The sequence below is a fragment of the Reyranella sp. genome (assembly GCF_965279465.1).
GTDB lineage: Bacteria > Pseudomonadota > Alphaproteobacteria > Reyranellales > Reyranellaceae > Reyranella.
In genome coordinates this window covers 57,672-955,676 of sequence record NZ_OZ257242.1, presented here as the reverse complement: position 1 = coordinate 955,676, position 898,005 = coordinate 57,672, and the positions used below count along the sequence as shown (strand labels likewise).

Genomic DNA, 898,005 nt, shown 5'->3' with positions numbered 1-898,005 from the left:
TCTACATCGCGCTCGTCGCCATCGCGGCCAACATCGGCATGAACGCCGCCTTCGTGCTCGGCACCTCGCTCGAGCAGGTCGGAATCGCGCTTTCATCGTCGCTGTCGGGCTGGCTCAATGCCGTGCTTCTGGCAGTCGTCCTGATGCATCGCGGGCACTGGCTGCCCGATCGGCGGCTGATCTCGCGCACGTTGCGCGTTGCCTTGGCCGCGATCGGCATGGGCGCCGCGCTGGTCGGCGGGCTTGCCGTGCTCAGGCCGGCCCTGGCGCATCCCGACCTGCTGGGCGTCGTGGCGCTGCTCGGCTTATGCGCCGGCGGCGGCCTGCTCTATGGCGCGCTCGGCGCGGTGCTGGGAGTCGTGAAGCTCTCCGAGTTGCGCGCGATGTTGCGGCGCCAGCCGGGCGTCAGACCAGCCGACCCAACCGAACAACCGTGACGCCGCCGCGCAGCGGCCGGTTCGACGAGGGCATCACAAGCACGCAATTGTCGTAGGGCGTCGTCACCGGCTCGCCGTCGTCGTGACCAAGAACGGTGCCCGCCTTGGCGATCGTCTCCTGGCCCTCGAACTGGCGGGCCGGCATGAAGTTGCCGCGCCTGGTGGCGATCGCGTGCGTCACCTCGACAACCCGCTGCGAGGACGGCGACGGCTGCCTCCAGCCCGCCGGCAAATCGCGCGGCTCGACGATGCCCGTCTCCACCAGGAAGCGTGCCGTCACATCCTTGGCGACCGCCACCGACGACGCGCGCCAATGCTGGCCGGTCTCGATCAGCAGAGCGTTCTTCGGGCTCCTGGGATCGCCGAACCCACCGTAGTCGCGCATCCGCATGCCTGCGGCGTGGCCCGCATCGGCAATGATGTCGACCGGTGAGCCGACCTTCTTCGCGAGCTCGACACCCTTGGCCAACGGCCCCGCGAGCATCAGCGGCACGCCGTCGTCGTGCATGGAATGAAGATCGAGCAGCAGGTCGGCACGCTCGACGAACGGCTTCACGACCTGCGCCCGGCGTGTCTCGACCGTGGTCGCCGGCTGGTCGAGCCGGCCCCACGTGCGATTGAAATCTTCGTCGATCATGCGCGACTTGAACGGCGTTCGCGGATCGAAGGAGTGATAGGCTTCGATATTGTTGAAGGCGAGAATCAGAGTGCCGCTGCGTGGCTTCAACCCTTGCTCCAGCAGCGCATCGACCACGACGGCACCCGACACCTCGTTGCCGTGCGTGAGCGCCGTCACCATCACCGTCGGTCCCGGCTTGCCGCTCCCGATGACGTGCACATAGGGCGCGTCACCCTTCTCCCATTTGCGCAACTCGGGAAACGCGAACTCGATTGGCGGGTTGTCGGACATGAAGCCTCCAACCCTCCGTATAAATCATCCGTCGGACCGCACAACCAGCACGAACAAGCCCGCTGCGCTGCGTGACGCAGCGGTCTCGCGACATCTGTTCAGCGAACGCGGTCGCCGCGGCAGTTGTACGTACGGCCGAATTCGTCCTTCATCGTCACTGAATGCGGGCCGCATACGGTACTTATCGGGGCCATATTCGGGACCACCGCCTGCTCCTGCATCGGCGAGGGGACTTCGTCGGGTGAGCTGGGGAGAGTCCGCGCTGGATTGACGGCAGGCTCCGAAGGCGCCGTCGAGGGGCTCGGCATCTGTGCAAGAGCCGTTCCCAGCGGCAGGACGAAAGCGACGGCGGCTGTAACCATAAGTCTCTGTATGCGTAGCATGCTCCGCTCCACTGCGTTCCATCTCTCTGGCAACGTCTTCTGTGCGAGGGGAGTTGCGTTCGTCAGCCGCCCTGCTCATTAGGGTCACACAAGGACCGGATGGCGCGCGGCAGGTCGCGCATATGCGAGATCACGACCGAGGCGCCGGCATCCAGAAGTTCCTGGCAGAGCCCCTCCGTGGCATGGCTTCCCCCGGCAAAACCGACCGTTTTCATCGCCGCCGCCCGCGCGCCGGCAATGCCATGCCTGGAATCCTCGATCACGATGCAGGCCTCGGGCAGATGGCCGGTAGCCCGCGCCGCGTGAAGATAGATATCCGGCGCGGGCTTGCCTCTCGCGACGAGAGCGGTGCTGAAGATGTGCGGTGCGAAATGGCCGGTGAGACCCGTCGATTCCAGCTTCATCCGCAGCTTTTCGGGCAGGCTCGACGAGGCGACGCATTTTGGCGCTCCGGTCAGCACCTCGAGTGCCAGCTCCACGCCCGGCACGCGCTCGAGGTCGCGCAGGCACCGCGCCCAGACCCGCCGTTCGCGCTCCTCCAGCAGGCCCTCGGGCATGTCGCGCTTCAGTTCCCCGAACACAATCTCATACATGTCGCGGCGGGCGATGCCGACAAAGCGCTGGAGCAATTGACCGGCCGTTGCCGTGCAGCCAAAGGGACCAAGCAGCTCGGCATCGACGGCGTGCTCCAGCAACTCGCTGTCGACCAGGACTCCATCGCAATCGAAGATGAGGAGAGCGGACATGTTGTCCGCCCTTGTAGCCCCCGTCGTCGGCCTTCGCGAGCAGACCCAGACGCTCACGCCTCCTTGTACCAGTTGGCGAGGTCGAAGGTGTTGTTGTCCCAGCCGCTCAGCTCGTTCACCAGCTTGTTGCTGACGGCGGCGGCGTCGGGCCGCATGACCAGCGGAATCACGACCTGGTTGTTCACGACCAGCTCGTTCAGCTTTATCAGCATGGCGGTGCGCTTGACCGGGTCGAGCTCGACCTGCGCCGCTTGATCGAGGTCTGGTAGACGAACTTCAGCTTGTTGCCGTCCTTGGCGCGGATGCCATCGGATCCTTTGGCCCAGCCCGCTTTGTCGAGCAGGGCATTGGCCTTGTCGACGTTGAATTCGTAGCTGGTCGTTTTCGAGCGGAAGCGCTCCGGGTTGTTGATATAGTTGGCCGTCGCCTGGCCGATGCGGCCGTAGATGTGCTTCTCGATCGAGTCGCGATCGATCAGCAGGGCCATCGCCTGGCGCACCGCCGGATCGGACAGGCTGGGATGCTTCGTCTTGAGGTTCGAGCGCTCGCCGTCGGCCTCGGTCCATGGATCGGTGCTGTTGAGCTGCATGTGCTCGATGCCGCCGCCCGGCGAGATGACGACATGGCCTTTGCCGCCCTTCTCAAGTCGCACGAGGATCTCGTCCTCGACCTGCATGTTCCAGGCGAAGTCGTACTCGCCGGTCTGCAGCACCGCGCGCGCGGCCGAGACGGCATCGCCGCCGCCCTTCATCTCGATGCTGTCGAAATGTGGCCGGTTCGGCACGTGATAGTTCGGGTTGATTACGCCCGTAACCAGGTCGCCCGGCTTGAAGTCCTTGAACAGGTAGGGCCCGGTGCCGACCGGCTCGAGGTTGGGCGGCGCCTCTCGCGACTTGGCGCCCGTGTAGTCGGCGAACAGATGCCTCGGAATGATGCAGCCCGCCCAACCAACGAAGGCGTCGGCCCAGAACGGCGTCGGCTGCGCGAATTTCACAAGCCCGGTGCACTGGTCGATCTTCTCGACCTTGACGTCCTTGTAGGAGCCGCTGGTGACCGTCGCCGTGGCGGGATCGTTGGCGTACTGCCAGGTGAAGAGGACATCGTCGGCGGTGAACGGCTTGCCGTCGTGCCAGGTCACGCCCTGCTTCAGCTTCCAGGTGACCGATTTTCCGTCGGCTGCCAGCGTGCCGTCTTCGCGCCCCGGAATGGTCGCCGCGAGAACCGGCCGAAGGTTGCCGTCGCGGTCCCAGGCGGCGAGCCGCGAAATGCGGATTGAGCAGGGTGGTCCCTGCCACCACAGCACCTTGAGCGGACCACCGCCGAGCGGGTCAATGCCGGTTCGAGAGGCCCTCGGCGCGCGCCGGACCGCTCAGGATTTCACCCTTGGGCAGTTTTCCTCGGACGACCGCCTTTGCGGCCGTTTTCGCGTGATGCAGCCGTCTTCGCCTTGCTCCGGGCTCGTCCGCCTGCCGCTCCCAATTGGCGCGCCATCCAGCTCTTCGAACCCAGCATGCCTTGGAGCAGAGATGGAACATACAAATCCGCATCCAACCGCGGCCAATGAAGACCAAGTCCGGCGGGACTGATCTCGATCTGGGCAAGATCGGCCGCTTCCGCGCCGGCCAGTCCCTCCGCCAAATCGGCCGGAAATGCGATCTGAACGCCCGTGTTCAGCGCCACGATGATACGTGAGGATCGCCGATCGTAGCGCGCAGAGACGGCATGGCTCGCCTGACGCTGCGTCTCCATGCGAACCTCTGCGCGGCGCAATTCTCGTTCAGTAATGGCCATGGATCGATCTCCATTTTGTGCAAAGGGTCTGCAGTACGGTCAGCAACGCATCCGCGATGCCGTTAACCTCACGTAACGAGAAGCCGTAGCTTTGCCGCAGTACCGGCGGACCCTCCGGACAATTCAGCACGAAGACGGCTTCGCCCCCTGTGCCTTTCACGTGGACATGCGCTGGGCGGTGATCGTTCGGATAAATAACAACGTGCGGCCCACGCACGCGATGCACCGTCGGCATCGTGCATCCCTACCATTTACCTAACCGGTTGGGAATATCTCTCCAAGCCGCCCTTGCCCTTGCTGGCGACTTGAGCGATATCCGCCCGCCCTCGCCTTCCACCGGCGGGGTGCGCGGCAGTCCAAACCCCGCGCCTTCCACCTCGAGCGGAGTCCACATCCCATGCCTGACGTCACCACCGGCGCCACCGCGCCCAACCCGCATCTTGCGCAATACCAGGCGCGCGGGCTGAAGGGCCGCATCCTGTCCGGCGTGCAGCCGAGCGGCAATCTCCATCTCGGCAACTACCTCGGCGCGATCCGCAACTTCGCGCGCCTGCAGAACGACTACGCATGCCTTTATTGCGTGGTCGACCTGCACGCCATCACCCTGCCGCAGGATCCGAAGCTGTTGCCCAACCAGACTCGCGAGATCGCCTCGGCCTACCTCGCTGCCGGCGTCGATCCGAAGCGGCACATCATCTTCAACCAGTCGATGGTGCCCGAGCACGCCCAGCTCGCCTGGATCTTCAACTGCGTCGCTCGGGTCGGCTGGATGAGCCGCATGACCCAGTTCAAGGAGAAGGCGGGCAAGGACCGCGAGAATGTCTCGCTCGGCCTCTACGCCTATCCCGCCCTGATGGCTGCCGACATCCTGATCTACAAGGCCACGCACGTGCCGGTCGGCGAGGACCAGAAGCAGCATCTCGAGCTGACGCGCGACATCGCGATCAAGTTCAACAACGACTTCAACGCGCCCGACTTCTTCCCGGTCACGGAGCCGCTGATCTTCGGCGCGGCGACCCGCGTCATGAGCCTGCGCGACGGCACCAAGAAGATGAGCAAGTCCGATCCGTCCGACTTCTCGCGCATCAATCTGACCGACGACGCTGACGCGATCGCGGGCAAGATCCGCCGCGCCAAGACCGATCCGCATCCGATGCCCGAGACGGCATCGGACGCCGAGAAGAGGCCGGACGCCGACAACCTGCTCGGCATCTATGCAGCGCTCGCCGACAGGGAGAAGGACGCGGTGATCTCGGAGTTCGCCGGCAAGCAGTTCTCCGAGTTCAAGTCGGCGCTGACCGAGCTCGCGGTCGCCAAGCTCGGCCCGGTCGGCGCCGAGATGCAGCGGCTGATGAAGGACCCAGGCCATGTCGACGCCGTGCTGCACGATGGCGCCCAGCGCGCCCGCGACATCGCCGCGCCGATCCTGGAAGAGGTCTATCGGACGGTCGGCTTCCTGAAGCCTTGATGGGCTTCTTCAAGCCTTCCTCCGTCTGCGGGGGAAGGCAAAAGTCTCGGTACGGCCTATCCTTCCATCCGCGTCAGCGCCCACTTCACAGCCGCGCCTTCCGACGGCACCTGGCCCACGAGCACGATCTGTTCGGTACGGCGGAGACGGCCGTCCTCGCCGAGATAGATGCTCTCGGCGAGACCGATGCCGGCGCCGCTCGCGCGCAGGCGCCAGCCGCGCCCGCTCGGCAGGCGCATCAGCACGGCCTGGCCGCTCTGCGCCAGGGTTGCCTTGACCGTCGGATGGAGATGGAAGCGCACGATGAAACGGCGGTCCGGCACCGTGACCGGCCGGCCGTCGGGACCGCCGAACATGTCCTCGCCGCGCAGGTCGCCGCCGTCGGCCGAGAGCCACAGGCGACGGCGATGGATGATGCCGTAGAGCGAGCGGTAACCGTCGTGGCTCATGTCGAGCCACTGCGAGCCCTGGTCGTCGGCACGATCGACCAGCACATTACCGGCACGATATTCCAATGATCCGTGATCGGTGATCTCGGTCGAGTTGGTGTCGTCGACCACGGCGGTGGAGTGTGCCGCGGTGAAGCGCATGAAGCGGCGCCATTCGGTCGGCGCGCCGGGATAGGTGCCGCAATTGACGATGAGGCGCTCATGCGCGGCGCTCATCTCGAAGGAGAGCGTACCGGCATGCGCGGTGCCGTCCATCCCGCGGCCGGGCGGGCTGCCGGCATCGACGATCACCAGCGAGGTGCCGGCGGTCATGCGCTGGAAGCCGCTGGCCAGCGCCATGGTCGGCGCCGCCTCGCTCGAGCCGGAGCGCGCCAGGACCAGGTCCATCAGGGTACGCTCGCCCTCCCAGCTGCCGTTGAACAGCGCCAGCCCGCCATCGCCGTGGCGGAAGAAGCGCAACATCGGCGCCATGCGGTCGACCGCCGCGATCAGCTCCGCCGGCGCGCGGCGCTCCGCCGAGCCCAGCGCCGCCCGGACATCGAGCAGATGGCGCAGCACCGCGACCTGCAGGTGCGGCGCGCGCTCGGCCACGACGCCGTCATGGCCGACATAGCGCTTCGCGAACCTGGCGAGCCGACCGAGATTGTGCTCGAGGCTCTTCTCGAAGCGCTTGCCGTCGCGCAGGAAGGCAAGGTCGGCGAAGATCATCGCCTTCAGGACGGCCACGGCCTCGTGGCCGATCATCCCGGTGCGGGCAGCGCGGCGCAGATGGGCGCGCTGACGGCCGATTGCGAGGACGAAGCGCGCCGGGAAGCCGGGATCGGCCGCGGCGGCGAGCCAGTCGTAGTGGCGGATCCAGTGGACGATCCGGTTGGCCAGCACGTCCCGCTTCCAACTGTGCGGCGACCAGCGCCATTCACGGTCGCTCCAGTCCTCGATCAGCTGGACGGCCAGAATGGCCGCCGAAGGGTCGCCGCAGTCGCGCAGGTCGCGCAGCCAGGCAAAACCGTTCAGCGCGTCCAGCCACAGCGCACCGGCGCCCGCCCGGCGCCACGGCGGGTCCTCGCTCCGGGGCATCACGGCGCCGACCTGGCCATGCACCATCAGCTCGCCCGCGACCAGGCGCATGCCAACCACGGCATCGCCGGGCCACGAGTCGGGCGCCACGGCAAAGAAACTGCGGGGGCTGCGCTGGCCCAGCGTCAGCGAATAGAGGCCCGAGCCCAGCAGCCAGCCGCTGAAGGGCAGGCGCTCGGCCGGAACCGACTGGGCCGTCGAGGAACGGATCGGGCGGGACCCGGCGACCATAGGCCCACCGGATCGTCTTGCGTCAGCGACCAGGGTCATTGTTCTTCTGGCTATTGGCCCCGCGTTGCGCGCGAAGCTTTTGAGAGGTTGCCAAGTTTAGCGCAGCCAACGGCCTCTGGCGATGCCTCGATACCCCTTGAACGGCGTACCGGCGACCCCAAATTGTTACCAAGGGGGCGCCTTGATGGGTCTCCGGGCACTCGCTCTTCGGAGGAGGGGTCTATGAGCCGCGTATCGATGTTCAGTTCGCCTTTACTGCTGGGTTTCGATCAGCTCGAGCGTACGCTCGAACGGCTGGCGAAGAACGCCGAAGGCTACCCTCCCTACAATATCGAACGGATCGGTGACGATGGCCTGCGCATTACGCTCGCTGTCGCCGGTTTCACGTCGGACGACCTTGTGATCGAGCTGGTCGAGAACCAGCTGTCGGTGCGGGGCAAGCAGGCTGACGATACGGATCGCGTCTATCTTCATCGTGGCATTGCTGCCCGCCAGTTCCAGCGCGTCTTCATGCTGGCCGACGGCATCGAGGTGACGGGAGCTCAGCTTGACAACGGGCTGCTCTCGATCGACCTCGTGCGGCCGCAAGCCGAACCGCGCATCCGGACCATCCGCATCGATTCCCGCACGCAGGGCGGTGCGGACAAGACGATCGACATTACTGCGCGCCGTACCGGCTCGCGCTGAACGCTGCCAAGGAGGTAGCCATGGAAAACAATCAGACGACCACCCCCGTCTTCACCCCCCTCGCCGACGATGCGTTCCTGAGCTTGGGCACGCAGCAGATCGCCTACATCAAGTCGGTCGCCCTGCCCGATGGCGCACATGCGGTAGGAATCTTCTCCGCCGACGGCCAGCCGATGGCGGCGGCGGCCTCGATCGAGATTGCGCAGGCGCTCATCCGCCAGCACGAACTCGAGCCGGCCCTCGTGCACTAGGCCGGGAGGTCGGACGACCTAAGCCGCGCTCTGCGCCGGCATCGTCTCGATGAGCAGGGCGTAGAGCGCGTCGGCGCTCTCGGTGGCGCGCAGCTTCTCGACCAGGGCGCGGTCGCGCAGCAGGCGCGAGACACGGGCCAAAGCCTTGAGATGATCGGCGCCCGCGCCTTCCGGCGCCAGCAGCAGGAAAACCGTGTCTACCGGCCGCTCGTCGATCGAATCGAAATCGACGGGGTGGCCCAGCCGCGCGAACAGCCCCACCGGTTTGGAGAGCGCTGCCATGCGGCCGTGCGGGATGGCGATGCCGCCGCCGATCCCGGTCGAGCCGAGCCTTTCGCGCTCGAGCAGGCGGTCGAAAAGGCGGCGCTCGTCGAGCTTGAAAAGATTTGCGGCCTTGCCGGCGAGTTCAGCCAGGAGGGCCTTCTTGCCGGACGCTTTCACGCAGGCCAGAACGGCATCTGGACCGGTTAGCAAATCGGCGATTTCCACTTTTTCACCAACGAGTTAGCAGATCCGGACCGGACGTGCCGGCCGCCGCGAAGGCGCCCCTATAGGCGCGTCGCCCGAACCGGTCAAGGCCGCCCATCGGTCGCCTCGCGGGCGTTAGTCGGCCGGCCCGGACAAGGCCTGCGCGGCGATCGCGGCGGAGATCGGCGCGGTCGGAAGGGAGCGGCTCATGCCCAGCCTTCCCAGCCGCCGGCGCTCGGCCGACGAGGGAATGCGCATCGCCTCGCGGTACTTGGCCACCGTGCGGCGCGCGATCTCGATGCCCTCGCCTTTGAGCAGGTCGACGATGCGGTCGTCGCTCAGCGGCTGCGCGCAATTCTCGCCGCCGACCAGCAGGCGGATGCGCGAACGTACCGATTCGGACGATACGACGACGCCCGGCGTGCGCGCCGGCAGCGCGGAGGTGAAGAAATACTTGAGCTCGAAGATGCCGCGCGGCGTGGCGATGTACTTGTTGGAGGTGACGCGGCTCACGGTGCTCTCGTGCAGCTCTGTGGCGAGGGCAATGTCGCGCAGCACCAGCGGGCGCAGCGCGCTCACGCCCTTGCGGAAAAAGCCGTCCTGCTGGCGCACGATCTCGCGCGCGACCTTGAGGATCGTGGTGGCGCGTTGCTCGAGGGTCTTGACCAGCCAGTTGGCCGACTGGAAGCGCTCGGCGACAAAATCGCGGTCGGGCTTGGCGCGCGCGCCCTTCATCAGGGTTGCGTGGTAGTTGCGATCGACCAGCACCTTGGGCAAGGCATCGGTGTTGAGCTCGATGTGCCAGCCGTCCTCGCCGGTCTCGGGATCCTTGGCCGGCGTCAGGAAGAGATCGGGCTGAACCGGCTGGATCGGCTCGAAGTCGAACTTCTGGCCGGGCCGCGGGTCGAGCGTCCGCAGCTCCGCCAGCATCTCGCGCAGATCCTCATCGTCAACGCCGCAGCGCCGGCGCAGCTGGCTGAGCTCGCCGGCCGCCACGAGATCGAGATTGTCGAGCAGTGCCTTCATCGCCGGATCGAGGCGGTCGCGCTCGGCGAGCTGGGCGCCGAGGCATTCCGCCAGGCTCCGGGCGAACAGGCCGGCCGGCTCGATCTGGCGCAGCCGCGCCCACACCCGTTCGACGGCTTCAAGGCCGACGCCGACCGCCTGCGCGATCGCCGGTGCCTCGAGGCGGCAGTAGCCGGCTTCGTCGAGGCCTTCAGCGAGCTTCAGCGCCAGGCGGCGATCGCCGAGGTCGCTGAAAATAATCTCGATCTGCTCGAGCACATGCGACGCCAGCGACTGCGCCCGCTCGGCGACGAAATCCAGTGCATCGGGCGCATCTTCGCGCTGGGCGCCCTTGGCGCCAGCGCCGTCACCGCCGCGATCGGCGAATTCGCGCGTCCAGCGATCGTCGGCTTCGGCCAAGGCAGGCGCTACCGCAGCCAGCGCCTCGGCCGTGTCGGTCGGCGCATCGGCGAGAGGGGGTTCGCGCTCGGAGATCGGCCCGTCCTCGGAGGAGGTCTCCTGCAGCAGCGGGTTCTTTTCGAGCTCCTGCTGGATGAAGGCGGCGAGCTCGAGATGCGAGAACTGCAGCAGCTTGATCGCCTGCTGAAGCTGCGGTGTCATCGCAAGGGTCTGGCGCGACGCCAGGATCAGACTCGGACCGATACGCATGTACCCCCACCTTGAAGGTCATTGATACCTTCGACAAGGGGGCGTCACGCAAAAGCCATGCCAAACCGAGAAATGCGCCTAGTGCGCGAAAATATCCGTGTCCGGCCAGCCGGCGATATCGAGTCTCGCCCGGGTCGGCAGGAAGGAAAAGGCCGCCTGGGCCAGTTCGGTCCGGCCCTCACGCACCAGCAGAGCGTCGAGCTTGGCCCGCAGTGCATGCAGATGCAGCACATCTGATGCAGCGTAGGTCATCTGCTCGTCGGTCAGAGTCTCGGCGCCCCAGTCCGACGTCTGCTGCTGCTTCGACAGGTCCACCCCCAGCAGGTCCCGGCAGAGGTCCTTGAGGCCGTACCGGTCGGTGAAGGTTCGCACCAGCTTGGCGGCGATCTTGGTGCAGTAGACCGGCTCGCAGCGCACCCCAAGGGCATGCTCGAGCACGGCGATGTCGAAGCGGCCGAAATGGAACAGCTTCAGGATCTTGGGATCGGCCAGCAGGGCCGACAGGCGCGGCGCCTGATAAGGACCGCGCGGCATCTGCACCAGATGGGCATTGCCGTCGCCGCTCGAGAGCTGCACCAGGCAAAGCCGGTCGCGATGGGGGTTCAGCCCCATCGTCTCGGTATCTATGGCCACCGACGAGCCAAATGAGACGTCGGCCGGGAGGTCGCCGCGATGAAGCTTGATCGCCATATGCTGGATGCCTCTCAGCCTCGCATGGTGCCCAGGAGAAGACTCGAACTTCCACGCCTTTCAGCGCTAGTACCTGAAACTAGTGCGTCTACCAATTCCGCCACCTGGGCACGGCATGCGGGCTAGAGGGGCGTGAACTAAAGCCCGCCTCGCTGGATGTCAACCGTGGTGCCTGCTTCGACGTACTTGCACGGTAATGGCGTTGGGCTATAGGCAGCAGCATGAGCATCACACAGGTCACGGTTTTCGGCGGCAGCGGCTTTGTCGGCCGCGCCATTGTGCGGGCGCTGGCCCAGCAGGGCTATCTGGTGCGGGTGGCGTCCCGCCGCGTCGGCCTCGCCGAATCGGTGAAGACGACGGGCGACGTCGGGCAGGTGATGCTGATGCAGGCCAACCTGCGCAATCCCGCCTCGGTCGCGCGCGCCGTCGCAGGCAGCCAGGCCGTGGTTAATGCCGCCGGCGTCTCCGTGCCGCGCGGCCGCCAAAGTTATCAGGCGGTCCATGCCGAGGGCGCCCGCACGATCGCCCAGGCGGCCCGTGCCGCCGGTGCGCAACGCCTGGTCCATATCTCCGGGATCGGCGCCGACAACCGCAGCTCGTCCAACGCCTTCCTGAAGTCCAAGGTCGCGGCCGAGGATGCCGTTATCACCGGCTTCGACAGCGCCACCATCCTGCGGCCCAGTGTCGTGTTCGGTCCCGGCGACGCCCTGTTCAATCGCATGGCCGCGATCGCGGCCAAGGCGCCGTTCGTGCCGGTGGTCGGCGACGGCTCGACGCGAGTCCAGCCGGTTTTCGTGGGCGATGTCGGCAAGGCCGCCGCTGCGGTGCTGGCGCGGCCCGGCACGGCCAAGAGCGTGTTCGAGCTGGGCGGCCCCCGGGTCTACAGCTACCGCGAGCTCGCCGCCCTGGTGTTGCTCGAGATCGACCGCCAGAAGCCAATCGTCGGCGTGCCAGCCGGCCTCATGAAGCTGGCCGGCTTCTTCGCGCAGCAGATCGCCCGGGTCGGCTTGGTTCCGCCGATTACGGCCGACCAGGTCGAGCTGATGTGCCACGACAACATCGTGCGGCCCGGCGCCCAGTCGCTGGCGACGCTCGGCATCCAGCCGACCGCGGCGGAAGCCATCCTGCCGACCTACCTCGACCGTTTCCGGATCGGCGGCCGCTACAACCAGCACGCTCCGGCCTAGCTTTCATCCAGGTTTCTTGAGGGCGTGATACGTCCGATGCCGAGGGCATCGGCGTTTCCTTGGCGTACGCCCGTGTCTCACAACGACGCCCCGTACTTGTCTCGAGATATTGTCCTATTTTAGAACCAATTATTAGCCAATTGCAGTTTTATTGGCGCCTCGCCGCGCCTTCGAAGAATTGTGGAGAAAAGTAGGTCAATATTATTGACTTTCGGCTTAGCCCATGGTGTAAAGCTGTCAACAACGCAGCAATAGCGCGACCGGCGCGCTTCTTGCGTAATAAAATTTCACATAGATTTGCGTAGGGGGCCATCATGGCCGAGAGGATGCTGAAGTTCGTCGGGACGCCGCAGGTCATGCCGGAGAAGCGGCCGGCCGCGGAGCGTCGTCGTGACTTCCAGGAGATCTACGCCCTTTACGCTCAAGAGAAGGCGGCTGAACAGGCGGCCCGCTGCTCGCAGTGCGGCGTGCCCTTCTGTCAGGTCCATTGCCCGCTGCACAACAACATCCCGGACTGGCTGAAGCTTACTGCCGAGGGGCGGCTGGACGAGGCCTACGAACTCTCCTCGGCGACCAACAACTTTCCTGAAATCTGTGGCCGGATCTGCCCGCAGGACCGGCTGTGCGAAGGCAATTGCGTGATCGAGAAGGGCTTCGACTCGGTCACCATCGGTTCGGTCGAGAAGTTCATCACCGACACCGCCTGGGAGCGGGGCTGGGTGAAGCCGATCCTGCCGCGCCGCGAGCGCGTGCAAAGCGTTGGCATCGTCGGCGCCGGTCCGGGCGGACTGGCCGCTGCCGAGCAGCTGCGGCGCAAGGGCTACCAGGTCGCGGTCTATGACCGCTACGACCGGGTCGGCGGCCTGATGATCTATGGGATTCCCAACTTCAAGCTCGAGAAGGACGTCGTGCAGCGGCGCGAGAAGCTACTGCGTGATTCCAAGGTGACGTTCCATCTCGGCTGCGAGGTCGGGCGCGACGTCAGCCTCGCGGAACTGCGCGAGCGCCACGACGCGGTGCTGATCGCGACCGGCGTCTACAAGGCGCGCGACATCGCCGCTCCGGGAGTTGGCCTGCCCGGCATCGCGCCCGCGCTCGACTATCTTACGGCGTCCAATCGCGCGGGGCTGGGCGACGAGGTTCCCGACTTCGCCTCGGGCGTGCTGAACGCCGAGGGCAAGAACGTCGTGGTGATCGGCGGCGGCGACACGGCGATGGACTGCGTGCGCACCGCCGTCCGCCAGGGCGCGAGGTCGGTGAAGTGCCTCTATCGCCGCGACCGGGCCAACATGCCGGGCTCGCAGCGCGAGGTGAAGCACGCCGAGGAAGAGGGCGTCGAGTTCGTGTGGCTCAGCGCGCCGCAAGCCTTCCTCGGCAAGGACACGGTGAGTCATGTCCGTTCGGTGCGCATCCACCTCGGCATGCCCGATGCCTCGGGCCGCCAGATGCCGCAGGAGATCCCGAACAGCCACGTCAACATCGAGGCCGACCTCGTGCTGAAGGCGCTGGGCTTCGACCCCGAGGACCTGCCCGCGCAGTTCGCCGCTCCCGATCTCGATGTCACCGGCTGGGGCACGCTCAAGATCGACTGGCGCAGCATGATGACCAGCCTCGACGGCGTATTCGCCGCCGGCGACATCGTGCGCGGGGCCTCGCTGGTGGTGTGGGCGGTGCGCGACGGCCGCGACGCCGCCGAGCGCATCCATTCCTACCTGACGACCAAGGTCCGGGCGCTGCCCGTGGCGGCGGAGTGAGAGATGCTGACGCTCTATGATTTCATGGGCTCGGGCAACGGCTACAAGGTGCGGCTGGTGCTGGCGCATCTCGGCCTGCCCTACACGCTGGTCGAACGCGACATCCTGAAAGGCGAGACGCGCACGCCCGAGTTCCTCGCGAGGAACCCGAACGGCCGCATCCCGACCCTGCAGCTCGACGACGGCACTTGCCTTGCCGAGTCGGACGCCATCATCTGGTATCTCGCCGAGGGTACCGCGCTCGCGCCGCAGAGCCGGCTCGCCCGCGCCCAGACGCTGCAATGGATGTTCTTCGAGCAGTACAGCCATGAGCCGTACATCGCCGTGGCGCGCTTCTGGAAGCACTTCTTCACCAAGCTCACGCCGCAGCAGGAGATGGAGCTGCCGGGGCGGATGGAAAAGGGCTATGCGGCGCTTGGCGTGATGGAGCAGCATCTCGCGCGCCATCCGTTCTTCGTCGATGGCCGCTTCGGCTTGGCCGACATCGCGCTCTACGGCTACACCCATGTCGCGGGCGAAGGCGGGTTCAACCTCGACAACTTCCCGCACGTCAACGCGTGGCTGGCGCGGGTCGCCGACCAGCCGGGCCATATCACCATCGACCACAAGAACTGAGCACGGGAGAAGACGATGCCGATGATCAACGTCCAGATGTTCGAGGGCCGTACGCTCGAGCAGCGCCGCAAGCTGGCGAAAGAGCTGACCGAGGGCACCTGCCGCGCGCTCGGCTGCACGCCCGACGCCGTCCAGATCATCCTGACCGACATCAAGAAAGAGAACTGGGCCGAGGCCGGGAAGCTGTTTTCCGATTCGTGAGTTGGAGCGCACAACGCTGATGACGGAAAAGCTGTCATCCCGAGCGGAGCGAGGGATCTTTCGGCGATCTCCGATCCAAAGATCCCTCGCTCCGCTCGGGATGACACGATTTTCGTCAGCAGCGCCGGTACGCCAATAGTTCCAAGGATCGTCGCCATGTCCGCTGAAGAGTTCGTCCGCCACTACCTCTCGGGCACCGAGAAGCTGACCGCCGCCTACGGCTACAACCCCGCCGAAGGATCCGACTCCTGCGGCGTCGGTCTGGTCGTCGCGCTCGACGGCAAGCGACGGCGCGACGTCGTCGTGGCGGGCATCGACGCGCTGAAGGCGGTGTGGCACCGCGGCGCGGTGGACGCCGACGGCAAGACCGGCGACGGCGCCGGCATCCATGTCGAGATCCCGCAGGACTTCTTCCGCGACCACGTCCGCGAATCCTCGGGCGAGGAGCCGGCGCTCGGCCGGATCGCTGTGGGCACCGTGTTCCTGCCGCGCACCGACCTCGGCGCGCAGGAACGCTGCCGCACCATCGTCGAGACCGAGATCCTGCGCTTCGGCCATCGCATCCTCGGCTGGCGGCAGGTGCCGGTCGACATCTCGGTGATCGGCGAGAAGGCCAACGCGACGCGGCCCGAGATCGAGCAGATCCTGATCGGCCGCGGCGATCCCAAGCTCGACAACCGCGAGTTCGAGAAGCAGCTCTACATCCTGCGGCGGCGCATGGAGAAGGCGGCGATCGCCGAGAACATCGGCGAGTTCTACGTCTGCTCGCTGTCGTGCCGCTCGCTGATCTACAAGGGCATGTTCCTCGCCGAGCATCTGTCGGCCTTCTATCCCGACCTGCTCGACGAGCGCTTCACCTCGCGCTTCGCGATCTTCCACCAGCGCTACTCGACCAACACCTTCCCGCAATGGAAGCTGGCCCAACCGTTCCGCGTGCTGGCCCACAACGGTGAGATCAACACCATCCTGGGCAACGTCAACTGGATGAAGAGCCACGAGGCGCGGCTCGCGCATGACGGCTTCGGCTACTTCATCGAGGACCTCAAGCCGATCATCCAGCCCGGCGCCTCGGACTCCTCGGCGCTCGACAACGTGTTCGAGCTGCTGGTGCGCGGCCATCGCAACCTGCCGATGGTCAAGGCGATGATGATCCCCGAGGCCTCGGGCTCGAACCCCAACGTGCCGGCAAACCATCGCGCCATGTACCAGTACGTGAACGGCGTTATGGAGCCGTGGGACGGCCCGGCCGCGATTGCCGCCGTCGCCGGAAAGTGGGCGCTGGTCGGCCTCGACCGCAACGGCCTGCGCCCGATGCGCTACGTCGTGACCTCGGACGAGCTCCTGATCGCCGGTTCCGAATCGGGCATGGTCCCGCAGGACGAGAACAAGATCATCGAGAAGGGGCGGCTCGGCCCCGGCGAGATGCTGGCGGTCGACATGGACCAGCCGCGGCTCTTCAAGGACCGCGAGCTGAAGGATGTGCTCGCCGACACGCACGATTACGCGTCGTGGACGACCCGCACGGTCGAACTCGATTCACTGATCAAGCAGGACATTCCACACGAGCAGCGTTTCGCCGCCGACGAGCTGCGCCGCCGCCAGTTCGCGGTCGGCTGGTCGATCGAGGATCTCGAGATGATCCTCCATCCGATGTGCGAGGACGGCAAGGAAGCCGTCGGCTCGATGGGCGACGACGCGCCGCTCGCGGTGCTGTCCGACACCTATCGCGGCATGCACCATTACTTCCGGCAGAACTTCAGCCAGGTCACCAACCCGCCGATCGATTCGTTGCGCGAGCGCAACGTCATGACGATACGCACCCGGTTGGGCAATCTCGGAAACATCCTCGACGAATCGCCCGAGCAGAGCGAGATGCTGTCACTGCAGTCGCCGATCGTGCTCAACGCCGAGTTCGAGGCGATGCGCAAGTACATGGGCGACACCGCCTGCCGCATCGACTGTTCCTTCGATCCCAAGGGCGGACTCGACGCCATGCGCCAGGCGTTCGACCGGATCTGCAAGGAGGCCGAGGACGGCGTGCGGTCGGGCTGCCTGCACGTCGTGCTGACCGACGCCAATGTCGATGCCGACAAGGCCGCACTGCCGATGATCCTGGCGGCGGGCTGCGTGCATTCGTACCTGGTGCGCCAGTCGCTGCGCACCTTCACCTCGCTCAACGTGCGCTCGGGCGAGTGCCTCGACGTGCATTACGCCGCCGTCATCATCGGCGTCGGCGCGACGACGGTGAATCCGTATCTCGCCGAGGAGACGATCGCGGCCCGTCACGCGCGCGGCCTGTTCGGCAAGCAGTCGCTCGGCCAATGCCTCGCCAACTACAAGAAGGCGCTCGACGACGGCCTGCTCAAGACAATGTCGAAGATGGGCATCTCGGTCCTGTCGTCGTACCGCGGCGGCTGCAACTTCGAGGCGGTTGGCCTGTCGCGCTCGCTGGTGCAGGAATTCTTCCCAGGCATGCCGTCGCGCCTCTCGGGCATCGGCCTGCGCGGCGTGCAGGAAAAGATCGCCGAGCAGCATGCCCGCGCCTTCGACGAGGAGGTGATCGCGCTGCCGATCGGCGGCTTCTACAAGTACCGCCGCGGCGGCGACCGCCACAACTTCGAGGGTGCGCTGATCCACATGCTGCAGGACGCGGTCAACACCGAGTCCTATGCGAAGTTCAAGAAGTACAGCGAGGCGGTGCGCCGCCTGCCGCCGATCAACCTGCGCGACCTCCTCGACTTCCGGGCCGATCGCAAGCCGGTGCCGCTCGACGAGGTCGAGTCGATCACCGAACTGCGCAAGAGGCTGGTGGCGCCCGGCATCTCGCTCGGCGCGCTTGGGCCGGAGGCGCACGAGACCCTGTCGATTGCCATGAACCGGATCGGTGCCAAGTCCGACTCGGGCGAAGGCGGCGAGGACCCGGCGCGCTACAGGCCGCGGCCCAACGGCGACAACGCGTCGTCGGCGATCAAGCAGGTCGCCTCGGGCCGCTTCGGCGTGACGGCGGAGTATCTCAACAACTGCCGCGAGCTCGAGATCAAGGTCGCCCAGGGCGCCAAGCCCGGCGAGGGCGGCCAGCTTCCCGGACTCAAGGTCAGCGAGATGATCGCCCGCCTTCGCCATTCGACGCCGGGCGTGACCCTGATCAGCCCGCCGCCGCATCACGACATCTACTCGATCGAGGATCTGGCACAGCTGATCTACGACCTGAAGCAGATCAATCCCGAAGCGCGCGTGACCGTGAAGCTGGTCGCGCGCTCGGGCATCGGCACGATCGCGGCCGGCGTGGCCAAGGCCAAGGCCGACGTGATCCTGGTGTCGGGCCATAGCGGCGGCACGGGCGCCAGCCCGCAGACCAGCATCAAGTATGCCGGCATCCCCTGGGAGATGGGCCTGTCGGAGACGCACCAGGTCCTGACCCTGAACCGCCTGCGCGAGAAGGTGCTGCTGCGCACCGACGGCGGTCTCAAGACCGGCCGCGACATCGTGATCGCGGCGATGCTCGGCGCCGAGGAGTACGGCATCGGCACGGCCTCGCTGATCGCGATGGGCTGCATCATGGTGCGGCAATGCCATTCCAACACCTGCCCGGTGGGCGTCTGCACCCAGGACCCCGCGCTGCGCGCCAAGTTCGAGGGCAGCCCGGAGAAGGTCGTCAACCTCTTCAGCTTCGTCGCCGAGGAGGTGCGCGAGATCCTGGCGCAGCTCGGCTACCGCTCGCTGCTCGAGATCGTCGGCCGCTCCGATCTGTTGAAGCAGGTCAGCCGTGGTGCGCGCTATCTCGACGACCTCGATCTGAGCCCGCTGCTGGTCCGCGCCGACGGCGGCTCGGGCGCAGTGCATTGCACCGTGAAGGGTCGCAACGAGGTGCCCGACACGCTCGACGCGCAGATGATCCGCGACGCCCAGCCGCTGTTCACGCACCGCGAGAAGATGCAGCTCCAGTACAGCGTGCGGAACACCCATCGCGCGGTCGGCACGCGGCTCGCCGCGATGATCACCCGCAAATACGGCATGGCGGGACTGCAGCCCGACACGGTGACGGTACGGCTGCGCGGCACCGCCGGCCAGTCACTCGGCGCCTTCGCCGTGCAAGGCATGAAGCTCGAGGTGTTCGGCGACGCCAACGACTATGTCGGCAAGGGCCTGTCGGGCGGCACGATCGTAGTGAAGCCCACCATCTCGAGCCCGCTGGTGCCCGAGCACAATGCGATCATCGGCAACACCGTCCTGTACGGCGCGACGGCGGGCAAGCTGTTCGCATCGGGCAAGGCGGGCGAACGCTTCGCCGTGCGCAACTCGGGCGCCGACACGGTGGTCGAGGGCGTCGGCTCGAACGGCTGCGAGTACATGACCGGCGGCACGGCGGTGGTGCTGGGCGATGTCGGTGTGAACTTCGGCGCCGGCATGACCGGCGGCATGGCCTTCGTCTACGATCCGGAGGGCGTGTTCGAGCGCAAGGTCAATCCCGAGACGGTGTCGTGGCAGCGCATCGACCATCCACACTGGGACGCCGCGCTCAAGGCGATGGTCGAGGAGCACGTCGCCGAGACCAAGTCGCCGCGCGGCGCGCGCCTGCTGAACGACTGGAACCGCGAGGTCGAGAAGTTTTGGCAGGTCGTGCCGAAAGAGATGCTGTCGCGCCTGCCGATGCCGCTTTCGGTCGAGAAGGAAAAGAGAGCGTAGGGGAATCATTGGACCGCGCGCATCCCTGCGCGCTCAAGATCATGAGCGCGCAGGGATGCGCGCGGTCCGCATGATCAGCACCATGACGGACCAACCCATCCCGCGCGCGGCATGGCTGCAACTCGCCGCGGCCATCGTGTTGTTCGGCCTGACCTGGCCCGCGATGAAGATCGGGCTGATGGCCGGCTCGCCGATCTGGCTCGCCGCCAGCCGCGCCGGCATGTCGGCACTGACCGCCTTCGCCCTGATGGCCGCCCTCGGCCGCCTCGCCTGGCCGCACCGCTCCGACTGGCCGGTGGTGCTGTCGGTCGGCGGCCTGCAGCTCTCCTGCTTCTTCGCGCTGGCGAACCTCGGCATCCAGAGCGTCCCGGCAGGCCGCTCCGGCGTGCTGGCCTATACGGCGATCCTGTGGATGGTGCCTTTGTCGCTGCTGGTCGGCGAGAGGGTCGGCTGGCGCGCGCTGGCCGGCGGCGCGCTCGGCATCGTCGGGATCGTCGTGCTGAGCGATCCCTGGCGCTTCGACTGGCGCAACCATCGGATCGTCATGGGCCATGCCTGGCTGCTGCTGGCGGGCTTCACGTGGGCGCTCGCCATGCTGCACACCCGCCGTCACCGCTGGCGCGGCACGCCGCTCGACGCCCTGCCGTGGCAGATGACCGTGGCGACCGCGCTGCTCCTGCCGCTCGCCGCGATTGCCGAGCCGCACGGTCATCTCGACCTCGACCGCTGGGAGTTCTGGGCCGCCGTGATCTACAACGGCGCCCTCGCCGGCCCCGCCGGCACCTGGGCCGCCGTCTCGGTCGCCCGCGCCCTGCCCCCGATCACCGGCGCGTTGGGTATGCTGGGCGTGCCGCTGGTCGGTATCGCCTCGTCGGTGGTCCTGGTGAATGAGCCGATCACTGTGCCGCTCGCCATCGGCACGGCGCTGGTGATCGCGGGGATCGCGATCGTAATTTTGGACAGGACTCGTCGCACTTGAATCTTTCGCGGGCGCGCGCCTCCAGTGAAAAGCGGTTCGTCACTTTGGCAGTCCGTCCGGGCCATAGAGATAGCTATGGTCGGTAAGCCGTGCCCGCTCTTCGGGGTCCACCGGAAGAGGATGTCGCTCGCGAATTTCGGCAAGGACCCGGTCAAGCTCAGCCCATCGCAGTCGCTTGCAGGCGATCACGATCGCCTCGGGCACGGGAACGCCCAGGTGCTTGGCCACCCATTCCACTTCCTTTTCCACTCGGGGATCGTCGATCAGGAGCATGTTCAGGACGATACAATAGTCTTAGGATGCCAGCCATGAACTGGGGCACCATGAGCCGCGACGAGCGTGACGCGGCGTACAACAACACCGATGCCGTCAAGAACAGCGCGGCGTTGAACGCGGCGCGGCAGGAGGCGTCGATCATATTCCGGGCGAAGCATCCCGAGAATCTCGACATCCCGTACGGACCGCGCGAGCGGAACAAATGGGATCTGTTTCCGGCGAAGGACCCCAACGCGCCGTGCCTGGTGTTCATCCATGGCGGCTACTGGCAGCGCAACAGCCGGGAGATGTTCGCCAACCTGATCGAAGGACCGTATGCCCATGGCTGGGCCGCCGCACTGCCGGGCTACACCTTGGCGCCCGACGCCACGCTCACCGAGATCGTGGCGGAGATCAACGCGGCGCTCGACTGGTTGGCAGCCAACGGTCGCGCCCACGGCATCAACGGCAAGGTCGTGCTGTCGGGCTGGTCGGCGGGCGGGCACCTGACGGCGCAGTGCCTCGGCCACCCGCGGGTCAGTGCCGGGCTCGCCATCTCCGGCGTGTTCGAGCTCGGGCCGATCCGCGACACCTACCTCAATGAGAAGCTGAAGCTCAGCGACGACGAGATCGAGCAACTCTCGCCGATGCGCCTGCCGATGGTGCCCAAGCCGCTCGCCATCACCTACGGCACGGCCGAGCTGCCGCCGCTGGTCGGCGACAGTCGGGCGCTGCACGCCATGCGCGCGGCGCAGCACCTGTCGGGGCCGCTGATCCCCGTGGCGGGCGCCAACCATTTCACCATCACCCATGAATTGCGCGACGCCGACGGCGAGCTGACCCGGCAGCTTCTGCTGCTGGCATGAGCCGCCCTGTCGCCCCCTTTTCGTTCGCGACTCTGCTCGTCACGTCCATTGGCGCGACGCCGAGGCCCATCGCAATCGCGTGGAATTACCTGGCGGCGACAGTAGAACGTCGCGCAGCGGCAGAGGGAACAAAGCCGCCTGCGCCTGAACGTGCGGCGCATTGACAGGCTCGAAACCTCTCCCGCATATGCGAAGACGGAACGAGGGGAACGATGGCGAACAAGGTCTACAAGGACGCTAAGGCAGCGCTCGACGGGCTGCTGCGCGACGATCTGATGCTGATGTGCGGCGGCTTCGGGCTGGTCGGCATTCCCGAACGGCTGATCGAAGCGGTGCGCGACTCGGGCGTGAAGGGCCTGACCTGCGTCAGCAACAACGCGGGCATCGACGGCGCGGGCCTCGGCCTGCTGCTCGAGACCGGCCAGATCAGGAAGATGATCTCGTCCTACGTCGGCGAGAACAAGACCTTCGCCAAGCTCTACCTCGACGGCAAGCTCGAGCTCGAATTCAATCCCCAGGGCACGCTCGCCGAGCGGGTGCGCGCCGGCGGCGCGGGCATCCCGGCCTTCTATACGAAGACCGGCGTCGGCACGCTGGTCGCCGAGGGCAAGGAGATCAAGAACTTCGACGGCGAGGACTATGTGATGGAGCGCGGCCTGGTCGGCGACATCGCTCTCGTGAAAGCCTGGAAGGGCGACAAGTCGGGCAACCTCGTCTACCGGAAGGCCGCGCGGAACTTCAATCCGATGATGGCGACCGCCGCCAAGACGTGCGTTGCCGAGGTCGAGGAGCTGGTCGAGGTCGGCCAGCTCGATCCCGATCACATCCACACGCCCGCCGTGTTCGTGCAGCGAATCTTCTGCGGCGCGCCGTACGACAAGAAGATCGAGCAACGCACCATTCGCAAAGCCTAGGAGACGATCATGGCCTGGACCCGCGATCAGATGGCGGCGCGCGCCGCCAAGGAACTGAAGGACGGCTTCTACGTGAACCTCGGCATCGGCATCCCGACGCTGGTGTCCAACTACGTGCCGGAAGACGTCGACATCACGCTGCAGAGCGAGAACGGCATGCTGGGTGTCGGCCCCTTCCCGCTCGACAACGAGGTCGATCCCGACATCATCAATGCCGGCAAGCAGACCGTGACCGAAGTGAAGGGCACGTCGTATTTCAGCTCGGCCGACAGCTTCGCAATGGTCCGCGGCGGCCATATCGACCTGTCGATCCTGGGCGCGATGGAGGTCGCCGAGAACGGCGATCTCGCCAACTGGATGATCCCCGGCAAGATGGTGAAGGGCATGGGCGGCGCCATGGACCTGGTCGCCGGCGTGAAGCGGGTGATCGTCACCATGGAGCACGTCTCCAAGGACGGTCAGTCGAAGCTCCTCAAGGAATGCACCCTGCCGCTCACCGGCAAGCGCGTGGTCGACATGGTGATCAGCGAGCTCGGCGTGTTCTCGGTCGACAAGCACGGCCCGAGCGGCATCACCCTGCTCGAGCTCGCCGACGGCGTGACCGTCGACGAGGTCAAGGCCAAGACCAAGGCGACGCTGGTCATCCGCTAGGGCGGATTTCGTTTGCAAAGCTTGGTGGCATCACGAGCGCAGCTTGGGATGACACCGTGCGTGGGCGACAATGCCCGTCCCTATGCGGCCTTGCGCGGCTCGATTACGTTGATCGACTTAAGGTCGGCCGAGGCGAGATCGAAAGCCGTTTGCAGGTTCATCCAGAACTCCGGACCGGTGCCGAAGTAGCGACCAAGCCGAAGCGCGGTGTCCGCCGTCACAGGCGTTTCCTCGCGCGCCAGGCGCTCGATGCGCGTGCGGGGCACGCGGCAGGCTGCGGCGAGGGCGTAACCGGAGAGCTCGAGCGGGACCATGAATTCCTCGCGCAGGATCTCACCGGGATGGACGGGCGGCTTCGGTCCGATCATGGGGCGTTTCCTTCAGTGGTAGTCGACGATCTCGACATCTTCTGCATTGCCGTCTTTCCAACGAAAGCAGATCCGGAACTGATCATTGATGCGGATGGTCCACTGTCCGCGCCGGTCGCCCTTCAGAGTTTCCAGCTTATTGCCGGGCGGACTGCGCAGCGCTTCCACGGTAACGGCCGCGTTCAGCATCGCGAGCTTGCGTTGGGCTGGCCGGACGAGATCGGACGGGAAGCGCTTGGGGGCTTCGCCCTTCCACACGAGCTCGGCCAGCCGGCCCTTGAAGCTCTTGATCACATTCAGTCTAGTATCATAACATGATACTAATGACAACCTTCGCGGCGGACGTACCGGCGACCGCTCCCGATGCGCAGAGCGAAGGGCCTTATTGAGACTGGAACCTAAAGCGATTTGTCATTGCTGAAAGGATCATCTCGCATTCGTAGGGACTTCCCCTTTTTGGCGTCTGCCTCTACAATCGTACTAACGTACGGCTAACGTACCAAATACCGTGGAGAAACGCCAATGCTGTCGATGGAGCATAACGACATCCTGACTCGCGTCGGGCCAGGCACGCCGACGGGCGAGCTGATGCGCGAATACTGGATCCCCGCCTGCCTGCCGGAGGAGCTGAAGCCCGACGCCCCGCCGACCCGGCTGAAGCTGCTCGGCGAGAAGCTGATTGCCTTCCGCGATAGCCAGGGCCGCATCGGCATCCTGGACCACCGCTGTCCGCACCGCTGCGCCTCGATGTTCTACGGCCGCAACGAGGAGAGCGGTCTTCGCTGCGCCTATCACGGCTGGAAGTTCGACGTCGAAGGCAACTGCCTCGACCAGCCCAACCTGCCCGAGGACCAGCGCTTCACCGACCGCGTCAAGGCCAAGGCCTACAAGGTCGCCGAAAAGGGCGGACTCATCTGGGTCTACATGGGCAAGCGTCAGGTGCCGCCGCCGCTGCCGGCGCTCGAAGTTCTCAGCCTGCCCGACGACGAGCGGATCGTGATGTGCCACATGCGCGACTGCAACTGGCTGCAATCGCTCGAGGGCGACATCGACACCTCTCATTTCGGCTTCCTGCACGCCGGCGCCGTCCAGCCCGACGACGTCGATCCCAACACAATGCATCGTTTCGGCCTGATCAACCGTACGCCGCGCTACCACGTCAAGGAGACCGACTGGGGCACGATGTACGATGCCTATCGCCCGGCCGATTCCGGCAACTACTTCCATCGCTTCGCGCACTTCATATTCCCGTGCTTCGCGCAGGTGCCGGACGGCACCTTCGGCAACATGATCCAGGCGACATTGTCGGTGCCGCTGGATGACAGCCATACGATGACCTACGTGCTGGCCTGGTCCAAGCGCGACATTGCATTGCGCACGCTCAAGGACGGCAGCCCCATCCCCGGCGCGGCGCTGACTCGCGACTTCCTGCCGACCACCACCGACTGGCTCGGTCGCTGGCGCCTCAAGGCCAACCGCGAGAACGATTACCTGATCGATCGCGAGGAGCAGGCGAGCGGCAAGTCGTACTCCGGCATCCAGGGCATCGGTCAGCAGGACCAGGCGATGGTCGAGAGCATGGAAGGGCCGGAGGAAGGCATCGTCGATCGCGGCTTCGAGAATCTCGCCGCCAGCGACCGCATGATCGCCATCACCCGCCGCCGCATCATCGCGGCCGCGCAGGCCCACCAGAAGGATGGCACCGTCCCGGCGACGGTCGACCGGCCGGAGCTGACTCGCGGCGCGCGCGGCGGCTCGTTCATCGCGCCGGATAGCGTCGACTGGCTCGACGCCTATGCCGAAGAGATGCGCAAGGCGCAGAGCCCGGCCGGTTTCCTGCTGCAAGCCGCGGAATAGCCACAGAAGAGCGACAAGACGCGCGAGACGCCGCGACCAAGCGTCTCCGCCGCAGGGCAAGCGCTCCCATCAGAGAGCGCGCCCACGGCAGGAACAGGAAACGAACGACACGGAGGACACGCCATGCAAGACAACCAGCCACGTCCGTCACGCCGCGCGCTCATCGCTGGCGCCCTCGCCCTGACCGGCGCTCCTTTCATCCGCCGCGCCTCGGCCCAGCCGGCCGCCGGCGTCTCGCCGCAGCTCGCGGAACTCTACGAGAAGGCCAAGCCGGAAGGGGAAGTCACGATCTGGGCGCCGGGCTCCCCGGGGGTGCAATGGATCCCGCCCGAATTCGCCAAGCGCTTTCCCGCCGTCAAGGTCAACTGGCTGGGCGACCAGCAGGCGAGCTCGCGCCTGATCGCGGAGAAGCGTGCCGGCCGTCACGCGGTCGACGTCTGGACCTTCTCCCTCGGCGGAACGCTCGAGGTCCAGAAGCGCGGCCTGCTGGAAAAGAACGACTGGACCAAGTTCGGCGCGCAGGACCGCGACATCTTCTGGGACGGCGAAGCTGTCGCGAACCACAACTACGTCTTCGTTCCGATCTTCGCGAAGAGCAAGCTCACGAAGGATCAGGTGCCGCGCCAGTGGGACGGCCTCCTCGATCCGCAGTGGACCGACAGGCTCGTGTCGGAAACCTTCCTGTTGCCGCGCCTCGGTGGCTATCTCGCGATCGACTGGGGGCTTCCGCGCACCGAGAAGTGGCTCAGGGCGCTGATCGACCAGCGCAAGCTCCTGATCGCCACTTCCCCGGTTTCAAACTTCCTGAAGTCGGGCGAGCGCGAGCTTGCCGTCGCCGAAAGCACCGGAGGCGCCTTCCTGATGAACAAGGACGGGCTGAACGTCGGCTACCAGGTGATGGAGATGGTCCCGGCAACGCAGTTCGTGCTCGGCGCGATAAAGCAGGCGCCGCATCCCAATGCTGCCCGCCTGCTGATCGCCTGGCTGATCTCGCCGGAAGCCAAGATGCTCTACGAGCAGGTGGCCGGACAGCCCGACATCCGAGCCAACTCGCAGTCCGCGCTCGCCCAGGAGATCAAGGCGGCCGGCTCGAAGGTCATCTACGAGGATGTCGATACGATGAACCAGCGCGCCGAATACTACCGGAAGCTGGTGTCGATCGTCCGCGGTCAGGGCTAGTGGACCGATGGCGGTTCAAGCCGGTGAAGCCGCGCCGGTTGTTCCGGTAGCGCGGCGAAAGCGGCGCGGCCAGCTCGGCCTCGTCGGCGTGATCGCGGTGGCCGGCGCTGCCGCTGCCGCGCTCTATCTCGTTCTCGCGCCGTTGCTGGCGCTGCTCGCGACGGCTTTTCGCGGCCCGAGCGACCTGCTGCCGTTCGAGCCCGGTGCGCACTGGACCTTCGACAATCTGATCGAAGTCTATGTGAACACACCTCTGCTCTCTACCGTTGTGCCCAGCACGGCGATCTTTGTCGCCGGCTCGGTGACCGTGACCTTCTTCACCGCCTTCACGCTGGCGTGGCTGGTCGAACGCACCGACCTGCCGTGGCGCACGGCGATCTTCACCACGACGCTCTTCCCGCTGCTGGTGCCCGGCGTGGTCATGGCCTTCGCCTGGACGCTGCTGTTCGCGCCCAATGCCGGCTGGATCAATGTCGCGCTGCGTGCCGCGCTTGGCCTCGACTCGCCCGGTCCGATCAACATCTTCAGCATGGGCGGCCTGATCCTCTGTCAGGGCATCGCCTCGGTGCCGTTCGTCTTCTTGCTGCTGGGTGCGGCGATGCGCACCATGAATCCGGCGCTGGAGGAGGCGAGCAGTGCCTCGGGCGCGCGGCCGCTGACCACCTTCTTTCGCGTGACCCTCCCGGTGCTGCGGCCCGGCGTGCTCGCCCCGCTCATCCTCGCGACCCTGGTGGCGCTGGAGCAGTTCGAGATGCCGCTGATCATCGGCTTCCCGGCTCGCATCAACGTGTTCGCCACGCGGCTCTATTTCGACCTCAACCCGGAAGACGAGCTGCCGGCCTACGGCAAGGCCGCCGCGGTTGCGCTGCTGTTCCTCGTCGCGGCCATTGCCCTGCTGATCGTCTACAATCATCTTATCCGGCGCGCCGAACGCTTCGTCACCGTGACCGGCAAGGGCTACCGGCCAACGCGCTATGCGCTCGGCAAGTGGCGAATTCCGGCCCTGCTGTTCGTCGGCACGTACCTCGCGGTCGGCGCGATCCTGCCCGCGATCGTCCTGGTCTGGACGAGCTTTTCCGGCGGCAGCAGCGAGGGCATGAGCCTCGATGCCTACAAGCTGCTGCTCGCCGACCGGCGCTTCTGGCCGGCGGTGGGCAACACCTTCCTGGTCGCCGGTCTCAGCGCCGGCATCATCACCCTGATCGGTGCATTGCTGGCGTGGCAGATCCTGCGGCTGCGCTTCCCCGGCCGCGCCTTGCTCGATGGCGTGAGCTTCATGTCGATCGGCATTCCGGCGGTGATCACGGGCTTCGCCGTGATGGTGCTGCACCTCACTTTCCCGATCGGCCTCTACGGCACGGTGTGGATCCTGGTGCTGGCCTATTCCTACCGACTCGCCGTCTCGACCAGACTGTCGCGCGCGTCCCTGATCCAGATCCACCCCGAGCTCGAGGAAGCCTCCGTTGCCTCGGGCGGACGGTGGCTCGACACGATCCGACGGGTGGTCTTGCCGCTGCTCGGACCCTCGCTGATGGCCAGCTTCCTGCTGCTGTTCATCGTCGGCTTCCGCGAATTCACCATCCCGATGATCCTCCAGTCGGAGGACAACTGGGTGCTGAGCGTCATCATGTGGAAGCTGCAGGCCGACAGGCAGACCGCGCAGGCGGCAGCGGTCGGAACCCTGATCCTCCTCTTCGTCACGCCGGTGATCTTCGTGCTGCGCCGGCAACTGCTGTCCCGCCAAGGGGAGTCCTGAGATGCTGACCGTGCGAGGCCTCACCAAGACCTACATCACCGCCGACGGCGGGTTCCAGGCGCTGAAGGGCATCGACTTCGATGTCCCGCAAGGCGGCTTCTACACGCTGCTGGGCGAGTCGGGCTGCGGCAAGTCGACGACCCTGCGCTGCGTCGCCGGCCTCGAGGAGCCGGACGGCGGCTCGATCTCGATCGGCGGCGAGGTCGTGGCCGATCCCGAGCGGGGCGTCCAGGTCCCCGCCTTCGAACGCGACATCGGATTGGTCTTCCAGTCCTACGCGATCTGGCCGCACATGGATGTATTCGCCAACGTGGCCTATCCGTTGCGGGTGCGCCGCCCGCGCGTCGCCGCGGCCGACATCAAGGCGCAGGTCATGGAGGCGCTCCGTCTCGTCGGCATGGAGGACTACGCCAACCGTCAGGCGACCAAGCTGTCCGGCGGCCAGCAGCAGAGAGTAGCCTTTGCCCGCGCTCTCGTGCGCCGGCCGAAGCTGCTGCTGCTCGACGAACCTCTGTCCAACCTGGACGCCAAGCTGCGCGAGCAGATGCGGTTCGAACTGCAGGAGCTCATCTCGCGCACCGGCGTGACGACGCTCTATGTCACACACGACCAGTCCGAGGCGCTTGCCATGTCCGACACGGTCGCGGTGATGGCCGCAGGCCGCATCGCGCAGAGCGGCGCACCACGTGACATCTATGGCCGACCCGACAACCGCACTGTCGCGAACTTCCTCGGCAGCGCGAATTTTTTGCGTGGCCAGGTCGTCGAGGCAAGGGACGGCCTCGCGACGGTGGCGCTCAATGGCGGCGGATCCACGATCCACGTACCGTCGCGCACCACCCTGTCAGCCGGTGCCGCCGTCGACGTGATCTTCCGCCCCGAGGACGTGACGACCCATCTCGATCCGCTCGACGGCACGATCGAGTGCGCGGTCGAACGTGTCGTCTTTCAGGGCGGCATGAGCGAGTACCAGCTCCGGCTCGGTCCGACCCTGCTGCGCACCGTCGTCCATCCCTCGGTCAGCGCTCAAGCCGGTGACCGTGCCTGGATCGCGATCCAGCCCGAACGCTGCATCCTGTTCGCGGCAAATTGAATCCCGCTCCGTCGTCCCGACCGGAGAGACGACGGACCTTCGGCTCGCTATATCGCCGTCACCCGCACTTCCTGCGCTGACACAGAGCCGGTGTCGACCAGAAGGGCGACAGCGCCGCCACTCAGCATATCGCTCCCGCTGTCCTGCACCTCGAACACCGGTTTGCCATCGATCGAGGCGCGAATCGTGTTGCCTTCGACGCGAAGGGCAAGCGCATAGGCTTGATCGAGCGACCATGAGAAAGCCCGTGCAGCCAGCACAGTCTCGCTATGGCGCCGACGAACCAGCCGGACCCGGCCGCCGTCCACCCGGTCGAACACCAAAGCGTAATAGCGCTCGCGACCCTGCACGCGCGCGGCCAGACCCCAGGCCTCGGCGAGCAGCGGCGTCATGGTCGTGGCGACCTCGTAATCTCGCCAATCGCGCGTGCCCTGGGCGATGAAGCCTTGGCCGGCGCTGCTGGTGACACGCAGGCCTTCCCAGCGCGTCTGGAACTGGCTCGCATCGTTGACCCAGGCGTGCTTCCACATCTCGCTGCTCGGGTCCGGACGCCGGAAGGTGACGGTCGGCGCGCCGTCCCAGTGCAGCCAGTCGAGATAGAGCGTGCCATCGGTGCCTCGGGGATCATGAGCTTCGATCTCCAGGCCGATGTCGAAGATCGGATAGCCTCCCGTATCGGGAATGCGCCATTTCAACGAGACATCGGCACGCGTGCCCACGACATGCGGCTCGCCATGGATCTTCGCCAGCGTGTCGCCGGCCGCGAAGACACTGGCATAGAGCCGCACGCTCACCGTGCCGCCGCCGAGCACGTCGGCGGCCAGGCCGCAGTCGACGGTCTGTCCCGGATAGAGCGTCGGACACGCCACCATCTGGTAGGTCGGCATGGTGAGCCCGTCCTTGCCGAAGAAGGTCGGCGAGGAGACCCGCGCGACGCGACCGGGCGCGAGGCGGCGGAAGCCGAGGGCGAGGCTGCGCTCGCCGCGGCGGCTATGGCCGGCCACGTTCTCCACGGACAACGGATGCAGCGTCGCCGGTGCGCCGCCCTCACAGGCGAAGCCCTGCAGGCTGCCGGGGAAGGAGAAGTGGAAGCGCGCTCCGCCCTTCGGCGCTTCGGGCACTGCCGTACCGGCCAACCTGTGGCCGGCGACGACCAGCGCCCGGGTCTCGATCACCGCATCGGTGACCGAGGCGCCGCCGTCGGCCGAGGAGATATACATCCGGTCCGCCACCGGTGTGCGCCAGTCCGGCCCGGCGTCGAGACCGGCCAGCCCGCTCCTGATGCCGAACAGGCATCCGATATTTCCGGCGTTGCAGTCGGTGTCCCAGCCCGCGGTGTTCACGATGTGCATCGTCTCCTGGAAGGAGTTCCGCCCGTAGAGCAGCGCCAGGATGATGAGCGCGTGGTTGGGAATAACGTGGCAGTTGCCGGCGAACTTGTCGTAGCCATAGCGCCCGGCGATCAGCGCCCGCGTACGCTGCCAGTCGTGCCCGTTGTCGCCGGCGTGCCAATCACGCACGTCCTCGACCACGCGGCGGATCAGCGAATCCTTCGGCACGAAATCGAGGCCGGTGCCCAGCAGCTTGTCGACATCGCCTTCGACGAAGGCCGCGGCTTCCATTGCCGCCAGCAGCTTCGCGGCGTGCACCGCCTCTCCGTCGTGGCTGACCTTCGCCGCTTGCTCGGCGAGCCAGGCGGCCTGCTCGGGGTTGCCGGGGCTCACCATCGCCCAACCGTCGATGAAGATCTGCGCGCCGATCTGCTCGGCTACCGTCCGGCCGTTGAGCTCGATCGAGCCGCTGCGAGGCGCCGGAATACCCGCCTTCAGCCGCAGGAACGCGGTGTGCTCGGTCGAGCTGCCGATGCCGCCCCACCAGAAGATCGACTTCTCCTCGACGACGTAGTTCAGCCAGGCTTGGCCGATCTGCTCGGCGCTCAGGTGCCGCGGATAGTCGTTGTCGGCCAGCGCGCGCGGAAAGGCGAAGGTGCCGGCAATGTCGTCGTCAGTGACCACGAGCTGGTGGTTGCGCAGCGCCACGTCATGGCGGTCGTGGACGTAGTAGTTGATCGGCCCGAGCTCCTTCAGGATCCGCTCGTAGGTCCAGCCCTCGAAGGGCCGGCCGAGATAGACGCCGATCAGCTTGCCGAGCACGCCGGCATAGACCCGTTCGGCATAGTCGTGCGGAATGGCGGCCACGCGTCCCTCTTCTTCAGGTCGACGAACGTTCGACGATCTCGAACTTTATCTCAAGGCTCCGGCTTGCCGACTTCATCCCACCGGGTTGGAGGCGGTCGATCAGGAGCTGCGCCGCCAGCGCGCCGAGCTCGAGTTCGGGCTGACGCACGGTGGTGAGGCCGAGCAGCTTCGCGGTCGGAATGTCATCGAAGCCGACGATCGCGATGTCGTTCGGGATTGCCAGGCCCGCGTCGCGCGCGGCCTGCATGGCGCCGATCGCCAGCATGTCGTTGGCGCCGAACACGGCACTCGGCCGGTCGCGCCCATCGGCCAGGAGAGTCCGCATGGCGCCCACCCCGGCCTCCGAGGAGGCGTCGTCGACAACCACCCGTGGCGCAAGCCCTGCCTCGCGCATCACCGCCTCGTAGCCTTCGGCGCGGAACCTGCTGGGACCGAACTCGGCGACGATCATGGCGATGTCGCGATGGCCGCGGCGGATCAGCAGCCTGGTCATCGCCGCCGCCGCCGCGACGTTGTCGACAAACACGCTGTCGATCGCCGAATCGCGCCGCGTCGCGTGGCGGCCGAGCAGCACCAAGGGCAGCGCGCGGCGCGCAACGTCATCGAGATCGGGGGCACGAAAGTGATAGAGCACGCCGACCGCCCCGTCGGCCCGGCCCTGCTGCAGCCAGGCGAGCGCACGCCGCTCGCCCTCCAGCGTGCCGTCGGTGTCGTAGATCAGGACGGCGTAGCCTGCTGGCGCCGCCGCCTTCTGCAGGCCGCGTACCAGCCCTGGATAGAACGGGTTGGTGATGTTCGGCACGATGCAGGCGAGCGTCATGGTGCGCGCGCTACGCAGGATGCGGGCCGGATGATTGGGCCGATAGCCGAGCTCACCGGCGAGCTTGAGAATGCGCTCGCGCGTCGCCGCCGGCACCGCCGATGTCTCCACCTTGTTGAGCACGATCGATACCGTCGCCTGCGAGACGCCGGCGGCCAACGCGATGTCCTTCTGCGTCGGACGGGCGGAACGATGCTGCATCGCTTGGCGATATCCCGCGATTGACCGGCTCTAAGTCACTACTTATACGTATTACTAACAACAATCAATGCGAAGGACGTCGGCCATGGGAGAAGCGGCCACGCTCAAGACGGACCATCTCGAGCTCGGAGCGTTCGCGAGCCTTGCCTTCGGCATTGTCGGCGACGCGATGGGTACGCCGACCGAAAATCTCGAGCCCGAGCAGATCCACGCGAAGTTCGGCTGGGTCGACACCTTCGAGGGTGACGGCACCGACGATTCGATCATGCGCAACCTGATCGCCGATGCGCTGCTCGCGACCGACGGCTATGCCGACGCCGATTCCTGGGCGGCGGAATGGATGCGCCAGCACAAGGAGATCTTCGGCCAGAAGGTCGGGCGCTTCTTCCCCTCGGTGCTGCACTCGGCGGCGAAGCTGCGCCACGGCGACACGCCGCGCACCATAGCGTCCGGCAACATGCCGAGCTCGAGCTCGGCCATGGCGATCGCCCCGGTCGGCATCGTCAACGCGGGCCATCCGCGCGCCGCTGCCGCGCAGGCGATGGAGCTCGCCAGCCTGATCCATGTCACCGACGTGGCCTTCTGCCAGGATGGCGCGGCGGCGATCGCGGCCGCCGTCGCCTCGGCGATGGGCGGCGCCAAATCGATTGACGCGGTGATCGCGAGCGCCCTGGCGGCGATCAAGCCGTGGAGCGGGCGCGACATGCGGCAACTGATCGAGCAGGCGCTCGAGCTCGCACGCAGCGCCAACGATTATTTCGGCTTCCGCACCGGCTACCACCAACGCTTCCGCCGCGCCATCGCCTGCGACAGCCGCGAGACCGTGCCGGCGACCCTGGCGATCTGCCTGCTGGCCGGCGGCGACCCATGGAAGGCCGTGACCTACGGCGCGAATTTCGGCCGCGACGCCGACACCATCGCCTGCATGGCGGGCTATGTCTGCGGTGCCTTCAGCCGCGACGAGAAGAGCGTGACGGACGCGCTGAAGGGTCTGCCGGCGCCGATCGCCGAGCGCGAGCGCAGCCTGGCGAAGAAGCTGGTTGCGCTCTCCCGGCAGAAGGCCCGCAACGAGATCAAGAACTGGCAGCCGCTGGCCGGCTGACCGGACAAGGAAGACGAACAGGAGGAAACATCATGCACGCGTCGAAGCCCACGCGCCGCTCGCTGCTTGCGGGCGCCGCGACGACAGCCCTTGCCTCGTCCATCCGGCCCGCGCTGGCGGCGCCCAGGAACATCGTGTGGTGGTACGAAGGCGCGACGGCAACGCAGCAGGCAGCGCTGAACAAGTATCTCGTCGAGCCGTTCAATGCCTCCCAGTCCGACTACAAGCTGCTCGTCGAATGGCGCGGCAGCGCGCTGCCAGACCAGCTGCTGGTCGCGCTGGCCGGCGGCCAGGGCCCCGACATCGTGCTGACCAACGGTCCCTCCTGGACGCAGCGCTTCGTCACCGGCAACAAGCTCCTCGACCTGAATGCCTTCGCGCAGAAGTTCGGCTGGAAGGAGAAGCTGGCGCCGATCGTGATCCAGCTCGGCAGCTACGACGGCAAGCTGATCGCACTGCCCAAGACGATCGAGACGCAGGCTCTCTTTTACAACCAGACACTTTTCAAGCAGAAGTCGTGGACGCCGCCCAAGAATCTCGCCGAAGCTGAAACCTTGGCCGACGCGATGCTGAAGGCTGGCATCCAGCCCTTCGCCGCCGGCAACGCGGGTCAACGCTTCGCCAACCGCCATCTGCTCGGCATCTTCTACAACAACTACTGCTCGCCCGATCTGGTCTACAAGGCACTGTCCGGCGAGATGCCGTGGAACGCGCCGGTCTTTGTCGAGGCCGTCGAGCTGCTGAAGAGCTGGTGGGACAAGGGCTATTTCGGCGGCCAAAAGTATTTCTCGATGAACATGAACCAGTCGTTCGCGATATTGGCGACCGGCCGCGCCGGCATGGCGATGCAAGGCACCTGGGCCTTCCAGTGGGTGCCCGACACCTTCGAGAAGACCAAGCAGGAGATGGGCGTGGCGCCGCTGCCTCAGCTCTCGCCCAAGGCACCGTATCCGATCTTCGTGCTCGGCATCGGCGCCGATCTTGCGATCAATGCGGCCTCGCAGGTCGCCGAAGGCTGCGCGATGGTGCTCGACCGGCTGATCGACTACAGCTTCGTCGAGAAGATGTCCCAGGTCTGGGAAGGCGAGTGGAACATTCCCTTCGCCAAGCCGGCGCCGATCGTCGCCACCGACGACAAGGTCCAGGCCGAGGCCGCCCGACTGCGCCAGGGGCTGGGCGAGGCGATGGTCACCGGCCGCTACGGCTACGCGCCATGGACCTTCTGGCCGGCGAAGACCGACGACTACATGCGCGGCGGCATCGAGGAAGTCTGGCTGAAGCAGGTCACGCCCAAGCAGTTCAGCGACAAGGTCAACGAGATCTTCCAGCAGGAGCTGAAGGACGGCATCGTCAAGAAGCCGCCGCCGCGCGGTTGACGCATGGTCCCGCTCGGCCGCGTCATGCTCTTCCGGACCGCGAGCGTCCCGCTCGCTCAAGCTCATGAGCGAGCGGGACGCTCGCGGTCCGGAAGAGCATGACCGTGACGTCTACCGTCCGGCGGAAAAAGCCGCTGAACCGCAAGTGGCTGTTCCTGCTTCCGGCGCTGATCGTGAGCCTGGGCGTCGTGCTGGTCCCGGTGATCGTCACGACCCTGCTCGCCTTCAGCGACTGGAACGGCTTCAGCATCCCCAAGTGGGTCGGGCTGTCGAATTTCACGACCGTCATGCAGGAGGCCAAGTTCTGGGCGGCGTTCCGCAACAACTGCATCTACACGCTGCTGTTCGCGACCCTGCCGATGATCTGCTCGTTGTTCGCGGCGATGATGCTGATGATGATCCGCAGGGGACGGACCTTCTTCCAGGTCGTCTATTTCCTGCCGGTTACCATCGCCACCGTGATCCTCGCCCTGATCTGGCGCAGCATGATCTACAGCCCGACCACCGGGGTGATCGGCTGGCTGCAGCAGCTCGGCATCCCGATCGACAATCCATTGGTCAATGTCGACACTTCGCTGCTGGGCGTGCTGTTCGTCGACATGTGGAGCTGGTGGGGCTACCTCACGGTCATTTACTTCGCCGCCCTGCGCCAGGTCGACCGCTCGCTGATCGAGGCCGCGCTGGTCGACGGCGCATCGCGCTGGCAGACCTTCTGGCACGTGCTGCGGCCCACCATCCTGCCGACCGTGCTGTTCATGCTGCTGATGAGCGTGATCTGGTCGTTCCGCGTGTTCGACTGGATCTTCGTGCTGACCGAGGGCGGACCCGGCTTCTCCAGCGAGGTGCTGGCGACGCTCGCCTACAAGACCGCCTTCCAGTCGTTCGAGGTCGGGCGGGCCTCCGCCTACTCGCTGTCGATGAGCCTGCTCGGCCTGGCCGCGATCGTCATCTACCTGCGCATCCAGGCACGGCGCGAGAAGGCCTGACATGGAACTGCATACCGGCAAGCTGACACGACTGCTCGTCTACGTGCTGCTCGGCGCGGCCGCGTTTTCCGTGGCAGCGCCGCTCGCGCTGATGATCCTGAACAGCCTGCGCAGCAACTTCGACATCCTGATCTCGCCGCTCGGCTGGCCGAGCGAGCCCGAATGGGGCGTCTTCGCGCGCGTCTGGAAGGAGGCCCAGCTCGGCCAGGCGATCCTGAACAGCCTGGTGATCGCCGCCGCCACAGTGGCGATCGTCTGCACCATCTCCTCGATGGCCGCCTGGGTGATCGCGCGCCGCGCGGTGCCGGGCTGGATGACGATCAGCCTCTACTTCCTCGCGACCACCACCGTGCCGATCCAGATGTTCATGTTCCCGCTCTACTTCGTGATGGCGAAGCTCGGGCTGCTCAACAGCCCGATCGCAGTGATCATCATCTATTCGGCGATCTTCACGCCGTTCTCGCTGTTCCTGCTGCGCACCTACGTGCTCGACGTGCCGCTGGAGCTCGAGGAGGCGGCGCGCATCGACGGCGCGTCGGACTTCATGGTCTTCACCAGGATCATCGTGCCGCTGATCTCGCCCGGCCTGCTGACGGTCGCCCTGATCGTCTGCCTCAACGTGTGGAACGAGTTCCTGATCGCGATCACCTTCCTGCAGAACGCCGACTCCGCGACCGCGACGGCACGCTTCTACCAGCTCACCGGGCGCTACGGGAACAACCTCGCGGACCTGATGGCGGTGGCGACGATCATCGCCCTGCCGACCCTTGTTTTCTTCGTGATCGTGCAGCGCCGCTTCATCGAGGGCGTCTCGGCCGGCGCGGTCAAGGGCTGATCGCGCTACACCAGCAGGCCGGCGAGCCTGGCGGCTTCGTCGTCCAGGATCCTGTGCGAGGTCTCGAGGATTGCCGGATTGGCCGCGTAGCGCTCGACCCGCGCGGCAACGCTGAGCGAGCCCACGGCCTTGCCATCGGCGCGGCGCAGCGGGACTGCGATCGCGCAGAAGTCGAGCATCGCCTCCTGCCGCGTGATGCAGAAGCCGTCCGCGCGGCCCTTGAGGATGGTCGCGCGCAGGGCCTCGCGATCGGTCAGCGTAAATCTGGTGCTGCCCTTCGGCGTCGCCTTGGCGAGGCGGGCGTCGAGCTCGTCGTCGGGGAGCATGCCGAACAGCACGCGGCCCGCGGCCGTCGATAGCGCCGGCAGCCGGAGCCCGATCGACGGCACCAGGCCCAGCGGAAACTGCCGGTTGGCGTTGGCGATCATCATCATGTCCTCGCCGACCAGCACGCCGACGAAGCACGATTCGCCGGTCATCGACATGATGCGCTCGCAGGCCGGCTGCAGCACGGTGGCGACCAGGTCGGTGCCGAGATAGGCGACGGCGAGGCTCATCACCTGCGGCGCGAGCCGGAACACCCGCCCGTCCGTCTCGGCGTAGCCGAGGTCGACCAGGGTGAGCAGCACGCGGCGCACGGTGGGCTTCGGCAGGTTGGTGAAGCGTGCCGCGTCGCTCAAGGTCATGCTCGACCGCTCGCGGCTGAAGGCGCGGATGACGCTCAGGCCTCGCGCGAGCGCCTCGACGAAATAGGCACCGTTGCCCACCGCCTCGCGGCGGGCGGTGTCGGTCTCGTTCAGGCGCGGCATGGACAACGACGCGGGATCGTACGAAATGCGTACATTCGTACGCCAATAGCCCCCGCCGCGAAGGCAAGTCAATTAAGGGAAACTACCAACGAGCGAAGAATTGCCGGATCGGCTCGGCGCCGGGATTGCTGAAGCGTCGGTCGAGCACGATCGCCCGTCCGGTGGCGCCGGCGCCGTAATAAAGCGCGTTCCAGTCGTTGTCGGCATCGATATAGGAGCCTTCGAGCGAGGCGCCGGCAAACAGGCCGTTGGAGTTGGCGAAGGCAAGAATGTCCGCGCCGGCCGCGCTCGTGGTCGCCCCCTCGAAGCCCGCACCGACCGCCACCATGGTGACACCGGCCTCGGCGCCGACCTTGAACTTGTGGTCGAGCATGGCCAGGAGGCCCTTCTCGGTCAGGATGATGAAGACGATCTCCGAGACCTTGCCGCCGATCTGCAGGCCGATGCTGCCCGAGGCGATGCCGTAGAAGGCCGGGTAGCTCCAGTTGTCCTTCCCGGTCCGCGACATCAGCACGCCGCGTCCGCCGGCGGCGCCGAGGATGAAGCCGCCCTGCACCAGCTCGGGGATGATCAGCACACCCCGGGCCTTGGACATCATCTTCAATGCGTCGGGAAAGTCCGGGCCGGTGATCACTTTTTGCGCGGTGCGCAGGCTCTGGTCGACCAGCGACTGCCGCTTGGCGTCGGCGCGGGCAACGGCCGGCAAGAGGGCGAGGGCCGCGGTCCCGGTCAGGACGGATCGGCGCGCGAGCGTCATTTTCTGCTCCTTTTTTGTTTGCAGCCGACGCCGGGGAAGCGTCTTTTTCGGCCACAACACCGCATTTATAGCACAATTTCCGACAGAAATGCGGCATTCAACCGCGCGGCGAGGGGCGATCTTTCAGTGTCAGCGGCAGCCCCGCGGTCATCAGGATGACCCGGTCGGCGCGCCCGGCCATGCGCATGTTGAGCCGGCCCTGCGCGTCGCGGAAGGCGCGGCCGAGCGGCGTCTCGGGCACGATGCCGAGCCCGACTTCGTTGCTCACGAACACGACCGCGACCGCCACCTCGTCGAGCGTCCGCAGCAGATCGTCCGTCGCCTCGTCGACGTCGCTCCCGCCCAGCATCAGGTTCGAGAGCCACAGGGTCAGGCAGTCGACCAGCACCGGCCGGCCCTGGCCGGCGGCCGACGCCAGCGCCTCGTCGAGCTTCAGCGGCTCCTCGAGCGTGGTCCAGTTGCCACCGCGCCGCGCGCGATGGGCCATGATGCGGGTCGCCATCTCGACGTCGCCCGCCTGCGCCGTGGCGATATAGACGGCGGGCTGCGGAGCCGCACCGTGCAGGCTGCCGGTGACGAGCTTCTCGGCATGGGTGCTCTTGCCCGAGCGGGCGCCGCCCAGGACAAGGCTCACCGGCGGCAGCGGAAACGCCCTGATGTGCTCCATCAGGGACGGGCGCGAACCAACCAGCAGGCGCCGGCAAGCCTCACCCCGTCCGCCGTCGCATAAGGTTTCAGCGCCTCGGCGATGGCTGCCTTGGCCTTGACGACCTGCTCGGGTGGGAGATCCTTGAAGGCGCGCGCCAGCGGCCCGAAGTCGCCGATGCGCTGCAGCACATCGGGAATGTCGCTGCCCTGGTTCATCATCAGGTCGACCGGCTCGATCGACAACCCGCTGAAGCCGGCCTGGGTCAGGATGCGCTCGACCCGGGCCCGATCGCCAAAGGAATACTGGCCGGGATCTTCCGGCCCCGGCCGCTGCATCGGCGGCAGGAAGCGCTGGGCCGCGCGCATCGGCACCGCGCCCCAAGGGTTTTCGGCCGCCGTGCGCCAGCACAGGAAGACCAGCCGTCCCGACGGCTTCAGCGCGTGGCGGACATTCCGGAAAGCAGCGACCGGATCGCCGAAGAACATCACGCCGAAGCGCGAGAAGACGAGGTCGAGCGACGCAGGCTCGAACGCATGGGTCGTTGCATCGGCTACCTCGAACGTCGCATTGCCGAGCCCGCGCGCCCGGGCGGCCTCGACCAGCGGTTCCGAAATATCGACCCCCAGGACATGCCCGTCCGCACCGACCGCTTTCGCGAGCTCGGCCGTCGTGCCGCCGGTGCCGCAGCCGACATCGAGCACCCGCTCGCCGGGCTGTGCGTTGGCGGCAGCGAGCGCAATCTCGCTGAAGCCCGCGATGCCGCGCTGGATGCGGTCGTAGGCCGCCAGCCACATCGTGCCGCCGGCCCCTTTCCAGTAGGCCGCCTGCTCGGCAGCCAGCTCCTCCCTGGACCTCATGCCCTGCTGCCGCCGTGCGCGATCACGATCTCGCGCGGCATGTAATTGGTGAAGGCGACCTTCCAGGCGTGGGCGCGATCGGCGTTCTCGAAATGCTCGATCAGGGTGATCGATACATTGTCGATCTCGAACCGCACCGCGGCCTCGGGGTGCATGTTGAAGGCATGCGCCAGGGCGGCGCGGATCGTGCCGCCATGCGCCGTCGCCACGATGTCGCGGCCGCGATACTTGTCGGTCAGCCGCTCGATCGAGCGCACCGTGCGCTCGCGCAGGTCGCTGAAGCTCTCGCCGCCCGGCGGGCGGAATTCCGGCGGCGCGAGCCAGAAGAGATGGCCGTTGCCCGGCTTGTCCGAGATCTCCGCGTAGGTGAGGCCCTGCCATTCGCCGAAAGACTGCTCGGCGAGATCGGGATCGATCACGACCTCGCCGAATTCGGCGCCGGCCTTGCCGAGGTGCTCGGCGGTCTTGCGGGCGCGCAGCAGGTTCGACGAGTACCAGACCGCGCCTTTCGGCAGCAGCTTCGCCTGGTGCCTGAACAGATCCTCGTTGCTGACGTCGCAATCCTTGTCGAACTGGCCGTAGCAGCGGCCTTCCGGATTGGGCACCGGCGCATGCCGCACCCACCACCAACGCGTCACTGCTCCCGTGTTCTTGGGCGCCAATGCCATTTCAATTCCTTCTAGTGATGGAGCATCAGGGCGGCGACGACCAGCACGGCGATCTCGGCCTTCTGCTGAACCGCGCCCAACGTGTCGCCGGTATAGCCGCCGAGCCGCCGCGCGATCCACTGCGACGCGAACCACGCCACCGCGATCGCGACGGCCGGCGAAATGATCGCCACGAAGAAACCCTTGCCGAGCAGCAGCAGGAACGCCAGCGCCGCGCCGATGGCGATCGTCAGCCAGACATCCTGGTCGCTCGGCTTGCCGGCCATCGCGCCGAGCCCGTCGGCATGGACCGGCGCATAGGCGAGCAGCGGATAGGCCAGCACGGCGCGCGACAGGCAGTGCGCCGCCATCAGCACCACCAACCCGGTGGCGCCGGAGAACTGGGCCAGGCAGGCGACCTTGACCAGGACGGAGATCACCAGCGCCAGCACGCCGAAGGTGCCGTTGCGGCTGTCGCGCATGATTTCCAGCCGCCGCGCCGGCTCCAGCGCATGCGGCCCCAGCCCGTCGGCGGTGTCGGCCAGCCCGTCTTCATGCAGGGCCCGTGTGATCACCACGGCCGCGCCGACCGCGAGCACGGCCGCCAGCCAGCCCGGCCCGGTCAGGCCGCGCACGATGGCGAACACCAGTCCGGCCGCGAGACCGACCGCAGCGCCGACGAACGGCAGCACCGGCAGCGCGTCGGCCAGCGCCCAGCGCGGCGCGCCCGTCCCTGTTGCCGGGCCGAACGACACGCCGGTGAAGAAGCTGGCCTGCTCCCTGAACGCCTGTAGCCACTCGTCGAACGACGAGGGGCGCCGGCCCAAGGGAGCACCCTGGAAGTCGTTGGGACTGGTCATGGTCGGGCAAATATAGGATGGTCCGCGCCCTCCATGAATGCCCAGACGCCAACTTTCGACGAGATGCGCCGCATCCTGCGCGACCTGCCGGGACCGGACCTCGAAGCCCAGACCCAGGTGGTGCGCCGCCAGACCGAGCTGACCAAGCCGCCGGGCTCGCTCGGCAGGCTGGAGGAGCTCGCCGAATGGCTCGCCTGCTGGCAGGGCCGCGCCCAGCCGCGCATCGAACGGCCGCGGGTCGCCGTCTTCGCCGGCACGCACGGCGTCGCGCGGCGCGGCGTGTCGGCCTACCCGCCGGAAGTCACCCAGCAGATGGTGAAGAACTTCCTGGACGGCGGCGCCGCCATCAACCAGCTCGCCGGCGCGATCGACGCCGACCTGCGCATCTACGAGCTCGCTCTCGACCATCCGACCGGGGACTTCACCCAGGGTTCGGCGATGAGCGAGGCGCGCGCCGCCAACGCCATGGCCTACGGCATGATGGCCGCCGAGCCCGGCATCGACATCCTGTGCCTGGGCGAGATGGGCATCGCCAACACCACGACGGCCGCGACGCTGTGCGCCGCGCTGTTCGGCGGCACGGGCGAGGATTGGGCCGGGCCGGGCACGGGCGTGCAGGGTGCGGCGCTCGCCAACAAGATCGCCGTGATCGACGAGGCGCTCGCCTTCCACAGCGATGCCATCGCCGCGCGCGATCCGCTGACCTTGCTCGCCTCGGTCGGGGGCGAGGAGTTCGCCGCCATTGCCGGCGCGATCGTCGCCGCCCGCATGGGCCGCATCCCGGTGCTGCTCGACGGCTATGCCTGCACGGCCGCCGCCGCCGTCCTGTTCGGCTACGACCGCCATGCGCTTGATCATTGCAAGGTGGCGCACCGCTCGGCCGAGCCCGGCCATCGCCGCCTGCTGGCGGCGATCGGCCAGCGGCCCTTGCTCGCCCTGGACATGCGGCTGGGCGAGGCTTCGGGTGCCGCGCTCGCCGTTCCGATCCTCAAGGCGGCCGCGGCCTGCCACAACGGCATGGCGACGTTTGCGGAGGCGGGGGTCAGCGGAAAGGCTTGACGCGGCGTTCGTGAAGCGAATAGAGGGCAATGCCCCTGTACAAGGGCGAACTCGCCGAAAAACGATGTCATTAGCCCTACCCGGCTTCGGAGTCGCCACATCGCCTACGGGCGACGCAATTTCACAACGCTGCAGACCTATGGCCTAATAGGCTCAATCCGCTGGAGTGCGTCCGCCACACCTGCCTGCTATGTATGTCTCCACAAGGTCAGCGGTGTTGACAGTAGGACGGTCGCGGATGGCTAGAGCAAATGGGCCAGTATCGGTCTGCGTTATCAACCTAAAAGGCGGGGTCGGGAAGTCGACGATATCGGCCCTTCTGGCGCGAAACGCCTATACGCGGCGGAATCTTGACGTCTTAGCAGTTGATCTAGATCCACAGGCCAACTTAAGCCAAGCGTTGATGCACAGTGATTACGATGACTTTCTATTGCAACAACGAGCTTCTATCGTCGAAATTTTCCATGGCTATCGTCCGCCGACTTCAAGGTCTTCCAGTGCGACCGCTCTCGTGGAATCCGATGGAGTCGAAACAATAGGATTGAACCCCAACAACAATAAATCTCTTCAGCTTATTCCATCGCGCTTTGACTTCTCAGACAACCTTCTCGGCGCTGTCCGACCTGATCCCCGTATCTTAGCTCGCTTTTTGACAGCTAATTATGCTCACAAAGATTTCATTATTATTGATTGCGCACCTACCGAATCGATACTTACAACAGCAGCCTACCACGCGAGCGGGTTAGTATTAGTTCCCGTCAAGCCAGAATACTTTGCCACCATCGGGTTTCCGTTGCTGCAGCAGTCTCTGGTAAATTTTAGAAATTCGAATCGAGGGCATCGCATAGATGTTTGTGGAATTGTCATAAATAATGCTTTCTACGATGGAGGAAACGACGGGGGTCCTGAAAAAGCTGATTCTCTAGATAATATTCAGACAGAAGCCGCAAACAATGGTTGGCCTGTTTTTGAAAATCAACTTCCTCACTCACGTGGGTTCCCTAAAATAATGCGAGGGAATAATAGTTGGGTCGGCAACGCCACAAAATTTCAATATTTTTCGAACGAGTTTTTTCAGGCTATCGGACTTTAAGGGCCTCTCGAACATCGAGTACGTGAAATGACAATGAAGCGAAATGCCTTTCTGGCGACGCTGCTTCAGGCGATTGTCGCAGAGTACGGCCATGAAGAAGTTCTAGATGCGCTTACCCGTCTCTCGCATACCGGTGACCACGGGAACGTGGCGAGTCAACCAAAGCAACAACTCTCGCCTATGCTATCGCGTCAAGGCAAGACTGTTAAGCCCAAGCGGCCGACCGCTGTCGATCAGGTGAATAAAGCATCCTCCGTAACCCGAGAGCGAGACGAGATACTCACCCTCGCCAATCGATTTGATCGCAAGGATTTTCTGCCGAGCGTTGGCGATATTCGAGAGTTTCTTGCAATGACCGGTAGTATTGTAGAGGGTCTAACTTCCCGCAACGAAGGTTTTCGCCATCTCCTGCCTGTGCTTGTCAAGCTTCCTCCCGAACGACTTAAGCGACTTGCAAACAGCAACAGTCATTCGGGTCCAGCGCAACTCGGCCCTCTTGCTGACGCCATCAGATCCGCCGGAGAAACTATAAGACGAGGCGATCGAAAGCTTACCACCGATGCCGCGGCGATACCTGACGATTATTTGGCAGAGCAACCCGGCCCGCTATCCGCCGAGATGCGTGACGCGACACAGGCGCCAAGCAAGCCCTACTCAATTGACGAAAAAAGCTCAAACGAAGTCGTCTCTAACTCCAGTGAACAAGCTACCGATCGGTTTATCACCGAACAGAACACAACCCCTGGCAAGAAGTCCGAAAACGGCTCTCGGTGATTGCGGCTCCCGACAGATGAGGAGTACGAAATTGTCGATTTCCACGCGAAGTCTGTAAAAGTGCTTTTGTATTTCTGCGCGTCGCGTTGCCGACTTGAAATTCACAGAGGTTTATTAGAACTCGTCTGGTGCTAGTATGCTAAGTGGCGCTCGCCGGCAAGATCACATTGGTTGGCGAGCCGCTCTCCCGCTAGGGCTGGCATAATTGTCGCCTCCGACCTCAAGTAGACAGAGGCAGATGAAACTCTTCAGCATGCAATGTAGTCGGCGATGATTTTGCCTAACTAACTCCACGCCCTATTAGCACTTAGCTGATTCGCGCTTACGCAAAATTAGATGTTCTCGAGGGACGGAAGCAATCGGCGGAAAGCGATCAGGTCGAAATCATTCTAGCAGCAAGACTGTTTCGACCCGTGCGTACTTGATCGTTTTCTGCTTGTCTCGCACGTAGCGAATCGTCATCGAAACGTTCTCATGCTTCATTGCCTCAATAACTTCACCTTTCAGTTCTCTTCGCTGATCAGTAGGAATAAAAAACGAAATTTGACCTAGTTCGTTTTCAACCCTAAATTTTCCCCAGCCAGATTCCTTATCGAATCTTACCACATCGACTACCACATCCACCGCCGTGGAGTCTTCCGCATTACCTTCTACTAGGTCAATCGTCTTCCTGGTTAAAAAGACGATCTTGTCATCATCGCTTTTTCCTCCGATCATTAATCTGGATGCAGATCCCTTCAAGGGCAACCCCATCTCCGTTACCTGAGAACGTGCTCTAATCAGCAACTTCTTTAAGTCCTTTTCCCGCACCTTCTGTAACTCGGGTTCATATGCCTTGAGTTGTTCGTCGCGGCGCTCATGGAGCTTTGCTTCCTGCCTGGCGTCACGCAGCTCGTCGAGCATCCGGTTTAGAACGTCGTCCTTACGCTTGGCTTCCTGTTCAATGATGCCAGCCAGCTTGTTTGTTGTCATCGCTTGGAGCTCAAGCCGCCTCGTCTCCTGACGGGATTGCTTAGTCCGTTCTTGCTCAATTTTTAGAATGGCTTCGATCTGATTCGCATTGCCGCCTGTCAGCTTTTTTATGACCCAAGCCGTCAGAACCTTAAGGGGGACCTCAAGCAAGGCACTTGCGGCTGGTGCTGCTCCAACGATAGGAGCGGCACCGGCTAGAACATCAAGCACCCAACTACCAGATTGTGGCGCACGAATGTTGAAGTTAGCGTCAATCCGGCGATTGATGCGTTGCAGAACGACGCCCGTCTGTCGAAAATGCTCGAGCGTGTACACGAAGCGCGAAGCGCCATAAATGAATCGCGAAGCCTCATAAAAATTTAGCTGACCTTCGTCCGCAAAGTCGCCAGTAAACTGAAAAGAAAGAGCCGTGTTTGACGGCCGCAGTGTTGGTTGTGCTGCCAACCGTTCCCCCCACTTTCAACTAGAGCAAGAATATCCCACAGCCTCTGTAGTTGAAAGTGCAATGCGAGGATCGCTTTTGGTGATGGTCCGATAGCCGTGGAAGGGCATACGTCCAGCCGATTGTGCTGTTCAGGCCCAGCCGAAGAGCGAAGAGGGGACGCGAAACCCTGAAGAAGCATCAGATCGAAACCGAGCTGATTGACAAGCCGAAGATCGCCGTGGGCGGTCTGGACCACGGAATATCTAGTGCCGTGGCTCGACAGAAAGCCAAGACACGTCGACATCCCGCAACGAGAGATTCGCAAGTGGGTTCAGATCCAGAAGCCATCTGTGTGCAGCCTAGTGCGCGCGAAATTTGTGCGCGCGGCCACGCTCTGAGCCCGGATCGCGGCGCCACGAAAGGCCGAATGCGCGAACACCTATCGACTGTGCTTTTTCGCCCCCGAAGCCCAGTCGATGAGTTGGTGCATGACGGCTTCCGCTTCACACCGGACATGCGCGCAGGCCATCGATATCCTGCCGCAGGTTAAGTTCTGGGTGCGCGGCGTGGCGTGCCGGCTCGTTGTGTCTGCCGACGGCCACCGACAGATTCGTTCTAGACTCCGTAGGCGAACCGATTGATGCGCGGCGCTTCGCCATCGAATATTAGCGCGCGCTTCATGCCACGAACGACGACTCGAACGAAAAGCGCTTAGTGGGAGCGCTAACCGAAAAAGCCGGTCAAGGCATATTCGTGGTAGCGGAAATGACTGTCGGCAGTAAGGATGTGCGGGCACAACTCATGGAGCGTTTCGCCAGCGAGGCGACTTCTTGAAATCCGAAGTCAAGCACCTTGCCGACGTCGTCCTGGCCGAGCCTCCATCGCGACCTATCCTGGGCGGAGAAATTGTCGAATGAGCACTCGAATGCTGGTTGGCCTGCTGGGCGCGAATATCGGCCAATCCCTGGCGCCCGCGCTGCACGAGGACGCCGCCGCGGCCGCCGGGATGATCGGCCACTACCACCTGATGGATGTCGACGGCCCGCGGCCGCGCACGCTGCCCGAGCTGCTGGCCGCGGTGCGCACGGCAGGCTTCGCCGGCGTCAACGTCACCTTCCCGTTCAAGGAGGCGGTGATCCCGCTGCTCGACGAGGTCTCGCCCGAAGCGGCCGAGATCGGCGCGGTGAACACGGTCGTGTTCGATCCGGCCGGGCGCAGCACCGGCCACAACACCGATCGCTCCGGCTTCCGCGAAGCCTTCCTGGCGGCATTCGGCGCCGACGCCGTGCGCGGCAAAACGGTGCTTCAGCTCGGCGCCGGCGGCGCGGGCCGCGCGGTCGCCTTTGCACTCCGGGATCTCGGCGTGTCGTCGCTGCGGCTCTACGATCGCGACACCCAGCGCGCCCGCAATCTCAGTGCCGACCTCGGCGGAAACTGCGAAGTCCTCGATGCCCCCGAGCCCGCCGCCGCATCGGTCGCGGGCATCGTCAATGCGACTCCGATCGGCATGACCGGCCATGCCGGCCTGCCGATGACGCCGGAAGTCGTTCAAGCCCATCAGGTCGTCGCCGACGTAATCTACACGCCGCTCGAGACCGAGTTCCTGAAGGCGGCAAAGGCCAAGGGCGCGCGCACCATGGGCGGCGCCGGCATGTGCGTGCACCAGGCGGTGCGCGCCTTCGAGCTGTTCACCGGCTGCGTCCCCGATATCGCACGCATGGAGCGCACCTTCCTGGCCGCGGCCGCCAGACGCAATGTCTAGCCCCCGTCGTCTCGAGCGTAGCCGAGGGACCTCCTCATGCCATCGCCGCCGGCATGAGGAGGTCCCTCCACTCCGCTTCGCTCCGGTCGGGACGACGGGGAGCATCAACTCCCATAAGGAGGCCCTGACATGAAGACCTCGATCGCGACGGTATCTCTCAGTGGGACGCTCGGCGAGAAGCTCGAAGCGATCCATGCGGCCCGGTTCGACGCCGTGGAGATCTTCGAGAACGATCTCGTGACCTTCAGCGGCACGCCGGCCGATGTGCGCGACGCCTGCCGCGAGCTTGGCCTCGACATCGTCACCCTGCAGCCGTTCCGCGACTTCGAGGGCATGCCGCCGGGCCAGCGCGAGCGCGTCTTCGCCCGTGCGGAGCGCAAGTTCGACGTCATGCAGGAACTCGGGTGCGACCTGCTGATGATCTGCAGCAACGTCTCGCCCGACTCCCTGGGCGGCATCGACCGCGCGGCCGCCGACCTGCGCGAGCTGGGCGAGCGCGCCGCCAGACGTGGCTTGCGGATTGCCTTCGAGGCGCTGGCCTGGGGCCGCCACATCAACGACTACCGCGACTCCTGGGAGGCGGTGCGCCGCGCCGATCATCCGGCGGTCGGGCTCGTGCTCGACAGCTTCCACATCCTGGCGCGCGGCACGGACCTCTCCACCATCCGGTCGATTCCGGGCGATCGCATCTTCCTCGTGCAGCTCGCCGACGCGCCACTGCTGCAGATGGACTATCTCTCCTGGAGCCGGCACTTCCGGAACTTTCCGGGACAGGGTGACCTGCCGGTCCTCGACTTCATGACGGCGCTGCAGGCGACGGGCTACGACGGCGCCCTGTCGCTCGAGATATTCAACGATCAATTCCGCGCCGGCTCGGCGCGCAGCCTCGCGGTCGACGGCCATCGCTCGCTGCGCTTCATGCTCGACCGGCTCGGCACCGGCCCGGTGGCCTTGCCGCCGCGACAGCAGGCACAGGGCGTCAGCTTCATCGAATTCTCCGCCGACGATCACGACGCGCCGCGGCTCGAAGGGCTGTTGACGGGGTTGGGCTTCCGTCGCGCCGGCCAGCATCGTTCCAAGGCGGTGACGCGATGGTGCCAGGGCGGCATCAATCTCGTGGTCAATCGCGAGAAGGAGGGCTTCGCCCATTCCTTCAACCTCGTCCACGGCTCGGCGGTCTGCGCGTTGGGGCTCAGTGTCGAGGATGCAGCCGCCACGTTCCAGCGCGCAACGCTGCTGCTGGACGCACCATTCCATCAACCCGTAGCGCCGGACGAGCTTGACATCCCCGCGGTGCGCGGCGTCGGCGGCAGCCTGCTCTACTTCCTCGACCAGACCAGTGCGCTCGGCCGGGTCTGGGACATCGAGTTCGAGCCGACCGCCGAGCCGGCCACGAACGAGGCCGGCCTCACCACCGTCGACCACGTCTCGCAATCGATGCAGTACGAGGAGATGCTGAGCTGGGTGCTGTTCTACACCTCGCTGCTCGACGTCGAGAAAGTACCGGTCCAGGAGGTCGCCGATCCGGGCGGCCTGGTCCGCAGCCAGGTGATCGAGGCGGCCGACGGCAGCGTGCGCTTCGTGCTCAACGCCTCGCAAAGCCCGCGCACCCAGTCGTCGCGCTTCCTGAGCGAGCTGTTCGGTTCGGGCGTGCAGCACATCGCCTTCGCCACCCTCGACCTGCTGGCGACGGTCGAGCGGCTGGAGCGCAACGGCGTGCGGCTGCTGGCCATCCCGGCCAACTATTACGAGGATCTCGAGGCCAAGACCGACCTGCCGGCCGCGCAGATCGAGGCGATGCGGGCGCACAACATCCTCTACGACCGGGAGGGCGGCGCGGAGTATTTTCAGGTGTATACTGAAACCTTCGACCAGCGTTTCTTCTTCGAGATCGTCCAGCGCCGCGGCTACCGGGGCTATGGTGCCGGCAACGCACCGGTCAGGCTGGCCGCGCAGGCGCGATTGTCCGCAGGAGCCCCTTGATGTTCCAGCCAGCCCATTGGGAGGAGCTTTTCCATCAGGGCTACACGACCGTCTCCGGCGCGATCGGCGACGACGTGCTGCGGGCCGCCCAGGCGACGGCGCGCGCCTTGAACGACAGCCACCCCGACGGCGGCTGGGAGCGCACGAGGAACGAGCTGTGGCGCGAGATCCGGCATTGCCCGCACCCCGATTTCCTGGCGATCACCACCGGCGTGCTGCATCCGCTGGCCGGTGAGATCCTCGAGACGGTACGGCCCGACGATCGCATCCAGTTCGCCTCGACGATGCCCGGCTTCAGCGCCAAGGGCATCGGCCGGAATTTCCACATCGATGGCGGCAAGGGGCCGTCGCTCGCAGTGTTCAACGTGCTGTTTGGCGTGGCGCTGACGCCGGTCGCCTCGGATACCGCGGGCGGGTTTCACGTCCTGCCCGGTTCGCACGATCAGTTCGCCGCGGCGTTCGGGCGGCAGCCCACGGACGCGCCGGTGCATTGGGGCGAGGTCAAGCTCGCGACCCAGCTCGAGCTCCTGCCTACCGCCCGGATGGTGGTGCCGCGCCTGCAGCCCGGCGACATCGTCGTGGCGCACAGCTTCCTGGCGCACGGCACATCGGCCAACACCACCGACGTGCGACGCGACATGATCTTCCAGCGCCGCGTCGCCGTCCCGTTGGTGGATCCGGAAACCCAAGCCGGCGCGCGGCTGGCCTTCATGCGCGATCCCTGGGCGTTCTTCCGCCGCCCTCAAGCTCTTCCGGACCGCGAGCGTCCCGCTCGCTCATGATCAAGCGCATTGATACGCGCGTATGAGCGAGCGGGACGCTCGCGGTCCGGAAGATATGATATTACTTCTTCGCGCCGGGCAGGAAGTCGTCGAGCGGGACGCCGAGGCTGTTGAGCGCCCACGACACCATGTTGTACTGGCCGACGGTGAAGACGGCGTCCATCAGCTGCTCGGTCGAATAATACTTCGACATCGTCTCCCACGTCTCGTCCGACACGACGGAATTGTCGAACAGGTCGTCGGCGACCTGCAGCAGCGCCGACTCCTTCTCGCTCCAGCCGGCCGCCTTGGGGCCATCCTTCAGCCACACGATGTCGGTATCGCTGATGCCGCCCTTCTTCGCGATCAGCTCGTGCTGGGCGAATTCGTACTCGGCCTGGTTCAGCCAGCCGATGCGCAGGATCAGGAGCTCGCGGTCGCGGAACGGCAAGGTCTGCTTGCCGAGGATGTGGCCGGCGAAAGGCGTCCAGCGCTTCACCAGCTTGGGATGATGGGCGAGCACCTTGAAGATGTTGAAGATGCGGCCGTTCATCGCGTTCTTCTCGACCGCCTCACGGTCCTCGGCAGTCATGGTCGAAAGGTCGCGCATCGGCACGCGCTGCTTACGCTGGATCATCGTTGTTCCTCCATGGCGCCAACGTAACATGCCCGCATCGCATGTCGTTCTTTTTGGATAGGCGCCGCCTCGTCGTTGCCGCCGGCGCGCTCGTCGCCGCGCCGCGCGTCCTTGCGCAGGGCCGTGGACAGGAAGCCTTCGAAATTGCGGTCAGCGAAACCGCGACCATCGACGGGCGGCACTGGAACACGCCGATCATGGGCGGCACGACGGTCGACGCCGTGCATCGCGCCGTGCTGCTGCGCTTTCCAAAGGCGGCCGACGAGATCGCCGACCTGCTGCGCTCGGGCCGGGTGCTGGTGCAGGCCGAGCTGGTGCTGCGCCATGACGGTTACGAGATCATTCCGGAAGGCTACACCTGCCGCGAGCAGCTTGGGCGCAAGGCGTGGACCGACAATCCACCGAGCTGGCACGTCCGGGCCTGGGCGCTGCGCCATGCCTGGAAGGCCGACCGCGAGACCGGTCCGACCTTCAATGCCAGCGTCAACGGCAAGCGCTACTGGGCGCGCTACGGCGCGAGCGACCCGCGCGATCGCAGCAACGAGCCGATCGAGCCGCAGGAGCTGTCGTCCTATGCACCCGAGGCGCGGCTGGACTTCACCCGGCTGCTGTCGATGGCGGTGCTCGAGCGCGAGGCCGGGGCGCGGCTGCGCTGGCTGGAGCAGAGCGGTTTCCTGCTGCGCAAGGTCGAAACCTACGACACGCGCTACCGCGTGCAGGGAGATGCCTACGAATGGGCGATGCCGACCGGCGGCCACGGTCTGCGCTTCGCCGCGCCGCGCGTGATCGTCACGATGCGGCGCACCGGCGGGTCGGTGGCCGTTACGCTGCCGCTGGCGCTGCAAGGGGAATGGCAGCTCAGTCAGGCCGACGCCTCGCGCCCCACGGCGGTCCTGCCGACCGCCGCCGAGGTCGCGCAACGCGCCCGGCGCGCGATGGCGGTGCGCGGCGAGGGGCGCCCTGACTGGGAGGGCAAGCGCATCGCCGAGCTGCTGCGGATCGGCGGCGACAGAGTGAGCCCCTGGGGCAGGATCGACAGCGAGAACGACTACCAGGCCTACCTCGGCAACCTGAAGCAGCTGCTCGCCATGCCGCCGCGCTACTGGCTGGGCTGGGACATCCAGGAAGACCTGCTGCTGTGGCACGTCTTCCGCGACCTGCTGCCGGCGCCGGCGCAGGACCATCTCAAATCATACTGGCAAGCCTGGCTGCAGCCAGAGCTGCCGACCGACGCGTTCGTGCATCCGCAGAGCCGCGACGCCATCGACTACTGGAAGCGCAACAAGGACTGGCGCGGCCGCGCCTCGTTCTTCCGCGACGGCTACAACTATTCGGTCAGCACGCAGAACTTCAATCACACCGCCGCGATGGGCGCGCTGCTGGGCGGAGCGCTGATCGGCTCGGACGTCGCGATGGCCGACGGCCGGCACGGGCTCGAGACGCTGCCGCTGCGCTTCTGGGGCTTCCTCGACGGCAGCACGCAGGAGATGCTCGACCACTACTATCTGTCGATCACGCTCAGCGGCCAGAAGATGTTCGCCGATTTCGCGCCCACGCCGATCGACCGGCTGATGGGCCGCATCCTCGTGGACCGCACGATGGAGCTGCTGATCACCACGTACCATTCGCGCCTGCGCCGCTTCGTCTCTTCGTCGGGGCGCGCGCGGATTTCGGGCGTGCTGGTCGAGCAGGACGGCATCTTCGGCGCGCTGCACACCGTCTCGAAGGACGGCGCGCTAATCCATCTCGACAGCGGTGCGGACGCGAAAGTGCAGGGCCTGCCGGTATGGGGCTACGACTTCCCGCCGGGCCGGGTCGCGATCCAGAGCCTGGAGCAGCCGTGGGCGCCGTCGTGGATGGCCGGGCTGATCGACGACAAGCCCGTGCCTTTCGAGGAAACCGCGGCGGAGACCACGCGCGGCAACTTCAAGCCGCCGCTGTGGCGGCGCAGCTATCTCGGCCGCTGGCACGGGCTCGCCTCGGCCGATATCCGCGGCGGCACGGTCGACGTCATGGCGCAATGGGTGCGCAAGCCGCAGAAGGCCACGCGCATGGAGGATCTTGGCACGCTGACCCTGCGCTATGCCGCCAACGAACCCAACCTCGCCAACACCCATGAAGGCGCCAGCGCGCAAGCCGGCCTGCCGCTCACCTTCCAGAGCCGCAACCGGGCCATCGTCTTCGCCAAGCCGCACGGCAATCGCGAGCGTTTCCTGGCCGCCTTTGACAAGGGCGCCAAGGATACGATCTCGCAGCTCGCCACGGTGGTCGGCCTGTGGAACTTCGCCGACACGATGGACTGGGAGATCTTCGTCGGCGCGCAGAAGGTCGCCATCTTTCCGCACCGCTCGACCGCCAGCGAGCGCATCCTGATCCGCGACGGCGTCAGCTATCTCGCGATCCTGCCGATCGCGCCGACCGACCTCGGCCGCGACGCCGAGATCGAGATCGGTCCGGGCGGCAGCGGAAAGGCGCCGCCCAGCAACGCGGTGATCGCGCCCGCGCTCACCATCTCGATGTTCAACCTGCGGCGGCCCACGCCGGTGCCGATCGGCTCGCTCGACTGGAAGACACTTTCCAACCGCACCTACGGCGCCTTCGTGCTGGAGCTGGGCGACGCCGAGCAGCACGGCAGCTTCGAGGCCTTCGTCCGCCACATCGAGGCGAACACGCTCGCGGCGACCTGGCAGGCAGATCGGAACCAGCTGGCGGTCTCCTACAGGAGCGGCAGCGACCTGATGGAAGCCACCTTCTCCACCGACTTCAGCCAGCCGTCGGAAACGCATTTCGCGATCGATCCCGGCCAGCAGGAGAAGGCGATCCCGCTGCGCCGGTTGAACGGCCAATGGCCCTACCTGCCGGCCGGCCTCGAGCGCGACACGACCTGGGCGCAGCAGGGCACGAGCGGGCGGCTGGAGAAGAACGGCGCGGTGCTCGTGACCGAGCCCGGCCGCAAGGCGTACCTCATTGCCGATCCCAGGAGCGGCGGCGTGGTCGCCTACAATCCGTTGCCCGACTTGCAGGTCTGGACCCTCACGACGAAGGACGGCGCGGTCTTCAAGACCGACGGCAAGGTCGGGCTGCTGCGCCTGGAGTACCGGCCGTGGTCGCGCGAGGTCGAGATCAGCCATGCGCCGAAGCCCGACCAGAGGGGCGACGATCTGGCCAGGCGGCTCACGATTTCGGGACTTGCCCCGGCGCCGCGGGTGACCGTGAATGGCCGTCGAGCCGACGTGAGCGGTGCTGCTCCCGATTTCCAGGTCGCGTTGACGCCATGACCCTTTCCCGTTCCGCTTTCCTCCAGCTGGCCGGCGCCGCCCTGGTCGCCGCTCCGGCTGCCGCGCAGACAGGACCCCGCATGCAGACGCGCAAGATCCCCTCGACCGGCGAGGCATTGCCGATCGTCGGCTGCGGCACGTGGCAAACGTTCGACGTCGGCCCCTCCGCGGCCGAGCGCGAGCCGCGTGCCGAGGTGCTGAAGGTGCTGTTCGAGGCCGGCGGCTCGGTGATCGACAGCTCGCCGATGTACGGCAAGTCGGAGGGCGTGGTCGGCGACCTGCTGGCTGCCGCCGGGACGCGCGACAAGGCTTTCCTCGCCACCAAGGTCTGGACCCAGGGACGCAATCCCGGCATCGCGCAGATGAAGGAGTCGATGCGGCTCCTGCGCACCGAGCGCATCGACCTGATGCAGATCCACAACCTGGTCGACTGGAAGGCGCACCTGCCGACGCTGAAGGCCTGGAAGGCCGAAGGCCGCATCCGGCTGATCGGCATCACGCACTACACAGAAGCGATGCACGCCGAGCTCGAGTCCGTGCTGCGCCAGGGCGGCTTCGACTTCGTGCAGGTGAACTACGCGCTGGACGACCGCGGCATCGAGCGCAGCCTGTTGCGCTTCTGCCAGGACAACGGCATCGCGGTGCTGATCAACCAGCCGTTCGGCGGCGGCGGGCTCCTGCGCAAGCTCTCCGCGCGCAAGCTGCCCGACTGGGCAGGCGAGATCGGCTGCACGAGCTGGGCGCAGATCCTGCTGAAGTTCGTGCTCGCCCAGCCCGCCGTGACCTGCGTGATCCCCGGCACCGGCAAGCCCGAGCACATGCGCGACAACGTGCAGGCCGGGCTCGGCGCCTATCCCGACGACCGGCTGCGACAACGGATGATCGACACGGTCGGTGTTTAGAATCACGACACTATGCGTATCAGACTGGCTCTCACTTCAGCCCGGAGTCGCCGAACTGCATTCAAATGCGTCAACTTTCTTGTGTTGAGCAAAGCTTTTTCCTGTCGTCCTGAGCGCAGCGAAGGACCTCACGCCAGCGACACGGCCCGTGTCTGATCATTCGGTGAGGTCCTTCGCTGCGCTCAGGACGACGAGAATGAGCGAAGAGGGACACGCCATACATCTCGGTCTTCCGAACCGGGGTCTCGCTAGATCAGCTCGCTATAGGGCAGGAAATCGACTGCGGCGCCGGGCTCCAGCCGCGTGATCTCTTCCGGCAGCTCGACCAGCCCATCGGTCTCGGTGAGAGAGGTGAGCATTCCCGCGCCTTCCTTATGATAGCGGCGGGCCTTGTTCCCCTCGAGCGAGGCGCGGACATATTCGCGGCGGCCGGTCTTCTTCTTGTAGGCGAAGTCGCTGACGACCCGGAAACGCTTGGCCACATGAGGGGTGGCAGCTCCCAGCGCCTCGATCATCGGCCGCGCCACCAGAGCGAAGGTGAGCAGCGCGGCCACCGGATTGCCGGGCAGGCCGGCGAGCGGCGTGGCACCGATCTGGCCCATCGCGACCGGCCGGCCGGGCTTGATCGCCAGCCGCCAGAAATAGAGCGAGCCGTGGTTGGCGATGGCGGTGCGGACATGGTCCTCCTCGCCGGTCGAGACGCCGCCCGAGGTTATGATCAGATCGCTCTCGGCGGCTGCCCGCTGCAGGGCGTCGTTCAGCTTCGCCGGATCGTCGCGCACGATGCCGCGATCGGAGACGTCGACCCCGAGCCGCTCGAGCAGCCCGGCCAGGATGTAGCGATTGGCGTCATGGATCTGCCCGCGCCGCAACGGCTCGCCAGGCTCGCGCACCTCGTCGCCGGTCGAGATCAGAGCGACCGTGAGCTTGCGCCGCACCGGGACCTCGACGAACCCGAGCGCCGCCAGCAATCCGAGATCGGCCGGGCCGAGCCGCCGCCCCGCGGTCAGCGCGATCGAGCCGTGCGCAACGTCCTCACCGGCGCGGCGGGTATTGGCGCCGCGCTTGATGCCGGGGCGGATCGTCACGTGCTCGCCGTCGCGCTCGCAATCCTCCTGCATGATCACGACGTCGGCGCCTTCGGGCAGGAGCGCGCCGGTGAAGATGCGCGCGGCGATTCCCGGCGCGAGCGCGCCGGACGGATCGTGTCCGGCGGCGATGCGATCGACGCAGCGCAAGTTCGTCGGCCGCGCCGGATCGAGATCGTCAAAGCGCGCGGCGTAACCGTCGACGGCCGAGTTGTCATAGCCAGGGACGTTGATCGGCGCGGCGATGTCCTCGGCCAACGTACGCCCAAGCGATTGCCGCAGCAGCACTCGCTCGACGCCCGCGACCGGCACCACGCGCTCGAAGATCATGGCGCGGGCAGCATCGATGCCCAGGAGGCTGCCGCCAAAGGCGAAGCAATCGTCGGAAAGCTGGGCCATCTTCTAAGTCCCGAAATCCGTCGTCCTGAGCGGAGCGAAGGGCCTAGCAGAGCGACCAACGAGTCCGTTGCCCGCGTGAGGTCCTTCGCTGCGCTCAGCACGACAGGGTGCGGCAACGAACTCCATCCTACTCCGCCGCCTCGGCCATCGCCTTGAGCGGCGCGACCTGGGCGGCGCAGAACTTGAATTCGGGGATCTTGCCGAACGGGTCGAGCGCCGGATTGGTCAGCAGGTTGGCCGCCGCTTCGGCGTAGCAGAACGGGATGAAGACCATGCCGACCGGAACATCCGAGTCGACGCGCACCTTGATCTCGATCGCGCCGCGCCGGGTCGAGACCCGGACCCTCTCGCCGCGTCCGATCCCCAGCCGCTCGACGTCGCGCGGCGAGAGGAAGGCCATCGCCTCGGGCTCGAGCTCGTCGAGCACCGTCGAGCGGCGCGTCATCGCACCGGTATGCCAGTGCTCGAGCACGCGGCCGGTCGACAGCACGAACGGGAAATCGGCGTCGGGAATCTCGTCCGGCGGCCGTACCGCAGCCGGCACGATCCGTCCGCGCCCGCTCTTCGTCGGATAACCGGCGCTGAACAGGATCTCGTTGCCCGGCACGTTCGGCCCGTCGGCGGGATAGGTCACCGCGCCCTCGTTCACCAGCCGCTCCCAGCTGATGTTCTTGAGCGACGGCATGGTGCCCGCCATCTCGGTATAGACCTCACCGACGTCCTTGTAGGTCCAGCCGCAGCCGAGGCGGTTGGCGAGGTCGATGATGATGTCGAGATCGGGCCGCGCCTGGCCGGGCAGCGGCAGCGCCTTGCGGCCGAGCTGCACGCGGCGATCGGTGTTGGTGAAGGTGCCGTCCTTCTCCGGGAAGACCGACGCCGGCAGCACCACATCGGCGTGCCACGCGGTCTCCGTGAGGAAGATGTCCTGCACGACGAGATGCTTCAGCTTGGCCAGCGCTTGCCGTGCGTGGTGCACGTCGGGATCCGACATCGCGGGGTTCTCGCCCATGATGTACATGCCCTCGATCTGGTCGGCGTGGATCGCGGTCATGATCTCGACCACGGTCAGCCCGCGCTTGGGATCGAGCTCCTTGCCCCAGATCTTCTCGAACTGATCGTGGGCCGGCGATTCGACCGGCCGGTAGTCGGGATAGAACATCGGGATCAGGCCGGCGTCGGATGCGCCCTGCACGTTGTTCTGGCCGCGCAGCGGATGCAGGCCGGTGCCGGGCCGCGCCACCTGTCCTGTGACCAGCGCGAGCGCGATCAGGCAGCGCGCATTGTCGGTGCCATGCACGTGCTGCGAGATGCCCATGCCCCAGAAGATGATCGACGCCTTCGAGCGCGCATACATCCGCGCCACGGTCCGGATCGTTTCCGCCGGCACGCCGCACACCGGCTCCATCGCCTCGGGCGAGAAGCCGCCGATCTTCTCGACCAGATCGGGGAAGCCCTCGGTGAAGCCCGCGATGTACTGCTTGTCGGTCAACCCTTCGGTGACGATCGTGTGCAGCATCGCATTGAGCAGCGCCACGTCGCTGCCCGGCTTGAAGCGCATGTCGATGGTGGCGTGGCGCGACAGGCCCTGGCCGCGCGGATCGGCGACAATCAGCTTGGCGCCGCGCTTGACCGCGTTCTTGATAAAGGTCGCCGCGACCGGGTGATTGCTGGTCGGGTTGGCGCCGATCACGATGATCGTCTCGGCGTCGAGCGCCGCGGAGAACGGCGCCGTCACCGCGCCCGAGCCGATGCCCTCGAACAGCGCCGCCACCGACGAGGCATGGCAGAGCCGCGTGCAGTGATCGACGTTGTTTGTGTCGAAGCCGGTGCGGATCAGCTTCTGGAAGAGGTAGGCCTCCTCGTTCGAGCCCTTGGCCGAGCCGAAGCCGGCCAGGCCCGCACCACCCTTGCGCTCGCGGATCTCGAGCAGGCTGGCGGCGGCGCGCGCCATCGCCTCTTCCCAGGTGGCCTCGCGGAAATGCGTCCAGGGATTGGCGGGGTCGACCTCGTCGTCGGCCGACTTCGGCACGCCGTCCTTGCGGATCAGCGGCACGGTGAGACGGTCGGGATGGTTGGCATAGTCGTAGCCGAAGCGTCCTTTGACGCAGAGGCGCGACTTGTTGGCCGGACCGTCCTTGCCTGTCACATGGAGGATCTTGTCATCCTTGATGTGATAGGTGAGCTGGCAGCCGACGCCGCAGAACGGGCACAGACTGTCGACCGTGCGATCGGCATACTCGGTGCGGGTCTGGGCGGCATTGAGCAGGACCGACGGCATCAGCGCGCCGGTCGGGCAGGCCTGCACGCACTCGCCGCAGGCGACGCAGGAGCTGTCGCCCATCGGGTCATTGAAGTCGAACACGATCTGCTCGTGATGGCCGCGGAAGGCCATGCCGATCACGTCGTTGACCTGCACTTCGCGGCAGGCGCGGACGCAGAGGTTGCAGTTGATGCAGGCGTCGAGATTCACCGCCATCGCCGGATGGCTGACGTCCATCGCCGGCCGCTCGTCCTGGGGGAAGCGGCTGGTGGTGACGCCGACCTTGTCGGCCCAATTCCAGAACTTCGAGTCAGGATCGTGCGAGGTCTCGCGCTCGGGTTGATCGGCGACCAGCAGCTCGAACACCATCCTGCGCGAGGCTTCGGCGCGCGGCGTGGCGACGCCGACCTTCATGCCCGGCGTCGGCTTGCGCAGGCACGACGCGGCCAGCACCCGCTCGCCCTCGATCTCGACCATGCAGGCGCGGCAGTTGCCGTCGGCGCGATAGGTCGGTGCGGTCGAGTAGCAAAGATGCGGGATGTCGACATCGTAGCGCTTGGCGATCTGCCAGATCGTCTCGTCGGCGCGGCCCTCGACCTCCGCGCCATCTATCGTGAACTTGATCGTGCTCATCGAACAATCCCCACGTCGGAGGGAAAGTGTTTCATGACCGACGTCAAGGAATTCGGCGCCGCCTGTCCCAAGCCGCAGATCGACGCATCGCGCATCGCGACGGACAGTTCGTTCAGGAGCTGCTCGTCCCAGCCGCGCGCCGCCATCAACTTGACCGCCTTTTCGGTGCCGACCCGGCAGGGCGTACACTGCCCGCAACTCTCGTCCATGAAGAAGCGCATCAGGTTCAACGCGGCGTCCTTGATGCTGTCCTTGTCGGACAGGATCACGACCGCGGCCGAACCGATGAAGCTTCCGTGCGGCTCGAGCGTGCCGAAATCGAGCGGGATATCGCCCATGGAGGCCGGCAGGATGCCGCTCGACGGCCCGCCCGGCACATAGGCCTTGAAAGCATGGCCGGGCAGCATGCCGCCGCAGAATTCGTCGATCAGCTCGCGCACCGTGACGCCGGCGGGCGCGATCTTCACGCCGGGATTGGCGACGCGCCCCGATACCGAATAAACGTGCTGGCCCTTGCGGCCGTTGCGGCCCTGGCTGCTCCACCACTTTGGCCCACGTTCGATGAGGTCGCGGATCCAGTACAGAGTCTCGACATTGTTGATCAGCGTCGGCCGGCCGAAGATGCCGACCTGGAAGGGCAGCGGCGGCTTGTGGCGCGGCAAGCCGCGCTTGCCCTCGATGCTCTCGATCATCGCGGATTCTTCTCCGCAGATGTAAGCGCCCGCACCGCGCCGCAGATGGACGCGAACGCCCGCCAGCAGCCCGGCCTCGTCCAGCTTGCCGATCTCCGTCAGCAGGATGTGCCGGCACTCGGGATATTCGTCGCGCAGGTAGAAATAGACGTCGGCCGCCTCGACGAGATGCGCGCCCATCAGCATGCCTTCGAGCACGCGATGCGGGTCGGTTTCGAGGAAATACCGGTCCTTGAAGGTGCCCGGCTCACCCTCGTCGGCATTGACGGCCATCAGGCGAGGGCCTGGCTCGCCCAGCACCGAGCGCCACTTGCGCGCGGTCGGAAAGCCCGCGCCGCCGCAGCCGCGCAGGCCGGCCTTGTCGACGATGTCGACCAGCTGCTCGCGGCTCAGCAGGCCGCTGCGCAGGCGCAGCAAGGTCTCGTAGCCGCCATCGGCCTGATAGGCGGCGAGGTCCTTGTATGTGGGGATCTCGGGATGATGGCGGTGCTCGGCGACCGCCTTGGTGACCGTCGCCATATCGGCATGATCGACGAAGTGATGCCCGACCTCGGCGACCGGTGCGGTATGGCAATGGCCGACGCACGGGGCGCGCACGACCCGCACGCCGGGCCCGGTGGTCGCCTGCAAATCGGCGATCAGCCTCTCGGCACCCGCGAGATTGCACGACAGGCTCTCGCAGACCCGGATGGTGAGCGGCGGCGGAGGGGTCTCGCCCTCCTTCACCACGTCGAAATGGGCATAGAACGTCGCGACTTCGTAGACCTCAGCCTGCGCCATGCGCAGCTCGTCGGCCAGCGCCATCAGGTGTGCGGCGGAGAGGTAGCCATAGCGGTCCTGGATCAGGTGCAGGAACTCGATCAGCAGATCGCGCCGGCGCGGGGCGTCGCCGAGCAGGGCGCGAACGTCGGCCTGCGCAGACGGCGTGATTTGCCGGCCCTTCGGGACCGTGCGGCCGCGGCGACGGCTGGAGCCGGGGTGGCGTGGCTGGTGGGCTGGCCGTGATCCTTCGGGCACTCGGCACGTCTCCTCGTTTCAGAACAACGACCCTACGCCCGTCAGGCCCCTTCCTTCAAACGCTGCACCGCCTCGCGGACCGGAGGATCGAGCCCTGCGCCACCGTGATCGAGGTGCGAAATGATGGCCGCGCGCATGCGCGGGTCCCAGAACTTGCGCAGATGGGTGGCGATCGCGCCGACCGGCTCGACCTGCTTCTGCGGCACGTAGAACTTGCCGATCTGGTTGGCCATCATCACCAGCTTGCCGTCGTCCGACACCGGCCTACTCCGCCGCGACCTTGAGGATGCGACGGGAGCGTTCGGCCTGCTCGCCGTACTCGCGCTGCCACTCGCTCGGGCCGTTGGACGGCGAGATCTGCACCGCCGTCACCTTGTACTCCGGGCAGTTGGTCGCCCAGTCCGAATAATCCGTGGTGATCACGTTCGCCTGGGTCTCGGGATGATGGAACGTCGTGTAGACGACGCCCGGCGCGACGCGATCGGTGATCTTCGCCTGGAGCGACGTGCTGCCGGCGCGGCTGTCGAGCTTCACCCAGTCACCGTCGCGCACGCCGCGCAGCTCGGCGTCGTGCGGATGGATCTCCAGCACGTCGGCCTCATGCCACACCACGTTGTCGGTGCGCCGGGTCTGGGCGCCGACGTTGTACTGGCTGAGGATGCGGCCGGTGGTGAGCAGCAGCGGGAAGCGCGGCCCCGTGCGCTCGTCGGTCGGAATATACTCGGTGATCAGGAAGTTGCCCTTACCGCGGGCGAAGCCACCGATATGCATGACCGGCGTGCCGAGCGGCGCCTTCTCGTTGCACGGCCACTGGACCGAGCCGACCCTGTCGAGCAGGTCGTAAGACACGCCGGTGAAGGTCGGCGTCATCTTCGCGATCTCGTCCATGATCTGCGACGGGTGGTCGTAATGCATCGGGAAGCCCATCGCCTTGGCGATGTCGAGCGTGATCTCCCAGTCGGCCTTGCCGTTCTTCGGCGCCATCACCTTGCGCACCCGGTTGATGCGGCGCTCGGCGTTGGTGAAGGTGCCGTCCTTCTCGAGGAAGGTCGAGCCCGGCAGGAAGACGTGCGCGTAGTTCGCCGTCTCGTTGAGGAACAGATCCTGCACCACGACGCATTCCATCGAGGACAGCGCGCGCACGACATGCGCGGTGTTGGGATCGGACTGAAGGATGTCCTCGCCCTGGACGTAGATGCCCTTGAAGGTGCCCTCGATCGCGGCGTCGAACATGTTGGGGATGCGCAGGCCGGGCTCCCCGTCGAGCTTGCGGCCCCATAGCGATTCGAACGTGCTGCGCATGGCGTCGTCGGAGATGTGGCGATAGCCGGTCAGCTCGTGCGGGAAGGAGCCCATGTCGCAGGCGCCCTGGACGTTGTTCTGGCCACGCAACGGATTCACGCCGACGCCCTGGCGACCGAGATTGCCGGTGACCATCGCGAGGTTGGCGATCGCCATCACCGCCGTCGTGCCCTGGCTGTGCTCGGTGACGCCGAGGCCGTAATAGATCGCGCCGTTGCCGCCGGTGGCATAGAGCCGGGCCGCGCCGCGGATCGCACCGGGATCGACACCGGCCATCAGGCCCACCACCTCCGGACTGTTCTCCGGGCGGGAGACGAACTCGGCCCAATACTCGAAGGCGTCACGATCGCAGAACTCGCGTACGAAGGCTTCGTTGGTCAGACCCTCGGTGACGATCGTGTGCGCCAGCGCGTTCATGATCGCGGCATTGGTGCCGGGCCGGAGCGGCAGGTGATAGTCGGCCTCGACATGGGCCGAGCGCACCAGGTCGGTGCGGCGCGGATCGATCACGATCAGCTTAGCGCCCTGGCGCAGGCGCTTCTTCATGCGCGAGGCGAAGACCGGATGGGCATCCGTCGGATTGGCGCCGATCACGACGATCACATCGGTCTGCTCGACCGAGTCGAAATCCTGCGTGCCGGCCGAGGTGCCGAAGGCCTGGCTTAAGCCGAAGCCGGTCGGCGAGTGGCAGACGCGGGCGCAGGTGTCGACGTTGTTGTTGCCGAAGCCGCCGCGGATCAATTTCTGGACGAGATAGGTCTCCTCGTTGGTGCAGCGCGACGAGGTGATGCCGCCGATCGCCAGCCGCCCATGCGTGGCCTGCAGGCGCTTGAACTCGGACGCGACCCGGTCGATCGCGACCTCCCAGCTCACCTCGCGCCACGGCTGGTCGATCGTCTCGCGGATCATCGGCTTCAGGATGCGCTCGCGATGGTTGGCGTAGCCCCAGGCGAAGCGTCCCTTGACGCAGGAGTGGCCGCGATTGGCCTTGCCGTCCTTGTAGGGGACCATGCGCACCAGCTCCTCGCCGCGCATCTCGGCCTTGAAGCTGCAGCCGACGCCGCAATAGGCGCAGGTCGTGACGACGGAATGCTCGGGCTGGCCGATCTCGATCAGGCTCTTCTCCGAGAGGGTCGCGGTCGGGCAGGCCTGCACGCAGGCGCCGCACGACACGCATTCGGAGCTGAGGAAATTGTCGGCCAACGCGCCGGGCGAGACCTTGGAGTCGAAGCCGCGGCCCTGGATGGTCAGCGCAAAGGTGCCCTGCACCTCCTCGCAGGCGCGGACGCAGCGCGAGCAGACGATGCATTTCGACGGATCGAAGGTGAAGTACGGATTGCTCTCGTCCTTCTCCTGCGTCGTGTGGCTCTCGCCGTCGTAGCCGTAGCGCACCTCGCGCAGGCCGACCGCGCCCGCCATGTCCTGCAGCTCGCAGTCGCCGTTGGCCGCGCAGGTCAGGCAGTCGAGCGGATGGTCGGAGATGTAGAGCTCCATCACGCCCTTGCGAATCTGCTTCAGCCGCTCGGTCTGGGTCGACACGACCATGCCCGGCGCGACCGGCGTGGTGCAGGAGGCGGGCGTGCCGGCGCGTCCGGCGATCTCGACCAGGCACAGGCGGCAGGAGCCGAAGGCTTCGACCGAATCGGTGGCGCAGAGCTTGGGCACCTGGATCCCGGTATCCATCGCCGCGCGCATGATCGAGGTGCCGGCCGCGACGGAAACCTGCTGGCCGTCGATCGTAAGGGTGACCCGCTCGGCCGATCTGCTGGCCGGCGTGCCGTAGTCGATTTCGTGAACGAGTGACATGGGAGCGTCCTCTAGTCGGCCGCCGCGTCGAGGCGCGGACGGATGAAGTCCTCGGGAAAATGCTTGATGGCGCTCATCACCGGATAGGGCGTGAAACCACCCAGGGCGCAGAGCGAGCCGAACTTCAGCGTCTGGCAAAGATCCGTGATGAGGGCGAGATTCGCCGCGGGACGGTCGCCGCGCATGATCTTGTCCATGGTTTCGACGCCACGCGTCGAGCCGATGCGGCAGGGCGTGCACTTGCCACAGGATTCGATGGCGCAGAACTCGAGCGCGAAGCGCGCCTGGTGGGCCATGTCGACGGAGTCGTCGAACACCACGACGCCGCCGTGGCCGATCAGCCCGTCCCGGGCGGCAAAGGCTTCGTAGTCGAATGGCGTGTCGAACAGGGCGCGCGGAAAATAGGCGCCGAGCGGTCCCCCGACCTGAACCGCGCGTGCTGGCCGGCCCGACTGCGTGCCGCCGCCGATGTCATCGACGATCTCGCCCAGGGTCAGGCCGAACGCCGCCTCGAACAGGCCGCCGTACCTGACGTTGCCGGCGAGCTGGATCGGCATGGTGCCGCGCGAGCGGCCCATGCCGAGCGCCGCATAGTGCTCGGCACCGTCGGCCAGGATCGACGGTACGGTGGCGAGCGAGATCAGGTTGTTGATGACGGTCGGCTTGCCGAACAGGCCTTTGTGCGCCGGCAACGGCGGCTTGGCGCGCACCTGACCGCGCTTGCCCTCGAGCGATTCAAGCAGCGAGGTCTCCTCGCCGCACACGTAGGCGCCGGCGCCGACCCGCACCTCGATCTCGAAGCCCTCCACCGGCGAGAGCTCGACCGCGCGCCGCATGGTGCGCACCGCGTCGGGATATTCCGAGCGAATATAGATGTAGCCCTTGCCCGCGCCGACGGCGAAGCCCGCGATCGCCATGCCTTCGATCAGCAGAAAGGGATCGCCTTCCAGGAGCATGCGATCGGCGTAGGTTCCCGAGTCGCCCTCGTCGGCGTTGCAGACGATGTATTTCTGGTCGGCCGCCGTGTCGGCGACCGTCTTCCATTTGACGCCGGTCGGGAAGCCCGCGCCGCCGCGGCCGCGCAGGCCTGACCTGGTGACTTCCTCCAGCGTCTTCGCCGCGCCGAGGCTCCTTGCACGCTCGAGCCCCCGCCATCCGCCATATGCGCGATAGTCGTCGAGCGACAGCGGATCGACGATGCCGCAGCGCGCGAAGGTGATGCGCGTTTGACGCTTCAGGAACGGAATCTCCTCCGGCCGGCCGAGGCACAGGGGATGGGTCTTGTCGAAGCGGCCGGTAACCAGGCTCCCGGCGTCGCGCGGTGCAACCGGACCGAATGCGATGCGGCCGTCCGGAGTCGCGACCTCGATCATCGGCTCGAGCCAGAACAGCCCGCGCGAGCCGGTGCGCACGATATCGATCGCGATGCCCTGCTTGCGCGCCTCATCGACGATTGCCGCCGCGACCTTGTCGGCACCGACGGCGCGGGCAGCTGCATCGCGCGGGACGAAGATCTTCATCGCCCGACCTCGCGCGAGATCTCGTCGACGCAGGCCGGCGTCAGCCGACCCATCGGCTCGCCGTCGAGCATCGCCGACGGTGCGCAGGCGCACAGGCCAAGACAGTACGTGGCTTCGACGGTCAGCCGACCGTCCGGCGTGGTGCCGCCCCAGTCGAGATCGAAATGGTCGAGCACACTCTGCGCCACCGCCTCTGCCTGCATCGACTGGCAGGCCTCCGCGCGGCACAGTTTCAGCACGTGGCGGCCGGCCGGCGCGTGGCGAAAGTCGTGATAGAACGAGACGACGCCATGAACCTCGGCTCGGCTGAGATTCAGCGCATGGGCGATGAACGGCACCGCTTCCGCCGGCACATGGCCGAACGTGGCTTGCACATCATGCAGGATTGGCAGCAACGAGCCGTCCCGGCCCTCGTGGCGCCGGAGAATGTCGCTGGCCTGCGTCTCGCTCCAGGCAGTCATCATCCCTCCCGATATTGCGGGAATAATCTGCCTTGGTCAGAGAGCACGCATTAAAGCAGACTCATGCTGCAATAGAACAAACCTATCAAAGTCTGGACTTAACTCCGTATTGCACCTGCAATATGGCCGCTTCCGCAACCAACGCGGCGACAACCTGCACCATGGGTTCGCGTGGCGGAACCACGAGCCCGATCTGGTGGACGACTTCGGGCTCGACGATCGGAATCGAGCGCAGCTTCTCCGTCAGGCCCAAGGTGTCGGCGAGCCGCTCAGGCATGACGCTGGCCCAGCGGCCGGTCCGGACATGGGAGAACAGGACGATCATCGAATTCGATTCGAGGGTCGGCTCGGGCCGGGTGCCGGCCGCAATGAGCAGGCCGTCGATGATGCGCCGGTTCTGCATGTCGGGTGTCAGCAGGCAGAGCGGGATCTTGCCGACCTCCGCCCAGGTCACCTTGTCGTGGTCGCCGAGAGGGCTGTCGGCCGAGGTGAGCAGCCGGTACTGCTCGAGATAGAGCGGCACGGCGCGCAGCCGGCCGAGCGGCTCATTGTCGATGTAGGTCAGGCCGGCATCGACCTCGAGATTCTCGACCATCGACAGGATCTCGATCGAGGTCCGCGACAGGATGGTGAACTTCACGTGGGGATGCTTGGCGCGATAGGGGGTGGTCAGCGCCGAAACCATGGGCAGCGCGGTCGGGATGGCAGCAATCTTGAGATGACCGCTCAGCCCCTTCTTCAGGGTCTGCAGTTCGGCCTTCATGGCGCGCGTATCGGCGACGATGGTACGCGCCCAGTCGAGCACCCGCTCGCCCTCGGCGGTGAAGCCCAGGAACCGCGAGGTGCGCTGCACCAGCATGACGCCCAGCGTATCCTCGAGCTGCTTGATGCCGGCCGAGAAGGTCGGCTGGGTCACGCCGCAGGTCTCGGCGGCGCGGCCGAAGTTGCGCTCGCGGGCGAGCGCCAGGAGATATTCGAGCTTGTCGATCATTGGTGCGCCATAGCATGGCGCAGGCGGTCCCGTGGGGCCAGGCGCCCTGCGTGGCGCCGGTCGCCGCGACGCGGCGAAGCCCAGGGTCCGCACCGCGCCGCTTGCGCACGTTCTTGAGAGCTCAAGTTCGTGCGCAAGACTCCACACAGCGGTGGCTGGCGTTCGGTGATTCGCACCGCCCGGCGCGACGGAGCGCGCCGACGCCCACGGCACCGCCACTACGCGGCGACGCGCTCATAGAGCGAGCGTCAATTGAGGCGCCGGTGCCGACGCGTCGCCGCGCAGTCCCATGTTCGACAGCGACACACCGAGTAACCGCACCCGCTTCTCCAGCGGGAAGATCTGCCGCACCAGCTCGACGCTGGTCTGTTCCAGCTCGGCGCGGCTGTTGACCGGATGATCGAGCGTGCGGCTGCGGGTGATGATCTGGAAGTCGGCGTATTTCACTTTCACCGTCACGGTGCGGCCGGCCATGCCGGTGCGCTCGCAATAGCTCCAGACGTCGTCGAGAACCGACAGCACGCCATCGACGATCTCCTGCGGCCGGCCGAGATCCTCCATGAAGGTCGTCTCCGAGCCGATCGACTTGCGCGGCCGGTCGGGTACCACCCGGCGCTCGTCATGGCCGCGCGCGATGGCATGATAGTAAGTGCCGGAGCGGCCGAAATACTGCTCGAGGAACTCGAGGCTCTGCGCCTTGAGGTCGGCGCCGGTATGGATGCCGAGCCGGTTCATCTTCTCGGCCGTCTTCGGCCCGACGCCATGGAATTTCGCCACCGCCAGGCTCTCGACGAAGGCCGGGCCCTTTTCCGGCGGGATCACTGTCTGACCGTTGGGCTTGCGATAGTCGGACGCGAGCTTGGCCAGGAACTTGTTGTAGGACACGCCCGCCGACGCCGTCAGGCCAGTGACCTCGAAGATGCGGGCGCGGATCTCGCGCGCGATGTCCGAAGCAAGCGGGATGTTCTTGAGGTTGGTCGTGACGTCGAGATAAGCCTCGTCAAGCGACAGCGGCTCCACGAGCGGCGTGTACTCCAGGAAGATCTCGCGAATCTGACGCGACGCTTCCTTGTAGGCGTCGAAGCGTGGCTTCACGAACACCAGCTCGGCGCACAGCCGCTTGGCCGTGGCCGAGGGCATGGCCGAGCGCACGCCGAACTTGCGTGCCTCGTAGCTCGCCGTCAGCACCACGCCGCGCTGGCGGCCGCCCACCGCCACGGGCTGGCCGCGCAACGAGGGATCGTCGCGCTGCTCGACCGACGCGTAGAAGGCGTCCATGTCGACATGGATGATCTTGCGGATCTCGGTCTCCGCCATGGCCACACCATAGCGCGATGCCAAAGAGCCGTCAGGCGCGGCGGCACAAGGCTCGGCCAGAGCCTTTTGTTCGCTCATGATCTTCCGGACCGCGAGCTTCCAGTTCGCTCATAGGTGCATATCGGTGCCCTGAAGCATGAACGAGCTGGAAGCTCGCGGTCCGGAAGATCATGGCGCGCCGAGTTCGCGATTGACGATCGCGGCACCGGCGGCCAGCGCCCGCATCTTGGCCGCAGCCGCTTCGCGGCTGCGCAGGACGAGCCCGCAATCGGTGCAGGCGAACAGCCGCTCCGGCGCGACATAGGCGAGCGCCCGGCGCAGCCCGTCGGCGATCTGGTCTGGCGTCTCGGCCGCCTCTTTGCCGACATCGACGAGGCCCAGCAGCACGTCCTTGCCGCGCAACAGCTCGATTACGCCGATGTCCACGCCGACGGCCGCCGTCTCGATCGAGACCTGGTCGATGTCGGTGCGGGCGACCATCGCCAGACTTTGCTCGTAATGGCTCCAGTCGCGGTTGGCCGCCTTCCAGTCGGCGACCTCGGAGCCGCCGTAACCGTAGCAGATATGAACGCCCGTCTTCGTGCCGACGCCGGCGCTCGCGCGCTCCAGGGCGGCAATGCCCCAATCGCGGGCGTCGTCGAGATAGATGTTGAAGCACGGTTCGTCGAACTGCACGACGGCAGCGCCGGCTGCGGCCAGCGCCTTTGCCTCTCTGTTCAGCATCGCGGCGAAGATCATCGCCAGATCGGCGGTCGAGTGGCGTCCGACCTCGTCGAGCAGGCTGTCGACGATGGTCATCGGCCCCGGCAGCGTCACCTTCACCGGACGGTCGGTCAGCGCGCGGAGCGCCAGCAGAGGCTCGACCAGGCGCGGCTCGGGACAGTCCGGCTCGCCGGTCAGGCGAGCGACCGGCGCCTCCTTGCGGAAGCGCTGACCGCGCGTGGGCTTGAGGGCCAGGTTCTCGGCGTCGATGGCCGCGATGCCGTCGAGAAAGCCCCAGACATAATGGCGCCGCCGCTGCTCGCCGTCGGTCACTACGTCGAGACCGGCCGCGACCTGGCTGTCGACGCAAAGCCGTGTCGCATCGGCCAGCGCCTCGGGAAGGTCGGTCGCCGGCACCTTCCACGGGGCCTGAAGGATGCCCGGCACCGCGAGCCAGCCGGGCTTGGGCAGGCTGCCGACGATCGTCGCCCGAATCGGTCCGGTCATTGGTTGGCCTGCTGCTGGGCGAAGGCGCAGCCGCCGTCACGGATCGGCCGGAATGCCTCGGCGCCCGGCACGCTGGCGAGCTGACGGTAATAGTCCCACGGCGCCTGGCTCTCGGCCGGCGTCTTCACCTGATAGACGCCGATGTCGTAGATCACGCGGCCATCGGCGCGCACCGAGGCGGCGGCGCCGAAGCGATCGACCGGCAGCTTGCGCATCGCCGTATTGATTGCGGCGGCGTCGATGCGGCCGGCAGCCTGCACGGCCTTGAGGTAGTGCAGCACCGAGACATAGACGCCGGCCTGCTCGCGGGTGGGCATGCGGCCGTGCTCGGCCATGAAGCGGCGCGACCAGGCGCGCGTGCCGTCGGTCGCGTCCCAATAGAACCCGCTGGTGATGATCAGGCCTTGCGCCGTCGGCAGCCCGAGGCTGTTGACGTCGGTGATGAAGGCGTGGAGCGCCGCCAACCGTTGGCCGCCGGCGTCGATCCTGTACTCCTTGGCCTGCTTGATGGCGTTCACCGTGTCCGCACCGGCGCTGGCCAGGCCGATGATCCGGGCCTTGGTCGCCTGGGCCTGCAGCAGGAAGGAGGAGAAGTCCTGCGTCGACAGCGGATGGCGGGCACTGCCCAGCACGCTGCCGCCCAGCGTCTTGATCGTGGCGGTGGCGTCGCGCTCCAGATCGTGGCCGAAGCTGTAATCGGCGGTCAGGAAGTACCAGCTTTCGCTTGGCCCCTTGGTCACGGCGCGCGCCGTGGCGTTGGCCAGCGCGTAGGTGTCGTCGGTCCAGTGGGTGGTGTAAGGAGAGCAGGACCGGCCCGTGATCTCGACGCTCGCCGCGCCCGACACCATCAACGTCTTCTGCTTCTGGCGCGCGATCTCCTGCAGGCCGAGCACGACACCGGTATGCGGCAGGTCGGCGATCGCCTCGACGCCCTCGGAGTCGAACCAGCGGCGCGCGATCGAGGCTGCGACGTCGGGCTTGTTCTGGTGGTCGGCGGTCACCAGCTCGACCTTGCGTCCCAGCACCTGCCCGCCGAAGTCGGCCACCGCCATGCGCGCCGCGAGGACCGACCCCTTGCCGCCGACATCAGAGACGACCCCGCTCTGGTCGCCCATTACTCCGATAATGAGCTTTTCGGTCTGTGCCTGTGCCTTTCCTTGGGCCTCGCCCAGCAGGCCGGCCAAGACGATGCAGCAGGTCAGGATCAGTCGCATGATGTCCTCCGTCAGAGCAGCGACCTGCCGTCCATGTCGTGGGCCGGCAGGCCCAGGAAATCGAGAAGCGTGGGAGCGATGTCGACCAGCGAGGTTGGCCGCTGGATCTCGCCGGGTGCGAGGCCCGGTGCATTGAGCAGCAGGAACGGGCGCGTCTCGTCGGGACCCCAGCCGCCATGCTGGCCCCAGCCGGCCGGCGCTGGCTTGCCGTCTTCCGTGACCACCCAACGGCGGCCGGCGACGCCGTATTCGTTCGCATCGGGTCGACGCGCCATGTTGACCGCGGCCACGACGCCACCGGTCGGCGCATAACCCAGGCGGCCGAGGCCTTCTTCACCGATCACCTCGTCGACCCAGGGTTCGGCCCGCAGCCGGTCGAGCACGCCGAGGAGGCCGGCGCGCGCAGCCGGCGTCGCGTAGAGCACCGCCGCTGTCCCCTGTCCTGCCACTGCAATGCTGCCGGCCGCGACCTCGGCGGCGAGACCCTGCCGCGCGAGCCAGGTATCGACGTCGATGCCGTCGCCGATCGTCTCCTGGCCATGGTCGGAGCCGACGGCGAGCAGCACTTCGGCGCCATCGCGTCTTAACCCCGCCACGGTGTCGACCACCGCCGCCACGCAGGCTTCAGCGCCGCGCAGCGCCGCGAGATGCTGCGGCGAGCCGAGCGGCGAGCCGTGCAGCGTATGGTCGGGATCGGTCAGCCACAGCACGGCGACCGCCGGCCGGTCCCGGCGCAGCACCTCGTCACAGAAGCGCGCCGTCATCGCCCGGTCACCCGCCGTATCATGCGTGACCGCAAGCGCGTCGATGCTCCTGCCGCCCGGCGCGAACGAGCCGGCGCGGTGATGGATGAAGCCGAAATGCTCCGGGTCGAGGAAATAGGCGGCTCCGGGCGAAACGTTCGAGAAGCCGATGAAGCCGCCCGCGCCAGCCGTCCGCTCGGCGAGAGTCGGCGCCTTGAGAGTGGCGCCGGTGGCCCGCCGCATGTGCTCCCGGAAGTCGGGCTTGCCGACGTCACGCACGACGAACCCGGCGGTCTCGGGAAGGGCCATGCGGTTGCCATGCAGGCCGTGCCGCGCCGGATGGCAGCCGGTCGCGATCGACGCCGCCGAGACCCGCGTCACCGAGGGGAAGACCGCGCGATGATCGGCGGAACGCAGGCTTTGCTGGCCCAGGGCATGCAGGACGGGCGTCCGCTCGGGCGTCACCCAGTTGGCGCCGAGACCATCGCAACAGACGAAGACCGCATGTTTACTCATTTGTTCCTCCAAAGGTACATATGTTCCATTGCGCAATTGTGACCAGACTTTCCTCCTTGTGCTACGGTCGAACGGTGAAGAAGCTCGACAGCGGCGGCGAAGAGGGGTCACGCGAGGATATCGCCGTCATGGCGCGGATCTGCTGGGCCTATTTCAAGGAAGGCCAGACCCAGGAGGCGATCGCCCAGCGGCTGGGATTGACTCGCAAGCGGGTCAACCGCGTCCTGACCGAGGCGCGCGCCAGCGGTTTCGTGAAGATCACGATCGATGCACCAATCGGCGCCTGCGCGGAACTCGAGGAGCGGCTGGCCGATAGCTTCGGGCTGCAAAGAGCAATCGTGGTGCCCGCACCGCCGCCCGAGGTCGACGTCCGCACCGTCGTGGGCGCGGCAGCAGGGCAGTATATCTCCACCCATCTGATACCCGGCGGCAGTCTCGGCATCACCTGGGGCGGCACGATCAACGCGGCGGCGCAGAACGTGATCGGCCGGCGAAATCAGGGCAACACCGTCGTGCTGCTGTGCGGCGGGCTGGCGCGCAGCACCGCGATCAATCCCTACGACAATGCCGCGATGTTCGCGCGTGCGCTCGACGCCACCTGCTACTACGTGACCGCACCGATGTTCGCCGAGACGGCGGACCTGCGGAAGCTGCTCGTTGCCAGCGATCCTGTGCGCGAGGTGCTGCAGATGACGCGCAAGCTCGACATGGCGCTGCTGAGCGCCATCGACCTGTCACGTGATTCCAGGGCGCTCGAATATGGCGTGATCTCGCGCGACACCTGGCGCTCTCTGCGGACGGCGGGTGCGGTGGGTGACATTTGCGGCCATTACCTCGATGCCAATGGCACAATCGTCGATCATCCGATCGCACGGCGCACGATCAACCCGTCGCTCGCCGACCTTCGCGCCGTCGGACAGAAGGTGCTGGCGGCGGGCGGCGCCCACAAGGCTCCGATCATCCTGGCTGCGATCCGCGCCGACCTCTGCCATGTCCTGATCACCGACGAAGCGGCCGCGATGGAGCTGCTCGCCTGAGCATCAGAACGGCCACCAAGCCTTCTTCTTGAGCTCCTTGCCGGTCTCGACGCCCACGATCGGTACCGGCGGCGGCAGCTCGACATCGCGCCAGCCGCCGCCCAGCGCCGTCACCAGGGTCGCGCTGGCGATCAGTCGGTTGAGGCGCACGTTGAGCAGCGTCTGCTCGGCGGAGAGCGCGGTGGTCTGCGTCTGGATCACCGTCGTGTAAGGCACGGTGCCGGCGCGGTACTGGTTCAGCGAAAGCTGCTCGGCCTGGCGCGCGACGGCAACGGCGGCGCGCTGCGCCTCTTCCTGCTGTTGCAGGATGCGCTGCTGGACGAGCGCGTCCTCGACCTGCTGGAAGGCGGTGATCACGGTCTGGCGATAGGTCGCCACCAGGCGATCGTAGTTGGCGCGCGCGCCCTCGATCTGTGCGGCGCGCGAGCCCCCGTCGATTGCCGTGCCGGCGAGCTGCGGCCCGAGCGACCAGACCGAGTTGGCGATCGACAGCAGGTTCTGCAGCATCGTGCTCACGAAGTTGATGCTCGCGTTCAGCGTGATGTCCGGATAGTAGGCCGCCACCGCGATGCCGATCTGCGCGTTGGCCGACGCCATCTGACGCTCGGCCGAGGCGATGTCGGGGCGGCGCTCCAGCAGCGCAGAGGGGATGCCGGCATCCACGGTCGGGACCGTCCGGGGCGCCGGTGCGGGCGCCAGGCTGAATTCAGCCGGCGTCTTGCCGATCAGGGCTGCGACGGCATGCTCGAACTGGGCGCGATTGATACCCTCGGCGATGAGTTGCGCGCGGGTCTGGTCGTAGAGCGTTTGCGCCTGGGTGAGATCGACCTTGGAGGCAATGCCGGCATCGACCTGGTTCTGCACGATCTGCAGGGAGCGGCCGTAGGCTGCCAGCGATTGCTCGAAGAGCTGCCGGCGTGCATCGGAGATGCGCAGCGAGTAGTAATTGGTGACGAGGCTGGATTGCGCCGACAGCCGCGCCGACATGAGATCGGCGGCACTGGCTTGCGCCGCGGCCGAATCGCTTTCGATGGTGCGGCGAATGCGACCCCAGACATCGATCTCCCAGGTCAGCGTGCCACCGACTCCGAACTGGCCGACCGAATTGCCGACGGTCGAGGTCGAGATGGTGCCGCCACTGCGGCTGCCGCCCGAGCTGCTCTGCGTCGCCGACCCTGTATAGCCGAACGTGGGATAGAGCCCCGACTGACTCTGGCGGATCAAGGCGATGGCCTGGCGGTAGGCAGCTTCCGAGATCCTGAGGTTCTGGTTGGAGACGTCGACCTGCGCGGCGAGCTGGTCGAGCGCCGGATCCCCGTACATGCTCCACCACTTGCCGCGATCGATCGCGTCGCGCGGGATGGCCGGGCGGAAGTAACTGTCGCTGGTTTCCTTGAACTCGGGCGTCGGCGCCGTCGCAGGCTGCGGCCGCTCGTAGTCGGGTCCGACGAGGCAACCCGACAACACTAACGGCAGGGTGACACACAGAGCCCGTCGAAGGACCATCATGCCGCCGCCTTCAGCCCGCCCATCGCCCGTGCCAGCCGGCTGTGGCTGTCGCGGTCGCGGCGGCGGAAGCGATCGAGATAGATGTAGACCACCGGCGTTGTATAGAGGGTAAGGACCTGGCTCACGAGGAGGCCGCCGATGATCGATATGCCGAGCGGCTGGCGCAGTTCCGCGCCGTCGCCGAAGCCCAGCGCCAGCGGCAGGGCGCCCAGCATCGCCGCCATGGTCGTCATCAGGATCGGCCGGAAACGCAGCAGGCAGGCCTCGTAGATCGCCTCACGCGGCCCGAGCCCCTCGTGCCGTTCGCGCTCGAGCGCCACGTCGATCATCATGATGGCGTTCTTCTTCACGATGCCGACCAGCAGCAGCACGCCGATCATGGCGATGATGCTGAACTCGATTCCCGAGAGCTGCAGCGCGAGCAAGGCGCCGATGCCTGCCGAGGGCAGGGTCGAGAGGATCGTGATCGGATGGATGTAGCTCTCGTACAGCATGCCGAGCACGATATAAATCGCCGCCAGCGCGGCCAGAACGACCAGGATCTGGCTGTTGAGCGACTGCTGGAAGGCGCGCGCCGTGCCCTGGAACGAGCCATGGATGGTGGCCGGCACGCCGATCTCGCGCATCGTGCTGTTCACGTAGGCCACGGCGTCGCTCAGTGTCTTGCCCACCGTCAGGTTGAAGGAGACGGTGCTGGCGACGAACAGGCCCTGGTGGTTGATGCCGAGCGGGGTGGTGCCGAATTCGTAGTTGGTGACGGCCGACAGCGGAATCATCGTCTCCGGCGAGGTGCTGACCGCGGCGCCCGTCGAGGCGGTGCCGCGGCCGCTGACGGCGATCGCGTTGGTGCGCTGGTTGCGCACGGCAGCGCTCGGATCCAGCTGCGTCGCGCCGGCCCCGGTCAATGAGGCAATCGTCGGGGTGGACGTGATGGTATTGGACACGGCGGCGGTGGCCTGCGCGCCGCTCACCGCACCGCCCGAGGTGCTGACGTAGATATCCTTCAGCGACTCCGGATTCTCCCAGTATTCCGGCGCGACTTCCATGACCACGTGGTACTGGTTCAGCGGGTTGTAGATGGTCGAGACTTGGCGCTGGCCGAACGCGTCGTAGAGCGTGGCCGAGATGGAGCGCGACGACACGCCGAGCCGCGCCGCAGCGTCGCGGTCGATCGTCAGGTTGACCTGCAGGCCGCGCTGCTGCTGGTCGGAGTCGACATCGGTGATCACCGACGTATCGCGCCGCAGCGCTTCGACCAGCTTCGGCCCCCAGACATAGAGATCAGGCAGAGAATCGGCCTGCAAGGTGAACTGGTACTGCGAATTGCCCTGCCGGCCGCCGACCCGGATGTCCTGCGTCGCCTGCAGGAAGACGTTGGCGCCCGGCACCTGGGCGAGCTTGGGACGCAGGCGTGCGATCACCTGGTCGGCTGTCTCCTTCCGCTCGCTCAGGGGTTTCAGCGTCGCGAACAGGAAGCCGGAATTGACCTGGAACCCGCCGGTGAAGCCGACCACGTTCTGGACAGCCGGATCCTCGCGGATGATGCCGACGAACTGGCGGAACTTCCGGCGCATCGACTGGAAGGAGATGCTCTGGTCGGCGCGGATGCCGCCGACGATGCGGCCGGTGTCCTGCTGCGGGAAGAAGCCTTTCGGGATCTGCACATACAGGAAGATGTTGAGAATGATGGTGCCGAGGAACACGACCATGGTGAGCCGCGGATGGCGCAGCACGACCCGCAGGGTGCGGCCGTAGCCGTTCTGCAGCGCCGCGAAGGCGCGCTCGCTGGTCCGCGCCAGCCAGCCGGGCGGCTTTTCCGTCTCCCGGCCCTCCCCGTCCTTCCGGCGCGGCGGCTTGAGCACGAAAGCACACATCATCGGCGTCGTCGTCAGCGAGATCACCATCGAGATCAGGATGGCGATCGACAGGGTCACGGCGAACTCGCGGAACAGGCGGCCGACGATGCCGCCCATCAGCAGGATCGGGATGAAGACCGCGATCAGCGACAGGCTCATCGAGATCACGGTGAAGCCGACCTCGCGCGAGCCGAGCAGCGCCGCCTGCACGCGCGGCATGCCCTCCTCGATGTGACGCTGGATGTTCTCCAGCACGATGATGGCGTCGTCGACCACGAAGCCCGCCGCGATGGTCATGGCCATCAGCGAGAGATTGTTCAGGCTGTAGCCCAGCAGGTACATGACGCCGAAAGTGCCGACGAGGGATACCGGCACGGCGACCGACGGCACAAGCCCGGCGCGGAACGACCGCAGGAAGGCGAAGGTCACCAGCACGACCAGGATCACGCTGATGGTGAGCGCGCTCTCCACTTCCTTGAGCGAGGCGCGGATGGTGGTCGTGCGGTCCGACGCGACCATCAGGTCGACATCGTTGGGCAGCGCGGCCTGCAGGTCGGGCAGCAGCGCCTTCACCTCGTCGACCGTCTCGATGATGTTGGCGTTGGGCTGCAGATAGAGGATCACCAGCACGGACCGCTTGCCGTTGGCCTGCCCCTCGTTGCGGATGTCCTCGGTGGCGTCGATCACCTCGGCGACGTCGCTCAGCCGCACCGGCGCGCCGTTGCGCCAGGCGATGATCAAGGGCCGGTATTCCGCGGCCGTGCGCGACTGGTCGTTGGTGTAGATCTGCCAGCGCCGGTCGCTGACCTCGATCGCACCCTTGGGCGTGTTGGCGTTGGCTGCCGCCAAGGCGGCGCGCACGCTCTCGAGGCCGATCTGGTACTTGGACAGCGCCGTCGGGTTGATCTCGACCCGCACCGCCGGCAGCGACGAGCCGCCCAGCGTCACCTGGCCAACGCCGGTGACCTGGCTCAGCTTCTGCTGCAGCACGTTCGAGGCCGCGTCATAGAGACGGCCCTGGCCCAATGTGTCCGAGGTGAGCGCCAGGATCAGCACCGGCGCGTCGGCAGGATTGATCTTGCGGTACTGAGGGTTGCTGCGCAGGTCGGTCGGCAGGTCGGCACGCGCAGCATTGATCGCGGCCTGCACGTCGCGCGCTGCTCCGTCGATCGAGCGCGACAGGTCGAACTGCAAGACGATGCGCGAATTGCCGACCGTGCTGGTCGAGGTGATCTCGGTGACGCCCGCGATCGCGCCCAGCCGGCGCTCGAGCGGCGTCGTCACGCTGGTCGCCACCGTGTCGGGCGAGGCCCCGGGCAGCGAGGCCGTCACCAGGATCGTCGGGAAGTCGATCTTGGGCAGCGGCGACACCGCGAGGTTCATGAAGCCCATGATGCCGGCCAGCAGCACGCCAAGGGTCAGCAAGGTCGTCGCCACCGGCCTGGCGATGAACGGGGCCGAGAGGCTCATCATGGCGCGAACCGCGCCTTTCCGCGGCGCCCCAAGTCATGCCTGCTGGGAGCGCGGCTCTCCAGAGCCGCTCTTCCTTCGCAACGGAACACCCCCTGAGCGGCTCTGGAGAGCCGCGCTCCCAGCGAACCAGTGCTCGGGACGACGATCGTCATGGCCTGTGGCCTTCCGGCAGCTCGGCCGGCGAGGGGACGTCGGATCGGGCAGCCAGCGGATAGGCCGGTGTGTCGAGCGGCTTGCCGCGCACACGGCGGGCGAGGCGGTCGAAGGCGAGGTAGATCACGGGCGTGGTGAACAGGGTCAGCATCTGGCTGACGATCAGGCCGCCGACGATGGTGAGGCCGAGCGGATGGCGCAGCTCCGAGCCGGTGCCGGTGCCCAGCATCAGCGGCAGCGCGCCGACCAGCGCGGCGATGGTCGTCATCAGGATCGGCCGGAAGCGCAGCAGGCAGGCCTGGTGGATCGCCTCGAGCGGCGCCTTGCCTTCGTTGCGCTCGGCGTCGAGGGCGAAGTCGATCATCATGATCGCGTTCTTCTTGACGATACCGATCAGCAGCACGATGCCGATGATGGCCACGACACTGAGGTCGTCGCCGGCGATCATCAGCGCAAGCAGCGCGCCGATGCCGGCCGAGGGCAGGGTCGAGAGGATCGTGATCGGATGGATGTAGCTCTCGTAGAGCACGCCCAGCACGATGTAGACGGTGACGATCGCTGCCAGGATGAGCATGAGCTGGCTGTCGAGCGCCTTCTGGAACGCGAGCGCCGCGCCCTGGAAATGCGTCTGGATCTGCCGCGGCATGCCGATTTCCTTTTGCGCCGCGACGATGGCGTCGACCGCCTGGCCGAGCGATGCGCCCTGCGCCAGGTTGAAGGAGATGGTGGTGGCCGGGAACTGGCTCAGCCGATCGAGCCTGAGCGGCGCGGTGCCCTCCTCGAAGGTGGCGACCGCCGAGAGCGGCACCTGCTTGCCGGACGCCGAGCCCGGCAGATAGAGGTTGTGGAGCGAGTCGAGGGTGCGGGCCATCTGCGGCTCGACCTCGTAGATCACGCGATACTGGTTCGACTGGGTGTAGACCGTCGAGACGATGCGCTGGCCGAAGGCATCGTAGAGCATGTTGTCGATCGTTGCCGCGGTGATGCCGAAGCGCGCCGCCGCGTCGCGATCGATCCTGATGAACAGCGCCAGGCCCTTGTTCTGCAGCTCGGTGGCGACGTCGGTGATCTCGGGGATCCGCGCCATCCGGTCCATCAGGCGCGGCACCCAGACGTTGAAATCGTCCGGATTGGGGCTTTCGAGCACGAACTGGTACTGGGTGCGGCTGACCGTCGAATCGATGCTGAGGTCCTGCGCCGGCTGCATGTAGAGCGTGATGCCCTGCAGCGACGCCGTCTCGCGCTGGATGCGGCGGATGATCTGGCTGGCGCTCAGGGTCCGCGTATCGCGCGGCTTGAGGTTGATCAGCATGCGGCCGGAATTGAGCGTCGGGTTGGTGCCGTCGACGCCGACGAACGAGGTCAGGCTCTCGACGTCGGGATCGTTCAGGATGACGTCGGCCAGCGCCCGCTGACGCTCGCTCATCGCGTCGAACGACACGCTCTGCGGCGCCTCGGTGACGGCCTGTATCAGGCCGTTGTCCTGGACCGGGAAGAAGCCCTTGGGGATCAGGATGTAGAGCACGACCGTCAGCGCGACGGTGCCGAGCGCCACGATCAGGGTCAGCACCTGGTGGCGGAACACGACGATCAGGCCCTTGTCGTACCACTCGATCAGCTTGTTGAACCAGCGCGAGCCCAGCGCCGCGGCCCCAGCGTGCATCTTCTCCTGGCCGTCCTTTGCAACCTCGCGCTTGCGCAGCAGGATGGCGCACATCATCGGCACCAGGGTCAGCGAGACCACGGCCGAGATCAGGATGGTGACGGAGAGCGTGACGGCAAACTCGCTGAACAGGCGACCGACCACGTCGCCCATGAAGAGCAGCGGGATCAGCACCGCGATCAGCGACACGGTGAGCGACACGACGGTGAAGGCGATCTGGCTCGAGCCCTTGAGCGACGCCTCGAACGGATCGTCGCCCTCCTCGATGTAGCGCGCGATGTTCTCGATCATGACGATCGCGTCGTCGACCACGAAGCCGGTGGCGATCGTGAGCGCCATGATCGAGAGATTGTTGAGGCTGAAATCCGCGAGATACATGACCGCGAGCGTGCCGACGAGCGACAGCGGCACCGACAGGCTCGGGATCAGCGTGGCGCGCCAGTCGCCCAGGAACAGGAAGATCACGATCACGACCAGCAGGACGGCGAACGACAGCTCGATCTGCACGTCGTGCACCGAGGCGCGGATGGTGACCGTGCGGTCGGTCAGCACCGCCACGTCGAACGACGGCGGCAGGGTGGCGCGCAAGGTCGGCAGGAGCTCCTTGATGCTGTCGACCACGGCGATGACGTTGGCGCCAGGCTGGCGCTGGACATTGACGATCACCGCCTGCGTCGCATTCACCCAGGCGGCCAGCCGGTTGTTCTCCTGCGTCGCCTCGATCGTCGCGACGTCGCGCATGCGCACCGGCGCGCCGTTGCGATAGGCGACGACGATATCGTTGAACATCTGCGGGTCGGTGATCTGGTCGTTGGCGTTGATCGTGTAGGAGCGTGTCGGCCCGTCGAAATTGCCCTTGGGCGTGTTGACGTTGGCGTTGGTGATGGTGGTCCGCAGGTCGTCGATGTTGAGGCCGTAGGCGGCGAGCGCGGTCGGGTTGGCGCGGATTCGATAGCCCGGCTTCTGGCCGCCCTCCAGGCTGACCAGCCCGACGCCGGGGATCTGCGAGATCTTCTGCGCCAGCCGCGTGTCGACCATGTCGTGGACCTTGGTCAGCGGATCGGTCTTGGAGGTGACGGCGAGGGTCAGGATCGGCGCATCCGCCGGGTTGACCTTGGCATAGATCGGCGGCGCCGGCAGATCGCCCGGCAGCAGGTTGCCGGCGGCATTGATCGCGGCCTGGACCTGCTGCTCGGCGATGTCGATCGCCAGCTTGAGGTCGAACTGCAAGGTGATCGCCGAGGCCCCCGCCGAGCTGACCGATGTCATCTGGTTGAGGCCGGGCATCTGGCCGAACTGGCGCTCGAGCGGCGCCGTGATCGACGAGGTCATCACCTCCGGTCCGGCGCCGGGATAGAGCGTCAGCACGCGGATCGTCGGGTAGTCGACTTCGGGCAGCGCCGAGAGCGGCAGGAATTTGTAGGCAATCATGCCGACCAGCATGATCGCGACCATGAACAGCGAGGTCCCGACCGGACGCTCGATGAAGATCCGCGACGGATTCATGTCGCGGCCGGAATTACTGGTTGGTCTGCGCGGGCCGACCGCCGCCGGCGGGGCCCCGGCGCTCGCCGTTGGTCCCTTGGCGCTCGCCATTGGCACGACGGGGCCGTTCCGGTGCGGCAGCGTCTGCAGCGGCGGGCGGGCTCGCATCCGGCGGTGCGGCCGCAACCGGCGGCCCGGACGTGCCCGGTGCGCTGCGGCCACCCGACGGCCGGCGGATCTTGGCGCCCTCGCGCAGGCGATCGACGCCGTCGATCACCACCTGTTCGCCGACCTCGAGGCCCTTGGTCACCGCGGTCCTCTCGCCGTCGGTGACGCCGGTCTCGATGACCCGGATCGCGACCGTGTCGTCGGCCTTCACCAGATAAACGAAGGTGCCCGGCTGGCCGCGCTGGATGGCGGCGACCGGCACGACGGTGGCGTCCTTCACCGTGTCCGCGAGCAGGCGGACATTGACGAACTGGTTGGGGAACAGCGCCTCGTCCGCGTTGTTGAACTGAGCGCGCAGCTTCACCGTGCCGGTCGTCATGTCGATCTGGTTGTCGATGGTGGAGAGCTTGCCCTGGCCGAGCTGGTTCTTCTGCGCCCGATCGAGAGCCGTCACCGGCAGGGTGGCGCCCTCGCGCAGGCGCTTGCGCACCAGCGGCAGCGCATCCTCCGGGATGGTGAACATCACGGAGATCGGCTGGACCTGGGTGATGACGCAGATGCCCGTCGTGTCGCCCATGGTGACGTAGTTGCCCTGGTCGACAAGGCGCAGGCCGATGCGGCCGGTCACCGGCGCGATGATCCGCGTGTAGGCAAGGTTGAGCTTGGCGTTGTCGACGATGGCGCGGTCGGTGATCAGCTGGGCTTCGTACTGGCGCACCAGGGCGGCCTGGGTGTCGAGCTGCTGGCGGGCGATCGAGTCCTGCTTGACCAGGGTCTGGTAGCGCTGCAGGTCGATCTGGGCGTTCTTGAGCAGGGCCTCGTCCTTGGCCAGCGTGCCGTTGGCGTTCTGCAGAGCCACCTCATAGGGCCGCGGATCGACCACCGCGAGCAGGTCGCCCTTTTTCACGGATTGGCCTTCGGTGAAATGGACCTCGACGAGTTGGCCGGTGATCTGGGTCTTGATCGTCACGGTGGCGAGCGGCGTCACCGTGCCCAGCGCCTTGATGACGATGGGAATGTCACCTTTGACCGCCGCTGCGATGCCGACGGGAGTGGCCTGCCCCTGCGCGAATCGGCCGGCGCCACGCGCCGCGGTCGGCTGGGTCGGGCTCATCTGGGTCGTGATGTACCAACCGGCGCCCGCGACAACAGCGAGTCCCAACCCAATCCCTAGCAGGGTTCTCAGCCGTGTCATCTATTAGTGCGCCCCAAGGTCAAGCTCGTCCCTATCATACGTAGCGGATGGCCAGAGTCTCCCCCGGCAATAAGGAACGCGCAAGGCAGGCTCCGGCCGTCTCGAACTCTCCCTCCCCGCTTGCGGGGGAGGTGGCGCGGTAATCCGCGACGGAGGGGGCGTGACGCACCATCTCGCGTCATGCCCCCTCCATCAGCCCAAGACGCTGACACCTCCCCCGCGAGCGGGCTATCGTATTCACACATCGTAGTTGCGCGGGAGGCAGAACGTCGATTCCCTGAAGCCGTTTTGGCGATGGGAGAAGTCGATGTCTGTTGTGGAGTACGGACTGGGGCGGTTTGGCGACCGCCGCCTGGAAAAAGGGGGGCCTGCCTGCACGCGGCTCTGGTTGGCGATCCTGGGTCTTGCATCCGTCGGCTTGGCGGCACGCGGGCCCGTGAGATTCAGTTCACCCGCTTTCTGCGCAACCGGTCGGTGACGGCCGGGGCGATGTCGCGGCACGCCGGTGCGCTGACGGCGCAGCGCGTCGCAGGGCGCGATGTTGTCGCGATCCAGGATACCAGCGAACTGGTGCTGGGCGGCCGTCGGGCCCGGCAGGCGGGCTATGGCGCGGTCGGCAAGGGCGGTGTGCTGAGCGGTTTGCTGCTTCATCCGGTGCTGGCAGTGGAAGCGGGGAGCGGCGGACTGCTCGGCCTGGTGTCGATGCAGGTGTGGAACCGCGGCCGGGCCGAGTTGGCGCCGCGGCGCCGACGGACGACGGCGGCCAAGGAGTCGCGTCGCTGGATCGAGGGAGCGCAGCAGGCCGGCGAGGTTCTGGCCGAGGCGCGCTGCATCACGGTGGTATCGGACCGCGAGAGCGACTTTTACGAGCTGTTCGCGCGCCGGCCGGCGAACGTGCATCTGATCGTGCGCGCCTGCCAGAACCGGCGGATCGAACGGCTGACCGAAGAGCCGGCGGACGGCTTGCTGTTCGGGATGATTGACGGCCAACCCGAGCAGGGCCGCTTCGCCACGACCATCCCGGCCGCCCCCGGACGAGCAAAGCGTCACGCTGAACTGGCCCTGCGCTTTGCGCCGGTGGCTCTGCGCCGGCCATTGCATGGCGCCGATCCGGCATTGCCTGCGACAGTCGGCCTGACGCTGGTCGATGTCCGCGAGATCTCGACACCGCCCGACGGCAAGCCGATACATTGGCGACTGCTGACGACCCATCCGGTCGCAGAGTGCGGCCAGGTACGGCGCGTCATTGACCTGTATCGCCAGCGCTGGACCATCGAGGAGTTCTTCCGCACCCTCAAGACCGCTGGCTTCGACATCGAAGACGCCGACATCGGCGAGCCGCAGGCCATGATCAACTTCGTCGCCGCCGCCACGATTGCCTCCGTAACAATCAAGCAACTCGTGCAGGCCCGCGACGGCAACACCGATCGACAGCTTGGCGATGCCTTCGATCCCGACGACCGGCCCATCCTCGAGGCCGTCTCGGCAAGGCTCGAAGGCAAGACTGCGCGCCAACGCAATCCCCATCCCACAGGCAGCTTGGCCTTCGCTGCTTGGGTCATCGCCCGCCTCGGCGGCTGGACCGGCTACTACGGTAAGCCCGGGCCAAAGCTCATGCGCATCGGTCTCGCAAAGTTCAACGACATCAAATACGGCACCACCCTCGGGCTTCGAAATGTGTGAATCCAACAGCGCGAGCGGGGGAGGGAAGCTTAAGTAAGAAAGCGAGCGTCCTTACCGACGCTCAGTCCGCAGCTTTGTCCGGCACGACATAGAGCTCGTTGCCGCCGGCTTTGAACTTGGCGCTCATCTCGTCCATGCCCTTCTTCGCATAGTCGCGGATGTCCTGGGTGATGCGCATGGAGCAGAACTTCGGCCCGCACATCGAGCAGAAGTGCGCCGTCTTGTGCGCGTCCTTGGGCATGGTCTCGTCGTGGAACTTCTCCGCTGTCGCCGGATCGAGAGAGAGGTTGAACTGGTCGATCCAGCGGAAGTCGAAGCGCGCCTTGGAGAGCGCATCGTCGCGCAGCCGCGCCGCGGGATGGCCCTTGGCGAGATCGGCGGCGTGGGCGGCGATCTTGTAGGTGATCACGCCGACCTTCACGTCATCCTTGTCGGGCAGGCCGAGATGCTCCTTGGGCGTGACGTAGCAGAGCATCGCCGTGCCGAACCAGCCGATCATGGCGGCGCCGATGCCCGAGGTGATGTGGTCGTAGCCCGGCGCGATGTCGGTCACGAGCGGTCCGAGCGTATAGAACGGCGCCTCGCCGCACTCCCTGAGCTGCTTGTCCATGTTGGCCTTGATCTTGTGCATCGGCACATGGCCGGGGCCTTCGATCATGACCTGGCAGCCCTTGTCCCAGGCGACCTTGGTCAGCTCGCCCAGCGTCGTCAGCTCGGCGAACTGCGCGGCATCGTTGGCGTCGGCATTGCTGCCCGGGCGCAGGCCGTCGCCCAGCGAGAACGACACGTCGTACTTGCGCATGATGTCGCAGATGTCGCCGAAATGCTCGTAGAGGAAGCTCTCGCGGTGCTCGGTCAGGCACCATTGCGCCATCATCGAGCCGCCGCGGCTCACGATGCCGGTGACCCGGCTCGCGGTCAGCGGCACATGCGCCAGCCGCACGCCGGCATGGATGGTGAAATAGTCGACGCCCTGCTCGGCCTGCTCGATCAGCGTGTCGCGGAAGACTTCCCATGAGAGCTTCGTCGGATCGCCGCCGACCTTCTCCAGCGCCTGGTAGATCGGCACGGTGCCGATCGGCACCGGCGAGTTACGCAGGATCCATTCGCGCGTGTCGTGGATGTTGCGGCCGGTCGACAGGTCCATGATCGTGTCGGCGCCCCAGCGGATCGCCCACACCATCTTTTCGACCTCCTCCTCCATCGAGGAGGTGACCGCCGAGTTGCCGATGTTGGCGTTGATCTTCACCAGGAAATTGCGGCCGATGATGATCGGCTCGAGCTCGGTATGGTTGATATTGGCTGGGATGATGGCGCGGCCGCGCGCGATCTCGTCGCGCACGAATTCCGGCGTGATGAACTCGGGCAGCGATGCGCCGAAGCTTTCGCCATCGGCCAGCCGCTCCTTCGCGAGCTCATGCGCCTGCTTGCGGCCAAGGTTCTCGCGCGTGGCGACGTAGATCATCTCCTTGGTGATCACGCCGGCCTTCGCCCATTCGTATTGCGTGATCTTGTGGCCGTCGAGGCCGCGTATCGGGCGCGCCAGGTTCGGGAACGGTTGCAGCGCCGAGGCCTTCACGTTGCCGTTGTCGATCGGCTGGATCGGCCGGCCGTCATATTCCTCGACGCCGCCGCGCCCGAGCACCCAGCCGCGCCGCACCGGCGCGAGACCCTTGCGGACATCGATCGAGACCGTGGGATCGGTGTAGGGGCCCGTGGTGTCGTAGACCCGAACCTTCGGCTCGGCCGGCGAGGAGAGCGTGATCTCGCGCAGGGGCACGCTGATGTCGGGTGCCGCGTCGGGCGTCACGTAGATTTTTTGCGAGGCCGGCAGCGGGCCGGTGGTGACCTTGGGGGTCGAGATGATGGTATCCATGACGAGGATCTCCCGTGGCTAGAGGCGGACGGAGACCCGGTGTTGTCGTGCAAAGGAGGCATCCTGTCCCTTCGCCGGCATGACCCGGATCAGGTTCAAAGGGTCACCGCGCTGCTCTGGCGAGCGGTCGGTATCTCAGCCCCCTGTCAGGGCACCCCTTGGACAGACGCCATCTTAGACCCATGCGTGCGGGAATGGAAACCCCCACGATTTCATCGCCACCGATGCGCTCCGCATGCAACACAACCTTTGGTTAATGGCGATTCATATTCTTCGCGATATGTTATTGGCTCGCCGACCCGCCAATGGTGATCAACCTTGAACTATCGTGTCGATGGAGCAGCTTGAATGTGGCGCGCTCTCGGCTTTGCCGTACTCGTCGTGGCCGGAACGGCATCTGCTCTGGTGGTTAAGCTCTTCTACATCCCTGCCATTTTCATCATTGTGCTGCGTCTCCTTCTGCCACCGATGCCGCACCCGTGTTATACAGAGACTCTCGATCGACAGAATGGGATAGGCGGCTACGACTTCGAGATCAGCGATACGAGCTGCAAGACTTTCGCGGCAGATGAAGCTGTAACCATCTTCGTGACCCGGCCGGGAGATCCCCGGAAAACGGCACTGTTCAAGTACACGCCTGGCGACGAACACCCCGTCATTACCCTTACTGACCCACATACGATAACAATATCGGCCCGGCACGTAAGCTCGATCCATTTCCGCAAGAGCGGCTGGGCCGACATGTCGGTCCGCTATGACCTGGCCGCCATTGAATTTCCCGAGAAATACCCGGACTGGGTCCATCGCCGTCAGGAATACTTCCTGTGCCGGCTATTGGAGAAGCAATACATATCCGACTGGGACGAATGCTCGCCTTATGCGACGGACGATCATCTCTTTCGTCCCAAGTAACTCGTCCTGTCTGTGGCTAGACGACCTTCGCCGCGCGCATCTCCGCGATCTCGGCCGCGGAATAGCCCGCCGCGCGCAGCACTTCGTCGGTGTGCTCGCCGAGCTTGGCGGGCGGGCGCTCGACGGAGCCGCCGTCATGTTCCATTCGGAAGCCCGAGCCCACCACGGTAATCGGTCCGTGCTCGGTCTCGACCGTCTGCATGATGGTGCGATGGCCGAAATGGTCGAGCTTGACCGTCTCGGGAATGGTGAGCACGCGGCCGGCGGGAATGTCGTTCTTGGCAAAGATATCGGCCCACTCCGCCGAGGTGCGCTGCTTCATCACCTCTTCAATGATCTCGTGCAGCGCCTTGTTGTTGGCGATGCGGGTCGGCCAGTCCTTGAACTGCGGATCGGCGGTGGCATCGGCGCGGCCGAGCTGCTTCATCAGGCGCTGGAACTGCGGGTCGGTCATCACCGCCAGCACCATCCAGCCGTCCTTGGTCTTGAACAGGTTGCCGGTCGGCTTGCGCGTCACCGAGAGGTTCTGCGCCTGCTCGTGCACCCGGCCGGTCATCATGTGCTCGGTGAACTGCTGGGCGAGGAAGCCCGTCACGGCGTCGATCATGGCGACGTCGACTAGCTGGCCCTTGCCGGTGTGCGTGCGCTGGTAGAGCGCGGAGGCCACGCCGAACGCGCCGGTGAATCCGGACATCACGTCGGCGCCGGCGAAGCCCACGCGGGTCGGCCCGTTGGACGGGAAGCCGGTGATCGACATCAGCCCGGACATCGCCTGGATCATGCCGTCGAACGCCGCCGTCGCCTTGTCGGGACCGACCTGGCCGAAGCCCGAGACCGCCGCGTAGATCAGGCGCGGATTGATCTCTTTCAGCGTGTCGTAGCCGATGCCGAGCTTGTCCATCACGCCGGGACGGAAGTTCTCCATCACGACGTCCATCTTCGGCACCATGCGCTTGATGACCTCGATCGCCCTGGGCTGCTTGAGGTCCATGGTGATCGAGCGCTTGCCGGCATTGACCGCCACCCAGGGCGCCGCGAGACCGCGCTTTTCCCAAGCGTCGGCGCGGTTGCCGAAGCGCATGTCGTCGCCTTCGCGCGATTCGACCTTGATCACGTCGGCGCCGAGCAGGGCGAGCTGATAGGAGGCGTATGGCCCTGCGAGAACACGCGTGAAATCGAGGATCTTCACGCCGGCAAACGGCTTACTCATGGTCCAATCCTAGGCGACGCCCGCCTTCTTGCGCTGCTCCAGCGCGGTCTGCTTGATCTTGTCGTTTTCGGCGCGGCGCCTGGCGACTTCCTCGGCCGGCATGCGGGCAACGTTGTTGTAGTCGTTCTTCCAATCGCCGTCCTCGGTCCAGCGCAGCGGCGACTGCACCGTGGTGCGCGGGCCCACCGCGCTCTCCAGCACCTTCAGTGCGAGGTCGAGCGTGAAGCGCTGGGTGTCGGGCTCGTGCGGCTTGCCCGCCGAATTGCCGAGCGGGAAGTCGCTGAACAGGAAGCGCGGCACGCCGGCCCATTCGACGATGTCCTTGGCGGCTCCCATGACGACGGTCGGGATGCCGTTCCGTTCGAGGTAGCGAGCGACCAGACTCACGGTCTGGTGACAGACGGGTCAAGTCGGGACGAGCAGCGCGGCGTCGACCTGGTCCTGCCGGCAGCGCGCCAGGATCTCCGGCGCGTCGGTCTCGAGCGTGACCCGCTGGCTGCGGTTGGTCGGTGCGCCGTGGAAGCGCTTGGCCAGGGTGAAACGCCCTTGGCCAGCAAACTCGCGCATCAGCGGCAGCGGGAACCAAGTTCCGGAGTCCTTGGCCGTGGTGTGCTTGCGGTCGTAGCCGATATGGCTGATTCGCGTGTCGTGATCGATCGATGTGTCGCCGGAATAGACCGTGTAGAACTTGGCCCCTGCATTGTAGAGCGCACCCGGCCCCTGATCGCCCTTGTCGGGCTGGTAGGGCGCCGCGGTGGTGATCAGCGCCAGCGTACTGTCCTTCAGCGGCTTCTTGAGCGGCGTGAACGGCGCATCGACATAGTGGGCCCAGCGGTAGGGATTGTCGTATCCCAGCGCCACGTAATAATCGCGCGTACGTCGCATGTAGTCGATCGGCGCGTCGAACTCGGGTGCGAAGTCGGTAGTGTCGGCCATGGCTGGAAAGTGCGACTGGCCGGGCGCGAAGTCAAATTCCCGTCAAACGACAGTTTCGCGGGCAGGCAACCAGAGTGCCTTGGCATTCGCCGCCAACGCCGGCTACTCTCGAGCCGACTGCAACCCTCTTTGCGCCGCCGATGACCTGCCCAAAGCGGATCTTTCTCGTGTTCGAAGGCGGCGGCGCAAAGGGGATTGTTCATGTTGGCGCCCTGAGGGCGCTCGATAGCGAGCCCAAGATCGAAATCGCCGGCGTTGCGGGGACGTCCGCCGGGGCGATCGTGGCCGCTTTGGTAGCTGCAGGTTACAGCGCGCGGGAACTGGTCGCCAACGACGGAACCAGCCCGATGCTGCGGCTTCTGGGAATGGATGCGGCGACCGACTTTTTCGGCCGCCATTGGGATCGGCTCGCCCTGGCACGATGGGCAGCCAGTGACCCCATTGTGGCCCTGTTGCTGACGGCTGTGCCCTCGGCAGCAGCGGCATGGGCGAGCGCCCGCTTCGCCGGCCTGACGGTGGCGGAAGCCGGTTTGCTCTTCATTGCCTGCTTTGGGGCGACGATAGCGTGGATTGGGACAAGGCTCGCCAGGGGCCTGAGCAGCCTGGACCTCCTTGTCGATAAGCTCGACCGGGCCCTCGCCATGAAGCTGGGAATCCAGGGACCGGTTCGATTCGCCGATTTCGAGGCGAGAGGCAGGCCTCTGCGCATCGTGGCCACCGACGTTGCTGCAAGACGCCTGAAGATATTCTCCGGCAGCGCGACGCCGTCGGTGCAGGTAGCCGAGGCTGTTGCGGCATCGGCGGCACTGCCGATCGCGTGCTCGTTCCGCCATATCGAAGGCTGCCGATACATCGACGGGGGCATCGTCAGCAACTTGCCCGCCTGGACGTTCGACGAGGAACGCGCGCTTGATCCCGATGCCATCACGCTCGCGGTAACGATAGAAGCAGGCACGAATGCCCCGGCCAATGCCGAACTCGGTCCGCTCGGGCTGATGGGGTCGATCCTGAGGTCGGCGATGTTCGGACGCCAGCATCTCGAGACGAGGGCGGCGCCGCGGCTGTTCATCCTGCCGCTGAAAACGGAGATCGACGTCGTCGACTTCGATATCGGCCGCGACAAGGTCGCGGCGAGCGTGGATAGCGCCGAAGCAACCGCAAGGCTGCTGATAACCGAGCGGCTGTTCGTCCTCCCCCGGCGCATCGAGGACGCCTGCTCGCGCATCGGCGCGCTCGTCGATGCGCTGCTGGACCCGGCGGCGCAGCTCGTCACCCACCGAACGCGCGTTCTGCTGGCCCTCCGCGATCCGGGCGCCATTGCCTCCTGGCGCATTCAATATGGCTGGAATGTCCTGCCGGCGGATTCCGACGATCAGCTTCTGCTCCCTGAAGCTTCCAGCGTTATCGGCTTGTCGGTCACGCAGAAGCGGCCGGTGCTTGCGCCGATACCCTTCGATCCGGCTGCGGGGCTGTCGGAGCGGAAGGATCGCTACCGAAAGGCTCTGGTCCGCGGCGACTTGAAGTGGTGTCTGGCCATTCCCATCTCCAGCGCACAAGGGAATTCGGACATTGTGGGGGTCCTCGCCATCGATAGCGACCTGGCCCTGGATTATTTCGAGTTCGATCTGGAAACCGTGACCGAACTGGCCGAAATTGCCTCGGACACGATGAGATCCCTGATTGAAGGCGCCCTGAAGATCCGGTGAAGCCAATGAGCAATCCGAAAACGAACCCTCCTCTCTTCGTCAATGTCCAGCCGGCACGCCTTCCCGTTGCCGATGCGGCGAAACGCCTGGACAGGCTGCGGGAAGCCGGCGCGGCGGCAAAGGCTGCCGTCGATTCTCTGGTGAAGAAGGACAACCAGCGGCGATCGGCGCTGGCAGAATCGGTCACCGATCGCGCGATGCGCACGACCATTCGCAGGTTCACGGAAGAGTAGCTCGAAAGCTGTCACCGATGTGAGGCTGCAGCCATAGTGCGGCCCAACTTCGCCGCGCTATATAGGCCGCAAGGCACAGGATTTGCGGGAGCGCGCAGATGGCGATCGGACGGCGCACGGTACTGGCGGGTGGTGCGGCCCTGTGGGTCGGGGCTCCCGCGATCCTGCGGGCGCAGAGCTCGTCCAAGGTCCACGTCAGCCATGGCTTCGCCATGCACGGCGAGCCCAAGTACGGCCCCGAGGCCGGACCTCCGGACTACCTCAACCCCGACGCCCCGAAAGGCGGCACGGTGCGCTTCGGAGCGCGCGGCACGTTCGATTCGCTGCACCCCTTCATCGTCAAGAGCGTTCCGGCCGCGGGGGTCTCGGCGATCTGGGACTCGCTCTGCTGGTCGTCGCGCGACGAGGCCTCGACCGAATACGGTCTGATCGCCGAGACGATCGAATGGCCCGAGGACCGCTCCTGGGTCGCCTTCACCCTGCGCCCGCAGGCGCGCTGGCATGACGGCAGCCCGATCACGGTCGAGGACGTGATCTTCACCTTCGACATCCTGAAATCGAAGGGTGCCCCCAACTACGCCTTCTATTACCACGACGTGCTCAAGGCGGAGAAGATCGGCGACCGCAAGGTCAAGTTCACCTTCCGCGACGACACCAACCGCGAGCTGCCGCTGATCGTCGGCCAGCTCCAGATCCTGCCCTCGAAGTGGTGGGCGACGCGCGATTTCGAAAAGGTCTCGCTCGAGATGCCGCTGGGCAGCGGCGCCTACAAGGTCGACAGCTTCGATGCCGGCCGGTCGATCGCCTACCGCCGCGTGCCCGACTGGTGGGCCAAGGACCTCTGGATGAACAGGGGGCGCAACAACTACGACGTCATCCGCTACGAGTACTATCGCGACGTCACCGTGCAGTTCGAGGCCTTCAAGGCCGGCGAGATCGACATCCGCCAGGAGAACATCGCGCGCAATTGGGCGACCGCCTACGACGTCCCGCCCGTCAAGGACGGCCGGATCGTGAAAGCCGAGATCGCCCACGAGCTGCCGACCGGCATGCAGTGCTTCAGCTTCAACACCCGGCGCGAGCTTTTCAAGGACCGGCGGGTGCGCGAGGCGATCGCCGGCATGTTCGATTTCGAGTGGAGCAACAAGAACCTGTTCTACGGGCTCTACCGGCGCAACACGTCGTTCTTCGGCAATTCCGAGCTTGCCTCCTCCGGCCTGCCCTCACCCGCCGAGCTGAAATACCTCGAGCCGCTCAAGGGCAAGATCCCCGACGAGGTCTTCACGAAGGAATTCAAGCTCCCCGTGACCGACGGGACGGGCAACGTGCGCGACCTGCAGCGCCGGTCGCTCGGCCTGCTCAAGGAAGCGGGCTGGGAGATCAAGGACGGCAAGATGACATCGACGGACGGCAAGAAGCTCGCCTTCGAGATGCTGCTGAACGATGCGAGCTTCGAGCGCATCGCGCTGCCCTACAAGCAGAACCTCGAGAGGGTCGGCATCGACATGAACGTGCGCACCGTCGATACCGCGCAATTCAAGCGCCGCGAGGACGAGTTCGATTTCGACCTGATGTCCGACGGCTTCGGCCAGTCGCTGTCGCCAGGCAACGAGCAGCGCGACTTCTGGGGCTCCAGGGCCGCCGGCACCCCGGGCAGCCGCAACACGATCGGCATCAAGGATCCGGCGATCGACGAGCTGATCGACAGGCTGATCGCCGCGCCCGATCGGGACAGCCTGGTCGCCGTCACCCGCGCACTCGACCGGGTGCTGCTGTGGCACCATTTCGTGGTGCCCGCCTGGCACAACAACAAGGCCTTCGTCGCCTACTGGAACAAGTTCGCCCGTCCTGCCAAGAGCGCGCGGTACGCGCCGGTGGCGACCGACACCTGGTGGGTCGACGCCGCCAAGGACAAGACCCTGCCGCAGCCCGACAAGAAGTAGGCCCTCGAGGCCGATGTTCGCCTACATCTTTCGCCGGCTGATGCTGATGGTGCCGACCCTGCTCGGCATCATGATCCTCAACTTCGTCATCATCCAGGCAGCACCCGGTGGGCCGGTCGAGCAGATGCTGTCGCAGATCCAGGGCACGGCGAGCAACGCGACCGATCGCATCTCCGGCAATGTCAGCGACACCAGCGCGCGCGTCCAGACCGACACGTCGGGCGCCGGCGCCGGCACCTATCGCGGCGCACGCGGACTGCCCAAGGAGCTGATCGAGCGGATCGAGAAGATGTACGGCTTCGACAAGCCGATGCACGAGCGCTTCTTCCTGATGATGAAGAACTACCTCGTGTTCGACTTCGGCGAGAGCTTCTTCCGCAATCGCCGGGTGGTCGACCTGGTGCTCGAGAAGATGCCGGTCTCGATCTCGCTCGGCCTGTGGACGACGCTGCTCGTCTATCTCATTTCCATCCCGCTCGGCATCCGCAAGGCGGTGCGCGACGGCTCGCGCTTCGACCTGTCGACCTCCAGCACGCTGGTCGTGCTGAACGCCATTCCGGGTTTCCTGTTCGCCCTGCTGCTGGTCGTGCTGCTGGCCGGCGGCAGCTATGTGAAGTGGTTTCCCCTTCGCGGCCTGGTGTCGGAGAACTGGGCGCAGCTCGGCCCGGTCGACAAGGTGCTCGATTATTTCTGGCACATGGCCTTGCCGATCACCGCCATGACGATCGGCGGCTTCACCACGCTGACCTTCCTGACCAAGAACTCCTTCCTCGAGGAGATCAACAAGCAGTACGTGCTGACGGCGCGGGCCAAGGGCCTGGTCGAGCGGCGCGTGCTCTACGGCCACGTCTTCCGCAACGCCATGCTGATCCCGATCTCGGGCATGCCGGCGGCCTTCATCGGCGTGCTGTTCACCGGCTCGATGCTGATCGAGGTGATCTTCTCGCTCGACGGCATCGGCCTGCTCGGCTTCGAGGCGGCGCTCAACCGCGATTATCCGGTGATGTTCGGCACGCTCTATTTCTTCGGCCTGCTGGGGCTGCTGATCGGGCTGCTGGGCGACGTGCTCTACACCATCATCGACCCGCGCATCGATTTCGAGGCGCGCTCCTGATGCGTCCGCTGACCCGCCGCCGCCTCGCGGCCTTCCGCGCCAACCGCCGCGGCATGATCTCGCTGGTCCTGTTCGCGGTGGTGTTCGTGCTGTCGCTCGGCGCCGAGCTGCTGGCCAACGACCGGCCGATCCTGATCCGTTACGATGGCGCCTTCTACGTGCCGATGCTGCACGACTATCCCGAGACGACGTTCGGCGGCGACTTCCCGACCAACGCCGTCTACACCGACACCGAGCTCCAGGAACTGATCGCCAGGAAAGGCTGGATCCTGTGGCCGCCGATTCCCTACAGCTACAACACGGTCGCCCGCGGCGAGGGCCCGCAATCGCTCCAGCCGCCGTCGCGCGAGCATCTTCTGGGCACCGACGATCAGGCGCGCGACGTGATGGCCCGGCTGATCTACGGCTTCCGCATCTCCGTGCTGTTCGGGCTGATCCTGACCGTTCTGAGCTCGATCGTCGGCATCGCCGCCGGCGCCCTGCAGGGCTATTTCGGCGGCTGGGTCGACCTGCTGTTCCAGCGCTTCCTCGAGATCTGGTCGAGCATGCCGACGCTCTACATCCTGATCATCCTGGCGAGCTTCATTCAGCCGGGCTTCTGGGTGCTGCTCGGCATCATGCTGCTGTTCAGCTGGATGGCGCTGGTCGGCATGGTGCGGGCGGAGTTCCTGCGCGGCCGCAACTTCGACTATGTCCGCGCCGCCCGCGCCCTCGGCATGGTGGACGTGCGCATCATGTTCCGGCACATCCTGCCCAACGCCATGACCTCGAGCCTGACCTTCCTGCCCTTCATCCTGGCCGGATCCGTGACCACGCTGACGGCGCTCGACTTCCTGGGCTTCGGCCTGCCGGTCGGCTCGCCCTCGCTCGGCGAGCTACTGCTGCAGGGCAAGAACAACCTCAATGCCCCGTGGCTTGCCTTCACCGGCTTCGTCGTGATCGCCGCCATGATGACCCTGCTGGTCTTCATCGGCGAGGCCGTGCGCGACGCCTTCAACCCGCGCAAGGTGCTGGCATGAGCGAGGCTCTGCTCGAGGTCCGCGACCTCTCGGTCACGTTCGGCGCCGGGGCCACGGCGGTTCAGGCGGTCAAGGGCGTGAGCTTCGCGATCGCGCGCGGCGAGACCCTCGCGCTGGTCGGCGAATCGGGATCGGGCAAGTCGGTGACGGCGCTGTCGGTGCTGCAGCTCCTGCCGTACCCGATGGCAAAGCATCCCACCGGCTCGATCCGCTTCCAGGGCCGCGAGCTGGTCGGCGCGCCGGCGCGCGAGCTTCTGTCGGTGCGTGGCAATCGCGTGTCGATGATCTTCCAGGAGCCGATGACCTCGCTCAACCCGCTGCACACGATCGAGCGGCAGGTCAACGAGGTGTTGATCCTGCACAAGGGGCTGACGCGCGACGCCGCGCGCAAGCGCACGCTCGAGCTGCTCGAGCAGGTCGGCATCCCCAATGCCGCCGAGCGTCTCGGCGCCTATCCGCACCAGCTCTCCGGCGGCCAGCGCCAGCGCGTGATGATCGCGATGGCGCTGGCCAACGAGCCCGACCTGCTGATCGCCGACGAGCCGACGACGGCGCTCGACGTCACCATCCAGGCGCAGATCCTGAAGCTGCTGAAGAGCCTCCAGGCCAAGTACGGCATGGCGCTGCTGTTCATCACCCACGACCTCGGCATCGTGCGAAAGATGGCCGACCGGGTCTGCGTCATGACCAAAGGCGAGATCGTCGAGCAGGGCCCGGTGGCCGAGGTGTTCGACCGGCCGCAGCATCCCTACACGCAGCATCTCCTCTCGGCCGAACCCAAGGGCCGGCCGGCCGCCGCCGATCCAGACGCGCCGGAGATCCTGCGGCTCGACGACCTGAAGGTGCATTTCCCGATCAAGCGCGGCGTGCTGCGCCGGACGGTCGGCCATGTGAAGGCGGTCGACGGCGTCAGCATCGTGCTGCGCGAAGGCCATACGATCGGGCTGGTCGGCGAGTCGGGGTCGGGCAAGACCACGATCGGTCTCGCCCTGCTGCGGCTCGAGCGCAGCACCGGCGGCATTCGCTTCGACGGCAAGGATCTGCAGGCGCTCAGCCAGAGCGATATCCGGCCTCTGCGCAAGCAGATGCAGATCGTCTTTCAGGATCCGTTCAGCTCGCTCAGCCCGCGCATGTCGATCGCGCAGATCATCGGCGAAGGGCTCGAGGTGCACGGCATCGGCACGCCGGACGAACGCGCGCGCCTGATCGACGACGCGCTGCGCGAGGTCGGGCTCGATCCCGCGGCGCGCGAGCGCTACCCGCACGAATTCTCCGGCGGCCAGCGGCAGCGCATCTCGATCGCCCGCGCGCTGGTGCTGAAGCCGCGCTTCATCGTGCTCGACGAGCCGACCTCGGCGCTCGACATGAGCGTCCAGGCCCAGATCGTCGACCTGCTGCGCGACCTGCAGCAGCGCCACAAGCTCGCCTATCTGTTCATCAGCCACGACCTCAAGGTGGTGCGCGCGCTGGCCGACGAGGTCGTGGTGCTGCGTAACGGGCAGGTCGTGGAGCGCGGCACGTCGCAACAGGTGTTCGGCGCGCCGCAGACGCCGTATACCCAGGCACTGATCGCGGCCGCGTTCAATCTCGAGACGGTCGCCTAGACCGGGCGTTCAGAGGGGGAGTTCATGGCGGGAGCCATTGCGTACATCAGCCGCGACACCGACGGCCTCGCGTGGAACAAGCTGTTGGAGGAGGCGCTCGGCCCGATCGACTTCCGCACGTTGCGGGCCGGTCTCGGCAACACCGACGACATCGAGATCGCGCTGGCCTGGAAGCCGACGCCGGGCCTGCTGGCCTCGTTCAAGAACCTCAGGATGATCGTTTCGCTTGGCATGGGCGTCGATCACCTCTTGGCTGACGACAAGCTGCCCGACGTGGCGATCACCCGCATCATGGATGACGGGCTGGTCGGCCAGATGAGCGAATACGCGCTGTACTGGGGCCTGTGGCACCATCGCGACATCGAGAAATATGCCGCGAGCCAGCGCGCCAGGAAGTGGAAGCCCGAGGAGTTTGTCGACACGATCCATCGCCGCATCGGCATCATGGGGCTTGGCACGATCGGCCAGGACACGGCGAGGAAGTTCGCAGCGCTGGGCTTCCCGACCGCCGGCTGGAGTCGCACGCATAAGACGCTACCCGGCGTCGAGACCTTTCATGGCCCGAGCGGGCTGCCGAAGTTCCTCGGCCAGACGAACATCCTGGTGAACGTTCTGCCGCTCACGCGTGAGACGCGCGGCATTATGGACAAGACGCTGTTCGCCGCGCTGCCCAAGGGCGCCTTCGTGATCAACATGGGCCGCGGCGGCCACGTGGTCGACGACGACCTGCTGGCGGCGCTCGATTCGGGCCATGTCAGTGGTGCTGCTCTCGACGTGTTCAACGTCGAGCCGCTGCCGCCGGAGCATCCCTACTGGGCGCACCCCAAGGTGCACATCACACCGCACATGGCGGGCTACACCAACCCGCGCACGGCCTCACCCGGCGTGATCGACAACATCAGGGCCTTGCGCGCGGGCCACCCGCTGAAGAACACGGTGGACGCGAAGACGGGATATTGATTGGGGCGTGATGCGCTGACCTGAATTGCACTCCCTTCCCCGCTTCGCGGGGGAGGTGTCAGCGTCTTACGCTGACGGAGGGGGAAGGCGGCGAAGATCGTGCGTCACGCCCCCTCCGTCGCCGTAAGACGGCGCCACCTCCCCCGCGAAGCGGGGGAGGGAATGTTTGGAGCCGTTACGGTATCGCCTTCTGCTTACGCCGTCACCTTCGACGCCGCCTTGATGTTCGAGCGCTTGATGCGGTCGAGGTTGCTGCCCTCGATGCGCACCAGCTTGGTGACGGTGTCGCGGTTGGGCGAATGGATGACGTGCACGTCGTAGAAGTGCGCATCGCCCGGACGCAGCGTGTAGACCTTCTCGGGCTCGACCAGGGTCGGGTTGGTCCCGTCGCCCTTGCGCACGACCTTCCAGTCGGTCATCTCGGTGTCGCCCTCCGCGAGGCCGTAGATCGCCCAGCTCGAGCCATGGTCGTGCGGCTCGCCGTGCGCCGGCTTCATGTAGACATGGCCGCAGACGCAGAAGCCGAGGTCCGGATCCTCATAGAGCACCCGGCGCGGCTTGCAATTCTCCGGCGTCAGGTGCTGGGCGATGAATTCCTTGTCGAGGCACACTTTGGAGACGAGCTTGCACACCGCCTCCTTGCCGCCCGGGCCGGGATCGGCCGTGAGCGCGGCCTTGATGTCGCTGCTGAGCTGTTCGAGCGTGTAGGTCATGACTTCACCCTCCGTTCAATGGTTGCGAAGATAGCGCGGGCGGCCTGGGCTTCGCCACCCTCGGGACGCCCGGGCCTGGAGGTGTTGTTCCAGGCCATCATGTCGAAATGCGCCCACGGCACGTCGTCGGGCACGAATTCCTGCAGATAGAGCGCCGCGGTGATGGCGCCGCCGAACGTGCCACCCGAAACATTGTTGATGTCGGCGACCTTGCTGTCGAGCAGCTTGCGATAGGGCTTGTAGAGCGGCATGCGCCACATTGGGTCGGTCACTGCCTCGCCCGAAGCGATCAGTCCGTTGGCCAATTCGTCGTTGTTGCAGAACAGTGCCGGCAGGTCGGTGCCGAGAGACACGCGTGCCGCGCCGGTGAGCGTTGCGCAATCGACCATCATGGTCGGCTTCTCGCTCGCCCCCTCGTGCAGCGCGTCGCACAGGATCAGCCGGCCCTCGGCATCGGTGTTGCCGATCTCGACGCTGATGCCCTTGCGCGTCGGCACTACGTCGAGCGGCCGGAAAGCGTTGCCCGATACGCTGTTTTCGACCGCCGGTACCAGCAGCCGCAGCCGCACCGGCAGCTTGCAGGCCATGACCATCGCGGCGACCGCCATCATCGTCGCGGCACCTCCCATGTCCTTCTTCATGTTGAGCATGCCGGCCGCGGGCTTGAGATCGAGGCCGCCGGTGTCGAAGCACACGCCCTTGCCGACCAGCGTCACTTTCGGATGGTTTGCCTTGCCCCAGGTGAGATCGATCAGCCGCGGCGCTCGTGCACTGGCGCGGCCGACGGCATGGATCATCGGAAAGTTCTGCTTCAGCAGATCGTCGCCGACGGTGACCTTGAGCTTCGCGCCGTGCTTCTTCGCCAAGGTCTTCGCGGCTGCGGCGAGCTCGGCCGGCCCCATGTCCGACGACGGCGTGGTGATCAGATCGCGCGCCAGGCAGATCGCCTCGATCATCGCCGTAGCGCGCGCCTTGTCTGCACCCTGCGGCCACAGGATCTTCGGACCGTCCTTGGACTTCTTCGCCTTGTAGCGCTCGAAGCGCCATGCCCCCAGGCCGATCGCGACGGCGGCATCGGTCGGCGAGAGCGGCGCGGTGTCGCCGGGCTTCCACACTCCGGACGGCAGCTTGGTGGCCAGCGCCCCGAAATCCCACAAGGTCGGTTCCGCCGGTATCACAAGCACTGCACCGGCGGCCTTGCCGTCGTTTCCTGGTATCACTGCGAAATCGCCTGCGGCCCCGGCAAGTCCCAGCGATTCGAGCCAGCCGCGGCTCGGCGCGCTCTGCTCTTTCAGCCACGAACGCCATTGCGGTGCGGCGACAAACTGCACCGGCAGCGAAGAAGTAGCCCGGTCGACGAACGGCAGTGCCATGGACATGCTCACCAAACTGTAGTGCAAAGAAGCGAGAGTGCCGGTCAAACGCGCCGGCTGGCAAGTAAGGAGGGGGCATGGCCGAATTCACGGTCGTGATCGGCAACAAGAACTACTCGTCGTGGTCGTTGCGCGGCTGGCTGATGGCCAGGATCGCCGGCATCGAGTTCGAGGAAATCCTCATCCCGCTCGATCTGCCCGAGACGCAGGCCGCGATCCGCAAGCACTCGCCCTCGGGGCGGGTGCCGGTGCTGGTGCATCGCGGGCTCGCGGTGTGGGAGTCGCTGGCGATCGCCGAGTATCTCAACGACCTCAAGCCCGAGGCCGGCCTGTGGCCGCCCTCGGCCGCGGCGCGCGCGCATGCCCGGTCGATCTCGACCGAGATGCATGCAGGCTTCATGGAGCTGCGCAACAACATGCCGATGAACATCCGCGCGTCCTATCCCGGCAAGGGCATGACGCCGGCGGTGCGCGCCGACATCGAGCGCATCACCTCGATCTGGCGCGACTGCCGCAAGCGCTTCTCCGGCGCCTTCCAGAAGGACGACGGCTTCCTGTTCGGCGCGTTCGGTGCGGCCGATGCGATGTTCGCCCCGGTGGTGACCCGCTTCCGCACCTACGGCGTGAAGCTCGATACCGACTCCGACGCCTACTGCAACGCCGTGCTCGCCCAGCCGGCGATGAAGGAGTGGATCGACGCTGCCAAGCACGAGCCGTGGCTGATCCAGGCCTACGAGCTGGATTGACCCTCCGTCGTTGTGAGAGCTCGTGAATCTTTCAGACCGCTGGGAGCGCGGCTCTCCAGAGCCGCTCATGGAATGTTGCAACCGACGTATATGAGCGGCTCCGGAGAGCCGCGCTCCCAGCGGCATGAAATCAATTCAGCAACAAATGCTCATGGGCGAAATTCTGCACGTCTTGTTGGTTTGAGACGGCGCCTGGCTGATACGCTATCTACCAACAACCGCGGCCGAGGCAACGGTCGCTCAAGGAGGAGACAACCATGGATCTGAATCTGCGCGGCAAGCTCGCCCTCGTCACGGGCGCATCCAAGGGAATCGGCCTGGCGTGCGCCAAGCAGCTCGCAGAGGAAGGCTGTCACTTGCATCTGGCGTCCCGTACGAAAGCGGATCTGGAGCGCGCGAAGGAGTCTATCCAGGCGCGGCACAATGTTTCGGTGACGATCCATCCGGTCGACCTCAGCAACGGCGATGCCGCGCGGTCGCTGGCGTCGGCCTGCAGCGACATCGACATCCTGGTGAACAATGCCGGCGCCATTCCCGCCGGGGACCTCCAGGCGATCGACGAGGCGCGCTGGCGCGACGCCTGGAACCTCAAGGTGTTCGGTTACATCAATCTCTGCCGCGCGGTCTATCCCGCGATGAAGGCGCGCGGCGGCGGCGTCATCGTCAACGTCCTCGGCGCGGCCGGCGAACGGCCGACCTGGGGCTACATCGCCGGCAGCGCCGGCAATGCGTCGCTGATGGCCTTCACCCGCGGGATGGGCGGCACCAGCCTCGTCGACCGCATCCGCATCGTCGCCTGCAATCCCGGCCTCATCCGGACCGAGCGCATGGAGACGATGCTGCGGGCGAGCGCCCAGTCCAAGTTCGGTGATCCGGCGCGCTGGCAGGAGCTGATCCCGACCAGCCCGCCGGTCGGCACGCCCGAGCAGTGCGCCGATCTCGTGACGTTTCTCGCGTCCGAGCGGGCGTCGCACATCGCCGGGACGGTCGTGACGATCGACGGCGGCGCGGCGCATTTCAGCGGAGTCCTGTAGAGCCGCGATGCGGCGTCCGCACGCGCTGGCGCTCTCGACAACGTGACGCCGCGTGACGAATAATATCTCACGCGACCTGAACGGGAGGAATAATCGTGTCCAACATCAAGGACTGGAAGTTCAGCCACGATGACGCGACCGCCGCCGAGTGGACGCCGGGCTTGCGGGAAATCTTCGAATACCGGGACCTCGGCATAAAGGATGGGACCAAGGGCGACTATGTCGCTCACCTCGTTCGCCACAACGGCAAGGAGATGAAGGACGACGTGCAGCATTGGCACGTCCACGACTGCACCTTCCAGATGGTCTACGTCATGAATGGATGGGCCACCTTCGAATACGCGGGCCAGGGCCAGAGGACGATTCGCAAGGGCGACTGCATCAATCAGATACCGGGGATCCCGCATCGCGAGATCGCGTGCTCCGACGACTTCGAGGTGCTCGAGATCGTCGCGCCGGCGAACTTCAAGACCAGGATCGTCGAGGCGCCGACGACTCATGCCGAGGCCGCCGAATAGCATTGGAAAGCACAAAATAGGCGAGCGGCAAACGGCATCGCCCGAGGGAGAGGAAGGCACATGTCTGGACTGTTCCGCCCGTCGCGACGGGCAATGCTCAAGGTCGGCCTCGCGGGAGCCGCGACCGTCGCCTCGCCTGCCGTCCTGCGCCTGACCGCCCAGGCGCAGACCGGCCCGATCAAGATCGGCCTGCCGCTGGCCTTGACCGGCGCCCTCGGCTCGGTGGGCCAGCAGCAGAAGCGTGGCGCCGAGTTCTACGCCAAGCTCCAGAACGCCAAGGGTGGCATCCTGGGACGGCCGATCGAGCTCCTGATCGAGGACACCGCCGGTAACCCCGCCAACTGCGTCCGCAAGGCGCAGGAAATGGTGGAGCGCCGCGACTGCCGCCTGCTGACCGGCATCACGCTGTCCTCGGAGGCCCTGGCGGTGGTGCCCAAGCTTGCCGAATGGGACTCGATCTTCATTTCGTCGGATAACGGTGACGGACGGCTGACCGCCGAGAGCCTGGTGCCGAACTTCTTCCGCGCCAACATCTCGGGCCCGATGGGCACGCGCGCCGTGTCGCTCTATCTGCGCAGCGCCAAGCTGCAGAAGCTCTATGCCCTGGGGCTCGACTATGCCTGGGGGCACAACAGCGTGCAGGTCTTCGAGCAGGAGGCGCTCAAGTCGAAGAAGGAATTCGTCGGCAAGGTCTTCGCGCCGACCGGCACGAAGGACTATTCGCCCTACATCACCAAGATTCGCCAATCCGGCGCCGACGCCGTCTTCCTGGTCCTGCAGGGCGACGACAACAACGCCTTCCTGTCCCAGGCGCAGCAATACCGCCTGCCCGAGAAGGTCAAGCTGCTGACCGAGATCGTCGATCTCGCCAGCATCCGCGCGGTGGGGGATGCGTCGCTCGGCCTGATCGGCTCCTCGCGCTACAGCTTCACCTACGACCACCCGTTGAACAACGAGTTCGTCGCGATGTGGAAGAAGGAATACGGCACCGTTCCCGACACCTTCGAGGGCGAGCAGTGGCAGTGCATGAAGGTGTTCGAGGCCGGCATCACCAAGGCGGGCGGCATCGAGGCCGCCAAGCTGCGCCCGGCGCTCGAGGACATCGAGATCGAGAGCGTCAAGGGCAAGGTCCATATCCGCAAGTGCGATCACCAGGGCGTGCAGCAGGGCTTCATGGTCGAGGTGAAGAAGAAGCCCGGGTTCGACACGCCGGTGCCGGAGGTGATCGCGACGTTCCCCGGCGAGAGCACGACGCCGACCTGCAACACCATGACCTTCAAGGATTAGGCGTGGGTCACTCCGGAGAGGACACAAGCCCGTCGTCCCGAGCGAAGCGAAGCGTAGTCGAGGGACCTGCTCATGCCGGCAGACGTGAATGAACAGGTCCCTCGACTACGCTTCGCTCCGGTCGGGACGACGAAAGTTCCGATGAACCGATGAGCACATTCGCGCTTCTCCTGACTCAGTTCGTCAACGCGCTGTCGCAGTCGGCCCTGCTGTTCTTCCTCGGCGTCGGCCTGACGCTGATCTTCGGCCTGATGCGGATCGTGAATTTTGCCCACGGCGCGCTCTACATGCTGGGCGCCTTCGTCGGCTACTCGCTCGGCAGCTGGTCAGGCAGCTACTGGCTCGCCCTGGCCGGCGCGCCGGTGCTGGTCGGTCTGTTCGGAGCGGCGTTCGAATTCTCCATCCTTCGCAGGCTTTACCGGCGCGATGCTCACGCCTTCCTGATGGTGACCTTCGGCCTCGCCCTGGTCGTCGGCGAGGCCGTCCGGCTGACCTGGGGTTCCGACGCGCTCCAGGTTCCCGCCCCACCGGCTCTTTCCGGCGTGATCTTCCTGCTCGACGAGCCGTTCCCCGTCTACCGCCTCTTCCTTGCCGGCACCGGCATCGTGGTGGCGATCGCGATCTGGCAATTCCTCGAGCGGTCCAAGCTCGGGCTGCTGATCCGCGCCACCTCGCAGAATGCCGAGATGGCGAGCGCGCTCGGGGTCGACATCAAGCTCATCCGCTCGTGCGTGTTCGGCATCGGCTGCGGGCTCGCGGCCCTCGGCGGCGTGCTGGCGGCGCCGCTGGTCACCGCTTCCAACGGCATGGCGGCGACCGTCATCATCGACGCCTTCGTGATCGTCATCATCGGCGGCATGGGCAGCTTCCTGGGCTCGCTCATCGGCGCGCTGCTGATCGGCTTCGTCCAGGTGTTCGGCAATTACTACGCTCCCGATTTCGCGCTGGCCTTCATGTACCTGGTGATGCTGGCCGTCCTCGTGGTTCGTCCGGGCGGCCTGCTCGGCAAGGAAGCCTGAGCAGATGCGCAGCGCGACCCGGCTGACCTGGATCGTCGTCGCACTGGCGGCGGTGCTCGCGCCGCTCGGCCTGCCGCCGTTCGCCATGACCCTGCTGACCGAGGCGGTCATCCTCGGGCTCTTCGCCATGAGCCTCGATCTCATGTTCGGCTATACGCGGCTGGTCTCGTTCGGCCACGCCGCCGCGTACGGCTTCGGCGCCTATGCCTCCGGCTGGCTGCTGCTGCACACCGGCATGCCGCTGCTGTTCGCGGTGTTCGCGGCCGGGCTGTTGTCCGGCGTCGTGGGCATCGGCGTCGGCTGGATGTGCACCTTGGCGACCGGCGTCTCCTTCTCGATGCTGACGCTCGCCTTCGCCCAGCTGCTCTATGCCATCTCGTTCAAATGGACCTCGGTGACGGGCGGATCCGACGGCCTGGCAGGGATTCCGCGCAACATCGGCCCGTTGGGCTTCGCGGCGCTGTCGAGCAAGGCCGGCTTCTACTATCTGGCGCTGGCCTGCCTGGTCGGCGGCTTCCTGCTGTGCTCGGCCCTGGTGCGCTCGCCGTTCGGCGCGGTGCTGCGCGGCATTCGCGAGAACGAGGCCAAGACCACGGCGCTGGGCTACAACACCCGTCTCTACAAGATCGCCGTGGTGGCCGTCTCCTACGGGCTCGGCGGGCTGGCCGGCGCCCTCTATGCGCCGTTCGCCGGCTTCGCCAATACCGAGCTCCTGTTCTGGCTGCTGTCGGGGCAGGTCCTCATCATGGTGATCGTCGGCGGCTCCGGCACGCTGGTCGGTCCGATCCTCGGCGCCGCCTTCTTCATGCTGATGGAGCACCAGCTCAGCGCGTGGACGGAGGCCTGGGCGCTCTACTTCGGCCTGATCTTCATCGCCTTCGTCCTGTTCGCGCCCGAAGGCATCTGGGGACTGGCGACGGCGCGCCTGCGGCGCCCCTTGCCGAGGCACTGACCGTGGCCCTGCTCGAGCTCGATGGCGTATCGCGCCGATACGGCGCCCTGGTCGCGCTCGACCAGGTCGCCATGAAGGTCGAGGAAGGCGAGGTCCGCGCCGTCATCGGTCCCAACGGCGCCGGCAAGACGACGCTGTTCAACGTGATCACCGGCACGGTCAAGCCGACCGCGGGAGCGATCCGGTTCGCCGGCCAGCCGATCGCCGGCTTGCCGAGCCACCAGGTTTGCCGGCTCGGCCTGTCGCGCACCTTCCAGATCACCTCCCTGTTTCCCGAGATGTCGGCGCGCCAGAATGCGCAGCTGGCGGCGCAGGCCCGCCATCCGCGGCGCTGGCAGCCGTTCGGTGGCACACGGATCTTCAAGGAGGCCCAGGCGCTCGCCGACGCAGCGCTCGAGCAACTCGGCCTGTCCGCCATCGCCGACCGGCCTGCGGGGCTGCTGTCGCACGGCGATCAGCGCCTGCTCGAAGTCGCCATGGCCATGGCGCAGCAGCCGCGCGTGCTGCTGCTCGACGAGCCGACGCAGGGGCTCTCGGTCGAGGAGACAGGCCAGGCCGTGGACACGCTCGCGCGCTTCCTGCAAGCCTCGCGGATGACAGTCCTTCTGGTCGAGCATGACATGGAGGTCGTGTTCCGCCTCGCCCACAGGATCACGGTGCTGCATCGCGGCGCGGTGATCGCCGACGGCGCGCCGGAGCAGGTGAAGGCCGATCCGCGGGTGCAGGACGCCTATCTCGGAGGCCTCGACTGATGCTCAGGATCGAGGGCATGAACACGCATTACGGCGCCAGCCATATCCTGCAGGGCGTCGACCTCGACATGCCGCAGGGCCGCATCAGCGCCGTGCTCGGCCGCAACGGCGTCGGCAAGACGACGATGGTGAAGAGCATCATGGGGCTCGTGACCCAGAGCGGCGGGCACGTCCATGTGGGAAGCACCGACATCACCGGCTGGCCGCCGCATCGCGTGGCGCGCGAGGGCGTGGCCTACGTTCCCGAGGGGCGGTTGATCTTTCCCGATCTCACCGTGATCGAGAACATAAAGGTCGGCGAACGCGAGCCCGGCGGCGCGTGGCCGCTCGCCCGGCTGCTCGAGCTGTTCCCCTCGCTGCGCGAGCGCGCCGCCAACAGGGGCTCGCAGCTCTCGGGCGGCGAACAGCAGATGCTGGCGATCGCCCGCGCGCTCGTGTCCGATCCCAAGGTGATGCTGCTCGACGAGCCGAGCCAGGGGCTCGCGCCGCTGGTCGTGCGCGAGCTCGCCCGCATCATCCGCCTGCTGCGCGACGAAGGCGTCACGATCCTGCTGGTCGAGCAGAACATGAAGCTCGCCGAGGCCGTCGCCGACGAGTTGCACATCATGGTCAAGGGGCGAATGGTCTATCGTGCAACGCCTGCCGTCTTCCGCGCCGAAGAGGAGTCAATCCGGGCTCGCTTCCTCACCGTGTGATGCAAACAGCCGTAAGTATTGACCGCTCAGCAGAAATAGATCCCTCGCTGCGCTCGGGATGACAACTCTTTGAGGCGCGGCACTGCTGACAAAAATGGTGTCATCCCGAGCGCAGCGAGGGAACCTTGCGCGACAGTCGGAGAGTCGATGCTTTCGGCCGTTGGTATGATGGGAATCGAGAAGGACCTGGGACCGCGGATGCGGGCAGCTCATTCCATGTCGATCTTCAGGGCCTTCGGCTTCTTGCCCCAGAAGAGCACTTAGTCAGGGCTGCAGCAGATCGTGCGGATTCTGGCCGGCAGCGTGGTCACCAGTGATCCCGAGATAGAGGGAGTTCAGCAGGTTCCTGAACCGCTCCCCCTCAGTGCTGTTGTCGGCGCCGCGTGATCAGTGCCGGCCGGCGGCTCGGCCGGCACAATTCCTACTTCTTCACGGGGGCCTTGATCTCGAAAATGATCACATGCGTTGGCGTCTCGCCCACGTTCGTACCGATGTGGGTTTGTTCCTCCGACCACATCACGTCGCCGGCTTTGAACTCACGAGTTAGGACCTTCCCGTCCGGTAAAGTGATGGTCCTTTTGAAGGGACTGAGCGTGTACATTACGAAAGCAGGATGTTGGTGCTGCTGGGTCTTTTGGCCGGGGAGATCACTGTACTCCAGCACGCGAACGCGGTCGTTCTCCAGGATGATCCTGTACTTGTCACCATCGGTTTCGATCGGGTTCTGTGCGTAGGCCGTCCCCGCCATCAGGCACAACATCAAGCAGCAAGCAGACTTCATCGCAACCTCCGCTTTCAACGTGTCAGTCTTCCCGCGATGCAGGTGGGCTCCTACGCGCCCAGCACCATAGTGCACTGGGCGATGTCGTACAGATCTTCGGACGGCATGCCTGCCGTCTTTCCCGCTACCCGGCCGGGCAACCGCCCAAAGGCGCCCGCAGGGTCGGGAACAAACCGAGGATGACACCTTCAGCGGGCGGGATGCCGGGCGCCGCGCGCCACCCTCGGCGAACAGCGCGCCAGACAGGTGTTGAACGCATCAACTTTCCCGTGTGTGAGCGGGGACCAACAGGCTCGAGTCCCCTCCACGGTCGTCCTGAGCGCAGCAAGGACCTCACGCCAGCGACGCGGTCCGTTTCTGATCGTTCGGTGATTCCTTCGCTGCGCTCAGGACGACAGGGATGAGCACAGGGGACATTCCACATGTCTTGTTGGGCCGGGGCGTAGCCTCGCCAGCACTTCGATCCACCCCGGTCGCGCAGCTTGCGGCAAAACGATAAGCTGGCCGGCATGCCGACGAACTTCATCTTCATCCTGGCCGATGACCTCGGCTACGCCGACCTCGGGTGCTATGGCGGCCGCGCGCCGGTCTCGCCCAACATCGACCGCATGGCGGCCGAGGGCCTGCGCTTCACGCGGGGCTATGCCAACTCCGCCGTCTGCTCGCCGACACGTTTCGCTCTCGCGACGGGGCGCTACCAGTACCGGATTCGCGGCGCGGCCGAGGAGCCGATCGGCAGCACCATGCGCGGCGACAAGGTGATCGGTTTGCCGCCCGAGCATCCGACGCTGGCCTCGCGTCTTGCCGAGGCGGGATATCGCACGGCGTTGATCGGCAAGTGGCATCTCGGCTTCCCGCCGGCCTTCGGCCCCTTGGCGAGCGGGTACCACGAGCATTTCGGACCGCTGTCCGGCGGCGTCGACTATTTCACGCACCAGGACAGCTTCGGCGCGCACGACCTGTTCGAGGACGGCAACGAGGTGCATCGCGACGGCTACCTCACCGACCTTCTGAGCAACCGCGCGGTCGACTTCGTGCAACGCTCTGCCCGGTCGCGGCAACCCTTCCTGCTCAGCCTGCACTACACCGCGCCGCATTGGCCGTGGGAGACCCGCGACGACGGCGAGCTGGCGAAGTCGTTCGGCAAGGGCCGGCCGATCTATCACCTCGACGGCGGCAGCATCCACGCCTACCGGCGCATGATCCACCATATGGACGAGGGCATCGGCCGCGTGCTCGGCGCGCTCGACGACGGCGGCATCGCGCGCGACACCATCGTCGTCTTCACCAGCGACAATGGCGGCGAGCGCTTCTCGGACAACTGGCCGCTCGTCGGCGGCAAGATGGACCTGATGGAGGGCGGCATTCGCGTGCCCTACGTCGTGCGCTGGCCGGCGCGTACGCCCGCCGGGACAGTGACCGAGCAGCCGGCCATCACCATGGACTGGGTGCCGACCTTCCTGGAGGCCGCCGGCACCTCGGCGCATCCCGACTATCCGAGCGATGGCCTGTCGCTGGTGAAGACGCTCGGCGATCCGGCCACCGTCACCGAGCGCCCGCTGTTCTGGCGCATGAAGCACAAGGAGCAGCGCGCGATGCTCGCCGGCCGCTGGAAATACCTGAAGATCAACGAGCACGAATATCTGTTCGACGTGGTGAGCGACGAGCGCGAGCGTGCCAATCTCGCCAAGCGCCATCCCGAACGCCTGTCCGAGATGCGTGCAGGCTGGGAGACGTGGGACGCAACGATGCCGCCGATCCCGGATGAGGCCGGTGTGCGCCTCGTCTACGGCAGAAAGGACATGCCGTGACCGGCTCGGACAGCACGGCGTCGATCCGCGACATCCTCGATTTCTGGTTCCTGCCGCTCGACGACCCCGACCATGGCAAGCCGCGCGAGATCTGGTGGGACAGCACGCCCGAGTTCGATGCCGAGAGCCGCGCGCGCTTCGGCGCGCTGGTCGACAAGGCCATCGCAGGCGGGCTCGACCCGTGGCGCAAGTCGCCGGACGGTGCGCTGGCGCTGGTGCTTTTGTGCGATCAGTTCCCACGCAACATCCATCGCCGCGGCGCGCGCGCCTTCAGCGGCGATATCAAGGCCCGGGAGACCGCGCGCTTCGCGATCGCGCACAACTATCCGGTCGCCTATGGGCGAGACATGCGGATGTTCTTCTTCATGCCGTTCCAGCACAGCGAGGAACTCGCCGACCAGGAATTCTGCTGCACGCTGTTCGCGAGCCTGCACGACGAGGACAACAACAAGCACGCGAACGACCATCGCGACATCGTCGCCCGTTTCGGCCGCTTCCCGCACCGTAACGAGGTGCTGGGCCGCGAGTGCACGCCGGAGGAGGTCGACTACCTCAAGACCGCGAAGCGCTTCGGGCAGTGAGGAGCATCCGGTAGAGGTCGGCGGTCAGCGTGTCGAAGCAGCAGAAGATGATGCGGTCGAGAGCATCGGCGCGCGCTTGCACTTCCCGGATGGCGATCTCGGCAGCCGCTTGCTTCGGATAGCCGTAGACCCCGGTCGAGATTGCGGGGAAGGCGAGACTCGCCAGCTTGTGCCGTTCGGTAAGCGCCAAGCTGCTTCGATAGCAGCCCGCCAACAGCTCCGGTTCGTTCGCATGGCCGCCGCGCCAGACGGGGCCGACCGTATGGATGACGTGCCGCGACTTCAGCCGGTACCCCCTGGTGATCCGGGCCTCGCCGGTCGGACAGCCCCCCAGGGTACGGCACTCCGCGAGCAGTTCGGGCCCGGCGGCACGATGGATCGCGCCGTCGACGCCACCGCCACCCAGAAGCGATTCGTTTGCGGCGTTGACGATCGCGTCGACGTCGAGCCGCGTGATATCGCCCTCGATGACCTCGAGGCGCGCCATGGCCTTACCAGTAGCGGACGGGACCGGTGTCGAGATGGACGAAGCCGGAGCGCGGATAGAAGCCGACGCCGCCCATCTGCAGCGACCGTGCGGCCTGGCGAATCTTGAACACCGGCATGCCCGGGAAGCGGACGTCCAGCGCGTTGCCGTTCATGTGCTGGCTGTCGCGCGCCACGCCGCGGCTGACGCTGGCCAGCCAGGCGTTGTGCTCGGGCGAGCGGAAGGCCGACAGCACCTCGACGGTGCCGCCGTAGCCGGTTTGCTGCATGGTGTGCCACAGCACGTCGAACACCAGCGGATCCATCTCGGTCCGGTCACCGGATTGGCTGTCGCGCAGGAACTGATTGAGCTTGTCCAACGCATCGCGATGATAGGCGCCATCCGACCAGTAGGTCAGAGTGAGCGTCTCGCTGGAATTGACGTTCAGCAGGCTGAGCGAGCGCGGGCTCGTGAGGTCGAGCGGGGGCGGCGGCTCGTCCGGGACGGCCGGCGCCGGCGCGAATCCGCCATAGCGCGAGCCACGCAAGCTTTGGGGCGTTACGGGCCGTTTGATGGCGGCTTGCTTGACAACGCCCTGCTTGACGGCAGTCTGCTGGGTACGGGCCGCGGCCGCCGTCTTGTGGACGGCGGACTTGGCGGCTGGTGTGACAGCCGCCTTCTTCTGTGTAACTCCGGAAGCGCTGTGCCGGAGGACTTCGGTCGTTTGAGCGACGCTCGCACCGGCAAAAGCCAGCGTGGCCGCCACACTCAACACCAGACTACGCATTCCTGCCCCGTCTTTGTTGCATTTTTGCCACACAGACTTCTATCAGAGTCGGGCAGGCAACGCCAAGCGAAAATCTCTGTCCTTGACGAGGGCTAGAGCGACAACTTCACCTAACACACAGAGTGTGGGCCCCTGCAGTTGTGCACGTGCTGCTTGCCGTTCGATGGTCGCAAGCGTGCCGACGACCCGCCGTTCGCGCTCGGTCGTGCCGTTTTCGATAAGGGCCACCGGCGTCGAGGCAGGCATGCCATGTTGGACCAGCTGGCGTGTGATCGCCGGCAGGCCCTCGATGCCCATGTAGATGACCACGGTCTGACGGGGCCGCGCCAGCATCGGCCAGTCGAGTGCCGTCTCCCCGTCCCTGGTGTGGCCGGTGACGAACACGCAGGCCTGCGCGTGGTCGCGGTGGGTGAGCGGGATGCCGGCGCTGGCCGCGCAGCCCAGCGCCGCGGTGATGCCGGGCACGACCTCGACGGCGACCCCGGCGTCGACCAGCGCCTCGACCTCCTCGCCGCCGCGGCCGAAGACGAACGGATCGCCGCCCTTCAACCTCACCACGCTCTTGCCGGCTCGGGCGAGCGCCACGAGCCGCGCGTTGATCTCCTCCTGCGGCACGGCATGGTGCCCGCGCCGCTTGCCGACAAAGATGCGCTCAGCGTCGCGGCGGGCAGCACCCAGGACTTCGGGCGAGACGAGGCGGTCGTAGACTACGACGTCGGCGCGCTGCAGCAGACGGTGCGCCTTCAGGGTCAGCAGGTCGGGATCGCCCGGGCCGGCACCGACGAGATGGACCATGCCCTGGGCAGGCGCGCGGTCGCTGCGGGCGGTGTCGAGCAGGCGGATCAGCTCTCGGCGCGCGGCGATCTCGTCGCCCGCCAGAGCGAGTTCGCCGACGCGGCCGTCGAACACGCGATCCCAGAACAGGCGGCGGGCGCGCGGCTCGCCGAGCGTGCGGCGGACCTGGCCGCGGAAGATCTCGGCGAAGCGCGCCAGCCGGCCGATCGCGGCGGGCAGCGCACGTTCGATCTCGGCGCGCAGCTTGCGGGCCAGCGCCGGCGCCAGGCCGCCCGTCGAGATGGCGATGGTGATCGGCCCGCGATCGACGATCGCCGGCATGATGAAGCTCGAGAGGGCGGGGCGATCGACGACGTTCACCGGCACGCACTGTGCTTGGGCGAGTTGCGAAACCCGCGCCTGCAGCGCCTCATCGGCGGTGGCGACGATCACCAGCGCCACGCCGACCAGATCGGCCTGGTCGAAGGTCCGGCCGGCCCAGCAGATGCGGGCGTCCGCGATGAGCTGGGCGATCTCGCCGGTGACGGTTTCGGCGATCAACGACACTTGCGCGCCTGCAGACAGCAGGAGCTCGACCTTGCGCGCCGCTTGATCCGTGCCGCCGACGACCAGCACACGACGGTCCAGCAACGACAGGAAAAGCGGGAAGCTCTGCATCACGCCACCTTCTTCAACCGCGCGGCGCGCAGCAGCAGGCGGATCTCGGGCCGGCAGGAGCCGCAATTGGTGCCGGCGCGGGTCACGGCGCCGACGTCGTCGAGCGAGGTCGCGCCCCTTGAGATGGCGGCTTCGACGGCGTTGCAGGACACGCCGAAGCAGGCGCACATCTCGCCGCCGCGATCGGCGGCGTCACCGCCCTGTAACAAAGCGGTGCGTTGATCGACGCCGAGGCGGTCGATCGCCATGAAGGGCGCAAGACGATCGCGCGCGGCATCATCGTACGACTCACCCGTCATCATCACCGCTTCCAGGCGACCGTCGGCGATCACGGCGCCGATGCCTGCATCGCCATCGAGCCATGGACCGGGATTCGCCGCGCGCAACGCCGCAGACAAGGCGCGACGTGCCGGGGCGAGCGGCTGCTCGCCGGCGACGACATAGGCGTGGTGGCCGGCGGCTGTGATGTGCGTCCAGTAGGCGATTTGCGGCAACATCATGGGTCGGCGAGCGAGAATCGTGCCATACCACTGGAGGGCGAGTGCGCGAATTTCGACGGGCGTGTGCTTGAGCTCGGGCTGGCCGGAAATCGGATCGATGGCCGGATTGACGACGGCATTGATACGGCCGGCACGAGAAACCTGCGCCGTCCAATGCATGGGCGCGAAGGCCTCGCCCGGCCGCACGCCATCGGATAGACGCGCGCGCAGCACCGCCCGCCCCCAGCGACTTGCGACCTCCACGATCGCGCCGTCGGCGATGCCACGCGCCGAGGCATCGCGCGGATGCAATTCGACCGTCGGCTCGGCTCGGTGGCCGGCGAGCCGAGCCGACTTTCCGGTGCGCGTCATGGTGTGCCACTGGTCTCGCACCCGGCCGGTGTTGAAGCGCAATGGCCGCTCGATATCCGGTTCGTGAACCGGAGGACGCGGTATGGTCGCGATGAATCGTGCACGGCGGTCGGCGTGGAAGAAGTCGCCGTCGGCAAAGAAGCGGCCGCCGCCCCAGGTGAACGGCGAAAGGGTCCGATAGGCCTCGTTGTCGATCATCGCATGGGCGCCGATGTCGAAATCGCGCGTGCCGTTGTTCTCGAAAGCCGACAGCGCAGCATGCTCGCGGAAGATGTCGGCCACGCCGGTCCAGGCGAAGGCGTCGCCGAAGCCGAGGCGCTGCGCAACCTGGCCCAAGATCCACCAATCCTGCCGCGCCTCGCCCGGCGCCGGCAGGAACGGCCGCTGGCGCGAGATGCCGCGCTCGGAATTGGTGACGGTGCCGTCCTTCTCCGCCCAGGCGAGCGCCGGCAGGCGGATGCGGCAGGCATCGACGGTGTCGGTGGCGCGGATCGCCTCCGACACGATTGCGTACTCGCAGTTCCTGAGGGCATCGCGCACGGCGTCGGCATTGGGCAGGCTGGCGACCGGGTTGGTCGCCATGATCCAGACCGCCTTGATCTCGCCACGGCCGACCGCCTCGAACAGGTCGACCGCTTTCAGGCCGGCCTTGGTCGCCATGCGCGGCGCGCGCCAGAAGCGACCGACCCGATCGACGTCGGCCGGCGCGAAGTCCATGTGCGCGGCCAGCGTGTTGGCGAGCGCGCCGACCTCGCGGCCGCCCATCGCGTTGGGCTGGCCGGTGATCGAGAACGGCCCCATGCCCGGCCGGCCGATGCGCCCTGTCAACAGGTGGCAGTTGATCAAGGCATTGACCTTGTCGACGCCGGCGCTCGACTGATTGACGCCCTGCGAATAGAGCGTGACCGTCCTCTCGGTGCGCGCGAACCAGTCGAAAAACGTCGCGACATCGCCAGCCCGCAGGTCGCAGTCGGCTGGATCGCTCGCCTGCGCGGCGGCCAGTGCAGCCTCCAGGCCGATCGTATGCCGATCGACGAAGTCGCTCGCGACCATGCTGCGGCGCTGGAGCGCCGCCAGCAGGGCGTTGAACAGCACCACGTCGCTGCCCGGTTTCAGCGCGAGATGGAGGTCGGCGATGTCGCAGGTATCGGTGCGGCGTGGATCGATCACCACGATCTTCATGGCCGGCCGCGCGCGCTTGGCCGCTTCGAGCCGCTGGAACAGCACGGGGTGGCACCAGGCGAGGTTGCTGCCGACCAGCACGACGAGATCGGCCAGCTCGAAATCCTCGTACAGGCCCGGCACCGTGTCGCTGCCGAAGGCGCGCTTGTGGCCCGCCACCGAGGACGCCATGCAGAGCCGCGAGTTGGTGTCGATGTTGGCGGTGCCGAGGAAGCCTTTGATCAGCTTGTTGGCGGCGTAATAGTCCTCGGTGAGAAGCTGGCCTGAAACATAGAAGGCGATGGCGTCGGGCCCATGCCTGGCGATGATGTCGCGGAAGCCGTCGGCCACCGTGTCGAGCGCGGTCTCCCAGGACACGCGCTGGCCGTCGATCTCGGGATGCAACAGCCGGTCTTCCAGCGACAGCGTTTCGCCCAGTGCCGCGCCCTTGGAGCAGAGGCGGCCGCGGTTGGCGGGATGATCGGGATCACCGGCGATCCCTGCGCCGCCCCTCCCGTCCGGCGTCGCGACGATGCCGCAGCCGACACCGCAATAGGGACAGGTCGTACGGACGCTCATGCCGCCAGCGCGCGGAGCGGCGCGCGCGCCGCAAGGTCGCGCAGGGCGTCGACCTCGTGGCGGCGGCAGAATTCGAAGAAGCTTTCGGTCGGATCGGCGCGATGGGCAAGCCAGGCCGACAGCAGCTTCTCGATCAGTAGCGGCAATTCGTCGAAAACGACGTCGCGGGCATATTCCCGCGCCATCGCCTGCTCGGCGGTCGAAGCGGCACCGCCGCCGACATAGACGTGATAGCCCTCGACGCTGTCCTCGCCGCGTTCGACCTTGCAGGCGAGCAGGCCGATGTCGCCGACATAGTGCTGGGCGCAGGAATGGTGGCAGCCGGTGAGATGGATGTTGATCGGCAGGTCGACCGCGACCCGGAGCTCGAGATGGTCGGCGAGCCGCAGCGCGTGGCCCTTGGTGTTCGAAGCGGCGAACTTGCAGCCGGCATTGCCGGTGCAGGCGACGAGGCCGCGGCGGATCGCACTCGCCTCGACGCCGATTCCAAGCGCCGCCAGTGCGGCGACACAGACGCCGACATCCTTGTCGGCGACATCGGAGATCAGCAGATTCTGCCACACCGTGAGCCGAAGCGTGCCGCTGCCGAAGCGCTCCGAGATGTCGGCCAAGCCACGCATCTGCTCCGAGGTGATTCGTCCGACCGGCAGCACGACGCCCAGATAATTGAGACCGGGCTGCTTCTGCGGATGCACGCCGATATGCCCGTGCTTGTCAGCGAGCGGCCGCGGATCGAGCAAGAGGCCCGACACACGACGCAACGGCGCACCATATTCCTTCTCGACTTCCTTCAGGAATTCGGCGCGGCCCATCCGGTCGAGCACGTACTTCAGCCGCGCCTTGGCGCGGTTGGTGCGGTCGCCGTGTGCGATGAAGGCACGCACCACGGCGCCGGCCACCTTCACGCACTCCCCGGGCTTCAGCAGCACGCCTGTCTCGTGCGCGAAATCCTGGTGGCCGGTGATGCCACCGAGCTGCAGGCGGAAATAGAGTTCGTCCACTGCGCGCGCCGCGACGAAGCCGATGTCGTTGGTGTCTTCCAGCACCGGCACCTTGCCGCCGCCGTCGAAGGCGATGTTGAACTTGCGCGGCAGGCCGTACATCTCGCGGTGATTGAGGATGTAGTGATGCATCGCACTGCACAGCGGCCGCGTGTCGATCAGCTCCTGTGGGTCGATGCCGGCGGTCGGGCTGCCGGTGACGTTGCGGATATTGTCGGCGCCCGAGCCGCGCGCGGTGAGGCCGAGTTCCTGCACCGCCAGCAGCAGATCGACCGCATGGTCCGCCGGAATTTCCCGGATCTGCAGATTGGCGCGCGTCGTGACATCGGCATAGCCGCCGCCGAAAGAGTCGGCGGCATCGGCCAGGCCGCGCATCTGCCAGGCATTCATGATGCCGTTGGGGATGCGCAGCCGGCACATGAAGGAGTTCTCGGCCGGCGCCACGTAGAAGAGTCCGTGGTACTTGGTCAGGAAGACGTCGATGCCTTTGGGAAACTCGGCCTTCTCCGAACGCTCGACGACCTCGTCCCAGCGGTCGAGCGGATGACGCTGCCGCTTGGCCTTCTCCTCCGCGACCAGCTTGCCGCCTGCGGCGACCGCGCGGTCCTGCGCAGCGTACTGCAATGCGTCAGGGCCAATCGGCTGCACCGTAGCAGCCGTGGGTGTCGCCGCCTTGCGTGCAGCAAGTCCGCTGGTGAATCCTTCCAGCCAGCGCTTCTGCTGGTCGGTGAACCCGGTCACGTTGCAGCCCCGGCATAGTCAGAGGGCTGGGAGCGCGGCTCCCCAGAGCCGCTCATGAGATGTTGCAACCACCGTATATGAGCGGCTCTGGAGAGCCGCGCTCCCAGCAGTCTGAAAGGGTGCCGCTCCACGATCCACATAGCCCCTAGGCGGCCCGGGCCGGAACGCGGTGGCGGGCGTAGAGGAACTCGAGCACGGCCGCGCGGCAGCGGGCGTATTCGGGATCGGTCGCAAGCTCGAGCCGGCGGCGCGGCCGCGGCAGGCCGATCCTGAGGATCTCGCCGATGGTCGCGGCCGGGCCATTGGTCATCATCACCACGCGATCCGATAGCAGCACCGCCTCGTCGACGTCGTGGGTGATCATCATCACCGTGTTGCCGAGCCTCGCATGGATCTCCATCACGCTGTCCTGCAGATGGGCCCGGGTCAGCGCGTCGAGGGCGCCGAACGGTTCGTCCATCAGCAGCACCTTGGGCTGCATCGCCAGCGCGCGGGCGATGCCGACCCGCTGCTTCATGCCGCCGGAGACCTCGTGCGGGCGCTTGTCCTTGGCCTGCGCCATCTGCACGAGCTCGAGATTGTGCATCACCCAGTCGTGCCGCTCGGCCTTGCTCTTCGTACGACCGAACACCTTGTCGACGGCGATCGCGATGTTGCCGTAGACGGTGAGCCACGGCAGCAGCGAGTGGTTCTGGAAGACGATGGCGCGATCGGGCCCAGGCTCGTCGACCAGCTTGTTCTCGAGGAACACTTCGCCGGTGGTCGACTTCAGCAAGCCGCCCAGGATGTTGAGCAGGGTCGACTTGCCGCAGCCGGAGTGGCCGATCAGCGACACGAACTCGCCCCGCGCGATCGTCAGGTCGACGTCGCGCAGCACCTCGCTCGTCATTTGGCCGCGGCTGAAGCTCATGCCGATCTGCTCGAACTTCAAGTAGGCTGAGGCATTCATTGGGCGGCCACTCCGTGTCCGATGATGTTGCCCAGCGTGGCGATCAGGCGGTCAAGCAGGAAGCCGACGATGCCGATATAGACCAGCGCCACGATGATGTCGGAGATACGCGAGCTGTTCCACGCGTCCCAGATGAAGAAGCCGATGCCGACGCCGCCGATCAGCATCTCCGCCGCGACGATGGCGAGCCAGGACAGGCCGACGCCGATGCGCAAGCCGGTGAAGATGTAGGGCACCGTCGCCGGCAGGGTGATCTTCCAGAACACCTCCCACCATGACAGCCGAATGACGGCCGCGACGTTGCGATAATCCTGCGGGATGTTCCGCACGCCCACCGAGGTGTTGATGATGATCGGCCAGATCGAGGTGATGAAGATCACGAAGATCGCCGAGGGATGGGCATCGCGGAAACCCGCGAGCGAGAGCGGCAGCCAGGCGAGCGGCGGGATGGTGCGCAGCACCTGGAAGATCGGATCGAGGCCGCGCATCGCCCACAGGCTCTGGCCGACCAGCACGCCGAGCGCGATGCCGACGACCGCCGCGAGCGAGAAGCCGATCGCGACGCGGCTCAGCGACTTGGAGAGATGCCAGAAGGCGCCCTTGTCGACGCCGCCATTGTCGTAGAACGGATCGACGATGAATTCCCAGGCGTCGGAGACCACCTTGCTCGGGGCCGGCAGCGGCGCGCCCGGTGCAGAGCACAGCAGCTGCCAGACGAGGAGGATGAGGCCGATCACGATCACCGGCGGGATCACCGCGGCGCCGAACTTGCTCGCGGCCTCGCGCAGTCGTTCGATCCCCGGCCGCACCGGCGGCCGGAAGGTCACGATCTCGGCGGTCGCGCCGGGAACCGGAACGGCGGCGGCGATCGACGCCGTGTTGGAGTTGCTTGCCTGCATCACGCCACCTTCTTGATCTGCAGGGAGGCGAGATAGGCCTTGGGATCGGCCGGATCGAACACCTTGCCGTCGAAGAAGGTTTCCTTGCCGCGCGAGCTGGTCTTGGGAACGTCGGCGTCGGCGGCCGAGATATTCTTCGCCGCCTCGCGCCACAGGTCTTCGCGATTGACCTTGCCGATGATCGCCTTGGTGTCGAGATCCATCGGCAGCTTGCCCCAGCGCTGATTCTCGGTGAGAAACCACAGCTCGTGGCTTTGGTAAGGATAGGAGACGCCGCCCTTCCAGAACTTCATCAGCTGGTCGGAGCCGGTGACCTTGCGGCCATCGCCGTAGTCGATGTTGCCCTTGATGCGGTTGTTGATGTCGCTCGCCGGCACGTTGAACCACTGGCGCTTGGCGATGATGGTCGCGAGCTCTTCCTTGTTCTCCATCTTCTCGCACCATTGCTGGGCTTCCATCACGGCCATCAGCACGGCCATCGCGGCCTTGGGATTCTTGTCGACCCAGTCGGCACGCATGCCGAGCGACTTCTCGGGGTGATTTTTCCAGATCTCACCGGTCATGCAGGCGGTGAAGCCGATGTCCTGGTGGACGAGCTGGTCGCCCCACGGCTCGCCCACACAGAAGGCATCCATGTTGCCGACCTTCATGTTGGCCACCATCTGCGGCGGCGGCACGACGATGGTCGAGACGTCCTTGTCGGGATCGATGCCGCCGGCGGCCATCCAGTAGCGGATCCACACATCGTGGGTGCCACCGGGGAAGGTCATGGCGCACTTCACTTCCTTACCCGCCGCCTTCTTCTTGGCGAAGGCCTCCTTGAGCGGCGCGGCGTTCACCGTGACGCCGCTGCCCTTGAACTCCTTGGCGACCGAGATCGCCTGGCAGTCGTAGTTGAGGCGGCAGAGGATATACATCGGCGTCGGCTTGTTCTCGGCCGTCGTGGTGCCCATCGTGATCTGGTACGGCTTGGGCGTCAGGATGTGCGCGCCGTCGATGCCGCCGCCTCCCGTTCCCAGCACCAGGTTGTCGCGCGTCGTGCCCCACGAGGCCTGCTTGGCGACGTTGGCGTCGGTGATGCCGTACTTGTCGAACAGCTTCTTTTCCTTGGCGATGATCAGCGGCGAAGCGTCGGTCAGCGCGATGAAGCCCAGGGTCACCTTGTCGGTCTCGACTCCCTTGCCTTGCGCGAAGGCACCCGACGGAAGAGCCGCCCGCGCGGCGCTCAACAATGCGGCGGTGGCGGTCGCGCCCTTGAGAACCTGGCGACGTCCAAACTTGCTCATGACTCAGTCTCCCAAACGTAAGCTGGCTGGAAATTCGTGATTCATTGGCTCGAAAGCGGGAACAAGCGGCTCGCCATGGCCACCCGGCGGCAGGCGATCGACCTCGGGGCACGCGACACCCATCTCGCGCGCGGCCGCGCGGAAAAGATCGGTGCGATAGACGCGGTCCGAGGTAGCTTCGATATCGATCGAGGGCGAAGCCTGGCCCCAGCGCACCATCTGCTTCAGGAACCAGTCGGCGTGGCTGCGCCACGGGAAGTTGGCGTGGTTGCGATGGAAGACATGAAAGTCCGGCAGGTCGAGCGTGCGCGAGATCACCTCGGCCGGCGTGTTGAGATAGCGCGGGCTCGCCAGCAGGCGTGCCGCCTCGGCGCGATTGCCCGGCTCGTCGAGCCACTGCGAGGCTTCGAGCAGCGCCTTGATCAGGGCCTTCAGCGTCTCGGGATTCTTGCCGGCCCATGCCTCGGTGGTGCCCAGCACCTTCTCGGGCATGCCCTTCCAGATGTCGGGCCCGGTAAGCGCCACCCGGCCGATGCCGAGCACGACCGAGCGCTGGTTCCACGGCTCGCCAACGCAGTATCCGTCGACCACGCCGCCCGACAGATGCGCGACGGTATGTGGCGGCGGCACGACGGTAAGGCGCACATCGCGATCGGGATCGAGCCCGCCCGAGGACAGCCACAGCCGCACCATGTAGTTCTGCGGCGAATACGGGAACACCGAGGCGAGCACGACCTGCGGCGCACCCGCGGCAGCGCGCTTGCGCACGACAGCGGCAAGCGCCCTGGCGACGAGCGGCGCATGCCCACTGGCGACGAGATCGGGCGCCGCTTCCTCCATCTCGCGCCACAAGGCTTGCGAGAGGGTGAGCGCATTGCCGTTCACCTCGAGGGTCATGACGTTGACCAGCGGGACGGTGACGCTGTCGACGCCGAGCGTGATGGCGAGCGGCAATGGCGCCAGGATGTGGGACGCGTCGAGCACGCCGAGCGCCAGCTTGTCGCGCACGTTGGCCCACGACACCTCGCGGCGGATCTCGACTTCGAGCCCCTGCCGCTCGAAGGCACCCAGTTCCTCCGCCAGCACGACCGGCGCGCAGTCGATGATCGGAATGAACCCGACTTTCAGTCTCGGTTGCTCGAGATCGGCCATGCCTTACGCCACTCCAAAACGAAAAGCGTCCCGCTCGGCCGGCAGGGTTGCCGGTCGCTCAGGACGCCATTGTCCAAACTGCGGACCGACATTGGTCCGCGTTTCAAATCAGGGGAGAACCCGCCATTGGGCGCTCGCGGGTAAGGCAGCACGAGTCGTGCCAAAACTTAAGATGTTGATCTGGCACATTTCTTCGTCGAAGACGTAAAATCAGGCAAGCCTATTTCTTGAGCACTCTGGCATAGGTGACGATCTCTTGGGCGACTTCGCCGATCCGCTTGTTCTGGTCCATGGCAAGCTTGCGCAGCAGCTTGTAGGCGGCTTCCTCACCCATCCCACGCTGTTCCATCAGCAGGCCTTTGGCGCGATCGACCGACTTGCGCTCGAGCAGCGTGAGGCGCGCGCGTTCGAGCTCCTCGCGCATTGCGTGGTAGCGGTTGAAATGACCGACCGCGACATCGACGACCGAGCGGACGCGATCCTGGGCGAGGCCCTTCACGACATAAGCCGAGACACCCGCCTCCATCGCGGCCGCGATCGTCGCGGGGTCGGACTGGTCGACGAACAGCGCGATCGGGCGCGGCTGCTGCTCGGTGCTGCGGCGCATGTCCTCGATCACGTCGCGGCTCGGGCTGTCGGTGCTGACGACAACGACGTCGGGCGCCAGGTCACGCACGCGCGCCGTGAGATCCTGCGTGCCTTCGAGACGCGCGAGCAGGCGGTAGCCGGCCTCGCGCAGGCCGGTCTCGACGATCTCGGCGCGCGCCGGATTGTCGTCGATCAACAGGACGGACAGAGCCTTGCTCACGTGCCGCGGGGCGCAACATCCATGCCACGGATGCTTACGGCGTTGATTCGACCAGCTTTCCGTCGTTCCAGCGGCTGGCGCGCGCCCGTTCGTCCGGACCGATGATCTGGCCGTAGCCGTGCCGCTTGCCGGCGCGGAACGTGCCCTCGTAGCGCTCGCCGTTGGCCAGGGTCTCGATACCCAAACCGTTCAGCATGTCACCCTGGAATTCGCCGGTCTGCGTCATGGTCGGCTCGGACAGCACGCGCCGCCTGCCGAGCCCTTCGAGCCGGCCGACGGCGAAATTGCCTTCGGCGCGTTCGCTGCCGGGCTTCTCCCGCACACCGAGGCCTGCCGGCAGGCCGGTGCTCCACTGGCCTTCGTAGCGCGGGCCATCGCTCAGTCGCTCGGTACCGAGACCGTTGAGGATATTGTCTTTCCATTCGCCGGCTTGGCGATCGCCGTCCTTGAACTCGAGCACGCCCAGTCCCTGGCGCTTGCCGTCGACGGCCTGGCCGACATAGGACGCGCCGTCGTCGCCGGTGATCCGTTCGGCATTCTCCAGTCCCGCTCGTGCCGCGCGCGCGGCTGCGATTCGGGCTTCGCCTGCCATGGTGCGCGCCGCATTCGAGGCCTCCTTGGCCTTCTCGAAGACCGCGCGTGCGCTCGTCCCGGCGCGCTGCGCCTGGTCCTCCAGTTGCTTCTGGGCCGGCGAGACGACCGGCGCCGGCGGTGTCGGCGCGGGCGTGGCGGAGGGAGGCTGGATCGGCGTCGGCGCCGGCATCGAAGGCGGAACGGAGGCCTCCGCCGGCGCGCCGCCGTTGCCCGCCTGTGTACCCTGCGGCAGCAGTGTGGCGACGCGGTCGAGCAGCGGCGCCTGGTAAAGCCACACGGCCGCACCGACCCCCACCGCCACGGCGAGCAGTATCCAGGGCGCCGCGCGCCGGCGGGGCGGCGCTGCCATCGGCGGCATCAGCGGTTCGTAAGTCTCGCGACTCACGCCACCGAGGCGCGGCGTCTGATCGGCAAGAGTGGCAGGCGGCGCCTCCATGCGCTGCGTCGGCGCATCGTGGGCGCGCGCCAGCGACAGGCCGAACAGCTTGCTCCACTCGTCGATCGATTGCGGCCTCTCCTCCGGCGCGAATACCAGGCCGCGATCGATCGCCGCCAGGAAAGTCTGGTCGAACGTGCCTGCCTGCGTCTCCGCGAGGGGCCGGTAAGGATCCCTGCCGACCCGGCTCACCGCTTCGGGCGGCGGCGCGCCGGCGATGGCGTGATGGAGCACCGCGGCGGCGGAATAAATATCGCTCCACGGCCCCTGGTTGCCGTCGAGGGCGAACTGCTCGATCGGTGCATATTGCGGCGTAAGCACCGAGGTCATGGTGCGCGTTCGATTGCCCATCGCCTGCCGCGCCGCGCCGAAGTCGATCAGGATCGGCACGCCGTCGCGGCGGATGATCACGTTCGACGGCTTGATGTCACGATGCAGGAAACCCTGCGCGTGCACCGCGCCCAGCCCGAGCAGCAGCCCCTCTGCCAAGCGGCGCACCTCGTCCGCCGGGAGCCGCCGGCCGGGCTCGCGCAGAAGTTCCGCCACGTTGCGGCCGTCCTCGAACTCCATGACGGTGTAGGCGGTGCCGTTGGCGACGAGAAAGCGCATCACCGGCACGATGTGCGGATGGCGGAAGCGGGCGAGCGCCCGCGCCTCGTCGAGAAACCGCTCGCGGCCCCACGCGAAATCGTCCGCAAAGCGGGCGCCGCGGGCAACGACGTTCAGGCCGTCGCGCACGGCGAACTCGACCGGCAGGTACTCCTTGATCGCCACGACCTTGGCGAGCTGGCCGTCGAAGGCGCGATAGGTGATGCCGAAGCCGCCGTGGCCGATCACGGCATCGAGCCGGTAATCGCCCAGCGTGGTGCCGGGCGGCAGGGCCTGGACATTATCTAGGGTCATCGGTCCGCACGCATCCCGGCTCTAGATGCGCGTTCGCGCGCGCGCGCACAAGCGAATGGATTGGCTGCCTTGATCTCAACGAAATTGTTCCTAGAAACAAAACGTTAGATATCGCCAGAAGGGATTTCATCGAAGATGTCGTTGTCGCGTCGCCTCGTGCTCTCTCTGCCGTTTGCTGCGGCCGCCGTGCCCGCCCGGGCCCAGGCGTGGCCGGCCAAGCCGTTGCGGCTGGTGGTGCCCTATCCAGCCGGCGGGTCGACCGATGTGCTGGCGCGCGCGTTGGCGGCCGAGATGGGGGAGGGGCTCGGCCAGCAGGTCGTGGTCGACAACAAGCCGGGCGGCGCCGGCAACGTCGGCAGCGAGATCGGCGCCAAGGCCGCGCCCGACGGCTACACGCTCACCATGGGCAACAATTCCACGCACGCCACCAACCAGACACTGATCCCCGCGACGCCGTTCGACGCCGCGAAGGACTTCGCCCCGATCGGCCTCGCCACGACGGTGACGCACGTGCTGGTGGTCCATCCCGACGTGCCGGCCAAGACCATCCAGGAATTCGTGACCTGGGCGAAGGCCGAGGGCGACAAGCTCTCCTACGCCTCGACCGGCAACGGCTCGGCCTCCAACCTCGCGATGGAGCTGTTCAAGGGTGCGACCGGCATCCAGGCCGTGCATGTGCCCTATCGCGGCTCGGCGCCCGCGGTGCAGGATCTGCTCGGCGGCCAGGTGAAGTGCTCGTTCCAGACCCTGCCGTCGGTGCTGGCGCAGATCCGTGCCGGCAAGCTGCGCGCGCTCGCCGTCAGCGCGCTGAAGCGCAATGCCAACCTGCCCGACGTACCGACGGTCGACGAGACGGTCGTTAAGGGCTTCCAGGCCGATGCCTGGTTCGGCCTGTTCGCCCCGGCCGGCACGCCGGCCGAAATCATCGCCCGCCTCAACGCCGAAATGATGAAGGCGCTGAAAGACCCCGCGACGGCCGAGGTGATCGTCAAGGCAGGCTTCGACATAACCCCGTCAAATCCTGCGGAATTGGGCGATTTCGTGAAGGTCGAGATCGTCAAATGGGCCAAGGTGGTGAAGGACTCGGGCGCCAAGGCGGAGTAAACTTCCGGCCATGAATGTTCCCCTGCTCGACAATACGCGCACCCTGGTGCTGACCGGCGCGAGCCGCGGCATCGGCCATGCGACCGTGAAGAAGTTCAGCGCCGGCGGCTGGCGGGTGATCACCGTGTCGCGCCAACCCTTCAGCGCGCTCTGCCCCTGGCCGGGCGGCGACAAGAACCATGTGCAGATCGACCTCGCCGAGCCCGACGATGTCCAGCGCGGCATCGGAGAGATCCGCGATCGCCTTGGCGGCGGCCGGCTCGATGCGCTGGTCAACAACGCGGCGATCTCGCCCAAGGACGAGACCGGCGGCCGGCTGGGCGCGATCGATACGCCGTTCGACCTCTGGCGGCGCGTGTTCAACGTCAACTTCTTCGCGCCGGTAGCGCTCGCCCGCGGCCTGATGGGCGAGCTGTCCGAAGCACGCGGCTGTGTCGTCAACGTGACCTCGATCGCCGGCAGCCGCGTCCATCCGTTCGCGGGCTCCGCCTACGCCACCTCGAAGGCGGCGCTGGCCGCTCTCACGCGCGAGATGGCGCACGATTTCGGCCCCCGCGGCATCCGCGTCAACGCCATCGCGCCCGGTGAGATCGACACCGCGATCCTGTCGCCCGGCACGGAGAAGATCGTCGAAGAGCAGATTCCGATGCGGCGCCTGGGCACGCCGGACGAAGTTGCCGACGTGATCCATTTCCTGTGCGAGAAGGGCGCGTCGTATGTTTCCGGCGCCGAGATCCAGATCAACGGCGGCCAGCACGTTTAGGAGCATGTCATGGACACGATGACCAACCTCAAGGGCGAGACCGGCCGCGATGCGCGCCGCCGCATCCGGGCGGGCGGCCATCGCCTGCCGACCTCGGGCATGGCGCCGGGCTACGTGCAGGGCAACCTCGCGATCCTGCCGAAGGAGCTGGCCGCCGACTTCACGCGCTTCTGCATGCTGAACCCCAAGCCCTGCCCGCTGCTTGGCCAGTCCGAGCCGGGCGACTGGCGCCTGCCTACCCTGGGCGAGGATCTCGACATCCGCACCGACATTCCGATGTACCGGGTCTGGAAGAAGGGCGAGATGGTCGCCGAGGTGACCGACCTCAAGGACGTCTGGCGCGACGATCTCGTGTCCTTCGTGCTCGGCTGCTCATTCTCCTTCGAGGAGGCGCTGGTCGATAACGGCCTCGAGATCCGCCATCAGAGCTGCAACGTCAACGTGCCGATGTACCGGACCAACATCGAGTGCACGCCGGCCGGCCCGTTCCACGGACCAATGGTCGTCTCGATGCGCCCGTTCCGGCCGGCCGACGCGATCCGTGCCGTGCAGGTGACGACGCGCTTCCCCTCGGTGCATGGCGCGCCGGTCCATCTCGGCAAGCCGGAGATGATCGGCATCAAGGACATTGCCAAGCCCGACTACGGCGACGGCGTGCCGGTGCGCGACGACGAGCTGCCGGTGTTCTGGGCCTGCGGCGTCACCCCGCAATCGGTCGTGGCGACGGTGAAGCCGGAGTTCTGCATCACCCACGCGCCGGGCTACATGCTGGTGACCGACCTGCTGAATTCGCGCCTCGCCGTTCTCTGATGGCGCATCTGTCGTTCGATGTCGGCACCGCCGACATCGAGGACCTGGTCATCGCCGGCTGGACCGGCCGCGACTTTGCGGCGCTGAACCATCACACGAGGAGCTGAAGGCGATCGGCGTGCAGCCGTCGTCGTCGGTGCCGCTCTACCATCGCGCTTCCGCGGCGTTGCTGACGCAGGCCGATACCATCCAGGTGCCGGGCGACGACAGCTCGGGCGAGGTCGAGCCGGTGCTGATCGGCACGCCCGAACGGCTCTGGGCCACGATCGGCGCCGACGCCTGATCCTGCGCAGCTACGTAACCGAGGCCGGCAAGAAGGTGCTCTACCAGGAAGGACCGCTGGCCAATATTCGCCCGCCGCGCGAATTGGTGGTCGGCTGGAACGACGGCAGCAGGCGCCTGCCAGGCAGCGTCGCGATGTTCTGCGGCACAATGCCCGCCATCGGCGGCATCCGCCCGTCGCTGCGCTTCGGCATGGAATTCGAGGACCCGGTTCTGGGCCGCAAGCTCACGCAGGGCTACCACGTGCAGAGCCTGCCGGTCGTGGTGTAGCGGGGTCATCGAGATCAATGTATCCGATAATCCATCCTTCATAGCCACACAATTGACGGACGGCTTCGGAGGTCGACGGCAGCGGAATGACTGGGCTCCTTGTGAGGGTCGCATCAATCCAACCCGTCGCGGCCTCCTTGGCTGCGGCCATTGCCTCGCAAAGCGTATCTCCCGCGGAAAAGCAGCCCGGCAGGTCGGGCACGACCACGCCGAACGCTGTAGCCTCGGTTCCTTCTTCGATGAGAACGGGGTAGCGCATTTGGCATCGGAATTTTTTTGGATGAGCGTGAGCGAGTAATTGATGGGCTCAATCCATCGCGGGGAAAACCAAAATCGTTGTCATCCCGAGCGTAGCGAGGGATTTACGGCCGGCGCTGCATAGATCCTTCGCTGCGCTCGCGATGACAACGATGCTCGCGGCAGGCGTTTGCGCTGCAACACGCATGGCTTCCACGCGCCACAGCCCTTGATCCACCGGCCCTGCTGAACGTACGTTCATCCCTCCGGGAGGAAAGCAGGGTCATGGTCAAGGGCGCGTTCGACGGCATTACGGTTCTCGATTTCACGCAGGGCATCGCGGGGCCACATGCCTCGATGCTGCTGGCGCTGCATGGCGCGGACGTGATCAAGGTCGAGCCGCCCGAGGGCGACTGGGGCCGCGCGCTGGGCGACATCAAGGGCGAGCACTGCGCCCATTCGATCGCCTTCAACCGCGGCAAGCGCTCGATCGCGGTCGACCTCAAGTCGCCCGACGGCATCGCCGTAGTGAGAAAGCTCGCGGCCAAGGCCGACGTGGTGATGGAAAGCTTCCGGCCCGGCGTCATCAAGCGCCTCGGATTCGGCTACGAGGACATCAAGGCGATCAATCCGAAGGTCGTCTACTGCTCGGTGTCGGGGTTCGGCCAGACCGGCCCCTACAGCAAGCGGCCGACGGTCGACGGTCTGATCCAGGCCTTCTCGGGCATGATGGTGATGAACAAGATGCCCGACGGCACGCCGTGGCGGCAGGGCATGATCGCCGTCGACGTGACGACCGGCCTCTACACCTTCCAGGCGCTGAGCACGGCGATCATGCGCCAGTTCCGTTTCGGCGAGGGCTGCTTCATCGATTCGAGCCTGATGAAGGCGGCGGCGGCGTTCCAGGGCGCCAAGCTGATGGAATGGATCTTCTCCAACGGCGCGCCGCCGGTGCTCTACATGCCGGCCGGCAGCTACAAGACGAAGAACGGCTACATCATGGTGTCGGCGATGCGGCCGCATCATTTCAAGCTGATGTTCGAGCTGATCGGGCGCGAGGACATCGCCAACGATCCCGAGCTGCAGGGCCACGAGGCGCGCATCAGGAATGCGCCCAAGATCATCAAGGCGCTGAACGAGACCCTGCCGTCGAAGACCACCGAGGAATGGATCGCGATCCTGCAGCCCAAGGACGTGTTCTGCGAGCGGGTCAACAACTACACCGACTATCTCGATCATCCGCACGTCAAGGAATCCGGCGCGATCGACTGGATCGAGCAGGAAGGCGTCGGCCGCCTGCCGGTCGCCAACATCGCCGGCCTGCCGCGCGCCTCCGAGCACCCGCCGCAGCAGCACGCGCCGCACATCGGCGAGGACGGACCGGACATCCTGGGCGAGCTGGGCTACGGCCAGGCCGACATCGACGCGATCTTCTCGCGCGGCGGCATCCGCCGGCCGGCGGCGGTTGCAAAGGCAGCGGAGTAGCTCGCCTCCCGCCTTCTCATGGTCTTCCGGACCGCGAGCTTCCAGCTCGCTCATGAATCTGAGCGAGCTGGAAGCTCGCGGTCCGGAAGATCATGACGCGTATTCCGCGCATTTAGACCTGAAACCCGTGCGCAAACGGATCGCGACTGTCGACGAAGATGGTGTTGATGCCGTGCTGGCGCGCCCAGCCGGCGATCGACGGGACAATGGCGTCGTAGTTGCCAACACGAGCGGCGCCCTCCACACGGCCGTCGAACAGCGAGCCGATGATGCTCTCGTGCACGAAGTCGTCGCCGACAGACAGCCGGCCCCGTCCCACCAGCTGCGCCATGCGCGCCGACGTGCCGGTGCCGCAGGGGGAGCGGTCGATCGCCTTGTCGCCGTAGAATACCGCGTTGCGCGCATGGGCGCGCGGATCGCGCGGCTTGCCGGTCCACATGACGTGGCTCACGCCGCGGATCGTCTCGTTCTCGGGATGGACCGGCTGGATCTTCTCGTTGACCAGCCGGCGCACGATCGGCGACAGGCGCAGCACGTCGCCGGCCGACATCGACTCGAGGCCGGCGAAGTTCTTCTGCGGCTCGAGGATTGCGTAGTAGTTGCCGCCATAGGCGATATCGAAGACGAGCTCGCCCATGCCCGGCACATCGACGGTCACATCGGTCGCCGCCAGATAGGAGGCGACGTTGGTGATCCGCACGCTGTCGACGAAGCGGTCCTTCTGCTCGTAGCGCGCGACCACGCGGCCGGCCGGGGCGTCGATGTTGAGCACGCCCGGCGTCGCGGGCGCGACCAGCCCGTTCTCGACGGCCATTGTGACAGTGCCGATCGTGCCGTGCCCGCACATCGGCAGACAGCCGCTGACCTCGATGAATAGCACGCCGATGTCGCAATCGGCGCGCGTCGGCGGGTAGAGGATCGAGCCCGACATCACGTCGTGGCCGCGCGGCTCGAACATCAGCGCTTTGCGGATCCAGTCGTGGTTGGCGAGGAAATCGAGCCGGCGCTCGCTCATGGTTTCGCCCTTGAGGAGCGGGCCGCCGCCCGACACCAGGCGCACCGGGTTGCCGCAGGTATGGCCGTCGAGGCAGGAGAAAGTGTGCACGGACATGCCGCCTGCTTACGCTCCCTGCAGGAAGCGCTCAACCTCGCGCGCGCTGGACAGCCGTACGACGGTCTTGTCCTTGCTCAGGAACTCGCAGTCGATGGCGAAGCGGGCGCGGTTCTTGCCATGGGTCTTCATCGCATACAGCAGGATCGACTGACGGCTGAACAGGGAACGCACCAGCGACTCGGTGTTGCCGGTGCCCCACAGGTCCTCCTTGGTGAGCGACCTCCGCATCGTTCGCCGGAACAGGCGCCAGATCACCAGCGGGAACGGCAGGTCGAGCCAGACCAGCGTGTCGGCCGCGCGCCAGGTGAGGTCGCGCACCTGGCCGTAGTTGCCGACGACGATCCAGTCGCCGTCACGGATCTCGCACTCGACCCGATAGCGAAAGAGCTCGAGCGGCGCGGGCTGCCAGTCCTTGCCCCAGAACAGAGCATCGAGCTCGATCAGGCGCAGGCCATGGCGCGCCGCCAGGCGCTCCGCCAGCCAGCTCTTGCCTGATCCCGTGGTGCCGAAGACAACAACGCGCCTCATCCTTGCGCGACTGTAGCGTCGAAGCGGCGGGCAGCGTAGGGTTGCGCCGCGTCGGAAGGGGAGCGTCGATGTCGCAGATTCTGTTCCGTAATTTCAGTCTGCTCGACCCACGCTGGGACGAGGCGCGCGGCGGATACGAAGTTCTGATCGAAGGTGGTACCATCAAGGAGGTATCGCGCCAGCCGATCAAGGCGCACGAGGCGCGCGTGATCGACGGCGGGAAGCGCACCCTGATGCCCGGGCTGATCGACTGCCACGTCCATGTGTTCCTGACGGAAGTGAATATCCGGCACCTCGAGGCGATCCCGCTCACCCTGCTGACGGCCAAGTCGGCCGAGCTGATGCGCGGCATGCTCAATCGCGGCTTCACCACGGTGCGCGACACCGGCGGCGCCGACTGGGGCATCAAGACCGCCGTCGAGTCGGGGCTGATCCCGGGCCCGCGGCTGTTCATCTCGGCCAAGGCGATCGGCCCGACCGGCGGCCATTCCGACTCCCGCCGCCGCACGGACTACCAGCCGGCCTCCTGCGGCTGCTGCAACGGCATGGTCTATGTGATGGCCGTCGCCGACGGCGCCGACGAGGTGCGCAAGTGCGTTCGCGAGCAGATGCGGCAGGGCGCCGACCAGGTGAAGATCATGTGCTCCGGCGGCGTCGCCTCGCCCTACGACCCGCTCGATTCGCTGCAGTTCTCCGAGGCCGAGATTGCAGCGGCGACCGACGAGGCGAGGAACTTCGGCCGCTACGTGCTGGCCCATGCCTACACGCCGGAAGCGATCACCCGGGCGATGAACAACGGCGTGCGCACGATCGAGCACGGCAACCTGATCGACGACACATCGGCAGCCCTGATCAGGTCCAAGGGCGGCTACATGATCGCCAACCTGGTGACCTACTTCTCGATGAAGGAGCGGGCGGCGCAGTTCGGCATGACGGCAGAGATGCTGGCCAAGAACGACATCGTCCTCGACGGCGCGCTGCGCTCGCTCGAGATCTGCAAGCGGGCCGGCGTGAAGGTCGGCTACGGCACCGATCTGCTGGGCGCGCTGCAGGTCGACCAGAGCCTGGAGTTCATCCATCGCGCCAAGGTTCTCTCGCCGCTCGAGATCATCCGGCAGGCGACGCTGGTCGGCGCCGAGATCGTGCAGCAGGAGGGCAAGCTCGGGGTCGTCGAGCCTGGCGCCCACGCCGACCTGATCGCGATCGACGGCGATCCGGTAAAGAACCTCGAGCTCTTCCTCGGCGAGGGCAAGCACATGCCGATGATCATGAAGGGCGGCAAGTTTCATAAGAACGCGTTGAAGTGACGCCAGGCCGTGCTGCACCAAAATTGTCATCCCGAGCGCAGGGAGGGACCTATGGCCGGCGCCGCCATAGGTCCCTCGCTGCGCTCGGGATGACACCCGTCGGAGTTCAGTAATGTCCTTCCTGTTCAGGAACCTCAGCCTCCTCGATCCGAACTGGGAGGAGGCGCGCGGCGGGTACGAGGTGCTGGTCGAGGGCGACACGATCAAGGAGGTGTCGGCCACGCCGATCAACTCGCCCTCGGCGCAGGTGGTCGATTGCGGCAAGCGCACCCTGTTGCCGGGCCTGATAGACTGCCACGTGCATACCCATCACAGCGAGGTCTACGTCAACCGCCTGGAGGCGGTGCCGCTGACCCTGATGATGGCGCGCTCGGCCGGCCGGCTGAAGCGCATGCTCGATCGCGGCTTCACCACCGTGCGCGATGCGGGCGGCGCCGACTGGGGCACCAAGACGGCGGTCGAATCGGGGCTGATCCCGGGCCCGCGGATGTTCATCTCGTGCCGCTCGATCGGCCCGACCGGCGGCCACAACGACCGCAACCGGCGCACCGACATCGGCCCGCCGTGCCTGTGCTGCAATGGCATGGTCTTCATCCGCTGCATCGCCGACGGTCCCGACGCCGTGCGCAAGGCCGCCCGCGAACAGATGCGCCAGGGCGCGGACCAGGTGAAGCTGATGGTCTCGGGCGGCGTGGCCTCGCCCTACGACCCGCTCGAATCGATCCAGTTCACCATCGAGGAGATCACCGCGGCGGTCGAGGAGGCCCACGCCTTCGGCCGCTATGTGCTGACCCACGCCTACACACCCGAGGCGATCACCCGCGCCGTCAAGTGCGGCGTCCGTACCATCGAGCACGGCAACCTGGTCGATGCGCCGACGGCGAAACTGATGGCGGAGAAGGGCGTCTACATGATCCCGAACCTCGTCACCTACGACGCGATGAAGCGGCGCGCGAAGGAGCTCGGCATGCCGGACAGCATGCTGGAGAAGAACGACGAGGTGCTGAAATACGGCTTCGCCGAGCTCGAGCATTGCCGTTCGGCCGGCGTGAAGATGGCCTACGGGTCGGATCTTCTGGGCGCGCTGGAAGACGAGCAGACCGGCGAATTCAGGATCCGCGGCGAGGTGATGCCGGCGATCGACGTCATCCGCTCGGCGACGCTGATCGGCGCCGAGGTGGTGCGGCAGGAGGGAAAGCTCGGCACCATCCAGCCCGGCGCCCATGCCGACATGATCCTGGTCGACGGCGATCCGCTGAGGGACCTCGGCCTGTTCCAGGACGGCGGCCCCAACCTGTCGGTCATCATGAAGGCCGGCACGTTCCACAAGAACACGCTGTGATCGGCGCCCTCATCCGACGCCGCGCCGGCCGCTGGGCGCTGAACGGCGCGGCGGCGATCGCGCTGCTCTATATCCTGACGCCGCTGATCTTCGTCACGTGGCTCGCCTTCTTCCGGCAGGAGATCCCGTCCTTTCCGCCGGAGGGCTACAGCCTGCGCTGGTTTGCGGCGATCCTCGAGCAGCCCAAGTTCGTCAACGGCTTCTCGCTTTCGTTCCGGGTTGGAGCACTGGCGACCGTGATCGGGCTCGCGCTGGGCATACCGGCGGCGCTCTGCATTTCGCGCTTCCAGTTCAAGCTGCACGCGCCGCTCTCCAGCCTGCTGCTGATGCCCCTGCTCGTGCCCGGCGTGGTGCTGGGCACGGCGATGTACGTCTTTCACGTGACCCTCGAGAACGGCCTCGACGTCGACGTGCTGGGCACCTTCTACGCGCTGGTCGCGGGCCACGTCGTGATCGTCATCCCCTGGATCGTGCGCCTCGTCACGGCGAGCCTCGCGGGTGTCGACCGAACGACCGAGGAAGCGGCGCAAAATCTCGGCGCCGATGCCTGGATTACCTTCCGGCGCATCACCCTTCCGGCGATCCGGCCCGGCATCGTGGCCGGCGCGCTGTTCGGCTTCGTGACGTCGTTCGGCAATCTCGAGATGAGCCTGTTCCTGGTCGGTCCCGGGCGCACGACCCTGCCGATCGTCATCCTGCAGTATCTCGAATGGAAGATCGATCCGACCATCGCCGCGGTCTCGGTGGTACAGATCCTGCTGATCGCGATCGTGATGCTGATCACCGATCGTTACGTGAAGCTGGCGCGGGTCGTCTGACATGGCGCAGCTCGACATCCATCGTCTCACCAAGCGCTATGGCGAGTTCCATGCCGTACGCGAGGTGTCGCTGTCGGTGGCGGACGGCGAGTTCCTGGTGCTGCTGGGACCGTCGGGCTGCGGCAAGACCACGACGCTCCGCATGGTCGCGGGCTTCATCGAGCCGACGTCGGGCCATGTGAAGCTGGGCGGCGGCGACGTCACCCTGCTGCCCCCCTGGAAGCGTAACGCCGGCATGGTGTTCCAGAGCTATGCGCTGTTTCCGCATCTGACGGTGGCGCAGAACGTCGCCTTCGGCCTGGAGATGCGCAAGCTGCCGCGCCCCGATATCGACAAGCGCGTCGATGAAGCGCTGGCGCTGGTGCGCCTCGGTGGACTGGGCGCCCGCCTGCCCCGCCAGCTCTCGGGCGGGCAACAGCAGCGGGTGGCGCTGGCGCGCGCGCTCGCCATCCGCCCCGACGTGCTGCTGCTCGACGAGCCGCTGTCCAACCTCGACGCCAAGCTGCGCCAGGAGGTGCGGGTCGAAATCCGCGAGCTGCAGCGCCAGCTTGGCCTAACCACGGTGATGGTGACCCACGACCAGGAAGAGGCCCTCACCATGGCGGATCGCCTGGTGGTGATGAACGAAGGCTCGGTCCATCAGGTCGGCACGCAGCGCGACCTCTATGAGCGTCCGGCCGATCGGTTCGTGGCCGGCTTCGTCGGCCGCACCACCTTCCTGGCCGGCACGGTCGAAGCGCCCGGCCGCTTCCGCACCGACGGCGGCCTCGGCCTCGCCATCGTCGGCGACACCACGGGCAAGGCGGCCTTGTCGCTGCGCCCCGAACGGCTTGAAATCGCGCCCGGGCCGCTGCCGGAACTCGACAACGACCTGTCCGGCACGGTGGAATTCGTCTCCTACCTCGGCGCGCAGATCGACATCCATGTGCGCCTGTCGCCTGCCGACCGGCTGGTGGTGCAGATCGCGAACCGCGGTGGCGGTTTCGCGCCCGAGGTCGGGCAAACGGTTCACGTCGGCTGGCAGGCCGGCGCCGGCCAAGTGTTCGCAGACTGAGGCTTCGGGAAACAGGATTCAGGGAAACAAGGGAGACTTCGCCATGGTTTTCATGATCAACCGCCGCACGGCATTGGCTGGCGCCGCCGCATTGGCCGCCGCCCCGGCGGCCGCACAGGACAAGAAGGTGATCATCGGCACCTGGGGCGGCGACTACTCGCGGCTGCTGACCAAGAACATCAGTCCACTGGTCAAGGGCTGGGAGTGCGTCCACGCCGAGGAGCAGGCCGACCCGCGCAAGGCCAAGATGATGGCGGAGAAGGTCCTGCGGCGCGGCACGACCGATGTGCAGGGACTTTCGGCCAACGACATGTACGACATGGACCAGCAGGGGCTGGTCGAGCAACTCGACTATTCGAAGATGCCCAATGCCGCGAACCTGCTGCCGTCCATGAAGTACGCCTACGGCATCGGCCACATCTATTCCGGCAAGGTGGTTCTCTACAATCCCGAGATGATGAAGGCGCCGACGGGCTTTGCCGACACGCTCGATCCCAAGCATGGCGACAAGCTCGGCATCATCGACATCCAGCGCCAATACAACATGGTCGCCGCGGCCCTGGCGTCGGGCGGTTCGGTCAGCAACTTCGAGCCGGGCAAGGAACGGCTGATCGCCTGCCGGAAGGCGGGCGCGCGAATCTATCCGACCAACGAGGCCTTCGCCCAGGCCCTCAAGACCGGCGAGATCGCCTGCGGCATCATGTGGAAGGCGCGCGCCGTGCAGTGGCAGAATGCCGGCATCAAGGTCGAGACCGTGGCGCCCAAGGAAGGCGTGCCGATGTACGTCTCGGGTTTCGTCATGCCCAAGAACGCGCCCAGCAAGGAAGGCGGCTATGCCTGGCTCAACGCCATGATGGCCCCGTCGGCACAGGAGAACTTCGCCGTCGACATGGGCTACAACCCCACGGTCACCAATGCCAAGGTGGCAGACGATCTGCAGAAGCGCATCGGCTTCACCGAGGACGAGAAGAAGCGCCTCGTCGACCTCGATTACGGCTACATGGGCAAGAACGACGTCGCCTTCCAGGATTGGTGGAACAAGTCGTTCAAGGCATGACCGACACGGCAGTCGCGCATCGCTCCGCGGGCAGCCGGCGGCGGAGCGAGGGATGGACGGCGGCGGCCCTGATCGGGCCGGCGACGATCTTCATCGCGCTCTGCCTGCTCGGGCCGCTTGCGATCCTGCTGCGCTACAGCCTGAACGAGTTCGAGCCGACCAGGAAGATGATGGTCGAGGCGCTGACCATCGCCAATTACGTCAAGTTCTTCACCGATCCCTACTACACGGCGATTCTCGGCACGACCGTGCGCATCGCGGTGACGGTGACGGTCGCTTGCCTGATCGTCGGCTTTCCGCTGGCCTATGTCGTGGCCCGCACCCAGAGCCGGTTCAAGCACCTGCTGATCATCGCGATCGTGCTGCCGCTGTTCGTCGGCAACGCGGTGCGCGCCGCCGGCTGGATGGTGGTGTTCGGCAACAAGGGCTTCTTCAATGCGACCCTGATGGGGGCCGGCCTGATAAACAAGCCATTCGAGATCATGTTCACCGAGAAGGCGGTGATCATCGGCATCGTCGCCGTCAACCTGCCGTTCATGGTGCTGTCGCTGCAGAGCGTGATCGAGAGCATCGACCGCGCCGTCGAGGAGGCTGCCTTCAGCCTGGGCGCGACGCCGCTCACCATGTTCCGCCGCGTGCTGTGGCCGCTGGCGATGCCCGGCATCCTGGCCGGCACCATCCTGACCTTCATCCTGGCGATGAACGCCTACGCCACGCCCTTCCTGCTGGGCGGTCCCTTGTTCAAGATGATGGCGCCGGTGATCTACAACGAGTTTACTCAGAAGACCAACTGGCCGTTCGGCGGCGCCATCGCCTTTATCCTGATGGCGGTGACGCTCACCCTGACGATCGCCGCCAACCTGCTCCTGCAGCGCCGCGCCGCCCGCTAGAACCAGAATCGAGGGGCCCCATGGCCGATGAAAACCGCACGCGCCGATTCGCCGTCCTGATCGACGCCGACAACACCTCGCCGCGTATCGTGGCGGGGCTGTTCGAGGAGATCGCCAAGTTCGGCGAGGCGAGTTCGCGGCGCATCTACGGCGACTTCTCGAGCCCGCGCTCCAAGGGCTGGGCCGACGTGCTGCAGAAATATGCGATCGATCCCTACCAGCAGTTTGCTTACACGACCGGCAAGAACGCCTCCGACATCGCTCTGGTGATCGATGCCATGGACCTGCTGCACAGCGGACGGTTCGACGGCTTCTGCCTGGTCTCGTCCGACAGCGACTTCACGCGGCTCGCCTCGCGCCTGCGCGAGGAAGGCGCCGACGTCTATGGCTTCGGCGCCCGCAAGACGCCTGAAAGCTTCCGCCAAGCCTGCCGGCGCTTCATCTATACCGAGAATCTGGTGCCCGAGGCCCCGGCGCCGAGCGCTGGCGAGCCCGCGCCCGCCCCCGCGCCGCGCGCCGTCCAGGCGGCAAGTGCCGCGGTTGCCATTCTGAACAAGGCGATCGCACAGATGGATACCGCGGACGGTTGGGTCGGTCTGGGCGTGGTCGGCCAAAGACTGTCCACCATCGCCTCCGACTTCGACCCGCGCAGCTACGGCTTCCGCAAGCTGAGCGATCTGATTCGCGGCACCGGGGCGTTCGAGATGGACCAGCAGGACGGCCGCGAGGTGCGGATCCGGGTCAAGCCGGCCAAGACACGCGCCAAGAGCGGTTCGAAGATCATCCACGCAGTGGTCGACTGAGCCATTTCGCCCGTTGCCAGCGCCGCGGCCGGCGTCTACAGCGCTGACTGGCTGGGGCGCCCAAGAAAACAGCAATTCAAGCAGGGAAGTCGAACCTATTGACCAATCTACAAACGGGCGGCTCCGCAGCCGCGGCCGAAGTGCGCGCCTGGCCCCAGATTCTCGCACGCTACCGCGAACCCAGCACGCGCCGCGGGCTGTTGGAAATCGCGGTCACGGTCCTGCCGCTCGTCGCGCTGTGGGCCCTCGTCTGGGCGTCCGTCCATCTTGGCTACTGGTGGCTTGGCCTGTTGCTCGCGCTGCCTGCTGCCGGCTTTCTGGTCCGGCTGTTCCTGATCCAGCACGATTGCAGCCACGGCGCCTTCTTCCGCCACAAGCTGGCCAACGACTGGATCGGACGGATCGCCGGCGTGGTGACGCTGACGCCCTATGGCCTGTGGCGCCGCGCCCATACGCTGCATCACGCCAGCACCGGCAATCTCGATCGCCGCGGCATCGGCGACATCGACACCCTGACCGTCGACGAATACAGGGCACGCGCGTTCTGGGGGCGTCTGCGCTATCGCGTCTATCGTCATCCGCTGGTCATGTTCGGCATCGGCCCGGCATATCTCTTCTTCCTGCAGCATCGCCTGCCCGTCGGGCAGATGCGCGGCGGCTGGCGTCCGTGGGCGAGCGCCATGGCGACGAACCTGGGCATCGGCCTGGCTGCCACCGGCCTGATCTGGCTGGTCGGCCTGAACACGTTCGTGCTGGTCCACCTGCCGATCATGCTGCTCGCTGCGTCGCTTGGTGTCTGGCTGTTCTATGTCCAGCACCAGTTCGAGCGGACGAGCTGGGACCGTCATGAGAACTGGACACTGCAAGCAGCCGCCCTGCACGGCAGCTCGCATTACGACCTGCCGGGCTTCCTGCGCTGGCTCACCGCCAACATCGGCCTGCACCATGTTCATCATCTGAACAGCCGCATTCCGTTCTATCGGCTGCCCCACGTGCTGCGCGATCATCCGGAGCTGCGCGATGTCGGCCGGCTGACCCTGGGGCAGAGCCTGCGCTGCGTTCCCCTCGTGCTGTGGGACGAGAGCCGTCGCCGCCTGGTATCGTTCAGGGACATCGGACACTAGAGACATGCATATCGGACTGATCGGCGGCATCGGGCCCGCCGCCACCGACTTCTATTATCGCGGCCTGATCGATCGGCACGTTGCGGCGGGCATTCCGCTCGACTGCACCATCGCCCATGCCGACGTGCGCGAGATGTCGCGAAACCTGAACGAAAAGACCCCGGCGAAGCAGGCCGCAATCTTTGCCGGGCTGATCGGGCGCATGAAAGCCGCCGGCGCCGAGGCGGCGGCGGTCACCTCGATGGGCGGCCATTTCTGCATCAACGAGCTCTTGCCAATCTCGCCGCTGCCGCTGGTCCACGGCATCCATGCCGTCGATGCGGGGATCAAGCGCTCGGGCCTCAAGCGGATCGGCGTGCTGGGCACGCGCACCGTGATGGAGACGAAGCTCTATGGCGGCGTTTCCTCGGCCGAGCTGATCGCGCCCGAGGGCGAGATGTTCGACCAGGTCGGCGACACCTATTCGGCGATGGCGAGCATCGGCAAGGTCACCGACTCCCAGCGCGAGGTGTTCTTCGCCGCCGGCCGCTGGCTGTGCCGCGAGCGCGGCGCCGAGGCGATCATGCTGGGCGGCACCGACCTGTTCCTGGCCTTCGTCGGCCAGGCACCACCATTCCCGCTGGTCGATTGCGCCGACATGCATGTCGACGCGATCTTCGCGAGGTCGTCGGCGCGTTAGCTGCCGCTGGCCGGCGTATTGCTCCAGAGCCTCTCGTTGTAGGCCCCCGCGACGCCGGCATCGATCTGGGCCGCGACTTCCTCGCTTGCGCCGATGCGCGGGGCAATGATCTTCCCGAAGGAGATGCGGCCCGGCACCGGCCACTTCTCCGGCTTCCAGAGATTGGCCCGGACGATCGAGCGGGCGCAGTGGAAGTAGCAGTGCTTGATATGGACGCGCGTGGCCAGCAGCGCGGGCTTGCCGAGCGACGACAGCGACTCGACCAGGTCGGCATCGTCGAAGACCTCCGCCGTGCCGGAGATGCGCAGCGTCTCGCCGGTCGCCGGGACAAGCGCGATCATGCCGATCTTGCCATTCGCGATGATGTTGCTTAGGCCGAAAGCCAGGTTGTTGCCGATCCGCTCCGGGATGAGCAGTGTCCGTGGATTCTCGACGCGGATGAAGCCCGGCTCATCGCCCTTGGGCGAGACCTCGATCGTGCCGTCTGCCGCCGTCGTGCTGACCAGCGCAAACGGACAGCGCGTCAGGAAGTCGATCGACTGGTCGTCGAGCGCATCGAGGATCTTGCTGCGGGCCGCCGGGCGCGGCTCGGCGATGACGCGGCGCAGGTCAGCAGTGGAAGTCAGGCGGGCCATGATCGTCTCCGTTCGCTGTGAAGCCCTCGTTCCGGCGGGTCCGTGCGGGCGGAAGCTCGTTTTCGCAGCAATGCGCCCGGGTTGGCAACCGGCTCGCCTACCGCGGCGGACCGCCGCGCACCGGCGCCGGCGTGGCCGTCGGATCGACTGCGACCGTGAGATCGGCGATCGATGCCGCGCCACCGCCGGTCATCTGCAGGGCAGCCATCGAGGCTGCGCCGTTCTGGCTGCGGAAAATCCCGTCTTCGGCCTGTGCCGTGCGCCGAAAGCGCTGACTGCCGTAGAGAGTGCGTTGCATCAGCGACAAGGTGGCGTCCTCCGGAAAGAAGACCTGCCCGGTGTGGGCAACGTTCTGCGCGACACGCACCTTGAAATGGATGTGGTTGGTGCGTCCCGGATAAACACCCGGGAAGATCGTGCCGAAGCGGACCATGCCGTCGGCATCGGTGAGCTGGATTCCCCGCAGGAACGTCAGCTCATCACTCGGCTTGCTGATCGGCGGCCGGCCTCCGCCGGGCGGACGACCTCCCGGAGGCGGTCCGCCGGACGGCGGGCCCATCGGCAACGCCTGCGTGTAGCCGGAATAGAGCCCCGTTGCGTCGCACTGCCAGATGTCGACAGCGGCCTTCGGCAATGGCTGGCAGCTTCGGCTGTCGAGGAGCCGCAAGCGCAGGGTGAGCGGAATGCCTGCGCGATCCTCGGCGATATCGGAGCGTATTGCCGTATCGGGAATGTAGAAGGGCCCGGTCTCCTGTTCGGCGGCCAGAGTACAGGGAGCTGCCTGGACGAGTGGTGCAAAAGGCAAGGTCGCGCTAAAGGCAAGCAGGCTGCGGCGGGGAATTTTCAAAGTCATCGGGGTTCCTAAGGCACCGTGGTCGACGGTAGGCGCGGCGTGTCGCCCATGCCCGGAGGCAACATCCGGGAAAAGGGCTCGTTCATCGTGCGCGGCCCCGATCGATCGCCGTTGCGCAGCGCGGAGCCGCCCTGAACCGGTCCCCGGAAATCGGGTCCCCTGCCCGAATTGCGGTCGGCAAAGCCGGATTTCTGCGCGGCGCGGTCGACCATGCCGTTAGGGGGCCGTCCTCCGGGACCCTCGAGCAGGCGCATCTGCTCGGAAAATGCGCCACGCGGCGCCAGGGCAGGCGCGCTGGGACTTTGGCCGGCAAGAGAGCTGACCCGCCATCCCGGGGTCGTGACGGTCTGCGTCTGGCCTCGGCTCGTCATCGTCATCTGGTAGCCGAAGAGGAAGGTCGCGGTGGTTTCCGTCGGCTCGACCTTGAGCAGCACGATCCCTCCCCGAATCCCGATCGTCCCTGACGGCGTGTTGACGGTGATCGGCACCGTCTTGCTGATCCTGCCGCCGACCAGCCGGAATACGCCCTGCGCCGCCGTCAGGCTGAGCGCGCCAAGCCTGCGGTCGTTGTCGTAGACGAAGCGGTCCAGCGTCAGCCGGGCCTGCGGCCCGACCGTCAGGGCCGTGCCATCCAGGAACAGGAGATGCGCACGGTCCTCGGCCCCGGTCGTCACCAGCTCGCCGGCCTGCAGGTCGAAGCCGACCCGCAGCACGCGCTCCTCTTTGGCGGGCGGCTTGCCGAGGGGTTCGCCCGTCGCCGCCGAGGTAATGCCGATCGATTGCGACAGTGCCGGCGCATTCGTCAGCACCGCCGCGAAGGCCAGGAGCACAGCCGCAAGCTTTTCGAAACGCATCGTCACGGGTGAAGCTACGACCGCGTCGCAGTCTCCATCCCCGGCACAGTGAAAAAAGCCGATAGTTGCAGCAGACCGAGTATGCCCAGCCTGACTCAGAAATGCGGCGCGACCTCGCGCATGAAGCGGTCCATCTGCTCCTTCACCAGCGCGTGCGGTTTCTGGCCATAGTTGAAATAGAGGATGACCTCGGCGACGCCGGCCGCCTCGACCGTCTTCAACGTATCGACGATGTGCTGCGGGCTGCCGCACAGGATCGACTTGTCGGTCAATTTCTCAGGCCGCATGTCGCGCAGGATGTTCACGATCTCGACGAAATATTTGTAGGTCGGCGGCACCTTCTCGCCCGACGACGAGGGGAAGGCCGCGATCAGCGCGTCCTGGAAATAGCGCACCAGCGCTTCCTTGCCGTATTGCTCCTCCTCCGGTTTGGAAGCGATGTGCACGAAGTACGAGCACATGGCGCGCCGCATGGGCCGCTTGAATTGCTGCTCGCAAGTCTCACGATAGACCCGCACCGCATCGGCCAGCGAGCCGTAGACCATCGCCGCCGCGAAGGGCGCATAGATCACGTTCCAGTCGTTCTTCGCCGCCAATTCCATCGACGGCCGCGAGAAGCACGCCACATAGGGGCGCAGCGGCTTCTGCGCCGGCCTGGGGCGGATCTCGACGTCCTTGAACTCGTAGAACTTGCCCTTGTGGCTCCACTTGCCGGGCTCGGTCCAGGCGCGCCACACGATCTCGAGGCCCTCGGCGAATAGCTCGGCCGAGTCGTCGAACGAAGCCTGGAACGGCTCGTACTCCTTGCGGTCGTAGCCGCGGCCGGCGGCAAAATCGACCCGGCCGCCCGACAGCAGGTCGAGCGTCGCCCATTCCTCCGCGACATGCAGCGGATGATGCACCGGCAGGAGCGTCACCGCCGGTGCGAGCCGGAGCTTCGTCGTGGCGCCCGCAAGCTGTGCCAGCATGGCCAGGGGCGAGGCGTTGACGCCCAGCAGGTTGAAATGGTGCTCGCCGATCCAGGCCGAGTTCAGCCCGACCTTCTCCGCGTACAGGGCCTCGGCGAAGATGTCCTTGATGAACTCTTCGGCCGAGCGCGTGTTGCCGGGATAGCGGTTGTCGCTCAGCGTGAAGTAGCCAAAGTCCATGGCCGTTCCTCCCTGCCTTTTGCGAAGCAGGATAGGTCTTCGGCCATTATTTGCAAACGCAAATAATACGGCGCTTAGCATTTGGCCTTCCTCCCCCGCCCGCGGGGGAGGTGTCAGCGTCTTACGCTGACGGAGGGGGAAGGCGGCGGGGATGGTGCGTCACGCCCCCTCCGTCGCCGTAAGACGGCGCCACCTCCCCCGCAAGCGGGGGAGGGGAGGTTTGCACAAGGAGAGGTTCACACGAAATGGCGCCCCGTCACCACGTCTTGCCGCCGGCCGCCGCCTTGCCCTTCGCCTGCTCGTAGCGCTCGATCTCGGTGGCAACGGCTTGCGCCGATTCCGCACCCGCCGTCTCGTGCTTGGCCGTCGCATTGTCGTAGCTCGCCACCCTGAGCGCGTTCGACTGGCGCTGGAAATGCGGATGGACGTAACGCGCCATCAGCTCGTAGCTGCGCTTGGTCGCTTCCCAGTCCGCCCAGTTGTTGGCGAGCAGCAGGACGGCCCCGAAGCCGCCGGCCGAACCCTGCCACAGCCGCTCGAAATGCCTGATGCAGTCATCCGGCGTGCCGATACAGGCGAGGCCGCTGCTGGTCAGGTATTCGACCGGGTCGGCGATGCCAGCCGGCACGATCGGGAAGGTGGCGACGTCGGTGAAGTACTTGCAGAAGTCCTTCAGCCCATGCGCCATGTCGGCCCGCGCCTTCTCGCGCGTCTCCGCGACATGGGCGAAGGTGACGATGCGCCACTTCGAGCGATCCGCCACCTTGCCGGCCCTGCGCGCCTCCTCCTCGTGGATCGACCAGTTCTTCGCATGACCGAGCAACGCCTCGTCCGAGGTGCCGCCGATCGAGAGCATGCCGATGCCGTGCTTGCCCGACGCCACCGCGCCGACCGGCGAGCGCGAGCAGGCGACGGCCATTTCCATGGTGGGCTGCGAGTAGGACATGAGCTGCAGCCGCGCCTCGTTCAGGACGAACCAGTCGGTCGTGCGCGATACGGTGCCGCCCTTCATCAGCTCGACGATGCAATCGAGGGATTCGTTCATGCGGCGGCGCTGATCAGCCGCCTTCAGCCCGATCTTGTCGGCGTCGTAGATCAGCGCGCCGGGACCGACGCCGAACATCGCGCGTCCACGGGCCATGTGGTCGAGCTGCATCATCCGCGAGGCCAGTGTGAACGGATGATGATAGGGCAGCGAGACCACGCCGGTGCCGAGGCGGATGTTGCGCGTGCGCTGGGCGGCGGCGGCGAGGAACATCTCCGGGCAGGCGATGATCTCGAAGCCGCCCGAGTGATGCTCGCCGATCCAGGCCTCGTGGTAGTTCAGCCGGTCGAGATGCTCGACCAGCTCCATGTCGCGCTCGATGGCGAGCGTCGGGTTCTCGCCCAGCGCGTGAAACGGGGCGAGGAAGATTCCGGTTCGCAGATAACGGTCTTGCATGTCGTGTTTCCTCCGATGGTAGTCGTATCAAACGGTCCTGAAGCCGCCGTCCGCCATGATGATGCAGCCGGTGACATAGGCCGACATGTCCGAGGCCAGGAACACCGCCGGCCCCGCGATGTCCTCGGGCTTGCCGGCACGGTTGAGGGGCGTGTGCCGCATGACGTTGGCCACCATATCGGGATTCTTCGCCCGCGCCTCGGCATTGATCCGGGTTTCGATCAGCCCGGGTCCGATGGCGTTGACCCGCACGCCGTCCTTGCCGAGCTCCGCCGCCAGCGCGCGCGTGAAACCGAGCACGCCGTGCTTGGAGGTGGTGTAGGCGGCCGAGTTCGGCCAGCTCACATGCACGAACGACTGGATCGAGCCGATGTTGACCACCCGCCCTCTGGTCGCGCGCAGCTGGTCGAGGAAGGCGTGCGTGACGTTGAACATGCCGTCGAGATTGATCGACAGGATGTCGTCCCAATCCTTCGCGACCGCCACCGGATCGCCGGTGATCGGGTTGCGGCGGTTGATACCCGCATTGTTGACCAGAATCGAGATGTTGCCGCTCTTGGCGATCCCGGCCGCCACAGACTTGCAGGCTTCCCGATCCGTCACATCGAGCTTTATTGCCGACGCCTTGCCGCCGGCCGCCGTGACCAGGCCGACCGTCTCGTTTGCGCCTTCCGGATTGGTGTCGAGCACGATGACCCTCGCGCCTTCTCGCGCGTAAGCCTGACAGATGCCCTGCCCGATGCCCGATCCACCGCCGGTCACGGCGGCGATGTGTCCTTCCAGAAGCCCTGCCATCGTTTCCTCCCTTTCAACCTGTCATCCCGAGCGCAGCGAGGGATCTATACCGATCAGCATAGATCCCTCGCTGCGCTCGGGATGACACTTTGCGTAGCTTGGGGCGCCAAGGGCTAGCGTTCCAGTTCTTCGATATTGTCGTAGAGCCGCCGCAACGCCCGCTTCAACACTTCCGCCTCGCCCACGGTGAAGCCCTCGAGCGCGACGGCCTCGTAGCGTTCGGCGATCGGCAGGATGCGTCGCGTCAGGCGACGACCGGCCGACGTGACATGGAGCGCGACCGCGCGCGCGTCCTGGGCATCGCGGCGCCGTTCGACCAGGCCGTTCTTCTCCATGTTGTCGACCAGGCGCGTGAGGGTGGAAACCTCGATGGAGGTGGTCTTCGACAGCTCGCCCATCCGCCGGCCGTCGCTCTCGCGTAGCGCCGCCAGCACGCGCCAGATCTGCAGGGAGGCGCCCAGCGGCTGCATCTCCTCGCCGAATGCGGCAGCGATGCGCGCACCGGCCCGGTTCAAGAGGTACGGCAGATAGGAATCGAGCGGGCCCATGATCTCTGGGACCCGTCTCACGATTCCAGCAGTCGATGCACCAGCGCTTCGCATTCCCGCGTGACCGGGCTCTTGAACCAGCGCTGCGCGTTGAGCTCCGGATCACCCGAATAGAGGCGTTCATAGAGGCCGGCGCGCGAGCCGAACTCGGTGCCCGTCATGTCCCAGGCGAGCTTCATCAGCTCGAGACGGCGCCGGGCGTCGATCCCCGGGCCGACCAGCCATTCGTCCATCAGGCGCCCGACATCGGGGTTGGCATAGTCCGCCTCGGTCATGGCCAGCACGCCCGATCCGGCCGCCATGCGCAGCACGTCCACCGCCTTGGTGTTGGCGTAGGGGAAGAAGAAGTTGGTCGCGGCATTGCCGGGGCTGCCGATCGCCCGCGCCTCGCTGATGCCGTCGCCTTCCGGCATCAGCTTGCCCTGCGCAAAGGCTTCGACCCTGCGCAGGATGTCGGCCATCGCTCCGGAGCGGATGCCCTCCGCGATGGTCACCAGCGCGGTCAGCTCGCCGATCGCGGCCTGGTAGCGGGGCGTCTTGTCCCGGCCGTTGGCGCGGGCGATCGCCAGCGCCATGCCGGTGAGAAAGCGCAGCTTCACCGTCGACCGCGTGGTGGCCTGCAGCGAGGTGTAGCCCGCCCGGTTGGCCATGATGCCATTGTAGGCCTCGATGTCGCCGGCGACGATCGTGCGCTCGTTCGGCACGAAGACCTCGTCGAACATCAGGATGGCGTCGCCTTCATCGAATCGGCTGCTCAAGGGACGATCGAATGAACCTTGTCCGCGATGAAAGCTCTCGCGCCCCAGGGTGGAGAGGCCCGGCGCGTTCATCGGCACGACGAAGGCAAGGGCGAACTTCTCCTCGCCCGGCAGGCGCGGATGATACGGGCCGACGTAGCATTCGTTCGCCACAGGCGCGAGCGTCGACAGCAGGCGACAACCGCTGACCACGATCCCGTCGGCGCGCCGCTCGACGAGGTGCACGGCCTGTGACGGCGCATCGGGCTTGGACCGGTCGGATTGCGGGTCGATCAGCGCATGGGTTACCTGCAGGTCGTTGTCGCGACAGTGGTCGACGATCCATTGTGCGCTTTCGGCTGCCGCAGTCCTGCCGATCATCCGCATGCTGACGACCGTGTCGACCAGGAAACCCGACATGAAATCCGTCAGGCGACCCATCAGTCCGTAGGTGCGGAGCGCGCGCAGGTGATAGCAGCCGGCAAGCGCACGCACCTCCTCAGGCGTGCGCGCCTCGAGGTAGGTCTTGCTCACCAGCTCGCCGGTCCTGGGCGAGGCGAAGGTCAGCACGTCTCGATAGGTCGGATCGTGCTGGTCGTCATAAAGCGAAGCGAGCGTGCCGATGACCCCCTTAAGCGGAGGGTAGCTCGTGACGTCGTTCACCAAAGCGCCGTCGATGTACAGCGTCCGGCCGTCGCGCAGGGAGTCGATGTATTCTTTCCCGGTCTTGATCGCCATTCGTCTCTCCCGTCAGCAGAACGCCGTCCAGACCCTATCCTCGACAGGCTCGCGCTTGGCTTCCATGGTCGAATCTGAAATGTTCGTAGCACGAACATCATGAGCGGATGCACCGTCCCGTCAGGGCCTTCTCGCGCGGCTTGGCGCTGATCCGCGAGCTCACCGTCAATGGGCCATCGAGCGCCCAGCAGCTCGCCCGATCGACAAAGCTCGACCGCACGACGTGTTACCGCCTGCTGCAGACCCTGGAGCAGGAACGGCTGGTCGCTTTCGACAGCGAATGAGGCGCATCCGACTCCCGGGTCCGAGCCACGATCCGCCGACCCGCGTAGGGTTCAGGCACAATTTCGGGAGTGAGCGCGCTAGGCCGCCTTTGCCGGCGCCGCCGTCGTCGTCACTTCGGCGAGCGTGATCAGCCAGTCGCGGAATGCCTTGATCTTGCGCCGCCGGATCGCCTCGGCCGGATAGACCGCGTAGTAGGCGAACTCGCTCGACATCTTGAAGTCGAACGGCACGACCAGCCGGCCCGCCTTGAGGTCGGGCGCGACCAGCGGGTTGCGGCCGAGCGCGACGCCCAGCCCGTCCATCGCCGCCTGGTAGGCGACCAGTGCATTGTCGAAGGTGACGCCGCGCGAGGCGTCGATGCCCTTGATGCCGGCCGCGGTCAGCCAGACCTGCCAGTCGTCGGGGAAGCTGCCGATATGCAGCAGGGTGAAGCGCTTGAGATCGGCCGGCTTCCTGAGCGGTGTCGGGCCCTTGAGCAGCGACGGTGCGCAGACCGGTGTCACATCCTCGCCGACCAGCCGATCGGCGATCAGGCCCGGCCATTGGCCGCGACCGTAGCGGATGCCGATATCGACATCCTCGCGCGAGAAATCGATCAGGCCGGTGCCCGTGCTGATCCGCACGTCGATCTCGGGATTGGCACGCTGGAAGCCGCCGAGCCGCGGCACCAGCCACTTGGTGGCGAACGACGCCGTGGTGGTCACGGTGAGATGGCCGCCGCGGTCCTTCTGCAGCAGCTTTTCCGTCGCCTCGTTGAGCTGGTCGAAGGCGGCACGCACCGACGGCAGATAGGCCTGGCCCGCTTCGGAGAGCAGCAGGGAACGGTTTCTCCGCACGAACAATTTTAATCCGAGTCTCTGTTCGAGGCCGCGCACCTGATGGCTGATCGCCGCCTGGGTCACGCTCAATTCCTCGGCGGCATCGGTAAAGCTCATATGGCGTGCGGCTGCTTCGAAGGCACGCAAGCCATTGAGGGGCGGTAGGCTTCTCTTCATGGCCAAATCCCTTCGGAAAGAGGTGTCTTTCGCATGAGGTAAAGTTATCAAAACAGGAGGAACGGTCATTTGTAAAGGGGCATGCCGAAGCTCAAATGCATCCCAACAATCTTTTCACTTTTGCTTCGGGGATAGTCCCATGGCCGATATCTCGCTTCACTTCAGCTCCAAGGCGCCGCTGGCCGGCACCTTCACCGCGTTCAGCCAGATCTTCCAGACCTGGCGTCGGCGCGCCCACGAACGGCAGGAGCTCGCCCAGCTCGACCATCGCACCCTGCGCGATCTCGGCCTGAACGAGGGCAGTGCCCGGTTCGAGGCCAACAAGCCTTTCTGGCGCGAATAGCTTTTCGAATCCGGAGCCGGGGCCTGATTTTACCCTGCCAGGCCCCACCCCTCTCCGGACACTGGCCGGCGGTCGACCCTCAGCCTCCCTGTCGACCGCCGGCTTTTTCTTTGCCCACGCGCTGCCCTCTGCTAGAGGCCGCGCGTGCCGATCACCGATCTTCAGCTTCAGGCCCTTGCCCGCGATGCCATGCAGCGAGCCCAGGCCGGCGACTATGCTGGCGCCGAGCCGTTGTTTGCCCAAGTCGTCGCTGCAAGGCCCAATTCCGGCCAGGCGCTACATCTGCTCGGCCAGGCCCGACTCAAGCTTGGCCGCTTCGCGGAAGCGCGCGAACCGCTGGAGCGCGCCGCGAAGTTCCTGCCCAAGGAAGTTGCCGCCCAACTCAACTACGCCGGCTGTCTCACCGTGCTGGGCGAGCATGAAGCCTCATTGTGGGCATTCGACCGCGCCGCCAAATTGAAACCCAGCGATCCTGTCATCGCCCACAGCAAGGGGCGCGCGCTCGAGGCACTGGGACGGCTCGAGGAAGCCGAGCGCTCCTATGACGACGCGTTGGCGGCGGATCATCGCCTGATGCCCGCGCTGATCGCGCGCGCCGGCCTGCTCGAGGCGCGCGGCGACTGGATGGGTGCGCTCGCCGACCTCGACATGGCGCTGGTCAGCCGGCCGGACGACGCGCGGCTGCGACTGCGGCGTGGCGAACTGCTGCTGTTGCAGGGCGACTGGATGCGCGGCCTGCCGGATTACGAGGCCCGGCTTGAGATTGCCGGCGGATGCTATGCGCCGGACCTGCCGCGCTGGCAGGGCGAGCCGGTCGATGGCCACCTGCTGATCTATCCCGAGCAACTGGATATCGAGAGCGATGCCGCCAGGCGCGACACGCTGATGCTGGCACGCGGCGTCGATGCCGTCGTTCAATGCGGCGAGGTGCTTGCTGCACTGCTCGACGGGCCGACGGTACGGCGCGGCGACCCGCTCGACGGTTTCTCGGCCGCCGCACCGTTGCGCAGCCTGCCTTACCTGCTGGGCTGGAGCCCCGACGCACCGCCTCCACCGCCGCGCCTGCGTGCGCTGGCCGGGCCACTGGATCGTCTCGTCGGCGACGACACATGGGAAACCCATCTCGCGGCGTGCCGAGGTGCTCCGACGACAATCCACCTGCCGATGAAAGCAGACTGGCTGTGGGGGCCGCGGCGAGACGGTCCTTCGCCCTGGTATCCCGCGCTCGACCTGAAGTTCGCTTGAAACCGCTTCACATCGCGGCATCCCTGCTGATCGCGGTGATCTGGGGCCTCAACTTCACGATCATCCGATTCGGGCTCGACGAGTTCACGCCCCTCGCCTTTGCCGGCTGGCGCTTCGTGCTCGGCGCCTTGCCGGTGTTCGTGCTGCCGCGCCCGGCGATCTCGTGGAAGGCGCTGGCCGGCACCGGCATCTTCCTGTTCGCCGGCCAATTCGTCTTCCTGTTCTTCGCCATGGAGGCCGGCCTGCCGCCCGGTCTTTCCTCCGTGCTGGTCCAGCTGCAGGGACCGCTGACGCTGGTGCTGGCGGCGTTGTTCCTGAGGGAGCGCGCCACGACGGAACAATGGGCCGGCCTCTGCGTGGCGACGATAGGTGTGATATTGATCGGCCGGTCGGTCGAGGGCAGCGCCAGCCTGTTCGCCGTCGCCATTGCCCTCTTGTCGGCCCTGAGCTGGGCCGCCGGCAATCTCTTCCTGCGCGAGACGCGCGCCGCATCCGTCCTCTCCGTCACGGCCTGGGCCAGCCTCATCCCGCCGCTGCCATTGCTGACAATCGGCGTCCTGCACGACGGATGGGCGCCGACCCTGGCGCCGATCCTCGAACCCACCTGGCGCGGCTGGCTCGTGCTTTTCTACACGGTCGTTCCGGTGATGTGGCTGGGTTACCTGCTGTGGGGCACGTTGCTGCGCACCTATCCTGCCGGCAAGGTCGGACCGGTCTCGCTGTTGGTGCCGTGCTGCGCCCTGGTCTTCTCCGCCCTGCTCACCGGCGAATCCGTCGGCGGCTTGCGGCTCCTGGGCGTGGCGGTCGTGCTGGGCGGAGTGGGGCTCGGCATCTTCGCGTCCAGCTGGCGTCGCTGAAAAAGAAACGGGGGCTCGCGCCCCCGTTTCCCCCCAATGAGGCAGTCCGTAGCGGCAAGGCCGGCACAACCGAACTGCAGTCCCGATGGCAATAAGTGTATCGTTGGTGTCGCCGAACGTCAATCCGCAATAGCGATGCGACTTTCTTTGCGAAACTTTCCGCTAAGCCTTTGAAAGTCCACACCATTCGGCGATAAAGAGTGCCGTTGCCTGCGTAATCTTCCGTACCGATTCGAGTTCCACACGCTCGTCGAAGCCGTGGATATCGTCGGAGCGCGGGCCGTAGACCATCGCCGGAATGCCTGCGTACAGACCGAAGAAGCGGTTGTCGGCCGTGCCCGTCGAGGTCTTGTCCTCCAAAGCCGTCCCGAACACCGTCTGATGGGCTTCAGCCAGCACGACCCTGACCTGCTCGTGGTTCTTGAGCACGAAGGGCTCGGCCTGGAAGCCTTCCCACGACACTGTCGGCGGATTGTTGCCGAGGAATGGATCGTTGGCAGCGGCGCGACGGACGACGTCTTCGATCTCCTGCCGGCACTCCTTGAGCGTTTGCGTCGGCAGCACGCCCACCCGCATGTCGAAGGTGCACCACGACGGCACCGAGCTTGCCCAATCGCCGCCGGCGATCTTGCCGACATTGAAGTTCACCGGGTGGTGATGGGTGTGGAAGTGAGGATCGTGCGCCTTCTTCTCGTTCCACTTCTTCTCGAGCTCGCGCAGCTGCTGGATCAGGCGGAAGGCCGATTCGATCGCATTCGATCCGGCATCGGCCTTGTAGACATGCACCGGATGGCCGGTGACCTTGACCTGGAACCACATCACGCCGACCTGCGCGATGGTCAGCACACCCGACGAGGGCTCCGGGATCAACGCGGCATCGGCGCGGTACCCCCGCTGCAGGCAGGCGAGCGCACCGTTGCCGGTGCACTCCTCCTCGACCACCGACTGCTGGTAGACATCGGCCGCCGGCTGATAGCCGAGCGCCCGCAACGCGCGCAGGGCATAGAGATTGAGGATGATGCCGGCCTTCATGTCACCGGAACCGCGGCCGTACATCCAGCCGTCCTTCACCACCGCATCGAAAGGATTGCGGGCCCACATCTCGTGCGGGCCTTCGGGCACGACGTCGATGTGACCGTTCAGGATCAGGGAGCGGCCCTTGGGCGAGCCCGGCCGCCAGCTGCCCACCACGTTCCAGGCATCGTCGTAATCCTGGCTGTGCGGCGAGTAGCCCGGCAGGTGCTTGAGGTCGTCGATCTTGATCTGCCAGCGATCGACGCTGAGCTTATCTTCCTTGAACAGGCGGGCCATCATGTCCTGCGCCGGCGCCTCGCGGAACCGCGTCGACGGGATCCTCACCAGATCGGCCAGCACCTTGGTCTGGTCGTCGAACTGGCGATCGACCTGGTTCATGATCTGCGTCTTCAACGCCTGTTCGAGCATCAATCACTCCTTGCGATTATCTTCCGCATCCAGCCATACCGTATCATGGCTGGGACCGCGCCACTCCGAGGGGCTCATGATCTGAGCGCCTCGGAGTGGCGCGGTCCCAGCAAAGACCATACCGCGTGCTTACCGACCGGTTCAGAGCGAGACCGGGCTGATCCTCTCCCAAGTCAGCTCGCGATGGATCCTGACCCCGCCTTCGTCCCGCTCCGGGGGCACGAGGATCATGCGTTCGCCTTCGAAGCGCACCTTGCGGACCTGCTGCGAGGCGAGCCGCGCCGGATCGGAGCTTGCGTCGACCGTGGTGATCAGCGTGGTGCCGTCGAAGGTGTAGTTGCCGCAATAGGACGAGTATTCGCGCTTGGCACCATCGGGCAGCTTGGCGCGGCCGTCGATCAGCACGGCCATCATGCGGCCGTCCGACGTCAGCGAGACGAGACCCATGCCGCGCGGCCCATAAGGCACCCCGACGGATTTTCCGCTTGGATCCGTCATCGAGCCGCCGACCAGCTTCCACACGCCGGCGACGTTGGGCGCCGCCGCGGCAGCTTCGCTGCCGAGGGCCGCGGCCGCGGCGAGCTGCAGGGTATCGCGACGGGTGGTGTCGTCGCTGTCCGATGTCATGGCGCTTCCTCCCATTGGTTCAGCGGACCATCTTCGCCAGGAGGCCGAAGCCGCGACCGCGACGCTGCGAGCGGGACAGCATGGCGGCAGGGATGAGGGCGACCAGCCCCACCGCGCCGATCACGATGAAAGTGTCCGAGAAAGCCAGCATCTCCGCCTTCGCGAAGACGACCGCGCCGAGATACTCGTAGGCACCGGCCTTCTGCTGCTGCAGCGGCAGGCCCTTGGCCTGCAGCATCATCTGCTCGACCAGCACCAGCAGGCGCGACGACGTGAAGTTGCCCCAGTCCTGCGTCGCGGTCAGCGCCTCGGCGTGGAAGTGCGTGCGCACCTCGAAGAAGGCGACCAGCAGGTTGGTGCCGAAGGCGCCGCCGAGCTGGCGCATGAAATTGGCGATGCCCGCGCCCTGCCGCACCTTGTCTGCCGGCAGCGCCTTGAGCGAGGAGGCGTTGAGGCTTGGATTGATGAAGCCGAGGCCGAGCCGCGAGACCATCACGAAACCGACGAGCGTCCAGAACGTCGTGTTGACGTCGGACGTGCACATCAGCATGAAACCGGTCGAGAACAGCAGCAACCCCCCGATGATCATGGTCGAGGCCGGGATCGTGTCGGACATGCGGCCCGCCAGCGGGAAGATGAAGGCCAGCATGATGCCGGCCGGCATCATCATCAGCCCCGCCAGCAACGGCGTGAAACCGATGATGGTTTGCACGAACACCGGGATGACGTAGGTCGATCCGTTCATGCCGAAGCCGAAGATGAAGGCAATCAGGGCAGCGGCCGAGAACTCGATGTTGGCGAAGATGCGAATGTCGATCATCGCCCGCGGTGTGTACAGCTCCCAGAAGATGAAGGAGATCGCCGCGGTGGCGCCTATGGTTAGGCGCAGCACGATGACGTCGGAGGTCCAGCCCTCGCGCTGGCCGTCGGCAATTCCGGTCATCAGCGCAATCAGTGCGGTGCACAGCAGCCCGAAACCCAGCCAATCGAACGGCGGGATCTGCTTGGGCAGCGGCCGGGTCGGCATGAAGAACAGCCCGAGCACGGCGGCCAGGGCGCAGAACGGCAACGAGATGTAGAAGACGTAGCGCCAGGAGAAGTACTCGATCATCATCCCGCCCAGCGTCGGGCCGATACCCGGCGCGAACACGACACCGAGGCCGAACACGCCCATCGCCATGCCGCGCCGCTCGGGCGGAAAAACGGAAAAGATGATCGCCATCACCAGGGGCTGCGCCACGCCGGCGCTGAAGCCCTGCAGGGTGCGCCACAGGATCAGGATGTCTTCGGTTGGCGCCGAGCCGCCGAATAGCGCGCCGGCCGAGAAGAAAACCAGGGCGCCGACGAAAGTCCGCCGCTCCCCCAGCACGCCCGTGATCCAGGCGTTCATCAGCATGCCGGCCGTCATCGCCGCGGCGTAGGCCGACGACATCCACTGCGCCTTGTCCTGGCCGATGCCGAAGGCGCCCATCACGTCGGGCACCGCCACGTTGACCGTGGTCATTGCCAGCACCATCGACACCACACCGACCATGCCGGTGACGGTCACGTACCAGCGGTAGTTCTCGCCGTACCGCTCGGCCAGTACCTGTGCGCTATCGTATGTCAATTTCGACTTCGACCATCATGCCCGGCGTCAGCGGCCTGGGCGGATTGACGATGTCGATTTTCACCGGCACGCGCTGGGTGATCTTGGTGAAGTTGCCGGAAGGGTTGGGCGTGGGCAACAGCGCAAAACGCGCCGTCGTGGCATTGCCGATGCGTGCCACCTTGCCAGTGAACTTCACCCCGGGGTAGGCGTCGACGGTAACGTGGACGGGTTGGCCAAGCTTGAGCTGGCCGACCTGCGTCTCCTTGATGTTTGCCTCGACCCAGACCGCGCTCGGGTCATGAAGCATCAGGATGCGCTGGCCTGCCGCCACGTATTCGCCGGGCAACATGAAGGTGCGGTCGATCACGGCCGGAATGGGGCTCTTGATGGTGCGATCGTCGACGTCGACCTGCTGCTGGTGCATTTGCGCGGCAAGATTCGCGACCTGATGGGTCAGCGCCTCGATCTGCGCGTCGATCACATGCAGCCGTTCCTGACCGGCCCGTGCCTCGTTGAGGCTGCCTTCGGCCTGCTCATGCTCGGCCTCCATCTGCAGGAGCTGGATCTGGAGCTTGGTGACGGCAGCCTGCGCCGTCTGGAGCTGGCGCTCGTTGACCACGCGCGTGGCGAACAGTGTCTTGGTCCGGTCGAGTTCGAGCCTGGCGAAATCCAGGTCGGACTTCAGCGCCTTCCGTGCCTGCTCGCGCACCGTTACTCCCGACGCCTGTGTCCTCATCGACGCTTCGACCTGCTCGCGGCTGAACGTGCGCTCGGCCTTCAGCCGTGTCCGCTCGGACCGGATGCCCTCGATCTGCGCCTTGAGAGCATCGACCTTGAGCTTGGCGATGCGGTCGTCGATCCGGGCCACGACCTGCCCTGCCTCGACCCGCATGCCCTCGCGCGCCGGCATTTCGACCAACCAGCCCTCCGCGCGGCTGGAAATGGTCACGATGTCCGCCGTGGCGCGGGCATCGTATTCGTAGACGTGGGTGAAGCGTAGATAGGTCTCGTAGGCACCGTAGGCGATGGCGACCAGCATGATTACGGCAATAGCCACAAACCGCGGCCGCAAGAAGAAGCGGCGGCGATGGCCATGCGCCCAACCGACCTGACTTTGCGCCGCGCCGAGGGCGGGAGGAGAAACCGTCTGATCCAAGGGGATAATCATAAAGATGAAACATTCCGCTGACCACGCACGCAGAAGCGCCTCACCCTTGCCAAATCGCCTTGTGCGAGAGAGTTTTGCTTTCACAGGCGGTGAAAGACCGCTCGCACAGCAAAATCATGCTGGAGATTGTCATGCCCGATGCGTCGCGTTCCGTTCCCCGCCAGCTCGATGTCGTGATCGTCGGCGCCGGCTTGGCAGGCCTCTACGCCATCCATCGCCTGCGCGGCCTGGGCCTCAAGGTGCGTGCCTACGAGGCCGGGTCGGGCGTCGGTGGCACCTGGTTCTGGAACCGCTACCCCGGAGCACGCTGCGACGTCGAAAGCCTCGAGTATTCCTATTCCTTCTCCGAGGAGCTGCAGCAGGAGTGGAAGTGGCCGGAGCGCTACGGCACCCAGCCGGAGATCCTGAAATACATCAACCACGTCGCCGACCGCTTCGACCTGCGCCGCGACGTGCAGCTCAATACGCGCATCAAGTCGGCGGTGTTCGATTCAGCAGCCAACGAATGGGTCGTGAAGACCGACACGGGCGAGGAGATCCATGCGCGCTATTGCGTGATGGCGGCGGGCAACCTGTCGACCCCTCGCGTGCCGGACTTCAAGGGCATCCACGACTTCAAGGGCAAGTGGTACCACTCCGGCCTGTGGCCGCATGAGGGGGTCGACTTCACCGGGTTGCGGGTCGGCGTGGTCGGCACCGGCTCGTCGGGCGTGCAGATGATTCCGATCATCGCCCAGCAGGCAAGACAGCTGACGGTCTTTCAGCGCACCGCGAACTTCAGCCTGCCGGCGCGCAACGGCCCGATGGAGGAAGAGCGCGAGCGCAGGCACAAGGCCGAGTATCCCGCGCGACGGGCCGCGGCGATGGAAACGCCGTTCGCGATCGGCGGGCATCCCAAGCCCACCAGATCGGCGCTCGAGATCTCCGAGGAGGAGCGCAATGCAGCCTACGAGTCGAAGTGGCAGGAAGGCGGCTCGATCAGCTATCTCTATTCCTACACCGACCTGCTGGTGAACAAGGCGTCGAACGACACCGCCTCGGAGTTCGTGCGCAACAAGATCCGCGGCATGGTGAAGGATCCGAAAACCGCCGAGCTGCTGGCGCCCAAGGACCATCCGATCGGAACCAAGCGGCTCTGCCTGGATACCCACTACTACGAGACCTACAACCGCCCGAACGTGCGGCTGGTCGATGTACGCAGCGATCCGATCCAGGAGATCACCGCGACGGGTCTGCGCCTCGCCTCGGGCGCCGAGCACGAGCTCGACGCCATCGTCTTCGCCACCGGCTTCGATGCGATGACCGGCGCGCTGAAGGAGATCGACGTGCGCACGACCGACGGCGCTGCGCTGCGCAAGCATTGGGAGGGCGGACCGCTCACCTATCTCGGCCTGATGGTGTCGGGCTTTCCCAACATGTTCGTCATCACCGGCCCGGGCAGCCCGGGGGTGAAGACGCAAATGATCGCCAGCATCGAGCAGCATGTCGACTGGATCGCCGATGCGATCGATCATCTCGGCCGGCACCAGCTCGACCGCATCGAACCCTCGCCCCAGGCCGAGAGCGACTGGGTGCAGCACGTCAACCAGGTCGCCGATTCGACGCTCTATCCGCTGGCCAACTCCTGGTACGTGGGCGCCAATATTCCCGGCAAGCCGCGGGTGTTCATGCCCTACGTCGGCGGCTTCGACCGCTACAAGAGACGCTGCGACGAGGTTGCAGCGAAGGGCTACGAGGGCTTCACGCTCAGCCGGCACGAGACCGTCGGCGCTTGAACGACCTCTACGTCCATCACCGCATCGACACGGCACCGCGCCAGTGGCACGCGGTCGCCGACCGGTTGACGCTGGCTGGCGCGCAGAGAGTCAGCGCCGCCGGCGGCAAGCTCTACGGCCTGTGGCGCAACCAGATCGGCCGCCCGCGCGACGAGATCCAGGCGATCACAGTCTGGCCGTCGCCAATGCGCGCGGCGGAAGCGGAGCGCCTGCTCCTGCTCGGCGAGGCCGACGTGTGGACGCGGCGCAGCGAGGCGCTGCTGCCGACGCTCAGGCCCAAGGATTCAACGCCGCCGCGCCGGCAGGGCAACTATGCCTTCCGCTGGTTCGCCACGCCGCAACAGCATTGCCCTGAGTTCCTCGATCTGTGTGCTTCGGCCTGGCCGGGCTTCGAGAGTTCCTACGATTCGCAAGTGATCGGGCTTTGGCAGGCGAGCGGCGACCGCACCGGCACCAACAACGACGAGGTGACGGGCGCAGGCATGCATTCCGGCGTTCGCAGCCTGCTGATGACGCGACGACCCAATCTCGCGATGTGGGAACGCTCGAAGCTGCCGGAGGGTGAGGCAGAATCGCAAGTGCGCGACATGCTGAGCCGCCGCTACGACCTCTGCGACTGGACGGTGGTTTACACGACGACGCTGCTGACCGCGGAGGATAAGCCCGACGACGCGCGCTGGACATAGTCTTGAGGATTTTCCTCCCCCGCAAGCGGCCGCTTGCGGGGGAGGAAACGAACGGGGGAATGACAAAATCAGCCCAAGGCAATCACGATGTTGCCCGCTGAATCGAGGCTGGCCGTCGCGTCCGGCGGCACCACGCAGGTGGCGTCGTACTCCTCGATGATCATCGGCCCGCTGCGCTCGCTCGCGAGGTCAGAGCGGCGCAGGATCGGCGTCTCGATCCAGCCGGCGTCGCCGAAATACGCACGCCTCGGGGGCGGCGGCAGGGGTTCGGCGCGGCTCGGCTTCAGGCGCTCGGGAATGCCCGAGCCTTGACGCAGGCCTTGCCCGACGATCTGGATCGAGACCAGCTCGACCGGCTCGTCCTTGCCGGCGCGATGGCCGTAGGTCTTCTCGTGCTCCTGGCCAAAGGCCTCCTCGAGCAGTCCGACCATGGGCTCGTCGATCGGCCCGTCCGGCACCGGCACGGTAAGCTCGTAGCTCTGGCCCTGATAGTGCAGCGCCGCCGACCGCCGCAGCCGCATATGCACCTCGGCAAAATCCTCGGCCGCGAGCTGAGCCCGCGCCTGATCGGCCAAGGTGCCCCAGGCCCGCCCGATCTCGGCAAGGTCGGCCTGGCGCAGCAGGCGTCGGAACGTCCGCGAATAGTGATGCTCGACATCGGCGTAAAGCAGGCCAAACGACGAGAAGAGACCCGCCGACGGCGGCACCACCACCCGGCTCATGCCGAGCGACTTCGCCATGCCGCAGGCGAAGAGTGGCCCGTTGCCACCGAAGGCGAATAGCGCGAACTCGCGCGGATCGCGGCCGCGCTCGGTCGAGACCGACTTGATGGCGCGGATCATGTTCGACGCTGCGATCAGATGGGCGCCGTAGGCCGCCTTCTCGAGGTCGAGCCCGAGCGGCGCCGCCACCTTGTCCTGGAACGCCTGGCGCGCCTTGCCGGCATTGAGCGCCAGCGCGCCGCCGACGAGATGGCCGGGATTGATGTAGCCCAGCACCACATTGGCGTCGGTCACGGTCGGCGTCTCGCCGCCCTTGTCGTAGCAGACCGGTCCGGGCAGGGCGCCGGCGCTCTCCGGCCCGATCTGCAGCGAGCCGCCGCCGTCGATCCAGACCAGCGAGCCGCCGCCCGCGCCGACCTCGGCGAGATCGATCGCCGGAACCTTCAAGGTGTAGCCCGCACCGGTGAGCAGCCGAGAGCCGGTCATGATTCCGGCGCCGACCGAATATTCCGCCGCGCGTGTGACCTCGCCATCCTCGACCATCGAGGCCTTGGCCGTCGTGCCGCCCATGTCGAAGGTGATGATCCTGGGCAGCGACTTGGCGCGCGCCAGCGACTGCGCGCCAACCACGCCGCCCGCGGGGCCGGACTCGATGATGTTCATCGGCCGCTCGGCCGCCGCCTGGTCGCTGGTCAGCCCGCCGTTCGATTGCATCAGCAGCAGGCGCGCCGGTATGCCCGCGCCGTCGAGCCCGACACGCAGCGCGCGCAAGTAGCTCGCCACGATCGGCATCACGTAGGCGTTGATCACCGTCGTCGAGGTGCGCTCGTACTCCTTGATCTCTGGCAGCACCTCGTAGCTCACGCTGAGCTTCAGCCCCGGTGCCTTGCGCTCGAGGATCTCCTTGATCATCAGCTCGTGGCGCGGATTGGCAAAGGAATTGAGCAGGCAGACGGCGATGGCCTCGACCTTCTCGGCGAGCAGTGCATCGACCGCGCGCTCGGCGTCACGGATGTCGAGCGCCCGCTCGATGCGGCCGCGCGCATCGACCCGCTCGTCGACGACCTGACGCAGATAGCGCTCGACCAGTGGCGCGGGCTTCTCCCACGCGAGGTCGTAGAGCTTCGGCATGCGCAGCGTGCGGATCTCCAGCACGTCGCGGAACCCCTTGGTCGTGATCAGCCCGACCCGCGCGCCCTTGTGCTCGAGGATCGCGTTGGAGGCGACGGTCGTGCCGTGGCGAATCTCCTCGATCACCCCGCCGGCCAAGCCGGTTTCGGTGAAGAGCTCGCTCAGGCCTTCGACGATGGCCTGCGCATAGTTGCCGACGCTGGAGGAGATCTTCTTGGTGTGAAGCGTGCCATCGGCACCCAGCAGCACGATGTCGGTGAAGGTGCCGCCGATGTCGACACCCACCCGGTAACGGTCGCTCATTCTGCGGCCCGCACCTTCGCCTGCTCGGGCTTGGGCGGATCGTGCCATTGCACCTTGGGCACGACCTCCCAGCCGCGGGCGCGCCGGATCTCCTCGCGCCGCGCCGCGGTCGCGGCCGCATCGACCGTCCAGCGCGTGGTGTCGACGATCACGCCGTAATCGTCGGCCGCCTTCCGTGCCGACAGCAGCTCGTTGCGTACGTCCTTCAACACCTTGGCCGGCTCGCGCTCGAGCGGATCCCCCCAGCCGCCGGCACCTGCCAGCACATGGCGGAAGATGTCGCCCTTGCGGATGGTCATGGTGAACTTGCCGGGCAGCACGCGATTCTCGGCTTGCGGGTTCAGGTAGTTCTCCGAGGGGGCGCCAGGGCTGCCGCCATAGAGGCCGAACGGCCGATGATCCCGCCGATCCGAACGGACCTGCAGGGTGCCCTCGTCCTCGAGGAACTTGTAGTCGCGCCGGAACGGCACGCCGCCGCGGTACTTGCCGGCGCCCGCCTTGTCGGCGACGAACTCGTAGGCCAGGAGCTGGATCGGTTCTTCGGCCTCTGTCACCTCGATCGAATGCGAGGCCATGTTGGCCATCATGTGGCTGTTGCCGTCGAGCCCGTCGGACCACGGCCTCGCGCCCCAGGCGCCGCAGGTGAAGTCGACATAGATGAACGGTTTGCGGGCCGCATCGTAGCCACCGATCGAGATGCCGGTGTTGCCGCCGTCGCCCGCCGCCTTGACCTTGTCGGGCAGCATCATCGCCAGCGCGCCGAACATGCAATCGACCATTCGGAAGCCGGTCAGGCCGCGCGCTGCGCAGGCCGCCGGCAGCACGCCGTTGCCGACGGTGCCCGGCGGGCAGATCACCTCGATGGCGCGGAACACGCCCTCGTTGTTGGGAATGCCAGGCGGCAGCACCGAGCGGATGCCGCAGTAGGAGGCGGCCTTGGTGAAGGAGAGCGTGTTGTTGATCGCGCCCTTGACCTGCGGGTTGGTGCCGGTCCAGTCGACCACCATGTGGTCGCCGGCCTTGCGGATGGTGACGAACAGGCGGATCGGCACGCCGTAGTCGACGCCGTCGTCGTCGATCCAGTCCTCGAAGCTCCATTCGCCGTCCGGCAGCTTCGCGAGCGACGCGCGGGTCAGGCGCTCGGCATAATCGACCGTCTCGTTCATGAAGGCCGTGGTCTGGTCCGGCCCGTACTTGCCGACCAGCTCGGCGAACTGCTGCTCGGCAATGTGGCACGCGGCGAGCTGAGCGCGCAGGTCGCCGAACACCTTCACCGGCAGCCGCACGTTCTTCTCGATGAAGGTCATGATCGTCTTGTTGAGCGTGCCCGCCTCGTAGAGCTTGAGCGGCGCGATGCGCAGGCCCTCGGCGTAGATCTCGGTCGAATCGGAGGCGTTCGATCCCGCGACACGCCCGCCGACGTCGGTGTGATGGCAGACGGTGCAGGCGAAGGCGAGCCGCCTGCCCTCGTGATAGAGCGGCTTGAAGACGAAGATGTCCGGCAGGTGCATGCCGCCGTCGAATGGATCGTTCATGATGAAGACGTCGCCTACATTCATGTCGTCGCCATAGTGACGCATGATCGATTCCATTGCCGTCGGCACCGAACCGAGATGGCCCGGCAGGGTCAGACCCTGGGCCACCAGCTTGCCGTTGGCGTCGGCGAAGCCGGTCGAGTAATCCATGTTGTCCTTGAGCACGCCCGAATAGGTCGTGCGGAAGACGGTCAGCGCCATCTCGTCGGCGATGGAGAAGATCGCGTTCTTGAACAGCTCGAAGGCGATCGGATCTTTGGGGTCGGTGGGATCGGACATGCGCCGCATGTTGCCGGGGTTGGTGACGGCCGGCAACGAATCAACTATCGAAAGGCTCTTTCGCTTGGCGCGTATCTTGCTCACACTACCCCCGTCATGACGGGGATGGGGAGACGACGGATGCTCAAGCATTGGCTGACGGGTTTGACATTGGCGGCCGCCATGATCACCGGCGCGGCGGCGCAGGACCTCCCGAAAACGCAGTTCAAGGTCATCGGCCTGAACAGCCCGACACCCGTCTCTATTTATGATGAGGTCCCGTTCTGGCGGAAGACCATTCCCGAGGCATCGAAGGGCGCCGTTACCGCCGACATCACGCCGCTCGACCAGATGGGCATCGACGACAAGACCATGCTGCGGCTGCTGAAGCTCGGCGTCATGGACTTCGCCGCCATGGACATCTCCAAGATGGCCGGCGACGACCCGCGCTTCGAGGCCTGTGACCTCGCCGGCCTGACCCTCGATCCCGACAAGGCCCGGGCTGCGTGCAACGCCTATCGCGGCGTGATCGATCGCCAGATGCAGAAGAACTGGAACGCCAAGCTTCTGGCGTTCGGTGGCAACACGCCACAGGTCTTCTGGTGCCGCGATGTGATCAGCGGCCTCGATGGCTTCAAGGGAAAGAAGATTCGCGTGTTCAACAACACGATGCGCGACTTCCTTGGCGGCGTCGGCGGCACCGCCGTCTCGATGGCTTTCGCCGAGGTCGTGCCCGCCCTCAACAACGGCGTGGTGGACTGCGCCGTGACGGGCAGCCTGTCGGGCAATACTGCCGGCTGGGGCGAGGTGACCAAGTCGATCTATCCCATGTCGCTCGGCTGGAGCATCAACGTGCTGGCGGTCAACCTCGACAGCTGGAAGCGGCTCGATCCCAAGGTCCAGGCTTTCCTGACCGAGCAGTTCAAGGCGTACGAAGAGAAGATGTGGGCGACCATCAAGAAGACCACTGCCGAGGCCGACAACTGCAACACCGGCCAGCAGCCCTGCACGATGGGCAAGCTCGCCAAGATGACAATCGTGCCGGTGAAGCCGGAGGAGGCCGCGACCCACAAGAAGCTGGTCGAGGGGGCGGTCCTGGCGGGCTGGGCCAAGCGCTGCGGCAGCGCCTGTGCCAAGGAGTGGAACGAGACCGTCGGAAAGGCGCTCGGGCTGACGGCGCCGACTCCCTAGGCGTCGGCAGGCCAGCGCAATGTCCGGCCTGCGGCGCTTCGCCCAATGGGGCCTGTGGTTCGGCGGCGCGCTGGTGCTGCTGGCAGCTGTCCTCATCGGCATCGATGTCCTGATGCGCAAGTTCCTCGACCGTTCGATCGGCGGTGCCGATGAGCTCGCGGGCTACGCGCTCGCGATCGGCACTGCCTGGGGGCTCGGAGCGGCACTGCTCGATCGTGCTCACATCCGCATCGACTCGCTTTATGTGCTGTTCCCGCAGAAGCTGCGCCTCACCCTCGATATCGTTGCACTCGTCCTTTTCGTCAGCTTCTTCGCGCTTACACTGTGGCACGGGCTCGGTGTCGTGTCGCAGTCGTGGATCTCGGAATCGCGCAGCCAGTCGGCGCTCGAGACTCCGACGATAATCCCGCAGGTGTTGTGGATCGCAGGCCTCGCTTCCTTTGTCTTGGTCGGACTCGTCCTGCTGATCCACGCCCTCAGGGTCGGCCTCTCCGGCGACCTTCGCGGAATGGCGCAATTGATCAGCACGCGCTCCGCCGAGGAGGAGGTCGAGGATGAAATCCGCGACCTGAAGAATCGCCAGGTCGGTGGAGGCAACTAGCGTGCTGGGCATCACCCTCCTGATCCTGCTCGGCCTGCTGGCGCTGGCGATCCCGGTCGCGGCAGGCCTCGGCGTTCTCGGCCTGTCGCTGTCGGCGATCTATTCCAAGCTGCCGCTGTCGCTGGCGATGGGCGAGATCGCCTGGGGCACTTCGAACAACTTCCTGCTGGTCGCCATCCCGTTCTTCGTGCTGCTGGGCGAAATCCTGCTGCGTTCGGGCATGGCCGAGCGCATGTACGGCGCGCTGGTGCTGTGGGTGCCGTGGCTGCCCGGCGGGCTGATGCATTCCAATATCGCGGCCTGCGCGATGTTCGCGGCAACCTCCGGCTCGAGTGTCGCCACGGCGGCGACCATCGGCACCGTCGCCCTCGGCGAGGTCGAGAAGCGCGGCTATTCGGAGCGGCTGTTCCTCGGCACGATCGCCGCCGGCGGCACGCTCGGCATTCTCATCCCGCCTTCGATCAACATGATCGTCTATGGCGTGCTCACCGAGACCTCGATTCCCAAGCTCTATCTCGCGGGGTTCATCCCCGGCCTCTTGCTGGCAACCCTGTTCAGCCTGACCGTGCTCGTCATCTGCCTGATCAAGCCGTCGATGGGCGGCACGCCGACCTCGACAAGCTGGGCGCAGCGCTTCGCGGCCCTGCCCGACCTGATCCCGCCCCTGGTGATCTTCCTGGCGGTCATCGGCTCGATCTATGCCGGCTGGGCGACGGCGACGGAGTCCGCCGCGCTCGGTGTGATCGCCGCCATCGGGATTGCCGCCGCAAACCGGCGGCTGACCGTGCGCACGCTGCTCAATGCCTTCGAAGGCACGATGCGCACCACCGGCATGATCATGGCGATCCTGCTGGCGGCCTATTTCCTGAACTTCGTCATCACCTCGATCGGCCTGACCGGGCAGGTCAATCGCTTCATCACCAGTCTCGGCCTCAGCAAGGTCGAGCTGCTGGTCGTCGTCGTGATCTTCTACTTCATCCTCGGCATGTTCATGGAGACGCTGTCGATGATGGTGGCGACGGTGCCGATCATCGCGCCGATCGTGATCAACGCCGGCTACGATCCGATCTGGTTCGGCATCATGGTCATCCTGCTGATGGAACTGGCGATGATCACCCCGCCGGTCGGCATCAACCTCTATGTCGTCCAGGGCCTGCGCAAACGCGGCAAGATCGACGACGTCATCATCGGCACCTCACCGTTCGTCATCACCATGCTGCTGATGCTGCTGATCCTGTCGATCTGGCCGACGATCGCCCTGTGGCTGCCGCAGATGGCGGCGACGACGCCTTGACCGAACCTGCTCAGTCGAGGAGCTGAGGGCCGTGCCGAACGTCCTGTTCGTCCATAACGGCGCCCCGGGGCGCTTCGCGTTTCTCGCCGCGGCGCTGCGTGAACGGGGCTGGACGGGTGCGCTGATCAACGGCCCGACCGGAACCGACCTGGAGGGCATGGCGAGCATTCGCTGGCGACCCAGCGGGCCGCAGCAGGGCTCGCCGCGCAGGCTGGTCCGGCAGGCGGAGTCGCAGCTGGTCGCGGGTGCCGGCGGGGCGGAGGCGGCGATGGAGCTTCGCCGCAACGGCTTCCTGCCTGACCTGATCGTCGGCCATCCCTCCTGGGGCGAGATGCTGTTCCTGCGCGAGGTTTTCCCGGACACCCCGCAAATCCAGGTGGGCGAGTTCTACTACCGAACGCAAGGTGCGAACTTCAACTTCGACCCCGAGTTCTCCGCGCCGTCGCTGGAGGCCGCCATGGTCCAGCAGGCGGGCAACGCCGCCTTCGCGCTGAGCTTCGCTCAGGCCACCCGCATCGTCGCGCCGACACCCTATCAGGCGAGCACCTATCCAGGCGTATTCCAGCCGCTCATCAGAGTGGTGCACGAGGGCGTCGATACCCAGGCGGCGCGTCCTTTCCCACAAACGCAGCTGACACTTCGAGATGGCACCATTCTGGACCGTTCAACGCCGGTAATCACCTTCATCAATCGCCGTTTCGAGCCGTTGCGTGGGTTCCACGTGTTCATGCGCGCGCTGCCCCGCTTCCTGTCCGAGGTTCCGGACGCGCACGTCCTGATGGTCGGCGCCGACGATCCCGACACCTATGGACGACCACCGCCAGAAGGCTCCTGGAAGCAACGGCTTCTCGGCGAGGTCGGCGACCGGCTCGATCCCGCGCGTGTCCACTGGGTGGGGCCGCTACCCTATGAGCAGCTCTTGTACGTCTTCGCCGCTTCGTGGGCGCACGTCTACCTGACCTATCCTTTCGCGCTGTCCTGGTCGCTGCTCGACGCCATGGCTTGCGGCTGCCTGATCATCGGGTCCGACACCGCTCCCGTACGCGACGTGGTGCGCCACGAGGAGAATGGGCTGCTCGTCCCTTTCTTCGACGTGGACGCCCTCGCGGCCCAGCTCGCTGAGGCTTGCCGCAAGCCCGAGCGGTTCCGGCGTCTGCGCGACAACGCTCGCGCCACGGCGGTGGCGGAGTACGATCGCGCCACCGTTTGCCTGCCCAAATGGCTCGACGTGGTCGACGAAGTGCTGGCTGAGCAGCCCCCCTTGAAAGGCCATAAGTAAGCGAGCCTGAAGCTGGCAGTGTGGAAGAGCGTGATCAGACATCCAGCGTGTTCGCCCGCTCCCAGGGCGAGAGGTGGCGGGAGTAGGCGTCCCATTCGGCGCGCTTCAGCTTCACGTAGGCCGGCGTGAGGTCGGGCAATAGCGGCGAGGACTCGAAGAGCCGTAAGGCGTCGAGCAGGTTCTGCGGCAGCTTCTTGGCCTCGACCGTGCTGCCGCACGTGTACATGTTGATGTCGAGCCGCTTGCCCGGATCGCGCGCCTGGGCGATGCCATCGAGACCCGCCGCGAGGATGCCGGCCTGCAGCAGGTACGGATTGGCCGCGCCGTCGGCCAGCCGCAGCTCGAATCGGCCGGGCTCGGGAATGCGGATCATGTGCGTGCGGTTGTTGCCGGTGTAGGTGATCGAGCTCGGCGACCAGGTCGCGCCCGAGGTGGTGGGCGGCGCGTTGATGCGCTTGTAGGAATTGACGGTCGGATTGAACACCGCCGCAAGCGCGGCGGCCGAGTGCAGCATGCCGGCCAGGAACTGGTAGCCCAGCGCCGAGACGCCCAGCTCGCCCGCCGGATCGTCGAACAGATTCCGGCCGTCGGCCCACAGCGAGACATGGGCATGACAACCGTTGCCGGTGAGATCGGCGAAGGGTTTCGGCATGAAGGTCGCACGCAGTCCGTGCCGCTCGGCGATCGAGCGGACCATGTACTTGAAGAAGGAATGCCGGTCGGCGGTGACCAGGGCGGTGTCGTACTGCCAGTTCATCTCGAACTGGCCGTTCGCGTCCTCATGGTCGTTCTGATAGGGCCGCCACCCCAGCGCCTGCATGGCGTCGCAAATCTCGGCGATCACGTCGTAGCGCCGCATCAGGGCGGCCTGGTCGTAGCAGGGCTTCTGCTGGCGGTCGGCCGAATCCGCGATCTCCTTACCGTCGGGCGAGATGAGAAAGAACTCGCACTCGACGCCGGTCTTCATCTCGTAACCCTTGGCGCTCGCCTCGACGATCAGCTGCTTCAGCACGTTGCGCGGCGCATGTTCGACCGGCTTGCCGTTCATCCAGGCATCGGCGGCGAGCCAGCCGACCTCCGGCTTCCACGGCAGCACGATCAGGCTCTCGGGATCCGGGATGGCGAACAGATCGGGATCGGCCGGCGTCATGTCGAGCCAGGTCGCGAAGCCTGCGAACGCCGCCCCGGCCTTGGCCATGCTGCCGATCGCCGAAGCCGGCACCAGCTTGGCCCGCTGAACACCCATCAGGTCGGTAAAGGAGATCAGAAAATATTTGAGGCCGCGCTCTTTCGCGACAGCCTCGAGATCGGTCGCCATATCGCTCTCCCCCGTCTCCGGAGGAGCAAGCAAGATTAACGCCGCTTGCTGACGGTCCTGGCAGCCTAGCCCGTCATCGCACGCGCCTTTCGCTGCGCCGGCGGCAACGCCTCGGTGCCGATCACGCCCTCGCGCCGGAGCCGCTCGATTTCGCTCTTCGACAGGCCGAGCACCCCGGTCAGCACTTCTTCATTGTACTGGCCGAGCGTCGCCGCCGGAGTCGTCACCGTGACGGGTGAGTCAGACTCGCGATAGGGCGGCGAGGGCTGCGGGTGGCGACCGACATAGGCACGCTCGATCCATTGCCAGAAGCCACGCGCCTTCAGATGTGGGTCGTCAATGAGCTCGACCGGGTGGCGCACTACGCCCGCAACCACGCCTGCTCGCTGTAGAATTTCCATCGCGTCATCCGCGGAACGCCGGCATGTCCAGGCGGCAACGGCGCGTTCGATCTCCTCTTCGGTGGTGCGCGGGCCCCTCCAGCCGATGACCTGCGCGAGTGCCTTCCACATCGCATCGTCGGTCGCGGCGACGAATATCCACTTGTCGATGCCCGACGACGGAAAGACGCCGTGCGGCCTGTAGAGCGGATGGCGGTTGCCAGCGCGCGGCGTGATGCGCCCGGTTGCGGACTGCTCGATCGCCCAGGCCGCCGCGAACGGCAGCATGCACTGGACCTGGGAGAGATCGATGAACTGGCTCTGTCCCGTCCGCTTGCGATGAAGCAACGCAATCAGCATCGCCGAGCAGGCATTGAGGCCACCGACGGCGTCGCCGAAGGCGAGATGGTTCATCATCGGCGGATCATCGGGGCGGCCGGCGACGCTCGGCAGGCCGGAGCCCTGTTCCAGAGTCGAGCCGTAGGCCCGCGTCTCCTTCCACGGGCCGGTGCTGCCGAAGGCAGCCATCGAGACCATGACCAGCGACGGGTTCACCTTGGCGAGCTCGGGGTAGTCGAGGCCGAACTTGCGCAGCACCTCGGCGGAATAATTCTCGATCACCGCATCGGCGCCTTTCACCAGCGCCTTGGCGAGCGCCACGCCTTCGGGAACGGTGAGGTCGAGCGTAATCGCGCGCTTGCCGCGGTTCATGATGTTGAAGCGGTGCGACTTCTCGTAGAGCCGCTGCGTCACCGTCTCGATGCGGTTGTCGACGCCTCGCCACCAGTCGGGATAGCCGCAGGCCTCGATCTTGATCACGTCGGCGCCGAGATCGGCGAGGTTGCGCGTGCAGATCGGCCCGGCCCAGCCCATCGACAGGTCGATGATGCGGAGTCCCGTGAGGGGCCGCCTGTCGTCCTGAGCGGCGCGAAGGACCTCACGCTCACTCCAAAGAACGCCTTTTGAAGGAGCGTCAGGTCCTTCGCTCCGCTCAGGACGACAGAGGGCGTTGTGCTCGCCGAGATCCGGAACGCGCCCTCCGAAGTTCGCTGGCGTCGCGGTGAGATGAAACGGCGAGCCCGGCGCCTCGATGGTCTGGTCCCCGATCGTGATCGGCACGATCGCCTTGCGGCCGCGGAACACCGGCCAGCTCAGCACCTGCGCCATGTCCGGCACGATCGCGAATGGCAGGCGCAGCTCGAGACCGAGTGCGAACCATTCCTCGGCCGTGCGATCGAGGAAACGCGGAATGAAGCGCGCCTCCAGTGCGTCGGCCCGCGCCAGCCGTTCGCCGCCCATGACGTGATCGGGATCGCGGCCGAGCTCGGGCATGCCCATCAGGTCGCAGAAGGACTTCCACTGCGCCGGCGTGACGATGGTGATGCCGATCCAGCCCTGCTTGCAGCGGTAGACGCCCATCGGATAGGTCGGCGTGAAGCGATTGAAGCCCCAACGCTTCTGTGGGCCCGTCGCCCAGCCTTCGATCGCCTGATACTCGGCGAGCGCGACCGTCGCCTCGTGGACGCTCACCTCCCAGGTGCGGCTGCGTCCGCCAATCAGCGCCGCCATCGCCGGAATGAAAGTCGCAAGCCCGCCCATGATCGCCGACTGATAATCCGGCAGAGTGAGCGGCGGCCCTTCGGCCGGCCCGATCAGCTGCACGAAGCCCGCGAGGGCGCGGCACATCGCATCGGTCGCCTTGAAGTCGCGATACGGGCCCGATTTGCCGAACCAGCTCAAATCCACCGCCACGAGGTGCGGATGGGCCGAATGGTCAAGGCCGGTCGAATCGATCAGCACCTGAGCGCCGCCCAGCAGCGCATCAAGATCGACCGCATCCGACGTGACGCTCTTCTTGCCGTAGTTGAGATAGGCGAACCAGCCGCTGGTCTTCGCGTCGATCATCGGCGGGAACGTGCGTGCCGGATCGCCCCCGGGCGGCTCGACCTTGATGACCTCGGCGCCGAAATCGGCGAACAGCCGAGCGGCATAGGCGCCAGCCGGCAGGGTCCCCAGCTCGACGACCCGGTACGCAGACAAAGGACGCGTCATTTCTTCAGGCCACGATTGCGCTTTCGGTGTCGGGATCGAAGAAATGCAGCCGGCCCGGCGGCGCCGACACGCGCACACGGTCGCCGGCCGCGACCGCCGTCTCGGCCGGCACGCGGGCGATGGTGATGCGGGTCGTGCCGAGTCGGGCTTCGAGCAGGATTTCGGAGCCGAGCTGCTCGACGACCTCGACGACGCAATCGAAGGAGCGGCCTTCGGCTCCGTCGCCCAGCACCAGATGCTCGGGCCGCATGCCGAGGATGACCTTGCGGCCGCGATACGCCTCCAGCGCGCGGCTAACGGGTTCGGTCACCACGAGGCGAAGGCCGTCGGCCGTCACCGCGAGATCGGCGCCCACCGTCACCTCGATGAAGTTCATGGCCGGCGCGCCGATGAACCCGGCCACAAAGCGATTCACCGGCTTGGAATAGACCGACAGCGGCGTGCCGACTTGCTGGACGCGGCCATCCCGCATCACAACGATCCGGTCGCCCAGCGTCATCGCCTCGACCTGGTCGTGGGTAACGAAGACCGAGGTCGTCGGCACCTGGGCATGCAGGCGCTTGATCTCGATGCGCATCTGGGCGCGCAGCTTGGCGTCGAGGTTGGACAACGGCTCGTCGAACAGGAAGACGAGCGGATTGCGCACGATGCAGCGGCCGAGCGCCACCCGCTGCTGCTGGCCGCCCGAAAGCTGGCGCGGCTTGCGCTTCATCAGCTCGTGCAGGCCCAGGATTTCGGCCGCCCGGTCGATCCCCGCCTTGATGTCGCTCTCGGGCACCTTCTTGTTGCGCAGGCCGAAGGCGAGATTGTCGTAGACGTTCATGTGCTGATAGAGCGCGTAGTTCTGGAACACCATTGCCACGTCGCGGTCGCGCGGCGGCAGATGGTTCACCACCTTGTCGCCGATCCGGATTTCGCCGCCCGAGATGTCCTCCAGCCCCGCGATCATGCGCAGCGTGGTGGACTTGCCGCAGCCCGACGGGCCGACGAGGGCCACGAACTCCTTGTCGGCGATCTCGAGGTCGACGTCCTTCACGGCATGGTGCAGCGACCCGTAGTGCTTGTTGAGCTTGGAGAGGGAAATCGACGCCATAGCAACTCGACTATCATGCTCCTCTTCCCCGCTAGGGGGAGAGGCGGGGAGAAGGGGTTACAGACGATCTTCGCAGCACCCTCTCCTAGCCTCTCCCCCTAGCGGGGGAGAGGAACATGAGAGAGATGCTGTCTTCCTTCGCTACTGCGCCGCCTTGCTGACCAGCGGCGCGCCGTCGACCAGGACCTTCGCGATGTCCTCGCGCTTGCCGGTGACGGCCTTCGTGACGGTGTCGTTGAACGCCTTGTGCACCGCCGGCCAATTCGGGAAGTAATAGGCGCCGCGCACCTTGTTTGGCGAATCGAGCACCGCCTCCTTCAGCAGCTTCATGAAGGGATCGGCCGCGGCGATGTCGGGCCAGAACTCGGTGTTCGGCGGGGGTGCGCCGGTCGCCTTGAACATCTTCATCTGTCCTTCCTTGTCGACCATCATGGCGGCAAGCATCTCCTTGGTCAGCGCCTTGCGCTCCGGCGAGATCGACTTCGGAATTGCCCAGCCCCAGATGTCGTCCCACGCGAACGGCTCCTTGCGGTTCGGTCCGAGCGGGAAGCGGGCGGCGCCGATCTTGCCCGCCATCTTCGACTTGGCCGGATCGTTGAACGTGCCCCACCACAGCGAGTCCGCGACGGTGAAGGCGGCGTCGCCGCCCATGAAGATGGCGTTGGCCTCGTTGCGGTCGTAGGCCGGCATGCCGCGCGGCGAGATCTTGTGGGTATTGATCGCGTCCCACCAGTATTCGACCGTCTCCTTCATGCAGGGTTCGGCGAGCATCGACTTCCAGCCGTTGGCCGCGAGCTTCGCGTTGTCGCGTTCGTAGGGCGGCGCGAGCACGTCGCAATTGTTGCCCCACATCGACCAGAACCAGCTGAACCAGCTGTGGTTCATGGCCATGCCGCCGACATAGCCGAACTTCACCTTGTTGGCCGCCTGCAGCTTCTTCGACGTCTCGACCAGCTCGGCCAGCGTCTTCGGCACTTCCTCGGGCTTCACCAGATCGCTGCGATAGAAGAAGACGCTGAAGGTCTGGCCCATCGGCACGACAGTGTTCTGGCCCTGGGCGTTGCCGAACACGACTTTGTCCATGCCCCACTTCTCGGCGTACTTCAGGGCGTCGATGTCGTCGGTCGGCTCGAGCAGGTGGGCCCAGAGCTGGCCCCAGTCGTCGTTGTGCCAGATCACGTCGTACTGGTCGGAGTTCGACGTCAGCGACGCCGTCATCTTCTCCACATAGACGCCGTAGGAGTTCGGCACCTTGACGATCTTGATGCCCTTCTTGGCGCCCCAGGTCTCGAACATCGCGATCGAAGCGTCCTGGATCGGGCTCGGCTGGTAGCCGATCCGCAATTCCTTGACCTGCGCATTCGCCGCGCCGGCCGCAATGACGCAGGCCGCTGCTGCAGCCAACGCCCGTCTTCCCAACCTGAACATGTCGTCTCCTCCTCTGTGCTTGTTGTCTTCTTAGATCCGCAAACCCCGGATCACGTACTTCTGCCCGAACAGCGCCAGCAGGAACGCCGGCACCAGCGCCAGGACCGCCGTGGCGGCCATCAGGTTCCAGCGCAGCCCCATCTCGGTGACGAACTGGGCCATGACCACGGTGATCATCGGCACCTTGTTGCCGGTCAGAATCAGGGCGAACAGGAACTCATTCCAGGTGAACAGCCAGCACAGCACGCCCAATGCGGAGATCGCCGGGATCGCCGACGGCAGGGCCACGCGCAGGAACGCGCCCCAGCGCGTGCAGCCGTCGATCAGGGCGGCATGCTCCATCGAGGGATCGATGCCGTCGAAGAAGCCCTTCATCAGCCAGGAGAAGAAGCAGATGTGGACGGCGATGTGCGGCAGCAGCAGCCCGAGATAGGTGTCGTAGAGCCCCCAGCTCTGCGCTACGAAATAGAGCGGGATCACCCATGATATATAAGGCACGCAGCGGAACACATAGATCGTGCCGAACCAGGTGCTCGAGGCCGGCCCCTTGAAGCGCGACAGCATGTAGCCGCTCGACACCGTCACCAGCAGCGAGAAAACGGTCGCCAGGGTGGAGATCAGCGCCGAATTGACGAAGGCCTGGACCAGCCGCTCTTCCTGCAGCACCTCGGCGAAGCTCGCGAGGGTGAACTCGGTTCCGCGATGGACGTAATAGACGCCCGACTCGGGCCGCAGCGACGTCAGGATCAGCCACAGAACGGGGAAGGCGAACAGGAAGCAGATCACGAACAGCGCCAGCGCGAACAGCGCACGCCGCCCCAGCAGGGGCATCCAACCGAACAGCAGGGGTTGGCGAACCATGGCCATCGTCAGCTCTTCGTCACGCGGTCGACCAGCCGGTACATCCCGATCCCGACCACCAGGATGATGAGGCCGCCTACGATCGCCGCCGCCGAGCCGCGGCCGAGATCGAGATTCAGGAAGGCCAGCACGTAGGCATAGAGGCTGAACAGCTCGGTCGAGCGGCCGGGGCCGCCGCCGGTCAGGGTCCAAACGATATCGAAGGTGCGGAAGGCGTCGATTGCCCGGATCACGACGCAGACCACGATCACCGGCTGAAGCATCGGCAGGGTGAGGTGGGTGAACACGCGCCAGGTCGACGTGCCGTCGATCTCGGCCGCCTCGAACGGCTCCTTGGGCAGGCTCTGCAGGCCGGCCAGCAGCAGCAAGGTGAACCACGGTGTCCACAGCCAGATATCGGTCAGCAGGATGACGCCGAAAGCGGTCCAGCGCTGGACCAGCCAGGGCTGGCCTTCGAGGCCCAGCCCCTCGAGCACGGCGTTCACGATCCCGAACTGATCGTTGAACATCCAGCGCATCATGATGGCCGCAATCACCGGCGCCACCATCAGGGGCACGAGCAGGATCGTCTGCACCAGCCGCTGGCCCCAGAACGGCCGATTGAGCAGCAACGCGAGCGAGAGGCCCACGACCAGGGCGCCGAACACGCTCACGACCATGAACAGGAAGGTGTTCGGCAGGACGACTTCGAGGAACGCCGGGTCGGTGAGCACGGCCTCGTAGTGGGCCAGGCCAACCCAGATCTTCTTCGGATTGTAGAGCGCCCAGTCGCGGAAGCTGGCATTGGCGCCGATCGCGATCGGCACTACCTGGAAAAGGAGCAGAAGAAGCGCGGCGGGCGCGATCAGGAACAGCATGAAGCGCTGCTGCTCGCCGAATATCGGGCGCCGTCCGACCGCCATCCTCACCCCCAAAAGTGTTCCGTCGTTCTTTTTCTGCCGGGATGATGCTGGTTTTCGGAACTGGTTGGAAGAACCGTTTCCGGCTAATCACGCCCCGATGCAAACCCTGCGGTCCCTCGAAGCGCTGGAGCGCGAAGGCCTCGTCGCACCCGATCCGCGGCTCGCCGCCGCAGCAGAATCAATGGCAATCGCCCTCACGCCCGAGATGGCGGCACTGATCGACCGCGCCGACCTCGCGCACGATCCGATCGCGCGGCAGTTCGTGCCGAGCGCACAGGAAGCCGAAATCGCGCCGGAAGAACTGGCCGATCCGATCGGCGACGAGGCGCGCTCGCCGGTGAAAGGCATCGTGCATCGCTATCCCGATCGCGTCCTGCTGAAGCCGCTGCATGTCTGCCCGGTCTATTGCCGCTTCTGCTTCCGCCGCGAGAAGGTCGGGCCGGGCGGCGAGGCGCTGTCGGCGGACGAGCTCGCCGCGGCCCTCGCCTATATCCAGGATCGGGCGGAAATCTGGGAGGTCATCCTGACCGGCGGCGATCCGCTGATGATGTCGCCGCGCCGGCTGGCCGAGCTGATCGAGGCGCTCGACGCCATCACCCATGTCGCGGTGATCCGCGTGCACAGCCGCGTGCCGATCGTCGACCCCGGCCGGATCACCGACGAACTGGTGGCTGCCCTAAGGCCAGAGCGCGCGTCCGTCTGGCTGGCCGTGCATTGCAATCACGCACGCGAGCTGGCGCCCGTTACACGAACGGCCCTCGCGAAGCTTGCCGATGCCGGCATACCCTTGATGGGCCAGACGGTGCTGCTGGCCGGCGTAAACGACGACGTAGCCACCCTGGAGCAGCTCATGCGCGCGCTGGTTAGCGCGCGCGTGAAACCTTATTACCTGCATCATCCGGATCTGGTGCGCGGTACCGGACATTTCCGCGTCCCGATCGCGCAGGGTCAAGGGCTGATGAGAGCGCTGCGCGGACGCCTGTCCGGGCTGGCCCAGCCGACCTACGTGCTCGACGTGCCGGGCGGCCACGGCAAGGTGCCGATCGGCCCGGCCTATCTCGGCGACGATCCCGATGCGCTCACGGTGCGGGACGCTTTCGGCGAGACCCACCGCTATCCGCTGTAGCCTTCCGTCAGGGTCTGGTTGCCGATCGGCCCCTCGCTTTCGACCACCAGCTCGACCTGCCGCGTGCCGGCCTTCTCGAACGTCAGGGTCACCGGCACCTTGTCGCCTTTGGCGAGCGGCGCCTTCAGATCCTCGAAGAGCAGGTGGTAGCCGCGCGGCTTCATCGTGATGACGGTATCCGGCGGCAAGCCCAGGCCTCTCTCGATCGGCAACATGGTCATGGTGGGACCGGTGATCTTGATGCCCCGGATCGCGATCTTCCCGGCAACCGGGCTGGCGGCCGCGATCAGACGGTCGGCCTCCTTGGCCTTGTTGGTCAGGGTGAGGAATCCACCGGCCTCGAGGGCCGTGGCCGACGGGGTGCGCGCCCAGGGACGGCTGATATCGATGCTCATGGCGCCATCAAGCATTAGTTTTTGTCAGGGTCAACGGCGCGTGGCCGATGCGATCGCTACCGGCCGTCCCGCGCGCACCGGCGGGGCGCTCAGCTCCTCGACCAGCCACTCCTCGAACGCGCGCGTCTTGGGTCGGCCGGCCGAAGACGGCGGGCAGACGAACCACCACGCCTTGCCCGAATCGACGATCTGCGGGAAGGGCTGGTACAGGCGTCCCTCAGCAAGCTCTTCGCGGAAGAGCTGCGGCGGACCGACCGCGACGCCCGCGCCCTCCATCGCCGCTTCCACCGCGATCATCGTCGAGTCGAAGGTCAGCACGCGCTTGGGCTTGAAATCACCCATGCCGACGGCGCGCAGCCAGATCGACCATTCCGGGTCGTAGGTCATGTCGATGAACGGCACGCGTTTCAGATCGTCGAGCGTCTTCAGCTTGTCCTTGTAGCGCTTGCCGCACAACGGCGTGAGCACGTCGCTGAACAGCCGCGTGGCATGCAAATCGGGATCTGGCTGCACGGCAAAGCGAATCGCGCAGTCGAAATCCTCGCGCGCGAAGTCGACAGTCCGCATCCCCGTCGTCATGCGCACCTCGATCTCGGGGTGCTTGGCCTGGAAGCGATGCAGGCGCGGTGCGAGCCAGCCCAGCGCGAAGGTCGTGACCAGGCTGACGTTGAGCGTACCGGCATTGGCCTTGCGGCCGACCCGCTCGAGCGCGTTCGTCATGCGGTCGAACGCATCGCGCAGGTCGGGCAGCAATGCCTGGCCCTCGCCGGTGATCTCCAGCCCTCGCGGCCGGCGCACGAACAGCGCCACGCCGAGGCGCTCCTCGAGCGCCTTGACCTGGTGGCTGACGGCCGCCTGCGTGACGTGCAGTTCCTCGGCGGCATGGGTGAAGCTTGCGTGACGGGCAGCGGCTTCGAAGGCACGGAGTGCGTTCAGCGGCAATTGCGAGCGGCTCATCTAGGCAACCGGTTCATAGTTTTTCTATGTCTCCCCCAGAGCTTTCATCCTTTGCGCTATTCCATATGATACAGCAAATAGGGCACAGAAACGAGGTCAACGAGGCAATTCTGTCTCGGTCGCCTCAAACGGAGCTAAGCCATGTCGACCCTGTCCAGCGTGCGGGAAATCGCCAACGCGGGAACCCCTTCCTTCTCCTTCGGCCGCGCCGTGGCGCTGCTCGCCGGAACGGTCGTGGTCGGTGTCGAGGCTATCATCACCCGCTCCGAGCTGCGCAAATCCCGCCGCCAACTGGCCGAGCTCGATGATCGCCTGTTGCGCGACATCGGGCTGGATCGCGGCACCGCCCGTTACGAAGCTACCAAGGGCTTCTGGTCCTAATTGAGGGCTTCCGGGTCGGGGGAATTGCCGGCGGGCGCCGGATAGAGCAGGTTGGATTGTCCGCTTACATAGCGTCCATGACCCAGCTCTCTCCCTCCCTCCCCCCCAAGGCGCTCGCCAGCCCCTCCCGTGCTGGCATGCACCCCGACCCGGATTCCTGCTGGGCTGCCGTCCAGCGGCGCGATCGAGCGTTCAACGGCCGATTCTGGTTCTCGGTCCAATCGACCGGGGTCTATTGTCTGCCATCCTGCGCGGCGCGTCCGCCGCTGCGCAAGAACGTGGCCTTCCATCCCTCGCCGGAAGCCGCCGAAGCGGCGGGCTTCCGTCCCTGCAAGCGCTGCAAGCCGCGCGACTGGGAAGCCGAGCTCGGTCTCAGCCGGCCGGTCGCACGCGCCTGCGTGCTGTTCGATGCCGCCGACACCGACCAGCCGCCATCGCTCGGCGAAGTGGCGCGCAAGGTCGGCGTGACCGCCAACACCCTCAGCAAGCGCTTCGTGGCCGAGCTCGGCCTGACGCCGCGCGACTGGCTGATCGCGAGGAAGCGCGAGCGCTTCCGCAAGGCGCTGCGCTCGGGCGAGAAGGTGAGCGAGGCGCTGTACGGCGCGGGCTACGGTTCGCCGAGCCGCGTCTATGAATCGAGCGACAAGACGCTCGGCATGACACCCGCCACCTATGCCAAGGGCGGCGCCGGCGCTCATATCGACTACACCACGGTCGACTCGGACTACGGGCGCGTGCTGGTCGCGGCGACCCGGAAGGGCATCGCCGCGGTGTTCCTGGGCGACAGCGACAGCATTCTGGAGCGCGACCTGAAGGACGACTTCCCGGCAGCCGATCTCGAGCGCAACGATGCGGTGCTGGCGCCGCGAGTCAAGGGCGTCCTGGCGCGGCTCTATGGCCGCAAGCCGTCGGCGCTCGATGCGCCAGACGTGCCGCTCGACATCATCGGGACCGCCTTTCAATGGAAAGTATGGAAGGCGCTGACCGAGATCCCGGCGGGGCAGACCCGGACCTACGGCGAGATCGCCAGGAGCATCGGCGAACCCACGGCGGCCCGCGCCGTTGGCCGCGCCTGCGCGACCAACCAGGCGGCCGGGGTCATTCCCTGCCATCGCGCCGTCGGTTCCAGCGGTGCGCTGACCGGCTATCGCTGGGGCGTGGCGCGCAAGGAGCGGCTGCTGGCCGAGGAACGCCGGCGCAGCAGCACGTAGAAGGCGCCACTGCCGCCGTGGCGCGGATGGGCAGGCCGCACGCCTGCCACCCGCGCCCGGTTCTCCGCGCGGTCGAGCCAACTCGGGAACTCCGCCCGGATACGGCCGCCGAACACGCGACCTCCTTCGAGGCGCAGTCCCTTTCCGGTCACGATCAGGACGACACGGCGATTCTGGGCCGACGAGTCGGCGATGAAATGCGTGACGGCGCGTTCTGCCGCGGTCAGGGTCATGCCGTGCAGATCGAGCTTGGCCTCGGGCGTGCGCCGCCCTTTCGACAGCGCGCGATCGACGTCGCGATCGAAGGTCTGGTCGGCGACGCCGGGAGCTGCCTCCGTGCGCACCGCCACTCCGCGCGGAGCCGCAGCCGGCGCAATGAATCCTTTCTGTGGCGGCGCAGATTTCCCGGCCGTCGGCCTCGGGACGGTACGTGTCCGGCTGCCCTTGAGGGGCGTTACTCCGGCCATCGCCGCCCGGAACAGATCGACGTCCTTGGCCATGGTTTGATGTAGCGTCAGCCCCGAGGCGGGTCTACACAGCGCGCCATGGCAACCGCGCCCCAAGTCCAGCCCGATCCCGATCTACAGACCGGCCTGCAATATCTGCGCGCCGGCTGGTTCGATCGTGCCGAGCCGCTGTTCCGGATGGCGCATGCCCGCCACGGCGACCGGCCCGAGATCCTGCATTACCTGGCAGTGTGCCTGTCGCAGCGCGGCGCGCTCGGCGACGCCGAGGCACTGTGGCGCAAGGCGATCGCCAAGGACCCCAACGAGCCCATGCTGTCCTACAATCTCGGCTTGGTGGCCCGCCGGCTGGGCAAGCTGGACGAGGCGGCCAAGCGTTTCCGCGACACCATCCGCCGCGCACCGACGCATATCGAGGCGCGGCTGGCGCTGGCCGGCATCCATATCGACCAGAATCGCTTCGCCGCCGCCGAACGCGAGCTGTCCGAGGTGATCGGCAACCTCGATCGTGCGCTCGAGCACGCCGAGGGGGCCCAGCTCCGCCCGATGCAGGCGCGCAGCCGCAACATGCTGGGCCACGTGCTCTATCGCCTCGGCCACTTCGAACCGGCGCTCGAGATCCTCGAACTCGCCTTGCGCGACGCCGGCGAGGACGTGGCGCGGCGCGCGCAGATCCAGGGCGACCGCGCGCTGGCGCTCGGCGGCATGGGCCGTCACGACGAGGCGATTGCCGAGGCCGAGCAGGCGCTGACTCTGGCGCCGCAGAGCGCCAGCCTGAACCACGTCCTGGGCTTCGTGCTGTATTTCGCCGGCCGCGTATCGGACGCCATCGCACCGATCCAGAAGGCGCTCGAGATCGATCCGTCCTTCGCCCCGGCACTGAAGACGCTGGCGCGGGCCCAGTCCGCCGCTGGCCGGCTCACCGACGCCATCAACGTGCTGCTGCGCGCCCTGCGCCAGAATCCGCTCGATCGTGATGCCATCCTGCAGCTTTCGTACGCGTATATAGAGACCGAGCGCTTCCAGCAGGCGCTCGACACCTTGGAACCCTACCTCAAGTCGCTGCCCGACGACGTGGGGGCCCTCAACAACCAGGGCCTTGCGTTGCGCGGCCTCAAGCGCTTCGACGAGGCGCGCAGGGCGTTGAAGCGCGCCTCCCGGCATGCGACCGACGACCCTCTGGTGCTGACCAATCTCGGCGCGGTACTGGTCGATCTCGGGAGGCCGGCCGAAGCGCGGGCGCTGCATGAGCATGCCTTGCGCGGCCTGCCGGGCGATTCGCGGATCCTGACGAACTACGGCATCTGCCTCGCCGCCCTCGGTGAGCGCGATCGGGCCCGCGAAACGCTCGACAACGCGCTGGCGAGCAATCCGAACAACAACGACGCACTGGTCGCGCGCGCAGGCCTCGACGCATGAGCGCCGGCGCCGATCACCTGACGGAGGTCAAGGGCCGCATCGCCGAGGCGGCAAAGACCGCCGGCCGAACAGCGGCCGATGTAACCCTGGTTGCCGTGTCCAAGACGCACGGCGCGGATCGCGTCCGCGAGCTGCTCGATGCCGGACAGCGGGTGTTCGGCGAGAATCGCGTGCAGGAGGCGGAGGAGAAATTTCCCACGCTGAAAGCGGAATATCCCGACCTCGAGTTGCACCTGATCGGGCCGCTGCAGACCAACAAGGCGCGGGATGCGGTGGCGCTGTTCGACGTCATCCAGTCGGTCGACCGCGAGCGCCTGGCCGCGACCCTCGCCAAGGAGATGGAGCGCGCCGGCAAGCGGCCGGCCTGCTTCATCCAGGTCAATACCGGCGAGGAACCGCAGAAGGCGGGCATCCTGCCGGCCGATCTCGACGCCTTCGTCGCCGCCTGCCGCGACGTGCACAAGCTGCCGATCGTCGGGCTGATGTGCATCCCGCCGGTCGACGAGGAGCCGGCGCTGCATTTCGCGCTGCTTGCCAGGATGGCCGCGCGCAACGTACTCTCCAAGGTCAGCATGGGCATGAGCGCGGACTACGAGACGGCGGTGCGCCTCGGCGCCACCCATGTCCGCGTCGGCAGCGCGCTCTTTGGAGCGCGGCACTAGGCTCGAGCCCATGCCGGAGCTGCCCGAAGTCGAAACCGTCCGCCGTGGCCTCCTCGCGCGCATGGTCGGCCATCGCGTCGTTCGTCTGACCCAGCGCCGCAAGGACCTGCGCGTGCCGCTGCCATCCCGCTTCGCGCAGAAGGTCGAGGGGCGCACGATCCTCGCGATCGACCGGCGGGCAAAGTACCTGCTGCTGCGGCTCGACGACGGCCAGACCCTGATCGTCCATCTCGGCATGTCGGGCCGCATGACCCTGCACGATGCACGAAGCGCCTCCGAGCACCCTTTCGAGCGTCATGACCATGTCGTCTTCGATATGGACGATGGTTGGCAGGTTCGATTCAACGATGCGCGCCGCTTCGGCCTCATGCTGCTCGTGCCGACAGACGCCGTCGCGCAGCACAAGGCGTTCAAGGGGCTGGGTCCGGAACCGCTCGACGAGCTGTTCGATGGCGCGGCACTTGCCGCGCGGCTCAAGGGAAGACGCACGCCGATCAAGGCGGCTCTTCTTGATCAGAAGACCCTTGTCGGAGTGGGGAACATCTATGCCTGCGAAGCACTTTTCCTGTCCGGCATATCGCCGCGCCGCTCGGCACACACTGTGCAGGGCGATCGCGCCGCGCGCCTGGTCGGAGCGATCAAGCAAGTGCTGCTGCGCTCGATCGACGACGGCGGCTCGACCTTGCGCGATCATGTCCAGCCGGGCGGTGAGCTCGGCTATTTCCAGACGCGCTTCAACGTCTACGACCGTACCGGCGCGCCGTGCCCGACGCAGGACTGCGGCCATCTCGTCAAGCGATTGGTGCAGTCGGGTCGCTCGACCTTCTATTGCGCGCGCTGCCAGCGCTAGCTAGCAAGGGAGCCACAGGAGGAACGCGTGGCCATCACCTACGAGAACATTCAGACCGAGACAAAGGGCCGGGTCGGCATCGTTCGATTGAACCGGCCGAAAGCGTTGAATGCGCTGTGCGCCGATCTCGTGCGCGAGCTTGGACACGCGCTCGATGCGTTCGAGGCGGATACCAACATCGGTTGCATTGTGCTCACGGGAAGCGAAAAAGCCTTCGCTGCCGGTGCAGACATCAAGGAGATGAAGGACAAGTCGTACCAGGACGTCTTCCTGCAGGACTTCATCACCGTCGGCTGGGAGAAGGTGAGCCAGGTACGAAAGCCGATCGTGGCTGCGGTCGCGGGCTATGCGCTGGGCGGCGGGTGCGAGATGGCGATGATGTGCGATTTCATCATCGCTGCGGAGAACGCGAAGTTCGGCCAGCCCGAAATCACGCTCGGCACGATTCCCGGTGCGGGCGGCACGCAACGACTGCCGCGCTTCGTCGGCAAGTCCAAGGCGATGGACCTCGTGCTGACCGGCCGCATGATGGACGCCGCCGAAGCCGAGCGCTGCGGCCTGGTGAGCCGGGTCGTGCCGCTGGCCCAGCTGATGGACGAGGCGATCGGGGCGGCGGAGAAGATTGCGGGCATGTCGTTGCCCGCGACCATGGTCGCCAAGGAGGCCGTCAACCGCGCCTTCGAGACCACCCTGGCCGAGGGCGTGCGCTTCGAACGCCGGACCTTCCACGCCACCTTCGCATTCGACGATCGGGCCGAAGGAATGAGCGCGTTCGCCGAAAAGCGCAAAGCGGCCTGGAAACACCGGTGATTTCAACGACATGGCGCGGGGTTGACCGGCTTCCGGACGCCCCGTATAAGCGCGCCCTTCCAAAGGACGAGGACTAAATGGCTAATCACAAGTCGGCCGAGAAGCGCGCGCGCCAGACCGAGCGTCGCACCGCCGAGAACAACGCACGGCGCAGCCGCCTGCGCGGCTCGACCAAGAAGGTCGAGGAAGCGATCAAGTCCGGCGACAAGAAGGCGGCGGCCGAAGCGCTGAGGGCGGCGCAGCCGGACATCCAGCGCGGTGCCACTGCGCGCGTGATCGCCAAGAACGCGGCGGCGCGTCGCGTGTCGCGACTCAACGCACGCATCAAGGCGATGGCCTGATAGAGACGTCGCTCCTCGGAGACGATGAACGCCGCTCCCTTCGAGCGGCGTTTTGCTTTTTGGGGGGCGCGCCAAAAATTTTTCCGAAATTTTTTTGACCGATCGGAGCGAAGATCACTTGGCTGCCGATCGGCGAAGTTCATGCAATTCGCTTTTATCGGACGACGTGACGAGGCGGGCGCTAGATGTTGAGGGGCGTCATCGATCGTCGGTGCGTCACGCATCGCGAGGGCTACGAAACGATCGCGTTGTCAATCGGCGCACTTGGAGGACAAGTTGAATCACGTGCGGATGTTTCGATGTAGTCCGTTTGCGCTCGCCAAAGAGTCTGTCTAAGACTCGATCCATCGCGACGGGGCGTGGGGCACTGAGCGCGAGCCAAGGTGGAGATGGGGGGCAATCCTTCTCCGCTGAAACGAGTAAGAAGGAGACGAACCACAGCGCACCAGCAACATGACGATAGGCAGGAAGAGTGGATGTGTCGACGACACCATTCCACGAGCGATCGTCATCCTTGCGCGCTGTGATCTCGACTTCGAACTCAAGGCTCGTAGCCTGTGCCCTGCATCGTAGAATGAAGAGCGGGGGCCATGTCGAACAACAAGATCGCCGGCACGTACGAGGTTTCCCCCGCCGCCGGCTACGCCGGCGATGTGGCGCCGTCGATCGCCTGGAAGATCCTCAACGAGAGCAAGGACGCGGTTCTGATCGACGTGCGCACGCGCGCCGAATGGAACTATGTGGGCCTGCCGGAGTTGGCATCAGCCGGCAAGAAGCCGGCGTTGCTTGAGTGGCAGGTCTTTCCGAGCATGCAGGTGAACCCTGAATTCGTGTCGACGCTTGGGGGCGCAATCGCCGACAAGGACACCCCGCTGCTGTTTCTGTGTCGAAGCGGGGTGAGGTCGGCAGCGGCGGCGAGAGCCATGACCGCTGCCGGATACAGTACGTGTCTAAATGTGAGTGATGGTTTCGAGGGGCCGATGGACGCGCAGGGCAAGCGCGGCTCGGAGGCGGGGTGGAAGGCGTCGGGACTTCCATGGAGACAATCTTGAACAAGCTTCTATCGTCGACGTCGGGCAACGACGCAGCATTCGACCACAAAATTATTGCGGGGGCAGGCATGGATGATGAGGGCCGAAAGGAACTTGAAGCACAGTGGGCTCGGGTTTGTGATCGGCTCCGCAAGGAAATCGGCGACAAGGCCTTCAAGACATGGTTCGGCGAAGTCGAGCCCGGTGAGGCCAGGGCCGGCAAGGTCCGCCTCTATGCGCCGACCCGCTTCGTCCGCGACTGGGTAAGCCGCCACTACGGCGACCGCGTGCTGGCCTATTGGCAGTCGGTGAACACCGAGGTGACGAGCGTCGAGGTCAATCTCGTGCCGCCGCCGGCGCCGCGCCGCGCGAACGACATCATCGCCATGCCGCCGGTTCCGGCCGCGCCGAACTTCCAGCAGCCGATGCCGCGCATGGGGCCTGCCATCGGGCGCGGCAGCGACGACAGCTTCCAGGGACCGGAGGCGCGCCACACCTTCGCCAACTTCGTCGTCGGCAAGCCCAACGAATTCGCCTATGCCGCTGCGCGCAACATCGCCGAGCAGGACCGGCCGCTGCCCGAGCGCAACCCGCTCTATATTTTCGGCGGCGTCGGGCTCGGCAAGACTCACCTGATGCACGCCATCTGGCACGTCATCCGCGAGCGCGATCCCAAAACCCGCGTGCTCTACCTCACGGCCGAGAGCTTCGTGAACCGCTTCATCACGGCGCTGCGCACTAAGAACACCGGCCAGTTCAAGGAGCTGTTCCGCAACGTCGACGTGCTGATGGTGGACGACGTGCAGTTCATCTGCGGCAAGGAGGCGAGCCAGGACGAGTTCTTCTTCACCTTCAATTCGCTGGTCGAGCAGAACAAGCAGATCGTGCTGTCCTCGGAGAAGCCGCCGAGCGAATTGCAGGACATCGAGGAGCGCATGCGCTCGCGACTCGGCTCGGGCCTCGTCGCCGACATCCACTCCTCGACCTACGAGCTGCGTCTGTCGATTCTGCAGACCAAGGCGGAGCATGCACGGGTGCCCGTGCCGATGGCCGTGCTCGAGTTCCTCGCGCACAAGATCAGCACCAACATTCGCGAGCTCGAGGGCGCGTTGAACCGGGTCGTGGCGCACGGCCAGCTGATCGGCCGCGAGATCACGGTCGAGATGGCGCAGGACGTGCTTCACGACCTGCTGCGCCAGGCCGACCGCAAGGTGACCGTCGACGAGATCCAGCAGCGGGTCGCCGCCCACTACAACATCAAGCTCGCCGAGATGAGCTCGCCGCGGCGCGCCCGTTCGGTCGCGCGCCCCCGCCAGGTAGCGATGTACCTCGCCAAGCAGCTCACCACCTTGAGCCTGCCGCAGATCGGCAAGCGCTTCGGCAATCGCGACCATACGACCGTCATGCATGCCGTGCGCAAGATCGAGGAACTGAAGGTTTCCGACCTCTCGATTGCGGAAGATGTCGAGCTGCTCAAGCGCCAGTTGCAGGGCTGAAGCGACTTGAGGACGAGATTTCGAACGGGGCCGATGAGGCCCCGTTTTTCGTTGTTTCATCGGGGCTTAAGCGCCTTCCCGGCGGCGAAATCGCTTCCCGGCTGCGGCCCCCGTGCTATACTTCCCGACCGTTCCGCAATGGCCCGTCCGGCGCTGCGAAACGGGGTGTCCCAACCGGTTATTCTGGCCCTCGTTATAGCGACCGAACCATGAAATTGACGATCGAACGGGCAGCCCTCCTGAAGGCGCTGGCCCATGTGCAAAGTGTCGTCGAGCGCCGGAACACGATCCCCATCCTGTCGAACGTGCTGATCACCGCCCAGAAGGGCCGCCTCAGCCTGGCCGCGACCGACATGGATCTCGCCATCACCGAAACGGTCGAGGCGAACGCTTCCAAGACCGGCTCCACCACCGCGCCCGCCCACACCCTTTACGAGATCGTGCGCAAGCTGCCCGACGGCGCGCAGGTCGAGCTCGAGGCCTCGAGCGACGGCAACAGCCTCACCATTCGCGCCGGCCGCTCGCGCTTCACGCTCCAGTGCCTGCCGCCAGCCGATTTTCCGGCGATGAACGAGGGCGACCTGCCGCATCGCTTCCAGATCCCGGCAACCGACCTCAAGGGCATCATCGACCGCACGCGCTTCGCCATCTCCAACGAGGAGACGCGGTATTACCTGAACGGCATCTATTTCCACGCCGCCAAGTCGGGCGGCACCGACGTGCTGCGCGGCGTGGCGACCGACGGCCATCGCCTGGCGCGGGTCGAGGTTCCGATGCCCAAGGGCGCCGACGAGATCCCGGGCGTGATCGTGCCGCGCAAGACCGTGGGCGAGGTCCGCAAGCTGCTCGACGAGAGCGACGGCTCGGTCGACGTCGAGCTTTCCGATACCCGCATCCGCTTCGCCAGCGGCAACGTCACCCTGATCAGCAAGCTGATCGACGGCACCTTCCCCGACTACGAGCGGGTGATTCCGACCGGCAATGACAAGATTCTGAATGTGCCGTGCAAGGAATTTGCCCACGCCGTCGACCGCGTCTCCACCATCTCGACCGAGAAATCGCGGGCCATCAAGCTCGCTGTCGCCAACGGCGTGGTGACGCTCTCGGCCACCAGCCCGGACGCCGGCAGCGCCACCGAGGAGATCGAAGTCGACTACAAGGCCACCGCTTTGGAGATCGGCTTCAACTCGCGCTACCTGCTCGACATCACCGAGCAGATCGTCGGATCGGAAGCCCGTTTCCTGATGGCCGACGCAGGATCGCCCACCCTGGTGCGTGACGGCGCCGACGAGAGCGCGCTCTACGTGCTCATGCCGATGCGGGTATGACGGCGGCGCCGAACAGCGCTCTTGCCTATAGTCCCGACGCCGCATCCGGCGCTGCGCCGGCCACCCTGGCCGTGCGCCAGCTCCGGCTCACCGATTTCCGCAACTACCGCCAGCTCCGCCTCGACTGCGAGCTGGCACCGGTCGTCCTGGTCGGCGCCAACGGCGCGGGCAAGACCAACCTCCTGGAGGCACTGTCTTTCCTGGTGCCCGGCCGCGGCCTGCGGCGCGCGCGCCTCGACGAGGTCTGCCGCCGCTCACGCAGAGATGAGGCGGGTGCCGCCGCCTGGGCGGTCGCCGCCACCCTCGATACGCCGGACGGGCGGGTCGCCATCGGCACCGGACTGGAGCCGGCTCGCAGCGAGGGTAGCCTGCTGCGCCGGGTGGTGCGGGTCGACGGAAGGCCGGCTGCGAGCCAGACCGTGCTCGGCCTGCATGTCGCCGCCGTCTGGCTGACGCCGCAGCTCGACCGGCTGTTCCTCGACGGTGCCAGCGACCGCCGCCGCTTCCTCGACCGGCTGGTGACGGCGCTGCATCCCGAGCACGCCGGCGACGCCGCGGCCTACGAGAACGCGCTCCGCCAGCGAAGCCGTCTGCTGGGCGAGGGCAACCGCGACCCGCACTGGTTCACCGCGCTGGAAGACACCATGGCCCGCCACGGCGTGGCGCTTGCCGCCAACCGGGCCGACACCGTGCAGCGCCTCGATGCGGCGGCGCGGCTGGGCGTCGGCCCTTTCCCGCGCGCCTCGCTCGCCATGGCGGGCGAGATCGATGGCTGGGTCGCCTCGATGGCGGCCCTCGATGCCGAGGACCGGCTGCGCGCGACACTCGCTGCCAACCGCTTGCGCGATGCCGAGTCCGGCACCACATCCGTGGGGCCGCATCGCAGCGATCTCGCCGTGCGCCACCTCGATCTCGATCTGCCGGCCGCCGAGGGTTCGACGGGCCAGCAAAAGGCCGTGCTGGTCTCGATCGCCCTGGCCCATGCGCGGCTGGTGGCGCTGTCGCGCGGCCGGCCGCCGCTCTTGCTGCTCGACGAGATTGCGGCCCACCTCGATTCGGAGCGCCGCGAGGCGCTGTTCGACGAGGTGGTGGCGCTGGGCGCGCAGAGCTGGATGACCGGCACCGATGCCGAGCTTTTCAAGCCGCTCGCCGGCCGTGCGCAGCTGTTGCGCGTGGCCGACGGATCGATCGCGGCGACCTGACCCTTCCGGGATGTGACGATGAGCGAGAACGAACTGAACCGCGCGACCGCCGGCAACGGCGAGGACTACGATGCCGATTCCATCAAGGTGCTGCGGGGCCTCGAAGCCGTGCGCAAGCGGCCGGGCATGTATATCGGCGACACCGACGACGGCACCGGCCTGCATCACATGGTCTACGAGATCGTCGACAATGCGATCGACGAGTCGCTGGCCGGCTATTGCGACCGGGTCGACGTTGTGCTGCACGGCGACGGCTCGGTCACGGTGCGCGACAACGGCCGCGGCGTGCCGGTCGACATCCATCGCGAGGAGGGCATCTCCGCCGCCAACGTGATCTTCACCCAGCTCCATGCCGGCGGGAAGTTCGACCAGAACTCCTACAAGGTGTCGGGCGGCCTGCACGGCGTCGGCGCCGCGGTGGTCAATGCGCTGTCGGAGCATCTCGACCTGCGCATCTGCCGCAACGGCAAGGAATACTTCATGCGCTTCCGCCACGGCGAGCCCGACAAGGACCTCGAGCTGGTGGGCGACGCGCCGGAAGGCAAGCGCGGCACGGAAGTCACCTTCCTGCCCTCCAAGGAGACCTTCACCAAGACCGAGTACGACTTCGCCACCCTGGAGCACCGGCTGCGCGAGCTCGCCTTCCTGAATTCGGGCGTGCGCATCGTGCTGGCCGACGAGCGCGGGGCAGAGCCGAAGGTCTCCGAATTGTACTTCGAGGGCGGCGTCGAGGCCTTTGCCAAGTACCTCGACCGCAACAAGACGGTGCTGCACAACCCGCCGGTCTCGATCCGCGGCGAGCGCGACGGCATGACGGTCGAAGTCGCCATGCAGTGGAACGACAGCTATCACGAGACGATGCTGTGCTTCACCAACAACATCCCGCAGAGGGACGGCGGCACGCATCTCGCGGGTTTCCGCGGCGCGCTCACCCGTACCCTGAACAAGTATGCCGACGAGGGCGGCATGTCGAAGAAGGAAAAGGTCTCGCTCACCGGCGAGGACATGCGCGAGGGCCTGACCTGCGTGCTGTCGGTCAAGGTGCCCGATCCGAAATTCTCCTCGCAGACCAAGGACAAGCTGGTCTCCTCCGAGGTCCGGCCCGTGGTCGAGTCGGTGGTTGGCGACAAGCTCGGCCAATGGTTCGAGGAGCACCCGACGGAGACAAAGAAGATCCTCACCAAGGTGGTCGAGGCCGCCGCCGCGCGCGAGGCCGCCCGCAAGGCGCGCGAACTCACCCGGCGCAAGGGCGCGCTCGATGTCAGCTCGCTGCCCGGCAAGCTCGCCGATTGCCAGGAGCGCGATCCGGCGCTCTCCGAGCTGTTCATCGTCGAGGGCGATTCGGCCGGCGGCTCGGCCAAGCAGGGCCGCAACCGCGCCAACCAGGCGATCCTGCCCCTGCGCGGCAAGATCCTGAACGTCGAGCGCGCGCGCTTCGACAAGATGCTGTCGTCAGCCGAGATCGGCACGCTGATCACCGCGCTCGGCACCGGCATCGGCCATGACGACTTCACGCTCGACAAGCTGCGCTACCACAAGATCATCATCATGACGGACGCCGACGTCGACGGCAGCCACATCCGCACGCTGCTGATGACGTTCTTCTATCGCCAGATGCGCGACCTGATCGAGCGCGGCCATCTCTATATCGCCCAGCCGCCGCTGTTCAAGGCGGCCAAGGGCAAGTCGGCGATCTACCTCAAGGACGAGCGCGCGCTCGACAACCACCTGATCGACAGCGGACTGGAAGGCGCCACCTTCAGGCTGGGCGACGGCACGGTACAGGCCGGGGACGACCTGCGCCGCACCGTCGACATCGCCCATTCGGTCGCCAACCTGGTGAAGCCGCTGTCGCTGTCGCGCAGGGTCACCAGCCAGGCGGTGATCGAACAGGCGGCGATCGCGGGTGCCCTCAATCCCGATATCCTCGCCGATGCCACCCTGGGCAAGCAAACGGCGGACTACATCGCCCGACGGCTCGACGCGGTGAGCCCCGTGCTCGAGCGCGGCTGGGCAGGCGACCCGACGCCCGACGGCGGCCTCGTCTTCACGCGCCGCCTGCGCGGCGTCAACGAACGTCACGTGATCGACGGCCCGCTGATCAAGAGCGCCGAGGCCCGCAAGCTCGACGCGCTCGCGTCCGAGCTGCAGGCCGTCTACATGCGGACCGGTGTCTTTGCAGTGAAGGACAAGGAGACCAGCATCTCCTCTCCCACCGAGCTCTACGCCGCGGTCCTCGATGCCGGGCGCAAGGGCGTTGCTATCCAGCGCTACAAGGGTCTGGGCGAGATGAATCCCGACCAGCTTTGGGAGACCACACTCGATCCCGAGGCGCGCACGCTGCTGCAGGTCAAGATCAACCATGCCGACGAGGCCGACGAGATCTTTGCCACGCTGATGGGCGACGTCGTCGAACCGCGGCGCGACTTCATCCAGGAAAACGCCCTCAAGGTCGCCAATCTCGATGTCTAGGATCATCTCCCTGCTGCTCGCCCTCGTCCTCCTGCCAGGGGCCGCGTTCGCACAGGCACCGACAGTCGAGCCGGGCACCAGGCTTTCCTTCCCACCGACGCTCGGCGGAGCGACGCTGACCCAGTCGGCAAGTCGAGGCGGCGGATCGAGCTACCAGTACGCCACGCCCAATGGCATGGAAGTGATCGTCGACGTCTACGGCGGTTCGCGGCGCGCTCCGAACGGCAGCAGCCATCCCACGATCCTGAACCAGTTCAACGACGAGCTCTCGAGCCTCGCCCAGCAGGCGGCCGCGTCGGGCCTGTCGAGCTTCGAGAAGCCGGCCGTGCCGTCGGCCTGCACCTACGGCGCGTACACGTTCCGCTGCACCACCTTTAGCGCATCGGGCGGCAACGCCGGCCGCATCTCCGGAAAGCTCCTCCTCATCGGCTATCGCGAGCACTTCCTGAAGATCGTCATCAACTGGGCGCAGAGAAGCGGCCAGACCGCCGCCGACGCCGACAAGGTGCTGAACACTTTCGTGCCGGCCCTGATGCCGGGGCGCTGAGTCTGGCCGTCTCATGGCTGGGAGCGCGGCTCTCCAGAGCCGCTCATGGGCACGGCAACCGAAGGAAGAGCGGCTCTGGAGAGCCGCGCTCCCAGCAAAGATCCTGACCCGCGCTACAGCACCATCTGAGTCTGGGTGACGACCGCCACGAGCTTGCCCTCGGCAGTGGTGATGCGCGTCGTCCAGACCTGGGTGCGCCGCCCGCGATGGATCGGAGTGGTCTCGCCGATCACGGTCGTGCCGACCGGCGCCGGCCCGACGAAGTTGGTCTTGCTCTCGATCGTCGTGGTACCTTTGCCTTCCGGCAAGTTCAGGACCGTGGCGGCGGCGCCCAGCGTATCGGCGAAGGCCATCACCGCGCCGCCGTGCAGTATGTCGGGCCGCGTGCAGAGCTCGGGCGTGACCACCATCTCGGCCTTCACGCCCGCCTCGCTCGCGGCGACGAACTTCAGCCCCAGCACCTTGGCGAAAGGCAGTTGGCGGTCGTTCAGGAACTGAAGCTTGTCCATGGTCGTCTCCGTTCAGAGGGCGGCGCCGAGCCGGCGCAGGCCGAGATACTCCAGGATGGCGATGTCGGCCACGATCACGGCCACGACGACGATGCCTGCGATACCCGCGGTGGTCCACGACGCAGGCAGCACCAGCACCAGGGCACTTGCCGCGACCCAGGCGATGTCGGCGGCGAAGATCGCGCGCGCCCAGCCTTGGGGCAATGTCTCGCGCGAGGCAACCCAGCCGCAGATCACGCCGAACAGCACCACGCCGATGCCCAGGAGCTCGAAGACGACGGCGAGGTCGAGGCCCGCCACCGAGAGCGGGGCATGGGTGGCCCAGGCGGCGAAGGGCGCGGCACAGGCCACCCCAATGGCGCCGGAGACGACGGAGAAGATGGCGTTGCCCCACAGGGTACGCCGCAGCAGACGGTCGGATGAAGCGTTCATGACGTTCTCCTCGAGTTGAGCGAACGCCCCGAGACTTCGGCCGGAACCGGCCGGCCGGCAATTACGGGAGAGGTAATCGGCGGGCCGTCGGGCCGATGCTAGTCTTCCGGGCATGATGAACACCGCCCTGCCTGCCTCGGCCGTCCAGGCCGACCTGTTTGGCCCCATGCTGCGCGCCTGGCGCCGCCGGCGAGGCGCCAGCCAGCTCGCCCTCGCGCTGCAGTCGGGCGTGTCGCAGCGCCATGTCAGCTTCCTCGAGTCCGGCCGCGCCCGGCCCAGCCGCGAGATGGTGGTGCAGCTCACCTCCGCGCTCGATGTCCCGCTGCGCCAAAGGAATGCCATGCTGCTCGCCGCAGGCTTCGCGCCGGTCTATCGCGAGAGCAATCTCGCCGCCCCCGAGCTCGCGCCGGTACGCCAGGCGATCGACCGCATCCTCAAGCAGCAGGAGCCCTACCCGGCGATCGTGGTCGACCGGCTGTGGAACCTGCTGCAGGGAAATGACGCGGCCAACGCCTTCACCCTGTTCCTGTTCGAGGGCCCACCGCCCGCCTCGCCGCCGGGCAAGGGCCCGAACATCCTGCGCTGGATGCTCGATCCCCGGGCGTTGCGCCCCAAGCTTTCCAACTGGGAGCAGGTCGCCCGCCATCTCGTCTCGACCACCTATGCCGAGATCCTGGCCGACGGTGGCGAGCCCAAGGCACTGGCTTTCATCGAGGAGGTCATGGCCTTCCCCGACGTGCCGGCCTCGTTCCGCAAGCTGCGCTTCGAGGAGCGGCCGCAGCCGGTGCTGACGCTCGACTATATCGTCAGCGGCCGCTCGCTCTCGGTCTTCACCACCATCGCCACTCTCGGCACGCCGCAGGACGTCACCCTGCAGGAAGTCCGCATCGAGTGCTTCTTCCCGGCCGACGACCGCAGCGACGCGCTCTTTAAGAGCCTGGCGGCGCGGCGGTAGAACGGATCATCTTCCGGACTGCGGGCCTAACCCAGATTGTCGACGTCGTTGCGCAGGCTCTGCCCGGCGCGGAAACGGGCAAGGTTGTCGAGAAAGATCTCGAAGATCGCCTCGTTCTGGCCGAGCGAATGGCTGGCGGTGTGGGGCGAGATCAGGACGTTGGGCATGTCCCAGAGCGGCGAGGCCGGATCGAGCGGCTCGCGCTCGAACACATCGAGATAGGCACCGGCGAGATGACCGCTTTGCAGCGCGGCGATCACGTCCTTCTCGACCGCGATCTCGCCGCGCGAGACGTTGATGAAGTGCGAGCCGGCCGGCATGGCGGCGAAGACCGTTGCGTTGGCGATGCCGCGCGTCTGTGGCGAGGCCGGGCAGCACAGGATCAGCCAATCCGCCTGCGGCAATACGCTCGCCAGATCGGCATAGGCGAGGACGCGCTCTAACTCCGGCGCCGGTTCGGCCGTGCGGCGGACGCCGATCGAGGTCATGCCCAGCACCTTCAGGAGTGCCGCAATGTTGCGGCCGATCGGGCCCATGCCGACGATGACGGCGCGTTGCCCCTTGAGATCACGCGGCGAGCGTTCTGCCAACCGCGGCTCCCAGGCGTGGCGGCGCTGGGCATCGGCCAGCAGCGGAAAGCGCCGGTTGATCGCGATCAGCGCGCCCAGCACGCTGTGCGACACCGTCACCGCCGTCGCGCCCGACGCGGTGGTCACTTTTACGCCACGTCCGCGCAGTTCACGATAGATCGGCCGTTCGGCGCCGGCGGGATGGATCTGCAGCCATTTCAGGCTGGGCGACTTGCGGACCACCGCATCGAAGCCCGCGAGCTCGGGCGTGGGATTGTTGGAGCTCGACTTGCCGGTGACCTCGCGGGTCATGAAGGCGATGTCGGCGTCGCAGGGGCCGGATGCGGCGAGCGCGTCCTCCGACGTCACGAAAGTCAGGTCGGTGGCTGCGGTCTGGATTCGGTCGCCCCAGGTACGCAGGGCATAGTCGGATAGGAGAAGCTTCGGCATCCGCCGATCTTATACGGTGCTTCGTGCCTCGCGCAGTGCCTCGTCGATCGTCTCGCGATAAAGGCCAAGAGGCGGCGTCACGCCGGCAGCGGTCAGCGAATGGCGCACGGCGGGGCTGGTGCCGGTGAGGAACAGCCGCACCTTGTCGCGCGCGGTGCTGCGCGCCAAGGAAAAGATGACATTCGCAGCCGTAGAATCCACGAAGGGAACCGAGGCGAAGTCGAGAACGAACGCCTTGTGCCGATCGCCGATCCGGTCGAGCACGGCGGTCACCATAGACGCCGTGCCGAAGAAGAACGCCCCGGTCAGGCGATAGACCACCACGTCGCTGTCGACGACATCCGCCGCATCGTAGGGCGTGCGCGGCTTGGAGGTGTCGGCCTGGTCGGCCGCCACCATGGGCGTGCCGGACTGGATGGCCGCCGTCTGGGACAGGCGATGGAGAACGACGACGGTGCCGATCGCGCAGCCCACCACGATCCCTTCGGTGAGGTCGCGCAGAACGGTGAGTCCGAAGGTTGCCAGCAGGACGGCCGCGTCGCCGCGCGAGCTGCGCAGCAGTGCGACGAATTCGTGCTTCTCCGCCATGTTCCAGGCAACCACAGCGAGGACGCCGCCGAGCGCCGCGAGCGGGATGTAGGAGGCAAGCGGTGCCGCCACCAGGATGAACAGCAGCAGGAACACCGCATGCGCCATTCCGGCGACGGGCCCTCGCGCCCCCGCCCGCACGTTGGTGGCGGTTCGAGCGATCGTGCCGGTGACGCAGATGCCGCCGAACACCGCCGAGCCGATGTTGGCCGCGCCCTGCGCCACCAGCTCGCAGTTCGACCGGTGGCGGCGGCCGGTCATGCCGTCGGCCACCACAGCCGACAGAAGCGATTCGATGGCGCCGAGCAGCGCGAAGGCGAGTGCATCGGGCAATACGGCCTGGATCTTCGCGAGCGACAGGACGGGAAGATGCGGCGCCGGCAGCGCTGAGGGAATGCCGCCGAAGCGCGTGCCGATGGTCTCGACCGGCAGGCTGAAGGCCGCGGTCGCCAGGGCCGTCAGCGCAACGGCGATCAGCATGCCCGGCCAGTGGGGACGCCACCGACGCAGGCCAACGATCAGGCCGATCGAGACCCCCGCAAGCGCCACCGCCACCGGATTGATCGTCCCGCTGGCCTGTGCGAGCGCGGCGAGCTTCGGCACGATCTCGCCCGGTTCCTTGCCAGCAAGCGTGAGGCCGAAGAGATCGCGGATCTGGCTCGCGAAGATGATGACCGCGATGCCGGCGGTGAATCCCACCGTCACCGGATAGGGAATGAACTTGATGTAGGTTCCCAGCCGCAGGAAGCCCGCCGTCATCAGCAGGAGGCCGGCGATCGCAGTCGCCAGCACCAGGCCGTCGATTCCGTGGCGATCGACCGCTGCAGCAACGAGGACGATGAAGGCGCCTGCCGGCCCGCCGATCTGGAAGCGGCTGCCACCCAGCGCCGACACCAGGAAGCCGCCGACGATCGCCGTGTAGAGGCCGCGCTCCGGTGTCGTGCCGGAGGCGATCGCGATCGCCATCGAGAGCGGCAACGCCACGATCGCTACCGTGAGGCCGGCCATGATGTCGGCCCGCAGCGCCTGAAGGCCGTAGCCCTCGCTCAGGATCGTGATCAGCTTTGGCGTGAAGAGCGCGAGGAAGCTTGGCCGCTCTGCGGCCGGGCTGAAGGAGGTGTCGGCGGTCATTTTAACCAGAACTTTCTGTATAATAGGATTATTGGAGCACGCCGCGGCCCCGCTTGTCTTGATTCAAATCAGAAGGCGCCGTAGCGCGACCGCTCGCCCTGCCGCCGGCGGATGCGGTGAAAGCGTCGACGATGCGGGGCGATGATGTCGGCCGCGCCCCAGCGCTTCGTGGATCAGCCCTCCCGTCCGACCGGCGAGCGCCAGCGAGGCCGCCGGCATTGGGCGCCACCGAGGAGCGCTGGCTGAGGCAGGTGAGACTATCGGCAGCGTGACGATCGGGAAGTCGACGCCGGTATGGCGAGGCGGTTCATTCCTTCCTGTCTCCCTCACGCGCCGGCAACGCCTTGACCCTCTCGACCGCGCCCGCGAAGTCGGGCGGCGCGTCGGCGCGGCAAGGCAGCGGCCAGCGCGGATCGGGTGCATCGATGAATTCGTCGCGCAGGCGCGCCGCGCACTCGTCCTGGCTCGAGACGCCGTGGCCCTGGGCGCGGAAGAGCACGTGGCGCGATTCGGGAAGGTTCTTCGCCGCATCGCGGCCCCAGTTCGCCGGCGTCAGCCAATCGTAGCCACCGCTCATCAGCAGGGTCGGAACTGAGGCCGTGACCGGCTGGCGTTCGGCAGCCGTGGCCACCGGCACGCGCCACACCGGACAGAAGGCCGCCAACTTGCTGAGCTGCGCGCTGAGGCTGTAGACGCCGCCCGCCTGGATCGCGCGTTCGCGCGCACCCTGGTCGACGCCCGCCCAGGTCTCGCGGCATTCGATGGTGTTGAACAAGCCGCCGAATTGCTGCGCGTTGGTCTCGAGCAGGCCGCCGTCGTCCTCCTCGAGGTCCTCGGCGAACTGCTTCACCAGCCGCCTGTCGCCGCGCTTCAGCGCTGTCACGGCCTCGGGCACGAGCGCCGCCTCGCCCTGCCGCATCATGTGCAGCAGCACCAGCAGCAGCTTGGCGCCGTCGAGCTTCACCACCTGCGGCCCGTCCTCGAGCGCCAGCGTCATCTGGAGCGGCGTGCGATCGGCTTGCGCGAGCACGGCCCTGACGTTGGCGGCGAGGTCGGGATTGCGCTCGCGGCAGAGCTTGTCCGACGCGCACTCGGCGTAGAGCTGCTCGAACACGGTGCGGACGATCTCCGGCTCGTTCTGCTCGCCGTTGATCTGCGGCGGGTACACGCCGTCGAGCACGGCGGAACGCACGATGCCGGGATGACGGCGCATGGTCTCGAGCGCCCAGCGCGTGCCGTAGGAGATTCCGTAGAGGTTCACCTTGGAGAGCTGCATCGCCTTGGCGAGGTCGGCGACGTCGTCGGCCAGTGCCGGCGTCGAGTACATCGCGAGATCGATCTTGCGCTTGTCGAAGTCGGCGCGGCAGCGCAGCAGGATCTCGCGCTCCTGCGGCTCGGTCACGGCGCGGCGCCTGGCACGCGCCGGCTCCGACGTCCGCGCCTCGAAGCAGTCGAGGTTGGGCGTCGAGCCGCCCGCGCCGCGCTGGCTGAGGATGATGACGTCGCGGCGGCGGCGGATAACGGTGGTGTCGTTCCACCAATCACCTTCCGCCAGCGGGTCCGCGCCGGCGGTCGACGCGACGAGCGGCGAATCGCCGGGGCCGCCGGCGAGATAGATTACCGGATCGGCAGCGAGCGGCCGCTTTGCCTTGAGCACCGCGACCTTCAGCCGGACTTCCTGGCCCTTGGGGCTGGCGCGGTTCTCGGCCACGACCAGGGTGTAGCACTCGAGCTTGTCGCCGCGCGGCGGACGGAAGACGCAGCGATCGCGCTCCAGCCGTGGCATCGCCAGCGCGCCGTCGGCAAGGAGCGCAAGAAGCAATGCCACCAGCAACACGCGGAGGCAGGAGATCATTGTTTCGTTCTGCCACATAACTGCTTGTGACGGCATGAAGTAATTCTATGGGAGACCCCTCGGCCGATCGCTTGCAAGCTGCGTCCCCTCGCCGCAAGTTCCCCGCCATGACATCACGCTCCTACTGGACCGCCGTCTGGTGCGGCTTCCTCGTCCTCGCGATCGGTCTCGGCGTCCGCCAGAGCTTCGGCATCTTCCTCAAGCCCGTCTCGGCTGAATTACACGTCGGCAGAGAGTTATTTTCCTTCGGCACCGCGCTCTCGATGCTGCTGATGGGCTTCTGCGCACCCTTCGTCGGCCGTCTCGCCGACCGCTTCGGCTCCGCGCCGACCATCGCCGGCGGTGGCGTGCTCTACGTGCTGGGCATGATCGTCACCGCCACGATGCACGATGGGTTCATGCTCATCCTGGGCAACATCCTGGTCGGCATCGGCCTGTCGGCCGCCTCCTTCGGCCCTGTGCTCGGCGTGATCCTGCGTACGGCGCCGCCGGAAAAGGTCGCTCTCGCGGTCGGGCTCTGCTCGGCCGGCGGCTCGTTCGGGCAGTTCTTCATCGTGCCGCTGGCATCGGTGCTGCAGGGCTATTTCGGCGACTGGCGCCCCACAATGTGGGCGCTGACGGCGCTTGCCGCGCTGGTCATGCTGCTGCCGCTCGGGCTCAACGACAGCCGCCAGATCGCCGCCAACAAAAAGAAGGCAGGCGGCAATCAGACCTCGGGCCAGGCGCTGTCGGAAGCGTTCCGTCTGCCCAGCTACTGGTTGCTGGTCGTCGGCTTCTTCGTCTGCGGCTTCCACGTTGCTTTCGTCGGCGGCCATCTGCCCGCCTACATCTCCGACAAGGGCATTGGCCTGTCGCTGTTCGGCATCAAGCTCACGCCAGCCGAGCTGGGCGGGTGGAGCATCGGCATGGTCGGCCTGTTCAACATCGTGGGCTCCATCTTGTGGAGTGCGATGGCCAGCCGGCACCAGCGCAAGAATCTGCTGTCGCTGCTCTACCTGCTGCGCTCGGTCGTCTTCCTCGGCTTCGTCCTGGCGCCGCTGTCGGCGGCCTCGGTGCTGGTCTTCGCCGCGGCGCTCGGCTTCCTGTGGCTCGGCACGGTGCCGCTCACCAACTCCCTGGTCGGCTACATGTTCGGGCCGGTGCACATGACGATGCTGAACGGCATCGTGTTCCTCGGCCATCAGGTCGGCAGCTTCCTGGGAGGCTGGGGCGCCGGCAAGCTGTTCGACCTCCAGGGCAACTACGACACGATGTGGTGGATCGCGATCGGGCTCGGCGTGGTCGCCGCCCTGCTGCACTGGCCGATCGTCGAGAAGCCCGTGGCGCGGCCGCAGTTTGCCGCACAGCCCGCATGACGAGCGGCTGGCGCTCCCTGCTCGCGTGGAGCGCCGCCGCCCTGCTCGTGGCCGTCATCGCCGTGACGTTCGTGCTCTGGGGCACGAACGGCCCGGCCTACCTCGTCGACCTGATCGCGGCATACTGCCTTTGATCTGCTCCTCCTGCCCGCCGTGTCCAACGTAAGACTTGGCGCGGCAACCGGCGATGCTCTCGACCCGACACGCTGGGAACTCAGAGCTGCGGAAAAACCCGTGGCCATACCTCCTGCGGCGGCGGGACCGGGTAGAAGCTGCGTGCGCCGGCACGATGCCGCGAGGCCAGCGCACGCTCGAGTGCACGGATCAGCTGTTCGCCCGTTATGGGCTTTGCCACGACAGGCACGAACGGATTGGACCGCGGGATCCCGCCAAGCGGGGTATCTGCCAACCACACGAAGGGGATGTTGTCGCCGGCCAACCGGTCGGCAACCACCGACGCCGCGTCGTCCTCGAGTTGCAGGTCTACTACCGCTCCATCGATCGGGCGGCGACCGGTCAACCGGTCAGCCTCGTCCGCCGAAGCGGCCGGACCGACGGCGCGATAGCCTGCGCACCGAAGGATGCGCTGCACGTCGAGCGCAAGCTGCGCCTCACGCGTAACGACGAGAATCCGTCCGCGCGGAGGATCATCCGCCAACGCGGTTCTTGGCAGGTGCCGCTGAGGGGACGTCGCGGTCGAGATGGCGGGCAACATCGGCCGACGGACATGGCTGCGAAGGGAAGGAAAAGTGGGAAACGGCGCTTCTTGCCCATGGCCGGGCAGGGAAGCAGCTGACGCGAGTGTCATGACGTACCTCCTGACTGGAAATGGATGGGACGCGGACGGCGGGCACCGCGTTCTGCAGCGCCCTCCGCCTGCCTGTTTCATTTTACTGCTGCGTGATCGTGCGCTGGGCCGCCTGCGCCTCGATGCGGATCGCGCGCGGCTTCTTCTCCTCCGGGATCTCGCGCTTCAGCTCGATCGTGAGCAGGCCGTTGGCCAGCTTGGCGCCCACGACCTTCACGTGATCGGCAAGCTGGAAACGGCGCTCGAAATTGCGCCCGGCGATGCCGCGATAGAGATACTCCTTGTCGGCCTCGCTGTTCGGCGCGGTCTGGCCGGTGACCAGGAGCTCGCTCTCCTTCTGCGTCACGTTCAGCTCGCTGTCGGCGAACCCTGCCACCGCCATCACGATCCGGTAAGCGTCGTCGCCTGCCTTCTCGATGTTGTAGGGCGGGTAGCCGGTCCCGTTGGTCTGGGTGGCCACCGAATCGAGCAGGTCGAAAACCCGATCGAAGCCCACGGTGGCGCGATAGAACGGTGCAAAGTCGAAGTCGTTACGCATGGTCATCCTCCTCTGAGCGATGGGTTGCTGTCGGCCCCCGATGGGCGGCCGCCTCTCCGACGGCAGCGCACGATGCCGCCATCGGTTGTCCGATCTAGTATTCCGTCCGCTCCCGTCAAGGGCGTGGATACTCTTCCGAAGGCTCGTGGCGAGTTCGGGTATCTGGCCCGTCAGTCCGGTCTGGCCGGCGCCGAACGCTGGCCATTCGAGTCCGCGCCAGGAGACAGGCGGCAATGCGACACCGCGACGACCTATTGACCTTCGAAGGCAGAAGCCGGAAATCGTCCGGCGACCGTTGGCTCGCTCCGGGGCAGACACGCATGCGCCTGCCCGCGCCAGCGATTGAACCGGGAGGGGAAATGCGCACGCCCTGCAAGCGCCCAGCCCGGACGCCGGGTGGAATTCAGCGTCGGCATGACGCCGGCCGCCATCGCATCGGTGTTTCGCCGTCGCTGCGCGGACCGTCGGGCCTGGCAGGCCGGGGATCATGACACGTCCCCGCATTGGACTGGCGCTCGGCAGCGGTGCTGCCCGCGGATGGGCGCACGTCGGCGTCATCGCTTCTCTGATCGAAGCCGGCATCGAACCCGACATCGTGTGCGGCACGTCGATGGGGGCACTGGTCGGCGCGGCCCATGTCGCCGGACGGCTGGTCGAGCTCCGGCAATGGGCCGAAACGATGACGTGGCGCAAGTTCGCCCGCTTGACGGATCTTCGTCTTTCGGGCGGCGGGTTGATCAGCGGCCGGCAGGTGGTCGCCTTCCTGCAGGACCTGGGTATCGGCGAGCCCATCGAGAGCTACGCCACCCAGTACGCCGCCGTCGCCACGGACATGGCGACCGGTCGCGAGATCTGGCTGCAGACCGGGCCGATCCATGAGGCGGTGCGCGCCTCGATCGCACTGCCCGGGATTTTCAGTCCGGCCAGGATGCGGGACAAGTGGCTGCTCGATGGCGGCCTCTCAAATCCGGTCCCCGTCTCGGTCTGCCGCGCCCTCGGCGCGGAAGTGATCATCGCGGTCAATCTCAATGGCGAGCTGCTGGGGCGGCGCTTTACCGAACCGGAGCCACCCGCCACGACTGTGCCGTCGCGCATCTCGATGGAGGTCGTCCGCCGCTTGATCGGCAAGTTCCCTGCGGCGCTGGGGCACAAGAAGGTCCCGGCCGAACGTGAACCGCCGCGCGGGACTTCGTCCGCTCCGGGTTATTTCGATGTGCTCGCGACCTCGATCAACATCATGCAGGACCACATCACGCGCACCCGTCTGGCGGGAGAGCCGCCCCACGTGATGCTGGTTCCAAGGCTGCGCAGCATCGGCCTGATGGAATTCGGCCGCGCCGAGGAGGCGATTGCCGAAGGCCGCGCGTGTGTCGAACAGGCGCTGCCGACACTGCGGCGGTATCTGTAGACGACCTTTCTTCGCGAGCGCCGCGCAGGAGAGAAGGACCTAGAGAACGAACTTGCTGAGATCGGCGTTCTTGGCCAGCTCGCCGACGCGCTCGCGGACATAGGCCGCGTCGATCTCGACTTTCGTGCCGGACTTGTCCGACGCGGTGAAGCTGATCTCCTCGAGCAGCTTCTCCATCACCGTGTGCAGCCGGCGGGCGCCGATGTTCTCGACCGTCTCGTTGATGTCGGCCGACAGCCGCGCGATCTCGTCGATGGCGTCGTCCTTGAAATCGAGCTCTACCTTCTCGGTCGCCAGCAGCGCCTTGTACTGCTTGACCAGGCTTGCTTCCGGCTCGGTCAGGATACGGCGGAAGTCATCCTTGTTGAGCGAGGCGAGGCTGACCCGGATCGGCAGGCGGCCCTGCAGCTCGGGCAGCATGTCCGACGGCTTGGAGAGATGAAAAGCACCCGAACAGATGAACAGCACATGGTCGGTCTTCACCGGCCCGTGCTTGGTGTTCACCGTGGTGCCTTCGATCAGCGGCAGCAGGTCACGCTGCACGCCCTCGCGGCTCACGTCGCTGCCGCTGCGCAGCTCGCCGCGCGCGGTGATCTTGTCGATCTCGTCGATGAAGACGATGCCGTTCTGCTCGACCGACTCGCGCGCCTCGCGCACGACCTTCTCCTGGTCGAGGAGCTTGTCGCTCTCCTCGCGGACCAGGGCCTCGTGTGCATCGGCCACCGTCATCTTGCGCTTCTTGGTGCGGCCGCCGAACGCCTTGCCCAGCATGTCGCCGATATTGATCATGCCGACCGACGCGCCGGGCTGGCCCGGGACCTCGAACTGCATCGGCCCACCCGTGTCGGCGACCTCGATCTCGATCTCGCGGTCGTTCAGCTCGTTGTTGCGCAGCTTGTGGCGGAAGCGCAGCTTGGTCTCCTCGCTCGCGCTCGAGCCACACAGCGCATCGATCACGCGATCCTCCGCGCCGAGCTCGGCCTTGGCCTTCACGTCCTTGCGCAACCGCTCGCGCGTCATGTCGAGCGAGGATTCCATCAGGTCGCGCGCGATCTGCTCGACGTCGCGGCCGACGTATCCAACCTCGGTGAACTTGGTCGCCTCGACCTTGAGGAACGGCGCGTCGGCGAGCTTCGCCAGACGGCGCGCGATCTCGGTCTTGCCGACGCCGGTCGGGCCGATCATCAGGATGTTCTTGGGCAGCACCTCCTCGCGCAGCGCCTCGGGGAGCTGCAGCCGGCGCCAGCGGTTGCGCAGAGCGATCGCGACGGCGCGTTTGGCGTCCTGCTGGCCGACGATGTGCTTGTCGAGCTCCGACACGATCTCGCGGGGGGAAAAGTCGTTGCTCATCAGGCGACCTTGAGTTTCTCGATGACGAGATTGTGGTTGGTATAGACGCAGATGTCGGCGGCGATGCCCATTGCCTTGCGTGCGATCGCCTCGGCATCCATGCTCTCGATGTCGAGCAGCGCCCGCGCCGCGGCCAGCGCGTAGTTGCCGCCCGAGCCGATGGCGATGATGCCGCCTTCCGGCTCCAGCACGTCACCGGTACCCGACAGCAGCAGCGACACGTCCTTGTCGGCGACGGCCATCAGCGCCTCGAGGCGGCGCAGGTAACGGTCCGTGCGCCAATCCTTGGCCAGCTCGATGGCGGCGCGCAGGAGCTGGCCGGGATGGCGCTCGAGCTTGGCCTCGAGCCGCTCGAACAGGGTGAAGGCGTCGGCCGTGGCGCCGGCGAAGCCGGCGATGATCTGGCCGTTGCCGAGGCGGCGGACCTTCTTGGCATTGCCCTTGACGATGGTCTGGCCCATCGAGACCTGGCCGTCGCCCGCCATCACCACCTCGCCGCCCTTGCGGACAGACAGGATGGTCGTGGCATGCCAGCCGGGAGACTGGGTCGAATCTGATTGTAGGGACATGGCGACCTAAATAGGCATTTACGACGGCAAATCAATCATCATGCTAACCTGCCGGCATGACCACCGAAGCCCCCATCATCGTCATCGGCGCCGGCATCGTCGGGACTGCCACAGCCCGGGCCCTGCAGCGCGCCGGGCACGCCGTCACCCTGCTCGATAGCGCCGAGCCCGGCCGGGCGACCTCCTACGGCAATGCCGGCTTCATCGCCATCGACCACGTGCTGCCGCTGGCCCGGCCGTCGACCCTCAAGCGCGTGCCGCAAATGCTGATGGACCGCAACGGGCCGCTCACCGTGCATCCGCCCAGCATCCCCTACCTGCTGCCCTGGATGGCCCGTTTCGCGCGCGCCGCCTACAGCATGACCGAGGTACGCAAGGGCGTGGATTCCTTCGGGCCGCTGATGGCCGAGGCCAACGTCGCCTGGAAGGCGGAGATCCAGGCCTCGGGACTGGGCGAGCTGTTCAAGAGCCGCGGCGCGCTCTACGTCTACGAAAGCGAGATCTCGTTCGCGGCCAGCGCAGAGGAGCGCGAGCTGCAGAGAGCCAAGGGCACCGAGTTCGAGATCGTCGACGGCAACCGCGCGCGCGAGCTGGCGCCGGGCCTCTCCAGCCACATCGTGCGCGGGGTGTACTACCCGCACGGCATGCACACCATCAATCCGTACCGCGTCGTGGAGAGCCTGGCGGAACGCTTCGCCTCGGACGGCGGCACGATCCAGCGGGGCCGTGTGCGCGGCTTCAAGCGCGCCGGCAACCAGGTCACCGACGTACAGCTCACTGACGGCGAGTTGCCCGCGAAAGCAGTGGTGATTGCGGCCGGCCGCGCCTCGGGCGAGCTCACGCGCGTGCTCGGCTTCAACGCACCGCTCGTGGCGGAGCGGGGCTATCACGTGATGCTGGCTCCCGACAATGTGCGCTTCGACATGCCGGTCAGCCCGGCCGAACGCGGCTTCTTCATAACGCCGATGGAGGAAGGCCTGCGCGTCGCCGGGACGGTCGAGCTCGCGGCGCCGCACCAGCCGCCGTCCTGGCATCGCGCCGACCTGCTGATCAAGCATCTCAAGGACATCTTCCCCGGCGTCGGCGGCGCCGAGCAGAGCCGCTGGATCGGCGAGCGTCCGAGCCTGCCCGACTTCCGTCCCGCCATCGGTCGCGCGCCGCGGCTGGCCAATGTCTATTGCGGCTACGGCCATCAGCATGTCGGCCTCACTCTCGCCACGGCGACGGGCCGACTGATCGCCCGCCAGATGGAGGGCGAGGAGCTGCCCGCCGCGCTGGCCGCCTGCGATCCCGGAAGGTTCGGCTAGAATCGTCGCGCCATGAGTTTTTATAGGGGCAGGGAGAGGCTGATGCCCCCTTCCGAACCGGACTGGCAGATTTCCCGCATCCGGCTCTCCAGTCGGTGGTCTTACCCACGAGGGGACTGACGGCCCGGCACACGACAAGGGACAAGTTCGTTGCCGTAGCTGGTGTAGAGAAACAGGGTCCAGCCTAGCTTGCCACGACCTTCACAATGAAGGTCATCAGCATCTGTCTCGCCCTGAACGACAGTTCAGCCCCGCTCCTTGCGAGAGCTTCGGCCCCTCTGGCGACGTGTAGCAACAGGAGCACTAGCCCCGGTCATTCTGTCCGCCGTTCAGCTCGAGCCATCTCCACCTTCCTGCGGGAGAACCGGCCGCTCCCCCGTTCGTGCCCTCGCAAGGACGGTGCTGCAACAGGCGAGGGCACGGCCCCTTGGTGAGCGCGGCGTCCCGGCCTGTTGCTTTTTGGGCCTGCGCGTGGCGCCGAACACTGCCGGAAGCATTGGTGCACCTAGACGGCGGGCCGGCTGCGGATGTCGTCGGCGACCTTGCGCTTCTGGAACTGTCCGTCCCGCAGGTCGCCGTGAAAGGCGCCTTCTTCGACGACGACCTTGCCGCGCAGGATGGTGACTGTCGGCCATGCCGTCACCACGTGCCCTTCCCAGGGTGTGTAGTCCGTCTCGTGCAGATCGGAGGCACGGATCGTCTTTTCGAGGCCGGTCTGCAGCAGGACGATATCGGCGTCGGATCCCACCGCCAGGGCGCCCTTGCGGGGATAGAGGCCGAGAATGCGCGCGGCATTGCTCGAGACCATGTCGACGAAGTGCGCCGGCGAGTAGCCACGCTTGGTGACCATCTGGGTGTACATCAGCCCGACCCTCGGCTCGACGCCGGCATTGCCGCCGGTCACGTCGTCGATCCGGCTGCCCTGCAGCTTGACGCGCAACGGGCAACAGAGCTCGTCGGTGGCGATCGCCTGGATGGCGCCGCGATTGGTTGCTTCCCACAAGCGCTTCTGGTCTTCAGGGTACTTCAGCGACGGATATGTGTGATACACTTGCGCACCTGGGCGCTTGTAGTCCTCGGCGTTGTACATCAGGTACTGGTGCAGGGTTTCGCCGTACATCGGGAAGCCGCGGGCGCGCGAGGCATCGAGTGCCGCGACACCGGTCGCCGCCGAGACATGCACCATATAGAGGGCGGCGCCCTCGACATTCTCGGCCAGCCGGATCACGCGATTGAAGGAAAGCTCCTCGCTCAAGGTGTTGTGGACCTCGGCCATGTGCTCGAAGTTGACGCGGTTCTCCCGCATCAGCTTGTCGTACATGAACATCACGATGTCGTTGTCCTCGGCATGGATGCAGGCGATGCCGCCCTGCCGCGCTACGACCTTCAACGTCTCCCAGATGTGGCCGTGCGGCATCATCAGCTGGCCGCCGCTGCCCGGAAAGATGTTGGTCGTGAAGATCTTCACGCTGGCATGGCCATCCTGGATCGCGTCCGCGAGCTGGTCGAAGTGGCTCGTCGGGATTTCGCCGTTGAGCATCAGGTGGAAGCCGTAGTCGCAGTAGCAGGCGTCCTTCCACGTCTTCTGCCAGAGCTCGATCGATTGCTGGATGGTCCGGTCGTGCGCGCATTGCACGAAGTCGATCAGGGTCGTGGTGCCGCCGTGCAGGGCCGCCCGGCTCACCGGCGCCGCCGGATCGGTGTAGATGGCGGGGAACCCCGTGACCTTCCATTCGAGCTGGCAATGGATGTGGGGATCGATGCCGCCCGGAATAACCAGGCGACCGGAGGCCGACACGGTCGTCGTCGCCTCGGGCAGGGTGCCAGGCCCGCCGACCAGGACGATCCGCCCGTCCTTCACGCCGATATCAGCCGCGTGGGTGCCGCTCGGCAACACGCAGGTCCCACCGGTAATGGCAAGGTCCAGCATAAACTTGCTCCTGCCGGGAAGATAAATTCTGCGCGAACCGCCGGCGGATCCCACCCGGCTCGAGACCCTCCCCATCTATCGTGGCTTGCGCTACGGAAGCGTCAACGACGATTGGACCGATCACGCGCAAATTCTGGATTGGCCCGCCAACCCGCCGCTCTCAGGCTTTGACACGCACCGGACGCGCAACTATATAAGCAGCACCTAGGGCCCTTGGCGCCGCCGCCCGGCGGTGATCGACGGGGTCCACACCGTACGACACAGCACTCATCCCAACGTCGGCCTCCCGGTCGCCCGAGCGCGTGCGTCCTTCCCAGCCACACTGAAAAAGACAATGAATCTCGAAGATCTCAAGAAGAAGAAGCCGCCCGAACTCCTCGCCTTCGCCGAGGAGCAGGGCGTGGAAGGCGCCGCGCAGATGCGTCGCCAGGAGTTGATGTTCGCCATCCTCCAGAAGATCGCCGCCGCCGACGAGGTGATCTCCGGCATCGGCACCATCGAGGTGATTCCCGACGGCTTCGGCTACCTGCGCTCGATGGAGGCCAATTACCTGCCCGGCGCCGACGACATCTATGTGAGCCCGACCCAGGTCCGCAAGTTCGGCCTGCGCACCGGCGACACGGTCGAAGGCGAGATCCGTGCGCCCAAGGACGGCGAGCGCTACTTCGCCATGGTGCAGATCAACAAGATCAACTTCGACGACCCCGAGTCGCTGCGCCACCGCATCGGCTTCGATTCGCTGACCCCGCTCTATCCCGACGAGAAGCTCAAGCTCGAGATGGACAGCGTCGGCGTCATTGCGCCGACGATTTCCGAGGAGCAGAGCGCGCCGCGCGCCACGGCTTCCGGCCGGGTCAGCACCGGCCGCCGCACCACCGGCACGCTCACCAAGAAGGCGTCGACCTCGACGCCGCAGCAGCAGCTCGACATCTCGACCCGCGTGATCGACCTGATCGCGCCGATCGGCAAGGGCCAGCGCGCCCTGATCGTCTCGCCGCCGCGCACCGGCAAGACGGTGCTGATGCAGAACATCGCGCACGCCATCACCGCCAACAATCCCGAGGTCTACCTCATGGTGCTGCTCGTCGACGAGCGGCCCGAGGAAGTCACCGACATGCAGCGCACGGTGAAGGGCGAGGTCGTGAGCTCGACCTTCGACGAGCCGGCGAGCCGCCACGTCGCCGTCGCCGAGATGGTGATCGAGAAGGCCAAGCGGCTGGTCGAGCACAAGCGCGACGTCGTGATCCTGCTCGATTCGATCACGCGCCTGGGACGCGCCTACAACACCGTGGTGCCGAGCTCCGGCAAGGTGCTGACCGGCGGCGTCGACGCCAATGCCCTGCAGCGGCCCAAGCGCTTCTTCGGCGCGGCGCGCAACATCGAGGAGGGCGGCTCGCTCACCATCATCGCCACGGCGCTGATCGATACCGGCAGCCGCATGGACGAGGTGATCTTCGAGGAGTTCAAGGGCACCGGTAACTCGGAAATCATCCTCGACCGCAAGGTCGCCGACAAGCGCACCTTCCCGGCGATCGACATCACCAAGTCTGGCACCCGCAAGGAAGAGCTGCTGGTCGACCGCGCGACGCTGTCGAAGATGTGGGTGCTGCGCCGCATCCTCATGCCGATGGGCGCCGTCGATGCGATCGAGTTCCTGCTCGACAAGCTGCGGACGGCGAAGACCAATTCGGACTTCTTCAGCTCGATGAATCAGTAACGCGCCTTCACAGGCGCGGGCGGGCGGCGCAGAAAAGACGAGAAAGCCTCCTCACCAGGTCCTTTGCGTGCTCGAGGTTCGGGAGCGCTATGAGCGATTGCCTGCTGGTGAGCGCCAAGTCTCTGCAGATGCGCCGGACGAGACGCCGCTGCGCCAGCGGCGTCTCGCATACAGGTCAGTGGCCGGGGGCCAGCTCGAACAGCGTGCCCGACGTGGGATGACCGTCGCTCTTCAAGGCGTAGTCGCTGGTGCTGAGCCCGTATTGGTTCGCAGTCTGGTTGTATAGCGCGAAGACTGCGGTTTGTAGGCCGTCGGTCAGTGTTACGGCCGTGTAGGTGTTGGCAGCACCCGTACCACTTACGCTCAGGATGCTGGTGTGGGCGAACGAGAAGTCCTGCAGATCGATGGCATCGTCGGTGCTCATTCCGGCGACGGTGCCACGGAATGTGTTGGCGTCGCCGAGTTCCAGCAGGCTGGCGACATTCGAGGCGAACGCCAGGGACTGCCCCGATGAAACCGCGCCGTCGACATGCAGTGTCGCCGCGCCGAGCGAGACGGTGCCGGTGCCGTCGAGATCACCGCCGACGGATAGCATGCCGCCGGTGACGGCGAGCAAATCGCCGTTGATCGCATTACCCTCGATCATCGCCGTTCCGCCTGCTTGCGAGAAGCGGCCGCCGTCGACGATCACGAGGCTGCCGGCGTCCAGCGTACCGCCTTTCAGGGTGAGGACGCTGTCGTCGGCGCTGGTTCCGTTGCTGGCTATGGTGATCGCCCCAGCGACCGCGACAGTCCCGCTTTCTTGCGTGAAAGTGCCCCTGCTGGTGGCGCCGACAGTCAGCGCGAGGGTGTCGAGGTTGGCGTTGGCGATGCTCATGCTTCCGTTGTCCACGATGCCGCCGGAGATTTCCGTGCTCCCGCCTTTCTGGATGAACTTCGCGCCCGATGCGACCGACAGATCGGAGGCCGAGAGAGTACCGCCCTGCTGCGTGTAGTTGCTGCCGGCTCCGGCCCCGGCGACCGTGAGGCTGCCCGCGATCGCCGCTTCGCCGCCAGTTTGCCAGAAGCCGCCCCTCGCCGTCGTGCCGATCCCCAGTGATGTGGCGTTGAACGTCCCGGCCGCCAATCTCATCGAATAGTTGTTGAGGACGGCGCCCTGGAAGGTTGCCGTGCCACTCGTTTGCGAGAACTTTCCGCCGCCTGTGACGGCCAGCCCGCTCGCCGTCAGGTCGCCGCTCTTCAGCCAGTAGTAGCTGTCGGCCGTGCCGCCGACCGCGAGCTTGCCCGAGATCGTCGCGGTGCCGCCGCTCTGCGTGAAGACGCCCTTCGCGGTGGTGCCGACGCTGATCGAGGCGGCGCCAAGGACACCGCCGGCAAGCCTCATCGCGCCGTTGTCGGTGATCGCGCCCGTGACGGTAGTCGTACCGCTACTTTGAAAGAACGTTCCACCGACAGCGACCTCGAGCTTCGTCGTCGTCAGGCGCCCGCTCGCGAACGAGATCGCGCCACGGGTGCTCATGCCGGTCGAGAACGTCGCCGTACCGCCCTTCTGGGTAAACTTCGCGCCCGTCGCGACCGCCAGGCTCGAGGAAGTCAGGTCGCCACTCTTCAGCCAGTAGTAGCTGTCGGCGGTGCCGCCGACCGCGAGCTTGCCCGAGATCGTCGCGGTACCGCCCCTCTGCGCGAAAGCGCCCTTCGCGGTGGTGCCGACGCTGAGCGTCGCCGCGTCGAAGGTCCCGCGAGCAATGGTGATCGTGCCGTTGTCGACGACCGTGGCGGCCGTTGTCGAGCCGCCTTGCTGGGAGAGCGTGGCGCCGCTGGCAATGCCGAGCCCGAAGGCCTTGAGCGCGCCGCCGTCCTGGATCGTCGTGGTGCCGCCCAGCACCGCGCCGCCGGCCGAAGCGCCCAGGAGCTGGAGCACGCCGTCCCGCATCACGGTGGTGTTGTTCGACGTGCCGTGGACCGATACGACCTCCATCGCCCCGGCGGAGATCGTGGTCTGGTTGACCGTGCCGCCGGAATAGACTTCGAGCGTGGTCGGCGCCGTCACGAACAGTCCGGTCGCGCTCTGGCCCGATCCGACGATCACGACACCGGCGTTGCCGTAGATGAGGTTGGACGTGCCGTCGTCCTGGATCGCCACACCGGTGTTGGGCAACACCAGCAGACCCTTGATGTTGAGTCCGATCCAGTTGTTGACGATGCTGTCGCGATTGGCGTCGGGGCCGAGCGTGATGCCGTTGCCGGTGTTGCCGCTGATGATGTTGTACTGGTCCGATGGCGATGGCGAGGGTGTCGAGGAGATTTGCGGCGTGCCGATCACGTTGCCGCCGCCGGAGCTTGACAGCAGGACGCCGCCCGCACCGTTGCCCAGGGCCGCGATCTGCTGGATGTCGGTTCCGATCGCCGTTGAGAAGACGGTGTTGTCGTAGGCCTCTCCGGTGATGGCGAGGCCATAGTTCACGTTGCCGGAGAAGGTGTTCTGGCGGATCACCGAGCCCTGCGAGGCGCCGACGCCGCCGATCGTGTTGCCGTGCGCGGTATCGGTGACCAGCACGCCATTGTTGCCGTTGGCCAGGACGGCGTCGCCGCGGGTGTCGAGGCCGACGATGTTGGGAACGATCGTCACGCCCGAGGCGTCGCCGGCGATCTCGATGCCGTTGTTCAGATTGCCCGAGAAGACATTCGTGCGGACCGTCTGGTTGCCTCCGGTCGAAGTGATCAGCAGGCCGTCGTTGCCGTTGGGCGCGGCACCGTAGAAGGCGAACAGGCCGCCGAATGTGTTGAAGGTGGTGAAGCCGCTCGCGGTGTCCGCGACCTCGATGCCGTTCTGGCCGTTGCCGGCCGAGACGTTGCCGAGCGGGATGACGCCACCGACGGTGGTATTTGTCGACGAGCCATCGACCAGGATGCCGTTCAGCGCGTTGCCGACGGTCACGGCGTTGTTGGCGCCGATGCCGAAGAAGTTGGCCTGCACGGTGGTGTTGTCGGAGTCGGTGACGTGCAGCCCGTTGCCGCCGTTGCCGCTCACCACGTTGTAGTAGACGAAAGGATTGTCCTGAAAGAGGCAGCCGATCAAGGAGTTCCGATTGGCGTCGTTGATCGCGATGCCGTCACCGGCATTGCCCAGCGCGGCATTGCCGGTGACGTCGGTGCCGACGAAGTTGCCCTCCAGGAGATTGCTCTCCGAATGCTGGTCGATCAGGATGCCGTTCTTGCCGTTGCCCGACACCAAGTTGCCGAGCGGCGGCGCGACGATGACCTGGGTGCCGTTCGGTCCGCCGTCGCCCTTGTCGTTGGTCGGATCGTTGGGTTGGCCATCGGCATTCACGCCGATCGCATCGCCGCCGATCGTGTTGCCGTTCGAATGATTGGTTACCCAGATGCCGTTTCCGGCGTTGGCCATCGCCGTCGTGCCGTCGACGCTGGTGCCGATCCGGTTCGAGACGATGGTATTGCCCAGGGAGCTATGCAGGCTGATGCCATTGCCGCCGTTGCCCGAAATGACGTTGGACACTGCCGCCGCAGCGTCCGGATTGTAGCCGATGCTGTTGCCCGCCGAGCCGGCAGAGACATAGACGCCGTCGCCGGTATTGCCGAGCGCGCTCCCGTTCAGCGCGACGCCCACATAATCGTTGTTCAGGGTGATGTGGGAGGCGTTGAGTGTTATGCCGTGGCCGTTGGCGTTGCCGACCGACAAGCCGACGAGCTGCGAGCCGTCCGAGCCGGCCGCAAACACCAGGCCGGCGTGCCCGTTGAAGTCGATGCCGATCGTCGGGGCGGTTCCGGTGGTCGTGCTGCCGGATACGATCGAGGTCTGCCGGCTGATCGCCGGCAGGTCGCTGATCAGGGTGATCGTTCCGGTCAGCCCCGGCGAGAAGCTGATGGTGTTGGCTACCCCGGCCGGACCGGCGTTGGAGCCCTGGATTGCCGCCCGCAGCGACCCGGCGCCGCTGTCGTTGAGATTCGTGACAGTGAAGTTCGCCATCGCCTATTTCCCCGAACGCCAAAATTGCAGTGCTTCGGAGAATAGTTTTTCCGACACGGAAGAGCGACGCTTATTTGTTCGGCGTTTCGCTGCGGGAGAGGAGGAGGACGGCCTAGGGTCGATCGCCCGTCCGGGCGAAGACCGCCGAGGTGTGCACGATGCGCTCGTCTTCGACCTTGAGAAAGCAGTTGGCGAAGGCCAGCCGGCCGCCGAGCTTGTGTACGTCGACATGCGCCTCGACCCAGTCGCCGATCTTCGCCGAGCCCGCGAAGTCGGTTGTCACGCTGGCGGTCGTCGGCATCGGCAACGGCGTCCGGCTGCGCGTCGTATGATAGCCCAGCGCGACGTCGCCCTTTCTCGCGATGGAAGAACGGCCCGTTGCGGGCGAGGAACGGGCGGGTGCGGAAGAGCGGCTCGAAGCCGTCGGGTGGGTCGCTGTTACTTACGTCGCAAGGACCACGGCTCGCTGCTCCGCCGTGACCTCGACCTTCTTGCCGAACCACGCCTCGAAGCCCATGCGGCCCTGGTGGAGCAGCATGCCGAGGCCGTCGATGCAGCTGTTGCCGCGGGCCCGCGCCGCGGCAAGCAGCGGCGTCTCGAGCGGCACGTAGACGATGTCGTCGACCACCGCCGTCGTCGGCAGGCGCGCGAGATCGAGGTCGAGCGGCGGCTGGTCCTTCATGCCGAGCGAGGTCGTGTTGACCAGCAGGGTCGCGCCGTCGAGCATCTCGGACCGCTCATCCCACCGCTCGATCATGATCTGCCGCCCGTCTCGGGGTGTGAAGGCGAGGCCGAGCGCCGTCGCCGCGGCCTGCGTGCGGTTGATCAGACGCAGTTCGGGCACGCCGGCATCGACCAGGCTGCAGACCACCGCGCGTGCGGCGCCGCCCGCGCCCAGCACCACGACCGGGCCTGCCGCCGCGCGCCACTGCGGGGCACCTTCCTGCAGCGCGGCGAGGAAGCCGAAGGCGTCGCTGTTGCGGCCCTCGAGGCTGCCGTCGGGTCGCTTTATGACCGTATTTACCGCGCCGATCCGCTCCGCATCCGGGTGGATGCGGTCCAAAAACGGCATGATGTCGATCTTATGCGGCAAAGTGAGGTTGCAGCCGCGGGCATTTGCGGTCGATTTCAGGAAGGCGACCAGCTTTTGCAGCGCCGCCGGATTGGGCTCGACCGGCAGGCGGCCGTAGCAGCCATCGACGCCGTGCTGCTTCAGCCAGTAACCGTGCAGCGCCGGCGAGCGCGAATGCTCGACCGGCCAGCCGACGATGCAGGCGAACGGCCGCCCGCGCGCCTCGGCCAGCAGCACGTCGTAAGGGCTCATGCTGCCTTCTCCAGGCCGATGCCGTGGCCGGCCAGGAACGACAGCAGCGGCAGCAGCGGCAGGCCGAGGATGGTGAAATAGTCGCCGTCGACCCGGCTGAAGAGATGCGCGCCCAGCCCTTCGAGTTGGTAGGCGCCGACCGACGAGAGCACCTCGTCGCCCGTCCGCGCCAGATAGCTGTCGATGAAGCCGTCGTTCAGCTGCCGCATGGTGAGCCGCGCCCGTTCGCTCCAGTGCCACAGCCGCGCGCCGCCGCGCGCCACCACGACCGAGGAGAACAGCTCGTGCGTCTGGCCGCGCAGGATCTGGAGCTGCCTGCGGGCGGCGGCCAGGTCGGGCGGCTTGTCGAACATCCGGCCGTTGCAGGCGAGGGTCGAATCGGCGCCGACCACCATCGCCTCGGGATGCCGCGCCGAGACCTTCACTGCCTTCATCTCGGCCAGGGTCGAGGCGAGCTCCTGCGGCGCCGCGCGGCTGCCGAGGCTGCGCTTCACCTCGTCCTCGTCGATTCCCGAAGGTTCTATCGTGAACACGAGACCGGCATTGGCGAGAAGCTGGCGGCGGGAGGGGCTGGCGGAAGCGAGGATAAGGGACCGAGCAGGCATGGCAGTGACATGAATACGCTTACGCAGGCTCGAGGCGGAAGAGGCCTCCCTTGTCGCTGTGGGTAACGAGGTAGAGCATCCCGTCGGGTCCCTGGCGAACATCGCGGATATAGGGAAGCCGGCCCTCGATCAACCGCTCCTCGCCGATGTAGCGCGCGCCATCCAGCTCAATGCGGAACAGCGCGTTGGCCGACAGTCCGCCGGTGAACAGGGAGCCCTTCCAGCCCGGGAATGCAGTCCCGGTGTAGAAGCAGAGCCCGCTGGGCGAGATCGACGGTACCCAGGTGCGGATCGGATCTTCCATGCCGGGCAGGGTCTTGTAGGGGCTGATGATCGAGCCGTTGTAGTCGATGCCTGCGGTAGCCTTGGGCCAGCCGTAGTTGGCGCCGGCCTTGAGGATATTGAGCTCGTCGCCGCCGCGCGGCCCGTGCTCGATCTCCCAGACCTTGCCGGTTTCCGGATGCACCGCGAGGCCCTGCGGATTGCGATGGCCCCAGGTGAAGATTTCCGGCCGCGCGCCGGCCCGGCCGACGAACGGATTGTCCGGAGGTACCGTGCCGTCGTCCCGCAGCCGCACGACCTTGCCGCCGAGGTCGCCGGGATCCTGGGCGCGCGGCTTGTTGTAGCGCTCGCCGGTCGTGACATACATCAGCCCGGTCCTGTCGAACGCGATTCGCGAGCCGAAATGCAACCCTCCCGAGGCGCGCGGCAGGGCCTCGAAGATCCTGGTGACCGAGCGCAGCCCGCCGTCGCCCCATTCGGCACGCGCCACCGTCGTGGCGCTCCCGCCCGCGCCCTCGCCGGAATAGGAGAGGTAGAGCACGCGGTTTTGCGCGAAGTCGGGATGCAGGCAGACATCGAGCAGGCCGCCTTGGCCGCTGGCGACGACCCTCGGCACGCCCGGAAGCGGCGTGGGGTCCAGCCTGCCGTTGGCGAAGACCCGGAGCCGCCCCGGCCGCTCGGTGATCAGCATCCGGCCGTCCGGCAGGAAAGCCATGCCCCAGGGCTGCTCTAGCCCCGAGGTCAACGTCACCAACCGCAGCGTGTGCTTGCTGGTCTTGAACATGTCCTGCGCGCGCGCGACAGCCGGTGCCGCGATCACGCTGGCCGCCACCAAGGTGAATTGACGCCGATTCATCGACCTTCCTTTCGTCGCTCACTATAGTGGTCGGTTAGGAACTCAAGACGGGAGAACAAATGTCGAAGTCGATCCTGATGCACGAGAATGGCGGACCCGAGACGATGAAGCTCGAGGACGTCGAGGTGGGCAAGCCGGGCCCGGGGCAGGTGAAGATCAAGCACACCGCCATTGGCCTCAACTTCATCGACATCTATACGCGCTCGGGCCTCTACAAGACCCCGCTGCCGAACGCGGTAGGCCGCGAGGGCGCCGGCGTGGTTCTCGAGGTCGGGCCGAAGGTGAAGGACTTCAAGAAGGGCGACCGGGTCGCCTACTGCGGCGAGCTCGGCGCCTATTGCGAGGAGCGGTTGATCGGCACGGCGCAGCTCGTGAAGGTGCCCAAGGGCGTGAGCGACGAGCAGGCCGCGGCGATCATGCTGAAGGGCATGACCACGGAATACCTCGTCGACCGCACCATCAAGCCGTGGGTCAAGAAAGGCGACATCATCCTGTTCCACGCCGCCGCCGGCGGCGTCGGGCTGCTGTTCGGCCAGTGGGCCAACGCGCGCGGCTACAAGGTGATCGGCACGGTCTCGTCGCCGGCCAAGGCCGCCCTGGCCAAGAAGAACGGCTACAAGTGGGTGATCGACTATACCAAGCAGAACATCGTCGAGGAGGTGATGAAGATCACCAAGGGCAAGAAAGTGCCCGCCGTGGTCGATGGCGTTGGCAAGGACACCTGGGAAGCCTCGCTCGACTGCCTGCAGCCGCGCGGCATCATGGCCTCGTTCGGCAACGCGTCCGGCCCGGTGCCGCCGCAGTCGATCGCGATCCTCAACGCCAAGGGCTCGCTCTATCTCACGCGCCCCAGCCTCGGCGCCTACACCGCGACCCGCGCCGATCTCGAGAAGTCGGCGAATTCGCTGTTCAAGATGGTCAAGAGCGGCAAGGTCAAGATCGCCATCGACCAGCGCTACCCGCTCGCCGAGGCGGCCCAGGCGCATATCGACCTCGAAAGCCGCAAGACCACGGGGCAGACGATTCTCGTGCCGTAAGGCAGCTGTCGCGACAGGTTAAAGTCTCTTGCCTCCCCCGCTTGCGGGGGAGGTGTCGGCGTCTTACGCCGACGGAGGGGGAATGACGCACGATCTGTGTTGCCCTCCCCCTCCGTCGCGGGTTACCGCGCCACCTCCCCCGCAAAGCGGGGGAGGGAGGTGTTTGCATTGAGGGAAAGACCGTTAAGGGAAGACATGGTCATCGTCGGACTCACCGGCTCGATCGGCATGGGCAAGTCGACCGCGGCGAAGATGCTGCGTCAGATGGGTGTGCCGGTGTACGACGCCGACGCCGCCGTTCACCGCCTGCAGGCGCCGGGCGGCCTCGCGCTACCGCCGATCGAGACGGCATTCCCGGGCGTCGTGAAGGCGGGCGTGCTCGACCGCCAGGCGCTGGGCGCGCGCGTGTTCGGCAACAAGGAGGCGCTGCGCCGGCTCGAGGCGATCGTGCATCCGCTGGTCGCCCAGCAGCAGCGCATGTTCCTCAAGCGCGCGGCATTGCGCGGCGATCCGCTGGTCGTGCTCGACATCCCGCTGCTGTTCGAGGGCATGGGCGAGCGCCGGGTCGACGGCGTGCTGGTAGTGAGCGCGCCGGCCTTCCTGCAGCGCCTGCGGGTGATGGCCCGGCCCGGCATGACGGCGGAGAAACTGGCCGGAATCCTGCGCCAACAGGTGCCGGATACGGTGAAGCGGCGGAAAGCGACGGTGGTTATCCCGACGGGTCTCGGCCTGGCGCCGACCCGACTTGCCCTGGCGAAGGCAGTACGCCGCCTGTTGAAGCAACGCGGCCGCGCCTGGCCGCCCAACCCATGGCGCGATCGATTCACAGCCCAGCTCGCGCGGGCAAGACGGAAGTGAGCTAGAAAGAGGCTTCCTATGTCTTTCCTTTCCCCGTCGCACGGGAGAAGGGTTCTCGAGTGGGTCCTATGCGTGAGATCGTCCTCGATACCGAAACCACCGGCCTCGATCCCCTCGCCGGTCATCGCGTGGTCGAGCTCGGCTGCGTCGAGCTGATCAATATGGTGGCGACCGGCAAGACCTTCCATGCCTACTTCAATCCCGAGATGATCATGCCGGCCGGTGCGCAGGACGTGCACGGTCTCAGCGACGCGTTCCTGGCCGACAAGCCGCGCTTCGGCGAACGGGCCGACGAATTCCTGGAATTCGTCGGCGACGCCCAGCTCGTGATCCACAATGCGCAGTTCGACCTCGGTTTCCTCAATGCCGAGCTGGCGCGGGTCGGCAAGGCGAAGCTCGCCAACGCCTACATCGACACCGTATCGATGGCGCGCAAGAAGTTCCCCGGCCAGCGCGCCAGCCTCGACTCCCTGTGCGAGCGCTTCGGGATCGACAATTCGAGCCGCACCAAGCACGGCGCGCTGCTCGATTCGGAGCTGCTGGCCGAGGTCTATCTCGAGCTGAGCGGCGGCCGGCAGCGCGACCTGGGCCTCGCCCCCGAGCTGGCGGTGCGCATCATGGCCGGCGCGGCCCTGGCGGGGGGCGTGACGATCCGTCCAGCCCGGCCGCACGCGGCGACGGCGGAGGAACTCGCAGCTCATGTTGCCTTCCTCGCCAGGCTCAGCGATCCGCTCTGGCTGAAAGGGTAATTCCTTCTGCGTCAACGCTGCAAGGTGATGGGCAAGGAGTCTCCGCTCCGCTAAGCTGACCCGCTCCAAGAGGCCGAGTACAATTTCCACGATCGAACCCGTTCCCGTCCCCACTGCCGGCGTTCGCCGCCGGCGTCGCATCCCGCTCATCTGGCTGGTCCCGATCATCACCGGCCTGATCGGGCTATGGCTCGCCTGGGATACCTACTCCAAGCGCGGCCCGACCATCACCGTGTCCTTCGACTCCGCTTCCGGCCTGGCGGCGGGCCAGTCGCAGCTCAAGTTCAAGGACGTGACCATGGGCACGGTGAAGGCCATCACCCTGTCGCCCGATCTGAGAAAGGTGCTGGTCACGATCGAGACGACGCACGAGGCCACGCGGCTCCTGAACGACAAGACCATCTTCTGGATCGTCAAGCCGCAGCTCTTCGCCGGCAACATCACTGGGCTCGATACGCTCCTGTCGGGCTCGTATGTCGGCATGCTGCCAACCACCGAAGCGGGAAAGCCGCAGCGCGAGTTTGTCGGCAAGCAGGATCCGCCGATCCTGACCACGGAGGTGCCCGGCACCACTTTCATCGTGGAGACGCGGCGGTTGCGCTCGATCAGCCTCGGCTCGCCGATCTTCTATCGCGATCTCGAGGTCGGCACCGTGCTGGGCTGGGATCTCGGGAACATGGCGCGCACCGTCTCGATCCATGCCTTCGTGCGGGCGCCGTTCGACAAGTACGTGCATGACGACTCGACTTTCTGGAACGCGTCAGGGATTTCGGTAAAGCTGGCCGGCACCGGCGTCGATGTGCAGGTCGAATCGCTCAAGGCTCTGATCATGGGTGGCATTGCGTTCGAGTCGAAGCCCGGCACGAGCGCCCCGGTGAGCGCGGCCAACCACCGTTTTCAGCTATACGCCGACCGTGCGGCGGCGCAAGCGGCCGGCTTCGCCTATCATCTGCAGGTGATGTCGAATTTCAGCGGCTCGGTGGCGGGCCTCGATGTGGGCGCCGACGTCACCCTGCATGGGCTGAAGATTGGCGAGGTCACCGACGTCGGGTTGATGTTCGATCCCAAGCTCCGCCGCATCGTGGCGCCGGTGCGCTATCGCATCGATGCCGAGCGGATCGCGGGAATCGCCGCCATAAAAGGGATGCCACCGGGCACGATCGCCGAGGAGATGGTGAAGCGCGGCTTCCGTGCCGTCCTGCAGGCACCGAGCCTGATCAGTCCCGGCAAGATCGTGGCGTTGGAGTTCGTGCCCGACGCGCCGCCCGACGAGCTGCGGCGCGACGGCGACGTCTTCATCGTGCCGTCGTCGGAGGGCGGCGGCTTCGACAGCATCGCGCGCTCGGCCAACGAGCTCCTGTCCAAGATCAACCGCATCGATTTCGACGCCATCGGTGCCAGCATAACCGGCCTTGCGAAGGGTCTCGACACCACGATCAACGGCCCCGAGATCAAGTCGATCCTGGCCGACACCCGGGACACGATGCGCAAGGTCGACGCCGGCGTCGGACCCGCCATGGCGAAGCTGCCCGACATCGCCAATCAGCTTCAGGCGGCGCTCACTCAGGTCAATCGGCTTGCCGCATCGATCAACTCCGGATACGGCGGCGAATCGCGCCTCAACCGCGACATCGAGAACCTGGTGCGCCAATTTACCGACACTGTGCGGTCGGTGCGCGCGCTGTCCGATCTCCTGACCCGCGATCCCCAGGCCCTGATCAAGGGTCGGGGCAAGGATTGAGCTTCATGATCTCGCAAACCCCGACCAACCGCCGGCACTTCCTGGCGCTCGCCGTCCCGCTCGTCGCCGCAGCCTGCGGCTCCTCGACCGATCCGTCGCTTTATATTCTCACGATCAAGCCGGGGCCGGTGCTGCAGGGCGGGCCGCCGGTCGTGCAGCTGCGCGAGATCGGCCTCGCTCGCTATCTCGATCGCCGGGAGATCGTCCGTTCGTCCGACGGCAACCGGCTCGATGTGGCCTACAACGACTGGTGGGGCGAGTCTCTCGGGGCCATGCTGGCGCGCGTGCTGGTGGTCGGCCTGTCGCAGCGCCTGCCCGGCTCCAGCATCTACAACGAGAGCGGTGCCATCGCGAGCGACCCCAACGCCATCCTGGCGGTCAACATCCAGCGCCTCGACGTCGACCAAAGCGGCACCTTGCAGCTGCTGGCACAAGCAAACGTGGAGTTCAACCGCCCGAGGAAGTCGGCGGCACGCACGTTCAGCATCGCCAAGCCGGTGCCGGCCGCGACCATCGCGGGTCACGTTGCCGCCGCCAGCGACGCCGTCGGCGAGCTCACCGATGGCATCGCAGTTCTCCTGCAGCGCTGACCGTCGTGGCATCGCCGACTGCGGCCCCCGCGACCGAGGCCGAGCCGCCCGTCACCCACCCTGAGCTGCGCGAGTGCTTCGGCTGCGGCATGTTCCAGATCGTGCCGGCGCTCGGGCCCGACCAGCGCGCGGATTGCGCACGCTGCGGCACCTCGTTGCGCCGCACGCGCACCGATTCGTTCGGCCGCGGGATCGCGCTCAACGCCGCCACGCTGGTGCTGTTCGTGGTGCTGTGGACCACCATGCTGATGACGGTCTCGACCGCCGGCATCGTGCACGATACGAAACTGGAATCGGGGCCGCTCGAGCTGGTGCGCCACGGCCTGTGGCCTCTGGCGCTGGTCGTGGCCTTTACCACCGCGATCGCCCCGCTCGGCAAGTACGCCGGAATGCTCTACGTGCTGGTCGGCGCGCGGGCGCGAACGCCGTTCCCCTATCTGGGCCGGGTTTTCCGCTTCGCCCGCACGATGGGCATCTGGGCGATGCTGGAAGTGCTGCTGCTCGGCGTGTTCGTGGCCTTCACCAAGCTCGGCGACCTGGTCCATATCGAGGTCGGGCCCGCCGTCTGGGCGCTCGGCCTGCTGACGATCACCGCGCTGTGGGCCGACACGGCGGTCGACCCCGACGCGGTATGGGAGGCGATCGAACGGAGCGGCCAGACCCGAGCGCCGCTGCCCGAGAATCGCTCGCTGGTCTTCCATCCCGGCATGGTGGCGTGCGAGTCCTGCGGCTTGGTGGCGGCGCATGACGGCGCCCACCGCGAGGGTGCCGGGCATGGCTCCTGCCTGCGCTGCGGCGCGGCACTGCATCCGCGCAAGCCGGATGCGCTCAACCGCACCTGGGCCTACATCATCGCGGCGTCGATCCTCTACATCCCGGCCAACGTCTATCCGGTGCTGACCGTGATCCAGGCCGGCTCCGGCGAGCCCAGCACCATCATTGACGGCATCGTCGAGCTGATCGCCTCGCGCATGTATCCGCTGGCGATCCTGGTGTTCGTCGCCAGCGTGATGGTGCCGGTGCTCAAGCTGGCCGGGCTCGCCGTCATGCTGATGGCGGTGATGCTGGTCACCACCGAGGTCGGCGCCAGCCGCCTGCTCAGGGAGCGCACGAAGCTCTACTACATCGTCGCATGGATCGGCCGTTGGTCGATGGTCGACATCTTCATGGAATCCCTCCTGGGGGCGCTGGTCCAGTTCGGCGCAGTGGTCAACATCGCCCCTGGCATCGGCGCCGTCGCCTTTTGCGGCGTGGTCATCATCACCATCCTGGGCGCCGAAGCCTTCGATCCGAGAATCATGTGGGACGCCGCCGGGCAGAACAAGCACCGCCCGTGGCAGTTCCTGCGGACGCGGCGGACACCGCCGCTCAACCACTGAGATCGACGCGGCGACGCGCCAGCATCGCGTTATCGATCGCAAGGCCGAGGCCCGGTCCGTCCGGTACGACCAGGCATCCGCCATCGGGCTTGGGTGCGTCGACGAACGTGTCCGAGACGCGCGACCAGCCGTCGGCGAGCTCGGCCGGCTTGGTCGCGTGCATGAAGGTCGACAGCACGTGCAGGTTCGCGGCGTTGCCGATCGACGGCTGCGTCTGGTGCGGAACGAACTCGACACCATGGGCGTGGCAGAGCGCGGCGCACTGCATCAGGCCGGTCACGCCACCCATCTTCACGATGTCGGGCTGGACCATCCTGACGCCGCTGTCGATCAGCGCCGCGACGGACTGCAGCGTGTAGGACTGCTCGCCGGCCGACACCGTGATGTCCAGCCGCTGCGCGACCTCCCCCATCGCCTTGGGGTGATAGTACTCGACGGGCTCCTCGAACCAGATGTAGCCGAGTTCCTCGAGCGCGCGCCCGACCCGGATCGCCGCGCCGATCGAGTAGCGGTTGTTGGCGTCGAATGCCAACGGGAAGCCGTCGCCCACCAGCTTGCGCACGGCCTTTGCCTTGGCGATGTCTCCGGCGATGTCGCGATCGATCTCAGATCGCGTGCCGTCCCACCGGATCTTGATCGCCGACGGCTGTTCCGCCTCGAGCCGGGCCGCGACCGTCTTCACCACGCCATCGACGTCCCGCGTCGCGTTGCCGCCGATCGAGGCGTAGAACGGGATGCGCGTGCGCCACGCGCCGCCGAGCAGCTTGTAGATCGGCTGCCGGAACGCCTTCCCCTTGAGGTCCCACAGGGCGATGTCGACGGCCGCCAGGGCGCCGGTCACGATCCCGTCCGGACCGAGCTTGATCAGCTTGTGCAGCAGCCGATCGCAGACGACGGCGTGGTCGAGCACGTCGGCAGCGATCAGCGCGGGGGCCATGTCGCGGGCGATCACGCCGAGCGACGCGACACCGCCCTGCATGGGCGAAGCCTCGCCGTAGCCGACCATTCCGTCGGCATGGATGGCGACGACGGCGGTCGCCGAACCGAAGGTGGCCTCGGTCGATAGCCGGGCGACATCGCCCCAGCGCACCAGAAACGTCTCGACCTTGGTGATCTTCATGACGACCTCGCAGGGTTGGCTTCACACCGTCAGGAACCGCTGGACGATGCTCTTGTCGGCCTGCAGGTCGGCCGGGGTGCCGGTAAAGCGGACCTCGCCCTTCTCCAGGATGTAGACGCGGTCGGCGAGCGCCATCACGAATTGCAGGTTCTGCTCGGCCAGCACGATCGACAGTCCGGTCGCCTTGAGCTCCGCCACGCGCTGCAGGAGCTGTGCGACGATCAGCGGCGCCAGCCCCTCCGACGGCTCGTCGAGCAGCAGCAGCTCCGGGTTGCCCATCAGGGTGCGTGCGATGGTCAGCATCTGTTGCTGGCCGCCCGACAGCACGCCGCCGCGCCGGTCGCGGATCTCCCGGAGGTCGGGGAACAGCGCGAACACCTGGTCCTCGCGCCACGTCGTCTTACCGTCCGGGCCGGGGCGCCGCGCGATGTCGAGGTTCTCCCAGACCGTGAGCTCCGGGAAGATGCGGCGGTCCTCGGGCACGAAGCCGATACCCATGCGGCAGATGCGGTGCGGCCCGAGCCGGGCGATGTCCCGCCCCTTCCATACCACCCGGCCGCTGGCCGGCGGCGTCAGGCCGATGATCGAGCGCATGGTCGTGGTCTTGCCGACACCGTTGCGGCCGATCAGGGCGATGCACTCGCCGGCATGGACCTCGAGCGACACGCCGAACAGGACCCGGCTCAGCCCGTAGGCGGTGTGGATGGCCTCGACAGCCAGGTCAGCCATGACCTCCCTCCCCGAGATAGACCCGCCGGACCTCGGGATCGTTGCGCACGGTCTCCGGCTCGCCGGAGGCGATGATCTCGCCGTGATGCAGCACCGAGATGCGCTCGGCGATGCCGAACACCACGGCCATGTCGTGCTCGGTGAACAGCAGGGTGAGCCCGCGCGCCTTCACGATGTCGCGTACGGAGGCGATGGTCTCGGCTGTCTCCTGCGGCGACATGCCGGCGGTCGGCTCGTCGAGCAGCAGCAGGCGCGGCTGGGAGGCGAGCGCGATCGCGAGCTCGAGCTGCTTCTGCTTGCCATAGCTCAGCTCGCCGGCGGTTTCCCTCGCTTCACCCGCGAGCCCCACCAAGGCCAGGAGTTCCTGCGTCCCCTCGCGATAGAGCGAGCGGCCGGGCCGGAACAGGTTCCACTGCTGGCGCTCGTGGGCGATCAACGCCACCTGGACGTTCTCGAACACGGTGAGCCTGGGATAGATGTTGATGCGCTGGAACGAGCGGGCGATGCCCAGCCGCACGATCTTCTGCGGCGGCAGGCCGACCAGATCGCGGCCCTCGAACGATACCGAGCCGCGGTCGGGCCTGAGATGGCCGGTGATGAGGTTGAAGAAGGTCGTCTTGCCGGCGCCGTTGGGCCCGATGACGGCATGGGTTTCGCCGGCCGCCAAGTCGAGCGACACGTCGCGCGTGGCGACGAAGCCGGCGAAGGCCTTCCAGAGTCCTCCTATCTGCAGCATTGGGCGCAGCATGGTGCTCATGTCCGCTGCCACGCCTTCCGGTACGCCCTGACGCGGGCCACCAGGCCGATCAGCCCGTCGGGCAGCACCAGCACGATCACCAGGAGGATGAGGCCGAGCACCGTCGGCCAGTACGGCGTGTACTGGTTGGTGAAGATCTGCAGCAGGTAGAGCACGGCGGCACCGATGATCGGCCCGACGAAGGAATAGATGCCGCCCAGCAGCACCATGATCAGCACCTGCGCCGATTCGGTCCAGTAGGCGTTCTCGATGTACATGCCGCGGTGGTACATGCCGAACAGAGCCCCCGCGAGCCCGCCGAAGGTGCCGGCGACGGTGAAGGCCGCCCAGCGCATGCGGCGCGTGTCGACGCCGATGAAGCCGGTGCGCACGCTGTTTTCGCGCACCGCGATCAGGGTGAGGCCGAAGGCCGAATGGCAGATCGTCCAGAGGGCGGCGATCCCCGCAGCCACCACGGCCAGGGTGAAGTAGAAGTAGCTCGTGTGGTCGGCGAGCACGGCGGGCAGCTTGATGCCGGTGAAGCCGTCGTCGCCGCCGGTGACCTCCTTCCACTTGAAGGCGACGCCCCACACCAGCATGGCGAAGGCGAGCGTCAGCATGGCGAAGTAGATCTGCGTCAGCCGCACGCAGAAATAGCCGACGAACGCGGCCACCATCCCGGCCAGCACCACCGCCGCCGGCAGGGCGAAGAGCAGCGGCCAGCCATAGGTGGTGAGCAGGATGGCACAGGCATAGCCGCCGATCGCGAAGTAGGCGGCGTGGCCGAACGAGATGTTGCCGGTGAAGCCGATCAGCACATTGAGGCTGAGCGCGAAGAGCACGTAGATCAACACCTCGGTCGCGACGTCGACGGCATAGCGGCTGCCCGACAACGGTAGCAGCGCCAGCAGGAAGACGACGACCGCCGAGGCGATCAGATGGCGGCGTTCGGGCATGCTCACTCCGCCAGGCTCATGTGGACTCCGGACGGCCGAGCAGGCCCCACGGCCGGATGATCAGCACCACCAGCATCAGCAGGTAGGGCAGGACGTCCTGCCAGTTGGGCGCCAGCACCGTGCCGAACTGCACGACGAGGCCGAAGGCCAGCGCCCCCAGGAAGCTGCCCCACAGGTTGCCCAGCCCGCCGATGATGACGATGATGAAGCACTCGTTGATGATGGTGGCGTCCATGCCCGGCACCAGCGCCACACGCGGCGCCGCCAGAGCGCCGCCGACCCCGGCCAGCGCCGAGCCGATGGTAAACACCGCAGCATAGACCATCGGCACGTTGACGCCGAGGGCGGCCAGCATCTCGCGGTCCTGCGTGGCGGCGCGCACGATGCGCCCCCAGCGCGTGCGATCGACCAGCAGCCACATGGCGATCGCGATCAGCGGCCCGACGACGCACAGGAACAGCTGGTACTGCGGCAGGACGACGAACCCCAGGTTCACCGCGCCGCCCAGCCCCGGCGGATAGCCGACCGAATACTGGTCGGTGCCCCAGATCATCTTCGCGGCATCGCTCATCAGCAGCACGATCGCGAAGGTGAACAGGAGCTGCATCAGGTGCTCCTTGCCATAGAGGTGCTTCAGCATCAGGCGTTCGATCACCAGAGCGATCACCGCCAGGCTCGCGGCCGCGGCGAGCACGCCGACGAAGAAGGGCGCGCCCCAGCTCTTGGTCACCGTGAAGGTGACGTACGCGCCGAACATGTAGAACATGCCGTGCGCGAAATTGATGACCCGCAGCACGCCGAAGATCAGGTTGAGGCCCGAGGCGATGATGAACATGTTCATCGCCAGCGCGAGGCCATAGAACGCGTTCAGCGTGAACATGGTGAGTGTCATCGGGCCAACCTCTCCCCCACTATCCCGAGCGGAGCGGCCCGCTCGGAATAACCACTACGCCGCGTTCTCTCGCGGTTCCGTTGTCACCTGGATTGGCGTCACTTGGGCTGGATGTATTCCGCCGGCTCCATCATGCGGTAGGCACGATCGGGCTTCTTGACCATCGGTCCCCAGAACTGGCCGATGTTGGCCTGGTGGCTCTTCGGGTCGATGGTGAGCTTCCCGACCGGCGTGCCGATCGTCAGCCCCTCGAGTGCGGCCGAAACCTTGTCGGCATCGGTCGATTTGGCTTTTTCCATCGCCGCCGCGGCATACATCACGCCGATATAGCCCAGCGCCGCCCATTGCGGCGTCTCCTGGGTGTTGAGCTTCTTGGCGAGCCGGGCCTGGAAATCCTTATGGGAGGGGTCGTTGCTGGTGTACCAGAGCTCGTAGGCATTCGAGATCACGTTGTCGGGGTAGTCGCCCTTGAGCTCGCCGGCGATCTCGTGGCTGCCGATCTCACCGCCGGAGATCCACTTGATCTTGTCGAAGAAGCCAAGCGGCTTGGCCTGCTTGACCCACGACACGAAGTGCGGCCCCCACAGGCCCGACAGCACGCCGTCGCAGCCGGAGGCCATGACCTGCGGGATGAACGGGTTGAAGTCGGTGGCGCCGAGCTTGGGCTTCAGCGTCAGCACCACCTTGGCGTCGGGAGCGTACTTCGGCAGCGCCTTCAGGATGCCCGCCTCGAGGTCGTTGCCGTAGGCATAGTCGAGCTCGAGATGGCAGATCTTGGCGAGCTTGTTCTTGCCCGCCAGCATCGCCATGGTGTCGCCTTCCTGGTCGGTGTTGGCGGAAGTGCGGAAGACGTACTTGTGCAGCTTGTCGGTCGTCATCTGGATGGTCTTGGGGATGGTCGATATGTAGACGACCTTCTCCTGCTTGCTGAGCTCCGACATGGCGAGGCCGACCGCCGAGGACAGCCCGCCGAGCACGATGTCGACCTTGTCCTTGGTGATCAGCTCTTTCATGGTCGACGAAGCGCTCGCCGGGTTCAGCTTGTCGTCGCGCTCGATCGATTCGATCTTGCGGCCCATGATGCCACCCTTGGCGTTCAGTTCCTCGATGGCGAGCTGATGGCCCACCATCGCCGGCACGCCGTAGACGGCGCCGCCGCCGGTCAGGGGATAGAGGACGCCAATCTTGATCGGCTGCTGCTGGGCAACCGCCGCTCCGGCCCCGAGGACTCCCAGGGCAGCAAGCATCGCGCTGTATTTCATGTTCTGTTTCCTCCCGGTTCGAGCACACGCACGGCTACGCGGGACGCAACGAACGCTGCGAGGCACCCTTCGGCGAGGATGGCGATATCGCGGGCACAATCTGCACGTCGAAACCGGTACATTGCAAGTCGTGTGAAGGCTTGCAGGCACGATAAGTCACCGGCAGGACGCCCGACCGAGTGACGGTTGCTCCGGTACGCCTCACCAAAGAAGCAGGTGCTCATGCGCTTACGTCCGCGAGCGAGACGCCGCGGTCCGTAAGACGATGACAATCCCGGCTTTTTCCTCGGCGGGTCGATGTCTTCGGCGGTGGTAAACTGAAACGCCCCGGGGCGCGTCGCCGCCTCAGATCAAGTAATCACAGTCTCTTGGGCAGCGACTCCCGCCGCAGTCCCGAGACTCCGCCCACTTCCTGCGGCTCAGGCGTGGCCGACCGGGCCGTTTCCGCTGAGGCCGGGGATCTGGCCCTTGCTCGCATCGAGCTGCTGGCGGTAGAGCGCCACGAAGTCCACCGGCGCGATGTTGAGCGGCGGGAAACCGGCCTCGCGGGTGCAGTTTGCGACGATGGCGCGGGCGAAGGGGAAGAGCAGTCGCGGCGTTTCTATCAGCAGCAGCGGACCGAAGGCGTCCTGAGGCACCTCGCCGACGGTGACCGTGCCGGCATAGACCAGCTCGAGCATGAACAGTGGCTCCTTCTCCGGCGTCACGGCCGAGGCTTCGATGGTCAGCGCGACCTCGAAGGTCTTGGGCTCGAACTGCCGGGTGGCGACGTTCACGTTGAGGGTGAGCTGCGGCTGCTTCTGCTCGATCAGGCTCTGCGGCGCGCGCGGGTTCTCGAAGCTCAGGTCCTTGATGTACTGGCCATGCAAGGTGAGCGGGCTGGCGGGAGCCGGCTGCGGCGGCGGGGTGGGGGTAGACGAAGGAGGGATCGACATGGGTCGGGGCGGTACCATGCACGGCAGGACTGCACAAGGCGCGGGCAGGCGCAGGCCGCCGACAATTGCCAATCTTACGGCGTAGCGCGATGATAAAATCATGACTCATGGAAGACTACGCCCGCTGATCGGCGTGTCGGCCTGCCTGAAGGACAATGGCCGCGGCTGGGTTCACTCGGTCGGCGACAAATATGTTCAGGCGGCGATTCGGGCGGTCGGCGGCCTGCCGGTCATCATTCCGGCTTTCGGCCGGGAGTTCGACGACCGGGGCATGACGGAGGCGCTCGACCGCCTGCTCGACACGATGGATGGGCTGCTGCTGACCGGCAGTCCGTCCAATGTCGAGCCGCACCACTACGAGGGCGAGCCGAGCCGCACAGGCACTGCACACGATGCGGCGCGCGATGCGACCATCCTGCCGCTGATCCGACATGCGATTGACCATGCCGTGCCGCTGATCGCGATCTGCCGCGGCGCGCAGGAAGTGAACGTGGCGCTGGGCGGCACCCTGCACCAGCTGGTGCACGAGGTGCCCGGCCGGCGCGACCATCGCTCGCCCAAGACGCAGGACACCGACGTCAACTATTCGCTGGCACACGACATCGAGATTCTCGAAGGCGGGCTGTTGCATCGCCTTGTGGGCGCGCGCAGGGCGCGGGTGAACTCGCTGCATGCCCAGGGCGTCGACCGCCTCGCGCCGCGGGCGCGGCTCGAGGCGGTGGCCGACGACGGCCAGGTCGAGGCCTTCAGCGTACCGGATGCGCCGGCCTTCGCGCTGGCACTGCAGTGGCACCCCGAGCATCGGGCGCTCGAGAACCCGCTGTCGATGAAGCTGTTCGATGCCTTCTCCGAGGCCTGCCACGCGCGCGCCGCGCAACGGCTCGGCCTCTCGATGCGCGCTGCCGCCGAATAGGCCGCGCCATGGACGCAAGCGCCACGCGCAACAACGCCCGCCGCGACTTCTACGAGCGGATCGGCGGCCTCTCGATGGCGCCGCTGTGGGAATCACTGCACCAGCTCGTGCCGCCTGCGCCCGCGCCGAAATATGTGCCGGCGGCGTGGGACTACGACAAGGTGCGGCCGTTTTTGATGGAATCGGGCACGCTGATCACCGCCAGGGAGGCGGTGCGGCGGGTGCTGATCCTCGAGAACCCATCGATGCCGGGCAGCGCCTGCATCACGCCGACCCTTTATGCCGGGCTGCAGCTCATCCTGCCGGGCGAGGTCGCGCCGGCGCATCGCCACACCCAGTCCGCGCTGCGCTTCATCGTCGAGGGCGAGGGCGCCTACACCGCCGTCGACGGCGAGCGCACGATCATGCACGAGGGCGACTTCGTGATCACGCCGACCTGGACCTGGCACGACCACGGCAACGATTCGTCCAAGCCGATGGTGTGGCTCGACGGGCTCGATATCCCGCTGGTCGCGATGTTCAACGCGGGCTTCGCCGAACCCGGCGCCGAGGACGAGCAGGCGGTAACCACGCCCGAGGGCACGTCGGACGCGAAGTTCGCCAGCGGCCTCCTGCCGGTCGATTGGAAGCCGGCAAGGCAGACCTCGCCGATCTTCAACTACCCCTATTCGCGCACCCGTGAAGCCTTGGCCGGACTCGCCAAGGCCGGGCCGCCCGACGCCTGCCACGGCTACAAGCTGCGCTACGTGAACCCGGCAAGCGGCGGTGCCCCGATCGCGACCATGGGCACCTACATGCAGCTCCTGCCGCAGGGGTTCGAGACCGCGCCCTACCGCAGCACCGACGGCACGGTGTTCTCCGTCGTCGAAGGCGAGGGTGAGAGCGTCGTCGGCGACAAGGTCCTGCGCTGGAAGAAGCGCGACCACTTCGTGGTGCCGAGCTGGGCGAAGGTCGTGCACAAGCCGTCGACCGAGGCGGTGCTGTTTTCCTTCTCCGACCGGCCGGTCCAGGAGAAACTCGACCTCTGGCGCGAGCAGCGCTAGCTCGTCTCCGTAGACGTGTTCGGGTCCCGCTCGCCCCGGGTGACGTCCAACAGATAGCATTCTGGCGCGCTCACTCGGCATGTTACTGTCGCTTGGCGCCCAGGAACAGCGAACCGGGGACTGCCCTATGGCGGAAGAGCAAGTAGCATCGGAGCCTTCAGGCCCCACGCAGGCTGCCAAGATGCAACCGCCAGCAAACCCCGTGCGCCGCCTGACGTTGATCGTCATGGCGATTGGGGCTGTGCTCTTCTTCTACGGCATCGCCGCCGACCGTGTTACGCCTTACACGGCGCAAGCTCTTGTGCAGGCGTATCTTGTGAAGATCGCCCCCGAGGTCGGCGGCCGAGTGATCGAAATCGGTGTAGGCACGGATCAGCGCGTGGAACCCGGTGCCGCCCTGTTCCGCATCGATCCCGACCAGTACATGCTGGCGGTTCGGCGCGCCGAGGCACAGCTCGAAACCGTCGGACAGTCAATCGGAGCGTCAACCGCCGCGGTCGCAACGGCGCAAGGGAAGCTCGTCGAGGCCATCGCCGGCCGCGAAAACGCACGTGACCAGACGAGGCGCACCTTCGAGCTGGTCAGGAAGGGGGTCCATCCCGAATCGCGCCGGACGCAGGCACAGGCGACGCTCGATGCCGCCGAGGCGATCGTCGCCCAGGCCGAAGCCGAACTCGAAAGGGCCCGGCAAACCCTCGGTCCCCAGGGCGCCGACAATCCGCAGATCCGCGAAGCCATGGCTGTTCTGGCTCAGGCCAACCTCGATCTCCAGCGCACCACTGTGTTCGCACCGTCGGAAGGCGGCGTGACCAACTTGTCGCTCGGCACCGGGCAGGTGCTGTCGAAGGGCGAAGCGGCAATGACCTACATCGACACCCGGGAAGTCTGGATCGAGGCGGCCTTCCGTGAGATCAGCCTGGAGAACATCCATGTTGGCGATCGCGTCGAGATCGTGCTCGATCTCCTGCCCGGCAGGATCCTCGGCGGGCGGGTTTCGGCGATGGGCTATGGCGTCGGAAACCGCGACGTTGACGCCCGCACCGGCTTGCCGAATCCGCGCAGCCAGAGCGGCTGGATCCGCCCGCCGCAGCCTATGCCGGTGCGGATCGAGTTCGACCCGCAGTCACGGCCCATGGGACCGAGGGTCGGCTCGCAGGCCAAGGTCATGGTGTACCCCGGCAACGACCTGGTCATGAACGCCATCGGCCGCGTCAGAATGCGCATCGCCGCCGTGCTGGCCTATGTCCAGTAACGCAGCCGCTACCGACGGCAGGGCCGGCCGCGCCGCCGAAGGTGCAAGGCGCGCCGCGTTGCGGCTCGCCTTCGGCGTGACGACCTGCTTCGCGGTGGTGGAGGCGCTCGACTGGGACGCGACCTTTCTCGCGCCCATGCTGGCCGCGAACATGCTGGTCAAGACGCCACGACCCCCCAGCCTTGCCGAGGGCGTCGTCGTCGTCGTTCTGATCGCGGTGTCGACGGCCGCGGTTCTGCTGCTCTCGACGTTGGTGATCAGCAATCCGGAAGTGATGATCCTGGCGCTGATGCTCGTCCTTTACCTGTCGTTCTATGCGCACCGGCGCGGTGCACCGGAGCTGGCAACACTCCTTCCCCAGATCTCGGCCGTGTCGCTTCCGATCGTCGCCGTCCTCTCGCCCGACGGTGCGGGCTCGTTTGCGGCGACGTTGGTGACGGCGGGCTTCGTCGCGCTGCTCACAACCTGGGCCGCGCATGCGGCGTTCCCGGCGCCTGCGCTCGAACCGATCACGGCAAAGCGCGCTACCGCCTTCCCGTTGGATCGGCCCGTCGCCGCGGCGCGGCACGCCCTGCTCGATACGATGATCCTGATGCCGCTTCTGACCTCGTATGTCCTCAACGCCACGGAGGCCGCCGTCGTGGTGTTGATCGTCGTCCTCACGCTGCTGCGGCTGTCCGATCGTCAGCAAGGGCGGGGAGCAGTCCTAGGCCTGATCCTCGGCAACCTGATTGCCGGCGTGGCGGCAGGGCTCACCTACAACCTTATCCTGCTCGGCGGCACGCTACCCTTCTTCGTCGTCGTGTGCCTTGCCGCCACCCTGATCTTCGCCGGCCGGATCGTGACCGCGGGCGATCGTGCATCGGTATATGTCGTGGCCCTCGGGACCTTTGTCCTTTTGCTGGGCCTCGGACTGTCACCCCTACCGGGCAGCAGCGGCGAGGCGTTCGTAAGCCGCCTGCTGAACGTCATTCTTGCCTCGGGCTACGCGATTGGCGGCTTGTCGCTCGTGGAGTGGTGGCAGCCCATCATGCGCATTGATCCTCACGGAAGCGAAAAATGACGAGCATGAACTCGAGAGCAGTGCGTGGGTCGTTCCTGGCCGCGCTTGCCCAAGGTTTGACAGTGACGTGGCCGATCCTGTCCGGATTGCTGGTCTTCAAAGCCGGCGTGGGCGCGCTGGTCGCGGTACTGGAAGGGTGGAGCATTTGGCAGGGCGTCTACTTTGCCTACGTCACTGGCCTGACGATCGGCTACGGAGACCTCACTCCACGACAGCCTTTGACGCAGCTGCTCGCCATCGTCATTGGATTTTCCGGTGTACTGCTGACAGGACTGGTCGCGGCTGTGGCGGTAAAGGCAATACAAGCTGTACCTCGACCGGATAACGCTTTGCGATGATCGTCACTCTGCGTTGCGGGAGGAAGAGCGAACCTCGACCGCCGGCTGCTGGCGGCGGTCCAGCTACCATATCTCGACGGGCCAGGCTTGTGTCCGCGCAGCGCTCGCGGTTCAGCGCAGGCTGCTTTGATGCAGTTGAAGGGCTGCGGCGGAGATGTGGAAGTCCGCGGGCAGCGTCCAGAAACTGATCGACAGGTCGATTTATCAGTCGATCGCCATAAGATCCTCGCGATCAAGTTCCCTCGCAGTCGAGACGATGCGGTGGCTTAAGGCGCGAGCTCAGGCCGAGCTGGGCAAGGGGGCGGCCGATGCCCATAAGCTCCACCCTCTCCCCAAGCCACAACCTGATCCCGACAACTGGCCGTACCGCGGTACACTCTCGTTCATCATGAACGATGGCTACTTTGCCCGGTCTGCGACAAGGGCGACAAGGTGTACGTCACTCGATCAAGTCGCACATTCACCGCGCGGGCGTATCCGGACCAAAGGCCTGCAGCATCCACACCAACGGCGTAGCACTGATTCGGATGGTCTCGCGCAGAAAGTCGAAAAACCGGCAACTGATCGACGGAAACAAGATCGGCCGATCTCAATTTCAGTTTTCCTTCATTGAGAAAAATCAAGGTCTTCTTCAACCTTTGATAGTGCGGCCGTCATCCCTGATGTGTACCATCCGTGTACCCGCCGGCTGACGCACTCCCCGGCCGGCGGCAAGGCCCTCGATTGAAGCCAAGACAACTTCGGTCGGGGGCCGCCTCGAAGGATGCAGGTTGATTTTCATCAATGCGGGCGTCCAGTTCTTCGGACTACAAGCACAAGCTGGCAATGCACCTACCTGCGTTAGCACTGTGGGTGACAGTCGGCGCGCTCAACGAGAAACAGGAGACGCTCATGACCCCGATTGCTCGTCGCACTTTTCTTATTGCCGTTGCCGTCGCGCCCATCTCCAGCGTCGCATTCGCCGTGGATGCGCTGCCCGACGCGCGGTTTGTCGGGTTCGCCGAGACCGTCAACGACTTCGAAATCCAGTCAGGCCAACTGGCACTCACCAAGTCTTCGAATGAACTCGTCCGTGGCTATGCCACGCGCGCGATTGCCGAACATACGGCAGCCGCGCAATCCTTGAGCAGAAATCGATCCGAAGCGGGTGTGTCGATGGCGCCCGACGAGGAGGTCAGGGCGATATCAGAAGATGCGATGACGCGCCTTAAATCGCTTCAGGGCGCGGAGTTCGACACCGCTTTCGCCGCTGCGCAGCTGCGTGTGCAAACTGTGACTGTCGCTCAGTACGGCGCCTATTCAGGGAACGGCAAAAGCGGCCCTCTACGCCGTTACGCGACAGAGGCACTTCCGAAGCAGGAGGCGTTGCTCGAGTACGCCAAGCGGCTAGCCGGCAGCCGTTGAGCTGCCCGCCTCACCGGTCCTGCCGGCCGTCGCATGAGAAGAGTGTTTTGCGGTCGGGTGCGCAACGCTTGGGCGCCCGCTCGCTGTGCTGCGGGCGACGCCAAGCGCCGCAGCAGACGGGGTGAGAGTTCGTCTCACCCGCATCCGGCTCTATTGCTCACAAGTCAGGCGCGCGATCCAGCACGGTTGATCAAGGCACTACAAAATGAGGCCAATCATGCCAATCACCGACATCCATGCAGGCAAAGGCCGCGTCAGGAAAGTCGTGATGCGAGCGGCGCTGGCCTCCTTGGCCGCCGCGGCCGCCGCGGCCACCGCCCCCTGTGCCGCGTTAGCCGGAGAGACGGAAGCGAAGGCGATGCTCAAGGCCATGACCGACTACATGGCGGCGCAGAAGGAGTTCTCCGTCCGCTACGACGCCAGTATCGAGGCGGTGACAAAGGACGGCGAGAAGCTGCAGATCGCCAATTCCGGGCGGGTGGCAGTTGCCCGTCCCGACCGGATCGCAGCCACGCGTACGGGCGGCTTTGCCGACATCGAGACGATCTTCGACGGCAAGACGATGACGATCATCGGCAAGACCAAGAACATCTACCTGCAGTTGCCTATCCCAGGTACGGTGGATCAGCTGGTCGACGTGCTGCAGAACCAGTACAATCGTCCGCTGCCGGCCGCCGACTTGCTGCTGACCAATGCCTATTCAGAGCTGATAGCAGATGTGACCGAGGCCAAGGATCTTGGCAGCGGCGTCATCGGCGGCACTGAGTGCGACCACCTGGCCTTCCGCGGCAAGGAGGTCGACTGGCAGATCTGGATCGCCCAAGGCAGCCGCCCCTTTCCATGCAAATACGTGATCACCTCCAAACTGGTCGCGGGCTATCCCTCCTACACCATCCAGTTTGGCGCCTGGCAATCCGGTGGTGCGGCCGTGGATGGCGCCTTTGTCGTCAAGGCTCCCCCTGGTGCCAAGCAGGTCTCCCTGGAGGAGCTGAAGTCCATAAAGGACATGAGTGAATTCCCGAGCAACTTCATCCTTGGAGGCCAGAAATGAGTATCCTCAGATCAATCGGCTTCGTGGCGGTGATGGGCCTCGTCGTCCTTGGCGGGATCGAGATCGTGGGACGTGCGGCGGTGCCGGACTTCCAGGGCGTGATCGCCAGTGCCCACGCGGTGGTGGGGCGCCCGCTCACGCCCGTCAGCGTCGCGGGTGTGGCGCGTCGCACGGCGCGTCGATGTGCGAACGGCGCCTATGAGTGCTGATCGGTTCCCCCGTACCGAGGGCCACCACGCCGCCGTTCCGGCTGACTGATATGGCCTCCCGGCATCGGCGAAAGTGTAAGCGCCGGAGAGAAAATCCCTCGGTGAAGCGGCTAGAAAGTCTGGTCGCGCCAGAGCAAAGGAGCGCCGGCAGATAGCCCTTTGCAGCAGATGCTAGGGGCGGCAGATGACGAGCGTGGAATTGTATGGGCGAGTCCGCCAATCGGTTCGGATTGAGAGGCTGAGCCGTCGCGAGGCGGCCCAACGCTGGCGGCCGGGTGAGCGTGGCGGTGCCGCGCCTGATTGCGCTGTCCTTGTTCGATGCGGTCGGCCTGCCGTGGTTCCAGGGTCCGTGGTTTGCTTCGCGATGGCGGCAGAGCCGAGCGACGGCCGCACGGCGGTTTATTACTTCCGGCCGCGGGGCGGCATGCAGCTCAGCCGTCCGTGGCGCAAACTTCTCGCCGGCATCGATCGACCGACCGCGGCGGTGATCGTGGGCGCGCGCGACGGGCCTGCTGCCGTTCGCGCGCGGCATCCGCCCGTTCAACGCGGCCGAGGCGGACCGGCTGACGCGCATCGCGCTCAATGATGTCGGATTCGCCCTATCGAAGAGCGACGCACGTACGATCGGCACGCATGGTCGCGGCGAGCTGCTGGGCGCGCTCGCCGACGGATGGCTGCAGCTCGGCGACGGTGCCAAGGCGACGCCCTATCTCGATCGCATCGTAAGCGACCTGCCGAGCACGCCCTACGCGACGGCCGCCTTACGCCGCCGTGCCGATCCTTCGGCCAAGGCACCGCTCACATGCCTCGGCTGTCACTGAGCGGTCAGGCGCTGCGCTTCTGCGCCGCGACCGAGCCGGCGCACCGGTCGGCCGGGATCGGCCGCATCTGTGGATCGTAGGCGTCGGCATACTGGGCCTGGGTACCGTTCACGTAAATGAACAGCACGCAGCCATCGGAACTGTAACGAAGCACCCGGGTCGAGGCGTCTCGGCGGTCGAGCTTGGGGGGACCGAAAGTGGCGGCGATCTGGCGCTCGTCCATTCCCGTGATCTGGCTGACGGGAATCGCGCGGCCCGGATTGGCGGAACGGAAGACGCCGGTCTCACCGCCTGCCAGTGAATATTGCGGCGCCGATTCGACGCAGCCTGCGAGCAGGAAGGCGGTCACAACCACCCAGAGTGCCGGTATCATACCGGCGAGATTAGCGCTGCCCGGCCGGGGGGCGAAAGGGCAAGCCGGGGCCGTCGGGCGGTTTGAGCGTTTGTGCCACATGCACCATGGCGGCTGTCCCCAGCACCGGCACGATCAGGTTGAGGATCGGGATCGTGCCCAGGAAGACGATGACCGCTCCGGTGGCCCACAACACCCAGCCGTTGGCCCGGCGCCAGGCCTTGACCTCGGCCGGGTTGCGCCGGCGCAGTGCCACCTGCTCGTAGTACATTCGTCCGGTCAGCCAGCCGTTGATGGCGTAGAACAGCACGGCGCCCAGGCCCGCGACGAAGATCGCCACGATGTAGAACGGCAGCATCACCAGGTTGAGCGCCACGACCGCGACCAGGAACACCAGCCCGGTCCACACGCCGGTCCAGATCGAGATGCCGCGCGCCGGCCCGAGGTGCGGGTAATGCCTGGCCTCGACGATGTCGGCGATGCGCTCGATGAAGATCGAGATCACGATGCCGAAGCTTGCCGGGAACAGCATCAGCGCCAGCGCCGTGACGGCCGCGCCGCCCAGCCACTGGATCAGGCTGTTCACCCAGCCGATGTCGACGGTCGCGTAGCGCTGCAACGCCCACCAGGCGAGCACGCCAATGGCGGCCTGGAGGACCACCGACAGCGCGAGCGACTGCCATATGACGACGCGCAGCTTGGGGTCGCCGAGCTGGGCGATCGCAAGCTCGAACGCCCTCAGCATCTTCCGGAACGCGAGCGTCCCGCTCGCTCGGATTCAGGAGCGAGCGGGACGCTCGCGGTCCGAAAGAGCATGACCAGCTGCCTCACTGCGCGCCGACGATGCCTGCGGCCTTCAGCTCGCCGAGTTCCTTCGACGAGAAGCCGCTCTCCAGCAGAATCTCGTCGGTGTGCTGGCCACGCTTGGCGGCGGGACCTTTCACACCTTCCTTGGTGCGCGAGAAGCGCGGCGCGGCGGCGGGCTGCGCGAAGCCCTGGACGTCGACGTAGGCGTTGCGCGCCTTGGCATGAGGATGCTGCGAGGCTTCCTTCATGGTCAGCACCGGCGCGAAGCAGATGTCGGTGCCTTCCATGATCGCGCACCATTCGTCGCGCGTCTTGCCGCGGAAGATGTGCTCCAGCCTGCTCTTGAACTGTTCCCAGGCCTTGCGGTCCATCTGTGCCGGCAGCGACTCGCCCTTGAGGCCCGTCTTCTCGAGCAGCAGGTCGTAGAACTGCGGCTCGATCGAGCCGATCGAGACGAACTTGCCGTCCTTGGTCTCGTAGGTGCCGTAGAAGGGCGCACCGCCGTCGAGCATGTTCACGCCGCGCTCGTCGTCCTTCCACAGGCCGGCGCCGGCCATGCCGTAGATGCCGCCGAGCAGCAGCGCCGCGCCGTCGACCATGGCCGCATCGACCACCTGGCCCTTGCCCGAGCGTTGCGATTCGAGCAGGCCGCAGACCATGCCGAAGGCGAGCAGCATGCCGCCGCCGCCGAAATCGCCGACCAGGTTGAGCGGCGGGACCGGCTTGTCCTTGCCGCCGATCGCGTGCAGCGCACCGGTCAGGGCGATGTAGTTGATGTCGTGTCCGGCCGCCTTGGCGAGCGGGCCCTCCTGACCCCAGCCGGTCATCCGGCCGTAGACGAGCTTCGGATTGCGCGCGAGGCAGACGTCCGGACCGACGCCCAGACGCTCGGCGACGCCGGGGCGGAAAGGCTCGGTCATGCCGTCGGCCTTCTCGATCAGGCGCAGCACGACCTCGACGCCTTCCTTCTTCTGCAGATCGACGGAGACCGAGCGACGGCTCCTGTTGTGAACTGCGAACTTGGGATCGGCGAGGCGATCCATGACGTGGCTCTTGGTGCGATCGACGCGGATCACGTCGGCGCCCATGTCGCCCAGCATCATCGAGCACATCGGTCCCGGCCCGATACCGGCCAGCTCGACGATCGTCAGACCCGAAAGCGGACCCGCCATGACCTTCCTCCTGCGAAATTCCCGTTCGTACTACTGTAGCCCAATGTGCGCGGCCAAAAAGCCCTGTACCCGCTGGATCGCATCGGCATGCGAAGCGGGATCCTCGGCAATGATCGGCACCACCCCGGCACGGCTGGTGTAGGCGACCAGTTCCTTGCGCTTCAACCCTAGCCAGTCGAAGTCGTGATAGGCGCCGGAATAGGCGTGATATGTGATCGGCGCGCCGCGGGCGACGGCACGGTCGGCCAGCGCCTTGCAGGGCGCGTGCGGTGTCCAGACGTCCCTGTCGCCGATCAGGATCATCAACGGCATCCTGGGCGTCCAGCCGGTGCCCATGCGCCGCTCGCTGCACGACCCGGGGTAGAAGGCGATCGCCGCCCGAAAGTCGGGGCCTGTGGAGACGGCCGGCCGGCCGACCTTCTTGCCGAGGGCAAACAGCACCGCACCGCCGCCGTTCGACCAGCCGATCATCGCCACCCTGTCCGTCGCCACCCATGACTGCTTCTGCAGCCAGGCCAACCCACCGTAGGCATCGGCCGGGCGGCGCAGATAGAGCCATTCCTTGAAGCCCTCGCGCGAGCAGATCTCACCCGAGCCGCGCGGGGTGAGGCTGTCGATCATCAGCACCGCAATGCCGAGGGCATTGAGCTTGGCGGCCCAGTCGATCTCGCGCGAGACGATCCGATGCGTCACTGTCGAGATCAGCCCGCCGCAGCCATGCAGGAAGATCACGGAAGGCATCGGGCCGGGCAGTTCGGGCTTGAACAGATAGCCGTCGAGGGTTGTCGGCGCGTGCTCCGCCGTGCCATCGAGCGATGCGAAATGGACCTTCTCCTGTGCCGATGCCGCACTTGTCAGGCCGATCAGCATGGCGAGGATGAGGAGATGTCGCATCGCCCAGAATGGTAGCCGATTCGCGTGCACCGGTCTAAAGTCCGCAGGCGACCGGAGGGGGTCGGAGGAAACGAATGCTCAAGGCGCGGTTTTTCACGTCGGCCATGCTGGCGCTCGCTGTTGCGGGTAGCGTCTGGGCGCAGCAGACGCCGCCTGCGGCCGACGCGGCGCCGCCGCCACCACCGAAGGAATACAACCAGCAGATCCTGGTGCCGGGCTCGTGGTTCCACGGCGTGCATGGCCTCGCCTTCAACAAGGACGACCAGCTCTTTGCCGGCTCCGTGCTCGGACAGGCGATCTATCGGGTACAGGTCGACTCGGGCGAGGTCGATCGGCTGGTGGAGCCGCCGATCGGCATGGCCGACGACATTGCCTTCGCCGAGGACGGCAGCATGGCCTGGACGGCCTTCCTGCTGGGCAAGGTCTATCTCCGCCGCGGAAACAAGACGATCGAGGTTGCCAACGGCTTGTCCGGGCCAAACTCGCTCGCCTTCGGCAAGGACGGGCGTCTGTTCGTGTCCGAGGTGTTCCTCGGCGACGCGCTCTACGAGATCGACATCAAGAACGTCGACAAGCCCGAGTTCAAGTCGATCGCGCGTAACGACCTGCGCCGTATCGCCGAGAAGCTGGGCGGCCTGAACGGCTTCGAGATCAACAAGGACGACGGCTTCCTCTACGGCCCGCTGTGGTTCAAGGGCCAGGCGGTGAAGATCAACGTCGACACCGGCGCGGTGGAAGTGATCGCCTCGGGCTTCACGACGCCCGCCGCCGCCAACATCGATCCGCAGAGCCGTGATGATCTTTATGTGATCGACACCGCCAACGGCTCGGTCTGGAAGGTCAGCCTGACCAGCAAGGCCAAGCGACTGGTCGCCACGCTCAAATCGGGCCTCGACAATCTCGCCTTCGATTCGCGCGGCCGGCTGTTCGTGACCTCGATGACGGACAACGGCATCTACCTCGTCGACAAGGTGACGGGTGCGGCCAGGACCATCGTCGAGGGCAAGCTCGCGATCCCGGCCGATCTCGCCGTCGCGTCGGAAAGCGGCAAGGACACGGTGCATACCGCCGACGTCTTCAGCTATCGCACGGTCGACGGCAATAGCGGCGCGGTTAACGACGTGCTGCGCGTGCATGGCGACACGCATGCCTATCCGCTCGGCATCTCGATCGGGCCGAAGCATGTGCTGCTGTCGAGCTGGTTTTCGATGACGGTCGAGAAGGTCGATCGCAAGACCGGCAAGCTGGTCGCCTCGTTCACCGACTTCGCCGCCCCTGTCGATGCACTCGAAGCGTCCGACGGGACCGTCTATGTGGCTGAACTGGCGACCGGCAATCTGGTGAAGGTCAGTGCCGATGGCAAGACGCGCAGCACGGTGGTGAAGGAGCTGCGCGGCCCGGTGGCACTGGCACAGGGTCCGGGCAACGTGATCTACGTGACCGAGGTCGGCGCCGGCGCGGTGAGCCAGATCGACGTCGGCTCGGGCGCGCGCAAGGTCGTGGCCGACGGACTCGCCGGCCCGGAGGGGATCGATGTCGGACCGGACGGCCGGCTCTACGTGGCCGAGGTCGGCCAGAAGCGCGTGGTCGCGATCGATCCGGCGACCGGCACCAAGACAGTGGTCGCCTCCAACCTCGATATCGGCCTCGAGCCCTATCCCGGCGGGCCACCGGCGCTGGTGCCGACCGGCGTCGCAGTAGGCAAGACCGGCGCGGTCTACGTCAGTTCCGACCGGCGCAACGCGATGTACAAGCTCACCCCGCCCACGCCCTAGGAGCGTTCATGCCCGGCATTCCGTTCATCAGGGATTTCAAGTTCGATTACGGCACGGCGATGGAAGTGACGCCGCTGATCCGCCGGGTCGTGGCACACAACCCGAACCCGTTCACCTTCAAGGGCACCGGCACCTACATCGTCGGCCACGGCAAGGTGGCGATCGTCGATCCCGGCCCGGACGACCAGGAGCACATCGATGCCGTGCTGCGGGCGGTGAGGGCTGAGACGGTGACGCACATCTTCGTCACCCATACGCACGTCGACCACGTGCCCGCGACGCCTGCGATGGCCAGGGCGACCGGGGCCAAGGTTTACAGCTACGGCCCGCATCCCAAGCCGCCGGCCGGCGTCGCAACCGAGCAGGAGGGCGATTTCTCCTTCGCCCCCGACATCAAGCTCAACGACGGCGACGTGGTGCATGGCGACGGCTGGAATGTCGAGGCGGTCTACACGCCGGGCCATATCTCCAATCATCTCTGCTTCGCGGTGAAGGAAGACAACGCTTTGCTGTCGGGCGATCACGTCATGGGCTGGTCGACCGCGGTGATCTCGCCGCCCGACGGCAACATGGCCGATTACTTCGCGTCGTTGCGCAAGCTGCTGCCGCGCGAGGAGACGCTCTACATCCCGACCCATGGGGCGGAGATCCGCAATCCGCACCCGTTCGTCGAGTCCTACATCGAGCACCGTCTGGGCCGCGAGGCGCAGATCATGGCGCGCCTCAAGGAGGGGCCGCAGACGGTTCCCCAAATGGTCGCGAAGAACTACACCGACACGCCGATCCACCTGCACGCGGCGGCTGGCCGCTCGATGCTGGCGCACCTCATCCAGATGGTGAAGGACGGCCGCATCAAGACCGAGGACGGCCAGGCGAGGATCGATTCGACGTATCGGCTCTAAACTTCCCTCCCCTTGGGGGACTCCCCCAAGGGGAGGTGCCCCCGTAATCGGGGGCGGAGGGGTCATGAGCAACACGACTGGTGCTCATGACCCCTCCGCCCGCGTAAGACGCGGGCACCTCCCCTTCGCGGACTCCGCGAAGGGGAGGAGGATTTTTAATGGAGAAGACGACAATGGACCTCAAGCTCACCGGCAAGACCGTGCTGATCACCGGCGGCAGCCGCGGCATCGGCTTTGCCTGCGCGATGGCTTTCGCGGCAGAAGGCTGCACCGTCCATATCGCCTCGCGCTCGCAGGAATCGCTCGAGGCCGCGCGGGAAAAGATTCGCGCCCGCCACAACGTGCCGGTCGAGATCCACGCCGCCGACTTCTCCAAAGGCGACACCGTGCGCGCCGTGATCGAGGCGGTCGGTCATGCCGACATCCTGGTGAACAATGCCGGCGCCATCCCGCGCGGCGACATCCTCGCCATGACCGAGGAGAAATGGCGCGAGTCGTGGGAGCTGAAGATGTTCGGCTACGTCAATGCGACGCGCGCCATGCTGGAGAAGATGTACGCACGCAAGAAGGGCACGGTGGTCAACATCATCGGCCTGGCGGGCGAGAGCTTCAATTACGACTACGTCGCCGGCACCACGGCGAACGCCGGCCTGATGGCCTTCACCCGTGCCGTCGGCTCCAGGAGCGTCGATCACGGCGTGCGCGTGGTCGCGATCAATCCGCCCGGGACGCGCACCGACCGGATGACCACCCTGCTGCGCAGCCAGGCGGAGCAGAAGTGGGGCGACCCCGAGCGCTGGCGCGAACTCACGACACACATGCCATTCGGCCGTCCGGCCGAGCCCGACGAGGTCGCCGACCTCGCGGTTTTCCTGGCATCGGATCGCGCGAGCTACATCAGCGGCGTCGTGATGACCCTCGATGCCGGCCAGGCCGCGCGCCACTGAAGCCCGAAGAGCGGAGACGAAGCGACTGCGGCGCCCCGGACAACAAGGCCTGTCTCGACGCTGGATGGATAACGCTCTATCGGCGGCGGCCGGCGATCGCGGCCCGTGCTGGATTGGTGTGCATGGCGGCGGACGGTGCAGCCACGACGCCGGTCTTGGTCTTGCTCGGCTTCTTGGCTTTCTTCGCAGTCGGACGCTTCTTCGTGGACATGCAGCGCTTCTCCCAGGGGGCGTTTGCCCACCGTAGGCGCTTTCCGCTCGCCTGTCCCGATTGTTCACCGGGGCGTATTGCCGGGCGCCACGATCACGGCGTCGACAGCGCGACGGTCGGTGCCGTAGGCGCCATGTGTCGGGAAATCGTCGCCATCGCGGTCTCGGCTTCTACGGCCTTCGGCGCGTACCTGCTGCCGACGACGAGCATGGCACCGCGCACTCCCTGGCCGACGTTCAGCCAACGAGCCGGGGAATGCGCGGGTTCCGCCTTGTTCCTGCCTCAGAAGCGATAGTTCAGGCCGACCCTCAGCAGATTGCCGATCGAACGCTGATCGATGCTGGTCGTGCCGGGCGACGACAAAGGCGTGTCCGGGCTGCCGATCCACAGATATTCGAGCTTCGCCGACAGCCGTTCGTTGAGACGGCCTTCGACGCCGCCGCCGAACGTATAGGTCCAGAAGTTGTTCGAGGCATCGAAGTAGCCGGTCTGCGAATCGGTGCCTTGCAGGCGCTGATGGCCCCACACCGCGCCGCCCGTCACGTACGGCATCACCGAGCCGACCGTGTAGCCTGCGCGGACGCGGAAGGTGCTGAACCACGGCATGGTGGCATTGGCGTTGATCGCCGACGGGCCCGCGCCGCCGCTCAGTCCGGAGGACATTGTCGAGCCCTGGAAATCCACCTCGCCGCCCAGCAGCATCGGCCCGATGAGATAATTGTAGCCGGCCTGCACGCCGCCAACGAATCCGCTGCCGGTGCCGTTGAAGCCGCCGCCAGTGCCGTTCTCGGTGATGCTGGCGGTGGTCGAGCTCCACAGGCCGCCGGTATTGATGCCGGCGTAGAAGCCGTCCCATTGGCTGGTGCTCTGGGCCTGGGCGGCGAGCGGGCTTGCCATCGCCGCGACGACGGCGGCAGCAAGGGCGATGGATGAACGCTTCGACATGAGACACTCCACGAGAGTTGAGGGGACAAGGTCCGGTGGGTGTATTGAGTGAGCCGGCGGAAAGGGGCGCTCGCGCGGCATCTCCGGGGAGGAGACGTGACGACCATTTGCAGTGTCTGTCCTGCACCAGTCGTCTGCGTGATACCGGCGCCGCTGGTGTGACTTTTGAAGCGGTGCCCATTACGTTGTGATCGAATCATGTCCGCTTCGCTTTCGACTGCTCGCGACCTGCTGCATTCCGTCTTCGGCTTCGGCGGTTTCCGCCCGGGCCAGGAAGAAATCGTGCAGGCCGTGCTCGACGGCGAGAACGTGCTGGCGGTCATGCCGACCGGCTCGGGCAAGTCGCTCTGCTACCAGCTTCCGGCGCTGGTGCGGCCCGGCCTCACGGTCGTCGTCTCGCCGCTGATCGCGCTGATGCGGGACCAGGTGCGTGCGCTCGGCGCTGCCGGGGTCGCAGCCGGCAGCCTCAACTCGAGCAACGATCCGGCGGAGAATGCGCGGGTCATGCGTCTGCTCCGCGAGCGTGAGCTGCGGTTGCTCTACGTCGCGCCCGAACGGTTGGCGCGCCAGGACACGGTCGAGATGCTGTGCGAAACCGACGTGCGACTGATGGCGATCGACGAGGCGCATTGCGTCTCGCAATGGGGCCACGATTTCCGCCCCGAGTATCTCTCGCTCGGCAGCCTCGCGCGCCAGATCGGCGGCGCGCTGCAGACCATGGCACTGACGGCGACGGCCGACGCGCCGACGCGCGGCGACATCGTCGACAGGTTGTTCGATGCGCCGCCGCGCACCTTCGTGCGCAGCTTCGACCGGCCGAACCTGCGGCTCGCCTTCAAGCCCAAGGAGCATTCGTCGCGCCAGGTGCTCTCCTTCGTGCGCGAGCACGAGGGCGATAGCGGCATTATCTATTGCGCGTCGCGCCGCAAGGTCGAGGAACTGGCCGAAGCGCTCAAGGCCGCCGGCGTCACGGCGCTGCCCTATCATGCCGGCCTCGACAAGCGTGTACGCGACGCCAACCAGGATGCCTTCCAGCAGGAGGACGGCGTGGTGATGACCGCCACCGTCGCCTTCGGCATGGGAATCGACAAGCCGGACGTGCGCTTCGTCTGCCATGCCGACCTGCCGGCCAACGTCGAAGCCTACTACCAGGAGATCGGCCGTGCCGGCCGCGACGGTCTCGCCGCCGACACGCTGACGCTTTACGGCATGGGCGACATGCAGCTGCGCCGGCTGCAGATCGAGCAGAGCGACTCGTCGGACGAGCGCAAGCGGGTCGAGCGCCAGCGGCTGAACGCCCTGCTCGCACTTGCCGAAGCACCGCGCTGCCGCCGCCAAACCTTGCTCTCCTATTTCGGCGAGCCCTCCGAGCCGTGCGGCAACTGCGATCTTTGCCAGGAGGGTGTCGAGCGTTTCGACGGCACGATCGAGGCACAGAAGGCGATGTCGGCGATCCTGCGCACCGGCGAACGCTTCGGCATGGAGCATCTGGTCGCCATCCTGGTCGGCGACCTCACCGAGAATGTGCAGAAATACAATCATGACCGCCTGCCGACCTTCGGCGTCGGAAAGGACCGGCGGAACGTCGAATGGCGCTCGATCTTCCGCCAGATCTCGGCGCTCGGGCTGATCGGCCAGGACATGATGGAGCACGGGCGCTGGTTCGTGACCGACGAAGGCCGGCGGGTGCTGAAGGGCCAACAGCGTATCGAACTGCGCCGGGACCTCGCCGCGCCGGCCAGGGGTTCGCGGCGCGAAAAACGGGCGGCTGCCGCCTCCACGGTCGTGGGCGAGGCGGACACGAGGCTGCTCGGGGCGCTCAAGGCTCTGCGCGCCAAGCTCGCTCAAGCCCAGAAAGTGCCTGCATACGTGGTCTTCTCCGACCGCACGCTGATCGAGCTGGCCACGCACCGGCCCGACAGCGCGCGCGCAATGCGGGAGATCCACGGCGTCGGAGACGCCAAGCTGGAGCGCTACGGTACTGCTTTTCTCGACGTCATCCAGAACGCCGTCCGCTGACTGTTGAGGGAACCGGAAGGCATGATCGTCGTTTAGCCGGTCGCTCCCAGAAATGCCGGAGCTTTCGGCGCAATTCTGCGTTGGCTCGCGGCAGGACGGAGGAAGCAGGACCGTAGAGTGGACGACATGGCGACCGAAACATTCCCTATTCCAAGGGCCCGAACGGGTGTGCCGGGTCTCGATGACATCCTGGCCGGTGGCCTCGCCATCGGCCGTGTTTTCCTGCTCGAGGGCAGTCCGGGCACGGGCAAGACCACCATCGCGCTGCGCTTCCTGATGGAAGGCGCAAAGGAGGGCGAGCAGGGGCTCTATGTCACGCTGTCCGAAACGGCCAACGAGTTGCGTGCGGCAGCGGCGTCGCACGGCTGGGAACTCGGCGACAAGATCGAGGTCTTCGAGGTGGCGCCGCCCGAAAGCCTGCTCGATGCGGACCAGCAGCAGAGCCTGCTCTATTCCTCCGACCTCGAGCTGGGCGAAACCACGAAACTGATCTTCGAGGCCGTCGAGCGCACCAAGGCCAAGCGCATCGTGCTCGACTCGCTCTCGGAAATCCGCCTGCTCGGCCAGAGTTCGCTGCGCTATCGCCGGCAGATCCTGGCGCTCAAGCACTACTTCGCGCGCCACGGCTCGACCGTTCTGATGCTCGATGATCTGACCGCCGAGACGATGGACAAGACGGTGCATAGCGTCGCAAACGGCGTGCTGCGGCTGGAGGAGACTGCGCCGGACTATGGCAGCGAGCGGCGCCGCATGCGGGTGATCAAGTACCGTGCGCAGTCCTTTCGCGGCGGCTACCACGACTTCGTCATCCGGGCCGGTGGCGTCAGGGTCTTTCCGCGCCTCGTGGCGGCCGAGCATCGCCAGCAGATTGCGCGTGGCCGAGTCGCTTCCGGCATCAAAGGCCTCGATTCGCTGCTCGGCGGTGGCATCGAGCAGGGATCGAGCACGGTTCTGGCGGGACCGGCAGGCGCGGGCAAGAGCATCATCAGCCTGCAATTCGTCAACGAGGCGATCCGCACCGGCAGCAAAGCCGCGATGTTCATCTTCGACGAGGAGATCGGCCTGCTGTTCGATCGCGCCAAGCCGCTGGGCTTCGACCTCGCAGGCATGCGCGCGGCGGGCAAGCTGCTCGTCACACAGCTCGATGCGGCAGAGCTCTCGCCCGGCGAATTCGCGTACAACGTGCGCGCAGCCGTGCAGGATCCGGCGGTCCGCACCGTCGTCATCGACAGCCTGAACGGCTACCAGGCGTCGATGCCGCAGGAGAACTCGTTGATCCTGCACATGCACGAAATCCTGCAGTTCCTGAACCGCCATGGCGTGTCGACATTCCTGACGGTTGCGCAGTCGGGAATGATGGGCGACATGAAGTCGCCGGTCGACATCACCTACCTCGCCGACTCGGTGATCATGCTGCGCTTCTTCGAGGTACGCGGCTCGGTGAAGCGCGCCATCTCGGTGGTCAAGAAGCGGACCGGCCGGCACGAATCGACGATCCGCGAATTCTGGATCGACGGCGGCCTGCATGTCGGCGAGCCGTTGGTCGATTTCCAGGGCGTGCTGCGTGGCGTGCCGCTGATCCTTACCGGCAATGGAGCCGCCGAATCCGCGGCCGCCGCGGCCAGGGGCGAGTGAGCCAAGGGCCTCCGGAAGGTCGGCTGCGCGCGCTCATTCTGGCGCCGCGCGGTCGCGACGCGGCGCTCGCGCAGTCGCTGCTGAGCCAGGCCGGTATCGAGAGCGATGTCTGCCGGGACTTGGCGGCGCTGGTTGTCGCGATCCACGACAACGTGGGATTCGTGCTGCTGACCGAGGATGCCATCCACAATGCCGACCTTCGGCCGCTGATGGCGTGCATTGCCGATCAGCCGGCATGGTCCGATCTGCCGTTCGTTCTCGTAACCGACCATGGCGGCGGGCCGGAGCGCAACCCGATTGCGGCGCGCTGGCTGGAAGCGTTGGGCAACGTCTACTTCCTCGAGCGGCCATTCCATCCCACGACCCTCAGCAGCCTGGCCCGAGCCACGATGAAGGGCCGCCGCCGCCAGCACGAGACGCGCGTCTTGCTGGAAAATCTGCGCGAGGGCGAGCTGCGCCTGCAGCAGATGAACGATCAGCTCGAGCGTCGCGTACAGGAGCGCACCGCCCAACTGCAGCAGGCCCATGACGAGCTGCTCGCCTCGATCGCCGAGCGCGAGCGCGCGCGCGAGCAGTTGCGTCACCTGCAGAAGCTCGAATCGATCGGCCAGCTCACCGGCGGCGTGGCGCACGACTTCAACAACCTCCTGACGGCCGTGATGGGCAACCTCGAGCTGCTGCGCAAGCGGCTGTCGGCCAACCCGTCGACCGATCGATTGATCGACGGCGCGATGCAGGGCGCCCAGCGTGGCGCCTCGCTGACCCAGCGGCTGCTCGCCTTCGCACGGCGCCAGGCGCTCGAGCCGCGGCCGGTCGACCTGGCGGAGTTGGTGCACGGCATGGACGAGCTGCTGCGCCGGTCGATCGGTGCCGGTGTGCAGATGAAAATCGACCTGCCGCCAGCCCTGCCACGCGCGCAGGCCGATGCCAACCAGATCGAGCTCGCGCTTCTCAACCTCGCGGTCAACGCGCGCGATGCCATGCCGGACGGCGGGACGCTCTCCATCGGGCTCGATGTAGCGGCCACCGCTGAAGCAGGGGACTTGGCCGAAGGGCGCTATGTGCGGCTGACCGTGTCGGACACCGGTGCCGGCATGGACGGCGAGACGCTGCAGCGGGCGATCGAGCCGTTCTTCTCGACCAAGGAGGTCGGCAAGGGCACCGGCCTCGGCCTGTCCATGGTCCACGGCCTGGCACGGCAGCTCGAAGGTTCGCTGCGACTGTTCAGCGAGCCAGGCCGCGGGACGCGTGCGGAACTCTGGCTGCCGATCGCCGATAGTCGCGCGGACGCGCCGCCGCAGGATCAGCCGGCCGCCGACGCCGGGCCGAGTCGGCGCGCGACCGTACTGTTCGTGGACGACGACTTCCTGATCAGCCTCAGCACGGCCTCGCTGCTCGAGGATCTCGGCCATGCCGTGATCAAGGCGAACTCGGGCGCCGAGGCGCTGACGGTGCTGCAAGACAACGAGCCTATCGACCTCATGATCACCGACTATGCGATGCCGGGCATGACAGGGCTGCAGCTCGCCATGGAGGCGCGGCGCTTGCGGCCGCAGCTTCCGATCCTGCTCGCGACCGGCTATGCCGACCTGCCGGTGCAGACCAAGCTGGAGCTGCCGCGGCTAGCGAAGCCCTACCAGCAGCGCCAGCTCGCCGAGCAGATAGCTTCCCTGCTCAGCTAACCTTTGAGTGGGAGCAGCGCGCGCAACGCGGGATCGCGGAACCATAGTCCGCCCCACATCAGCATGCCGAGATAGACGCCGAACAGCGTGTGGCTGAACAGCGGATCGCCCAGTCGCAGGTGGCTGGCGATCGCGCCGCCGAACAGGCCGGTCAGCAGGATCGCCCCCAGAACAGCGGTGCGCGGCCAGGCGTAGAGCGCCGTGCCGACCAGCACGATGGTGCCGAGCAGGCGGGCGAAGGAATCGCTGGTGGGGTAGCCCAGCTCCTTCAGGCTGTCGGTGACCGGCTGGATCGGCATCACCTTGATCGCGCCGTCCATCAGCAGGAACAGGATGACCAGGCCGCTTAGGATGCGGCCGGTCCACAGCACGGCGGGCGAACCCACTGGTCAGCCTTTCTTCTGGCTCTCGCCCATCGACCAGGCGACGCCGAACGGGTCGCGCAACTGGCCGTAGCGGTCGCCCCAGAACATGAGCTGCACCGGCAGCGTGACCTGGGCGCCGGCATCGACCGCGCGCTGGAAGGCGTCGTCGATGCCCTCGACCTGCAGGTGCAGCATGAACGCCTGCGGCTCCTTGAGCGGGCTGCCATGCTCGGGAAAGGGATCGCTCAGCATCACCGAGCCGCCATTGATCACCAGATGCACGTGGATCAGGCGCCCCTGCGGATCGGCCGGGGCACGCGCCACCTCCTTCGCGCCGAACGCCCTGGCGTAGAACTCGGCGGCCGTGGCGGCATTAGAGACAAAGAGATAGGGCGCAACGCCGCCCAGGACGGGTTGGCTGAGATCGGTCATGTCGTTCTCCTCTGTGACCATGTACCGAGGACGAACGAGCGGGCTGCGATCCGACAGGCGCTCGAAGAAATTCCATTCGTCCGCTGACGGAGGGGGGTGACGCCAGGTGGTGCGTCACGCCCCCTTCGTCGCGGATTACCGCGCCACCTCCCCCGAAGACGGGGGAGGGAGTCCTATGAAGAACATGAGAGGCGGTCGAGATGGTGGCGGATGTGGGTGGCTTCGGCCGGCGTGTTGGCCAATGCGATCGCGCGGGTGAAGGACTCGCGCGCCTCTTCCGCACGGCCGAGCTGGTCGAGCAGCGCGCCCTTGAGGCCGTGGAAATAGAAGTAGCCGGCGAGACGCTCGCCCAATGGCTCGACCATCGCCAGCGCCTCGGCCGGCCCATGCACTTTGCCGACGGCGACGGCGCGGTTCAGCGTCACCACCGGCGACGGCTGCAGCCGTTCGAGATTGGCATAGAGCAGGTCGATCTGCGCCCAGTCGGTGTCTTCCGGCCGTGCAGCGCGCGCATGCAGCGCGGCGATCGCGGCCTGGACCTGATAGGGCCCGGGCCGCCTGTGCCGCATCGCCTTGTCGATCAGCGCCAGTCCTTCATCGATGGCGGAGCGGTCCCAGCGGCTGCGATCCTGGTCCTCGAGCAACACGATCCCGCCCTCGGCATCGAAGCGCGCGGCTGCCCGCGCATCCTGCAGCAGCATCAGCGCCGCCAGCCCCATGATCTCGGGCTCGGCGGGGAAGAGACGCAGCAGCAGACGGCTCAACCAGATGGCCTCGGCTGCCAGCGGCGCGCGGGCTTCCGTCTCCTCGCTGCTCGCCGAATAACCCTCGTTGAAGAGCAGGTAGATCATGGCCGCGACGGCGGCGAGGCGTTCGGCGCGTTCGGGCGCGCCGGGCGTCTCGAACGGCACCGCCGCCCTGGCGACACGCGCCTTGGCGCGCGTGATGCGCTGCTCCATCGCCGCCTCGCCGACCAGGAAGGCGCGGGCGATCCGCTTGACCGACAGTCCGCAGACGATGCGCAGGGCGAGCGCGATCTGTTGCACGGCCGGCAGCTCGGGAGCACTGCAGACGAACAGCAGCCGCAGGATATCGTCGCGATAGTGACTGTCGTCGAGGCGTTCGACGGTTGCCGCCTCGACGTCGTCGGTATCGGACAGCGTCTCTTCATCGGGGAGAGCGACCTGTCTGGCGTGCCGCCGCACGCCGTCGAGCGCCACGTTGCGGCCGACCATGATCAGCCAGGCCGCCGGATCGCGGGGCGGTCCATTCTTCGGCCAGGTCTTCAGCGCCCGCAGGCAGGCGTCCTGGTAGGCCTCCTCGGCAATTTCGAGATCGCGGAAATAGCGCAGCAATGCGCCGATCGCCTGGGGACGGGCCGAAACCAGCGCCGCGTCGATCCAGGCGAGCTCGGTCATGCGCCGAAGTTCCCGGCGTCGAGCTGCGCCACCGGCCGTATTTCGTAGGAGCCGCCCATGTTGGCGCGCGCCAGCTCGCGCGAGGTCTCGATCGCCTCGTCGAGCGACTTGCAGTCGACGATGTAGAAACCGAGCAGCTGCTCCTTGGTTTCGGCGAATGGACCGTCCACCACCAGGGGCGGGTCCTGGTCCTTGCGCAAGGTCGTGGCCGCCGTGGTGGGCAGCAGGCGCGCCACCGGGCCAAGCCGGCCCTGCTTCGCGAGCTTCTCGGTAACCTTGGCGAGGCCAGCCATGGTCGTGTCGCGCTTGTCCCTGGTCCTGGACTGCACGACGTCTTCGTGGTGGTAGCAGAGGATGGCGTAGAGCATGCGAATTCCCTCGTAGACCCGTAGGACGAACGACTAGCCCTGCTTCCGACAGGGCGTCGAGATTATTTTGCGGTGCCGGCCTTCAGGATCCGGTAGCGCCCGTCGCGGATTTCCGCACCGACCACGATGCCGGTGATGGCGCTGCCGCCGTCGAGCCCCAGACGGTCATGCAGGAAGAGGTGTGGATCCTCCATGTAGGTGAGCGGAAAGTGCTTTTGTGGCGGCGTGTGGCCATGGACCACGAGGGTGCCGCCGAAGCCGCCCTGCCAGTCGAGGAAACCCGTGGTGATCCACGCCCAGCGCGCCTTCATGCCGGCGGTCCAGGGCGGTGCGAGGAAGGCGGCCTGGTCCGTCCGGCCGTCCAGCCCGCCATGGACGAACACGATGTTGCCAAGCCGTAGATGGGAGCGCTGGGTGAGCAGCCTGTCGAGGATCTGCCGGCCGAGTGCAGCCGTCGCCAATTCATAGCTGGGCTCCGCCGTAGGATCGCGCACAGCGGCGCGCATCTCGGCCAGCACCTTGCTGCCGCCGGTCCGCTCGGCCAGCCACAGGGCGGCAGCCTTCTCCGCGCGCGGTCCGTCCCCCATAGCCAGGAGCATGAGGATTTCGTGATTGCCGATGATCCGGTCCACCCGATCCACGCCGCGCGCCTTTGCGTCTTCGGCCCAGAGCCTCAGGACGCCCAGCGTATCGGGGCCGCGATCGACCAGATCGCCGAGATAGACGAGGCGGCGCGGCGGAGCGCCTTCGACCGTCAGGGCCCGAATGGTGTCGAGGAGGCTCGCCAGCTCCTCGGCGCAGCCATGGATGTCGCCGATCGCGAACACCGTCTCGCCCGCCAGGGCGAACGGGGCAGATTTCCAAGGGGAGACTTCGACGGGAACGGCCATCGCCGCGCCATGCTAGCGCTAATCGGCCGCGCGCGCCTCCTCGCGGGTGGGCGGCCGACGCTGGAATTCTTCCTTCACCGCGCGATTGAGGTCGAAGCGGACCTGCATCGCCTCGCGCCGCGGCACCCACACGCGGGCCACCAGCACGTAATTTCCCTCGTTGACCGAATCGATTCCGATCTGGGCGACCTGGTTGATGCGCATGTCGTGTTGCACCAGCTCACGCAACCGGCCGACCGCGGTCTCGACATCGTCGGTGAGCGGGCGGGTGAACCTGACCTCGACGCGCTCGGCGTCATTGTGCAGGGGAATCTTCACGATTTCGCCCCAGAGCTTGCCATTGGGAATGATGACCCGGACGTTATCGTCGGTATCCAGCTCGCTGTAGAAGAGATTGATCTCGCGCGTCGTGCCGATGACGCTGCCAGTCTCGATACGGTCGCCGATATGGAACGGCCGGAACAGCACCAGCATGATGCCGGCGGCGAGGTTGCTGAGCGTGCCCTGCAGTGCAAGGCCGACGGCAATGCCCAACGCACCGAGCACGGCGACGAAGCTTGTCGTGGCGATGCCGAAGGTCGACAGAACGGCGCTGAAAGTGAAGATCAGGATGAGGTAGCGCGCGCCGTTGGCTAAGAACAGGGTGATTGTCCTGTCCAGGCGCGTCGACCGCTCGCAGAGTTTCCTGATCCCGTTGTAGAGCACACGCGAAATCATCCAGCCGATCGTCAGGATGACGATCGCCCCGAGCACGCGCAGTCCATAGGTTGTTATAAGCGCCACAAGAGTATTGGCGGCGTTGTTCCATTGCGGTTCCAGGTCCATGACTGACGCGATCAGTTCCAGTGACCTTCGACGAAGACCCAGCCGCGCGGACGCTCGTCCCAGCGGCCCGAGATCCATTCGGCACGCTGACGTGGGCGGGCGACATGGCGCCCTTCGGTCCAGAGATGCTCGTACCCGTTCCAGTGCCAATATCCGGGTTGCCAGCGCTCGACCTCGACCCGCTCGGCCCGCAGAACGGGAATGGCCTCCGTGCGTGGCGGCGGCGGCGCGACGGGCACATAGACTTCGTCCTGGAGTCGCGCCGTGGCCGGAACCGTCACGATCGCGGCGCCGGCGCCGGTCAGGATGCCGCCGAACAGGCGACGGCGCGTGAAGTGCTTCATCGACTCCTCCGGGCTGGATATCCGGAGTAACGACGGCTTCAGGAACCGGTTGCGCTGTAGCGGCCGCGGCAAGGAGCGCGGCGGTGACCGGGGTGTGACCGTCAGACCGATTCGTTGGCGCGGATGAAATCTCGCACGCGCGGCATGATCTGCTCGCGCCACTTGCGGCCGTTGAAGATGCCGTAGTGGCCGACCCGCGGCTGCTCCCAATGCACGCGGCGTGCGCCGGGGATGTGGGGTGTCAGGGTGTGGGCTGCCTTGGTCTGGCCGATACCGGAAATGTCGTCGAGTTCCCCTTCCACCGTCATCAGAGCGGTCTCGATCGCGGATGGGTCGATCGGGCGGCCGCGACTCACCCAGGCGCCGCGCGGCAGCAGGTGCTCCTTGAACACGACCTGGATGGTCTGGAGATAATACTCGGCGGTGAGATCCATGACCGCCAGATACTCGTCGTAGAAACGGCGATGGCCGTCGGCGCTGTCGTCGTCGCCCTTGACCAGATGCTCGAACTGCCTCACGTGCGCGTTGACGTGCCGGTCGAGATTCATGGAGATGAAGCTGGTGAGCTGCAGGAAGCCCGGATAGACCCGCCGCATCGCACCCGGATAATGGAACGGCACCGTGGTGATCACGTTCTGGCGGAACCACATCATCGAGTTGCGCATCGCCAGGTCGTTGGGGACCGTCGGGCTCTGGCGCGTGTCGATCGGCCCGCCCATGAGCGTGAGCGAGCGCGGCTGGCGCGGATCTTTGGCCTGCGCCATCAGCGAGGCGGCGGCCATCACCGGTACCGACGGCTGGCAGACGGCGATCACATGGACGTCGGGGCCGAGGTAGCGGCAGAATTCGATGACGTAGTCGATGTAGTCGTCGAGATCGAAATTACCCTGCGCCAGCGGCACCTCGCGGGCGTCGATCCAGTCGGTGATGTGGACGTCATGATCGGGCAGCAGCGCCTCGACGGTGCCGCGCAGCAGCGTCGCATAGTGGCCGCTCATCGGCGCCACCAGCAGCACCTTGGGCGAGCGCTTGGGCGTATCGCGATGAAAACGCACGAGCTGGCAGAACGGCCTGCGCAGCAGGATCTCTTCGTTGACCGCTACCGTCGTGCCGTCGACCTCGGTCGTGGCCAGACCGAAGGCCGGCTTGCCGTAGTCGCGCGTCATCCGCGCCACGATTTCGGCCCCTGCCGCCACCGACTTGCCGTACCAGGTCTCGGCGAGGGGGTTGTAGGGGCTCGACGACGCCTGTTCGACGGCGTTGGCCCAGAGCCTCACGGGCTGGGCGAGCTGGCGCTGGAATTCGTACGCATAATAAAGCATGGGGGCGCGGATTGTACTCGTCGCGGCCGGCTTGTCACGGGAATACCGCGCTGCACAAAATGAGTAAACTCAAAGGGTTAGAGCAGGCGGCCCACGGCGGTAGCGATGCTTTCGGCCTTAGCCTCATGGGTGAAGTGGGTGACGAACCGGCCGTTGCGGTCGAGCAGATAGACGATCGACGAGTGGTCCATCAGGTAGGGCGCTCCGTCCTTGCCGGGCACCTTCTGCGAATAGACACGATAGGCGCGGGTAGCCTGCTCGATCTGGGTCGGTGTGCCGGTCAGGCCGATGAAGGTCGGTCCGAAGTTCGGGACATAGCCTTTCATGACTTCGGGCGTGTCGCGTTCGGGATCGACGGTGATGAACACGAGGTTGACCTTCTTGGCCGCGTCGGGGCCGACCTTCTCGATCGCCGTCTCCATCAGCAGCAGCGAGGTCGGGCAGACGTCGGGACAGAAGGTGTAACCAAAATAGATCAGGGTCGGCTTGCCCTTGAGGCTGTCGGCCGTGACGGTCTTGCCGTTCTGGTCGGTGAGGGCGAACGGTCCGCCGATGCCGGGCTGCTTGCCCTGCCAGGCATCCCAGGCGATCCAGCCGGCGGCGCCTAGCAGGACGGCGATCCAAACGCCCAGCAGGGCCTTCATGGTGCGCGACATGGGCGAGAACATGGTCCGGCGTGCTGCGCTCGACAAGCCGGACGGCGCGTCGCACAAGGGGAGTTGATGACGCAGGACCTCGTCCTTCTCGCACGCGCCGCCGACTATGCCGCGCGACAGCACATCGCACAGCGACGCAAGGGCGAGGCCGCCGAGCCTTACGTCAATCACCTCACTGAGGTGGCGGCGCTGCTCGCCGAGGCGACGGATGGCACCGACGTCGTGCTGCTGATGGGTGGCCTGCTGCACGATACGCTGGAGGACACCGACGCGACCTACGAGGATCTGGTCCAACGCTTCGGGCCGGAGGTCGCTGCCCTCGTGGCCGAGGTCACCGACGACAAGTCGCTGCGCAAGGACGAGCGAAAGCGCCTGCAGGTCGAGAAGACGGGATCGAAGTCCCGGCGCGCGAAATTGCTGAAGATCGCCGACAAGACATCGAACCTGCGCAGCCTGGTGCGCAGCCCGCCGAGCGGATGGGCAGAAGACCGCTTGCGCGATTATGTCGTGTGGGCCGAAGCGGTCGTGCGATCATGCCGCGGACTGAATGCGGTGCTCGAGGCGGGCTTCGATGCAGCCTACGATGAGGCCAGACAGCGCTTCGGCGCCTGAGGGGGAGAAAGCGATGTTCTACGATGCCGCCAAGCGCGATCACGGCTTGGCTCTCGATCCGCTGAAGTCGCTGATCGTGCCGCGGCCGATCGGCTGGATCTCGACGGTCGACGGCCAGGGGCGAGTCAACCTCGCGCCTTACAGCTTCTACAACGGCGTCAGCGAATTCCCCCCGATGGTCTATTTCGCCATCACCGGCACCTATGGCGACACGCCGACCAAGCACAGCCGAATGAATGCCGAGGAGACCGGCGAGTTCGTGGTCAACATGGTGGCGGGCACGCTCGGCGAGAAGATGAACATCACCACCGCGATGGTGGCCTATGGCATCGACGAGATGAAGCTCGCCGGCCTCACGCCCGCGCCCTGCAGATTCGTGAAGCCGCCGCGCGTCGCCGAATCGCCGGTCGCGCTCGAATGCAAGTACTGGAAGACGATCGAGCTGCCGGTCGAGCCGGGCCACGAAGCGCAGCGCGGCTCGGTTGTGTTCGGCCAGGTCGTCGGCGTGCACATTGACGACAGCATCCTGAAGGACGGGCGGGTCGACGTGCTGGCCTTCAAGCCGGTCGCCCGTCTTGGCTACAGCGAATATACCACAACCGAGAACGTCTGGCGCATGCGCCGCCCCGACGACCCGCGCTATCAATAGGTCTTCCGCTGGGAGGTTCTTGCTGGGAGCGCGGGTCTCCAGACCCGCTCATGACTCTGAGCGGGTCTGGAAACCCGCGCTCCCGGCGAAGACTCTCAGTTCAGGCCGTAAAACCCCATCGCGCCGCCGGCCATGATCTCGTGCTGCGTGCCGGACGAGAGGCCCTTGATCCGCTCTCTCATCATCGTCGGGGCGCCCGGGAAGAAACCGTCGCGATGAGGATAGTCGGTTGCCCACAGGATCTTGTGCGGACCGATGTACTCGGCCAGCGCGCCGATCGAGCCCTCGACCGGCTCGAAGGAGATCCAGCAGTTCCGCTGGAACAGCTCGCTCGGCCGGATCTTCAGGCCGGAATCGTTGAAGCCCTTGTCGTCGAAGTGCCTGTCCATGCGGTCGAGCCAGGGGGCGATCCAGCCGCCGCCCGATTCCAGGAAGCCGACGCGCAGCCGGGGATGGCGCTCGCACACGCCGCCCCAGATCATGCTCATCGCGGCCAGCATCATCTCCATGGTATGCGAGATGATGTGCTGCGCGCCGCGGCCGTCGAAGCGGTCGACACCGACGGTCGGCATGCCGCTGTTACCGCCTTCGTGGATGCCGATGCAGAAATCGATCTCCTCCGCCTCGCGCCAGAACGGCTCGTAGTCGGGCGCGTGCAGCTTGCGGTCGTTGTACGGATTGGGCCGCAGGAAACCGCCGCGGAAGCCGAGCTCCTTGCGGGCGAAGCGCATCTCCTGCAGCGCCGCCTCGATCGACTGCATCGGCAGCATGGCGATGCCGAACAGGCGGTCGGGATAGGGCTTGCAGTAGTCGGCGAGCCAGCGGTTGTAGGCGCGGCACATCGCGGCGGCGAATGCCGGATCGCGGACTGCGCCGGCGAACAGGCCGAGGCTGGGATAGAGGAACGCGGCGTCGATTCCGTCGAGGTCCATGTCCGGAATGCGCGCATGCGGGTCGAAGCCGCCCTTGCGCCCATCCTTGTAGTCCATCGCGTCGGCGGCGACCGTGCCCTGCCGAGCGCCCACGCCGCCGATGCCGCCGAAGCCCGCGCGGCTGCCGAGCAGCTGCTCCTCCAGCAGGAGCTTTTCGCGTCCATCCTTGTCCCGGACCAGCTTGGGCGCGCGCTCGCGATACTGTGGGTCCATATAGTCGTCCCAGAGCGTGAAGGGTTCGAGGACGTGTCCGTCGGCGTCGATCACGTTGTACGTGCGGCTCATGCTTCCTCCATCGGCGTCTTGGCGGCCGTTCTGGCGACAACGATACTCCCACTCGGGGGCCGGAGAAAAACATGATCGTCGATTGCCACGCCCACATCTTCACGCACTGGATCGGCGCCTGCGGACATCCGACGCGCGACATCCACAAGCGCTACCTGCAGCGGGTCGTCACCCGCACCGTCGCCTCGACGTTCCGGGTCAGCGACGGCGCGCGCGCCGATACCAAGGCGCTGTTCCGGGCCGGTGACGAAGGCTGGACCGGCCTCGCGAATGTCGATTTCCGCGTTGGCCGTTTCGGGCAGCTCGAGTTCACGCGCGACGGAGAGGACTACGCCATCCAGTACATGCCCGTCGGCATGCAGGAGATGACGGCGCCGCCGGAACTGATGCTGGCCCAGATGATGAACGCCGGCGTCGATCATTGCCTCCTTCAGGCCGGCGGCGGGTACGGGGCGATGACGGAGATGAATGCCTTCGCCGAGCGGCAGTACCCCGAGCGTATGACCGGCCTGATGCATGTCGACGAGGCGATGGCCGGGCAAGCCGGCGCGCTCGCCGAGATCGACCACGCATTCGAGGTGCTGAAGCTGCGCGGCCTCTACTTCAATGTCGATTCGCTAAGCCGCCACGGCTTCCCCTGGCCGCTCGACGCGCCCCAGATGGAGCCGTTCTGGGAGAAGCTCGCGCGGCTGGGGCTGGTGCTCTGCATCGAGTTCAGCTCCGGGCCGAGCTACGACCTGGCCGGATACATGGCGCACATCGCAGCCTTCGGCCGCGTGCTCGATCGCCATCCCGGCCTGCGCGTGCATCTGGCGATGAGCCCGCCGGTTGCCTGGTTCGCCAAGAACGGCCGGTACGAGTTCCCCGAGGAGCTCCTGCGCGTCTACCGCCACGAACCGCTGGTGCTGGAGGTGGTGTTTCCGATCACCTACGGCGGGATCTGGGACTATCCCTACCCGGAGGCGCAGACACTCATTGCCGACATGCGCGACCAGCTCGGAGCGGAACGGCTCGTCTGGGGTTCCGACATGCCGAACGTGGAACGGTTCTGCACCTACAAGCAATCGCTCGATTACGTGCGGCGCTACTGCCCGTTCCTGACCGCACGCGAGAAGGACCTGATCCTGGGCGACACCTGCGCGGCCTTCTACGGGATCGGTTCGGGGAAGCGTGCTTCTCCTGTGGCGTGACGCGTCGCGCCCCAATGGATTATCACCCTTCCTCGGCGAGCCTTTCAGCATAGCGGAAGATCTCGGTGTGGTCGGCGCCCTTGCCGAGCTTGCCGTCGGCGTCGGTCCAGTAGGCCACCGCCTGCTGCAGGTTGGGCATGTTGAGCTTGAGATGAGACGCGACCTCGCCCGCGGTGCGCAGGTCCTTGGCCATCAGCGCGGTGGTGAAGCCTGCCGCGAAGGTACGCGAGACGACGAACTGGCGGCCCTTCACCTCGGTCGCATTGCTCTTGCCGGTCGAGCTGTTGAAGACATCGACCATGGTGCCGGGATCGAGGCCGAACGCCTCGCCCACCACCAGCGCCTCGCACATCGCCACCAGCCCGGCCGCCGAGAGGTAGTTGTTCAGCGCCTTCAGCGCATGGCCCGCGCCGGCGGGACCGCACAGCGTGATGGTCTTGCCCATGGCGCCGAATACCGGCCGGACGCGTTCGAGATCGGCCGCGGCGCCACCGACCATGATGCTGAGCGAGCCGTCGACCGCGCGCCTCACGCCGCCCGATACCGGCGCGTCGAGCAGCGCGAGGCCGCGCGCGGCGAGATCGCGCGCGAGCTTCTGGGTGTCGACCGGGTTGGACGAGCTCATGTCGAGGACCACGGCGCCAGACGCCAGCCCCTCGACCGCGGCGTCGCGGCCGTCGAGCACGGCCTGCCGCACGATCTTGCCGTCGGGCAGCATGGTGATCAGCGCGTCGGCGCCCTCGGCCGCCGCCTTGGCTGTCGCCGTCGCCAGCGCCGAGGGATGCGCACCGACGAAATCCGACACCGCCTTTTGCGAGACGTCGAACACCCGAAGCCTGAAGCCCGCACCGGCGAGCCGTGAGGCCATCGGGCGGCCCATCATGCCGAGACCGATGAAGGCGATGGTGGCGGGCGGGCTGAGCGGTGTCATGGCGTTTCCTTGGGCGTTTCCTCGTGAGCGAGGTCGTATTCATAGAGCGGCAATGTGCGGCCGGGAATGGCGTCGGACGGCGCGTGCGAAACGAAGCGCGCACCCATGCGCTCGTAGAACGGCGCGGCGTTGGGATCGGCGAGGATCGGCATGGACCGCGCGCCGAGGCGGCGCGCCAGTGCGGCCGCCGCTTCGAACAGCGCCCGTCCGGCGCCACGCCCCATTGCCGGCGGATCGACGAACATCACGCCGAGCTCGCCGTCGTGCTCGACCCGCGCGACACCGACGACGCGATCGCCGTCGGTCGCGACGAGGACGCGGCCCGAGCCGATGTCCGCCTCGCTCATGGTGAGCGAGGCCTGGCTCAAGCGCATGAACGCGTCGTCGTACCCCCAGTGGGCTTTCGAGCGCACGCAGAGCGCTGTGAGGGTCTTCGCCTCACCGGCTCGCGCAGTGCGAACCCTCAGGTCAGATGCCACGGTCCTTGAAGACGCCGCTCGCGGTCTTGAAGGCGTCCAGGCTCGCCGGGATGCCGCAATAGATCGCCACCTGAATGAAGATCTCCTTGATCTCCTCCTTGGTCAGGCCGTTGTTCAGCGCGCCGTTGATGTGCAGCTTGAGCTCGGGGCCGCGGTTGAGCGCCGCCAGCATGGCGAGGTTCAGCATCGAGCGGGTCTTCTTGTTGAGGCCTGGACGCGTCCAGGCATAGCCCCAGCAATATTCGGTGGTGATGTCCTGGAACGACATCATGAAGTCGTCCGCACCCGCCATCGAGTTGTCGACATAGGCCGCGCCGAGCACGGCCTTCCGCATCTTCATGCCCTCGTCGTAGAGCTTCTTGTTGCGCGGGTTCGCTTTGGCTTTCTTTGTCGCTACCTTTTTCGCTGCGGCCTTGGCCATCTCTGCTCCTCCGTTTCAAACGGCGAAGCATAGCCCAGGAAATGCAGAGCAGTTCTCATATTCCTCTCCCGCGCCAGGGCGAAAGGAGAAAGACCAGCTAAGCGGCAGCGTGCGTCGGCTGTGCTGCTTTCATGGGCGGCCGGTCCAATCCCTTGGCACGGGCGCGCTGGCAGAGATCGTCGATCGTGATGGTGTCGAGCTGGGTCATCATGTCGTCGCGCAGCTTCTCCCACGCCGGCCACACCACCTCGTGGGCAAGCGCCGAGCCGACCGACATGTCGTTGGGCTCGGTCTCGGCCTCGAGCCGACGCACCACCCGCACCACTTCGCCCAGCGTGATCAGGCTCTTGTCGCGGCCCAGCCGGTAGCCGCCGCGAGGCCCCCGCTTGCCGCTCAGGATGCCGGCACGCACAAGATGTTGGAGGACCTGCTCGAGATAGCGCTTGGGGATGCGCTGGCGTTCGGTGATGTCACCGCTGCGCACGGGGTGCTCGCCGACATGGAAGGCCACGTCGAGCACTGCTTCGATGGCGAACATCGTCTTCTTGCTGAGCCGAGGCATTCCCTGATCCCCTGAGCCCTTAGCTCCGTTGCGACGCCTCCGCCGCTACGCCCGTCGATCCGAAGCCTCCGGCACCCCGCGCCGTTTGATCGAGTTGGGACACCTCGCGCCAGACTGCGCGGGCGTGCCGCGCCACGATCAACTGTGCAATTCGCATGCCGCGGGTGATGCGGAACGGCTCCTTATCCAGATTCACCAGAATCACGCCCACTTCGCCGCGATAGTCGGCATCGATGGTGCCGGGCGCATTGGCCACGGTGATGCCGTTCCTGGCAGCCAGCCCGGAGCGCGGGCGGACCTGGGCCTCGAAGCCCACCGGAAGGGCAATCGAGATGCCGGTCGGCACGATGCGCCGCTCCAGCGAACCGAGCAGGATGTCCTGGTCGATGGCGGCGAGCAGGTCCGCCCCGGCGGCAGCGGCCGTCGCGTAGTCGGGGAGCTGCAGATCGCGGCCGTGCGGCAGGCGAACAATCTGGATCTCGATCTTCTCGGCATCGCTCATTCCGCGGCCTCGGCAGGCCGTGGCCGGGTGAGATGCAGGGCAATCGCGCCGGCCAGCTGCATGGCGACCCGCTCCTTGCTGAGCGTCGGCCAGTTCTGCACGCCCTCCGCGCTGATCAGATGGACGGTGTTGCGATCCCCGCCGAACGTACCGGTGGCCGGCGAGACATCGTTGGCCACGATCCAGTCGCAGCCTTTGCGCGTGCGCTTGTCGATCGCGTTGGCGACCAGGTTCTCGGTCTCGGCGGCGAAGCCCACGACCAGCCTGGGCCGCTTCGGGCCGGGCTTGGACAGGGTCGCCAGGATGTCGGGATTGGGCGTCAGCTCGAGCGACGGCGGGGCCGCACCCGCCTGCTTCTTGATCTTGGCCGTGGCCGGCTTGGCCATCTTCCAGTCGGCGACGGCGGCGGCGCAGACGGCGACATCGACCGCGCCGGCGGCGAGACAGGCGGCCAGCATCTGGTCGGCCGAGTCGATCTTCACCACCGTCACGCCCGCCGGATCGGGCACCGTGACCGGGCCGCTCACCAGCGTCACCTCGGCACCAAGCTGGGCCAGCGCCGCGGCAATGGCGTGGCCCTGCTTGCCGGAGGAATGGTTGGAGATGTAGCGCACCGGATCGATCGCCTCGCGCGTCGGGCCGGACGTCACCAGCGCGCGCTTGCCGGCCAATGGCTTCTCAAGGAGGGGTTTCTCAAGGAGGGGTTTCTCGACGGGCGCCCTGTCGACCGTCAGCAGCGACTCCATGGCGGCGACGATTTCTTCCGGCTCCGACATGCGGCCGGGACCGAATTCGTTGCAGGCCATGGCGCCGTCGTTGGGACCGACGAAATGAATGCCGCGCTTCTTCAGGGTCTCGACGTTGGCCTGGGTCGCGGCATGGGTCCACATGCGTACGTTCATTGCCGGCGCCGCGAGCACCGGCTTGTCGGTCGCGAGCAGCACGGTGGACGCGAGATCGTCGGCGAGGCCCCCAGCCATGCGCGCCAGAATGTTGGCCGTGGCGGGCGCCACGACCAGCAGGTCGGCGTCGCGCGAGAGCTGGATGTGGCCCATCTCGCTCTCGTCGGTGAGCGAGAACATGTCGCCGTAGACCTTGTCCTCGGTCAATGCCTGCAGCGACAGGGGCGTGACGAACCTGGCGCCGGCCTCGGTCAGCACGCAACGCACGCGGGCATCCTGCTTGCGCAACAGCCGGATCAATTCGTGCACCTTGAAGGCCGCGATGCCGCCCGCGACGATCAGCAGAATCCGCTTGTCCTTCAGCATGGCGCCAAACTTATCACAACAGGCGGCTCGCGAAAGTGTACAGGCCGGTCAGCAGCAGCGCCCACAGCACGGCGAGCCGGAACTGCTCGATCGACAGCTTGAGCCGGACCTGCGTGCCGATCCACATGCCGGCGATCGCCGGCGCGACGGCGATGGCGGAGACGACCGCATGCGGGCCGTCGAGCAGTCCGAACCGCAGTAGCGATACCGTGAGCGTCACGGAGGTCGCGCACAGCACGACGCCGAGCGTCTGCACCAGCTCCGTCGGCTTGATGTCGAGGGCCTGGAGATAGGGCATCAGCGGGATCACCGGCACGCCGACCAGGCCGGCGACGAAACCCGAAATCACGCCAATGACCGGCGCCAGCGGCTTCTCGAGGTCGGCATGGATATGCAGGCGGACGCGGAACAGGCCAAGGACGCTGTAGACCACCAGCACGATCGCCAGCACCAGGAACGCCCACTCGGGCGCCTTGCGGCCGACGGCCCACATGGTGAGGTAGAGGGTTGCGCCGAGCGGCAAGATGAGCGGCCATTGCCGGCGCAGGATCAACCAGAACTTCCCGCCTACCGCCGCCTGCCACAGATTGGTGAAAATGGTCGGCAAGGCAATCAGGGCGATCGTGTCGGACAGCGGCAGCACGAGCGAGGTGAGCGCGATGGTGATGGTCGGCAGGCCCATGCCGACGAGCCCCTTGACCACGCCTGCGATCAGGAACACTGCCAGCGCGAGCAGGATGTGCTCGGTGGTCATGCCGCTACCGGATGGAGAGAAGGCTTGAGGAGGTCCCTCCACTCCGCTGCGCTCCGGTCGGGACGACGGTTTTTGTCTGCGGCGACATGAAGAGGTCGATCGGGGATCAATGCCACCACGCCATGATCGCCGCGATCAGGGCCAGGACGGCGACGGCTTCGGCGAAGCCGGGCCGCGGCCAGAAGCGGCCGAAGAACGGCGGCTCGGCGACGTCGCGTTCGGCCTTGCGGCGCTCGCGTTCGGCCACGAGATGCAGGCTGTCGATCAGGCGCGGCACGCGGCGCAGGCCCTGCACCAGATCCCCGGCCGCGCGCTCGAGTGTGGCGCGCGGGCCGAAATGCTCGCGCATCCAGTCCTCGATCAAGGGCCGCGCGAGCTCCCAGATATTGACGTGCGGGTTGAGCCGCGTGCCCATGCCCTCGGCCATCAGCATAGTCTTCTGCAGCAGGAGGAGCTGAGGCTGCACTGTCATCTCGAACTGCTCGGTGACCCGCAGCAGGTGCGCAAGCAGGCGGCCGATCGAGATCTCGTTGCTCGGCTTGCCGAAGATCGGCTCGCCGATCGCGCGGCAGGCCTGGGCGAACATCTCGAGCGACTGGTTGGCCGGTACGTAGCCCGCCCGGAACTGGACCTCGGCGACGGCGCGGTAGTCGCGCCGCAGGAAAGCGACCAGCAGCTCGGCGAGATGGCCACGCGTATCGGAATCGACCCGGCCCATGATGCCGAAATCGACCGGCACGATGCAGCCCTGCCGATCGACGAAGGCATTGCCGCCATGCATGTCGGCATGGAAGAAGCCATCGCGGAACACCTGGTAGAAAAACGCCTCGGCGGCCTTGCGCATCACTTCGTTGGGATCGTGGCCCGCGGCGATGATGGCGTCGCGATCGCCGATCGGCGTGCCATCGACCCGCTCCTGCGTCATCACCCGCTGCGCGGTGCGGTCCCAGTCGATCGCCGGAGCGCGATAGTCCGGATCGTCGCGGAAGTTCTCGCCCAGCTCCTCGGCCGCGGCCGCTTCCATGCGCAGGTCCATCTCGACACGCACGACATCGGCGAAGGCCTTGACCGATTCGACGGGCTTCAGCCGCCGGAAGCGCGGCTGGGTGCGCTCGACCAGCTCGGCCATCCAGTAGAAGAGATCGAGGTCGCGCGCGAAGGCAGCCTCGATGCCGGGCCGCAGCACCTTGACGGCCACGTCGCGCCCGTCGGTGGTGGTGGCGAAATGCACCTGGGCGATCGAGGCGGCAGCGATCGGCGTGTCGTCGAACCGTGCATAGACCGCCTCCACCGGCCGGCCGAGTTCACGCTCGATCGTCCGGCGCGCCAGTTCGCCCGGAAAGGCCGGCAGGTGATCCTGCAGCCGCGCGAGGTCCGCGGCGACTTCCCCGCTCAGGAGATCGGCGCGCGTCGACAGCGCCTGACCGAGCTTGATGAAGCTTGGTCCCATCTCCTGTAACGCCGCCGCCAGCCGCTCACCCGGCCGCCGCGAATCGCGGCGCACCGCAAAGAGCCGCGCCCAGGCGATCAGGGGCGGCGCGATGCCCAGAGTCTCGAGCGGGAACAGCGCATCGTGTCGCGCGAAGCTCAGCGTGACGCGCAACAGGCGCCAGCTATTGCGCACGGCGCGGAACATCACGGCTCGCTTCGTACGTGAGGTGCGCGACGCAGGCTGCACCTGCCGGGAGCGTGGCTCTCCTGAACCGCTCTTCCTGCGGTTTGTCCCATCCCATGAGCGGCTCTGGATAGCCGCGCTCCCGGCAACGCCCGCATCAGATCCGCCAGCCCGAATGCAGGGCGACCACGCCAAGAGTCATGTTGCGCCAGGCGACGCGCTCGAAGCCCACGGCCCTCATGCGCGCCGCGAGCTCGCGCTGGGGCGGAAAGCGGCGGATGCTTTCATGCAGGTAGCGGTAGGACTCGGCATCGCGCGCGATTATCCGGCCGAAGAACGGCAGCGCGCGTTCGGAGTAGGCATCGTAGACGCGGCCGACCGGCGCCGAGGTGACCTTGCTGAACTCCAGGCAATAGAAGCGGCCGCCGGGCCGAAGCACGCGATGCGCCTCGCCAAGCGCCTTGTCGATGTCGGTGACGTTGCGCAGGCCGAAGGCGATCGTATAGGCGTCGAAGGAACGGTCGGGAAACGGCAGCGCTTCCGCGTCGCCGGCCGTCCAGGTCAGGCCGCGCAGCAGCCCGCGATCGACGGCACGGTCGCGGCCGACCTCGAGCATGGCCGGGTTGATGTCGCACACGGTCACGTCGGCAGCGTCGCCAACCTTCTGCACGATGCGGAAGGCGATATCGCCCGTGCCGCCGGCCACGTCGAGGAACCTCTCTCCGGCACGCGGATTCAGCACGTCGATCAGCGCATTCTTCCAGAGCCGGTGCACGCCGCCCGACATCAGGTCGTTCATCAGGTCGTAGCGCGGCGCCACGGATTCGAACACGCGCGCGACCATTCCCGCTTTCTCGCTTGCGGGCACGTCGCGATAGCCGAAGGATGCCCGTTCGGCTGGGGTGTCGGCGGGCTCTGTCATGCGGCCCAACCTAGAGGAATCGCCATGCTGCTGAAAGACCGGGTGATGCTGATCACCAATGTCGAGAAGTTCGCCGGCCACGGCACGACCGAGGTTGCCCTGGCGCAAGGCGCGACGGTGCTGGCGCACGATCCTTCCTTTCAGGAGCCGAGCGCGCGACGCAAGTATGAAAGCCACTATCCCGGCGCCCACGCCCTCTCCGCCGCCGAGCCGGAAGCGATGGTCGAGCTGGCGCTGAAGCGCCACGGCCATATCGACGCGCTGGTCAACAACGATGCCTACCCGGCACTGCGGGCGCCACTCGGCGAGGCGCGCCTGGAGGATTTCCGGGCCGCGCTCGAGGCGATGGCGGTGCAGCCGCTGCGCCTCACCCAACTGGTTGCGCCCGCCATGCGCAAACGCAAGTCGGGCCGCATCGTGTTCGTCTCCTCGGCCGCACCGCTGCGCGGCATCGCCAACTACGCGCCCTATGTGTCGGCCCGCGCGGCAGCCAACGGCCTCGTCTCTTCGCTCGCCCGGGAACTGGGACGCGACGGCATCACCGTCAACGCCGTCGGCTCGAACTATGTCGAGAACCCCGATTACTTCCCCCCGCAGCTTCTCGCCAACACCGAGGCGATGGCCAAGATGACGGCGCAGATTCCGCTCGGCCGGCTGGGCAAGAGCGCCGAGCTCGGCGCCACGATCTGCTTTCTGTGCTCGGACGGCGCCGGCTTCATCACCGGCCACGTCCTGCCGCACGCCGGCGGCTGGGCTTGAACGTATTCATGCTTTTCCGGACCGCGAGCCTCCGGCTCGCTCATGCACATGAGCGAGCCGGAGGCTCGCGGTCCGCAAGACGATGAGGCGCAGTTGCGCGTGACGACGCCTCGGCGGCGTGCCACACTTCACTCATAACGCAAAGGTCGCGCACGTCGGACGAAGCGCGGCCGTCAGGGAGTGAAGCGTAGAGACACGTCGGCACGGCCGGCGCGCTGACCCTTGGCCGAACACGTCCGCGGGTAGCGCATGGCACGACAGATCGCCCATCGCCTGTTGATCTCGTTTCCCGCCCTGCTCGGGGTCCTCTTCCTGTGCTTCTGCTTGCTGCAGGTTGTGCCGGCCGATCCGGCGATGATCATCGCCGGTCCCGATGCCAAGGCCGAGACCATCGCGGCCATCCGCCTCGAGCTTGGGCTCGACCGGCCGATTCCCGTGCAATTCATGGAATACATCCTGCGCGTGCTGCGCGGCGATCTCGGCCGGTCGATCATCTCCAACAAGATGGTGACCGAGGAGCTCGGCATGACCATCGGGCCGACCGTCGAGCTGATGCTGGGCGGCATGCTGTTCGCAGTACCGTGCGGGCTGGCGTTGGGCACCCTGGCCGCCGTCAATCGCGGCCGCATCGCCGATCGCATCATCATGGCCTTCTCGGTCGCCGGCGTGTCGATGCCGGTGTTCTTCATCGGCCTGCTGCTGATCCAATATGTCGGCTTCAAGTGGGGCATGCTGCCTTTCACCGGCCGGACCGGGCCGGTATGGGACGGTGGGCTGCCGAGCCTGATCCTGCCGGCGGCCACGCTCGGGGCGGTGCTGATCGGCCCGATAGCCCGGCTGACGCGCACCGCGGTGCTCGAGGTGCTGGGCGCCGACTTCGTCCGTACCGCACGCGCCAAGGGCCTGCGCGAGACGGTGGTGATCGTCCATCACGCGCTGCGTAACGCGCTGATCCCGGTCGTCACGCTGATCGGCCTGCAGGCCGCGTTCCTCTTGGGCGGCGCGGTCGTCACCGAGACCATGTTCTCCTGGCCGGGCGTCGGTCGACTCGCCGTCGGTGCCATCGTGTCGAGCGATTTTCCGACCGCGCAGGGCGCGATCATGATCCTCGCGATGGCCTTCCTGCTCATCAACCTTCTGGTCGACGTGCTCTACGTCTACCTCGATCCCAGGGTGCAGCGGTCATGAGCGTCGAAGCCATCGGCTCTGCCGTCGTCGACAGCGCGCCGGTCGGACGCTCCCACGTTTTGCGCCGGCTGATGCGGGACAAGGTCGCCGCGACCGCCACCGTCGTGCTCGCCCTGATCGTGCTGGGGGCGATTTTCGCACCGCTGATCTCTCCCTACGACCCCTACTTCACCGATCTCACGATCGTCATGCAGCCGCCGAGCGCCGAGCACTGGTTCGGCACCGACAATACCGGCCGCGACATCCTGAGCCGAGTGATCTATGGCACGCGCAACACGCTGATGCTGGGCTTGGTGGGCGTGCTGATCGGCGGACTTTTCGGCGGCTTCCTTGGCATCCTCGCCGCCTTCTATCCCCGCCTCGACGGCTGGATCATGCGCCTGGTCGACGTCATGCTCGCCTTCCCCGCGATCCTGATCGGCCTTGCCGTCGCGGCGATCTTCGGCGCCGGACTCGCCGCAGTCGTGATCGCGCTGGTGGTGGCCACCGTGCCCGACGTGGCCCGCGTGGCGCGCGGCGCGGCGGTCGGCGTGATGAGCCAGGAATTCATGGAAGCGGGTCGCGCCGTCGGCGTTTCCGACACCACGCTGATCTGGCGCTACCTGACGCTCAACTGCATCTCCACCATCTTCGTGTTCCTCACGCTGCGCTTCGGCCAGATCATCCTGATCGGCTCGGCGCTTGGCTTCCTCGGCATGGGCGCGCAGCCGCCGACCGCCGAGCTCGGCATGATGGCGGCGCAAGGCCGCGACTTCCTGTTCATGGCGCCGCACATCGCGACGATCCCGAGCCTGGCGATCTTCGTCATCGTGCTGGCCGCCAACCTTCTGGGCGACGCGCTGCGCGACGTCCTCGATCCGAGGCTGCAGCAATGATCAAGGCTCTGCTGAGCGTAGCATTCGCGTTGGGTACGGTGGGGTCGGCGTCGGCGCAGACCCTCAACATGATGAAGGGCATCGACGCGCCGCACTACGACGCGCAGCGCACCACCTGGGGTCCGACCTCCGACATCGTCAACATGATCCAGGATACGCTGGTGGCGCTCGATTGGGACGGCCGCACGCCGATCCCCTATCTCGCCAAGTCGTGGACGGTCAGCCCCGACGGCAAGCTCTACACCTTCAAGCTGCGCGACGACGTGAGCTTCTGCAGCGGCAAGAAGATGACTGCCGAGGACGTGATCTTCACCTTCAAGCGACTGAAGAGCCCCGAGATCAAGGGCCCGTTCGCCTGGCGCGCCGGCAACATCAAGGATCTGCGCGCGCCCGATCCCTACACCGTCGAATACGAGCTGGCCGAGCCGTTCTCGGAACTGCTGCTGCAGCTCACGATGTTCACCAACGCGATCCTCAACAAGGACAATGTCGAAGCGCTGGGCAAGGATTATGGCGTGAAGGGTGCCGACGGCACCGGACCATGGTGTCTCGAATCCTGGCAGCCGCGCACCAACATCACCCTCAAGCGCCATGACGCCTACAAGTGGGGCCCCTCGATGTACAAGAACAAGGGGCCGGTTAAATTCGATAAGATGGTCATCAAGATCGTGCCCGAAGATTCCAGCCGGGTGGCGGCGATGATGGCCGGGCAGTTCGACACCACGCACCAGTTCCCGTCCCAGTTCATCGCCCAGGCCAAGGTCTCGCCGATGCTGACGGTCACCGAGGCCAAGCCCAACTTCCAGCTGCTCTATTTCGGCTTCAAGACGACGCGACCCATGGTGGCCGACAAGCGGGTGCGCGAGGCCATGAGCATCGCCATCGACCGCGGCGCGATCGCCAAGGCCATCCTGCTCGGCAACGCCGATCCGGCGTTCACCATCGTCGATCCGGCGGCGCTCGACCACGATCCCAAGACCGCCGGCCTCGTCAAGCAGGACGTCGAGCGGGCCAAGCAGCTGCTCGACGAGGCGGGCTGGAAGCCCGGTGCCGATGGCATCCGTGAGAAGGACGGGATGAAGCTTGCGCCAAAGGTCTATTACACGGCCAACGCCAATTCCGCGCGGGTCGCGGAGGCGATCCAGGGCTACCTGCGCAAGATCGGCGTGCATTGGAACCTGCAACCCTGGGACTCGACCATCGCATCGGTGAAGATGGCCGAGCAGGACTACGAGATCTGGTCGGTCACCGTGCCCTACCTCTCGGCCGGCGACCTGATGAACATCTACTTCGACTCGGCCAACATCCCGACGCCCAACCGCATGAACTGGAAGGACGCTGAGACCGACCTCTGGCTGAAACAGGGCCGCGCTGCGCTGACCCCCGAGGACCGGGCGAAGTTCTACGCGATGGTGCAGCAGAAGGTGATGACCGAGCATCTGTGGATGCCCGTGCTCAACATCAACATGCACGAGGTCACCAACAAGAAGCTGAAGGGCATGCGCCCGCACATGATCTACCAGAACACCTTCTACAAGGGCCTGGACGCGAGTTTCTGAAGACGGAGCGTGAAGAGAAATCAAAATTGTCATCCTGAGCGTAGCGAAGGATCTAGGGCCGGCAACACCGCCTTCGGTCGGAGCCCTAGATCCTTCGCTGCGCTCAGGATGACAAAAAAGACGGATGACAAATATAGGCGAGGAAACAGCGATGCGTAACCGTTGGACCAATCTCGTTGCGTTGCTTGGCGTTGCCGCACTATCGCAGGCGGCGGAGGCGCAGACCCTGCGCATGATGAAGTCGCTCGATGCGCCGCACTACGATGGGGCGCGCACGACCTGGTCGCCGACCTCCGACATCGTCAACATGTTCCAGGACACGCTGGTGGCGATGGATTGGGATGGCAAGACCCCGGTCCCCTATCTCGCCAAGTCGTGGACCGTCACCCCCGACGGAAAGCTCTACACCTTCAAGCTGCGCGACGACGTGTCGTTCTGCAGCGGCAAGAAGTTCACCGCCGACGACGTGGTCTACAGCTTCAAGCGGCTGACGAGCGCCGAGCTCAAGGCGCCGCTCGCCTGGCGCGCGGGCAACCTGAAGGACATCCGCGCCGTCGATCCCTATACCGTCGAGTACGAGCTGAACGAGCCGTTCTCGGACTTGCTGCTCAACCTCACCATGTTCACGACGGCAATCCACAACAAGGAGAGCGTCGAGGCGCTGGGCAAGGACTACGGGGTCAAGGCGATCGACGGCACCGGCCCGTGGTGCTTCGACTCGTGGCAGCCGCGCACCGAGATCGTGCTGAAGCGCCACGCCGCCTACAAGTGGGGGCCGTCGCTCTACAAGAACAAGGGCCCCGTGAATTTCGAGCGGCTCTCGATCAAGATCGTGCCCGAGGATTCGAGCCGGGTCGCGGCCATGATGGGCGGGCAGTTCGACGTCACGCACCAGATCCCGCTGCAGTTCATCCAGCAGGTCAAGGCCTCGCCCACCCTCAACGTCCAGGAGGCGGTGCCGAATTTTCAGCTGATGTACTACGGCTACAAGACGACCCGGCCGATGGTCGCCGACAAGCGCGTGCGCGAGGCGATGAACATCGCCATCAACCGTGCCGAGATCGTCAAGGGCATCATGCTTGGCCAGGCCCATCCGGCCTACACCTTCGTCGACCCCAAGGCGCTCGATTTCGCCGAGGCGACCAACGGGATCATCAAGGAGGACGTCGAGCGGGCGAAAAAGCTGCTCGACGAGGCCGGTTGGAAGGTCGGCAGTGACGGCATCCGCGAGAAGGACGGCGTGAAGTTGGCGCCGCGCGTGCTGTTCACCCAGGTCGCCTACTTTCCGCGCGTGTCCGAGGCGATCCAGGGCTACATGCGCAAGATCGGCGTCGACTGGAAGATCATCGGCTTCGACAGCACGATCGCCCCGGCGGAAATGGGCAAGCAGGACTTCGACCTGTGGACCGTCACCTTCCCCTACATGTCGGCGGGTGACCTCCTGAACTTCTACTTCGATTCGAAGAACATGCCGGCACCCAACCGCATGAACTGGAACGACCCGCAGACCGACGATCTGCTGCGCAAGGGCAAGGCGGCGCTGACCGAGGCGGACCGCGCCAAGTTCTATGCGCTCGCCCAGCAGAGGGTCACCGAGGAGCATCTCTGGATGCCGGTGATGAACGTCGCCATGTACGTCACCAGCTCGAAGAAGCTGAAGGGCGTGCGGCCGCACATGCTCTACCAGAATACCTTCTACAAGGGCCTGGACTACTCCTTCTGATGGAGCCGCTTCTCGAAGTCCGCGGCCTGCGGACCCACTTCCGCACCGACCGCGGCCTGTTCCGCGCGGTCGACGGCATCGACTTCACCGTCGGCCGCGGCCAGACGGTCGGTCTGGTCGGCGAATCGGGCTGCGGCAAGAGCGTGACCTCGCTCTCGATCATGGGCCTGGTCGCAAGCCCGCCCGGCACGGTCGAGGGCGACTCGATCCGGTTCGAGGGCCGCGACCTGCTCGGCCTCTCGCCCGACGAGCGACGCAGGCTGCGCGGCGGCAAGATGTCGATGATCTTCCAGGAGCCGATGACGTCGCTCAACCCGGTCCATACGATCGGCCGGCAGATCGTCGAGGGCATCCTGGCCCACACCCAGCTGTCGCCGCAGAAGGCCAAGGAGCGCGCGATCGAGATGCTCGAGCTGGTGCACATCCCCTCGGCGGCGGCGCGGTTCGACGACTATCCGCACCGCCTGTCGGGCGGCATGCGCCAGCGGGTGATGATCGCCATGGCGCTCTCCTGCGAGCCCGCGCTGCTGATCGCCGACGAGCCCACGACGGCGCTGGACGTCACCATCCAGGCGCAGATCCTCGAGCTGCTGACCGACCTGCGCAAACGTCTCGGCATGGCGATGCTGATCATCACCCACGATCTCGGCGTCATCGCCGAGGTCGCCGACGAGGTGGTGGTGATGTACGCGGGCAAGATCGTCGAGAGCGCGCCGGTCGCCGCGCTGTTCGCCGATCCGCAGCATCCCTACACGATCGGGCTGCTGGGCTCGATCCCACGTCTCGATGTCGATCGCGAGCGGCTTTCGACCATCGAGGGCACGGTGCCCGGCGCCGACCGCCAACCCAGAGGCTGCCGCTTCTCGCCGCGCTGCCCGTTCTCCGACAAGCGCTGCGCCGCCGAGCCGCCGCCGCTGCGCGACATCGGACCCGGCCACAGGGTGGCTTGCTGGAAGGCTCCGGTGGAGATGGCGGCATGAGCGCGACACCCGCTGTCCCCGTCCTTCAGGTCGATGGCCTGGTGAAGCATTTCCCGATCACGCGCGGCGTGGTCCGGCGCAAGCTGGTCGGGCTGGTGCGCGCGGTCGAGGATGTGAGCTTCGAGATCGCGCGCGGCGAGACGCTGGCGCTCGTGGGCGAATCGGGCTGCGGCAAGTCGACCACCGGCCGCCTCATCCTGCGCCTGATGGACCCGACGGCAGGCTCGGTGCGTTTCAAGGGCGAGGAAATCGCCGGCCTCGACAAGCAGACCTTGCGGCGCATGCGCCGCCACATGCAGATCATCTTCCAGGACCCCTACGCCTCGCTCAATCCCCGCATGACGGTGGGCGAGATCCTGGCCGAGCCGCTCAACGTGCACGAGATCGGCGATACCGCCTCGCGCACCGCGCGCGTGCGCGAGCTGCTCCAGGTCGTCGGCCTGCTGCCCGAGCACGCCAGCCGCTACCCGCACCAGTTCTCCGGCGGCCAGCGCCAGCGCATCGGCATCGCCCGTGCACTGGCGGTCAATCCCGACCTGATCGTGTGCGACGAGCCGGTCTCCGCCCTCGACGTCTCGATCCAGGCCCAGATCGTCAACCTGCTGCAGGACCTGCAGCGCCGCTTCGGCCTCAGCTACCTGTTCATCGCCCACGATCTGGCCGTGGTGAAGCACATCAGCGACCGGGTCGCGGTGATGTATCTCGGCAAGCTGGTCGAGATCGCCGACAAGAAAACGCTCTACGCCCGGCCGCTGCACCCCTACACGCAGGCGCTGCTGTCGGCGATCCCGCGGCCCGACCCGACCACCCACATCGACCGCATCATGCTGTCGGGCGACGTGCCGAGCCCCTTCAATCCACCGTCCGGTTGCCGCTTCCACACCCGCTGCCAGCACGCCGTGGCACGCTGCAAGACCGAGGAGCCCCAGCTGCGCGACGCCGGTGCGGGCCATCGTGTCGCCTGCCACCTGTTCGAGGACCTGCCCAGGCCGAAAATCGCCGCCGAAGCCACTCGCGTCGACGGCAAGTTCACCGAGCGCCTGGCGGCGTTCGAGAGGGCCAAGGCGGCAAGAGGCTGAATCGCTCAAAGGGGCTCGGGCTACAATGCCCCGATGGATCGCGCGGCAGGCGGGACAACGGTAGTCAATACTCCGCGTAGATCTCGATGATGTTGTCCTCGGGATCGCGAAAGAAGAGCGTGCGGTGGCGCCAGTCGGGCAGGTCGGTCGGGCCACGCAAGATCGGCACGCCCCTGGCGAGCAGCTCCGCGTGGCAGGCGTCGACCGCGGGCAGCGAGACGCGAAAGGCGAGCTGGACGGCGGACGATCCGGGCACCGTCTTCCCGTCGTCGCAGACGCTCCAGGCGCCGCGCGGCCGCAAGGTCAGGAGCACAGCGCCGACGCGGAAGCTGACCCAATTCTCGCGATCGGTCTCGACCGGGAACTTCATGACGTCGCGATAGAACGCACGCGTTTCCGGCATTTTGCCGCACAGGAGAACTGTGTAATCGAGATTGCAGATTCCGCCCAGGCTCATGGCGATCATCCTCTGCGGTCTCGCCCAGAGAGACAACATGCAGGAGGCAACGATGCGACGGTTCCTCGGAGTGGCGGCACTGGGGCCCTCGTCTCGGGCTCGGGCGTGGCCTGCCGGCAAGGACGTCGACGCGGTCAAGGCGTGAGCACGCTGATCTGCGGCGTGGCGGCCGGCGGCATCGCGGGCGTCATGATGGTCGACAGCCAAGGCAGTCGACAGGCCTGGCCGTGCTGGCCGCGCGCGTGGCGTAGAGGTGCGCCTTGGGCGATGAAGCTACTCGGCCTCTCGGACATTCACGGCAACATTGACGCCGTCCGCACGCTCCGCGCGCGCAACGCCTTCGATGCTGTCGTGGTGGCCGGCGGCATTGGCAGCGACGCGGCGGCTGGAGCTTCGCGGGCATCAGCGGGCTGCCCACGAGCTGGGGCCCGAACCCGATCGCGGGCGCGTTGCGAGAGGACGTGGATCGACACTTGCAGCCGGCGCCGTCGAATGACGCCGAACGTCTGAACGCACGACGCAGGGCGGGTCGGGATGCCCATCGCGCCGTTGCCCGACGGGCCGCCCGCCACGCGCGGGTTGGAGAAGCCGCGCGAGTTGCCCGAGCACTGGTTCGCCGCGACCAGCTCGAAAGATGGCATGCGGTTCAGCTCGGCGAGCTTGAGCTTCAGCGGCTTGTTCACCTTGCCCTTGACCTCGACCGTCCAGGTGTCGGGATCGATGTCGCCGAACGGGATGTTGGCGAGGTGATAACGCACGAAGCTCGCCATTCTCGAACGGCAGGGTGACGGTTTCAGCCAGCGCTCCGAGCGGGCCGAGGCCGGCGTCAATGCGCCCGAGGTCGCGATGAGCCTGCGCCTTGGAATCGCGATTGTCGCTCGTTGATTGCTATTCCAATTCTATCCAGCGCTCCGCTGCGGCACCAGTGCGAGCCACAGCGAGATCACGGTCGAGCCGATCGCGATCGCCTGCAGCCAGGATAAGGGTTCGTGAAGCGCGATCACGCCGCTGATCACGGCGAGGATCGGGATCGCGATCGAAGACAGTGCCGCGACCTGGGTCGGCAGGAGCTTGACCAGCGTGAACCACGTCGCCGTGCCGAGCGCCATCGGGATCGCGCCGGTATAGACGGTGGCGAGGATCGCCGCGGTCGAGGGCATCTCCTTCGGCCAGCCGTCGAGCACGACCATGCCAAGCGCGATCGGCGGCCACGAGGCGACGATCTGCCAGAAGGTAAGCGACAGGCCCATGCCCGGCCAGCTCGTGCGCTTCATGACGAAGGTGCCGATCGCCCAGCAGAAGCCGGCGCAGAGGCCCCAGAACAGGCCCTGCGGGGCATTCGCGTAGCTGGCGAAGTTGGGCACCATCAGTGCCGCCACCGCTGCCGCGCCGATCAGGATGGCGAGCAGCAGCCGGCCGGTCAGCGGTTGACGGAAGACGACGAAGCCGATCAGCGCCACCCACAGCGGCATGGTGTAGGACAGCACCGAGGCGTGGCCCGACGGGAGGTAAAGCACGGCAAGCGAGGTCGCGATGTTCCATATGGTGATGTTCAACATCGACGCGGCAATGAGATGCGGCCAGCGTCCCTTGGCGACGGCGAAGGACGCGCCGCGCAGGCGCATCACGAGCCAGAGCGTCAGGATCGCGGCGCTCAGCACGAAGGTGCGAAAGGTCGCGACCGGCATCTCGCGTAGCGCGATGGCGAACAGCGGCCAGTTGGTGCCCCAGACGAGCGTGAGCGTTGCCAGCAACGCCAGCACCCTGGGCGAGACCTTGTTCACAGCGCTTGGTTCACGGCAATTGGCGCTTCAGGCCTGGTGCTCGTCCGGGGCCTCGAGGTAGCAGCCGTTGATGCGCCAGCTGCCGTCGGGCAGCTGCGTCATCGGATAGAACGCGGTGACCGGCCGTCCGTCAGGGCCGATCACATGCACCTTCTGCGTCGGCTGGCCGTCGAGCTCGACGATCTCGCGGAACTCGAACGCGCGCGGGCGGTACACCGGCTGGTAGCCTTGGCGCACCATGTCCATGAAGATGTCGGCGCTGCCGAACATGCCCCGGATCATCGGCGAGGCGAAGCCGAAGGCGGCATCGCCGTCATCGCGGCGGAAGGCCTCGACCTGCTTGCCGATGATGTCCCGGATTGCCGCGCGGTCGTTGTCGGACAGGGCGGCTACCTGCGCAGTCGCAGTGCCGGCGACGGTCAGAGCCAGCACGACGGCCGCGAACGTGCGGAGCAGGCTCAGCGTGGCACGGCGCTCGGCCGAACCTGGACGCCCTATCCTGGCAATCCGCCCGGATCGCACCGGACGAGAACGACTGCCGCCGACCCGGAAACGGACCATGAGAGCCTTACCGCCATACATGGCCTCGAAACTGCCTCGGCGACATCTGCTAGGCGCCATCGGTATGTGCTTCCTTGTGCCGACGACACCGCGACACCGGCCTCCACAAGGCCAATGAGTCGTCATGCCACGGGAAACAAACCTGAAGCAAAATCGGCGATTTGTGAAGGAAAAGAGCGACTTGGCAGGGATATGCGATGAATCGTCGGGCTCTCTTGCAAGGTGGGCACAGTTTCATTATGGTCCGCCCCTCTTCGCCGGAGACCTGACATCCAGGGCCTCCGGCTGTGCGCCCGTAGCTCAACTGGATAGAGCATCTGACTACGAATCAGAAGGCTAGGAGTTCGAATCTCTTCGGGCGCGCCATTCTCTCAAGCTCGTCTATTTCAAGTGGCCAGCGGTCTAGTGATCTCGGTTTCTGTTCCACGGCGGAGCAGAATGGGGATGCTTGTCGTACGTCCGAGTCTTAGGGCTTGGTGCTCTATGGCTGCATCGAGTTTTTGACAATGCCCGGTCAAGTGCTTTGGATCGGAAGGATAGGGTGCTTCCAATCCAGGGGGAAGTCATCGTATCGGATCTTGAAGACGGCGATGAGCTGGATGATCACCTTGTAAGCAGCAGCGGCTTGCCCCGCAGTTCTGGATGATGAACGAGAGCCTGCGTGCTCGATGCAGTCCCAGGTGCATCCCTCGTTGGCGGCGATATCGTAGACCGTAGGGGACGGCCGCGCCGTTGGCCGCAATCCTGAAGTCGCCAATCAACTCTCTTCTTTGAATCGACTGAGATCGCAGGCTGCCGTCCCGCCGGAAGCGGCCACCGCCTCCCTCGGAGTGCCACTGAGTTCTCGCTCGCGGCGACCCGCAAATGGTTCGGCCAAGCCGCTCTTCAACAAGCTTCCGCCACAATCATTGACGGCGAAAACGTTACGATATAACGTTATCTCCAAGTTGGAGGTTGGGGAATGCGGTGGCTTCGTCATGCATCGGTACTGTGCGCGGGTGTGGTTCCGCTCCCTGCCTTGGCGCAAACGCCGCCGGCTCAAGCACCTGGGACGCAGCTTCCGAGCATCACAGTCACCGCGACACAGCTGGATGACGCCCGTAGCTCGATCCAACCCAGCCTCGGGGCCTCTCGCTATGAATTCACGCCGGCCGTCATCGCGACCGTGCCGCTCGGCGATCAATCGGCGATCAATCAGGTGTTGCTGCGCGCACCGGGCGTTGTGCAGGACAGCTTCGGGCAGGTCCATGTGCGCGGCGACCACGGCAACCTGCAGTACCGCTTGGACGGCGTTCAGCTGCCGGAAGGCCTCTCGCTGTTCACCAATGCTCTCACCACCCAGTATGCCCGCAACATGTCCCTGATCACGGGCGCCCTGCCGGCACAGTACGGTTTCCGGACGGCCGGCATCGTCGACATCGAACTCAAGTCCGGTACCAGCAATCCAGGAGCCGAAGCCACGATGACAGGGGGCAGCCGCAATTTCCTGCAGCCCTCATTCACATATGGCGGCCGGTCCGGCGCAATCGACTACTTTGCGACCGGCCAGTTCCTGCACAATGGCGTCGGGATCGAAAACCCGACGGCATCGGACATGCCGATCCATGATGACACCGACCAGTGGCATGCGCTGGGCAAGGTCACCGGCATCATCGACGAGCAGACGCGCGTCAGCCTCATCGTCGGCGGATCCAATGCGCGCTTCCAAATTCCCAACAATCCCGGCCAGTTTCCGAGCTTCGCGGTGGCGGGCGCGACCGACCTGAACAGCTCTCTGCTCAATGCACGGCAGTGGGAGAGCACGTACTTCGGCATGGTCTCGCTGCAGAAGCACACTCAGTCGGTCGACTGGCAGCTCTCCGGCTTCACCCGCTATTCCGAGCTGAGCTACAATCCCGATCCCTTTGGCGACCTGATGTACAACGGGGTCGCTCCGTGGGCCAAGCGTACCAATCTCGCCATAGGCGTGCAGGGCGACGGCAGCTGGAAGGCTGCCCCTAACCACACGGTGCGCGGCGGCTTCCTCGTGCAGCGCGAGCACTCCACCGACCGCAACAATGCACAGGTCCTGCCGGTCGACGCCGACGGCGAGCCGACCAGCGACAATCCTATTGGCATCGTTACCGGGGCCGACAACGTTGGTTGGATGTTCGGCGTCTATGTCCAGGATGAGTGGCGCATTTTGCCGTCGCTCACCCTGAACTTCGGCCTGCGCTTCGACCAATTCAGCGGCATCGTCTCCGAGAATCAGCTCAGTCCGCGCGTGAATGTGGTGTGGCAGCCCAACGACTACTTCACCGCCCATGCAGGCTACTCGCGCTACTTCACGCCAGCGCCGCTGTCACAGGTCAACAATGGCGCGATTGCAGCGTCGCTTGGAACTACGGCAGCATCCCCATTGCTTCAAAACGATCCGGTTCGGGCCGAACGCCAGAACTACTTCGATGTGGGTTTCGAGGTACGTCCGCTGGATGGGCTGAAAATCGGCGTCGATGCCTATTACAAGCAGATCACCAACGTCCTGGACGAAGGCCAGTTCGGCGCGCCGATCATCCTCACCTCCTTCAACTACGCGCAATCCGAAGTGAAGGGCATCGAGCTGACGGCGAGCTACGACCAAGGCCCTTGGTCGCTGTACGGCAATCTCGCCTGGTCGATGGCGCAGGGCTACCAGATCAACTCGGCCCAGTTCAACTTCGATCCGGAAGAGCTCGCCTTCACCCAGAACAATTGGATCTATCTGGACCATAACCAGAGCTGGACGGCTTCGGCCGGTGCGGCCTACACGTTCAACTACGGCTCCGATTGGGCGACACGGATCTCGGCCGACATGCTCTACGGCACCGGTCTTCGCAAGACGGTGGTCACTCCCAATGACCAGGCCAACAGCACTTACTCCGTCGTCAATCTGTCGCTGGCGCAGAAAATCCCGATCCCGGGAACGCGCGGGACACAGGTTCGCTTCGACGCTGTAAACATATTCGACACGTCCTATCAGCTGCGCGACGGCTCGGGCGTGGGAGTGGGTGCCCCGCAGTACGGCTTGCGCCGCACCTTCTACGTCGGCTTGACGCAAAAATTCTGACTTGAGCCAGTGCTGACTGGCGGCTCGGTCTGCTTCGAATGGATAAATCGACTGGCGTCTCTGAGCTGATGCCGGTGGCGGCGATCGTGGACAGACCGCTCAAGCCAATTTCGTCCGGACGGTTGTGGACCTGCTGGTTGAGCAAGCCGCGTTCGCGGATGTGATCGTGATCAACAAGGCGGACCTCGTCTCCGCGGACGATCTTGGGTCATGATGTCCCCCCTGCGCCGCATAAATGCCAGGGCGCGCATCGTCACCAGTGAGTTCGGCAAAGTACCGCTGTGGACGATCCTCAATACCGGCCTCTTTCCTACGAGAGGGCAAGGCAAGCGCCAGGCTGGCTCCAAGAGATGCGTGGCATCCATGCATCCGAGAGCGTCACCTATGGCTTCCCGAGTTTCGTCTACAAGGCACGTCGGCCCTTCCACCCGAAGAGCTGGCCTTGCCGATTGCGGCATGCTTCGCCACAATCGAATGATGTACGGGGGAAAGGACGGTTCAGGAAAGGCGCTGGCCTTATTGGCCGCGCTGTTCGCCGTCACGCTCAACTTTCTGCAGCCTGTGATCCATGGCGCGCTGATGCGCGATGGCGCGCCTGGCGCGTTGTGGCGCGTCTTGTGCCAAGAGACCACGGCAGACCCTGAGCGCAAGCCCACTCCAGCCTCTCCCGATACTCATCTGGCACACGACTGTTGTCTCGGTCTCGCGCACGCGGTCCCGCTGGCCCTGCCATCGCTGGCCTTTGTTGTCGTGCCTCCGGTCGTTACAAAATTCGCCGCCTCGCTGCCGCACGAGATTTCATCGTCGGTTGGCATCCGCGATGGACCGCGCCGACCGCGAGGACCTCCTTCCATAGGCTGACACGCTGCTTGCTCCAAGCGGCGATCAATAGCGCCATGCTTTGCAGCGTGGCGCATTCATTTGTCGGTCGACGAGGAAACCAATCGTGCCTGTTTTCATGTGCTTGGCGACCGTTGTCGCCCGTGGCGGGTTGGCCTTCATCTCCGCCCTGTCGCAATGCTCTGAAAATCCGGCTGCGGTCATCCCCTCTCCAGGCCTGAAGGGCGGCGATGGAAGACCGCGCCACGCTCGACTTCGTGGCCGATCGTGGCGCGCGGGCTCGCTATGTCACCAGCGTTTGCACCGGCTCGCTGGTGCTCGGCGCGGCGGGCCTGCTGCGTGGCTACCAGGCGACGTCGCACTGGTACGTGCGCGAGCACCTCGCGCTGCTGGGCGCCAAGCCGACGAGCAAGCGCGTCGTGACCGATCGTAACCGCATGACCGGCGTTGGCGCGACGGCCGGCGTGGATTTCGGGCTGACGCTCTGCACGGCGATGCGCGGCGAGGAGACCGCTCGCCGCGTTCAGCTCACGCTCGAACATGCGCCGGCGCCGCCGTTCGATTCAGGTAGCCCCGAGAGCGCAGGGGAGGGGCTTGTCAAGGAGGTGCGGGGCCGCCGAGCGCCGCTGATCAATGCGGCCGGCGAAGCTGCCAAGCGCGCCGCAGCCGAATTTCGCTGACACCTTTTCACAAGGAGGAATCGTCATGAAGCGTCGTCATTTCCTGATCCTGTCGTCCTCGCTCGTTCCTTGCATCGCCTTGTCGGCTTTTCCGGCGGCGGCGCACGACTACACGCTGGGCAACCTAAGGATCGATCGTCTCTGGGCGCGTGCTACGCCGCCCACCGCGCCGGCGGGCGGCGGATTCCTCACCGTCACCAACACGGGCACGACGCCGGACCGGCTGGTATCCGCGAGCAGCCCGGCTTCCTCGCAGGTGCAGATCCACGAGATGAAGATGGACGGCAACATCATGCGCATGCGCGAACTCGACAATGGGCTCGAAATCCCGCCCGGCGCGACCGTCGCGCTGGTGCCCGGTGGCTTCCACCTGATGATGATGGGCCTCAAGAGCCCGCTGAAAGAGGGCACGCGCGTTCCGGTCACACTGGTCTTCGAGAAAGCCGGCAAGCTCGACGTCGAGCTTGCAGTGACGGCGATAGGGGGTTCGCCCGATGAGCGCAAGCACTGACACGGCCGGTGGGCGAGGCGTGGCGCAAGTACGCTCTGTGCGCCATGCCTTGCAACGGCGTCCCCACCTGTGGGAATGCCAACCTGCCGGTCACTTTGCCGTCGCCCCCAGTCCTACCGCACGGCTCTATGCGTTTGCTCCGCAGATGGAGATGACACTGTATGGCCATCTGGACGGGGTCGCTTACGGCGTGCAGCGCCTGTCCCTAGTCGAGACGGTTGCCGCACCGCCCGACGCCCTGCCGCCCTCGGTCGTCCTCAACCCGGCACCCAGGCAGGGCGGGGCATCTGTCCATGGGTGATGGCTCGGCGCTGGGCTTCGCGCACTTCCTCGCCAATACCGATGGCGTGGCGAGGGTGCTGCTCGGCGTGCTGGGCATGATGTCGATCATTGCCTGGTACCTGATCGTGTCCAAGACGATCGCCCAGATTGTCCAGCGGCGGCGTAGCGCGATGTTCCTCGCCTTCTTCTGGAACGCCACCTCGCTCGAGGCGGTGCAGAAGGAGATCGACGCTCGCGGCGTACGTGAGCCCTTCGGTCATCTGGTCGCGCATTCGCTGCACGCCCGGTCGCATCACGCGAAGTTCGGCGCCGGGAAACTCGACGAGGCGGGCAGCGAGCAGGAGTTCCTGACGCGCACGATCACAAAGGTGCTCGACGAGGAAACGACGTCGCTCGAGAACGGCCTCACCGTGCTTGCCACCATCGGGGCAACCGCGCCTTTCGTCGGCCTGTTCGGCACTGTGTGGGGCGTCTACCATGCGCTGGTCGCGATCGGCATGTCGGGCTCGGGCATGCTCGACAAGGTCGCGGGGCCGGTCGGTGAGGCGCTGATCATGACCGGCATTGGCCTGGCGGTCGCGCTGCCGGCGGTGATGGGCTACAATTGGTTGACGCGGTCCAATCGGGTGCTGACCGCGAAGCTCGATGCCTTCGCCTTCGAGTTGCTCACCTTCTTGTCGACGGGTCGGACGCTCGGCGCAGCAACCGGGACATCGCGCCCCCTTGCATCCGCACCGGTGGGACGATGAGTTCCCCGCGGTCCCCGTTGCTGCAGGCGAGTGCATTTTTCCTCGCGCTGTTGGCTGTCACCCTCAACTTCCTTCAGCCCTTGGCTCATGCCGCTGCAATGCGGAGCGGGAAGGCCAGCGTGCTGTGGTCGGTCCTTTGCAATGCCGCAAGCACCGATCCCGATCGCGACAAGAAAAGCGGTGGCTCGACTTCGGTGCCGGTACCGTCGGCCGGCATTCACGAGTGCTGCCTTGGTCTGGCTCACGCGGCACCGCTGGTCTCGCCCTCGTCTGATTTCGCATCGTTGCCGCCAGTCGAGGCGGCGCTGCCCTCGTCGCTGCCGGCTGAACGGCGTCCTTCTGCCAGGATCCGTGACGGCCCTCCGCGACCGCGCGGTCCCCCTTTCTCCCTGAAGGACTGAAAGCCACGGCTCACGCAGCCGCGCTCGTTCGTCACTTCAAGGGGACAAGAACTCATGCCTGTTTCCATTCGCATCGCGACCTGTATCGCTGTTGCGGCCGTCGTTTGCATGCCGATTGTAGGCCGAGCCCAGACGGAACTCGGGCGGCAGACGGAGCAACAGAGAACTCCCGCTGCTCCGGTCGTCACGTCGCCGCATGAACAGGGGCCCGCCGCCAGTCGTGTCGGCGCTTGCAAGCACTTCCTGTTCCCTTCGCTCGGGGGAAGCGCGTTCGCCGCCAGCCTAAAGGCGACGTCCTAGCACCGTTCCCGTGCTTGCCTGTTCGCACTGGAGCGACTGCGGTGCATGCGCATCCGTGGCCTCTCCAACGCGGCTCCGCGGCAACGCGGACGTCTCAACAACCGATGAAGAGATTGCCACCATGCTTCCGAAAGATAGGCTCCCCGGCCCTGGCTTGACGCTGGGCGTCACCGTTGCAACGAATGCAATACTGTGCGCCGCCATCGGCGCCCTGGTTGCCGGCCGGCCGGGCGGCCAGCTTGGCCTGGTCGTCGGCATCTGTATCAGCTTCTTGCCGCAGGCCTGGCGAGGCTTTACGGCGTGGCTCGGCAGATCGGACAACATCCTGCGCTTCGTCGCCCGCGAGGCAACCGCACCCATCCTGCGGGGGGCAAGCCGAGTGGTGGATATCGGCGAGACGTTACTCTCGCCGATTGCCACTGTGCTGCGCGTCGTCCTTCTGATCGTGCACGTCCTTGCCGATCTTGCCGGTCAAACGGCTGGCGCAATCCTCGGTCGGTTCGGTCGTACGCTGGCGACGCCACTCGGCCTCGCCAACCTTGCAGCGGTCGCGATCGTCGCCGCCGATCTTGGCGGGCTCGACTTCACACCGTCGGTCGCTTTTCTCGGCTTCGCCGTGCTCGTCCTCGTTCTTCTCGTTAGCGAAAACGAAGCCCGCAGCGCCGACAAGGCATCGGGAAGCCAGACGTGAAAGAGCTGACTTGCTTCCCGGCGTGGCGTCCTGCCCGGCGCCACGCACTCCACACCATGCACTGCGCAGCCACGCACTCCTCCGGATGCGTCGTTCCTCTGCGCGAGGCCTCTCTGAACTTGTTCACTTCCTCCCTTCACAGGTTTTTCGGCATGACCCGTCCTGAATTGCAGCGCTCCCTGGCCTGCCAACGTGTTCCAACCCAATTCATTCTGGCACTCGGCCTGATGGTTCCGGCATCACCGCTTGTTGCGCAGACAGGCGACCCGTCGCCATCGTCGGTGACGATGCCGCCTGTCATCGTTCAGGGAAACGGCATTCCGGTGGAGGATACGACCGCAGGGCCGGTGCAGGGATTCCGCGCGCTGACCGCGAAGTCGGCGACGAGGACTTCGACGCCGCTCGAGCAGCTGCCGCAGAACATCGTTGTCATTCCGCGCTCGGTGATCGACAGCCAGAGCAACGTGACCCTGAGCGAGACGCTCAGGAATGTAAGCAACGTCTATCCCATGAATTCGCTCAACATCGGCAATGTGGAGCAGGTGCCGTACAAGATAAGGGGCTTCGGCGCCGAGCTGTGGACAGACGGCTTCGGCGGCAATCTCTTCGTCGCCGGTGACCGTGAAGGGCTGGTCAATGTCGAGCGGGTCGAGGTCCTGAAGGGTCCCAACGCCATCCTCTACGGCGGTGGCGGCGGCGCTCCGGTGGGCGGCGCCATCAACATCGTCTCCAAGCTGCCGACGGACAAAGCGAGGTATGAGGCCGGCAGCACCTTCGGGAGCTACTTCTTTGCCAATCCCTATATCGACATCAATCAACCGCTGGACGCGGACAAGAACGTGCTGTTCCGGCTCACGGCCGAATACACCAGCAGCAGCAGCTTCATCCAGGTCCTGAATACGCGGCGCTTCAACATAAACCCGACGCTCACCCTGACAAATCACGAGGGCACGTCCCTGACGGTCCAGGGCTTCATCTCGGAGTATCACCAGCAGTCCTATCCCGGCCTGCCCGTCACCGGCACCATCGTCGGCGACTACCGGATCGACCGCTCGATCTTCTTCGGCAACCCCGACATCATGGGCAGCTACTCGAAGATGTCGGGCGTGACGGCGACCTTCGATCATCGCTTCGACGAGACCTGGTCGGTCAACGTCAAGGGGCGGTGGAGCCAGTCCGAGATGCTGCAGAACTCCCAGAGCCCGTTCCTGGATGCGAGCGGGACCGGCGGCACGCCCTTCATTGCGCCCTCGACGTTCGACGTCAACAACATCCAGATGTATGACGCGCAGCAGGAATTCAGCATCAACCCGACGATACAGGCGAAGTTCTCGACCGGCCCGAGCCAGAACACGGTGCTGGTCGGCGGCGATTACAGCCGCGTCACCGAGGTCGGGATCATGCCGGTCGATACGCTCGGGAATTTCTGTTTTCTCCTCGGATTCGGATGCACGCCGTCCACCGTAAATCTCCAGAATCCATATTTCCCTTACCGATACACCTTCCCCCAAATCGGGGTCGGCGAAGCCTCCGCGCTTTTCAACTACAACGCGACCTACCTCACCAAGGGGCTCTACGGGCAGATTCAGTCGACGCTCTACGACCGTGTTCACCTGCTGGGCGGGCTGCGGGTGGGATCGATCGACATCACCTACAACGAGTACGCCAGCGGCACACTCGTCCCCTACGTCACTTCCGCCACTCGCGTGCTGCCGCGGGCGGGCGTCGTCGTGGACCTGGCCAAGGGGCTGTCGGTGTACGGCAGCTATTCCCAGGGAATGAAGTGGGTGCCTTTCTCGCAGACCTTCGCGCAACCGGCCCCGGAATTCTCCAGCACCTTCGAGACCGGCGTCAAGCTCAACATCAATGACGCGTTCACCGGCACGGTGGCGCTGTTCCAGATCCAGCGGACGAACGTTCCGGCCAGGATCTCCGCTGTTGTCGCCAATCTGACGCAGCAGACATCGCGCGGCTTCGAAGCCGACCTGCTCTACCAGCCGAACCGCAACTGGAGCGTGCTCGGCAGCTATGGCTTCACCGACGCGTTCTTCACCGATACCGCCGGCGCCAACATTCCGGCCGGCAACAAGATACCTTACGTTCCGGCGCATACCGCTCGCCTCTGGGCGAACTACAAGTTCGATGAAAGCGTGCTGCCGGGCCTGAGCCTGGGCGCGGGCATCTATGCTGCCTCCGGACAGTACGTCGATAATCAGAATCTCTGGCAGACTGGCGGCTACTATACAGTCGATGCAAAGGTCGGATACGAGAACGAACACATCCGTGCCTCCATCTCGGGCAAGAACCTGACGAACAACCAGTACTTCGTCCCGTACACCTGGTTCGGCGGGCAGGTCGCTCCGGGATCGCCGCTGATGGTCTATGCGCAATTCAGCGTCAAGCTGTAACGGGAGGTTGCAATGTCCCTGACACGACGGCAGTTCTCTGCCTGCGCTGCGGCTACCGCGGCAATTACCACAGCGGCTGGAGAGGTATCGGCCCAGCAGGCAAACGGCGCCACGCCGTCCGACGCCACAGGCACCGGCAGCGCGGAGCACGACATGTCATCGATGCCCGCGTACTGGATGGGATCGGAACAGATCGCGTTCCTGATCTACCCGCAGTTCACAGCGCTGGACATGGTCGGCCCGCATCACATGCTGTCGAGCCTGATGGGCGCGACCGTTCATCTGGTCGCCAGTACACGGGATCCGGTGCGCAGCGACAACGGCCTCGTCTTCGTGCCTTCCGTGACCTTCGAGGACTGTCCGCGCGACCTCGACGTCATCTGCGTGCCCGGCGGCTCACAGGGCACGCTCGCGGCGATGCAGGACGAGGCCACGATGGACTTCCTCAAGGATCGCGGCGGGCGCGCCAGGTACGTCACGTCGGTTTGCACCGGATCGTTGATCCTCGGCGCGGCCGGCCTTCTGGCCGGCTACAAGGCGACTTCGCATTGGGCCACGAAGGCCCTGCTGCCGATCTTTGGGGCTACCCCTGTCGACGCCAGGGTAGTGGAGGATCGCAACAGGGTCACCGGTGGCGGCGTAACAGCTGGGATAGATTTCGGTCTCGCCCTCGTGGGACATCTGCGGGACCGTCAGTACGCCGAGGCCGTCCAGCTCATGGCCGAGTACGACCCGCAACCTCCGTTTACGGCAGGCGCGCCCGATCGGGCGCCCCAGGAAGTCAAAGACATGATCGATAAAATGTTTACGGGCTTCATCGCCCAAGCTGCGGGTGTCGGCCGTGCGTCGTACTCGCGGTTCGGGGGATGAAATGAGATCACATGGCATGAAAGACCGCCCATCGCGCAGCGGCAAACCCCTCCTGAAGCCCGGACAGGGTTTCGATGAACCGATGCCCGCCGAAGGGCCATCGTACGATCAAAAGCCAGCCGTTCCTTCCGCCCCTGCCGATACCTTCTGTCTGGCGTTGTATGCTTTGGCTAATGGCAGGATGAAGCGCCGCATCGACGTCGCGACCGTCGCGCGGCGTCTGGGCGTATCGTACGAACAAGCGGACGCCATGCTGACTGAAGCGGATGCAGCCGGGCTGGTGCACCACAAAGCGCGCACGGTCGCGCTGACCCACAAAGGCCAGGCATTTGCAGATACTTTGGAGCGCGCCAGCCGCTGACCCCCGAGGGTGTTATCGGAGATCAAGGGCGGTGCGCGGGAGGATGAGCCGCGCCGCCCATCTCCATGATCCCGGCGAACGAGTCGAGGCGGGCGACACGTTTGGGCTCGAGCTTGGCTTCGGCGCTGGCCATGGCAGCCGACAGACGGGCTGCCTGCGAGGCGGGCACGCCCAGCCGCTGAAGTGTAGCCGGCGATTTGATGGCATCGCCACCGCAGGCGACGATGGCCCACTGTCCGTCGGTCGCGCGTAGCAGGGCGCGGCCGGCCATATCGGCTTGGCTCCAGCCAACCAGCGCCGCCTCGCCCTCGACGACGATCGGATCCAGCGTCAGCGCCGCATCCGGCCGAGCGAAAGTGTGACCGAGGAGCTGCCGAATGGCGGTGTCCTCGCTTGGCTTTGTTTGCGCCTCGGCCGGTAGTGCGAACCCCAGGACCGGCATCGCCGCGATCACGAGTCGTCGGGAAACAACGCTTACGCTCATTTTCATTCTCCTCGAGAGCGCGGCCGTGCTCAGAATCGAGCCTTCAGGCCGGCAAATATGGTAAAGGGCGTGCCCTGCAGTGGCGGATTGAGGCCCGAGTTGTCGGCAATGTAGTACTGGTTGAAGAGGTTCTGGACGTTGACGAAGGCCTCGGCGCGGCCGCCGAAGCTGTAGGCGGCCGATACGTCGAAGACGGTGAAGCTGTCGAGCGGCAGGGTGTTGTCGTTGTCGCCCCACGACTGGCCGATCCAGCGAAAACGCGCCATCGCACGCCAGCCACGCGGATCGCTGTAGGAGAGCGACGCCGCTGCCTGCTGCGTCGGGATACCGGCCTGCTGGCGGCCGATGCTTCTCGGGTCGTACTGGTTTTCGGCGATCTTCGAGCTCACCGTTGTGTAGTTGACGTCGGCTTTCCAGCCGGGCGCGATCTGCCAGCCGAGCTGCGCCTCGAGGCCCTGCACGATTGCCTTGGCCGCGTTGATGTTCTGGGTGCCGAAGAAGAAGCCTGGCGGCAGCTGGCCAGGACCCAGATTGCGCGCCGTGATGAGGTCGCGGACCTCTTGGTAATAGGCCGTAAACTGGCCTGACAGCGGCCCGAAATTGACGTCGAAACCGCCTTCGATGCCCCACAACCGCTCCGGCGATAGCTGTGCATTGGGCAGGAAGATGCCGAACGGCACGCTGAACGAGCGATAGAGATTGTCGAGCGTCGGCGCGCGGAAGGCGGTGTAGCCGGCGGTGCGCAGGTCGATGTTCGGAGTTGCCGACCACCGGATCGAGAGGCGCGGATCGAAGCTGGTCGCGGACGTGCTCGCGACCGAGCCGGCACCGCCGGGTGCCGTGTCCAGCCCATCGTAGTTGAGGAAGCTCTGGAAACGGCCGCTCAGCAGCACCTCGAGGGTGCTCACCGGATAGAGATCGACCTGCGCGAAGCCGCCGATGAATTGCTGCTTGCCGCCGCCCAGATAGGTCTGCGTCACCGCCCCGAGCTGATTGTAGATCAGCGCGGTGTCCATGCCCGAGATCTGGTGGTAGTCGACTCCGACGGTGACGAGCCGCAGGAAGTCGTTGGGCCGCGCCGTCAGCTGCAACGAGCCGCCCGTCGAATAGACGGGCGTCGAATGCTCGTTCTGGCGATAGGCTGCCTGGCCGGTGCTGAATCCCGCCGGCGTGGCGGCATTGTTGGTCACGAAGCTACTCTGCTCGTGGAACGCCGTCGCCGTCAGATCGAAGCCGGCGAACTTCTTGGTGAGCGTCGCCGCCAGGTCGTAGATCTGCTGCGCGTTGGTTTGCACCGGGATCATCAGGGTCTGGTTGTTGCCGTGGACGTTGACCCTGACATTGGCCGAGAGGGTGGGGTCGGGATTGAAGTAGGCCGCCACCGAGCCGTTGAGGGCATTGAAGGACGTCGGTACGTAGATCGGCCCGTAGGCAGGCTGGATCTGATTGAAGCCCGATGTCCCCCAGGCGTCGAAACTTGCCCGAACCCGCACCGCATCGGACAGCACGATGTCGGCGAAGCCATCGCCGCGATAGGTGCCATAGCTGCCGCCGCCGCCCGAGAGTCCGAAGTGCTGCTTGCCGGGCACCCGCGTCACGATGTTGATGACGCCGCCCATCGCGTAGTTGCCCCACAGCGAGGCGCTGGCGCCGCGCACCACCTCGACGCGCTCGATGTTCTCCATCGGGACGCGATTCCACTGCACGTAGCCGAAGAATGGATCGTTGATCGGGATGCCGTCGAGCAGCACCAGGGCTCGAACCACATGATGGCCGCCGCCCAGCCCGCGCATCGAGATGAAGTTGGCGGTCGGGTGGTTCTGGTAGATCGCCGTCAGGGGCAGGTTCACGCTAGGAACGGTGCGCAGCACGTCGTCCAGCGACTGTGCCGGCACCTGCTCGATGTCCTTCTTTTCGAGGACGGAGACGCTCATCGGCTGGTCCGTGAGCGTTCGCTCGGAGCGGGTCGCGGTAACGACAACCGGAGACATCTTGACCTCGCTCGCTGCGGGCGGTGGGCTGGACCCACCGCCCGGGTCGGCAGAGGTTTGAGCGCGGCCGGCGATCGGAACGAGAATCAGGGCGACAAGGGCGACCGCCGTCGCCTTGAGAATCGAAACCATGGTGAACTTCCTCGAATGGGTTTGACGAGCCGCGCAGTAGCGCGCCGACGACGACCGCTTAGGCGAGGAAAGGTGGCGCGCGCGGCTTGGAGGGGCCGGCGCGTATGGAGGTGAGCACCGAACGTGTGGCCGGCAGCAAAACCAAAGGCACCGCCTCGATCCGCATCAAGACGGTGAAATCGGAGGAAGGCTCGATCAGTGTGGGCGCATGCGCCAACCCGAGGCAGCAATCGTGCTTGCCGGCACCCGGGGCGGGAACGGGTTGCGTGCTACGGCCGCGCCCGCTGTCATCCGGGTCGGCAACGGCAGACGCGCAGAAGGCCGTCCACGCCGCCGACAGGTTGCTATTCTGCAGAAGAGCGGCATGGGCAAGCGGTTGGAGGAAATTGAGTGTGACTGCGAACAGCGCCGCGAGGAGCGCAGCCGCGCGCCAGTCCCGACTCGGCCCGCTGTCCACCGTCTAGCCTGCCCGTGCGGCCAGGCGCAGCAAGGCGTCGGCCAGCTCTGCGGGCTGGGTGACCATGACGTCGTGGCCCGCGCCGGGAACCTCGACGATCGAGAAGCCGCGCGCCCGCGCTCGTTCGACCGCTGCAAGATAGTGCGGCCGACGCGACGACAGGATGTAAACACGGTCAAGCGGTGCAAGCGTCTCTTCCGGCGCGGAGACGGGCTCGACGAATGTCCGGTAGGGCTGGTCGCCCATGCGCGGCGCCATCCAGGCGACATCGGCAGGATCGGTGATGCCCAGCGCTTCCAGCGACAGCGCACCGGAGAACGGCAGCCGCCAGCCCTCGCCGTTGCCGGCAACGCTGCGCTCGTATCCTGGCACCATCGTGGGGACGTAGTCGTTCAGCGACTTGCCGTCCTCTGGCAGGAAAGCGTCAAGGTAGACGAGGCGGCCGATACGTTCGGGCACGGCGGCGGCGACGCCCGTAATCACCATGCCGGCATAGCTATGACCGACCAGGATGACGTTCCTCAGGTCCTCGAGCTCGAGAAGGTTGCGGACGTCGTTGACATGGGTGTTGAGGCCGATGTCACGGCTCAGCAGGTGCCGTCGTTCGCCCAGTCCGGTCAGCGTCGGCGCGAATACCAGATGTCCCGCCTGTCCCAGCAGCGGTTGCAGCTTCCGCCAGCTCCAGCCGCCATGCCATGCGCCATGGACCAGCACGAAGGCCGACCGTGCGCTGCCGGGTTCGCGATTCGCCGCCTGCAAATGCTTCACTCCCGCAAACTCCAGGGAGGAGATCACGCGGCGGGACTGCATGCCATCGTCGAGAGCTTTGCGCCGGCGCCAAAGATGTTTGAGCGTCGGGGAGACGATGCGTGTATTCTGGCGCCATGGTTGCCCACGGACCTCGAACCGATGTCGCGGGTCGCGATGTTCGCCACGTCGATCTCCAAGCGCTGGCGCGGCTGGTGGGAAGCGGATATCGCGCGGTTGGCCATAGGCTCGAACCTGAAGCGACGGTAGCGCGAGGGGAATTCACGCTGCGGCAGGTTCGGCCAGGCCTGCTCGTACATGCCTCCGATGCCCACCATGATCGCACGCTCACCACGCATCTCGTGAAGGATAGGAGCCTCAATTTTTCGGTCGTGGTGCGCGGCGGATGGCAGGGGACGTTGGGCGGCATGCCGCTCGCGTGTGGGGGACAGCAGCCGCAGGCCATGAGCTTCGTCCTGGCGGAAGCCGACGTGTGGCGAAAGCAAGTGATACGCGGGGGCCATGCTCGTATGGTCAACGTAATGGTCTCTCCGGAATGGCTGGAGGCGAGCGGGCTGCACGACAGTGACCATGACGCCATGGCAATCCAGCGGCTCGCGCGCCGTCATCGCTGGACCGGGCAATGGCGCCCGTCCGGCCGCACCGTCGCTCTGGCCGAACAGATCCTCAGTGGTTCGCGATACGCCGGATCTCTCCAGACGCTGCATCTCGAGAGCCGCGCGATCGAGATCATCGTCGAAGCCCTGTCGCTCCTGATAGACCAGCCAAAGATTCCTCCTCGGCTGCAGCGGGCCACCTACCGGCGCATGCATCTCGTGCGCGAACGTCTCGATGCCGTCGAGGGCGATATCCCGACCCTGTCGGCACTGGCGCGTGATGCCGGCGTGAGCGTCCGCACTCTTCAGCGCGAGTTCGCGCTCGTGCACGGCATCAGCGTGCTGGACTATGCGCGCCTTCGCCGGCTCGACGTCGCACGCGAACTTCTCGAATGTCAGGAAGCGACCATCGCGCAGGCGGCACACCGAGCAGGCTATGCCTATGCTGCCAACTTCGCGACCGCATTCAAACGACGGTTTGGCCTGTCTCCAAGCCAGGTCCGGGTCCGGCCATAGGTTGGCGTTGCCGATTGCGTCTCGAGGCAACCGGCATCGGTCGCCTGGATGTCAGCTGTCGCCAAGCTCGTGCTGCTGCCGGTTGGTGGAAAGCCCTGAACATGCACGAGTTGAGCCGTTGTGTTCTCCATCCGGCCGTGGCGCAGGATGGTACGGCGCGGTGAGCCTGGTCATGCGTCGGTCCTGGATCCCGGGGACAAGGTCCTGATCCCCGACACGGTCTATCCGACAGCCGGAGGGTCTTGCGCCGACTACCTCGCTTCACACGGTATCGCATCCGGCGTCTACGACCCCATGGTGGGCGTCGGCTTGTGCCTGGCCGGCGATGCTGGTCGGGCAGGAGCCAGCAGACCCTGCGGCGGAGAGCGGCAGACGGATTTTGAGAGGAACGCTAAAGACGGGCCGCCCGGAACGCTCTAATAGTACGTTTGCGTCGTTTTCGAGGCGATCGAGGATATATGCGGTGTGATTCGGGGCCAGAGAGTCGCTATGTCGTCCGGATTAGCCGGGATGGCGATGCTTTTGCCTGGGAAATTTATCGTGAAGCCGACTCGGTCGTGGTCCATCGTTCAACACGCCTGTTCGCCACTCGCATCGAGGCGATACTCGATTCCGCTCGCGCCGCGGCAACGCTGAGCATTGCCGCCATCGAGTCCTCGTCGGGTGAAGACGAAAGCCAAAATGGCGATTGAAGCAGTCTCTGCCGTAGCGTGCCAGCCCGGCCTGGCCTAGTTCTCGATGTGCAGGTCCCATTGGGACAACGCCTCGCCCGGATCGAGATAGCCGGGGTCGAAGGCGGCGAGCTCGTGCAGACGATCCTTGTTCACGACCTCTATGAGCCGCTGCTTCGATAGCACGCCGAGCTGGCGCAGCTCCTGGAAGACGCGGTTGATGTGCACGACGGAAAGCCCCGCCGCGTCGGCCACATCTATCTGGGTGAGCGGAATGACTCTTTCGTCGTCTCCGAGCCGGACGAGCTGCTCGCACAGGAGATAAGCCACTCGCTGGAGGGCGGGGCGCCGGCTGACGACCAGGCGCTGCCGAAAGATGCTCACTTCCGTCAGGGCCGCGCGCCACAGCGCCCGCCCGAGCGCGGGATGACGCTGCATTGCCTGCTCCAGTGCATCGCGATCGATCGTGCCGATGGAACAGCTGGTCAATGCCTGCACTTCGCTGAACTCCACGGAACGCGGGAACACGAAGCCGTGGAGACCGAGAAAATCGCCCGGATAATGGAAGGCGTAGATCTGCCGGGCGCCATCCTCATGCTGGGTGGAGAAGCACGCGACGCCGTCAAGCAGCACCGTGAAGCGCTTCGCCGAATCCATGCTGCCGACGATGGTCTGACCGCGCTCGACTCCGTTTCTTACCTTCAAGAGCTTCCAGAATGCGTCAAGGTCAACCCGTGCCGATACGCCTAGAGCGCTTAGCCGCTGGCCTACCGGGGATGCAGTTCCGGAATTTACCGCTTTCCATGGGGGGAAATGAGCGCCACTCGTGCAGCCGGCGAACTGGGAGATGATTCGTTGACTATGTATCATGGCGGCCATCGCAACGTTTGAATGTTATCCGCGAGGACGAAATCACCAGCCTGAAGCGGCGCTAGCAGGCGAGCTCGTGAAATATTGTTTCGGTTACTATTTCTTCTGCGATATGATTTTATTTTGCGTGCGATACAAATATCAGCCTTCGGGTCGAGCGTAAACTGCTGTTAACTACTGGGCCGAGGGGTAAGGCCTCACGTTCCCGTGACAGGAAGCTGCAGCACATCAGCCGAGGATATGCTGACTGGTTGTAATTCAGTCGGAATCTTCAACTAACACAGGTTGATAGCGAGCGATCTTAATCGTCATCGCCGCCGACGGGCCTCTGCCTGTGGAGATCGGCCGGCCGGGCCGCTGGGCGAAGATGTCGCACCTGGCCGACGACGGGGCCGGCCTGTCCTTCCCCATGGCGCCATTTGGGCGGGGGCACTGGCGCGTGGCGCCAGCTTGAAGGCCTACAGCGGGTGCGCCTGCCCAGGTCCGAGGCCGATCCTCAGGATGGTCTCCGGCGAGACCAGATGGTTGGTCGCCCGGACCTGGCAGCGACACGAAACCTGCGTTCTTACAGTCTGCACGGCCTGCTTGGGATCGGGGGTGACGACGATCCAGTGCGAGGTCGCGTGCACGCCCTGCAGCGCATCCTCGGTTACGACGCGTACGCAAATTGCAGCGGACATGGTGGTGCTCGAAGCAAGGAGGTGAGACGAAGAGCCGTAGCGGCGCCGCTGCTGCAACGTTGCGCGATGTCGGCAAGCGAGCCCGGGTGAGCGAGGTGTACGCGCAAATTGCACTGGCAATTTTCGATCGCACCCCCAAATCCCCGGCTCTTCTTCGCAGGAATTGCTTACGGGTGCCTGACGGGTGGGCGCGCGGCGGCGGCGGCCTTGTCCTAGCAGCGAACGCCGTCGGGCCGCATGGCCGCCTGCAGCATCTCCGCCATCAGCGCGCCGGTGTCCCAGGGGATGACGTCCTTGACCGCGTCGATCGGCGTCCACTCCAGCCGCGCGTGCGGCGCGCCATCCTCCCAGGTCCACGCGCCCGGATCGCCCGACCACGCCTCGATCCAGTAGACGTAGAAGGTCAGGCCGATCACCGGGACCCTGGTCTCGCCCAGGTACCGGACGCGCTCGACGGTGACGCCGCCGCGGAACTCCTCGCCGATCTCGCGCCGCAGGGCGACCTCGCGGTAGTCGATGCCGTCGTGTCCGTGGTCCTTCGTCTCGATCGAGCCGCTGGGAAAGAACACGTCGGTGTGGTTGCCGTCCTTGTCCGGCCGCCATTCGAGCAGCACGCGCCGCCGGTCGTCGACCAGCAGGAAGGCCACGCCCTCGCGCAGCCCGTCACGGTAGGAGTGGACAGTATCCATCGCCGCCGATCATACGCCGGTGATCCGCCCCGGAAACCCCGCGAACTCAGCGGACCGCCGGATTGACCTGCCAGCGGCGGGCCGGGCGGTGGTGAGCCCTGGCGAGCGCGGCGGGCCGCAGGATGCCGCAAACCCCGGAAACGCCTCGGTCGGGGAGTTCGCGGTTTCCGGGGCAGTCCTCGGGCTCGCTGTCGGCCAATGTCCTCTCCCACATTCTGGATAAGAACAAATAAAGAACTTCAAGGGAGAACGCTAGGCTGCAGTCATGCCCGTCGCCCGGTCCCTCAGCTCCGCCGAGATCGAGCGGGAGTTCCCGTTCACCGTCTCGATCATCGTGCGCACGCCGTGGTTCACGCACGAGACGCTGGTCATGAACCAGTCGGTACACGACCCCGGCGTCCCGTATCGCTGTGGCGAGTTCAATTCGATGCGCACCTATCACATCGCCCGGCAGGAGCCTGCCGAGACATTGCGCGAATTCGTGGCAGCGCGGCGCTACGACCGGCTGTTCCGCGACTGCCCGCGCGGCTCGTCGCGCGAGGAGGTCGCGGCCGAATGGCGGCGGATCGAGGACGAGCGGCAGGCGATCCTCGCCTGGGCGCGCCGCACGCGGATGCTGCAGGCGGTGGTGCAGGAGTACCGCTTTGGCCGCCAGGGAGACGCCTCGTGCCGCGCGCACGAGAACGCGTCAAAGCTGGTGGCGAAGGCCGATCCGTCGATCGCCGATCCGATGAACCATGCCGGCGTGCTGATCGAATGGGCGGAGCGCGAGCATCGCGCGTGGTTCTGGCGATGCTGCCGGAGGCATCATGTGCTTTAGGAGGTCGCCTGTCCTCGCAGATGTTATCGTCCCGCCATGTGCGGCAAATTCACGGCCTTGGCGTCCTGGAGCGAAGTCGCCGCGTTTTCGCAGCCCCTCACCGAGGGCGGTGGTGGCGACGGGCCTGGCGACGGCAGCAACGACGAAGTCGTCACCTTCCGCGTCGGCAGCTTGCTGCCGGTCATCGTATGGGATGCCGAAGCGGGCCAGCGACGGGTGGTCAAGATGCGCTGGGGATTTCCCGACCCGAAAGACTGGCGGCGCCCACGGCCCATTCACGGGCGGTCCGAGACCATCGATTCGAAGGAGCCGTTCCGCAAGCCCTTCCACGGCGGGCAGCGCGGCATTGTCGTGTTCCGCACGTTCAACGAAGGCGAAGAAGTCACCAAGCCATCCGGCAAGACGGAAACCCGGCAATGGACGATCGACCCGCGCGATGGCCAGCCGCGCGGCTTCGCCTTCGTCTGGAACCGGTTCACGATCCCGGACCTCCCGGTGCCGATGCTGGCGTGCGTCATGGTGACGGTGCCTGCGAACGACCTCATCCGCCGGACGGTCAAGTCCGTGGAGACCGACCCGCGCATGCCGGCAATCCTGGAAGACGACGCATGGCCGATCTGGCTGGGCGAAGACGACTCAACGCCGATGGCTGCCAAGGCCACCCTCAAGACCATGGAAGGCGTGAACTGGCAGGCCGCGCCGGAACCAAAGAAGCCGAGGCCCCGCAAGCCTTGATGTGACTCAGGAGGTTGGGAGCGGCCTGGGGCCAGTCCGTTGGATCAGCGTCCGATCACGCGGGCGACTACGTCTACGGAAAGCTCGCGGGCGCGCTTACCGCGCTGCACACGCTCCAGAGGGATGGAAGGCAAGTGTTCCAGTCAAAGGAGTTCGGCCGCAGCCACCGCCGTGGGGCATTCCCCATGTTACGTGTCTATTTCGTCTGCCAACGACAAGTAATTAGCGATTCTCGTCACAAGTTTATGGTGCTGCCGGTTCGCGAGTTGGCGATGGTGCTTTCCGGGGCACTCAGCCCGGCACGTCCGCCCCCGCCGCCTCGAGCAGCACCCGCGCCGCGTCGCGGGCGGCGCGCGCCACCGTCGGGTCCTTGCGCACGAGGGCGGCGGCGATCGCGCCGTCGACCAGCAGCAGGAGCTGCAGCGACAGGCCGTCGGGGTCGGCGACGCCGGCGCGGACCAGCAGCGCGCGGAACCACTGGCGGCGCACCTCCTTGAAGCGGAGCGCGATCGCGTTGGCGGCGTGCTTCGGGTCCTTGAGCTCGGCGACCGCGTTCACGAAGGCGCAGCCGCGGAAACCCTCCCAGGCGAAGGCGCGTTCGAGGCGGTCGAAGTCGTCGAGGATCTGCTGTGCCGGCGGCTTGTCGGAGGTCGGGATCAGCCTGATGCGGCGCGTAAGGTAGGCCTCGATCAGCGCGTCCTTGCTCGGATAGTGGTTGTAGAGCGTGCGCTTGCTGATCCCGGCCTCGGCCGCCAGCGTGTCGACGCCGACCGCCGTGCCCTGGCCGTAGAACAGCCGGTCCGCCGTCTCGAGGATGCGTTCGGAGGTCGACTTCCGCGCGGTCATGGTACACCGACTTGTATACCTTTCGGGAGAATAGTACACCGGTCTGTGTAATGCCCAACCGGATGATCCTGATTGCCGTCGCCCTGCTGCTCAGCATCGCCATGGGGCTGCGCCAGAGCCTCGGGCTGTTTCTCCAGCCTTTGACCCGCGATCTCTCGCTCGAGGTCGCCGACTTCACCATCGCCATCGCCGTCCAGAACGTCGCCTGGGGCCTGCTCCAGCCGGTCGCCGGAGGGCTCGCCGCCCGGCTCGGATTCCGCTGGCTGATGACGGCGGGGGCGGGCTGCTACATCGCCGGGCTGCTGGTGCTGGCCACCGCGCAGGGCATGATCGGCGTGACGGTCGGGGCGGGCGTGCTGATCGGTGCGGCGCTCGCCTGCACCGCTTCGGCGATGGGACTCGCGGTCGCGGCCCGCGCGGTGCCGGCCCGCATCCGCAGCACCGTGCTCGGGCTGGTGACGGCGGCAGGCTCGCTCGGCTCGGTGATCGCCGCCCCGCTGGGGCAGATCCTGTCCGACGACCACGGCTGGCGCGCGGGCGTCTGGGGCTTCGTGGCGCTGGCCTGCGTGATGCTGCCCGCGGCATGGCTGGCCGGCCGGATCGACAAGGTGCCGCTGCCGCCGCGCGAGGCGGGGGCGGCGGCCGACGACACGGCGCGGGTCGCCTTGCGCGCGGCCTTCACCAACGGCTCGTTCCTGATCATGGCCGGCGCCTATTTCGTCTGCGGCATGCAGCTCGTCTTCCTCACCACGCACCTGCCGTCCTATCTGACGCTGTGCGGCATGGATCCGATGCTGAGCGCCAAGGCACTGGCGGTGATTGCCGCGTTCAACGTGGCCGGCAGCCTGTTCTTCGGCTGGGCGGGCGGGCGCTGGTCCAAGCAGGGGCTGCTTGGCGGGCTCTACATCACGCGCTCGCTCGTGCTGGCGATCTACTTCGCGGCGCCGCCGACACCTGCGGGCACGCTGGTGTTCGCCGCCTGCATGGGCTTCCTGTGGCTCGGCGTCGGGCCGCTGATCTCCGGCGCGGTGGTCGAGATGTTCGGCCTGCGCTGGCAGGCGATGATCCAGGGCGTCGCCTTCATGAGCCACCAGCTCGGCAGCTTCCTCGGCGCGCTCGGCCCCGGCCTGCTGTTCGACCTGATGGGCAACTACGACCTCACCTGGAAGCTCGGCGTCGGGCTCGGCCTCGTGGCCGGCACCTTGCAGATGATCTTCGCGGCACCCAAGCCTCCGTCGCGGCTGGAGCCTCGTCTGAGCGCCGGCTAAACTGGACCGATGCGAGTCTTCCTCATCACCGGTGCGTCCTCCGGCATCGGTGCCGCCGTCGCGCGCGCCGTCGCCGCTCCCGAAACCGCCATCGCGATCCATGCCCGCAAGAACCGCAGCGGCGCGGAGAAGGTGGCGCAGGCCGTCGGCGCGGCCGGCGCGCAGTCGCTGATCGTCGAGGGCGATCTCGCCCGGCCCGGTACCGCGACGCGGCTGGTCGAGGAGACGGTGGCCCGCTTCGGCCATGTCGATGCGATCGTCAGCAATGCGGGCTTCGCCGACCGCCGGCCGATCGGCGAGATCGACCGCACCGGCTGGGATGCCTCGCTCGCCGCCATGACTTCGGCCTTCTTCGAGCTCGCGACCGCGGCAAAGCCGTGGCTGCTCAAGGCGGGCGCGAACGGCCGGCTGGTCGGCGTGTCGTCCTTCGTGGCGCACGCCTTCGCGCGCGGCCTCATGACGTTCCCGGCCTCGGCCGCGGCCAAGGCCGGCATAGAGGCGCTGGCCAAGGCGCTGGCCGCCGACATCGCCTCCTCGGGCGCGACGGTGAACTGCGTCGCACCGGGCTTCGTCGAGAAGGATGCCGACGGTCACGCCGCCGTGCCGCGCGAGCGCATGGCGAAGATCAGCGAGTCGATCCCGATGGGCCGCTACGCCCGGACGGCGGAGATCGCCGCCGTGATCGCCTTCCTCTGCTCGCCGGGCGCGAGCTACATCACCGGCCAGACCATCCACGTCAACGGCGGGCTGACGCTGTAGGCTTCGCTTGTCGTCCTGAGCGTAGCGAAGGACCTCACGCCAGCGACGCGGCCGTGCCTGATCGTTCGGTGAGATCCTTCGCTCCGCTCAGGATGACATGAGGCCCGTCAGCTCGAGGCTGAGCTTGCGCAGCTGGGCGCGGGCCTTCGGATCGTTGGCCTGCGCATTCGGCCGCGCCTCGGTCATCACGTTGAAGTAGAGGCCGCTCCGGCCCTCGAGATTGGGCGAGACGGCGAGCTGCAGGATGGCATCGGCGCCGGTCTCGACGCTGCTCATCGGCGTGGTGCCGGACTGCCGCACCATCGTGGTGTCCATGTAGGTCGAGGGATGCAGGCAGTTCGCGGAGTTTCCGGAGCCCTTCAACTCCTCGGCCAGGTCGATCGTGAACAGGATCTGCGCCAGCTTGCTCTGGCAGTAGGCGCGCGTGCCGCTGTAGCCTTTGGTGAGCATTACGTCGTCGAAGTCGATCGCCTGCTGGCCGGCCGAGGAGACGTTGACGACCCGCGCCGGGGCGCTCGCCTTGACCAGCGGCAGCAGCAGGTGGGTGAGCAGGAAGCCCGCGAGGTAGTTCACCGCGAAGCGCAGCTCGTGGCCGTCGGCGCTCACCTGCCGGCCGGGCGTCGCGCCGACCGAGCCGATGCCGGCGTTGTTGATCAGCAGCGGCAGGCTGTCGGTCGCCGTCTTCACCCTGTCCGCCAGCCGCCGCACCTCGGCAAGCGACGCGAGATCGGCCTGCAGGAAGGTGGCCTTGCCGCCCGCGCTTTCGATCTCGCGCACCAGCGACTGCCCGCGCTCCCGGCTGCGGCCGTGCGCCAGGATGCGCCAGCCGTCGGCCGCCAGCCGCCTGGCCACGACGCGGCCCACGCCGTCGGTCGCGCCGGTGATGAGTGCTGTCTTCATGGGATGGACCTCACCAATTTCACGATGTCGATGCCCTTCGAGTCGATCCCGAACCAGTCGAGATAGAGCGGCACCTGGTGGTCGAGCGTGTGGCGGCCGTGGTGGATGCGCCGTCCGTGCGTGCGGGCGCGCAGCAGCAGCGGCGTGTCGGCCGGGCTCATGATGACGTCGGCGATCAGCACGTCGCTGTCCAGCGTCACCGGATCGAACGGCAGCGGATCGTTGGGCCGCAGGCCGAGCGACGTTGCGTTGACGGCGTAGTGGATGCCCTTGGGCGGCGTGTCGGCGCTGGTCACCGGCACGGTGGGATAGAAGCGCGACAGGCGGGCGAGCGCTGCGTCGGCGCGTTGCTCGTCCAGCTCGCTGACCAGCAGACGGCCGACGCCGGCCTCGCATAGCGCCGCGGCGATCGCCCCGCCGATGCCGCCCAGCCCGACCAGCCAGACGCTGGCGCCGCGCAGCCGGTGACCCATCGCCTCGAGGCCTTGCACGAATCCGAGGCCGTCGACGACATCGCCGATCACCCGGCCGTCTGTATCGCGCTTGACCAGGTTCACGCTGCCCGCCGCCTGGGCGCGCCGCGAGACGCCGCCGAGCAGCGGCACGATCGCCGACTTGTGCGGGAGGGCGACGGTGAAGCCGCCGAGATTGCGCATCCGGCCGAGCGCCTGGACCATCACTTCGAGGAGGCCGGGACCGCCCTCGAACGGCAGCCAGACCGCGTTGGCGCCGGCCGCGGCGAAGACCTGCGGCATGATCCCGGTCAGCCGGAGCTGTCGGATCGGATCGCCGATCGTGCCGTAGAGGCGGGTGGCGCCGTTGACCGGGAACAATCCGGTGAAGACGGGCGGGTCCGGCGAGGCCATGTCTCCCTCCTGAACGAAAACGGCGGGACAAGGGTCCCGCCGCTGTATCGCTGGTCGTGGTGGTACGCTCAGAGGTGCTTCAGCACGTTCTCGGCGGCCGACACCTCGAAGGCGCCGGGCTTTTCGACGAACAGGTCCTTGATCACGCCGTCCTGCACGATCATGGCGTAGCGCTGGCTGCGCACGCCCATACCGTTCTTGGTGAGGTCCATGCTGAGGCCCATGGCGTTGGTGAACTCCGCTCCGCCGTCGCCCAGCATCATCACCTTGTCGCCGGCCTTCTGCTCCTTGCCCCACGCGCCCATCACGAAGGCGTCGTTGACCGAGATGCAGGCGATGGTGTCGACGCCCTTGGCCTTGATCTTGTCGAACTCCGACACGAAGCCCGGCACGTGCTTGGCCGAGCAGGTCGGGGTGAAGGCGCCGGGCAGCGCAAAGGCCACGACCTTCTTGCCCGGCGCGAAAAGCTCTTCGGTGGTGATGGGCTTGGGACCCTCGGGACCCATTCCCCGCAGCGTGGCGTGGGGCACCTTGTCGCCGACCTTGACCATGTTCCTACTCCTCTTGTCTCTCGCGGTTTAGAAATTCCGGCAAGGTCGGCGACGTCCGTCTCCGGACTACAGGTGCTTCAGCACGTTCTCCGCCGTCGACGCCTCGAAAGCGCCCGGCTTCTCGGCGAAGAGCTGCTCGATCTTTCCGTCCTTGACGATCATGGCGTAGCGCTGGCTGCGCACCCCCATGCCGTTCTTGGTCAGGTCCATCGACAGGCCCATCGCCTTGGAGAACTCGCCCGAGCCATCGGCCAGCATCAGGATCTTGTCCCCGACATTCTGGTCCTTGCCCCAGGCACCCATCACGAAGGCGTCATTGACTGAAATGCACGCCACCGTATCTACGCCCTTGCCCTTGATCGCTTCGATGTTGGCCAGAAAACCTGGCACATGCTTGGCACTTCAAGTGGGAGTGAACGCTCCCGGCAGCGCGAACGCCACCACAGTCTTTCCGGGAGCAAAAAGCTCCTCGGTCGTCATCGCTTTCGGACCCTCCGGGCCCATCATCCTCAGCGTCGCGCTGGGGACCTTGTCGCCAACATTGGCCATGTATGTCTCCGCTCCTGGCAGTTAGACGGGCGGACCCTAGGACGAAAGGCCGGTTTATGTCCATCGGCTCGCGCCCCCGGCAGACGTCGTCGTTCGACAGCTATCCCTTTGACCTCCTTGATCTTTGGCCGGACAATCCCCATGGATTCGGGGGAACATAAGCTCATGGCCTCCAACACTCCTGCCGCTACCCTCGTCGGCCGCTTTCTGGTCGCCGCGCCGTCCATGCCGGACGAGCGTTTCCAGAAGAGCGTGGTGCTCGTCTGCAAGCACGACGACGAGGGCGCGCTCGGCATCATCGTCAACAACAAGGTCGACGACCTGCCGCTAGGCCAGGTCTACAAGCAGCTCGGCATCGGCGGGTCGGAGGCCGCGGCACAGCAGCCGGTGCTGTTCGGTGGGCCGGTCGAGACCGCGCGCGGGCTGGTGCTGCATTCGGCCGACTACAAGCGCGACGAGACGATGCTGATCGAGGGCGGGCTGGCACTCACGGCCTCGCTCGAGATCCTGAAGGACATGGCGGGCGGCAGCGGCCCCCGGCAGGCATGGCTGGCGCTCGGCCATTCAGGCTGGTCGCCCGGCCAGCTCGACCGCGAGATGCAGGACAATGCCTGGCTGGTGGTCGATGGCGATCCCGCACTGGTGTTCGATCCCGACCTCGAGGCCAAGTGGCAGCGCGCGCTCGACCGTCTCGGCGGCAAGGGCGGTGGACCGGGCGGCCGGTTCGATCCGGCGTCCTATTCCCATCAGGTGGGACGTGCCTAGTAAGCGCATCGGCACTGCAGTCTGCGACCGCTGATTGCGCTGGCCAATCCACTGGCTTCGAGCCTATAGCGGAGCTGCGCCTCTGCAACCCTCCCTTGGCGGAGGTGCTGCGTACCCGGGACGTCGTTGTTCCCCCCAACCCCATCGGGATCGGCGGCGTCCCGCTCTCGTTCCGGCGATGTCTCTGACCAGCCTGTTGCCGTCGGTGGCGGTTTGACCGAAGTATGCTGCCTGGTTTGACCGCTCGAGCGAGGACTCCTGATGACGCGTATCCGGTTCGGCACATTCCTGGCGCCGCATCACCCGGTCGGCGAGCACCCCACGCTGCAATTTCAGCGCGATCTTGGATTGGCCGAGCATCTCGACAGGCTGGGCTTCGACGAGTTCTGGTGCGGCGAGCACCATTCCTCCGGCTGGGAGATGATCGCCTCGCCCGAGCTTTTCCTGGCCATGGCCGCCGGGCGCACCCAGCGCATCCGCCTTGGCACAGGCGTCGTTTCACTGCCCTACCATCATCCGTTCAACGTCGCGCAGCGCATCGTGCAGCTCGACCACATGACCTTCGGGCGCGTGATCTTCGGCACTGGTCCCGGCGCCCTGCCCTCCGACGCGCGGACCTTCGGCATCGACTACATGCTCCTGCGCGACCGCCAGGACGAAGCAATCGGGATCCTGAGACGGCTCTTCGCCGGCGAGCGCATCACCTACAAGGGTGAGTGGTTCCAGCTCAACGACGCGCAGCTCCAGATTCTGCCTTACCAGGAGGAACTGCCGATGGCGGCCGCTTCCTCGATCAGTCCATCCGGCATGCAGCTTGCCGGAAAGTACGGCATGGGCGTCCTGTCCATCGCCTCGACCTCCCAGGAAGGTCTGCAGGCCCTGCCGACCCAGTGGTCGTTCGCCGAGGAGTCGGCGAAGAAGCATGACCAGAAGGTCGACCGGAAGAACTGGCGTGTGGTGATGGCCTGGCATCTCGCGGAGTCGAAGAAGCAGGCCGAGCAGGAGGCGGTGGACGGCCTTCACCACTGGCACAACGAGTACAATGTCCGCGTTCTGGGCCGGCCCGGTTCGGTCCATGTGGCGGACAAGTGGGAGCTTCTGGCGCGCGTGACCGGCATCGGCAACGCGGTCGGCACGTCGGTCATCGGCACGCCCGACGAGATGGTCAAGACGATCCGCGCGTTGCAGGAGGTTACCGGTGGATTCGGCGTCGTGCTGGGCTTCGCGCACGACTGGGCAAATCGCGAGGCGACACTGCGCTCATGGGAACTGTTTGCGCGCTACGTCGTTCCCGAGATCAACGGACACACCCGCAATCTCAAGGCATCGGCGGAGTATCTGGCGGCAAACAAGGTCGAGCTGATGTCCGGCCTGACCGCCGCGATCGCGGCCAAGGTCCAGGGCAACAAGACCGCCGAGGAAGCCTTCGCGGTCACCCGGCAGAAGATGGCCGTCCAGGCCCAGGTCGGCGCGCGCGAGCCAGACGAGGCCGCGCAATAGAAGGTGTCTCAATCTCCCTCCCTCGAAGACGGAGAGGGAGGGAGACAATCCATCGTCCGCCGGAGCCGACGGCCGGGGCCTACTCCGCCGCGATCTTCTCGGTAGCCGGCGAACGGTAGGCGGCGAGGAGGGAGGCTTCGCGCTCCTTGGCGGCCTTCACGTTCTTCTCCTTGACGTGGCCGAAGCCGCGCATCGTCTCGGGGATGCCGGCGATCTGCACCGCCATGGCGTGGTTGTTCTGGTCGAGCGTGGCCAGCAGCAGGTCGATCGTCGCCTCGTACTCGGCGATCAGGCGTCGCTCCATCTTGCGTTCCTCGGTGTAGCCGAAGACGTCGAGCCCGGTGCCGCGCAGCCGCTTGAAGGCGGCCAGGAAGCGGAAGGCGGTCAGCATCCAGGCGCCGTACTCCTTCTTCTTGAGCTCGCCGGTGGTCGGATCGCGCTCGGCGAACAGCGGCGGCGCAAGATGGAAGGAGAGCTTGTAGTCGCCCTCGAACTGCGCGCCGAGCTTCTTCAGGAACTCACCGTCGGTATAGAGCCGGGCGACCTCATACTCGTCCTTGTAGGCCATCAGCTTGTAGAGCGACTTGGCGACCGCCTCGGCGAGGCCCGAGCGGCCGCGGGCACGTTCCTTCTCGACCACCGACACCCGCTCGATGAAGCGGCTGTAGCGGTCGGCATAGGCCTTGTCCTGGTACGCCGTCAGCAGCTCGACCCGCTTGGCGACGATCTCCTTCAGGGTGCGCGCCACCGTCTTCTCGACCCGCAGCGTCGGCTTGGCGGCCGCCTGCACGGCGGCGAGATTGTGCGCGGCGAGCCGGCCCCAGGCGAAGGTGCGCTTGCTGGTCTCGACGGCGACACCGTTGAGCTCGATCGCACGGTTCAGCGCGTCGAGCGACAGCGGCACCAGCCCCTTCTGCCAGGCATAGCCCAGCATGAAGAGATTGGTCGCGATCGAGTCGCCGAAGATCGCCGTGGCGAGGCCGGTGCCGTCGATGAACGTCGTGGCCTCGTCGCCCGCGGCGTCGCGGATCGACTTCATCATCGACTCGGCGCCGAGATCCATGTCGCCGTTCAGCACGAAGGCCGCGACCGGCTGCATGTAGCCGTTGATCACCGCCTTGGTGATGCCGGGCTCGATGCGCGACAGCGCGGCGGGAGCCGCCGCCACGACCATGTCGCAGCCCAGCACCAGGTTGGCGCCGCCGGCCGCGATGCGCACGGCATGCAGATCCTCCGGGTTCGGCGCGAGCCGGATGTGGCTCATCACCGCGCCGTTCTTCTGCGCGAGGCCGGTGAAGTCGAGCACCGTGCAGCCCTTGCCTTCGAGATGGGCCGCCATGCCGATCAGCGCGCCGACGGTGATCACGCCGGTGCCGCCGATCCCGGTCACGAGGATTCCGTAGGCCTCGTTGAGCGGGCGCAGGGTCGGCATCGGCAGCGACTCGAACGGGTCCTTCTCGACGACCTTGAGCTGCGGACGCTTCGCCTTGGCCGGGGCGCCGCCATGGACGGAGACGAAGCTCGGGCAGAAGCCGTTGAGGCAGGAGAAGTCCTTGTTGCAGTTGCTCTGGTCGATCTGGCGCTTGCGGCCGAGCTCGGTCTCGAGCGGCTTGACCGACACGCAGTTGCTCTTCTCGGAGCAGTCGCCGCAGCCCTCGCAGACCGCGTCGTTGATCACCACGCGCTTGGCCGGATCGGGAAAGGTGCCGCGCTTGCGGCGGCGGCGCTTCTCGGCGGCGCAGGTCTGGTCGTAGACCAGCACGGTGAGGCCGGGGACTTCGCGCAATTCGCGCTGCACGGCATCGAGCTCGTCGCGATGGCGGATGGTGACGCCGTGCGCGAAGCCGGCATTCGGCGGATACTTGCCGGGCTCGTCGGTGACGACGACGACCTTCTTCGCACCCTCGGCCTCGACCTGGCGCGTGATCTCGGGGACCGTCAGCGGGCCGTCGTGCGGCTGGCCGCCGGTCATCGCGACCGCGTCGTTGAACAGGATCTTGTAGGTGATGTTGATGCCGGCGGCGGCGGACTGGCGGATCGCCATCAGGCCGGAGTGATAGTAGGTGCCGTCGCCGAGATTCTGGAAGATGTGCTTCTCCGACGTGAACGGCGCCTGGCCCACCCAGCCCACGCCTTCGCCGCCCATGTGGCTGATCAGCGAGGTGCGCCGGTCCGGCATCCAGATCGCCATGCCGTGGCAACCGATGCCGGCCATCGCCCGGCTGCCCTCGGGCACGCGGGTCGAGGTGTTGTGCGGGCAGCCGGAGCAGAAGAACGGCGTGCGCGCCACCTTGCCCGGCGGCGCGTTCAGGAGCCGCTCCTTGGCTTCGAGGCGGGCCATGCGCTGCTTGAGCTCTGGCGAATCGCCGGTGTGCTTCATCAACCGGTTGGCGATCACCATCGCGACGCCGGTCGGCGACAGCTCGCCCTCGCTCGGGAAGAGGATGCGGTTGTCCTCGTCGGTCTTGCCGATCACCAGCGGCCGGCGGTCGGCCGGCGCGTTGTAGAGGATGCGGACGAGCTGGTCCTCGAGGTTGGAACGCTTTTCCTCGATGACGATGACTTCCTGCAGGCCCTCGGCGAAGCGGCGCGCGCCTTCCGGCTCGAGCGGCCAGGTGACGCCGACCTTGTAGAGCCGGATGCCGAGCGACTTGCAGCGCTCCTCGGAGAGGCCGAGATCCTCCAGAGCCTGGCGGGTGTCGAGATAGGCCTTGCCGGTGGTCATGATGCCGATCCGCGCGCGCGGCGGCTCGATCACCGTGCGGTCGAAGCCGTTGGCGCGCACGAAGGCGCGCACCGCCGCCATCTTCGGCCCGTGCAGGCGCTTCTCGGCCTCGAGCGGCGGGTCGGGATTGCGGATGCCCAGCCCGCCGGCCGGAAGCTGGAAATCGGTCGGCATCATGATCTTGATGCGCTCGGGATCGACCCACACCGAGGCGCCGCTTTCCACGGTCTCGGAGATCGCCTTGAAGCCGATCCAGCAGCCGGTGTAGCGCGACATCGCGAAGCCCAGGATGCCGAAGTCGAGATATTCCTGGACGGTCGCCGGGTTGACGACCGGAATCATCGCCGCGGCGAAGACCTGCTCGCTCTGGTGCGGCAGGGTCGAGGACTGGCAGCCGTGGTCGTCGCCGGCGAGCGCGATCACGCCGCCGTATTGCGAGCTGCCGGCGGCATTGGCGTGCTTCAGCACGTCCATCGACCGGTCGACGCCGGGGCCTTTGCCGTACCAGATTCCGAACACGCCATCGACCGTGGCACTCGGGAAGAGGTTGGTCTGCTGGCTGCCCCACACCGCCGTCGCCGCGAGGTCCTCGTTGAGGCCGGGCTGGAAGTGGATGTTGTTGTCCTTGAGGTAGCGCTTCGCGCCCCATAGCGCGTTGTCGTACATGCCGAGCGGCGAGCCGCGGTAACCCGAGATGAAGCCGCCGGTGTTGAGCCCCGCCTTGAGGTCGCGCTGGCGCTGCATCATCGGCAGGCGGACCAGCGCCTGGATGCCGGTCAGGTAGACCCGGCCCTTGTCGAGCCGGTAGCGGTCCTCCAGCGCATAGTCGCCGAAGACGAGAGGAATGGAGGTGTCGGCGCTGCTCATGGCTCTGGGCCCTCCCGGGGCGGCGGCGTAAACGGGCGTTTATGCCGCAAGCATAGCCCTTCGGACGCCAGGAAGAAGAGGGGAATTTCGCTTTGGCTTTATGCTCGCTATAGTGGTATAGATGAGAAGACTATATCGCTTGAGGGGCAACGATGGCATTTCCAGAAACTCTCAGCCAAGACCAGATCGACAAATACTTTCCGGTGAAGAGCGACCCGCCCGAGGGCATTTTCGAACTCGGCCTGGTGCTCGGAGGAACCGTTTCAGCCGGCGCGTATACCGGCGGCGTGCTCGACTACTTGATCGAAGCCCTCGATGCCTGGCATCGCGCCAAGGAGAAAAAGGATCCAGAGGCGCCGCCGCATCGCGTTGTGCTCACCACGGTCGGTGGCACGTCGGGCGGGGCCATCAATGGCGCTATCCTGCTCCGGGCCGCGGGCCGGGAATTCGACCACGGCCCGAGCCCCGACAATCCCTTCTTCGATGCGTGGACAGGCGGCGTCGACCTCATGAAGCTGCTGGCGACCGATGACGGCAAGTCGGGATTCGATTCTTTGCTAAACACGGGGGCGATCGAGCGGCAAGTCGCCAGCACAATCAAGTGGGAGGGCGGCCGCGAGCTGGGAGAACGCACGTCTCCCAAGCAGCGCGGTTATCTCGGCGATCCGCTGCGCCTGTTCATGATGGTCGGGAATGTCACCGGCGTGCCCTATCGCGTCCCCATGATCAGCGAGAGCGGTTTCGCGCACGACTTGGTGGCGCACGCCGACTATCTGCGCTTTGCCCTTCCCGTGCCCGGTGGCGTGGTGCAGGAGCCGACAACTCGACCCGACGAGCTGAAGCTCGGCAGCGGCGCCGATGCCCACTGGCGCATCGTGGGCGAAGCCGCTCTTGCCACCAGCGCTTTTCCCTTGGCTTTTCGCGGGCGTGACCTCGAGCGTGCACTCGAGGCTACCGGGTACCGCGCCTTCGCCATTCCCGGCGACGACGGCTCGGCGATCGTGCAGCAGCTCGTTCCGGTGTGGGAATCGCTGCCGCTCAAGAAGGGCGACCCGACGTTTGCCGCTTTCGCCAACGTCGACGGCGGCACGTTCAACAATGAGCCGCTCGATGTCGTGCGCCAAGCGATGAATGGAATGAACGGGCGCAATCCACGAAATCCCAAAGAGGCACGGCGCGCAGTCATCCTGGTCGATCCGTTCAGCGACCCCGAAACATTGAGCAATCCCGATTCGAGCAGGCTCACCGCAATGATCGGACCGCTCGTGAGCGCCATGATTCAGCAGCCTCGCTTCAAGCCGGCCGACCTGGCGCTTGCGTGCTCCGAAGAAGTTTACAGCCGGTTCCTCGTGGCGCCCACGCGGTATGGACCGAACGGCAAGATCGTGGGCAAGAAGGCGATTGCGTCGGGCGGGCTGGGCGGCTTTCTCGGCTTCCTGGACTCCAAGCTTCTCGTTCACGACTACATGTTGGGTCGGGCCAATGCCCATTCGTTCGTGAAGCGCCATCTGATGCTGCCGGAGGCTGCCGGCAATCCATTGTTCGACGATCCCTGGTGGACGGAAGCACGGAAGGAGAAGTTCGGGACCCGCGACTCGGCAGGAGAGCGCTACCTGCCCATCATTCCGCTGATGGACGATCTGCGCGACCAAAGTCCGAAACTCCAGGCCTGGCCTGCGCCAACCCCGCTGCCGGCGGGCTTCGAGAAGGCAGTCGAAGCCCGGCTTGACGCCATCTACGCCAAGCTGACGGCTCAGCTCGCCCCAAAGTCATGGTGGCAAAAGGCGGCGATGAACGCCTACCTCTGGATCGGCTGGAAGGCCTATGGCCGATCCGCCTTGCGCGACATTGCCGTCAACGCCTTCAAAAAGGGCTTGAAGGAGCAAGAGCTGGTCTGAGGGGCCTAATTCGTCGGTTTCTTGCCCGCCTTGTAACTAGCGATCGCCGCCTTCAGCGTGCGCTGCTCGACGCAGCCGAACACGCAGAGGGAATCGAGCCGGGCGAGGTGCTGCTCGGCCTGCTTCGGCTGGTCGAGCATCAGATAGGCCTCGCCGATATATTCGTTGGCGCCGAGATGCTTGGGATCGATCGAGAGCGCCTGGGTGTAGTACTGCAGCGAGCCGTTGGGATCGCCCGACTTGCGGGTGGCATAGCCCATCAGGTTGTAGGCGTCGGCGTTCCTGGGCTCCTTCGCCACGACCTGCTGGAGCAGGGGCAGCGCGCCCTTGTAGTCCTTCGCCTCGATCATCGCCTTCGCGCGGCCGAAGGTCGGATCGGCCGCGGGCTTTGCCGCCGGTGCCGAGCTGGAGTCATTGCCCATGCCGAACGCGGTGCCGGACAGAGCCATCGCGAGCGACGCCGCGACGAGGGTGATGGTGGGGCGCATGGGAGTTCCTCCTGTTGGCGGATTGTGTCTGGCATACCGGTCTGAGCAATGAAATCACGATGACAAGCTCGTGAGGTCGCGGGCCTGCAGGATGGCGCGCACGGCCAGCCGGCCCTGGCGGCCGCGGATATCGACCTCGTGCTGCGGCGCGGCCGACAGATCGACGCCGGCACGGTCGAGCAGTTCCTGGGAAACGACGAGCTCGACCTTGAATTCCTTGGTCAGCGATTCGAGCCGGCTCGCGGTGTTGACCGTGTCGCCGATCGCGGTGAGCGACGCGGCGCGCTCGTAGCCCATCTCGCCGACGATCGCCGGCCCGGCATGCAGGCCGATGCCGATGCGCAGCGGCTGGTCGAGATCGCCCGACAGGGCTTCGTTGAGGTCGTCGAGCGCCAGCGTCATGCGGCGCGCGGCTTCGAGCGCCTGGCGGCAGGCCACCTCCGGCGCGCGATCGAGGCCGAAGATCGCCATCACGCCGTCGCCGATGAACTTGTCGAGCCGCCCGCCCGCCGACTGCACGGCGTGGCCGGTGGCGCGGAAATAGCGGTTGAGCAGGAACACGACGTCGTACGGCAGCTTGCCCTCGGAGATCGAGGTGAAGCCGCGGATGTCGGCGAACAGGATGGCGACGTAGCGCTCGCCGCCATGCGCCTGCGGCTGCTGCCGATAGGCCTCGACCGGCCCGGCCGAGGCCGGCAGCAGGGTCGTGATGCGATAGCGGCCGGTTGGTGGGCGAAGCTGGCAGGCCAGTCGAACACTCTCCGGCGCGCCGACCCGAGCCAGTACCTTCTGCTCCTCGGGTTCTGCCGGCGGGAGCAGGCCCCGGTCCGGACCGCCGACCCGAACGCGGCACGTCGAGCAGCGCCCGCGGCCACCGCATACAGAGGCATGCGGGATGCCGGCGATGCGGCTCATATCCAGCACGGTGAGGCCGGCGGGAGCATTGACCGTCTTGCCGTCGCTGTAAGTGAGATGGACGACGCCCGCGCGCCGCTCCCAGAAGTTGCGCAGCGGACGCGCCGCGAGGCAGGCGAGCAACAGAGCGCCCGCGCCGCCCATCAGGCCATCGGAGATCCTGTAGAGCTGGGCGGCGCTCGTCGCATCGGGCGCTTTCACCCGCGCGAACATCTCGCTCAGGAAGCCAGGCTGCTGGGCCAGGTCGGTGAAGTCGCGCAGGGCGACGCCAGCCCCTGCGATGCCGGCCGCCGGCACCAGCAGGGCAATCGCATAGAGCGTCGGCAGCCAGTCGCGGTACCAGGGCCGCAGGCGCCAGGCGAAGTGGAGGCCGATGCAGGCATGGATCCAAACGACGATGGGCAGTGCGAACTGCCGAACGACGCCCATCCATCCGCCAACGGTCAGCGAGGCCAGGACCCAGGGATAGCCGCTCTGGACGTCATAGTAGTCGTGTGCCACCCGCGTGCCGACGACATGCACCGCGGCAAGCGGAACGATCGACGCACCGAGCACGAGCTGTGTCCATTCCCAGGGCGAGAGCCGGAACGTGCGGCGGCGCACGACCGCCCACAGCGCCAGGGTGAAATGAATCAGCAGTGCGCCGTAGAGTGCGACCTGGCCGGGCAGGCCTTGCCACGGATAGACGAACCAGATGCGGCTGCCTTCGAGCACGCGCAGCGAGACGAGGCCGAGCGCGTGGTTGAGCAGGTGGGTCGTGACGTAGGCGAAGAGGACGTAGCCCGACCAGAGGCGCAGGCGTCCGATCATGGGCCTACTTCAGGAGCGGCAGCACCGCTTCCGGCGGCCGCCCGATGGCGGCTTTCTTGCCCGCGACCACGATAGGCCGCTGCAGCAGGATGGGATGGGCCACGATCGCCTTGACGACCTCGGCCTTGCTCATCTCGGCCTTCTTCTTGCCGAGCGCCTTGAACTCCGCCTCGCCGTCGCGGATCAGCGCACCCGGCTCGCCGCCGACCATGTCGAGGAGCGCTTCCACCTCTGCCTTGCCGGGCGGCTGCTTGAGATATTCCCGGATGGCGGGCGTGACGCCCTTTTCCTGCAGCAGCGCAAGCGTCTGTCGCGACTTGCCGCAGCGCGGGTTGTGCCAGATCGTGACCGTCATGCGCGAACCATGGCCGCGCTATTGGTCTTCGTCCAGTGCATCGGGGTCCTTGGCGTCGATCACCTTTTTGGCAAGTTGATACTCGAAGCCGCCGCGTGCCATGGCGGCAAGATCGCGGTCGCGATGCTCCTTGCGATCCTTTTGCCGGAAGGGGCCGAGCCGGCGGCGGCGGGCCAGGGCGACGGCCGCCTGCCATTCGCGCTGCTTCGGATCGGTGTCGAGCTCCTGGTCGAGGCCTGCCATCGCCTTGTCGAGCGTGTCGCCATCGACGCCGGCGAACCGCAGCTTCTGGCGGGTGAGGCGGGTCGAGCTGCCGCGACGGTGCAGCGCGCGCGCCTTGGTCTGGGCGAAAGCCCTGTCGTCGATTACACCGGCATCGACGAACTTCGCGACGATCGCGTCGATCGCCTGCTTCACGTTCTCGATCACCGGCGCCTGGGCCATCTCCGCCCGGCTCACCCGGCGATTGAGCACCCGGCGCAGACCCTCGGCCGTGCTGGGATAGCGCTCGAGGTAGAACGTGGCAGCGTTCTGCAGGTACTTGGCGGTGATCGGTCGAACAGGACGCTTCATCGGAGCGCGCCACTCATGGTCTTGCTGGGAGCGCGGGTCTCCAGACCCGCTCAGAGTCATGAGCGGGTCTGGAGACCCGCGCTCCCAGCAAGTTCAAGGCCGATATCCGAAGCTGCGCGGGCCGGGCTTGCGCAGCGGCGCTGCGAGATTGGCGAACTCGCACAGCAGCTTGCGGGTGTCGCGCGGGTCGATGATCTCCTCGACGCCGAAGCGCTCGGCGGTGCGGAACGGCGAGCGCACCTTGTTGAGCCGGGCCTCGATCGCGGCGAGATGGGCGGCCGGATCGGGCGACGCGGCGAGCTCGGCCTTGTAGGCAGCCTCGATGCCGCCTTCGAGCGGCAGCGAGCCCCAGTCGCCCGACGGCCAGGCGTAGCGGAAATTGTACTTCTGCCAGTTCTGGTGCGCCGCGCCTGCGACGCCGAACGACTTGCGCAGCAGGATCGAGCACCACGGCGCCTTGCTCTGGTAGACTGCGGCGAGCGCGCGGGCGCCATGCCGGATGGTGGCCGCCTTTTCGCCGGCGACGCCGATCACGAAGCCCGGGATGTCGACGAAGTGCACCACCGGCAGGTGGAAGGTCTCGGCGAAATCGACGAAGCGGGTGACCTTGTGGCTCGCATCGGTCGTCCAGCCGCCGCCGTAGAAATACGGATCGCTCGCCAGCACCGCGACAGGCCAGCCGTCGACCCGGGCAAGGCCGGTGACGACCGAGCGGCCCCACAACTTGCCGATCTCGAAGAAGGAGCCGCGATCGACGCAGGCCTCGACGATCGGCCGGATGCGATAGACCTTGCGGCGGTCGCGCGGGATCGCCTCGATCAGCGAGGGCTCGCGCCTGTTGGGGTCGTCGTTGCCGGGCTGGCGGTCGGCCACGCCGTCGACCGACGACGGCAGGTAGGACAGGAACCGCCGTGTGCGGGCGAAGGCCTCGTCCTCGCTCTCGACCTCGTCGTCGACCGCGCCGTTGCGGGCGTGGATCTCGGTGCCGCCCAGCTCTTCCTTGGTGACCTTCTCGCCGAGTCGCGCCACGACCGGCGGGCCGGCAACGAACATCTGCGAGATGCCGGTCACCATGAGCGAATAATGCGAGGTCACCAGCCGGGCCGCGCCCAGCCCCGCAACCGAGCCCAGCCCGAGCGCCACGACCGGCACGCGCGCCAGATTGTCGACGACGTGCTCCCATGCCGGATTGCGCGGGACGTAGGTGTAGCCGGTCGTCTCGTAGGTCTTCACCGAGCCGCCGCCACCCGTGCCGTCGACCAGCCGCACCATCGGGATACCGAGCTCGCCCGCCATCTGCTCGGAGACTTCCTGCTTCTCCCAGATCGAGGCGTCGGCCGCACCGCCGCGCACCGTGAAGTCGTCGCCGCCGACCGCGACCGGACGTCCGTCGATGCGGCCGCGGCCCATCACGAAATTCGAGGCCGTGAAGTCGGTGAGGGCGCCGTCGGAGTCGTACTCGGCCTTGCCGGCGATGGCGCCGATCTCGTGGAACGAGTCCTTGTCGAGCAGGCGGTCGATGCGCTCGCGCACCGTCAGCTTGCCGCCGTCGCGCTGGCGCTTGATCTTGTCCGGCCCGCCCATGCGCCGCGCCATCTCCTCGCGGCGGCGCAGCTCGTCGACCTCGTCCTGCCAGCTCATGTCTTGTTTCCTCCCCCGTTTGTCATCCCGAGCGCAGCGAGGGATCTATGGGCTGCAGCATAGATCCCTCGCTGCGCTCGGGATGACACCGATGTGTATCGGCTAGCCCCGCAACGGAATCCCGACGATCGCCTCCAGCTCGGCGATCGCCACGTCGGGGTCTCCGACCTTGATGGTCCGCATGCCGAGCGCCCGAGCCGGTTTCAGATTGATACCCAGATCGTCGAGATAGACGCAGCGCTCGGGCGCCACGCCCAGCAACTCGCAGGCGTGCTGGTAGATGCGAGGATCGGGCTTGCGGAAACCGACCTTGCTGGATTCGACGACGTGCTCGAACAGGGTCATCACCTCGGCGACTGCTGCGGCCTTTTCGGGGCTGCGCGCCATGCCGGGGCCTTCTCCGGTCTTCATATTGTTGGTGATGCAGGCGACCCGGAAGGCCGCCTTGCAACGTCGCAGCGCTTCCACCATCTGCGGCCGAATGTCGCCGCTGATCGCTTTCAGCACCCGCCAGCCGTCCAATGTGTATCCGTGGGCCTGGGCTTCGGCCTCGAACAGGGTGACGAACTCGGTGAGCGATACGTCGCTTCGTTCCATTTTCGCCCACGCATTCGTGTCCGGGTTGCGCGCATTCAGCATGCGGATGAAATCTTCGGGAAGACCAACTGCACGTTCATACAGGCGAAAGGCTTCGAACGGGCTCGACAGGATGACCCCGCCGAAGTCCCAAAGGACCGCGAGGGGAGGTTGTGCATGGCTCTTATTCGGCATGGTGCGACCGTCTTTACCTTGTTCCTGCCGCAGTCGGCGACTATCTCACGGCCTCACATAGGCGACGGATCAGGTCTTTGACTACCGTCAGCCTCCACTCCGGCAGGATATTGGTATGACGGATTTAGCGGTTATGCCGCGCGGCGACGCCGTGGCGGCAGAGGCAGGGAACATGGTGGTCCGGACAGACGGGCGTAATCGGCGGGCGGCGGAAACGCGCCGCAAGATCATCGAGGCTGCCAAGATCATGATCGCCGAAACCAGCGTGGCGCCCACAGTCGTAGGCGTGGCAAGGCGGGCCGATGTGTCGGTGCGGTCGGTTTTCCAGCATTTCCACGATGTCGAGTCACTTTTCGTAACTGTAATGGACAGCATCCGTGCCGACGTGGTCGTGCCGGAGATGCCGTCGGCCAACCGGCCTCTGTCGACGCGCATCGAGAGCATCGTGGCGGCTTTCGCCGAGCTGTTCGACAAGGTCGTCCCGCTGCGGGTCGCGTCCGGCCAGTTCGTCGACCATCCCGCGCTGCTCGAGCGCAGCCAGACGGCGCGCAACGAGCTGCGCGAGGCGACATTCGAGGTCTTCGCGCCCGAGTTCGCCAGTCTGACCGAACAGGCGCGCGAGGAGCTGGCCGACGCGATCGGTGCAGCGCTCTCGCTCGATGCCTGGATCGTGTTGCGCCGCCGCGACGGGCTCAGCCTCGAACGGGCGACCGCCGTGTGGCGCCTCACCCTGACGGCCCTGCTCGCGCAGGCCGTCGGTGCGGCAAAAGGCTGAGGAGTATTCCCGCACACCAATTGACTTGGCGTTTGCGATCAGGGAGTTAAGAGCCCCAAATAGGAATCCGGCCGCGTCATACATGGCGACCAGTCAGCTTCATGAAGATTACTCGCGGGAGGAGCACGTCAAGGCGGGCTCCGACCGTGGTTTCGGTCAGGTGTTCGCCGGCTTCTTTGCCTTGGTGAGCGTCTTGTCGTGGTGGCGCGGCCATACCGGTTGGCACTACCTGCTGCCAATCGCTGTGGCGTTCCTGATCGTCGCATACACCTATCCCAAGCTGCTGGGGCCCTTGAACCGGCTCTGGCTGAAGTTCGGGCTGCTGCTCTACAAGGTGATGAATCCGCTGGTGCTCGGGCTGTTGTTCTTCGTGACCATCACGCCGATCGGCCTGGTCATGAGGGCTTTCGGCAAGGATTTCCTGCGGACGAAAATGGACCGCAGCGCCAAGACCTACTGGATCGATCGCGCTCCGCCGGGGCCGCCGCCGCAATCGATGAAGAATCAGTTCTGATCCGAGAGGGAGAAAATGGGTTCCATCCTCGTCGAACTTTGGGCGTTCATGCGGGAACGCAAGAAGTTCTGGCTGCTGCCGATCATGATCATGATGGTGATTTTCGGTGGCCTGATCGTGCTGACCAAGGGTTCGGCGATTGCGCCGTTCATCTACACGCTGTTCTAGCCAACGGGGCGGGGCGCTGTCATGCGGGTACTCGGGATCTCGGCCTATTACCACGACAGCGCCGCCGCGCTGATCGAGGACGGCAAGCTCGTCGGTGCGGCGCAGGAAGAGCGCTTCACGCGCAAGAAGCACGACTCGGCCTTCCCCGACAAGGCGGTGGAATACTGCCTCGACGAGGCCGGCATCAAGCTGGCCGACGTCGACTACGTCGCCTTCTACGATAAGCCCTTCCTGAAGTTCGAGCGCCTGCTCGAGACCTATCTCGCCTTCGCGCCGCGCGGCTTCACCTCGTTCCGCATGGCCATGCCGCTGTGGCTGAAGGAGAAGCTGTTCCAGAAGACGCTGCTGCGCGACGAGATGAAGAAGTGGCAGCCGGACTTCGACTGGCAGAAGCGCCTGCTGTTCGGCGAGCATCACCAGAGCCACGCCGCCTCGGCTTTCTTCCCCTCGCCCTATGAGGAGGCCGCGGTCCTGTGCATGGACGGCGTCGGCGAGTGGGCGACCACGTCGCTCGGCTTCGGCCAAGGCAACAAGCTCGAGATGCTGAAGGAGATCCACTTCCCGCACTCGCTCGGCCTGCTCTATTCGGCTTTCACCTACTACACCGGCTTCAAGGTCAATTCGGGCGAGTACAAGGTGATGGGCCTCGCGCCCTACGGCGAACCGAAGTTCAAGGACACGATCCTGAACAACATCGTCGACCTCAAGGAAGACGGCACCTTCCGCCTCGACCAGAGCTACTTCGACTATTGCACCGGCCTGCGCATGACGAACGACAAGTTCGCCGCCCTGTTCGGCGGCCCGGCGCGCAAGCCCGACAAGGAACTGCTCGAGCAGAAGCACATGGATCTCGCCGCCTCGGTCCAGGCGGTCACCGAGGAGATCGTGATCCGTCTCGCCCGGTCGGTGAAGAAGGATACGGGTGCGAAGAACATCTGCCTCGCCGGCGGCGTGGCGCTGAACTGCGTCGCCAACGGCAAGCTCTTGCGCGAGAACATCTTCGACGGCATCTGGGTGCAGCCGGCGGCCGGAGATGCCGGTGGCGCGGTCGGCGCGGCCTACGCCGCCTATCACGGCTTCATGGGCCAGCCTCGCAAGCTCAACGGCCATATGGACGGCATGGCGGGCTCCTATCTCGGTCCGGTGTTCGAGGACGATGAGATCGCCGATCGCCTGACCAAGGCCGGTGCGAAGTTCACGCGCCTCACCCGCGAGCAGATGATCGACCAGACCGCGCAGGCGCTGGCCGACGAGAAGGCGGTCGGGTGGATGCAGGGCCGCATGGAGTTCGGCCCGCGCTCGCTGGGCGCCCGCTCGATCCTCGGCGACGCGCGTTCGCCCTCGATGCAGAAGACGCTGAACCTCAAGGTCAAGTACCGCGAGTCGTTCCGGCCCTTCGCGCCGGCGGTTCTGCGCGAGGATGTCGACAAGTATTTCGACATCCACACCGACAGCCCCTACATGCTGATGGTGGCGCCGGTGGTCGAGAGCCGCCGCCGCGCCATGACCGCCGAGGAAGAGAAGCTGTTCGGCATCGACAAGCTGAACGTGCCGCGCTCGGATATCCCGGCCGTCACGCACATCGACTATTCCGGCCGAATCCAGACCGTGCACAAGGAAACCAACCCGGACTTCCACGATCTGATCTCGGCCTTCAAGGCCAAGACCGGCAGCTCGGTGGTGGTGAACACCTCGTTCAACGTGCGCGGCGAACCGATCGTCTGCACGCCGGAAGATGCCTGGCGCTGCTTCATGGGCAGCGAGATCGAGGTGCTGGTGGTCGGCAACTGCTTCCTCCGCAAGGAGGACCAGGACCCGGCCCTCAAGCTCGACTACAAGAACGCCTTCGAGCTGGATTAGCTTTTCTGCTGGGAGCGCGGCTCTCCAGAGCCTCTCATGGGGTGCGACAAGCTTGAGAAAGAGCGGCTCTGGAGAGCCGCGCTCCCAGCGCGCTCATGACGATGAGAAGGGCAGGTCAATGAGTTCGATGCGCGCTGTCGTTTGCGATCGCCTGGGCGATCCTTCCGTCCTGAAGGTGAAGGACGTGCCGATGCCCGAGGCCGGCCCGCGCGACGTCGTGGTCAAGGTCGGAGCGGCGGGCGTCAATTTTCCCGACATCCTCTCGGTCTCCGGCAACTACCAGCACAAGCCGGAGCTGCCGTTCGTGCCCGGCATGGAAGGCGCCGGCACCGTCCATGCCGTCGGCAGCGACGTGACGGCATGGCAGCCGGGCGACCGCGTGATCTTCGGCGTGCGGCCAGGGGCCTTTGCCGAGTATGTGAAGGTCACCAAGCCGGACGGCTTGATGCGTTTGCCCGACGGCTGGTCCGAGATCGAAGGCGCCGGCTATCGCGTCGCCGCGCACACTGCTTACCACTCGCTGGTGCATCGCGCGGCGGTGAAGAAGGGTGATGTGGTCCTGGTGCACGGCGCGTCGGGCGGTGTCGGCCTGGCGGCCGTGCAGCTCGCCAAGCATCTCGGCGCGCGAGTAATCGCGACCGGCGGTGACGATGCGCGGCTCGTGGTCGTGAAGCGCCATGGCGGGGCCGACGAGGTGGTGAATTACCGGACCGCCGACTTCGTCGCGGCGGTGAAGGAGCTGACCGGCGGCAAGGGCGCCGACGTGATCTACGATCCGGTCGGCGGCGAGGTGCTTGAGAAATCGATGCGGGCGGCGGCCTATGGTGCGCGGCTGCTGATCGTCGGCTTCACCTCGGGCGGTCCGAGCAAGATCATGTCGAACCACGTGCTAATCAAGGGCCTGACGATCCTCGGCGTGCGCGCCGGCGAGACGATCGCCCGGATCGCACCCGAGCTCGGCCGCGACTATGTCGAGATCCTGCCGAAGCTCGCGGCCCAAGGCGTGATGCGCCCGCATATCTCACACCGCTTCCCGATGGAGCGCACAGCCGATGCCTTCCGTGCCCTCACCGATCGTCAGGTGATCGGCAAGGCCGTCATCGAGATGGGGGCGTTCTGACGCGACGGCGGGCGGCAGCGCATTCATATGCGCGAGTCGGCACTGTCCGCGGCACCTGTACCGCACCGTGCAGAAGAGACAAGAACGGGCCACTGGAGTGGCGCTTCCCCACCGGAAGAAAGATCAGCGCGGGATGATTATGGCGACGGCGTGCGAACGCGCCGGATCTCGTCATCCGAGCTCCCCTTTGAGGGCCATCTCGACGAACGGCAGCCGGTCGTTGCCGAAGAACATCATGTCTTCCACGAACATCGTGGGAGCGCCGAAGACTCCGCGCGCGACGGCCCCGTCGGTCGTCGACTTGAGGCGGTCCTTGACGTCCTGTTCCTGGATGCGGTTGCCGAACTTCCGGGCGTCGAGGCCGGCTTCGGTCAGGACGGCGGCCACTTCCTCGATGTCGTTGAGATTGCGGCCGTCGACCCACATCGCCTTGTACATCGCCGGGTGATACTGCTCGAACACGCCGTCGATCTGTGCCGCCGCCGCGCCGCGCATCAGGGCCAGCGTATTCACCGGAAAGAACGGGTTGGGCTTGAACGGCACGCCGTAGTGACGGGCCCACATCGGCATGTCGAAGGCACTCCATTTCGACTTCGCCGGCAGCTCGGCAGGCGAATGATTGCCGGTCGCCTTGAAGACACCGCCAAGCAGCATCGGCTTGCGGTCGAGCGTTGCGCCCGCGCGCTTGGCGATTGCCTCGACCTGGGTGTCGGCCAGGTAGCTGTAGGGGCTGCCGTAGTCGAAGTAGAATTCCAGCGTGCGGGCCACGGGGCCTCCTCCTTGCTTGTGGCGAAGCTGCTCCGCTTCTAGCTTCGACTCAAGAAGGTTCGGGGAGAACATCATGGGCAGGGTTGCGGGCAAGGTCGTGCTGGTGACGGGCGCAGGATCGGGGATCGGGCGCGCAACAGCGAAGCTTCTCGCCGCCGAGGGCGCCACAGTGATCGTGAGCGACATCAACCAGGCCGGCGCATTGGAGACGGTGCAGCAGATCGGCGCGGCCAATTCTGGGGGAGGGGCGCGCTTCGAGGCGCACGACACGGCCCAGGAGATCGACTGGAAGCGGATCATCGACGGCATCATGGCGCGCGAGGGCAAGCTCGACGGCCTGGTCAACAATGCCGGCATCGCCGGGCCCTTTCCTTCGACCTTCGAGACCGAGACGGTCGAGCAGTGGCGGCGCATGCTGTCGATCAACGTCGAAGGCGTGTTCCTCGGCTGCAAGTACAGTGTGCCGGCGATCCGCCAGTCGGGCGGCGGCTCGATCGTGAATACCTCGTCCCTCGCAGCCTTCCTCGGCACGCCGGCCCTGTCGGCTTACGGTGCGAGCAAGGGCGCGGTGCGGCAGTTCACCAAGACGGTGGCGATGGATTGCGCGCGCAAAGGGTACAAGATCCGTTGCAATTCGGTCCATCCGGGCATCATCATGACGCCGATGGGCGAGGGCATCCTGCCTAACGACAAGGCGCGCGAGCGCGCGCTTCGGACGATTCCGATCGGCGAATTCGGCGCGCCCGAGGATATCGCCTACGGCATCCTCTACCTGATCTCCGACGAGTCACGCTTCGTCACCGGCACCGAGCTGGTGATCGACGGTGGCATGAACGCGATCTGACGCTGCGCCCCAGCGCAGCGTTGGCGGCGTACAGCGCTGGAGGGAGCGCAGCAACTGAAGCGCGGGCGCCGCGCAGTGCAGAAAGAGTCGAAGCGCTGCAACGCCCTGCGCAATTTAGCCGCGCCCGTGAAGGCGTCTACTTGATGGTCACCTGATGCGTGAGCTTTTCGCCGTCGGTGATGGTGAGGCTGGTGAAGCCGAGGAGCTTCATGAGGTCGAAGAAGGTCGCGTCCTCGGCGACGGTGCGTTCCTGGAAGAAGGGCGACATGCGCGACATGGTGGTCATGTTCGCGAGCAGGGCGCGCATGCGATAGATCGTGCCGAACTCGCCCGGCCCCAGGCCGACGATGATCAGCTTCTCGGCCTTCTCGCCCTTGACGAACACGGCATAGGGCACGCGATAGGACGACTGGATCGTGCCCTGCGACACCACCGTGACGAACTGCACGCGCTGGGCGCGGTCGACGCCGTCGATCGTCTGCATCGACGATTCGTAGATCTCGGTCGAGTTCGGCTTGGGGTAGTAGTAGCCGACATACCGGTCTTCCGATGCGGCGGGCTTGGCCGGGGCGGCGGGTGCGGCCGGCTTCTGCTGCGCCAGGGCCGAACCCGCGACCAGCAAGGTAACGGCGGCGGCGGCAGCGAACGTCTTCTTCATCTTCGACACTCCGGGCGTTTCTGAGGGCTAGAAAAGGGTATAGCCGCCATCGATGACGAAGTCGCGCCCCGTGGTGTATTGCGTCGCATCGCTGGCGAGGTAGACGGCGAGCGGGCCGAAGTCGGCGCCGACGCCCCAGCGCCGCTCGGGAATGCGCGGCATCACGTTGCCGGCAAACTTCGGATTGCCGAAGGCGTTCGCCGTCATCTCCGTCTCGATCCAGCCCGGCAGGATCGAATTGACCGTGATCTTGTAGCGCGCGAGCTCGACGGCGAGCGCGCGCACCATGGCGCAGACACCGCCCTTGCTCGCACCGTAATGGCTGGAACGCGCCGCGCCCTCGATCGCCGCGGTGCTGGCCATTGCCACCAGCGAGCCGCCCTTGCCGCGCTCGACCATGTGCTTGGCAGCCGCACGAAAGGTGAAGAACACGCCGTCGAGATTGATCCGGGTCACACGGCGCCATTCCTCGTAGTCCATCTCGAGGATCGAGCCCTTGCCGCGGCCCGAGACGCCGGCATTGGCGACGCAGTTGTCGACGTGGCCCATGACCTTCACCGTCTCGGCGAAGGCGTCGACGACCTGCTTCTCCTCGCCGACATCGACGATCTGGGAATGGACCTTGCGGCCGTGACGCTTCAGCTTCTCGGCTGCCGCGTCGGTCTTCTCCTTGCGGGTGCCCCAGATGCAGACATCGGCACCGGCCTCCGCCATCGCGTCGGCCATGCCGAAACCGATGCCGCCGTTGCCGCCGGTCACCAGCGCCACCTTGCCCGTCAGATCGAAGCCCTTGTAGGCCATAAATGTCTCTCCCTCATGTTCCTCTCCCCCTTGAGGGAGAGGTCAGGAGAGCGGCGGCGACCTGCGCTTCCCCCTCACCCATCCTCTCCCCAAGCGGGGGAGAGGAGAATGAACAGGAAGAGCTTGGTCGTCGAGGTCAGTTCAGCTTGTCGGTTTCGACCAGCACAATCTCCGCATCCTCGCTGGCGCGGAGCGTGATCTCGGATTCGTCGACCACGGCGACGCCGTCGCGGGCGTTGGCGGTCACGGGCTTGCCGTCGGCGCCCAGAACCTCGATCCTGCCTTTGGCGGGCACGAGGTAGGCCGGCTTGCCGTCGAGCTTCTGGCGGATGCTCTCGCCCGCCTTCAGCGTGCCGGCATAGAGCGCACCGTCGGCATAGAGCGGGATCGCCCCGTCATGGCCGCGGCCCGAGGCCAGCGGCATCAGTTTGCCGTCGCGTCCGTCGGCCGGGAACTGCACGGTCTCCCAGCGCGCGGGCACCCCCTCCTTGTTGGGGATGATCCAGATCTGGAAAAGCTCGGTCTCGTCCTTCTCCATGTTGTATTCGGCGTGCTGGATGCCCTTGCCCGCGCTCATCACCTGGATCTGGCCCGCTTCGGTCCGGCCCTCGTTGCCGAGATGGTCCTTGTGGGTGATCGCGCCCTTGATGACGTAGGTCACGATTTCCATGTCGCGGTGCGGGTGCGGCGGGAAGCCGGACTGCGCGGCGATCCGGTCGTTGTTCCAGACGCGCAGCGCGCCCCAGTGCACGCGGTCGTTGTTGCGATAGTCGGCGAAGCTGAAATGGAAGTTCGCCTTGAGCCAGCCGTGGTCCGACTTGCCCAGTTTCTCGAAGGGTCTGCGCTCGATCATCGGTTACCTCTTTGAGGGCCAAAATGGCCACGGGCCGCCGGGGATCAAGTTTCTGGTTGGTAACGGATCTCAATGCTGGGTAAGCGGCACCTTGACCGTCAGCCCGTCGAGGGCGTCGGTCACCGGGATCTGGCAGGTCAGCCGCGAGTTCGGCTGCACGTGCGGACAGAACTCGAGCATCTGCTTCTCATCCGACTGCTTGGCCGGCAGCTTGTCTTCCCACTCGGCCGCGACATAGACCATGCAGGTCGCGCAGGAGCAGGCCCCGCCGCAATCGGCATCGATGCCGGCGACCATCGCCTTCACTGCGCCTTCCATGACCGACTGGCCGACGGCCATGTCGACCGTGTGCAGCTTGCCGTCGGGTTCCTCGAACGTGATCTTCGCCATTCCTGTTCCTCTAGACTTTCAGATCCTTCACTGCCACGCGCTCGTCGCGAAGTCTCGCCGGGTCGAGGCGGGCGCGTTCGGCGATGAGCTGCTTGGACATCATGAACTCGGGCGCCCGGTTCACGGCGTCAACTGCAAGCAGCGTGCCTTGCCGGAGGTAGAACACGGCGAACGACCGGCCTTCGTCGGGATTGCCGCGCACGACGGCCTCGTCGTGGCCGGCCGATAGCCCGACCATCTGCAGCTTCACGTCGTACTGGTCCGACCAGAACCACGGCACCTGCAGGGCGGGCGCCGGCTTGCCGGTGATCGCGGCGGCGGCAATGCGCCCTTGCTCCAGCGCGTTGTGCACGGATTCGAGGCGCAGGCGGCGGTCGAACAAGGCGTGATGCTGCACCGTGCAGTCGCCGATCGCGTAGATCGCTGGATCGGAGGTGCGGCACTGGGCGTCCACGGTGATTCCGTCCTCGACGGCGAGCCCTGCGTCGCGTGCCAGCTCGACATTGGGCATCGCGCCGGCACCGATCAACACCAGGTCGGCGAGGTGGATGCCATCGGTGCAGACGACGCGGCCGGGCTCGATCGCGCGGACGGCGACTCCCGTGCGGATGTCCACGCCTTCTTCGCGATGGAGCCGCTCGTAGAAGCGGGAGACGATCGGTCCGACACCGCGACCCATCACCCTCGGCGCCTGCTCCAGCACGGTGACCTTGAGGCCCTGCCTGGCGGCGACGGCCGCAAGCTCGAGCCCGATATAGCCGCCGCCGACCACGACCAGCGACTTGCCCGGCTCGAACTTCGCCCGCAGCGCCTCGACGTCGGCGATGGTGCGCAGGAAGAACACGCCCGCGCGATCGGCGCCGGGCAGGGGGATCGTGCGGGCGCGGCTGCCGGTGGCGAGCACCAAGGTTGAATAGGGCAGGCGCGAGCCGTCGGAGAGCAGCACAGCCTTGTCCTGGCGATCGATGCGCGCGACCGTCGTTCCTAGCATCAGCCGCGTGCCGAGCTTCTCGTAGAACGCGGCCGGGCGGACATAGAGGCGGTCGAAGGCGAGCTCGCCGGCCAGGAACTTCTTGGACAGCGGCGGGCGCTGATAGGGCAGGTACGGCTCGTCGCCGACCAGCGTCACGGCGCCGCTGAAACCGTCCTGTGCGAGGCTGGCGATGAGCTGGGCGGCGGCCTGCCCCGCCCCGACGATCACGATTGATTCTAACATTTGTTCGTTATTGCTGTTGGCCCGGAAATCGGCAAGAGTCCAGCGGTACGGTCAATGGGAGGAACAACATGGATAGCATCCTGACCAATCCGTCGATGGTCGTCGAGGATCGCCAGCGCCATCTCTTTCGCGTCTCGCGCCGCGCCTTCACCGACCAGGCGGTGCTCGAAGCGGAGAACCGCAACATCTTCGATCGCTGCTGGCTCTATCTCGGCCACTCCTCGGAGATCGCCAACAACTGCGATTTCATCACGCGCAATGTCGGCGGCCGCGAGCTGATCTTCAACCGCGATCGCGGCGGTGCGGTGCATGCCTTCCTCAACACCTGCCCGCATCGCGGTGCGATGGTGGTGCGCGAGAAGAAGGGCAATGCGCTCGCCTTCCGCTGCTTCTATCACGGCTGGTCGTTCAACGTGAACGGCCGCTTCGCCTCGCGCTTCGAGGAGGGCAACTACGGTTCCGAGCACTATGGCGGCGGATGCGCCGACCTGGCCCAGGTGCCACGGCTCGAGAGCCATCGCGATTTCTGGTTCGTGAACTTCGACCGGAATGCCGTGTCGCTGTCGGATTATCTGGCGGGCGCGAAGGAATATATCGACATCGTCGCCGATCATGCCGAGGCCGGCATGGAGATCGTGGGTTCCGGCCAGCAATACATCATCAACGCCAACTGGAAGCTGCTGGCCGAGAACAGCATCGACGCCTTCCACGGCTTCCCGGTGCACTCGACCTACTTCGACTACCTCAAGACCATCGGCAGCCTGCGCATGGACGCCGGCGTCGGCTCGTTCAGCGCCAGCGGCATGCACGACCTCGGCAACGGCCATGCCGTGATCGAGTATGCCTCGCCGTGGGGCCGACCGGTCGCGCGCTGGGTGCCGTCGTGGGGCGAGGACAAGCGCGAGGTGGTGGCGCAACTGCGCGCCGGCCTGATCGAGCGCTTCGGCGAGGAGCGCGGCACGCGCATCGCGGAGTTCAGCCGCAACATGCTGATCTTCCCCAACCTGGTGATCAACGACATCATGGCGATCACCATCCGCACCTTCATGCCCTCGGCGCCGGACAAGATGACGGTCAGCGCCTGGGCGCTCGGCGCGCGTGATGAGGACCACGAGCTGCGCAAGCTCCGCCTGTTCAACTTCCTCGAGTTTCTCGGACCGGGCGGCTTTGCCACACCCGACGACCAGGAGGCGCTGGAGAACTGCCAGCGCGGTTATCGCAACATGCGCGAGGTCGGCTGGAACGACATCTCGAAGGGCATGCCGCGCAACGGCCCGCCGATGAACGACGACGAGGAGCAGATGCGCTGCTTCTGGCGCCAGTGGAACGAGCGGATGGGAGGCATCGCATGAACGGCGATATCGCCCTGCCGACGGCGCAGCGGAACGACTCCTCCGCGCTGCGCGGCCGCATCGAGGATTTCCTCTATCTCGAGGCCGAGCTGCTCGACGAGTGGAAGATCGAGGAGTGGTTCGCCCTGTTCGCCGAGGGGGCGACCTACGAGGTGCCGCCGACCGGCACCGACGAGAGCGATCCGGCGACCTCGCTGTTCTACATCGCCGACGACTATGTGCGCCTGCGCGAGCGGGTGGTGCGCCTCACGAAGAAGGAGGCCCACTCCGAGTTCCCGCGCTCCCAGCAGCGCCACATGGTCAGCAACGTGCGCATCACCGGCCTGAGCGACGGCGTCGCCGACGTGAGCTGCAACTTCGTCACCTATCGCGCCAAGCGCGGCGTGGTCGACACCTATTACGGCAAGCATCTCTATCGGCTCGACACCAAGGCCGATCCGTTCCGGATCCTTTCCAAGCGCTCGGTGCTCGCCATGGACATGCTCTATCCCGGCAAGCTGACGATCATCATTTGACGGGCATCACTTGATGCAACCCGCAGTCCAGGCGGCCAACGGCAAGGTCACCAAGGCCGAGCGGACCAAGGCACGCCTGATCGAGGTTGCCAAGCGCCTCTACCAGGAGCACGGCTCCGACCACGTCACCGTGCGCCGCATCGCGGCGGCGGCGAAGATCGAGGCTGGTAGCATCTATTATCACTTCAGCTCGCGCGACGAGATCATGCGCGCGGTGCTCGAGAGCGGTGTCGGTGGGGCGCAGCATGAGGTGCTGCAGGCAATCACCGAGGCGGGCGCCGGCTCCTCGCCGCTCGAGCGCCTGCGCGCGGCGCTGGGCGCCCATCTCAAGTATACATTGCGCGAGCACTTCTCCTCGCGCCTGAAATCGATCCGCCGCCTGCCCAAGCGGCTGCGCGAGCATCACATGCAGCAGGAGCGCGAGTATGCCGCGATCTTCGCGGACCTGTTGCAGGAGGCCGAGCGCAAGGGGCTGCTGCGGCCGGGCTTCGATCTTTCCGTGGTGCGCATGCTCTCCATGGGTGCGCTTACCTGGGTCGCCGAATGGTACGACCCCAAGGGCGCGATGACGCCCGACGATATCGCCGACGAGTTCATGCGCCTGCTGACCGGCGGCGTGGTGCGACCGAAATAACAAGAAGAGCGAACAGGAGGAAACATGAGGAACTATCCGAACCGGCGGGCCGTCATGGCCGGTGCCGGTGCTTTCGGCGTGCTGGCCGGCCGCTCGGCCTCAGCCAAGACCTATGGCCCGGGCGTCACTGACAGCGAGATCAAGCTCGGCACGACCTCGCCCTACAGCGGTCCCGCCTCGGCCTACGGCGTCTACGGCCATGCCCAGACCGCTTACTTCCAGATGATCAACGAGCAGGGCGGCATCAACGGCCGCAAGATCAACCTGATCTCGCTCGACAACGGCTACAGCCCGCCCAAGGCGCTGGAGCAGACGCGCAAGCTGGTGGAGGAGGACAATGTGCTGGCGATCGCCGGCTTCCTCGGCACCGCGCCCAACACCTCGGTGCAGAAGTATCTCAATGGCAAAAAGGTGCCGAACCTCTTTCTGACGTCGGGCGCCGACCGCTTCAACGATCCGAAGACCTATCCCTGGATCGTGCCGCTTTATCCGACCTATGTCGGGCAGGGCGAGATCTACGCCAGGTTCATCCTGACCCGACATCCCGATGCGAAGATCGGCGTGCTCTATATCAACGACGACCTTGGCAAGGACTTCCTGCTCGGCCTGAAGAAGGGCCTGGGCGATCGCGCCAAAACGATGATCGTCCGCGAGGTCAGCAACGAGCTGACCGATCCCAGCGTCGACAGCCAGATCATCGACCTCAAGGGCTCCGGCGCTGACGCGCTGGTGCAGTTCACGACCTCGAAGTTCGCAGCGCAAGGCATCCGCAAGGCCTACGATCTCGGCTGGCGGCCCAAGGTCCATATCCTGGCTAGCGTCGCCTCGGCGATCGGCGGCACGCTGATCCCCGCCGGCGTTGAGCGGTCGAAGGGCGTGATCACCGCGCGCTGGGAAAAGCATCCGACCGATCCGACGACCGTGGGCGACCCCGACGTGGTCGAGTATCTCGCGTTCGCCAAGAAATACATGCCGAACCTCAATATCGAGGACAACACGGCGGTGCCCGGCTACATCAACTCGGTGATGATCAGCCGAGTGCTGCGCGCCTGCGGCGACGAGCTGACGCGCGAGAACGTCCTGAAGCAGGCGACCAGCCTCAAGGACGCCGTCGCGCCGATGCTGCTGCCCGGCATCACGCTCACAAACACACCGGACGACTATCTCGCCTTCCACGCCATGCAGCTCGCCCAGTTCGACGGTGCGAAATTCGTGGCGCTGGGCGACGTCATCCGGCTGGATGCGGCGAGGAAGGCTTGAGTGCTGGTGGCTGGGATCGCGAAATAGCCTGATTCTTCTCCATCATGCTCCTCTCCCCCGCTAGGGGGAGAGGGGGCCGTGGCCCAACAGGTCATTCGAGCACGCGAACTCAGACGCGACAGCAGCAAGGCGGAGCGCATCTGTTGGGAACTGCTGCGAGCTCACCGCATGGACGGCATCAAGTTTCGCCGTCAGCATCCGATCGGCCCCTGCTTCGCGGATTTCGCCTGTGTATCACGTAAGCTCGTCATCGAGATCGACGGCGATCATCACGCCGATCAAATCGAGACGGATGCTCGAAGAACAGCTGACATGGAGCGTAAGGGATGGCTTTTGATCCGGTTTGCAGCGAGCGAAGTCGTCGCCAATCGCGAGGGGATTTGGGCCTCGATGCAGCTCGTCCTCGACGGCGAGCGTAACCCCCTCTCCTAGCCTCTCCCCCTAGCGGGGGAGAGGAACATGATCTGGCGGGGCGATGAGGAACGCCTTGGACGAATTGAAGATCCAGGTGTCGACGAAGCCGGTGTCCTGCGGCTTGCGGTCGAGCGCGCTCATGGCGCCGGCGAGGCAGGACCAGTTCAGGATCTCCTGCTGGCCGCTGTCTTCGACACCCGCACCGGTCATCGCGCGCCACGCCGCCCAGTCGCTGTTCCTCAATGCTTCGTACATGCGCCGGTCGGCCGGCGTATCGGGATATAGGTAGTTGTTCTTGCCCGTGAGGAAGGCGTGGCTCCAGCCCGACGAGGCGAGAAGCGCCACGCGGTAGGGTGAGTCCGCGAGGATGCGCGCGGTTGCGGCGCCCATGTCGAACAGCCGCCGGGGCGTCGGCGCGGGCGGATCGAAGTCGCTCTCGGAGATCTCGTGATCGAACACCGGCAGGCCGCCGCGCTGCGCCAGTACCTTGCGGCCATAGCAGTTGATCGCGAACGGCACGATCGGATAGTCGAAGCCCTTGCGCTCATAGTCGAGATACAGGATCGCATTGGTGAAGGCGTGGCCGAGCGGATGGTGCAGCGGCTTGTAGGCATAGGCCGTGTCGAAGCCGTCCTCGATCAGCCGCGTCGCGAGCATCTTGGCCGCCGCCGGATGGCCCGGCAGGTCGTACACCTTGTCGGTCTCGCCCCACACGTTCCCTGGCGGCGTCGCGAACTTGAACCGGTCGTAGGCGGCGATGCAGTAGGGCGGCACGACGTCTTCCTTGAAGTTCTCGTATTGGTCGTCGCCCCACATCAGCACGAAGTCGGGCTTGAACGCGTCGAGCGCCGCGCGCGTCTTGGTCAACCAGCCGACCAGCTTCTCACGATGGCGCGCGGCCGCCGAGACGCCCTCGTCGTTGCCCCATTCCGCGCGCATCGCCTCGGGCCAGCCGTCGGGCGTGCGCAATACCTCGGGTAGCTTCGGGTTTTGCAGCATGCGCTTGAGGATCCAGCACATGCGGTCGTCGGGACCCCAGAGCGGCGGATAGTGGGAGATGCCCAGTGCGAGGATTTCGGCCATGGCGTTTCCTAACAAATGGTAGAATTTTTGTTTACAAGCCGGACGGACTGTTTTTAACTGAGTTGCGACTGGCCCGTCGAGAGGCCGGCGCAAATAGTGGAGGGAAGGATGCGCTCAACAATGGCGCTGCTCGCGGCTGCGCTCGCGATGGCGGCGACGGCCAGCCAGGCCCAGCAGAAGCAGTACGGTCCGGGCGTCACCGACAGCGAGATCAAGATCGGCCAGAGCACGCCGCTCAGCGGGCCGGCTTCGGCGTTCGGCATCTACAGTCGCGTCGAGGAGGCATACTTCAAGTCGCTGAACGAGAAGGGTGGCATCAACGGCCGCAAGATCAAGTTCATCGTCCTCGACAATGGATTCAACCCGCCCAAGGCGCTCGAGGCGTCGCGTAAGCTCGTGGAGGAGGACGGCGTGCTGGCCGAGGTCGGCACTGTCGGCACGCCAACCAACTCGGCGACGCAGAAATACCTCAACGGCAAGAAGGTGCCGCAGCTGCTGATCTCGGCCGGCGGCAGCAAGTTCAACGATCCCAAGCAGTATCCCTGGACGGTGCCGTTCTATCCCTCGTTCGAGGTCGAGGCGATCGGCTACGCGAGGTACGCGCTGAAGGCGCAGCCCAACGCGAAGATCGCGGTGCTCTACCAGAACGACGATTACGGCAAGGATTTTCTCAAGGGCCTGAAGAAGGGGCTGGGCGAGGCGGGCGCCAAGGCGATTGTCGCCGAGACGAGCTACGAGCTCACCGACCCGACCGTCGACTCGCAGATGATCAATCTCGCGAACTCGGGCGCCAACGTGTTCATGAACTTCACCACGCCGAAGTTCGCCGCCCAGGCGATCCGCAAGGCCAACGAGCTCAACTGGAAGCCGATGCAGTTCATCGCCAGCCCGGGCAGCTCGGTCCAGGCGGTGCTGAAGGTCGTCGGCTTCGACAAGGCCGAGGGCGTGATGACGGCGCAGTTCTTCAAGGAGCCGGGCGATCCGACCTGGGACAAAGACCAGGCAATGCAGGACTACTTCGCCTTCATGAAGAAATATGCGCCCAACGAAGCCGCCCTCGATGCGATCGGCGTGTCAGGCTACGTCAACGCCCAGATGGTCGAGCATGTCCTGAAGGCGGCCAAGAACGAGCTGACGCGCGAGAACCTGCTGAAGCAGGCGACGACGCTCAAGGACGTGACCCTGCCGATGCTGCTGCCCGGCACGGTGCTGAGCAACACGCCGGAAGACTACCGCGCCTATCACGGCTTCCAGCTCTCGCGCTTCGACGGCAAGGGCTGGGCCAAGGTCGAATACGTCAAGGCGGACTGAGCCAGGCATGGCGCTGTCGGAACAATTTGACGAGCGTCCAGATAAGCGCCCAAGCCGTCGCCGACGTGTGCCGGCCGCGAAGAAGCGGCGCACGCAGGCGGAACGGACGCAAGGCACGCGCACCCGCATCCTCGACGCCGCCGTCGAGGTGTTGCGCAAGAAGGGTTACGCGCATTTCCGCACCGCCGACGTCGCCAGGGCGGCGGGCGTCTCGCGCGGCGCACAGCTCCACCATTTCGCGACCAAGGAGAAGCTGGTCTACGCCACGATGGAGCACGTCTTCACCAACGTGCTCGAGACCAGCCGCAGTCGGGCGCGTTCGGTCGGGAACGGCGACGATCCGCTTGAGAAGGTGATCGCCGACGGGCGCGACTTCTTCTTCTCGACGCCGTTCTTCATCTCGCTCGACATCGCGACCTCCATCAACAGCAAGGCCTTCCGCCAGAAGCTGATGGGCATGGTGCGCAAGGCGCGCCTGCCGGCCGAGCAGGCCTGGCTCGAGGCGCTGATGGCGAGCGGCATGTCGGAGAAGACGGCCGACGACGTGCTGTGGCTGACGCTCGGCCTGGTGCGCGGCCTCGCCATCCGCATGCTGTGGCAGGACGAGCCGGAACGGTTCGATCGGCTGCTCAAGCTGTGGCGTGAGATCGTCGAGGGCTACATCAGGCAAGCCAGATAGCGGGAGGATCGCATGCAGGGATTGATGATGGACGTGCCCCTGCTCGTGTCGTCGGTGCTCGAGCATGCGGCGCGCATCCATGGCACGACGGAGATCGTGGCGCGCACCGCCGAGGGCGGCATTCATCGTACGACGTACGCCGAGGTGCATACGCGCGCCAAGCGGCTTGCCAAGGCGCTGGCGCGGCTCGGGGTGAAACCGGGCGATCGCGTGGCCTCGCTCGCCTGGAACACGCACCATCACTTCGAGCTGTTCTATGGTGTCTCCGGGTCCGGCGCGGTGCTGCACACGATCAATCCGCGCCTGTTCGAGGAACAGCTCGTCTACATCGTCAATCACGCCGAGGATTCCTGGATCTGCGTCGATGCCGCGACCCTCGCGATCGCCGAGAGGCTTGCGCCGCAGACACCGGGCGTGAAGGGCTGGATCTACATGAGCGTCGAGCCCGAGCCGCCAAAGTCGAGTCTCAAGCTGCTGAGCTACGAGAAGCTGCTCGCGGCCGAGGACGCCGATTACGAATGGCCGCAGTTCGACGAGAAGCAGGCCTCCGTCATCTGCTACACCTCGGGCACGACCGGACCGCCCAAGGGGGTGGTGAACACGCATCGCTCGACGATCCTGAGCGCGCTTGTCATGAGCACCGCAGACATGATCGGCGGCTATCGCTCGGGCGCTCGCGAGGTGGTGATGCCGATCGCCCCGATGTTTCACGGCAACGGCTGGCAGATGGTCTACACCGCGCCGCTCAGCGGCCAGGGGCTGGTCCTGCCCGGCCGCAACTTCGAGCCCGACAAGCTCTACGAGATCATGGCCGCCGAGAAGGTCACCATGGCGGCCTGCGTTCCGACCGTGTGGCTGATGCTGGTCGACCATCTAGATCGCAGCGGCCTCACGCTGCCATCGCTGCGGGCCGCCCTCGTCGCCGGCACCAAGCCGCCGCGCTCGCTGATCGATGCGCTCGAGCAGCGCCACGGCATCGAGGTGGCGCAGGCCTGGGGCATGACCGAGGCGCTCGGCGTCACCAAGTGCGCCCTGCCGCCCGGTCTCGCCGATGCGCCCTACGAGCAGCGGGTCGAGCAGAAGCTGCGCCAGGGCCGGGTCGCCTTCTCGACCAAGCTCCGCATCGTCGACGATGCGGGCAAGCCGCTGCCGCATGATGGTGTGGCCTTCGGTCATCTGCAGGCGCGCGGTCCGTTGATCGTCGGCGCATACCTCAAGCAGGAGGCGCCGATCGACGACGGCTGGCTGCAGACCGGCGATGTCGCGAAGCTCTTTCCCGACGGCACGGTCGAGATCGTCGACCGCTCCAAGGACGTGATCAAGTCGGGCGGCGAATGGATCTCGAGCGCGGCGGTCGAGAACGCGGCGATGGGGCATCCCGCCGTCGCGCAGGCCGCGGTGATCGGCATCCATCACCCGACCTGGCAGGAGCGGCCGTTGCTTGTCGTGGTGCGCAAGGCCGACAAGACCGTGACGCCCGCCGAGCTGATCGCCTTCCTGCGCCCGCAGATGGCATCGTGGTGGGTGCCGGAGGACGTGGCCTTCGTCGACGCCCTGCCGATGACCGCGACAGGCAAGATCCACAAGGTGACCTTGCGCGAGCGCTTCAAGGACATGACCGCATCAGGAGGATCCGATGGACTTCGAGCTGCCGGGTGAGGACCACCCCCAACGCAAGCCGATCCGTGCCTGGTTCGAGGCGCATCCGCATCCGACCGGTCGCGATCTCGCGCAGGCTGGCTTCACCGTGCCGCACTGGCCCAGGCCGTGGGGTCTCGCGGCCGACGCCGAGCTGCAGCTGATCGTCGACCAGGAGATGAAGCGCGCCGGCGTGCATGTTCCGCGCAACCCAGTCGCCATCAACAACTGCGCCCAGTCGCTGCTGACCCACGGCACCGAGGAACATCGCCAGCGCTATCTGCTGCCCGCGCTCGCCGGGGAGGAGGTCTGGTGCATGCTGTTCAGCGAGCCGTCGGGCGGCTCGGACCTCGGCGCGCTACGCACCGTGGCGCGGCGCGACGGCGACCACTATGTCGTAAAGGGCCACAAGATCTGGACCTCGCTCGCCCACAAGGCGAAGGTCGGCATCCTGGTCGCGCGCACCAACTCCGATGTGCCCAAGCACCAGGGCCTGTCGCAGTTCCTGCTCGACATGGACACGCCCGGCATCACGGTGCGGCCGATCATCGACATGTCGGCGCATGAGAACGAATACAACGAGGTCTTTCTCGACGAGGTGCGCATACCGGCCGACCGGCTGCTCGGCAAGGAGGGCGATGGCTGGGCGCTCAGCATGACCCAGCTCCAGACCGAGCGGGTGGCGCTGTCGCGGCCGGGCGCGATCTGGGGCCACGGCCCGTCGGCGCGCGAGCTGGTGGAGGGTCTGGCCGAGATCGGTGCGCTCGACGACGGCGCGATGCGCGAGGAGGCGGCGCAGATCTATGTCGAAGGCGAGATCCTGCGCCTGCTCGCCTATCGTGCGCTCAGCGACCGCATGAACGCCCGCCCGCCTGGGCCGGAGGGCGCGATCCACAAGATGCTGGCGGCGCCGCACGGACAGAAGGTCGTCGAGCTCGCCAAACGCGCCCAGGGGCCGCGCGGCATGATCGCGGGCGAATCGCCGTTCCCCTCGCAGCTCGGCGGCAGCGACGATCCCTACGACGACTGGGATCATGCCTTCTGGTTCAGCCAGGCCGTCACGCTCGGCGTCGGCACGCAGGAGGTCCTGAAGAACGTCGTCGCCGAACGCATGCTCGGCCTGCCGCGGGAACCCGATCCGACGGCGCGGGTGCCGTTCTCGGAGACGCGCGGGAAGAAGGGTTAGAGGTCTTTGAGTCGTTCTGACGCGAGAAGGTGCGTCACACCCCCTCCGTCGCGGATTACCGCGCCACTTCCCCCGAAGACGGGGGAGGGAGTCCAAGCTGAAGCTGTAGCGAGGAAACCAATTCATGAATTTCGCCCTCAGTGAAGACCATGTCGTGCTGCGCCAGTCGGCGCGCAGCTTCCTCGAGAAGGAGTTTTCGCTTTCCAGGGTGCTGGTGCCCGGCGCCACCGTGGCTGACGCGGATTACGACGCCAACTGGGCGAAGATCGTCACCATGGGCTGGCAGGGCCTGGTGATCGACGAGGCGTACGACGGCCTCGGCCTCTCCTGCATCGATCTTGCGATGATCCTGGGCGAGATGGGCCGCAGCCTGGCGCCGAGCCCATTCCTCGGCACCCTATTCGGCGCCTGGGCGGTCCAGAAGGGCGGCTCGCCGGAGCAGAAGAAAGCGCTGCTGCCCGGTGTCTCCGCCGGCACGACGAAGCTCGCGGTCGCCGTCGCCGAGGCAAGCGGCTCGACGGACGGTCCGTGCCGCGAATGCACCGCGCGCGGCGATCGGCTGACCGGCGTGAAATCGTTCGTGATCGATGCCGCCGCTGCCGACTGGCTGATCGTTGCCGCCCAGGACGAGGCTGCTGGCCGTCGCGCCTTCTTCCTCGTCGATGCCCGTCAGCCGGGCGTGACGGTCGACCTGCTGCCATGGCGCGACGTCACCCGGCAGGTGGCCGACGTGCGCCTGAAGGACGTCAAGGCCGAGCGGCTGGCGATGGCCGACGCGGCACTCTGGCCGTGGCTGCGCGATCGCATCCTGCTCGCCCTCGCCACCGAGAATGCAGCCGGCACGCAGGTCGTGATGGAGATGACGGTCGACTATGCCAAGGAGCGCGCGGCGTTCGGCAAGCCGATCGGCTCCTACCAGGCGATCAAGCATTCGCTGGCCGACATGCTGGGCCAGGCCGAATGCTCCAATGCCGCCGTGCTCTACGCTGCCTGGGCGCTGTCGGAAGAGGCGCCAGAAGCCGCCAAGGCCGCGGCGATGGCCAAGGCCTACACGTCGGATGCGTACGCCGCGGTGACCCAGCGCAGCATCCAGATTTTCGGCGCCATCGGCTTCACCTGGGAGATGAAGAACCATCTCTACTTCAAGCGGGCGCGGGCCAATGCCGAGCTGTTCGGCAACGCGCGTGCGCAACGGGCGCGCGTGATGGACATGGTGGCGAAGAAGGCGGCCTAGCTCACCGCGCCTCGTCGTCGAGGCGAAGCAGGGGAACGAGGACCAGGGCGACTGCCGTCGAGGCTGCGGAAACGACGATGAGGGGGCCGAGTCGCCCGTGGAACAGGTGCTCGTAGAGCCAGGCGCCGACGGTGCTGGAGCACAGGTCCGCGAGGTTCATGATCGACATGAGGCCTGCAAACGCGAAGCCTTCCGAGCGCTTGGGGCAGTAGTCCGCGGCGAGCGTCAGCGAGGCGATGGTCGCGATCATCAGGGTGGCGCCGTTGGCGAAGTTCACGACCGCCGCCGAAACCTCGCCCGAGAGCAGCAGGAACGAAGCCGCCGACGCCGTTCCGAGCACGATGCTGAGGTTCAACAGCGCCTTCGGTCTCATCCGGGCGAGAAGCCAGCGATGCACGAGGGCGCCGGCGATCCAGCCGGCCGACGAGATCGCACCCAGGATCCCGATATAGGCCTGCGAGAATTTCAGCTCGTCGGTCATGAAATAGTAGAGCGGCGTCCCGAAGCCGGGCGCGAAGGAATAGAGGAAGAGGAACAGGGCGACGAGGTACAGCCGGGCCGACCTTGCCGCCGACATTATGCTCCGGAAGGTCAGCCCCATCTCCAGGCGACTCACCGTCACCTTCCTCTCGGTGAGCAGGAACAGCGACGCCAGCACCATCGCGACGGGCGCGACGGCGGCGATGCCGGCGGCGGCCTGCAGAGCCGAGATCGGCGGCAGATGCTCGACCAGCGCTCCGCCCGCGAACGCGCTCACCATGATCGCGATGTAGAACCACAGCCATTGCTGGCTCACGAACGCGCTGCTGAGGCGAAAGCTCCGGCCGTTCTCGGCCAGCAGGGCGCCGCACAGCGTGCTGCCCGTCGCCATGGCGTAGGAGGTGAGCAGGAGCAGCGGCGCGAACGCGCCGGGCTCGGTCAGCCGCGTCATCCAGCCATAGGCGCCGGCCGCACAGAGGCTCGCGATGATCAGGTAGCTCTTGCGGCGATAGCCGAACAGCGGGACGAAGTCGGAGACGAGCCCGAAGACGGGCTTGATGATCCAGGGGAAATTGAGCACCGCGAAGTAGGCGGCGACCTCGACCGGAGTCCAGCCGCCGACTTTCAGATAGGACGTGAGCGGCTGATAGATGATGCCGACCCGCGCCTGGCCGATCCCCTCGACCAGATAGACGATGGCGAAGAAGAGCATGAGCCGGCGGATGTGCCGATCGTTTTCTCCTGTCCGCGCGAATGCAGCGTGGTCGATGGAAATTCCTCCGGAGCCCCGGAGTCTATGGGCTTTGTGAATGGTCGTGAAGGTCGCAGGCGGTCCTGAAAAAATGCCGGCATGACCATCTGTCGTGAACGCGAAGCAGCCTGCGTCTGCGGGCAGCTCCGGATCAGGCTGGGCGGCGACCCGTAGCTCGTCTCGTCCTGCCATTGTCTTGCCTGCCAGCGCCGCACCGGCGCAGTGTTCGGTTCGACGAATGGTTGCCGTTTCCGGAGGCCATCCCTGACACCGAAAGAATCCGGCGTAGGTTCTGTAGAATTCTGCACGCGAGCGAATGGCGCCGCGAGGCTCGCCGAAACTTACGAAACGATACCCCGCGCTCTGCACAATCTTCTCGATACGAAGTTCGCCTAGAAACGTGCGCAGCAACAGATTCTCAGGCGAACAATGTTTTGGATGAACGGCAATCCCAGCTCGCCCGCCCGTCGTTTCCGTTCGGCAGGCGTGCGCGGACGTCGTAGGGACGATGTGACTTTCATCGCCATCGCTGCCCTGCTGGCCATCCTTTTCATCACGCAGGCGGGTTGGATGGTCGTGCAGCAGGTCCATCCCTAGGCTGGAACCTCTTGCCCCCGAAAGCACCAAGAGGCCGGTGTCGACATGGTGAAGGCTCGTGCGGTTCATGCGAGCATGGTTGTGCTCGCCGTCGTTGGGGCATTGGCGGCTGCAGGCTGCGTCTCGACCGATCAGCCGTCGTCCCCCGCCCTGGCCGCCGATGCGAAACCTGCTGCAGAAGCGAAAGCCGAACTGCCGCCCAGCGCCTACCTCAGCATGCTTCGCAGCCATGGCATCGGTGCGGCAATCCCCACCCGAGGCAAGTTCGTCCTCGTCAACATCCCTTCCTTCGAGCTGATCGCCCTGGAGGACGGCTCTCCTGTGCTGCGCAGTCGCGTGGTGGTCGGCCAGCCCAAGGCTGCCACGCCCGAAATGCTGTCCTCGATGTTCGCCCTCCGATTCAATCCCTCCTGGACGCCAACGCCGTCGATGATCCGCAATGAAGGGCTGCACTACATGCCGCCCGGCCCTCAGAACCCTCTCGGCAGGGTCATGTTCGATCTCGACAACGACGAGTTCATCTATCTCCACGACACAAATGAAAGAGCGCTTTTCAATCGGCCCCAACGTGCCTTGAGCCATGGCTGCGTCCGCGTGGAACAGGCGCGCGCCTTGGCGGCCTGGGCACTCGGCGTCTCGGAACTGGAGATCGATGCAATGATTGCCAAGGGCACCTATTCCGAGCCGTTGCCGGAAGTGATCCCAGTGTCTCTCGCCTACCATACTCAGTTTCCCGACGAGTCCGGCCAGATCGTCTCGTATCCCGACATCTATGGACATAACCACCGTGCCGAGCTGTCCGATCCGCCGACGACGTTACCGGAACGCTAGAGCGATCGCGTGACCGACTACTACCGAACCCACAGCGATCTTTCCGACCCGGGCCCGTCCCGGGAGAAGCTCGCGATGATTCCGCCCGATCTGCCGACGATGTGCGCCTTCATCCAGGGCATCGTCATACATGCCGACTGGGCCGCCGCTTACGGCGTGAAGGACGCCGCGCTGAGCCGTCAAACCTTGCCGGTCGAGCAGCGCCTGGCGCTGCTCGATCCGGAGAGATGGATCGACGTGCCGCCGGAGCGGCGGACGTCCGGCACTTGCCGGGACTATGCGCTGATGTTGTGCAGCCTGTTGCGCGAGCGCGGTGTCGCGGCGCGCGTGCGCTGCGGCTTCGCGACCTACTTCCGCGGCAACCCGTTCGAGGATCATTGGGTTTGCGAGTACCGGGTGGAAGGCGAAGACCGCTGGGCGCTCGCCGACGCCCAGCTCGATCCAATGATACGAGATCACCTGCTCATCCCTTTCGATCCGAGGGACCTGCCGGCAGGAGCCTTTCTCAATGCCGGCGAGGCCTGGACAGCATGGCGCGAGGGCCGGGCCGACGCAGACGCCTTTGGTCACGGTCCGGCCAGGGGCGCGTGGTTCCTGCGGGTCAACCTGATGCGCGACCTGCTTGCCGTGAACAAGCGGGAGATATCCGACTGGGACGCCTGGCGAATGTTTTCTCCCAAATGCAAGCTGCTCGACGCCGAGACGCTTGCCTCATGCGACCGGATCGCCGCCACGACCCGGCGGGTCGGTTTCTCGCCGCCTCCGGTCCGAGGTTGATGGCCGAAGAGGAGAATCCGCGCGCCGGGCGTCGCGAGAGGTCTTCGGGTCAGCGACCCTCGCGCCACCAGGCGCTGCCCAGCGCGACCAGGAAGGCGAGCGCCACCAGGATGCCCGGCAGCAGCGGCGTCTGGTTGATGCCGGCGACGGTGTAGCCCTCGTTGCGGCGCAGGCCGATCCAGTCCGAGCCGCCGGCGGCGCGGCCGGGGCGGACCGAGCGGATGTCGGGGTCGGGCGTGTCGGCCAGCCACTGGATGGTACCCCCCGAGGCCTCGACCAGCGGCTTCAGCTTGGCGTCGGTCGCGCGCACATCCGAGAATTCCAGCGGGTCGGGGTTGCCAACCGCGGCCACGGTGCGCAGCGTGCCGTCGTCGAAGCGGTAGAGGCCGGGCTTGTCGACATCGACAATCGCCTGGCCCAGGCCCGGTGCGATCTGGCGCAGCTCGAGCGTGCGCGTGGCGCCGGCGTTCGGCTGGTTAGGCGCCGGCGTGCCGGGCGGGGTCATGGTGACCTGCGGGAAGGTGGTCGAGAGCGTGCGGCGCGTGATCTCGATGCGTCCGCCGACCGAGGTGGCACGCAACGCCTCCTCCTCGAGGTCGGGCTCCTTCATCAGCCAGTGCGCGACGCGACGCACCAGCTCGGGCTGCGGCCCGCCGCCGTCGATGCCACGGTTCCACAGCCACAGGTGATCGGACAGGAGCTGGGCCACGCGGCCCTCCCCGACGCGGTCGAGCACGACCAGCGGCTTGTCCTCGGCGCCGGAGAGGATGGCGTTGCCGTGATCGGTGCGCGAGGTGACGAGGCGGAACCAGCGGCCCCACAGCGGCTCCTTCCCGGGCTCACCGGCCTGCGGCAGGTTCGCGCTGACGGGATGGCGCTGGCCAATCTCGGTGACCTTGGGCTTGAAGCCGGTCTCCAGCACGTCGCCGAGCGGCGCGGCCGGCAGGATGGCGCCGAGCGGCGTACGATAAAGCGAGCGCGCGGTGGCGAAGACCGGTCCAACCGAGACCAGCAGCGCACCACCGTTCTTCACGTATTCGCTGATGTTGCGGAAATAGTCGCGCGTGATCAGGTTCCCCGACTCGTAGCGGTCGAAGATGATCAGGTCGAATTCCTTCAGCTTCTGCTCGAACAGCTCGCGCATCGGAAAGACGATCAGCGACAGCTCGCGCACCGGCGTGAAATCGTCCTTCTGCGGCGTGCGCAGGATGGTGAAGTGCACCAGGTCGACCGCCGGGTCGCTCTTGAGCAGGTTCCGCCACGCCCGCTCGCCCTGGTAGGGCTCGCCGGAGACCAGCAGCACGCGCAACCGGTCGCGCACGCCGTTGATGGTGAAGATCGCGCGGTTGTTGTCGAGCGTCAGTTCGTTCGCGCCGGGCGCGACCTCGAGCTCGACGACGTTGGCGCCGGGATTGCCGACGGTGACCGGCAGCTCGACCGACTTGCCGACCGGCACGTCGAGGCGGCGCACGACTTCGCCGCCGACCGACAGCGTGACCGGCGCGGTGCCGCCGGCGGGATCCTCGATCCGGAACTTTGCGGTCACCTGGCGGCCGACCACGCCGAAGCGCGGCGACTGCTCGATCACGATCAGCCGGTCGCGCTCGTTCTTCTTGCCGGCGATCAGCGCATGGAGCGGCGCGGCGCCGAGCTCGGGCGGCAGGCCGGCGGGGACATCGTGAACCTGGCCGTCGCTCAGCAGCACCACGCCGGCCAGTCGCTCGGGCGGCACCTCGACCAGCGCCTGTCTCATCGCCTCGATCAGCCGTGTCCCGCCGGGCCGCTCACTGCCAAGCTGGATGTGTGACGGCGGCAGGACCGCCTCGCGCACTTCGAGGCCTTCCTGCTGGGCGAGCTTCTTCTTCAGCGCTTCGCGCGCGGCCTGGACCTGTGTGTGGCGGTCTCCGATCGCCATGGAGTCGCTGTCGTCGGTGACGACAAGCGCGACGTCGGCGATCGGCTTGCGCTGCTCCTCGATCAGGGCCGGGTTGGCCAGCGCCGCCAGCACGACGATGACGGCGAGGAAGCGCCACAGCAGGCCGCGCGCACGGGCGCGCAGGCCGAGCAGCACCAGCCCCAGCCCTGCGGCGCCGAGCGCGATCAGCACCGGCCACGGCAGCAGCGGGTCGAAGGCGACGGAGACCGCGGAGGTCGTGTTCATCGCCTGAGCCTTTGCATGATGTCCTGGATATGGACCTGGTCGTCCTTGTAGTTGCCGGTAAGGGCATGCATCACGAGGTTCACGCCGACCCGGAACGACATTTCCCGCTGGGTTTCGCCGCCCGGCGTCACCGGGTTGAGGCCGCGGCCGCGCTGGTCGGTCGCCCAGGCGCCGGCATAGTCGTTGGCGCCGATGATCAGGGTGGTGACGCCGTCATTGACCCGCCCGCCGCCGGACTCGATCCAGAGCTTGCCGCCGACCCAGCGGCCCGGCATGTCGGACAGAAGATAGAACGACTTGGTCAGCACGTGGTCGTGCGGCATGACGATCAGCGGCGGCGTCTCGATGCCGGACAGCAGCCGCTTGAGGTCGGGATTGCCTCCAACCGGCCGGTCGAACGACATCTGCTGGTCGCGGGTGTCGACGAACAGGATGCCGCCGGTGCGCAGGTAGCGGTCGAGCGCGGCCGACGCGCGCGGCGTGAGGTTGGGCTGGGTCGAGGTGATCGGCCAGTAGATCAGCGGATAGAGTCGCGGCTCGTCCTTCTCGAGGTCGAGACCGACTGGATCGCCGGGCTCGACCGAGGTGCGGTTGCGCAGGATCTCGCTCAACCCCTCGAGGCCGGCCTTGCTGATGTCGTCGACATCCTTGTCGCCAGTCACGATGTAGGCCAGCCGCACGTCGAGCGAGCCCTTGAGTGCCTGCTCCTCGCTGAGCGGCGCCGGGCCTGGCTTGTCGGGAGCCGGGGCGGCGGCACGCTGCGGCTGGGCGTGCGTATCGGGCGCCGTCGCGAACGCTGCGAAGCCGAGCAGCAGGGCGGCCGGCGCGGCGCGGCCGATGCGCACCGCGCGCGGCATCAGCCCGCGCAGCCAGAGCGACAGCAACAGGTCGAGCAGCAGCAGGATCGCTGCGGCGAGCAGGCACCAGCGGGCGAGATCGGTTTCGCCGCCTTCGGACAGGCGATCTGTCGCGACGCTGCCTGGGAGCACCAGGGGCTTGGGCGTCGCGACATGGCCGCCGATGTTGAAGGCGACCTGCGCATTCTCGTCGCCGTAGAAGCCCGGCGGCGTCGGAGGCCTGGGCTTGAAGGTCTGCTCGGCGTCGGCCGGCAGCATCTGCGCACCGGACGGCGGTGCGCCCAACCGGCCGAAGCCGTCGAGCGTGCGCCACGGCTTCAGCGCCTTGTTGATGCCGTCGCCCGCCACGCCGCGCGACAGGGTCACGAGCCGCTGCAGCATGTCCACGAACAACCCCGACAAGGCCATGTTGCTCCAGCCGGTATTGGCCGTGGTGTGGATCAGCACGAGGTAGCCCTGGCCGCGCTTCTCGGCGGTGACCAGCGGCGTACCGTCGGCCAGCCGCGCCCAGGTCTTGTCGGCGAGATCGGGAGTGGGCTCGGCCAGCACCTGCTGCTGGATGCGGACGTCCTTTGGCACCGGAATGCCGAGGAAGGGGCTGTTGGTCGGGAACTCGGCGAGCGCGCTCGGCTGGCCCCAGCTCATCACGCCGCCCAGCGCGCGGTCACCGAGGCGTAGCGGCGTCGGCACCAGCGTGTCGCCGCCGGCGGCGAGGTTGGGGCCGGCGAAGCGCACGGCGATGCCGCCGCGCTCGATCCACTTGGCGATCTCGTCGCGGTCGGTGGCCGAGGGCGAGGCCCCGTCGGGGATCAGCAGCACGGCGGTGCTGCGGGTCAGCACGGTCTCGCGGTCGCCGATGGTGAGGCTGACATAGGGATCGAGCGCGCGCTCGAGGAAGTAGACCTCCTGCAACAGCGGCTGGCCGGTGGCCGAGGCGCGCTCGCCCAGGATGGCGACGGGACGGCGACGATTGCGCTCGTCGAGCAGCACGGCGCTGCCCGCGCCGCCCTGCGCCTCGATATCGAGGCGGGACATGCGATTGCGCAGCTCCGGCGGCGCCGGCAGCACGCCTTCGCCCTTGGTTGCCGACGCCGCGAAGTCGAGCTCGATGCGGGCGACCACGCGGCCCTGGTCGTCGGATGCCTGGATCGCAGTCTTGCGCGGCCCGTCGGCGATCGGGCGCAGCGCCGTCACCTTGAGGTCGCGGCCCTCTGCGGCGGGCGGCATCAGCAGCAGCGGCGTGCTGGAGGCGTCGGGCAGCACGACCTGCAGCCCGTCGAACTTCTGCAGCCGTTCGGTGAGCTTGGCTGAGCCGTCGTCGTCGAGCCCGTCGCTCAGCCACACGACATACGCGCTGGGATCGAGCCTGAGCTGGTCGATCTCGTTGGCCGCGACCGCGCGGTCGGTCGGCCACGGCTTGGGCCGGAAGGCGCGCAGGATGGTGCGCATCTCGTCCGGGCGCAGTGCGCCCTTGCGCACGGCGGGGGCGTCGAGCGGCGCGGGCGCGGTGCCGACCAGCGCGACCAGCCGGCCGGCGCGCTCGGCACGCTGGATCAGCCGCTCGGCGTGCGCGATGCGGGTCGTCCAGCCCGGCGCCGACGACCAGCCGTCGTCGACCACCAGCAGGAGCGGCCCCTTGCCCGGCAGCTCGGTCTGCGGATTGAGGAGAGGCCGCGCGACGGCGAGGATCAGCGCGGTCGCCAGTAGCAGGCGCAGCAGCAGCAGCCACCACGGCATCTTCATCGGCGTCTGCTCGCTGGGCTCGAGCCCGATCAGCAGCCGGATCGCCGGGAACCGGACGAGGCGCGGCAGCGGCGGGATCAGGCGCAGCAGCCAGTAGATCACCGGCAGCACCAGCAGCAGCGCCAGCATGCCGGGAGCCGCGAAGGCGAACGCGCCGAGGCTCAGCATGTCCGTGTCTTCACTGGGAGCGCGGCTCTCCAGAGCCGCTCATGGAGTGTCGCAATCCGAAGAAGAGCGGCTCTAGAGAACCGCGCTCCCAGCAAGACCCTGAGCGCCACCGGAGTGGCGTGGTCCCAGCGATGACCTTGCGTTACGGACATAGTCATGCCGCGTTCAACCGACGGAGGTCCGCCATGGCGAGGTAGAGCGACAATAGCACCGTCTGCGGCGGACGGTCGGTTCGATGCATATGCACGGTCCAGCCGGCCGAGCGCGTCAACCGCTGCAGGCCTTCCTTCTGTGCCGCCAGCCGCGCGCCGTAGGCGGTGCGCACGGACTCTACGCGGCGGATCGTGTGCTGGCCTTCCGCTTCGAGGCCCTCGAACTTCACATGGCCGTTGAACGGCAGGTCCTCTTCCGCGGGATCGAGCACCTGCACCAGATGGCCGCGCACGCCGGCGCCCGCGTAGTGACGGATCACCGCCTCGACCGTGTCGAGCGGATCGAGCCAATCCGATACCAGCACGACAGTGCCATGGGGCGGCAGTGGCACCAGTGGTGGCAGGCTGGGGGGCTTGCGATCGGGATCGCGCGTCTCGTCGAACAGGGTTTCCGCCACACGCCGCACGGCGACCCGGCCGGTGATCGGCCGCTGTCCTGTCCCGAGCACGGCGACCCGCTCGCTGGCGTCGCTCAGCAGGCTGGCGAGGGCGAGCGTGATCAGCTCGCCGCGCACGGCCTTGGTGTCGATGTTCTTCAGCGAGGCGTATTGCATGGACGGTGAGGCATCGCGCCACAGCCAGACCGAAGCGGCGGCCTCCCATTCGGTCTCGCGGACGAACAGGTGCCGGCTGCGCGCGCTCTGGCGCCAGTCGATCTGGCTGGCGCTGTCGCCGTCGCGATACGGACGGTATTGCCAGAAGGCATCGCCCTGGCCGACGCGGCGACGGCCGTGCACGCCCTGGATCACGGTGGCGGCGACACGATCGGCAGCGACCATCAACGCCGGCAGGGTGCCGGCGAGCTCGAGCGAACGATGAAGGGTTGACGGATCGGCCATTGGCTCCTGGCGGTGCAATGCCTAGGCCAGATTACGCGATCCGTGCGCACATCTGGGCAATTACGGTCTCCACCGTGACACCTTCGGCCCGGGCCGAGAAGTTCACGGCCATGCGATGGCGGAGGATCGGCCCTGCAAGTGCCACGACATCGTCAACCGACGGGGCCAGCCGGCCCTGGATGATGGCGCGGGCGCGGGCCGCCAGCATGAAGGCCTGGCTGGCGCGCGGGCCGGGACCCCACGCGACCCGCTGCCGCACGACCTCGAGATCGCTGGTTTCGGGACGGCCGGCGCGGACCAGCTTCAGGATCGCATCGACCACGCTTTGGCCGATCGGCAGGCGGCGGACAAGCGCCTGCGCCGCCATCAGATCGGTCGGCGTCAACGCCTGAACGGCGACCGGCATGTTGGCGCTGGTCGTTGCGATCATGATCTCCCGCTCGGCTTCCTCGTCGGGATAGCCGACGTCGATCTGCAGCAGGAAGCGGTCGAGCTGGGCTTCCGGCAACGGATACGTGCCTTCCTGCTCCAACGGGTTCTGCGTGGCGAGCACGTGGAACGGCGCCGGCAGGTCGTAGCTCTTGCCGGCGACGGTGACGTGACGCTCCTGCATGGATTGCAGAAGTGCAGACTGTGTGCGAGGGCTGGCTCGGTTGATTTCGTCGGCCATCAGCAACTGCGCGAAGACCGGTCCCTGGATGAAGCGGAAGGAGCGGCGGCCGCCGTCGCTCTCTTCGAGCACCTCGGAGCCCAGGATGTCGGCCGGCATCAGGTCGGGCGTGAACTGGATGCGCTTGCTTTCCATGCCGAGCACGGTGCCGAGAGTCTCGACCAGCTTGGTCTTGGCGAGGCCCGGCACGCCGATCAACAACAGATGACCACCCGATAGAAGCGCAACGAGTGTTTGATCGATGACGTGCTGCTGGCCATAAATGACCTTGCCGATGGCCGCACGGGCCGCCTGCAACTGGCCGCCCAGCCGCTCGATGTCGGCCAGGGCGGAAAGGGCGTCGGCGTCGGTCGCGGTCGAAGTGTCGGGTGCCACCAGGCGCTCCATTCGGTCGGTAGGAAACAAGTTTGAGGGAAGCCCAGAATTGAGGCCGGAACAAGGGCATGACGGTTGAAGAAATTGTGCGCCGGGTGCGTGAGAGAAGCATCCGGTTGGCATCGGGATTGCCCGTCGCTACGCCGCCGATCGGCAACGACTTCTCCTTGAGCGGCATCGTTCCAATCCCGGAGACATGGAAACCTGCGTCCGTGCTGGTGCCGCTGGTCAATCGTGCGGCGGGCATCACGGTGCTGCTGACCCAGCGCACGGCAGACATGCCGAGTCATGCCGGCCAGGTCGCCTTTCCCGGGGGCCGGCGCCAAGCGAGCGACATCGATGCCGCGGCGACTGCCTTGCGCGAGACCGAGGAGGAGGTCGGCATTCCAGCGCGCTTCGTCGACGTGGTCGGTGCGGTCGATCTCTACCACACCGGCACCGGCTACGAGATCACGCCGATCGTCGGCATCGTGACGCCAGGTTTCACAATTCGTGCGGATCCGCGCGAGGTCGCCGATGTCTTCGAGGTGCCGCTCGAGCATTTCCTCGACGAGGTCAACCACAAGATCGACAGCCGGCAATACCAGGGCCGCGAGCGGCGCTACTACGCCATGCCGTACGGCGAGCGCTATATCTGGGGCGCCACCGCCGGCATGCTGAAGAACCTGCACTTCATCCTGACCGCCAAAGAGACTGAGGTGGCGTAGCCCGCGTGCGCAGAAGCCGATCAGTCGGCGGCCGGCGCCTTGCCGTAATCGGCGTCGCTGACAGGTTCGAGCCATGTCGTGGCCTGGCCCTTCTCATCGGTCTCCGACATCGCCAGATGGCACATCATGGCGTCGGGTGCAGAGCCGTGCCAATGCCGTGCATTCGGCGGAATCACCACGGTGTCTCCTGGCCGAATCATCTGCACCGGCTGGCCCTCGAGCTGGTAGCGCCCGATGCCGGACAGCACGTAGAGGATCTGGCCGACCGCGTGCTGATGCCAGTTGGTGCGCCCACCGGGCATGAACGTGACGCGCGAAGCCCGCAGCTTCGACGGGCCTTCGGGCGCCCAGACCGGGTCGGACATGACCGGCCCGACAAAATTCGCCATCTCTGCCTTGGACGTCTGGCGCGTGCCAGCGCGCATGATCCTGGGTTTCATCTGGTTTTCCTCCTGGAGCCTGCACCGTACGTTCATTGCCGGATCACGCCAAGTGAGGGATGTTTGATCATCAGATCGCCTGCACCTGGCCGCCGTCGATGTCGAGCATGATGCCGGTCATGAAGCTGGCCCGCGGCGAGGCGAGGAAGACGACGGCCGAGGCAAGCTCGCGCGGCTCGCCGAAGCGCTTGAGCAGGGTCACGTCGGCCAGGATGCGCCGGGCCTCGGCTTCGGAGACGTCGAGCTCGGCCGCCTTCTCCTTGGTCAGATAGACCATGCGTTCGGTGTCGATTGGGCCGGGATTGATCGCGTTGACCCTTACGTTGAACGGCGCCGCGGCTTCGGCGAGCACCTTGCTGGCGTTGATCAGCGCGGCATTGGTGACGCCCGCCGTCACCGAATAGGTGCGGGGCTGGCGGCCATGCGTACCGGCCATGAAGAGGATGCAGCCGGAGCGCTGCGCCTGCATCGCCTTGAACGCCTCGCGGGCGATGCGGATCTGCGCCACCACCTTGACGTCGAGCGCCTCTCGCCAGCCGTCGTCGGTCATCTCGTCGAACGGCGCCGTCTTCGGTCCGATCGAGTTGCAGATCATGGCGTCGAGCCGGCCATGCTTCTGCATCGTATCGTGCACGAGGGCAGCGATGTCTGCCTCCACCGTGCAGTCGGCACGACAGGCGATGACTGTGCCGCCGGTCTTGCGCGCGATCTCCTCGGCGCTCGTTGCGAGCCGCGCCTGGTTGCGGGCGGCGATGACTGTGATCGCGCCTTCGGCCGCGAATTCCTCGGCGATGGCGCGGCCCAGCCCGCCGCTCGCCGCCGTCACCACGGCGACCTTGCCGCGCAATCCGAGATCCATGCTGCTCCCCCATCGACGCACTGATGGCGGGTCACTATACAAGAGTGAGGCCAAAGAGGTTTCATGCGCATCGTCTTGCTGGTGTTCGTCTTCGTGACGGCGCCGACTGCGGCCTTCTTCCTGTGGGCGTGGGCGGTCAAGATCAAGCAGGAGCGCAAGCTCGCCGGCACCTTGCCGGAGTGGCAGGACATGCCGCTCACCTGGCTCGCCATTGCAGGCCTGGTATGTGCCATCGTGGGCTTCATCGTCATGTTCTTCACCCAGGACCAGGGCTACGGCGGTCTGTTCGCCCTATGATCGCGGCCGGAAAGATCGAGGCGTCGGCCTGGATGGCCGATGCGTCCTCGCAACGTCTATTTGCCGCGCTCGGGGCCGCCGGCATCGTGGCGCGATTCGTTGGCGGCTGCGTGCGCAACGCGGTGCTCGGAAAAACCGCCGATGACCTCGACCTTGCGGTCGACAAGCCGCCGGAGAGTGTGATGCGCGCGCTCGAAACGGCCGGCATCAAGGTCGTTCCGACCGGATTGAAGCACGGCACGGTGACGGCGATCGCCAATTCGCAGGTCTTCGAGCTCACGACCCTGCGCCGTGACGTCGAGACTGACGGGCGCCGTGCCGTCGTGGCCTTCACCGACGACTGGCTCGAAGATGCCGGCCGCCGCGACTTCACCTTCAACGCGCTTTACGCCGATCCCGACGGCACGCTGTACGATCCGTTCGACGGCCGCGCCGATCTCGCCGCAGGCAGGGTGCGGTTCATCGGCGATCCCGACACGCGCATCGCCGAGGATCGTCTCCGCGTGCTGCGCTTCTTCCGTTTCCACGCCTGGTATGGGCGCCCGCCGCTCGACGGGCCGAGCTACCAGGCCTGCGCGCGCAACGCGGCGTCGCTCGGCGGCCTGTCGGGCGAGCGGGTGCGCAAGGAGTTGCTGCGCACGCTCGAGGCGTCAGCCGCGCCCGATGCGTTCGGGGCGATGCGCGAAGCCGGCGTGCTCGACCGCTGGCTGCCCGAGTACGCCGGCTCGGCGCGGCTGCGCGCGTTGATTGCGCGCGAGGACGAGCCCGACGGGCTGCGGCGTCTGGCGGCGATCCTGCCGACGGGTGCCGATGCCACGGCCATCGGCAAGCGGCTGAAGCTTTCCACGCAGGAAGCCATGCGCCTCGACGTCATGCTGGCGCGCAAACCCGAGATCGACATCGCGGGTGGGCCGCGCGCCTGGCGAGAGGGCGTCTATCGCTTGGGCAATGGCCTCTACATCGATCGCCTGCTGCTCGCGGTCGACGCGCCCGGCGACTGGCGGGCTGCGCTCGCGATGGCACGCGCCTGGACGCCGCCCGAGCTGCCGGTTAGCGGAGGCGATGCTCTGAAGCTCGGCCTCAGGCCCGGGCCGAGGGTCGGTGCGCTGCTCGACGCGGTCGAGCGCTGGTGGGTCGACGGCGACTTTACCGCCGACCGTGCAGCCTGCCTCGCCGAACTCGAACGATTGGCGCGCGCGACATGATCCGGCCGGGCCTTACCTTCGTGCTGTGGCTTGCCATTGCCGTGCTGGTGCTGGTGAACGACATGATCGGCGACACCGTCATCGCCGACCGCCTGCCGACGATCGCGATCGAATGGTACAAGGTGCTGGTGCCGCTGCCTTATGTGGTGCTGATGGCGATCATCCATGCACGGCGTACCGCGGGGCCGAGGTGGTTCGAGGCGGCACTGCTCGCATCGCTGCTCTGGCCGCCGACCACGGTGCTTGCCGAGTATCTCTATGGATACCATACCTTCGAGCAGGAGCCCGCCAAATTCCTCGACCGCTTCGCCGTCTGGTGGGGCGCGCCCTATCCGTTGCTGGTCTTCGTGCTGTTCGCTGCGCCGCTCGCTGCTGGCTGGCTGATCAATCGCGGCCGTCGCATGTGAGCACAAATCTCCGTCGTCCCGACCGGAGCGAAGCGGAGTGGAGGGACATATTCATATGACTGCTGCCGACATGACGGGGAAATGGCTCAGGGCCACCGCGCTTCCGGCGGCAGCGACATCAGGATCGCCTCGACGTTGCCGCCGGTCATCAGGCCGAACTTGGTGCCCCGGTCGTGCAGCAGGTTGAACTCGACATAACGGCCGCGGCGCACGAGCTGGTGTTCGCGCTCGGCCGGCGTCCAGGGCTCGTTCATGTGCGCGCGCACGATCTTCGGATAGACCTCGAGGAAGGTCTCGCCGACGGCACGGGTGAAGGCAAAGTCCCCGGCGAAGTCGTCCTCGAGGTAGTCGTAGAAGATGCCGCCGACGCCGCGTGGCTCGCTGCGATGAGGCAGATAGAAATATTCGTCGCACCATTTCTTGAAGCGGGCGTAGCTGTCGTTGCCGTGCGTGGCGCACGCGGCCTGCAGGGCGCCGTGGAAGATGCGCGTGTCGCTGTCGTTCGGCACCATCGGCGTGAGGTCGGCGCCGCCGCCGAACCATGCCTTGGTGGTGGCAATGAAGCGCGTGTTCATGTGCACGGCCGGCACCCGCGGCGATCGCATATGTGCCACGAGTGAAATGCCTGAGGCATGGAAGCGCGGGTCGTCGGCGGCGCCCGGGATCTGCTTGCGAAATTCCGGGCTGAATTCGCCGAACACCGTCGAGACGTTGACGCCGACCTTTTCGAACACGCGGCCACGCATGATCGACATCACGCCGCCTCCGCGATCCTCGCCGGCCTCGCCGCGCTCACGCTGCCAGGCCTTGCGCTCGAAGCGGCCGGGCAGCAGCTCGGCGTGCATGCCCGTGAGCTCGGTCTCGATCCTCTCGAATTCGGCACAGAGGCGGTCGCGCAAAGCTTCGAACCAGGCGCGCGTGGCGATCTTGGCGGCGGTGATGTCGGTCATGTGGCGGCTGGGAATCCGGAGGTCTGGCGCAGGGCCTCGCTCAATACCATTGCCGCGGCCAGCGCGACATTCAGCGACCGCGCGCCTTTTTGCAGAGGCACGCGGACCCGGAGGTCGGCGTCGGCATGGACCTCGGCCGGAACCCCGGCGCTCTCGCGGCCGAGCAATAAGGTGTCGTCGGGCTCGAAGCTCGCCTGTGGCAACGAGATGGCGCCCGAGGTGGTGAGCAGGACCAGCCGGCCGGGCGGGCGGTCGCGCCGGAAAGCGACCCAGGAGTCATGCCGGTGGAGCTGCGCCAGGTCGTAATAATCCATCGCGGCGCGGCGGATTCGCTTGTCGTCGACCGGAAAGCCACACGGCTCGATGACGTCGAGCGGCGTGCCCATACAGGCGGCAAGGCGAATGAAAGCCCCGAGATTCTGGGGTATATCGGGCTCATAAAGAGCGAGGCGCATTGAATTCCTTCCTTCGGTCGTCCGCGTCGCGAAAAAGCGGCGAATGCGGCACCCTGTCACAGCGGCTTTCCGGCCTGCCTGCGACCAATCAGAGCCTTGAAACAAAAGGGGCTTTCTCGTCTATAAGCGTAACTCCTCGGGGGATGTAATAAGCAATGGCTTCCAGCACCATTCCGTCCGGCGCCCACGGCGATCCGACGCGGCGTGATTTCATCATGGTCGCGACAGGCGCCATGGCGGCTGTCGGCGCGATCGCGACGGCCTGGCCCTTCATCAACAATCTCAATCCCGCGGCCGATACGCTGGCACTCGCCTCGATCGAGGTGAACGTCCAGCCGGTCGCCGTGGGCCAGGCGATCACGGTGAAGTGGCGCGGCAAGCCGGTCTTCATCCGGCATCGCACCCCGGCGGAGATCAAGGCGGCCGAGGACGTGAAGATGTCCGAGCTGCCGGACCCCCAGACCGACAATGCCCGCGTCACCGACAGTGCCAAGAAGGTGCGGCCGGAGTGGCTGATCATCGTCGGCGTCTGCACCCATCTCGGTTGCGTGCCGCTGGGCAACAACCCGGGCGATCCGCGCGGCGAGTACAATGGCTGGTTCTGCCCCTGCCACGGTTCGCAGTACGACACGTCCGGACGCATCCGCAAGGGGCCTGCGCCCACGAACCTGGTAGTTCCGGACTACCTCTTCACGTCCGATACGCTCGTCAAAATCGGCTAGCGCCAGGAGTCATTGATGGCCTCGTCTCACGGCGCTCCGCCGGTCTTCAACAACAAGGTGGTCGCCTGGATCGATCACCGCCTGCCGATCTTTTCGTATATCGAGAAGGAGTATCACACCTTCCCGACGCCGCGGAATTTCAACTACTTCTGGAATTTCGGGGCAATCGCCACGGTGATGCTGGTGGTGATGATCGCGAGCGGCATCGTGCTGGCCACCAACTACACGCCGCACGTGCTGATGGCCTTCGATTCGGTCGAGCGCATCGACCGCGACGTGCCGCAGGGCTGGCTGCTCCGCGACATGCACATGAACGGTGCATCGTTCTTCTTCATTGCCGTCTACATCCACATCTTCCGCGGCATGTACTACGGCTCCTACAAGGCGCCCCGCGAGCTGCTGTGGATCCTGGGCGTGCTGATCTTTTTGCTGATGATGGCAACCGGCTTCATGGGCTATGTGCTGCCATGGGGCCAGATGAGCTTCTGGGGCGCCACTGTCATCACCAGCCTGTTCTCTGCCATTCCGGTGGTCGGCGATTCGATCGTGACCTGGCTGTGGGGCGGCTTTGCGGTCGACAATCCCACGCTCAACCGCTTCTTCGCCCTGCACTACCTGTTGCCGTTCGTCATCGTCGCGGTGGTGGCGCTGCATGTCGTGGCGCTGCACGTGCACGGCTCGAACAATCCGCTGGGCATCGACCCGAAGGGCCCGCAGGACACCGTGCCGTTCCATCCGTACTACACGATGAAGGATGGCTTCGGCGTCATGTGCTTCATGATCGTCTACGCCGCTTTCGTGTTCTTCGCGCCCGACTACCTGGGCCATCCCGACAATTACACGCCGGCCAATCCGCTGGTGACCCCGGCGCACATCGTGCCCGAATGGTACTTCCTGCCGTTCTACGCAATCCTGCGTGCCGTTCCCGACAAGCTGGGTGGCGTGCTGGCGATGTTCGGCGCCATCGCGATCTTGTTCGTGCTGCCCTGGCTCGACACCTCGCGCGTGCGCTCTTGCGTGTTTCGGCCGATCTACAAGTGGTTCATGTTCGTGCTGGTGATCGACGTGATCGTGCTGGGCTGGTGCGGCGCGAACCCGCCGGAAGGCTTCTTCGTCCCGCTCTCGCGAGTCGCCACGCTCTACTACTTCTTCCACTTCATCGTGCTGCTCCCGATCCTGGGCAAGATCGAGCGGCCTCTGCCATTGCCGGCCAGCATTGCCGACTCTGTGCTCAAGAAGAAGGTGGCGTGAGCACCATGCGCAAGTTTCTCGCCTCGGGCGCGATCGCCCTCGCAGCCCTCACCGCCGGCGCGGTCGCCATAGCGGCCGAATCGGTCGTGCATCCGCCGCACAAGCATTGGCACTTCCAGGGCCCGTTCGGCACCTATGACAGGGCCGCCGCGCAACGCGGTTTCCAGGTCTACAAGGATGTCTGCGCGGCCTGTCACTCCCTGTCGCTCCTGTCCTATCGCAACCTGACGGAACTTGGCCTAACCGAGGATCAGGTAAAGGGCATCGCGGCAGAGTTCCAGGTGCCCGACCTCAGCGACGACGGCTCGCCCATCGAGCGTCCGGCGCGCCCCTCCGATCGCTTCAAGAAGCCGTTCCCCAACGCGCTGGCCGCGGCGGCCGCCAATGGCGGCAAGGCGCCTCCCGACCTCAGCCTCATCGTCAAGGCGCGCGAGGGCGGGCCGGACTACATCCATGGTCTGCTGACCGGCTACGTGCCGTTCGAGAAGCTCACGCCGGAGCAGGTCAAGGAGTTTGCCGTCACCAAGGACGACAACTTCAACCTCTATTTCCCGGGCCACAAGATCGCCATGCCGCCGCCGCTCAGCGACGACAAGGTGACCTATGTCGATGGCACCAAGGCGACGGTCGAGCAGATGTCGACCGACGTCACGGAGTTCCTCGCCTGGGCGTCGGAGCCGCACCTCGAGGCGCGCAACCGCACTGGCATCCGGGTCGTGCTCTTCCTGCTCGCGCTTGCCGGCCTGATGTATGCCGTGAAGCGGCAGGTCTGGGCCGACAAGCACTGATCCGGCCGCGCAGGCCAAAAATGGAAAAGCCGCGGTGTTCCGCGGCTTTTTTGTTGGTCGGCTGCCTTGATCGGCGCGGGAGCCGAGCTGGCGGAAACGATTCTTTCGCGGGCCCGCGAGGCTCACGGCTCGACGAGCGCGATCCCCAGGCCCGGCTGTTTCCGGCGGCGCAGATGCGCGGGAGTCTCCACCACAGTTACTTCGAGAGTCGGCCGCACGATCCCTTTCAGGAAGTGCCCTCCACGCGTGGTGCCGTCCTGCAAGCCGAGCACGGCGTGCATGTGGAGGCTCGCCTTGCCGTCGTCGGCGATCGCAATGTCGCCCAGCAAGCTCAATCCCTCGCACTGCTGGTCGATCTCGATCGGGCGGTACGTCTTGGCTCGGAGGTCGAACCATCCGACGGTTACGCGCTCGAAGGCGCCGAGGGCGCTCAGCGAGGCGCCGCCCAGATGATTGCGATTGGCGAAGTCGGTGAGGGCGGAGAACGCTTCGTCGCCGGCATCCAGCACGACAACGAAGGTGCGCTCACCCGCCTCCTCCCAGACCAACCGGGACTTCATCGCCAAAAGAGGGCCAGCAGGATGATGATCGGAATGGGAACACCCAGCAGCCAAAGTAGAATTCCGCGACCCATGACAGTCTCCTTTGAGAGCGAGCAACGACGGGGAGAGCGGAAGCGGGCTGCTCTTCCTTCTCACCCCTGACGGTAGTGAACATGTTGCGCGCGTATGTTGTTCGTTGAGCGCTAACGTCGAGTTGTGGGGAATGGTTGCGGGACTGCGCGCCGATGACGGCGTTAGGCTGCGGCCCTAGTTCCACGCCTGCAGAATCTCCTCGCTCGTCGCCGTCGCAATCTGCTGCGAGAAGCGTTCGCGATAGAGCAGCAGAAGGGCGTCATGCGTGGCGTCGCTCACGCTGCACAGGGCATCGGTGGCGAGCACGACATGGAAACCGAGATCGAGCGCCGACATGACGGTCGCCAGTACGCACACGTCGGTCTCGCCGCCGCTCATGATCAGCGTGTCCGCGCCCTGCGACTTGAGCCATGGTGCGAGCCTGGGATTGCCGAACGCCGAATAGACCGCCTTGTCACAGAGACGGGCGGGCGGCATGAGCCCGCGCAGCGGCTCGACGAGTTCAAGCAGGCGTCTATCGAGCTTTTCCCGCGTCATGGCCTGCCAGCGGCGATAGTAGTCCTGCCACGCGCCCGGCATGTCCTCGGACCGCCGCGGCGGGATGAAGCGCGTGAACACCGTACGCTCGGGATGACGCCGCGCCAGCTCGACGACCATCGGCAGGATGCGCGGCAGCCAGGGCACCGACCACGGTCCCGGCTCGGCGAACAGGAGCTGCATGTCGATGGCGAGATGGACCGCCGAGCCGAGACGCAGATCGGTCACGGCTATCGGCCGCCGTCGAACCGGCGCGTGCCAATCTCCAGGAGCTGCGCGGCGCGCTCGGGGCCCCGGCGGTCCAGAACCTCGAGCGTCTTACCGTTGAAGCCCGCGTAATGGATGAAGAAGGATTCGATCTCCTCGAGCAGACGAGGCCGGAGGTCGGCGAGCGCTTGTACATGCCCGTGCGCGGGTGCGTGCCTGGCCACGGCGAGAAAGCGGTCGTTGCGTTTCCATTCTCCCCGGCCCTCGCGCTGACGCACCTCGAGCACGCCGATCAGGCGCGCCGCCACCACGCAGCCGGGCGGCACGCCGTGATCGAGGAACAGCAGCACGTCGAGCGGATCGCCGTCGTCGCCCCGGGTCGAGGGCAAGAAGCCGAAATCGTACGGAAACGACAATCCCTCGGCGAGTACGGAGCCGAGGCGCAAGGCGCCATGCTCTCGATCGTACTTGTACTTGTTCCTGCTGCCCTTGGGCGTTTCGACGACCACGGTGACGTCTCCCGTTTCGCGGTCGCGGACGGGCAGATCGATCAGGGACGGCGAGGATTTCTCGGATCCGGCCATGCGCCAATAACGGCGCCCTCGGCTCAATGTTGCAGCCGTCGACCCTATCTCTTCAGCCGCCGCTCGATCGCCTCGTGGCGGGCGAGCAGCTTGCGGGCACGGTCGATGACCGGGATGTCGATCATCTTGCCGTCGACCGAGAAGGAGCCGCGGCCGTCGGCGGCCGCTTTCCTGTTGGCCTCGATCAGCTTCAGCGCATGGGCCACTTCCTCGGCCTTCGGCGTGAAAGCCTCGTTCAGGGCCGTCACCAGGCCGGGATGGATGCAGGTGCCGCCGGAAAAGCCGAAGCGGCGCGCGCGTTCGGCGCTTTTTCGGTAGGCGTCGGGATCGGAATAGTCGGCGACGGTGCCCAGGATGCCGATCATCGGCACGCCATGCGCCTGCGCCGCGAACGCTACCATGCGCTTGGGCAATTCGAGCGTCTCGTCGCCCGGCACCGAGCCCGTCTCCAGCGCGAAATCCTCGCCGCCGAGCATCATGGCGATGACCCGCGGGCCATGCTCGGCGATGTCGTTGATGTGCGCGAGCGCGCGCGGATGCTCGATCATCGCGGCGAAGCCGATGCCGCCGATCGGCAGGCCGCGTTCCTTCTCGAGCTCTGTCACGATCTCGTCGAGCAGGCGCAGGTGCTGCACGCCCTCGGCCTTGGTGACGAACAGCGCCGACAGGCCCGGTCGCACCGCGGCCTCGATGTCGGCGACGGCCATGCGCATCGGCCGGTTGATGCGGACGGCGACGTCGGCGCCGCCGCGGGCGACCTTCGACATTGTCTCGACCAGCATGGCGCGCGCCTCGGGCTTCTGTGCCGGCTGCACGCTGTCCTCGAGATCGACCAGCACGCAATCCGCGCCACGCTCGTGCGCCTTGTCGATGAACTTCGGGACGTTGCCCGGCACGTAGAGGATCGAGCGCCAGACGGGCGGCGTGGGGCGCATCACTTGATCACTCCAGCCTGCTTGAGCTTGTCGTACTCGGTCTCGCCGAGCAGGGGCTTCAGCAGTGCCTCGTTGTGCTCGCCGATCTTCGGCGCTGCGGACTTCAGGGCGCCCGGCGTGCCGGAGAGGCGAGGCACGACCGGATGCGTCGGCAACTCGCCCATCGTCTCGTCGGGAATCTCGATCAATGCCTCGCGCTCCAGGACATAGTCGTCCTGCGTGATCTGGGCGATGTCGTAGACCGGGCCGATGGTGACACCCGCCTCATCGAAATACCTGAGATTCTCGGCGAGATCGCGGGCGCCGACGAACTCGCCGATCATGCGGTCGAGCTCGAGACCGTTCTTGACGCGCTCGATGTTGGTCGAGAAGCGCGGATCCTTCACGAGCTCGGGTCGGCCGATCTTGACCAGCACGCGTTCGGCCATGCCTTGTGTCGAGGCCGACAGGCAGACCCAGTGACCGTCCTTTGTCTGATAGACATTGCGCGGCGCGGCATTGGTCGAGCGGCTGCCCGTACGGACTTTCACCTCGCCGGTCAGTTTGTAGTTGGCCGCCTGCGGTCCGAGCATCGAATACAGCGGATCGAACAATGGCAGGTCCATCACTTGGCCCTGGCCGCCGTTCATCTCGACCTCGCGTAGCGCGACCAGGACCGCGCCGTAGCCGTTCAGCGCCGCCATGCAGTCGGCGAGATACATCGGCGGCAGCACCGGTTCGCGATCGCCGAAGCCGTTCATCGAGGCGAAGCCCGAATAGCCCTCGATCAATGTGCCGAAGCCCGGCTTGTGGCGGTAGCGTCCGTCCTGGCCCCAGCCCGAGATGCGCACCACGACCAGCCGGGGGTTGATCTCGAGCAGCGCCGCCGGGGCGAGCCCCATGTCCTCCAGCACGCCCGGCCGGAAGCTCTCCACCAGGATCGCGGCCGACCTCGCGAGCTCGCGCACAATGGCGCGGCCGGCATCGGAGCGCAGGTCGAGCGCGACGCTCTTCTTGTTGCGGCTGTAGACTTTCCACGCCGTCTCGACGCCCTTCACCTTCCAGGAGCGCAGCGTGTCGCCCTCGGGCGGCTCGATCTTGATCACTTCGGCGCCGAAATCGGCGAGCTGGAGCGTCAGGATATTGCCGGCGACCAGGCGCGACAGATCGACGACACGGACCCCGTTCAGGGGGCCGCGTGCCTCGGGCGTGAAGGACTTCTGGGCTGGCTTTTTCATGGCCGGGAGCGCGGCTCTCCAGAGCCGCTCATGCAAAGGTCGAAGACGGAAGAGCGGCTCTGGAGAGCCGCGCTCCCAGCTTAGCCGACGTGCTTGGCAAACAGCTCGAGCGTGCGGGCCATTGCCTGCTTGGAGGCGGCGGCGTCGTAGCTGCCGCGCTCGTCGCAATGGAAGCCGTGGTCGGCCGGATAGTCGAAGATGGCGACATCGGGATGGAGCTGGCGCAGCTCGTTCACGTGCGCCATCGGGATGTGCATGTCCTTGTCGCCGAAATGCATCTGCGTCGGCACCGTCGGCTTCTCGCTCTTGGTGCCGTGGATGCCGCCGCCGTAATAGGCCGACACGGCGTCGGGCTTGAGGCGGGTGGCGGCCAGCCAGGCGATCGTGCCGCCCCAGCAATAGCCGGTCACCGCGACCTTCTTCGCACCGCGCTTCTTCAGCTCGTCCATCGCCGCCTGGACGTCCTGCACCGCCTTGTCGGTGAAGCCCGGCGTCATCACGTAGCCACGCCCCTCGGCAATGGTGTCCGGCGTGTAGCCGAGCTCGATGCCGGGCTTGATGTGGTCGAAGAAGCACGGGGCGAGCGCGATATAGCCGTCGGCCGCGAACTTGTCGGTCACCGCCCGGATGTGATGGTTCACCCCGAAAATTTCCTGCACGACCACGACGCCACCTTTGGGTGTCCCCTTCGGTGTGGCAAGGTAGGCGCCGATTTCCCCGGCCGCTGATTTGAGACGAATATCTTCACCCATGAAAAAACCTCCCGATTGCGGGCCGCAGTGAACATGGTAATGCGGCTTCGTTCAACCCACTGGCTCGCAGTGCGAGCCTAGAAGGCAGGCGATGTACATCCCGAAGCATTTCGAGGGCAGCGAGGTCGACGGCCGCGAGATCATGAAGGTCCATAGCTGGGCGCTGCTGACCACGGCCGACGAAGCCGGCGCGCCGCTCTGCACGCATCTCGCATTGCAATGGGAGGACGACGGCAGCCCGCACGGCACCCTGGTCGGGCACATGGCGCGTGCCAACGATCACTGGAAGCTGTTCGCGCGCCCAGCGCCGTCGCTTGCGATCTTCTGGGGCCCGCACGCCTATGTCTCGCCGACCTGGTACACACCCGGCCCCAAGGTGCCGACCTGGAACTACGTCACCGTGCACGCCTATGGCCGGCCGGAGATCGTCGAGGCGACCCCTGCCGTGCTGATGGTGCTGACCAAGCTCGCCGCACAATACGAGGGTACCGGCGCCGACGCCTGGGGCTTGGGACACCTGCCGCCCGGCAACGCCGCCGGCCAGACGCAGCACATTGTCGCGTTTCGCATGACGCTCGACCGTATCGAGACCAAGCTCAAGCTCAGCCAGAACCGCGAGCTGGAAGATCGCCAGCGCGTGATCGCAAAGCTTGAGGCGAGCGACAACCAGGACTCGCAGGCAACGGCGAAGTGGATGAAGCGGGTGCTGCCTGCCTGAGCGTGGCGGCAATCTCCTCGTCCTGACCGCCCTCGCTCTTGCCGTGGGGGCGGCAACCGGAGTCGTGTGCGCGATTTTCCGCCTGGCGCTGGAGCAGGCCGACCGGCTGCGCGACCTCGCCATCGCCTGGGCGCATGGCCAGGCGTTCGCCGGCTTCCTGCTCGTGGTGTTGGCAGGCGCCGCGGCGGCGCTCGCCGCCTGGCTGGTGCGCCGTTTCGCGCCGCACGCGACGGGCAGCGGCATCCCGCATGTCGAGGCGGTGTTGCGCCAGGAAGTGCCGCCCGCACCTTTCATTCTGCTGCCGGTGAAATTCGTCGGCGGCCTGCTGGCGATCGGCTCCGGCCTCGCGCTCGGCCGCGAGGGACCGAGCGTGCAGATGGGCGCCAGCATCGCTCATGTCGCGGCTGCTCTGTCGCAGCGTTGCTGGGCCGACAGCCGGGTGCTGATGGCCGCCGGTGCCGGCGCGGGCCTTGCCACCGCCTTCAACGCGCCCATCGCCGGTGCGGTGTTCGTGCTCGAGGAGCTGGTGCAGCGCTTCGAGCAGCGGATCGCGATCGCGGCACTTGCCGCCTCGGCGACGGCAATCGGGACGGCGCGGGCGATCCTGGGCGACCAGACGGACTTCACCGTCATCGCGCTCGATCACGTGCCGTCGTTCAGCCTGCCCCTGTTCCTTGTCCTGGGTGCCGTCGCCGGACTGCTCGCCGTTGGCTACAACCGCTCGCTGCTTGCGACGATGGCTGCGTTCGAAAGGATGCGACTGTTGCTGCCCGAGGTGCGCGCGGCGCTGGTCGGTGCGGCCGTCGCCGCAGTGGCGTGGTTCGCGCCGTCCTTCGTCGGCGGCGGTGACGCGTTGACCCAGCGGGCCCTGTCAGGCGTCGAGCCGTTGGCCTTCCTGCCGCTGCTCTTCCTGTTGCGGGTGGTGATGGGGCACGCGTCCTACGCGGCAGGGACGCCGGGTGGCCTGTTCGCCCCGATGCTGGTGCTCGGCGCGCAGTCGGGATTGCTGTTCGGGGCCGCCTGCCTCTTCGTCTTTCCCGGCTTGGGTGTTCCTGTGCAAGCCTTCGCCGTGGTCGGCATGGCCGCCTTCTTCACCGGCGTGGTGCGCGCGCCGCTCACCGGGATCGTGCTGATCACGGAGATGACGGCGGCCTTCACCGTGCTGCTGCCGATGCTGGGCGCCTGCTGCGCCGCCATGCTCGTGCCGACCCTGTTGCGCAACCTGCCGATCTACGAATCCCTGCGCGAGGGAACATTGCGGCGCGAGCGGACGCTCCAGAAGCGCTGACATCATTGGACCGCGCGCATCCTTGCGCGCTCATGGGCGCGTATGAGCGCGCAAGGATGCGCGCGGTCCAATGATCATGATCCGGTGGCGCCACACTTCGGAACGACAAGATGCTCCCGTCGTCCCGAGAATTTGTCTCGACAATGTCGAGGCGCTGGGAGCGCGGCTCTCCAGAGCCGCTCTGGGGTTTGGCGAAGCGAAGAAAGAGCGGCTCTGGAGAGCCGCGCTCCCAGCGATCCGAATTCACCGGCTTTCTCGGTGACGAGGAGAGCCTAGGCGGAATTCGCCGCTGCGGCCTTTGCTGCCCGCTCTGCCTCATCGGCGGCTTTGTCGGCGGCATCGCAGCGGTCGGACGCGCGGCCGTCGATCACGTAGAGCAGCGCCGAGAAGCCGATATAGGCGCCGCCGAACAGGAAATAATGCCACGCCTCGATCTGCAGGCGCAGCAGGACGAGGACGAATGGCACGGGAATGAAGACCAGGGCGAAGCGGACCCAGGTCCGTCGGCGATAGGTCGTCGTCAGCGCCGTGGCCTCGGCCCGCAAGGCCGAGGCCCGCTGCTGCAGTTCCTGGTGTCGAGCGGTCGCCATGCCGCCAGCCTATCACGCCGGCGGCGGGACGGTCGGCTCTACTTGGCGCGCAGCAGCTCGCCGACCTTCAGGATCACCATCTCGTTGTCGTCCGCCTTGCCGAGGGCGCGGCCGGAGGAGAAGGGCAGGTTGTTGTCGTTGCCGACGATGATGTGGTCCGCATCGACCACGTCGACATTCTCGATGGTGAAGAACGGGAAGCCCAGCTTGCCGTCCCTGCCGCCCTGGCGGGCGATCTTGTTCGGGTCCTCGATGTCCATCAGGTCGATGTAGCCGACCTTCTTCACGAAGCCGTCGGCATCGGCCTGGGCGAGGTCGACCTTGTAGATGCGCTTGAACTTCGCCGGCACATTGAAGCAGTCGGGCTTGGCGACGTCCTTGCAGGCCAGCGCCGGGTCGCCCTCGGAGTCGTCACGCTCGATGATCAGGCCTGTCGTGGCGTCGATCATGTTGAAGTCGCCGATCGCGTTGCCCGGCGCTTCGAGCTTGTACTTCCAGCTCTTTCCGGTGAAGGCTTCCTTGGCGACATCGAATTCGAGGACGCGCAGGAAGGCCTCGCCGGTGAGCGGGCCTTCGAGCAGCGGATAGAGAGTCTTGCCGTCGGGCGACTGCGCCATGCCCTCGAAACCCTTGCTGCGCCGGACCTCGAACGCCACGGCGCCGGGTGCGCTCGGCATCGTCACCCCGGGATTGTCGGGTGAGCGCGCGACCTTTCCGTCGACCTGGGTCTGGAACACCGCGAGCACCTTGCCGCTGCGATCGGTCTTGATCAGGAACGGCCCGAACTCCTCGCCGAACCACAGCGCGTCGCCGACCGGCTGGATCGATTCGAGATCGAAGTCCGACCCGGTAAGGTAGCGCCTGGGCGTGTTCTCGTTGACGATGCGGAACGGCACCTTGCGGTCGGGATCGTGCAGGAAGCTGGTCGAGACGCGCTCGATCGTTCCGGCCTTCCAGTCGGGCTTGATGACGTGGAACATCAGCATCGCGTCGGGCGAGTTGGCCTTCGAGCCGAAGCCGTTGTCGGTCACGGTCAGGAACGTGCCGTCCTTCAGGTCGCGGATGCCCGACAGGCCCTGCACGGGCTGGCCCTTGAACGGCAGCTTGAGGCCGGTGGGCCGTGGGGCGGCCTTGTCGGACAGGGCGGAAATGCCCATCGCGGTTTCGGGCTCGTCGACCCGCATCGGCTTCGGCGTGGCGTAACGGCCCGAGAGTTGCAGTTCCTGCGGCGCATCGGCCGGGGCCGGAACGAGGGTCATCGCCGGGAGGATGGCGTGGCCTTCGAGCACGGCAGGAAATTTGGGTTGGGCGGACGCGAGCGGCGCAAAGCTGACGATCGCGATGGTGAGGAGGGGTATCGTGTGTCTCATGCCGTAGACATACCGGGTGCACGCTACGATTTGCTGACGCTGCTGTGAGTGGCTTTGTCATGGTATCGTAGCGCTTTTGCGCGAAGAGCCATCCGAGCGCATTTGCGCGACGGAAGAGAGACCCATGACCCAGAATAGCCAGCCGACGCTCGCCGATCTGATCGACCTTCGCCTCAACCGCCGCGGATTGTTGGGCGGCGCGGCCGCGCTCGCCGTGGCCTCGCCCTTCGCCGCTGCGGCGCAGGAGGCGGGACCGTCGACGCTCCGCTTCAAGGAGCTCGCGCACACCTACGACCCGCAGCAGCACGTCGCCGACGGGTACGACATGCAGGTGCTGATCCGCTGGGGCGATCCGGTGGTGGCCGGGGCGCCGGCCTTCGATCCGGCCAACCAGACGGCCGCCGCGCAGGAGAAGCAGTTCGGTTACAACAACGACTTTCTCGGACTTCATCCGCTGCCGCTCGGCAGCCGGACGTCCGATCGCTTCCTGCTCGTGGTGAATCACGAGTACACCAACACCGAGCTGATGTTCCCCAACCTCGGGAGCGAGGGCGCGAGCAAGGCGCAGGCCGAGATCGAGCTGGCAGCCCACGGCGGCGCGGTGGTCGAGATCGTGCGCGAGGGCGGCCAATGGCAGGTCGTGCCGGACAGCAAGTATGCGCGCCGCCTGTCGGGCAACACCCCGATGCAGATCTCAGGCCCGGCGGCCGGGCACGAGAAGATGAAGACTTCGGTCGATCCGACCGGCCGCACGGTGCTCGGCATGTTCAACAATTGTGCCGGCGGCAGCACGCCGTGGGGCACTTGGTTGACCTGCGAGGAGAATTTCGACGCGTATTTCAATGGCGATGCCGCCAAGCACCCCGATGCTGCCGTGCTGAAGGAGTACGGCTTCAGCCGGTCGCGCTACACGTGGAGCAAGCACTTCGACCGCTTCAGCTTCGACAAGGAGCCGAACGAGCCCAACCGCTTCGGCTGGGTGGTCGAGATCGACCCTTATGAGCCCGGCTCGCCGCCGGTGAAACGGACGGCGCTCGGCCGCTTCAAGCACGAGGGCAGCACCTATGCGCTGGCCAAGGACGGCCGCGTGGTCTTCTACAGCGGCGACGACGAGCGCGGCGAATACGTCTACAAGTTCGTGACCTCCCGGCCGTGGAACGCCGACGACCGCGCCGCCAATCGCGATCTCCTCGACGAAGGCGTGCTGTATGTCGCCCGCTTCGCCGATGACGGCAAGGTGGAATGGTTGCCACTGGTGCACGGCCAGGGGCCGCTGACGGCCGACAACGGCTTTGCCAACCAGGGCGACGTGGTGATCAAGGCCCGGCTTGCCGCCAACCTGCTCAAGCCCACGCCGATGGACCGGCCTGAGGACATCGAGACCAACCCGGTCAACGGCCGCGTCTATGTCGTGTTGACCAACAATACGAACCGCACGCCGGATCAGGTCGACAAGGCCAATCCGCGGGCCGCCAATGGCCACGGCCACATCATCGAGATCGCGCCTGCGGACGGCGACCATGCCGCGACCGGCGGCACCTGGTCGATCTTCCTGCTGGCCGGCAAGCCAGGCCAGGACGCCGGGGCACGCTATCACCGTGCCACCACCAACGACGGCTGGCTGAGCTGCCCCGACAACGTCGCCTTCGATTCGAAGGGCCGCATGTGGATCGCGACCGACGGTGCGCCGACTGCCGCAGGCATTGCCGACGGCGTCTATGCCACCGACACGGTCGGGCTCGGCCGCGCGCTGACGCGCTGCTTCTATCAGGCGCCGGCGGGCGCCGAGGTGTGCGGACCGATTTTCGCGCCCGACGACCAGAGCTTCTTCATCGCGATCCAGCATCCCGGCGAGGATCGTGGCTCGACCTTCGAGAAGCCTGCGACACGCTGGCCTGACTTCAAGGATGGCATGCCACCGCGGCCCTCCGTGGTCGCGATCACGAAGAAGGGCGGCGGCGCGATCGGATCGTAAGGGTCAGCCGTCGATCACGGCCATCGCGTCCATCTCGAACAGCCAGCCCGGCTGGACCAGTCGGGGCACGAAGATGAACGTGCTGACCGGCGGAGCAGCGGTGTTGACGTAGCGGTCGCGGACCTTCTGGAAGGCGGTGCGCTCCTCGGGCGTGACCGTGGCGACGCAGTAGTTGTTGATCTTCACGATGTTCGCGAATGTGCCGCCGGCGGCACGCACCGCGGCGTCGGCATTCTTGAACACCTGCTCGACCTGGGCTGCGAAGTTGCCCTCGCCGACGAGCTTGTCGTTGACGTCGTGCGGCACCTGGCCGGCAATCAGCACGAGCTTGCCCTTGGTCACCTCGGCGACCTGTGAATAGCCGCCGCGCCGCGGCATGGTTTCTGGCGTGTAAAGCTTGACGGTCATGGCACGGCTCCCTGGAAAAGGCGAACCGTACCGTCTCCCCTTGCGCTCGAGTCAAGTCTAAGCTCCCGCTCGGGAGTGAAACGAAGCAATGAATAACGCGTATGACACCGATGTGATGGTGGTCGGCGCGGGTCCGGTCGGCCTGACCCTTGCGATCGATCTCGCGCGACGCGGCGTCAAGGTACAGCTCGTCGAGCGCAACGACACCTGCCGGCAATGGCCGAAGATGGAGCGCTGCAACGCGCGCACCATGGAGTTCTTCCGCCGCATGGGGCTTGCGGAGAAAGTGCGCGCGGCGAGCCTCTTCCGCGACGTCCCGATGGACGTCTTCATCGTCACCAGCCTGGTCGATCCGCCGATCCTGCACCTGCCGTATCCGTCGGTCACCGCCTGCCAGGCCGAGACGCGGGCCCGCAACGACGGCACCCTGCCGCTCGAGCCCTACCAGATCATCTCGCAGTACACGCTCGAGCCGTTGCTGAAGGCGGTCGCCGAGGAAATGCCGAACATCGCCGTCCGCTTCGGCTGCGAGCTGTTGTCCTTCATGCAGGATGCAGACGGCGTGTCGGCCGTTCTCGCCGGCAATGAGACGGTTCGAGCGAAATATCTCGTCGGATGTGATGGCGGCTCGAGCACGGTGCGCAAGCAGCTCGGCATCAAGCTCGAAGGGCAGGGCCGCATCCGGCAGATCCATCAGACCTTCTTCAGGTCGGACGAACTGTTCGACGCGATCCCCATCGGCCGGGGCCGGCACTACTACTTTCCAACCGGCACGCTGGTGGTGCAGGACGACCTGCGGCATTTCATGATGAACCGCAGCACGCCGGTCGATCCCGACAATGCAGCGCAGTCGATCTGCGATTTCCTCGGCATCACGGTCGATGTCGAGCTGCTGAACCGCAGCGCCTGGAACCAGCATCTGCTGGTCGCCGAATCCTATGGCGAAGGCCGTGTCCTGCTGGCCGGCGACTCCATCCATCTGGTGATCCCGAACGGCGGGCTCGGCATGAACACCGGCATGGGCGATGCGATCGATCTCGGCTGGAAGCTGGCCGGCACGCTCCAGGGCTGGGGCGGGCCGAACCTGCTGGCGAGCTACGAGGCCGAGCGGCGGCCGATCGGCCTGCGCAACCGGCTGGCTTCGGGTACGGCCGCTGCCGGCGTGCGGTCGTGGATGGCGGCCTGCTCGCCGGACATCGCGCAGAAGACGGTGGCGGGCGAGGCGGAGCGGGCGAGGATTCGCGAGCTCGCCTTCGTCGGCCAGCGCATCAGCCACGAGATGATCGGGACGGAACTGGGGTACCGCTACGACGGCTCGCCGCTGGTCTGCGCCGAACCGGGCGAGCCGCCGCCCGACGAACCGCGCAGCTACGTTCCCACGACCTGGCCCGGCGCCCGCCTGCCGCATCTGTGGCTGCAGGACGGGACCGCCCTGCATGACCGGCTGGGCGACGGCTACACCCTGTTGCGCAGCGGGCACGGCCTCTCGGCCGACACGACAGCGCTGGAACGCGCGATGCACGCGACCGGCGCGCCGTTCGGGGTTGTCGACATCGCCGAAGATCATTTGCGGTCCGTTTACGAGCGCGACCTCATCCTGCTGCGTCCCGACCTGCATGTGGTCTGGCGCGGCGACAAGGGGCCGGCCGACCCGCAGAAGGTCGCGGCCGTGGCGACAGGGAGGAACTAGAGATGTATCCGGGCAAGCACGCAGCAGCGTATCCGGACCGGCCGGCCGTGATCATGGCCGGCACCGGTGAAACCATTACCTATGGCGAGCTGGAGGCGCGCAGCAACCGGTTGGCGCACTTCCTGCGCGCGCGGGGCGTCGGGCGGCTCGATCACTACTCGATCTACATGGAGAACAACGCGCGCTACGTCGAATGCTGCGCGGCGGGCGAGCGGTCGGGCCACTACTACACCTGCGTGAACTCGTTCCTCACCGTCGAGGAGCTCGCCTACATCCTGAACAACAGCCAGTCGAAGGTGCTGATCACCTCGCAGGCCAAGCGCGACGTAGCGCTCGCAGCATTGCCGCTCTGCCCCAAGGTCGAGCTCTGCCTGGTCGTCGACGGGCCGGGTGACGGCGACAGGGTGCTGAACCTCGAGCAGGCAACGGCGGGCTTGCCGTCGACGCCGATCGCCGACGAATCGCTCGGCACGGCGATGCTCTATTCGTCGGGTACGACGGGACGGCCCAAGGGAATCCTGCGGCCACTGCCGCAGGATCCACCCGAGAAGCACCTGCCGATCTTCAGCTTCCTGCTCAACCTCTGGCAGTACCGCGACGCCATGATCTATCTGTCGCCGGCGCCGCTCTATCATTCGGCGCCGCAGGCCGCGGTCGGGCTCACCATCCGCAGCGGCGGAACGGCGGTGATCATGGAAAAGTTCGACCCCGAGCAGTATCTCGCGCTGGTCGAGAAATACCGCATCACGCACAGCCAGCTCGTGCCGACGATGTTCTCGCGACTGCTCAAGCTGCCGGAGGAGGCGCGGCGGCGCCACGATCTCTCTTCGCTCGAAATTGCGATCCACGCCGCGGCGCCCTGCCCCGTGCAGGTCAAGGAGCAGATGATCGAATGGTGGGGCCCGATCATCCACGAATACTACGGCGCTACCGAAGGGCTGGGCTTCACCGCCTGCAATTCACAGGAATGGCTGGCGCATCGCGGCACGGTCGGCCGCGTCCTGGCCGGCAAGCTGCACGTGCTCGACGACGCCATGAAGGAATTGCCGATGGGCACGCCCGGCACGCTGTGGTTCGAGACGGCGACCCCGTTCGAATATTTCAGCGATCCGGGCAAGACGGCCGAAGCGCGCTCCGCGGACGGCACGATGAGCACGGTCGGCGACGTCGGCTACGTCGATGGCGACGGCTATCTCTACCTGACCGACCGGGCGACCTTTATGATCATCTCGGGCGGCGTGAACATCTACCCGCAGGAATGCGAGAACCTGCTGATCACCCATCCCAAGGTCGCCGACGCCGCGGTGTTCGGCGTGCCCAACGCCGATCTCGGCGAGGAGGTGAAGGCGGTGATCCAGCTCATGCCGGACGAGCATCCATCGCCGCAGATGGCGGAAGAGCTGATCGCCTTCTGCGGCCAGCATCTTGCCCGCCAGAAGGTCCCGCGCTCGATCGACTTCGAGGCCGAGCTGCCGCGCCTGCCGACCGGCAAACTCTACAAGCGGCTATTGCGCGACCGCTACTGGGGCAACAAGACCAGCCGGATCGTGTGAGCCTGGATCATGCTCTTCCGGACCGCGAGCCTCCGGCTCGCTCATGATCATGAGCGAGCCGGAGGCTCGCGGTCCGGAAGAAAATGAGTTCTCAGACGTTGAAGCGGAAGTGGAAGACGTCGCCGTCCTTGACGGCATATTCCTTGCCCTCGAGCCGTAGCCTGCCGGCATCGCGCGCGCCGGACTCGCCATTCAGCGTGACGTAGTCGTCGTAGGCGATCGTCTCGGCGCGAATAAAACCCTTCTCGAAGTCGGTGTGGATCACACCGGCCGCTTCCGGCGCCTTGGCCTCGCGGCGCACCGTCCAGGCGCGCGCCTCCTTCGGGCCGACGGTGAAGAAGGTGACGAGGTCGAGCAGCGCGTAGCCTGCGCGCACGACCTGGGCGAGGCCGGTCTCCTTCAGCCCGAGCGACGAGAGATATTCGCCCTGGTCCTCGGGCGGAAGCTGCGCCACCTCGGCCTCGATCGCTGCCGAGATCACGACGCAGGGCATGCCGAGACCCTTCGCCCACGCCTCGGCCTTGGCGCTATGCGCATTGCCGGTGGCGGCCGCCGACTCCTCGACGTTCAGCACATACATCATCGGCTTAGCGGTGATGAGCTGCAGGCGGGAGAAAACCAGGCGCTCGTCGTCGGTGATCGCGGCCTGGCGCGCCGGCTTGCCCTCGCGCAGCGCGTCGAGTGCCTTCTTCACGACCGGTGCCTCGGCCGCGGCTTCCTTGTCGCCGCCCTTGGCGCGCTTCTCCAGGTTGGGCAGGCGCTTCTCGAGCGAATCGAGGTCGGCCAGCATCAGCTCGGTCTCGACGACCTCGGCATCGCGCACTGGATCGACGCTTCCCGAGACATGGGTCACGTCGCTGTCCTCGAAGCAGCGCAGCACATGAGCGATCGCGTCGACCTCTCGAATCGTGCCGAGGAACTGGTTGCCGAGCCCTTCGCCTTTCGACGCGCCCTTCACCAGGCCGGCGATGTCGACGAACTCGAGCTGCGTCGCGACGATCTTGGCCGAGCTCGCGATGCCTGCCAGCTTGTCGAGCCGTGGATCGGGCACGGCGACGCGGCCCACATTCGGCTCGATGGTGCAGAACGGATAGTTGGCCGCCTGCGCCGCCTGGGTGGCGGTCAGCGCATTGAACAGGGTCGATTTGCCGACGTTCGGCAGCCCGACGATTCCGCAGTTGAAACCCATGGTCTACTCTTTGAGATCCAGCCTGGCCGGAAGATTGGGGGGCGGCGCGAGACTTGCCACCCGGCTCATATACTTTTCATCGGCCTTGGCGCCACCTTCGATCAGCAGCGCCGCTTCCTCGGCCAGCGCATTCAGCAGCTTCGGCAGCCAGCCGTCCCTGGGATCGCGCTCGTCCGGCTCGAAGTCGCGCAGCACCCAGTGCAGCACGAGGTCCTTGTGGCCCGGATGACCGATGCCGATCCGTACCCGTCGATAGTCCCTGCCGACATGGGCATCGATGTCGCGCAAGCCGTTGTGGCCGCCGGCACCGCCGCCCTTCTTCATGCGCACCCGTCCAGGAGCGATGTCCAGCTCGTCGTGGAAGACGACGACCCGGTCGAGCGGCACCTTGAGGAAGCGCACGGCTTCGCCCACGGCCTTGCTCGACTCGTTCATGAAGGTCATCGGCTTCAGGGCGATCGTGCGCTCGCCGCCGAGATGGCCTTCCGCCACCTCGCCGTTGAAACGCGATCGCCAGGGCGAGAAGACACGGCGGCGGACGATCTCGTCCACCGCCATGAATCCCACGTTGTGCCGATGCCCCGCATAGCGCGGCCCGGGATTTCCGAGCCCGACCAGCAGGAGCATCGAGACTTACTTCTTGGCCGCAGCCGGTGCCTTGGCGCCTGCTGCCGGCGCCTTGGCGCCCGCTGCCGGAGCCGCCGCTGCAGCACCCGCTGCGGGAGCCGCGCCGGCCGCGGCGCCATCAGCTGCTGTCGCGTCGGTCGCGGCTTCACGGGCGACCGTCGGCGCAGCGATCGTCGCCACGGTCGGGTCCTTGTCGCGGGTCACGACGCGAATGCCCTCGGCAATATTCAGCGCCGAGAGATGGATCGAATGGCCGATCTCGAGGCCGGTCAGGTCGACCTCGAACAGCTCGGGGATCATGTCCGGCTTGGTGCGCACCGTGATCTCGTGCATGACGATGTTCAGCACGCCGCCGCGCTTGATGCCGGGCGCCGCCGCCTCGTTCTTGAAGTGCACAGGAACCTGCACGGTGATGATCGACTCCGGACCAATCCGCAGGAAGTCGAGATGCAGAGGCTTGTCGGTCACCGGGTCGACCTGCACGTCGCGCGGCAGGGCGTCGACCGTCGTGCCGTCGACGTCGATCTTGACGCGGTGATTGAAAAAACCCTCCTTGTGCATCTCGCGCTCGACCGACTTCGGCTCGACCGCGATCATCATCGGGGGTTGCTTGTCGCCGTAGATCACGGCGGGAATCAGTCCGTCGCGACGGCTGGAACGGGCGCCCCCTTTGCCGGCCCGGTCCCGCATCTTCGCGACGACTTTGGTCGTCTCTGCCATTTCAACTTCTCCTAAGGTTTTGCGTTCTCTCTCATCATCGCGGCGTGGCCTCCAGGGGTGCCCATCGCCGGATCTCTTGTATTTCTCCTAATCGAACAGGCTCGACACCGAGGTCTCCTCGGAGATGCGCTTGATCGCTTCGGCCATCAGCGGCGCGATCGGCAGCGGCAGCAGGTTCGGCGCCACGCGCATCTCCTTGGTCGGCTGGATCGAATCGGTGATCACCAGCTTCTCCATCGGAGAGGCGGCGACGCGGGCCACCGCGCCGCCCGACAGCACGCCGTGCGTGACATAGGCCGACACCGACTTCGCACCCTGCTCCATCAGCGCGACGGCTGCATTACAGAGCGTGCCGGCCGAATCGACGATGTCGTCGATCAGGATGCAGTCGGCGTTCTTCACGTCGCCGATCACGTTCATGACCTCGCTCACGCCGGCCCGCTCGCGCCGCTTGTCGATGATCGCGAGGTCGGCGTCGACCCTCTTGGCGATGGCTCGGGCACGCACCACGCCGCCGGTGTCGGGTGACACCACGGTCAGGTTGCGGTTGGCAAGCGTCTCCTCCATGTGCTTGGAGAACACCGGGCCGGCATACAGATTGTCGAGCGGGATGTCGAAGAAGCCCTGGATCTGGTCGGCATGCAGATCGAGTGTCAGGACACGGTTGGCGCCGGCATGGGTGATCAGATTGGCGACCAGCTTGGCCGTGATCGGCGTGCGCGATGCGGTCTTGCGATCCTGGCGTGCGTAGCCGTAGTAGGGCATCACCGCGGTGATGCGCCGGGCCGACGAGCGGCGCAGCGCGTCGATGATGATCAGCAGCTCCATCAGGTGGTCGTTGGCCGGGGAACTGGTCGACTGGACGACGAACACGTCCTCGCCGCGTACATTCTCCCGGATCTCGACGAAGATCTCATTGTCGGCGAACCGGCGGATGTTCGCCTTGACCAGCGGTAGCCCAAGCTCGGCCGAAATGGCTTCAGCCAGCGGTCTGTTGCTGTTGCCCGACAGGATTTTCATAGTTAAGCCGTTGATCTCAAACGAGAAAACGGCCATTGGGGGCCGCGATGCGGGCGGAACATACCAATGAGTCCCCAACCTGTAAACGGCCTGAAACATCGCGCTTTCAGGCCGCGACGAGCCGCCCTCCCGGACGGCTCGCCGTGCGGCACGGGGGCTAGCGAGCGGTCGCCGTCTCCGACGCAGGCAGCGGGATGTTGGACCGCTCGAGGGCGCGCTTGAGGTCGGCGATGCCGGCCGTCGTGTTGCCCTTGCGGCACTCCTCGAGGGCGACATCGGCACCCGCCATCCGGCCGTAGCCGAAGGTGCCGTTGTAGCGGCTCCACTGGCTGTACAGGCCCTGGCATCGGGCCAGCTCTTCGGCCTTGGTTTGGGCGGAAACCGGACCGGCCAATCCGATCGCGAGCAGCACGCCAGGCAGGGTCGCGGCGGTACGAAGAAGAGAGAAGGCAGTCATGAGCAGAACCTCCAGTTGGGCTATGGCTCTGCACATGGGCGCTGGTTGCGGCGGCACGAACGAATAGAAGTTCGTGGCCCATTCGAAAATCGCGTGATGTTACCCAGGGCAGCCCAGGTTACGCCGGGCTCAGCAAGGTGCCTCAGCGCCGTCAGAACGGCGCTTGGTTGTCGATCATGATGATGCGGTGAAGACGCCGCACGTAGCTGTCTTCGTCCCATTCGCTGGCGCGATGCATCGAGCAGCGATTGTCCGACATCAGCACGTCGCCCGGGTCCCAGCGGTGCTGATAGGAGAAGCGGTCCTGGATCATGTGGTGCAGCAGCTCGTCGTAGAGCGCCTGCGCGCGTTCGGCCTCGAGGCCGTCGATGCACGAGCCCCATTCGCCGCCGAGATAGAGGCCGCGCTTGCCGATCTCGGGATGGGTGCGGACCAGCGGATGCACGACGTCGGGAATCTTGCGGCGCTCGGCCTCCATCTCCTCCTCGGTCGCCTCAGGAAACAGGTTCTTGAACAGCCGCGCACGGCTGTGCAGCACTTTCAGCCCGTCGATCTCGGCGCGCTTGGCATCGGGCAGCGCCTCGTAGGCGGCGATGCCATTGGCATAGCGCGTGTCGCCTTGCTCCGGTGGCACCTGGATGGCGTGCAGGTAGGTGAAGAGGCCGGGCTCCGGCAGGTGATAGTGGTCGGTGTGCCAGTTCAGCCCGACCTTGGGCGAGCCGACCTTGGCCTCCTGCTCGTGGACGTTGCCGACCACGAAGATCTCGTGATGGTCGGGCAGGCAGTAGTGCCGCAGCGAATGGAGGTCCGGCCGGCCTCCGAAGCGCTGCGCGAAGGCAAGGTAGCCCGCGGGCGAGAGGCTGGTCTGGCCACGGAACAACAGCAGCGTCCGCTCGACGCAGGCGGCGCGGATGATCGCTGCCATCTCTGCATCATGCTCGGCGCCGAGATCGATGCCGTCGATCCGGGTGCCGACTTGCTCGGCGAGATCGGTGACTTCGATGCCGCGTCGAACGGCGGCGGCACGCCAGTCCATCTGTTCCATGGCACCCTTATTGCACAAATCACGCCAGCTCCGTGTGGCCGAAGGAAGGATTATCATGCGCTCCCGCTGGCTCTCTCTTGGACTGATGATCGCCAGCCTCGGCGCCCTGCCGGCCGCCGCCCAGACCTGCAAATCCGCGATCGCGGACTCCGACCTGGTCACACCGGGCAAGCTGCAGATGTCGATCAACCCGACCCTGCCGCCGCAGCAATTCGTCGACGAGAAGGGGGAGCTGCAGGGCCTCAACGTCGAGCTGATGCGCGAGATTGCCAGGCGTCTGTGCATCCCGCTCGAGCTGATCCGCATGGATTTCCCACCGATGGTGCCGGCTCTCACCGCCGGCCGCTTCGACGGAATCAACACCGGCATGTTCTGGACCGAGGAGCGCTCGAAGATCGCCTACACTGTGCCCTACGCGCAGCAGACGATCAGCCTGACGGTGAGCAAGGGCTCGACGGCGAAGTTCGCCGACGTGGCGTCGCTGGCCGGCAAGAAGGCCGGCGTCGAGGTGAATTCCTACCAGGAGCGCTGGCTGCGCGGCGAGGACAAGGAACTGACCGCCAAGGGCGGGAAGCCGATCGAGATCCTGACCTTTAAGACCGCGACCGACGTGCTGGCCGCTCTGCGTGCGGGACAGGTCGAGACGGCCGTGCTGATCGACCAGACCGCCAAGGAGATCGAGCGGCGTGGCCTGATCGAGATCACCGCGACCGGGCTGGGCGGCGCGCCGACCACCATGATGTTCCGCAACAAGACGGTCGCGGCCAAGGTCGCCGCGACGCTGACCGAGATGGGCGCCGACGGCAGCTACGACAAGCTGTTCGACAAGTTTGGCCTGACCAAGGCCCCGAGCAAAACCTTCGCGATCCGCGGCCCCGGCCCGCAATGATGACATGAGCGAATCATGTTCCTCCCTGGCGAAGCCGGGGAGGAAGGGTGAAGACGAGAACGACGCCCGCAGAGGACAGATGACATGAGGGGCTTCGTCGTCTCGGACTTCCTCGACGCGCTGACCAATCAGTTCCTCCTGGTCGGCGTGCTGGTCACGGCAGGCCTGACGGTCGCGGGCCTCGCGGGCGGGCTGATCCTCGGGCTGGTGGTCGCGCTGCTGCGCGCGTCGGGCAACAAGGCGGTCAGCGGCGTGGCGCGCGGCTACATCTGGTTCTTCCGCGGCACGCCGCTGCTCATCCAGATGGTGATGGTCTATTCCGGCCTGCCGCAGGTCGGCATCAAGTTTGGCGTGCTGGTCTCGGTAATCGTGACCCTCGTGCTGAACGAGGCAGCCTACATGGCCGAGATCATCCGCGGCGGCTTCCTCGCCGTGCCGCCCGGGCAGGGCGACGCCGCCAAGGCGCTCGGATTGTCGCGCACCCTGGCTCTGCGCAAGGTCATCCTGCCCCAGGCCATCCGAATCATCCTGCCGGCGTTGGGCAATTCGGTGAACGGGCTCCTGAAGGCCACGTCGATCGCCTCGGTCATCTCGATGGAGGAGCTCATGCGGCGCAGCGAGATGATCATGCAGGTGAAGTTCGACGTGCTTGAAGTGTTCGCCGCGGCCGCCGTCTATTACCTGGTGCTCACGACCCTGTGGGATCGCGTCCAGCGCCGGCTCGAACGGCGCTTCGATCCTGTGGCACGGACGGCAACAGCCAAGACGATCGCCCCGGCCATCGAGCAGGCGGCTCTTCCGCGCTGAGCGCGAAGGGCGCGAAGGGCGCGCCCACACGAAACAACCCGCCGGGGGGAGACGGCGGGTTGTCAGGTACGTCTCAGGCGAACCAGCTGAGCTGAAGTGGCCTGGTGCTCAAACAACGCCGGTACAGGCCGATTGGTTGCAGCTGCTTTTCAAATCAGCTTCGGTTCGCGCCGGTGCCAGTCCGTGGCCTGCTGATAGCGGTCCGCGGCGCGCAGCAAGGCGGCCTCCTGGAGCGGCCGGCCGACCAGCTGGAAGGACGTCGGCAGCCCGTTCGACGTGAAGCCGCAGGGCACGCCCATCGCCGGCAGGCCGAGATAGTTGATCACCTTGGTGTTGCGGGTGATCGCCACGACCATGTCGAGATAGGCCTTGCCGGTGCGGCCGGTGGTTTCGGCGATGGTCGGCACGGGGATTGCCAGCACCGGTGTCAGGATCAGGTCGGCCTGCGTGAAGGCGACCTTGGCGAAGGCCCGCAGATACTGGCCGCGGAGCTTGAGCGCACGGATGTAGTGGCTGGCCGGAATGAAGAAACCGGCATGCAGGCGGTGGCCGACCTCGAAGGTGTAGTCGGCCTCCTGCTCGCGCATTGTCGGCGTATGGTTGGCCGCACCTTCGGACTTCATGACCAGCGGATGCAACTCGGCAATCTCGTCGAGCAGGTGCGCCGGAAGGGCGACGTCCTTCACGATGAAGCCCGCGCGCCGCAGGTCGGCGGCGGCCTGATCGTGCGCCTTGGCTACATCGGGGTGAACGCCGGCATCGAAATAGCCGCGCGCGATTCCGATGGTCGGCAGCGGCGCACTGCCGCCGAGTGCGGCTTCGTAGTCGGGCACCGGCATGTCGAGCGAGCTGGCGTCCGCGGGATCGGCGCCGGCAAGGACACCCAATAGCCGGGCGCAATCGCGTGCGGTCCGCGCCAGCGGGCCGACGACGTCGAGCGAATGCGACATCGGCATGGCGCCGCGTCGGCTCACCCGGCCGTAGGTCGGCATCAGGCCGGTCACGCCCGAGACGGCGGCAGGGCAGCGGATCGAGCCGCCCGTGTCCGAACCAAGCGCGGCATGGACCAGGCGTCCGCCGACGGCGACGCCGGAGCCGCTCGACGAGCCGGAGGGGATGTGGTCCGGGTTCCAGGGATTGCGGCACTGCGGGTAGTTCGGGTTGTAGCCGTGCGGCCCCATGGCGAACTCGACCATCAGCAGACGGCCGATGTCGATGGCGCCCGCCTGGTCGAGCCGCTGCAACGCGGTCGCCGTGAAGGGGGCGCGCCAGGCGGCCCGCAGTTTCGAGCCGCAGGCCGAGACCTTGCCCTGGCGGTAGTACATGTCCTTGTGAGCCATCGGTACGCCGTGCAGCGGGCCGAGCGTCTTGCCCTGGCGCTGCGCCGTATCGGCCGCGTCGGCTGCGGCGCGCGCGCCCACGCCTTCGACCTCGACGAAGCAGTTCAGCGTGCCGTCGAGACGGCCGATGCGGTCGAGGCATGCCTCGACGACGTCGCGTGCCGTGGTCTTACCGGCGGCGATGGCGTCGGCGGTTTCGGTGAGCGAGGCGCGAGACCAGTCAGTCATTGCTCGGGCCTGCAGCGAGTTCCAGCAGGGCGGCGCGGAAGTCGTACGGGTCGGTGTCGAAGTCGACCTTTTGGTTGGCGGCTTCCATGGCCTTGCGCAACTGTTCGAGTTCGATCGGCAGCTCCTCTATCCGCGCCGCTTCGAGCCGAAGCTGCGCGTAGTCTTCATTCATCTGCCGAACGAGGTCACTCTTGATCATCAGGCTCCTCCCTGCAGGCGGCCACGATGCAAGCCATGTGCCTCATCGCTGGGAGGGACGGGCATCACCGCCATCACCTTATGCGGCATGCGGGTCGGCCACGAACGGCCACTGCGTCTTGTCGGCCTTCGTGTAGGGCAGCAGCGACCAGTCGGGCACCAGCGCACCCGGCGCCGCCACATAGACGACCTCGCTCGCGATCGGTGCATAGGCGGCGTGGAAGTGCTGCATGGACTTCACCACCACGACCTTCTTGGTCGACGGATCGACACCCAGCTTGGTGAAGCAGTCGAGGCTGTGGCACTGCGAGCGCTTGGAGTTGACGATCACCGTCACGCCGTCGATCTGCAGCGCTGCGGCGTCACCGATGGGGTTGGTACCCTTGCGCTGGCCGCCGAACTGGATGGACACGTCCTTCTCGATCTTCAGCACCGTAGCGCGAGCGTCGATCGGAGCGCCGGACTGCGGCCCGAGCTTGCCGCCGAGGCGGATATCCAGCTCGGCCCCTTCGCCGACCTCGAAGGCCAGCTTCACTGCGCCCGGATCCCAGAACATGGCGATCGCGGCGTCCTTCACGTTCTTGTCGAGCAACGCCTGCAGGATGAAGGTCGAATCCGAGGCGGCTCCGCCGCCGGCATTGTCCGACACGTCGGCCAGCACCATCGGCTTGGGCAGATTGTGCGAGGAGATGCGCGCCATCGCGGTATCGAGCGTCACGTAGGGCGGTTGCGTGACCGAGCGCATGGCGAAGAATTCCTGGCCGAGTTCCTTGGCGATTTTCTCCGCCTTCGCCTTGTCGTTGTCGGTGACGGCGATGATCCGGCTGCTCATCTCCTGGATATCGGACCACGGGAAGCCGTGGGCGATCGAGAGCGAGAGCACGCCGTCCTTGCCTTCCATCGCAGAGAGCTTGTCGACGAAGCCGCGCATCGGTTCTCGCGTGGTGTGGAACACTCCGATCATGCGGCAGTCCCACGACGCCATCACCGGCTTGGTGCGGCCCTCGATCGCGCCTTCCATCACCGTGAACAGGTCATCGGCGCGCTCCGATACATCGACATGCGGATATTCCTTGAACAGCACCAGCACGGTGGCGTCGCGGAAGGTGCCCGGGCCGACATTGCAATGGAGGTCGAGCTCGACGCCCACCGGCACGTCTGGACCGACGACCTTGCGGACATGGGCCAGCAAATCACTTTCGCAATCGTCGTAGCCTTCGGCGACCATGGCGCCGTGGCAGGACAGGAACACGGCATCGACCGGCATCGCGGCCTTGAGGTCCGACACGATCTCGTCGCGGAAGGCCTCATAGACCTTCTTCACCGTCTTGCCGGCCGGCATGGCGAAGGCGCAGAGGCTCTCGACGGTCTGCCAGCCCTTGGCGTCGGCGCGCTGCTTCCACACCGCCAGGGGCGCGCCGAACATCGGCACGTTTTTGCCGTAGTTCCCCTTGCGGAAGAGACAGGTCTCCTCGAAGAGCTGATGGCCGGTGGGGATGGAGGCGAAGGTATTGGTCTCGGTGCCGAGGCAGGCGGTGAAGATCTTCTTTGTCATGAGACGAGTGTAGCGTCCTTTGCCGGCGCACAGCCACCGTCGCCTTCCTGACGGCGCGCTCTTGCAGACTGCGAGCAGCCTCTATGCTGCGCCCACGCCTACGGTCGGACTGTAGCCGCCTGCGAGCGCGGCGTCAGCGCGATCACATCGGCTACGAGGCGGGCGACGCCGTCCATGTCATTGCGCATGTCGAGCGCCGTGCCGAAGCGGGCGACGACGAGCCGCTGCGACGGCACGACGACGATGTACTGTCCGTAGGCGCCGCGCGCCATGAAGGCGTCGGCTGGAATGCCGTGGGCTATGCGATAATGCGTGCCACTGCCGGGGCCGCGGTTGGTCCAGAAGCCGGCGGCATAGCCGAATTCCTCGCTGCCCGGCGTCATGGTCGCCGAGTAGTCGACCCAGCCCTCGGGCAGGAGGCGTTCGTTGCCGGCCACCCCGTCATCGAGATAGAGCAGCCCGAAGCGCGCCCAGTCGCGAGCCGAGGCGAACATGTGGCTGGCGCCGATCGGCGTGCCGACGGCGTCGAACTCGAGCGTGACATGCTGCATGCCCAGCTTGTCGAACAGCTCGCGCCGGGCAAAGGCAATGACTGCAGCCGCATCGCCGCCGGTTTTCTCGCGGATGATCTGCGACAGCAGCAGCGTGTTGCAGTTGGTGTAGGTCCAGTCGGTGCCCGGCGTCGCTTTCAACGGAAGGCTGGCGGCGAAGGCCGCCATGTCGCGTTCGCCGAACACCATATGCGCCGACGGATCGAACGCGTCACGCGCGCTGGCTGTCAGCGACTGGCCGCAATCGAGCCCGCTGCTCATGCGCAGCAGGTTGTCGACCGAGATCGCATGCCGTGGATCGCCGGGCGAAGTCCAGGCGGCAACCGGCGCCGGACCCTGCACTGCGATCTTGCCCTGGCGCACGAGGATGCCGAGCAGGGCATTGGTGACCGACTTGGTCGCCGACCAGCCGGGCAGCGGCGTGTCCATCGTGTAGCCGGGTGCGTAGCGCTCGGCGATCACGCGGCCGTTGTGAACCACCACGATCGCCTTGGTCTGGCGCAGTGGCGGCGCCGATCGCTCCGTGAAGGCACGGTCGAGCGCGGCACGCAGGGCCGGGTCGGCGGGCTCGACCGGCTCGGGCCCGGCAATCGGCGGCAGCAGGGCGGGGAAGGCGGAGGCCTGCGGCAGGCTTACCGGCGCCGGCGGATTGCCGCGCAGGACGAGGCAGCCCAACGGGCCGCGATAGACGGACCGGCTGGGCGCCAGGCCGGCGAAGGTCGCCGTCACCTCGGCGCGCTCTCGGTCGAGCCTGTGGCTGACCAGGAATTCGACCGGCCCGAGAGTGGGGGCGATAGACTCGCGATAGAAGGTTTCGGGTTCGACCCCTGACACGAAGGCGGCCGAGCAGAGCTGGTGGCTGACGAAGCCGGTGGCCACGCCGGTCGCCCGATCGAGGCTGCCACAGCCGGTCAGCAGGATCGGCATGACAGCCAGCGACACGATGGAAATGGAACGATGCATGTACGGCTCTCCCTGGAGGTGTGGGAGAAGCCTACTGAGCAGCCAGATTTCCTCTCGCCGGGTTCGAAATCGGGCTCGCCGAATCTGGAATCGGCTCGCCGATTCCCGTGTTGAGACGGCGGTATTCGCTGGGAGTCAGGCCGGTTTCGGCCTTGAAGGCACGGTTGAAGGGTCCGAGCGAGCTGAAGCCCGAATCCATGGCGATGGTGAGGACGGGAACGGCCGTCTGGGCCCGGTCCGCCAGCGCCGCCTTGGCGTCCTCGATCCGGTAGTGGTTCAGGAAGCTGTTGAAGTTACGATGGCCGAGCCCCTGGTTGATCAGCCGGCGCAGCCGGTATTCGGGCAGATCCAGCCTCTGGGCGAGGGTGCCGATGGTGAGACCGTCCTGGCGATAGGCCCGCTCGACGGTCATCAGCCGTTCGAGGCTGGCCAGGAGGCCGGCATCGACCGGCTCGGGAGGCGGCGCGGGCGGAGGGCTCGGGGCGACGGCGGCCGCCACTGTGGCCGGGGTTGACACGAAGAGCGACTGCTCGCGGCTGACCCGGAGCAGCGTCCAGGCGACCGTGCCAGCGATCGCCATCAGGGCCAGCGCGCCGATCAGGTTGGCGCCCGGCGCCGGACGAGGGCCGGTCAGGAGCTGCGATAGAGCTGTGGCGGCGATGTAGAGAGACGACGCTCCGACGATGAAGAGGCGCAGCCGGCGCCTGCCCTCGACCAGGTCGGCGCGCCAGGAGGAGACGGTCTGGGCAATGGCGACGGCGGCGAAGGCGAGCGAGCTCAGGGTCAGGCCGATACCCAGTATCCTCGTTCCACCAACGAGGCATTCCGCGAGGCCGAGCACGACCAGTGCCAGCCAGACAGCGGCGTGCCATGGGCTCAGGCGGAAGCCGTCATCGAACAGGGCAGAGGCAAGCAGCCAGAACACCACATTGTTACCGGCGGACAACGCGAGCAGGGGGAAAGCCCAGACGTGCGGCTGGCCCTGCAGGCCGACAGACGAGCAGATCGCGTAGGCAGCAGAGCCGAGTGCGAACAGCGCGCCCAGGCGCGCCGATATCAGCTGCCCATAGCCGCGCCACAGCATGCCCGCGGTCAATAGGAGCAACGCGACCGTCCCGCCGCGCAGCGCCCAGTCGAGCGAGAGGATCGTCGTGTCGGTCACGTGGCGAGGGCGCGATCCATCAGGGACACTTCGGTGCCGCCGAGGTCTGCCGTGCCGAACTGCCCGAAGTGATTGGCGCCGAGCCGCGCGTCGCCATAGAGGGCGGCGAAGTCCGATTTCGCCTCGACCAGTGCGGCGAGGGCGGCGATACGGGCGAGGCCCTCGCACAGGAAGCGCGCGCGGCGCTCAGCGTCGGGAGATTTGAGGCAGCGCTCGAGCGACTGCGCCAGCGGCCCGACAGTGAAGGCCTGCGAGGCTGTGCGCACCAGGCGCGAGAGCGTGTCCATGCTGGCGTCGGGATGGCGGCCGGCGGCGCGCAGCACGTCGAGCGCCATCACGTTGCCGGAGCCTTCCCAGATCGCATTGAGCGGCGCCTCGCGATAGAGCCGCGCCATCGGCAGATCCTCGGTGTAGCCGTTGCCGCCCAGGCACTCGAGCGCTTCGTAGACCATCGCCGGTGCGCTCTTGCAGACCAGGAACTTCACCGCCGGCGTCAGCAGGCGCGCATAGGCGGCCTCGCGCGGGTCGGTCGCCGAGCTGTCGACGGCATGGGCGAGGCGGAAGACCAACGCGACCTGCGCTTCCAGCTCGAGGGCCATGTCGGCGGCGACGGCGCGCATCGCCGGCTGGTCGGCGAGTCGGCGCTGGAAGACCGAGCGGTTGCGGACGTGGTTCAGCGCCTGGCTGAGGCCGAAGCGCATCTGGCCGGCCGAGGCGACGGCGCAGTCGAGACGCGTCAGGTTGACCATCTCGATGATGGTCCGCACGCCCGCGCCCTCGGCGCCGATCCTTTCGGCATACGCGCCATGGAATTCGACCTCGGACGAGGCGTTCGACTTGTTGCCGAGCTTGTCCTTCAGCCGCTGGAACCGGATCGCGTTCTGGCTGCCGTCGGGCCGGTAGCGCGGCATCAGGTAACAGGTCAGTCCGCCAGCGGCCTGCGCGAGCACGAGGAACGCGTCGCACATCGGCGCCGACATGAACCACTTGTGGCCGCTCAGCTCGACATGGTCGCCCTGCGGCGCGGCCGTGGTGATGTTGGCGCGCACGTCGGTGCCGCCCTGCCGCTCGGTCATGCCCATGCCGAGCGTGACGCCGGTCTTCTGCCACCACGGCAGCGGCCGCTTGTCGTAATCGCGCGACAGGATCTTGGCCTGCCATTTCGCCAGCACATTGGGCTCGGCCTTGAGCGCGCCGATGCAGGCATGGGTCATGGTGATCGGGCAGAGATGGCCGCTTTCGGCCTGGGTTGCGAGATAGAGCCGCATTGCGCGGCTGGTCAGCGGGGCGGCCGGCTCGCTGCCGTCATGCGCACCGCTGTGGATGCCCCAGCCGATGCTCTTGGCCATCAGAGCGTGATAGGCGGGATGGAACTCGACGAAGTCGATCCGGTTGCCCTTGCCATCCATCGTCCGCAGCCTGGGCGGGTTCTCGTTCGCGATCCTGCCGAGATCGAGCGTCTCCGCGGCGCCGTAATCCTTGCCGCAGGCGGCGAGCGCTTTCAGGTCGAGCCCGTAGCGCGCCGCCGCCTCGGCGAGCGGCCTGTCGGCGCTGAACAGATCGACGTCGCCGAACGCGGGCGACTGATTGAACGAGGCGTCCTCGAGGAAACCGGTGCTCATCGCCGAAGTCTACTCCCGCTGGCCCGCGCCTTGCACGCCGCTGTAAGGTAATCGGGAAAACCGGGAGGGATAATCATGCAGCGCCGACACTTCTTGCAGGGCACCGCCATGGCGGCGGCTACTGGACTCGCCGCACCGGCGGTCTGGGCGCAGGTCAAGCCGGTCCGCGTGGCGTTCGGCTGGATCTACAACGTCGAATATGCCGGCGTCTGGATGGCGCTCGAAAACGGCTACTTCAAGGAAGAAGGGCTCGACGTGAAGACCCTGCCGGGCGGGCCGAACGCGCCGCCGTCGCCGGTCACGGTGGCGTCCGGCGGCGCGGAGATCGGCTACGGCACCTGGCTGCCCTATCTCGACGCGGTCAATCGCGGCAACGATTTCGTGCTGGTGGCCGGCACCTTCCCGGTGTCGCCGCTCGGCATCCTGTCGCTGCCGGCCAAGCCGATCCTCAAGGCGGCCGACATCGTCGGCAAGAAGATCTTGGCGCAGGGCCCCAACGAGCGCACCGCGATCGACGCGACCCTGGCGCTCAACAACCTGCCCAAGACCTGGGAGTTCGTGCCGGCCGGCTTCTCGCCCGAGCCGCTGCTCTCCAAGGCGGGCGACGGCTACACCGCCTACGGCACCAACCAGGCGGTCACGCTCGAGGTGAAGATGAACATGGTGCGCGGCAAGGACTTCTTTTTCACCTCGTTCGACGAGATGGGCTACAAGAGCTTCGCGAACCTCATCTTCGTGAAGCGCGACTACCTGCAGGCCGAGCGTGCGACCGTGGTGAAGTTCCTGCGCGCGCTGACCCGCGGCTGGACCGAGGATCTCAAGGACCCCGCCGTTGCGGCCAGGCTCGCGGTCAACAAGTACGGCGCCGATCTCGGTCTCGACCTCAAGCAGCAGACTCGCCAGAACGAGCTGCAGTTCGCCATGCTGAAGAATCCCGCCAAGCCGGATGCACCGCTGCTGACGCTCGATCGCGACACGATCGCTGGCCCGATGTATGCCGCGGCCAAGGCCTCGGGGCGTGACAAGCTGCCGGACGTGGACAAGCTCTGCGACTTCTCCGTCATGACGGAAGTGCACGCCTCGCTGAAGAAGAGCTGAGCATGGCCGTTGCCCCGTTGAAGGCCGACCTGCTGCTGAGCGGGTGCGACGTCGTCACGATCGACGGCAAGAACCGCGTGATCCCCGACGGCGCCGTCGCCGTGCGGGGCAACAAGATCGTCTGGATCGGCAAGGCGTCGGCTGCGAAGCGCAGCGTGAAGGCGACCTCGACGATCGACGGCTCGGGCCAGATCGCCATGCCCGGCATGATCGATGCCCACGTGCACACCGCGCAAACCCTGTTGCGCGGCAAGATCGCGGAGATCGACGGTCGGCGGCCGATCAAGATTCCGGTATGGTGGAACTATTACGTTCCGTTCGAATCGATGCTGACGGACGAGGACGTCTATCTCTCCGGCCTGCTGTGCTACGCCAACATGATCTCGGTCGGGACGACCTGCTTCGCCGAGGCGGGCGGGCCGCATCCCGACGCGATGGGGCGCGCCGCGATCGACACCGGCATCCGGGGTTTCGTGTCGCTCAACACCATCGACCAGGGCGACCACTGGCCCAAGACGATGATCACCACGACCAGGAAGGCGCTCGACGGCAACGTTGCCCTGGTGAAGCGCTGGAAGGGCGACAAGAACAGCACCGACCGGGTGCAGGCCTGGCTGTCGCTGCGCCAGATCATGACCTGCACGCCCGAGCTGATCGAGGCGATGGGCGAGGCGGCGCGGGCGCTCGACGTCAAGATACACACCCATCTCTGCGAAGGTGTCTACGAGATCGACTACTCGCTGGCCAAGTTCGGCAAGCGTCCGGCCGAATATCTCCAGAGCCTCGGTGCGCTCGACCGGCACATGCATTGCGCCCATTCGGTGCTGCTGTCGGAAAACGAGATGGACCTGTACGTGAAGCACAAGCCATCGGCCTGCCACTGTGCGTTCAACAACTATCACATCGGCCCGCACCGGCTGCTCGAGATGTGGCGGCGCGGCATCGACATCGGGCTGGGCACCGACGGGGCAGCGTCGTGGGGCTCGCTCGACATCTTCCAGGTGGCGCACATGGCGCGGGTCGGGCAGCAGGCCGTCGCCGGCACGCCCTATGCCTTCCGCAACGTCATGCCCAGCGAGGAGATCCTGAAGGTTGCTACCAACGGCGGCGCGCGTGCACTCGGCATGGCGAAGCAGATTGGCAGCCTCGAGGTCGGCAAGAAGGCCGATATCCTGCTGATCGACCGCACCAACCTCGACCAGATGCCATTGCAGGACATCTACTTCGTCGCCGCCAACATCGTGGTCGGCCGCGACGTGCGCACCGTCGTGATCGACGGCAAGGTGGTGATGAAGGACCGCGAGCTGCTGACCGTCGACCGCAAGGAGATCGACCGGCGGCTGGCCGAGCGCCTGCCCAAGCTGATGGAACGCTTCGACGCCATGACAGCATGAGCCTCTTGTCGGACAGCGGGTCTCCCGGCCCGCTCATGCTCTTCCGGACCGCGAGCCTCTGGCTCGCTCAATCCGAGCGAGCGGGACGCTCGCGGTCCGGAAGAGCATGAACGCGGCCATCTCCATCGACAAGGTCAGCAAGCGGTTCGAGCTGGCCGGCAACAAGGAGGGCGTCCTCGCCCTCTCCGAGCTGTCGCTCACCATCGCGCCGGGCGAGTTCGTCGCCATCCTGGGGCCGAGCGGCTGCGGCAAGAGCACTCTGCTGCGCCTCGTTGCCTCGCTGGAGAAGCCGAGCGGCGGCAGCGTGAGCGTCAACGGTGCGGCGCCGGGCCTCGTGTCGGCGCAGCATGCGCTGGGCGTCGCCTTCCAGGATCATGCGCTGCTGCCGTGGCTCACGATTCGCGACAATGTCGCCCTGCCGTTCCGGCTTGCCGGCCGCCGGGTCGATGAATCGGCGATCACTCGCCTGCTCGAGCTTGTCGGGCTCGGGGCCTTCGGCAATGCCCGGCCCAAGCAGCTTTCCGGCGGCATGCGCCAACGCGCTTCGATCGCCCGCGCGCTGGTGCTCGAGCCCGAGGTGCTGCTGCTCGACGAACCGTTCGGCGCGCTCGACGCGGTGACCCGCCGGCAGATGAATGTCGAGCTGCAGCGCATCTGGTCGGCGCGGCAGATCACCACCATGCTGATCACCCATTCGGTCGACGAGGCGCTGTTCCTGGCCGACCGCGTCGTCGTGATGAGCGGTCGTCCCGGTCGCATCCTGCGCGAAGTCACGGTTCCCTTCGGCCGCCCGCGCGATCCGGCAGTGATGCGCAGCGAGGCGTTCCACCGTCTGGTCGATGACCTGACGGCGGCACTAGAAGCGTGATGCGCGCTTCGCACTTCTCCTTCTTCTCATTCCTTCCCTCCCCCGCTTGCGGGGGAGGTGGCGCGGTAATCCGCGACGGAGGGGGCGCGACGCGAGATTGTGCGTCACGCCCCCTCCGTCAGCGTAAGACGCTGACACCCCCCCCGAAGACGGGGGAGGAGATATGAAGCAGACGCTCCTCGGCGCGCTCGGCATCGCGCTGTTCCTCGCGGCTTGGGAGATCGTCGGCCGCACGCAGCTCCTCGGCATCTCCTGGCCGCCGCTCAGCGACGTGCTCGAGATGCTGGCCGATCCGGGCCGACGACCGCTGTTCCAACGCGCGATCGGCGCCACGCTCGACTCGACGGCGATGGGCTATCTCTGGGGGACCGGAGCGGGCCTCGCGCTGGCGGCCCTGGCGCATCTCGTGCCGCCGCTGCGCCGGGGCTCGGACCGGCTCGCCGCTGTGCTGAACTCGGTGCCGTCGATCGCCCTGGGACCGATCTTCCTCGTGCTGCTGACGCGCGAGAGCACGCCGGCCGCGGTCTCCTCGATCCACGTCTTCTTCATCGTCTTCGTCTCGGTGAGCTCGGGCCTGCAGCGCGCCACACCTGCCCATCGCGACCTGTTCGCGGTGCTGGGCGCCGACCGCGTGCGGCGCTTCGTCCGGCTCGAGCTTCCGGCCGCGCTGCCCTCGCTCGTCTCCGGGCTGCGGCTCGCCTGGCCGGCGGCGCTGATCGGCGCCATCATCGGCGAGTGGTTCGGTGCGCCGCGCGGCATCGGCATCCTGATCATCAACGCCATGCAAAACTTCCAGATCGTGCTGCTGTGGTGCGCGGTGCTGCTGGCGGTCGGCGCGTCGCTGTTCTTCTATGGCCTGCTGACCCTGCTCGAGCGGGCAGCCTATGCGAGGTTCGGCTGATGCGTCCGTTCCTGGTGCGGATCATCGAAGACTACTGGGGCATCCTGCTGTTGCTGGTCGCCTGGCAAGCCTGGGTGATCGCCAACAGCTTCAACCCGATCGTCATGCCGACGCCGACGGCCGTGCTGAACGATCTTGTCACCTATCCGATGGTCTATCTCGGCAATGTCGGCATCACGCTGGCGGTCGCGGTGTTCGGCCTGGTCGCCGGCATGGCGGTCGGCACCGGCCTTGCCGTCGCGGCCTGGTTCTCGCCGATCGCGTCGGGCCTGCTCAACCCGCTGACCGTGCTGTTCAGCTCGGTGCCGGTGGTCGCGCTGATCCCGGTGATCGCCCGCCTGCTGGGCTACGACACCTCGACCGTGCTGGCGATCGTGGTGATCATCACCTTCTTCCCGAGCTTCGTCTTCGCCTCGTCCGGCCTGCGCCAGCCGCCGCCCGGCTCGGAAGACCTGTTCCGCGTGCTCGGCGCGTCGCGCTTCGACCTGCTGCGCCGCCTCGCGCTGCCCGCCGCGATGCCCAACCTTGCCATAGCCTTCAAGCTCGCGGCGGCGCACGCCATCCTCGCCGCCATGGTGGCGGAGTTCCTGATGGGCACGACTGGGCTCGGCTATCTCTTCGCCAAGACCAAGTCGGATTTCCAGACCGAGCAGGCGTTCGGCGCGTCGCTGGTCGCAACGGTCATCTCGGCGACGGCGTTTCTCGCCGCCGGCTGGGTCGAGAAGAAGGTGCGCGACCGCTATTCCTGATCAGCCGCCGCCTTCGTACTTGAAGGACAGCTTCACCTTGGCGCGGTAGGCCGCAACCTGGCCCTTTTCGATGATCATGTCCTGCTCGACGACCTCGGCAACGCGCAGGTCGCGCAACGACTTGGCGGCGAGGTCGACCGCCGCCTTTGCGGCCTTCTCCCAGGACTCGGTGCTGGTGCCAACCAGTTCGACCACCTTGTAGACGCTCTCGGCCATGGTTTCCTCCCGGACACGGTTTCACTGTTTCCGTCCAGCGCCGGTTAGAGGGGAGGCTCGGCGTCGGCCTCCTGGAACTTTCCTTGTGTCGCGAAACCTACTCCGCTTCGCTGTCCGCGTCACTCCGTGGTTCACGCTTCCAGGCGCTCGCTGCACAAGTCACTCCACAGCGCCTCAGGGTTGATTTGGCGATGGCACGTTCAATCCGAGTTCCCGCGACGGCCGCGAAGCCTTTCGCCAGATCGGTTTTGCCAGCTGCAGAACGACTAGAATGGTCCCGCCGGCCAGCAGAGTGACCCCGAGATCGTCGAGGTGAAGCGGCCCGAACCGGAACAGATCCATCGCAGGCTGCCATGTAAGCGTCACGGCGAGCACCGCCACCACACCGGAAAGCAGAACCCACAGCGACAGGTTTGGGCGGACGATCGCTTGGATCAACGATCCGCTGGACGAGCGGTTCACCAGGATCAGGCTGCCGTTGATCAGCACCAACGAAACGAAGACCAGCGCCCTCAGTTCGTTCTCCGGCAGTTGCCGTAATAGGCCACCCGCAAAGATGGCTGCCACTGCGGCGAAAGCCAGTAGGCCCTGAAACAGGCTCCAGCCGGCCATCGCGCCGGACAATAACCGGCTTTCAGCACTCCGCGGCGGGCGGCGCATCAGGTCGTCCTCGTCAGGCTCGGCCTCAAAGACGATCGAGCAGGCCGGATCGATCACCATTTCGAGAAACGCAATGTGGATCGGCGTCAGAATGAGGGGAAAGCCGAAAAGCAGCGGGACGAGCGCGAGGCCTGCGATGGGAACGTGCACCGCCACGATGTAGGCGATCGCCTTGCGCAGATTGTCGTAGATGCGGCGACCAAGGCGGATCGTCCGGACGATCGATCCGAAATCGTCATCCAACAGGACGATCGACGATGCTTCGCGCGCGACGTCGGTGCCGCGGCCGCCCATGGCAATGCCGATATGGGCCGACTTGAGGGCCGGCGCATCGTTGACGCCATCCCCGGTCATAGCGACGATCTCGCCGTCGGCCTTGAGGGCGTCAACGATCCGCAGTTTCTGTTCAGGCAGGATTCGGGCAAACACGCTGATCGTGCGAAGGCGCGCCGTCACGGCAGCATCGTCGAGGCGCACCAGCTCCTCGCCGTCAATCACGCCACTTCCCGTCAGGCCGGCCTTGCGACCGATTGCCTCCGCCGTGGCCGGATAGTCGCCCGTAATCATGATGACCCGCACGCCGGCCGACTGGCATTCCCGTACGGCCTCCGGCACGTTCGTCCGCAAGGGGTCGGCGAAGCCGACAAGTCCCAGGAACTCGAAGGCAAATCCCTGTTGATCTTCGGGCAGTTCCAGATCCGCGTGGATCGTTCGAGCGACGCCCAGGACACGAACGCCTTCCCGCGCCATCTCGTCCAAGGCCGTGCGCACCCAAGCGAGTTGCTCCGCGTCGAGACGGCACAAGGAGCCGATCGCTTCTGGCGCGCCCTTGGTGAAGGCCAGACACTCGGCTCCCTCGCGTCGCCGCCAGACGTTGGTCATGGCGAGAAGCTCGGGGCGCAGCCCGTACTGCCGGATCAACTCCAGGCCGGCATACACGTCTTCCGAACCACCCGGATGCAGTGAAGCCTGCCCTGCAATCGCTCGTTCCATCGGATCGAAGGAGTCGCGTCCACTTGCCAGAAGTGCAGCTTCGATCAGCTCGATCAGGCCCCCGGGAGCCGACGCGCCCGCCACCGCTCGCCAAGTTTCGGCCGGGGTTCGCAACTCCGCAATCGTCATCCGGTTCTCGGTCAACGTGCCCGTCTTGTCCGTGCACAGGACTGTCGCCGATCCAAGCATCTCGATGGCGGCGGCACGGCGGGTAAGCACACGCGCCTGCGACAGCCGCCACGCACCCATCACCATGAAGGCACTCAGAACGAGAGGGAATTCCTGGGGCAGCATCGACATGTCGAGCGCAATGCCGCCCAGCACCGCCTGCAGCCAATCGCCACGCAGGAAACCATAGAGCAGGACGGCGAGGAGACTGGCTGCCATACCTGCAGCGGCAAAGTTGCGGACCAGGGACCTGGTCTGCTGCCGAAGCCGAGGCGGCTCGGCGACAATCTTCCCCAGCGTCTGGCCGATCTTGCCGATCTCGCTCCGCTGACCGGTCGAACGCACAATTGCCAGTCCATCGCCGCGCACGATGAGTGTGCCGGAGAACAGGAAAGGCTGGTCCTCGCCGCCAGGGCGGGCCATCCCGGCGTCCTTGCTACCGCCGGTCGCCAGCTTTCTCACAGGAGCGGATTCGCCAGTCAGCAACGACTCGTCGATCAGCAAGTTGTTGGCGGCAACGAGAAGGGAATCGGCGGGAACACGATCGCCTTCGAGGAGGACAATGGCGTCGCCACGGACGACTTCGCGGCCGGGGATGCGCTTCCGACTCCCGTCACGGATGACGAGCGCCCGTGGACTGGTCATATCCCGCAGCGCTTCGAGCACGCGCTCGCTGCGAAGCTCCTGAATGACGCTGATCGAGATCGAGAGACAAGCGAAGACCAGCAGCATCAATGCGTCGGTCAAGTCGCCCAGGAAGAGGTAGATCGCACCTGCGCCGAGCAAAAGCGCGAACATCGGTTCGCGGAGCACGTCCCCTAGGATTCGTACAAACGACCGGCTGTCCGTGCCCGGAAGGTCATTGAAGCCTTCGGCATCCAGTCGCTGCCGGGCTTCTTGTTCAGTCAGGCCCGGCGCTGAAGCCGCAGTCGCACATTGGTGGTCCAGCTCTCACCTCCCAACGCTACGGCGCGTCATTAAACCAATAGCACGCCGGCTTCCGTGCGCTCTTGATGCAAATCAACCCGTCCCGTGGCGAAGCACTTTAAGTATGGCGCGGCGGGTCGTTCGCTTCAGCCGCAAGCAAGCCGAGACACCGACGGACTTCAGGAATTGCCGATTCGCGATGGGCCAGGTGAAACCTCGCCTGTCCCCCAACACCATGGAGTGCATCCCTTGGCGACTATGCATCGCATTCGTGCCTACCACGCAGTTCTGGTTGTGCTGGCTGTTGCCGCCTACACGACCGGTGAAATGGGCCTTGTTCACGCGTGGCTTGGCTATGCCGTGTCGGTAGTTCTGGTTGGACGGGTGCTGTGGGCCGTTACGGGCGTTCCTCAGTTGGGCTTGATGAGGTTCTACCCGCATTTCGCCGGTTTGAAGCTTGGCAATGCCATGACCCACCCAGCCATAAGTCGGACGCTGCTTCTCGGCATTGCCATTTGCCTAATCGGCGTGTCCGGGACGGGCATCGCCATGGATCGTGGCCGGGCCGTCGGCCTCGCCGCCGGGGCCGCCGTCGCATTGGCGGTTGCCAAGGACTCGACGGACAAGCGGGGCGGTTCCGCTCAGGCGAAAGGTCACGGCGAACGCGACGCGGAGGAGGGTCCATTGTCCGAAATTCACGAGTTGCTCGCAAACCTCCTGGTCGGCCTCGTCGTCCTGCACGTCGTCTATCTGCTCCTGTTCAAGTGGCCTCTCGCGCGCTTCATGCTTTTCGTCGATGGATCAAAGCGATAGTTGGTAGGGGAGTGACATGGCCGCTGGACCGGGAGGCCAACTCATTTCGTACCAAAGGTCTTTTCTTGGGAGCCGATCTTCGCGCGTACCGACCTGCGATCGACTGCCGAGTTCGGTCAGGTCCGCTTTGGGTCGCTCGCGGACCGGTCGAATCAGCAACAAGTCCGGCAAATTCTGTTATGCCGCCAAAGGCGGAAGCGAATTCAGATGATCAGCGGCAACTGAGGTTGATGTTGCAATCGTGGAAATGATTCGTCCTGTGGATACGGGCTCACGGCACAGACGCTTTCCGGGCAGTGGACTGGCCGTCGTCCCTCGATGCTCGCCTCGCCGTCAAAAGGTATGTTGCCGAAAACCCGCCATGGTGACCCGAGTCCGTAGAGCCTGTCGTGGATCCTCCTCGCAGACCTGCCATCGGCATCGAAGCTGATCCACGTCTTTGCGAGGTTTGAAACAGGTTTAGGCCGTGGCGAACTTGCCGAATTCCCAGTTGCGGCCGGGCGCGGCGGCGAAGAGTGCCTTGGTGTATTCGTCCTTCGGTGAGCCGAAGACCTGCTCGGCCGAGCCGTATTCGACGACCCGGCCCTTGCTCATCACCGCGACGTAGTCGCAGATCTGCGCGGCGACCCGGAGGTCGTGGGTGATGAATAGCACGGCGAGGTTCAGCCGCTGGCGGATTTCGTCGAGCAACTCGAGCACCTGCTTCTGGACCGACACGTCGAGCGCGGAGACCGCCTCGTCGGCGATCAGCAGCTCGGGCTCCATGGCGAGCGCGCGGGCGATGCAGATGCGCTGGCGCTGGCCGCCCGAGAACTGGTGCGGATAGCGGTCGAGCGCATTGGGATCGAGCCGCACCGTCTCCATCAGCTTGCGCGCGCGGGCGAGTGCCTCGTCGCGCGGCAGGCCGAAGTTCATCGGTCCCTCGATGATCGATTCGCCAATGGTGATGCGTGGGTTCATCGAGCGGTAGGGATCCTGGAAGACGATCTGCACCTTGCGGCGGTACGGCCGCAGCCGGCTCGCCGACATGGTGGCGATCTCGGTGTCGCCCAGGAACACCTTGCCCTCGCTTGGATCGATCAGGCGGGCGATGCAGCGCGCCACCGTCGACTTGCCCGAGCCGGACTCACCCACGATGCCCAGCGTTTCGCCGCGGCGAATGTCGAGATCGACGTCGACCGCGGCCTTCACGACGCGCGCCTTCTGGAAGAACGACTTGCCGCTGTATGTCTTGCCGAGCTTCTCGGTGCGCAGCACCGTCACGCCCTCGAGCCGCACGCCGCGATGCACCGGATGGATCGACGGCACCGAGGAGATCAGCATCCTGGTGTAGCCGGCGCCAGGCCGCGACAGGATCTGCTCGGTCGGGCCCATCTCCACCAATTCGCCCCAGCGCAGCACGGCGACCTTGTGCGCGATCTCGGCGACCACGCCGAAATCGTGGGTGATGAACAGCACGCCGGTGCCCTCGGTCTCCTGCAACTCGGCGATCAGCTTCAGAATCTCGGCCTGGGTGGTGACGTCGAGCGCGGTGGTCGGCTCGTCGGCGATCAGCAGCACGGGATCGAGCACCAGCGCCATGGCGATCATGATGCGCTGGCGCTGGCCGCCCGAGAGCTGGTGCGGATAGGAGGCGTAGATGCGCTCCGGCTCGGGCAGCTTCACCCGGCTCAGGATCTTGATGATCTTGGCCTTGCGCGTCGCATTGTCGAGCTTGGTGTGGGTGCGCAGCACCTCGTCGATCTGCTCGCCGCAGGTCATCACCGGATTGAGCGCCGTCATCGGCTCCTGGAAGATCATCGACATGCGCGTGCAGCGCAGCTCGCGCAGCCGCTCCTCGGTCGCGGCGAGCACGTTCTCGCCTTCGAGCAGGATCTCGCCGCCCGTGGGCTTCAGCGCCTTGGCCAGCAGGCCCATCACCGTGAAGGCGATCACCGACTTGCCCGAGCCGGATTCGCCCACCAGGCAGACGATCTCGCCGGGGTTTACGGTGAAGCTCACCTTCTCGACGGCATTGGCGCGGTCGGCGCCGCCCGGCAGCGCCACGGTGAGGTTGCGGACTTCGAGGACGGGCTTCTTGTCGGCCATTTGAACGCTAAACCTTCTTGCTCATCTTCGGGTCGAGCGTGTCGCGCAGGCCGTCGCCCATGATGTTGATCGCCAGCACGGTCAAGGCGAGGAAGATGCCGGGGTAGAGAATGTTGTGCGGGAAGACGCGGAACAGGGTGCGGCCCTCGGCCATGATGTTGCCCCAGCTCGGGATCTCCGGCGGGATGCCGATGCCCAGGAACGACAGCGCGGCTTCCGCGAGGATCGCGGCGGCGGCGAGGAAGGTGCCCTGCACGATCAGCGGGGCGATCGTGTTCGGCAGGATATGGCGGAACAGCAGGACCCACGTCGGTGTGCCGACCGAGATGGCGCCCTCGACATAGGGCTCCTCGCGCACCGTGAGCACGATCGAGCGCACCAGGCGGACGACGCGCGGGACATCGGGCACAACGATGGCGAAAATCACGGTGATCAGGCCGGCGCGCCAGATCGAGACCAGCGCGATGGCGAGCAATATGCCCGGAATGGCCATCAGCCCGTCCATGATCCGCATGATGATGCCGTCGGCCCAGCGCACGTAGCCCGAGACGAGGCCGATCACCATGCCGGCCAGGATGGCGCAGATCGAGACGCTGATGCCGACCGCGAGCGACACGCGCGTGCCGTACAGCACGCGGCTGTAGACGTCGCGGCCCAGGCTGTCCGTGCCCATCAGCACGGTGCGCTTGGCCGTCTTGCCGTCCTCGAGCCGGAAGGTGATCTCGGTGCCGGGCTTCTTGTTGCGCGCCGCGGGATCGATGCGCGTCGGATCGACGGTGCCGAGGAACGGCGCGAAGATCGCGATCGCCACCATGACCAGCAGGATCACCCCGCCGAAGATGACGCTGGGATTGCGAAGAGCAACCTGCCACAGAGGCTTGCGCTTGGTCGAGGCCGCTGCAATCGAGGCGGAGTCGACGATGTCTTCTGGGGTTATCGCGCTCAATAGCGGATCCTCGGGTCGAAGATGGTGTAGCTGATGTCGATCAGGAGGTTGATGACGACATAGACCACCGAGAACAGCAGGATGACCGTCTGGATGGTCGGGAAATCGCGGCTCAGCACCGCCTCGACGGTGAGGCGGCCGAGTCCCGGCAGGCCGAACACGCTCTCGGTCACGACCGCGCCCCCCATCAGGATGGCGATGCCGAGGCCGATCACGGTCAGGATCGGCACCGCCGCGTTGCGCAGCGCATGGCGCATCAGCACGACGCGGTTGCTGAGGCCCTTGGCGCGGGCGGTGCGGATGTAATCCTCGTTCAGCACCTCGAGCACCGAGGCGCGGGTGATGCGCGCAATCAGGGCGATGAAGCCGACCGACAGGGTGAGCGAGGGCAGCACCATGCGCTCGGCGAACCGGCCGAGATCGACGCCGATGCGGACATAGCCCTGGACCGGCAGCCAGCCGAGCTCGATGGCGAAGACGTAGATCAGGCAGTAGCCGATCACGAAGCCCGGCACCGAGAAGCCGAGCACCGAGAAGGCCATCACCGACTTGTCGAAGACCGAGCCCTGGCGATAGGCCGCCATCACGCCGATCGGCACCGCGACGCAGACCGCGAAGACCAGCGTGCAGAGCGCCAGCGCCAGCGTCGGCTCGACCCGCTGGGCGATCAGCTCGGCGACCGTCTTCTTGAAGAAGAAGCTCTCGCCGAAATTGCCCTGGAGGATATTGCCGATCCAGATGCCGAACTGCTGCCAGATCGGCTGGTTGAGGCCGAGCTTCTCGCGGATGTCGGCGATCTGGTCCGAGGTGGCGTTGTCGCCGGCGATCACCGCGGCGGGGTCGCCCGGCGTCAGCCGCAACATGAGGAAGACGAAGACCGCCACCACCGCAAGAACGGGGATGATGGCGACGAGACGACGGGCGATGAAATCGAGCATTGGGCTCTCAGGTTGCAGTGCCGAGGCTTCCCCCTCCCGGCCTCCCCCGTCTGACGGGGGAGGTAGCCGAAGGCCGGAGGGGGCAAGCCCCAACGACGTTGCTACTTCTTCTCCACGTTCCACATCACCGGCACCGGTGCCTTCAGCCAACCACTGACGTTGGCGCGCATCGCGCCCGGCCCGTACCACTGGCCGATCCAGCCATATTGCGCGGTCTCGAGCGCGCGGGCCTGCACGGCGGCGGCGAGGGCCTTGCCTTTCACGGGATCGGTTTCCTTGGCATAGGCGTCGCGGATCTTTTCCATCTCAGGATCGGTCGGCCAGCCGAACCAGGCCTTGTCGCCGTTGGCCACCATATAGGAATCCGAGATCGGATTGAGGATGTCGGCGGCGACCGAGAAGGTGTGGAACACGTTCCAGCCACCCTTGTCCGGGGCGTCCTTCTTGGTGCGGCGGGTGACCAGCGTCTGCCAGTCCATCGACTGCATGTCGACCTTGAAGCCGCCCTGCTCGAGCAGCTGCTTGGTGACCGGCGCGACGTTGGTCAGCACCGGCAGCGTGGTCGACTGCATCAGCACGATCGGTGTGCCGTCGTAGCCGGCCTCCTTGAGCAACGCCTTGGATTTCTCGAAGTCCGGCTTGACCAGCAGGCCGTTGGGCGCGTCGACGGCGTTGGGCGTGCCGCAGACGAAGGCGGCGGAGCAGACCTTGTAGTATTCGGGTTCACCCACCGTCGCCTTGAGGTAATCCTCCTGGCGCATCGAATAGAGCGCGGCCAGCCGGATTTTCGGATTGTTGAACGGCGGTTGGAGGTGGTTGAAGCGGATGATGAACTGGTGGCCGAGCGGGTTCCAGTCGAACAGCTTGACGCTCTTTTCCTTCTTCAGGATCGGGATCAGATCATGCGGCGGCTGCTCGATCAGGTCGATCTCGCCGGCGATGAGGGCGTTCACCTGCTGCTGCGGGTCGGGCATCTCGACGATCTCGACCTTGTCGACCTTGACCACCTTGCCGCCGGCCAGGCCCGAGGCCGGCTCGGAGCGCGGCTTGTATTTCGGGTTCTTGATATAGACGTGCTTCTCGCCGGGCTTGGACTCGGCGTTGACGTAGATGAACGGGCCCGAGCCGATCTGGCTGTCGATCTGCTTGAACGGATCGGTGTCGGCCACCTTCTTCGGCATCATGAAGGGCACTTGCGAGCTCGGCTTGCCGAGCGAATCGAGCACCAGGCCGTAGGGCTCCTTCAGCACCATCTGGAAGGTCTTGGCGTCGACTTCCTTGAATTCCTTGACGAAGTCCATGAGCTTGAGGCCCATCGCGTCGCGTGCGCCCCAGCGCTTGATCGAGGCGATGCAGTCGGCGGAGGTGACGGGCGTGCCGTCGTGCCACTCCAGCCCGTCCCGCAGCGTGAAGGTCCACACCGTCTTGTCGGCCGAGACGTCGTACTTGTCGACCATCTGCGGCTTTACTTCGTTTTTCTCGTCCGAAGCGAACAGCGTGTCGTAAATGAAGTAGCCGTGATTGCGCGTGACGTAGGCCGTCGTCCAGATCGGATCGAGGATCGTCAGGTTGCCGTTCTGCACGAACCTCAGGACCTTGCCCTGAGCCAGCGCCGGTCCGGCGCCTGCCAGGGCAGCACCTGCCGCCAGCGCGGCCAAGGTGCGTCGCGTGATGCTCATCAAATTCCCCTCCACTGATTTCATGTCGTGAAGGAGGACGGCCCCCCGGCCGTCCTCCTCGCGTCGCTCTCTACTTCTTGGTGATGTTCCAGAACACCGGCGCCGGCGCCACCATCATGCCGTCCACCGTCGTGCGCATTGCTGCCGGCGCATACCACTGGCCGACGTTGATGTGTGTCGGGGCCTCGACCCAGCGCTTCTGGAGCGCCATGGCGATGTCCTTCTGCTTGGCCGGATCCGTTTCCTTCGAAAAGGCGTCGCGCAGCTTCTCGATCTGCTCGTCGCACGGCCAACCGAACATCGCCTTGTCGCACGACGCGTTGAAGAAGCCGGCCATCACCGGATTGAGGATGTCGGCGGCCACCCAGGAGGTCAGGAAGGCGTTCCAGCCGCCCTTGTCCGGCGGATCCTTCTTGGCGCGGCGGCCGACCAACGTCTGCCAGTCCATCGACTGCATGTCGACCTTCAGGCCGGCGGCCTCCATCTGCGCCTTGGCCACCGGCGCGAGGTTGGTCAGCACCTGCAGGTCGGTCGACTGCATCAGCACGACAGGCGTGCCGTCATAGCCCGCTTCCTTGAGAAGCTCCTTCGCCTTGGCGGCGTTCTGGTTCAGGACGTCCGCCATACCCTCGTCCGAGCCGAGCGGCGTGCCGCACACGAACGGCGCCTTGCAGACCTTGTACCACTTCGGGTCGCCGATCGTGGCTTTGAGGAATTCCTCCTGGCCGAAGGCGACCATCACGGCGTGGCGGATCTTCGGGTTGTCGAACGGCTTGAACAAGGTATTGAAGCGGAAGGCATACTGGTTACCCAGCGGATTTCCGCTGAACAGCTTGATGTCCTTGTTCTTGGCGAGCAGCGGCAGCAGATCGTGGCCTGGCGCTTCGATCATGTCGATCTCGCCGTTCTCGAGGGCGGCGACCTGGGTCTGCACGTCCGGCATGGCAATCCACTCGACACGGTCGAGCTTGACCACCTTGCCGCCGGCGAGGCCCGAAGGCGGCTCGCTGCGTGGCTTGTACTTGGTGTTCTTCAGGAAGACGATCTTCTCGCCCGGCTTCCATTCGTCGGCCTTGAAGGTGAACGGGCCGGAGCCGATCACGTCCTCGACCTTGATCTGCTGCATCGGATCGGTTTCGGCCGTCTTCTTCGGCATCATGAAGGGCACGTTCGACGACGGCTTGCCGAGCGACTGCAGAACCAGGCCGTACGGCTCCTTCATTTTCATCTTGAAGGTCTTGGCGTCGACCGCCTCGAAGCCCGCGACCGAGGCCATCATCTTCTGGCCCATCGAGTCACGTGCGGCCCAGCGCTTGATCGAGGCGATGCAATCTTCACCCGTCACCGGCGTGCCGTTGCTCCAGACCAGCCCGTCGCGCAGCGTGAAGGTCCAGGTGAGCTTGTCGGCCGATACGTCGTACTTCTCGACCATCTGCGGCTTCGACTCGAACTTCTCGTCGTAAGCGAACAGGGTGTCCCACACCATGTACCCGAAGTTTCGCTGGATGTAGGCAGTGGTCCAGATCGGATCGAGAATCTTCACATCCGAATGCATGACGACCTTGAGGGTCTGAGCGTGCACCGCGGCAGGCATCGCACCCAGCAGGCCCCCGACGCTCGCGGCCGCCACCAGCGCCACGACCGATTTCCTGAAATCGAACATCAATCACCCCTCCCTCAACTGCCGCCCTCGCTGCAAGAATCGAGCCGCTTGCCCAACAGTAGCAGCCTGAGGCCCCTTTGTGACAAGACGATTCAGGATTTGCGGCTTTGCTGACATTACTTGCCGAGCGCCTTCTCCAGCAGGTCGAGAACGCCCTCGACCGCCGCCTGCGCGACGATGTCGCCGAAGCCTGCCCAGGAGCCGCGCGCCGCGGCCAGCGGCACGGAGTTGGACTGATCGACCTTTCCCACTTCCTTGCCGGCGGGATCCTTCAGGACCCAGCTTATATCGAGCTGGCCCCGGCTGTCGTCGATCGGTGTCAGTTTCACCCGGCCGGTCACTGTGAAGATGTCGCTTCCGCCGGCGTCCATCACAACGATCTTGCTGGAGCCGAGGGCGCGGCGCATGCCGGAGAACAGCTGGCGGTTGCCGTCGGACGGCGCGCCTTCGATCGGTGCCACCATCACCTTGACGTGGCGCTGGTTGGCCGGTGGCGTCTGCGTTGCAGCGGACGGCGCAGGCGGCTCCGATCCCGTCGTTCCCGGCGCGGTGGCGGCGGCGGTCGCCGGCTGCACGGGCCCTTCGACCTCGGCTTGGGGCGCATTGGCGCCGGCGGCGATCTGGCCGGGCGAGCGCGCCTCGAAGATCGGCGGCTTGCCCATCAGGGTAGCGATGCGCGGCGCGGCCTGCTGGGCGATGCGCGAGACCAGCCGGTCGCTCGCCTCGGCGAAATCCTGCGATTGCGTCACCGTCCGGCTGATCGTCGAGCCTTCAGGACTGCTGCCGTCGCCGACCACGCGCCATTCGACCTCGATCTCGATGCCGGTGCCCATGGGGGCATCGCGCGTCCTCATGGCGCTGATGATCCTGAGCGGCGCCGGGCTGGGCTGGACCGCGGCGACGATGTTGTAGGATTGCAGCTCGATGGCGAGCGCCGCGGCCACGCGCTCGGCCATCTTGGCCGGCATGTTGGCCGGTCCGGCGACCGACACTTCTGCCTTGTCCCGCCGGGGACTGAAGGCGTCGTCGTCTCCTGAATTGTGCTCGAAGGGCTTTGGCGTGCTGAAGCAGCCTGCCAGCAGCAGGCAGCAGGCCAGCGCAATCACAACATGACGCATGTCGCGATCATCCCGAGCAGGCAGCAGATCATCAGGAGCATCAGGTACGGCACGTCAGTTCCCGAGCGCGATTGCCGACAGGCCCCGTCCGTAATCGCGCACGCCCTGCAGGGTGTTGCGGCGATAGCTGAAGAAATCCTCCGGCGCGGCCAGCGTGTCGTGGCCGGTCGCCTCGACCGCGACGCCGACCTTGCCGATGCGGTGCGTCAGGTAGCCCGCGAGATCGAACAGGAAATGGCCGGCACGCGGAGCGGTGTGGAAGAAAGCGTCGTTGGCATCGTCCTGAGCGAGGAACGGTGCGGGGAACTCCGGACCGACCTCGTAGGAGTCGCGGCCGATGCAGGGACCGACGGCCGCGCGGATTCGCTCTCGCCTCGCGCCGAGCTTTTCCATCGCCACGATCGTGGCCTCGGAAACACCGTTCAGTGCTCCCTTCCAGCCGGCGTGCGCGGCACCGATCACGCCGGCGGCGGGATCGGCGAGGAGCACCGGCGCGCAGTCGGCCGCCATCGCGCCCAGCACGACGTCGGGCCGGTCGGTGACCAGGCCATCGGCCTTGGGCGCGCCGGGCGAGGTCCAGCGCTCAGCGCCGACGGTGATGACTTCGGTCGAATGGATTTGGTGCAGGGTCAGGAGCTCGGGCTCGCCGTGGCCGAAGATCTCCGCCACGCGGCGGCGGTTTTCGCGCACGTTGTCGGGACTGTCGCCCGAGCCGTAGCCGCAATTCAGCGACGAATAGAGGCCGGCACTGACTCCGCCGCGCCGGGTGAAGAAGCGGTGCGAGATGCCGTCGAGACCGGCAAGCGAGGGGGCTTCGATCATTCTGCTTCCGAAAAACCGGCCGGTAAGGAGCTTCTGCCGTCACCCACGGCCAGGACACGGAACAAGGTGCCCATTTGGTCGGGATCGATCAAGCGCGCCAACGCCGCGTCGATCGCCGCGCGCTGGGACTCGTTGGCGCGCGCCTTCAGGCTTTCAGCACGCTGCAGGATTCCGAGCCGGCGCAGGAAGTCGCCCTGCGCGATCGGCCCGAAGGTCGGTGCCTTTGCCGATGCCGCCAGCGCCGCGAAGTCGACATGGGCGCTGAGGTCGGTCTCGCCGGGACGGTCGAGGATGCTGGCGCCTCGATGGCCGCGCACCGCCTGCAGCGACGCGCCCGCGCCGCTGTCGTAGCCGTAGTCGACGATCAGCGCCCAGCCGCCGTCGCGCAGGAGACGTGCGCCGATAGCCGCGGCGAGGGCGCGGCCGGCCTCGCCGATCTCGGCCTGTGCGCCCTCGGGAGCGTCGGGCAGGTAGCGGGCGAAGGGCGTCGCGCCCGGCGCCAGCGCGAAGACGAGACTGCCGCCGTCGGGCGCCACACCGACCATGCGTTCGCGCCAGCCCTGCGCCGTCTTCTGGAACTGCCGCACCGGCAGCGCGTCGAAGAACTCGTTGGCGACGATCAGGGCGGGACCAGGCGGCACCTCGCCGAAGCGCTCGTGCCAGGCCGGCGCGGAGGCGCCGAGCGTGCGGTGCTGCTCGGCGCGCAGAGGGACATTGGTTTCGACGAGGTGAAGCCGGAGCGCCGCATGGAAGCCCGGAACGCCGCGCGTGGCGCGCAGGGCATCGGCCATCAGGGTGCCTCGGCCGGGACCGAGCTCGATGAGCCGGACCGGGGAGGGCGCGCCAATCGAGAGCCAGCGCTCGGCCAACCAGGCACCGATCAACTCGCCGAACATCTGCGAGATCTCGGGCGCGGTCGTGAAATCGCCGGCGGCGCCGACCGGCAATGCGCGGCGGTAATAGCCCAGGCGGGGATGGCCGAGTGCCTCGGCCATGAAGTCGGCGGTCGAGATCGGGCCGGTGAGCGCGATGCGCCGCGCGATCAGCCGGCCGAGCTCGGTGATCACGTTCCGATCGTCACGCCGGCTGCGGCTGGTTGCGATAGGCGCGGGCGACCAGCCAGGCGCCGAACGCCAGCACCGGCAACGACAGCACCATGCCCATGGTGAACCAGTTCGTGCCGAGCAGGAATCCCATGAAGGAGTCGGGCTCGCGGAAGATTTCGCCGACGATGCGCGCGACCGCATAACCCATGCAGAACACGCCTGTCAGCAGGCCCGGACGGCGGCGGCCGTCGGTCCACTTCCAGACTGCGAGAAGGAGGGCAAACAGCAGGATGCCTTCGAACGTGGCCTGGTAGAGCTGGCTCGGATGGCGTGGAAACGGGCCACCGCGCGGGAAGATCATTGCCCACGGCACGTCGGTCGGCCGGCCCCACAGCTCGCCGTTGATGAAGTTGGCGAGGCGGCCGAAGAAAAGGCCGATCGGCGTGACGATCGACACCAGGTCCGACAGGAGGAAGGGCGAAATGTTGTTCCTGAACGAGAAGGCGAGGATCGCCGTGATCACCCCCAGCAGCCCGCCGTGGAAAGACATGCCGCCCTCCCAAAGGGTCAGGATTTGCAGCGGGTTCTGCAGGAAGAAGGCCGGCTTGTAGAACAGCACATAGCCCAGCCGGCCGCCCAGGATCACGCCCAGCGCCGCCCACAGCAGGAAGTCGTCGATCTTCTCGGGCGACAGCACCTTGGGCGGCTGAGTGCAGACACGGCGCATGATCTGCCAGCCGATCACCAGGCCGGCAATGTAGGCCAGCGCATACCAGCGCACGGCGAACGGGCCGATGGAAAAGATCTCGGGCTTGATGTCTGGGTAGGGCAGCAGGAGCTCGATCATGCGGCGCCCTTATAGCCGTCCGGAGGGTGTCGCCAAAATGATCGCGGCGCCGGCCTGAGGGGACCGGCGCCGCTGGGGACTTCCAACTGTGATGTTCTTGTTCTTGAGGAGAGGGGGCGTCGGAGGTCCTTTTCGTTCAGGCTTCGCCGACTGTCTCGAGGATCGAGGCGGTCAACGCGTCGGCGGGCGTCTTGCCGGCCCACACGACGTACTGAAAGGCGGGGTAGAAACGCTCGCTCTCGCTGATCGCCACTTCGACCAGGTCGTTGAGCTGCTCGGCCTTGAGGCCTTCGGTGCCGCGCAGGGGGATGGCGTGACGGAACATTGGCAGCCCTTCCTCCGACCATAGATCGAAGTGGCCGAGCCACATCTTCTCGTTGATCAGGGCGAGTAGGCCGTGAATGTCGCTATGGCGTTCGGACGGGATGCGAACGTCGTAGGCGCAGGTGAAATGCAGCGCTTCCACGTCGTCGCGCCAGGAGAAGAACATGCGGTAGTCGCACCAGCGGCCAGCGACCTCGACGGCGATTTCCCGGTCGGAGGTCCGGTCGAACGGCCAGTCGTTGTCCGCAACGACCCGCTCGATCATTTCGAGCGGGTTGAGGTCGGCTTTGTGCTTGGTCCGCTCGTGTCGCGATAACGCCATCGACCACTCCCCAACCATTCCGCCATGCGGCTCGTTCGGAGCCAATCCTTAAGCGGGTGGTCGACATATCGTGTTGGGCACCCAACAACCCACGAACGAGATCGTAACACGGTCGGATGCGCTGGCAATCTGAAAAGAGTGAGCGATTCCAGAAATTTAATCCCCAGTCCTCAGGTGATTTTCCGCAAATGTTCTCTTTGCCGATTAGACATGCAGCCCGCCTGCAATAGGCTGCAGGTTCGTAAAATGTCGAAATTCAAAGGACCGATTCGGTCCAATGCCTCATCCGGCGTGTCCGTGCGTGCGCACGTCGTCGACGAGGCAATCCCGCACGCCCACAGGACCGCGCTGATGCCCGACGTGCCGGGCACGAAGATTGCGGAGGACGAATCGCCCGCATGGCCATGGCCTGCGGCGGCTGAAACCGGCCCCGAGCCGAACTGTGCCTCTATCACCGGGGAGAAGACAATGAAGCGGGCCGAACTCACCGAGAAGATCCTGAGCGTCAAGAGGATGAAGGAGCTCACCTGGGAGGAGATCGCCAACAAGATCGGCGGCGCGTCCAAGATCCTCATCACCGCCGCCTGCATGGGCCAGATGAAGATGACCAGGGAGCAGGCGACCAAGGCCGGCAAACTGTTCGGGCTCGGCAAGGAAGAGGTGCTGCTGCTGCAGGAAGTGCCCTATCGCGGCTCGCTGCCGCAGGTGCCGCCGACCGATCCGCTGATCTATCGCTTCTACGAGCTGGTGCAGGTCTACGGGACGACCTGGAAGGAGCTGATCCAGGAGGAATTCGGCGACGGCATCATGTCCGCCATCGACTTCGACATGACGATCGAGCGCCAGCCCGACCAGAAGGGCGACCGGGTGAAGATCGGCATGTCGGGCAAGTTCCTGGGCTACAAGACGTACTGATCCGGACGGCTGGCTGCGAGCCATTTCCCGTAAACAGCTTCGAAGCCCGTCGGCGCCGCTCGCGCGCCGTTGAATTGATATAGCTTATTGGCTATACTGAATCATGGCTTGGGCGGTGGAATTCCACGACGCGTTCGCCGAGGAATTCGAAGGATGGCGGCACGATGTCCAAAGGGCGGCGACCACTCAGCTCGTGATCTTGGGGTCGCTGGGGCCGACGCTCGGACGCCCTCATGCCGATACCTTGAAGGCGTCACGACATGGCAACATGAAGGAGCTGCGTTTCAGTGTCGGTGACGGAGAATGGCGTATTGCTTATGCTTTCGATCCACGCCGACAGGCCATATTGCTGGTCGGCGCAAGCAAATCCGGTGTTGCTGCGGATCGCTTCTATCGCCGCCTGATAGGAACTGCGGATCGTCGATTCGATGACCACCTCGCCGATCTGCGCGGCCGCAAGAGGAGATAGTCATGACCGTGAAGCTGGAAGACATGATGAAGAAGCTCTTCACATCGAAGGAACGCGCCACTATCCGGCGCGATGCTGCCGCCATTGCCAAGCGCTACATGGCGTTGCGCGAGCTGCGTGAGGCGCGTAATCGTACTCAGGTCGCCATGGCCCGGAAACTTGGCGTCAAACAGGTCAATATTTCCCGGTTGGAAAGCCGCGAGGATCCACGTCTGTCCACGCTCACGAAATACATAGATGCGATGGGCGGACGGCTTCACCTGATTGTTGAATTCCCTGAGCAGGAACCGGTCTTGTTGCGAGCTGGCGGCCCTCGCCCATCCAAGCCAAAGAAGAAGGCAGCTTAGCCTCTTAACTTATTCCGCCGCCAGCTTCCGCGCCGCCCTCGGATCGCGGGTGAGGAGGCCGTCAGCGAGGTCGCGATCGATCATCGAATCGGGCCGCTCCGAGACGCGGCCGAAGCCCGCGCCGCCACCGACGAACATCTCGACGATGTCACCCTTGCCGAGGTCGACGGCCGCCTTGCTGCGCAGGTCCTCGACCGTGCCGTCGGCGCGGATGATGCGGCAGTAGCCGCGCTGGCCGGGCTCGCCCCCGAGCAGGCCCTCGGGTGCGAGGCGGAACCGGTCAGAGTAGATCGCGAGCTGCACGTCGTCGCGCAGGATCTCGCAGCGGCGCGTGAAGCCCGCACCGCCGCGGCGGGCGCCCAGGCCGAAGGAGTCGGGCGCCAGTTCGTAGCCGACGATGCGGAAGAAATTGTAGTCGATGTCGAGCGATTCGACCGGCGCATTGGAGCAGTTGCTGAGCGGCGAGTCGACGGCGTCGCAGCCGTCGGCGCCCCTGGAGGCGCCATAGCCGCCGCCGAAGATCTCGAGATAGACGCTGTAGCCCTTCTCGCCGAGGGTGGAGAGGCAGAACGCCGTCGTGCAATCGAAGCCGGTGGCGATCGCCTTGTCGGGCAGCGCCTGGGCCATTGCCTTCATCACGGCATTGAACACGCGGTAGGCGGGAATCATGCGCGCGCGCACCGGCGCCGGCGGCCGCGGGTTGAGCAGCGAGCCGTAAGGCACCTTGATGCGGATCGGCCGCGCCATGCCCTCGTTGTAGGGGATGTCGGGCGACGTGAGCACGGACTTCACGCAGGACAGCGCGGCCGACAGCGTGCTCGAGTAGGGGCAGTTGAGGTTGCGCTTAACCTGCGGGCAGGTGCCCTCGAAGTCGATCTCGACCGAATCGTCGGCGATCGTCACCTTGGCCTTGATTACCAGTGGATCGTCGGAGAGGCCGTCGTCGTCGATCGCATCCTCGCCGTAGAACGTGCCCTTCGGCGCCTGCGCGATGGCAGCGCGCACGCGGCGCTCGGAGTAATCCTGCATCTCCTTCATCGCGGCCTCGACCTTGTCGACGCCGTAGCGCTCGCAGAGCTGCTTCACTCGCAGGACGCCGATGGAATTGGCGGCGAACTGCGCGTTGAAATCGCCGATCGTGAGGTCGGGCACACGCACGTTGGCCGTCACCAGCCGCTCGAAGCTGCCGCCGTTCCAGTCCTTCTGGAAGCTGTAGCGGCTGGGGGGGAAGCGGATGCCCTCCTGGTAGACGTCGCTCGCATGGATGTTGAGGCCGGGCGCGCCGCCGCCGAGATCGAGGTGGTGTGCGACCGACGCGCCGAAGCCCACGACGCGCCCGCCCACGAAGATCGGCGTGAAGATGAAGACATCGGGGATGTGCTGGCCGCCCTCGAACGGGTCGTTGTTGATGAGGAAGTCGCCTTCCTCGAGGGTATCGACCGGATGGCGCCTGAGGCAGGCGCGCAGCGTCTCGCCGATCGGGCCGAGCTGCATGGGGATCAGCTCGGCCTGCGCCACGGTGTTGCCGTCGCGGTCCATCAATCCGGCCGAGCCGTCGCGCGCCTCGCGCAGGATGGTCGAGTAGGCCGAGCGGATCAGCTTCACGCCCATCTCGCGGGCGCCGGCGATGAGCGCCTGGCTGATCACGGCATAGTCGAGAGGGCTCAGCTTGGTCATGCCGTACTCCGTAGTGTCAGTTTTCGATCGCGACCGGGTGCCCGTCCATCGATCTTTCTTTCGGATTGAGCGATGGATCCGCTACCAGCTTCTTGACCGTGCTCGTCAGGCAGGTGTCCGATGCCGGTGACCCGGGGCAGGCATAGAGCGCCCGTAGAAAGAGGCGGTCCATGAGCTCCCAGCGCGCAACGCTCGTGTGCTCGGGCTGATCGGTGAGCAGAGTCTGGAACCTGCCCGCGCCCAGCAGGGCGAGAAGCGACGTCGTGTGCCAGGAGGACCCGCGGCAGGCCTCTTCCGAGTAGGCGTCGGCTCCTATCCCGTCCTCCGTCCATGCGTAGGCATAGGTGATGCGAGCGCCGTGAACGCCGAAGCCTTCCCCAAAGGAAGGCACCACTGGGGTGCTCCTGCCGAAGTGATGTGGCTCGGCGCGAAGATCGGACATCTGGGCGTATGTCGAGATCGCCTGCTCGATCGCAGGTGTCGTCGACTCGAGCCCGATCAGCAACGGCGCGTCAACCGCTTCCCTCGGCGGCCAATCGATCAGCTCGGGATCTTCCATGTTCCGCAACGCGGGTACGAATTCTCGGATCGCGCGGATCTGTCCGCGCAGCTTCGAAAAGGTGGCGTCGACGCAATCGCCTTCCTGCCCGCCGGTCACAACCAACGGCTTGATCGGCGCGCCGCTGGCCCATTTGTACGAGGGGAATGCGCGATCCTCACGGGAAGCGGACAGCATCTTGCCGACAGCGGAAATCGAAGGCTTCTGGGCGAAGGCAGGCGCTGTCACGGCGAGGCTGGCCGCTACGGCGACCAGATGCGCGATGTGACGTGAACGCCGGTACAAGCTCATGTCAGGCGACGCAGGATGAGATTGTCCGAGGGGTCGAGCCTCGCCCTCCAGCCGGGCGGCACCCAGGTCGTTGCCGTGTGCCCCTCGATCACGGCCGGGCCGTCGATCTTCTGGCCCGCGGTCAGCGCCTCCGCGCTGTGACGGGCACACTCGACCCACGCTTCGCCGTGGAAGATGCGGGTGCTCTCGGCAGCGCCTGCCGCCGCCGTCTCACGGTCGAGCCTGGGCGCCGTGCCGATCGGCAGGGTCGCGCCGACCCGCAGGGTCACGATCTCGACCGGCCGATCGAGCGTGGCGCCGTGCATGAAGGTGCGGTGATGGGCGTCCGCGAACAGCTCGGCGATGTACTTGGCGTCGAGCGCGCCGAGCTTGTCGGCCGGGATCTCGACCCCGACCTCGAAAGCCTGGCCGACGAAGCGCATGTCGAGCGTGTGGGTGTAGACCAGCTCGCCCGGCAGCTGCATGTCGGCGAACTGGGCGGCGAGGCGCCGGCGCATCTCGGCGAAGGTCTTGCCGGCTTCCGTCGCCGCTGCCTCGTCGAGCTTCATCTTGCGCGTGACGGCATCGAACTTGGTGTAGTCCGACGCGACCAGCCCGTAGGCCGAGATCACGCCCGCGTTGGGCGGCACGACGATGGTCGAGATGCCGAGCTCCTCGGCGATGCGCGCGGCATGCAGCGGTCCCGCGCCGCCGAACGGCACCAGTGCGTAGTCGCGCGGATCGCGGCCGCGCTCGGTCGAGACGAGCTGGATGGCGCGCACGATGTTTGCGTCGGCGAGTTGTAACGCCGACGATGCGGCCTGCTCGATCGACAGGCCGAAGCGCTCGGCGATCGGCTTGAAGGCGTTTTGTGCCGCCTCGGCGTTGAGGATCATGCGGCCGCCGAGGAATGCCGTCGGCCGGATCGTGCCCATGACGATATGCGCATCGGTCGTGGCAGGCTCCGTGCCGCCCTTGCCGTAGCAGGCCGGACCGGGATCGGCGCCGGCGCTTTGCGGCCCGACCCGCAGCATGCCGCCGTCGTCGACCCAGGCGATCGAGCCGCCGCCGGCCCCGACCGAGACGATGTCGAGCACCGGCGTGCGGATCGGAAGGCCGTCGATCTCGCTCTCCGACGCGAGCGAGGGACGGCCGTCCTGCACCAGGCAGACGTCGGTCGAGGTGCCGCCCATGTCGAAGGTGATCAGGTCCTTGTAGCCCGAGCGCGCCGCCTGGCGCGTGGCGCCGACCACGCCGGCCGCCGGGCCGGAATACAGCGCCGTGATGGCACTGGCCCGCATCGCCTCGGCGGGCAGGCGGCCGCCGTTGCTCTGCATCACCGTGAAGCGGCCGGTGAAGCCGGCATCGGCGAGCTTGCTCTCGAAGCGATGCAGGTAGCCGTCGATCACCGGCTGGACATAGGCCGACAGCAGCGTGGTCGAGGCGCGCTCGAACTCGCGGAACTCGCGCGCGACCTGATGGCTGCAGGTCACCAGCACGCCGGGCACCGCCTCAGTGATCAGCGCGGCGAGCCGCTGCTCGTGCGCGGGGTTGGCGTAGGCGTTGAGCAGGCAGACCGCGACGGCGCGATAGCCGCCGGCCTTCAGCGCCGGGATCAGCTCGGCGCGGACCTTCGCCTCGTCGAGCGGCGTCTCGACGGTGCCGTCGGCGCGCAGACGCTCGGTGACCTCGAAGCAATCCTTGCGGCGGACTGGCGGCGCGGGCTTGGCGTAGAACAGATCGTAGATGTTGCGCCGGTCGTGGCGCTGCATGAACAGCAGGTCGCGAAAGCCCGCGGTGGCGATGAAGGCGACCGCGGCGCCCTTGCGCTCCAGCACCGCGTTGGTCGCCACCGTCGAGCCGTGCCCGAGGTCCTCGATGCGCGCGATGTCGATGCCAGACGCGGTCAGCGCCGCGAACGCGCCCACGTCCGGCGACCGGGGCGTGCTCGGCACCTTGGTGACGACGACCCTGCCGCCCTCGACCGCCACCAGATCGGTGAAGGTCCCTCCGACCTCGACGCCTACGCGCATTGAAAAGTCCCCGCCCAATTTATTCTCGCCCCTGACACGAGTGTCATCCCGAGCGAAGCGAGGGATCTATGCTCATGGCTTCCTGGATCCCTCGCTTCGCTCGGGATGACATCGGAGTTGAGGCGGGCGCACATGCCTTACGGCCCCGTGTTCAGGAGCCGGGCCTGCAGCTCGGCGATCTGCTTCTTCAGCTCCTCGTTTTCCTCGCGTGCCTTGGCGGCCATCGCCTTGACCGCCTCGAACTCGTCGCGGCGCGGGATGTCCATGCCGTCGAGGATCTTGGCGATCTGGTCGCGGACGCGGGCCTCGACCTCGTCCTTGACGCCCGACAGCGCTCCCATCGCGCCATTGGCCATCTTGGTGAGGTCGTCGATGAAGGGATTGCGGGTCTGCATGGTACTGACTCCTGATGCGGCAAGTATGAGGGGCTGATACCCTGCCAGCAAGAACGCCGGAGGAAGCAAAGTGGGTCTGGTCAAAGTCGAGTCGAGCGAAGGCATCACCACCATCACCATGGCGCGCCCCGAGAAGCGCAACGCCCTGACGCAGGAGCTGTGCGACGGGTTGTACGAGGCCTACCGCGCCTTCGAGGAGGGCGGCGACCAGGTCGCCGTGCTCCAGGCCGACGGCCCGGCCTTCTGTGTCGGCGCCGACCTCAAGGACCCGCCGGCGGCGATGTGGAAAGCCGTGCCCGACGTCTCCTACAAGCTCACCAAGCCGGTGGTCGCCGCGACCCAGGGCTGGGTGATCGGCGGTGGCATCTGCCTGGTCATGACCTGCGATCTGATGGTTTCGGCCGACACCACCAAGTTCATGTATCCCGAGGCCAAGGTCGGCGTATTCGGCGGGCTGATGCCGGGCATCGTCTCGCGCATGCCGCACAAGGTGGCCATGGAGCTGCTGTTGCTGGGCGAGGAGATCTCGGCCAGGCGCGCCTACGACGTGGGCTTCGTGAACAGGGTCGTGCCGCTGGGCGAGGAGCGCAAGGAAGCGCGCCGCATGGCGAGCGTGATCGCCAATTCCGCACCGCTGGTGATCCGCACGCTGCGCGACTTCGCCAACCAGACCCTGCCCAAGGGACCGGCCGAGTTCTTCGTGCCCGAGCGCTACAAGCTCGAGAAGATCGCCGGCAGCGAGGACCGCAGGGAAGGCGCCGCCGCCTTCCGAGAGAAGCGGCCCGCCAAATTCAAAGGCCGTTGACCATGGGCAAGTTGCTGCTGGTCGGTTGCGGCAAGATGGGCGGCGCCATGCTGGAAGGCTGGCTGGCGCGCGGGCTGGCGGCGTCCGACGCGATCGTCGCCGAGCCGGTCGAGGCGCTGCGGCCGCGCAAGGACGGGCTGCGCTGCGTCGCCGCCAGCAGCGAGATCCGCGAGACGCCGGAGATCGTCGTCCTCGCGGTCAAGCCGCAGACCATGGATGCCGTGTTGCCGGATCTGCGCCGATTCGCCGAGGACGGCGCGGTGTTCCTGTCGATTGCCGCGGGCAAGACGCTGAAATATTTCGCGAGCCATCTCGGCGCGACTGCCAAGGTCGTGCGCTCCATGCCCAATACACCGGCGGCAGTGCGCCAGGGTATCACCGTCGCCTGTGCGGCTCCCGGCGTTTCCGACGCCGAGAAGAAGCGTTGCCAGGAACTGCTCGAGGCGGTCGGCCAGGCGCTGTGGGTCGAGGACGAGACTCTGATCGACCCGGTGACCGCCTTGTCCGGCAGCGGGCCGGCCTATGTCTTCCTGCTGGTCGAGGCGATGGCGGCGGCCGGAGCCAAGCTCGGGCTGTCGACCGAGATGGCCATGCAGCTGGCGCGGGCCACGGTCGCGGGCAGCGGCGAGCTGCTGCGGCAGTCGAGCGAACCCGCGTCGCAGTTGCGCGTCAACGTGACCAGTCCGGGCGGCACCACCGCCGAAGCGTTGAAGGTCCTGATGGCGTCGGATGGCATCCAGCCGGTTTTCGACAAGGCACTTGCCGCGGCATCGCGGCGTTCGAAGGAGCTGGCGGGATGACGGCATCGGCAGAGACGGTTCTGGACGCCTTCATCGGGCTCATATCCGAAAAGGGCTTCGCCGAGGTGACGTTGCGCGACGTCGCCTCCGCGGCCGACCTCGGCCTGGCGGATCTCTACCGGCTCTATCCCGACAAGGTGGCTCTGGCGACGGCATTCCTGGCGCGCATCGATAACGCCGTCCTGGCCGGCACGGCGCGCGAAGCCGATCCCGAGGAGACGGCGCGCGACCGGTTGTTCGATGTCATGATGCGCCGCTACGACACGCTGAAGCCTTACCGCGCGGCCCTGCGGGCCATACGCCGGGCGGGCGCGCGCGACCCCCTCCTGACGCTGGCATTGGGACCGGCGCTGCGACGCTCGATGGCGGCCATGCTGGAGGCGGCCGCCCTGTCGAGCGATGGGCTCTCGGGTGCGCTGCGGCAAAATGGCCTGCTGGCGATCCACCATGCGGTGGCGCGGGTCTTCGACCGCGACGACACGGTCGATCTCTCCAAGACCATGGCGGCGCTCGACAGCCGCCTCAAGATGGCCGAAAGATGGTCGCAATTCGTTGAGAGATATACGGTTTCAAGACCTGCGAAAGAGGCCGACCCGCGTTCGGCATGAGAATTTTGTGCGCTGCACAAAAACGTCTCTTGACTTGGGCACGTTTGCACATAAATTGATCTTCGTTGTGCACCGCAACATAGCGGGGCAGCCGAAGAGTTTCAGCACGTCCCCCAAGCCCGTCCGTCATCCCTTTTCCAGGAGCCTTCCATGTACGCCAATGGCGCTTTCAAGAACCCGTTCGCCGACTTCGACTTCAGCAAGATCGCCGGTGAGTACAAGTTCCCGATGGTCAACGTCGAGACCGCTGTCGAAACCGGCCGCAAGAACTTCGCCGCCGTGACGACTGCGTCGACTGCGGCCGTCGAGTCGATGAAGACCATCGCGACCCGTCAGGGCGACATGTTCCGCGCTGCCATGGAAGACTTCTCCAAGCACGGCAGCGACGTGCTCTCGGCCGCCACCGTCGAGGAGAAGATTGCCAAGCAGATCGACTTCGCGAAGAAGAGCTATGATCTCGCGATCGCCAACGGCAAGGAGCTGGCTGAGCTCTACAAGAAGGGCCAGACCGAGGCTTTCGAGACCCTGAGCGCCCGCGTCGCCGACCTGACCGAAGAGGTCAAGGCCGCGATCGCCGCCAAGAAGTAAGACCGAACGGCGCGTCTCGCGCCGAACGGCGAGAAGGGGCTGCCTGAAAGGGCAGCCCCTTTTCTTTGTCTGCTATGCTGTCGCCATGGATCAGATCGTTTATGCCGACTTCGAGAAGGTCGACATCCGCATCGGCACCATCCGTGCCGCCCAGCCGCTCGAAGGTGCGCGCAAGCCGGCCATTCGTCTGGAGATCGATTTCGGGCCGGACATCGGCGTGAAGAAATCCTCCGCTCAGCTCACCGTGCACTACGCGCCCGAGACGCTGATCGGGCGCCAGGTCGCGGCCGTGGTGAATTTCCCGCCGCGCCAGATCGGCAAGTTCATGTCGGAAGTCCTGACCCTCGGCTTCCCCGACTCCGACGGCGCCGTCGTGCTGGTCGTGCCCGACAAGGCCGTGCCGAACGGCGGCAAGCTGTTCTAGCCTCCGTCGGCCTCGTCTCAATCAGCAGTCGCTGATCGCCGAAGCTGGGCCCCGCCGCTAGCCTCGATTCACTGGCTCCGGTCGGCATGACGGAATGGAATCGCGGGTCCCCAAGACGCCTTCGCAAACGGTCGTCGAACTCGCATAATCCCTTGAAGACGACGGGGCGCGAGCCTGCGTCGAGAAATGCAAGGGGAGAGAACCGTGAATCTGGCAACGCTTCTTGCGATCAATGCCGTTTTGGCGATCGGACATGGATTGGGGTTTATCTTTCTGCCTTCTACTCTGCTCGCGCTTTACGAAGTCCCGACGGCTTCGGGCGCGGTGTTGATGGGTCAGCTTTTCGGCGTGCAGCTGCTCTTTGTCGCTGTCGTCACCTGGTCCGGCCGCAAGATCATTGATGGACGAGCGCTCGGGGCGATCGTTTTAGGGGGCGCCACGACATCCGCGGCCGGCACGATCGTGACGGCGAAGGCGCTCGTCGATGGGGTCTTCGGCCCGATGGGCTGGCTTGCCCTGGCGATCTACGGCGCCCTCACCATCGCATACGTCTACTTCCAGCTTCAGCCGGCGAAACGCGGCGGTTGAGCAACTGCAAGGCTCGACCATGCGCCCTTGACCGGCTGCGATCGGGATTCGAGGCTCCGCGCTGAGAGTAGGAGAGAATCGTGTCCGAAGAGCGCATTACAAGACGACTGGCGGCGATCCTGGCGGCAGACGTCGTTGGATACTCGCGCCTGATGGGACGCGACGAACAGGGCACGCTTGCCCGGCTGAAGGCGCACCGCTCCGAGCGGCTCGATCCGGTCATCGGCAGACATCGCGGACGTCTCGTCAAACTCACCGGCGACGGCGCACTCGTGGAGTTCAGCAGCGCCGTCGATGCGCTGAACGCCGCAATCGAAATTCAGGAGGCGATGGCGGAAGCCAATCTGGAGTTGCGAGAAGACACGCGCATCGTCTTTCGGATCGGCTTGCACCTCGGTGACCTGATCGTTGAAGGTGACGATCTTTATGGTGACGGCGTGAACGTTGCGGCACGCCTGGAAGCGGAAGCACCCGCGGGGGGCATAGTGATCTCCGCCAACTTTCACGACGCCGTCTTCGGACGACTGGACGCTTCGTTCGTGGAGCTTGGCGCGCTTGCGCTGAAAAATATCGAGCGGCCGGTACGAGCTTATCGAGTGCAGCGACCAGGCGAGACCGCTGCATCAACTCCGGCGCCCGTTACCGGCCCGCCGCCGACCCTCCCTGACAAGCCATCGATCGCCGTGCTGCCTTTTCAAAACATGTCGGGTGATCCCGAGCAGGAATATTTTGCCGATGGAGTAGTTGACGACATTATCCTCGCGCTCTCGCGCGTTAAGTCCCTGTTCGTGGTTTCTCGCACCTCCTCTTTTACCTACAAGGGCAAGGGAGCTGACGTTCGCAAGATTGCCCAGGAACTGGGTGTCCGCTACCTGCTTGAAGGAAGTGTGCGCAAGGCTGGCAGCAAGCTCAGGCTGACGGGGCAGTTGGTCGAGGCCGCAACCGGCACTCATGTTTGGGCTGAACGCTTCGAGGGCGAGGCGGGCGACATGTTCGACCTGCAGGACCGGATCACGTCGGGGGTGGTTGTCGCGATGTTGCCTACCCTCGTTCAGGCGGAGATTGAACGGTCGCGCCGCAAGCCTACCGAGAACTTGGTTGCATACGACTACTTCCTGCGGGGAAGAGCCAAGTACCAGAAGTACACCAATGACTCGAATGACGAAGCGGTTGCCCTCTTTCGCAAGGCAGCGGAACTCGATCCTGAATGGGCACTACCCGTCGCCAGCATCGCTGAATGCTTCAAGCGGCGAATCGAATGGGGCTGGAGTAGTGACACCTCGCGTGACCTCTCGGAGGCGGCGGCGTTAGCGCATAAAGCCATGGCTATCGGCACTTCTGAACCGCAAGCCCTCGCTTTGGCTGGATCGGCGTTGATGCTTACGTTCCCCGAAGAATCGGCAGGCTTGCTCGAGCAGGCCGTCAGCTTGGATCCCAATAATTTCTCCGCCTGGAATTGGCGAGGATGGACAGCACTGGTTTTGGGTGAGGAGGATGCCGGACATTATTTCGAGAAAGCGCTGCGCCTCAGTCCAACCTTCCCTGGTCGATATTGGATGCACGTCGGCCTTTCGACGACTTACCTGCTGAGCGAACGGTGCGCCGAAGCGGCTGCTCTCGTGGGCACCGTCCTGCGGCAACATCCGCACCTTCACATCGCGCTATGGGTGCATTCCGCCTCATTGGCACTAGCCGGACAGGTCGGTGAGGCCGTGGAAGTTTGTAAGACGCTAACGAAGGTCGTTCCAGCAATGCGCCTTTCCAACCTTCGCAACTGGATCCCCACGCGGGACGAAAGGGCAATTGCGCTAATTTCCAAAGGTTTGCGTCTGGCAGGGCTGCCCGAATGATGTACTCAGTGCCGGGCCTGCGGGCGGAGTTGGGCAATCCGCCGCAGTTCTTGCCGACCGTCCGCTCATGCGCGGTCCTAGTGATACTTTACTCCGCCGCCTGCTTCGTGGCGGGCTCGCGGAATGCCGTGCGGTAGCGGTCCCATTCGGCGGCGCCGTTCAGGTTGAAGCCCTGCTGCGGCGTGATGTCGGAGGACGGCACCGGGTGGCGGCCCTTGGCCTTCAGCTCGGCGAGCGCGGCATCGCAGGCGCCGACGATCGTGCGGGTCAGCATGCCGGGCAGGATCATCAGCGCGTAGCTCATCTTCGCGGCTTCGTCGATCGACAGGTCCGGCGTCTTGCCGCGCCACACCATGTTGAGCAGGCAAGGACCCTTCACCAGCTTCGGCACGTTTGCCGTCTCCTCGAGCGTCTGCGGTGCCTCGACGAAGGCCATGTCGGCCCCGGCCTCGATCGCTGCGTTGGCGCGGCGGATCGCTTCCTCGTATCCCAGCACCGCGCGCGAATCGGTGCGGGCGATGATCAGGAAGTCCGGATCGGTCTTGGCGCTCACCGCGGCGCGGATCTTGGCGACATAGTCGTCGAGCGGGACTATCACCTTGCCTTCGAGATGGCCGCACTTCTTGGGGAAATCCTGGTCCTCGATATGGATGCCGGCGACGCCCCGCATCTCGTACTCGCGCACCGTGCGGATCACGTTGAGCTCGTTGCCGTATCCCGTGTCGGCATCGGCGATCACCGGCAGCTTGATGGCGCGCGCGATGCGGCCGGCGTTCTCGGCCATCTCGGTCATCGTGACGATGCCGTAGTCGGGGTAGCCGAGGCTGGCCGCGGTGCCGGCGCCCGTCATGTAGACGGCGTCGAAGCCGGCGCGTTCGATTGCGCGGGCGCCGACGCAGTCGTAGCAGCCCGGAGCGGCCACCATGCCGCGCTTCATGGCCTCGCGGAAGATCTTGCCTTTGGACATGTCGGTTCTCCCTTATGCTGCGTTGCGCATGCCGAGCGCGGCCGCCTGGCGGGCGTCGAAGGCGCGGCGGATGTCGTCGTACTGATGACCCTTGAAGCCGCCGCGCACGGTGCCGGGCTCCGCGCTGCCGTAGAATACTTCCCAGCTCGCCGGCAAGCGGCGCGAATCGGGCCGCGCCAGCCATAGCCGGTACAGCGTGCGCTTCTTGTCGTCCTCGGCATGGTCCTCGAAGCTGGTGCGCGAGTGCAGCATGGTCTGGTTGCACAGCATCTGGAGGTCGCCGGGCTCGAGATGCATGCAGAACATGTTTTCCGGCCGGCGCAGCACCAGGTCGAAATATTCCATCGCCTCGCGCTGCAGGCCGGTGAGCGGCGGCACGCCCGCGAGCTTCTGCGCGTTGTTGATGCGGTTGCGGTTCCATTTGCAGAAGACGCGACCGTCGCCGACCGTGCAGATCGGCGCGGCGTACCACGGCGCCTCGTCTTCGGCCTGCTCGCCGTTGCGGCTGAAGGCGTAGTCGGTTGCCAGCGCGGCGGCGTAGTCGGGCCGCTCGGTCTGCACGATCCCGTAGGCGGTCGCGGCGCTCGAGCACATGCTCATGCCGCCGACCGGCGCCTGGTTGTAGCAGCTCAGCAGCACGACATCGGAGCTGTCGACGTGGAAGTCGAGCTCGGCCTTGGAGTTGTAGCCGCGCCCGGTCGGGCTGCGATAGGCATGGCCGGTGTCCTTGACCTCGGTGATGTAGTCGCTGGCGCGGTTCTGCGGCCGGGCGACGCCGAAGTGCAGGCCGATCGCCCAGGTCATGAGCCTGAACTCGGCCGGCGTGACGCCTTCCCGGGGCAGGTTCTTGACCAGCGCCATACCGCGCCCGTCCCGCACTTCGCGGAACGCCGCTTCCAGGGTCGGGATCGCCTGGCGCAGGGCGAAGTCGTCGCGGCTCCAGTCGAGAATCGGCCGCGTGGCGTCACCGGCCTGGCGCACGGCGGCGATCAGCTCGGCGCTCTCGGCCGCGGAGAGGCGGTAGATCCAGCCCTTGTCCGCCTCGACCTCGGCGACCGTCCAGGAAACCGGTGACGTCGTTGCCATCATGCCCTCCGTCAGTCTGCTGTCATGCCGAGCCGGCGGATCGTCTCGCCCGACTCCTTGATGTCGCGCTGGAAGCGCGCGGTGAATTCTGCCGGCGTCGGGCCGCCCGGCAGCGAACCCAGCTCGACCAGCCTGGCTTTGGTCTCGGGCATCGCCAGGACCTTGGCGATATCCTGCTGGATGGCGGAGACGACCTCCGGCGGCGTTCCGGCCGGTGCGAACAAGCCCGCCCACGAGTTCTCGTCGAGGCCCTCGAAGCCCTGCTCCTTGAAGGTCGCGACGTTCGGCAGGGCGGGAATGCGCTCCGTGCCCATGATGCCGAGCGACTTCAGCTTGCCGGCGTTGATCAGCGACAGGCCGGAAGTCACGCTTGCGAGACCGGTATCGACCCGGCCGGCCGAGATGTCGCCGACGAACGAGGCGGCGCCCTTGTAGGGGATGTTCATCAGTTTGATGCCGGCCTTGTCGAAGATTCGCTCAGCCATCAGTCTGGTGCCCGGGTCGGGGCTGGCAAAGGTCCGCTTCTCTGGCCCTTCCTTCTTCACAAGCTCGACGAGTTCCTTGAGATCATTGGCGGGCAAAGTCGGTGAGGCGAGCAATGTTCCCACGGGATACGAAACCGCCGTGACCGGCGCGAACGCGGTCTGCGTATCGTAGGGAAGCTTCATGAGATGGCCGTTGATCGCGATGCCCGACACCGCGAGCACCATCGTGTGGCCGTCGGGCGCGGAGCGCGCGACGATGGCGGCGCCAACCGAGCCGCTGCCGCCGGTGCGGTTGTCGATGATGACTGTCTGGCCCCACATTTCTTCCAGCGACTTCGCTACAAGGCGGCCGACGACGTCGGTTCCCCCGCCGGGGCTGTAGGGCACGATGATCGTGACGGTCCTGGTCGGATGGAAGGCTGACTTCTGGGCCTGGCCGAACGCCTGACCGGCAAGGGCGAGGGTTGCCGCCAGCGCAGCGACGGCGGCCATGACCTTTCTCACTGTTTCCTCCGTTTTTATTGGTATAACGTTAATACAACATGCTGATAAACGCCGCACAACCCGGAGCAGGACGCCCGTTTCAGTCCGCAAAATGACGGAAAAGGGCATGAAACTAAGGGCAAAAGGCACGGCGCTGCATCATCAGCTCTATGTCCTGCTCAAGGAGCAGATCACGAGCGGCCGCTATCGGCTGGGCGACCTGCTGCCGACGCAGGAGGCGCTCTGCCGGCAGTTCTCGATCTCCCGCATCACCGTGCGCCGGGCGCTGAACGACCTCGTCGAGGACGGCTTCGTGCGCAATCGTCAGGGTGTCGGCACCTTCGTCGCGGTCGACGCCGGCAGGGCGAGGCAAGGGCCGGACTTCAGCTTCATCGGCGACATGCGCCGGACGCTGAAGGAGACGACGATGCAGATCCTCTTGCTGGAGACCGCGCGTTGTCCGCCGGCGATCGGTGCACATCTCGGGCTGGCCGACGAGGAGCAGGTGCTGCATCTGGTGCGCACGCGCTCCGTCGGCGACAAGCCGGTCACGCTGCTCGACGGCTGGATTCCGCTCGGCTTCGCGAAGGCGGTGACGGCGCGGAACCTGCAGACCAGGTCGCTGCACGAGCTGATCGCCGGCAGCTTCGAGCGGCTGGGACGGGTGGCGCAGGAGGTCAATGCGGCGCTGGCCGATCCAACGGTCGCGCAGGCGCTGGATATCGAGATCAATTCGGCGACGCTCAGGATCAACCGCCTCGTGCACAATCGCGAGGGTGCGCCGGTCCACTACGTCACGGTCTGGACCACGCCGCTGCGCACGCGCCTCGTAATGGAGGTCGGCGCCGACGACATCGACGGCTACAACATCGGGCGGCTATTGCACGACGTGGGGCGGTGAAGCGTGGCCCAGACGTTGAGAGCGGTGGCTGTCATCCTGAGCGAAGCGAAGGATCTAGCCGATCTACCACCGAGTCCGTTGCCCGCGTGAGGTCCTTCGCTTCGCTCAGGACGACAAGGGTTGTCAGAACACCTTGTGGATCCAGTGGTGCGGGTCGGGCGCGCGGCAGCGCTGGATGTCGACAAGCGCCGACTTCAGCTCTTCGGTGCGGGCGCCGGAGCCGCCGTTGCCGATCTTGAACTCGCCCTCGGGCGCGCGGACTGTGCCGATCGGCGTTACCACCGCGGCGGTGCCGCAGGCGAAGGCCTCGCGCAGGCGGCCGCTGCCGGCGTCGGCCCTCCACTGGTCGTAGGAATAGCGTTCCTCGCGGACCGCGATTCCCTTGTCCCTGGCGAGCGTGATCAGCGAGGAGCGCGTGACGCCCGGCAGGATCGTGCCGCCGAGCGGCGGGGTGGAGAGCGAGCCGTCGTTGAAGACGAAGAACACGTTCATGCCGCCCAATTCCTCGATCCATTTGCGCTCGACGGCATCGAGGAAGACGACCTGGTCGCAGCCGTGCCGCGTTGCCTCGGCCTGCGCGAGCAGGCTGGCGGCATAGTTGCCGCCGCACTTGGCGGCGCCGGTGCCGCCCGGAGCGGCGCGCGTATATTCTTGCGAGACCCAGACCGAGACGGCATCGGCGGCCGATTTGAAATAGGAGCCAACCGACGAGGCGATGACGGCAAACAGGTAATTCGACGACGGCTTCACGCCGAGGAAGATCTCGTTGGCGAACATGAAGGGCCGGATATAGAGGCTGCCGTCACCGTCGGGGATCCAGGCGCGATCGATGCTCACGAGCCGGTCGACGGCCTCGAGGAAGAGTTCCTCGGGCAGGACCGGCATGGCGAGTCGCTCGGCCGACTGCTGGAAGCGGCGCGCATTCTCGCGCGGCCGGAAGAGCGTTGCGCCGTCAGCGGTCTTGTAGGCCTTCAGCCCTTCGAAGATCTCCTGCGCGTAGTGCAGGACGGCCGCCGCCGGATCCATCGAGATCGGCCCACGCGGCTCGACCCTGGCATCGTGCCAGCCGTCGGCGTCGCTATAGCGGATGGTCACCATGTGATCGCTGAACACGCGGCCGAAGCCCGGGTTGGCCAGCAAGGCGGCGCGCTTGTCGGCCGGAACCGGCGCCGGGTTGGGATGGTGCGCGAATTTCAAGGACTGCGTCTTGGACATGGCTCTCTCTGATTTTGCGCCACTCTAGCTCAGACGGGGAGCCGCACAACCACGCGCAATCCGCCCAGCGGAGAGCTGTCGAGGGATATGTCGCCACCGTGGCTGCGCGCAATGTCGCGGGCGATGGTGAGGCCGAGGCCCGAGCCACCCGTGTCGACATTGCGCGATTCGTCCAGCCGCACGAAGGGGCGGAAGACGTCCTCGCGCCGCTCCGGCGGGATGCCCGGTCCGTCGTCGTCGACCGTGATCTCGACCGACGTTTTGCCACGAACCGCGCGAATTTCCGCGCGTGTGCCATGCCGCAGCGCGTTGGAGACGAGGTTGGTGATGCACCGCTTGATGGCGATGGGCCGGATCTCGACATTCATGTCGCCCTGCCAGCTGACCGCGATATCGGCGTTGTCGCGGCGAGCGCCGGCCGCCACGTCCTCGAGGATGTCCGAGAGATCGCTGGGCGTCGGCTCCTCGTCGCCCTCGCCACGGGCGAAGGCGAGATAACCCTCGATCATGCGCTGCATGTCCGCCACGTCGTTGTCGAGCTCCTTGATGTCCGGCGATTCGGGCAGCATCGCCAGCGACAGCTTCATGCGGGTGAGCGGCGTGCGCAGGTCGTGGCTGACGCCGGCCAGCATCTCGGTGCGCTGCTGGATCGAGCGCTGCAGCCGGATGCGCATGGTCTGGAAGGCAGTGGCGGCATTGCGCACCTCGCGCGTGCCGCCGGCGAAGGCAAAGTCAGGCACGTCGCGGCCCTTGCCGAGGGCGTCGGCGGCGACTCCGAGATGCTCGATCGGCACCAGCTCGCGGCGCATGAACCAGATAGCGAGGCCGAACAGCACCAGCGCCAGGCCGACCTGCGCCAGCACGTAGGCGATGCTCGAGCCGAAGGTCAGGCGCAGGTACGGGACCCACGCTTCCATGACGTCGCCGTCGCTCAGCTGGATCTCGATCAGGAGCTGGTCGCCGCCCAGCGAGTTGTCGAGGAAGTAGGGTCGCTTGAGGTCGGCATCGAGCGCGCCCTGGACCTCGCGCGCCACGATGTCGAAATAGGCCGGGCTCCGGAAGGCCGGCACGATGCCCTGGCGAAAGCGGATGGTCATGAACAGGTCTTCGCGCGCGCGTTCGACGATCCAGGCCTGGTGGGCGGCGTCGGGAAAATCGGCACGCAGAGCGATCAGTGCACGCAGGTCGCGCACGAGGAGCAGCGCCAGCCGGTTGGTCACGTTGTCACCGCGCTGGCTGTAGAACCACCAGGCCGACAGCGCCTGCAACAACAGCATCGGCACGATGATGATGATCAGCGCGCGGGCGAACAGGGTCTGTGGCGAGTGCCGGTCGGCCCATCCCGCGATGCGCTCGAACCACTCGCGCGCGCGGGTCACGCTCATGCGTCGACGAGCCGGTAGCCTTGGCCACGCACCGTGCGCAGGTAGCGCGGAAAACCGGGATCGGGCTCGATCTTGCGGCGCAGCCGCGTCACCTGCACGTCGATCGCCCGCTCGTTGAGGCCGCTGCCCACCATCTTGCACAGCGCGTCGCGGCTGAGCACGTCGCCCAGATGCGCACCGAGCGCCCGCAACAGCGCGATCTCGGTATCGGTCAGCGACACGCGCTTGCCCTGCTGGGTGAGCTCGCCCAGAGCGAGGTCGAACTGCATCGGACCGAAAGTGATCCTCTCGGGCGCTCCGCTGGTCTCGACCGGCCGGCCGCGGCGCAGCACGCTCTGGATGCGCAGCAGCAGTTCGCGCGGCTCGAACGGCTTGCCGAGGTAGTCGTCGACGCCCTTCTCGAGCCCGGCAATGCGGTCCTTGGCCTCGCCCATGGCGGTAAGCATCAGGATGGGCACGGCATTAGTCTTGCGCAGCTCGCCGGCGAACTCGAGGCCGGTCTGGCCCGGCATCATCACGTCGAGCACGATCAGGTCGAAGTCGAGTGCTTCGAGCTGCTGGCGTGCCGCGGCCGCGGTGCCGGCCGTGCTGACCCTGAAGCCGTTGCGCGCGAGAAAGGATTTCAGCAGCTCGCGCAGGCGGGTGTCGTCGTCGACGACCAGGACATGCGGCTTGTCGGCCGTCGGGTCGACGCCGCTCAGCGGCCGCTCCCGCGAATCCGCTTGTCGACCTCGAGGCGCTCGACCGGATCGAGCAGGCCGAGCAGCACCTTGCGGAATCCCTCGACGGCCTCGGCCCCGGTCTCGCGATAGGCGCGGGCGAAGCGCTGGCTTTGCCGGTCGGTCAGCTCGCGCTCGAGTTTCACGCCTTTCTCGGTGAGCCACAGCCGCCGCTCGCGCCGGTCACGGGGGCCGCTCTTCTGCTCGACGTATTCCTGCTCGAGCAGGTCCTTCAGCACCCGGCTGATCGACTGCTTGGTCACCTTCAGGATGGAGAGCAGGTGACCGACCGTCTGGCCGGGATGGCGGCCGATGAAATAGAGCGCGCGGTGATGCGCCCGCCCGAGCTGATAGTGCTTGAGCTGCTGGTCCGATTCGAAGGTGAAATCGCGGTAGGCGTAGAACATCAGCTCGATGCCCTGGCGCAGTTCCTCGTCGCGCAGGAACAGCGGGTTCGCGGGAGATCTCGTTTCGACCATTGCAAACCAATCAATGGATGATCCGCGCCGAAACGCAACAGGAGAGCGGAGGGCGTTGCGTTGACACTTCGGGGAGGCCGATGTTACGGCCCACATCCGGGGGGTCAATGCCCATGCTGACGGTGCATCATCTCGGCAAGTCGCAGTCGGAGAGGATCGTCTGGCTCTGCGAGGAGCTCGACCTTTCCTACGATCTGAAGATCTACGATCGCGATCCCGTTACGCGGCTCGCCCCGCCCGAATACAAGGCGCTGCACCCGATGGGCGCCGCGCCGGTCATCGACGACGGCGGCATCGTCCTGGCCGAATCGGGCGCGATCATCGACTACCTCGTCGCCAGGTACGGCAACGGCCGCCTCGTGCTCGCCCCGGACCATCCCGACTTCCCGCACTTCGTCTACTGGTTCCACTTCGCCAACGGCACGCTGCAGCCGGCCACGGGCCGCAACATGATCCTGAGCCGGCTCGACCTGCCATCCGACAATCCAATGCTGCGGGCCATGAACGCGCGGCTCGACCTGGCACTCGGCCAGGTGCAGTCGCGGCTCGCCAAGGTCGACTACTTTGCCGGCAGCGAATTCACGACCGCCGACATCATGACCGTCTTCACCCTGACGACCATGCGTCTGTTCCTGCCGTTCGGCCTCGCACCCTATCCCGCGATCCTGGGCTACCTGCAGCGCATCGGCCGGCGCGACGCCTATCAGCGCGCGATGCGCAAAGGCGACCCCGACCTGACGCCGCTCCTGCACTGATCGCCGCGATGGCGGCCTACGACGCAATCATCGTCGGCGCGCGTTGTGCCGGAGCGTCGCTGGGCATGCTCCTGGCCCGGCGCGGCCGGCGCGTGCTGGTGCTCGATCGCGCGCGCTTTCCCAGCGACACGATATCGACGCACTTCCTGTGGCCGCGCACCACCGCGGCGCTGGCGCGCTGGGGATTGCTCGATGCGCTCGCGGCGACCGGGTGCCCGCCGATCGAGACGGTCACCATGCACGCCGGCCCGGTATCCCTGCGCGGTCGGCCCGAAGCGGTCGACGGCACGTCGGTGATGTACTGCCCACGGCGCACCGTGCTCGACAAGCTGCTGGTCGATGCGGCGCGCGCGGCCGGTGCGGAGGTGAGGGAAGCGACGCTGGTGCGCGAGGTCATCCGCGACGGCGACCGCGTCGTCGGCGTGCGCGCGGTGGGCGCCGCCGGCGAGACGATCGACGTGCGCGCTTCGCTCGTGGTCGGTGCCGATGGTTTGAACTCCAGTGTCGCCGGCATGGTGGGGGCGGCCATGGCCCGCTCGCATCCGTCGCTGACCTGCGGCTTCTACGCCTACTGGAGCGGCGTGCCCGTCGATGGCGTCGAGTTCTTCCTGCGCGAGGCCCGCGACATTCTGGTCTTTCCGACGCATGACGGCCTCACCTGCCTCTGGGTCGGCCGCGCCAACGGTGATTGGTCCGCCTATCGCGCCGACGTGGAGGCCACATATCTCGCGGGCCTCGATCCGTCGCTGCTGGCGCGCGTGCAGCGCGGCCGGCGCGAGACCTCGTTCAAGGGCACGCACCGGCTGCCCAACTTCTATCGCGACTGCGCCGGGCCCGGCTGGGCACTGGTTGGCGATGCCGCCTACCATCGCGATCCGTTGACCGGGATGGGCATCGGCGACGCCTTCCTTGGTGCCGAACTTTTGGCCGATGCAGTTCACGATGGACTCGCCGCCGACCTCGACAGTGCGCTCGCTGGCTACCAGGAGGCGCTTCGCGAGAAGACCGGCGCGGTCTTCGAATACACGCTGATGTCCGCCGCGCTGAAGGATCCGCAGCCGCAGGCGGCGCTTTACCGGGCGATCGCCGCTCAGCCCGATATGACGCAGCGGCTCATGAACGTGCTCGGCGGCACCGCGTCGTTCCGGAGCCTGTTCAACCCCCGAGTGATCGGAGCGCTTCTGAGGCAGCCTCCTTGACAAGGACAATAATACTGACCTATTGATCGCGAATGTTGCGTTGTGGCGGTTTCAAACGACCTGTTTGGAATCAATCGAAAGGAGCCTCAGCAATGTCCGCAAATATGGAAGACCGCGACGGTTTCATCTGGTTCGACGGCGAGCTGCTGCCGTGGCGCGAGGTCAAGGCCCATGTCCTGACCCACGCCCTGCATTACGGCTCGGCCGTCTTCGAAGGCGAGCGCATCTATGACGGCCGGGTCTTTCGCCTCGCCGCGCATAGTGCCCGCCTCAAGAACTCGGCCCGGCTGCTCGACTACGACCTGCCGTGGTCGCGCACGGAGATCGAGGACGCGACGCGCGCCGTCGTGAAGGCCAACAACCTGACCTCGGGCTACATCCGCCCGATCGCCTGGCGCGGCTCGGAGGTCTTGGGCGTGTCGGCGATCGGCACGACGGTGCATCTCGCCATCGCGCCGTGGGCGCAGGAGGGCCGCCTGTCGGTGCAGGTGAAGCCCGGCGGCATCAACGTCACCATGGCCAAGTACCGGCGGCCCGGCCCCGACATGGCTCCTGGCGGCGCCAAGGTGGCGGGTCTCTATGTCATCTGTGGCATCGAGAAGGACCGCGCGCTCAAGGCGGGCTTCGACGATGCGCTGATGCTCGACTGGCAGGGACGGCTGGCCGAATCGACGGGCGCCAACATCTTCCTGGCGATGGGCGGCAAGCTGGTCACGCCCAAGGTCGAGAACTTCCTCGACGGCATCACCCGGCGCGCGGTGATGGGGATGGCGGACAAGCGCGGCTGGTCGGTCGAGGAGCGCGCCGTGATGCCCGAGGAGCTCGACGACGCGAGCGAGGTGTTCCTCTGCGGCACCGCCGCCGAGCTCGTGCCGGTCGGGGCGATCGACGATCGGCGCTTCCAAGTCGGCCCGATGACGCGCGCGCTGATGGAGGACTTCCAGACGCTGGTGCGCCGACCCGACAGCGAGGGCTTCGGGGAGTCTTCGCATTTTGCGACAGTCGACTGAAGAAGGAACACCAACTTTCCCGTCATCCCGACCGAAGCGAAGCGGAGTTGAGGGAGCTGTTCATATCGGCAGAAGTCTATGAATAAGGTTCCTCCACTCCGCTTCGCTCCGGTCGGGATGACGACGTTTTTGGTTCACGTGCGATTGTCCGCGATATTGACTCGGCCCTTGGGGCAGCCTCGATAAGGAGGGGCGGTCGAACAATCGAGAGGCGATCCATGGACTCTTCCGCCGCTTTCTTGAACGCGTCCGAAGCCGCCAGCCGGCTCGGCGTGTCGGCAAAAGCGCTGCGGCTGTACGAGCAACGGGGCTTGATCGCGCCGATCCGCAGCGCGGCCGGATGGCGGGCCTATGGTCCCAACGAGATGAGTCGTGCGCGAGAGATTGCGGCGCTGCGGGCTCTCGGCTTCAGTCTCGCCCAGGTGGCGCGGGTGTTGAACGGCGATCCGCGCGGCCTCGAATCCGCGCTGGCCACGCATCAGGCCGCCCTCGAGGACCGGTTGCGCCAGCTCGTCGCGACCATCGAGACGGTCGGAAGCTTGCGCGAGAATCTCGCTCGCGGCGAAACTCCGACGGTCGGCGACCTGGCGTGCCTGGCGGCACGGGATTCCGAACCCACGGTCGCTTTCGACCTTCCCTATCCCTGGGGCGGCGAGCGGTTCGAATTGGGACGGGTACGGCCCCTGAACTACATCGTCGGCCCGCTGGGCAGTGGCAAGACACGGCTGGCGCAGCGTCTGGCCGAAACCCTGCCCAATGCGGCCTTTCTCGACCGATCGGTGCGCAGTCCCGTCGACGCCAAGGTCGAGCGGACGTTGGCCTGGCTAGTGGAGGATGGCGCCACGGTATCGGACGCCCTCATCGCCCTGATCGCTGGACTGGAGGCGGGTGGCCCGGCCATCCTGGTCGTCGACATGATCGAACAGGGGCTGGACCACGGCACCCAGGAGGCAACGATCGCCCATCTGCGGCGCCGTGGACCGGCCGGCCGGCCGATCTTCATGCTCACCCGCTCGAACGCGATCCTCGATCTGGCGGCGGTCGGCAGCGATGAAGCGATCATTTTCTGTCCCGCCAACCATAGCCCTCCGGTCTATGTCGCCCCATATCCCGGTACGCCGGGCTACGAGGCCGTCGCCACCTGCCTGGCCTCGCCGGAGGTGCGGGCCAGGACGGAGGGTGTCATCGCCTGGCGGCCGCAGGCCGCTTGACAGCAGGCGCTGTCGGCAGTTTGTTTTGTCGACGTCCGAGGGGTGTCCGGTTTCCGCAGGAGCCGGTCTGAGACAGCCGGTGGGGCTGAACCCTTTGAACCTGATCCGGGTCATGCCGGCGAAGGAACGGGAGCAGCACGTTGAGACCATTGAATGTCACTGTTGTCGGAGCGGGCGTCGCGGGCCTAGCCACGGCGCTCGAGCTCAGCGAGCGCGGTTTCGCCGTCGAGGTGATCGAACGCGGCCGCGCGCTGGGCGACGGCGCCTGCTCATGGATGGCCGGGGGCATGTTGGCGCCGTGGTGCGAACGCGCGTCGGCCGACGAGGCGGTGCTGACCCTGGGCGCGCCGTCGATCGACTGGTGGGCGCGGCGCTTCCCCGGCACGACGCACAATGGCAGCCTGGTCCTGGCGTTGCCGCGCGACGCGACGGAGTTGCCGCGCTTCGCCGAGCGCACGTCGAATTACGAGTGGCTCGACGAGGCGGGCATCGGTGCGCTCGAGCCCGACCTCGCCGGCCGCTTCCGCCGCGCGCTGTTCTTCCGCCAAGAGGCACATCTCGATCCACGCCGCGCCTTGCCGGCGCTGGCCGATCTCCTGAAGCGGCAGAAGGTCGCGATCCGCTTCGGCGTCGACATGCAGGCGACGGCGACCAAGGCCGACCTGGTCGTCGATTGCCGCGGGCTCGCGGCGCGTGACGTGCTGCCCGATCTGCGCGGCGTGCGCGGCGAGATGGTGGTGATCCGCTCGCGCGAGGTGTCGCTGTCGCGGCCGGTGCGGCTGCTGCATCCGCGCATCCCGCTCTACATCGTGCCGCGCGGCGGCGGTGTGTTCATGATCGGCGCGACGACCATCGAGAGCGAGACGCGCGGCGGCGCGAGCGTGCGCTCGACCGTCGAGCTGCTGAACGCGGCCTATGCGCTGCATCCGGCGTTCGGCGAGGCCGAGATCCTCGAGCTGGGCGCGGACCTGCGGCCCGCCTTTCCCAACAACCTGCCGGCCGTGCGGCGTGCCTCGCGCTCGCTGCATGTGAACGGCCTCTACCGCCATGGCTTCCTGCTTGGGCCGGCCATGGCACGACAAGCCGCTGACATGGCGTCGGCAATGGACCTGGAGAAGACCGATGCAGATCTTCGTGAACGGCGATCGGCATGACATCGAGCCTGCCACCCTGGCGCTGGCGCTGGACGCGCTGGGCTATGGCGGCAAGAAGATCGCGACGGCGGTGAACGGCCGCTTCGTCGCCGCGCCCGCACGCCCGAAAGTCGAGCTCAGCGACGGCGACAAGATCGAGGTCGTGGCGCCGATGCAGGGAGGCTGACCATGACGTTCTATGGAGTCGAGCTGTCCTCGCGCCTGCTGCTCGGGACCGCGCGCTATCCCTCGCCCAAGGTGCTGGTCGACGCGATCAAGGCATCGGAGGCCGAGGTGGTGACCGTGTCGCTGCGCCGCGAGGCGGGCAGCGAGCGCAGCGGACAGGGCTTCTGGTCGATCATCCGCGCGCTCGGTGTGCGCGTGCTGCCCAATACGGCCGGCTGCCACAGCGTGAAGGAGGCGGTGACGACCGCGCACATGGCACGTGAGTTGTTCGATACGCCGTGGATCAAGCTCGAGGTCATTCGCGACGACGAGACGCTGCAGCCCGACGTGTTCGGCCTGGTCGAAGCGGCGAAGGTGCTGAACGAGGAAGGCTTCGATGTCTTCCCCTACACGACCGAGGATCTCTCGGTGGCCGACCGGCTGGTCGAGGCGGGCTGCAAGGTGCTGATGCCGTGGGGCGCGCCGATCGGCTCAGCGCGCGGCCTGAACAACGCCTACGGTCTCAAGGCGATGCGCGCGCATTTCCCGGACATACCGCTGGTGGTCGATGCCGGGCTCGGCGTGCCGTCGCATGCCGCGGCGGCGATGGAGCTGGGCTACGACGCCGTGCTGCTCAACACGGCGGTGGCCGAGGCCGGCGATCCCGTTGCGATGGCCAAGGCCTTCGCCTTGGCGATTGAAGCCGGCCGCATGGCCTTCGCTGCCCGGCCGCTCGAGCCGCGCGACATGGCGGCGCCGTCCACGCCGGTGTTCGGCAAGGCTGCGTTGGGAGACTAACCATGATCGATCCATTCTATCCCGTCGTCCCCGATTCGAGCTGGGTGGCGCGTCTGGTGCCGGCGGGCGCCAAGTTCGTGCAGCTCCGCATCAAGGATCAGCCGGACGCCGAATTGCGCCGCCAGGTGCGCGAGGCGCAAGCGGTCTGCACGCGCCACGGCGCCGATCTCATCGTCAACGACTACTGGCAGATCGCGATCGACGAGCGCTGCAGCTGGGTGCATCTCGGCCAGGAGGATCTCGTCGACGCCGATGTGAAGGCGATCCGTCGCGCGGGCCTGAAGCTCGGCGTCAGCACCCACGATCACGCCGAGCTGGAGAAGGGCCTCGCCGTCGACCCGGATTACGTGGCGCTCGGACCGGTCTGGCCGACGGCGCTGAAGAAGATGCCGTGGGCGCCGCAGGGGCTCGACCGCCTCGGCGAATGGAAGAAGCTGATCGGCAACCGGCCGCTGGTCGCGATCGGCGGCCTCACCCTCGACCGCGCGCTGCTCTGCCTCAAGGCCGGCGCCGATTCGGCCGCCGTGGTGGGCGACATCGTGAACAACCCCGATCCCATCGCGCAGGCCAGGGCGTGGATCGCCGCGACGCGAGTGGCCGCATGACCGATCGTTACGCCCGGCAGACGATCCTCGCCGAAGTCGGCGCGGCAGGGCAGGCGCGTCTCGCGGCGGCGTCGGTGCTGGTGGTCGGCGCGGGCGGGCTCGGCTGTCCGGTGCTGCAATATCTCGCCGGCGCCGGTGTTGGACGTATCACGATCGTCGATCACGACACGGTCGAGGAGACCAACCTCCATCGCCAGCCGCTCTATGGCATGGACGACATCGGCAAGCCGAAGGCCGAAGCGGCGCAGGCGAGGCTGCTGCGCTTCAATCCCGGCATCGCTATCGACGCCGTCGTCGAGCGTCTGACGCCACAGAATGCAACGCGTCTCGTGGCCGATGCCGACGTGATCGTCGACGCCGCCGACAGCTTCGCCGTGACCTACATCCTGAGCGATGCCTGCCACGCGGCGGCCAAACCGCTGGTCTCCGCCTCGGTGATCGCGCTGACGGGCTACGCCGGCGTCTTCTGCGGCGGCGGCCCGAGCTATCGCGCGGTGTTTCCCGAGGTCTCGGTCGACGGCGGCACCTGCGCCACCGTGGGGGTGCTGGGCACGGCCGTCGCGATCCTGGGCAGCGTGCAGGCGCATCTCGTATTGCATCTGCTGGTGGGCCTGGAGCCGACGGTGCTGGGGCGGGTCGTGACCTTCGACGCAAGGCGTCTTTCGTTCGGCGGCTTCGGCTTCGAGGGCAGCCCGGAGCCGGACGCTGCGGTGCCGTTCATCGCGCCGTCGGCCCTCTCGTCGGACGACTTCGTGATCGATCTGCGCGGTGTCGACGAGGCGCCGCGAACTTTTGCCGACGGCCGCAGGATCGATGTCGCCGGTATCGACGCGATCGCCGCGGAACTTCCCGCCGCGCGCCGCATTGTCCTTTGTTGCCGCAGCGGGCAACGGGCCCTGATGGCCGCCGACAGGCTGCGCGACAGAGGGTACGATATCGCCCTCGTTGCCTTGGGTTGAGGAGCTTCATCATGGCGCACACGACCGATCAGACCGTGCTCGACCACATCGAACGGCTGGTCGCCGAAGAGAAGACGCTCTACCACAAGGGCGAGATCTCCGACGCCGAGAAGGAACGGCTCGCCGCCGTCAACGTCGAGTTGGACCGCTACTGGGACCTGCTGCGCCAGCGCCGCGCCCTGCGCGAGTTCGGCAAGAACCCGGACGAGGCGGAAGTCCGGCCGGCACGAACGGTCGAGAACTACACCGGCTGAACCGCAACTCCTTCTATGTGCAGGCCGTTCACTCCCAGCAACCACGGGAGTGAACAATGACGCACAATCACGCAGTCGTCTGGCTCGATGCACGTGAGGCCAAGGTCTTCAGCTTCGATGCCGACGATGTCGACAAAAAGCGTGTGAAGGCCGATGCACCGCGCAAGCATGTGCGTCATTCCGGCAATGTCGGCGCGGGCAAGGGCCGCGATAACCGCGAGTATTTCGAAGCGATCCTCGCCGAGGTCGAGGCGACCCTCGACGACGTCGACGGATGGATGATCACGGGGCCGGACGGTGCGCGCCAGGACTTCGAGAAGTATGTGCGCGGCCACGCCGAACTGCTTGCCGGCAAGCTCGGAAAAGGCGAGGTAATGGAGCAGCTCGACGACGCCAAGCTGCTCGACATGGCCCGCCGCCGTCTCAATTGAGCAGAAGAGGGCGGGTTTTCGCCAGGATCGAGGCATCGGCCTCGATCCACACGCGATGGCACGGCCGATCCGACGCCGGATGGAAAGCTGCCGGCTCGACAGTGAAGCCGAGCCCCCGCAGCAGGGATACGGCGCGCAGGTTATGCGCATCGACGATGCTTTCGAGCCGTGTGTAGGTCGCCAGCATCTCGGGTAGCACGATGATCGACAGCGCTGCGAGATCATGCGGCGCCGCCTCGACTTCCTCACAGGTCAACAGCCAGAAGCGGCCCACCTCGAAATCCTGCGACGTCGGTCCGACGCCCCACAGCGCGCAGGGCTGGCCGTCGCGATTGTGTGCAGCCCACACCTCGGTGCTGGACAGGAAGGCGTTCAACAGATGGTCGAGCGGTTTCTGGTCGCCATTGCGGTCGTACTCGGTCTCGCCCGCATCCCCGTCTTCCATGGAAAGCGCCAGCATCGCGACGTCTTTTGCCGTTGCCGGTTGAACACAGTAGCGCATGGCGATCTCCGCTCTGGTGGCCGGAAGACTTAACAGATGGGGAGCCAAAAGCGTTCCGTGCGAATTTCCCTACTTTTTCTCCCAGCGGGCTGCCGCCTGGTCGTCGGCAGCGTGGGCGCCGACCCATTTTTCGCCCTTGGGCGTGTCCTCGAGCTTCCAGAAAGGCGCCTTGGTCTTCAGCCAATCGACCAGGAACTCGCAGGCCTCGAAGGCCGCCTCGCGGTGCGGTGAGCCCACGGCGACCAGCACGATCCGCTCGCCCGGCTCCATGCGGCCGTAGCGATGAACGATCAGCGTCGCCTCGAGCGGCCAGCGGCGCTGCGCCTCGGCCTCGATCTCCTCCAGTGCCGTCTCGGTCATTCCGGGATAATGCTCGAGCGTGAGCGCATCGACCCTGTCGCGATGGTAGCCCTCACGCACATGCATCTCGCGCACCAGGCCGACGAACACGGCCAGCCCGCCGATCCGCGTGTTGCCGCCGGTCAGCCGATCGAGCTCGGAGCCGATGTCGAAATCCGCCTCCTGGACGCGTACGGTCATGGCGTCAGCCGCCGGTGAAGGGTGGAAAGAATGCGACCTCGCCGGCGCCGGCGATGCCGACATCGAAGGTCGCGGTGCGCTTGTCGACCGCGGCACCGAAGGCGGCGCCTTCGGCCAGCGCCTCGGCGTGGCCGCCGCTTCGGGTGCGCAGCCAGGTTACGAGATCGCCCACGGTGCGCACCTCGGGCGGCGGGTCGATCTCCTCCTCGGCGACGCCCACGGTGCGTTTCATCCAGGCAAAGTAGCGCACCTTCATTCAGCGGCTCCCGGCGTCGTGTCTTCCGCCATGTGGCGCAGGCCGGTGCGCAGGTAATCGTAGCCGGTGATCAAGGTGAGGCCGGCCGCGATCCAGATCGCCCAAAGGCCGAGCGTCGTGACCAGGGGCGACGCCGCATCGCCCACCAGCAGCAGGGCGATGGCGACCATCTGCACCGCGGTCTTCCATTTTGCGAGCTGGCTCACCGGCAGGCCGACCCGCAGCTCGGCGAGGAATTCGCGCAGTCCGGACACCAGGATCTCGCGCGCCAGGATGATCAGCGCGGCGAGCACGTGAATGCCGGTCAGTGGTCCGCGATCGACCAGCATCAGCAGGGCCGCCGCCACCAGCAGCTTGTCGGCGATCGGATCGAGGAAGCGGCCGAGGCGGGAGATCTGGTGGTAGCGGCGCGCGATATAGCCGTCGAAATAGTCGGTGATGGCCGCGGCGACGAACAGGCCCATCGACAGCCATTGTGACCAGCCGCGATCGAGCCAGAAGCACGCCACGACCAGCGGGATCGCCGCAATGCGCGACAGCGTGAGGATATTGGCGGTGTTCAGCATGTGGAGCCGGCACCTTACGGTGCCGCGCAACGAATTGTCACCACTGCCAATGCTGGGCGGGTCTCCGGCAAAGGCGTCAGCGGACGCCGCGAAAGTGGTCGTGAATCTTCTGCGCCAGCGCATCCGATATGCCGGCGACCGATTTGATATCTTCCAAAGTTGCCGCACCCACCGCGCGGGCACTGCCGAAATGATGCAATAGTGCGCGCTTGCGCGCCGCGCCGATGCCCTGCACCTCGTCGAGCGCCGATCGTGTGAGGTCGCCGGCGCGGCGTGTGCGGTGCGTGCCGATGGCGAAGCGATGCGCCTCGTCCCGCAGACGCTGCAGGAAGTAGAGCACCGGATCGCGCGGCTCGAGCGAGAAGGGCTGCCTGCCCGGCACGAAGAAGCGCTCGCGGCCGGCGTCGCGGTCGGGCCCCTTGGCGATGCCCACGATGGGAATGTCCTCCAGCCCGAGCTCGGTCAGCACCTGGCGCGCCACTTCGAGCTGCCCCTGACCGCCGTCGATCAGCACCAGGTCGGGCCAGTGATCCTCGTCGCGCTCGGGATTCTCCTTGAGCGCGCGCCCGAAGCGGCGCGACAGCACCTCGCGCATCATCGCGAAATCGTCGCCTGCCGCGCCCTCGGTCTTGATGTTGAACTTGCGGTAGCTGTTCTTGATGAAGCCCTCGGGGCCCGCGACGATCATGGCGCCGATCGGTGCCGTGCCCTGGATGTGGCTGTTGTCGTAGACCTCGACGCGCTCGGGCGGCGCATCGAGGTTGAACACGCGGGCCACGCCTTCGAGCAGTTGCCGCTGCGTGCCGCGCTCGGCCAGCCGCCGCGCCAAGGCCTCGCGCGCATTGTTGACGGCTTGGTCGAGCGCATCCTTCTGGTCGCCGCGCTTGGGCGTGCGGATCTCGACCTTGTGCCCGGCCGCGATCGCCAGCGCACTTTCCATCAGCTCGCGCTCGTCCACGTCGTGGCTGGTCAGGATCAGCTTCGGCGCCGGCCGCGCCTCGTAGAACTGGCCGATGAAGGCGGTCAGGACGGCGGGCGGGTCGAGCTCCTTGGCATGGCTGGGGAAGTAGGCGCGATTGCCGAGATTCTGGCCGGCCCGCAGGAAGAAGACCTGAATGCAGACCTGGCCGCTGTCGGCATGCGCGGCGAAGATGTCGGCCTCGTCGATCGAAGGCAGGCTGATCGACTGGTGCGACTGGATATGGGCCAGCGCGCGGATGCGGTCGCGCAGCACGGCAGCCTGCTCGAAGTGCAGATCGGCCGCGGCGGTCTCCATGCGCAGCGACAATGCCTGCTGGACCTCGCGATTGCGCCCGCCGAGGAAGTCGCGCACTTCGTTCACGATGGCGTCATATTCGGGCTTGTCGATGCGTTCGACGCAGGGCGCGGTGCAGCGCTTGATCTGGTACTGCAGGCAGGGCCGCGTGCGCGTCGAGAACACGCCGTCGGAGCAGGAGCGCAACGGGAAGGCGCGCTGCAGGGCATAGAGCGTGCGGTTGACGGCCGTGGCCGAGGCGAAGGGGCCGAAATACTCGTTGCCCAGCTGGCGGACGCCGCGGTGCTTGGCGAGTTGCGGCCATTGCGTGTCGCGGCGGATGACGATGTAGGGGAACGACTTGTCGTCGCGCAGCAGGACGTTGAAACGCGGCCGGAAGCGCTTGATCAGGTTGTTCTCGAGCAGCAGGGCCTCGGCCTCGCTGTCGGTGACCACGAATTCCATGCTGCGGGTGTGGGACACCATCCGCATGAGCCGGGTCTCGAGCCGGGTCGGCTGGGTATAGGCGGCGACGCGGTTGCGCAGCGACCGCGCCTTGCCGACATAGAGCACCTCCCCGTCGGCGCCGATCATGCGATAGACCCCCGGCTTCTTCGGCAAGGTACGCACGAAGTCGGCGATGATGCGCATCCCGTCCGCGAGCGTTCCTTCGGCGGGGAGCGAGTCCTCGCTCGGTTTGGGTTCTGGCTGGAGTTCGCTGGTCACGACAGGGATGTGGGGAAGTCTGTGAAGAAGCCAAAGGTGCGTTTGCCGTTACACGGTCGTCACCGTATTGACTCAATGTAGTCAGGGTGGCAGTCGCCTGCCACCCTGCATCTAATGCGTTGTTCGCGCTGATTTATTTGGTGCCGATCGCGTCCGAACAAAAAAGATGCGAAGCGAAATGTTCTCTATTCGATCCAATTGGCCGGAACACGCCGATTTGTGGATAATTTTGGCCCTTCAGAGCACCGACAGCATCCGGCCCACGAGCGGATGGCGCACCACATCCTTGTCGGCGAGTCGCACCACGGCCACGTCGTCGAACCCCTCCAGGCGCTGGGCGATGGTGGCCAGGCCGGACAGTTCGGGCAACAGGTCGGTCTGGTCCGGGTCGCCGGTCATGACCATGGTCGAGTGCCAACCCAGCCGCGTCAGCAGCATCTTGAGCTGGCCGTAGGTGCAGTTCTGCGCCTCGTCGATCAGCACGAAGCTGTTGTTGAGGGTGCGGCCCCGCATGAAGGCCACCGGCGCGATCTCGATCAGGCCATCGTCGAGGTTCTGGCGCAGGCGCTTGGCCCCAAGCCGGTCGTTCAGGGCATCCCACAACGGGCGCAGATAGGGGTCGAGCTTTTCGCGCATGTCGCCGGGCAGGAACCCCAGATTCTCGCCGGCTTCGACGGCAGGGCGGCTCAGCACGATGCGCGAGACCGTGCCGGCCTCCAGGGCCTCCACGGCAGCCGAAATCGCCAGGTAGGTCTTGCCCGTGCCGGCCGGGCCTACGGCGATGGTCAGCGGCTTGCTGTCTATCGCTTCCATCAGGACGCGCTGGTTGTCACTTCGGGGTCGGACCTTGCGCAGGTAGCTCTGGTCGCGATCGTTGGCCGGAGTGTGGTCGAAGACGAGGTTGTGAATACGGTCGCCTTCGATGGCGTGAAGCTTGGCGCGGCGGGTGGCGCGTTTGGCCATATTCATACTCCGGTATCAGAGGCTGGAGAACGGGACCGGTTGCCCACAAACAAAAACGCCCCCGCGAAGCGGAGGCATGGGCAATCGGCAGATGGGCTGAAGGTGAAGTTGACAGGGCACGCGGCGGATGGACCACCGGTGAACTGGACTCCGTCGGGGAACATGACCCTCGAACGGATATGCACCTCCTTCAGCTGCTAAACGAAGCGTAACGTGAATGGGGCAGACCAGCCACAATATTTATGGTGCGACGCAGAAAATTCACACCAAAGGCGGTTGGGAAAAGCGGAACTGTTGCGGGGTGGTCACGTCTGGGATCGCTCGGACCTGTCGGCCCAGGCGATGACGACGCTCCGCCAGGTTGCGTCCGCCTACAAGCAACGCGGCAGCGCGCGCGTGACGGCGACGGGCCACACCGACAAGTCGGGTCCGGCCGATTACAACATGGCGCTGTCGCTGCGTCGCGCCAACACCGTCAAGAACGCGCTGGTCAGCGAAGGCGTGCCCGCGACCGAGATCTCGATTGTCGGACGGGGCGAGGCTCAGCCGCTGGTCCAGACAGCCGACGGCGTGCGTGAGCCGCAGAACCGCCGCGTCGAGATCGTCATGCAGTAGGAGGACGTCGATTTCAAACCGAGGACGGCTGGGCGAAAGTCCGGCCGCTTTCGCGTCCATTGCGGGCGCATCGTGGCAACCTATTCCATTGCCCGGCGTTTGAACGTGTCGGGGCCCGGGGGAATGATCTGGATGGCGGAGAGTGGATCAGGAAAAGCATCGGTCGACAGTGACCAGCTTTTCCTCGGTCGCAGCGAGCTCGCCGGATTGATGCGCGCCTGCGACTGGGCGGCGACGCCGCTCGGGCCGCCCGCGGCGTGGCCCGAAGCCTTGAAGACCGCGGTGCGGATCATGCTGACCTCCCGCCAACCGATCTGGATCGGCTGGGGCCGCGAACTCACCTACCTGTACAACGACCCCTACAAATCCATCATCGGCGGCAAACATCCGTGGGCCTTGGGCCGGCCCACGTCTGAAGTGTGGCGGGAAATCTGGGCCGACATCGGCCCGTTGCTCGACACGGCGATGGCGGGCGACGCGGGCACCTATGTCGAGGAGCAGCTCCTGATCATGGAGCGTAACGGTTATCCCGAGGAAACCTACTACACCTTCTCCTACAGCCCGATCCCGACCGGGGACGGCACGGTGGGCGGTATCATCTGCGCCAACACCGACGACACCCAGCGCGTCATCGGCGAGCGGCAGATCGCCTTGCTTCGTGAGCTGGCGGCGCGCACCGGCGAGGCACGCACCTGGCAGCAGGCTTGCGAGCTGGCTGCGGGCGCCCTGGCGACCAACACGCGCGATCTCACCTTTGCAGCGCTTTACGTGGTCGAGCCCGGCGGCGAGCAGGCCGTATTGACGAGCAGCAGCGGCCTGCCGGCCGATCGCGCGGTGATGCCCCCGTCGCTGCCGCTCGGCGCGGCGCAGCCCTGGCCGGTGGCGGAGGCGATTCGCGAGCACAAAGCCCAACATGTCGCGGATTTGGCGAAACTGCTCGGCAACGATGCACCTGCCGGCGCCTGGCGGCAGCCGTCGAGCAGCGCCGTTGTGCTCCCGATCACGTCCAGCGCCGAAACGGGCCACACCGGCGTCCTGATCGCCGGTCTCAATCCGTTCCGCCTGTACGACGATAACTATGCCGGCTTCCTGGACCTCGCGGCGGGCCAGATCGCCGCGGCCATCGCCAATGCCGAAGCCTACGAGCAGGAGAAGCGGCGCGCCGAGGCGCTGGCCGAGATCGATCAGGCCAAGACCGCTTTCTTCTCCAATGTGAGCCACGAGTTCCGCACGCCGCTCACCCTGATGCTTGGCCCGCTCGAAGAGCTGCTGGCCAAGCCCGCCGACGAGGCGATGTCACGCGATGGCGCTCTGATCTCGACCGCCCATCGCAACGGCGTACGGCTGCTGAGGATGGTGAACTCGTTGCTCGACTACTCACGAATCGAGGCGGGCAAGGAGCAGGCCCGTTACGAACCGGTCGACCTCGGTGCATTCACGGCGGAACTTGCCTCGACCTTCCGTTCGGCCATCGATCGTGCCGGTCTCGATTTTCGCGTCGACGCACCTGCGCTGGCGCGGCCGGTACATGTCGATCGCGACATGTGGGAGAAGGTGGTCCTGAACCTCCTGTCCAACGCGCTGAAGTTCACCTTCGACGGCAGCATCGCGGTCGAGGTCCGGCCGAGCACCGATGAACGGGCGGCCGAGCTGGTCGTGCGCGACACCGGTACGGGCATTCCGGCCGACGAGCTGCCGCATCTCTTCGAGCGCTTTCATCGCGTCGAGGGCGCCCGCGGACGCAGCATCGAAGGCAGCGGCATTGGCCTCGCGCTCGTGCAGGAGCTGGTCAAGCTGCATGGCGGGATGATTTCGGTCGAGAGCACGGTCGGCCAGGGCAGCAGCTTCACCGTGCGCCTGCCGTTCGGCGCCGGTCATCTGCCCGCCGGCCGGGTGCACGCGGCGGTGGACGGACGGCAGCGCTCGGCCGTGCGCGCCGACGCCTATGTGCAGGAGGCGGCGAGCTGGCTCGATGGCGACGCCTGGGCGGTCGACGCACCGGCGGCCTCGGGGGCGCAGGACTTGGCCGTTCCGCAGGCCGCGGCTCCGGGGCAGGGACGGCTCGTGCTGCTGGCTGACGGCAATCTCGACATGCGCCACTACGTCGGACGGTTGCTCGGCAGTGCCGGCTATCGCGTGCAGGCGGTGGCGGACGGCCAGGCTGCCGTCGACGCGGCGCGCCGGCTCACGCCCGACCTCATCCTGTCCGACGTGATGATGCCGGGGCTCGACGGCTTCGGCCTCCTGAAGACGATTCGAGACGATCCGGCGCTGAGGGATACGCCGGTGATCCTGCTGTCGGCACGCGCCGGCGAGGAAGCCAAGGTCGGGGGGCTGCGCGCCGGCGCCGACGACTATCTCACCAAGCCGTTCTCGGCGCGCGAACTGCTGGCGCGGGTGGAAACCAATCTCAACATCTCGCGCACGCGGCGCGAGACGTCGCGGCTCCTGCAGGAGGAGACGCAGGTCCTCGAGCTGCTGAACGAGATCGGTACTGCGGTGGCGGCGGAACTCGATCTCGAACGGGCGGTGCAGGTCGTGACCGATGCGGCGACCCGGCTGTCCGGCGCGGCGTTCGGCGCGTTCTTCTACAACGTGACCGACGACAAGGGGGAGTCATACACGCTCTACACGCTGTCGGGCGCGCCGCGCGAGGCGTTCTCCAAATTCCCGATGCCGCGCAACACCGCAGTGTTCGCGCCGACCTTCAACGGAGAAGGCATCGTGCGGTCGGGCGACATCACCAAGGATCCGCGCTTCGGCAAAAACCCACCGTATCACGGCCATCCGAAGGGGCATTTGCCTGTCGCGAGCTATCTTGCCGCGCCGGTCGTCTCGCGCTCGGGCGAGGTGCTGGGCGGGCTGTTTTTCGGTCATCCCCAGCCTGACGTGTTCGATGCGCGGGCCGAGCGCATCGTGTCGGCGATCGCCGTGCAGGCAGCCATCGCCATCGACAAGGCGCGGCTCTATCGCGCCGCCCAGGACGAGATCCAACGGCGTCGCAAGGTCGAGCAGGCATTGCGAGAGAACGAGCAGGCTCTCGAGACGAGGGTTGCGGAGCGCACGGCCGAGCTTGCAGCGGCGAACGCACGGCTCATCCAGGAAGCGGCGCAGCGCACTATCGCAGAGGGCCGGTTCCAGCATCTGGTCGAGGGAGTCACCGACCACGCGCTCTACATGCTCGATCCCCAGGGGATCGTGAGCAATTGGAACACCGGGGCGCAGCGCATCAAGGGCTACCTCGCCTCGGAAATCGTCGGCCGGCACTTCGAGACCTTCTACACGCAAGCCGACCGCGCGGCTGGCGTGCCCAAGCGCGCCCTCGAGACGGCTCTGCGCGAAGGCAAGTTCGAGGCCGAGGGCGTCCGGCTGCGCAAGGACGGCTCGACCTTCTGGGCGAGCGTCGTCATCAACCCGATCCGTGACCAGACGGGCGTTCTGATCGGCTTCGCCAAGATCACGCGTGACATCACCGAGCGTCGTAACACGCAGCAGGCGCTGCAGCGCGCCCAGGAGCAGCTCGCCCAGTCGCAAAAGCTCGAGGGCATCGGCCAGCTCACCGGCGGCGTGGCGCACGACTTCAACAACCTTCTCACCGTGATCATCGGCAACCTCGAATCGATCCAGCGCGCGGTCACTGCGCGCGGTGCACTCGATGCCGACCGGTTGGCGCGGTCGGTCGACTACGCGATGCGCGGGGCCGAGCGCGCGGCCTCGCTCACCCAGCGCCTGCTTGCCTTCTCGCGCCGCCAGCCGCTCGATCCCAAGACGGTAGATGTCGGCCGCCTGGTGACCGGCATGTCGGAGCTCCTGCGCCGCACGCTCGGCGAGCAGATCGCCATCGAGACGGTGCTGGCGGGCGGGTTGTGGCGCGTGGTGGTCGATCCCAACCAGCTCGAAGTCTCGATCCTGAACCTCGCGGTCAATGCGCGCGACGCCATGCCGAACGGCGGCAAGCTCACCATCGAGACCGCGAACGCCATGCTGGACGAGAGCTACGCGGCGCTGCAGTCCGAGGTCGTGCCCGGGCAGTATGTCGTGATCTCGATCACCGATTCGGGTTTCGGCATGTCGCGCGAGGTTCAGGCCCGCGCGTTCGAGCCGTTCTACACGACCAAGGATATCGGCCACGGCACCGGGCTGGGGTTGAGCCAGGTTTACGGCTTCGTCAAGCAGTCCGGCGGCCACGTGAAGCTCTACAGCGAAGAAGGCCAGGGCACGACGGTGAAGCTCTACCTGCCGCGTCAGCTCGCCGACGACGAGGTGGCGGCCGAGCCCGCGGTCGCGGATCATGCGCCGCGCAGCCAGAACAGCGAGACCATCCTGGTGGTCGAGGACGATCACGATGTGCGTGCCCATTCGACCGGCATCCTGCGCGAACTGGGCTATACCGTGCTGGAGGCGCATATCGCGGCGGCCGGGCTGCAGCTGCTGGAACGCCATCCGGAAGTCCGGCTGCTGTTCACCGATGTCGGCCTGCCGGGTGGCATGAACGGCCGCCAGCTTGCCGACGCCGCGCGCAAGATGCGGCCCGATCTCAGGGTGCTGTTCACCACCGGCTACGCGCGAAACGCCATTGTGCATGATGGCCGGCTCGATCCCGGCGTCGCGCTGATCACCAAGCCCTTCACCTATGCCGCTCTCGCCGCCAAGCTCGGCGACATGCTGAAGGAGCGCGACGGCGCGCCGCGTGTCCTGTTGGTCGAGGACGAGATCCTCGTCCAGATGGTGGCGGCGGAGCACCTGCGAGAGCTCGGCTATCGCGTCGAAACGGCGGGCTCGGCTACCGAGGCAATAAACAAGGTGAAGCTGCTTGGCGAAGATATCGGCCTCGCGATCGTCGATATCGGCCTGCCCGACCGCAAGGGTGACCTGCTGTTGGGCGAGTTGCGCGCGCTCCATCCCCAGCTCCCCGTCGTGATCGCCACGGGCTACGACTCGGCCGAGCTGACCCGGCGCTTCGCCGCCGATCAAAAGGTGGCGCTGATCCGCAAGCCCTACACCCGGGACGATCTGAAGAACGTCGCGGCCCGGCTGCGACCTCTCTGAGGTTCTTCAATTCGTAGAAACGCGCGAGGAACCCGCTCCTGTGAGCGGCGTTTGGCCAGCGTGTCTGCTGCGAGAGGGAACCGATGCGCTACCGTGACCTGCGCGAGACGAGGAAGCGGCAGATCCGCTATGGCGCTTGGGCGGCAGCCGTCCTTCTCATGGCCGTGGGGTTGATCCTTTTCGCTGCCTCTGTGCCGCGAGAGGAGGCCGCTTCCGCGAGGGCTACCACCGGGGAAAGCCGACGGGCTGCGACTTCGATAGCGTCTGCCGCGCTCTCACCAGCGACCGCATCAGCGACGGCGGCTCAGGCGACGACGGGCGACGAGGTCACCGTCGTGGACGGCCTGCGGCGCGACGACGCTGTGGCCTCGATCGGCGACGCGCGCCGCCAGGCCGCGGCAGGCAATTACGTCGCAGCAGAGGCCTCGCTCGACAAGGCCGAGAAGGCCATGCCCAGGCTTCCCGAGACCCAGCAGGCACGCGTCGACATCGTCGTCCTCAAGACGCCGGAGGGACGGTTCGCGCACCACATCCAGCGTGCACGGTTTGCGGTCGACCACGATGATCGCGCGGTGGCAGAGACGGAACTGGCAGAAGCGGCGCGCCTCAAGGCCGACGCGCCGGAGATTGCCGAGCTGCGTGCGGCGCTGCAGGCCGCGCACGACAAGAAGGCGCATCGGGAGGCGCGCATCGCCGACGCCCTTTCCCGCATGCGCGAGGCGATCGCCCGGCGCGATTTCGCCGCTGCGAATAGTGCCCTGAACGAGGCCGAACGCATCGATGTGCAGGCGCCCACGATCCGGCAAGCCCGGGTCGAACTCGCGCGGGCCCAGAACGCTCGATGAAGGACGCCGGAACAGGCTTCAGCGCGCCCATAGCCGCGTCAGTGGCCCGTCGTGGCCGTAGACCGGATCTTGCGCGGGCTCGGGGACCTGGGCGATCCGCTCCAGCGCTTCGCGGTGGCCGATCTCGCCGGGTCGCCACTGGTCGTAGGACCCCGATGCCGGATACGCGCCCACCACCAGCAGATCGTCGCTGGCCGAGAGGCGGCGATGGCCGGTGCCGGCCGGCAACACCACGACATCGCCCGCTTTCACCGGGAGGTTGCAGCCCTTGTCGCCGCCGAACTGCACCAGCGCCTCACCGCGCACGATCCCCAGGACCTCATGAGTGCCGGCGTGGAAGTGCAGGAAGCCGTGGACTCCATTGCGCCAGGAGTCGGTCCAGCCATGGGCCGCGAACAGCGCCTCGCACTCCGCCGCCGGATCGCTCCCGCGCGGCGCCTCGAGGGCATTGCAATAAAGGACCAGCGGCAGCCTGGCGTTGTTGGGGGTCTTGCCGTCGTCCTCGAAGCGATAAAGCCGAGGCTCGCGCCGCTTCACCTGAGTCATCGCAGTTCCCGCCGCGGTTGTTTGTCCGGAACGTACAGGATGCCCGGCAGCCGGCAACGAAATCGACGCAGGCGCCGTTGCTTGGGGACAGTCCGCGGAGAATGTCATGCCTCGTCCCGACAAGACCACTCACGACCACGAGTACGAACGTCTGAACCCGGGCGCCAGCGCCGACCCGCCCCAGATGCGCCCCGACGAGAAGACCCGCCGCGAAAAGAACGGGGCCGCGCTGCCGGGCAGCCAGAACTCAGACCTGAAAGGCGCAAAGCGCGATCGTAGCCCGCGTGGCATGACGACTTGACGCAGGCGGCGGTGCCTACAAGATTGTGCCGCAATCCCAGCCTGGGGTCGTCGAACCGGTGGTGACTCTGCGCGCTCTCCGTCTCTTGGCCGGAATTCTTGTCCTGGGCGCCTGCGCGGCGCCGTCCGGCAGCATCGGCGGCACGGACTACGCGCCGCAATACGATTTCAGCGAGTTCTATGCCGCAACCAACGGCAAGACCTTCCGAGTGCTCTTCGAGGGCAATCCGTTCCCGGCGCTGACGCAGCAGGAAACCCAGCGCCGGCTGTTGCCGGTGATGCAGGCGAACCGGCCTCGGCCGCGGCTGACCTTCACTGACGACGTCCCGGCCGAGCTGCCCCGTCCCGATTATCGCCTGGTGCTGATCTTCGATTCGGCGATCGACCTTACCGCCGCGCGCGTCTGTGCCGGCGAGGTGCGCCACCAGCCGCGGCGGATCGAGGCCGCGGACCGCTTCGCTGTATTCGCCGTCTATTGCCGCAACGATCTCGCGTTGTCGCAATCGACCGCGTGGACGCCGGCGACCGGTCCGGAGGACCCGCGGGTCGGTCAGCTCTTCTCGCAGCTCTTCCTGGTCATCTTCACCGACGCACCGCTGCTCGGTCGCCGGAGCTTTCCGATATTCCCGCGCTTCTGACAGAGGAGACGACGGAGGCGGCCGCCGGGAGTTCGGGTCTGCACCCAAAGTCGGTCAGACAGAGAACGGTTTGCGGGAGTTTCTTGCGAGTGCCTGAACGGCAGCCTCGCTCGCCGCGACGGGCAGTGCGCTGCGGCGCGTAGCATGCAGATCGATATGCTGCGGGCTGCAGGTTCGCTCTGGTGGCTAGAGAAGCTTATGTGTCCACGTTACTCCTGACCGGGTGACCTTCGCCGGTACGCCCGTCGCCAGTGAATTCCCCGCGACATGACCGTTGACCAAGGCTGCCGCTCCGATGATCGAACCAGCTTCTATGTGCGATCCCTTGAGGATCATCGCGCGCTGGCCGATCCAGACCCTATCCTCGATCGTCACGTCGCGGGCCGGGTTGAGGCGTTCCCGACTTTGTGCATCGATGATCGAATGCATATCGCTGATCGTCACGTCGATCTCCGACGCGAAAAGGCATCCCGCTCCGATGCTGATCCTTGCCTTTTCGTGCAGCAGCAGTCGCGAATAGCCATTGAAGATCGTATTGCTTCCGATTGAGACCTCGGCACCCCTCTCGGCGTGAATCAGGAGGCTTCCGAGGTTGCAGTTTTCGCCGATCTGGACCGTGCAGCCCGTTCCGAGCGATACGCTGACGTTCTTGGACAAGGTGCGCCGCCCGATCGTCAGGCTGTTTCGGTTGCCGCCTATCCTGATCGCACCGTTGAGCTGGGGGGCGTCGGCCTCCAGGTAGGCAATGACATTGTCCCGGCCTCGATTGTCGATCGTGAGGGGCATCACTCTGTTCCACGTTGAACAGGCACGATACCCGGCAACAGCGCCGCGTCGATAGTGGGACCCACGCCCCGTCGTGTCCCGAGACCAATGGCCTGACACGGGATGCACCGTGCTCGGTGGCGCCGTTGTCGGGCTGCGTCGATCCAAATTCATTAATCCTGCGCACCGCTCGGGTGGCGGTGGCTCACAGGATGGCGGTCGGATCCGACGGCCTAGCCGCCGAGGCTGTCCGGTTCCGGCACCAGCCGCGCCGGCTGCTCACCCTGGATGGTTCGCGGGTGCTGTTCATGGAGATAGGCTGCCAGCTTTTCGCGAGCGCCCCTTCCCGCCGATCTCACGGCCGCGTTGAACAGATCCTTCTGAACGCGGGTCGGCAGGTCGCCCCAATTTGCTGCGGTGGCCCGGCCTAGTGCAGTCATGATTTCGTCGGAAGCCATTGGGTAACCCCCCTCGACGACGATACTCAAGAGCGGCAGCTTGCGCTTGTGTCTCCCGCACGGCAATGCCTCGATGCTGGAAATCTGTCTGCTTCCTTCGATCTCGGGGCAAATAAGGGACGTTGCCAAGTGATTGATTTATCGGCGATTAACGGGCGGCCGCCCGCTCGGTTGATCCTGGCGACGCTCGCCAGCCTCGGGAGAGACAAGATGCCTCGCAAGTATGCCGACCTGTGCACCTTGATCCTTCGGGCCGGATTCTTCGCGTGCATCGCGCTGCTCGTCGTACTGTCGTGGCTGCCCGGCGACGCGATGGTCCGAACCGGCGCCAGCGGACGCGTTGAACACGCCGTGGCCTACTTCGGCACAGCGATCATGATGGGCCTGGCATATCGAGAGAGGCCGGGGCTCCGCGTTCAAACCCTCTTGCTTGTTGTGCTCGCGGCAATACTCGAGGTCGGGCAGCTGTATATGTCCGGCCGAAGCCCGGGCTTCCTGGATTTCGCGGCCAGCAGCACCGGCGCCGCTCTCGGAAGCCTCGTCATGTGGGCCGTGCGACCCAACCTCCTGAGCTACCTTGGTCTCGACAGCTGATCGACGGGCGAGGCAGCCAACGGCGCCCAGGCTGAGCCTGGGCGCCGTGGCCGCGATGCAACTGCAACCCTATGAAGGGCAGCGAGCCTAGCCGCGATGCAGCGCGCAGATCTTGTTGCCGTAGGGATCGCGCAGATAGGCGAGGTAGAGCTTCGCCGCACCTGCCTCACGCAATCCGGGCGGATCCTCGATGCTCTTGCCGCCGTTTGCGACACCCGCAGCGTGGAATGCCTGCACCTTTTCCGGGCTGTCGCAGGCGAAGCCTATCGTGCCGCCGTTCGCATGTGTCGCTGGGGCGCCATCGATCGGCTTCGTGAGGCCGAAGGTGCCGGTCTGGGTGCGATAGAAGACGCGGCCCTTCGGATCCGCCTTGCCTTCCGGTATGCCAAGGGTGCCGAGCACCGCATCGTAGAACTTCTTCGACGTGGCAACATCGTCCGCGCCGACAAATATGTGAGTGAACATTTCTCTCCCTTCGGTGTGTCAGAGAGGGCACATTAATTCCGTCGGTCCCGGATTGGGAGAGGGGACCACGCGCAATCGTCGGCCCTGAATGCCGTCGGCGATCGATGCCTTGAGCTTGAGCCGCGGTCTCGACTCTGCGGCTTGGGTCGTCCAGCGGACCGACCGACTTCAAGTCGAACAGGGGCTCAACGCCCTACCGGAAGCCGAAGCTCATGGGCGAAACCGGGTCGAGCTCGAGAGGTCCTTTGCGAACCGGCTTCGGCACGGCGCCAATGATCGTCCCGCACCGGTGCCGTCGTGAGGAAGCTCTAGATCGGTGACCGCCACCGCGCGGCCGGCCACCGGGGTACCTCCGAAGATGCGGCGCCTCCACCTTCTGGTCATATGCACTTTCGCAGACTCGGGCGTAAGCAAGGCGAAGTTGATGACCACTCCCGATATTCTACAAAGGCCGGTTCATTGCTTCTCCCGACCGAACATAGTGCAGCCTTGGTGGCGGCCTCCGATGCAGAAGCGTCGCGGTTCGTTGTGCGATGAGAATGTCCCGGTTTTTGGTTTATCTCGCGATGCTCTTTGCAACGACTTTCGCCGTCGTTGCCGTGGCTATCGCGATGTTGCTGCGATAGCGCGCAAATTGCAGCTGGTCATCCAACACACGAACAGCGGGGCGGTAGGCAGGCAGAAGGTTACTGCTTCGATGCCCGGCCTGCCCTCGTAGACTTGCTAAAGAAGAGTGACTGTATGCCTAACCCGAACTCTCTGAAATTGATCGAGCGAAGGATCAAGGAGCTCCAGACCCTTGCCGAGAAGATCAAGCGAAACGAGCAGGAGGGCATGGAACAGCTTCGTGCTGTCATCGAGAAATACAAGCTGATGCCTGCCCATCTCAAGATGGCCATGGTCGGCATGGGTGCACAACGTGGCGCGCGCAGCCGTCCCAAATTCAAGACGGAACCCAAGTATCGCAGCCTGGACAACGCGGCAGCTGTCTGGTCGGGGCGGGGTCGCAAGCCGGGTTGGCTTGTTGCAGGGTTGAAGAGCGGCAGGACTATTGATGAATTCCTCATTCGAGGGACGCAAGAGACCTCCGATCGGTCGCCGGCTGCGGAATAGCCCGGTCGTACTCGTCCCCGGGGCGTCATCGCACCGAACCCACTGCCGACGCGGCGGTCTATCCGATCATGCCGGAGTTCTGAGAAGACGCGTCGCAAATAACGGTACTGCTTGCTACGGACGCGAAGCCTGGAGTCCAAAACCTGCCCGAGCTGTCCCCAACGGATGCCAGCCCCACATCAGGCCATCCCGATATCGTCCCGCTTTGTCCCGCGATGTCGCGGTCGAAATCGCCCGGATATCCTCCGGTTGAATCCCCCCCAAAAAGCCGAAGGGGTTAGCCCTTTCGAGCTAACCCCTTTGTCTTGGTGGAGCCAGACGGGATCGAACCGTCGACCTCTACAATGCCATTGTAGCGCTCTCCCAGCTGAGCTATGGCCCCGAAACTTGGTGCTGGCGGCCGCGAGGTATAATTTGCGATCCGCCTGCTGGCAACTGTTGCAGATCTATCGGTCGCCCTCGCCCTTGTCGTCCTCGACTTCGACTTCGACCTCGATGTCCTCGGCCTCGTCGGCCAGATCGTCCGTATCCTCCAGGGCATCGTCATCGGCCTCGAGGTCGGCACCGTCCTCGTCGATCGCGCCGTCCTCCACCTTCTTGTTCTTGGCAAGGGCGAGCTTGGCTGCTGCGGCTGCGGCCGCAGCGGTGGCGGCAGTGGCAGCCGCGGAGGCGCGACCGCGCCGCACCTTCACGAAGTCCTCCCGGTCATGCTCCCGGCCGCACTTGGGGCATTTGATCGGACTCTTGTTCAGGTCATAGAAGCGCGCTGCACAATTCTGGCAGGTACGCTTGGTGCCCCAGGACGCCTTGACCACACTGGTTCTCCCGGAAAATTTCGCTGTGAAGGGCCGTACAGCCGCGAGGGAGCGCGTATGTCACGCGTCTTTCACCCTGTCAAAACCAAATTCGGGCATGGTAGGAGGGCGCCGCGCCGCATTCGGGAGTTCATTTGGCCGCCTCTGCTGCCCCCTCCAGGCTGATTGCCCATCCCGTGCGGCGACTGAGCGGCCGTGTGCGCGCCCCGGGCGACAAGTCCGTGTCGCATCGCGCGCTCATGTTGGGTGCGATGGCGCTTGGCGAGACCACCATCACCGGCCTGCTGACCGGCGAGGACGTGCTGCGGACGGCCGCCGCCGTGCGCGCACTCGGCGCGCAGGTTGTCGAGCAGGACGATGTGTGGCGTGTGCGCGGATTCGGCGTCGGCGGGGGCCAGGAACCGGCCGACATGCTCGATCTCGGCAACTCCGGCACTTCCGCGCGCCTGCTCGCGGGCATCCTGGCCAGCCATCGCTTCACCTCCTTCATGACTGGCGACGGCTCGTTGCGCCGCCGGCCGATGCAGCGCGTGATGGAGCCGCTCCGCCGCATGGGCGCGCGCTTCGAGGCACGCGAGGGCGGCCGCATGCCGCTGGCCATCGTCGGCACCGACGAGATGGTGCCCATCGACTACATGCTGCCGGTCGCCTCGGCACAGGTGAAGAGCTGCATCCTGCTCGCCGGCCTCAACGCGGCGGGCGAGACGACCGTGATCGAGCCCGAGGCGACGCGCGACCACACCGAGCGGATGTTGCGCCACTTCGGCGCCGAGGTGCGTGTGGCACCGGTCGAAGGTGGCCGCGGCAAGCGCATCACGGTGGTCGGCTGGCCGGAACTCAAGGCACGTGACATTGCGGTGCCGGGCGATCCCTCGTCGGCAGCCTTTGCCGTCGTCGCCGCCTGCGTGAAGCCCGGCAGCGACCTGTTGGTTGAGAATGTCGGGGTGAATCCCTTGCGCGCCGGCCTCTATATGACTCTGAAGGAAATGGGTGCCGACATCACCTTCGAGAACGAACGCGAGGTCGGCGGCGAGCCGGTGGCCGACTTGCATGTCAGGGGCGCGGTGCTGAAAGGCGTCGACGTGCCGCCGGATCGCGCGCCGACGATGATCGACGAGTATCCGATCCTTGCCGTGGCGGCGGCCTGCGCCGAGGGCACGACACGCATGCTGGGCCTGGCCGAATTGCGCACCAAGGAGAGCGATCGCCTCTCGAGCGTCGCCGCCGGCCTTGCCGCCAACGGCGTGCGTCATGAGATGGGCGCCGACTTCTTGATCGTGGATGGCGACGGCAGGGCGCCGAGCGGTGGCGGACTGGTGAAGACGCACCTCGATCACCGCATCGCCATGTCTTTCCTCATGCTGGGCGTCGTGTCACGTGAGCCCGTCGCGGTCGATGACGGCTCGCCGATCGACACGTCTTTCCCGGGCTTTGCGGCCCTGATGAACGGGCTCGGCGCCAGGATCGAGTCCGGTTCATGAGTCTTGTGCTGGGGGCGCGCCACTCCAGTGGCGCGATCATGCGACTGGCGATACACCGACATGACGCGCCACTGGAGTGGCGCACCTCCAGCGCATGACTCGCCTCGTCATCGCGGTCGATGGGCCCGCCGCGTCGGGCAAGGGCACGATCGCCAAGCGGCTCGCCGCCCACTTCGGGCTGCCCCATCTCGATACCGGCCTGCTCTATCGGGCGGTCGGCTGGCGCTCTCTTCAGACCGGGGAAAGCCCTGCCGAGGTTGCGGCCAGGCTCGGTCCCGCCGATCTCGACGACCCCGCGCTTCGTAGCGACGAAGCCGGGCAGCAGGCCTCGAAAGTGGGTGCAATCCCCGAGGTCCGGACCAACCTCTTGAAATTCCAGAGGGAATTCTCATCTCAACCGACGGGCGCGGTGCTTGACGGCCGCGATATTGGCACGGTCATCTGCCCCGACGCCCCGGTGAAACTCTTTGTCACCGCCTCTACCGAGGTTCGTGCCGAAAGGCGGTATCGGGAGTTGCGGGCGCAAGGGGTGGACACTATAAAACCGCGCGTTCTTGCCGAGATGGCGGAGCGGGACCGTCGCGACAGCGAACGGGCGGCTGCACCTTTGAGAGCCGCACCCGATGCCTGGCTTCTCGATACCAGCGACATGGATGCCGACGCGGCCCTTGCGGCCGCCGTGGCGTTCATCGAGCGCAAGGGCTTTCGGGCCGCCGGGCCTTAAGTCGCCGCCGGCAGCCTGAAGACATTCAGCGGCGATTGCGCGCGGATTGCGGTCCGTTCGTGGAGTTTCAAGGCATTGGATCCGCCGGACTTAACCGGTTGGCCGACGGGCGGCAGCGTTTCGCCCGGGATCGATGAAGGAAGAGGTCTTTAATGGCTAAGGGCAGCGCCCTGCGTAAGAATCCCAGCGATGCCGCAAGTGCGGAATTCGCTGCGCTCCTCGACGAATCGCTCGGCGGTTCGGCGAGCTTCGAAGGCACCGTGGTCAAGGGGACCATCGTGCGCATCGCCAACGATTTCGTCGTCGTCGATGTCGGGCTCAAGTCGGAAGGCCGCGTCGCCCTCCGGGAATTCGCAAACGGCGGCGGGTCGCCGGAAGTCAAGGAAGGCGACGTCGTCGATATCTTCGTCGACCGCATGGAGAACAAGGAAGGCGAGGCCGTCCTGTCGCGCGACAAGGCGCGTCGCGAGGAAGCCTGGACCGTCCTCGAGAAGGCTTTCACCGACCAGGAGCGTGTCATGGGCACGATCTTCGGCCGAGTGAAGGGCGGCTTCACGGTCGACCTGTCGGGCGCCGTGGCCTTTCTGCCGGGTAGCCAGGTGGATGTCCGCCCGGTGCGCGACGTCGGCCCGCTGATGGGCCAGGCCCAGCAGTTCGCCATCCTCAAGATGGACCGCCGCCGCGGCAACATCGTCGTGTCGCGCCGCGCCGTGATGGAGGAGACCCGCGCCGAGGACCGTACACGGCTGATGGGTGCGCTGTCCGAGGGCCAGATCCTCGACGGCGTGGTCAAGAACATCACCGACTACGGCGCGTTCGTCGATCTCGGCGGCGTCGATGGCCTCTTGCATGTCACCGACATCGCCTGGAAGCGCATCAACCATCCGTCGGAAGCCCTCACCATCGGCCAGAGCGTCAAGGTGCAGGTCATCCGCTTCAATCCCGACACGCAGCGCATCTCGCTCGGCATGAAGCAGCTGATGAGCGATCCGTGGGACGGTGCCGGCGCCAAGTATCCGGTGGGGCTGAAGCTCAAGGGCAGGGTCACCAACATCACCGACTACGGCGCCTTCGTGGAGCTGGAGCCGGGCGTCGAGGGTCTGGTCCACGTCTCCGAGATGAGCTGGACCAAGAAGAACGTGCACCCCGGCAAGATCGTCGCGACTTCGCAGGAGGTCGAAGTGATGGTGCTGGATGTCGACATGTCCAAGCGCCGCATCTCGCTCGGCCTGAAGCAGTGCATGGCCAACCCGTGGGAGAGCTTCGCCGAGCAGTATCCGGCAGGCACCGAGCTGGAGGGCGAAGTCCGCAACATCACCGAGTTCGGCCTGTTCGTCGGCCTGCCCGGCGACATCGACGGCATGGTGCATCTCTCCGACCTGAGCTGGGACAAGGCCGGCGACGAGGCGATCCGCGACTTCAAGAAGGGCGACCAGGTCAAGGTCAAGGTTCTCGACGTCGACATGGACAAGGAGCGCATCTCGCTCGGCATCAAGCAGCTCGCCAACGATCCGTTCGAGAACGTCGGCATCGTCGCGAAGAAGGGCGACGTCGTCACCGTCATCGTGGCCGGCATCCAGGACAACGGCATCGACGTCACCGTGCAGGACGGCATCCCGGGCTTCATCCGCAAGTCCGAGCTCAGCCGCGACCGCTCCGAGCAGCGTCCCGATCGTTATGCGGTGGGCGACAAGCTCGACGCCAAGATCACCAACATCGACAAGGCCTCGCGCCGGGTCGTGCTGTCGGTCAAGGCGCGCGAGCTGGACGAGGAGAAGAAGGCGATGGCCGACTTCGGCTCGTCCGACTCCGGTGCCAGCCTGGGCGATATCCTCGGTGCAGCGCTCAGCCGCGCCCAGCGGCGGGACGAGGAAGAGACCAAGTAAGTCGCGCTTCGCGACCGAATCGGAGGGCCGGCCCGCAAGGACCGGCCCTTTCCTTTTTGATTCAAGGGGTTAGTTGAAGGAGGCGGGTTATTGCGCTATTGTTGCGCCAATGACCAAGTCGGAGCTGATTGCCCGCCTGGCGGCCAAGAATCCTCATCTCTATCAAAGGGATGTGGAGCGTATCGTCGCCACGGTCTTCGATGAGATCTCCAAGGCCTTGGCTGGCGGCGATCGGGTCGAATTGCGGGGGTTTGGAGCATTTTCGGTCAAGAAGCGTGACCCACGCACCGGCCGCAATCCGCGTACGGGAGAGCAGGTGGCCGTCGCCTCCAAACGCGTGCCCTATTTCAAGACGGGCAAGGATCTGCGCGACCGACTGAACCGGGAAGCTGCGCGCGCCGCCGGCCTCGCTCCTGCCGAGCCGGAAGCCGACAGCCAGAAATAATCAGTGCTGGCTCGATATGAGCTCGATGGGGGCGCCGGAAGGAGCGAGGCTCCGCGCGTGCGGCGAGAGCCCGACGGCAAGGGCCGCCACGACCAGCATCACCGGAGCCAAGGCGGGGAAAGATGAGGTCCGCATGACTCTCGCAACACCACCTGAGGCAAAAGGTGTCACCGCGATTTGATCCCGCTCGCGGGACAGCACCGCGCTGTGCCATGCTCGGACGCAAATGAAATATCTGTCGCGCGCCTTCTTCCTGCTCTTCCTGCTGGTTGGTGTGCTGATCGCCGTCAGCAATACCGAGGCGGTGCAGCTCGCGCTGTGGCCGTTGCCGCACGTCGTCGTCCTGCCGCTGTACCTGCTGGTGATCGCCCTGCTGCTGCTGGGCGTGCTGGCGGGGCTGGTGTTGGGCTGGTGGGCCGGTCGCCGTCATCGCCGCCGGGCCCGTGAGCGGCAGGACGAGGTGGCGCGGCTGGAGAGGGAAGTGGCCAGCCTGCGCGCGGACCTGGCTGCTGCCAGACCCACACCGACGCCGGTCCAGCCTGCGCCGCGCGAGCAGCGCGCGATCGAGCGCCAGAGTGCCTTGGTGGCGCCCGAGCCCTTCAAGCAATGAGGATGCTGTCGGCCGGCGAGGTCGATGGTGCGCTCGACGACATCGCGCTGATCGACCGCCTCGAGGCGATGTTCAAGGCTGGTTGCGAGACGCCGCTGCGCCATCATCATGCACTGCCGGAGGGCACGCTGCTCCTGATGCCGGCGTGGACCGCCCGGCATATCGGGATCAAGCTCGTGACGGTCTTCCCGGGCAACGCTCGGCGCTCGCTGCCGTCGGTGCTGGGCCACTACATGTTGCTCGATGGCCGCACGGGACAGACCGTGGCGCTGCTCGACGGCACGATGCTGACCAAGCGGCGCACTGCCTGCGCCTCGGGCCTGGCCGCGCGCTATCTCGCGCCCGAATCGGCGACCCGCCTGCTGATGATCGGCGCCGGTGCCTTGGCGCCGCATCTGATCCGCGTCCACGCCAAGGTGCGGCCGATCCGCGAAGTGGCGATCTGGGGCCGGCGGCCGGAGTCGGCCGAGGCGCTGGCGCGGGAGCTCTCTGCCTCCCTGCCGGCTTCGCTCGACCGTCCGGTTACGGTGCGTGCTGTCACCGACCGTAAGGCGGCGGTGGCCGAGGCCGACATCATCTCCTGCGCCACACTCTCGAAGGAGCCGCTGGTCGAAGGCGACTGGCTGCGCGATGGCCAGCATGTCGACTTGGTCGGCGCCTATACGCCCGAGATGCGCGAGAGCGACGATAGGGCGGTGTGGCGGGCGCGGGTCTATGTCGACACCCGCGCCGGCGCGTTGAAGGAAGGCGGCGACATCGTCCAGCCGCTGCGCAACGGCACGATCGACGAGGACGACGTGATCGCCGACCTGTTCGAGCTGGCGCGCGGCCAGCAGACCGGCCGCCTGCCCGGCGATGCCGCCAGCATCACTCTCTTCAAGTCGGTCGGCACGGCGCTCGAGGACCTTGCGGCGGCAGAGCTGGCGGTAGAGAAGGCGTAGTTGCGTGTCATGCTCTTCCGGACCGCGAGCCTCTGGCTCGCTCATGATTGAGCGCATTCACATGCGTATATGAGCGAGCCAGAGGCTCGCGGTCCGGAAGAGATGAGAAGACATCTACGCCGGCTCGATCAGTGCCCCCGCCTGCTTCAGCGCCTCGATCTCCGCCGCATCGATCCCGGCTTCCGCCAGTACGGCGCGTGAATCGGCACCCATAAGCGGCGCCATCGTGCGGATCTCGGGGGGCGTGCGGCTCATCCGCATCGGCGGCTCGACCATCAGCACCTCGCCTTCGCTGGGATGCGGGTATTTCCTGAAAAGCTGGCGCCATACCAGGTGTGGGTCGTCGAACAGGTCGGCCGGTCTGGAGACCGGCGCGTTCGGTATCTGCGCCTTGTCGAGCAGCGCGACCCATTCGGCCGTGGTCTTCGACGGCGTCAGCGCCTCGACCATGGCGTACATGTCGTTGATATGCAGCGAACGCGCGTTGAGCGTCGCGTAACGCGGGTCCTGCAGCACCTCCGGCCGGCCGATCAGCTCGAAGAAGTTCCGCCAGTGCTTGTCGTTGTAGGGCAGGATCGCCATCCAGCCGTCCAGGGTGCGGAACGGCTTTCGAGTCTTGGCCAGCAGGCGCGTGTAGCCGACGTCGCCCTCGTCGCTGAACGTGCGCTCCCACATATGCTCGACCATCAGCCAGGCGGTCATAGTCTCGAACATCGGCACCTCGACGAACTGCCCCTCGCCGGTGCGCTGGCGATGCATCAGCGCCGACAGCGTCGAAAAGGCGAAGGTGAGGCCGCACGTCTTGTCGGCGAGGATGGTCGGCGGATAGCGCGGCACGTCGTCACCGGCGGCGCGGCCCATCAGGTCGGCGATGCCGAAGCGTGCCTGGATTGCGTCGTCGTACGCAGGCAGTTTCCCGTAAGGACCGTCTGCCGAGAAGCCGTAGGCGCCGACATAGACGATGTCGGGCTTCACCTTGCGGATCTCCTCGTAGCCCAACCCGAGCGCCTCGATCGCCTGCGGCCGCAGCGCATGCACAAAGGCATCGGCGGTCTTCACCACTTCGAGCAGCGCCGACTTCGCGCGCGGGTTCTTGAGGTCGAGGCAGAGCGAACGCTTGTTGCGATTGACGTAGAGGTAACACGGACCCATGCCCGGCGTGTGCGCGGGCTTGCCGATGTGACGCACCGCGTCGCCTTCGGGCGCCTCGACCTTGATGACCTCCGCGCCCTGGTCGGCGAGCAGCATCGTGCCGTACGGCCCGAGGATGACGTTGGTGAGATCGACGATGCGAATGCCGCTCAATGCGCCGGCCATGAAGTCTCCTTGTGTGAAGCCGGACTGTATCAGGGGACCGCGCTGCCTTCCCATCGCGAACGAGTCAAGAGCCTGTGCAATCGGCGGTTATGCGAAGAACACAATGTCGCCGTTGTGCGCCGCGCACAGCCGGTGTAGCGAAGGTGCGGAACGCGCGGGGGGCGATGCGCAACGTCGCAAAGAAGCAGGTCGAGCCGAAGGCTGCACCAAATGCGCCACGGTCGTACCGCATCGAAGAGCAGGTCGGCTACCTGCTGCGCCGGGCACATCAACGCGCTTCCTCGATTTTCCAGGCCACGATCGGCGATCCGAACATCACGCCGACCCAGTACTCCAGCATGGTGAAGCTGCACGAGTACACCGAGCTGTCGCAGAACCTGCTCGGCCGGCTCGTCGGCATGGACAAGGCGACGATGCAGGGCGTGGTGCGCCGGCTCCGGGATCGCGGTCTCGTCGATTCGCGGCCCGATCCCGGCGACGCGCGCCGTACCTTGCTCAGCCTCACGCTCGACGGCCAGAAGCTCGTCGCGAAGCTGCTGATGAACGGGCCTGCGGTGTCGCGTGAGACGCTGAAGCCGCTCACCGGCGCCGAGCAGCGCCAGCTCATTGAACTGCTGTCCCGGATCATTTGAGACGGGACTTCGATTCCGGCCTCGCTTACACTGGGTGCAGATTGTACGTACACGAACGATATGCCGGACTATCTTCGTCCCACGAGCCTGGATGAGGCGCTGCAGGCGCTGGCGCGCCCCTGGACCGTGTTGGCCGGGGGCACCGACTTCTATCCGGCGCGAGTCGGCCGGGCGATCGACGAGAACGTCCTCGATATCGGCGGCATTGCGGTCCTGCGTGGCATCAGCGCCGCGACGGACGGCTGGCGGCTCGGCGCGACGACGACATGGTCGGAACTGGTCGAAGCCGAACTGCCGCCGCTGTTCGACGGATTGAAGCAGGCGGCGCGCGAGGTTGGCGGCCGCCAGATTCAAAATACCGGGACGATCGCGGGAAATCTGTGCAACGCCTCGCCCGCGGCTGACGGCGTGCCGCCGCTCCTGGCCCTCGACGCGGAGGTCGAGCTGGCGGGACGGGCCGGATCGCGGCGCCTGCCGTTGACCTCCTTCATCACGGGCAATCGGCGCACCATGCTGGCGCCGGGCGAGCTGCTGGTCGCCATCCATGTTCCCAGACCTGCACGCGATGCGTGCAGCGCCTTCCTCAAGCTCGGCGCGCGGCGCTACCTCGTCATTTCCATCGCCATGGCGGCGGCAACGCTCGAAATCGAGGACGATCGGGTCGCTGCTGCACGCATCGCCGTCGGCGCCTGCTCGGCGGTGGCCCAGCGGCTGCCGGCGCTGGAAGCGGCGCTTGCGGGTGCGGCGGTCGATTCCCTCGCCGCGTGCGTCGAGGCTTCGCAGCTCGTGCCGCTGTCGCCGATAGACGATGTGCGGGGCAGCGCCGGCTATCGGCTGGATGCGGTGGTGACGCTGCTGCGCCGCCTGCTCGCGGGTTTTGCCTCGTGAAGATCGCCTTCACGCTGAACGGCCAGGCCACGCACTGGAGCGGTTCGCCGGTCACGCGCCTGGCCGCCGCGTTGCGCGACGATCTCGGTCTTACCGGCACAAAGGTCGGCTGCGACGCCGGCGACTGCGGCGCCTGCACGGTGCGGCTCGACGGCCGGCAGGTCTGCTCCTGCCTGGTGGCGATGGGCCAGATGGGCGGCCGGAGGGTCGAGACGGTCGAGAGCCTGGCCGGCGCCGACGGCAGGCTCGCGGCGCTGCAGAAGTCGTTCCTCGACCACGGCGCGGCGCAGTGCGGCATCTGCACCCCCGGGATGCTGATGGCCGCGCAGGACGTGCTGGGCAACGGCCATACTCCGAGCCGCGCGGAGATCGAGGATGCGCTGGGCGGCGTGCTCTGCCGCTGCACTGGCTACAGCAAGATCGTCGACGCGGTGATGGCTTGTATGCCGAGCGGCGACCTTGCCCCGCCCGCTGGTGCTGCCGTCGGGGCGCGCCTGCCACGGCTCGACGGGGTGGCCAAGGTCACGGGTCGAGACCGGTTCGGCGCCGATGCCGTTCCGGCCGACGCGCTTTGGATCCGGGTCGTGCGTTCGCCCCATGCCCGTGCGCGGTTCATCGTCGGCGATCTGGCGCCGCTGCGCGCGCGTCTTGCGGCGGTGCTGACGGCGGCCGACGTGCCGTTCAACGGCTACGGCATCTATCCCGACATCAAGGACCAGCCGGTGCTGGCCGACGGCCTCGTGCGCTATCGCGGCGAAGCGGTGCTGGCGCTCGTCGGTGCGCGCGCCGACGTGCTGGCAATCCGCGACCGCGAGATCCCGATCGACTGGACCCCCGAGCTGCCGCTTTACGGGATCGACGCCGCCACCGCGCCCGGTGCGCCGCTGGTCCAGGCCGACAGGCCGAACAACCTGCTGCTCGACGGCGGCGTGAAGCACGGCATCGTCGACGCCTTCGCCAGCTGTGCCGCCGTCGCCGAAGGCACCTTCGAGACCGCCTTCGTCGAGCACGCCTATATCGAGCCCGAGGCCGGCTGGGCGCGGCGGGTCGGCGACCGCATCGAGATCCACGCCTCGACCCAGACGCCCTACATGGACCGAGACGAGATCGCGAGCGTCATGCGGCTCGAGCCCGCCGCCGTGCGCATCGTGCCGACCGCGTGCGGCGGCGGCTTCGGCGGCAAGCTCGATCTGTCGGTACAGCCGCTGATCGCAGTCGCCGCGTGGAAGCTCGGCCGGCCGGTCGCGCTGGTCTATTCGCGGCCCGAGAGCATGGCCGCCTCGACCAAGCGGCACCCGGCGCGAGTGAAGGCGAGGTTCGGCTGCGATGCGGGCGGCAAGCTGGTGGCTTGCGACGTGCATGCGACCTTCGATACCGGCGCCTACGCCTCGTGGGGACCGACCGTGGCCAACCGCGTCCCCGTCCATGCGATGGGTCCCTATGCCATGCCCAACGTCCGCACCTGGGGCGAGGCCTTCTTCACCAACGGTCCGCCGGCCGGCGCCTTTCGCGGCTTCGGGGTGCCGCAGGCCGCCATCGCGCACGAGGCGATGATGGATGCGCTGGCCGACAAGCTCGGCCTCGACCGGCTGGAGTTCCGCCATCGCAATGCCTTGCGCGCCGGAGATGTGACGGCGTGCGGCCAGAAGCTCGAGCACTCGGCGGGCCTCACGCAATGCCTCGAAGCCCTGCGGCCACACTGGCAGAAGGCGCAGCAGGAGATTGCCGCGTTCAACGTCAAGGGCGGTCCGCGCCGGCGCGGTGTCGGCGTGGGCTGCATGTGGTACGGCATTGGCAACACCTCGATGTCGAATCCGTCGCGCATGAAGATCGGGCTGGCCGCAGACGGCACGCTGACGCTGTTTAGCGGCGCGCTCGACATCGGCCAGGGCAGCAACACGATCATGACCCAGATCGCCGCCGATGCCCTCGGCCTGCCGGTCGCGCAGTTCACCCTGGTCACCGGCGACACCGACCTCACCGCCGACGCGGGTAAGACCTCGGCTTCGCGCCAGACCTTCGTCTCGGGCCGGGCCGCCGAAGGCGCCGGCCGCGACCTGCGCCAGCAGATCCTGCGTCTCGCCAATGCCGGGCCCGATGCCGCGCTGTCGCTCGCCGGCGCGGCGCTGACGGTGCGCGACGGCGCCGAGGTGCGCACGCTCGACCTCGCCAGGATCGGGCCATTGATGGGCGAGGGCACCTTCGATCCGCCGACCACGCCGCTCGACGCGGACGGGCAGGGCGTGCCCTACGCGACCTATGCCTTTGCCGCGCAGATTGCCATCGTCGAGGTCGACACCGAGCTCGGCACGGTGAAGGTGCTGCGCATGGTGGCCGCGCACGATGTCGGAAAGGCGATCAACCCGACCCTGGTCGAAGGACAGATCGAGGGCGGCATCGCGCAGGGCCTCGGCCTCGCGCTGATGGAGGAGTACCTGCCTGGCCGCACCGAGAACCTGCACGACTATCTGATCCCGACCATTGGCGACGTGCCCGAAATCGAGTGCCTCCTGATCGAGGACCGCGAGCCGCTCGGCCCGTCCGGCGCCAAGGGCGTCGGCGAGCCGGGATTGGTGCCGACGGCCCCGGCAATCCTGGGCGCCATCCACCACGCGACGGGTGTGCGCGTGCATCGCGTGCCGGTGCTGCCCCATCGCCTGCGCGAAGCCATCCTGGCGCGAGGAGCAACGCCATGAGCGACGAGCTGACGCTGAGCGAGGCCGAACGTATCGCGGGTATCGTCCGTTGCGACGCCTGCCCGGTGCTGTGCCGGATCCGTCCGGGCCGCGCCGGCGCCTGCGACCGCTATGCCAACGAGAACGGCGCGCTGGTGCGGGTCGATCCGCTGGTGCTGCTGGCCAGGCCCGATCTCGCGCGGGTCGCCTTCGTCGAAGGCGGCGAGGCCTGGTCGGGCGAGCTCGGCAAGGGCGAGGGCGCGTTCGTCACCGGCATCGGCGCGACCACGACCTATCCCGACTACAAGCCCGCGCCGTTCATCGTCTCGTCGAAGCATGATGGCGTCGACATGGTCACGGTCGTGACCGAGGGCATCTTCAGCTACTGCGGCGTGAAGGTGAAGATCGACACCGACCGCTATCTCGGGCCCGAGCAGGCGGCGGTGCGGGTCAAGGGCGAGGCGATCGGGCACGTGACCACGGCCGAATACGGCTCGCAGATGCTGTCGCTCGGCGGCGTGCATCACCTGACCGGCGGCAGCAAGAAGGAGGGCGTCGTCACCTGCGATGCGCTCCTGGCGCTGTGCAACAAGGAAGCGGTGGAACTGGCGATCGACGGCGGCTCGACCGTCGTGGTGCAGGCCGACCGGCCGCCGGTGGTGAACGGCGTCGCCGAGGAGCGCATGCGGGTCGGCTGCGGCTCGGCGGCGATCGGCATGTTCGCGCCGCAATGGAAGGACCATGTCGACGAGGTGATCGTGGTCGACGATCACATCACCGGCGTGCTGAGCGAGCATCAGGGCGGCCGTTTCCTCGACATGAAGCCCGCCGGCATCCGCGTGCGCGGCCGCAAGTCGACGCCCGGCCGCTATTTCCAGGTGGCCGAGCCCGGGCTGGGCTGGGGAGGGACGGATGTCAGCGATCCGCTGGAGATCATCGAGAGGATCGATCCCAAGCAGGCCTGGCCGGGCCTGAAGTTGCTGATGGTCTCGACCACCGGCGAGCATTCGGCATGGTTCGAGCTCGACCGGGACCTCAAGCCTCAGCCGGCAGCGATGCCGTCAGCGGTGCAGAGGGTGGTCGAGCGTATCGCCGAGAATTGCGAGCCGGCGCTGTGCACCGTGCTGTTCATGGCCGGCGCCGGCGGTTCGCTGCGCGCGGGCGTGACGGAAAACCCCGTGCGCCTGACGCGCTCGGTGCGCGACACGCTGACCAGGGTCACGCTCGGCGGCGTGCCGGCCTTCATCTGGCCGGGCGGCGGCATCACCCTCATGGTCGATGTCGCGAAGATGCCGGAGAAGTCGTTCGGCTACGTGCCGACGCCGGCGCTGGTCGCGCCGATCGAGTTCACCCTGCGCGCCATGGATTATGCCGCCCTCGGCGGCTACGCCTCGCGCGCCGTCACGCTCGAGGATGTGGTGCGCGCCCACAAGGTGCGGCTCGGATGATCGCCGCCCCCTTGCCCGATGGCCGCCTGCACCTGCAGCACGGCCCGATCGACCTCATCATCGAGGCGTTCGGCGCGCGCGACGAGGTCGAGCGCGCCTACCAACAGGCCATCGACCGCTTCGGCGACATCCTGCCGACACTTGTCCACGAGCTACCCATCCTGCGGCGCGAGGTCGGTGACGCCGATCCGCTGCTGCAGGGCCCGGTCGCACGACGCATGGCCGAAGCGGTGCGGCCGCATCGAGCCGTCTTCATCACGCCGATGGCCGCCGTCGCCGGCGCCGTCGCCGACGAGATGATGCAGGCGATGCTGGCCGGCCGCACGCTCGACAAGGCCTACGTCAACAACGGCGGCGACATCGCGATCCATCTCGCGCCGGGCCACAGCCTGCGCGCCGGCATCTTCGCCCAGGCGCTCGACGGCGCGGTGACCCTGATGCACGACCGCCCGGTGCGCGGCATCGCCACCTCCGGGCGCGGTGGCCGCTCCTTCTCGCTCGGCATTGCCGACTCCGCGACCGTCCTTGCGACGACCGCTGCCGCGGCCGACGCCGCGGCGACCCTGATTGCCAACGCCGTGAACATCGATCACCCGTCGATCGAACGCCGCCCGGCCCGCGACCTCGATCCCGACAGCGACCTGCGGGATCTCCCGGTCACGGTCGCCGTCGGCGCCCTCCCTCAGCCGCTCATCGAAGAGGCCCTCGACCGCGGCCTCGCCGAAGCGCGACGGCTGCGGCTGTGTGGCCTGATCGACAGCGCGGCACTTTCCTTGCAGAGCTATTGGCGGATCGAGGCGCCACGCTGGGAGCGCGGCTCTCCAGAGCCGCTCAAGGGTATGGCAAACCGAAGAATGAGCGGCTCTGGAGAGCCGCGCTCCCAGCAAGCATGACAGCTTCTCCGGGCAACTAGACGCACAGTGGGAGACAGACGGAGATGAGCGATCCTTTGAAATCGGCGATGGAGGCGATGGACGACTACATCGCCGGGCTCAATCACGGCGACGAGCGGGCGGTCAACGATGCCTGCAACTTCCCGCATGTCCGGCTGGCCGGCGGCAAGGTCGTCGTCTGGAACGATCACGGCGACTACAAGCTCGGCGATTTCGTCGCCCGCGCCGGCGACGGCTGGCATCACAGCACCTGGGACGAGCGTACGCCGATCCACGTCGGCAAGGACAAGGTCCATCTCAAGGTGAAGTTCAGCCGCTGGCGCAAGGACGGCTCGCTGCTGAGCACCTTCGAGACGATCTACATCGTGACCCTGCAGGACGGACACTGGGGAATCCAAGCCCGCTCTTCTTTTGCCTCGTAAGACGGTGCTAGGCTCCGCACACGGGGTGTTCAACGCTTTTCGGAGGGGGAATTCATGCTGACCCGCAACCGTCTGCTCGCCGGCGTCTCGGCCATCGTCGCTGCATCGCTTGCGCTGCCGGCCGCCGCGCAGGACACGATCAAGATCGGCGAGCTCAACAGCTACAAGATTTTCGCCGCCTTCCTCGAACCCTACAAGAAAGGCTGGGAGCTCGCGGTCGAGGAGGTCAATGCCGCCGGCGGCGTGCTGGGCAAGAAGGTCGAGATCGTGAGCCGCGACGACAACGGCAATCCGGCCGACGCGGTGCGCGCCGCCGAGGAGTTGCTGAGCCGCGAGAAGGTCGCCTTCCTGATCGGCACCTTTCCGTCGAATGTCGGTCTCGCCGTCGCCGACTTCGCCAAGCAGCGCAAGACGCTGTTCATCGCCGCCGAGCCGCTGACCGACAAGATCGTCTGGGACGCGGGCAACGCGTATACCTTCCGCCTGCGCGCCTCCACCTACATGCAGACGGCGATGCTCATCCCCGACGCCGCCAAGCTCAAGAAGAAGCGCTGGGCGGTCGTCTATCCCAATTACGAGTACGGCCAGTCGGCGACGGCGGCGTTCAAGAAGCTCCTGAAGGAGAAGCAGCCCGATGTCGAGTTCGTTGCCGAGCAGGCGTCGCCGCTGGGCAAGATCGATGCGGGCGCCGTGGCGCAGGCGCTCGCGGACGCCAAGCCCGATGCGATATTTTCCTCGCTGTTCGGCCCCGACCTCGCGAAGTTCGTGCGAGAGGGCACCCAGCGAGGCCTCTTCAAGGGTGTCGAGGTGTTCAACCTGCTGGCCGGCGAGCCGGAATATCTCGATCCGCTCAAGGAGGAGACGCCCGACGGCTGGTACGTCACCGGCTATCCGTGGAGCGAGATCAAGACGCCCGAGCATGCGAAGTTCCTTGCCGCCTACCAGGCGAAGTTCAAGGACTATCCGCGCTTGGGCTCGATCGTCGGCTACTCGACCGTGATGTCGGCCGTGGCCGCCATCAGGAAGGCGGGCTCACTCGACCAGGACAAGCTGATCGCGGCGATGGCCGGCCTGACCCATTCGACGCCGTTCGGCGAGATCACCTATCGCCCGCTCGACCATCAGTCGACGATGGGCGCCTATGTCGGCCGGCTCGGCGTCAAGGACGGCAAGGGCTACATGAAGGACTGGCGCTTCGTCGACGGCAAGGACGCCCTGCCGAGCGATGAAGAAGTCAAGAAGATGCGGCCGGCTAACTGAGGGCAAGGGTATCGGTGTCATTCCGAACGAAGTGAGGAATCTATGCTGTGGCCCCATAGATCCCTCGCTGCGCTCGGGATGACAGTCTTTATTGCAGCGGGCACGTGACCTTCGCTTCCATCGTCATCCAGCTCTTGAACGGGCTGGCCGCGGCCTCGTCGCTGTTCCTGGTGTCGGCGGGCCTGTCGCTGATCTTCGGCGTGACGCGGATCGTGAACTTCGCGCATGGCTCGCTCTATATGCTGGGCCTCTACGGCGCCTACAGCCTGATCGAGGCGCTGGGCCGCACGCCGCTCGGTTTCTGGAGCGCGGTGATCCTGGCAGCGTTGGCTGTCGGATTGGTCGGTGTCGCGATCGAGGTCCTGATCCTGCGCCGCATCTATCGTGCGCCCGAACTTTTCCAGCTGCTCGCCACCTTTGCCGTCGTGCTGGTGATCAAGGATGTGGCGCTGTTCGCCTGGGGCTCGGAAGATCTGGTCGGCCCGCGTGCGCCCGGCCTCACCGCGGCCGTCGAGATCCTCGGCAAGCGCATCCCGATCTACGACCTGCTGCTGATTGCCATCGGGCCGGTGGTGCTTGGGCTGATGTGGCTGCTGCTCGCCCGCACGCGCTGGGGCGCGCTGGTCCGGGCAGCGACGCAGGACCGCGAGATGGTCGGCGCACTCGGCGTCGACCAGGCCAAGCTGTTCACCTCGGTGTTCTTCGTCGGCTCGGTGCTGGCAGGACTGGGCGGCGCGCTGCAGATCCCGCGCGAACCGGCGAACCTCGATCTCGACCTGTCGGTCATCGCCGACGCCTTCGTCGTCACTGTGGTGGGCGGCCTGGGCAGCTTGAGCGGGGCCTTCCTTGCCGCGATCCTGATCGGCGTGGCGAAGGCGTTCTGCATCGGCCTCGGGGTTTCCAAGCTCACGCTCGTGGTCGAGTTCGTGATCATGGGGCTGGTGCTGGTGATGCGGCCCTACGGCCTGCTCGGCAAGCCGCCGGCCATGGCGCGCGCCACGGGCGAGGCGCCACCGCCACTCGCGCCGCCGCGCCGCTGGGCGGTCGCGGCTTGGCTCGCCCTGTTCCTGATCGTGCCGCTGCTCGCCGATCGCTACGTCACCGTGCTGCTGACCGACATCGCCTGCTTTGCGCTCTTTGCGGTCAGCCTGCATTTCATCATGGGGCCGGCGGGCATGGTGTCGTTCGGCCATGCCGCCTATTTCGGTCTCGGCGCCTATGCCGGCGCGTTGCTGTTCAAGACGGCCGGCCTGCCGATGGAACTGGCGCTGGTGCTGGCGCCATTCGTCGCCGGCCTGTTCGCCGTCGTCTACGGCTGGTTTTGCGTGCGGCTGTCGGGCGTCTATCTCGCCATGCTGACTCTCGCCTTTGCGCAGATCAGCTGGTCGATCGTCTTTCAGTGGGACGAGCTGACCTCGGGCAGCAACGGTCTGGTGGGAATCTGGCCCGCCGCCTGGCTCGCCGACAAGACGGTCTACTACTATCTGACCCTTGCGCTGTGCGGCTTCGGCATTGCCGTGCTGTGGCGTGCGCTGTTCTCGCCCTTCGGCTACGTGCTGCGCGCCGGCCGCGATTCGCCGCTGCGCGCCGAGGCGATCGGCATCGACCTTCGCGCCTATCAATGGGCCGCGTTCGTGCTGGCGGGAACCTTCGCGGGCCTTGCCGGTGCTGTCTTCGCCTTCTCCAAGGGCAGCATCTCGCCGTCGTCGATCTCCATCGCCCAATCGACCGACGGGCTGGTGATGGTCCTGCTGGGCGGCGTCGACACCTTGGTCGGGCCGGTCGCCGGCGCGGCCGTCTTCACCTGGCTGCGCGACACGCTGGCCCGCGAGACCGAATTCTGGCGCGCGGTCCTCGGGCTGGTGATCCTGCTGATCGTCGTGGTGTTCCCGCAAGGACTGGTCGGCGGCCTCAAGAGCCTCCTCGCGCGCTGGCGGCCGGCATGAGCGAGGCGGTGCTGCAGGTCGACGGGCTGCACAAGGCGTTCGGCGGCGTGCAGGCGGTCGAGGACGTGTCCTTTGCCGTCTCCGCCGGCGAGCTGCTGGCGCTGATCGGCCCCAACGGGGCAGGCAAGAGCACCTGCTTCAACATGCTGAACGGCCAGCTCACGCCCGACAGCGGCGTGGTGTACCTCGGCGGCCGGAATATCGTCGGCCTGAGCCCGCGCGCCGTGTGGCGGCTGGGCGTCGGCCGCACTTTCCAGATCACCGCGACCTTCTCGTCCTTGAGCGTGCGCGAGAACGTGCAGATGGCGCTCTACAGCCATGCCGGCAGGCTGTGGTCCATGCTCTCGCGCTTCGGGTTGGCCCTGCAGGGTGAGGCCGACGCGCTGCTGGAGCAGGTCGGGATGATCGACCAGGCCGATCGGGCTTGTGGTGTTCTTGCTTATGGCGATCTGAAGCGGGTCGAGCTCGCCATGGCGCTCGCCAACCAGCCACGCCTGTTGCTGATGGACGAACCGACCGCCGGCATGGCGCCCAGGGAGCGCGTCGCGCTCATGGAGCTGACCGCGCGGCTTGCACGCGCCCAGAGCATCGCGGTGCTGTTCACCGAGCACGACATGGACGTGGTCTTCAGCCAGGCCGATCGCATCATCGTGCTTGATCGCGGCCGGCTGATCGCCGGCGGCCTGCCCGCCGAGGTGCGCGCCAATCCTGCCGTCCAGGCCGTCTATCTCGGAGGCGGGCATTGATTTGCTGGGAGCGCGGCTCTCCAGAGCCGCTCACGGGGCGCGGCAGGCGGACGAAGAGCGGCTCGGGAGAGCCGCGCTCCCAGCCATGAGTCGTTCATGCTTTCCGTGAAGGACCTGCACGCCTTCTACGGTCGCGCCCATATCCTGCACGGCGTCTCGCTCGAGGCGCGGGCGGGCGAGGTGGTGGCGCTGCTCGGACGCAACGGCGCCGGCAAGTCGACGGCGATGAAGGCGATCATGGGGCTGGTGCCGCCGGCGCGCGGCGAGGTGACCTTCGTCGGTCAACGCATCGACCGCCTGCCACCCTATCGCATCGCGCGGCTCGGGCTGGGCTACGTGCCCGAGGAGCGTCGGATCTTCACCGAACTGTCGGTGATCGAGAACCTCGAGGTCGGTCGGCAGGCCGCGCGCAACGGCGCGCCGACCTGGAACGAGGAAAAGCTGTTCGCGATTTTTCCCAACCTTGCGCGCATGCGCGAGCGGGCGGGCGGCCGCATGTCGGGCGGCGAGCAGCAGATGCTGACCATCGCGCGCACACTGATGGGCAATCCGAAATGCGTGCTGCTCGATGAGCCGTCCGAAGGGCTGGCGCCGATCATCGTCGAGCAGATGGCGCAGTCGATCCGGATGCTGAAGGGCGAGGGGCTGTCGGTGCTGCTGTGCGAGCAGAACCTGCGCTTCTGCGAGGCGATCGCCGACCGCGCCTATATCATCGAGAAGGGCCAGATCCGCTTCGGCGGCACCATGGCCGAGCTCACCGCCAACGCTTCCCTCCGCGAACAATATCTGTCGGTCTGATCATGTCCTCGAAAAAGAACTCGCTCACCGTCGGCATCGATGTCGGCGGCACCTTCACCGACCTGCTGGCGATCGACACGGTCAGCGGCGAGGTCAAGCTCGCCAAGGTGCCGACCACCGCCGACAACCAGGCGATCGGATTCATGGCCTCGCTCGCCGCGGCCGGCGTCGAGCCCGCCAGCCTGCAGGCCATCGTGCACGGCACGACGACGACGACCAATGCGCTGCTCGAGCGCAAGATCGCCAGGGTCGGGCTGATCACCACCAAGGGCTTCCGCGATGTGCTGGAGCTGGGGCGCCGTACCCGGCCGCAGCCCTACGGCCTGCGCGGCACCTTCCGGCCGATGATCGACCGCGAGCTGCGGCTCGAGGTGCCCGAGCGCATGGATGCGGACGGCAAGGTGCTGACGCCGCTCGACGAAGCGGCCGTCGCCGAGGCGGCAAATACATTGCTGGCGGCCGGCTGCGAGGCGGTGGTGATCCATTTCCTGCACAGCTACATCAACTCAGCGCACGAGAAGCGCGCGGCGGAGATCGTGCGCGGCCTGTGGCCCAACCCGTATGTCACCGCAGGCCATGCAATCCTGTCGGAGTATCGCGAGTTCGAGCGCGGCGTGACGGCGGCGGTCAACGCCTCGGTCCAGCCGGTGCTGGCGCGCTACCTGGCGCGGCTGCGCACCGAGCTGTCGGCCAAGGGCTTCGACCGCGACATCCTGGTGATGCAGGGCAACGGCGGCACGATTTCCTCGCAGCTCATCGCCGAGGCGGCGGTGAACACGGTGATGTCGGGACCGGCTTCGGGCGTGATGGCCGCGGCCTACACCGGCCGCGTCTCGGGCCAGCCCAACCTGATCACCTACGACATGGGTGGTACCTCGACCGATGTCGGCCTGATCGAAAATGCCGTGCCGCAGGTCTCCGGCGAGCTCGAGCTGGAATACGCCATGCCGATCCATGTGCCGATGGTCGACGTGCACACGATCGGCGCCGGCGGCGGCTCGATCGCCTCGGTCGATGCGGCCGGCATGCTGCGGGTCGGGCCGGAGAGCGCCGGCGCGCGGCCGGGGCCGATCTGCTACGGCCGCGGCGGAACCGAGCCCACCATCACCGACGCCAACCTGGTCCTGGGCCGGCTCAATCCCGACCGGCTGCTCGGCGTCGACCATCCGGTCACGCTGGATCATGTGCGGGGCCTGATCGAGCAGAAGGTCGGCACGCCACTCGGTCTCGACGCCGATGCCGCGGCCGCCGCGATCCTGCGCATCGCCAACGACCGCATGGCCGGCGCGATCCGTCTCGTCTCGCTGTCGCGCGGCCACGATCCGCGCGACTTCGCTTTGTTCGCCTTCGGCGGTGCCGGCCCGTTGCACGCCTCGGCGCTGGCGCGTGAGCTCGCGATTCCGTCGGTGATGGTGCCGGCTCGGCCTGGCATCACCAACGCGCTGGGTTGCGTCGTCGCCGACCTGCGCCATGACTATGTGCGCACGGTCAACAAGCCGCTGTCGGCCGTGGCCGATGCCGATGTCGAGCGCATCTACGCCGAGCAGACGGCGGAGGGCGAGGCCACGATCCGGCGCGAGGGCGTGCCGGTCCGCGAGCTGCGCGCCGTCTACAGCGTCGACATGCAGTTCCAGGGGCAGAGCCATATTCTCTCGGTCGGCGTCGACCGTCCCGACATCGGCGTCGCCGGCCTGCACAAGGCCTTCGCCGCCGCCTACTGGCGGCGCTTCGGCATCGAGCTCGCGGAGATCCCGCCGGTGCTTGTGAACCTGCACACCGCGGTGATCGGCGTGCGGCCCGAAATCTCGCTGGCAGCGCTGGCTGCAACGGAGCGTGCACCCACACTCGCATCGGCCCAGGTCGGCAAGCGTCGCGTGTGGTTTGCCGACGGCTGGCGCGAGACTCCGGTGTATGCGCGAGACAGGCTGCCGAGGGATACCGTATTCGAAGGACCGGCGATCCTTGAGCAGCTCGATTGCACCACCGTCGTCGAGCCAGGCGACACGGTTCGGCAGGACACGCTCGGCAACCTGCTGATCGCGGTTGGATGAGCAATAGCGCGACCCGCATGGCCGCTGACGCACCGAGCTACCGCCCGATCTCTCAACAGGAGATTCAGGCGACTGCAGCCGGCGGACGCCGATTCGAAGGCGTGCTGTTTTCCGCCGATCTGACCCTGGACGACGCCGATCTCGCCGACAGCCACTTCGACCGATGCCTGTTCCAGCGCGCGACGGTCCGCGGCGCGGATTTCTCGAACGGCGCATTCCGCGAGTGCACGTTCGAGGCGATGCGATTTGCCAGCTGCAAGTTCACCACGGCGCGGCTTGAACGATGTTCCCTGTTCGATGCGGCCACGCGGAAGGGCTGCACCTTCGCCTTCTGCGATCTCCAAGGCGCCGAGATCATCAAGTGCAATCTCGCGACCGCCACCTTCGAACGCTGCGATCTCTATGGCTTCAGCGCCGGAGAGTCGAGCTTTCGCGGCGCGCAGTTCCGGCAATCGAGTTTCACCAAGACACTGTCCCGCCGGGCGGCGCTGACCAAGGGGTCGTTCGACGGCTGCAACCTCAACTTCGCCGACCTGTCCGGCCTCTACCTACAGCACTGTACGTTCCGGTCCTGCAAGCTGTCCGAGGCCTCCCTCATCGACGCCGACCTGAGCGAGGCGACGCTGCGGTCGTGTGCCCTCGATCGCGTCGAGTGGGAACGGGCGAAGCTGGGCAAGGCAGATCTTCGTGGTTCCGAGCTGTCCGGGCTGAACCTGGCCGTGCTCTCCAACTATGCGGGTGTCATGATCAGCGACAGCGAGCAGTCGGAGATCCTCCGGCAACTCGGCGTCGACGTGCATGCTCACCTCGACTGATGCCAAGCCCGATGGTCGCTGGGACGGAACAATGAAGAAATGGATATCGGCCGCGGCCGAGTTCGTGCGCACGCAGTTCGTGCTGAAGTAATCGTGCCGCGAGTCATGGTCGGCGAGGTTTCGCTCACGGGTGACCTGCAGGGAACGATGCTGCTTCCTGACCGGCCATCGGGAACCGGGGTTGTCGTGCTGGGCGGCTCCAGCGGCCGGGTCGACATCAACCGCGCGCGACTGTTCGCCGACGCGGGCGCCCTCGTGCTGGCACTTCGCTGGTTCGGCGGGGAAGGCCAGGTGCCGGGGATTTGCGAAGTGCCGCTGGAGAGCTTTACGCCGGCCACGGACAGGCTGGTGCAGGCCGGCTGCCGGACGATTCTTTATGTCGGCACATCGAAGGGCGCGGAGGCCGCTGCGTTGCTCGGGATACAGGATCATCGCATCGACGTGGTCGTGGCGGTCAGTCCGACATCGGTGGTGTGGGCGAACAGTGGTCCGGGTAGGGACGGCCTCGGCTTGCCGCTGCGGTCGTCCTGGACGCTCGAAGGCCGGCCGCTGCCGTTCGTGCCGTACGATGTGTCTCGGTTCCCGGAGCCGCAGGATGGGCGGATGCCCTATCGCGACTATCACGACCGAAGCTTGGAAAAATATGTCGACGCCATTCCGGCGGCGATCATCCCGGTTGAACGAGCGAGGGCAACCTACATTCTGGTGGCGGGCGGCGACGATCAGCTATGGCCGTCCGAACGATTTGCCGCCGAGATGGCGGAGCGCCTGGCCAAGGCCGGCAAGCAGCACTTCCTGCTGACCAACCGCCAAGCGGGTCACCGGGTGCTGATGCCCGGAGAGACGACCCCGCGATCCGCGATGAACGTGCATGGCGGCACCGACCAGGCGGACCGGCAGCTTGGCCAGGAGGCTTGGGACGTCATTCGACCGCTGATTGGGTCGCGTGGCGGAGAATGGCGCGATGGCTCCTGCGACTTCGCACAGCAAAGCGGCGACCTCGCGCCGCGTCATCCTAACTGAGATAAACGGACCATGAAGATCACAGACGTCACTACCCACATCCTGCAATGCAAGGTCGACAAACCATTCGTCTCGGCGCGTGGCTGGGTCTACGGCACGCGCTCGACCTGCCTCGTCGAGATCTCGACCGACGAGGGCATCACCGGCTGGGGCGAATGCTATGGCCCCGCAGCCGTCGCCAAAGCCTTCGTCGAGACCCAGTTCAAGGCGCGCGTGGTCGGCAAGGATCCGTTCGACGTCGAGGCGATCTGGGAGGACCTCTACAACAGGATCAAGGACTACGGCACGACCGGCATGGCGATCTCCGCCATCTCCGGCATCGACATCGCGCTATGGGACATCATGGGCCGCGCGGTGAACAAGCCGGTGCACAAGCTGATCGGCGGCGCCTACCGCAGCGAGGTGATTCCCTACGCAACCGGGCTCTATTTCATCGACATGAACCGGCTCGTGGAGGAAGCGGTCGAGGAGGCGCTCGAGTTCAAGAACGACGGCTTCCGCGCCATCAAGATGAAGATCGGTCTCGGCGACCTGAAGCTCGATGCCCGAAGGGTCGCGGCGGTGCGTGAGGCGATCGGGCCGGACATCAAGCTCGCGGTCGATGCCAACCACTGCTTCTCGGTGCCCAATGCGATCAAGCTCGGCCGCATGCTGGAGGAGCACGACCTCCTGTGGTTCGAGGAGCCGATCAGTCCGGAAGATCACGACGGCTATATCGAGGTGACGCGGGCATTGGATATGGCGGTGGCCGGTGGCGAGAACGATTTCACCCGCTGGGGCTTCCGCGACGTGATCGCCAAGAAGGCGATGGACATCGTGCAGCCCGATCTCTGCGCCGCCGGTGGCTTCTCCGAATGCCGCAAGATCGCGACGCTCGCCTCGGCGTTCGGTGTCGAGTGCGTGCCGCATGCCTGGGGCTCGGCGATCGGACTCGCCGCAACGGTGCAGTTCCTTGCGGCACTTCCCGACCAGCCGCCGGCCTTCCGCCCGATGCCGCCGATGCTCGAGTTCGAGCAGACGCCGAACCCGCTGCGCGATCACCTCGCCCAGGAGCCGATCGAGCAGAAGAAGGGTATCGTCAAGGTCCCGACCGGACCGGGACTCGGCATCGAGATCGATCGCGAGGTGCTGAAGAAGTACAAGGTGGGATAACTTCCTCTGTCGTCCTGAGCGAAGCGAAGGACCTAGCGCCAGATACACCGACTTCGTCTGATCGTTCCGCGAGATCCTTCGCTGCGCTCAGGATGACAACGTTGCTCGGACTGACGAAGGGTATGGAATGAAAATCGTCGACATCAAAGCCTTCCCGACCTCGTTCCGTGTCCCGAAGGAGAACCAGGTCTCGCTCGGCATCGGCACCATGACCAAACGCGACTGCGTGCTGGTCAAGGTGACGACGGAGGACGGCATCGTCGGCTGGGGCGAGAGCCATCACGCCCGCGCGCCGGGTACGATCGGGCATCTCGTGAACACCACCCTGCGTGGGCTGGTGCTTGGCATGGATGCGACCGACACGACGGGCATCTGGGCGAAGATCTACAAGATGCAGCTCGGCAGCCATGGCGCGGGCGCTGCCACCGCGATGGCGATGAGCGGACTCGACCAGGCGCTGTGGGACATCAAGGGCAAGGCGACCGGCTGGCCGCTCTACAAGCTGCTGGGCGGCACGAACAGGCCGGTGCCGGCCTATGCCGGCGGCATCTCGCTCGGCTACCAGCCGCCGGATGCTCTTGCGGCTGAAGCCGTGCCAATGGTCGAGGCCGGCTACAGGGCACTGAAGCTCCGGGTCGGGGACAGCGTGAAGGCCGACATCGCCCGCATGACCGCGGTGCGCCGCCGCTTCGGCGACGATATCGCGATCCTGACCGACGCCAACACCGGCTACTCCGTGGCCGACGCACGCCAGGTAATGCCGGCGATGGACGAGCTGAACATCGCCTGGCTCGAGGAGCCGTTCCCCGCGCACGACCATCGCTCCTACGCGATGGCCAAGGGCTTCGGCCGGACGCCGCTCGCGGCGGGCGAGAACCACTACACGCGCTTCGAATTCCATCGCGTGATCGAGGACGGCAACATCACCATCTTGCAGCCCGACCTCAGCAAGAGCGGCGGCATCACCGAGGTGCAGCGCATCGCGGCGGCAGCGTCGATGTGGAAGCTGCCGATCCATCCGCATTCGTCGATGACCGGTCTCAACCAGGCGGTCTCGATTCATTTCCTCGCGGCGATCGACAACGGCGGCTACTTCGAAGCCGACCTCTCGGTCGCCAACAAGTTCCGCGACGACCTCGGCAGCGAGCCGTGGAGGATCAGCAAGGACGGCTGCGTGCGGCCGCTCGACAAGCCCGGCATCGGCGTTGAGATCGACGAGAAGTTCCTCGAGGCCCATCCGGTCATCGAGGGGCCGGGCTACGTTTGACGACTTCCCGCAGCGCTGCGAGCGCGGCTCTTCAGAGCCGCTCTTGGGATGTGGCAAGCCGAAGAAAGAGCGGCTCTGGAGAGCCGCGCTCCCAGCAACGACATGGAGGAAATCGAGGCATGAAAAGATTAGCGTTCATCTGCGTTCTCGCAGCGGTGTTCTCGGGCACTGTCCACGCGCAAGGCTTCCCGTCGAAGGAGGTGCGCTTCATCAACGGGTTTCCGGCAGGCGGCACGTCCGACATCATCGGCCGCCTGCTCGCCGAGCAGTTCTCCAAGCAGCTTGGCAAGTCCGTCGTGGTCGACAACAAGGCGGGCGCCTCGGGCATGATCGCCGCGGCCGAAACGGCCAAGGCGCCGCCGGACGGCCACACCATCCTGCTCGCTTCGATGGCGATGATGACGGTGCTGCCGCAGATGGTGAAGACCAGCATCGACGTCGACAAGGACCTGACGACGATCGGCAACGTCGCCAGCGTCTACAACATCCTCGTGGTCGGCCGCGACACGCCCTATCAGAGCTGGCAGGACGTCGAGAAAGCGGCAAAGGCGAACCCGGAGAAGGTGACCTGCGCCACTGTCGGGTCGGGCTCGAGCCAGCAGCTTTCCTGTGCGCTGTTCATGGCGCTGACCGGCACCAAGCTCACGCAGGTCCCCTATCGCGGCGGCGCGCCGGCCATCGTCGACATGACCGGCGGCCGGGTCGACCTGATGTGGGGCAACATGCCGGAATTCATGGGCCAGATCCGCGGCGGAGGCCTGCGCGCCATCGGCTATGGCGCCGACTCCGCCTCGCCGTTGCTCCCCGAGGTGCCGGTGATCTCCAAGACCGGCCTGAAGGATTTCGTCATCCACAACTGGTTCGGCCTGGTCGGCCCGGCCGGCATGTCGCCCGAGCTGGTCAAGCGCTGGAACGAGGAGCTGGTCAAGGCCGTCTCGTCGCCGGAGCTGAAGCAGAAGTTCGCGGACAACGGCCTGCAGATCGTGGTCGGCACCAAGGAGGCGTTCGACAAGGAGATCGCCGCCGACCGCCTGAAGTGGGGCAAGCTGATCCGCGACTTCAACATCAAGCCGGAGAATTGAAGCGACGGCGTCAGGCGGCGACCACGAGTGTCGAGGCAAGCTGGCGGACCGATTTCACCATTGCCATGGCGACCAGCTTGCCGGTCTTGCGGTTCTCCTCGCTGACCGCAACGTCCTCCATGAAGGTGAAGCGGCCGAAGGCGCCCTTCGCTTCGAGCTCGACGATGTGCGTGGTGATCGTGGGATCGGCGACGATCACCACGCGCGTCCGGTCGAGGCCGAGGCCCGCGATGGCCGCGGCGGCGGAGATGTTGACGTTCTGCGGATAAAGCCGCGCGCCCTCGCGCACCGGACCGTCGAACACAATTCTCGGCTCCGTGAGTGTGTCGAGATCGAACAGCGTCTCGGCGACCGTGCCTTTCCACGCCGAAGGATCCTTGCGGACCGTAACGGTGACGCTGTCGAGACCGCCGACCGCGGCGCTGCTCAGGATATCGAGCGCCCCGATGCCGGCGGACGGCAGGATCACGCGCCGGCCATTCGCCTTGGCAGCGGCGAGCAACCGATCGAACAGGGCGGTGTCGGTGAAGGCGCCGACCGAGGTGACAAGAAAATCAGCGCCGCGCTCCAGCACCCGCTGGCCGTGCGTGCGCACCGCCTCGTGGCCGGCGCATTCGGCGACGGCATCGAAGCGATGGGCGAAGAAGCGCTCGGGCTCGTGGGTCAGCTTGCCGTCGGAGCGCGGCCGTTTCACCAGCACCGACACCAGCTCGATGTTCTCCAGGCCCGCCGCCTCGACATGCTTGCCGATGGCGCCGTAGCCGATCAGGCCCAGTCTCACGACAGCCGCTGCTCGACCCAGCGCGCCCAGGAAACGAGCTGATCGTCGTCGTCATGCGGGCCGACGAGTTGCACCGACAACGGCAGGCCGAACGGTCCCGTGCCGACCGGCAGGGCGACGCAGGGCGAGCCGAGCAGGGTCCAGTAGCGGTTGAAGATCGGATCGCCGGTGTAGCCGAGACCGGCCGGCGCTTCGCCGCGTGCAGTGGGCACCAGCAGGATGTCGAAGCGTTCCCACGCCTTGGCGAGATCGGCGAGCGCGCGCTCCTTGCGCTTCTTCGCATCAGCAAGCTGCGCGGGTGTCACGGTGTCGCCGAACTCCAGCGACTGGGCCAGGCTGGGCGACAGCAGATGCGGGAAGCGCTTGCGCTCCGGCCCGTAGTGGAACGTCGCCTCCTTGGTCATGACCCGGTTGTGCGCGGTGATCAGCGCGTCCCAGCTCTCGGGCATCTCCCAAGTGCTCACCTTGGCGCCGGCCGCGCGCAGCATCTTCACGGCGGCCTCCATGTTCTTCTGATTGTAGCGCTCGGCCTGATCCCACCAGCGGGTGCGGCAGAAGCCGATGCGCGGCGCTTGCGCCGGCGGATCGGCCGGTGCGTGACCGTAGGCGGCGCGGATCAGGGCGAGGTCGTTGGCTTCGCGCGCGAAGAAGCCCAACGTGTCGAGGCTCTTCGCATAGGTCTTCACGCCGGTGAGATCGGCCCAGCCGTAGGTCCCCTTGTAGGCGACGATGCCGTTGAAGGCGCCCGGCCGGATCACCGAGCCCGAGGTCTGCGTGCCGTAGCCGATCGGCGCCATGAAATCGGCGACCGCGGCGGCGGAGCCCGAGGACGAGCCGCCGGGCGTGTGACGCAGGTTGTGCGGATTGTGTGTCTTGCCGGCATGGGCGCCGGCGAACTCGGTGGTCACCGACTTGCCGAGGACGATGGCGCCGGCCTGCACCAGCTGGGCCACGCAGGCGGCATCCTTCTTCGCCTTGCGCCCGCGATAGATCGGCGAGCCGCATTCGGTGGTCATCGCCCTGGTGTCGATGATGTCCTTCACGGCCAGGGGAATGCCGTGCAGCGGCCCGACCGGTTTTGCCCGCTTGTCGAGCATGTCGGCCCGCTTGCGCGCGCCGTCGGCGTCGAGCGCCTCCCAGGCATGGACCTGGCCCTCGCGCGCTTCGATACGGTCGAGGCAGGCCTCGACCAGGTCGCGTGCCTTCAGCCGCTTGTCGGCCATCCGCTGGACGGCATCGGCAGCCGATAATGTGTTGGGCGATTTCGCCATGCCGTCTTCCCCCTTGCTCTGGATTGGCGGCATGATGCTAACCCATGAGCATCCCCTTCGCCGTCCGGAAAATCGGGCACGCCGTGATCTTCGTTTCGGACCTCGAGCGATCGAAGCAGTTCTATACCGGCGTGCTCGGCTTCCAGATATCCGACGTCTATCCCGGCTCGATGATGCCGGGCGGCATGGTGTTCCTGCGCTGCAATGGCGATCACCATTGCTTGGCGCTGGTCGGTGACAAGGGCGACGCCAACGGCAAGAGCCTGCACCATCTCGCCTTCGAGCTGGCCACCCTCGACGAGGTGTTTCGCGCCCGCGATCACCTGAAGGCGGAGGGCGCCAAGATTACCTATGAAGGCCGCCGCCGCGCCGGCTGCCAGGTCGCGGTCGAGTTCCTCGATCCCGACGGCCATCATCTCGAGCTCTATTGGGGCGTCGACCAGATCGGCTCCGACGGCCGCTCGCGTCCGTCCGGCGAATGGCGTCAGACGGCGACCCTGGAGGAGGCGGTGCGCACGGCGCCGCCGGGTCAGGACACGACGCTCTTCGACCAGGCATTGCGTGCACGCCTGGAGGCGGGAACAGATCGATAAACACCCGGGAGGGGGAGCGATGTCCGACAGCATCATGTTCCATGACGGCAACCGCCGTCTGCAGGACCAGTTCGAGAGCCGGCGTATCGCCGACCGGCTGGAAGAGAAGCTGACGCGCACCGCCTTCACCGAGTCGGATCGGACCTTTATCGGAGGTCTGCCGTTCTTCTTCCTGGCCACGGCCGACGATCGCGGCCGTGCCGATTGCTCCTTCAAGGGCGGTGTGCCGGGGTTCGTGCGGGTGGTCGGCGCCTCGGAGCTGGCGTTCCCCGACTACGACGGCAACGGCATGTTCAAAAGCCTCGGCAATGTGCTGGTCAATCCCGAGGTCGGCCTGCTGTTCATCGACATGGGCGCCAAGCCGCGACGCCTCCGGGTCAACGGCACGGCAACCGTCAACCGCGACGATCCGCTGATGTGGCGCTTTGCCGGCGCGCAGCTCCTGGTGCGTGTGGCGGTGCGCGCGATCTTCCCCAACTGCCCGCGCTACATCACGACTCCCGAAAGCGCCGAGCCTTCGATATATGCGCCGCGTCCGGGACACGCTCCGCCGGAGCCGGCCTGGAAAGGCTTCGACGACTTCAAGGACTACGTTCATCCGAGGCAGCCGACACCGACTGGCGAGTAGGTGCAACGCGCACTGTGCAGTTGCCGTCAGTGGACGGTCGGCTCGGCCGCCGGCTTGACCTTCGGCGCTCCCTTCACCTTTTCACGCATCGTCTGGAACGAGACGTAGAGGCCGGGGATCACGAAGATGCCGAGGAACGAGGCGGCGATCATGCCGCCGAATACCGCGGTGCCGACGGCGCGCTGGGTGGCGGCGCCGGCGCCCGAGGCGATCACCAGCGGCACGAGGCCGAGGATGAAGGCGAACGACGTCATCATCACGGCGCGGAAGCGGAGATTGGCCGCCGTGGTCGCGGCGGTGACGATGTCACGGCCGCCCGCGCGCTCGGCCATCGCGAACTCGATGATCAGGATGGCGTTCTTGGCGGCCAGTGCGATCAGCACGACGATGCCGATCTGGGCATAGATGTTGTTGGCGAGGCCGCTGATGAACAGGGCCGCGACGGCACCGAATAGGCCGACCGAGACCGACAGCAGCGCGGCGACCGGGATGGTCGTGCTCTCGTAGAGGCCGACCAGGAAGAGGTAGGCGAAGACCACCGCGAGGGCGAGGATGAAGCCGGTCTGGCCGGCCGCCGCCTTCTCCTGCAGCGCAGTGCCGGTCCATTCGAAGCCGTAGCCGCCGGGCAGCGTGTTCTTGGCCAGCGTTTCCATGGCCGCGATCGCCTCGCCGGATGAGAAGCCGGGCGCCGGGCTGCCGTTCAGCACGACGGAGCGGAGATTGTTGTAGCGGATGATCGAGGAGGGCGCGGTGATCAGCTCGACGTCGCCCACCGCCTGCAGGGGGACGAGATCGCCGCCAGCGGTGCGCAGGCGCACGCGGAAAATATCGGTCATGGCCTTGCGATCCTCGGCCTGTGCCTGGATCTTCACCTGCCAGGTGCGGCCGAACATATTGAAGTCGTTGGCGTAGGTGCCGCCCATGGCCGTTTGCAGGGTGGAGAAAATGTCGCTGATCGAGATGCCGAGTGCCTGGGCGCGCTCGCGATCGAGCTTCAGGAAGATCTGCGGCGTGGCGGCGCTGTAGGTCGTGAACACGTTCTGCAGCTTCGGCTCCAGCTGGGCCGCGGACATCAGCCCGCGCGACACTGCCGCCAGGTCGGCCGGCGAGGCGCCGGCCAGGCTCTGCACCACGAACTCGAAGCCCGAGGCGTTGCCCAGGCCCATGATCGGCGGCAGGTTGAAGGCGAAGACATTGGCCGCCGAGATCTGGGTGAAGGCGATGTTCATTTCCTTCAACGCCGCGAAAACGCTGAGCGATTCCTTCTTGCGCTCGTCGAATGGCTTCAGCGCCGCCACCACCAGCGCGCGGTTAGGTAGATTGAGTCCGTCGAGGATGCTGTAGCCCGAGACGGTCAACAGGTTCTGCAGCCAGGGTTTGCCTTCGAACGTGCCCTCGACCTGCTGCAACGCCGCGAGCGTGCGGTTGGTCGAGGCTGCGTCGGGCAGCTGGACCTCGGCCATGAAGGCCCCCTGGTCCTCGTCGGGCAGGAAGCCGGAGGGCACGATGGTATTCAGGCCGCCCGCGCCGAGAATGAAACCGGCGACCAGCACCACGGCGATGAAGCCGCGCCGGGCCAGCGGCGTGACGAGCTTCATGTAGCCATCGCGCGTCCCGTCGATGCCGTTCTGGAGCCAGGCCATGACGCCCCTGGGCTTGCCGCGATGGCGCAGGAGCAGCGAACAGAGTGCCGGCGAGAGCGACAGCGCGTTGATCGCCGAGATCACCATGGCAACCGACACCGCGACGGCGAACTGCTTGTAGAGCTGGCCGGTGATGCCGGGGATGAAGGCTGTCGGTACGAAGACTGAGAGCAGCACCAGGGTGATGGCGATGATCGGGCCGGTGACCTGGGTCATCGCCTTCTCGGTCGCCTCGGCCGGGGTGAGGTGCGGCTCGTGCTCGAGGATATGCTCGACCGCCTCGACCACGACGATGGCGTCGTCGACCACGATGCCGATCGCCAGCACCAGCGCCAGCAGCGACACGGTATTGGCCGAGAAGCCGAGCGCCAGCATGACGGCGAAGGTGCCGACCAGCGCGACCGGCACGGCGATGATCGGAATCAGGGTGGCGCGCAGGTTGCCCAGGAAGATGAAGACCACGATGGCGACGAGGACGAAGGCCTCGATCAGCGTGTGCTTGACGCTCTCGATGGTGGCGGCGACGAACACCGTGGTGTCGTACATGATGTCGTAGGCGACATCGTCGGGAAAGCGGGGCTTCAGCTCATCGAGCTTCTGCCTCACCCCCTGCGCCGTCGCCAATGCGTTGGCGCCAGGAAGCTGGTAGATTTGGATGCCTGTGGCGGGCCGCCCGTTGTAGCGTGCCGCCGAATCGCTGCTCTTTGAGCCGAGCTCGACCGAGGCGATGTCCTTGATGCGCACCAGCGCGCCGTCGGGAGCGGCGCGTACTACGATGTCCTCGAACTCCTCGACGGTGGTGAGGCGGCCCTGGGTCGTGATGTTGAGCTGCAGCGCGACGTCGTCCAGCAACGGTGCCGCCCCGACCAGGCCGACGGCGGCCTGCACGTTCTGCGACTGCACCGCGTTCACGACGTCCTTCGTCGTGATATCGAGGCTCGACATGCGGTCGAGCTTGAGCCAGAGCCGCATCGAGTAATCTAGGGGGCCAAACAGGACCGCATCGCCGACGCCCGGCAGGCGCTTCACCGCGTCGAGCAGGTTGATGGTGGCGAAGTTGGACAGGAACAGTGCGTCGCGGCTGCCCTTGGGCGAGAAGATCGCGATCACTTGCAGCATCGCCGAAGACTGTTTCCGCGTGGTGACGCCGATGCGCTGCACTTCGGGCGGCAGCAGGGCGACCGCCTGATTGACTCGGTTGTTGACGTTTACGGTGTTGATGTCGGGATCGGAGCCGACCTCGAAGCTGACGGTCAGGCTGTAGCTGCCATCCCCGCCCGAGGTCGACTTCATGTAGAGCATGCGCTCGACGCCATTGACCTGCGCTTCGATCACCTGCGCCACGCTCTCCTCGACCGCCTGGGCCGAGGCGCCGGGATAGGTCGCGGTGACGCGGACCTGGGGCGGGACGATGTCGGGGAACTGGGCGACCGGCAGGACCGTCATGGCGATCAGGCCAGCGATGGAAATGACCGTGGAGATAACGAACGCCAGCCGGGGGCGGCGGATGAAGACCGAAGAAATGGTCATGGTTCAGCCCTTCTGCGGGGCGGACGTCGCGGGCGCCATCGTGGGATTGACGGTCATGCCGGGCCGAACCCTCTGTTGACCCTGGATGATGACCTTCTCGCCCGCCTTCAACCCTTCGACCGCCTGCAGGCCGTCGCGGGCCACGCCGGTCTTCACCCGGCGCTGCTCGGCCTGGTTCTTGTCGTTGACGACGAAGAGGTAGGCACCGGCCTGGTCGATCGCGATCGCCCCCTGCGGCACGGCAACCACGGACGGCGGGCTTGAATTCTCGATCACCACACGAAGGGTCTGGCCGTCGGTCAGCACGCGATCCTTGTTCGGGAAGACCGCGCGCACGAGCTGACCGTCGGTCTTGGCATCTACCGTGACGTCGATGAAGTTGATCTTGCCCTTTTCCTTGTAGAGGGTGCCGTCCGCCAGCCGCAGCTGCACCAGCAGCGGCGCGTTCGGGTCGGTGGCGCCCTCCTTGCGGGCCTCCATCAGCTCACGCTGCGTGACCGGAAACAGGACATACATTGGATTTTCGCTGACGACGGTTGCCAGCACTCCCGAGTCGGGCCCTACGATGTTGCCGGGCGAAACGGTTGCCCGCCCGATCCGGCCGGTGATCGGCGACTTGATCTCGGTATAAGACAGCTGGATCTCGGCTTCGCGAAGTGCGGCCTCTGCGCTTTCGACCTGCGCCTTGGCCTGGAGCTGCTCGCTGAGGCGCTGGTCGTAAGTCGCTTGCGTGCCGGTATTGGTGCGCAGCAGGTCGGCGGCACGCTTCAGCGCAATGTTGGCGTTCTCGAGCGCGGCCTTGGCCGCATCGCGCGCCGCAGCTTTCTGCTCAACGGTCGCCTGATAGGGCTCCGGCTCGATGGTGAACAGGAGCTGGCCTTCCTTCACCTCGTCCCCGTCAGTGAATTTGCGCGGACCGAGAAAGCCCTTCACGCGCCCCTGCAGCTCGACCTTGTCGACAGCGGCCGCGCGGCCGATGAATTCCGACAGCGCGGACAGCGACTTCAGCTCGGCGGGCTGGACGAGAACGGCAGGCGGCGGCAAGCCTTGCTGGGCTGACGCTGCGCCACTAAATCCCGCGCAAGCGAGCGCAATCGTCGCCAAAAGCCGTATGCTGCTCATCGTCGCTCCCGTCTGCCCCGGCTTTCCCGTCTCATCAACAGAGTGCCCTATTTTGCCAAAATCGTCACGTTGCATCGCAGCAGAGGCTGCAATGACCATGAAGCAATGGATGGCAATTCTTTTGGCGTTCGCGCTGGGCTGTGGCGCGGGTCACGCAAGCGCCCAGACGGCACCCGGGGTGCAGGAAACATCTTATGCCAACGCGCTGGCGCTCAAGGATCCGGTCAAGCGCGCGGAAGCGCTCGAGGTCTTCATCGCCTGGTATCCCGGCAGCCCGCTCAGGATCGAGGCCTTCGAGCAGGCAATGGCAGCGTGGCAGAGCGCCAACAATCCCGAGAAGTCCGATGCCATAAGCACACGGCTGTTGCAGATCAATCCCGACAACGTGCGCGCGCTTGCCAACCGGGCCTATGTCGGACGGGCGCGCGCCATCGCAGGCGATGCCGCCGCGCTGGCGCCTGCCGCGGCCGCTGCCGAGCGTGGGTTGGCGGCCTTGCCGAAATGGCCGCGGCCGTCCTCGCTCACCGATGCCGACTTCCTGCGCCAGAAGCTGCAGATCGTCGCGGTGTTCGACGGCACTCTGGGCTTCGCCGCGCTGCAGGCCAAGCAGTACGACAAGGCGCGCGAGCGCTTCCTCAAGGCAATCGCAATCGACCCCGACAATCTCGCCGACGTCTATCAGCTTTCGGTGACGATGCTCGAGCCCCAGCCCACCGATGCGCTGGGCTTCTGGTATGCCGCGCGCGCCATTGCCATCGCCCGTGCGGCGCGCAATGAAACCGCGGCCGGCAATATCGACAAGTACGCACGGGCCCACTACGTCCGTTACCACGGCAGCGAGGAAGGCTGGGACGGCGTCCTGACCAAGGCGGCTTCCGGGGCAAAGCAACCGCCGGATTTCTTCGCCAAGTCGATCTCGCGCCTGATGACGCCGGCGGAGGCGGCGGTGCAGGCAGTGGCCGACACCGATCCCGGCACGATGAGCTTTACCGAATGGGCGTCCGTCCTGGCCTATCGCGAGGAATCGGAGGCCAACAGGACCGCCGCAGAGCGGGTGTGGAAAGCGGTTGTCGACAAGCAGAAGGGCGGCACGCGGCTCAAGATCCCGATCAAGATCATCGTGGTGACGCCCGACCGCATCGACGGCGCGATCTCGGAACGCAACCAGGCGAGCAAGACCGTCGACATCGTGGTGTCGATGGCGCGTCCGCTCACGCCCTTGCTGCCGGTCGGGGCGCCGATCTGGGTCGTGGGTACGCTGAGCGAGTACCAGACGAAGCCGTTCTCCTTCCGCATGAGCAAGGCTGAACTGGCCGACGAGTCGCTGCCGATCGCGGGGGGCGTCTGCGCCGATCCGCGGCCGGAGATGTGCACGCGCGAGTATCGCCCGACCTGCGGCGTGCGCCGCGACGGCACGCGCCTGAACTACGGAAATGCCTGCAGCGCCTGCTCCGACTCCGACGTCGTCAGCCAGGGGCCCGGGCCCTGCCCGTGAACGGTCACAGGCTCGGGAACACGCGGGGCCAGGGCATCGGCGGCGGCGAGATCGGGAGCGGTGGCATCTCGTCGGCGGCCTGACACTCTTCTGCCGGCGGCTGCGGTGACGGCGGGAGCGGCGCTTCCCGCGGCGGGCGAGACGGCAAGCGGATCTCTTCGGCGTTCATGACCACGTCCTCCTCCGAGCAACATGGAAACTTCCGCGGAGACGGGGGTGCGGCCTCGGACGTCAAGAGGGAGGGCCTCGACTCGCTGCGCTTAGGGCACATGTGAATGTGCCGCCTCGGGACGAGGGGGGTGATTGACGCTTTAGCAACTACTAAAATATTGAAGCGGCCATGTCGCTCACCCTCCATTTCCATCCGCTCTCCTCCTATTGCCAGAAGGTCCTGATCGCGCTGTACGAGAACGGCACGCCGTTCGAGAAGCAGGTCGTGAACCTTGGCGATCCTGACTCGGCGGCGGCTTTCCGCAAGCGTTGGCCGGTCGGCAAGATGCCGGGACTGCACGATTCGACGGGCGATCGCGCGATCGCCGAATCGAGCATCATCATCGAGTACCTGGAGCAACACTACCCCGGGGGCACGACGCTCATTCCCGCCGAGCCCGCGGCAGCCCTGCGCGTGCGGCTCGCCGATCGCTTCTACGATCTCTACGTCCACGATCCGATGCAGCGCATCGTCGGTGACAAGCTCCGGCCGGAGGACAAAAGGGATCCGTATGGCGTCGAAATGGCCAAGGCCATGCTGCGAACCTCCTACGGCATCGTCGACGGCGAGATGGCGATGCACGCGCGGACATGGGCGATCGGCGAGACCTTCACGCTCGCCGATTGCGCCGCGGCGCCGCCGCTGTTCTTCGCCAACAAGCTCGTGCCCTTTGCCGAGCACAAGCACCTCGCGGCCTATTTCGATCGGTTGAGCCGGCGGCCCTCGGTTGCGCGCGCCTTCAGCGAGGCCGAGCCCTTCCTGAAGTTCTTTCCGGGGTGACGCCGCTCGATCTCACCTTCCAGGCGCTGGCCGATCCGACGCGGCGCATCATGGTCGAGCGCCTGGCGCGGTCGCAAAAGGTCGGGCGGGTCAGGACCTGCCGGATAGAGCCGACCGCGTTGCAAGGCGCCAAGCGCTGGATCGTCGAGCGCCGTGCTGCCTGGGAGCACTGTCTCGACCGGCTCGGCTCGGCACTCGAGAAGGGTACCCTGCAAGCGTCTCCTGTTCTTCCGGACCGCGAGCTTCCAGCTCGCTCATGAGCATGAGCGAGCTGGAAGCTCGCGGTCCGGAAGAGCATGACGGGAGCGTGCGCTCTAGAACATCGTGTTCTCGTTGGCGGACTTCTCGGGCACGGGCTGGATGACATCCCAGTGCTCGACGATCTTGCCGTTCTCGACCCGGAAGATGTCGACGATGGCGGTGCCGCGCTGTCCGGGTTCGCGCACGGCGTGGACGTGCAGCACCACGAGATCGCCCTCGGCGATCACCCGCTTGATCTCGCTCCTGGAGTTCGGAAACTTCTCCTTCAGGAGCGCCACCAGCGCCTTCAGGCCGTCCGGGCCATTCGGCACATTGGGATTGTGCTGGATGTAGCGCGGCCCGAAATGCTGTGCCGCCGCCTCGAAGTCCTTCTGGTTGAGCGCCTTCTCGTAGAAATCGACCACGATCTTCTTGTTGGCCTCGATGTCGGCGGCAAGCGCCGGCATCGCGATGGCCACAGCCAGCACCGCGAGAAGGACCCGGAGCATCAATGGGCCATCAGGAGCGGCACGCGGCAGGACGAGATCACCTTGCCGGTGGCGCCGCCGAGACCGAGGAAGCTCAGCACCTGGCCGCGGCCGTAGGCGCCCATCACCAGCAGGTCGGCCCCCTTGCCGTGACTGTAGTCGAGCAGCGCGCGACCGCGGGCGCGGCCCGATACGGCGCCGGGATCGATCGCGTCGATGGTGGCATTGATGCCGTCGCGCGCGAGATTGCGGGCCAGATAGGAGGCGCCGACGTCGTCGGGCTTGGAGCCGACGACCAGCAGGGTCACCTTGCTTGCCTTCTCGAGGAAGGGCAGGGAATATTCGAGGGCGCGGGCGGCCTGGAAGCTACCGTTCCACGCTACCACGATGGAGTCGAACATGCCGGTGCTGGCGACCGGCGGCGCGATCATCACGGCGCGGGCGCATTCGTAGAGCGCGGCTTCGACGGTCGCCGGCGCCACGTTCTCGGGGTCTGCGCCGGGCCGGCCGAGCACCAGGATGTCCGAGCAGCGGCCCATCGCCACCATGGCGTCGAGCGTCGCGGTCTTGGCGGCGGTGTAGGTCGAGCCCTTGACGAGGGCCAGCACCTCCTTGTAGGCGCGCTCGCTCTCGGCGGCGCGCGCCTCGAGCCGTTCGTCATCCAGGTTCATGATCAGCGGCATCGCCTCGCCGCTCATCGCCAGGCCGCCGACCATGCCGCCGGCCGGTCCAACCGGGAGATGCAGGGCGTCCACGGCGCTCCCGAATTCCGCTGCTACGCGAGCTGCCAACCGGAACGACATCGCGGCATCGGGACCGCCCTCGGACACGGCCAGGATCGACTTCATCATCTTTTAATTCTCCCCCGAAAACACTTATGCGAACCCGCGGCACTCTAGCTCTAATCGGTGACCGCGCCCACACCTTCGCTCTTGCGGATCCAGTGTACGACCGGCAGGGCGAGCAGCACCATCCAGCTCTTGCCGACGATCTGTCCGGTGAGGAATTCGAGGCTGCCGAAAGCCAGATAGAGGAACAGCACGCTGTCGACGACCAGGCCGACGATGCTGCTGGCGAACACGGCGAGCACCATCCCGCGCGCCTGCAGAGGTGTGTAGACCAGGAAGTCCGCCAGTTCCGACAGGAAGAAAGCACTCGCGGACGCCACCACGAGCGCGTGCGGTGCGACCGCTCCCGAGAGGACCGCGCCGGCCACGATCGACAGCAGCGCCACGGTGCGTCCAAGCCGGCGCTGCACCAGATCGCGCAGCACCAGGGCGAGGCCGGCCATTGCCACGCCCGACGGCGCCATCAACGGTCGACCTTCCGCGCTCCATGGAAAGACCGGCAGCAGGCATGGACCGGACGGCACGCAGGTCGTGCCGATATGCCCGATCATCCAGTTTGCCGCTGGGATGCAGGCGATGAAGGCGATGAAGTAGGCAAGACCCTCCGCCTTGCGGGCGCCGAGCGATATCTTGGGACGGGGTTTCATGGCGGGCCCTCCTAACAGGTCCCTCACTGGCCGGGAACCCGCCTGACCTGGCGGCGTTAAGCGGGCGATTTCATCAGAGGTGTTGCCAATGACGTCACTCGCTCGCCGCGCTTTCGTGCTGGGTTTCGCTGCCGCCATGCCTGTGCTCGGCGTGCGTCCCGCCTTCGCGGTGGATGCGCTGCCCGACGCCCGGTTCGTGGGCTATGCCCAGCAGATCAACGACTTCGAGATCGCTGCCGGCCGGATGGCGCTCACCAAGTCGGCCAACGAAAATGTGCGCGCCTTCGCGTCGCGTGCGGTGGCCCTGCACGCCGACGCCTCCCAGCGCCTCGCCAAGGCACGCTCCGAGGCCGGCGTCTCCTACGCGCCCGATCCATCCAGCCCGCCCAATACCCAGGCGATCCTGCAGCGGCTGAACGGTCTCGACGGTGAACAGTTCGACACGGCCTATGCCAACGCCCAGCTCGGAATCTGCACCGATGCCGAGGCGCAGTACGGCGCCTATTCCCAAAACGGCCGTAACGGCGCGTTGCGCCGCTACGCCCAGGCCGAGTTGCCGAACATGCAAGGCCAGCTCGAGTTTGCGCGCCGGCTGGCCGGCGGGCGCTGAATTTGCTGGGAGCGCGGCTCTCCAGAGCCGCTCTTTCTTAAGTCCGCCTTATCCCATGAGCGGCTCTGGAGAGCCGCGCTCCCAGCGAAGACTCAATCAGCCGGCGCTTTTCCAGATCTCGAAGCCGCGCTTGCGAAGGGCACAGGCGGGACATTCGCCGCAGCCGTGTCCCCAAGCATGCAGCGGCCCGCGCTCGGCCTGATAGCAGGTATGGGTGTGCTGCAGCAGGATATCGACCAGCGCGGCGCCACCGAGCTCGTCGGCCAGTGCCCAGGTCTCCGCCTTGTCGAGCCACATCAGCGGCGTCTGCAGCACGAAGCTGCGATCCATGCCGAGGTTGAGCGTTACCTGCAGCGACTTGATCGTGTTGTCGCGGCAATCGGGATAGCCGGAGAAATCGGTCTCGCACATGCCGCCGACGAGCTGGCGGATCCCGCGCCGCCATGCGACCGCCGCGGCGAAGGTGAAGAACAGCAGATTGCGTCCCGGCACAAAGCTGTTGGGCAGGCCATCCTGCTCGATCTCGAAGGCGGTCTCACGCGTGAGCGACGTGTCGCTGATCTGGCCGAGCACCCCCATGTCGATGAAATGGTCGTCGCCCAATTTCGCCGCCCACTGAGGAAATCTCCGGCGGATTTCGGTTAACACCACAAGCCGTTGATCCAGCTCGATCCTGTGCCGCTGCCGGTAGTCGAACGCGATCGTCTCGACATGCTCAAATCGATGCAGCGCCCATGCGAGGCAGGTGGTAGAGTCCTGGCCGCCAGAGAAGAGTACAAGTGCCGAACGCGTATCGATCATCGGTATCTTATGGCGTGCAACTAAATGCCGCGCCACAGCGTTGGAACTTTCGCAAGTACTGCCATCGGAAAGGGGGAACTCATGTTCGTTTCCGATATTCTATCACAGAAGGGCGGTCTCGTTTTCACGGTTACCATGGCGACGACCGTCGCGCAGATCGCGCAGCAACTCGGCACCCGGCGTATCGGATCGGTCCTGGTCATGACCGATACCGATACGGTGGCGGGCATCGTTTCGGAGAGGGACCTCGTGAGCGCGATGTCCACCCATGGTGCCGCGGCGCTCGAGCTCGAGGCGAGCCAGGTCATGACGCGCGATGTCGTTACCTGCCATCCCGACGATTCCATCGAGCACGTCATGGAAGTGATGACCACCGGACGCTTCCGTCATGTGCCTGTGGTGCATCGCGGCGAGCTTCTCGGGCTCGTTTCGATCGGCGACGTGGTCAAGGCCCGGCTGGAAGAGGCCCGGCACGAGACCGAGGCGCTGAGGGCCTACATCGTCGCGGGTTGATCGCATCGGCCGTCGTCCTTACGATCCGGCGATGCGTTCAATCGTCGCCGTCGTTGTTCTGTTCGCCCTGCCTGCCGGCGGGTGCACGTGGCGTCCTGTCTATGAAAATCCGCCGCTTCAGGGGAAGATCGAGCGGCTGTGGAGGGAGCGTGACGACTGTCTGCTGGCCAATGCGCCGCAGGTCGACGACCGTAGCTCCGATCCCCGAAAGGTCGCGCGCGTCGTTGCCCAGGCATGCGTGACCCAGACAGTGAGGCTCATGGATATGACGATCCCCGAGCCCGACCAGAAGGCGCGCGATGCCTTCCAGGCGGAAGCCGAGCGCCGTGCTGCGGATATCGTGGTGACCTTCCGCCGGGTGGATGCCGCGGCCGCGCAGCGCAGTCAGCAGCGCGTCAACGACGGGGCGCCTGCGCCATTGCATTAGCGGAACGACTGGGCGCCTGCCGAGTTAGACAGGCATGAACGCCCTGTCTGCCGCTTGGCTCCTCCTCAAGGATACCGTGACGGGGTTCATTGACGACGAGGCGCTGAGCCGCGGCGCCGCGATCTCCTACTATACCCTCTTCTCCATCGCCCCAGTGCTCCTGGTCGTAGTCGCCATCGCCGGCCTCGTCTTCGGCCGTGATGCCGCCCAAGGTGCGATCGTCGAGCAGTTGAGCGTGATGATGGGCCGTCAGACGGCCGTGGCCGTGCAAGGCATGATTGAAAGCGCCGGCAAGCCGCGCGAGGGGACCTTGGCCACCGTCATCGGCATCGTGGTCCTGATCTTTGCCACCTCGGGCGTATTTGGCGAGGTCCAGTCGGCGATGAATGCCATCTGGAAGACCAAGGCGCCGCCACACTCCACCCTGACGCGGCTGATGCGGGCACGCCTGGCCAGCCTGGGGCTGGTCGTCACCTGCGGCTTCCTGCTCACCGTGTCGCTCGCCACGAGTGCTGCGCTCGCGGCCCTTTCGACCTACCTGACGTACGTCTTCCCCAACGTGCAGGTGGTGGTCAACGTCGTCGACGTTGTGATGTCGGCCGTCCTGATCGGCGGGATGTTTGCCGCCATGTTCAAGGTGCTGCCCGATACCGACATCGCCTGGCGCGACGTGGCGATCGGCGCACTCGCTTCCACCGTCCTGTTCGAGGGCGGCAAATATGCGATCGCCTTCTACATAGGCCAGACCAATGTCGCCTCGTCCTACGGGGCCGCCGGCGCGCTGATCGTCCTGCTGGTCTGGATCTACTACTCCTCGCAGATCTTCCTGCTCGGCGCCGAATTCTCTCGCGCTTACGCCAAGCGCTACGGGAGTCATGCCAATCCGTGACGGTGTGCTACGTTCCGCCCTTTCTTCCCATTCTTATGGGGAGGAAGGTCGGAACGGAGAGAGTATGTCGGCACCATTGCAAGGACGGATCGCGCTGGTTACGGGCGCGGGCAAGAATATCGGTCGCGCGATAGCGCTTACCTTGGCACGCGATGGCGCCACGGTACTGGTCAACGGACGGAGCGACCAGACGGCTGTCGAGTCGGTAGTGCAGGAGATCGTCGCTGCCGGTGGCAAGGCCCAGGCTGCGATGGGCGATGTCTCGGACCCCACCGTTCCTCTCAGGCTTGCCAGGCAGGCCGAGGCTCTGGGGGGCGTCGACATCCTGGTGAGCAACGCGGGCCTGCGCCGCCAGACCGCCTTCCTCGACATGTCGTTCGAGGAGTGGCGCGAGATCCTGTCGGTGGCGCTCGACGGTGCCTTCCTGCTGGGCAAAGCCTTCGTGCCGCAGATGGTGGCCAAGGGCCAAGGCGGCGCTTTCGTCGCCATGTCAGGGATCTCGACCCACATCGGCACACCCAACCGCTGCCACGTGTCGGCGTCGAAGTCCGGGCTCGAGGGGTTGATGCGGGCGCTGGCGATCGAGCTGGCGCCGCACCGCATCACCTGCAACGCGCTCTCGCCCGGCGCGATCGACACTACGCGCGCGGCCTCGGCCGGGCCCGCGCCGCCCAGCCGCGTCAATCGGCCGATCCCGCTCAAGCGCTTCGGCACGGTCGACGAGATCGCTGCCATGGTCCGCCTGCTGGTCGGCCCGGAGGGCAGCTTCATCACCGGCCAGACCATCCACGTGAATGGCGGTGAGTTCCTGACGTGAGGAACCTGATCACCGATGTGCCGGGCGTGAAGGTCGGCAACGCGCACGACGCGCGGGCCGCGACCGGCGTCACGGTAGCGGTGTTCGACAGGGCCAGCGAGGCGAGTGTCGCCACACTGGGCGGCGCGCCGGGCGACCGCGCGGTGACCCTGCTGGAACCAGAGATGCTCGACGGCGGGATCGATGCGGTGGTTCTCTCGGGCGGCTCGCTCTACGGTCTCGATGCGGCTGGTGGCGTATCGGCGGTGCTGTGCGCTCAGGGGAAGGGCGTCGCCTTCGGCGGTGTGGCCCTGCCGGTGGCCGTGCAGGCGATCCTGTTCGACCTGATGAATGGCGGCGAGAAGGACTGGCTGACGAAGCCGGTCGAGCATCGGCCGCCCTACTGGGATCTCGGCCGCGACGCGGCGTTGGCGGCTGGTCAGGACTTCGCGCTGGGTACGGTCGGCGCCGGCTTCGGCGCGACCACCGCCAACCTCAAAGGCGGGTTGGGCTCCACCAGCATGCGCACGAAAAGCGGCTTCGTCGTCGGCGCCCTGGCGGCGGTGAATGCCGTCGGGATGGCGACCGTCGGCGACAGCAGGCATTTCTGGGCCGGACCCTACGAGCAGGACGACGAATTCGGCGGCCACGGCTTTCCCGCGAAGCTTTCGCCCGAGGCGCTGGCCCTCCGCTTCAAGCGGCAGCCGGCACCGGCGACCGCCACGACCATCGCCATGGTCGCGACCGACGCGACCCTGACCAAGGCCGAGTGCAAGCGGCTCGCGATCATGGCCAACGACGGCCTGGCGCGCGCCTTGCGCCCGGTCCATGCGCCGAATGACGGCGACACCGTCTTTGCCGTCTCGACCGCCCATGCCGGACCGGGGGGCGAGCCGGCGCTCCTCACCGAGCTGGGTGCCGCGGCGGCGGATTGCCTCGCCCGCGCGGTGGCGCGCGGCGTCTACGAGGCGACGGCGCTTCCGTATGCGACAGCGCTGCCGGGTTATCGGCGGCGATTCGGCAAATAGGAGAGGGCAGCGATGCTCGGTTATGTTGTCGTGTTCGTGGGCGCCGGCACGGGCGGCATGCTTCGCCACTTCATGAACCTGTGGATCGCCCGGTTCGCCGGCACGCATTTCCCCTACCACACGCTGGCCATCAACATCACCGGCTCCATGGTGATGGGCATGGTTACGGCATGGTTCGCCATGAAAAGCGGGGCGACGGGCCATTTGCGGCTCTTCCTCGCGACAGGGGTACTCGGCGGCTACACGACCTTCTCCGCCTTTTCCCTCGATGCGGTTCTGCTCTGGGAACGGCACGAGTACCAGTTGGCGACGCTCTACGTCGGCGGTTCGGTCGTGGGTTCGCTGCTCGGCCTGGCGGTCGGCCTCTGGATCGTGAGGACCGCATTGGCGTGACCCGCCAGGCTTTCGATGTCGTCATCGTCGGAGCCGGTGCCGCCGGCCTGATGTGCGCGATGCGGGCCGGCCAGCGCGGACGGCGCGTGCTGCTGCTCGATCACGCCGAGAAGGTCGGCAAGAAGATCCTGATCTCGGGCGGCGGACGCTGCAACTTCACCAATCTCGACGCGCGTCCCGAGGCGTTCCTCTCGGACAATCCGCATTTCTGCAAGTCGGCACTGGCGCGCTATACGCAGCACGACTTCATCGAATTGGTCGAGAAGCACCGCATCGCCTGGCACGAGAAGACGCTGGGCCAGCTTTTCTGCGACGGCTCGGCGCGGCAGATCGTGGCGATGCTGCTGGCCGAGTGCGCCGCGGTCGGCGTCGAGGTGCGGGCGTCGTGCCGCATCGCGTCGATCGAGAAGGCCGATCGCTTCGCGGTCCATACCGAACAGGGCGACTTCGATGCCGGCGCTGTCGTGCTGGCGACCGGCGGCCTGTCGATCCCAAAGATGGGCGCGACCGGCTTCGCGCACGACGTGGCGCGCCGCTTCGGCTTGAAGATCACGCAGACCCGCCCGGCGCTGGTGCCGTTCACGGCGAAGGTGCCGGAGCTGAGCGGCGTTGCGCTCGAGGTCGTGGCGCACTGCGGCAAGGCGTCTTTTCGCGAGGCCATGCTCTTCACCCATCGTGGACTGTCGGGACCGGCAATGCTGCAGATATCGTCCTATTGGAAGCCGGGACAGGAGATCTCGGTCGATCTGCTACCCGACCTCGACGCGGCGCAATTCCTGAAGGAACGGCGGCACGCCCGCCCGAAGGCCGAGCTGCGCACGATCCTGGCCGAGGTGATGCCGCAGCGTCTTGCGGCGGAGCTTGCCGCCAACGGGCCGGAGAACCTGAACGACTGGCGCGTGACGCCGACCGGCACCGAAGGCTACGCCAAGGCGGAAGTCACCTTGGGCGGCATCGACACGAGCGGGCTCTCCTCGCGCACGATGGAAGCGCGAAAGGTGCCGGGCCTGTTCGTGATCGGCGAGGCGGTCGACGTGACGGGCTGGCTCGGCGGCTATAATTTCCAATGGGCCTGGTCGAGCGGCTGGGCCGCCGGCGACTCGGTCTGAGAGATTCAAAACAGTCGCGGAATGAGCTACGCAGGTGCATGGACAGCCCGGCCTTCCGCACACCCGAGCCGTCGCTCACCAGCCACGAGGCGATGCTCGACTTCATCGCATCTCTGGTGCTTCAGTCGGACAGGATCCAGCTCGGCAGCGTCGGCCGGTCGACGCAGGGCCGCGACATCCCGCTGCTCCGCTTCGGCGACTGCCGTCCCGACCGTCCGGTCGTCTGGCTGATCGCCCAGCAGCACGGCAACGAGCCGGCCGGCGGCGAGGCGATGCTGGCGCTCGCGTCGGCGCTGGCGATCGGCGAGCCGGCGCCGCTGCTCGACCGGATCGGGGTCGTGATTGTGCCTCGCGTCAATGTGGACGGCTCGGCGGCCGACCGGCGCGTGCTGGCATCGGGCGCCGATGCCAATCGCGACCACCTGCTGCTGAGCCAGCCCGAGGTGCGGGCGCTGCACGAAGCGATGTGCGCCCTGCCGCCCGATGTCGTGTTCGACCATCACGAGTTCAGCGTCCGACGGCGGTGGGTCGAGAAGTTCAACGGCCTGCAGGGATCGGACGTGATGATCCTCGAGGCGACCAACCCCTCGATCTCCAGGGGCCTTTCAGCGATCGCGCACGATCTCTATCGACCGGCGCTGGAAGCAGCGATCGCCCGCGCGGGCCTCTCGAGCTTCGACTATGTGACGACCGACTCTGGAACGGCCGACATGCGCGTGTCGCTCGGCGGCACTGCACCCGGCATTGCGCGCAACGCCTTTGGACTACGGGGCGCCGTCTCCTACCTGATCGAGACGCGTGGCGCCGGCATCGGCCTGGAGAACTTCGAGCGGCGCGTCTCGACCCACTATCTGCTGGCCAAGGCCGTGCTGGAGGCGAGCGCCGCCGATCCGGCGCGGTTGCGCGCCCGCGTGGCCGAAGCGCGCGCCGCCACGGCAGCCGATCGCTCCGACCTCATCGTCACGCACGAGGCGGGCGAGCGAGACATCGACCTGCCGCTGATCGATGCCGAGAGCGGCGCGCCGATGTCCACGCCGGTACGGCTGATCGACCACCGGGATATCCGGCCTATCGACGTGCGCGCTCGGCCGGCGGGCTATCTCGTGTTGCGCGGTGCGGCCACGGTGGCCGAGCGCCTCGCCCTCAACGGCGTGTCGGTGCACGAGGTGACGGGTGGCGCCCTGGACGTCGAGGCCTACGAGGTGGCGCGCCACGGCGGCGCCGTGCAGGTCGAGATCCGGCACCGGACGATGGCCGTGCCGGGCGGTGCCTTGTTCGTGCCGATGACCCAGCCGGCGGCCGGCATCGTCGCCGCGGCGCTCGAGCCCGATTCACCCGGCAGCTATGTCGGCGCGGGGCTCATTCCCATGGCCGACGACGAGACCGAGGCGCCGGTCTATCGCGTGATGGACGCTTCGGGGCTCGTGCTCTGGCCGTAGTGCGCAAGGACTAGGTTGCCTACGCAATTCGGGCAGACTGCCATCGTTCTTGGCTCGGCTCGCCGGGACTCAAGCTTCCTCTGTTGATTGATACGGTTGAGGAAAGCCGCGTGATCCTCGGACTCAGCGCAGCGCCTCCATATCATCTACGCTTAGAAAGAAGAGTCGCGGAACGTACGCTGTTCCTGTCACCATCAATAATGCGATCACACTCGACTTCACTGTCGACAGCGGTGCGTCAGATGTCACCATTCCGGTGGATGTCGTGACCACGCCGACTGGAGCGGGAACGATCCGGAACACGGCCTTCACTGCTGAAAAGACGTACGTGCTTGCCGATGAATCGAAGGTCAAGTCCCGCACATTTCGGTTTCGGTCTCTCACAGTGGGCGATCGAGTCGTACAAGACGTCATCGGCAGCGTTGCTCCTGCCAGCGGGACCCTTCTTTTCGGGTAAAGCTTCCTCGGCCGCTTCAAGTCGTAGTCGATAGACAATAGCCGGCATGCACTGGTGCTGGAGTGAGCGAACACGTCAGAGCAGGCGCTTAGTGCACCTTGTCGGTCTGAGGCGGAGCCTCGTCTAGCCCATCATGGTCTTCATGTAGTGTTCGGCGATCTCGCCGGGCGTGGCCTGCCAGATGTTGCCGAAGCGCTCGATCCGGCGCAGCGCCTCGTCGAGATATTTGATGCGGTGCGCCATGCCCATCAGCCAGGGGTGGATCGACAGGCTGAACACCTGCCCGCCTTCCTGGTGCAAGAGCTCGAAGGCGTCGGCGACGATGTCGGGATAGCGTGTGGTGTTGATGCGCCGCAGCCAGAGCTGCTGCACGTCGTCCCATTCCGGCTGGTTCGGCAGCGAGACGAACTTTCGGCCGACCTTCATCGGGTAGGGCTGGTCGTCGTTCGGCCAGTCGAGCACGTAGTCGAGACCGGCATCGGCGAGGAGCTGCGGCGTGCGCTGGCTCTCGCCGTATTCCTGGCCGACCCAGCCCTTGGGCGTCGCGCCGGCCGCCGTCTCGATCGCGGCGATCGAGGCCGCGATCTCCGCCTTCTCCTCGGCCTCGGTCATCTTCGACGAGATCAGCCGGTTGGCCGAGGTGCCGTGGGCGATGAACTCGTACTTCCGCTTCTTGAACTGCTCGATCAGGTACGGGTAGCGCTCGGCCGCCATGGCATTGACCGCGACACCGGCGCGGATCTGGTAGCGGTCGAGCACGTCCATCACCCGGAAGATGCCCGTGCGGTTGCCGTACTCGCGCTGCGTCCAGGTGCGGTAATCGGGGTTGTAGTTGCCGAACTCGCCGACGAAGCGGCTGTCCCGGATCGAATCCGCCGCCGGCAGCAGCTCGTAATATTCGAGCGACAGCACGACGCAAAACGCGACGCGCGCATTTTTCGGCCAGGCGAGCTTGGGACGCTTCGGGAACGGCGCATAATCGTACCAGGGATTGTCCATCCCCGGCGGCAGCGGCGGCGGGTTCTTGGGAACAGCGCTCACGTCACGCCTCCTTCCCGAGATGCTGCTGGTAGGCCTTCAGGCCGTTCTCTGTGTACCAGTCGAGAATCTCCTCCGCGGTGCAGATCCAGGCGTCCTTGTGCTTGCGGATATAAGCCAGCGCGCGGTCGAGATGCTTCAACCGGCTGGGCGCGCCCATCATGTACGGATGGAGCGCAATGCACATCACCCGGCCGTTCTCCGAGCCCTCGCGATAGACCGTGTCGAAATGGTCGACGATCATCTGCGCGAATTCCTCGGCCTCGATCGGCAGCCGGTAGATGATGCCGTCGTTGATGTCCATCGTGTAGGGCACGTGCATCAGCGGGCCGTGCTTCGTCGCGATCGGCGTCGGCTGGTCGTCGTGATAGAAATCGCAGAAGTAGTCGAGGCCCGCTTCCTTGACGAGATCGGGCGTGTTGAGCGTGTTGGACACCGCCGGCGAGAACCAGCCGCGCAGCCTGCGGCCGGTCAGCCGCAAGTGCGTCGCCTTGCTGTGCTCGATGACCTCGCGCTCTTCCTCAGGCGAATAGCCCCAGTGATAGCGCGAGTTGAAATAGCCGTGGCTCATATACTCCCAGCGCCGCGCCTCCATCGCCTCCAGGATCTCCGGATACATTTCGATCACCGACATCGACAGCGACACGGTGCAGCGGATGGCGTGCTTGTCCAGCACCTCGAACATGCGCCACAGCCCGACCCGGTTGCCGTAATCGCGGCCGCCATAGCCCAGCACGTCTGGATGCGGCATGCGCGGCCAGGGGTTGCGGATCCTGACCTCTGCCGGAAGATACTCGTAATGCTCGATATTCGGGCAAACCCAGACCGCGACCCGCGCCCCATTGGGCCATGCGAGCTTCGGCCGGGAGGGCATGGGGGAATAGCCGAACCGGTAGGGGTCCATTCCTTTTCCTTCGTTGTGGCACGTCGAGTGCATCACGCGGGTAATGGCGACACAATAGCCTCGACGCGGTGTCGCCTCGTATGGCGGTTGATGGGAGAGAAGGTGGCCGATATCCCGATCATCGATGTGCACGGCCTGCTCGACGGCAATGGCGGCGACGCTGAAGCCGTGACGGCGATCGGCCGGGCCTGCCGGCAGGTCGGCTTTTTCTACGTTGCCGGCCATGGCATTCCCGGGGCGACCATCGAGGCGGTGTTCAGGCACGCCGCCGACTTCTTCGCGGCCACACCGGCGGTCAAGCAGACGGTTCGCTATACCGGCACTTCGGGAAATCGTGGATGGGTGCCGCTGGGCGGCGAGACGCTCGATCCCGGCACGGCGCCCGATCTGAAGGAGTGCTTCAATATCGGCCTCGAGCTAGCCGAGGACGATCCGGAACTGGTCGCAGGCAGACCTTTCCGCCACCGCAATCCTTGGCCGGCGCTGGCGGGCTTCCGTACCGCCATGCTGGACTATTTTGACCGCGCCCACCGGCTCGGCCGCGAACTGCATCAGGCCTTTGCGCTCGATCTTGGAGTCGATCGCTCGTACTTCGACGACAAGCTCGATCGGCCGATGGCCGTGCTGCGCCTGCTGCGCTATCCCGGCGATGTGTCGCCGGTCGCTCCCGACCAGATGGGCGCTGGCGAACATACCGACTACGGCAACCTGACGCTGCTGGCGACCGACAGCGTCGGCGGCCTCGCCGTCCGCACGCGCGCCGGCCATTGGATCGAGGCGCCGACCGTCCCGGGCACGCTCCTGTGCAATATCGGAGACTGCCTGATGCGCTGGACCAACGACGTCTATGTTTCGACCCCGCACCGCGTCGTCAGCCCACGCGGCCGCGACCGCTATTCGGTCGCCTTCTTCCTCGATCCGAATCCCGATTCTCTCGTCGCCTGCCTGCCGGGCTGCGTGACGCAGGGCAGCCCGAAATACGCGCCGGTTCTGGCAGCCGACTATCTGAGATCCCGCCTCGAACCGACCTACGAGGCGGGCGGCCTTGCTGAAGCTGGGGGCGCAGCTCTCCAGAGCCGCTCATGGGATGCGGCAAGCCGAAGAAAGAGCGGCTCTGGAGAGCCGCGCTCCCGGCAGGCATGACAGGATATTCGCTGTGACGGTCGCGCTGGCTGGAGTCATGGCAGGAAGGTAGAGTCGACGCGCATGGGCGATCTGGTTCGTTTTTCCTTGAACGACGAGCTCGTCGAGCTGTCCGGCGTCTCGCCGATGACGACGCTGCTCGACTGGCTGCGCGAGCGTCGCGGGCTCAAGGGCACCAAGGAAGGCTGCGCCGAGGGCGACTGCGGCGCGTGCACAGTCGTGCTGGAGAGAACCGACGGCCGGCACGAGGCGATGAATTCCTGCATCGCTCTGCTGGGTCAGATGGATGGCCAGGCGATTCGCACGGTCGAGGGATTGCTCGGCAAGGACGGCGCGCCGCATTTGGTCCAGCGCGCGATGGCCGAGGCCGACGCCACGCAATGTGGCTTCTGCACGCCAGGCTTCGTGATGAGCGCCTACGCCTACGCGTCGGGTGGCGAGCCGGCCGACCTCGAAACCATCCATGACGCGCTGGCGGGCAATCTCTGCCGCTGCACCGGCTATCGGCCGATTGTCGAGGCGATGACGAAGATCGTTGGCATCGCTGCCGAGCGCGCCTCGCCGCCGCCGGCGCGGACGGCCTCTGCCGATTTCGACGGCGTCTTCTTCGCGCCGCGCTCGCTCGACGAGCTCGCGGCGTTGCGGGCGAAGCACCCCGAAGCGCTGTTGCTGGCCGGCGGCACCGATCTCGGCCTGCTCGCGGGCCGCTCGCGCAGGCCGCCCAAGACCGTGATCCATGTATCGCATGTGCCCGAGTTGAACGTCATTGACGCCGGCAAGGAGGAGATCACCTTCGGCGCCGCCGTCAGCTACGCGCGGGCCATGCCGGTCCTGATCGAGGCGTTTCCCGCGTTGCGTCCCTACCTCGCGCGGCTGGGCTCGCGGCAGATCCGCACCCTGGGCACGATCGGCGGCAATATCGGCAACGCCTCGCCGATCGGCGACATGCCGCCGGCCCTGCTGGCATTGGAGACGCGCGTGAAGCTTGTCTCCGTCCGCGGCACGCGGGAGGTGCCGTTGGAAGAGTTCTTCACCGGCTATCGCAAGACGGCGCTGGCGCCCGACGAAGCCATCCAGAGCCTGACGATGCCGCGCTTGTGGGAGGGCGAGACCTTCCAGTGCGACAAGGTCAGCAAGCGGCGCGATCAGGACATCTCGACAGTGGCCGGCGCGTATCGGCTGCGGATCACGGGCGGAAAGATCGAGGACGCCCGGTTGGCCTTCGGCGGCATGGCGGCTGTTCCGAAGCGCGCCACCAATGCGGAGGCGGCCCTGTTGAAAGATGGATTCGAGGCGGCGCGCGCCGCGCTCGCCAAGGACTTCCAGCCGCTCGACGACTGGCGCGGCACTGCCGCCTATCGCTTGCAGGTCGCGACCAACCTCCTGCGCCGGCTCGAGCTGCGCATCGCCGATCCGGCGCGGCCGGTCGAAGTCGAGGCGCTGTGAAAGGCGGCGTCCACACCTCGCAGCGCCACGACTCGGCGCTGAAGCACGTCACCGGTCAGGCAGTCTATATCGACGACATGCCGGAGCCCGCCGGTACCCTGCATGCGGCGCTCGTGCTCAGCCCGGTCGCGCACGGCCGGCTGAAGAAACTCGACGTGCCGCGGGGACAGGGCATCGTCGCGGTGCTCGGCCCCGGCGACATCCCCGGCAAGAATGACGTCGCGGCGGTCGGCACCGACGAGCCGCTGTTCGCCTTCGACCGTGTCTCTTATGCCGGCCAGCCGCTGGCTCTTGTCGTGGCGACGACCCTCGACGCGGCGCGCCATGCCGCCGAGCGCGCGACCATCGAGATCGATGAGGAGCCGGCGATCCTCGACATCGAGACGGCGCTGGCGGCGAAGGCCTATGTGCAGGCGCCGCAGACCCTGCTGCGCGGCGATCCCGATGCCGCGATGAAGTCGGCGCCGCACAAATTGAGCGCCGAGTTCAGCGTCGGTGGGCAGGAGCATTTCTATCTCGAAGGGCAGATCGCCTTTGCGCTGCCGGGTGAGGATGGCGACATTGTCGTCCATTCCTCGACCCAGCATCCGACCGAGGTCCAGCATATCTGCGCGCGCCTGCTGGGCTGCGATTTCAACCGGGTGACGACGATGGTGCGTCGCCTCGGCGGCGGCTTCGGCGGCAAGGAGAGCAACGCCTCGTGGGTCGCGGGCGCCGCGGCGCTGGCGGCCAACCATACCGGCAAGCCGGTCAAGCTCCGCCTGCCGCGCGAGATCGACATGATCGCGACCGGCAAGCGCCATCCCTTCCTCTACCGCTACACGGTGGGCTTCGACGGCGACGGCCGCGTGCTGGCGCTCGACGCGATGCTCGCGGCCGATGCCGGCTGGAGCCTCGATCTCACGCCCGGGGTGGTGGCGCGCGCGCTGACCCACACCGACAACGCCTACTGGATTCCGCATTTCCGCGCCGTGGGCTATGCCTGCAAGACGCACAAGCAGTCGAACACGGCCTTCCGCGGCTTCGGCGGGCCGCAGGGCGTCGTCGTCATGGAAGATGCGCTCGATCGCATCGCGCTCCAGCTCGGCCGCGATCCGAGCGAGGTGCGCGCGCTCAACTTCTACAGCGATACCGGCGACGAGACGCCGTACGGCCAGAAGGTCGACGAGAACCACCTGCCGAGGATCTGGGCCGAGGTGAAGCGTGACTCCGATTACACGCGCCGCCGCGCCGAAATCGATGCGTTCAACAAGACGAGTCCGATGCTGAAGCGCGGCCTCGCGCTGTTCCCGCTGAAGTTCGGCATCTCGTTCAACATCCCGCACATGAACCAGGCCGGCGCGCTGGTGCACATCTACAGCGACGGCTCGATCCGCCTGAATCACGGCGGCACGGAGATGGGACAGGGCCTGTTCATCAAGGTCGCCCAGGTTGTGGCCGAGGTGTTCAAGGTCGACATCGACCGCATCCGCCCGAGCGCGACCTCGACCGCCGAGGTGCCCAACACATCGCCGACTGCAGCCTCCACCGGCTCCGACCTCAACGGCTGGGCGGCCTACGCGGCGGCGGACACGCTCAAGCAGCGTATGATCGCTTTCGCCGCGCAGCATTTCGGCGCGGCCGAGAGCGAGATCGAATTTGCCGACAACACGGTGCGCATTGCCAAGCCCGGCAGCAACCAGGTCGTGAGCTTCAACGAGCTCGCCAAGCTTTGCTATCTCGGCCGCGTCCCGCTCTCCTCGACCGGCTACTACAAGACGCCGAAGATCCACTGGGACGGCGCGAAGATGAAAGGCCGGCCGTTCTTCTACTTCGCCTTCGGCGCGGCGGCGGTGGAGGTGGCGATCGACGCGCTGAGCGGCGAGAGTCGCGTGCTGCGCGCCGACCTGGTGCAGGATTGCGGCACCTCGCTCAATCCCGCGATCGACCTTGGCCAGATCGAGGGCGCCTTTGTGCAGGGGCAGGGCTGGCTGACCTGCGAGGAGCTGTGGTGGGACAAGCAGGGCCGGCTGAAGACCGCGGGTCCCTCGACCTACAAGATCCCCGGCAGTCGCGATGCGCCGGCGATCTTCAACGTGAAGATGCTCGACAACGCGCCCTCGAAGGAGGCGACCATCTTCCGCTCCAAGGCGGTGGGCGAGCCGCCGCTGATGCTCGCAACCGCGGTATGGACCGCGCTCAAGGACGCCATCGCTGCAACCGGCGACGGAAAGACTCCCGTGCGACTGGATGCACCAGCGACGCCCGAGCGCATATTGGCGGCGATCGAGACGGTGCAGACGCGACTCCCCCGGTAATGACGACAAGGGCCCGTGACGAAACGATCGCACCGCAATCGCGCCTTGGTGCGCCGCGATTGCAACAACGACTGTGTCATCCCGAGCGCAGCGAAGGATCTATATTGCAGCCCATAGATCCCTCGCTGCGCTCGGGATGACAACCTTGCAGTTGCCTGGAGGTTGAATGAGCCGCTATTGGAGCCCGATCGTTCACTCGCTGCGGCCCTACGTGCCGGGCGAGCAGCCGGCGATGGGAACCGTCGTTAAGCTCAACACCAACGAGAATCCCTACGGGCCGTCGCCTCGGGTCATTGCCGCTCTGTCCGCGGAAATCGGTGACGGGCTGCGACTGTATCCCGATCCCGGAGCGACCCGTCTGCGCGACGCGCTGGCAAAGCGGCACGGCCTCGAGCGCGAGGAGATCTTCGTCGGCAACGGCTCGGACGAGGTCTTGGCGCACTGCTTCCAGGCTCTTCTGCGACACGACGAGCCGCTGCTGTTTCCCGACATCACCTACAGCTTCTATCCGACCTACTGCAGGCTGTACGGCGTCGAGCACCGGGAAGTGCCGCTCGACGGCAAGATGCGGGTTCGCGTCGCCGACTATCGACGGACGTGCGGCGGCGTTATCCTGCCGAATCCGAACGCACCCACCGGCATCGCGCTGCCGCGCGCGAAGGTCGAGACGCTGGTCGCGGACCATCCGGATCAGGTCGTCGTCATCGACGAAGCCTATGTGGATTTCGGCGGCGAGACTGCCGTGCCATTGGTGCGTTCCTATCCGAACCTGCTGGTGATCCAGACCTTCTCGAAGTCGCGCTCGCTGGCCGGACTGCGCGTCGGCTTCGCGATGGGCCAGCGTCCGCTCATCGAGGCTTTGGAGCGCGTCAAGGACAGCTTCAACTCCTATCCGCTCGACCGGCTCGCGCTCGCGGGAGCGGTAGCCGCCGTAGAGGACGAAGACTGGTTCGAGCAGAATCGCGATCGCATCGTCGCCAGCCGCGGGCAGCTTGCCTGGGCGCTGGCGCAGCTCGGGTTCGAGGTGCTGCCGTCGGCGGCGAACTTCCTGTTCGTCCGTACGCCACGCCGGTCCGGCGCGACGCTCGCTGAGGATTTGAGACGCCGCGGCATCCTCGTCCGTCATTTCTCTCGTGACCGTATCGCCGACTTCCTTCGCATCACTGTCGGGACCGATGCCGAGAACGGCCAGCTCATCGCAGCCCTTCATGCGCTTCTGCCGTGACGGCGGGACTTCGCTGACTGGCGAAACGGCCTGCCGGAGCGTGGCGATTGTGCCCGGCGATGAGCCTTGTTAGCTATTCCCATCGGCAATTACCGACAATCGGGAGGATCTGATGGACGTACGCATGGACGGCCGCGTGGCCGTGATCACCGGAGGCAGCACCGGTCTCGGCCTCGCCATGGCCAAGGAATTCGCGGCCTCGGGCGCATCGGTCGCGATGCTGGCGCGCAAGGCAGACGTGCTGGCGACGGCCAAGGCCGACGTCCAGAAGGCCGCCGGCAAGACCAACGCCAAGGTCGAAGGCTATTCCTGCGACGTATCCAAGGCGGCGCCGATCGCCGAGACCTGGAAGAAGATCGAGGCCGACTTCGGCAAGGTCGACATCGTCGTGAACAACGCCGGCATCAGCCACGCCAAGGCCTTCGACACCGTGACCGACGAGGACTGGCAGGGCGATCTCGACCTCAAGCTGTTCGCCGCGATCCGGCTTTGCCGGCTCGCGTTCCCCGGCATGCGCGAGCGCAAGTGGGGCAGGGTGGTCAACGTGCTGAACATCGGCGCCAAAGCGCCGGGTGCCAATTCGACGCCGACCAGCGTCAGCCGCGCCGCCGGCCTCGCGCTCACCAAGGCGATGAGCCAGGAGAACGCCAAGCACGGCGTGCTGGTGAATGCGATGCTGGTCGGCCTGATCGACAGCGACCAGTGGCAGCGCCGCCACAAGACGGCGGCCGGCGCGGGCAAGACCTACGAGGAGTTCCTCGCCGGCATGGCCGGCCGCATCCCGCTCGGCCGCATGGGCAAGGCCGAGGAGTTCGCCCGCATGGCCTGCTTCCTCTGCTCCGATGCCGGCTCGTTCGTCACCGGCGTCGCGATCAACGTCGACGGCGGCGCGAGCCCGGTGGTGTAAGGGCGAGCGGCTGTGGCCGTGACACGATGAAGCTCTACCTCTCGTCGTTTCGCATGGGCGAGCGCTTCGACGATCTCGTCTCCGTCCTCGGTCCCGGCGCGAAAGTGGCGGTGGTGAGCAACGCGCTCGACTTCATTCCCGCCGACGCGCGTCGCGCGTATGCGAAGACGGGGTTCGACGCGCAGCGCGTTCGACCTCGATCTGCGCTCGCATTTCGATGGGTCGCAGACGTTGGCGGACGCGCTCGCGGACGTGCGTCTCGTGTGGGCCGTCGGCGGCAATGCCTTCCTGCTGCGCCGTGCGATGTGGCAAAGCGGGTTCGATCGATGGCTTCCTTCGCGTGTGCAGGAGGGAATGCTGATCTATGGCGGCTGGAGCGCCGGTGCCGTCGTCGCCGGCCCGGACCTGGACGGCATCGAACTGATGGACGACCCCGGCATGACCGCGGAGGGGTACGAGGCCGGGGTCGTGCGCGAAGGGCTGGGGCTCGTCGACTTCACGGTGGTGCCGCACTACCGTTCGGATCATCCCGAGGCCGAAGCCGCCGAACGGGCGGCATCGTTCCGGCAAGAACGCCGCCTGCCGTTCCGGACCTTAGGTCATCGTCGTCTGAGCTGGAGCGGGCCTACCGGCCAGCGGGCGAGACGTTGAGCGTCCGGCGTAGATCAGCGAGGTCGTGCTCGACCCACTGCCAGACGTCCCACTCGGGCGCGAAGAGATCGACCGTCATCCCCCGGCCGCGCGCCCAGGCATGCCAGAATTCTTCCGGATCGAGCCCGCCGGTGGCCGGCGTGGCCACATCGTTGAATCTCACGCCGAGATGGCCGTTCAAGATCACCGGCAGGATGTGGCCCGCCATCGGATTGATCGGGTGCATGCCCGCGGTGAACGTCGAGACCAGGATCTCGCCGCGGTAGCTGGTGTCGTAACCCGCAATCACATGCGTCGAATCGTGCGGCGTGGCGAAGGCGGCGTTGAGCGCGCCCGGATGGCCGGGAAAGCTGTACCCGTTCGTCTTGTCGAACTGCCAGAGCGCCTTGCCGAAGGTGTTCGCGGGTAGTTTTCCGAGCGCCTCGTACCGGGCCACCAATTCCGGATCGGCCTTTTCGCCACCATAGGGCATGATCCACGCCGCAGGATCGATGCCCTCGGACGACCGGCTGATGACACTGTCGAAATTCTTGCGCGTCATGTCGGCGATCACCCAGTCCATGTGGCCGGACGCTGCTTCGACCAGCTCGGTGAGATGATCGGCCTCGACATCGAGCGCCCGCGAGTAGTCCAGCACCCTGGCGAGCTTCGCGTTGTCCAGAACGCCGTCGACCAACGTCATGATCGCGAGATACTTCACCGCTTCGTCGGCAACGTCGCGATCCCGCAACAGCGCGCGTAGATCGTCGGGCGTGGTCAACGGCAGTGAGCCTACGTCGCTGATGTCTGGGCGGCGCAACATATAGTGCGCCGCTGCCAACATGCTTGCTGTATCGGCGTCGGTAAGCGGTCGATCACCAGCCGACGCCACCTGTTGCATCGCGCCCAGGATGGCTTCCCCTTCGATGCGTCCAATCTTGATATTCATTCTTTACGCTCAGGAAGCTCCGCCCGTAGCGAAGTCACTGCTACCTTGAGTTCCGGAAGCCGTTCTTGAACGGTTTTCCAGACGATTCCAGCGTCGATGCCGGCGTAGTCGTGTGCAATCAGATTACGCATTGCCCGGATTTTCCGCCATGGCACGTCTGGCGCAAGACTGGTGACTTCCGCAGGAAGGCGGCTTGCCGCCTCGCCGATATATTGAAGCGCATGCAGGACCGCGTAGAGAGTCTTCTCGTCAGCGGGAGCTTCTGGCGCAACGGCCCAACCAGATGCCTTGTCGATGAACTAGATAATGTCTCTCAGAAGGTCCGCCGGCTGGTCACGCCGCATAGCGCACTTCGTCGAGAACTCTGGATCGCAGATGTTGCCTCAGCGCGTTAGGAGTCGTGAGATCGACCGGTCGGCCCAGGATTTCGACCAGTCGTTCACGTAACGCGGCGAACTCGAAGAGATCCGGTACGACGTCGAACTCGACGAGGATATCGACATCGCTTTCCGGCCCGGCCTCGTCCCGGGCGACCGAGCCGAACACGCCCAGGCGCCGCACGCCCGCCCGGGCAAGTTCCGGGCGGTGAGCGGCAATCCGGCTGAAGAATTCCTCGCGTGTCATCGGCGGACCTTTGTCCGCAGTATAGCGCGTTAGCGCAGCGGCTCCAGAATGCTCACGTAATTGGCCACGGCCGCGCCGCCCATGTTGAACACGCCGCCGACCTTGGCCGTCGGCAGCTGGAGCGCGCCGGGTGCCGTGCCCGAAAGCTGCATCGCCGTCATCACGTGCATGCTGACGCCGGTGGCGCCGACCGGATGGCCCTTGGCCTTCAGGCCGCCCGAAACGTTGACCGGCAGCTTGCCGTCGCGCTCGACCCAGCCTTCGTGGATGGCGCGCTCCCCTTCGCCGGGGGCGGTCAGGCCCATCGCCTCGTATTCGATCAGCTCGGCCGAGGTGAAGCAATCGTGGCTCTCGACGAACGAGAGGTCGAGCAGGTCGAGCTTGGCTTCGGCCAGCGCCTGCTTCCAGGCCAGCGCCGGGCCTTCGAACTTGATGATGTCGCGCTTGCTCATCGGCAGGAAGTCGTTGACGTGCTGCGCGGCGCGGAAGGCGATGGCCTGCTTCATGCCGAGCGCGGTGCCGACATCCGCCAGCACCACGGCGGCCGCGCCGTCAGTCACCGGCGAGCAGTCGGTGCGCTTGAGGGGACCGGCGACGAACGGGTTCTTGTCCGACGGCGTGCGGCAGAAGTCGTAGGCGAACTCCTTCTGGAAATGCGCGAACGGGTTCTTGGCGCCGTTCTTGTGCGCCTTGACCGCGATCTTGGCCAGCGCGTCGGACTTGTCGCCGTAGCGCTGGAAATAGGTCGAGGTGATCTTGCCGAAGATGCCGGCGAAGCCCGCCTCGATGTTGGCTTCCTCGGCGACGTAGCTCGCCTTGATCAGCACCTCGCCGGCCTGCGCCGAGTTGAGCTCCGTCATCTTCTCGACGCCGACCACCAGCACGAAGCGGGCCTTCTTGGCGGCCAGCGTATTGAGGCCCATGTGGATCGCGGCCGAGCCGGTGGCGCAGGCATTCTCCACCCGCGTGCTCGGCTTGAAGCGCAGGTCGGGATGGGTCTGCAGCGCCAGCGAGGAATGGAACTCCTGGCGCACGAAGCCGCCGTTCATGTTGCCGACGTAGATCACGTCGATGTCACGGGGCTCGATGCCGGCGTGGGCGATCGCGTCGCTTGCCGCCTTCACGATCAGCGATTCGCTGGTCTCGCCATCGAGCTTGCCGAACTTGCCGTGGGACCAACCGACGATACAGGCCGTCATGGAACTCTCCTTGTTTCGTGCGTGCATATACACTTAAAGCGGTTGCTGCGGCGAGCAAGTCCGATCGCAGGAGAATAGCTCATCGCAGCCCTATTTCCGCCCACCAGTCGGTGTTGACTGCGCCCCTCAACCGGAGCCCAATTTCCTATCATGGCCGACACGCCGCCACCCCTGCCTCCCGAACGCCACAGCCCGCGCTGGCCCCTGATCCTGGGCGGCCTGCTGGGCGGCTTCCTGCTGGTCGCGGTAGGCCTCGGCCTGGGATGGTACCTGTTCTACCGGCCGATCGTGAACGTCGCGGTCCAGTTGCCGGCGCCGCCCCCGCCGCCCGCCCCGCCGGGTCCCGACCAGGCGGCGCTCAAGGCACTCGAGGACCAGATCGACAAGCAGAAGGCCGCCAACAAGCAGATCGAGGACCAGATTGCGGCACTGAAGGATCGCCTGCGCGCCGACGTCTGCACCGCCAAAGACCCGCTCGGCAAGGATCCGGGCAAGGAACCGAGTCAGACGCCAATGCCGCCGGGCGGGCAGAAGACCTGAGCTTGCTGGGAGCGCGGCTCTTCAGAGCCGCTCATGGGATGTGGCAATCCGAAGAAGAGCGGCTCTGGAGAGCCGCGCTCCCAGCGAAGTTACTTGAAAGAAATACAGTCCGCGCGGCTGGCGGGGGCGATCGGATCGCCGGGCATTTCGAGGCGGCAGTGGTAGTCGAAGGCGGCGCGGAATTTGGCGTCGATGCGCGCCTTGGCCTGGATCGGCAGCACGAACCGGTTGTTGCGGCGCATGACTTGGCCGCCATAGCCGATGTCGCTGCCGTCGGGGAAATACAAGGCGACGAAGCTGTTGCCGGCCGCCGGGGTGAATTCCACTGCCAGCACCTCGCCGGCGATGCATTCGAAGCGGGGGCCGCTCTTCAGCACGCCGCTCTCGGTCGACCTCTCGGCGCCGCGCGCAATGGTCCAGCGGGTGCTCGCACCGGTCCGGGTGCTCTCTGCCTTGAAGGTTCCGCAGATAAGGGAACTGGGAGTCTGCCCGTAGGCAGGACCGGCGAGCATCGCCAGCAGGATCAGGCCGGCGACAGTTCTCACTTGGGCAAGGTCTCCAGCGCCTTCTTGGCCTCGGCGTCGTTCTGTGCGGCCGCCTGCTGCAGCCAGCTCCTGGCGCGACCCGGATCGGCTGGCAGTCCGGCGCCGCCTTTCGCCAGCAACAGACCGTATCTGCGCTGCGCCTCGGGATTGCCGGCGAGCGCCGCTCGCTCGTACCAGTCGGCCGCGCGCGCGCCGTCCGGCGTGAAGCCCGCCTTGGACGGGGTCACGAGCGGGTCATAGAAGAACGCGAGCTCCAGCTGGGCCGAGGCGCTGCCGGCTTCAGCCGCGCGGCGCCAGACGAGGAACGCGCCATTGAGCTCACCCGCCTGCTCGAACTCCTTGCCCTTGGCGAGCAGCGCGTCGGGCGCAGGGTTGGTCGCGAGATACTCCCCGACTGTCTCGCGCACCGATTTCCGGGGAGCGTTAGTGGCCGCGAGGTTCGGAGCGGAACTCGTCGGCGCAGGGGGCGTCGCCGCGACCTCGTCCTCGTGCTTCTGGAAGTAGTTGGTGTAGGCGAAGTAGCCGCCGCCGGCGAGCGCGAGCACGATCACCGCCGCGATCATCCAGCCGGTGCGGCCGCGGCTGGGTGCGATCTCGGGCAGCGGATCGCGCGCCGCACGCAAGTCGGGCATCGGCGTTGGCGGCGGAGGCTCGAACGGCGGCGCGGGAGGGGGCGGCGGCGGTTCGGGTTGGGGCCGCCCGCGCAGGCGGATGGTGTCGTCCTGGCCGCGGCGCGACGGATCGACTGCGCCGGAGGTCAGCATTGGCGGCCAGGCGACGACGGTCGTGCCGACCACGCCGATGTCGGGCTCCTTCACCCGCAGCCGGATGGTGGCGATGCCCGCAAGGCGATCGCAGATCTCCGGCCCGAGATGGAATTCGAGGTCGCCCTTGACCCGCTCGACGTGCTCCGGCTGCAGCCAGGCCTCGGTGCGCCGCCAGCCGTCGTCGGCCAGATGGGTGTCCGGCCCCTGCTGGCGCTGGATCGAGAGCGTCAGCCCCTCGGGCAGCGCGTCGAGGTCGACGACGCGCAATACGGCATGGCCCGGCTCGGGCTGGGGTTGGACGTAGGCGCGCAGCGGCATCGGCAGTGCCTTAGGCCGCCATCTGGACCTGGCGCAAGATGGCGCCCAGCCGTTCGTTCTGCTCCGCGGTGATCTCGCGCCCGCCCTCGTAGCCGACGTTGTCCATGGCGAGCTGCAGGAAGGCGCGCATCCAGTCGCGGCAATAGTCGGCGTAGATCGAGCCCGGGTCCTCGCTCAGCATCGGCGCCCCCTCGGGCGGCCGCGGGCTCTCGAACACGCGGCGCGTCGGCGCATGCGGGGGCAGGCCGGGCCGCTGGTCGACCGGGATCTGGTCGAAACCGAGCGCACTGACATAGCCGTTCAGGGCGGAGGCGGCGGTACGCACCTGGCGCTCGGCGATCTCCTCCCACTTGGCGTTGGCGGCATTCTCCAGTGCGCGCACGTCGAGCGAGAGCTGGTCGATCAGGCGCAGGCGATGGGCGCCGACCACCAGCTCGTCGATCAGCCAGCCGAGATGCTGCCGGTCGACGCCGAAATGCGACAGCGCCTTCTCGTCGGAGCCGACCCGGCGCATGTTCTCGAGCCAGTACTCGGCGGCCTCGCGCGCGAAGCGCTCGGCGCGATCCTCGAGCACGCCCGTCGGCCCGGCGGGACGGCCTTCCTCCTCGCCGAAAACGTCGGCGAAGATCGCGCTGAGATCGACAGTGGCGCCGCTCGACTGAGTCACCTGCCCCGGCAGCTTCCCGTTCTTGCGCTCCGGATCCTCGCTCGAGCGTGCCGTGGCGATGCGCAGGTAGATGTCGCGCAGGGCGGAGTCGGCGACCTGCAGCGCCGCGACCAGCTCGCCGAACAGCTGCTGCTGGATGCAGTCCGCCAGGCCACGCAGGACGGTGTGGACGAGGTCGCGCTTCTTGGCGCGCGCGTCGCCGTCGGACGCGCTGTGGAAGCCGGCCAGGCGATCGACCAGACGGCGAAGCTGGACCTCGAGCTGGCCGCGCACCTGCGCGCGCTTGATCGCCGGATCGCACACCGGGATCAGGCTGTTCACCAGATAAGAGACGCCGCCGTCGTTGGCCTTGAAGGCCTCGTCCCAGGCCCGTGCGGGGTTGGCGAAATGGCGTTGCACGTCGAAGTTCTCGACGAAGTGGCGGCGCAGCTCGACGGCGCGCTGGGCGAAGGTTTCGGCGACGCCGGTCTCGCGCGTGCCGTCATGGTCCATCAGCCGCTCGTCGAGCACCGTCGGATTGCGCAGCCAGAAGCTGTTGTCGAACGGCCTGCCGTTCCAGTTGGCTGGCCACTCGCCGCGGAAGTTGTTGACCAGTGAATTGTTGAGCCGCGCCGACCAGCGCATTTTGCGCGACTCCTCTGTCTCGCCCGCCTTCTGCTCGAACTCGCGGTCCATCTTGGTGAGCACCAGAAACAGCGAGTTCTTCTGCTTGGTACGCTCGGCCGGGGTGGCGCCGATCGTCTGGTCGATCCACGCCGTCATCATGTCCGAGAGGTCGCGGACCTCCTGGTTGCCGTCGGGGATGCAAAGCAGGATGGCGCTGAGCTCGCGCTCGGCGGAGTAGCGCTGGAAGAGATAGGCAACCTTGCCGCGCAGCAGCAGCTCCCGCAGCGGGTTGGCGCCTTCTGCGACGCCCTTGGCCTTGGCGACATCCTCGAGGTTGGCGAGCTTCAATCGTGAGCGCGCTCCCGGAAAGTCGAGCAGATCGGTGTGGTCGAAGAAATCCCACGGCTTCTCGGCGATCGCGACCGAGAGCTCGGCGGTCAGCGCGCAGACCAGCGAGCGTGGCAGGCGGGCATCGGGGGAGGTCCGGCGGTCGGCCTGCTTGGGCCGTACGAGCAGCGTGTCGGCAGCATCGGTGCCGAGCTTGTCGAGCGTGAGGACGTCGATGATGCTCTTTTCGCGCGGGATCAGCGCGTCCATGCCGAGCAGCGCCTCGGGTGCATGGGCGAGTTTCTCGAGGCCCTCGTAGAGCGTCAGGTAGAGATCGGTGAAGGGCTGGAAGTCGTACCACAGCACCGACCACAGCCGGGCGCGATCGCGGCCGGAGAGGCGCGGCGCCAGCTCGATCGCCTCGCGCCAGTATTCGGTGCGCAGCTCGGCGGTGACGCCCGCGAAGAAGGTGTCGAAGTACTCGATCAGGTCGAGCACGTCGTCGGAGTCGAGGTCGCCCGGCGGCTTCGGCAGCGCGAGCGCACGCAGCTCGGTGAGGCGCTTACGGATCGCGACACCATCGGGCCGCTCGAAGGCGGCCTTCTGGTGATCGAAGTCGAGCAGGAAGGAATTGCCCAGTATCTTCACGATGTCGGTCTGGGTCAGCAACCGCACGCGTACCGGGAAGTCGGGCGTCACGTCGCTCAGGCCGAGGCCGAAGCGCGTGACGAGGCCGGTCGATTCGCGATTACCCGGCGGGTTGATCTCGCGCAGGAAGTCGTAGGTCCGGTCGGCGAAGCGCGCCTGCAGGGGACGACCGTCGCGGCTCGCCAGGATCGAGACGAGATAGGATTTGCCGGCCTGGCTCGGGCCGAACACGCCGACGCACATGCGGCGCCGGGCGGCGCGGGCGAGCTTGCGGCTCTGGTTGCGAACCTTCTGCAGCTCGCTGATCAGTGACGGTGCCTGCTGTGCCACGGTCGGCGACTGCGCCGCGGCGTTCTTCAGCCAGCCGACGCCCTCGCTCGCGGCGACGGCAAGCGACTCGCAGTCCTGGGCCAGTTTGAGATCGACGGTGTCCATACGCGTATCAACCTGTCTTGAGCATGCCGGTGTCGAGCCAATAGCCCTCCCGGCGCGGCAGCGTTTGCAGTCGGAGCGTCAGGCGGTCGAGGGAGATGGCACGACCGTCGCGATTGGTCACCTGACGCAGGCGGAAGCGCTCGACGTCGCCCGAATCCTTATCCTTGGGCTTCACGCGAGACAGCGCGATCTTGAACGGCGTCTCGCGTGCGTGACGCTCGGCATATTCGGGCTTGGCGAACTCCAGCGCATAGAGCCGCGCCGCCGGCCAGCGAACGAGGTCGAGCTGGCGCGCGCCGAGCCACATCGGCCCGCGGAACTCGAAGGAGACTTCCGGCAACTCGTACTCGCGATTGTCGAGGTCGACGTCGCTGTAGACGAGGTCCTCGCGCTGCAGGCGGCCGCCGCCGTCGAGCTTGCCGATGAACTTGGCGATGCTCTTCGACCGCAACAAGTCCGAGCGAAAGGAGAAGTCGGGAAGCTGCGACTGGGCGAGGGCGGCGATCATCGCGCCGACGGCGACCGTGGTCTTGGGATCCTCGACTCGCAGGCGCGCGTCGCGGAACGGATACCACGCACCGACGCGATATTCGTGCAGGGCGATCAGCCGCTCGGGCGGCAGCGGCAGCAGTTCCATCAGCAGCGCGCGGATGCCGGGCAGGCGCGACGGCCGGCCCGACAGGAGCAGGATATCGCAATCGTAGGCGTGCACGATCTCTGCAAGCGGGGCCAACACCCGCGCCATCTCGGCGCGCACCGTCTTGTCGAGGCCCTGCAGGTCGATCGGGAACACCGTCGCCTTGAGATCGAACTCCCGGGCGCCGCGCTTGCGGGCGGCCTCGTTGAAGAAGCTCACGACTTCCTGCGACGGCTTTGCGCCGCCCGGGAAGAAGGTGTCGTAGGCGCGTGGCTCGGCAGCGAGCGTGCCCGAGGTCGGATCGTACGCTTCGGCGGCGCGGAGGAACTCCAGCGCGATCGGCTGGGCGATCTGCAGTGCGAACTGCTGGCGCAGGTTGCGCTGGATCACGTCCTCGCCGCCGCGGTCGCCGCCGACCAGCTCGGCCATCAGGTCGGCCGGATTGGCGATGCCGCCGGCGCGCAGCGCCGCCTCGATCGGCGGCAGCACATGGCCCTGTACGACGCGCAGCAGGATGTCGTCGCCCGCGACGTTGAAACCCTCGCGGAACTTCTGCTCGGGGAACAGGGTCACCGACGTGCCGGCGCCCTCGAGACGATAGTTGTTGACGATCAGGTCGGTCGTGCCGCCGCCGACATCGATGCTGGCGATCGTCAAGGTGCCGTCGGCCGGCTTGCCGCGCTTCTTGCCGGCGACCTGAAAGAAGCGGCGGGCATCGCCGCCGAAATTGCGCGCCACCTCGGTGTAGAGATAGACGAGCTGGGTGCAGCTCGCCTCGTCCCAGTCGGTCAGCACGCGCGGCGCGGGAGCGGCGGCATCGTCGAGCTTCCAGCCCAGCATCATCCACACCAGGTCGCGCGCGGCCTCGGCGCGCTTGCGGAAGATCAGCCGCTCGGCCAACGGCATGCCGGTCGGCAGGGTCAGCACGATGCGGCGCAGGCGGCGCGGCGTCTCGGCATGGGCGCGCCGGCCGCGCTGCTGCGGCGAGTTCATCAGCGTCAGCGCCTGCAGCAGCACCTCGGTCAGCACGAAGGTCATGATGGAGGAGCGCGAATAGAGCGGCTCGAACACCGGCAGGTGATCGGCGCTGTCGGCCTCTGGCTCGACGAGATGCAGCGGCTCGCCCTTCTGGTTCACGAGCTGCGCCATCGGCCCGGCGGCGGCGGGCATGGCCGTCTGGTCCTGGGCATAGGCGACGTTGAAGCGCCATTCGCGGGTTTGGGGCTCCTCGTCCCACAGATAGCGCTTGGGGCTCGACATGCCGGTGTTGCCCTCGGTGCCGCGGCGGCGCGAGGCGAGGCGCGTCGCCTCGGGCCCGACGCGTGTCATCGTTGGCCACACGAAGGCATCGGCGCGGCCGCCGAGACGCGAGAGGTGGTTCTTGCCGAACCAGGCCTGGGCGAACTCGACGCGCGATTCGAACGGCTTGGTGTGCACGCACTCGGGATGCGAGAGATCGCGCAGCGCCAGCTCGTAGGAATCGTTGAGATTGACCCCGAGCTCGCCGGCTGCCTCGATCAAGAGGCCGCAGGTACGCGAGTTGCCGACATCGAGCACGAGATCGACCTCGATCGCGCCGCGACCCGGCCGCTCGGCGTCGCCGACCAGCTTGACCGGCGGGAAGGGGATCGCTTCCGCGAGCAGTCCGAGGAAGGCGAGATAGCGCGCGGTCGCTTCCTGCGGCTTCTGCTTGATGTCGTTGTCGATCTCCTCGGGCGTGGCGCGCGGATGGATCTCGCGGAACAGCTCCTCGAGCCACTGGGTCATCCAGTTCTGGCGCAGCAGCCAGTGGTTGGCGCGCTGTTGCGGCGCCAATGCAAAGAGAGCGCCGGCCGTCACGTCCTTCGACGACGGTGCGAGATAGGCGCGGCCCTCGGCCTCGGCGATCAGGCCGGTATCGAACGCGAGCACCGCGCGATAGCGCCAGCCCTGTTCGTCGCGGAAGCCCTCGCCGTAACGCTGCTCGAGATCGACGACGCGGATGCGCGCCCAGTCGGCCGGACCCTCGCGGAACTGGTTGTTGGGCCGCACCTGGAGAAACGGCACCGGCACCCACTTGTCGAGGAAAGGCGCGATCGCGTCCTTGGCGGTGACGACGAGGTTCGGCTCTGCAGCGCGCCGGCGACCGTTCTCGACCACCTCGTATTGGCCGCGGCCCTCGTCGAAGTCGAGCTGCACGAGATCGTCGGCGGCATTCGCCGTGGCGGCGTCATGGAAGCCCCATTCGCGCACGCGCAGCTTCGTCGGGTCGAAGCCGAAGTCGAGGAACTGGATGCCCGAACGGGCGATCAGCGTCGTCGGGCTGGGATAGCTCGGCAGGCGTGCGAGGTCGCTCATGGGAGCCTATGCGGTAAGCGGGGGAACGGGGGCTTCATCCGGGCGATATCAGCGGCCAATCTGCACGTTGTAGCTGCGCTTGTCGCCTGGCTGGCTGCCCTTGCACTGGGCCACGCCGTCCTTGTCGACTTCGCAATTCACCGTGTTGCGCGCATAGGTGCGGCCGTCGGTGCATTTGGGATTGGATTTCTCCTCGATCACCAGCTTGCCGCTGTCCCAGCGTGCCTCGGCCGGCGCCTCGCAGGTCGTGCCGTTCTGCTGCGTGAAGGAAACTTTGCCCTTGCCCTTGTCGTCGAGCGTGTAGGAGGGGCGGATGTCCTTCTCGCCGTTCGCCGTGACCAGCCCGGTGCGCGAGCGCCAGTCTCCCTTCATGAAGGCGAGATCCTGCTTCTGCTTGGCCTCGGGCGGCACGACCATCGGCTTGGGCTCGTCCTTCTTGGCGTTGCTCTTGTCGGCCCTATTCTTGCCGGCCATGTTCTTGTCTGGGCCATCGGGCCCTTTGCTGTCCGGACCTTTGTCGTCCGGCCTCTTGCCCTTGTCGTCGGGCCCCTTTGCGTTCTTGTCGTCGAGATTGGGCGCCTTGTCGCCGTCTGGCGACTTGTCGCCGTTTGGCGACTTGTCGTTCGGGCCCTTCTCGTTGGCCTTCTCGGCGACGCCGACTCCCACCGCCTTGTCGTCGGGGCCCGCGCTGCGCTCGATCGGCACGCCACTCCCCACGATGACACCGCCGGGGAGGAGAACACCTGCGGCACAATCGCCGCCCTTCCGCGCGAGCTCGTCGGTCAGCGTTGCAAGCTCGAGCCGCAGCCGCTCGTTGTCCTGCTGCAAGGTCGTGAAGCGAACCTGCTGCAGCTCGGTCGGCTGGCGCACCGAAAAGGCCAGCGCACGGTCGCGCGCCTCGGCTTCGAGGCGCGGCTCGAGATGCGGCAGATAGGGCCGCAGCACCCAGGCAAGGCCCGCGAGCAACAGCAGAAGAAGCAGCGCGAGCAGCAGCCATTGCCACCAGGTCGAGCGCGTGCCGGGCGCGCCCATCGTCGCAGCGGCGGGTACCGAGGCCATTACCGCTTCCGGAATCGCGGCAGCAGACGGCGGAATGGGAGCAGGCGACGCGATGGGAGCCGGCGGCGCGGCAGGCAGGAAGACACCGGGCAGCGCGGCATCGGCCGAGAAGCCCCAGAACGTCATCACCGGCTTGCCGTCGACGACGTAGAGCGTCTCTTCGCCCGGTGCGGTCAGCGCATGGCGCAGCAGGCGCGCGAAATTGCGCTCGGCGCCGGAGCGCGTCGGCTCCTCCATCGAGATGGCGAGCCCGACGAGGCCCTCGTGCAGGCGGCGGACCTTGTCCTGGACCGCGGCGCGCTCGGCGTCGCCGAGATCGGCCAGCCGCCGCACCGCGCCGTCGAACGGCGCGTACCAGTCGATACGCCGGCCCGACGGATCGACCTCGGGAATCGCCAGCAGGTCGGCGTGCTCGGGCGACAGGCGCTGGGTGATCGCCGCGCGCAGCTGCCGGGCGGCGCGCCACACCGGATCGCCCGCGAGGCCGAGGGCGCGATAGCGTTGCAGCGGTTCGCTGCTGAGAAGCGGTCCGGCCATTTCAGTCCCTCAACGCCCGCCGCGCGGACAGGCCATGGCGTACTTCCAGCGCGTGCCCCACATCTCACCTGTTACGATGACATCGACCGAATAATCCCCGGCAACCGGATTCCAATTGAACCCGAAGCCGCCGCGGCCGCTGCGCGGGCCGTGGGTGCCGGCGATCACCTGGCCGCGATAGATCACCTTGATATCGTCGGGACGGACATAAAGTTCGTAGTTGATCGCCACGAAGCCCGGCCTGTCGCCAAGGAAGTGCCTGTTGCGGGTCACGCCCTCGCCGCCCGAATCGCCCGACCAGTCGCAGGGTAGCATGCCCGGCGGCGGCCGGTTCGTCGGCGGTGCCGGGGGCGGCGGAGCCACGGAGGCATGCCGCTCCGGCGGAGGAGGTGGTGGTGGCGGGGGTGCCTTGGCGACGACCGGCGGGGGCGGCGGCTTGGGCGGCTCGATCGGCTTGCACAGGTCGACCTTGTGCTTGAGGTCGTTCTGCAGCGCGGCGAGCTCGAGCTTTAGCTTCTTCTCCGCGGCTTGCTCGTCGTCAAGCGACGCCTTCAGCACCGGCGTCGGATCGGGTGGCGGTTCGGGGGCGGGCGGGGCCGGTGTCTCGATCGTGGCGACGTTGAGCGACGGATCGACCGGTGCGCAGGCGCGCAGCAGCCACGAGGCCATCAGCAGCAGGATCAGGAACATCAGCCCGAACAGCAGCGCCCCCCAGAAGCGCGACCAGCCGACCGTGGCGGGCAGCATCATCGCCGGCGCACTGGCCAGCACCGCCGAAGGCGGTGGAACGGGCGGCACGACCGCCGGTACCGACGTGGGCGCGAAGCCCGCCAGGCTGCCCAGCGCGTCGGGCTCGTAGCCCCAGGCGGCGATGACCGGCTGGCCGTCGACGAGATATATGAAGTCGTCTGACGGACGGCGTGTCGATAGCTTCAGCGACTGGCCGATCAGGCGCGCCTCGTCGCTCGTCTCCGAAGCTGCGAGTTGGTCGCCCAGGCCGTTGATCGCAGCGAGGTGGGTGTCGACGGCGGCAAGCGCCTGCGTGCGCTCGGTGTCGGACAGATCGGCGAAGCGCCGGACCTCGCCGTCGTGTGCCGCGTACCAATCGATACCGTCGCCCGATTCGCGCAGCTGCGGCTCGGCCAGGAGATTGGCCGGCCCGTCGCCGAGACGTCGGCGGATCACCGCCAGGAGCTGGCCCGCGACCGCATGCAGCGGATCGCCGCGCACGCCCAATGGCCGCACGCCCAGACGCGTGGTGAGGATCAGGGTGGGTCGTTCGCCCATCGATACCGCTGCTGTCTCCGAGAGAAACTATACAGCGTTTGAATCGGGTTTGATTATGTCCGATTCGGGGTCGTTTCACCCGGGCTGACGAAAGCCATTGTCGCACCTACCTGCAGGCGCAGGATCGGCGTTGCGAAAACCTGCGACAGCAGCGTCGGATTCAGAGTCGTTTCGGTGGGCCCCAGCGCAGTCATGCGACCTTTTTCCATGATTGCCACCCGGTCGGCGTAATGTGCAGCCATCGTGAGATCGTGCAGCACGGCAAGCACGCCCGGCCCGCGCTGGGCGCGCCGGCGGGCGCTGGCCAGCGCGGCATGCTGGTGGGCGAGATCGAGGCCGGCGATCGGCTCGTCGAGCAGCAGGAACGGCCGGGCCGCCGGATCGGCGTCGCACTGCGCCAGCACGCGGGCGAGCTGGACCCGCTGGCGTTCGCCGCCTGACAGGACGGTGTAGGGCTGATCGGCGAAGGGAAGCGCCTCGGTTTCCGCCAGGGTGCGCTCGGCGAGGGAGTCCTTCTGCCGGTCGGACAGCGAGCTGTGGGCCAGCAGGCCGAGCCGCACGATTTGCCGGCCGGTGAAGTCGAAGGCGACGGACGAGTGCTGCGGCAGCACCGCGCGGCGACGGGCGAGCGACGCCTTGCGCCATTTTCCGATCGGGTGACCGTCGAGCAGCACTTGGCCCGTCGCGACCGGCCGGTCGCCGGCCAGGGCGCCGAGCAAGGTGCTCTTGCCGGCGCCATTGGGGCCGATGACGGCGACAAACTCGCCCGGTGCCAGCGTGAGCGAGACGTCGCGGATCAGGCTCCGGGTGCGGGCGCGGACTTCGATCGCCTCGGCCTTCAGCACGCTCACAGCCCCTCCCTGGCGGCGCGGCTCGCCAGCAACCAGAGGAAAAACGGGCCACCGACCAGTGCGGTCAGCACGCCGATCGGCAGTTCGGCCGGCGAGACCATCACCCGGGCGAGCGCATCGGCGAGGACCAGGAATGCGCCGCCGAACAGGGCCGCCGCCGGCAGCAGCGTGCGGTGGCTGGGGCCGAGCAGCAGGCGCACGATGTGCGGCGCGATCAACCCGACGAAGCCCACGATGCCGGAGATCGCCACGCCGGCACCGACGGCGAGCGCGACCTGAGCCACCAGCCGACGCTTCAGGCGCTCGACATCGACGCCGACATGACCGGCTTCGCGTTCGCCGAGGGCCAGCGCATCGAGCAGATGCGCGGCGGGCAGGAGCGTCGGCACGCTGATCGCGAGCACCAGGAGGGCTGGAATGATGGCCGTCCAGGTCACCGCGCCGAAGCCGCCCATGGTCCAGAAGATCAGAGTGCGAAGCTGCTGGTCGTCCGCCACGAACACCAGCAGGCCGATGCCCGCCGAGGTCAGCGCATTGATGGCGATGCCGGCCAGAAGCAAGGTGCCGACCAGCGCCATGCCGTTGCGTGCGGCAATCCGATAGACGACGACCGTCGAGCAGAGGCCGCCGAGAAAAGCTGCGAGTGGCAGCAGCCAGGGCCGCAGATCCGGCGGCACGATGTGCATGACCTTCTCGCCCAGCACGATCACCGAAACGGCGGCCAGCGCCGCGCCGCTCGACACGCCGAGCAGGCCGGGATCGGCCAGAGGATTGCGGAACAGGCTCTGCATGGCGGCACCGCCTGCGGCGAGCGCTGCGCCGACGGCGAAGGCGGCGATCACGCGCGGGGCGCGGATCGCATAGAGGACCGCCGCCGTCGTCGCATCGAGCGGCTCCGACGAGAGACCGGCGGCGGAAAGCAACTGGCCGAGGCTGACCGGGAAGGCACCGATGCACAGGCCCGCTACCACGCTCAGGACGGCGGCCAACACGAACAACGGAATGGGTCGACGCAGCACGAGCGCCGTCATCGGACGCGCGAGGGCAATCACCGCGCGCGTGCCAGCTCGGGATGGAGCGCTACGGCGAGCTGCGTCGCGGCCTCCGGCGTGCGCGGCCCGAAACCCAGCAACAGCAGCGTGTCGAACTGCAGCACGCGGCCGGACTTGCCGGCCGGCGTCTGGCTGAGCGCGGGCTGCGCCAGGATCTTCTCGATGCCGCCCATCGCGTCGACGGTCTGGCGCGTCACCAGCACGAAGTCGGCGCGCGAGGCGATCATCGCCTCGGGCGTGAGTGGCCGGTAGCCGCTGTAGCCCTCGACCGCATTGGTTCCGCCTGCCAGCTTGATGATGCCGTCGGCCGCCGTGTTGGCGCCGGCAGCCTGTGGGGCGCCGCCGCCCATCGACAGCAGGAACAGCACACGCGGGCGGGCCGGGACGGCGGCGAGCTTCGCCGCGAGGCTCGCCATGTCGGCGCGGCCCTGCGCGATCATTGCCTGCGCCTCGGCGGTCTTGCCGGTCAGCTTGCCGACCAGCTCGATCTTGGCGACCACGCTTTCGTAGTCGTAGTGGTCGGGCAGGATCGGCACCTCGATGCCGGTCGCCTTCAACTGATCGAGCGTCGTGGCGGGGCCTGCGGCAGTGGTGGCGATCACCAGGGTCGGCTTCAGCGCCAGCACGCCCTCGGCCGACAGCGCGCGCATGTAGCCGACCTGCGGCAGGCTGCGCGCCGCGGCGGGATAGAGGCTGGTCGTGTCGACACCGACCAGCATCTTCTCCGCACCCAAGGCATAGACGATCTCGGTGAGCGCACTGCCGACCGACACGACACGCTGGGTCTGCGCGCGCGCCGGCAATGCCGCCGCGACGAGTCCCAGCGCTATCAGGTCCCGTCGCTTCACGATGCGGCCTGCCTCTCGAGGCGCGCCACGATCGCCCGCCACGGCTCGAGCTCGGGCTTGCCCGGCTTGCGCTCGCCGAACATCAGCAGGATGGTGCGGTTGTGGCCGTCGAACGCCTCGATCGAGGTGACGACGCCGTCGTCGGTCGGCTTGCGCACCGAGAACACCCGGGCCACCGCCTGCTCGCGAAGGTGCAGGTTGAAGTCGGGGTCCAGGATGTTGAACCAGCCGTGCGTGTCGAGCAGGTGCGCGATGCGGCCGGTGTGGATCTGGATGCAGCCCCGGCTGCCGACGAAGATCATGATCGGAGTCTTGTCCGCCGCCGCTGCTTCCATTGCGCCGCGCAGGGCACGCGCCGGCAGCTCGCGGGCGAACTCGTCGCCCACCAGCCTGAGCGCCTGCACGCGGCCGACCTTGAACTTGCCGAGCATGCCGAAGAACTCGTGCGTGTCGCGCATTTTGCGCCACGCCGCGCGTAGGCCATCTATATCGATCTCGCTGTCGGGCCGGTCGACCGGATCGACCGCCCGCGGTGCCGGCGCGAAGGCCGGCGGCTCGGCCGCTGTATGACGTGCGATCAGGGCGTCGAAAGCGGCGCGGTCGGTCTCGTCGGTGGCGTATATCTTGTGCACGGCGTCGCCGGAGGCGTCGAAGAACTGCAGGCTGAGGCGCTCGCCGGCCTTGAGCGGCTCGCTCACGGCGAAGCCCAGCTTCCACTGGCCGAGGAACAGGCGCAGGTCGATGTCGGGGCCGAGCACCAGCCCGTGCGGGCCGGTCACCTGAACGTCCTCGAAGCGGCCGTGGCGCTCGTGCACGCAGTCGTCGTTGCGGGTCAGGCACATCACGCGGCCGACGCCGGGCATCTCGTTGAGGATCGCGCGCCAGTCGCCGTCGAGCGGCGTAGCGGTGCCGAGGGCCACCAGCGCGGCCTCGCTGACGCCGAGCGAGGCGGCGGCGTCGCGGATGCGCAGCGCGGGCTTCTCGTTGCGCAGCTGGCTCCAGCGGGCGGCGAGGTCGGGATTGGTCGCGAGCATGGAATCTCCTTTGAGCTCAACGCAGATGAAAGCGGACGGGAATCTCGACCCAGGCGGCTACGGCGCGGCCCTCGCGCATCGCTGGAAGGAACTGCCAGCCGCGTACGGCGGCAAGCGCGGCCTTGTCCAGCATCTCGTGGCCGGTGCCGCGCCATAGCAGGATTTCGACGGCCTCGCCGGTGGGGTCCAGGCGCACGCGTACCAGAGCCTCGCCCTGCTGGCCGAGCTCGATGGCGCGCGGCGGGTAGACGGCGGGCCGCGGTGGTGTGCGGAAACGCGGGTGATGCTCCCAGACGATCAGCGGCTGTTGCGTGGCGGCGGTCTGCGTGACCTGCGCGCTGCCGGTTTTGAGCGCCGACTCTGTCTGCGTCACGGCGGGCTTCTGCGCTGGACGGGCCGGGGCCGGATTGGCGGGCGCTGGCGGCTTCGGCTTGGGCTTTGCCTGCGGCTGCACGGGTAGTTGCGGCTTGGGCGGCTCGACCGGCTTGAGGTCGGCCGTGGTCAGCGGGGGTGGTTCCTCCGGCTTCGGAAGTTCGACCTTATTGTCCGCCATCTCGGCCACCTCGACCGGCAGCGGTTGATTCGGCGCGGGCACGTCGACGTTGGTCTCGACGATCTTCGGCAAAAGCGGAGCGACGTCGGTGGCATCCACCGGCCGCGGCTCGTCCGGCAGCGGGAGGTCGATGCTGGTCTCGCTCGGCAGGGGATCGGTTGGGCCGGTGGCGTCGCTCGGCGCCGGGGCCGCGAGCGAAACCTCGACCAGGAATGCGGGCTCGTCCGTCGACGTGCTGCCGGAGGTGCCGGCGAGCAACAGCGGCGCCATCGCCAGCCCATGCAGTGCAAAGGATAACGCCATCGACACGCGTGGAGGACGTGTCGATAGCGCCGGCAGTCGCTCGGCGGAGAGGGCCGCCGGGACTACCATTTCATCGTCAGGTTGGCGCCGAAGTAGCGGCCGGGCTGGGCATAGCGGTCGAGCTGGTTGCTGGTCGATGCCACGCCGATCACGTCCTGGGAGTTCCAGTACTTGGTGTTGGTGATGTTGTAGGCGCCGGCGTTGATCTTCACGCGGTCGTTGAAGTTGTAGCCGACGGTCGCGTCGAGGGTGAAATAGCCCGGCGCCTGGAAGTAGGTCGGGTTGCTGACCTGGTCGTGGGTGCCGACCAGCGTGCCGATGATCTGCGCGCCGAAGCCCTGCTGGTAGCCGTAGCGCAGCCGCGCCGACGCCTTCCACGGGTCGACCGAATCGACCGGCAGGCCGGTCTGGGTATCGTAGCCGTGGGCGTAGGCGAAGTAACCAAGCACGGCCCACTCGGGCCGGATGCGCAGCTCGCCGCGCGCCTCGAAGCCCCAGATCGTGACGTTGCTGAGGTTGATGTACTGGTACTGGATGACGGGGCCGATCGTGCCGACCTGCACCACGTCGATGAAGTTGTTGTAGAGGTTGTAGAAGGCCGCGAGCTGCCAGCTCGAGCCTTCCTTGTACTTGCCGCGTACGCCGATCTCGAAGCCGTCGCTGGTCTCGGGCTTGAGGTTCGCATTGGGCAGGATCTGGTAGAACGAGGCGACGTTGTTGAAGGCGAAGTTGGCGTTGTCGTAGGGCGGCGCGCGGAAGCCGCGCGCATACTGGAAGAAGCCCGAGTAGTCGTCGGTGAAGCGATAGAGCAGGCCGAGCTTCGGCGACGCCGACCAGTAGTTGCTGGCGGTGGGCAGCAGCTCCACGGCGCCGCTCGATCGCCAGAAATCGGCGTCCGGATTGGGTGTGAGGCCGTAATAGTCGACGCGCACCGCCGGCGTGGCGGTCAGGCGGCCGGCATTGATCTCGTCCTGGACGTACGCGCCGACCTGCACCGTGTTGGTGTCGGGGAAGTTCTTGTTGGGGAAGGTCTCGCCGCCCGACGTCTGGGTGCCGATGCCGGTGCTCAGCGAGACTTGCGTGCGATTCCGCGGCCTGCTGGTCGTGGTGTACATGAAGGACAAGCCGTACGTGAAGTAGTTCGACAGGTTGAGGATCTTGGCGTTGGTGTTGAGCTGCAGCTCGGAGCCGTAGATGTTCTGGGTGAACCAGTAGGACGCGAAGCGGTAGTTGCTGGGAATGACGCTGTTGGCGGCGCCGCGCAGCGTCATGGTGTCCTGCTGCTGGATGAGCTGCGTGAAATAGGCGAGGAAGTCGATTCGATCGATAAAGCCGACCGGGGCGTCGTGCACCCACTGGGCGCTGATGCGCGAGCGCTGGGTGGTGTCCCGGCCCCACTCGTCGTAGACCTTGGCGAACAGCGAGGGGAAATTGCCGACGTTGGACAGGACCTCGGTGTTCTGGGTGTTCTGGTAGTATTCGCCGACGAGGCGGATCGTGTCGTTCTCGGTCGGCCGGAACACCAGCTTGCCGAGGAAATTGTTCTCGCCCCAGGTCGTGGGATTTGTGGCGAGATCGGAGAAGGCCGGCTGCATCGCGCCACCGTCGCGGCGCGTGTACAGGCCGAGGACCTCGACATTGCCCGCGCGATAGGCGCCGGTGAAGGTTTCGGCGAAGCTGTTGTCGTAGCCGCTGTAGGCGCCCTTGATGCTGGCGTAATAGTTCTTGCCGCCGGGAACGAGGAAGTCGATCGGGTCCTTGGTGGTATAGGCGACGACGCCGCCCAGCGCATCGGAGCCGTACAGCGCCGAGGCGGGACCGCGCACGATCTCGACCTGCTTCACCGACTCGAGATCGACGAAGTCGCGGGTGTAGCCGGTAGGAGAGCCGGCATTGCTGCCGGGGTAGTCCGGTACGCGCACGCCATCGGACATGACGACCACGCGATTGCCGCCAATGCCGCGGATCACGAAGTTGGTGAAGCCGCCGCGCGCGTTCTGGGTGCCGACCGAGACGCCCGGCTCGTTGCGCACCAGGTCGCGCATGTCCTGCATGTTGTCACGATCGATGTCTTCGTTGGTGATGATCGAGACGGTGCTCGTCACCTCGTCGATCGGCCGCTTCGTGCGCGTCGCCGCCGTGGTCACGGCGTCGAGCTGCGTCGGTTGCGGCTGGGGTGGAACGGGCAGCAGCGTATCGGTGATCGCTGGCGGGACCTGGGCCATGGTCGGCAGGGCGAGCGTGCTGCCGAGGGCGGTTGTTGCCAGAAGAGACAGGACAAGAAAGCGCGTCGTCATAGCCAGGACCCCAAAATCGAAGAGGAAGCTTGGCTGGCAGTGGGGCCGATGACGGACCGGCTGGCTCGGCAGATTGACCCGGAGAGTCGGCTCCCCGGAGATTTGCTATTTCGTGAGGATCAGTTTGTTCGATGCCGTGACGCGAAGACGGTAGGTGTCCTCGCCGTGCCGGATGATCAACTCGCGGCGTCCCCCCATCAGCGTGACGCTGTCGACCACGAGGGGACTGCTTCCCGACGGTTCCGGCTCGGCAGCCCGCACGACGCGCGGCTGGAGATTCATTTCGCCTCTCTCCCCTTTTGTGAGTTGCGATTGACTCTCAATCGCATAATATGGGCCGACTGTCAAGAACGACCAACATTCGGTGAGGTCATGGAAAGCTCGTCAGAACAGAGACTTAGCGCTCTTTCGACTCAGCCGAGACTGGGCTGTGGTCGTCCCGGCTGCGCGTGTTCCCTGCCCATCAGCGAGCGCTTCGTGCTCTGGGCGATGCGTCAGTGGCAGCAGGATCGGACACTGCCGACCGAGGGTTCGACGCTTCATTGCGGCTTCAAGGCGGCTGGCCTCATCGAAGTTTTGCCGGACTTCGCCATCGCCATGGACGCCTTCCTGTTCGGCGCGCGGCGTGCCATCCAGATCCACCTGCCGACCTGCTCGCATGTCAGCCGCGACGAAGCGACCCTGGTCGCCCTGTGCGGCCTTGCACAAAGCGATCACGAGCGGCCTCTGATGGCGTCGCTCGACGTCTTGATGGTGCCGACGGCGTCGCGGGTCGCCGGCATTCGGCTGAAGGCGTTCGCTGTTGCGCTCGGCCAGGCGGGCCTGCGCCTGTCGCCGGCTCCCGGCGAAGCCGGTGCGAGGTTGAACTGATGCGCGAGCCCGATCGTCTGGCCGATCTCAAGCGGGCCATGGAGTTGCTGACCGACGCCGTCGAGCAATTGCCGGATAGCTGTCGCGACCTCGCTGGCAACGCGTTGCTCAATATCGCCGCTGAGGCGGTTGCACATGACGTCGGCTGTGTCGAGGCTGGCCGAATCTTCTCGCGCCTCGGCGATTTCCTCGGCCAGGGCCACCGGCCGCCGTCGAGCAGCGCACTGCCGCTGTCGGGCTTCGACGCTTGAGACGCATCATCGCATCGAGCGGCTTAGATTTCGATACGACTCCCCAGCTCGACCACCCGGTTGGCCGGCAGGCCAAAGAAGTCGCCGGCGTTGGAGGCGACACGCGCCAGCACCAGGAACAGCTTCTCCTGCCAGCGCGGCAGTAGCGGCCGCTCGGCCTCGACAAAGCTGTTGCGGCCGACGAAGTAGGAGGTGCGCATCGGGTCGACCGGTACGCCGCGGTCGGCAAGCGGCAGCAGGTCGCGCGGCACGTCAGGCTGCTCCATGAAGCCGTACTGCAACACGACGTGATGCACGCCCTTGCCGAGATGGGTGACCTGCGCGCGGGCATTGGGCGGAACATACGGCTCGTCGGGCACCCGCACGGTGAGCAGCACGACCTGCTCGTGCAGCACTTCGTTATGCTTGAGGTTGTGCAACAGGCAGTTCGGCGCGTTGCCGGAGAAGGCGGTGAGATAGACGGCGGTGCCCTGCGGACGGTGGACGCGGCTCGGGTTGATGCTGTTCAGCAGGGTTTCCATCGGCAGCGCCCCTTCGTTCTCGCGCGCCGCCACGGCCCTGCGCCCCTGCAGCCAGGTCCACATCGCTGTGAAGATCAGCAGCGCCAGCACGAGCGGCACCCAGCCGCCCTGCAGGAACTTCACCATGTTGGCCGACAGGAGGGTGATATCGACCGCGAGGAAGCCGCCCAGCACGACGATCGCAACCGGCCACCGCCATTGCCAGGCGCGCACCGCCATCACGAAGACCAGCATTGTCGTCACCAGCATGGTGCCCGTGACCGCGATGCCGTAGGCGGCGGCGAGATTGGTCGATGACTTGAAGGCCAGCACGAGCGCCACGACGCCGGCGAGCTGCAGCCAGTTGATGGCGGGCACATAGATCTGGCCGAACTCGCTGGCCGAGGTATGCAGGATCTTCACTCGAGGGCTGAGGCCGAGCAGCGCTGCCTGCTGCGCCATCGAGAAGGCGCCGGAGATCGTCGCCTGCGAGGCGATGACGGTAGCCACCGTCGCCAGTCCGACCAGCGGATAGAGCATCCAGGACGGGGCAAGGCGGAAGAACGGGTTCTCGAGCGCGCTGGGATCGGCGAGCAGCAGCGCGCCTTGGCCGTAGTAGTTGGCGAGCAGCGCGGGCAGCACGATGCAGAGCCAGGCCATGCGGATGGGCTTGGCGCCAAAGTGGCCCATGTCGGCGTACAGCGCCTCCGCGCCGGTGACGGCAAGTGTCACGGCGCCGAGGGCCACGAAGGCGATGACGCCGTGGTGGGTGAAGAACACGATCGCGTGGTGTGGTGACAGTGCCTGCAGGATCTGCGGGCTCTGCACGATCTGGTGCAGGCCGAGCACCAGCAGCACCGCGAACCAGACCAGCGTCACCGGCCCGAACCAGCGGCCGACCGTGGCGGTCCCGCGATGCTGGACGGCGAACAGGCCGATGATGACGCCGAGCGCCAGCGGCACGATCAGCGGCTCGAAGGCGGGGGTGGCGACGTTCAGTCCCTCGACCGCGCTCAGCACCGAGATCGCCGGCGTCAGCAGGCAGTCGCCGTAGAATAGCGCGGCGCCCGCCATGCCGAGCATCAGGTAGAAGTTGCGCCGGCGCGGCCCGATCTCGGCGCGGCGCGAGACCAGCGCCATCAGCGCCAGCACACCGCCTTCGCCGCGGTTGTCGGCGCGCATCACGACCAGCACGTACTTCAGCGTGACGATCACGATCAGCGCCCAGGTGATCAACGACAGGATGCCGAGCACATCCTCGGGCACCGGCTTCAACCCGGTGAATTCGCTGAAGCACTCCTTCACCGTGTAGAGGGGGCTGGTGCCGATATCGCCGAACACCACGCCGAGGGCTGCCAAGGTGAGTTTCGCAGTGCGACTTCGGCCAGCCTGGTTCGGTAGAGCCTCGACGGCCATGAAACGGGGACGCCCTCATTCATCGTGCCGGACGATGGCACGGCGCGCGGGTATTGCGCCCGGTCCGGCCCCGGTCAACCCCGATTCCTATGAAATTCAAATGGCGGCACCGTCTTCCCAAAATTCCTATGGAATTCCTATACGGTCACCGCGTCTCGACGACTCGGACGGGGGCGGACCGTTCCGGGCGCGAAGCTTCAGCTAGACGAGCCCGCGCCGGCGCTCCAGATCGAGGAATAGGGGCCGGCGAAGACCCCAGAGCATGGCGACCGAGACGCTGTGGAGGACCGGGCCGGCAAACAGCGCCAGCACTGCCACGAACACCGTGCTTGCAGTCATCAGGGTGCGCGCGAGCGCCTCGTTGATGCTGAGGTTCAGGAGCTCGATCAACCCGATCTTCGATGCTGGCAACGATGCACTTCATCGCGCTGCGCGGCATGCGGCGCGCCGGCATCGCCAAAGCGCAGGAGCCGATGAACGCCATGCGCGATCCGCGGCGGATTTCCGCCTTTCGATATGGCGATGACCTGGCTGCTGATCGCAGGGATAGCGCGCGACTGAGCGTAGCCCGCTCTGAAGCGGATTCTACTTGAAATTGCCGGATCGCCTCATCGTTGGGACCGCGCCACTCCTTGGCGCACATCTCATGATTATGAGCGCCACGGAGTGGCGCGGTCCCAGCAAAGAGCATGAGAAGGGGTGTGTTTGTGACCGCCTGGCGCCTCAGTTTCCGAGAAGCAGTCGACCGAGCCCTGCCAGTGCGGCGTGATCGCCGTGGAAGTATTCGAAGCCGAAGGTCCGCACGAACGCGACCAGCAGGACCGCGACGCCAAGTCCCCCGACCGCCAGCGCGGTCGTGGCAACCTTCACGGCCGTCCGAGACAGTTGGCCGGAAGCCTTCCGGGGAGCAAGATTAAGGGTGATGCTCATGGCACGTCTCTCCATCAGGCCGCGCGCGGCGCAACCAGCGGGTGGGCCGCCGCGAAGCGTGCGGCCTCGATCTGCTCGGCGGGCAGGATCCGCTCCAGCACTGCTGCGAGATGGCGGTCAGCCGTCGGCGATAGCGGCGTCAGCGGCAGGCGCAGGCCGTCCTGGATCAGCTTCAAGCGATGCAGTGCCCGCTTGAGCGGGATCGGGTTGGGTTCGACGAACAGCGCGGCATGCAGTGGCCGCAGGATGCGGTCGAGCCGTTCGATCTCGTCCTCGTGCCTGCGGTCGTGGGCGCGGTGCAGGGCCGCGCAGAGCGCCGGCACCACATTGGCGGTGACGGAGATGCAGCCATCGCCGCCGGCCTTGCGGAACGCCGACTGGGTCGCGTCGTCGCCCGACAACAGCAGGAACTCGCGTCCGAGACGGCGGCGCAACCGGCGGACGCGTGGCACGTCGGCCGTGGCATCCTTCAGGCCGATCACGCGCGGCAACTGCGCGAGGCGCTTCACCGACAGGTCGCTCAGTGGACATGCAGTGCGCGACGGCACGTCGTAAAGGATCATCGGAATGCGCACCGCCGCGTGGATCGTATTGAAATGCGCAATCACACCGGCCTGCGTCGGTTTGAGATAGGCGGGCGTGATGCAGAGCAGCGCCGACGCACCGCCTGCCTCTGCCGAGACAGCGAGCTCGACGGCGGTCGCCGTATTGTTGCTGCCGGCACCGGCGATCACCGGCACGCGGCCGCGCGACGCCGCGACCGCCCTCTCGATCAGATTGCGCTGCTCCGCCATGGTGAGCAGGGCCGCTTCGCCGGTCGTGCCGCAGGGCACCAGCGTGTCGATGCCGCGCTCGATCAGGCGATGGCAAAGCCCTTCGAACGCATCGAAGTCGACGCGACCGAAGCGGTAAGGCGTGGGCAGCGCGGCGCCGACGCCGCGCAGACCGGTCACTCGAATGCTCATGGAACTCTCCTTCAGGCGGCAAGGGCAGGGCGCTGCACGGTCGCCAGCACCAGGCGCGAGGCGTTGTGGTCGAACGATACGACGTCGAGACCGTGGGCGACGGCGCGGTCGCGAATGCGCGACAGGTCGCGTATCCGCGACAGGCTGGACGCGCCTTCGACGATCACCCGCCCGGTGTGGCCGGCGCGCGAGCGCGCGGCGCGCAGGGCTTCGTCAAGCTCGTCATCGGCGACGTCGACGATCCAGACGAGACTGGCCGATTCGCAATCGGGCGCCGGCGCGCCGGGACGCAGGCTGCGCACGGCGCTGCAACCGCGGCGCAGGAATTCGAGGACGAGGGGAAGGGTGTGACGCCCGATGATGGCGACGTGCGCCGACGGCGGCAGATGGGCGACGGCCCAGACGCGCTCGACGAGCGCGGCGCGGCGTGTATCGGCGAGCACGGCAGGAGACGGAGGTTCGCTCTCTGCAACGACTTCGGACAGAACGGGCATGGTGGTTTCACTCCTTGAGAGCCACCATTGTGGGTATTGCCGCATAGTCGTTCGAGACGCCTATGGGCCTGCCGATATAGCCTGGTCATATAGAAGCGGACGAAGAAAGGGCCGTGCGGCATGGTTTGCCGAACGGCCCCAGCATCGATCAGCAGGGAAGTTCAGAACGTCTTGCTGATCGAGAAGATGACGCGGCCTTGGCAATTCTGGGTGTTGAGGCAGCCGGCGACGTCGATGTTGGTGTCGGTATAGGCGACGGTCAGGTCGACGCCCCAGACGGTGGCGGTGGCGCCGAGCTGCCAGTCCCAGTAGTTGTCGCCGGGAATGCCGTAGTTGACATAGCGCTCGACGGACTGGTTGCCGATCGTGCCGAACAGCTTGAACGAGACATTCTCGTTGATGTTGATGAAGGGCAGCGGCACGACGGCCTGCGCCCACTTGTACCAGGCGTTTCCGGAATTGGCGAAGAAGTTGGGGCTGTAGCGGACCGCACCGCTGAGCACGACCGGTCCGAAGTCGTAGCCGACCACGAGGCCGATCTCGTTGAAGCCGTACTGCAGGTTGGCGTCGGAGCCCGGATAGTTGTAGCGGATGTAGCCTAGGTCGAAGGTGAGCTTCTCGCTCATCGCCTTGGCGCGGACGCCGGCGATGATGTCGATCTCGGCGGCGGTGCTGGTGCCGGGGAAGTAGACGTTGCTGGCCCAGGCGCCGACATAGCCGGAAATCGAGGCGGTGTCGCTGGCGACCGACGGTGTCTCGTAGGTCAGGAACGGCTGGAAGGCGACCTGGCGCTGGGTCTGGGAGATGCCGCGATAGGAGTAGTCGGTCGCGAAAGTGGCGCCGGCGGAGAAGGTGCCACCGAACGGGCCGCGCCACACCGGCTTCTCGTCATCGGCATTCGCCGCCGTCGCCGCACAAAGGACGAATGCGCCGAGACAGGCCGCCGCTATCTTTCTGAGCATTTTTGTTATCCCTACCGTCACCACGCATTTCGACACGGCCCTTCGTGCAGTGCGCGTCGTCGGCGTACCGTGCGGCGGCATTGAAATTCCATGCGGTTGGCGGCGTTGCATCATAGGAACCGCATAGGACGGGCAGTGGCTCGCCCTCCGAATCAAGTCCTATGGATTTCCTATGGTGAGCCGCCTCGTGACGGCTCGCATTCCTATGGCCGCAAGCGTTCATATCGAGCGAAGGAGCGGTTCATGTTCGAGCTGTTGATTATGATCGTCGCCCTTGGGGCCTGCTGCATGTTGCTCGTATACGATCATTTGAGCAGCAGGCTGTGACGGACGGTGCGGACCTTGTCTCCAGCCAAGGCCCGGTCGCTCGCCTTCGGCCTGAAGCGCTGGGCGGAGCGGCCAATTCGTCGCGCGAATCTACGGGCAGCCGGCATTTCCGTGGTCACGATCGCCTTCACGGTGATCCTCGCCCGCGAAACCCCTGATCCGGCTTCCGCGGTACGCGGCATGGCGATCGTGTTCGCCGCGGTCCAGAGCGTCGCCCACGCTGTCACGACGGGCGCGTTGCGGGCGCTGGGCTCGCTCGGCTTGGTCGAGGGTGCGGCGGCTCTTGCCAGCTATCGCGACCCGCGGCGGCTGTCTTGTCTGGACCTCGCGATTATGTGGCTCACCGTCGCTCTTGCCGCCCCGTTCTTTGGGGAATGAAGCAGTATGAACCCGATTCCTGCGCGGCAGAGGAATCCGCCGTATCGGATCACCATGGTCGAGCGGGAATGGCACGTGGCGCGTCCGCACGCCTCGCTCGTGCATGCGTTCGGCGATCTCGACGAAGCCCTGGCCTTCGTTCGCCGCGATGGCAGGGGCGCCGAGACGGTCGTCGAGATCGTGAGCGGCAACTTCTACATGCTGAAGCCGATCGGCCCGGCGCGGTGATGCGCCATTCCTATGAAGTTCCTATGGCCGGAGGGATCGTCCCCCATCGAATTTCTATGGGGTTCGCGCCCAGTTTGATGAGTGCGAAAGAGAGCGGTCATGAACAATCTTCTTCCTCTTTTACGGGCGAGGTCAGATCCCGCAGGCTCCAGGACTGCTCCGGCCGAGCCAACGACTGCTTATCCAACGGTCGAGAGCGTTGTCTCTGAAATCGGTACGGTCTTGGCCGTGATGCTGTCGATCGCATTCGCCATCACCTTCGTCTTGAGAGCCTGCGGAATCGAATAACCGGAATTGCGAGTGCAGTTGATCTGGATCAACGGCGCTCGAGGAAACCAACCTCAGATTGATTTTCATTCGTGGGTGTCTCGTGAATTGCTCCCAAGGAGTGCTTCAGTCCCCCATCGCGGAGTCGCTAGATGCTCGATGTCATCCTGATTGCAGCCGGCTGCGGCTGCTTCGTGCTCGCCCTCGCCTACACCTACGCCTGCGACCGGCTGTGAGGAGCACACCATGCTGATCGAATATGTGCTCGGCGGGGCGGTGACGCTCGGCCTCCTCGCCTACCTGGTCTACGCGCTGCTGCGGCCAGAACGCTTCTAAGGGGACGTCCATGACCTTCAACGGCTGGTTCCAGATCGCGCTGTTTTGCGTGGTCATTGTCGCGCTCGTGAAGCCGTTCGGCGGCTACATGACGCGCGTCTTCGCGGGCGACCGCACCTTGCTGTCGCCCGTGCTCGGGCCGGTCGAGCGCGGCTTCTATCGCCTCGGCGGCATCGATGAGCGCGGCGACCAGAACTGGGTGACCTATGCGGTGTCGATGCTGCTGTTCAGCCTGGTGGGCTTCGCCAGCCTCTATGCGCTGATGCGCTTTCAGGCCGTGTTGCCGTTCAATCCCGCAGGCCAGTCGGCGGTCGAAGAGAGCCTCGCCTTCAACACCGCGATGAGCTTCACCACCAACACCAACTGGCAGTCGTACGTGCCCGAAACGACCATGAGCTATCTCGTCCAGATGGCGGGGCTCACGGTCCACAACTTCGTCTCCGCTGCCACCGGCATTGCGCTCGCCGTCGCGCTCGTTCGCGGCTTCGCCCGGCGCTCGGCCGCGGGCATCGGCAACTTCTGGGTCGATCTCACCCGCTGCACGCTCTACATCCTGCTGCCGATTTGCATCGTCGTCGGCCTGTTCTTCGTCTGGCAGGGCATGCCGCAGAACCTCGGCGCCTACACCGAGGCGACGACGCTCGAGGGGGCCAAGCAGGCGATCGCCCAGGGTCCGGTGGCTTCGCAGGAAGTCATCAAGATGCTGGGCACCAACGGCGGCGGCTTCTTCAACGCCAACTCGGCCCACCCGTTCGAGAACCCGAACGCGCTCACCAACTTCATCCAGATGGTGCTGATCTTCTCGATCGGCGCATCCTTGACCAATGTGTTCGGCCGCATGGTCGGTGACCAGCGGCAGGGGTGGGCGGTGCTTGCCGTAATGGGCGTGCTGTTCCTGGGTGGCGTCCTCGTCGCCTACTGGGCGGAAGCGGCCGGAAACCCGGCGTTCGCCAAGCTCGGCATCGATGCTGCCCCGTCGTCGCTCCAGGCCGGCGGCAACATGGAGGGCAAGGAAACCCGCTTCGGCATCGCCAACTCGGCGCTGTTCGCCACGGTGACCACCGATGCCTCCTGCGGCGCGGTCAATTCGATGCACGACAGCTACACGCCGCTCGGCGGCCTGGTGCCGATGTTCAACATCCAGCTCGGCGAGATCATCGTCGGCGGCGTCGGTGCCGGCCTCTACGGCATGCTGCTGTTCGCCATCGTCGCGGTGTTCGTCGCCGGACTGATGGTCGGCCGCACGCCCGAATATCTCGGCAAGAAGATCGAGGCCAAGGAAGTGAAGATGGCGATGCTCGCCATCCTGATCCTGCCGCTGTCGATCCTGGGCTTCACCGCGCTCGCCACCGTGCTCGATGCCGGCCTTGCCGGCCCTGCCAACCAGGGGCCGCATGGCTTCAGCGAGATCCTCTATGCCTACACCTCGGGCACCGGCAACAACGGCAGCGCCTTCGCGGGCATCAGCGCCAATACGCTCTTCTACAATGCGACGATCGGCTTCGCGATGTTCATTGGCCGCTTCCTGATGATCGTGCCGATGGTGGCGATCGCGGGCTCACTCGCTGCCAAGAAGATCGTGCCGGCATCGGCCGGCACCTTCCCGACGCACGGCCCGCTGTTCGTCGGGCTGGTGGTCGGCGTGATCCTGATCGTCGGCGGACTGACCTTCTTCCCGGCGCTCGCGCTCGGCCCCCTGGTCGAGCACCTGGCGATGAATGCCGGAAATCTCTTCTGAGTTGAGGGACCATCATGTCTATGGAACTCACCGCCCCCATGCGGAAGCGGATGCCGGTCACGACCTTGACCGACCCGAAGATCCTCGGTCCCGCGGTCATCGACGCCCTGAAGAAGCTCGATCCCCGGGTGATGATCAGGAACCCCGTGATGTTCACGGTCGAGGTCGTGGCCACGTTGACCACGGTCCTGTTCGTCCGTGACCTCGTCACCGGCCAGGGTGGGCTGGGCTTCTCCTTCCAGATCAACCTCTGGCTCTGGTTCACGGTGCTGTTCGCGAACTTCGCCGAGGCCGTCGCCGAAGGGCGCGGCAAGGCCCAGGCCGCAACCCTGCGCAAGGCGCGGACCGAAACCGTCGCCAAGCGGCTCGCCGATCCCACTGGGACAAAGTGGACCGAAGTGCCGGCGACCAGGCTCAAGAAGGGCGACGTCGTCCTGGTCGAGGCGGGGGACCTCATTCCGTCCGACGGCGAGGCGATCGAGGGCGTCGCCTCGGTCAACGAAGCTGCCATCACCGGCGAGTCTGCGCCGGTGATCCGCGAGAGCGGAGGTGATCGCTCGGCGGTGACCGGCGGAACGCAGGTGATCTCGGACTGGATCAAGGTCCGCATTACAGCCGAGCCGGGCTCGACCTTTCTCGACCGCATGATCGCGCTCGTCGAAGGCGCGGAACGGCAGAAGACGCCGAACGAAATCGCGCTCAACATCCTGCTGGCGGGCATGACGATCATCTTCGTCTTTTCGGTGGCCACCATCCCGAGCTTCGCCGCCTATGCCGGCGGCACGATGAGCGTGCTGGTCCTCGTGGCGTTGTTCGTAACGCTGATCCCGACGACGATCGGCGCTCTTCTCTCCGCCATCGGCATCGCCGGCATGGACCGGCTGGTCCGCTTCAACGTGCTCGCCATGTCCGGCCGCGCCGTCGAGGCAGCCGGCGACGTCGATACTCTGCTGCTCGACAAGACCGGCACCATCACCCTCGGCAACCGGCAGGCGACCGAGTTCATGCCGGTCCACGGCGTCGGCGAACGCGACCTGGCCGATGCGGCCCAGCTCGCCTCACTGTCGGACGAGACGCCGGAAGGCCGCTCGATCGTCGTGCTGGCCAAGGAGAAGTACAATATCCGCGGCCGGGAGATGGCGCCGCTGCATGCCAGGTTCATCGCCTTCTCGGCGCATACGCGGCTGAGCGGCATCGATGTCGACGGCGCGTCGATCCGCAAGGGCGCGGTCGATGCGGTGATCGCCGACGTCAAGGCGCGGGCCGGCGACGTGTCGCAGGCCGTCGAGCGCGAAGTCGTCGCTCTCTCCGACAAGATCGCCAAGGCTGGCGGCACGCCGCTCGCCGTCTCGAAGGATGGACGGCTGCTGGGCGTCATCCACCTCAAGGACATCGTCAAGGGAGGCATTCGCGAACGCTTTGCGACCCTGCGCAGGATGGGCATCCGCACGGTGATGATCACCGGTGACAATCCGCTGACCGCCGCAGCCATTGCCGCCGAAGCGGGCGTGGACGATTTCCTCGCCCAGGCGACGCCCGAAGCCAAGCTCAAGCTGATCCGCGACGAGCAGGCCCAGGGCAAGCTGGTGGCGATGTGCGGCGACGGCACCAACGATGCACCGGCCCTCGCCCAGGCCGATGTCGGCGTGGCGATGAATACCGGCACCATGGCCGCACGCGAGGCGGGCAACATGGTCGACCTCGACAGCGACCCGGCCAAGCTCATCGAAATCGTCGAGATCGGCAAGCAGCTGCTGATGACCCGCGGTGCGCTGACCACCTTCTCGATCGCCAACGACGTTGCGAAGTACTTCGCCATCATCCCGGCGATGTTTCTCGCCTTCTATCCGCAACTTCAGGCGCTGAACGTCATGCAATTGCATACGCCGCAGAGCGCCATCCTGTCGGCAATCATCTTCAATGCGCTGGTGATCGTCGCCCTGATCCCGCTCGCCCTGCGTGGCGTGCAGTACCGTCCCGTGGGCGCGTCGCAGGCTTTGATTCGCAACCTTCTGATCTACGGCCTGGGCGGCGTGATCGTGCCATTCGTCGGCATCAAGCTGATCGACGTGGCGATCACCGCCATCGGCCTCGCGTGAGGACACAGCCATGTTGAAAGAGCTTCGCCCTGCCATCGTGATGATGGTGCTCCTGACCGTCTTGACGGGCCTCGTCTATCCGCTCGCCATGACGGGCATCGCCCAGGCGGTCTTTCCCCACCAGGCCAACGGCAGCCTGATCGAGAAGGACGGCAAGGTGATCGGATCCGAGCTGATCGGACAGAACTTCACCGGGCCGGGCTATTTCCACGGCCGTCCGTCGGCCACTACCGGCCCCGATCCGAAGGATCCGTCCAAGAGCGTCTCGGCGCCCTACAACGCCGCCAATTCGGCGGGCAGCAATGCCGGTCCGACGGCCAAGTCGCTGATCGAGCGCGTGCAGGAGGACGTGAAGACCCTCAAGGAGGAGAACCCCAACGCTCCTGTGCCGATCGACCTCGTCACCACGTCGGCCAGCGGACTCGATCCGGACATCTCGCCGGCCGCGGCCCTGTTCCAGGTGCCGCGCGTTGCCAAGGAACGCGGCCTGCCGGAAGCGCGGGTGCGCGAGCTGGTCGCCCAGCACACGAAAGGGCGCTTCCTCGGCGTGATCGGCGAGCCGACAGTTCGCGTGCTGGCGCTCAACATGGCGCTCGACGCTCTGGCCAAGCAGTGACAGATTCAGGCCCTCATGGCCGCCGGGGTTCCTGACGACACGCGCCCGTCGCCCGACGCCTTGCTGAAGGCGGCGCAGCGCGAAGCGCGCGGCAAGTTCAAGATCTTCTTCGGCGCCGCCCCCGGTGTCGGCAAGACCTACGGCATGCTGGTCGCCGCCCGTCGCCGTAAGGCCGAGGGCGTCGACGTCGTCGTCGGCGTGGTCGAGACGCACGGCCGCGCCGAGACCGAGGCCCAGCTCGCCGGGCTCGAAGTCGTCCCGCGCCGTCGGGTCGACTACAAGGGCCGCGTGCTCGAGGAGATGGACCTCGACGCCATCCTGGCGCGGCGGCCCGCGCTCGTGCTGGTCGACGAGCTCGCCCACAGCAACGCGCCGGGCAGCCATCATCCCAAGCGCTATCTCGATGTCCAGGACCTGCTGGCGGCCGGCATCGACGTCTATTCGACCATGAACGTCCAGCATGTCGAGAGCCTGAACGACGTGGTGGCCCGCATCACCCGCATCCGCGTGCGCGAGACGGTGCCCGATTCGGTGGTCGACGCTGCCGACGAGGTCGAGCTGGTGGACCTGACGCCGGCGGACCTGATCGCCCGGCTGGGTGAGGGCAAGGTCTATGTCCACGAGCATGCCCAGCGCGCGCTGAAGCACTATTTCTCTCCTGGCAACCTGACGGCGCTGCGCGAGCTGGCGCTTCGGCGCACCGCCGAGCGCGTCGACGACCAGATGCTGAGCTATATGCGCGAGCATGCCATCACCGGGCCGTGGGGTGCGGGCGAGCGCGTGGTGGTGTGCGTCGATCCGGGGCCGGATGCGGCCAACACGGTGCGCGCCGCCAAGCGCACGGCCGACGGTCTCGACGCCGAGCTGATTGCACTCTACGTCGAAACCGCCCGTCATGCCCTGCTGACAGAGACCGAGCAGGCGCGGCTCGCCGAGGCGCTGCGGCTGGCCGAGCAGCTCGGCGCCGAGGTGGTGCGCGTCCCCGGACGCTCGGTCGTAGAGGAAGTGCTGGCCTTTGCCCGCTCGCGCAATGCCACGCGCGTGGTGGTAGGCAAGTCCCGCCGCTCGCGCTGGTTCGAGCTGCGGCACGGCTCGGTGGTCGACGATCTCGTGCGCAGCGGATCGGGCCTGGCCGTGGAAGTGGCGCCGTCCGGCGACAAGGCTGAGCCGTCCAGTCCAATAGACTGGCTGCTCGGCGCGCCGCGCACCATCGGCCCCTACTTCGAGGGCGTCCTGACCACTGCCGGCGCGACAGCGGCGGGTGTTGCGGTCAACGCCTATATCGACCCGCTGCCCAATATCTCGCTGGTCTACGTCGTGCCCGTCATGGTCGCCGCTGCGCGCCACGGGTTGGTTCCCTCGCTGTGGGTCTCCGGCCTGTCGGTCCTCAGCTTCAATTTCTTCTTCCTTCCGCCGCTCTACCAATTCACCATCGCCGATCCGGCAAACATCGTGGCGCTGTTCTTCCTCATGTTCGTGGCGGTCGTCGCGAGCGCGCTGGGCACGCGCACCCGCGCCCAGACCGAGGCCGCCCGGCGCGAGGCGCGCACCACCGCCGAGCTCTATGCCTTCAGCCGCAAGATCGCGGGCGTGATAGACCTCGACGACCTGCTCTGGATCGTGGTGACCCATCTTGCTCGGCTGATGAGCGCGGAGATCGCTATCTTGATGCCGGAGAAGAGCCCGTCGGAGACCGGCAAGCTGGTGCTGCGTGCCGCTTTCCCGCCCGACAGCGATTTCAGCGAGGCTGACCTCGCCGCCGCGCGCTGGTCGTGGGACGCCGAGCGTCCGACCGGGCGCGGCACCGACACCTTGCCCGGCGGGCGCTGGCTGTTCATGCCGATCCGCACCAGCCGCTCGTCGATCGGCGTGATCGGGGTGCTCTCCACGGGCGAGGCGGGCGAAATCTCCTCATCCGCCCGCCGCCTGCTCGAGGCGGTGGGCAATCAGACCGCCGTGGCGATCGAGCGGGTGGCGCTCGCCGCCGACATCGACCAGGCGCGGCTCGGCGCCGAGCGCGAGCGGCTGCGCTCGTCCATGTTGACCTCGGTGTCGCACGACCTGCGCACGCCGCTCGCGTCGATCATCGGCGCCCTGTCGAGCCTCCGGAGCTATCGCGACCGCTACGACGACATCACGCGCGAGGAGCTGCTGGGCACCGCACTCAGCGAGGCCGAGCGGCTCGACCGCTTCGTCGGCAACCTGCTCGACATGACGCGGCTCGATGCCGGCGTGATCGTGCCCAAGCGCGAGCCGGTCGAGGTCGGCGACCTGATCTCGACCACGTTGCGCCGCGCCGCGCCCGTCCTGAAGGATCGGGTCGTCGTCCCGACCTTGGCACCCGACCTGCCGACCCTGTCGCTCGACTTCGTGCTGGCCGAGCAGGCGCTGTTCAACATCCTCGACAATGCCGCGAAATACTCGGCGTCGGGTGGCCGCATCGAAGTCGAAGGTCGCCGCGCCGATGGTGGAATGAAAGGGGGGCGGGTCGAGATCGTGGTGCGCGACGACGGCCCGGGCATCGATCCTGCCGCGCTCGACCGGCTGTTCGACAAGTTCTATCGCGCCGACGACGGCGACCGCCGCCGGGCGGGCACAGGACTGGGGCTCGCCATCGCCAGGGGCTTCGTCGAGGTCCAGGGCGGGACCATCGCCGCGCGCAATCGCCGGGATCGCAGCGGAGCCGAATTCGTGGTCAGTTACCCGACATGACCGGAGACGCTGCCGTCATCCTGATCGTCGAGGACGAACCGCCGATCCGCCGCCTGCTGCGCATGACACTCGGCGCGCAGGATTATCGCACGATCGAGGCGTCGACCGGTGCCGAGGCGCTGACGGCGCTGCGCCATCACCGGCCCGACCTCGTGCTGCTCGACCTCGGCCTGCCCGATGTCGACGGATTGACGCTGATCGCAAGGATTCGCGACGCGGGGCCGGTGCCGATCGTCGTCCTGTCGAGCCGCGGCGACGAGGCGGCCAAGGTCGCGGCGCTCGATGCCGGCGCCGACGACTACGTCACCAAGCCGTTCGGTGCCGACGAGCTGATGGCGCGCATCCGCGCTGCACTTCGCCACCGGTTGCAGCAGCAGGGGGCGGACCGCACCTTCACCAGCGACGATCTCAGCGTCGACCTGGTGCGCCGCCTGGTGAAGCGCGGGACCGACGACGTGAAGCTCTCGCCCAAGGAATACGACATCCTCGAGCAGCTCGTGATCCACGCCGGCAAGGTGCTGACCCACAAGCACCTGCTGCGTGAGGTCTGGCGCGATGAGTCGGTCGATCCGCAGTATCTGCGTGTCTATGTCCGCCAGCTGCGCCAGAAGATCGAAGCGGAGCCTTCCACACCTCGGCACGTGCTCACCGAGCCCGGCATTGGCTATCGGCTGGTATAGATATCCTCTTTTGGACCGCGCGCCTCCTGGGCGCTCATGCTCATAAGCGAGCTGGAATCTCTCGGTCCAATGAACATGACGGAACGTAGTCTAGAATAGCCGGTGCATCAGGTCTCGGACCGTCGCGGCACTGCCGTGGAAATACTCGAAGATCAGGATTCGGCCGGCGATGACGGTCGCGACAGCGATGGCGACACCGAGCAGCATGGTCGCGATGGCGCGTGCTTGACGGGCGCTATGCATCTAGGCCGCCATCGCCAGGACGGAGCGCGGGGGCGAGCATCACGCGACGCGCGACGTGACAGAACGACACGCGCGTTTGATGCGGTCCACGGCCTCATAGATGGATGGAGGTACCGCTTCCATCGAAGCCTCCTTTTGAACCACGAACGCAGCCGAAGTAGAGGCGGCAACGCAGCTTGGCCGGCTCAGCAGGCACGCGGGGCCCGTCCAAGAGCTGCGGAGCGCGCTGGCTTTCCTTGGCGACCGATGCCGGTTCGCTCAGCAGAAGCGCGAAAGCGAGGATCGCGGCCTGCGCCGCCAAAGTCGCTTGCATCATCGATCGGCCTCCTTGTCGGGCCGATCACGTAGGCGCCGAGGCCGTAGGATTTCGAGAGGGTGGAAGGCTCACCGGCATAGGCACGCCATAGGGAAGCCGCTACGCTCCGGCCTCCACCACGGAGGAAAAGATGGCAGAGAGCGAGAACTACAAGAAGGGCACCGAGATCCGCAGCAAGCTGATGGGCGAGAAGTACGCCGCGAAGATGAATGCGACGGTCTACGACGATCCGATCATGAAGAAGTTCGGCGACTACGCGCGTGAAGCCGTGTTCGGCATGCTGTGGTCGCGGCCGGGCCTCGACCTCAAGACCAGGACGCTGATCTGCGTCATCTCCGACACTGCCCAGGCGCGTTGGCCGGAGCTGGTGATCCATCTGCGCATGGCGCGCAACCAGGGCTGGACGGAGGATGAATTGACGGAGGCGCTGCTTCATCTTGGCGGCTATATCGGCGTGCCGTCGGTGCGCGAGGCGCTGCTGACGGCGAAGGAAGTGTTCCACGAGATGAACAGCGAGAAGTGATCGTCACCCTGGGCGGCGTCGCCCGGGCCGACGTGGGGAGACAAGTCGAGTGATGCTCATGACAGTCAGCGATCTGCCGTTGCGGCGGATCGCCCGCGGCAAGGTGCGGGACGTGTACGAGGTGGAGGACGACCGGCTGCTGCTGGTCGCGACCGACCGGGTCAGCGCCTACGACGTGGTCATGGCCGAGCCGATCCCGATGAAGGGCGCGGTGCTGACGCAGGTCAGCGCCTGGTGGTTCCGCCAGCTCGGCGGCCTGGTGAAGCACCACATGATCTCGGCCGACGCCGACGGGATCATCGCCGCGGTGCCAGCGCTGAAGGATCATCGCGAGGCGATCGTCGGACGCGCCATGCTGTGCAGGCGCGGCACGGTGTTCCCGATCGAATGCGTGATCCGCGGCTATCTCTCGGGCTCGGCATGGCGCGAGTATGCTGCGAGCAGGACGCTGGCCGGCGAGCCGATGCCGGACGGCCTGAGCGAAAGCGTGCGGCTCGACATGCCGATCTTCAGCCCGGCGACCAAGGCCGAGAGCGGCCATGACGAGAACATCACCGTCGGGCGTATGCGCGAGATCCTGGGTGCCGAGGTGACGGCGGAGCTGGAGCGCCTGACCCGGCTCGTCTACGGCAAGGGCCGCGACGTCGCCGCGGCGCACGGCATCATCATCGCCGACACCAAGTTCGAGTTCGGGCGCGCCAAGGACGGCGAGATCATCCTGATCGACGAGGTGATGACTCCCGACAGCTCGCGCTTCTGGCCGGCCGACGGCTATCAACCCGGCAAGCCGCAGCCCAGCTTCGACAAGCAGCCGCTGCGCGACTGGCTCGATGTCGAGCGCCACGCGGGCCGCTGGAACGGCGACGCGCCGCCGCCGACGCTGCCGCCCGACGTCGTGGAGGCGACGAGCAAGCGCTACCTCGAAGCGTACCGGCGCCTGACGGGCGACGCCCTCTCTGTGTAGTCATTGGACCACGCGCATCCTACGCGCTCGTGTTCCTGAGCGCGCAGGATGCGCGCGGTCGAATGACGATCAGCGCGGCGGGAGGGTGACGCCCACACCGCGCAGGCGCCGCTCCAGGAAGGGGATGGCTCTGTCGTAGCGGCCTCTGTTGCAATCGGTGATCGCTCCGAGCACGTTGAGGTCGGGAGCCGAGCCGCCGTCTCCGCCGGCTGAGCGAACGAAGCGCAAGGCGAGGGCGCCCAGCTTGTCGCAGTAAGCCTTGTCGTCGCTCTGCGCCGTTGCGCCGGCGGGAGGTGCCGCAGCCGGCGCGCTGGCGGGAACAGCCGCGACCGGCGGGGTGCCTGTGTCCGTTGGCTTGCCGCTGCAGGCTGCCAGGCCGACTGGAAGCGCCGCAACTAGCGCGAGGACCAAGTATCGCTTCATCGTCGTCCTCTCGTGGTGGCAGCCTGAACCTGGCGTCCCGCAGCTTCGTTTCCAGAATCGGAATGCCCGCCGCCGTGTCGCCATGGTCGCGGCGGTCGTTGATTCGCTTGCCGACATGCCTGACGAGCTGCGCGCAGCAAGCGGCGTCCTCGCTCCGAGCGAAGGCGGACAGGGGCAGGATGATGTTTGTTGCAACGAGCAGAGCAGGTGTCGGATGAGGCGCATCATCTCCCAATCGGACAGCGGCGTCACTGCCTCGGCCGCGGTGGCACGGTGATGTCGGCACTGCGCAGCCTACTTTCGAGCGTCGCGATCCCGGCCGCGCTGTTGCCGCGCTTGCACTGTTCTATTGCCACGATCATGTCGGGATCGGGCTTGCTCTCGCCATTGATCTGCCGGCCGCGATACTTTACGGCGAGGTCGTACAGCGTCGTGCAGTAGGCAAGCTCGCCGGGCTGCGCGCGAACATCGGTCGGCGCCAGCAAAGGACATCCAAGCAGCAGCCACGGCGCAATTCTCATGGAGCCCGAAACCTACGCCGGCGGCATGACAATTGCACCGCGTACAGTAGTAGATTGGCCGGCAATCACGGTGTTTTGAAACGGGAAGGAAACGTCATGGGAGCCGTCAATCGTTTGAGCCTTGCGCTCGTCGCCACCGGCCTTTTCGCATTCGAGGCTGCGGGGCAGCCGATGACGGCGGTCACTCAGCTCGGCTGGCTGCGCAACGGCGAATACGCGCCGATCATGATGGCCGAGGCCAAGGGCTTCTTCAAAGAAGAGGGCATAGACCACAAGATCGTCGACGGCGGTCCGGGCAAGAATCCGATCCCCATCGTCGCCGTCGGCCAGGCGCAGTTCGGGCTGGCGACCAACGGCATGACGGTGGTGACGGCGCGGCTCGCCAAGGATCCGGTCGATGTCGTGGCGGTCGGTACGTTGTTCCAGCAGGCGCCGACCTCCTATCTCACCATCACCGCGCCCGACGCGCCGCCGGCCAAGCCCAAGGACATGGAAGGCAAGACCGTCGGCACGCAGGTCGGAACCGAGTTCCTGTTCAACGCCTTCGCCAGGAAGAGCGGCATCGATGCCTCGAAGGTAAAGGTGGTGACGGCGCAGGCGACGGTCGAGCCGCTGATGGCCGGCAAGATGGATTTCTTCCTGGGCTGGATCGTGAATCAGACCTATGCCATCGAGCAGGAAGCTGCCAAGCCAGACGCGCCGCCGACCGTGAAGGGCAAGGCGTGGCGCGCCGTGCGGCTCAGCGAATGGGGCGTACGCACCTACACCGACGTGATCTTCACGTCGGGCGACACGCTGAAGAAGAATCCCGATCTGGTAAAGCGCTACCTGCGCGCGGTCCAGAAGGGCATGCAATACGTCATCGACCATCCCGACGAATCGGTGGAAATCCTCACCAAGTTCCCAGGCCAGGTCGAGGACGCCAAGAAGCTCGCCTGGCGCTTCAAGCTGCAAAACCCGCTGTTCCAGAGCGATTATTCGAAGAAGAACGGCCCGCTCACCATGGACCCCGAAGTGTGGTCGGAGATGATCGGCTTCCTGAAGGATGGAGAGCAGATTCCGAAGACCATCCCGGTCGCGGAAGTCATGACCAACGAGTACTTCACGAAGAAGTAGACGAAACAGATGCTGCCAGCCTCTCCTTACGCTTCCCTCGCCCGCTTGCGGGGGAGGTGTCGGCGTCTCACGCCGACGGAGGGGGCGTGACGCACGATCTTCGTTGCTCTCCCCCTCCGTCGCGGATTACCGCGCCACCTCGCCCGCGAAGCGGGGGAGGGAAGGAAATCGCTGTTCGAGCGAAGCTCTGATGGCCTCGCCGATTTCAGTCCGCGGCGTCTCGCGCCGCTTCGGCGAGACCTGGGCGCTGCAGCAGGTGGATCTCGAGATCGCGGCGGGCGAGTTCATCGCGCTGGTCGGGCCGTCGGGTTGCGGCAAGACCACGCTGCTGCGCATCGTCGCCGATCTCGTCGAGCCGTCGAGCGGCGAGGTGCGGATAGGCGCGGACACGGCGGCCGAGGCGCGGCGCAAGCGGCTCCTCGGGCTGGTCTCGCAGCGCCCGGCGGTGCTGCCGTGGAAGCGGGCGATCGACGATGTCCGCTTCACCCAAAAGATCGCCGGCAAAATCGGCTTCGATCCCGCCACGGTGCTGCGCGAGTTCGGGCTGGAAGGTCACGAAAACAAGCGCGCCCGCCAGCTCTCGGGCGGCATGCTGCAGCGGGTCAACATCGCCTCGGCGATGGCGCACGATCCCTCGGTGCTGCTGATGGACGAGCCGTTCGCCGCGCTCGACGAAATGAAGCGCGAGGAGATCGGCGAGTGGTTCGATCGCGAGCTGGCGCTCCGGCCCAAGACCGTGCTGTTCGTCACCCACCATATCGATGAGGCGGTGATGCTGGCGGACCGGCTGCTGGTGTTCTCGCCTGCGCCAGGCCGCGTTATGGAGATCGTGCCGGTGCCTGTGCCGCGCCCGCGTGAGCCCGGCTTCCGACAGGACCCGCGCTTTGTCACGATCGCCGGCCACGTGCGTCAACTCCTGATGCAGCGGACTCCGCAAGCGGCATGACCTGGGGCATGAGCTGGATCGTTCGCGTGGCGACGCCGATCCTGTCGGTGCTGCTGCTCTGGTACCTCGCGATCTGGTTCTCGGGGCTGCCGGCCTTCGTCATCCCGCGCCCGGAACGCGTCATCGAGGTGCTTTGGGTAGACCGCGCCTTCATCTTCGAGCATCTGCTGGCGACCCTGCAGGTCGCGGCGATCGGCTTCCTGTGGGCCAACGTCGTCGGCATCGGCATGGCCGTGCTGTTCGACCTGCTGCCGCCGACGCGCCATATGCTGATGCCGGCGGCGATTACCCTGCGCAACGTTCCCTACATCGCCCTGATCTCGGTGCTGATGCTGGCGTTCGGCGATTCGCTCCTGAGCAAGACCACCATCGTGGCCCTGGCCGGGTTCTTCCCGGTGCTGGTCAACACCATGCAGGGACTGCGCGCGGCCGACGAGGTGCAGCTCGACCGGATGCGCATCCTGAATGCGAGCTGGTGGCAGACCTTCAGCCGGGTCCGGCTGCCTTACGCTATTCCGGCGATCGTGTCGGCGCAGGAGATTACCGGCTCGGGGTCGATCATCGTGGCGATCGCGGCCGAATGGATGATCTCCTCGACCGGGCTGGGCTATGTGATCAATAACGCCATGCAGAATTACCGTGGGGACAAGGTCTATGCCGTGGCCCTGCTCGCGACGGCGTTGTCTTTTCTGATATATAGTTTCGTTCATTGGCTGGGGCGGCGGCTCGATTGGCGGGCCGGCGACCCGCGACGCTAACCCCTAGAGACGCGAACCGCACGGAGGCGACCATGGCAGCAGGACTCTCGGCCCAGGCCCAGGCGATGCCGGCCGGCATCCCGCTGGTCGATATCGGCGCCCTCTACGGCGACGATCCGGCCGCAAAGAAGGCGGTGGCCGCGAAGATCGGCGCGGCCTGCGACGATATCGGCTTCTTCTATGCCGTTAACCACAACGTCTCGACCGACGTGATCGACCGTGCGCTGGCCGCCGTCGACCGGTTCTTCTCGCTTCCGACAGAGGAGAAGCTCAAGGTCGAGTGCGACCGCAACAACCGCGGTTATCGCAAGGTCGGCGACACGGTCCATGCCAATGGCAAGGCGAGCGCCCGCGACAGCTTCGATCTGGGTTTCCCGGTGACGGAGGACGATCCCGAGGTGAAGGCGGGCACGCCGCTTTACGCTCCGAACAACTGGCCCGACACGCCGGGCTTCCGGGAGGCGGTAGAGACCTACTACGGCGAAACCTACAAGCTCGGCATGAAGATCCTGGAGGGTTTCGCGATCTATCTCGGCAAGCCCGAGGACTTCTTCACCCGCCACTTCACCAAGCCGGTCGCGGACATGGTGATCAACCACTATCTCGGCGCCAGGGGCCTGCACATCTCCGATCAGGCGTCGGGGCCGCACACCGACCACGGCATCGTCACCATCCTGTGGCAGGACATGCTCGGGGGGCTCGAGGTGATGGGGAAGGACGGGGAGTGGATGGGCGTGACGCCGCTGCGCGGCAGCTACGTCATCAACATCGGCGAGCTGATGAAGCGCTGGACCAACGGCCGCTTCAAGGCGACGGTCCATCGCGTCGTGCACCTGCAGGACAAGTCGCGCTACTCAATGCCGCTGTTCTGCAATCCCAACTTCCGCACCATGGTCGATCCGCGCGATCTCGGCGTCAGTGACGCCGACGCGAAGTATCCGCCGGTGATGTCGGGCGACTTCCTGATGTCGCGTTTCAAGGCCACCCGCAAGCTGTGGGGCGCCGAGGACAAGGCCGTCGTCTCCAACGACGACAAGCTGATCGAGAAGGCGGTCGATTGATTTTTCCTCCCCGGCTTCGGCCGGGCGGAACGTTCTCAGATCACGTAGATGCGGTCCGGCAGCTCGTCGCGGTTCGCCTCGACTGCCGGAAAGTGTGTCGTCAGCACATTGCCACACCGTTCGATCGCTGCGACGAAACCCTCCGAGATCCTGTCGTCGCGCATATGCGCGATCAGGGCGTCGATGGCGCCCTGCCATTCCGATTGTGCCACACGGGCAGCGATGCCCTCGTCGGCGATGATACGGGCGTAGCGCTCCGCCAGAGAAACGAAGATCAGGATGCCGGCACGATCCTTCTTGCGCGCGATGCCGCGGGCCACGAACTGGTCGGTGGCCGCGCGGTAGGCGGCGGCGCGGCGGGCCGCGCGCGGCATCAGCGCGACCCTGATGGGCGGCAGGCAAAGCAGCATCGCCAGCGCAACGAACGCCGCCGCCTGCAGGAGCAGGATCTCGCGCACTGCAAGAGCGGTGAACGCCACGAGGATCCAGGGCAGGACGAGCGACAGCACGGCGGCGATGAAGATCGGCAGGGCCGTATCCTCCGACGAGGTGCGTGCCAGCACGCAGACGATCTCGCCCGACGTCCGGGCCTCCGTCGCCCGGATTGCATCGGAAATGCGTTCGCGTTCCTGGGCCGAAAGGCTCATCACCATCTCCCCGATGCGCCGCCGCCACCCGACGAGCCGCCACCCCCGGAGAATCCCCCGCCTGACGACCTGCCGCTGCCGGAAGACCAGCCGCCGCCGGACCTGCCGCCGGAATTCATCAGCATGCCCAGCAGGAACCAGCGAAAGCCGGGCGAGACGATGGCCAGTGCCACCACGGCAATCAGCCCGGCGACGAAGAGCCAGGTCGGAATCTGCGGGGCGCTTGGACTGTCCAGGCGCAGCGAGGGCCGCTGCTGCCATTCGGACGAGTCGGTCGTCAGCACCGTGATGATGTCGTCGACGCCGCGCGCAATGCCGCCGCCGAAATCGCCGGCCTTGAAGCGCGGGGTGATGGCGTTCGTGATGATGACCTTGGACAGCGCATCGGTGAGGGTTCCCTCCAGCCCGTAGCCGACCTCTATGCGCACCCGCCGTTCGTTCGGTGCGACCAGCAGCAGGACGCCGTTGTTCTTCGTCTTTTCCCCCAGCTTCCACGTCCGGAAGAGCTCGTTGGCGTAGGGCTCGATCTCCTGGCCCTCGAGCGAGGTCACGGTGGCGACGACGAGCTGGATGCCCGATTTGGCCTCGAGATCCGCCAGCTTCGGCTCGAGCGCGGTGCGCGTCTCGACCGGAATGACGTTCGCCTGGTCGACGATCCGGCCCGTGAGCGCCGGAAAATTGGCGGCGAGGGCGGCAACGCCCAGGCAGAGGAGGACCAGAAAGGCCGCAGCGACGCGCGGCATCAGAACTTCACTTGCGGCGGCGTCTGGGCGTTGTCGTTCGCGGCGAATTCCGCCATCGGCTTGTTCGACCGGAAGAAGGTCGAGGCCCACAGCACGCCGGGGAAGGTCTTGAGCTCGGTGTTGTAGACCCGCACCGCCTCGATGTAGTCGCGCCGCGCCACGGTGATGCGGTTCTCGGTGCCCTCGAGCTGGGATTGCAGGGCGAGGAAGTTCTGGTTCGACTTGAGGTCGGGATAGTTCTCGCTCACCACCAGCAGGCGGCCAAGCGCGCCGGAGAGCTGGTTCTGCGCGTCCTGGAACTGCTTGAGCTTCTCGGGGTCGGAGAGCTGCGAGGCATCGATCCTGACCTGGGTCGCCTTGGCGCGCGCCTCGATCACCGAGGTCAGCACGTCCTTTTCCTGCTTGGCGTAGCCCTGGACGGTGGCGACGAGGTTAGGGATGAGGTCGGCGCGGCGCTGGTAGTTGTTCTGGACGTCGGCCCACTTCGCCTTGGCCTGCTCTTCCAGGGTCGGGATGGTGTTGTAGCCGCAGGAGGAAAGCGCCAGGACGAGGACAAGCGCAGTAATGAACGAACCGACGCGGGATAGGGACTTGGACACGGACGCCTCCATGGGCAAGCCAGTGAAACGCGATTGAAACCGATTGGTTTCCCAACGTCAAAGGCAGGAGCGTTCGGTACTCAATCGCCGAGCGATGTCAGGAAGTGGTGGACCGGCGCGTTCAGCCAGACCTTTTTGTCGTTCATCGGCCGGCACCGCGAATGCCACGGCTCGCGCTTCCATTTGGTCTGCGCCACCGCGACGGGCCGCGGGATCACGTAGAGCGCCGGTTCCTTGGCGTCGTTCTTCGCCGGGCAGGCGACCCATGCCGCGAGGCTCATGCGCAGGTCGTTCATCCGGAACTCGAGCGTGTTGTCGTGGGTGAAGTTCGGCATCATCGAGCCCTTGCGGCCGAGCTTCTGGATGTTGAGGAGCAGCGCCACCCGGAAGTCGAGCTGGGCGTACGCGGCATCGTTCTCGATGCTGTTGCGGTCGCTTTCCGACAGGAACGGCCGCTTGGGCCAAGGCTCGCGCGCCGTCCACGGATGGCTGTGGAAGTCGCCGAGGAACTTCAGGTTCGGCCAGTAGGTCGGCAGCGCCTTGTTGACGGTCTCGAGTCCCTTCGAGGGCGTCACCGAATTGCGCCCGCGCTCGGCATTGGCGTCGACGATGGCGACCTCGACGTTGAAGCATCGCGCCTTGCTCGCCGTCGTCGTCTCGTAGCCCCACAACAAGCCGAACGTCTCGCGCTCGCGCGTCAGCCGGCGTGCCTTGCCGGCGCGGCCGGGCACGAGGAAGCTCTCGATGGTGGCGATCACCATGCTCTGGAAGGCGGCCTCGGAGACGTTGACGAGGAAATCGAACTTGCCGGCAGTCATCCCCTGATTTTACTTGGTTCCGTGGGTCAGCCCCATGAAACTCAGAGCCGCAGCCGGCGTAGCCGCAATGCGTTTCCGATAACACTTACAGAACTCAGGGCCATCGCCGCCGCGGCGACCATTGGGCTAAGTGTCAGTCCTAAAAGGGAAAAGAGTGCTCCGCCTGCTATCGGCACGCCGGCTGCATTGTAAATAAAGGCGAAGAATAGATTTTGACGGATGTTTTTCATCGTGGCGTGCGACAACTTTCGCGCCCGGACGATGCCCGTCAGGTCACCCTTGACAAGGGTAACACCCGCGCTCTCGATCGCGATGTCGGTGCCGGTAGCCATGGCGATGCCGACATCGGCTGCGGCCAGGGCCGGGGCGTCGTTGATGCCGTCGCCCGCCATGGCGACGATCCGGCCCTCGCCCTTCAGCCGCTCGACGACCTTTGCCTTGTCTTCCGGCAGGACCTCCGCTTCGAACTCGGTGAGTCCAAGCTGCTGGGCGACCGCCTCGGCCGTTCGCCGGTTGTCGCCGGTCAGCATGACGACGCGCAGCCCGTCCTTGCGCAGCTCGGCGAGCGCCGCGGCCGTCGTCTCCTTGATCGGATCGTCGAATCGGACCGTGCCAGCGAGCTTGCCGTCGATGGCCAGCATGACCGGCCGCTGGAAGTTGCCGAGATCGACGCCGCTCTCCTTGAGGAAGCGCGCATTACCGAGCAGCAGGCGCTTGCCCTCGACGGTCCCCGACACGCCGCGGCCGGCGTGGTTGCGGAAGTCACTCACCGGCGCCAACGCCAGGTTCCTCTCGAGAGTGAAGGCGGTGATCGCCCGGGCGATCGGATGCTCGCTGCCGCGTTCGAGGCTCGCGGCCAGCCGCAGCGTTTCGAGCCCACCGGTAACTTCGGTGATCTCCGGATGCCCGACCGTCAACGTGCCGGTCTTGTCGATGACCAGCGTATCGACCTTCTCCAGCCGCTCCAACGCTTCGGCATTGCGGATCAGGACGCCGGCTGCGGCCCCGCGGCCGACGGCGACCATGATCGACATCGGCGTCGCCAGTCCCAGCGCGCAGGGGCAGGCGATGATCAGCACCGATACCGCCGCCACGAGCGCATGTTCGAGCGTCGGCGGCGGACCCCACAATGCCCAGGCCGCGGCCGAGATCACGGCCGCCAGCAGCACGACCGGCACGAACCAGCCGGCAACGGAATCGGCGAGCCGCTGGATCGGTGCGCGGCTGCGCTGCGCTTCGGACACGAGCTTGACGATGCGTGCCAGCATGGTGTCGGCGCCGACCTTCTCGGCCGTCATCACGAAGCTGCCGCTCCGGTTCACGGTACCGCCGATCACGCGGGTGCCGGTTTCCTTCTCGACAGGCATCGGCTCGCCGGTGACGGTCGATTCGTCGACCGAGCCGTTGCCTTCGATCACGATCCCGTCGACCGGCACTTTTTCGCCGGGCCGCACGCGCAACGAGTCGCCGACGGCGATTGCCTCGATCGCGATCTCCTCGTCGCTTCCGTCCGTGGCGATCCGGAGCGCCGTGCGCGGCGCGAGGCCCAGCAGGCCGCGGATCGCGCCCGAGGTCGCCTCGCGCGCGCGCAGCTCAAGCACTTGGCCGAGCAGGGTCAATACGATGATGACGGCGGCGGATTCGAAATAGACCGGCCGGCCCGTCACGGTCGCGACGACGCTGTAGATCCAGGCCGCGCCGGTGCCGAGGGCGATCAGGGTGAACATGTTGAGGGATCGCCGTGCCACCGACTGCGCGCCGCGCACGAAGAACGGCCAGCCCGCCCACAGCACGACCGGGGTGGCGAAAACCAACTCGATCCAGGAAGAGAGGCCGTGGGACAAGGCGAAGAGATGTCCGCCCATGTCGAGCGCCACGACGGGGGCGGCGAGCGCACCGCCGATCCATAGCCGGCGCGTCATGTCCACGAGCTCTTCGTTCGGCCCCTGGTCGAGCGAGACTTCCTCGGGCTCGAGCGCCATACCGCAGATCGGGCAGCTTCCCGGTCCGATCTGACGGATTTCAGGGTGCATCGGGCAGGTGTACATCGTGCCCGCGGCGACGGGCTTCTGCGGCGGCGGGGCCTCGGCCGGCTTCAGGTAGCGCGCGGGTTCCGCGGAGAACTTCGCCAGGCACTTGGGATTGCAGAAGTAATAGGTATGGCCGTCGTGGACCGCCGTATTCCTGGCGCCGGCGATCTTCACCGTCATGCCGCAGACGGGATCGACGGCCGTCTCGGGCTTGGCGTGGTCGTGCGTGCAATGGTCGTGCGTCATGCTTGTCAATTATACCCTACAGGGGTATGGTTCAAGCATGGATGAACGGATCAAGAAATCCCAGCTCGCCCGCCTGAGCCGGATCGAAGGCCAGGTGCGCGGCGTGGCCCGCATGGTCGAGGAAGACCGCTACTGCATCGACGTGATCAACCAGGTGCGCGCCGTCCGGGCCGCGCTTGACAAGGTCGAGCAGGAAATCCTGCACGACCACCTGCAGCATTGCGTGGCGCATGCCTTCCATGCCGGAAACGATCGCGAGCGTCAGATCAAGATCGACGAGCTGATGGAAGTGCTCGACAGCCGGAGGCGTTGACATGCGTTTCACCGGATTGTTCGCCGCATTCGTGGCCTCGGTCTTCGCGATGCCGGCTTTCGCCGCCACCTACGACCTGGTGATCGACCGGACGTCCGTGCGCATCGACGGGCAGGAGCGGCGCGTCTTCTCGATCAACGGTCAGATCGCGGCGCCGACCTTGCGCTGGACCGAAGGCGAGGAGGTGACGGTGAACGTCACCAATCGCCTCGCCGAGGACACCTCCATCCACTGGCATGGCATCCTGCTGCCGTCCGCCATGGACGGCGTGCCGATGGTGAGCTTTGCCGGTATCAAGCCGGGCGAGACTTTCACCTATCGCTTCAAGCTCCGGCAATCCGGGACCTACTGGTATCACAGCCACTCCGCGGGCCAGGAGCAGGAGGGGATGTACGCACCGATCGTGATCGCGCCGGCCGGCGGTGAACGCATCAAGGCGGATCGCGATTACGTGGTGATGCTGAGCGACAGCCATCCGATGTCGGCCGGCGCCATCCTGCGCAAGCTGAAGCAGGAACCGGGCTACTTCAACGATCGGCGGCGCACGCTCCCGGGCCTGATGCGCGAGCTCGCCAACGCCAGATCATCGGAGGAGCGGCAGACGATCATCCGCGACCGGCTCGATTGGGGAGAGATGCGGATGGATCCGACCGATCTCGCCGACGTCACCGGCTACACCTTCCTGGTCAACGGCCGCGGCCCCGGCGACAACTGGACCGGGCTCTTCCGGCCGGGCGAGAAGGTGCGGCTGCGCTTCATCAACGGCGCGGCAATGACGATGTTCGACGTTCGAGTGCCCGGCCTCAAGCTGCGAGTCGTGCAGGCCGATGGGCAGGACGTGCGGCCGGTCGAGGTCGACACATTCCGCTTCGGCCCCGGCGAGACGTACGACGTGATCGTGGAGCCACGCGAGGATCGGGCCTACCCGCTCCACGCTGCTTCCATCGACCGCCGCGGTGCAGCGCGCGGGACGCTGGCGCCGCGTCCGGGCATGTCGGCGCCGAGTCCGGCGCCGGGTGCTGCGCCGTTGCTCGGCATGGCGGACATGGGGCACGGCATGGCCGACATGGATCACTCGAAGATGGGCCATGGGGGCGGGGATCACGCCGCCATGGGCCACGACATCTCGGGCCTTGTCCATGTGCCGCCACTCGCCGCCACGGCGGGCGAGAAGGTGCTGGGCTATCGCGACCTCAAGCGGCTCGACAAGCGCTACAGGCTGCCCGAGCCGACCCGCACCATCGACATGCGCCTGACCGGCAACATGGAGAAATTCATCTGGTCGTTCGACGACCGGAAATATTCCGAGGCTTCGCCGCTTTCCTTCGCGCAAGGCGAGACGGTGCGGCTCGTGCTGCGCAACGAGACGATGATGAACCATCCGATCCATCTGCACGGCCTCTGGATGGACCTCGACAACGGTGCGGGCGAGGAGCGGCCGCGCAAGCACACCGTGATCGTGCCGCCTGGGCGAACCGTCAGCGTGACGGTCACGATGAGCGAGCCGGGCAACTGGCCGTTCCACTGTCATTTCCTGTTTCATATGACCACCGGCATGTTCCGGGAGTTCGTGGTCTCCGCTGCCGGCGCGACGCCGGCAGCGCCTCCGGCGGCGGGTGGCCATGCGCATCATCAGTAGCGCGCTCCTGCTTCTTCTGTTCGCGGGGCCGGCGATGGCCATGGACGACCAGACCACCTTCTGGCGCGTCGACGGGCTATTCACGCGTCGCATCAGCTCGGCGCCCGATACGCAGTGGAAAGCCTCGGCCTGGGTCGGCGGCGATCGCGACAAGCTCAGGCTGCAGAGTTCCGGCATCCTCACCGACACCGGACACATCGAGGGCGAAGGCGGCACGCAGGGCATCGACAACCGCCTGTTCTACAGCCGGCTGATCGCGCCGTTCTGGGACGCCAAGGCCGGCGTGCAGCTCAGCCTGTTCGATCGCGGCCAGACGCGCGCTGCCTTTCTGGCCGGCGTGGAGGGACTGGCACCGTACGGCATCCACCTCGACGTCGTGGCGGGCATCAGCGAGACCGGAATCGCTTCGCTGCGCCTCGACGCCGAATACGACATCCTGTTGTCGCAGAAGCTGGTCGCCCAGCCCTTCGCCGAGGCGATGCTGGCGTCGGGCAACGATCCTGCGATCGGTCTTGGTGCCGGCCTGCCGCGCTTCGAGGTCGGCCTGCGCCTGCGCTACGAGATCGAGAAGGAATTCGCGCCGTTCGTCGGCGTGAGCTTCGAGCAGTTCACCGGCAACACGGCCAACTATGCGGCGGCCGACGGCGAGGCCACTTCACGATGGCGGGCGCTGGTCGGGCTGAAGGTCTGGTTCTGAGGCGTCCGGCGCGTCGAGCGGTTCGGTGACGCCGTTCTCGTTGTCCTCGGCCCATTTCACGATTTCGACGAAGATCGGCCGCAGGCGGCGCGCGTTCGGCGTGATCTCGTATTCCACGCGGGGCGGAACCTCGGCGAAGATCGTGCGCTTGATCAGGCCGTCCTTCTCCAGCGCGCGCAGCTGGGCCGTCAGCATGTGCTGGGTGATGCCGGGCAGGCCGCGCTTCAGCTCACCGAAACGATGCACACCGTGGCTCAGCAGCCAGAGGATTTCGAGCTTCCAGCGGCCGGAGATCATCCCGACCGCGCGCCGGAATTCAGCTTGGACCACTTTGGCCAAGGCGGGATCGGTACGGACTCGATTGAGGTCAATCATAGGTCCTACATAGGATACTAGGTAGGAAAATCAATCCTACTTGAGAAAACAATACAGAAGGCTAGATCGTCCGTACAGTAGAGGAGTCATGTTTGTGGACGGTTCTCAGTCTTCTCCGTTGAAGTTTGATCAGGTCGAGCACCAGACCCGTTTCGAGCCGCCGAAGACCAAGCGGACCACGGACAATAGCCGGCGGCGCAAGCGGTTGCTGATGCTTCTCGCGGCGTTCGTACTGGTCGCCGGCGGTGGATACGGGACCTATTGGTGGCTGGTCGGGCGCCATTACGAGACGACGAATGACGCTTATCTCGACGCCGACAGTGTGACGATCGAACCGAAGGTCGCGGGTTACGTTGTCGAGTTGAAGGCGCAGGACAATCAGCGCGTCCGCCAGGGCGACGTACTGGCACGGATTGATCCGCGCGATTACCAGACCGCCCTCGATAGTGCGAAGGCCGACCTGCAGAGCGCACAGGCGACCGCTGCCAACATCGACGCTCAGATAAAGGAGCAACAGTCGACCATTGCCCAGGCTGAGGCGGCTGTCGATGCCGACGAGGCGTCGGTCACCTTCTCCGAGCAGGAGTTCAAGCGCTACGGCGACCTCGCCAGGACGGGCGTCGGCACGGCCCAGCGTCAGCAGCAGTCGGCGTCTGATCTGGCGCAGCGCCGCGCGGCACTCGACCGCGATCGCGCCGGCCTCAATGCCGCCAAGGCACACACCGCTGTGCTGCAGACACAGCGCCGGCAGGCGGACGCGGCGATCGCGGCCCGAAAGGCAGCGCTTGCGCAAGCGCAGATCAACCTCGACCAGACCACGATCACGGCGCCGGTCGACGGCGTGGTCGGCGACCGCACCGTACGCAAGGGCCAGCTCGTGCAGGCGGGAACGCGGCTGATGAGCGTCGTGCCGACCGACAAGGTCTATCTGGTCGCGAATTTCAAGGAGACGCAGACGGGCCGCATGGTGCCGGGCCAGAAGGTGGAGATCGATGTCGATTCCTTCCCCGGCCAGCCCATCAACGGCACGATCGACAGCCTCGCACCCGGCACCGGAGCGCAGTTCGCTCTCCTGCCGCCGGAGAATGCGACCGGCAACTTCACCAAGATCGTACAGCGCGTACCGGTGAAGATCATGCTCGACCCGGCCAATCCGCTCACGGCGAGGCTGCGACCGGGACTTTCGGTCACGGCGACCGTCGACACGCGAAGCGCCTCGAAGGCGCAACAGCCGACGGTGAACCAGGCAACCCGATGAAACCCGTCGACTCGGAGCCGACGCTGCGCGACTGGCTCGCCGTCGGCGGCGGCATCCTGGGCGCCTTCATGGCGATCCTGGACATCCAGATCACCAACGCCTCTCTCGCCGAGATCGGCGGCGCGATCGGCGCCACGCCGGCCGAAGGCAGCTGGATCTCGACCGGCTACCTGATGGCCGAGATCATCGTCATCCCGCTTACCGGTTGGCTGGCGCGCACCTTCGGCCTGCGTCGGTTCCTGTCGGTCAACTCCATGCTGTTCATCGGATTCTCGATCCTGTGCGCGCTCTCCAACAGCCTGGGCGAAATGATCCTGTGGCGCGCCGGGCAGGGCATCACCGGCGGCGTGCTGATCCCGACGGCCATCACCATCGTTCGAACGCGCCTGCCGGCCAGCAAGCAGGCGGTCGGCGTAGCGCTGTTCGGCATGGTCGCGACGTTTGCGCCGGCGATCGGGCCCACGGTCGGCGGCTGGCTCACCGAGAACTGGAGCTGGCACTACATCTTCTATCTCAACGTCGTGCCCGGAATTGCCGCTATCGCTATCCAGCTCTACGCGCTCGACAAGGAGAAGCCGCAGCTCGAGGAGTTCTTCAAGGCCGACTGGCTCGGCATCGTATCGATGGCGATCGGGCTGAGCTCGCTGATTTTCGTGCTCGAGGAGGGCCAGCGCGAGGAGTGGTTCGATTCGACCCTTATCGTGGCGGCCAGCATTGCCTCGTTCATCGGCATCGCGGTGTTCCTGATCGCCGAGCTCACGACGGACAAGCCGTTCATCAATCTGCGCCTGTTCGCCAATCCCTCGGTCGGCGGCTCGGGCATCCTGATGGCGGTGTTCGGCGCGACCGCCTTCGGCTCGGTCTATCTGATCCCGTCCTACCTCGCGCAGGTCCAGGGCTACAATGCCCAGCAGATCGGCGAGGTGGTGATGTGGAGCGGCATCCCGCAGCTCTTCCTGTTGCCGCTCATGCCGTCCCTGATGCGCAAGGTCGACCTGCGCCTGCTGGTCGGTATGGGCCTCATCCTTTTCGCCGCGAGCTGCTTCATCAATGTCGACATGTCGCCGGACACGGCGATGGACCAGCTTATGCTGCCGCAACTGCTTCGCGCGGCAGGCCAGCCCCTGGCCACGATCCCGCTGACCCAGCTCTCCGTTGTCGGATTGACCCGGCGCGACACCGCGGACTCGGCCGGCATCACCAGCGTGATGCGCAATCTCGGCGCCTCGGTCGGCATCGCCATGCTGTCGACCGTCGTGCAGGTGCGCGAGCAGGTGCACTTCTCGGTAATTGCCGAGGCGATGAGCCAGAACAGCCTCCGCCTGCAGGAACGCCTCCAGGGCCTTGCGGCGATGTTCGCGGGCCGCGGCGCCGATATGGAGACCGCCAGGCAGCAGGGCGTCGGCGTGCTGGCCCAGCAGGTCCGCCAGTCCGCCTCGGTGATGGCCTACGCCGACAGCTTCTGGATTCTCGGTGTCTGCATCGTCGTCAGCCTGCTCACCCTCTTCATCTTGCGCAAGCCTCCGGCCGGCGCCGCGGCGATGGCTGCCGACGCGCATTGATCGGAGCGGACGGGAAGATCATTGCGGCTCGATCTTCGCGATCTTGACATAGTCCGCCCACTTGGTGCGTTCCTCGCGGTCCTGCTCGGCGCACTGCGCCAGATCGAGCTTGCGCGGGGTAAGTGCGAACTCATCGGTCAGGCGCTTGTTGATACCCTCGGACAAGATCGCCTCGTTGATCAGCGTGTTCAGCCGTTGCTTGATGTCCTCCGGCACTGCCTTCGGCACGGCGATCGCAAGGAACCCGGTGCTGACGAAGCCGGGATAGGTTTCGGCCAGGGTCGGCACGTTGGGGTAGAGCGGGCTGCGCTCGGGCAGCGAGATGGCCAGCGGTCGCGCCTTCTTGGCCACGACCTGGCCACGCGACGCGGTGAGATCGACGAACATGAACTGGATCGAGCCGGCATACAGATCGTTCCACGCATTGCCGATCGCCTTGTAGGCGATGCCCTGCCATTCGACACCGGCCTTCTCGCCCAGCACCGCCGACGGCACTTGCGACGACGCGTTGAAGTAACCGTAGTTCAGCTTGCCGGGATGTGCCTTGGCGTAGGCGATCAGATCGGCCATCGACTTATAGGGACTGTCGGCCGGGACGATGAGAAACGTGCCGCTCGTTCCTATCACGCCAACGACCTGGAAGTCCCGCTGCGGGTCGTAGCCCGGGTTCTTGTACATGTGGATGTTGGCGGCGTTGGTCGACGTCGTGGCCAGCATCAGGGTGTAACCGTCGGGCGGCGAGGACTTCACCGAGAGCACACCGACGATGCCATTGGCGCCGGCCTTGTTCTCGACCACGAACGGCTGGCCGGTTCTGTCCTCCATATATTTGCCGACGAGGCGGGCGGTGATGTCGCCCGATCCGCCAGGTGCGAAGGGCACGATGATGTGAACGGCCTTGCTGGGCCAGGAGTCGGCCCAGGCCGCACGCATCGGGGCTTGCAGTGCAGCGAGAGCGGGGACGGCGAGGAGTGCGCGGCGAGAAAGCGGTCTGCGAAATGTAGGCATGCGTCGCAGTCTAAAGGAATCACCGCGCGCATGGACAGCGCACCGGCTGCAGCCCTACGTTGCGCCCATGTCACAATCAGGCCGTCCCCCGCTCACGGGTGTTCGTATCGTGGATTTCACGCGGGTGATCGCGGGTCCCATGTGCACGCAGATGCTTTCCGACATGGGGGCCGAGGTCATCAAGATCGAGAATCCCGACGGCGGCGACGATACGCGCAAGGGCGCGGGACCACGCGCCGGTGGCGAGACGGGCGAAAGCCATTTCTTCATGACCTTCAATCGCGGCAAGAAGAGCGTCGCGCTCGATTTCACCAAGCCCGACGGGCAGAAGATCGTGCACAAGCTGCTCGAGAAGGCCGATGTGATGATCGAGAACTTCCGGCCGGGTGTGCTCAAGAAGTACGGGCTCGACTGGGCCAGCGTGCGCGACAAGTACCCGAAGCTGATCTACCTCTCGATCTCGGCCTACGGTCAGACCGGGCCGCTGTCGGACCGGCCGGGCTACGATCCGGTGCTGCAGGCGGAGTCGGGCATGATGAGCGTGAATGGCGAGGCCAACGGCGAGGGGCTGCGCCATGCCATCGCCATCGTCGACACCATGACGGCGATCCACTCGGCCTCGGCGATCAACGCTGCGCTCTATGCGCGCACCTCGACCGGCAAGGGCCAGCAGATCGACCTCGCGCTGTACGACACGGCGCTGGTGAGTTTGGGCAACATGGGCTCGTACTACCTGATCGGCGGCGACCAGCCGCGCCGCGCCGGCAACGGGCATTTTGCTTCCGCACCCAACAGCTCTTTCGAGACGAGCAACGGCAAGATCTACATGGCGGTCGCCAACCAGAAGCTGTTCGCCGACACCTGCAAGGCAATGGGCCATCCGGAATGGGTGAGCGATCCGCGCTTCTCGACCATTGCGGAGCGGGTCGCCAACAAGCCGCTGCTGACCAGCATGATGGAAGAGGTGCTCAAGACCGACACCAAGGAGAACTGGACGCAGAAGTTCCGCCATTTGCCGGCGGGCCCGATTCGCACCATGAAGGAAGCGCTCGACGAGCCCGAGGTGAAGCGTCGCGGCATGCTCAAGACCTACAAGCACACGCGGGTCGGCGACGTGCCGCTGATCGGCTCGAACTACCACTTCTCCGACACGCCGGTCGACGACACGCATCCGCCGCCGGCGCTCGGCGAGCACACCGACTCGGTGCTGAAGGACATCGCCGGTCTCGGGGCCGACGAGATCAAGGCGCTGCGCGAAAAGAAGGTGGTTGGATAAGACTCGGAGGAGCGCGCCACTCCAGTGGCGCGCTCCGATGAATCGACTCAGTCGCGCGGCCCGCCGGGTGTCGTGGCCATGGTTCCTGCGCCGCCGGACGTAGCGTAGGCGATACGGCTGGGATACCAATGGGATCGCATGACAGGAGCCGTGCCTCCCTATCTCGCGCCCGGCCGCGACCTTCGGCTCGATTTCTTCCGTGGGCTGGCGCTGTGGTTCATCTATCTCGACCACGTGCCGGACAACATCGTGAGCTGGCTCACGGTGCGCAACTACGGCTTCAGTGACGCCACCGAGATCTTCGTCTTCATCTCGGGCTACACGGCGGTAATTGCCTACAGCCGCATGATGCTGCGCGACGGCTGGCCGCGCGCCGCGATTCGCATCTACCGCCGCGTCTGGCAGCTCTATGTCGCCCACATCCTGCTGTTCGTGGCCTTTACCGCCCAGATCGCCTACTTTTCGATTGCCCGCGACACGCCCCAGCTGATCGAGGAAATGCAGCTCATGGGCCTGGGCCAGAATCCATACCAGGCGATCGTCGAGACGGTTCTCCTGAAGTTCCGGCCAGTCAATCTCGACGTGCTGCCGCTCTACATCGTATTGCTGGCGGCCTTTCCTGTTGCCCTGCCGGCCCTGCTGCGTTGGCCCTACGCCGTGCTTCTGGCTTCAATCTCTTTTTATGCCGCGACGAGCCATTGGAACTGGAATCTGCCGGGTTACCCCGATGAGAAGGTCTGGTTCTTCAACCCCATGGCGTGGCAGGTCGTCTTCTATAGCGGGGCAGTACTCGCAGTAGTGGCCCATAGGCTCGTGACCCTCGACCGCTTGAAATGGATCTTGGCCACGCTGGCCCTTGCCTACTTGGCTTTTGCAGCCATTATTGCATTGTCCTGGCACTACAACGCTCTCGCGCGCCTCATTCCAGACTGGATTGCCCGTCAAATATATCCAATCGACAAGACCAATATCGATATCCTCCGATTCATCCATTTCCTGGCCATGGCCTGGCTGGTGAGGTCGGCCGTGCGGCCAAACGCCCGGTTCCTGTCGTGGCCGATTTTGGACCCGATTCGCAGGTGCGGAGAGCATTCCTTGCAGATATTCTGCTTGGGTACGTTCCTTGCGGTTACAGCCCAAGTCATAGTCGCCCACTACGAAGATTCCACAGTGTCTCAGCTCTCTGTCAGTTTTGCCGGTATAGCGATCATGTCACTCGCGGCCTATGCAGCGAGCTGGTTCAAGGCTGAGTCGCGGGGCACCCGGTCATGAATCGTCGGCTCTTCGCCGCTTGCTTCGGGGTTGTCGCGGCGCTGTGGTCTGCTGGCGCAGGTGCCGAAGCGCCGTGCCGTGCATCGCGCGATCTGCTCAATTTGAACAATCCTCTGGAGATTGCCCGCACCGCCGTGGCCGAGGAGCGGCAGCTGCGCATTGTCGCCATGGGGTCATCCTCTACCCAGGGATACGGCGCCTCCAACCCGAAATACTCCTATCCGGCCCAGCTTCAGATAAAGCTGGAGGCGGCGATGCCGGGGATCGACGTCCATGTCTACAACAAGGGCGTCGGCGGTCAGGATGCCGAGGAGATGGTCCAGCGCATGAAGCAGGACGTGAAGCCCGAGCAGGCGCACCTCGTGGTCTGGCAGGTCGGAACCAACTCGGCGATCCGCCGCGATCCGCTGCCCAAGTTCGCCGAGAAGCTGCGGGCCGGCATAGACATCGGCCGGGCGCTGGGCGCCAACTTCGTGATGATGAACCTGCAGTATGTCCCGGCCGTTGTGGCGCTGCCCGACGAGGAGGAATATGCGCGGGTGATGGCCGAGGTCGCCAAGCAAAAGGGCGCCGGGCTGTTCCGCCGCTTCGAGATCATGCGGTCCTGGTACAACGACGGCATGCCCTACGCGCAGTTCGTCACCAACGACGGGCTGCATCTCAACGACTTCGGCCAGAAATGCATCGGCAAGCTGCTGGCGATGTCGATCCTCGACGCGGTCAATCCGCGCCGATTGACGGGTGCGCCAAAGTCCGCACACTGAGGCCTTCCATTGCAGGAGGGCCAATGAAGAAGCGCCGGTTCGTCGACCTGTCGATCTATCTCGAGAACGACGTGATCTCCGATCCCGCGCCGTTCGGCCCGAAGATCCAGTATCACAAGCATGAGAACACGGCGGCGCAGATCGCGGGGTTCTTTCCCGGCCTGAAGAAGGAAGACCTGCCCGACGGCGCCGGCTGGGCGGTCGAGAACGTCAATCTCTCGACTCACAACGGCACCCATCTCGACGCGCCCTATCACTTCCATCCGACGATGAACAAGGGCGAGCGCGCGATCACGATCGATGAAGTGCCGCTCGACTGGTGCTTCCAGCCCGGGGTGAAGCTCGACTTCCGTGCCATGGAAGATGGCCACGTCATCACGGCCAAGGAGGTCGAGGACGAGCTGAAGCGGATCGGCCACGAGCTGCAGCCGCTCGAGATCGTCGTGGTGAACACGCGGGCCGGCTCGCGCTACGGCAACAACGACTATGTGAACTCGGGCTGCGGCATGGGCTACGACGCGACGATGTATCTGCTGGAGAAGGGCATCCGCCTCACCGGCACCGACGCCTGGAGCTGGGACGCGCCATTCTATTTCACCGCCCAGAAATGGGCGAAAGACCACGACCCCTCGATCATCTGGGAGGGCCACAAGGCCGGCCGCGACATCGGGTACTGCCACATCGAGAAGCTGCACAATCTCGAATCGCTGCCGGCCGACGGCTTCATCATCTCCTGCTTCCCGCACAAGATACGCGGCGCGTCGGCCGGCTGGACGCGCGCCGTCGCGATCTTCGAGGACTAGGCGCTACGCCGGCCGTCGCGCGAGCAACAAGGTCACGCCGAGGCTCGCGATAGCCACGCCCGCGCCGGTGCGCAGCCGGCGCAGCAGGGACGGTTGACCGAGCGCGATCGACCGTGCGCGGTTCGCCAGCATGACGACCGCGACATCGACGGCAGTATTGAGGATCACGGTAATAATCCCGAGGCACAGGAACTGCAGCCACACCGCGCCGGCGGCCGAGTCGACGAACTGCGGCAGGAACGCCAGAAAGAAGGCAGCCGTCTTCGGGTTGAGCGCCTCGACGGCGATGCCGTCGCGAAAGGCGCGAGCTGTGCCGACGCCGGCTGCTGGCGCAGGCAAGTCGGCGCGCGCTTCGCACATGGTCTTGATGCCGAGCCACACGAGATAGAGCGCACCCCCGAGCTTGAGCACCGTGAAGGCCTCGGCGCTCGCCATCACCAGGGCAGATATGCCGACGGCGCCGGCCAGCACATGGACCATCCCACCCACCGCCGTGCCGAGACTGGAGGCCAGGCCTTCGCCGCGGCCGCCCGCTAGGGTACGCGCCGCGACGTAGAGGATGCCTGGTCCGGGCGACAGCGCAATGATCGACGCGGCTGCCAGGAAGAGGAGGAATGTCATCGCCTCAGGCGATCGGATCCGGCTCGCCCGGCGGGAGCGGCATCTCGAAGACGTTGAGGGTCATAGACACCAGCATGTAGTAGCCGCAGACGCCGACCAGATCGACGACGCCGGGCTCGCCGAAGGCGTCGACGGCGCGCTTGTAGTTCACCGGCGAGACCCGGTTGGTCTCAAGGTACTCGGTGACGAAATCATAGACGATGCGCTCGACGTCGCGCGTGAAGGGCGGCGTCTGGCGCGTGCGCACGGCTTCGACGATCTCTGCCGACAGGCCTGCTTCCCGGGCGAGGCGGGCGTGCGCGTAGAACTCGAATTGCGCCTTGAAGTGCCGCCCGACCAGGCAGATCGCCAGCTCGGAGAGGTCGCGCGGCATGGAATTGTTGAAGCGGCAATATTCGCCGAGCTTCTGGGCGCGGTCGGCCAGCTCGGGTCGGCGCAGCCACGGATCGAACGGCCCGCGCAGGCCGCCGCGCGGACCGGCGACGATGGCGTCGGCCACCTTCTTCTGCTCGGGCGTGAGCTTGTTCAGGTCAAGCGGGGTCAAACGCGGCATGCGGCGGTTTCCTTCCTCAGTCGATATTGGTTGGTTAGAGCGGGCAGCCGGCGTCGCCGATGCGGTTCTTATCAGCCTCGTTGAAGATGCTGTCGATCATGAGCGTGCCGGCGTTTTCGGCCATGCTGGCCTGGGTGTAGCAGGACGCCGTCGCCGTCCACAGCACCTTGCCGCCGTCCGTGGAGTAGAGCGTCAGCGTGATGCGCAGGGTCGGGCCGCCGGACATCGGTGCCGGACCGCCACGCTCGATGCGGATGCCAGGGACCTCGGGCCGGGGATTGGCGGCGGGCCCATCGAAATTCTGGTCTCGACCGCCAACCGGGCCGCGCGTAATGCCGCTGCTGCCCAGGAGATCGACGTACTGGACGTCCATTCGCATCACGTTGCCGCCGGAGAAGCCGACCTCGTTGCCGCGGCGCGCCAGGCGGATCATCACCTCGCGGCGCAGATTGCGCCCCAATGCGCTGTCGGAGGTGAGCTGCACCGCCGTCTTGGTCTTGGGAATGGCCTGGTAGGCTTTGATCTCGAGCTGCCCGATCTTGGGCACCTGGGCGGCCGCGGGCAGCGCCGTACCCAGCGCCAGCAACGCGATCACGCCAGCGGCAATACGCATCGTCATTTTCCCTGTCGTCCCTTCTGCTCAGGCGGCCAGTCGCCGCCAGCCCGGCTCGTCACGGTCGAGCAGGCGCTTCAGCGATTCGAAATGCAGGAACGCCTGCTGTGCTTCGCCGGCGATCTGCCGCGCCGTGTGCTCGGCCAGCCCATCGTCGATATTGTGCAGCGGCCGGCCGGTCTGCATCGCCAGCACCTGCACCATCGCCGTGCGCTCGAGATAATAGAGATCGTCATAGGCTTGGGCGACCGTCGGACCGCTCACGATCACACCGTGGTTGCGCAGGAACAGGATGTCCTTGTCGCCCATGGCGCGGCACATGCGGTCGCCCTCGTCGTTGCTGAGCGCCACGCCGGCATATTTCTCGTCGTAGGCGATGCGGTTCCAATAGCGGAAGGCATTCTGGGTGCACATCTCGATGCGGCCGTCGCGGATCGAGGTCAGCGCCGTGGCGTAGGGCATGTGGGTGTGCAGCACGACCTGGGCGCGCGCGTTGCCCTGGTGGATGCGGGCGTGGATGAAGAAGGCGGTCGGCTCGACCGGGTACTTGCCCTCGACGATGTTGCCTTCGCCGTCGGCCATCACCAGATCAGCCGGCGTGATCTCCGACCAGTGCAGGCCTTGCGGATTGACCAGAAACAGATCCGGCCGACCGGGCACGGCCATGCTGAAATGGTTGCAGACTCCCTCGTTGAGGCCGTGGCGCGCGGCGGCCCGCAGCGCCGTCGTCAAGTCGAGACGAGCTTGGGTTACCGGGTCGTTGGCCAACATGGTCTGCTCTCCGTTGCTGATGGGCATTGCAGGCGACGATGATGCCGCTTGCGGGGAGTTCTGTCGATGAATGTCCTGCTCCAGTCGCCGTTGGGTGCCCTGCTGGCGAAGCCCTGGGTTGACCGGGCCGGGCTGCTCGGGCTCCGGCGCTGGTACAGGCCGTTGTCGCGGCTATGGGCCGCTGCCAATCAGGCCGGTACCGACGCGGCATCGTTCCGCGAGCAGGTCGGCGCGCTTCCTGCCTTCTGGTCCGCATTCCCGCTACGCCGTCTGCTCGGCCATCACGACCGGCTGCGACGGGCGGGCGAGGCGGCGCGCGAAAGATGGGAAGCCGCGATCTTCGACCCGCGCGGCGGCGCCGACCCCGGCGCGCTCGACCGCCGCCGGCGTGCGGACGCGACGCGCCATCTCATGACGCGTGTTGCATTTTACCCGTTGCTGTTCCCCCGCCCGCCTGCCGCCACGCGCTGGCAGATCGATCCGCCGAACAGCGTGCCAATGCCGGATGCCGCGGCGCTTTACACGGTATCACTGGATGTTGGATCGGCCGAGGTGTCGCGTCCGTTCGTGCAGGACGGCTTGCGCGAATACTGGCTGCGCGCGCCAACGCCATCGGCACCGCTGCGCCTGCGGCCTGGCAGCGGGACGATGTATGCTCGCGTCGTCGAGCCGGTCGAGCCGGCTGCCGGCGAGACACTGATCCTCGGCAGCGGTCTCTGTCTCGAGTTCGAATTGCTTGCCGTGGCGCACGATCCCGGGCGGCGGCTGGCCCGGATGGGGTGGCGGGTGATCGTGCCGATCTCACCTTATCATGGGTTGCGCGCCATGCCCGGCTTCTACGGCGGCGAGCCGTTCTTCGCTCTGGCGCCGACCGGCTCGCTCGACCTGATCGCGGGGCAGGCGCTCGAGACAGCGCTGCTCACGGCGTGGGCGCGCGGTCGCCTGGGCGGCAGGATCGCGGTCGGCGGGATCTCGATGTCGTCGTTCGTCGCGCAGCAGGTCGCCAGCCATTGCAGCCTTTGGCCGGCCGAGGCGCGGCCCGACGCCGTGCTGCTGATCAGCCACTCGGGCCGCATCGAAGACGTGACCTTCGGCGGCGAGCTTGCGGCGAGCTTCGGCATCGATCGTGCCTTGCACGCGGCGGGTTGGTCGCGCGAGGCGCTGGCGCGGCTGTCGACGGTGATCGATCCGGCGGAAGCACCGGCCCTCGCGCCGTCGAGGATCGTGTCGGTGCTGGGCGAGGCGGACCGATGGGTGCCCTACGCCGACGGGCTTGCGGTGGCGCGGCGATGGAAGCTGCCGGAGGCCAACATCTTCCGCTATCCGCTCGGCCATCTCGGCATGCCGGTGCAGCTCACGCGCGATCCGGCGCCGTTCGAGCGGCTCAGGCAGGTGTTGCGCGAGAGATAGAGAGGCCGGAGATTTCGCGGATCAGCTTGCTGCGCACGGCGCGGCCGAAATCGTCGAAGTTCTCGGCTGAGATCATGAACGAGCCGGGTCCTCCGATCACGTTCTCCTCATAGTACTTGTCGAGGCCGGTGTCGGCCGGGCGGCCGAAGTTGGTGCGGTTCATCATCACCGGCAGGCCGTTGATCACGATGCCCTGCGCCACCAGCTTGTCGCGTACCAGATCGGCGGGCGGGCCGTCGTTGGTGCGGCCGTCGCCCGAGATGTCGATGACGCGGCGCTTGGACGCGAAACTCGAAGTCTCGAAGCGCTGTGCGGCGAAGGCCATCGCCGCGCCGACCGCGGTCCAGCTTTGCGACATGCGCGGCGCCTCCGCGAGCTTGTCGGCGAAGCGCCGTGCGGCGATGGGGCTGTCGATCACCGACCAGTCGATCACCACGACCTGATAATGCGTGCCGGCCCACTCAGCGTAGCACAACGCGATGCGCTTGTTTTCGCCGGACAGGATGGCGTCGATTACCCGCTCATTGGTCAGCGCCTCGACATAGCCGCGGCGCTGCAGCTCAGCCTCGACTTCGTCGATCGAGCGCGAGACGTCGACCGCGAGCACGAGCTGCAGATCGACCTGCTCAGCCGCACGCGCCGGCGACGGGCCGGCGAGCGCCGCGATAGAGCCCACAAGTGCGGTTCGTCGCTTCATGTCCGCCTCCGCAGCGAGTGCATGCAAGAATAGCACCGGACATAATGAAAAACGCCGGAGGTTTCCTCCGGCGTTTCATTTCATTTCGTCCGCGGGTTGGCCTGCTGGCCCACTCGGACGCACACCGGCGAACTCAAAGGCTCACGGGTCCACTCGGAAATTCACCGGTAAGCTCAGAAGCTTACTGGTGAACTCAGAAGTTCACTGGTCGTCGTCGAAGCCGCGCTTGCGCGGCTCGTAGTCGCGCTCGCGCCGCGGCGGGCCGGCATCACGCCGACGCGCCGGACGACCCGCGTCGCCGGCGGGTTCGAAGCCGCCGGGAGCCGGAGCCGGGCCGCCCGAGAAGTCAGCACGCCGATCGCGCATTGGACCGCCGTCGCCAGACGGACCGCCAGGAGGAGCGCCGCGGTATCCACCGCCACCGCCACCGCCGCCACCGTAGCCGCCACCGCCGCCGCCGCGATAGCCACCGCCACCGCCGCCGCGATCTCCGCCGCCGCCACCATAGCCGCCACCACCGCCGCCGCCGCGATAGCCGCCACCGCCACCGCCGCCACCGTAGGGTGGACGCGGGCCGCGACCACCGCCGCCGCCTCCTCCACCAAATCCGCCGCCGCCCCCGCCGCCGGGCTGACGTTCGACGGCTTCACGGACGGCGATCGAACGCCCGTCGAGGAGAGCACCATTCATGGCCTGCATCGCTGCAGCGCCCTGGTCATCCGTTTCCATCTCGAGGAAGGCGAAGCCGCGGCTGCGGCCGGTCTCGCGATCCACGATCACTTTCGAAGAGGTGACGTTGCCGAACTGGGAGAAAGCTTCTTGCAGGCGCTCGGACGTGACCGAATAGGGCAGATTGCCCACAAACAATTTACGACTCATTCAAGGCTCGGGGCTGGAGGTAAGAAAGGGAGCGCAGTCCGGCGCGCGCTTGCTGGACCATTTCAGTTCCAGCGTTTCGTAGATCTTTGACGATGATGACCAAGAAGCTCACGGGGGAAGACGTTGACCGGCGTATCGCGCTCTTGCGTCTTAGACGAAGACTCCTCTGCTGGATACTCTTCGGCCAGTGTCGCTATGCCGCACTTATGCGCTGATTCCGCTGCGGAGTCCACAAGGGTTGAGATCGAGAAGCCCAAGTCACACAATCATCTTCGACTGTGAATTGGGGAGACGCCACCATGATCATCGACCATCGCACTTATGAGTTGCAGCCGGGCCGCCTGCGCGATTTCCTCTCATTCTATGAAAAGGAGGGGCTGCCGGTTCAGCTGAAACATCTCGGTCATCTTGTCGGCTTTTTCACGACCGAGGTCGGCAACGTCAACGAGATCGTGCACATCTGGGCCTACGAGGACCTCGCCGATCGCACGAAGCGACGCGCCGCGATGGCTGCCGACCCCGCGTGGCAGGCCTACTTGCAGAAGAGTCGCGAGTTCATGAAGACGATGAACAACAAGATATTGGTGCCAACCTCGTTCTCACCTACGAAGTAAGGGAAAAAGATGACCGCGACCTCTTCGCGCCGCAGTGGCGCACAAGTGCTGATCGACCAACTGCGCATCCACGGCACCGACACCATCTTCGGCGTTCCGGGCGAGAGCTATCTTGCGGCGCTCGATGCGCTGTACGCTCAGCGCAACTCGATCCGCTATGTCATCTGCCGCCAGGAAGGCGGCGCGGCCAACATGGCCGAAGCCTACGGCAAGCTGATGGGCAAGCCGGGGATCGCCTTCGTGACCCGCGGCCCGGGGGCGACCAACGCCAGCATCGGGCTGCACACCGGTTTCCAGGATTCAACGCCGATGATCCTGCTGGTCGGCCAGGTCGCCCGCGAGACCACCGACCGCGAGGCGTTCCAGGAGATCGACTATCGCCACATGTTTGGCCAGATGGCCAAGTGGGTGACCCAGATCGAGGACGCCCGCCGCATCCCCGAGCTGATCAGCCAGGCTTTCCATCGCGCGATGAACGGCCGGCCCGGCCCGGTCGTGGTCGCGTTGCCGGAAGACATGCTGGTCGACGAGGTCGAGGTCGCTGACGCCGGCCCCTACAAGATCGCGCGGGGTGCGCCGTCGACGGATGACATGGCGACCTTGCGCGCCCTGCTCGAGCAGGCCGAGCGGCCGATGGTTATCGTCGGTGGCGGCGGCTGGAGCGCCGGCGCGTGCAAGGACATCCGCGCCTTCGTCGAAGCCAATGGGCTCCCGGTCTGCGCGTCATTCCGCAACCAGGATCTGTTCGACAATCGCCATCCCAACTATGTGGGCGATCTCGGCGTCGGTGTCGGGCCGGCGCTCGGCAAACGCTTGAAGGCTTGCGATCTCATCATCGCGGTGGGACCGCGGCTCGGCGAAGCGACGACCGGCGGCTACACATTGTTCGATCTGCCGATCCCGAAGCAGAAGCTGGTGCATGTCCACGCCAGCGCCGAGGAGCTCGGTCGTGTCTATCAGGCGACCCTGCCGATCAATTCGGGCATGCAGGCCTTCGCCGCAGCCGCCAAGGCGATGAAGCCGGTCGACGGCACGCGCTGGAAGGACTCCGTCAGCCAGGGCCACGCCGAATATCTCGACAACATCAAGCCCGGCCCGCTGCCCGGCTCGGTGAACATGGGCGAGGTCATCGCCTGGCTGAACAAGCGGCTGCCCGACGATGCGATCGTCACCAACGGCGCGGGCAACTACGCGGCGTTCCTGCATCGTTTCTTCCAGTATCGCGGCTTCAAGACCCAGCTCGCGCCGACCAGTGGCGCGATGGGCTACGGCGTGCCGGCGGCAGTCGCTGCCAAGATCGCCGAGCCCAGTCGCATGGTCGTCTCGCTCGCGGGAGACGGCTGCTTCCTGATGAACGGACAGGAGTTCGCGACGGCGGTCCAGCATGGCGCCAACATCGTGATCGCGGTGATCGACAACGGCATGTACGGCACGATCCGCATGCATCAGGAGCGCGAGTATCCGACCCGTGTGCACGGCACCGAGCTCAAGAACCCGGACTTCGCCGCCTACGCCCGCGCCTTCGGCGGACATGGCGAGACGGTCGAGAAAACCGAAGAGTTTGGTCCGGCTTTCGAGCGCGCGCTCACGGCGGGCAAACCTGCGATCATCCACGTGAAGACCGATGCGGAGGCTTTGACCTCTCGCATCACGCTGACGCAGCTTCGCGAACAATCCCTGGCCCGGCAGAAGCTCACATGATTCTCTCACGGCGAGCCGCTCTGGCCGCTCCACTCGTGGCCTTGGCTACGTCGGCACAGGCACAGACCGAATGGCCTAAGGCCCAGCCGATCCGCGTGCTGATCCCCTTCGCGCCGGGCGGCGTACCCGACATCATCTCGCGCATCGTGACGCCGAAGATGAGCGAGGGGCTCGGCCAGGGCTTCGTGATCGACAACAAGCCGGGGGCCGGGGGCGGCCTCGCGGGCCAGCTTCTCGCGCAGGCGCCGTCTGACGGCTACACGCTGATGACCGGCACGGTCTCGACCCTGTCGATCGTGCCGGCGATCAATCCATCGCTGAAATACGATCCGAACGCCTTTGCCGCGATCGGCCTCGCCGCCATCGTGCCGATGGTGGCGCTGGTCCGCATCGATTCCCCGGCGCAGGATATCCAGGGATTAATCGAGCTCGTGAAGAAGAGCCCGAAGTTCGACTACGGCTCGTCTGGGAACGGCTCTATCCTCCATCTCACCGCCGAGCTCTTCAAGCTCAAGACCGGCTTGAAGATGCAGCACATCCCTTATCGCGGCTCGGCGCCGGCGCTGCAGGCGTTGCTGTCGGGCGAGGTCGACGTGGTGTTCGACGCGCTCGCCCCGGCGATGGGCCAGATCAAGGCGGGCAAGCTTCGGGCGCTGGGCCTGGCGATGGCACGGCGCTCTCCGGCCCTGCCCGATCTGAAGACGATCGGCGAGCAGGGCGTGGCCGGCGTCGAAGCCTATACCTGGGCCGGCCTCTATGCGCCGCCCGGCACATCGGCGGCGATCGTCAACCGGCTGAACGCCGAACTGCTGAAGGCGCTCAAGGATCCCGAGAACGCGCGCAAGATCAGCGAACTGGGCTACGAGATCTCGCCGTCTTCACCCGCCGAGCTCGCAGCGCACACCGCGGCCGAGCTGAAGAAATGGACCGAGGTCGCGAAAGCCGCTGACGTGAAGCCGGACTGACGGATCACGCCGCCAGGATAGGCACTCCGTAGGCAGGGAAGTGCCGATCGCGCGTGACGATCGTCAGCCCTTCCTCGATCGCCTGCGCGATCATCATGCGGTCGAACGGATCGCGGTGATGGAAGGGAAGGGTCTGAACGCGCTTCACGTGGTCGATCGTGATGGCAAGTTGCATAGCCGCCGAATGGACCACCGCGGCATCCACCGCCATCGGGATGTACAGCTTGCCGGCCGAAACCTTGATGGCGATCTCCCAGAGCGCCGCCACACTTACGAAGCGTTGATTGGCGGGATCGCCGAGCGCCGATCGGGCATGCGCCGATAATTGCTGCGGACTATCGAGGATCCAGAGCAGCGCATGCGAGTCGATCAGTAGCCTCACTTTGACTCGGGCTCGATGATCGACTCTTCGAACATCTGTGCAATTTCCGCATTGGTTTCCGGCGAATCCCAATCTGGTTCGAACTTAACCTTGCCCTTCCAGATGCCAAACTGCGGGACTTTTCGCTCGCCCTCGAAAGCCGTCAATCGAGCAACCGGCTTGCCGGCTTGGCAGATCACGACTTCCTCGCCGGCGCGGACGCATGCGATCAGCTTGGAAAGCTGGCTCTTTGCTTCATGCGTGTTCACGTACTTCATGATTAGCTAATCTAGCTAATATCAGCTTGGATTTCAAGGGATCGGCCATGCAGAGCGCCATCACCTCCGACAGGGAGGGCGCCTCCTCCAGTGCGTAGATTTGCGCGATCAGCTTCTCGGCGGTCTTCGGCGGGATCGCGCGAGTGGCGTTCTTCAGGAACTTCTCCTCGAGCCCGCTGCGCGACAGCGGGACCTCCTGGGTGCCGAGGCTTGCCGGCTTTCGGACCCGGAGCTTGCGGCCGTCCCTGAGATGGACGACGACCTCGCCGGGGAAATGCCGCGGATAGTCGCTCGCCGGATCGGGGACGCAGTGGGTCTTGTCGGCGACGGCGAGCACCGCCGGTGCATCGAGCGGCTCGTCGAAGAACGTGGCCAGGTCGACCCGGCCTTGCACCAGTGCCGCGGCGGTCACGTACTGGACGCTGAACATCGCCTGGTAGGGCGTCGTGGGCCGGATGCAGCGCGCACGAGGCTCGGCGACCATCTTGTGCAGGCCCGGCGTCAGCGGGCATTCGATGCGCTCGACGTCGGCGAGGTCGAACTTGCCGCGCAGCTCGAGCGCCGCGTCGACGAAGCCATGGATGAAGTGGCAGCACGGATAGGGCTTGAGCGCGATGCCGCGCGCCTGCCACGTCCGGCCGAGATCGTGCGAGGGCAAGTCATCGCCGGTCGGGATGTGCTGGATGTGCGAGGCGTAGAAGCCGCGGCCGCCTTCGAACACGGTATTCGGTCCGGTGAAGCCGGCGCGGGCGAGGGCCATTGCCGACAGGCCGCAGTGGGCGGCCCAACCCGGATGCAAACGCTTCAGCCACGATGTGCCGCGTTCGAGGATGCCCGACGCCTGGCTGCCGCAGAGGCCGAGCGCCCAGGTCATCGTCTCGTGGTCGACCTTGGCGAGGCGTCCCGCGACCGCTGCGGCGGCGAAGGTGCCGCACAGGGAGGTCGGATGGAACGCACGGTCGTGGAAGGCGCCGGCGCCGACCGTCGCCAGCCGGCAGCCGATCTCCAGTGCACCGGTGAAGGCGATCAGCACCTCGGCGCCGCTCGAGCCGTTCGCTTCGCCGGCGGCAAGCGCCGCCGCGAGCGCCGGCGAAGTGGCGTGATAGACGGCGCCGATATGGGTGTCGTCGAAATCGAGGCCGTGGGCGAGCACGCCGTTCACGAGAGCTGCCGACGGCGCGGGCAGCCGGGCGCCACTGCCGATCGCGGTCGCCTGCGTGCCTTCGCCCAGCGCGCGGGCGCCGTTCAGAATCGCCTCGCCGAAATCGAACTTCGAGGAGGCCAGCGCAATGCCGAGCGCGTCGAGGAAGTGTTCCTTGGCGAGCGTCAGCACGTCCGCGGGGATGGCATCGAGCGTCAGGTCGAGCGCAAACCGCCCGAGCTTTTCGGATTCCGTCGAGGTCATGGCGCGGGGTCCGAGGTCCTGAGGTTCGAGCGCGAGGGGATCATGATGTCCATCAGCGGCGCGTGCTGGGCTGCGCCAAACGTGTCGCGCTCGCCGCTCGAACCCTGCTGCCAGCGCCGCTTCACCGTCATCTTGAAGGCCATGGCGGGGTCGAAGAACATCGCGACCAGAATGTCGTCGAGCGGGATGTTGTAGAGCCTGGCCAGCTTCTCGGCCGTCAGCGCGCCGCTCGCCTTGACCTCCTCATAGGCTGCCTTGCGATTGAAGATGATGTCGAAGGTCAGCTCGAATGGGCCGGCGTTCTTGCTGCGGATGACCTGGGCCAGCTCGCGCAGGGGGACTTCGCCCACGGTCAGATCTCCATGTAACGCACGGGGAACATGTCGGTCGGTGAATCGACTTCCATCAGATGATAGACGCTGAACTTGCAGACCGGCCCGGTCGGCGTCTCCGGCGGGTTGAGCGGGATGGCAAAGTTGCCCGCGGTCGCCATCTGGCCGGGATAGGCCGAGTGCAGTACGGCGATGCGGGTACTGTTGCAGATGTCGTTGGCGAGCTCCTGCGTCGGCGCGGTCACCTCGCCCATCAGCCCGACCTCGTGCGGGACGACATGGCGCAGCGGCTCCATTTCGCCCATCACCGCGTCGCGCCCGTAGACGTGGAACATCATGCTCGCCTCGCCCGAGACGAGCTGCGGGAAAATGCCCTCGGCGCGCTTGCGCACATTGGCAAGGTACGAGTCGAGCTGGCCGATCAGGATCGGATCGCGGATGCCGCCGATGAAGATCGTGCGGTAGCCGACGATCGAGGCACCCTCGAGCTTCACGCTGTACTTGTTGGTCGGCACGAATAGGCCGCCGCTCACCCGCGTGCGGCGGCTGTCGAGCGCTTCGTACTTGGCGTTGGCGAGATGCAGCGCGCCGCCCGGCCCCGGAAGAATGTCCGGCCTGCCTTTCTCGTAAAGCGTATGCGCTGCCACCGAAAGCGGCGTGCAGCTCTCGGCCGGATTCATCGGCTCGAGATCGAAGCTGTCCTTGCGGATCGTGGCCTTGATCACGCGGCCTTTGGGCTCGGCGCAGGCGGCGCCGCACTCGACGATCTTGCCCATGTGCCAATAGACACCCGGCTCGAAGCCCTTGGTCATGCAGAGGGCGGCGTGCGGCGCCGGATCGTAGGAGCGGCCGCTCACGATGATGTCGATGTCGGGCCGCTCGGTCAGCACCTTGGCGAAGGGCTCGGCACCGATCTGCGCCACGATCTCGACCGCGTCGTCGATTGCCGACGGGGCAAGATCACCGGACGGCCCGCATTCAGTGATGCGGCCCTCGTGCAGCCGCGCGTGGATCATGGCGCGATCGACGCTGGAATAGATTGCTGCCAGCTTGAACTTGTAGCCGCTTGCCGCCGACAGCTCGCGGATCAAGTCGATCATGAAATCGACCTGGGCATCGGTGCCGGCGCCGCCGGCCGAGCTGATGATCAGCGGGATCTTGCGCTCCCAGGCTGCCTTGAGCATCAGCGACACGTCACGCGCATAGGCCTCGCGCGTCACGATCGTCTTGCCGAGACCCAGCAGGTACGGGCCGGGGTCGGTCGAACCGGAGTCAACGATCATGGCGTCGACCCCGCTCTCGATGCCGCGCCAGAAGTGCTCTGCCGGCACGCCGTAGCCCAGCATGCCTTGTGGTGTGAGGATGCGAAGTTCCTGTGTCATGCCCGCCTCCGTTCGGTGGTCTTGTCGGTGTTCCGGCGCCAGCTTCCGATCGCCGGCCGTGGCAGCCCCAGCGTATCGCGCAGGGTCGTGCCAGGATACTCGCGCCGGAACAGGCCGCGCCGCTGCAGCTCGGGCACGACCAGGCGCGCCACGTCCTCGTAGGTGCCCGGGATCTTGGCCGCGGTCAGCACGAATCCGTCGCACGCCGTCTCGAACCACTCTTCCATCTCGTCGGCGACCTGGGCAGGCGTGCCGCAGAAGACCGGCCCGTCGTTGAACTGGCCGCGTCCCGAGGCTTCGACGAAGTCGCGCACCGACGGATTCTTCTTGCCGGTCTTGGCGATCACCCTGTCGCGCAAACTGTGCCAGGACACCGATGCCAGCTCCTCGTCGGTGAAGGGCTGGTCGTATTGCCACTTGGCAAAATCGACGTTCAGCACCTCGCAGAGCAGCGCCATCGAATCGATCGGCTTGGCCATCGAGGCCGCCAGCGCGCGCTGCTCCTCCGCCTGCGACGCGGTCTCGGCAACGATCACTTTCACCGCCGGCGCGATCTTGAACAGCGCCGGATCTCGGCCGGCCTTCTCGACCTCGCCCTTGAGGTAGGCGTAGTTCTTGCGGCCGATCTCGAGCGACGGGTAGGAGGCGAAGACCAGCTCGGCCCAGCAGGCGGCGAAGGCCATGCCGCGCCCGCTCTGCCCCGCCTGCAGCAACACCGGATGGCCCTGCGCCGAGCGCGGCACGGTGAGTGGGCCTTTCGACTTGAAGTATTTGCCGTTGAAGTCGAGGCGATGAACCTTGTCGGGATCGGCGAAGCGGCCGGTCTGCTTGTCGATGATCAGCGCATCGTCCTCCCAGGAATCCCACAGGCCGGTGACCACCTCCATGAATTCGTCGGCGCGGTCGTAGCGCAGGTCGTGCTCGAGATGCTCTTCGTGGCCGAAATTCTCGGCCTCCGAATTGTTGAGCGAGGTGACGACGTTCCAGGCGACGCGGCCCTTGGTCATCAGGTCGAGCGTCGCGAACAGGCGGGCGACATGGAACGGCTCGTAGTAGGTCGTCGAATAGGTCGAGCCGAGACCGAGTCGGGTGGTAGCCGAGGCCATCGCCATCAGCACGATCGTGGGATCTAGCTTCACGCAACGGATGCCGTTGGCGACCGTCTCGCGATGATCGTCGCCGTAGATGTCGGGCATCGCCAGCCGGTCGTCGAAGAAGGCCAGATCGAACTTCGCGTCCTCGAGCGTGCGCGCGATGCGCTGGTAGTACTCGGGCGACATGGAGTCCGTCATCGACGACGGATGCCGCCACGAGCCGACATAGTTCGAGCAGTTCTGCGCCTGCATGAAGGCGACCAGGCTCATCTGGCGAGGGGTTTTCGACATCTCGATCTCCTTCAATCCACCTGGGCGCCGGATGCTTCGACTGCTTTGCCCCACTTGGCTATCTCCTTGCGCAGGAAGGCGTCGAGATCGGCGGGCGTGCCTGGCCGCGGCTGCGCAAAGGTCTTGGCGAAATTGTCGGTCATGTCCTTCGAGGCCAGCGCCTTGTTGGCAGCCTCGTTGAGACGCGCGACGACCGGTGCCGGCGTACCGGCGGGCGCCACGAAGGCGGCCCATGTCATCGCCTCGAAGCCGGGCAATCCCAGTTCGGCGACGGTGGGCAGGTCGGGCATGATCGGCAGCCGCGACGCGACGCTGGTTGCCAGCGCCTTGACCGACTTGGCCTGGATGTAAGGGATGATCGCACTCGCCGATTCGAAGGCGAAGTTGACCCGCCCCGCGATCAGGTCGTTCAGCATGCCGGGCGTGCCCTTGTAGGGCACGTGCATCATATCGAGGCCCAGCTCCTTCTTCAGCAGCTCCATCGAGATGTGCTGGGTCGAGCCGCTGCCCCCCGAGCCGTAGGTCGTCTTGCCGGGATTGGCCTTCACATAGGCGACGGCCTCGGCGAACGAGTTGAACGGCAGGTCGGGTGCGGCGACTAGGAACATCGGGCTCACCCAAAGGATCGCCACCGGCGCGAAGTCCTTCAGCGGATCGTAAGGCAGCTTGCGGAACAGGCTGGGATTGATGGCGAGCGTCGCCGTCGAGCCGAACAGGAAGGTGTAGCCATCGGGCGCGGCGCTCTTGACGAACTGATGGGCGATGATGCCGGTCGCGCCCGGCTTGTTGTCGACATAGACCGCCTGCCTCAGCTCCTCCGCCATCTGCCTGGCCATCAGCCGCGCGCCGATGTCCGACGCCTGGCCCGCCGGAAAGCCCACCACGAGCTGGAGAGTGCGGTTGGGATAATCTTGGGCCTGGGCGAAGGTCCGCGACACCGGCGCCAGCGGGGCGAAGGCAAGGGCTTTGGCGAAAGCGCGCCGCGTCGTCATTGTTCCTCCAACTGTCTTGTTGGTTGCCATCTAAGGAGAGAACCGGGCTCGGAACAAATCGCTTGTGTGAATAGATTAATAGGGTACACCTATAAATTGAAGGCCCGCTGTCGTCCTGAGCGCAGCGAGGAACCTCGCGCCAGCTGCGCGGCCTGTGTCTGATCGTTCGGTGAGATCCTTCGCTGCGCTCAGGATGACAGTCGGCGAGCGCCCTCCGCCATTTCCTCCCGAAGGTGCCGGCAGAAGCGGCGCACCACCGTTGTCGGCCGAGCATCGCGCAGCATCACGATGCAGAACCGGCGATAGAGCTCGAGGCCCTCGATCTCGACCATGACATGGCCGGCCTGCAGGCTGCGGCGCGCCATCACGCGCGGCAGCAGCAGGACGCCCATGCCGGCGTCCAGCATGCCGACCAGCGTATTGAGATTGCCGGCCGATGCGGCGGGCTTCAGCGACAGCCCATGGCGGGCCACTTCCGCGGCGATGCGCGCCTTCATCGTCTCGTATTGCTCCAGCATCATCAGCGGGAAGGCCACGATCTCGTCGAGCGTCGCCCGTCCGGATCGTGCCAACGGATGATTGGGCGGCACGATCAGCACCATGTCCTCGTTGCGCAAGGTCTGGGACCTGAAGCGCCTGTCCTTGCCATCGAAGGCGACGACGGCGACATCGGCATCGCCGGCCGCGATCGCCTGGAGCGCATCGCCGTGGCGGAGGTCGCGCACCTGGATGTCGACGCCGGGATGGCGCTCGCCGTGGCTGCGGATGACGTCGGGCAGCATCGTCGCGGCAACCATCGGCGTGGCGGCGACGACGACCCGGCTGCGCGCCGCGACGGCGTCGAGCCGGAACCGATCGGCAATCCGGCGCAATCCGGCGAGCGTCTTGTTGGCCTCGGCACGCAACAGGCCGCCGCGCGGCGTCAGTTCGACCTTTCGCGTCGTGCGGACGAGCAGCTTTGTGCCGAGTGACGATTCCAGCCGCTGGATGCGGCTGGTGACGGAGGGCTGGGTGATGTTGAGCTGCCGCGCCGCGGCGCTGAAGCTGCCGAGCGTGGCGACCGCGTCGAAGGTCTCGAGGTCGACCAGCTCGAGGCGTAGTGGCGCCGTCGGGTCGCTGGCTCTTCTCGCTGGCTTGATTTTCAAGCTGGGAAGCCTTTCAGCCATAGCGTTCGAGGTCGTCGATTATGCTCGTCGCGCGCTGATGGTCGCCGATCTGGGTCCACCAGGCCCATAACACGATCGCTCCATAGAGCTGGTAGAGCATCATCGTCTCCCGCCAGTTCCGCCGGTCGATGGGACCGTAGCCGGCAAGGAGGCCGGCGCGCTTCGTCTCGTCGTCCCGCACCGAGTAGGCAATCGTCTTGGCAAGGTCCATCGGCGGATCGCCGGCGATGGGATTCTCGAGGTCGACGACGCCGGTGAGACGGAGCGATCCGCCGCGCCGCGCCGCTAGCACGTTGCCCGTGTGGAAGCCGAAGTGGCAAAGGCTCGCCCCGATGTAGCCGAAGCTGTCCATCATGATGGCATGGATCTCGCGCAGCACGCGGCCCATCTGCGCATAGATCGCGTACGTGTCGGATCGGTCGAGCGCGGGCTCCAGCCCGACCAGGCTTTTTCCGTCGAGGCGCTCCATCATGACAAAGCCGAGGTCAATCAGAGTCTTGCTGCTGTCAGCCAACAGGATACGCGGCGTCGCCACGCCGAGCCTGCCGTCGAGCAGGCGCGCGACCATGATTTCCCTTCTGCATCTTCCAGTGCAGCGCTTCGGGATAGACCTTGAGCACGTAGGCGGGTGGCCCGCCGTCGAGCTCGATCTCGAAGACGGCGCTGATCTCGCCCACCAGCAGCTCGCCGATACGCGAGAGCTTGTGGCCGGGGACGACGCGGTCGACGATGGACTGCGCCTGCATCCCGGAAATGGTCAGGATGGGCTTGAGTGTCGCGACCATGGCGTCTCGAATATAGCGCTTGCAGGGTACCGGCTTCGCGCCTATAGAACCTCCACTACCGTGGAATTTGAGCCGACCGGCTTGCGGCCACGTTAATCCTCGCTAAAAGGTCGGAGTGCTCGAAAAAGCCCCCGCCCTTCTCGGTCGGGGGCTTTTTCGTTTACGCGCGTTCATACGCGCTGTGGAGAAGGACATGGACGGGACGATCCAGCGCAAGAAGGCTGCGCCCGATATCAGGAACTGGAAGCCGCAGACGCGCGCCGTGCGTGCCGGCCAGGTGCGCAGCAACTTCGACGAGACGTCGGAGGCGCTCTTCCTCACCTCGGGCTACGCCTACAACAGCGCCGAGGAGGCCGAGGCAACTTTCAAGGGCGAAAGCACGCATTTCCAGTATTCGCGCTTCGGCAACCCGACCGTGTCGATGTTCGAGAACCGCCTGGCCGCGCTCGAAGGCGCCGAAGCCTGCCGCGCCACCTCGACCGGCATGGCGGCGGTATTCTATTCGCTGCTGGCGCTGCTGAAGACCGGGGACAGGATCGTCGCAGCGCGCCAGCTGTTCGGCTCCTGTCACTACATCATCAATGAATTGCTGCCGAAGTACGGCATTCGCGGCGAGTTCGTCGACGGCGGCGACCTCGCGCAGTGGGAGAAGGCGCTGTCGACGCCGGCCAACGCCGTCCTGTTCGAATCGCCCTCCAACCCGATGCTCGACATCGTCGATATTCAGGCGGTGTGCGACCTCGCGCACAAGGCCGGCGCCACGGTCGTGCTCGACAACGCCTTCGCGACGCCGATGCTGCAGCGGCCGCTGGAGTTCGGTGCCGACGTGGTCGTGCATTCGGCGACCAAGTACATCGACGGGCAGGGCCGCACGCTCGGCGGAGCGATCCTCGGCAGCCGCGCGTTCATCATCGACAAGCTGCAGCCGATCATCCGCAACACCGGCCCGGCACTCAGCCCGTTCAACGCCTGGGTGCTCGTGAAGGGCATGGAGACGCTCGGCCTGCGCATCGACCGTCACTGCGCCAACGCGCGCAAGGTGGCGGATGCGCTTGCCACACATCCGAAGATCGGCCGTGTGCTCTATCCCGGCCGGCCCGACCATCCGCAACACCAGCTCGCGGCCAAGCAGATGTCGAACTTCGGCGGTGTCGTTACCTTCGACATAAGGGGCGGCAAGCACGCGACGTTCGATGCGCTCAATCGCCTGAAGCTGGTCGACATCTCCAACAACCTGGGCGATGCCAAGAGCATGGTCACCCATCCGGCGACGACGACGCACATGCGCATCGGCGCGGAGGAGCGCGCCAAGCTCGGCATCGGCGACGGCACGGTGCGCATCTCGGTCGGTCTCGAGGATGCCGACGACATCGTCGGCGACCTCGTCCAGGCGCTTGGCAGCTGATCGTCCCGTGTCGCTGGCACAACAGCTCTGGCGGGCCAACGCCGATTGGGCCGACAGGATCCTCGCCCACCCCTTCGTGCAGGGGCTGGGTGACGGATCGCTGCCGGTGGCGGCCTTCAAGAGCTACGTGGCGCAGGATGCCTACTTCCTCGACGCCTTCGCGCGCGCCTATGCCTTCTGCCTGGCGCACGGCACCTCGCGTGACGACCTGTTCGGTTTCTCCGAGCTGATCGCCGGCGTGCTGGAAGAGCTCAAGCTGCACAAGAGCTACACTGAGAGTCTTCAGGTTTCGCTCGATGGCGTGATGCCGCTGCCGGCGACGCAGGCCTATGTCGACTTCCTGCTCGACACGGCGCGCCGTGGCGATCTCGGCGAGACCATTGCCGGCATGACACCCTGCATGCGGCTCTATGCCTTCCTCGGCCAGATGCTGGCCAAGAAGGACGTGGCGCCGGCCTACGCAGATTGGGTGAAGACCTATTCCGATCCGGGCTTCGAGGCGCTGGCCGTACGGCTGGAAGGGCTGCTCGACCTGCATGCCGTCGACAGCCCGGCGGTGCGCGCGAACTACCGCCGCGCGATGGAGCTGGAATACGGCTTCTTCGACGCGAATCGTTAGAGGTCTTGCCGGGCCGCGGGCCGGACGCCCGCGATCCGGCAAAGAAATCGTCTACAGCGTCGCCAGCCTCTCCATCGACTGATCGAGCGCCCCATGCAGGTCGGCGGTCAACTTGCTGCCCATGGCGGCCCGCACTTCCTGCTCGGCGTTGGCCCACAGCGGCAGTGCGCGCTTGAACAGCGCGCGGCCGGCCGGGGTCGCGACCAGCTCGTGCCGGCGCTTGTCGCCGGAGCTCGACCGCTCGACCAGCCCGTCGATCAGCAGCGGCTTCAGGTTGCGGGTGAGAGTGGTGCGGTCGGTCGCCAGCAGCTCCGACAGCCGGCCGATCGAGACTGGCCCTTCGGCGGCGATGAAGCCCAACAGCGAGAATTGCGAAATCTTGAGGCCGGTCGGCGCCATGTGCTGGCTGTAGATCGCTGTCACGCGGCGGGCAGCGCTGCGAATGCGAAAGCAGGTGCATTCGGCGGGCGAGAGGCGCAGCGGGGCAGGAACCGACATGACCGGGACAGTACCGCCGAGCGCTTGCCCGGGCAAAGGGTCAATGTGTATATGCACATAATAGAGCGATGGAGACGATGATGACGAAGACTCCCTCGGCTGGCTTTGGCGTGGTGCCGATCGAGCGGGCCCGCACCATGGACGGCATGACGCTGTTCGGCGAGATCATGGCCGGCCGCCTGCCCGCGCCGCCGATGGCCAAGGCCCTTGGCTTCTGGATCGAGGAGGTCGAGTTCGGGCGGGTCGTGTTCGGCTACCAGCCGGCTTTCGAGCACTACAATCCCCTCGGCAGCGTGCATGGCGGTGTCGCCGCCACCTTGCTCGATTCGGTCATGGGCTGCTGCATCCACACCACGCTCAAGGCCGGCACGGGCTACACCACGGTCGAGATCAAGGTGAACTACGTGCGTGCCATGACCGACAAGACCGGCGAGGTCCGCGCCGAAGGCAAGGTGATCAATGTCGGCTCGCGCATCGCCACGTCGGAAGCCCGGCTGGTCGACCAGGCGGGCAAGCTGCTGGCGCACGGCACCACGACCTGTCTGATCTTCCCGATCTGATCTCAGACTCCTCGCTCCCGTCGAGGGGAGAGGAATATGATCGGGCATGCTCGACGCGACTGCCGAACAACGCATCCTCCGGCTATCGATCGGCGTGACGGTGCTCGTCTCGTTGTTCGGCGTGATGTTCGGCCTGCTGTCAGGCTCGCTGTCGATCGTGTTCGATGGCGTGTTCTCGGCGATCGATGCAGCGATGTCGGGGTTGGCGCTGTTCGTGTCGCGGCTGGTGACGAGGACCGGCGACAACCGCCGCTTCCAGTTCGGCTACTGGCACATCGAGCCCATGGTGCTGGCCTTCAACGGTGGCACGCTGATGCTGCTCTGCTTCTACGCCTTCCTCAACGCGGTCGACAGCTTCCTGGCCGGCGGTCGCGCGCTCGCGTTCGACTGGGCGATTGCCTACGCGGTTATCGTCTGTGCCACCTGCTTCAGCATGTTCTTCTACGAGCAACGCCGTAACCGGAGCATCGTTTCGGACTTCGTGCGGCTCGACGCCCAGAGCTGGCTGATGTCGGCGACCATCACCTCGGCCCTGCTGGTCGCCTTCGGGATAGCCCTCGCCGTGCAGGGAACGCAGTGGGAGCGGTTGACACCCTACGTCGACCCCGTCGTCCTGGCGGTGCTGACCCTCGGCCTCGCCTTCGTGCCGGTCCGCACCGTGCGCAAGGCGCTGCAGGAAATCCTGCTGATCACGCCGCCCGAGCTCGACCAGCAGGTGCGCCAAGTCATGGAGAAGATCGTTTCCAAGTACGACTTCCGTTCCTTCACCAGCTACGTCGCCAAGGTCGGCCGCGCGCAGTTCATCGAAATCCACATCGCCGTGACGCCCGATTGGCCACTCACCAGCATCGCCGCCACCGATGCGATCCGCCGCGAGATCGGCGATGCGATCGGCGGCGAGGGCCCGCAGCGCTGGCTCACCATCGACTTCACCGCCGACCCGCGCTGGCTGTAGCGTCTAGAAGGCCTTGGCGACGGTGAAGCGGAACGCGAGCGGCTCGACCGGGTGGAAGTGTATGTCGTTGACCGGCGCCGCCTCGGTGCGCAGCTGCGACTGATAGTAGTAGTCGATCTGGCTGGCCTGGGTGTTGAAGATGTTGAAGCCGTCGACCTGCAGCTTGAGCCCGTTGTCGAACACATAGCCCAGCCGGGCGTTGAAGATCGAGGTCGGGTTCGAGTTCACGCTGCCGTCCTCGACCAGCGGGCGGGAGCCGAAGTAGCGCCAGCGCAGCGCGCCGAACCAGCCCGTCGGCTCGCCCAGGACGATGCCCGCGGAGGCGATCATGGCCGGAGAGCCCGGGATGAAGCTGCCCAGGGGATCGTAGTCGGTGAAACGAGCCTGGGTGTAGGCGAGGTCAAAATCGAGCGAGGCCCAGGAGAACGGCCGGTAGCGGTTGGTCCATTCGAAGCCGACGCGGCGGCTCGGCCGGGTCGCCTCCGTCGTGCCGGCATCGCCCACGAACAAGAGCTCGGAGTCGAACTCCAGCAGGAACAGCGCGAAAGTCGAATCGAGGCCTTTCAGGAACTGCGTCCGAACGCCGACCTCGGCGCCGCGGGAGCGCACGAGCAGCGGCACCCTCTGCTGCAGCGTCATCCCGTCGGTCGGATCGACGGTGATGGTGGCGCCGCGCACGTCGTTGCTGTGGAAGCCCAGGCCCGCATTGAGATAGAGTTCGGTCTGCGCGAAGGGTCCGAACACCAACCCGGCCTTGGGGCTGGCGAGGAAAGCGTTCGTCTGGCCCGAGTTCGCCATCGTGTCGGAGGCGACCGAAGCCCAGTACAGGTCGCCGCGCACGCCGATGGTCGAGCGGACCCAGTCGGTCCATTTTATCTTGCTTTCAGCATACAGCCCGACGCTGGTTTCACTGACCTGGTCACTGCGCACCGTGGCAGTCGGCACCCGCTGCGTGGTGTTGAAAAGGCCAACGGCGATGTCGTCATAGCGGATCTGGGTGCCGAAAGTGGTGGCCGTCTCAAGGCCGAGGAAAGAATGAAACAGCGTATGACTGGCATTCAGCCCCAGTATCTTGCGCTTGTCGGTCTGCTGGAACTGGTCGCCGCCGGTGGGATTGTCCAGGAAGTAGGTGAAATTGTTGTAGAGATTGAGCGTCTGGTAGATGAAGTAGCCTTCGACCTTGCTGGAGGATTTCTCGTCCGACCGTGACCAGCGCGCCGACAGCGAATAGCGCTGGGCGTCGCCACCATCGGTCTGGTCGACGGCGCCGAAGCGGTCGAGCGAGCCGTCGAGCACGGCACGCAGCGGGACCTGGTCGGTGGAATGCCAGGAATTGGTGTAGGCGAGCGCCGTCACCGCCAAGCCGTTGTCCGCGGTGCCCTCGCTGTAGCGCAGGAAGCCGTTGTACTTGCGGGTGGCGTCGGGCACCTGCCAGGCGCCGTCGTAACGCACGATCTCGCCCGCGGCGGTCAAGGTGCCGGCGCCGACATTCATCGAACCGGCGGCCAGCCCGCGCCAGTAGCCGAAGCTGCCGCCGGTCAAGGAGACCAAATTGGTCTCGAGCCGGTTGGCATAGGCCATGTGCAGCGAACCCGCCGAGGCGAAGTCGCCCTCCGATGCCCAGTAGGGGCCCTTGCGGATGAGCATGCTTTCGACGAGCTCGGGAATCAGGAAGTTGACGTCGGCGTAGCCCTGTCCATGGCCATGCGTCCGCATATTGATCGGCATGCCGTCGAGCCAGATGGCGAGATCCGTGCCGTGGTCGAGATTCATGCCGCGCAGGAAATACTGGTTGGCTTTGCCCTCGCCCGAGTGCTGGGTGACGATCAGGCCGGGAACCGCCTCGAGCATTTCACCCGGCCGCTCGATCGGCCGCGTGTTGAGCGTCTCGCCGGATATGCGCTGCTCGGACGCCGCGTCGGTCGGCTCGGCCTCGAGGGCTCGCGGCGAGGTGACGGTGACGGCAGGAAGAACGACGGATGCGCCTGTGGGCATGCTGGGCAAAGGACTGGCGGGAGCGTCCGCCGGAGGAGCGGTCTGCGCCCAAGCCTCCCCCGAGGCTGCGAGCACGAGCACGAATGACAGGAAGTGCCGCGTATGCATTTTGAGAGGATTGTGCATACGCCGTGGCGAGGTGCAAGCATGGAGTGCCTGGGCGAGGGTTCTTCGCGCTGCCGGATGCGACCCGGCGATTGCTGCGGCAAGCCATTCACTGGACGCCCTGCCTATCGCAAGACATAGTCGGACCATGGATCGCATGCCTCCCATTACGGGACCGCGCCTGTACGCTCTCGCGGCAGCGCTGTTTGCGATCACGCTCAATTTCCTGCAGCCGCTGGTGCATGCGGCGCTGATGCGCGATGGCGCTCCGCAGGCGATGTGGAGTGTCGTGTGTAGCGCGACGGCCGCCGATCCGAATGGTAAGCAGGTGCCCGATCAGGGGCCCGCGCAGGCACATGAGTGCTGCCTCGGGCTGGCCCACGTCGCTCCGCTGGCGGCGCCGTCGCCGGTCTTCGTCGTTCTTCCGCCCATCGTCTCCGCGCTCTCGCCGTCTGTCCCGGGCGAGCCCTCCCTTTCGGCCGGCATCCGAGACGGACCACCCCGACCGCGCGGACCTCCTTTCTTCGTCTGACACGCCGCTTCGTTGCGAAGCGGCAATAGCCAGCGCCATGCCTTGCCGCATGGCGCCTTTGCTCGTCCCTCGAGGGGCGCGCGAATCAGGTACGCGCGCCCGCCAATGTCATCCCGATCGGAGGAACCCGCCATGAATCGTCGTCATCTCCTTGTCCTGTCGTCGGCCAGCGCTTTGTTCGGCCTGCCTGCCGCGGCGCATGACTACACGATCGGCAACCTCAAGATCGGCCATCCCTGGGCACGTGCCACGCCGCCGGCCGCGTCATCGGGGGGCGGCTTCCTTACCGTCACGAATACCGGCACGACGTCAGACCGGCTTGTTTCGGCCACCAGTCCGGCCGCCGGCCAAGTCCAGGTCCATGAGATGAAGATGGACGGTACCATCATGCGCATGCGCGAGGTCGAGAACGGGTTGGAGATCCGGCCCGGGGCGACGGTCGCGCTTGCGCCAGGCGGCTTCCACCTCATGATGATGGGCCTCAAGGAACCCCTGAAGGAGGGAACCCGCGTGCCGGTCACGCTGGTCTTCGAGAAGGCCGGGAAGATCGATGTCGAGCTGATGGTGATGGCGCTCGGCGCCTCGCCCGACCCGCACAAGCATTGAAGCCGTGAACAAGCCGACCCCTGCGCAGGTACGCCACATACGCCGCACTCTGCTGTGGCGCATCCACCTGTGGGCGGCCCTGATCGCCAGTCCGTTCGCAGTGGTCGCCTGCCTGACCGGCCTGCTCTATGCCTTCACTCCGCAGATCGAGAAGTCGCTGTACGGCCGGCTGGACCGCGTCGCACCCGCGGAGCGACGCCTGCCGCTCGACGAAGCAGTCGCCGCCGCGCGGCTGGTCGCGCCGTCTGGCTTCGTCCTGCACTCGGTCGTTCCGGCACATGGTCCCACCGATGCGGTGCGCGTGGCCTTCCTCCCGCCGGCGGCACCGGTCGGCCATGCTGGCCACGGCGCGTCCGTGGCCTCGCCCAAGGCGCCGGCCTTCCTGCGGCCCAACTTCGGCATCCCCGGGCGCGCGACGGTCGTCTACGTCGATCCCTACACCGCCGAAGTTACCGGCGTGCTGCCCGAAGCGGAGCGCTTCTCCAACTGGGCGCGCCGCCTGCATTCGAGCCTGATGCAGGGTGACGGCTGGCGCTGGATGATCGAGCTGGGCGCAAGCTGGATGATGGTCATGCTGCTCACCGGCATCGTCCTGTGGTGGCCAGGCAGCGGCCAGGCGGGACTGCCCGCCCGCGGCGCCACCGGCCGCACGGCGTGGCGGCAATGGCACGCCTTTGTGGGCGTTGCGCTCAGCCTCGTGAGTCTCGCGATCCTCAGCACCGGTCTGACCTGGAGTCGCACCGCCGGCAGCCAGATCCGCTGGGCGCGTGATGTCACCGGCCAGACGCCGCCCCGCATCCCGGCGACGTTCGCGTCCGTCGTTCCGGAAGGCGTCGGGATGATGAGCTGGGAACAGGCACTCCAGGCCGTCGCAGCACAGTCGCCGGATTCGGTTACGCAGATCATGCCTCCGACCGGGCCGACCGGATATTGGCGTGTCAACCAGCTCGAGAAGACAGGCCAACCGACGCGAAGCTTCGACCTTCTGCTCGACGCCTATTCCGGCCGGCCGCTCTATCGTAGCGGCTGGGCGGAGCAGACGGCGTTTGGCAAGGCCACGGCGATCGGCATTCCCTTCCACCGTGGCGAATACGGACTCTGGAACCAGGCGCTGCTCGTGCTGTTCGGCGCAGGGATTCTGTTCTCGCTGATCTCCGGATGGACGATGTTCTTCAAGCGCTGGAAGCGCGGGCAGCCCGTCCTTCCGTCGTCGATGCCTGACGCTTGGCGCCACGCCTCCTTATGGGCGTGGCCTACGGGCGCTGTCTTGATGCTGGCGATGCCTCTGCTGGCTGCGACCGCCCTCCCGGTGGCGCTCGCGGAAGCCTTCGCCGCCTGGCGCGCGAGCCGGCGAGCTTCCTGGCGAATCGATCGTGCCGGCGCGGTCTGACGTGAGTAGCGGGCGACGACCGCCGGCCGGTGTGCTGTTCGCCGCGCTGCTCGCCGTCACGCTCAACCTGTTGCAGCCTATGGCGCATGCCGTGCTGATGCGTGACGCCGGCCCTGGCACTTTGTGGTCGGGCTGGTGCAAGGCGTCTGCTGCCGATCCGAAAGGCCCGGCCTCGCCGGATCGCGGCGCTCCGGCCTCGCCCACAGCTCCCGGACAGTACGATTGCTGCCTCGGCCTCGCGTACGCGCCTTCACTTGTCGTGCCCTCCAACGATTTCGTGCTTCTGTTGCCGATGGGCGGGGCCGCGCTCGTGCTGTTGCCGGCCGCACAGCGCCCCTCCATCGCAATCCGAGACGGTCCTCCACGACCGCGCGGCCCTCCTTTCTCCCTGACGACCTGAAACCCGCGCGGCGTGTCGCAGCCGCGCGTTCGTTCGTCAATCAAGGGGAGAGTAACTCATGCCTGTTTCCATTCGTATTGCCACCGGCGTCGCCGTCGCTGCCGTCGTGTCCATGCCCATCGTGACCCGCGCCCAATCCGCTCCCGAAGGGCAGATAGCGCAGCAACAGATGCCCACCGTTACGGTGACTGCGCCGCAGACGGCGCCGGAGATTCCACCCGTTTCGCCGCAGATAGAGCGCTACAGCCCGCCGAACACGATCGTGAGCACGGATCGCCAGCGGATCGACCAGACGGTCAACATTGTCGACACCGAGGACGCGGTCAAATACATGCCGAGCCTGTTTCTTCGGAAGCGCAACTTCGGCGATACGCAGGCGGTGATCGCGACCCGCACCTGGGGCGTCAACTCGAGCGCGCGCACGCTGGTCTATGCCGACGACATCCTGCTCACGGCGCTGATCGCCAACAACAACACCCTCGGCGCGCCGCGCTGGGGGCTGGTCTCGCCGGAAGAGATCAAGGGCATCGACATGCTCTATGGCCCGTTCTCGGCCGCCTACCCCGGCAATTCGATCGGCGGCGTGATGCTGCTCACCACGCGCATGCCGGACAAGCTCGAGACGACGCTCAATCAGACCTTCGCCTTCCAGAACTACGGCTACTACAGCACGCACGACACTTTCTCGACGTCGAACACCTCCGGCACGATCGGCAGCAAGGTGGGGCCTTTTTCGTTCTTCCTCTCTGCCAACCGCGAGGAGAGTTTCAGCCAGCCGCTGACTTTCGTGACGACCGCTGCGATTCCCGCCAACACCTACGGCACCATCGGCGCGACGAACAAGACCGGCCAAGCGGCGAACGTGGTCGGCGCGGGCGGCCTGCTGCACACCATCATGGACAACTACAAGCTCAAGTGGGCGGTCGAGCTGAACGACTGGCTGACCTTCAGCCATACGCTGGGTTACTGGCAGAACAACGCCTATTCGACCGTGCAGAGCTACCTGACGCAGAACGGTATGCCGACCTTCGCCGGCCTGAACGGTTTCGCATCCGGCAATTACCGGCTGCAGGAACAGCATCTGGCCAACGCGGTCTCACTGAAGAGCGACACGCGCGGCAACTGGGACTTCGAGCTGGTCGGCACCTACTATGCCTACCTGAACTCGACGCAGCGCGCGCCGTCGAGCGTCGGTCCCGGGCTGAACTTCTCGAACGCCGGCACCAACGCGCAGCTCGGCGGCACCAACTGGTGGACCGCCGACGCCAAGGGCATCTGGCGCCCCAGCGGCGTCGGCGGCCCGCACGAGGTGAGCTTCGGTATCCACGCCGACCAGTACACGCTCAACAACCCGACCTATGCGCTGTCGAGTTGGCTCACCTCGCCGGACAACGGCACAGGCCTCCTCAGCGCCCTGGGTGCCGGCAAGACTCAGACCTGGGGCCTCTGGGTGCAGGACAGGTGGAAGCTCGCGCCGGACTGGACCGTGACGCTCGGCGCCCGCGGCGAGACATGGACCGCCTTCAACGGCTACAACATCGCGGGCAACATCGCCACCAGCCAGCCAACGGTCAGCTCCACCGATATCTCGCCGAAGGCCTCGATCGCCTGGCAGGTCAATCCGGAGTGGAGCACGAAGCTCAATTTCGGCCGGGCGGTGCGCTATCCGACGGTGACTGAGCTTTACCAGGTCGTGACGAACGCGCCGATCAACGCCCAGCCCAATCCGAACCTGCTGCCCGAATCTGCGCTCAGCTTCGAGTGGTCGTTCGAACGCCAGACCAGGAACTCGCGCGCCCGCCTGACCCTCTTCGAGGAAGATACCTCGAACGCGCTGATCCAGCAGACCAGCCTCATCAATGGCGTGCCGACCAACAACACCCAGAACGTCGGGCTGGTCCGCAACCGCGGCGTCGAGGTCGTAGGCGAGCTGACCGACGTGCTCACTCCGGGCCTCGACCTGTCGGCGAGCGTGACCTACGTCGATTCGAAGATCCTCTCGAACCCGAATTTCCGGAGCAACACAGGCTCTTTCTCGGAAGGGATGTGGGCGCCCTACGTGCCGCAATGGCGCGGAAATGCGCTCGCGGTCTACAGGGCGAACGACAAGTTCAATGTCTCCGCCGGCCTCCGCTGGCAGGGCTGGATGTATTCCACCATGGACAACAGCGACTACATCCACGGCGTCTACCAGAGCTTCGACCCCTTCGCCGTGGTCGATTTGAAGGCGCGTTACAAGTTCATGGACCACGCTGCGATCGAGGTCGGCGTCGATAACGTGGGCGACTACAACTACTTCCTGTTTCATCCGTTCCCGGGCAGAACCTTCATCGCCAGCCTCAAGGCGACCTTCTAGGAAGCGCACGCGCGCGGCGGCGCGCCGATACTGCAAAGAACTTCGTGTGCATTTCTTGTCAATTGTGCATACATCCTTCGGGAACACCGCTTCGTTCGCGTTGGAGTAAGCATGCAGCCCTTCATGGGCCTTCTGGGATCCTTGATCCTTGCCAATGTCGCGGCTTGGGCGTGGGCGCTGGTCGCATTCCATGACCATCCCGTTCTGCTGGGCACGGCGCTGCTGGCCTGGAGCCTCGGGCTGCGGCACGCCGTCGATGCCGATCACATCGCGGCGATCGACAATGTCACGCGCAAGCTGATGCAGGAGGGGCGCCGGTCGGTGACCGTGGGCCTGTTCTTCGCTCTGGGCCATTCGGCGGTGGTGGCGCTGGTCGTGGCGGGGCTCGCGGCCGTGACACCGCTGCTCGGCGAGCATCTGGAGGCGTTCAAGCAGATCGGCGAAGTGATCGGGACGCTGGCGTCGACGCTGTTCCTGTTCGCCATCGCGATCGTCAATCTGGTCATACTCAAGTCGCTCTGGCGCATTCTACGCCGCGTGCAAGCCGGTGGCGGCCATGCCGAGGAGGACCTCGACGCGGTCCTGCGCGGCAGCGGGTTTCTGGCGCGGCTGTGCCGGCCACTGTTCGGCTTGATCACCCGGCCCTGGCACATGCTGCTGCTGGGGTTCCTTTTCGGGCTCGGATTCGACACTGCGACGGAAGTCGCGTTGCTCGGCCTGGCGGCGAGCCAGTCGGCGCACGGGTTGCCCCTCTGGTCGGTCCTGGTGTTCCCGGCCCTGTTCGCCGCCGGGATGTCGCTGGTCGATACGGCGGACGGAGCCTTGATGGTCCGTGCCTATGGCTGGGCCTTCGTGGAGCCGGTCCGCAAGCTCTACTACAATCTCGCGATCACCTCGGTGTCCGTGGTCGTGGCCATCGCAGTCGGAAGCTTCGGGTTGTTCGGGCTGCTCGGCGAACGCCTGGAATCATCGGGCGCATTCTGGGATATGATCGGGGTGTTGAACGACAACGCGGACGGGCTTGGGTTCGTCATTATCGGCGTCTTCGTCGCGATCTGGATCGGCGCCATCGCCTTCTACCGCTATGGGCGACGGGGCGAGGTCGACGCGGCGGCAGATTGACCGTCAAGGAGCGTGAACGACATGCAGCGCATCACCCTTTCGGTCGACGACGACCTCGTGGCCACGCTCGACCGCCACATGAAGGCGCGTCGCTACGCCAGCCGTTCGGAGGCGCTGCGCGATATCCTGCGGGAGATGCAGGCACGCGAGCGGCTGGAGACCCCGTCGGTGGAAAAGGGCGATGGCTTCTGCGTCGCCACCCTCGCCTATGTCTACGACCACGAGACGCGCGAACTCGGCCGGCGACTTACCCAGGCGCAGCACCGCCATCACGATCTCCAGGTGGCGACGCTGCACGTTCATCTCGACCATCATTCCTGCCTCGAGGTCTCGGTGCTGCGCGGGGCGGTGAAGGCGGTTCGGGCGTTGGCCGACGATACGGTGAGCCAGCGCGGTGTACGCCATGGCGAGCTGCACGTGATCCCGGCCGAGCGCGCCAGCGGCCGCCATTCGCATGGCGATGGCGCACACGACCACGAGCACATTCACGCCTGATCTCTCCTCTTGCCGGATTTGACCTTTTGGCGGGAGAATCCCATCTCAGGGCTTGAGGAAATGCCGACATGTACAGTGCAACCACCCGTGCCATATGCGTGACCGTGAAGCCGCAATATCTGCCCGATCAGTCCGATCCGGCCAAATCCCAGTATGTCTGGGCCTATCAGGTCCGGATCGAGAACAAGGGTGATGTTGCGGTGCAGCTGCGCAGCCGGCACTGGAAGATCACCGACGGGCTTGGTCGCAAGCAGGATGTCAAGGGCGCCGGCGTGATCGGCCAGACTCCCCGGCTGAAACCGGGTGAGGCCTTCGAATATACTTCCGGCACGCCGCTCTCGACGCCATCGGGGTTTATGAGCGGCACCTATCAGATGGTGAGCGAGACGGGCGAGAATTTCGATATTGAGATTCCGACATTCTCGCTCGACACGCCCGGCGGGTCGCGACAGCTTAACTAACCCGCCGAGGCGGCAGGGGAGAGACGGATGAACAAGATGCTGAAGAAGGGCGAGGTCGGTTCGCCGGCCACCGGCGTTGCGCGACCGACGCGTCAGGAGGCCGAGGAGGCCGTCCGGACGCTGATCCGCTGGGCCGGCGACAATCCTGAGCGCGAGGGCCTGCTCGGCACGCCTGACCGGGTCGTGCGCTCCTACCTGGAATTCTTCGCGGGCTATGAGGAAGATCCCGGCGAGATCCTCAAGCGGACGTTCGAGGAGGTCGAGGGCTACGACGAGGTCGTGGTGCTGCGCGACATCCGCGTCGAGTCCTATTGCGAGCACCACATGGTGCCGATCATCGGCAAGGTCCATATCGGCTATCTGCCGGACAAGCGGGTGGTGGGCATCAGCAAGCTGGCGCGCGTCGTCGACGCCTTCGCCAAGCGCCTGCAGATCCAGGAGAAGCTCACCGCCCAGATCGCCAATACGCTGCAGGAGGTGCTGCAGCCGCGCGGCGTCGCTGTGGTGATGGAGGCGGCGCACCAGTGCATGACCACACGCGGCGTGCACAAGTCGGGCGTCGACATGGTGACCAGCCGCATGCTGGGCGCCTTCCGCGACAATGGCGAGACGCGTCGCGAGTTCCTGACTATGATTGGGCATTCGTCCGCTTAATCACCGTCTGGAGTTTTCCTTGCCCGGAGAGATCGTCGACCCAGTCGAAATGCTGCGTCGCCTGGTGGCGTTCGACACCACGTCGCGTAATTCCAACCTCGCCCTGATCGAGTACGTCCAAGATTACCTCAAGGGGCACGGCGTCGAGTCGAAGCTGGTGCCGAGCGAGGACGGCAAGAAGGCCAACATGTTCGCGACCGTCGGACCGAACGTGGCGGGCGGGGTGGTGCTGTCGGGCCATACCGACGTGGTGCCGGTCGACGGCCAGCCGTGGGATACCGATCCCTGGACGCTGACGCTGAAGCCCGACGGCAAGTATTACGGCCGCGGCACCTGCGACATGAAGGCGTTCTATGCGATCGCGCTCGCGATGCTGCCGCAGTTCCTCGAGGCCAGGCTCAAGAAGCCGATCCACTTCGCGCTGAGCTACGACGAGGAGGTGGGCTGCATCGGCGCCCACTCGCTCGCCGCTGCCATGGCCCGCGAGGTCCCCAAGCCGCGTGCCATCATCATCGGCGAGCCGACCATGATGACGGTGGTCCATGCCCACAAGGGGGCGCAGATTTACATCACTAAGTTCACCGGCTTCGAGGCGCATTCCTCGATGACCCATCTCGGCGTGAGCGCGATCCACTTCGCCGGCGAGTTCGTGCACTATCTCAACACCGTGCAGGACGAGCTCGACAGGCAATTCCCGCCGACCAGCGAGTTCACTCCGCCGGCGCCGACCTTCAACGTCGGGACGATCGTCGGCGGCACCGCCGGCAATATCCTGGCGCGAGAGTGCGAAGTGCTGTGGGGCTACCGTGAGCTGCCCGACCGGCCGCTCACGGCGCTCGGTGAGCGCGCCCAGCAATGGCTGAAGGAAGAGCTGCTGCCGAAGATGAGAAGCAAGCATCCGGCAGCCGCGATCGACACGGTCGTGCGCTCCTCGACCGTCGGCTTCTCGCCGGAGGGCAACGAGGACGCCAAGGCGCTGGCCGCCAACTGGTCGGGCTCGAACACGGTGGGCAGCGTGGTCTATGGCACCGAGGCCGGCATCTTCCGCAAGACACTCGGCGTGCCGACGGTGGTCTGCGGCCCGGGCGACATCGCCCAGGCGCACCAGCCCAACGAGTTCATCCTCGCTTCGCAGATCACGGCCTGCGAGGGCTTCATGAAGCGGATGGTGGAGTGGGCCAGCCAATGAAGATTGCGCGCTACGAGACCTTCAAGTGCGACGCCGGGTGGCGGACCTTCTCGTTCCTGAAGATGGTCACCGACTCGGGCATCGTCGGTTGGTCTGAATACAACGAGAGCTTCGGCAGTCCCGGTCTCTCGGGCGTGATTGACGTGCTGATGCCCAGCGTGATCGGCCAGGATCCGATGGCGCTCGAGCTCATCAACGCCGTGCTTGCCACACGCTCGACCCAATCTCGCGGCGGCGTGGTGCGCCAGGCGATCGCGGCGATCGAGAACGCGCTGCTCGACATCAAGGGCAAGGCGCTCGGCGTGCCCGTCTATCAACTGTTCGGCGGCAAGTTGCGCGAGCGCATTCCCGTCTACTGGTCACATTGCGGCTCGTACCGCATGCGCAACGCTGAGCTGGTCGGCGAGCCCGCCGTGCGCACCTACGACGACATGACCAGGGTCGGCGCCGAGGTGAAGGCCAAGGGCTTCAGCGGCCTCAAGACCAATATCGCGATCGAGATCGATGGCCTGATCCAGGCCTATCGGCCGGGCTTCGTCGTCGGCCGCGGCTTTCCCGAGCGCAACTGGGACGCCTTCATCGCGCGCAGCGCGGCGAAGACGGTCGAAGCCTTCCGCAAGGGCTGCGGACCCGATGTCGGCATCATGCTCGACACCAACTTCCATTTCCGTACCGAAGGCTTCCGGCGCATCGCCGAGGCGGTCGGACCGACCGGCCTGACCTGGCTCGAGCTTGATGCGCACGATCCGAGGTCGATCGCCCTGATCCGCCGCGACTCGCCGTGCCCGATCGCCTCGGGCGAGACGTTGCTCGAGCGGCGCGACTTCCGGCCCTATCTCGAGGCCTACGCCTTCGACACCGCGATCGTCGACGTGGTGTGGAACGGCTTCTACGAGTCGCTGAAGATCGCGGCGATGGCCGAGGTTTATGAGGTGAACGTCGCGCCGCACAATTTCTATGGCCATCTCGCGTCCGCTATCAGCGCGCATTTCTGCGCCGCCGTGCCGAACTTCCGCGTCATGGAGATCGATATCGACAGCGTGAAGTGGCGCGACGAGTTCTTCACTGTGGCGCCGACGATCGAGAACGGCGACTACGTCCTGCCGACCGGCCCCGGCTGGGGTGTGGAGGTCAACGAGGCCGCAGTGCGTGCGCGCCCACCCACAGCGGCAAGCGGCGGTATTTGAAGCGGATTTCGCGAGCGTCTACTTCAGCTTCACCCCGACCACCCGCAGCAGTCCGTCCGGCATCGGTTTGAAGCCCTCGACCCGGTCGGTGGACGCGATCAGGTACTGCGGGTGGAAGAGGTAGATGATCCAGCCGTTCTGCAGGAACTTGCCGGCCAGCTTCTCGTAGGCGGCATTGCGCCCGGCCAGATCGCTGGCGGTGCGCGCCTGCTCGAGATAGGCGTCGACGTCCTTGTCGCAATACTTGCCCATGTTCATCGGGCCGTTGCAGCTTTGGTAGAGCACGGTATTGCCGTCCGGATCGATGCGACCGCTCCAGGCGTTCATATAGAGCTGGTACTCTCCGTCCTCGGCCTGCTTCTGCGCCGTCGCCGCCTCGGTCACGCGCAGCTTCAGGTCGAAGCCCGCCTCGGCGACCATCGCCTGCAGCACCTCGGCGACGGCCTGCGGCTCGGCTCCGCTGGTCACCATGAAGTCGATCGTCACCGGCGTCTTGACGCCCGCTTCCTGCATCAGCGCCTTGGCCTTGGCGAGGTCGCGCTTGGGGACGGGGAAGGCCTTCTGATAGAATGGGCTCTGCGGGTTGACCCACTGGTTGCCCGGTACGAACTCGCCGTTGAAGACAACCTGGTTGAGGGCGTCGCGGTCGATGGCAAGCTCGAAGGCCTGCCGCACCCTGGCGTCCTTGCCCAGCGGATTGTTCGACTTCGGACCGTTGTTCACGTTAATCAGCAGGCCGAACCAGCCGAGCGACGTCGCCTTGCTGAGCCGCAGTTTCGGGTTGGAGCGGACGTCCTTGATGTCGGTCGCCAGTACGCGCTCGATCAGGTCGAGCGAGCCGGACTTGAGATTGGCCAGGCGAATCGTCGAATCGACGATCGGACGGTAGGTGATCCTGTCGATGAAGACCTGGTCCTTGTTCCAGTAGTCGGCAAACTTCTCGACCACGATGCGGTCCTGGGCAATGCGCTCGACGAACTTGTAGGGGCCGGCACAGACCGGATGGAGCGCGAACTTGTCGCCCGCCGCCTCGGTCGCCTTGGGCGCCATCATCATGCCGGCGCGGTCGGTGAGCTGGGCCAGCAACGGCGAGAACGGCGCCTTGAGGTTGAGCTTTATGGTCAACGGATCGATCACCTCGACGGAGTCCACGACGCTGATCTCGGAGCGGCGGAACGAGCCTTTCATGGTGAGATGGCGATCGAGGCTGTACTTGGCCGCCGCCGCATCGAACGCCTCTCCGTTGTGGAACTTCACGCCGGGGCGGAGCTTCATCGTCACCGTCTTGCCGTCGGCCGAGGTTTCCGAGCCGAGCGCGAGCTGCGGCACGATGTTGCCCTTCTCGTCGATGTCGAACAGCTTGTCGCAGATCGAGGCGAACATGATGCGCGTCGTATAGAAGCGCGAGAGCGTCGGATCGAGCACGTCGCCGTCGTCGCCCAGCCCGATGCGCAGATTGGTCTGCGCCATCGCCCCCAGGGGCGCGCCGACGGCAAAGAGGGAAAGGGCAGCTGCCAGAACGATCCGTCGCATCACGCCTCCATACTTACTTCAACTTGAGTCCCACAACGCGAATGATGCCGTCCGACACGGGCCGATAGCCCTCCAGCCGCGCGCTGTGCGTGACCAGGTTCTGCGGATGGTAGAGGTAGAGGATCCAGCCCTTGTCGAGGAAACGCTCGGCGACCTTGCGGTAGATCGCCTTGCGCGCCTCGACATCCGTGGCGGCACGCGCCTCCTGGTGCCAGCCGTCGAGCTCCTTGTCGCAATACTTGGCCATGTTCTGCGGTGCGCCGCAGGTCTGGTAGATCACCGAGTTGCCGTCGGGATCGCTGCGTCCGCTCCAGGTCAGGCCGTAGAGCTGGAAGTCGCCGTCCTCGCCCGCCTTCAGCGCGGTCGCCACCTCGGTGACGCGGATCTTCAGGTCGAAGCCTGCTTCCGCCGCCATCGACTGCACCACCTCGGCGACGGCGCGTGCCTCCGGCGCGTTGTTGACCATGTAGTCGATGCTGAGCTTGCCGGTGATGCCGGCCTCCTTCATCAGCGCCTTCGCCTTGGCGAGGTCGCGCTTGGGGATCGGAAAATCCTTCTGGTAGTACGGGCTCTGGGGGCTGATCCACTGATTGCCCGGCACGAACTCGCCGTTGAAGACGACCTGGTTGATCGCGTCGCGGTCGAGACTGAGCTCGAACGCCTTGCGCACGCGCGGGTCCTTGCCCAGCGGGTTGTTCGACTTCGCCCCGTTGTCCTGGTTGATCATCAGCCCGAACCAGGCGAGCGATACCGAGTTGGCGAGCTTGAGCTTGGGATCGGCCCGTACGGTCGGAATGTCGGTCGCCAGGATGCGTTCGGTCAGGTCGATGCCACCAGAGCGCAGGTTGGCCAGGCGCACGGTCGTGTCGACGATCGGCAAGTAGGTAATCTTGTCGATGAAGACCTGGTCCTTGTTCCAATAGTCGGCAAACTTCTCGACGACGATGCGGTCCTGCTGCACCCGCTCGACGAACTTGTAGGGTCCGGCACAGACTGGCTTCAGCCCGAACTTGTCGCCGGCAGCTTCGGCCGCCTTCGGCGAGACGATCATGCCGGCGCGGTCGGTCAGCTGGGCCAATAGCGGCGAAAAGGGTGCCTTGAGGTGCAGCTTGACGGTCAGGGGATCGGCGACCTCCACGCTGTCGATGGTGCCGATCTCGGGCTTGCGGAACGAGCCCTTCATCGTCAGGTGGCGATCGATGCTGTACTTGGCGGCCTCCGCCGTCAGCGGCTCGCCGTCGTGGAACTTCACACCCGGGCGAAGCTTGATCGTGACGGTCTTGCCGTCGGCCGAGGTCTCGTGGCTGAGCGCGAGCTGCGGGACGATGGCGAGCTTCTCGTCGATGTCGAACAGCTTGTCGCACAGCGAGGCGAAGACGATCCGGCCGGTGTAGGTGCGCGACAGGGTTGGATCGAGCACGTCCGGATCGTCGCCGATGCCGATGCGCAGATGGCCCTGCGCCAGCGCACTACCCGCGCCGAGGCACAGGACAAAAGACAAAAAAAACCGACGCGCCGTCTTGCCCATGAGTCGCTCCCTGCATCCGCCGTGCCATTGTGGCCGGGGGATCAGGCAGCGGAAGCGTAAATCCGATCGAGGTCGCTATCGTCGTAGGCGTATTCGGTCGAACAGAACTCGCACTTCACGGCAACTTTACCGCTCGCATCGCGCAGGTCGTCGAGCTCTTCGCGCTTGATCGAGCGCAACACGCGATCGATTCGTTCACGGCTGCAGCGGCAGCGCGCCACGAGCGGCCGACGCTCGAACTGTCGCGGCCGCTCGAGATGGAACAGGCGGTAAAGCAGCGTCGGGCCCGAAAGGGCCGGGTCGAGCATCTCCGCCTCGGTCGCCGAGGCCATCAGGATCACTGCCTTGCGCCAGTCGTCCTCGCGCTGCTCCTGGTCGATGTCCACGCGGCCCGCATCGAACTCGGGCATCTGCTGCACCATCAGGGCCGCGCCGCGCCAGTGAGGCGTGCCAGTCGTGACGTGGCGTTTGGCTACGATCTTGATGCCGGTCGGCAGCTGCTCGGACTGGCGGAAGTAAGTATGGGCACAGTCGGCCAGGGTCGCGCCCTCGAGCGGCACGACGCCCTGATAGCGCTCGGTATGCTGGCCCTGGTCGACGGTGAAGGTGAGGCGGCCCTGGCCGAACAGCTTCGGCACATAACCGTCGGGCGCATCGCTGTTGCCGGCGCCCAGAGCGATGGCCAGCTTCCACGAATCGAACAACGCATAGCCGCGCAGCGCGCCGTCGGTCGTGAGGTCGGTCACCAACAGGCGGATCGGCCCGTCACCGGTGATCTGCAGGGTGAAGATCCCATCGTATTTGAGCGAGGTGGCCAGGCAGGCGCACAGCACCATCGCCTCGGCAAGCGGCCGTGCCACCGCCAGGGGATAGCCGTGGCGTTCGATGATGGCGTCGAGCGTGGGTCCAAGCCGCACCAGGCGACCGCGTGCGCCCAACGCATCGAGTTGGAAAGGAAGGACGTGGTCGTCGTTCATGCTCCCGGCCTTCCCGGGCAACTTACTTCAAGGGCCCTTCCGCTGGGAGCGCGGCTCTCCAGAGCCGCTCTTCCTTCGGCTGACCCCGTCGCATGAGCGGCTCTGGAGAGCCGCGCTCCCAGCATGACGTCCTCAGGGACGGACATCCGCTTTACGACAGGCACCACGCGAGGATGCTCTTCTGCGCGTGCAGGCGGTTCTCGGCCTCGTCGAATACGACGGACTGCGGCCCGTCGATCACCTCGGCAGTGACCTCCTCGCCGCGATGGGCGGGCAGGCAGTGCATGAAGATTGCGTCAGGCTTGGCCGCCGACATCAGGCGCTTGTCGACCTGGTAGCCGCGCAGGAGGTTGTGCCGTCGCGTGGCGCCGGCGCTCTGCGGATCCTCGTCGCCCATCGACACCCAGGTGTCGGTGACGACGCAGTCGGCATTGCGCACGATCGCTTCGGGATCGTGGCCGATGGTGATGCGGCCGTTCGACCGCTCCGCCCATTGCACGACGTCTTTCGGCGGCACGAGCTCGGGCGGGCAGGCGACGCGCAATTCGAAATCGAACTGCACGGCGGCATGGATCCAAGAGGTCGCCATGTTGTTTCCGTCGCCCGACCAGGCAACCGACTTGCCCTGGATCGAGCCGCGATGCTCCTCGTAGGTCATGACGTCGGCCATGAGCTGGCAGGGATGGGTCTTGTCGGTGAGGCCGTTGATCACCGGCACCGTGGCGTACTTCGCCATCTCGAGGAGCTTCTCCTCGACCGTCGTGCGCATCATGATGATGTCGACATAGCGTGACAGCACGCGCGCGGTATCGGCGATTGTCTCGCCTCGCCCGAGCTGGGTGTCGGTGCGGCCCAGCATGATCGTCTGGCCGCCGAGCTCGCGCATGCCGACCTCGAACGACACGCGGGTGCGTGTCGACGGTTTCTCGAAGATCATCGCGAGGGTCTTGCCGCCCAACGGCTTCTCATGACCGCCGTTGGCGCGTGCCTTCTTCATCGCCTTGCCGTGATCGAGGATCTGACGAAGCGCCTTGGGATCGACCTGGTCGAGGTCGAGGAAGTGCTTGGGTGTCGCCATGGCTGCCTACTCGGCGGCCTTGGCGCCCGCCTCGAACGACTGCGCAGCCTGGCTCAGGAGGTCGATGCCCTCGTCGAGGGCTGCCTTGTCGGCGATCAGCGCCGGGAAGACACGGATCACGTTCTCGCCTGCGGGCGGTACCAGCATGCCGAGCGACTGCAGACGATTCACCATGTCGCCCGCGGGCACCGCCGGGGTGCATTGCAGACCCTGCAGGAAGCCCATGCCGCGCTGCTCGACATAGACCGTCGGATGCTTCTTCACGAGGCCCTCGAGCTGGCCCTTCAGATACTCGCCGCGCTCGCGCACGCCGTCGATGAAGCCGGGCTTGAGCAGCTCGTCGAGCACCGCGTTGGCGACGCCCGTGGCCAGCGGATTGCCGCCGTAGGTCGAGCCGTGCGTGCCGGGCACCATGCCGACCGCAGCCTTCTCGGTTGCCATGAAGGCGCCGATCGGGAAGCCGCCGCCCATGCCCTTGGCGATCGCCGCGACGTCGGGCTTCACGCCCGACCAGTCGTAGCCCCACATCTTGCCGGTCCGGCCGAATCCGGTGTGGATCTCGTCGTAGAACAGCAGCAGGCCGAACTCGTCGCAGATCGCGCGCAGGTCCTTGAGGAACTGCGTGGTCGTGGCGCGAATGCCGCCTTCGCCCTGGATCGGCTCGACCAGGATGCCGGCGGTCTCGTCGTCGATCATGTCGCGCACGACGTTGGTGTTGTTGAGCGGCGCGTGCTTGTAGCCGGGCGCCGGCGGGCCGAAGCCTTCGAGGTACTTCTCGTTGCCCGTCGCTGCGAGCGCGTTCAGCAGCCGGCCGTGGAACGCCGCCTGGAAGGCGATGATCTTGTACCGTCCGGGCTTGCCGTTCATGTACTGATACTTGCGGATCAGCTTGATGCCGCCTTCGATCGCTTCCGCACCGGAGTTGCAGAAGAACATCGTGTCGGCGAACGACACCTCGGTCAACCGCTTGGCCAGCTTCTCGCCGTTGCCGATGCGGAACAGGTTCGAGGTGTGCCACAGCTTCTGGCCCTGCTCGGTCAGCGCCTTGACCAGGGCAGGGTGGCAGTGGCCCAGTGCGTTCACGGCGATGCCGGAGGTAAAGTCCAAGTAACGTCGGCCGTCCGTCGCGTAGAGATAGTTGCCCTCTCCGCGTTCGAACACGACGTCCTTGCGACCGTACGTCGGCATCACAGCCGTAATCACGATAGACCTCCTCCAAAAGGAAAACCTCGCCGGGGCCGGCGCTTCCGGGACGGAAGTACCGGCTTTTGGCGAGGGGCCGGCACTATCGGACCGGGGGCAGGGGGTGTCAACTTTGCCGCACCAGCCGGATAGGGTGCCTTGAGGGGGCCTGACCCCTCTGCTAGGAGACCCGCCTTCCCTCAGAAAACAGGTCATGAGCTTGCTTCCCACCCGCAACCGTCAGCTCGCCTTGCGCCGCGCCGGCTTCCGGTCGGTGCCGGAGATGCTCGACTATGCGGCCCAGGGGGAGACCGGTGTCACCTTCTACAGCGCACGGGGCGAGCAGCTCTCGGCTCTGCCTTGGAAAGAGGTGCGCCACCGCGCCCACGTCGTGGCACGCAAGCTTATCGGGGCTGGATTTGCCCGTGGCGAGCGACTGCTGATCACCGCCGATACCTGGCCCGGCTTCTTCGATGCTTTCTTCGGCGCGCAGTATGCCGGCCTGTTGCCGGTGCCGGTGTCAATTCCGGTCGGAATCGGTGGTAAGGAGGCCTATCTCGACCAGCTTCGTCGCCAGCTCGCGGCCTCTGGCGCGGTCGCCGCGATCGGTCTCGACGATCTGGCAGGCTTCCTCGCCGATGCCGCGGCCGAATTTCCTGCGGTCCGTCTCCACGGCGGCATGGATGCGATCGATGGCTTGGCGGAGAAACCCGTCGATCTGCGACCGTTCCAGCCCGACGAGCTCTGCTACATCCAGTTCTCTTCCGGCAGCACGCGCCATCCGCATGGCGTGCAGATCACCCAGGCGGCCCTGATGGCCAATCTGGCCGGCATGGTCGGCCCGGCCGGCCTCGATATCGTCAGTGGCGATCGGGCGGCGAGCTGGCTGCCGCTGTATCACGACATGGGCTTGATCGGCTTCACCTTTGCACCGCTCTCGGCCCAGCTCTCGATCGATTACCTGACGCCGCGCGACTTCGCCCGCCGGCCGATGCAGTGGCTCAACATCATCGCGCGTAACCGCGCCACCGTCTCCTATAGCCCGAGCTTCGGCTACGACCTCGCGGTGCGCCGCGGGGCGGCGCAGCTGCCGGCCGATCTCGACCTGTCCTGCTGGCGCCATGCCGGGATCGGCGGCGACATGGTCCGGGCCGGTGTGCTGGAGCGCTTCGCGGAGACGTTCGAACCGCGCGGCTTCAGGCGCTCGGCCTTCATCCCGAGCTACGGCATGGCCGAAGTCTGCCTTGCCATCACCTTCAGCCCTGGTGGAATGGGTGCGCGCACCGATACGGTCGACCGTGTCCTGCTTTCGGAGGCGCAGCGCGCCCAGCCGGCGCCCGATCCCGGTGATTCGATGCGCGCCCGGCGCTTCGTGATCTGCGGCAAGGTGCTGCCCGGCCATCGGCTCGAAGTCCGCGACGAGGCTGGCCGCCTGTTGTCCGATCGAGCGGTGGGCCGCATTTTCGTCAGGGGACCGAGCGTCATGCCGGGTTACTTCGGCGAGCCCGAGGCCAGCCGCGAAGTGCTGTCGCCCGACGGTTGGCTCGACACCGGCGACCTCGGCTACATGCTGGACGGCGAGATCGTCGTCACCGGCCGGGCCAAGGACCTGATCATCGTCAACGGCCGCAATGTGTGGCCGCAGGATATCGAATGGGCGCTCGAGGCCCGGAGGATCGTGAAAAGCGGCGATGCGGCAGCCTTCTCGGTCGATACCGGCGAAGGCGAACGGGTCGTCGTCGCGGTGCTGGCGCGGGTTTCCGGCGATGAGGCGAGGACGGCGCTGGTCCGCGATGTCGCCGGAGCCGTGCGCGAGTCAGCCGTGGTCGACTGTGATGTGGTGCTGGTGCCACCGACCATGGGCCTGCCCATGACCTCCTCGGGCAAGCTCTCGCGCTCGCGCACCAAGGCCAACTACCTCGCGGGCCATTACGAACCGAAGCCCGCCGCAGCCTGACATGCGGTTGGCGGCGGTCACCGGTGCGACCGGCTTCGTCGGCCCCCATCTCATCGCTGCCCTGGCGCGACACGGCTGGAAGCTGCGGCTGCTGATCCGGCGCTGGACGCCCTTGCCCTCGCTGGCTGGAGTCGGTGCTGAGATCGTCTGGGGCGATCTGTCGGACGAGGCGGCCTTGCGCCGGCTGGTCGAGGGTGCCGACGCCGTGGTCCATGCCGCCGGCGTCATCAAGGCGCGCCGGACGAAGGACTTCGACGCGATCAACCGGGACGGCACGGCCAGGGTCTCGTCTGTAGCAGCGAATATTCCCTTCCTGCTCCTGTCGTCACTGGCGGCCCGGGAGCCCCAGCTCTCGCCCTATGCCGCCAGCAAGCGCGCGGCGGAGGAGGTTGTTGCCCGGCGGACCGGGCCCTGGCTCACCGTCCGGGCGCCGGCCGTCTACGGACCGGGCGACCGCGAGACCCTGGCCTATTTCAAGATGGCGGCGTGCGGTTTCGCCCTTCAACCCAATCGGCCGGGCGCCAGGCTCTCCCTGATCCATGTCGAGGACCTGGCCGAGGCATTGGCCCTCGCCGTCGCTCGACCATTGCCGTCCACCGTCTGTGAAATCGATGATGGTCGGCCGGGAGGTTACAGCCATGAGGACATGGCCGCGGCTGCGGCGAGCGCGCTCGGCCGGCGGGTCTATCCTCTGCGAATCCCCCAGGGGCTCATTGGGGCGGTCGCGGCCCTCAACAGCCTTCGCCGGTCGGCGCAGATTTTAACCCCGGCAAAGGTGCGGGAATTGTTCCATCCCGACTGGGTGGCCCATGATCGGGGCGTGACAGCAGCGACGGGGTTCTCGGCGCGTTATGACCTGACGAAAGGCTTCCGCCACACGATCTGGTGGTATCGCTCTTGCGGTTGGCTTTAGTTAGGTGTGAAACACGGCGTAACAAATTGTTATTTCACTAGGATTTGGTGTTTCTGTCACATAGGGCCTGTCCGATCCCCTCGGCACCGGAGAACTGGTTTGAGCACCGCCCATAATCTGATCGTCGAAAACGACGACGCCCCCCTCTCGCTTCGCCGTCACCCGACGCGCGGCGAGGTGATGTCCGAGATCTGCATGCAGCTCGACGCGTTCCGCAGCGATGACGCACAGGTCATCCGTGGCGCCACCGTCATTTCCAAGGACCTGAGCATCGATTCACTCGCGGTCATGGACATGATCATGGAGCTCGAGGACAGGTTTGACGTGTCCATCCCGATGAACACCGTGGCTGAAATCCACACCGTCGACGAGCTCACCGATACGATTCTGAAGCTCGCTGCCCGGCGTTAATCCGCCATGGGCCTGTTTGACCGGCACGCCGGGCTGCTGGACGCCTATCGCGACGTCCGCACCACCGGCGCGGACCCGTTCCAGATTCGCATGGAACGGGTGCTGTCGCCGACCGAAGCCATCATCGACGGCAAGAAGTGCCTGACGGTCGGCACCAATAACTATTTCGGCCTGACGTTCGATCCGTCCTGCATGCAGGCGGCGATCGACGCCATCAAGGCCGAAGGCACCGGTACGACCGGCTCGCGCATCGCCAATGGCAGCTACAGCGAGCATGTCGCGCTCGAGGACGAGATCGCCGCGTTCTACGGCAAGAAGCACTGCATGGTCTTCACGACCGGCTACCAGGCCAATCTCGGTGTGATCTCCACCCTGGCCGGCCCGGAGGACTTCCTGCTCATCGACGCCGACAGTCACGCCTCGATCTATGATGCCTGCAAGCAGACCCAGGCGGAGGTCGTGCGCTTCAAGCACAACGACCCGGCAAGCCTCGAAGCCCGCCTGCGCCGGCTCGGCGACAAGCCGGGTAACCGACTGGTCGTGCTCGAGGGCATCTATTCGATGCTGGGCGATTCCGCGCCGCTCAAGGAATTCGTCGCGGTCTGCAAGAAATACGGCGCCTACGTGCTCGTCGACGAGGCCCATTCGCTGGGCGCGCTAGGTGAGAACGGCCGCGGCCTGTGCGAGGCGGCGGGCGTGCTCGACGACTGTCATTTCATCGTCGGCACCTTCTCCAAGACCCTGGGCGCGATCGGCGGCTACTGCGTTTCGAACGATCCCGACTTCGACATCCTGCGCGTCACGGTGCGGTCCTACATGTTCACCGCCTCCCTGCCGCCCTCGATCGTGGCGTCGGTGCGCCAGGCGCTGAAGGTGGTCAAGGCGCGGCCCGAGCTGCGCAGACAGCTCTGGGACAATGTCACTACGCTTTATGATGGGCTGGCGGCGCAGGGCTTCAAGCTCGGGCCCGAGCATGGGCCCGTGGTCGGCGTCCATCTGCCGGACCGTATGACCGCGATCGGCTTCTGGCGCGCCATGCTCGATGCCGGCATCTACGTGAACGTCGCCGTGCCGCCGGCCACGCCCAACGGCGTGTCGCTGCTGCGCTGCTCGCTCTGTGCCGTGCACACGAAGGAGCAGCTCGAGCACATGATCGAGGTCATGACCGGCATCGGCCGCCAGATGGGCGTGCTCGCGCCCAAACTGCGGGCGGCCGGCTAGCACATCGCACCCGTCTCATTCCTCCCTGCGTTGCGCGCAGGGAGGAAGTCAGAAAGGTCCATGTTCACGCTCGCCCATCTGTCCGACCCGCACCTGCCGATGCCGCAGGCCAGTCCGGTGCAGCTCCTGAACAAGCGCGCCACGGGCTATTACAACTGGTGGCGTCATCGCGTGCATCTGCATGTGCCCGAGGCGCTAGCGGGCATCGTCGCCGATATCAAGGCGCAGAAACCGGACCACATCGCCCTGACCGGCGATCTCGTGAACGTCGCCCTGCCGCAGGAATTCCGCCGCGCCGCCGGGTGGCTCGCCGCCTTCGATACGCCCGACCGCATCACCGTCATACCCGGCAACCACGATGCCTATGTGCCGATTCCGTGGGCCGAGAGCATGGGCCTGTGGGGTGCCTATATCGCCAGCGACGGCGAACCGCCGGCGGCGAGCTTCGATGTCTTCCCGACCGTGCGCCGACGCGACGGTATCGCCCTGATCGGCCTGTCGACCGGCGTACCCAAGCCGCCGCTGCTGGCGACCGGAGATCTCGGTGAGACCCAGATCGCGCGCGCCGAGCGCCTGCTCGCGGAGACGGGCCGCGAGGGCCTGTGCCGCATCGTGCTGATCCATCACCCGCCGCTCACCGACCAGTCGCGCTGGAAACATCTTACGGACGCCGATGCCTTTCAGGCGGTGATCCGCCGGGTCGGCTGCGAGGCGATCCTGCACGGCCACAACCACCGCAGTGAGATTGCGCGCATCGCCGGCCCGAAAGGCGCGGTGCCGGTGCTGGGCGTCTCCTCGGCGTCCGCGGCGCGTGGCAGCAAGTACGGCCGCGCGCGCTATCATCTCCTGCGCATCGAGCGCGAAGGCCAGAGCTGGCGTCTCCAGATGCAGATCCGCGCGCTCACGGCCGACGACCGTGGCTGTGAGCCCGATGGCGACCTTGTGTTCCACAGTTCCGACACCGCGGACATGGTAGCCTGAGCAGAGCATGCCAAACTCGGAAATCGTCGTTGCGCCGGTCGAGAGCAAGGCCGACCTCAAGGCCTTCATCCAGCTTCCGGTGCGGCTGTACGCCGGTCACAAGGGCTACACTCCCCACCTGAACGTGGAGCGGCAGGAAGCTTACTCGCCCAAGAAGAATCCGCTGTTCCAGCACGTCGAGGTCCAGCTTTTCCTCGCCCGGCGCGCCGGGCGTGTGGTCGGCCGCATCTCGGCGCAGGTCGACCGCGCCTATCTCGAGCGCTACGCCGACGACACCGGCCACTTCGGCAGCCTGGTGGCCGAGGATGATCCGACGATCTTTGCCGCATTGTTCGCCGCGGCCGAGAACTGGCTGCGGCAGAAGGGCATGAAGCGCAGCACCGGCCCGTTCAGCCTGTCGGTCAACGAGGAGGTCGGCCTGCTGGTGAGCGGCTTCGACAGCACGCCGATGCTGATGGTGCCTTACGACCCGCCCTATTCGGGCGCGCGGGTCGAGGCCAACGGCTACGCCAAGATCAAGGATCTGTTCTCCTACAACTACGACGTCCAGAATGCGCCCGAGACCATCGGCAAGAAGCTGATGGCGCGGGCGGGCATGGGCGAGCGGGTCAAGGTGCGCAGCGCCAACATGAAGATGTTCGACGCCGAGGTGCGCACCATCGTCGGCATCTTCAACGACGCCTGGAGCGACAACTGGGGCTTTGTGCCCTTCACCCAGGCCGAGATCGACCACGCCGCCAAGGCGTTCGGGCCGGTGATCGTGCCGGAGCTCGCCGTCTTCGTAGAGGTCGACGACGAGGCGGTCGCCTTCATCGTGGCGCTCACCAACCTCAACGAGGCGATCGAGGATCTTGGCGGCAGGCTCGGGCCCATCAATCTGGCGAAGCTTTTGTGGCGCCTCAAGATTGCCGGCGTCGGCAGCACGCGCGTGCCGCTGATGGGGGTGAAGAAGAAGTTCCGCAACCATCCGCTGATGGGCGCGGGGCTCGCCATGATGGCGATCGACCAGCTGCGCCAGAACGGCAAGCGGCTCGGCAAGACGACGGCCGAGCTGGGCTGGATCCTCGAGGACAACAAGGCGACCAACAACATCATCCGTTCGGTCGGCGGCGTGCACTACAAGACCCACCGCATCTACGAGAAGGCGCTGGGTTGAGCGACCCCCGCAGCGTGATCATCCTCTTCCGGACCGCGAGCTTCCAGCTCGCTCATGAGCTTGAGCGAGCTGGAAGCTCGCGGTCCGGAAGACGATGACGGCACATCCTTCCGCCTTCGCTCCCCTCGCCAACCGCGCCTTCCTCGGCCTCTGGATCGCCAACCTGCTATCCAACATCGGCGGCTGGATGCAGACCACCGGGGCGGCGTGGGAGATGACCGGCCTGACGACCGAGCCGATCTACGTGGCGCTGCTCGCGGCGGCCGGCACGCTGCCGATGTTCCTGTTCTGCTTCCTGGCTGGAATTCTCGCCGATCGCTTCGAGCGGCGGCGCTACATTATTGTCTGCCAGTTCTGGATGATGGGCGTCGCCGGCGTGCTGGCCGTGCTGGCGTTCTTCGGGCAGCTCAGCGCCATCAACCTCGTCGTGCTGAGCTTCTGCATGGGCCTTGGTAACGCCATGAATGCGCCCGCCTGGCACGCCGTCGTGCCGGAGATCGTTTCCGGACCGCAGCTCCGGCCGGCGATCGCGCTGAACTCGGCAGGCTTCAATCTGGCTCGCACGATTGGACCGGTGGTCGGCCAGATCCTGCTCGGGCTGGTCGGTGTCTTCCTGCTCTTCGCCATCAACACCGTGACCTATATCGGTGTCATCTTCGCGCTACGGGCCTGGAAGCGGCCGGCCGAGGCGCACGCTTCCCAGCGTCGAGAAGGCTTTCTGGAGGCCGCTCACACGGGCATCGCTTTCGTGCGCGGCTCCGCCGAGCTCAAGGCGATCTTTGCTCGAGGCCTGTGTTTCTTCGTGCCGGGTATTGCGATGGGCACTCTGCTTCCGGTCATTGGCCGCTTCGAGCTTAAGCTCGACGAATTCACCTTCGGCATCCTCTACGCCGTGTTCGGCGTCGGTGCGGTCGCCGGCGCCCTGTCGATGCCCATGGTTAATCGACTGCTCGGCGCCGATCGCGCCAACATCTGGGCGATGGGAATCACCGCTGTCGCCACGCTGGTGGCGGCGCTGGACATGACGCCGCTCGTGGTCGGCATTGTCGTCGCCTTGAACGGTGCCTGCTGGATGACGGTCATCGCCAACAACGGCGCGGCAGTGCAAATGATCCTGCCCAACTTCATGCGAGCACGTGGCATGGCAGTGCACCAGATGGTTTTCTTCGGCGCCATGGTCGCAGGCTCGCTGCTCTGGGGCAAAGTCGCGGACCTGTGGAGTGTGCAGGCCGCGCTCATCGCCTCGTCGCTCGCTCTCGCGCCGCTCACGGTGCTCGCTGCATTGATTCGACTCCCCGGCTCCTCGATGCCGCGCAGCTGAGAGGCAACCTCGCGGCGCGCCAACGTGTTGTCTTCACCACAAGAGCCTCAGAAATTTCCCCGGTGGGGCAGAATCCGCTTGTAACGTCGGCCATTAGTTGTAGATACCAATCCAAGACGCCCACGCACGTGCCGCTGGCCCTTAGTGGTTACGCAACGACGGAAAGTGTTCTTTTTGGCAGTGCCGGCGAAAGCCGGGTCCGGGAAGGAGCTTCTGATGATTGCTTACCGCGCGGGGCGTCGTCCCCGCTATTATGTCATTGGCCTGGCGGTGAGCCGGGCCACATCGTTCGAGCTTCCGCCCAAGCGGTTTATCTCCCCGTCGAGTATGGGCTGACGCACGCTGCCTCCACGGCACCGGCGTCATCTACTCGCCTCTCGAACAATTTGACGTTTTAGACGGGGAACCCCCCAGTAATGACCGAGCGTATTTTTCGTTACCTGCGCGAGCAGCAGCCCGAGACGCCTCTTCTCGTGGTGGATCTCGACGTGGTCGAGAACAACTTCCGCCGCATGCGCGAGCTGTTGCCGGCGGCGCACATTTTCTATGCGGTGAAGGCTAACCCGGCTGCGCAGATTCTGTCGCGCCTGGGAACCGCCGGCTCCAAGTTCGACGCTGCTTCGCGCGGCGAGATCGAGCTGGTGCAGGCTGCCGGCGTTGCAGCCGATCGCATTTCCTTCGGCAACACGATCAAGAAGGAGAAGGACATCGCCTGGGCCTACCAGCAGGGCGTGCGCCTCTTCGCCTTCGACAGCGAGGCGGAGCTGCAGAAGCTCGTTCGCGTCGCGCCGGGGGCAAAGGTATTCTGCCGCGTGCTGGTCGATTGCGGCGGCGCCGAGTGGCCGCTCAGCAAGAAGTTCGGCTGCACGCCGGAGATGGCCAAGGATCTGCTGCGCAAGGCGCAGGAGTGGGGGCTCGATGCCTACGGCATCTCGTTCCACGTCGGCAGCCAGCAGACCGATCTCGACCAGTGGGATCGTGCGCTCGCACAGGTGTCGCAGATGTTCTTCGCGCTCGCCGAGCAGGGCGTCGACTTGCGCATGGTCAATCTGGGCGGCGGCTTCCCCGCGCGCTATCGCGCCGAGGTCAACGGCATCGAGGCTTACTGCGAGGCGGTGACCCGCGCACTGGTGCGCCACTTCGGCAACCACATGCCGGAGGTCATCATCGAGCCGGGCCGCTCCATGGTGGGCGACGCCGGCGTAATCCAGAGCGAGGTCGTTCTGGTCTCGCGCAAGGCGGCCAACGACCGCAAGCGCTGGGTTTATCTCGACATCGGCAAGTTCTCCGGCCTGGCCGAGACGATGGACGAGAGCATCAAGTACCGCCTGCGCACCGCGCGCGACGGCACGCGCGTCGGCCCGGTCGTCCTGGCCGGTCCGACCTGCGACTCGGCCGATATCCTCTATGAGAAGACTGAGTACAAGCTGCCGCTGGCGTTGAAACCCGGCGACAAGGTCGAGATTCTCTCGACCGGCGCCTACACGACGACCTACTCGTCGGTGGCGTTCAACGGCTTCGCCCCTTTGAAGGCGATCTGTATCTAGCCTCTCTCCCTTCACGGAGACGAAACACGGGGCCTTGAGAAAGGCCCCGTTGTCGTTCTAGGACCAAACTCGAGAGAAAGGACAAGGGGGCATCATGGCCAAGAAGTCCAAGAAGAAAGCCTACAAGAAGCACGCCGCGTTCGGCGGCCGCATGGTGATGATCGGCTTCGGCTCGATCGGCCAGGGCGTGCTGCCGCTGATCTTCCGCCATATCGACATCAAGCCCGAGCAGATCACCATCATCTCGGCCGAGGATCGCGGTGGCCTGAAGGAGACCGAGCGCTATGAGGTCAAGTTCATCAAGAAGCGCCTGACCCAGGAGAATTTCCGCCAGGTGCTCGACAAGCGGATCGGCAAGGGCGACTTCCTGGTCAACCTGTCGGTCGAGGTCGCCTCGACGGCGCTGGTCGAGTTCTGCCAGGAGAAGGGTGCGCTCTACATCGACACGTGTATCGAACCCTGGCCGGGCGGCTACACCGATCCCACCCTGTCGGTCTCGCGGCGCTCGAACTATGCGCTGCGCGAGACCATGCTGGCGCTCAAGCCCAAGTACGAGGGCGGACCAACGGCGGTGATTGCGCACGGCGCCAACCCGGGCCTGGTTTCACACTTCGTGAAGCAGGCGCTGGTCAATCTCGCCAAGGACATCGGCATGGACGCGGGGACCCCCACCACCCGCGAAGGCTGGGGCCGGCTGGCGCGCGACCTCGGCGTCAAGGTGATCCACGTCGCCGAGCGCGACACGCAGGTCTCCAAGAAGCCCAAGAAGGTCGGCGAGTTCGTCAACACCTGGTCGATCGACGGCTTCGTCTCGGAAGGCAGCCAGCCGGCCGAGATGGGCTGGGGCACGCACGAGAAGCTGCTGCCCTACGACGGTGCGCATCATGATTTCGGCTGCGGCGCGGCGATCTACCTCAATCGCCCGGGCCTGATCACGCGCGTGCGCACCTGGACGCCGCTCGAAGGGCCGTTCCACGGCTTCATCATCACGCACAACGAGTCGATCTCGATGGCCGACTACTACACGCTGCGGGACGGCGGCCAGGTCACCTATCGGCCGACCGTGCACTACGCCTACCATCCGTGCGACCAGGCGATCATGTCGATGCACGAATGCGCGGGCAAGAACCTGCACCAGCAGAAGGAGCAGCGGCTGATCGTCGAGGAGATCACGGAGGGCCGCGACGAGCTCGGCGTGCTGCTGATGGGGCACGCCAAGGGCATCTACTGGTACGGCAGCCAGCTCGACATCGACGAGGCGCGCGAACTCGCGCCGTACAACAACGCGACCTCGCTCCAGGTCTGCGCGCCGGTGCTCTCGGGCATCATCTGGGCCATCGAAAATCCGGAACGCGGCATCGTCGAGGCCGACGAGATGGATTTCGCGCGCAACCTCGAGATCTGCCTGCCCTACCTTGGCCCGATGGTCGGCAAATACGGCGACTGGACCCCGTTGGAGGATCGCGGCCGGCTGTTCTACGAGGACCTCGACACCGCCGATCCCTGGCAGTTCACGAACTTCCGGGTGATGTGACTTCTTCGGCGAGCATCGACGCGGCGCCACGCTGCGCAAAGCCTGGGGTGGCGCTGGTGCTCGCGTGATCTGTCGGCGGCACGTCGAGCTCTGGACTTCACGGTCGAGGCTATTCATCCTCGACCGGATGACAGGGGAAATGGAATGAGCGACGCCGTCCTGGTCACCGGCGGCGCGGGCTATATCGGCAGTCACGTCAGCAAGGCCCTGGCCGATTCGGGCTTGAGTCCGGTCTGCTACGACACGCTGGAGAAGGGTCACGAGTGGGCGGTGCGCTGGGGGCCGCTCGAGCGAGGCGACATCGGCGATGCTGCGCGCCTCGACGAGGTCTTCGCCCGCCACAAGCCGCGCGCGATCATCCATATGGCAGGCTACATCGAGGTCGGCGAATCGGTGCGCCAGCCGGAGCGCTATATGCATAACAACGCCACCAAGTCCGGGGTGCTGGTCGAGGCGGCGCTGCGCCACGGCATCGAGGCGTTCGTCTTCTCCAGCACCTGTGCGGTCTACGGCCTGCCGCAGTCCGACCTGCTGGACGAGAAGCACCCGATCGCGCCGTTGAGTCCCTATGCCGCGTCGAAGGCAACGGTCGAGGACACCCTTACGGCGGCTGCAGCGCGCGGGCTGCGCGCGGCGTCGCTGCGCTATTTCAATGCCGCGGGTGCCGACGCCGGAGGCGATATCGGCGAAGCGCACTCGCCGGAAACCCATCTGCTGCCGCTCGCGGCCGATGCGGTGCTGGGCTTCGGTCCGCCGCTCACGTTGCTGGGCGACGACTATCCGACGCCCGATGGTTCCTGTGTGCGCGACTATATCCATGTCAGTGACCTTGCCGACGCCCATGTACGAGCAATCGGTTGGCTCAGGAAACAACCCGGACACGGTGTGCACGAAACCTTCAACGTCGGCAGCGGCTCCGGCTACAGCGTGCGCCAGGCGGTAGCCGAGACTGGACGCATTGCCGGCAGCCCCGTGCCTCACAGCGTCGGCCCGCGCCGGCCCGGAGACTCGCCGCGCCTGGTCGGCGATATCACGAAGTCCAAACGCGAGCTGGGATGGCAGCCGACGCGCGATCTCGCCGTCCAGATCGAGGACACGCTGCGCTGGCGCCAGAAGATGCCGCGGTAGCGCAGCGGCAAAAAGCCGGCGTATTGCCTGCTGGTTGCTGTCACATCGCCGGACTTCTCCTCGCACTATCGATGCGGAAAGGGTAAGTTCGACACATTCATCTGGGCCGGTAGATAAAATTCATCATCACTGCAATAATCCCCTTGATGTTCGGGGTGACTGTGGGGGCGCATGAGAGCTTCCGATCATCTGCTGATGGACGAAGACGCCGAGGAAACGGGCATTTTCCACGATTTTGCCGCCGTGGTGGGCTCGGAGCGCTTCTCGCCTTATGTATTCGTCCTCGTCTTCGGCGCATTATTTTGCATCATCGATACCGCTGCGGTGATCGGAGCGGGCTTGGTCTCGGGCGAGCTTGCGCGGTACGCCGGCCTCGAGGCGTCGATCAGCCAACCCGTCATCTTCGGACTGGCGGCCGCCTTCCTGATCCTGGCCTGGGTGCTGCGGATCTATCCTCGCCGGCGCGCGGCGCTGGAAGGCGGCGAAATCGGTCCCGTCGTCCGGCTTCTCGGCGGCCTTTTCGCGGGTGCGCTGGCGACCCGATTTGGCGAGCATGGCCTATCGTTTGTGGAACTCGGCGTATGGGCGGCCTGGCTGGTCGCGGCTACCGCCACCGCCAAGATCTGCCGGCTTCTCGTCGCCAGTGTCGTTCGTCACAACGTCGGCGCCGCCTATCTGCAACGTCCTACCGTCGTGGTGGGCAACAACGCGGCGGCCCTTGCACTGGCGCGAGGCGTCGCTTCCGATGAGTCGAGCCCCTATCGGCTGGTTGGCTTCTTCGATGACGGCCAGGGCCGCGACGGGCCGTTGACCGGTGTCCTTCCCTATATCGGTACGCTGGATGCCGTCGCGGCCTTTGCCGAGACTTATGAGGAGCTGGACGTCTTTCTGGCCGTCCCCTGGACCGCCGGGTCGCGCATCCTGCAGCTCGTCGAGCTGTTGCGCTTCATGCCGGCCACCATCCGCCTGATCCCCGACCTGCCAGCCTTCGCGGCCCTGGATGCCCGCGGTGCCGCGGCGGCGGCCAAGCTGACGCCGGTCTTGCAGACGCCGCCTCTGCCACCGTACCAGCGGATGGTAAAGGCGGGGACGGATCTCGGGCTGGGAACGATTGTCCTCGTGCTCCTGACGCCGATCCTGCTCGGCACTGCGCTCGCCATCAAGCTCGACAGTCCCGGGCCGGTCATTTTCCGCCAGCCCCGGCGCGGCCAGTTCGGCCGGCTGTTCAGCATCTACAAGTTCCGGTCGTTGCACACCGCGAAGGCGGATACGAACGCCGACACCCTGGTCACCAAGGGCGATCCGCGGGTGACGAGGGTCGGACGCATCATCCGCAAGTACTCGATCGACGAGCTGCCGCAGATCATCAATGTGCTGAAGGGCGACATGTCGCTGGTCGGGCCGCGGCCGCACGCCATCATGGCGAAAGCCGACGGCAAGCTGTACGGCGACGTGGTGCCCAACTATTCGCTCCGCTATCGCGTGAAGCCGGGCATGACCGGCTGGGCGCAGATCAACGGCTGGCGCGGCGAGACGGACACCGAGGAGAAGCTGCGCAAGCGCGTCGAGTTCGATTTCTACTACATCTCCCACTGGTCCTGGCGCCTCGACCTGAAGATCCTGTGCCGTACCCTGCCGGCCATGCTGTTCCCTTCCGCCGGCAACTCTTGATGACGCGGATCTTCGTCAACGGACGCTTTTTCACGCAACGGCAGACGGGTGTTCAGCGCATGGCCCTGGAAACCGTCCGCGCCATCGATGGCTTGCTCGGGGCGGAAGCGTGCCGCGGCCTGGAGGTGACGCTGCTCGCCCCAGGCGGCGCGACAGTGCCGGCTTTCGAGCATATCGCGGTCCGCAAAGGCGGTCTGTTCAGTGGCGGCTATGGCTGGGAGCAACTCGACCTGCCGCGTCTTGCATTCGGCGGTGTGCTTCTGAATCTTTGCAATCTGGGACCCGTCACCAAGCACCGCCAGGTCGTGGTCGTGCACGACGCGACGCCCCGTGTCATGCCGCAGGCGTTCTCGCGCTCATTCAGGCTGACCTATCGCGTGCTGGTGCCGCTGCTCGGTTTCATTGCCGCCCGGTTGGTCACCATCTCGGAGTTCTCCCGCCGGGAGATCACCCGGTGGTATGGCATTCCGGGCACGCGGATGGCGATCTGCGCGGAAGGCGGCGAGCATATCCTGCGGCAGCCGGCTGATCGCGGGGTGGTGCAGAAGAACGGTCTCGAAGGCCGGCGATTTTTCCTGGCGGTGGGCGTGGGCAGTCGCAACAAGAACACTGAGCTGGTCGCGGCGGCCTTCGAGCGTGCAGGATTGACCGATGTCGATCTCGTGATGACCGGCGCGCGTGAGCGCCGCGTGCATCAGGGGGCGGATGATCGGACGTTCGCCTCCGACGTGATCCATTATGTCGGACATGTCTCCGATGCCGAGTTGCGCGCCCTGTACGAGCATGCGCTCGCGCTCGTCTATCCTTCGCGCTACGAGGGCTTCGGCCTTCCACCCCTGGAGGCCATGACCTGCGGCTGCCCGGTGGTGATCAGCGATCAGCCCGCCCTGCTGGAGATTGCCGGCAACAGCGAGGCCGTACTGGTCACCGGCATGGATGACGTCGACGGGCTGGCCCGGAAGATGGTCCAGCTGGCGGAGGATGCCGACCTGCGCCGGCGCCTGTCCGAGCGTGGCCGCGCGCATGCGGCGCGCTTCACCTGGAAGAACACGGCCGCCGGCCTGCTGAAGCTCTGCAGGGAAGCGGCGTGACGAGCAAAATCAGGGGGAAGGTGCCGGTTTATGCGGTGCTGCGGGCCGCGACCGCCGGCGGCGCGCTCGCCAGCGGATTCGTCCAGACCTATGTCTTTGCCCGCGTACTCAGCCCGGAGCAGTTCTCGATCTACATCGTGATTGGCAGCCTCGGCGTGTCGCTGTGGCTGTTCGATCTCGGCGTGGCGAAAGTGCTGTTCGTCCAGTTGCGCGAGGCATTTCTCAAGGGCCGTGTGGGACCTGGTGCCGAGGGCGAAAAGTTGCCGGTGCAGGCGGCCGGCATTGCGCTGATCTACGCCATCGTTGTCGGTGCGGGCGCGCTGCTGTGCTTCGCTGTTGTCGCGGCCGGCACGAGCCGAGGCTCTCTCGAGGCGACCCACGAGGCTCTGCTCTTTACCTATACCGCCCTCAACCTGGTCTGGTTCGTGCTGCGCAACGTGAGCGTTGCCGGCGATCAGTTCATCTTCTTCGAGAGCCTCGATGCAGTGCGCAGGATCGGCCATATCAGCCTGATCTTCTGCCTCTTCCTGCCGATCTCGTTCCTGTCGTTCATGCTCTGGAGCAATCTGCTCTGGGCTGTTCTGTTCGTCGTCCTGCTGGCCCGCCTCGGTCGCCTCGGCCTCCTCCGCTGGGAAGCGGGTCGGATGGCGCAGACGTCGGCTGCCTTCTTCCGGCGTCATCGCTCGGCTCTGTGGAGCAGCGGCCGCTATGCGCTTGGCGAGATGTACATCTACACTTTCCCGTCGCTGCTCGTGCCGGCCTTGCATGGGCTGGGCGGACCGACGATCGTCTTCGACACCGTCTTCAAGGTGTTCCGCGGCGCCACCGTCGTCTTCTCCGCCGCCTGCGATCTGCTGGTGCCGATGCAGACCCGGGCGTTCGCCGCCGGCGACACCGCCGGCCTGCGAAAGCGCACATTGCAGGCTCTCATCGCGGGCCTAATTCCGGCAATTTGCCTCAGCTTGATCCTGGCGGTCGCCGGCGAGCGGCTGTTCGGCATTCTGCTCGGGAGCGCGGCGCAGGTGCCGCCGGCCTTCAACTACGTCCTGATCGTTCTTGTGTTCGCCAATCTCGTGCAGACCGTGTCGAACTTCGTTCTCGTCCATACCGGATTCTTCAGGCCGATCGGCCGGCTGGCGACCGGCGTGGCGCTCCTCATGACCGTTGTCGCGGCGCTCGACGCACTACTGCATCTCAGCCTTCTGGGTTTTGCCGTGCTCTATACCGCGGCGTACGTGAGCGGAGCCATTCTCTACGTCGTCCTGGCCGCGCGCTATCCGCTGGCCGGGCACCGGCCGCACGGCTGAGCGGGCGAGGCCGCCGATGTACGACGCACCTTGGCTGCCCGTCGAGCGCATCGGCACGCTGAACTGGTTGATCCTCGCCGTCGGCGCGATCGCCTTTATTGTCTTCTGGTGCCTCGACTACCGGCGCTGGGGCGCCTTGTCGTTCGCGGGCTTCCTGTTCGGCTTCCAGTATTTTCTCAAGATCGTCGTGCTGTATCCGTTCGCGTGGTCGGACAACAACATCGTCGCCGTGGGCCAGTCCTTCAACGGCATCGTGGAGCACCTGGATCTGGCGCTCTACCTGACAGCCGGCGGCGTGACGGCGATGCTCTGTGGGCTAGGCTTGGGTGCTGCGATGCTGTCGCGACCGCCGGTCCTGTGCAGCCTCGTCTATCGTAGCGTCGTGCAGGGATGGTGCGGCAGCGGAGCGGCCGCCGTCTCCATCGGCATCGTGCTCGGCCTGACAGGCCTGCTGTTCGCCCTCGGCTTCCAGCCGTTCGTGGCGCGTTCCCTGGTATTCGAACGGCCCGAGCTACGGCCGTTCTACAATCTCTGGAGCCAGATCGTGCCGCTGTGCGCCGCCGGCCTCGTGGTCTACGGTGCCGGCTGGAGCCGTCCGGGCGTCGTGGCGCTGGGAATCGGCATTGCCCTGCTGGGGATCCTCGGCGGCAATCGCACGGTTGCGATTCTCACGCTGATCCAGGTGGCGGTCATCCTGGCCATGCCTCGCCGCTTTCGGAACCTGCTGGTCGTGGCCGGCGGGGCGCTGGCGCTTGCGTCGGCGGCGGTCTTCACGACCTTGTTGCGCGGAGACGGCGCCGCGTCGAGCAATGCCCTCGGTACCTTCTTCTTCGGCAATGAGCTGACCGACATGCGCGACTTCGCCTGGATCCTGAGCGGTCTGGACGATGGGCAATGGCTATGGGGCAAGACCTACATCGCGGGCTATCTCTCCTTCATTCCAACCTACCTGATGCCGTTCCGCGAGACCTTTGCGTTCGGTCGGGTGAGCCCGCTGCTTGCCGGCCTCGACCCCACGCATCACAGCGGCCTGCGTACCCCGATCTTTGGCGAGATGTACGTGAACTTCGGCCTCCCGGGCCTGCTGATCGGCGGCTTCCTCTACGGCCTGGCCGTGGGGCGCGTGCTACGCTGGATCTCGGAATCGCTGGAGGCGCCGGTCGAGGACCGCCCGGTTCCCGAGGCGGTGGTCTGGACCGGCTTCCTGATGCTGCAGATCATCGACGCCTTCGTCTTCACGCCGGCGTTCTTCGGCGTCTATATCATCGTTGGCTGGCTCTTCCTGGGGCAGTTCATGGCGCAGTTGGGGCGGCGGCTCGCATGACGGCTCTTCGGCCGCAGCAGCCCATGCGCATCCTCCATGTCGTGGAAGCGGCGTCGACCGGCGTGGCGCGCCACATACTGGACCTGGCGGAGGGAACAGTGCGCGCAGGCCATTCGCCCGTCGTGATCTATTCGCCATTGCGCGAGGACGACCTGTTCCGGGCCGGGCGGGCGCGGCTGAAGGACGTCGGCTTCCACGCCGTGCCGATGCGGCGCGCGCCTGGCCCGTGGGATATCTCTCCGACGTTGCAGGTGCGCCGGCTTGTGGCTCAGACCGGGCCGTACGACGTGATCCATGGGCATTCGTCGAAGGGCGGCATGCTGGCCCGGCTCGCGGGGATCGGCAACGACGGCGCCGTCGTCTATACGCCGCACGCCATCTCGACCCAGGATCCATTGTTGGGCGGGGCGAAGCGTCTGCTCTACGGGGTCGGCGAGAAGGCCCTGGCGCGGCTGACTGATCGGATCATCGCGGTCTCGTCCGCCGAGTGCGAGCACATCGCAAGCCTCGGCATCCCGCGGACGAAGCTCGTCGTGATCCCGAACGGCGTGGCCGCCATGGCCGGGCCGACGCGCCGGGAGGCACGAGCGGCCCTGGGACTTGCCGACGACATCCTTGCCATCGGCTTCGTCGGCGGGCTCCGCCGCCAGAAGGCCATCGACGTCCTGATCGCCGCCTTCGCCCCGGTCGCCAAGGCCAATGCGAAGGCGCGGCTGGTGGTGATCGGCGAGGGCGAAGAGGGCGCGACGGCACGCCAGCAGGCCGAGCGCCTCGGCTGTGCCCGGCAGGTGAGCTGGCTCGGGGCGGTCGATGCGCTGCCGTGCTATCCGGCGTTCGACCTGTTTGCCCAGCCGAGCCGTTACGAAGGGTTCAGCTACGCGGTGCTGGAAGCCGCCAGCCACGGCGTTGCCGTGCTCACGACCGATGTCGGCGGCAGTCGCGAGGCCATCAGCGACGGCGTCAGCGGCCTGATCGTGCCGCCGAACGCACCGGAGGCCTTCGCCGCGGCCCTTGCAGCCTTGGCCGCCGACCCGCAGCGGCTCGCCGCGATGGGCCGGGCCGCCCGCGAGGGGATGGTCGCCGTGGATGGGCGTCAGCGCATGGTCGACGCCACCCTGGCGCTCTATGGCGGCCTGTTGATATCACGGGCAGAAGTGCGGAAATGAGCGCACACTTTCCGCAGGCCGCATAGTAGCGTCGCCTGCGTTCGCCGCCCGTCGGTGGCGACGACCCGGCGGCTGCATGTGTTGTTCCGTGTCCCCTGCGTCGGATTGGCCGATGCTGAGCATGCTCAGCCTGTCGGCCGATATCGGCTTTGCCGCATCGCTGATCATGCTGGCGCTGGTCATGCTGGCGGCGCGCGGGCATCTGCGCATCGCCCTGTGCTGGGGCAGCGGCATGTTGCTGGGCCTCGGCACGGTCCTGATCATCAAGCGGTCGATGCCCTATGAGCCGGACTGGTCGCAGTTCCCCAGCGGTCACGTTGCCCTCGCGGTGACGTTCCATGGCGGCCTGGCCCTCGTCCTGCTCCGCCAGGAGTTGCCTCCGACGCCATGGCGGCCGTTGTTCTTCCTTGCGATACTGGGCGCCATCGCCTTGGCCCAGGGTATCTCGCGCGTGGTCCTGACCGAGCACGACTGGATCGATGTGGCGGGTGGCTTCCTTGTCGGCGTCGGCGGCCTGACAGTGGCCGGCAATCCCTGGGCCTGGGAGCCGATCGGCCGGGAAGACCGGCTCTGGGTGGGCGGTGCGCTGCTGGTGGCGTTGCCGTTCAGCTGGCTTCTCTATCCGCATCTCAACCCCTGGATACGGCACATCGTCGGAGTTTGAGGATGAAGAGCATTTGCCGGACCTTGCTGATGCTGATCGGACTGACCGTCGCTGCTGCCTGGCCGCCGGTGAGCATGGCGCAGTCTCCGGCGATCTATGCGCCAACCCTCAGCGTCCCGAGCCCGGTGGTGAGCAGGCCCGAAGAGACGACGCCCCCGAAGGTCACCGAGAAAGTGATCGTCAATCCGGGCGAGGTCTCCGGGCGCGCGCAAGTCGTGAGCGGCGACACGTTGCGGATCAAGCAGGTGACTTACCGGCTGTGGGGCATCGCGGCGCCGCCGATGAACGAATTCGGCGGCTACACCGCCATGCAGGGCCTGGCGGCGCTGATCGGCAGCCAGACGGTGATCTGTGCGCCCAGGAAGGGTGTTTTCCGCGGCGGGCTTCAGGCCGCGCAATGCCGCGTCGCAGGCGGTCGCGACCTCGCGGCGGACCTGGTGAGACGGGGGTTTGCGCGCGATTGTCCGCGCCAGTCGGGAGCCACCTTCGCATCGATCGAGCGGACTGCCGTCGTCGACGTCGCCGGGGGCTACAAGCTTCCGGACGAGTGTCTCGCGCCTTACTGACCGCTCAGAAATAGTTCTGCTGCTTGCCGAGCGTGTAGATGAAGCTGCGCTGGAACGGGATCATCCGGGTCACGAACTGGTCCATGAACTGGTTTAGCTCGGCGATCGTCGATTTCGGCACGAACACCACGTCGGAAGACTGCAGCGGTACATCGTTCTCCGAGCCGCGGATGAAATTCGTGAGATCGACGGTGCGCATCATCGGCTGGCCGTCCCTGCTGCGACGGATGAGCACGACCTTGCTCATGCGCGCCGTGTCCAGCGAACCATTGCCGTTGGCAACGATGACGGCTTCCATGAGACCGGTACGGCCCTGCAGCGTGTAGACGCCGGGCTTGCTGACCTCGCCGCCGACGAAAATGCGTTGGGAGACGTAGTTGCGGATGGCAACCTGTACGCGCGGTGAACGAAGATCGTGGCTGAAGCGGCTATCCAGCTCGGCCGTCAGATCCGCGACCGTCCGGCCCTCGGCCCGGACCTCGCCGATCAGCGGCAGGGTGAAGCGGCCGTCGGGTCCAACCGTGACGCGATCGCTGAATTCGGCATTGTACGGCAGCTTGACCTCGATCTCGTCGCCGACACCGACCGTGTATTCGGTCTTCTCCTCGCTCCAGGGCACAAATTGTGCTGGGTTGGTTTTGCCGGCCTGCATCGAGGTCTGTCCGCAACCGGCGAGCAGCGCGCTGAAGACGAAAAGGAGCAGGACGTATTGCAGTTGAGACTTCGGCTTCATCCGTTCGATGTCTGATTTCTTCGCCAATTTGCCCGATGCCTGGAAGGCGAGCCAGCGTTCAGGTGCACATTTGTGAGTACTGGTGTAAAATTCGATCAGGGCCCCGAACCTTAGGCCTCGAAGGTCCATTGCGCACTGACTCGTGAGTCGACGAATTGGTAGATACGAACAGTTCCGCGTCAAGCACTGCCTCTCGGCGAGTGGGAATTTCATACAGCGCTCTGACCTTCCGGGACATCCTCCGAATCGTTCGCCGCCACCATCGGCTCATGCTCGTGACGGTCGTCGCGTGCCTTCTGGCGGCCGTCGTCGTCACGCTCCTGATGAAGCCGGTCTACCAGTCCGACTCGGTGATCGTCGTGAAGTTCGGTCGCGAATTCATCTATCGGTCCGAAGTCGGCGAGGCGGCCAACCAGCCGGTGCCGACCTCGGCCAGCACCGAGGAGCTGCTCAATACGCTCGTGCAGCTGCTGCAGAGCCGCGACATTGTCCGCGCAACGTTGGCCGCTGTGGGAGCAGAGCGGCTGTACCCCGACCTGCGCTTGCCGGACGGGCAGCCGGATCTCACCAAGGCAACGGAGCGGTTCAGCCGGTCGTTCTCCGCCCGGCCCCTGCGCACCTCCAACGTGGTGCAGCTGTCCTTCCAGCATTCCGATCCGGCACTGGCGGAGAGCACTCTCGCCACCCTGATCCAAATCTTCCGGGATCGCTCGCTCAGCATCTACGCCAATTCCCAGACCGAGTTCTTCAAGCAGCAGAGTGAGCTCGCCCAGGGCCGGATGGTTGCCGCGGCCGACAAGCTGGCGGACTTCCGCACGCGCTATGGCGCGCTGGCCTACGAGAACGGCTTGCCCCTGTTGCTGCAGCAATGGTCCGACCTCTCGGCTCTCGTGGCACGGACCGATGCCGACCTGGCCGCGGTCGCCGATCGTGTGACGAATCTCCGCAAGCAGGCTCAGACGACGCCGGCGGAGATCACCGCGCATGTCGACAAGGAGCCGAGCCGTGTCGTCGATGATGCGCGCACCAAATTGCTCAACCTGCGGCTTCGCGAGCAGGAGCTGCTGGTTCAGTTTGCAGACGACAGCCCGCCGCTGAAACAGGTGCGCGCCGAGATCAGGCTGGCCGACCAGTTCCTTCGTCAGCTGAGCACGGAGTTCTCGGGCACCGTGCGCCAGGCGCGCAACCCCGCGCTGATGTTGGTCGAGCAGGAGCTGGTGCGGACCGATGCAGACCGGGCATCGATGGCGGCGCGCCTGGCGACCCTGCGCGAGGAACTGGGCAAGCTCGATGGCCAGATCGCAACCGTCTCCAAGCAGGATCCCGAACGCTGGTCGCTCGAGCGCGCCGTCGATACCGCGCGGGCCGAGGTGAAGCAGATCACCGTCCGGCTGGAGCAGTCCCGTCTGCTCGACGCGTTGAACGAAAATCGCATCGGCAACATCGCGATCATCCAGGCGCCGTCGATGCCGGACGTGCGCGAGCCGACGCGCCCGCGCTGGAGCGTCAATCTTGGCCTTGGACTCGCCATCGGCCTGGTGCTCAGCGCCGTCCTCGCGGTTCTATCGGAATTGCGGGCGGCATTCGCCCGGCGGTCCGAGGTGGGCTAAAGCACGGCCTCATGCTCTTCCGGACCGCGAGCCTCTGGCTCGCTCATGATCATGAGCGAGCCAGAGGCTCGCGGCCCGGAAGAGCATGAAAAGTCTCCGCTCCGGTGCTGGCTTACGCGAGATAGGTCGCCGAGACTCCGCCGTCCACGACCAGCGTATGGCCGTTGACATAGGAGGCGGCGGGGGAGGCCAGGAACAGGGCAGCCCCGGCGATTTCATCCGGCCGGGCCCAGCGTTTGGCCGGGCAGCGCTCGCGCTGTCGTTCTCCCATCGGCGAAACCATCAGCTTGGCGTTGGTCTCGGTGCCGAAGAAGCCGGGAGACAGGGCGTTGGTGGTAATCCCCGTGGCTCCGAGCTCGGCCGCCAGAGCCCGAGCCAGGGCCGCCAGCCCGCCCTTGGCGGCGATATAGGAGGAAGCGCCGGGGACCGCGAGCTGGCCGGCGATTGAGCTCACCAGGATCAGCCGGCCCCAGCCCTGCTTGATCATGTCCGGCACCACCAGCCGTATCAGGGCATGGGCGGCCGACAGGTCGACATCGATCAGCCGGGCGAAATCCTCGGGCTCGATCTCGGCGAAGGGCCGGCGGTCGCGCTCGCCGACATTGTGGATCAGCACGTCGATCGGCCCCGAATCCGCGAGCGCCTGGCGCATGGCCGGCCGGTCGGCCATGTCGAACACCACCGAGTCGGCGGCGAAACCTGCGTCGCGAAGCTCGGCGACCCGCGGAGCCAGCCGATCGGCCGCTCGGCCATGCAGCAGGACGCGGGCGCCGGCTTCGGCCAGGGCTCGCGCCATCTCCCAGCCCAGGCCGCGGCCGGAACCGGTGACCAGGGCCGTCCGGCCGCCGAGGCGGAATTGATCGGGAAACGTCGACATGAGGCAGGCCGCTCGTCTATTGCACCACTCACCTTAACCGCCCGAGTAAGCGTTGGATCGGCAAATGCTGCAACTGCCCAAAGTCATCGGTCACCGTGGGGCGATGGCCTATGCACCCGAGAACACCCTGGCGTCCTTCCATGAGGCCCGTCGCCGCGGCGCCGGCTGGGTCGAGATCGACGTCAAGCTGACGGCCGACGCCGTGCCCATCCTGATGCACGACCCCTCCCTTGCACGGACGATGGGGATCGATCGGCTGGTGGCCGAGACGCCGCGTGCCGAGCTCCCCCAGGAGGTGCCGACCTTCGAGGAGGCGATCGATTGCTTCCGAGCGCTGGGCCTGGGCTGCAATGTCGAGATCAAGCCTTGTGAAGGGCGCGAGGCCGAGACGGCGCGGGTCGCGGTCGAGACGCTGCGGCGCTGCTGGCCGGCCGTGTTGCCTGCACCGCTGCTGTCGAGCTTCAAGGACGCCTCGCTGCTGGCGGCCTTCCAGGCCGCGCCGGAATTCGCGCGGGCACTGCTGATCGGCGCGCTGGACGATGATTGGCAGGTCCGCGCCGAAGCGGTCTCGGCGGCGGGAATCAACACGGACGGCAAGCTGCTGACCGCGCCGCGGGCGGTCGAGGTCCGCAAGGCCGGCTACGCCCTCAGCGTCTACACGATCAACGACGGCGATGTCGCGCGGGCCCTGGTTGGCATGGGCGTCGACTGCGTCATCACCGACGCGCCCGATGTGATCCTGCAGGCCCTGGGCGATAGAGCGCCACAGATTTAAGGGGTTGCGTGTGGGGACAGTCTTGATGGAGTGTAACCGGAATGAAATAAAACAGACACAGTGAAGTCGTGCGGCCCACGGATATATCCGGGGTTCTCTTGGGAGGTCTTCAGATCATGTCACGTATCCTGCTGTCGTCCGTCGCTGCGGTGGCAATGCTCGCCAGCGGCCACGGAGCCGTCGCGCAGACCGAGATCCAGTGGTGGCACGCCATGGGCGGCAACCTGGGCGATGCCGTCAACGCCTTGGCCGACCAGTTCAACAAGTCCCAGACTGAATACAAGGTCGCGCCGGTCTACAAGGGCTCCTACACGGAGACCCTTACTGCCGCGATCGCCGCCTTCCGCGCCAAGCAGGCGCCGCATATTGTGCAGGTCTTCGAGGTCGGCACCGCCAACATGATGGCCGCCAAGGGCGCGGTTTACCCGGTCTACCAAGTGATGGCCGACGCCAAGGAGCCGTTCGATCCCAAGGCGTTCATTGGCCCCGTCTACGGCTATTACTCGACGACCGACGGCAAGCTGCTGTCGATGCCGTTCAATTCCTCGACCCCCGTCTTCTACTGGAACAAGGAAATGTTCTCGAAGGCGGGCCTCGATCCGAACACGCCCCCCAAGACGTGGAATGAAGTCGGCGACGCGGCCGCGAAGATCGTGGCGTCCGGAGGCAAGTGCGGCTTCACCCCGCAATGGCAGACCTGGACGATGATCGAGAACTACGGCGCCTGGCACAATCTGCCGTACGCGACCAAGGCCAACGGCTTCGGCGGCACCGACATCGAGCTCAAGTTCAACGACGAGCCGCGGGTCAAGTTCATCCAGATGCTGGCCGACTGGGGCAAGGACAAGCGCTTCGTCTATGGCGGCCGCGAGGGCAAGTCGACGGCGCTGGTGACCGGCGGCGAGTGCGCCATGCACATCGCCTCGTCGGGCTCGGCCTCGGCGATCGAAGCAGCGCTCGGCAAGGACAAGGTAGGCATCGCCATGATGCCGTACTCGCCCGAAGTGAAGGCCGAGCCGCAGAATTCGATCATCGGCGGCGCCACCCTGTGGGTCCTGCAGGGCCGTCCGGCGGCCGAGTACAAGGGGGTCGCGAAGTTCCTGACCTTCCTCTCCAGTCCCGAGGTTCAGGCGCAATGGCACCAGAAGACCGGTTACGTGCCGATCACGCTGGCCGCCGCCAAGCTCACCGAGGACGCCGGCTTCTACAAGAACAACCCTGGCCGCGACATCGCCGTGAAGGAGCTCACGCTGCACGAGCCGACCGAAAATTCGAAGGGTCTGCGCATCGGCAACTTCGTGCAGATTCGCGACGTGGTCGACGAGGAGCTGGAAAACGTGTGGTCCGGCAAGAAGGACGCGAAGACCGCGCTCGACGAAGCGGTGAAGCGCGGTAACGAGCTCCTGCGCAAGTTCGAAGCGGCGAACAAGTAGAGAGAACCGAGGCCCTCTCATATTCCTCTCCTCCGCCAGGGGGAGAGGCTAGGTGAGGGGGCGTCCAAGGCCATGCGCAATCCCCTCACTCCACCTCTCCCCCTAGCGGGGGAGAGGAGTCCGACGAAGTCTCTTATCGGCTGACGTATGGAAAAGCGCGTCACCTTCAACGAACGTTGGCTGCCCTACCTGCTCGTGGCGCCACAAATCGTCATTACGGTAGTCTTCTTCTTCTGGCCGACCGGCCAGGCGATCTTCCAATCGGTGATCACCGAGGACGCATTCGGCGGCAACACCAAGTTCGTCTGGTTCGAAAATTTCGCCCACCTGCTGAACGACTCGTCCTACTACGACTCGGTCCGCATCACTGTGGTGTTCAGCTTCCTGGTGGCGACGCTGGGGCTGGCGATCTCGCTGCTGCTGGCGGTGATGGCCGATCGCATCATCCGCGGCGCGTCGACCTACAAGTCGATCCTGGTGTGGCCCTATGCGGTGGCACCGGCCGTCGCCGGTGTGGTGTTCGGCTTTCTATTCAACCCCTCGGTCGGCACGGTGTCGTGGATGCTCAAGGGCATCGGCATCGACTTCAACTACGTCACCAACGGCAATCAGGCACTTATCCTTGTCGTCATCGTCGCGATCTGGAACCAGGTCAGCTACAATTTCCTGTTCTTCCTCGCGGGCCTGCAGTCCATTCCCAAATCGCTGATCGAGGCGGCGGCGATCGACGGCGCGGGGCCCGGCCGGCGGTTCTGGGACATAGCCTTCCCGCTGCTCTCGCCGACCGGGTTCTTCCTCCTGGTCATCAACGTCAACTATGCCTTCTTCGGCACCTTCGGCGTGATCGCCTCGCTCACCCAGGGCGGGCCGGGCCAAGCCACCAATATCCTGGTCTACAAGGTCTACAACGACGGCTTCCGCGGCCAGGATCTCGGCGGCTCCTCGGCCCAGTCGGTCATCCTGATGGCCATCGTGATCCTGCTGACCTTCATCCAGTTCCGCTTCATCGAACGACGGGTGCACTACTGATGGTCGAGAATCGGCCCTTCGTGACCTTCCTCAGTCACCTCGTGGTAATCCTCGGCGTCGTCATCATTGCTTTCCCGGTATGGATGACCTTCGTTGCCGCCACCCACGATCAGGATACCATGCTGCGTCAACCGGTGCCGATCTGGCCCGGCACCCATTTGTTCGAGAACATCGTGACCGTGCTTACCGAGGGCTACAAGAGTCGTCCCGGCAGCGTCCCGCTTATCGTCACGCTGACGAATAGCATGGTGATGGCGCTCGGCGTGGCGATCGGCAAGATCGTCATCTCGATCGTCTCGGCCTTTGCCATCGTCTATTTCAGGTTTCCGCTGCGAATGACCTTCTTCTGGGCGATCTTCGTGACGCTCATGCTGCCGGTCGAGGTGCGTATCGTGCCGACCTACGGCGTCGTCGCCAGCCTGGGCATGCTCGACTCCTACTCGGGGCTGATCATTCCGCTGATCGCCTCTGCGACCGCGACGTTCCTGTTCCGGCAGTTCTTCCTCAGCGTACCGGACGAGCTGGCCGAGGCCGCCCGGGTCGACGGCGCCTCGCCGATGCGCTTCTTCTGGGACATCCTGCTGCCGATGAGCCGCACCTCGATCGCGGCGCTGTTCGTGATCCAGTTCATCTATGGCTGGAACCAGTATCTTTGGCCGCTGCTGATCACGACCAAGGAGAGCTTCTACACCGTGGTGATGACGGTCTCGCGCCAGGCCAACGTGGTCGATGCGGTGCCGGCGTGGAACCTGCTGATGGCGATGGCGCTGCTCGCCATGCTGCCGCCGGTGCTGGTCGTGGCGTTCATGCAGCGCCAGTTCGTGCGCGGCCTTGTCGAGACGGAGAAGTAGGGCCATGGCGCAAGTCCATATGCGCGGCGTGAAGAAGACCTACGACAACAAGGTCGAGGTGATCCACGGCATCGACATGGAGATCGCCGACGGCGAATTCGTTGTCATCGTCGGGCCTTCGGGCTGCGGCAAGTCCACCCTGCTGCGCATGGTGGCCGGGCTCGAGCGAATCACCGGCGGCCAAATTGCAATCGGTGATCGTGTCGTGAACGAGCTGGAGCCCAAGGACCGCGACATCGCCATGGTGTTCCAGAACTATGCGCTCTATCCGCACATGAGCGTGTATCGGAACATGGCGTATGGCCTGAAGATGCGAAAGCTGGCCAAGGACGATATCGACCGCCGCGTGCGCAAGGCGGCCAAGACGCTCGAGCTCGAGCAGCTGCTCGAGCGCTTGCCGCGCCAGCTCTCGGGCGGTCAGCGTCAGCGGGTCGCGATGGGCCGCGCCATCGTGCGCGAGCCGGCCGTCTTTCTCTTCGACGAGCCGCTCTCCAATCTCGACGCCAAGCTACGTGTCCAGATGCGGCTCGAGATCAAGCGTCTGCAACGCGAGCTTGCCGTCACCTCGATCTACGTCACCCACGATCAGGTCGAGGCGATGACCTTGGCCGACCGCCTGATCGTCATGAATGCCGGCGTCGCCGACCAGATCGGCACGCCGATGGACGTCTATGACCGACCCGCCTCGGTGTTCGTGGCGGGCTTCATCGGCTCGCCGGCGATGAACTTCCTTGCAGCCAAGGTTGCCCCCGGCAGCCGGAGCGTGGAGCTGGCAAGTCCCGGCCCCCAGCCCGTGACCCTGCCGCTCGCGGCGGCCACCAGTGCGCCTGCCGGCACGCCGGTCGCGCTCGGCCTGCGGCCCGAGCACCTGCTGTCGTCGAGCGACGGGCCGCTCGAGTTCCAGATCGAGATGGCCGAGCCGCTCGGCGCCGACACGCTGCTGCACGGTCGCTTCGGCGATGCGCGCGAGCTGGTCACGGTGCGCGAGGGTGGCCACGTCAAGGCTCAGCCCGGCGAGAAGCGGCGCTTCTCGATCGGTGCGACGCGGCTGCATCTTTTCGACTCGCAGACCGGGCGGCGGATCGCCGACGCCTGACGGGCAGGGCCTGCTCAAGGCTCCGTAACAGCAGTCCGCATCTCCTCCAGTTCATCTTGTTCGGACCGCACGGCATCGCTGCGAGCGCCGTCTGCTAGCGGCGTCCAGAGCCTTGATGTAATTGTGATCGCGTGTCGGTAGCGTGACGCGATCCGATGGGAAGCGGGGGGAAGCGATGTCCAGGCTCAAGATCGCGATCGCCTGTCAAGGCGGCGGCAGCCAGACCGCCTTCACCGCCGGGGCGTTGAAGACGCTGTGCCAGGCCAGGATCGACAACGAGTTCGAGGTCGTCGGCATCAGCGGCACGTCGGGCGGCGCGGTGTGCGCGACCCTGCTGTGGTACGCCTTCATGAAGGGCGAGCGGCCGGTGTGGGGCCGCATGATGGAATTCTGGAAAGAGAATACCGCCCAGGGCGTGGTCGAGAACGCGATCAACCGCATGATCGTCGAATCGATTCGCATGGTGAATACCGGCATGCTGCCGACGCTCCAGATCAGCCCGTCGTCGCCGGTCATGCAGTCGATGACGCAGTTCATGACGGCCGGCCAGCGAAAGGGTTTCGGTGATTTCCGCGGGCTTCTGGAAACCCACATCGACTTCGCCGAGATCGCGTCCTGGGGCCCGCGGCCGGAACGTCCCGTGCTGATCCTGGGCGCGGCCAACGTGACCAGCGGCGCGCTCGCGAAGTTCGTCTCCAGCCGCGAGGCGATCAAGGTCGAGCACATCCTGGCGTCGTGCGCCGTGCCGAGCATCTTCCCCGCGGTGCAGATCGGCACCGACGCCTACTGGGACGGGTTGTTCTCCGACAATCCACCGGTCGAGGAGCTGATCCGGCCCCGGTCGATGGGCGAGCAGAACGTCCCCGACGAGATCTGGCTGATCAAGATAAACCCGACCGCGCGGCTGAGCGTGCCGATCAAGCCGGGCGAGATCATCGACCGCCGCAACCAGCTCGAGGGCAACATCTCGCTGTTCCAGCAGCTTGGCCATCTCGATCTGATCAACGACATGATCCTGGCCGACGCCTTCCGGCCGGAATTCCTCGCCCGGTTCGACATCAAGGGGCCAGTGCGCATACCCAAGTCGTTCCACACCGACCCCGACAAGCCGTACCATATCCCGTGCATCGAGATGCCGATCGAGCTCCAGGACCTGCTCGACTACGAGGGCAAGATCGATCGCGGCCCCGACAACATCAACCGCCTGATCGCCGAGGGCGAGAAGGCGGCAACCCGCTTCCTCGCGGAACGTGCCGCGGCCGTTGCCGCCTCGCCGCTCGGCCAGGGCCAGACCGCCGGGCAGCAGGCCGGATCGTAGCAGCAGTGGGGCTCGACAGGGCGACCATGCCGCGCCGACGCCTGCTGCGCCGCATCGCCTGGCTGCGCCGCAACCGCTGCAGCGCGCTGTTGGGCGCGCTGATCGTGTTCATCCTGATCCATCCGCTGCTCGTCGAGTCAGCGGTCGGTGCCTCGTTCCTCGCGCTCGGGACGCTTGGCATCCTCGTGCTCGGCCTGTGGGCGCTGCATGCGCGCCGTCGCACGCTGCTGCTCGTCGGCATCCTGGCGCTGCTCACCTTCCACGGCATCGCGGCCGACCGGATGGGCGAGCAGCATTGGCTACGACCGGCGACACTCTTGGCGACGGCAACGTTCATGGGCTCGATCACGGCGGCGCTGCTCTACTACGTGCTCGATTGGCAGCCGATCACCAACGACAAGGTGTTCGGCGCGGTGGCGGCCTACGTGCTGATCGCCTTCACCTTCGCCTGCGTGTTCGGGCTGCTGCAGCAGGTCCAGCCCGATGCCTTCTACGCGGGCGCCGTGCATGCACCCGACGAGCGGCTCGACTGGGCGGCTATGATGTACTTCTCTTTCACGGTGCTGACCTCGACCGGCTTCGGTGAGATCACGCCGGTCACCGGCATGGCGCGCGCGCTGATCGTGGTCGAGCAGGTCCTGGGCGTGATGTACGTCGCGTTCCTGATCGCGCGGCTGGCGAATCGTTACGGAACGCGGGGGCAGCGGTCGGAGTGAGAGAGCGGTTCTGAGCCGGGCTCGACGAGCGTCGTGCTCACAACGTCGGGTCGCCCAGCTCGAAGCCCATCAGGACGCGTCCGTGGGTCGAGCCGTTGACGTCCCAGTTCTGGGTGAAGTGACGGCCGGCGACGCTCATGTCGCGATAGATGCGCGACATCGGATTGTCGCTGTAGATGCTGCTGCTGGCGCCGGCGTCCCACAGCAACTCGACGGCGCGGCTCGCCAGGCGTCCGGCGAACGCGGCGTGCGAGCGGAACTTCGCGCGCTGCTCGTCGCCCGGCAGGCCGTTGCGGGCGGCGATGCCGCCGGCTTCGTCGCAGATCGCCAGCAGGAGCTGCCGCGCGGCAGCGAGCGCTGCCGAGGCTTCCGCCACCTTGACCTGCTGCGTGGGATAGCCGCCGACCTTCTGGCGCGACACCAGCGCGACCCGGCTGCGCGCGCCGTCGAGATAGAGCTCGAGGCCGGCCTCGGCGATGCCGAGCACGGCGGCGCTGATATAGACCCCGAAGAGGCAGTAGCTCGGCGTGCGATAGAGCGGGCTCGTGTTGATGGTGTTGCCGGGCGAGGCGCCGCCCTTGAGGTGGGTGATCGACAGGGTGCGATGCTCGGGCACGAAGAGGTCGGCGACGGTGACGTCGTTGCTCGCCGAACCCTTGAGGCCGACCGCGTGCCAGGTATCGACGATCTCGACCTGGTCGCGCGGCAGGGCGAAGTAGCGGTGCGTGTCCGCGCCGCCACCGTCGACCAGGGCGGCGAACAGGCACCAGTCGCTGGTGTTGACGCCGCTCATCAGGGGCCAGCGGCCAGACAGCACGTAGCCGCCCTCGGTGCTGCGCGCGCGGCCGCAGGCGGGGATGAAGATGCCGCTCACGAAGCGCGTCGGGTCATCGCCCCATATGTCGTGCTGGCCCTGGTCGGGCCAGTGCGACAGCATGAAGTTGTGCGTGATGTGCTGCACCATGCACCAGGCAGTCGAGCCGCAGCCGCGTCCCACGGCGGCCAGCGCCTCGACCCCGCTCGCCAGGTCGGCCTCGCAGCCGCCGAACCGCGCCGGCTGGAACAGCCGTGCGGTGCCGGCCGATTTCAGGTCGGTCACGCTCGCCGGCAGCATCTCGCGCAGCTCGTCGACGGCGGCTGCGCGCTCGCGGAGGACCGGGATGAGCGCCTCGGTCCGTGCGACCACTTCGCGTGAGCTCAGCATGAAACTCCCTCGGTGCTGGAACGACGGGGCAAAACGCAAGAATCGCGCCGCGACGCGAGGACGGATGGGAGATCGGCCGTGCAATGACCTCTATTGGGTTGTATGAAGGTGAGTTATGCTCGTATAGAGAGACTGGCGAGGTGCCATGACATCGGCGTACGGCGCGCCTGCGCGGGAGGTTTCCATGCCCTGGCTTTCCCCCTACTGGTCAATTCGGCTGAGCATGATGCTTTGCATCGGAGCCGCCCTCTCGCCGGCATGGTGCGGCACGGCGCTGGCTGAGAAGTGGAAGGTCGAGGATGGGATCCTCGGTAAGGACGGCAAGCATTCGCGCGATGTGAGCGGCATTGCGTGCACGACGTCGACCGGGCTGCCGCGGCATTGCCTGGTGATCGACGACAATTTGCAGGCGGGCCAATTCGTCACCGTCAAGGAGGGAAAGATCGAGCCTGGCGACGTCGTCCCATTGATCGACAATTTCTACGGCGACAAAAAGCTGGAGCTGGACGGGGAAGGCGTGGCCTTTTTCGGAGACTCGTTCTACGTCGTCGGCTCCCGCGGCCATCCCAGGCGCGACAGCGATGATGGCGCGCCCGGGTCCGGGGACAGGATCAAGGCCAAGGTTGCCGCGGCCAGCCAGATCGTTCGTATTCGCCTCAGGGAACCGATCGGCAACAAGCTGTCGATGAATGACGTGCTCGAGATCAGGCGCACCGGCAAGCTGCGCGAATTCATCGCCGCCGACGAGACGCTCCGCAAATACATGGACCAACCTCTCGAACGTCGTGCCGACGGCGCGGGCAACGGCATCACCATCGAAGGGGTCGCGATCTTGAACGGTCGGCTGTATGTGGGATTCCGCGGCCCATCGATCGATAGCCGGGGCGCACCCATCCTGTCTGTGCCGCTGGCGACATTGTTCGGAGAGGGACGCGACGGGGCCGAGCTCAAGGTCGTCAAGCTGCGCGATGGGCGCGGGGTGCGCGATCTCGTGGCCTATGGAAAGGGTCTGCTGGTCCTTGCCGGGCCGACGGGGGACGAAGCAGGGCAATATGACGTTCACTGGTGGGATGGCCACGGCGTCGAGATGCAGTCTCTGGGAGACATCACCGAGGAGGCGCATGCCAAGAAGACGAGCAAGCCGGAAGGCCTCCTGCCTCTCGACGTAACGTCAGGACGACTGCGGCTGCTGATCCTGTCCGACGGTGACGACGCCAAGGATGGCGAGCCGCGCGAGGTGCTGGTCAAGGTCCCGAAGCAGGGGTGATGCAGGAAAACAGCGTGGTTCCGGGCGCAGGAGCCTGACCGGCTTGCTACCGATGCCGGTCGCGACGGTAGTGCTCCGCCAACGCATCGTTGCCGAAATCGGCCGTGAGGTCGCGCCATACCGAGTGGATGTGGTTGGCGTTGTTCTGCGTGTTGTCGTGCTCGATGAGCGTGACCGGCCCATGCACCCGGAAGTAATGCGCCTGGCCTGGTGCGAGCGGCCCGGCCCAGGCGAACCGGAAGCGGCCGAGTTCCTGTTCGATCACCCGCTGCTTCTGCGCCGCAGCGAGATCGGGCGCTAGCGCACCGACGAAGCGGTCGATCAGCGCCTCGACGAGATTGCGCGCCGTGCCGTCCATCGCCGAAAGAGCGAGGCCGGCCGGCTGCGCGAGGTCGCGCTCGCGGCCCGGACTGGCGACGATCTCGCCGAAGGAGCGCTCGGCAATGATTGCGCTGCGCCGTTGCTCTTCCGTGAGTGAGGCCATGAGCTGCCGCGCCAGATCCTCCGCAGGCCCGAGGGGGCGCAGGCCCTTGTGCGGACCGTCGCGCACCGTCGCTGGATGTGAGCCGATGAAGAACGGCGTCGCGCTGACATGCCCTGCTGCCGGCAATGCCACGTTCAGCGACAGGTGATGGCCCTCCAGCCGCCAGCCCCATGGGAAACGCCCGGGTGTGCCGAAGATCGAAACATAGTAGCGGTCAGGATCGCGGAACGAGCCCTGCTGCTCGCGCAGCACGCCTTCGACAATGCGCACGTTCTCGACCGCCTGCAGCCCGCGCTCGTTCAGCACCGTGGCGAACAGCGCCTGCGCCGTCTCGCGCTGCGCCGGCTTCATCTCGCCCAGGCTCAGGCCCCGCCGGCTGCGCGGGATATAATGCCAGTCGAGGCGATTGCCCGAGTCGAAGGCAATCACCGCCTGCTTGCGCTGAGCGTCGTCCAGTCCGGCGAGGAAGCGGTTGGCTGCGTCGGCGATGCGCTGCGCCGCGTCGACCGTCTGCGCATTGGCGCCGCCGAACGGCAGGAAGGTCGCTGCGGCAAGCACCATCCGGCGTTTCGGATGGCGCATTCCATGGTGATGATGCGCGTGCCCGTGCGGATGATCGTGCGGATGCCAGCCGTCATGCGGCATCGCACAATCTCCTTAGGCGGCGTTGTTGCCGTACTTCAGCGAGCAGCCGTAGGGTCGGGTCGAGGCCTCGGTCACCGGCTTGCCGGCCAGCACCTGGTCGAGCGCGACGCGGACATACTGCGTCGCCTTCGGCACGTCGGCCACGTTCGACGACGGGATCGAATCGATGCCGCCCTTATAGACCAGCGTGCCCGAGGCATCGATGACGTACATGTGCGGTGTCACCGTCGCGCCGTAGGCCCGCGCGATCTTGCTTTGCGGGTCGAGCAGGAAGGCCGCCGGCGCGGCGTTGCGCGTCCGGGTGAGTTCGTTGGCTTCCGCGGCTGTCACGAAGCCCTGCTCGCCCGGCGCGGAGGAGGCGACGGTCAGCCACACCACGCCCTTGGCCGCAGCCTCGCGCTGCTGCGTCTGCATGTTGGCGGAGCTGTAGTGCTTGCGGACGTACGGGCAGTCCTGGTTCGAGGTCTCGAGCACCACCACCTTGCCCTTGAGCTCGGCGAGCGACCACACCTTGCCGTTGCTGTCCGGCGCGCTGAAGGCGGGCGCCGGCTTGCCGACATCGCTTGCGGCGAAGGCGGATACCGGTGCAAGGGCCACGGCGGCACTGCCCAGCAGCAACGCACGACGCTGCACGATGATCTTCGACATGCTTGTCTCCTATCGCTTGGTTTGCAGTTCCGAGATGATTGCCGCTTCGGTCAGGACCTGCGGCAGAATTTTGGGGCGCTCGGCGCCCGGAGCCCAGTAAAGGTACAGCGGCACGCCCGCGCGACCCAGCTCTTTCAGCAGGGATGTAATCTCGGGATCGCGATTCGTCCAATCGCCCTTGAGTTTTACGGTGCCAGTCTGTTCAAACGCGCGGCGGGTGGCGGGTGTTTCGAGAGCGACCCGCTCGTTGACCAGGCAGGTGATGCACCAGGCGGCGGTGAAATCGACGAACACCGGCTTGCCGGCGGCGGCCGCCTCGGTCATGCGCGCGCGCGAGAAGCGCTCCCAGCCTTCGAAGCTGACGCCTGTCGACGGCCCGCCTGAGGCGGAGGCCGCGGTGGCGGGGCCGTCCTGCAATTTCAGCACGGCGCCGAAGGCCAGCAGCACTGCTGCCGCCGCGAGGCCGCGCCGCAGCCACGCGCCGAGCGTGCCGGCGCTGCCGAGCCGCAGCAGCCAGAGCGCGAAGGCGATCAGGATCATGCCGCCCAGGGCGTAAATCACGCCGTCTGGGCCGGTCTGCTGGGTCAGCACCCAGATCATCCAGACCGCCGAGGCCCACATCGGGAAGGCGAGAAACTGGCGCAGCCGGTCCATCCACGCGCCCGGCCGCGGCATGAGCCGCTGCAGGGCCGGGGTCATCGAGAGTGCGAGATAGGGGAGGGCGAGGCCGAGGCCCATCGCCAGCAGCACCGCCACGGTCTGCGGCGCAGGCTGGCTGAGCGCAAAGCCGAGCGCGGCCGCCATGAAGGGGGCGGTGCAGGGCGTCGCCACGACAACCGCCAGCACGCCGGTGAAGAAGGCGCCGGTCGCGCCGCTTTTCGCCGCCAGTCCCTGGCCCACGCCGGTGAATCTGCCGCCGATCTCGAACACGCCGGCGAGGTTGAGGCCGACCACGAAGAACAGATAGGCGACCAGCAGCGAGAAGATGGGCGACTGGAACTGGAAACCCCAGTTGACCTCGCCGACGCTGGCGCGGATCGCGATCACCGCGGCGGCCATCGCGCCGAAGGCGACCAGCACGCCGGCGGTATAGGCGACGCCGTCGCGCCGCATCGCGCTGCGCTCATGGCCGGCGAGGCGCGCCAAGGCCGCCGCCTTCATCGCCAGCACCGGGAAGACGCAGGGCATCAGGTTCAAGATCAGGCCGCCCAGCAGCGCGAACAGCAGCGCCTGGACGAGCGTGAGACTTTCGCCTTCGTTCGAGGCGGTGAGCGGCGCTGCACTCGGCACGAAGGCGGGATCGAGCCTGGCGACCATGTCGAAGGCCTGCCGCTGCTCGCCGTCGCCGGTCTTCTCGGTCAGCACCAGCGTGCCGGCGATCGACTGCGCCGCCGCCGTCGCCTTGGCGTCGCCTTTCTTGAGCGGGATGCGGATGCCCTCGGCGGTCACGCTGGCCTTCTGGCTGGCCATGCTCGCGACCGGACCCCATTCGGCGGGGAAGAAGTAGACACTGCGGATCGTGTCGGGCTTCAGTCCCTTGGCATCCACTACCAGGGTCGGATCGCCCGACTTGGAGAGGCCGAAGCGCGCCGGCCACGGGCTGTCCGTCGGCACGACCCGGCGCGCCTTGTCGAACAGCGCACGGGTGGTGGCATCCGCTGGCCTGGCCGCCGGCCCGACCGGCAGTTCGAGCGCGAACTTGCCTTCCTCGGGGATGCAGACATCGTCGCACACCAGCCAGTTGGCATCGGCCTTGAGCGCCAGCGTTCCGGTGAGATCGGCCGGCGGGGTGATCTTCACCAGCAGCAGGATGTCGTCCTGGAAGCCGTAGTTGATGACGCCGCTGACATCGATCAGCGTCGGCGCCGGCCAGACGATCGGGTCGGCCTTGGTTCCGGCCGGCAGATTCCAGGTGATCTCGGTCGGCAGGCCCGAATCGCCCGGGTTCTTCCAGTAGGTGTGCCAATGTGGCTTGATGGTCTGGCGCAGGGCGACCCAGAAGGGCTCGCCCGGCTTGACCTCGGAAACCTCGGACACGAGCTCTGCGCGCACATTGTCGGTCTTCACGACGGATTGCTGCGCGAACGCGGGTCCGGCGAGGCAAACGGCGAGCAGAAGGGCAAGCAAACGGTGCATGGTCACCGCCTTTAAGTGACCCTGCGTCTGGGTTCTGGCAAGCCAAACCGGATCAACGCGACGTGATAAGATGACCCTTCGATGAAACCTCAATTTTCCGACCGCCATCTTTTTGACAATCTCGATGTATTGGCCCGGATCGGCGCCATCGAAGGGGGCGGCTGCGCCCGGTTGGCGCTCACCGACGAGGACCGGCTCGGCCGCGACCTCGTCGTTGGCTGGATGAAGGAACTGGGCCTCGACGTCCGGATCGACGCCATCGGCAATGTGATCGGGTTGCGCGCCGGATGCGAGAACCTGCCGCCGATCATGACCGGGAGCCACATCGACACGGTGCGCACCGGCGGCCGCTACGACGGCAATTACGGCGTGCTGGCCGGGCTCGAGGTGGTGCGGGCGCTCAACGCGGCGAACGTCGTCACGCGGCGGCCGATCGCCGTCGCCTTCTTCACCAACGAGGAGGGTGCCCGCTTCCAGCCCGACATGATGGGCAGCCTGGTTTATGCCGGCGGCATGGGGTTGAACGAAGCATATGCCGCCGTCGACCAGGACGGTATCGCGGTCGGCGACGAGCTGCGCCGCATCGGCTATCTCGGGGCCGCGAAGCCCGGCGCGCTGAAGCCGCATGCCTTCCTCGAGCTGCATATCGAGCAGGGGCCGATCCTCGACGAGGAGAAGGTGCGGATCGGGGTGGTCGAGAGCGTGCAGGGCATCTCCTGGACCGAGTACACCGTGGCCGGCGTCTCCAACCACGCCGGCACCACGCCGATGCGCCTGCGCCGTGACGCCGGCTACCTCGCCGCCTCGGTCAACCTGTTTGCGCGCAAGACAGCCTGGGAGATGGGCGGCAACCAGGTCGCGACGGTCGGCTCGCTCGCGCTGCGTCCCAACCTGATCAACGTCGTGCCCAACCGCGCCGTCTTCACCGTCGACCTGCGCAACACCGACGAGGCGAAGCTCAAGGAGGCCGAGGCCAAGGTCGCCGCGCATGTCGCCGAGGTCGCGGCGGCCGAGCGGCTCGAGGTCGAGGCCAAGGTGCTGGCACGCTTCGAGCCGGTGATCTTCGACGCAGGCCTTGTCGCCCGGGTCGAGCACCACGCCAAGGCCTTGTCTCTCTCCACGCGCCGCATGCCCTCCGGCGCGGGGCACGACGCGCAAATGATGCAGCGCCTCTGCCCGACCGCGATGATTTTCGTCCCCTCCGTCGCGGGCCTCAGCCACAACGTCAAGGAACACACCGAGCCGGCCGACCTCATTGCTGGAGCGCAGGTGCTGCTCAACCTGATGGTGGAGCTGGCCGAAAGCTGAGCCGCCGGGACACCCTTTGCCTTCGAGGTGGGCGTTCTCTGCGACGAGCTTCGCCGACTTCGCCGGTCACAGCTTGAGCAGCCATGCCTCGACCTTGCCTTTGCCCTTGACCTCGATGGCGCCGCGCGGCTCGAAAGCGAACTTGTCCTTGAGCTGCTCGTAGACTGGGCGCGTGACCTGGATGGCGCCGGGGACGCCGGTCGATTCCATGCGGCTGGCCAGGTTCACCGTGTCCCCCCACAGGTCGTAGATGTACTTGCTCTTGCCGATCACGCCTGCGACCACCGGGCCGCTGTTGATGCCGACCCGCACCTGCATCGACACGCGGTGCTCGAGCGCATGCTCGCGCGCGATGTGGACCATGCGGATCGCCATGCGCACCATGCGCTCGGCATGGTCGGCGACGACGTTCGGCATGCCGCACACCGCCATATAGGCGTCGCCGACCGTCTTGATCTTCTCGATCCCGAGCTCCTGGGCCGCCGTATCGAAGCGGGTGAACAGGCCGTTGAGGAGGGTCACGACCTCCTGCGGCGGCATCTCGGAGGTGAGCTCGGTGAATCCGACCAGGTCGGCGAACAGGACGGTGACGTTGGCGAAGCCGTCGGCGATTCCCTGCTCGCCGCCGCGCAGCCGGTTGGCGATCGGCCCCGGCAGGACGTTGAGCAGCAGCGCCTCGTTCTCCCGGTTCTTGTCCTCGATCACCACGTTTTTTCTGCTGATGTCGTCGACCATGCTGTTGAAGGCGAGGCAGAGCTGCCCGATCTCATCGCGCGAGCGCGCGGCAACGCGGACGCTGCCGTCGCCGGCGGCGAAGCGCCGCGCGCCCGCCGTAAGGTCCCGCAGCGGCCCCGTCAGGGAGCGCGACAGCCAGCCGCCGATCGAGATCACCGCCACGAGCGTCAGGCCGCCCACGATCAAGAGATCACGCTCGAGGCGCTGGATCGGCGCGAACGCCTCCGCTGTCTCGATCTTGGCGATCAGCCCCCAACGGACGCCTGGAATGTCGAGCGGGCCCCAGGAGGCTAATGTCGGCTTGCCGTAGTTGCCGATCACCCGGCCAGTGCCCTCGAGCCCGCCCAGCGCTGCGCGCGTCGCCTGCGTGTCGATCCGCTGGTGCAGAACCGGAGAGCCATAGCGCTTGATGGCCGCGATCTCCTCGGCCGGCTCGCCCTCCGCCTCCAGCTCGGCGAAATAGCGGTCGCGGTCCTCGTGAAACAGCCGTCCACCCGAGCGCAGGAGGAAGTCCGGGCCGACGAGATAGGCCTCGCCGGTGGCGCCGAAGCCTTCCTGGCGCCAGCGCCGGCCGCCGGTGACCACACGGTCGATCGCGGCGATCGACAATTGCGCGACCAGCACGCCGACCACCGCGCCCTGGTCGATCACCGGCGCGGCCATGAAGGCGTTCGGCTCGCCGTTCGACGGCAGGTACGCCGAGAAGTCCTCCAGGCAGATCGCCGACGGGTCGGCCCGCCCGGCGCAGCGGGCGACGGCCGCGGCGAGGTTGGTGGCGCGATAGGGCCCGCGCTGCAAGGAGGTCCCGAAGTCGACCTCCTTGTCCGTGCCGTAAATCACGCTGCCCGATTTGGCGTCGGCGATCAGGAAGTCGTCGAAGCCGACCGTGACGGCCGCTGCGCGCAGCAGAGGGTGATGAATCGCATGCACCTGGCTGTAGTTGCTGCCGTCATGCGCGTCGTCGAGCAGGTCGCGCCGGTTGGCCGGGTGTGGATTGTCGACGATGTAGTGGTCCTGCAGGTAGAGCCCGCTCGTGGAGACCGGCATGTAGTCGGTGAGTGGCACGTCTTGACCGAGCAGGCGGCGCACGTCGGGCATGTAGTGCGCTTCGTACCAGGCCTCGACCTTCGGCCGTAGCCCGTCGGGCAGCGGTGCCTGGTCGAGCTGCTCCACGGCCGTCCGGAAGCCGCGCGTCGCCTCGACCACCATCTTGGAATGAGCAAGCAGCAGCAGGTCCTGGCGGACGGTGCGGAAATATTCCTCGACCTGCCGCGCCTTGGTCTGCCGCGCCACGGTGAGCTGCTGGTAGATGCTCTCCTCGAGCGCATCGCGGGCGCGGACGTACCCCAGCACACTGGTCACCAGCACAGCGAGGCCGCCGAGCAGCAGGAGAGCTCCGAAGAGCTTGACGGTGAGTCCCCAGCGCGTCGGACGGTCGGCGGCGGAAGACGGGTCAGCGGACATCGCGTTACTGTATCAGAGAATGCCCTCGAAGTTGCATTCGCCGCGCCCCCGGATCAGAGAACGCCGTGGAAGATCGCCTCGCCGCGCGGGCTGGTGCCGATCACCTTCCATCCGGCGGCGCGGTAGAAGCCCGCGGCGCGGCTGCCGGGATCGGTGGTCAGCCAGGCCGTGCGGTGGCCGTCCTGGCGCAGCACATCGCACGCCTTCTCGAACAGCGCCCGGCCGATGCCGCGGCGCTGGTGGTCGTTGGCCATGAACAGCGCCCAGATCGAGCCGTCGCGGGTGTCGGCGGCGGAGAAGCCCAGGATCAGGCCGTCTTCTTCCCACACCCAGACGCCGGGGTTCTGCTCGAACCATTTGTAGTCCGCGACCGTCACGCGGCTGGGGTCGCGCAGAATGTTTTCCGTCACGCTGTTGCGGATCTCGGTGATGCGGGAATGGTCCTCGGGACGGGCGCGGCGAATCATGCCGGCGATGTGCCTCAGAACTTGCCGAGGAACAAGCGCGGCAGGCCAAGGGAGAAGAGCGGCTCGTAGGTGGACAGCAGCCGGGCGGCGATCAGGGCGCCGTAGAACGGCATGATGGTCTGCATCACCTCGCCGCCGACCGAGATACCGCCGATCGCGCAGCCGACGAACGGTCGCGCCGACTGGCGGCGTGTTGAGCCCCAGCGTGCAGTTGATCAGCATCAGCGTGCCGAACTCCGCCGGCCCATGCCGTACTGCAGTCAGATCGGCAGGAAGATCGGCGGAACGGCTTCTTGTCGGCGTCGGTCACGATAATTGTCTTCTAAAGTTGTCTGACAACTTGCGAGACGCTACCATTCCCCCCGATGGCGGACAAGCATTCTCCCAACAACCTCGCCGAACGGGTGATGGCGCGGCTCAGCGCCGATATTCGCGGCGGGCGGCTCGCGCCCGGCGCGCGCCTGCCGACCGAGCAGGAACTGACCTCGACCATGGGCGTGAGCCGCACCGTGGTGCGTGAGGCGGTTGCCGCCTTGCGCGCCGACGGGCTGGTGGTGACGCGGCGCGGCTCGGGCGCCTATGTCGCGGACAATCCGACCGCCTCGCCGTTCCGCATCGTCGCCCCGCACATCGGCCGCATCGAGGACGTGCTCGACGTCATGCAACTGCGCCTCGCGGTCGAGGTCGAGGCCGCCGCCCTCGCCGCCGAGCGGGCCGACCGCAAGCACGTCGCCAAGGTGCGCGCCGCCCTGCGCGACATCGATCGTGTCCTGCGGCACGGCGAAGGCGCCGTCGCCGAGGACTTCGCCTTCCATCGCGCCATTGCCGAAGCGACAGGCAATGCGCAGTTCCCGCGCTTCCTCGCCTTCCTCGGCAGCCACGTCATCCCGCGCCAGAGCGTGCGACTGTCGGCCGACACGCCGGCCGAGCGGCGCGCCTATCTCGAGCGCATCCAGCGCGAGCACGGCTGCATCGTGGCGGGCATTGCCGCCGGCGACCCGGTCGAGGCCCGCCGCGCCATGCGCGACCACCTCACGCGCTCGCTCGAGCGCTACCGCAAGCTTGCAGAAGGATCGAACCCATGACCGAGGATAAGTCGCGTAGCGACCAGTCGCGCCGCATCGTCTTTACCGGCGCCTCCGGCGGCATCGGCACCATGACGCGGCCGTTGCTCGCCCGGCTCTATCCCGGGCTGGTGCTGAGCGACCGGGTCGAGCCCAAGGACCTGCAGCCGGGCGAGACGTTCGTGAAGGCCGATCTCACCCGGCCCGACGAGGTGGCGGCGGCGGTGAAGGGCGCGCACAGCGTCATCCATCTCGGCGGCCATTCGGTCGAAGGCGGCTGGGACCAGATCCTCAACGCCAACATCATCGGCTGCTACAACCTGTTCGAGGAGGCGCGGAAGGCCGGCGTGAAGCGCGTGATCTTCGCTTCGTCCAACCACGCGGTCGGCTTCTATCCCCGCAGGTGCAAGATCGGGACCGATGTCACGGTGCGTCCCGACAGCCGCTACGGCGTCAGCAAGGCGTTCGGCGAGGCTCTGGGTGCGCTCTATGCGGACAAGCACGGCTTGATCGTGACCTGCCTGCGCATCGGCAACGTGGGGCCGCGCCCGCTCGACGCGCGGCGACTGTCGATCTGGATTTCGCCCGAGGACATCGTGCAGCTCTTCCGTATCGGGCTCGAGCATCCCGACATCCGCTACGACATCCTGTACGGCGTTTCCGATAACGCCGCCTCGTGGTGGGACAACTCGCGCGCCCGACAGCTCGGTTACCGGCCGGCCGGCAAAGCCGAGGACCACCGCGCGCATGCCGAGGCGGAGCAAGCCAAGATCGGCCCCGATCCCGTCGGCGATCTATTCCAGGGCGGGACCTTCACCTCCGCCGAATTCACCAACGACGTGAAGCGCGCGGGGCCCTAGCGAAAGGTTGCAGAAAAAAGCAGAAAAAGAACGGTGGTCCCATTTACGTCCGAAAGCGTTGCATAGAAACAACAGAAGGAGTTGTCCCTATGCGAAATCTTGGCATGGCGATACTGGCGGGCGGGCTTCTGGTCGGCATGGCCGGCGCAGCGACGGCGCAGAATATTGCGTCGGCAGTCCCTGCTCCGAAGAAGGACTTCGTCGTGTTTGCCGACAGAGGCACGGCGCTTTCACCGACTGCGGCGGCCACCGTGCGTAACGCGGCGAGCGAAGCGAGCACGGCCCGGCAGGTCACCTTGATTGGTCGGGCGGAGAATATCGCACCGGTGAAGGGTGAGCTGATCCGCCACGGCGTGGCGCCGGAGGCCATCGTCGTGAAGCAGGAAGCTCGCGCACCGATCGCCAAGCCGATGGACGGTCTCGCCGATCCGATCGACCGTCGCGTCGAGATCAAGTTCTAGGCGATGGTGTTAGCCCGTCCGGGCGGCGATAATTGCCGCTCGGAGGGGCGATATGAGCGAGACAACTGGCGCGGCTGGTGAGGGCGTTGCGTCGACTTCGGGAAATGGCGTTGTGCTCGGCACGGCCGAATACCGTCAATCTGGACGCCTTCTCCAGCCGACACCGACCGTGGCCTGGACCACGCGATCCCCGTGCGCGTTCGGCGATCTCCAGCAAGCAGAACGGGTGCGCCTTGGCGCGCACGACGGCCGAATCGTGAAAGCCCGCGTGTTGTCCGGCCAGTCCGGCTTGCAATTCTGGCGCAATTCGCAAAGCGGCGCCCTTGAGGCGATCCCCTAAAAGAAAGTATGGGGGAGCCTCAATCCCCAACTCCACGCGACGGCATGAAGGGCGACCATGAGTAGATTTCTGACAGTTGGCGCTGCGCAAATGGGTCCGATCCAGCGCAGCCACACGCGGCGCGACGTGGTGGAGCGACTGATCTCCCATTTGCGCGAAGCCAAGCGGATGGGCTGCGACGTGGTGGTGTTTCCCGAGCTTACGCTCACCACCTTCTTTCCGCGCTGGTGGATGACCGACCAGTCGGAGATCGATTCCTTCTTCGAGCAGGAGATGCCGTCGAACGAGACGGCGCCGCTCTTCACCGAGGCCAGGCGGTTGGCGATGGGCTTTTGCCTGGGCTATGCCGAGCTTGCCAACGAGGAGGGGCGCATCCGGCACTTCAACACCTCGATCATCGTCGAGAAGGACGGCAGCATCGTCGGCAAGTACCGGAAGGTCCATCTGCCGGGCCATGCCGAGCACGAGCCGGGGCGGCCGTTCCAGCATCTCGAGAAGCGCTATTTCGAGGTCGGCAATCTCGGTTTTCCGGTGTTCAAGGCGTTCGGCGGCAACATTGGCATGTGCATCTGCAACGACCGGCGCTGGCCAGAGACCTATCGCGTGATGGGCCTGCAGAACGTCGAGATGGTGATGCTGGGCTACAATACGCCGCTTCATAACGCGCCGTCGCCCGACCACGACGAGCATTCCTGGTTCCACAACCAGCTCTCGATGCAGGCCGGCGCCTACCAGAACGGCACGTGGGTGGTCGGTGTCGCCAAGGGAGGTGCCGAGGAGGGCGTGCCCTCGCTCGCCGATTCGATGATTGTGGCGCCCTCGGGCAAGGTGGTGGCGCGCGCTGCCGGGATCGACGACGAGCTGGTCGTGCATCGCTGCGATCTCGATGCCGGCAAGAGCTACAAGACGACGACCTTCAACTTCGCGGTCCACCGCCAACCGGACCAGTACCGCCGCATCGTCGACCAGAAGGGTGCGGTGGATCCGGCGTGAGTCACGGCGGGGAGCGGCTCTGGAGAGCCGCGCTTCCAGCTCAAGGACCGGAGAACTTGCCGTAGCTCCGGTCGGGCGTGCCGCGGAACAGCGACATGTGGGTATGGGTCGCGACGAACGGATCGCCGACCTTGCGGCGGCCGAGCACGACCGTCGTGCGGCCGGGTCGGTCGAACTTGTCGCCGTTGGGATGGAAGCCGTCCGACTGCCACACGCCCATGCCGACCGCGGTCAGCCGGTCGGCCGAGACGATCGCCTCGATCTTGTCGAGGTCGTAGCGGAAATTGCGGATCGTGCCCCACACGTTGCGCCACTGCTTCTGCTCGGCCAGCTCGCGGCCGTGCATGAAGTCGGTGAAGGTGCCGAAGGCGATCATGTCGTCGGCGAAGATCGGCCGCGCGCCCTCGTAGTCGACGGCGCGACAGTGCTCCGACAGCGTGTCGAACCAGGTGCGGACGGCGGCGAGGTCGGCCGGATCGGCCGGCGTGAGAAGGTTCATGGTTGGGGGTCCTATAGTCCGAAGCGTTGCCAGTGCGCGCGTTCTTCCAGCGCGGCGAGGGTCGAGGGCCCGATCAGTTCGATGCCGCCGCCGAGGCCGAAGCGTGACAGGATTCTCCGCCGCGCGGCAATGACGGGCAGATGCACCTTGGCGCCGTAACGCGCCTGCAGCACCATGCGCAGCTCGCCCAGGCTGTCGACCAGCCCGAACTCCAGGCCGCGCGTGGCGGTCCAGAATTCGCCGGTGAAGAGCAGAGAGTCGCCGCCCTTGAGCTTCGTGCCCCGCCGCTCACGCACCCAGTCCTTGAAGCCGTCATGGATCTCGGCCTGCAGACGCTTGAGGCGCTCGACGTCGTCGGGCTTCTCGACGCGAAAGGGGTCGAGCATCGACTTGTTCTCGCCCGATGTGTGCACGCGCCGCTCGATCCCGAGCTTGGCGATCAGGTCCTGGAAGCCGAATCCTGCGGAGACCACGCCGATCGAGCCGACGATCGAAGCGCCGTCGGCGATGATCTCGTCCGCCGCGCAGGCCAGCCAGTAGCCGCCCGACGCCGCGACATCCTCGACGAAGGCGATTACCGGCAGCTTCTTCTCGGTGGCGAGCAGGCGGATGCGCTTGGCGATCAGCGCCGATTGTACCGGCGATCCGCCGGGCGAGTTGATGACCAGCGCCACCGCCCTCGCGCCGCGCTGGGAGAAGGCGCGAGCGAGCAAGGGCGCCACCGACTCGATCGACAGACCGCGCGAGCCGAGCAGGCCGCCGGAGGCGATGACGCCCGACAGACGCACGACCGGCACGACGGCGCCGCGACGAAAACGATTCCTCAACCATGTCAACATGGCCGGCACTGTCGCGGCGCGGCGCCTAGAAGTCTAGCGGAGCGGCGTGACGCAGGATCGCCTCGGCTGCCTCGGTATAGCCGCCTTCCGGTTTGTGCAGCACCAGCGGCGGAGATTCGGTGACGGAGGATGCCTGGCTGCGCCGTGCCCTTACCAGGACGCGGGCAGCGGGCGGCAACCGTTTGACCGTGAGGCTGCCGCAGCCCAGTCGGATCAGGTGACCTGTGATCTCCTCCAGCCGGTCGCTGCGATGGATCATGGTCAGGGTGCCTGCAGGTTTGAGGGCGCCGGTTGCCACCGCGAGCCAGCGCGCCAGATTGGCACTCGATTCGACGGTGGCGAGCGCCTTGCTCGGATCGGGCGAGGGGTCTGCCGCCGCCGCCGCCAGATAGGGCGGGTTGGTGGCCACCTGATCGAACAGGGAAAATGTTTGTGGCAAAGGCCGCGCGATGTCGTGGACGATGGTGCGAACTCTGTCGCCCAAGCCATTTCGTGTGGCGTTGCGCTCGGCGAGCTGCGCCAGGGCCGGTTGCAGCTCGATGCCCAGAATCGTGCAGTCCGGCATTCGTTTGGCGAGGCAAAGGCCGACCGATCCGACGCCCGAGCCGAGGTCGAGGACAGATTCACCGGGAGCCGGGTCGACGGCGGCGGCCAGCAGTACGGCGTCGATGGACACGCGGTAGCCCCGGCGCGACTGCAGCAGGCGCAGGCGGCCCCCCAGCAGGCCGTCTTCGGTCAGAGCCGTTTCCATGGTACGCATCAGACTAGTGTCACGACATCGTGTCGCAACATATTGCACTGTTGGCGGATTATCCTTCGGTCATGGCAAAGGTCGTTTCCCTCGAAGGCAAGCGCAAGGCTCCCAGCCTGGAGCCGCTGTTGGCGCTCTGCGCCGACGATATGGCGCGGGTCGATCGCGAGATCCTGCACCGCATGCGGTCGCCCGTGACGCTGATTCCCGAGCTCGCCAATCATCTGGTCGGGGCCGGGGGCAAGCGGCTGCGTCCGCTGCTGACGGTGGCTGCGGCACGGCTGTGCGGCTACGCGGCGGATGACGACCGGCACGTCAAGCTCGCGACCTGCGTCGAGTTCATTCATTCGGCGACGCTTTTGCACGACGACGTGGTCGATGTCAGCGTGCTCCGGCGCGGCAGGCCGACCGCCAACTCGGTGTGGGGCGACAAGGCCTCGGTGCTGGTTGGCGACTTCCTGTTCACGCGCTCCTTCGAGCTCATGGTCGATGTCGGCTCGCTCGACATCCTGGGCGTGCTGTCGCGCGCCTCCTCGACGATCGCCGAGGGCGAAGTGCTGCAGCTCGTCACGCAGCGCGACATCAGCACGCCCGAGGCGACCTATCTCGAGGTCATCAAGGCCAAGACCGCCAAGCTGTTTGCCGCGGCGGCCGAGGTCGGCGCCATAGTGGCCGGCCGAAACGGCCCGGAGCGCGTGGCGCTCGAAAGCTTCGGCATGAACCTCGGCATCGCCTTCCAGCTGGTCGACGATGCGCTCGACTACGCCGGCCGCGAGGCCGCGCTCGGCAAGACGGTCGGCGACGACTTTCGCGAGGGCAAGATCACCCTGCCGGTGATCCTGTCCTTCCTGCGCGGCGGCGCGGTCGATCGCGCGTTCTGGAGGCGCACGATCGAGAAGCTCGACCAGCGCGACGGCGATCTCCTGCAGGCGCAGATCCTGATCGAGCGCAACAACGCGCTGACCGACACGTTCGAACGGGCCCGCCATTACGGCGCCATGGCACGCGATGCGATGGGCCTGTTCGGCGACTCGCCGCTGAAGTCGGCGCTGCTCGAGGCGGTAGACTTCGCAATCGACCGGGCGCACTAATCGCGGCCGCATGGCCGCGAAACACATCCTCGCCATCGATCAGGGCACGACCAGCACGCGCGCAATCGTGTTCGACTCGTCGGGGCGGCCCGTCGCCTCGGCGCAGAAGGAATTGCCGCAGATCTTCCCCAAGCCCGGCTGGGTCGAGCACGATCCGGAGGAGATCTGGCGCGCGACCGTCGAGGTCTGCCGCGGCGCACTCGCCGAGGCCAGGCTCGCGGCCACGGCGCTGGCGGGCATCGGCATCACCAACCAGCGCGAGACGACGGTGGTGTGGGACCGCGCGACCGGCAAGCCGGTGCATAACGCCATCGTCTGGCAGGATCGCCGCACCTCGGAGATGTGCGCCGAGCTGAAGCGCGGCGGCCACGAGAAAAACGTTTCGGACAGGACCGGCCTGCTGCTCGATCCCTATTTCTCGGGCACCAAGATCGCCTGGATCCTGAAGAACGTCACGGGCGCGCAGGCTGCTGCCGACAAGGGCGCGCTTGCCGCCGGCACGATCGAGAGCTTCCTGCTGTGGCGGCTGACCGGCGGCAAGGTCCATGCGAGCGACGCCACCAACGCCAGCCGTACCCTGCTGCTCGACATCCGCAAGGGCACTTGGGACCCGGAACTGGCCAAGCTGCTGGGCGTGCCACGATCGATGCTGCCGACGGTGGTCGACAACGCCGGCGCGTTCGGGATCACGACGGCCGATATCCTCGGATCACCGGTGCCAGTGCTCGGCATGGCGGGCGACCAGCAGGCGGCGACGGTCGGCCAGGCCTGCATCAAGCCCGGCATGGTCAAGGCGACCTACGGCACCGGCTGCTTCGCAATCCTGAACACCGGCAGCATGGCGGTGCGCTCGAGCCACCGCCTGCTGACGACCATCGCCTACCAGCTCGGCGGCCGGCGCACCTATGCCCTCGAGGGGAGCATCTTCATCGCTGGCGCGGCCGTGCAATGGCTGCGCGACGGCCTGCGTCTGATCGAGAAGTCGGCCGATGTGGAGGCCGTTGCCGACAAGGCGAAGTCCGGCCACGGCGTCTACATGGTGCCGGCTTTCGTCGGCCTGGGCGCGCCCTACTGGGATGCCGAGGCGCGCGGCGCGCTGCTAGGCCTGACGCGCGACACCGGGCCGGCCGAGATCGCGGCCGCCACCCTCGATTCGGTCTGCTACCAGACCCGCGACCTGATCGAGGCGATGCGCGGCGACGGCGCGCAGATCGACGAGTTGCGGGTCGATGGTGGCATGGTGGTCAACGATCCGCTGATGCAGCGTCTGGCCGACACGGTCGGCGCCCCGGTCGAGCGCCCCAGGGTGATCGAGACCACGGCCCTGGGCGCGGCCTTCCTGGCCGGCCTGCAGGCCGGCCTGTGGCCCTCCCTTGATGCCCTGTCCGCCACCTGGTCCCTCGACCGCGCCTTCCAGCCGGCCGAGGCTGCCCCCTCGCGCGACCGCCGCTACGCCGGCTGGCAGGACGCCGTCCGCCGGGTACGCAGCTCGTAGCTGACATGCCGACTATTGCCATCGTCGACGGCATTCTGATCGTCCTGTACTTCAATGATCATGCGCCGCCGCATTTCCATCCTCGGGGGGCGATTTTCATGCGCGTATCCGCATTGACGACGGTAACGTCATTGAAGTGGAGGGTCGAATTTCAGCGCGGCATCGCCGCCGACTATTGGAATGGACTCTGGCCCACCAGCAGGAATTGATGGAAAATTGGACATATGTGAGAGCAGGCGAAGTCCCAAGGAGGCTGGACTGATGGCCCGATACGCTATCAAGCGCGCTACCCCTCGACCCGATTTCACTGTCGCGATCGAGTGGACGGATGGCTCATCGAGCACGGTCGATTTTCGTCCGGAGATTGCCCGGGGGGGCGCCTTGGCCTCATTGGGAGAGCCGGCCGTTTTCCTGCACCGCTTGTTCGTGCAGTCCGCAGGTGAAAGTTTGGCTTGGGAAACGTCGCGCGGCCTGATCGATTTCCACGCCGACGAACTCTGGCAGCGGACGCACGTTAATCCAGTCGCCGCCGAGTAGAAAGCTTGCTGCCCACAGGCGGCGCCACTAGGTTGCGCGCGCCATGCGGACCCCTTCCAATCCTGTCTATTGCGGCGTCGACACCACCGATCTCGCCCAGGCTACCAGACTGATCCAGTCGATCGCAGGCGGAGCCAAGCCGGCCGTCGGCGGCATCAAGTTGGGCCTCGAGTTCTTCCTGGCCCATGGCGCACCCGGCGTGCGCTATGCTTTTCCGACTCCGGTGAGGGCGACCGGGGTGGGGTTCTTCCTCGACCTCAAGCTGCACGACATCCCCAACACCGTTGCGGGCGGCATCCGCGCCGTCGTCGAGCTGGCGCCGACCTTCATCACGCTCCATGCCAGCGGCGGCCGGGAGATGCTGAAGGCCGCGGTCGACGAGGCGGCGTCGCAGGCGGCCAAGCTCAATGTGGCGCGGCCGAAGCTGCTGGGTGTCACGGTGCTCACCTCGCTCGACCGGTCGGACCTCGAGGCGACAGGCATCAATGCCGATCCCTCGGACCAAGTGCTGCGGCTCGCCGCGCTGGCGTATGACAGCGGGCTCGACGGCGTCATCTGCTCGCCGCTCGAGATCGCCGCACTTCGCAGGCAGTGCGGGCCCGACTTCGTGCTGATGGTGCCCGGCATCCGGCCTGTCGGCAGCGCGGCCAACGACCAGAAGCGGGCGATGACGCCGCGCCAAGCGGTCGATCTCGGCGCCACCAACCTCGTCGTCGGCCGGCCGATCTATACGGCAGCCGACCCGCGCGCGGCTGCCGAAGCGATCGCGCGCGAGGCCGGAGTCAACGATCTATGAGCGTTGAGGCCCGAGTGAAGGCCAAGATCTGCGGCCTGTCGACGCCCGAGACGGTCGAGGCCGCGGTGCAATTCGGCGCGCGTTACGTGGGCTTTGTGACATTCCCCAAGTCGCCGCGCTACGTCTCGACCGAGACGATGCGCGCGCTCGGCGGGCTTGTGCCGCAGACAGTCACGCGGGTCGGCCTGTTCGTCGATCCAGACGATGCGCTGCTGGACGAGAGACTAGCCACCGGCACGCTCGACATGCTGCAGCTTCACGGTCGCGAGACGCCCGAGCGGGCGGCGGCGATCCGCCATCGCACCGGCAAGCCGGTCATGAAGGCGATCAATGTCGGTGAGGCGAGGGATGTGGAGCAGGGCATCGCGTCCTACGCCGGCGTCGTCGACTGCCTGATGTTCGATGCCGCGGCAGGCATCTTGCCGGGCGGCAATGCCCAGGCCTTCGACTGGACGGTCCTGTCCGGCCGCACGGTGCCCGCGCCGTGGTTCCTGGCCGGCGGGCTCACTCCCGTCAATGTCGCCGAAGCCGTGCGCGTCACCGGCGCACCCGTCGTCGATGTTTCCTCTGGCGTCGAGGAGAGTCGCGGTGTGAAATCGCCCGCGTTGATCCGCGCCTTCCTCGATCGCGTGAAGGCGCTCTGAAAGGAATTCCATGAAGACCGAACAGCGGCTGCAGGAGCTCGGCATCGAGCTGGCCACGCCCACGTCGCCGATGGCGAACTACGTCAACGCCGTGCGCACCGGCAACCTGCTCTATCTCGCCGGCAAGGGGCCAGGCCTGCCGGGCAAGCCGCTGCCGATCGGCAAGGTCGGGCGCGATCTCACCGTCGAGCAGGCCTATGGCCACGCGCGCGAAACCGGCCTCAGCCTGATCGCGGTGATGAAGGCCGAGCTCGGCGACCTCGACCGGGTCAAGCGGATCGTCAAGGTGCTGGGCATGGTCAACGCCATTCCCGAATTCGGCAACCAGCCCGAGGTGATCAACGGCTGCTCCGACCTGTTCGTCGAGGTGTTCGGCGACCGCGGCCGCCACGCGCGCTCGGCGGTCGGCATGGGCTCGCTGCCGCGCGGTATCCCGGTCGAGATCGAGGTGATCGTCGAGGTCGAGGCCGACGAGCCGGAACCGCTGGCCATCGCGCCGAAGCCGAAGGCTGCGGCGAAAGCGGCGGCGCCGAAGCGCGCGCCCGTGCAGAAGGCGGCGCCGAAGGCCGCTCCCAAGGTGGCGAAGAAGAAAGCCGCCAAGAAGAAAAAGAGCTAGTCGATGCCGAACACTCCCAACAGTTTCCGCACCGGCGCGGACGAGCGCGGTCATTTCGGCATTTTCGGCGGACGCTACGTCGCCGAGACCCTGATGCCGCTGATCCTCGATCTGGAGAAGGCCTACAACGAGGCCAAAGTCGATCCTGAATTTCAGGGCGAGCTGAAATCTCTGGCGACGCACTATGCCGGCCGACCCAGCCCGCTCTATCACGCCAAGCGGTTCACGAATCACCTCGGTGGCGCCAAGGTCTATTTGAAGCGCGAGGAGCTGAATCACACCGGCTCGCATAAGATTAACAACGTGCTGGGGCAAGTTTTGCTGGCAAAGCGCATGGGCAAGACGCGCGTGATCGCCGAAACCGGCGCGGGCCAGCACGGCGTGGCCACGGCGACCGCCTGCGCGCTGTTCGACATCCCCTGCGTGGTCTTCATGGGTGCGCTCGACGTCGAGCGCCAGGCACCCAACGTGGCGCGCATGAAGATGCTCGGTGCCGAGGTGCGTCCGGTGCAGGCGGGCGCCGCGACGCTCAAGGACGCGATGAACGATGCGCTGCGCGACTGGGTCGCGACCTGCGAGACGACGTTCTACTGCATCGGCACGGTCGCGGGTCCGCATCCTTATCCGACGATGGTGCGCGACTTCCAGTGCGTGATCGGCGAGGAGACCCGCGAGCAGATGATGGAGGCCGAGGGTCGCCTGCCCGACACGCTGGTCGCTTGCATCGGCGGCGGTTCCAATGCGATGGGCCTGTTCCACCCCTTCCTCGACGATCCGGGCGTGCGCATCATTGGTGTCGAGGCGGCGGGCCATGGCGTCGAGACCGGCCAGCATGCCGCGTCGCTTGCCGGCGGTCGTCCGGGCGTGCTGCACGGCAACCTCACCTACCTGCTGCAGGACAAGGACGGCCAGATCACCGAGGCGCATTCGATCTCGGCCGGCCTCGACTATCCAGGCATCGGTCCCGAGCATTCGTGGCTCAAGGAAAACGGCCGGGTCGAATACGTCTCGGCGACCGACGACGAGGCGGTCGAGGCGTTCCAGCTGCTTTGCAAGCTCGAGGGCATCATTCCCGCACTCGAATCGGCTCATGCCGTGGCCTACGTGATGAAGCTCGCGCCGACCCTGCCGAAGGACAACCTGCTGGTGATGAATCTCTCCGGCCGTGGCGACAAGGACGTCCCGCAGATCGCCGCGCGACTTGGGATGAAGGCCTAAGGGAATTGCATCGTAGATCGGCAAAGACGTGCAGAATGTCGCTCATGCTCTTGTCTGTCATCCTGAGCGCAGCGAAGGATCTCACCGACCGATCACACACCGGCCGCTTGGCTAGCGTGAGGTTCTTCGCTGCGCTCGGGACGACAGACTGGAGATAGTCATGCCCTTTGACTGGCGAGACCACATCGTTCGTGACCCGAGGATTTGCGGAGGTCTTCCGACAATGAGGGGGACACGGGTTCTGCTGCGCCAGCTTCTCGCGGACATGGCGACCGGAGCCGGGACGCCCGACATCATCGCCGCCTATCCGTCGCTTAACCCAGATCACGTCAAGGCCGCGATTGCCTTCGCGGCTGACGGCTGATGCGACATGACGAACCGCGTTGCTATCGTCGAAGATGAGCGCATCCGGATCAGGCCGCCGCTGGCCGTAATCACTTCCCAGGACCCGACATGAGCCGTATCGAGAAGCGTTTCGCCAAGCTCAAGGCCGACAAGCGTGCCGGGCTCGTGGCCTATATCAGCGCCGGCGATCCTGATGTTACGCTGGGCTATCAGATCCTGAAGGGCCTGCCGGGTGCCGGCGCCGATCTGATTGAGCTCGGCATGCCGTTCACCGACCCGATGGCCGACGGTCCGTCGGTCGACGCGGCTGGCCAGCGTGCGCTCAAGGCCGGCATCACGGTTGACGCGACTTTCGACATGGTGCGCCGTTTCCGCCAGGAGACCGGCGACAACGACACGCCGATCCTGCTGATGGGCTACTACAATCTCGTCTACCAGCGCGGCGTCGAGAAGTTCTGCAAGGATGCGGCGGCGGCGGGAGTCGACGGCTTCATCCTGGTCGATCTGCCGCCGGAGGAAGCCGACGCGATCAAGCCTCATGCTGCTGCTGCGGGCATCGATACGGTGATGCTGACGGCGCCGACGACCGACGACAAGCGCTTGCCGGCGGTGCTGAAGTACTCGTCGGGCTTCGTCTATTTTGTGTCGGTGCTCGGCATCACCGGCACCAAGTCGGCAAGCGAGGATGCGGTGCGCGAGCATGTCGCGCGCATCAAGCGTCACACCGCGCTGCCGGTCGGTGTCGGCTTCGGCATCAAGACGCCGGAGCAGGCGGCGATGATCGCGCGCCACGCCGATGCCGCCGTCGTCGGCTCGGCGATCGTCGACAAGGTCAAGGTTGCGCTCGACGAAAGCGGCAAGCCGAAAGCGGGCCTCGTCGACGGCGTTCTCACTTTCGTGAAGTCGCTCGCAAACGGCGTGCGGAGCATTCAAAAAGTGTAACGCAAACGTCTGTGATTAAAGGGGAACCGGCGTCATCGCGCCATTGTCTCGCCTGCTTCTCGCGCCCATATGCGCGCCAGTCGTTCGGTGAATCAGGAGGCGCAGAATGGAAAAGTCCACAGATCAGTTGGACAGGCTTCACCGAATTTTCACCGACGCGCTGGATCTTCTGGACACTCAAGGACGCGAGCCTGATCGCTGGGAAGAGGAGTGTCTTTCCTACGCGCTCGGTGCGATGGCGTGCGGCCTCTATCCAGCGGCCGAGGTGGAACTTGCGGCGTTCGCGCGCCCCGTGTCGCAGCGCTCGCCCGATGAGCTTGTCCTGCTCGACGGCAAGCCGCGCCGTTTCACCAAGGCAATGCTGCGTCACGGACTCGTCTATGTGCTGAACCGCAACAATCAGGCGCCGATGCCGGCGTCGAGTCATCTTGCGGTCAGGAATTTCCTCGGCGCGTCGCTTTGACGATGCGCGCTATGCGCGGTCGTGGGCGAAGAACACCTTGCTCGCGATCCGCCATTCTCCGTCACGTTGCAGCAGCACGAAGAAATCCGTGTAGCGGGTGCCGCGCCAATTGACGGCTTCGAGACGCGCCATTGCGGCCGTCCCCGAAACCTCGACAGTGGCGACCCGCGTCTCGAGATCAGGCGCAGGGCCGCCCGTCGCGATGAGGTCGCAAAACTCCTGTAGCGTCCAGTAGACCGGCTTGCCGCCATAGCTGCCGCGTACCGTTGCCTCGGCCATGAAGGCATCGCGCATCAGGCCGGGGGCACCGATTCGCGCGCCCTCGACGTACTTCTCGATCGCCTTCTCAATCTGCTCGTCCATCTCGTCGCTCCTCGCTTGGAGGACGTCCAGTCGCATGAGGCCCGGTGGCGAGTCCTTGCCGATTGAGCCAATATTCTTCCTCTAAAAGGCACATAGTGCCAATTGGAGGGCTTAACTTTGGCAGATGTGCTACTAGACGCGTTCGACCGCAAGATCATCGCCGCACTGCAGGCGGACGGCCGGCTGGCCAACGTCGATCTGGCGGAGAAGATCGGTCTCTCGCCCTCGCCCTGCCTGCGCCGGGTGAAGCGTCTGGAACGCGAGGGCTACATCGAGTCCTATCGCGCGTCGCTCGATCGCGCACGGATCGGCCTCGGCTTCACCGTCTTCGTCGGCGTGCGCATCGAGGGCCACGCCAACGATCGTGCCGGCTGCTTCGAGGATGCGGTGCTCGCCATGCCGGAAGTGATCGCCTGCCACATGGTTTCGGGCGCCGTCGACTATCTGCTCGAAGTCGTGGTGCCCGATCTGGCGGGCTACCAGAAATTCCTGATCGGCAAGCTGCTCGCCCTGTCGATGGTGCGCGAGGTGCAGAGCAGCATCGCGATCAACAGCCTGAAGGCCGGTGCGCCGCTGCCGCTCGATCATCTCGGCGTCGCTCAGTCGTCGTCGAACAGCAGGTCGGCGACGTAGGGGTTGGTCTTGCGTTCCCAGCCGAAGGTCGATGTCTGGCCGTGGCCCGGCACGAACTGGATGTCATCGCCCAGAGGCCACAGGCCGCTGCGGATCGAATTCACGAGCTGGTCGTGATTGCCGCGGGGAATGTCGCTGCGGCCGACCGAGCCGCGGAACAGCACGTCGCCCACGAAAGCGACTTTCGACGGCTTGTGCACGAACACGACATGGCCCGGCGTATGGCCGGGACAATGCACGACATCCAGGGTGAGATTGCCGAGGCTCACCGTCTCGCCATTTTCCAGCCAGCGGTCGGGCACGAACGGCTTGTAGGCTGGGAAATTGTACTTGCGGCCGGACTCGGGCAGCGCCTCGATCAGGAAGAGATCGTCGCGATGCGGGCCTTCGATCTTCACGCCATAGTGCTCGGCCATGGTGCCGGCGGCCGAGGCGTGGTCGACATGGCCATGGGTCAGCAGCACCTTGGTGATCTTGATGCCCTGATTTTCGATCTCCTGCCGGAGCAGGTCGAAGTCGCCGCCCGGATCGACGGCGGTGCCTTCCATCGTCTCGTCATCCCAGATGAGAGAGCAATTCTGCTGGAACGGCGTGACGGGGGCGATCAGGACCTTGAGCATGGAACCGATGTAATGGCATGAATCGCCTGGAATGAAACAGCGTTTTCCGGTCCGCGCCTTCGCCCTCTTCCTGGCGCTTTTTGCCTTGTCGGCCGGGCCGGCTGGAGCCCAACTCGCTACCGTTTCCTCGCCCTCGGGTCCGGTTGTCGCCGGGCCCTATCTGGTGGTCGATGCCGCCACCGGCGAGACGCTGCTGCAGCGCGACGCGGGCGCCGCCTGGTATCCCGCCTCGCTCACCAAGCTGATGACACTTTATCTCGTGTTCGAGGATCTGAAGGCCGGCCGGCTCACCCTGGCCACGCCGGTTCCGTTCTCGCAGCACGCCGCCAGCGCGTCGCCCTCGAAGCTCGGGATCGGCGTCGGTGGCTCGATAACCGTCGAGCAGGCCATCCAGTCCCTGGTCGCGCGCTCGGCCAACGACGCGGCCGTGGCGTTGGGAGAGAAGGTCTCCGGTTCGGAAGCAGCGTTCGCCCAGCGCATGACCCAGACGGCGAAACGGCTCGGCATGACGGCGACCGAGTTCCGCAACGCCAACGGCTGGCCCGACCCCGGCCAGGTCACGACGGCGCGCGACTTGGCGATCCTCACCCTCGCGCTGATGCGCGACGTCGGCGAGTACTATCCCTATTTCCAGACGCGCGAGTTCATGCTCGGCAAGCAGCGTATCGGCCCCGGCGTGAAGTTCGTCGAAATGTATGCACCCTATGCCGACGGACTGAAGACCGGCTTCATCTGCTCCTCGGGCTTCAACATCGTTGGCAGTGCGGTACGCGACGGCCGGCGGCTGATCGCCATCGCCTTCGGCTTCCGCCGTGCCGACCTGCGCGACGAGTTCCTGGTTCGGTTGTTCGACCAGGCGTTCGCACTGAAGACCGCCGGCAGCCGCCCGAAGATCTGGCAGGTGCCCAACGAGGCCGGCCATCCGACCACGGTGCTGAGCCAGGGCGAATGCGGCCTGATTCGCTACGACATGCCGGGCGATGCGGCATGGCTCGGCACCTACGGCGACTGGCGCACCGCGCGCAATGCCTACGACGTCGGCCAGGCCGAACTCGGCTCTTTCGGCGCCCGGCTCGGCAAGGAGTACATCCTGCCCGTCACGGTCAACAAGGCGACCCGCCAGGCCGCGATCATTGCCGACCTGGAGCCCGGCGCGGCGCAAAAGCTCTGCGCCCAGTACAGGGCGAAGAAATTGTTCTGCGAGGTGAAGAAACCGCAGGACTTCGTGGCGCCATTCTCTGGTTTCTGGCGTTGAGCAGGGTCGGTCTGCCAAGCTTGGCCCTCCAACCCTTTCGTGCGATACCCCGGCCATGAACTGGCTGACCAATTTCGTCCGTCCGAAGTTGCGCGCCCTTGTCACCCGCAAGGAGACGCCGGAGAACCTCTGGCTGAAATGCCCCAAGTGCGAGCAGATGCTGTTCGTGCGCGACTGGGAGGCCAATCAGGAGGTCTGCAGCCATTGCGGCCACCACATGCGCATCCGGCCGCTGAAGCGGCTGCCATTCCTGTTCGATGACGGCAGGTACGATCTGCATGCGCTGCCCAAGGTCACTCTCGACCCGCTGAAGTTCCGCGACACCGAACGCTACGACGCGCGCCTGAAGAAGGCGCAGGCGAAGGCCGAGCCCGGCACGAGCGATGCGCTGGTCGTGGCGAGCGGACTGATGGGCAATCGGACGACCATCGTCGCGGCGCTCGATTTCGGCTTCATGGGCGGCTCGATGGGCACCGCGGTCGGCGAAGGCCTGGTCATGGCGGCCGAGCTTGCGGTTGCGCGCAAGGCGCCGCTGATCGTCTTCTCGGCCTCCGGCGGTGCGCGCATGCAGGAGGGCATTCTTTCCCTCATGCAGCTGACCCGGACGACCATCGCGGTGCGCATGGTCAAGGCAGCGGGCCTGCCCTACATCGTAGTGCTGACCGATCCCACGACTGGCGGCGTGTCGGCCTCCTTCGCCATGCTGGGCGACATCCACGTCGCCGAGCCCGACGCCATCATCGGCTTTGCCGGGCCGCGCGTGATCCAGGACACGATTCGCCAGGAGCTGCCTCAGGGCTTCCAGCGCTCGGAATACCTGCTCGAGCATGGCATGGTCGATGCCGTCGTCCATCGCCACAAGCTGCGCGAAACGCTGATCCGGATGGTCACGCTGCTGATGGATCCGCTGGTCGTCGAGAACCGCAGCCTGGCCGTCGCCGGCCAATAGGATCATGTGGCTGGGAGCGCGGCTCTCCAGAGCCGCTCATGGGATGCGGCAAGCCCAAGGAAGAGCGGCTCTGGAGAGCCGCGCTCCCAGCGATGAGAGGCCGATGTGACCGAAGCGATCCTGCAGCGACTGATGCAGCTTTATCCGCGCGCCATCGATCTGGGGCTGGAGCGGATCGAGCGGCTGCTGGTCGAGATGGGCTCGCCGCATAAGAAACTGCCGCCCGTCGTCCATATCGCGGGTACCAACGGCAAGGGCTCGCTGGTCGCCTATCTACGCGCCATGTCGGAGGCGGCGGGCTATCGCGCGCATGTCTATACCTCGCCGCATCTGGTGCGCTTCAACGAGCGCATTCGCGTGGCCGGCCGGCTGATCGAAGACGACGAGCTCGCCGCTGTCCTGACCGAGTGCGAGGAGGTAAATGCCGGCAAGCCGATCACCTTCTTCGAGATCACGACCGTTGCCGCGTTCGTCGCTTTCGCCCGCGTTCCGGCGGACATCGCCATCCTCGAGGTCGGGATGGGCGGCCGGCGCGACACAACCAACGTCGTCGATCCCGCGCTCTGCGCGATCACGCCAATCGGCTACGACCACACCGGTTTCCTGGGGGACAGGCTCGAAGGCATCGCGGCCGAGAAGGCCGGCATCCTGAAGCACGGCGCGCCGGCGGTGATCGGACGCCAGCGCGAGGTGAGCGCCGAGGTCATCGCCGCCCAGGCCGCCAAGCTCGGCGTCCCGCTGTTCCGCATGGGCCGCGAATGGCAGATGGCGCCGGCGGAGGCGGGCTTTCGCTACGAAAGCGACCTGCTTACGCTCGACCTGCCGGCGCCCGCGCTCGTGGGCGCCCATCAGCTCGACAACGCCGCGACGGCAGTCGCCTGCATCGAGCGGCTGCGAGCGGCGAAGTTCGCCATCGACGACAAGGCGATCCGCGCGGGCCTGACGTCGGTGGAATGGCCGGCGCGTCTCCAGAAGCTCACGCGCGGACCTCTTGTCGAGGCGCTGCCGCCGGGCTGCGAGCTGTGGCTCGACGGCGGCCACAACGAGGACTGCGGCATCGCGCTCGCCCGCATGGCCAGCGACTGGGCGAAGGAGCCCGCGCCGCTGCCGCTCTATCTCGTGTTCGGCATGCTGACGACCAAGGATGCCTCGGGCTTCCTGCGGCCGCTGGCGCGCCATGCGCAGGCCGCGCGCGCCGTGCCGTTCCCCGAAGGTCACAGCGCCTACACCCCGGTCGAGGCCTGCGCGAAGGCGACCGAGGTCGGCCTCGACTGTGTGCCCACAAACGACATCGGCGCGGCATTGGAAGACCTGTTGGCCACCCAGCCTGCGCCGATGCGCATCCTGATCTGCGGTTCGCTCTACCTCGCCGGCGCGGTTCTCGCGCGCAACGGCTAGGAATTCAGCTCAAGCGACGTTGCTGTTGATCCAGCTCACCAGCTTCTGCTTCGGCTCGGCACCGATCTTGGTCGCGGCGACCTGGCCATTCTTGAACAGCAGCAGGGTGGGGATCGAGCGGACGCTGTAACGAGTCGGCACCATCGGGTTCTCGTCGATGTTGACCTTCACCACCTTGAGCTTGCCGTCCATGTCCTTGGCGATGTCCTCGAGCGCGGGACCGATCATGCGGCACGGACCGCACCACTCGGCCCAGAAATCGACGAGCACCGGCGTGTCGGACTTCAGGACTTCCTGCTCGAAGGAGGCGTCGGTTGCTTTGACGGTCATCGTAATCTCCAAAAAACAATTCTGCCGGTCGATGGACCGGCGCCACCCTTGTGGCAAAAGCTAGGAAGCGAGTCCGGGCAAGTCAAGGTGGCCCGGAGTAAGGCATTGAGCTGTCGAGCGTTTCAGCATCGATCTCCATCAACCGCGGCGTTGCCGTCCACAGCAGAAAAGCCCGCACACGGTGTGATGGATAGATTACACGTAACAGGGCGCGGTAAAGCGAGAGCTGCCGGCGATAGGCGAGCGCCACGCCCCCCGCCTCGGCCGGCGGCGGGCGATTGGTCTTGTAGTCCACGATCAGCACTTCGCGGGCAGTGACGGCGAGGCGGTCGACCTGACCGCTCACTGTGAATGTCCCGCGCGGGGTCTGCACCGAGCCGATCAGCGGCACCTCGGCGCGCGAGCCCTCGGCGAACAGCGCCTGGTGGCCGGGCGCTTCGGTGACGGCAAGTGCCTCGGCCGCCCAGGATGCGATCTCTTCCTCGCCGAGGCCATGGGCAGCCTGGGTGAGGAAGCGGCGCGCGGTCGCGACACGATCCGCCGCCGGCAGCGCCGGGAGGTGGCGCAGCAGCTCGTGCATCAGCCGGCCGCGTTGCCAGCGCCTGCGCTCGTCGGACGCGAGAGGGCTGAAGGCGCGCGACTCATTGCGCGCTTCGTCCGGCAGTGGCTGTGACGGCGCCAGCGGCGTGGGCGGATTGGGCTCGTCGGGCGCGGGAGCGCGCGCCCAAGGCTCGATCCGTGCCGTCGGTTCCAGTGCCAGCTCCTGCTGCTCGGGCACGACGACGCGACCGGCATTGACCAGCTCGTAACCGTCGCCCGACCAGCCGGCCGCGCCTAGCTGTGCGGTGAAGTCGAAGACCCTGGGGCTTGCGCGTTCCCGTGGCTCGACGCTCTCGCCGTCGACGCTGGCGGCAAGGCCGGCGGCGATGCGGTCGTACCAGCAGCCGGTGTCCTGTTTCTTCGTGCCGATCCAGCCGCCGACATAAAGTCGGTCCTCGGCGCGCGTCATGGCGACATAGAGCAGCCGGTTCTGCTCCTGCAACGAGCGCTCGCGCGCTTCGGCGCGCCAGGTGCGTGCCGCCTCGTTGGCATCGTCGCTGCGCGGCAGCCAGAGCCGCGTCTCGCCGTCCCTGGCGGCCAGCAGCCGGTCGGTGTCGCGCGGCACGCGGGTGGTGTCGGGCAGGTAGACGATCGGCGCCTGCAGGCCCTTCGAGGCATGCACGGTGAGGATGCGGACCTCCTGACGGCGGTTGGCGTCGAGGTCGCGCTTGATCTCCCCTCCGCCGGCTTCGAACCAGCGCAGGAAGCCCTGCAGCGAGCCCGCTTCGACTCGCTGGTACTGCAGTGCTCGCGCCAGAAGCTCGTCGATCGGATCGGATGCTTCGCGACCCAGTCTTTCGAGCAGTCGGCGCCGGCCGCCTTCGGGACCAAGTGCCTCGGCGAAGAAGTCGAACGGCGTGGTGAAGTCCGCGCGGGCGAGCCACCGCGACAGCTGCTCGTGCGCCGCGGCGAAGTCCGGCTCGCGCGCGCGGTCGCGCAGCGCGCGCCATAGGTGACCGGATCGGTTCCACGCCAGGGTGAAGAGCTTGTCCTCGTCGAGCCCGACCAGCGGCGACTTCAGCAGGCAGGCGAGGTTGAGGTCGTCCTGCGGCAGCAGCACGAAGCGCGCCATCGCCATCAGGTCCTGGATGGCGAGCTCCTCGCCCAGGTTCAGCCGGTCGACACCCGCCACCTGGAGCTGCTCGCGCTTCAGCTCGCGGACCAGCGCATTCACGAACGCGTTGCGCCGGCGCACCAGCACCATGAAATGGCCTTCGTGCAGCAGCTCGCCCTTGCGCGCGCGCCGCTCGTTGCCGATCAGGCCCTTGGCATGGACCGCGATCAGCCGCGCCAACCGCTGGTGCGGCGGCGTGAGCACGCCGCCGGGCGCCTCGACGGCGGTCGTGTCGGTCTCGACCTCCTCGGCGACGACCAGCGGCCAGAGCTCGACGCGGCCAGGATCCTGCTTGCGGCTGTGCTGGTGGTTCACCTCGCCCGGGGCGGCGAGGCCGCTGGCAGCGGCTTCCTCGCCGAACACCCAGTCGACCGCGTCGAGCACGGCCGGGGTCGAGCGGAAGGAGACGGTGAGGTTCACCGCCTCGAAGCCCTTGCGCGCGACCCGGATCGTGTCCTCGAACAAGCCGCGCATCTCGGAGAGTTTCGCCGGATCGGCGCGCTGGAAACCGAAGATCGACTGCTTGGTGTCGCCGACCACGAAGATCGTGCGTTCGCGGTCGACCGAGCCTTCGCCGGCGAAGAACTCGTCGGTGAGACGGCGGATCACCTCCCACTGGTCGGGGTTGGTGTCCTGCGCCTCGTCGACCAGCACGTGGTCGATGCCGCCGTCGAGCTTGTAGAGCACCCAGGAGGCGCTCTCGGCGCTCTCCAGCAGGCGGCGCGTGGCGACGATCAGGTCGTCGTAGTCGAGCCGCCCGCGGCGCCGCTTGGCGGCGGCGTAGCGGTGGGTGATGTCGAGGCCGAGCCGCAACAGCGCCACCGTGAGCTCGACCAGCGCCACGCCGCGCGCGCATTCGAGGCGCTCGGACTCGGCGCGCATGATGTCCTCGATGCCGGGAAGCCGTTTGATCGTGGGCTTGGTGGCCAGTGTCTTGCGAAGCTGGCCCTGGCCGGTGAAGAACACCGCGCGATAGGCGGGCAGCATTGCGTCGCGGTCGCAGTCGGCCGCCAGCCAGGCGACCATCGTCTCGCCGCGCGCGCTGTCGGTCTTGCCGCCGGCTTCGATCAGAGCGCGTGCCGCGGCCCTCAGGCCGGGCTCGTCGATCGCCGGCTCGATCTCGCACTGCAGCCGCCGGCGCAACCGTCGCGCGAGGCGCTTGAGGCCGGCCTCGTTGGCAACGCGTGCCAGGAGCCAGGCCCTCTCGCCCAGCAGCCGCTTCATCAGCTCGGCATACTCGGAAATCGAGATGCGGCGGGCGACCGTGTCCAGCGCCGTGCGCACCTCTTGCGGCGCGTCGGCGCGCGCCAGCGCCTCGATCTGCTCGTCCTGCGCCGCGCGCAGCAAGGTCGCCGCCTCGGCCTCGTCCAGCACTTCGAAGCCCGGCGTGACACCGGCCTCCAGAGGGAAGCGCTTCAGCAGCGCCTGGCAGAAGGCATGGATGGTGAGGATGTTGATGCCGCCCGGGGCGTCGAGCACGCGCGCGAACAGCCGGCGCGCCAGGCTGCGCTGCTCGGCCTGCGGGACCTCGTCGATCAGCGCGGTGATCTCCTTGCCGAGCGTCGCATCGTCGGCCATCGCCCAGCGGCCGAGCTGGCCAGCCAGGCGGTTGTGCATCTCCGCCGCCGCCGCCTTGGTGAAGGTGAGGCAGAGGATGCGCTCGGGCCGCACGCCCTCGAGCAGCAGGCGCGTCACCCGGTCGGTCAGCACCTTGGTCTTGCCGGTGCCGGCGTTGGCCTCGACCCAGGCGGAATGGCCGGGCGTGGTGGCCAGGCGCTGTGCCTCGCCAGCCATGCGAAGCGCGTCGAGCACGTCGCTCATTCCTCGCCCCCCGTCGTCGACCATTCGGCGACCCGCTCGAGATGCGCGTAGTCGTTGAAGTGGGGGATGAACTCGGGCCAGGGCAGGGCGGTGTAGGGCGTCGCCGGATTGCCGAAATGCTCGATCATCTTGTGCAGCAGCGCGATCATCGCCGCCACCAGCACCTCGCCGTCCTCGATTTCCTTGACCGCGCCGCCGTCGCCCAGGCCGTTGGCCTGCCAATAGGAAAGATGCACGGTGCGCACCGGCCCGTCGATGTTCTCGAACCGACCGTGCAGGGCGATCGCCGCTTCCAGCAGGAGCTGCGGCGCGAACAGGCCTTCGAGCTCCTTGGGCGAGGGCACGCGGCCGGTCTTGTAGTCGATGATCTCCCAGCCGCCCGGCTCGATCTCGTCGATACGGTCGGCGCGCGCCTCGACTGTCAGGGGGCCGAGCGATATCGATCCCTTGACCTCGCTCGCCAGCAGCTTCGTGCCGGCGCTGCGGCGCGCCGTCTCGGTGGCGATGAACCAGCGCGCCAGCCGCTGGAAGCGCGGCCACCAGAACGCGCGCTCGGCGGGCGCTGCGAGCACCGACGCGAGATGCCTCCCGGCCATGCGCTCGAAACGCTCCAGGGCATCGGAAGGCAGAGCGCCTTCCGGGAAGGCCTTCAGGAATTCGTCGAGCGCATCATGCAGGTGTTCGCCACGCTCGGCCGCCCCTAGCTCCTGTTCGAGTGGATCGAGGACCTTCAGGCCGAGGATCTTCCGGGCATAGAGGCCGTAAGGATCGCGCCGCCATTGCTCGATGTTCGACAAGGAAAGGATCTTCGGGCGCGCGTCGAGAGGCGGGCGCGGCTCGGGCCGTGGCCACGGCCTGTAGTCCGCATCGTCGAACGTCTCCGCCCAGGCGACGTAGGTGCGCCGGCCGCGCTGGATATATTCCGGCGGGGCTGCCGGACTGTGCGGGTCGTAGCCGAACAGCGCATCGAGCCGCGCCAGCCAGCGCGACGGCACGGTCGGCGCGCCGCCTTCGCGTTCGGAGCGGGTGAGCAGCACGCGCTCGGCTGCCAGCGCCGCGGCGAAGTCGTGCGCCGAGAGGCCGATGCGCCGCTCGGGCTGCGGCAAACCGAGCGCGGCGCGCATCGGCCGGTTGATCCAGGGGCCGGTCTCGACCGCCGGAGGCCAGCTGCCTTCGTTCAGCCCGCCCAGCACCAGCAGGTCGGCGCGCTGCAGACGCGCTTCGAGCGGTCCCCAGATCGCGAGGCGCGGATGACGCCCGAAACGCGGCCGGATTGTCTCGGTCGCGAGCATCGTCGCCAAGAGCGCCGGCCATTCGCCGCCGCCGACCGGCGAGCGGCCGGTCCATGCCGCGCCCAGCCGCGCCAGCACGTCGGCGAGCGCCTCTCCGGCCTCGCCTGTCCATAGCGCATCGCCTGGCACGCACCGTTCTGCCGCCGCGATGCTCGCCTCCAGCAGCGCATGTGGCGAGGCGCCGTCGGCCATGGCGGCGACGAGGTCGGTGGTCGCTGCATGCAGGCGCTCGACCAGGTCGATGACCTGGCGCCGGTCGCCTTCGCTGCCGAACTTGCAGTCGGCCACGCGGAGTCGGAGCGACCCGACGCCCGATTCGGGCTTGAGGCCACGCAGGCATTTGCGGTCAAGGCGGCGAGCGGCCTCGAGCAGCTCGGCGCGCGACAGGCCCAGCGTGCACAGGGGGTGCTTGAGCAGCGCCAGCAGGTCGATCGGTGCGAAGCCCGAGTCGACGGCGGCGACCAGCGCACGCAGCAAGGTCGCGGGCGGGGTGTCGGCAAGGCTATGGCCGGCCGAATCGTCGATGTCGATCTTCCAGCGTCGCAGCTCGGCCGTGACGCGGCGCGCCAGATCGCGGTCGGGCGTCACCAAGGCGGCGGTACGCCCGCGAGTCTCCAGCGCCTCGCGCAGGGCAAGCGCGATCACCAGCGCCTCCTGATGCGGCGTTGCGCAGTCGGCGCGGGTCACGTGATCGAGCGCGGCGGGTTCGGGCCGCTGCCAGGCGTCGGTGGTCTCGGCCGGTCGCATCAGCTCGGCGATCAGCTGGCGACGTGCAGGATCGCCCGACCCGCCGGGCCAGTCGCCAACGTCCTCGCGGGCGCAGTCCAGCGCGAGCAGCAGGTCGCGCAGGCCGAACTGCGGATGGGTAGGGTCGAGTTTCGTCCAGCTCTCCTCGTCGATCTCGCGATCGAGGCCGGGCAATACGACGATGCCCTGCGGCAATCCGGAGATCGCGGCCAGGAGATCGCGCGTCGCGGGCTGCGAGCCTGTAGAGCCGGCCGCGATCACCGGCGTCGCGGGCGGACGCTCACGCCAGCGCGCGGCCTGGGCGCGGATCGAGCGGGTGCGCCGGTCGAGCGCGTCGATCTGGCCGCGTTCGGCCAGCATATTCGGCCAGTGCTCGCCGATGATGGCGAGGAACTCGAGCGTGCGACGCCAGTGCGTGGCGAAATTGCCCTCGACCAACGCCTCGAGGCGGTCGAACGGCACGCCATCGATTGCCAGCTCATCGAGCAGGCTCGCCAGCTCGCGCGCGAGCTTCAGCGCCTGAGCGGCCGACTGCGCGATCGGCTGACCATCGTCGCCCTTGAAGGCGGCGACCAGCTCGGTGAGCAGCGCCTCGCGCTCGGAGCCGTCGATGGCCGGCGGCAGGGAGAGTGCGTCGTTGCCCGACAGCCCCTCCCAGTCGCTCTCGTCGAGGTCGCCAAGCGGCGCCATGCGGGGCAAGAGGGTGGGCTTGCCTCCGGTGGCGCGCAGGAAGGCCTCGCGCAAGGCACGCACCGACCGGCGCGTCGGCACCAGGATCAACGTGTCCGCCAGCGTCAGCGGATCGCGGCCGAGTTCGGCCAGCACGCCGGCTGCCAGTTCGTCGGCGAAGCGGCGATCGATGCCGATCGAATAAACGCCCTTCACAGCAGCGCCCGCTCGGCTGCGGCGAGTGCCTGCGGCGTACCGACATGGAACCACTGCCCGTCATGGACGAGGCCGAAGAGGCGGCCTGCCGCTTCGGCACGGCTCCAGAGTTTCAGCAGCGAGAACGGGCCGTCGGGTGAGTCGTGCAACAGGCGAGCGTCGCACACCGATACACTGGCAAAGAGATAAGGCGCGCGGTCTGCTGCAGCGCGATGGCGTGCACGGTTATCAGCGTCGAGGAAATAGTCGCCGCGATCTTTGGTTTCCCGGCCGATCGCCGCTTCCAGCGGATGGAGCAGCAGCAACGCGTCCATGCGCGCGGGATCCCAGAGCGCTTCCATGCGCGACAGCATCGGCGTCGCGCCGTCGCGCCACAAGCCGTCGCCGTTGAGGATGAAATATGGCCCGTCGCCCAGCAGCGGCAGGGCGTTCTTCACGCTGCCGCCGGTCTCGAGCAGCCGGTCCTCCCGCACGATCCGCGCGCGGCCGTCGAGGTGCGCCGCGATCTGCTCGCCGAGGTGATGGACGTTCACCACGACGTTGTCGACGCCGTGCGCGGCGAGGCGGTCCATCGCGCGGTCGAGCATCGATGAACCGGCGACCGGGATCAGCGGCTTGGGCATCGAATCGGTCAGCGGCCGCATGCGCTCGCCGCGGCCGGCCGCCAGGATCATGGCGGTGCGGATCACGGTGCCCCGATGCGCCGCAGCGGCGGCGGCAGATGCCGGTCGACCCAGAGGCGCAAGGGTTCGAGCGCGGGATGTTCCAGCGACCGCTCGAACATTCGCCAGACGCGCGGCAGGTGGGCCAGATACTCGGGCTTGCCGTCGCGCCTCAGCAGACGGACGAACAGGCCGATGATGCGGGCATGGCGCTGCGCGGCCATCAGCGCGAAGCCGGTGCGGAAGTCTCTGGCATCGAGGCCGGTGGCGGCGAGATAGCGCTCGGTGCAGGCGGTCCGTACCGCCGACGCCACGTCGCGTCGTGCGTCCTCGATCAGCGAGACCAGATCGTAGGACGGATGGCCCCGTTGCGCGTCCTGGAAATCGAGCAGGCCGCAGGCGCGCACACCGGGTCGCGCTGGCAACCACAGAAGATTGTCCTTGTGATAGTCGCGCAGCAGCAACGTGCCGGCGCTCGGGGGCAGTGCGGCGAGGCAGGAACGCCAGGCGGCACGATAGTCTTCAATCTGCTCCGCCGTCGTCGTGCGGCCGCTCGCTTCGGGCAGGTACCATTCGGCGATCAGCATAGCGGCGTCGATCAATGCCTCGCCCTCGTAGCCGCCCAGGTCCGGGAGCAGTCCGTGATTGGGCGCGGCATGGACGGCGACCAGCACGTCTGTGGCGCGGGTGTATAGCTCGGCCTCGTCGCCGCCCGCCGCAAGTACACGGGCGAAGGTGTCGTCGCCCAGATCCTCCAGCAACAGGAAGCCATTGGCGGCATCCTCGGCGAAGATCTCCGGCGCGCTGAGTCCCATTGCCAGGAGATGGCGGCCGATGCGCACGAACGGCCGGACGTCCTCCTGCGGCGCCGGCGCGTCCATCACCACGGCGGTGCCGCCGGGGCGAGTCAGGCGATAATACTTCCGGAACGAGGCATCGCCCGCCAACAGGCGCTCCTCGGCATCGCTCCAGCCGGCGCGATCGATGAAATCAGCGCGCAAGGCGCTGCGGTCAGACATCGAGGAGCGCGTGCCGTCCATCACCATCCACTTCCAACGTGACACTGAGATGCCGGGGCAGGAGCGATCCGAGTCGTTCCGGCCATTCGACGATCGAGATGCCCTCGGCCAAAGCCTCCTCCCAGCCGAGCTCGAAGACCTGCTCGGGTGTCTCCAGCCTATAGAGATCGAAGTGCCAGAAGCTGCCGCGCGGCGTTTCGTAGACCTCGACCAGGGTGAAGGTCGGGCTGGGAACGATCAGCCGTTCATCCCCCGCCGCCGCCCGCAGGATCGCCCGGGCGAGCGTCGTCTTGCCCGCGCCGAGGTCGCCCTTCAGCCCGACGACGTCGCCGATCCGCAGACGCGCGGCGAGCGTGGCGCCGAGCTGGTCGGTCGCGCGTTCGTCAGGCAGGGACATTGAAAAAGCCGGCATCTTTCGATGCCGGCTTTCTAGCACGTGAGCGCCTGTGGGCAGTTAGTAGCGGTAGAGGTCGCCCTTGAACGGGCCGGCTTCGGGCACGCCAATGTACTTGGCCTGGTCGGGCCGGAGCTTGGTCAGCTTGGCGCCGACCTTCTCGAGGTGGAACGCCGCGACCTTCTCGTCGAGGAACTTCGGCAGGGTGTAGACCTTCTTCTCGTACTTGCCCGGGTTGGTCCAGATCTCGATCTGCGCCAGTGTCTGGTTCGAGAACGAGGCCGACATCACGAAGCTCGGATGGCCCGTGGCGTTGCCCAGGTTCACCAAGCGGCCTTCGGACAGGACGATGATGCGCTTGCCGTCGGGGAACTCGACCTCGTCGACCTGCGGCTTCACGTTGTGCCACTTGAAGTTGCGCAGGTTGGCGATCTGGATCTCGCTGTCGAAGTGGCCGATGTTGCAGACGATGGCGCGGTGCTTCATCGCCTTCATGTGGTCGAGCGTCAGCACGTCGACGTTGCCGGTTGCGGTCACGAAGATGTCGGCGCGCGGCGCGGCGTCTTCCATCGTGACGACCTCGTAGCCTTCCATCGCCGCCTGCAGGGCGCAGATCGGATCGACCTCGGAGACCATCACGCGGCAGCCGGCCTGCCGCAGAGAAGCGGCGGAGCCTTTACCCACGTCGCCGAAGCCCGCGACCATCGCCACCTTGCCCGACATCATCACGTCGGTGCCGCGGCGGATGCCGTCGACCAGCGATTCGCGGCAGCCGTAGAGGTTGTCGAACTTCGACTTGGTGACAGAGTCGTTGACGTTGATGGCGGGCCACAGCAGCTTGCCCTCCTTCTCCATCGTGTAGAGACGATGCACGCCCGTGGTGGTCTCCTCGGTGACGCCCTTGATGGCGGCGCCGAGCTTGGCGTACCAGCCGGGCTTCTCCTTGTTGGTCTTGAGGATCGCCTTGTAGAGGACTTCCTCCTCCTCGTTGGTCGGCTTTGATACCAGCGACGGATCCTTTTCCGCGCGGATGCCGAGGTGGACCAGCAGCGTGGCGTCGCCGCCGTCGTCGAGGATCATGTTCGGCGCGCCGCCGTCACCCCATTCGAATATCTTGTGGGTGTAATCCCAATATTCCTCGAGGCTCTCGCCCTTCACGGCGAACACCGGCGTGCCCGACTGGGCGATCGCGGCGGCGGCGTGGTCCTGGGTCGAGTAGATGTTGCACGACGCCCAGCGCACGTCGGCACCCAGCACCTTCAGCGTCTCGATCAGCACGCCGGTCTGGATGGTCATGTGCAGCGAACCCGCGATGCGCGCGCCCTTGAGCGGCTTCTTGGGGCCATATTCCTTGCGGATCGCCATCAGGCCGGGCATCTCGGTCTCGGCCATGTCGAGTTCCTTGCGGCCCCAATCGGCCAGCCCGATATCCTTGACGATGTAGTCGGCCATGCGGCGCTCCCGGCGGTTTTGTTGGGGTGGAAACCGCGCCGTGTTTAACAGCGGCTTCCGACCGCCTCAACGCGCCAGATCAACATATAAGCAAGAATTTATGGCGATATGTCCGAGGCTTTATGCGCTCAACGGATGGCGCGAAGGAGGCGCGCGGTTCAATGAATCAATCCTCGCCGAACTTGCCTTCGACCAGGGCCGACAACGCGGTCATGGCTTCGAGGGCTTGGCGGCCGGCGCAGGAGAGTTCGATCGAGCTGCCGATACCGGCTGCCAGCATCATCAGCCCCATGATCGACAGGCCGGAGACGTCCTGGCCCTTGAAGCTGACCCGGATGGCGGCGTCGAACTGGCCGGCGGTGCGGACGAACTTGGCGGCGGCACGGGCATGCAGGCCGCGTTTGTTGCCGATCGCGAGCGTGCGCCTCAGGGGGCCGGGCGCCACGTTGCCCGCGGCACTCGTCACGAGGCTTCCTTGGCCAGGATGCGGGAGGCGACGGTGATGTATTTGCGCCCGGCCTCCTGGGCCATGCGCACCGCCTCGGCGATCGGCCGGTTGCGCACCGAGGCGAGCTTCACCAGCATCGGCAGGTTGACGCCCGCGAGCACCTCGATGCGTGCATGCTCCATGATGGAGATCGCAAGGTTCGAGGGCGTGCCGCCGAACATGTCTGTCAACACGATCACGCCGTCCCCCGTATCGCAGGCGCGCGCGCGTTCGAGGATCTCGTTACGGCGCTTTTCCATATCGTCATCGGCGCCGATACACACCGGTGAGATGCATTGCTGCGGACCGACGACATGCTCGAGCGCGGACAGGAATTCACGCGCCAGATTGCCGTGGGTTACGAGTACGATGCCAATCATACGCCCCCGCCAGAAACACTCGCCGCCCCTTGTCCCCCCCGGACATCGGTATCGCGGTGCATCAGAGTGACCGAGCGGCCGGCGCTTCGCAACCAGTCTGCAAGCCGTTCGGCGACCGCGATCGAGCGGTGCCGCCCCCCGGTACAGCCCACCGCGATGGTCAGATAACTCTTGCCCTCGGCGTCGAAGCGCGGGAGCAGCGGGCCGAGCAACCCCTCCAGCCGACCGACGAACGGCTCGTAGTCCGGGTCAGTGGCGATGAACTCGACGACCGGCCGGTCGATGCCGGTCAGCCCTTTCAATTCGGGCACATAGTGCGGATTCTTCAGGAATCGGACATCGAACACGAGGTCCGATTCGCGCGGCACGCCGCGGCGATAGGAGAACGACATCACGGCGATTGTCATGCCCACCTTGTTGCCGAGGGCGAAATGGCCGGCGAGGATCTGTTTGAACTGGTGCGGCGAAAGCGCCGAGGTGTCGATAACCACGTCCGCTGCGTCACCCATCCAGCCGATCTGGCGGCGCTCGTCGACGATGCCGTCGATCACCGGGCGGTCGGGCGCCATCGGATGGGGGCGCCGAGATTCGGTGTAACGGCGCTGCAGGATCTCGCTGTCGCAATCGAGATAAAGCAGGCGCGCGGCCAGATCGGGCCGTTGCCGAAGCTGCCCCAGGCGCCGCACCAGATCCTTCGAATCGAAGCCGTAGGTCCTCGTATCGACGCCGAAGGCGAGCGGCACGGCCATCTCGCCCAGGCTTCCTGCCGTGGAGCGCATCAGGTCGCCGAGCAGCGGCAACGGCACGTTGTCCACCGCGACGTAGCCGAGATCCTCCAGGACATGAAGAGCCGTGAGGCGGCCCGCACCGCTCAATCCTGTAATCACGACGAAGGGGCGACGCGCAGGGCGTTCGGCGAGGGATGTGGAGGAACTCGGGCTATCGGGCATGGCTACAACAGCTACGATCATGTGGCCCCGATTCGGCCCAAGGCAAGACGCAACTTTGCGACCGACGAGGCTTCGAATGGGGCGAGGTCGAGGCGGGGCAGGTCGACCTCCTGCAGCGTCTCGAGCGCCGGCTCCGGCAGGCGCTCGATCCTGTCGGGGCTGACGAGGTCGACCAGCAGGGCGACCGGCGCGCGTGCCAGCAACTGGCTGCGGCGCAGCTCGAGGATACCGACGCCGCGCACCTCGATCATGCCGGCGAGCGCCGGCGGCGGGCTGGCGATCAGAACGCGGCCGACCTTGGCGACGTGGGTCTGGTCGTCGGCCACGAGCCGGCCGCCGGCCTCGACCAGGCGCAGCGCGAGGTCGGACTTGCCCGCTCCTGACGGGCCACGCAACAGTATCGCCTGCCAGCGTTTGCCGGTTCGCAGGGCAACGCAGGTGGCATGCACGAACATCAGCGGGCCTCGCGGCACCGCTCATATGGACCGCGCGCATCCTGCGCGCTCAGGATCATGAGCGCGCAGGATGCGCGCGCTCCACGTGAGAGACTTCGCAACAGGCTCATGACGCGGCCGGGACGCGGACGGTGAAGCGGGCGCCGACGATCTTGCCGTCTGCTGCCTTGCGGTTGGTAGCGGTGATCGAGCCTCCGTAGGTCTCCATGATCTGGCGGCAGATCGACAGGCCCAGTCCCGAGTGCTGGCCGAAATTCTCGGTTGGCCGCTCGGAATAGAACCGCTGGAAGATCGATTCGAGATTGTCCTCGGGAATGCCCGGTCCCTCGTCGTCGACGGTGACGACGAACGGCCCCTTGCGCGGCTCGCGAGTCAGCTCGACGACGATGCGCGAGCCGGACGGGCTGAACGACAAGGCGTTGTCGATGACATTGCGGAATACCTGGCCATAACGGCCGTCATGGCCGTGCGCGTCGTACGGCGGGTTGGCCGACAGGCGCAGCTCGACCTCGACACCCGCCTTCTGCGCCGTGACGGCAGCGTAATGCCGCACCATGTCGCCCAGCAGCACCTTGAGATCGACCGTCTTGACTTCGCCGCGCATCAGCTCGGCGTCGAGCCGAGAGGCGTCGGAGATGTCGGAGATCAGCCGGTTCAGCCGCTCGATGTCCTCGACCACGATGGCCATGAGCTTGGCCCGCCGGTCGGCCGCGAGGTCGGGGCGCGCCGCCACTTCGATCGCCGACCGCAGCGAGGTAAGCGGGTTCTTGAGCTCGTGCGCCACGTCGGCGGCGAAGCTCTCGATGGTGTTGATGCGCTGCCACAGCGCCTCGGTCATCGAGCGCAGCGCGTCGTTGAGGTCGCCGATCTCGTCGCCGCGCTTGCCGAGATCGGGAATCTCCGGCCGGCTCTCGCGAGCGAGGCGGATCTCGTCGGCGGCGCGGGCGAGCCTGACGATCGGCTGGGTGATGGTGCTGGCGAGGTAGAGCGACAGCAGCACGGTGATGCCGAGCGCCGCCACCGCGATGGTCAGCATGTCGTAGCGTACCTCGCGCAGCGAGGCCGCGATCGCGCGGTTGTCGCGCGTCAGCACCAGCGCACCGATCACCTGCTTGTAGCGCTGCACCGGCACGGCGGCGCTCAGCAGCAGCCGTCCTTCGCCAGCGATCCGTACCGCCGAGGCGTTGAAGCCGCGCAACGCGCTGGCGGCCTCGGGAAAGTCGCGCAGGGTCGGTGCCGGACGCTCGATGTATTCGGGGAAGCGATCGGAGCGCGAGAGCTGATGCGCGATCCAGTCGCCGATCCGGTCGGCCCAACGCCGCGGGGGAGGCGCCTCCGGTTCCTCGGGCGGCGGCAGGGGGGAAACGTGGATGCGGCCGGTGTCGCTCAGCACCGCGGAATCGCCCAACAGCTCGCCGGTCTCGCTGAACAGCCGCGCGCGCACACCGGTCGGCCGGACCAGCCGGGTCAGCAGCTGGCGCGCCGCCTCGGCATCAAGCCGGTTGACGGTGGTCTCGCCGCCGACGACCGCGACCTCGCCGATGCCGGCCGACACCATCTCGCCCTGCACCAGCAGCGAGGCGAGTTCGGCGTCGATCAGCTCGTCCTCGTAGTCGCTGAGATAGACCGCGCCCAGCGCCAGCAGCGCCACCGGCACGATGTTGAGCAGCAGGATGCGGCGGGTGAGCGGCGAGTGCCGCCGGCTGTGGCGCCGGCGGCGGCGCAGCATCGACGGCGTCTCGCGCCGCGTTATCGTCCGGACGCGCCGGCGGAACTTCGGCACCAGGCGTCGCAGCAGCCGGAGAAGCGACGCGACGTCCTTCCTTGCCGGCTTTGCCGGGGAGGCTTCGCGCTCGTCCGCAGCGGAAGGATCATGAGCCGTCATTTGCCAAGGCGTCGATCATATTCCTCCCTGCGCGTCAGCGCGGGGAGATGGCGCGGCAATCCGCGACGGAGGGGTCGCAGGCCGTATGGACGTCGTGGCTCATGACCCCCCCGCCCCAGCGGGGCACCTCCCCGGCTGCGCCAGGGAGGAACGGCACAGAGCCGATCGCCCTCAGGCGGCGTCGCGGTAGCGATATCCGATGCCATACAGGGTTTCGATCTGCTCGAACTCGCCGTCGACCTCGCGGAACTTGCGGCGCACCCGCTTGATGTGGCTGTCGATCGTGCGGTCGTCGACATAGATCGTCTCGCCGTAGGCGGCATCCATCAGCTGGTCGCGGTTCTTGACGTGACCGGGCCGCTCGGCGAGCGACTTCAGCAGCAGGAACTCGGTGACCGTCAAGTGTACTTCCTTGCCCTTCCAGGTGCACTGGTGGCGGCTCGGGTCGAGCACCAGCTCGCCGCGCACGATGCGCTCTGCCTGGCCCTCGCCCTTCGGCCCGCCGCCGTCGGCGCGGCGCAGCACGGCGCGGATGCGCTCGAGCAGCAGGCGCTGGGAGAACGGCTTGCGGATGAAATCGTCGGCACCCATGCGCAGGCCGAGCACCTCGTCGATCTCCTCGTCCTTCGACGTCAGGAAGATCACCGGGAACTGCTGCGTCTTGCGGATGCGATTCAGGAGCTCCATGCCGTCCATGCGCGGCATCTTGATGTCGAAGATCGCCATGTCGGGCGGGGTCTGGTTGAGCCCCTCGAGCGCCGCGGCGCCATCGGAATAGGTCTTCACCTGGAAGCCTTCGGCTTCCAGGAGCATTGAGACGGAGGTCAGGATGTTGCGGTCGTCGTCGACCAGGGCGATGTTCTTGCGCACGGTGGGGGAATCTCCTGCTCTCTCGGCGGCTTGGTCGGCAACGTTACCACAGACTGGCGGTTGCTGTTTCTCGGCCGTTTTGCCATCGATTGGCCCCGAATATGGCTTTTTTATCCGGGGAATGAAGCCCACCCATGACTGACGACTTTTCACGCGCTGTCCGCGACCTGCTTCGGGGACAGGATCGGGCCGCCTTGGCGACGGCTTTGCCGGTCACTGGCGCGGCCCTCGGTGAGTCCGCCTGGCCCTACGTTTCGCTGGTGCTCGTGGCGGTCGATCACGATCTCTCGCCGATCCTGCTGATGAGCGACCTCGCCGAGCATAGTAGGGCGGTCGCGTCGGACCCGCGCGTTTCCCTGCTGTTCGATGGTACCGGCGGGCTGGTGCGGCCGCTTGCCGGGCCCCGTGTGTCGCTGCTTGGCCGGGCGGCGAAGACCGACGATGAAAGGGTGAAGCGGCGGTTCCTGCGGCGCCACCAGGATGCCGAGACGTATGCAGGCTTTCGGGACTTCAACTTCTACAAGGTGACACCGGAACGCGCCCATCTGGTCGGTGGATTCGGCAGGATCCGCTGGATCGATGCGGCCGAGTTGCTGGTCGCCGCGCCGCTGCCCGACCTTGTCGAGAGCGAGGAGGGCATCGTCGGCCACATGAACGAGGACCATGCGGATGCCGTCCAGCTCTATGCTGCAAAGCTTCTTGGATTGCCCGGCACCGGCTGGACGATGACCGGTATCGATGCGGAAGGCATCGATCTCAAGCTGGCCGGGCAAGCAGCACGAGTGACCTTTGAGGTGCCCCTGACTGCGGCAAGTCAAGCGCGCAAGGCACTGGTTTCCTTGGTTGCCAAGGCACGCGCCGTCTGATTTTCGTATAGCGGTATTATCTTCGCGTGTGCGGAATGGACGGCCGCAATATTCCTGCACGAAAACTGTCGCAGTCGCAGTTTGGCACTGCCCGTCGGCCCGCAGATGAGGTAAACGGCCGTTCAGTAGGTAAAACAGGAGAAACGCCGTGACACAGGCGGGCTTCGTCGTTCCCAAACTCGGCCTCGGTACGCTCGGGCTGAAGAACCTCGGCAACGTCTATTGGAACCTCAGCGTCCCGACCCTCTATGAAGAGGCGATCCGGCGCGGGGAAGGGCAACTCGGCGACGGCGGCGCGTTCGTGGTGCGCACCGGCGTCCATACGGGCCGCTCGCCCAACGACAAGTTCTTTGTTGAGGATTCGATTACCGGCGGCTCTGTCGACTGGGGCAAGACCAACAAGCCGATCTCGCCGGAGCGCTACCGCGCCCTTTACAACCGCCTGATCGGCTATGCCCAGCGCCGCGACCTGTTCGCGCGCGATTGCTGGGCCGGCGCCGATCCGGCGCACCGCATCGGCGTGCGCGTGGTCACCGAGACCGCGTGGCACAACATGTTCGCCCGCAACATGTTCCTCCGCCCGAACAAGGAGGAGCTCGAAGGCTTCAGGCCCGATTTCACCATCTTGAACCTGCCCGGCTTCCAGGCCGATCCGGCGCTCGACGGCACGGCGTCGGACTGCGCGATTCTGGTGAACTTCACCGATCGCGTCGTGGCGATCTGCGGCACCTGGTATGCCGGCGAGATCAAGAAGTCGGTGTTCACGATCCTGAACTACCTGCTGCCCGAGAAGAACATCCTGCCAATGCATGCCTCGGCCAACATCGGGCCGAAGGGCGACGTGGCGGTTTTCTTCGGGCTCTCGGGCACCGGAAAGACAACGCTGTCGGCCGACCCTTCGCGCACGCTGATCGGCGACGACGAGCATGGTTGGGCCGAGGATTCGCTCTTCAATTTCGAGGGCGGCTGTTACGCCAAGGTGATCAAGCTGTCGCGCGAGGCGGAGCCCGAGATTTATGCCACGACCGAGCGCTTCGGCACCGTGCTCGAGAACGTCGTCGTGGATCCCTCGACCGGCGGCCTCGACCTCGATGACGGCCGGTACACGGAGAACACGCGCGCCTGCTATCCGATCGACTTCATCCCGAACACGCTGGCGAGCGGCATCGCCGCCACGCCGACCAATATCGTGATGCTGACAGCCGATGCCTTCGGTGTCCTGCCGCCGATCTCGCAGCTGTCGCCGGAGCAGGCGATGTATCACTTCCTCTCGGGCTACACCGCCCGCGTGGCCGGCACCGAGAAGGGCGTGACCGAGCCGCAGGCGACGTTCTCGACCTGCTTCGGCGCGCCGTTCATGCCGCGCCATCCGACGGTCTATGCGAAGATGCTGGGCGAGAAGATGGCCCGTCAGAACGTCAAGTGCTGGCTGGTCAACACCGGATGGTCGGGCGGCGGCTATGGCGTCGGCCAGCGCACCTCGATCAGGCACACCCGCGCCATGGTGCGGGCGGCGCTCGACGGTACGCTGGCATCGGTGGCGTCCTCGACCGATCCGCACTTCGGCATGCAGGTGCCGAGCGCTTGCCCGAACGTGCCATCCAACGTTCTGAACCCGAAGGATTCCTGGACCGACAAGAAGGCCTATGAAACGGCCGCGCGGGATGTCGCCCAGCGCTTCGAGAAGAACTTCCGGCAGTTCGAGGGCCACGTCGACAGCACGGTCAAAAAGGCGGCGATCCGCGCGGCAGCCTGACAGCGTCCCTGTCAACGGGCTTTCACAAGGCGCGCCAGGGCACCATATAGTGCCCCGGCTTGAGCACGCTTCCTAACGCTACCATGGCCGCGCCCGTGCGCGGCCCCTTCCGCCTGCCTCTGATCGCAGCATTGGCGCTGGCGTTCGCGTCTCTGGCGCTTATCTCGGGCGTCGCCTACATAGTCGTGCTGGCCGGCGCCACCGGCACCGCCGAGCGACTGCTGGTCGACCGCGCCGAGAGCGTGGTCGAGAAGCAGATCGAGATGGTCAAGGGCCGGCTCGATCCGGTCACCAACCAGCTCGAGCTGATGGCTGCGCTGATGGCCGCGGGCCGGGTCGACGTCGATTCTCCCGTCAATGTGCGCGAGGCGCTGGCAGTAATGATGAGCCGGGCGCCGGCGGTGTCGGTCGCGGCTTTCGGCACGCTCGACCTGCAGCTCCATCGCGCGGTGCGTCACCCTGACGGTTCGATCACGCGCGACACGATCCCGCTCACCGGGCTGAAGCGTGGCCTCGAGCGATTCCGTGAATTGCAAACCTCGCACGAGACCTTTTGGGGCGAGCTATTCTGGAGCGAGTCCGAGAAGCAGCCGGTGCTCAATGTGCGCACCCCGGTGCGGCGCATCGACGACGCCTTTATCGGCGGCCTGGTCGCCACCGTCGCGGTCGGCAACCTGTCGGCGCTGATCGGCGATCCGAGCCGCGGCGGTGACGGCCGCTACTTCATTCTGGTCCAGCACGACACGGTGCTGGCACACCGCCTTCTGATCGATCCGCGAAGCTTGAACCTCACCGAGGACCGCCAGTTGCCGACCATCAAGGAGCTCGGCGATCCGGTGCTCGCCCGCATCTGGGATCCGCCAGTGCGAATCCCGCGCATCGATCGCGCTCTGGGCACGCTCGGCCACGTCGTCGAGGCCGATGGCCGTCGCTGGGTGTTCGTCTATCGCGAGGTCGAGGGCTACGGCCCCAAGCCGTGGCTGGTCGGCCAATATTTCCCGATCGAGGACGCGACCGAGGACCTCGACCGGTTGACGAACGGTGCGATCGTGGGTGCCATCACGCTGGCGGTAACGCTCGTGCTCGCGATCCTGATGGGTGTGCGCATGGCGCGCTCGATCCGCACCATCACCACCGCGGCCGAAGCGATGGAGCGGCTCGAGTTCGACCAGCCGATGAGCAAGCGCTCGCGGCTGCGCGAGATTGACGATGCCGCGCACAGCCTCGACAAGGCGCGCGGCGCGCTGCGCTGGTTCGGCGCTTACGTGCCGCAGCGGCTGGTGCGCCGGCTGATGGAGGTCGGTGAGGACGGCATCGCCTCGCGCCGGGTCAATCTCACGGTGATGTTCACCGACATCGTCGAGTTCACGCCGCAGGCCGAGGACCTGCCCGAGCACGAGACCGCCGAGCTGCTCAACCACCACTTCGCCCTGCTCGGCGCCTGCATCGAGCGCGAGCACGGCATCATCGACAAATACATCGGCGACTCGGTGATGGCGGTGTGGGGCTCGCTGTCGGGCTCGGACGACCATGCCGCGGCCGCGATCCGCGCCGCCCTCGAGATCGCGCGGGTGATCCGCGAGGACAACCAGATGCGCCGCGCCGCAGGCAAGACGCCCATCCGCGTGCGCATCGGCCTCCATTCGGGCCCGGCCGTGGTCGGCAACATCGGCGCGCCCGGAAGAGTGAACTTCACCGTGGTCGGCGACACGGTGAACGTGGCGCAGCGTTTCGAGCAGCTCGGCAAGGAATTCATGGGCCCCGACGACGAGATCGTCGTGCTGGTGAGCGGCGCTTCCCTCGCCATGGTGAAGGACAAGTGCACGCTCGGCGTCGACTTGCCGCCGCCCGAACAGCACAAGGTCAAGGGCCACGACGAGCCGGTCGAGGTCTACCGGCTGGTCTAAAGCTGGGTTATCCTTCGGGCATGTGGATCCGCAATGCCTGGTACGTCGCCGCCTGGACGCACGAGATCGAGCCGGGCCGCATCCATGCCCGCACCATCATCGACCAGCCGCTGGTAATCTATCGCACGTCCGACGATGCGATCGTGGCGCTGGAGGATCGCTGCCCGCATCGCTTCGCGCCGCTGTCGATGGGGCGCCTCGAGGGCGACGCGCTGCGCTGCATGTACCACGGGCTGAAGTTCGCGCCGGACGGCAAGTGCATCGAGATCCCCGGCCAGAAGCTGATCCCGCAAAGCGCCTGCGTGCGGCGCTATCCGCTACAGGTCGTCGGCAGCTGGATCTGGGTCTGGATGGGCGACGCCGACCTGGCCGATTCCGCGGCTATCCCGCCGTCGCTCGCGCTCGACGACCCGGCGTACCGGCTCCAGGCCGGCCAGCTCGACTACGACGCAGATTACCTGCTGATCGACGACAACCTGCTCGACCTCTCGCATCTCAGCTTCACGCACGAAAAGACGCTGGGCCTGGACATGCCGCAATGGGCAGACGAGCGGCCGCGCACGGTGCCGCTCGACCGTGGGCTGCGCTTCCAGCGCTGGCTGCGCAACCATCCGCCGCGCGGTTTCATGAGGAAGCTCGGCGAGCGGGTCGATGTCTGGAACAGCTACGACTTCCTGTTTCCCGGCGTCTTCCTGCAGCGCACCGGCTTCTATCCCGCCGGCACCGCCGAGCAAAGCGATGGCAAGGCACCTGCCATCGAGCCGCTGTTCCATAGAATAGACGAGCAGGCGGTGACGCCGGTCGGCCGCCGGGCCTCGCGATACTTCTACGCGGTCGGTACGCGTGCGCAGGACATCGATCCCGGCAAGCTCGAACGCCTGTTCGGCGTGACCACGGCGGCGTTCCACGAGGACAAGCGCATCATCGAGGCGCAGCAGAAACTGATCGACCTCGAGCCTGATCGCGCGATGCTGCCGACCAGCCTTGATGCCGGCCCGACCCAGTTCCGCAAGCTGGTCGACCGCCTGCTTACGTCAGCGGCGGCATGACGTACTTGACGTAGGCCGGCCGAGTCTTCAGCCGCTCGTACCACGCTTTCACGTTCTTCAGGTCTGGCCGCTCGATATCGAGCGCGTACCATCTGTGAACGAAGCAGCCGACCGGGATGTCGCCCATCGTGAGGTGATTGCCGGCGACATAGAGCCGGCCCTCGAGCTTCTCGTCGAGCCGGCCCCACAGCTTGCCGCACTCGATGGCGGCCTTGCTGATCGCCGCCATGTCGCGCTTGTCCGCCGGTGTGCGGATCAGGCCCCAGAAGACTTGCCGCATCGGCTCGGAGATCGTCGTCAGCTGCCAGTCCATCCAACGGTCGGCCTCGCTGCGCTGGCCCGGATCGTTGGGCCATAGCGTGCCCGCGGCATACTTCGCCGCGAGATAGCGCACCGCCGAGTTGCTCTCCCAGATCACGCGCCCGCCGTCGTCGATCGTCGGCACGACGCCGTTGGGATTCATGTCGAGGTACCATTTCTGGTCGTTGCCGCCGAACGCCATGCCGACGTTCTCGCGCTCGTACGCGACGCCGCATTCGTCGGCGCACCACAGCACCTTCATGACGTTGATTGAATTGACGCGTCCCCAGACTTTCATCGGCTCTCTCCCCTCATTGCGCATGACGCCCATTAAACCAAGATTGTCATCCCGAGCGTAGCGAGGGATCTATTGGCTGCAGCATAGATCCCTCGCTACGCTCGGGATGACAGTGTGCGCGTTGCCCGGTCCTCCTAATGCGCTGCCGCCCAGGTGAGGCCGACGCCGGTGTCGACGACCAGCGGCACGGAGAGCGTCGCGGCGCTTTCCATCACCTTGCGGGTGACCTTCTTGGTCTTGTCGATCTCCTGGTCGGGCACCTCGAACAGCAGCTCGTCGTGCACCTGTAGCAGCATGCGGGCTTTCAGGTCGGCGGCGGCGAGCGCGCCGGGCACGCGGATCATCGCGCGCTTGATGATGTCGGCCGCGCCGCCCTGCAGCGGCGCGTTGATCGCGGCGCGCTCGGAGAAGGCGCGCATGCCCTGGTTCTTCTCGTTGATGTACTTCAAATGGACCTTGCGGCCGAACGGCGTGCGCACATAGCCGTGCTTGCGCGCGTAGTCCTTGGTCGTCTCCATGTAGTCGCGGATGCCGGGATAGCGCAGGAAATATCTCGAGATGTACTCGCGCGCCTCCTGCTGGCCGATGCCGAGCTGGTTGGCGAGGCCGAACGCCGAGATGCCGTAGATGATGCCGAAGTTGATCGCCTTGGCACGACGACGCACCAGCGGGTCCATGCCCTTGACCGGCACGCCGAACATCTCCGACGCGGTGATCGCATGGATGTCGTCGCCGCGCGCGAAGGCCTCCTTCAGTGAGGCGAGGTCGGCGACATGCGCCAGCAGCCGGAGCTCGATCTGCGAGTAATCGGCGCTCAGCAGCTTGTGGCCCTTCTCGGCAATGAAAGCCTCGCGGATCTTGCGGCCCTCCTCGGTGCGCACCGGGATGTTCTGCAGGTTGGGATCGGTGGAGGCGAGCCGTCCGGTCGCCGCGCCGGTCATGTGATACGACGTGTGAATTCGGCCGGTCTTGGCGTCGAGCTCGCGCACCAGCGCGTCGGTGTAGGTGCCCTTGAGCTTGGAGAGCTGACGATGCTCCAGGATCTTGACCGGCAGCGGATGGCCCTGCGCGGCGAGGTCGTCGAGCACTTGGGCGTCGGTCGCCCATGTACCGCTCTTGTTGCGCTTGCCGCCGGGCAATTTCTGCTCGTCGAACAGGATCTCGCCGAGCTGCTTGGGCGAGCCGACGTTGAACTCGCGGCCGGCGATCTTGTGGATCTCGACTTCGAGCTCGCCGAGCCGCTTCTCGAAATCGGCGCTCAGTGTCTTCAGGGCCGGGGCGTCGACCTTGATGCCGGCCTGCTCCATCGACAGCAGCACGGGGATCAGCGGCCGCTCGATCGTCTCGTACAGGGTCACCATATGCTCGGCGACGATGCGCGGCTTGAAGCGCGCCCAGAGCTGGAGCGTGACATCGGCGTCCTCGGCGGCATATTCCATGGCGCGCTCGATCGGCACCTTGTCGAAGCTCACCTGCTTGGCGCCCGAGCCCGCCACGTCGGAGAACTTGATGGTCTTCTGGCCGAGATAGCGCTCGGCCAGCTCGTCCATGCCGTGGCCGTGCTTGCCGGCGTCGAGCACGAAGGAGAGCAGCATCGTGTCGTCGACCGGCCCGATCGTGATGCCGTGCCGCTCGAACACGCACATGTCGTACTTGATGTTCTGGCCGACCTTCAGCACGCCCGGGTCCTCGAGCAGCGGCTTCAGCCTGTCGATCACGGTCTGGAGCGGAAGCTGGTCAGGCAGCAGCCTGCCCCCTTGGTCCCGTGGGTCGGTCGCCTCGCTCTCGCCGCCGAGATCGAGTGTGCCCTGTGCGGCGCCGCCCGGCGCGCGGTGGCCGATTGGCAGATAGGCCGCGCGGCGGCGGCTGGAGTTCACGTTGCCCCACGGTCCGTCGAGCAGGGCAAGGGACACGCCGACCAGCCCGGCATTGTTGGAATCGAGCGCGTCGGTCTCGCAGTCGAAGGCGACGACACCGGCCTTGGTCGCCTCGACGATCCATTCGTCGAGCGCCGCCTCGGTGCGGATCGTCTCGTAGTCCGCCGAGGTGAACGCGCGGTTGGGCTTGGCGTGCGCGGCCGGCGCGGGCCTCGCCTCGGCTGGTTCTGGTTTCGTCACCGCCGCCGTGGCCAGCGCCGGCGTCACCGGGTTGGTCGCCTCGCCCAGCTCCTTGCTGTACTTGGCGACCAGGCTTTTGAAGCCCTGCTGCTCCAGCCAGGGCAGCAGCACGTTGGGATCGGGCCGGCGCTTGTCGAAGGAGTCGGGATCCGCCGGCGCCGGCACGTCGTCCTTGAGCTGAACCAGCCGCTTGGAAATGCGCGCGAGCTCGGCGTTGTCCTGCAGTGCCGCGCGCCGCTTGGGCTGCTTGATCTCGCCGGCGCGCGCCAGCAGCGTCTCGAGGTCGCCGTACTCACCCAGCAGCTGCGCGGCAGTCTTGACACCGATGCCCGGAACGCCGGGTACGTTGTCGGTCGAGTCGCCGGCCAGTGCCTGCACGTCGACGACCTTGTCCGGCGTGACGCCGAACTTCTCCATCACCGCCTCGGGGCCGAGCCGCTTCTGCTTGATCGGGTCGAACATCTCGACGCCGGGACGGATCAGCTGCATCAGGTCCTTGTCGGACGATACGATGGTGCAGGTCCCGCCGGCCTCGACCGCGAGCCGCGCGTAGGTCGCGATCAGGTCGTCGGCCTCGTAGTTGTCGAGCTCGCAGACAGTGACGTTGAAGGCCTTGGCCGCCTCGCGGATCAGCGGGAACTGCGGGATCAGGTCTTCCGGCGGCTCGGGCCGGTTGGCCTTGTACTTGTCGTAGATCTCGTTGCGGAAGGTGGTGCGCCCGGCATCGAGGATCATCGCGATATGGTCGACCTCGGGATCGTCGAGATGCAGCGCCAGCATGCGGCAGAAACCGTAGACCGCATTGATCGGCGTGCCGTCGGGTCGCGTCATGGGCGGCAGGGCGTGATAGGCGCGGAACAGGTAGCCCGAGCCGTCGACCAGCCAGAGGTGCTTGAGTGGCTTGTCGCCGAGCGACTTGTCGTCCGATGCAGCCGCCGCCGGAGCCGCAGAGTCCTTGGATTTCGCCATGCCCAAGGTCTAGCACGGGCAAAAGGGCCGCAGCGAGATGCCTTGCACGGGGTTTCCCACCGGCCTATACCCGCGCCGTCATTGGGGAGTAGCCGGCCTCACCCCAGAGGCGGAACCGTCAACAGACTAGGCCCGATATTTCGGTATTTGGGCCTTGGCGGCTTCGGCATTCGTGCTTGGCGAGACCTTTGGCTTGTTCGCGTCTTCACCCGTGGGATCGGGCGGCGCGAGCGGCCATCGGTATGCGCGCTCGGTCCCCGCATGTGACGTTCCATGGAAGCCTTCCTCGTTTCGGCCGGTCTCGTGGCGATTGCCGAGATCGGCGACAAGACGCAGCTTCTCGCCATGCTGCTGGCCACCCGCTATCGAAAGCCGGTGCCGATCATCCTGGGTATCCTGGTGGCGACCTTGGCCAATCACGCGATCGCCGCCTCGGTCGGCGCCGCCGTCGCCGCCTGGCTCGGACCCGGTGCGATGCGTTGGATCGTCGGCGTGATGTTCATCGCGATGGCCGGCTGGGCTTTGATTCCCGACAAGGAGGATGAGGGGCCGAAGGCAGTCAGCCATGTCGGCGCCTTCCTCGCTACCACGATCGCCTTTTTCCTGGTCGAGATCGGCGACAAGACCCAGATCGCCACAGTGGCCCTGGCCGCGCGCTTCCACAACATCGCGCTGGTCACCGCGGGGACGACCCTCGGCATGATGCTGGCCAACGTCCCGGCCGTCCTGTTCGGCGACCTGCTGGCCCGCAAGGTCCCGCTCAGGCTGGTGCGCCTCTGCGCCGCCGCCTCTTTCGTGCTGCTGGGCGCGGCGGTGCTGGTCTGGGGTTAGGCCGCGAGCAACTGGCTGAGGATGTCAGCCAGCGCCGCACGGTCGACCGGCTTTCGAAGCAGCGCTGTGCCGCGGAGAGACAGCGGTACCGCGTTGAGGTCGCCGTAACCCGAGACGAAGATCAGGGGAATGGCGCGGGCCTGGAGTGCTTCGGCGATCGGCACCGTGGTCTCCGTCTCCAGTTTCACATCGAGGATCGCGAGATCCGGTGGAGCCTGCGCGATGGCTGCGAGGGCGTCCGGAGTGGTCGTCACCAGATCGATGGCGCCGGCGCCCAGCGCGCGCAGCATCTGCTCCATGTCGAGCGCGATCACGAACTGATCCTCGACCACCAGCACACGGCGGCCGGCAAGGTCGACGGATGAAACAGGAGCCATCGACATCCCCCAGAGACTTGCCGAGGCGTTTGCGTGCGCTATCGGGCGAAGATATAGCTCATGAATACGCGGCAACGCCGAAGATGTCCGTGCACAAGTGGACAGTCGCGAGGGAGAGGCCGATCACGACGCCGACCGAAGCCGACATGGCACAAAACGGCCTGCTTGCCGTTCTGGTCGAAGCGGATCGTATTCGGTTGCGCGGCCAGATGATGGTGCTCGACCTGGAAGCCAATATCATCCTCCACCGTGCAGGCGATGATGTCGTCGACACGTGGTTCCCCCTCGGGTCGGCCTCCGCTGCTTTCTGCGTCGAGGATGTCGACGGCGATAGGATGGACGTCGCCCAGATCGGCCGCGAGGGGGCGGTCGGCGGCATCGTCTCGAACGGCCATCTGCCGGCCTATTCGACGGCGGTTGTGCGCTTCCCCGGCCGGTTCATCCGCATCAGGACGACGGCGCTCGAACAGGCCAAGCTGAGCTCGATCGCCCTGCGTCACTGGTTCTCGCGCTATTCGGATTGCCTGATGGCGCAGGTCTTCCAGACGGCGGTCTGCAACGGCAGGCACACGATCAAGCAGCGCACGGCCAAGCTTCTGCTCGCCGCGCTCGAGCGTACGGGAGACCGCGAGATCGCCATCACCCAGGAACAGCTCGCCAGCATCATGGGAGTCGGGCGGCCGTTCATCAGCCGGGTGCTGAGCAGCATGCGCCAGGAGGGCGTGATCGAGAGCCGACGGTTGCGGCAGATCATCAGGGACGAGAAGAAGCTGCGATCGCTTTCATGCGGCTGCACGGTGCTGATAGAGGACCATTTCGACAAGGTCCTGCACGGGATCTATCCCGTCAGCTGAGCGAGTCGGGAGAGGAACCGTGCCGCCTCGGACGGCGACCGCGCCGCGCTGGCGACGGCCGCAGTATAGACGGTCGTGAGATTGAAGCCCGGCGGCAGCGGGCCGACGAGCACGATGCCCGGCGTCGCGCGGATCTCCGTCTCCTGCGTGCAGCCGATCGGATGGAGCGCCGTAGAGGCGGCGAGGGCGCGCATCGCGGTATTGCCATTGGGCGCAAGCTTTAGCCGTCCGGCCACATGCTCCCAGACGCCGAGTTCGCGCATGACCTTCGCGAAATGGATACCCGCCGTCGCCTGCGCGGGATCGGGGAAGTGGATCTCGTCGGCGTTCCCGAGGGCTGCAGCCAGCGCGGCCTTGTCGCCGATCGCGGGCAGGGGATCGCCGCTGCGTACCGCGACGGTCGTGGCGACGCGGGCGACATCGGTGATCTTCGACGCCACGACATGGCCGCTGCGCGCCAGCTCGTCGACCAGCGCGCGACTGAGGATCACGATGTCGGCTGGCTCGCCCGCGAGCAGCCGGTCGCGCATCGCGCCGACTGCGCTGAAGGTGGCGTCGATCTCGAAGCCCGGCCGTGCCTTCTCGACCAGCGACTGCGCGGCGCCGCCGGCCAGAATGCGCAGGACGGCCATCACTGCACCTTGGCGCCGGACACCTGGACGACCTTCGCCCATTTGTCGATGTCACGCTGTAGGAAGGCGCCGAACTCCGGGGCTGTCATCGTTATGGGCACGGCACCCTGTTTGGCCCAGGCCTCGCGGATCGCGGGCTTGGCCAGCACCTTGCCGACCTCGGCATTGAGCTTGTCGACGATCTCCTTCGGCGTTCCCGCCGGCGCCATGATGCCGAGCCAGATCGTGGCCTCGTAGCCCGGCACGCCGGCCTCGGCGACGGTCGGCACGTTGGGCAGGATGTCCGAGCGCTTGTCGCCCGTGGTGCCGAGCGCGCGGACGTGACCCGAGTTGATGCTGCCCTTCATGGTCGTGACGGCGTCGAACATTATCTGCACATGGCCGCCCATTACGGCGTTGCGCGCCTCGCCGCTGCTCTTGTGCGGCACGTGTAGGATGTCGGTGCCGGTCATGGCTTTGAACAGCTCGCCGGCCATGTGATAGGGCGTGCCCGGTCCCGACGAGGCATAGGCGAGCTTGCCGGGCTCCTTCTTCGCCAGCGCGATGAACTCGGCGAGCGTGTTCGCCGGCAGCGAAGGGTGCACCACCATCACCAGGTCGGACGAATTGACCGGCGCGACCGGCGCCAGGTCCTTCATCAGCGTGTAGGGCTTGTTCGACAGCAGCGTCTCGTTGGTGGTGTGGGTGTTGCTCATCATCAGCAGCGTGTAGCCGTCGGGAGCCGCCTTCGCGACGACGTCGGTGCCGATCACCGCACCGGCGCCCGGCTTATTGTCGATCACGAACTGCTGCTTGAGGGACTCCGTCAGCTCCTGGCCGACGATGCGGGCATAGACGTCTGCCGGGCCGCCCGGACCGAACGGCACGACGATGCGCACTGGCTTGGCCGGCCAGCCTTGAGCCATCGCCGGCAGCGCGACGGTTGCGGCCAGGATCGCGAGGCCCAGTCTGCTTGCCCAACCCATCGGCGATTCTCCCTGTCAGGCGGCTGTCGTCTTGATGTCGATCCTAGACGAAAGAGTGCGGTGGACGGGGCACTGATTGGCGATCTCCAGCAAACGTGACCGCTGCTCGGCATCGAGCGCGCCGATCACCTCGATCTCGCGCTCGATGCGGTCGATCTTCGCCGTGGGCTTCTCGCAGTCGGCGCAATCCTCGGCATAGACCTTGGAATGGCGTAGCCGCACCACGACCTGTGCGAGCGGCCATTTCTTACGGCTCGCATACATCTGCAGGGTCATCGAGGTGCAGCTGCCGAGTGACATCAGCAGGAACTCGTACGGGCCAGGGCCGAGATCGTTACCGCCCACTGCCTTCGGCTCGTCGGCCAGCAGCGCGTGGCGGCCATTCAGCAGCATCTGCTCGAAGGCGCCGTTGCCCGTGGAGGACACCACCACCGTTGCGCCCAGCGTCAGGGCCTGCAATGCCGCCGTATCGCGCCGCGTTTCGTTCTCAGCCATAGTGCCTCCTCGATCGGGTAGGCGATGGTAGCAGACAAGCCAGCCGCCCGACGCTGGAGGAACGGTCAATGGACGGAGCGGCGGGCAGCGGCGGCGTAGACAGCCGCGCCTCGTGGAAGACGGCGTGGCTCGTGCTCGCCATCCTCACAGTCTCCTATGGCTCGCCATTGCTGATCGTGGTCGGCATGAAGCCGATGCAGGAAGCACTCGGGACCGAGCGCTCGGTGCTGGCGCTGGCCGGCGCGCTGGTCTGGGTCGGCACCGGCTCGGGCGGTATCCTGATGGGCTGGCTGGCCGACCGCATCGGGCTGCGCACCACCGTCACCATCGGCGCCTGCATGATCGCCGGCGGCTTGGCGCTCTCCTCCTTGGGCTCGATCTGGGCCCTCTATATCGGCCACGGGCTGATGATCGGGTTTTTCGGCAATGGCGGCGTCTATCCGCCGCTGCTGGTCTATGTCAGCCGTTGGTTCGAGCGTCGCCGCGGGGCGGCGATCGCATTCATTTCCTCGGGCCAGTATGTCGCCGGGGTGTTGTGGCCGGCGTTGTTCGAGCTCGGGCTGGGGGCGATCGGCTGGCAGGCCTTGATGCTCGCCTACGGCGGTCTCGTGCTCGCCTTCATGCTGCCCGCGATCCTGTTCCTGAAGCCGCCGCCCAAGGCGCCGGTTGCGGTTGCGCCGCGTCACGCTCCCGCTCCGGGCCAGCGCCACCGCGTCGCCGGCTTTCACCCGAACGTGGCGCAGGCGCTGATCTGCCTGGCCGGATTCTGCTGCTGCGTCCCGATGGCGATCCCGTCGGCGCATATCGTGGCCTTCTGCGGCGACATCGGCATCAAGCCGACGCATGGCGCCGCCATGCTGTCGGTCATGCTTGGCTGCGCCTTCCTCGCGCGCCAGGCATGGGGCGCGCTGGCGGACAGAATCGGCGGCCTGCGCACGGTGCTGGCGGGCTCGGCCTGCCAGGCGGTCGCCATCGCCTGCTTTCTGCTGACCCAGGACGAGGCCGGCCTGTTCGCCGTCTCCGCCGCCTTCGGTCTGGGCTTCGCGGGCATCATCCCGTCCTATAGCGTCGCCATCCGCGATCTCTTCCCGGGGTCGGAGGCGTCGTGGCGCATGCCGCTCACCCTGTTCACGGCGATGAGCGGCATGGCCTTCGGCAGCTGGTTTGCCGGAACGCTCTACGATCACTTCGGCTACTACGCCTGGGCCTTCGGGCTCGGCGTCCTGTTCAACCTGCTAAATCTCACGATCGTCGGCTTCCTCGTGCTGCGCACCGGCGGCACCGGCCGGACGCTGTTCTGGCCGACGGCCCGGAGAGTGGCGTAGTACGACGATGATCACCGGAGGATGCCTGTGCGGCGCCCTGCGCTATCGCGCCGAGGGCGAGCCGCTGCTTCAAGGCCTTTGCCATTGCCGCAACTGCCAGCGCATGAGCGGCGCGGGCCACGCCGGCTTCATCTGCTTTGCCGAGGACGCCGTCACGGTCGAGGGAGAGACGCGCTCTTACGCCTCGACCGGCGGCAGCGGCACCATCGCGACGCGCTATTCGTGCCCGACCTGCCACAGCGTGGTGTTCGGCCGCGCCGAAGCGATGCCCGGCCGCATCAATCTCTACGCCGGTTCGCTCGACGATACGTCCCAGTTCAAGCCGCAGGTCGCGATCTTCACGCGCAGCCGGCCGCCCTGGGACGATTCCTCGCGCGGGCTGATGTGCTATGAGAAGGTGCCTGGAGGCTGAGGCATGGCTACCGTCAAGAAGGGAATGCTCACCGCGGCCGGTGAGTGGTGGAAACATCTCCGCAGCACGAAGCGCAAATTCTGGAAGCGGGAACGGCGTGCGGCCCGCAAGGCTGCGCGACATGAAGCTGGCTGAACGCCCAGTGGCGCTGTGGGAAAGGCCGGGCCGATTTCCCGGTCCGATGCTGTCGGCTGTCCAGATCAAGGCGATAGTTGCTGAGCCGGCCGCCACCGCAGCAGATACGACTGCAGCCGCCGTACGAGGCTCGACAGGATCACGCCGGCGATCATCAGCACGAACACTGCGACCATCATGCCGGCGGCCTCGCCGCGGGCTTCTGACTCGATGATCATGCGGCCGATGCCGTGCTCGGCGCCGATGAACTCGCCGACGATGACGCCGATCAGCGAGAAGGAGATGGCGGGCGAGAGCGAGGCGAACAGCCAGGCCATGGTCGAGGGCACGATCACCGTTCGCGTCACCTGCCATTCGCTGGCGCCCAGCAGGCGCGAGGCGTTGATGTGGTCGCGGTCGACCGAACGCGCGCCCTCGAATGTGTTGAAGAACACCAGGAAGACTACGACGAGCCATGCGGTTACGATCTTCGAGGCGTCGCCGATGCCGAAGGCCAGGATGATGATCGGCGCGAGAGCGATGCGCGGGATCGAGTTGAAGGCGGTGATATAGGGATAGAAGATCTCGCTCAGCCGGTCCGAGCGACCGAGCAGCAGGCCGAGCACGAAGCCCGAGCTCACGCCGGTCAGGAAGCCCCACATCGTGTTCTTGAGCGTTACGAAGGTGGCGATCCAGAGATTGTTCTCGGACTTGCCCATGCAGCGCGCGAAGGCACCGTCGGCCGCGAAGGTCCAGTTGCCGTCGCGTCCGACCAGGCAGCTCATGGTCAGGAACTGCTGGAAGATCGCCGAGGGCCTGGAGACGAAGTAGGGGTCCAGCAGATCGGGCACCAACCACGGCAGCCGGTCGTGGAAATCCCAGCCCCATTCCCACACCGCAAGGGCGCCGAGGCCGATGGCGATCTGCCACAGGAGAGTCGAAACGCGCCTCATACGCTGCGTCCTTTGGCAAATTCCTCGCCGAGCGAGTGCCAGATGCGCGAGAACAGCTCGGCGTATTGCCGCGTCTCGCGCAGCGCCACCGCATCGCGCGGGCGCGGGAAGTCGACCTTGAAATCCTGCTTCACGCGGCCGGGCCGGGCAGACATCAGGATTATGCGGTCGGCAAGGGTCAGCGCCTCGCCCAGATCGTGGGTGACGAACAGCACGGTCTGGCGCTGGCGTTCCCACAGGCCAAGCAGCACCGAATGCATGTCGAGCTTGGTGTGGGTGTCGAGTGCGCCGAACGGCTCGTCCATCAGCAGGATCTCGGGCTGCGAGATCAAGGTGCGCATCAGCGACACGCGTTGCCGCATGCCGCCCGACAGCGAGGAAGGATAGAAGCGCGCGAAGCCGTCGAGTCCGGCCTGGTGAATCGCCTCGGCGACTTTCGTCTTCCGCTCGGCGGCGGGCACGCCGGCAAGCTCGAGCGAGTAGCCGATGTTGTCCTCGATCGTGCGCCACGGGAACAGCGTGTCCTTCTGGAACACGTAGCCGACATGGCGCACCGGCCGACCGAAGGTCACCGGCGTGCCGTCGACCCGGATGACGCCGCCCGTGGGCGGGATCAGGGTCGCGACCATGTTCAGGATCGTGCTCTTGCCGCACCCCGAGGGACCGAGCAGCGCGACGAACTCGCCGTCGTTGATGCGGAACGACGCATCGTCGACCGCGACGACTTCGCGGCCGTTGGCGTTGAATCCCTTGCGGAGCTTGTCGATCTCGATGCGGCAGCGCGCTGCCGCCGCCTCAGGCGGGATACTTGGCATGCGCCGCCTTGAGGAACCTGTCGGCGACGGCATCTTCCATCTTGATCGGCTTGAGGCCCGTGAGCTCGCCGTACCAGACCTTCTCGCCGCGCGCCCAGGACTCCGCATTGATCAGGCCGTTCCAGTCGGCGACGTCCTTCAGCTCGCCGATCTCGAGCAGGTTCGCTTCACGCGAGGTCGAGCCGACGAAGCGCTCGATGGTGGCCAGGATCGTGTCCGCGTTGTTGGCCCTGATCCATTGCACGGAGCGCCAGATCGCGTTGGTGAAGGCCTGCACCTTCTCCGGCTCCTTCTCGATCGTGGCAAGGAGACAGAAGTTGGCGTTGACCGGAACCGGTCCGCCGATCACCGAGTTCCATATCTTCTCGTCGCTCGGCGCATAGATCACCTTGCCCCAGCCGTTTTTCTCGGCCTCGGTCGTCACCGAGATCGCGCTCGAGAGCACGTCGATCTGCTTGCTCTTCAGCGTGCCCAGCATGGTGTCCACGTTGCCGACGCCCACCCAGGTCACCTTGTCGGCGAGCTCCAGGCGCTCCATGAAGTAGTGTGACCACAGATGCGAGGTGCCGCCCAGCGAGGAGACGCCGACGATCGCACGCTTGCCGTCGGGGCGCTTCCAGGCGGCGAGCTTCTGCATCGTGTCGATGCCCTGGTCGAACAGGTCCTTGCGCACCGCGAAGCGCACGCCCGGCGCGCGTTGGTCGATCGTGTTGAGCGCCCGTGTCGGCCGGCCGTTCTTGTTGAGCTGCAGGACATGCAGGATGTCGGCGATCGCGAAGTCGCCCTGGCGCGAGGCCAGGATCTCGCGCGTCTTCACACCACTGCCGCCCTGGATCAGCTTGAAGTCGTAGCCTTCGTCCTTGAAGAAACCCTTCTCCATGGCGACGAACTGCACCTCGTAGGTCGGCACCGCGACGGGATAGACACTCGAACCGGTCTTGCCTTGCGCCGATGCGCCTCGTCCGCTCGCGAATGCGAGCGCAGGCGCAGCCGCCGCCACGCATACGATTTCGCGGCGCCTGATCACAAAAACCATGCTGTACTCCGTCTGTCGCTTCCTATCGCGGTGCGGCTCTTATGGCCGGCTTTCGCGTAGAACTACCCCATCACCTTTCGAGGCTCGCGACAACAGTCATGGGAGCGCGAGCGCATCCTGCGCGCTCATGTCATGAGCGCGCAGGATGCGCGCGGTCCAATGAATTAAAGCTTCGGCGCCGCTTCTTGGCCCCAGCCCTTCTTTTCCGCATCGAAGAACGAGGCGAAGACCTTGCGGATGGTGCTCTCGGCGATGTCGCGGGTGATGAACACCACGCGGCTCTTGCGGTCGTCGCCCTCGGGCCAGGCTTCGAGCGTCGCCGGCGGATGGAAGACGTGCTGCACGCCGTGGATCACCACGGGCTTGTCGGTGTCCTTGACGTTCAGGATGCCCTTCATGCGCAACAGGTCCGGGCCGCGATAGGTGACCAGCGCGTCGAACGCCGCCGCCACCGTCGCCCAGCTCATCGGCTCGTCGAAGGTCATGCAGAACGCCTTGATGCGGTCGTCGTGGCGGTTGACGTTGTGCGGATCCTGCTCGCCATGGCCGTGCTCATGCTTGTCGTGACCGTGGTCGTGCCCATGGTCGTGGCCGTGATGATGGTGCCCATGCCCATGATCGCGGCCGCCTTCGTAGGCCTCATCATGCAGCCAGCGCTTCACGTCGGCGGTCTTGGTCTCGGGGTTATAGAGGCCGGCATTGAGGATCGCGTTCGGATCGATCTCGCCGCCGGAAATCGAGATCGCGGCCGCGCCGGGATTGAGGTGCTGCAGCCGGTGCTTCAGGTCGTCGAGCTTGGGCGCATCGGCGATATCGACCTTGGTGAGCAGCAACCGGTCGGCGACCGCGGCCTGCTTCACCGCCTCCTCGTGATTGTCGAGCGTCGAAGCGCCGTTCACGCCGTCGACCGTCGTCACCACGCCGTCGAGGCGATAGCGCGTGGCGAGCAGCGGGTCGGTCATCAAGGTGTGAAGGATCGGCGCCGGATCGGCGAGACCGGTGGTCTCGACCACCATGCGCTTGAAGGGCGACACCTCGCCCTTGGAGCGCTTGAGGAACAGCTCGCTCATGGTGCGCACCAGGTCGCCGCGCACGGTGCAGCACAGGCAGCCCGAGTTGAGCGTGACCATGCCCTCGTCGTCGGACTTCTCGACCAGCAGGTGATCGAGGCCGATCTCGCCGAACTCGTTGATGATCACGGCGGTGTCGGCGAGCTCCGGCCGGCGCAGCAGCTTGTTGAGGAGCGTGGTCTTGCCGCTGCCCAGGAAGCCCGTCAGCACGGTCACGGGAATGCGTTCTTCGGCGGCGGTCTGCGTGTTGCTCATGTCCACTCCGTTCAGGCCCGCCAGAAGCGCTCGGCCTCCTTGAACTGCTTCCACGCCTGTTGGAGCTTTTGCCGCCGGCGCTTGTCGCCGGACGCGGCCTGCTTGGCGAGTCTGCGCAGCGCCTCCTCGACGTTTTCCGTCGGGCGGGCCGCCACGGCGATGTCGTCCAGCATCCGGCCGGCCACCGCGCGATCGTTCATGGCACCGAGCGCGCCCTGCAGGCGCGTTGTTGCCTCGATATAGGCTTTCGCTCCTTCCGAGGCAAAGACCGGTCGCAGGAAGCCCGCCGCATAGCGCAGCTTCTTGATGGCAATGCGGAGCCGATGCAGCTCTTCGTGGTCGAGGCTCTTGAGATGCTGGCCGCGCCGCTCGACTTTGGCATGGTGCTGCACGAGCAGGGCGCGGCCGAAATCCTCCAGCCTGTCCGACGGCTCGGTAGGCGGGGCCGCCGGTGCGGCCTCGACGAACGCGGTAAGCTGGCCGTCGAAGGCATTGTAGCGCGCGCCTGAAAGCGCCGTGCGGGCACGGTCATAGTGCAGCTTGGCGAGGCGGGCGGCGATGCGCTTCACCTCGATCGGCACCTCCTGGGCGGTCTCGGTCAGGAAGACATGGAGGTCGCGCGCCGGCCCGCATTCGCCGGCCAGCCATTTTGCCTCGGCCGCCAAGGCGCGCACAATGCGGCCCTCCGTGGGGCCTTCGACCGCACCGCGGAAGAGGCCGAGCGCGGCGCGCATGCGGCGCAGTGCCACCCGCGTCTGGTGAATGCCGATCGCGCGGCGGCCGGCCAGCACGATCGCGCGATACTTCAGCAGATCGGCATGGCATTCCGCCACGATCCGCCGGAGGGCCGTATGTGGCGGGGTATCGGGGGTAAGCGGAGCCATGCCGGGGCGAAACTAACGGCCAAAGGCCGCTGGGCAACCGCAATCTCCTACGATTTTGTGAAGGTTTTATGTCAATGACCGGATTTTGCCGCCGGACCGGGCAGTTAGCGGTCTTTCCGGTGGCGGTCGGCCGGCCGCCTGGCTTAGAGTCGGCTCATGAGTATCGATGCGGCTGCCTTCAAAAAGGGCATGCGCCACCTTGCGGCGAGCGTGACCCTGATTACTACCCGCCACCGCGATCTGCGCGGCGGGCTCACCGCCACGGCGGTCTGCTCGGTTTCGGCCGAGCCCCCGCAGATCCTGATTTGCGTGAACAAGACCGCGTCGGCGCACGACCCGATCGCCGAGGCGGGCTTCTTCTGTGTCAACATCCTGAGCCCTGGCCATCGCAAGCTCGCCGAGCGCTTCGCCGGCATGGACGGCGTCGAGGGCGACCAGCGCTTCCACGACATGGGCGAATGGTCGAGCCTGTCGACCGGCGCGCCGGTGCTGAAGGGCTGCCCGGTGTCGTTCGACTGCCGGCTGGTCACCAAGGTCGCGGCAGGGACCCACACGATCTACATCGGCGAGATCGTCGACCTCGCTCTCGATCCGGCGGCACATGCCCTGCTCTACGCCGATGGCAACTTCGTGCACGGTGAGTTGCTGAAGAAGGCCCTTCACGCTGCCTAAAGCCGCCTAGCGCTTCGGAACGTAACCCACTATGTTCCGCCGCCGCCGGATGGGGCGTAGCCAAGCGGTAAGGCAGGGGATTTTGATTCCCCCATTCCCAGGTTCGAATCCTGGCGCCCCAGCCAGCGTCCTCAATCAGTTGGCCATTTGGGCGTTCGCCTTAGGCTCGTCAGCGTGTACACGCGCGAGTACGGCTGCTGTCAAGCTGCGGCCCGGATACGTGGTTGGCGATGCGAAGCGCTGATTGGCCCGCGCGGCGCTACAGCCAATGTGACATGACGAGCTAAACGGCCCGTGGACCGCAGGAGATCAGCGCTTTCCGACATCATGAGGAATGTCTTTATGGGCATCGAGGCAGCGTCGAAGCTGGGAAGTGGGCAGGTCGCTCAGTTGCTGAAGTCTTCGTTTCGGACACTTTGTCCCGCTGATTTTGAGGTTTTGGCGCTACAGTACCTGAGAGAAAGTTGCGAGATCGGTGCATTGAGGTCGTTCAATCATGCACAGCTCGTCATGGTGGGAAGGCAGCGACTGCTGTGCTTTCGTCCTCTCCCTAAATCGGTGTCTGCCGTTCCGTTCGCGGAGTTGACGCCAGGCCTGCATATACCCCTTCAAATCTCGAATTGGCCGGAAGCATCTGCCGTTGTCGCCGCGGGCAGGACCCTGACCATGTCGCCTTCTCGCCATCGTCCAAGATGGGAACCAGAAGGTACGGCGACTACGCCGATTGCTTGGCGCAAGGCGGGGAGTGCGACTGCCTTGGATCGTTGCCATCTGTACTGGGCAGATAAGTTACTTGCCATTAAGGATGGCCACCTGGGTCCGGCAGTCAATGCCAAAGCACCCGAGGGAAAAGGCTCCCTATTCAGCCTTGTAGGCGTGAATGCTCTCGCCGCAGTTGATGCACTGACTATTCCATACTTGAATTATCTTGGCTTGACCGATCAGCTTGCCGTTCCCGGCACCGGCCCCAAGATATTCTTTACGGAAGATAACAATCATTGGCGCCCTTCCATGATGGCTAGCGCCAAGGCGCTTGGGTTTGAGTATTCATCTGCCCCGGTCTCGAGCTCTGGACTTGAACTGTCGTCTTTTGACGCGGTGATTCCTGTACACCTTGGTCCTTACAATATTTTGCAGGAAAAACGCGACAAGGGCGAGAAGGTGCCTGCATTCTTTCCGCATCCGGAAGTGGTCGCCTTGTGCGAGGACAAACGCGCCTTCAACGAAGCCATGCTCGAGCTTGGTTTCGAGAAGCATATTCCGCGCATGTTCGCAAATTACCCCGATGATCCTTTGGAATATCCTTTGATCCTGAAGGATAAGGGCAGCGCCTTCGGAGAGAATTCCTTCATCATCGATAGAGGGGAACACCGAAAGCCATTCAACTCGACCACACACTTCCTGCAATCCTATATTCCCGGTCCGGAAGAATGGGCCACGCACATCCTGCTCGTTAACGGGAAAGTTCGATTTACCCGCAGCGTCCGATACACGATGTCGGCAGAGCGACCCTACATCAAGGGCAAGAAAGCCAAACCCTCGAAATTGACCTGGTTCGACGACACACCGTATTTATCTCTGTACGAGAAAATCCTGGCGTCCATCGGCTTCACTGATGGCCCCGCCTGCTTCGACTACAAGCTCCGCGGCGACCGGTGCTTCGTATTTGAGTTGAATGCTCGCATCGGAGGCTCTCTGAAGCACCAGATGCCTCATTATTTGAAGGCATATGTGGATGCCGCCATGGAAGGAAAGTGTGAAATTGACCAAAAGGGTAGCCCGATGGCCGGCGAACTGCTCTTCGGAAAGTCTCAGCGGGAAGCTGGGCCGAGCTGAGGGTATGTCGCCCAAGAAGCCGCCACCTTCATCGCCCGTCTTCAATTTCGCCCTCCGTCGCGTATCGGCCCCAGGAGGACACGGAATCAGCGCACCAGCGAGACGTAGAGCTGCTTCATCATCTTGTAGATCGGCGTGTCCTGCTTGGCGAAGCGGGTGAGGAAGTTGCGCGACTGGTCCTCGAGCGCGTTGATGAAATAGTCGATGCCGGAGCGGCGCCGATACTCGGCGAGATATTTCTCGACCTCCGCCTCGGTCTCGGCCCTGCCGTTGTCGCCGTACTTGGCGACGTTGTAGTTGAACTCGCCCGGCGACTCGTTCAGCGACTGCAGCCCGTGCAGCGTCGTCTTCATGAAGTTGCCGATCAGCAGGTCGTCGAAGATTCGGTAATCGACCGAGGTCATCAGGCTGCCACGCGGCACCTCGAAGGTGACGCCGCGGGTCTTGCGGCCGTCCATCTTGATCGTGTGCTCGCGGCCGCCGACCTTGAAGGTGACGAAGCCGAGAAACTTCCGCACCGCCTCCTTGCGCGCGAAATAGGCCTCGATTGCGGCGACGTCCTTGGGCTCGAGCTGGTCCGACCAATTGTCGCCGAAGTCGGTCGAGGGCCGGGGCGTGCCCACGACCAGCTCCTCGTGGGGCGGTGTCTCGACAGCGCTCGTGCGGCAATCGACCGAGGAGAAGGGCGGGATGAGCTCGATGTCGGGCGAGAGGCCATTCTGGAAGGCGTCGAACGGCGTCGTGTAGGCCTGCGCCCATATCGAATCGTCGCGCTGGTACTGGTGGAACGAAGAAAAGGGGAGGACCGTCCGTGCGCCCGTGGCCTTGCAGAGGTTGTTGAGCTGGGCGCCGACCGAGGGCCGCCGTGCCGCGCGGGGCACGATGAAGGTGCCGTCCTCCTCGAAGAGATGGATCATGTCGGCATCGCCGTAGCCCGACAGCGGCAGGACGCAGGAATCCTTGTAGTTCCGGGTGATGCTGCGGATATAGCGTGAGCAGTCGCGGGTGCCGGCGTCGTTGAGGTTGATGAACAGCCTGCCGCAGACGTCGATCAGCAGGATCGAATCCTGGATCTTGGTCGTAATGCAGTGGATTTTCACATTGTCCGAGATCGGCACCCATTGCCGGTCGGGCAGGATTGTGACGTCGAAGCCGTTGGGCGAGATGTCCTTGTAGATCCGGCTGCCGACATGATCGGCCAGCAGGATCTTCCTGCCCTTGAAGCGCTCGATGCTGGTCGGGTTCAGATGGTCGGGATGGCCGTGCGAGAACCAGATGTACGGACAGGCGGCGATATCGTCCTTGAGGTTCTGCGGAATGCGGTGGGAGAGCACCCAGCTGCCGAAATAGGCCGGCTCCTCGTCTCCGATCCACGGATCGGTCGCAAGCAGCGGCGCGTCGTCATAGACAATCAGCGTCGCATTGCCCGTCGTGGCGATTTTCGGCATCCGATAACCTTGCATTCCTCGAGTTCGGCGCGACAGGGCTTCCTTCATTCGCCGTCCTCCTTCATCATCCCAAATGTCGCATCTGGGGTGCAAACGCTCAAATCTGGAGCTCGGCTTTGAGAGCGCCTCGGGCGGGGCGCTTCTCGCGCCCGAGGCGCATACCTTCCGCCGCTTCCCCGTGCGCCCTGCAGATGACGCCCGCCGGGGGCTGGGGCGACTGGAACGTCACTCTGTCCGACCAGAGGCTGTTGCAGGATCTCGATGTCTCTTCGGAGCTGTGCCGCACAGCCGTTGGTGCGGCGGCACTTGATCAGAAACTGCTTCATGTCGGTCGTCCGTGATGGCAAGGATCAGAGGACGCCATGTGCGGGAGCGCAAGTATGGACAAAAATGACGGCAAGGACGGCGCTCGGCGCTACGGCGAGATCGGACTGATCCAGCGCAAGGATTTCGGCACCGTGCCGCCCAAGGTCTCGTATCGCCTGACGCCGCTCGGCGAGAGGTTCGTGCCGGTGATCAACTCGATCCGCAAATGGGGCACGCGGCATCTCTCCGTCACTGCCTGACGGGAGCGTTCCATGGCGAACAGTTACGACGTCATTGTGCTCGGCCTGGGCGCGATGGGCGCATCGGCCAGCTACCAGCTCGCGATCCGCGGCGCCTCGGTGCTCGGGCTCGACCGGTTCCATCCGCCCCATGAGCAAGGCTCGACGCATGGCGACACCCGCATCACGCGCCTGGCCTGCGGCGAGGGTTCGCAATACACACCGTTCGCCGAGCGCTCGCACGAGATCTGGAAGTCGCTTGAAGAGAAGACCGGCCTCGCGCTGCTGCGCCAAAACGGGATCCTGATCGTCGCCGGCGCGGGCAAGATCGCGCCGAGCCATGGCGTGCCGAAGTTCCTCGAGGCGACCGTCGCGTCGGCCAAAGCCTGGGCCATCGATCATGAGATTCTCGAGGCCCGCGAGATTGCCCGGCGCTTTCCGGCCTTCGACGTCAGCGACGGCGACCGGGCCTACCACGACCGGCTGGGCGGCTATCTCCGTCCCGAGGCCTGCATCGGAGCGCAGCTCGAGGAGGCAAGGGCGCTCGGCGCCGAGCTGCGGATGAACGAGAAGGTTCTGTCCGTCCGGCAGGAGGCCGGCGCCGTCGTGGTGACGACCGCGACCGGAACCTATCGCGCCGCGCAGCTGATTGTCGCCGCCGGCCCGTGGTTGCCGCGTTTCCTCGCACCGGCGCTGGCGCGACAGTTCGGGGTGACGCGCCAGGTCCTCTACTGGTTCAGGGCCAGGAGTCCGGCGGAGCACGCGGCCTTCTCGCCCGAGCGCTTTCCCGTCTTTATCTGGCAGCCGTCGGGCGCGGACGGCGTCTTCTATGGCTTCCCCGCGGTCGGCCCGTTCGAAGAGGGCGTAAAGATCGCGACCGAGGGCCACGACGTCGCCGATCCCGAGACGGTCGATCGGACCGTGTCGCCGCGCGAGATCGAGGCGATGTTCGGCACATTCGGCCGCTTCTTTCCGGGGCTGTCGCCGGACTGTGTCAAGGCGAAGGTCTGCCTCTACACCGAGGTCAATGCCGCGCGCTTCGTCCTCGACCGCCTGCCCGGCCAGGACCGGATCATCGTCGCCTCACCCTGCTCGGGCCATGGCTTCAAGCATTCCGGTGGCGTCGGCGACGCGCTGGCTCAGATGGCGATGGGCGAGAAGCAGGTCGTGCTCGGCGCCGGGCGCCATGTCGTCGACATGACGCAGTTCGCCTTCCGGCCCGACGATCCACCCTGGAAGGCGTAGGCTACTGGCCCTTGAACACCGGAGGGCGCTTCTCCGCGAAGGCGCGGCGCGCCTCTTTGGCGTCCTCCGAGCCTTGCAGGATTCCGCCGGCATTCGACGTCAGGACCATGGTCGTCTCCATTGAGCTGTCGAGTGCGGACCGCATGATCCGCTTGCCGATCCATTGCACCAGCGGAGGCACCGCGAGGATGCGCTTGCACAGCGCCCGCGTCGCTTCCTCGAGCTGTTCCGACGGAACCAGGTGATTGATGAGGCCCCAGGCGAGCGCGCGGTCGGCATCCAGCTCCCCGGTGTAGGCAAACTCCAGGGCGCGCCCCAGCCCCACCATCTTGGGCAAATAGTACGAGCCGCCGTTCTCGATGATCTGTCCGGCGTTGTGATAAGCGACAAATCGTGTTTTCTCGCAGCCCATTCGAATGTCGCAATGCAGGGCCATGTCCATGCCCGATCCGACGGCGGGGCCATTGATCATCGCGATCGTCGGCTTGCGGATCAGCGAGATGTCCCGGTGAAGCTTGGTGAAGCCGTGATAGAAATGCTGGCGAGCGGCATCCAGTCCTTCGTGCGAGCCGCGCGCGCCGGCGAAGTCCGGACCGGTGACATCTGCCGGAGCGCGCGACCGCAGGTCGGCGCCTGCGCAGAAGACACGGCCGACGCCTGTAAGGACGATGACCCGGACGTTCGGATCGTCGTCGCCCGCGCGCATGTATTCGCCGACCTTGGCGACTGTGCCGTTCTCTTCGGCCGTCCCGACGAGCGCGTTCAGCCGGTCCGGGCGGTTGAACCTGATCCAGAGGATGCCGCTGTCTTCCGGCTCATAGGTGAGATAGTCGACCAGCTTAGGGCCCATCCGCATTTCCTCCTCGCACCGTCACGCACCGTCTTTCGGTAACAGTGACGCGGACAGCCATCAAGGGGAAGCCGCCCCATCTTGCGGCTGGCTCTGTCGGCACTCCACTCACTTTCCTCCAACCGGGAATGGCAAATAGGAATACTTCAGTCGCTTCAACATTACCTGGTGAACTTCCACAGTGTTCGTCCACACGGTCGGCGACTGATCCACCGCACTGCCCTGTCTCGTTGCATAGAGGCCGCCCTTTAGCGTATCGGGGTCAGACTGGGTGGGGAGATCGAGAATGTAGCGGAACCATTTACCCCGATAAGGGGCGATAGCCGCAAAGATGAGCTGGTCACCTTTGTCAGGGAAGATAACGTCGGTTTGCGCCCACCACCTGGCAGTACCGAACGAAACTTGATTGGGCGACTCATTTCCGTCGCCCAGGTGCCAGACGAACGTCGACAAGGTTTGGCCGTTGGCCTTGACCGCGTGAATAGCTACCGCGATGCACATGCGCGTGGACTCGCTGGAGCCACTGAAACTGACAGCACCTGCCCAAAGCCCCAACAGGTTTTGCAGCTTGGCCGGTACATCGGGTGCAGGCTTCTCATACTCCCATTCCATCCGAGTGTCACAAAGCCGACGGCTCTCGGCGTTGGCTGCAGTCGGCAGCAGAAGCACGGCGAGCACCCTGGACCATTTCCAAACCATCGCGACCTCCGTGTGCTGTTTGGCCTTGATCGGCCGTCCGTGTCCGGACGGCCATCGAAACGCGTCGCGATCACGCCTAAGCTGCATCGCTTGAAGCGCTAGACTACGAGCTTTCTCCTCTGCAGCTCGGCAAAGCTTTCATGGCTGCGATTGATGGGCGCCTTCACCGCGGCGACCCATTCGATGAGCTCAGCCATCCCGGCCTCGAACGACTGCCGCGGTTCGAAGCCGAACACGCGTCCGATCTTTGAGATGTCGGCAAAGCAATGCCGGACGTCTCCCACGCGATACTTGTTCATGATCTCCGGCGCTATGTTCTTTCGGAGCAGATGCGCCAGCACTTGGCCCATCCGGGCGACGGTGACAGGCTTGCCGCTTCCTACATTGAACGCGTCCCAAACCCGCAGATCGCTGTCGAGCGCAACGGCAAACGCCTCGGCGACATCGCCGACATGCACGAAGTCCCGCCGCTGTTCGCCGTCCTCGAAGACCATGGGAGGCATATCGTTTAGCAAGCGTGAAATGAAGATCGCGGCGACGCCGGTATAGGGATTGCTCAGCGCCTGGCGCGACCCGTAGACGTTGAACAGCCGAAGCGCCACGGTCGGAATCTGGAGCGCACGTCCCACGGACAGAAACATCTCTTCGTGGTCACGCTTGTTCACCGCGTAGATCGATGCCGGCTGGGGGAGCTTTTCTTCGGCGGTCGGCAGCGGTGCCAGCGTCCCATCGCCATCGACCAGTTCCCAATGCCGGTTGACGAGCTGTTCGTGCGTGCGCGCCCTCGGAATCACCGTTGGGCCGCCGGACTTCCGGCCGTAGGCCCCCTCGCCATAGATCGACATCGACGAGGCGACCGCAACCCTTTCGATGGTGTGCGGCTTCTGCGACAGCACTTCCAGCATGACCGCCGCGGTCATTACATTGTTGCGCGTATAGTCGACGATGTTGGTCATGCTCTGGCCGACGCCTACAGAGGCGGCCAGATGAACCAGGTGGGTGACGTTCTCGATACTTGCTTCGAATAGGCCTTGGTCGAGAATATCACCTTTGATCCGTTTTGCGCGCGGATTGAGGTAGACCGGCCACCCGTCGTCATCGAGGTCCGAATCGGCATGCACTTGCGAGGACAGGCGGTCGAGCACCGTCACCTCATAGCCTCGCGCCAACAAGGTGTCGGTGAGGTGGGATCCGATGAATCCCGCGCCACCAGTTATCAAAGCGTGCTTGTACATAGAGCTACCCTCTCTCTTCGAAGCCCATTCAATCCGCACCCACCAAACGCCCTCGCGATTTGGCTCGCTTCTGCTGGGAGGAAATCAGCTCCTCATTGGCGTTGATTTTCTTGGTCCTCTGCCACACCAGACCACCGTCGCTGATGTACATCTTGAAGCCGATCGCAAGCGGTACGATCCAGATGAGCCACCAGAACATCGCCAACAGCGGATTGACGCGAAGCATGTACCAGGTGCGATCGGTCCAGCGTTCGAAGACGAGGCCCGTGCGCCGCCATACGTTGGCGTACATCGGTATCAGTGAGATCACGAAGGCCGTGAAGTTGGCGGCGGCCAGCCAGAGGGCCCATCCGGGCATGACAGTAGGCTCGTCAGTGAGCCACACCCACAGCGCCCAGAGGCCGACCGGGATGCCGAACGCGTTGATGCTGAGCGACAGGCACGGCAGGAATACCAGCCAGGCCTTGAAGCGTTCCCAAGGCGTGAAGCCAAGCGCGCCGAGCGGACTGCCGAGTGCCTGGAAGAAACCACAGGTCCATCGCTTGCGCTGGGAGATTCCCTCGCGGAACGTCTCGGGCACTTCTTCGATGAGCGAGCTGGCTATGATTCCCAAGCGCTTTCCGCTCTTCCAGAAGCGCAGACCCACCTCCGGGTCCTCGATCGATACCCAGGGATGGAATCCGCCCAGCGCGAGCAGGTCGGACGCCCTGAAGTATAGGCCTTTGCCGAGCACCCAATAGGGTTGGCGTCCGTTGGCCGAAAGATGCGGGTACTTGTATCCGTCCCACACCATGTGATCGAGCGCGTGCCAGGATGCGGCCATCGAGGCGTTCATGTTTCCCGCCACATTCTGCGCCTGCAGAACGTCGTAGCGCCGGAGACCGTTCACCGCCGCCTTGAGGTGGTCGGTCGGCGGGCAGCTGTCGGCGTCGATGTAATTGATCGCGAGGTTGGGCTCGTGCGCGAACGCGTTGGCCATGTGGTAGAATGCATAGATCAGCTGACGGGTCTTCTTGGGTGGAAGATCGCGATTCCGCGCCCGCACGCCCGTATGCCACCAGTAAGCATTCGGGTTGGCAGTCCACGAATCCCAGACGATCTGCCAGGAAGGGTCGGCGGTCGGGGGTACCTCGAGAATCTGAACGAAGGAAAAACTCTCCTGCAGCCGCTTCAGGCTGGCGATCGTCGCGTGATCATGGCTGTTCGGAATCGCAACGATGCGGTAGCGGTTCGCCGGATAATCGAGTCGCGCGAGAGATGTGAATGTCGTCCGCATCGTGCTTTCAAGTTCCCGGAGAACGGGATAAAACAGCACGATATAGGGATATTCCTCCTCCCTGATTCCGATCTTTTCATCCGGATCGACCCAGTCGACTGGCAGAGAAAGTAGATAGAGATCGACCAGGAGGACCAAGCTGTAGAGAATCTGTCCCAGGATGAACAGGCCAACCAGCGACAGCGGCAGTATCTCGGGGATGTTCAACGAAGTAATCATCGCATCTCTCGCTGTCCGACGAATTCACTCGAGATACTGGCAACCCGTGCCACCGGCGAAACCAAGGCGGGCCTGCGGGCGCGCGCCCACAATTATGCTGCGGGAAAGCAGGGGAGATTGACGGTGGGCGGACAATTGCGATTGAAATAGAGCGCATTGGCTGCGGGTTGCGCCTACCCTGGCGATGGCGACTTTATTTCTTGGCGATCTGCTCGTGATTCGGGAGACACGTGAGGATGATCGGCTTGCCGACCCGTCGCGCCGCAATGACGGGCTCCCTGGGCGCGGCCATGGTGGGTCCAGTTGCATCAGACCTTGCCGCTGCCGGAAGCGGTCTCGCTGCCGCAGCCGCCAAGCGCGGCTTGGTTTTTGGCGCGGCAGCACGTTTCGAGCAGCTCGCGTCCGAGCCTGGATTGCGCCAGGCTATGCTGCGCGACTGTACGACCATCACTCCTGAAATAGCGCTCAAATGGGACGCCGTTGAACGGTTTCGCGGCGATCTTTCGCTGGCTGCGCTCGATGATCTGGTCAAGTTCGCGCTGGACAACGGCAAGACGGTTCGGGGCCACACCCTGCTCTGGCATCTCGGTGTGCCGGGCTGGGCCACGCAACGTCTGCGCGAGCAGCGCGACTGGCGACTGATCAGCCGGTACTTCGCGTCGGTGATGCCGCGTTACGGAGACGCCATCCGCCAATGGGACGTCGTAAACGAGCCGATCGAAGTCGGCCGTCGCACCGATGGGTTGCGGCAGAACGTGTTCCTGGAAGCATTTGGGTCGGAGTACATACGACGCGCCTTGATCGAGGCGCGGATGTTTGCACCGAATGGCCGGCTGATGCTGAACGAGTTCAGCCTGGAGTACGACAGCCAGGATGAGCGTGATCGGCGTTATCTGTTCCTCAAGCTGGTCGAACACCTTAAGCGGTCCGGGGCGCCGCTCGACGGCATCGGATTGCAGGGTCACCTCGACTTGCGCAAGGGTACGATCTCGGCCTCCTCGATAGCGGCCTTCCTCAGGGAGCTGGCGGGCATGGGGCTCGAAATTCTGGTAACCGAGCTCGACGTCAAGGAGTCGGACTATGCGGCGCCGGTCAGTGTGCGCGATCAGCTCGTTGCCGACGAGGTTCGACGATACCTCGACGTTGTCCTTGCCCAACCGGCCGTGTCGGGCGTCGTGACCTGGGGGCTCAGCGACCGTCAATCGTGGCTCGAAGTGCAAGCCCAAGACTACCAGCGATTTCCTGGCGCGTGGGCCAAGGGCGATGGTCCGGGCTTGAACCGCGGGTTGCCCTACGACGCATCGATGCGGCCCAAGCCGATGTATCGGGCGATCGAAGCCGCATTCCTCGGCAGGTGAACCGGCGTCCGACGCCGTACATGCTTGCGACGTCAGATCGCCGTGGCCCAGGCCAACGGCCAGGAGGGCGGGACGAGGGAAGTCATTTCAGCAGCATGTAGCGCAGCGATGGCGGGCTTCGCTCCACGGCGGATGGCTCGGTCTGATGCGATTGCACAGCAGCCGCCAGTGTGTGCGGTGGTCGCTTCGTCGGATATCCGGCGTTGGATGGGCTGTGAAGGAAGGGGTGGCTCGGGCAGGGTGCCGCGAGATTTCCAGGAGGCCGTGCTCGTCCGCTGCCAACCGAGGAGGGGCCGATCCGGCACCACCATCTGCCGGATCGGTGCCGGCGCCGAGGCCGCCACCTCGGGCGTCTGTCGATCGCGTCAGGACATGACGTCGATCGACGGGAGGAATGATTTCTCCCGCCTTTGCGATCCAAGGCGTGTCTCACCCCATCGGGGCCCGAGCTGCTGTGGGACGGGCCGCGACTTCGGCGTCGTCTCTCGACGCCATCGCCCTGTGGAGCAGGTGAGCGTCAACCCTGCCCAGGCCGCTACGCGCCGCGCCGGAGATAATCGATCGCGAGATAGGCGAGCGAGCGAACGCCGTACTTCAGCGCCGGCTCGTGGATGTGGAACAGCGGCGAATGGTTGGCCGGTGCCTCGCGCGGATCCTCGTCGGGCGGGGTGACGCCGAGGAAGAAGAACATGCCGGGCACCTTCTGGGCCAGGAACGAGAAATCCTCCGCACCCATCACCGGCCGCGAGTCGGTCACCCGCTCCTCGCCGACGCCGCGGCCCAGGCTGCGCGTGCCCCAGGCGGTGAGCGGCGGATCATTGTAGGTCACCGGCACGCCCTCGTGGACCTTGACCTCGGCGCGCGCGCCCTGCGACTCGGCGATCGCTGTCGCGGTCTTCTCGATCCGCTTCCAGATGTCGGCGCGGACGGCCTCGTCATGAGTGCGGATGGTGCCCTGCATCTCGAGCGAATCGGGAATGATGTTGGCGCGCACGCCGCCGTGCACCGTCGAGATCGTCAGCACCGACGGGGTGAGCGTCGCATCGAGCTGGCGGCTCGGGATGGTCTGCAGCGCGAGGATGATCTGCGCCGCCGTCACCACGGGATCGATGCCGCGCCACGGCGAGGAGCCGTGCGTCTGCCGGCCGTGGATGTTGATCTTGAGGCTGTCGGCGCTCGCCATCAGCCCGCCGGGCCGCAGCGCGATCACGCCCGAGGCCTGCGCCGAGGTCACGTGCAGGCCGAAGATCGCCGACGGCGCGGGATCGGACAGGGCGCCGTCGTCGATCATCGCCTGCGCGCCGCTCGGCCGGCCGTCGTAGGCGCCTTCCTCGTTGGGCTGGAACAGGAACGTCACCGTGCCGGCGATCTCCTCGCGCATCCCGGCCAGCACTTCGGCAACGCCCATCAGGATCGCGACGTGGGCATCGTGGCCGCAGGCATGCATGACCGGCACGGTCTGGCCGAGCCAGGTCGCCTTGGCCGTCGACTTGAAGGGAATGTCGACCCGCTCCTCGACCGGCAGCGCATCCATGTCGGCGCGCAGGGCGACGACCGGGCCAGGCTTGCCGCCCTTCAGGATGCCCAGCACGCCGGTGATACCGACGCCGGTCTTCACCTCGATACCGAGCTTCTTGAGATGATCGGCCGCGAGCGCGGCGGTGCGCGTCTCCTGGTAGGAGAGCTCCGGATGCTCGTGGATGTCCCGCCGCCAGGCGATGACCTTGTCCTCGAGCTTCAGGGCGGCTGCGGAGATACGCTCCGACAGCTCGGTCGCGGGCGTGCTGATCGTGTCCATGTCCCAACCTACACCAGGTTCAGGCGGATTTCCCCTTCATCGCCCGTTCGCGTGCCAGGTAGGCCCGTGCCAGCCGGGCCTCTCGATCGTCGAACAGGTCGGCGCCAGTCCCGACCTTTTTCAGCAAGGCCTCTTCGATCTCGGCGTGTGGCTTCACCGTGCCGTCGGCGAGCAGGTGCTCGATTGGCACGGCGCGCTCGGCCAGCCGACGGGACACCAGCACGGTGCGGTGGCAGTCGAGCGGCTCCTTCTCGGCGCACATCAGGCAGAGGCTCGTGCCTCCGCGGTCCGCGATAAGCCGGCCGACCGCATCCTTGAACTCGGGCCGCGCCGCCAGTTCATCGTAGCCGCCACCCGCTTTCGGCTTGCCGCCCAGCGCCTCGCCCTCCCAGGCGTAGGCGATGCCGGCCTCGGCGAGGCTTTTGGCGAGCCGCTCGCGGCCGAATTGCGGGAAGCGGCGCGACCAGGGCATGGAGCGCACATCGACCAGCCGCTCGATGCCGCCCGCTTTCAGCAACGCGACGAGGCGCTCGATGGGATGGTTGGAATGGCCGATGGTCTTGATCGGTTTCATGACAGGCGTCGCACCAGCTCGATGAAGCCCAGGGTCGCGGCGGAGCGCTCGTCGCTGCGGCAGGCGAGGTTGAGCGGCACCTTGATCGCCGGCCGCCCGGTGAGCGGCCGGTATGTTACACCTTCCAGGGGCAGGCGGCTGAGTGATGCCGGCACGATGGTGATGCCGAGACCCGCCGCCACGAGGTTGAGGGTCGAGACGATGCGCGGAGCCTCCTGGCCGACATGCGGGCTGAAGCCCGCCTCGGCGCAGGCCGAGACGATCACGTCGTACAAACCGCGGCCATCAGGCCGGCGGTAGAGGATGAAGGTCTCCTCGGCGAGGTCCTTGAGCGTGAGCTGCTTCAGGCGGGTCAGCCGATGGCGCCCGGGAAAGGCGGCGGCCATGTCTTCCTGCAGGAGCGGATGCACCGTGATGCCCTGCGGATCGACCAGGCCCGAGCGGATGAAGGCGACGTCGAGCCGCCCATCGCGCAGGCCGCTCACCATGTCGCCCGAGCTGCTCTCCTCCAGCCCGAAGGAAACGTCGGGTCGCGTGGTGCGGAACTCGCGGATCGCGCGCGCGACCAGCGGATGGAAGGGTGCGGAAGTGGTGAAGCCGACGGCGATGCGACCGACCTCGCCGCGCGCGGTGCGGCGGGCGCGGATCTTGGCATGCTCGGCCTGCGCCAGGATCGCCTCGGCGTCGGCCAGGAAGGAACGGCCGGCATCGGTCAGGCTGACGCCGCGCGGATGACGGATGAACAGCGCGGCCTCGATCTCGCGCTCGAGCGCGCGGATCTGCTGGCTAAGCGGCGGCTGCTGGATGTGCAGCTTCTCTGCCGCGCGGGTGACGTGGCCTTCATGCGCGACGGCGACGAAGTAACGGAGATGGCGAAGTTCCATTGGGTTTCCCATCAAACTGTCGTCCTGAGCGCAGCGAAGGACATAAGGGTAGCAACAGGACCTTCGGTCGAACCCTTAGATCCTTCGCTGCGCTCAGGATGACAGAGGTGGAAGATATCGATCCGCTATTTACCATATATTTGAACACTGGATAAGCCGGCCGTACACCTCGCCCATCACTCGGGGGAGACGACGATGACGGCGTTGATGGCGGCGGGGCTCAGCCTCCTGATGATCGGCACGGCCTTCCTGTCGGGCATCTTCGGCATGGCCGGCGGGCTGATCCTGATCGGCGTGCTGCTGGTGATTTTTCCCTTGCCGGCCGCCATGGTGCTGCACGCGATCACGCAGATGGCCTCCAACGGCTGGCGCGCCACCTTGTGGTTCCGGCACATCGTGTGGAAGAGCATGGCCTTCTATGTCGCGGGCTGCCTCGTGTCGGTCGGGCTGTGGTCGATCACGCTCTATGTGCCCGACAAGGCGATGGCATTGCTGTTGCTCGGCCTCTCGCCCTTCATCATCCGGGCGATCCCCGACAAGATCCTGCCGCGCAGCTTCGGCCCGGCGCAGGTCGCCGCCACCGGGCTGGTCTCGATGATGCTGATGCTGCTGACCGGCGTCACCGGCCCGCTGCTCGACACCATGTTCCTGCGCTCGCCGCTCGAGCGGCGGCAGATCATCGCCACCAAGGCCGCCTGCCAGGTGTTCGGCCACGGCTTCAAGCTGATCTATTTCGGCGCCTTGATCGAGCAGGTCGGGCAGGTCGAGCCGTGGTTCCTCGCCATCGCCGTCACCTCGTCGATCATCGGCACGTCGCTCGGCAAGCTGCTGCTCGAGAGGCTCTCCGACGCGCAGTTCCGGATCTGGTCGAATCGGCTGATCACCGCGCTCGCCAGCTACTATGTCGGCTACGGCTTGGTTCTGCTGGTGGGCATCGCCTAAGATGCGGCGTGTCCCTACCCCCAGGCTTTCGCCTCATCGAGCAGACATCCGGCTTTGCTGAAGCCAACGGGCCGTGGTTCGAGAAGATCGAGGGCGGCCGCCTGATTCGCGGCTTTCTGCCGGGGCCGGGCCACGCCAATTCGCACGGCATCGTGCATGGCGGCATGCTCGCGACCTTCATCGATTCGGCAATGGGCTCCACCGTCTTTCACGTCCTCGAGCGCCGCTGCGTCACCGTGCGGCTGTCGCTCGACTATCTGATGCCCGGCCGCATCGGCGACTGGCTGCAGGCGGAAGCGGAGGTCGTCGGTCATGACGAGCATATGGCGCAGGTGAGGGCCCGCCTTTATGGTCCGCGCCACGACACGCTGACCGCCCTGGGCTCGTTCGCGCTGTTGAGCCGCCATCGCTCGGCGAAGAACCGGAGTTGAGTTTGACCGAAGACAATCCGCCCGAAGGCTTCCTGCGCGTCGATTTCGATCGCGGCCGGCCCGAGACCACCTTCAACAGCCATGTCGGCAATCTCTACGTTCGGCGCGGCGCCAAGGGCACGCGCGACGAGTTCGTGCTGGGCTTTCGCGTCGCGCAACACATGTGCAATCCGGCAGGCGGGCTGCATGGCGGCATGATGATGCTGGTGGCCGATCTGGTCGGCACGATGGGCGGCGGCGCGCTGGCCGGGCTGCGCAAGTTTCTGCCGACGGTAAGCGTGACCTGTGATTTCGTGGCGCCGGCCAGGCTCGGCGACTGGGTCGAGGGACGGCCCGAACTGGTGCGCCAGACGCGATCGCTGCTTTTCACGAACATCTATCTGACGGTCGGCGAGGAGAAGATCCTGCGCGCCTCGGCGATCGCCAAGATTCCGTCGGGCGATGGGTTGGCCTTCGGCCGCGCCAGGCTAGACCGAGGCGCCGAAGTGGCTGCCAAGGGCCCGCCGGCCTGAGTCCGTAAGACGAACCGTGCGGCCGCGGCGCAGGCGTTCGGCCCAGCCCTTCTTGAAGAAGGTGTCGGCGATAGCCGCACCCAGCGCGCCGGAGATGTGTGGCCGCCGCTCGCTCCAGTCGAGGCACTGGCGCGCGAAGTGACGCGTGCCGGCGCGCCTGGCTCCATCGAGATCGACACCCAGCCGCTGGCAGAACAGCGCGCCCGAATCGGTGAGCGACCAGTCACGCGGTCCCTTGGGTTCGAGATGGCCGTGTTGCGTCAGCGAGTCGGTCACCGCCATGCCGACCTGGCCCGCGAGATGGTCGTAGCAGGTGCGGCAGAAGCGGAGATCGGGATCGCGCCGCCACGCGGCGGTCTTCGACGCCGGCTGCGCGCGCTCGCCAGCCAGCGCCATCAGCGATTCGATGGCATGCGCCACCTCGCCGGAGGCGAGGCGATAAAGGCGGTTGCGGCCTTGTGCGCGGGCGGCGAGGAGGTTGGCCTCAACCATGCGCGCGAGATGGCCCGACGCTGTCTGCGCCGTGACGCCCGCGGCATGGGCGAGATCCGACGCGGTGTGGGCGCGGCCGTCCATCAGCAGCTGCAGCATGGATGCGCGCGCCGGGTCGCCCATCAGGGCGGCGACTTCGGAGAGGGCGTTGACGGTGACCATGAGCGGAATTTAGGTCCGCTCTCACGCACGCGCCACGGCCGATAGTTCGATGCATACCGAAGAATCATATCCTCTCCCCGATAGGCGCAGAGGAGGAAGAGACGGGCTGATGTCAGCCTCAGCGGGAGCGCCTTGATCAACCGAGGCCAGCTGGAGCGAAGCCACGCTTTCGAGCTACTCATTGTAATGCCTATGCCGCCGCACCACATGGCGTAAGGGCATTGTCTTCCTCGCACGCTGACTCTGCAGCCAGTCCCTGAAAATCAGGTCCGAGGAGACCCCTTGCAATGAAACTGCGCCCGCTACAGGACCGCGTCCTGATTCGCCTTGTCATACCCGTGGCCAAAAGCCCCGGCGGCATCCTGATCCCCGACACCGCGCAGGAGAAGCCGATGGAAGGCGAGGTCGTCGCCGTCGGTGACGGCGCGCGCGATGCCAACGGCAAGCTCCATCCGCTCGACGTCAAGACCGGCGACCACGTCCTGTTCGGCAAGTGGGCGGGCAGCGAGATCAAGCTCGACGGCAAGGAACTCACGATCGTCAAGGAGTCCGACATCATGGGCGTCCTGGACCAGCCTGCGCGCAGCAAAAAAGCCGCCTAGCAACGATAACAAGGGGAAAGCAACATGGCCGCCAAGGAAGTCAAATTCGGAGCCGACGCCCGCGATCGCATGATCGTCGGGGTCGATGCCCTCGCTAACGCCGTCAAGGTGACGCTCGGCCCCAAGGGCCGCAACGTCGTTCTCGCCAAGTCGTACGGAGCGCCGCGTATCACGAAGGACGGCGTGACCGTCGCCAAGGAAATCGAGCTGTCGGACCGCTTCGAAAACATGGGCGCCCAGATGGTGCGCGAGGTCGCATCGCGAACCAGTGACCAGGCAGGCGACGGCACGACGACCGCGACGGTGCTCGCCCAGGCCATCGTGCGCGAAGGCGCCAAGGCGGTCGCGGCCGGCATGAACCCGATGGACCTCAAGCGCGGCATCGACATGGCCGTGGAAGCGGTCGTCGCCAACCTCGTGAAAGGCTCGAAGAAGGTCTCGACCAATGCCGAGATCTCCCAGGTCGGAACGATCTCCGCCAACAACGACCCTGAGATCGGCAAGATGATCGCCGAGGCGATGCAGAAGGTCGGCAACGACGGCGTCATCACGGTCGAGGAAGCGAAGTCGATCGAGACCGAGCTCGAGATCGTCGAAGGCATGCAGTTCGACCGGGGCTACATGTCGCCCTACTTCGTCACCAACGCCGAGAAAATGGTGGTCGAGCTCGCCGACCCCTACATCCTGCTGCACGACAAGAAGCTGTCGAGCCTGCAGACCCTCCTGCCGCTCCTCGAGCTGGTGGCGCAGAGCGGCAAGCCGCTGCTGATCGTCGCCGAGGACGTCGACGGCGAGGCGCTGGCCACGCTGGTGGTCAACAAGCTGCGCGGCGGGCTCAAGGTCGCTGCCGTGAAGGCGCCAGGCTTCGGCGATCGCCGCGCCGAGATGCTGGCGGACATTGCCATCCTGACCGCCTGCAAGGTGGTCAGCGAAGACCTCGGCACCAAGCTCGAGAACGTCACGCTCGACATGCTGGGCCACGCCAAGACGGTGCGTATCGACAAGGACAACACCACGATCATCGGCGGTGCCGGCAAGAAGGCCGACATCCAGGCCCGCTGCACCCAGTTGCGCGCCCAGATCGAGAAGGTGACGTCGGAATACGACGGCGAGAAGCTGCAGGAGCGGCTGGCCAAGCTGTCGGGCGGCGTCGCCATCATCAAGGTCGGCGGCGGCAGCGAGCTCGAGGTCAAGGAGCGCAAGGACCGTGTCGACGATGCCGTGCATGCAACGCGAGCCGCGGTCGAAGAAGGCATCGTCGCCGGCGGCGGCGTCACCCTCCTCTATGCCGGCCAGCAGCTCGGCTCGATCCGCGTCGCCAACGACGACCAGAGGGTCGGGGTCGACATCGTGCGCCGCGCGCTGCAGGCGCCGGCCCGCCAGATCTTCGCCAATTCCGGCGCCGACGGCTCGGTGATCGCGGGCAAGCTGCTCGACAAGGGCGACACCAGCCAGGGCTACGACGCCGCGGCCGGCACCTACGTCAACATGGTGAAGGCCGGCATCATCGACCCGACCAAGGTCGTGCGGCTGGCGCTGCAGGGTGCGGCCTCGATCGCCGGCCTGCTGATCACCACCGAGGCGATGGTCGCGGAGTATCGCGAGCCCGAGACCACGAACTAGCGTGATCCTGCAGACCTGATGCTTCCATGTCGACCACCCTCTGGATGAACGGTCTCCTGCTCACCAAGCTGGAGTACCGTTGATCGCGCTCACGCTCCGCCACAAGACAACCTATCGCTACAATCGGCCGGTGAAGCTCTCCACCCACCGGCTGATGCTGCGTCCGCGGGAGAGCCGCGAGCTGCGCCTGATCTCCAGCGCGTTTATCGTGATGCCCGAGGCCGTCGTCACCTGGGCGCACGATGTCTTCGGCAATGCAGTGGCAACTGCGACGTTCGCCGGCACGACCGATCACCTCGTGATCGACAGCGTGGCCGAGCTGGAGCTCGGCGCCATGCAATGGCCGGTGTTCGACGTCGCGGCGTCCGCTGCCTCCTATCCGTTTCCCTATCTGGCCGACGATCGCACCGATCTCGGAGCGCTCGCCATCCCGCAGTGTCCCGATCCGATGGGCCGCCTGCGAACCTGGGCCGAAGCGTTCGTGCGGAGCCGACCCACGGACACGCTCTCTCTGCTGAAGGATCTGAGCACCGGCATCACCGCCTGTGTCCGCTACCAGAGCCGCGACGACGAGGGTACGCAGGCGCCGATCGAGACGCTCGATCGCGGCTGGGGTTCGTGCCGCGACTTCGCGGTACTGTTTGTCGAGGCTGTGCGTGAGCTGGGCTTCGGCGCCCGCATCGTGTCGGGTTACCTGTACAATCCGGAACGCGAGCGGGAAGCGGGCACGACGCACGCCTGGGCCGAAGTTTTCGTACCGGGCGCTGGCTGGATCACCTTCGATCCAACCAACCGCAGTGTCGGCGGCTTCAACCTTATCCCCGTCGCCGTCGGCCGCGGCATCCACCAGGTAATGCCCGTGGCGGGCAGCTACACTGGCATGACCGACGCCTTCCAGGGGCTCTGGGTCGACGTTTCCGTCACGTCCGACGGCTAACGCGAGTCGACGCGGCCGTTGCAGGCGTGTACAAGCAGAAGACCATCGGCAAGGAATTGTCCGTTCGCGGTGGCTGAGAGAGATGCGTGTGCGCCCGCCCGAAGGTGCGAGGTACACGCATAAGGATCGAGCTCGAATAGCTCGCCCCATTTCCCTTTTCCAGATTCTATCGATCTTCTGCGCGGCCTTCGCGCACGTCCGTGAAAGGACATTCACATGAACATTCCCGTGAACATGAAGCCCTGGATCCAGGGCGCCGTCGTCGGTGCCATCGCCGTGGCCATTGTCGGCTTCAGCTGGGGCGGCTGGGTCACCGGTGGCAGCGCCAACAAGCAGGCGATGATAGCTGCCCACGATGCCACGGTGACCGCACTGGCCTCGATCTGTGCCGAACGCTTTCGCGCGCAAGGCGATGCCACGGTCAAGATCAATGAACTGAGCAAGGTCAGTACATGGGATCGCGGCGGCTTCATCGAGCGCAGTGGCTTTGCCGTCATGCCTGGCAGCAAGACGGCCGATTCGGACGTCGCACGCGCCTGCGCCGAGAGCTTGACCAACCCGACGACGACTCCCAAGACCTGAGCCCGTGCGTCGTTGCGTTCATGAGTGACAAACCGGTCGATCTCGACAAACACCGGGGAATGGCGGCCCAGAAGGCCACCGATCTCCGGCGCCTGCTGGGTGAGGTGGAAGCCAATGCCTCCGATCTGCGGCGGCGCCAGGAGGAGCTGGAAACCCAGCTCATCGCGGCGCCAGCCGAGTCTTGGGCTGAAGCTGCCGCGAAGGCGCGCTATCTGCTCGGTCTCTACGCCGCGAGCCTGCCGTCGGAGGATACGCGCCAGCGGACGCTGGTGGCCGCCGTGCTTAGAGACTTCGACCGGCTCGCTCAAATCTCCTGAAGCACGGATGCGCCAGCACATGGGAGATACTCATGGTCTTGCCGGGACCGCGCGGCAGTTTCATCGCCCGGGGGGGGCGGCGCCTTGGTCGGTGAAAAGCGGTAATGTCGAGTTGACGTTGGATCGGCAGCTTGGCGGCAGCGCGATCTGGGCGAACGAGGTGTGAGTCAACAAGCTATCGCCACTTGGGATTGGCGATCGCGATCTTGTCCGCAATGGTCGCCTCGAGGTGCGCCATCAGTGCGTCATCCCGCTCGTCGCGCTCGCCGGTGCGCAGTTGCCGGGCGAGCTCGCGGTTCAAGTCGGCAAGCGTGCCGTCGCGGCCGAGCAGCGCGGCCAGCCGCGCGCGCTCGCGGGCGTCCGCCGCGGGACCGAGCCGCGACTCGCGTTCGAGGATGGCGAGCGAGTTCACCGCTACCCGCATCTGGAAGCCGAGCCGCGGCTCGGCGCGGTCGAGCGCGGGAGTGGCTTCCTCGCGCAGGAAGTCGGCGATCGCGGCGAGAAGCTCCGCGGCGGTCGGACGGTCCTGCGCCATCAGCGTGCCTCCTTCAGGAGCTGCAGCAGGTCGACCTCGGTCTCGACGGCGCGACGGCCGATCGACGCCAGCTCCATCGACTTCACCGATCCTGAGAGATGCCGCCACGCCTGGGTGAGGCAGATCACGCCCCAGCGCACGGTGCCGAAAACCTCCCACCAATGCGCACGGGCCGGCTCGACCCTGATGCCGCCGGCGCTCTCATAGGCCGACCACAATTCCTCGCGACTGCCGAACCCACCGGCCGGCTTGTCGACCGCGCCGAAGCGCCAGCTTTTCACGCACACCCAGCCGAGATCCTCGATGGGATCGCCGAGATGGGCGCCCTCCCAATCGAGGATCGCGGTCACGCCGCTCTCGTCGGCGAGATAGTTGCCGGTGCGGAAATCGCCATGCACCAGCAATGGCCGCTCGGTCGGGGCGGGTCGGCGCCGGTCGAGCCAGGAGAGCGCCAGCTCGAACACCGGCTGCGGCTGGTCGAGCGAATCGAGCGCCGCGCGCAAAGCCGCGACCTGATCGGCTGCCTCGCGATGCGGCAGCGGCGGCAGGCTCGCAGAATCGACTGCGTGGATGCGCGCCACGATCTCGCCGAGCTGGCGCGCGATCTTCTTGCGTGCGTCGGCATAAGGAGGGTCGCGTAGCAGCTTGCGGGCGATGGCGATGCCGCCGACCCGTCGCATGACGAAGGCTTCGCCTAGTCCGTCCTCCGCGCCCAGCTCGAACAGCACTTCCGGCGCGCGGACGCCGCCCCTGAATGCCGCCCGCAGGACGCCGAACTCGGTGGGACGATCGAGGGATGTGGCACTCGCCCGCTCGCGGCCGCCGGCCGTCGGCGGATCGCGGCGCAGGATCAGCTCGTGGCGCTGGCCGTCGACGAGCGCGTCGAAGCTCCAGGTCTGGCGCGAGGCACCCCCCGATTCGCGCTGCAGTCCCTCGATCGTGGCCGGCCCACCAAAATGTCGGGAGGTAGCTGCGGCGAGCCCCGCCGCGACGAGATCGGCTTCGTTTCCTATGTGAACGATCATTTACCCGGACTGTGGCACAGGCCCCGCCGCGTGGTAAGAGGGCGACCCCCTATGCAGGAGACCACGGCGTGGCGAATGCCTTTGCGGCCATGAACGGCCTCTATCTCGAAGATCTCAAAGTCGGCATGTCGGCGATGTTCGGCAAGACCGTCACCGAGGCGGACATCATGGCTTTTGCCGGCGTCTCGGGCGATACCAACCCGATCCACCTGCATGACGGCTTCGCGCGCTCGACGCGTTTCGGCCAGCGCATCGCGCATGGCATGCTGAGCGGCAGCTTCATCTCGACGGTGATCGGCACCAAGCTGCCGGGGCCGGGTTCGGTCTATATTGCGCAAACGATGAACTTCATGGCGCCGGTGCTGATCGGCGAGACCATCACCGCCGTCGCCACCATCACTGCGATCGAGGAGAAGCGCCGGCGGGTAATCCTCAAGACCCAATGCCTCAACGGCGACAAGGTCGTGATCGACGGCGAGGCGACCATCCTCGTGCCGCGCCGCGACGTAGCGTAAGGCGAGGCCCGACATGATCCCGGTGTTCGACGACTGGCAGTCGGTGCCCGCGGAATGGACGGGCGGCGCCGTCGCGCTCGGCAATTTCGACGGTGTGCATCGCGGCCATCAGGCCCTGCTGGCGGTCGCCGCGGAGCAGGCGCGCGTGCTCGACGCGCCGCTGGTCGCGCTCACCTTCGAGCCGCATCCGCGCGGCTTCTTCGTGCCCGACACCGGCCCTTTCCGGCTCACCCTGCCGCCCGCCAAGGTCCGGCTTCTCGAGCAGCATGGCGTGCAGGCGGTGCTGGCGCAGCGCTTCGATCCGGTGTTCGCGGCGATCACGGCGCACGCTTTCGTCGACAGCGTGCTGCTGCAGGGCCTGGGTGCACGCCATGTCGTGTGCGGTTACGACTTCACCTTCGGCGCGCGGCGCAGCGGCAACGTCGAGCGGCTTCGCGAGCTGGCGGCCGAGCGCGCGCTCGGGGTCACCGTGCTCGACCCGGTGACGCACGAGGGCGAGATCTACTCTTCCACCCGGATCCGCGAGGCGCTGCGCGCTGGCTGGCCGAGCGAGGCGTTCGAGCTGCTGGGCCATCCCTGGGAGATCGAAGGCGTCGTCGAGCAGGGCGACCAGCGCGGCCGCACCATCGGCTTTCCCACAGCTAACGTCGCACTGGGCGAGCATCTGCGCCCGCGCTTCGGCGTCTATGCCGTGCGTGCGCTGGTCGGCGGCACATGGCGCAACGGCGTCGCCAACCTCGGCAAGCGGCCGACGGTCGGCAAGCTGCAAGAGAATTTCGAGGTCCACCTGTTCGACTTCACGGGCGATCTCTACGGCCAGACCCTTCGGGTGGCGCTGATCGATTTCATCCGCCCCGAGATGAAATTCGCCGGCCTCGATGCGCTGAAAGCCCAGATCGCCGCCGACGGGCAGGCGGCACGCGACATCCTCGCGGCGACGGCGTAGCGCGCGTGCCTCGCAGTTCGACTGCAAATCCCAGCTGGAAGGCCTTTGCGCTTGGACGGATGGCAACCATGCTGCGGTACAAGCGTTGAACGCATCTTGCGTTGCATGAGTAGGAGTTGAAATGGCAGTCGCTATCGAAGCCGGTCCGCCTTCAAACGTCCTCGCCCTGTTCGAGGGTCGGGCGCTGCCGGAACTCGGCGCCTTCTGGCTCATGCGTCCCTGGCTCTCGACCACGCCGCGCGGCGACGGTCACCCTGTCCTCGTCCTGCCGGGGTTGCTGGCGGACGATTCGAGCACCCAGCCATTGCGCGACTTTCTGAAGTCGCACGGTTACCGCGCGCACGGCTGGAAGCTCGGCCACAATCGCGGTCTTCGCGCCAATGTGGAAAGCGATATGCGCGCCCGCTTCGACGAGCTGTTCGCTCGTTATGAGGGCCGCAAGGTCAGTCTCGTGGGTTGGAGCTTGGGGGGCCTCTATGCTCGCCAGCTCGCCAAGCGCGTGCCGGACAAGGTTCGCTGCGTGATCACGCTGGGCAGTCCGTTCGCGGGTTCGCCGGAGTCGACCCATGCCTGGCAGGCCTACGAATGGGCGTCAGGCAATCGCATCGACACGCCAAGCCTGCTCAGTGAAGGACTGGCCGAGGCGCCGCCGGTTCCGACCACCTCGATCTTCAGCCGCACCGACGGCATTTGCGCCTGGGAGACGTGCCTAAACGAGGACGGCCCGCAGCTGGAGAATATCGAGGTCCAGAGCAGCCATCTCGGGCTGGGTCACCATCCGGCGGCCGTTTATGCGGTGGCTGACCGCCTCGCCCAGCCGGAAGACGCCTGGAGGAAATTCGACGCGACGACCGGCTTTCGTCCCCTGATTTTCGCACGCTCGGATAGCAGGTAGACTGGCACGCTCCTTCGCCTCCCGAAGCGCAACCTTGGTTTGGGCGCATCGGTTATTCACCTGCCGCGATTGGCGGTGATGAATTGGAGGACAAACATGAAGATCATTCCGAGCGTGGTCGCACTGGCAGTCATCGGGATATCGGGCGCGGCACTTTCCCAGAATGCGCAATTGCCGGGCGGGGCCACGAATGCGCCTCCTGGTACGACCCACGGCAACACCGGCTCGAGCATCCTTCCGGAAAGCACGACCGGCACGCCCAAGGCCGGCGCCCTCGATTCGACCAGCGTTTCCGGCGCGCAGGCCGCGGCTCAGTCGAAATTCCAGGAAGCAGGCTTCAACAACGTGAAGGGCCTGTCGCGCACAACGGACGGCACATGGACGGGCCGAGCCGTCAAGAACGGTGTCGAGGTTGGGGTCGCCATGGCGCCGGACGGCAAGATCACCACGCAGTGAGGAGTGAGCCGTGAGGACGGTGATATCGTATCACCGTCCTCCCGAAGGCGATCCTTAACGTTCTCGCCATCCTGAGGGCACCGAAGGGGCCTGGCGCACGGTTCAGCGGCGTTCTTTGGGGCGACGTAAGTATCTCGCCGCGCTCGGGACGACCGGAAGGCAGTGCGCCGGGCACCTTGACCCCCCCGACCCTCATCCCTAGATTGCCGGCCCCATGATGATAAGGGCCTCTCGGGAGCGAATTAGCCGCCCGGTCCGCGTGTAGCGGCCGGGTCGCGTGCACGCTTGCCTGAGTGCCGGGAGAGCCCCGGCGCCTCCCGTTTCGAATCCTAGAGTTCATCGTGACAACTGATTACAAATCAAGCGTCTTCCTGCCGAAAACCGACTTTCCCATGCGCGGCGGCCTGCCCAAGAAAGAGCCTGAGCTGCTCAAGCGCTGGGCCGACATGAAGCTGTTCGACCGGCTGCGGGCCGAGAGCAAGGGGCGGCCCAAGTTCGTCCTGCACGATGGTCCGCCATACGCCAACGGCAACCTCCATATCGGTCATGCGCTCAACAAGATCCTGAAAGATCTCGTCACACGCACCCAGCAGATGCTGGGCAAGGACTCGCATTACGTGCCGGGGTGGGACTGCCACGGCCTGCCGATCGAATGGAAGATCGAGGAGCAGTATCGCGCCAAGAAGCAGGACAAGGATCAGGTGCCGGTCGGCGAGTTTCGCCGCGAGTGCCGCGCCTTCGCCGACCACTGGATCGGCATCCAGCGCGAGGAGTTCAAGCGGCTCGGCGTCGAAGGCGACTGGGACAACTACTACTCGACGATGAAGTACGAGTCCGAAGCCGTGATCGCCAACGAGCTCGGCAAGTTCCTGATGAACGGCGGGCTCTACAAGGGCTCCAAGGCCGTGCTGTGGTCGGTCGTCGAGAAAACCGCGCTGGCCGAGGCGGAGATCGAATATCACGACCATACGTCGGACACGGTCTATGTCCGGTTTCCGGTCGTGTCGTCCAAGGGTGGCAAGCTCGATGGCGCGTCGGTCGTCATCTGGACGACGACACCCTGGACCATGCCGGGCAACCGCGCGCTCGCCTACGGCAAGGACATCGCCTACGCGCTGGTCGAAGTCGTCGCCGCGGGCGAGGACAGCAGGGCGAAGGTCGGCGAGAAGATGGTGCTGGCACGCGACCTGGTCGGAGCTGTCGCCGAAGCCACCAAGTTCACGCCCAAGGTCGTGGCCGACCTCTCCGCCGACGATCTCGACGGGCTGCTCGCGGCGCATCCGCTGCGCGGCCAGGGCTTTGAGTTCGACGTGCGCCTGCTGCAGGGCGACTTCGTCACCGCCGATGCCGGCACGGGCTTCGTGCATATCGCGCCGGGCCATGGCGCGGACGACTATGAGCTGGGCGTCGCCAACGGAGTAGAGGTGCCCGACACGGTGGCCGAGGACGGCAGCTATTATCCGCACGTGCCGCTATTCGCGGGCCTGCTGGTCTATACGTCCGTCGGCAAGAAGGGCCCGGCCAACAAGGCCGTGACCGAGGCGCTCGACCGGGCGGGCAAGCTGCTCGGGGCGGGCCGCATCACCCACTCCTATCCGCACTCCTGGCGCTCCAAGGCGCCGGTGATCTTCCGCAACGCGCCGCAATGGTTCATTGCCATGGACAAGCCGATCGCCGAGATCGGCGGTACGCTGCGCGAGAAGGCGCTGGCGGCGATCGACGCGACGCGCTTCGTGCCACGTGCCGGCTACAACCGGCTGCGTTCGATGATCGAGACCCGGCCGGACTGGTGCGTCTCGCGCCAGCGCGCCTGGGGCGTGCCGATCGCGGTGTTCGTGAACAAGGCGACCGGCGAGCCGCTGCGCGATCCCGAGGTCATGGTCCGCGTTGTCGAAGCCTTCAAGGCCGAGGGCGCCGACTCCTGGTTCGAAAGCCCGCCCGAGCGCTTCCTCGGCAACAAGTACAAGGCCGCCGACTACGATCAGGTGCGCGACATCCTCGACGTCTGGTTCGACTCGGGATCGACGCACGCCTTCACGCTGGAGGGTAATCCTGAGCTCAAGTGGCCGGCCGACCTCTATCTCGAGGGCTCCGACCAGCATCGCGGTTGGTTCCACTCCTCGCTGCTGGAGAGCTGCGGCACGCGCGGCCGCGCGCCCTACGACGGCGTGCTGACGCACGGCTTCACGCTCGACGAGCAGGGCCGCAAGATGTCGAAGTCGCTGGGCAACATCACCGCGCCGCAGGCGGTGTGCGACCAGTATGGCGCCGACATCCTGCGTCTCTGGGTGGTCGGCACCGACTACACCGAGGACCAGCGCATCGGTCCGGAGATCCTGAAGCACCAGGCCGAAGCCTATCGCCGGCTGCGCAACACCTTGCGTTACCTGCTGGGCAGCCTCGACGGTTTCTCCGCGGCGGAGAAGGTCGAGTTCACGCAGCTGCCGGAACTCGATCGCTGGGTACTGCATCGCCTGGCCGAACTCGATGCCGTGATGCGACAGGCCGTCGATGACTTCGATTTCCACACCATCGCGACAGAGCTGCATAATTTCTGCGCCGTGGATCTCTCGGCCTTCTATTTCGACATCCGCAAGGACGCGATCTACTGCGACGCCCCGAAGTCTCTGCGCCGGCGTGCCGCGCGCACGGTGATGGCGGAGATCTTCTCCTTCCTGACCGCGTGGCTCGCGCCGATCACCTGTTTCACGGCGGAAGAGGCCTGGCTGATGCGGCCACGCGACGTGCCGGACGGCGCGGCGGAGAGTGTTCATCTGCGACTCTATCCCACGATCCCCAACACCTGGCTGGATACGGCGCTGGGCGACAAATGGAAGACGGTGCGCGCCCTGCGCCGGGTCGTGACGGGGGCGCTGGAGGTCGAGCGCGCCGAGAAGCGCATCGGGTCGAGCCTGCAGGCCGCGCCGCACGTCCATGTCGCGCCGGAATACCTGGCGGCGATGAAGGGCCTCGATCTCGTCGAGATCTGCATCACCTCGGGTGGCGACCTGGTCGAGGGCGATGCACCGGCCCGCGCCTTCAGCCTGCCGGACGTCGCCGGCGTCGCCGTCGTGCCGGCCCTGGCGACGGGCGAGAAATGTGCGCGATGCTGGCAGGTGCTCGAGGAAGTCGGCAAATCGGCCAGGCATCCACTGCTCTGCCAGCGCTGCGAAGGAGCGGTGGAAAGCCTCGTATGAGACGCATCGATCGTCAGGCCATGGCCCTCGTCGTGGCCACGCTGGTGATCGACCAGCTATCCAAGCAGTTCCTGCTTGGATACCTGCTGAAGGTCGATACCAAGATGGTGTCGGTGATCGACGACTTTTTCCGGCTGGTCATCGTCTGGAACCGCGGCGTGAGCTTCGGCCTGCTAGGCGGCGACCGCGCTCTGCCGGCATGGCTGCTGTCGGGCGTTGCCATCGCGGTATGCGTTGGGCTTTTTCTGTGGTTGCGGCGAACCGACCGCCCGTTCACCGGCTGGGGCATCGGCCTTGTCATGGGCGGGGCCATCGGCAATGTTATCGACCGCGCGCGCTGGGGCGCGGTGTTCGATTTCGCCGATTTTCACGTGGGCCAATGGCATTGGCCGGCCTTCAATGTCGCCGATGCCGCGATCGTCGTGGGGGTCGGACTGATGCTCATCGATTCGCTGATTGGCGAGAAGCAGCGCGCGCCCTGATTAGGCCATGATCGGCGGACAAAAGTTCCAAGGACAAATGATGCGACGGACGATCCTCCTTCCTGTGACCTTTGCCGCCGTGGGCGCCCTCGCGCTCGGTGGCTGCAGCGCGTTCGAGAATCTCGGCGGCGGTAAGAAGTTCTCGCCTGACGAATTCAAGATCGTCTCCCATTCGCCGCTCACCATGCCGCCTAATGCCGAGCTTCGCCCGCCGCGGCCCGGCGAGCCCCGGCCGCAGGAGACCACGCCATCCGACCAGGCCAAGGAGGCGCTGTCGCCGGTCATGGCCGGCCGGGTGCAACAGAGGGGCCCGTCGGCCGGAGCGCCGGGCGCCGGCTCGGAACAGGCCCTGATTGCCAAGGCCGGTGCCGGCGGCGTCGATCCCAACATCCGTAGCCAAGTCAATCGCGACACCCGCACGCTGGCCGAGAAGGACAATACCTTCATCGACAGCCTGATCTTCTGGCAGGACAAGCCGACGCCCGGTGTAGTCGTCGATCCCGAGAAGGAACAGCAGCGCCTACGTGATGCGCAGGCTACCGGACAGCCGTCCAACGCGGCCACGCCCACCATCGAGCGCCGCAAGCGCGGCCTGCTCGAAGGCATCTTCTGAGAAAGGGCTTTTCCATGCGCCGCCGTACTGCTCTCGGCGGCCTCTTCGCCGGTGCCCTCCTGACGCCGCGAGCCTCCGCCCTCGCGGGCCTGCTGCGGGTCAACCGCCGGCCATCCGACACTTTCACCTTGCCAAACGGATTGCAGGCCGTCGTGCTGCCGTCGAGCCGCGCGCCGATCGTGACCCAGGTGCTGGTCTACAAGGTCGGCAGCGCCGACGAGACCTTCGGCAAGACCGGCATTGCCCACTTCCTCGAGCACATGATGTTCAAAGGGACGGGCGTGCTGGCGCCGACCGAGTTCTCTCGCACCATCGCGCGCAACGGTGGCCGCGACAACGCCTTCACCGGCTTCGACATGACCGGCTACCACCAGACCATCGTGTCCGACCGCCTCGAGCTGGTGATGCGCATGGAAGCGGACCGCATGGTCAACCTACGTATCCTCGACGGCGAGCTCAGGCCCGAGCGCCAGGTCGTGCTCGAGGAGCGGCGGATGCGGGTCGACAACGTGCCGTCGGAAATGCTCGACGAGGCAGTGCGCGAGCAGCTGTTCGGCCTCCACAAGCCCTACGCCATGCCGACGGCAGGCTATGCCGACGACGTAAAGAAGCTCGGCGTCAACGATCTCTCCGCGTTCTATCGTCGCTTCTATGCGCCCAACAACGCCGTGCTGATCGTCGCCGGCGACACCACGGCGGCGGCGGTCCAGAAGCTCGCCGAAAAGTACTACGGGCCGATCCCCAGCCGCCGGGTCGCCCCGCGGCAGCGCCCGGCGGAGGGCGGCACCGACCTGCCGCAGCGCGTCATCCGCGCCGACGAACGGGTGCCCGAGCCGCGCTGGAACCGGGATTATCTGGCGCCGTCCTATCGCACTGGCGAAACCCGCCATGCCCATGCGCTAATGGTGTTGACCCGGCTGTTCGGCGGCAGCGAGACCAGCCGCCTGTCGCGTGCCCTCGTGGCACAGGACAAGATCGCCCTTTCGGCGACATCGGGTTACGGCCCCACGGCCTTGGGACTCACTACCTTCGAGATTGCCGTGCAGCCTGCACGCGGGCGCAGCGTCGCGGAGGTAGAGACGGCGGTCGGGGATCAGATGAAGAGGGTCCTCGACGGCGGCGTCACAGCGGAAGAGGTCGAACGGGCACAGAACCAGCTGCTGGCGAGCGCGATCTATTCGCAGGACTCGCTCGCCAGCGGGCCGCGTCTCTACGGCAATGCGCTCTCCACCGGCGGCAGCATCGCCGAGCTCGACAACTGGCCGCAGGCCATCGCCGCGGTTCGGCCCGACGATGTCGTGGCGGCCGCGCGCCACGTCTGGCGTGATGAAGGCGCGGTCACGTCGATGCTCACGCCGGCGGGCGGCTGGAAATGACGGCGTTGCGCTGGATGGCGCTGGCGCTCGGCCTCGCGCTGGTCGCCGCGCGTGCCGAGGCTGTCGAGGTCAAGGAAGTCACCACGCCGCTCGGCATCAAGGCCTGGCTGGTCGAGGACAGCAACGCGCCGGTCGTGGCGCTGTCCTTTTCCTTCGCCAGCGGCAGCGCCGACGATCCCGAGAACCAGAAGGGGCTGACCAGCCTGACGGCCAGCTTGCTGACCGACGGGGCAGGGTCCCTCGATGCACAGGCCTTCAAGCAACGCCAGGAGGATGCATCCGTCGCGTTGAGCTTCGGTGCCTCACTCGAATATGTCGGCGGCTCGCTGCGCTTGCTGTCCGCTCACCGCGACGAGGCCTTCGAGCTGCTGCGGCTGGCCGTGACCGAACCGCGCTTCGATCCGGACCGGGTCGAGCAGCGCCGGGCGCAGATGATCGTCGGACTGAGCCAGGCGGACCAGCGTCCGGCAGCGGTCGCTCAGCGCACCATGATGGCGACGGCGTTCGCGGGGCATCCCTATGGCGCCAACGTCTCGGGGGTGCGCGAGAACCTGCAGACCCTCACAGTGCAGCAGATCAAGGATCGCGCTGCGTCGGTGTTGACGCGCAACGGGCTGATCGTGGCGGCTGTCGGCGACATCGATGCTGCCGAACTGTCGCGTCAGCTCGATCGCGCTTTCGGCGGCCTGCCGGCGGGTACCGGCCGGCCGGAGCTGCCCGACTGGACGCCTCCGATCAAGTCGCGCACCGTCAACATCGAGCGGCCGGTGCCCCAAAGCTCCGTCCTGATCGCCCTGCCGGCGATTCCGCGCGACGATCCGGACTGGCATGCCGCGGTGGTGCTGGCGCATATCCTGGGCGGCGGCCAGCAGTCGCGCCTGTTCCGCGAGGTGCGCGAGAAACGCGGCTTGGCATACAGCGTGTCCTCGGCACTGCGCAGCCAGCGCAAGGCGTCTCTTTTCGTGGTCGCGACCGGAAGCGCCAGCGAGAAGGTTGCCGACTCGCTGCGAATCATCAAGGCCGAGCTGGTCCGCATCCGCGAGGGCGTGACCGAGCAGGAACTCGCCGACGCCAGGACCTATCTCAGCGGCTCGTTGGCGCTGCTGCTCGATTCATCGAGCTCCGTCGCGAACCTGCTGCATACCTTGCAGGTCGATCGTCAGCCGCGCGATTATCTCGACCGGCGCGCGGCGCTGATCGGCGCGGTCAAGGCGGAGGATGTGCGGCGCGTGGCGCGTCGCATCCTGCGCGAAGAGACGATGACCACGGTTGTCGTCGGCAAGCCGGCCGGTGCCACCGCCACTGCGGAACCTTAGAGGATACGGATGTTCTATTCGCATATCACCGATAATGCGCTCGAAGCCAAGGTCAAGGGCGGCCTGTCCCAAGCCGCGCTCGACCGCGAGCTTCAGCGTGCCACGCCCGCACTCGACAAGATCCGCCGCTGGCGCGAGGACGGCACGCTGCCGCTCCTGAAGCTGCCGGCGCGGCGCGACGATCTCGAGGCGTTGAAGCCGCACGCCGAGCGCTTCGCGAAGTTCGAGCACGTCGTGGTCATGGGCAGCGGCGGGTCGAGCCTCAGCGGCAAGACCCTGGTCGCGCTCAAGGACCAGGGTTTCGGTCCCGCACCGGGCCGGCCGAAGGTCCATTTCATGGATAACGTCGATCCCGCGACCTTCGCGGCGATGACCGGCCGCCTGCCGCTCGATCGCACCGGCTTTCTGCCGATCTCCAAGTCCGGCGGCACGCCGGAGACGATTGCTGCCACCTTCGCTGCGCTCGGTGCGCTCGAGGCCAAGGTCGGCAAGGCGGGGATCAAGAATCAGGTGCTCGCCATCACCGAAGCGGCCGACAATCCGTTGCGCCGGCTGATGACGCGGCTCGGCTGCACCATCCTGGAGCACGATCCCAAGGTCGGTGGCCGCTACTCGGCGCTGTCGCTGGTCGGCATGCTGCCGGCGATGATCGCGGGCGTCGACGGTGCGGCCGTACGCGAGGGGGCGGCCAGCGTGCTCGATCCCGTCCTGGCGGCGAAAGATACCAAAGACCTGGCACCGGCGATCGGCGCGGCGCTGTCGGTCGGCCTGTCGCAGGAGCGCGGCACCAACATCACCGTGCTGATGCCCTATGTCGACCGGTTGGAGACCTTCGCCTTCTGGTACCGTCAAATCTGGGCCGAGAGCCTCGGCAAGCAGGGCAAGGGCACGACGCCGGTCCGCGCCATGGGCACGATCGATCAGCACAGCCAGGTCCAGCTCTATCTCGGCGGGCCGCACGACAAGCTCTATACTTTTGTCATCCAGGACACGGCCGGGCAGGGCACCGAGCTCGCGCCGGCGACGCTGGGTGGCGACAAGGCGCTCGATTATCTCGCCGGCCATACGATGGGCGACCTGCTGCTGGCCGAGGCCGACGCGACGGCCGCCACCCTGGTCAAGGACGGCCGGCCGGTGCGGGTGATCCGCATCGAGACGATCGACGAGCGCGTGATGGGTGCGCTCATGATGCACTACATGCTCGAGACCATGTTCGCCGCCGAGCTGTGGGGGATCGACGCCTTCGACCAGCCCGCGGTCGAGGACGGCAAGGTGCTCACCCGCCAGTATCTTTCCCAGCGGCGGAAGTCGTAAGCTGGCGGCGCCATGCTGCGCCGCCTTTCCTCCAATCTGGTCAACCAGATCGCCGCCGGCGAGGTCGTCGAGCGGCCGGCCAGCGCCGTGAAGGAGCTGGTCGAGAACGCAATCGATGCCGGCGCGCGGCGCATCGCCGTGACGCTGAAGGAGGGCGGGCGGACCTTCCTCGCGGTGGTCGATGACGGCGGCGGCATGGATCGCGAGGAACTCGCCCTCGCCGTCGAACGGCACTGCACCTCCAAGCTGCCGGAGGACGATCTCGGCGACATTCGGACTTTGGGCTTCCGTGGCGAAGCGCTGCCGTCCATCGCGTCCGTCAGCCGCTTCACCATCACCTCGCGGCCGGCCGGAGCCGATACGGCGTGGAGCCTGGCCATCGACGGCGGCGCCAAGGACGAGCCCAGGCCTGCCGCGCATCCACCCGGCACGCGGGTCGAGGTGCGCGATCTCTTCTTCGCTACGCCCGCGCGGCTCAAGTTCCTCAAGGAGCCGCGTACCGAATCGAGCCATGTTGCCGATGCCATGCGGCGCCTTGCCATGGCGCATCCCGCCATCGGCTTCCGGCTGGAGAGCGAGGAGCGCACGCTGTTCGACCTGCCGGCGGCCAACCCGTCGCTGCTCGACAGGCCCGACGCCGCGCGGCTGGAGCGGCTGGCCGCGATCGTGGGCCGCGACTTCGCCGACAATTCGGTCGCGATCGACGCCAACCGCGAGGGCTTCCGGCTCACGGGCTTTGCCGGCCTGCCGACGCTCAACCGGCCGACCAGCCAGCACCAGTATCTCTTCGTGAACGGACGGCCGGTGCGGGACAAGCTGCTGGCTGGCGCCGTGCGCGGCGCCTATCAGGATTTCCTGGCGCGCGACCGCAATCCCATGGTCGCGCTGTTCCTCGATGCGCCGCCGGAGATGGTCGACGTCAACGTCCATCCGGCCAAGACCGAGGTGCGCTTCCGCGACGCCGGCATCGTGCGTGGAATGATCGTGGGCGCGCTGCGCACCGCGCTCTCTGCGGCAGGCCATCGCGCCAGCACGACGGTTTCCGATGCCGCACTCGGCGCGTTCCGGCCGCACACCGGCTATTCGACGCCGTTGCCCTATCCGAACGGTGGCGGCAGCGGCCGTTACACGTCGGTTCCGCGCGGCCTTGCCGAAGCGGCGATGCAGTTCATGGCGCCCCCCTTGGCGCCTCTCTCGGCGCGGACCGAGGAGTCCGCGCCGGCAAACGGCGATGCCGTTCACTATCCACTCGGCGTCGCGCGAGCGCAGCTGCACGAGACCTACATCGTGGCGCAGACCGACGGGGGCGTGGTGATCGTCGACCAGCACGCCGCGCATGAGCGGCTGCTGCACGAGAAGCTCAAGAACCAGCTCGAGGCCGAAGGCGTGAAGCGTCAGACCTTGCTGCTGCCCGAGGTCGTCGATGTCGGCGAGGACGGTGCGCGCCGCCTGACGCAACGCGCTGCCGAGCTCGCCACCATGGGCCTGGTGCTCGAGCCGTTTGGCTTGGGCGCCGTGGTCGTGCGCGAGACGCCGGCCCTGCTGGGCGAGGCCGACATCCAGGGCCTGGTGCGCGATCTCGCCGACGAGCTGGCCGAGATGGGCGATCATCTGTCGCTGAAGGAGAAGGTCGAGGAAGTGTGCGGCACGCTGGCCTGTCACACCTCGGTGCGCGCCGGCCGGCGGCTCACCGTCGAGGAGATGAATGCGCTGCTGCGCCAAATGGAGGCGACACCGCATTCCGGACAGTGCAATCATGGCCGCCCGACGTATGTCGAACTCAAGCTGGCCGACATCGAGCGGCTGTTCGGAAGACGATGAAGAAGTTCCTGCTGCCGCTTTGCGTCGCGTTTGCCGCCGCCCCCGCGCTTGCCCAGGCGCCCGGGCCGCTCGACGGCGAATGGCGCGGCCGCAGCGACGGTGGCTCGTGCAACGCGCCGCTCGAGTACATAATCTTCATCGAGTCGGGCCTGGTCGAGGGCACCGCCACCGACGCCACCGCGCGCGGCCCCGTGCCCAATACGAAGAAAGGGCCGCCGCCTGCGCCGACGCCGGGCCTGTGGCAGATCCACGGCCTGGTCAAGCCCGGCGGCTCCTTCTCATTGATCGCCGTGGCCTCGGTGAAAGGCACCGACCGGCGCGAAGGCCGGCTGAACGTCACCAGCCAAGGCGGCACGCTCACCATCACGGAACGCAGCGGCTGCGGCCGCACCGCCCGGCTGTCGAAGAGTTAGGCAGGGGCGTCACTCCAATGACGCGTCTCCTCATGCGCTCCTGGACCGCGAAGCTCGTGGCCACCGGAGTGGCGCGCTCCTATGATTCTGCCATTTCCATAGCCAGTATCCGCTCCTCGCGGCCAGCGATGAGGCGGAAGAAGGCGTCCTGCGGCTTTTCCAGCACGAACATGGCGCGCGCGTCGAGGCCGAGATGGAGGCCGCGCATCACCGCGCCGCTGACACCGTGGCTCACGACGACGGTGCGAACGGAAGATGCCGCGATCTCGGCGAGTAGTTCGGCGGAGCGGCGGCGCAGGTCGTGATGCGTCTCGCCGCCGGGCGGGCAGAAGCCTTCTGGATCGGCCCGCCATGTTGCCATCGCGTCGGGGTGATCGATTTCAATCTCGGGCCAAGTGAAGCCTTCCCACTGCCCATAGCCCAGCTCTGCGAGGCGGATGTCGTCGCGCCATTCGGCGGGATCGAGGCCGAGGGCGCGGCCGACGAGCAACGATGTCTCCTGTGCGCGGCCGAGCGGGCTGCGCAGGAAGATTGTCGGGCCCGGCTCGCGCGCCAGCTCGACGGCGAGTGCGCGGCCCATGGCGGCTGCCTGCTCGCGGCCGCGTGGCGTCAACGTCGAATCCTTGCTGCCCTGCATGCGGCGTTCGAGGTTCCAGGCGGTCTCGCCGTGACGCACCATGTAAAGCGGGGCGGTGAGCGTCATTGGTCGCGCCGCAGAATCAGGATTTTGGCCAGCCCATAGCGACGTTCGTCGATCGTCGTGAAGCCGGTGGGTGGCACCATATCTTCGGTGTTGGCAAGCTCGACGGTCGCGATCGCGCCGGGCTCCAGCCAGCCCATCCCGGCGAGGGCGACAAGTGCAGGCGCGGCCTGGCCCGATCGGTAGGGAGGATCGAGGAAGACGAGGTCGCAGGCCCCGCGCGCCGGCGGTGGACGCGTGGCATCGGCGCGGATGACCTTGGCGTTGCATGTCTCGCCCAGCTTGCGCAGGTTCTCGCCGATCAGCCGGATCGCCGTGGCGTCGTTGTCGAGGAAGGTGGCGTGCGCGGCGCCGCGCGACAGCGCTTCGATGCCAAGCGCGCCTGATCCGGCAAAGGCGTCGAGCACGCGCGCGTCGATCAGCGGCGAGGTGCCGTCGTCGCGCCAGTTGGCATGCACCAGGATGTTGAACAATGATTCGCGGGCGCGGCTCGAGGTCGGCCGCGTCGAATCGCCTTCGGGCGCGGCGATCGACCGGCCGCGATGCCGGCCGCCCACGAGCTTGAGCATCAGTGCGCCCGCCGCTTATGCTGGTTCGGGCGTGGCTTCGGCTTGGCCCAGCCCGCCTTGCGTGGTGCCCGCGGCACACCGAGCAGCGCTTCCAGCGCCTGGGTCGGCACTTCGTCGACCATGCCGCGTTCCAGTTCGCCGAGATGGATCGGGCCGAAAGCGACGCGGATCAGCCGCACCACCGGCAAGTCGAGATGGGCCAGCACCTTGCGGACCTCGCGGTTCTTGCCCTCGGTCAGCGCGATGTCGAGCCAGGCGTTGGTGCGTTGCTGGCGGTCGAGGCTGGCCTTGATCGCACCGTAGTGGACGCCCTCGATGGTGATGCCGTCGGCCAGGGCCGCCAGCTTCGCCTCGTCGACCGCGCCATGCACCCGGGCGCGATAACGCCGTGTCCAGCCGTTGGCCGGCAGCTCCAGCTTGCGCGCCAACCCGCCATCGTTGGTGAGCAGCAGCAGGCCCTCGGAGAAGTAGTCGAGGCGGCCGACCGTGACCACGCGCGGCATGCCCTTGGGCAGGGAGTCGAAGATGGTGCGCCGCCCTTGCGGGTCGCGCGCCGTCACCATCTCCTCCGGCGGCTTGTGATAGCGCCACAACCGTGCCCGGTCGGCCTGCGGCAATGGCTTGCCGTCGACCTCGATTCTGCTGGCGTCGGTGACGACGAAGGCCGGCGTCGTCAGTACCGTGCCGTCGACCTTTACCCGGCCGTCGGCGATCCAGCGCTCGGCGTCACGGCGCGAGCAGAGGCCGGCGCGGGCGAGGCGCTTGGCAATGCGCTCGGGCTCGCTCACGGGTTTGCAGCATCGAGGAAGGCGCGGAAGATCTTCGCGTCGCCCTCGGAGATATGGAACTCGGGATGCCACTGCACGCCGATGCAGAAGCGGTACTGCGGTGCCTCGATGCCCTCGATCACGCCGTCCGCAGCCACCGCATTGATCACGATCCCCTCCGGCGCATCCGCTGCCGCCTGATGGTGCGCACTGTTCACCGACAGCTTGTCGGTGCCGACGATCCGGTGCAGCAGGGTGCCCGCCGCGACCGTCACGGTATGGCCAGGCTCGTTGCGCGGGTTGGGCTGCTCGTGTGCCAGCGCATCGGCCACCGAGTCGGGGATATGCTGAATCAGCTTGCCGCCCAGCACCACGTGGAGGAGCTGCTGGCCGCCGCAGATGCCGAGCACGGGCTTGTTCCGGGCGAGCGCGCCCTTGGTGACGCCGAACTCGAAGGCCGTGCGGCGGTCCTTGGTGATGACGGTCGCGTGCTTCGCCCCGCCGCCATAGTAGGACGGATCGACGTCGAACGCGCCGCCGGTCACCACCAGAGCGTCGATCCGCTCGAGATAGTCGGCGACCCGGTCGGGCTCGTGCGGCAAAGCCACCGCCAGCCCGCCCGCCGCGTCGATCGCGTCGAGATAGTTCTGGCGCAGCGCATACCAGGGAAACTTCGAGTACCCGCCGGGCTTCTCAGCATCCAGCGTGACTCCGATCAGGGGGCGAGGCATGGCGTGAAGATACCATGTCGTCCCGAGCGAAGCGACGGACCTCGCAGGTGCGGGTGTCGCGGTTCCCTCGTGACGATGCTCAGGCTACCGACTGCAGCCCCTTTTTGGCGACAAGCGTCAGCAATTTGAGCGATGCACCCCGCGGATGCTTCTCGCCGCGTTCCCATTGGCTGATGAGGCCCGTCGTGACGTTGAGGTAGCGCGCGAATACCGCCTGACTCGCGTTCTCGCGCAGGCGGATCCGGCGGATCTGGGCGGCCGTCAGGGGCTCGATCGGGGTCAGGCACAAGTCGTCGAATGCCTTCATCGAGCTTCTGTCGATGACGCCGGCATCGCGGAGGCCGGCTGCCGTCTCGTGCACGGCTGCCAGCATGTCACTACGGTACTGCTTAGCCATTGCCGTCGATCTCCATGATCGTTCCGTTCTTCAACGCTGCTGACAGCGCCTTGCCGTCCATTGCCAGCATCTCCGCGGCCAGCAGGCGAAAAGCCTTCAATTCCTGCCGGTCGATATTGTCCCGGTCATTCTTCGCGAAACCATAGACGAAGAATGCGGTCGCCTCGCGTCGAAACAACACGATGCTGCGAAACCCTCCTGACTTTCCTTGACCTTGCCGGGCAAGGCGCAGCTTGATTACGCCACCGCCGAGATCTGCATCGATCAAGCCGGCCTCCGCGCGACGGACGGCGTCATGCAGAATCGAATCAGCGATGCTCTCTTTGGCCGCGAACCGAGCAAAGGGCTTGGTCTTGAAAAGACGCATCAGGTATCGATGCGTCACATGGGTACTGTAGCACTTAGTAGTATAGAGCTCAAGCTTACGACGACGACACGATGTTCCGTGGCACGTCCTTGAAGGGCTTGTTGGTGTCGACGCTGGTCTCGCGCGGCATCTTGAGGACGCGCTCGGAGATGATGTTGCGCTGGATCTCGTCGGTGCCGCCGGCGATCGAGGAGGCCGGGACCGAGATCAGGATCTCGGCGATGACGCCGTTCATCGGGCTGTCCTCGCCGCTCAGGAGGGCGTCAGCGCCGGTGAGATAGGTGTGCACCCGGGCGGCCTGGCGCGCGACGTGGCTGGCGACCAGCTTTCCGAGCGAACCCTCGGGGCCCTGTGGCTTGCCCTGGTTCTGGGCGGCGCGCGCGCGGCGCGCGGTCCATTCGGCTGACTTCGACATGATCAGCAGCTTGGCGATTTCTTGGCGGATCACCGGATCATTGATCTTGCCGGTCTCCTTGGCGCGCTGCATCACGAGGTCGACCCGGCCGGCACGCTGCGGATACCACTTGTACGGCTCCATCGTAGTCGCGATCTCGGCGCGCTCCTCGTCGTAGATGCGGCCCTTGGCATCCGAGGGCGTGGCCCAGCTGCGCAGCCCGTCGGCGCCGCGCCGCTCGTGCATCAGCGTGGTGGTCGCGACCGTCCAGCCGTCGCCCACGTCGCAGATCATCATCTCGGGCTCGACCTCGGCGTCGGTGAAGAACACCTGGTTGAACGACGCATGGCCGTTCATCTGCTTCAGCGGATGGACCTGGACGCCGGGCTGCTTCATGTCGAGGACGAAGTAGGCCAGCCCCTTGTGCTTGACCTTGTCCCAGTCGGCGCGCGCCAGCAGAAGGCCCCAATGCGCCTTGTGCGCCGAGGTGGTCCACACCTTCTGGCCGTTGATCACCCACTTGTTGCCCCGCTTGTCGGCGCGCGTGACCGCACCCGCCATGTCGGAGCCGCTGCCCGGCTCGCTGAACAGCTGGCACCAGGTGTCCTCGCCGGTGAGGATGCGCTTGAGGAACTTCTGCTTATGCAGATCGGTGCCGTGCGCCAGGATCGTCGCTGCCGCGAGCGTGCGGATGCCGGCCTTGGCGACGCCGACCGCGCCTACCTTGGCGAACTCCTCATCGACGATGGCGTTGAACTTCACCGGCAGGTCGCGGCCATACCATTCCTTGGGCCAGTGCGGCGCGCCCCAGCCGGATTCGCACAGCTTCTCGCGCCATTCGACGAGGCCGTAGTTCGGATTCCAGTTGGCTTTCAGCCAGGCGCTGACTTCGGCGCGGACGTTCTCTTCGGTCGGTTCGGTGGTGCTCATGGTCATGTCCCTCGCTGCGCCTCAGTTTGCCCAGGCCTGCATCATCTTCTCGCGATGCTCGTTGGCATCGCCGAACAGGATCTCGCTCGACTTGGCGCGCTTGAACCAGAGATGGGTGTCGTTGTCCCAGGTGAAGCCGATGCCGCCATGCATCTGCACGGCGTGGACGGCGGTCTGCACGCAGGCCTCGGCGGCAGAGGCCTTGGCGAGCGATGCCAGCGCGGCGATGTCTTCGTCCCCCTCGTCGAGCGCCGCTGCAGCGTAGTAGGCCGCCGACTTCGCCAGCTCGACGTCGACCAGCATGTCGGCCGCCTTGTTCTTGGTCGTCTGGAAGGAGGCAATCGAGCGGCCGAACTGCATGCGCATCTTGACGTACTCGAGCGCGTCCTCGCGCAGCCGCTCGGCGCTGCCGACCATCTCGTTGGCTAGGCAGATCAGCGCCTGCTGCAGGGTCTTCGCCAGGGCCGCGGCGCCCGCGCCCTCGGTGCCCAGCAGCCGCGCCTCGACCGACTTGAAGGCGAGGTGCGCGAGCTTGCGGGTCTCGTCCATCGTCTTGAGCTTGCGCCGCGTGAGGCCCGAAGCGTTGCCGTCGACCGTGAAGAAGGAGAGGCCCTCCTCGCCGCGCGAGCCCGGCCGCCGCGCCACGACGACGAGGAGATCGGCCGTGTGGCCGTCGAGGACGAAGTTCTTGGTACCGTCGAGCCGCCAGGTCGCGCCGGAGGGTGAGGCGGTGAGCGCGATGCTTGCGGGCTCGTTGCTGCCGCCTTCCTCGGCGAAGGCCAGGGTCGCGGTGACCGTGCCGTCAGCGAGGCTGGGCAGCAGCGCCTTCTTCTGTTCTTCCGTGCCGGCGTTCATGATCGCGGTGGCGGCCAGCGTGGTCGAGAAGAACGGCGCGCAGAGCAGGCCGCGGCCCATCTCCTCCAGTACGATGCCCAGCTCGGAATAGCCGAAGCCGCCGCCGCCATAGGCCTCCGGGATGTGAATGGCGGTGAGGCCGAGCTCCTGATTGAGCTTCTGCCAGCTCTCGCGCTCGAAGCCCGCGTCTGTCGCCATCAGTCGGCGCACCTCCTTGGTCGGCGATCGTGCCTCGAGGGCACGCCGCACGGTCGCACGGAATTCCTCCTGCTCCGCCGAGAAGCTGAAACGCATGACTCTCCTCCCACCTCGTTTGAGGCCAACCCGATTGCGGCTATTTTCCCCGGAATGACTGTCCCGACAAGACTCTCTCCGATGGATCGCGCGCTGCAACAAGCGCGTCTAGCCGCAGAGCGGGGCGAGGTGCCGATCGGTGCGGTGATCGTCGGTCCCGATGGTCTCGTGCTGGCCGAGGCCGGCAACCAAACCGAGGCTGACCGCGATCCGACGGCGCATGCAGAGATGCTGGCGATCCGAGCCGCCACGTCACGATTGGTTGCCTCGCGTCTCATCGGCTGCGATCTCCACGTGACGCTCGAACCGTGCCCGATGTGCGCCCAGGCGATCTCCTTCGCCCGCATCCGCCGCGTCTATTATGGCGCGTCCGACCCCAAGGGCGGTGGCATCGAGCACGGACCGCGCATCTTCAACCAGCCGACCTGCCATCACCGGCCGGAGGTCTATCCCGGCATCGGCGAGCGCGAAGCGGGGGATTTGCTGCGGGCATTCTTTCGAGACAGAAGATAGCTCTAACGACAGTGCTGTCATCCCGAGCGCAGCGAGGGACCTTTGTTCGCGGCCCCCAAGGGTCCCTCGCTGCGCTCGGGATGACATTGTGCGTGAACCACTCAGGGCTTGGCGAACTTCAGGACGAACTCGTCCTTGGGCATCGGCGGATCGGGCGTGTTCTTGTCGCGCGGGTCGCTGGGATTGCGCAGGAAGTTGCCCTCGGCGACCAGCTTGAAGCCGGCGGCTTCGATTTCCTGACGCAGGAAAGCCTCCTCGATCCGGTGCAGCGTGCCCGATTCCGAGATGCCGGTGCCGGCGCGGCCGGAATGGTCGGCGAGGACGTAAAGCCCGCCAGGCTTCAGCGCCTTGAACACCGCCCTGTTCATCGCCGCGCGGTCGACGTTCAGGAAGCCGAGGTCGTGATAGTTGAACATCAGGGTCACGAGGTCGAGCTTGCCGTCGGCCAGCTCGGCGGGGACTGGGTCCTCGAACTGTTGGACCACCGCAACGATCGGCGCGGCGGCGACATTGGCGGCCTTGAGCTTGCTCTCGCGATCGGCCAGGGCCACCGGCGAGGGACGCGGCGCGCCGGCCGGAGGCGGCGCGGCGGCGCTCGGCATGACAGAGGGATTGGCGTTGCCTTCGGGCGCGGCCGGCCTCGGCGCGGGGGTGACGGGACGTGGCCGGCTCTGGCCGTAGACCTTGCCGGTCGGCCCGATCGAGCGGGCCAGCAGCTCCGTCGTGTAGCCGCCGCCGGCACTGAGATCGAGCGCGATCAGGCCGGGCTTGAAGCCGATGAAGGCCAGCATCTCCTCCGGATGGCGGCGCTGGTCGTTGGTGCGGTCGGCGGCGCTGCGGTCGGAGCTCGCCACGATCGCTTTGATGTCGGCAGGCGTGAGCGGCTGCGACACGGCTGCTCCCGCGAGCAGGCTGACGCCAACGACGAGAGCCACCAGTATGCTCTTGTGTCCGAAATTCATTGGCTCATCTCCCCAATTCATGCGGGCATCACATGGAACGGACCGGACCAAGTCAAGGAGACCCCGCCAGCCTTGCCTGCGCCCAGCTTGCAGCGTCTCGCACCAGGGCTGATGTGTCGGTCAGCAAGGGGACCAGAGCCGGCAGGGCGGTCGATGGGGCGCCGCTGTTGCCCAGCGCATAGGCGACATTGCGGATGAACCGGTCGCGGCCGATGCGCTTGATGGCGGTGCCGGCGAAGCGCTGGCGAAACGCCGCGTCGTCGAGCGTCGCGAGTTCGGCCAGCAAAGGCGCGGTGAGCGCGGCGCGCGGCACGAAGGCCGCCTCGCGCGCGCCTTGCGCGAACTTGTTCCAGGGGCAGGCGGCAAGGCAGTCGTCGCAGCCGTAGATGCGGTTGCCGAGGAGCGGCCGCAGCTCGGCATCGATCGGGCCCACGTGCTCGATCGTGAGATAGGAAATGCAGCGCCGCGCATCGAGCTGGTAGGGCGCCGGAAAGGCCCTGGTCGGGCAGGCACCGAGGCAGGCCCGGCACTGGCCGCAATGATTCGTCTCGGGAGCATCGAAGGGAAGCTCGACCGAAAGCAGAAGCTCGCCGAGGAACAGCCAGGAGCCGAACTGCCGCGACACGAGGTTGGTGTGCTTGCCCTGCCAGCCGTGGCCGGCGGCCTGCGCCGCGGGCTTCTCCATCAGGGGCGCGGTATCGACGAAAACCTTGAGGTCGTGCTGGTAGGTATCCCAGATGAAGCGGCCGAGGGCCTTGAGCCTGCTCTTCATCACCTCATGGTAGTCGCGGCCCTGGGCATAGACGGAGATTGCCGCGCGCTCGGGCTGCGCGAGCACGGCGCGCGGATCGGTCAGCGGCCCGTAGTTCATGGCGAGCGAGACGACGGTGCGGGCCTCGGACCACAGTGTCGTCGGATCGGCGCGCTCCTCGATGCGCTGGCCGAGCCAACCCATGTCGCCCTGGAAGCCGTGAGCCACGAAAGCCGACAACTGCTCCAGCCGCTCGTACCGCGCCTCCGGCGTGGGCGAAGCAGGCGCGAAGCCGACGGCGTCGAAGCCCAGCCGCAATGCCTCGTCGCGGATGGCGTCGCGCAGCTCGGCGGGCGTCGCCGGCTTGGCCGGCCGCTTGGGAACAGGCGGCGTGCGGGCCATTACCGTCCGCGATAGGGCGGCACGCCCTGGTCGGGCAGCCACAGCCTCTTGGGCGGCGCGCCGGTCTGCCAGAACACGTCGATCGGCATGCCGCCGCGCGGATACCAGTATCCGCCGATGCGCAGCCAGCGCGGTGCCAGCACCTTGGCCAGCCGCTGGCCAATCATCAACGTGCATTCCTCATGGAAGGCACAATGGTTGCGGAAGCTGCCGAGGAAGAGCTTCAGCGACTTGCTCTCGACCAGCTTCGCGCGCGGCGCGTAGTCGATCACCAGATGGGCAAAGTCGGGCTGGCTGGTCACGGCGCACAGGCTGGTGAATTCCGGCGCGGCGAAGCGCACGAGATAGAGGTCGCGCGGCCGCGGGTTGGGCACGGTTTCGATCACCGCCTCGTCGGGTGTGAGGGGTGGCGCGACCGAACGGCCGAGCTGGGTGAGCTTGGGGTATTTAGCCATGGGTGCATCATATGCTAATCGACGCCTCCATGACCCATCGGGTTGCCATCGTGGGGGCGGGGCCGTCGGGGTTTTATGCTGCCGACGGACTGCTGCGTACCCGCCCGGATCTGCGCATCGATCTGATCGACCGCCTGCCGACGCCGTTCGGCCTGGTGCGCGCCGGCGTGGCGCCTGACCATCAGGGCACCAAGGCGATCGTGCGCCAGTTCGAGCGGCTGCTCGCCCAGCCCGACGTGCGCTTCGCCGGCAATGTCGAGATCGGCCGCGACCTGTCGTGGGAGGAATTGCAGGCAGGCTACGACGCGGTGATCGTCGCCACCGGCATGGTGATCGACCGAAAGCTCGGCGTTCCGGGCGAGGAGCTGCCGTTCGTCTGGGGCTCGTGGAGATTCGTCGCCTGGCTGAACGGCCATCCCGATTTCCGGCAGGGGCCGGATCTGTCGGCGGTGAAGCGGGTGGCGGTGATCGGCAACGGCAACGTGGCGCTCGATGTCGCGCGCGTGCTGGCCAAGTCGGTCGACGAGATGACCAAGAGCGACATCGTGCCGGAAGCGGGTGCGGCGATCGCCGCCGCGCCCCTGACCGACATCTACGTGATCGGCCGGCGCGGGCCCGAGCACGCGTCGTTCACGGGCAACGAACTGGCCGAAATGGGCCGCCTGTCGCGCGCCGTGGCGGTGGCCGATCCGGCAGCGCTGGCGGTCGAGGCGCCGGCGCACGATCCGACGCTGGAGCGGCTGCGCAAGGTCAAGAACCTCGAGATCCTGAAGGGGTTCGCCAGGAACGTGCCCGGCGGCAAGCCGATCACGGTCCATTTCGTCTTCAACCAGCCGACCGCAGCGATCGATCCAGATGAATTCGATCTGGTCGTCACCTGCATCGGCTATTGCGGCGTCGAGTTCCCGAAGGGCGAGGGTGTCTTTCCCGTGGGCTGGGCGAAGCGCGGGCCGACCGGCACCATCCCGACCAATCGCGCCGACAGCCATGGGGTGGCGCAGCAGGTGATCGCCTGGCTCAAGGAACGCGACCCCAAGAGCGGACCCGATCCGCTGCCGCTATCGGTCGACGTCGCGGGCTGGCACCGAATCGACAAGGCCGAGGTCGCGGCCGGCGCCAAGCTCGGCCGGCCGCGCGTGAAACTGACCGACTGGAAAGCGCTGCTGGACACCGCCGAAGGCTGATCGCGCTATCGCCTTCTCCTCCTCGGCCGGACGAGGGAGGAGAAGTAGTCAGTTCCTTCGCCTCGCTACGCTCGAGGCGACGGTATGCTATCGTCGCCCAGTTCCCCGAGGAGGGTTTCCATGCGTCGTCTTGTTTGTGTCGTGGCCGCGGCTCTGGCTTTTGCCGGCCCGGCAAGTGCCGAAACCGTTCTCAAGGTCTCGCTGCATTCCGATCTCAAGATCGTCGACCCGATCTGGACGACGGCGCTGATCAGCGCCCACCACGGTACCATGATCTACGATACGCTGTTCGCGATCGACGAGAATCAGGCAGTGAAGCCCCAGATGGTCGACAAGTGGGAGGTCTCCGGCGACAAGCTCACCTGGACCTTCACCCTGCGCGACGGGCTCGAGTGGCACGACGGCAAGCCGGTGACGGGCGAGGACTGCGTCGCCTCGATCAAGCGCTGGGCGGCCAAGGATTCGATGGGCCAGAAACTGATGAGCGAGGTCGCCGAGCTCAGCGCGCCGGACGTCAGGACCATCAAGATGGTGCTGAAGGAGCCGTACGGACTGGTGATCGACTCGCTCGGCAAGCCCTCGGCCAACATCCCCTTCATGATGCCCAAGCGCGTTGCCGACACCGATCCGAGCACGCAGATCACCGACTACACCGGCTCGGGTCCGTTCATCTTCAAGAAGGACGAGTGGAAGCCGGGCGAGAAGGCGGTCTACGTCAAGAACACCAGGTACAAGCCGCGCAACGAGCCGGCCTCCGGTCTCGCCGGCGGCAAGGTCGTCAAGGTCGACCGGGTCGAGTGGATCACCATTCCCGACCAGCAGACGCAGGTGAATGCGCTGTTGAACGGCGAGATCGACATGGTCGAGACCGTGCCGCCTGACCTGCTGCCGCTTTTGCAGAACGACAAGAACATCAAGGTCATGGTGGTGAACAAGGCCGGCCGCCAGTACGAGATGCGCTTCAACGTGCTGCACAAGCCGTTCGACAATCCCAAGATCCGCGAGGCCGTGCTCTACGCGCTCGACCAGAAGCCCTTCCTCGAGGCCAATGTCGGCAATGCCGACTACTACACGCTGTGCAAGTCGCTGTTCCCCTGCGGCTCGCCGCTCGCCACCACCAAGGGCTGGGACGACAAGCTCTCGGGCAATGTCACGAAGGCGAAGGAGTTGCTCAAGGAAGCGGGCTATGACGGCACGCCGATCGTGCTGATGCACCAGACCGACATCGCCGGCCACAACCAGCTCGCGACCGTGGCCAAGCCGCAGCTCGAGGCGGCGGGCTTCAAGGTCGACCTGCAGTCGATGGACTGGCAGACCCTGGTCGCGCGCCGCGCCAAGAAGGACCCGCTCGCCTCGGGCGGCTGGAGCGCCTTCTTCACCTCCTGGGGTTCGCCCGATGTGATGAATCCGGTCTCGGCGGCCTTCATCAACGCCTCATGCGACAAGGCGACATTCGGCTGGCCATGCGATGCCGAGATCGAGAAGCTGCGCGATGCCTTCGCCAAGGAAACCGACCCGGCCAGGCAGAAGGCGATCGCTGAGCAGGTCTCGCTGCGCCTGTCGGGCGGCTATCCGACCTTTGCGCCGCTCGGCCAGTTCACCGTGCCGACGGCGATCCGCAGCAACATCACGGGACTGCTCTCGGTGCCGGAACTCGCGCTGTGGAACATCGAGAAAAAGTGACCGGCCCGGCCGGCGGCGATATCGTCTTCGCCGGGTCGATCCCGGCGCTGTACGATCGTTATCTCGGTCCGTTGCTGTTCGCGCCCTACGCACGCGAGCTTGGCGAAAGGCTTGCCGATCTGAAGGCCGGGGCGGTGCTGGAAACCGCCGCGGGCACCGGGATCGTGACCGAGGTCCTGGTCGATAAGCTGCCGGCGGGAGTCGAGATCGTCGCCACCGACCTCAACCAGGCGATGGTCGATCATGCCGCCGCCAAGCCGGCGCTGGCGCGCGCGATGCTGCGACAGGCCGATGCGCTGACGTTGCCGTTCGAAGCAGGGCGGTTCGATGCAGTCGTCTGCCAGTTTGGCGCGATGTTCTTTCCCGACCGGGTCGCGGGGTACCGCGAGGCCCGCCGCGTGCTGAAGCCGGGCGGGCGTTTCCTGTTCGCCATCTGGGATTCGCTCGATCGCAATCCCATGACGCGCTGCGTCGTCGACGCGATGGCCCGCCGCTTCCCCACCGATCCGCCGCGCTTCCTTGCTCGGACGCCGCACGGCCACTCCGACCGCCGCACGATCCGGCGTGAACTCGCCGAGGCAGGCTACGGGACGGTCGAGCTCAACATCGTGTCCCTGTCGAGCCGCGCGGACTCTCCTCGCGATGCCGCCATCGGCCTTTGCCAGGGCACGCCGATGCGGGGAGAGATCGAGGCGCGCGCTACCGGCCCGAACGGACTGCAGGCGGCAACCGAGGCCGCCGCTGCCGCCCTCGCTGCGGAGTACGGCAACGGACCGATCGAGGCGCCGATGCAGGCGCTCGTGGTCGTCGCATCCGGCTAGTCCGCTCGAGTCGTCAAACTGCAGCAAACGTGTCAATTTTTCCTTGTTGAACATGGCCCTTCCGGTCGTCCTAAACGCAGAGAAGGACCCTCAGGCCGGCGACGCGGTCCGTGTCCGATCGTTTGGCGAGATCCTTCGCGCGCTCAGGACGTCCATCGCCTCGAGTTGGCACACGTTGGCGGCATTGGCATCCATGACCGCCTTCTTGGCGCTGGCATCGGCGTCCGATGTGTCGCCAGCTTGACGATGCCGATCACAGCGGGCCCCTGGTAGCGCGGGGCAACGCCGGCTGCTTGGCCTGCTGCGAGAGCGGAGGCTGCCCGGTGTCGACAGCGTGGGCCGCCGGCGCCGGCGGCGAGTAGGCCAGAGCGGCGGCGCCGACCACAAGGACGACCAGCACTGTCGCCACCAGGCCCGCCGCAGCGCGGCGCGGCGTGACGACATGATTCTGCCAGCGGTAGGGCCGGTGGTAGGGATCGAGATCGGGATGTGACATGGATAGAATGTGCGCGCCCTTTTCGCACTTGCGAGGGTGCACTGCGTCAATAGCTCGTGAGGTATTCAGCGTGCATGAATCATGAGCGCCGCGATTGCCAAGATCGTGCCGCAATCATCGACACCCTGACTCCAGTTCGACACCGCATGATGCTCAATAAGAGCGCTCAGCCTTGCCTGCCATAGACCTCGCGCGCCGTATCGCGGCTGATCACGCCTTGGGCGAGGTCGCGCATCACCGCGTCGGGATCGCGGCGCGCGGGCAGACCAAAGCCGCCGGCGCCCGGCGTCACGATGGCGAACCACTGGCCCGCCGCCAGCACCGCGCTGTCGCCGGTGAATTCGGTGCCCGGCCCGGGTTCCACCCGCCCGTGCGCGCCCGGTCCGCCGCCCTGCAGGCCCCAGCTCCGCGAGCGCTGGCGCGAGGTGTCGACCCGCACGCGGCAGTCATGCGTCGCCTGATAGACCCGGCGCAGCGCCATGCCGCCGCGATACTGGCCGACGCCGCCCGAGTCGGGGACCAGCTCGTAGCGCAGCAGCCGGAGCGGATACTCGATCTCCAGCGCCTCGACCGGCAGGTTCGAGGTGTTGGTCGTGTGCACATGCACGCCGTCCAGCCCGTCCTTTTGGGCGCGCGCGCCGCTGCCGCCGCCGATCGTCTCGAGGTAGACCCAGAGCGACTTGTCATCGGGCCGGTGGCCGATGAAATAGGCCACGGTGCAGGCCGAGTTCGAGCAGGCCATGACCTTCTCGGGAGTTGCCTGGGCCAATGCGCCCATCACCAGGTCGGCGACCCGCTGGCAGGTCTGCAGCCGGCCGTTGACCGCGGCGGGATGCGTGCAGTTGAGGATGCTGCCCTCACGCGCGGCGATGGAGAGCGGACGCGCCAGACCGGCATTGGGCGGGATCGTGGGATCGAGCACCGACTTCACGACATAGTAGATGGTCGCCAGCAGCGCGGTGTATGTCATGTTGACCCCGGCGCGCACCTGGTCCGGTGCCTCGAAGGCGAGCGCCATGGTATCGCCCTTTACCGTCACCTCGACGGACAGCGGCAGGTTGCTCGTGACCTCCTCGTTGTCGAACACGTCCTCGAAGCGCCAGGTGCCGTCGGGCATCGCCGCAATCGCCGCGCGCATCTTGCGCTCGGCATAGTCCATCAGTGCCGCGCCGGCGCCCAGCACGGTCTCGGTGCCGTACTTGGCGCAGAGCGACTGGAAGCGCTGCACGCCGACCCGATTGGCGGCCATCTGGGCGCGCAGGTCGGACAGCCGCTCGCGCGGCACCTGGCAGTTGAGCAGGATCAGGTCCTGGACGTCGGCCTGCAGCTCGCCGGCGCGGTAGAGCCGCACCGGCGGGATACGCAGGCCTTCCTGGAAGATATGGGCATGGCCGCGGTCGACGAAGTCGGCATGGTGGGCGAGGTTCACCGTCCAGGCGACGAATCTGCCGTCGACGAAGATTGGCTCGGCCAGCACGATGTCGGGCAGGTGAGTGCCGCCGCCTTCGTAGGCATCGTTGCCGATGAAGGCGTCGCCCGGCCTGATATCCTCGGCCCGGTAACGCTTCATGATGTGCGGCACCAGCTCGATGAAGCTGCCGAGATGGATCGGGATGTGCTCGGCCTGGCACAGCGTCTCGCCTTTGGCATTGAACAGCGCCGTCGAGCAGTCGCGCCGCTCCTTGATGTTGGTGGAGTGCGACGCACGGATCAGCGTCTCGCCGGTCTCCTCGACGATCGAGCTCATGGCCGCGCCGATCACCTCGACGGCAACGGGATCGATGATGGTCATTCCGTCGTTCCGACCGGAGCGTAGCGCAGCGAAGCGAAGTGGAGGGACCTCTTCATGTAACGTCTGCCGGGATGAACAGGTCCCTCGGCTTCGCTTCGCTCCGCTCGGGACGACGAGGGTGTTGGTTCATGCGGCCGCCTCGATGATCAGGTTGAGATATGAGTCGACGCGCGCGGTCATGCCGGGCGGGACGAGAGTCGTTGTATCCATCTGCTCGACAACCGCCGGCCCGGCGAAGCGGTGGCCGGGTTGCAGCGCGTCGCGGGCGTAGATCGGCGTGTCGACGAAGCTGCGCGTCTCGGGGAACCACACCGGCCGGCGGTCGGTGATGGCGTTGGCCGCATCGGGACCGACCTCGGGATATGCCCGGAGCGCGGCCTTCCGCACGGTGCCCACGGCTTCCAGCCGTAGCGTGACGATCTGGACCCGGTCGCGTTCGGTGGCGAAGCCGTAGCGCTGGCGATGGGCATGGGTGAAGCCGGCGATCAATCGATCGATCGTGGTCAGGTCGATCGTGCCATCCGGCAATTCCACCGCCAGCTCGTAGTTCTGCCCCTCGTAGCGCATGTCCACCGTGCGCGTGAGGCGACGGTCCGCCAAGGCGATGCCTTCCTCGCCGAACCACCGTTCGGCGCGATCGATGAGGGCGGCAAAGGTCTCCGCGAGGCGCGGCGCTGCATCTGCGGACGCCGCCATCAGCCGCGTCGCCGCGAAGTCGGCGCGCAGGTCGGTCAGCAGCAGGCCCATGGCGCACAGGATGCCAGGGTTGCGCGGCACCATGACCCGCTTCATCTCCAGCTCGCCGGCCAGCCGCGCGGCGTGCAGGGGACCAGCGCCGCCGAAGGCCATCAGCGTGTAGTCGCGCGGATCGTGGCCGCGCTGCACAGAGATGACGCGAATGGCGCGCGCCATGTTGGCGGTGACGACCGAGACGATACCTTGCGCCGTCTCCATCGTGCCGAGCCCCAGCCGGCCGGCCAGCCGCGCGATCGCCTGCTTGGCGAGGTCGTGCCGGATGCCCATGCGGCCGCCCAGCAGGTGCCGCGGATTGAGCGTCTGCAGCACCACGTTGGCGTCGGTGACGGTTGCCTCCTCGTTGCCGCGGTCGTAGCACACCGGTCCGGGATCGGCGCCCGCCGAGCGCGGCCCGACCTTGAGCAAGCCGCCGGCGTCGATGAAGGCGAGCGAGCCGCCGCCGGCGCCCACGGTGTGGATGTCGAGCATCGGCGCCTTGATCGGATAGCCGTGCACGGTGGCTTCGCTGGCGAGCTTGCAGCGGCCGTCCTGCAGCAGGGCCACGTCGGTCGAGGTGCCGCCCATGTCGAAGGTGATCAGGTCATTGAACGACGACAGCGCGCCGATCGCCTGCGCGCCGACCACGCCGGTCGCGGGCCCCGACAGGATGGTCCGCACCGCCATCGCCGCCGCCGTGGCGAAGCCGATCACGCCGCCGTTGGATTGCGTCAAGTGCGGTGTCGCGGCGAGGCCGAGCGCGGCGAGCCGCGGGCCGAGCCTGCCGAGATAGTCGCTCATCACCGGCCCGAGATAAGCGTTCAACACCACGGTCGACAGCCGCTCGTACTCGCGGAATTCGGGCGCGATCTCGTGGCCGGCCGAGATGAAGGCATCGGGATTCTCCTCGCGCAGGATCGCCACGGCGCGCTGCTCGTGCTCGGGCCGGATGAAGCCGTAGAGGAAGGAGACGGCGATCGCCCTGACGCCGGCCGTGGCGAGCGCCCGCGCCGCGGCGCGCATCCTCACTTCGTCGAGCGGTGTGAGGATCTCGCCGGTATGATCGACCCGTTCGGGCACTTCCAGCCGCAGGTCGCGCGGCACGAGGACGGGCGGCTTGTCGGCCTGGATGTCGTAGAGGTCGGGCCGCTTCTGCCGGCCGATCTCCAGCAGGTCGCGGAAGCCGTCGGTGGTGACCAGCCCGGTCCGCACGCCGCGATGCTGGATCAGGGCATTGGTCGCCACGGTCGTGCCGTGGCCGAAATAAGTGACCGAGGCCGCCGGCAGCCCGGCTGCATCCGGCGCCACGCGGCGCAGGCCCTCCTCGACGCCGGCCGCGATGCCGCGCGAAGGATCGTCGGGCGTCGAGGGAACCTTCCAGACCTCCACGCGCCCGTCCTGCTCGTCGAACAAGCAGACGTCGGTGAATGTCCCGCCCGAATCGACCCCGATACGCCATCGCGACATGCTGCGAACGAACTCCGCTTTTTGGTGGCGTCTTCTCATGGTCCCGCTGGGAGCGCGGGTCTCCAGAACCGCTCTTGATTCTGAGCGGGTCTGGAGACCCGCGCTCCCAGCGGAAGACTAATCCAGCCGGACGCAAATTCCTTCGAGCCCCGGCTTCGAGGCCGGATAGCGCTTGCAGACCTCGGCATCGTGGCCGGGCACGACCATGTCGACCCGGCCGTCGGCCAGCTTCTTCAGCTTGTCGTAGCCAGCCAGCATGTCGGCGACCGAATAGACGATCGAGAACAGCTTGTTCTGCTCGACGCCCCAGAAATAGTGCGAGGCGTCCGAGGCCAGCACCAGCCAGCCGTTGCGCGTCATCACCCGCACCGACTGGATGCCTGCCGTGTGGCCGCCGATCAGGTGGACCGAGAGGCCGGGCTGGATCTCCTCGTCGCCGTCATGGAACACGACGCGGTTGCCGTAGAGCACGCGCACCATGCCGACAATGTCCTCGACCTCGTAGGCATGGCGGAACGTGCCGTGGCACATGTGCCGGCCGGTCGCGAATTGCATCTCCTTGTCCTGGACATGGAAGCGCGCCTTGGGGAAGCGATCCCAGTTGCCGATATGGTCGTAGTGCAGGTGGGTGACGATGACGTCCTCGACTTCGCGCGCGTCGATGCCGAGATGGGACAGCAGGTCGGCCGGATTGGTCTTCACCTCGCGGCCGCGCTTGCCGCCGACCTGGGCATTGAAGCCGGTGTCGATCACGATCGGCTTGCCGCCCAGCATCCGGTTGCCGCTCTCGTCGACCGGGATCGCCACCCAGACGAAATAGTCCATCGGGAAGTCCGCGTCGTGCGGATCGGGGGTGATCTGCACTTCCCAGGCCTTGCGGGGCAGATGGGCATATTTGACGGCATGCACCTCGTACACAGGTGTCGAACGCATCTTTGTTTCCTTCCCGGCGGGTTTGCGGCGCGGAGGGTAGCCCGCACTGCCGTGCTTGCGCTATAGTGGCGTCATGGCGCGCAGGACTCTCCTTGCCCGGCGAATTAGCACCCCGGTTTGCACCGCAAACCGGCGCGTTGCTGTTCGCCTGTCATGCAAGGAGTCGTTCCATGTCGTCCGTTCTCGCGCTCAAGCGTAATTCCACCACCGTCCGCTACTGTTTCGAAGCCGACCCCGAGCCCGGCGTCCTGCCGCGTGCGCTCGAGCTGCTCGCCAAGCGTGGCCTCGTGCCCAACCGGGTGTTCGCCCAAACCGCCGACGATGCGCTGAGCGTCGAGATAGAGGTCGAGGGGCTGGCGACCGAGATCGCCGAGCACGTCGGCCGCTGCCTCGGCGAGATCGTCGGCGTGAGAGCGGTGTTCTGACGGGAATATGCCTCAGACCGCGAGGACTCGTTCTTGTCCCAAGACGAGACTTCGCGCTGGGTCATCCTCATTGGACCACGCGTATCCCTCGAGCTCTTCGCGTACGGCCCGTGATCGCGCAGGGATGCGGGCGGTCAATGATCTCGATTTCACTACGCTTCGAGGTGATGGATCGGCCGCAACCCGACTCGAGCGAAGGAGGTCAGGTCACGCCTTCGACGATGATCAGGTCGGTGACGGCTCCGGCGCGGCGGAAGACCGAGGCAGCCTGGTACTCGGGCGAGTCGTAGCAGGCGCGGGCGACCGCGAGATTCTCGAACTCGATGATCACGTGGCGCGCCCGCGCGCTGCCTTCGACGACGACCGCGTCACCGCCCCTGACGAGGAAGCGCGCTCCGTATTTGGCGAAGGCTTCGCCGTCCCGCTCGACATACTTTCGATAGGTGTCGGGGTCGGTGATGGTGGCGTTGAAGATCCAGTAGGCCTTGGGCATGGCGCAGCTTCGCATCCAACGTCGGTTCGGGCCAATAGATGGTCCGTATCGACTCGATGGCTTCAGGTCCGGGCGGCGGTGCCGGATCAGGATGGTCTCGACGCCGTCGCGGCGCTCGAGATCCGACGCGATGCGGCGCAGGGCAGCAGCGGTGCCGGGCTCGGTGTGGCCGCTTCTGCGCCGATAATGCTGGCGAGCTGGTATTGGACAGCGGCGGTCAGGGTGCTTTGTCCACTCCTAACAAGGTTACCACCGCGTCGGCGGCGAAGTGGAACACGGTGTTGCCGTTGATCGTCGTCGCTACCGCCATGGCATCGTTGAAGGTCTGGAACTGTGAGCCAAGCTGGACAACAGCCGGTCACCGGCCTGGGAATCGTTGACCCGGTCCGAGTCCGCCACATCGCCCGCCACACGTCTGAAATAGAACCCGTCGTTTTACCTGCATCGCCATAGAGGTGGTCGTTTCCGTCGCCTCCGCGGATGACGTTGTTGCCGCCGTCGTCCGTCAGGCCGTCCGCCCGAGTTCCCCTGCCGATTTTTTTCGAAGCCGCTAGCTAAAGGTGTCCGCCAATGGTTGAAAGCCGGCCCGCAAGGGGAGGTGCCACCGTTCAGCGGCGCGGGGCACCGTACGAACAGTGATCGCCGTTTCTGTCCTAGGATGATGGAAATGGGACAGCGGGAGAAGGCTGCGTTGCCGCTACTATTTTGCGTACTCTTCGGCGGCGATTGCGAAATTCAGGTTTTGAGCGTCTTTACGGAAAAAGGTCGTCACCCCGAGCAAGTTACCTTGCGCGTCAAAGAGACCGCCACCAGATGAACCCTTCGAGATTGGGGCAGACGTCTGGAGTAGTCGCTCCCCGTCAATAGTTCGCTTAGACGAAATGATGCCCTCGGCAATGGTAAGTTCTAGACCCTGAGGGGCTCCTATCGAATAGGCCTTCTCAGCGACCTTAATATCGGCAAAGGGACGTATTCGAACCCATTTTCGAAGAGGGCTATTGCTCCTCAAGATGCATCGGTCTGACTCGGGGTTTGCCGAAGTAAGTGTCGCGGGCAGCCGAGCCCCTTCGCGTTCCAAAATGGCAACTGTGTCTGTGCCTAACACGTGGCAGTTGGTAACCAACTCCCGATCGCTGACCGCAACTGCAGATCCCAATGCGTTCGGAGTGTGGACGATGTACACAGCCTCCGATGCGCGCTCGAACACCTCGCGAGCCCGGAGTTCTGTCCCGTCTGACAAAACCAAGCGAATGCCGCCGGTTTTGCCGGATCTTTCTGTGTCCGACGCTGCAGTAGGGGTCACCCTCGAACTTGGGGCGGTCGGGGGAGATGATGCCTGAGGTGGAGCGCTGAAGCTTGATGCGTAACCTGGGGGCGGCCCAGGGAATGCAACACGTGGATTGGGCTTCGCTCTTGGATTGAGATAGGGCTTTAGCGATAGGCTGTTTGTCATCGCCGTGAAGAGGAAGCCGAACGAATCGACCTGACTTGTCGGAGTGTTGATCACCACGTTGACGATGCCGCTCTGACGGCATTGTGCGCGCGTGTAGAAGTGTCGGTCTCCTGACCGACCAGAGAGAACGAACCAGTCATCTTTCCGAGCTTTGTAATCAACTGTTCGATCTCGTGCCCCGGTGCCAGCAGCGACGGCATCGTAGAAACCATCCATAATCGCGCATCCAGCGTCCTGAGAAATCACGGTGATGAATTCGCCCACCGGCCCGAAGAAGCGGTACCAAAGCGCTCCGTTCTCCCAAACTGGCGCCGTACCCTCGTTAAGCTTTGTTGGCACCCCGACACTGAATCCAATTGCGTCGTCCGTGAGAATCGCCCAGCCGTATTGGTCACGCTTCGCGATAGCTTCCGTCATCAGTTCTACCGCTTGATTGCGCGTCAGGGAGACGCTTGCCGGGTAGCCTTTTGAGGTCAGCCAACCGTTGATCGCGCGCTTGATGAAGCCGCCGAACATTCCGTCGACCATCGCGCCATAGTGGCCAGTCCAGATTAAGGCGTGCTGAACGTCAGCAGTTGTGATGTCGTCGGCCGGAATAGGGCTAGCCCAAGAATAAGGGAATATTCGACCAAGCTGTTGAGCAGCGGCTGGCTCAGAAAGCAAGGTCAGGGTAGTGATCGCTGCAAGGCAGTCTCCAAGCACGCTCGCGATGGCGCCGAACAAACCTCCGGCGCTTCGCCTGCGCTTAGAGGTGCGTTTATGTGCCATCGCCAAATGGTCCCCCGACCTCACCGTCCCTCGCATCATCAACCACAGCGAGTGTCTGAGTCTAGCGTTGTCGCTCAGCGGTACTCCCTGGACGTCGGCCAGCCCCCTGCGAACGGCGTGGCCTACACGCTCGGCAGCATTGCAAGCGGAGCAGGATCGTGACCGCGCCAACCCCTTGGCCCTTTGTCACAGACGCTAAGTTGCCAGCGCTTCGACGATCGCGTCGATGTGTGGGCGGGCGACGTCCAGGCAGGGGAAGCCGGCGGTCTGTTCGTCGAACATAACAGCGAGGTCGGTGCCGGCGAGCAGGATGGTCTCGACGCCGTCACGGTGCTGCAGCGCGGCGGCGATGCGGCGCAGGGCGTCGGCGTCGCCGGGCTCGATGCGGCCGTCGAGGATGCGCTGGTAGGCCTGACCGATGAAGGCGATCTCGTCGGGTTGCGGCTTCACGATCTCGACGTCGGTGAGCATCCCCCAGAGGCTGGCCTGCACGGTATAGACCGAGCCGAACAGCGCGACGCGCTTCGTTCCGCGCGAGCGCAGCTCCGCCGCCAGCGTGTCGACGATGTTGATCAGCGGGATGGGCAAGAGCGGCTTCAGCTGCGCGATGCAGACATGCGGCGTGACGGCGGGAATGACCGCGACCTCCGCGCCGGCGCGCGCCATGCGCTCGATGAAGCTCGCGAGATAGGCCGCCAGCCCGTCGAGGTCGCCGGCGCGCACGAAGCCCTGGCCGCGCTCGACATCGGCATGGACGAAGACGAGATCGGGAACCACGCCGCGCACTCTGCAGGTGGTGGCGATCTTCTCGTAATAGTGGACAGTGGCGTCGACGCCGAGCCCGCCAATAATGCCGACGCAAGACATATCCGAGTCAGTCCATCGTGATGTTGTTGTCGCGGATCACCTGGCCCCAGGCGGCAACCTCGCTCCTGGCGAACTTGTCCATTTCGGCCGGCGTCCAGTCCTTCAGCACGGTGCCGAGCTGATTGGCGCGCTCGCGGGTGATGTCCATCTTCGCGATCTTGCGCATCGCGGTGTTGAGCCGGTCGACGATCGGCTGCGGCGTGCCGCCGGGAACGAACAGCGCGAACCAGCCATCGAGAATGAAGCCTGGCAGGCCGGCCTCCGCCGTCGTCGGGATGTCGGGGAAGGCCGGATGACGCGCCTCGCTGGCGAGCGCGAGCGCCTTCACGGCGCCCGAGCGGATGTGCGCGGAGACCGAGGGCGGCGTGACGATCAGCAGCTCGACCTGTCCTGCCACGAGGTCGGCCGTCGCCGGGCCGGCGCCCTTGTACGGCACATGCACGAGGTCGATGCCGGCCGCCTTGTTCAGCAGCACGCCGCCGAGATGCGGCACCGAGCCTTGGCCGACCGAGGCGAAGTTGAGCTTGCCCGGATTGGCCTTGGCGTAGGCGATGAAGTCCTTGAGGTTGTCGGCCGGCACCTTCCGGGCGATCACGATGACGTGGGGCGCGACCGCACCCATCGCCACGCCGGCGAAGTCGTCGGGTGACCAGTTGAGGTTCCGGATCAGCGCCGGGTTGGCCGCGTGATAGGCCGAATACTGCATCAGCACCGTGTAGCCGTCGGGCCTGGCGCGGGCGACGACGGCGGTGCCGACATTGCCGTTGCCGCCGCCCTTGTTGTCGACGATCACCTGCTGGCCCAGCTCCTGGCTCAAGAGATCCGAATAGAGCCGTGCGACGAGATCGGTGCCACCGGCGGGTGGCGCGGGCACCACCATGGTGACGGTCCGCTCGGGCCAGTTCTGTTGCGCGCGTGCGGGCATTGCGAGCGCCGTGAGCGACAAGGTGAGGGCGGAACGACGGTTCATGTCGGCCAATTGCGCTTCCAGACCTCGACCAGCTCCGGCTTGAGGTCGGCGCGCCGGGCGATGGCGAACAGCCGGGGCGTCTCGCTCTCGAACCAGCCGCGCTTGGGCCTCCACCGGGTCATCACCGAGACGTAAATGTCGAGCGCGGAGAAGCGCTCGCCGAGGAACCACGGCCCCTTGGCCGCCGTCTCGACCTGCCGCCAAAGGCGCTGCGCGTAGGCGTCGGTCGCGGCCCGGAAGGGGTCGCGCGCGGCGTTGACCGATACGAAGCGCGCCGGATCGTCGGCGTACGTGAAGGTCGGATAGATATTGACGACGATGAAGACGAGCCAGCGCAGGAACGCCGCGCGCTCCGGCGCTCCCGGCGCGGGCACCAGCGAGTCGTTGCCGGCGATGTCGGCGAGCAGCAGCGTGATCGCCGCGCTCTCGCTCATGACGGTGCCGTCGGGCAGCACGAGCGTCGGCACCTGCGCGAGCGGATTGACCTTCTCGAGCCGGGCGCGCGCGTCGAGGTCCTTGAACAGGTCGCCCACCGGCTCGAAGGTGAACGGCAACCCGTACCAGGCGAGCTGCGCCTCGACCAGCGAGGAGCCCCATCCCGCCCGGCCGTAGAGCCTGTAGGTGCTCATGCGATCAAGGCTTCTGCAGCGGCTGGATCAGCCCCGATGTGTCCCAGCGGCCGCCGCCGCGCTCCTGCACGCGACCATAGAACTGGTCGACCAGCGCGGTGAGCGGCATCTGCGCCTTCCAACGCTTGCCCTCCGCCATGGCGATGCCGAGGTCCTTGCGCATCCAGTCGACGGCAAAGCCGTAGTCGAACTTGCCGGCGATCATGTTCTGCCAGCGGTTCTCCATCTGCCAGCTCTGCGCCGCGCCCTTGGAGATCGCAGCCATCACCTTGTCCATGTCGAGCCCGGCGCGTTGGCCGAGGTTGAGCGCCTCGGCAAGGCCCTGGACGATGCCGGCGATGCACATCTGGTTCATCATCTTGGTGATCTGGCCCGAGCCCGGCGGTCCGATCAGCGTGATCGCCTTGGCATAGGCGTCGGCCACCGGCTTGGCCTTGTCGAATGGCTGCTGCTCGGCGCCGCACATCACGGTGAGCTGGCCGTTCTCGGCACCGGCCTGGCCGCCCGACACCGGCGCATCGATGAAGTCGACGCCGATTTTCTTGCCGGCGGCATGGAGCTCGCGCGCGACATCTGCCGAGGCGGTGGTGTTGTCGAAGAAGATCGTGCCCTTGCCCATCCCGGCAAACGCACCAGTCTCGCCCAGCACGACCGCACGCAGGTCGTCGTCGTTGCCGACGCAGCAGAACACGATCTCCTGGCCGGCCGCCGCCTCCTTGGGAGTCTTCGCGGCCTTGCCCTTGTGCTTCTGCGTCCAGGCCTCGGCCTTGGCGAAGGTTCTGTTGTAGACGGTCACGTCGTGGCCCTTGGCGGCAAGATGCCCAGCCATCGGAAAGCCCATTACGCCCAGTCCGAGAAACGCCACCTTCGCCATCGCATCTTCCTCCGCATTCAGGAGCCGGGAGCATAGAGCAGCACGGCGATGGCTGCGACTCCCACCAGCAGAGGCGGCAGGGCGAGCGGCCAGGCGCGCCGGTAGAGCTCGGCATCCGACACCGCGTGCGCGAGCAGGCCGACACCCATCGAAACGCGGATCGGCGAGAGCATGGTGAGGTTGGTGCAGACGCTGTTCTGGACGGCGGCGATCCAGGCCGGATCGACCGCGACGGCGCGGGCGAGCGCGGTCACCATCGGCATCAGCATCGCATTGCCGGCCGAGCCGCCGCCGGTCAGGAAGCCGCCCATGCCGGCGAACAGCGGCACGCTCAGGACAGCGCTGCGGCCCGCCGCGGAACGCAGCGCCTCGGCGATCTGCTGCGCCATGCCCGAGCCGACATAGAGCTCAGCCATCACCACGAACGCCAAGGTGACAGCGCAGGACCGCCACGCGCCGCGTGCCGTGTCGACGACGGTGCGGCCGATCGAGGCGCGCGCTGTGAACAGCACGACGAGCCCGATCGAGATCAGCCAGAAGCCCGGTGCGTAGAGCGGCGCGAAGGCCGGCTGGTTGTCGTAGGGTTTCAGCGCCCAGAGCGGCCGCAGGAGATCGCGCAGCGGCGGCACCAGCCGGGTCGCGCACAGCGCGACGGTCAGCGCGACGTAGGGCGCATTGCGATGGAGCGCGGCGCGCAGGCCGGCGAGATCCGGCCGCTCGTCGCGCCAGAAGCGCAGGGCGAGCAGCGCGGCAAGCGGCGCCGCACCGGCGATCTCGACGTCGGTGTGGCGGTTGGCGAGCCAGATCAGCGCCAGCAGGAGAGTCGTCCAGGCAACGTCGTCGATCTTCTGCGCCGCCGAGACGGGCACACCCGCCTGCCGCGCGAAGCGCCAGTAGAGCAGCAGGTAGAAGACGTGCATCGGTACCTGCAGCAGCGACGAGCCGAGGCCGAGCGCACTCGGGGTCAGGCCGGCCAGCGTGGCGCCGACCGTCGTGCCGGTGGCGAGAGCGCCCCACGGCACCAGCGACTGGCTGTAGAGGCCGAGCACCAGCATCGGTACCCCGCCCAGCCCGAGCCGCCGCAGGGCGGCAATGGCGATGATGTACCCCACGCCGAAGCCGGTGACCGCCTCGGCAAACGGCGCCAGCAGAAAGCAGACCGACCACAGCCGACGTGGCGTCGCTGTGTGCGCCTCGCTGCCGGCGGTCGGGTGGTGCGCGAGCGTGCAGCGGTGGAAGAACATGCCCGAGGCGATGATGGCGATGACCTGCCAGGCGAGCCAACCGCCTGCCGGCACTTCGCGGAGCCACAACCGGACCACGGCGCCCATGCCACCGTCCGGCCACAGCAGCGCCGCCGAGACCGCGAGCGTGGCGGCAAGCCCGGCCAACCCGGCGATCAGGGCACCGACCCGGCCCGAGGCCAGAAGGCCTAGAACGAGCAGCAAGGGGAGCAGGGCGAGTGTCGTCGTCATGGCCTTGCGCGGCTCGCCCCTTTCGCCTAGAACCCGCGGCCTGTGCCCCGATAGCTCAGCTGGTAGAGCACGTCATTCGTAATGATGGGGTCGGCGGTTCGATTCCGTCTCGGGGCACCATTTTCCGTCCAGCCTGGTTCTTTGTCGTCCGCGCACGTCCGCCGGTTGCTCAGAACCCTCGTAAATCAAGCATTTAAGCGTATATTCATGCCCGGCACGGTTCGCGACCGTCCGCGGGCATCCGGCCTTTCTGGGTACACTCTGGGTACACTTGAAAGGGCGGGTACACTGGCGGTCCGCAGTTTGCGAGGGACCACTCCCATGGATGAACTGAGCGATACGAAAATCCGCAACGCCAAGCCGGCGGATAAGGAATACACGATTGCCGACGGCCAGGGCCTTAGCGTCGTGGTGCGGCACAACGGGACCAAGCTCTGGCTCTACCGGTACCGTTTCGGCGGCAAACGCAAGAACATGTCCTTCGGCACCTTCCCCGGCGTTGGCCTCAGGGCCGCGCGCGACAAGCGCCACGCCGCCGAGAAGTTGCTCGATCAAGGGCAGGACCCGGCCGCACTGCGTGAGGCGAAGCGAAAGGACGACGAGAAGCACAAGCACACCTTTCGTGCAGTCGGCGAGGAATGGGTGACCAAGAAGCTCGAAAAGGAAAACAAGGCCAAAGCGACGATCAAGCGGGAACGCTGGAATCTCGGTCAGCTCAATCGCGAGGTTGGCGATCGACCGTTGTGCGAGATCGAGCCGCCCGAGTTGGTGACGGCAATGCGGCGCGTCGAAGCCCGCGGCCGATACTATACAGTCGGCCGGCTGCGCTCGACGGCCTCGCGGGTCTTCCAATTTGGAATTGGCGCGTCGTATTGCAGCAGCGACCCAACCCGTGATTTGAAGCACGCGCTTACCAAGGCACCCAAGGGCAATCCGCGCCCGGCGCTGACCGACCCGGACGACGTCGGAGAACTGATGCGCCGGATTGAAGTTTACGACGCCAAAAACGGAGGGTTAGTGCGCTATGCGCTCAAGCTGATCGCCTTGACCATGGTGCGGCCCGGCGAGCTGCGGCTAGCGGAGTGGACCGAATTCGACGAGACGAACCGAATATGGCTGATCCTCGCCGGGAAGATGAAGATGCGCGATGATCACGAAGTGCCTCTCTCCCACCAGGCGCTCGCTATCCTTGCGAAGCTGCGACCTTTGACCGGCCGATGCCGCTACTTATTCTCATACGATGATGCTGTGCCTATGTCCGACAACACGCTCAACAAGGCTCTACGGATCATGGGCTACGCGACCGGTCCCGGTGGCGACCACTGCGCGCACGGCTTCCGCTCGACGGCGTCGACCTTGCTCAACGAGGAGGGCGCGTTTGACGGCGATGTAGTGGAATCCCAACTTGCCCATGTCACGGAGGAAAAAAAGCGGCGGCGTCGCGACGATGTGGTGCGGCGGCAGCTTGGCAAGGGCGATAAGAACAAGATTCGCGGCATCTATAACCGTGCGGCCTATTGGACCGAGCGCGTGCGTTTAATGCAGCATTGGGCCGATCGGCTGGATAGCCTGCGCGACGGGAAGCGCTTTGTGTCGCTAAGTAGGTCCGCAGCCTAGCTTGCTCTTGATTCGACCCTGGGGAGCGAGGCGTGATATTCGTCCACGCTGTCGAGGTCGATCATGGTCTTGCCGCCCATTTTGTAGGCCCTGATCCGCCGCTGGGCGATCAGCTCATAAGCCTTGGTCTTTCCGAATTTGCCATAGCGGCAACCGCCCTTGAACTCGACGAGTCGGCGCTGCTGACTGTGGTCATTGTTAATCATGGTTCGTGTAAGTGCTTCGATAATTTCCGCCATGATCGGATCAAGATCCCCTGGACGAGGCGGTATTTCCATGCCGCGACTTGGTGTTGACACGTGCTTGCCGGGAAGGGGGCGTCTTTGGAGAAGCTGGTGGCGTTCCGGCTGATCTTGTTTCGACGACATCGGCACCAAGCCCATTGCCTAGGATACGTCGATCTACACCGCCAACAGTGCCGAACAAAAGGGTCTCTGACGCCGCCGCTAACTCCAGCGTGCTGTAGAGTGCAATTCGGACGGACCGGAAGCGATGTTGGCAGAACGGTTGAAGGGGTCTTTGATACGATGCCAACGTGGTAGCGTCTTCGGTTAGGCGACCCACCTGAGATAAGGGTGGGCCGTTTGCAGCGGGTTCAGCTTGGTCTGGCGGTGTGTTGCCGTCTTGGCGTTGCTCTTGCGTCTGCTCAACAGAGAGCGAGTGGCTGGTCCTTACAGAAGATCAGGAACTGAGCCCGACGGAGGCCTCGACCATCGTCGGCTTCTCGCGCCCGCTCGTCGTTCATCGCATGGACGTCGCTCAAGGATGTGCTGGCGTTGAAATCGAGGCTCGACGCAGCGCAACTCGATGGTGGCCCTCGCGGCAGATGCCGAGGATCTCAATCTGCGCTGCGGCCTTTGATCCTGTCGTCGCAATCTATGACGTTTTCGGGGGCGGACTCACAACCAAGATCCATGTTGTCGGACCGAAGCTGAGAAGGTCGAGATCGCCGTATGTCGAGCTGGCCGAAATGGCATCGATTCCAGTCGGCGAAGATGCTCAACTCGTTCTTCGAGGTGTAGTCCATCGACGGGCCGAGATAGTGCTGGCTAGCGTCCGCATCCCCCGACCAAAGCGCGATCGGACATCCGGCATAGGCCAGGATCTGGCGGATCGACAGCGCATGACCGGCCGCTATGGCCTGGGCCACGACTGTCGACACGGCCTGCAGACCTTGTTCGGGATGGCCTTGCACCCAGCCGTGCCAGGAAGGCGTGGCCGGCCAGTGCTCGGTTGGCCCGGAACCGGATGATGGTAGAGCTTGCGCTGAGTTCGGAACGCCGGCCACCACGCGTTCGAGGTGGCGTCGCGCCTCTCCCTGGTTCCCCAGAAGATTGCAAGTGTTGATCGTGTCCATGCCATGAGCGTGTGCCGATCGCTGGCCGCGAAACAGACCGCCGCTTCTGCGGAGCATAACCGCAGCCCTCGCTCGGTTTCGCCGCTCGAGGTCGGTCAGAAGTCCGTGATCAAGAGCGAAGTGGCTTGAGAAAGCGTGGAGCTGCCGGGCGTAGTACGGCGATGGTCTCGCGTGACCCGCGTTGCAGTGGCTTGTCGCGTCGGACGACAATGCCGACGTGGCGGTTGAGAGGAGGGGTCATGCCCTGGATGCGCAATCCCTAGGATTGATGTCCGACAGCCATTCGCGGGACGATACCGTTTTCCAGACCAACTCGCGCGACTTACTTGATGGCTTCTACGCTGCCAAGCTTCTTGATCGGCCTCACGGACTGGCCCGCAGCAGTGAACCAATCGTCGATGATCCGGCGCATCTGCGCGCCCGGCTCATATGAAAGCACGGAAAGTCGCGACAGGACTTCGGCTGTCACTACGCGCGGAAGAACAGGTCCCTCGGGCGAGGACGGGACGAAAAGTTCATCTTCGAAAAGCGGGGAGATATCGAACATTCGTCCCGCGGCGGGCAAAGAGACGAGGCCGAGGTCCAGCGCATTGTCTTCGATTTGCCGAAGCACATCGCTGACGGTACCGGTCGTGACGAAGATCTCGAGGCCATCGAACCGACGGCGCAGCATGCGCAGCACGGCTGGCGCGAAGGGTATGCTGGCCGTCGCACCCGCGTCGATCCGGACTTTGCCGATCATTCCTTTCGCGTACGGCGCCATTTCCGCTTCGGCGTTCGCCATCGCATCGAGGACCATGCGGGCATAAGTGAGGAGAACCGCGCCGGCCGAGGTCGGGTGCGCCTTTCGGCCCACACGCTCGATCAGGCGCACCCCAAAGCGCTTTTCGAGCAGCCGGATCTGCTGGCTAACGGCGGGTTTCCTGAGGCCGAGATGATCTCCGGCCGCCGTGAAGCTGGCCCGTTCGATCACCTCCGAGAACGTCCGGAGCTGGTCGAACGTAATGCCGCGCATCCCCGGGTTGATCATCGTCGATAGCATCCTACATCCTTGCGTCCATTGTGACGTGGTCCGGCATCCCGATACCATCGTGCAATAGGTGTCGCTCGAGGTCGGGAGCACCCTGCAAGCTCTGGACCTAACAGGTCGGAACAGGAGGAGCGCATGGCGAGCGAGGCGAAATACGCAAAGACCGACGAGGCGCTGAAGCGGCTGACGCCTGAGCAGTACCAGGTCACGCAGCAGAGTGGCACCGAACGGCCGGGCACGGGTGAGCTGTTGCACAACAAGGAGCCGGGCATCTATGTCGATATCGTGTCGGGCGAACCGTTGTTCGCTTCGTCCGACAAGTACGAATCAGGATGCGGCTGGCCGAGCTTCACCAAGCCGATCGAGCTCGCGAATGTCAGCGAGCTGGTGGATACGACGCACGGCATGCGGCGAACCGAAGTGCGCTCCACGCACGGCGACAGCCATCTCGGCCATGTCTTCCCCGACGGCCCGCGGGACCGCGGTGGCCTGCGCTACTGCATCAACTCGGCCTCGCTCCGCTTCGTTCATCGCGACGACATGCAGGCGGAGGGCTATGGCGCCTATTTCGACCAGGTGGAGGACGTACGATGACCGAAGAGCGCGCAGTGCTGGCCGGCGGCTGCTTCTGGGGCATGCAGGATCTGATTCGCAAGCAACCCGGAGTCTTGTCGACGCGGGTGGGCTATACCGGAGGGCATGTTGCCAACGCGACCTATCGCAGGCACGACGGCCATGCGGAGGCCATCGAGATCATCTTCGATCCCGCGAAGACGAGCTACCGCAATCTCCTGGAGTTCTTCTTCCAGATCCACGATCCCTCGACCTTGAATCGACAGGGCAACGACCGCGGCACCAGCTATCGCTCGGCGATATTCTACACGACCGAGGAGCAACGGCGCATCGCCGAGGACACGATCGCCGACGTCGACGCGTCCGGACTGTGGCCCGGCAAGGTCGTGACCGAAGTTACGCCCGGCAGGGACTTCTGGGAAGCCGAGCCGGAGCATCAGGACTACTTGGAGCGCAGCCCAAACGGATACACCTGCCACTTTGTCAGGCCGGGGTGGAAGCTGCCCCGACGTACCGGGGCAGCCGCCTGAAGTATATGCGGCAGCAGAACTAGGCCGCTCCTCGCTTCCAAAGGAGCGGCCGGGGCGCGAAGCCGAGCTTCGCCTTGGCCCGCTTGTTGGAAGCCCCCGTCGGGCTGCTGTGGTAGTAGACCGCTTCCTCTCCCACCGCTTTGAGCGCCTCTGCTATGCTGATGCGTGACGGCTCCGGCGCGTCTACCGAGCGCGCGAACGCCGGCAGCCATTCGGCGACGGGCAGCGGATCGTCGTCCACGATGTTGTAGGTCCCCGGCTTGCCGCCCAGGGCAGCGACCGTTGCCGCCATGGCGTCGTTGATGTGGATGAACGACCAGATCGAGTTGCCCTTGACAATGATCCTCGACTGCCGGTTGCGCACCATATCGGCGACCGCACCGTCCGGGCGGTACCAAGTGCCGGGACCGTAGAAGAAACCGTAGCGCAGAACGACGCCTTCCATGCCCGCCGAGGTCAGCACACGCTCCCCTCAGGCGGCCGTGACGCGGGTGCTGTTGCCGATCTCACCGAGCGCATCGAGGCGGAGGAGCGCCGCCTCGTCGGCGAGCTGCCCGACGGGAGCATCGAGATAGAAGCCGCGCGACTGCGGAATGTAGCGCCTCACGTCCAGCTCCTCGGCCGCTGAAGGCAGATTCTTGCCACCCTCACGATGCAGACGGTGTCGTCGGGCAGGGACTTGATGACGGTCGCCGGATTGGCCGGCAGCCTGGTCATCTGGTCAATGACTACGTCCGGCGCTACCCCTTTGATCGCCTGGCGCACGGTCTTGGCGTCGAAAACGTCCGCGGTGGAGAACGGCTACTCCCAACTCGCGGATCCGATCGCTGCCTCGCCCGGCGCGGGTCATGCCTGTCACCTGATGGCCTAGCGTGCACAACGCCCGGACGAGAGGAAGTGCCACGGCGCCTGTGGCGCCGCGACGAAGATCTTCATGCCGCGCTCCAGTCTTCGCAACCTGACCCTACCCAGAGATCATCGATGACCCGCCGCACGAAAACGTCGTGGGGATGACGCCTTCGGTCGCCTACGGCTCGCTACGACGTCATCCCCACGGCGCTGCCGCTACCCCACAGTTTGAGACACGACCGATTAACGTAGCCCGTGGTCGCAAGCGCCTGAAGCTAGAGCTTCCCGCTGGGACACTTATCCATCGCCGGTCAGTGACTTTCTCGCCTGCTCATTGAGTCTTCACCAGGATATTTGCAGGAGGTCGCGACAATGTTTTCGTCAGCTGGCCGAAAGTGCGATGCATCAGTGCGCCACCGGCGCCTTGCCGCCGAGCTTCACGTTGCGCAGGGTGAGCGCAAGAGGCACAGCCGCGAGCGAGATCAGCATCAGGACCCAGAAGGCATCGATGTAGGCCAGGAAGGATGCCTGCGCTTGTAGCTGCTGCCCGATCCATCCGATCGCCTGGCCCTTCGCCTGCAACGGCGCGCTGCCGTGGCCGGCAAAGAACTCGGTCACTTGCCGCAGCGTCTCCTGATACGCGCTGCTCGACGGGATCGCATGCTCGACCAGCCGGCTCTGGTGGAACTGCTCGCGGTGGGTGAGGACGTTGGACACCAGTGCGACGCCGAGAGATCCGCCGGTGTTGCGCGCCACGTTGATCAGGGCGGAGGCCTGGTCGATCTTGTCCGGCCGGATTCCGTCGTAGGACGCGGCAGTGATCGACAGGAAGATCAGCGGCAGCCCCAAGCCCAGCAGCATGCGCGACTGCGCCAAATACCAGAAGCCGACATCGCCGTAGACGGCCGTCAACTGGTACATCGACACCGCGATGAGCGTCGCCCCCGTGACGATGAGGTACTTCGGCTGGATCCGGGTGAGCATACGACCGGTGATGAACATCATGGCCATGGTCACCAGGCCGCCGGGCGACAGGACGAGGCCGGCCCAGGTCGCGGTATAGCCGAGATCCTGCTGGACGAGCTGGGGCAGGAACTGGGTGGTCGCGAGCAGGATGGCGCCGGTCGCCAGCATCACGAGGAAGCAGGCGCCGAACTGGCGCGACGCGACCATCCGGAGATCGATCACCGGATTGCGCTGGCGCAGCTCCCACGGGATCATGAGCAGGAATGCCGCGCCGCAGACGATCGCGACCGCGACGATGAAGCCCGAGCCGAACCAGTCGTCCTCGAGCCCGCGATCGCACAGCACTTCCAGGGCGCCGAGGAACGTCGCGACCAGCGCGAAGCCGATGATGTCGAACCTGCGCCCCTCCTGCTGCAGGCGCCGCCGCTCCTCGACCTGCGCCGGCGTCTCGCGCAGCAGCACGGCAATCGCCACGACGGCGAATGCGCCCACCGGGCCATTGATCAGGAAGCACCAATGCCAGGAGATGTTGTCCGCCAGCCAGCCGCCGAGCGTCGGCCCGACGACGGGCGCCACCACCACGGCCACGCCGAACAGCGCAAAGGCCTGGCCGCGCTTCGCCGGCGGGAAAGAGTCGGCGAGGATCGATTGCGAGACCGGCACCATGCCGCCGCCGGCGATTCCCTGGAGGACCCGGAATGCCAGCAAGGCCTGCAGGTTCCAGGCAAGGGCACAGAGCACCGAGCTTACGGTGAACAGCGCGAGGCAGGCCATGAAGAAGCGCTTGCGGCCGATGCGCTGGACGAGAAAGGCGCTGGCCGTGAGGGCGATCGCGTTGGACACCAGGTAGGTCGTGATCACCCAGGAGGCTTCGTCCTCGCTCACGCCCAGCCCGCCCGCCATGTAGGGCAGGGCGACGTTCGCGATCGTGGTGTCGAGGACCTCCATGAAGGTGGCGATCGCCACCACCACGGCGATCAGCCAGGGATTGGGAGCGCGGGTCACAGCCATTCTCCCAGGCGTTCGATGAGCGAAGGCTTGGCGTCGGTCCGCACCGTGGGCAGCACCGACATGCCCGGCCCGAGCGCGACGTCGGTCGGCGCATTGTCGATGACGATTTTCACCGGCACGCGCTGGACGATCTTGACGTAGTTGCCGGTGGCATTCTCCGCCGGCAGCAGCGAGAACGCCGTGCCGGATCCAGGCTGCACGCTGGCGACGCGGCCGCGGATCGTCCGCTCCGGATAGGCGTCGATCTCGAAGCGAACCGGCTGTCCCGGGCGCAGCGCGTCGAGCTGCGTCTCCTTGAAGTTCGCGGTGACCCAGATCTCGTCGGGCACGAACATCGTCAGGCTGGTTCCGGCCTGCGCGAACTGTCCGACCGCGGCGCCGAGCTGGACGATGCGTCCCGGCTGCGCCGCGGTGACGGTCGTATAGGAGAGGTTGAGCCGCGCCTGGTCGCGTTGGTCCTGCGCCTCGCGAAGGCTCGCAATGGCGCTGCTGCGCTGCGCCTCGAGCGCGTCGAGCTGCCGCCGGGCGACCATGACGTTGGCCTGAGCGCTGCCCAGGGCGGCCTGTTGCTGGGCCAACTCGGCTACGGTCAGGTCTCCGGTCTGCCGGCTGGACCACCCTTCCTTGGTCAGCGTCCCGTAGCGCTCGGCCTGCTGGCGGGCGTACACCAGCCGCGCCTCGGCCTGCCTGACCTGCGCCTCGCTCGCGGTGACCTGGGCCTGCGCCACCTCGATCTGGGCGGCGATGTTGCTCACGCCGGCGTCGGCGGCCGCGACCTGCGCCTCCGTCTGCGCCAGGGCGACGCGATAGTCGCGGTCGTCGATCCGGGCGATCACGTCGCCGGCCACGACATGCTGGTTGTCGGTGACGGGCACGGCCGTGATGTAGCCCGGCACCTTGGGGGCGACGGCGAATTGGCGGGCGGCGATGAAGGCATCGTCCGTCGACACGAAGCGCCGGCTGTAGTCGAAATAAAGTCCGCCGGCCGCTATGGCGGAGAGCAGGGCGAGGGCGCCGATCCCGGCGAGGATGGCGCGGCGGGATACGAGCCGCCGCCGCTGCCGCGGCTCGGGCGCTTCGGGCTTGGCTGCATCGGCAGGCCGTGGCTCGAGTGGCGGCAGGCGCAGAAGCGGAACCACGGTGACGGAGCTGTTGGGCGGCATTTGACGTCTCCCCTCGCAAAAGTTGTGGTGCGATCTGACGAGGCGGAGGATAGGGGGCGCAGGACCGGCGACAATTCAGCCAGTGGTCTCGCGTGCGCATACTTTCGTATAGACGGGTGCGTGCTCGTGCCAAAAGACATGGGGAAGCAATCGCGTCGACTGCTTCCCCGGTCTCGTCGTCGGCGGTTACCGGTCGACGTTCAGCGTTTCACGAAGGCGAGGATATCCGGGTTGAGCACGTCGGGATGGATGGTCAGCATGCCGTGCGGATAGCCCGGATAGACCTTCAGGGTGCCGTTCTTCAGCAGCTTGATCGAGAGGCGCGCCGCATCGTCGATCGGCACCACCTGGTCATCGTCGCCATGCAGGATGAGCGTCGGCACCTGGATGGCCTTCAGGTCGTCGGTCTGGTCGGTCTCTGAGAAGGCCTTGATGCCATCGTAGTGCGCCTTGGCGCTGCCAATCATGCCCTGGCGCCACCAGTTCTGGACCACACCTGGCGAGGTCCTCGCGTTGGGCCGGTTGAAGCCGTAGAACGGACCGGAAGCGACATCCAGATAGAACTGGGACCGGTTGTCGGCCAGCGCCTTGCGGAAGCCGTCGAACACCTCGATCAGCGTGCCGCCGGGGTTGCTCGCGGTCTTCACCATGAGCGGCGGAACGGCGCTCACCAGAACGGCTTTGGCAACGCGACCCTGCGGCTCGCCGTACCGAGCGACATAGCGGGCGACCTCGCCGCCGCCGGTCGAATGCCCGATGTGAACGGCGTTCCTGAGATCGAGATGCTCGGTTATCGCCGACGTATCGGCCGCGTAGTGGTCCATGTCGTGGCCGTCGTCGACCTGCGCCGAGCGGCCATGGCCGCGCCGGTCGTGCGCGATGACCCGGTAGCCGTGCTGGACGAAGAACAGCATCTGGTTGTCCCAGTCGTCCGCCGAGAGCGGCCAGCCGTGATGGAAGACGATCGGCTGCGCATCCCTGGGGCCCCAGTCCTTGTAGAAGATCTCGACGTTGTCTCTGGTGGTGACGAAACTCATGGCTCGTATCCTTTCAGCTGATGTCGGCTGGACCAATCTGATGGGCCTTCGTGTCGGCGTCTTTCAGGCGCGCCCTTCCTGTTTCCGGAATGCAGGATGGGAATGCGGTCACGCCGACGGGACGGGGTTTGGCGCGCGCGCCTGGTTGCGCGGCCCGAGACGCGCCGAGAGGCGGTCGAGGTAGAGGAAGACGACCGGCGTGGTGTAAAGCGTGAGGACCTGCGACAGCAGGAGCCCGCCGACGATGGCGTATCCGAGGGGTTGGCGGATCTCCGATCCGGCGCCGGTGCCGAGCATCAGCGGCACGCCACCGAGCAGCGCCGCCGTGGTCGTCATCAGGATCGGGCGGAAGCGCATCACGCAGGCGCGGTAGATCGCCTCCGCCGCGCCGACCTTCTCGTTGCGTTCAACCTCGAGCGCGAAGTCGACCAGCATGATGCCGTTCTTCTTGACGATTCCGATCAGCAGGATGATGCCGATGATGGCGATCACGCTGAGATCCATGTGCACCGCCATCAGCAGGAGCAGCGCGCCGATGCCGGCCGACGGCAGCGTCGACAGGATGGTGATCGGATGGATCGCGCTCTCGTACAGGACGCCGAGGATGATGTAGACCACGACCAGCGCCGCGGCGACCAGCAGCGGCGTGCCCGACAGGGAGGACTGGAAGGCCTGCGCGTTGCCCTGGAACGATGTGGCCAGCGCAGCGGGCTTGTGCAGCTGCTGCTCCATCTGGCGGACGGCGGTGATCGCGTCGCCCAGCGCTACGCCCGGCTTCAGGTTGAAGGAGATCGTGACCGACGGGAACATGCCCTGGTGGTTGACGATGATCGGCGAGGGCCGGACGTCGCTGTTGACCAGCGTGCTGAGCGGGACTTGCTGGGCGGTCGCGGAGCCGAGGTAGATGTCGCGTAGCGCCTGCGGGCCGTACTGGAAGCGCGGCTCGACCTCGAGCACGACATGGTACTGACTGAGCGGCGTGAACATGGTCGAGACGATGCGCTGGCCGAAGGCGTCGTCGAGCGTGTTGTCGATGGCCGACGGCAGGATGCCGAAGGTCGAGGCGACCTCGCGATTGACCGACACGTTGAGCATCGGGCCGCCATTCGCCTGGTCGCTGGCGACATCGGTGATGCTGGGGATCGCGCGCATACGGTCGACGAACCGCGCCGCCCAGCGGGCGAGCTCGGCCGGGTCGGCGTCGCTCAAGGTGTACTGGTACTGCGTCTTGGCCAGCCGTGCGCCGATTGAGATGTCCTGGGTCGCCTGCATGTAGAGGGTGATGCCCTGGATGCGGGCGAGCGGCGTGCGCAGCCGGTCGATGACCTGGCCCGCGCTGGCGTCGCGCTGCTCGCGCGGCTTTAGCATGATGAAGACACGGCCCTGGTTGAGCGTCGCGGTCGGCCCGCCCGGACCGATGTAGCTCACGACCGAGTCGATGGCCGGATCCTTCAGCAGGACGTCGACCAGCGCCTGCTGGCGCTGCGACATCGCGTCGAACGAGATGTCCTCCGAAGCCTGGGTGACGCCCTGGAGCTGCCCGGTGTCCTGCTGCGGGAAGAACCCCTTGGGAATGACGACATAGAGGTAGCCGGTCAGGGCGACGGTGCCCAGCATCACCATCAGGGTGGCGAAGCGATGGCGCAGGACCACCCGCAAGCCCATGGCATAGACCGAGAGGAGGGCATCGAAGCCCTGCTCGAACGCGCGGTAGAGCGCACCATGCCGGCGGCGGCTATCGTCCTTCAGCAGCCTCGCGCACAGCATCGGCGTCAGGGTTAGGGAGATGACGAGCGACAGGATCAGCGAGGCCGAGAGCGTGACGGCGAACTCCTGGAACAGCTTGCCGACATAGCCGCCCATCAGGAACAGCGGGATGAACACCGCGATCAGCGACAGGGTGATCGACACGATCGTGAATCCGATCTCGCCCGAGCCCTTGAGGGCCGCCTCCATCGGGCTCAGCCCCTCCTCGAGATGGCGCACGATGTTCTCGATCACGACCACCGCATCGTCGACCACGAAGCCGACGCCGATCGACAGCGCCATCAGCGAGAGGTTGTCGAGGCTGTAGCCCAGCGCATAGATCACCGCGAAGGTGCCGATCAGCGACAGGGGCACGGTGATGGCCGGGATCACGGTGGCCCAGAAGTTGCGCAGGAAGACGAAGATCACCATCACGACCAGCGCCACGGTCAGCAGCAGGGTGAACTGCACGTCGGCCACGGAAGCGCGGATCGTGGTCGTCCGGTCGGCCGCGATGGTCACTTTGATGGCCGGCGGCATGGAGGCCTGGAGACGCGGCAGCAGCGCCTTGATGCGATCGACCGTCTCGATGACGTTGGCGCCGGGCACGCGCTGGACTGCCAGGATGACGGCACGCTGGCGGCCGAACCAGCCGGCCAGCAAGTTGTTCTCGGGGCCCTGGATGGCGCGGCCGATGTCGCGGATGCGCACCGGCGAGCCATTGCGGTAGGCCACGATCAGCGCTTCGTAGGCTTCGGGCGTGAGCAGCTGGTCGTTGGTGTTCAGTGTGTAGGTCTGGCGCGGGCTGTTGAGCGTGCCCTTGGGCAGGTCGACGTTGGCCTGGGCGATCACGTTGCGGACGTCCTCCAGCCCGATGCCGCGCGCCGCCAGCGCCTGCGGATTGACCTGAATGCGGATCGCGGGCTTCTGCTGGCCGCCGATGCCGACGAGGCCGACGCCGGAGATCTGCGATATCTTCGGCAGCAGGATGTTCTCGGCATAGTCGTCGATGGTTGTCAGCGGCAGGGTGTCCGAGGTGAGCGCGATCAGCATGATCGGCGTCTCGGCCGGGTTCACTTTCCGGATGGTCGGCGGGTAGGGGATATTGATCGGCAGAAATGGGCTCGCGGCATTGATTGCCGCCAGCACGTCGACCGCGGCGCTGTCGACCGTGCGCGAGAGCTCGAACTGGACGGTCACCGAGGTCACGCCCAGCGCGCTGGTCGAGGTGAGCTGCGTCACGCCCGGGATCTGGCTGAGCTGCCGCTCGAGCGGTGTGGCGACGGTCGACGCCATGGTCTGCGGATCGGCGCCGGGCAGCTGGGCACTGACCTGGATGGTCGGAAAGTTCACGTTGGGCAACGCGGCCACCGGCAGCAGCGGATAGGCGGCGAGGCCACACAGCAGCAGCCCCGCCATCAGAAGAATGGTGGCGATCGGGCGGCGGATGAAGGGTGCCGAGAAGTTCATGGCACGACGCTCTGGACGGCGCTCTGCTCCCTGGCCTGCTGCGCTGCCTTGCCGTGCAGCTCCCGGACGGGACTGCCCTCGGTCAGCCGGAACTGGCCGTCGATGACGACGGTCTCGCCGGCGGCGAGGCCCCGGTCGATCAGCGCCTGGCCCTCGCTGATCTGCGCCACGGTGACGGCGCGCACATGCGCCTGCCCGTCGGAAGAAATCACGTAGACATAGGCCCCGTCCTGCCCTGGCTGCACCGCCGGCGCCGGGATGGTGAGGCCGTTCTTGCGCGTGTCGATCAGCAGCCGGACGTTGACGAGCTGGCCCGGCCACAGCCGGTGAGCCTTGTTCTCGAAGGTCGCCTTGAGCTGGACCGTGCCGGTGGTCTGGGCGATCTGGTTGTTGACCAACTGCAGCGTGCCTTGCCCCAGCTCGATCTTCTCGTCCTGGCTGTAGGCCAGCACCCGCAGAGGACCCTTGGCCATCTGCATCTGGATCCGCAGCAGTTCGCCCTGCGGCAGGGTGAAGAGAAGCGAGATCGGCTCGATCTGGGTGACCACGACCAGGCCGTTGGGATCGGTTGGATGGATGATGTTGCCGACGTCGATCTGGCGGACGCCGGTCACGCCCGGGATCGGCGAGGTCAGCCGGGTGTAGCTGAGCTGCACCTCGGCCTGGGCGACCATCGCCTGGTCGGCTTTCACCGTTGCCTGCAGCTGCTCGACCTGCGCCTTCTGCGTGTCGGACAGTTGCGACGAGGCGTAGCCTTTGCTCTGCAGGTCGGTGTAGCGGCCGAGATTGGCGATGGCGTTGCCAAGCTGCGCCTTGTCCCGGTCGAGATTGGCGGAGACCTGGTCGAGCTGCGCCTTGTAGGGCCGCGGGTCGATCTCGGCCAGCAGGTCGCCGGTCCTGACGGTCTGGCCCTCGGTGAAGGCGATCCTGACGAGCTGCCCTTGAATCTGGCTGCGCACGACGGCGGTGTTGTAGGCGATCACGGTGCCTACGCCGCGCAGGTAGATCGGCACGTCATGGCTCGTCACGGCGGCCGCGACGACGGGGATGGCGGGCGGTGCTGCCGGCGCCGCTGCAACTGCCTTGCCCGGCTTGGCGTGCATCGCTGCATAGAGCCCGCCGGTTCCCGCCAAAGCCGCCAGCGAGAGAATTCCGATCAGAATGGCTGTGCGTTTCATCGTTCGGCTCCTCGCCTTCGGTTCAGCAGCTGCCGGGAGCCAGGGCGCTGCTCGCGTCGGGGCAGGCGGCGCTGATCCCTGACGGCGCCGAGGGCGAGACGAACGGCATCGAGGGCGGGATTGAGGGCGCCGCCGGACTGAGGCCAGCCAATCCCAGCTCGACGGAACCGAGAGGTATGCCGGCACGGCCGGTGATCGTGGGAAGAGTCGACGCCGTCAATGGAAGTGCGTTGCCCGCCATGTCGCAGGCCGCCGGGGGCGCGGGAGACATGCCCCCGCCGTCGAACACCGGCCCGGTCGAGGCGCTTGCCGGCGAGCAGCCGGTGAAGCCGCCTGGGCTGATGCCCGGTGCGGCGAGCTCGATCGCGCCGAGCGGAATGCCAGCCTCGCCGACAGACGGACGCGACTCGGTGACGAGTGGCGTGGTGCCAGGCAGCGATGGAAGTGCCGTGGCCGTCTGGGCGCGGGCGCCGCCCATCAACAGAACGCCCGCCAGCAAGGAAATGGCGCAGACCAGCCTGTTCATGACTTCACCTCGACAGTTCCAGCGCCCGGCGGATGGGCTGGGGGGAACCTAGTGCGACCGGCGCACGGCCTTCCATTTGGACCAACGGCGGTTGAACCCATACTTTGGTTTAGGTTGCGCGTTCGGCGGCGGAACATTCACGTGCTGCCGGTCGAGCAGATGGACGGCAGGATTGGTGATGAGCTGGTGTCGAGCTGCCACGCATGGTCCTCCTCGAATTCCGTCCCCAGATCGAGGAGAGGGAGCTCGTTTATGGGGATATTTCGCTTCGCCCTTGAGAACCCATGCGAAGGTATGGAAGACGACTCGCGCGGGCTCGCTTCCTCCCGCTACGATATGCTTCCTGCGGAGTCGCCTTACGATGTCGTTTCACGCCTTGACGCCAGCGCGGCGCGCCATCGCCTCGCCCCTTTTCGCGGTCCTGGTTGCGATCACGATCTTCACGGTCGATACGGTCACGTCCCTCGATATCGCGGTCGCCGTGCTCTATGTCGCGGTGGTGCTGCTGGCGCTCGACTTCACGGGGTACGAGGGGATTCTCACCGTAGCCGCAGGTTGCATGCTGCTGACGGTGCTGAGCTTCGTCATTTCGCACGGCGCCGATCCCGAACCTGGGCCGATCCTGCGCGGCTTCGTCAGTCTGGCTGCCATCACGATCACAGCGCTTCTCGCGGCACGCAACCAGCGGGCCGTGACAGCGCTGCGCGAGCAGGCGAGCCTGCTTGATCTCACGCATGACACGATCTTCGTGCGCGACCGCAACGACGTGATCACCTACTGGAACCGCGCCGCGGCCGAACTCTATGGCTGGCGCCGGGAGGAGACGGTTGGCCGCCGCGCCGCGCAGCTCCTCGACACCGTGTTCCCCGCGCCGCAGGCGGCGATCATGGATGAGCTCGAGCATACCGGCCGCTGGGAGGGCGAGCTGATCCATGCGACCCGCGATCGCCGGCTGGTCACCGTGGCCAGTCGCTGGGCGCTGCAGCGCGATGCACGCGGCCGCCCGGTCTCGATTCTCGAGACCAACAACGACGTCACCGCCCAGCGCGCCGTCGAGGACAAGCTGCACCGTTCCCGCATGGAGCTGGCGCATGTCTCGCGCATCGCCACCCTGGGCGAGCTCACGGCCTCGATCGCGCATGAGGTCAACCAGCCGCTGGCCGCCGTCGTGGCCAACGGCGAGGCGGGCCTGCGCTGGCTCGACCGGCCCGTCCCGGACCTCAATCGGACGAGGACGACCGTCGAAGCGATGATCCGCAATGCGCGCCGCGCCAGCGATGTCATCGTCCGGCTACGCGCCCTGGCTCGCAAGGCCGAGACGGTCCAGGCCCCGCTTTCGGTCGCGGAGCTGGTCGAGCAGACCACGCTGCTGGTCGAGCGGGAACTCCGTGTTCACGAGGTGCAGCTTTCGACGACGGTGCCGGCCGATCTTCCACCGGTGCTGGGCGATCGTGTGCAACTGCAGCAAGTCCTGATCAATCTGCTGATCAACGCCGTCCAGGCACTCGATTCGGTCGCCGCCGATCGACGCGTCCTGTCGGTCGGCGCTGAGCGCGCGGTCGACGAGGCGTGCGGCGATGTGGTTGTCGTACTGGTTGACGATAGCGGACCCGGCATTCCGGACGACGTGCTGCCGCATCTGTTCGATGCCTTCTTCACGACAAAGCGCGAGGGAATGGGCATGGGGCTGTCGATCTGCCGGTCGATCGTCGAGGCGCATGGCGGCCGCATCTCGGCCGAAAACCGTTCGGAAGGAGGGGCGTCTTTCCGCCTCGCGTTGCCGATCGCGCCGGCAGGTGCCACATGACGCGCCGCCCCGGGCCTGCCGGCTCGGCTGTGTCCACGCCGGTGGTCTTCATCGTCGACGACGACGAGGAGCTGCGGCTCTCTCTCGACAACCTGTTCCGCTCGGTCGACCTCGAATGCCGCCTGTTCGGTTCGGCGCCCGAGTTCCTGAAGGCCGTGACGGCCGACGCACCGGGCTGCCTGGTGCTTGATATCCGTCTGCCGGGCGTGAGCGGGCTGGAGTTCCAGGCCCAGCTCGCGCGCGCCGGTGCGAACCTGCCGATCGTCTTCATGACGGGGCACGGCGATGTCCCGATGTCGGTCCGCGCGATGAAGGCCGGCGCGGTCGACTTCCTCACCAAGCCGTTTCGCGACCAGGACATGCTCGATGCGGTTTCGGCTGCGATCGAGATGGATCGCCGCCGGCGCGAAGCCGACGGCGCGGGGCGCGAGCTACGCAAGCGCTACGAGAGCCTGTCGCCGCGCGAGCGCGAGGTCATGACGCTGGTTACGCGGGGCCTCATGAACAAGCAGGTCGCCGGCGAGCTCGGCCTCAGCGAGATCACGGTGAAGCTCTATCGCGGCCAGGCGATGCGCAAGATGAACGCAGCCTCGCTGGCCGATCTCGTGCGCATGGCCGAGCAGCTCGCCTTGCACAAGGAACGTCCGTAGCGGCGTCGATTGGACGTAACAAACCTGTGTATAGCTGTCGGTGCCGGGGCGACTCGGGCAGATTGGCCGCGTTCGAGCCTCCGAGCCCGCTTCTTCCTTTGACCGGATCATGTCCAACCTCACCGCGATTTCCTCGTCCTTGAAGGCGCCTCTCATCGCCGTCGTCGACGACGACGAGTCGGTGCGCGAGGCACTGGGCAATCTGCTGATGTCGATGGGCCTCGAGGTGAAGGCCTTCGGCACTGCCGAGGAGTTCCTCGCCTCGCCGTACAGCCACTCGGCCGCCTGTTTGGTTGCCGACGTTCAGCTGCCGGGCATGAGCGGACTGGAACTTCAGCGCCGCATCATTGCGGATGGCAACGCGTTGCCGATCATCCTGATCACGGCGTTCCCGCGGGACCATGTCCGCCGCCAGGCGGAGCAGCAGGGCGCCGTCGCGTTGCTTGCCAAACCATTCGACGGCGGCCGCCTGGTGGACTGCGTCGAGCGCGCTCTGCAGACCTGACGCCTGCCGGTTGAACGGGGACCGGCGCCGGGGCTTGTCATCCTCTCCCGGACCGCGAGCGTCCGCTCGCTCATGGGCCTGAGCGAGCGGACGCTCGCGGTCCGGAAGAGCGTGAGTCTTTCGCTGGCGCATCATGCAGCGCAGCAACTGCTCGCCGTCAGGACGGCGACAGCTTGGACGTCCCGTCGGTCCGAGGCCTGGCTCGTTAGACCTTCGTATGGATGGCCGGCGGTCGTGGCGACACCATCTGCTCCGGTGAGACAACGTTCGAGGAGCAGTCACCATGCGTTCGATCTGGCTTTTTGCCTGCGCGACGGCGGTCGCCGCGGCTCTGGCTCCCGTACAAGCCGGCGCGACGCCGGTCGACCTCAACATCGGGTCGCCGCACGGCACGCTGAGCTTCGCTATCGGCAGCTCGGCGCTGTTCCGGATCACGGGCGGTTTCGACAGCTGGCGTGGCACGGCGCATGTCGACGAGGATCATCCCGAGCGCAGCACTGTCGATGTGACGGTCGATGCCGAGAGTGTCTCGATGGCCGACAGGCAGGAGGCGGCGACGGTGCGCGGACCGGATTTCTTCAACGCGGCGACTTATCCGGCGCTCGCCTTCCATTCCGACCACATGACCCGGACCAGCGCGACGAGCTGGCAGGTCGACGGCCGGATGACGCTGCGCGGCATTACCCGGCCGATGACCTTCGAGGTGACGGTGCGCGATCGCGATATCGGCGCCGCGCCTGGTGCACACTATGCGCGGCTCGAAGCGCACGGCACCCTGCAGCGCTCGCAGTTCGGCATGGACAGGTATGTCGATCTGCTGGGCGATCCCGTGAAGATCACGATCGACTCGTACGCCTGGCGCTGACGGCCACCGCGCGGCAGCCGGGCGGGCTAGACGGGACTCGAAAAGGGGGCGCCGGGCGAGCGGTCGGGGCTGGGGGTGCCCGCCCGGCGCGGCAAGCGCGTGGGGGTGGGAGGTATCGCGCTTGCCAACTCATCGCTACTGGCGGCTAACGGCCGGCCTCGAACAGGAACCAAGTCCGGCGCTCTGTCTCGTCGAGCCAGACCTCGATCAGGCTGGCCGTCGCGATGTCGCCGTGCTCCTCGCAGAGCGTGTGGGTCTGGCGCAGCAAGCCGGCGAACTGCCGGTTGTCGTCGCGCAGCTCGGCCAGCATGGTGCCCGGCTCGACGAAGTCGGCGTCGTTGTCGAGCAGGCGCTGCACGCGGGAGATATGGCCGATCGAGCGCAGCGTCGTGCCGCCCAGCTTGCGGGCGCGCTCCGCGATCGGGTCGGTCATCGCGAAGATCTGGTCCGCCTGCTCGTCGAGCATCAGGTGGTAGTCGCGAAAGTGCGGCCCCGACATGTGCCAGTGGAAGTTCTTGGTCTTGAGATAAAGCGCGAAGCTGTCGGCCAGCAGCGCGGTGAGGGCGCCCGACAGCTCCTTGACGATATTGTCGGTAAGGGCATTGGGGGTCAGCAGCGCGGCGACTTTACGGTCCTGGATAGTGAGCGTCATTGATCGTGTCTCCTTTGTGCCCTGAGGATGCGCTTCACTCCGGAGAGGTTCTTTCACCTTCGGACTGCGTCTTGCGCAAAGGCACTGCAACGGCGGCGCGCCACCTACCTCATACCTAGGTATAGGCGGACTAGACCAACAACCGAGCTGCACCAACCCCATGCAGCGTGGCGACGAAATCGGCACCGGGCGAGGCTCGGTGCCATCGAAACGACACACGGGGTTGACCATGCAGCATCTTGAGATCGCGGCCGCGAGCGCAGCGCAGGGTCGCTCCCCCACGCGATCCGATGCTCCTCCCGAGAACAGCGTTCCGCGCGTATTGCGTTTCATCCTCGACGGTCGGCCGATCGCGGTCGTGGTGTCCGATCCCTCGCTGCTGCAAGCCGTACGCGACGAGGAGGCGCGGCTCGGGACGCAGGCCCTCGACGCCGCACTGGCCGGCGTCGCCCGTGATGCTGTCGCCGAGAGCTTGATCCGGGCGCTGGCGGCAGCCGAGCGGGACAATGTCTCCCTCGATGCGATCGTCTCGGCGCTGGTGGTGCGTGTGTTGGCGCTGTGCCGCGTTCATGGCGCGACGCCGTTCACCGAGAAGAAGGCACTGCTGCCTAAGTGGCGCCTGAAGCGCGTCGTCGATCATGTCGACGCCCATCTCGACCGCCGGGTGACGCTTGCCGACATGGCCGCGGTTGCCGGCCTGACACGCATGTACTTCGCCGCGCAGTTTCGCCGGACGACCGGCATCAGCCCGCACGCCTTCCTCCTGCGCCGCCGCATCGAACGCGCCCAGGAGCTGATGCGCGACCCGGCCCAGCCGCTGGCGCAGATCGCCCTCAGCGTCGGCTTCGGCACGCAGCCGCACTTCACCACCGTGTTCAAGCGCCTGGTCGGGCAGACGCCCTACCGCTGGCGCCAGAACGTCGAGCTGCACACGCAGCAGGCCTGAGTTTCATCCGTCAAACCCGCAACAACCTGGAACAAGGAGTCATCTCATGACCCGCTTCATCTCCTCGCTGGCCGGCCTGGCCGGTGTCCTTCTGGCCTCGACTGCGATCCCGGCCAGTGCCGAGCCGCTCAGGAACATCGTCCTCGTGCATGGCGCATGGGTCGACGCCTCGGGCTGGAAACCGGTCTTCGAACTCCTCACGCGCGAGGGCTTCAAGGTGACGATGGTGCAGGAGCCCGAGACCTCATTCGCTGACGACGTCGCCGCGGCCCGGCGCGTGCTCGACCAGCAGGACGGCCCGACGCTGCTGGTCGGCCACAGCTATGGTGGCTCTATCATCACGGAGGCGGGCATCCATCCCAAAGTCGCCGCGCTCGTGTACGTTGCCGCGCACGCCCCCGATGTCGGCGAGGATGAGGCGGCTCTCGGCCGCAAGACGCCGAGCGTGCTGGGCAAGACCGCCGGCGCGATCCGCAAGACACCGGACGGCTATACCTATCTCGAGCCCTCGGAGTTTCCCCGGCTGTTCGCGCCCGACCTGCCGCCTGATCGCGCCGGGATGATGGCGCACTCTCAGGTCCTGGCCGCCGCCACGGTGTTCAGCACCCCGCTGTCGGCCGCCGCCTGGAAAACCAAGCCGAGCTGGGGAATCGTTGCGGGCAACGACCAGATCATCAACCCCGACCTGGAACGCTGGTACTACGCCCGCGCCAACGCCCGCGTCACCGAGGTGCCGGGCGCCAGCCACGCCGTGTACGAATCGCGGGCGCGCGAGGTCGCGGGCGTGATCGCCGACGCGGCCCGCAGCCTGGGCGATCAGCTCGCAATCCCGACTGCCAACAGGTGATCCATGGACGGCTCCACTCTTCGGAGGGCGAGCTGGCATCGCGGCCGGGATGCCCGCAATGCCCGCCTCGAGGCCGGCGCGAAGGTTGCGAAGGGCAAGATCGTCGAGATGCGTGACGCCACGCATCTCCTGGAGGCAGTGATGCGGCCGGACGACCTGGTCTGCCTCGAGGGCGACAATCAGAAGCAGGCGGACGTGCTGAGCGCCGCGCTTCTGGCGGCCGATCCGGCAAAGGTGCGCGATCTGCACATGGTGCAGTCGGGCGTCGTGCTGCCCGAGCATCTCGACCTGTTCGAGCGCGGCATCGCCCGCAAGCTCGACTTCGCCTATTCCGGCCCGCAGTCGGCGCGCATTGCCGCCATGCTGTTCGGAGGCAAGATCGAGCTCGGCGCGGTCCATACCTATCTCGAGCTGTTCGCCCGCTACTTCATCGATCTGACGCCCAATGTGGCGTTGATCGCCGCCGAGAGCGCCGACCGCGACGGCAACCTCTATACTGGCCCCAACACCGAGGACACGCCGACCGTGGTCGAGGCGACCGCCTTCAAGGACGGCATCGTCATCGCCCAGGTGGGCCAGATCGTCGACAAGCTGCCGCGTGTCGACATACCGGGCGACCAGGTGAATTTCGTCGTCGAGACCGGCCGCCACTTCTTCGTCGAGCCATTGTTCACGCGCGATCCGGCCGCCATCACCGAGGGCCAGATCCTGACCGCCATGCTGGCGCTCAAGGGCATCTATGCGCCTTATGGCGTGCAGCGGCTGAACCACGGCATAGGGTTCAACACCGCGGCCATCGAGCTCCTGCTGCCGACCTACGGCGAGAGGCTCGGCCTGCGCGGCAAGGTGGCGAGCCGCTTCGCGCTCAATCCCCATCCGACCCTGATCCCCGCGATCGAGTCGGGCTGGGTCGAGCAGGTCCATTGCTTCGGCTCGGAGGTCGGCATGGATGCCTACGTCCGCGCCCGGCCGGACGTCTTCTTCACCGGCGCCGACGGCTCGTTGCGCTCCAACCGCGCGTTCAGCCAGACCGCCGGCCTCTATGCCTGCGATATGTTCATCGGCTCGACCCTGCAGATCGACCTGCAGGGCAACTCCTCGACCGTGACGACCTCGCGCGTCGCGGGCTTCGGCGGCGCACCGAACATGGGGTCCGACCCGCGTGGCCGGCGTCATCCCAGCGCGCCCTGGCTGCAGGCCGGCCGCGAAGCCGATCCCGACAGCGCGCCGTTGCTGCGCCGCGGCCGCAAGCTGGTGGTGCAGATCGGCGAGACCTTCGGCGAGAAGAACGCGCCGCTGTTCGTCGAGAAGCTCGATGCGCTGGCACTTGCCGAGAAGCTGAAGCTCGATCTCGCGCCGGTGATGATCTACGGCGACGACGTCACGCACATCGTGACCGAGGAAGGCATCGCCAACCTGCTGCTGTGCCGCGACGTGGCGGAACGCGAGCAGGCGATCCGCGGCGTCGCGGGCTACACCGAGGTGGGCCGCGCCCGCGATGCGGCGATGGTCCGCCGCTTGCGCGAGCGCGGCGCGATCCGCCGGCCGGAGGATCTGGGCATCGATCCGCTCGACGCCGACCGCGGCCTGCTGGCGGCGCATTCGATCAAGGATCTCGTCCGCTGGTCGGGCGGGCTTTACGCGCCGCCGGCGCAATTCCGCAACTGGTGAGAGGGAGAGCCCCCATGGAAGAGTTGAGCTTCAGCCACAGTGCGCGCGAGCGCGCCGGCGGCACGATGAAGATGGCGATCGTCGGCGTCGCCGCCTCCGGCAACCTCGAGGTCCTGGCCGAGCGCATCCTGCCTGGCACCGATTGCCAGGTGGAGATCAGAACGGTGGCCAAGGGTTTCGGCGCGGTATGGGACGCCGTGGTCGCGGACTTCGTCGAGCGCTACTCGCCCGGCGGGCTGAAGTTCTCGATCAACGATGGCGGCGCGCGGCCCGATACGGTCTCGCTGCGCCTCGCCCAGGCCGTCCGTCTGGTGAAGGAAGGTGGACAATGAGCGCTCCCGTCATCCAGGCGCCGCGGGTCGCGGCCGGTCGCGACCTCGGCACGAGCTGGTACGAGGCATCGGCACGCACCCGCGTGACTCTGCTGCTCGACGGCGGCAGCTTCGTCGAGTTCATCGGGCCGGAAGAGCGCGTGGTCAGCCCGCATCTGCGGATATTCGACCTGCCCGAGCAGTTCGACGACGGGATCGTCGTCGGACGCGGCCGCCTCGACGGCGCGCCCGTCCTGGTCGCGGCCCAGGAAGGCCGCTTCATGGGCGGCGCCTTCGGTGAGGTCCATGGCGCCAAGTTGACCGGCTTGCTGCGCGCGGCGCGCGACCTGACGTCAATTCCGGTCCTGATACTGTTCGACACCGGCGGCGTGCGCTTGCAGGAAGCGAATGCCGGGGAGCTCGCGGTCGCGGAGATCATGCGTGCGGTGATCGAGGCACGCACCGGGGGCGTGAAGGTGATCGGGCTGATCGGCGGCCGGGCCGGCTGCTACGGCGGCGGTGGCCTGATCGCCGGCTGCTGCACGGCGCTGGCGGTGTCGGAGCAGGGCCGCATCGCGGTATCCGGCCCCGAGGTGATCGAGACCAACCGCGGCGTCGAGGAATTCGACTCGCACGACCGCGCGCTGGTGTGGCGCACCATGGGCGGCAAGCACCGGCGCCTGCTCGGCGGGGCCGACGCTTTCGTCGACGACACCGTGCAGGCCTTTCGGGACGCGGCGCGCGCGCTGCTCGGCGAGGGCGGCGGCTTCGGCCTCGACGCCTTGAAGGCCGAGCAGGCCCGTCTCGAGGAGCGGCTGCAGCGCTTCGGTGCCAGCAGCGATGCCGTAGACATCTGGAAGGCCGAGGGTGTCGTGGAGCCGACGGCGGTGCCGGCCCTGCCGGCCGATCTCTTCATCTCGCTTGCGAACCAGGTCCGGAGGCCCAGCCATGAAGCCCGCTGACATTCTCGATTCGCTGTTCCCCGCCGGTCACGACGTGACCAGCGACGGCGGACTCCTGCTCGGCTCGGGCGTCCTTCACTCGGGCGATCGGGCGCTCGTGATCGGTATCACCGATCGCACGCCGCTCGGTGTCGACGAAGCCATCCGCCTCTCGCGCCATGTGCTGGCGTCGCTCGACGATGGCAGCGGGCCGATCCTGGTTCTCGTCGACAGCGACAGCCAGCGCATGAGCAAGCGCGACGAGCTGCTCGGCCTGAACGAGTTCCTGGCCCATCTTGCCAAGACGCTCATCCATGCCGACCTGCAGGGCCGGCCGACTATCGGCCTGCTGTACGGGCACAGCGCGGCGGGTGCCTTCCTTGCAACGGCGATGGCCACGCGCGTTCTGGTGGCACCGCCGGGCGCCGATCCTGCCGTGATGGACCTGCCGTCGATGGCGAAGGTGACCAAGCTGCCGCTCGAGGTTCTGCAGGAGAAAGCAAAGTCGACGCCGGTCTTTGCGCCCGGTTTGCGCAACCTCGCCCAGACCGGCGCCGTGTCTGCGATCTGGGACGAGGCCGAACCGCTGGCCGACCAGCTCGACGCGCTGCTCGCCAACCTGCCGGGCGCCCGCGATGCGCGGGATGCGCTTGGCAAGCAGCGCGGCGGCCGCGGGCTGGCGGCCGACGTCGCCGCGCGGGTCCGTAATCTTGCCCTCCAGCCCGCGGTGCCGAGCCATGAAACGCCATGAGCTGTTCTTCATCAGGCCCGCGAGCTGGGGCGCCGCACTTGCGGCCGGCGGCGAGAGCGCGGCGGGCCCGTTGGTCGCGCACTGGGTCGATAATGGCTGGCCACTGATCGGGCGGCGGCCCCTGCCGGGCGAAGGCGAGGGCGTGCCGCTCGGTCTGCCGCTGCCACCCGCCGCCGGCAAGCGGCGCCTGTCGTACCTGATGCCGAGGGATGCCATTCTCGCAACCACCCCGCCGCCGTGCCTGCGGGTCGCCGGCCGGGTGGCCCCGTGCCGCTGGTGGGGCACGCTCGATCGGCTGGAGGCGCTGGCGATTCAGCATGGCGTGCAGGCGCGCGTGTTCGGCAGCCTGGCGTGGCGCGCGCTGACCGGCCTCGACTATCTGACCGCCGAGTCTGATCTCGACCTGCTGCTTCAAGTCCGGACCGATACCGATCTTTCGGCCCTGACCACCGGGCTTGCCGAAATAGAGCGGCTGGCGCCGATGCGGATCGACGGCGAGCTCGTGCGCGACGACGGGACGGCCGTGAACTGGCGCGAGCTTCACGGCAGCGCGCGACAAGTGATGGTGAAGACCGCAGAAGGCATCGCTTTGCTCGACAGAGAGCGGTTCCTTGCTGAAGAGGTGCTGTCATGATGCTCGCACTCGAACCGGTCGCTGCGGCACGCCTGCCCGATGTCGGGGCGCAGGCCGCCAGGTGCCTGCTGCTCGAGCTGGAGACGTGGCCGAAGCCCGGGCTCGTCAGTCACGTCGATCGCGGCAGCCACGACGACATGGATGCGGGCACCTTCCGCGCCAGCGCGGCGGCGCTCGGGCCCTATTTCCAGGCCTTGGCCGAAGCCGGTGCCCGCGGCGTCGGACTGGGACGGCTACGCGGGATCGGCATCGAGGCGGAGGCCGCGATGCTCGCCGCGACCGGCGGCATCAACACGCATCGCGGCGCGATCTTCGGCCTCGGCCTGCTAAGTGCGGCCGTCGGCGCCCGGCTCGGCGGCCATGCCGGGCCGCGCCTGTCGCTCGGCCAAATCGTTTCGCAGCGCTGGGGCGAGGCGGTGCGCCATGGGCCGGTGCCGGCGCACAGTCATGGCAGCAAGGCGCGTCGTCGCTATGGTGCGGGCGGCGCTCGGCAGGAAGCCGCGGCCGGCTTCCCCTGTGTCTACGAGGTCGGTCTGCCCGCCTTGCGACGCGGCGCGCGCATCGCCCGGGGCGACGCCGAGATGGCGCGGGTCGAAGCTTGCTTTGCGCTGATCGCCGCGCTCGACGACACGAACCTCCTGCATCGTGGCGGCCGCGCCGGTCTCGCCTTCGCGCGCGACACGGCGCGTAGGTTCCTCGACGCGGGCGGCATCGGTCAGCCCGATTGGCGCGACCGGGCGCGGATGGTGCATGAGCAGTTCGTTGCCCTCCGGCTCAGCCCGGGCGGCTCGGCCGATCTGTTGGCGATGTCGCTCTTCGTTGCGGCCTGGGACGCGGGGGCGACGTGATGACTCACACGATCGTTCTGGCGCTGGCGCCGATCTTCTTCGTGATGGCGCTCGGCTACGCCGCCGGCCGCTGGCGCATCGTCGACAATCGGCAGGTCGACGGCTTCAACCTGCTGGTCATGGACTTCGCGCTGCCGGCGGCGCTGTTCGCGGCGACAGCGTCGGCGCCGCGCCGCGAGATGCTGGCGCAGGCACCGCTGTTCGCGGTCCTGGCCATCGTCATGATGGTTCTGTTCGTGGCCTGGTACGGCCTGGTGCGCCGTCTCTTCAGGACCTCGCCGGCGAATGCCGCGCTGGAGGCCCTGACCATCGCCTTCCCGAATCTCGCCGGCGTCGGCCTGCCGATCCTGCAGGCGGTGCTCGGCCCTACCGGTGCCGTTCCGCTCGCCGTCGCCCTGGCGGCCGGCACCATCGTTGTCAGCCCGGTGTCCCTGATCCTGGTCGAACTGAGCCGCCCGCGGGCGGCCGGATCCGCGGAGCCGCCGGCAACGCGACTGCTGCGCGTGCTGCGGACAGCGCTCACGAAACCGGTGGTCGTGGCGCCTGCCCTCGGCATCGCCTATTCGCTCGCGGGGTTCGATCTCGGCGACATCGTCGACGCGTGCCTGCTGCTGATCGGGCACGCGGCGGCCGGCGTAGCGCTGTTCCTGACCGGGCTGATCCTGTCGGCGCAAGCGTTTCGCCTGGACTGGAAGATCGCGGGCGCTACCGGCATGGCCGACATCGTGCGCCCGCTGGTCACCGCCGCCGTCGTATTTAGCCTGCCGATCCCGGTCGAGGCGGCAAAGGTCGCGGTGCTGCTGAGCGCCGTGCCGTCGGGCTTCTTCGGCATCCTGTTCGCGGTGAACTACCGGCTGGATTCCGCGGCGATGGGCTCCATGGTGATCGCCAGCACCGGCGTCAGCATCGTGACGATGGCGATCGCCATCGCTGCGCTGTTTCCGCAGTGAGCGCGCCATGACGCTGGCGCTTCTTTGCTCTGGGCAAGGCCGGCAGCATCGCGACATGTTTGCCCTGGCCGGCGACGCGCCGGAGGCCGCCGGGCTGTTCGCGCATGCCGCGCGCCTGCTCGGCGGCCGCGACCCGCGGGAGCTGGTCCGCCGCGACAGCGACGAGGCGTTGCACGCCAATCGCACTGGCCAGATTCTCTGCACGCTGGAGGCGCTCGGGGCCGCGGCGGCGTTGCGCGACGCGCTGCCGGACAGGCTGGTCGTCGCGGGCTACAGCGTCGGCGAGGTGGCGGGCTGGGGCGTCGCCGGACTCTTCAGCCCGACCGATACGCTGGACCTCGTCGCGCGCCGCGCCGAGATCATGGACGCGGTTTCGCCCGCGGGCGACGGCCTGCTCTTTGTCCGAGGCCTGCCGCACGCGGTCATCGACGGGCTGTGCGAACGGCACGATGCGGCGGTGGCGATCGTCAACCCGGGCAATGGCTTCGTCCTCGGTGGCAACCGCGCGGCGCTCGTCGCCCTCGCCGAGGATGCGAAGGCATTGAACGCCGTGCGCGTCGTCGACGTGGCAGTCAACGTCGCCTCGCACACCAAACGCCTCGCCACGGCGTCGGCGACGTACCGGGAGGTCCTGAGCCATGTGGCGGTCGCGCCGCCGGCCCCCGGCAGGCGAATCATAAGCGGCATCGATGGTGCGCCGGTACTGGACGTACAGGCCGGGCTCGACAAGCTCGCCGGGCAGATTTCGCACACGCTACAGTGGGCCGATTGCCTGCAGGGCTGCGTGGAAGCGGGCGCGACTGCCTTTCTGGAACTCGGCCCGGGCCGGGCGCTGAGCGACATGATCGCCGGAGCACGCTGCCTGGAGGAATTCAGAACGCTTGAGGGTTCCCGGGCATGGCTTCGTGCGCTTCCGCTATCGAGCGGGCGAACGTGAAAGCATGGCTCCGGCCCCTGAGCTAGATGAAGTGCGGGAGCCGAAAGCGGGAGCACCGAGGCATGACCGACAAGAAGCGTATCCGCCGACATGCCGTCCGGCACATCCGCTTTGTCGGCTGCCTCGGCCAGCGCCATCAGCTCGGCCACCCTGCCTTCAGCTGCGCTTCGATCTGGCTGGCGTGGCCATGGGACAGCGCGCTGTGCCGGCTGGCATTGGCGTGGAGCTTGGTGCCATCCAGCGCCACAGTGCCCAGCTGCAGCATCCCTGTCTCGCGCGCCAGCAGCAGCACGCCCACGAACAGCGTCTCGATCTCCTTGAGAAAGCGCCGCCGGAACGCCGCGATCGTGTCGTGGTTCGTGTGAACGAACTGGCCCGGATGGTCGTTCACCGCGATGAAGCGGAACGCCACCGAATCGTAGGTCGCCCGCTCCAGCTTGCGGCTCGAGAACACCCCCGTCGCATAGCCGTAGACCAGCAGCCCCAGCAGCACGCTCGGGTGATACGAGGCCGAGCCCGAACCGCGATACGACTTCACCAGCAACGACAGGTCCAGCTGATCGATCACTTCGACCACAAACCGCGCCAGATGACGCTCCGGCAGCCATTCGTCCACCGACGGCGGCAACAGAAAACCGGTCCCTCGATCAACTTGCCGCGTCGGCGCAGACATGTAGGCCACGGCCGTGGCGACGCCCATGAAAATACGAATGAACGCCTGACCGATTGGGACGGGCAGGCGTCCAGCCTCCTTGTCGTTCGCGTCAAGCTCCTGCTTATCTGTCACGTGTCCAGCCGCCGCACCGAGCGGCATCGCGCTGTTGCCGCCGTCATCGCCTCACGGGCACGCCATCGAATAAACATGAGGGCCGGGCCATGCTGCGAGAGGTCAGCGCTGCCTCGCTCCTGGCCGATATCACACCCGCGGAGTTGATATTCGGCTCGGCCGCCGTGTTTGTCCGATGCCGCAGTACAGCGACATGATCCAGATTGCCGAACGCTTGTCCGGTCAATCGCGATGACACTTCACATGGATGCTGAAGATGCCGCGCCGGCAAAGAACAGCAACCTCCGGACCGGGAGTGCATCGGTATTTCACTTTGGTGTCGCCAATACCTTCGTCCCATCGAATCCGTTGCGGCGGATTGGCACGTCATGGCTCGTAACAGCCAACGACGGTGCAGCAATGACTCAGCTCAGGATCAATCGAGAAAGTTCTTCTCTCTGGATCGCGACATTCGACAATCCGCCGATAAACCTCATCGACACCGACACGATCGTTGAAGTGCAGTCTCTGCTGACGGAGCTGGAGGCTGATGCCGACGTGAAGGTCATCGTCTTCCGGAGTGCAGACCCCGACTTCTTTCTGGCTCATTGGGACGTCCTGGCCGACAAGAGGAGAACCGCGGCGTTGCCGTCGGGACCCTCCGGGCTCCATCCATGGCTCGATGTCCTCGTCCGGATCGCCCGGGCACCGGTTGTCTCGATCGCCGAGATCCGGGGACGCGCTCGCGGAGCGGGCAGCGAGTTCGCGTTGGCCTGCGATATGCGTTTCGCGAGCCTGGAACGCGCCATCCTTGGCCAGTTCGAGGTCGGCGTCGGCGCGGTGCCCGGTGGCAATCCGATGGTCCGGCTGGCCGGCCTGATGGGCCGCGGGCGGGCGATGGAGGTCGTGCTGGGCGCGGACGATTTCTCGGGTGCGCTCGCGGAGCGCTACGGATACGTCAATCGCGCTTTGCCCGACAGCGAACTGGCAGATTTCGTCGATAGCCTCGCGCGTCGCTTGGCGGGCTTCGAGAAGCATGCGATCGTCCACGCGAAAGCGCTTCTCGACCTTGCCTCGCTGCCGCCAGATGCGGTTTTCCCGCCGGCGTTGGCGGCCTTCTTGCAGTCGATCGCCCGTCCCGGTGCCCAGGCGCGCATCGGGCGCCTGCTATCGCGCGGGCTCCAGCAGCGAACGCCCGTCGAACTCTCGCTCGGGAAAGTCGTGGCCGAAGGATAGGAACAGTTGGATGCTATTGGGACAGGGAGCGATCGATCCTCAACGCTCCCTGTTCGTCCCGGCAGCCAGCGTGTCGTTCGGAACGCCGCATCGACGCACCGCAGCGATTGCCGCACCGCCGATGCCGGCCTGGAGATCGGCGGTGACCTGGAGTGCCGGGGTTGAAGTGGATGAACGCGGGACTTCAACCGGGCGAAATGTCATCGCGAAGTGCCGCCCGATCTGCAGCGCCGCGATGAGAGAAGCTGACAGGATCGGCACCGGCCCGTCGGCTGCGTCCGCCACCACCATGAAGTCGTCGGCGAACAGAATCTGGGCGTCATGTCGCCGGCCGTCGATCTCGATCACGATATCGGGGTCCAGATCGACAGGAGCTGAGCGCGACGACCGAAGGGGGCCTGGCTCGGAAGGATAGAGTCTGAGCTGCAGGCCGACCTGTCTTTCTGTCTGTTCGCACAACAGCACCATGACATCGATATTGAGGTCGGTGATCGTTGGTTCGAGTAGCGCGTAGGTCGGCCATGCAACGTCGCGCTCGAATTGCCATCCTGCACTAGGCGTAGGAGGGGCGTCGCCAGCAACGGCTTGACCTGCGGCGAGGCAGGATAGGGCGGGCAGCAGCATGGCCAAGGCGGAGACCGGGCGCATCGGTCAGCGCGAGCCAGTCGGCTTGTTCGGCGTTGGCTCCAGGAACGACACCGCGTCGCTTCCCGGGAAACTGTCGGACAGTGCGGAGTCTAGTTTGCGCTCCATAGCCTGGGCGGGCGACTCGGCGGGAGGCGAATGTTCGACCACGTTGGGATTGTGATTGAGCCGCTGCTGCAGGGAGGGTAGCTCCTGCTCAAGCATCTGGAGGTCCGAGCGGGTGCGATCGGAGGCACTTTTGACGGCCGACGATCGCCTGGCGTCGGCCACCTTCCGTGCGAGGTCCCTGACCTCTGTCTGTAGTCGTTGTGCTTCGGTCATCGAAGGCTCCACGTACGCTGTATGTCCTTCATTGCGGCGGTCATCACGACGTTGGCGAGCAGGCGGACCGCTTCAGACCAGAGTCGTCACGATCCCGATGCTGTCTTTCAACGCCTTGGAATAAGGGCACACACCGTGGGCGGCATCGACCAGTTCCTGCGCTAGGGTCCGGTCGAGGTCCGGCAGGCTGACGTTGAGGCGGGCACCCAGCGAGTATCCGTCGCTCTCCTGGTTGAGGTCGATCTCCGCGTCGATCGCGAGATGCTCGATCCGCACTTTCTTCTTGCGGGCCTCCAGCATGATGGCGCCCTCAAAGCAGGCCGACCAGCCGGCCGCGAGGAGTTGCTCGGGGTTGGTTCCAGTGCCTGGGCTGCCGGGGACCGAAAGCTTGACGTCGAGACGGCCGTCGGTGCTACGCGCCTCGCCCTTGTCACGGCCGCCGACGGTGTGGACCTTCGCGGTGTACACGGTCTTAGTGGTGGACTGGATCATGAATGCTCCTCGACAGCTGGATGGTCAGCCTGGTAACGGCCTGGTCCACGCATCTTGGGTTGTTCCCCCGAGCTGATCCATTATGCGATGGTATAGTCGACTCAGTTGGATCGTCTGAGCCGCGGTGCCGCGGTTCATCGTGCCGTCATCAGTTCTGGCGTTGCGTCAGGATGCGTCCCAGGAAGCTGAGCATCAGCGCTCCGATCTCGGTCGCGTGAGTCTCCAGCGCAAAGTGGCCGGCATCGACGAAATTGATCTCGGCGTCGGGCACGTCGGTCCGAAAAGCGAGCGCACCGGCTGGAACGAAATGGGCATCCTTCCTGCCCCACGCCGCCAGCAGCGGTGGGCGATGCTCGCGGAGATACGCCTGGAATACCGGGTAGAGCGCGACGTTGCTGCGATAGTCGAGGATCAGGTCGAGCTGGATCTCTATCCGGCCCGGGCGCGCCATGTAGGCGATGTCGAGCGTGTAACCGTCGGGTGACACTCGCGCCCGGTCCGACCCGTCGAAATACTGCCAGTTCCGGATCGTGTCGGGGCTCAGCGACGCGCGGCAGGCTTCGCGATGCGCAGCCGTCGGCTCGCGCCAGTAGGCCTGCCATATGCTCCACGAGTTGCCGAATCCCTCGAGGTAGGCATTGCCGTTCTGGCTGACGATGGCGGCCACGCGCTCAGGGTGCTTCGATGCGATGCGCAGGCCGATTGGTGCGCCATAATCGAAGATGTACAGGACGTAGCGGTCGAGTTGCATCGCTTCGAGGAAGGCGTCGACAATCCAGGCCAGAGTGTCGAACGTATAGTCGAACTGGCTGCGCGGAGGCGCTATCGTGTTGCCGAAGCCCGGCAGATCGGGCGCAATGACCCGATAGCCGCTCGCCAGTATGGGCATCAGGTCGCGGAACATATGACTTGCCGTCGGAAATCCATGAAGCAGCACGACGGCCGGCCCGTCGGCTGGACCCGCTTCCCGATAGAATATCTCGACGTCGCCGACCTGCCGGGTGCGATACGTGGTGCTCATGGATCGATCCTCATGATGGCGGCCGGCCCTTGGTGCGCTGGCCGCGGGCGGGTCCCCCTAGGCGCGGCCGAAGGCGGCGATGAGCTCGTCGGTCGTCAGGATCGCGTGGGCGAAGCTTGGGCCGTTTATCTCATGGGCCGCGTGCATGGCCTCCTGGCTGTAGGCAGCCGTCGCATCGCGCACCAGCGTGACGTGGTAGCCGAGCTCGGTGCCAAAGCGGCCTGTGCACTCGACGCAGGTATTGGCGATCATGCCGATCACGACGATGCGTTCGATGGCGAATTGCTTGAGTTGGTAGTCGAGGTCGGTGTTGGCGAAGCCGCTCGAGTTCCAGTGTTCCTTGATCAGGATGTCACCCGGCTGCATCTGGAAATCGTCGTGGAAGGTGCCGCCCCAGGTTCCCTTGGCGAAGCCCTGGCGTTTGGCCGTGCGCAGCTGCGTGTGGGTGGGATGCCGGAAGCCTTCGTAGTCGCCCGGCTGCCAGCGGCGATGAGGCACGAAGAAGATCCTGATGCCGGCCGTCCGGGCCTCCGCGACGACGGCGCGCAGATGATCGAGCAGGCGCACCTCCTCGGCCACCATCTTTGCCTGGGGCCAGTATTTGCCGCCCACCGACAGGAAGTCGTTGTAGGGGTCGACCAACAGCAGGGCGGTCGATGCCGATGGATAGGTGACGGTTGCTTCCTGGGTCATGCTCCGGCTCTCCTGGTGAAAAGTTGGCACCAGCCCATCGAGGCGGCTCTCGCAAGGCTGGCCGCCCCTTGCGCAGCGAGGGTGCGCCTTTCGAAGGCGAGCAGCCCGACCGGCGTGGTCAACATCGCTAGCGCCAGCAGTCTCTTCACGGCCCGCTCCATGGTCGGTGTGGCGGACAAAAGATGTAGCGGGGACGAGGCGCGGGCTATTGCACGTTGGTATTGCGAGGTGTGCGACGCCGCATTGCCGGCACTGCAGGCGGTCCGTTTAACAACTTTTCACGACGATTGATTCGCTGTTCCGGTTCAGAGGCCGCAGGTTGCGCAGGTACCGTGCGAGAGCCGATTTCCTAGCTAGCCAGGAATTGCAGGAGTTGGATGGCCCTCGATGGACGGTGAAGCGTAACCAGGAGGACCCATCATGCGACTATCGTTCCATCCAGTGTTTAATGCCGGCCGTTTGCCGGCGATGGCAGGAGATATCCGGTCCGTCGCGCCTTCCAACCGCATCGTCTTCATCGCCGCCGAGAATCCGTTCGCCCGCCGCTCGATGGCCGTCACACTCGGCGACACGGGCTGGCAGGTTCGGGAGATCACCTCTGCCAGGGCCCTGCTCGCCGAGCCCCAGCACGGCGTGCCGAGCTGCCTTGTGCTCGACGAACTCGTCGTGCCGGAATGGCTCGCTGTCGAGCGGGCGGAAATACCGATCATCTGCGTGACCGGCCACACTGACGTTCTGAGTGCCGTCCAAGCCATGAAGGCGGGTGCTGTCGATGTTCTTGCAAAGCCTCTTCGTCTGGAATCCCTGATCGGGTCGATCGAGCTGGCGCTCGAACGCAGCGAGGCTCTCCTGCTGCAGGGCCGGGAAGAAAGAGCGCTGAGAGACCGTTACGCAGCGCTCAGCCAACGCGAACGCCAGGTCATGTCCCTCGTAGTTTCGGGCCTTTTGAACAAGCAGGTCGGTGGCGAGCTGGGGATCAGCGAGATCACAGTGAAGGCGCATCGCGGCAAGGTCATGCGCAAGATGAACGTCCGAACCCTCGCTGCGCTCGTGAACATCGCCGGCAAGCTCAGGCTCGAGCCGTATGCAGGCCCCGGCAGCACGAGGCAGACTCAGCCTGCGTCGCCCGCGGTGAGTTCCTCGATCAGCGCCTTGGCCTGGCGCATGTCGGATGTCTCGAATCCCTCGATGAAGCGGCCGTAGATCGCCGCAAGAAGATCGCGAGCCTCGCGCCGTAGCCCATCGCGATGGTATCGCCGGGACAGGCTGAGCGCCGTACGCATTTCCCACGACAGGGTTTCCTGTCGGCGGGACCAGTCAAGCGACTGCAGGAACATTTGCAGGGCCGCGCCGCTCTCCGTTGCACCGCCCTTGGCCTGGAGGAGTTCTCCCTTGATCCGCAGCACCTCGGGGATGCACCAGTATTCCTCGTCGCGCTGGCACATCCCGAGGGCCTTTTCGATCATCGCGAGGCCCTCGTCGATTCGGCCGGCGATACGCAGTCCGTCGGCATACTCGGCGAACACCCAGGTATGCCTGAGAGAGAAGCGGTTCTCCGGCAGGCTGGCCAATGTCGCCTTGAGCAGGTCGAGTCCGTCGGCGGCGTTGCCCTGCTTGATCAGCAGGATGCCCTGAAAGCATTTGCCCCAGGCGTGCCATATCGGCAGGCCGTCGCGCGCCGAGCGCGTCAGCAGGAGGTCGATGTACTGCTGGGCGCCATGCAGGTCGCTCGCCAGCAACGACAGCAGGCAGGCGCCCTTTGCCAATGAATTGCACAGCGTCATCGTGTGATCGAAGGCTTGCGCCTCCTCGACGTTCGCAGCGTTCATCGCCAGGGCCTGGCTCGCGTAACCCTGCAGCCAGAGAATCGAGACCAGGAAGTTGCGGGCCGTTATCTTCTGGTCGAACTGGAAGCGAATGATGTGCGCGCGATGGACGGGCGCGACATAGTTGTCGAGCATGTATTCGATCTGCCGGCGGGCCGCGCGCTGGTCGCCGAGAAAGTGGATGGTGAATCCCCGCATGCGTTCCCCGGTCAGGGGATCGACGGGATCGCGCGAATCCTTCGAGACCTCGCAGAACCGGTCGGCCAGGGCCAAGGCGTCGCGAAAGGCACCGCAATTGTGCGCAAGGCACCACAGGCACCAGAGGATACGGAGCTTGTAGTCGGTGTCGTCGAGGTCCTCGGCGATCCTCAACGCTTCGTTCAGCGCGGTCTCGATCTCCGGGCCCGACGCCTCGATGTTGAGGAGCACCGCTCCCAGCGCATGCTGGAACTGGAGTTCGAGACGGGGATTGCGCTGTGCGCGCGAGGTCAACACCGACAGCGACTGGGCGACGCGCGCCCGGCACTCGTTCATGAGCGACAGGTGCATCCAGAGCGGCAGGGCGGCCTCGGTGAGAGCTACTCCCAGCATCGGGTCGCCGTCGGCCGAGAAGGCCCAGTCGAGAGCGCGCCGCACATTGTCGATCTGGCGCGCGTAGGTCGAGCGCCATTCCCTCAGCATCATGGTCTCGGCGTCGCCGCCGGCGCGCACCAGGACGACGTGGTGGTGTGTTGCGTGGGAGCGGGCGATCGCGGAATACTCGCCACTTTGGACGAGCTTCTCCATGGCATAGGCCCGCGTGGTGTCGAGCAGGCGATAGATCGCCGTTTGCCCTTTGGCATTCACCGAGATCAAAGACTTGGCGACGAGGTCGGCCAGGGCGCGGACGACGTCGGAGGCTTCGTCGTCATCACCGATGGCGACGGCCTGGGCGGCCTCGAGCGTGAAGCCGCCGACGAAGATGGCGAGCCGGCGCAGGACGGCCTGCTCCGTGCGATCGAGGTAATGGTAACTCCAGTCGAGTGCGGCCGTCAGCGTGCGATGACGGGGCAGTGCCGTGCGCCGGCCCTGCATCAGAAGACGGAAGCGGTCGTCCAGTTGGATGGCGAGTTCGTGCAGGCCGAACGTGTGCACGCGGCCGGCGGCCAGCTCGATGGCGAGCGCCATGCCGTCCAGTTTGCGGCAGATGTTCGCGACGATCGGGACGGTCTCGTCGGTAACCTCGAAATCCTCAGCGCTTGACGAGGCGCGCTCGATGAAGAGTTCAATGGCCGGGAAGGCCATGGCCTGGCGGGACGTCAACACAGCGGTCTCGGGAGGCAATTCTAGCGGATCGAGGTTCAGGACACTCTCGCCTTCGGCCCGCAGCGGCTCGCGGCTCGTGGCAAGCACGCGCGCATCGCTGGTTCCGCGCAGGATCGCTTCGGCTAGCGCCGCAGCTGCCCCCAGGACGTGCTCGCAGCTATCGAAGATGAGCAGGACCCGGCGGCCACGCAGGAAAGTGACCACCTCGGAGATCGGATCGTCCGCGACGACCGCAAGACCGAGCGCAGACGCCACGACACTCGACAGCACGATCGAGCTCGAGACGGGGGCGAGATCGATGAAAACGATGCCGTCGGGATAGAGGTCCGCGATTCCGTCAGCGAGATTGAGCGCGACGGTGGTCTTGCCGATGCCGCCAGGGCCGACGATCGTGAGCAGGCGGCGACGTTGCAGGCGCTTATTCACATCCGAGACGACGGCCGCCCTGCCGATCACCCGCGCGATCGGCTTCGGGAGCTGTTGCATCCGCTCCGCTGCCACCGACAAGACTTCGATCGCCGGCGCCGCTGTGGCCGCTGCTTGCGTGACGGGCGCCACGAACCGGTAACCCCGGCCGGGCACAGAGATGATGTACCGCGCGTTATCCCGCCCGTCGTCCAGCGCCTTGCGCAAAGCCGCTACCTGAGCGCGAAGATTGCCCTCTTCGACGACAGTTTTGGGCCAGACGCGCGCCATGAGCTCGTCCTTCGTCAGGAGCTCACCGGGGCGTTCGAGCAGCACAATCAGGATTTCGAGGGCACGACTCCCGATGCGCACTTCCTCGTTCCCGCGAAGCAGGAGCTGTCGCTCCGGCTGCAGGCGAAAAGGTCCAAAGGTAATCTCGCGCGCATTTTGCTGGCTCGAGACGTCGGGTGGCGCGCTCGCTGGCAAATCCACGATCCGTGCTGAAGGCACCAATTATCGACTGTGCGCGCCCTGCAATAAAGGCCGGCATTTGGTGTGGATTTTCCTTGCATTCGGACTGCCACCGCCCTCACCGCTGCCATCTTCGATTGAAACAATGGGATCGGCGAGACTTCTCCCGCGTCGACCTCCTTGCACTTCTAGCGAAGCGTGCGGAACGCCGTGCGAAGTTCGTTGACGAAGAGGACCGGCTGCTCCCAGGCGGCAAAGTGACCGCCCTGTTGAAGCTTGTTGTAGTGAATGAGCTTCGGAAACGCCTCCTTCGTCCAGCTGTGCGGCGCTGCATAGATCTCGTCGGGAAAGACACTGACAGCGACCGGGATCTGGACGTTCTTGACGTCGAAGAACGCGAGCTTGTTTTCCCAGTACAGGCGGGCGGACGATACGGCGGTTCTGGTCAGCCAGTAGAGCGTGATGTTGTCGAGCACATCGGTCGGGGAGAGGCCGACCGTCTCGCCGTCGAAGGCGCGCGCGATCAGGGCGTGGCTGCGCGCGTCGTGATCCAGCATCCAGGCGGCGAGGCCAATGGGAGAGTCCTCGATGCCGTAGAGCGTTTGTGGACGATTGGTCATCTCGATCGCGTAACCCAGGCCGGTCTTGAAGAAGAAGTCGAGCTGATCGAAGGCGTTCTTCTCTTCGGCCGAGAGACCTGCGGGCGCCGGTTCGCCATACTTCAAGGCCTTCGAGATGTCGGCTGGTACCGTGGCGGGCATGTTCGTGTGGATGCCGAGGAGTTCGGGCGGCGCCTGCAGGGCCATCTGCTCGGTGATGGCGTCGCCCCAGTCTCCGCCCTGCGCCACGAACTTCGTGTAGCCCAGCCGCCGCATCAACTGCGTCCAGGCGCGGGCGATCCGCTGCGGGTCCCAGCCGGTCGCCATCGGCTTGCCGGAGAATCCGTAGCCCGGCAGCGAAGGCACGACGATGTCGAAGGCGTCGTCCGCCCTGCCGCCGTGAGCGGTGGGATTGGCCAGGGGATCGATGATCTTGAGTTGCTCGATCACCGAGCCGGGCCAGCCATGCGTCACGATGAGGGGCAGGGCATTCGGTTGCCGGGAACGCACATGGATGAAGTGGATGTCGAGCCCGTCGATCTCGGTCACGAACTGCGGCAGAGCGTTCAGCCGGGCCTCGACCTTGCGCCAATCGTAGTCGGTCGCCCAACGCTGCGCGAGCTTCTGCATCGTCGCCAGGCGCACGCCCTGCGACTGATCGGAAATGGTCTCCTTGTCCGGCCAGCGCGTGGCGAGAATGCGCCGTCGCAGGTCGGCGAGTTCGCTGTCGGGAACGCTGATCTTGAACGGACGGATGGCGTTGTCGCTCGCCGAGGTCGGCCGGCCGGCGAGGAGCGTGAGGGCTCCCGTGGCGGCAATGAGATGTCGCCTGCTGGGCGCGGGGAGAGATGTCGTCATGCTTGCCTCATCGGCCGCTGCGGCCTGCGCGGGTTGAACAGGTCGGAATATGGTCCAGCCGTGCAGGACCGACCATTGAACGAAGGTGTTGCCGACACCTTGGTGCAATCGACTTGGGCACCGATCGATCTCATCTCCTGAGCGTCACGAAGGAGGAAAATGATGAAATCGGAAGAGAAGGTCGCGGTCGTCACGGGAGCCTCTCAGGGCATCGGGGAGGCGCTGGTGAAGGCTTATCGCCAGAATGGCTATCGCGTGGTCGCGACGGCGCGCTCGATCGCGCCCACGGGCGACCCCGACATCCTCGCGGTGTCAGGCGACATTTCCGATGCGGGCACCGGCGAGCGTGTCATCGCGGAAGGCTTGAACCGCTTCGGACGGATTGACACGTTGATCAACAACGCCGGTATCTTCCTTGCCAAGCCGTTCACGCAATACAGCGAATCCGACTACCAGACCGTCATGGGTGTCAACGTCGCGGGTTTCTTCCGCATCACTCGACCGGCGATCGCCCAGATGGAGAAGCAGGGTGGCGGGCTCGTGGTGCAGATCACCACGACCCTGGTGGAGCACGCCGACTCGCACGTACCGTCGGTGCTGGCCTCGCTCTCCAAGGGCGGCTTGAGCGCCGCGACGCGTTCGCTGGCGATCGAGTATGCCCGGCGCGGCATTCGCGTGAACGCCGTGTCGCCCGGCATCATCCGCACGCCCATGCATTCGCCCGAAAGCCATGCCGCCCTCGATGCACTCCATCCGGTCGGTCACATGGGCGATATCTCCGACATCGTGGGCGCCGTCCTCTACCTGGAGGGAGCGCCTTTCGTCACGGGCGAGATCCTGCATGTCGATGGCGGCCAGAGCGCCGGCCGCTGAGGAGCATCCGACATGCCGATCGTTCTCATCCAAGTGACAAAAGAAGGAAACACGCCCGGCGCAGCTTCCGTCACGGCCGCCGAGAAGGCGGCCCCGATCGCGGGAACGACTGAGCTGCTCACCAAGGTGCTGAACAAGCCGCCGGAAGCAACCTTCGTCCTCATCGAGGAAGTCGAGCTCGAAAACTGGGGATGGGGCGGCCTGCCCGTTTCCGAGTTCCGAGGAAGGCTTGCGCGGCCGCGATCGAGCGGAGGGGGATGAGCGAATGGCCGCCCCTTACGAAATCGTCGAGCACGAGTACGACGTTCTGATCGTCGGCGCCGGTGGTGCCGGGTTGCGGGCGGCGCTGGGCATGGCCTCCTCTGGTCTCAAGACGGCCTGCGTGACCAAGGTGTTCCCCACACGCAGCCATACGGTCGCCGCGCAAGGTGGCATGGCTGCCGCCTTGGGAAACATGGGCGACGGCGACAACTGGCGCTTCCACATGTACGACACGGTCAAGGGCTCGGACTGGCTCGGCGACCAGGACGCCATCGAATACATGTGTCGCGAGGCCATCTCGGCGGTCGTCGAGCTCGAACATTACGGCGTGCCGTTCTCACGGACGCAGGACGGCAAAATCTACCAGCGTCCGTTCGGCGGCCAGACGCTCGAGTACGGCAAGAGGATGGCCCAGCGGACGGCCGCCGCGGCCGATCGGACAGGACACGCGATCCTGCACACGCTCTATCAACAGTGCCTCAGGCACGACACGCAATTCTTCGTCGAGTTCATAGCGCTCGATCTCCTGATGGACGATGACGGCGCCTGTCGCGGGATGCTCGCCTGGGACCTGGCGGACGGTCGTCTGCATCGCTTCCTGGCCCACCGCACGGTGCTGGCGACGGGTGGCTATGGCCGGGCTTACTTCTCGTGCACGGCGGCGCACATTTGCACCGGCGACGGCAACGCCATGGCGTTGCGCGCCGGCCTGCCGCTCGAGGACATGGAGTTCACACAGTTTCACCCAACAGGAATCTATGGCTCTGGGTGCCTGATCACGGAAGGCGCGCGGGGCGAGGGCGGATACCTGACAAATGCGACGGGTGAGCGGTTCATGGAGCGATATGCGCCGACGGCAAAGGATCTCGCCGGCCGCGATGTCGTCTGCCGTGCGATGACGATCGAGATCAACGAGGGGCGAGGATGTGGGCCACGGAAGGACCACATCCTGCTGCATCTCGAACACCTGCCGCCCGAGTTGCTGAACCAGCGGCTGCCGGGCATCAGCGAAACCGCAAAGATATTCGCCGGGGTGGACGTCACGCGCCAGCCGATCCCCGTGCTGCCGACCGTTCACTACAATATGGGCGGCGTTCCGACCAACATTCACGGCGAGGCCGTGACCCTGCGCGACGGCAATCCGGAGGCCGTCGTGCCGGGACTGATGGCGATCGGCGAAGCGGCCTGCGTTTCGGTTCACGGCGCCAACCGGCTGGGCTCGAACTCCCTGCTCGATATCGTCGTGTTCGGCCGTGCGGCCGCGCACCGCGCTGTCGAATGTGTTCGTCCCGGTGAACGCCTTGCCGCGCCGCCGGCGTTGGCGACCGAACAGGCCATCGCTCGTCTCGACCGGCTGCGCTGGACGAAGGGCAAGCGCTCGGTCGGTGCCATCCGCTTCGCGCTGCAGCGGGCCATGCAGCAGTACTGTGCGGTGTTCCGCGATGGTCCGCTGCTCGCCAAGGGAGCCACGGAACTCGCCGGTGTGTTGGGTAGCCTGAACGGCGAGCTCGACCTCGCCGATCGCTCCCTGATCTTCAATACCGATCTGGTCGAGGCCCTCGAGCTCGACAACATGATGTCGCAGGGGCTCGTAAGCCTGCACTCGGCGATCGGCCGGACCGAGAGCCGGGGCGCTCACGCCAGAGAGGATTTCCCCGAACGCGACGATGCGAACTGGCTGAAGCACACGCTCGCCTGGCTGCAGCCCGATGGGAGCGTGCGTCTCGCGTACCGGCCGGTGCACCTGCAGCCGCTCAGCAACGACGTGGCGTCCATCCCCCCGAGCAAGCGCGTCTACTAACCATACGAAGGTATCGACTACACCTTCGTTCAATCGATCCGGGACCGGGTCCGGTTCATCGTCAGGACCTCTTCATCAGGAGGCGAACATGAGCCTGAGCGTCAAGGTGAACGGCAATAAACACAGCGTCGATGTGGACGACGACACGCCGCTGCTTTGGGTCCTGCGGGATGTGCTCGGCATGACCGGCACCAAGTTCGGGTGCGGCAAGGCGCTCTGCGGCGCCTGCACCGTGCATGTCGACGGTGTCGCCACCCGCTCCTGCGTCACGCCGATTGCCAGCGTCGGAACGTCGGAGATCACGACTATCGAGGCGATCGGCGCGACGGACCCGGGCGCGCGTGTCCAGAAGGCGTGGCTCGATGTCGAGGTCGTCCAATGCGGCTATTGCCAGTCGGGCCAGATCATGGCCGCGGCCGCACTGCTCACCGCCAATCCCAATCCCAGTGACGCCGATATCGACGATGCAATGTCGGGCAATGTCTGCCGCTGCGGCACCTATACGCGCATCCGCGCAGCCATCAAGCAGGCCGCGCAGTCCGTTGCCCGCAAAGGCCAGGGAGGCTGACATGACCACACTTTCTCGACGCGGCTTCCTCGTGGCAGGCAGCGCCACGGCCGGGCTTCTGGTTGGCGTGAATCTGCCGGCAAGCGCGGCCCCGCCATCCACTTCGGCCAAAGGATTCACTCCGAACGCGTTCGTGCATATCGGCGAGGACGGGCTGGTGACGCTCACCATGCCCTACGTCGAGATGGGGCAGGGAACCTACACGTCGATTCCCATGCTCGTGGCCGAGGAACTCGAGATCCCGCTCAGCCGCGTTCGCCTCGAGCATGCGCCGCCGGACGAGAAGACCTATGGCAACCCGTTGATCGCGGGCGTGCAGGCGACCGGCGGATCGACCGCCATCATGGCGTCCTGGAAGCCCCTTCGCGAAGCCGGCGCCGTGGCACGCACGCTGCTGATCAAGGCGGCCGCCGAGCAATGGAAGGTGGCGTCGGACACTTGTCACGCCGTTGCCGGCGAAGTCGTTCACGCCGCGAGTGGCCGTCGCGCTTCTTATGGCGCCCTTGCGGCTGCCGCTGCGCGGCTGCCCATTCCCCGGGACGTTACCCTAAAGGATCCGACAGCCTTCAAGCTCATCGGCACGCCTGCCAAGCGGCTGGATGCCGGGGCGAAGGTCAACGGCACGGCCGTCTTCGGCATCGACGCGCGCCCGGCCGGAGTGAAGGTTGCGACGCTGGCGCAGTCGCCGGAATTCGGCGGCCGCGTTCGGCGCGTCGACGACCGCGCGGCGATGGCGGTGAAGGGCGTGCGCCAGATCGTACGCCTCGACGATGCCGTTGCCGTCGTGGCCGACCACATGGGCGCCGCGCTCAAGGGCCTGGCCGCGCTGGAGATCGAGTGGGAAGACGGGGTGCATCGGCAGGTGAGCAACGGTCAGGTCGTCCGCGAGTTGGAACAGGCGACGCTCGCCGCCGGGCCGGTCGCCGAGAAAATAGGGGACGTGGCCACGGCACTTGCGTCGGCGCCGACGAAGATCGAGGCCATCTATCAGGTTCCTTTCCTGGCTCACGCCACGATGGAGCCGATGAACTGCACCGTGCACGTCCGGCCGGGCGGGTGCGATGTCTGGGTGGGGACCCAGGTTGCCGCACGTGCCCAGGCGGCAGCCGCCAAGGTGACGGGACTGCCGCTCGAGAAGGTCGCCCTGCACCAGCACTTGATCGGCGGAGGCTTCGGCCGCCGTCTCGAAGTCGATGGCGTTACTCGTGCGACCGAGGTCGCGATGAAGGTGCCTGGTCCTGTCAAGGTGGTGTGGACGCGCGAGGAAGACATACGGCACGACATGTACCGTCCCTACTGGCTCGATCGAATGTCTGCAGGTCTTGATGGTGAAGGCCGGCCAGTCGCCTGGAGCCATCGTTTCGCTGGCTCCTCTGTGATAGCGCGCTGGCTGCCGCCCGGCTTCAGCAAAGGTCTCGATCCCGACAGCATCGATGGCGCCGTGAATTTCGCTTATGACCTCCCCAACAAACAGGTCGAGTTCCTGCGTGTCGAGCCGCCCGGTATTCCCACCGCCTTTTGGCGGAGCGTGGGACCCTCGCACAACGTCTTCGTGGTCGAAAGCTTCATGGACGAGCTCGCAGCGGCAGCCCGCCAGGATCCGGTCGCTTATCGACTGGCGCTGCTCGACAAGGCGCCTCGGGCCAAGGCCGTGCTTGCGCTCGCCGCGCAAAAGGCCGGCTGGGGTCAAACGCTGCCAGCCGGGTCGGGCCGGGGCATTTCCCTGCAATCAGTATTCGGCAGCTACTTGGCGCTGGTAGCCGAGGTCGCGGTAGCGGCCGACAAGTCGGTGAGGGTCCGACGCGTCGTGGCGGCGGTCGATTGCGGCACGGTCGTAAATCCGGACACTGTCCGCGCGCAGATCGAGAGCGGCGTGAACTTCGGCATTACGGCGGCCCTTTATGGCGAGATCACTGTCAAGGACGGCAAGGTCGAGCAGTCGAACTTCGATGACTACCGGATGCTCCGCATCGACGAGGCGCCTGCCATCGAGGTGTATATCGTGCCGAGTACCGAAGCGCCGGGTGGCATGGGCGAGCCCGGGACTTCGGCCATCGTGCCCGCCGTCGCCAACGCGGTCTTCGGCGCGACAGGCCGGCGCCTGCGCAAGATGCCTGTCGACCTCGCGAGGGCATGACCATGATATCACGATCCAAGCGCCGACATGGCCCGTCGACCTTGCTTGTCGCCGTGAGCGGCTTGCTGGCGGCCTCCCAGTCAGCAGCCCAACAAGGTGGGGCTTCGCGGCCGCATCAGCCCGGGGAGTCGGCCTTTCTCGCCGTCCTGCCCGAGCACATCGAGTGGCGCGCTTTCCCGGCGTTTCCGCCCTCGGTGCGTCTCGCGGTCATTGTCGGCGAGCCCGAAGGGGTGGGGCCCTATACTATCCGCGTGAAGGTGCCGGGCGGCGTGAAGCTCGCGCCGCACCGCCATCCCGAGGATCGGGTCTACACCGTGATCTCCGGCGTCTTCTATATCGGCCTCGGCGATCACTTCGATGAATCGCACCTGCAGGCCTATCCACCGGGAAGTGTCATCGTCCTGCCCGGCGGCACGTCGCATTACCATTGGGCGCGATCGGGCGAGTATGTCAGCCAGGTAAGCGCCATCGGTCCACTCGGGCTCGACTATGTCGACTCGCATGATGATCCGCGCCGCACGGCGAAGGAGTAGTCCGATGACCATTTGCCCCGCCATTCGGCCTGCCAGTGCGATCGCGACGCTTTGCCGGCGGTGGCACGATCGACATGATATCTCCGCTGCCGACGGATTGGCTCGCCGGCACCGCCAGCTCGTGGTCGACATTGCCGCCAGCTACACGCTGGACGGCAAGCCGTCTTCCGATCTCATCGCCGAAGGCCAGGTCGGTTTGATGCGGGCCATCTGTCGCTTCGATCCTGACAGCGGGTCCGGATTCGAGGAATGTGCGGCTCTGCACGTGCATGCCGCCATCTTCGATCATGTTCTCGGGAGCGCAGGATGACCGAGCACTATCTCGAAGACTACCGGGTGGGTCAGGTCTTCGGGTCCGCCACAGCACGTGTCGAAGGCGAGCGGATCAAATCGTTTGCCGCCGAGTTCGATCCGCAGCCGTTTCATCTCGGTGAAGTGGGAGCAGCCGGCACTGTGTTCGGCCGCCTTGCCGCCAGCGGCTGGCACACCGCCGCGCTCACGATGCGCCTCCTGGTCGAAGGGCGGCTCAAGCCGGCCGGTGGCGTGATCGGTATGGGCTTCGACGAGCTGCGCTGGCCGCGTCCCGTGCGTGCCGGCGACGAGCTCAGCGTCCAGAGCGAGATCCTCGATGTGCGCGAATCGAAGTCGCGGCCGGATCACGGGGTGATCAGGGTCCGCTTCACGACCCGCAACCAAACAGGGGAATCCGTGCAGGTTGCGACCGGCAGCCTGCTCGTGCGCCGCCGACCATCCAACCTGCACTGAGCTCGGGCTTGCAGGAGCTGCAAGAGCGTTCGGGCGCCGGAGCCCGAAGACACCGGATTCTGCCCCGGTGACCAGGTTTCCGTCGATGAGTGTGAAGTCGGCCCAGTCGGCCGCCTTTTCGTAGAGGCCGCCCAACAGCTTCAGTCGTCTTCGACCAGGAAGGGTACGACCTTCGTGAGGTCGACAACTTCCTCCTCGCTGTTAACGAAGTCGGCGACATGGTGGCCTTTTGCGAGAGTGTCGCCGTTGTGCATCGCGCGGTGGAGGACGGCGGGGCGTGGCATACCGCGGCGACGGGTCGGCCGCTCCCGAAGAATGCCTCGATCAAGGCTTTCGACTTCTCGTTGTCGACGAGATGAGGGGCCGTTTATTGCCGGCCGCGTCGACTTCGAGGTACTCCGCCGTGAAGCGGCCGAGCTGTCGCTCGACGTCGGTCGGCCGCTGCAGGCCTTTCTCGACCAGTACCTTGAGGCGGGCCTGGGCGGCCGGCCGTTGCACGGAGGTGATGAAGGCGTCCCAGCCCGGCTGCATCTCGGCATCAGGCGGAAGACTCGCGACATCGACCAGCCGCTTGGTCTCGACGATCGTCTGGTGATCGAAGCCCGCGATACGCGTCGCCAACGCATCAACGAAAGCGTCCAGCTCGGCATCGGGAAGCGCGCGGTTCACGTAGCCGTACCGTTCCGCCAGCGCGCCGTCGAAATCGTCCGCGCCGATCAGGATCTCGAGCGCGCGGCCGCGGCCAAGCAGGCGCGGCAGGCGCGCCATCGGACCGCCGCCCGGTACGAAGCCGGCGCCGAGCTCGAACTGCGACAGGATCGCCTTCTCGCGGCTGGCGAAGCGCAGATCTGCCGCGAGCGCGAGTTCGCTGCCGATGCCACTTGCCCGGCCACGGATCGAGACGATGGAGATCGCCTCGAGGCGCGCAAGGCGCACCATGAAGTCGGGGACGGGATGCATACCCGTCGGACCAAGCTCCATGCCGGTCGACTCCGCGAGCGGCTTGAGGAGGTCGTAGTGCGCCATGAAGAAGCCGGGCACGGCGCTGTCGAAGACGACCACTTTCACCTTCGGATCAGCCTCGAGCTGGTCCAGTACCTTCATGAGCTCACGCATTTCGGCGGGCCCCACGATGTTTAGGGGCGGGTTGTCGAGCGTGACGACCCAGTAGGCCGGGCTCCTCCGCGTGACGCGGACCTTCGCGTGGTTGGATGGGGACATCTGCAGAGTTCCTTCGCTCACTGTTCGGTACTGCGAACAGATGCGATGCTGATGCCTTGCGCTCCATTGAACGAAGGTATCGGCGACACCTTGGTGCAATCGCCTCGCTTCGATGCGGCCGCCATCAATGAAATCAGCCGGCATGTTCCGGTGAGAGGAGGCGGCCGTCCAACGCAATGCACCGGCAGAGTCTGGGTATCGCGCGTCTTTGGCGTCGACTGGCGCTTGCCGCCCTCCTGGCGACACTCTTGGCGAGCGCGGGTGTTGCAGAGGCTACGGAGCCACTATCGGAGAAGGTCGAGCAAGAACGCGACGTGCCGTGGCTTCTCGGCGATTGGAACGGACGTCGCCCCTGGCTTCAGGACCGCGGCGTGGATCTGCAGCTCGGCTATACTGGAGAATTCGCCTTCAACGCGACGGGCGGCGTCCGGAAGGAGGCCGCCTATGCCGACCAATACGTCGCTGGAGTGACACTTGATCTCGAGCGACTGGCTGGTCTCAGGGGTACGACTTTCCAGCTGACTTTCACGGCCCGTACCGGACGAAACCTTAGCGACGATGTCCCTTTGGGCACTTTGCAGGAGGTCCAGGAGATTTACGGCCGTGGCCAGACCCTGAGACTGACGCAGCTCTGGGTGAATCACCGCTTGTTCGACGGAAGGATCGACTGGAAGATCGGCCGAATGACGTTCGGCGAGGACTTCGCCTCGTTCCCGTGCGAGTTCGAGAACCTGACGTTCTGTGGCGCGGCGCCAGGGAACCTCGTCCCGGGCTACATCTACAATTGGCCGGTGAGCCAGTGGGCGACGCGGATGCGTTACAATGTCGACGGCTTCGGCTACATCCAGGCGGGCGTGTACGACGTCAATCCGCAATATGCGTCCACCAAAGACACGCTGCTTCCGGTGTTCTTCAACGGTTCTACAGGCGTGCTGATACCCGTCGAACTGGCTTGGCTGCCGAGGCTCCGCGGAGAGCTGCCCGGCAGCTACAAGATCGGGGCATGGTACGACACGTCTGTCGTGGACGACGTGGTAAGCGACATCAACGATAGCCCATACTCAGTGACCGGATTGCCGCCCCGCCGCCAGCAGGGCCGGGCAGGCGGCTACCTCAGCATCGTCCAGCAATTAACGCCGCTCTCTTCGCTGGAAACGAGAGGTGGACTCAGCGTCTTCCTGAACGCCGTGGTGGCCAGTGATAGGAGCTCGACCACCGACAATCAGGTTGCTGCCGGCATCGTCTACACTGGTCCGTTTCGGTCGAGGCCGGACGACGATGTCGGTTTCGCGGTAGGCGTGACGCGCGTCAACAGCCGTATCGCTGCCACGCAGGCCTTGGTGAGCACCCTCGGACTCGGTCGAGTCGCAGTGCAGGGCGCCGAATTTCCGCTCGAACTCCATTATACCTATCGGCCGAGGGACGGCTTCCTGCTGCGTCCCAGCGTCCAGTACGTGCTCAATCCCGGAGGTACCGGCGCCAATCCCAATGCGCTGGTGCTCGGCTTTACGACCTCGATCAATTTCTGAAGAAAGCGTGCCTGAGAGTGTCCGCCTGCTTCGGCCCAATCGCAGCGAGCAACGGCACATCGATACCTTCGCACAACTGTTCCGAAGCTTCCGAGATCTGCATTGTGCGCTGAGTTCATAGGTTGTTGAGAACATGCCTCGGAGAGAACCGCCATGGAACCAGTGCACGTTCGTCGCCGACAGATGCTTGCTGCAACGGTTCTGGGCGCGGCCGCACTGCATTCAGCGAGATCAAATTCCGCTCTCGGACAATCGTCACCTTCCAGTAGCTTCGACTCACTTCGCCGCATCAAGGCGGGCGATCTCGAGGTGGCCTATGCGGAAGCGGGACCTACGTCGGGCGTGCCTGTCCTTCTGCTGCATGGCTGGCCCTATGACATCCATACCTACGTAGACGTCGCGCCGCGACTCTCTGCTGCAGGTTATCGTGTAATCGTCCCGTACCTGCGGGGCTACGGCGCTACACGCTTTCTTTCGGACTCGACGCCGCGCAATGGACAGCAGGCAGCCCTGGCCGCCGATGCCCTCGCACTCATGGAGGTGCTGCGCCTCGAGCGGCCGATTGTGGCTGGCTGTGATTGGGGAGCGAGGACAGCCTGTATTCTCGCCGCCCTTTGGCCCGAGCGATGCCGCGCCCTTGTGTCGGTAAGCGGCTACCTGATTGGAAGCCAGGAGCTAAATCGCGCGCCGCTGCCGCCCCAGGCCGAACTTCAATGGTGGTATCAATACTATTTCGTGACGGAGCGGGGGGAAGCCGGCTACCGCAAATACACGAATGAGTTTGCGCGATTGATCTGGCAAGTCGCCTCACCGAAGTGGCAGTTCAGCGATGTGACGTTTCAGCGATCGGCAGAAGCCCTCGAAAATCCTGATCATGTCGCGGTCGCCATTCACAATTATCGCTGGAGACTTGGATTGGCTCCAGGTGAAGCGCGGTTCGACGACCTCGAGCAAAGGCTCGCGTCCTTCCCAGCTATCGCCACGCCGACCATCACGCTGGAGGGCGATGCGAACGGGGCGCCGCATCCCGATCCCGCCACCTACGCCCCCAGGTTTACAGGCAGGTACCAGCATCGGCTAATCGCTGGCGGCGTTGGCCACAATCTGCCGCAGGAAGCTCCGGACGCATTCGCGCAAGCGGTGATGGACGTCGCCGCTTCCTGATTCCGCGTTGGGCCGGTCCGGAGACCCGGTTGTGCTCGCCCTCGATGCCTTCGACGTCCGCCTTGCATGCTCCGGCTTCTCTTAGTTGGAAGCGTGTATGCGAATAGGCAGAAACTCCACCGGCGAACACGACACCAAGGTATCGCTGACACCTAGGTCCAATGGACCGTTGCGCGAACCGGCTTCATTTTTCCTGTGCCAGCTGGCCGCTTCGGGCTGGCGACAAACTGGAGGCCTAGTCACCATGGAAACCCCGTTGAACGTCGCCGTGCTTGTCGGCAGTCTTCGCAAGGACGCCTACAGCCGAAAGATCGCCCATATTCTGATCGACCTCGCGCCGGCGACGCTCGATTGCCGCATCGTCGAGATCGATGACCTTCCGCTGTACACCGAGGACCTCGACTCCGCGCCGCCAGCGCCGTGGGTTCGCTTCCGCGCCGAGATACAGCGCGCCGACGCGGTCCTGTTCGTAACGCCGGAATACAACCGGTCGATCCCGGGCGGGCTAAAGAACGCGATCGATGTCGGGTCTCGTCCGCCTTACCACAGCGTCTGGGACGGCTTGCCGACTGGCGTGATCAGCATCTCCCCGTACAAGATTGGCGGATTTGGCGCGAACCATCACGTCCGCCAAAGCTTGGTGTTCCTGAACATGCCGGTGATGCAGCAGCCGGAAGCGTACTTGACCGAGGTCGCCGCAATGCTCAATGAGCAGGGCACCCTCGTCTCGCCCGACTCACGCCAATTCCTGACTAAGGTGATCTTAAGCTTCGCTGCTTGGGTGCAGACTTTCGGCGCGGCAAGGCAGCGCAAAGCGGCCTGACGCGCAGTGGCGGCGGACATCAAAGCGTCTCATGGACATGCGCCTGGAGATTTCGCATCGAAGAGGCCGCGGATCGTCAAGGGTCCGATAGGCCGCTCGACGTAGCTCTGGCGACCAGCTTCCCCGCGGCCGATCCCATCGCACCGCTGCGCTCTCGCGAACAATTGGCCACGGATAGCCAGAGCCATGAGCACCAGCGGCGTTGATCTCAATGCAGCCCAAATTGCTCTCGATGCACGTGTCGGTTTTCGGCCCACGACGTGCTGACGGATTGTAGCTGATCAGTACGCGTCGAGCGAAGGCCGCGGACTAGGCAGTTGCTGGCGTGAGCCGGATCTGACTAGGATTTAGGCGACCGCTCGTTGTGGCTGCTGTTGCAGCCGTTTCCAGTTCCAGGGGAGCAGCTCGGCGATGCGCCTGGCCGGGTGGTCCTGCAGACGTGCGAGCACGTCGGTGAGCCAGGCCTGCGGATCGACGTCGCTGAGTTTTGCCGTCTCGATCAGCGTAGAGATGGCGGCGGCGCGCCGGCCGCCTGCATCGGAACCGGCGAAGGTCCAGTTGTTGCGCCCGACGGCAATGCAGCGCAGCGCCCGTTCGGCGGCGTTGTTGGGCATGCACAGGCGGCCATCGTCGAGGAAGCAGAGCAGAGCGTCCCAGGCGTTGAGGCCGTAGGCGATCGCCTTGGCGACCTTGCCGTGCGGCGACAGCCTGGCGTGCTGCTCGCGTAGCCAGACACCGAGAGCCTCGACACGCGGGCGGCTGCGTTCGTGACGGACCTTGCGCCGCTCGTCGGGCGGCACGCCGTTGATGTCGCGCTCGATGGCGATCGGCGCCTTGTTGAGCCGCGCCTGGTCGAAGAACTTGCGCCGCGCATGGGCCCAACACGCCGCCTCGACTATCGGCGCGGGCCGGCGGCTGGCCGCGTAGAGCCGGTGGTCGCCGGCATAGGCGTCGGCCTACATCAGCCCGGCCCGCGACACCACATGCGCCCCGGGATGCTCGCTGCGCCGGTCGGGCGAGTAGAAGTAGGCGGCCGCCGGCGGATCGGTTGTCCTTGCTCAAAAGTCCGTCCGGCCATGGAATCGATATTCTGATGAAGGCCATGGTTGCCGATGTTCGGTAATCGGAGCGCGCGCTGCTCTGTTGCGACCCGATCTTCGTGCGTGGGTTCTGAGCGCGTCAGCTCCCCGACCGACGCAATTGCGGACCGCGACGACGCCCGGCGATGCAACGGTGGTACAAGTGCGGTCACCGCAAGGGGTTCAAGCCGCGCGACGCTCGTAGCGATGGTGCAGGCCGCCGACCTGTGGAAAGGCAACAACGGTGCCAGCGGAGGGCGGCTGGACGGATCTGGGCTCGGGACAATCCTTGCCAAGTGAGAGATGCGTGCGGCTTTGGTGATGATACTCAAAGTTTGCCGACAGCACACGGCGCAGGTGACGCTCATCGAGGATGATGACGTGATCCAGACATTCGCGCCGGATCGAGCCGATGATGCGTTCGACAACGGCGTTCTGCCGCGGCGATCGCGGCGCTGTGACGACCTCCTCGATCGCCATCGCCCGAACACGATCGCGGAAGGTCTGACCATATGACGCATCTCGGTCTCGCAGCAGAAAGCGGGGCGCGGTGTCCCAGGGGAAGGCTTCGGTGATCTGGCGCGCCAGCCAGGCGTGCGTGGGATTCGGGGTGATATCGAAGTGGATGACTTTTCTTCGCTCGTGACCGAGGACGACCAGGGCGTAGAGCAGCTGAAACGTCGCCGTCACGACGACGAACATGTCGACGGCGGCGGTGTCGTGCATGTGATTTTGCAGGAACGAGCGCCAGGTCGGGGAGGGGACCTTGGGCTGCCACGGCAGGTGTCTGCCGACCGTGGCCTGGCTGACCACGATGCCGAGCTTGAGCAACTCGCCGTGGATGCGGGGCGCGCCCCAAAGCGGGTTTGCCCGGCTCATCTGGCGAATCAGATCACGGACATCGCGGTTCGTGCCGGGCCGTCCGAGGGGGCGTGATCGGCGGCGCCAGTAGAGGCGGAAGCCTTTACGATGCCAGTTGACCACCGTTGCCGGTTCGACCAGCACCACGGCGTCGAGGACCCTCGGCCAGATGCGATAAAGCCATACCCAGAGCATCCGGTCGGCGGAGAAGAGCCGAGGGCGGCCGGGGTGTTGCCGGCGCAGGACCGTCAACTGATGTCGCAGCGCGACGAGTTCGAGCTCAAGCGAAGCGCGGCTGCGCACCCGGAAGGAGAGCAGGGAACCGACGGCGGACAGAAACGTGAGCATGCCGCTGACGGTATGCCATGGCACAGTAAACGCTATAGAAGCGTGAGCATGCCGATGACGGTATGCTGGGGCATAACAAACGCTGCGCTTGCTGGGCGGTTTTGACTTTTGAGTAGGCACAGGTGGCGAACAGCAGCCCGCCGATCACGGCACGGGCGAGGGCGGCGTTCTGCTCCTCGCCGGTGCCGCCGATCGCCATCGGGATCATGCCCACGATCATCGCCGCCGCCGTCATCAGCACCGGCCGGAAGCAGGTATTCCGGCAGCGATGGCGGCATCATCCGCGACAAGAGACCGGCCTTCGACGCCGCACGCCGACCGACGGGTTCAAGCGGGCTGTGCTCCGCTTTGCTGTCCACATCGTTAGCGACATCCACCAGGCGCTGCACAAGGTGGGCGAGGGGAGGGGGAAATGATATCGGTTGAGGGTCGGCACCAAGACGCGCCGGGGCGGGCGGTGCCCGATCATGTTCTATCGGTCCAACCTGCACTGGGTGTCGGAACGCCACTCTAATCAAGGCCACGACGTGGAGCTGGGCGAGTAGGTCGACCGGCTCGAGGGTGAATGGCTAACTTCGCCGGAAGCACAGGACGTCGATGGGGGCGCCCCGGCAGTGGGCAGAGGAGACGCACCAAGCTGCCCGCGCCATGGTGGCGAATCTGCCAGCAATTCGAATTGTCGATGATGGCCACTACGCCAAGACCCTGCCGACGCTTGATCGGCGGCTTGGGCCTGCAGGGCTGCGGCTCGCACTGTTCCTGACGACGCGCAAAGCGTCGATCAGTGTGCGGCGCATTAAGTCGGCGCCCGTCATTGGGGGCCGAACGATCCGAGCGGACGGCGCGATTAGGCCGGGTTGAGTCGTGCTTGGAGAACCGACGCCGCCCGCGTTCCGAACGGCGTGCGCTGCTTGGCAGCAAGCGAGCCCGTCCGGCCGCCAGGACGGGGCGGCGCAGGAGGCAGAGGGCCGGCTGGCCTCCGGATACCAAGGATTTGCCACTTTTCGCCGTACAGAGAGCGTTGCAATCTGAACTCGCGGCCCCTGTCACGGAGGAGAAAACGCGATGGCGATCAATCCACAATCGATCAAGCCTCCCGCTAACCTCGTCCCCAGAAACTACACCCCAGCCAACGGGCGCAAGTACCCGGTTCAAATCGGCGACAGCTGGGCTTCCCTCGCGGCCACGGTGGGAAGAAGCCCGTGGGATCTGATTCGCTATAACTATCCCACCCTTCCACTCGACTTGCAGCTCCCCGCGAAGGAGGTCAACTGGTATCTGGAGCACTACGTCGGCTGCACCATGCTCACTCCCGACGGCCGCAATTACCGGTTCAGCCCTCCCGGCGAAATCTGGCTTCCCAACCCTGCCGCGGCGCTCACGCCCGATCAGGTTGCCCAGCGGCTGGTGCTGAGCATCCTGCGCGAACCTGTCGTTAGGCGCATGAACTTCGGCGTCGGCTTCCTCATGATCTCCGCGACGTACTACGAGGACATCGCCAAGGCCATCGAAGCCGGCAAGATAGTCGTGAAGGTCAATCCAGCCCTGCGGAATCTCGCGATGTATTACGGGGCCTCCAGCCCGGCCCGCATCGAACTGTCCCCGACCATCTCCGACATGGGCCTCATCGTTCACGAATGCACTCATGCGATCTTCGACATGCGCAAACTCACAACCAACGTCGAGCAGTCGGAAGGATTCGGGTACCTCTCGCAGGCGCTCTACGGGCAGTTGAAGTATGGCCCCTCGGCCCGGTATACCGTGCCATTCCATTGGCCTCCGTTCAGCTGGATCTCGTGGCAGACTATCTTCGATGAATCCACCCGACTAGCGGCCGTCCTGAAAACGAGCTTCTGGGTAAGCGAGGCAGACGCGGCCCGGCTGTTCGGAGCCTTCAAGAACACGAGGGGTGGGGGATATGACACCCGCGCCGGGAAGGTGGAGACCAACGACGGACTGTGAGCGCGCGAGTGGCATCCAGCTATTGGACCTACTGTTGCTCGCGCGCTCGTGAGCAATCAACGCGAATGACTTTACAGTGGCACTCTTCTCCAAGGTCAGGCCATTCCAGGGTGTGTGCGCCCCGGCCGAGCAGACCTTCCACGATTGTGGCGGTGCAACTCCGGCTTCTGCCTTCAGAGGGACGCGCTCTAGCCGACGACCGCCGCAAGGATGGCCAGCTGGCGCTGCTCGCGCATCAATGGCTCTCCCCCATCCTTGGATGGCAAGGAGCCTTGAATGGGCTTGGCAACGCACGCCTCTCGATTCGTCATTCGCCGGCGCCTGCAAGACCAAGGGCAACGCGCGGATCACGGCGACCGGCCAAGAAGCCGGGGGGATTGCTCAGGGCATCGACGAGAGTGTTGATTTTGCTGCGGTCGATCGCTTGATCCTAACCGTCTTTTGTTCTGGTGGACCATAATCCGCTTCGGGGAGAGAACGGGAGCAGGCCGGAGGTTGGGACCGGTTGCGGGAAATTCCCTCAACTCACTTGAAAAAATTGACACGAAATCCTGGTGGGCGTTCTCGCTTCTGTTCGCAGATCGGGCTGCGTCGTTGATTCCAAGCTGCATCCTGGGCTGCGGTGTCTTGCGCATTCGTTAATGTACCACGCCGGGACAAGGCGATCGCTGCCATGGGATCACCGGGGTCCGGTGGGCCGATGCGCGGCTCGCCCGGAAACAGCGCACTGGCCCTGATGACCGGCGTCGGCTTGTCCGTAGCGCTGGTCCAGTTGAATTCCGCGTGCCAGTTCACCGTCCATCCGATACGTGCCAGAATGGTAACGGGCTCGACGTTTTTTATACGAGTCAAAAAATAGGTGATGAACTCCTCGGTGCGTTTTACGCTGGCAAGAAAGTTTGGCGCAGCCGAAACTCGGTTCTCAAACGTCAAGGGAATGGCGTTGTTGGGATGATCCTTGAACGTCACATCGACATTCAGGCCCGGATTGCTCCCCGTAACAGGTGTGATTTTCAGTGGCGGGAACGTGGACCTGAAAATCTCCTCATCAACGGTTCGGCCAAATCTGGGCTCTTCATCAAGTGACGGGTTCTGCGTGAAGCCGGTCCGCAAATTGATGACCGTGGAACCTTCCGACTCCAGCCGGCCTGCGTAGATGAATTCGTAATTATGGATGAACGAGACTTGCGCCAACCCGAACTGCATATCGCCCAGGTCACGCTGACTGTCGGGGGATTTCAGGAACACATGTGCGTCGATGGAAACTGCCTTGTCGGCGACGACATCTTCTGCAGGAAACCGCTCGCCGGCGATGAGATTGACACCTTTTGTACAGTGCAGGAGTACGAACTTCGATCCGACATGAACGCCGGCCGAGGCCCCCGGCGCCTTCCAGCTGATCTTCACACTCGATTGGTCGATGATCAGCATCGTCAGTCCCGCCCCGTGCCTCTGTTGCCGCGTGCCTTGTCCAGCCTGACGGTCGATTCACTTCGCGCGTCAAGCAACTGGTCGAGGCGTGCCAGCGTCATGGCACCGGCCACACCATCCGGCACGAGGAGGTTGGCGCGCTGGAAGGCCGCTGTCACCCGAGCTGTCTCGGGCCCGAAGATGCCATCCGGCAGTGCGGCATTCTGCTTTGTCGACCCCGGCATCGCGAAACCGAGATCAATGAAGGCCATCTGCAGCACACGCACTGCCTCTCCCGCGGCACCATGTTTCAGCGCTGGAGCATTGAGGGCAGCCTTGACTATTCCCGGACTCCCGGACAACCGTGCACATTTGAATGTCATTGAACGTACTCCGGTGCAATAAAACGCGGGCAAACGCCACTTGACTTGAATCTCCTTGAGTACGCGCGGACAAACCGACATCCACCGGATGACCGGCCTGTTGAAACCGAGTTTTTCGTAAACTGGCATTATTTGCAAGACCAGGACCTTGGCGAGAGGTATCCCCAGTCGGAAGGCGGTAATGCCTGTGCGTTGCGCGCCAGGAAGATCAATTTCGCTTTGTTCAAGCCAAAACTCTCTCCGGATTTCCCTGGAGCACATGACAACTGGGCCGATTACGCCCGTGACGGATCGGGCGATGGCGGCAGTTCGGCAATTAACTGCAGGATGTCGGTGAAGAGTTGCCTCGGAATAGCGACCTCGGCCAACTGGAGAGGCGACGTAGCGGCCGTGAGTAATGACCTTGGCTCGATCTTAATCAGCTTTTCCGTGAGGATGGGCAGCGATCAGTCCTTGACCGGCGAGGGTGTTGCCGGGGTGCGCAGGAAGCCAAACTGAGCTTTCCCTCGCGGCGGGGTGCAGCCACGATGGGGCCGGTTCAACGCCGGAGAGCTGGAAGCCATGAGAGCCATGTTTGTTTGGGTCTTTCTCGCCACATCCCTCGCTCTGCTCGGAGTCTGTCTGTCTGCTGCCCGCTCGGTCGCACAGCAGGAAGTGCCGGGGGCTCGCGACTTCCCGCTGATCAAGCGCTATGAAGGATCGCGTCTCATCGGCTACGCGGCGAAGCCATACGACTCGGCCAAGCTCATCGTCGGCAAGCTAAACGTCGGCGCCAACGGGCAACCTTCACCGGAGAACTGGCGACTGCTCGAAGGCCGGCATACCCGACTGCTCTACCTGGCGCCGAGGCAGCGCAGCTCGCTCGAAGTGTTTCGCAACTACGAACGAGACCTGGCAGCCAAGGGGTTTACAATTCTATTCAAATGCTCGGGTGAGGAGGAGTGTCAGTCCTTCGGGGCGGAGATCAACCGCGTTCTCTACCCGGCGACCGCGGCGCTGCAGAACAACGACATCTCCAAGTTTGCGTTCAATGTTCCGATCGAGCCGCACTATCTCGCGGCAACCTTGACGACCCCCGAAGGGCCGGTCGCGGTCTCGCTGTATGTCGCCACCGAGAGCGGTGCCGCATTTCCGGAAACCAAGGATCGTGTGGCGGTCCTGCTCGACGTGGTCGAGGACAAGCCGATGGACCAGAAGATGGTCACGGTCGATGCGGCGAAGATGGCGGATGAGATCAACACGACCGGGCGGGTCGCGCTCTACGGCCTGTACTTCGATACGGACAAGGCAGAGTTGAAGGCGGAATCTGCACCGTCCCTCGCCGAAATCGGGAAGCTCCTCAAGGCCCAGCCCGCGCTGAAGGTCTATATCGTCGGCCACACCGACAATGCCGGTGGCTTCGACTACAACATAGGATTGTCCCAGCGCCGCGCAAAATCCGTCGTCGACAAGCTCATGCAGAGCTACGGGATCGCGCCCGACAGGTTGAAGCCCGTCGGCGCCGGCATGATTGCTCCTGTCGCGTCCAACGACGAAGAGGCGGGCCGGAGCAAGAACCGGCGCGTCGAGATCATCAAGCAGTAGCTGCATTGCGAAAGCAACGCCGCCAGGACGGCGTGTCAATCGCAGGTCAGTCGTATTGCTTGAGGCGGTAGTTCTCCATGACCCACTTCAGCGTGGTACCGTATTGTGGATCGGTCGCATAAACGCCAGTGAGTGCGTCGGCGAAGCGATCGGGATCCTTCACGACCTCCATGGCGGCCCGATATGGGGAGCCTGTCGACAGCAGCTTGCCATGCAGTTCGAACGCCTCGGCCATGCTTTCAAAACGCCGGAAGCGCGCGGTCAGGATCACGACCTTCCCGTCAATGACCTCCCGCGTCTCGCTTTCGACGGCGGGTTGGGAGTCCAGAGCCTTGATCCCGAAGGGATTGTTGCTGGCGGGAGGCATCGCCGCTCCCCAAGCGCTTTCGACGATCCACTGCGCCAGCGTGATGGAGGCCGGGATGCCCCAACGTTGTCGCGAGGTCTTCGCCGCCTCGAGCACATCCGGCGGCACGATGCCGACATGGCCATATCTCGCAGGCGGCGGCTGCTCCTTGGCGACCAGCGGGCGCGCTGCGAGGGCGTAGTAGGTCGGGCTCCCGGGGGCAACGTAGCCAGTCGCCGGATTCATGTTCATCACGACCGCCTGAAACGCCTTGATGGCGAGGATCGTCCCGATATCCATGGCGCCCGTGACGGGCACCTCGGTATGCGGCGTCGGCAGTCTTTTGTTCAGCAGCGACTGGATGACGAACACGTCGCCGGCGCCATTGACGGCGTCCTGACCGACCGAGGTAAAGATGGGCGGTGCGACGGCGCCCGCTTCGTCCGTGCTGAGGATAGTCTGCGACGGGGCAAGGCACATGGCGGCGAGTGTGATCGAATGTCGAACAGCTCCGCTGCAGGGTAGGCGCGCCGTCCGTGGGCAGTCAACCGCGTTGGGTCTCCCGTCGAATAAGTCGTGTAAGACAAGGATCATGCAACTTGAGATATGTTCGTTGCAGACTACAGCTTTGCGCCGGACGGGCACACTTCTGCGGCCGACCAGTTAAAGCGACGTTCCAATTGCGATTGCCCTGTCGTAGGTTCTCCCACTACTATTTTAGTCGATTGGGCATGTCGGCCGGACGATGACCAGTGTGCGCCTCCGGCCGCCCATCGTTGGAGTACGCAGTCGCGTGACCTTGAAGCTGGTTATGATCCGCTGTCCCGACGACGTGGCGCCCGAGAGACGGGAAGTTCGTGGCGGTGAATTCTCGATCGGTCGGGCCAAAGACAATCAATGGGTGGTCGCCGATGCAGGCCGCCATCTATCTAAGAAGCATTGCCAGCTCATCTACGGCGCCGGAGAGTGGGAACTGCGTGATCTCAGCACCAACGGCACGTTCATCAACAACGCAAGCGATCCGATCGGCAAGGGCGCCAGCCAGAAGCTGCGCCACGGCGACAGGATCAAGTTCGGACTCTACGAGATCGAGGTGAGCCTCGACGAGGATCCAGCTGCACCGGACCACGACCGCTTCGCGGCTTACGACCGGGGCGGAAGCGCCGACTTGCCGTCGCGCTCCGAGCTTCCTCCATACCACGGCGGCAGGTCGTCCGATTCGGCGTCCATGACGGATCTGTCGGGTTCGCCGATCCTGCCCGCCGACTTCGATCCCCTCGCACCCGGCCCTGCACCCTTCGCCGGCCCGACGGAGCCGGATCACGCCCCTGCCTTGCAAAGTGCTTTCCGTCCGCCGCAACCGCTATCCATCATTCCCGACGATTGGGATGTCGATCTTCCGGCTGCCGGGCAGCGGCTGCCGACGCCGCGTCCGCATCCGGCGCAGCAGCCTTCCGAAGGTGCCGTTCCTCCCGATGCACCGGCGACCAATGAGGCGCCACGGCCGGCGACGCGTGCGGCGGCGCCGATGCCCGGGTCCGCGAGCGACTCCGACGTGACGGCGGCTTTGCTGCGTGGCTTGGGGCTCGGTGAGACAGCATTGCGCGATCCAGAGAAGACGATGGAGAGCCTCGGTGCTGCGGCGCGGGCGACCGTCAGCGGTCTCCGACAGATCTTGATGGCGCGCGCCAGCATCAAGGACGAGTTCCGCATCGAGCAGACCGTGATCCGGCCCAGCGGCAACAACCCTCTCAAGTTCTCGCTCGACGATGACGACGCCCTGGCGACACTTCTCGGCATCGGGCGGAGCGCCAGCATGCCGGCGGTGCACGCGATCACCGAGGCGTTCGACGATCTGCGAATGCATGAGCTCGCGACCATCTCGGCCATGCAGGCGGCGGTGCGTGTTCTCCTCGCGCAATTCGATCCCGACAGCATCGAGCGCAACGCCGGCAGCGGCGGATTGCAGATTCATCCCGCGCAGAAGAAGGCCAGGGCCTGGGAGGCTTTTGCGCAGCTGCATGGCAAGGTCACGCAAGCGCTCTCCGATGATTTCGACAGCGTGTTCGGCAAAGCCTTTGCACGCGCCTATGAACAGGCAATCGAGAAGCTGGACGCCGAGAAGGAGAGATCATGAACGATCGTCGACTGACCGGTCGGCGATCGCTGCTCAGAGCCGCGCCGGCCGCCCTGCTGGTCGCAGCTTGCGGCGGTCCGCCACCCCCTCCGATGGTCGATCTGACGATCAAGGCAAACCTCGACATCAATCCCAATGCAGCGGGCATGCCGGTATCGGTTGCGGTCCGTCTCTATTCTCTGAACGCCCGGTCCCGGTTCGAGTCGGCCGACGTTTTCTCCCTGATGCAGCGGGAGGCCCAGGTCCTCGGTACCGAAGGCGCCAGCGCCGAAGAGGTGCTGATTCGTCCGGGCGAGACCCGCAAGGTCGTGCTGACGCCGAAGCCCGGCGTGCGCTTCGTCGGCATTGCGGTGATGTTCCGCGACATCGATCGCGCGCAATGGCGCCTAGTCGCCCCGATCGCCGAGAGCGGGCCGACCAGGCTCGCTCTCGTTGTCCGTGGCCTCACCGCCGCACTGGTATCGCCATGACCTGGTCCAACCGGGTCGTTTGGCTGGAGGGAATGTTCCTGCGGGCACAGCATTTCCAGCAGCAGGATCGCTGGCTGGAAGCGCTGGTGCGCGACCGGACTTCTTCCCTGCGGCCGCACGGCTGGGGAATGGCCGAAGCGTCGATCAATCGCAACCTGCTCGCCACGGGCCAGTTCGCGCTGGCCAGCGGCAGCGGCGTTTTCGAAGATGGCACGCCCTTCGCACTGCCCGGCGAGACGGATCAGCCGGTTCCCCTCGATCTGCCGCCGACGACGCGCAATGCCATCGTCTATCTCGTCGTGCCGGTGAGGCAGGCCGGATCGATCGAGGTCACCGCCGACGGCGCCTCGGAAGGGCGCTACGAGCAGCGGCCATTCGAGGCCTACGACACGCATTCCGGCTCGCCGCAGCCCGCGGAAGTCCAGGTCGGACGGTTGCGGTTGCGCTATATGCTCGAGACCGAGAACCTTGCAGGATATCACGGCATCGGACTTGCGCGTGTCCTCGAGGTCGGAGCCGACCGCAAGGTCGTCCTCGACGACCAGTGGATTCCGCCGTGTCTTGCCTGCTCCGCCGCCGCGCCGCTGACCGGCCTGCTCGCCGAGCTTGCCGGTCTTCTCAACCAGCGGGGCGAGGCGCTGGCGGCTCGATTGACAGCACCGGGTTCACGTGGCGTTGCGGATGTCTCGGACTTCCTGCTTCTGCAGTCGGTCAACCGCTCGCAGAAGCTGCTGGCCCACTGGGCAGGCGACGGCAATGTCCACCCCGTGGATCTCTACGCCGCTCTTGTCCAGATGGCCGGTGATTTTGCGACATTCACCGAAGCCAGCCGTCGTCTTGCGGACTATCCGCCCTACCGGCATTCCGACCTGCAGCGCAGCTTTGCTCCGGTCATCGCCGATTTGCGACGCTCGCTTTCGTCCGTGATCGAGCAGACCGCTATCCAGATCCCGTTGCAGCAGCGTGCGTATGGCGTGCGGGTCGGTCCCATTGTCGACCGCGGCATCCTGCGCTCATCGAGCTTCGTGCTCGCCGTTCAGGCAGATGTGCCTTCCGAATCGTTGCGTCGGCTGTTCCCGACACAAGTCAAGATCGGCGCGGTCGAGCACATTCGCGAATTGGTGAATGTCGCCTTGCCGGGCATCGCGGTGCGGCCGCTTCCTGTGGCACCGCGGCAACTGCCGTTCTATGCGGGTGCGACATACTTCGAACTGGATCGTAATTCGACACACTGGAAGGAACTGCAGGCTTCCGGGGGCTTCGCCATCCACCTCTCTGGCGAGTTTCCCAACCTGAATATCGAGCTATGGGCGATCCGCGGCTGACGCTGCCCCAGTGAGGCGACATGATCGACAATCCCTTCGCTGAGCCCGAGGACGACAACCGGACGGTGATCCGGCCGACGCCCGGCCGGCGTCGGGCATCGCCCCCGGAGGGGCCGCCCGGCGCAAGCACCGAGGCGCCGCCACAGGAAACGCCCGCTCCGCGGGTTGCGGCCTCGCCCGTGGCGGAAGGGACGGAGGATGTTGCCGTCGGTGGCGACGTGTTGCTGGTCGCTGCTGCGCCGCTGCTCCAGTTGATGGCGCGGCTTCGTAACACGGCGAACTCGCCGGATTCGGGGGATCTCTATCAGCGCACCGTTCGGCAGATCCGCGCCTTCGAGCAGGAGGCGCGAGACAAGGGCGTGCCATTGGAGCAACTCCGCCCGGCACACTATGCACTCTGCGCCAGCCTCGACGACATCGTGCTCAATACGCCGTGGGGCAGCAGCGGCACATGGAGCCAGCGTTCACTGGTCTCTACCTTTCATCAGGAAGTGCGCAGCGGCGAGCGCTTCTTCGACGTACTGAAGCAGATGTGTGACAATCCGGGTCGCTTCCTCCCGGTCGTCAAGCTCATGTACCTCTGCATGTCGCTGGGCTTCGTCGGGCAGTACCGCCTGTCGCGGCGCGGCGGCGGCGAGATCAGCCGGATTCGCGAAGAAACTTACGCCGTCATCGCGCGCCAGCAGAAACCCGCCGAGGCCGACCTGGCGCCCCACACCAAAGGCGTGAACGCGCCTTACCGGCCGGCGCGATTCGTCGTGCCGATTTGGGTCGCGGCGGCGGCTGGCCTCGGCGTCGTCGGCGCGCTCTTCCTTTGGTTCTTCATCAACCTCAATGCCCAGTCGGATACGGTCTATGCGCGGCTGCAGGGCGCCCCGCCGGACCGCATGCCGACGATCACGCGCGCACCGTTGGTCGAACCTGCCCCCGTTGTCGCCGCCACGCCGCCACCGCCCCCCGAACCCACGGCGCTCGACAAGCTGCGGCAGTTCCTGAAGCCCGAGATCGACCAGGGACTGGTCGAGGTGCTGGGGACCCCGGCACAGCCGTTGGTCCGGATCACCGGCCGCGGCATGTTTGCCTCAGGCAGCGCCACGCTCACACCGAGCTTCAAGCCGCTGGTGGATCGCATCGGGCTGGCCCTCAGGGAGGAGAGCGGACCGGTCAAGGTCATCGGCTACACGGACAACGAACCAATCCGCACCATCGCCTTCCCGTCGAACTTCCAGCTCTCCGCGGCGCGCGCAAAAGCGGCTGCCGCGGTGATAGCAGCCAGCATCGGCGATCCGGCAAGAGTCACTATCGACGGCAGGGCCGACGCCGATCCGATTGCGTCCAACGCAACTCCCGAAGGGCGCGAACGCAACCGACGCATCGAAGTCGTTCTCAATCGGCAGGGCGGGTAGACATGAAGGCACTCCGACTTCTTGCCTCCCGCTGGGTGCTGAGCTTCGTCGGCGTCATCATCGTCGCGCTGCTGGTCTGGTTCTTCGGTCCGCTTCTGCCGCTGCTGGAAGGCTGGATCGCACGACTGGCCATCGTGGTGGCACTGCTGGTCGTCTGGGCTGGCGCGAACCTGGTCCTCGATTACGCCCGCCGGCGCCGAGAGCAGAGGCTTGAAAGAGGTGTGACGGGAAGTGCGGCCATCGAGGCGGAACAGGGTGGCGGCGAGGAGGCCGCCGCTCTTCGCGAGCGCATGTCGACGGCGCTTTCGCTGTTGAAGAAGGCGCGTGGCACCCGAGGCTATCTCTACGAGCAGCCGTGGTACGTCATCATCGGCCCGCCGGGCGCCGGCAAGACGACGGCGCTCCTGAACAGCGGGCTGAAGTTCCCGTTGGCTGCCGAGATGGGGCAGGGGGCGGTTGCCGGGGTCGGCGGCACGCGGCTCTGTGACTGGTGGTTCACCGAGAACGCCGTGCTGATCGACACCGCTGGCCGTTACACCACTCAGGATTCGAACGCGGCCGTCGATCGTGCCGGATGGGATGCCTTTCTCGAGTTGCTGCACAGGACGCGGCCCCGCCAGCCGCTGAACGGCGTGATCGTCGCTATCGCGCTGAGCGACATAGCCGCGGCGCCGCAAAGCGAGCGACTGGCCCATGCGCGCGCCGTGCGGCGGCGCGTCAAGGAACTGGAGGAACGTCTCAACATCCACCTCCCGGTCTATTTGCTGTTGACCAAATCGGACCTGATTGCGGGCTTTGCCGAGTTCTTCGACGATCTCGACCGCGAGCGGCGCGAACAGGTCTGGGGTGTGACCTTCCCGTTGGGCAAAGCAGCGACCGCGGGGCCCGTCGCCCTGTTTCCCGACGAGCTCCAGCTGCTGGTCGACAGCCTGAACGACCGCTTGTTCGATCGCCTGCAGGCCGAGCAGAGCCCGGAGCGGCGGGCCCTGATCGCCGGCTTTCCCACGCAGATCGCCAGCATGGCGCAGCCTCTGGAGGGCTTCCTCACGGAAGCGTTCGGCGGCTCCCGCCTCGATCCGGCGCCGCTGCTGCGCGGCGTCTACTTCGCATCCGGTACCCAGGAAGGCTCGCCGATCGATCGCCTCACGGGCGTGATGATGCGCGCCTTCGGCCTCGACCAGCGCCGTGCCGCCGTCCTGCGTCCGGTGCAGGGGCGCAGCTACTTCCTGGGACAACTTGTGTCGCGCGTGATCTTCGGCGAGGCCATGTTGGTGAGCGAGCCGCCGTCCGCCCGCCTGCGACGCCTTGTCCTGCGCTCCGCTTCGTATGCCGTTGTGGCCTTGCTCACTCTGGGAGCGGTGGGATGGCTCATCATCAATCGGTCGGGCAGCGAGCGGGAGATCGGAGAGATGTCGGCGGCGCTCGAGACCTACGAGCGGGTTGCCAAGGAAGTGACGTTCGACCCGGTCAACGACGCCGACCTGCCGCGCCTGCTGCCGTTGCTCGACGCTGCGCGCGACCTCGCGAACGCCACGAAGGGGAGCACGCCGCTGCTGGCGAGCTTCGACCTGTCGCAGACGGCCAAGCTGCGCGGTGGTGCCATGGCTGTCTACCGGCATGCGCTCGGCTATGCGCTGCTGCCGCGCCTGGTCTGGCGTCTGGAAGCCCAGATGCGCGGTTATTTCACCCAGCCGGATTTCCTTTACGAGGCGACGCGCGTCTATCTGATGCTGGGCGGCCAAGGTCCGCTCGACCGGTCGTTGGTCAGGGAATGGATGACGTACGATTGGCAGGCCCAATATTCCGGCGCCGCCAATCTGGCGGTCGTGGCCGGCCTGCAACGTCATCTCGACGCGCTGCTCGCGGAGCCGTTGCCTGCAGTGACGCTCGACGAATCGCTGGTCGCCAAGGCGCGCACGACTTTCAGCCGGGTTTCCCTGGCGTCGCGCGCCTATTCGCGGATCAAGCCATCGGCCGCCGCGCAGGCCCTGCCGCCATGGAAGCCAAGCGACGCTCTGGGACGGGCGGGCGGAAGTGTTTTCACGCGGGCATCGGGCAAGAAGCTGAGCGACGGCATTCCGGGCTTCCTGACCGTGGAAGGCTTCCACAAAGTCCTGTTGCCTGCCCTGTCGACGGCGACGCGCGAGGTTGCTGCGGAAAGCTGGGTGCTGGGCCAGAAGGTGCCCGGCTCCCTGGACCTTGCGCAGCAAAGCGCTGTCGCGAACGATGTCGTCAAGCAGTATCTGGAGGACTACGCCAAGGCATGGGACGCGCTGCTGCTGGATATCGAGATTGCGCCGTTGCGCAGCCTCAACCAGGCCTCGCAGGATCTCTACATACTGGCGTCCAAGCAGTCGCCGCTGAAGGAGCTGCTGGTCGCCATCGCCCGGCAGCTCACATTGTCGGAGCCGCCGAAATCTACATCGGTCGAAGCGGCCGCCGCGGAGGCGGAAAAGGCGGCGAAGGACAAGGCTGCGGCTGTCGCGCCCACGGTGGCGAAGTCGGCCGCGCTGGCCGCTCTGCTCGCCGGCCAGGCCGGCGCCGCACCCACGCTTCCACCCGGCCACGAGATCGACGAGCGCTACGGGCAGCTTCGCGACCTGGTTTCGCCGCCGGGGTCGGCGCCGATCGACCAGGTGCTGAAGCTCCTCGACGACCTGCGCCAGCAGCTCGCACGGCTGAATGCCGCCGGGGTCGGCGCCGCTGCCGCTTCGACCACCGACGATCCCTCGCTGGCGCTGCGGGCAGAGTCTCAGCGTCAACCGCAGCCGCTCGGCCGCTGGCTGGCTGGCATGGCCGAGCAGAGCACGGCCCTGCGCAGCGGCGGCGCGCGACAGCAGGTTGCTGCCGCCCACAATGGCGTCAACGGACCCGGCCGGCTCTGTGCGCCGGCGGTCAATGGCCGCTTCCCATTCGTGCCGGGCAGCTCGAATGAGACGCCCCTGGACGATTTCGCGAAGCTGTTCGCGCCGGGCGGACTGATCGACGGATTCTTCAACACGCACCTTCGACCGTATGTCAACACCACCGGAAAGACATGGACGCCGCAGGCAGTGGACGGCGTTTCCGCACCGCTTTCGCCGGCCGATATCGCCCAGTTCCAGCGGGCAGCCGTCATCCGCGATCTGTTCTTCGCCACCGGGTCGACGACGATATCGGTGCGCTTCGACATCTCACCAGTCGAGCTCGATGCCGGTGCCTCGCAAGTCAGCCTCGAGCTGGACGGCACCTCGGTCACCTACGCGCACGGACCGTCGCGCTCGACCCAGATCACATGGCCTGGGCCGAATGGCATGACGAACGTCCGGCTGGTCTTCAATCCGCCGCCGCGCGGCGGGACCGGGGTCATTTCCGAGACCGGACCATGGGCGATGTTTCGCCTCTTCGGTCGCGGCACCCTGCAGCAGGCCGGTTCGCCCGAGCGATATCTCCTGACCTTCGCGCTCGGCGACCGAAGCGCAAGCTTCGAGATCCGTGCGGGTTCGGTCATGAATCCCTTCGCGCCTGGCGTCTTGCAGGACTTCCGCTGCCCGGCGGTCAAAGGCTAGCGGTCGATGATTCCGCTTCCCCCCGAGGCGTCTGCCGGACTGTTTGGCAAGCTGCCGGCGCGGGGGGACTTCGTGCGTGAGAACCTGCCGCGCGACTTTACCGATGCGTGGGACGCGTGGTGGCAGCGCGGCCTTGCCGACACGCAGGCCCGCTGGCCCGATGCGTGGCGCGATGCCTGGCTCGAGACCCCGATCTGGCGCTTCATGCTGCCGCCGGGGGTGTGCGGCAAGAGCGGTATGCTGGGGCTCTGGATACCGAGCGTCGACAAGGTTGGCCGCTATTCGCCGTTGACGATCGCCGCTGCGGCACCTTGCGATTGGCTGCCGTATGTCGGGGTGATGGCGCCGTTCCTGGCGGCTGCCGAGGCGGCTGCGTGCAATGCGTTGGAGCACGATCTCGCCCCCGTCGAGGTTATGGAACGCATCCAACCTGCCTTGGTCTCGGCCGATACGCCTGATCCCGATCCCGGCTTTGTCGATGGCCACACGGCGTGGTGGACGGAAGGCGGTCCGAGGGTCCGTGCACGCTTCGAAACCGGCGTCGGCCTGCCGGAGGGAAACTGGTTCGCCGCGTTCATGGACGACGAATGGGGGGGCAGCGATGGCGGGCTGCCGTCTGCCCCCGGAACCCAGGATGCTTCGTGATGCTTGGAATCGGGATCGATCAGAACAGCGCTCGCTTCGGCAGTTTCCGCTCCTCCGCGGCAACGCACCAGGGCACCGCGAACCGGCCGAACGAGGATGCCTACCTCAACCGGCCGGACCTCGGGGTCTGGGCGGTCGCCGATGGAGCGGGCGGACATAAAGACGGTGAGTTCGCCTCCGCCGAAGTGGTGGGCGCTCTGCAGAGCATGACCGCGGGCCTGTCGGCCGTCGAGATGCTGCTCGAGGTGCGCTCCCGGCTCGAGGCCGCGCACGCCCGTCTCAACGCCGAGGCCGCACGCCACGGCGCCGGCGTCCTTGTGGCGACGACCGTTGTCGTCGTGCTGGCGCGAGACGATCATTTTGCCTGCCTGTGGGCCGGCGATTCGCGAGCCTACCTGCTGCGCGGCCAAGCACTGACCAGGATCACCCGAGACCACAGCCTGGTGCAGGCGATGGTCGAGGCGGGCGAGATCAGCGAGGCGGAGGCCGCCCACCATCCAAAGTCCAACGTCATCACGCGCGCCGTAGGCGCGGGCATCGAACAGCTCGAGCTCGATAAGCGGACCGGCCAGCTTCAGGCCGGCGACCGGCTGCTCCTGTGCACCGATGGCTTGAGCAAGACGCTTCCCGAGGAGCTGCTTGCCCACCTGCTCTCCGGCGACGACGAATCCGCCGCGGAGCGTCTCGTCACGGCCGCCTTGATGGCCAAGGTGACCGACAATGTCACCGCCGTCACGATCGACTTCGACATCGGCGACGTGATCTCGGTTCGCGCCGTCAGCCGATCAGGACAGTCGGACAGCCCATGACGATAGCGCCGCCATGAGCACACATGTCGCCGAGGCGTGCGGCGGGCATGCCGCCGATCAGGACGGTAGGTGATCCGAGAACGACCACGTCCGGAGGGCCGACGCAAACGGCCATGTCGCCCATGCGTGCGGCGGGCATGCCGCCGATCAGGACGGTCAGACAGCCGGGCGGAAGGATGGGGCCGCCAACATGCGGTACCAGCACGGTGACCATGGGGCAGACGTGCATGTCGCCGACGCGCGCTGCGGGCATGCCCATCAATCGCTCTCCACTTCGAGGTGTCCTGCTCCGCCGGCCGCGATGTCCTTGGCGGAAATGAGGAACTGCAGCAGCCTGCCGTCGCGCCGCGCTGCCGGGCCCCGGGCTGCCGCCAGGGCCACCGAGCCTGCCACGGCGAGGCCGGTAAAATGTGGCTGGGGCGGAACTTTCGGCGCCTCCGGCGGCGCCATCGAATCGCCGCTCCAGAAGGCCCCGACGGCGGCCCACGCCTCGGCGCTGCCGAAGCCCGCGGCCTCCGCTTGCTTCATCGCGCTGCGCCGATGCTCGTCGGTCGGCTTGCGGACCCAGGCCTCGGCGGCGGTGCGCACCTGCTGCTCGGTCGCCTGATCGGTGCCCGAGGCAGCCGTGTGAAGCGAGCAAGCGCAGGCCCACCATACCGCTTCGCGGGCAGGCAGCGCGTGGGCGACGAGGCGCGTCGCCTCGATCAACAGCCCGGCGCGCTCGAGCCTGTCGAGGGCGTCGACGGAATCCTGGCAGCCCGAAAGCGCCGCCCGCCCGTGCTCGTCGAGCTGCAGGTGTGGCAGCACGCGCACGAGATCGTCCCTGAGCTTGCTCGCGGACTTGCCGGTCGTCGGGCCGGTCGTCGGGGAAGCCATAGCGGACGCCTCAGCCGATCATGAGGATGCCGCCGCTCAGCTGCAGCATCGCGTTGCCCTTCACGGTTGTCATCAGACCCTTCACCTCCGTCATGATCTGCCCGTCGACCTTGACCATCAGGCCGGTCACCGTCACGCCCATCTGATCGATCTTCACCGAGTTCGCGCCAACCTTGAGCGTGATCGACTGCATGGCTTCCATGGTGATCGAGCCGAGATCGCATTTCACCGAAATGTTGCCGAGCTTCAGCTCGGTGGTCTGGTTACCCTGCTTGAGGGTCACCTTTTCGTTGCCCTTGTTGATCGTGACGGTCCGGTCGTTCTCGATCGTCAGCGTCTGGTCGTTCTCGACTTCGGTTTTCATGTCCTTCTGGGCATGGACGAACAGCAGCTCGTCGCCCTTCTTGTCGTCAAACGACAGCTCGTTGAAAGCGTCGGTGCCGCCCTTGTTCACCGATCGCGAGCGAAAGCCCAGCTTGGTCTTCTCGGCGGCCGGAAAGATCGGCTTGTCGTCGCCGTTGTACAGGCCGCCGATGACGATGGGACGGTCTGGATCGGCGTCCATGAAGGCGACCGCCACCTCGGTGTCGACACGCGGGATGAACTGCCCGCCCCACTGGTTGCCCGCCCAAGGCTGCACCACGCGCACCCATTCGCTGTTGTCGGCGGTGGCGTCTTCGCGCCAATCCCAGAAGAAGCGGATCTTGATGCGACCTTGATCGTCGGTGTGGATGTCCTCGCCTGACGGCGCCAGGACCTTGGCCGTGTGAAGACCCTCCATCCGCGGCCTCGACGTCGCCATGGGCTGGCGCCAGGGCACCGAGTTGGGAAAGCAGGCGAAGCTGTTGGTGTAGTGCGTGCCACCCACGATTCCGGCCCGCTCGGAGACGTCTTCGGCGCGATGCGTGATCTGGCGAACGACATGAACCTGCTCGCCGGCGTCGGTGCGCAGCTTGAACTTGCCGCCGGCGATCAGGCCGCCATGGTCGCATTCCGCGGCGATCAGGGAGACGGCCGCCTCGGCTGCTTCCATGCGCCATCGCGCGCGATTCTTCGCCATCCCGGTGTCGCGGGTGAGGGCAGGCCAATGGAACACCGGGCGACCCGCGGCGCCGCCATGCTTGAGGATGGTGCCCTGCTCCATCTTGAGGTTTTTGTCGGGAACGTCGAAGTCGTAGTCCTTCACCGTGACCTTGCCCGGGGCGAACGCCTCGGGCTTGCGGAACTCGGTCAACATGTCGGCAGTCGTGCCCGTGCCGAGGCGCAGCGTGGCGCCAGGGATTGTATAGAAGCCGTTATTGTCGTTCGTCACGACCAGCGTATGGCTATCGGAATCGTGCTCGAAAAAATAGTACCAGCCTTCTTCCTCCATGAGGCGCGAGGCGAAGTGCAGAGACGTCTCGTTGAACTGCGCGGTCGCTTTGCGCGGTGTCGGCTGTGAATAGAGACGAAACGCCGTCTTGGTAACGCCGGCTTCAGTGAAAACGGTTTTGACGATGTCTTCGGCGGTCTTGTTGAAGAACATCCGGCAGTCGCTCCGGATGGCCGCTTGCACCAGCTGGGGCACAAGGATCATCCGGTAGAGCTTGTCGATCGCGCCGCTCTGCTCGATCACGCCGAACTGCGAGACGATGCCGTGGAAGTAGCGGGTGCTCCTGCCGCCATGGTTGACAGAGACACAGGCCGGCTTGTTGAGCATCGCCACTGCGTTGATCGCGTCCGGGGCGACCACTTCGACCTCGAACCGGAAGAGGTCGCTGATCGTCTCATGGGCCACGAACCGAACCGCCGTCAGCGGCGATTCGGCAGAGCTCGTGATCGAGAGCAGGGATTTCTTGTCGTCTTCCGCCATGTGCAGCGCAACTTTCGGTGTGGCGTTCCAGGGGTCAGGTCACGACCGGGTGCCTCCGGGCCGACGGTAGCCGACCCGGGATCGAAAGGAAACGTGACCTTCTCGGCGACAATTCGGCAGGGGCGCGCATTTCGTTCGATCCGTTCCATCCGAGGTGGCGGGGCTAGTCGGGCACGATTCCCAATCCGCGCAGGATCGGCAGGCGCTGCTCGATCGCGGTGTGCACGACGTTGCGCACGGTATCGTGCTTTTCCGGTATTACATCGGCACTCAACATCTCGATCCATCGATCGGCCTTGTCCTCGCGTTCGCCGCTCAGCAGCCGGCCGGTGATGAACTGCAGGAGAGGCGGTGCCGTCATCCCCGTGCCAAGGCGCCCCGAGGCCAGGCCGCCGGCCGTCTTGGCGTCGACGATCGAACTCACGCGCGAGCCGAAGACGCGATTGAGGCGGTTCGCCGATTCGGGCTGCTTCCCATCTGCATGCGGGGCGATCTGGCACTGATGCGATCCAACCAGCATGCTCAACAGCTCGGCAGGGTTCTTCCCGCCCCCCAGCGCCAGCAGCTCGCCGATCATCGTCGGGCCGTGCATCGCAGCCACCATCATGTCCTTCAGGGCATCGCTCACCTCGGCCATGCCGGCCGGCACGCGGACCTTTGTCTGGAGCTCGCCCGGGCTGACAATCGGCACGACCATCAGGCGGCGCATGGCCGCGTCGCGCGCCTCGTTGCTGAGGCGCCGGGCGCCGCGCACGAAAACGTCGTGCCGGAGCTGCCGCGGCAGGCACATGTCCTTGATCAGCTCGCGCATCAAGGGGTCGGTGTAGCGGTTCATCACCTCGCGTTGTTCCGGCGTGAGCATAAGTTCCGGAAAGTTTTCCATCGGATTTGCCGATGACACCCAGTCGAGCTTGGCTTCGGCGAATGCCGCGACGACATCCGCGTGGAAGACCGGCGCCCAATGAGCGCTCATGTATTCGTGCGAAAGATATTCGGTGGACATCGCGACCGTCGTGTCGAGAAGGTCGCGCGTGAGGCTGCTCTCCGTGAGGTACTTGCTCTCGACCGACTTGAGGTCGCGGGCCAGCCCAAGCCCGGCCTGGGCCTGGGCGTCGCTGCGGCCACCCGACCGGATACCCGCTTCGTAGATCAGCCTCTGCATGCCGAGCGCGCCCTGCCAGGCCGGCAGCGCGTTGTAGCTCACATGGACAATGCCGCCGGGTCTAGTCTTGGACGCGAGGAGCTCGACGATGCCGGCACGGACCTCTTTGCTCACCCACGACCACAGGCCGTGCATGGAGACGAAATCGGCCTGCGGAATGATGTCAGCCTGGGCGCTGGTCGCCAGCTGCGCGAGATCCGCTTCGATGAAGCGGATATTGTCGAGGCGCGCGGTGCGGGCGAGCCCGGCGCCGATCGCGATATGGGCGGGATTGTAGTCGACGGCCGTTACCTGCCAGCCCGGATTGGACGCGGCGGTGAGGAGGGCGCCGATGCCGATGCCGCAGCCCAGCTCAAGATAGGTGGCGGCATCGTCTTGCTCGGGTAGGTCGGCCGCGACGTTGCCGAACAGACAGGCCAGCGCCAGGCGCGCCGGCGACTGCTGGACATAGAAGCCTTCGATATAGGCGATGTCGGCGACGTAGCCGCTACTCCAGGATGCGTTCATGTACGTCCTTCGACAATCTCGCTGTCGAACAAGGCATCGCCAGCATCAGACTTCCGTTGCGTGGCCTGCGATGTCGGCAGCCAGGTGTTCCAGCCCAGCAGAGGCCGGCCGTTGCCCGACTTCGGCTCCGTCGGCAAGGTAAGCGCCAACGCCGGTACCGCGTCACGGGCCAGCACAGGATTGACGGCGAAGCCAACCTCGAAGCCCACATAGGCCCGCACCAGCGCGATCAGCTCGCGCAGCAACGGCTGGTCCGGCAGCAGACGCTCGAAGTAGGCAAGGTCCAGCGGTCCGATGCGCAGCGTAATGCGCGCCTGCTGGTCCCAGGCCCGCACGCCTACCGCCGCATCGACGCTCAACTGGCAGAATCCGCCGGGTGACAGGCCGACGCCGAGCCGGGTTCGCTGCTCTACCGGCAGAGCCAGCCACGCGCCGGCGAATTGATCGACCTTGACCGGTTGTCCCAGCCAGTCGGAGGCCAGCGCCTCGAGCCGGTCGGTCGAGCGAGGATGGACCGAGAAAAACCCCGCATAGTGGCGCAACGCGGCCGGTCCCGCGAGCAGGCGATCGGCAAGGTGCGGCGTGCCGTAGCCGGTCAGGGACAGCAGCGATTCCGCCACCGGATCGGTGCGCTCCGGGCCCGCCGCCAAGGCGCCGACATCGGCGGCACGGTGGGGACGGTACTTTGCCCCGGCTGCAGCGAACGCCGCGACCATGCGATGCGAGATCAGGTCGAGGAAGCGCGTAAGGGAGAAGGCGCGGGAACGCTGATCGGCTACCACAGCGTCGGTGTAGTACCGCGGCAGGACTCCGGTTGGACCGGTCAGGCCGACGACACCCACGGCGACCAGCGGCTCGGCGATCCCGGCCTCGGTCTGAACCCGCGTGACTTCTGCCGGCAGGTAGGACGATCCGCTCGCGCTAGTGAAGCGCGCAACCGCCGCCGGATCAGCGCGTCGACGCAGGAACGTAAGCACTCGCACCGCCGCGTCGAATGTGAAGCGTTGCGGCTGCTCCTGCAGGCGTCCCATGGGGGCCCCGCGGCGCTCGGAGCGGCGGAGTCTTATCATAGCAGAACCTGGCTGCCGGCCCGCGGTGGCCAGCTCGCGGCAACGCCGGGACGTCCCCGCAGCACGGCCTGGGTACGCACGAACGAATTTACGGTCGCGTGCAGCGCCAGGAAACGGTCGAGCACCGACGCCAGCACGAACAATCCGCCGGTCGCCCAGGCTTGGTCGTCGAACGTCAGCGTCACGTCGAGGCCGCGGCAGAAGCCGCCGCTGCGCGCGCCGGGGCCGCGCAATCCGGGGACGCGGGCGGTGCCGGGCCGGGAGGTGACGCTGAGCAGAGCCCGGATCGCCATCCGCGATTCGGTGGACTCGCGGCAATCGTAGAGCCGCAACACCTCGCGCAGCGCTTCAGCGGCACCCTCGCCGCCGACGACGCTCAGGTGGCCCAGCGATAGGTGGGAAATCAGCCGCCAGAAACCCCGCTCCCGGACCGGCATGCGCAATGTAGGCGTTGGCGCGGTCAGGCAGGTGAGGCCGAGCACGGCTGCGGCGCCTTCGACCAGCCTGAGCGCCGGACGACCGCCGCCGAACGGCAGTGCTGCCGGCAGGTCGCGATTGCAGCACAGCACGTCGACCGACAGCACGCTGCCGCCCTCGCGCTCGGGATCGAAACCGGCATCGTGTGGCAGCAGGAAGACTTCGGTGCCGCGATAGTCGGCCGTCGTCTCGCGCCGCGCGGTGCCGTAGAAGCCGCCGCCTTCGTCCGGCGACTCCTCGCGATGTCGCGTCAAGCGGTGGAAGGGCTCCCACCGCCTGAACTCGCCGTCCGGCAGGCTCTCGCGCACGCGCTCGACGGACCACACTTCGAGGTTGGCGGGCCGCCGTACGTCCGGTTCGATACGATACTCGATGGCGGTGTGGTCCAGCGAGATCGGCTCGCAGCGGTGGGGGAAGAGATTGACGATCGGCGTGCAGCCGAGTGCCAGACTGCTTGCCTGTACGGTGCGCTCGAGATCCGGAATCGCCCGATCGAGATAGACGAAGATGTCCATGCGGTTGCCGGCCGAGACCAGGGTCTTGGCATCGAGCCGGCAGATGTCGATGAACTGGAACTTTTCGCGCGCGGCGAAATATTCGCTGAGCAGCCGGAATCCAGAGAACGACCGCGCCGGCCAGGGGAACAGCGCTTCCTCGGGCGCGAAGCCCACCGCCTGCAATGTTTCCGGTGGCAGGATCACCGGGCTGGTGTCGGTTACATCATCGGCCAGGGCGACCGAAATGGTATGGGCCAGCAGCAACTCGAGGAGTTGTGCGCCGTGCTCGCCGACCAGGAAGACCCGCAGCCGATCGAGGCCGATCTCCGTGAACGTCATGGTCGGGTTGCTGCAGCGCAGGCTGATGCGCAGGCAGGCGACCGCCGCGGCGGCCGCGGGATTGGGGGGCGCTGCCAGCGGCATGCCCGACAGTCGCACGGCGTCGATCTCGACGGGCCACAGGGTGAGGGGATAGGCGGTTCGAAACTGGCAGGCCTCGCCGCCCACCGGCTCGGATTCGATCGCGAGGCCGGCGGGCAGATGGGCGGCGCCCGGCAACTCCGGGCTGGCCAGAAACCGCGTAATCGCCACCGAAGGCATGGGCGCGAGATAGTGAGGGTAGAGCACCGAGAGCAGGCCATCGGTGAGTTCCGGAAACTCGTCATCGAGCCGGTGCTGAACGCGCGCGCCGAGGAAGGCCACGCCTTCGAGCAGGCGACCGACATGCGGATCGTCGACCGTATCCTTCGTCAGCCGCAAACGGCCCGCGATCTTGGGGTGCCGTTCGGCGAACTCACCGGCAAGGACCCGCAGGGCCTCCAGTTCCCGGTTGAAGTAGGCGAGCAGGGAGTCGGACGCCAACTATGCCTCCTGTTCGAGAACCGTCACGTTCTTGTCGAGGAGGTTGACGACCGTGTCGAATGCGATCGGCTGGGGTGCCGGCTCGGCATGCAAGAGAGCATCGATGCGCAGCCGCAATGTGCCGCTGACCCTGTCGGCCGCCGCCTCGACCAGGGTGACCTTGAGATTGACGATGCGCGGCTCGAAACGCCGGATGCAGGCTTCAATCAGGCGGCACAACTCATCGCGACGGCGCGGCTCATTGAAGGCGCCGGAAGCGAAATCGGGCAGGCCAAAACCGGCCAGCGAGCGTTCGAGCTGGGCCAGGCGCGGATCCCAGGAGCGCCACTTCCGGCGGGTGTTGAGGAGTTCCTCCAGGTCGCGGCAGATGCTGACGCGGACCACATCCATCGCGGCCGACGCCGACAGCGGTGTGTCGATCTGCTGGGACGGGTCGGCATCGATCAATCGGTCGAGCAGGGGAAGCTGCGCGCGGCGGGACGATGTCCCCGCCAGGGTGTCGGCCTCACGCCTGCGGTTTTCGCTCACGATGCCACCTCGAAGGCGATACTGTCGATCTCGAGCCAGGTGAGCGCATCGTCACCGACCATGATGGTCACGGCGCCGAGGCCCACGGTCGGGCCGCCGTCGCCCGCCGGCTGCCAATCGGTGGCGCGCCCCAGCCTCAAGGCGTCGGTCATGGTCGTCGCCGCACTCTTGGCTGGCGGGTAGATCACCGGAACATACACGTCGCCATCGGGACCGCTGGCGACCTGAATGGTCGCCCTCCGCAAGAACAGGTCGCGCGGCCGCTTCGGCGCGTGAAACTCCAGCGTCAGCACGCGCTCCGGTGCGATCCAGAAATACTTGCCTGTCGTTGTGATGACCTCGAAGCAGGAGGCCAGCAGGTCGTCGGCGTCGCGCATATCGTCGAAGGGCAAACCGCGCGCGACGCCGGTGGGGTGGGGGCGATCCTGCTCCGCCTGGGCGACGAGCCTGGCCGCCTCGGCGGCATCGCCGTTGCGCAGGGCGACGATCGCCGCCAGCGACGAGCGCTGGGCGGCCGTGGGCTCGCCGAGGAATTCCGGTACCCGGCCGTCGCTGAACAGCTGGCTTCTGGCCAGCGCGCCGCGCAGGAGCTGGCGGAACTCCGCAACGACGATGGCGGTCGCCGGTTCGAGTTCTGCGGCGGCGTCCAGAAGGACGTCGGCCCGGTCGAAGTTGCCGGAGAAAGCGAGCAGCTCGGCGAGGAGAACGCGGCTGCGGATGTCCGTCGGCGCACGCTTCACCGCCGCCGTGGCCGCGGTCAGCGCGTCGGCAAGATTGCCTTCTCGGAACAGGCGGCTGGCGTCGCCCGTATTCGCGGAATCTGCGGAAGAGAACGACATCGATCCTCCTGAGCGGTTGCGTCTTCAGACGCCGGGAGCCGCGAGTTCGGTAACGAGGTGGAAGGCGGCGGAGACATCGTCGAGCTGATAGTGCGGACGCAGGTGCATGGTGCAGCCGAAAACTCCAGGCTTCTCGAGGCGCTCGCGCACCTGCACGCTGCCTTCGATCAGGGGGAAGCGCGCGCGCGACTCGCCGGTGCTGTTGATGTTGGTGTTGACGTATCCCTGCAGCCAGGCGTTGAGCTGGCGTTCGATCTCATCGGAAGTGCGGAAGGCGCCAACCATGTCGCGCCCCATCACCTTGAGGAGGTGCGCGAACCGTGCTGCGCAGAGCATCGAATTGACCTGGGCGGACAGCCGGGCGTTGCCATCCGCGGCAGCGGCATTGGTGCCGACATGGGTTGCCGGCGCCTGCATGCTGCGCGATGCGCCGAACACCAGCTCGGGCCCGAACGGCAGGATGCCCACCGGCAGCAAGCCGGCGTCGACCAGCGCATGTTCCTGGCGGAAGCTGAACTGGTATTCGATGGCTCTGCGCGGCCAGGCATCGGGTGGGCCGCTGCCGAACGGCTCGGCGGGGAGATCCGTGACGAGTCCGCCGCCGACACGGTCGATCTCTGCGCCACGCACGTCGGCCGGCCAGTTGTTTTCGGCGAAGGCGCGGACGGCGCAGGCGGCGAAAGCATAGCCGGCGCTCATCCAGACCCGGCTGCCTGCTGTCGGAGCATGCTCGCTGTAGCGGAAGCGATCCAGCCGGCCGGGATCGTCCGTCCACGGACGGCGCGCCAGCAGGCGCGGCAGAGTGATCGCCACGAAGCGCATGTCGGGGCGGGTCGAGAGACTGCGCCAGCGCAGGTGATCAGGACCTCTCAAGGGCGCAGTCACGTCGCGCACACCTTCCAGGTCGGAGTAGGTGTCGACGTCCAATACGCTCGGATCGAGCGAGAGGACTGTCGGCATGAAGGCAGCGGCGGCGACGGCGGAGAGCTGGGCTAGTCCGCCCACATCGTCGGTCGTCGCGCCGGCAGCCGCGCGATGCCTGATGGCATGATCGATGACCATCAAGCCGTAGGGCTCGCCGCCGGGCGTGCCGAACTCTTCCTCATAGATCCGGCGGAAGGTGATGCTCTGGTCGAACTCCAGTGCGCGCTCGAAGTCGCGACAAAGCTCGGCCCAGGAGACCGGCAGCAACCGCACCTTGACGCGCCGACCGGGCTCGATGCCGGAGATCAGCCAGAAGAGGCCGCGCCAGCGTCCTTCCAGCGCGAGAAAACGAGGATGGTGCAGCACCGCGTCGAGCTGATCGCCGATGACGGCATCGATTTCGGCGATGTCCCGATCGAGCGCCGCGCGCAGCCGATCGCCGCCCTTGGTCAGGAGCCCGCTCAGCATCCCGCCGAACCACGTCTCCAATGTGCCGAAGCCCGGAGGGCCATGGAGGAATGCGGCGAGCTCGCTGCCGGCCTCGGCATGCCGCTGGGAAAAGAACTGCCCAGCCAACACTTGTTCACGCAGGGGCCGACGCCGCGGAGGCGGCGCGTCAGGCAACGCTGCTACCGTTGGTTCCTCACCCATCTATGGCGCTCCAGCCAGTCTTGGTGGCAGGTGCCAGGCCAAGGGACGGCGCGGTCAGGCCTTCTGGGGAATGCTTGCAACCATGCGCAGGCTCGTGGTCAGTTCCTCCATCTGCAGCCAGGGACGCAGATAGGCGATTGCGTTGTATGAGCCGGGCTTGCCCGGGATTTCCTTCACTTCAACCCGTGCCTCGCGCAACGGGAAGCGGGCCTTCATGTCCTGGCCGGCATCGACGTTGGGATTGACGTAGTTCTGGATCCAGCGATTGAGCCACGTCTCGACGTTGCTGGCTTCCATGAAGCTGCCGATCTTGTCGCGTGCCATGACCTTCAGATAGTGGGCGAACCGGCTGGTCGCCATGATGTAGGGAAGGCGGGCCGAAATGGCTGCATTGGCCGTGGCCTCGGGGCGGTCGTACTTCTTCGGCTTCTGCGCCGTCTGGCCGCCGAAGAACACCGCATAGTCCGTGTTCTTGTAGTGGCACAGCGGCAGAAAGCCCTGGTTCGAGAGTTCGAACTCGCGCCGGTCGGTGATGCCGATTTCAGCGGGACATTTGGCGTCAAGGTCACCATCGTCCGACGTGAAGACGTGGGTCGGCAGGTTCTCCACCTTGCCGCCGCCTTCGGCACCACGAATGGCCGTGCAGAAGCCGGTGCGGGCGAATGCATCGGTGAGGCGGGCACCCATGACGTAGGCTGCGCTGGACCAGCAATAGGAATCATGGTCCATCGCCAGCGCCTTGCCGCGGCTGTCGATCGGGGCTTCCTCGTAATCGAACTCGTCGAGAGGCTTGGTCGCTTTCCCGTAGGGCAGACGTGCGATGACGCGCGGCATGACGAGATTGACGAAGCGGGCGTCTTCGCTCTCGCGAAAGGCCCGCCACTTCGCGAATTCGACCGTGTCGAAGATCTTGGCAAGGTCGCGCGGCCTGGACAGTTCGGTCCATGATTCGAAGCCGAACATGCCGGCGCCTGCCGCCGTGACGAACGGTGCAAATGCACCGGCAGCGATATTCGACATCAATCGCAGCGTCTCGATGTCGTCCGGATGGTTATTCCATTCGTAGTCGCCGATCAACGCGCCATAAGGCTCACCGCCGGGCGTACCAAACTCGTTTTCGTAGATCTTCTTGAAAAGCTGGCTCTGGTCGAACTCGATCGCGCGGCTGAGGTCGCGGTTGAGCTCGCGCTTGCTCATGTTCAGCACACGAAGCTTCAGCGCGGTGCCCGTCTCCGAGTTCTGGACCAGGTAATGCAGTCCGCGCCAGCTTCCTTCGAGCTTCAGAAACTTCGGGTCGTGCATGATCGCATTGAGCTGCTCGGACAATTTGGCGTCGATCGCCTTGACGGCCTTGTCGAACGTCTGCGTGAGATTGCGATCGAACGTGACGGTGCCCGCCAACGCCTGCTCGACAAGAGTCTTGACGAGGTCCTGGGCACGATCGGGTTCGGTCTGCTTGGTGTTGCTGATGATCTGGTCGAGCAAGCCCGGCGGCGGCTGTGTCTCCGTCGTCGCACCAGCGGCTTGAGGAGCGCTCTTTGCGTCGGCCATCTGCCTATCCCTCCGACTTCTTCATGCCGAGCTCGCCCGACAGCGTCTTGAGTTCGTCTTCCGAGCGCAGCACCTGCTCGAGCAGGCTCTCGAGCTCTTCCGAACGATCGGCTTTGCTCATCAGGTCGCGCAGCTTTTCGCGAGTCTCCAGAAGTGCCGCCAGCGCCGGAACCTGCCTGGCGACCTGTACGGGATCGAAGTCGTCCATCGACTTGAATTTGAGATCGACGCTCATTTGCGTGCCGTCGTCGGCGAGTTTGTTGTCGACCTTGAGCTTGAGTCCGGGCGTCATGCTGGCCATGACGTCGTTGAAATTATCACGGTCGATCTGCGTGAACTTGCGATCTCCGAGCGGCTTGAGCGGCGCTGTCGGATCACCTGAGAAGTCGCCCATGATGCCGACGACGAAGGGCAGCTCGCGCTGGATCTCGGCCCCTTCGGTTTCGACGTCGTACGTAATGTGCACTCGGGGTTTGCGCACACGATTCAACTTGTCGTGTATACTGGAGCTCATCGCATAAACCCTCCTTCTGTCAGACTACTCTGGATGGGCGGACCCGTCCACGGCCCGCTGATCCGGGCCTCGCATCGTGCGGGCAGCCGGGCCGACCGATCGCCTGCTGGACATGGCAAAGCACCGTCGGCAGCATATGCGTCGCCAGGCGTGTTCGAAGGCCGTGCAGCCCTTCATGTCTGGCAGTCCCATACGCCGGCGCGATCGTCTTGACCGGCCAGTCCCACGGGTGCCCCAGCCGATGATTCCCGAACTCGAGACGGCCGACTTCGAAGCGATACTGGCCCCCTTGGCCGGCGACCAGCCGACGGGCGTCGATCTTCGGCAGGATTTCGCGCCGACCTCCGTCTATTTTCGCCTGCGCGATGCCCGGGCGCAGGCGCGCGACGCCGAGCGGCAGGCTGATTCGCTGGGGGGCGACGACAGCCCGCCGACGCTTTGGCGTCCCGTGGTGAAGCTTGCGATCGAAGCTCTGAAGGCAAACGCCAAAGATCTGGAGGTCGCCACCTGGCTGACGGAAGGCCTGGTAAGGATCGCCGGACCGCAAGGTCTCATGGCGGGAGCCTCGGTCATCGCCGGGCTCGTCGAGCGCTATTGGGATGGCCTGTACCCGCTGCCGGAGGAAGACGACATGGAGCCCCGCGTCGCCGCCGTCGCCGGCCTCTCGGGGCAGGGCATCGACGGTACGTTGATGCAGCCCTTGCGAAAGATCACGCTGTTTCGTCGATCCGACGGGTCTGCCTTCAGCGTCTGGCAATACCAGGCGGCCGTCGAGCTCTCCGGCATCACGGATCCGGTGCGACGTGCCCAGCGGATCGACTCCGGCGTGCTGCCGTTCGAGGAGGTCGAGAAGGAAGCACAGCTTGCCGGCGCCGCGCATTGGTCGGCGCAGCGTGACGCGATCGCGAAGGCCCTGACATCGTGGAGAGAGATGGAGCGCGCCTTCGACGAAAAAGCCGGGCAGGCAAGCCCTCCGGCCAATCGGGTGCGCGAACTCCTCGAATTCGTGCTGGAAACCTGCAGCCGATTTGCGCCGGCCGACGGAATTCAGGAATCTGCCTTGGCAGGAGCAGCGGAGGGATCTGTGACGCTGGCCGGCGGCGCGGTGGCCGGCGGCTCGGTGGCTGGCGTGGCGCCGGGCGCCATCAACGGACGCGAGCAGGCGCTGCGTCAGCTTACCGAGATCGCCGGCTGGTTCATGCGCAACGAGCCCGGCTCGCCGATCGGCTTTACCCTCGACGAAGCCGTGCGAAGAGCCCGCCTGGGCTGGCCGGAACTCATTGCGGAACTCGTTGCCGACGAGACAGCACGCCATTCGCTGCTGACCAGCGTCGGCCTCAAGCCGCCGCCCGGCGAATCCTGACATTGAAAGGACAATCGCCGGTGCCAGGATTGGCACCGGCTTATACCGACGCATGACGCCGATCGGCCGGCCTCAGCTGGCCTTCATCGCCAGCAGATCGTACGACACGACATCGCCCTTCTTGATCTGACCGGACTTGTCGAGCGGCGTAGGCGTTACCATGACCTTGAGGAAATTCAGCGAGAGACTCTCCATGGGGTTGTCTCCGCCCGAGCTGAGCGAGTAGCTGCTGACGCCACAATCCGAAAGCTCGAAGGTCAGGAACGTTTCGGTCTTATTCTTGGTGGTCGTGTTCATCTTGATGTCGACCTTGGTGTCGAACGTCCCCGCCACGGAGTCCTGGTAGAGCTTGGCGGAGGCCTTGTCGAAATGTTTGGTAACGACGATTTCGCTGACGTTCGGGGCGGAGCTTTCCCGGGTGTTGCCGCCGGCACCGCTCGAGACGGCTCGGCCGACGCCGTACTGGAACGAATTCAGTTCGATCCAGTTCTTGTAGCCGTCAGTGGTCACGTCACCGTCAATGCTGCCGAACTTCATGTAGATAGGCATTGTCGACCTCCGTTGAAAAGCCGCTCAGGAACAGGAACGCCCTTTTGCGGTTAGTTAATGGCAAAGAAAAACAACCCATCCGTACTTAGGCTTGCCCTGACCCTGCTTATCGATTGGCCGTCCGCTAGGCGGGCCAGCACTTCGGCGGACAACTCGGGAAGAAGGGTGCGTGTCAGGATGTTCTCGACATTTCGGGCGCCCGAGCTGCTTTCTGTGCAGCGCGCAGCGATCGCGTCGGCCAGCTCCGGCGTCCACTCAAACGTCGCGCGGTAGCTGTCCCGCACCCGTGTGCGAATCCTTTCGAGTTGCATCGCCACGATCTGGCGTATGATCGTGATCGGTAGCGGGAAATACGGGACCAGGGTCACGCGTCCGAGGAAAGCCGGCTTGAAGAACTTTGTCAGTTCGGGCCGTAGCGCGTCGGCGAGCCCTGCCGCATCCGGCGCCGTGTCAGGGTCCGCGAACAGCTTGTTGATCAGGTCCGTGCCGGCGTTGCTCGTCATGATGATGACGGTGTTCTTGAAGTCGATGTCGCGGCCTTCGCCGTCCTTCATGTTCCCCTTGTCGAAGACGGAATAGAAAACGTCCTGGACGCCAGGATGGGCCTTCTCCATCTCGTCGAGAAGCACCACGCTGTACGGACGCCGCCGAACGGCCTCCGTGAGGACGCCGCCCTCGCCGTAGCCGACATAGCCGGGCGGGCTGCCCATCAGCAGGCTGACTTTGTGCTCCTCCTTGAATTCCGCCATGTTGATCGTCGTGGCGTTCTGCTCACCGCCGTAGAGAAGCTGAGCGAGGGTGAGAGCGGTTTCGGTCTTGCCGACGCCCGAGGTGCCGACGAACAGGAACACGCCGACCGGCCGCCTGGGATCGGTCAATCCCGCGCGGCTAGTGCGGATCGATTGAGCGACGGCCTCCAGCGCATGGCTTTGCCCGACGACGCGGCGTTCCATCGCCTCGCGAAGATTGAGCACCGTGCGAATCTCGTTCGCCTGCATGCGGCGGGCCGGGATGCCGGTCCACGCCTCGACGATTGCTGCGATCGCCTGGCCGTCGACCACTGGAAAGATCAGGGGCTGCTCGCCTTGCAGTGCGCGCAGGCGAGCGACGTGTTCGCCCAGTCCGGCGCGAAGGGCCTGGGTGTCGCTGCCCCCATCGCCATCGGCGGCCGAGTTCGTGGTCGCTATCGCGGCATCGATCTTGGAACGCACGGCGTCGATCTGCGCCACCAGGGCACGCTCGGCCTCCCAGCGCTCCTTCAGTTTTGCCAACTCGTCGCTGATGCTCTGCTGTTCGGCCGACAGGTCGGCGCGCCGAGCGGCATGGTCTGTCCCCGCGGCCGTCTCGCGCTCTATGATCCTCAGCTCAGTGTCGATGAGACCGAGCCGCCGCTCGCAATCGTCGATCGGTGCGGGCATTGCGTTCTGGCTCATCGACACGCGCGCACAAGCGGTATCGAGGAGGCTGACGGCCTTGTCCGGCAACTGACGGGCGGGAATATAGCGCGCCGAAAGCCTCACCGCATCGCTGACTGCCTCGTCGAGGATGCGTACCTTGTGATGGCTTTCGAGGACGGACACCAGGCCGCGAAGCATGGCCGTGGCAATCTTCTCGCTCGGTTCTTCTACCTTTACCGGCTGGAAGCGACGCGTCAGCGCGGCGTCCTTTTCGAAGTATTTCTTGTACTCCGCCCAGGTCGTCGCCGCGATCGTGCGCAGCTCGCCGCGTGCCAGCGCCGGCTTGAGGAGATTGGCGGCATCGTTCTGACCGGCCTGGCCGCCGGCACCAATCAGTGTATGAGCTTCGTCAATGAAGAGAATGATGGGCTTGGGACTGGCCTTGGTCTCGTCGATCACCGACTTGAGGCGATTCTCGAATTCGCCCTTTACGCCCGCGCCGGCCTGCAACAGCCCGAGATCGAGCACGCGCAGAGTCACGTCTCGGAGTGCCGGCGGAACGTCGCCGGACGCCACGCGGAGCGCGAATCCTTCGACGACAGCCGTCTTGCCCACGCCTGCTTCGCCCGTGAGGATCGGGTTGTTCTGCCGCCGACGCGTGAGGATGTCGATCATCTGCCGGATTTCGGCGTCGCGACCGAGAATGGGATCGATCTTGCCGGCCTTGGCCTGCGCCGTGAGATCGATCGTGAACTGGTCGAGTGCCGCCGAGCTCCCTGGCCGAGTCTCGCCCGCGCCGGTGCCTGCGCCCTCCGAGCCGACGGCCTGTGTCGTCGCCTGCGCCGTCTCGGCCGTGTTCGCGCAGATCGTCGAATACTCGGCCTTTAACGAATCCGGCGAAATGGCGGCCAGGTATCCCGACGAGGCAATAGCGCGTCGCGCGAGCATGTCGTCGGCAAGCAATGCCCAAAGCAGGTGTCCGGAACGCACTCGATTGGCGCCCTGCTCCACGGAAGCCAGCAGCCAGCCCTGCTTCACGATCTCGACGATATCGGGCGAGAGCGCGGGAGCGCGCGCATTTCCCGTCTTCATGCGATCGAGCGATCTGGTGAGGTCCGCGAGCAAGCGCGCGGGATCGATTTCCCAGCGTCGCAGGATCGCCGAAAGGTCCGTGTCCGCCCGTTCGATCAGGGCGATCAGGAAGTGCTCGATCTCCACATTGTAATGCGCTCGAAGGGCTGTCGCGCCCGCCGCCCCCTCGAGGGCCCGACGGCATATGTCATTCAGACGTCCGATCAGCGGTTTCAGCTCTATAGGTCGCACGTCGTTTTCGAATCCTCTGGGCACATCACGATGGACCACCGGTGCCGCATGAATCGCGCAACTATCTGGGAGCGAAGTGTGCTCGACAAGCAGATTCGCCGCATGAGCACGCGTGCCCTTTTTTCAGTCACATTTTGATCACAAAAAGAACACAACAAGCGAAGGAGGTTATGGTTCCTGCAGCATGTGATTGGGCCTTAAGGTTGACGCTCCATTAGCGCAACGCTTACTCTGAGTGGCGCTGAACGCCCTTGGGGTCATGCAGGAAATGGCGGCCGAGACAAAGGCAGACGCCCCGAACGAAATGCGCGGTACGTTGCCGGTAGGATCTCGGCTGCGAAACTATGAATTGTTGTCGGTCCTCGGGCACGGCGGTTTCGGGATTACCTACTACGCCAAGGATATGACCCTTGGCCGCGAAGTGGCGATAAAGGAATATCTGCCGACGACTTTGGCTTTGCGCGAGAACGGAACGACGGTCGTTCCCCGGTCGACGCAGTTCGCCGAGGACTTCATCTGGGGGCGCGAGCGGTTTCTCGAAGAGGCCCGCATTCTGGCAACCCTCGAGGGCGCTCCGGCCGTTGTTCGCGTCTATGATTTCCTCGAGGCCAACGGAACGGCCTACATGGTCATGGGGTTGGCGCGTGGCGACACCCTCGAGCAGCGTCTTCAGAGCGAGGGCAAGCTGCCGGCGGCAATCGTCCAACGCCTGCTGCACTGCCTGCTTGATGGTCTCGAGGCGGTTCACAGATCCGGTTTCCTGCATCGCGATGTCAAGCCGGCAAACATCGTCATCGACGTCGGCAATAATCCCATATTGATCGATTTTGGCGCGTCGCGTTCCTCGATGGCCGATCGCACCGCGGCTATGACCGCGGTCTTCACGCCCCGCTATGCCGCGGCCGAGCAACTTACGTCCGACAGGCAGGGCCCCTGGACCGATATCTACAGTCTATCCGCCACGCTTTATCACGCGATCACGGGCAAGGCGCCGCCGAGTTCCTTGGAACGAGCGCTGAACGACGGCTACCAACCGCTGACGGCGCTCGATCTCACGGGTTATTCGCAGGATACCCTCCGCGGACTGGACGCCGGCATGGCGTTGCGTTCCAAGGATCGGCCCCAGTCGATCGAGGCTTGGCGCCAGATTTTGTTCCCGGTCGCTGCGCCGGGAGGCGATGAAACCGTCTTCGAAAGGCCAAAGCCCGGCGTGCGTCTCTTGCCGCCTGGCGGCCGGTTGCCAGTCGTGGAGCCGACGCCAGTCGCGGACTCGCAACCGATCACGGGTCGGCCAGAGATCGCGGATCGGCCGGCGGCGGCAATGCGGGCCAACACGTCGGCCTCGCCACTTGCCTCGTTCAAGGCAGCCATCGCCGGCATGAACAAGCTTGTGCTGCTGGGAGGAGTGTCGGCGGCCATCCTGGCTGTCGCGGGTGGCGCCTATCTGATGTTCCCGACGCAATCGTTTCAACGGCCCGTGATTCAGCCGCAGGATGGCAGAAGCCGCGAAGACGCTGCCCAGACGGGCCCGGAAGCCAAGGCGGACGCCGACGAAAAGCAGAAGGCAGAAGCCCGGGCACTTGCCGAAGCCAGGCAGAGGGCGGAGGCCGAAGCAAAAGCGGACGCCGAGGCAAGGGAAAGGGCAGAGGCCGCGGCTAAGCAGAAGGCTGATAACGAGACCATGCGAAAGGCGGAGGCGGAAGCCAGGGCAAAAGCGGACGCCGAGGCCAAGGCAATGGCGGAGGCCGAGGCCGAGCGAAAAGCCGAGGCGGACGCCAAGGCAAAGGCGGATGCAGAGGCCAAGGCAATGGCGGAGGCCATAGCCAAGCGAAAGGCCGAGGCGGAAGCCAGGGCAAAGGCGGACGCGGAGACCAGGGCACTGGCGGATGCCGAGGCCAGGCGAAAGGCTGAGGCGGAAGCCAGGGCGAAAGCGGACGCGGAGGCCAAGGCGATGGCGGATGCCGAGGCCAGGCGAAGGGCTGAGGCGGAAGCCAAGGCAAAGGCCGACGCCGAGGCCAAGGCAATGGCGGAGGCCATAGCCAGGCGAAAGGCTGAGGCGGAAGCCAAGGCAAAAGCGGACGCGGAGGCTAAGGCACTGGCGGATGCCGAGGCCAGGCGAAGGGCTGAGGCGGACGCCAAGGCAAAGGCCGACGCCGAGGCCAAGGCAATGGCGGAGGCCATAGCCAGGCGAAAGGCTGAGGCGGAAGCCAGGGCAAAAGCGGACGCGGAGGCTAAGGCACTGGCGGATGCCGAGGCCAGGCGAAGAGCTGAGGCGGAAGCCAAGGCAAAGGCCGACGCCGAGGCCAAGGCAATGGCGGAGGCCATAGCCAGGCGAAAGGCTGAGGCGGAAGCCAAGGCAAAAGCGGACGCGGAGGCTAAGGCGCTGGCGGATGCCGAGGCCAGGCGAAGGGCTGAGGCGGACGCCAAGGCAAAGGCCGACGCCGAGGCCAAGGCAATGGCGGAGGCCGTAGCCAAGCGAAAGGCCGAGGCGGAAGCTAAGGCAAAGGCGGATGCAGAGACCAGGGCAGAGGCCGAAGCCAAGCAAATGGCCGATGCGGACGCGAAGGCAAAGGCCGACGTCGAGGCCCGTCAGAAGGCAAAAGACGATGCGGCCAGCCGGAAGGCAGCGGAGACGGCAGAGACTGCATTGAGGCTTTCACAACTCGAACGTCAGCGGCTTCAGGTGGCCCTGACCTCGCTCGGCTTTGATACGCAGGGCGCGGACGGTGTTTTCGGACCACGCTCCCGCGAGATGGTCCTTGCATGGCAAAAGGCGCGCAACCAACAGGCAACGGGATTTCTGACGGCGGCGCAACAGCAGGCTTTGCTGAGCGAGGCTGCACCGGCCATCGCGAAATATGACGACGATCTCAGGAAGGCTGATGCCGCCGCGAAAGCGCGCGCCAGCGCCGCGCCATCTCCCGTGGCGCCCGCGGCCGCCACACCGTCGCGGTCGAATTATTCAGGTGGCATCACGTGCCAGGATTCATCAGGCCGCCGCATGGACTTCCCCGGCGCGACCTCCTGCCCGTGGGGGCTCAGTCCGGCGCGCTGAGCGCTGCGGATGCTCCATGCTGCACGATTGCTGGCCAGGAAAACCTATGTGATTGTCGGCACGCTGTTGCTGGGATCGGGAGCTGTCTGATTTGAGGTGGAGAAGGTTCGGTAGTGAGCGAGGGCCGTTGGCCAGCCTGCGGTGGCGCGCTTCCGTGACGGTGTTGCTGGCGGGAATTGCAGTTCTGGTGAGCGGCGTCGGATCGGCGCATGCCCAGAACTCCTGGGTGTTCAACAACGAGATCCCGTGTGCGACGGCGCCGGTTTACGGCGTTCAGTTCAGCAAGTGCTGGACCTCCAATATCCGCACGTTCCGCATTGGAACGGTCCAGAGTTGGCGGCTCACCTATACCGATATGAAGAGCGAAGTTGCGATCGGACTTTATCGGCTCGTGGAGGCGCATGGCGTGGGCGGACTGAGCCCCGTGCCCAGTTCGAACGCGGTGGACTGGCTGCGGACGGCGGATCCCCTAAAGAACCTCACGGCGGGCGCCGGGGGCTGGGCATATACCGCCAGCCGGGCAGGCGATCACTATGTGACGTTCTCGCGGGCGCAACGCCAATGCATAGGCTTCATACGCAACGGTTCGGGCCGCTCTGGGCAACTAAATTGGATTCTCGGTGCCGCATTCTGCCGAGAGTCCGCCACGCCCATACCGCTGAGCGAGGTGGAATTTATTGCCGACGCCATCAAGGTGAGGGAGTGAGCAACAGGCTCTATCACTCACCTGCCATTCGCGATTCGCCCTGTTCAACCGGAATCTCGACACGGCGCTCGTTAGTACGCTCCTGACAATAGCTGGGGCTGGCGCAACAACTTGTTGCAGTTTGGCCACGGCCCCGCACTCGATCTCAGATTTCGCCAGAAAATATAGCGTAGTTGATGACCTCTCATATATAATGCGATATTTGGACCTTACAAAAAAGGCAAGCCTGATGAAAAAATCAGTGTACGTTGCGGGAGCGCTGCTGCTGTTGCCATCGATCAGCGCAGCCCAGGATTTCAACCCGCAACCGGGGTTCTATGTAGGGGCGGGTGCAGGCTTTGAGAATTACCTCAATTCGACGTCCTCTGTGGGGGGCAGCATCACAGGTGGCATCGGTTTCGGCCTGGGTGCATTGATTGGTGGCTATGACTTCGTGGGCCCACGCGTCGAACTGGAGGTCGCTTACGGTCAAGCTCCCATCACGGCGAACCTTCCGAACGGGACGTTTTATGCAACCGGCCGTCAACTGCAGTTCATGGGCAAGGTCCTCTACGACTTTTTCCCGGCTGCTACATTTACCCCGTACGTTGGTGCGGGCGCGGGCCTCGCGCTAGTCAGCACAAGCGGCGCGTTCGACAGTGCTCAATTCGCTTATCAGGGGCTCGTCGGTGGCGCATGGAACATTGACAGCCAGTGGCGCATCTTTCTTGAGGGCCGCTATATCGGGACCACGTCACCGACGGTTAATGTTGCGGGCGTCAGCGTTACGGCTCCCAACAATAATATCGTCGCCATTATCGGCGGGCAGTACAAGTTCGCTCCACCGGCAGCCGCACCGCCGCCGCCCCCACCGCCCGCGGCAGCCGCTCCGTCGTTCATGGTGTTCTTCGATTGGGACCGCTCGAACCTGTCGGCACAGGCGCTGAACACGATCCGTCAGGCCGCTGGTGCCTACAAGACCAAGGGCAGCGCGCGCATCACGGCAACCGGCCATACCGACACGTCGGGCCCGGAAAACTACAACATGGCGCTGTCGCTGCGCCGTGCGAACACGGTCAAGGACGCGCTGGTGCGTGAAGGCGTGCCGGCGACGGCGATCGCGGTGATCGGCCGCGGCGAGGCGGGCCTCCTGGTGCAGACCGCCGACGGTGTGCGCGAGCCGCAGAACCGCCGTGTCGAGATCGTGATCCAGTAAGACCGACGACATCTAGTGGAAAGGCGACCCTAAGGCCGGAGCGCGTCGACGGGCGCACACTCCGTTCGATGGTCATTGAAACCAAGAGCCTGCGCACCTGCCGGGCTCTCATGAAGCTCAGAAATTTTCCAGCCTGACTTCATCTACTTTGCCGCGCCTGGCCGATGATGCGAGGGTGGCAAGATGACGACGCCGGTGTCGCCGCGTCTCCTGGAGCATGATGAGTTGAGTTCGTCTCCAATTCCCTCCCCCTCAAAGCGCCTTCTGAGGCGCGGCGGGGGAGGTATCAGCGTCTTGTACCAACTGCCGTAAATATTGAGCCTCAGCAGAAAAGATCCCTCGCTGCGCTCGGGATGACAACACCCTCGGATTTCATTCAACAAAGTTTGTCATCCCGAGCGCAGCGAGGGATCTTTGCCAATCTGAGGATCACGACTTTCGGCGGTTGGTCCTACGCTGACGGAGGGGGAATGCGACGTGCAGGCGCCCGGGCAGTGTGCGCCGCGTTAGCCGGCGGCGCGTCCGCAACAACTCCGATGGCCCATGTGGCCCTAGAAACGGCCCTGGAGGCCGCCGAGAATCGAGCCCTTGAGATCGATCTGCGGTCGCGACTCTGCGGTCTGGCTCGTCCAGTCTATCGTGCCCTTGAAGTCGCCCTGCACGAACAGGCCGAGTTGAGGCACCGTTGATCCCGGCTTGTCGATCAGCTTCAGGATGTAGCGGGCGTTCACGCCGCCGCCGACCGTGAACTGGATGGGCGGGCCGATCGATTTGAGGTCAAACAGCGGCTTGACGCCCCACTGGAAGCCAAAGCTCATGGGCGAGACCGGGTCGAGTTGAAGAGGTCCGACTTTCCGGACAGGCCTCGGCACGGCGCCAATGATCGTCCCGCGGAAAGGAAACGACTGCGGCAGACGATCGAGGAGCCGCATGATCTCGTTGAAGCTGCGCGTCGCCGGATCGATTGGATCATTCCGGGCCGGCGCCGTCGTGAGGAAGCTCAGGGTCTGACCTGTGGGTGTCAGCACCGGAATGCGGGAAGACGAGTCAGGGGGAAGAAAGAAGGGTGTCACGAACGGCGGCGTCAGCGGCGGCAACGTCAATGGCGGGATCAGGCGAGGCGGCTGGATGCCACGCGGTGAGCCGCCGACCGTCGATCCCGCTTGCGGCACCAGGGCGAGGGTGATCTGCAGTTGCTCTTCCTCGAGCAGCTTGGCCAATGTCCGAGGTCCGACGATACCGTCCGCCTGCAATTGGTTCGACTTCTGAAACTCTGTCACTCGTGCGTGGGTCCGTGGACCAAAGTCGCCATCCACCACCAGAGGGGCAAGCCGGCGAACATGGAAGTTCAGCACGTCCTGAATCGCACGGACGTCCGCGCCCTTGCAGCCCTGTCTGACCAACCGGCCCATGAGACTCCTCCGTTCGAGGCTATGTTGCGCTGGCACCGTCGTCTCCTGGTCATGGAAGGCCGGAAGTTGCGCCTAAGCCCTCCACGATCATTGCGTGCTCCGCTCATATCGCAGGGAGGCCACGCACTGGCCTTACGGTAGGGCGGGGCCATCTTGATCACAAGGCCCAACGCCTGCTCGCCGCAAGCCCGTTAACGGCCTTTGCTGCGCCGACTCATTTGGGTTCGAGAAGTTGGCGGAATGGCTTTGCGCATAATGCCCGCAAGCTCCATCGGCGCCACATCTTCGCGAGCCCTGCGTGGGACTGACGATCGGATCGGTAAAGGGCTGATGTCGATCCGGCAGGAGCCGTTGCCATTGGCGTCGCCGGCTGCCACGGTGCCAGTACGCTTCCCCGTACTGCTTCAATAGATGCCGGACCAATGTCCGATACCAAGTTCGTTCCGCCATCGAACCAGAATTTTCTCGCATTACCGATCGGTACCGTGATCGGCCGCTACAGGGTCACGGGCGTCCTCGGCCAGGGCAGCTTCGGCATTACCTACTGCGCCCACGACGGCCAGCTCGGCCGTGACGTCGCGATCAAGGAATATCTCCCGACCAGCTTTGCCTTCCGCCACGACGGCCTCACCGTGCTGCCGAACTCGACCGCGGCGGCGGAAGACTTCGCCTGGGGCCGCCAGCGCTTCGTCGAGGAGGGCCGCACCCTGGCGGGCTTCCGGCGGGCGCCGGGCATTGTGCGCGTGCATGACTTCCTCGAAGCCAACGGCACCGCCTACATCGTCATGGAGCTGGCAACCGGCGAGACGCTCGGCGCCCGACTGCAACGGCAGAAGCGCCTTACAGCGACGGAAGTCGAGCGCATCCTGAGCGCGCTGCTCGAGGGGCTGGAAAGGGTCCACGCGGCAAGCTTCATCCATCGCGACATCAAGCCTGACAACATCCTGCTCGACGAAGAGGGCCATCCGACGCTGATCGATTTCGGCGCCGCGCGGGCCGCGGTCGCGAATCGCACGGCGGCGCTGACCGGGGTATTCACGCCGGGCTATGCCGCGGCCGAGCAATTCACCGACGGGCGGCAGGGGCCCTTTACCGACATCTACGCCCTGTCGGCGACGCTCTATCAATCGATAGCGGGCGAGAAGGCGCCGAGCGCGATCGATCGCGCGTTCGAGGATAAATGCATCCCGCTGGCGAAACGCCAGCCTGCGGGCTTTGCGCCGGCGCTGCTCACCGGAATCGATCGCGGTATGGCGGTGCGCCCCGAGGCGCGGCCGCAAACGATCGCCGCGTGGCGTGCGCTTCTCTTTCCAGCGGAAGTGCGCGAGAGGCCAATCCCGGCTCCGGCCGCGAAGGAGTCAACGCGCTGGCGGCTCGCTGCGATTGCCGGCTTCGCCGCCGCTCTCGTTGCCGGCGCGGCCGCCGGTGCGTTGTTCCTGTTCGCGCCGCAGAACGCGCCTGTCATCGACGCGGACCGGCAGCAGGCCGAGCGCAGCACGGCTGCAGCTGCTGCAGCGACCGCCGCGAAACGTCAGGCAGAGGAGGAGACGCAGCGTCGGGCCACGGCTGCCGCGGCCGAGAAGCAGCGGGCCGAGGAGGAGACGCAACGCCAAGCCGCGACCGCAGCTGCCGCTGTCGAGAAGCAGCGGGTGGAGGACGAGGCGCAACGCCAAGCCGCGACAGCAGCGGCGGCCGTCGAGAAGCGGCGAGCCGAGGAGGAGACACAGCGCAGGGCTGCCGCGGAGCAAGCTCGCCGTCGGCAGGTTGAGGCTGACGCCCGCCAGCAGGCTATTGCCGAGGAGGCACAACGGAAGGCGGACGAGGACGCCCGGGTGGCGGCGGCGGCGAAGCGCCAGGCAGCCGAGGCCGAACAGCGCGAAGCGGCACGGCAATTGGCCGAGCAGGAGGCTCGCGGGAAGGCGGCGGCGGTGGATGTCGCGCGCAGCGCCGAGGCTGCCGAGAAGGCCAAAACCGAGGCAGCGGCAGCTCTCGGCCGCAAGGCGGCGGAGGCGGCTGAAGCCGCGCTGCGTCTCGGCCCCGTCGACCGTCAGCGGATCCAGCTGGCGCTCACCACACAGGGCTTCGACACGCGCGGCACCGATGGGGTGCTCGGTCCTCACTCGCGCGAGATGATCGCGGCCTGGCAAACCGCCCGCGGCTTACCGGTGACCGGATTCCTCGACGCCGCCCAGCGGCAACGACTGATCAGCGACTCGGCGGCGGCGGTCGCGAAGTTCGACGCAGAGCAGAAGAAGGCGGCCGACGAAGAGGCCCGACGCCGGGAGCAGGCAAGGCCGGACCCCACGACAGCCGCGGCCAGCCCATCGCGCCGCGTCCCCGACACGGGCTCGCCAGCGTTCGCGGGACGCTGGAGCCTCGTGCGGTCGAAGTGCATTCCGAGTACGCCCCAGAGGTTCTTCGGCGTGACGGTGGAGGGCAATAGCTTCTCCTACGGCTTCGCTTTCGCAAGCAGGACCGCCAGTTGCAGCGTGGCCATCAGGCCGGATGGTTCGTTCGCGAACAATGCCTGCGAAGCCCCCATGTCGGGCCAGGTCAGCGGCAACCGGATGACGCTGTCGCAGCGACACCCGGAAATCATCTGCGACTTCGAGTTCCAGAAACAGTGATGGCGGGATCAGACCTTTTTGCCTCCAGCAAGCAAGCTCATACCGTTGGTGTTCGATCGCGAGATCGATAGCTGGACGGACCAATGACCTGGCTTGCGGCGCCGCCGCAGATATTCTCCTACGAAGCAATCGTCCCTCCTGCGACGCCGCAGCCGCAGCGAATGCACGATCCTGGTTCGCGTTCCTGCCGAGCCCGCCATTCGCAAAGCTGGCGCAAGCCTCGGTTACTGTCATGCAGCTCATCGACCCTTCCACAGGTGCTGCATTGTCCGCCCCCGTCCCATGGCTGGCTCGCGCGAGGATGCAACAGGGTATAGCCACGATTGTCGAATCTGCAATTGGGCGAAATTGCTGAGCGAGCCGGCTGTGTCGATTTCTTGATCTTCAACCATTCCGTGACGGTGACTAAATTGCGCGTCGCGGTGGCCGAGTATGCGATGAAACGGGGCATCGGCCTTGCGCCACTCGTCAACGCCGACCGCGAGACGTATTAGCGCGCAGGTTGTCCTTACCGAAAACTTCATCCGTGCTGGCGTGAGGATCGAGATCAGGAGGCTGAGCTACAATGATGGCGTTCGTAAGCCTGTTCCTGCACATCCTTGTCTCCCCGTTCAAGACGCAGGCGCGGCTGGAAGCCGAGATTGTGCTGCTGCGGCATCAGTTGAACGTGCTGCGCCGGCGCGTTGCTTCGAAGCCGAAGTTGGCGGTAACCGACCGACTGCTCTTCGTGTGGCTCTATCGGCTGTTCCCATCGGTGTTGAGCGCCGTCGCAATTATTCAGCCGGACACCATCATCCGATGGCATCGGACCGGTTTCCGGCTGTATTGGCGCTGGAAGTCGCGCGCGCGTGGTGGGCGGCCAAGGATTCCAGTGGAGATCCGACGCCTGATTCGGGAGATGAGCCTGGCCAATCGGCTTTGGGGCGCTCCTCGCATCCACGGCGAATTGTTGAAGCTCGGGATCGATGTCGCGCAGTCGACGGTCGCCAAGTACATGGCGAAGGGCGGGCGAGGGCGGTCGCAGACTTGGAAGACTTTCCTGCATAACCACGCGGCCGGCATCGCCGCGATGGACTTCCTGATCGTTCCGACGGTTGGCTTCAAGCTGCTGTTTGTCTTGGTCATTCTCAGGCACCAGCGTCGGCGCCTGATATCACTCACGGTGACGACCAACCCGACGGCAGAGTGGATCGCCCACCAGATCACCGAGGCCTTCCCATGGAACGAAGCGCCCGACCACCTCATCCGAGATCGTGACGGGGCTTACGGCCACGCAGCTACCCGGCGTCTTGCAGCCATGGGCATCCGGGATCACCCGACGGCGCCGCGCTCACCATGGCAAAACGGGCATGCGGAGAGGCTGATCGGATCGATCCGCAGGGAATGCCTCGATCACATCGTCGTCTTTGGGGAAGCCCATCTGCGTCGGATCCTTGGTGCCTATGCCGACTATTACAATGAAGTCCGGACGCATCTGTTCATGGACAAGGATTCTCCAGACCGCCGACCGGTCCAGCGGCACGGCCAGCTTACCGCGCGGCCGATTCTCGGCGGCCTTCATCATGGATATTGTCGGATGTAGTATTCGGCAGGCACAGGGGCATATAGTCAGGCACAATTGCCATCATCCTGCGTGCTCCACCCGAGCGCCTTGATCTAGCGCAAATCATTGGGGTGACGCTGTCCACGCTTCCATGAGGCGAGGGCTGGGCGCGCACAGCGAGCCGGCAAGCTAATACAAGAGGTAGCGCTCGCGTTGCTGGCGGAAGCCTCCCAACGAAGTCGTCCAAGACCCGACGATCTCCGCGGTACTTGCCTGCGCCTTGATGGCCTCGAGCGTTCGTCGCGACCCAACCAGGGCGAGTGTGCGATCGATCGCAATGCTGCTCCCGTAGAGGCGATAGAGGACGGCAATGAGCTCGAGGCCGAGCGAGGGACTGTCCAGAAGATTGCGATCGGTGAGGCTGAGGCGGACGCCTTGGCACGGCTGGCCGGCGAATGCCGCGTCGCGCGGCGTGAACGTCGCTGCCTCGAACCGGACGCCCGGTATCGCGCGTGCCTGCAATGCGGCGGCAAGCGCCGTGCCGTCGATCCAGGGAGCGCCGAGCAATTCGAACGGGGTGTCCGTGCCGCGCCCCACGCTGACATTGGCACCTTCGACCATCGCAACCCCGGGATAGAGGATGGCTTGCTCGAAGCGGCGCAGATTGGGCGATGGCGGCGTCCAACCATGGCCGGTCTGGTCGAACCACGCCGCCCGATCGTAATAGCGCATGCCGATGACGTGCAGCCGGGCGCCGAGCTTCTTCTCGCCGTTGAACAGGCGTGCCAGCTCGCCCATCGTCATGCCATGCCGTACCGGCATCGGCAGATAAGTGACGAACGACGTGAGGTCGGGATCGAGCATCGGCCCCTGCACCGTGCTTGCGGTGATCGGATTGGGCCGGTCGAGGACATAGATATCGAGCTTGTGTCGAGCGGCCGCCTCCATAGCGTACGCCATGGTCGTCGCATATGTGTAGAAGCGCGCGCCAACGTCCTGCATATCGAAGACCAGAGCATCCAGCCCGGCAAGCATGGCGTCGGTTGGCCGCCTGGTTTCGCCATAGAGGCTATGGACTGGCAGGCCGGTCGCCCGGTCGGTCCCGGAGGAGATCCTGCCCTCGCGTGTCGCTTCGAGCCCGTGCTCGGCGCTGAACAGCGCCACCAGCTTCACGCCGGGCGCGTCGCGCAGCACATCGGCCGTACGGCGCCCTCCCGAGTCCCGGGCCGACTGGTGGGTGATCAGGCCGATCCGGCGTCCCGACAATTGCCGGAAGTCATAGGCTTCGAGGACATCCACCCCCGACAGCACGTGCTGTCGCTTTCCGCCCGTCGCCGCCCCACCGGCGAGCCCTGCGATCCGGCGCAGCATCGGCAGGATGTTGCCCTTGCCGTCGGGATGGAGCCGGTTGCTGAGGACAACGAGAAAGCTGCGGGTTGCGGGATCGATCCACAATGCGGTGCCCGTGTAGCCGGTATGTCCGAACGACTGCGGTGAGAAAGATGGCCCAAGATAGCGCGAATAGGGCGAGTCGATGTCCCAGCCGAAGCCGCGCAGGGCGGCCTGTCCGACCGGACTCTGCGGCCGCGTCATCATGGCGACGGACTCCGCATGAAGTATGCGGGTGCCATGGCTTGTGCCGCCCGCCAGAAGCATGCGCGCAAAGATGGTCAGGTCGTCTGCGGTCGTGAAAAGGCCGGCATGACCCGCGACACCTCCCATGCGATAGGCGATCGGATCCTGCACCTCTCCCCAACGCAGCACGCCGCTTTCGATGTCGGCCGGCGCGATGCGTTCGCGCAGGCCGGTCGACGGCCGGAAACCGGTATTGTGCATGCCGAGTGGCTGGAAGATGTGTGCGGCGCTGTAGGCGTCCAGGGATTGCCCTGACACGCGCCGCACCAGCTCGCCCAGGACGATGAAGTCGACGTCGCTATAGACGAATCGCGAGCCCGGCGACGCTACGGGCTTTAGGGCAGCAACGGCGGCCAGCGCGCCGTCGAGGCCGATCCAGCCGCGCGGCGAGAGGCCCGCCGGAAGACAAGCATAGTGGGTCAGCAGCTGGCGGACGGTGATGGCCGCCTTGCCGTTCGTGGCGAACTCCGGCCAGTAGGCAGCGACCGGCCGGTCCAGATCGATCTGCTGCCGTTCGACGAGTTGCAGGATGGCAACCGTCGTTGCCATCACCTTGGTCAGGGACGCGGCATCGTAGATCGTATCGACGGTGGCCGGCGCGCGAAGCGGCACCACGGAGCGTTCGCCGATCGCCTGGCGCAGTACGATCCTGTCGCGGACGCCCAGCGCGACGACAGCGCCGGGAAGATTGCCGGCCGCGATCTCATCGCGCACCACGCCGGCAATCGCGTCGCTACGCTCCGCCGGCAACGGCGCAGCTGCCGCCGGAAGACAAGCGACCAGGACGTGCCAGATCACACCGATGAGAATGCACCGAAGCGCCTCAGCGCAGCGCGGCCTCGGCCTTGATGTCGCCGCTCGAATAGACATTGCGCGGATTCCACAGCATCCAGCCGATTGTTCCGGCATCACGAGCCGCCCTGGTTTGCTTGCCGATCTCGTCGGCACCGAATTGCTGCCCGCCAAAGGCATAGTCGGGGAACGCCTGGAGCCATGGCCGGTATCGTACTGCCGTACCGAGCGTCCTGGCCTTCGCCTCCTGGAGCGATCGATGGACAATCTCGTAGGGATTCGCCACGGGATTGCGGACCCCGGGAATGCCGAACTGGAAGCTCGACGGATAGAGCATGGGCGAGATGTAGTCCACCACCGGCGCCAGGTCTTCCAGGCGCTGGCCGATGCCGGTGTCGTTGCGATTCCAGCACACGTAGCCGAAGACGTCGATCGACGTGAAGACGTTGTAGGGCGTGAGCCGTCGCCGCGCCTCGCGCAAGAAGCCGGTGATCGCCTCGACGCGCGATGCCTCGTTGGTCGGCTGCGCGAAAACAAGGCCTTGCGCATCGGGAAACCGCACGTAGTCGAACTGGATCTCGTCGAAACCCGCAGCGGCGGCTTCTTCGGCGACGCCCAAGGTATAGTCCCACGCTTCCTTGCGATAGGGATCGATCCAGGACAGCCCCTCGCGATCCTTCCAGATAGCCCCGCCGGCGGTGTGAACCGCCCATTCGGGATGAGACTTTACCAGCGGATCGTCCTTGAACACCACGATCCGGGCGATCAGGTAGATTTCTCGAGCTTTGAGCGTCGTCGCGAGTTCTTTCAAGTCCGGGATGGTGCGCAAACTCAACGCACCGTTCTTGGCCGCGAGCGGCAGGGCGCTGGGATAGGGAATGTAGCCGCGGTCGCCCTTCAGATCGATGACCAAGGCGTTGAGCCCGCTGCGCTCGATCACCTCGAGGGCCGGATCGCGCAGGAAGGGTGCGCCGATGCCGTAAACTGTGAGATAGAGCGCCTTGGGTGCAAGCGGTGTCAGCCGGATCGGCTCAGGCAGGTTTGCACGTGTTATCGCCTCCCGGCGATAGCCGGCCGCGCGGACCTGCACCGGCAGCGCTGTGTCGGCGACGCGATACTGGCCTCGTCCGTCGGTCAGCACTGTCTGGCCGTCCATCGTGACAATGGCGGCCTCGACCGGCAGGTTTGTCGCCGCATCGACGACGATGCCATATCGTTCCTCCGCATGGACGGACGATGCCAGCAACAGCGCCGCGACGGCCCCGAGCATCTGCCGAAAGAGCTTCATCGCCGACCCTCCAGCAGCGCCTCGAAACGGCCGCCACGATCGGCGTCGGTCACAATGTATCTCGGCAGCGCCATCCGGTTCTCGGCACGCGTGACCGGACGGCGTTCGATCGAAAAGGCCGCGACGTAGCCGGCCGCGGTGGCCCGTTGCAGGAGATCGGCATTGTAGATGCCGAAGGGCCAGGCCAGCAGGTCGACCGTGCCATCCAATCGTTGCTCGAGGATCGCCTTGGATTTGGTCAACTGGTCCTGCACGAAGTGCTCGTAGGCTTCCGGCGCCAGGCGCCGCTGCTCTACGGTGAAGTTCGGATGCCAGAATGTGTGCGCTTGCACGTCGACCAGACCGGACGCCTTCATCTCGGCCAATTGCTCCCAGGTCAACGCATAGCTCGCGTTCGAGATCGCCGAAGGATAGATGAAAAGCGTGACTGGGAGTCGAGCGCGCCGGATCAGCGGAAAGAGGTCTGTATAGACCGTGCGGTGACCGTCATCGACGGCCAGCACCACCGCGCGCTCCGGCAACAGGCTCGCCGGATCGCCCAATGAAGCGAGCAGCGAGCGCAGGGGAACGACATGGTAACGCCGTTCCTGGATCAGCCGGAGCTGCCCCTCGAACACCGGCGTCGTCACCGTCATTTCGTCGGTCAATGCAGGGCCGAAGCGGTGATAGAGGAGAATGGGAACGTGCAGCGTCGGTTCAGCGGCCGAAGCCGGCCGGTCGAAGGGCATCAGCACGAAGATCGAAAATGCCGCGCATAGCAGGAATCGAGCGTGCCGGAGAGCCAGCCAATCGGAAACACAATTCAGCATAAATTGCAATCAGCGCCAGTGGCGCGCTGCGTGCCTTGATCCAGCGCAAGTCCGTTTGTACGAGGAGGTTCTTCGAATCTGACTATTCGACGCTGGCCGGATTAGCCGCAACTCAAACAGCACGACGCAGCGCCCGGTCCTGCAACGGGCCGGGACACCGCGGGATCTGGAGCTACGAGCCCCAGCCGGCGCCTGCCTTCAGTTTCTTTGTCCAGGCGCTGCGGTTCAACGCCCAAGGCTGACGCTGAGCGTTGAGGTCTGGCCTAGTATGCGATGAGAGAACACTCCTATGCGCGGGAGATTAAGGCAAATCGCGCCGGTCCAGCTGCTTCGCTTGGGCGAAGAGACCTTCATCCTCCTCCTTGGCGTGGTGGTTGCGCGCGCCACCAACGCAAAGGGCTGAGGGCCGTAGGCGCCTATCCGTTACCGCCTCTTCGCGACCGTCGACGACGGCGTCATCGGGCCGTCCGCGAGATGCACCGGCCGCCTCGGGACGATTTTCACTTTGCCCAAATCGCTGCTTTCTCCGCCCGGTTCAGTTCTCTAGCTAGCATTACGGGATCACGATGCGAGCGAGGTGATTGGTGGCGCCGGATGGACGCAATGTTGTCGTATTCCGGTTGCACACTGCAACGCCGTGTTAGTCGGGGCGTGGTACTGGCGAACGCCCTGCGCCAGGCGCGATAGTCACGGATGGTCGAGATCTCCTGTCACCCACGCATCGTGGTGGGCAGCCACAGCGCGATTTCGGGCCAGAAACAGAGCAGCAGGATCACCAGCAGCATGAGGCCTACGTAAGGCAACGAGCCCATCGCTACCTCGGTGAATTTGGCGCCGCCGGAGATTGCGTGAATGGTGAACAGATTCAGGCCAACCGGCGGCGTGATCTGGCCGAGCTCGATCAGCACGGTGAGGATGACGCCGAACCAGATCAGGTCGAATCCGAACGCCTTCACCACCGGCAGCAGCACCGGCAAGGTCATATAGATCATCGAGATGCCGTCGACGAAGCAGCCGAGCACGATGTAGAGGATGACCAGGGCGACGAAGAACTCCCACTTGCCCAGTCCCAGGCCCATGATCCATTCGCTGACCGACCGGCTGACCCCGGAGTAGGTGAGCGCGGTCGACAGGATTTGGGCGCCGATGATGATCAGCGCCACCATGCAGGTGGTCTTGACCGTGGCCATCAGCGAATCGCTGAAGATGCGGCGCGTGAAGCTGCCATAGCCGATCGCCAGGACGATGGCGCCAGCAGCGCCCAGCGCGGAGGCCTCGGTCGGCGTGGCAATGCCGGAGTAAATGCTGCCCAGGACGACGACCAGCAACCCGAGGACGGGGAAGACGTGCAGCACGTCACCGGCCGGCGGCTTGCCGCCCGCGGCATCGCGCGACGGGGCGTAGTGCGGCTTGAAAAGTAGCAGGATGGCGATGAAGATCATGAAGATCCCCGCCATCAGAAGCCCCGGCAGGACACCGGCCATGAACAGCCGGGCGATCGATTCCTCCACCAGTGCGCCGTACAGGACCATGATGATGCTGGGCGGAATCAGGATGCCTAACGTGCCGCCGGCGGCCAGCGAGCCGAACACCATGCGCGGCTCGTAGCCGCGCTTCAGCATCTCGGGGATGGCAACGGTGCCCACGGTGGCGGCCGTGGCGACGCTCGAGCCGGAGACCGCCGAAAACACCGCGCAGGTCGCGATGTTGGTATGCAGCAATCCGCCCGGCAGGCGACCGAGAAGAACGACGACGCCGCGGTAGAAGTAGCCGCTCACTCCGCTGCGCAGGATGATCTCGCCCATCAGCAGGAACATCGGCACGGCGATCAGGATGTAGCTGTTGGCGTTGTTCCAGACGACCGACGACAGGACGGTGAGGCCGAGCACGCCCTTGCTGAGATAGAGCACCAGCACGCCGCAGATGCCGAGCGCGAGGGCCGTCCATTGGCCTGCCATCAGCATGATGGCGAGGCTCGCCACGAGGATCAGGGTCAGCAGTTCAAGGTTCATGGGATGTCGCGGACGCGGCCGACGATCCATGCCACGAGCTGGAGCAGCAGGACGACCAGGCCGAGCACCATCACCGATTGGGGAATCCATTCGGGGGTGTCGATGATCGAAACCGCACGGGTGTCGCGGTTGAAGGCGTAGATGACGTGGCGCGTGCAGGCCCACAGCAGGATCGCGGTAAAGGCAAACGCCGTCAGCACGATCACCCAGCGGAGCGTCTGCCTGAGGCCGCCGGTCGCACGGTCGTATAGGAACTCTACCCGAATGAATCCGCCCTCGCGCAGCGTCCAGGCCAGGCCAAGGAAGATGGCGGTTGCATTGAGGTAGCCCGCGACCTCATCGGTCACCAGCAGGGAGGACTTGAACTGTCGCAGCACGGTTTCGACGCAAACGATGACCAGGATGGCCACGATGGCCAGCCCTGCCAACACGCCGCAGGCCTGCGCGAGTCGACCGACGAATCTGTCGAGCGCGCCGCGGTCCGGGCGCGCTGTTGAACGTGGCGGCTGCACGATAGATTGCCCGGCCGTCACTTCCCGAGCGACGCCCGGATCTCCTTGAGCATCGCGGTGCCGGCGGCGCCCTGCGAGGCAGCCCACTGCTCCCAATAGGGCGTCATCCTGGCGAGCAGCGTGTCAATCTGCTCCTTGGGTGGGATGAACATGTCGACCTTGTACTGGGCCTTGAGCGTCTCGATGTCCTTGGCCTCATCACCGAGGTTGGCGGCGCGAAACTTCGGCGCAAAGGCCTTGGCGACGGCATCGAGCTTGGCGCGCGTGTCGGCGTCGAGCTTGTCATAGGCCTCGACATTCACCAGCGTGTAGTCGGGGCCGCCGATATGGATGTCGCCCAACCAGCCCCACTGCACGAACTCGTACCACTTGGCGCCGACCACGTTAAAGCCAGCGGTGATGAAGCCCTCGGCGACGCCGCGCTCCATGGCAACGGGAACCTCAGCCGTGGTCAGGTTGACCGACGAGGCGCCGAGCTGCTTCAACATCTCGGCCTGCTTGGCGTCGGTCGAGCGGATCTTGCGGCCCTTGAAGTCCTCAATGGTGCGGATCGGCTTGCCTTTGCCGAACATGTTCTGCACCGGCCACGTATGATAAAAAAGGTTTTTGACGCCCGCTTTGGCGAACAGCGGCGCGGTGAACTTGTCGATGATCGGCCAGACCTTTTCAAGTTCTTGCGCGTTGCGCACCAGGAAGGGCAGGCTGGAGATCGAGGCGAGCGGTATGGCGCCGGAAATGAAGCCCTGGTAGGCCTCGGTGATCTGCACCTGGCCGTCGCCCGCGACCTTCACCACCTCGGTGGCGCGGAAGGGCAGTTCGCCCGCGGGCCGTACGACGATGTCGAGCTTGCCGTTGGTCGCCTTTTTCACCTCTTCAGAGAATTCCTTGTAGCGCAGCGTGATTGGATGGGTGACGCCGGTCATGGCGTACATGTCCCACTTGGTCGATGACTGTGCGGTGGCGCGACCGCTTGCGGCGGCGGCACCGAGCACGCCTAGAACGACGGCGCGTCGATTGATTGTCTCCATACAACTCTCCCTTGGCATTGCTCGACGGCAACTTGGGATCAACGTCCCATCCCTCCGCGAAGCATGTCAACTCAATCTCTTCGAAGTGCATGGTGAGGCCGACGAGTTGTCTAGAGACAATGTCGCGCGGCTTCGTCGGCGTTGCCCTGCACGCCTTGATGACGCTAGACAGAGCGAAGCGCGCGAACCTGACGGAGGAACGAGCCATGGCAAGGCTGAACAGCAACGACTACGCGGTGGTTTGGCCGCGCAGCGCCAAGGCGGTGGAGATCAAGCCGCTCGCCAAACGCCTCGACGGCATGGATGGCAAGACCATCGCGTTTCTGTGGGACGACCTGTTCCGTGGCGACGAGATCTGGCCGATCCTCAAAGGCGAACTGTCACGCCGCTTCACCAATGTGAACTTCGTCGACCACGGCGCTTTCGGCTCGACGCACGGCGACGAGGAGCACCGCGTGCTGGCCGAACTGCCGGGCAAAATCAAGTCGATGAAGATCGACGCGGTCGTCTCCGGCATGGGGTGTTGAGGAAGCTGTACGCCCGCCGTGTTGCGGGTCAGTGCAATTGCAGAACAGGCCGGCGTACCCACGTCCTCACTGTGCTGCGAAGGCTTCCTTGGTCAAGCCAAGACGACGTCAGTGGGGCTGGGCTATCCGAACCTCGCACTCGCGACGGTCCCCGGTCATGTCGATGTGCAAACGGCGGACGAACTGCGGGCGAACGTGCTCGGCACGACGGTCGACCACGTTGTTCGCAATCTGACCGGCGAAATCGCGGCCGCGCAGGCGACTGCCGATCCCGATCCGCAGGATATCGTGTTCGAGGGCGGCTTCGAGGAGGTCAACCGGCTGTTCCTCGAGAATGGTTGGAGCGACGGCCTGCCGATCGTGCCGCCGACCAAGGAGAAGATCGCCGAGTTCCTCGCCTTCACCGATCTGCCGCCCGATCACGCCATCGGCAAGCTCTTGCCCGACAACCGCATGGCCACAGTGTGGAATGTCGCGGTGAACGGCGTGATGGCCGGTTGCCGGCCGGAATACATGCCCATTCTGGTGGCGCTGGCCGAGGCTATGTCCGATCCGCAATACGGCGTCGAGCATTCCGGCAACACGCCAGGTGCGGAGACGCTGATCGTGCTGAACGGACCGCTGATCAAGCAACTCGGCTTCAACTACGAGCAGGGTGCGCTGCGCGATGGCTTCCAGCCCAACACCTCGATCGGTCGCTTCTGGCGCCTCTACCTGCGCAACGTCGCGGGTTTCCTGCTGCATCAGAACGACAAGGGCACCTTCGGTAACACCTGGCGCGTGGTGATGGCCGAAAATGAGGACAGCCTGGCCAAGATGAAATGGCCGACGATCGGTGCCGACATGGGTGCGCCGGCGGGCGAAAGCGCGGTCACCATCTCGCGCTTCACCGGCGGGAACGTCATCGTCTCGGTGTTCGGCGACAATGCGGAGAAGCTGCTGCCCTACCTTGGCAACGCCCTGGCGACGCATTCGGGTTGGGAGGTCATCTTCACCGTCGGCATGGCGACTGGCACCTACCGGCCGCTCCTGGTGCTGAGCCCGCTGATTGCCGAGACTATCGCCAAGACCATGACCAAGCAGGACGTGCAAAACTGGCTGTTCGAGAATGCGCGCATGCCGGCGCACCTGTTCGAGAAGTATCTTTGGGGCTGGACCAACCTTGTACCGGGCAAACGAACGCTGAACGACTGGGTGAGGCTCGGCAAGATTCCCAAAGCCTTCGCTGGCAACGATCCCAATCGCCTCGTTCCGGTAGTGACCAAGCCCGAGCACATCATGATCGCGGTGTCGGGCGATCCGCTGCGTTCGAACTGCTATCTCTTCGTGCACAACGGCATGCTTGGCTTCCCGACCACCAAGACCGTAAAACTGCCACGGGCGTGGCGGACGAAACTGCGCGCCGCCCAAGCATGAGCGACGGCAGCCTGTGGATCGTCATTCCCGCGGGCCAGCAGGCTTCGGGAGCCTGGATCGACGATACGCTGAGGCAGCGCGCCGCAGAGCAGGGCATGAGCGCCAAGGTGCCTCTCGCTGCCGACTTTCCGCGCCAGCGCATAGAAGTCGTGCGCGGGCCGGGCGCTGAGGATCGTCTGCAGGAGCTGTTCCTGCGGCGCGGCTGGAGCGACGGCCTGCCGGTGGTCGCGCCGACAGCGGCAAGGGTGAAGGAGGCGCTTTCCTTTACGCCATTGGCGCCAGCCGAGGTGATGGGCGAGGTCGAGCCGCTGAAAGGAGTAGCCACCGTCGAGAAGGTTGCCGCCAATGCCGTGATGGCGGGCTGCCGCCCGGAATACCTGCCGGTCGTGCTGGCGGCCGTCGCCTGCGTGCTCGAGCCCGACTTCAACATGCGCGGGGTGCAGACCACGGACGAGAACGTGACGCCGCTGCTGGTCGTCAACGGCCCGGTGATCCACGAACTCGCCATCAACGGCAGCTTCGGCGCGCTGGGACCGGGCTGGCAGGCGAATGCCGCGATCGGCCGCGCGTTGCGACTGGTGATGAACAACATCGGCGGCGGGTGGCCGGGCGCGGTGTCCTTTGCCGGCCTCGGGCAGCCGGGCCGCTACACGCTTTGTCTTGCCGAGAACGAGGGGCAAAGCCCCTGGGCGCCTCTGCATGTCGACGCAGGCTTGGCGGCCGGCACGAGCGCGGTGACGGCGACACGTGCGGAGTCGGTGATCAACGTTACCGGTGGTTTGGCTGAGATTGCGAGTGTGATGGGCTCGGCGGCATCGGGTTTCGGCATTCTGTGGAGCGGACGGCCAACGGTGTTGCTGGCGCCCGCGGTCGCCGCCGATTGCGCCCGGCGCGGCATGAGCAAGGACGACGTGCGGCGCTATCTCTGGGAGCACGGCCGCTGGCGGCGCGAGCACTGGGAGAAGTCGTGGCTGTCCGAGCGAATTGTCGCCAACAGGCGCTGGCCGGAATGGGTCGAGGAGGCGGCGAAGGCCGGCGACATTCCGGCCGCGCGGGCACCGAACGACATCGTGCTGGTCGTGGCGGGCGGTGATATTCCGATCCCGCAGAATGCCTATTGTCCGTCATGGGGTTTTCCGCCCGCGTGCATCACGCGCGAGGTACGTCTGCCGGCGGACTGGAGGACGCTGCTCGCGGACGCGGCCGAAGCCGCGGTGGCCCTGGTAGAGCGCTGAGGAGCGAGAACGTGGCTGGATCGAGTTTCGACATCGCCGTGATCGGCGGAGGCATCGCGGGGATCGCTGCCGCCCATCATGCCGCGCTCGCCGGCGTGTCGGTGGCGCACTTCGTCGAGTACGGTCTGCCGGGCGGGCTGATTATCAATGTGGGCGCTCTGGACGGCTGGCCGGCAACGAGCGCCGTGGCCGGCGCCGAGTTGGCAGCGGGTCTTTTGGCACAGAACGAGGAGCTTGGCGTGACGTTGATACCCTCGCGGATCGACGCCATTGACGGCGGCGCGAGCAAGACCCTGCGGGGGGAGGACGGCACATGGCGTGCCAAGCAGGTGATCGTCGCCACTGGCGCGGCCCTGAAGACACTTGATGTTCCCGGAGCCAAACGACTCGCCGGACGGGGCGTGTCACAATGTGCATGGTGCGATGGCGGCCTCTACCGCGATGCTGAGGTTGTGGTCGTAGGCGGAGGCGACGCGGCATTGTCGGAGGCTCTGCATCTTGGCCGGTTCGCCCGTGCCGTGACGATCGTCACACGCGGCGACATGTTCCGTGCCCGGCGGCGCTACGTCACGCGCATCGCCGAGGACGAGCGCTTCCGCTTGCGGTGGGCGAGCGACATCGTCGAGGTGCTGGGCAACGATAGCGTCGAGGCCGTGCGCGTACGTGATCGTGAGACTGGCATCGAGGACGTGATCGCCTGTCGTGGGCTGTTCGTGTTCGTCGGACTGGCAGCCAACGCCGCCTTGCTGGGACCAGAGGTGGCGCGGGACGGGGCTGGTTTCGTGATTACCGGGGAGCGGCTCGAGACTGCCATGTCGGGCGTGTTCGCGATCGGCGCCGTGCGTTCGGGCTATGGGGGCCGCCTGACGCAGGCTGTGGCGGAAGCGACGAGTGCTGCGGAACTGGCGGCGGGTCGCTGCGAGGACTAACGCGGCTTTGATACGCATCTGGAGCGGCCAAATTGCGGTCTCTACTTGCTGATGCGATCCGGGCACGCGTATCTTCGACGCATTAGCCCGACTTCGCGGATTCGAAGCCGAAAATGACGATCGAGCGGGCGTGTGGCGTCGTAAGTGCTTGATTTTGTTGGGTCGCAAATCTCAACTTTTGCGATAACCGCTGTAGCGAAAACCTACCCTGTTTTCATCGTCGACAGGGTGTGCATAGTGTCGTGTCACCATGTTCCTGCGACGGACCGAGCGGAAGAAGGATGGCAAGAGCCATAGCTACTGGTCGATCGTCGAGAACAAGCGTGTCGCGGGCGGTCGGATGGTTCAGCGCCAGGTGCTGTATCTCGGCGAGATCAGCTCCTCGCAGGCGGCGAGCTGGCGCAAGGCGATCGAGGTGTTCGACGAGGATGCCGGGCGTGCGCGGACGTTGGCGCTGTTTGCCGAGGATCGTGTTGAAGCGGTTGGTGCGGCGAGCGATGCGGTGCAGCTGCGTTTGTCGGAGCTGCAGCTACGTCGGCCCCGGCAATGGGGCGCCTGCTGGCTGGCCGGTCAGCTGTGGAGCGAACTGCAGCTCGATCGCTTCTGGTCGGCTCGGCTGCCGCCGAGCCGCAAGAACACGCGCTGGGACGAGATCCTTCAGGTCCTGGTCTGCTACAGGCTGATCGCACCGGGCAGCGAATGGCGGCTGCACCGCGAATGGTTCGGCAACAGCGCGATGGCCGATCTGCTGGGCGGCGACTTCGGGTTGGCCGAGGCGCACAAGCTCTACGCCTGTCACGACCTGTTGCTGGAGCACAAGGAGGCGCTGTTCTCGCATCTCACCGGGCGTTGGCGCGACCTGTTCAACGTCACGTTCGACGTGCTGCTCTACGACCTGACGAGCACCTACTTCGAGGTCAACGCAGCCGACCTGCCCGAGAACACCAAGCGGCGCCACGGCTACAGCCGCGACAAGCGGCCGGACTGCCCTCAGGTGGTGATCGCGCTGGTGGTCACGCCGGAAGGCTTGCCGCTGGCTTACGAGGTGCTGTCCGGCAACACCGCCGACAGCAAGACGCTGCGGCTGTTCCTCGCCAACATCGAGCGGCAGTACGGCAGGGCGCGGCGGGTCTGGGTGATGGATCGCGGCGTGCCGACCGAGGCGGTGCTGGCCGAGATGCGCAACAGCGACCCGCCGGTGCAGTATATCGTCGGCACGCCCAAGGGACGCTTGAACCGTCTGGAGAAGCATCTGCTCGACAAGCCGTGGCAGGAGGCGCGCCAGGGCGTGCAGGTCAAGCTGCTGGCCGACGACGGCGAGCTCTATGTCTTCGCCCAGAGCCTCGACCGGGTGAGCAAGGAACGCGCCATGCGCCGGCGCCAGCTGAAGTGGCTGTGGAAGCGGCTGCAGCAGATCGCCGCCATGGCGATCTCGCACGACGAGTTGCTGATGAAGCTCGGCGCCGCCCGATCGAAGGCGCCCGGCGCCTGGCGTCTCGTCGATGTCGTAACCGACAAGCAAACCGCCACCTTCACCTTCTCTCTCAATCGCAAGAAGCTGCGCATCGTACGCCGACGCGAAGGCCGCTATCTGCTGCGCACCAATCTCACAGACAACGATCCGGCCTTGCTCTGGCAATACTACATCCAGCTCGTCGCCGTCGAAGAAGCCTTCAAGAACCTCAAGGGCGATCTCGCCATCCGCCCGATCTTCCACCACGACGACAAGCGCATCGAAGCTCACATCTTCATCGCCTTCCTCGCCTACTGCCTGCACGTCACCCTGGGACGACGCCTGCACGCTTTGGCGCCCGGCCTGACCGCGCGCAGCGCACTCGAGAAGTTCGCCGTCGTCCAGATGATCGACGTCCATCTGCCGACCACAGACGGCCGCGAGATCGTCCTCACCCGATACACTCAGCCTGAGCCCGAGCTCAAACTCCTGATCGACCGGCTCAAGCTCAGCCTACCGCCGCAACAACCGCCCAAAATCGCTTCCGCTGACCTTCACCGGCAAATCCGATTGTAGTGAAGACCTTTTCCCCCAACTCATTGATTCCAAACAAAACCCATTCTCGTAATCGCCCCAATCCGCGAAGACGGGTTAGCCGACCGCTTGGGGCACATTATCTGCGCCTGCGCTAAGCCGTGAGAGGAGGTGCCCTGCATCCTCATGCGCCGCTGCGCTGAAAGCCGAGGTTACGCCGACAATCACGGCAAGAGCGAGATCGCGCCCAGGCTCTATGCCGCCTGCCGGTGGATTTGGCCGGAGCGGGCAGTTGGGATCGGTGACCTCCATCGTGCCCTGGCAAGTGGCGAGGTTGGGCGCGACCACGTCCTTGCCACCTTGGCCGAGTTTGATCACTGGCGCCAAACCGGCCACCGCGCGCGATGACGCGCCGCATGGCTGTCAAGCACTGGGTACACTGACGGGTACACTCGAAAAAACTCTTTGAAAAAATAACGCTATTTCAAGCAGATAGAGAGAAGTTCGATTCCGTCTCGGGGCACCATTTTTTTCCGTCCTGCCTGATTCTTCGTCGTCCGCGCATGTCCGCCGATTGCTCAGAACGCTCGTAAAATCGGGCATTACAGCAAGCCTACATTGATGCCCGGTACGGTTGGCGGCCGTCCGAGGACATCCGGCGTCTCCGGGTATTGTGGGTACACTCGAAAGACCGGGTACACTGGCGGCCCGCAGTTTACGAGGGACCATTCCCATGGATGAACTGAGCGACACGGAGAACCGCAATGCCACGCCGGCGGACAAGGAATACACACCTGCCGACGGCCAGGGCCTTAGCGTCTGCTGATCTCCCCAGTCTTTATCAAGGGAGTTGGTTCGCCGGAAGGTGAGAGCGGGTCATCTCGTCGAAGGCGTCGGCCACCAGTCGGTACTGCACGTGCATCATCGACAGCCGGCGATAGAAATTCAGCAGGTCGCGGACCGGGCCGGTCATGCGCTCGTACCCCGTCATGAATGCCACGATAATGCCGATCTCCGTGCGGCCCTGAATGGCAAGCCATCCGCCGACCACGAGAATTCCCAGCAGCCCAAGTCCGGTTATCAGCTGGTTGAAGGATTTTGTTGCGATCTTGAGCCTGGCGAAGCGAAGACGCAGGTCGTAGATGCGATCGACGAGCGCATCAGGTTCCGTCTGTGGTGGGGGATCGTGGCGGCCGTCGCGAAGCACAACGTCACTCAGTGCGCGCACGATGGTGATCTTGGAGCGGGACAGCCGGTTAAGGACGGGTTGCGCAAGGCCCACGACGACGACCGACGGAACCAGAAAGACGATCGCGACCATCGCGATTAGCGGCTCGATGATCAGCATGTAAGCCGCGATGCTGACGACGGTGCCGGCCTGCAGCATGGGCAGCGATATGCTCTCGGCCACGAACCCTCCGACCTTCTCCGATTCCGCCGAGATGATCGCCTGCTTCGTGCCCCGGTCGATGCCGGATTCGAGCGGCCCGCGGACGAACTTGCTGCGCAGCAGGCGTGTGACGCCTTCTGCGGTCTTGTACAGGTAGACGTCGCGCAGGTATTTCAGTGCGCCCTGGACGAACAGGACGGCGAGGTAAATCGCGCCGAAGGCCAGCAGCAGTTCGACGGCCGAATGGGCCACCGCGTAGTTGACGATCCGGCGCTGCAGCTCGAGCGGCGCCAACGACAGCGGAAACACCGCCAGAGTAAGCAGGCCGAGACGCACCTGCTGTCGGCCGCTCACTTCGATAACGTAGCCGTAAAGCGACGGCGACATCGGCCCACCGCGCCACTCACCGACCGGCAGAAGCGCCCACCGCCAGAGCCGCATTAGGGGTGAAGCCATGATCGCGCCCTCGCTTTCCTAAGGCTGCGCTGCGATCCGGTCGCCGGCTGAGGCGAGGCTCGAGATTTCCCTGTTGCCAAGGCTGCAGGGGTTGCGGTCCGGCAATATCAGATGGTTTTCGAAGCGGAGCGAACGCGGCGATCGAAACGATTTCCCCGCCGCGAGGATCGAGACGCTGCCGAGGAGTGCCAGCCACAGCCAGCTCTCATGGCGGACCAGGGCGGCATGCGGCTCTGCACCGGCCTTGTACTCCATGCCCATGGTCGATCCTTCTGCAAAGAGAGGGCCGTCAAGCCGAACTGGCGATCCGCCCTACGGTCGTTCTGCTCACGAGGAATCCATGGTGTCGGCGCCTCTGAACTCAGCAGCGGTCCGTATTGTAGCCAGAGCTGGCATTGGCACATCGACATGAAATCCCACAGCTATCCAGTGAGTCCCAATGTCGACATCGGTGAGGAATTGCGGTTGTGCGTCGCCGAGCATCCCGGTTTGATCCCGAGTGCAGGAGCGATCGGTCGCGTCGCAATGCCGTACGCTCCGCACCGAAGCAGGGTCGGCGTGCGCGACGGCGAGGCACTCGATGACGATCGACAGTCGTGACGCGCCAACCTCCGGGCCGCGTGGCCCCTCGGCCGGATGGCGCTCCATGGCGATGCCGATGGCCGTGCTGGCGGTTGCATCGGCAATCGTGCTCGCGTGTTACTGTGCGCCAAGCTTGCTGCTCCTTTTCGCCGGCATCCTGTTCGCAGTGCTGCTCGATGCCTGTACGCGTGCCCTGGAGCGAATTGTGCCGTTCCAGCGATCCTTGCGATATGCGCTGGTCGTTCTCGTTCTCGGGTCCGGCGCGATCATCGCGCTCGGCTGGGGCGTTGTCAGCCTACCGGCCCAGGTGCAGGGGCTGATCTTCGTCATGAAGTCCCAGCTGACCGTGCTGGAGCGGGAACTGGCAGGCTTCGGTATCGAACTGTTCGGCCCCGGCGGACGCCAGGACCTCTCTCATCTGCTCAGTGACCCGGGACGCCTGTTCGGCCATGTCCAGTACGCGGTCTCCGGCGCCTACGGCGTGGTCATGAACACCATCGTGGTGGTCTGCCTGGGCTTGTTCTTCGCCGGCCAACCCGCAGCCTATCGTGACGGCGTGGTGATCCTCATGCCCTGTGCGGCGCGGGCGCGCGTTCGATCCGTGCTCAACGAGATGGGTGGGGTGTTGCGCAGCTGGCTGCTGGGGCAACTGGTGCGCAGCGCCGTCGTCGCTCTGTTGCTCGGCCTCGTCTTCCAGCTTCTGGGCGTTGCCGGCGCTCCGCTGCTCGGCCTGCAGGCCGGTATGGCCAATTTCATCCCGTATCTCGGGCCGCTCATCGCCGCCTTTCCCGTCGCCCTCGTCGCCATGCCGCTCGGCCTTCCGACCCTCCTCTGGGTCCTCGGCATCTACTTCGCGGTCCAGACCATAGAGGGCTTTGTCCTGGCGCCGCTCATTCAGAAGGGAGCCGTGAATCTTGCGCCGGCCTGGACCCTGTTCGCCATCGTCGTCTTCGGTGCGATGTTCGGCGCGCTCGGGGTCGCGCTCGCTGCGCCTGTCTTCGCCATCACCCGGGTTGCGGTGTTGCGCTTCTACGTCGAGGATCTGCTGGCCGACCGGTCCGTCCATGAGACGGGCGGCTAGACCGATCCAGGGCAATTCAGCGCCGGCGCGTGTCCCTCGCGATGGCCTGCTCTATCCGCGAGATCTGATAGGGAAAGAACGGGTTCGAGGAGACCCGCAGCAGCGTGTCGAGATTGACGATCAGGACGCCGCGCTCCCCGCGCGGCGCGATGGCTCCGAGATGAACTCCGAAATCCTCGCTTTCATCCGGCTGCAGGCCGTAGAGCGAATCGGACACGGGAAACGGCAGCGCCACGTGCGACAGCGAGAAGATGTCGCGTGGAAACGCTAGATCGAGTGCGCGGACCTGCTCGGTGGTGTCGCCGGCCTCGGTGACCCGTTCGCTGACGTCGTAGCGATCCGCGGCGGCATTGCTGATGATGACGGTGCGATAGTGCCGCGGCGGCGGCGGCAGGATGCGCGACAGAACGGCTTCGGCGGCATCGCGCAGCAGGACGCTGAGCGCTGCCGCGCGATTGAGATCGAACAGCACGAGCTCGCTGCCGTTGGACGGCAGATGGGCATAGAGCCCGGAAATGACTGCGGGGGTGCTCACCGTGAAGTCGACGACCGACTGGAAGGTGAGAACCGGCGGCAGGGCGGCGAGCCGCCCTTCGCGTCCGGCCTGGGCCAATCGATCCTGCAGAGCGATGGTCAGACGGTGCGATTGGCGGGCGCCGTTGACCGGGAAGGAATTGTACTTGAACGGATTGAATTCGGGCACCAGGCCGAGCCATGCGGCCTTGGCGAAGGCTGGCAGAAGGGCGGGCAGTGCGGCAAGGCCGACGAAGCGGGCGAAGCTCGTGATGCCGATCATCGGCGAGATCAGGATGAGCCTGTCCGGGCGGGGCAGCGCCCCCGCATCGAGCGCATCGACGGCGTACTTCATGGCGAGCGCGCCGCCGTTGGAGTAGCCCACGATGTGCAGCGGGCGGTCGGTGCTGACCCGCCGCCGGGCTTCCCGCACCGCCAGCCGGGTCGCGGCATCCCAATCTTCCCAGGCGACATCGGTCAGCGCGGCAGGCACCGTGCCGTGCGCCGGCAACCGGATGGCGACGACGACGAACCCCCTGTCGCGGTACAGCCGACCGACATGGCGCAGGCTGTAAGGCGAATCCGTGAGGCCGTGCAGCAGCACGACCGCTCCGGCCGGCGGTCCGTCCGGCTCGAGCAGATAGGATCGGTTGAAATCGTGGTCGAACCGGCCAGGGTAGATCGGGCTGCCAGCCCAGTAGCGATTGCCTGGAAGGGCAGCCTGGGGGTCGATTCGATCGACCACCTCCCTCCGCACGTCGCGGAAAACGTCTTCTTCGTGCCGCAGGTAGCCCGCCCAGTCGCTGCGGTCGATCTCGTCGGCGTGCATGTCGGCCGGCACGTAGGTGTGCCATGGCTCGAGCGGTGGACCACCCAAGGAGTCCCAGGCGCGCAGACCCAGGACAGCCGCCGAAATCACGAGCACGAGAACGATCATCCGCCGGAGAATCCGGAGCAACCTGACCGGCATGCCGAATCCCCTCGATGACTGCGGTATCCGACGATACCGTTCCGGAAGCCCGGTGTCCCGGCGTTTCCAGCTTTTGGGACAAGCTGAACAATTCCGGGACGATCGGTCAATCAAAGGGTAACTTGGCCCTTCTACAATGCCGTCAAGGCTGTCAGAGGCGTCTTTCCCCTAGGCGCGACAGTCGGAAAGCACAAATGGCCGAGCAATCTCCCCTTTCGACTGTTGACCAGCCGACTCGTCTCGTCGACCTGGCGCTGCAAGGCGGGGGGTCGCACGGTGCCTTCACCTGGGGTGTGCTCGACCGGCTGCTCGAGGAGCCGGCTCTCACCATCGAAGCCATCTCCGGAACCTCGGCCGGCGCCATGAACGCCGCGGTAATGGCGGCGGGCTTCGCCGAGGGGGGCAATGCCGGCGCTCGTGCGGCGCTCGAGAGGTTCTGGAAAAAGGTTTCCGATGCGGCCGCCCTGAGCCCGCTGCAGCGCAGCCCGCTCGACGTGCTGCTCGGTCGCTGGTCGCTCGACCAGTCGCCGGCTTACGTTGCCTTCGACCTCGCGTCGCGGCTGTTCTCGCCCTACGATCTTCCGTTCGGCGGAGCCAATCCGCTGGAAGCGGTGCTGGCCGAGGCGATCGACTTCGGCCGCTTGGCACGCGCGCCCATCAAGCTGTTCATTACCGCGACCAACGTCCGTACCGGACGGCCGCGGGTTTTCCGCAACGCCGAGGTATCGCCCAAGGTCCTGCTGGCGTCGGCCTGCCTGCCGTCGATGTTCCAGGCCGTCGAGATCGACGGCGAAGCCTACTGGGATGGTGGCTATTCCGGTAACCCGACGATGACGCCGCTGGTCGGCGAGTGCGTCTCGGATGACACCATCCTGGTTGCCATCAATCCCGTTGAGCGCCCGGGCATCCCGAAATCGGCGCGCGATATCCTCAATCGCCTCAACGAGGTGTCGTTCAACGCCGTGCTGCTGAAGGAACTGCGCATGATGGCCATGCTGCGGCAGGTGGCGCCGTCGGGAGACGGCGAGGCGGGGCACTGGTCGCGCATGCGCATCCACCTGATCAGCAGCCAGCTCCTGGTCGAGCTCGGCTCCTCGTCGAAGCTCAATGCCGAATGGGCCTTTCTGCGGCTGCTGCGCGACGAGGGGCGGCGCGCCGCCGACGCCTTCCTGACGAAATTCGGCGATGACCTGGGGCGGCGCTCGACCCTCGACATTGATCGGCTGCTGGACACGGTGTGATGGGTCTCGCGGGCATACTGCTGGGCCTTGCACTCCTCGTCTGGCTGGCCTTCCGCGGCTGGAGCGTGCTGCTGTTGGCTCCCGCTGCTGCTCTGATAGCGGCGGCCTTCGCCGGCGAGCCCCTGCTGGCACACTGGACCCAGACTTTCATGGGTGGGGCGGCGCAATTTCTCGGCCAGTTCTTTCCACTTTTCCTGATGGGCGCACTGTTCGGCAAGCTGATGGAGGACAGCGGCTCGATTGCGGCGCTCGCGCGCTGGATGATGGAGCGACTGGGGCCCGGCCACGCTATCCTTTCCGTCGTTCTCGCCGGCGCGCTGGTGACCTACGGCGGCGTCAGCCTGTTCGTTGCGCTGTTCGTTCTGGCGCCGATGGCCGAGGCGATGTTCCGCGCGGCAGGCATCCCGCGTCGCCTGATGCCGGCGGCGATCGCCCTCGGCACCTCGACTTTCACCATGTCGGCGCTGCCCGGCACGCCGGCCATCCAGAATGCCATTCCGATGCCGTTCTTCGGCACCACCCCGTTCGCTGCGCCCGGGCTCGGGGTGGTGGCATCCGCCATAATGCTGGGGTTCGGCATGTGGTGGCTGCTGCGCGCCAGCGCCGCGGCCCGCAGGAACGGAGAGCCTCTCGAGTTCGACGAACCCGTACCTGACGGTCAGGTCGCCGAGGACCCGCTCGTCCGCGAGCGGGCGATCATCTCCCAGGGCTTCGATCCGGCCGAGATCCATCATTCGCAGTTGGCCGAAAGCGAGCCGTCGGTGGTGACGGCAGTCCTGCCGCTGGTAGCGGTCGTCATCGCCAATTTCGTGATGTCCTTTGTCGTGCTGCCGCAACTCGATACGGACTTCCTGGCCGAGCCGCGCTGGGGTGCGACCTCCATATCGGCCGTGGGGGGCGTGTGGTCGGTGGCAGCAGCGCTTGCCGTCGCGATCTCGATCCTGTTGCTGCTCAATGGCCGCCGCCTGCCCTCGATTCGCCAAAGCATGGATGCCGGTGCCAATGCATCCGTGCTCCCGGCGCTGAGCGTGGCGAGCCTGGTCGGATTCGGTGCCGTCGTCGCGGCTTTGCCGGCCTTCGCGGCCGTGCGCGAGTGGGTGCTGTCGATCGGCGGCGGTCCGCTCGTCTCGCTCGCGGTCGCCACCAACATTCTGTCGGCACTGACCGGTTCGGCCTCGGGCGGCCTGACGATCGCGCTCGACGCGCTCGGCCCGACCTACGTGCGGCTTGCGGCGGAGCACGGCATCGACCCGGCACTTCTCCACCGCGTGGCGGTGATCGGTGCCGGCACGCTCGACAGCCTGCCGCACAATGGGGCGGTGGTGACCCTGCTCGCGGTTTGCGGCTCGACGCACGCCCGCAGCTACCGCGACATCGTCGTGACGGCTATCGTGGGCGCGCTGATTGCGTTGATCGTCGTGATACTGCTGGGCAGCCTGTTCGGGTCGTTCTGAGCGAGGGAACGCATGGTGAGTTTGCGGGGGCTGGCTTCGCTCGTCGTGGTGCTCTCGGGGGCGTCGATTCTGGCCGCCTGCACGCCGCTGCCGCGGGGACCGGCGGTGCAGGCCGCCGACGTACCACGCGCCTTTCCTCTCGGCATCGCCAATGCGCGGTTTTACGCCGATGGCGATCCCGCCCCAATGATTGCCGAGGCGACCCTGGCGATCGAACGGATCAAGGCTGCGCTGCGCGCCGAAGGTCGGCCGAGCCAGCCGATTCCGCCATCGTCCTTCCTGGCCATCTCGGGGGGCGCCGACAACGGGGCGTTCGGTGCCGGCCTGATCAACGGCTGGACGACGACCGGTACTCGGCCGGAATTCAGAATGGTGACCGGAATCAGCACTGGCGCCCTGATCGCTCCCTTCGCATTTCTCGGCCCGAGCTACGACGGGCAGCTACGCGAGGTCTACACCGAGCTGGGTTCGGACAGCATATTCTCGCGGCGCGCCTTCACGGCCGCGCTTTTCAGCGACGCCATGGCCGGGACCCGGCCCCTGGCCGAGACTATCGACCGGTACGTAGACGGCAAGATGCTCGCAGCCATCGGCCGGGAGTACGAGCGCGGCCGGCTGCTCATGTTGGGCACGACCGATCTCGACGCGCAGCGCCCGGTGATCTGGAACATCGGTGCCATCGCTGCCAGCGGTCATCCGCAGGCGCTCGACTTGTTCCGCAAGATCCTGCTGGCCACCGCTGCCATTCCGGGCGCCTTTCCGCCGGTCATGATCGATGTCGAAGTCGACGGCACCCGGTACCAGGAGATGCATGTCGACGGCGGGGTCAACGCCCAGCTTTTCCTCTATCCCGGGTCGTTCGACCCCGGCTTGCTGCCGGTGCGGAGCCAGCAGACCGCCTATCTCATTCGCAATGCGCGTCTCGATTCGGAACATGCGGAGGTCGAGCGTCGCACCATCTCGATCGCCGGCCGGGCCATCGGCACCATGCTGCAATCCGCGGGCTACAGCGACGTGGCGCTGGCTTACTTCCTAACCAAGCGCGATGACGTCGCCTACAGGCTGGCCTATATCGGCGCCGACTTCACGGTGCGGCGTGGGCGGCCGTTCGAGCAGGCCTACATGCGAGCGCTGTTCGACTACGGTTACACCAAAGCGCGGTCCGGCAAGCCTTGGCACCTCGTCCCTCCGGGACTCCACACTACCCGTGCAACGCGCGGGAGCAGTCCCGAGGACTGACCCTCCTCGTGGTCGGCAGGAGGCGGAATGGAACTCCCGGGCCAGTCCTGGGACAACATGCCGGTGTGCGAAGCCGGAGCGGCAAGTAGACTGCCGGTCGCCCGGGGGGCGCTGGTGATATCGCGTGGCGGGCGTTGGTACACGCGGTCCACGTCTCTTGGGCGACTTCACGAAGGAAACGCAGATGAGCACTCTGGTGATTCTTGGATTCGACGGGCTGCACACGGCAGACGAGGTGCTGAACAAGCTGCGTTCTCTCCAGAAGGAATACCTGATCGACCTCGAGGATGCTTGCGTCGTCGAGCGCGACCCCCAGGGCAAGGCGCACATCAAGCAGGCCGTCAATCTCACTGCCCTGGGCGCGGCGGCGGGTGGAAGCCGTGGTGCCTTGTGGGGCACGCTGTTCGGCCTTCTGTTCCTCAATCCCCTTGCCGGCATGGCCATCGGCGCCGTCGCGGGGGCCGGGGCAGGGGCCCTCTCCGGATCGCTCGCCGACTACGGCATCCGCGACGACTTCATCAAGAGCATCGGCGAAACCATCCCGAATGGCTCGTCGGCGCTCTGCGTGCTTTTCCGCAGCGTCACCGAGGACAAGGTGATCCCGGAACTCGAGCCCTACAAGCCGCGCGTGCTCAAGACCTCGCTGTCGACCGAACAGGAAGCGCGGCTGCGCGCCGCGCTCGACAAGCTCAGCACCTAGAGCGTCATGAGACCAAGTCGAATGCGCCGGCGAAGAGGTTGGCGCGGCCGGCCGAGGTGACAGTGGGCAGCATGTTGGCGCAAGCGCTGTGGACGGCGCCCAGGGTTCTCTGGCGCGCGGCCGTATCCAGCCGACTGTGCAAGCTATACTTTCGACAAGCTTGTCGCCGGCTCAGCCCGGAGATCTTTCCACCGCGCCTTGGGGCACGACCCGATGGTTAGTATTTCGGCAACTTCGGCGATGTCAGACGCAAGGATGCGTAATCCTCGTCAGCCGGGACACAGCGCTGTCTCGGACTCACAACCGACAGCGGACGCCCAAATCGCGGTCGTCGTTAAGTGCTGGCCGCGTCTGTCCGAGACGTTTATTGCCCAGGAGATGGCTGGCCTCGAAGCGCGTGGCCTCAACCTGAAGATCTATTCGCTGCGCTATCGAACGGATCCTGCGATCCATCCTGCACATGCGCGCGTCCGGGCACCCATTGCCTATCTGCCACAGTACTTGAAAGACGACGCCCTGCGCGTCATGCGCGCCTGGTGGACGGTGCGTCGGCTACCGGGTTTCTCCCTCGCACGGCGCCGATTCCTCCATGATCTGATCCGGGACCGCACCTTTCATCGGATACGGCGTTGGGGCCAAGCGATGGTGCTCGCTGCCGAGATGCCGGCAACGATCGAGCGAATCTATGCACATTTTCTTCATACGCCGGCGTCCGTAGCTCGCTACGCCGCGATCATGCGTGGCCTGCCCTGGTCTGGTTCCGGCCATGCCAAGGACATCTGGACCAGTCAGGAATGGGAATTGCGCCGGAAACTCGCCGACGCCGATTGGCTGATCACCTGCACGAACTTCGCATTCGCCCGTCTCAAGGACCTGGTTGCCGACTCTTCTCGGGTCCAACTCGTCTATCATGGGCTGGACTTGGCGCATCTGCCGGTGCCGCCCATTCGCGAGTGCCGTCGCGACGGTTCCGATCCTGCAAATCCGGTCGTCATCCTCTCGGTTGGCCGTTGCGTGCAGAAAAAGGGCTATGACGACCTTCTGGATGCGCTGGCACGGCTGCCGGCCCAGCTGCACTGGCGTTTCGAGCACATTGGCGGCGGCATCCTGGACGAAGAACTCAAGGGGCGGGCCAACCGTCTGGGCATTGCAGAGCGTTGCATGTGGCTCGGCGCGCAACCGTCCGCAGAGGTGTTCGCTGCCTACGCACGCTGCGATATATTCGCGCTCGCCAGCAAGACCGCAGCGGATGGTGACCAGGAGGGTATGCCCAATGTGCTTCAGGAGGCTGGCTACCAGGGAATGGCGATTGTTTCCACTCGCTCCGCCGGCATCGCGGAGTTCGTCGAGGATGGGGTCAATGGCCTTCTGGTTGCTCCTGCCGCTCCTGACGAACTCTGCGCCGCGATCTTGAGGTTGGTGCGTGATCCCGCGCTTCGCGCCCAATTTGGCGCTCAGGCTACTCGCGTCGTCCAGACGCGGTTTTCGTTCGAAAATGGCATCGACCGCATCGCCACCGCCCTTCGTGGACCATCGCGCACGACGTCTGCTGAAGAGCGAAGTGACGAAGGTGTTTCAGGTGGCCCGACTCTTGTTCACTACGTAGGTCCGACGAACTGAAGCATCGCCCCCTGTCGGCGACGATCCCATCGTTGACAGTGGGGCGGATTTTGGCGCTGGTCGCGGCGTGCCCACCCGTACGATAGCGCTACGTTAGTCTTGGTCCGAGCTCGCCGGCACCATTGGCCATCGCGCGCTGGCCGTTGACCATGTCAGCGACGGCGGGACCAGTGACAATGGCGTCGACGTCGTGCCGCACGGCCGATCCTCGGCCTCGCCGTACGCCCCTAGCGGCGCTGCCCCAGGAACATCATCAGGAACTGGAACAGGTTGACGAAGTCGAGATACAGGCTGAGCGCGCCGAAGATCGCGACTTTCTCCGCTGCGTCGGACCCCCAGGCGCCGGCGTACTGCTCCTTGATCTTCTGGGTGTCGTAGGCAATCAGGCCCGCGAAGATGAGCACGCCGGCGACAGAAATGATGAAACTCATCGTGCCGGAGGGCCAGAACATGTTGACGAGCCCGGCCAGGATGATGCCGATCAGGCCCATGAACAGGAACTTGCCGACGGCCGTGAGGTCTCGCTTGGTGGTGTAGCCATACAGGCTCAGCGCGCCAAAAGCGGCCGCCGTCACGAAGAAGGTGCGGGCGACCGAGGCGCCGGTGTAGCGGAACAGCAGCAGGGACAGGCTGACGCCCATCAAGCCGGTGACGACCCAGTAGACCGCCTGAACCGCGCCGACGCTCATCTGCCCGGCGCGGGACGAGGTCAACAGCAGCAGGCCGAGCGGTGCGAGGATCGCGATCCAGCCCAGCGCGTTGAGACCGACGACGCTGCCGCCCTGGATCTCGAAGAATAGGCTGGCGATCTCGGCCGAGCTGAAGATGCCGAAGGCGACAATGCCCGAGAGGGCGAGGCCCGACGCCATGTAGTTGTAGACGCGCACCATGTGAGCGCGCAGGCCAGCGTCGAATGCCGCCTGGTCGGGAACGCCGGCAGCACGATTGACCGATCCGAAGTTGGAATTCGCCATAGCCCACCTCATCCTTTGCCTGAAACCGACGGTGCATCTGTCACCGCGGGCCGGGAACTGCTGCAAATCAAACGCAAATTCGGTCCGGCGTCCATTCACAATGGGGCTGCGGCCGCATTCGGGCGAATTTGGAACCCATGGAACAGCCGTGGGACGCGCACCGATATGCGCCCGAGGAGGACCGCCGGAGCGTCCTTCGAGGGCACCAGTCTTGAAATCCGGGAGGTATCCTGCACAAGGTGGCAGGGCTGCAGAGTGCCGCATGCACCCGGGGTGCCGGCGTGCGAATGTCGCGCTTCGAGGAGAGCTGCCGTGATCTCTACCAATCTTCCGGATGACTCCAGACGTTTCGCCATCGATAGTTTCCGCTCTCATTGGCTGCTGTTCGCCCTCGTCGGCGGGGTGTTCGCTATCGGCGCCGCCGTGGCGATTTTCGTGCCCGCGCTTTCGTCGATCGCACCCAACGAGGTGCTGGGCCTGGTGTTGCTGCTCGTCGGCCTCGCGCAGATCGTGCAATCGGGGAAGATGCAGCAGACCGTCTTGTTCGCCTGGTGCCTGGCGCTCGGCGGCGTGGCAGCGGTCGGCGGAGTCCTCGTCTACATCGAGCCTTTCCCTGGCATTGTCATCAAGACGCTGGTGATGGCGCTGGTCTTCGCCCTGCATGGGCTGACGCAGATCGCTCTTGCGGCGAAGGTGCGGCGCTTGCCGGGATGGTATTGGTTCGCCTTGGCTGGTGTCGTCGCTGTGCTCGCGGCTGCGCTGTTGGTGATGAAGCTGCCCTACAGTCGCTCCTTTACGCCAGCCACTGTCGGCGGCATTTCGCTCGGCGTCACCGGATGGGCCTACTTCACGGTCGCCCTGGTCGCCCGCCGGATGTAACGCCTCCCACCTAAGATCGTCGTCACTTGCGGCATCGACCACGTGCCGCAGCGCCTTCCGCGATCTTGTAAATGTAGAGGTTGCGCAGGAATTTCAGGCCCCTCTGCAGCAACAGGACGGCGAGGTACAACGCACCGTAGGCCAGCAGCAGATCGACGGCGCACGGCATAGTTGACGATGCGCCGCTGCAGCTCGAGCGGCGCCAATGACAAGGGAAAGACCGCGAGGGTAAACAGGCCGAGCCGCACTTGCTGCTGGGCGCTCAACACGAGAACGTAGCCGTAGAGTGAAGGCGACGCCGGCCCGCCGCGCCACGCGCCGACCGTCGGGCACGGGAGACGGACTCGGCCACGAGCGTGTCCACCCCTCTACGTGGGCCACCGCCAGGGTAGGCGATGTCCCCGCAGCATAGTCGGCGCCGGCATTGGCACATCGGCACTCTGTCGCACAATTGTGCCACGGGTCCCCTGTCGACAGCCGGCACGGCTTCACAGTCCAGTCCCGGCTTGCAGGTCGATCTGCTCGCGGATCGGGAAGAGTGTCCGGCGCGCCTCGCCGCCACCTGCCGGAGATTTTTCGGCGAACTGCTAGCGTTGCGGGATCGAGGTCGGCTCCTGTGCGACGACTCCGTTCATCTTGTGCCGGAAGTCGGAGATCGCCTCATAGATACTCAGGCGGGCACGATTGTTGGATCCCAGGGGCCGGTGATCGGCTATCGAGTGCCAGGGCGTGAAGGAGAGATTCTCTCCGAACCTGACCCAGCTCTCGGATGTAATGTCCTGCTTCGGAATACGAATGAGGGCGACCCGCTGGAAGGGAGAAACCTCTTCGTCCCAGCGGACAACCGGGTCCTCGACCGGCATCGACTTGGGATCGGCTTGGAGCTGGATGCCGAACTCGTAATAGACGTCCTCGGACGAGACCTGCTTGATCATCACCTCTCGTTTGAAGTCGGGCCCGAGCTCGGCAGGCGGCTCGTTGGCCACGCGTGACAGCGGCTTGGCCCCGAATTTCACGGCGCGTTCACCCAGCAGATAGGGGGTCATGCTCCAGTAGCGGACTTGCACGGGGTTGTTGATGGCCTGGCCGCGCACGATAGCGATCGCCTGCAGAAGCCGCGGGCGCGCCTGGAAGAATTCGAGCAGCCGATCCTCGTCCATGGCCTCATGGACTCCGACATATTCCTTGAGGTTGCTCACGAAGAAAACCGGCGCATTGATCATAATGAAGTCTTGCGTCTTCGCATTGCGCTCGCGCTGAAGCAGCTTTTCCCCTTCGACACCCAAAAGCTTGATGGCCATACCGGCGGCTTGCGGGATGGTGTCCGGCTGAACCTCGACGTTGCCGGCGGAGAAACGGATCAGCGCCTGATAGGTGCCCGGTTTGGCGAAGACGCCGCGGCGCAACTCTTCCGGAAGCCCGTCCAGAACGATGAACTCGGCCGAAACGAGGCCGTGCGCCTTGGGATGGGCGTCGCGCAGGACCGGGCGTTTGCCATCCGGAAACTGCCGCTGCAGTCGTTCGATCGATCGACGCTGGATCTCGGCAATGCTGGGCGCCTCATCCGGCTCGACGACCTCTTGCCGAAGACCGGGCACGAAGCCCGGCTTGTTCCCGCTCTGCGCGTGCGCCGAATGGAACGACAGGGCGCAGGCAATGGCGGCAGCGCATATGGAGGCACGCATGGGCTTTCTCGCTGGTGCTACACGATGTTCGAGGCGAACGCTCTACCGGAGGTTCGGCGCTCCGTTGTACGTGCCGGGATTCCGGACATGGTAGAATGTCTCGTCGAGCCATGCACGGTTCGGCTTCTCGGGCCCGCCGAACGGCGAGATCTGTGCCGCTTTCGACGGCGCCGACTTCACGAACTCGATCAGTTCGAAGCGCTCGTCCTCCGTGAGGAGGCGGCCGACGACACCTTTGCCCCGCGGGGCATTCTCAAACGAGTGACCGGCGTTCGAGTTGCCGACTGCCGTAGTGTCGAACTGGAACGTTCCGGAGTTCCCCGACGTATCGACCCCGACCTTCAGCGGGTCGTACTCGCGGCCGACGTAGAATTTCCTCGGCCGGGCCGCAGCGGGCGTAAGCAGGTCATACAGGGTCGGGACCGATCCGTTGTGCAGGAACGGCGGCGACGCCCACATGCCCTCGATCGGATTGGCCTTGTAGCCTCCCACAACGGGCATCGGCAGCGCCTCCTCGGGGTAGACGGGGCCATAGCCATGTGCGGAGACCAGCTCATCGGGGGACAGGCTGAGCTTGCTCATGGCCCGCCCCATGAGACCCGGCTGCAACGTGCGACGGAACATGGCTGCCGGAGAGATGATCTTGGCGCCGGTGTCGGGAGGGGCGAGGTTCGGCGCAATTGCACCGGACTTGACGGTCGGGAGGAACTCGAACTGGGTGCTGCGGAACTGGTTGGGGTCGGTTCCTATGACATCGGCCATGACGATGGCGTTTTCGATGAACCGCTTGTTGGCTAAACGAGGTTCGCTCCAGCGATGCGGCCAGCTCGAATGACAGCCTCCGCAATTCTCCGCGAACAGTTTCGCCCCACGCGCGGCTTTGGCCGGGTCGATCGTGCCGAGCACCTCTTCGGGCCACTTTGGCGGAGCCAGGCGACGCAGGAGAGTCTCGCTCTCGATCAGCTTGGGAATATCCACCGTCGATTCGAACAGGCCCTTGTCGACGGACGGAGATGTGAGGTCGAGGCGCGCGAATACGCCCATGACCTCGCCGACATTGCGGTTCAGAGGGTCGTACAGCACGCCGCTCCACTGCGCCCAGGCCGACTGTGGCAGGTTCCAGACAAAGGACGGCTTCGTCGGAGCAAGCGGGGCCTGCCAATTCTCGGGCACCCCGAGCCAGCGAGAGTTCACCTGGTTGTGAATGAGACCAAGCGCATCCATCCGGCCGGGGCCGGGTGTGGCCGGCGTGGCGGCGACGAGGTTGACGTAGTTGTCGAGCGACGCGACGTCAGCGGCCAGGCGGGCTCGCAGGACATCGCGATCGACGCCCATCTTTCCAACCAGACCATTGAATTTCTCGGCATTGCCGGCGGTAGCCGCGAGCGCCTTGTTCAGTTCCGTCAATACGCCATAGATATCGAACCAGCCCGCAGTCCCGCCGGTGATGCTGATCTGCCGTCCCTGATATTGAAGCCTGCCATTGTGGCATGCGGCGCATCCAAACCCTAGCCACTCGCCCTTCCAACGCCCCTCGGGAACGACCGTTCGCGTGAGGCCGATCGGAAGACCATCCGGATTATACTTGGGGTCGGCCGCGTGTGGAGTTAACCCGAAGCGGGCAAGATTTTTATCCGCGCGGAAAAGACCCGAGCCGTCCGCTTCCTCGAGATTCAGAAAGATGTCATACGAAAGCGCCGCGGAACCTTGCGTATTGAAATAATACTTCAGCCGATCTTCGTCGGTCCACCCCTGGTCCAGCAGGGTCGCGTTCGTATATTGAGCAGCCGATTTTTGCGGCTCCTGCCCTGGCGCATTCGAGGATGTCAACAAAGCCAAGGCGCCGACCGAAGCAGAGGCTGCGACGATAGCCCGAAAGGCCATTCCAAGTTTCCGCAGCATTTCCCGACGTCTCCGCGCTAGAGCGAAAAATTCTTCCTCGGAAGGATAATCCCGATTTGCGAACTGATATTCACAACTATTAAAACGTCACCAGTTTGGCCGCGAAAGTACGATAGCCTACGCGAGAGTAACTCTTTGTCAATCATGAGGCTCTTGAGGCGCTGCCATTTGAGGCTGTTTTGCCAGTTGTCGAAGTAGCGGCGCGCCCAACCCTCGTAACGATAATCCCAGAGCTGGCCGAAGCTCTCCTTCGGCAGGTAGGCGGTGTTCAGCCGCTTGTTGGCGGCGAGCAGGAGCCCGAGCGAGCGCTTCGTCGAGGCTGAGATTATCCCGGCGCGACAGCAGGGTGTGCTTCTGCTCCTTGATGAAGCACCGGTCCTTGCCGCTCAGACGGTCGTATTCGGCCTTCCGCACCTTGTCGAGCGCCTCGCCGAGATGGCGCATGATGTGAAACTCGTCGAACAGAACCGCCGCTTGTGCCGCCGCCGCGGGTGCCGGGATCGCCACGACGTGGGCACCCACAATCGCAGACGGATCACGAGCGGCGCAGGATCCTGAATCCCAGGTAGGCGCCGGCGACAGCCAGCAGCGGGCTGACGATGCTGAACACCGCATAGGGCGCATAGCTCCAGGTGGCGACACCCAGCGTCGCCGCCATGTAAGCTCCGCAGCTGTTCCACGGGATCAGTGCCGAGGTCGGCGTCGCCGTGTCGCCGACCGTGCGGGAGAGCACGACGGGAGCCAGCCCGCGCCGCTCGAAGGCGGTCTTGAACATCCGGCCCGGCAGTACGATGGCGATGTACTGGTCGGCAGTGATGATGTTGGTGGCGACAATCGACGCCACCAGCGAGCTGACGAGCGCGCCAACGGACTTCGCCCTCTCGGTGATCGGCGTGATCAGCCGGTCGAGCACGCCGGCCTTCTCGACCACGCCGCCGAAGGCGAGGGCGGTGACGATCAGCCAGATCGTGTTCAGCATGCTGTCCATGCCGCCGCGGCTGGCCAGCAGGTCGATCGGCGCGAAGCCGGTGGTCGACTTGTAGCCGCTGGCCAGGGCGAGCCACGTGCCCTTGAGCAGGGCGAGCCAGCCGGGAAGGTCTGCTGCATCGGCGAAGGTGACGACCCGTCCCGGCGCCACGACCACGGCGAGCACGCCGCCCGCAACCGAGCCCAGAAAGATGGCGGTGAAGGCAGGCACCTTGAACAGCGCCAGCGCGATGACGACGACCAGCGGCAAGAACAGCACGGGCGTGATCTCGAAGGCGCCGCGGATCGCCGCCATCTTCTCCGAGGCGTCGAAGTCGCCTGGTCGCCCCAGGGCGAAGAAAATCGCCAACGCAATCGCCAGGGCGACAGTCGAGGTCAGCAGGGTTTCGCGGATGTGCTGGTAGAGATCGACCCCGGCCGCGGCGGCGGCGAGATTGGCCGAATCGGACAAGGGCGAGGACTTGTCGCCGAAGTAGGCGCCGGAGATGATGGCGCCTGCCGCGATCGCCGGGTTGAGCTCCATGCTCAAGGCGATACCCATGAAGCCGACGCCGATCGTGCCGACGACCGTCCACGAGCTGCCGATGCTGGCGGAGACGATGGCCGTGATCGCGCACGCGGTGACGAAGAAGTAGTTCGGGCTGAGCAGTTGCAGGCCGTAGTAGACCATGGCCACCAGCGTGCCGCTGAGCGCCCAGGTGCCGATCAGCCCGCCGACGGCGAACAGGATGAAGATGGCGCCGATGCCGGTCGAGACGCTGTCCGTCGCCGCCTTGCCCAGGGTGTCGATCGAATGGCCGCAACGCCAACCGACGAAGCCGGCGATCACGGTCGCGACGACGAGAGCGACCTGGTTCGGCCCGACCGCCCCGGCATCGCCGAACAGAAAGTACGAGAGCCCGACCAGCAGGATCAGGCTGGCAACCGGGACGATGGCTTCCGCCGGCGAGGGCGGGCGGGGTTGGTCGGGCCTTTTCATCGACGAGAAACCTCGGTGCCAGAAGTGCCTAGAAGTCCACCGGATCGCGGACGATCGGACAGGTCATGCAATGCCCGCCGCCGCGGCCGCGGCCGAGCTCTGCGCCGACGATGGTGATCACCTCGATGCCGGCCTTGCGCAGCAGCGTGTTGGTGTAGGTGTTGCGATCGTAGGCGAAGACGACGCCAGGCGAGGCGCAGACCAGGTTGGCGCCGCTGTCCCACTGCGTGCGCTCACGCATGTAAGCGGTGCCGCCGGTCTCGACGACGCGCATCTTCTTGACGCCCAGCGCCTCGGCCACGGTCTCGACGAACGGCTTGTCGTCCTTGCGCAACTCGATGCCGCTCGGCGTGTCGGCCGGTCGGTAGGAGTAGGCGTGGATGTTATAGACGATGTCGGGATAGAGCAGCACGCAGTCTCGGTCGGCGAAGGTGAATACGGTGTCGAGGTGCATGGCGGCGCGCAGCTTGGGCATGGCGGCGACGATCACGCGCTCGGCCGCGCCCTGGCGGAACAGGGCTTGAGCGAGCTGGCTAATTCCCTGGCGCGAGGTGCGCTCGCTCATGCCGATCAGCACGACACCCTTGCCGATCGGCATGACGTCGCCGCCCTCGATCGTCGCCAGGCCGTGGTCGATCGTCGGATCGCCCCACCAGACCTTGACCTTGCCGGCGAAGTCGGGATGGAACTTGTAGATCGCCGCCGCCAGGATCGGCTCCTCGTGGCGGGCCGGCCAGAACAGCGAGTTGATGCTGACGCCGCCGTAGATCCAGCAAGTTGTGTCCCGCGTGTACAGCGTGTTGGGCAGCGGCGGCAGCAGGTATTCGGTGACGCCGCCGGCATCCTTCACCAGCTTCAGCATCTCGCCGCCGCGGGTCTCTGGGAATTCCTCGGTCGACAGACCCCCGATCAACGTCTCGGAGAGCTCGCGCGGCGTCAGCCCGTCGAGGTAGCTTCGGATCTCGTCGACCAGGCCCAACCCGACCTGGTTGGGCACCACCTGGTTGTCGATGATCCACTTGCGTGCCTCGGG

The 898,005-nt window shown here is 66.1% G+C and carries 853 protein-coding genes, 5 tRNA genes, 11 pseudogenes and 4 riboswitches (2 of these 873 running past the window's edge); of the genes and pseudogenes, 445 read left to right on the top strand and 424 right to left on the bottom strand.

The window, feature by feature from the left end:
* Positions 1-437 carry the final stretch of a murein biosynthesis integral membrane protein MurJ gene (gene murJ, locus ACQY8M_RS04625; protein ID WP_428669328.1) on the top strand. It extends 1,150 nt beyond the left edge of the window, so 437 of the gene's 1,587 nt are visible here — the last part of the coding sequence; its start codon lies beyond the left edge, outside the window; its stop codon occupies positions 435-437.
* Here murJ and ACQY8M_RS04620 read toward each other — a convergent pair.
* From ACQY8M_RS04620 to ACQY8M_RS04600, 5 genes and pseudogenes are all read right to left on the bottom strand, one after another.
* Positions 406-1,347: a succinylglutamate desuccinylase gene (locus tag ACQY8M_RS04620; protein WP_428669326.1), complete on the bottom strand. Its 942-nt coding sequence runs from the start codon at positions 1,345-1,347 to the stop codon at positions 406-408. The genes murJ and ACQY8M_RS04620 overlap by 32 nt on opposite strands.
* 445 nt (positions 1,348-1,792) lie before the next feature.
* Positions 1,793-2,533, bottom strand: coding sequence for an HAD family hydrolase (locus ACQY8M_RS04615; protein ID WP_428669324.1), 741 nt, complete (start codon positions 2,531-2,533; stop codon positions 1,793-1,795).
* A pseudogene (locus tag ACQY8M_RS04610) lies at positions 2,530-3,797 on the bottom strand (peptide ABC transporter substrate-binding protein); the annotation flags it as partial. The gene ACQY8M_RS04615 and the pseudogene ACQY8M_RS04610, both read right to left, overlap by 4 nt.
* Positions 3,798-3,853: 56 nt before the next feature.
* Complete coding sequence (locus ACQY8M_RS04605; protein WP_428669322.1) at positions 3,854-4,267, bottom strand: DUF2442 domain-containing protein; 414 nt, start codon at positions 4,265-4,267, stop codon at positions 3,854-3,856.
* On the bottom strand, positions 4,254-4,502 hold the full coding sequence (locus ACQY8M_RS04600) for a DUF4160 domain-containing protein (RefSeq protein ID WP_428669320.1): 249 nt from the start codon (positions 4,500-4,502) through the stop codon (positions 4,254-4,256). The genes ACQY8M_RS04605 and ACQY8M_RS04600 overlap by 14 nt, the downstream gene beginning before the upstream one ends.
* Positions 4,503-4,664: 162 nt before the next feature.
* Between ACQY8M_RS04600 and trpS the strand changes: the two genes are divergently transcribed.
* Positions 4,665-5,735 carry a tryptophan--tRNA ligase gene (gene trpS, locus ACQY8M_RS04595; protein ID WP_428669318.1) on the top strand — a complete coding sequence of 357 codons (1,071 nt, stop codon included), beginning with the start codon at positions 4,665-4,667 and terminating at the stop codon, positions 5,733-5,735.
* 56 nt (positions 5,736-5,791) lie between these two features.
* Here the strand turns inward: trpS and ACQY8M_RS04590 are convergent, their stop codons facing one another.
* Positions 5,792-7,492, bottom strand: coding sequence for a heparinase II/III family protein (locus tag ACQY8M_RS04590; protein WP_428669316.1), 1,701 nt, complete (start codon positions 7,490-7,492; stop codon positions 5,792-5,794).
* A 222-nt stretch (positions 7,493-7,714) separates the two neighbouring features.
* Here ACQY8M_RS04590 and ACQY8M_RS04585 point away from each other — a divergent pair, with 222 nt between their 5' ends.
* Both ACQY8M_RS04585 and ACQY8M_RS04580 read left to right on the top strand, forming a co-directional pair.
* A complete protein-coding gene (locus tag ACQY8M_RS04585) occupies positions 7,715-8,179 on the top strand; it encodes an Hsp20 family protein (RefSeq protein ID WP_428669314.1) in 465 nt (154 codons plus the stop codon).
* A 20-nt stretch (positions 8,180-8,199) separates the two neighbouring features.
* Positions 8,200-8,430 (top strand): hypothetical protein, encoded by a 231-nt coding sequence (locus ACQY8M_RS04580; protein WP_428669312.1) that lies wholly within the window; start codon positions 8,200-8,202, stop codon positions 8,428-8,430.
* A gap of 18 nt (positions 8,431-8,448) precedes the next feature.
* Here the strand turns inward: ACQY8M_RS04580 and ptsN are convergent, their stop codons facing one another.
* The 4 genes from ptsN to ACQY8M_RS04560 form a co-directional block, all read right to left on the bottom strand.
* A complete protein-coding gene (gene ptsN / locus ACQY8M_RS04575) occupies positions 8,449-8,919 on the bottom strand; it encodes a PTS IIA-like nitrogen regulatory protein PtsN (RefSeq protein ID WP_428669310.1) in 471 nt (156 codons plus the stop codon).
* Between the two features lie 114 nt (positions 8,920-9,033).
* Positions 9,034-10,572 carry an RNA polymerase factor sigma-54 gene (gene rpoN, locus ACQY8M_RS04570; RefSeq protein WP_428669308.1) on the bottom strand — a complete coding sequence of 513 codons (1,539 nt, stop codon included), beginning with the start codon at positions 10,570-10,572 and terminating at the stop codon, positions 9,034-9,036.
* A gap of 78 nt (positions 10,573-10,650) precedes the next feature.
* Complete coding sequence (locus ACQY8M_RS04565) at positions 10,651-11,262, bottom strand: ribonuclease D (RefSeq protein WP_428669306.1); 612 nt, start codon at positions 11,260-11,262, stop codon at positions 10,651-10,653.
* 25 nt (positions 11,263-11,287) lie between these two features.
* Positions 11,288-11,372: transfer RNA gene (locus ACQY8M_RS04560), tRNA-Leu, on the bottom strand.
* Positions 11,373-11,483: 111 nt separating this feature from the next.
* On the opposite strand from ACQY8M_RS04560, the gene ACQY8M_RS04555 reads away from it, so the two are divergent.
* The 6 genes from ACQY8M_RS04555 to ACQY8M_RS04530 all read left to right on the top strand — a co-directional run bounded on the left by ACQY8M_RS04555 (position 11,484) and on the right by ACQY8M_RS04530 (position 20,684).
* Positions 11,484-12,449 carry a complex I NDUFA9 subunit family protein gene (locus ACQY8M_RS04555; RefSeq protein ID WP_428669304.1) on the top strand — a complete coding sequence of 322 codons (966 nt, stop codon included), beginning with the start codon at positions 11,484-11,486 and terminating at the stop codon, positions 12,447-12,449.
* Between the two features lie 314 nt (positions 12,450-12,763).
* Positions 12,764-14,203, top strand: a complete 1,440-nt coding sequence (locus ACQY8M_RS04550) for an NAD(P)-dependent oxidoreductase (RefSeq protein ID WP_428669302.1) — start codon at positions 12,764-12,766, stop codon at positions 14,201-14,203.
* 3 nt (positions 14,204-14,206) lie between these two features.
* On the top strand, positions 14,207-14,818 hold the full coding sequence (locus ACQY8M_RS04545; RefSeq protein WP_428669301.1) for a glutathione S-transferase family protein: 612 nt from the start codon (positions 14,207-14,209) through the stop codon (positions 14,816-14,818).
* A 15-nt stretch (positions 14,819-14,833) separates the two neighbouring features.
* Complete coding sequence (locus ACQY8M_RS04540; RefSeq protein WP_428669300.1) at positions 14,834-15,019, top strand: 4-oxalocrotonate tautomerase; 186 nt, start codon at positions 14,834-14,836, stop codon at positions 15,017-15,019.
* A 156-nt stretch (positions 15,020-15,175) separates the two neighbouring features.
* A complete protein-coding gene (gene gltB, locus ACQY8M_RS04535) occupies positions 15,176-19,705 on the top strand; it encodes a glutamate synthase large subunit (RefSeq protein ID WP_428669299.1) in 4,530 nt (1,509 codons plus the stop codon).
* Positions 19,706-19,787: 82 nt separating this feature from the next.
* Positions 19,788-20,684, top strand: a complete 897-nt coding sequence (locus ACQY8M_RS04530; protein WP_428669298.1) for a DMT family transporter — start codon at positions 19,788-19,790, stop codon at positions 20,682-20,684.
* A 39-nt stretch (positions 20,685-20,723) separates the two neighbouring features.
* Here ACQY8M_RS04530 and ACQY8M_RS04525 read toward each other — a convergent pair whose 3' ends face one another.
* Positions 20,724-20,957: a hypothetical protein gene (locus ACQY8M_RS04525; RefSeq protein ID WP_428669297.1), complete on the bottom strand. Its 234-nt coding sequence runs from the start codon at positions 20,955-20,957 to the stop codon at positions 20,724-20,726.
* Positions 20,958-20,983: 26 nt separating this feature from the next.
* Here ACQY8M_RS04525 and ACQY8M_RS04520 point away from each other — a divergent pair, with 26 nt between their 5' ends.
* The 3 genes from ACQY8M_RS04520 (at position 20,984) to ACQY8M_RS04510 (ending at position 23,370) form a co-directional block, all read left to right on the top strand.
* Positions 20,984-21,805 carry an alpha/beta hydrolase gene (locus tag ACQY8M_RS04520; protein ID WP_428669296.1) on the top strand — a complete coding sequence of 274 codons (822 nt, stop codon included), beginning with the start codon at positions 20,984-20,986 and terminating at the stop codon, positions 21,803-21,805.
* Between the two features lie 212 nt (positions 21,806-22,017).
* Positions 22,018-22,719 carry a CoA transferase subunit A gene (locus ACQY8M_RS04515; RefSeq protein ID WP_428669295.1) on the top strand — a complete coding sequence of 234 codons (702 nt, stop codon included), beginning with the start codon at positions 22,018-22,020 and terminating at the stop codon, positions 22,717-22,719.
* Between the two features lie 9 nt (positions 22,720-22,728).
* Positions 22,729-23,370, top strand: a complete 642-nt coding sequence (locus tag ACQY8M_RS04510; protein WP_428669294.1) for a CoA transferase subunit B — start codon at positions 22,729-22,731, stop codon at positions 23,368-23,370.
* Between the two features lie 80 nt (positions 23,371-23,450).
* Here ACQY8M_RS04510 and ACQY8M_RS04505 read toward each other — a convergent pair whose 3' ends face one another.
* The gene (locus ACQY8M_RS04505; RefSeq protein ID WP_428669293.1) at positions 23,451-23,738 is read right to left on the bottom strand and encodes a HigA family addiction module antitoxin; all 288 of its coding nucleotides are present in this window, start codon (positions 23,736-23,738) and stop codon (positions 23,451-23,453) included.
* Between the two features lie 12 nt (positions 23,739-23,750).
* Entirely contained in the window at positions 23,751-24,032 is a 282-nt protein-coding gene (locus tag ACQY8M_RS04500) for a type II toxin-antitoxin system RelE/ParE family toxin (RefSeq protein ID WP_428669292.1), read from the bottom strand.
* Positions 24,033-24,260: 228 nt separating this feature from the next.
* Here ACQY8M_RS04500 and ACQY8M_RS04495 point away from each other — a divergent pair, with 228 nt between their 5' ends.
* The 4 genes from ACQY8M_RS04495 (at position 24,261) to ACQY8M_RS04480 (ending at position 29,623) form a co-directional block, all read left to right on the top strand.
* Positions 24,261-25,595, top strand: coding sequence for a Rieske 2Fe-2S domain-containing protein (locus tag ACQY8M_RS04495; RefSeq protein WP_428669291.1), 1,335 nt, complete (start codon positions 24,261-24,263; stop codon positions 25,593-25,595).
* Positions 25,596-25,718: 123 nt separating this feature from the next.
* On the top strand, positions 25,719-26,774 hold the full coding sequence (locus ACQY8M_RS04490) for an ABC transporter substrate-binding protein (protein ID WP_428669290.1): 1,056 nt from the start codon (positions 25,719-25,721) through the stop codon (positions 26,772-26,774).
* A 7-nt stretch (positions 26,775-26,781) separates the two neighbouring features.
* Complete coding sequence (locus ACQY8M_RS04485; protein WP_428669289.1) at positions 26,782-28,530, top strand: ABC transporter permease; 1,749 nt, start codon at positions 26,782-26,784, stop codon at positions 28,528-28,530.
* A 1-nt stretch (position 28,531) separates the two neighbouring features.
* Positions 28,532-29,623: an ABC transporter ATP-binding protein gene (locus tag ACQY8M_RS04480; RefSeq protein ID WP_428669288.1), complete on the top strand. Its 1,092-nt coding sequence runs from the start codon at positions 28,532-28,534 to the stop codon at positions 29,621-29,623.
* A 47-nt stretch (positions 29,624-29,670) separates the two neighbouring features.
* On the opposite strand, the gene ACQY8M_RS04475 is transcribed toward ACQY8M_RS04480, so the two are convergent.
* Together ACQY8M_RS04475 and ACQY8M_RS04470 are read right to left on the bottom strand one after the other, a co-directional pair.
* On the bottom strand, positions 29,671-31,821 hold the full coding sequence (locus ACQY8M_RS04475; protein WP_428669287.1) for an ADP-ribosylglycohydrolase family protein: 2,151 nt from the start codon (positions 31,819-31,821) through the stop codon (positions 29,671-29,673).
* 13 nt (positions 31,822-31,834) lie between these two features.
* Entirely contained in the window at positions 31,835-32,842 is a 1,008-nt protein-coding gene (locus ACQY8M_RS04470; RefSeq protein WP_428669286.1) for a LacI family DNA-binding transcriptional regulator, read from the bottom strand.
* An 85-nt stretch (positions 32,843-32,927) separates the two neighbouring features.
* Here ACQY8M_RS04470 and ACQY8M_RS04465 point away from each other — a divergent pair, with 85 nt between their 5' ends.
* The 4 genes from ACQY8M_RS04465 (at position 32,928) to ACQY8M_RS04450 (ending at position 37,141) form a co-directional block, all read left to right on the top strand.
* The gene (locus ACQY8M_RS04465; protein WP_428669285.1) at positions 32,928-33,944 is read left to right on the top strand and encodes an ADP-ribosylglycohydrolase family protein; all 1,017 of its coding nucleotides are present in this window, start codon (positions 32,928-32,930) and stop codon (positions 33,942-33,944) included.
* A 32-nt stretch (positions 33,945-33,976) separates the two neighbouring features.
* Positions 33,977-35,320, top strand: a complete 1,344-nt coding sequence (locus ACQY8M_RS04460; protein WP_428669284.1) for an ABC transporter substrate-binding protein — start codon at positions 33,977-33,979, stop codon at positions 35,318-35,320.
* 104 nt (positions 35,321-35,424) lie between these two features.
* A complete protein-coding gene (locus tag ACQY8M_RS04455) occupies positions 35,425-36,306 on the top strand; it encodes a carbohydrate ABC transporter permease (RefSeq protein ID WP_428669283.1) in 882 nt (293 codons plus the stop codon).
* 1 nt (position 36,307) lies between these two features.
* Positions 36,308-37,141: a carbohydrate ABC transporter permease gene (locus ACQY8M_RS04450; protein ID WP_428669282.1), complete on the top strand. Its 834-nt coding sequence runs from the start codon at positions 36,308-36,310 to the stop codon at positions 37,139-37,141.
* A 5-nt stretch (positions 37,142-37,146) separates the two neighbouring features.
* On the opposite strand, the gene ACQY8M_RS04445 is transcribed toward ACQY8M_RS04450, so the two are convergent.
* The 6 genes from ACQY8M_RS04445 to cobS all read right to left on the bottom strand — a co-directional run bounded on the left by ACQY8M_RS04445 (position 37,147) and on the right by cobS (position 41,720).
* Positions 37,147-37,950 (bottom strand): IclR family transcriptional regulator domain-containing protein, encoded by an 804-nt coding sequence (locus ACQY8M_RS04445; protein ID WP_428669281.1) that lies wholly within the window; start codon positions 37,948-37,950, stop codon positions 37,147-37,149.
* A gap of 82 nt (positions 37,951-38,032) precedes the next feature.
* On the bottom strand, positions 38,033-38,707 hold the full coding sequence (locus ACQY8M_RS04440; RefSeq protein ID WP_428669280.1) for a lipid-binding SYLF domain-containing protein: 675 nt from the start codon (positions 38,705-38,707) through the stop codon (positions 38,033-38,035).
* 97 nt (positions 38,708-38,804) lie between these two features.
* A complete protein-coding gene (gene cobU, locus ACQY8M_RS04435) occupies positions 38,805-39,374 on the bottom strand; it encodes a bifunctional adenosylcobinamide kinase/adenosylcobinamide-phosphate guanylyltransferase (RefSeq protein WP_428669279.1) in 570 nt (189 codons plus the stop codon).
* Positions 39,374-40,213: a class I SAM-dependent methyltransferase gene (locus tag ACQY8M_RS04430; protein ID WP_428669278.1), complete on the bottom strand. Its 840-nt coding sequence runs from the start codon at positions 40,211-40,213 to the stop codon at positions 39,374-39,376. Before ACQY8M_RS04430 ends, cobU begins: the two co-directional genes overlap by 1 nt.
* Entirely contained in the window at positions 40,210-40,881 is a 672-nt protein-coding gene (locus ACQY8M_RS04425) for a histidine phosphatase family protein (protein ID WP_428669277.1), read from the bottom strand. Before ACQY8M_RS04425 ends, ACQY8M_RS04430 begins: the two co-directional genes overlap by 4 nt.
* Positions 40,882-40,892: 11 nt before the next feature.
* Entirely contained in the window at positions 40,893-41,720 is an 828-nt protein-coding gene (cobS, locus tag ACQY8M_RS04420; RefSeq protein WP_428669276.1) for an adenosylcobinamide-GDP ribazoletransferase, read from the bottom strand.
* A gap of 33 nt (positions 41,721-41,753) precedes the next feature.
* Between cobS and cobT the strand changes: the two genes are divergently transcribed.
* From cobT to ACQY8M_RS04405, 3 genes are all read left to right on the top strand, one after another.
* Entirely contained in the window at positions 41,754-42,779 is a 1,026-nt protein-coding gene (gene cobT / locus ACQY8M_RS04415) for a nicotinate-nucleotide--dimethylbenzimidazole phosphoribosyltransferase (protein WP_428669275.1), read from the top strand.
* A 238-nt stretch (positions 42,780-43,017) separates the two neighbouring features.
* Positions 43,018-43,872, top strand: a complete 855-nt coding sequence (locus tag ACQY8M_RS04410) for a ParA family protein (protein WP_428669274.1) — start codon at positions 43,018-43,020, stop codon at positions 43,870-43,872.
* 27 nt (positions 43,873-43,899) lie between these two features.
* On the top strand, positions 43,900-44,646 hold the full coding sequence (locus ACQY8M_RS04405) for a hypothetical protein (protein ID WP_428669273.1): 747 nt from the start codon (positions 43,900-43,902) through the stop codon (positions 44,644-44,646).
* A 384-nt stretch (positions 44,647-45,030) separates the two neighbouring features.
* On the opposite strand, the gene ACQY8M_RS04400 is transcribed toward ACQY8M_RS04405, so the two are convergent.
* Positions 45,031-46,062, bottom strand: coding sequence for a hypothetical protein (locus ACQY8M_RS04400; RefSeq protein WP_428669272.1), 1,032 nt, complete (start codon positions 46,060-46,062; stop codon positions 45,031-45,033).
* Between the two features lie 893 nt (positions 46,063-46,955).
* On the opposite strand from ACQY8M_RS04400, the gene ACQY8M_RS04395 reads away from it, so the two are divergent.
* The 3 genes from ACQY8M_RS04395 to ACQY8M_RS04385 all read left to right on the top strand — a co-directional run bounded on the left by ACQY8M_RS04395 (position 46,956) and on the right by ACQY8M_RS04385 (position 50,569).
* Positions 46,956-47,804: a shikimate dehydrogenase gene (locus ACQY8M_RS04395; protein ID WP_428669271.1), complete on the top strand. Its 849-nt coding sequence runs from the start codon at positions 46,956-46,958 to the stop codon at positions 47,802-47,804.
* 129 nt (positions 47,805-47,933) lie between these two features.
* Positions 47,934-49,787, top strand: coding sequence for a bifunctional sugar phosphate isomerase/epimerase/4-hydroxyphenylpyruvate dioxygenase family protein (locus ACQY8M_RS04390; protein WP_428669270.1), 1,854 nt, complete (start codon positions 47,934-47,936; stop codon positions 49,785-49,787).
* The gene (locus ACQY8M_RS04385) at positions 49,787-50,569 is read left to right on the top strand and encodes a phytanoyl-CoA dioxygenase family protein (RefSeq protein ID WP_428669269.1); all 783 of its coding nucleotides are present in this window, start codon (positions 49,787-49,789) and stop codon (positions 50,567-50,569) included. The genes ACQY8M_RS04390 and ACQY8M_RS04385 overlap by 1 nt, the downstream gene beginning before the upstream one ends.
* A gap of 61 nt (positions 50,570-50,630) precedes the next feature.
* Here the strand turns inward: ACQY8M_RS04385 and ACQY8M_RS04380 are convergent, their stop codons facing one another.
* Positions 50,631-51,185, bottom strand: coding sequence for a carboxymuconolactone decarboxylase family protein (locus ACQY8M_RS04380; protein ID WP_428669268.1), 555 nt, complete (start codon positions 51,183-51,185; stop codon positions 50,631-50,633).
* A 41-nt stretch (positions 51,186-51,226) separates the two neighbouring features.
* On the opposite strand from ACQY8M_RS04380, the gene ACQY8M_RS04375 reads away from it, so the two are divergent.
* Both ACQY8M_RS04375 and ACQY8M_RS04370 read left to right on the top strand, forming a co-directional pair.
* Positions 51,227-54,463: a hypothetical protein gene (locus tag ACQY8M_RS04375; RefSeq protein ID WP_428669266.1), complete on the top strand. Its 3,237-nt coding sequence runs from the start codon at positions 51,227-51,229 to the stop codon at positions 54,461-54,463.
* Positions 54,460-55,365: an aldo/keto reductase gene (locus ACQY8M_RS04370; protein ID WP_428669265.1), complete on the top strand. Its 906-nt coding sequence runs from the start codon at positions 54,460-54,462 to the stop codon at positions 55,363-55,365. The genes ACQY8M_RS04375 and ACQY8M_RS04370 overlap by 4 nt, the downstream gene beginning before the upstream one ends.
* 248 nt (positions 55,366-55,613) lie before the next feature.
* Here the strand turns inward: ACQY8M_RS04370 and ACQY8M_RS04365 are convergent, their stop codons facing one another.
* The 12 genes from ACQY8M_RS04365 to ACQY8M_RS04310 all read right to left on the bottom strand — a co-directional run bounded on the left by ACQY8M_RS04365 (position 55,614) and on the right by ACQY8M_RS04310 (position 72,533).
* Entirely contained in the window at positions 55,614-56,852 is a 1,239-nt protein-coding gene (locus tag ACQY8M_RS04365) for a molybdopterin molybdotransferase MoeA (protein WP_428669264.1), read from the bottom strand.
* A 127-nt stretch (positions 56,853-56,979) separates the two neighbouring features.
* The gene (fdhF, locus tag ACQY8M_RS04360; RefSeq protein WP_428669263.1) at positions 56,980-59,745 is read right to left on the bottom strand and encodes a formate dehydrogenase subunit alpha; all 2,766 of its coding nucleotides are present in this window, start codon (positions 59,743-59,745) and stop codon (positions 56,980-56,982) included.
* Positions 59,742-61,454 (bottom strand): NAD(P)H-dependent oxidoreductase subunit E, encoded by a 1,713-nt coding sequence (locus ACQY8M_RS04355; RefSeq protein ID WP_428669262.1) that lies wholly within the window; start codon positions 61,452-61,454, stop codon positions 59,742-59,744. The genes fdhF (ACQY8M_RS04360) and ACQY8M_RS04355 overlap by 4 nt, the downstream gene beginning before the upstream one ends.
* Positions 61,455-61,495: 41 nt before the next feature.
* On the bottom strand, positions 61,496-61,714 hold the full coding sequence (locus tag ACQY8M_RS04350; protein ID WP_428669261.1) for a formate dehydrogenase subunit delta: 219 nt from the start codon (positions 61,712-61,714) through the stop codon (positions 61,496-61,498).
* 4 nt (positions 61,715-61,718) lie between these two features.
* The gene (fdhF, locus tag ACQY8M_RS04345; protein ID WP_428669260.1) at positions 61,719-64,562 is read right to left on the bottom strand and encodes a formate dehydrogenase subunit alpha; all 2,844 of its coding nucleotides are present in this window, start codon (positions 64,560-64,562) and stop codon (positions 61,719-61,721) included.
* 11 nt (positions 64,563-64,573) lie between these two features.
* A complete protein-coding gene (locus ACQY8M_RS04340; protein WP_428669259.1) occupies positions 64,574-66,082 on the bottom strand; it encodes a formate dehydrogenase beta subunit in 1,509 nt (502 codons plus the stop codon).
* Positions 66,079-66,543, bottom strand: coding sequence for a formate dehydrogenase subunit gamma (locus ACQY8M_RS04335; protein ID WP_428669258.1), 465 nt, complete (start codon positions 66,541-66,543; stop codon positions 66,079-66,081). The genes ACQY8M_RS04340 and ACQY8M_RS04335 overlap by 4 nt, the downstream gene beginning before the upstream one ends.
* A gap of 85 nt (positions 66,544-66,628) precedes the next feature.
* Positions 66,629-67,534 carry a LysR family transcriptional regulator gene (locus ACQY8M_RS04330; protein ID WP_428669257.1) on the bottom strand — a complete coding sequence of 302 codons (906 nt, stop codon included), beginning with the start codon at positions 67,532-67,534 and terminating at the stop codon, positions 66,629-66,631.
* 234 nt (positions 67,535-67,768) lie between these two features.
* On the bottom strand, positions 67,769-68,851 hold the full coding sequence (gene dinB, locus ACQY8M_RS04325; RefSeq protein WP_428675309.1) for a DNA polymerase IV: 1,083 nt from the start codon (positions 68,849-68,851) through the stop codon (positions 67,769-67,771).
* Positions 68,852-69,019: 168 nt separating this feature from the next.
* Positions 69,020-70,060, bottom strand: coding sequence for a methionine synthase (locus tag ACQY8M_RS04320; protein ID WP_428669256.1), 1,041 nt, complete (start codon positions 70,058-70,060; stop codon positions 69,020-69,022).
* Positions 70,057-71,274, bottom strand: coding sequence for an ABC transporter substrate-binding protein (locus ACQY8M_RS04315; protein WP_428669255.1), 1,218 nt, complete (start codon positions 71,272-71,274; stop codon positions 70,057-70,059). Before ACQY8M_RS04315 ends, ACQY8M_RS04320 begins: the two co-directional genes overlap by 4 nt.
* An 11-nt stretch (positions 71,275-71,285) precedes the next feature.
* A complete protein-coding gene (locus ACQY8M_RS04310; RefSeq protein ID WP_428669254.1) occupies positions 71,286-72,533 on the bottom strand; it encodes an alkaline phosphatase family protein in 1,248 nt (415 codons plus the stop codon).
* 56 nt (positions 72,534-72,589) lie between these two features.
* On the opposite strand from ACQY8M_RS04310, the gene ACQY8M_RS04305 reads away from it, so the two are divergent.
* Positions 72,590-73,570 carry a sugar-binding transcriptional regulator gene (locus ACQY8M_RS04305; protein WP_428669253.1) on the top strand — a complete coding sequence of 327 codons (981 nt, stop codon included), beginning with the start codon at positions 72,590-72,592 and terminating at the stop codon, positions 73,568-73,570.
* A 3-nt stretch (positions 73,571-73,573) separates the two neighbouring features.
* Here ACQY8M_RS04305 and ACQY8M_RS04300 read toward each other — a convergent pair whose 3' ends face one another.
* From ACQY8M_RS04300 to ACQY8M_RS04285, 4 genes are all read right to left on the bottom strand, one after another.
* Positions 73,574-75,079, bottom strand: coding sequence for an efflux transporter outer membrane subunit (locus ACQY8M_RS04300; protein ID WP_428669252.1), 1,506 nt, complete (start codon positions 75,077-75,079; stop codon positions 73,574-73,576).
* Positions 75,076-78,405: an efflux RND transporter permease subunit gene (locus ACQY8M_RS04295; RefSeq protein WP_428675308.1), complete on the bottom strand. Its 3,330-nt coding sequence runs from the start codon at positions 78,403-78,405 to the stop codon at positions 75,076-75,078. Before ACQY8M_RS04295 ends, ACQY8M_RS04300 begins: the two co-directional genes overlap by 4 nt.
* 151 nt (positions 78,406-78,556) lie before the next feature.
* Positions 78,557-81,730, bottom strand: coding sequence for an MdtB/MuxB family multidrug efflux RND transporter permease subunit (locus ACQY8M_RS04290; protein ID WP_428669251.1), 3,174 nt, complete (start codon positions 81,728-81,730; stop codon positions 78,557-78,559).
* Between the two features lie 13 nt (positions 81,731-81,743).
* Positions 81,744-83,039, bottom strand: a complete 1,296-nt coding sequence (locus ACQY8M_RS04285; RefSeq protein WP_428669250.1) for an MdtA/MuxA family multidrug efflux RND transporter periplasmic adaptor subunit — start codon at positions 83,037-83,039, stop codon at positions 81,744-81,746.
* Between the two features lie 522 nt (positions 83,040-83,561).
* Here ACQY8M_RS04285 and ACQY8M_RS04280 point away from each other — a divergent pair.
* Positions 83,562-84,755 (top strand): IS4 family transposase, encoded by a 1,194-nt coding sequence (locus ACQY8M_RS04280; RefSeq protein WP_428659174.1) that lies wholly within the window; start codon positions 83,562-83,564, stop codon positions 84,753-84,755.
* 61 nt (positions 84,756-84,816) lie between these two features.
* On the opposite strand, the gene thiC is transcribed toward ACQY8M_RS04280, so the two are convergent.
* Positions 84,817-86,631 (bottom strand): phosphomethylpyrimidine synthase ThiC, encoded by a 1,815-nt coding sequence (thiC, locus tag ACQY8M_RS04275; protein WP_428669249.1) that lies wholly within the window; start codon positions 86,629-86,631, stop codon positions 84,817-84,819.
* Positions 86,632-86,679: 48 nt separating this feature from the next.
* Positions 86,680-86,800, bottom strand: a riboswitch (TPP riboswitch).
* Positions 86,801-86,979: 179 nt separating this feature from the next.
* Between thiC and ACQY8M_RS04270 the strand changes: the two genes are divergently transcribed.
* A complete protein-coding gene (locus ACQY8M_RS04270) occupies positions 86,980-87,543 on the top strand; it encodes a hypothetical protein (protein WP_428669248.1) in 564 nt (187 codons plus the stop codon).
* 16 nt (positions 87,544-87,559) lie between these two features.
* On the opposite strand, the gene ACQY8M_RS04265 is transcribed toward ACQY8M_RS04270, so the two are convergent.
* Positions 87,560-88,753: a CaiB/BaiF CoA transferase family protein gene (locus tag ACQY8M_RS04265; protein WP_428669247.1), complete on the bottom strand. Its 1,194-nt coding sequence runs from the start codon at positions 88,751-88,753 to the stop codon at positions 87,560-87,562.
* A 9-nt stretch (positions 88,754-88,762) separates the two neighbouring features.
* Positions 88,763-89,689 (bottom strand): glycine reductase, encoded by a 927-nt coding sequence (locus ACQY8M_RS04260; RefSeq protein WP_428669246.1) that lies wholly within the window; start codon positions 89,687-89,689, stop codon positions 88,763-88,765.
* 140 nt (positions 89,690-89,829) lie between these two features.
* On the opposite strand from ACQY8M_RS04260, the gene ACQY8M_RS04255 reads away from it, so the two are divergent.
* From ACQY8M_RS04255 to ACQY8M_RS04225, 7 genes are all read left to right on the top strand, one after another.
* Positions 89,830-91,395: a patatin-like phospholipase family protein gene (locus ACQY8M_RS04255; protein ID WP_428669245.1), complete on the top strand. Its 1,566-nt coding sequence runs from the start codon at positions 89,830-89,832 to the stop codon at positions 91,393-91,395.
* Between the two features lie 5 nt (positions 91,396-91,400).
* Positions 91,401-91,628 carry a hypothetical protein gene (locus ACQY8M_RS04250; protein WP_428669244.1) on the top strand — a complete coding sequence of 76 codons (228 nt, stop codon included), beginning with the start codon at positions 91,401-91,403 and terminating at the stop codon, positions 91,626-91,628.
* Between the two features lie 98 nt (positions 91,629-91,726).
* Complete coding sequence (locus tag ACQY8M_RS04245) at positions 91,727-93,571, top strand: extracellular solute-binding protein (protein WP_428669243.1); 1,845 nt, start codon at positions 91,727-91,729, stop codon at positions 93,569-93,571.
* Positions 93,572-93,584: 13 nt separating this feature from the next.
* Positions 93,585-94,685 (top strand): microcin C ABC transporter permease YejB, encoded by a 1,101-nt coding sequence (locus tag ACQY8M_RS04240; RefSeq protein WP_428669242.1) that lies wholly within the window; start codon positions 93,585-93,587, stop codon positions 94,683-94,685.
* Complete coding sequence (locus ACQY8M_RS04235) at positions 94,685-95,704, top strand: ABC transporter permease (protein ID WP_428669241.1); 1,020 nt, start codon at positions 94,685-94,687, stop codon at positions 95,702-95,704. Before ACQY8M_RS04240 ends, ACQY8M_RS04235 begins: the two co-directional genes overlap by 1 nt.
* The gene (locus tag ACQY8M_RS04230) at positions 95,701-97,308 is read left to right on the top strand and encodes an ABC transporter ATP-binding protein (protein ID WP_428669240.1); all 1,608 of its coding nucleotides are present in this window, start codon (positions 95,701-95,703) and stop codon (positions 97,306-97,308) included. Before ACQY8M_RS04235 ends, ACQY8M_RS04230 begins: the two co-directional genes overlap by 4 nt.
* A 24-nt stretch (positions 97,309-97,332) precedes the next feature.
* Positions 97,333-98,268, top strand: a complete 936-nt coding sequence (locus tag ACQY8M_RS04225) for a 2-hydroxyacid dehydrogenase (RefSeq protein WP_428669239.1) — start codon at positions 97,333-97,335, stop codon at positions 98,266-98,268.
* A gap of 194 nt (positions 98,269-98,462) precedes the next feature.
* On the opposite strand, the gene ACQY8M_RS04220 is transcribed toward ACQY8M_RS04225, so the two are convergent.
* Both ACQY8M_RS04220 and ACQY8M_RS04215 read right to left on the bottom strand, forming a co-directional pair.
* The gene (locus ACQY8M_RS04220; protein ID WP_428669238.1) at positions 98,463-98,981 is read right to left on the bottom strand and encodes a hypothetical protein; all 519 of its coding nucleotides are present in this window, start codon (positions 98,979-98,981) and stop codon (positions 98,463-98,465) included.
* Positions 98,978-100,354, bottom strand: coding sequence for a leucyl aminopeptidase family protein (locus tag ACQY8M_RS04215; protein ID WP_428669237.1), 1,377 nt, complete (start codon positions 100,352-100,354; stop codon positions 98,978-98,980). Before ACQY8M_RS04215 ends, ACQY8M_RS04220 begins: the two co-directional genes overlap by 4 nt.
* Before the next feature lie 77 nt (positions 100,355-100,431).
* Between ACQY8M_RS04215 and ACQY8M_RS04210 the strand changes: the two genes are divergently transcribed.
* The 8 genes from ACQY8M_RS04210 to ACQY8M_RS04175 all read left to right on the top strand — a co-directional run bounded on the left by ACQY8M_RS04210 (position 100,432) and on the right by ACQY8M_RS04175 (position 107,357).
* Complete coding sequence (locus ACQY8M_RS04210; protein WP_428669236.1) at positions 100,432-101,100, top strand: glutathione S-transferase family protein; 669 nt, start codon at positions 100,432-100,434, stop codon at positions 101,098-101,100.
* Positions 101,101-101,357: 257 nt separating this feature from the next.
* Positions 101,358-102,134 carry a short-chain dehydrogenase/reductase gene (locus ACQY8M_RS04205; protein WP_428669235.1) on the top strand — a complete coding sequence of 259 codons (777 nt, stop codon included), beginning with the start codon at positions 101,358-101,360 and terminating at the stop codon, positions 102,132-102,134.
* Positions 102,135-102,229: 95 nt separating this feature from the next.
* A complete protein-coding gene (locus ACQY8M_RS04200) occupies positions 102,230-102,652 on the top strand; it encodes a cupin domain-containing protein (RefSeq protein ID WP_428669234.1) in 423 nt (140 codons plus the stop codon).
* A gap of 60 nt (positions 102,653-102,712) precedes the next feature.
* Positions 102,713-103,939, top strand: coding sequence for an ABC transporter substrate-binding protein (locus ACQY8M_RS04195; RefSeq protein WP_428669233.1), 1,227 nt, complete (start codon positions 102,713-102,715; stop codon positions 103,937-103,939).
* A 149-nt stretch (positions 103,940-104,088) separates the two neighbouring features.
* Positions 104,089-104,958, top strand: coding sequence for a branched-chain amino acid ABC transporter permease (locus ACQY8M_RS04190; RefSeq protein ID WP_428669232.1), 870 nt, complete (start codon positions 104,089-104,091; stop codon positions 104,956-104,958).
* A 4-nt stretch (positions 104,959-104,962) separates the two neighbouring features.
* Positions 104,963-105,910, top strand: a complete 948-nt coding sequence (locus ACQY8M_RS04185) for a branched-chain amino acid ABC transporter permease (protein WP_428669231.1) — start codon at positions 104,963-104,965, stop codon at positions 105,908-105,910.
* Positions 105,911-105,912: 2 nt separating this feature from the next.
* Positions 105,913-106,662: an ABC transporter ATP-binding protein gene (locus tag ACQY8M_RS04180; protein ID WP_428669230.1), complete on the top strand. Its 750-nt coding sequence runs from the start codon at positions 105,913-105,915 to the stop codon at positions 106,660-106,662.
* Positions 106,662-107,357, top strand: a complete 696-nt coding sequence (locus tag ACQY8M_RS04175) for an ABC transporter ATP-binding protein (RefSeq protein WP_428669229.1) — start codon at positions 106,662-106,664, stop codon at positions 107,355-107,357. Before ACQY8M_RS04180 ends, ACQY8M_RS04175 begins: the two co-directional genes overlap by 1 nt.
* Positions 107,358-107,778: 421 nt before the next feature.
* Here ACQY8M_RS04175 and ACQY8M_RS04170 read toward each other — a convergent pair whose 3' ends face one another.
* Positions 107,779-108,138 (bottom strand): hypothetical protein, encoded by a 360-nt coding sequence (locus ACQY8M_RS04170; RefSeq protein ID WP_428669228.1) that lies wholly within the window; start codon positions 108,136-108,138, stop codon positions 107,779-107,781.
* Positions 108,139-108,647: 509 nt separating this feature from the next.
* On the opposite strand from ACQY8M_RS04170, the gene ACQY8M_RS04165 reads away from it, so the two are divergent.
* Together ACQY8M_RS04165 and ACQY8M_RS04160 are read left to right on the top strand one after the other, a co-directional pair.
* Complete coding sequence (locus ACQY8M_RS04165) at positions 108,648-109,949, top strand: sulfatase family protein (RefSeq protein WP_428669227.1); 1,302 nt, start codon at positions 108,648-108,650, stop codon at positions 109,947-109,949.
* Positions 109,946-110,530, top strand: coding sequence for a DUF924 family protein (locus tag ACQY8M_RS04160; protein ID WP_428669226.1), 585 nt, complete (start codon positions 109,946-109,948; stop codon positions 110,528-110,530). Before ACQY8M_RS04165 ends, ACQY8M_RS04160 begins: the two co-directional genes overlap by 4 nt.
* Here ACQY8M_RS04160 and ACQY8M_RS04155 read toward each other — a convergent pair.
* The 11 genes from ACQY8M_RS04155 to ACQY8M_RS04105 all read right to left on the bottom strand — a co-directional run bounded on the left by ACQY8M_RS04155 (position 110,502) and on the right by ACQY8M_RS04105 (position 124,595).
* Positions 110,502-111,017, bottom strand: coding sequence for an O-acetyl-ADP-ribose deacetylase (locus ACQY8M_RS04155; RefSeq protein ID WP_428669225.1), 516 nt, complete (start codon positions 111,015-111,017; stop codon positions 110,502-110,504). The two genes, ACQY8M_RS04160 and ACQY8M_RS04155, sit on opposite strands and share 29 nt — an antisense overlap.
* 4 nt (positions 111,018-111,021) lie before the next feature.
* Positions 111,022-111,783 carry a DUF882 domain-containing protein gene (locus tag ACQY8M_RS04150; protein WP_428669224.1) on the bottom strand — a complete coding sequence of 254 codons (762 nt, stop codon included), beginning with the start codon at positions 111,781-111,783 and terminating at the stop codon, positions 111,022-111,024.
* Between the two features lie 42 nt (positions 111,784-111,825).
* The gene (cysG, locus tag ACQY8M_RS04145) at positions 111,826-113,235 is read right to left on the bottom strand and encodes a siroheme synthase CysG (protein ID WP_428675307.1); all 1,410 of its coding nucleotides are present in this window, start codon (positions 113,233-113,235) and stop codon (positions 111,826-111,828) included.
* On the bottom strand, positions 113,235-115,826 hold the full coding sequence (locus ACQY8M_RS04140; protein ID WP_428669223.1) for a molybdopterin-dependent oxidoreductase: 2,592 nt from the start codon (positions 115,824-115,826) through the stop codon (positions 113,235-113,237). Before ACQY8M_RS04140 ends, cysG begins: the two co-directional genes overlap by 1 nt.
* Positions 115,823-117,568 carry a NirA family protein gene (locus ACQY8M_RS04135; RefSeq protein WP_428669222.1) on the bottom strand — a complete coding sequence of 582 codons (1,746 nt, stop codon included), beginning with the start codon at positions 117,566-117,568 and terminating at the stop codon, positions 115,823-115,825. Before ACQY8M_RS04135 ends, ACQY8M_RS04140 begins: the two co-directional genes overlap by 4 nt.
* Positions 117,569-117,713: 145 nt before the next feature.
* On the bottom strand, positions 117,714-118,517 hold the full coding sequence (locus ACQY8M_RS04130) for an ABC transporter ATP-binding protein (RefSeq protein ID WP_428669221.1): 804 nt from the start codon (positions 118,515-118,517) through the stop codon (positions 117,714-117,716).
* Entirely contained in the window at positions 118,514-119,416 is a 903-nt protein-coding gene (gene ntrB, locus ACQY8M_RS04125; protein ID WP_428669220.1) for a nitrate ABC transporter permease, read from the bottom strand. The genes ACQY8M_RS04130 and ntrB overlap by 4 nt, the downstream gene beginning before the upstream one ends.
* A complete protein-coding gene (locus ACQY8M_RS04120; protein WP_428669219.1) occupies positions 119,416-120,702 on the bottom strand; it encodes a CmpA/NrtA family ABC transporter substrate-binding protein in 1,287 nt (428 codons plus the stop codon). Before ACQY8M_RS04120 ends, ntrB begins: the two co-directional genes overlap by 1 nt.
* A 3-nt stretch (positions 120,703-120,705) precedes the next feature.
* Positions 120,706-121,854, bottom strand: coding sequence for a CmpA/NrtA family ABC transporter substrate-binding protein (locus ACQY8M_RS04115; RefSeq protein ID WP_428669218.1), 1,149 nt, complete (start codon positions 121,852-121,854; stop codon positions 120,706-120,708).
* A 220-nt stretch (positions 121,855-122,074) separates the two neighbouring features.
* Positions 122,075-122,662: an ANTAR domain-containing response regulator gene (locus ACQY8M_RS04110; RefSeq protein ID WP_428669217.1), complete on the bottom strand. Its 588-nt coding sequence runs from the start codon at positions 122,660-122,662 to the stop codon at positions 122,075-122,077.
* 34 nt (positions 122,663-122,696) lie between these two features.
* Complete coding sequence (locus ACQY8M_RS04105; RefSeq protein ID WP_428669216.1) at positions 122,697-124,595, bottom strand: protein kinase domain-containing protein; 1,899 nt, start codon at positions 124,593-124,595, stop codon at positions 122,697-122,699.
* 141 nt (positions 124,596-124,736) lie between these two features.
* Here ACQY8M_RS04105 and ACQY8M_RS04100 point away from each other — a divergent pair, with 141 nt between their 5' ends.
* The 4 genes and pseudogenes from ACQY8M_RS04100 to ACQY8M_RS04085 all read left to right on the top strand — a co-directional run bounded on the left by ACQY8M_RS04100 (position 124,737) and on the right by ACQY8M_RS04085 (position 127,824).
* A complete protein-coding gene (locus ACQY8M_RS04100) occupies positions 124,737-125,699 on the top strand; it encodes a Bug family tripartite tricarboxylate transporter substrate binding protein (RefSeq protein WP_428669215.1) in 963 nt (320 codons plus the stop codon).
* A gap of 10 nt (positions 125,700-125,709) precedes the next feature.
* Positions 125,710-126,462 carry an SDR family NAD(P)-dependent oxidoreductase gene (locus tag ACQY8M_RS04095; RefSeq protein WP_428669214.1) on the top strand — a complete coding sequence of 251 codons (753 nt, stop codon included), beginning with the start codon at positions 125,710-125,712 and terminating at the stop codon, positions 126,460-126,462.
* Between the two features lie 9 nt (positions 126,463-126,471).
* Positions 126,472-127,272 (top strand): putative hydro-lyase, encoded by an 801-nt coding sequence (locus ACQY8M_RS04090; protein WP_428669213.1) that lies wholly within the window; start codon positions 126,472-126,474, stop codon positions 127,270-127,272.
* Between the two features lie 118 nt (positions 127,273-127,390).
* Positions 127,391-127,824: pseudogene (locus ACQY8M_RS04085) on the top strand (DUF2848 family protein).
* On the opposite strand, the gene ACQY8M_RS04080 reads toward ACQY8M_RS04085, so the two are convergent.
* Positions 127,781-128,083, bottom strand: coding sequence for a type II toxin-antitoxin system HicB family antitoxin (locus ACQY8M_RS04080; protein WP_428669212.1), 303 nt, complete (start codon positions 128,081-128,083; stop codon positions 127,781-127,783). The pseudogene ACQY8M_RS04085 and the gene ACQY8M_RS04080 overlap by 44 nt on opposite strands.
* 263 nt (positions 128,084-128,346) lie before the next feature.
* On the opposite strand from ACQY8M_RS04080, the gene ACQY8M_RS04075 reads away from it, so the two are divergent.
* Positions 128,347-129,546: a CaiB/BaiF CoA transferase family protein gene (locus tag ACQY8M_RS04075; protein WP_428669211.1), complete on the top strand. Its 1,200-nt coding sequence runs from the start codon at positions 128,347-128,349 to the stop codon at positions 129,544-129,546.
* Between the two features lie 112 nt (positions 129,547-129,658).
* Here the strand turns inward: ACQY8M_RS04075 and ACQY8M_RS04070 are convergent, their stop codons facing one another.
* Together ACQY8M_RS04070 and ACQY8M_RS04065 are read right to left on the bottom strand one after the other, a co-directional pair.
* The gene (locus ACQY8M_RS04070; RefSeq protein WP_428669210.1) at positions 129,659-130,657 is read right to left on the bottom strand and encodes a 4-hydroxyproline epimerase; all 999 of its coding nucleotides are present in this window, start codon (positions 130,655-130,657) and stop codon (positions 129,659-129,661) included.
* Positions 130,658-130,666: 9 nt separating this feature from the next.
* Complete coding sequence (locus ACQY8M_RS04065) at positions 130,667-131,188, bottom strand: hypothetical protein (RefSeq protein WP_428669209.1); 522 nt, start codon at positions 131,186-131,188, stop codon at positions 130,667-130,669.
* A gap of 68 nt (positions 131,189-131,256) precedes the next feature.
* On the opposite strand from ACQY8M_RS04065, the gene ACQY8M_RS04060 reads away from it, so the two are divergent.
* The 9 genes from ACQY8M_RS04060 to ACQY8M_RS04020 all read left to right on the top strand — a co-directional run bounded on the left by ACQY8M_RS04060 (position 131,257) and on the right by ACQY8M_RS04020 (position 140,262).
* Positions 131,257-132,495, top strand: coding sequence for an amidohydrolase family protein (locus ACQY8M_RS04060; RefSeq protein WP_428669208.1), 1,239 nt, complete (start codon positions 131,257-131,259; stop codon positions 132,493-132,495).
* A gap of 112 nt (positions 132,496-132,607) precedes the next feature.
* Complete coding sequence (locus tag ACQY8M_RS04055) at positions 132,608-133,837, top strand: amidohydrolase family protein (RefSeq protein WP_428669207.1); 1,230 nt, start codon at positions 132,608-132,610, stop codon at positions 133,835-133,837.
* Positions 133,834-134,655: an ABC transporter permease gene (locus tag ACQY8M_RS04050; RefSeq protein ID WP_428669206.1), complete on the top strand. Its 822-nt coding sequence runs from the start codon at positions 133,834-133,836 to the stop codon at positions 134,653-134,655. The genes ACQY8M_RS04055 and ACQY8M_RS04050 overlap by 4 nt, the downstream gene beginning before the upstream one ends.
* A gap of 1 nt (position 134,656) precedes the next feature.
* Positions 134,657-135,709 carry an ABC transporter ATP-binding protein gene (locus ACQY8M_RS04045; protein ID WP_428669205.1) on the top strand — a complete coding sequence of 351 codons (1,053 nt, stop codon included), beginning with the start codon at positions 134,657-134,659 and terminating at the stop codon, positions 135,707-135,709.
* 43 nt (positions 135,710-135,752) lie between these two features.
* The gene (locus tag ACQY8M_RS04040) at positions 135,753-136,766 is read left to right on the top strand and encodes an extracellular solute-binding protein (protein ID WP_428669204.1); all 1,014 of its coding nucleotides are present in this window, start codon (positions 135,753-135,755) and stop codon (positions 136,764-136,766) included.
* Positions 136,763-137,656, top strand: a complete 894-nt coding sequence (locus tag ACQY8M_RS04035; protein WP_428669203.1) for an ABC transporter permease — start codon at positions 136,763-136,765, stop codon at positions 137,654-137,656. The genes ACQY8M_RS04040 and ACQY8M_RS04035 overlap by 4 nt, the downstream gene beginning before the upstream one ends.
* A gap of 20 nt (positions 137,657-137,676) precedes the next feature.
* The gene (locus ACQY8M_RS04030; protein ID WP_428669202.1) at positions 137,677-138,459 is read left to right on the top strand and encodes an NYN domain-containing protein; all 783 of its coding nucleotides are present in this window, start codon (positions 137,677-137,679) and stop codon (positions 138,457-138,459) included.
* A gap of 98 nt (positions 138,460-138,557) precedes the next feature.
* A complete protein-coding gene (locus ACQY8M_RS04025) occupies positions 138,558-139,583 on the top strand; it encodes a fatty acid desaturase (RefSeq protein WP_428669201.1) in 1,026 nt (341 codons plus the stop codon).
* A gap of 4 nt (positions 139,584-139,587) precedes the next feature.
* Complete coding sequence (locus ACQY8M_RS04020) at positions 139,588-140,262, top strand: aspartate/glutamate racemase family protein (protein ID WP_428669200.1); 675 nt, start codon at positions 139,588-139,590, stop codon at positions 140,260-140,262.
* Here the strand turns inward: ACQY8M_RS04020 and ACQY8M_RS04015 are convergent.
* The 8 genes from ACQY8M_RS04015 to ACQY8M_RS03980 form a co-directional block, all read right to left on the bottom strand.
* The gene (locus ACQY8M_RS04015) at positions 140,259-140,897 is read right to left on the bottom strand and encodes an MSMEG_1061 family FMN-dependent PPOX-type flavoprotein (RefSeq protein ID WP_428669199.1); all 639 of its coding nucleotides are present in this window, start codon (positions 140,895-140,897) and stop codon (positions 140,259-140,261) included. The two genes, ACQY8M_RS04020 and ACQY8M_RS04015, sit on opposite strands and share 4 nt — an antisense overlap.
* A gap of 97 nt (positions 140,898-140,994) precedes the next feature.
* A complete protein-coding gene (locus ACQY8M_RS04010) occupies positions 140,995-141,750 on the bottom strand; it encodes an intradiol ring-cleavage dioxygenase (RefSeq protein WP_428669198.1) in 756 nt (251 codons plus the stop codon).
* Positions 141,751-141,758: 8 nt separating this feature from the next.
* Complete coding sequence (locus ACQY8M_RS04005; protein ID WP_428675306.1) at positions 141,759-142,604, bottom strand: FecR family protein; 846 nt, start codon at positions 142,602-142,604, stop codon at positions 141,759-141,761.
* 95 nt (positions 142,605-142,699) lie between these two features.
* Positions 142,700-143,752, bottom strand: a complete 1,053-nt coding sequence (locus ACQY8M_RS04000; protein ID WP_428669197.1) for an LLM class flavin-dependent oxidoreductase — start codon at positions 143,750-143,752, stop codon at positions 142,700-142,702.
* A 256-nt stretch (positions 143,753-144,008) separates the two neighbouring features.
* Positions 144,009-145,193, bottom strand: a complete 1,185-nt coding sequence (locus tag ACQY8M_RS03995) for an LLM class flavin-dependent oxidoreductase (protein WP_428669196.1) — start codon at positions 145,191-145,193, stop codon at positions 144,009-144,011.
* Between the two features lie 27 nt (positions 145,194-145,220).
* Complete coding sequence (locus ACQY8M_RS03990) at positions 145,221-145,988, bottom strand: SDR family NAD(P)-dependent oxidoreductase (protein WP_428669195.1); 768 nt, start codon at positions 145,986-145,988, stop codon at positions 145,221-145,223.
* A gap of 113 nt (positions 145,989-146,101) precedes the next feature.
* Positions 146,102-146,557 carry a MarR family winged helix-turn-helix transcriptional regulator gene (locus ACQY8M_RS03985; protein ID WP_428669194.1) on the bottom strand — a complete coding sequence of 152 codons (456 nt, stop codon included), beginning with the start codon at positions 146,555-146,557 and terminating at the stop codon, positions 146,102-146,104.
* Entirely contained in the window at positions 146,554-148,011 is a 1,458-nt protein-coding gene (locus ACQY8M_RS03980; RefSeq protein WP_428669193.1) for a 4-hydroxyphenylacetate 3-hydroxylase N-terminal domain-containing protein, read from the bottom strand. Before ACQY8M_RS03980 ends, ACQY8M_RS03985 begins: the two co-directional genes overlap by 4 nt.
* Before the next feature lie 107 nt (positions 148,012-148,118).
* On the opposite strand from ACQY8M_RS03980, the gene ACQY8M_RS03975 reads away from it, so the two are divergent.
* Complete coding sequence (locus ACQY8M_RS03975) at positions 148,119-148,295, top strand: helix-turn-helix domain-containing protein (protein ID WP_428669192.1); 177 nt, start codon at positions 148,119-148,121, stop codon at positions 148,293-148,295.
* 78 nt (positions 148,296-148,373) lie between these two features.
* On the opposite strand, the gene ACQY8M_RS03970 is transcribed toward ACQY8M_RS03975, so the two are convergent.
* Positions 148,374-149,291 (bottom strand): transcriptional regulator GcvA, encoded by a 918-nt coding sequence (locus ACQY8M_RS03970; RefSeq protein WP_428669191.1) that lies wholly within the window; start codon positions 149,289-149,291, stop codon positions 148,374-148,376.
* Positions 149,292-149,430: 139 nt separating this feature from the next.
* On the opposite strand from ACQY8M_RS03970, the gene ACQY8M_RS03965 reads away from it, so the two are divergent.
* The 3 genes from ACQY8M_RS03965 (at position 149,431) to ACQY8M_RS03955 (ending at position 151,736) form a co-directional block, all read left to right on the top strand.
* On the top strand, positions 149,431-149,634 hold the full coding sequence (locus ACQY8M_RS03965) for a DUF1127 domain-containing protein (RefSeq protein WP_428669190.1): 204 nt from the start codon (positions 149,431-149,433) through the stop codon (positions 149,632-149,634).
* 144 nt (positions 149,635-149,778) lie between these two features.
* Positions 149,779-150,879: a tetratricopeptide repeat protein gene (locus tag ACQY8M_RS03960; protein ID WP_428669189.1), complete on the top strand. Its 1,101-nt coding sequence runs from the start codon at positions 149,779-149,781 to the stop codon at positions 150,877-150,879.
* Positions 150,876-151,736, top strand: coding sequence for an EamA family transporter (locus tag ACQY8M_RS03955; protein WP_428669188.1), 861 nt, complete (start codon positions 150,876-150,878; stop codon positions 151,734-151,736). Before ACQY8M_RS03960 ends, ACQY8M_RS03955 begins: the two co-directional genes overlap by 4 nt.
* Before the next feature lie 162 nt (positions 151,737-151,898).
* On the opposite strand, the gene ACQY8M_RS03950 is transcribed toward ACQY8M_RS03955, so the two are convergent.
* The 4 genes from ACQY8M_RS03950 to ACQY8M_RS03935 all read right to left on the bottom strand — a co-directional run bounded on the left by ACQY8M_RS03950 (position 151,899) and on the right by ACQY8M_RS03935 (position 156,454).
* Entirely contained in the window at positions 151,899-153,179 is a 1,281-nt protein-coding gene (locus tag ACQY8M_RS03950) for an ArgE/DapE family deacylase (protein WP_428669187.1), read from the bottom strand.
* Between the two features lie 141 nt (positions 153,180-153,320).
* On the bottom strand, positions 153,321-153,806 hold the full coding sequence (locus ACQY8M_RS03945) for a lipocalin-like domain-containing protein (RefSeq protein ID WP_428669186.1): 486 nt from the start codon (positions 153,804-153,806) through the stop codon (positions 153,321-153,323).
* A 19-nt stretch (positions 153,807-153,825) separates the two neighbouring features.
* Positions 153,826-155,415, bottom strand: a complete 1,590-nt coding sequence (locus ACQY8M_RS03940; protein ID WP_428669185.1) for a DHA2 family efflux MFS transporter permease subunit — start codon at positions 155,413-155,415, stop codon at positions 153,826-153,828.
* Entirely contained in the window at positions 155,402-156,454 is a 1,053-nt protein-coding gene (locus ACQY8M_RS03935) for an HlyD family secretion protein (protein WP_428669184.1), read from the bottom strand. The genes ACQY8M_RS03940 and ACQY8M_RS03935 overlap by 14 nt, the downstream gene beginning before the upstream one ends.
* Positions 156,455-156,696: 242 nt before the next feature.
* Here ACQY8M_RS03935 and ACQY8M_RS03930 point away from each other — a divergent pair, with 242 nt between their 5' ends.
* Positions 156,697-158,340: a flavin-containing monooxygenase gene (locus tag ACQY8M_RS03930; protein WP_428669183.1), complete on the top strand. Its 1,644-nt coding sequence runs from the start codon at positions 156,697-156,699 to the stop codon at positions 158,338-158,340.
* Positions 158,337-159,026: a hypothetical protein gene (locus tag ACQY8M_RS03925; protein WP_428669182.1), complete on the top strand. Its 690-nt coding sequence runs from the start codon at positions 158,337-158,339 to the stop codon at positions 159,024-159,026. Before ACQY8M_RS03930 ends, ACQY8M_RS03925 begins: the two co-directional genes overlap by 4 nt.
* Before the next feature lie 68 nt (positions 159,027-159,094).
* Here ACQY8M_RS03925 and ACQY8M_RS03920 read toward each other — a convergent pair whose 3' ends face one another.
* Together ACQY8M_RS03920 and ACQY8M_RS03915 are read right to left on the bottom strand one after the other, a co-directional pair.
* Positions 159,095-161,182: a hydantoinase/oxoprolinase family protein gene (locus ACQY8M_RS03920; RefSeq protein WP_428669181.1), complete on the bottom strand. Its 2,088-nt coding sequence runs from the start codon at positions 161,180-161,182 to the stop codon at positions 159,095-159,097.
* Positions 161,179-163,080 carry a hydantoinase B/oxoprolinase family protein gene (locus ACQY8M_RS03915; protein ID WP_428669180.1) on the bottom strand — a complete coding sequence of 634 codons (1,902 nt, stop codon included), beginning with the start codon at positions 163,078-163,080 and terminating at the stop codon, positions 161,179-161,181. Before ACQY8M_RS03915 ends, ACQY8M_RS03920 begins: the two co-directional genes overlap by 4 nt.
* Before the next feature lie 36 nt (positions 163,081-163,116).
* Between ACQY8M_RS03915 and ACQY8M_RS03910 the strand changes: the two genes are divergently transcribed.
* From ACQY8M_RS03910 to ACQY8M_RS03895, 4 genes are read left to right on the top strand one after another with little or no spacing between them, the layout of a single operon-like run.
* Positions 163,117-164,166: a TRAP transporter substrate-binding protein gene (locus ACQY8M_RS03910; protein ID WP_428669179.1), complete on the top strand. Its 1,050-nt coding sequence runs from the start codon at positions 163,117-163,119 to the stop codon at positions 164,164-164,166.
* A 19-nt stretch (positions 164,167-164,185) separates the two neighbouring features.
* Entirely contained in the window at positions 164,186-164,767 is a 582-nt protein-coding gene (locus tag ACQY8M_RS03905; RefSeq protein WP_428669178.1) for a TRAP transporter small permease subunit, read from the top strand.
* A 1-nt stretch (position 164,768) separates the two neighbouring features.
* A complete protein-coding gene (locus tag ACQY8M_RS03900; RefSeq protein ID WP_428669177.1) occupies positions 164,769-166,061 on the top strand; it encodes a TRAP transporter large permease in 1,293 nt (430 codons plus the stop codon).
* Positions 166,062-166,092: 31 nt separating this feature from the next.
* Entirely contained in the window at positions 166,093-167,340 is a 1,248-nt protein-coding gene (locus ACQY8M_RS03895) for a glycosyltransferase (RefSeq protein WP_428669176.1), read from the top strand.
* A 34-nt stretch (positions 167,341-167,374) separates the two neighbouring features.
* Here the strand turns inward: ACQY8M_RS03895 and glnT are convergent, their stop codons facing one another.
* From glnT to ACQY8M_RS03865, 6 genes are all read right to left on the bottom strand, one after another.
* On the bottom strand, positions 167,375-168,658 hold the full coding sequence (gene glnT, locus ACQY8M_RS03890) for a type III glutamate--ammonia ligase (RefSeq protein WP_428669175.1): 1,284 nt from the start codon (positions 168,656-168,658) through the stop codon (positions 167,375-167,377).
* A 65-nt stretch (positions 168,659-168,723) separates the two neighbouring features.
* Positions 168,724-171,090 carry a CaiB/BaiF CoA transferase family protein gene (locus tag ACQY8M_RS03885; RefSeq protein WP_428669174.1) on the bottom strand — a complete coding sequence of 789 codons (2,367 nt, stop codon included), beginning with the start codon at positions 171,088-171,090 and terminating at the stop codon, positions 168,724-168,726.
* A 4-nt stretch (positions 171,091-171,094) separates the two neighbouring features.
* Positions 171,095-172,183 (bottom strand): ABC transporter ATP-binding protein, encoded by a 1,089-nt coding sequence (locus ACQY8M_RS03880; RefSeq protein ID WP_428669173.1) that lies wholly within the window; start codon positions 172,181-172,183, stop codon positions 171,095-171,097.
* A gap of 141 nt (positions 172,184-172,324) precedes the next feature.
* The gene (locus ACQY8M_RS03875; RefSeq protein ID WP_428669172.1) at positions 172,325-173,611 is read right to left on the bottom strand and encodes an extracellular solute-binding protein; all 1,287 of its coding nucleotides are present in this window, start codon (positions 173,609-173,611) and stop codon (positions 172,325-172,327) included.
* 30 nt (positions 173,612-173,641) lie between these two features.
* A complete protein-coding gene (locus ACQY8M_RS03870; RefSeq protein WP_428669171.1) occupies positions 173,642-174,472 on the bottom strand; it encodes a carbohydrate ABC transporter permease in 831 nt (276 codons plus the stop codon).
* 8 nt (positions 174,473-174,480) lie between these two features.
* A complete protein-coding gene (locus ACQY8M_RS03865) occupies positions 174,481-175,374 on the bottom strand; it encodes a carbohydrate ABC transporter permease (RefSeq protein ID WP_428669170.1) in 894 nt (297 codons plus the stop codon).
* Between the two features lie 97 nt (positions 175,375-175,471).
* Between ACQY8M_RS03865 and ACQY8M_RS03860 the strand changes: the two genes are divergently transcribed.
* Positions 175,472-176,500 carry a lysine-2,3-aminomutase-like protein gene (locus ACQY8M_RS03860; protein ID WP_428669169.1) on the top strand — a complete coding sequence of 343 codons (1,029 nt, stop codon included), beginning with the start codon at positions 175,472-175,474 and terminating at the stop codon, positions 176,498-176,500.
* On the opposite strand, the gene ACQY8M_RS03855 is transcribed toward ACQY8M_RS03860, so the two are convergent.
* Together ACQY8M_RS03855 and gcvA are read right to left on the bottom strand one after the other, a co-directional pair.
* On the bottom strand, positions 176,488-176,895 hold the full coding sequence (locus ACQY8M_RS03855) for a copper chaperone PCu(A)C (RefSeq protein WP_428669168.1): 408 nt from the start codon (positions 176,893-176,895) through the stop codon (positions 176,488-176,490). The genes ACQY8M_RS03860 and ACQY8M_RS03855 overlap by 13 nt on opposite strands.
* Positions 176,896-176,925: 30 nt before the next feature.
* The gene (gene gcvA / locus ACQY8M_RS03850) at positions 176,926-177,852 is read right to left on the bottom strand and encodes a transcriptional regulator GcvA (protein WP_428669167.1); all 927 of its coding nucleotides are present in this window, start codon (positions 177,850-177,852) and stop codon (positions 176,926-176,928) included.
* 141 nt (positions 177,853-177,993) lie between these two features.
* Here gcvA and ACQY8M_RS03845 point away from each other — a divergent pair, with 141 nt between their 5' ends.
* Both ACQY8M_RS03845 and ada read left to right on the top strand, forming a co-directional pair.
* Positions 177,994-178,233 (top strand): DUF1127 domain-containing protein, encoded by a 240-nt coding sequence (locus ACQY8M_RS03845; protein WP_428669166.1) that lies wholly within the window; start codon positions 177,994-177,996, stop codon positions 178,231-178,233.
* 137 nt (positions 178,234-178,370) lie between these two features.
* Positions 178,371-179,444, top strand: a complete 1,074-nt coding sequence (ada, locus tag ACQY8M_RS03840; protein WP_428669165.1) for a bifunctional DNA-binding transcriptional regulator/O6-methylguanine-DNA methyltransferase Ada — start codon at positions 178,371-178,373, stop codon at positions 179,442-179,444.
* On the opposite strand, the gene ACQY8M_RS03835 is transcribed toward ada, so the two are convergent.
* Entirely contained in the window at positions 179,378-179,944 is a 567-nt protein-coding gene (locus ACQY8M_RS03835; RefSeq protein ID WP_428669164.1) for a Smr/MutS family protein, read from the bottom strand. The two genes, ada and ACQY8M_RS03835, sit on opposite strands and share 67 nt — an antisense overlap.
* 45 nt (positions 179,945-179,989) lie before the next feature.
* On the opposite strand from ACQY8M_RS03835, the gene ACQY8M_RS03830 reads away from it, so the two are divergent.
* The 11 genes from ACQY8M_RS03830 to ACQY8M_RS03780 all read left to right on the top strand — a co-directional run bounded on the left by ACQY8M_RS03830 (position 179,990) and on the right by ACQY8M_RS03780 (position 192,066).
* Positions 179,990-181,327: a tetratricopeptide repeat protein gene (locus tag ACQY8M_RS03830; RefSeq protein ID WP_428669163.1), complete on the top strand. Its 1,338-nt coding sequence runs from the start codon at positions 179,990-179,992 to the stop codon at positions 181,325-181,327.
* Positions 181,324-181,989, top strand: coding sequence for a YggS family pyridoxal phosphate-dependent enzyme (locus ACQY8M_RS03825; RefSeq protein WP_428669162.1), 666 nt, complete (start codon positions 181,324-181,326; stop codon positions 181,987-181,989). The genes ACQY8M_RS03830 and ACQY8M_RS03825 overlap by 4 nt, the downstream gene beginning before the upstream one ends.
* A gap of 10 nt (positions 181,990-181,999) precedes the next feature.
* On the top strand, positions 182,000-182,839 hold the full coding sequence (gene mutM / locus ACQY8M_RS03820) for a bifunctional DNA-formamidopyrimidine glycosylase/DNA-(apurinic or apyrimidinic site) lyase (RefSeq protein ID WP_428669161.1): 840 nt from the start codon (positions 182,000-182,002) through the stop codon (positions 182,837-182,839).
* A 33-nt stretch (positions 182,840-182,872) separates the two neighbouring features.
* Positions 182,873-183,649, top strand: a complete 777-nt coding sequence (locus tag ACQY8M_RS03815; protein ID WP_428675305.1) for an enoyl-CoA hydratase — start codon at positions 182,873-182,875, stop codon at positions 183,647-183,649.
* A gap of 77 nt (positions 183,650-183,726) precedes the next feature.
* A complete protein-coding gene (rpsT, locus tag ACQY8M_RS03810; RefSeq protein WP_428669160.1) occupies positions 183,727-183,990 on the top strand; it encodes a 30S ribosomal protein S20 in 264 nt (87 codons plus the stop codon).
* A 590-nt stretch (positions 183,991-184,580) separates the two neighbouring features.
* Positions 184,581-185,042, top strand: a complete 462-nt coding sequence (locus tag ACQY8M_RS03805) for a rhodanese-like domain-containing protein (RefSeq protein ID WP_428669159.1) — start codon at positions 184,581-184,583, stop codon at positions 185,040-185,042.
* Between the two features lie 68 nt (positions 185,043-185,110).
* Positions 185,111-186,517: a chromosomal replication initiator protein DnaA gene (gene dnaA / locus ACQY8M_RS03800; protein WP_428669158.1), complete on the top strand. Its 1,407-nt coding sequence runs from the start codon at positions 185,111-185,113 to the stop codon at positions 186,515-186,517.
* Between the two features lie 209 nt (positions 186,518-186,726).
* Positions 186,727-187,845: a DNA polymerase III subunit beta gene (dnaN, locus tag ACQY8M_RS03795; RefSeq protein WP_428669157.1), complete on the top strand. Its 1,119-nt coding sequence runs from the start codon at positions 186,727-186,729 to the stop codon at positions 187,843-187,845.
* Positions 187,842-189,047 (top strand): DNA replication/repair protein RecF, encoded by a 1,206-nt coding sequence (gene recF, locus ACQY8M_RS03790; protein ID WP_428669156.1) that lies wholly within the window; start codon positions 187,842-187,844, stop codon positions 189,045-189,047. Before dnaN ends, recF begins: the two co-directional genes overlap by 4 nt.
* A gap of 18 nt (positions 189,048-189,065) precedes the next feature.
* Positions 189,066-191,519 carry a DNA topoisomerase (ATP-hydrolyzing) subunit B gene (gene gyrB / locus ACQY8M_RS03785; protein WP_428669155.1) on the top strand — a complete coding sequence of 818 codons (2,454 nt, stop codon included), beginning with the start codon at positions 189,066-189,068 and terminating at the stop codon, positions 191,517-191,519.
* The gene (locus tag ACQY8M_RS03780) at positions 191,512-192,066 is read left to right on the top strand and encodes a hypothetical protein (RefSeq protein ID WP_428669154.1); all 555 of its coding nucleotides are present in this window, start codon (positions 191,512-191,514) and stop codon (positions 192,064-192,066) included. The genes gyrB and ACQY8M_RS03780 overlap by 8 nt, the downstream gene beginning before the upstream one ends.
* Positions 192,067-192,179: 113 nt before the next feature.
* Here the strand turns inward: ACQY8M_RS03780 and ACQY8M_RS03775 are convergent, their stop codons facing one another.
* Positions 192,180-192,575 carry a PaaI family thioesterase gene (locus ACQY8M_RS03775; RefSeq protein ID WP_428669153.1) on the bottom strand — a complete coding sequence of 132 codons (396 nt, stop codon included), beginning with the start codon at positions 192,573-192,575 and terminating at the stop codon, positions 192,180-192,182.
* 12 nt (positions 192,576-192,587) lie between these two features.
* Complete coding sequence (locus ACQY8M_RS03770) at positions 192,588-193,007, bottom strand: hypothetical protein (protein ID WP_428669152.1); 420 nt, start codon at positions 193,005-193,007, stop codon at positions 192,588-192,590.
* 112 nt (positions 193,008-193,119) lie between these two features.
* On the opposite strand from ACQY8M_RS03770, the gene ACQY8M_RS03765 reads away from it, so the two are divergent.
* The gene (locus ACQY8M_RS03765) at positions 193,120-193,962 is read left to right on the top strand and encodes a helix-turn-helix domain-containing protein (protein WP_428669151.1); all 843 of its coding nucleotides are present in this window, start codon (positions 193,120-193,122) and stop codon (positions 193,960-193,962) included.
* A gap of 26 nt (positions 193,963-193,988) precedes the next feature.
* On the opposite strand, the gene ACQY8M_RS03760 is transcribed toward ACQY8M_RS03765, so the two are convergent.
* From ACQY8M_RS03760 to ACQY8M_RS03750, 3 genes are all read right to left on the bottom strand, one after another.
* On the bottom strand, positions 193,989-194,981 hold the full coding sequence (locus ACQY8M_RS03760; RefSeq protein ID WP_428669150.1) for a D-2-hydroxyacid dehydrogenase: 993 nt from the start codon (positions 194,979-194,981) through the stop codon (positions 193,989-193,991).
* Between the two features lie 9 nt (positions 194,982-194,990).
* Complete coding sequence (locus ACQY8M_RS03755) at positions 194,991-196,700, bottom strand: SulP family inorganic anion transporter (RefSeq protein WP_428669149.1); 1,710 nt, start codon at positions 196,698-196,700, stop codon at positions 194,991-194,993.
* A gap of 307 nt (positions 196,701-197,007) precedes the next feature.
* Positions 197,008-198,555, bottom strand: a complete 1,548-nt coding sequence (locus ACQY8M_RS03750; protein WP_428669148.1) for an alpha/beta hydrolase — start codon at positions 198,553-198,555, stop codon at positions 197,008-197,010.
* Positions 198,556-198,662: 107 nt separating this feature from the next.
* On the opposite strand from ACQY8M_RS03750, the gene ACQY8M_RS03745 reads away from it, so the two are divergent.
* The gene (locus tag ACQY8M_RS03745; RefSeq protein ID WP_428669147.1) at positions 198,663-199,910 is read left to right on the top strand and encodes an MFS transporter; all 1,248 of its coding nucleotides are present in this window, start codon (positions 198,663-198,665) and stop codon (positions 199,908-199,910) included.
* Complete coding sequence (locus ACQY8M_RS03740) at positions 199,907-200,044, top strand: hypothetical protein (protein ID WP_428669146.1); 138 nt, start codon at positions 199,907-199,909, stop codon at positions 200,042-200,044. Before ACQY8M_RS03745 ends, ACQY8M_RS03740 begins: the two co-directional genes overlap by 4 nt.
* Before the next feature lie 80 nt (positions 200,045-200,124).
* On the opposite strand, the gene ACQY8M_RS03735 is transcribed toward ACQY8M_RS03740, so the two are convergent.
* Positions 200,125-200,718, bottom strand: coding sequence for a hypothetical protein (locus ACQY8M_RS03735; protein ID WP_428669145.1), 594 nt, complete (start codon positions 200,716-200,718; stop codon positions 200,125-200,127).
* A gap of 82 nt (positions 200,719-200,800) precedes the next feature.
* Entirely contained in the window at positions 200,801-201,256 is a 456-nt protein-coding gene (locus ACQY8M_RS03730) for an Hsp20 family protein (RefSeq protein WP_428669144.1), read from the bottom strand.
* A gap of 487 nt (positions 201,257-201,743) precedes the next feature.
* Between ACQY8M_RS03730 and ACQY8M_RS03725 the strand changes: the two genes are divergently transcribed.
* Positions 201,744-202,664, top strand: coding sequence for a patatin-like phospholipase family protein (locus ACQY8M_RS03725; protein ID WP_428669143.1), 921 nt, complete (start codon positions 201,744-201,746; stop codon positions 202,662-202,664).
* 39 nt (positions 202,665-202,703) lie between these two features.
* Here ACQY8M_RS03725 and hslU read toward each other — a convergent pair whose 3' ends face one another.
* Both hslU and hslV read right to left on the bottom strand, forming a co-directional pair.
* A complete protein-coding gene (hslU, locus tag ACQY8M_RS03720; protein ID WP_428669142.1) occupies positions 202,704-204,014 on the bottom strand; it encodes an ATP-dependent protease ATPase subunit HslU in 1,311 nt (436 codons plus the stop codon).
* Positions 204,014-204,583, bottom strand: a complete 570-nt coding sequence (hslV, locus tag ACQY8M_RS03715; RefSeq protein WP_428669141.1) for an ATP-dependent protease subunit HslV — start codon at positions 204,581-204,583, stop codon at positions 204,014-204,016. Before hslV ends, hslU begins: the two co-directional genes overlap by 1 nt.
* Positions 204,584-204,639: 56 nt before the next feature.
* Here hslV and ACQY8M_RS03710 point away from each other — a divergent pair, with 56 nt between their 5' ends.
* Positions 204,640-205,890 carry an NAD(P)/FAD-dependent oxidoreductase gene (locus ACQY8M_RS03710; protein ID WP_428669140.1) on the top strand — a complete coding sequence of 417 codons (1,251 nt, stop codon included), beginning with the start codon at positions 204,640-204,642 and terminating at the stop codon, positions 205,888-205,890.
* A 505-nt stretch (positions 205,891-206,395) separates the two neighbouring features.
* Here ACQY8M_RS03710 and ACQY8M_RS03705 read toward each other — a convergent pair.
* Complete coding sequence (locus ACQY8M_RS03705; RefSeq protein WP_428669139.1) at positions 206,396-207,820, bottom strand: amidohydrolase family protein; 1,425 nt, start codon at positions 207,818-207,820, stop codon at positions 206,396-206,398.
* A 334-nt stretch (positions 207,821-208,154) separates the two neighbouring features.
* Here ACQY8M_RS03705 and rho point away from each other — a divergent pair, with 334 nt between their 5' ends.
* A complete protein-coding gene (gene rho / locus ACQY8M_RS03700; protein ID WP_428669138.1) occupies positions 208,155-209,537 on the top strand; it encodes a transcription termination factor Rho in 1,383 nt (460 codons plus the stop codon).
* Between the two features lie 175 nt (positions 209,538-209,712).
* On the opposite strand, the gene ACQY8M_RS03695 is transcribed toward rho, so the two are convergent.
* The 5 genes from ACQY8M_RS03695 to ACQY8M_RS03675 form a co-directional block, all read right to left on the bottom strand.
* On the bottom strand, positions 209,713-213,525 hold the full coding sequence (locus ACQY8M_RS03695) for a beta strand repeat-containing protein (protein ID WP_428669137.1): 3,813 nt from the start codon (positions 213,523-213,525) through the stop codon (positions 209,713-209,715).
* A 112-nt stretch (positions 213,526-213,637) separates the two neighbouring features.
* The gene (locus tag ACQY8M_RS03690) at positions 213,638-213,826 is read right to left on the bottom strand and encodes a hotdog domain-containing protein (protein WP_428669136.1); all 189 of its coding nucleotides are present in this window, start codon (positions 213,824-213,826) and stop codon (positions 213,638-213,640) included.
* A gap of 141 nt (positions 213,827-213,967) precedes the next feature.
* The gene (locus tag ACQY8M_RS03685; RefSeq protein WP_428669135.1) at positions 213,968-214,849 is read right to left on the bottom strand and encodes a shikimate dehydrogenase; all 882 of its coding nucleotides are present in this window, start codon (positions 214,847-214,849) and stop codon (positions 213,968-213,970) included.
* The gene (locus ACQY8M_RS03680) at positions 214,846-215,454 is read right to left on the bottom strand and encodes a Maf family protein (RefSeq protein ID WP_428669134.1); all 609 of its coding nucleotides are present in this window, start codon (positions 215,452-215,454) and stop codon (positions 214,846-214,848) included. The genes ACQY8M_RS03685 and ACQY8M_RS03680 overlap by 4 nt, the downstream gene beginning before the upstream one ends.
* A gap of 19 nt (positions 215,455-215,473) precedes the next feature.
* The gene (locus ACQY8M_RS03675; protein ID WP_428669133.1) at positions 215,474-216,592 is read right to left on the bottom strand and encodes a PQQ-dependent sugar dehydrogenase; all 1,119 of its coding nucleotides are present in this window, start codon (positions 216,590-216,592) and stop codon (positions 215,474-215,476) included.
* A gap of 59 nt (positions 216,593-216,651) precedes the next feature.
* Here ACQY8M_RS03675 and ACQY8M_RS03670 point away from each other — a divergent pair, with 59 nt between their 5' ends.
* From ACQY8M_RS03670 to ACQY8M_RS03645, 6 genes are all read left to right on the top strand, one after another.
* The gene (locus tag ACQY8M_RS03670; RefSeq protein ID WP_428669132.1) at positions 216,652-217,629 is read left to right on the top strand and encodes a quinone oxidoreductase family protein; all 978 of its coding nucleotides are present in this window, start codon (positions 216,652-216,654) and stop codon (positions 217,627-217,629) included.
* A gap of 195 nt (positions 217,630-217,824) precedes the next feature.
* Entirely contained in the window at positions 217,825-218,487 is a 663-nt protein-coding gene (gene coaE / locus ACQY8M_RS03665; protein ID WP_428669131.1) for a dephospho-CoA kinase, read from the top strand.
* Positions 218,488-218,555: 68 nt separating this feature from the next.
* Positions 218,556-219,236 carry a DNA polymerase III subunit epsilon gene (gene dnaQ / locus ACQY8M_RS03660; protein WP_428669130.1) on the top strand — a complete coding sequence of 227 codons (681 nt, stop codon included), beginning with the start codon at positions 218,556-218,558 and terminating at the stop codon, positions 219,234-219,236.
* Positions 219,237-219,468: 232 nt separating this feature from the next.
* Entirely contained in the window at positions 219,469-220,977 is a 1,509-nt protein-coding gene (locus ACQY8M_RS03655; RefSeq protein ID WP_428669129.1) for an intermembrane transport protein PqiB, read from the top strand.
* A 5-nt stretch (positions 220,978-220,982) separates the two neighbouring features.
* Positions 220,983-221,567, top strand: coding sequence for a PqiC family protein (locus tag ACQY8M_RS03650; protein WP_428669128.1), 585 nt, complete (start codon positions 220,983-220,985; stop codon positions 221,565-221,567).
* 5 nt (positions 221,568-221,572) lie between these two features.
* Positions 221,573-222,946, top strand: coding sequence for a paraquat-inducible protein A (locus ACQY8M_RS03645; protein ID WP_428669126.1), 1,374 nt, complete (start codon positions 221,573-221,575; stop codon positions 222,944-222,946).
* On the opposite strand, the gene ACQY8M_RS03640 is transcribed toward ACQY8M_RS03645, so the two are convergent.
* The 7 genes from ACQY8M_RS03640 to secB form a co-directional block, all read right to left on the bottom strand.
* On the bottom strand, positions 222,936-224,066 hold the full coding sequence (locus tag ACQY8M_RS03640) for a mandelate racemase/muconate lactonizing enzyme family protein (protein ID WP_428669125.1): 1,131 nt from the start codon (positions 224,064-224,066) through the stop codon (positions 222,936-222,938). The two genes, ACQY8M_RS03645 and ACQY8M_RS03640, sit on opposite strands and share 11 nt — an antisense overlap.
* A gap of 21 nt (positions 224,067-224,087) precedes the next feature.
* A complete protein-coding gene (locus tag ACQY8M_RS03635) occupies positions 224,088-224,795 on the bottom strand; it encodes an ABC transporter ATP-binding protein (RefSeq protein ID WP_428669124.1) in 708 nt (235 codons plus the stop codon).
* Entirely contained in the window at positions 224,788-225,552 is a 765-nt protein-coding gene (locus ACQY8M_RS03630) for an ABC transporter ATP-binding protein (protein ID WP_428669123.1), read from the bottom strand. The genes ACQY8M_RS03635 and ACQY8M_RS03630 overlap by 8 nt, the downstream gene beginning before the upstream one ends.
* On the bottom strand, positions 225,549-226,487 hold the full coding sequence (locus ACQY8M_RS03625; RefSeq protein WP_428669122.1) for a branched-chain amino acid ABC transporter permease: 939 nt from the start codon (positions 226,485-226,487) through the stop codon (positions 225,549-225,551). Before ACQY8M_RS03625 ends, ACQY8M_RS03630 begins: the two co-directional genes overlap by 4 nt.
* Before the next feature lie 16 nt (positions 226,488-226,503).
* Positions 226,504-227,379: a branched-chain amino acid ABC transporter permease gene (locus tag ACQY8M_RS03620; protein ID WP_428669121.1), complete on the bottom strand. Its 876-nt coding sequence runs from the start codon at positions 227,377-227,379 to the stop codon at positions 226,504-226,506.
* 98 nt (positions 227,380-227,477) lie between these two features.
* Entirely contained in the window at positions 227,478-228,641 is a 1,164-nt protein-coding gene (locus ACQY8M_RS03615) for an ABC transporter substrate-binding protein (protein WP_428669120.1), read from the bottom strand.
* A gap of 419 nt (positions 228,642-229,060) precedes the next feature.
* Positions 229,061-229,576, bottom strand: coding sequence for a protein-export chaperone SecB (gene secB, locus ACQY8M_RS03610; protein ID WP_428669119.1), 516 nt, complete (start codon positions 229,574-229,576; stop codon positions 229,061-229,063).
* 100 nt (positions 229,577-229,676) lie between these two features.
* Here secB and ACQY8M_RS03605 point away from each other — a divergent pair, with 100 nt between their 5' ends.
* The 8 genes from ACQY8M_RS03605 (at position 229,677) to ACQY8M_RS03570 (ending at position 236,849) form a co-directional block, all read left to right on the top strand.
* Positions 229,677-230,489 (top strand): gamma-glutamyl-gamma-aminobutyrate hydrolase family protein, encoded by an 813-nt coding sequence (locus ACQY8M_RS03605; RefSeq protein ID WP_428669118.1) that lies wholly within the window; start codon positions 229,677-229,679, stop codon positions 230,487-230,489.
* An 8-nt stretch (positions 230,490-230,497) separates the two neighbouring features.
* Entirely contained in the window at positions 230,498-231,532 is a 1,035-nt protein-coding gene (gene gtdA, locus ACQY8M_RS03600) for a gentisate 1,2-dioxygenase (protein WP_428669117.1), read from the top strand.
* 202 nt (positions 231,533-231,734) lie between these two features.
* Positions 231,735-232,784, top strand: a complete 1,050-nt coding sequence (locus tag ACQY8M_RS03595; RefSeq protein ID WP_428669116.1) for an HlyD family secretion protein — start codon at positions 231,735-231,737, stop codon at positions 232,782-232,784.
* On the top strand, positions 232,774-233,847 hold the full coding sequence (locus ACQY8M_RS03590) for a DUF2955 domain-containing protein (RefSeq protein ID WP_428669115.1): 1,074 nt from the start codon (positions 232,774-232,776) through the stop codon (positions 233,845-233,847). Before ACQY8M_RS03595 ends, ACQY8M_RS03590 begins: the two co-directional genes overlap by 11 nt.
* Complete coding sequence (locus ACQY8M_RS03585) at positions 233,844-234,185, top strand: potassium channel family protein (RefSeq protein ID WP_428669114.1); 342 nt, start codon at positions 233,844-233,846, stop codon at positions 234,183-234,185. Before ACQY8M_RS03590 ends, ACQY8M_RS03585 begins: the two co-directional genes overlap by 4 nt.
* Before the next feature lie 891 nt (positions 234,186-235,076).
* A complete protein-coding gene (locus ACQY8M_RS03580) occupies positions 235,077-235,589 on the top strand; it encodes a DUF4142 domain-containing protein (RefSeq protein ID WP_428669113.1) in 513 nt (170 codons plus the stop codon).
* A 217-nt stretch (positions 235,590-235,806) separates the two neighbouring features.
* On the top strand, positions 235,807-236,640 hold the full coding sequence (locus ACQY8M_RS03575; RefSeq protein ID WP_428669112.1) for a DUF2092 domain-containing protein: 834 nt from the start codon (positions 235,807-235,809) through the stop codon (positions 236,638-236,640).
* Positions 236,637-236,849 (top strand): hypothetical protein, encoded by a 213-nt coding sequence (locus ACQY8M_RS03570; RefSeq protein ID WP_428669111.1) that lies wholly within the window; start codon positions 236,637-236,639, stop codon positions 236,847-236,849. The genes ACQY8M_RS03575 and ACQY8M_RS03570 overlap by 4 nt, the downstream gene beginning before the upstream one ends.
* Before the next feature lie 825 nt (positions 236,850-237,674).
* Here ACQY8M_RS03570 and ACQY8M_RS03565 read toward each other — a convergent pair.
* The 4 genes from ACQY8M_RS03565 to ACQY8M_RS03550 form a co-directional block, all read right to left on the bottom strand.
* The gene (locus tag ACQY8M_RS03565; RefSeq protein WP_428669110.1) at positions 237,675-238,025 is read right to left on the bottom strand and encodes a hypothetical protein; all 351 of its coding nucleotides are present in this window, start codon (positions 238,023-238,025) and stop codon (positions 237,675-237,677) included.
* Positions 238,026-238,053: 28 nt separating this feature from the next.
* Positions 238,054-238,767, bottom strand: a complete 714-nt coding sequence (locus tag ACQY8M_RS03560) for an EI24 domain-containing protein (protein WP_428669109.1) — start codon at positions 238,765-238,767, stop codon at positions 238,054-238,056.
* Between the two features lie 82 nt (positions 238,768-238,849).
* Positions 238,850-240,001, bottom strand: a complete 1,152-nt coding sequence (locus ACQY8M_RS03555) for a CaiB/BaiF CoA transferase family protein (protein WP_428669108.1) — start codon at positions 239,999-240,001, stop codon at positions 238,850-238,852.
* 30 nt (positions 240,002-240,031) lie between these two features.
* A complete protein-coding gene (locus ACQY8M_RS03550) occupies positions 240,032-240,895 on the bottom strand; it encodes a dienelactone hydrolase family protein (protein WP_428669107.1) in 864 nt (287 codons plus the stop codon).
* A gap of 74 nt (positions 240,896-240,969) precedes the next feature.
* Here ACQY8M_RS03550 and ACQY8M_RS03545 point away from each other — a divergent pair, with 74 nt between their 5' ends.
* The 3 genes from ACQY8M_RS03545 to ACQY8M_RS03535 all read left to right on the top strand — a co-directional run bounded on the left by ACQY8M_RS03545 (position 240,970) and on the right by ACQY8M_RS03535 (position 244,519).
* On the top strand, positions 240,970-242,670 hold the full coding sequence (locus ACQY8M_RS03545) for a hypothetical protein (RefSeq protein ID WP_428669106.1): 1,701 nt from the start codon (positions 240,970-240,972) through the stop codon (positions 242,668-242,670).
* A gap of 8 nt (positions 242,671-242,678) precedes the next feature.
* Positions 242,679-243,572, top strand: a complete 894-nt coding sequence (locus tag ACQY8M_RS03540; RefSeq protein ID WP_428669105.1) for an MBL fold metallo-hydrolase — start codon at positions 242,679-242,681, stop codon at positions 243,570-243,572.
* A 158-nt stretch (positions 243,573-243,730) separates the two neighbouring features.
* Complete coding sequence (locus ACQY8M_RS03535) at positions 243,731-244,519, top strand: SDR family oxidoreductase (protein WP_428669104.1); 789 nt, start codon at positions 243,731-243,733, stop codon at positions 244,517-244,519.
* A gap of 76 nt (positions 244,520-244,595) precedes the next feature.
* Here ACQY8M_RS03535 and ACQY8M_RS03530 read toward each other — a convergent pair whose 3' ends face one another.
* On the bottom strand, positions 244,596-244,730 hold the full coding sequence (locus ACQY8M_RS03530) for a hypothetical protein (RefSeq protein WP_428669103.1): 135 nt from the start codon (positions 244,728-244,730) through the stop codon (positions 244,596-244,598).
* A gap of 282 nt (positions 244,731-245,012) precedes the next feature.
* Positions 245,013-245,675 (bottom strand): outer membrane protein, encoded by a 663-nt coding sequence (locus tag ACQY8M_RS03525; RefSeq protein WP_428669101.1) that lies wholly within the window; start codon positions 245,673-245,675, stop codon positions 245,013-245,015.
* A gap of 198 nt (positions 245,676-245,873) precedes the next feature.
* Here ACQY8M_RS03525 and recQ point away from each other — a divergent pair, with 198 nt between their 5' ends.
* The 3 genes from recQ to ACQY8M_RS03510 all read left to right on the top strand — a co-directional run bounded on the left by recQ (position 245,874) and on the right by ACQY8M_RS03510 (position 251,011).
* Positions 245,874-247,694 carry a DNA helicase RecQ gene (gene recQ / locus ACQY8M_RS03520; RefSeq protein WP_428669100.1) on the top strand — a complete coding sequence of 607 codons (1,821 nt, stop codon included), beginning with the start codon at positions 245,874-245,876 and terminating at the stop codon, positions 247,692-247,694.
* Between the two features lie 126 nt (positions 247,695-247,820).
* The gene (locus tag ACQY8M_RS03515) at positions 247,821-249,329 is read left to right on the top strand and encodes an ATPase domain-containing protein (RefSeq protein ID WP_428669099.1); all 1,509 of its coding nucleotides are present in this window, start codon (positions 247,821-247,823) and stop codon (positions 249,327-249,329) included.
* Complete coding sequence (locus ACQY8M_RS03510; RefSeq protein WP_428669098.1) at positions 249,326-251,011, top strand: ATP-binding protein; 1,686 nt, start codon at positions 249,326-249,328, stop codon at positions 251,009-251,011. The genes ACQY8M_RS03515 and ACQY8M_RS03510 overlap by 4 nt, the downstream gene beginning before the upstream one ends.
* Here ACQY8M_RS03510 and ACQY8M_RS03505 read toward each other — a convergent pair.
* From ACQY8M_RS03505 to ACQY8M_RS03465, 9 genes are all read right to left on the bottom strand, one after another.
* Complete coding sequence (locus ACQY8M_RS03505; protein ID WP_428675304.1) at positions 251,008-251,379, bottom strand: DoxX family protein; 372 nt, start codon at positions 251,377-251,379, stop codon at positions 251,008-251,010. The genes ACQY8M_RS03510 and ACQY8M_RS03505 overlap by 4 nt on opposite strands.
* 21 nt (positions 251,380-251,400) lie before the next feature.
* Positions 251,401-251,808 carry a VOC family protein gene (locus ACQY8M_RS03500; RefSeq protein WP_428669097.1) on the bottom strand — a complete coding sequence of 136 codons (408 nt, stop codon included), beginning with the start codon at positions 251,806-251,808 and terminating at the stop codon, positions 251,401-251,403.
* 173 nt (positions 251,809-251,981) lie between these two features.
* A complete protein-coding gene (locus tag ACQY8M_RS03495) occupies positions 251,982-253,226 on the bottom strand; it encodes an RNA polymerase sigma factor (protein ID WP_428669096.1) in 1,245 nt (414 codons plus the stop codon).
* Positions 253,223-253,594 carry a YciI family protein gene (locus ACQY8M_RS03490; RefSeq protein WP_428669095.1) on the bottom strand — a complete coding sequence of 124 codons (372 nt, stop codon included), beginning with the start codon at positions 253,592-253,594 and terminating at the stop codon, positions 253,223-253,225. Before ACQY8M_RS03490 ends, ACQY8M_RS03495 begins: the two co-directional genes overlap by 4 nt.
* A 62-nt stretch (positions 253,595-253,656) precedes the next feature.
* A complete protein-coding gene (locus ACQY8M_RS03485; protein WP_428669094.1) occupies positions 253,657-254,484 on the bottom strand; it encodes a metallophosphoesterase in 828 nt (275 codons plus the stop codon).
* An 18-nt stretch (positions 254,485-254,502) separates the two neighbouring features.
* Entirely contained in the window at positions 254,503-255,309 is an 807-nt protein-coding gene (locus ACQY8M_RS03480; protein ID WP_428669093.1) for a mechanosensitive ion channel family protein, read from the bottom strand.
* Between the two features lie 11 nt (positions 255,310-255,320).
* Positions 255,321-255,653, bottom strand: coding sequence for a hypothetical protein (locus tag ACQY8M_RS03475; RefSeq protein WP_428669092.1), 333 nt, complete (start codon positions 255,651-255,653; stop codon positions 255,321-255,323).
* Between the two features lie 101 nt (positions 255,654-255,754).
* The gene (locus tag ACQY8M_RS03470) at positions 255,755-256,975 is read right to left on the bottom strand and encodes a polyhydroxyalkanoate depolymerase (RefSeq protein ID WP_428669091.1); all 1,221 of its coding nucleotides are present in this window, start codon (positions 256,973-256,975) and stop codon (positions 255,755-255,757) included.
* Positions 256,976-257,052: 77 nt separating this feature from the next.
* On the bottom strand, positions 257,053-257,643 hold the full coding sequence (locus ACQY8M_RS03465) for an SCO family protein (protein ID WP_428669090.1): 591 nt from the start codon (positions 257,641-257,643) through the stop codon (positions 257,053-257,055).
* 54 nt (positions 257,644-257,697) lie between these two features.
* Here ACQY8M_RS03465 and ACQY8M_RS03460 point away from each other — a divergent pair, with 54 nt between their 5' ends.
* On the top strand, positions 257,698-258,243 hold the full coding sequence (locus tag ACQY8M_RS03460) for an HD domain-containing protein (protein ID WP_428669089.1): 546 nt from the start codon (positions 257,698-257,700) through the stop codon (positions 258,241-258,243).
* Positions 258,244-258,256: 13 nt separating this feature from the next.
* Positions 258,257-258,892, top strand: coding sequence for a flavin reductase family protein (locus tag ACQY8M_RS03455; protein WP_428669088.1), 636 nt, complete (start codon positions 258,257-258,259; stop codon positions 258,890-258,892).
* 95 nt (positions 258,893-258,987) lie between these two features.
* On the opposite strand, the gene ACQY8M_RS03450 is transcribed toward ACQY8M_RS03455, so the two are convergent.
* Positions 258,988-260,109, bottom strand: coding sequence for an amidohydrolase family protein (locus ACQY8M_RS03450; RefSeq protein ID WP_428669087.1), 1,122 nt, complete (start codon positions 260,107-260,109; stop codon positions 258,988-258,990).
* 71 nt (positions 260,110-260,180) lie between these two features.
* On the opposite strand from ACQY8M_RS03450, the gene ACQY8M_RS03445 reads away from it, so the two are divergent.
* Positions 260,181-261,299 carry an amidohydrolase family protein gene (locus tag ACQY8M_RS03445; protein WP_428669086.1) on the top strand — a complete coding sequence of 373 codons (1,119 nt, stop codon included), beginning with the start codon at positions 260,181-260,183 and terminating at the stop codon, positions 261,297-261,299.
* A gap of 22 nt (positions 261,300-261,321) precedes the next feature.
* Here the strand turns inward: ACQY8M_RS03445 and ACQY8M_RS03440 are convergent, their stop codons facing one another.
* The 9 genes from ACQY8M_RS03440 to ubiE form a co-directional block, all read right to left on the bottom strand.
* On the bottom strand, positions 261,322-262,230 hold the full coding sequence (locus ACQY8M_RS03440; RefSeq protein WP_428669085.1) for an NAD(P)-dependent oxidoreductase: 909 nt from the start codon (positions 262,228-262,230) through the stop codon (positions 261,322-261,324).
* Positions 262,227-262,604 carry a GNAT family N-acetyltransferase gene (locus ACQY8M_RS03435; RefSeq protein WP_428669084.1) on the bottom strand — a complete coding sequence of 126 codons (378 nt, stop codon included), beginning with the start codon at positions 262,602-262,604 and terminating at the stop codon, positions 262,227-262,229. The genes ACQY8M_RS03440 and ACQY8M_RS03435 overlap by 4 nt, the downstream gene beginning before the upstream one ends.
* A gap of 94 nt (positions 262,605-262,698) precedes the next feature.
* Complete coding sequence (locus ACQY8M_RS03430) at positions 262,699-263,049, bottom strand: carboxymuconolactone decarboxylase family protein (RefSeq protein ID WP_428675303.1); 351 nt, start codon at positions 263,047-263,049, stop codon at positions 262,699-262,701.
* A gap of 178 nt (positions 263,050-263,227) precedes the next feature.
* The gene (locus tag ACQY8M_RS03425; RefSeq protein ID WP_428669083.1) at positions 263,228-263,692 is read right to left on the bottom strand and encodes an RrF2 family transcriptional regulator; all 465 of its coding nucleotides are present in this window, start codon (positions 263,690-263,692) and stop codon (positions 263,228-263,230) included.
* 19 nt (positions 263,693-263,711) lie between these two features.
* Complete coding sequence (gene dut, locus ACQY8M_RS03420) at positions 263,712-264,194, bottom strand: dUTP diphosphatase (protein ID WP_428669082.1); 483 nt, start codon at positions 264,192-264,194, stop codon at positions 263,712-263,714.
* Positions 264,191-265,462, bottom strand: a complete 1,272-nt coding sequence (gene coaBC / locus ACQY8M_RS03415; protein ID WP_428669081.1) for a bifunctional phosphopantothenoylcysteine decarboxylase/phosphopantothenate--cysteine ligase CoaBC — start codon at positions 265,460-265,462, stop codon at positions 264,191-264,193. The genes dut and coaBC overlap by 4 nt, the downstream gene beginning before the upstream one ends.
* Positions 265,463-265,475: 13 nt before the next feature.
* Entirely contained in the window at positions 265,476-266,216 is a 741-nt protein-coding gene (locus ACQY8M_RS03410) for a sulfite exporter TauE/SafE family protein (protein WP_428669080.1), read from the bottom strand.
* A gap of 106 nt (positions 266,217-266,322) precedes the next feature.
* Positions 266,323-267,852, bottom strand: a complete 1,530-nt coding sequence (gene ubiB, locus ACQY8M_RS03405; protein WP_428675302.1) for a 2-polyprenylphenol 6-hydroxylase — start codon at positions 267,850-267,852, stop codon at positions 266,323-266,325.
* A 136-nt stretch (positions 267,853-267,988) separates the two neighbouring features.
* Complete coding sequence (ubiE, locus tag ACQY8M_RS03400) at positions 267,989-268,753, bottom strand: bifunctional demethylmenaquinone methyltransferase/2-methoxy-6-polyprenyl-1,4-benzoquinol methylase UbiE (protein WP_428669079.1); 765 nt, start codon at positions 268,751-268,753, stop codon at positions 267,989-267,991.
* A gap of 24 nt (positions 268,754-268,777) precedes the next feature.
* Between ubiE and ACQY8M_RS03395 the strand changes: the two genes are divergently transcribed.
* The 7 genes from ACQY8M_RS03395 (at position 268,778) to ACQY8M_RS03365 (ending at position 276,916) form a co-directional block, all read left to right on the top strand.
* On the top strand, positions 268,778-269,512 hold the full coding sequence (locus ACQY8M_RS03395) for an SDR family oxidoreductase (protein WP_428669077.1): 735 nt from the start codon (positions 268,778-268,780) through the stop codon (positions 269,510-269,512).
* Positions 269,513-269,761: 249 nt separating this feature from the next.
* A complete protein-coding gene (locus ACQY8M_RS03390; RefSeq protein ID WP_428669076.1) occupies positions 269,762-270,700 on the top strand; it encodes an ABC transporter permease in 939 nt (312 codons plus the stop codon).
* Positions 270,697-271,575, top strand: a complete 879-nt coding sequence (locus ACQY8M_RS03385) for an ABC transporter permease (protein ID WP_428669075.1) — start codon at positions 270,697-270,699, stop codon at positions 271,573-271,575. The genes ACQY8M_RS03390 and ACQY8M_RS03385 overlap by 4 nt, the downstream gene beginning before the upstream one ends.
* Complete coding sequence (locus ACQY8M_RS03380; protein WP_428669074.1) at positions 271,572-273,134, top strand: ABC transporter substrate-binding protein; 1,563 nt, start codon at positions 271,572-271,574, stop codon at positions 273,132-273,134. The genes ACQY8M_RS03385 and ACQY8M_RS03380 overlap by 4 nt, the downstream gene beginning before the upstream one ends.
* A gap of 151 nt (positions 273,135-273,285) precedes the next feature.
* The gene (locus ACQY8M_RS03375; RefSeq protein ID WP_428669073.1) at positions 273,286-274,857 is read left to right on the top strand and encodes an ABC transporter substrate-binding protein; all 1,572 of its coding nucleotides are present in this window, start codon (positions 273,286-273,288) and stop codon (positions 274,855-274,857) included.
* Positions 274,857-275,837 carry an ABC transporter ATP-binding protein gene (locus ACQY8M_RS03370; RefSeq protein WP_428669072.1) on the top strand — a complete coding sequence of 327 codons (981 nt, stop codon included), beginning with the start codon at positions 274,857-274,859 and terminating at the stop codon, positions 275,835-275,837. The genes ACQY8M_RS03375 and ACQY8M_RS03370 overlap by 1 nt, the downstream gene beginning before the upstream one ends.
* On the top strand, positions 275,834-276,916 hold the full coding sequence (locus ACQY8M_RS03365) for an ABC transporter ATP-binding protein (RefSeq protein ID WP_428669071.1): 1,083 nt from the start codon (positions 275,834-275,836) through the stop codon (positions 276,914-276,916). The genes ACQY8M_RS03370 and ACQY8M_RS03365 overlap by 4 nt, the downstream gene beginning before the upstream one ends.
* A gap of 64 nt (positions 276,917-276,980) precedes the next feature.
* Here ACQY8M_RS03365 and ACQY8M_RS03360 read toward each other — a convergent pair whose 3' ends face one another.
* The 4 genes from ACQY8M_RS03360 to ACQY8M_RS03345 form a co-directional block, all read right to left on the bottom strand.
* A complete protein-coding gene (locus tag ACQY8M_RS03360) occupies positions 276,981-277,373 on the bottom strand; it encodes a VOC family protein (RefSeq protein WP_428669070.1) in 393 nt (130 codons plus the stop codon).
* A 293-nt stretch (positions 277,374-277,666) separates the two neighbouring features.
* Positions 277,667-278,131, bottom strand: a complete 465-nt coding sequence (locus ACQY8M_RS03355) for a molybdopterin-dependent oxidoreductase (protein ID WP_428669069.1) — start codon at positions 278,129-278,131, stop codon at positions 277,667-277,669.
* Positions 278,132-278,272: 141 nt separating this feature from the next.
* Positions 278,273-279,157: a DMT family transporter gene (locus tag ACQY8M_RS03350; RefSeq protein WP_428669068.1), complete on the bottom strand. Its 885-nt coding sequence runs from the start codon at positions 279,155-279,157 to the stop codon at positions 278,273-278,275.
* Positions 279,158-279,184: 27 nt separating this feature from the next.
* Complete coding sequence (locus tag ACQY8M_RS03345; RefSeq protein WP_428669067.1) at positions 279,185-279,589, bottom strand: DUF4864 domain-containing protein; 405 nt, start codon at positions 279,587-279,589, stop codon at positions 279,185-279,187.
* Positions 279,590-280,007: 418 nt separating this feature from the next.
* On the opposite strand from ACQY8M_RS03345, the gene ACQY8M_RS03340 reads away from it, so the two are divergent.
* From ACQY8M_RS03340 to ACQY8M_RS03330, 3 genes are all read left to right on the top strand, one after another.
* Positions 280,008-280,084 (top strand) — tRNA-Arg (locus tag ACQY8M_RS03340).
* A gap of 595 nt (positions 280,085-280,679) precedes the next feature.
* Complete coding sequence (locus ACQY8M_RS03335) at positions 280,680-282,803, top strand: TonB-dependent receptor (protein ID WP_428669066.1); 2,124 nt, start codon at positions 280,680-280,682, stop codon at positions 282,801-282,803.
* Positions 282,804-283,259: 456 nt separating this feature from the next.
* On the top strand, positions 283,260-283,664 hold the full coding sequence (locus tag ACQY8M_RS03330; RefSeq protein ID WP_428669065.1) for a DUF2946 domain-containing protein: 405 nt from the start codon (positions 283,260-283,262) through the stop codon (positions 283,662-283,664).
* 24 nt (positions 283,665-283,688) lie between these two features.
* Here the strand turns inward: ACQY8M_RS03330 and ACQY8M_RS03325 are convergent, their stop codons facing one another.
* Positions 283,689-283,847 carry a hypothetical protein gene (locus tag ACQY8M_RS03325; RefSeq protein WP_428669064.1) on the bottom strand — a complete coding sequence of 53 codons (159 nt, stop codon included), beginning with the start codon at positions 283,845-283,847 and terminating at the stop codon, positions 283,689-283,691.
* Between the two features lie 26 nt (positions 283,848-283,873).
* Here ACQY8M_RS03325 and ACQY8M_RS03320 point away from each other — a divergent pair, with 26 nt between their 5' ends.
* The 8 genes from ACQY8M_RS03320 (at position 283,874) to ACQY8M_RS03285 (ending at position 290,896) form a co-directional block, all read left to right on the top strand.
* Positions 283,874-284,323, top strand: coding sequence for a DJ-1/PfpI family protein (locus ACQY8M_RS03320; protein ID WP_428669063.1), 450 nt, complete (start codon positions 283,874-283,876; stop codon positions 284,321-284,323).
* A gap of 25 nt (positions 284,324-284,348) precedes the next feature.
* Positions 284,349-284,834, top strand: coding sequence for a copper chaperone PCu(A)C (locus ACQY8M_RS03315; RefSeq protein ID WP_428669062.1), 486 nt, complete (start codon positions 284,349-284,351; stop codon positions 284,832-284,834).
* A gap of 293 nt (positions 284,835-285,127) precedes the next feature.
* The gene (locus ACQY8M_RS03310; RefSeq protein ID WP_428669061.1) at positions 285,128-285,865 is read left to right on the top strand and encodes a MotA/TolQ/ExbB proton channel family protein; all 738 of its coding nucleotides are present in this window, start codon (positions 285,128-285,130) and stop codon (positions 285,863-285,865) included.
* The gene (locus tag ACQY8M_RS03305; protein ID WP_428669060.1) at positions 285,862-286,266 is read left to right on the top strand and encodes a DUF2946 family protein; all 405 of its coding nucleotides are present in this window, start codon (positions 285,862-285,864) and stop codon (positions 286,264-286,266) included. The genes ACQY8M_RS03310 and ACQY8M_RS03305 overlap by 4 nt, the downstream gene beginning before the upstream one ends.
* 454 nt (positions 286,267-286,720) lie before the next feature.
* A complete protein-coding gene (locus tag ACQY8M_RS03300) occupies positions 286,721-287,257 on the top strand; it encodes a hypothetical protein (protein WP_428669059.1) in 537 nt (178 codons plus the stop codon).
* Between the two features lie 287 nt (positions 287,258-287,544).
* Positions 287,545-289,665 (top strand): TonB-dependent siderophore receptor, encoded by a 2,121-nt coding sequence (locus ACQY8M_RS03295; protein WP_428669058.1) that lies wholly within the window; start codon positions 287,545-287,547, stop codon positions 289,663-289,665.
* A 12-nt stretch (positions 289,666-289,677) separates the two neighbouring features.
* A complete protein-coding gene (locus ACQY8M_RS03290) occupies positions 289,678-290,535 on the top strand; it encodes a DJ-1/PfpI family protein (protein ID WP_428669057.1) in 858 nt (285 codons plus the stop codon).
* Positions 290,536-290,551: 16 nt separating this feature from the next.
* Positions 290,552-290,896 (top strand): hypothetical protein, encoded by a 345-nt coding sequence (locus ACQY8M_RS03285; RefSeq protein ID WP_428669056.1) that lies wholly within the window; start codon positions 290,552-290,554, stop codon positions 290,894-290,896.
* Between the two features lie 22 nt (positions 290,897-290,918).
* On the opposite strand, the gene ACQY8M_RS03280 is transcribed toward ACQY8M_RS03285, so the two are convergent.
* From ACQY8M_RS03280 to ACQY8M_RS03265, 4 genes are read right to left on the bottom strand one after another with little or no spacing between them, the layout of a single operon-like run.
* On the bottom strand, positions 290,919-291,380 hold the full coding sequence (locus ACQY8M_RS03280) for a copper uptake system-associated protein (RefSeq protein WP_428669055.1): 462 nt from the start codon (positions 291,378-291,380) through the stop codon (positions 290,919-290,921).
* Positions 291,381-291,409: 29 nt separating this feature from the next.
* Positions 291,410-293,503 carry a TonB-dependent receptor gene (locus tag ACQY8M_RS03275; RefSeq protein WP_428669054.1) on the bottom strand — a complete coding sequence of 698 codons (2,094 nt, stop codon included), beginning with the start codon at positions 293,501-293,503 and terminating at the stop codon, positions 291,410-291,412.
* A 58-nt stretch (positions 293,504-293,561) separates the two neighbouring features.
* Complete coding sequence (locus ACQY8M_RS03270) at positions 293,562-293,960, bottom strand: DUF2946 family protein (RefSeq protein ID WP_428669053.1); 399 nt, start codon at positions 293,958-293,960, stop codon at positions 293,562-293,564.
* Positions 293,961-293,963: 3 nt separating this feature from the next.
* Positions 293,964-294,728: an alpha/beta fold hydrolase gene (locus ACQY8M_RS03265; RefSeq protein WP_428669052.1), complete on the bottom strand. Its 765-nt coding sequence runs from the start codon at positions 294,726-294,728 to the stop codon at positions 293,964-293,966.
* Positions 294,729-294,829: 101 nt separating this feature from the next.
* Here ACQY8M_RS03265 and ACQY8M_RS03260 point away from each other — a divergent pair, with 101 nt between their 5' ends.
* A complete protein-coding gene (locus ACQY8M_RS03260) occupies positions 294,830-295,840 on the top strand; it encodes a helix-turn-helix domain-containing protein (RefSeq protein ID WP_428669051.1) in 1,011 nt (336 codons plus the stop codon).
* A 458-nt stretch (positions 295,841-296,298) separates the two neighbouring features.
* The gene (locus ACQY8M_RS03255) at positions 296,299-296,532 is read left to right on the top strand and encodes a hypothetical protein (protein WP_428669050.1); all 234 of its coding nucleotides are present in this window, start codon (positions 296,299-296,301) and stop codon (positions 296,530-296,532) included.
* A 36-nt stretch (positions 296,533-296,568) separates the two neighbouring features.
* Here ACQY8M_RS03255 and ACQY8M_RS03250 read toward each other — a convergent pair whose 3' ends face one another.
* The 3 genes from ACQY8M_RS03250 to ACQY8M_RS03240 form a co-directional block, all read right to left on the bottom strand.
* Positions 296,569-297,168, bottom strand: a complete 600-nt coding sequence (locus ACQY8M_RS03250) for a Crp/Fnr family transcriptional regulator (protein ID WP_428669049.1) — start codon at positions 297,166-297,168, stop codon at positions 296,569-296,571.
* A 671-nt stretch (positions 297,169-297,839) separates the two neighbouring features.
* Complete coding sequence (locus tag ACQY8M_RS03245) at positions 297,840-298,061, bottom strand: hypothetical protein (RefSeq protein ID WP_428669048.1); 222 nt, start codon at positions 298,059-298,061, stop codon at positions 297,840-297,842.
* A 212-nt stretch (positions 298,062-298,273) separates the two neighbouring features.
* Complete coding sequence (locus tag ACQY8M_RS03240; RefSeq protein WP_428669047.1) at positions 298,274-298,750, bottom strand: NUDIX hydrolase; 477 nt, start codon at positions 298,748-298,750, stop codon at positions 298,274-298,276.
* A 265-nt stretch (positions 298,751-299,015) separates the two neighbouring features.
* Between ACQY8M_RS03240 and ACQY8M_RS03235 the strand changes: the two genes are divergently transcribed.
* Positions 299,016-299,570, top strand: coding sequence for a hypothetical protein (locus ACQY8M_RS03235; RefSeq protein WP_428669046.1), 555 nt, complete (start codon positions 299,016-299,018; stop codon positions 299,568-299,570).
* A gap of 36 nt (positions 299,571-299,606) precedes the next feature.
* Positions 299,607-300,305 carry an SOS response-associated peptidase family protein gene (locus tag ACQY8M_RS03230; protein ID WP_428669045.1) on the top strand — a complete coding sequence of 233 codons (699 nt, stop codon included), beginning with the start codon at positions 299,607-299,609 and terminating at the stop codon, positions 300,303-300,305.
* A 291-nt stretch (positions 300,306-300,596) separates the two neighbouring features.
* On the opposite strand, the gene ACQY8M_RS03225 is transcribed toward ACQY8M_RS03230, so the two are convergent.
* Positions 300,597-301,151 carry a TetR/AcrR family transcriptional regulator gene (locus tag ACQY8M_RS03225; protein ID WP_428669044.1) on the bottom strand — a complete coding sequence of 185 codons (555 nt, stop codon included), beginning with the start codon at positions 301,149-301,151 and terminating at the stop codon, positions 300,597-300,599.
* A gap of 50 nt (positions 301,152-301,201) precedes the next feature.
* Between ACQY8M_RS03225 and ACQY8M_RS03220 the strand changes: the two genes are divergently transcribed.
* Both ACQY8M_RS03220 and ACQY8M_RS03215 read left to right on the top strand, forming a co-directional pair.
* Complete coding sequence (locus tag ACQY8M_RS03220; RefSeq protein ID WP_428669043.1) at positions 301,202-302,419, top strand: MFS transporter; 1,218 nt, start codon at positions 301,202-301,204, stop codon at positions 302,417-302,419.
* A 9-nt stretch (positions 302,420-302,428) separates the two neighbouring features.
* Complete coding sequence (locus tag ACQY8M_RS03215; RefSeq protein WP_428669042.1) at positions 302,429-303,178, top strand: SDR family NAD(P)-dependent oxidoreductase; 750 nt, start codon at positions 302,429-302,431, stop codon at positions 303,176-303,178.
* Between the two features lie 87 nt (positions 303,179-303,265).
* Here ACQY8M_RS03215 and ACQY8M_RS03210 read toward each other — a convergent pair whose 3' ends face one another.
* The 4 genes and pseudogenes from ACQY8M_RS03210 to ACQY8M_RS03195 form a co-directional block, all read right to left on the bottom strand.
* On the bottom strand, positions 303,266-304,078 hold the full coding sequence (locus ACQY8M_RS03210) for an SDR family NAD(P)-dependent oxidoreductase (protein WP_428669041.1): 813 nt from the start codon (positions 304,076-304,078) through the stop codon (positions 303,266-303,268).
* Positions 304,075-304,944 carry a shikimate dehydrogenase family protein gene (locus ACQY8M_RS03205; protein ID WP_428669040.1) on the bottom strand — a complete coding sequence of 290 codons (870 nt, stop codon included), beginning with the start codon at positions 304,942-304,944 and terminating at the stop codon, positions 304,075-304,077. The genes ACQY8M_RS03210 and ACQY8M_RS03205 overlap by 4 nt, the downstream gene beginning before the upstream one ends.
* A gap of 68 nt (positions 304,945-305,012) precedes the next feature.
* On the bottom strand, positions 305,013-305,495 hold the full coding sequence (locus ACQY8M_RS03200; RefSeq protein ID WP_428669039.1) for a peroxiredoxin: 483 nt from the start codon (positions 305,493-305,495) through the stop codon (positions 305,013-305,015).
* 66 nt (positions 305,496-305,561) lie between these two features.
* Positions 305,562-306,044, bottom strand: a pseudogene (locus tag ACQY8M_RS03195) (peroxiredoxin).
* A 165-nt stretch (positions 306,045-306,209) separates the two neighbouring features.
* On the opposite strand from ACQY8M_RS03195, the gene ACQY8M_RS03190 reads away from it, so the two are divergent.
* Together ACQY8M_RS03190 and ACQY8M_RS03185 are read left to right on the top strand one after the other, a co-directional pair.
* On the top strand, positions 306,210-306,809 hold the full coding sequence (locus tag ACQY8M_RS03190; RefSeq protein ID WP_428669038.1) for a YqgE/AlgH family protein: 600 nt from the start codon (positions 306,210-306,212) through the stop codon (positions 306,807-306,809).
* Positions 306,810-307,070: 261 nt separating this feature from the next.
* Positions 307,071-308,309, top strand: a complete 1,239-nt coding sequence (locus tag ACQY8M_RS03185) for an LLM class flavin-dependent oxidoreductase (RefSeq protein WP_428669037.1) — start codon at positions 307,071-307,073, stop codon at positions 308,307-308,309.
* 79 nt (positions 308,310-308,388) lie between these two features.
* On the opposite strand, the gene ACQY8M_RS03180 is transcribed toward ACQY8M_RS03185, so the two are convergent.
* A complete protein-coding gene (locus ACQY8M_RS03180) occupies positions 308,389-311,901 on the bottom strand; it encodes an indolepyruvate ferredoxin oxidoreductase family protein (RefSeq protein ID WP_428669036.1) in 3,513 nt (1,170 codons plus the stop codon).
* A 152-nt stretch (positions 311,902-312,053) separates the two neighbouring features.
* Here ACQY8M_RS03180 and ACQY8M_RS03175 point away from each other — a divergent pair, with 152 nt between their 5' ends.
* Complete coding sequence (locus tag ACQY8M_RS03175) at positions 312,054-313,799, top strand: patatin-like phospholipase family protein (protein ID WP_428669035.1); 1,746 nt, start codon at positions 312,054-312,056, stop codon at positions 313,797-313,799.
* Between the two features lie 5 nt (positions 313,800-313,804).
* Here the strand turns inward: ACQY8M_RS03175 and ACQY8M_RS03170 are convergent, their stop codons facing one another.
* The 6 genes from ACQY8M_RS03170 to ACQY8M_RS03145 form a co-directional block, all read right to left on the bottom strand.
* Complete coding sequence (locus ACQY8M_RS03170) at positions 313,805-314,287, bottom strand: tetratricopeptide repeat protein (RefSeq protein ID WP_428669034.1); 483 nt, start codon at positions 314,285-314,287, stop codon at positions 313,805-313,807.
* A gap of 54 nt (positions 314,288-314,341) precedes the next feature.
* A complete protein-coding gene (locus ACQY8M_RS03165) occupies positions 314,342-316,012 on the bottom strand; it encodes an adenylate/guanylate cyclase domain-containing protein (protein WP_428669033.1) in 1,671 nt (556 codons plus the stop codon).
* A 4-nt stretch (positions 316,013-316,016) separates the two neighbouring features.
* On the bottom strand, positions 316,017-316,367 hold the full coding sequence (gene arsC / locus ACQY8M_RS03160) for an arsenate reductase (glutaredoxin) (RefSeq protein WP_428669032.1): 351 nt from the start codon (positions 316,365-316,367) through the stop codon (positions 316,017-316,019).
* Between the two features lie 18 nt (positions 316,368-316,385).
* Complete coding sequence (locus tag ACQY8M_RS03155; RefSeq protein WP_428669031.1) at positions 316,386-316,940, bottom strand: regulatory protein RecX; 555 nt, start codon at positions 316,938-316,940, stop codon at positions 316,386-316,388.
* Between the two features lie 93 nt (positions 316,941-317,033).
* Positions 317,034-318,581, bottom strand: coding sequence for an acyl-CoA carboxylase subunit beta (locus tag ACQY8M_RS03150; protein ID WP_428669030.1), 1,548 nt, complete (start codon positions 318,579-318,581; stop codon positions 317,034-317,036).
* A gap of 102 nt (positions 318,582-318,683) precedes the next feature.
* Complete coding sequence (locus tag ACQY8M_RS03145) at positions 318,684-319,352, bottom strand: HAD-IA family hydrolase (RefSeq protein WP_428669029.1); 669 nt, start codon at positions 319,350-319,352, stop codon at positions 318,684-318,686.
* A gap of 172 nt (positions 319,353-319,524) precedes the next feature.
* On the opposite strand from ACQY8M_RS03145, the gene ACQY8M_RS03140 reads away from it, so the two are divergent.
* From ACQY8M_RS03140 to ACQY8M_RS03120, 5 genes are all read left to right on the top strand, one after another.
* Positions 319,525-320,127 carry a TetR/AcrR family transcriptional regulator gene (locus ACQY8M_RS03140; protein WP_428669028.1) on the top strand — a complete coding sequence of 201 codons (603 nt, stop codon included), beginning with the start codon at positions 319,525-319,527 and terminating at the stop codon, positions 320,125-320,127.
* An 82-nt stretch (positions 320,128-320,209) separates the two neighbouring features.
* Positions 320,210-320,641: an SxtJ family membrane protein gene (locus ACQY8M_RS03135; protein ID WP_428669027.1), complete on the top strand. Its 432-nt coding sequence runs from the start codon at positions 320,210-320,212 to the stop codon at positions 320,639-320,641.
* Between the two features lie 15 nt (positions 320,642-320,656).
* Entirely contained in the window at positions 320,657-320,809 is a 153-nt protein-coding gene (locus ACQY8M_RS03130) for a DUF5989 family protein (RefSeq protein WP_428669026.1), read from the top strand.
* Between the two features lie 21 nt (positions 320,810-320,830).
* A complete protein-coding gene (locus tag ACQY8M_RS03125; RefSeq protein WP_428669025.1) occupies positions 320,831-322,669 on the top strand; it encodes a carbamoyltransferase family protein in 1,839 nt (612 codons plus the stop codon).
* A gap of 118 nt (positions 322,670-322,787) precedes the next feature.
* Complete coding sequence (locus ACQY8M_RS03120; RefSeq protein ID WP_428669024.1) at positions 322,788-323,789, top strand: NADPH:quinone oxidoreductase family protein; 1,002 nt, start codon at positions 322,788-322,790, stop codon at positions 323,787-323,789.
* A gap of 171 nt (positions 323,790-323,960) precedes the next feature.
* On the opposite strand, the gene ACQY8M_RS03115 is transcribed toward ACQY8M_RS03120, so the two are convergent.
* Positions 323,961-324,557, bottom strand: a complete 597-nt coding sequence (locus ACQY8M_RS03115) for a 2-hydroxychromene-2-carboxylate isomerase (RefSeq protein WP_428669023.1) — start codon at positions 324,555-324,557, stop codon at positions 323,961-323,963.
* A 73-nt stretch (positions 324,558-324,630) separates the two neighbouring features.
* Here ACQY8M_RS03115 and ACQY8M_RS03110 point away from each other — a divergent pair, with 73 nt between their 5' ends.
* Positions 324,631-325,401 (top strand): glucose 1-dehydrogenase, encoded by a 771-nt coding sequence (locus ACQY8M_RS03110; RefSeq protein ID WP_428669022.1) that lies wholly within the window; start codon positions 324,631-324,633, stop codon positions 325,399-325,401.
* 136 nt (positions 325,402-325,537) lie between these two features.
* Here ACQY8M_RS03110 and ACQY8M_RS03105 read toward each other — a convergent pair whose 3' ends face one another.
* From ACQY8M_RS03105 to ACQY8M_RS03085, 5 genes are all read right to left on the bottom strand, one after another.
* On the bottom strand, positions 325,538-326,059 hold the full coding sequence (locus ACQY8M_RS03105) for a hypothetical protein (protein WP_428669021.1): 522 nt from the start codon (positions 326,057-326,059) through the stop codon (positions 325,538-325,540).
* Positions 326,060-326,086: 27 nt separating this feature from the next.
* Positions 326,087-326,860 (bottom strand): SDR family NAD(P)-dependent oxidoreductase, encoded by a 774-nt coding sequence (locus ACQY8M_RS03100; protein WP_428669020.1) that lies wholly within the window; start codon positions 326,858-326,860, stop codon positions 326,087-326,089.
* Positions 326,861-326,996: 136 nt separating this feature from the next.
* Entirely contained in the window at positions 326,997-327,713 is a 717-nt protein-coding gene (locus ACQY8M_RS03095) for a pirin family protein (protein ID WP_428669019.1), read from the bottom strand.
* A 69-nt stretch (positions 327,714-327,782) separates the two neighbouring features.
* Positions 327,783-328,103 carry a 2Fe-2S iron-sulfur cluster-binding protein gene (locus ACQY8M_RS03090; protein WP_428669018.1) on the bottom strand — a complete coding sequence of 107 codons (321 nt, stop codon included), beginning with the start codon at positions 328,101-328,103 and terminating at the stop codon, positions 327,783-327,785.
* A 10-nt stretch (positions 328,104-328,113) separates the two neighbouring features.
* Complete coding sequence (locus ACQY8M_RS03085; protein WP_428669017.1) at positions 328,114-329,319, bottom strand: NAD(P)/FAD-dependent oxidoreductase; 1,206 nt, start codon at positions 329,317-329,319, stop codon at positions 328,114-328,116.
* Positions 329,320-329,387: 68 nt separating this feature from the next.
* Between ACQY8M_RS03085 and ACQY8M_RS03080 the strand changes: the two genes are divergently transcribed.
* From ACQY8M_RS03080 to ACQY8M_RS03060, 5 genes are all read left to right on the top strand, one after another.
* Positions 329,388-330,671, top strand: a complete 1,284-nt coding sequence (locus ACQY8M_RS03080; protein ID WP_428669016.1) for an aromatic ring-hydroxylating oxygenase subunit alpha — start codon at positions 329,388-329,390, stop codon at positions 330,669-330,671.
* On the top strand, positions 330,668-331,186 hold the full coding sequence (locus ACQY8M_RS03075) for an aromatic-ring-hydroxylating dioxygenase subunit beta (RefSeq protein ID WP_428669015.1): 519 nt from the start codon (positions 330,668-330,670) through the stop codon (positions 331,184-331,186). Before ACQY8M_RS03080 ends, ACQY8M_RS03075 begins: the two co-directional genes overlap by 4 nt.
* Before the next feature lie 13 nt (positions 331,187-331,199).
* Positions 331,200-331,820: a TetR/AcrR family transcriptional regulator gene (locus ACQY8M_RS03070; RefSeq protein WP_428669014.1), complete on the top strand. Its 621-nt coding sequence runs from the start codon at positions 331,200-331,202 to the stop codon at positions 331,818-331,820.
* Positions 331,821-331,844: 24 nt separating this feature from the next.
* A complete protein-coding gene (locus ACQY8M_RS03065; protein WP_428669013.1) occupies positions 331,845-333,080 on the top strand; it encodes an ABC transporter substrate-binding protein in 1,236 nt (411 codons plus the stop codon).
* A gap of 78 nt (positions 333,081-333,158) precedes the next feature.
* Complete coding sequence (locus tag ACQY8M_RS03060; protein ID WP_428669012.1) at positions 333,159-333,512, top strand: endonuclease domain-containing protein; 354 nt, start codon at positions 333,159-333,161, stop codon at positions 333,510-333,512.
* A 9-nt stretch (positions 333,513-333,521) separates the two neighbouring features.
* Here ACQY8M_RS03060 and ACQY8M_RS03055 read toward each other — a convergent pair whose 3' ends face one another.
* On the bottom strand, positions 333,522-334,577 hold the full coding sequence (locus ACQY8M_RS03055; RefSeq protein WP_428669011.1) for a hypothetical protein: 1,056 nt from the start codon (positions 334,575-334,577) through the stop codon (positions 333,522-333,524).
* A 108-nt stretch (positions 334,578-334,685) separates the two neighbouring features.
* Between ACQY8M_RS03055 and ACQY8M_RS03050 the strand changes: the two genes are divergently transcribed.
* The 5 genes from ACQY8M_RS03050 to ACQY8M_RS03030 all read left to right on the top strand — a co-directional run bounded on the left by ACQY8M_RS03050 (position 334,686) and on the right by ACQY8M_RS03030 (position 340,625).
* Positions 334,686-335,888, top strand: coding sequence for an ABC transporter substrate-binding protein (locus ACQY8M_RS03050; protein WP_428669010.1), 1,203 nt, complete (start codon positions 334,686-334,688; stop codon positions 335,886-335,888).
* A 67-nt stretch (positions 335,889-335,955) separates the two neighbouring features.
* A complete protein-coding gene (locus tag ACQY8M_RS03045; RefSeq protein ID WP_428669009.1) occupies positions 335,956-336,567 on the top strand; it encodes a TetR/AcrR family transcriptional regulator in 612 nt (203 codons plus the stop codon).
* A 12-nt stretch (positions 336,568-336,579) separates the two neighbouring features.
* The gene (locus tag ACQY8M_RS03040) at positions 336,580-338,226 is read left to right on the top strand and encodes a long-chain fatty acid--CoA ligase (RefSeq protein ID WP_428669008.1); all 1,647 of its coding nucleotides are present in this window, start codon (positions 336,580-336,582) and stop codon (positions 338,224-338,226) included.
* Positions 338,204-339,391 (top strand): acyl-CoA dehydrogenase family protein, encoded by a 1,188-nt coding sequence (locus ACQY8M_RS03035; RefSeq protein ID WP_428669007.1) that lies wholly within the window; start codon positions 338,204-338,206, stop codon positions 339,389-339,391. Before ACQY8M_RS03040 ends, ACQY8M_RS03035 begins: the two co-directional genes overlap by 23 nt.
* 124 nt (positions 339,392-339,515) lie before the next feature.
* A complete protein-coding gene (locus ACQY8M_RS03030) occupies positions 339,516-340,625 on the top strand; it encodes an acyl-CoA dehydrogenase family protein (protein ID WP_428669006.1) in 1,110 nt (369 codons plus the stop codon).
* 1 nt (position 340,626) lies between these two features.
* Here the strand turns inward: ACQY8M_RS03030 and ACQY8M_RS03025 are convergent, their stop codons facing one another.
* Positions 340,627-342,522, bottom strand: a complete 1,896-nt coding sequence (locus ACQY8M_RS03025) for an MFS transporter (protein ID WP_428669005.1) — start codon at positions 342,520-342,522, stop codon at positions 340,627-340,629.
* Here ACQY8M_RS03025 and ACQY8M_RS03020 point away from each other — a divergent pair.
* Positions 342,499-343,284, top strand: a complete 786-nt coding sequence (locus ACQY8M_RS03020) for a L,D-transpeptidase family protein (protein WP_428669004.1) — start codon at positions 342,499-342,501, stop codon at positions 343,282-343,284. The two genes, ACQY8M_RS03025 and ACQY8M_RS03020, sit on opposite strands and share 24 nt — an antisense overlap.
* Positions 343,285-343,293: 9 nt before the next feature.
* Complete coding sequence (locus ACQY8M_RS03015) at positions 343,294-344,061, top strand: transglutaminase domain-containing protein (RefSeq protein WP_428669003.1); 768 nt, start codon at positions 343,294-343,296, stop codon at positions 344,059-344,061.
* Between the two features lie 49 nt (positions 344,062-344,110).
* On the opposite strand, the gene ACQY8M_RS03010 is transcribed toward ACQY8M_RS03015, so the two are convergent.
* From ACQY8M_RS03010 to ACQY8M_RS02995, 4 genes are all read right to left on the bottom strand, one after another.
* The gene (locus tag ACQY8M_RS03010) at positions 344,111-346,222 is read right to left on the bottom strand and encodes a hypothetical protein (protein WP_428669002.1); all 2,112 of its coding nucleotides are present in this window, start codon (positions 346,220-346,222) and stop codon (positions 344,111-344,113) included.
* Positions 346,219-348,990, bottom strand: a complete 2,772-nt coding sequence (locus ACQY8M_RS03005; protein ID WP_428669001.1) for a DUF4159 domain-containing protein — start codon at positions 348,988-348,990, stop codon at positions 346,219-346,221. Before ACQY8M_RS03005 ends, ACQY8M_RS03010 begins: the two co-directional genes overlap by 4 nt.
* 154 nt (positions 348,991-349,144) lie before the next feature.
* A complete protein-coding gene (locus ACQY8M_RS03000) occupies positions 349,145-350,041 on the bottom strand; it encodes a DUF58 domain-containing protein (RefSeq protein ID WP_428669000.1) in 897 nt (298 codons plus the stop codon).
* A 31-nt stretch (positions 350,042-350,072) separates the two neighbouring features.
* Complete coding sequence (locus ACQY8M_RS02995; protein ID WP_428668999.1) at positions 350,073-351,098, bottom strand: AAA family ATPase; 1,026 nt, start codon at positions 351,096-351,098, stop codon at positions 350,073-350,075.
* 56 nt (positions 351,099-351,154) lie between these two features.
* Here ACQY8M_RS02995 and ACQY8M_RS02990 point away from each other — a divergent pair, with 56 nt between their 5' ends.
* Positions 351,155-351,793: a CoA pyrophosphatase gene (locus tag ACQY8M_RS02990; protein ID WP_428668998.1), complete on the top strand. Its 639-nt coding sequence runs from the start codon at positions 351,155-351,157 to the stop codon at positions 351,791-351,793.
* Between the two features lie 20 nt (positions 351,794-351,813).
* On the opposite strand, the gene ACQY8M_RS02985 is transcribed toward ACQY8M_RS02990, so the two are convergent.
* Together ACQY8M_RS02985 and ACQY8M_RS02980 are read right to left on the bottom strand one after the other, a co-directional pair.
* Positions 351,814-352,233 (bottom strand): (R)-mandelonitrile lyase, encoded by a 420-nt coding sequence (locus ACQY8M_RS02985; RefSeq protein WP_428668997.1) that lies wholly within the window; start codon positions 352,231-352,233, stop codon positions 351,814-351,816.
* Positions 352,234-352,303: 70 nt separating this feature from the next.
* Positions 352,304-353,092, bottom strand: a complete 789-nt coding sequence (locus tag ACQY8M_RS02980) for an SDR family oxidoreductase (protein ID WP_428668996.1) — start codon at positions 353,090-353,092, stop codon at positions 352,304-352,306.
* A gap of 63 nt (positions 353,093-353,155) precedes the next feature.
* Between ACQY8M_RS02980 and ACQY8M_RS02975 the strand changes: the two genes are divergently transcribed.
* From ACQY8M_RS02975 to ACQY8M_RS02965, 3 genes are read left to right on the top strand one after another with little or no spacing between them, the layout of a single operon-like run.
* Positions 353,156-353,389: a hypothetical protein gene (locus tag ACQY8M_RS02975; protein ID WP_428668995.1), complete on the top strand. Its 234-nt coding sequence runs from the start codon at positions 353,156-353,158 to the stop codon at positions 353,387-353,389.
* Positions 353,386-354,594 carry a CCA tRNA nucleotidyltransferase gene (locus tag ACQY8M_RS02970; protein ID WP_428668994.1) on the top strand — a complete coding sequence of 403 codons (1,209 nt, stop codon included), beginning with the start codon at positions 353,386-353,388 and terminating at the stop codon, positions 354,592-354,594. The genes ACQY8M_RS02975 and ACQY8M_RS02970 overlap by 4 nt, the downstream gene beginning before the upstream one ends.
* Entirely contained in the window at positions 354,591-355,001 is a 411-nt protein-coding gene (locus ACQY8M_RS02965) for a hypothetical protein (RefSeq protein WP_428668993.1), read from the top strand. The genes ACQY8M_RS02970 and ACQY8M_RS02965 overlap by 4 nt, the downstream gene beginning before the upstream one ends.
* 86 nt (positions 355,002-355,087) lie before the next feature.
* On the opposite strand, the gene hemF is transcribed toward ACQY8M_RS02965, so the two are convergent.
* Complete coding sequence (gene hemF, locus ACQY8M_RS02960; RefSeq protein WP_428668992.1) at positions 355,088-355,951, bottom strand: oxygen-dependent coproporphyrinogen oxidase; 864 nt, start codon at positions 355,949-355,951, stop codon at positions 355,088-355,090.
* On the bottom strand, positions 355,948-356,406 hold the full coding sequence (locus ACQY8M_RS02955; RefSeq protein WP_428668991.1) for a tRNA (cytidine(34)-2'-O)-methyltransferase: 459 nt from the start codon (positions 356,404-356,406) through the stop codon (positions 355,948-355,950). The genes hemF and ACQY8M_RS02955 overlap by 4 nt, the downstream gene beginning before the upstream one ends.
* Before the next feature lie 155 nt (positions 356,407-356,561).
* Here ACQY8M_RS02955 and petA point away from each other — a divergent pair, with 155 nt between their 5' ends.
* The 3 genes from petA to ACQY8M_RS02940 are packed head-to-tail and all read left to right on the top strand — an operon-like array spanning position 356,562 to position 359,167.
* Positions 356,562-357,128, top strand: coding sequence for a ubiquinol-cytochrome c reductase iron-sulfur subunit (petA, locus tag ACQY8M_RS02950; protein ID WP_428668990.1), 567 nt, complete (start codon positions 356,562-356,564; stop codon positions 357,126-357,128).
* 15 nt (positions 357,129-357,143) lie between these two features.
* Positions 357,144-358,379 (top strand): cytochrome b, encoded by a 1,236-nt coding sequence (locus ACQY8M_RS02945; protein ID WP_428668989.1) that lies wholly within the window; start codon positions 357,144-357,146, stop codon positions 358,377-358,379.
* Between the two features lie 5 nt (positions 358,380-358,384).
* Positions 358,385-359,167 carry a cytochrome c1 gene (locus tag ACQY8M_RS02940; protein ID WP_428675301.1) on the top strand — a complete coding sequence of 261 codons (783 nt, stop codon included), beginning with the start codon at positions 358,385-358,387 and terminating at the stop codon, positions 359,165-359,167.
* Positions 359,168-359,289: 122 nt separating this feature from the next.
* Here the strand turns inward: ACQY8M_RS02940 and ACQY8M_RS02935 are convergent, their stop codons facing one another.
* The 6 genes from ACQY8M_RS02935 to ACQY8M_RS02910 all read right to left on the bottom strand — a co-directional run bounded on the left by ACQY8M_RS02935 (position 359,290) and on the right by ACQY8M_RS02910 (position 364,034).
* Entirely contained in the window at positions 359,290-359,727 is a 438-nt protein-coding gene (locus ACQY8M_RS02935) for a PPC domain-containing DNA-binding protein (protein WP_428675300.1), read from the bottom strand.
* 249 nt (positions 359,728-359,976) lie between these two features.
* Complete coding sequence (locus ACQY8M_RS02930) at positions 359,977-360,567, bottom strand: cysteine hydrolase family protein (protein WP_428668988.1); 591 nt, start codon at positions 360,565-360,567, stop codon at positions 359,977-359,979.
* A gap of 2 nt (positions 360,568-360,569) precedes the next feature.
* On the bottom strand, positions 360,570-361,130 hold the full coding sequence (locus ACQY8M_RS02925) for an inorganic diphosphatase (protein WP_428668987.1): 561 nt from the start codon (positions 361,128-361,130) through the stop codon (positions 360,570-360,572).
* A 44-nt stretch (positions 361,131-361,174) separates the two neighbouring features.
* Positions 361,175-362,065, bottom strand: a complete 891-nt coding sequence (locus ACQY8M_RS02920; protein ID WP_428675299.1) for an HpcH/HpaI aldolase/citrate lyase family protein — start codon at positions 362,063-362,065, stop codon at positions 361,175-361,177.
* The gene (locus tag ACQY8M_RS02915; protein ID WP_428668986.1) at positions 362,065-363,282 is read right to left on the bottom strand and encodes a CaiB/BaiF CoA transferase family protein; all 1,218 of its coding nucleotides are present in this window, start codon (positions 363,280-363,282) and stop codon (positions 362,065-362,067) included. The genes ACQY8M_RS02920 and ACQY8M_RS02915 overlap by 1 nt, the downstream gene beginning before the upstream one ends.
* An 80-nt stretch (positions 363,283-363,362) precedes the next feature.
* Positions 363,363-364,034 (bottom strand): dienelactone hydrolase family protein, encoded by a 672-nt coding sequence (locus ACQY8M_RS02910; RefSeq protein WP_428668985.1) that lies wholly within the window; start codon positions 364,032-364,034, stop codon positions 363,363-363,365.
* Between the two features lie 91 nt (positions 364,035-364,125).
* On the opposite strand from ACQY8M_RS02910, the gene ACQY8M_RS02905 reads away from it, so the two are divergent.
* Both ACQY8M_RS02905 and clcA read left to right on the top strand, forming a co-directional pair.
* Positions 364,126-364,752 carry an FMN-binding negative transcriptional regulator gene (locus ACQY8M_RS02905; protein ID WP_428668984.1) on the top strand — a complete coding sequence of 209 codons (627 nt, stop codon included), beginning with the start codon at positions 364,126-364,128 and terminating at the stop codon, positions 364,750-364,752.
* 64 nt (positions 364,753-364,816) lie between these two features.
* On the top strand, positions 364,817-366,040 hold the full coding sequence (clcA, locus tag ACQY8M_RS02900) for a H(+)/Cl(-) exchange transporter ClcA (protein ID WP_428668983.1): 1,224 nt from the start codon (positions 364,817-364,819) through the stop codon (positions 366,038-366,040).
* A gap of 272 nt (positions 366,041-366,312) precedes the next feature.
* On the opposite strand, the gene ACQY8M_RS02895 is transcribed toward clcA, so the two are convergent.
* Positions 366,313-366,630 carry a hypothetical protein gene (locus ACQY8M_RS02895; protein WP_428668982.1) on the bottom strand — a complete coding sequence of 106 codons (318 nt, stop codon included), beginning with the start codon at positions 366,628-366,630 and terminating at the stop codon, positions 366,313-366,315.
* A gap of 38 nt (positions 366,631-366,668) precedes the next feature.
* On the bottom strand, positions 366,669-368,000 hold the full coding sequence (locus ACQY8M_RS02890) for an esterase-like activity of phytase family protein (RefSeq protein ID WP_428668981.1): 1,332 nt from the start codon (positions 367,998-368,000) through the stop codon (positions 366,669-366,671).
* Positions 368,001-368,124: 124 nt separating this feature from the next.
* On the opposite strand from ACQY8M_RS02890, the gene ACQY8M_RS02885 reads away from it, so the two are divergent.
* The gene (locus ACQY8M_RS02885) at positions 368,125-369,975 is read left to right on the top strand and encodes a PhoX family protein (RefSeq protein ID WP_428668980.1); all 1,851 of its coding nucleotides are present in this window, start codon (positions 368,125-368,127) and stop codon (positions 369,973-369,975) included.
* A 3-nt stretch (positions 369,976-369,978) separates the two neighbouring features.
* Here ACQY8M_RS02885 and ACQY8M_RS02880 read toward each other — a convergent pair whose 3' ends face one another.
* The gene (locus ACQY8M_RS02880; RefSeq protein WP_428668979.1) at positions 369,979-370,383 is read right to left on the bottom strand and encodes a RidA family protein; all 405 of its coding nucleotides are present in this window, start codon (positions 370,381-370,383) and stop codon (positions 369,979-369,981) included.
* Between the two features lie 88 nt (positions 370,384-370,471).
* Here ACQY8M_RS02880 and ACQY8M_RS02875 point away from each other — a divergent pair, with 88 nt between their 5' ends.
* Positions 370,472-372,073, top strand: coding sequence for an FAD-dependent oxidoreductase (locus ACQY8M_RS02875; protein WP_428668978.1), 1,602 nt, complete (start codon positions 370,472-370,474; stop codon positions 372,071-372,073).
* 2 nt (positions 372,074-372,075) lie between these two features.
* Entirely contained in the window at positions 372,076-373,626 is a 1,551-nt protein-coding gene (locus tag ACQY8M_RS02870) for an AMP-binding protein (RefSeq protein ID WP_428668977.1), read from the top strand.
* A 91-nt stretch (positions 373,627-373,717) separates the two neighbouring features.
* Here the strand turns inward: ACQY8M_RS02870 and ychF are convergent, their stop codons facing one another.
* The 6 genes from ychF to ACQY8M_RS02840 all read right to left on the bottom strand — a co-directional run bounded on the left by ychF (position 373,718) and on the right by ACQY8M_RS02840 (position 378,684).
* On the bottom strand, positions 373,718-374,815 hold the full coding sequence (gene ychF / locus ACQY8M_RS02865) for a redox-regulated ATPase YchF (RefSeq protein ID WP_428668976.1): 1,098 nt from the start codon (positions 374,813-374,815) through the stop codon (positions 373,718-373,720).
* 3 nt (positions 374,816-374,818) lie between these two features.
* Entirely contained in the window at positions 374,819-375,442 is a 624-nt protein-coding gene (pth, locus tag ACQY8M_RS02860) for an aminoacyl-tRNA hydrolase (RefSeq protein WP_428668975.1), read from the bottom strand.
* Positions 375,443-375,448: 6 nt separating this feature from the next.
* A complete protein-coding gene (locus ACQY8M_RS02855) occupies positions 375,449-376,162 on the bottom strand; it encodes a 50S ribosomal protein L25/general stress protein Ctc (RefSeq protein ID WP_428668974.1) in 714 nt (237 codons plus the stop codon).
* Between the two features lie 87 nt (positions 376,163-376,249).
* Positions 376,250-377,182: a ribose-phosphate pyrophosphokinase gene (locus tag ACQY8M_RS02850; RefSeq protein WP_428668973.1), complete on the bottom strand. Its 933-nt coding sequence runs from the start codon at positions 377,180-377,182 to the stop codon at positions 376,250-376,252.
* Positions 377,183-377,339: 157 nt separating this feature from the next.
* Positions 377,340-377,639, bottom strand: coding sequence for a hypothetical protein (locus ACQY8M_RS02845; RefSeq protein ID WP_428668972.1), 300 nt, complete (start codon positions 377,637-377,639; stop codon positions 377,340-377,342).
* A gap of 151 nt (positions 377,640-377,790) precedes the next feature.
* On the bottom strand, positions 377,791-378,684 hold the full coding sequence (locus ACQY8M_RS02840; RefSeq protein ID WP_428668971.1) for a TauD/TfdA dioxygenase family protein: 894 nt from the start codon (positions 378,682-378,684) through the stop codon (positions 377,791-377,793).
* Between the two features lie 55 nt (positions 378,685-378,739).
* Between ACQY8M_RS02840 and ACQY8M_RS02835 the strand changes: the two genes are divergently transcribed.
* Positions 378,740-379,573 carry an ABC transporter substrate-binding protein gene (locus ACQY8M_RS02835; RefSeq protein ID WP_428668970.1) on the top strand — a complete coding sequence of 278 codons (834 nt, stop codon included), beginning with the start codon at positions 378,740-378,742 and terminating at the stop codon, positions 379,571-379,573.
* 84 nt (positions 379,574-379,657) lie between these two features.
* Positions 379,658-380,380, top strand: a complete 723-nt coding sequence (locus ACQY8M_RS02830; protein ID WP_428668969.1) for an amino acid ABC transporter permease — start codon at positions 379,658-379,660, stop codon at positions 380,378-380,380.
* Between the two features lie 149 nt (positions 380,381-380,529).
* On the opposite strand, the gene ACQY8M_RS02825 is transcribed toward ACQY8M_RS02830, so the two are convergent.
* The 6 genes from ACQY8M_RS02825 to ACQY8M_RS02800 all read right to left on the bottom strand — a co-directional run bounded on the left by ACQY8M_RS02825 (position 380,530) and on the right by ACQY8M_RS02800 (position 387,999).
* Complete coding sequence (locus ACQY8M_RS02825) at positions 380,530-381,948, bottom strand: amidase (protein WP_428668968.1); 1,419 nt, start codon at positions 381,946-381,948, stop codon at positions 380,530-380,532.
* Positions 381,941-382,147 carry a hypothetical protein gene (locus tag ACQY8M_RS02820; protein WP_428668967.1) on the bottom strand — a complete coding sequence of 69 codons (207 nt, stop codon included), beginning with the start codon at positions 382,145-382,147 and terminating at the stop codon, positions 381,941-381,943. The genes ACQY8M_RS02825 and ACQY8M_RS02820 overlap by 8 nt, the downstream gene beginning before the upstream one ends.
* A gap of 78 nt (positions 382,148-382,225) precedes the next feature.
* On the bottom strand, positions 382,226-383,701 hold the full coding sequence (locus ACQY8M_RS02815) for a M81 family metallopeptidase (RefSeq protein ID WP_428668966.1): 1,476 nt from the start codon (positions 383,699-383,701) through the stop codon (positions 382,226-382,228).
* 98 nt (positions 383,702-383,799) lie between these two features.
* Entirely contained in the window at positions 383,800-385,215 is a 1,416-nt protein-coding gene (locus tag ACQY8M_RS02810; protein WP_428668965.1) for a serine hydrolase domain-containing protein, read from the bottom strand.
* 31 nt (positions 385,216-385,246) lie between these two features.
* A complete protein-coding gene (locus ACQY8M_RS02805; RefSeq protein ID WP_428668964.1) occupies positions 385,247-386,377 on the bottom strand; it encodes a helix-turn-helix domain-containing protein in 1,131 nt (376 codons plus the stop codon).
* Positions 386,374-387,999: an acyl-CoA dehydrogenase family protein gene (locus tag ACQY8M_RS02800; RefSeq protein ID WP_428668963.1), complete on the bottom strand. Its 1,626-nt coding sequence runs from the start codon at positions 387,997-387,999 to the stop codon at positions 386,374-386,376. The genes ACQY8M_RS02805 and ACQY8M_RS02800 overlap by 4 nt, the downstream gene beginning before the upstream one ends.
* Before the next feature lie 75 nt (positions 388,000-388,074).
* Between ACQY8M_RS02800 and ACQY8M_RS02795 the strand changes: the two genes are divergently transcribed.
* The 5 genes from ACQY8M_RS02795 to ACQY8M_RS02775 all read left to right on the top strand — a co-directional run bounded on the left by ACQY8M_RS02795 (position 388,075) and on the right by ACQY8M_RS02775 (position 393,009).
* Positions 388,075-389,097 (top strand): ABC transporter substrate-binding protein, encoded by a 1,023-nt coding sequence (locus ACQY8M_RS02795; protein WP_428668962.1) that lies wholly within the window; start codon positions 388,075-388,077, stop codon positions 389,095-389,097.
* 2 nt (positions 389,098-389,099) lie between these two features.
* The gene (locus ACQY8M_RS02790) at positions 389,100-390,491 is read left to right on the top strand and encodes an amidohydrolase family protein (RefSeq protein ID WP_428668961.1); all 1,392 of its coding nucleotides are present in this window, start codon (positions 389,100-389,102) and stop codon (positions 390,489-390,491) included.
* A gap of 106 nt (positions 390,492-390,597) precedes the next feature.
* Positions 390,598-391,359, top strand: a complete 762-nt coding sequence (locus tag ACQY8M_RS02785; RefSeq protein WP_428668960.1) for an ABC transporter ATP-binding protein — start codon at positions 390,598-390,600, stop codon at positions 391,357-391,359.
* Positions 391,360-391,522: 163 nt separating this feature from the next.
* Positions 391,523-392,260 carry an ABC transporter permease gene (locus ACQY8M_RS02780; protein WP_428668959.1) on the top strand — a complete coding sequence of 246 codons (738 nt, stop codon included), beginning with the start codon at positions 391,523-391,525 and terminating at the stop codon, positions 392,258-392,260.
* The gene (locus tag ACQY8M_RS02775) at positions 392,260-393,009 is read left to right on the top strand and encodes an ABC transporter permease (protein WP_428668958.1); all 750 of its coding nucleotides are present in this window, start codon (positions 392,260-392,262) and stop codon (positions 393,007-393,009) included. The genes ACQY8M_RS02780 and ACQY8M_RS02775 overlap by 1 nt, the downstream gene beginning before the upstream one ends.
* Here the strand turns inward: ACQY8M_RS02775 and ACQY8M_RS02770 are convergent, their stop codons facing one another.
* Positions 393,010-393,225, bottom strand: a complete 216-nt coding sequence (locus ACQY8M_RS02770) for a dodecin family protein (protein WP_428668957.1) — start codon at positions 393,223-393,225, stop codon at positions 393,010-393,012.
* A gap of 174 nt (positions 393,226-393,399) precedes the next feature.
* Positions 393,400-395,994 (bottom strand): cation-translocating P-type ATPase, encoded by a 2,595-nt coding sequence (locus ACQY8M_RS02765; RefSeq protein ID WP_428675298.1) that lies wholly within the window; start codon positions 395,992-395,994, stop codon positions 393,400-393,402.
* Between the two features lie 237 nt (positions 395,995-396,231).
* On the opposite strand from ACQY8M_RS02765, the gene ACQY8M_RS02760 reads away from it, so the two are divergent.
* Complete coding sequence (locus tag ACQY8M_RS02760; RefSeq protein WP_428675297.1) at positions 396,232-396,786, top strand: cytochrome b/b6 domain-containing protein; 555 nt, start codon at positions 396,232-396,234, stop codon at positions 396,784-396,786.
* Positions 396,787-397,245: 459 nt separating this feature from the next.
* Here ACQY8M_RS02760 and ACQY8M_RS02755 read toward each other — a convergent pair whose 3' ends face one another.
* The 10 genes from ACQY8M_RS02755 to ACQY8M_RS02710 all read right to left on the bottom strand — a co-directional run bounded on the left by ACQY8M_RS02755 (position 397,246) and on the right by ACQY8M_RS02710 (position 408,579).
* Entirely contained in the window at positions 397,246-398,874 is a 1,629-nt protein-coding gene (locus ACQY8M_RS02755; RefSeq protein ID WP_428668956.1) for an ABC transporter ATP-binding protein, read from the bottom strand.
* 7 nt (positions 398,875-398,881) lie between these two features.
* Entirely contained in the window at positions 398,882-399,796 is a 915-nt protein-coding gene (locus ACQY8M_RS02750) for an ABC transporter permease (RefSeq protein WP_428675296.1), read from the bottom strand.
* A gap of 20 nt (positions 399,797-399,816) precedes the next feature.
* On the bottom strand, positions 399,817-400,758 hold the full coding sequence (locus tag ACQY8M_RS02745) for an ABC transporter permease (RefSeq protein WP_428668955.1): 942 nt from the start codon (positions 400,756-400,758) through the stop codon (positions 399,817-399,819).
* A gap of 101 nt (positions 400,759-400,859) precedes the next feature.
* A complete protein-coding gene (locus ACQY8M_RS02740) occupies positions 400,860-402,437 on the bottom strand; it encodes an ABC transporter substrate-binding protein (protein ID WP_428668954.1) in 1,578 nt (525 codons plus the stop codon).
* Positions 402,438-402,507: 70 nt separating this feature from the next.
* Positions 402,508-404,100 (bottom strand): ABC transporter substrate-binding protein, encoded by a 1,593-nt coding sequence (locus tag ACQY8M_RS02735; RefSeq protein WP_428668953.1) that lies wholly within the window; start codon positions 404,098-404,100, stop codon positions 402,508-402,510.
* Positions 404,101-404,216: 116 nt separating this feature from the next.
* Positions 404,217-405,218, bottom strand: coding sequence for a hypothetical protein (locus ACQY8M_RS02730; protein WP_428668952.1), 1,002 nt, complete (start codon positions 405,216-405,218; stop codon positions 404,217-404,219).
* A gap of 54 nt (positions 405,219-405,272) precedes the next feature.
* Positions 405,273-406,040: a peptidoglycan editing factor PgeF gene (gene pgeF, locus ACQY8M_RS02725; protein WP_428668951.1), complete on the bottom strand. Its 768-nt coding sequence runs from the start codon at positions 406,038-406,040 to the stop codon at positions 405,273-405,275.
* The gene (locus ACQY8M_RS02720; protein ID WP_428668950.1) at positions 406,037-407,107 is read right to left on the bottom strand and encodes a class I SAM-dependent methyltransferase; all 1,071 of its coding nucleotides are present in this window, start codon (positions 407,105-407,107) and stop codon (positions 406,037-406,039) included. Before ACQY8M_RS02720 ends, pgeF begins: the two co-directional genes overlap by 4 nt.
* A 10-nt stretch (positions 407,108-407,117) precedes the next feature.
* Positions 407,118-407,933: a prolipoprotein diacylglyceryl transferase gene (gene lgt, locus ACQY8M_RS02715; protein WP_428668949.1), complete on the bottom strand. Its 816-nt coding sequence runs from the start codon at positions 407,931-407,933 to the stop codon at positions 407,118-407,120.
* A 136-nt stretch (positions 407,934-408,069) separates the two neighbouring features.
* Positions 408,070-408,579, bottom strand: a complete 510-nt coding sequence (locus tag ACQY8M_RS02710; protein WP_428668948.1) for a YbjN domain-containing protein — start codon at positions 408,577-408,579, stop codon at positions 408,070-408,072.
* Between the two features lie 468 nt (positions 408,580-409,047).
* On the opposite strand from ACQY8M_RS02710, the gene cynS reads away from it, so the two are divergent.
* The 3 genes from cynS to ACQY8M_RS02695 all read left to right on the top strand — a co-directional run bounded on the left by cynS (position 409,048) and on the right by ACQY8M_RS02695 (position 410,310).
* Entirely contained in the window at positions 409,048-409,494 is a 447-nt protein-coding gene (cynS, locus tag ACQY8M_RS02705; RefSeq protein ID WP_428668947.1) for a cyanase, read from the top strand.
* Between the two features lie 103 nt (positions 409,495-409,597).
* The gene (locus tag ACQY8M_RS02700; RefSeq protein WP_428668946.1) at positions 409,598-409,963 is read left to right on the top strand and encodes a type II toxin-antitoxin system RelE/ParE family toxin; all 366 of its coding nucleotides are present in this window, start codon (positions 409,598-409,600) and stop codon (positions 409,961-409,963) included.
* Between the two features lie 2 nt (positions 409,964-409,965).
* Entirely contained in the window at positions 409,966-410,310 is a 345-nt protein-coding gene (locus ACQY8M_RS02695) for a helix-turn-helix domain-containing protein (RefSeq protein ID WP_428668945.1), read from the top strand.
* Between the two features lie 9 nt (positions 410,311-410,319).
* Here the strand turns inward: ACQY8M_RS02695 and ACQY8M_RS02690 are convergent, their stop codons facing one another.
* The 4 genes from ACQY8M_RS02690 to ACQY8M_RS02675 all read right to left on the bottom strand — a co-directional run bounded on the left by ACQY8M_RS02690 (position 410,320) and on the right by ACQY8M_RS02675 (position 415,244).
* Positions 410,320-411,987 (bottom strand): hydantoinase B/oxoprolinase family protein, encoded by a 1,668-nt coding sequence (locus ACQY8M_RS02690; RefSeq protein ID WP_428668944.1) that lies wholly within the window; start codon positions 411,985-411,987, stop codon positions 410,320-410,322.
* A gap of 16 nt (positions 411,988-412,003) precedes the next feature.
* The gene (locus tag ACQY8M_RS02685; protein ID WP_428668942.1) at positions 412,004-412,837 is read right to left on the bottom strand and encodes a hypothetical protein; all 834 of its coding nucleotides are present in this window, start codon (positions 412,835-412,837) and stop codon (positions 412,004-412,006) included.
* The gene (locus ACQY8M_RS02680) at positions 412,834-414,849 is read right to left on the bottom strand and encodes a hydantoinase/oxoprolinase family protein (RefSeq protein WP_428668941.1); all 2,016 of its coding nucleotides are present in this window, start codon (positions 414,847-414,849) and stop codon (positions 412,834-412,836) included. Before ACQY8M_RS02680 ends, ACQY8M_RS02685 begins: the two co-directional genes overlap by 4 nt.
* Before the next feature lie 137 nt (positions 414,850-414,986).
* The gene (locus ACQY8M_RS02675) at positions 414,987-415,244 is read right to left on the bottom strand and encodes an accessory factor UbiK family protein (RefSeq protein WP_428668940.1); all 258 of its coding nucleotides are present in this window, start codon (positions 415,242-415,244) and stop codon (positions 414,987-414,989) included.
* A gap of 70 nt (positions 415,245-415,314) precedes the next feature.
* On the opposite strand from ACQY8M_RS02675, the gene ACQY8M_RS02670 reads away from it, so the two are divergent.
* The 7 genes from ACQY8M_RS02670 to ACQY8M_RS02640 all read left to right on the top strand — a co-directional run bounded on the left by ACQY8M_RS02670 (position 415,315) and on the right by ACQY8M_RS02640 (position 420,907).
* Positions 415,315-416,049, top strand: coding sequence for an enoyl-CoA hydratase/isomerase family protein (locus tag ACQY8M_RS02670; protein ID WP_428668939.1), 735 nt, complete (start codon positions 415,315-415,317; stop codon positions 416,047-416,049).
* A gap of 2 nt (positions 416,050-416,051) precedes the next feature.
* Positions 416,052-416,849: a pyrroline-5-carboxylate reductase gene (proC, locus tag ACQY8M_RS02665; protein ID WP_428668938.1), complete on the top strand. Its 798-nt coding sequence runs from the start codon at positions 416,052-416,054 to the stop codon at positions 416,847-416,849.
* Positions 416,846-417,457 (top strand): TetR/AcrR family transcriptional regulator, encoded by a 612-nt coding sequence (locus ACQY8M_RS02660; RefSeq protein ID WP_428668937.1) that lies wholly within the window; start codon positions 416,846-416,848, stop codon positions 417,455-417,457. Before proC ends, ACQY8M_RS02660 begins: the two co-directional genes overlap by 4 nt.
* 150 nt (positions 417,458-417,607) lie before the next feature.
* On the top strand, positions 417,608-418,045 hold the full coding sequence (locus ACQY8M_RS02655; RefSeq protein WP_428668936.1) for a phasin family protein: 438 nt from the start codon (positions 417,608-417,610) through the stop codon (positions 418,043-418,045).
* 85 nt (positions 418,046-418,130) lie between these two features.
* Entirely contained in the window at positions 418,131-418,469 is a 339-nt protein-coding gene (locus ACQY8M_RS02650) for a tRNA-binding protein (protein WP_428668935.1), read from the top strand.
* 204 nt (positions 418,470-418,673) lie between these two features.
* Positions 418,674-419,057 (top strand): hypothetical protein, encoded by a 384-nt coding sequence (locus ACQY8M_RS02645; protein ID WP_428668934.1) that lies wholly within the window; start codon positions 418,674-418,676, stop codon positions 419,055-419,057.
* 80 nt (positions 419,058-419,137) lie between these two features.
* The gene (locus ACQY8M_RS02640) at positions 419,138-420,907 is read left to right on the top strand and encodes an adenylate/guanylate cyclase domain-containing protein (protein WP_428668933.1); all 1,770 of its coding nucleotides are present in this window, start codon (positions 419,138-419,140) and stop codon (positions 420,905-420,907) included.
* 88 nt (positions 420,908-420,995) lie between these two features.
* On the opposite strand, the gene ACQY8M_RS02635 is transcribed toward ACQY8M_RS02640, so the two are convergent.
* Genes ACQY8M_RS02635 through ACQY8M_RS02625 form a run of 3 tightly spaced genes read right to left on the bottom strand, consistent with a single transcriptional unit; the run spans position 420,996 to position 423,949 of the window.
* On the bottom strand, positions 420,996-421,874 hold the full coding sequence (locus tag ACQY8M_RS02635) for an isocitrate lyase/PEP mutase family protein (RefSeq protein ID WP_428668932.1): 879 nt from the start codon (positions 421,872-421,874) through the stop codon (positions 420,996-420,998).
* A 12-nt stretch (positions 421,875-421,886) separates the two neighbouring features.
* Positions 421,887-422,960 carry a TauD/TfdA family dioxygenase gene (locus tag ACQY8M_RS02630; RefSeq protein ID WP_428668931.1) on the bottom strand — a complete coding sequence of 358 codons (1,074 nt, stop codon included), beginning with the start codon at positions 422,958-422,960 and terminating at the stop codon, positions 421,887-421,889.
* An 11-nt stretch (positions 422,961-422,971) separates the two neighbouring features.
* Positions 422,972-423,949: a Bug family tripartite tricarboxylate transporter substrate binding protein gene (locus ACQY8M_RS02625; protein WP_428668930.1), complete on the bottom strand. Its 978-nt coding sequence runs from the start codon at positions 423,947-423,949 to the stop codon at positions 422,972-422,974.
* 106 nt (positions 423,950-424,055) lie between these two features.
* Here ACQY8M_RS02625 and ACQY8M_RS02620 point away from each other — a divergent pair, with 106 nt between their 5' ends.
* Positions 424,056-424,829, top strand: a complete 774-nt coding sequence (locus tag ACQY8M_RS02620; protein WP_428668929.1) for a GntR family transcriptional regulator — start codon at positions 424,056-424,058, stop codon at positions 424,827-424,829.
* Positions 424,830-424,952: 123 nt separating this feature from the next.
* Here ACQY8M_RS02620 and ACQY8M_RS02615 read toward each other — a convergent pair whose 3' ends face one another.
* From ACQY8M_RS02615 to ACQY8M_RS02600, 4 genes are read right to left on the bottom strand one after another with little or no spacing between them, the layout of a single operon-like run.
* Positions 424,953-426,044, bottom strand: coding sequence for a branched-chain amino acid aminotransferase (locus ACQY8M_RS02615; protein WP_428668928.1), 1,092 nt, complete (start codon positions 426,042-426,044; stop codon positions 424,953-424,955).
* Between the two features lie 29 nt (positions 426,045-426,073).
* Entirely contained in the window at positions 426,074-427,429 is a 1,356-nt protein-coding gene (locus tag ACQY8M_RS02610) for an ATP-binding protein (protein ID WP_428668927.1), read from the bottom strand.
* Positions 427,426-428,130, bottom strand: coding sequence for a response regulator (locus ACQY8M_RS02605; protein ID WP_428675295.1), 705 nt, complete (start codon positions 428,128-428,130; stop codon positions 427,426-427,428). Before ACQY8M_RS02605 ends, ACQY8M_RS02610 begins: the two co-directional genes overlap by 4 nt.
* Positions 428,127-428,627 carry a MarR family winged helix-turn-helix transcriptional regulator gene (locus ACQY8M_RS02600; protein ID WP_428668926.1) on the bottom strand — a complete coding sequence of 167 codons (501 nt, stop codon included), beginning with the start codon at positions 428,625-428,627 and terminating at the stop codon, positions 428,127-428,129. The genes ACQY8M_RS02605 and ACQY8M_RS02600 overlap by 4 nt, the downstream gene beginning before the upstream one ends.
* 113 nt (positions 428,628-428,740) lie before the next feature.
* Here ACQY8M_RS02600 and ACQY8M_RS02595 point away from each other — a divergent pair, with 113 nt between their 5' ends.
* From ACQY8M_RS02595 to ACQY8M_RS02545, 11 genes are all read left to right on the top strand, one after another.
* Positions 428,741-429,382: a glutathione S-transferase family protein gene (locus ACQY8M_RS02595; RefSeq protein ID WP_428675294.1), complete on the top strand. Its 642-nt coding sequence runs from the start codon at positions 428,741-428,743 to the stop codon at positions 429,380-429,382.
* 8 nt (positions 429,383-429,390) lie between these two features.
* Positions 429,391-430,581, top strand: a complete 1,191-nt coding sequence (locus ACQY8M_RS02590) for an NAD(P)/FAD-dependent oxidoreductase (RefSeq protein WP_428668925.1) — start codon at positions 429,391-429,393, stop codon at positions 430,579-430,581.
* Between the two features lie 92 nt (positions 430,582-430,673).
* On the top strand, positions 430,674-431,591 hold the full coding sequence (locus ACQY8M_RS02585; protein WP_428668924.1) for a branched-chain amino acid aminotransferase: 918 nt from the start codon (positions 430,674-430,676) through the stop codon (positions 431,589-431,591).
* Between the two features lie 218 nt (positions 431,592-431,809).
* A complete protein-coding gene (locus ACQY8M_RS02580) occupies positions 431,810-432,802 on the top strand; it encodes a MerR family transcriptional regulator (protein ID WP_428668923.1) in 993 nt (330 codons plus the stop codon).
* Between the two features lie 28 nt (positions 432,803-432,830).
* A riboswitch (TPP riboswitch) is annotated at positions 432,831-432,946 on the top strand.
* A 5-nt stretch (positions 432,947-432,951) separates the two neighbouring features.
* On the top strand, positions 432,952-433,956 hold the full coding sequence (gene thiO / locus ACQY8M_RS02575; RefSeq protein ID WP_428668922.1) for a glycine oxidase ThiO: 1,005 nt from the start codon (positions 432,952-432,954) through the stop codon (positions 433,954-433,956).
* Complete coding sequence (gene thiS, locus ACQY8M_RS02570) at positions 433,925-434,122, top strand: sulfur carrier protein ThiS (protein WP_428668921.1); 198 nt, start codon at positions 433,925-433,927, stop codon at positions 434,120-434,122. The genes thiO and thiS overlap by 32 nt, the downstream gene beginning before the upstream one ends.
* Before the next feature lie 2 nt (positions 434,123-434,124).
* A complete protein-coding gene (locus ACQY8M_RS02565) occupies positions 434,125-434,898 on the top strand; it encodes a thiazole synthase (RefSeq protein WP_428668920.1) in 774 nt (257 codons plus the stop codon).
* 2 nt (positions 434,899-434,900) lie between these two features.
* Complete coding sequence (locus ACQY8M_RS02560) at positions 434,901-435,503, top strand: thiamine phosphate synthase (protein ID WP_428668919.1); 603 nt, start codon at positions 434,901-434,903, stop codon at positions 435,501-435,503.
* On the top strand, positions 435,500-436,462 hold the full coding sequence (locus ACQY8M_RS02555; RefSeq protein ID WP_428668918.1) for a ThiF family adenylyltransferase: 963 nt from the start codon (positions 435,500-435,502) through the stop codon (positions 436,460-436,462). The genes ACQY8M_RS02560 and ACQY8M_RS02555 overlap by 4 nt, the downstream gene beginning before the upstream one ends.
* Before the next feature lie 11 nt (positions 436,463-436,473).
* Positions 436,474-436,716, top strand: a complete 243-nt coding sequence (locus ACQY8M_RS02550) for a DUF2630 family protein (protein WP_428668917.1) — start codon at positions 436,474-436,476, stop codon at positions 436,714-436,716.
* Between the two features lie 56 nt (positions 436,717-436,772).
* Positions 436,773-437,147 carry a hypothetical protein gene (locus ACQY8M_RS02545; protein ID WP_428668916.1) on the top strand — a complete coding sequence of 125 codons (375 nt, stop codon included), beginning with the start codon at positions 436,773-436,775 and terminating at the stop codon, positions 437,145-437,147.
* On the opposite strand, the gene ACQY8M_RS02540 is transcribed toward ACQY8M_RS02545, so the two are convergent.
* From ACQY8M_RS02540 to ACQY8M_RS02515, 6 genes are all read right to left on the bottom strand, one after another.
* Positions 437,140-437,649 carry a hypothetical protein gene (locus ACQY8M_RS02540; protein WP_428668915.1) on the bottom strand — a complete coding sequence of 170 codons (510 nt, stop codon included), beginning with the start codon at positions 437,647-437,649 and terminating at the stop codon, positions 437,140-437,142. The genes ACQY8M_RS02545 and ACQY8M_RS02540 overlap by 8 nt on opposite strands.
* Positions 437,650-437,718: 69 nt before the next feature.
* Entirely contained in the window at positions 437,719-438,189 is a 471-nt protein-coding gene (locus ACQY8M_RS02535) for a molybdenum cofactor biosynthesis protein MoaE (protein WP_428668914.1), read from the bottom strand.
* A gap of 4 nt (positions 438,190-438,193) precedes the next feature.
* On the bottom strand, positions 438,194-438,445 hold the full coding sequence (locus ACQY8M_RS02530; protein WP_428668913.1) for a MoaD/ThiS family protein: 252 nt from the start codon (positions 438,443-438,445) through the stop codon (positions 438,194-438,196).
* Entirely contained in the window at positions 438,442-439,011 is a 570-nt protein-coding gene (gene pgsA / locus ACQY8M_RS02525; RefSeq protein WP_428668912.1) for a CDP-diacylglycerol--glycerol-3-phosphate 3-phosphatidyltransferase, read from the bottom strand. The genes ACQY8M_RS02530 and pgsA overlap by 4 nt, the downstream gene beginning before the upstream one ends.
* Positions 439,012-439,087: 76 nt before the next feature.
* Positions 439,088-440,917, bottom strand: a complete 1,830-nt coding sequence (gene uvrC, locus ACQY8M_RS02520; RefSeq protein ID WP_428668911.1) for an excinuclease ABC subunit UvrC — start codon at positions 440,915-440,917, stop codon at positions 439,088-439,090.
* 312 nt (positions 440,918-441,229) lie between these two features.
* Complete coding sequence (locus tag ACQY8M_RS02515; protein ID WP_428668910.1) at positions 441,230-441,955, bottom strand: PhoH family protein; 726 nt, start codon at positions 441,953-441,955, stop codon at positions 441,230-441,232.
* 294 nt (positions 441,956-442,249) lie between these two features.
* Here ACQY8M_RS02515 and ACQY8M_RS02510 point away from each other — a divergent pair, with 294 nt between their 5' ends.
* Positions 442,250-442,570 (top strand): OmpA family protein, encoded by a 321-nt coding sequence (locus ACQY8M_RS02510; RefSeq protein WP_428668909.1) that lies wholly within the window; start codon positions 442,250-442,252, stop codon positions 442,568-442,570.
* Positions 442,571-442,650: 80 nt separating this feature from the next.
* Here ACQY8M_RS02510 and ACQY8M_RS02505 read toward each other — a convergent pair whose 3' ends face one another.
* Positions 442,651-442,863, bottom strand: a complete 213-nt coding sequence (locus ACQY8M_RS02505) for a hypothetical protein (protein WP_428668908.1) — start codon at positions 442,861-442,863, stop codon at positions 442,651-442,653.
* Between ACQY8M_RS02505 and ACQY8M_RS02500 the strand changes: the two genes are divergently transcribed.
* The gene (locus tag ACQY8M_RS02500; protein ID WP_428668907.1) at positions 442,862-447,619 is read left to right on the top strand and encodes a response regulator; all 4,758 of its coding nucleotides are present in this window, start codon (positions 442,862-442,864) and stop codon (positions 447,617-447,619) included. The two genes, ACQY8M_RS02505 and ACQY8M_RS02500, sit on opposite strands and share 2 nt — an antisense overlap.
* Positions 447,620-447,702: 83 nt before the next feature.
* Positions 447,703-448,464 carry a hypothetical protein gene (locus ACQY8M_RS02495; protein WP_428668906.1) on the top strand — a complete coding sequence of 254 codons (762 nt, stop codon included), beginning with the start codon at positions 447,703-447,705 and terminating at the stop codon, positions 448,462-448,464.
* A gap of 18 nt (positions 448,465-448,482) precedes the next feature.
* On the opposite strand, the gene ACQY8M_RS02490 is transcribed toward ACQY8M_RS02495, so the two are convergent.
* The gene (locus tag ACQY8M_RS02490; RefSeq protein WP_428668905.1) at positions 448,483-449,010 is read right to left on the bottom strand and encodes a cupin domain-containing protein; all 528 of its coding nucleotides are present in this window, start codon (positions 449,008-449,010) and stop codon (positions 448,483-448,485) included.
* A 106-nt stretch (positions 449,011-449,116) separates the two neighbouring features.
* On the opposite strand from ACQY8M_RS02490, the gene ACQY8M_RS02485 reads away from it, so the two are divergent.
* Both ACQY8M_RS02485 and ACQY8M_RS02480 read left to right on the top strand, forming a co-directional pair.
* Complete coding sequence (locus ACQY8M_RS02485; RefSeq protein WP_428668904.1) at positions 449,117-449,311, top strand: hypothetical protein; 195 nt, start codon at positions 449,117-449,119, stop codon at positions 449,309-449,311.
* A gap of 85 nt (positions 449,312-449,396) precedes the next feature.
* Positions 449,397-449,948, top strand: coding sequence for a hypothetical protein (locus ACQY8M_RS02480; protein ID WP_428668903.1), 552 nt, complete (start codon positions 449,397-449,399; stop codon positions 449,946-449,948).
* A gap of 186 nt (positions 449,949-450,134) precedes the next feature.
* Here ACQY8M_RS02480 and ACQY8M_RS02475 read toward each other — a convergent pair whose 3' ends face one another.
* Positions 450,135-450,734 carry an acyltransferase gene (locus ACQY8M_RS02475; protein WP_428668902.1) on the bottom strand — a complete coding sequence of 200 codons (600 nt, stop codon included), beginning with the start codon at positions 450,732-450,734 and terminating at the stop codon, positions 450,135-450,137.
* 212 nt (positions 450,735-450,946) lie between these two features.
* Positions 450,947-451,300: a hypothetical protein gene (locus tag ACQY8M_RS02470; RefSeq protein WP_428668901.1), complete on the bottom strand. Its 354-nt coding sequence runs from the start codon at positions 451,298-451,300 to the stop codon at positions 450,947-450,949.
* 81 nt (positions 451,301-451,381) lie between these two features.
* Between ACQY8M_RS02470 and ACQY8M_RS02465 the strand changes: the two genes are divergently transcribed.
* A complete protein-coding gene (locus ACQY8M_RS02465; RefSeq protein ID WP_428668900.1) occupies positions 451,382-451,765 on the top strand; it encodes a hypothetical protein in 384 nt (127 codons plus the stop codon).
* 87 nt (positions 451,766-451,852) lie between these two features.
* On the opposite strand, the gene ACQY8M_RS02460 is transcribed toward ACQY8M_RS02465, so the two are convergent.
* Positions 451,853-452,230 carry a VOC family protein gene (locus tag ACQY8M_RS02460; protein WP_428668899.1) on the bottom strand — a complete coding sequence of 126 codons (378 nt, stop codon included), beginning with the start codon at positions 452,228-452,230 and terminating at the stop codon, positions 451,853-451,855.
* A 741-nt stretch (positions 452,231-452,971) separates the two neighbouring features.
* On the opposite strand from ACQY8M_RS02460, the gene ACQY8M_RS02455 reads away from it, so the two are divergent.
* Entirely contained in the window at positions 452,972-453,343 is a 372-nt protein-coding gene (locus tag ACQY8M_RS02455; RefSeq protein ID WP_428668898.1) for an H-NS family nucleoid-associated regulatory protein, read from the top strand.
* A gap of 306 nt (positions 453,344-453,649) precedes the next feature.
* Here ACQY8M_RS02455 and ACQY8M_RS02450 read toward each other — a convergent pair.
* Positions 453,650-453,725: transfer RNA gene (locus ACQY8M_RS02450), tRNA-Ala, on the bottom strand.
* Positions 453,726-453,789: 64 nt separating this feature from the next.
* Positions 453,790-454,158 carry a TIGR02300 family protein gene (locus ACQY8M_RS02445; RefSeq protein ID WP_428668897.1) on the bottom strand — a complete coding sequence of 123 codons (369 nt, stop codon included), beginning with the start codon at positions 454,156-454,158 and terminating at the stop codon, positions 453,790-453,792.
* A gap of 134 nt (positions 454,159-454,292) precedes the next feature.
* On the opposite strand from ACQY8M_RS02445, the gene aroA reads away from it, so the two are divergent.
* The 6 genes from aroA to ACQY8M_RS02415 all read left to right on the top strand — a co-directional run bounded on the left by aroA (position 454,293) and on the right by ACQY8M_RS02415 (position 460,245).
* A complete protein-coding gene (gene aroA, locus ACQY8M_RS02440) occupies positions 454,293-455,639 on the top strand; it encodes a 3-phosphoshikimate 1-carboxyvinyltransferase (protein ID WP_428668896.1) in 1,347 nt (448 codons plus the stop codon).
* 94 nt (positions 455,640-455,733) lie between these two features.
* Positions 455,734-456,363, top strand: coding sequence for a (d)CMP kinase (locus tag ACQY8M_RS02435; RefSeq protein ID WP_428668895.1), 630 nt, complete (start codon positions 455,734-455,736; stop codon positions 456,361-456,363).
* Between the two features lie 152 nt (positions 456,364-456,515).
* Positions 456,516-458,249 (top strand): 30S ribosomal protein S1, encoded by a 1,734-nt coding sequence (rpsA, locus tag ACQY8M_RS02430; protein ID WP_428668894.1) that lies wholly within the window; start codon positions 456,516-456,518, stop codon positions 458,247-458,249.
* 109 nt (positions 458,250-458,358) lie between these two features.
* Positions 458,359-458,694, top strand: a complete 336-nt coding sequence (gene ihfB, locus ACQY8M_RS02425; RefSeq protein ID WP_428668893.1) for an integration host factor subunit beta — start codon at positions 458,359-458,361, stop codon at positions 458,692-458,694.
* 226 nt (positions 458,695-458,920) lie between these two features.
* Positions 458,921-459,304, top strand: a complete 384-nt coding sequence (locus ACQY8M_RS02420) for a lipopolysaccharide assembly protein LapA domain-containing protein (RefSeq protein ID WP_428668892.1) — start codon at positions 458,921-458,923, stop codon at positions 459,302-459,304.
* Entirely contained in the window at positions 459,301-460,245 is a 945-nt protein-coding gene (locus tag ACQY8M_RS02415) for an ornithine cyclodeaminase family protein (protein WP_428668891.1), read from the top strand. The genes ACQY8M_RS02420 and ACQY8M_RS02415 overlap by 4 nt, the downstream gene beginning before the upstream one ends.
* 114 nt (positions 460,246-460,359) lie before the next feature.
* Here ACQY8M_RS02415 and ACQY8M_RS02410 read toward each other — a convergent pair whose 3' ends face one another.
* Complete coding sequence (locus tag ACQY8M_RS02410) at positions 460,360-461,562, bottom strand: CaiB/BaiF CoA transferase family protein (protein ID WP_428668890.1); 1,203 nt, start codon at positions 461,560-461,562, stop codon at positions 460,360-460,362.
* A 164-nt stretch (positions 461,563-461,726) separates the two neighbouring features.
* On the opposite strand from ACQY8M_RS02410, the gene ACQY8M_RS02405 reads away from it, so the two are divergent.
* The 16 genes from ACQY8M_RS02405 to ACQY8M_RS02330 all read left to right on the top strand — a co-directional run bounded on the left by ACQY8M_RS02405 (position 461,727) and on the right by ACQY8M_RS02330 (position 480,660).
* Complete coding sequence (locus tag ACQY8M_RS02405; RefSeq protein WP_428668889.1) at positions 461,727-462,194, top strand: MarR family winged helix-turn-helix transcriptional regulator; 468 nt, start codon at positions 461,727-461,729, stop codon at positions 462,192-462,194.
* Between the two features lie 60 nt (positions 462,195-462,254).
* Positions 462,255-463,082 (top strand): FAD binding domain-containing protein, encoded by an 828-nt coding sequence (locus ACQY8M_RS02400; RefSeq protein WP_428668888.1) that lies wholly within the window; start codon positions 462,255-462,257, stop codon positions 463,080-463,082.
* A complete protein-coding gene (locus tag ACQY8M_RS02395; protein ID WP_428668887.1) occupies positions 463,079-465,778 on the top strand; it encodes a molybdopterin-dependent oxidoreductase in 2,700 nt (899 codons plus the stop codon). Before ACQY8M_RS02400 ends, ACQY8M_RS02395 begins: the two co-directional genes overlap by 4 nt.
* Positions 465,775-467,205, top strand: a complete 1,431-nt coding sequence (locus ACQY8M_RS02390) for a 6-hydroxynicotinate reductase (RefSeq protein WP_428668886.1) — start codon at positions 465,775-465,777, stop codon at positions 467,203-467,205. The genes ACQY8M_RS02395 and ACQY8M_RS02390 overlap by 4 nt, the downstream gene beginning before the upstream one ends.
* On the top strand, positions 467,202-468,098 hold the full coding sequence (locus ACQY8M_RS02385) for a UPF0280 family protein (RefSeq protein ID WP_428668885.1): 897 nt from the start codon (positions 467,202-467,204) through the stop codon (positions 468,096-468,098). The genes ACQY8M_RS02390 and ACQY8M_RS02385 overlap by 4 nt, the downstream gene beginning before the upstream one ends.
* A gap of 44 nt (positions 468,099-468,142) precedes the next feature.
* Positions 468,143-468,520 (top strand): hypothetical protein, encoded by a 378-nt coding sequence (locus ACQY8M_RS02380; RefSeq protein ID WP_428668884.1) that lies wholly within the window; start codon positions 468,143-468,145, stop codon positions 468,518-468,520.
* A gap of 54 nt (positions 468,521-468,574) precedes the next feature.
* Entirely contained in the window at positions 468,575-469,780 is a 1,206-nt protein-coding gene (locus ACQY8M_RS02375; protein WP_428668883.1) for an ABC transporter substrate-binding protein, read from the top strand.
* A 104-nt stretch (positions 469,781-469,884) separates the two neighbouring features.
* Positions 469,885-471,726, top strand: a complete 1,842-nt coding sequence (locus ACQY8M_RS02370; RefSeq protein ID WP_428668882.1) for an ABC transporter permease — start codon at positions 469,885-469,887, stop codon at positions 471,724-471,726.
* Positions 471,723-472,472, top strand: a complete 750-nt coding sequence (locus ACQY8M_RS02365) for an ABC transporter ATP-binding protein (protein ID WP_428668881.1) — start codon at positions 471,723-471,725, stop codon at positions 472,470-472,472. The genes ACQY8M_RS02370 and ACQY8M_RS02365 overlap by 4 nt, the downstream gene beginning before the upstream one ends.
* A gap of 96 nt (positions 472,473-472,568) precedes the next feature.
* Entirely contained in the window at positions 472,569-473,270 is a 702-nt protein-coding gene (locus ACQY8M_RS02360; RefSeq protein WP_428668880.1) for an ABC transporter ATP-binding protein, read from the top strand.
* A gap of 2 nt (positions 473,271-473,272) precedes the next feature.
* A complete protein-coding gene (locus tag ACQY8M_RS02355; RefSeq protein ID WP_428668879.1) occupies positions 473,273-475,321 on the top strand; it encodes a hydantoinase/oxoprolinase family protein in 2,049 nt (682 codons plus the stop codon).
* 17 nt (positions 475,322-475,338) lie between these two features.
* The gene (locus ACQY8M_RS02350) at positions 475,339-476,136 is read left to right on the top strand and encodes a pentapeptide repeat-containing protein (RefSeq protein WP_428668878.1); all 798 of its coding nucleotides are present in this window, start codon (positions 475,339-475,341) and stop codon (positions 476,134-476,136) included.
* Between the two features lie 39 nt (positions 476,137-476,175).
* A complete protein-coding gene (locus tag ACQY8M_RS02345; RefSeq protein ID WP_428668877.1) occupies positions 476,176-477,159 on the top strand; it encodes an acyl-CoA thioester hydrolase/BAAT C-terminal domain-containing protein in 984 nt (327 codons plus the stop codon).
* A gap of 12 nt (positions 477,160-477,171) precedes the next feature.
* A complete protein-coding gene (locus tag ACQY8M_RS02340; RefSeq protein ID WP_428668876.1) occupies positions 477,172-478,311 on the top strand; it encodes a mandelate racemase/muconate lactonizing enzyme family protein in 1,140 nt (379 codons plus the stop codon).
* A gap of 127 nt (positions 478,312-478,438) precedes the next feature.
* A complete protein-coding gene (locus ACQY8M_RS02335) occupies positions 478,439-479,578 on the top strand; it encodes a mandelate racemase/muconate lactonizing enzyme family protein (RefSeq protein WP_428668875.1) in 1,140 nt (379 codons plus the stop codon).
* A gap of 119 nt (positions 479,579-479,697) precedes the next feature.
* Positions 479,698-480,660, top strand: coding sequence for a Bug family tripartite tricarboxylate transporter substrate binding protein (locus tag ACQY8M_RS02330; protein ID WP_428668874.1), 963 nt, complete (start codon positions 479,698-479,700; stop codon positions 480,658-480,660).
* A gap of 10 nt (positions 480,661-480,670) precedes the next feature.
* Here the strand turns inward: ACQY8M_RS02330 and ACQY8M_RS02325 are convergent, their stop codons facing one another.
* On the bottom strand, positions 480,671-481,441 hold the full coding sequence (locus ACQY8M_RS02325) for an aspartate dehydrogenase (RefSeq protein ID WP_428668873.1): 771 nt from the start codon (positions 481,439-481,441) through the stop codon (positions 480,671-480,673).
* Entirely contained in the window at positions 481,438-482,712 is a 1,275-nt protein-coding gene (locus tag ACQY8M_RS02320; protein ID WP_428668872.1) for an amidase, read from the bottom strand. The genes ACQY8M_RS02325 and ACQY8M_RS02320 overlap by 4 nt, the downstream gene beginning before the upstream one ends.
* Before the next feature lie 44 nt (positions 482,713-482,756).
* Here ACQY8M_RS02320 and ACQY8M_RS02315 point away from each other — a divergent pair, with 44 nt between their 5' ends.
* The gene (locus tag ACQY8M_RS02315) at positions 482,757-483,305 is read left to right on the top strand and encodes a VOC family protein (protein ID WP_428668871.1); all 549 of its coding nucleotides are present in this window, start codon (positions 482,757-482,759) and stop codon (positions 483,303-483,305) included.
* A 19-nt stretch (positions 483,306-483,324) separates the two neighbouring features.
* The gene (locus ACQY8M_RS02310; RefSeq protein WP_428668870.1) at positions 483,325-483,933 is read left to right on the top strand and encodes a pyridoxamine 5'-phosphate oxidase family protein; all 609 of its coding nucleotides are present in this window, start codon (positions 483,325-483,327) and stop codon (positions 483,931-483,933) included.
* Between the two features lie 26 nt (positions 483,934-483,959).
* Here ACQY8M_RS02310 and ACQY8M_RS02305 read toward each other — a convergent pair whose 3' ends face one another.
* Positions 483,960-487,106: an efflux RND transporter permease subunit gene (locus ACQY8M_RS02305; protein WP_428668869.1), complete on the bottom strand. Its 3,147-nt coding sequence runs from the start codon at positions 487,104-487,106 to the stop codon at positions 483,960-483,962.
* 3 nt (positions 487,107-487,109) lie between these two features.
* Positions 487,110-488,228 (bottom strand): efflux RND transporter periplasmic adaptor subunit, encoded by a 1,119-nt coding sequence (locus ACQY8M_RS02300; RefSeq protein WP_428668868.1) that lies wholly within the window; start codon positions 488,226-488,228, stop codon positions 487,110-487,112.
* Positions 488,229-488,337: 109 nt separating this feature from the next.
* On the opposite strand from ACQY8M_RS02300, the gene ACQY8M_RS02295 reads away from it, so the two are divergent.
* The 3 genes from ACQY8M_RS02295 to ACQY8M_RS02285 all read left to right on the top strand — a co-directional run bounded on the left by ACQY8M_RS02295 (position 488,338) and on the right by ACQY8M_RS02285 (position 490,974).
* Complete coding sequence (locus tag ACQY8M_RS02295; RefSeq protein WP_428668867.1) at positions 488,338-489,723, top strand: tetratricopeptide repeat protein; 1,386 nt, start codon at positions 488,338-488,340, stop codon at positions 489,721-489,723.
* A gap of 340 nt (positions 489,724-490,063) precedes the next feature.
* A complete protein-coding gene (locus ACQY8M_RS02290; protein ID WP_428668866.1) occupies positions 490,064-490,714 on the top strand; it encodes a glutathione S-transferase family protein in 651 nt (216 codons plus the stop codon).
* Positions 490,711-490,974, top strand: coding sequence for a hypothetical protein (locus tag ACQY8M_RS02285; protein ID WP_428668865.1), 264 nt, complete (start codon positions 490,711-490,713; stop codon positions 490,972-490,974). Before ACQY8M_RS02290 ends, ACQY8M_RS02285 begins: the two co-directional genes overlap by 4 nt.
* Positions 490,975-491,028: 54 nt before the next feature.
* Here the strand turns inward: ACQY8M_RS02285 and ACQY8M_RS02280 are convergent, their stop codons facing one another.
* From ACQY8M_RS02280 to ACQY8M_RS02270, 3 genes are read right to left on the bottom strand one after another with little or no spacing between them, the layout of a single operon-like run.
* Positions 491,029-491,463, bottom strand: a complete 435-nt coding sequence (locus ACQY8M_RS02280; protein ID WP_428668864.1) for a nuclear transport factor 2 family protein — start codon at positions 491,461-491,463, stop codon at positions 491,029-491,031.
* Complete coding sequence (locus ACQY8M_RS02275) at positions 491,463-492,293, bottom strand: universal stress protein (protein WP_428668863.1); 831 nt, start codon at positions 492,291-492,293, stop codon at positions 491,463-491,465. The genes ACQY8M_RS02280 and ACQY8M_RS02275 overlap by 1 nt, the downstream gene beginning before the upstream one ends.
* 50 nt (positions 492,294-492,343) lie before the next feature.
* Positions 492,344-492,937 carry a VUT family protein gene (locus tag ACQY8M_RS02270; protein ID WP_428668862.1) on the bottom strand — a complete coding sequence of 198 codons (594 nt, stop codon included), beginning with the start codon at positions 492,935-492,937 and terminating at the stop codon, positions 492,344-492,346.
* An 88-nt stretch (positions 492,938-493,025) separates the two neighbouring features.
* Between ACQY8M_RS02270 and ACQY8M_RS02265 the strand changes: the two genes are divergently transcribed.
* Positions 493,026-493,547 carry a DUF4142 domain-containing protein gene (locus tag ACQY8M_RS02265; protein WP_428668861.1) on the top strand — a complete coding sequence of 174 codons (522 nt, stop codon included), beginning with the start codon at positions 493,026-493,028 and terminating at the stop codon, positions 493,545-493,547.
* A 96-nt stretch (positions 493,548-493,643) separates the two neighbouring features.
* On the opposite strand, the gene queC is transcribed toward ACQY8M_RS02265, so the two are convergent.
* The gene (gene queC / locus ACQY8M_RS02260; RefSeq protein WP_428668860.1) at positions 493,644-494,348 is read right to left on the bottom strand and encodes a 7-cyano-7-deazaguanine synthase QueC; all 705 of its coding nucleotides are present in this window, start codon (positions 494,346-494,348) and stop codon (positions 493,644-493,646) included.
* Between the two features lie 81 nt (positions 494,349-494,429).
* On the opposite strand from queC, the gene ACQY8M_RS02255 reads away from it, so the two are divergent.
* The 9 genes from ACQY8M_RS02255 (at position 494,430) to ACQY8M_RS02215 (ending at position 501,399) form a co-directional block, all read left to right on the top strand.
* Positions 494,430-494,861 (top strand): CBS domain-containing protein, encoded by a 432-nt coding sequence (locus ACQY8M_RS02255; protein WP_428668859.1) that lies wholly within the window; start codon positions 494,430-494,432, stop codon positions 494,859-494,861.
* A gap of 31 nt (positions 494,862-494,892) precedes the next feature.
* Positions 494,893-495,288, top strand: coding sequence for a hypothetical protein (locus tag ACQY8M_RS02250; RefSeq protein ID WP_428668858.1), 396 nt, complete (start codon positions 494,893-494,895; stop codon positions 495,286-495,288).
* Positions 495,289-495,364: 76 nt separating this feature from the next.
* Positions 495,365-496,177 carry a YihY/virulence factor BrkB family protein gene (locus tag ACQY8M_RS02245; RefSeq protein ID WP_428668857.1) on the top strand — a complete coding sequence of 271 codons (813 nt, stop codon included), beginning with the start codon at positions 495,365-495,367 and terminating at the stop codon, positions 496,175-496,177.
* 64 nt (positions 496,178-496,241) lie between these two features.
* On the top strand, positions 496,242-496,994 hold the full coding sequence (locus ACQY8M_RS02240; protein WP_428668856.1) for an SDR family NAD(P)-dependent oxidoreductase: 753 nt from the start codon (positions 496,242-496,244) through the stop codon (positions 496,992-496,994).
* A complete protein-coding gene (locus tag ACQY8M_RS02235; RefSeq protein ID WP_428668855.1) occupies positions 496,991-498,001 on the top strand; it encodes a P1 family peptidase in 1,011 nt (336 codons plus the stop codon). Before ACQY8M_RS02240 ends, ACQY8M_RS02235 begins: the two co-directional genes overlap by 4 nt.
* Positions 498,002-498,013: 12 nt before the next feature.
* Complete coding sequence (crcB, locus tag ACQY8M_RS02230; protein ID WP_428668854.1) at positions 498,014-498,394, top strand: fluoride efflux transporter CrcB; 381 nt, start codon at positions 498,014-498,016, stop codon at positions 498,392-498,394.
* A 50-nt stretch (positions 498,395-498,444) separates the two neighbouring features.
* Positions 498,445-499,503: an NAD(P)/FAD-dependent oxidoreductase gene (locus ACQY8M_RS02225; RefSeq protein WP_428675293.1), complete on the top strand. Its 1,059-nt coding sequence runs from the start codon at positions 498,445-498,447 to the stop codon at positions 499,501-499,503.
* Between the two features lie 38 nt (positions 499,504-499,541).
* Positions 499,542-500,942: a M14 family metallopeptidase gene (locus tag ACQY8M_RS02220; RefSeq protein WP_428668853.1), complete on the top strand. Its 1,401-nt coding sequence runs from the start codon at positions 499,542-499,544 to the stop codon at positions 500,940-500,942.
* A gap of 139 nt (positions 500,943-501,081) precedes the next feature.
* On the top strand, positions 501,082-501,399 hold the full coding sequence (locus ACQY8M_RS02215; protein WP_428675292.1) for an aspartyl protease family protein: 318 nt from the start codon (positions 501,082-501,084) through the stop codon (positions 501,397-501,399).
* Between the two features lie 123 nt (positions 501,400-501,522).
* Here ACQY8M_RS02215 and ACQY8M_RS02210 read toward each other — a convergent pair whose 3' ends face one another.
* A complete protein-coding gene (locus tag ACQY8M_RS02210; RefSeq protein ID WP_428668852.1) occupies positions 501,523-502,440 on the bottom strand; it encodes a polysaccharide deacetylase family protein in 918 nt (305 codons plus the stop codon).
* 1 nt (position 502,441) lies between these two features.
* Positions 502,442-503,341 carry a polysaccharide deacetylase family protein gene (locus ACQY8M_RS02205; protein ID WP_428668851.1) on the bottom strand — a complete coding sequence of 300 codons (900 nt, stop codon included), beginning with the start codon at positions 503,339-503,341 and terminating at the stop codon, positions 502,442-502,444.
* Positions 503,342-503,443: 102 nt separating this feature from the next.
* Here ACQY8M_RS02205 and ACQY8M_RS02200 point away from each other — a divergent pair, with 102 nt between their 5' ends.
* The 6 genes from ACQY8M_RS02200 (at position 503,444) to ACQY8M_RS02175 (ending at position 511,010) form a co-directional block, all read left to right on the top strand.
* Entirely contained in the window at positions 503,444-504,484 is a 1,041-nt protein-coding gene (locus tag ACQY8M_RS02200) for an isopenicillin N synthase family dioxygenase (RefSeq protein ID WP_428668850.1), read from the top strand.
* Between the two features lie 63 nt (positions 504,485-504,547).
* Positions 504,548-505,930, top strand: coding sequence for a xanthine dehydrogenase small subunit (gene xdhA / locus ACQY8M_RS02195; protein WP_428668849.1), 1,383 nt, complete (start codon positions 504,548-504,550; stop codon positions 505,928-505,930).
* A complete protein-coding gene (xdhB, locus tag ACQY8M_RS02190) occupies positions 505,927-508,227 on the top strand; it encodes a xanthine dehydrogenase molybdopterin binding subunit (protein ID WP_428668848.1) in 2,301 nt (766 codons plus the stop codon). Before xdhA ends, xdhB begins: the two co-directional genes overlap by 4 nt.
* A 166-nt stretch (positions 508,228-508,393) precedes the next feature.
* On the top strand, positions 508,394-509,452 hold the full coding sequence (gene hisC, locus ACQY8M_RS02185) for a histidinol-phosphate transaminase (protein ID WP_428668847.1): 1,059 nt from the start codon (positions 508,394-508,396) through the stop codon (positions 509,450-509,452).
* A gap of 112 nt (positions 509,453-509,564) precedes the next feature.
* Positions 509,565-510,359: an SDR family oxidoreductase gene (locus ACQY8M_RS02180; protein WP_428668846.1), complete on the top strand. Its 795-nt coding sequence runs from the start codon at positions 509,565-509,567 to the stop codon at positions 510,357-510,359.
* Between the two features lie 231 nt (positions 510,360-510,590).
* On the top strand, positions 510,591-511,010 hold the full coding sequence (locus ACQY8M_RS02175; protein WP_428668845.1) for a Type 1 glutamine amidotransferase-like domain-containing protein: 420 nt from the start codon (positions 510,591-510,593) through the stop codon (positions 511,008-511,010).
* On the opposite strand, the gene ACQY8M_RS02170 is transcribed toward ACQY8M_RS02175, so the two are convergent.
* The 4 genes from ACQY8M_RS02170 to ACQY8M_RS02155 all read right to left on the bottom strand — a co-directional run bounded on the left by ACQY8M_RS02170 (position 510,985) and on the right by ACQY8M_RS02155 (position 513,761).
* Complete coding sequence (locus ACQY8M_RS02170) at positions 510,985-511,938, bottom strand: hypothetical protein (protein WP_428668844.1); 954 nt, start codon at positions 511,936-511,938, stop codon at positions 510,985-510,987. The two genes, ACQY8M_RS02175 and ACQY8M_RS02170, sit on opposite strands and share 26 nt — an antisense overlap.
* Complete coding sequence (locus ACQY8M_RS02165) at positions 511,935-512,147, bottom strand: HepT-like ribonuclease domain-containing protein (RefSeq protein WP_428675291.1); 213 nt, start codon at positions 512,145-512,147, stop codon at positions 511,935-511,937. The genes ACQY8M_RS02170 and ACQY8M_RS02165 overlap by 4 nt, the downstream gene beginning before the upstream one ends.
* A gap of 124 nt (positions 512,148-512,271) precedes the next feature.
* Entirely contained in the window at positions 512,272-512,562 is a 291-nt protein-coding gene (locus tag ACQY8M_RS02160) for a nucleotidyltransferase family protein (protein ID WP_428668843.1), read from the bottom strand.
* Between the two features lie 29 nt (positions 512,563-512,591).
* Positions 512,592-513,761: an acetyl-CoA acetyltransferase gene (locus tag ACQY8M_RS02155; protein WP_428668842.1), complete on the bottom strand. Its 1,170-nt coding sequence runs from the start codon at positions 513,759-513,761 to the stop codon at positions 512,592-512,594.
* A gap of 150 nt (positions 513,762-513,911) precedes the next feature.
* Between ACQY8M_RS02155 and ACQY8M_RS02150 the strand changes: the two genes are divergently transcribed.
* Positions 513,912-514,301 carry a hypothetical protein gene (locus tag ACQY8M_RS02150; RefSeq protein WP_428668841.1) on the top strand — a complete coding sequence of 130 codons (390 nt, stop codon included), beginning with the start codon at positions 513,912-513,914 and terminating at the stop codon, positions 514,299-514,301.
* 89 nt (positions 514,302-514,390) lie between these two features.
* Here the strand turns inward: ACQY8M_RS02150 and ACQY8M_RS02145 are convergent, their stop codons facing one another.
* From ACQY8M_RS02145 to hemP, 13 genes are all read right to left on the bottom strand, one after another.
* Positions 514,391-514,846, bottom strand: a complete 456-nt coding sequence (locus ACQY8M_RS02145; RefSeq protein WP_428668840.1) for a hypothetical protein — start codon at positions 514,844-514,846, stop codon at positions 514,391-514,393.
* Positions 514,843-515,931: a tetratricopeptide repeat protein gene (locus tag ACQY8M_RS02140; protein WP_428668839.1), complete on the bottom strand. Its 1,089-nt coding sequence runs from the start codon at positions 515,929-515,931 to the stop codon at positions 514,843-514,845. Before ACQY8M_RS02140 ends, ACQY8M_RS02145 begins: the two co-directional genes overlap by 4 nt.
* A 10-nt stretch (positions 515,932-515,941) precedes the next feature.
* Complete coding sequence (locus tag ACQY8M_RS02135; protein WP_428668838.1) at positions 515,942-518,614, bottom strand: virulence factor SrfC family protein; 2,673 nt, start codon at positions 518,612-518,614, stop codon at positions 515,942-515,944.
* 7 nt (positions 518,615-518,621) lie between these two features.
* Entirely contained in the window at positions 518,622-521,588 is a 2,967-nt protein-coding gene (locus ACQY8M_RS02130; protein WP_428668837.1) for a virulence factor SrfB, read from the bottom strand.
* A gap of 48 nt (positions 521,589-521,636) precedes the next feature.
* Positions 521,637-523,184, bottom strand: a complete 1,548-nt coding sequence (locus ACQY8M_RS02125; protein WP_428668836.1) for an SrfA family protein — start codon at positions 523,182-523,184, stop codon at positions 521,637-521,639.
* Between the two features lie 9 nt (positions 523,185-523,193).
* Complete coding sequence (locus tag ACQY8M_RS02120; RefSeq protein ID WP_428668835.1) at positions 523,194-524,471, bottom strand: hypothetical protein; 1,278 nt, start codon at positions 524,469-524,471, stop codon at positions 523,194-523,196.
* 53 nt (positions 524,472-524,524) lie between these two features.
* Positions 524,525-525,322 (bottom strand): heme ABC transporter ATP-binding protein, encoded by a 798-nt coding sequence (locus tag ACQY8M_RS02115; protein ID WP_428668834.1) that lies wholly within the window; start codon positions 525,320-525,322, stop codon positions 524,525-524,527.
* Positions 525,319-526,341: a FecCD family ABC transporter permease gene (locus ACQY8M_RS02110; protein ID WP_428668833.1), complete on the bottom strand. Its 1,023-nt coding sequence runs from the start codon at positions 526,339-526,341 to the stop codon at positions 525,319-525,321. Before ACQY8M_RS02110 ends, ACQY8M_RS02115 begins: the two co-directional genes overlap by 4 nt.
* A 29-nt stretch (positions 526,342-526,370) precedes the next feature.
* Positions 526,371-527,222 carry a heme/hemin ABC transporter substrate-binding protein gene (locus ACQY8M_RS02105; protein WP_428668832.1) on the bottom strand — a complete coding sequence of 284 codons (852 nt, stop codon included), beginning with the start codon at positions 527,220-527,222 and terminating at the stop codon, positions 526,371-526,373.
* A complete protein-coding gene (locus ACQY8M_RS02100; RefSeq protein ID WP_428668831.1) occupies positions 527,219-528,256 on the bottom strand; it encodes a hemin-degrading factor in 1,038 nt (345 codons plus the stop codon). Before ACQY8M_RS02100 ends, ACQY8M_RS02105 begins: the two co-directional genes overlap by 4 nt.
* A gap of 16 nt (positions 528,257-528,272) precedes the next feature.
* Positions 528,273-529,079 carry an energy transducer TonB gene (locus ACQY8M_RS02095; protein ID WP_428668830.1) on the bottom strand — a complete coding sequence of 269 codons (807 nt, stop codon included), beginning with the start codon at positions 529,077-529,079 and terminating at the stop codon, positions 528,273-528,275.
* A 95-nt stretch (positions 529,080-529,174) separates the two neighbouring features.
* Entirely contained in the window at positions 529,175-531,409 is a 2,235-nt protein-coding gene (locus tag ACQY8M_RS02090) for a TonB-dependent hemoglobin/transferrin/lactoferrin family receptor (protein ID WP_428668829.1), read from the bottom strand.
* Between the two features lie 105 nt (positions 531,410-531,514).
* Positions 531,515-531,691 (bottom strand): hemin uptake protein HemP, encoded by a 177-nt coding sequence (gene hemP, locus ACQY8M_RS02085; RefSeq protein WP_428668828.1) that lies wholly within the window; start codon positions 531,689-531,691, stop codon positions 531,515-531,517.
* A 195-nt stretch (positions 531,692-531,886) separates the two neighbouring features.
* Here hemP and ACQY8M_RS02080 point away from each other — a divergent pair, with 195 nt between their 5' ends.
* Both ACQY8M_RS02080 and ACQY8M_RS02075 read left to right on the top strand, forming a co-directional pair.
* Positions 531,887-532,279 carry a hypothetical protein gene (locus ACQY8M_RS02080; protein WP_428668827.1) on the top strand — a complete coding sequence of 131 codons (393 nt, stop codon included), beginning with the start codon at positions 531,887-531,889 and terminating at the stop codon, positions 532,277-532,279.
* Entirely contained in the window at positions 532,279-532,530 is a 252-nt protein-coding gene (locus ACQY8M_RS02075; RefSeq protein ID WP_428668826.1) for a hypothetical protein, read from the top strand. The genes ACQY8M_RS02080 and ACQY8M_RS02075 overlap by 1 nt, the downstream gene beginning before the upstream one ends.
* 23 nt (positions 532,531-532,553) lie before the next feature.
* Here the strand turns inward: ACQY8M_RS02075 and ACQY8M_RS02070 are convergent, their stop codons facing one another.
* Both ACQY8M_RS02070 and ACQY8M_RS02065 read right to left on the bottom strand, forming a co-directional pair.
* Positions 532,554-534,446 carry a potassium transporter Kup gene (locus ACQY8M_RS02070; RefSeq protein ID WP_428668825.1) on the bottom strand — a complete coding sequence of 631 codons (1,893 nt, stop codon included), beginning with the start codon at positions 534,444-534,446 and terminating at the stop codon, positions 532,554-532,556.
* A 201-nt stretch (positions 534,447-534,647) separates the two neighbouring features.
* The gene (locus ACQY8M_RS02065) at positions 534,648-534,836 is read right to left on the bottom strand and encodes a hypothetical protein (RefSeq protein WP_428668824.1); all 189 of its coding nucleotides are present in this window, start codon (positions 534,834-534,836) and stop codon (positions 534,648-534,650) included.
* Positions 534,837-534,847: 11 nt separating this feature from the next.
* Between ACQY8M_RS02065 and ACQY8M_RS02060 the strand changes: the two genes are divergently transcribed.
* On the top strand, positions 534,848-535,039 hold the full coding sequence (locus tag ACQY8M_RS02060; RefSeq protein WP_428668823.1) for a hypothetical protein: 192 nt from the start codon (positions 534,848-534,850) through the stop codon (positions 535,037-535,039).
* 130 nt (positions 535,040-535,169) lie between these two features.
* Here the strand turns inward: ACQY8M_RS02060 and ACQY8M_RS02055 are convergent, their stop codons facing one another.
* The 4 genes from ACQY8M_RS02055 to ACQY8M_RS02040 form a co-directional block, all read right to left on the bottom strand.
* The gene (locus ACQY8M_RS02055; RefSeq protein WP_428668822.1) at positions 535,170-535,376 is read right to left on the bottom strand and encodes a hypothetical protein; all 207 of its coding nucleotides are present in this window, start codon (positions 535,374-535,376) and stop codon (positions 535,170-535,172) included.
* Between the two features lie 14 nt (positions 535,377-535,390).
* The gene (dapA, locus tag ACQY8M_RS02050; RefSeq protein ID WP_428668821.1) at positions 535,391-536,341 is read right to left on the bottom strand and encodes a 4-hydroxy-tetrahydrodipicolinate synthase; all 951 of its coding nucleotides are present in this window, start codon (positions 536,339-536,341) and stop codon (positions 535,391-535,393) included.
* Between the two features lie 11 nt (positions 536,342-536,352).
* Positions 536,353-536,835, bottom strand: a complete 483-nt coding sequence (locus ACQY8M_RS02045; protein WP_428668820.1) for a hypothetical protein — start codon at positions 536,833-536,835, stop codon at positions 536,353-536,355.
* Between the two features lie 161 nt (positions 536,836-536,996).
* Positions 536,997-537,797: a TorF family putative porin gene (locus ACQY8M_RS02040; protein WP_428668819.1), complete on the bottom strand. Its 801-nt coding sequence runs from the start codon at positions 537,795-537,797 to the stop codon at positions 536,997-536,999.
* Positions 537,798-538,235: 438 nt separating this feature from the next.
* Between ACQY8M_RS02040 and ACQY8M_RS02035 the strand changes: the two genes are divergently transcribed.
* The 8 genes from ACQY8M_RS02035 to ACQY8M_RS02000 all read left to right on the top strand — a co-directional run bounded on the left by ACQY8M_RS02035 (position 538,236) and on the right by ACQY8M_RS02000 (position 547,178).
* Positions 538,236-538,502, top strand: a complete 267-nt coding sequence (locus ACQY8M_RS02035) for a hypothetical protein (RefSeq protein ID WP_428668818.1) — start codon at positions 538,236-538,238, stop codon at positions 538,500-538,502.
* A 6-nt stretch (positions 538,503-538,508) separates the two neighbouring features.
* A complete protein-coding gene (locus ACQY8M_RS02030) occupies positions 538,509-538,730 on the top strand; it encodes a hypothetical protein (RefSeq protein WP_428668817.1) in 222 nt (73 codons plus the stop codon).
* A gap of 513 nt (positions 538,731-539,243) precedes the next feature.
* The gene (gene kdpF, locus ACQY8M_RS02025; protein WP_428668816.1) at positions 539,244-539,333 is read left to right on the top strand and encodes a K(+)-transporting ATPase subunit F; all 90 of its coding nucleotides are present in this window, start codon (positions 539,244-539,246) and stop codon (positions 539,331-539,333) included.
* A 10-nt stretch (positions 539,334-539,343) separates the two neighbouring features.
* Positions 539,344-541,071: a potassium-transporting ATPase subunit KdpA gene (gene kdpA, locus ACQY8M_RS02020; RefSeq protein WP_428668815.1), complete on the top strand. Its 1,728-nt coding sequence runs from the start codon at positions 539,344-539,346 to the stop codon at positions 541,069-541,071.
* Positions 541,072-541,121: 50 nt separating this feature from the next.
* Positions 541,122-543,170, top strand: a complete 2,049-nt coding sequence (kdpB, locus tag ACQY8M_RS02015) for a potassium-transporting ATPase subunit KdpB (RefSeq protein ID WP_428675290.1) — start codon at positions 541,122-541,124, stop codon at positions 543,168-543,170.
* A 10-nt stretch (positions 543,171-543,180) separates the two neighbouring features.
* Positions 543,181-543,786: a K(+)-transporting ATPase subunit C gene (locus ACQY8M_RS02010; RefSeq protein ID WP_428668814.1), complete on the top strand. Its 606-nt coding sequence runs from the start codon at positions 543,181-543,183 to the stop codon at positions 543,784-543,786.
* A 15-nt stretch (positions 543,787-543,801) separates the two neighbouring features.
* Positions 543,802-546,498: a DUF4118 domain-containing protein gene (locus ACQY8M_RS02005; protein WP_428668813.1), complete on the top strand. Its 2,697-nt coding sequence runs from the start codon at positions 543,802-543,804 to the stop codon at positions 546,496-546,498.
* Positions 546,495-547,178 carry a response regulator gene (locus ACQY8M_RS02000; protein ID WP_428668812.1) on the top strand — a complete coding sequence of 228 codons (684 nt, stop codon included), beginning with the start codon at positions 546,495-546,497 and terminating at the stop codon, positions 547,176-547,178. The genes ACQY8M_RS02005 and ACQY8M_RS02000 overlap by 4 nt, the downstream gene beginning before the upstream one ends.
* 90 nt (positions 547,179-547,268) lie before the next feature.
* Here the strand turns inward: ACQY8M_RS02000 and ACQY8M_RS01995 are convergent, their stop codons facing one another.
* Both ACQY8M_RS01995 and ACQY8M_RS01990 read right to left on the bottom strand, forming a co-directional pair.
* The gene (locus ACQY8M_RS01995; protein ID WP_428668811.1) at positions 547,269-547,421 is read right to left on the bottom strand and encodes a hypothetical protein; all 153 of its coding nucleotides are present in this window, start codon (positions 547,419-547,421) and stop codon (positions 547,269-547,271) included.
* A 94-nt stretch (positions 547,422-547,515) separates the two neighbouring features.
* Positions 547,516-547,737, bottom strand: a complete 222-nt coding sequence (locus tag ACQY8M_RS01990) for a hypothetical protein (protein ID WP_428668810.1) — start codon at positions 547,735-547,737, stop codon at positions 547,516-547,518.
* Between the two features lie 130 nt (positions 547,738-547,867).
* Here ACQY8M_RS01990 and ACQY8M_RS01985 point away from each other — a divergent pair, with 130 nt between their 5' ends.
* Both ACQY8M_RS01985 and ACQY8M_RS01980 read left to right on the top strand, forming a co-directional pair.
* Positions 547,868-548,260: a carboxymuconolactone decarboxylase family protein gene (locus ACQY8M_RS01985; RefSeq protein WP_428668809.1), complete on the top strand. Its 393-nt coding sequence runs from the start codon at positions 547,868-547,870 to the stop codon at positions 548,258-548,260.
* Between the two features lie 52 nt (positions 548,261-548,312).
* Positions 548,313-549,224: a phosphoribosylaminoimidazolesuccinocarboxamide synthase gene (locus ACQY8M_RS01980; protein ID WP_428675289.1), complete on the top strand. Its 912-nt coding sequence runs from the start codon at positions 548,313-548,315 to the stop codon at positions 549,222-549,224.
* A 69-nt stretch (positions 549,225-549,293) separates the two neighbouring features.
* On the opposite strand, the gene ACQY8M_RS01975 is transcribed toward ACQY8M_RS01980, so the two are convergent.
* Positions 549,294-549,647: a hypothetical protein gene (locus tag ACQY8M_RS01975; protein ID WP_428668808.1), complete on the bottom strand. Its 354-nt coding sequence runs from the start codon at positions 549,645-549,647 to the stop codon at positions 549,294-549,296.
* Positions 549,648-549,895: 248 nt separating this feature from the next.
* Positions 549,896-550,168, bottom strand: a complete 273-nt coding sequence (locus tag ACQY8M_RS01970; RefSeq protein ID WP_428668807.1) for a hypothetical protein — start codon at positions 550,166-550,168, stop codon at positions 549,896-549,898.
* Between the two features lie 96 nt (positions 550,169-550,264).
* Between ACQY8M_RS01970 and ACQY8M_RS01965 the strand changes: the two genes are divergently transcribed.
* The 4 genes from ACQY8M_RS01965 to ACQY8M_RS01950 all read left to right on the top strand — a co-directional run bounded on the left by ACQY8M_RS01965 (position 550,265) and on the right by ACQY8M_RS01950 (position 554,049).
* The gene (locus ACQY8M_RS01965; protein WP_428668806.1) at positions 550,265-551,284 is read left to right on the top strand and encodes an ABC transporter substrate-binding protein; all 1,020 of its coding nucleotides are present in this window, start codon (positions 550,265-550,267) and stop codon (positions 551,282-551,284) included.
* A 190-nt stretch (positions 551,285-551,474) separates the two neighbouring features.
* Positions 551,475-552,230: an ABC transporter ATP-binding protein gene (locus ACQY8M_RS01960; RefSeq protein ID WP_428668805.1), complete on the top strand. Its 756-nt coding sequence runs from the start codon at positions 551,475-551,477 to the stop codon at positions 552,228-552,230.
* An 8-nt stretch (positions 552,231-552,238) separates the two neighbouring features.
* A complete protein-coding gene (locus tag ACQY8M_RS01955; protein WP_428668804.1) occupies positions 552,239-552,988 on the top strand; it encodes an ABC transporter permease in 750 nt (249 codons plus the stop codon).
* Positions 552,989-553,020: 32 nt separating this feature from the next.
* Positions 553,021-554,049 carry an isopenicillin N synthase family dioxygenase gene (locus tag ACQY8M_RS01950; protein WP_428668803.1) on the top strand — a complete coding sequence of 343 codons (1,029 nt, stop codon included), beginning with the start codon at positions 553,021-553,023 and terminating at the stop codon, positions 554,047-554,049.
* A 35-nt stretch (positions 554,050-554,084) separates the two neighbouring features.
* On the opposite strand, the gene ACQY8M_RS01945 is transcribed toward ACQY8M_RS01950, so the two are convergent.
* The 5 genes from ACQY8M_RS01945 to ACQY8M_RS01925 form a co-directional block, all read right to left on the bottom strand.
* Positions 554,085-554,696: a TPM domain-containing protein gene (locus ACQY8M_RS01945; RefSeq protein WP_428668802.1), complete on the bottom strand. Its 612-nt coding sequence runs from the start codon at positions 554,694-554,696 to the stop codon at positions 554,085-554,087.
* Positions 554,696-555,439, bottom strand: a complete 744-nt coding sequence (locus tag ACQY8M_RS01940; RefSeq protein ID WP_428668801.1) for a TPM domain-containing protein — start codon at positions 555,437-555,439, stop codon at positions 554,696-554,698. The genes ACQY8M_RS01945 and ACQY8M_RS01940 overlap by 1 nt, the downstream gene beginning before the upstream one ends.
* Positions 555,439-556,050 carry a LemA family protein gene (locus ACQY8M_RS01935; RefSeq protein ID WP_428668800.1) on the bottom strand — a complete coding sequence of 204 codons (612 nt, stop codon included), beginning with the start codon at positions 556,048-556,050 and terminating at the stop codon, positions 555,439-555,441. The genes ACQY8M_RS01940 and ACQY8M_RS01935 overlap by 1 nt, the downstream gene beginning before the upstream one ends.
* A 68-nt stretch (positions 556,051-556,118) precedes the next feature.
* On the bottom strand, positions 556,119-556,856 hold the full coding sequence (locus ACQY8M_RS01930) for a hypothetical protein (protein ID WP_428668799.1): 738 nt from the start codon (positions 556,854-556,856) through the stop codon (positions 556,119-556,121).
* Positions 556,857-556,897: 41 nt separating this feature from the next.
* Positions 556,898-559,132, bottom strand: coding sequence for a heavy metal translocating P-type ATPase (locus ACQY8M_RS01925; protein ID WP_428668798.1), 2,235 nt, complete (start codon positions 559,130-559,132; stop codon positions 556,898-556,900).
* Between the two features lie 37 nt (positions 559,133-559,169).
* Between ACQY8M_RS01925 and ACQY8M_RS01920 the strand changes: the two genes are divergently transcribed.
* The 3 genes from ACQY8M_RS01920 to ACQY8M_RS01910 are packed head-to-tail and all read left to right on the top strand — an operon-like array spanning position 559,170 to position 561,781.
* Positions 559,170-559,445, top strand: coding sequence for a metal-sensitive transcriptional regulator (locus tag ACQY8M_RS01920; protein WP_428668797.1), 276 nt, complete (start codon positions 559,170-559,172; stop codon positions 559,443-559,445).
* A 1-nt stretch (position 559,446) separates the two neighbouring features.
* Positions 559,447-561,084 carry a copper resistance system multicopper oxidase gene (locus tag ACQY8M_RS01915; RefSeq protein WP_428668796.1) on the top strand — a complete coding sequence of 546 codons (1,638 nt, stop codon included), beginning with the start codon at positions 559,447-559,449 and terminating at the stop codon, positions 561,082-561,084.
* On the top strand, positions 561,068-561,781 hold the full coding sequence (locus tag ACQY8M_RS01910; RefSeq protein WP_428668795.1) for a copper resistance protein B: 714 nt from the start codon (positions 561,068-561,070) through the stop codon (positions 561,779-561,781). The genes ACQY8M_RS01915 and ACQY8M_RS01910 overlap by 17 nt, the downstream gene beginning before the upstream one ends.
* Here ACQY8M_RS01910 and ACQY8M_RS01905 read toward each other — a convergent pair.
* On the bottom strand, positions 561,740-562,156 hold the full coding sequence (locus tag ACQY8M_RS01905) for a winged helix-turn-helix transcriptional regulator (RefSeq protein ID WP_428668794.1): 417 nt from the start codon (positions 562,154-562,156) through the stop codon (positions 561,740-561,742). The genes ACQY8M_RS01910 and ACQY8M_RS01905 overlap by 42 nt on opposite strands.
* Before the next feature lie 118 nt (positions 562,157-562,274).
* Here ACQY8M_RS01905 and ACQY8M_RS01900 point away from each other — a divergent pair, with 118 nt between their 5' ends.
* On the top strand, positions 562,275-563,414 hold the full coding sequence (locus ACQY8M_RS01900; protein WP_428668793.1) for an HlyD family secretion protein: 1,140 nt from the start codon (positions 562,275-562,277) through the stop codon (positions 563,412-563,414).
* Complete coding sequence (locus ACQY8M_RS01895; protein ID WP_428668792.1) at positions 563,411-564,976, top strand: DHA2 family efflux MFS transporter permease subunit; 1,566 nt, start codon at positions 563,411-563,413, stop codon at positions 564,974-564,976. The genes ACQY8M_RS01900 and ACQY8M_RS01895 overlap by 4 nt, the downstream gene beginning before the upstream one ends.
* Before the next feature lie 18 nt (positions 564,977-564,994).
* Here ACQY8M_RS01895 and ACQY8M_RS01890 read toward each other — a convergent pair whose 3' ends face one another.
* Positions 564,995-565,909 (bottom strand): Bug family tripartite tricarboxylate transporter substrate binding protein, encoded by a 915-nt coding sequence (locus ACQY8M_RS01890; protein WP_428668791.1) that lies wholly within the window; start codon positions 565,907-565,909, stop codon positions 564,995-564,997.
* Between the two features lie 184 nt (positions 565,910-566,093).
* Here ACQY8M_RS01890 and ACQY8M_RS01885 point away from each other — a divergent pair, with 184 nt between their 5' ends.
* The 4 genes from ACQY8M_RS01885 to ACQY8M_RS01870 all read left to right on the top strand — a co-directional run bounded on the left by ACQY8M_RS01885 (position 566,094) and on the right by ACQY8M_RS01870 (position 570,099).
* Positions 566,094-567,260, top strand: coding sequence for a CaiB/BaiF CoA transferase family protein (locus ACQY8M_RS01885; RefSeq protein ID WP_428668790.1), 1,167 nt, complete (start codon positions 566,094-566,096; stop codon positions 567,258-567,260).
* Between the two features lie 138 nt (positions 567,261-567,398).
* Positions 567,399-568,532 carry an OpgC family protein gene (locus ACQY8M_RS01880; protein ID WP_428668789.1) on the top strand — a complete coding sequence of 378 codons (1,134 nt, stop codon included), beginning with the start codon at positions 567,399-567,401 and terminating at the stop codon, positions 568,530-568,532.
* Positions 568,529-569,296, top strand: a complete 768-nt coding sequence (locus tag ACQY8M_RS01875) for an SGNH/GDSL hydrolase family protein (RefSeq protein ID WP_428668788.1) — start codon at positions 568,529-568,531, stop codon at positions 569,294-569,296. The genes ACQY8M_RS01880 and ACQY8M_RS01875 overlap by 4 nt, the downstream gene beginning before the upstream one ends.
* A 23-nt stretch (positions 569,297-569,319) precedes the next feature.
* Positions 569,320-570,099 (top strand): cyclase family protein, encoded by a 780-nt coding sequence (locus ACQY8M_RS01870; RefSeq protein WP_428668787.1) that lies wholly within the window; start codon positions 569,320-569,322, stop codon positions 570,097-570,099.
* Between the two features lie 3 nt (positions 570,100-570,102).
* On the opposite strand, the gene ACQY8M_RS01865 is transcribed toward ACQY8M_RS01870, so the two are convergent.
* Genes ACQY8M_RS01865 through ACQY8M_RS01850 form a run of 4 tightly spaced genes read right to left on the bottom strand, consistent with a single transcriptional unit; the run spans position 570,103 to position 572,657 of the window.
* Complete coding sequence (locus ACQY8M_RS01865) at positions 570,103-570,720, bottom strand: LysE family translocator (RefSeq protein ID WP_428668786.1); 618 nt, start codon at positions 570,718-570,720, stop codon at positions 570,103-570,105.
* A 4-nt stretch (positions 570,721-570,724) separates the two neighbouring features.
* Positions 570,725-571,273 (bottom strand): carboxymuconolactone decarboxylase family protein, encoded by a 549-nt coding sequence (locus ACQY8M_RS01860; RefSeq protein ID WP_428668785.1) that lies wholly within the window; start codon positions 571,271-571,273, stop codon positions 570,725-570,727.
* Positions 571,274-571,307: 34 nt separating this feature from the next.
* A complete protein-coding gene (locus ACQY8M_RS01855; protein WP_428668784.1) occupies positions 571,308-571,886 on the bottom strand; it encodes a hypothetical protein in 579 nt (192 codons plus the stop codon).
* Between the two features lie 27 nt (positions 571,887-571,913).
* Complete coding sequence (locus ACQY8M_RS01850) at positions 571,914-572,657, bottom strand: aldolase (RefSeq protein WP_428668783.1); 744 nt, start codon at positions 572,655-572,657, stop codon at positions 571,914-571,916.
* Positions 572,658-572,723: 66 nt separating this feature from the next.
* Between ACQY8M_RS01850 and ACQY8M_RS01845 the strand changes: the two genes are divergently transcribed.
* Positions 572,724-574,067, top strand: coding sequence for a hypothetical protein (locus ACQY8M_RS01845; protein WP_428668782.1), 1,344 nt, complete (start codon positions 572,724-572,726; stop codon positions 574,065-574,067).
* Here ACQY8M_RS01845 and ACQY8M_RS01840 read toward each other — a convergent pair.
* Positions 574,042-574,764, bottom strand: coding sequence for a DUF1194 domain-containing protein (locus ACQY8M_RS01840; RefSeq protein WP_428668781.1), 723 nt, complete (start codon positions 574,762-574,764; stop codon positions 574,042-574,044). The genes ACQY8M_RS01845 and ACQY8M_RS01840 overlap by 26 nt on opposite strands.
* Positions 574,765-574,965: 201 nt before the next feature.
* Positions 574,966-575,643 carry an RNA recognition motif domain-containing protein gene (locus ACQY8M_RS01835; protein WP_428668780.1) on the bottom strand — a complete coding sequence of 226 codons (678 nt, stop codon included), beginning with the start codon at positions 575,641-575,643 and terminating at the stop codon, positions 574,966-574,968.
* Positions 575,644-575,942: 299 nt separating this feature from the next.
* On the opposite strand from ACQY8M_RS01835, the gene ACQY8M_RS01830 reads away from it, so the two are divergent.
* Genes ACQY8M_RS01830 through ACQY8M_RS01820 form a run of 3 tightly spaced genes read left to right on the top strand, consistent with a single transcriptional unit; the run spans position 575,943 to position 578,923 of the window.
* Positions 575,943-576,257 (top strand): NIPSNAP family protein, encoded by a 315-nt coding sequence (locus ACQY8M_RS01830; RefSeq protein ID WP_428668779.1) that lies wholly within the window; start codon positions 575,943-575,945, stop codon positions 576,255-576,257.
* 9 nt (positions 576,258-576,266) lie between these two features.
* Positions 576,267-577,958, top strand: coding sequence for a thiamine pyrophosphate-binding protein (locus tag ACQY8M_RS01825; protein ID WP_428668778.1), 1,692 nt, complete (start codon positions 576,267-576,269; stop codon positions 577,956-577,958).
* Positions 577,955-578,923: a Bug family tripartite tricarboxylate transporter substrate binding protein gene (locus ACQY8M_RS01820; protein ID WP_428668777.1), complete on the top strand. Its 969-nt coding sequence runs from the start codon at positions 577,955-577,957 to the stop codon at positions 578,921-578,923. Before ACQY8M_RS01825 ends, ACQY8M_RS01820 begins: the two co-directional genes overlap by 4 nt.
* Before the next feature lie 4 nt (positions 578,924-578,927).
* Here ACQY8M_RS01820 and ACQY8M_RS01815 read toward each other — a convergent pair whose 3' ends face one another.
* The 10 genes from ACQY8M_RS01815 to ACQY8M_RS01770 all read right to left on the bottom strand — a co-directional run bounded on the left by ACQY8M_RS01815 (position 578,928) and on the right by ACQY8M_RS01770 (position 587,009).
* On the bottom strand, positions 578,928-579,305 hold the full coding sequence (locus ACQY8M_RS01815; protein WP_428668776.1) for a type II toxin-antitoxin system VapC family toxin: 378 nt from the start codon (positions 579,303-579,305) through the stop codon (positions 578,928-578,930).
* On the bottom strand, positions 579,302-579,562 hold the full coding sequence (locus ACQY8M_RS01810) for a type II toxin-antitoxin system Phd/YefM family antitoxin (protein ID WP_428668775.1): 261 nt from the start codon (positions 579,560-579,562) through the stop codon (positions 579,302-579,304). The genes ACQY8M_RS01815 and ACQY8M_RS01810 overlap by 4 nt, the downstream gene beginning before the upstream one ends.
* Positions 579,540-580,967, bottom strand: coding sequence for an MmgE/PrpD family protein (locus tag ACQY8M_RS01805; RefSeq protein ID WP_428668774.1), 1,428 nt, complete (start codon positions 580,965-580,967; stop codon positions 579,540-579,542). Before ACQY8M_RS01805 ends, ACQY8M_RS01810 begins: the two co-directional genes overlap by 23 nt.
* On the bottom strand, positions 580,964-581,317 hold the full coding sequence (locus tag ACQY8M_RS01800) for a DUF4387 domain-containing protein (RefSeq protein WP_428668773.1): 354 nt from the start codon (positions 581,315-581,317) through the stop codon (positions 580,964-580,966). The genes ACQY8M_RS01805 and ACQY8M_RS01800 overlap by 4 nt, the downstream gene beginning before the upstream one ends.
* Before the next feature lie 2 nt (positions 581,318-581,319).
* Positions 581,320-582,681, bottom strand: a complete 1,362-nt coding sequence (locus tag ACQY8M_RS01795; protein WP_428668772.1) for an acyclic terpene utilization AtuA family protein — start codon at positions 582,679-582,681, stop codon at positions 581,320-581,322.
* Complete coding sequence (locus ACQY8M_RS01790; RefSeq protein ID WP_428668771.1) at positions 582,678-584,066, bottom strand: LLM class flavin-dependent oxidoreductase; 1,389 nt, start codon at positions 584,064-584,066, stop codon at positions 582,678-582,680. Before ACQY8M_RS01790 ends, ACQY8M_RS01795 begins: the two co-directional genes overlap by 4 nt.
* Positions 584,067-584,077: 11 nt before the next feature.
* Positions 584,078-585,058, bottom strand: a complete 981-nt coding sequence (locus ACQY8M_RS01785; RefSeq protein ID WP_428668770.1) for a Bug family tripartite tricarboxylate transporter substrate binding protein — start codon at positions 585,056-585,058, stop codon at positions 584,078-584,080.
* A 188-nt stretch (positions 585,059-585,246) separates the two neighbouring features.
* Positions 585,247-586,203, bottom strand: coding sequence for a LysR family transcriptional regulator (locus ACQY8M_RS01780; RefSeq protein ID WP_428668769.1), 957 nt, complete (start codon positions 586,201-586,203; stop codon positions 585,247-585,249).
* 13 nt (positions 586,204-586,216) lie between these two features.
* Positions 586,217-586,792, bottom strand: a complete 576-nt coding sequence (locus tag ACQY8M_RS01775; protein WP_428668768.1) for a phosphotransferase family protein — start codon at positions 586,790-586,792, stop codon at positions 586,217-586,219.
* On the bottom strand, positions 586,731-587,009 hold the full coding sequence (locus tag ACQY8M_RS01770) for a hypothetical protein (RefSeq protein ID WP_428668767.1): 279 nt from the start codon (positions 587,007-587,009) through the stop codon (positions 586,731-586,733). Before ACQY8M_RS01770 ends, ACQY8M_RS01775 begins: the two co-directional genes overlap by 62 nt.
* Positions 587,010-587,059: 50 nt before the next feature.
* A riboswitch (SAM riboswitch) is annotated at positions 587,060-587,135 on the top strand.
* Positions 587,136-587,202: 67 nt separating this feature from the next.
* Between ACQY8M_RS01770 and metZ the strand changes: the two genes are divergently transcribed.
* Positions 587,203-588,414, top strand: coding sequence for an O-succinylhomoserine sulfhydrylase (gene metZ / locus ACQY8M_RS01765; RefSeq protein WP_428668766.1), 1,212 nt, complete (start codon positions 587,203-587,205; stop codon positions 588,412-588,414).
* A 7-nt stretch (positions 588,415-588,421) separates the two neighbouring features.
* The gene (locus ACQY8M_RS01760; protein ID WP_428668765.1) at positions 588,422-589,033 is read left to right on the top strand and encodes a TenA family protein; all 612 of its coding nucleotides are present in this window, start codon (positions 588,422-588,424) and stop codon (positions 589,031-589,033) included.
* 51 nt (positions 589,034-589,084) lie between these two features.
* On the opposite strand, the gene ACQY8M_RS01755 is transcribed toward ACQY8M_RS01760, so the two are convergent.
* Complete coding sequence (locus ACQY8M_RS01755) at positions 589,085-589,531, bottom strand: MarR family winged helix-turn-helix transcriptional regulator (RefSeq protein ID WP_428668764.1); 447 nt, start codon at positions 589,529-589,531, stop codon at positions 589,085-589,087.
* Positions 589,532-589,611: 80 nt separating this feature from the next.
* On the opposite strand from ACQY8M_RS01755, the gene ACQY8M_RS01750 reads away from it, so the two are divergent.
* Positions 589,612-590,091 (top strand): PaaI family thioesterase, encoded by a 480-nt coding sequence (locus ACQY8M_RS01750; protein ID WP_428668763.1) that lies wholly within the window; start codon positions 589,612-589,614, stop codon positions 590,089-590,091.
* A gap of 46 nt (positions 590,092-590,137) precedes the next feature.
* Complete coding sequence (locus tag ACQY8M_RS01745) at positions 590,138-591,046, top strand: cation diffusion facilitator family transporter (protein ID WP_428668762.1); 909 nt, start codon at positions 590,138-590,140, stop codon at positions 591,044-591,046.
* A gap of 3 nt (positions 591,047-591,049) precedes the next feature.
* On the opposite strand, the gene ACQY8M_RS01740 is transcribed toward ACQY8M_RS01745, so the two are convergent.
* The gene (locus ACQY8M_RS01740) at positions 591,050-593,041 is read right to left on the bottom strand and encodes a TonB-dependent receptor (RefSeq protein ID WP_428668761.1); all 1,992 of its coding nucleotides are present in this window, start codon (positions 593,039-593,041) and stop codon (positions 591,050-591,052) included.
* 262 nt (positions 593,042-593,303) lie between these two features.
* On the opposite strand from ACQY8M_RS01740, the gene ACQY8M_RS01735 reads away from it, so the two are divergent.
* The 11 genes from ACQY8M_RS01735 (at position 593,304) to ACQY8M_RS01685 (ending at position 603,538) form a co-directional block, all read left to right on the top strand.
* On the top strand, positions 593,304-593,678 hold the full coding sequence (locus ACQY8M_RS01735) for a DUF2946 family protein (RefSeq protein ID WP_428668760.1): 375 nt from the start codon (positions 593,304-593,306) through the stop codon (positions 593,676-593,678).
* A 132-nt stretch (positions 593,679-593,810) separates the two neighbouring features.
* Positions 593,811-594,284: a copper chaperone PCu(A)C gene (locus ACQY8M_RS01730; protein WP_428668759.1), complete on the top strand. Its 474-nt coding sequence runs from the start codon at positions 593,811-593,813 to the stop codon at positions 594,282-594,284.
* A gap of 4 nt (positions 594,285-594,288) precedes the next feature.
* Positions 594,289-595,674 carry a PepSY-associated TM helix domain-containing protein gene (locus tag ACQY8M_RS01725; RefSeq protein WP_428668758.1) on the top strand — a complete coding sequence of 462 codons (1,386 nt, stop codon included), beginning with the start codon at positions 594,289-594,291 and terminating at the stop codon, positions 595,672-595,674.
* A gap of 31 nt (positions 595,675-595,705) precedes the next feature.
* Positions 595,706-596,074: a DUF2946 family protein gene (locus tag ACQY8M_RS01720; RefSeq protein WP_428668757.1), complete on the top strand. Its 369-nt coding sequence runs from the start codon at positions 595,706-595,708 to the stop codon at positions 596,072-596,074.
* A gap of 58 nt (positions 596,075-596,132) precedes the next feature.
* Complete coding sequence (locus ACQY8M_RS01715) at positions 596,133-598,430, top strand: TonB-dependent receptor (RefSeq protein WP_428668756.1); 2,298 nt, start codon at positions 596,133-596,135, stop codon at positions 598,428-598,430.
* A 111-nt stretch (positions 598,431-598,541) separates the two neighbouring features.
* Positions 598,542-599,552: a HoxN/HupN/NixA family nickel/cobalt transporter gene (locus ACQY8M_RS01710; protein ID WP_428668755.1), complete on the top strand. Its 1,011-nt coding sequence runs from the start codon at positions 598,542-598,544 to the stop codon at positions 599,550-599,552.
* 21 nt (positions 599,553-599,573) lie between these two features.
* Entirely contained in the window at positions 599,574-600,047 is a 474-nt protein-coding gene (gene nikR, locus ACQY8M_RS01705; RefSeq protein ID WP_428668754.1) for a nickel-responsive transcriptional regulator NikR, read from the top strand.
* Between the two features lie 68 nt (positions 600,048-600,115).
* Entirely contained in the window at positions 600,116-600,508 is a 393-nt protein-coding gene (gene apaG / locus ACQY8M_RS01700; RefSeq protein WP_428668753.1) for a Co2+/Mg2+ efflux protein ApaG, read from the top strand.
* A gap of 27 nt (positions 600,509-600,535) precedes the next feature.
* Positions 600,536-601,162, top strand: a complete 627-nt coding sequence (gene folE, locus ACQY8M_RS01695; RefSeq protein WP_428668752.1) for a GTP cyclohydrolase I FolE — start codon at positions 600,536-600,538, stop codon at positions 601,160-601,162.
* A 19-nt stretch (positions 601,163-601,181) separates the two neighbouring features.
* Positions 601,182-602,351: an acetylornithine deacetylase gene (argE, locus tag ACQY8M_RS01690; protein ID WP_428668751.1), complete on the top strand. Its 1,170-nt coding sequence runs from the start codon at positions 601,182-601,184 to the stop codon at positions 602,349-602,351.
* A complete protein-coding gene (locus ACQY8M_RS01685) occupies positions 602,348-603,538 on the top strand; it encodes a mandelate racemase/muconate lactonizing enzyme family protein (RefSeq protein ID WP_428668750.1) in 1,191 nt (396 codons plus the stop codon). The genes argE and ACQY8M_RS01685 overlap by 4 nt, the downstream gene beginning before the upstream one ends.
* A gap of 18 nt (positions 603,539-603,556) precedes the next feature.
* Here the strand turns inward: ACQY8M_RS01685 and ACQY8M_RS01680 are convergent, their stop codons facing one another.
* From ACQY8M_RS01680 to ACQY8M_RS01660, 5 genes are all read right to left on the bottom strand, one after another.
* Positions 603,557-605,071: an ABC transporter substrate-binding protein gene (locus ACQY8M_RS01680; RefSeq protein ID WP_428668749.1), complete on the bottom strand. Its 1,515-nt coding sequence runs from the start codon at positions 605,069-605,071 to the stop codon at positions 603,557-603,559.
* Between the two features lie 13 nt (positions 605,072-605,084).
* A complete protein-coding gene (locus ACQY8M_RS01675) occupies positions 605,085-606,599 on the bottom strand; it encodes an ABC transporter substrate-binding protein (RefSeq protein WP_428668748.1) in 1,515 nt (504 codons plus the stop codon).
* A 41-nt stretch (positions 606,600-606,640) separates the two neighbouring features.
* Positions 606,641-607,576 (bottom strand): Hsp33 family molecular chaperone HslO, encoded by a 936-nt coding sequence (locus tag ACQY8M_RS01670; RefSeq protein WP_428668747.1) that lies wholly within the window; start codon positions 607,574-607,576, stop codon positions 606,641-606,643.
* Positions 607,577-607,727: 151 nt separating this feature from the next.
* A complete protein-coding gene (argF, locus tag ACQY8M_RS01665; RefSeq protein ID WP_428668746.1) occupies positions 607,728-608,654 on the bottom strand; it encodes an ornithine carbamoyltransferase in 927 nt (308 codons plus the stop codon).
* Positions 608,655-608,660: 6 nt separating this feature from the next.
* On the bottom strand, positions 608,661-609,842 hold the full coding sequence (locus ACQY8M_RS01660; RefSeq protein WP_428675288.1) for an aspartate aminotransferase family protein: 1,182 nt from the start codon (positions 609,840-609,842) through the stop codon (positions 608,661-608,663).
* Positions 609,843-610,050: 208 nt separating this feature from the next.
* Between ACQY8M_RS01660 and ACQY8M_RS01655 the strand changes: the two genes are divergently transcribed.
* From ACQY8M_RS01655 to ACQY8M_RS01575, 17 genes are all read left to right on the top strand, one after another.
* On the top strand, positions 610,051-611,793 hold the full coding sequence (locus tag ACQY8M_RS01655) for a fatty acyl-AMP ligase (protein WP_428668745.1): 1,743 nt from the start codon (positions 610,051-610,053) through the stop codon (positions 611,791-611,793).
* Position 611,794: 1 nt separating this feature from the next.
* Complete coding sequence (locus ACQY8M_RS01650; protein WP_428668744.1) at positions 611,795-612,706, top strand: NAD-dependent epimerase/dehydratase family protein; 912 nt, start codon at positions 611,795-611,797, stop codon at positions 612,704-612,706.
* Between the two features lie 99 nt (positions 612,707-612,805).
* On the top strand, positions 612,806-613,117 hold the full coding sequence (locus tag ACQY8M_RS01645; protein ID WP_428668743.1) for an acyl carrier protein: 312 nt from the start codon (positions 612,806-612,808) through the stop codon (positions 613,115-613,117).
* Between the two features lie 6 nt (positions 613,118-613,123).
* Positions 613,124-614,338, top strand: a complete 1,215-nt coding sequence (gene spt / locus ACQY8M_RS01640; RefSeq protein WP_428668742.1) for a serine palmitoyltransferase — start codon at positions 613,124-613,126, stop codon at positions 614,336-614,338.
* A 60-nt stretch (positions 614,339-614,398) separates the two neighbouring features.
* A complete protein-coding gene (locus ACQY8M_RS01635) occupies positions 614,399-615,319 on the top strand; it encodes a metallophosphoesterase family protein (RefSeq protein ID WP_428668741.1) in 921 nt (306 codons plus the stop codon).
* Between the two features lie 7 nt (positions 615,320-615,326).
* The gene (locus tag ACQY8M_RS01630; protein ID WP_428668740.1) at positions 615,327-616,475 is read left to right on the top strand and encodes a dATP pyrophosphohydrolase; all 1,149 of its coding nucleotides are present in this window, start codon (positions 615,327-615,329) and stop codon (positions 616,473-616,475) included.
* Positions 616,476-616,569: 94 nt separating this feature from the next.
* Entirely contained in the window at positions 616,570-617,796 is a 1,227-nt protein-coding gene (locus ACQY8M_RS01625; RefSeq protein WP_428668739.1) for an MFS transporter, read from the top strand.
* Between the two features lie 416 nt (positions 617,797-618,212).
* Positions 618,213-619,343, top strand: a complete 1,131-nt coding sequence (locus tag ACQY8M_RS01620; RefSeq protein WP_428668738.1) for a type III PLP-dependent enzyme — start codon at positions 618,213-618,215, stop codon at positions 619,341-619,343.
* A 94-nt stretch (positions 619,344-619,437) separates the two neighbouring features.
* The gene (locus ACQY8M_RS01615) at positions 619,438-620,877 is read left to right on the top strand and encodes a homospermidine synthase (protein ID WP_428668737.1); all 1,440 of its coding nucleotides are present in this window, start codon (positions 619,438-619,440) and stop codon (positions 620,875-620,877) included.
* A 144-nt stretch (positions 620,878-621,021) separates the two neighbouring features.
* Positions 621,022-622,005: a UDP-glucose 4-epimerase GalE gene (gene galE / locus ACQY8M_RS01610; protein ID WP_428668736.1), complete on the top strand. Its 984-nt coding sequence runs from the start codon at positions 621,022-621,024 to the stop codon at positions 622,003-622,005.
* Positions 622,006-622,176: 171 nt separating this feature from the next.
* Positions 622,177-623,676: an exopolysaccharide biosynthesis polyprenyl glycosylphosphotransferase gene (locus ACQY8M_RS01605; RefSeq protein WP_428668735.1), complete on the top strand. Its 1,500-nt coding sequence runs from the start codon at positions 622,177-622,179 to the stop codon at positions 623,674-623,676.
* Complete coding sequence (locus ACQY8M_RS01600) at positions 623,676-624,767, top strand: glycosyltransferase family 4 protein (RefSeq protein ID WP_428668734.1); 1,092 nt, start codon at positions 623,676-623,678, stop codon at positions 624,765-624,767. Before ACQY8M_RS01605 ends, ACQY8M_RS01600 begins: the two co-directional genes overlap by 1 nt.
* Positions 624,764-626,074: a hypothetical protein gene (locus ACQY8M_RS01595; RefSeq protein WP_428668733.1), complete on the top strand. Its 1,311-nt coding sequence runs from the start codon at positions 624,764-624,766 to the stop codon at positions 626,072-626,074. The genes ACQY8M_RS01600 and ACQY8M_RS01595 overlap by 4 nt, the downstream gene beginning before the upstream one ends.
* A gap of 16 nt (positions 626,075-626,090) precedes the next feature.
* Entirely contained in the window at positions 626,091-627,398 is a 1,308-nt protein-coding gene (locus ACQY8M_RS01590) for an O-antigen polymerase (protein ID WP_428668732.1), read from the top strand.
* Positions 627,399-627,421: 23 nt separating this feature from the next.
* The gene (locus ACQY8M_RS01585; protein ID WP_428668731.1) at positions 627,422-628,564 is read left to right on the top strand and encodes a glycosyltransferase; all 1,143 of its coding nucleotides are present in this window, start codon (positions 627,422-627,424) and stop codon (positions 628,562-628,564) included.
* 112 nt (positions 628,565-628,676) lie between these two features.
* Entirely contained in the window at positions 628,677-629,228 is a 552-nt protein-coding gene (locus ACQY8M_RS01580; RefSeq protein ID WP_428668730.1) for a phosphatase PAP2 family protein, read from the top strand.
* A gap of 29 nt (positions 629,229-629,257) precedes the next feature.
* Positions 629,258-629,794, top strand: a complete 537-nt coding sequence (locus ACQY8M_RS01575; protein WP_428668729.1) for a thermonuclease family protein — start codon at positions 629,258-629,260, stop codon at positions 629,792-629,794.
* Positions 629,795-629,798: 4 nt separating this feature from the next.
* Here the strand turns inward: ACQY8M_RS01575 and ACQY8M_RS01570 are convergent, their stop codons facing one another.
* Positions 629,799-630,740: a polysaccharide biosynthesis/export family protein gene (locus ACQY8M_RS01570; protein WP_428668728.1), complete on the bottom strand. Its 942-nt coding sequence runs from the start codon at positions 630,738-630,740 to the stop codon at positions 629,799-629,801.
* Between the two features lie 62 nt (positions 630,741-630,802).
* On the opposite strand from ACQY8M_RS01570, the gene ACQY8M_RS01565 reads away from it, so the two are divergent.
* Positions 630,803-632,137 carry a GumC family protein gene (locus tag ACQY8M_RS01565; protein WP_428668727.1) on the top strand — a complete coding sequence of 445 codons (1,335 nt, stop codon included), beginning with the start codon at positions 630,803-630,805 and terminating at the stop codon, positions 632,135-632,137.
* A gap of 112 nt (positions 632,138-632,249) precedes the next feature.
* On the opposite strand, the gene ACQY8M_RS01560 is transcribed toward ACQY8M_RS01565, so the two are convergent.
* Entirely contained in the window at positions 632,250-633,014 is a 765-nt protein-coding gene (locus ACQY8M_RS01560; RefSeq protein WP_428668726.1) for an SDR family oxidoreductase, read from the bottom strand.
* 64 nt (positions 633,015-633,078) lie between these two features.
* Here ACQY8M_RS01560 and ACQY8M_RS01555 point away from each other — a divergent pair, with 64 nt between their 5' ends.
* From ACQY8M_RS01555 to ACQY8M_RS01525, 7 genes are all read left to right on the top strand, one after another.
* Complete coding sequence (locus tag ACQY8M_RS01555) at positions 633,079-633,789, top strand: glycerophosphodiester phosphodiesterase family protein (RefSeq protein WP_428668725.1); 711 nt, start codon at positions 633,079-633,081, stop codon at positions 633,787-633,789.
* 116 nt (positions 633,790-633,905) lie between these two features.
* Positions 633,906-635,222 (top strand): sn-glycerol-3-phosphate ABC transporter substrate-binding protein UgpB, encoded by a 1,317-nt coding sequence (gene ugpB, locus ACQY8M_RS01550; RefSeq protein ID WP_428668724.1) that lies wholly within the window; start codon positions 633,906-633,908, stop codon positions 635,220-635,222.
* A gap of 147 nt (positions 635,223-635,369) precedes the next feature.
* Entirely contained in the window at positions 635,370-636,251 is an 882-nt protein-coding gene (ugpA, locus tag ACQY8M_RS01545) for a sn-glycerol-3-phosphate ABC transporter permease UgpA (RefSeq protein WP_428668723.1), read from the top strand.
* A complete protein-coding gene (gene ugpE / locus ACQY8M_RS01540) occupies positions 636,251-637,102 on the top strand; it encodes a sn-glycerol-3-phosphate ABC transporter permease UgpE (protein ID WP_428668722.1) in 852 nt (283 codons plus the stop codon). The genes ugpA and ugpE overlap by 1 nt, the downstream gene beginning before the upstream one ends.
* A 4-nt stretch (positions 637,103-637,106) precedes the next feature.
* Positions 637,107-638,198: a sn-glycerol-3-phosphate import ATP-binding protein UgpC gene (locus tag ACQY8M_RS01535; RefSeq protein WP_428668721.1), complete on the top strand. Its 1,092-nt coding sequence runs from the start codon at positions 637,107-637,109 to the stop codon at positions 638,196-638,198.
* A 175-nt stretch (positions 638,199-638,373) separates the two neighbouring features.
* Entirely contained in the window at positions 638,374-639,516 is a 1,143-nt protein-coding gene (locus ACQY8M_RS01530; RefSeq protein WP_428668720.1) for a patatin-like phospholipase family protein, read from the top strand.
* A gap of 26 nt (positions 639,517-639,542) precedes the next feature.
* On the top strand, positions 639,543-640,232 hold the full coding sequence (locus ACQY8M_RS01525; protein WP_428668719.1) for a potassium channel family protein: 690 nt from the start codon (positions 639,543-639,545) through the stop codon (positions 640,230-640,232).
* A 37-nt stretch (positions 640,233-640,269) separates the two neighbouring features.
* Here ACQY8M_RS01525 and ACQY8M_RS01520 read toward each other — a convergent pair whose 3' ends face one another.
* Positions 640,270-641,436, bottom strand: coding sequence for a hypothetical protein (locus ACQY8M_RS01520; RefSeq protein WP_428668718.1), 1,167 nt, complete (start codon positions 641,434-641,436; stop codon positions 640,270-640,272).
* 388 nt (positions 641,437-641,824) lie between these two features.
* Here ACQY8M_RS01520 and ACQY8M_RS01515 point away from each other — a divergent pair, with 388 nt between their 5' ends.
* Positions 641,825-642,703 carry a DUF3616 domain-containing protein gene (locus tag ACQY8M_RS01515; RefSeq protein WP_428668717.1) on the top strand — a complete coding sequence of 293 codons (879 nt, stop codon included), beginning with the start codon at positions 641,825-641,827 and terminating at the stop codon, positions 642,701-642,703.
* A gap of 46 nt (positions 642,704-642,749) precedes the next feature.
* Here the strand turns inward: ACQY8M_RS01515 and ACQY8M_RS01510 are convergent, their stop codons facing one another.
* Genes ACQY8M_RS01510 through ACQY8M_RS01500 form a run of 3 tightly spaced genes read right to left on the bottom strand, consistent with a single transcriptional unit; the run spans position 642,750 to position 646,616 of the window.
* Entirely contained in the window at positions 642,750-643,832 is a 1,083-nt protein-coding gene (locus ACQY8M_RS01510; protein WP_428668716.1) for a DUF3500 domain-containing protein, read from the bottom strand.
* 12 nt (positions 643,833-643,844) lie between these two features.
* Entirely contained in the window at positions 643,845-644,480 is a 636-nt protein-coding gene (locus tag ACQY8M_RS01505) for a thioredoxin family protein (RefSeq protein ID WP_428668715.1), read from the bottom strand.
* Between the two features lie 9 nt (positions 644,481-644,489).
* Positions 644,490-646,616 carry a protein-disulfide reductase DsbD family protein gene (locus ACQY8M_RS01500; RefSeq protein WP_428668714.1) on the bottom strand — a complete coding sequence of 709 codons (2,127 nt, stop codon included), beginning with the start codon at positions 646,614-646,616 and terminating at the stop codon, positions 644,490-644,492.
* An 81-nt stretch (positions 646,617-646,697) separates the two neighbouring features.
* On the opposite strand from ACQY8M_RS01500, the gene ACQY8M_RS01495 reads away from it, so the two are divergent.
* On the top strand, positions 646,698-647,924 hold the full coding sequence (locus tag ACQY8M_RS01495) for a Zn-dependent hydrolase (RefSeq protein ID WP_428668713.1): 1,227 nt from the start codon (positions 646,698-646,700) through the stop codon (positions 647,922-647,924).
* 66 nt (positions 647,925-647,990) lie between these two features.
* Here the strand turns inward: ACQY8M_RS01495 and ACQY8M_RS01490 are convergent, their stop codons facing one another.
* Both ACQY8M_RS01490 and ACQY8M_RS01485 read right to left on the bottom strand, forming a co-directional pair.
* A complete protein-coding gene (locus ACQY8M_RS01490; RefSeq protein WP_428668712.1) occupies positions 647,991-650,123 on the bottom strand; it encodes an adenylate/guanylate cyclase domain-containing protein in 2,133 nt (710 codons plus the stop codon).
* Positions 650,124-650,176: 53 nt separating this feature from the next.
* Positions 650,177-650,590 carry an N-acetyltransferase family protein gene (locus ACQY8M_RS01485; protein ID WP_428668711.1) on the bottom strand — a complete coding sequence of 138 codons (414 nt, stop codon included), beginning with the start codon at positions 650,588-650,590 and terminating at the stop codon, positions 650,177-650,179.
* A 365-nt stretch (positions 650,591-650,955) separates the two neighbouring features.
* Here ACQY8M_RS01485 and ACQY8M_RS01480 point away from each other — a divergent pair, with 365 nt between their 5' ends.
* The 5 genes from ACQY8M_RS01480 to ACQY8M_RS01460 all read left to right on the top strand — a co-directional run bounded on the left by ACQY8M_RS01480 (position 650,956) and on the right by ACQY8M_RS01460 (position 654,308).
* Positions 650,956-651,675, top strand: a complete 720-nt coding sequence (locus ACQY8M_RS01480) for a FadR/GntR family transcriptional regulator (RefSeq protein ID WP_428668710.1) — start codon at positions 650,956-650,958, stop codon at positions 651,673-651,675.
* Positions 651,672-652,514 (top strand): NAD-dependent epimerase/dehydratase family protein, encoded by an 843-nt coding sequence (locus tag ACQY8M_RS01475; protein ID WP_428668709.1) that lies wholly within the window; start codon positions 651,672-651,674, stop codon positions 652,512-652,514. The genes ACQY8M_RS01480 and ACQY8M_RS01475 overlap by 4 nt, the downstream gene beginning before the upstream one ends.
* Positions 652,515-652,603: 89 nt before the next feature.
* Positions 652,604-652,975: a hypothetical protein gene (locus ACQY8M_RS01470; protein ID WP_428668708.1), complete on the top strand. Its 372-nt coding sequence runs from the start codon at positions 652,604-652,606 to the stop codon at positions 652,973-652,975.
* 52 nt (positions 652,976-653,027) lie between these two features.
* The gene (locus ACQY8M_RS01465; protein ID WP_428668707.1) at positions 653,028-653,315 is read left to right on the top strand and encodes a hypothetical protein; all 288 of its coding nucleotides are present in this window, start codon (positions 653,028-653,030) and stop codon (positions 653,313-653,315) included.
* Between the two features lie 57 nt (positions 653,316-653,372).
* On the top strand, positions 653,373-654,308 hold the full coding sequence (locus ACQY8M_RS01460) for an N-carbamoyl-D-amino-acid hydrolase (protein ID WP_428668706.1): 936 nt from the start codon (positions 653,373-653,375) through the stop codon (positions 654,306-654,308).
* A gap of 40 nt (positions 654,309-654,348) precedes the next feature.
* Here ACQY8M_RS01460 and ACQY8M_RS01455 read toward each other — a convergent pair whose 3' ends face one another.
* The 3 genes from ACQY8M_RS01455 to ACQY8M_RS01445 are packed head-to-tail and all read right to left on the bottom strand — an operon-like array spanning position 654,349 to position 656,397.
* On the bottom strand, positions 654,349-654,807 hold the full coding sequence (locus tag ACQY8M_RS01455) for a YybH family protein (protein ID WP_428668705.1): 459 nt from the start codon (positions 654,805-654,807) through the stop codon (positions 654,349-654,351).
* A gap of 11 nt (positions 654,808-654,818) precedes the next feature.
* Entirely contained in the window at positions 654,819-655,646 is an 828-nt protein-coding gene (locus ACQY8M_RS01450; RefSeq protein WP_428668704.1) for a S49 family peptidase, read from the bottom strand.
* Between the two features lie 25 nt (positions 655,647-655,671).
* On the bottom strand, positions 655,672-656,397 hold the full coding sequence (locus ACQY8M_RS01445) for a tRNA1(Val) (adenine(37)-N6)-methyltransferase (RefSeq protein ID WP_428668703.1): 726 nt from the start codon (positions 656,395-656,397) through the stop codon (positions 655,672-655,674).
* A gap of 71 nt (positions 656,398-656,468) precedes the next feature.
* On the opposite strand from ACQY8M_RS01445, the gene ACQY8M_RS01440 reads away from it, so the two are divergent.
* From ACQY8M_RS01440 to ACQY8M_RS01390, 11 genes are all read left to right on the top strand, one after another.
* Complete coding sequence (locus tag ACQY8M_RS01440) at positions 656,469-657,488, top strand: polyprenyl synthetase family protein (RefSeq protein WP_428668702.1); 1,020 nt, start codon at positions 656,469-656,471, stop codon at positions 657,486-657,488.
* 10 nt (positions 657,489-657,498) lie between these two features.
* Positions 657,499-658,983: a glycerol kinase GlpK gene (glpK, locus tag ACQY8M_RS01435; RefSeq protein ID WP_428668701.1), complete on the top strand. Its 1,485-nt coding sequence runs from the start codon at positions 657,499-657,501 to the stop codon at positions 658,981-658,983.
* A gap of 136 nt (positions 658,984-659,119) precedes the next feature.
* Positions 659,120-659,245, top strand: a complete 126-nt coding sequence (locus ACQY8M_RS01430; RefSeq protein WP_428668700.1) for a DUF4160 domain-containing protein — start codon at positions 659,120-659,122, stop codon at positions 659,243-659,245.
* On the top strand, positions 659,245-659,520 hold the full coding sequence (locus ACQY8M_RS01425; protein ID WP_428668699.1) for a hypothetical protein: 276 nt from the start codon (positions 659,245-659,247) through the stop codon (positions 659,518-659,520). The genes ACQY8M_RS01430 and ACQY8M_RS01425 overlap by 1 nt, the downstream gene beginning before the upstream one ends.
* 43 nt (positions 659,521-659,563) lie before the next feature.
* Positions 659,564-660,316, top strand: a complete 753-nt coding sequence (gene pyrF, locus ACQY8M_RS01420) for an orotidine-5'-phosphate decarboxylase (protein WP_428668698.1) — start codon at positions 659,564-659,566, stop codon at positions 660,314-660,316.
* Entirely contained in the window at positions 660,313-660,960 is a 648-nt protein-coding gene (locus ACQY8M_RS01415) for a phosphoribosylanthranilate isomerase (protein ID WP_428668697.1), read from the top strand. The genes pyrF and ACQY8M_RS01415 overlap by 4 nt, the downstream gene beginning before the upstream one ends.
* A 10-nt stretch (positions 660,961-660,970) precedes the next feature.
* Positions 660,971-661,576, top strand: coding sequence for a RidA family protein (locus ACQY8M_RS01410; RefSeq protein ID WP_428668696.1), 606 nt, complete (start codon positions 660,971-660,973; stop codon positions 661,574-661,576).
* Positions 661,577-661,579: 3 nt separating this feature from the next.
* Positions 661,580-662,794 carry a tryptophan synthase subunit beta gene (gene trpB / locus ACQY8M_RS01405; RefSeq protein ID WP_428668695.1) on the top strand — a complete coding sequence of 405 codons (1,215 nt, stop codon included), beginning with the start codon at positions 661,580-661,582 and terminating at the stop codon, positions 662,792-662,794.
* Between the two features lie 223 nt (positions 662,795-663,017).
* Entirely contained in the window at positions 663,018-663,158 is a 141-nt protein-coding gene (locus tag ACQY8M_RS01400) for a DUF433 domain-containing protein (protein WP_428668694.1), read from the top strand.
* A gap of 89 nt (positions 663,159-663,247) precedes the next feature.
* Positions 663,248-664,081, top strand: coding sequence for a tryptophan synthase subunit alpha (gene trpA, locus ACQY8M_RS01395; RefSeq protein WP_428668693.1), 834 nt, complete (start codon positions 663,248-663,250; stop codon positions 664,079-664,081).
* Between the two features lie 106 nt (positions 664,082-664,187).
* Complete coding sequence (locus ACQY8M_RS01390) at positions 664,188-664,544, top strand: hypothetical protein (protein ID WP_428668692.1); 357 nt, start codon at positions 664,188-664,190, stop codon at positions 664,542-664,544.
* A gap of 9 nt (positions 664,545-664,553) precedes the next feature.
* Here ACQY8M_RS01390 and ACQY8M_RS01385 read toward each other — a convergent pair whose 3' ends face one another.
* Positions 664,554-664,907, bottom strand: coding sequence for a nuclear transport factor 2 family protein (locus tag ACQY8M_RS01385; protein WP_428668691.1), 354 nt, complete (start codon positions 664,905-664,907; stop codon positions 664,554-664,556).
* A 126-nt stretch (positions 664,908-665,033) separates the two neighbouring features.
* Here ACQY8M_RS01385 and ACQY8M_RS01380 point away from each other — a divergent pair, with 126 nt between their 5' ends.
* Entirely contained in the window at positions 665,034-665,540 is a 507-nt protein-coding gene (locus tag ACQY8M_RS01380) for an Lrp/AsnC family transcriptional regulator (protein ID WP_428675287.1), read from the top strand.
* Here the strand turns inward: ACQY8M_RS01380 and ACQY8M_RS01375 are convergent.
* On the bottom strand, positions 665,507-666,160 hold the full coding sequence (locus ACQY8M_RS01375) for an MBL fold metallo-hydrolase (protein ID WP_428668690.1): 654 nt from the start codon (positions 666,158-666,160) through the stop codon (positions 665,507-665,509). The two genes, ACQY8M_RS01380 and ACQY8M_RS01375, sit on opposite strands and share 34 nt — an antisense overlap.
* 31 nt (positions 666,161-666,191) lie before the next feature.
* Here ACQY8M_RS01375 and ACQY8M_RS01370 point away from each other — a divergent pair, with 31 nt between their 5' ends.
* The 3 genes from ACQY8M_RS01370 to ACQY8M_RS01360 all read left to right on the top strand — a co-directional run bounded on the left by ACQY8M_RS01370 (position 666,192) and on the right by ACQY8M_RS01360 (position 669,762).
* Positions 666,192-667,415, top strand: a complete 1,224-nt coding sequence (locus ACQY8M_RS01370; protein WP_428668689.1) for a D-alanyl-D-alanine carboxypeptidase family protein — start codon at positions 666,192-666,194, stop codon at positions 667,413-667,415.
* A gap of 55 nt (positions 667,416-667,470) precedes the next feature.
* Positions 667,471-668,364, top strand: coding sequence for an acetyl-CoA carboxylase, carboxyltransferase subunit beta (gene accD, locus ACQY8M_RS01365; protein WP_428668688.1), 894 nt, complete (start codon positions 667,471-667,473; stop codon positions 668,362-668,364).
* A 105-nt stretch (positions 668,365-668,469) separates the two neighbouring features.
* Entirely contained in the window at positions 668,470-669,762 is a 1,293-nt protein-coding gene (locus tag ACQY8M_RS01360; protein ID WP_428668687.1) for a bifunctional folylpolyglutamate synthase/dihydrofolate synthase, read from the top strand.
* Positions 669,763-669,771: 9 nt separating this feature from the next.
* On the opposite strand, the gene trxA is transcribed toward ACQY8M_RS01360, so the two are convergent.
* The 13 genes from trxA to ACQY8M_RS01295 all read right to left on the bottom strand — a co-directional run bounded on the left by trxA (position 669,772) and on the right by ACQY8M_RS01295 (position 685,048).
* Positions 669,772-670,092 (bottom strand): thioredoxin, encoded by a 321-nt coding sequence (trxA, locus tag ACQY8M_RS01355; RefSeq protein ID WP_428668686.1) that lies wholly within the window; start codon positions 670,090-670,092, stop codon positions 669,772-669,774.
* 82 nt (positions 670,093-670,174) lie between these two features.
* Positions 670,175-673,627 carry a double-strand break repair helicase AddA gene (addA, locus tag ACQY8M_RS01350; protein WP_428668685.1) on the bottom strand — a complete coding sequence of 1,151 codons (3,453 nt, stop codon included), beginning with the start codon at positions 673,625-673,627 and terminating at the stop codon, positions 670,175-670,177.
* A complete protein-coding gene (addB, locus tag ACQY8M_RS01345; RefSeq protein WP_428668684.1) occupies positions 673,624-676,551 on the bottom strand; it encodes a double-strand break repair protein AddB in 2,928 nt (975 codons plus the stop codon). Before addB ends, addA begins: the two co-directional genes overlap by 4 nt.
* Complete coding sequence (locus ACQY8M_RS01340) at positions 676,548-677,240, bottom strand: nucleotidyltransferase family protein (protein ID WP_428668683.1); 693 nt, start codon at positions 677,238-677,240, stop codon at positions 676,548-676,550. The genes addB and ACQY8M_RS01340 overlap by 4 nt, the downstream gene beginning before the upstream one ends.
* Positions 677,237-678,232: an aminoglycoside phosphotransferase family protein gene (locus ACQY8M_RS01335; protein WP_428668682.1), complete on the bottom strand. Its 996-nt coding sequence runs from the start codon at positions 678,230-678,232 to the stop codon at positions 677,237-677,239. The genes ACQY8M_RS01340 and ACQY8M_RS01335 overlap by 4 nt, the downstream gene beginning before the upstream one ends.
* On the bottom strand, positions 678,225-678,629 hold the full coding sequence (gene tsaE, locus ACQY8M_RS01330; RefSeq protein ID WP_428668681.1) for a tRNA (adenosine(37)-N6)-threonylcarbamoyltransferase complex ATPase subunit type 1 TsaE: 405 nt from the start codon (positions 678,627-678,629) through the stop codon (positions 678,225-678,227). Before tsaE ends, ACQY8M_RS01335 begins: the two co-directional genes overlap by 8 nt.
* Positions 678,630-678,686: 57 nt before the next feature.
* Positions 678,687-680,078, bottom strand: a complete 1,392-nt coding sequence (gene ahcY, locus ACQY8M_RS01325) for an adenosylhomocysteinase (protein ID WP_428668680.1) — start codon at positions 680,076-680,078, stop codon at positions 678,687-678,689.
* A 166-nt stretch (positions 680,079-680,244) separates the two neighbouring features.
* A complete protein-coding gene (locus tag ACQY8M_RS01320) occupies positions 680,245-680,544 on the bottom strand; it encodes an HPr family phosphocarrier protein (RefSeq protein ID WP_428668679.1) in 300 nt (99 codons plus the stop codon).
* Complete coding sequence (locus ACQY8M_RS01315; RefSeq protein WP_428668678.1) at positions 680,541-680,945, bottom strand: PTS sugar transporter subunit IIA; 405 nt, start codon at positions 680,943-680,945, stop codon at positions 680,541-680,543. The genes ACQY8M_RS01320 and ACQY8M_RS01315 overlap by 4 nt, the downstream gene beginning before the upstream one ends.
* A complete protein-coding gene (rapZ, locus tag ACQY8M_RS01310) occupies positions 680,942-681,916 on the bottom strand; it encodes an RNase adapter RapZ (protein ID WP_428668677.1) in 975 nt (324 codons plus the stop codon). Before rapZ ends, ACQY8M_RS01315 begins: the two co-directional genes overlap by 4 nt.
* Complete coding sequence (locus ACQY8M_RS01305) at positions 681,913-682,350, bottom strand: HPr kinase/phosphorylase (RefSeq protein ID WP_428668676.1); 438 nt, start codon at positions 682,348-682,350, stop codon at positions 681,913-681,915. Before ACQY8M_RS01305 ends, rapZ begins: the two co-directional genes overlap by 4 nt.
* A 106-nt stretch (positions 682,351-682,456) precedes the next feature.
* Positions 682,457-684,133, bottom strand: coding sequence for a stimulus-sensing domain-containing protein (locus ACQY8M_RS01300; RefSeq protein ID WP_428668675.1), 1,677 nt, complete (start codon positions 684,131-684,133; stop codon positions 682,457-682,459).
* 273 nt (positions 684,134-684,406) lie between these two features.
* A complete protein-coding gene (locus ACQY8M_RS01295; protein ID WP_428675286.1) occupies positions 684,407-685,048 on the bottom strand; it encodes a response regulator transcription factor in 642 nt (213 codons plus the stop codon).
* A 191-nt stretch (positions 685,049-685,239) separates the two neighbouring features.
* Between ACQY8M_RS01295 and ACQY8M_RS01290 the strand changes: the two genes are divergently transcribed.
* The 4 genes from ACQY8M_RS01290 to ACQY8M_RS01275 all read left to right on the top strand — a co-directional run bounded on the left by ACQY8M_RS01290 (position 685,240) and on the right by ACQY8M_RS01275 (position 690,683).
* A complete protein-coding gene (locus ACQY8M_RS01290; RefSeq protein WP_428668674.1) occupies positions 685,240-685,971 on the top strand; it encodes a HugZ family protein in 732 nt (243 codons plus the stop codon).
* Between the two features lie 148 nt (positions 685,972-686,119).
* A complete protein-coding gene (locus ACQY8M_RS01285; protein ID WP_428668673.1) occupies positions 686,120-687,727 on the top strand; it encodes a phosphoenolpyruvate carboxykinase in 1,608 nt (535 codons plus the stop codon).
* 83 nt (positions 687,728-687,810) lie between these two features.
* Positions 687,811-689,634, top strand: coding sequence for an adenylate/guanylate cyclase domain-containing protein (locus tag ACQY8M_RS01280; RefSeq protein WP_428668672.1), 1,824 nt, complete (start codon positions 687,811-687,813; stop codon positions 689,632-689,634).
* Between the two features lie 20 nt (positions 689,635-689,654).
* Positions 689,655-690,683 carry a Rieske 2Fe-2S domain-containing protein gene (locus tag ACQY8M_RS01275; protein ID WP_428668671.1) on the top strand — a complete coding sequence of 343 codons (1,029 nt, stop codon included), beginning with the start codon at positions 689,655-689,657 and terminating at the stop codon, positions 690,681-690,683.
* Here ACQY8M_RS01275 and ACQY8M_RS01270 read toward each other — a convergent pair.
* A complete protein-coding gene (locus ACQY8M_RS01270) occupies positions 690,664-691,281 on the bottom strand; it encodes a glutathione S-transferase family protein (protein ID WP_428668670.1) in 618 nt (205 codons plus the stop codon). The two genes, ACQY8M_RS01275 and ACQY8M_RS01270, sit on opposite strands and share 20 nt — an antisense overlap.
* A 134-nt stretch (positions 691,282-691,415) precedes the next feature.
* Positions 691,416-694,367, bottom strand: a complete 2,952-nt coding sequence (gene polA, locus ACQY8M_RS01265) for a DNA polymerase I (RefSeq protein ID WP_428668669.1) — start codon at positions 694,365-694,367, stop codon at positions 691,416-691,418.
* Positions 694,368-694,438: 71 nt separating this feature from the next.
* A riboswitch (yybP-ykoY riboswitch) is annotated at positions 694,439-694,632 on the top strand.
* Positions 694,633-694,640: 8 nt separating this feature from the next.
* On the opposite strand from polA, the gene ACQY8M_RS01260 reads away from it, so the two are divergent.
* On the top strand, positions 694,641-695,198 hold the full coding sequence (locus tag ACQY8M_RS01260; protein ID WP_428668668.1) for a TMEM165/GDT1 family protein: 558 nt from the start codon (positions 694,641-694,643) through the stop codon (positions 695,196-695,198).
* On the opposite strand, the gene ACQY8M_RS01255 is transcribed toward ACQY8M_RS01260, so the two are convergent.
* Positions 695,195-695,575: a response regulator gene (locus ACQY8M_RS01255; RefSeq protein WP_428668667.1), complete on the bottom strand. Its 381-nt coding sequence runs from the start codon at positions 695,573-695,575 to the stop codon at positions 695,195-695,197. The two genes, ACQY8M_RS01260 and ACQY8M_RS01255, sit on opposite strands and share 4 nt — an antisense overlap.
* Positions 695,576-695,664: 89 nt before the next feature.
* Between ACQY8M_RS01255 and ACQY8M_RS01250 the strand changes: the two genes are divergently transcribed.
* The gene (locus ACQY8M_RS01250; RefSeq protein ID WP_428668665.1) at positions 695,665-696,429 is read left to right on the top strand and encodes a Crp/Fnr family transcriptional regulator; all 765 of its coding nucleotides are present in this window, start codon (positions 695,665-695,667) and stop codon (positions 696,427-696,429) included.
* On the opposite strand, the gene ACQY8M_RS01245 is transcribed toward ACQY8M_RS01250, so the two are convergent.
* Genes ACQY8M_RS01245 through ACQY8M_RS01235 form a run of 3 tightly spaced genes read right to left on the bottom strand, consistent with a single transcriptional unit; the run spans position 696,414 to position 698,521 of the window.
* Entirely contained in the window at positions 696,414-697,061 is a 648-nt protein-coding gene (locus tag ACQY8M_RS01245; RefSeq protein ID WP_428668664.1) for a molybdate ABC transporter substrate-binding protein, read from the bottom strand. The genes ACQY8M_RS01250 and ACQY8M_RS01245 overlap by 16 nt on opposite strands.
* Positions 697,061-698,026: a Bug family tripartite tricarboxylate transporter substrate binding protein gene (locus ACQY8M_RS01240; protein ID WP_428668663.1), complete on the bottom strand. Its 966-nt coding sequence runs from the start codon at positions 698,024-698,026 to the stop codon at positions 697,061-697,063. The genes ACQY8M_RS01245 and ACQY8M_RS01240 overlap by 1 nt, the downstream gene beginning before the upstream one ends.
* 15 nt (positions 698,027-698,041) lie before the next feature.
* A complete protein-coding gene (locus tag ACQY8M_RS01235; RefSeq protein ID WP_428668662.1) occupies positions 698,042-698,521 on the bottom strand; it encodes an OsmC family protein in 480 nt (159 codons plus the stop codon).
* A gap of 68 nt (positions 698,522-698,589) precedes the next feature.
* Here ACQY8M_RS01235 and ACQY8M_RS01230 point away from each other — a divergent pair, with 68 nt between their 5' ends.
* The 3 genes from ACQY8M_RS01230 to ACQY8M_RS01220 are packed head-to-tail and all read left to right on the top strand — an operon-like array spanning position 698,590 to position 700,393.
* The gene (locus ACQY8M_RS01230) at positions 698,590-699,846 is read left to right on the top strand and encodes an MFS transporter (RefSeq protein ID WP_428668661.1); all 1,257 of its coding nucleotides are present in this window, start codon (positions 698,590-698,592) and stop codon (positions 699,844-699,846) included.
* A 7-nt stretch (positions 699,847-699,853) separates the two neighbouring features.
* Positions 699,854-700,258: a GFA family protein gene (locus ACQY8M_RS01225; protein ID WP_428668660.1), complete on the top strand. Its 405-nt coding sequence runs from the start codon at positions 699,854-699,856 to the stop codon at positions 700,256-700,258.
* Positions 700,259-700,261: 3 nt separating this feature from the next.
* The gene (locus tag ACQY8M_RS01220) at positions 700,262-700,393 is read left to right on the top strand and encodes a hypothetical protein (protein ID WP_428668659.1); all 132 of its coding nucleotides are present in this window, start codon (positions 700,262-700,264) and stop codon (positions 700,391-700,393) included.
* 65 nt (positions 700,394-700,458) lie between these two features.
* On the opposite strand, the gene ACQY8M_RS01215 is transcribed toward ACQY8M_RS01220, so the two are convergent.
* From ACQY8M_RS01215 to ACQY8M_RS01195, 5 genes are all read right to left on the bottom strand, one after another.
* Positions 700,459-701,325, bottom strand: a complete 867-nt coding sequence (locus ACQY8M_RS01215; RefSeq protein WP_428668658.1) for an ABC transporter permease — start codon at positions 701,323-701,325, stop codon at positions 700,459-700,461.
* Positions 701,322-702,140, bottom strand: a complete 819-nt coding sequence (locus ACQY8M_RS01210) for an ABC transporter ATP-binding protein (RefSeq protein ID WP_428668657.1) — start codon at positions 702,138-702,140, stop codon at positions 701,322-701,324. Before ACQY8M_RS01210 ends, ACQY8M_RS01215 begins: the two co-directional genes overlap by 4 nt.
* The gene (locus ACQY8M_RS01205; protein ID WP_428668656.1) at positions 702,121-703,176 is read right to left on the bottom strand and encodes an ABC transporter substrate-binding protein; all 1,056 of its coding nucleotides are present in this window, start codon (positions 703,174-703,176) and stop codon (positions 702,121-702,123) included. Before ACQY8M_RS01205 ends, ACQY8M_RS01210 begins: the two co-directional genes overlap by 20 nt.
* Before the next feature lie 164 nt (positions 703,177-703,340).
* Positions 703,341-704,501 carry a CobW family GTP-binding protein gene (locus ACQY8M_RS01200; protein WP_428668655.1) on the bottom strand — a complete coding sequence of 387 codons (1,161 nt, stop codon included), beginning with the start codon at positions 704,499-704,501 and terminating at the stop codon, positions 703,341-703,343.
* Between the two features lie 11 nt (positions 704,502-704,512).
* Entirely contained in the window at positions 704,513-705,385 is an 873-nt protein-coding gene (locus ACQY8M_RS01195) for a CHAD domain-containing protein (protein ID WP_428668654.1), read from the bottom strand.
* 156 nt (positions 705,386-705,541) lie between these two features.
* Between ACQY8M_RS01195 and ACQY8M_RS01190 the strand changes: the two genes are divergently transcribed.
* From ACQY8M_RS01190 to ACQY8M_RS01180, 3 genes are all read left to right on the top strand, one after another.
* Positions 705,542-706,057, top strand: coding sequence for a flavin reductase family protein (locus ACQY8M_RS01190; protein ID WP_428668653.1), 516 nt, complete (start codon positions 705,542-705,544; stop codon positions 706,055-706,057).
* A gap of 50 nt (positions 706,058-706,107) precedes the next feature.
* Positions 706,108-706,182 (top strand) — tRNA-Gln (locus tag ACQY8M_RS01185).
* A 217-nt stretch (positions 706,183-706,399) separates the two neighbouring features.
* Positions 706,400-707,893: a hypothetical protein gene (locus ACQY8M_RS01180; RefSeq protein WP_428668652.1), complete on the top strand. Its 1,494-nt coding sequence runs from the start codon at positions 706,400-706,402 to the stop codon at positions 707,891-707,893.
* A gap of 86 nt (positions 707,894-707,979) precedes the next feature.
* On the opposite strand, the gene ACQY8M_RS01175 is transcribed toward ACQY8M_RS01180, so the two are convergent.
* On the bottom strand, positions 707,980-709,341 hold the full coding sequence (locus ACQY8M_RS01175) for a hypothetical protein (RefSeq protein ID WP_428668651.1): 1,362 nt from the start codon (positions 709,339-709,341) through the stop codon (positions 707,980-707,982).
* Between the two features lie 380 nt (positions 709,342-709,721).
* Here ACQY8M_RS01175 and ACQY8M_RS01170 point away from each other — a divergent pair, with 380 nt between their 5' ends.
* Entirely contained in the window at positions 709,722-709,907 is a 186-nt protein-coding gene (locus ACQY8M_RS01170) for a winged helix-turn-helix transcriptional regulator (RefSeq protein WP_428668650.1), read from the top strand.
* A gap of 12 nt (positions 709,908-709,919) precedes the next feature.
* Positions 709,920-711,131 (top strand): N-methyl-L-tryptophan oxidase, encoded by a 1,212-nt coding sequence (gene solA, locus ACQY8M_RS01165; protein WP_428668649.1) that lies wholly within the window; start codon positions 709,920-709,922, stop codon positions 711,129-711,131.
* 1 nt (position 711,132) lies between these two features.
* Here the strand turns inward: solA and ACQY8M_RS01160 are convergent, their stop codons facing one another.
* The 4 genes from ACQY8M_RS01160 to ACQY8M_RS01145 form a co-directional block, all read right to left on the bottom strand.
* Positions 711,133-711,981 carry an enoyl-CoA hydratase/isomerase family protein gene (locus ACQY8M_RS01160; RefSeq protein WP_428668648.1) on the bottom strand — a complete coding sequence of 283 codons (849 nt, stop codon included), beginning with the start codon at positions 711,979-711,981 and terminating at the stop codon, positions 711,133-711,135.
* A gap of 108 nt (positions 711,982-712,089) precedes the next feature.
* Positions 712,090-712,680, bottom strand: a complete 591-nt coding sequence (locus ACQY8M_RS01155) for a hypothetical protein (RefSeq protein WP_428668647.1) — start codon at positions 712,678-712,680, stop codon at positions 712,090-712,092.
* Between the two features lie 98 nt (positions 712,681-712,778).
* Entirely contained in the window at positions 712,779-713,915 is a 1,137-nt protein-coding gene (locus ACQY8M_RS01150; protein WP_428668646.1) for an NAD-dependent epimerase/dehydratase family protein, read from the bottom strand.
* Between the two features lie 28 nt (positions 713,916-713,943).
* Positions 713,944-715,398 (bottom strand): glycosyltransferase family 2 protein, encoded by a 1,455-nt coding sequence (locus tag ACQY8M_RS01145; protein ID WP_428668645.1) that lies wholly within the window; start codon positions 715,396-715,398, stop codon positions 713,944-713,946.
* A 248-nt stretch (positions 715,399-715,646) separates the two neighbouring features.
* Here ACQY8M_RS01145 and ACQY8M_RS01140 point away from each other — a divergent pair, with 248 nt between their 5' ends.
* Positions 715,647-716,768, top strand: coding sequence for an endo-1,4-beta-xylanase (locus ACQY8M_RS01140; protein WP_428668644.1), 1,122 nt, complete (start codon positions 715,647-715,649; stop codon positions 716,766-716,768).
* 535 nt (positions 716,769-717,303) lie between these two features.
* Here the strand turns inward: ACQY8M_RS01140 and ACQY8M_RS01135 are convergent.
* Genes ACQY8M_RS01135 through ACQY8M_RS01125 form a run of 3 tightly spaced genes read right to left on the bottom strand, consistent with a single transcriptional unit; the run spans position 717,304 to position 720,024 of the window.
* Complete coding sequence (locus ACQY8M_RS01135) at positions 717,304-718,566, bottom strand: amidohydrolase (protein ID WP_428668643.1); 1,263 nt, start codon at positions 718,564-718,566, stop codon at positions 717,304-717,306.
* Between the two features lie 19 nt (positions 718,567-718,585).
* Positions 718,586-719,140, bottom strand: a complete 555-nt coding sequence (locus ACQY8M_RS01130; protein WP_428668642.1) for a DUF488 family protein — start codon at positions 719,138-719,140, stop codon at positions 718,586-718,588.
* The gene (locus ACQY8M_RS01125) at positions 719,137-720,024 is read right to left on the bottom strand and encodes a LysR family transcriptional regulator (RefSeq protein ID WP_428668641.1); all 888 of its coding nucleotides are present in this window, start codon (positions 720,022-720,024) and stop codon (positions 719,137-719,139) included. Before ACQY8M_RS01125 ends, ACQY8M_RS01130 begins: the two co-directional genes overlap by 4 nt.
* A gap of 195 nt (positions 720,025-720,219) precedes the next feature.
* Between ACQY8M_RS01125 and ACQY8M_RS01120 the strand changes: the two genes are divergently transcribed.
* The 3 genes from ACQY8M_RS01120 to ACQY8M_RS01110 are packed head-to-tail and all read left to right on the top strand — an operon-like array spanning position 720,220 to position 721,909.
* Positions 720,220-720,966: a TSUP family transporter gene (locus tag ACQY8M_RS01120; protein WP_428668640.1), complete on the top strand. Its 747-nt coding sequence runs from the start codon at positions 720,220-720,222 to the stop codon at positions 720,964-720,966.
* 8 nt (positions 720,967-720,974) lie between these two features.
* Positions 720,975-721,397, top strand: coding sequence for a PaaI family thioesterase (locus tag ACQY8M_RS01115; protein WP_428668639.1), 423 nt, complete (start codon positions 720,975-720,977; stop codon positions 721,395-721,397).
* Positions 721,394-721,909, top strand: a complete 516-nt coding sequence (locus ACQY8M_RS01110; protein WP_428668638.1) for a PaaI family thioesterase — start codon at positions 721,394-721,396, stop codon at positions 721,907-721,909. Before ACQY8M_RS01115 ends, ACQY8M_RS01110 begins: the two co-directional genes overlap by 4 nt.
* Here the strand turns inward: ACQY8M_RS01110 and ACQY8M_RS01105 are convergent.
* Positions 721,865-722,563, bottom strand: coding sequence for an ArsR/SmtB family transcription factor (locus tag ACQY8M_RS01105; protein ID WP_428668637.1), 699 nt, complete (start codon positions 722,561-722,563; stop codon positions 721,865-721,867). The two genes, ACQY8M_RS01110 and ACQY8M_RS01105, sit on opposite strands and share 45 nt — an antisense overlap.
* Positions 722,564-722,850: 287 nt before the next feature.
* Between ACQY8M_RS01105 and ACQY8M_RS01100 the strand changes: the two genes are divergently transcribed.
* The 5 genes from ACQY8M_RS01100 to ACQY8M_RS01080 all read left to right on the top strand — a co-directional run bounded on the left by ACQY8M_RS01100 (position 722,851) and on the right by ACQY8M_RS01080 (position 726,624).
* Positions 722,851-723,165: a co-chaperone GroES gene (locus ACQY8M_RS01100; RefSeq protein WP_428668636.1), complete on the top strand. Its 315-nt coding sequence runs from the start codon at positions 722,851-722,853 to the stop codon at positions 723,163-723,165.
* A 24-nt stretch (positions 723,166-723,189) separates the two neighbouring features.
* Complete coding sequence (groL, locus tag ACQY8M_RS01095; RefSeq protein WP_428668635.1) at positions 723,190-724,788, top strand: chaperonin GroEL; 1,599 nt, start codon at positions 723,190-723,192, stop codon at positions 724,786-724,788.
* A gap of 79 nt (positions 724,789-724,867) precedes the next feature.
* Positions 724,868-725,725 (top strand): transglutaminase family protein, encoded by an 858-nt coding sequence (locus tag ACQY8M_RS01090; protein WP_428668634.1) that lies wholly within the window; start codon positions 724,868-724,870, stop codon positions 725,723-725,725.
* 216 nt (positions 725,726-725,941) lie between these two features.
* Positions 725,942-726,307 carry a hypothetical protein gene (locus tag ACQY8M_RS01085; RefSeq protein ID WP_428668633.1) on the top strand — a complete coding sequence of 122 codons (366 nt, stop codon included), beginning with the start codon at positions 725,942-725,944 and terminating at the stop codon, positions 726,305-726,307.
* 20 nt (positions 726,308-726,327) lie between these two features.
* A complete protein-coding gene (locus ACQY8M_RS01080; protein WP_428668632.1) occupies positions 726,328-726,624 on the top strand; it encodes a hypothetical protein in 297 nt (98 codons plus the stop codon).
* A 175-nt stretch (positions 726,625-726,799) separates the two neighbouring features.
* Here ACQY8M_RS01080 and ACQY8M_RS01075 read toward each other — a convergent pair whose 3' ends face one another.
* Both ACQY8M_RS01075 and ACQY8M_RS01070 read right to left on the bottom strand, forming a co-directional pair.
* Complete coding sequence (locus ACQY8M_RS01075) at positions 726,800-727,159, bottom strand: DUF6285 domain-containing protein (RefSeq protein ID WP_428668631.1); 360 nt, start codon at positions 727,157-727,159, stop codon at positions 726,800-726,802.
* Positions 727,159-728,184: a phosphotransferase family protein gene (locus tag ACQY8M_RS01070; RefSeq protein WP_428668630.1), complete on the bottom strand. Its 1,026-nt coding sequence runs from the start codon at positions 728,182-728,184 to the stop codon at positions 727,159-727,161. Before ACQY8M_RS01070 ends, ACQY8M_RS01075 begins: the two co-directional genes overlap by 1 nt.
* A gap of 68 nt (positions 728,185-728,252) precedes the next feature.
* Here ACQY8M_RS01070 and ACQY8M_RS01065 point away from each other — a divergent pair, with 68 nt between their 5' ends.
* From ACQY8M_RS01065 to ACQY8M_RS01010, 12 genes are all read left to right on the top strand, one after another.
* Positions 728,253-728,699, top strand: a complete 447-nt coding sequence (locus tag ACQY8M_RS01065; RefSeq protein ID WP_428668629.1) for a MaoC family dehydratase — start codon at positions 728,253-728,255, stop codon at positions 728,697-728,699.
* A 13-nt stretch (positions 728,700-728,712) separates the two neighbouring features.
* Complete coding sequence (locus tag ACQY8M_RS01060) at positions 728,713-729,645, top strand: bifunctional riboflavin kinase/FAD synthetase (protein ID WP_428668628.1); 933 nt, start codon at positions 728,713-728,715, stop codon at positions 729,643-729,645.
* Between the two features lie 121 nt (positions 729,646-729,766).
* Positions 729,767-730,540: an esterase/lipase family protein gene (locus tag ACQY8M_RS01055; RefSeq protein ID WP_428668627.1), complete on the top strand. Its 774-nt coding sequence runs from the start codon at positions 729,767-729,769 to the stop codon at positions 730,538-730,540.
* Positions 730,541-730,636: 96 nt separating this feature from the next.
* Entirely contained in the window at positions 730,637-730,996 is a 360-nt protein-coding gene (locus ACQY8M_RS01050) for a hypothetical protein (RefSeq protein ID WP_428668626.1), read from the top strand.
* A 392-nt stretch (positions 730,997-731,388) separates the two neighbouring features.
* Positions 731,389-734,193 carry an isoleucine--tRNA ligase gene (ileS, locus tag ACQY8M_RS01045; protein WP_428675612.1) on the top strand — a complete coding sequence of 935 codons (2,805 nt, stop codon included), beginning with the start codon at positions 731,389-731,391 and terminating at the stop codon, positions 734,191-734,193.
* Positions 734,194-734,225: 32 nt separating this feature from the next.
* Positions 734,226-734,675 (top strand): signal peptidase II, encoded by a 450-nt coding sequence (lspA, locus tag ACQY8M_RS01040; protein WP_428668625.1) that lies wholly within the window; start codon positions 734,226-734,228, stop codon positions 734,673-734,675.
* Between the two features lie 37 nt (positions 734,676-734,712).
* Complete coding sequence (locus ACQY8M_RS01035; RefSeq protein WP_428668624.1) at positions 734,713-735,288, top strand: DUF3035 domain-containing protein; 576 nt, start codon at positions 734,713-734,715, stop codon at positions 735,286-735,288.
* 14 nt (positions 735,289-735,302) lie between these two features.
* The gene (locus ACQY8M_RS01030; protein ID WP_428668623.1) at positions 735,303-736,664 is read left to right on the top strand and encodes a M16 family metallopeptidase; all 1,362 of its coding nucleotides are present in this window, start codon (positions 735,303-735,305) and stop codon (positions 736,662-736,664) included.
* Complete coding sequence (locus ACQY8M_RS01025; protein WP_428668622.1) at positions 736,661-737,980, top strand: M16 family metallopeptidase; 1,320 nt, start codon at positions 736,661-736,663, stop codon at positions 737,978-737,980. Before ACQY8M_RS01030 ends, ACQY8M_RS01025 begins: the two co-directional genes overlap by 4 nt.
* 9 nt (positions 737,981-737,989) lie before the next feature.
* Positions 737,990-739,294 carry a glucose-6-phosphate isomerase gene (locus ACQY8M_RS01020; RefSeq protein ID WP_428668621.1) on the top strand — a complete coding sequence of 435 codons (1,305 nt, stop codon included), beginning with the start codon at positions 737,990-737,992 and terminating at the stop codon, positions 739,292-739,294.
* A gap of 12 nt (positions 739,295-739,306) precedes the next feature.
* Positions 739,307-741,115: a DNA mismatch repair endonuclease MutL gene (gene mutL / locus ACQY8M_RS01015; protein WP_428668620.1), complete on the top strand. Its 1,809-nt coding sequence runs from the start codon at positions 739,307-739,309 to the stop codon at positions 741,113-741,115.
* Positions 741,112-741,528 carry a hypothetical protein gene (locus tag ACQY8M_RS01010; RefSeq protein ID WP_428668619.1) on the top strand — a complete coding sequence of 139 codons (417 nt, stop codon included), beginning with the start codon at positions 741,112-741,114 and terminating at the stop codon, positions 741,526-741,528. The genes mutL and ACQY8M_RS01010 overlap by 4 nt, the downstream gene beginning before the upstream one ends.
* A gap of 79 nt (positions 741,529-741,607) precedes the next feature.
* On the opposite strand, the gene ACQY8M_RS01005 is transcribed toward ACQY8M_RS01010, so the two are convergent.
* The 8 genes from ACQY8M_RS01005 to ACQY8M_RS00970 all read right to left on the bottom strand — a co-directional run bounded on the left by ACQY8M_RS01005 (position 741,608) and on the right by ACQY8M_RS00970 (position 747,532).
* The gene (locus ACQY8M_RS01005) at positions 741,608-742,231 is read right to left on the bottom strand and encodes a histidine phosphatase family protein (RefSeq protein ID WP_428668618.1); all 624 of its coding nucleotides are present in this window, start codon (positions 742,229-742,231) and stop codon (positions 741,608-741,610) included.
* Positions 742,228-742,797, bottom strand: coding sequence for a 16S rRNA (guanine(966)-N(2))-methyltransferase RsmD (gene rsmD / locus ACQY8M_RS01000; protein ID WP_428668617.1), 570 nt, complete (start codon positions 742,795-742,797; stop codon positions 742,228-742,230). Before rsmD ends, ACQY8M_RS01005 begins: the two co-directional genes overlap by 4 nt.
* Positions 742,797-743,585, bottom strand: coding sequence for a pseudouridine synthase (locus tag ACQY8M_RS00995; RefSeq protein WP_428668616.1), 789 nt, complete (start codon positions 743,583-743,585; stop codon positions 742,797-742,799). Before ACQY8M_RS00995 ends, rsmD begins: the two co-directional genes overlap by 1 nt.
* Complete coding sequence (locus tag ACQY8M_RS00990) at positions 743,582-744,295, bottom strand: gamma-glutamyl-gamma-aminobutyrate hydrolase family protein (RefSeq protein ID WP_428668615.1); 714 nt, start codon at positions 744,293-744,295, stop codon at positions 743,582-743,584. The genes ACQY8M_RS00995 and ACQY8M_RS00990 overlap by 4 nt, the downstream gene beginning before the upstream one ends.
* Before the next feature lie 79 nt (positions 744,296-744,374).
* On the bottom strand, positions 744,375-744,692 hold the full coding sequence (locus ACQY8M_RS00985; protein ID WP_428668614.1) for a helix-turn-helix domain-containing protein: 318 nt from the start codon (positions 744,690-744,692) through the stop codon (positions 744,375-744,377).
* Entirely contained in the window at positions 744,685-745,059 is a 375-nt protein-coding gene (locus tag ACQY8M_RS00980; RefSeq protein ID WP_428668613.1) for a type II toxin-antitoxin system RelE/ParE family toxin, read from the bottom strand. Before ACQY8M_RS00980 ends, ACQY8M_RS00985 begins: the two co-directional genes overlap by 8 nt.
* A 55-nt stretch (positions 745,060-745,114) precedes the next feature.
* Positions 745,115-746,383, bottom strand: a complete 1,269-nt coding sequence (locus tag ACQY8M_RS00975) for an acyl-CoA dehydrogenase family protein (protein ID WP_428668612.1) — start codon at positions 746,381-746,383, stop codon at positions 745,115-745,117.
* Between the two features lie 21 nt (positions 746,384-746,404).
* The gene (locus ACQY8M_RS00970) at positions 746,405-747,532 is read right to left on the bottom strand and encodes an acyl-CoA dehydrogenase family protein (RefSeq protein ID WP_428668611.1); all 1,128 of its coding nucleotides are present in this window, start codon (positions 747,530-747,532) and stop codon (positions 746,405-746,407) included.
* Between the two features lie 81 nt (positions 747,533-747,613).
* Here ACQY8M_RS00970 and ACQY8M_RS00965 point away from each other — a divergent pair, with 81 nt between their 5' ends.
* Positions 747,614-748,045 (top strand): nucleoside deaminase, encoded by a 432-nt coding sequence (locus tag ACQY8M_RS00965; protein ID WP_428668610.1) that lies wholly within the window; start codon positions 747,614-747,616, stop codon positions 748,043-748,045.
* Between the two features lie 101 nt (positions 748,046-748,146).
* On the opposite strand, the gene ACQY8M_RS00960 is transcribed toward ACQY8M_RS00965, so the two are convergent.
* From ACQY8M_RS00960 to queF, 3 genes are read right to left on the bottom strand one after another with little or no spacing between them, the layout of a single operon-like run.
* Positions 748,147-749,007, bottom strand: a complete 861-nt coding sequence (locus ACQY8M_RS00960) for a class I SAM-dependent methyltransferase (RefSeq protein ID WP_428668608.1) — start codon at positions 749,005-749,007, stop codon at positions 748,147-748,149.
* Positions 749,008-749,059: 52 nt separating this feature from the next.
* Positions 749,060-750,160, bottom strand: coding sequence for a tRNA epoxyqueuosine(34) reductase QueG (queG, locus tag ACQY8M_RS00955; RefSeq protein ID WP_428668606.1), 1,101 nt, complete (start codon positions 750,158-750,160; stop codon positions 749,060-749,062).
* Complete coding sequence (gene queF, locus ACQY8M_RS00950; protein WP_428668604.1) at positions 750,160-750,615, bottom strand: preQ(1) synthase; 456 nt, start codon at positions 750,613-750,615, stop codon at positions 750,160-750,162. The genes queG and queF overlap by 1 nt, the downstream gene beginning before the upstream one ends.
* Before the next feature lie 29 nt (positions 750,616-750,644).
* On the opposite strand from queF, the gene ACQY8M_RS00945 reads away from it, so the two are divergent.
* The 3 genes from ACQY8M_RS00945 to ACQY8M_RS00935 all read left to right on the top strand — a co-directional run bounded on the left by ACQY8M_RS00945 (position 750,645) and on the right by ACQY8M_RS00935 (position 754,303).
* Entirely contained in the window at positions 750,645-751,799 is a 1,155-nt protein-coding gene (locus ACQY8M_RS00945) for an FAD-dependent oxidoreductase (RefSeq protein WP_428668602.1), read from the top strand.
* 120 nt (positions 751,800-751,919) lie between these two features.
* Positions 751,920-753,482 carry an ABC transporter substrate-binding protein gene (locus ACQY8M_RS00940; RefSeq protein ID WP_428668600.1) on the top strand — a complete coding sequence of 521 codons (1,563 nt, stop codon included), beginning with the start codon at positions 751,920-751,922 and terminating at the stop codon, positions 753,480-753,482.
* A complete protein-coding gene (locus ACQY8M_RS00935; protein ID WP_428668598.1) occupies positions 753,479-754,303 on the top strand; it encodes a class I SAM-dependent methyltransferase in 825 nt (274 codons plus the stop codon). Before ACQY8M_RS00940 ends, ACQY8M_RS00935 begins: the two co-directional genes overlap by 4 nt.
* 253 nt (positions 754,304-754,556) lie before the next feature.
* Here ACQY8M_RS00935 and ACQY8M_RS00930 read toward each other — a convergent pair whose 3' ends face one another.
* From ACQY8M_RS00930 to ACQY8M_RS00915, 4 genes are all read right to left on the bottom strand, one after another.
* The gene (locus tag ACQY8M_RS00930; RefSeq protein WP_428668596.1) at positions 754,557-754,799 is read right to left on the bottom strand and encodes a hypothetical protein; all 243 of its coding nucleotides are present in this window, start codon (positions 754,797-754,799) and stop codon (positions 754,557-754,559) included.
* Positions 754,800-754,965: 166 nt separating this feature from the next.
* Entirely contained in the window at positions 754,966-756,591 is a 1,626-nt protein-coding gene (locus ACQY8M_RS00925) for a hydantoinase B/oxoprolinase family protein (protein WP_428668594.1), read from the bottom strand.
* A gap of 126 nt (positions 756,592-756,717) precedes the next feature.
* A complete protein-coding gene (locus tag ACQY8M_RS00920; protein WP_428668592.1) occupies positions 756,718-758,790 on the bottom strand; it encodes a hydantoinase/oxoprolinase family protein in 2,073 nt (690 codons plus the stop codon).
* Positions 758,791-758,907: 117 nt separating this feature from the next.
* Positions 758,908-759,723, bottom strand: a complete 816-nt coding sequence (locus tag ACQY8M_RS00915; protein WP_428668590.1) for an N-acyl homoserine lactonase family protein — start codon at positions 759,721-759,723, stop codon at positions 758,908-758,910.
* Positions 759,724-759,893: 170 nt separating this feature from the next.
* Between ACQY8M_RS00915 and ACQY8M_RS00910 the strand changes: the two genes are divergently transcribed.
* Positions 759,894-760,148, top strand: a complete 255-nt coding sequence (locus ACQY8M_RS00910; protein WP_428668588.1) for a hypothetical protein — start codon at positions 759,894-759,896, stop codon at positions 760,146-760,148.
* Positions 760,149-760,350: 202 nt separating this feature from the next.
* Here the strand turns inward: ACQY8M_RS00910 and ACQY8M_RS00905 are convergent, their stop codons facing one another.
* From ACQY8M_RS00905 to ACQY8M_RS00875, 7 genes are all read right to left on the bottom strand, one after another.
* A complete protein-coding gene (locus ACQY8M_RS00905; RefSeq protein WP_428668586.1) occupies positions 760,351-760,641 on the bottom strand; it encodes a DUF1330 domain-containing protein in 291 nt (96 codons plus the stop codon).
* Positions 760,642-761,341: 700 nt separating this feature from the next.
* On the bottom strand, positions 761,342-762,862 hold the full coding sequence (locus tag ACQY8M_RS00900; protein ID WP_428668584.1) for a trypsin-like peptidase domain-containing protein: 1,521 nt from the start codon (positions 762,860-762,862) through the stop codon (positions 761,342-761,344).
* A 195-nt stretch (positions 762,863-763,057) separates the two neighbouring features.
* Entirely contained in the window at positions 763,058-763,729 is a 672-nt protein-coding gene (locus ACQY8M_RS00895) for an aspartate/glutamate racemase family protein (protein ID WP_428668581.1), read from the bottom strand.
* 7 nt (positions 763,730-763,736) lie between these two features.
* Positions 763,737-764,699: a Bug family tripartite tricarboxylate transporter substrate binding protein gene (locus ACQY8M_RS00890; RefSeq protein WP_428668579.1), complete on the bottom strand. Its 963-nt coding sequence runs from the start codon at positions 764,697-764,699 to the stop codon at positions 763,737-763,739.
* Positions 764,696-765,328, bottom strand: a complete 633-nt coding sequence (locus ACQY8M_RS00885; RefSeq protein ID WP_428668577.1) for a glutathione S-transferase family protein — start codon at positions 765,326-765,328, stop codon at positions 764,696-764,698. The genes ACQY8M_RS00890 and ACQY8M_RS00885 overlap by 4 nt, the downstream gene beginning before the upstream one ends.
* Before the next feature lie 4 nt (positions 765,329-765,332).
* A complete protein-coding gene (locus ACQY8M_RS00880; protein WP_428668575.1) occupies positions 765,333-766,202 on the bottom strand; it encodes an NAD(P)-dependent oxidoreductase in 870 nt (289 codons plus the stop codon).
* 17 nt (positions 766,203-766,219) lie between these two features.
* A complete protein-coding gene (locus tag ACQY8M_RS00875; protein ID WP_428668573.1) occupies positions 766,220-767,677 on the bottom strand; it encodes an L-lactate permease in 1,458 nt (485 codons plus the stop codon).
* Positions 767,678-767,721: 44 nt separating this feature from the next.
* Between ACQY8M_RS00875 and ACQY8M_RS00870 the strand changes: the two genes are divergently transcribed.
* Both ACQY8M_RS00870 and ACQY8M_RS00865 read left to right on the top strand, forming a co-directional pair.
* A tRNA-Thr gene (locus ACQY8M_RS00870) sits at positions 767,722-767,797 on the top strand.
* A 201-nt stretch (positions 767,798-767,998) separates the two neighbouring features.
* Positions 767,999-769,294 carry a tyrosine-type recombinase/integrase gene (locus ACQY8M_RS00865; protein WP_428668571.1) on the top strand — a complete coding sequence of 432 codons (1,296 nt, stop codon included), beginning with the start codon at positions 767,999-768,001 and terminating at the stop codon, positions 769,292-769,294.
* Here the strand turns inward: ACQY8M_RS00865 and ACQY8M_RS00860 are convergent.
* The 3 genes from ACQY8M_RS00860 to ACQY8M_RS00850 form a co-directional block, all read right to left on the bottom strand.
* The gene (locus ACQY8M_RS00860; protein ID WP_428668569.1) at positions 769,291-769,677 is read right to left on the bottom strand and encodes a hypothetical protein; all 387 of its coding nucleotides are present in this window, start codon (positions 769,675-769,677) and stop codon (positions 769,291-769,293) included. The two genes, ACQY8M_RS00865 and ACQY8M_RS00860, sit on opposite strands and share 4 nt — an antisense overlap.
* Positions 769,678-770,132: 455 nt before the next feature.
* Positions 770,133-770,651: a hypothetical protein gene (locus ACQY8M_RS00855; protein ID WP_428668567.1), complete on the bottom strand. Its 519-nt coding sequence runs from the start codon at positions 770,649-770,651 to the stop codon at positions 770,133-770,135.
* A gap of 322 nt (positions 770,652-770,973) precedes the next feature.
* Positions 770,974-771,681 (bottom strand): LysR family transcriptional regulator, encoded by a 708-nt coding sequence (locus tag ACQY8M_RS00850; protein ID WP_428668565.1) that lies wholly within the window; start codon positions 771,679-771,681, stop codon positions 770,974-770,976.
* Positions 771,682-771,816: 135 nt separating this feature from the next.
* On the opposite strand from ACQY8M_RS00850, the gene msrB reads away from it, so the two are divergent.
* Together msrB and msrA are read left to right on the top strand one after the other, a co-directional pair.
* Positions 771,817-772,275 (top strand): peptide-methionine (R)-S-oxide reductase MsrB, encoded by a 459-nt coding sequence (gene msrB / locus ACQY8M_RS00845; protein WP_428668563.1) that lies wholly within the window; start codon positions 771,817-771,819, stop codon positions 772,273-772,275.
* Complete coding sequence (gene msrA / locus ACQY8M_RS00840) at positions 772,272-772,784, top strand: peptide-methionine (S)-S-oxide reductase MsrA (RefSeq protein WP_428668561.1); 513 nt, start codon at positions 772,272-772,274, stop codon at positions 772,782-772,784. The genes msrB and msrA overlap by 4 nt, the downstream gene beginning before the upstream one ends.
* Positions 772,785-772,803: 19 nt before the next feature.
* Here msrA and ACQY8M_RS00835 read toward each other — a convergent pair.
* The 7 genes and pseudogenes from ACQY8M_RS00835 to ACQY8M_RS00805 form a co-directional block, all read right to left on the bottom strand.
* Positions 772,804-773,720: pseudogene (locus ACQY8M_RS00835) on the bottom strand (NAD-dependent epimerase/dehydratase family protein).
* Positions 773,721-774,038: 318 nt separating this feature from the next.
* Positions 774,039-775,610, bottom strand: a complete 1,572-nt coding sequence (locus ACQY8M_RS00830) for a DHA2 family efflux MFS transporter permease subunit (RefSeq protein WP_428668559.1) — start codon at positions 775,608-775,610, stop codon at positions 774,039-774,041.
* Complete coding sequence (locus tag ACQY8M_RS00825) at positions 775,601-776,773, bottom strand: HlyD family secretion protein (RefSeq protein ID WP_428668557.1); 1,173 nt, start codon at positions 776,771-776,773, stop codon at positions 775,601-775,603. Before ACQY8M_RS00825 ends, ACQY8M_RS00830 begins: the two co-directional genes overlap by 10 nt.
* 200 nt (positions 776,774-776,973) lie before the next feature.
* Positions 776,974-777,810, bottom strand: a complete 837-nt coding sequence (locus ACQY8M_RS00820) for an alpha/beta fold hydrolase (RefSeq protein WP_428668555.1) — start codon at positions 777,808-777,810, stop codon at positions 776,974-776,976.
* 108 nt (positions 777,811-777,918) lie between these two features.
* Positions 777,919-781,026 (bottom strand): efflux RND transporter permease subunit, encoded by a 3,108-nt coding sequence (locus tag ACQY8M_RS00815; protein WP_428668553.1) that lies wholly within the window; start codon positions 781,024-781,026, stop codon positions 777,919-777,921.
* Complete coding sequence (locus ACQY8M_RS00810; RefSeq protein ID WP_428668551.1) at positions 781,023-782,204, bottom strand: efflux RND transporter periplasmic adaptor subunit; 1,182 nt, start codon at positions 782,202-782,204, stop codon at positions 781,023-781,025. The genes ACQY8M_RS00815 and ACQY8M_RS00810 overlap by 4 nt, the downstream gene beginning before the upstream one ends.
* Before the next feature lie 22 nt (positions 782,205-782,226).
* Positions 782,227-782,730: a hypothetical protein gene (locus tag ACQY8M_RS00805; RefSeq protein WP_428668549.1), complete on the bottom strand. Its 504-nt coding sequence runs from the start codon at positions 782,728-782,730 to the stop codon at positions 782,227-782,229.
* 361 nt (positions 782,731-783,091) lie between these two features.
* On the opposite strand from ACQY8M_RS00805, the gene ACQY8M_RS00800 reads away from it, so the two are divergent.
* From ACQY8M_RS00800 to ACQY8M_RS00785, 4 genes are all read left to right on the top strand, one after another.
* Positions 783,092-784,537, top strand: a complete 1,446-nt coding sequence (locus ACQY8M_RS00800; RefSeq protein ID WP_428668547.1) for a sensor histidine kinase — start codon at positions 783,092-783,094, stop codon at positions 784,535-784,537.
* Positions 784,534-785,187 carry a response regulator transcription factor gene (locus ACQY8M_RS00795; RefSeq protein WP_428668545.1) on the top strand — a complete coding sequence of 218 codons (654 nt, stop codon included), beginning with the start codon at positions 784,534-784,536 and terminating at the stop codon, positions 785,185-785,187. The genes ACQY8M_RS00800 and ACQY8M_RS00795 overlap by 4 nt, the downstream gene beginning before the upstream one ends.
* 109 nt (positions 785,188-785,296) lie before the next feature.
* Positions 785,297-785,692 carry a response regulator transcription factor gene (locus ACQY8M_RS00790; RefSeq protein WP_428668543.1) on the top strand — a complete coding sequence of 132 codons (396 nt, stop codon included), beginning with the start codon at positions 785,297-785,299 and terminating at the stop codon, positions 785,690-785,692.
* A 283-nt stretch (positions 785,693-785,975) separates the two neighbouring features.
* Positions 785,976-786,557, top strand: coding sequence for a YceI family protein (locus ACQY8M_RS00785; protein WP_428668541.1), 582 nt, complete (start codon positions 785,976-785,978; stop codon positions 786,555-786,557).
* A gap of 145 nt (positions 786,558-786,702) precedes the next feature.
* Here the strand turns inward: ACQY8M_RS00785 and ACQY8M_RS00780 are convergent, their stop codons facing one another.
* Positions 786,703-787,209 (bottom strand): Dps family protein, encoded by a 507-nt coding sequence (locus tag ACQY8M_RS00780; protein WP_428668539.1) that lies wholly within the window; start codon positions 787,207-787,209, stop codon positions 786,703-786,705.
* Between the two features lie 322 nt (positions 787,210-787,531).
* Between ACQY8M_RS00780 and ACQY8M_RS00775 the strand changes: the two genes are divergently transcribed.
* From ACQY8M_RS00775 to ACQY8M_RS00730, 10 genes are read left to right on the top strand one after another with little or no spacing between them, the layout of a single operon-like run.
* Positions 787,532-788,155, top strand: a complete 624-nt coding sequence (locus ACQY8M_RS00775; RefSeq protein WP_428668537.1) for a helix-turn-helix transcriptional regulator — start codon at positions 787,532-787,534, stop codon at positions 788,153-788,155.
* A 46-nt stretch (positions 788,156-788,201) separates the two neighbouring features.
* Positions 788,202-789,002: an alpha/beta fold hydrolase gene (locus ACQY8M_RS00770; RefSeq protein WP_428668535.1), complete on the top strand. Its 801-nt coding sequence runs from the start codon at positions 788,202-788,204 to the stop codon at positions 789,000-789,002.
* Positions 789,003-789,005: 3 nt separating this feature from the next.
* Positions 789,006-790,673 carry a malonate decarboxylase subunit alpha gene (mdcA, locus tag ACQY8M_RS00765; protein WP_428668533.1) on the top strand — a complete coding sequence of 556 codons (1,668 nt, stop codon included), beginning with the start codon at positions 789,006-789,008 and terminating at the stop codon, positions 790,671-790,673.
* Positions 790,674-790,687: 14 nt separating this feature from the next.
* A complete protein-coding gene (gene mdcC, locus ACQY8M_RS00760) occupies positions 790,688-791,005 on the top strand; it encodes a malonate decarboxylase acyl carrier protein (RefSeq protein WP_428668532.1) in 318 nt (105 codons plus the stop codon).
* Entirely contained in the window at positions 791,002-791,946 is a 945-nt protein-coding gene (locus ACQY8M_RS00755) for a biotin-independent malonate decarboxylase subunit beta (RefSeq protein WP_428668530.1), read from the top strand. Before mdcC ends, ACQY8M_RS00755 begins: the two co-directional genes overlap by 4 nt.
* Positions 791,933-792,676, top strand: coding sequence for a biotin-independent malonate decarboxylase subunit gamma (mdcE, locus tag ACQY8M_RS00750; RefSeq protein WP_428668528.1), 744 nt, complete (start codon positions 791,933-791,935; stop codon positions 792,674-792,676). The genes ACQY8M_RS00755 and mdcE overlap by 14 nt, the downstream gene beginning before the upstream one ends.
* Positions 792,663-793,310: a malonate decarboxylase holo-[acyl-carrier-protein] synthase gene (gene mdcG, locus ACQY8M_RS00745; protein WP_428668526.1), complete on the top strand. Its 648-nt coding sequence runs from the start codon at positions 792,663-792,665 to the stop codon at positions 793,308-793,310. The genes mdcE and mdcG overlap by 14 nt, the downstream gene beginning before the upstream one ends.
* A complete protein-coding gene (gene mdcB, locus ACQY8M_RS00740; RefSeq protein ID WP_428668524.1) occupies positions 793,307-794,158 on the top strand; it encodes a triphosphoribosyl-dephospho-CoA synthase MdcB in 852 nt (283 codons plus the stop codon). The genes mdcG and mdcB overlap by 4 nt, the downstream gene beginning before the upstream one ends.
* Positions 794,158-795,108: an AEC family transporter gene (locus tag ACQY8M_RS00735; RefSeq protein ID WP_428668522.1), complete on the top strand. Its 951-nt coding sequence runs from the start codon at positions 794,158-794,160 to the stop codon at positions 795,106-795,108. The genes mdcB and ACQY8M_RS00735 overlap by 1 nt, the downstream gene beginning before the upstream one ends.
* 7 nt (positions 795,109-795,115) lie before the next feature.
* Entirely contained in the window at positions 795,116-796,045 is a 930-nt protein-coding gene (locus tag ACQY8M_RS00730; RefSeq protein ID WP_428668520.1) for an acyltransferase domain-containing protein, read from the top strand.
* A gap of 89 nt (positions 796,046-796,134) precedes the next feature.
* Here the strand turns inward: ACQY8M_RS00730 and ACQY8M_RS00725 are convergent.
* Positions 796,135-796,718, bottom strand: a pseudogene (locus ACQY8M_RS00725) (transposase); the annotation flags it as partial.
* 357 nt (positions 796,719-797,075) lie between these two features.
* On the opposite strand from ACQY8M_RS00725, the gene ACQY8M_RS00720 reads away from it, so the two are divergent.
* Positions 797,076-798,047 (top strand): enoyl-CoA hydratase/isomerase family protein, encoded by a 972-nt coding sequence (locus ACQY8M_RS00720; protein ID WP_428668518.1) that lies wholly within the window; start codon positions 797,076-797,078, stop codon positions 798,045-798,047.
* Between the two features lie 39 nt (positions 798,048-798,086).
* Here ACQY8M_RS00720 and ACQY8M_RS00715 read toward each other — a convergent pair whose 3' ends face one another.
* The 5 genes from ACQY8M_RS00715 to ACQY8M_RS00695 form a co-directional block, all read right to left on the bottom strand.
* The gene (locus ACQY8M_RS00715; protein WP_428668516.1) at positions 798,087-798,677 is read right to left on the bottom strand and encodes a hypothetical protein; all 591 of its coding nucleotides are present in this window, start codon (positions 798,675-798,677) and stop codon (positions 798,087-798,089) included.
* A 21-nt stretch (positions 798,678-798,698) separates the two neighbouring features.
* The gene (locus ACQY8M_RS00710; protein WP_428668514.1) at positions 798,699-799,013 is read right to left on the bottom strand and encodes a hypothetical protein; all 315 of its coding nucleotides are present in this window, start codon (positions 799,011-799,013) and stop codon (positions 798,699-798,701) included.
* Between the two features lie 72 nt (positions 799,014-799,085).
* Complete coding sequence (locus ACQY8M_RS00705; protein ID WP_428675610.1) at positions 799,086-799,502, bottom strand: Ohr family peroxiredoxin; 417 nt, start codon at positions 799,500-799,502, stop codon at positions 799,086-799,088.
* A 151-nt stretch (positions 799,503-799,653) separates the two neighbouring features.
* A complete protein-coding gene (locus tag ACQY8M_RS00700; RefSeq protein WP_428668512.1) occupies positions 799,654-800,526 on the bottom strand; it encodes an alpha/beta fold hydrolase in 873 nt (290 codons plus the stop codon).
* Positions 800,527-800,583: 57 nt separating this feature from the next.
* Positions 800,584-801,219: an isochorismatase family cysteine hydrolase gene (locus ACQY8M_RS00695; RefSeq protein ID WP_428668510.1), complete on the bottom strand. Its 636-nt coding sequence runs from the start codon at positions 801,217-801,219 to the stop codon at positions 800,584-800,586.
* A gap of 420 nt (positions 801,220-801,639) precedes the next feature.
* On the opposite strand from ACQY8M_RS00695, the gene ACQY8M_RS00690 reads away from it, so the two are divergent.
* Positions 801,640-802,422: a response regulator transcription factor gene (locus ACQY8M_RS00690; RefSeq protein ID WP_428668508.1), complete on the top strand. Its 783-nt coding sequence runs from the start codon at positions 801,640-801,642 to the stop codon at positions 802,420-802,422.
* Here ACQY8M_RS00690 and ACQY8M_RS00685 read toward each other — a convergent pair.
* The 3 genes and pseudogenes from ACQY8M_RS00685 to ACQY8M_RS00675 all read right to left on the bottom strand — a co-directional run bounded on the left by ACQY8M_RS00685 (position 802,332) and on the right by ACQY8M_RS00675 (position 806,683).
* Complete coding sequence (locus ACQY8M_RS00685) at positions 802,332-804,836, bottom strand: ATP-binding protein (protein ID WP_428675624.1); 2,505 nt, start codon at positions 804,834-804,836, stop codon at positions 802,332-802,334. The genes ACQY8M_RS00690 and ACQY8M_RS00685 overlap by 91 nt on opposite strands.
* Positions 804,837-804,968: 132 nt before the next feature.
* Positions 804,969-805,091 (bottom strand): annotated as a pseudogene (locus tag ACQY8M_RS00680) (winged helix-turn-helix domain-containing protein); the annotation flags it as partial.
* 323 nt (positions 805,092-805,414) lie between these two features.
* On the bottom strand, positions 805,415-806,683 hold the full coding sequence (locus ACQY8M_RS00675) for an epoxide hydrolase family protein (RefSeq protein WP_428668506.1): 1,269 nt from the start codon (positions 806,681-806,683) through the stop codon (positions 805,415-805,417).
* A gap of 162 nt (positions 806,684-806,845) precedes the next feature.
* Here ACQY8M_RS00675 and ACQY8M_RS00670 point away from each other — a divergent pair, with 162 nt between their 5' ends.
* From ACQY8M_RS00670 to ACQY8M_RS00635, 8 genes are all read left to right on the top strand, one after another.
* On the top strand, positions 806,846-807,556 hold the full coding sequence (locus ACQY8M_RS00670) for an SDR family NAD(P)-dependent oxidoreductase (protein WP_428675609.1): 711 nt from the start codon (positions 806,846-806,848) through the stop codon (positions 807,554-807,556).
* Between the two features lie 12 nt (positions 807,557-807,568).
* On the top strand, positions 807,569-807,817 hold the full coding sequence (locus tag ACQY8M_RS00665) for a tautomerase family protein (protein WP_428668504.1): 249 nt from the start codon (positions 807,569-807,571) through the stop codon (positions 807,815-807,817).
* Between the two features lie 4 nt (positions 807,818-807,821).
* A complete protein-coding gene (gene sdhA, locus ACQY8M_RS00660) occupies positions 807,822-809,618 on the top strand; it encodes a succinate dehydrogenase flavoprotein subunit (protein ID WP_428668502.1) in 1,797 nt (598 codons plus the stop codon).
* Positions 809,619-809,706: 88 nt separating this feature from the next.
* Positions 809,707-810,186: a (2Fe-2S)-binding protein gene (locus ACQY8M_RS00655; RefSeq protein ID WP_428668500.1), complete on the top strand. Its 480-nt coding sequence runs from the start codon at positions 809,707-809,709 to the stop codon at positions 810,184-810,186.
* 1 nt (position 810,187) lies between these two features.
* Complete coding sequence (locus ACQY8M_RS00650) at positions 810,188-812,323, top strand: molybdopterin cofactor-binding domain-containing protein (RefSeq protein ID WP_428668498.1); 2,136 nt, start codon at positions 810,188-810,190, stop codon at positions 812,321-812,323.
* Between the two features lie 2 nt (positions 812,324-812,325).
* Positions 812,326-812,856 carry a cupin domain-containing protein gene (locus ACQY8M_RS00645; protein WP_428668496.1) on the top strand — a complete coding sequence of 177 codons (531 nt, stop codon included), beginning with the start codon at positions 812,326-812,328 and terminating at the stop codon, positions 812,854-812,856.
* Between the two features lie 4 nt (positions 812,857-812,860).
* Positions 812,861-813,166 (top strand): sigma factor, encoded by a 306-nt coding sequence (locus ACQY8M_RS00640; RefSeq protein WP_428668494.1) that lies wholly within the window; start codon positions 812,861-812,863, stop codon positions 813,164-813,166.
* Positions 813,163-813,621: a MaoC family dehydratase gene (locus tag ACQY8M_RS00635; RefSeq protein ID WP_428668492.1), complete on the top strand. Its 459-nt coding sequence runs from the start codon at positions 813,163-813,165 to the stop codon at positions 813,619-813,621. Before ACQY8M_RS00640 ends, ACQY8M_RS00635 begins: the two co-directional genes overlap by 4 nt.
* Before the next feature lie 8 nt (positions 813,622-813,629).
* Here ACQY8M_RS00635 and ACQY8M_RS00630 read toward each other — a convergent pair.
* Together ACQY8M_RS00630 and ACQY8M_RS00625 are read right to left on the bottom strand one after the other, a co-directional pair.
* Positions 813,630-813,976 (bottom strand): annotated as a pseudogene (locus ACQY8M_RS00630) (type 1 glutamine amidotransferase domain-containing protein); the annotation flags it as partial.
* Positions 813,946-814,842: an enoyl-CoA hydratase/isomerase family protein gene (locus ACQY8M_RS00625; protein ID WP_428668490.1), complete on the bottom strand. Its 897-nt coding sequence runs from the start codon at positions 814,840-814,842 to the stop codon at positions 813,946-813,948. The pseudogene ACQY8M_RS00630 and the gene ACQY8M_RS00625, both read right to left, overlap by 31 nt.
* A gap of 176 nt (positions 814,843-815,018) precedes the next feature.
* Between ACQY8M_RS00625 and ACQY8M_RS00620 the strand changes: the two genes are divergently transcribed.
* From ACQY8M_RS00620 to ACQY8M_RS00610, 3 genes are all read left to right on the top strand, one after another.
* The gene (locus ACQY8M_RS00620) at positions 815,019-816,371 is read left to right on the top strand and encodes a carbohydrate porin (RefSeq protein ID WP_428668488.1); all 1,353 of its coding nucleotides are present in this window, start codon (positions 815,019-815,021) and stop codon (positions 816,369-816,371) included.
* Positions 816,372-816,524: 153 nt separating this feature from the next.
* Positions 816,525-817,535: an alpha/beta fold hydrolase gene (locus tag ACQY8M_RS00615; protein WP_428668486.1), complete on the top strand. Its 1,011-nt coding sequence runs from the start codon at positions 816,525-816,527 to the stop codon at positions 817,533-817,535.
* Between the two features lie 244 nt (positions 817,536-817,779).
* The gene (locus ACQY8M_RS00610; protein WP_428668484.1) at positions 817,780-818,358 is read left to right on the top strand and encodes an NADPH-dependent FMN reductase; all 579 of its coding nucleotides are present in this window, start codon (positions 817,780-817,782) and stop codon (positions 818,356-818,358) included.
* A 347-nt stretch (positions 818,359-818,705) separates the two neighbouring features.
* Here the strand turns inward: ACQY8M_RS00610 and tnpC are convergent.
* From tnpC to ACQY8M_RS00595, 3 genes and pseudogenes are all read right to left on the bottom strand, one after another.
* Positions 818,706-819,401 (bottom strand): annotated as a pseudogene (gene tnpC, locus ACQY8M_RS00605) (IS66 family transposase); the annotation flags it as partial.
* A 219-nt stretch (positions 819,402-819,620) separates the two neighbouring features.
* Positions 819,621-820,646 (bottom strand): integrase core domain-containing protein, encoded by a 1,026-nt coding sequence (locus ACQY8M_RS00600; RefSeq protein ID WP_428668482.1) that lies wholly within the window; start codon positions 820,644-820,646, stop codon positions 819,621-819,623.
* Positions 820,647-820,767: 121 nt separating this feature from the next.
* Positions 820,768-820,902, bottom strand: a pseudogene (locus ACQY8M_RS00595) (efflux RND transporter permease subunit); the annotation flags it as partial.
* An 809-nt stretch (positions 820,903-821,711) separates the two neighbouring features.
* Between ACQY8M_RS00595 and ACQY8M_RS00590 the strand changes: the two are divergent.
* The gene (locus tag ACQY8M_RS00590; RefSeq protein ID WP_428668480.1) at positions 821,712-822,608 is read left to right on the top strand and encodes a hypothetical protein; all 897 of its coding nucleotides are present in this window, start codon (positions 821,712-821,714) and stop codon (positions 822,606-822,608) included.
* Between the two features lie 525 nt (positions 822,609-823,133).
* Here the strand turns inward: ACQY8M_RS00590 and ACQY8M_RS00585 are convergent.
* The 3 genes and pseudogenes from ACQY8M_RS00585 to ACQY8M_RS00575 all read right to left on the bottom strand — a co-directional run.
* A complete protein-coding gene (locus ACQY8M_RS00585; RefSeq protein WP_428668478.1) occupies positions 823,134-824,039 on the bottom strand; it encodes a hypothetical protein in 906 nt (301 codons plus the stop codon).
* 2 nt (positions 824,040-824,041) lie between these two features.
* The gene (locus tag ACQY8M_RS00580; RefSeq protein ID WP_428668476.1) at positions 824,042-824,305 is read right to left on the bottom strand and encodes a peptidoglycan-binding domain-containing protein; all 264 of its coding nucleotides are present in this window, start codon (positions 824,303-824,305) and stop codon (positions 824,042-824,044) included.
* Between the two features lie 371 nt (positions 824,306-824,676).
* Positions 824,677-824,889, bottom strand: a pseudogene (locus ACQY8M_RS00575) (IS1380-like element ISCARN79 family transposase); the annotation flags it as partial.
* A gap of 73 nt (positions 824,890-824,962) precedes the next feature.
* Here ACQY8M_RS00575 and ACQY8M_RS00570 point away from each other — a divergent pair.
* The gene (locus tag ACQY8M_RS00570; RefSeq protein WP_428668474.1) at positions 824,963-825,985 is read left to right on the top strand and encodes an OmpA family protein; all 1,023 of its coding nucleotides are present in this window, start codon (positions 824,963-824,965) and stop codon (positions 825,983-825,985) included.
* A gap of 46 nt (positions 825,986-826,031) precedes the next feature.
* Here the strand turns inward: ACQY8M_RS00570 and ACQY8M_RS00565 are convergent, their stop codons facing one another.
* On the bottom strand, positions 826,032-826,811 hold the full coding sequence (locus tag ACQY8M_RS00565; RefSeq protein ID WP_428668472.1) for a glycoside hydrolase family 73 protein: 780 nt from the start codon (positions 826,809-826,811) through the stop codon (positions 826,032-826,034).
* Positions 826,812-827,124: 313 nt separating this feature from the next.
* Here ACQY8M_RS00565 and tagH point away from each other — a divergent pair, with 313 nt between their 5' ends.
* From tagH to ACQY8M_RS00530, 7 genes are read left to right on the top strand one after another with little or no spacing between them, the layout of a single operon-like run.
* The gene (gene tagH / locus ACQY8M_RS00560; protein WP_428668470.1) at positions 827,125-828,468 is read left to right on the top strand and encodes a type VI secretion system-associated FHA domain protein TagH; all 1,344 of its coding nucleotides are present in this window, start codon (positions 827,125-827,127) and stop codon (positions 828,466-828,468) included.
* Positions 828,465-828,938, top strand: a complete 474-nt coding sequence (gene tssJ, locus ACQY8M_RS00555; protein ID WP_428668468.1) for a type VI secretion system lipoprotein TssJ — start codon at positions 828,465-828,467, stop codon at positions 828,936-828,938. Before tagH ends, tssJ begins: the two co-directional genes overlap by 4 nt.
* 32 nt (positions 828,939-828,970) lie before the next feature.
* The gene (tssK, locus tag ACQY8M_RS00550) at positions 828,971-830,263 is read left to right on the top strand and encodes a type VI secretion system baseplate subunit TssK (RefSeq protein ID WP_428668466.1); all 1,293 of its coding nucleotides are present in this window, start codon (positions 828,971-828,973) and stop codon (positions 830,261-830,263) included.
* Positions 830,264-830,283: 20 nt separating this feature from the next.
* Positions 830,284-831,669: a type VI secretion system protein TssL, long form gene (gene tssL, locus ACQY8M_RS00545; protein ID WP_428668464.1), complete on the top strand. Its 1,386-nt coding sequence runs from the start codon at positions 830,284-830,286 to the stop codon at positions 831,667-831,669.
* 2 nt (positions 831,670-831,671) lie between these two features.
* Entirely contained in the window at positions 831,672-835,217 is a 3,546-nt protein-coding gene (gene tssM / locus ACQY8M_RS00540) for a type VI secretion system membrane subunit TssM (RefSeq protein WP_428668462.1), read from the top strand.
* 6 nt (positions 835,218-835,223) lie between these two features.
* Positions 835,224-835,862 carry a type VI secretion system-associated protein TagF gene (gene tagF, locus ACQY8M_RS00535; protein ID WP_428668460.1) on the top strand — a complete coding sequence of 213 codons (639 nt, stop codon included), beginning with the start codon at positions 835,224-835,226 and terminating at the stop codon, positions 835,860-835,862.
* Positions 835,862-836,671: a PP2C family protein-serine/threonine phosphatase gene (locus tag ACQY8M_RS00530; protein WP_428675607.1), complete on the top strand. Its 810-nt coding sequence runs from the start codon at positions 835,862-835,864 to the stop codon at positions 836,669-836,671. The genes tagF and ACQY8M_RS00530 overlap by 1 nt, the downstream gene beginning before the upstream one ends.
* Here ACQY8M_RS00530 and ACQY8M_RS00525 read toward each other — a convergent pair.
* The 11 genes from ACQY8M_RS00525 to tssB form a co-directional block, all read right to left on the bottom strand.
* Positions 836,640-836,930, bottom strand: coding sequence for a PAAR domain-containing protein (locus ACQY8M_RS00525; RefSeq protein ID WP_428668458.1), 291 nt, complete (start codon positions 836,928-836,930; stop codon positions 836,640-836,642). The genes ACQY8M_RS00530 and ACQY8M_RS00525 overlap by 32 nt on opposite strands.
* Positions 836,930-837,547 (bottom strand): DUF6931 family protein, encoded by a 618-nt coding sequence (locus tag ACQY8M_RS00520; protein WP_428668456.1) that lies wholly within the window; start codon positions 837,545-837,547, stop codon positions 836,930-836,932. The genes ACQY8M_RS00525 and ACQY8M_RS00520 overlap by 1 nt, the downstream gene beginning before the upstream one ends.
* A 10-nt stretch (positions 837,548-837,557) precedes the next feature.
* Positions 837,558-839,399 carry a type VI secretion system Vgr family protein gene (locus tag ACQY8M_RS00515; protein ID WP_428668454.1) on the bottom strand — a complete coding sequence of 614 codons (1,842 nt, stop codon included), beginning with the start codon at positions 839,397-839,399 and terminating at the stop codon, positions 837,558-837,560.
* Positions 839,400-839,562: 163 nt separating this feature from the next.
* Positions 839,563-841,068 (bottom strand): class I SAM-dependent methyltransferase, encoded by a 1,506-nt coding sequence (locus tag ACQY8M_RS00510; protein ID WP_428668452.1) that lies wholly within the window; start codon positions 841,066-841,068, stop codon positions 839,563-839,565.
* Positions 841,065-842,099, bottom strand: coding sequence for a type VI secretion system baseplate subunit TssG (gene tssG / locus ACQY8M_RS00505; protein ID WP_428668450.1), 1,035 nt, complete (start codon positions 842,097-842,099; stop codon positions 841,065-841,067). Before tssG ends, ACQY8M_RS00510 begins: the two co-directional genes overlap by 4 nt.
* Positions 842,100-842,134: 35 nt before the next feature.
* Positions 842,135-843,973 carry a type VI secretion system baseplate subunit TssF gene (gene tssF / locus ACQY8M_RS00500; protein ID WP_428668448.1) on the bottom strand — a complete coding sequence of 613 codons (1,839 nt, stop codon included), beginning with the start codon at positions 843,971-843,973 and terminating at the stop codon, positions 842,135-842,137.
* Positions 843,974-844,501, bottom strand: coding sequence for a type VI secretion system baseplate subunit TssE (tssE, locus tag ACQY8M_RS00495; RefSeq protein WP_428668446.1), 528 nt, complete (start codon positions 844,499-844,501; stop codon positions 843,974-843,976).
* On the bottom strand, positions 844,498-845,340 hold the full coding sequence (locus ACQY8M_RS00490) for a type VI secretion system accessory protein TagJ (protein ID WP_428668444.1): 843 nt from the start codon (positions 845,338-845,340) through the stop codon (positions 844,498-844,500). Before ACQY8M_RS00490 ends, tssE begins: the two co-directional genes overlap by 4 nt.
* A gap of 24 nt (positions 845,341-845,364) precedes the next feature.
* Entirely contained in the window at positions 845,365-846,840 is a 1,476-nt protein-coding gene (gene tssC / locus ACQY8M_RS00485) for a type VI secretion system contractile sheath large subunit (RefSeq protein ID WP_428668442.1), read from the bottom strand.
* Between the two features lie 129 nt (positions 846,841-846,969).
* Positions 846,970-848,466, bottom strand: a complete 1,497-nt coding sequence (tssC, locus tag ACQY8M_RS00480) for a type VI secretion system contractile sheath large subunit (RefSeq protein WP_428668440.1) — start codon at positions 848,464-848,466, stop codon at positions 846,970-846,972.
* A gap of 4 nt (positions 848,467-848,470) precedes the next feature.
* Positions 848,471-848,980 carry a type VI secretion system contractile sheath small subunit gene (tssB, locus tag ACQY8M_RS00475; RefSeq protein WP_428668438.1) on the bottom strand — a complete coding sequence of 170 codons (510 nt, stop codon included), beginning with the start codon at positions 848,978-848,980 and terminating at the stop codon, positions 848,471-848,473.
* A 241-nt stretch (positions 848,981-849,221) separates the two neighbouring features.
* On the opposite strand from tssB, the gene tssA reads away from it, so the two are divergent.
* The gene (tssA, locus tag ACQY8M_RS00470) at positions 849,222-850,343 is read left to right on the top strand and encodes a type VI secretion system protein TssA (RefSeq protein WP_428668436.1); all 1,122 of its coding nucleotides are present in this window, start codon (positions 849,222-849,224) and stop codon (positions 850,341-850,343) included.
* Positions 850,344-850,415: 72 nt separating this feature from the next.
* Here the strand turns inward: tssA and ACQY8M_RS00465 are convergent, their stop codons facing one another.
* Complete coding sequence (locus ACQY8M_RS00465; RefSeq protein WP_428668434.1) at positions 850,416-850,892, bottom strand: Hcp family type VI secretion system effector; 477 nt, start codon at positions 850,890-850,892, stop codon at positions 850,416-850,418.
* Positions 850,893-850,942: 50 nt separating this feature from the next.
* A complete protein-coding gene (gene tssH, locus ACQY8M_RS00460; protein WP_428675606.1) occupies positions 850,943-853,612 on the bottom strand; it encodes a type VI secretion system ATPase TssH in 2,670 nt (889 codons plus the stop codon).
* Positions 853,613-853,847: 235 nt separating this feature from the next.
* Between tssH and ACQY8M_RS00455 the strand changes: the two genes are divergently transcribed.
* The 3 genes from ACQY8M_RS00455 (at position 853,848) to ACQY8M_RS00445 (ending at position 858,568) form a co-directional block, all read left to right on the top strand.
* On the top strand, positions 853,848-856,667 hold the full coding sequence (locus ACQY8M_RS00455) for a protein kinase domain-containing protein (RefSeq protein WP_428668432.1): 2,820 nt from the start codon (positions 853,848-853,850) through the stop codon (positions 856,665-856,667).
* Between the two features lie 154 nt (positions 856,668-856,821).
* A complete protein-coding gene (locus ACQY8M_RS00450; protein ID WP_428668430.1) occupies positions 856,822-857,373 on the top strand; it encodes a hypothetical protein in 552 nt (183 codons plus the stop codon).
* A gap of 229 nt (positions 857,374-857,602) precedes the next feature.
* Entirely contained in the window at positions 857,603-858,568 is a 966-nt protein-coding gene (locus tag ACQY8M_RS00445; RefSeq protein WP_428668428.1) for an OmpA family protein, read from the top strand.
* A 551-nt stretch (positions 858,569-859,119) separates the two neighbouring features.
* Here ACQY8M_RS00445 and ACQY8M_RS00440 read toward each other — a convergent pair.
* Positions 859,120-859,980 (bottom strand): peptidoglycan-binding domain-containing protein, encoded by an 861-nt coding sequence (locus ACQY8M_RS00440; protein WP_428668426.1) that lies wholly within the window; start codon positions 859,978-859,980, stop codon positions 859,120-859,122.
* 422 nt (positions 859,981-860,402) lie between these two features.
* Between ACQY8M_RS00440 and ACQY8M_RS00435 the strand changes: the two genes are divergently transcribed.
* The 3 genes from ACQY8M_RS00435 to ACQY8M_RS00425 all read left to right on the top strand — a co-directional run bounded on the left by ACQY8M_RS00435 (position 860,403) and on the right by ACQY8M_RS00425 (position 864,189).
* Positions 860,403-862,607: a protein kinase domain-containing protein gene (locus tag ACQY8M_RS00435; RefSeq protein WP_428668425.1), complete on the top strand. Its 2,205-nt coding sequence runs from the start codon at positions 860,403-860,405 to the stop codon at positions 862,605-862,607.
* 323 nt (positions 862,608-862,930) lie between these two features.
* Positions 862,931-863,101 carry a hypothetical protein gene (locus ACQY8M_RS00430; RefSeq protein WP_428668423.1) on the top strand — a complete coding sequence of 57 codons (171 nt, stop codon included), beginning with the start codon at positions 862,931-862,933 and terminating at the stop codon, positions 863,099-863,101.
* A 71-nt stretch (positions 863,102-863,172) separates the two neighbouring features.
* Positions 863,173-864,189 carry an integrase core domain-containing protein gene (locus ACQY8M_RS00425; RefSeq protein ID WP_428668421.1) on the top strand — a complete coding sequence of 339 codons (1,017 nt, stop codon included), beginning with the start codon at positions 863,173-863,175 and terminating at the stop codon, positions 864,187-864,189.
* A 150-nt stretch (positions 864,190-864,339) separates the two neighbouring features.
* Here the strand turns inward: ACQY8M_RS00425 and ACQY8M_RS00420 are convergent, their stop codons facing one another.
* From ACQY8M_RS00420 to ACQY8M_RS00395, 6 genes are all read right to left on the bottom strand, one after another.
* Positions 864,340-866,583 carry an exo-beta-N-acetylmuramidase NamZ domain-containing protein gene (locus tag ACQY8M_RS00420; RefSeq protein WP_428668419.1) on the bottom strand — a complete coding sequence of 748 codons (2,244 nt, stop codon included), beginning with the start codon at positions 866,581-866,583 and terminating at the stop codon, positions 864,340-864,342.
* A 25-nt stretch (positions 866,584-866,608) separates the two neighbouring features.
* A complete protein-coding gene (locus ACQY8M_RS00415; protein WP_428668417.1) occupies positions 866,609-867,865 on the bottom strand; it encodes a putative glycoside hydrolase in 1,257 nt (418 codons plus the stop codon).
* Positions 867,862-868,593, bottom strand: a complete 732-nt coding sequence (locus ACQY8M_RS00410) for a polysaccharide deacetylase family protein (RefSeq protein WP_428668415.1) — start codon at positions 868,591-868,593, stop codon at positions 867,862-867,864. Before ACQY8M_RS00410 ends, ACQY8M_RS00415 begins: the two co-directional genes overlap by 4 nt.
* A gap of 791 nt (positions 868,594-869,384) precedes the next feature.
* Positions 869,385-870,686 (bottom strand): TRAP transporter large permease, encoded by a 1,302-nt coding sequence (locus ACQY8M_RS00405; protein WP_428668413.1) that lies wholly within the window; start codon positions 870,684-870,686, stop codon positions 869,385-869,387.
* On the bottom strand, positions 870,683-871,198 hold the full coding sequence (locus tag ACQY8M_RS00400; RefSeq protein WP_428668411.1) for a TRAP transporter small permease: 516 nt from the start codon (positions 871,196-871,198) through the stop codon (positions 870,683-870,685). Before ACQY8M_RS00400 ends, ACQY8M_RS00405 begins: the two co-directional genes overlap by 4 nt.
* Positions 871,199-871,215: 17 nt before the next feature.
* Entirely contained in the window at positions 871,216-872,226 is a 1,011-nt protein-coding gene (locus tag ACQY8M_RS00395; protein ID WP_428668409.1) for a TRAP transporter substrate-binding protein, read from the bottom strand.
* Positions 872,227-872,345: 119 nt separating this feature from the next.
* On the opposite strand from ACQY8M_RS00395, the gene ACQY8M_RS00390 reads away from it, so the two are divergent.
* The 5 genes from ACQY8M_RS00390 (at position 872,346) to ACQY8M_RS00370 (ending at position 878,362) form a co-directional block, all read left to right on the top strand.
* Positions 872,346-872,753: a hypothetical protein gene (locus ACQY8M_RS00390; RefSeq protein WP_428668407.1), complete on the top strand. Its 408-nt coding sequence runs from the start codon at positions 872,346-872,348 to the stop codon at positions 872,751-872,753.
* A gap of 18 nt (positions 872,754-872,771) precedes the next feature.
* Complete coding sequence (locus ACQY8M_RS00385) at positions 872,772-874,169, top strand: UGSC family (seleno)protein (protein ID WP_428668405.1); 1,398 nt, start codon at positions 872,772-872,774, stop codon at positions 874,167-874,169.
* Positions 874,166-875,404, top strand: coding sequence for a hypothetical protein (locus tag ACQY8M_RS00380; RefSeq protein ID WP_428668403.1), 1,239 nt, complete (start codon positions 874,166-874,168; stop codon positions 875,402-875,404). The genes ACQY8M_RS00385 and ACQY8M_RS00380 overlap by 4 nt, the downstream gene beginning before the upstream one ends.
* An 11-nt stretch (positions 875,405-875,415) precedes the next feature.
* Positions 875,416-876,333, top strand: a complete 918-nt coding sequence (locus ACQY8M_RS00375) for an NAD(P)/FAD-dependent oxidoreductase (RefSeq protein WP_428668401.1) — start codon at positions 875,416-875,418, stop codon at positions 876,331-876,333.
* Positions 876,334-876,583: 250 nt separating this feature from the next.
* On the top strand, positions 876,584-878,362 hold the full coding sequence (locus ACQY8M_RS00370; RefSeq protein ID WP_428668399.1) for an IS1634 family transposase: 1,779 nt from the start codon (positions 876,584-876,586) through the stop codon (positions 878,360-878,362).
* A 799-nt stretch (positions 878,363-879,161) separates the two neighbouring features.
* Here ACQY8M_RS00370 and ACQY8M_RS00365 read toward each other — a convergent pair.
* Together ACQY8M_RS00365 and ACQY8M_RS00360 are read right to left on the bottom strand one after the other, a co-directional pair.
* Positions 879,162-880,166 carry a hypothetical protein gene (locus ACQY8M_RS00365; protein ID WP_428668397.1) on the bottom strand — a complete coding sequence of 335 codons (1,005 nt, stop codon included), beginning with the start codon at positions 880,164-880,166 and terminating at the stop codon, positions 879,162-879,164.
* A gap of 18 nt (positions 880,167-880,184) precedes the next feature.
* Positions 880,185-880,427, bottom strand: a complete 243-nt coding sequence (locus ACQY8M_RS00360; protein WP_428668395.1) for a hypothetical protein — start codon at positions 880,425-880,427, stop codon at positions 880,185-880,187.
* A gap of 397 nt (positions 880,428-880,824) precedes the next feature.
* Between ACQY8M_RS00360 and ACQY8M_RS00355 the strand changes: the two genes are divergently transcribed.
* Positions 880,825-881,829: an AI-2E family transporter gene (locus ACQY8M_RS00355; protein ID WP_428668393.1), complete on the top strand. Its 1,005-nt coding sequence runs from the start codon at positions 880,825-880,827 to the stop codon at positions 881,827-881,829.
* A gap of 16 nt (positions 881,830-881,845) precedes the next feature.
* On the opposite strand, the gene ACQY8M_RS00350 is transcribed toward ACQY8M_RS00355, so the two are convergent.
* Positions 881,846-883,279, bottom strand: coding sequence for an alpha/beta hydrolase (locus tag ACQY8M_RS00350; RefSeq protein ID WP_428668391.1), 1,434 nt, complete (start codon positions 883,277-883,279; stop codon positions 881,846-881,848).
* Between the two features lie 227 nt (positions 883,280-883,506).
* On the opposite strand from ACQY8M_RS00350, the gene ACQY8M_RS00345 reads away from it, so the two are divergent.
* From ACQY8M_RS00345 to ACQY8M_RS00325, 5 genes are all read left to right on the top strand, one after another.
* Complete coding sequence (locus tag ACQY8M_RS00345) at positions 883,507-884,553, top strand: patatin-like phospholipase family protein (protein ID WP_428668389.1); 1,047 nt, start codon at positions 883,507-883,509, stop codon at positions 884,551-884,553.
* Complete coding sequence (locus tag ACQY8M_RS00340; RefSeq protein WP_428668387.1) at positions 884,553-886,007, top strand: GntP family permease; 1,455 nt, start codon at positions 884,553-884,555, stop codon at positions 886,005-886,007. The genes ACQY8M_RS00345 and ACQY8M_RS00340 overlap by 1 nt, the downstream gene beginning before the upstream one ends.
* Positions 886,008-886,019: 12 nt before the next feature.
* Positions 886,020-887,246, top strand: a complete 1,227-nt coding sequence (locus ACQY8M_RS00335; RefSeq protein ID WP_428668385.1) for a patatin-like phospholipase family protein — start codon at positions 886,020-886,022, stop codon at positions 887,244-887,246.
* 184 nt (positions 887,247-887,430) lie between these two features.
* A complete protein-coding gene (locus ACQY8M_RS00330; RefSeq protein ID WP_428668383.1) occupies positions 887,431-887,946 on the top strand; it encodes a DUF1269 domain-containing protein in 516 nt (171 codons plus the stop codon).
* Positions 887,947-888,324: 378 nt separating this feature from the next.
* Positions 888,325-889,566 carry a glycosyltransferase family 4 protein gene (locus ACQY8M_RS00325; protein WP_428668381.1) on the top strand — a complete coding sequence of 414 codons (1,242 nt, stop codon included), beginning with the start codon at positions 888,325-888,327 and terminating at the stop codon, positions 889,564-889,566.
* A gap of 227 nt (positions 889,567-889,793) precedes the next feature.
* Here the strand turns inward: ACQY8M_RS00325 and ACQY8M_RS00320 are convergent, their stop codons facing one another.
* Positions 889,794-890,540: a Bax inhibitor-1/YccA family protein gene (locus ACQY8M_RS00320; protein ID WP_428668379.1), complete on the bottom strand. Its 747-nt coding sequence runs from the start codon at positions 890,538-890,540 to the stop codon at positions 889,794-889,796.
* A 312-nt stretch (positions 890,541-890,852) separates the two neighbouring features.
* On the opposite strand from ACQY8M_RS00320, the gene ACQY8M_RS00315 reads away from it, so the two are divergent.
* Complete coding sequence (locus tag ACQY8M_RS00315) at positions 890,853-891,419, top strand: DUF308 domain-containing protein (protein WP_428668377.1); 567 nt, start codon at positions 890,853-890,855, stop codon at positions 891,417-891,419.
* A 22-nt stretch (positions 891,420-891,441) separates the two neighbouring features.
* Here ACQY8M_RS00315 and ACQY8M_RS00310 read toward each other — a convergent pair whose 3' ends face one another.
* The 6 genes and pseudogenes from ACQY8M_RS00310 to arcA form a co-directional block, all read right to left on the bottom strand.
* Entirely contained in the window at positions 891,442-891,588 is a 147-nt protein-coding gene (locus ACQY8M_RS00310; protein WP_428668375.1) for a hypothetical protein, read from the bottom strand.
* 418 nt (positions 891,589-892,006) lie between these two features.
* Positions 892,007-893,104 (bottom strand): catalase family protein, encoded by a 1,098-nt coding sequence (locus ACQY8M_RS00305; protein WP_428668373.1) that lies wholly within the window; start codon positions 893,102-893,104, stop codon positions 892,007-892,009.
* Between the two features lie 42 nt (positions 893,105-893,146).
* A complete protein-coding gene (locus ACQY8M_RS00300; RefSeq protein WP_428668371.1) occupies positions 893,147-895,006 on the bottom strand; it encodes a di-heme-cytochrome C peroxidase in 1,860 nt (619 codons plus the stop codon).
* Between the two features lie 17 nt (positions 895,007-895,023).
* A pseudogene (locus ACQY8M_RS00295) lies at positions 895,024-895,450 on the bottom strand (transposase).
* A 91-nt stretch (positions 895,451-895,541) separates the two neighbouring features.
* The gene (locus ACQY8M_RS00290; protein ID WP_428668369.1) at positions 895,542-896,972 is read right to left on the bottom strand and encodes a Na+/H+ antiporter NhaC family protein; all 1,431 of its coding nucleotides are present in this window, start codon (positions 896,970-896,972) and stop codon (positions 895,542-895,544) included.
* A gap of 28 nt (positions 896,973-897,000) precedes the next feature.
* Positions 897,001-898,005: the 3' portion of an arginine deiminase gene (gene arcA / locus ACQY8M_RS00285; RefSeq protein WP_428668367.1), read on the bottom strand. 249 nt of this gene lie beyond the right edge of the window; the window shows 1,005 of its 1,254 coding nt (coding positions 250-1,254); its start codon lies beyond the right edge, outside the window; it ends in the stop codon at positions 897,001-897,003.

Excerpts from the sequence above, each read along its gene's own strand:
- ACQY8M_RS04620 (WP_428669326.1), bottom strand. The coding sequence starts at position 1,347 with ATGTCCGACAACCCGCCAATCGAGTTCGCGTTTCCCGAGTTGCGCAAA.
- ACQY8M_RS04605 (WP_428669322.1), bottom strand. The coding sequence starts at position 4,267 with ATGGCCATTACTGAACGAGAATTGCGCCGCGCAGAGGTTCGCATGGAG.
- ACQY8M_RS04600 (WP_428669320.1), bottom strand. The coding sequence starts at position 4,502 with ATGCCGACGGTGCATCGCGTGCGTGGGCCGCACGTTGTTATTTATCCG.
- trpS (WP_428669318.1), top strand. The coding sequence starts at position 4,665 with ATGCCTGACGTCACCACCGGCGCCACCGCGCCCAACCCGCATCTTGCG.
- ACQY8M_RS04590 (WP_428669316.1), bottom strand. The coding sequence starts at position 7,492 with ATGGTCGCCGGGTCCCGCCCGATCCGTTCCTCGACGGCCCAGTCGGTT.
- ACQY8M_RS04585 (WP_428669314.1), top strand. The coding sequence starts at position 7,715 with ATGAGCCGCGTATCGATGTTCAGTTCGCCTTTACTGCTGGGTTTCGAT.
- ACQY8M_RS04580 (WP_428669312.1), top strand. The coding sequence starts at position 8,200 with ATGGAAAACAATCAGACGACCACCCCCGTCTTCACCCCCCTCGCCGAC.
- rpoN (WP_428669308.1), bottom strand. The coding sequence starts at position 10,572 with ATGCGTATCGGTCCGAGTCTGATCCTGGCGTCGCGCCAGACCCTTGCG.
- ACQY8M_RS04565 (WP_428669306.1), bottom strand. The coding sequence starts at position 11,262 with ATGGCGATCAAGCTTCATCGCGGCGACCTCCCGGCCGACGTCTCATTT.
- ACQY8M_RS04555 (WP_428669304.1), top strand. The coding sequence starts at position 11,484 with ATGAGCATCACACAGGTCACGGTTTTCGGCGGCAGCGGCTTTGTCGGC.
- ACQY8M_RS04550 (WP_428669302.1), top strand. The coding sequence starts at position 12,764 with ATGGCCGAGAGGATGCTGAAGTTCGTCGGGACGCCGCAGGTCATGCCG.
- ACQY8M_RS04545 (WP_428669301.1), top strand. The coding sequence starts at position 14,207 with ATGCTGACGCTCTATGATTTCATGGGCTCGGGCAACGGCTACAAGGTG.
- ACQY8M_RS04540 (WP_428669300.1), top strand. The coding sequence starts at position 14,834 with ATGCCGATGATCAACGTCCAGATGTTCGAGGGCCGTACGCTCGAGCAG.
- gltB (WP_428669299.1), top strand. The coding sequence starts at position 15,176 with ATGTCCGCTGAAGAGTTCGTCCGCCACTACCTCTCGGGCACCGAGAAG.
- ACQY8M_RS04530 (WP_428669298.1), top strand. The coding sequence starts at position 19,788 with ATGACGGACCAACCCATCCCGCGCGCGGCATGGCTGCAACTCGCCGCG.
- ACQY8M_RS04525 (WP_428669297.1), bottom strand. The coding sequence starts at position 20,957 with ATGCTCCTGATCGACGATCCCCGAGTGGAAAAGGAAGTGGAATGGGTG.
- ACQY8M_RS04520 (WP_428669296.1), top strand. The coding sequence starts at position 20,984 with ATGCCAGCCATGAACTGGGGCACCATGAGCCGCGACGAGCGTGACGCG.
- ACQY8M_RS04515 (WP_428669295.1), top strand. The coding sequence starts at position 22,018 with ATGGCGAACAAGGTCTACAAGGACGCTAAGGCAGCGCTCGACGGGCTG.
- ACQY8M_RS04510 (WP_428669294.1), top strand. The coding sequence starts at position 22,729 with ATGGCCTGGACCCGCGATCAGATGGCGGCGCGCGCCGCCAAGGAACTG.
- ACQY8M_RS04505 (WP_428669293.1), bottom strand. The coding sequence starts at position 23,738 with ATGATCGGACCGAAGCCGCCCGTCCATCCCGGTGAGATCCTGCGCGAG.
- ACQY8M_RS04495 (WP_428669291.1), top strand. The coding sequence starts at position 24,261 with ATGCTGTCGATGGAGCATAACGACATCCTGACTCGCGTCGGGCCAGGC.
- ACQY8M_RS04490 (WP_428669290.1), top strand. The coding sequence starts at position 25,719 with ATGCAAGACAACCAGCCACGTCCGTCACGCCGCGCGCTCATCGCTGGC.
- ACQY8M_RS04485 (WP_428669289.1), top strand. The coding sequence starts at position 26,782 with ATGGCGGTTCAAGCCGGTGAAGCCGCGCCGGTTGTTCCGGTAGCGCGG.
- ACQY8M_RS04480 (WP_428669288.1), top strand. The coding sequence starts at position 28,532 with ATGCTGACCGTGCGAGGCCTCACCAAGACCTACATCACCGCCGACGGC.
- ACQY8M_RS04470 (WP_428669286.1), bottom strand. The coding sequence starts at position 32,842 with ATGCAGCATCGTTCCGCCCGTCCGACGCAGAAGGACATCGCGTTGGCC.
- ACQY8M_RS04465 (WP_428669285.1), top strand. The coding sequence starts at position 32,928 with ATGGGAGAAGCGGCCACGCTCAAGACGGACCATCTCGAGCTCGGAGCG.
- ACQY8M_RS04460 (WP_428669284.1), top strand. The coding sequence starts at position 33,977 with ATGCACGCGTCGAAGCCCACGCGCCGCTCGCTGCTTGCGGGCGCCGCG.
- ACQY8M_RS04450 (WP_428669282.1), top strand. The coding sequence starts at position 36,308 with ATGGAACTGCATACCGGCAAGCTGACACGACTGCTCGTCTACGTGCTG.
- ACQY8M_RS04445 (WP_428669281.1), bottom strand. The coding sequence starts at position 37,950 with ATGCCGCGCCTGAACGAGACCGACACCGCCCGCCGCGAGGCGGTGGGC.
- ACQY8M_RS04440 (WP_428669280.1), bottom strand. The coding sequence starts at position 38,707 with ATGACGCTCGCGCGCCGATCCGTCCTGACCGGGACCGCGGCCCTCGCC.
- cobU (WP_428669279.1), bottom strand. The coding sequence starts at position 39,374 with ATGGAGCACATCAGGGCGTTTCCGCTGCCGCCGGTGAGCCTTGTCCTG.
- ACQY8M_RS04430 (WP_428669278.1), bottom strand. The coding sequence starts at position 40,213 with ATGAGGTCCAGGGAGGAGCTGGCTGCCGAGCAGGCGGCCTACTGGAAA.
- ACQY8M_RS04425 (WP_428669277.1), bottom strand. The coding sequence starts at position 40,881 with ATGGCATTGGCGCCCAAGAACACGGGAGCAGTGACGCGTTGGTGGTGG.
- cobS (WP_428669276.1), bottom strand. The coding sequence starts at position 41,720 with ATGACCAGTCCCAACGACTTCCAGGGTGCTCCCTTGGGCCGGCGCCCC.
- cobT (WP_428669275.1), top strand. The coding sequence starts at position 41,754 with ATGAATGCCCAGACGCCAACTTTCGACGAGATGCGCCGCATCCTGCGC.
- ACQY8M_RS04410 (WP_428669274.1), top strand. The coding sequence starts at position 43,018 with ATGGCTAGAGCAAATGGGCCAGTATCGGTCTGCGTTATCAACCTAAAA.
- ACQY8M_RS04405 (WP_428669273.1), top strand. The coding sequence starts at position 43,900 with ATGACAATGAAGCGAAATGCCTTTCTGGCGACGCTGCTTCAGGCGATT.
- ACQY8M_RS04395 (WP_428669271.1), top strand. The coding sequence starts at position 46,956 with ATGAGCACTCGAATGCTGGTTGGCCTGCTGGGCGCGAATATCGGCCAA.
- ACQY8M_RS04390 (WP_428669270.1), top strand. The coding sequence starts at position 47,934 with ATGAAGACCTCGATCGCGACGGTATCTCTCAGTGGGACGCTCGGCGAG.
- ACQY8M_RS04385 (WP_428669269.1), top strand. The coding sequence starts at position 49,787 with ATGTTCCAGCCAGCCCATTGGGAGGAGCTTTTCCATCAGGGCTACACG.
- ACQY8M_RS04380 (WP_428669268.1), bottom strand. The coding sequence starts at position 51,185 with ATGATCCAGCGTAAGCAGCGCGTGCCGATGCGCGACCTTTCGACCATG.
- ACQY8M_RS04375 (WP_428669266.1), top strand. The coding sequence starts at position 51,227 with ATGTCGTTCTTTTTGGATAGGCGCCGCCTCGTCGTTGCCGCCGGCGCG.
- ACQY8M_RS04370 (WP_428669265.1), top strand. The coding sequence starts at position 54,460 with ATGACCCTTTCCCGTTCCGCTTTCCTCCAGCTGGCCGGCGCCGCCCTG.
- ACQY8M_RS04365 (WP_428669264.1), bottom strand. The coding sequence starts at position 56,852 with ATGGCCCAGCTTTCCGACGATTGCTTCGCCTTTGGCGGCAGCCTCCTG.
- fdhF (WP_428669263.1), bottom strand. The coding sequence starts at position 59,745 with ATGAGCACGATCAAGTTCACGATAGATGGCGCGGAGGTCGAGGGCCGC.
- fdhF (WP_428669260.1), bottom strand. The coding sequence starts at position 64,562 with ATGTCACTCGTTCACGAAATCGACTACGGCACGCCGGCCAGCAGATCG.
- ACQY8M_RS04340 (WP_428669259.1), bottom strand. The coding sequence starts at position 66,082 with ATGAAGATCTTCGTCCCGCGCGATGCAGCTGCCCGCGCCGTCGGTGCC.
- ACQY8M_RS04335 (WP_428669258.1), bottom strand. The coding sequence starts at position 66,543 with ATGACTGCCTGGAGCGAGACGCAGGCCAGCGACATTCTCCGGCGCCAC.
- ACQY8M_RS04330 (WP_428669257.1), bottom strand. The coding sequence starts at position 67,534 with ATGATCGACAAGCTCGAATATCTCCTGGCGCTCGCCCGCGAGCGCAAC.
- dinB (WP_428675309.1), bottom strand. The coding sequence starts at position 68,851 with ATGGCGGAGACCGAGATCCGCAAGATCATCCATGTCGACATGGACGCC.
- ACQY8M_RS04320 (WP_428669256.1), bottom strand. The coding sequence starts at position 70,060 with ATGACCGGACCGATTCGGGCGACGATCGTCGGCAGCCTGCCCAAGCCC.
- ACQY8M_RS04315 (WP_428669255.1), bottom strand. The coding sequence starts at position 71,274 with ATGCGACTGATCCTGACCTGCTGCATCGTCTTGGCCGGCCTGCTGGGC.
- ACQY8M_RS04310 (WP_428669254.1), bottom strand. The coding sequence starts at position 72,533 with ATGAGTAAACATGCGGTCTTCGTCTGTTGCGATGGTCTCGGCGCCAAC.
- ACQY8M_RS04300 (WP_428669252.1), bottom strand. The coding sequence starts at position 75,079 with ATGATGGTCCTTCGACGGGCTCTGTGTGTCACCCTGCCGTTAGTGTTG.
- ACQY8M_RS04295 (WP_428675308.1), bottom strand. The coding sequence starts at position 78,405 with ATGAGCCTCTCGGCCCCGTTCATCGCCAGGCCGGTGGCGACGACCTTG.
- ACQY8M_RS04290 (WP_428669251.1), bottom strand. The coding sequence starts at position 81,730 with ATGAATCCGTCGCGGATCTTCATCGAGCGTCCGGTCGGGACCTCGCTG.
- ACQY8M_RS04280 (WP_428659174.1), top strand. The coding sequence starts at position 83,562 with ATGTCGCGGCACGCCGGTGCGCTGACGGCGCAGCGCGTCGCAGGGCGC.
- thiC (WP_428669249.1), bottom strand. The coding sequence starts at position 86,631 with ATGGATACCATCATCTCGACCCCCAAGGTCACCACCGGCCCGCTGCCG.
- ACQY8M_RS04270 (WP_428669248.1), top strand. The coding sequence starts at position 86,980 with ATGTGGCGCGCTCTCGGCTTTGCCGTACTCGTCGTGGCCGGAACGGCA.
- ACQY8M_RS04265 (WP_428669247.1), bottom strand. The coding sequence starts at position 88,753 with ATGAGTAAGCCGTTTGCCGGCGTGAAGATCCTCGATTTCACGCGTGTT.
- ACQY8M_RS04255 (WP_428669245.1), top strand. The coding sequence starts at position 89,830 with ATGACCTGCCCAAAGCGGATCTTTCTCGTGTTCGAAGGCGGCGGCGCA.
- ACQY8M_RS04250 (WP_428669244.1), top strand. The coding sequence starts at position 91,401 with ATGAGCAATCCGAAAACGAACCCTCCTCTCTTCGTCAATGTCCAGCCG.
- ACQY8M_RS04245 (WP_428669243.1), top strand. The coding sequence starts at position 91,727 with ATGGCGATCGGACGGCGCACGGTACTGGCGGGTGGTGCGGCCCTGTGG.
- ACQY8M_RS04240 (WP_428669242.1), top strand. The coding sequence starts at position 93,585 with ATGTTCGCCTACATCTTTCGCCGGCTGATGCTGATGGTGCCGACCCTG.
- ACQY8M_RS04235 (WP_428669241.1), top strand. The coding sequence starts at position 94,685 with ATGCGTCCGCTGACCCGCCGCCGCCTCGCGGCCTTCCGCGCCAACCGC.
- ACQY8M_RS04230 (WP_428669240.1), top strand. The coding sequence starts at position 95,701 with ATGAGCGAGGCTCTGCTCGAGGTCCGCGACCTCTCGGTCACGTTCGGC.
- ACQY8M_RS04225 (WP_428669239.1), top strand. The coding sequence starts at position 97,333 with ATGGCGGGAGCCATTGCGTACATCAGCCGCGACACCGACGGCCTCGCG.
- ACQY8M_RS04220 (WP_428669238.1), bottom strand. The coding sequence starts at position 98,981 with ATGACCTACACGCTCGAACAGCTCAGCAGCGACATCAAGGCCGCGCTC.
- ACQY8M_RS04215 (WP_428669237.1), bottom strand. The coding sequence starts at position 100,354 with ATGGCACTGCCGTTCGTCGACCGGGCTACTTCTTCGCTGCCGGTGCAG.
- ACQY8M_RS04210 (WP_428669236.1), top strand. The coding sequence starts at position 100,432 with ATGGCCGAATTCACGGTCGTGATCGGCAACAAGAACTACTCGTCGTGG.
- ACQY8M_RS04205 (WP_428669235.1), top strand. The coding sequence starts at position 101,358 with ATGGATCTGAATCTGCGCGGCAAGCTCGCCCTCGTCACGGGCGCATCC.
- ACQY8M_RS04195 (WP_428669233.1), top strand. The coding sequence starts at position 102,713 with ATGTCTGGACTGTTCCGCCCGTCGCGACGGGCAATGCTCAAGGTCGGC.
- ACQY8M_RS04190 (WP_428669232.1), top strand. The coding sequence starts at position 104,089 with ATGAGCACATTCGCGCTTCTCCTGACTCAGTTCGTCAACGCGCTGTCG.
- ACQY8M_RS04185 (WP_428669231.1), top strand. The coding sequence starts at position 104,963 with ATGCGCAGCGCGACCCGGCTGACCTGGATCGTCGTCGCACTGGCGGCG.
- ACQY8M_RS04175 (WP_428669229.1), top strand. The coding sequence starts at position 106,662 with ATGCTCAGGATCGAGGGCATGAACACGCATTACGGCGCCAGCCATATC.
- ACQY8M_RS04170 (WP_428669228.1), bottom strand. The coding sequence starts at position 108,138 with ATGAAGTCTGCTTGCTGCTTGATGTTGTGCCTGATGGCGGGGACGGCC.
- ACQY8M_RS04165 (WP_428669227.1), top strand. The coding sequence starts at position 108,648 with ATGCCGACGAACTTCATCTTCATCCTGGCCGATGACCTCGGCTACGCC.
- ACQY8M_RS04155 (WP_428669225.1), bottom strand. The coding sequence starts at position 111,017 with ATGGCGCGCCTCGAGGTCATCGAGGGCGATATCACGCGGCTCGACGTC.
- ACQY8M_RS04150 (WP_428669224.1), bottom strand. The coding sequence starts at position 111,783 with ATGCGTAGTCTGGTGTTGAGTGTGGCGGCCACGCTGGCTTTTGCCGGT.
- cysG (WP_428675307.1), bottom strand. The coding sequence starts at position 113,235 with ATGCAGAGCTTCCCGCTTTTCCTGTCGTTGCTGGACCGTCGTGTGCTG.
- ACQY8M_RS04140 (WP_428669223.1), bottom strand. The coding sequence starts at position 115,826 with ATGAGCGTCCGTACGACCTGTCCCTATTGCGGTGTCGGCTGCGGCATC.
- ACQY8M_RS04130 (WP_428669221.1), bottom strand. The coding sequence starts at position 118,517 with ATGAATGCCTCAGCCTACTTGAAGTTCGAGCAGATCGGCATGAGCTTC.
- ntrB (WP_428669220.1), bottom strand. The coding sequence starts at position 119,416 with ATGCAGGCAAGCAACTCCAACACGGCGTCGATCGCCGCCGCCGTTCCG.
- ACQY8M_RS04120 (WP_428669219.1), bottom strand. The coding sequence starts at position 120,702 with ATGAGCAAGTTTGGACGTCGCCAGGTTCTCAAGGGCGCGACCGCCACC.
- ACQY8M_RS04115 (WP_428669218.1), bottom strand. The coding sequence starts at position 121,854 with ATGGCCGATCTCGAGCAACCGAGACTGAAAGTCGGGTTCATTCCGATC.
- ACQY8M_RS04105 (WP_428669216.1), bottom strand. The coding sequence starts at position 124,595 with ATGACCCTAGATAATGTCCAGGCCCTGCCGCCCGGCACCACGCTGGGC.
- ACQY8M_RS04095 (WP_428669214.1), top strand. The coding sequence starts at position 125,710 with ATGAATGTTCCCCTGCTCGACAATACGCGCACCCTGGTGCTGACCGGC.
- ACQY8M_RS04090 (WP_428669213.1), top strand. The coding sequence starts at position 126,472 with ATGGACACGATGACCAACCTCAAGGGCGAGACCGGCCGCGATGCGCGC.
- ACQY8M_RS04080 (WP_428669212.1), bottom strand. The coding sequence starts at position 128,083 with ATGCGCTACCCCGTTCTCATCGAAGAAGGAACCGAGGCTACAGCGTTC.
- ACQY8M_RS04075 (WP_428669211.1), top strand. The coding sequence starts at position 128,347 with ATGGTCAAGGGCGCGTTCGACGGCATTACGGTTCTCGATTTCACGCAG.
- ACQY8M_RS04070 (WP_428669210.1), bottom strand. The coding sequence starts at position 130,657 with ATGTCCGTGCACACTTTCTCCTGCCTCGACGGCCATACCTGCGGCAAC.
- ACQY8M_RS04065 (WP_428669209.1), bottom strand. The coding sequence starts at position 131,188 with ATGAGGCGCGTTGTTGTCTTCGGCACCACGGGATCAGGCAAGAGCTGG.
- ACQY8M_RS04060 (WP_428669208.1), top strand. The coding sequence starts at position 131,257 with ATGTCGCAGATTCTGTTCCGTAATTTCAGTCTGCTCGACCCACGCTGG.
- ACQY8M_RS04055 (WP_428669207.1), top strand. The coding sequence starts at position 132,608 with ATGTCCTTCCTGTTCAGGAACCTCAGCCTCCTCGATCCGAACTGGGAG.
- ACQY8M_RS04045 (WP_428669205.1), top strand. The coding sequence starts at position 134,657 with ATGGCGCAGCTCGACATCCATCGTCTCACCAAGCGCTATGGCGAGTTC.
- ACQY8M_RS04040 (WP_428669204.1), top strand. The coding sequence starts at position 135,753 with ATGGTTTTCATGATCAACCGCCGCACGGCATTGGCTGGCGCCGCCGCA.
- ACQY8M_RS04035 (WP_428669203.1), top strand. The coding sequence starts at position 136,763 with ATGACCGACACGGCAGTCGCGCATCGCTCCGCGGGCAGCCGGCGGCGG.
- ACQY8M_RS04030 (WP_428669202.1), top strand. The coding sequence starts at position 137,677 with ATGGCCGATGAAAACCGCACGCGCCGATTCGCCGTCCTGATCGACGCC.
- ACQY8M_RS04020 (WP_428669200.1), top strand. The coding sequence starts at position 139,588 with ATGCATATCGGACTGATCGGCGGCATCGGGCCCGCCGCCACCGACTTC.
- ACQY8M_RS04015 (WP_428669199.1), bottom strand. The coding sequence starts at position 140,897 with ATGGCCCGCCTGACTTCCACTGCTGACCTGCGCCGCGTCATCGCCGAG.
- ACQY8M_RS04010 (WP_428669198.1), bottom strand. The coding sequence starts at position 141,750 with ATGACTTTGAAAATTCCCCGCCGCAGCCTGCTTGCCTTTAGCGCGACC.
- ACQY8M_RS04005 (WP_428675306.1), bottom strand. The coding sequence starts at position 142,604 with ATGCGTTTCGAAAAGCTTGCGGCTGTGCTCCTGGCCTTCGCGGCGGTG.
- ACQY8M_RS04000 (WP_428669197.1), bottom strand. The coding sequence starts at position 143,752 with ATGGACTTTGGCTACTTCACGCTGAGCGACAACCGCTATCCCGGCAAC.
- ACQY8M_RS03995 (WP_428669196.1), bottom strand. The coding sequence starts at position 145,193 with ATGCAAGACCGTTATCTGCGAACCGGAATCTTCCTCGCCCCGTTTCAC.
- ACQY8M_RS03990 (WP_428669195.1), bottom strand. The coding sequence starts at position 145,988 with ATGGCAGGGCTTCTGGAAGGACACATCGCCGCCGTGACCGGCGGTGGA.
- ACQY8M_RS03980 (WP_428669193.1), bottom strand. The coding sequence starts at position 148,011 with ATGGCGATCAAGACCGGGAAAGAATACATCGACTCCCTGCGCGACGGC.
- ACQY8M_RS03975 (WP_428669192.1), top strand. The coding sequence starts at position 148,119 with ATGCACCGTCCCGTCAGGGCCTTCTCGCGCGGCTTGGCGCTGATCCGC.
- ACQY8M_RS03970 (WP_428669191.1), bottom strand. The coding sequence starts at position 149,291 with ATGAAGAGAAGCCTACCGCCCCTCAATGGCTTGCGTGCCTTCGAAGCA.
- ACQY8M_RS03965 (WP_428669190.1), top strand. The coding sequence starts at position 149,431 with ATGGCCGATATCTCGCTTCACTTCAGCTCCAAGGCGCCGCTGGCCGGC.
- ACQY8M_RS03950 (WP_428669187.1), bottom strand. The coding sequence starts at position 153,179 with ATGCTCGAACAGGCGTTGAAGACGCAGATCATGAACCAGGTCGATCGC.
- ACQY8M_RS03945 (WP_428669186.1), bottom strand. The coding sequence starts at position 153,806 with ATGACATCGGACAGCGACGACACCACCCGTCGCGATACCCTGCAGCTC.
- ACQY8M_RS03930 (WP_428669183.1), top strand. The coding sequence starts at position 156,697 with ATGCCCGATGCGTCGCGTTCCGTTCCCCGCCAGCTCGATGTCGTGATC.
- ACQY8M_RS03920 (WP_428669181.1), bottom strand. The coding sequence starts at position 161,182 with ATGAGCGACCGTTACCGGGTGGGTGTCGACATCGGCGGCACCTTCACC.
- ACQY8M_RS03910 (WP_428669179.1), top strand. The coding sequence starts at position 163,117 with ATGCTCAAGCATTGGCTGACGGGTTTGACATTGGCGGCCGCCATGATC.
- ACQY8M_RS03905 (WP_428669178.1), top strand. The coding sequence starts at position 164,186 with ATGTCCGGCCTGCGGCGCTTCGCCCAATGGGGCCTGTGGTTCGGCGGC.
- glnT (WP_428669175.1), bottom strand. The coding sequence starts at position 168,658 with ATGGCGACCGATCTCGAGGCTGTCGCGAAAGAGCGCGGCCTCAAATAT.
- ACQY8M_RS03885 (WP_428669174.1), bottom strand. The coding sequence starts at position 171,090 with ATGACGCGTCCTTTGTCTGCGTACCGGGTCGTCGAGCTGGGGACCCTG.
- ACQY8M_RS03880 (WP_428669173.1), bottom strand. The coding sequence starts at position 172,183 with ATGGCGTCGATTTCCCTCTCCAAGCTCAACAAGCACTACGGGTCGCTG.
- ACQY8M_RS03875 (WP_428669172.1), bottom strand. The coding sequence starts at position 173,611 with ATGTTCAGGTTGGGAAGACGGGCGTTGGCTGCAGCAGCGGCCTGCGTC.
- ACQY8M_RS03870 (WP_428669171.1), bottom strand. The coding sequence starts at position 174,472 with ATGGTTCGCCAACCCCTGCTGTTCGGTTGGATGCCCCTGCTGGGGCGG.
- ACQY8M_RS03865 (WP_428669170.1), bottom strand. The coding sequence starts at position 175,374 with ATGGCGGTCGGACGGCGCCCGATATTCGGCGAGCAGCAGCGCTTCATG.
- ACQY8M_RS03860 (WP_428669169.1), top strand. The coding sequence starts at position 175,472 with ATGCAAACCCTGCGGTCCCTCGAAGCGCTGGAGCGCGAAGGCCTCGTC.
- ACQY8M_RS03855 (WP_428669168.1), bottom strand. The coding sequence starts at position 176,895 with ATGAGCATCGATATCAGCCGTCCCTGGGCGCGCACCCCGTCGGCCACG.
- gcvA (WP_428669167.1), bottom strand. The coding sequence starts at position 177,852 with ATGAGCCGCTCGCAATTGCCGCTGAACGCACTCCGTGCCTTCGAAGCC.
- ACQY8M_RS03845 (WP_428669166.1), top strand. The coding sequence starts at position 177,994 with ATGTCGACCCTGTCCAGCGTGCGGGAAATCGCCAACGCGGGAACCCCT.
- ada (WP_428669165.1), top strand. The coding sequence starts at position 178,371 with ATGCACCCCGACCCGGATTCCTGCTGGGCTGCCGTCCAGCGGCGCGAT.
- ACQY8M_RS03835 (WP_428669164.1), bottom strand. The coding sequence starts at position 179,944 with ATGGCCAAGGACGTCGATCTGTTCCGGGCGGCGATGGCCGGAGTAACG.
- ACQY8M_RS03830 (WP_428669163.1), top strand. The coding sequence starts at position 179,990 with ATGGCAACCGCGCCCCAAGTCCAGCCCGATCCCGATCTACAGACCGGC.
- ACQY8M_RS03825 (WP_428669162.1), top strand. The coding sequence starts at position 181,324 with ATGAGCGCCGGCGCCGATCACCTGACGGAGGTCAAGGGCCGCATCGCC.
- mutM (WP_428669161.1), top strand. The coding sequence starts at position 182,000 with ATGCCGGAGCTGCCCGAAGTCGAAACCGTCCGCCGTGGCCTCCTCGCG.
- rpsT (WP_428669160.1), top strand. The coding sequence starts at position 183,727 with ATGGCTAATCACAAGTCGGCCGAGAAGCGCGCGCGCCAGACCGAGCGT.
- ACQY8M_RS03805 (WP_428669159.1), top strand. The coding sequence starts at position 184,581 with ATGTCGAACAACAAGATCGCCGGCACGTACGAGGTTTCCCCCGCCGCC.
- dnaA (WP_428669158.1), top strand. The coding sequence starts at position 185,111 with ATGGATGATGAGGGCCGAAAGGAACTTGAAGCACAGTGGGCTCGGGTT.
- dnaN (WP_428669157.1), top strand. The coding sequence starts at position 186,727 with ATGAAATTGACGATCGAACGGGCAGCCCTCCTGAAGGCGCTGGCCCAT.
- recF (WP_428669156.1), top strand. The coding sequence starts at position 187,842 with ATGACGGCGGCGCCGAACAGCGCTCTTGCCTATAGTCCCGACGCCGCA.
- gyrB (WP_428669155.1), top strand. The coding sequence starts at position 189,066 with ATGAGCGAGAACGAACTGAACCGCGCGACCGCCGGCAACGGCGAGGAC.
- ACQY8M_RS03780 (WP_428669154.1), top strand. The coding sequence starts at position 191,512 with ATGTCTAGGATCATCTCCCTGCTGCTCGCCCTCGTCCTCCTGCCAGGG.
- ACQY8M_RS03775 (WP_428669153.1), bottom strand. The coding sequence starts at position 192,575 with ATGGACAAGCTTCAGTTCCTGAACGACCGCCAACTGCCTTTCGCCAAG.
- ACQY8M_RS03770 (WP_428669152.1), bottom strand. The coding sequence starts at position 193,007 with ATGAACGCTTCATCCGACCGTCTGCTGCGGCGTACCCTGTGGGGCAAC.
- ACQY8M_RS03765 (WP_428669151.1), top strand. The coding sequence starts at position 193,120 with ATGATGAACACCGCCCTGCCTGCCTCGGCCGTCCAGGCCGACCTGTTT.
- ACQY8M_RS03760 (WP_428669150.1), bottom strand. The coding sequence starts at position 194,981 with ATGCCGAAGCTTCTCCTATCCGACTATGCCCTGCGTACCTGGGGCGAC.
- ACQY8M_RS03755 (WP_428669149.1), bottom strand. The coding sequence starts at position 196,700 with ATGACCGCCGACACCTCCTTCAGCCCGGCCGCAGAGCGGCCAAGCTTC.
- ACQY8M_RS03750 (WP_428669148.1), bottom strand. The coding sequence starts at position 198,555 with ATGATCTCCTGCCTCCGCGTGTTGCTGGTGGCATTGCTTCTTGCGCTC.
- ACQY8M_RS03745 (WP_428669147.1), top strand. The coding sequence starts at position 198,663 with ATGACATCACGCTCCTACTGGACCGCCGTCTGGTGCGGCTTCCTCGTC.
- ACQY8M_RS03740 (WP_428669146.1), top strand. The coding sequence starts at position 199,907 with ATGACGAGCGGCTGGCGCTCCCTGCTCGCGTGGAGCGCCGCCGCCCTG.
- ACQY8M_RS03735 (WP_428669145.1), bottom strand. The coding sequence starts at position 200,718 with ATGACACTCGCGTCAGCTGCTTCCCTGCCCGGCCATGGGCAAGAAGCG.
- ACQY8M_RS03730 (WP_428669144.1), bottom strand. The coding sequence starts at position 201,256 with ATGCGTAACGACTTCGACTTTGCACCGTTCTATCGCGCCACCGTGGGC.
- ACQY8M_RS03725 (WP_428669143.1), top strand. The coding sequence starts at position 201,744 with ATGACACGTCCCCGCATTGGACTGGCGCTCGGCAGCGGTGCTGCCCGC.
- hslU (WP_428669142.1), bottom strand. The coding sequence starts at position 204,014 with ATGAGCAACGACTTTTCCCCCCGCGAGATCGTGTCGGAGCTCGACAAG.
- hslV (WP_428669141.1), bottom strand. The coding sequence starts at position 204,583 with ATGTCCCTACAATCAGATTCGACCCAGTCTCCCGGCTGGCATGCCACG.
- ACQY8M_RS03710 (WP_428669140.1), top strand. The coding sequence starts at position 204,640 with ATGACCACCGAAGCCCCCATCATCGTCATCGGCGCCGGCATCGTCGGG.
- ACQY8M_RS03705 (WP_428669139.1), bottom strand. The coding sequence starts at position 207,820 with ATGCTGGACCTTGCCATTACCGGTGGGACCTGCGTGTTGCCGAGCGGC.
- rho (WP_428669138.1), top strand. The coding sequence starts at position 208,155 with ATGAATCTCGAAGATCTCAAGAAGAAGAAGCCGCCCGAACTCCTCGCC.
- ACQY8M_RS03695 (WP_428669137.1), bottom strand. The coding sequence starts at position 213,525 with ATGGCGAACTTCACTGTCACGAATCTCAACGACAGCGGCGCCGGGTCG.
- ACQY8M_RS03690 (WP_428669136.1), bottom strand. The coding sequence starts at position 213,826 with ATGCCGACGACCGCCAGCGTGACAACCGACTTCGCGGGCTCGGCGAAG.
- ACQY8M_RS03685 (WP_428669135.1), bottom strand. The coding sequence starts at position 214,849 with ATGAGCCCTTACGACGTGCTGCTGGCCGAGGCGCGCGGGCGGCCGTTC.
- ACQY8M_RS03680 (WP_428669134.1), bottom strand. The coding sequence starts at position 215,454 with ATGCCTGCTCGGTCCCTTATCCTCGCTTCCGCCAGCCCCTCCCGCCGC.
- ACQY8M_RS03675 (WP_428669133.1), bottom strand. The coding sequence starts at position 216,592 with ATGAATCGGCGTCAATTCACCTTGGTGGCGGCCAGCGTGATCGCGGCA.
- ACQY8M_RS03670 (WP_428669132.1), top strand. The coding sequence starts at position 216,652 with ATGTCGAAGTCGATCCTGATGCACGAGAATGGCGGACCCGAGACGATG.
- coaE (WP_428669131.1), top strand. The coding sequence starts at position 217,825 with ATGGTCATCGTCGGACTCACCGGCTCGATCGGCATGGGCAAGTCGACC.
- dnaQ (WP_428669130.1), top strand. The coding sequence starts at position 218,556 with ATGCGTGAGATCGTCCTCGATACCGAAACCACCGGCCTCGATCCCCTC.
- ACQY8M_RS03650 (WP_428669128.1), top strand. The coding sequence starts at position 220,983 with ATGATCTCGCAAACCCCGACCAACCGCCGGCACTTCCTGGCGCTCGCC.
- ACQY8M_RS03640 (WP_428669125.1), bottom strand. The coding sequence starts at position 224,066 with ATGAAGATCACCAAGGTCGAGACGTTTCTGGTGCGCTGGGGCGATGTC.
- ACQY8M_RS03635 (WP_428669124.1), bottom strand. The coding sequence starts at position 224,795 with ATGGCTGACCTGGCTGTCGAGGCCATCCACACCGCCTACGGGCTGAGC.
- ACQY8M_RS03630 (WP_428669123.1), bottom strand. The coding sequence starts at position 225,552 with ATGAGCACCATGCTGCGCCCAATGCTGCAGATAGGAGGACTCTGGAAG.
- ACQY8M_RS03625 (WP_428669122.1), bottom strand. The coding sequence starts at position 226,487 with ATGCCCGAACGCCGCCATCTGATCGCCTCGGCGGTCGTCGTCTTCCTG.
- ACQY8M_RS03620 (WP_428669121.1), bottom strand. The coding sequence starts at position 227,379 with ATGACACTCACCATGTTCACGCTGAACGCGTTCTATGGCCTCGCGCTG.
- ACQY8M_RS03615 (WP_428669120.1), bottom strand. The coding sequence starts at position 228,641 with ATGAAATACAGCGCGATGCTTGCTGCCCTGGGAGTCCTCGGGGCCGGA.
- secB (WP_428669119.1), bottom strand. The coding sequence starts at position 229,576 with ATGTCGATCCCTCCTTCGTCTACCCCCACCCCGCCGCCGCAGCCGGCT.
- ACQY8M_RS03605 (WP_428669118.1), top strand. The coding sequence starts at position 229,677 with ATGACTCATGGAAGACTACGCCCGCTGATCGGCGTGTCGGCCTGCCTG.
- gtdA (WP_428669117.1), top strand. The coding sequence starts at position 230,498 with ATGGACGCAAGCGCCACGCGCAACAACGCCCGCCGCGACTTCTACGAG.
- ACQY8M_RS03590 (WP_428669115.1), top strand. The coding sequence starts at position 232,774 with ATGTCCAGTAACGCAGCCGCTACCGACGGCAGGGCCGGCCGCGCCGCC.
- ACQY8M_RS03585 (WP_428669114.1), top strand. The coding sequence starts at position 233,844 with ATGACGAGCATGAACTCGAGAGCAGTGCGTGGGTCGTTCCTGGCCGCG.
- ACQY8M_RS03580 (WP_428669113.1), top strand. The coding sequence starts at position 235,077 with ATGACCCCGATTGCTCGTCGCACTTTTCTTATTGCCGTTGCCGTCGCG.
- ACQY8M_RS03575 (WP_428669112.1), top strand. The coding sequence starts at position 235,807 with ATGCCAATCACCGACATCCATGCAGGCAAAGGCCGCGTCAGGAAAGTC.
- ACQY8M_RS03570 (WP_428669111.1), top strand. The coding sequence starts at position 236,637 with ATGAGTATCCTCAGATCAATCGGCTTCGTGGCGGTGATGGGCCTCGTC.
- ACQY8M_RS03560 (WP_428669109.1), bottom strand. The coding sequence starts at position 238,767 with ATGCTGAGGGCGTTCGAGCTTGCGATCGCCCAGCTCGGCGACCCCAAG.
- ACQY8M_RS03555 (WP_428669108.1), bottom strand. The coding sequence starts at position 240,001 with ATGGCGGGTCCGCTTTCGGGTCTGACGATCGTCGAGCTGGCCGGTATC.
- ACQY8M_RS03550 (WP_428669107.1), bottom strand. The coding sequence starts at position 240,895 with ATGCGACATCTCCTCATCCTCGCCATGCTGATCGGCCTGACAAGTGCG.
- ACQY8M_RS03545 (WP_428669106.1), top strand. The coding sequence starts at position 240,970 with ATGCTCAAGGCGCGGTTTTTCACGTCGGCCATGCTGGCGCTCGCTGTT.
- ACQY8M_RS03540 (WP_428669105.1), top strand. The coding sequence starts at position 242,679 with ATGCCCGGCATTCCGTTCATCAGGGATTTCAAGTTCGATTACGGCACG.
- ACQY8M_RS03535 (WP_428669104.1), top strand. The coding sequence starts at position 243,731 with ATGGAGAAGACGACAATGGACCTCAAGCTCACCGGCAAGACCGTGCTG.
- ACQY8M_RS03530 (WP_428669103.1), bottom strand. The coding sequence starts at position 244,730 with ATGTCCACGAAGAAGCGTCCGACTGCGAAGAAAGCCAAGAAGCCGAGC.
- ACQY8M_RS03525 (WP_428669101.1), bottom strand. The coding sequence starts at position 245,675 with ATGTCGAAGCGTTCATCCATCGCCCTTGCTGCCGCCGTCGTCGCGGCG.
- recQ (WP_428669100.1), top strand. The coding sequence starts at position 245,874 with ATGTCCGCTTCGCTTTCGACTGCTCGCGACCTGCTGCATTCCGTCTTC.
- ACQY8M_RS03515 (WP_428669099.1), top strand. The coding sequence starts at position 247,821 with ATGGCGACCGAAACATTCCCTATTCCAAGGGCCCGAACGGGTGTGCCG.
- ACQY8M_RS03500 (WP_428669097.1), bottom strand. The coding sequence starts at position 251,808 with ATGACCGATCTCAGCCAACCCGTCCTGGGCGGCGTTGCGCCCTATCTC.
- ACQY8M_RS03495 (WP_428669096.1), bottom strand. The coding sequence starts at position 253,226 with ATGACCGAGCTCGCCTGGATCGACGCGGCGCTGGTTTCGGCCCGTCCC.
- ACQY8M_RS03490 (WP_428669095.1), bottom strand. The coding sequence starts at position 253,594 with ATGCTCTACGCCATCCTCTGCTACCACCACGAAGACGTCGTGCAGTCC.
- ACQY8M_RS03485 (WP_428669094.1), bottom strand. The coding sequence starts at position 254,484 with ATGGCCGTTCCCGTCGAAGTCTCCCCTTGGAAATCTGCCCCGTTCGCC.
- ACQY8M_RS03480 (WP_428669093.1), bottom strand. The coding sequence starts at position 255,309 with ATGGACCTGGAACCGCAATGGAACAACGCCGCCAATACTCTTGTGGCG.
- ACQY8M_RS03475 (WP_428669092.1), bottom strand. The coding sequence starts at position 255,653 with ATGAAGCACTTCACGCGCCGTCGCCTGTTCGGCGGCATCCTGACCGGC.
- ACQY8M_RS03470 (WP_428669091.1), bottom strand. The coding sequence starts at position 256,975 with ATGCTTTATTATGCGTACGAATTCCAGCGCCAGCTCGCCCAGCCCGTG.
- ACQY8M_RS03465 (WP_428669090.1), bottom strand. The coding sequence starts at position 257,643 with ATGTTCTCGCCCATGTCGCGCACCATGAAGGCCCTGCTGGGCGTTTGG.
- ACQY8M_RS03460 (WP_428669089.1), top strand. The coding sequence starts at position 257,698 with ATGACGCAGGACCTCGTCCTTCTCGCACGCGCCGCCGACTATGCCGCG.
- ACQY8M_RS03455 (WP_428669088.1), top strand. The coding sequence starts at position 258,257 with ATGTTCTACGATGCCGCCAAGCGCGATCACGGCTTGGCTCTCGATCCG.
- ACQY8M_RS03450 (WP_428669087.1), bottom strand. The coding sequence starts at position 260,109 with ATGAGCCGCACGTACAACGTGATCGACGCCGACGGACACGTCCTCGAA.
- ACQY8M_RS03445 (WP_428669086.1), top strand. The coding sequence starts at position 260,181 with ATGATCGTCGATTGCCACGCCCACATCTTCACGCACTGGATCGGCGCC.
- ACQY8M_RS03440 (WP_428669085.1), bottom strand. The coding sequence starts at position 262,230 with ATGACACCGCTCAGCCCGCCCGCCACCATCGCCTTCATCGGTCTCGGC.
- ACQY8M_RS03435 (WP_428669084.1), bottom strand. The coding sequence starts at position 262,604 with ATGCGCTTGAGCCAGGCCTCGCTCACCATGAGCGAGGCGGACATCGGC.
- ACQY8M_RS03430 (WP_428675303.1), bottom strand. The coding sequence starts at position 263,049 with ATGAAGATGCGGAAGGCCGTGCTCGGCGCGGCCTATGTCGACAACTCG.
- ACQY8M_RS03425 (WP_428669083.1), bottom strand. The coding sequence starts at position 263,692 with ATGCCTCGGCTCAGCAAGAAGACGATGTTCGCCATCGAAGCAGTGCTC.
- dut (WP_428669082.1), bottom strand. The coding sequence starts at position 264,194 with ATGAGCGATGCCGAGAAGATCGAGATCCAGATTGTTCGCCTGCCGCAC.
- coaBC (WP_428669081.1), bottom strand. The coding sequence starts at position 265,462 with ATGCTGAAGGACAAGCGGATTCTGCTGATCGTCGCGGGCGGCATCGCG.
- ACQY8M_RS03410 (WP_428669080.1), bottom strand. The coding sequence starts at position 266,216 with ATGACCACCGAGCACATCCTGCTCGCGCTGGCAGTGTTCCTGATCGCA.
- ubiB (WP_428675302.1), bottom strand. The coding sequence starts at position 267,852 with ATGTTCCGCGCCGTGCGCAATAGCTGGCGCCTGTTGCGCGTCACGCTG.
- ubiE (WP_428669079.1), bottom strand. The coding sequence starts at position 268,753 with ATGACAGAGCCCGCCGACACCCCAGCCGAACGGGCATCCTTCGGCTAT.
- ACQY8M_RS03395 (WP_428669077.1), top strand. The coding sequence starts at position 268,778 with ATGCTGCTGAAAGACCGGGTGATGCTGATCACCAATGTCGAGAAGTTC.
- ACQY8M_RS03390 (WP_428669076.1), top strand. The coding sequence starts at position 269,762 with ATGGCACGACAGATCGCCCATCGCCTGTTGATCTCGTTTCCCGCCCTG.
- ACQY8M_RS03385 (WP_428669075.1), top strand. The coding sequence starts at position 270,697 with ATGAGCGTCGAAGCCATCGGCTCTGCCGTCGTCGACAGCGCGCCGGTC.
- ACQY8M_RS03380 (WP_428669074.1), top strand. The coding sequence starts at position 271,572 with ATGATCAAGGCTCTGCTGAGCGTAGCATTCGCGTTGGGTACGGTGGGG.
- ACQY8M_RS03375 (WP_428669073.1), top strand. The coding sequence starts at position 273,286 with ATGCGTAACCGTTGGACCAATCTCGTTGCGTTGCTTGGCGTTGCCGCA.
- ACQY8M_RS03370 (WP_428669072.1), top strand. The coding sequence starts at position 274,857 with ATGGAGCCGCTTCTCGAAGTCCGCGGCCTGCGGACCCACTTCCGCACC.
- ACQY8M_RS03365 (WP_428669071.1), top strand. The coding sequence starts at position 275,834 with ATGAGCGCGACACCCGCTGTCCCCGTCCTTCAGGTCGATGGCCTGGTG.
- ACQY8M_RS03360 (WP_428669070.1), bottom strand. The coding sequence starts at position 277,373 with ATGAGCCTGGGCGGAATCTGCAATCTCGATTACACAGTTCTCCTGTGC.
- ACQY8M_RS03335 (WP_428669066.1), top strand. The coding sequence starts at position 280,680 with ATGCGGTGGCTTCGTCATGCATCGGTACTGTGCGCGGGTGTGGTTCCG.
- ACQY8M_RS03330 (WP_428669065.1), top strand. The coding sequence starts at position 283,260 with ATGCTTCGCCACAATCGAATGATGTACGGGGGAAAGGACGGTTCAGGA.
- ACQY8M_RS03325 (WP_428669064.1), bottom strand. The coding sequence starts at position 283,847 with ATGACCGCAGCCGGATTTTCAGAGCATTGCGACAGGGCGGAGATGAAG.
- ACQY8M_RS03320 (WP_428669063.1), top strand. The coding sequence starts at position 283,874 with ATGGAAGACCGCGCCACGCTCGACTTCGTGGCCGATCGTGGCGCGCGG.
- ACQY8M_RS03315 (WP_428669062.1), top strand. The coding sequence starts at position 284,349 with ATGAAGCGTCGTCATTTCCTGATCCTGTCGTCCTCGCTCGTTCCTTGC.
- ACQY8M_RS03310 (WP_428669061.1), top strand. The coding sequence starts at position 285,128 with ATGGGTGATGGCTCGGCGCTGGGCTTCGCGCACTTCCTCGCCAATACC.
- ACQY8M_RS03305 (WP_428669060.1), top strand. The coding sequence starts at position 285,862 with ATGAGTTCCCCGCGGTCCCCGTTGCTGCAGGCGAGTGCATTTTTCCTC.
- ACQY8M_RS03295 (WP_428669058.1), top strand. The coding sequence starts at position 287,545 with ATGCCGCCTGTCATCGTTCAGGGAAACGGCATTCCGGTGGAGGATACG.
- ACQY8M_RS03290 (WP_428669057.1), top strand. The coding sequence starts at position 289,678 with ATGTCCCTGACACGACGGCAGTTCTCTGCCTGCGCTGCGGCTACCGCG.
- ACQY8M_RS03285 (WP_428669056.1), top strand. The coding sequence starts at position 290,552 with ATGAAAGACCGCCCATCGCGCAGCGGCAAACCCCTCCTGAAGCCCGGA.
- ACQY8M_RS03280 (WP_428669055.1), bottom strand. The coding sequence starts at position 291,380 with ATGAGCGTAAGCGTTGTTTCCCGACGACTCGTGATCGCGGCGATGCCG.
- ACQY8M_RS03275 (WP_428669054.1), bottom strand. The coding sequence starts at position 293,503 with ATGGTTTCGATTCTCAAGGCGACGGCGGTCGCCCTTGTCGCCCTGATT.
- ACQY8M_RS03255 (WP_428669050.1), top strand. The coding sequence starts at position 296,299 with ATGCGGTGTGATTCGGGGCCAGAGAGTCGCTATGTCGTCCGGATTAGC.
- ACQY8M_RS03250 (WP_428669049.1), bottom strand. The coding sequence starts at position 297,168 with ATGGATTCGGCGAAGCGCTTCACGGTGCTGCTTGACGGCGTCGCGTGC.
- ACQY8M_RS03245 (WP_428669048.1), bottom strand. The coding sequence starts at position 298,061 with ATGTCCGCTGCAATTTGCGTACGCGTCGTAACCGAGGATGCGCTGCAG.
- ACQY8M_RS03240 (WP_428669047.1), bottom strand. The coding sequence starts at position 298,750 with ATGGATACTGTCCACTCCTACCGTGACGGGCTGCGCGAGGGCGTGGCC.
- ACQY8M_RS03235 (WP_428669046.1), top strand. The coding sequence starts at position 299,016 with ATGCCCGTCGCCCGGTCCCTCAGCTCCGCCGAGATCGAGCGGGAGTTC.
- ACQY8M_RS03230 (WP_428669045.1), top strand. The coding sequence starts at position 299,607 with ATGTGCGGCAAATTCACGGCCTTGGCGTCCTGGAGCGAAGTCGCCGCG.
- ACQY8M_RS03225 (WP_428669044.1), bottom strand. The coding sequence starts at position 301,151 with ATGACCGCGCGGAAGTCGACCTCCGAACGCATCCTCGAGACGGCGGAC.
- ACQY8M_RS03220 (WP_428669043.1), top strand. The coding sequence starts at position 301,202 with ATGCCCAACCGGATGATCCTGATTGCCGTCGCCCTGCTGCTCAGCATC.
- ACQY8M_RS03215 (WP_428669042.1), top strand. The coding sequence starts at position 302,429 with ATGCGAGTCTTCCTCATCACCGGTGCGTCCTCCGGCATCGGTGCCGCC.
- ACQY8M_RS03210 (WP_428669041.1), bottom strand. The coding sequence starts at position 304,078 with ATGAAGACAGCACTCATCACCGGCGCGACCGACGGCGTGGGCCGCGTC.
- ACQY8M_RS03205 (WP_428669040.1), bottom strand. The coding sequence starts at position 304,944 with ATGGCCTCGCCGGACCCGCCCGTCTTCACCGGATTGTTCCCGGTCAAC.
- ACQY8M_RS03200 (WP_428669039.1), bottom strand. The coding sequence starts at position 305,495 with ATGGTCAAGGTCGGCGACAAGGTGCCCCACGCCACGCTGCGGGGAATG.
- ACQY8M_RS03190 (WP_428669038.1), top strand. The coding sequence starts at position 306,210 with ATGGCCTCCAACACTCCTGCCGCTACCCTCGTCGGCCGCTTTCTGGTC.
- ACQY8M_RS03185 (WP_428669037.1), top strand. The coding sequence starts at position 307,071 with ATGACGCGTATCCGGTTCGGCACATTCCTGGCGCCGCATCACCCGGTC.
- ACQY8M_RS03180 (WP_428669036.1), bottom strand. The coding sequence starts at position 311,901 with ATGAGCAGCGCCGACACCTCCATTCCTCTCGTCTTCGGCGACTATGCG.
- ACQY8M_RS03175 (WP_428669035.1), top strand. The coding sequence starts at position 312,054 with ATGGCATTTCCAGAAACTCTCAGCCAAGACCAGATCGACAAATACTTT.
- ACQY8M_RS03170 (WP_428669034.1), bottom strand. The coding sequence starts at position 314,287 with ATGCGCCCCACCATCACCCTCGTCGCGGCGTCGCTCGCGATGGCTCTG.
- ACQY8M_RS03165 (WP_428669033.1), bottom strand. The coding sequence starts at position 316,012 with ATGATCGGACGCCTGCGCCTCTGGTCGGGCTACGTCCTCTTCGCCTAC.
- arsC (WP_428669032.1), bottom strand. The coding sequence starts at position 316,367 with ATGACGGTCACGATCTGGCACAACCCGCGCTGCGGCAAGTCGCGACAG.
- ACQY8M_RS03155 (WP_428669031.1), bottom strand. The coding sequence starts at position 316,940 with ATGAAGCGTCCTGTTCGACCGATCACCGCCAAGTACCTGCAGAACGCT.
- ACQY8M_RS03150 (WP_428669030.1), bottom strand. The coding sequence starts at position 318,581 with ATGAGCTGGCAGGACGAGGTCGACGAGCTGCGCCGCCGCGAGGAGATG.
- ACQY8M_RS03145 (WP_428669029.1), bottom strand. The coding sequence starts at position 319,352 with ATGCCGAATAAGAGCCATGCACAACCTCCCCTCGCGGTCCTTTGGGAC.
- ACQY8M_RS03140 (WP_428669028.1), top strand. The coding sequence starts at position 319,525 with ATGGTGGTCCGGACAGACGGGCGTAATCGGCGGGCGGCGGAAACGCGC.
- ACQY8M_RS03135 (WP_428669027.1), top strand. The coding sequence starts at position 320,210 with ATGGCGACCAGTCAGCTTCATGAAGATTACTCGCGGGAGGAGCACGTC.
- ACQY8M_RS03130 (WP_428669026.1), top strand. The coding sequence starts at position 320,657 with ATGGGTTCCATCCTCGTCGAACTTTGGGCGTTCATGCGGGAACGCAAG.
- ACQY8M_RS03125 (WP_428669025.1), top strand. The coding sequence starts at position 320,831 with ATGCGGGTACTCGGGATCTCGGCCTATTACCACGACAGCGCCGCCGCG.
- ACQY8M_RS03120 (WP_428669024.1), top strand. The coding sequence starts at position 322,788 with ATGAGTTCGATGCGCGCTGTCGTTTGCGATCGCCTGGGCGATCCTTCC.
- ACQY8M_RS03110 (WP_428669022.1), top strand. The coding sequence starts at position 324,631 with ATGGGCAGGGTTGCGGGCAAGGTCGTGCTGGTGACGGGCGCAGGATCG.
- ACQY8M_RS03105 (WP_428669021.1), bottom strand. The coding sequence starts at position 326,059 with ATGAAGAAGACGTTCGCTGCCGCCGCCGCCGTTACCTTGCTGGTCGCG.
- ACQY8M_RS03100 (WP_428669020.1), bottom strand. The coding sequence starts at position 326,860 with ATGGCCTACAAGGGCTTCGATCTGACGGGCAAGGTGGCGCTGGTGACC.
- ACQY8M_RS03095 (WP_428669019.1), bottom strand. The coding sequence starts at position 327,713 with ATGATCGAGCGCAGACCCTTCGAGAAACTGGGCAAGTCGGACCACGGC.
- ACQY8M_RS03090 (WP_428669018.1), bottom strand. The coding sequence starts at position 328,103 with ATGGCGAAGATCACGTTCGAGGAACCCGACGGCAAGCTGCACACGGTC.
- ACQY8M_RS03085 (WP_428669017.1), bottom strand. The coding sequence starts at position 329,319 with ATGTTAGAATCAATCGTGATCGTCGGGGCGGGGCAGGCCGCCGCCCAG.
- ACQY8M_RS03080 (WP_428669016.1), top strand. The coding sequence starts at position 329,388 with ATGGATAGCATCCTGACCAATCCGTCGATGGTCGTCGAGGATCGCCAG.
- ACQY8M_RS03075 (WP_428669015.1), top strand. The coding sequence starts at position 330,668 with ATGAACGGCGATATCGCCCTGCCGACGGCGCAGCGGAACGACTCCTCC.
- ACQY8M_RS03070 (WP_428669014.1), top strand. The coding sequence starts at position 331,200 with ATGCAACCCGCAGTCCAGGCGGCCAACGGCAAGGTCACCAAGGCCGAG.
- ACQY8M_RS03065 (WP_428669013.1), top strand. The coding sequence starts at position 331,845 with ATGAGGAACTATCCGAACCGGCGGGCCGTCATGGCCGGTGCCGGTGCT.
- ACQY8M_RS03055 (WP_428669011.1), bottom strand. The coding sequence starts at position 334,577 with ATGGCCGAAATCCTCGCACTGGGCATCTCCCACTATCCGCCGCTCTGG.
- ACQY8M_RS03050 (WP_428669010.1), top strand. The coding sequence starts at position 334,686 with ATGCGCTCAACAATGGCGCTGCTCGCGGCTGCGCTCGCGATGGCGGCG.
- ACQY8M_RS03040 (WP_428669008.1), top strand. The coding sequence starts at position 336,580 with ATGCAGGGATTGATGATGGACGTGCCCCTGCTCGTGTCGTCGGTGCTC.
- ACQY8M_RS03035 (WP_428669007.1), top strand. The coding sequence starts at position 338,204 with ATGGACTTCGAGCTGCCGGGTGAGGACCACCCCCAACGCAAGCCGATC.
- ACQY8M_RS03030 (WP_428669006.1), top strand. The coding sequence starts at position 339,516 with ATGAATTTCGCCCTCAGTGAAGACCATGTCGTGCTGCGCCAGTCGGCG.
- ACQY8M_RS03020 (WP_428669004.1), top strand. The coding sequence starts at position 342,499 with ATGGTGAAGGCTCGTGCGGTTCATGCGAGCATGGTTGTGCTCGCCGTC.
- ACQY8M_RS03025 (WP_428669005.1), bottom strand. The coding sequence starts at position 342,522 with ATGAACCGCACGAGCCTTCACCATGTCGACACCGGCCTCTTGGTGCTT.
- ACQY8M_RS03010 (WP_428669002.1), bottom strand. The coding sequence starts at position 346,222 with ATGAACACGACCTCCGCGGTCTCCGTCGCCTTCGACCCGCTGCTGCCG.
- ACQY8M_RS03005 (WP_428669001.1), bottom strand. The coding sequence starts at position 348,990 with ATGCTGAGCCTCGGCGCGTTCGCCTTCGCGGCTCCCGGCATGCTGGCG.
- ACQY8M_RS03000 (WP_428669000.1), bottom strand. The coding sequence starts at position 350,041 with ATGGCCGATCCGTCAACCCTTCATCGTTCGCTCGAGCTCGCCGGCACC.
- ACQY8M_RS02995 (WP_428668999.1), bottom strand. The coding sequence starts at position 351,098 with ATGGAGCGCCTGGTGGCACCCGACACTTCGACCGCGACCGACGCCGAC.
- ACQY8M_RS02990 (WP_428668998.1), top strand. The coding sequence starts at position 351,155 with ATGACGGTTGAAGAAATTGTGCGCCGGGTGCGTGAGAGAAGCATCCGG.
- ACQY8M_RS02985 (WP_428668997.1), bottom strand. The coding sequence starts at position 352,233 with ATGAAACCCAGGATCATGCGCGCTGGCACGCGCCAGACGTCCAAGGCA.
- ACQY8M_RS02980 (WP_428668996.1), bottom strand. The coding sequence starts at position 353,092 with ATGGATCTCGGATTGCGCGGCAAGGTCGCCGTGGTGACGGCGGCGAGC.
- ACQY8M_RS02975 (WP_428668995.1), top strand. The coding sequence starts at position 353,156 with ATGCGCATCGTCTTGCTGGTGTTCGTCTTCGTGACGGCGCCGACTGCG.
- ACQY8M_RS02970 (WP_428668994.1), top strand. The coding sequence starts at position 353,386 with ATGATCGCGGCCGGAAAGATCGAGGCGTCGGCCTGGATGGCCGATGCG.
- ACQY8M_RS02965 (WP_428668993.1), top strand. The coding sequence starts at position 354,591 with ATGATCCGGCCGGGCCTTACCTTCGTGCTGTGGCTTGCCATTGCCGTG.
- hemF (WP_428668992.1), bottom strand. The coding sequence starts at position 355,951 with ATGACCGACATCACCGCCGCCAAGATCGCCACGCGCGCCTGGTTCGAA.
- ACQY8M_RS02955 (WP_428668991.1), bottom strand. The coding sequence starts at position 356,406 with ATGCGCCTCGCTCTTTATGAGCCCGATATACCCCAGAATCTCGGGGCT.
- petA (WP_428668990.1), top strand. The coding sequence starts at position 356,562 with ATGGCTTCCAGCACCATTCCGTCCGGCGCCCACGGCGATCCGACGCGG.
- ACQY8M_RS02945 (WP_428668989.1), top strand. The coding sequence starts at position 357,144 with ATGGCCTCGTCTCACGGCGCTCCGCCGGTCTTCAACAACAAGGTGGTC.
- ACQY8M_RS02940 (WP_428675301.1), top strand. The coding sequence starts at position 358,385 with ATGCGCAAGTTTCTCGCCTCGGGCGCGATCGCCCTCGCAGCCCTCACC.
- ACQY8M_RS02935 (WP_428675300.1), bottom strand. The coding sequence starts at position 359,727 with ATGAAGTCCCGGTTGGTCTGGGAGGAGGCGGGTGAGCGCACCTTCGTT.
- ACQY8M_RS02925 (WP_428668987.1), bottom strand. The coding sequence starts at position 361,130 with ATGGCCGGATCCGAGAAATCCTCGCCGTCCCTGATCGATCTGCCCGTC.
- ACQY8M_RS02920 (WP_428675299.1), bottom strand. The coding sequence starts at position 362,065 with ATGCGCCCCACGCCGCCCGTCTGGCGCTCGATCCTCTACGTGCCGGGC.
- ACQY8M_RS02915 (WP_428668986.1), bottom strand. The coding sequence starts at position 363,282 with ATGAAAAAGCCAGCCCAGAAGTCCTTCACGCCCGAGGCACGCGGCCCC.
- ACQY8M_RS02910 (WP_428668985.1), bottom strand. The coding sequence starts at position 364,034 with ATGGGTGAAGATATTCGTCTCAAATCAGCGGCCGGGGAAATCGGCGCC.
- ACQY8M_RS02905 (WP_428668984.1), top strand. The coding sequence starts at position 364,126 with ATGTACATCCCGAAGCATTTCGAGGGCAGCGAGGTCGACGGCCGCGAG.
- ACQY8M_RS02895 (WP_428668982.1), bottom strand. The coding sequence starts at position 366,630 with ATGGCGACCGCTCGACACCAGGAACTGCAGCAGCGGGCCTCGGCCTTG.
- ACQY8M_RS02890 (WP_428668981.1), bottom strand. The coding sequence starts at position 368,000 with ATGAGACACACGATACCCCTCCTCACCATCGCGATCGTCAGCTTTGCG.
- ACQY8M_RS02885 (WP_428668980.1), top strand. The coding sequence starts at position 368,125 with ATGACCCAGAATAGCCAGCCGACGCTCGCCGATCTGATCGACCTTCGC.
- ACQY8M_RS02880 (WP_428668979.1), bottom strand. The coding sequence starts at position 370,383 with ATGACCGTCAAGCTTTACACGCCAGAAACCATGCCGCGGCGCGGCGGC.
- ACQY8M_RS02875 (WP_428668978.1), top strand. The coding sequence starts at position 370,472 with ATGAATAACGCGTATGACACCGATGTGATGGTGGTCGGCGCGGGTCCG.
- ACQY8M_RS02870 (WP_428668977.1), top strand. The coding sequence starts at position 372,076 with ATGTATCCGGGCAAGCACGCAGCAGCGTATCCGGACCGGCCGGCCGTG.
- ychF (WP_428668976.1), bottom strand. The coding sequence starts at position 374,815 with ATGGGTTTCAACTGCGGAATCGTCGGGCTGCCGAACGTCGGCAAATCG.
- pth (WP_428668975.1), bottom strand. The coding sequence starts at position 375,442 with ATGCTCCTGCTGGTCGGGCTCGGAAATCCCGGGCCGCGCTATGCGGGG.
- ACQY8M_RS02855 (WP_428668974.1), bottom strand. The coding sequence starts at position 376,162 with ATGGCAGAGACGACCAAAGTCGTCGCGAAGATGCGGGACCGGGCCGGC.
- ACQY8M_RS02850 (WP_428668973.1), bottom strand. The coding sequence starts at position 377,182 with ATGAAAATCCTGTCGGGCAACAGCAACAGACCGCTGGCTGAAGCCATT.
- ACQY8M_RS02845 (WP_428668972.1), bottom strand. The coding sequence starts at position 377,639 with ATGACTGCCTTCTCTCTTCTTCGTACCGCCGCGACCCTGCCTGGCGTG.
- ACQY8M_RS02840 (WP_428668971.1), bottom strand. The coding sequence starts at position 378,684 with ATGGAACAGATGGACTGGCGTGCCGCCGCCGTTCGACGCGGCATCGAA.
- ACQY8M_RS02835 (WP_428668970.1), top strand. The coding sequence starts at position 378,740 with ATGCGCTCCCGCTGGCTCTCTCTTGGACTGATGATCGCCAGCCTCGGC.
- ACQY8M_RS02830 (WP_428668969.1), top strand. The coding sequence starts at position 379,658 with ATGAGGGGCTTCGTCGTCTCGGACTTCCTCGACGCGCTGACCAATCAG.
- ACQY8M_RS02825 (WP_428668968.1), bottom strand. The coding sequence starts at position 381,948 with ATGACTGACTGGTCTCGCGCCTCGCTCACCGAAACCGCCGACGCCATC.
- ACQY8M_RS02820 (WP_428668967.1), bottom strand. The coding sequence starts at position 382,147 with ATGATCAAGAGTGACCTCGTTCGGCAGATGAATGAAGACTACGCGCAG.
- ACQY8M_RS02815 (WP_428668966.1), bottom strand. The coding sequence starts at position 383,701 with ATGACAAAGAAGATCTTCACCGCCTGCCTCGGCACCGAGACCAATACC.
- ACQY8M_RS02810 (WP_428668965.1), bottom strand. The coding sequence starts at position 385,215 with ATGCATCGTTCCATTTCCATCGTGTCGCTGGCTGTCATGCCGATCCTG.
- ACQY8M_RS02800 (WP_428668963.1), bottom strand. The coding sequence starts at position 387,999 with ATGAGCACCGGTTTCCTCGAGGACGCCTCGTTCAATCAGTCGCCCGCG.
- ACQY8M_RS02795 (WP_428668962.1), top strand. The coding sequence starts at position 388,075 with ATGCAGCGCCGACACTTCTTGCAGGGCACCGCCATGGCGGCGGCTACT.
- ACQY8M_RS02790 (WP_428668961.1), top strand. The coding sequence starts at position 389,100 with ATGGCCGTTGCCCCGTTGAAGGCCGACCTGCTGCTGAGCGGGTGCGAC.
- ACQY8M_RS02785 (WP_428668960.1), top strand. The coding sequence starts at position 390,598 with ATGAACGCGGCCATCTCCATCGACAAGGTCAGCAAGCGGTTCGAGCTG.
- ACQY8M_RS02780 (WP_428668959.1), top strand. The coding sequence starts at position 391,523 with ATGAAGCAGACGCTCCTCGGCGCGCTCGGCATCGCGCTGTTCCTCGCG.
- ACQY8M_RS02775 (WP_428668958.1), top strand. The coding sequence starts at position 392,260 with ATGCGTCCGTTCCTGGTGCGGATCATCGAAGACTACTGGGGCATCCTG.
- ACQY8M_RS02770 (WP_428668957.1), bottom strand. The coding sequence starts at position 393,225 with ATGGCCGAGAGCGTCTACAAGGTGGTCGAACTGGTTGGCACCAGCACC.
- ACQY8M_RS02760 (WP_428675297.1), top strand. The coding sequence starts at position 396,232 with ATGCATCGCATTCGTGCCTACCACGCAGTTCTGGTTGTGCTGGCTGTT.
- ACQY8M_RS02755 (WP_428668956.1), bottom strand. The coding sequence starts at position 398,874 with ATGGCCGACAAGAAGCCCGTCCTCGAAGTCCGCAACCTCACCGTGGCG.
- ACQY8M_RS02745 (WP_428668955.1), bottom strand. The coding sequence starts at position 400,758 with ATGCTCGATTTCATCGCCCGTCGTCTCGTCGCCATCATCCCCGTTCTT.
- ACQY8M_RS02740 (WP_428668954.1), bottom strand. The coding sequence starts at position 402,437 with ATGAGCATCACGCGACGCACCTTGGCCGCGCTGGCGGCAGGTGCTGCC.
- ACQY8M_RS02735 (WP_428668953.1), bottom strand. The coding sequence starts at position 404,100 with ATGTTCGATTTCAGGAAATCGGTCGTGGCGCTGGTGGCGGCCGCGAGC.
- ACQY8M_RS02730 (WP_428668952.1), bottom strand. The coding sequence starts at position 405,218 with ATGCGTCATGTTGTGATTGCGCTGGCCTGCTGCCTGCTGCTGGCAGGC.
- pgeF (WP_428668951.1), bottom strand. The coding sequence starts at position 406,040 with ATGATCGAAGCCCCCTCGCTTGCCGGTCTCGACGGCATCTCGCACCGC.
- lgt (WP_428668949.1), bottom strand. The coding sequence starts at position 407,933 with ATGATCGAGCTCCTGCTGCCCTACCCAGACATCAAGCCCGAGATCTTT.
- ACQY8M_RS02710 (WP_428668948.1), bottom strand. The coding sequence starts at position 408,579 with ATGGCGTTATCGCGACACGAGCGGACCAAGCACAAAGCCGACCTCAAC.
- cynS (WP_428668947.1), top strand. The coding sequence starts at position 409,048 with ATGAAGCGGGCCGAACTCACCGAGAAGATCCTGAGCGTCAAGAGGATG.
- ACQY8M_RS02700 (WP_428668946.1), top strand. The coding sequence starts at position 409,598 with ATGGCTTGGGCGGTGGAATTCCACGACGCGTTCGCCGAGGAATTCGAA.
- ACQY8M_RS02695 (WP_428668945.1), top strand. The coding sequence starts at position 409,966 with ATGACCGTGAAGCTGGAAGACATGATGAAGAAGCTCTTCACATCGAAG.
- ACQY8M_RS02690 (WP_428668944.1), bottom strand. The coding sequence starts at position 411,987 with ATGACCAAGCTGAGCCCTCTCGACTATGCCGTGATCAGCCAGGCGCTC.
- ACQY8M_RS02685 (WP_428668942.1), bottom strand. The coding sequence starts at position 412,837 with ATGAGCTTGTACCGGCGTTCACGTCACATCGCGCATCTGGTCGCCGTA.
- ACQY8M_RS02680 (WP_428668941.1), bottom strand. The coding sequence starts at position 414,849 with ATGCGCGTAGGCGTCGAGGTCGGAGGGACCTTCACCGATCTGGTGGCG.
- ACQY8M_RS02675 (WP_428668940.1), bottom strand. The coding sequence starts at position 415,244 with ATGCAGACCCGCAATCCCTTCATCGACGACCTCACCAAGATGGCCAAT.
- proC (WP_428668938.1), top strand. The coding sequence starts at position 416,052 with ATGGGCAAGTTGCTGCTGGTCGGTTGCGGCAAGATGGGCGGCGCCATG.
- ACQY8M_RS02660 (WP_428668937.1), top strand. The coding sequence starts at position 416,846 with ATGACGGCATCGGCAGAGACGGTTCTGGACGCCTTCATCGGGCTCATA.
- ACQY8M_RS02655 (WP_428668936.1), top strand. The coding sequence starts at position 417,608 with ATGTACGCCAATGGCGCTTTCAAGAACCCGTTCGCCGACTTCGACTTC.
- ACQY8M_RS02650 (WP_428668935.1), top strand. The coding sequence starts at position 418,131 with ATGGATCAGATCGTTTATGCCGACTTCGAGAAGGTCGACATCCGCATC.
- ACQY8M_RS02635 (WP_428668932.1), bottom strand. The coding sequence starts at position 421,874 with ATGTCCAAAGGCAAGATCTTCCGCGAGGCCATGAAGCGCGGCATGGTG.
- ACQY8M_RS02630 (WP_428668931.1), bottom strand. The coding sequence starts at position 422,960 with ATGGCAACGACGTCACCGGTTTCCTGGACGGTCGCCGAGGTCGAGGCG.
- ACQY8M_RS02620 (WP_428668929.1), top strand. The coding sequence starts at position 424,056 with ATGAAACTAAGGGCAAAAGGCACGGCGCTGCATCATCAGCTCTATGTC.
- ACQY8M_RS02615 (WP_428668928.1), bottom strand. The coding sequence starts at position 426,044 with ATGTCCAAGACGCAGTCCTTGAAATTCGCGCACCATCCCAACCCGGCG.
- ACQY8M_RS02610 (WP_428668927.1), bottom strand. The coding sequence starts at position 427,429 with ATGAGCGTGACCCGCGCGCGCGAGTGGTTCGAGCGCATCGCGGGATGG.
- ACQY8M_RS02600 (WP_428668926.1), bottom strand. The coding sequence starts at position 428,627 with ATGGTCGAAACGAGATCTCCCGCGAACCCGCTGTTCCTGCGCGACGAG.
- ACQY8M_RS02595 (WP_428675294.1), top strand. The coding sequence starts at position 428,741 with ATGCTGACGGTGCATCATCTCGGCAAGTCGCAGTCGGAGAGGATCGTC.
- ACQY8M_RS02590 (WP_428668925.1), top strand. The coding sequence starts at position 429,391 with ATGGCGGCCTACGACGCAATCATCGTCGGCGCGCGTTGTGCCGGAGCG.
- ACQY8M_RS02585 (WP_428668924.1), top strand. The coding sequence starts at position 430,674 with ATGTCCGCAAATATGGAAGACCGCGACGGTTTCATCTGGTTCGACGGC.
- ACQY8M_RS02580 (WP_428668923.1), top strand. The coding sequence starts at position 431,810 with ATGGACTCTTCCGCCGCTTTCTTGAACGCGTCCGAAGCCGCCAGCCGG.
- thiS (WP_428668921.1), top strand. The coding sequence starts at position 433,925 with ATGCAGATCTTCGTGAACGGCGATCGGCATGACATCGAGCCTGCCACC.
- ACQY8M_RS02565 (WP_428668920.1), top strand. The coding sequence starts at position 434,125 with ATGACGTTCTATGGAGTCGAGCTGTCCTCGCGCCTGCTGCTCGGGACC.
- ACQY8M_RS02560 (WP_428668919.1), top strand. The coding sequence starts at position 434,901 with ATGATCGATCCATTCTATCCCGTCGTCCCCGATTCGAGCTGGGTGGCG.
- ACQY8M_RS02555 (WP_428668918.1), top strand. The coding sequence starts at position 435,500 with ATGACCGATCGTTACGCCCGGCAGACGATCCTCGCCGAAGTCGGCGCG.
- ACQY8M_RS02550 (WP_428668917.1), top strand. The coding sequence starts at position 436,474 with ATGGCGCACACGACCGATCAGACCGTGCTCGACCACATCGAACGGCTG.
- ACQY8M_RS02545 (WP_428668916.1), top strand. The coding sequence starts at position 436,773 with ATGACGCACAATCACGCAGTCGTCTGGCTCGATGCACGTGAGGCCAAG.
- ACQY8M_RS02540 (WP_428668915.1), bottom strand. The coding sequence starts at position 437,649 with ATGCGCTACTGTGTTCAACCGGCAACGGCAAAAGACGTCGCGATGCTG.
- ACQY8M_RS02535 (WP_428668914.1), bottom strand. The coding sequence starts at position 438,189 with ATGACCGTACGCGTCCAGGAGGCGGATTTCGACATCGGCTCCGAGCTC.
- ACQY8M_RS02530 (WP_428668913.1), bottom strand. The coding sequence starts at position 438,445 with ATGAAGGTGCGCTACTTTGCCTGGATGAAACGCACCGTGGGCGTCGCC.
- pgsA (WP_428668912.1), bottom strand. The coding sequence starts at position 439,011 with ATGCTGAACACCGCCAATATCCTCACGCTGTCGCGCATTGCGGCGATC.
- uvrC (WP_428668911.1), bottom strand. The coding sequence starts at position 440,917 with ATGCGCATCATCGCCGACTTCGTGCGTACCTTGCCGAAGAAGCCGGGG.
- ACQY8M_RS02515 (WP_428668910.1), bottom strand. The coding sequence starts at position 441,955 with ATGGCCAAACGCGCCACCCGCCGCGCCAAGCTTCACGCCATCGAAGGC.
- ACQY8M_RS02500 (WP_428668907.1), top strand. The coding sequence starts at position 442,862 with ATGCTGACCTCCCGCCAACCGATCTGGATCGGCTGGGGCCGCGAACTC.
- ACQY8M_RS02505 (WP_428668908.1), bottom strand. The coding sequence starts at position 442,863 with ATGATCCGCACCGCGGTCTTCAAGGCTTCGGGCCACGCCGCGGGCGGC.
- ACQY8M_RS02495 (WP_428668906.1), top strand. The coding sequence starts at position 447,703 with ATGCGCTACCGTGACCTGCGCGAGACGAGGAAGCGGCAGATCCGCTAT.
- ACQY8M_RS02490 (WP_428668905.1), bottom strand. The coding sequence starts at position 449,010 with ATGACTCAGGTGAAGCGGCGCGAGCCTCGGCTTTATCGCTTCGAGGAC.
- ACQY8M_RS02485 (WP_428668904.1), top strand. The coding sequence starts at position 449,117 with ATGCCTCGTCCCGACAAGACCACTCACGACCACGAGTACGAACGTCTG.
- ACQY8M_RS02475 (WP_428668902.1), bottom strand. The coding sequence starts at position 450,734 with ATGCCCCTCACGATCGACAATCGAGGCCGGGACAATGTCATTGCCTAC.
- ACQY8M_RS02465 (WP_428668900.1), top strand. The coding sequence starts at position 451,382 with ATGCCTCGCAAGTATGCCGACCTGTGCACCTTGATCCTTCGGGCCGGA.
- ACQY8M_RS02460 (WP_428668899.1), bottom strand. The coding sequence starts at position 452,230 with ATGTTCACTCACATATTTGTCGGCGCGGACGATGTTGCCACGTCGAAG.
- ACQY8M_RS02455 (WP_428668898.1), top strand. The coding sequence starts at position 452,972 with ATGCCTAACCCGAACTCTCTGAAATTGATCGAGCGAAGGATCAAGGAG.
- ACQY8M_RS02435 (WP_428668895.1), top strand. The coding sequence starts at position 455,734 with ATGACTCGCCTCGTCATCGCGGTCGATGGGCCCGCCGCGTCGGGCAAG.
- rpsA (WP_428668894.1), top strand. The coding sequence starts at position 456,516 with ATGGCTAAGGGCAGCGCCCTGCGTAAGAATCCCAGCGATGCCGCAAGT.
- ihfB (WP_428668893.1), top strand. The coding sequence starts at position 458,359 with ATGACCAAGTCGGAGCTGATTGCCCGCCTGGCGGCCAAGAATCCTCAT.
- ACQY8M_RS02420 (WP_428668892.1), top strand. The coding sequence starts at position 458,921 with ATGAAATATCTGTCGCGCGCCTTCTTCCTGCTCTTCCTGCTGGTTGGT.
- ACQY8M_RS02415 (WP_428668891.1), top strand. The coding sequence starts at position 459,301 with ATGAGGATGCTGTCGGCCGGCGAGGTCGATGGTGCGCTCGACGACATC.
- ACQY8M_RS02410 (WP_428668890.1), bottom strand. The coding sequence starts at position 461,562 with ATGGCCGGCGCATTGAGCGGCATTCGCATCGTCGATCTCACCAACGTC.
- ACQY8M_RS02405 (WP_428668889.1), top strand. The coding sequence starts at position 461,727 with ATGCGCAACGTCGCAAAGAAGCAGGTCGAGCCGAAGGCTGCACCAAAT.
- ACQY8M_RS02400 (WP_428668888.1), top strand. The coding sequence starts at position 462,255 with ATGCCGGACTATCTTCGTCCCACGAGCCTGGATGAGGCGCTGCAGGCG.
- ACQY8M_RS02390 (WP_428668886.1), top strand. The coding sequence starts at position 465,775 with ATGAGCGACGAGCTGACGCTGAGCGAGGCCGAACGTATCGCGGGTATC.
- ACQY8M_RS02385 (WP_428668885.1), top strand. The coding sequence starts at position 467,202 with ATGATCGCCGCCCCCTTGCCCGATGGCCGCCTGCACCTGCAGCACGGC.
- ACQY8M_RS02380 (WP_428668884.1), top strand. The coding sequence starts at position 468,143 with ATGAGCGATCCTTTGAAATCGGCGATGGAGGCGATGGACGACTACATC.
- ACQY8M_RS02375 (WP_428668883.1), top strand. The coding sequence starts at position 468,575 with ATGCTGACCCGCAACCGTCTGCTCGCCGGCGTCTCGGCCATCGTCGCT.
- ACQY8M_RS02365 (WP_428668881.1), top strand. The coding sequence starts at position 471,723 with ATGAGCGAGGCGGTGCTGCAGGTCGACGGGCTGCACAAGGCGTTCGGC.
- ACQY8M_RS02360 (WP_428668880.1), top strand. The coding sequence starts at position 472,569 with ATGCTTTCCGTGAAGGACCTGCACGCCTTCTACGGTCGCGCCCATATC.
- ACQY8M_RS02355 (WP_428668879.1), top strand. The coding sequence starts at position 473,273 with ATGTCCTCGAAAAAGAACTCGCTCACCGTCGGCATCGATGTCGGCGGC.
- ACQY8M_RS02350 (WP_428668878.1), top strand. The coding sequence starts at position 475,339 with ATGGCCGCTGACGCACCGAGCTACCGCCCGATCTCTCAACAGGAGATT.
- ACQY8M_RS02345 (WP_428668877.1), top strand. The coding sequence starts at position 476,176 with ATGGATATCGGCCGCGGCCGAGTTCGTGCGCACGCAGTTCGTGCTGAA.
- ACQY8M_RS02340 (WP_428668876.1), top strand. The coding sequence starts at position 477,172 with ATGAAGATCACAGACGTCACTACCCACATCCTGCAATGCAAGGTCGAC.
- ACQY8M_RS02335 (WP_428668875.1), top strand. The coding sequence starts at position 478,439 with ATGAAAATCGTCGACATCAAAGCCTTCCCGACCTCGTTCCGTGTCCCG.
- ACQY8M_RS02330 (WP_428668874.1), top strand. The coding sequence starts at position 479,698 with ATGAAAAGATTAGCGTTCATCTGCGTTCTCGCAGCGGTGTTCTCGGGC.
- ACQY8M_RS02320 (WP_428668872.1), bottom strand. The coding sequence starts at position 482,712 with ATGGCGAAATCGCCCAACACATTATCGGCTGCCGATGCCGTCCAGCGG.
- ACQY8M_RS02315 (WP_428668871.1), top strand. The coding sequence starts at position 482,757 with ATGAGCATCCCCTTCGCCGTCCGGAAAATCGGGCACGCCGTGATCTTC.
- ACQY8M_RS02310 (WP_428668870.1), top strand. The coding sequence starts at position 483,325 with ATGTCCGACAGCATCATGTTCCATGACGGCAACCGCCGTCTGCAGGAC.
- ACQY8M_RS02305 (WP_428668869.1), bottom strand. The coding sequence starts at position 487,106 with ATGACCATTTCTTCGGTCTTCATCCGCCGCCCCCGGCTGGCGTTCGTT.
- ACQY8M_RS02300 (WP_428668868.1), bottom strand. The coding sequence starts at position 488,228 with ATGAGCAGCATACGGCTTTTGGCGACGATTGCGCTCGCTTGCGCGGGA.
- ACQY8M_RS02295 (WP_428668867.1), top strand. The coding sequence starts at position 488,338 with ATGGCAATTCTTTTGGCGTTCGCGCTGGGCTGTGGCGCGGGTCACGCA.
- ACQY8M_RS02290 (WP_428668866.1), top strand. The coding sequence starts at position 490,064 with ATGTCGCTCACCCTCCATTTCCATCCGCTCTCCTCCTATTGCCAGAAG.
- ACQY8M_RS02280 (WP_428668864.1), bottom strand. The coding sequence starts at position 491,463 with ATGCTCCGGGTCCTTCTCGCGGTGCTGGCTGTGGCCATCGCGATGCCG.
- ACQY8M_RS02275 (WP_428668863.1), bottom strand. The coding sequence starts at position 492,293 with ATGATGAAGTCGATCCTGGCCGTGTCCGAGGGCGGTCCCGATGCCGCG.
- ACQY8M_RS02270 (WP_428668862.1), bottom strand. The coding sequence starts at position 492,937 with ATGAAACCCCGTCCCAAGATATCGCTCGGCGCCCGCAAGGCGGAGGGT.
- ACQY8M_RS02265 (WP_428668861.1), top strand. The coding sequence starts at position 493,026 with ATGACGTCACTCGCTCGCCGCGCTTTCGTGCTGGGTTTCGCTGCCGCC.
- queC (WP_428668860.1), bottom strand. The coding sequence starts at position 494,348 with ATGATCGATACGCGTTCGGCACTTGTACTCTTCTCTGGCGGCCAGGAC.
- ACQY8M_RS02255 (WP_428668859.1), top strand. The coding sequence starts at position 494,430 with ATGTTCGTTTCCGATATTCTATCACAGAAGGGCGGTCTCGTTTTCACG.
- ACQY8M_RS02250 (WP_428668858.1), top strand. The coding sequence starts at position 494,893 with ATGCGTTCAATCGTCGCCGTCGTTGTTCTGTTCGCCCTGCCTGCCGGC.
- ACQY8M_RS02240 (WP_428668856.1), top strand. The coding sequence starts at position 496,242 with ATGTCGGCACCATTGCAAGGACGGATCGCGCTGGTTACGGGCGCGGGC.
- crcB (WP_428668854.1), top strand. The coding sequence starts at position 498,014 with ATGCTCGGTTATGTTGTCGTGTTCGTGGGCGCCGGCACGGGCGGCATG.
- ACQY8M_RS02225 (WP_428675293.1), top strand. The coding sequence starts at position 498,445 with ATGTGCGCGATGCGGGCCGGCCAGCGCGGACGGCGCGTGCTGCTGCTC.
- ACQY8M_RS02220 (WP_428668853.1), top strand. The coding sequence starts at position 499,542 with ATGGACAGCCCGGCCTTCCGCACACCCGAGCCGTCGCTCACCAGCCAC.
- ACQY8M_RS02205 (WP_428668851.1), bottom strand. The coding sequence starts at position 503,341 with ATGGACCCCTACCGGTTCGGCTATTCCCCCATGCCCTCCCGGCCGAAG.
- xdhA (WP_428668849.1), top strand. The coding sequence starts at position 504,548 with ATGGGCGATCTGGTTCGTTTTTCCTTGAACGACGAGCTCGTCGAGCTG.
- hisC (WP_428668847.1), top strand. The coding sequence starts at position 508,394 with ATGAGCCGCTATTGGAGCCCGATCGTTCACTCGCTGCGGCCCTACGTG.
- ACQY8M_RS02180 (WP_428668846.1), top strand. The coding sequence starts at position 509,565 with ATGGACGTACGCATGGACGGCCGCGTGGCCGTGATCACCGGAGGCAGC.
- ACQY8M_RS02170 (WP_428668844.1), bottom strand. The coding sequence starts at position 511,938 with ATGAATATCAAGATTGGACGCATCGAAGGGGAAGCCATCCTGGGCGCG.
- ACQY8M_RS02160 (WP_428668843.1), bottom strand. The coding sequence starts at position 512,562 with ATGACACGCGAGGAATTCTTCAGCCGGATTGCCGCTCACCGCCCGGAA.
- ACQY8M_RS02155 (WP_428668842.1), bottom strand. The coding sequence starts at position 513,761 with ATGACGGCCTGTATCGTCGGTTGGTCCCACGGCAAGTTCGGCAAGCTC.
- ACQY8M_RS02150 (WP_428668841.1), top strand. The coding sequence starts at position 513,912 with ATGGCCGACACGCCGCCACCCCTGCCTCCCGAACGCCACAGCCCGCGC.
- ACQY8M_RS02140 (WP_428668839.1), bottom strand. The coding sequence starts at position 515,931 with ATGCCGCTGCGCGCCTACGTCCAACCCCAGCCCGAGCCGGGCCATGCC.
- ACQY8M_RS02135 (WP_428668838.1), bottom strand. The coding sequence starts at position 518,614 with ATGGACACCGTCGATCTCAAACTGGCCCAGGACTGCGAGTCGCTTGCC.
- ACQY8M_RS02130 (WP_428668837.1), bottom strand. The coding sequence starts at position 521,588 with ATGAGCGACCTCGCACGCCTGCCGAGCTATCCCAGCCCGACGACGCTG.
- ACQY8M_RS02125 (WP_428668836.1), bottom strand. The coding sequence starts at position 523,184 with ATGGCCGGACCGCTTCTCAGCAGCGAACCGCTGCAACGCTATCGCGCC.
- ACQY8M_RS02120 (WP_428668835.1), bottom strand. The coding sequence starts at position 524,471 with ATGGGCGAACGACCCACCCTGATCCTCACCACGCGTCTGGGCGTGCGG.
- ACQY8M_RS02100 (WP_428668831.1), bottom strand. The coding sequence starts at position 528,256 with ATGCTCGCGACCAATCCCGACCTCGCCGCCCGCTGGAGCCAGCTGCGC.
- ACQY8M_RS02095 (WP_428668830.1), bottom strand. The coding sequence starts at position 529,079 with ATGGCGCCGCTGTTGCTCGCCGGCACCTCCGGCAGCACGTCGACGGAC.
- ACQY8M_RS02090 (WP_428668829.1), bottom strand. The coding sequence starts at position 531,409 with ATGACGACGCGCTTTCTTGTCCTGTCTCTTCTGGCAACAACCGCCCTC.
- hemP (WP_428668828.1), bottom strand. The coding sequence starts at position 531,691 with ATGAATCTCCAGCCGCGCGTCGTGCGGGCTGCCGAGCCGGAACCGTCG.
- ACQY8M_RS02075 (WP_428668826.1), top strand. The coding sequence starts at position 532,279 with ATGCGCGAGCCCGATCGTCTGGCCGATCTCAAGCGGGCCATGGAGTTG.
- ACQY8M_RS02070 (WP_428668825.1), bottom strand. The coding sequence starts at position 534,446 with ATGGCCGTCGAGGCTCTACCGAACCAGGCTGGCCGAAGTCGCACTGCG.
- ACQY8M_RS02060 (WP_428668823.1), top strand. The coding sequence starts at position 534,848 with ATGCTGGCAACGATGCACTTCATCGCGCTGCGCGGCATGCGGCGCGCC.
- ACQY8M_RS02055 (WP_428668822.1), bottom strand. The coding sequence starts at position 535,376 with ATGAGCATCACCCTTAATCTTGCTCCCCGGAAGGCTTCCGGCCAACTG.
- dapA (WP_428668821.1), bottom strand. The coding sequence starts at position 536,341 with ATGAGCATTCGAGTGACCGGTCTGCGCGGCGTCGGCGCCGCGCTGCCC.
- ACQY8M_RS02045 (WP_428668820.1), bottom strand. The coding sequence starts at position 536,835 with ATGCCCGTTCTGTCCGAAGTCGTTGCAGAGAGCGAACCTCCGTCTCCT.
- ACQY8M_RS02040 (WP_428668819.1), bottom strand. The coding sequence starts at position 537,797 with ATGCTCAGAAAGATAGCGGCGGCCTGTCTCGGCGCATTCGTCCTTTGT.
- ACQY8M_RS02030 (WP_428668817.1), top strand. The coding sequence starts at position 538,509 with ATGAACCCGATTCCTGCGCGGCAGAGGAATCCGCCGTATCGGATCACC.
- kdpF (WP_428668816.1), top strand. The coding sequence starts at position 539,244 with ATGCTGATCGAATATGTGCTCGGCGGGGCGGTGACGCTCGGCCTCCTC.
- kdpA (WP_428668815.1), top strand. The coding sequence starts at position 539,344 with ATGACCTTCAACGGCTGGTTCCAGATCGCGCTGTTTTGCGTGGTCATT.
- kdpB (WP_428675290.1), top strand. The coding sequence starts at position 541,122 with ATGCCGGTCACGACCTTGACCGACCCGAAGATCCTCGGTCCCGCGGTC.
- ACQY8M_RS02010 (WP_428668814.1), top strand. The coding sequence starts at position 543,181 with ATGTTGAAAGAGCTTCGCCCTGCCATCGTGATGATGGTGCTCCTGACC.
- ACQY8M_RS02005 (WP_428668813.1), top strand. The coding sequence starts at position 543,802 with ATGGCCGCCGGGGTTCCTGACGACACGCGCCCGTCGCCCGACGCCTTG.
- ACQY8M_RS02000 (WP_428668812.1), top strand. The coding sequence starts at position 546,495 with ATGACCGGAGACGCTGCCGTCATCCTGATCGTCGAGGACGAACCGCCG.
- ACQY8M_RS01995 (WP_428668811.1), bottom strand. The coding sequence starts at position 547,421 with ATGCATAGCGCCCGTCAAGCACGCGCCATCGCGACCATGCTGCTCGGT.
- ACQY8M_RS01990 (WP_428668810.1), bottom strand. The coding sequence starts at position 547,737 with ATGATGCAAGCGACTTTGGCGGCGCAGGCCGCGATCCTCGCTTTCGCG.
- ACQY8M_RS01985 (WP_428668809.1), top strand. The coding sequence starts at position 547,868 with ATGGCAGAGAGCGAGAACTACAAGAAGGGCACCGAGATCCGCAGCAAG.
- ACQY8M_RS01980 (WP_428675289.1), top strand. The coding sequence starts at position 548,313 with ATGCTCATGACAGTCAGCGATCTGCCGTTGCGGCGGATCGCCCGCGGC.
- ACQY8M_RS01975 (WP_428668808.1), bottom strand. The coding sequence starts at position 549,647 with ATGAAGCGATACTTGGTCCTCGCGCTAGTTGCGGCGCTTCCAGTCGGC.
- ACQY8M_RS01970 (WP_428668807.1), bottom strand. The coding sequence starts at position 550,168 with ATGAGAATTGCGCCGTGGCTGCTGCTTGGATGTCCTTTGCTGGCGCCG.
- ACQY8M_RS01965 (WP_428668806.1), top strand. The coding sequence starts at position 550,265 with ATGGGAGCCGTCAATCGTTTGAGCCTTGCGCTCGTCGCCACCGGCCTT.
- ACQY8M_RS01960 (WP_428668805.1), top strand. The coding sequence starts at position 551,475 with ATGGCCTCGCCGATTTCAGTCCGCGGCGTCTCGCGCCGCTTCGGCGAG.
- ACQY8M_RS01955 (WP_428668804.1), top strand. The coding sequence starts at position 552,239 with ATGAGCTGGATCGTTCGCGTGGCGACGCCGATCCTGTCGGTGCTGCTG.
- ACQY8M_RS01950 (WP_428668803.1), top strand. The coding sequence starts at position 553,021 with ATGGCAGCAGGACTCTCGGCCCAGGCCCAGGCGATGCCGGCCGGCATC.
- ACQY8M_RS01945 (WP_428668802.1), bottom strand. The coding sequence starts at position 554,696 with ATGAGCCTTTCGGCCCAGGAACGCGAACGCATTTCCGATGCAATCCGG.
- ACQY8M_RS01940 (WP_428668801.1), bottom strand. The coding sequence starts at position 555,439 with ATGCCGCGCGTCGCTGCGGCCTTTCTGGTCCTCCTCTGCCTGGGCGTT.
- ACQY8M_RS01935 (WP_428668800.1), bottom strand. The coding sequence starts at position 556,050 with ATGGAGGCGTCCGTGTCCAAGTCCCTATCCCGCGTCGGTTCGTTCATT.
- ACQY8M_RS01930 (WP_428668799.1), bottom strand. The coding sequence starts at position 556,856 with ATGACTGCCGGCAAGTTCGATTTCCTCGTCAACGTCTCCGAGGCCGCC.
- ACQY8M_RS01925 (WP_428668798.1), bottom strand. The coding sequence starts at position 559,132 with ATGACGCACGACCATTGCACGCACGACCACGCCAAGCCCGAGACGGCC.
- ACQY8M_RS01920 (WP_428668797.1), top strand. The coding sequence starts at position 559,170 with ATGGATGAACGGATCAAGAAATCCCAGCTCGCCCGCCTGAGCCGGATC.
- ACQY8M_RS01915 (WP_428668796.1), top strand. The coding sequence starts at position 559,447 with ATGCGTTTCACCGGATTGTTCGCCGCATTCGTGGCCTCGGTCTTCGCG.
- ACQY8M_RS01910 (WP_428668795.1), top strand. The coding sequence starts at position 561,068 with ATGCGCATCATCAGTAGCGCGCTCCTGCTTCTTCTGTTCGCGGGGCCG.
- ACQY8M_RS01905 (WP_428668794.1), bottom strand. The coding sequence starts at position 562,156 with ATGATTGACCTCAATCGAGTCCGTACCGATCCCGCCTTGGCCAAAGTG.
- ACQY8M_RS01895 (WP_428668792.1), top strand. The coding sequence starts at position 563,411 with ATGAAACCCGTCGACTCGGAGCCGACGCTGCGCGACTGGCTCGCCGTC.
- ACQY8M_RS01890 (WP_428668791.1), bottom strand. The coding sequence starts at position 565,909 with ATGCGTGCGGCCTGGGCCGACTCCTGGCCCAGCAAGGCCGTTCACATC.
- ACQY8M_RS01880 (WP_428668789.1), top strand. The coding sequence starts at position 567,399 with ATGACAGGAGCCGTGCCTCCCTATCTCGCGCCCGGCCGCGACCTTCGG.
- ACQY8M_RS01875 (WP_428668788.1), top strand. The coding sequence starts at position 568,529 with ATGAATCGTCGGCTCTTCGCCGCTTGCTTCGGGGTTGTCGCGGCGCTG.
- ACQY8M_RS01870 (WP_428668787.1), top strand. The coding sequence starts at position 569,320 with ATGAAGAAGCGCCGGTTCGTCGACCTGTCGATCTATCTCGAGAACGAC.
- ACQY8M_RS01865 (WP_428668786.1), bottom strand. The coding sequence starts at position 570,720 with ATGACATTCCTCCTCTTCCTGGCAGCCGCGTCGATCATTGCGCTGTCG.
- ACQY8M_RS01860 (WP_428668785.1), bottom strand. The coding sequence starts at position 571,273 with ATGCCGCGTTTGACCCCGCTTGACCTGAACAAGCTCACGCCCGAGCAG.
- ACQY8M_RS01855 (WP_428668784.1), bottom strand. The coding sequence starts at position 571,886 with ATGCGTATTGCCGCTGGCGTGATCGCGTTGCTGGCGCTGGGTACGGCG.
- ACQY8M_RS01850 (WP_428668783.1), bottom strand. The coding sequence starts at position 572,657 with ATGTTGGCCAACGACCCGGTAACCCAAGCTCGTCTCGACTTGACGACG.
- ACQY8M_RS01845 (WP_428668782.1), top strand. The coding sequence starts at position 572,724 with ATGAATGTCCTGCTCCAGTCGCCGTTGGGTGCCCTGCTGGCGAAGCCC.
- ACQY8M_RS01840 (WP_428668781.1), bottom strand. The coding sequence starts at position 574,764 with ATGAAGCGACGAACCGCACTTGTGGGCTCTATCGCGGCGCTCGCCGGC.
- ACQY8M_RS01835 (WP_428668780.1), bottom strand. The coding sequence starts at position 575,643 with ATGAGTCGTAAATTGTTTGTGGGCAATCTGCCCTATTCGGTCACGTCC.
- ACQY8M_RS01830 (WP_428668779.1), top strand. The coding sequence starts at position 575,943 with ATGATCATCGACCATCGCACTTATGAGTTGCAGCCGGGCCGCCTGCGC.
- ACQY8M_RS01825 (WP_428668778.1), top strand. The coding sequence starts at position 576,267 with ATGACCGCGACCTCTTCGCGCCGCAGTGGCGCACAAGTGCTGATCGAC.
- ACQY8M_RS01820 (WP_428668777.1), top strand. The coding sequence starts at position 577,955 with ATGATTCTCTCACGGCGAGCCGCTCTGGCCGCTCCACTCGTGGCCTTG.
- ACQY8M_RS01810 (WP_428668775.1), bottom strand. The coding sequence starts at position 579,562 with ATGAAGTACGTGAACACGCATGAAGCAAAGAGCCAGCTTTCCAAGCTG.
- ACQY8M_RS01805 (WP_428668774.1), bottom strand. The coding sequence starts at position 580,967 with ATGACCTCGACGGAATCCGAAAAGCTCGGGCGGTTTGCGCTCGACCTG.
- ACQY8M_RS01795 (WP_428668772.1), bottom strand. The coding sequence starts at position 582,681 with ATGACACAGGAACTTCGCATCCTCACACCACAAGGCATGCTGGGCTAC.
- ACQY8M_RS01790 (WP_428668771.1), bottom strand. The coding sequence starts at position 584,066 with ATGTCGAAAACCCCTCGCCAGATGAGCCTGGTCGCCTTCATGCAGGCG.
- ACQY8M_RS01785 (WP_428668770.1), bottom strand. The coding sequence starts at position 585,058 with ATGACGACGCGGCGCGCTTTCGCCAAAGCCCTTGCCTTCGCCCCGCTG.
- ACQY8M_RS01775 (WP_428668768.1), bottom strand. The coding sequence starts at position 586,792 with ATGGTCGCGCGCCTGCTCGACGGCAGGCTCGGCGTGGCGACGCCGCGT.
- ACQY8M_RS01770 (WP_428668767.1), bottom strand. The coding sequence starts at position 587,009 with ATGGTCGCGACACTCAAGCCCATCCTGACCATTTCCGGGATGCAGGCG.
- metZ (WP_428668766.1), top strand. The coding sequence starts at position 587,203 with ATGGACGGGACGATCCAGCGCAAGAAGGCTGCGCCCGATATCAGGAAC.
- ACQY8M_RS01755 (WP_428668764.1), bottom strand. The coding sequence starts at position 589,531 with ATGTCGGTTCCTGCCCCGCTGCGCCTCTCGCCCGCCGAATGCACCTGC.
- ACQY8M_RS01750 (WP_428668763.1), top strand. The coding sequence starts at position 589,612 with ATGACGAAGACTCCCTCGGCTGGCTTTGGCGTGGTGCCGATCGAGCGG.
- ACQY8M_RS01745 (WP_428668762.1), top strand. The coding sequence starts at position 590,138 with ATGCTCGACGCGACTGCCGAACAACGCATCCTCCGGCTATCGATCGGC.
- ACQY8M_RS01740 (WP_428668761.1), bottom strand. The coding sequence starts at position 593,041 with ATGCCCACAGGCGCATCCGTCGTTCTTCCTGCCGTCACCGTCACCTCG.
- ACQY8M_RS01735 (WP_428668760.1), top strand. The coding sequence starts at position 593,304 with ATGCCTCCCATTACGGGACCGCGCCTGTACGCTCTCGCGGCAGCGCTG.
- ACQY8M_RS01730 (WP_428668759.1), top strand. The coding sequence starts at position 593,811 with ATGAATCGTCGTCATCTCCTTGTCCTGTCGTCGGCCAGCGCTTTGTTC.
- ACQY8M_RS01715 (WP_428668756.1), top strand. The coding sequence starts at position 596,133 with ATGCCTGTTTCCATTCGTATTGCCACCGGCGTCGCCGTCGCTGCCGTC.
- ACQY8M_RS01710 (WP_428668755.1), top strand. The coding sequence starts at position 598,542 with ATGCAGCCCTTCATGGGCCTTCTGGGATCCTTGATCCTTGCCAATGTC.
- nikR (WP_428668754.1), top strand. The coding sequence starts at position 599,574 with ATGCAGCGCATCACCCTTTCGGTCGACGACGACCTCGTGGCCACGCTC.
- apaG (WP_428668753.1), top strand. The coding sequence starts at position 600,116 with ATGTACAGTGCAACCACCCGTGCCATATGCGTGACCGTGAAGCCGCAA.
- folE (WP_428668752.1), top strand. The coding sequence starts at position 600,536 with ATGAACAAGATGCTGAAGAAGGGCGAGGTCGGTTCGCCGGCCACCGGC.
- ACQY8M_RS01685 (WP_428668750.1), top strand. The coding sequence starts at position 602,348 with ATGAAGATTGCGCGCTACGAGACCTTCAAGTGCGACGCCGGGTGGCGG.
- ACQY8M_RS01680 (WP_428668749.1), bottom strand. The coding sequence starts at position 605,071 with ATGCGACGGATCGTTCTGGCAGCTGCCCTTTCCCTCTTTGCCGTCGGC.
- ACQY8M_RS01675 (WP_428668748.1), bottom strand. The coding sequence starts at position 606,599 with ATGGGCAAGACGGCGCGTCGGTTTTTTTTGTCTTTTGTCCTGTGCCTC.
- ACQY8M_RS01670 (WP_428668747.1), bottom strand. The coding sequence starts at position 607,576 with ATGAACGACGACCACGTCCTTCCTTTCCAACTCGATGCGTTGGGCGCA.
- argF (WP_428668746.1), bottom strand. The coding sequence starts at position 608,654 with ATGGCGACACCCAAGCACTTCCTCGACCTCGACCAGGTCGATCCCAAG.
- ACQY8M_RS01660 (WP_428675288.1), bottom strand. The coding sequence starts at position 609,842 with ATGCCGACGTACGGTCGCAAGGACGTCGTGTTCGAACGCGGAGAGGGC.
- ACQY8M_RS01655 (WP_428668745.1), top strand. The coding sequence starts at position 610,051 with ATGAGCTTGCTTCCCACCCGCAACCGTCAGCTCGCCTTGCGCCGCGCC.
- ACQY8M_RS01650 (WP_428668744.1), top strand. The coding sequence starts at position 611,795 with ATGCGGTTGGCGGCGGTCACCGGTGCGACCGGCTTCGTCGGCCCCCAT.
- spt (WP_428668742.1), top strand. The coding sequence starts at position 613,124 with ATGGGCCTGTTTGACCGGCACGCCGGGCTGCTGGACGCCTATCGCGAC.
- ACQY8M_RS01635 (WP_428668741.1), top strand. The coding sequence starts at position 614,399 with ATGTTCACGCTCGCCCATCTGTCCGACCCGCACCTGCCGATGCCGCAG.
- ACQY8M_RS01630 (WP_428668740.1), top strand. The coding sequence starts at position 615,327 with ATGCCAAACTCGGAAATCGTCGTTGCGCCGGTCGAGAGCAAGGCCGAC.
- ACQY8M_RS01625 (WP_428668739.1), top strand. The coding sequence starts at position 616,570 with ATGACGGCACATCCTTCCGCCTTCGCTCCCCTCGCCAACCGCGCCTTC.
- ACQY8M_RS01620 (WP_428668738.1), top strand. The coding sequence starts at position 618,213 with ATGACCGAGCGTATTTTTCGTTACCTGCGCGAGCAGCAGCCCGAGACG.
- ACQY8M_RS01615 (WP_428668737.1), top strand. The coding sequence starts at position 619,438 with ATGGCCAAGAAGTCCAAGAAGAAAGCCTACAAGAAGCACGCCGCGTTC.
- galE (WP_428668736.1), top strand. The coding sequence starts at position 621,022 with ATGAGCGACGCCGTCCTGGTCACCGGCGGCGCGGGCTATATCGGCAGT.
- ACQY8M_RS01605 (WP_428668735.1), top strand. The coding sequence starts at position 622,177 with ATGAGAGCTTCCGATCATCTGCTGATGGACGAAGACGCCGAGGAAACG.
- ACQY8M_RS01600 (WP_428668734.1), top strand. The coding sequence starts at position 623,676 with ATGACGCGGATCTTCGTCAACGGACGCTTTTTCACGCAACGGCAGACG.
- ACQY8M_RS01590 (WP_428668732.1), top strand. The coding sequence starts at position 626,091 with ATGTACGACGCACCTTGGCTGCCCGTCGAGCGCATCGGCACGCTGAAC.
- ACQY8M_RS01585 (WP_428668731.1), top strand. The coding sequence starts at position 627,422 with ATGCGCATCCTCCATGTCGTGGAAGCGGCGTCGACCGGCGTGGCGCGC.
- ACQY8M_RS01580 (WP_428668730.1), top strand. The coding sequence starts at position 628,677 with ATGCTGAGCATGCTCAGCCTGTCGGCCGATATCGGCTTTGCCGCATCG.
- ACQY8M_RS01575 (WP_428668729.1), top strand. The coding sequence starts at position 629,258 with ATGCTGATCGGACTGACCGTCGCTGCTGCCTGGCCGCCGGTGAGCATG.
- ACQY8M_RS01570 (WP_428668728.1), bottom strand. The coding sequence starts at position 630,740 with ATGAAATTCCCACTCGCCGAGAGGCAGTGCTTGACGCGGAACTGTTCG.
- ACQY8M_RS01560 (WP_428668726.1), bottom strand. The coding sequence starts at position 633,014 with ATGTCGACGTTTCCCGATCAATTCCGCCTCGGCGGCCGGACGGCCCTG.
- ACQY8M_RS01555 (WP_428668725.1), top strand. The coding sequence starts at position 633,079 with ATGCTGCAACTGCCCAAAGTCATCGGTCACCGTGGGGCGATGGCCTAT.
- ugpB (WP_428668724.1), top strand. The coding sequence starts at position 633,906 with ATGTCACGTATCCTGCTGTCGTCCGTCGCTGCGGTGGCAATGCTCGCC.
- ugpA (WP_428668723.1), top strand. The coding sequence starts at position 635,370 with ATGGAAAAGCGCGTCACCTTCAACGAACGTTGGCTGCCCTACCTGCTC.
- ugpE (WP_428668722.1), top strand. The coding sequence starts at position 636,251 with ATGGTCGAGAATCGGCCCTTCGTGACCTTCCTCAGTCACCTCGTGGTA.
- ACQY8M_RS01535 (WP_428668721.1), top strand. The coding sequence starts at position 637,107 with ATGGCGCAAGTCCATATGCGCGGCGTGAAGAAGACCTACGACAACAAG.
- ACQY8M_RS01530 (WP_428668720.1), top strand. The coding sequence starts at position 638,374 with ATGTCCAGGCTCAAGATCGCGATCGCCTGTCAAGGCGGCGGCAGCCAG.
- ACQY8M_RS01525 (WP_428668719.1), top strand. The coding sequence starts at position 639,543 with ATGCCGCGCCGACGCCTGCTGCGCCGCATCGCCTGGCTGCGCCGCAAC.
- ACQY8M_RS01520 (WP_428668718.1), bottom strand. The coding sequence starts at position 641,436 with ATGCTGAGCTCACGCGAAGTGGTCGCACGGACCGAGGCGCTCATCCCG.
- ACQY8M_RS01510 (WP_428668716.1), bottom strand. The coding sequence starts at position 643,832 with ATGCCGCATGACGGCTGGCATCCGCACGATCATCCGCACGGGCACGCG.
- ACQY8M_RS01505 (WP_428668715.1), bottom strand. The coding sequence starts at position 644,480 with ATGTCGAAGATCATCGTGCAGCGTCGTGCGTTGCTGCTGGGCAGTGCC.
- ACQY8M_RS01500 (WP_428668714.1), bottom strand. The coding sequence starts at position 646,616 with ATGCACCGTTTGCTTGCCCTTCTGCTCGCCGTTTGCCTCGCCGGACCC.
- ACQY8M_RS01495 (WP_428668713.1), top strand. The coding sequence starts at position 646,698 with ATGAAACCTCAATTTTCCGACCGCCATCTTTTTGACAATCTCGATGTA.
- ACQY8M_RS01490 (WP_428668712.1), bottom strand. The coding sequence starts at position 650,123 with ATGTCCGCTGACCCGTCTTCCGCCGCCGACCGTCCGACGCGCTGGGGA.
- ACQY8M_RS01485 (WP_428668711.1), bottom strand. The coding sequence starts at position 650,590 with ATGATTCGCCGCGCCCGTCCCGAGGACCATTCCCGCATCACCGAGATC.
- ACQY8M_RS01480 (WP_428668710.1), top strand. The coding sequence starts at position 650,956 with ATGGCGGACAAGCATTCTCCCAACAACCTCGCCGAACGGGTGATGGCG.
- ACQY8M_RS01475 (WP_428668709.1), top strand. The coding sequence starts at position 651,672 with ATGACCGAGGATAAGTCGCGTAGCGACCAGTCGCGCCGCATCGTCTTT.
- ACQY8M_RS01470 (WP_428668708.1), top strand. The coding sequence starts at position 652,604 with ATGCGAAATCTTGGCATGGCGATACTGGCGGGCGGGCTTCTGGTCGGC.
- ACQY8M_RS01465 (WP_428668707.1), top strand. The coding sequence starts at position 653,028 with ATGAGCGAGACAACTGGCGCGGCTGGTGAGGGCGTTGCGTCGACTTCG.
- ACQY8M_RS01460 (WP_428668706.1), top strand. The coding sequence starts at position 653,373 with ATGAGTAGATTTCTGACAGTTGGCGCTGCGCAAATGGGTCCGATCCAG.
- ACQY8M_RS01455 (WP_428668705.1), bottom strand. The coding sequence starts at position 654,807 with ATGAACCTTCTCACGCCGGCCGATCCGGCCGACCTCGCCGCCGTCCGC.
- ACQY8M_RS01450 (WP_428668704.1), bottom strand. The coding sequence starts at position 655,646 with ATGTTGACATGGTTGAGGAATCGTTTTCGTCGCGGCGCCGTCGTGCCG.
- ACQY8M_RS01445 (WP_428668703.1), bottom strand. The coding sequence starts at position 656,397 with ATGGAAACGGCTCTGACCGAAGACGGCCTGCTGGGGGGCCGCCTGCGC.
- ACQY8M_RS01440 (WP_428668702.1), top strand. The coding sequence starts at position 656,469 with ATGGCAAAGGTCGTTTCCCTCGAAGGCAAGCGCAAGGCTCCCAGCCTG.
- glpK (WP_428668701.1), top strand. The coding sequence starts at position 657,499 with ATGGCCGCGAAACACATCCTCGCCATCGATCAGGGCACGACCAGCACG.
- ACQY8M_RS01425 (WP_428668699.1), top strand. The coding sequence starts at position 659,245 with ATGGCCCGATACGCTATCAAGCGCGCTACCCCTCGACCCGATTTCACT.
- pyrF (WP_428668698.1), top strand. The coding sequence starts at position 659,564 with ATGCGGACCCCTTCCAATCCTGTCTATTGCGGCGTCGACACCACCGAT.
- ACQY8M_RS01415 (WP_428668697.1), top strand. The coding sequence starts at position 660,313 with ATGAGCGTTGAGGCCCGAGTGAAGGCCAAGATCTGCGGCCTGTCGACG.
- ACQY8M_RS01410 (WP_428668696.1), top strand. The coding sequence starts at position 660,971 with ATGAAGACCGAACAGCGGCTGCAGGAGCTCGGCATCGAGCTGGCCACG.
- trpB (WP_428668695.1), top strand. The coding sequence starts at position 661,580 with ATGCCGAACACTCCCAACAGTTTCCGCACCGGCGCGGACGAGCGCGGT.
- ACQY8M_RS01400 (WP_428668694.1), top strand. The coding sequence starts at position 663,018 with ATGAGGGGGACACGGGTTCTGCTGCGCCAGCTTCTCGCGGACATGGCG.
- trpA (WP_428668693.1), top strand. The coding sequence starts at position 663,248 with ATGAGCCGTATCGAGAAGCGTTTCGCCAAGCTCAAGGCCGACAAGCGT.
- ACQY8M_RS01390 (WP_428668692.1), top strand. The coding sequence starts at position 664,188 with ATGGAAAAGTCCACAGATCAGTTGGACAGGCTTCACCGAATTTTCACC.
- ACQY8M_RS01385 (WP_428668691.1), bottom strand. The coding sequence starts at position 664,907 with ATGGACGAGCAGATTGAGAAGGCGATCGAGAAGTACGTCGAGGGCGCG.
- ACQY8M_RS01375 (WP_428668690.1), bottom strand. The coding sequence starts at position 666,160 with ATGCTCAAGGTCCTGATCGCCCCCGTCACGCCGTTCCAGCAGAATTGC.
- ACQY8M_RS01370 (WP_428668689.1), top strand. The coding sequence starts at position 666,192 with ATGAAACAGCGTTTTCCGGTCCGCGCCTTCGCCCTCTTCCTGGCGCTT.
- accD (WP_428668688.1), top strand. The coding sequence starts at position 667,471 with ATGAACTGGCTGACCAATTTCGTCCGTCCGAAGTTGCGCGCCCTTGTC.
- trxA (WP_428668686.1), bottom strand. The coding sequence starts at position 670,092 with ATGACCGTCAAAGCAACCGACGCCTCCTTCGAGCAGGAAGTCCTGAAG.
- addA (WP_428668685.1), bottom strand. The coding sequence starts at position 673,627 with ATGAGCGACGTGCTCGACGCGCTTCGCATGGCTGGCGAGGCACAGCGC.
- ACQY8M_RS01335 (WP_428668682.1), bottom strand. The coding sequence starts at position 678,232 with ATGTCTGACCGCAGCGCCTTGCGCGCTGATTTCATCGATCGCGCCGGC.
- tsaE (WP_428668681.1), bottom strand. The coding sequence starts at position 678,629 with ATGTCCCTGCCTGACGAACGCGCGACCGACCAGCTCGGCGCCACGCTC.
- ahcY (WP_428668680.1), bottom strand. The coding sequence starts at position 680,078 with ATGGCCGACTACATCGTCAAGGATATCGGGCTGGCCGATTGGGGCCGC.
- ACQY8M_RS01315 (WP_428668678.1), bottom strand. The coding sequence starts at position 680,945 with ATGATTGGCATCGTACTCGTAACCCACGGCAATCTGGCGCGTGAATTC.
- rapZ (WP_428668677.1), bottom strand. The coding sequence starts at position 681,916 with ATGATCGTAGCTGTTGTAGCCATGCCCGATAGCCCGAGTTCCTCCACA.
- ACQY8M_RS01305 (WP_428668676.1), bottom strand. The coding sequence starts at position 682,350 with ATGTTCGTGCATGCCACCTGCGTTGCCCTGCGAACCGGCAAACGCTGG.
- ACQY8M_RS01295 (WP_428675286.1), bottom strand. The coding sequence starts at position 685,048 with ATGCTCCTGGAAGCCGAAGGCTTCCAGGTGAAGACCTATTCCGATGGC.
- ACQY8M_RS01290 (WP_428668674.1), top strand. The coding sequence starts at position 685,240 with ATGACTGACGACTTTTCACGCGCTGTCCGCGACCTGCTTCGGGGACAG.
- ACQY8M_RS01280 (WP_428668672.1), top strand. The coding sequence starts at position 687,811 with ATGGCCGCGCCCGTGCGCGGCCCCTTCCGCCTGCCTCTGATCGCAGCA.
- ACQY8M_RS01275 (WP_428668671.1), top strand. The coding sequence starts at position 689,655 with ATGTGGATCCGCAATGCCTGGTACGTCGCCGCCTGGACGCACGAGATC.
- ACQY8M_RS01270 (WP_428668670.1), bottom strand. The coding sequence starts at position 691,281 with ATGAAAGTCTGGGGACGCGTCAATTCAATCAACGTCATGAAGGTGCTG.
- polA (WP_428668669.1), bottom strand. The coding sequence starts at position 694,367 with ATGGCGAAATCCAAGGACTCTGCGGCTCCGGCGGCGGCTGCATCGGAC.
- ACQY8M_RS01260 (WP_428668668.1), top strand. The coding sequence starts at position 694,641 with ATGGAAGCCTTCCTCGTTTCGGCCGGTCTCGTGGCGATTGCCGAGATC.
- ACQY8M_RS01255 (WP_428668667.1), bottom strand. The coding sequence starts at position 695,575 with ATGGCTCCTGTTTCATCCGTCGACCTTGCCGGCCGCCGTGTGCTGGTG.
- ACQY8M_RS01245 (WP_428668664.1), bottom strand. The coding sequence starts at position 697,061 with ATGGCCGTCCTGCGCATTCTGGCCGGCGGCGCCGCGCAGTCGCTGGTC.
- ACQY8M_RS01240 (WP_428668663.1), bottom strand. The coding sequence starts at position 698,026 with ATGGGTTGGGCAAGCAGACTGGGCCTCGCGATCCTGGCCGCAACCGTC.
- ACQY8M_RS01235 (WP_428668662.1), bottom strand. The coding sequence starts at position 698,521 with ATGGCTGAGAACGAAACGCGGCGCGATACGGCGGCATTGCAGGCCCTG.
- ACQY8M_RS01230 (WP_428668661.1), top strand. The coding sequence starts at position 698,590 with ATGGACGGAGCGGCGGGCAGCGGCGGCGTAGACAGCCGCGCCTCGTGG.
- ACQY8M_RS01225 (WP_428668660.1), top strand. The coding sequence starts at position 699,854 with ATGATCACCGGAGGATGCCTGTGCGGCGCCCTGCGCTATCGCGCCGAG.
- ACQY8M_RS01220 (WP_428668659.1), top strand. The coding sequence starts at position 700,262 with ATGGCTACCGTCAAGAAGGGAATGCTCACCGCGGCCGGTGAGTGGTGG.
- ACQY8M_RS01215 (WP_428668658.1), bottom strand. The coding sequence starts at position 701,325 with ATGAGGCGCGTTTCGACTCTCCTGTGGCAGATCGCCATCGGCCTCGGC.
- ACQY8M_RS01210 (WP_428668657.1), bottom strand. The coding sequence starts at position 702,140 with ATGCCAAGTATCCCGCCTGAGGCGGCGGCAGCGCGCTGCCGCATCGAG.
- ACQY8M_RS01205 (WP_428668656.1), bottom strand. The coding sequence starts at position 703,176 with ATGGTTTTTGTGATCAGGCGCCGCGAAATCGTATGCGTGGCGGCGGCT.
- ACQY8M_RS01200 (WP_428668655.1), bottom strand. The coding sequence starts at position 704,501 with ATGAGCAACACGCAGACCGCCGCCGAAGAACGCATTCCCGTGACCGTG.
- ACQY8M_RS01195 (WP_428668654.1), bottom strand. The coding sequence starts at position 705,385 with ATGGCTCCGCTTACCCCCGATACCCCGCCACATACGGCCCTCCGGCGG.
- ACQY8M_RS01190 (WP_428668653.1), top strand. The coding sequence starts at position 705,542 with ATGAGTATCGATGCGGCTGCCTTCAAAAAGGGCATGCGCCACCTTGCG.
- ACQY8M_RS01180 (WP_428668652.1), top strand. The coding sequence starts at position 706,400 with ATGGGCATCGAGGCAGCGTCGAAGCTGGGAAGTGGGCAGGTCGCTCAG.
- ACQY8M_RS01175 (WP_428668651.1), bottom strand. The coding sequence starts at position 709,341 with ATGCCGAAAATCGCCACGACGGGCAATGCGACGCTGATTGTCTATGAC.
- ACQY8M_RS01170 (WP_428668650.1), top strand. The coding sequence starts at position 709,722 with ATGGACAAAAATGACGGCAAGGACGGCGCTCGGCGCTACGGCGAGATC.
- solA (WP_428668649.1), top strand. The coding sequence starts at position 709,920 with ATGGCGAACAGTTACGACGTCATTGTGCTCGGCCTGGGCGCGATGGGC.
- ACQY8M_RS01160 (WP_428668648.1), bottom strand. The coding sequence starts at position 711,981 with ATGGGCCCTAAGCTGGTCGACTATCTCACCTATGAGCCGGAAGACAGC.
- ACQY8M_RS01155 (WP_428668647.1), bottom strand. The coding sequence starts at position 712,680 with ATGGTTTGGAAATGGTCCAGGGTGCTCGCCGTGCTTCTGCTGCCGACT.
- ACQY8M_RS01150 (WP_428668646.1), bottom strand. The coding sequence starts at position 713,915 with ATGTACAAGCACGCTTTGATAACTGGTGGCGCGGGATTCATCGGATCC.
- ACQY8M_RS01140 (WP_428668644.1), top strand. The coding sequence starts at position 715,647 with ATGATCGGCTTGCCGACCCGTCGCGCCGCAATGACGGGCTCCCTGGGC.
- ACQY8M_RS01135 (WP_428668643.1), bottom strand. The coding sequence starts at position 718,566 with ATGGACACGATCAGCACGCCCGCGACCGAGCTGTCGGAGCGTATCTCC.
- ACQY8M_RS01130 (WP_428668642.1), bottom strand. The coding sequence starts at position 719,140 with ATGAAACCGATCAAGACCATCGGCCATTCCAACCATCCCATCGAGCGC.
- ACQY8M_RS01125 (WP_428668641.1), bottom strand. The coding sequence starts at position 720,024 with ATGGAACTTCGCCATCTCCGTTACTTCGTCGCCGTCGCGCATGAAGGC.
- ACQY8M_RS01120 (WP_428668640.1), top strand. The coding sequence starts at position 720,220 with ATGACGGCGTTGATGGCGGCGGGGCTCAGCCTCCTGATGATCGGCACG.
- ACQY8M_RS01105 (WP_428668637.1), bottom strand. The coding sequence starts at position 722,563 with ATGGTCACCGTCAACGCCCTCTCCGAAGTCGCCGCCCTGATGGGCGAC.
- ACQY8M_RS01100 (WP_428668636.1), top strand. The coding sequence starts at position 722,851 with ATGAAACTGCGCCCGCTACAGGACCGCGTCCTGATTCGCCTTGTCATA.
- groL (WP_428668635.1), top strand. The coding sequence starts at position 723,190 with ATGGCCGCCAAGGAAGTCAAATTCGGAGCCGACGCCCGCGATCGCATG.
- ACQY8M_RS01085 (WP_428668633.1), top strand. The coding sequence starts at position 725,942 with ATGAACATTCCCGTGAACATGAAGCCCTGGATCCAGGGCGCCGTCGTC.
- ACQY8M_RS01080 (WP_428668632.1), top strand. The coding sequence starts at position 726,328 with ATGAGTGACAAACCGGTCGATCTCGACAAACACCGGGGAATGGCGGCC.
- ACQY8M_RS01075 (WP_428668631.1), bottom strand. The coding sequence starts at position 727,159 with ATGGCGCAGGACCGTCCGACCGCCGCGGAGCTTCTCGCCGCGATCGCC.
- ACQY8M_RS01070 (WP_428668630.1), bottom strand. The coding sequence starts at position 728,184 with ATGATCGTTCACATAGGAAACGAAGCCGATCTCGTCGCGGCGGGGCTC.
- ACQY8M_RS01060 (WP_428668628.1), top strand. The coding sequence starts at position 728,713 with ATGATCCCGGTGTTCGACGACTGGCAGTCGGTGCCCGCGGAATGGACG.
- ACQY8M_RS01055 (WP_428668627.1), top strand. The coding sequence starts at position 729,767 with ATGGCAGTCGCTATCGAAGCCGGTCCGCCTTCAAACGTCCTCGCCCTG.
- ACQY8M_RS01050 (WP_428668626.1), top strand. The coding sequence starts at position 730,637 with ATGAAGATCATTCCGAGCGTGGTCGCACTGGCAGTCATCGGGATATCG.
- ileS (WP_428675612.1), top strand. The coding sequence starts at position 731,389 with ATGCGCGGCGGCCTGCCCAAGAAAGAGCCTGAGCTGCTCAAGCGCTGG.
- ACQY8M_RS01035 (WP_428668624.1), top strand. The coding sequence starts at position 734,713 with ATGATGCGACGGACGATCCTCCTTCCTGTGACCTTTGCCGCCGTGGGC.
- ACQY8M_RS01030 (WP_428668623.1), top strand. The coding sequence starts at position 735,303 with ATGCGCCGCCGTACTGCTCTCGGCGGCCTCTTCGCCGGTGCCCTCCTG.
- ACQY8M_RS01025 (WP_428668622.1), top strand. The coding sequence starts at position 736,661 with ATGACGGCGTTGCGCTGGATGGCGCTGGCGCTCGGCCTCGCGCTGGTC.
- ACQY8M_RS01020 (WP_428668621.1), top strand. The coding sequence starts at position 737,990 with ATGTTCTATTCGCATATCACCGATAATGCGCTCGAAGCCAAGGTCAAG.
- mutL (WP_428668620.1), top strand. The coding sequence starts at position 739,307 with ATGCTGCGCCGCCTTTCCTCCAATCTGGTCAACCAGATCGCCGCCGGC.
- ACQY8M_RS01010 (WP_428668619.1), top strand. The coding sequence starts at position 741,112 with ATGAAGAAGTTCCTGCTGCCGCTTTGCGTCGCGTTTGCCGCCGCCCCC.
- ACQY8M_RS01005 (WP_428668618.1), bottom strand. The coding sequence starts at position 742,231 with ATGACGCTCACCGCCCCGCTTTACATGGTGCGTCACGGCGAGACCGCC.
- rsmD (WP_428668617.1), bottom strand. The coding sequence starts at position 742,797 with ATGCTCAAGCTCGTGGGCGGCCGGCATCGCGGCCGGTCGATCGCCGCG.
- ACQY8M_RS00990 (WP_428668615.1), bottom strand. The coding sequence starts at position 744,295 with ATGCCTCGCCCCCTGATCGGAGTCACGCTGGATGCTGAGAAGCCCGGC.
- ACQY8M_RS00985 (WP_428668614.1), bottom strand. The coding sequence starts at position 744,692 with ATGGCTAAGCAGTACCGTAGTGACATGCTGGCAGCCGTGCACGAGACG.
- ACQY8M_RS00980 (WP_428668613.1), bottom strand. The coding sequence starts at position 745,059 with ATGCGTCTTTTCAAGACCAAGCCCTTTGCTCGGTTCGCGGCCAAAGAG.
- ACQY8M_RS00975 (WP_428668612.1), bottom strand. The coding sequence starts at position 746,383 with ATGAGCACCACCGAACCGACCGAAGAGAACGTCCGCGCCGAAGTCAGC.
- ACQY8M_RS00970 (WP_428668611.1), bottom strand. The coding sequence starts at position 747,532 with ATGCGTTTCAGCTTCTCGGCGGAGCAGGAGGAATTCCGTGCGACCGTG.
- ACQY8M_RS00965 (WP_428668610.1), top strand. The coding sequence starts at position 747,614 with ATGGATCGCGCGCTGCAACAAGCGCGTCTAGCCGCAGAGCGGGGCGAG.
- ACQY8M_RS00960 (WP_428668608.1), bottom strand. The coding sequence starts at position 749,007 with ATGAATTTCGGACACAAGAGCATACTGGTGGCTCTCGTCGTTGGCGTC.
- queG (WP_428668606.1), bottom strand. The coding sequence starts at position 750,160 with ATGGCCCGCACGCCGCCTGTTCCCAAGCGGCCGGCCAAGCCGGCGACG.
- queF (WP_428668604.1), bottom strand. The coding sequence starts at position 750,615 with ATGGCTAAATACCCCAAGCTCACCCAGCTCGGCCGTTCGGTCGCGCCA.
- ACQY8M_RS00945 (WP_428668602.1), top strand. The coding sequence starts at position 750,645 with ATGACCCATCGGGTTGCCATCGTGGGGGCGGGGCCGTCGGGGTTTTAT.
- ACQY8M_RS00940 (WP_428668600.1), top strand. The coding sequence starts at position 751,920 with ATGCGTCGTCTTGTTTGTGTCGTGGCCGCGGCTCTGGCTTTTGCCGGC.
- ACQY8M_RS00930 (WP_428668596.1), bottom strand. The coding sequence starts at position 754,799 with ATGTCACATCCCGATCTCGATCCCTACCACCGGCCCTACCGCTGGCAG.
- ACQY8M_RS00925 (WP_428668594.1), bottom strand. The coding sequence starts at position 756,591 with ATGACCATCATCGATCCCGTTGCCGTCGAGGTGATCGGCGCGGCCATG.
- ACQY8M_RS00920 (WP_428668592.1), bottom strand. The coding sequence starts at position 758,790 with ATGTCGCGATGGCGTATCGGGGTCGATTCGGGCGGGACATTCACCGAC.
- ACQY8M_RS00915 (WP_428668590.1), bottom strand. The coding sequence starts at position 759,723 with ATGCGTTCGACACCTGTGTACGAGGTGCATGCCGTCAAATATGCCCAT.
- ACQY8M_RS00910 (WP_428668588.1), top strand. The coding sequence starts at position 759,894 with ATGTCGTCCGTTCTCGCGCTCAAGCGTAATTCCACCACCGTCCGCTAC.
- ACQY8M_RS00905 (WP_428668586.1), bottom strand. The coding sequence starts at position 760,641 with ATGCCCAAGGCCTACTGGATCTTCAACGCCACCATCACCGACCCCGAC.
- ACQY8M_RS00900 (WP_428668584.1), bottom strand. The coding sequence starts at position 762,862 with ATGGCACATAAACGCACCTCTAAGCGCAGGCGAAGCGCCGGAGGTTTG.
- ACQY8M_RS00895 (WP_428668581.1), bottom strand. The coding sequence starts at position 763,729 with ATGTCTTGCGTCGGCATTATTGGCGGGCTCGGCGTCGACGCCACTGTC.
- ACQY8M_RS00890 (WP_428668579.1), bottom strand. The coding sequence starts at position 764,699 with ATGAACCGTCGTTCCGCCCTCACCTTGTCGCTCACGGCGCTCGCAATG.
- ACQY8M_RS00885 (WP_428668577.1), bottom strand. The coding sequence starts at position 765,328 with ATGAGCACCTACAGGCTCTACGGCCGGGCGGGATGGGGCTCCTCGCTG.
- ACQY8M_RS00880 (WP_428668575.1), bottom strand. The coding sequence starts at position 766,202 with ATGGCGAAGGTGGCGTTTCTCGGACTGGGCGTAATGGGCTTTCCGATG.
- ACQY8M_RS00875 (WP_428668573.1), bottom strand. The coding sequence starts at position 767,677 with ATGACGACGACACTCGCCCTGCTCCCCTTGCTGCTCGTTCTAGGCCTT.
- ACQY8M_RS00865 (WP_428668571.1), top strand. The coding sequence starts at position 767,999 with ATGGATGAACTGAGCGATACGAAAATCCGCAACGCCAAGCCGGCGGAT.
- ACQY8M_RS00860 (WP_428668569.1), bottom strand. The coding sequence starts at position 769,677 with ATGGGCTTGGTGCCGATGTCGTCGAAACAAGATCAGCCGGAACGCCAC.
- ACQY8M_RS00855 (WP_428668567.1), bottom strand. The coding sequence starts at position 770,651 with ATGGACACGATCAACACTTGCAATCTTCTGGGGAACCAGGGAGAGGCG.
- ACQY8M_RS00850 (WP_428668565.1), bottom strand. The coding sequence starts at position 771,681 with ATGATCAACCCGGGGATGCGCGGCATTACGTTCGACCAGCTCCGGACG.
- msrB (WP_428668563.1), top strand. The coding sequence starts at position 771,817 with ATGGCGAGCGAGGCGAAATACGCAAAGACCGACGAGGCGCTGAAGCGG.
- msrA (WP_428668561.1), top strand. The coding sequence starts at position 772,272 with ATGACCGAAGAGCGCGCAGTGCTGGCCGGCGGCTGCTTCTGGGGCATG.
- ACQY8M_RS00830 (WP_428668559.1), bottom strand. The coding sequence starts at position 775,610 with ATGGCTGTGACCCGCGCTCCCAATCCCTGGCTGATCGCCGTGGTGGTG.
- ACQY8M_RS00825 (WP_428668557.1), bottom strand. The coding sequence starts at position 776,773 with ATGCCGCCCAACAGCTCCGTCACCGTGGTTCCGCTTCTGCGCCTGCCG.
- ACQY8M_RS00820 (WP_428668555.1), bottom strand. The coding sequence starts at position 777,810 with ATGAGTTTCGTCACCACCAGAGACAACGTCGAGATCTTCTACAAGGAC.
- ACQY8M_RS00815 (WP_428668553.1), bottom strand. The coding sequence starts at position 781,026 with ATGAACTTCTCGGCACCCTTCATCCGCCGCCCGATCGCCACCATTCTT.
- ACQY8M_RS00810 (WP_428668551.1), bottom strand. The coding sequence starts at position 782,204 with ATGAAACGCACAGCCATTCTGATCGGAATTCTCTCGCTGGCGGCTTTG.
- ACQY8M_RS00805 (WP_428668549.1), bottom strand. The coding sequence starts at position 782,730 with ATGAACAGGCTGGTCTGCGCCATTTCCTTGCTGGCGGGCGTTCTGTTG.
- ACQY8M_RS00800 (WP_428668547.1), top strand. The coding sequence starts at position 783,092 with ATGTCGTTTCACGCCTTGACGCCAGCGCGGCGCGCCATCGCCTCGCCC.
- ACQY8M_RS00795 (WP_428668545.1), top strand. The coding sequence starts at position 784,534 with ATGACGCGCCGCCCCGGGCCTGCCGGCTCGGCTGTGTCCACGCCGGTG.
- ACQY8M_RS00790 (WP_428668543.1), top strand. The coding sequence starts at position 785,297 with ATGTCCAACCTCACCGCGATTTCCTCGTCCTTGAAGGCGCCTCTCATC.
- ACQY8M_RS00785 (WP_428668541.1), top strand. The coding sequence starts at position 785,976 with ATGCGTTCGATCTGGCTTTTTGCCTGCGCGACGGCGGTCGCCGCGGCT.
- ACQY8M_RS00780 (WP_428668539.1), bottom strand. The coding sequence starts at position 787,209 with ATGACGCTCACTATCCAGGACCGTAAAGTCGCCGCGCTGCTGACCCCC.
- ACQY8M_RS00770 (WP_428668535.1), top strand. The coding sequence starts at position 788,202 with ATGACCCGCTTCATCTCCTCGCTGGCCGGCCTGGCCGGTGTCCTTCTG.
- mdcA (WP_428668533.1), top strand. The coding sequence starts at position 789,006 with ATGGACGGCTCCACTCTTCGGAGGGCGAGCTGGCATCGCGGCCGGGAT.
- mdcC (WP_428668532.1), top strand. The coding sequence starts at position 790,688 with ATGGAAGAGTTGAGCTTCAGCCACAGTGCGCGCGAGCGCGCCGGCGGC.
- ACQY8M_RS00755 (WP_428668530.1), top strand. The coding sequence starts at position 791,002 with ATGAGCGCTCCCGTCATCCAGGCGCCGCGGGTCGCGGCCGGTCGCGAC.
- mdcE (WP_428668528.1), top strand. The coding sequence starts at position 791,933 with ATGAAGCCCGCTGACATTCTCGATTCGCTGTTCCCCGCCGGTCACGAC.
- mdcG (WP_428668526.1), top strand. The coding sequence starts at position 792,663 with ATGAAACGCCATGAGCTGTTCTTCATCAGGCCCGCGAGCTGGGGCGCC.
- mdcB (WP_428668524.1), top strand. The coding sequence starts at position 793,307 with ATGATGCTCGCACTCGAACCGGTCGCTGCGGCACGCCTGCCCGATGTC.
- ACQY8M_RS00735 (WP_428668522.1), top strand. The coding sequence starts at position 794,158 with ATGACTCACACGATCGTTCTGGCGCTGGCGCCGATCTTCTTCGTGATG.
- ACQY8M_RS00730 (WP_428668520.1), top strand. The coding sequence starts at position 795,116 with ATGACGCTGGCGCTTCTTTGCTCTGGGCAAGGCCGGCAGCATCGCGAC.
- ACQY8M_RS00720 (WP_428668518.1), top strand. The coding sequence starts at position 797,076 with ATGGATGCTGAAGATGCCGCGCCGGCAAAGAACAGCAACCTCCGGACC.
- ACQY8M_RS00710 (WP_428668514.1), bottom strand. The coding sequence starts at position 799,013 with ATGACCGAAGCACAACGACTACAGACAGAGGTCAGGGACCTCGCACGG.
- ACQY8M_RS00700 (WP_428668512.1), bottom strand. The coding sequence starts at position 800,526 with ATGAGCACCACGTATCGCACCCGGCAGGTCGGCGACGTCGAGATATTC.
- ACQY8M_RS00695 (WP_428668510.1), bottom strand. The coding sequence starts at position 801,219 with ATGACCCAGGAAGCAACCGTCACCTATCCATCGGCATCGACCGCCCTG.
- ACQY8M_RS00690 (WP_428668508.1), top strand. The coding sequence starts at position 801,640 with ATGCGACTATCGTTCCATCCAGTGTTTAATGCCGGCCGTTTGCCGGCG.
- ACQY8M_RS00685 (WP_428675624.1), bottom strand. The coding sequence starts at position 804,836 with ATGCAACAGCTCCCGAAGCCGATCGCGCGGGTGATCGGCAGGGCGGCC.
- ACQY8M_RS00675 (WP_428668506.1), bottom strand. The coding sequence starts at position 806,683 with ATGACGACATCTCTCCCCGCGCCCAGCAGGCGACATCTCATTGCCGCC.
- ACQY8M_RS00670 (WP_428675609.1), top strand. The coding sequence starts at position 806,846 with ATGAAATCGGAAGAGAAGGTCGCGGTCGTCACGGGAGCCTCTCAGGGC.
- ACQY8M_RS00665 (WP_428668504.1), top strand. The coding sequence starts at position 807,569 with ATGCCGATCGTTCTCATCCAAGTGACAAAAGAAGGAAACACGCCCGGC.
- sdhA (WP_428668502.1), top strand. The coding sequence starts at position 807,822 with ATGGCCGCCCCTTACGAAATCGTCGAGCACGAGTACGACGTTCTGATC.
- ACQY8M_RS00655 (WP_428668500.1), top strand. The coding sequence starts at position 809,707 with ATGAGCCTGAGCGTCAAGGTGAACGGCAATAAACACAGCGTCGATGTG.
- ACQY8M_RS00650 (WP_428668498.1), top strand. The coding sequence starts at position 810,188 with ATGACCACACTTTCTCGACGCGGCTTCCTCGTGGCAGGCAGCGCCACG.
- ACQY8M_RS00645 (WP_428668496.1), top strand. The coding sequence starts at position 812,326 with ATGATATCACGATCCAAGCGCCGACATGGCCCGTCGACCTTGCTTGTC.
- ACQY8M_RS00640 (WP_428668494.1), top strand. The coding sequence starts at position 812,861 with ATGACCATTTGCCCCGCCATTCGGCCTGCCAGTGCGATCGCGACGCTT.
- ACQY8M_RS00635 (WP_428668492.1), top strand. The coding sequence starts at position 813,163 with ATGACCGAGCACTATCTCGAAGACTACCGGGTGGGTCAGGTCTTCGGG.
- ACQY8M_RS00625 (WP_428668490.1), bottom strand. The coding sequence starts at position 814,842 with ATGTCCCCATCCAACCACGCGAAGGTCCGCGTCACGCGGAGGAGCCCG.
- ACQY8M_RS00620 (WP_428668488.1), top strand. The coding sequence starts at position 815,019 with ATGCACCGGCAGAGTCTGGGTATCGCGCGTCTTTGGCGTCGACTGGCG.
- ACQY8M_RS00615 (WP_428668486.1), top strand. The coding sequence starts at position 816,525 with ATGGAACCAGTGCACGTTCGTCGCCGACAGATGCTTGCTGCAACGGTT.
- ACQY8M_RS00610 (WP_428668484.1), top strand. The coding sequence starts at position 817,780 with ATGGAAACCCCGTTGAACGTCGCCGTGCTTGTCGGCAGTCTTCGCAAG.
- ACQY8M_RS00600 (WP_428668482.1), bottom strand. The coding sequence starts at position 820,646 with ATGCTCACGTTTCTGTCCGCCGTCGGTTCCCTGCTCTCCTTCCGGGTG.
- ACQY8M_RS00590 (WP_428668480.1), top strand. The coding sequence starts at position 821,712 with ATGGCGATCAATCCACAATCGATCAAGCCTCCCGCTAACCTCGTCCCC.
- ACQY8M_RS00585 (WP_428668478.1), bottom strand. The coding sequence starts at position 824,039 with ATGCTGATCATCGACCAATCGAGTGTGAAGATCAGCTGGAAGGCGCCG.
- ACQY8M_RS00570 (WP_428668474.1), top strand. The coding sequence starts at position 824,963 with ATGAGAGCCATGTTTGTTTGGGTCTTTCTCGCCACATCCCTCGCTCTG.
- ACQY8M_RS00565 (WP_428668472.1), bottom strand. The coding sequence starts at position 826,811 with ATGTGCCTTGCCCCGTCGCAGACTATCCTCAGCACGGACGAAGCGGGC.
- tssJ (WP_428668468.1), top strand. The coding sequence starts at position 828,465 with ATGAACGATCGTCGACTGACCGGTCGGCGATCGCTGCTCAGAGCCGCG.
- tssK (WP_428668466.1), top strand. The coding sequence starts at position 828,971 with ATGTTCCTGCGGGCACAGCATTTCCAGCAGCAGGATCGCTGGCTGGAA.
- tssL (WP_428668464.1), top strand. The coding sequence starts at position 830,284 with ATGATCGACAATCCCTTCGCTGAGCCCGAGGACGACAACCGGACGGTG.
- tssM (WP_428668462.1), top strand. The coding sequence starts at position 831,672 with ATGAAGGCACTCCGACTTCTTGCCTCCCGCTGGGTGCTGAGCTTCGTC.
- tagF (WP_428668460.1), top strand. The coding sequence starts at position 835,224 with ATGATTCCGCTTCCCCCCGAGGCGTCTGCCGGACTGTTTGGCAAGCTG.
- ACQY8M_RS00530 (WP_428675607.1), top strand. The coding sequence starts at position 835,862 with ATGCTTGGAATCGGGATCGATCAGAACAGCGCTCGCTTCGGCAGTTTC.
- ACQY8M_RS00525 (WP_428668458.1), bottom strand. The coding sequence starts at position 836,930 with ATGGGCATGCCCGCAGCGCGCGTCGGCGACATGCACGTCTGCCCCATG.
- ACQY8M_RS00520 (WP_428668456.1), bottom strand. The coding sequence starts at position 837,547 with ATGGCTTCCCCGACGACCGGCCCGACGACCGGCAAGTCCGCGAGCAAG.
- ACQY8M_RS00515 (WP_428668454.1), bottom strand. The coding sequence starts at position 839,399 with ATGGCGGAAGACGACAAGAAATCCCTGCTCTCGATCACGAGCTCTGCC.
- ACQY8M_RS00510 (WP_428668452.1), bottom strand. The coding sequence starts at position 841,068 with ATGAACGCATCCTGGAGTAGCGGCTACGTCGCCGACATCGCCTATATC.
- tssG (WP_428668450.1), bottom strand. The coding sequence starts at position 842,099 with ATGGGACGCCTGCAGGAGCAGCCGCAACGCTTCACATTCGACGCGGCG.
- ACQY8M_RS00490 (WP_428668444.1), bottom strand. The coding sequence starts at position 845,340 with ATGTCGTTCTCTTCCGCAGATTCCGCGAATACGGGCGACGCCAGCCGC.
- tssC (WP_428668440.1), bottom strand. The coding sequence starts at position 848,466 with ATGGCCGACGCAAAGAGCGCTCCTCAAGCCGCTGGTGCGACGACGGAG.
- tssB (WP_428668438.1), bottom strand. The coding sequence starts at position 848,980 with ATGAGCTCCAGTATACACGACAAGTTGAATCGTGTGCGCAAACCCCGA.
- tssA (WP_428668436.1), top strand. The coding sequence starts at position 849,222 with ATGATTCCCGAACTCGAGACGGCCGACTTCGAAGCGATACTGGCCCCC.
- ACQY8M_RS00465 (WP_428668434.1), bottom strand. The coding sequence starts at position 850,892 with ATGCCTATCTACATGAAGTTCGGCAGCATTGACGGTGACGTGACCACT.
- ACQY8M_RS00445 (WP_428668428.1), top strand. The coding sequence starts at position 857,603 with ATGAAAAAATCAGTGTACGTTGCGGGAGCGCTGCTGCTGTTGCCATCG.
- ACQY8M_RS00440 (WP_428668426.1), bottom strand. The coding sequence starts at position 859,980 with ATGGGCCGGTTGGTCAGACAGGGCTGCAAGGGCGCGGACGTCCGTGCG.
- ACQY8M_RS00435 (WP_428668425.1), top strand. The coding sequence starts at position 860,403 with ATGTCCGATACCAAGTTCGTTCCGCCATCGAACCAGAATTTTCTCGCA.
- ACQY8M_RS00425 (WP_428668421.1), top strand. The coding sequence starts at position 863,173 with ATGATGGCGTTCGTAAGCCTGTTCCTGCACATCCTTGTCTCCCCGTTC.
- ACQY8M_RS00415 (WP_428668417.1), bottom strand. The coding sequence starts at position 867,865 with ATGAAGCTCTTTCGGCAGATGCTCGGGGCCGTCGCGGCGCTGTTGCTG.
- ACQY8M_RS00410 (WP_428668415.1), bottom strand. The coding sequence starts at position 868,593 with ATGCCCTTCGACCGGCCGGCTTCGGCCGCTGAACCGACGCTGCACGTT.
- ACQY8M_RS00405 (WP_428668413.1), bottom strand. The coding sequence starts at position 870,686 with ATGAACCTTGAACTGCTGACCCTGATCCTCGTGGCGAGCCTCGCCATC.
- ACQY8M_RS00395 (WP_428668409.1), bottom strand. The coding sequence starts at position 872,226 with ATGGAGACAATCAATCGACGCGCCGTCGTTCTAGGCGTGCTCGGTGCC.
- ACQY8M_RS00390 (WP_428668407.1), top strand. The coding sequence starts at position 872,346 with ATGTCGCGCGGCTTCGTCGGCGTTGCCCTGCACGCCTTGATGACGCTA.
- ACQY8M_RS00380 (WP_428668403.1), top strand. The coding sequence starts at position 874,166 with ATGAGCGACGGCAGCCTGTGGATCGTCATTCCCGCGGGCCAGCAGGCT.
- ACQY8M_RS00370 (WP_428668399.1), top strand. The coding sequence starts at position 876,584 with ATGTTCCTGCGACGGACCGAGCGGAAGAAGGATGGCAAGAGCCATAGC.
- ACQY8M_RS00365 (WP_428668397.1), bottom strand. The coding sequence starts at position 880,166 with ATGGCTTCACCCCTAATGCGGCTCTGGCGGTGGGCGCTTCTGCCGGTC.
- ACQY8M_RS00360 (WP_428668395.1), bottom strand. The coding sequence starts at position 880,427 with ATGGGCATGGAGTACAAGGCCGGTGCAGAGCCGCATGCCGCCCTGGTC.
- ACQY8M_RS00355 (WP_428668393.1), top strand. The coding sequence starts at position 880,825 with ATGGCCGTGCTGGCGGTTGCATCGGCAATCGTGCTCGCGTGTTACTGT.
- ACQY8M_RS00350 (WP_428668391.1), bottom strand. The coding sequence starts at position 883,279 with ATGATCGTTCTCGTGCTCGTGATTTCGGCGGCTGTCCTGGGTCTGCGC.
- ACQY8M_RS00345 (WP_428668389.1), top strand. The coding sequence starts at position 883,507 with ATGGCCGAGCAATCTCCCCTTTCGACTGTTGACCAGCCGACTCGTCTC.
- ACQY8M_RS00340 (WP_428668387.1), top strand. The coding sequence starts at position 884,553 with ATGGGTCTCGCGGGCATACTGCTGGGCCTTGCACTCCTCGTCTGGCTG.
- ACQY8M_RS00335 (WP_428668385.1), top strand. The coding sequence starts at position 886,020 with ATGGTGAGTTTGCGGGGGCTGGCTTCGCTCGTCGTGGTGCTCTCGGGG.
- ACQY8M_RS00330 (WP_428668383.1), top strand. The coding sequence starts at position 887,431 with ATGAGCACTCTGGTGATTCTTGGATTCGACGGGCTGCACACGGCAGAC.
- ACQY8M_RS00325 (WP_428668381.1), top strand. The coding sequence starts at position 888,325 with ATGGCTGGCCTCGAAGCGCGTGGCCTCAACCTGAAGATCTATTCGCTG.
- ACQY8M_RS00320 (WP_428668379.1), bottom strand. The coding sequence starts at position 890,540 with ATGGCGAATTCCAACTTCGGATCGGTCAATCGTGCTGCCGGCGTTCCC.
- ACQY8M_RS00310 (WP_428668375.1), bottom strand. The coding sequence starts at position 891,588 with ATGCCGTGCGCCGTCGATCTGCTGCTGGCCTACGGTGCGTTGTACCTC.
- ACQY8M_RS00305 (WP_428668373.1), bottom strand. The coding sequence starts at position 893,104 with ATGCGTGCCTCCATATGCGCTGCCGCCATTGCCTGCGCCCTGTCGTTC.
- ACQY8M_RS00300 (WP_428668371.1), bottom strand. The coding sequence starts at position 895,006 with ATGCTGCGGAAACTTGGAATGGCCTTTCGGGCTATCGTCGCAGCCTCT.
- ACQY8M_RS00290 (WP_428668369.1), bottom strand. The coding sequence starts at position 896,972 with ATGAAAAGGCCCGACCAACCCCGCCCGCCCTCGCCGGCGGAAGCCATC.